The sequence below is a fragment of the Streptomyces sp. NBC_00234 genome (assembly GCF_036195325.1).
Taxonomy (GTDB): Bacteria; Actinomycetota; Actinomycetes; order Streptomycetales; family Streptomycetaceae; genus Streptomyces.
Genome location: NZ_CP108101.1, coordinates 6,632,839 through 7,555,584 on the forward strand (window position 1 = coordinate 6,632,839; position 922,746 = coordinate 7,555,584).

The following is a 922,746-nucleotide window of genomic DNA, read 5'->3' on the forward strand; positions in this document are numbered from 1 at the left end:
CTCCCGACGCGACCCCCAAGGCATGCGCGCCTGCTTCGACGGGACCGAGGTGCCGCCCTGGGACGTGGTGGAGTCACTGCTCCAGGACCTGGCCGTGGCGCGCGGCACTGCGTTCGCGGAGCACGAGTCGGTACGGGCCGCCGCGCTGTACTCCGCCTCGGCGACCGCCCACGACCGGCGGCCGGGCGGACGGCAGGCCCTCATCGAGCGGCTGGAGCTCATGCTCGGGGAGCAGACCCACGCCGCGCAGCGCCTGCGCGCCGCCTCGGTGAACGCGGGGCACACCCCGGAGGCGCGGTCGGAGGCCCTGGCGTGGGCTCGGGACGACCACGAGCGTGCCTCGGCCCGCTGCACGGAACTGCGGAAGCGGCTTGCGGCGGTGTCCGTGCCCACGGGCTGGTTCCGTGAGGAGGGGCAGGCGGCTCGGGCGGAACAGGCCGGGCCGGCGGAGCCCGGGACATGGGACGGCGGGAGACCGGGGGAGAGACCCGCGGATCCGGGGACTGCGGCGGCCACCGCTGAGCCCCGGGAGAAGCCCGCCCCTGCCGCGGCCCCCGCCCCGAAGCGGAGGAAGCCGCAGGGTGCCCGGTTCGCCGGGCTGGACGTCGACGACGAGCCCGATCCCGTTGCCCCCACGGCGTTTCCCGTGCTCCCCGTCCCGCCGCCGACCGCCGCGGGCCCGCGCGGCGCCCGCTTCGGAGGCGTCGCGGCCCGCGAGGACGGTCCGGCCGAGGCCCTGACCCCAGCCCCGGCCGACCCCGCCGCCCGACGAGCCGCCGACGAGGCCGTCGAACGGCTCGTCCGGCTGCGTGCGGACGGCCGCAGCGGCGAGGCGCACGTCGTGCTCTGCGAGGCGGCGGCCTGGCCCGCCGACCGGCTGCCGGTCCTCGCGCTCGCCCTGCACGGGGCGGGACTGGCCGCGGACTGGGCGACCCTGCTGTGGGAGGTGTCCACACTGCCGCCCGCCGGACTGGCCGCGGCGGCCGGCGCACTGGCCGCGGCCGGACGCCCCGACGACTGCGCGCATCTGATGCGCCAGGGCGCGGCCCGTCCCGCCGCCGAGATCGCCGATGCGGTGGCCGCCCTGGACCGGGCGGGTCTGGCCGCCCAGGCACGGGCGCTGCTCGGCGCCTTCGTCCGCGTACGCACGCCGCAGGACGCGGCCAGGATCGCGGAACGCGATCCGCGCCACCTCGTACCGCAACTGCTGGCCGCGGCCCGGGAGGTGTCGGCGGCGCGGGAGTGGGACCTCGTCCACGCACTGCGGGTGGCGGGCATCGCCGGTGCGTAGAAGGGCTGTTGGGGCGAACGCCTGCGGGCGGCGGTCAGGGCGGTCGCCAGGAACCGGTCAGGCCCCGCCCGTTGTGCGGCGGTACGTGGAGCGCCGGTCGTCGATGTCGGCCCAGCGGTCCCCGTACACCGTCTCCACGACGCCCGGCTCGCGCAGGAAGTCGTGCGGGAAGCCCAGCGGTACGGCGCTCACCGCGTCGAGGCGCGCCACGGCGGCGGCGTCGAGCGTGACCTCCAGGCAGGACAGGTTGTCCGCGAGCTGGCTCTCCGTGGAAGCGCCGATGATCGGGACGATGTTCCCGGGCCGTCCGCGCAGCCAGGCCAGTGCCACCTGCGCCGGGGTCCAGCCGCCCTGCCGGGCGATCTCCACGACCGCGGCGATCGTCTCGTGCTCCCGGCGTCGCGTCTCGTCCCAGCCGCGGTCCGGCGCTTCCGGACCGGTGGGCAGGTCCTTGCCGGTGAGCCGGCCGCGGGCGAGCGGGCTCCATGCGAAGACCGCCTGGTCGAAGGCGCGGGCCTGCGGCAGGAGTTCGCGTTCGGGGGTCCGCTCCAGCAGGCTGTAGCGGAACTGCGAGCCGGCGAACGCGGTCCAGCCGCGCAGCTCGGCCAGGGTCGACGCCTGGGCGATCTCCCACGCGGGCCAGTCCGAGACGCCGATATAGAGCACCTTGCCGCTCCTGACGAGGTCGTCGAGCGCCCGCATGACCTCCTCGACCGGGGTGAAGTTGTCGCGGGCGTGCACCCACAGGACGTCGAGCCGGTCGGTGTCCAGCCGGCCGAGGCTCGACTCCACCGACTGGACGAGATTCCTGCGGTGGTTGCCCGCCGCGTTCACATCCCCCTTGGTGGTCGCGCACGTGTACTTGCCGGCGAGCACGATGCTGTCGCGGCGGCGGCCGAGGACCTCGCCGAGCACCAGCTCCGAGCTGCCGTAGATGTCGGCCGTGTCGATGAAGTTGCCACCGGCCTCCACGTACGCGTCGATGATGCGTCCGCTCGTCGCCGTGACGGCCCGGGGGTCCGTCTCGTGGCTGCCCAGGGTCATCGCACCCAGCGCGAGCTCGCTCACCCGGAGACCGGTCCTGCCGAACAGTGTGTAGCGCACGAAGGCTCCTTTTCGGTCGGTCGTGTCACGGAGGCTACGAGTTCGAGTGCGCTTGAATGCAAGGAGTGGACCGCTCGGGTATGAAACATGATCGACTCTGCCGGTTCACGGCGATGGTCTTGCCCCGCTGTGGGACGGGGCTTACGTTCTCCCCTACGCACTGTGTCTACGGGCGTAGAAACCACGTAGAGGCTCTCTGACGCCGCGTCGAAGGAGCAGCTCATGTCCCACGTCGTACGCGCCGCACTCGTCCAGGCGACCTGGACCGGCGACACCGAATCCATGATCGCCAAGCACGAGGAGCACGCGCGCGAGGCCGCCCGGCAGGGGGCGAAGATCATCGGCTTCCAGGAGGTGTTCAACGCCCCCTACTTCTGCCAGGTGCAGGAACCCGAGCACTACCGCTGGGCCGAGGCCGTCCCGGACGGGCCCACCGTCCGCCGGATGCAGGACCTGGCCCGCGAGACCGGCATGGTGGTCGTCGTGCCGGTCTTCGAGATCGAGCAGTCCGGCTTCTACTTCAACACCGCGGCGGTGATCGACGCCGACGGCAGCTATCTCGGCAAGTACCGCAAGCACCACATCCCGCAGGTCAAGGGCTTCTGGGAGAAGTACTACTTCAAGCCCGGGAACGCCGGCTGGCCGGTGTTCGACACCGCCGTCGGCAAGGTCGGCGTCTACATCTGCTACGACCGTCACTTCCCCGAGGGCTGGCGCCAACTCGGTCTGAACGGCGCCCAGTTGGTGTACAACCCGTCCGCGACCTCGCGCGGCCTCTCCAGTCACCTCTGGCAGCTGGAACAGCCCGCGTCCGCCGTCGCCAACGAGTACTTCGTCGCCGCGATCAACCGGGTCGGGCAGGAGGAGTACGGGGACAACGACTTCTACGGCACCAGCTACTTCGTCGACCCCCGCGGCCAGTTCGTCGGCGACGTCGCGAGCGACAAGGAAGAGGAACTCCTCGTCCGCGACCTCGACTTCGGGATGATCGAGGAGGTCCGCCAGCAGTGGGCGTTCTTCCGGGACCGCCGTCCCGACGCGTACGAGGGGCTGGTCGAGCCGTGACCGGACTGCACGAGCGCCATCTCGCCGTCAGTCCCGACTGGCTCGCGCTCTACTACCGTCGCCCCCTGGAACTCACCCACGGCGAGGGCCGCCACGTCTGGGACGCGGACGGCAACCGCTACCTCGACTTCTTCGGCGGCATCCTCACCACGATGACCGCACATGCCCTGCCCGAGGTGACCAAGGCCGTCGCCGAGCAGGCCGGGCGGATCATCCACTCCTCGACGCTCTACCTCAACCGCCCGATGGTGGAACTCGCCGAGCGCGTCGCCACGCTCTCCGGCATCCCCGACGCGCGGGTCTTCTTCACCACGTCGGGCACCGAGGCCAACGACACCGCCCTGCTGCTGGCGACCGCGTACCGCAGGTCCAACCAGATCCTCGCGATGCGCAACAGCTACCACGGCCGGTCGTTCTCGGCCGTGTCCATCACCGGCAACCACGCCTGGTCGCCCACGAGCCTGTCCCCGCTCCAGACGCTGTACGTCCACGGCGGCGTCCGCACCCGCGGACCGTACGCCGAGCTGAGCGACGACCGGTTCGTCAGGGCGTGCGTCGCCGATCTGGAGGACCTCCTCGGGCACACCCGTGAGGCCGCCGCGCTGATCGCCGAACCCATCCAGGGCGTCGGCGGCTTCACCTCACCCCCCGACGGGCTGTACGCGGCGTTCCGCCAGGTCCTGGACCGGCACGGCATCCTGTGGATCTCGGACGAGGTGCAGACCGGCTGGGGCCGGACGGGCGACCACTTCTGGGGCTGGCAGGCGCACGGCGAGCACGGGCCGCCCGACATCCTCACGTTCGCCAAGGGCATCGGCAACGGCATGTCGATCGGCGGTGTCGTCGCCCGCGCCGAGGTCATGAACTGCCTGGACGCCAACTCCATCTCGACGTTCGGCGGTTCCCCGGTCACCATGGCGGCCGGGCTCGCCAACCTCTCGTACCTCCTGGAACACGACCTCCAGGGCAATGCGCGACGCGTCGGCGGGCTGCTCATCGAGCGGCTGCGGGCGGTCGGCGCGGGCTCCTCGTGCGTCCGCGAGGTGCGGGGCCGCGGCCTCATGATCGGCATCGAGCTGGTGAAGCCCGGCACCGACGAGGCGAACCCGGAGGCCGCGGCAGCGGTCCTCGAAGCGGCCCGTGAGCGCGGACTGCTCCTCGGCAAGGGCGGCGGACACAGCACCAGCGTCCTGCGGATCGCCCCGCCGATGTCCCTGACCGTCGCCGAGGCGGAAGAGGGCGCGGCGATCCTCGGCGAGGCCCTGCGCACCGTGGAGTGAGCGGGAGGGGGTGTGCGCCGCGGCCGGCCGCGCTGTGCGGCTCGGCCGCCGTCACACCCCCGAACGCAAGCCCGGCCTCGACCTGATCCGTGACGCCCGCCCCGCCGCCGGTGCCGGCCCCGAGGGGACCGTGGGAGGGCCGCACCGGAGGGAAGGACCACGGGACCCGGCACCCCGGGCACCCCGGCACCCCGGGACCCGGCTGACCGGCCGTCGCCGATTCCGGGATCGCTATCATCGGCCGATGAACTACCGGCGCCTGCTCTACTTCCTCGCCGTCGTCGAGGCCGGGACCGTCACCTCCGCAGCCGCCACCCTCCACGTCGCCCAGCCCGGACTGAGCCGTCAGCTCAAGACGCTGGAGCGCGAGATCCGGATGACGCTCTTCGAGCAGCACGGCAACCGGCTAGCCCTGACACCCGCCGGGCGGGCCTTCGTGCCGCTCGCCCGCCGGCTCATCGCCGAGACCCGGACGACGGAGGAGGCGGTGGAGGGTCTGCGTGCCGGCCGGGTCGCGGAACTGACCGTCGCCGCCACGGCGGCCACGATCCGCGGCGTCCTCGCCCCGTTCATCGCCGCGACGGGGTCCGAGGGGCCACCGCTGATCACCCGCCAGGCCGGCCACTTCGAGCTGAACGACACCCTGCTCGACGAGGCGGACCTCATCGTGTCCCCGGCGCCCCGTGCCGACGGACTCGACACCGTCGACCTGGGCGGCTCCCCGCTCAAGGCGCATGTCGCGCCCACCCACGCCTGGGCGCGCGAGGGCCGGACCGAGGTCGCGCTCGCCGAGCTCTGCGACGTCCGGCTCTTCGTGCACTCGCGTTCCAGCGTGAGCCGCGCCGTGCTCGACAACGCCCTGGGCGCCGCCCGACTCGTACCCCGTCGGCTCACCGAGTGCGACGACGGGCCGACGGTGGAGGCGCTCGCGGTGGCCGGGCACGGCATCGGCGTGAGCACCGACCCACCGCGGTACGGGGCGTACGCGCTGCGCGTCACCGCGGGGGTGCCGGGCGGGGGAGGGGAGGTGCTCCAGGTGCCGCTGCACGTGGCCTGGCTGCCGGGACACTTCGCCGCCGACACCATCCGTGCGACGGCGCTGCGGTTGCGGGACTACCTGGTGGGCCTCGGGGACGCGGTGATTCCGCCGCCCCCCGGACCGGACGCCCGCTAGGGCCTGTCCTACGCATGGCCCCCCGGAACACGGCGCTCCGGCCATACCCAAAGGGCATGGCTATCCTGCTTTTTCTGTATTGGACGGCATGCTCGGGCTTTCGGATACTGGCCTGACCTGCGCGGCTGCCGCACCCCCGTCCCCGCCGGCAGCCCGTGTCCCCGTTTCCGAAGGACCCCTCCGTGCCCCTCACGTCACCCGCTCCCGCACGCCCCGCCCCGGCCCCCGCCCGCTCCGCCGGGCACGCGATCGTCGAGTCGCTGGCCCTGCACGGCGTGCGGCGCGTCTTCGCCGTCCCCGGCGAGAGCTACCTCGACGTCCTCGACGGCCTGCACGGCTCCGGCATCACCACCGTGGTCTGCCGCCACGAGGGCGGCGCCGCCTACATGGCCGAGGCGCACGGCAAGTTCACCGGTGAGCCCGGCGTCGCCCTGGTCACCCGCGGGCCGGGCGCCGCCAACGCGTACGTCGCCGTCCACGCCGCCTGGCAGGACGCCACCCCGCTCGTCCTCTTCGTCGGCCTCGTCCCCAGCGGCCACCGCGACCGGGAGGCATTCCAGGACTTCGATCCGCGCGCCTGGTTCGGTACGCAGGTCAAGCGTGTCCTCGTCCTCGACCAGCCGGACCGGGCCTCGGAGATCGTCGCCGAAGCCTTCTTCGCCGCCCGCTCGGGCCGCCCGGGGCCCGTCGTCGTCGGCCTCCCCGAGGACGTCATCACCCGGCCGGCCGCGGCTCCGCTCCACCCCGTGCTCCCAGTCACCGACGGCGGCGTGGCCCCCGCCGAACTCGCCGAGCTGGCAAGCCTGTTCAGGGCTGCCAAGCGCCCCCTGATCCTGGCCGGCGGCCCCCGCTGGACCCCGGCAGCCGCCGCCCGCCTCACCGCCTTCGCCGAGCGCCACGCGATACCGGTCGCCCAGGACTGGCGCGCCTCCGACCGGGTGCCGTTCGACTCGCCCTCGTACATAGGGCAGCTCGGCTACGGGCGTCCCGACAGCCTCGCGGACCGGGTCGAGGCCGCGGACCTGCTCCTGTGCGTCGGCGGCGTCCTGACCGACGTACCCAGCGACGGCTACACGCTCCGGCAGACCGCGAGGCCGGGTGCCACCACCGTCGTCGCGTCCGTCGACGCCTCGCTGCGCGGGCGTGGCGGCGAGCTCACCCGTCACATCCTGGCCGCGCCGGAGACGTTCACCGAAGCCCTGGCGGGGCTCGACCTCACCGGTCACGCCGACTGGTCGGGATGGACCGCCGAAGGGCGCGCGGAACAGGCCGCCCACAGCTCCTTCCCGGCCGGCGCCCGGACCGGCGAGGGTCTGCCGCCCACCGCCCGGGGAACCGCCCATATGACCACGGTGACGGCCGAGTTGACCGCACGCCTGCCGCGCGACGCCGTCTACACGTTCGGCGCTGGCAACCACTGCATCTGGGCGCAGCGCTATCTGCCGACCCGCGTCTACCCGAGCCAGCTCAGCATGCGCAACGGCTCGATGGGGTACAGCGTCCCGGCCGCGCTCGCCGCCTCACTGGAGAGCCCGGACCGGCTGGTCGTCGCCGTGGCGGGCGACGGCGAGTTCCTGATGAACGGTCAGGAGATCGCCACCGCCGTACAGTACGGGGCGGCGTTCCTGGTGATCGTCATGGACAACCGGCAGTACGGCACCATCCGCGACCACCAGGAACGCCACTACCCCGGCCGGGTCAGCGGAACCCAGCTCGACAATCCGGACTTCGCCGCGTACGCACGGGCCTTCGGCGCCCACGGTGAGACGGTGACCAGTGACGCCGACGCGGCCGGAGCCGTGGAGCGGGCCCTGAAGGCCGTACGGCAGGACCGCCGCCCCGCGATCGTCCACGTCGTCGTCGACCAGGCCATCACGCTCCCCTAGGGCCTGTCGTCAAACTTCCGTCTGCCGCGCGGTGTCTGGCACGCACGCTCGCGGCGGTGCCGACATGCCCTAGTAGCTCCGCTACGAGGACATCCCGGCGCCTTGCGATCGCACGCACCAGACACCGCGCGGCCCGGCCTTCGGCCGAACGACGGCAGTTTGACGACAAGCCCTAGGAGCACGACGGCAGGCCCCGAGAGCTCGTGACACCGCAGTGAGGAGCAACCGCATGACCACCTTCACGATCGTCGACCCGGCCACCGGAGAGACCGTTCGCACGTATCCCGAGGCGACCGCCGCGCAGATCGAGGACGCCGTGGCCGCGTCCGCCGCGGCGTACACCGCCTGGCGCGCCACCGCCGCGCAGGACCGTGCCGACCTGCTGAACCGGGTCGCCGGGCTGTACGCCGAGCGCAAGGACGAACTGGCCGCGCTGATCACCCGGGAGATGGGCAAGCCCGTCGCCCAGGCGCGCGGCGAGATCGACATCGTCGTGTCGATCTACCGCTACTACGCGGCGAACGGCCCGGCCTTCCTGGCCGACGAGGAACTGAGCGTCGTGGCCGGCGGCACCGCGCTGATCCGCAAGGAGGGCGTCGGCCCGCTCCTCGGGATCATGCCGTGGAACTTCCCGTACTACCAGGTCGCCCGGTTCGCCGCCCCGAACCTGATGCTGGGCAACACCATCCTGCTCAAGCACGCCCCGCAGTGCCCCGAGTCCGCCCTCGCGATGGAGCGCCTCTTCCGCGACGCCGGGCTGCCCGAGGGGGCGTACGTCAACCTCTTCGCCACCAACGAGCAGGTCGCGGACATCATCGCCGACCCGCGGGTGCAGGGCGTCTCCCTCACCGGATCCGAGCGGGCCGGCGCCGCCGTCGCCGAGATCGCCGGACGGAACCTGAAGAAGGTCGTCCTGGAGCTCGGCGGCTCCGACCCCTTCCTGGTGCTGGGCCGGGCGGACATCGGACGGGCCGTGCGCCAGGCGTTCGCCGGCCGATTCGGCAACGCCGGACAGGCGTGCAACGCGGCCAAGCGGATCATCGTCGTCGACGAGCACTACGACGTGTTCGTGGAGCGGTTCACCGAGGCCGTACGCGCGCTGGAACCCGGCGACCCGTCCGACCCGGGGACCTTCCTCGGCCCGCTCTCCTCCACCGCCGCGGCCGACGGGCTCGCCGCCCAGGTCGAGGACGCCGTCGCGCTCGGCGCCAAGGTGCACACCGGCGGACGGCGCATCATCCGCCCAGGCGCCTGGTTCGAACCGACGGTCCTCACCGGCGTCACCGAGCAGATGCGCGCCTACCGCGAGGAGCTCTTCGGGCCGGTGGCCGTCATCTACCGCGTCGCCGACGAGGACGAGGCGGTCGAGCTGGCCAACAACAGCCCGTACGGCCTCGGGGCCGTCGTCCAGTGCGACGACGAGGAACACGCGTTGCGCGTCGCGGACCGCCTCGACGCCGGAATGGTGTACGTGAACGACGCGCCCGGCAGCGCGGCGGAACTCCCCTTCGGAGGCATCAAGCGGTCCGGCATCGGCCGCGAGCTCGGAAAGTACGGCATGGAGGAGTTCGCCAACAAGAAGCTGATCCGCGTCAAGCGCTGACGCGGCGGGCGGTCGGCGCCCGGAGGTATACGACGCGGCGCGGCACGGGTTCCCCTTCGTGGGGGCCGTGCCGCGCCGCGTCGCGCGTTGGGCCGGTGGGGTGCGCCGCACGGGAAACGGAAACGTCTTCATCGGTTAGCAGCAGCGGTATTGCCATGGTGGGTAACCCACTTCTACGTTCTTCACCACGCACCGCGTCTACGTGCGTAGACCCATTCCGCGCCGCGAGGAGGGGTACATGAGCCGCACCGTCGTCCGCGGCGGCCTCGTCGTCACCGCGTCCGACGACGTCCACGCCTACGCGCTCATCCAGCGAGTACCCGAATCCCGATGCGAAGGGCAGCAGAAGCCATGACACGCACTCTGATCACCGGCGGCCTCGTCATCACCGCCTCCGACGAGCTCCACGTCGACGTGCTCATCGACGGTGGCCGCGTCGTGGCCATGGCAACCCACGACACGCATGAGTGGACCGCGGACCACGTCATCGACGCTGCGCAGAAGTACGTGATCCCGGGTGGGGTCGACGCGCATACGCACATGGAGATGCCCTTCGGCGGCACGTTCGCCTCCGACACCTTCGAGACCGGCACGCGGGCCGCGGCCTGGGGCGGCACGACGACCATCGTCGACTTCGCCATCCAGCCCAAGGGGGGATCGCTCAGCGAAGGGCTCGACGCGTGGCACGAGAAGGCGGACGGCGCGTGCGCGATCGACTACGGGTTCCACATGATCATGTCCGATGTGAACGAGTCCTCGCTCAAGGAGATGGACCGGCTCGTGTCGGCCGGCGTGAGTTCGTTCAAGCTGTTCACCGCGTACCCGGGGGTGTTCCTCTCCGACGACGGCCAGATTCTCCGGGCCATGCAGCGCGCCGGTTCGAACGGCGGGCTGGTGATGACGCACGCGGAGAACGGGCTCGCCATCGATGTCCTGGTGGAGCAGGCACTGGCGCGCGGTGAGAGGGATCCGCGCTACCACGGTGAAGTCCGGAAGGCGCTTCTCGAGGCGGAGGCGACGCATCGGGTGATCAAGCTGAGCCAGGTCGCGGGCGCTCCCGTCTACGTGGTGCACGTGTCCGCGCAGGAGGCCGTCGCCGAACTGGCGCGGGCCCGGGACGAGGGCCTTCCGGTGTTCGGGGAGACCTGCCCGCAGTACCTCTTCCTGTCGACGGACAACTTGGCCGAGCCCGATTTCGAGGGCGCGAAGTATGTCTGCTCGACTCCGCTGCGCCCGAAGGAGCATCAGGAGGCTTTGTGGCGCGGGCTGCGGACGAACGATCTGCAGGTGGTGTCCACGGACCACTGTCCGTTCTGCTTCAAGGGGCAGAAGGAGATGGGCCGCGGCGACTTCTCGAAGATTCCGAACGGCATGCCGGGTGTCGAGAACCGGATGGACCTGCTGCACCAGGCCGTCGTCGACGGGCACATCAGCCGTCGCCGCTGGATCGAGATCGCGTGCGCGGCGCCGGCCCGGATGTTCGGCCTGTACCCGAAGAAGGGCACGATCGCTCCGGGGGCCGACGCCGACATCGTCATCTACGACCCGCATGCCGAGCAGATCATGTCCGCCGAGACGCATCACATGAACGTCGACTACTCGGCCTACGAGGGCAAGCGCGTGACGGGGCGGGTGGAGACCGTGCTGTCGCGCGGTGTTCCGGTGATCGACGCACGCACCTATGTGGGTCACGCGGGGCACGGGACGTATCTGCCGCGGGGGATCTGCCAGTTCGTGAACTGAGACCCGGCCCGGTCCTGCTGACCGGCCGGCCGCCGCCTTCCCTCGCGCCCGAGCACATCGGGCCGGAACGGCAGCCGGTCGGCCGGCCACGCGGTTCAGGACGGAATCGTCACGGAGAGCAGCGGGCCCTCCAGTACGTCGCTTTGCGACAGATCGATCCCGAAGCGGGACTCCATCATGGCCAGCACCCGCATCTCGGGATCGAGGCCGGCGTCCCCCAGCGCCGGAATCAGGAGATCCGGGGCGGCACCCTCGCTCTCGTGCTCACGCCCGGGTTCGAAGCGGCAGACGACGGTCCCCGACTGTGCGTACGTGAACATCATGTCGGAGTTGACGGTGCACCAGAACTCGATCACCTCCGTCCCGGAAGAGATCCGTGAGAGGTCCTCCGGGCTGCTCACACGGACCGGGCCTCCCTCCGCCATCAGAAAGCCCCAGCCGTTGGCCTGGCCGGAACGCAGGGCGACACCGTCGCTCTCGTCCGCGCGCTCGTTCGCCTCCACGCGCGTCAGCAGGGACGCGTCTCGCTCCGCCGTACCCCCTGCCACGCGGGCCAGCAGGTCCGACGCCGACGTGTCGCGGGCGAAGACCACCCAGTACCCGAACTCGAAGAGGTCCTCATCGGCGATCCACCGAATTCCATCCATAGCGACTCCGTTCCGATGAAAGGGGGCCCGGCACCGATGGTGCCGGGCCCCCTCATGATGCCGTGCTGTCAGGGAAGCCTGACCTGGCAGAAGGTGTTCGGGTCACAGCCTTCGAACCCGGGCACTTCCACGTAGTAGGCGTCGTTGTCGGCAAGACGCACCTTCGGGCTCCATCGCCCGAGGGCTCCTCCTTCTTCCGTGTTCTGGCTCAGCGGAATGTTGCCGCGCCCGCACACCTCCGTCCAGGTGGGAACTCCCTCGCGGTCGTCGATGTACAGATTCCAGCCGGTGGTGGGCTCGTCCACCGCGTAGAACTGCGCACACTGCGAACCGGACGTGATGCCCGGCATCTGCCCACCGCTCTCACGCGAGGCCGCGAACGGGTACTCGTCGCAGCTGGGGGTGTCCGTATCCGGATGCTTCACGAACTTGGCGATCGCCAGGCGGCACATCGCGTCGCGATTGTCCTTCTGCGCGGTCTTGCTCTTCAGACGGTGCAGCGGCTTCTTGTGCTGCTTGCTTCCCGGGTGCGACGGCAGCTTCTGCATGAGCGTCCAGTACAGGGCGGCAGCCGCGGGGTGCTCCTGTGTGTTCACCGCGAACGACGGGGTGAACTCCGGGAACACACAGCCCGGTAGCTTGCCGGAGAACTCGTTGTCGCACCGGATGTCGAGCGACTTCGGCGCGTCGTGGTCGAAGCCCATGGTCGGGGCGCCGTCGATGGTGCCGGAGAAGGTCCAGTGGAGGTGGTTGCGGCTGGCTCCGGTGCTCAGGGACCACTCGGTCGTGGCCGTCGCGGTGGCCTTGTGCTTGTCGGCCGCGCTGATCCAGGCCGGCGTTCCGGTCCAGTTCGGCAACGCGGACCCGCAGTCGGGACCGCAGTAGAACTGGATGTTGACGCCGTACTTCTTGGACGCCATGTAGGGGTCGACCTTGGTCGGCGTCAGCGAGACGGTCTGGGTGATCGTCTTCGCGTTGACCGAGAGGTCGATCTGGTGCCGGTACTCCAGGTACGCCTTTCCGAGCGTCACACCGTCCTTGATCACACCGATGGTGAACTCGTCGAGGATGCACGCCTCGAAGCGGTCACGGGTGATCTGCGGCGGACCCGTGAACGCGCAGGCCGCGTTCTCCCCCGGGGTTACGGCCGCGGCGGCCGAAGACGAAGCCGCTGCCTTCCCGGATGCCCCGGGCTTCGCTGCCGACCCGGATTTCCCGAAGGTGAAGCAGACCTGGTCGTATTCCTTGCCGGAGACGTCCTGACACTTCGAGCCGCCGTCCGCGGTCCGCAGGCCCGACAGGGCCCCCACGGCCGGGAAGAAGGCGGGGAGCGTCTCGGGCGCGTCGGGGATCTCCGGGTCGGGTGCGCCCGGGACGGGGTCCGGGAAGCCCACTCCCTCGAACCCGTCCCAGTCACCCGGAACGAACGCCACCGCGTCGAAGGCGATGTCCTCGTCGCCCGTCCCGTCCGAGGTGACCGTGTTGAGCCGCACCTCGGGCACGTTGTTGAACCGGAAGGCCCCGAGCGACACCCAGCGGTTGGAGCTGCCGGGCTGCGAGATCTTCACGTACTTCGAGCCGGAGCCCGTCTTGATCTCGTACGTGGCGTACTTCGTGTGGGCACCGTGATCGGGCAGGTGAACCATGACCTTGGCCTGGCTCTTGAGTTCCTGGTTCAGCTTCCAGATGCCCTCGGCCTTGAGACGCATTCCCTTCTCGTCGGCCATGCGGGTGTGGCCGAAGTAGAAGTGGCCGCCGAAACCGGCTCCGAGCTGGTGCAGGTCCACCTTGGACGGATACGTCGACTCGGTCCCGTTGTTCGAGAAATCGAACGAGAAGGTGCCCGAGTTGGTCCAGGAGTTCGTGCAACCGGGGCGGACCACCGGCGTTCCCTGGGGCAGGTCGTCCACGATGAGCGCGTTCGAAGGGAGCCCGCTGGTGGTGCAGTTCGGCGGGTACGCGGTTCCGTCGGCCTCCTCCGGATAGGTGTCGTTGAAGCGGTGGAACTCGTTGCCGCAGCTGTAGGAGCAGTCGGTCTTCCACTGCACCGACTGGTGCCACCAGCATTTCGAGTCCGCACGGGTGCAGGGACCGGTGGTCTCACTGGCGTTGGAGGCGCTGTCGGAGATCTTCGCCGGGTCGCACTCGTTGTACGGACCGCAGAAGAGGTCCTCCGGCGGCTTCAGCTGGGCGCGGTTCTGCTTGGCACTGCCCTTGACCGTGGAGTCGCCTTCCGTGCCGTTCCACCAGGCCGCGCGGAACGCGGGGACCAGGTTTCCGGGGGACTCGAGGAACGACGGCGGATGGGCCGCGAAGCCCAGGACCTTCTCGGGGTAGGGCCAGTGCTGCGGACGGGCCGCGGTCGAGGCGTCCTCGTTGCCCCGGCTGTCCTCCATGAACGGGGTGCGTCCGGCGTCCCACTCGGGGTTCGCGGGGTTGTTGGCCCAGCCCACGCCCCACGGCTCGTTGCCGTTGACGTTCTCGTAGAAGCCGGAGTTGTAGGCCCACAGCGCGAAGAACCAGTTCTCCAGGCGCTTGGGGTCACCGTCGTGGACCTCCACACCGGCGCGCTTGGCCTGGTTCCACTTCTCCACCAGGATCTGGAGACCGCCCGCGATGTTGGCCGTGTAGTCCAGAGCGACCGCACGCTGCTTCTGGTAGTCCCAGGCGGCGCCGCCGTGACCGTCCTCGCGTCCGGCCATCCGCATGTGGTCGGTGACCTGCGTGATGCCGTAGCCGCAGTCCGCCTCGGCGAAGTCGACATCCCAGTCGTTGGCGGAGTCGCCGTCGTACAGGTCGATGCCGTAGTAGTTGCCGATCAGCGGGTTCGCCGTGACACCGGGGACGGCGACGCGTGCCGCCTGCCACATGTTCGATTCCTGCGTCGTGATGCCGAGCAGGATCTGTGCCGGGACCCGGCCGCCGCCCTCGAGCACGGGGTTGGGGAAGAGGGTCTGCGGCTGGTACGCCGGCATACCCAGGTTCTTCCAGTTGGCGGCACGCGAGATGTGCTTGTTGAGACCGCCCACGATGGCCTGGTCGACGGCCCACTCGACCTGGCGCGGCTTGGGCTGCATGGCCTGGTTGCGCGGGTCGTTGCGCGGCACCGAGCATGTGCGCTCGGACTCGACGATCTCCGTCGGCGAACTGGCTGCCGCGGCGAGCCGGCCCGCGGACGACGTCTCGCCGGACTTCTTCGCCACGCGCTTCTCGCTACCGCCGGCGCGCAGGCGCAGGGAGGGCTTGAGCCCCTCCGCCCACTGCTTCGACTTGGCCTTGAGAGGCTTGACGGTGAAGCGGGCCTCCTTGCCGGTGTCGCGCACGGTGGTGGTGATGCTGACCGACCGCGCATCGGTGGCTGCCTGGGGATGCAGGAAGGACGGCGAGCCCTTCCCGTCCGCCCAGGTGGTGTGCTCGACGACGGCTTCGGCCCGCGTGGAGACCACGGCGTCCTTGGAGGACTTCGCCAGTCGGGTGACTCCCGAGGGCAGCGTCCGGACCTGGGCGACCTCGCCCGTGATGTAGACCTGCCGGCCCGCACGGGTCAGGCCCGCCTTGGACAGCTTGGCCCGGCCGATGACGTCCGCCTTGCCGGGCCCTGCCGTGCCGGAGAGGTGCTTGACGAAGGTGTTCGCCTCGGTCTTCTTCGTCTTCCGGGCCTGGCGGTCCAGGAAGACCACACCGCCCTTCGCGTCCGGCGTGATCCGGTACGGCGTCCCCGACGTACGGGTGAGGACCTTCTTGCCGCCCTTCGCGCCGACCGAGACCAGCTGCGAGCCGAAGGCGGCGACGATGCTGCCCCCACTGCCCGCCACGGCCGAGGTGACCTGCCCCTTGGTCAGAACCGGCGCGGACAGCTTGCCCGTGACGGTGTCCAGGGTCGTCAGGCGGGTGCTGGTCTTGTCCTCACCCATCGACTGGGTGAGAACCGCGGTCTCGCCCGCGCCGCAGCCCGGGTTGTAGTACGAGAGGGACGTGGTCAGGCCCAGCTTGGTCACGCTGCCGGTGGCCAGTTCCACCACAGCGGTGAAGCCGCCCCTCGCCATCAGCTTGGGGTTGTTGGTGAACGTGCGCGGCGCGTACACGACGACAGCGCGCTTGCCCGAAGCGGTCAGACAGGCGTTGCCGATCCAGGAGTCGGCGTCGAAGCCGGGTTCGGAGAGCGAGGCCGTGGTCTCCCAGGCGTAGCCGTCCTTCTCACGGGCCGTCAGGATGTGGAATCCCTGGGCGTCCCCTGTCGTCGTCCAGGCCGTATCGCCGGACTTCTTCCAGTCCTTGCCGAGCACCTCCGGGCGCTCGGCCGCGGGGACCTGGGGTGGCGGCACCGTGGATGCCGCCGCTGTCCGCGTACTGCCGTCGCCGATCGGGGCGTCGGCCTGGGCGGAAATCTGGATCATTCCGGTGAGCACGACGGTGGCGACCGCCACGGCCATAGGTGCTCTTAATCTCCGATTCGGTATCACATCACGCTTTCTTGACAAGCCCTTCCCGGAACAGGAAGGGAAATCCATGGGGGGTTATATCGGGTCGGCACCACATCAGTGCCGCCTCGAATGGGACGACACCGGGCGCGAGGTTCCCCGATGCCGTGACAGAGCTCGGCCGATCCGGTCCGCTGTCTTGATCGCCTTGGCGTTGTGTGCCTTTTCGCTCGACAGTCCGGAGTGGTTCCCGGCGTTCGGCTGCCGCTGAATGCGTGGTTCCGCGGAGGACCGCCGTATCGGCGGGGCATGGCCGCGGAGGTGTGGCCGGACGAGGAGTGATGTGCCGTCCTGGGGGGCTCCGGGGTCAGTCGGAGACCTTCTGTGCGGCTGCTCGTCGGGGTCTTCGTCGGCCGGGAGGCCGACGTCGCCCGCATTGCGTCATGGCCCTGACAAAACCTGGGAAAGGTGGAAAAAAGTCGACCTACTGCAGTTCTTGGACTCGGTTCCGATGTCCGCAGCCGCAGTGGCCGCAATTCTTGCGCGCACCTTGTGACCCCCCAGTCAGGTAACGTCGATCCATTGTCGCGGCGGTGAATTCACTTCCCGTTCAACGCGACTGAATACGTGGTCCGGACCATACCTGATCATGCAGATCGGCTGTCAACTGCTTTTTTCCGTTGAGAACTAAGTGGCAATCAGCACGAGAGGGGGCGAATGTCCGGATGGCGGCGTCACGCGCAGGGTGCCGCCCATGCCGACGGATGAGCAGGGGCACCGTGGGAGGGCCTCTTCCCAAGGCCCGGGAAGCGGTCCAGGATTGTCCCCCCGCGACTCGCGTTCCGGGCGTCGTCGCACAAGGTCCGGCATGGCCTGATGTGGAAGGATCTGCCGGAGTACGTCTCTCAAGGGCAGCGCCCGCAGAGCCTCTGTCAGCGTGCCCTTGAGTACCTGAAGACCGGAGCTTGGGAGAGGGCGGTATGCGCACGGGGCGACTGCGACGGCGCACCGGTCCCACCCCTCGTACGTTCCTCCCGCGCGATGAACCCGTCGTCGGGGGACGGACGTTCACCGGCCGTGCCGGGCACGGCACGCACACCCTCCGCGCCACCTGTCAGTACCTGGACTAGGAGCACCTGTCATGGACTTCGGCCTCGTCCTCCAGACCGACCCGCCCGCCTCGGCCGTCGTCGGACTCATGCGCCGCGCCGAACGCAACGGCTTCCGCTACGGCTGGACCTTCGACTCGACGGTGCTCTGGCAGGAGCCCTTCGTCATCTACAGCCGGATTCTGGACCACACCGACCACCTCATCGTCGGCCCGATGGTCACCAATCCCTCCACCCGTACGTGGGAGGTCACCGCCTCCACCTTCGCCACCCTCAACGAGATGTACGGCAACCGGACGGTGTGCGGCATCGGCCGGGGCGACTCGGCGATGCGGGTCGCCGGCCGCAGACCCAACACGCTGGCCCGCCTCGGCGAATCGATCGACGTCATCCGCGACCTCGCCGAGGGGCGCGAGGCCACCGTCGACGGGCAGCCCATCCGGATCCCCTGGGTCAAGGACGGGAAGCTGCCGGTCTGGATGGGGGCGTACGGCCCCAAGGCGCTCGCCCTGGCCGGGCAGAAGGCCGACGGGTTCATCCTCCAGCTCGCCGACCCGTTCCTCACCGAGTGGATGGTCAAGGCCGTACGGCAGGCGGCGGCGGACGCCGGCCGCGACCCGGACGCCCTCACCGTCTGCGTCGCCGCGCCCGCCTACGTGAGCGACGACCTGGACCACGCACGCGAGCAGTGCCGGTGGTTCGGCGGCATGGTCGGCAACCACGTCGCCGACCTCGTCGCCCGCTACGGCGAGCACTCGGGACTGGTGCCCGAGGCCCTCACCGCGTACATCGCCGGGCGGTCCGGTTACGACTACAGCCACCACGGCCGCACCGGGAACCCGGACACGGCCTTCGTGCCCGACGAGATCGTCGACCGGTTCTGTCTGCTGGGGCCGGCCGAGGCGCACATCGAGAAGCTGCGGGTCCTGCGGGACCTGGGCGTCGACCAGTTCGCCGTCTACAACATGCACGACGCACGCGAGGCGACCATCGACGCCTACGGCTCCGAGATCATCCCCGCCCTGTCCGACTGACCCGTCCGACCGACCCCTCCGCACCTGAGGGCGCACCACCCGCGTCTCCCCGCCCGCACGGCATCCGTTCCCGAGCGAAGGGTTCAGCCGCCATGACATCGACCGTCCCATCAGCACCCCGGAAGGACCGGATACCCGACCCGTCGGGCCGCGTCGAGCTGGCCCCCGGCGCCGTCCCCGACGACCCCCGTTTCGTCAACGAGGACCTGCTGCCCGTCCCGCTCGAACGGCGCCGCTGGACGACGTACAACTTCGCCGCCCTCTGGGTCGGCATGGCGCACAACATCCCGTCCTGGCTGCTCGCCTCCGGGCTCGTCGCCCTGGGGATGGACTGGAAACAGGCCGTCCTCACGATCGCGCTCGCCAACGTGATCGTCCTCGCGCCGATGCTGCTCACCGGCCATGCCGGGCCCAAGTACGGCATTCCCTTCCCGGTGCTGGCCCGCGCCTCGTTCGGGCTGCGCGGCGCCAATCTGCCCGCCCTGATCCGGGCGGCCGTGGCCTGCGCCTGGTTCGGCATCCAGACCTGGATCGGCGGCGTCGGCATCTTCACGCTGCTCGGCAAGATCTTCGGCGGCTGGGCGAGCGCCGCCGAGGTCGCCGGCCAGCCGTGGACCCTGTGGCTCTGCTTCGCGCTCTTCTGGGTGCTCGAACTCGCCATCATCTACCGGGGAATGGACACCCTGCGGCGCTTCGAGAACTGGGCGGCGCCGTTCGTCATCGTCGGCGCCGTGGCCCTGCTGGTGTGGATCGCGGTCAAGGCGGGCGGCTTCGGGCCGCTGCTCGACCAGCCGTCCGCGCTCGGCTGGGGCAAGGAGTTCTGGCCGGTCTTCTTCCCCTCGCTGATGGGCATGATCGCGTTCTGGTCGACGCTCTCGCTGAACATCCCCGACTTCACCCGCTTCGGCGCGGGCCAGCGCGCCCAGATCTGGGGCCAGTCGCTCGGACTGCCGACGACCATGACGTTCTTCGCGCTGCTGTCCGTCTTCGTGACCTCGGGCTCGCAGGCGGTGTACGGGGCGCCCGTCTGGGACCCGGTCCAGCTCGTCGCGAAGACCGACAACGTCTTCGGGCTGCTCTTCGGCCTCGTCACGGTCCTGATCGCGACGATCTCGGTGAACATCGCGGCGAACGTCGTGTCACCCGCGTACGACCTGGCGAATCTGGCGCCGAAGTTCATCACCTTCCGCACCGGTGCGCTGATCACCGGCGTCATCGGTGTCCTGATCATGCCGTGGAAGCTGACCGAGACCCCCGAGCTGTACATCTTCACCTGGCTCGGTCTGGTCGGAGGGCTGCTCGGCACGGTCGCCGGCATCCTGATCGCCGACTACTGGATCATCCGCCGCACCGTCCTGGACCTGGCCGACCTCTACCGCCCCGGCGGTCGCTACTGGTACACCAACGGCTGGAACTGGCGCGCGGTCGCCGCCTTCGCCGTCGGCGGCGTGCTGGCGGTGGGCGGCTCCCATTCGGCCCCGGGCAAGGGGCCCTTCCCCGCCGACGGGCTCATCCCGTTCCTGAAACCGCTCGCGGACTACGGCTGGGCGGTCGGGCTGGCCTCCTCGCTGGTCCTCTACACCCTGCTCGCCGCAGGGCTCAGACCGGAGCGGGGGTCCGGCCCAGCAGAGCGGTGACGTCGACCGTCTCGTCCTCGGAGGGCGTGGCCGTGGGTACGGGCTTGTCGAAGCCGGAGAAGCCCACGACCGCGTCCGCCGACGGACCCTGCACGGTCAGGCGCACGGGATAGGGCTTGCCCTCCGTGGCCACGTACAGCGTCACCTTCTCCTTGCCCTCGGTCCTGGTGAGCGGGATGACATCGGTGCCGCGGACGGTCGTCTTCGTGCCCTTGGTGAGCGTCCCGTGCGACGTGTCCGCGTTGTCGGTGAGCAACTCGCGGAAGGTGTCCAGGTCACATGCCTGGGTGACGCTCAGCAGCCGCGGGTCGTCGGCCTCGCCCTTCATGTACCGGCCGTCGAGGATCGCTTCGAAGGTCGTCCCGCCGATCGGCACCTGGTTCTTCCAGAAGTCCGAATCCGGCTTCAGCCACACCGCGTTGCCGCGTTTGACGACCTCGACCGCTCCCTTGTCGTCGCCGAGATCCACGCTGCCACGGCAGTTCCCGTCCCGGTCCAGGGTGAGGTCCACGGTCATCGGGGGCCTGCCCTCGCCGAGGTCGCCCGTGGAGGTCAGGCGCAGGGAATCGACGCTCAGCAGGGCGTCACGGGTGCGGTCGGCGATCTGCTGGGCGGGGAGCGACTCGATGTCGTCGTCCGCCACGGCCACCGCACTTCCCGTGACCGTGAGGACGGCCACCGCCGCGCCCGCCGCCAGACGGGCCGCCATACGCTGTCCGGTCACGTCGCCTCCTTTGAAAGGCCCTGGTCAGGGCCGTGCTCAGGCGTGCGATCCGTGCCTTCGAGGGTACGCCGGCCCGGGACGGGACGCGCGGCGGACCTCACGGCCGGCCGGCTGCCTCCGCGAAGAGCCGGACGAGCGCCCGCTCCAGCCGTGCGGCCGTCTTCTCCGCGTCGCCGTCCACCCAGGGGTGAGCGGCGTGGAAGGGCTCCCAGTCCACGTCGATGTGGGGGACCGATTGCGGGGTGAACCAGTTCCCCGTCTCCTCCTTCAGGAATCGGAGGTGGACGGGGGTGAGGGAGGTCGGCGGGTGCTCGGCCAGCAGCATCGCGTCGTACAGATCCTTCGCCGCGCCCCGCCCTTCGGTGTCCCAGTCCTCGACGAGCCACATCAGCTTCCAGACGAGCGAGAGCCCGGGGCTCGCGGCGGATATCGCCGTGGACGGTCCGCCGTCGCCGCGCGGGCAGTCGAGCCGTACCGGCGCCTCGGGCATCTCCTCGTCGTACGCGAAGTCCATGCGCATCACGCCCGCCGGCAGGCCTTCGGCCTCCCACGGGATCAGGAGGCGAATGCCGTCCGTCTGGTACTCCCGGACCGTCCACTCGACGTCCTGCGTCACCGCGGAGGGGTCGATCCGGATGCCGTCGGGCAGTGCGGGACCGGTCCGCAGGGCCTCCACGACCTTCTCGTGGACTTCCAGGGTGCCCAGCACGACCCAGTCCAGATCGCCGGGTTCCCGCGCGGCCTCGCCCACCCACACCTGGACCGGGAGGCTGCCCCGCAGCACCACGCCCGCTCCCCACGGGGCCCCGGCGACCAAACGCAGCATGTGGTCCTGCACCGCCCTGTGGGCGGCCCGCCAGCGGGGGGCGAGCGCCGGGTCCGCGAAGACCGGTTCGCCGGGAGCGGCACGGTCGAACGGACTCTTCGGCAGCCCCGCGGTGGAGGTGTTCTCCCCGGTCGTGTTCCACCCGGACGCGTTCATACGGACACCTCTTCGCGCTCCTCTATCCAGCCCGCGTCCACCGCGGGGCAGTCGTCGTACACCACGAACTCCTCCTCGACCTCCACCGCGTCCAGCGCGGCGGCGGACAGCGCGGCCAGCAGCGCGTCGAGACGGGCCCGCGCCTCGGGTCGTCCCACGGCCCGGCAGCGCTGCGTCACGAACCGCTCGTGCCGCCCCCGGAACGCGCGGCGGGCGTTGCGCGAGAGGTGCGCCCCGTGCGGCCCGGCCACGGCCCGGGCCGCCGCGACCTGGTCCTCGCCGGACAGGACCAGCTTGACGTGGTGCTCGAAGTGGCAGCCCGGCAGCACCTCCTCCAGCTCGCGCGCCGCGTCGGGGGTGGCCGGCACGTCCCCGTTCCACGGAGCCGCCTCGATCTTCACCCGGACCACCGGGAAGCCCGCCGCCTCCAGCTCGGCCCGGAGCCGGCCCGCCGCCGCCCGCTGCCCGGACAGCGTGCCCCGGCCGCGCTCCGTCAGCATCGGCTGCTCGGGAACCGCGCCGCGGTCCAGGACGATGAGGGTCGGTTTGAGCCCCCTGTCGACGGCCCAGAGCCGCAGTCGTTCCGTCTCCTCCGCCGTGCCGCCGGGTCCGGAGACCGGACGCACCGTCAGGTGCGTCTCGAACTCCCCCTCGAACTCCGGTCCCACAGACCCCACCGTTCCTTTCGTTCACGTGTCGCCCGAATCTAGTTCGTGTCCGCAAAGTCTCGTCTGGCCGGCGGCGTCTGGCACGCACTCTCGCGGCGTTGCCGAAATGCCCGAGTAGCTCCGCTACAAGGGCACTCCGGCGCCTTGCGAGAGCACGCACCAGGCGCCGCCGGCCCCACCCTTCGGGTGGACGACGATACTTTGCGGACACTCCCTAGCAACCGGCACTGACAGTCCGGCCGAATGCTTGAGCCGGGCCGCCCGCACTGATTACTCTCCGGTAAGTCGATACGAGGAGGCGTCGGACCATGTCCTCAGCAGACGTGAGCGGCCTGGCGGAGAGCGCACGCCGCCTCGCGGACGGTCTGACCACGTCGGCCGGACTGGTCGCCGAGGCACTCGCCCGCATCGAGGCGACGCAGCCCACCCTCAACGCCTTCCGGCACCTGCGCCCCGAGGCCGCGCTCGCCGAGGCCGAAGAGGCCGACCGCAGGCTCGCGGCGGGGGAGCGGCTGCCTCTCCTCGGTGTGCCGGTCGCCGTGAAGGACGACACCGATATCGCGGGCATGCCCACCTACTTCGGCTGCGACGGCGACCTGCCACCGGCCACCTCCGACAGCGAGGCGGTCCGCAGGCTGCGGGCCGCCGGGGCAATCGTCGTCGGCAAGACGAACTCCTGCGAACTGGGCCAGTGGCCCTTCACCGAGGGCCCCGCCTTCGGTGCCACCCGCAATCCCTGGAACACCGCCCACACGCCGGGCGGTTCGTCCGGCGGATCCGCAGCCGCCGTCGCCGCCGGACTCGTCCCCGCCGCGCTCGGTTCGGACGGCGCGGGCTCCGTACGCATCCCCGCCGCCTGGACCCACCTCGTCGGCATCAAACCGCAACGCGGCCGGATCTCCGTGCACCCCTGGAGCGACGCCTTCCAGGGCCTCACCGTCAACGGCCCCCTCGCCCGTACCGTCGCCGACGCCGCCCTCCTGCTGGACGCCGTCGCCGGAGCGCATCCCGACGACCCGCACCGTCCACCGGCCGTCGGCGCGTCGGCCGCGGCCCGCCGCGACCCGGGCAGGCTGCGCATCGCCGTGGCCTTCCGGCCCCCGCTCACCCTCACGCGCGCGGCCCCGCACCCCGAGGTCCGCCGGGCCGTCTCCGCACTCGCCGAGACCCTGGCCCGCCTGGGCCACCACGTCGAGGAGGCCCGGCCCCGCTACGGGCTGATCGGCCTCTCCTTCGTCCCGCGCGCCACGGCCGGAATCGCCGAACTCGCCGCACTCCACCCGGAACCCGCGCTCCTCGATCCGCGCACCCGCAGCGCCCTGCGCACCGGTACCCGCCTCGGCGGCCGGGTGGTACGGGCGGCCCGGGCCCGCGAGGTGCGCCAGCACCGGCGGATCGGCGCCCTCTTCGACACGCCCGGTTCCGGGTTCGACGTCCTGCTCACCCCGACGACCGCCGCGCCCCCGCCGCGCATCGGCGCGTTCGACCGCCTGAGCGCCTGGCGCACCGATCTCGCGATGGCGACGGCCTGTCCGTACGCCTGGCCGTGGAACGTCCTCGGCTGGCCCGGGATCAGCGTGCCGGCCGGCTTCACCGGCGACGGCCTCCCCATCGGCGCCCAGCTCCTGGGCCCCTCCCGCAGTGAGGAGAGACTCATCTCGCTCGCCGCCCAACTGGAGGCCGACCGCCGCTGGTTCGAGCACCGGCCGCCGGTCCCGGACGCGCCCCGGCTCAGGTAGGGCGACGGTCGCCGATTGCGAGCCCCTTCGCACGCGCGGGCAGGTTCGCCTCGACGCGCTCGACGGCACAGATCGCGCCGAAGGCGATCAGATGGACGAGGCAGTGATCGGTGAAAGGCGGTACGTGCCAGGCCGCCACGTCCTCGTCGGTGATCCGGTAGGGGGCGCGGGCCGCGAGCAGCGCGAGGCGGGCGCCGGGCCGCTCCGCCCGGTCCGGCAGCTCCGCGCCGAGCGGAAGGGGCGTGATGCCGTCCCAGGCGGCCACCGACTCCCGTACGAACGCCGCTTCCTCGTCGCTCAGCAGGCCCGCACCCAGGTGCGCGGCCGTGCGCAGCGCACCGAACGCCGTGCCGACCGGCGTGCCCGCGGCCCAGGCGGGCTCGGGGCCCTCCGTTTCGAGCAGCGCGAGGCTCGCGCCGGGCCGCAGCTCCCGGCGCACCGTACGGGCCAGGGAACGGCCGGCGGCGCTCCGCACCAGCCGGTACTTCTGGGCGCCCCCGGGCAGCATGTCCTCGGTCAGCAGGGACGACACGACGCGGTTGACGAAGTGGAAGGCGAGCGCGGTGCCGATCTGCTCGGGCGCGTGCTCCACCGGGAACGGCTGCGGCGTGCTCAGATCCTTTCCCCAGGCGAGCAGTTCGCGGTGCCCGGCGTCATCGGGCAGGCCGCCCGTGCCGATCGTCTCGGCCAGTCGGTGATCGCCCGTGGCATGGAGCAGCACGGTGTGCGCGACCACGCAGAACGGACACCGGTTGGCGAGCGACACCCCGGCCGCCACCACCTCCTTGTCCGTACGGGAGACGTGTCCGGCCAGCAGGGACTCGCGGACCAGGGCCCACGTCGCGCCGAGCAGGGGAGGGGAGGCGGACAGGACGACGAAGGTCGAGGCGCGTTCGATCCCGAAGTCGGTGGCCAGTTGGGCGTACACGTCGGCGACCACTCCGGTCGCGGACCTGGGCGGCTGGGGCGAGGTGTAGCGGAAGTGTCCGGTCATGACGACGATGGTCAGGCCCGGACCCGGCCCCGGTCGTCGTACACCGGAAGGCAATCGGCGCTGCGCCGGACCGACGTCAGGGGGCCGCGACTACTCCGCGGGGAGTAGCGCGGAGCCGGTCTCCCAGGATGACGCGCCGTGCACCGCAACGGAGTTAGGGTGCGGCACATGCAGGGGGACATCGGCCGGCGGACACAGCTGCTGGACGCGGCACTGGCCGCGGTGATCGGCACGGCGGTCGCTCTCGCGGCCGTCGCCGCCTCCGCGCCCGGCGTCCTGGACCTGGTGCTCGTCGCGGCCGGTTCGCTCGCGCTGGCGGGACACCGCAGTGCCCCGCGCACCGTGCTCGCGGTCACCACCCTCTGCATGTTCCTGTACGTGCTCCACGCGCACCCCGGCACCTGGGCGGCCTTCCCCGTGCTGGCCGCCGTACACGCGGCGGCGCGCAGCGGGCACCGGGCGCAGGGGGTCGTGGCGGGCGGCCTGTTCCTCCTCGGCTACGTCGCCGTCCTGCTCGCCACCGTGCCGGACACCCGGGACACCGTCGAGCGGAGCCTGCTCCTGCTCGGCTGGTTCCTCTGCGCGGGAGTCACCGGCCTCATCGACAAGAACTGGCAGGCGTACCTGCGCCAGACCGAACAGCGCGCCCTCGACGCCGAACGCACCCGGGACGAGACGGCGCTGCGCCGGGCCGGCGAGGAGCGGCTGCGCATCGCCCGCGAGCTCCACGACTCCCTCACCCACTCCATCTCCATCGTGAAGCTCCAGGCCGGGGTCGCCGTCCACCTCGCCCGCAAGCGCGGCGCCGAGGTGGAACCCGCGCTCCTCGCGATCCAGGAGGCGAGCGGCGAGGCGATGCGGGAGCTGCGCGCCACGCTGGAGGTCCTGCGCACGGACACGGAGGAGCCGGGTTCGGGCCTCGACCGCATCGGCGAGCTGGCCGAGCGGGCCCGCGCGGCGGGCATCGCGCTCGCCGTCACGGCCGACGGCGAGGCCCGGCCCCTGCCCGCGGACGTGGACCGGGCCGCGTACCGCATCGTGCAGGAGGCCCTCACCAACGTGGCGCGCCACGCCGACCGGGCCGGCACCACCGTCCGGCTCACCTACACGGACCGCAGCCTCGTCGTCGCGGTGGACGACCGGGGACCGTGCCTGCCGGGCGACACCCTCACCCCGGGCACCGGGCTGACCGGCATGCGTGAACGTGTCACCGCCCTCGGCGGCACTCTCGTCGTCGCGCCCCGGAAACACGGCGGCCTCTCGGTGCGTGCCGAGCTCCCGTTCGCGGGTGCGGCAGCGGCCGGGCGGGCGGTCATCCGATGAGCCGGGACCCGGTCCGGGTGGTCGTCGTCGACGACCAGGCCCTGATGCGGGCCGGATTCCGGGCCCTGCTGGACGCGGAGGAGGACATCGAGGTCGTCGGCGAGGCCGCGGACGGCCGTGAAGGCGTGGAGCTAGCCCGCCGCACCACTCCGGACGTCGCGCTGATCGACGTACAGATGCCGGTGATGACCGGCATCGAGGCCACCCGCGAGATCGCCGCCGACCCCCGGCTGGCCGGTGTGCACGTCGTGATCCTCACCAACTACGGACTCGACGAGTACGTCTTCGACGCGCTGCGGGCCGGCGCCGCCGGATTCCTCCTGAAGGACACCGAACCCGCCGAGCTGCTGCAGGCGGTCAAGGTCGCCGCGCGCGGCGACGCCCTGCTCTCGCCCGCCATCACGCGCCGTCTGATCGGCGAGTTCGTCGCCAGGCCCCCCGACCGTGCGAGCGCCCCCGGCCTGGAGATCCTGACGCGCCGGGAGCGCGAGGTCACCGCTCTCGCGGCCCGTGGACTGAGCAACGAGGAGATCGCCGCCCACATGGTCGTCAGTCCCTTCACCGCCAAGACGCACGTCAGCCGCGCCATGATCAAGCTAGGGGCCCGTGACAGGGCCCAGCTGGTCGTCTTCGCGTACGAGGCCGGGCTCGTCGAGCCCCGCCGCAGATGACGGCTCCGGGCGGGAACGGGGGCGGGGCCCTGTGGAGAGGGGACCGGCCACGAGATATCTTGATGTCAAGCAATGTTGCAGACGTGGAGCGGAGCACCCGGTGACTGACTCGACCATCATCTATACGCACACCGACGAGGCCCCTGCGCTGGCGACGTATTCGTTCCTGCCCGTCGTCGAGGCGTACGCCTCGACGGCCGGTGTCGCGGTGGAGAGCCGTGACATCTCCCTGGCGGGCCGGATCATCGCCAGCTTCCCGGAGCACCTCGAAGCCGGCCAGCGTATCGATGACGCACTCGCCGAGCTCGGCGAGCTGGCCAAGACTCCCGGCGCCAACATCATCAAGCTGCCGAACGTCTCGGCCTCGATCCCGCAGCTGAAGGCCGCGATCGCCGAGCTGCAGGCGCAGGGCTACGCGCTTCCGGACTACCCGGACGACCCGAAGAGCGACGAGGACAAGGACGTCCGCGCGCGCTACGACAAGATCAAGGGCAGCGCGGTCAACCCCGTCCTGCGCGAGGGCAACTCCGACCGCCGCGCCCCCGCCTCGGTCAAGAACTACGCCAAGGCGCACCCGCACCGCATGGGCGCCTGGACGGCCGACTCGAAGACGAACGTCGCCACCATGGGCGTCGACGACTTCCGGTCCACCGAGAAGTCCGTCGTCGTGACCGAGCCCGGCACCCTGCGCATCGAGCTCGTGGGCGACGACGGCACCACCACCGTCCTGCGCGAGTCGGTACCCGTGCTCGCGGGCGAGATCATCGACGCCGCCGTGATGCGCGAGGCCGCGCTGCGTGAGTTCTTCACCGCGCAGATCGCCCGCGCCAAGGCCGAGGGCGTGCTCTTCTCGGTGCACCTCAAGGCCACGATGATGAAGGTCTCCGACCCGATCATCTTCGGTCACGTGGTGCGCGCGTTCTTCCCGAAGACCTTCGCCAAGTACGGCGACGTGCTCGTCGCTGCCGGCCTGACCCCGAACGACGGTCTCGGCGGCATCCTCAAGGGCCTGGACTCGGTCCCTCAGGTGGGCGACGAGATCAAGGCGTCCTTCGAGGCCGAGCTCGCCGAGGGCCCCGCCCTCGCGATGGTCGACTCCGACAAGGGCATCACCAACCTGCACGTCCCCAGCGACGTCATCGTCGACGCCTCCATGCCGGCCATGATCCGCACCTCCGGTCACATGTGGGGCCCGGACGGCCAGGAGCACGACACCCTCGCCGTGCTGCCGGACAGCAGCTACGCGGGCGTCTACCAGGTCGTGATCGACGACTGCCGTGCGAACGGCGCCTTCGACCCGTCCACGATGGGCTCGGTGTCCAACGTCGGCCTGATGGCGCAGAAGGCCGAGGAGTACGGCAGCCACGACAAGACCTTCGAGGTCCCCGTCACGGGTACCGTGCGGGTCGTCGACGCGGCGGGCAACGCCGTGCTGGAGCAGGCCGTGGGCGCCGGTGACATCTTCCGGATGTGCCAGGCCAAGGACCTGCCGATCCAGGACTGGGTCAAGCTCGCCGTCACCCGCGCCCGCGCGACCGGCAACCCGGCCGTGTTCTGGCTCGACGAGGACCGCGCGCACGACGCGAAGCTCATCGAGAAGGTCAGGACGTACCTGGCCGACCACGACACCGACGGTCTGCAGATCGAGATCATGTCGCCGGTGAAGGCCACCGCCTTCTCCCTGGAGCGCATCCGTCGCGGCGAGGACACCGTCTCCGTCACGGGCAACGTGCTCCGTGACTACCTCACCGACCTCTTCCCGATCCTCGAGCTGGGCACGAGCGCGAAGATGCTCTCCGTGGTCCCGCTCATGAACGGTGGCGGTCTGTTCGAGACGGGCGCCGGCGGCTCCGCCCCGAAGCACGTCCAGCAGCTCGTCAAGGAGAACTACCTGCGCTGGGACAGCCTCGGCGAGTTCTTCGCCCTCGCGGCCAGCTTCGAGTTCCTCGCGACGAGCACGGGCAACGCCCGCGCCCAGGTCCTCGCGGACACCCTGGACCGTGCGACCGGCACCTTCCTCAACGAGGACAAGTCGCCGAGCCGCAAGCTCGGTGGCATCGACAACCGCGGCAGCCACTTCTACCTGGCCCTGTACTGGGCCCAGGAGCTGGCGCAGCAGACCGACGACGCCAAGCTCGCCGAGGCGTTCGCGCCGCTCGCCAAGACGCTGGCCGAGCAGGAGCAGACCATCGTCGACGAGCTGATCGCGGTGCAGGGCTCGCCGGTCGACATCGGCGGCTACTACCAGCCCGACCCGGCCAAGGCGGCTGCCGCGATGCGCCCGTCGGCCACGTTCAACCAGGCCATCGCCACACTCGGCTGATCCGAGGGCGACTGCCCGCACACCGTTCCGCCCCGGCCGGCTTCGTGCCCGGCCGGGGCGGTTCCGTGTCTGCGGGCGGAATCGGCCCGGGAGAGTCCCTAGTCCAGGAACTTCCCGTCGCGGGCCACGACGGCCCCGCCGTGCACGACCATGTCCCGCTGGGGCATGTCCACGACGACCTGGGGCAGGCACTCGGCCCGTACGAGGACGAAGTCGGCCGGTGCGCCGGGTCCGAAGTCCGCGTGCGGGAGGTGCATGACGTCCGCGCCGCCGTGGGTCGCGACGCGGTAGCACTCCTGCAGCTCCTCGTCGAGGCGTACGTCCGTCACCCACCCGAGCAGATGCGCGCGGTGCAGCATGTCGGCGTTGCCGAACGGGCTCCAGGAGTCGCGCACACCGTCGGAGCCGAGCCCGACCCGCACCCCGTACTCGCGCAGCCGCGTGATCGGCAGGACCAGGGAGTCGGACGGCGCCACCGTGGTCAGGGCGATGTCCAGGTCGCCGAGGTCGGCGGCCACGGCGCCGAGGTCACGGTCCGACAGGCCCGGCAGGCAGAACACGTGGCTGACGGTGACCTTGCCCGCCAGGGACAGGGCGCGCGTGCGGTCGATGATGCCGCGCATGGCCTTCAGCCCCGTCTCGCCGCGGTCGTGCAGGTGGATGTCCACCCCGACGCCGTGGCGGTCCGCGATACCGAAGACCAGGTCGAGCTGCTCGTCGAGGGCCTTGTCGAAGCCGATCGGGTCGATGCCGCCGATCATGTCGATGGTCCCCGCGCGCGCCGCCTCCTCCAGCAGCTCCGCCGTGCCGGGGGTACGGACGACGCCGTGCTGGGGGAAGGCCACGATCTGGACGTCGAGGGCGTGGCTCAGCCGCTCACGGGCCTCGGCCACGCCTTCGACCCCGGCCAGGCCGTAGGCCGGGGCCACGTCGGCGTGGGCGCGCATCGCCCGGGTACCGCGCGCCACGGCGTGGGACATCAGGCCGTACGCGCGCTCCGCGACGGGGCGGCGCTGGCTGTGGAACAGCTCCACGTCCTGGGCGACGTAGTCGGCGATGCCGTTCGCCGGGCGCCGCGTCACCCAGGAGCCGCCCCAGGTCGTCTTGTCGGGGTGGATGTGCGCGTCCACGAGGGACGGGAGCGCGATCCGGCCGCCGCCGTCGACGACCTTCGCGCCGCGGGGAGCCGGACCGGCGACGACGCGGCCGTCGACGACCACGAGGTCCGTGGCCTTCGCCGCGCCGAACGGGCGTACGTCGCGGAAGACGACGGCCCCGGTACGGCTCCCCGCCGTGCCGGACGCGGCGGCTTCCACGGGCCCGGTCGTGGCCCGGGCCGGTGCGTGGGCCTGGGCGGGCGCGGCGGCCGTCGCGGCCGTGGTGCCGGCGAGGGCGGCGGCGCCGGCCAGCATCGTGCGGCGGGAGAGCGAGGGCGGGGACGGCTGCATGAGGACTCCTTCGGCGGGGCGGGGCGGCGTGCGGGCCGCGTCAGTACCTCGCCATTTTGTATACCAGCGCCGAGCATGCAGGCAAGGGAATCAAGCCGGCGATGCAAAAGGCCAGGAGAGGTCGGCTGATCTTGCGGGCGGAAGCGCCTGTCTCAAGTCTTGGTATACAAAGGCTGGATTCCGGGGAGGAGTCAGTCGGTGCCGAAGAGGGAGCGCAGGGCGACGGTCCTGCTGTCCCGGACGTGCAGCAGCGTGCTCGCCGCCGCGGCCTCCGCGTCGCCGTTGGTGATGTGCCGGTACATCTCGGCGTGCTGGGCCCTCATGTGCGCGGGCTCCTCGCGCAGACCGAACAGCAGCCGGAGCTGCCAGCTCAGCTGTTCCATGGTCCGCGCGAGCAGCGGATTGCCCGACATGGCCACGACGCCCTCGTGGAACGCCGTGTGGGCGGCCACCTCGCGCGTCCCCTCGTCCTCCTCCGCCGCCGACTCGGCCTGGCGGAGCGTCGCCGCGAGGGCGTCCACCCCCTCCGCGTCGCCCGCGGCCACCGCCCGCGCCGCGAGCCGCGACGCCTGGACCGCGAGGGGTTCCCACACCTCGTACAGGTGCTCCACATCGGTGCGGTCGAGGCGGCGCACACGTACGCCGCTGTGCGGGAGCAGCTCGAGGAGCCCCTCGGTGACGAGTCCGCGCAGCGCCTCCCGCACCGGTACGCGGGACATGCTGAGCTCCTCGGCGACCTCCCGCTCCACGAGACGGGCGCCCTGGGCGTACCGCCGGTCGACGATGCGGCGCAGGACGGCCTCGCGCGCCTGCGCGCTGAGCGAGGCCGGTGCGGGTGCGCGCGAGCCGCCGTCCGTGCCGGTCGAACCGGTCCTGCTGCTGTCCGCCACGGTTTCCGTCCTCTTCCGTCCTGCGTGCCCCGGGCGAGGATATGCGCCGCGCCCCGGCGGGCGCGTGCCGACGACGGCTACGGCACCCGCGCCGTCCACTCCGCCGTGCCGAACTTCGTGCGTACGAGCTCTTCCGCCCGCGCCAGTTCCTCCGCGGTCACCGCGCCCCGGCCGAGACCGTGGCGCTTCCGGAAGGACTCGATCATGTGGTCGATGACGGCGGCGCGCGGGAGCCCCGTCTGCCGGCGCAGCGGGTCGACGCGCTTCTTGGCGCTCTTCGTCCCCTTGTCGGACATCTTCTCCCTGCCGATGCGCAGGACGTCGAGCATCTTGTCGACGTCGATGTCGTAGGACATCGTCACGTGGTGCAGTACGGCACCGGGCCCGCCATCCGGGCCCACCACGCGCTTCTGGGCCGCTCCCGCGATCTTGCCGACGTCGGTCGCGATGTCGTTGAGGGGCTGGTACCAGGCTTTGATGCCCATGTCGCCGAGCGCTTCGAGGACCCAGTCGTCGAGGTAGGCGTAGCTGTCGGCGAACGAGAGGCCGGAGACCAGGGACTGCGGCACGGCGAGCGAGTACGTGATGGTGCTGCTCGGCTCGGCGAACATGGCCCCGCCCCCGGAGATGCGGCGGACGACGGATACGCCGTGCCGCTCGGTGCCGGCGGGGTTGACCTCGTTGCGCAGGGACTGGAAGCTGCCGATGATCACGGCGGGGGAGTCCCACTCCCAGACCCGGAGGGTCGGCGGCCTGCGTCCCGCGGCGACCTCGGCGGTGATGACCTCGTCGAGTGCCATGTGCAGGGCCGGGGACTGCGGGGCGTCGTGGATGAGCTGCCAGTCGTAGTCGCTCCACTCGGTGGCCTGCGCGAGAGCCCGCCGCACCGCGACAGCCACGCCCTCCGCCGACAGTCCGAACATCACCGTCGACGGGGGCAGTGCCGCCTCGATCCGGGCGGCGAGCCCGGCGGTGTCGGTGTTCGCGGGCGCGCCCTCCAGCGCCGCGTCGATGGCGAGGATGGCCTCGTCGGGTTCGAGGAAGAAGTCACCGGCCACGCGCACCTGGCGCAGCGCCCCGCCCTCGACCTCCAGATCGACCACGACGAGCTTGCCGCCGGGGACCTTGTACTCACCGTGCACAGCCGTGCCTCCGCGTCCGCCCGATCCTTCTCTGCGAATCGGTTCCGACGGGACATAACCCCGTTCCGGTGCGGATTAATCCATACATTCCGCGGTGCGCACCGGGGCGCCGGTACGCGCCACGAGTTCGTCGAAGGAGACGCCCGGTGCCGTCTCGACGAGGGCGAAGCCCGCGGGGGTGATGTCGAGGACACCGAGATCGGTGATGACGCGGTGCACGCACGACGCGCCGGTCAGCGGGAGCGAGCAGGCGTCGACCAGTTTCGCCGAGCCGTCCTTGGCGGTGTGCTCCATGAGGACGACGACACGGCGCGCTCCGTGGACGAGGTCCATGGCGCCGCCCATGCCCTTGATCATCTTCCCGGGGACCGACCAGTTCGCGAGGTCACCGTGCCGGGACACCTGCATGGCACCCAGGACGGCGGTGTCGATGTGCCCTCCGCGGATCATGCCGAAGGAGAGGGCGGAGTCGAAGAAGCTGGCGCCCGGCACCACGGTGACCGTCTCCTTGCCCGCGTTGATCAGATCGGGATCGACCTCGTCGGCGGCGGGGTAGGGGCCCGTGCCCAGGATGCCGTTCTCCGAATGCAGCACGACGTGGACGCCGGGGGCGAGGTGACCGGGTATCAGCGTGGGCAGGCCGATGCCGAGGTTCACGTACGAACCGTCGGTGAGTTCGGCCGCCGCGCGGGCGGCCATCTGGCCGCGGGTCCAGCTCATGGGCGTACGGTCCTCTTCTCGATGCGCTTGTCGGCGGCCTGGTCGGGCGTCAGGAGCACCACGCGCTGGACGAAGATGCCCGGCAGGTGGATGTCGTCCGGGAGAAGCTCGCCCGGCTCGACCAGCTCCTCCACCTCGGCGATGGTGATCCGCCCGGCCATGGCGGCCAGGGGGTTGAAGTTGGCGGACGCCTTGCGGAAGACGAGGTTGCCGTGCCGGTCGCCGCGCCAGGCCCGTACGAGGGCGAAGTCCGTGGTGATGGCGTGCTCCAGCAGATGACCGCGCCCCGCGAAGGTGCGTGTCTCCTTCGCGGGAGAGGCGACCGCCGTGGCGCCGTCGGCCGCGTAACGCCAGGGCAGACCGCCCATGGCGACCTGGGTGCCGACGCCGGCCGGTGTGTAGAAGGCGGGGATGCCCGCACCGCCGGCCCGCAGCCGTTCGGCGAGCGTGCCCTGCGGTACGAGTTCCACTTCGAGTTCACCGGCGAGGTACTGGCGGGCGAACTCCTTGTTCTCGCCGACGTACGAGCCGGTCACCCGCGTGATGCGCCGGTCCGCCAGCAGCACGCCGAGACCGAGTCCGTCGGTACCGCAGTTGTTGGACACCACCCGCAGTCCGCCGGTGCCCTGCGCGTGCAGGGCGTCGATGAGGGTGGTGGGAACCCCGCTGAGACCGAACCCGCCGACGGCGAGGGAGGCCCCCTCGGGGATGTCGGCGACCGCTGCTGCCGCGCCGGGACTGACCTTGTTCATGGGGAGGGTTCCTCTCGGCTCACCGGTCGGCCGGTTGCAGGGCGTCGGAAAGGGACTTCACACCCCCGTGGGCGGTCAGGCCGCCGTCCACGGGGATCTCGGCTCCGGTGACGAAGGACGCCTCGTCGGAGAGGAGGAAGACCACGAGCGGACTCACCTCGTCCACGGATCCGGTGCGGCCGAGCGGGGTCTCGCGGATGTTCGACTCGCGGAAGACCGGTGCGGCCGAAGCCGTCATCTCCGTCTCGATGAAGCCCGGATGGATGGTGTTCACCCGGATTCCGCGCGGTCCGAGCTCCGTCGCGGCGGCCTTCGACAGACCGCGCAGCGCCCACTTGCTCGCGGTGTACGCGACCGGGTAGTGCCCGGTCAGGGCGGCGGAGGAGCCCACGTTGACGATCGAGGCGCCGGGCCGCATCAGGGGTGTCAGATGCTGGATGCCCAGGAGCGGGCCGGTGACGTTGACGGCGTGCACCCGCTCGAAGTCCTCCGGACGGACCTCGTCGAGACGTGCGCGCCAGGTGATACCGGCGTTGTTGACCAGCCCGTGGACCTGCCCCCACGACGTCCGGAGCTCCGCGGCCAGCGCGGCCCAGTCCGCGGGCGAGGTGACGTCCAGCAGCCGGCAGCCCTCGGCAGGCGTCACATCGGTGGCGACGACCTGAGCTCCTTCGCGGGCCAGGGCCGCTGCCTCGGCCGCACCCTGCCCGCGCGCGGCGCCGGTCACGACGACGACCTTGCCCCGCAGCCGGCCGCTGCCGGGCGCGGTCACGGCCGGTCCCGGGGGCGACGGCGGGCGGCGGGAACGGGTACGGGTTCGCTGCCCGCGACGACGGTGTTCGAGACGCTGCCGATCCCTTCGACGGTGAGGGTGACGGTGTCCCCGCACACGAGCGGCGGCGGTGTCCGTTCCCCGCGCCGGCCCCAGAGCTCGGCCAGGCAACCGCCGTTGCCGCAGGTGCCGGACCCGAGTACGTCACCGGGGACGACCCGGCTGCCCCGGGACGCGTAGGCGGTCATCTCCTCGAAGGTCCAGCTCATGTGGGACAGCAGGTCACTGCCGACCACCTCCCCGTTGACCTCGGCGGTCAGCGCGAGACGCAGGAAGCCCTCGGGATCCCGGTACGGCTCCAGTTCGTCGGCGGTCACCAGCCAGGGGCCGAGCGTCGATGCGGTGTCCTTGCCCTTGCAGGGGCCGAGACCCACCCGCATCTCCGCCGACTGGATGTCGCGGGCGGACCAGTCGTTGAAGACGGTGTACCCGATGATGTGGTCGCGTGCGCGCTCCGGGGAGAGGTCGCTGCCCTCGCGGCCGATGACCGCGGCGACCTCCAGTTCGAAGTCCAGCGCGGCCGAACCGGGCGGCACGGGGATGCCGTCGTGCGCTCCGTAGATCGCGTGGGGGTTGGTGAAGTAGAAGGTCGGTGCCGCGTACCACTGCTCGGGAACACCGGATTCGCCGCTGACGGACCGGCGTACCCCTTCCACGTGTTCCTCGAAGGTGACGAAGTCCCGGATGGCCGCCGGCCGCAGCGGCGGCAGGAGGCGTACCTCGGACACGTGCGGCCCGGCGGGGGCGTCGAGGGCGGCGTGTCCGACGTCCAGCAGGGACGGCAGGCCGTCACCGGAACGGATCAGATCGTCCAGGGAACGGTGGCCCGGAAGGGGATGGAGGGTGCCGTCGTCCTCGACGACGGCCGCACGGTGCTGACGGCGGTACTCGTAGGCGGCGAAGCGCATGAAGACTCCTGAACGGGACGGGGCCGGGGGACGCGGCCGGGCCCGCGGTCATCGGACCGCGTCCCCCGGGACTCCGGTGGAGGTCAGACGGGCGGGGCGACGAAGCAGCCGCGGTCGGGGTCGTTGAACGACTCCTTGGCGACGAGTTCGTTCATCGCGTTGGCGGTGCCCCACTGGTCGGTGACCTCGGGCCGGGAGAAGTCGTAGACGTGCGGGTGCCAGGTGTCCTCGTCGAGCTCTTCGAGTTCGGTGGTGTACTCGACGGTGTTGCCGTGCGGGTCGAGGAAGTACGTGAACGTGTTGTCGCCGGCCATGTGGCGGCCGGGTCCCCAGATCTTGCGGAACCCGGCGCGCATCACCCGGCCGGAGCCGCGCATGTACTCGTCGATGCCGCGCATCTCGAAGGAGACGTGGTGCAGGGCCGTGTGCGGGCCCTGGGCGATGGCCATGGAGTGGTGCTGGTTGCTGATCCGCATGAAGTGCATGACCTCGCCCATGTGCGGTGAGCTCAGGGTGTCGGACAGCGCGAATCCGAGGTGCCGCTCGTACCACTGCCTGGTGCGGTTCAGGTCGGGGGAGTTGAGGACGACGTGGGAGAGCTTGACCGGGATGGCCTCCTTCTCCTCGATCTTCCGGTGGCGGCGCACCTCCACGTCGGCGGAGACCTCGATGGTGCGCCCGTCGACGTCGAAGAAGCGGAAGCCGTAGCCGCCGCCCGGGGTGTCGACGCTGCCCGGCTGCGAGATCAGCTGCACGCCCCCGGCGAGGAGACGCTCCGCGAGGGTGTCCACGGCGGAGGCGTTCGCGGCTCCGTACGAGACGAGGTCGAGGCGCTTCTCCTCGGCCTTGCGCAGCCGTACGACGTACTGCTCGGGCGAACCCTCGGCGGCCAGGAAGGAGATCCCGGAGTCCTCGGAGACCTTGGTCAGGCCCCAGACGCCGGCGTAGAAGTCGAGTTGCTTGTCGTAGTCGGGCACGGCCAGGTCGACGTGCCGCAGGTGCGTGAGCAGGCGCATGATGTCAGTCCTTCCGGAGGAGTGCGGCGGCGTTGCCGCCTCGGACGGCGTGGAAGTCGGCGTCCGCGAGCCGGGCGGCCCGCAGTGCTCCGACCGGGTCCGCGCTGCCCATGTCGAAGGGGAAGTCGGAGCCGAGCAGGACCCGGTCCGCCCCGGCCGCCCGGACCAGTTCGCGCAGGACGGCCGGGTCGTGGACGAGCGAATCGAAGTACAGCCGCTTCAGATAGCTGCTGGGCAGATGGGCGCAGCCCGCGCCCGCGTCGGAGCGTGCGGTCCAGGCGTGGTCGCTGCGGCCGATGTGGGTGGGCAAGTAGCCCCCGCCGTGCGCGGCGACGATCGTCAGGCCGGGGTGCCGGTCGAGGACACCGGAGAAGATGAGGTGCGACAGCGCCACGGCGTTCTCGGTGGGCTGTCCCACGGTGTTGGACAGGTACCACTGGTCGAGGCGTTCGTCGAGCGTGCACCCGAAGGGATGCAGGAAGAGGAGCGCACCGGTCTCCTCGGCCCGGGACCAGAAGGGCTCGTACGCCGGGTCGGACAGCTCGCGCCCGGGCGCGTGACTGGAGATCTGGACGCCCGACAGCCCGCATTCCAGGGCGTGTTCGAGGGCTTCGACGGCGCGTGCGGGATGCTGGAGCGGGACGAGTCCCAGACCCTTCAGCCGGTCGGGCGCGGTGGCGCAGTGCGCGGCCGTCGCCTCGTTGGCCAGCCGGTACACCTTCTCCGCGGTCCGCTCGTCCGTCCAGTAGTGGTAGTGGGAGGGCGAGGGGCTGACCACCTGCACGTCCACGCCCTGCGTGTCCATGGCGGCCAGCCGGACGGCGGGGTCGGTCAGGCGCGCGATGCGTTCACCGATCATCGGCCCGTTCACGGCCATCGCCGCCGGGCCGTTGCGGCGGGCGTCCAGGGCCCGCGCCCCGGCCAGGCCCGGCAGGCCCCCGACCAGTTCGTCGATCTCGGGCAGCAGGACGTGCGCGTGCACGTCCACGGTGGGGGTGGTGGTCACGGCAGATCCTTGAGCATCGTCATGGTGCGGCCCATCAGGCCCGGTACGTCGGCGTCGCGGACACCGTCGAGCTGCCACTGCCCGATCTGTACGGACGCCTCGACGACGGCCCGTACGCGCGGGACACGCCGCTCGTAGTACGCCTGGAGCAGGGCGTCGTCCCAGGTGTCGGAGCCGGTCAGCAGCTCGGCCAGGACGACGGCGTCCTCCAGCGACATCGCCGCTCCCTGGGCGATCGTCGGAGGGCAGCAGTGCGCGGCGTCGCCCACCAGGACCACCCGGCCGCGATGCCAGGAGCCCTCCACCAGCATCCTGTCGAACCAGGTGTAGTTGACCTTCTCCGGATCGGAGATGTGCGCGGTGATCTCGCGCCAGAAGCCGCCGTACTCCTCGGTCAGCGCACGCATCTCGTCCGCGAAGGACTCGGGAGCGATCGTCGCCCGGTCCCGGTTGGCCTCGACGACGTACGCGTACAGGGTCGTGTCGCTCGTCGGGCAGTACCCGGCGATGTAGGCACGGCCCCCGTAGGTGAGGTCGGTGCGGACGACACCCGCGGGGCGCGGGGCGGCGACCCGCCAGATCGCCATGCCGGTCGGCTCGGGCTTCTCCTGGATACCGAGGGCGGCGCGGGTGGCCGAACCGACGCCGTCGGCGGCGATCACGAGGCCGTACCGGCCCGCGGTGCCGTCGCTGAACCGCACGGACACGCCGTCGGCGTCCTGCTCCAGCGATACGGCGGTGACACCGAGCCGTACCGCGGCACCGCTCGCCCGGACGGCGTCGATGAGGATCTGCTGGAGCCGGGGGCGCTGCATACCGACGGTGGCGGGCAGGTCGTCACCGCCGCTGCGGATGTCGCGCTGCTCATGGACGACGGTGCCGTCCGGGGCGGTGATGCCGACCGAGCCGAAGCCGAAGCCGGACTCCCGCACCGCGTCCCACACGCCCAGCGTGCGCAGGACGCGCAGGGCGTTGCCCTGGAGCGTGATGCCGGACCCTGCGGTGGCATTCCAGTCGCCCTTGGCCTCGATCAGGTCCACGGCGATGCCGGCCCTACGCAGCTGGATCGTGACGGCGTTGCCTGCGGCGCCGCCGCCGATCACCAGGACGTTTCTGAGACTGGTCACGAGGAACTCCCTTGTTCCGCTGATTACTTGACGGCGATCGGGTTGACCGGGGAACCGACGGCCCCCGTGATGGGCAGCGGCGCGGCGGTCAGCCAGAAGGCGTACGCACCGTCGGCCGCGCAGTCGGAGGCCAGCGCGTCGAGGTCCCACATCTCGCCGATGAGCAGGCCCATGTTGGGGATGGCGACCTGGTGCAGCGGCTGGAAGGCGTGGTCGAACTCGTTGGGCCGGACCTCGAAACCCCAGGTGTCGGTGGCGATCGCGGCGATCTCGCGCGCGTGCATCCAGCCGGCGGTGGTGAACGACAGGCCGGGCGCCGGGCCTCCGGCGTACTCGCCCCAGCCCTCGCGGCGGGCCCGCGCGAGCCGTCCGGTGCGTACGAGGACGATGTCGCCGCGCCCGACGGTCACACCGTGGGCCTCGGCCGTGGCGGTCAGGTGCTCTTCGGTGATGGCGAATCCGTCGGCCAGTTCGCCCTCGGTGCCGATGACGCCGCCGACGTCGAGCAGGACTCCGCGTCCGGCGACGTACGGGGCCATGTGCTCGATGCCGGTGACCTGGTCGCCCTCGGAGGTGACGGTCGTCGCGGCGTCGCGTCCGTTCCACGCCTTGCCGTGGTCGAAGATGTGGCCGAGGCCGTCCCACTGGGTCGAGCACTGCAACGGCATGGCGATCACGTCGTCCGCGCCGCCGAGGCCGTGGGGGAATCCCTGGAGGCCGAGTGCCGCGTCCGTGCCGGTGTCCAGCATGGTGTGCACCGGGTTGGTGCGCCGGCGCCAGCCCTTCTGCGGACCGTTCATGTCGAAGCTCTGGGCCAGCGAGAAGCTGACGCCCCGCCGCACCAGCGCGGCGGCCTCACGCCGCGTCCGCTCGTCGAGGAAGTTCAGCGTGCCGAGCACGTCGTCCTCGCCCCAGCGCCCCCAGTTCGAGTACAGCTCCGCCGCCCGCGCGATCGCACCCTCGGGGTCGGTGCGGTCCGGGGTCACGGCGTCTCCGCGACGCAGCGGTTGCGCTGGGCGCCGAGGCCGGTGATGGACGCGTCCATCACGTCGCCGTCGCGCAGCAGCCGTCCCCAGTGCATGCCGTTGCCGGCCGGGGAGCCCGTCAGGACCAGGTCACCGGGGAGGAGGCGCGCGGTCTGCGAGATGTACGAGACCAGGCGGGCCACCGAGAAGATCATGTCCGAGGTCGACTCGTCCTGCTTGGCCTCGCCGTTGAGTTCGAGGAGGATCCGCAGGTCGCCGGTGTCGCCGACGGAGGCGGTGGGGACGATCCACGGGCCGAGCGGGGTGAATCCCGGCGCGTTCTTCGACCGCAGCCAGTCGGTGCCGATCTGCGGCATGTCACGGCGGAAGACCGTGGCGCGGTCGGTCAGGTCGTTGGCGATCGTGTACCCGGCGACGTGGTCCAGCGCCTCCTCGGCCGTCACCCGGTACGCGGGCCTGGCGATCACCGCCGCGAGTTCGAGTTCCCAGTCCGGCTTCGCGGCCCACGCGGGCAGTACGACGTCGTCGTAGGGTCCGGTGATCGCGCTCGGCAGGCCGATGAACACGTACGGCAGGTCCTCGGCCGCCCGCCGGTCCATGATCTCCGCCGCCTCGGCCCTGGCCTCCTCGTCGCTGCGCCCGTCGGACGTGTCGCGGTGGGCGACGTGCAGGTCGATGACGTGCTGGCGGTAGTTGGCCCCCGACTGGAACACCTGGCGCGGCTCGACGGGTGCGTGGACCCGGAACTCCGCCAGGGGCCGCAGGTCGGCCGTCCCGTCGGCGGCCAGCTCGTGCAGCCGGGGCAGCACGTCGTCCCAGCGCTCCAGCAGCCCGCGCAGGTCCGGTACCGGATCGCCGAGCGCGGCGCGCAGGTCCAGCGCCCGGCCGTCGGGCGTGATCAGGGCGGGGAAAGCGGGGCCGTCGGGGGCCGACAGCGTGCCGAGCGCGAAAGGCCCCGTGAACAGGGCCGATACGGATGCGGGTTTCACGGACATGTCCTCCTGATTGCGGTGTGACTAATCTGGACCTCCGCCACCTGATCAGGGAAATCGATTGTGTGGATGCATGTCATCCATCCGGGTTATGGTGCGAGCCGCACGACCGAAGGAAGCCGCGCATGAACCTGGCCCGCCTCGACCTCAACCTCGTCGTCGCACTCCGCGCCCTGCTGGAGGAGCGCAACGTCACCCGCGCCGGGCAGCGCCTGGACCTGAGCCAGCCCGCCATGAGCGCCTCGCTCGCCCGGCTGCGCCGCCACTTCGGCGACGACCTGCTCGCCCGGGTCGGCGGCCACTACGAGCTCACCGCCCTGGGGCAGGTCCTGCTCGACCGCACGTCCAACGCCTGTGACCTGCTGGAGCGCCTGTTCAGCAGCCAGGCGGACTTCGACCCGGCCACCGAGAGCCGCGAGTTCAGGCTCCTCGCCTCCGACTACGCGGTCGCCGTCTTCGGTGCGGAACTGGCCCGTGTCGTGCACGAGGAGGCCCCCGGCATCCGGCTCCGTTTCACCCACACCCCGGACACCGTCGTCGAGGACACCGCCACGCTGCTCAGCACGGCGGACGGACTGCTGATGCCGCACGGGGTGATCAGTGGCATGCCGGCCGTGGAGCTCTATCAGGACGAGTGGGTCTTCCTGGTCGCCGACGACCACCCGGAGGTCGGTGACCGGCTCACCCGGGAGGATCTGGCCCGGCTGCCGTGGGTGACGTACCAGCGCACCTACGACGCCCCCGCCGTACGCCAGTTGGGCATGCTCGGGATCGAGCCGCGGGTCGAGGTCTCCGTGGACAGCTTCCAGCTGCTGCCGCATCTGGTGGCCGGCACCCGCCGTATCGCCCTCATGCAGCAGCGCCTGGCGGAGATGCTGCTCGGGGTCTTCCCCGTCCGTGTCGTGCGCCCGCCGTACGAGGCGGTTCCGCTGCGCCAGGCGATGTGGTGGCACCCCGTCCACACCTACGACGCCTCGCACATCTGGCTCCGCGAGACGGCGGTCCGGGTCGGCGCGGGCCTTGCCCGGGACGAGGACGCGCCGGGCACCTGAGCCGCTTCCGCACAGGCCGGTCCGTGCGGGCACACCGCGCGGACCGGCCCTGGTTCACCGCGTCACCTGTGGGAGCGTGACATCGGCTCAGCCGTGGACGGTGATGTATCCGTTGCCGTCGCGGTCGTTCGCGGACTTGGTGTAGGCGTGCACGTCGGAGCGGCTCCCGGACGGCTTGTAGAGGTAGATCGTGTCCTTGTCGTTGTTCCACAGGAAGTTGCAGTTGTCGCGGTAGACCACGTTGTTGGCGTCGGAGTCGGTGCCGTTCCCGCCGCGCAGCTTGATGTAGTCGCCGGGCTGGAGGTAGTGGTTGGCGGTAAAGGCGAACCTGTTGCCGGCGGCGTCCTTGACGACGTACCCCCGGAGGTTGATCGTCGCCGACGACGAGTAGTTCTTGAGCGTCAGGTACTCCGCGGCGGTGTTGCCGGAGGAGCAGCTGTTGGAGTCGCGGCCCGGCGCGTCGTACTGGATCGCGTAGACCTTCAGGGCCGAGGTGTACTCGGCGGCCTGGGCCGGGGTGGCGGCGAGCGTGGCCAGGATGCCGGTGGATATGGCAGTGGCGACGACGAGGTGCTTGCGCACGTGAGGTTCCCCCTCATTGGTGCTGATGAGGGCCGAAGCCTACAGAATTGCTCAAGTCCGTATATGTGAAAGGACGTACGCCGATGCGACGGGCCGGTGACGACGACTCGCGCGACGGGAAAAGGGACACGGCCCGCCGCCGGTGACGGGCCTACCATCTGCTGCTATGAGCGATTCGGACGGTGTTCTCGACTGGCTGCAGAACTGGTACGCACAACAGTGCGACGACGACTGGGAGCACGAGTGGGGCGTGCGGATCGCCACGCTCGACAACCCCGGCTGGACCGTCGAGATCGATCTGGAGGAGACGGACCTGGCGGGACGCGAGTACCCCCGCGCGGACGTCACGCGCGGCACCAACGACTGGGTGTGGGTGTGGGCGGCCGAGGACACCTTCCACGCCGCGTGCGGTCCCGGCAACCTCGTCGAGGCTCTCGCCCTGTTCCGTGCCTGGGCGACCACGCCCGCTCCCTGAGCGGGCGTGACCGGGCGGCCCCTGGGCCGCCCGATCGGCCGGCCAGGGGTTCTCGATCCAAACGAACTAGCGGAGCTCGCCCTCCAGCATCGCCATCGTGAACTCGTCGTACCACCGGCCGTCGCGGCGGAAGCTCTGGCGCAGCCGGCCCTCCTCGACGAAGCCCACCTTGCGGTAGATGTGGTGGGCGGCGTGGTTCTCGGTGACGACGGTCAGCGCGATCCGGTGCAGCCGCATCTTGTCGAAGCCGTACCGGCAGACCGTCCGCAGCGCGTCGGTCGCGTAACCCCGGCCCCAGGACTCCTTCTCGCCGAGGTAGATGTCGAGCTCGGCGCCACCGGTCTCCGGCTCGACGTCGCGCAGCCGCACCAGGCCGACGAGCTGTCCGCCGTCGAGCACCTCGATGCCGAGGAGCAGGTCGTCGTACGCGTTACGGGGCCGCTCCTCCAGCCACTTCTCGGTCAGGCCGGGCTGCTGCGGGTAGCCGTCGCCCATCCAGCGCATGACCTCGGGGTCGTGGTTCCACCGCCACAGGGCCTCCGCGTCCGGCGGTCCCATCGCCCGCAGCTTCACCAGTTCTCCGAGCACCATGTCCGGCAGCCTCCGCGTCTTCATGATCGGTTTCGGTCGGGTAGTCCTAACACGGGGCCGAGGGCGGCCTCAAGCGAATTGGCGGGCACGCGAGGCCCGCCGCCCCGGCCGTCGCGGGGCCCTGGGCCGTCCGTCCGCACGGCCCCTCCCGCCCGTTATCCGATCGTCAGCAAAATTCCTGTCCGGTATGTGAGCAACCCTCTTGCACTGCGGACTGTATGCGAAATACGGTCTGCGATATTCCTTGATCACCCCCTGGCGGGAGGTAGGCCCTCGTGCGCCGAAAAGCGGTTGCCCTGGTGGCGGTTGCATTGGTGTCCCTCACCTCGGGCTGCGCGTCGCTGCAGTCCTCGGCGACCGAGGTCGGAGGTGTGCGGAAATCCGATGAACGGCCCGTACGTGACGGCGGGACGCTCACCGTTGCTCTCAACTCCGACCCCGACAAACTCGACCCGACGCTCGCCCAGACCCTGGTGGGCCGCACGGTCTTCGCGGGCATGTGCGAGAAGCTGTACGACATCGACGAGGACGGCACCGTCGTGCCGCAGCTCGCCGCCGCGCTCCCCACGACCTCGGCCGACGGCCTCACGGTCACGGTGCGGATCCGTGAAGGGCTGACCTTCAGCGACGGGACCGCCCTGGACGCGCGGGCGGTCGTCACCTCGCTCCTGCGCCACCGCGACCTGCCCGGGTCCGCGCGCGGCACCGAGCTGGCCCCGGTCGGCAAGGCCGAGGCCACCGGCCCGTACACCGTGCGGCTGGAACTCGACCATCCCTACGTACCGCTCACCGGCGTGCTCGCCGACCGGGCCGGGATGGTGATGTCCCCTGCCGCACTCAAGAAGTACGGGAAGAACTTCACCAACCACCCCTCCTGCGTCGGCCCCTTCAGGTTCGTCGAGCGGGTCGGCGGCGACCGGATCGTCCTGGAGAAGGACCCCCACTACTACGACGCCGACAAGGTGCACCTCGACGGAGTCGTCTACAAGCCCATCCCCGACGGCAACGTCCGCCTCGCCAACCTGCGCTCGGGCGACCTCCAGGTCGGCGACCAGATGGGCCCCGTCGACGTACGCAGCGCCCTCACCGAACCGGGGCTCCAGCTCTTCAACTCGCCCTCGCTCGGCTACCAGGGCATCGGCGTCAACGTCGGCAACGTGAAGGGCCTCGGGCAGCCCCCCGGGAAGATCGACACCCCGCTCGGCCGGGACGTCAGGGTCCGGGAGGCGTTCGAGCTCGCCATCGACCGCGACCTGATCAACAAGGTCGTCTTCCAGGGCATGTACGAACCGGCCTGCGGCCCGATCTCGCCGCAGTCCGCCATCGCCCCCGGCGTGCAGCCGCAGGACTGCCCCGAACGCGATGTCGCCCGGGCGAAGAAGCTCCTGAAGGAGGCCGGGGTGAAGACCCCCGTGAAGATCGAGCTGAAGACCTCCACCACCCCGGAACAGGGGCGCGTCGGCCAGGTCCTCCAGGCCATGGTCAAGGAGGCCGGCTTCGAACTCTCGCTGCGCCCCACCGAGTACGCCACCATGCTCGCCGAGACGGACGCCGGTCACTACGACGTCTTCACCAGCGGCTGGTCCGGCCGCCTGGACCCCGACGGCAACGTCTCCAACTTCCTCAAGACGGCGGGCGCGATGAACGCCTACGGCCTCGGCGACCCCGAGATCGACAAGCTGATCGCCGAGGGCCGCACCGTGGCCGACCCGGCCCGGCGCACCGACATCTACGACGAACTGACCCGACGGGTCCAGGACGCCCACGCCATGATCTACCTCTACCGGCAGAAGAACTACGTCGTCGCCACCAAGGACGTCGCGGGCATCCGCGTCTACGGCGACGGACTGGTCCGGGTCACGACTGCGGGGTACACCCGATGACGAAGTACCTGCTGACGCGGCTGCGTCAGTCCCTCATCACGCTCTTCCTCGTCAGCATCGTGGTCTTCGCCGGAATCCGGGCCCTGCCCGGCGACCCGGCGCTCGCCCTCGCCGGTGAGGAACGCAGCCCCGAGGCGCTCGCCGCGATCCGCGAGAGCTACGGACTGAACGACAACATCGTCGTCCAGTACGGACGGTTCATCGGCCACGCCCTCACCGGCGACCTCGGCACCTCGTCGCGTACCGGGCTCCCGGTCGCCGACGCCATCGGCCAGGCCCTGCCCGTCACCCTGGAACTGGCCGCGCTCTCCCTCCTCCTCGCGGTCGTCGTCGGCATCGGCGCCGGTGTCGTCGCCGCCGTACGGCGCGGCAGGCCGGAGGAGTGGCTCGCCAACGCCATCGCGCTGATCGGCCTGTCCATCCCGACCTTCTGGCTCGGTATCGTCCTGGTCCTCGGATTCGCCATCGCCGTCCCGGTGTTCGCCGCCTCCGGTTACGTCCCCTTCGGTACCGACCCGGTCGACAACCTGCGCCGCATGGTGCTCCCCGCGATCGTGCTCGGTTCCGGACTGGCCGCCGTCGTGATGCGCCAGACCCGGGCCGCGATGCTCGACTCGCTCTCCGCCGACTACGTCCGTACGGCACGCGCCAAGGGCCTGTCGCGGCGGTCGGTCATCGGCGGGCACGCGCTGCGCAACTCGCTCGTCACCGTCGTGACCGTCCTCGGTCTCCAGCTCGGCCACCTGATCTCGGGCGCCGTCGTCACCGAGCAGATCTTCGTCCTGCCCGGCTTCGGCAAGCTCACGATCGACGCCGTCTTCACCCGTGACTACGCCACGCTCCAGGCCGTGGTGCTCTGCACCTCCGCCGCGTACATCCTCATCAATCTGCTGGTCGACGTGGTCTATTCGGTCATCGACCCGCGCATCCGGCTCGGAGGTGCCCGGTGACCACAGCGACCACATCCCTCCCCACCAAGCCCGCAGCCGCCCCGCGGCGCAAGGGTGGCGGCAAGCTCCGCGCCCTGCGCAGGAACCGGCTCGCCCTCACCGGCGGGATCATCGCCACCGTCTTCGTCGTCGTGGCCCTGTTCGCCCCGCTCATCGCACCGTACGACCCCGCGCAGCCGAACTTCGGGAACGTCCTGGCGGAACCGGACTGGTCCCACTGGCTCGGCACCGACGACCTCGGCCGCGACCAGCTCTCCCGCATCGTGTACGGGGCGCGGGCCTCCATGCAGGTCGGCCTCGTCGCCGTCGTCCTGGCCTTCCTCGTCGGCGTACCACTGGGGCTGCTCGGCGGGTACTACGGCAAGTTCGCCGACAGCGCCGTCTCGCGCCTCACGGACACGATGCTGGCCTTCCCCTTCCTGGTGCTCGCCGTCGGACTCGCCGCGATCCTCGGCCCGTCCCTCACCAACGCGACCATCGCCATCGGCATCTCGCAGATCCCCGCCGTCATCCGCATCACCCGGGCCGAGACCCTGCGGCTGCGGCACGCCGACTACGTCGTGGCGGCCATCGCCAACGGCGGCGGCGACGGCACCCTGCTCTTCCGGCACATCCTGCCCAACGCCACCTCCGCGCTGACCGTCCAGGCGACGGTGGGCATCCCCGCCGCCATCATCGGCGAGGCGCTCCTCAGCTTCCTCGGCCTCGGCGTCCAGCCGCCCGACCCCTCGCTCGGCGTGATGCTCTCCGGAGCCCAGTCCTTCCTGGCCCCCGCACCCTGGATGGCCGTCTTCCCCGGCCTGGCGATCGTCGCGGCGACGCTGGCCTTCAACCTGCTCGGCGACGGACTGCGTGACGTCCTCGACCCCCGCGGAGGCACCCGATGACCGAGACCCTCCCCGACCCCGTACGGGACCCGGTGCACGCACCCGTCCTGAGCGTGCGCGACCTGTCGGTGTCCTTCCGCTCCGACGCCCGCACCGTGCACGCCGTCGACGGCGTCTCCTTCGACCTGGCTCGCGGCGAAGTGCTCGCCGTGGTGGGGGAGTCGGGCTGCGGCAAGTCCGTCACCTCGATGGCCGTCATGGGGCTGCTCCCGCCGACGGCCCGCGTCGGCGGCTCCATCCGGCTCGGTGAGCGCGAACTCGTCGGCGCGTCCGAGAAGGAACTCCAGAAGGTCCGCGGCAAGGACATCGCGATGATCTTCCAGGAGCCGATGACCTCGCTGAACCCGGTCCTCACCATCGGCCGGCAGATCGGCGAAGTGCTCCGCAGGCACCAGGGCCTCAGCAGGAAGGAGGCCAGGGCACGCGCCGTGGAACTCCTCGAACTCGTCGGCATACCGGCCCCCGCGCGCCGCATCGAGGAGTACCCGCACCAGCTCTCCGGCGGCATGCGCCAGCGCGTGATGATCGCCATCGCCGTGGCCTGCGACCCCGCCGTCCTGATCGCCGACGAACCCACGACGGCACTCGACGTGACGGTGCAGGCCGGCATCCTCGAAGTGCTCCAGGCGCTGCGCGAACGGCTCGGCACCGCCATCGTCCTGGTCACCCACGACCTCGGCGTGGTGGCCGACACCGCCGACCGGGTGCTCGTGATGTACGCGGGCCGCCCCGTCGAACAGGCCCCCGTCCACGACGTGTTCGCCACCGGCCGGCATCCGTACACCCGCGGCCTGCTCGGCGCGGTCCTGCGCCCCGGAGGCGAGGGGAAACGGCGCCTGCCCGAGATCCCCGGCCTGGTGCCGAGCCTCGACAGCCAGCCCGACGCCTGCACCTTCGCCCCGCGCTGCGCCCGCGCCGACGACACCTGCACGGGCAGCCGGCCGGGATTCACGTCCGTCGACCCGCGGACGGGCACCGGCGCCTCGCACCGGGCCGCCTGCTGGCACCCGTACGGAGCGGACGAAGCCGCCCCCGCGCGACCCGACCAGGAGGCCGGAAAGTGACCACCGCACAGACTGTCCCCGCACCGCGCGAGAGCGGTGAAAGCCCGGACCAGCTGCCCCCGGTCCTCGAGATCACCTCCATGGAACGGCACTTCGCGGCCTCCGGCGGTGCCTCGGTGCGGGCCGTCGACGGCGTCTCGATCACCGTCGGGCGCGGCGAGGTCGTCGGACTCGTCGGCGAGTCAGGCAGCGGCAAGACGACCGTCGGCCGCTGCGCCGTCCGCCTCGACGAACCCACCGGCGGCATCGTCCGCATCAACGGCACCGACGTCACGCACCTCTCCCGCCGGGCCCTGCGCCCCCTGCGCAAGGACTTCCACCTGGTCTTCCAGGACCCGTCGTCCTCCCTCGACCCGCGCATGACCGTCGGGCAGATCATCGCCGAGCCCATCCGGCTCAACCGGCAGGCCCGCGGCGAGGAGGTACGGGCCCGGGTCGAGAAGCTCCTCGGCCAGGTCGGGCTGCGCCCCGAGCACGCCGACCGGCACCCGCACGAACTCTCGGGCGGGCAGCGCCAGCGCATCTCCATCGCCCGCGCGCTCTCCTGCGACCCCGACCTCGTCGTCGCCGACGAACCGACCTCGGCGCTCGACGTCTCCGTCCAGGCAGCCGTTCTCAACCTCCTCGCCGACCTCCAGCGGGACCGCGGCTTCGGCTGCCTGTTCATCACCCACGACCTGGCCGCCGTCGAGTTCCTCGCCGACCGGATCGCCGTGATGTACCTGGGCCGGATCGTCGAACAGGCCCCGACGGCAGAGCTGTTCGCGTCGCCCAAGCACCCGTACACCCAGGCCCTGCTCTCCGCCGCACCCGTCCCCGACCCGGTCGAGCAGCGGTCCCGCCGGCGGATCGTGCTGCACGGCGAACTGCCCAGCCCCCTCGACCCGCCTCCCGGCTGCCACTTCCAGACCCGCTGCCCGCTCGCCACCGACCGCTGCCGCACCGAGGCCCCCGCCCTGCGCGTGATCCCCGGCGGACGGCAGGTCTCCTGCCACCTCGTGGCGGACGACGGCACTGCCCCCGACGCGGCCGGCTGACCCCGCGCCTACGATCCGCACAGACCGCCAGAACCCCGTACGCCCTCGCGTACGCCGCACCTAGGAGCCGTATCCGTGTTCACCACCCGGCCGACCCTCCAGGGCACCTTCGGCATGGTGTCCTCCACCCACTGGCTCGCCTCGCAGTCCGCGATGGCCGTCCTGGAGGACGGCGGAAACGCCTTCGACGCGGCCGTCGCGGCCGGATTCGTCCTGCACGTCGTCGAACCGCACCTCAACGGGCCGGCCGGCGAGGTCCCGATGATCCTGGCGCCGAAGGACGGCGACGTACAGGTGCTCTGCGGCCAGGGCCCCGCCCCGGCGGGCGCCACCGTCGCCCACTACCGCTCCCTGGGCCTCGACCTCGTTCCCGGCACGGGCCCGCTCGCCGCCGCCGTCCCCGGCGCCTTCGACGCCTGGATGCTGCTGCTGCGCGACCACGGCACCAAGACCGTCGAGCAGGTCCTGCGGTACGCGATCGGTTACGCGGAGGACGGCCACGCACCCGTCGAGCGGGTCGGCCAGACCGTCGAGACCGTGCGCGAACTCTTCGAGACCGAATGGCCGTCCTCCGCCGAGGTCTACCTCCCCGGCGGCGCGTCGCCCCGGCCCGGCGAGCTGTTCCGCAACCCGGCCCTCGCGGCCACCTGGCGCCGCCTCGTCGCCGAGGCCCGCGAGGCGGGCGGCGAGGACCGCGTCGCGCAGATCGACGCCGCCCGGAAGATCTGGAGCGAGGGCTTCATCGCCGAGGCCCTGGTCCGCCAGGCGGCCGTCCCCACCATGGACACCAGCGGCAAGCACCACACCGGCACCCTGACGGCCGCCGACCTGGCCGGCTGGTCCGCCTCGTACGAGGCCCCCGCCACGTACGACTGGAACGGCTGGACGCTCGCCAAGGCGGGCGGCTGGAGCCAGGGCCCCGCCTTCCTCCAGCAGCTCGCCCTGCTCCCCGCCGAGCTGCCCGCGTACGGCTCCGCGGACTACGTGCACCTGCTCATCGAGGGCTGCAAGCTCGCCATGGCCGACCGCGAGGCGTGGTACGGCGACGCCGCCGACGTCCCGCTGGACACCCTGCTCTCCGAGCCGTACAACGCCGCGCGCCGCGCACTGGTCGGCGCGGAGGCGTCGCACGAGCTGCGCCCCGGCAGCCCCGACGGCCGCACCCCCGTCCTCAGCGAGCACGCCCACGCCGTCGCCTCCGGCGCGTCCGGCTTCGACGCCATGGGCATCCCGGCGGCCGGGGCCGGCGAGCCGACCGTCGCCAAGGACGGTGCGACCCGCGGCGACACCTGCCACGTCGACGTCGTCGACCGCTGGGGCAACATGGTCTCCGCCACCCCCAGCGGCGGCTGGCTCCAGTCCAACCCGGTCGTGCCCGAACTGGGCTTCCCGCTCGGCACCCGCCTCCAGATGGCCTGGCTCGACGAGGGCCTGCCGAACTCCCTGACCCCGGGCCGGCGCCCCCGCACGACCCTCACACCGTCCCTCGCCCTGCGCGACGGTGTGCCCGTCATGGCGTTCGGCACGCCCGGCGGCGACCAGCAGGACCAGTGGCAGGTGCACTTCTTCCTCGCCGTCGCGCTGCGCGCCGAGGTCCGCGGCGGCCTCGACCTCCAGGGCGCCGTCGACGCCCCGAACTGGCACAACGACAGCTTCCCCGGGTCCTTCTTCCCGCGCGGCATGCGCCCCGGCAGCGTGACCGTCGAGGAGGGCATGGACCCGGAGGTCGTCGCCGCCCTGCGTCGCCGGGGCCACGACGTGACGGTCGGCGACCCCTGGTCGGAGGGCCGGCTGTGCGCCGTCGCCCGCGACCCGCGGACCGGCTTGCTGTCCGCCGCGGCCAATCCGCGCGGCATGCAGGGGTACGCGGTCGGCCGCTGACCGCCCGCCCGACGCGCCCCCGGCGGACCGTGCTTAGCTGGAGTCATGATCGATGACTTTCTCGCCGAGAACGCCGGGGACGCCGGGCACCTGAGCCAGGTCGAAGCGGCGGTCCGCGCAGCCGCAGCCGCCGAGATCATGCCGCGCTACCAGCAGCTCGCCTCCCACGAGATCATCGAGAAGAGCGGCCCGCACGACCTGGTCACGACCGCCGACCGGCTCGCCGAGGCGCACCTGACGGCCTCCCTGACCCGGCTGCTGCCCGGCTCGGTGGTCGTCGGCGAGGAAGCCGTCCACGCGGACCCCCGGGTGTACGACGCCCTGGGCGGCGAGGCGCCCGTCTGGATCGTCGACCCGGTCGACGGAACCCGCCAGTTCGTCCACGGCGAACCCGGCTTCTGCACCCTGGTGGCCCTCGCCCACCACGGCGAGGTCCTCGCCTCCTGGACGTACGCCGCCGCCCTGGGCGAGATGGCGATCGCGGTACGCGGCCGGGGCGCCACCCTCAACGGCAGGCCGCTCCACGCGGGCTCGCCCGCGCCCGGCGCCGTCCTGAAGGTGGCGATGTCCCACCCGGACTACACCTCCGACGCCCAGAAGCGCGCCCTGCTGGGCCTGCGCACCGAAGGCATCGACGCCCGCCCCTGCGGGTCCGCCGGACTCGAGTACCTCGCCGTCGCCTGCGGTGCCCAGGACGCGGTGGCGTTCAACTGGGAGTTCGCCTGGGACCACGCGGCGGGTCTGCTCCTGGTCACCGAGGCGGGCGGCACGCAGTCCACGCTCTCCGGCGCGACCTTCCGCATCGCCGGCGGCAACGACCTGCCCTTCACGGCCGCCCGGGACGAAACCACGAAGGACCGCGTCCTGGACGCGCTGCGTACCGGGGCCTGACCTGCTTCCCCGCACGCGCGGGGCTGCGGGACGGCCACCCCCGCCCACGCCTTCGGCGGCCCCGAATATCCTGGGTGTCCTGGCCGCCGGCTGACAAGGAGTCCCAAGGTGCCGTCGATGCTCGATGCAGTCGTCGTGGGGGCGGGGCCCAACGGACTGACCGCCGCAGTCGAGTTGGCCCGCCGGGGCTTCTCGGTGGAGGTGTTCGAGGCCGCGGACACCATCGGTGGCGGGGCCCGTACCGAAGAGCTCACCCTCCCCGGATTCCGCCACGACCCGTGTTCGGCCGTGCACCCGCTCGGCATCGGGTCACCGGCGTTCAGGGGCATGCCGCTGGACCGCCACGGGCTGGAGTGGCTCCAGCCCGAACTGTCGCTCGCCCATCCCTTCCCCGACGGATCCGCCGCCGTGCTCACCCAGTCGGTGGGGGAGAGCGCGATGTCGCTCGGCGCGCGGGACGCGGGCGCCTACCGCCGGCTCGTCACGCCCCACCTCGGGCACTGGGACACCCTGGCCGCCGACTTCCTGCGCACCCCGTGGGACGGGCTGCCGCGCGACCCGTACCGCCTCGCGCGCTTCGGGATGGTCGGCCTCCAGCCGGCCACCTGGATCTCCCGGCGCTTCCGCGACCCCAAGGCACGGGGTCTCCTCGCCGGGCTCGCCGCCCACGCCATAGCTCCCACCAGCGGATTCGCCACCGGCGCCATCGCCCTCGTGTTCGCGCTGGCCGCCCACGAGCACGGCTGGCCGGTACCGCGCGGCGGCTCCCAGGCGATCTCCGACGCCCTCGCCTCGTATCTGCGCGAACTGGGCGGCAGCATCCGCACCGGCACCGAGGTCAAGCGCCTGGACGAGCTGCCGCCCGCCCGCGCGTACATCTTCGACACCTCGCCGACCGCCCTCGCGCGGATCGCCGGGCTGGGGAACGCCTACCGCGGCTACCGGTACGGAGCCTCCACCTTCAAGATCGACTACGCACTGTCGGAACCCGTCCCGTGGACGGCGAAGGAGGCCCGGCGGGCCGGTACCGTCCACATCGGGCCGACCGAGGGCGAGATCGACAGTGCGCTGCGCGCGGCCGTCGACGGCCGTGATCCCAGCGTCCCGTTCCTGATCACCGCTCAGCCGACGCTCGCCGACCCCTCCCGGGCACCCGAGGGCCGGCACGTCTTCTGGGTGTACGGGCACGTCCCGGCGGGCTGGACGGGCGACGCGACCGAGGTCATCGAGCGGCAGCTGGAACGCTTCGCGCCCGGCTTCCGCGACGTGGTCCTCGCCCGCGCCGTGGCGGGACCGCCCGAACTCGCCGCCCGCAACGCCAACTACGTCGGCGGTGACATCGCCTGCGGCGCCTTCGCCGGTCTCCAGACGCTCATCCGTCCCAAGCTGGCCCGGGTGCCGTACGCCACCGCGCACCCGGCGGTCTTCCTCTGCTCCTCGGCCACGCCCCCCGGACCGGGGGTGCACGGGATGTCCGGCCATCACGCGGCGAAGGCGGTCTGGCGGCGTCTGCGGGCCGCCTGAGCCCCGGCTCAGGCCAGCTCCGTCCCGGGCTCGACCGACGTGTAGGTGACCGCCCCTCCGCCGTTGTTGTCGGACGTCCCGAAGCCGCCGGCGCAGGCGTCGATCGCGGTCCGCAGGTCGCTCACGGTCCGCTGGGCGCCGCCGTCCCCGTACGAGGCGAGATTGACCGTCACGACAAGGCCCGGTGCGGCGGGGGAGGTGAAGCCGCGGCTCACCCACGTGGGGAGGGACGGAGCCAGGGAAAGCGGACGGCCGGGACCCCGCTGGGGGGCAGGCCCCGGCCATCCACTTGTCCAGCGTCCGGGGCCGCCCGAACGTCACACCCGCCCCCGGGAGACGGCTCGGAGCAGCCCGACGGCGGGGCTTGTCCCGCCCGTACGGCACCATGGGGCCGACGGGCGGGCGCCGGAACGGGGGAGAGAGCGTGACGGGTGCGGGTTCGGACCGAGTGTCCGGTGGTCATTGGTCCGCCGGTTTCCGCAGAGGGGCACTGTGCGGAATTCCCACGTCGGTGGCGGGTGTGCTCCTCATCGGGGCCATGTGGAATTCCTGCGACGTGGGAGTCAACTCCCCGGCGAACTCCATGGTCCTGATCCTCCTGCTGCCCGTCGTCTGGGTGCTGACAGCGGCGCTCTGGACGGTCGTCCACGGAGCCGCGGGCCGGTTCGGGCGCAAGGCCGCCGTGATCGGCGCCGTCGCGTCGAATCTCGGGCTGCTGTGGTTCCTCGTGTCCGCGGTCGGAGGAATGGACTACCCGTCCCCGGCCTGCCCGGACAACGTCCCCGACTGGTGGCCGGCCCTCCTCCCCATCTGACCGGGGGTCGCTCCGAGAGGGCCTGGCAGGCGAAGGCTGATGTCGGATTTCCGCCAGCCGCACCCCACCCCGTGCCCCATCCTTGAACCATGCACACCGACACCGAGCGCTGCGTGCGGGCCGTTCAGTCCAAGGACGCCCGCTTCGACGGATGGTTCTTCACGGCCGTCCTGACCACCCGGATCTACTGCCGTCCCAGCTGCCCCGTCGTGCCGCCCAAAGTCGAGAACATGACCTTCCTGCCCAGTGCCGCTGCCTGTCAGCAGGCCGGATTCCGGGCCTGCAAGCGGTGCCGCCCCGACACCAGCCCCGGCTCCCCGGAATGGAACGCGCGCGCCGACTCCGTCGCCCGCGCCATGCGTCTCATCGCCGACGGGGTCGTCGACCGCGAAGGCGTCCCCGGCCTCGCCGCCCGTCTCGGCTACTCCGCCCGGCAGATCGAGCGCCAGCTGCTCGCCGAGCTCGGCGCGGGCCCTCTCGCGCTGGCCCGCTCGCAGCGTGCCCAGACCGCCCGGCTGCTCATCGAGACAACCGAGCTCCCCATGGCCGAAGTGGCGTTCGCCGCCGGGTTCTCCTCGATCCGTACCTTCAACGAGACGGTCCGTGAGGTCTTCGCGCTCGCACCCGGCGAGCTGAGGACGCGCGCCACCCGGGGGGCCAAGCCCGCCGCCACCCCCGGGGTCATCGCGCTGCGCCTGCCGTACCGCGCCCCGCTCAACCCCAGCAACCTCTTCGGCCACCTCGCCGCGACCGCGGTGCCCGGCGTCGAGGAGTGGCGCGACGGCGCCTACCGCCGCACGCTCACGCTCCCGCACGGACACGGCATCGTCTCCCTCGCCCCGCGCCCCGACCACATCGCCTGCCGGCTCCTGCTCACCGACCCGCGCGACCTCACCCAGGCCATCAGCCGCTGCCGGTGGCTGCTCGACCTCGACGCCGACCCGGTCGCCGTCGACGAGCAGCTGCGCACCGACCCGCTGCTCGCCCCGCTCGTCGACAAGGCCCCCGGACGCCGGGTGCCGCGTACCGTCGACGGCGCGGAGTTCGCCGTACGGGCCGTGCTGGGGCAGCAGGTCTCGACGGCGGCGGCCCGCACCCACGCGGCCCGTCTGGTCACCGCCCACGGCACCCCCGTCGACGACCCCGAGGGCGGCCTGACCCACCTCTTCCCCACCCCGCAGGCCCTCGCCGGGCTCGATCCGGAGGCGCTCGCCCTGCCGCGTACCCGGCGCAGGACCCTCACCACGCTCGTCGCGGCCCTCGCCGACGGCTCGCTGCGGCTCGGCACGGACGCCGACTGGGAGGGGACCCGCGCGGAACTGAACGCGCTCCCCGGCTTCGGGCCCTGGACGGTCGAGGTCATCGCGATGCGGGCGCTCGGCGACCCGGACGCCTTCCTCCCCACCGACCTCGGGATCAGACGGGCGGCCCAGCAGCTCGGCCTGCCGGCCACGCCCGCCGCGCTCACCGCGCGCGCGGCCCACTGGCGCCCCTGGCGGGCGTACGCCGTGCAGTATCTGTGGACCGTCGACGACCATCCGATCAACCACCTGCCCGCGTAAGGACGTTCACCATGACAGCGACAGCCTCCGCGACCAGACAGCACATGGTCGTCGACAGCCCGTACGGTCCACTCACCCTGGTCGCGACGGACGGCGTCCTGGCCGGCCTCTACATGGTCGGCCAGCGCCACCGCCCGCCCGAGGAGACCTTCGGCGAGCCGGACCCCCGCCCCTTCGGACCGGTGATCCAGCAGCTGGACGCCTACTTCGCCGGCGAGCTGCGCACCTTCGACCTGCCGTTGCACCTGGCCGGCACGCCCTTCCAGCAGTCCGTCTGGGCCGAGCTCCAGCGCATCCCGTACGGCGAGACCCGGTCGTACGGAGAGCTGGCCGACCTCCTCGGCAAACCCGGTGCCTCCCGGGCCGTCGGCCTCGCCAACGGCAAGAACCCGGTCGGCATCATCGTCCCGTGCCACCGGGTCATCGGGGCCTCGGGCAGCCTCACCGGCTACGGCGGCGGCCTGGAGCGCAAGCAGCGGCTCCTGGCCTTCGAGAATGGTACGGAGGGCGACGTACCGGCCCTCTTCTGAGCGCCGGTACGGCCGGATCAGCCGGATCAGCCGGATCAGCCGGATCAGCCGGTGAAGATCTCGACGGTCGACCAGATCGCGAGCCCCAGCATGCAGAAGCCGCCGATGCGCTGCACGGTCTTCAGAGGCACCCGCTTGGCGATGAAGCGGCCGGCCAGCAGGGCGAGCGCCGAGACGGACATCAGCGCGGCGGCGGAACCGATCGCGGTGGACCAGGCTCCGTTGCTCGCGGCGAGGTTGGCGGTCGTGATCTGGGTCAGGTCGCCCCACTCACTGATGAAGACCGCCATGAAGGCGGTCGAGTAGACCGGCCAGAAGCCCGTCACGGTCTTGACCTCGGCCTCGTCGTCCCCGTCGTCGCCCCCGCCGCGCAGCAGCATGAACGCGCCGAACGCGAAGAGCAGGGCCGAGACGAGCTTGACGGTCCAGTCGGGCAGCAGGCCGATCAGCCCGCCGGCGCCCACGGCGATGGCGACGTGCACGACGAACGCGGAGGACGTGCCGAACCAGACGTAGAGCGGGCGCATACGCGTGCCCATGGCCAGCGAGGCGAACATCGTCTTGTCGGGGAGCTCCGCGAGGAAGATCAGCCCGAAAGCGGTGAGGATCGCCAGGGGGTCGAGATGCATGCCGGGTGGCTTTCTGTAGGAGCCGGGCCCCGGGCCTTCCGCGAAGTGCCACTCGGGCTCTCGGAGGACCACTCGGCCCGGCATGACGTCAGCGCCCGCGGGGCGCGGGCGTGTCATACCTGACCGAAGGTCTCGCCCACCCGTAAGGATCTACGAGCCCGGCCACCGGGAACCCGAGGGCTCCAGTGTGTCGACGACCGGTTTGCGGGGCTACTCCCCTTCGCAGCCGTCAACGATACCCGATCCGGAGAGGGAGGTGATCAGCTGTTCGATCCGGGACCGGTCTGGGTAGAGTCCCACGATGATCATCCGCGCCTCGACCGGAAGTGTCCCCGCATGAGCCGCCGCACCCGCAGAGCCGCCCCCGAACCGGGCACGCCCCGGCCCACCGTCAGCGTCTGCCGGGGCTGCTGCTGCGGCACCGAGAAGATTCCCGGCGTCGACCACGCAGGTCAGCTGCGCCGGCTGAAGGAAACCGCGGGCGGGAGCGCCACGGTGCGCGCCGTGGAGTGCCTGGACGCGTGCGAGCACGGCAACGTCATCGTCGTACAGCCCTCCGCCGAGGGCCGCAGGGCGGGCGGCCGGCCGGTCTGGCTCGGGCTGGTCAACGATCCGGACGCGGTGGCCGACATCGCCGCCTGGGCGGCGGACGGGGGCCCCGGCCTCGCCGACGCCCCCGACATCCTCGACCTGTACGTGTTCCAGCCCTCACGCCGTGTGCAGGCGGAGCTGGAGCGCCCCGGCCGCTGATCCGTCAGCCCACCGGTGCGAACGGTGACGGTGTCGCGCCGGTCCAGGTGTTCAGCTCGGCGCGGGCCGTCTGCTTGGTGACCCCGCCTTCCTGGACCGTGCCGCTGCGCGCCACGTAGTAGCGGCCGTCGTCGAGCGACACCAGCCCGTACTGGCCGTACTGCCCGGGCACCGCCCAGCCGTACGTACCGGTCGCCTCGTCGTGCAGCCCCGCCGGCACCAGCTGCAGCAGCGGACCGCGCTCGGGGCGCTGCTGGCCGCGGATGTCCCCCACCACGGGCCTGCGCGAACCGTCGACCGCGAAGACCGTGTAGTTGGGGAAGCCGGGCTTGGTTCCCTTGTAGGCGGCCATCAGCCAATGGCCGCTGTACCGGTCGTACTCCAGGTTCTGCACTCCGTACGTCGTGTTCCCGGTGTACGCGAAGAACTTGCCGTCCACCCGCGCCGGGCCGCTGGTGTGCGGGGCCGCCTCGGACAGCGGGCGCTCGTAGCGCTTCCACCGCTCCACGTCGTACTGCAGCAGCACCTGGTGATCGTTGTCCGTGCGGCCGGTGTGGGCGTACACGCCGTACGCGACCGTCAGCTTCTGCCGGCCGTGCTTCACGCCGAACTCCGGGCCGAACGCGACCCCGTCGATGCCGCTGCAGCCGTACCGGTGGTCGGCGGTCTTCCCCGTGTCGCCGTCGAAGACCCCGTCGCCGTTCATGTCGGCCGTGAAGTCCCGTACGACCTCGTCGAGATAGACCGTCGAGACGACGCCCGTCGACTGGGCGTCCATGCCCATACGAGTGATGCGGTCACCGTCGAGGATCGCGATGTAGAAGGACTTCGCCGCCTTGTACTCCAGCGAGCCGTAGATCCGGCCGTCCTTCTGGTTCAGATCCAGATCGCCGAGATGCCCGGTGAACCCGGTCACCGAGCCCACCGGCCTGCCGCGCAGATCGGTCTTGACCAGAAGATTCGTGTACGAGAAGTACATGAAGCCCTTGCGCCGGTCGATGGCCATGCCCTGGACGTGGCCGGACTCCCAGGCACCGCCGTCGACCGCGGCGGGCAGCGGGCGGGAAGGGGCCGGGCGGCTGTCCGCCGCCACCGGCCGCGACGTCTGCGCCCCGGTGGGCGCGGCGGTGGCCGAACCCCCCGCCGTGCCGACAACCGCCGTACAGGCCAAGGCCGTTATGGCCGTCTTCCACAGGCCCCGTATGTGTCCCATGAGATGCCCGATCCCTTCGCCGTCGTGGACCCCGGATGATGCCGGGCGCGGGTGCACGAGGGACCAATGGCGAATGAACGCGGATTTCAGACGGAGACCGGCCTGCCGTCCTCCAGCTCCACCGTTCCCGCCCCGGAGGCCAGCACCTCCAGTGCCGCCGCCACGCGCAGCCCCAGCGGGCCGAGCAGATAGCGGTCGAGTCCGGCGGGCTCCACGAGCTCCCAGGACAGGAGTTCCTCCTCCTGGAGCCGGATCGCGGCGAACTGATCCTCCGTCAGGATGCCTCCGTCGTACAGATACGCGGCGATCGGCGGGCGCGCACTGCCGCGCGCCCAGTCGACGGCGAGCAGCCGGCCGGGCTCCAGATCGAGGCCGATCTCCTCCGCCGTCTCCCGGCGGGCGGCCTGCCGGGGGCTCTCGCCCGTGTCCGACTCGACCGTTCCGCCGGGCAGCACCCAGCCGGCACGGTAGTTCGGTTCCACGAGGAGGAGCCGGCCGGCGTCGTCGCGGAACAGCGAGGCCGCGGCGGCCAGGACACGGGGCAGGCCCGCGATGTAGGTGGCGTAGTCAGTGGTGGTCACCGGGGAAGCGTAGTGGCGGCGCCCGGCCCGGGTCCTGGACACCCATGGGCAGATCAGGGGTGGTCCGGATAGGGTCGGGGCGGCGCGACTGCCTGTTCGAAAGCAAGGGATGCAAGGTGACGGACGGAGCAGTGATCGAGACCGCACGCGTGCTCGTCGCGGCGGACAAGTTCAAAGGCTCGCTCACGGCCGTACAGGTCGCTGAGCGGGTGACGGCCGGGCTGCGGCGTGCCGTCCCCGGGGTGCGGGTCGAGACCCTGCCCGTCGCGGACGGCGGCGACGGCACGGTGGCGGCGGCGGTGGCCGCCGGATTCGAGCGCCGCGAGGCGCGGGTGACCGGACCCCTCGGGGAGACGGTCACCGCGGCGTACGCGCTGCGCGAGTCGACCGCCGTCGTGGAGATGGCCGAGGCTTCGGGCCTCCAGCACCTGCCGGCGGGGGTCTTCGCACCCCTCACGGCGACCACGTACGGCTCCGGCGAACTGCTGCGGGCGGCGCTCGATGCGGGCGCCCGGACCATCGTGTTCGGCGTCGGTGGCAGCGCGACCACGGACGGCGGCGCCGGCATGCTCGCCGCGCTCGGGGCCCGGTTCCTGGACGCGGACGGCAAGCCGGTCGGTCCCGGCGGCGCTGCGCTCGCCGAGCTGGCCGAGGCCGATCTGTCCGGACTCGACCCCCGCCTGGCGGACGTCGACCTGATCCTGGCCAGCGATGTGGACAACCCGCTGACCGGGCCCAAGGGCGCCCCCGAGGTGTACGGACGGCAGAAGGGCGCGACCGAGGACGACATCGCGCTCCTCGACTCAGCCCTCAGCCACTACGCGTCCGTGCTCGGCCCGGACCACGCGGCCCTCCCCGGAGCGGGGGCGGCCGGTGGCATCGGCTACGGCGCCCTGGTGGCCCTCGGCGCCCGGTTCCGACCCGGAATCGAGGTCATGCTCGACGTCCTCGGCTTCGCTCCCGCGCTGGCCCGGGCGACGCTGGTCATCACGGGCGAGGGCTCGCTCGACGAGCAGACCCTGCACGGCAAGGCCCCGGCGGGCGTCGCCGCGGCAGCCCGCGCGGCGGGCGTGGAGGTGGTCGCCGTGTGCGGGCGCCTGGCACTGCCCCCGGAGGCCCTGGGCCGGGCGGGCATCCGCCGTGCGTACGCCCTGACGGAACTGGAGCCGGACCCCGCGGTCTGCATGGCGCAGGCGGGGCCGTTGCTGGAACGGGTGGCGGAGTCGATCGGCCAGGACTTCCTGACCTGACCTGACCTGACCTGACCTGACGGGTGGGGGGTGGCGGGGGCCGATTCGGGGGCTCTGCCCCGGACCCCCCGCTCCTCAATCGCCGGAGGGGCTTGATCGCTCCTCACCGCACCGCCGTCAGGCGGAACGCGTCGAGCGCCAACGTCATCTCGATCAGCTCGCGCGGTCGCGACAACGACCGTGACGTCAGCGTCTCCAGCCGTCGCAGGCGGTTGAACACCGTGTTCCGGTGGCAGAACAGCCGCCCCGCCGCCCGCCCCGCGGATCCGTCGCACTCCAGCCACGCGTCCAGCGTCTCCACGAGCAGCGCCCGGTCCGCGGGCTCCAGCGTCAGCAGCGGACCGAAGACCTCGGCGACCAGCCGCGCCGACAGCTCCGGCTGGCTCACCACCAGCGCCGTCGTCAGCCGCTCGTCCAGGCGCACGATCCCCGTCGAACCCGGAGCGCACGTCAGCAGCGCCGCCTCGGCCAGCCGCCGGGCCCGGTCCAGCTCGGCCAGACCGTCCACCACCGGGCCGACGCCGCCCGGACCGGGACACCGCCCCACCAGCACCGCGGTCAGGTCGGCCAGGCTCCGGTCGCCGAGGCCGACGACGGCGATCTCGCGGTCCGCCCGCGTCCGCCAGAGGAACCGCATGCCGTCGACGTCCACGACCCTGTGCACCGGCCCACGCCGCTCGGCGCGCAGCACCGCCACCGCGTAACGCCCCCGCTCGGGCAGCCCCAGTCCCGCAGCCGCCCGCTCCGCGAGGTCGGGCGACGCCCTGCCCTCCAGCAGCGCGTCGAGCAGCGCCCGGACCCGCTCGTCACTGCGCCGCTGCATCCTCTGCTCCCCGTTCCGCGGACACGCCGGGCTCTGCGGGCCGCTCATGGCTGGTGAGGATGCCACCGGTGTGTGCGGGCGCAACAGGGCGTCGCCGCCCTCTGTGCGCGTGCACAACCGCACCCTTCACTCGCTGGTCACCCGCATCGTCTCCGGCGTACGCCGTGGACGCGCGGCCCGCCCGGTGCTGGTCTGTGGCCCCACGACCCACCACGACGCAACGCACCACACACGACGTACGACAACGACAAGGCGGAAGGAGGAGGACGCATGGCAACGCTCGAGATCCGCGCACTGTCCGTGGGCTACGGCCCGGTACGGGCTCTGCGCGACGTCTCCGTCGACGTGCCGGCCGGCGCGATTACCGCCGTTCTCGGTGGCAACGGCGCCGGCAAGACCACGCTGCTGCGGGCCGTATCGCGGACCCTCGGCTTCCACCGCGGGACGGGCACGGGCACCATTCGCTTCGACGGGCAGCCACTGGAAGGGCTGCGGCCCGCCCAGGTGGTGGCCGCCGGAGTGGTCCAGGTGCCGGAGGGGCGGCAGGTGTTCGCCCGGATGACGGTGGCCGACAATCTGCGGGCGGGCGCACTGGGGGCCCGCGGCGGGCGCGCGACCGTGGCCGCCGCACTGACCCGCGTACACGAACTGTTCCCGGTGCTCGCCGACCGCGCGCACCAGCGGGCCGGGCTGCTGTCCGGCGGCGAGCAGCAGATGCTGGCCATGGGGCGGGCGCTGATGGCGGGCCCCCGTCTGCTCCTGCTGGACGAACCGTCCCTCGGTCTCGCACCGCTGATGGCGCAGAAGATCGCGGAGACCGTGAAGGAGATCAACGAGGCGGGTACCTCGGTCATGCTCGTCGAGCAGAACGCGGCCATCGCCCTGCGGCTCGCCTCCACGGCGTACGTCCTGGACGTCGGCGAGGTCGTACTCGACGGACCGGCCGACGAACTCGCCGCGTCCGACGAGGTACGCCGCCGCTACCTGGGCGTCGTCGACGAGACGGCCGCCGAGGACGCGGACCGGGCGGGCACGGCCCCCCGCACGCTGAGCAGGTGGTCCGCGTGAGGACCGCGCCCGTCACCACCGAACCCACGACGGCACCGGCCGCGCTCGCCGTCCGCGACGTGACCGTACGGTTCGCCGGCCTCACCGCCCTCGACGGCATCTCCTTCACCGTCGAACCGGGCAGTGTGCACGCCGTCATCGGTCCCAACGGGGCAGGCAAGTCGACCTGCTTCAACGTGCTCTCGGGCGTCTACAAGGCGTCCTCGGGAACGGTGCACCTCGGCACCACCGAGCTGACCGGACTCGCCCCGCACCGGATCGCCGCACTCGGCGTGGCCCGGACCTTCCAGAACCTGGCCCTGCCCCCGCACGCCACGGTCGCCGAGAGCATGCTGCTCGGCCGGCACCGCCTCACCCGGTCCGGGTTCCTGGCCACCGGACTCCGGCTGCCGTCCGCGGCCCGTGAGGCCCGGAGCCACCTCGAACGGGTCCGCGAGATCGCCGAGTTCATCGGTCTGGAGAAGGAGCTGGACCACCCCGCGGGCGCGCTCCCGTACGGGAAGCAGAAGCTCGTCGAGCTCGGCCGCGCCCTGTGCATGGAACCGCAGGTGCTGCTCCTGGACGAACCCGTCGCCGGGATGACCGCCGACGAACGGCGCCGCGTGGCGGCGGTGGTCGCCGGTGTACGCGACAGCCTCGGCATCTCCATCGTGCTGGTCGAGCACGACATGGGGGTGGTGATGCGGCTCGCGGACGCGGTGACCGTACTCGACTTCGGACGCAGGATCGCGGACGGCACACCCGCCGAGGTCCAGAACGACCCGGCCGTCGTCCGGGCCTACTTGGGGGCACAGGAATGACCACCTTCATCGAACTCCTCCTCGGCGGCCTCTCCATAGGCTCGGTCTACGCGCTGATCGCGCTCGGCTTCGTCGTCATCTTCAAGGCCACCGAGGTCGTCAACTTCGCCCACGCCTCCCTGCTGCTGGCCGGCGGGTACGTCACCGCCGTGCTCCACGACGACATCGGCTTCTGGCCCGCGCTCGCCGTCGGGATCGCCGGGGCCGCGGTCGTCGGTGCGTCGGTCGAGTTCTTCGTCATGCGCCGCTACCGGGGCAGCGACCACAGCGTCCTGGCCATCGTCACCATCGGCGTCGACATCATCCTCGTCACCGAACTCACCCGGCGCATGGGCACCGACGTCCTGGCGCTCGGCGACCCGTGGGGCGACGACGTCGTCACCATCGGCGGAGTCACCCTCGCCGAGACCCGCATCGCGGCGTTCCTCGTGGCGGGACTCCTCATCACGGTGTTCCTGCTCGCCTTCCGGTACACCTCCTGGGGCGTCTCGATGCGGGCCGCCGCGGAGAACCCGCAGACCGCCGCCCTCATGGGCATCAAGCTCGGCAGGGTCTCGCTCTCCGCCTGGGCGGTCGCCGGAGCGCTCGCCGCCGTCGCCGCGCTCTTCCTCACCGTGTTCCCGACGCCCGGACTCGAACGCGCCACCTCGCTCGCCGCGCTCAAGGCGTTCCCCGCCGCGATCCTCGGCGGCCTCGACTCGACGACGGGCGCGCTCGCCGGAGGACTCATCGTCGGCGTCACCGAATCACTGGCCACCGGCTACCAGAGCGACCTGTCCTTCCTCGGACGCGGCATCGGGGACCTCGCGCCCTATCTGGTGATGGTGCTCGTCCTGCTCGTCCGGCCCGCGGGACTCTTCGGCACGAAGGAGCTCGCCCGTGTCTGACACCGTCGAAACCGCCACGGCAGCCCCTGCGGCGCCCCCGGAGAAGACGTCCGCACCGGCCGGTCCCCTCCAGCGGCTGCGGCAGCCCCGTGCGTACCTCTGGCTCGTCGGTTCGGTGCTGCTCCTCGCGTTCCCGTTCTACCTGGACCGCTTCTGGCTCCAGGCCGGGCTGTTCGCGATGGCCGCCGCGATCGGGGCCATCGGCATCAACCTCCTCACCGGCGCCACCGGCCAGCTCTCCATGGGCCACGCCTTCTTCCTCGCCGTGGGCGCGTACAGCTACTGCATCCTGGCGGGGGAGAGCAGCACCGAGAACGGCCACTCGCTCACCGGCCTCGGACTGCCCACCTGGCTCGCGGCGATCCTCGCCGTCCTGCTGGCGGGCGTGGCGGGCGGGGTCTTCAGCCCCATCGCGGGCCGGCTGCGGGGTGCCTACCTCGGCATCGCCACGCTCGCCCTGATCTTCATCGGCCAGCACGTGCTGTTCAACGCGGGCTCGCTCACCGGCGGCTTCAACGGCCGCCCCGTGCCGCCGCTCTCGCTGTTCGGATTCACCTTCGACGACACCGAGGTCGTCGTCGCGGCCGTCCCCTTCCAGTCCTCCGAGAAGCTCTGGTACGTGGCGCTGCTCGCCCTCCTGCTCAGCGGGCTCTTCGCCCGCGGGGTGCTGCGCGGCAGGCCCGGACGGGCGCTCAACGCCATCCGTGACCACCGGATCGCCGCCGGAGTGATGGGCGTGCCGGTGGCCCGCTACCGGGCCGGGGTCTTCGTCCTGTCCTCGATGTACGCGGGCCTCGCGGGCGTCCTGCTCGCCCTGGTCTTCCAGCGGACCGTGCCGGAGTACTTCGGCATGATCCTGTCCCTCGAGTACCTCGCCATGATCGTCATCGGCGGGCTCGGCAGTGTCGCGGGTGCCGTCGTCGGCGCCGCCTTCGTGTCACTGCTGCCGCAGGTGCTCACCCACTACAGCGACTCCCTGCCCCTGGTCTCCGCACCGGGCACGGGCGGTCTCGCACCGGGTGAGGCATCTCGCTATCTGTACGGCGCCGCGGTGGTCGCGGTGGTCCTGTTCCTGCCCGGCGGCCTTACGCGTCTGAAGAAACCAGGGGAGAAGAAATGAAACTGCGAGTGATCACGGCCGTATGCGCGGCCCTCACCCTCACGCTCGTGGGATGCAGCGGAAAGGCCACCGACAACGGCGGCGACAAGCAGGACAAGAGCGGGGTGAAGACCGGCGAGGGAGTCACCTCGTCGAAGATCACCCTCGGCGCCCTGACGGACATGACCGGTGTCTACGCCTCCCTGGGCAAGAGCGTCACCCAGGCCCAGCAGCTGTGGGTGAAGCAGACCAACGCCGCCGGCGGCATCTGCGACCGGAAGATCGAGCTCACGGTCCGCGACCACGGTTACGACCCGCAGAAGGCCATCGCCGCCTACACCGAGCTCGAACCGGACGTGCTCGGCTTCACCCAGTTCATCGGCTCCCCGTTCGTCGCCGCCGTCGAGCAGCGCATCGACGGGCAGGACAAGGGCCTCGTCCTGCCGCAGGCATGGTCGGCGAGCCTGCTCGGCTCGAAGTACGTCCGGGTCCTCGGGGCCACGTACGACATCGAGACGATCAACCTGATCGACTACCTGCTCACGGAGAAGCGCATCGCCAAGGGCGACAAGATCGGTCACGTCTACTTCGAGGGCGACTACGGCGAGAACGCCCTGGCCGGCGCGGAGTACGCGGCGAAGGAGGCGGGGCTCACCGTCGTCCAGCAGAAGATCAAGCCCACGGACAACGACATGACCGCACAGGTCTCCGCGCTCAAGCAGGCGGGCGTCAAGGCCATCGTCATCAGTGCGGGCCCGCGCCAGGCGGCCTCCCTGGTCGGCGTCGCGGCGGCCACCGGATTCAACGTTCCGGTCGTCGGCAACAACTCGGCCTTCGCCCCGCAGCTCCTCGCGACCCAGGCGGGCCCGGCCCTGCTGAAGGACTACTACATCGCGTCCTCGACGCTGCCGATCGGCGACCCGGGAGCCGGCCCGGCGAAGCTCGCCAAGGAGTACGCGGCCCAGTACCCGAAGGACGGCCTCGACAACGGTGTGGTCGCCGGCTTCACGGCGGCGTCCGTCTACGGCGAGGCGCTGAAGAAGGCGTGCGAGGCGAAGGACCTCACCCGCGAGGGCGTCGACAAGGCGCTGCTCACCCTCACCGCGTACGACAACGGATTCGGGATCACGCACGACTTCTCGGACCCGACGGCGCCGTCCACCCGCCAGAGCACCATCATGAAGCCGGACGCCAAGGCTCCCGGCGGCCTGAAGGTGGTCCGCCCGGCGGCGGTCGCCCCGGCGGCGGAGTCGTTCACGGTGAAGCCCTGACCCGAAGCCCTGACCCTCTGAAGCCCTGAACGGGCCCGGCCGACCGGCCGGGCCCGTTCAGGCGTTCCCGGGCACCGGCAGCAGTCCGCGGCCCGCCGAGGAAGCTCTCCACCCGGCCGGGAGCGGCCTGCGGGCCCGCCCTCGCGCCCCATGCCCACCTGCCGGTTCCGCGCCCCGTACAGGCCGTACAGGCCGCGCAGGGCGTACGGCCCGCCCAAGCCGTACGGGCCGCCCCGTCCCCGCACGACAGCCCGTCCCGCACGCACGAGGGCCCGGATACTGGGGAAGTATCCGGGCCCTCGTATACGTCGTACGTGCGGTGCTACGGCAGCTGAGCCGCTCGCGCCTCGCGCCGATTGTCGCGGAAGGTGTTCACCCGCCGTGCCGTCGCGAACAGCGGGATCACCGCACCCATCACGACCTGCAGCGCGCAGCCCGTCTGGAGGAGCAGCTGACCACCCGGGGCGTCGAACGCCCAGGCGGCGAGGAGCCCCATCGCGGCAACGATCCAGCCGAGCATCGCCACCGCGAGAACGCCCCGCGGCTTGGGGTACTCGACCCGGCTGACCATCAGCCACGCCACTCCGACGATCGCGAGCAGCGTCGGCACGAAGGGCAGCTCCAGGAGCACGATCGAGACGACCGTGAGCGCTCCGAAGGGGCTGGGCATGCCCTGGAACATGCCGTCCTTCATGGTCACGCAGGAGAATCTCGCAAGCCGCAGGACCACCGCCAGCAGCACCACGATCGCCGCCAGCGCCGACACCCGCTGCTGGGCGTCGTCCGCGACCATGCCGTACACCAGCACGAAGTACGCCGGAGCGAGTCCGAAACTGATCAGGTCGGAGAGGTTGTCCAGCTCCGCGCCCATCGGGGAGGAGCGCAGCTTGCGTGCGACGAGCCCGTCGCACAGATCGAAGATCGCCGCCAGCAGCATCAGGATCACGGCGGTGGCGGCGGAGTTCCGCGCCATGCCGCTCTCGTTGCTGCCCGTGAGGTGCGGGATGAGGATCCCCGTGGTGGTGAAGTACACCGCCATGAATCCGCACGTGGCGTTACCGAGCGTGAGGGTGTCCGCTATCGACAGCCTCATCGACAGCGGCATGTCCTCGGAGTCGTCCTCCTCGGCCGCCTCCGGCACCCAGCCGGCCTGCGTTTCGGGATCAATCACGGTCAATGCGAGTCACCCCCGCGGTGGTGGCCTGGCCGACCTCGACCGCGACATCGATACCTTCCGGAAGGTAGATGTCCACGCGCGAGCCGAAGCGGATCAGGCCGATGCGCTCGCCCTGCTCCACCTTCGTGCCCTGGGGGAGGTACGGGACGATGCGACGGGCGACCGCTCCCGCGATCTGCACCATCTCGATGTCGCCGAGCTCCGTGTCGAAGTGCCAGACAACGCGCTCGTTGTTCTCGCTCTCCTTGTTGAACGCCGGGACGAACCCGCCGGGGATGTGCTCGACCGAGGTCACCGTGCCCGCCAGCGGTGCACGGTTGACGTGCACGTTCAGCGGGCTCATGAAGATCGCGACGCGGGTGCGCCCGTCCTTCCACGGCATGATGCTCTGCACCACGCCGTCGGCCGGCGAAATGACCCGGCCCTCGGTGATCTCGCGCTCGGGGTCGCGGAAGAACCAGAGCATGCCCGCCGCGAGCGCGGTGGTGGGCACGGCCACTGCGGCCCAGCGCCCGGACTTGCGCGCCCGGGAGAGGCTGAGAGCCGCAGTGGCGAGGGTCGGCAGGAGCCACGGCGAAGCTCCGCGTGCGAGGCGAACCCCGCCGCGGGGTGCAGAGGTATGGCTGTCGGGCATGAATGACCTTCGTAGCGGATGATGCCGCGCTGGCAACGGGGGACGGCGGCTTTTCCGGCGATGCTATCGGTTGCGGGCCACAACTGGGCAAGCCAGCAGCCGAGTCGAACCGCCCACGGGCACCGGCCGAGGATCACAGGGTGTGATGTTCTTCGCGGCAAAATCACCCCGAAAGGGACATCAACCCTGGAACCGGTACTCCTCGAGGAGTCGGCGCCCAATGATCATTTTCTGGATCTCGGCGGTACCTTCACCGATCAGCAGCATCGGTGCCTCCCGGTAGAGGCGCTCGATCTCGTACTCCTTGGAGAAGCCGTAACCGCCGTGGATACGGAAGGCGTCTTCGACGACTTCCTTGCAGTACTCGGAGGCGAGGTACTTCGCCATCCCTGCCTCCAGGTCGTTTCGTTCCCCGGAGTCCTTTTTGCGTGCTGCGTTCACCATCATCGCATGGGCGGCTTCGACCTTGGTGGCCATTTCGGCCAGCTTGAACTGGATGGCCTGGTGCTGGGCGATCGGCTTTCCGAAGGTGTGGCGCTGCTGCGCGTAGGAAACACCCAGCTCAAATGCACGCTGCGCTACCCCGCAGCCACGTGCGGCCACATTGACCCGGCCGACCTCCACGCCGTCCATCATTTGGTAAAACCCTCGGCCGGTGGTGCCGCCGAGTACACGATTGGCCGGAATACGTAGTCCGTCCATGATGAGTTCCGTCGTGTCGACGCCCTTGTAACCCATCTTGTCGATCTTCCCGGGGATGGTGAGGCCGGGGCGGACCTCGCCGAAGCCCGGCTCCTTCTCCACCAGGAAGGTCGTCATCGACTTGTGCGGGGCCGTGCCCTCGGGGTGGCCTTCGTCACTGCGGCACAGGACGGCGACCAGGTTGGACGTGCCGCCGTTCGTCAGCCACATCTTCTGGCCGTTGAGGACGTACTCGTCGCCGTCCCGCACACCCTTGGAGCTGATCGCGGAGACGTCGGAGCCCAGCGCCGGCTCGGACATCGAGAACGCGCCCCGCACCTCGCCCAGCGCCATGCGCGGCAGGAACGTGTCCTTCTGCTCCTGCGTTCCGTGCTGCTTGAGCATGTACGCCACGATGAAGTGCGTGTTGATGATTCCCGACACGCTCATCCAGCCGCGGGCGATTTCCTCCACGCAGAGCGCGTATGTGAGAAGCGACTCACCCAGGCCCCCGTACTCCTCGGGGATCATCAGCCCGAAGAGGCCGAGCTCCTTCAGTCCCTCGACGATCTCCGTCGGGTACTCGTCGCGGTGCTCCAGCTGGGTCGCGACCGGAATGATCTCCTTGTCGACGAAATCCCGCACCGTGGAGAGGATTTCCTGCTGGATGTCGGTCAGACCGGCGGTCTGGGCGAGTCGCGTCATGACTGCTTCTCCTGTGACTTCACGCGGTTAGTTGGAGGGGACGGGGCGGCCGGGCTGCTCGCCGCCGCGCTCCTTGATGTACGTCTCGGTGGGGACCATGACCTTGCGGCGGAACACGCAGACGACGGTGCCGTCCTGCTTGTAGCCCTTGGTCTCGACGTACACGATCCCGCGGTCGCTCTTGGACTTGGACGGCGTCTTGTCGAGGACGGTCGTCTCGCCGTAGATCGTGTCGCCGTGGAAGGTCGGCGCGATGTGCTTGAGCGACTCGACCTCCAGGTTCGCGATCGCCTTGCCGGACACGTCCGGGACCGACATGCCGAGGAGCAGCGAGTAGATGTAGTTGCCGACCACGACGTTCTTCCCGAAGTCGGTGGTCTTCTCGGCGTAATTGCTGTCCATGTGGAGCGGGTGGTGATTCATGGTCAGCAGGCAGAAGAGGTGGTCGTCGTACTCGGTGACCGTCTTTCCGGGCCAGTGCTTGTAGACGGCACCGACTTCGAACTCCTCATATGTGCGTCCGAACTGCATGATCAGGCCTCCGGGGCTTCGAACTTGGAGGTGCGCTGCATGCCGGCCGCGCGGCCCTTGCCCGCGATGACGAGCGCCATCTTGCGGCTGGCCTCGTCGATCATCTCGTCGCCGAGCATGGCCGAGCCCTTCTTGCCGCCCTCCTCGGAGGTGCACCAGTCGTAGGCGTCGAGGATCAGCTCGGCGTGGTCGTAGTCCTCCTGCGAGGGCGAGAACACCTCGTTGGCCGCGTCGACCTGACCGGGGTGCAGCACCCACTTGCCGTCGAAGCCCAGCGCCGCCGCGCGGCCCGCGACCTCGCGGTACGCGTCGACGTCACGGATCTGGAGGAAGGGACCGTCGATCGCCTGGAGGTCGTGCGTACGGGCCGCCATCAGAATGCGCATCAGGATGTAGTGGTACGCGTCCGCCGGGTAGCCGGGCGGCTGCTGGCCGACGACCAGGGTCTTCATGTTGATCGACGCCATGAAGTCGGCCGGGCCGAAGATCAGCGTCTCCAGACGCGGCGAGGCGGCGGCGATGTCGTCGATGTTCACCAGGCCCTTGGCGTTCTCGATCTGCGCCTCGATGCCGATCTTCCCGACCTCGAAGCCCATCGTCTTCTCGATCTGGGTCAGCAGCAGGTCCAGCGCGACGACCTGCTGGGCGTCCTGGACCTTCGGCAGCATGATGCAGTCGAGGTTCGGGCCCGCGCCCTCGACGACCGTGATGACGTCGCGGTACGTCCAGTGCGTCGTCCAGTCGTTGACCCGCACGACCCGGGTCTTGCCCGTCCAGTCGCCGTTGTTGAGCGCGTCGACGATGTGGTGACGGGCGCCTTCCTTGGCGAGCGGTGCGCAGGCGTCCTCCAGGTCCAGGAAGACCTGGTCGGCGGGAAGGCCCTGGGCCTTCTCCAGGAACCGCGGGTTCGAGCCCGGCACGGCCAGACAGGAGCGGCGCGGACGCAGGCGGTTCACGGGGGCGGCGGGCGACGGGCTGGTCATGCGGGGACCTCCAGAGGGTCGAGCTTGTTGGCTTTCCGGATCTCGTCGACGATACGGCCGATGATCTCCGTGATACCGAAGTCCTTCGGCGTGAAGACGGCGGCGACGCCGGCTCCGATCAGGGCGGCGGCGTCCGCGGGCGGGATGATGCCGCCCGCGATCACCGGAATGTCCGTCGCGCCGGCCTCGCGCAGCCGGTGCAGCACGTCGGGCACCAGCTCGGCGTGCGAGCCGGACAGGATCGACAGACCGACGCAGTGGACGTCCTCGGCGACGGCCGCCGAGACGATCTGCTCCGGAGTCAGCCTGATCCCCTGGTAGACCACCTCGAAACCGGCGTCCCGGGCCCGTACGGCGATCTGCTCGGCGCCGTTGGAGTGCCCGTCCAGACCCGGCTTGCCCACCAGCAGGCGGAGCCGGCCGGTGCCCAGGTCCTCGGCGGTGCGGGCGACCTTCTCGCGGACGAGGGCGAGCGGGGTGCCCGCCTCCGCCGTCACCGCGACCGGGGCCGAGGAGACTCCGGTCGGGGCCCGGAACTCGCCGAAGACGTCGCGCAGGGCCCAGGACCACTCGCCGGTGGTGACGCCCGCCCGGGCGCACTCCACCGTCGCTTCCATCATGTTCTCGGTGCCCGCGGCGGCCTTCTTCAGCGCGGCGAGCGCCTCGGTGGCCCGTGCCTCGTCGCGGTTGTCGCGCCACTCGTGCAGCGCGGCGACGACCCCGGCCTCGTTCTCCGGATCGACCGTCATGATGGCGGCGTCCAGGTCGGCTGTGAGGGGGTTGGGTTCCGTCGTCTCGTAGATGTTGACGCCGACGATCTTCTCCTCGCCGCCCTCGATCCGGGCCCGCCGTGCGGCGTGCGAGGACACCAGCTCGGACTTGAGGTAACCGGACTCGACGGCGGCCATGGCGCCGCCCATCTGCTGGATGCGGTCGATCTCGGCGAGGGACTCGGTGACCAGGGAGTCCACCTTGGCCTCGACGACGTGCGACCCGGCGAAGATGTCCTCGTACTCCAGCAGGTCGCTCTCGTGCGCGAGGACCTGCTGGATACGGAGCGACCACTGCTGGTCCCAGGGGCGGGGGAGCCCCAGGGCCTCGTTCCAGGCCGGCAGCTGGACGGCGCGGGCGCGGGCGTCCTTGGACAGGGTGACGGCGAGCATCTCCAGCACGATGCGCTGGACGTTGTTCTCCGGCTGCGCCTCGGTCAGACCCAGCGAGTTGACCTGCACGCCGTAGCGGAAGCGGCGCTGCTTGGGGTTCACGATGCCGTACCGCTCGCGGGTGACCTGGTCCCAGATGCGGCCGAAGGCGCGCATCTTGCACATCTCCTCGATGAAGCGGACGCCCGCGTTCACGAAGAAGGAGATCCGGGCGACCACGTCGCCGAACTTCTCCTCGGGCACCTGGCCGGAGTCGCGGACCGCGTCGAGGACCGCGATGGCCGTCGACATGGCGTACGCGATCTCCTGGACCGGAGTGGCTCCCGCCTCCTGCAGGTGGTAACTGCAGATGTTGATCGGGTTCCACTTCGGAATGTGGTTGACCGTGTACGTGATCATGTCGGTCGTCAGCCGCAGCGAAGGCCCCGGCGGGAACACGTGCGTCCCGCGCGAGAGGTACTCCTTCACGATGTCGTTCTGCGTCGTGCCCTGGAGCTTGCCGGCGTCGGCGCCCTGCTCCTCGGCGACCACCTGGTAGAGCGCCAGCAGCCACATCGCGGTGGCGTTGATCGTCATCGAGGTGTTCATCTGCTCCAGGGGGATGTCCTGGAACAGCCGACGCATGTCGCCGAGATGCGAGACGGGCACGCCGACCCGGCCCACCTCGCCGCGGGCGAGGACGTGGTCCGGGTCGTAACCCGTCTGCGTCGGCAGGTCGAAGGCGACCGACAGACCGGTCTGGCCCTTGGCGAGGTTGCGCCGGTAGAGCTCGTTGGACGCCTCGGCCGTCGAGTGACCGGCGTACGTCCGCATGAGCCACGGGCGGTCCTTCGGGCGGCCACTCATGTCAGACATTCCGGAAGCGGTTGATGGCGTCGATGTGCTGCTCGCGCAGCTCGTGGTTGCTCACGCCCATGCCCTCCTGGGGGGCCAGCGCCAGCACGCCGACCTTGCCCTGGTGGAGGTTGCGGTGCACGTCGTACGCGGCCTGGCCGGTGTCCTCCAGGGAGTACACCTTCGACAGCGTCGGGTGGATCTTCCCCTTGGCGACCAGGCGGTTGGCCTCCCACGCCTCGCGGTAGTTGGCGAAGTGCGAGCCCACGATCCTCTTGAGCGACATCCACAGGTAGCGGTTGTCGTACTCGTGGTTGTAGCCCGAGGTCGAGGCGCAGGTGACGATCGTGCCGCCCTTGCGGGTGACGTAGACACTGGCGCCGAAGGTCTCGCGGCCCGGGTGCTCGAAGACGATGTCCACGTCCTCGCCACCGGTCAGCTCACGGATGCGCTTGCCGAAGCGCTTCCACTCGCGCGGGTCCTGGTTGTGCTCGTCCTTCCAGAACTTGTAGCCCTCGGCGCTGCGGTCGATGATCGCGGTCGCGCCCATCTTCCGGCAGATGTCCGCCTTCTGCTCGCTGGAGACGACACAGATCGGGTTGGCGCCGCCGGCCAGCGCGAACTGCGTGGCGTAGGAGCCGAGTCCGCCGCTCGCGCCCCAGATCAGCACGTTGTCGCCCTGCTTCATGCCCGCACCGTTGCGCGAGACGAGCTGGCGGTACGCGGTGGAGTTGACCAGGCCGGGAGCCGCGGCCTCCTCCCAGCTGAGGTGCTGCGGCTTCGGCATCAGCTGGTTGGACTTGACGAGCGCGATCTCCGCCAGCCCGCCGAAGTTGGTCTCGAAGCCCCAGATGCGCTGCTCGGGGTCGAGCATCGTGTCGTTGTGGCCGTCGGAGGACTCCAGCTCGACGGAGAGGCAGTGCGCGACGACCTCGTCGCCCGGGTTCCAGGCGTTGACGCCGGGCCCGGTGCGCAGGACGACACCCGCGAGGTCGGAGCCGATGACGTGGTACGGGAGGTCGTGGCGCTTGCTGAGGTCGCTGAGCTTGCCGTACCGCTCCAGGAAGCCGAAGGTCGAGACGGGCTCGAAGATCGACGTCCACACGGAGTTGTAGTTGACCGAGCTGGCCATGACCGCGACCAGGGCCTCGCCCGGGCCGAGTTCGGGCACCGGCACGTTCTCGACATGGAGCGACTTGCGGGGGTCCTTGTCGCGGCTGGCGACGCCGGCGAACATCTCGGCCTCGTCCTTGTGCACGGTGACCGCGCGGTACGACTCGGGGATGGACAGGGCCGCGAAGTCTGCGGCCGTGCTGTCCTGCGACTGGATCGCGTCCAGGATTTCCTTCACGGTGATGCCTCCGGCAGAGCTGGCGTCGAGGGAACGCTTGAGGGGGTCCCTGCGGTCAGGGGGAGCGGTGCGGTGTGGAGGTGTGCCGTCGGTTCGGCGGGTGGAGCTTCGGCTTGCTCTGTGGAGCAGAAGGGTTGCCTGTGACGCAGGCGTCCGGGCACGCGAACACATGGTTTGCGGGGACAGCCGGCGTACGTGAGGTCCCAGCACGCCGGCCGCCCGGACACCATCAACGTATGGCACTCCGTGACACCTGACAAGGCACCGAGTGCCAACAATTTCTCTCACTTGTCATCCGCAGGGCACGCATGAGCAACACCATGGGCGTTACGGGAGGGTCTGTCCTGCCGACGAGCGGTTACGGGGCGGTGCGGTACACGTACGGCGTCGTCGTGCTCAGCTCCGAGAAGCCCAGCCGGCGCAGGATCGGGGCCGACTGGTCGGACGCGTCCACGTGGAGATGGCTGTATCCGCGCTCCGCCGCGATCCCGGCGCGGAAGGCCACCAGCGCCCGGTAGATGCCCTTGCCGCGCCACGCCTCGACCGTTCCGCCGCCCCAGAGCCCGGCGAAGCCCGTGCCCGGGCAGAACTCCATCCGGGCCGAGCTGACCGGCTCCTCGCCCGCCATCGCCAGGACCCCCACGAAACTGTCCGCGTCGTCGGAGGACTCCTCCAGCCGTGCCAGCACCTGGTGGCCGAGCCGCGACCAGTCCGTGCCGAACGCCCGCTCGTGGGCCCGGCCCATCAGCTCCACACCGGCCGCGTCGGTCACGGTCCGCAGCTCGATGCCCTCGGGCAGTTCGACGGTGGTCGGCTGACTCGCGACGGGGGCGACCAGCAGGGTCTCCGGCGGTTCCGGCACGAAACCGGCCGCAAGCAGCCGCTCCGGCAGGTCGGCGGGCCGGTCGTGGGCGTACACCTTCCACTCGAACTCGCCGTGGCCGAGCGAGCCGAAGTACGCGATCTGGGCCGCGATCGCCGCGTCGGCCCCCGAGGCGTCCAGACCGGGGGCGGACCACACGACGCCGTTCCAGTCGTCGGCCGCGCCGACCTGGCGTACGACGTCACCGGCGCGCTCGACCCGGACCCCGGGGCCGTCGGGGCGTGCGTGTTCGCGCATCTCGCGGTCGAACAGGGCGAGCAGAGAATTCCGTTCAGATTCCATCCGGCCAGCTGAGCAGCCCGGGAAGACCCGGGCAACCAGGTTTCCCGGCGCCGCTCAGCGCTCCTTCAGAGCCTGCTGGATCGTGCGCATCACTTCGTCCAGCGGGGCGTCCGTCCGCGCCACCGCGACCAGCACCTCGCCCTCCGTGGTCACGGAGGCGGCCGGGGTCCTGGACGGTTCGGCCGGCGCGGTCCTGCCGGCGCCGATCCCGCTCCCGAAGGTGTCCCGGACGATCGCGAAGGCGTGGTCGAGCTGCGCCTCCACATCGCCCTGGCCGTCCGCCCGCAGCCAGCGGCGCAGGACGTGGTTGTGCGCGGTGACCACGGCCGAGGCGGCCACCTCGGCCAGCAGCGGGTCGTCATTGCCGACGTGGTGGTCGCGCTCGTCGAAATGGCCCAGCAGATAGCGCGTGAACAGCCGCTCGTAGCGGGCCACCGAGGCGATCTCCGCCTCCCGCAGCGTGGGGACCTCGCGGGTCAGTTTGTAGCGGGCCACGGAGACCGCGGGCTTGGCCGCGTACATCTTCATGACTTCCTTGATGCCGCGGCAGACCGTGTCGAGCGGGTGCTCGTGCGCCGGTGCCGCGTTGAGGACGGCCTCGGCCCGTACGAGGGTGTCGTCGTGGTCCGGGAAGATGGCCTCTTCCTTGGAGCGGAAGTGGCGGAAGAAGGTCCGCCGGGCCACGCCCGCGGCGCCCGCGATCTCGTCGACCGTCGTTGCCTCGTACCCCTTCGTGGAGAAGAGTTCCATCGCCGCGGCCGCCAGTTCACGGCGCATCTTGAGCCGTTGGGCGGCGGCACGGGTGCCCGCGGCGGTTTCCGGGGCGTCGGGCGCGGCTGAGGTACGGAGGGACTTGGCGGGCTGGGACATGGTGTGAACGTACTGCATCGGTGCGGGTGGACGCGCCCGTGGGGGCGGGCCGCCGGAACGGCCCAGCAGCCCGCCCCACCCGGCTCCCGGCTCAGAGGGGCCGGCGGCGGGCTTCGCGGCGTCGCGGGGCTGGGGTGCGCGCCTCGCGGCGTTGTCGTCAATCACCATGGCTCCGCCATGCCTCAATCCTCCGCCTTGCGACGCACGCACCCCAGCCCCGCTCCTTCCTCCGCGCTGCCCGCCGCCGGCGCCTCTCAGCGACGGGCATATTCGCGGAAGCCGCGGCCCGTCTTGCGGCCGAGGCAGCCCGCGGCCACCAGATGCTCCAGCAGCGGCGCCGGGGCGAGACCCGGGTCGCGGAACTCACTGTGCAGGACCTTCTCGATGGCCAGCGAGACATCGAGTCCGACGACGTCGAGGAGCTCGAACGGGCCCATCGGGTAGCCGCCGCCCAGCTTCATCGCGGCGTCGATGTCGTCGAGGGTCGCGTAGTGCTCCTCGACCATCTTGATCGCGTTGTTGAGGTACGGGAACAGCAGCGCGTTCACGATGAAGCCCGCCCGGTCCCCGCAGTCCACCGGGTGCTTGCGCACCTTCACGCAGACCTCGCGGACGGTGGCGTGGACGTCGTCGGTGGTCAGCACCGTGCGGACCACCTCGACCAGCTTCATCGCCGGCGCCGGGTTGAAGAAGTGCATCCCGATCACGTCCTCGGGACGCGAGGTGGCCCGCGCGATCGCGATGACGGGCAGCGACGAGGTCGTGGTGGCCAGCACCGCGCCGGGCCGGCAGACCTTGTCCAGCGTGGCGAAGAGCTGCTGCTTGACCGCCAGGTCCTCGGCGACCGCCTCGACCGCGAGGTCGACGTCGACGAAGGCGTCCAGGGATCCGGCGGCGGTGATCCGGGCGAGGGTCTCGTCCCGCGCCTCGGCCGTCAGCCGGCCCTTGGTGACCGAGCGCTCCAGCGACTTCGCGATCCGGCCCCGTGCCGTGTCCGCCTTCTCCTGGCTGCGCGCGGCGAGCACCACGTCGTAACCGGCCTTCGCGAAGACCTCGGCGATGCCGGAGGCCATCGTCCCGGAGCCCGCGACACCCACGGTCCGCACCGCGCGGCCGGCGACCGCACCCGTGCTCTCCAGCGGCGTCAGCGCGTCCGGGACCACCGTCTGGCCGCCCGGCGCGTCGTACGTGTAGAAGCCGCGGCCCGTCTTGCGGCCGGTCAGACCCGCCTCGCTGAGCTGCTTGAGGACCGGGGCCGGGGCGTGCAGCCGGTCGTGCGACGCGGAGTACATCGCCTCCAGGACCGTACGGGCGGTGTCGATGCCGATCAGGTCGAGCAGGGCGAGGGGGCCCATCGGCAGCCCGCAGCCCAGCCTCATCGCGGCGTCGATGTCCTCGCGGGAGGCGTAGTTCGCCTCGTACATCGCGGCGGCCTGGTTGAGATAGCCGAACAGCAGACCGTCCGCGACGAAGCCCGGCCGGTCACCGACCGCCACCGGCTCCTTGCCCAGTTCCCTGGCCAGCCGGGTGACGGTCTCGACGGCCGGCGGCGCGGTGAGCACCGAGGAGACCACCTCGACCAGCTTCATCGCGGGCGCCGGGTTGAAGAAGTGCAGGCCGAGCACCCGCTCGGGGTGCTGCGACTCGGCGGCCAGCCGGGTCACGGACAGGGCGTTGGTGCCCGTCGCCAGGATCGCGGTCGGGGAGACGACCGCGTCGAGGTCGCGGAAGAGCTGCTGCTTGATCTCGTACGACTCGGGCACGACCTCGATGACCAGCTCCGCGTCCGCGGCGGCCTGGAGGTCGGAGAAGGTGCGGAACCGGGCGAGGACGTCGCGCCGCTCCTCCTCGGTGATCCGCTCGCGCCGCACGGCGCGGGCGGTGGAGGCTTCCAGGGAGGCGACGGCCCGGCGGGCGGCCTCGTCGCTGATGTCGATACCGATGACCTCGCGGCCGGCACGGGCCAGGACCTCGGCAATGCCGGTTCCCATGGTGCCGAGGCCGACGACGGCGATGGTGCTGAGCGGGGTGTCCATCACGGGACTCCTGGGTGAGTGACGACTGAAGAGGAAGCACGGAGCGCACGAGGAAGACGAACCGGCGCGCGGCGTGCGCGAGCTGCATGTCGTGGTGCACGAACCGGGGCGCTCGAAGCGCACCCCGGCCGGGGAAGGGTGACGGACTCTGTCCCGAAGTCGCGTCTCACAAAGCTGCCGAACCGACAAGCACTCCGGATGGCTGCGTCACCAGGCCACCGGAGCCTGCGGGGTTGTGCCCCGCTCAGATGAGGTTAACCGGCGGGTAACGAGCGCGCCAGCCCTGGGCCGCTGTGCACTGGACCACACTTTCCCCGCCCCGGGCGCGACCTCGCGGTCCGTACGGTCCGTGATCGCCGATACGCTGACCGTCATGGACGAGGAGTTCCGGTCGCTGACCGACCGGCTGCGCGACGAGGCGGGGGAGTCGGCGGCGTACGACCGGCTCCTCGCCACCGAGGACGACGAAGAGCTGGCCCGGGTCCTCGTGGAGCCCGCACGCCCTCTGTGGGCGCGCGAGATCGCCGCGTTCCGGCTCGGCTGCGGAGGCGACCGCCGGGCCTTCGAGGCCCTGGTCCTCCTCCTCAACCACCGCGATCCCGAGCGCTGCGTCTCCGCCGCGTACGCACTGGTCCGACTGGGTGACCCCCGCACGCCCCGGGCCGCCGCCGCGCTCGCCACCAACACCCTGCGCACGGCCTACGCCCTGCACCCCGTACGGCTGCTGACCGATCTGCGCGCTCCCGAATCGGTGCCCACCCTGGTCAGCACGCTGACCCGGCTGCTCCATCCCGACGAGCCGCACTGGCGGGTCGCCCTCGCCTGTGTCGAGGGGCTGGGCCGACTGGGTGACGGAGCGGCCCGCCCGGTCCTGGAAGCGGCGCTGCCGCACCCCCGTCTCGGCGGAGCCGCGGCCGAGGCGCTCGGCCGGCTGCCGGCCGGCCGCTGAGGCGGACGGGCCCGGAGGCCGGGCCCGTCCGCCGTGGCGTCCGCGCGGTCAGCCGCGGAAGCCGAGCAGTCCGTGCAGCGCCTTGCCGCCGGAACCGCCGCCGGCGCCGTCCGAGCTCCGGAGGGCCTTCTCCGCGGGCAGCGGCTTCGGGTCGGCGAGCGCCTCGCAGACCGCGTCCGCCCGGCCGCCCCCGCCGCGCGGGACGGTGCCCTTGGCGAGGTAGTCCACCAGGTACGCGTCCAGGCACGTGCTGCCGCTCAGTGTGATGCCGTGGTTCCCGCCGCCCTGTTCGACGACCAGGCTGGAGCCCTTCAGCTTGCGGTGCATGGTGACGCCGCCCTGGTACGGGGTGGCCGCGTCGTCCGTGGCCTGGAACAGCAGGGCCGGCGGGAGTTCGTGGTTGGTGACCCGTACCGGGTTCAGGGGCTCCACCGGCCAGGAGGCGCACGGCGCGTTGTACCAGGTGTTGTTCCAGGTCATGAACGGGGCCTTGGCCTGTACCGCGGTGGTGTCGTTGCGCCAGGTGTTCCAGTCCTGCGGCCACGCCGCGTCCCGGCACTGCACGGCCGTGTAGACGGAGTAGCTGTTGTCCCCGCCGGCGCCGGTCGCGCCGAAGTTCTCGTACGCCGAGACCAGCGCTTCCTCGTTGTTGTCGCGGACGTACTCGGCGAACGCCTCGGCCAGGTAGGGCCAGTAGCCGTTGTAGTACCCGCCGGGCAGGAAGGTGTCCTCCAGCTCGCTCGCGCCGACCTTGCCGCCCGCGGGCCGCTCCCTGACGGACTCGCGCATCCCGTACCAGGCGGACTCCACCTCCGCCGCGTCCTGGCCGAGCCCGTAGGTGGCGTCGTGCTGCGCGACCCAGGCGGCGAACGCCTTGTGGCGGGCGTCGAACGCGTAGTCCTGGCCGAGGTTGTCGTCGTACCAGACGCCCTCGGGGTCGACGACGGAGTCGAGCACGAGCCGCCGGACCCGCTCGGGGAACAGCTTCGCGTACACGGCGCCCAGGTAGGTGCCGTAGGAGTAGCCGAAGTAGTTGATCCGCGGGGCGCCCAGGGCTCCGCGGATCACGTCGAGGTCCTTGGCGGAGCTGACCGTGTCCATGTACGGCAGCAGGTCCCCGTGCTTGCGGCCGCACGCCTCGGCGAAGGACGCGGCCCGCTCACGGCCGGCCTGCTCGTCCTCGTACGACCGCGGTACGGAGTCGGGGCGTACCGGATCGAAGTGCTGGGGAAGGCAGTTCAGCGCCGGGGTGCTCTTCCCGACCCCGCGGGGGTCGAAGCCGATCACGTCGTACTGCGCGGCGACCTTCGCGGGCAGCGCGGACGCCACGAAGCCCGCCATCGAGAGTCCGCTCCCGCCGGGGCCGCCCGGATTGACCAGGAGCGGCCCCTGCGAGGTCGCGGCCGTGTGCGGAATCCGGGACAGCGCGAGGGTGACCTGACGGCCCGACGGACGGTCGTGGTCGAGCGGGGACCGGACCGTCGCGCACTGCATCGTCGGATACGACTTGGTCGCGCAGTCCGTCCACGTGAGCTGCGCGGCGCGCGGTGCGCCGGCACCCGATTCCGTTCCGGTGGTCGCGGCGGACGGTGTGGCGGACACCAGGCCCGCCACCGTCGCGCCGACGGCGACCAGAATTCCTGCACGTTTCGTCATACGGCCTCCCGAGGTGGAAGGGAGCGCGGCCGAGGGTGCCGCTGCCCCCGCCGCATGCTCCCCGTATTCGGGTCAGGAAGGACACGTTGGGCCGAGAGTTGACCCGTTTGGACAAGGACTCGCGGAGCCGGGGTGACGCCGGGCGTGTGGCGTTCAGAGCAGGGTCAGCTGGGTGGGGCCGCCGCCGGGGCCGTCCGGAACCGGCACCGGAACCTCCGGCGCGGAGATCCGGCGGGCCTCGCCCCGGTGCGCGGGGCCGATGCCGAACTCGGCCGCCAGTTCGTGGACCCGGCGGGTGATCTGCCGCTGGTACCAGGTGGGGGCGTACGCCCCGTCCGCGTACATCCGCTCGTATCGCGCCACGAGATGCGGGTGGTGCTGTCCGAGCCACTGCATGAACCACTCCCGGGCGCCGGGCCGCAGATGCAGGACGAGCGGGGTCACCGAGGTCGCGCCGGAGGCCGCGATCGCGCCCACGGTGGCACGCAACTGCTCCGGGCTGTCGCCGAGGAACGGGATGACGGGTGCCATCAGGACGCCGCAGCCGATCCCGTGGTCGGTGAGGGTGCGGACGACGTCGAGGCGGCGTTCGGGGGAGGGGGTCCCGGGTTCGACCGTGCGCCAGAGCTCCGGGTCGGTGAAGCCGACCGAGACGGAGACGCCGACCTCGGTGACCTCGGCCGACTGCTTCAGCAGCTCCAGGTCGCGGAGGATCAGCGTGCCCTTCGTCAGGATCGAGAACGGGTTCGCGTGGTCGCGCAGGGCCGTGATGATGCCGGGCATCAGCCGGTAGCGGCCCTCGGCGCGCTGGTAGCAGTCGACATTCGTCCCCATCGCGATGTGCGCCCCGTGCCAGCGGTGCGAGGCGAGGTGACGGCGCAGCAGTTCCGCGGCGTTGATCTTGACGACGATCTGGGAGTCGAAGTCGAGCCCGGTGTCGAGGTCCAGATAGCTGTGGGTCTTGCGGGCGAAGCAGTACACGCAGGCGTGCGAGCAGCCGCGGTACGGATTCACGGTCCATTCGAACGGCATCCGGCTGGCCCCGGGCACCCGGTTCACGATGGACCGGGCCCGTATCTCATGGAAGGTGATGCCTCGGAATTCTGGTGTGTCGAACGTGCGCGTGGTCACCGCGTCCGCGGCGAAGAGCGCGCTGTTCCGGGCCGTTGTGGTGTTTTCGGCCAAATTGTCCCAGCGCATGGACGCCTCCCTGGTAGCACTGGGCACAGAATAGAACACATGTTCGCTTGATCGTGCGCGACCGATTGTGCGTGAAGGCGATGCGGGGTCCGATCGGGAATGCGGGGCCGATTTTGAGGGGCGTGCCCGAGGTGGTTGGCTCAGCACACCCCGAACAGTCGAGTGGTGGAGGAACTGGCATGGCGCAGGTCGAGGCAACGACAGAGCGGATCATCGCGGCGGACGCGGAGGCGGTGTTCGATGCGTTGGCCGACTACAAGGAGGTCCGGGGCAAGGTGCTGACCGGGCACTTCAGCGAGTACGAGGTGCGCGAGGGCGGCGACGGCGAGGGCACCCTCGTGCACTGGAAGCTCCAGGCCACCAGCAAGCGTGTCCGTGACTGTCTGCTGGACGTCACCGAGCCGACCGACGGGCAGCTCATCGAGAAGGACCGCAACTCCTCGATGGTCACCACCTGGACCGTCACCCCGGCCGGCGAGGGGAAGGCCCGGGCCGTGGTCTCGACCGTGTGGGACGGCGCCGGCGGCATCGGCGGTTTCTTCGAGAGGACCTTCGCGCCCAAGGGGCTTGGCCGCATCTACGACGAGCTGCTCCAGAATCTCGCCACCGAGGTCGAGAAGTAGCCTCCGGGCGCTGTCGGCCGGCCTCACCGGAACGGGTGGTTTTCCGGGACGGCCGGTTGTGCGCCGTAGTGCCTCCGACCGGCGCATAAGCCCTCCGTATGCGCCGGTCGTGCTCCCGGTCGCGTTTGCCCCGCCTTGCTGCCTGATGCGAGAAATGGGCGGCGCAGGTGCGACGAGGGGAGCGTTACGTGGTGGGTGGGATCACTCTGGTGAAGGACGGGCCGAGTGGCGCAGGGGGAGCCGGACCGGAGACCGTGCCGCCGCCCCCGGCCGACACGGACACCGCCACCGGGGCCGTACCCCCCTCGGAGTTCAGCCACGGCCGGGTCCGGATGGTCTTCCTCGGCCTGATGCTCACCCTGCTGCTCGCGGCGCTCGACCAGATGATCGTGGCCACCGCCCTGCCGAAGATCGTCGGCGAGCTGCACGGCCTGGAGAAGATGTCCTGGGCGGTCACCGCCTATCTGCTCGCCTCCACGATCGGTCTGCCGATCTACGGGAAGCTCGGCGACCTCTTCGGCCGCAAGGGCGTCTTCCAGTTCGCGATCGTCGTGTTCGTCATCGGCTCCGCGCTCGCCGGCTGGTCACGCACCATGGACGAGCTGATCGCGTTCCGCGCCATCCAGGGCATCGGCGGCGGCGGCCTCATGATCGGCGTCCAGGCGATCATCGCGGACATCGTCCCGCCCCGTGAGCGCGGCCGGTTCATGGGCCTGATCGGCGCGGTCTTCGGCCTGGCGTCCGTCGCGGGCCCGCTGCTCGGCGGATTCTTCACCGACCACGCCTCCTGGCGCTGGTGCTTCTACATCAACGTCCCCTTCGGCCTGGTGACCTTCGCCGTCATCGCCGTCGTGCTGAAGCTCCCCAAGCCCGCCGTACGCCCCCGGCTGGACGTCCTCGGCGCGTTGCTGCTCGCCGCCGCGTCCACCTGTCTCGTGCTGCTCACCAGCTGGGGCGGCACCGAGTACGCCTGGGGCTCGCGCACCATCCTGGGGCTCGCCGCCGGAGCTGCCGGAACGACTCTGCTCTTCCTCGCCGTGGAGCACCGCGCACCCGAACCGATCATTCCGCTCCATCTGTTCCGCGACTCGATCTTCAACATCACGGGGCTCGTCGGCGCGGTCATCGGCGTCGCGCTCTTCGGCGCGGCCAGCTATCTGCCGACGTACCTCCAGATGGTCGACGGCGCGTCCGCCACCGAATCGGGACTGCTGATGCTGCCGATGATGGGCGGCATCGTCGGTGCCTCCGTGGTCTCGGGACAGCTGATCTCCCGTACCGGCCGCTACCGGATCTACCCCCTGCTCGGCAGTGGGATCTCGGCCGTCGGCATGTGGCTGCTCTCCCGGCTCGAAACCGGCACCTCCCGGCTGGAGTACAGCCTCTGGCAGGCCGTTCTCGGCCTCGGTATCGGCCTGGTCATGCCCGTGCTCGTACTGGCCGTCCAGAACTCCGTGCGCCCCTCCGACCTCGGCACCGCCACCAGCGCCAACAACTACTTCCGGCAGATCGGCGGCAGCGTCGGTGCCGCGATCTTCGGGACGCTCTTCGCCGGACGGCTCTCGGACGCCCTCGACGTACGCCTCCCCTCCGGCGCCGGACTCCCCGACCCCGAGTCGATCACTCCGCAGCTGGTCCATGCCATGGAACCCGCGCTGCGCGACGCCTACATCCAGGCGTACGCCGACGCGATGCCGCGGATCTTCCTGTACCTCGTGCCGGTCCTCCTGCTCGGCCTGTTCCTCGCCTTCTTCCTCAAGGAGAAACCGCTGGTGTCCCACCCCACCCCCGACATGGCCGCCGACTCCGCGACCGTCCCCGCCGCCCGTACCGACTCGGTCACCGTGACGGTCGGACACCCGTCCGGCGTGCCGGTCTGCGGGTACGTCCAGCACCCCGACGGCACGAAGGTCCCGCGGGCCGCCCTCACTCTCATCGACGTCCAGGGGCAGCAGGCCGGACGGGGCGCCAGCGGCGACGACGGGCGGTACGCGCTGAGCGTGCCCGGCGCCGGCGCGTACGTCCTGATCGCGGCGGCGGGCGGTCACCAGCCGCAGGCCGTCAGCGTCACCGTCGGCGAACGGCCCGTCGAACTCGACGTGGTGCTCGGCGGCGCGGGCCGTCTCGCCGGCACCGTCGTCACGGCCGACGGCATCCCGGTCCGCGAGGCGGCGGTGACCCTCACCGACGTACGGGGCGAGGTCGTCGCGACCACCCGTACGGGCCGCGAGGGCGGCTACGAGATCACGGAGCTGGTGGCCGGCGAGTACACCCTCGCGGCCAGCGCCCCGGCCTTCCGGCCCGCCGCCCTGCCGGTCAGTGTGCAGGCGGCCAGGGAGACCCGGCAGGACATCGAACTGGCGGGCGGCGCCGTCCTGCGCGGCACCGTACGCGCGAACGGCGGTCGGCCCGTGGAGGACGCCCGCGTCACCCTGCTCGACGCGGCGGGCAACGTGGTCGACACGCTCACCACCGGGTCCGACGGAACCTTCCGGTTCGTCGACCTGTCCTCCGGGGAGTACACGGTGATCGCGGCCGGATACCCGCCGGTGGCGACGGTCCTGCGGATGGCGGGCGGCGGTCGCACCGAGAGGGACCTCCAGCTCGGCCACGAGGACTGAGGGGGGCGTCGCGCAGGGCGGCGCTGCCCCTCTCACCGCCAACTGGTGAAACTTCGTCAGAACGGCCTGGTCGGAAGGTACTTGCCGTCCAGGGTGATGACGGCGCGCTCGCCGCCCTCGGGGTCGGCGACCTTCTTCACGTCCAGCTTGAAGTTGATCGCGCTGATGATGCCGTCGCCGAACTCCTCGTGGACCAGGGCCTTGAGGGTGGTGCCGTAGACCTGGAGCATCTCGTAGAAGCGGTAGATCGTCGGGTCGGTCGGGATGCCGCCGGGGATGGAGCCGCGGGTGGGGATGGTCTGCAGGAGGAGCACCGCGTCCTCGTCCAGCCCCAGGAGCTCGCCGACCGCGCGGGCGGAGTCCTCGGGCAGCGCGTGCTGACCCAGCACGGCGGCCGTCACGAACGCCACGGACAGGCCGGCGGCGTCGGCGATCTGCTGCCACGTCAGATCCTTCCGGATCTTTGCCGCTACGGCGTCCTCGGTCACGGTCGCGCGGGCGGCGGGGGAGAACTGGGCGTGCGTCATGGGGGATTCCTTTCGGAAGGTCCGGCCCCTGGATGAGGCGCGGAAGTCGAGGGGGTCGGGGGGAGAGGGGTGAGCGCCGGTCAGGCGGCAGCCGACACGGCGGCGCTCTCGTCCAACGTCTCCACGGTGCCGGTCGCGATGTCGAACACCCAGCCGTGCAGGGAGAGTTGCCGCTGCGAGAGGGCGCGTGCCACCGAAGGGTGGGTCCGCAGGTTCTGGAGCTGGGCGATCACGTTCGCCCGTACGAGCGTGGCCACCCCGGACTCTCCCGCCGGGGCGGCGGGACCCGAGTGCGCCCGGGCACGGGCCGCGTCCGCGTGGCGCAGCCAGTCCGCGATCAGCGGGGCCGAGCCGAGGTCGTGCCCCTCGGCCAGCGCCGTCATCGCTCCGCAGGCGGAATGCCCGCAGACGACGATGTCGGTCACGCCGAGCACGGCGACGGCGTACTCGATGCTTGCCGCGACACCGTCCGTGCCCGGTCCGTAGGCGGGGACCAGATTGCCCGCGGTACGGACGACGAACAGCTCGCCGGGTTCGCTCTGCGTGATCAGCTCCGGAGTCACCCGGGCGTCGGAGCAGCCGATGAACAGCGTCGCGGGCCGGTGATGCGTGGCCAGGTGGGCGAAGAGCTGCTGCTTCGCGGGGAAGACATCACGGCGGAAATGCGCGATGCCGTCGGAGAGGTGGTGCATGCGCACTCCCATCGATGACTGTCCGCCCTTGCGGCCGACGTCATTCACCATGCATGACCGGCATCTATAGTGTCCAAGACTTGATATCCATAGATGCTATTGATGTCATCTATAGGTGAGTCGTCGACGCCGCACGGGCGTGACCGGGAGCGGGCCGGCCCCGCACCTATAGTTCGGGCCATGGGTCCCGAGCTGCGCCACCTCCGCTATCTGATCGCGGTAGCCGAGCACGGCAACTTCACCCGCGCCGCCGAGGAGCTGCGCATCTCCCAGCCCACGCTGTCCCAGCAGGTCAAGCAGTTGGAGCGGGTGGTCGGCGCCCAGCTGCTCGACCGCAGTGGCCGCGGCGTCCGGCTCACCGACGCCGGAGACGCCTATGTGCACTACGCCCGGCGCGCCCTGCGCGACCTCGCAGCGGCGGACCGTGCCGTGGTCGACGTGGCGGACCTGTCCCGGGGCACTCTGCGCCTCGCGACGACACCGACGTTCACGGCGTACCTCGTCGGCCCCCTGGTGCAGGAGCTGCACACCAGCCATCCCGGGATCACCCTCCAGCTGCGCGAGATGACCCAGGACCGTATCGAGGCGTGCCTGTTGGCCGACGAGATCGACCTGGGGATCGCGTTCGAGGGGCCGCATCCGGCAGGGATCACCGCACACGCCCTGTTCACGGAGACCCTGAGCCTGGTCGTCACGGCACACGCCCCGCAGGCCGCGACGCGGGAGCCGGTGCCCGTGAGCAGGCTCGCCGAACAGCATCTCGCCCTGCTCAGCGACGACTTCGCCACGCGCGGGCACATCGACAGCTACTTTGCCGCGCACCACGTCGAGCCGCCCGTCGCCGTGGAGGCGAACTCCATCCAGGCCCTCACCGAGATCGTGCGCCGCACCCCTCTGCTGGCCACGGTCCTTCCGGACGCCGTCACGGACGACCATCCGCACCTCACTCCCGTCGCGCTCGACCCGCCGCTGCCCGCTCGGCGCGTGGCCCTGCTGCGCCGCGACAGCGCGTACCGGAGCGCGGCGGCCCGCGCCTTCACCCGGCTCGCGAGCCGGGTGGTACGGGACCGGGGCTACACCCCTGCCTGATCAGTGCGTACTCGGTGCGGGAGTTCGGGCCCACGGACATCTCGGACCTGGACGCGGCGCGTCCCGCACCGGAGCGGTGTGGCTCACGACGCGATGCGCTCAGCTCCGGCGGTCCGTCCCGACCAGGGTCATCAGGGCTCGTGCGCCAGGACTCATGGCCAGGGCCGGAGGGAGCACGACCACGCTCTCGTACACCGGTCGGTGCGCGCCCTCCGGTTCCACCGCCACCAGGCGCCGGGCCTCGGGCTTGCGGGCGAAGTGCTGCGGCACCACGGCGATGCCCAGCTCCTCGTGGACCAGCTCCAGGAGGCTGTGCACATCGTTCACCTCAAGGGCCACCGTGCGGCGCACTCCCGCCGCGGAGAACGCCTCGTCCGCGGCGCGCCGTGGGCCCCAGTCCGGATGGAAGTCGATGAACGACTCACCGGACAGCTCGGCCCACGCCACGGTCCTCTCCCGCGCGAAACGATGACCCGGAGCGCACAGCACGACCATCGGCTCCCTGGCCAGCGGCCTCAGCTCACCGCGCCACTCCAGGGGACTGACCGTGGCGGCGAAAGCGATGTCGAGCCGTCCACCGGCCACCCCGTCCAGCAGACTCGACGTGCCCTCCTGCCGGAGCCGGATCTCCATATGGGGATGGGCCCGGTGGAAGGCCGCGAGCAACTGCGCGGGGCTGACACCGGCCACGCACTGCTCGACCCCCACGGTCAGCGTGCCGCGCAGCAGCCCCCGTACGGCGTCGACGGCGTCCTTAGCCGCCCGCGCCCCCGCCAGCGTGCGTTCCGCCTCCACCAGGAGGGCCCGTCCCGCCTCGGTGAGCCGGACCGACCGTGTCGTCCGGCTGAACAGCGGAGTCCTCAGCTCCTGCTCCAGCGCCCGGACGGAAGCGGACAGCCCCGACTGGGACACCGCGAGACGCTCGGCGGCGCGGGTGAAGTGCCGTTCTTCGGCGACGGCGACGAAGTGCTCCAGCTGACGCAGTTCCATGATTGAGAAATGTAGGCGATGAATCCGACCGGAATCTCCTGTTGGACTGCTGGATCGTTCTGCGCCAGCCTGGAGGCGCGCACCGAGCCCGGCGCGTTCCCAGGACCTCTCCGTGGAGCCCCGCGTATGTATCTCCCGTCGGCCGACCGCTACTCCGCCATGCCCTACCGGCGCACCGGACGCAGCGGCCTGCTGCTGCCCGCGCTGTCCCTCGGCCTGTGGCACAACTTCGGCGGCGACCGGAATCCGGAGGACCAGGGCCGCATCCTGCGCAGGGCCTTCGACCTCGGCATCACCCACTTCGACCTCGCCAACAACTACGGACCGCCGCCCGGCTCCGCCGAGGTCACCATGGGCCGCGCCCTGAAGACGGACTTCGCCCACCTGCGGGACGAGATCGTCATCTCCACCAAGGCGGGTTACGGCATGTGGGACGGGCCGTACGGGGAGTGGGGGTCGCGGAAGTACCTGCGCGCCTCGCTGGACCAGAGCCTGAGCCGCCTCGGCCTGGAGTACGTCGACATCTTCTACTCCCACCGCCCCGACCCGGAGACCCCGCTCGAAGAGACGATGGGCGCGCTCGACACCGCGGTGCGCCAGGGCAAGGCGCTGTACGCCGGGATTTCCAACTACTCGCCCGAGCAGACCCGCGAGGCCGCCCGCATCCTGGGCGAGCTCGGCACCCCGCTGCTCATCCACCAGCCGCGCTACTCGATGCTGGACCGGCGCCCCGAGGAGGGGCTGCTGAGCGCGCTGGACGAGCTCGGCACCGGCTCCATCGCCTACTCGCCGCTGGAGCAGGGCATCCTCTCCGACCGTTATCTGCGCGGCATCCCGGAGGGCTCGCGGGCGGCGGGCGACAGCCCGTTCCTGACCCCCGAGGCCGTCACCCCGGAGCTGGTGCGCCGGCTGGGGGCACTCGACCAGGTGGCCAAGGAGCGCGGCCAGACCCTGGCACAGCTGGCCCTGGCCTGGGTGCTGCGGGGCGGCCGGGTCACCTCCGCCGTGGTCGGCGCGAGCAGCGTCGCTCAGCTGGAGAGCAGTGTCGGAGCGGTGGCGAACCTGGAGTTCGGTGAGGAGGAGTTGGCGAGGATCGAGGAGATCCTCACCGCCGGCTGAGCCGCCTCCGTCAGAGCCAGCCGTTGCGGCGGAAGCCGCGGTGGATGAGGAAGCAGGCGGTGGCCATGACGCTGACGACGAACGGATACCCGTAGGTCCACCGCAGCTCCGGCATGTACGCGAAGTTCATGCCGTACACCCCGCAGACCATGGTGGGTACGGCGATGACGGCGGCCCAGGCCGTGATCTTGCGCATGTCCTCGTTCTGGGCGACGGTCACCTGAGCCAGGTGGGCCTGGAGCACCGAGTCGAGCAGCGCGTCGAACGACGTGATCTGGTCGGTGGTACGGGCCAGATGCCCCGCGACATCGCGGAAATACGGCTGGAACTCCGGGCCCACCGGCCCCATCGGCCCGGCCGCCAGGGCCTGGAGCGGCCGGCTCAGCGGTGCCACCGCCCGCTTGAACTCCATGAGCTCACGCTTGAGCTGGTAGATCCGCCCGGCGTCGCCCCGGCCGGAATGCTCGCTGAACACCGCGGTCTCCACCGCGTCGATGTCGTGCTGCACCGCCTCGGCGACGAGCAGGTAGTTGTCCACCACCCGGTCGGCTATCGCGTGCAGCACGGCGGCGGGCCCCTTGGCCAGTTGCTCCGGGTCCGCCTCCAGGGCCTCCCTGAGCGGCCCCAGCGAGCCGTGACTGCCGTGCCGCACCGTGACCACGAAGTCGGCGCCCGTGAAGATCATGATCTCCCCGGTGTCCACCACCTCACTGGTCGCGGTGAGCTGCTCGTGCTCGACGTAGCCGCAGGTCTTGAAGACGGCGAACAGAATGTCCTCGTACCGCTCCACCTTGGGCCGCTGATGGGCGTTGACCGCGTCCTCGACGGCCAGCGGGTGCAGTCCGAACAGTGCGGCGACCCCGGCGAACTCCTCGGCGGACGGTTCGTGCAGCCCGAGCCAGACGAAGCCCCGGCCGGAGTCGCGGACCCGGCGCAGTGCCTCGTCCGGCGGGCAGGCGGCCGGGTGCCGGACGCCGTCCTCGTACAGCACGCAGTTGACCACCGCGCTGCCCAGCGGTGAGCGCGCGGGGTGGCTGAGGTCCACGCCGGGCCGGTGGGCCCGGCGTACCGCGTGACGTAGTTTGCGGACGATCGGCACTGCGGACTCCTTCACGCGGCGGACGGCGCGGCCAGTGTGCCACTGGATCACGCCGTGCAGGCCGGGAGGGCCGGTGTACGGAGGGCCGGGCGGCGGTCTCCGACGTTCCGCGGGCCCGGCCCGCGCGTGGCGCGATGCGTCGTGCGGCTCGCCCGGACTATGCGGAGGGTGTAAAAAGAGGGCATGGCCGGACGCTACGGCCGCCCGCGCTCGGTTCTCAGGATGCGGACCGTCGCCGGTCAGGTCTTTCTCCTGCAAGTGGCGATCGTGGTGCTGTTGGTCGCCGCTGCCGTGGCCGCGCTCGTGCTCCAGTCCAGGGCCGACAGCGAACGGGAGGCCCGTAACCGGTCGGTCGCCGTGGCCGAGACGTTCGCCAACGCGCCGGGTACCGCGGCGGCCCTCAAGGCCCCCGACCCCACCGCAGTGCTTCAGCCGAGCGCCGAAGCGGCCCGGAAGGGCTCCGGGGTCGACTTCGTCGTCGTGCTGAGCACGGACGGAATCCGCTACACCCACCCGTTGCCCGACCGGATCGGCAAGAAGTTCGTCGGCAATCTGGAGCCCGCCCTGAACGGCGGCATCGTCGTCGAGCAGATCACCGGAACCATCGGACCGCTCGTCCAGGCCGTGGTGCCGGTCACCGACCGTAACGACACCGTCGTGGGCCTGGTGTCCGCCGGGATCACCATCGAACGTGTGAGCGGTGCTGCGGAGGATCAGTTCCCGCTGCTGTTCGGCTCCGCCGGCGGGATCCTGCTCGTCGCCACCGGCGGCACGGCGCTCGTCAGCCGGCGTCTGCGCCGCCAGACGCGCGGCCTCGGCCCCACCGAGATGACCCGGATGTACGAGCACCACGACGCCGTCCTGCACGCCGTGCGGGAGGGCGTCGTCATCATCGGCGGCGACGGCCGTCTGCTGCTCGCCAACGACGAGGCGCGCAGGCTGCTCCCCCTTCCGCCGGAAGTGGAGGGGCGCACGGTCCCCGAGCTGGGCCTCGACCCGGTCACCACGGAGCTGCTGGTATCGGGCCGGACCGTCACCGACGAACTGCACCCCGTCGGCGACCGCCTGCTCGCCGTCAACCAGCGGTCGACGGACAAGGACGGCGGACCACCCGGCAGCGTGACGACGCTGCGGGACACCACCGAACTGCGTGCCCTGACGGGCAGGGCCGACGTGGCCCGGGCCCGGCTGGATCTGCTGTACGAGGCCGGAGCGGAGATCGGCACCACCCTCGACGTGGTGCGCACGTGCGAGGAACTGGCGGACTTCGCCGCCGCCCGCTTCGCCGACCTCGCCACCGTCGACATCGTCGAGTCCGTGCTCCAGGGCGAGGAGCCGTCCGCCATCCGCGGGGCGACCGAGATGCGGCGTGCGGCCCTCGCCGGCGAGCGGGACGGCATGGGCCTCCACCCGGTCGGCTCCACCATCCGCTTCGTGCCGACGACGCGCCTGGGGTCGGGCCTCGACCGCGGAGAGGCCGTCCTCGAAACGGAGCTGGGGGACTTCGCCGGCTGGCAGGAGCAGAACCCCGACCGGGCCCAGCGACTTGTCGACAACGGCGTGCACTCCATGATCTCGGTGCCGCTGCGCGCCCGCGGCGCCATTCTGGGCGTGGCCATCTTCTGGCGCGCCGCCGGGCACGCGCCGTTCGACGAGGAGGACCTGTCCCTCGCCGAGGAACTGGTGGCCCGCGCCGCCGTCAGCATCGACAACGCCCGCCGCTACTCGCGCGAGCACACCATGGCCGTGACCTTGCAGCGCAGCCTGCTGCCGCACGGTCTCCCCGAGCAGAACGCCCTCGACGTCGCCTTCCGCTATCTGCCCGCGCATGCCGGGCGCGGAGGTGTCGGCGGCGACTGGTTCGACATCATCCCGCTCCCCGGCGCACGGGTCGCGCTCGTGGTGGGCGACGTCGTCGGCCACGGGCTCCACGCAGCCGCCACCATGGGGCGGCTGCGCACCGCGGTCCACAACTTCTCCACCCTGGACCAGCCGCCCGGCGAGATCCTGTGGCACCTGGACGAACTGGTCGCCCGGATCGACCAGGACGACCCGGCCGAGGCGGCGGTCACCGGAGCGACCTGCCTCTACGCGATCTACGACCCGGCCTCCGGACGCTGCACCATGGCCCGGGCCGGCCACCTCCAGCCGGTGATCGTCCACCGGGACGGCACCGCCGAGTTCGCCGACGTGCCCGGCGGCCCGCCGCTGGGTCTCGGCGGACTGCCCTTCGAGACCCTGGAGGTGCTGCTGCCCGAGGGCAGCGATCTGGTGCTCTACACGGACGGGCTCGTCGAGGACCGGAGACGCGACATCGACGAAGGACTGGAGCTGCTGCGCCGCACCCTCGCCGAGCACGCGGCCGACTCGCCGGAGGCCACCTGCGAGGCGACCGTCCGCAGGCTGGTGAACGACCGGGCCCGCGACGACATCGCCCTGCTCGTCGGACGCACCCACAGGCTCGACCCGGCGGACATCGCAGACTGGGACGTACAGTCCGACCCGTCGGCGGTGTCGCAGGTACGGGCCGATGTCTCGGAGAAGCTGGCCGAGTGGGGACTGACCGAGGAGTCCTTCACCACGGAGCTGATCCTCAGCGAGCTGGTCACCAACGCGATCCGTCACGCGGCAGGACCCATCCGCGTACGGCTGATCCGTGACCGCTCACTGATCTGCGAGGTCTCCGACCACAGCAGCACCTCACCCCACCTGCGGCAGGCCGCCACGACGGACGAAGGGGGCCGCGGACTCTTCCTCGTCGCCCAGTTCGCCGACCGGTGGGGGACCCGTTACACCGACGACGGCAAGGTCATCTGGACGGAGCAGACCCTGGCGGCGGCACCGCCCCCGCCGCACGTCCGCCGGGGGATTTGAGCGCGCCGCCCCGACGGTCCGGGACTCAGCCCGTTCCGTCAGCCGGAACCGGTGACTCCGGCGCGGGGAGCTCGCTGGTGCAGGTGCTGCGTCCGAAGACCCCTGACGCGGTGGCGCGCTGGACGTGCTTGCCGCCCACGGCGAGCGTGCAGCTCGCCTCGCCGCCCTTCTCGCCGAGGGTGACGTTGACGACGGGGGAGGCGCCGAGCGGAACGCGCACGGTCTTCTTCCACGGCAGCTCGGCGTCCTTCACGACCTGCGCGCGGTCGGCCGTGCCGTCCCCTCGGTAGGAGATGTCGGCAGCACCCTCGCCGAGTACCTCGTACGTCACGTCGGCGGTGGGGACCGCGGACTTCTTGTCCGCCTGCTCGTCGTTCGAGTCGAGGATTCCGTACGTGACGAGTCCGCCGCAGGCGAGCAGCAGCGCCACTGCGACGGCGATGCCGCGCAGGTCCGGGCTCCGGGATGCCTTACCGGCAGCCGTGCTTTCGGACTGCTCGGGCTGCTCCGGCTCGTCGGGCTGTTCCGGCTGTTCCGGGTCGTTCGGTTCCTGAGCTGTGGACATGGCCGCGCTTTCGGTCGGAGCGAGTTCGCCTGGGTTATACACCATCAGAAACCGCACGTGCCAGGACGCGGAAGAAGTGGGTTAATTGGGGCACGCATTCTCACCCGGTGTTCTCTCGGGGTGTCAAATACCCGAATTATGAACTCTCTTGACTGGCATTCAAACAATCCGTTAGACAGCCCCCGACTTTGATCGATGCGTCTTCGGCGAGGCCACTTCCCTGCATTCGGGCGGTGGTCCGGTTGGCATGCCCGGAGGTAGGTCGTCGTTCAGGTCGGCATTGAGTGCGACTGGCAGGGGGGTCCTCGCCGGCGTGCCGATGAAGGGAATGGCGTGAAAGTGAGACTCGGGCGGGCTGTTGCCTGCCTTGTGGTGTCGGCAGTTGCTTCGACGATGTTGCCGCAAGTCGCTTATGCGGCTGAGGTGTCGGGTGATGACGGCGATGGAATCGTTGATGCCTTCAAGGGCTGGTTCTCCGACAGTGAGGGCGAGAACGAGCCAGAGGCGCCCAGGACGGGTGGAAGTCCTGTTCTGCCGAGCCGGGAGAAGCTGCCGGCGGGGAAGGCGGCTCCGAAGGCGAAGCGGGTTGCGGAGCTGACGGGCCGGCGGACGGCGAATCAGCGGTTCTGGCGGTTGTCGGACGGTCGGGTGCAGACCGAGGTGTCGGTCGAGCCGACCGGCTACCGCTCGGGGAAGTCGTTCAAGAACATTGATCCGACGGTCACCGAGACCGACGCCAAGGGCTTCGCGCTGGCGAACACGACGAACGCGGCGCGCAGTTGGTTCGGTACGGATGCGGACCGGTTGCTGAAGTTCGAGGCCGAGGGCCACACGGTGACGCTGGGCCTTCAGGGCGCGGGCAAGCTCGCGCCGGTGGCCGAGGGCAACACCGTGACGTACAAGAACGCGGTGCCGGGCGCGGACCTGTCCTATGTGGTGGGTCCGGGCCGGGTGAAGGAGAACATCGTTCTCGCGGAGCGGCCGACGGGTCCGGTGTCGTTCACGTTCACGCTGGACGCGGGCGGGCTGACGCCGAAGTCGGGCAAGGACGGCTCGGTCGAGTTCTACGGCGAGGCTCCGAATCCGGTTCTCGTGATTCCCGCGGCGTTCATGACGGACGCGAAGAGGGACGCGACCGCCCCCTACGGGGCCGGTTACAGCCCCGCCGTGGAGCAGAGGCTCACCAAGTCCGGTGAGGACTGGAAGCTGACGGTCACACCGGATGCGAAGTGGCTGGCCGCGAAGGAGCGGCAGTACCCGGTCACGGTCGATCCGACGATCACGATTGCGCCGACGCCGTCTTCGGCGCAGGACGTGATGATTTCCTCGGACGGTCCGGCGTCGAACTATGACGACAACTGGCGTCTGTCGGTCGGTAATACGAGTACGGGCTCTTCGCGGGCCCTGATCCGCTTCCCCCTCGGCACCGTCCCGGCGGGTACCAAGCTGGATTCGGCCGATCTGAAGCTGTACTACGACCAGACGCACACCGCGGGTGACACCGAGGTGCAGCTGGAGGCGCACCGGGCCACGCAGCCGTGGTCCGAGGCGGACGCGACGTGGAACAGCGCGAACACCTTCACCGGTGAGCTGTCCGGTACGTCGGTGCTCGTCGATGACGGTGACGCGGGGCGGACCGCTGCGGTGGGTGCGTGGCCGGCGTCGGGGAACACGGCGTACACGCAGTACGCGACGAACCAGGACTACCTCTACAACAAGGACACGGTCGCCGGGGACACCTACACCTGGCAGCCGAGCCTTCCGGAGGACGGTGACTACCAGGTCGAGACGCACTACGTCCCGGCCACCGACCGTGCCACCAACACCCCCTACACCGTGACCTACAACGGTGGGACCAAGGCGTACACGGTCAATCAGCAGGCCGGCACCGCCGGTGTGTGGAAGACCCTGGGTACGCACCCGTTCAAGGCGGGCACCCTCGGCAAGATCGTTCTCGGTGACGGTCCCGCCTCCACGACGACGACCGTTCTGGCCGACGCCGTCCGCTTCACGAAGGGCGGTGTGGTCACGAAGAAGCCCAATGAGCTCAACGCGTGGCACACCTTCCCGGTGACCAAGACGGTCCAGTCGTGGATCGACGGGACGAACACCAACAACGGTTTCGTCATCAAGGCCGGTGACGAGAGCGTCAACGGGCCCAAGGGCGGGCCGCGTTACGAGGGCAGCGAGTTCGGCTACGCGGGCGAGTCCGCGAACTACCCCAAGCTCGTGCTGACCTACGGCCGCCAGGGCGTCGACCTCGCCGCCCCGACGACCATCCACGACACCGGTGCCGAGCTGAACTGGTCGACGTACGTCGACCCGTCCGTCGCGAACACGGATGACGACCTGGTCGAGTACCAGGTCCACCGCTCGATCAACCAGACGTTCACCCCGTCCGCCGCCACGATGGTCGCTCCCGTCGCACCGGGTACGACGTCGTTCACGGACACCACGGCGGTGCCGACCAAGGCGCAGGACGCGGATCCGTTCGGTCGTGCGTACTACTACATGATCGCGGTGAAGACGAAGGACCGTCAGGTCCTGCCCGCGCAGACGCAGTTGGTCAGGCTCCCGAAGGCGGGGCGCACGACCAAGGTGCTGGAGGCGTCGGCCGATACGACTCTGTCCTCGGCTGAGCCCGCGCTTGCGCATGACACGCTCACCGAGGGTGGTCCGCAGACCTGGATCTCGGCGGGGAACAACTCCCTCACCTACGGTGACACCCGTGCGCTGCTGAAGTTCCCGGCGCTGGGCATCCCCGCGACCGCCCGTGTCCTGGATGCGACGGTACGGCTCTGGGGTACCCAGACCAGCCAGGAAAGCGCTGGTGCGATCTACGAACTGAAGCCCCTGACGAAGGACTTCGACGAGACCGCCACCTGGACCAAGGCGAACGCGACGACCAACTGGACCGCTCCGGGCGGTGACGTCGGTGCGACCGTGTCGGACACCGGGTCGATGACGAACGACCCGGCCCGCCACGACTGGAACGTCACCTCGCTCGCCCAGTCCTGGGTGACCACCCCGGCGTCCCAGAAGGGCGTCGCCATCAAGATGGCCGACGAGGCCGTTAAGCAGGAACGCACCCTGTTCCTGTCCTCCGAGGGCGCCGAGGCCAAGCTCCACCCGAAGATCGTCGTCAGCTACATCGACTCGACGACCGCCTCGACGTACTTCGCGCCGCAGACCCCGGCCCGGATGACGCCGAACACCACCTACACGGTCGACTTCAACCTCACGAACACGACCACGACCACGTGGAAGGCCACCGACCAGGTCCTCACCTACAAGTGGGCCCTCCCGGACGGCACGGACGTCACCAACGGCGGCAACCAGATCCAGACCGCCCTGCCCAGTGATGTCGCACCGGGTGACTCGGTCAGCCTCCAGGCGCAGGTCAAGACCCCGATCAACTCCGATTCGGGCAACAAGCGCACCGACTACGCGCTGACCTGGGACGTCTTCAACAAGACGAACAGCACCTGGGTCTCCGGCACCGCCGGTATCCCGGGCCTGAAACAGAACGTCGCGGTGGAGGACCCCACCTCCAACCAGCTCGGCCTGGAGAAGTTCTACTCCTACGCGGGCAAGAACACCGGCGCCGGCTCGACGGTCATGAACAACACGGCCTCCGGAAACAGCGTCTGGTCCTACAACGCGTTCTCCAACCCCGGGCGTGGGGTGAGCACGTTCGCCCGCTTCTCCTACAACACGCTCGACACCTCCGACACCGTCCTCGGGCACGGCTGGTCCGGCCAGGTGGCAGGACCCACCCGCCTGGGCGCGCCGCTGGAGTTCCACCCCAAGCCCCACCCGACCGAGGTCAAGCTCCCGGACGGTGACGGCACCACGCACGTCTTCAGCAAGCAGCCCGACGGCAGCTGGAAGGCACCGGCCGGCGTCCACTACAAGCTGGAAGCCAAGCTGGGCCTGGACTGCACCCCGGACAAGGACCCGATCCCCGACGCGTGGACGATGACCCGTCCCGACGGGACCAGGTTCCTGTTCGGCTGCGACGGTTACATGACGTCGACCGTCGACAAGAACGGCAACACGCAGACGTACACGTACGAAGAGCGCAAGTCCAACAACAAGCCGACCAAGTTCCTCAAGTACATCACCGACCCGGCCGGCCGTCAGAGCCTGACCGTCGAGTACTACGCCAAGGGCGAGGCCGGACCGAAGGTCGACGACCACGTCAAGTCGATGACCGACATCTCGCAGCGCAAGGTCACCTTCGAGTACTCCGACAAGGGGCTTCTCACCAAGCTGACCGACGGTGCGGGCTCGTCCCAGCCCAAGGTGTTCGGCTTCGAGTACGACGCCACCCAGGGCAACAAGAACGTCAAGCTGGTCAAGGTCACCGACCCGCGGGCCAACTCCACCGCCCTGGCGTACTACTACCCGAAGGAGGGCGACGACCCGAAGTACCACTGGTGGACCCAGACCCTCACCGACCGGCTTCAGGGCACCACCGGGTTCGCGTACAAGGTGAACGCGACCAACCCCAAGTTCACCGACACCACGGTCACCGACGCCGAGCAGCACGGCTCGGCGTTCGTGATGGACGACTTCGGCCGCGCGGTGCAGACCGTCAACGCCAAGTCGCAGACCACGAAGCTCCTCTGGGACGCGGACAACAACGTCACGTACCTCGAAGAGGACAATGGCGCGAAGACCGCGTACTGCTACGACCAGAAGACCGGCTACCCGCTCTGGCAGCGTGACGCCGAGAACAACAAGAGCGGCGTCCCGGCGCAGAGCGAGTGCGCCCCGGGCGTCTACCCGGCGAACGCGCAGAAGTACGAGTACAAGCCGCGTCCCGACGGCTTCGGGGCCGACCTGGCCAAGAAGATCTCGCCGGAGGGCCGCACCTGGCAGTTCGGCTACGACACCTTCGGCAACCTCACCAAGGTGGCAGACCCGAAGGGTGTCGCCACCGCGACGGTGGACGACTACACGACGACGTACGAGTACGACGCCTTCGGGCAGCTGACCAAGGCCGTCGACGCCAACGGCAACGCGACCGTGAACACCGGCTTCGGGCCGACGGGTTACCCGGCCACGATCACGGACGCGCTGAACAAGTCGACTGCGTTCGTCTACGACGAGCGAGGTCAGGTCACCTCGGTCACCGATGCGCTGTCCAAGAAGACCACCCAGGCATACGACGTCTTCGGCCGTCCGACCACCAGCACCTCGCCCAAGGACCAGAACGCCGGCGTGCTCATCACGACCCCGGCTCCGGTCTACGACGCGAACGACAACGTGACCCTGTCCAAGGCGCCCAACCTGGCCGAGTCGACCGCCGTTTACGACGCGGCCGACCAACTGATCTCGGCGACCGCGCCCAAGGACACGACCACCGCCGACGAGCGCGTGGCGACGTACACCTACGACAAGGTCGGCAACCTCAAGAGCTCGACCGAGCCCAAGGGAACGCTGACCACGACCACCCCGGACGACTTCCGGACCGTCAGCACGTACAACGAGATCTACCAGCTGACCTCGGTCTCCAACATGGTGGGCGACAAGATCTCGTACGAGTACGACAACGTCGGCAACGTCACCAAGGTCATCGACCCCAAGAAGAACGCGACCGCCGACTCCACCGACTTCACCAGCAAGACCGTCTACGACCTCAACCACCGGATCACGACGGTCACGGACGCTGCGGGCAAGTCGACGTCGACCACGTACGACAAGGACTCGCTGACGCTGTCCTCGACGGACGCGGAGAACAACACCACCCTGATCACCTACGACGAGCGGGGCATGCAGAAGGAGGTCAGGACCCCGCACGACGGCACCAGCCCCATCACCTATCGCACGGTCACGTACGAGTACGACCAGGTCGGCAACACGACCAAGATCGTCTCCCCGCGCGGTACTGCCACGGGGGGCACCGAGGACTTCGTCCAGGAGACCACGTACGACCAGCTGAACCGGCCCAAGCGGCAGATCCAGCCGTACGACCCGAACGACGCGCGCTACAACCACAAGGTGTGGTCGGAGACCGAGTACGACGAGGTGGGCCGGGTCAGGAAGACCTCCCTGCCGCCGTCGGAGGGCCAGACGGTCCGTAACGACACCGTCTTCGAGTACTTCGACAACGGCTGGACCAAGAAGTCCACCGACCCGTGGGACATCGTCACCACGTACGACTACAACAACCTCGGGCAGCAGACGGCCCGTACGCTCACCTCGGCCGGTGGTTCGTCCAACCGCACCATGACCTGGGGCTTCTACCCGGACGGCAAGCTGAAGTCCAAGGCGGACGACGGCGTGCCGGTCGGCAGCTCCGTCGTCCTGGTCGACAACTCCGACACCCAGAACACCAGCTCCACGGGCACGTGGACGAAGGGCAGCATCTCCGGCCAGCAGGGGTACGACCACCAGGTCCACGCCGCCGGTGCCGGTACCGAGTCCTTCACCTGGAAGCTCAACATTCCGCAGGACGGCGCCTACACGGCCTACGTCAAGTACCCGAAGGTCACCGGTGCGGCCACGGCCGCGAAGTACACGGTGACCCACTCCGGCGGTACCACCGACGTGACCAAGGACCAGAACGCGAACTCCGGGACCTGGGTCTCGCTGGGCTCGTTCACCTTCACCCGGGGCAACACGGCCAAGCTGCAGCTGGCCCGGAACACCGGTGGCGCGGTCGTCGCCGACGGCGTGAAGCTGGTGCGGAACAACTCGGGCGACACGGACACCGAAAAGCGCTCCTTCTCGTACGCCTATGACGCCAACGGCAACCTGACGTCGATCGACGACACCTCGTCCGGCGCGCGGGTCGACGCGTACACGATCTCCCACACGGGCCTGAACCAGGTCCAGAAGGTCACCGAGGCCCTCGCGGGCCAGGAGAAGAAGTCCACCTCCTACACCTACGACGCCAACGGCAAGCCGGAGACGGTCGTTCACCCCGACCAGTACTCCAAGTACACCTACGACCTGCGGGACCTGGTGAAGACGGTCTCGGTCGGCAAGACCGCGACCGACACCGCGCCCAAGGTCACGTCGTACACGTACACCGACCGCGGGCAGCGGCTCAAGGAGACCAAGGCCAACGGCAACACGGTCGATCTCACCTACTACCTCGACGGAGTCGTCAGGACCCAGGCGGAGAAGAAGGCCAACGGAACGCTGGTCTCGTCGCACACCTACACCTACGACCCGAACGGCAACAAGTCGCAGGACGTGGCGAAGAAGATGAACGCCGACAACAACACGGCGTACCTCGACTCCACCGCCACCTTCACCTACGACCCGGCCGACCGGCTCGCCAAGTCGGTCAAGACCGGAACCGGCGCGGGCACCGACACCTACACCCACGACGACAACGCCAACGTCGTGTCGCAGACCGTCAAGGGCGACACGACCACGTACACCTACGACCGCAACCGGCTGCTCTCCGCGACCACCGCGGGGGCCACGGCCACGTACGACTACGACCCGTTCGGCCGCCAGCAGTCGGTGACCAGCGGGGGCAAGGTCGTCGAGCGGACCGTCTACGACGGCTTCGACCACGTCACCGAGAGCACCAGCCTCGACGACGCCGGGGCGGAGAAGACCACCAAGTACACCTACGACCCGCTGGACCGCACGGCGACCAAGACCGTGGACGCCAAGACGACCGACTTCGACTACCTCGGCCTCTCGGGTGAGGTGCTCGACGAGAAGGTGGCCGGCGAGATCACCAAGTCCTACCAGTACAGCCCGTGGGGCGAGCGCCTCTCCCAGGTCAAGCACAACACCGACGGGACGAGCGAGGACGGCTTCTACGGATACAACAGCCACACCGACGTCGAGACGCTGACCACCGAGGACGGCGACACCAAGGCCACCTACGGGTACACCGCCTACGGGAACGACGACGAGTCCGAGTTCACCGGGATCGACAAGCCGGAGGCCGGCGACCCGACCGAGGAGAGCTACAACCCCTACCGGTACAACGCCAAGCGCTGGGACGCCCAGTCCGGCACGTACGACATGGGCTTCCGCAACTACAGCCCGGGCCTCAACCGCTTCACCACCCGGGACATGTACAACGGCGCCCTCGCGGACATGGGCCTCGGCTCCGATCCGTACACCAGCAACCGCTACGCCTTCACCGGCGGCAACCCGACCAGCTTCATCGAGCTGGACGGTCACCTGCCGTGCGCCGAGGGCATCAAGGACGTGTGCGGCGGCGGCAGCACGATGACCAGCCTCTTCCTGGCACCCTCCAAGCCGGCCAGCGGTGGCGGCTACACGGAGGGCGCGCCCAGTGAACCCAAGGTCACGTACGACGACGACTTCCCCTACGACCCCAACTCCAAGCCGACCGCCGGCGACTACGTGAGCTGGAACAAGTGGAAGGCCAAGATGATCGGTGGCGGCCTGCTCGCCTCGCTCGGCTTCTACGGTGACGGTGCACTCGACGACGCCGTGCCCGCCTACGCCCACTACAGGGAGAACACCGGGGCGGACTTCGAGGTGAACTACAACGAGGGCTACCACGAGGACGAGGCCATCGGAGCCTTCGTGGACGGCGAGATCGCCCGGGCACAGAACGCCGCGGAGATCCTCAGCGGGAAGACCGGGAAGTCCACCTTCGACATGACCGGCGGGGCACGGAGCATGACCGGCGCCGACCTGTACACGAAGACCGAGAACTGGGACAAGACCCTGGGCGATCACAAGATCTGGGGCAGCGCCGAAGTCACCTCGCAGGGCGACAAGTTCACGATGACGATCACGGTCCACGCGATGGACCGGTACGACTTCAACAAGGGGATGAAGGACAAGGCATCGGGTGCGTCGGACGCCGAGAACGGCCGCTTCGCTACCCTCGGCTGGGCGAAACCGTTCATGGTGAGCGGTTCGCTGACCCGAGTCGTCACATGGAACAGGGGAGACGTGGGAAGCAGCACGGTGGTGACCAATGGCCCGCGGTGACGTCCGCCGGGCGTACGGGGCAGTCGCGCTCGTCGCGGCGCTGGCACTGATCACCGGCTGCGGCAGCGGTGTGGCCGATACGGCGAGCGTCCGGAGCCCCGCGGGGTCCTCGGCGCGCTCGCCGGAGTCGGCGGAGCCGGAACCGGAGCAGACGATCGAGCGGGACAAGGAACCCGTGCTGGAGCGATTCCCCGAGTTCGGGGACATCACGTCCGTCGAATGGGTCACGAAGGACTTCGGGAGGCCGTCGAGGATGCCGGGCCCCACGGACTTCCGCCTCTCGGGCGTGGCGCAGCTCGCCGACGCCGATGCCGAGCGGCTCCGGAAGGAGCACGACTGGGTGCCGGCCGAGGAGGCTCCGGCCACGCTGGCGGGGATCTCCTCCAGGGTGCCGGAGGGGGTGGCCTGGGAGGTGAGTGAGGGATTCACCTCGCAGGTGACGGGCGGGGCGTTCGAAGCGACGTTCTTCCTTGATCCCGAGACCGGGGTCATGGTGTTCGACGCCGTGAATCCGGCGGTCGCCCATTCCTGAGCACTCCCGTAGTACTGCTGGACCGGCCGTCGGCCGTACGCGCACGCGTACGGCCGACGGCCGCACGTCGTTCGGAGGCACGGTGAGAAGTACGTTCGCGTTCCGTAAGTGGGGGCATCACCTGGGCGGCCTGGCGGCCGATCTGGAGGCCGAGCTCGTCGTGGCGGAGGCTCCGCCCGAGCGCAGCACGACGGTGTGGGGCGGCGTCTGGCTCGCGCTGCCGCCGGCCGGAATCTATTGGAAGGACCTCGCGTGGCTCGCCTTCGGTGCTTCGCTGATGCGACGGCAGCTGGCTGAGGCGTACCCCGGTGGTGTCGGGATCCAGGTCCACGGCCTCGTCTACCCCCTGGCCGACTACAAGCCCGAGGTCGCCGGTGTGTGCATGGCGGGATGGCTCCGCGAGCAGCTCGACGCACCGGACCCCGGCATCGTGGTCAGGGCCGACCGGGAAAGAGGTGCGTTCGTCTTCGAGTGGGGCGACGTGGAGGGGGAACCGTTCACGGAGTAGCCGGCACGCGAGTGAAGAGGACCATTCAGTGGACTGGACCATTAAACGTCTTCGGGGTTCTGGTCCGGCCGTGCGCCGACGCGTAACGTGACGCCGATGAAGATCCTCATCAGCGCGGACATGGAGGGCGCCACGGGAGTGACGTGGCCCGCCGATGTGCTGCCCGGAACTCCGCAGTGGGAGCGGTGCCGCTCCCTGTTCACCTCCGACGTGAACGCGGCGGCCCTCGGGTTCTACGACGGGGGCGCCGACGAGGTGCTCGTCAACGAAGCCCACTGGAGCATGCGCAATCTGCTCCTGGAGCGGCTCGACGAGCGGGTGCAGATGCTCACCGGCAGGCACAAGTCCCTCTCCATGGTCGAAGGCATCCAGCACGGGGACGTGGACGCCGTCGCCTTCGTCGGCTATCACACCGGCGCCGGCACGGAGGGCGTGCTCGCCCACACCTACCTCGCCAACTCGATCACCGGCGTCTGGCTCAACGGGGTCCGCGCGAGCGAGGGACTGCTCAACGCACACGTCGCCGCCGAGTACGGGGTGCCCGTCGTCCTCGTCACCGGGGACGACCTGACCTGCGTCGACGCCGACGGATACGCGCCCGGGGCCCGCAAGGTCGCGGTGAAGGACTACGTGTCGCGGTACGCGGCGGTGTGCCGCACACCCGCCCGTACCGCCGCCGACATCCGGGCCGCAGCCAAGGACTCCACCGCGCTCGCCGTGCGTCACGACCCCGTGACGGGCGGCTCCTTCACGGTGGAGCTGGAGTTCGACGCCGAGCATCTGGCGGCAGCCGCCACCGTGGTGCCCGGCGTGGCGCCCAGTGGTGAGCGCCGTGTCGCGTACACCAGCGGCACGATGTACGAAGGAATTCGCACGTTCAAGGCGGTCACGACGATCGTGTCGTCCGCCGTGGAGGAACAATATGGCTGAGGCGACCGGCCCGCTCGGTCCGGTGGACGAGCAGGCACTCGACGAATCGGTGACGTTCACCTCCGAACTGATCCGGATCGACACCACCAACCGGGGCGACGGCAGCTGCCAGGAGCGCCCGGCGGCCGAGTACGTGGCCGAGCGGCTGGCGGCGGCCGGCCTGGAACCGGCCCTCCTGGAGCGCACCCCCGGACGTACCAACGTGGTCGCCCGTATCGAGGGCACCGACCCGTCCGCCGACGCCCTTCTCGTGCACGGGCACCTCGACGTCGTGCCGGCCGAGAGCGCCGACTGGAGCGTGCACCCCTTCTCCGGCGAGGTGCGCGACGGCGTCGTCTGGGGCCGCGGGGCCGTCGACATGAAGAACATGGACGCGATGGTCCTCTCCGTCGTCCGCGCCTGGGCCCGCGCCGGGGTCCGGCCCCGCCGCGACATCGTCATCGCGTACACCGCCGACGAGGAGGCCAGCGCCGAGGACGGCTCCGGTTTCCTCGTCGAGCGTCACGCCGCTCTCTTCGACGGCTGCACCGAGGGCATCAGCGAATCCGGCGCCTTCACCTTCCACGCGGGCGAGGGCATGTCCCTCTATCCCATCGCGGCGGGCGAACGCGGCACCGCATGGCTCAAGCTGACCGCCGAGGGCAAGGCCGGACACGGCTCCAAGGTCAACCGGAACAACGCCGTGACCAAGCTCGCCTCGGCCGTCGCCCGGATCGGGACGCACCCGTGGCCGGTGAGGCTCACCCCGACCGTCCGGGCGGCGCTCACCGAGATCGCCGCGCTGCACGGCATCCCCGTCGACACCGAGGCGCCCGGATTCGACGTCGACGAACTGCTGGGCAAGCTGGGACCGGCCGCCGCCCTGGTCGAGCCGACCGTCCGCAACAGCAGCAACCCGACGATGCTGGACGCCGGTTACAAGGTCAACGTGATCCCGGGCCGGGCCACGGCCTACATCGACGGCCGGATGCTGCCCGGCGGCGAGGACGAGTTCCACGAGACCCTGGACCGGCTGACCGGGCCCGGCGTCTCCTGGGAGTTCCACCACCGCGAGGTCCCGCTCCAGGCCCCGGTCGACTCGCCCACGTTCGCCAAACTGCGCGCCGCCGTCGAACGCTTCGACCCGGACGGCCATGCCGTGCCCTACTGCATGTCGGGCGGCACCGACGCCAAGCAGTTCTCCCGGCTCGGCATCACCGGATACGGCTTCTCGCCCCTGAAGCTGCCCGTCGGCTTCGACTACCAGGCGCTGTTCCACGGCGTCGACGAGCGCGTCCCGGTCGACGCCCTGCACTTCGGCGTCCGGGTCCTCGACCACTACCTGCGTACCGCCTGACCCGACACGGGGGGATTTCACATGGTCACTACTGCGCCCTACGGAACCTGGCCGTCACCGATCGACGCGGCACTCGCCGCCTCGCACGACGGCCGCCCGGAGTTCGTCGCCACCGTCGGCGACGAGGTGTGGTGGACGGAACCGCGGCCGGCCGAGGGAGGCCGCCGCGCCCTGGTGCGCTGCCGCGCGGACGGCACCACCGAGCCCGCGCTGCCCGCACCCTGGAACGCCCGCAGCCGCGTCATCGAGTACGGCGGACAGCCGTGGGCGGGCGCCGAGCGCTCCGAGGGCGGCCCGCTGATCGTCTTCGTCCACTTCGACGACCAGCGGCTGTACGCCTTCGAACCGGACAGCTCCCGCGCCCCCTGGCCGCTCACTCCCGTCTCCGACGTCGGAGACGGGCTGCGCTGGGCCGACCCGCAGCTCCGCCCGGTCCGCACGGAGAGCGGCGCGCAGGGCGAAGTCTGGTGCGTCATGGAGGAGTTCACCGGCGACTCGCCCACCGACGTGCGCCGGGTGATCGTCGCCGTGCCGCTGGACGGAACGGCCGCCGACGACCGGAGCAGGGTGCGGGAGCTCTCCGACGACCGGCACCGGTTCGTCACCGGGCCCAAGATCTCGCACGACCGGCGCCGGGCCGCGTGGATCGCCTGGGACCACCCGCAGATGCCGTGGGACGGCACCGTGGCGATGGTCGCGGACATCACCGACGAGGACACCTTCACCGGAGTGCACCCGCTCGTCGGCGACATCGACGAATCCGTCTGCCAGGTCGAATGGGACCGGGACGGCTCCCTGCTCTTCGTCTCCGACGTCAGCGGCTGGTGGGAGCTCCAGCGGATCCGCCCGGACGCCCCTGAGGGCGCCGTCGTACCGAGCAGCAGGCTCTGCGGCGGCCGGAGCGAGGAGTTCGGCGGCCCCATGTGGCGGATCGGGCTGCGCTGGTTCCGGCTCCTGGACAACGGGCTGATCGCCGTCATCCACGGCAAGGGCACCACCCGGCTCGGGGTGCTCGACCCCGAGACCGGCGAACTCGCCGATGTGGCGGGCCCCTGGACCGCCTGGGCCGAGACGCTCGCCGTGCAGGACACCCGCGTCATCGGTATCGCCGCGAGCCCGCACACCGCCGCCGAGGTGGTGGAACTGGACACCGCCGACGGGCACACCCGGATCATCGGCGCGCACCACCGTGACGCCGTCGATCCCGGGTACTACTCCCGGCCGCAGGAGCGCACCTTCACCGGTCCGGACGGGCGCGAGATCCACGCCCACGTCCACCCGCCGCACCACCCCTCCCACGTCGGCCCCGAGGGCGAGAAGGCCCCCTACGTGATCTGGGCGCACGGCGGCCCCACCGGGCACGCCCCGCTCGTGCTCGACCTGGAGATCGCCTACTTCACCTCCCGCGGCATCGGAGTCGCCGTGGTCAACTACGGCGGCTCCACCGGCTACGGCCGTGCCTACCGCGAACGGCTCCGCGAGCAGTGGGGCGTCGTGGACGTCGAGGACTGTGCCGCCGTGGCGGAGGCCCTGGCCGCCGAGGGCGCGGCCGACCGCGACCGGCTGGCCGTGCGCGGCGGCAGCGCGGGCGGCTGGACCACGGCCGCCTCCCTGACCGGCACGGACGTCTACGCCTGCGGGACGATCATGTACCCGATCCTCGATCTGGCGGGCTGGGCCACCGGCGAGACCCACGACTTCGAGTCGCAGTACCTGGAGTCCCTGGTCGGACTCATCGACGAGGTACCGGAGCGCTACCGCGAGCGTTCGCCGATGTACCTCACCGGCCGGCTCACCGCCCCGTTCCTGCTGCTCCAGGGGCTCGACGACGTGATCTGCCCGCCCGTGCAGTGCGAGCGGTTCCTGACCGAACTCGAAGGCCGCGGTATCCCGCACGCGTACCTCGCCTTCGAAGGGGAAAGCCACGGCTTCCGGCGCGTGGACACCCTGGTCCGCGCGTTGGAGGCCGAACTCTCCCTGTACGCACAGACCTTCGGTATCGATCGTCCCGACGTACCGCGACTGGAGCTGACGAAGTGACGATCAAGCCCCTCACCCGGCCGGCCCGGCTCCGCCCGGGCGCCCGGGTCGCCGTCGTGGCGCCTGCCGGACCCGTGCCCGCCGAGCGGCTGGAAGCCGGTCTCGACCTGCTGCGCGGCTGGGACCTGGAACCCGTGGTGGCGCCCCATGTCCTGGACGCGCACCCGGAGCTGGACTATCTCGCCGGTACGGACGAGGCGCGCGCCCGGGACCTCCAGGACGCGTGGTGCGACCCCTCGGTGGACGCCGTGCTGTGCGCCCGGGGAGGGTACGGAGCCCACCGCATGGTCGACCTCCTGGACTGGAATGCCATGCGGGCGGCCGGGCCCAAGGTGTTCGTCGGCTACAGCGACATCACCGCACTGCACGAGGCGTTCGCCGTGCGGACGGGGATCTCCACCCTGCACGGCCCGATGGTCGCGACCGAGACCTTCCTCAAGGACGCGGCGACCCAGGAGTCCTTGCGGGCCACGCTCTTCGAGCCGGACTCGGTACGTGTCCTCGGCCTGGACTCGGCCGGGGCGCTGGTCCCGGGCCGAGCCGCAGGTATCACGTACGGCGGCTGCGTCAGCCTGCTCGCCGCCGACATCGGTGCCGCGCACGCCAGGAGGTCGGCCCGGGGCGGGCTGCTGGTGATGGAGGACGTCGGAGAGGACCCGTACAGGATCGACCGCATCCTCACCCAACTGCTGCGTACCGGCGCCCTCGACGGCATCTCCGGGGTGGCCTGCGGGTCCTGGGAGAACTGCGGACCGTACGAGGAGGTGCGGGCCGTGCTGGCCGACCGGCTCGGTGGGCTGGGCATACCGGTGGTCGAGGAGCTGGGATTCGGCCACAGCCCGACGGCGCTGACGATTCCGCTCGGCGTGCCCGCCGTGCTGGACGCGCCGGCGGACGGCGGCCGGTGCACCCTCACTGTCGAGGTGCCCGCTCTCGTCTGAATTCCCCCGACTCGTGCAGAAGTTGAGCAACATTCAGGAAACGCTGTCCGGAGCGTTGACACACCTATGACACCTGTCACAGCATGAGCGCGGCCCGGTACTTACCGGTCGGTAAGGTGCCCTCGGTGTGGAGGTCTTCGTGTCACGTGCTGTCTCCAGGTTGCGTCAACCACTCGTCCTCGCGGCCGGGGCTGCGCTGGCCGCCCCCCTCGCCTTCGCGGGCCCGGCCCAGGCGGAGACGGTGCAGTACACCGTCACCCCGCTGAAGTTCACCGTCCGGGCGGGCGACCGCGCCTGCACCGTCGACGCGGACCTCTACCGTCCCGAAGGGGTCGACGCCGCACATCCCGCCCCCGCCGTCCTCGCCACCAACGGCTTCGGCGGCAGCAAGTCCGACGGGTCGACGGACGCCATCGGCAAGGCGTTCGCCGCCCGCGGCTACGTCGGTCTCGTCTACTCGGGGCTCGGCTTCGGCAAGTCGGGCTGTCTCATCACCCTCGACGACCCGGCCGTCGACGGAAAGGCCGCCTCCGGCCTCCTCGACTTCCTGGCCGGGACCCGCGCCGCCGACGACGGCACCGAGGCCGACTACGTCACCAAGGACGGCGCGGGCGATCCACGCGTCGGCATGATCGGCGGCTCGTACGGCGGGGCGGTCCAGATGGCCACCGCCGCGGTCGACCGCCGGGTCGACGCGCTCGTCCCGCTCATCACCTGGAACGACCTGGGATACGCGCTCGCCCCGAACAACACGGGGGCGCGGCAGGGCGTCTCGTCCGACACCCCCGGTGTCTTCAAGTGGCAGTGGACCAACGGCTTCTACCTGATGGGGGAGGGGCAGCCCCTCCTCAACCCGAGCCTCGACCCGTCCAGATTCGGCAACCTCACCTGCCTCCACTTCGCGGCGCGGGCCTGCGACACCATCCGGCTGCTGAACTCCGGTCGCTATCCCAGGGACGAGGCGGACGCGATGCTCGCCTACGCCCGCAGCGTCTCGCCGGCCTCCTACCTCGGCCGCGTCGAGGCACCGACCCTCCTCGTGCAGGGCCAGGCCGACAGCCTGTTCAACCTCAACGAGGCCACCGCCACGTACAAGACGCTCAAGGCGCAGGGCACCACGACGAAGATGATCTGGCAGTCGTGGGGGCACAGCGGCGGTCAGGTGCCCGGGGAGCTGAACCTCGGCGAAGGGAATCTGGAGACCAGCTACGTCGGGCAGCGCGTGCTCGCCTGGTTCGACCGCTACCTCCAGAAGAAGGACACCGACACCGGGCCCGAGTTCTCCTACTACCGCGACTGGCAGAGCGGCTACGGCACCGCGGGAGCCGTGCCGGCCCTCTCGCAGAAGATGTACCTCTCCGGCGACGGCAAGCTGGTCGACAACCGCTCCAAGGTCGCCCGGGGCAGCCGCCAGTACAGCAACTGGCTGGTACCGACCAGTCACTCCGAGAGCTCGCTGGCCGGCCTGATCGGGCTGCCCGACCCCGCGCCGTACGACACCAAGGGCACCTATCTCGGCTGGACCAGCGCCCCGCTGACCGCCCCCGTCGACGTCGTCGGAGCCCCGAAGGCCACCCTGAAGGTCGTGTCGCCCGCGACCGAACGCGTCCAGAACAGCAGGGACGCCTCCGACAAGCTGGTCCTCTTCGCGAAGGTCTACGACGTGGCACCGGACGGCACCAGGAAACTGGTGAACCGCCTGGTCTCGCCGGTGCGGGTCCCCGACGTCACCCGCCCCTTCACGGTGGACCTGCCGGGCATCGTGCACCGGTACGCGACGGGGCACCGGATCGAGTTCGCGATCGCGGCGAGCGACACCGCGTACTTCGGCAACCGGGGCATCAAGCCCGTGACGGTCGTCAGCGCCCCCGAGGACACCGGTGTACTGGAACTTCCGGTGGTTCCGGCAGGCTGACCACCCTCAGGTCTTTCACTCGAATGGCCGTATCCCGCCCGCCCTCGGACCCGGTATGGAGACATCCTGGGAGCCGGGGGCGGCATCGGGGTGCTGCAGACGAGGATCCAGCGAAAGGCCGGACCATGAGCCCCAAGGACGTATCGAGCGGCGGGAAGACCGCCAAGGGCATGCTCACTCCCGGACGGATCGCCGTCATCGTCGTGGCCGTGCTGGCCATCGTCTTCATCTGTGTGAACACCCAGGACATCACCATCCGTCTGTGGATTCCCGAGGTCACGATGCCGCTGTGGCTCGCGCTGCTGGGAGTCTTCCTCGCCGGCGGGCTGATCGGTGGCTATGTGTTCCGCCGCCGCACCAAGTGACGGCGGCGGCGGTGGTGCGCCGTCCTTGCGGCGGCCATGCGGGAGGCATCCCGCAAAGTTATGCTCGGGACAGCACTGAAGCAGCAGCCACGGTGATACCGGCCCCTGCGGAGCGTACGCATGGCAGCACGTGATCGACCGGAAGTCGGTGCCGACGAGCGGCTGGCCCTCAACCGCATGGGCACGTTCGACTGGGATCTGGAACGGTCCACGCTCGTGTTCGACGACGGGGGCCTGGCCGTCTTCGACCTGCGCCCGGGCGAGTTCGACGGCAGGTCCGACTCGCTGGTCCTGCGGGTCCCCCCGGAGGAGTGCGCCCGGCTCGAAACGGGGCTGCGCAAGGCGGTCGACGCGGGGCGTTCGTCCTACGGCGGCTACTTCCAGATCCGGCGCCGCGACGGCATCCGGCAGTGGACGCACGTACGCGGCCGTATCGTCCGCGACGAGGACGGCGTCCCTTTTCGCGTGCTCGGCATCGTACGGAACGCGACGACGGACCTCGCCGAGTTCAGCGTGGTCAGCCCGCTCGAAGCGGGCCGGCAGCGTATGAGCGCGATGGTCCAGGGCACCACGGAGGCGCTCTCGCAGGCGGTGACCGTCGAGGACGTCACCGCCGTACTGACGGGCACCGGCGGAATGGAGCGCTTCGGCGCCGACGGCCTGGTGCTGGGGCTGGTGGAAGGGAGCCGGCTCAAGCTCGTCGGCCTCGCGGGCGAGCCGGTGTCGGTCCTCGCCGAATTCGCGCTCTCCGACGCGGACCACTCCCTGCCGCTCGCCGAAGCCGTCCTCACCCAGCAACCGCGCTTCGTGGCCTCCCTGCCCGAGCTGGCCGACCGCTTCCCGCGCCTCGGCCCCTACATCCGGCGGCGCCGCCTCGACGCGGCGGCGTTCCTGCCCCTGGTCGCCCAGGCACGTTCCATCGGCGGGCTGGGACTCTTCTTCCGCGACCGCACCGAGTTCTCGGCCGAGGACCGGAACCTCTGCATCGGCCTCGCGGGCATCGTCGGTCAGTCCCTCCAGCGGGCCATCCTCTTCGACGAGGAGCGGAAGTTCGCGACCGACCTCCAGTCCTCGATGCTTCCGCGCCACATCCCGGACGTCGAGGGCGCCGACATCGCGGTGCGCTACCGGACGGCGTGGAGCGGCAGGGACGTCGGCGGCGACTGGTACGACGTGATCCTGCTGCCGCGCGGGCGCATCGGCATCGTCGTCGGGGACGTGCAGGGGCACGACACCCACGCCGCGGCGATCATGGGACAGCTCCGCATCGCGCTGCGCGCCTACGCGGGCGAGGGGCACCCCCCGTCCACCGTCCTGGCCCGCGCCTCACGCTTCCTGGCCGAACTCGACACCGAGCGCTTCGCGACCTGTACGTACGCACAGGTGGACCTCGGCTCGGGTGCGGTGAAGGCGGTACGGGCGGGTCATCTGGGGCCGATGGTCCGGCACACCGACGGCCGGATCGGCTGGCCGCGGCTGCGGGGCGGGCTTCCGCTGGGGCTGGCGACGGTGTTCGGGGAGGACGAGTACCCCGAGACGCGTCTCGACCTGGTGCCCGGCGAGACCCTGGTCCTGTGCACCGACGGGCTCGTGGAGGAGCCCGGACTCGACATCGAGGTGGGTCTCGACGCCCTGGCCGAGGCCGTGCGCACCGGCCCGGCGGAGGCGGCGGCCCTCGCCGACCATGTGACCGAGGGGCTGTGGGGGCGGGCGAAATCGGCGGACGACATCGCCCTCCTGGTCCTGCGCAGGACCCCGGACGTGGGGACGGCGCAGGCGCCGCGCATCCACCAGTACATCCACCAGGCGGACCCCGAGGGGCTGGCGGAGGCCCGCGCCTCCCTGCGGCACAGCCTTGAGCACTGGGGGCTGGGCGCGCTCGCCGACGACGTGGAGGTGGCGGCGGGCGAGCTGCTGGGGAACGTCCTCATGCACACGGAGGGCGGCGCCGTCGTCACCCTGGAGGTCCTGCTGGAGCCCGACCGGCGGGTCAGGCTCTGGGTCAACGACCGGTCCAGCGCCCGGCCGCACCGGCGTACGCCGGGTGAGGCGGCGACCTCCGGGCGAGGGCTGATGATGGTCGAGGCGGTGGCCGATCGCTGGGGCGTCGAGCCGAGGGGCGACGGCAAGGCCGTCTGGTGCGAGTTCGTGCCGCCCGCCCCCGAGGACTGACGGCACGAACGGCCGGGTCACACCGCCTGATCGGTGATCCGGTACTCCTCGCCCGCACGGGTCGGCAGGATCAGCACACCGTCCCGCACCACGTGTTCGACGGACCGCCCGTCGGACTGCTGCCCGGCGGACTGCCCGGCGGACTGCCCGGCGGACCGCTCGACGGACCGCCCGTCGTGCCGCTCCACGCGGAAGCGAGGGCCGAAGCGCGGACTGCGCAGCTTCACCGTCACCCCGCTGCCCGACGCGATCCGGATCTCCGTCGCCACGCCCTCCCGCCATGCCGCCCCGACGGTGAAGTCGCCGCGTGCGCGCAGCCCGTCGAACGAACCGGCGTCCGCCCAGCGTCCGGGCAGCGCGGGCAGGACCTCCACGAGACCGTCGCGGCTGTGGCTCTGGAGGAGCATCTCCGCGATTCCGGCCGTGGCACCGAAGTTGCCGTCGATCTGGAACGGCGGATGGGTGTCCCAGAGGTTGGGCAGGGTGCTCGACGTCAGCTGTTCCGCGAGCATCCGCGCGGCATGGTCGCCGTCGCCCAGCCGTGCCCAGAAGTTGATCTTCCACGCCTTGGACCAGCCGGTGCCCCCGTCGCCGCGTGCCATGAGCGAGACCCGGGCCGCCTCCGCGTGGGCCGAACCCCGCTCGATCTGCCGGCCCGGATGCAGGGCGAAGAGGTGCGAGGCGTGCCGGTGGGTGTCGGACGGGTCGTCGAGGTCGGCCTTCCACTCCTGGAGCTGGCCCCAGGAGCCGACCCGCAGCCCCGGGTCCAGGGCGTCGAGCGCCGCCCTCAGCTCCGTACCGAACGCGCCCTCGTCACCGAGGACTTCGGCCGCTTCGAGGGTGTTCGTCAGCAGGTCGGAGACGATCTGCTGGGAGATCGACGCACCGGCCGTGAACGCTCCCTGCTCGGGCGAGTAGCTCGGCGAGACCACCAGAGCCGAGTCGCGCGGGTCGGTGTGCAGATTCGCCAGCCAGAAGCGGGCCGCCTCCTTCATCACGGGATAGGCGCGCCTGCGGAGGAAGTCCTCGTCGCGGTGGAACAGGTAGTGCTCGTAGAGCTGTTGGGCGAGCCAGCCGTTCGCCTCGGGCATCCAGAAGGACGTCGGCCAGTCGTGCACACCGGTGAAGCCGAAGGAGTTGGTGTTCTGGTGGACCACCCAGCCCTCGGTGCCGAACATCGCGGCGGCGGTGCCGCGCCCCGGTTCGCGCAGCTGCTCGACGAAGCGCTGGTACGGCTCCGCGGTCTCCGCGAGATGCGTCGGCTCGGCCGGCCAGTAGTTCATCTGGATGTTGATGTTGGTGTGGTAATCCCCGCACCAGGGAGGGGTGTTGGAGTTGTTCCACACGCCCTGGAGATTCGCGGGGAGCGATCCCGGCCGCGAGGAGGCGATCAGCAGATACCGGCCGTAGGCGAAGTAGAGCGACTCCAGAGCACGGTCGGCGGGGGAGTCGCCGCCGGTGTAGGAGCCGAGCAGCCGGTCGGTCGGAAGATCCGGCAGCCGCCCGCCGAGGTCCAGCCCCGCCCGGTCGAACAGGGCGCGGTGGTCGCGGATGTGGGCGGCCCGCAGCTCCTCGTACGGCTGCGCCGCGGCCCGGTCCACCGCGTCCGTCACACGCGCGTGCGGGTCGGGGCCCCGGTACCCGGGGTGGCTGTCGGCGTAGTCGGTTGCCGCGGAGAAGGCGAACGTCGCGCTGTCCGCGCCGGTCACCGTGATCCGGCCGTCGTCATCGGTCCGGGTCCCGCCCCGGTGGAGGACCTGGACCTGGCCCTCGTACACGAGGCCGTTGTCGGCGAGCGCCCCCCGGATCAGCAGCCGTCCGCCGTCGGCCGTGACGGCCGTCCCGCCCTGCGCCGCCGCGAAGCCGAGCGTGAACGAGATCCGGCCCGGCCGGTCGGCGGCGAGACGGCCGACGACGACCTGGGCGGGATGGCTGGCGAAGTACTCACGGCTGAACCGGGTTTGACCGTCGCCGTTGTCCTCGTCCTTGTCCTCGTACGTGACCGTGGCCATCGCGTCCGCGATGTCGAGGCCGCGGCGGTAATCGACGGGGGAGACGGGCGCATCCGGCACGTCGAGGACGAGTTCGCCGAAGTTCTGGTAGTTGCCGAAGCCGGGGATCCCGTCGGTGGCCGCGTACGCCGGATTGCCCAGCCGCCGCGCCACGTCCTCGGGGTCCATCGCCCCCTGCTCGTCGATGATCCGCCGTACCTCGGCGAGCGCGTCCGGCCGGGGACCGGGCCAGTTCCCGTGGTCGTACCCCTCCTTGCTGCCGGGCCCTCCGGTCCACAGCGACTTCTCGTTGAGCTGGAGCCGCTCGCGGGCCACCCCGCCGAAGACCATGGCCCCCAGGGCGCCGTTGCCGACGGGAAGCGCCTCGCGTTCCCAGTCCGTCGCGGGACGGTCGTACCGGAGCGTCCGCCCGGCCGGGGGCGGGTCGGCGGCGGTGTTCTTGCGCGGCATGAACGGTTCCTCGTCTTTGCTCGTCCTTGATCCCCTGGCACGCGTCCAGAGATCGGATGACTTGTGAGGTGAACCTTAAGGAGTGGGACGACAGCACGGCAACAGGCGCCGGAGCGGCGACGGAATTGCCATGCTCTGCAACGAGACATCGGAGGAGAGCCCTGGACCTCGCGTCCGCTCCCGCAGGGAAAAAGGCTTCGGGCTTCCGCGGTATCCGTGCTTACATGCGCTCCATGGTGTCTACCGACCGACTCATGGCCTTCGCCGCCATGTCGTTGCTGCTGATCGTGATCCCCGGCCCCAGCGTGCTGTTCGTCATCGGGCGGGCGCTGGCGCAGGGTCGCCGGGCCGCACTGACCACGGTCGTGGGGAACACGCTCGGAGCCTACGTACTCGTCGTGGCCGTGGCCCTGGGGGTCGGTTCCCTGGTGGAGCGGTCCATCCTCGCCTTCACGGTCCTGAAGCTCGTGGGCGCCGCGTACCTGGTGTATCTGGGAGTCAAGGCGGTGCGCCAACGCAAGTCGCTGCATGCGGCGTTCACGGGCGAGGGACCCACGCACGGAAGCCTGCGGACCTTGGGCGAGGGGTTCGTGGTCGGCGTGGCCAACCCCAAGACCATCGTGTTCTTCGCCGCCGTGCTCCCGCAGTTCGTCGACCGGGGCCAGGGACACGTCACCGCCCAGATGCTGTTGCTCGGCGTGGTCTTCAATGTCATCGCCCTGGCCTCCGACAGTGTGTGGGGCGTGGCCGCGGCCACCACGCGGAACTGGTTCGCCCGCTCGCCGCAGAGACTCGCCCTGATCGGCGGGGCCGGCGGACTCACGATGATCGGCCTCGGCGTCACCGTCGCGGCGACGGGACGCAAGGACTAGGACGTGTCCGCAAAGTCTCGTCTGGCCCGCGGGTGGACGACGACACTTTGCGGACACTCCCCAGGGCCTCCAGGCGGGTCTTGGGCAACCGGCGCCAGTTGCATACGCGAGCTGGACGGGGCGAGGCTCGCGGTGGCCCGGCAGCGAGCTGTCGGGCCACCGCCCGGTCAGTGGGTGTCGGCGCGCTTTTCGAGGCGCGTGCCGTAGCGAAGGGTGATCGACATCAGGTCGCTGGGGGAGTCCAGTTCCAGGCGGTGCCAACGGCCGCGGGGGACGATCGCTGCGGTGCCTGCCTGTAACCGCACCATGTCCTCGGCGCCGCCGGGCGTGGTGGCACGGAAGTAGAGGCGGACGCCGCCAGTCAGGCAGCACACCGCCTCTTCGGCCTCCGGGTGCATCTCCCAGTGGTCGGCGTGGACGTCGGCGTCGGTCTCCACGTGGAAGGTCGCGATCTGCCAGGCGCCGGAGTCGCTGCTCGTCATCTGCCGTTCGGCGGCTCGTACATCGCCGTCGGGGCAGAACTGCAGCGCGGAGGCGAACAGGTCGATGGGGGGCGTCGTCATGAGGGTGTTCCTTCCAGTCGGTTCTTTGCCGGGGCGGTGGGTCGCGGGTCAGGCCGGGCCGCCTGGCGTCGGGGCAGCACCCAGATCGCCACGACTGCCGCGAGTACGAAGAGGCCGGCGGAGACGGCCAGTCCCAGGGCGTAGCCGTCGTTGAGGGCCGCGGGGTCGGTGGCGGGGCCGGTGCGGAGTGCGGCGATGGTGGCCAGGGCGGCCAGGCCGACGCAGCCGCCGAGTTGGCGGGAGCTGTTGAAAAGCCCTGAGGCCATGCCGGCCTCGCGGGAGGCGACGCCGGTGGTCGCGGCGGCGGCGACCGGGGCCAGGACCAGTCCGACGCCGACCCCGGTGATGACGCAGGGGCCGAGCACGTCGGTGAGGAAGCCGCCGCCGGGGCTGATGAAGGCCAGCCAGGCCAGGCCCACGGCGGCGAGCAGAGCGCCGGGCACCAGGGCAGCTCGGGGGGTACGTGTCGTGGTGACGCGGGTCGCGATGATGGTGCCCGCGACCAGGCTCACGGAGAACGGCAGGAACGCGGCGCCGGTCGCGGCGGCACCCATGCCCAGGACCTGCTGCATGTACAGGGATACGAAGTAGAACGCCGTGAACTGCCCGGCCGCGGCCAGGAATACCAGCACGTTGGCGCCCGCCACCCAGCGACTGCGCAACAGGCCGAGGCGCAGCAGAGGCGCGGGGGCCCTGGATTCGGCGAAGGTGAAGGCGGCCAGGAGCGCGGCCGCAGCGGCGAGGGTCGCCACGGTGGCCGGGGATCCCCATCCTCGGGCGTCGGTGCGGACGACACCGAACACCAGCAGCCCGACTCCGCCGGTCGCCAGGACGGCGCCGAGCAGGTCCAGCCTCTCGCGCCGCCCGGGCTGCGCTCCGGCGGGCACGCCTGCCGGAACCAGCGCGAGAGCCGCCGCCGCGATGGGCAGGTTGACCAGCATGACCCAGCGCCAGCCCCCGTACTGGGTCAGCAAACCACCCGCCAGCACGCCCAGCGCTCCTCCTGCGGCATTCACCGCGCTCCACACTCCGAGCGCCCGGACACGCCGAGGGCCCTCGGGGAAGGTGGTGGTGAGCATCCCCAGGGCGGCCGGGGCAGCCGCGGCAGCACCCAGCCCCTGACCGGCGCGGGCGGCGACCAGTTGCCAGGGCGCCTGGGCCAGCCCGCCCGCCAGCGAGCACAGCCCGAAGACGACCAGGCCCCCCACGAACAGCCGACGGTGACCGTACAGGTCGCAAGCGCGGCCCCCCAGGAGCAGCAGTCCGCCGAAGGTGAGCGCGTAGACGTGCACGATCCACGACAGGCCGAGCGGCGCGAACCCCAGCGCGGTGCGGATCGCGGGTAATGCGACGTTGACCACCGACATGTCCAGGGCGAAGACGAACTGGGCGACGGCCGCCGCCGCCAGCACCACTCCTGGTCGCCCACGTGAGTTTTTATACATGTATAGAAACTAGCCTCGGGGGCCGCCGTTGTCGACAACTGGGGAATGATGGGGGCATGCCGCAGCCGTCCGCACCACGCAAATCCCCTGGCCGACCTCCCCGCATCTCCCGCGAGGAGGTCATCGGGACGGCCCGCCGGATCGTGACTGAGGAAGGCGTGGGTCGGCTGACCATGCGGCGGCTGGCCACGGAGGTCGGCAGTACGCCGATGGCGCTCTACCACCACGTCCGCAACAAGGAGGAACTGCTCGTCCTGCTGCTGGACGACTACGCGGCGGAGGCGCTGCGCCGACCCGAACTGCCCGCCCACCCCCGCGAGCGGATCGTCGTTGCCGCCGCCGCGATCCACGAGGCGCTCGCCGCCTGTCCCTGGATCGTGGAAGTGCTGACCGCCGATGACCTGATGTCCACGTCAGCGCTGTGGTTCGTCGAGCAGATCGTCGACGGCCTGGTCGAATGCGGACTGTCCCCGGAGCGGGCCGTGCACGGTTACCGCGCGATCTGGTACTACACCGCTGGAGAGATCGTGGTCCGGGCGACAGCGGCCCGGCGGCGCGCAGACGATGACCGAGGGACCTACCGGGATCAAGTCTTCGGCAATCTCGACCCCGGTGAGCTGCCCCGGCTGGCACAGATCGCGGACCGCTGGGCACCGCTGACCGGCGAGGACACCTACCTGGACGGGCTCCGGGCCCTGGTGGATGGCCTCCTCGCCACCAGCTGACGATTCGCCGTCGCCGAAGCAGGTGGGCGCAGGGCCAGGAGTGATCAGGGCGCCCACGGCGTGGCGAGAGCCCAACTGCTGTCCGCGGTCAGGGTCTGCGGGCGGTCGAAGCCGCCCGAGCCGCTTCCGGAGGCGATGTGGACGGCGGAATCGAAGTGCCGGAGGTAGGAGCCAGGAATGTTGATCGACTCGAAGGTGACGCCCGTGCCGCCGAGTCCCGGGCGGGCGCAGAACGTGGCGTCCTGACGGAACAGGGCCGAGGCGTCGTCGGGGGAGTTGCGCACCCGGCTGTCGGCGTGCCGCAGGAACTGGCCGGGATAGTTCACCGACTCGAACGAGTAGCAGGACGAGTCGGCGAGCCCGCGCCGTACCGTGTACGTGGCGTCCTGTTTCAGCTGGGCGCTGCTGCCTGAGTCGACCACCTCGGTGAAGGCCAGGCTGTCGGCGTGCCGCAGATAGCGGGTGGTGTGGCCCCAGGTGGTCACGCGCAACGAGCGGCGTACGTCGGTGGGAAGGACCACGGAGCTGCGCCACAGGGCCGGCTCGCCCGTGTTCCACGTGGCGTCGGCGGCGAAGGACGCGGCGGTGTCCCAGGGGTTGGACCCGCCGCTGCGGGCGAGGTAGACGATGTCGGCGTAGTGGCGCAGGTAGTGGCCGGGGTGGTTGAGCGACTCGAACGACGTGCCGCCCGCGGCGAGGCCGGTTCGGCCGCACCAGGTGGCGTCGGCGGCGAACGAACCGCCCGTGTTCGCGTCGATGCGGACCCGGCTGTCGGCGTGGCGCAGGTAGCTGCCCGGGTGGTTGACGGACTCGAACGAGGAGCAGCGCGGGTCGGCCAGCCCGGCGACGGTGCGGTAGGAGGCGTCCTGGCGGGCGCCGTCGCCGGAGGCGGAGTTCAGCACGTCGGTACGGGCCGTGGAGTTCGCGTGCCGCAGATAGCGATCGGTGTGGCCGGGCGTGGTCACCCTGAACGACCGGGCGTGCCCGAGGGTGAGGCCGGTGGCGGCGTTGAGGTTGCGTGACGCGGCGACGAGCGCGCTGTGGGCCTGGCGCAGCTGGTCGGTGTCGACCTTCTGTACGCGGCGGTCGTAGGTGAGCAGACCGTTGTACTCGCCCTCCACGTCGGTGATCTCGGTGTAGACGTAGGCGGACAGGCCCTTGGTGGTCATGAGCTGCTGCACGTCACGGACCATGCCGGTGTAGCGGTCGTTCAACTGCTCCCGGCCCGTGACCTGTTCGTAGGCGAAGAACTGGCCGTTGGGGCTGTACTCGTGGCCGGGCGTACGCAGGCCGACGCCGCCGAACTCGCCGAGGACGGAGATGCGGGTGTCCGAGGGCCGCGGCGCGTCGGGGCCGGTGTAGACGTGCCAGTCGATGATGTCGCCGGTGCCCGGATCGCCCTTGGAAGCACAGCAGTTGTAGCCGCTGTGCGCGTTCATCAGCCGCGTCGGGTCGTAGGTCTTCAGCTCGGTGGTGATACGCCGGGTGGCGGCCAGGTCCCACTCGCCCCAGCCCTCGTTGAAGGGTACGTAGGTGACGACGGCCGGGGAGAACCGGTGCTCGTCGACGATCTCGCGGGCCTCGGCCTCCAGTTGGGCGGTCTGGGCCGGAGTGCGGTTCGCGTCGAACGCGGGCGTGGACGGGATGTCCTGCCACACCAGCAGCCCGAGCCGGTCCGCGTGGTAGTACCACCGTGCGGGTTCGACCTTGATGTGCTTGCGCACCATGTTGAAGCCGAGGTCCTTGTGCTTCTGGAGGTCGAAGGCGAGCGCGTCGTCGGTGGGCGCGGTGTAGAGGCCGTCCGGCCAGAAGCCCTGGTCGAGCGTGCCTATCTGGAAGACGAACTCACCGTTCAGCGTGGGGCGCATGACCCCGTCCACCTTCCTCGTACCGATCTCGCGCATGCCGAAGTAGCTGGTGACGACATCGACGGCGGCCCCGGAGGCGTTGCGCAAGGTGATGCGCAGGTCGTAGAGGAACGGATCGTCGGGGGACCAGCGGCGGGCGTTCGGCACCGGGACGGAGAACTCGGTGAAGCCGCCGGTCGCGCTGCCCACCACCTGGGTCCCTGACATCGCCTCCGCCAGCACGGTGTGGCCGGCCACACCGCCACGGGTGAAGACACGGACCCGTGCCGTGCTGGTGGCCAGGTCCGCCCTGATGTCGACCGAGTAGACCGACGACGCGGGAGTCGGCTCCAGCCACACGGTCTGCCAGATGCCCGAGGTGGGGGTGTAGAAGATGCCGCCGGGACTGTTCACCTGCTTGCCGAGCGGCTGCTTCTCGCCACGCCCGTCCGTCGGGTCGTAGACGCGCACGATCAGTTCGTTGGCGCCGCCCTTGAGCTGGGGCGTGATGTCGGCCTCGAACCGGTCGTAGCCGCCCCGGTGGGTCGTGACCTGGGTGCCGTTGACCCAGACCGTGGCCTCGTAGTCGACGGCGCCGAAGTGCAACTGCACCTGCCGGCCGGCCCAGTTCTGCGGGACGGTGAAGGTGCGCTTGTAGAACATCAGGTCACGGTTGTCGTTGCGCATGATGCCGGACAGTGCCGATTCCACCGGGTACGGCACGAGGATGCGCTCGGGCAGGGTCTGCCCGACCGGCGGTGCCGCGTTGCGGTTGACGTTGCCCGCACTGTCGGTCGGCGGGTTGAGGAACTCCCACTCCCCGTTGAGCGACTGCCAGTCCTGCCGCGTCATCTGGGGGCGCGGATACTCCGGGAGAGGGTTGGTCGTGGATACCTGGCCGGTCCACGGGGTGCTCAGGGGTGGGGACTTGGGAACGACGGCGGCGGAGGCGGTGTCGGTGAGGAGTGGTCCTCCCACCATCACCAACAAGGCCGCCACGCAGGCGATGACGCGACGCATCGAACTCCTCCAGGGCAGGGCGGGGCAGGCGTGCGGGGCAGGGCGCGGAGCCCGGCGTACCGCACGGCCGACGGCCACTGCGGCGTGCGGGAGTCCGTGAGGTGGGCACCGTTCACGCGGTCGTGCCGTACGCGGCGCCTGTCGTCGCTACTCGAAGAACTTCAGGCTCCAGCCGGTGTCCGTGGTGGGTCCGGGCACGTTGGCCCGGCTGTAGGCGATCCCGCCCCACCAGGCGAACGTGCCGGTGTACCAGTACCGGTTCGCCCACGAGTACGGCGTTCCCTTCGGAACCGCGTGGAACATCGAGGGGAACCTCGGCCCGGCGGGCGGGCTCGTGGCGATGTCGCCGTCGAGGAGGACGAAGCTGTGGTGGCCGGGGCCGTTGACGTACAGCGTCGGGTCCCAGCCGGACATCATCGTCGCCCGGTTGGAGCCGAACAGGCAGCCGTTCGACTTGTACCAGTCCCACACGTACGTCGGATCGCCGCCGGCCCGCAGACGCAGGTCGGCCAGGCAGTACTGGTCGCTCCAGCTGCCGTTGGCGGAGTAGACGATGTGCAACTGCCCGTTCGGATCCTTGATGGCCTCGGGGCTCTCGTTGATGAACGGGTTGCCGACGACCCGTTCCCAGCTCTCCCGCGGCTGCGAGATGACGTACCGCGCTCCCGTCGGCCTGGTGGGGTCGCTCATCCGGGCGATGTAGAGGTTCTGCTCGATGTTGGTGTCGCCGGCCCAGCCCGACCAGACGAACCAGCGCTGTCCGTTGAAGGTGAACAGGGTGCCGTCGATGGCCCACTTGCCGTCCGGCAGGGCCAGTTGCGTCTCGGCGGTGTACCCGCTGTCCGGGGTGGCGGAGCTGATGACGTACATCCGGTGGGCCGGTCCGCGGCCCGCCGAGAAGTAGATGTAGTACCGGCCTCCGTCCCGCACGATCTCCGGAGCCCAGACCTCGCCGCGGTCCTGGGTGTCCGACCAGACCTGCCGTGCGGGCGCCGCGGCGAGAGCATCCGTCGAAGGGGCTTGCCGTACGGCGATGCCCCCGCCGGCCGACTGCACGGAGACGTAGGTCCCACCGACCCGGATCACGCTCGGATCCGCGGCCCGGAGGGTGGTCTGGCCCGCCCGGGCGGGCCCGGCGGACGACAGGGACATCACGGCGGCGAGGACGCAGGACAGTGCGAAGACGGCGGTGGCGGAGAGACAGCGGGAGAGCTTCATGGCCTCGTTCCCTGGTTGACCTCCGCTGCGTTCGCGACCGACGGAGGGATGACGCCGTCCGACCGGATGCATCGGATGCGGATTTACATCGATGGAAGAACGCTTCAAAGCATCGCCAGTTGCACTGGACATGTCAACGCTCTGGGTGTGCCCGGTGTCCGCCGGTTGAGGCGGGGTGGTGCTGTGGGCCGTTGTGTCTAGCGCTGTGACCGGGATGGTTCACCGCGGTCGGGAGACGGCTCACGGGACGAGCGCGGTCCGCGAGGCGAGTGGTATTACTGGTGCATGCAGGAAGAGACCGCGCGGTCCGCGATCGACACGTTCATCTCCGCGTTCAACGCCTCGGACGACAGCTATGTGACTGCGCTGCTCTCCCAGGCCCTGACCTCGGACGTGGTCTTCTGGGGGCCGTTGGGCCGCAGTGAGGGGATCGAGGCGATCGAGCGGTTCGTGCTGGACATCCGGCGCCACCCGGCGGGGGCCGGCACGATGGTGCGCTGTTCGGCGGTGGACATGCCGGACGAGTGGGCCCGGTATCAGTGGGTCTTCACGACGCCGGACGGAGGCCCCCGCCTGGCGGGAACGGACGTCGTCCATCTGCGGCGGAGCCTCATCGACCAGGTCATCGTTTTCGCGGGGGAGATCGAGCCGTCCGCCTCCTGAGTCATTCTCCTCTGGCGCCGTCCTTCTCCTGAACCGGCCCCGTTCGGGGCTCCGGGTCTGCCCAGCCGAGATCATCTTCACAACGCTTCGGTCGTCCGCGCTTGGCCACGAGCGGACCGATGATGCGCTGTGGCTGTGTAAGTTCGCGGTTGGTCAGGCTGCGGTGTTGAGGGGGCGTCCGCCCCGACGGATGCCCTTCTCGCTTCGTATGCGGGCGCGTTCCTTGCGTTCGGCGGCCAGGGCGTCGCGGTGGCGGGCGTTGGCGTTGCGCCAGCGTAGACAGGCGTGCAGGGCTCGTTCCTGCACGGTGTGGTTGGGGTGGTTGGAGTTGGCGATGGTGAACTGCCTCAGCGGTCCGAAGTGGGCCTCGATGGGGTTGGCCCAAGAGGCGTAGGTCGGGGTGAAGTACAGCTCGACCTTGTGCTTTGTAGCCCAGCGGCGGATGTCGGTGCCTTTGTGGGCGGACAGGTTGTCCAGGATCACGTAGATGGGGGCGCCGTCGGGCCGGGCGGCGCGGATCGACTTGAGTGCGGCCAGCGTGTGTTCGCGGCACCTTTCTTGCGGCGGTTGACGCCCCACAACATGTCGTCGCCGACCGAGTAGCAGCCGTGGAAGTACCGGACTCCATGGGTGCGGTGGTAGGTGGCCGGCAACCGGTCGGAGTGCTTCCGTTCGGCCCAGCCCGAGCCTGCGGTGGGCCGGATCCCGAGTGGGGCCGAACTCGTCGAACGCGAAGACCCGGTCGGGGAAACGGTCCAGGACGTGCTCGATCCGGTCCAGCTTCGCCTCGCGGTCGGGGTCGGTGGATTCCTTCCAGGTCTTGGTGCGCTGGAAGGTGACTCCACGGCGGGCGGGCAGGCCGCGTAACGCCTCGCGGCCGATACGGATCACTCGGCCGTGGACTGTGCGCAGGTAGGCGACGAGTTTGTGTAGCGACCAGCGAGTGAAGGGCTGGCCGAGCTTGATGGGGCGGGTGGTGGCCGTCTGGACGACGAAGTCCTCGTCGTCATCGCTGAGCGGGCGGGGACGGCCTCCCGCCCACCGAGGGTCCAGGCAGGCCAGGCCGATCTCGTTGAACCGGTGGATCACATCGCGCACGGTGTCCTCGTCGGCCGCCACCAGCTGGGCGATCACCGGCACCCGATTCCCGCCGGCCGAGGCCAGCAGCATCATCGCGCGCCGATAGCGCACCGCGTTGGTGCTGCCCCGGCGCACGATCTGCTGCAGCCGCTGCCCCTCCTGGTCGGTCAGTCTGCGCACACGGACAGGCTCGGCCACCGCGCCTCCAGCGGTCGGATCGGACGTCACCGCACATCCAACCGCCACGACGACCAACCCAGCGAACCTGTGCGGTCACAGCGCTAGCGGGCGGCGAGCCGCTCCATCAGGGCGGCGCTGCGCGCCAGTACATCCCGTTCCTCGCCGGTGAGCTCGCTCTCGATGACCTGTGCGAGCCAGCCGGCCCTGCGTCCACGCTCCGCGTCGAGAGCGGTCCGTCCCGCGGGTGAGAGCTCGACCAGGGTCTTGCGGCCGTCCGTGGGATGCGCCCGGCGGACGACAAGGCCCTGTTCCATGAGAAGCCCGACCGCACGGGCCATGGACTGGGGCCGTACGCGCTGGTCCGCGGCGAGATCGCTGGTGGTCATGGCCCCGTCCCGGTCAAGGGTGCCGAGCACCGAGACCTGGCCGTGCGGGATCCGGTCCTCGTGCTTCACGCGCCGCGAGAGCTTGCCCATGGCGGTACGCAGTTCGGTGGCGACGGCGGCGGGTTCCGGGGTGGGCATAGGGCACTTTAACCGGTGATCACCGACGAGGCTGGGCGCCCTGTCTGCGCAGCTGAACTGTGCAGCCAAACTGAACAGCTGAACTGAACAGCATTGCTGTAGAGTCGGCGGTGTCGCGGCGCGCGCCAGCGTTGTCGCAGCAGGGCCGCGGCATGCAGCAACGGGAAGGAACTCCCATGGTGTTCAAGGCAGTTGAGCCCACCGCCATCCAGTCCGTCACCGCCCGCAGGGTCCTCGACAGCCGGGGGAACCCCACCGTCGAGGCCGATGTCCTCCTCGTCGACGGGTCCCTCGGCCGCGCCGCAGTCCCGTCCGGCGCCTCGACCGGCGCACGGGAAGCCGTGGAGTTGCGTGACGGGGACCCCGGGCGCTGGCACGGCAAGGGTGTCGACCGTGCGGTCGCCCACGTCAACGGCGAGATCGCGTCGGCGGTCATGGGGCGTGACGCCGACGATCAGGCGGGCCTCGATGCCGCACTGGTCGCCCTCGACGGCACGGCGGACAAGTCCCGCCTCGGTGCCAACGCACTTCTCGGCGTCTCCCTCGCCGCCGCCAAGGCCGCCGCGGCGGCCCACCGTCAGCCGCTCTACCGATACCTCGGCGGCGTCGACGCCCGACTTCTCCCGCTGCCGATGATGAACATCGTCAACGGCGGCGCACACGCCGACAACCCGCTGGACTTCCAGGAGTTCATGATCGCTCCGGTGGGCGCGGGGACCTTCGCGGAAGCCGTCCGCATGGGTTCGGAGATCTTCCACACGCTCCGTCGTGACCTGCTGTCCGCCGGGCACGCCACGGGCGTCGGTGACGAGGGCGGGTTCGCGCCCGCGCTGCGCACCGCGGAGGAGGCCCTCGACTTCGTCATGGCAGCCATCGACCGCACCGGGTACCGGCCCGGCACGGACATCGGACTGGTCATGGATCCCGCCTCGTCGGAGTTCTTCCGGGACGGTACGTACGTGTACGCCGGCGAGGGTGTGCGCCGCACGCCCTCCGAACACGCCGCGTACCTGACCAAGCTGGTCGACGCGTACCCGATCGTCTCCATCGAGGACCCGATGGCCGAGGACGACCTGGACGGCTGGCGGGAGCTGACCGCCCGCGTCGGCGACCGCTGCCAGCTCACCGGCGACGACGTCTTCTGCACCAACGAGGGGCTGCTGCGCGAGGGCATCCGCACCGGCGTCGGCAACTCCGTCCTGGTCAAGGTCAACCAGATCGGCACCCTGACCGAAGCCCTCGCCACGGTCGCCACCGCGCACCGTGCGGGCTGGACCGTCGTGATGTCGCACCGCTCCGGCGAGACGGAGGACACCACCATCGCGGACCTGGCGGTCGCGACGGGCTGTGGCCAGATCAAGACCGGATCACTGTCCCGCTCGGACCGTACGGCGAAGTACAACCAACTCATCAGGATCGAGGAGGAGCTGGGTGCCTCGGCGCGGTACGCGGGCGGAGCGGTACTGCGCCGTTCCTGACGAACTGCGGTGCTTGTGCTCGCGGTTCGGCCTCCGCGGGACCGGCCGGGGCCGCGGTCGTCGGCTTCGGCCGGGGTGCCCGCAGTCGATCAGACCTGCTCGAAATGGAACGCCTTGATGAAGCAGTCACGGGGCTGGGCGACGGCGAACAGGACGCACTCCACCAGGGACTGCGCGGTGAGGGCGCTCCCGGCCTCGCGAGGAGTGGTCTCCCACTCCTCGGAGAGCGGGTCGGGGTTGTCGAAGTCGGGCGGGTAGAGGGAGATCACCCGGACTCCCTGGGGCCGCAGGCGCTTGGAGAGGATCTCGGTGAATCCCGCCTGGGCGCTCTTGGCCGCGTAGAAGGCGTCGTGCGCGTCGGAGCGGTGATGACCCCCCGTCCCGCAGGCGGAGACCATGGTCACCACGTCGGGCTGCTCCGAGTTGAGCAGAAGGGGGAGGAAGTTCTTCACGGTCAGGACGGTGCCGGTGGCGCCGGATGCCAGGGTGTCGACGACGTCGGCGTCGGAGGCGGACAGCAGGTCCGGGCCGTGGAGGTAGCGGGAGCCGTTGTTGATCAGTACGTCGATCCGGTCGGTCTGCCGGGCGACACCGGCGGCGAAGTCCCGGATCGAGGCGGGGTCCGTCAGGTCGCAGGCGAAGGCGTGGACCCGCTCGTGCCCCAGGCCGCGAATCTCGTCACGGACCCGTTCCGCGGCGGCGAGCGTGCGCGCGGAGAGGAAGACCTCGGCGCCGAGCTCCGCGAGACGGACGGCCAGAGTGCGTCCGAAATCGCGTCCGGCAGCGGTGATGACCACGCGGCGGCCGTCGAAACCCATGCGGTACTCCTGGTTCGTGGATCGGACGGTGCGGTGAATCGGTCCGCACCGGCGGCAGAGGTGACGGCGGACTACTTCTCCGGCAGGCGCGCCATGTCGGACACCGGACCGAGGTGGCCGAGCTTGTCGGGGTTGGACACGGAGTGGATCGCCCTGATCCTGCCGTCGACGATGTCGAGCTCGACCACGCCGGCCACCCGCCCTTCGGCGTCGTACGTCACGGCGCCCGGCCGACCGTTGACCGAGGCCGGCCGGAGGGTCGCACCGAGCAGCCGGACCCGGCGGAGCCCGCCGATGAGCAGCTGCCCGACGCGCTGCGGTTCGGTCACGGGGTTCCTGGTGGCGCGCGCCTTGCCGCCGCCGTCCCCGTGGAACACCACGTCGGGTGCGAGCATGCCGAGCAGCGCGGCCATGTCGCCGCCCTGGGCGGTCTCGAAGAAGGTGCGGGCGAGCTCCGCACCCTCCGCCCGTCGCGCCGGAGGCCGTGGGCCCTCGCCCCCCGGCCCTCCGGCGGCGACGCGCTTTCTGGCCCGGGCGAAGATCTGCCGGCAGTTCGCTTCGGACTTCCCGGTGGTCCTCGCCACGTCCGGATAGCCGTACCCGAACACCTCGCGCAGCACGAACACCGCCCGCTCCACCGGGGACAGGGCCTCCAGCAGGACGAGGAATGCCATCGACAGCGAGTCGGCCAGCTCGGCGTGCTCGGCCGGCCCCGGCCGGTCGGTGGTCACGACGACCGGCTCGGGCAGCCAGTTCCCCGTGTAGGTCTCCCGCCGTACCCGCGCCGAACCGAGGTAGTTGATCCCCAGCCTCGTCACCGCCGTGGTCAGGTACGCCTTCGGCGCGGCGATCGCCGTACCGGCCCGGTGCGCCCGGGTCAGGCCGAGGAACGCGTCCTGCACGATGTCCTCGGCGTCGGCCACCGATCCGGTCATCCCGTAGGCGATGGAGAACAGCAGGGGCCGGTAGCCGGCCTCGTCCTGCACGTCCGTCGATCCCGGCACGGAACCCCCTCGACTCGCTTGCTGCGGAGCCCGGTCGAGCGTGTCGCCACGCCTGCTCGTTCCAAGATCCACACGACCTTCAGCAGGGTATCCGAGGCGCCCGGCCCGGTCCTCCGCCTTGTCGGAACCTCGGTGGAGAGACGCACGTCACACGCGCCGCTGTCACAGCATGCGGGGGTGTCCTGTCCTAGAGGGACGACAGCGAACAACGGCACAGCAGGACTGCTGCCCAGCCGGCACGGACGACCGTCGGGCAGCCCGGCCGCGCCGCAGGATCTGCCCCTACACCTAGGCAAGGACGCACCCCATGAACCTCGCTCTGTGGATCGTTACCGCACTTCTCGCCGTCGTCTACCTGGTCGGCGGCGGCCTCAAGGTGATCATGCCGAAGGAGAAGATAGCCGCCGGTGGACCCAGCGCGGGATGGGTCGAGGACTTCAGCGCCGGCGGCGTCAAGGCCATCGGGGCCGTCGAAGTCCTGGCCGCGGCGGGTCTGATCCTGCCCGCCGTGCTCGACATCGCGCCGGTGCTGGTGCCGCTCGCCGCCCTCGGCCTGGTGCTGATCATGGTGGGCGCGGCGATCACACGGTTCCGGCGCCACGAGACCAAGCTCATGGTGCTGGACCTGGTCTATGCCGTCCTGGCCGCTTTCGTGGTGTGGGGACGATTCGGCCCCGAGTCCTTCATCGGCTGACCGGGTCCCTCGCGGCCGACGACCTCCGCACCGGGTCGTCGGCGCGGACCCGGTGGGTGTTCGGAGTGCGCCTGAAGAGATTGAACTCGATATCGATCATGTCGAGGCGGGCGGCGATCGGTGGGCGAAAGCGCACGTGGCATCACCCGGGAGCGGACGGTGGTCCCGGCACCGGCCAGGTCGTGCACTGTCGTGCCAGCTCCTGGGCGCAGGGAGAAAAGTCGGCCGGTCGGGCCGGTCATAGCTTTTGGTGTGTGCCCCAGCCGAGGGAACGAGGCGGGCGCTCATCCGACTGTTGTGAAAGGACCCCTCATGTTCGACATCAACAAGGTGCAGGCTGCCCCCAGCAAGGACCTGCTCACGCCCGACAACGCGGTCATGCTTTTCGTGGACCACCAGCCGCAGATGTTCTTCGGCACCGGGAGCGGCGACCGCGCCGCGATCATCAACAGCACCGTGGGTCTTGCCAAGGCGGCCCAGGCGTTCGATGTGCCGGCCGTCCTGACCACGGTCGCCGCCGAGTCGTTCTCCGGGCCCCTGCTGCCGCAGCTCGCCGAGGTGTTTCCCAAGAACGAGGTCATCGACCGCACGTCCATGAACGCCTGGGAGGACGAGGCGCTTGTGGCGGCGGTCAAGGCGACCGGGCGCAAGAAGATCATTCTGTCGGGTCTGTGGACCGAGGTCTGCCTGGTGCTGCCCGCGCTGTCCGCGCTGGAGCAGGGGTACGAGGTGTACGTGGTCTCCGACGCTTCCGGCGGCGTCAGCCCGGCTGCCCACGAGCACGCGCTGCAGCGGATGATCGCCGCCGGCGCGGTGCCGGTGACCTGGGTGCAGGTGCTGCTCGAGCTGCAGCGTGACTGGGCGCGTCAGGAGACGTACGGCGCGGTCATGGAGATCGTCAAGGCCCACGGAGGCGCGTACGGCCTGGGTGTCGTGTACGCGCAGAGCGTCATCGGCGCGCACGCGGCGGGCTGACCTCCTTGGACACCGGCGTTCTGATTCTGCGTCTGCTGGTGGGCCTGCTCGTCGCCGGCCATGGGGTGCAGAAGATCAGCTCACACCTGGGAGGCAGGGGGCTCGAAGGCGGTACGGAGGAGTTCCGCGCGGACGGTTTCCGCGGTGGAGCCTTCACCGCACTGGCGGCGGGCGGTGGCCAGATCGGATCGGGTCTGCTGCTCGCCGGCGGCCTTCTGACCCCGCTCGCGGCGACGGGTGTCATGGGAGTCATGACGGTTGCTCTCACCGTGAAATGGCACAACGGCCTCTGGGTTCAGAACGACGGGTACGAGTACCCGCTCGTCCTCATCGGCACCGCCGCCGCTCTCGCAGCCACCGGACCAGGCAGTTGGTCGCTCGATGCGGTTCTCGGCCTCACGCCGTACCCACTGTGGTGGGGGGCCCTCGCTCTCGTGGCGGGGCTCGGCAGCGGGCTGCTCACCCGGCTCGTACTGCACCGGCCGGCCCCGACGGCGCCGCAGGGCGCCGTCCACGACGGCCGCTGAGCGCGAGCGACACAGACCGGCCCGGCCGACCCGTGGCCCCCCGTACCGGGCGGCCGGGCCTTCCACCATCCGACCAGGAGCCCCTCATGGAAACCGCGATCACCGCGCCCGCCACCACACCCTCGCGCGGTGGCGGCCAGCCGCTGCTGCACCAGAAGGGCGCCGAAACCCAGGCGTTCGGCACACTCAAGCAGCTGCCGATCGGCCTCGGCCACGACACCCGCATGTACGCCTGTCAGCGGCTGAACCGCGTACTCGCCGACACGCAGATCCTGTACTCCCTCTACAAGAAGCACCACTGGCTCATGCGTGGGGCAACCTTCTACTCGCTCCACCTCATGCTCGACAAGCACGCGGAGGCCCAACTGGCCATCGTGGACGGCCTGGCCGAGCGGATCCAGAGCCTCGGCGGCGTCGCGGTCGCAGACCCGCGCCACGTCGCGGAGCTGACGGCCATTCCCCGGCCGCCGGACGGCGTGGAGCAGGTGCCCGTCATGCTGTCGCGGCTCCTCGACGCGCACGAGCGGATCCTCATCGACGCGCGGGACGCCGCCGCCCGGATCTCGGCAGAGGGCGACGAGGGCAGTACCGATCTGCTCGTCTCCGATGTCATCCGCACCGGCGAGGCGCAGGTGTGGTTCCTGTCCGAGCACCTGGTGGATACGCCCCTGGTGCGCGGCTGACGGAGGACGCGTCGCACGCCGCGGCCGTCTCCCGGCCGACCGTGGTCACCGACGCGATCCTCGCCGCCGCGCGCGGCACCCGCCGAGCATCCGCCCCATTCCGCACACCCTCCGAAAGAGAACCCCTCATGCCGAACCGACCGACCCTCGAACCCGCCGCCCAGGCGTTCGCCGATGCGACCGCCCAGCCGCCGTTCCTCTACGAGATTCCCGTTGCGGACGGCCGCAAGGCCGTCGACGACGTCCAGAGCGGTGAAGGCGTCCCGCTGCCCGCCGTCGACGAAGAATGGATCAACGTCCAAGGCGGTCCGACCGGCGACGTCCGCGCCCGGATCGTCCGCCCGCGCGGTGCCACCGGCCTGCTCCCCGTCATCCTCTACATCCACGGCGCGGGCTGGGTCTTCGGTAACGCCCACACCCACGACAGGCTGGTCCGTGAACTCTCCATCGGCACCGGGGCGGCCGTGGTCTTCCCCGAGTACGACCTCTCGCCGGCGGCTCGTTACCCCGTCGCCATCGAGCAGAACTACAGCGTCGCCCAGTGGATCGCCCGCGAGGGACACAACAAGGATCTCGACGGCACCCGGATCGCCGTCGCCGGCGACTCGGTCGGCGGCAACATGACCGCCGCCCTCACCATCATGGCCAAGCAGCGGGGCGACGTCCGCCTCGCCCACCAGGTCCTCTTCTACCCGGTCACCGACGCGAGCTTCGACACCGACTCGTACCACCGGTTCGCCGAAGGCTACTTCCTGCGCCGCGACGGCATGAAGTGGTTCTGGGACCAGTACACGACCGACGAGGCCGAGCGCGCCCAGATCACTGCCTCACCGCTGCGCGCCACCACCGAACAGCTCACCGGCCTGCCTCCCGCCCTGGTCATCACCGGTGAGGCAGACGTCCTGCGCGACGAGGGCGAGGCGTACGCGGCGAAGCTCCGCGCAGCCGGAGTCCCCGTCACCGCCCTTCGCGCACAGGGGGCCATCCACGACTTCGTGATGCTGAACGCGCTGCGCGAGACGCAGGCTGCGGAACTCGCCATCGGTGTCGCGATCGGCGCCCTGCGCAAGGCCCTGGCGTGACCGGGCCGGCGACGAGCATGCCCGTGGCGGGCCTCGTGCCCGGCCCGCGGCAGGAACACCCGCAGGCCGACCTTGTCGTCCGCAACGCGAAGGTGTTCACCGGTGACCCCGACCGCCCCGAGGCACGCGCCGTCGCGATCCGCGACGGCCGCATCGCGGCCCTCGGCGACGACCACGACCTCGCCCCCCTCGTCGGCCCGGGAACCAGGGTCGTCGACGCTCTCGGGCGCCGGGTGATCCCCGGCCTCAACGACTCGCACCTGCACGTCATCAGGGGCGGCCTGAACTACGTCCTGGAACTGCGCTGGGACGGGGTGCGCAGCCTCCGGCAGGCCCTCGCCATGCTGCGCGAGCAGGCCGGTCGCACCCCCAAGGGGCAGTGGATCCGGGTCGTCGGCGGCTGGACCGCCGAACAGTTCGCCGAGCGCAGGATGCCCACCGTCGCCGAGCTGAACGCCGCCGCCCCCGACACCCCGGTATTCGTCCTGCACCTGTACCAGTCGGCCCTCATGAACCGGGCCGCGGTGAAGGCCGCCGGATTCACCCGGGACACCCCCGACCCGCGCGGTGGACAGATCGTACGAGGCCGGAACGGCGAACCCAACGGAGTCCTCCTCGCGGCGCCGAGCGCCCTCATCCTGTACTCGACCCTGGCCAAGGCACCGGTTCTCGACGAGGCCGACAAGCGGACGTCGACGCGACACTTCCTGCGCGAGCTCAACCGCTTCGGCCTGACCTCCGCGGTCGATGCCGCCGGCGGGTTCCAGAACTTCCCCGACAACTACGCCACGGTCATCGACCTCGCCCGGTCGGGCGAGCTCTCCCTGCGTATCGCCTATCACCTGTTCCCGCAGACAGCCGGTCAGGAACTCGCCGACCTGCAGCGCTGGACCGAGATGGTGAAGCCCGAGGACGGGGACGAGTGGCTCCGGCTGAACGGCGCGGGAGAGAACCTGACCTGGGCCGCCGCCGACTTCGAGAACTTCTCCGAACCCCGGCCCGACCTCGCGGCAGGATACGAGGCAGAGTTCGAGCAGGCCGTCCGGCTGCTGATGGAGAACGGCTGGGGTTTCCGGCTCCACGCGACCTATGACGAGACGATTCGCCGCGATCTGACCGTCTTCGAGAAGCTCGCGGCGGAAGGACTCTTCCCGGGCGGCAACCGCTGGCTCTTCGATCACGCGGAGACTGTCTCGGCCGACAGCCTGGACCGGATCGCGGCCCTGGGCGGCGCCCTGTCCATTCAGAACCGCATGTCCTTCCAGGGCATCGCCTTCCGCGACCGTTACGGCGCCGAGGCAGCCGCCCACACCCCGCCGGTCCGGGCGATGCTCGACCGGGGCCTGACCGTGGCCGGCGGAACCGACGCCACCCGCGTCTCTTCCTACAACCCCTGGGTCGCACTCCACTGGCTGGTGACCGGGCGCACGGTCGGCGGCACGGCGCTCTACCCGGCCGAGAACCTGATCAGCAGGGAGACCGCCCTCGGTCTTTACACCCGCGGCGGCGCACAGCTCACCGGGGAGCAGGACGTCAAGGGAGTCCTGCGGGAAGGCTGTTACGCCGACCTCGCGGTCCTGTCCGACGACTACCTCACCGTGCCGGTCACGGCAATCCCCGACATTGAATCGGTGTTCACCGTCGTCGGTGGCCGCATCGTCTACGCGAGCGCGGAGTACGAAGGGCTCGACGAGTCGCTCCCGCCGGTCAATCCGACGTGGAGCCCCGTGGTCCACTTCGGCGGCTACCAGGGCGGTGCTCGTCAGGCGTCACTCGTGGCCGAGGCCGTCGCCGAGTCCGAGCAGCACCGCCAGTGGCGATTCGCACGTGGCTCCGGCCCCCAAACGCCCCCGTCGTTCTACGACCCCTGCTTCGACCACTGAACGAGGGATTCACCAGATGAGTAACGCTTCCGTCTCCGCTGCCGGCGCCGACGCGGCCGGCGACCGGCCGGACACATCCCCGGGGCGCCGCTTCGAACCGGACCTCCGGTCGATGACCCGGATCGTCCTGCGCCCCATCGCCTCACCCATGCCGCTGGGCTTCTTCACGGTGTCGATCGCCTCCGTGATGACCGGGTGCCTGCAGCTCGGGCTCTTCGAGACCGAGGCCCGAAAGGCAGTCGCCCTGTGCGTGCTGCCTGCCTTCGCCCTGCAGTTCCTGGTGAGCATCCTGGCCTTCGGGGCCCGGGACGTGATCGCGGCGACGCTCATGGGCACGTTCGCCGGCAGCTGGCTGGCCTACGCGCTCGTCATGTTCAGCGGCGTGCCCGAAGGTCTGCCCGTGCTGGGCGTCTTCAACCTGGCGTTCCTCTGCTTCGGAGCGCTGATGGCCTCCGTGACGCGGTCCAAGCGCGCGCTGTGGCTCGTCCTCGTGGTGTCCCTGCCCCGCTGGGCGGCCACCGGACTGTCGGGGCTGACCGGCGCCGAATGGCTCACGCACACGTCCGGCGCCCTCGGCCTCCTGGTGGCGCTCGTCGCGATGTACGCAGCGTTCGCCCTGATGCTGGAGGACATGCGCAGTGAAGAGGTGCTGCCCATCGGCCGCAGCGGCCCCGCCCAGACCGCCGTCGAGGGCGACCTCGCCGTCCAGCTCCGCAATCTGGAACGCCACGCCGGTGTGCGCCGCACGCTCTGAACGCACCAGCCGATCCCCTTGACGCCGTGACCGCACAGGAGCACCCATGGAACCGCAGGTGGTGGACCACCCCGAGAAGTCCCGCTACGAGATCCTCGCCGGTGACGACGGCACCGAGACCGCGGGGTTCGCCGACTACCGCCTCTCGGAGGGCGAGATCGCCTTCATACACACCGAGATCGATCCCCGGTTCGCCGGGCGGGGTCTGGGCGGCCTGCTCGCCAGGGGAGCCCTCGACGACGCCCGGGCACGCGGGCTGAACGTCCTGCCGCACTGCCCCTTCATCCGGGCGTGGATCGGCAAGCACCCCGAGTACGCCGAGCTGGTGACTGAGGCGCGCCGCGCACACTTCGGCCTCTGAAGCACGCCGACCGGAGCATGCCGCCCCCGAACAGCGCCTCAGCGGTACGTGGCCGTACCCGGCCCGTGAACCGGTGGCGCATTCCTGCGGAGGCGCCGTCAGCACCGACTCCGGTCCGGTAAACAAGCTCGTCCGTACGCCCATCGCCGGTGCCGGTCTCGTATGAGACCGGCACCGGCGTTTCGGCTGAGACCGAGCGTTCCCACCCTTTGCCGCGGACGTCGACCCCGAGCTTCGGACCGAACCTGCCCCTGTGGTCGCCGCAACCGGTCGATTCCGGGCGGAACCCTGCACTCATGGGCAAGTCACGGTGCGTCGCGTGACAACTGACGTTCCCACACCGGTCATAGCGTGTGACGGCATACCGAGCCGCGCCAACGCCCGGACCAGTGAATCGAATCGAGGAAACACCCCATGCCGTACATCACCGTGGGCCAGGAGAATTCCGCCGCCGTCGACCTCTACTACGAGGACCACGGCGCCGGCCAGCCGGTCGTCCTCATTCACGGCTTCCCGCTCGACGGGCACTCCTGGGAGCGCCAGAGCGCCGCGCTGCTCGACGCCGGCTACCGCGTGGTCACCTACGATCGCCGCGGATTCGGGCAGTCCGGCCAGCCGACGACCGGGTACGACTACGACACCTTCGCCGCCGACCTGAACACCGTGATGGAGACCCTCGACCTGCGCGACGCCGTCCTGGTCGGCTTCTCCATGGGCACCGGCGAGGTCGCCCGCTACGTGTCCACGTACGGCTCCGACAGGGTCGCCAAGGTCGCGTTCCTTGCCTCGTTGGAGCCCTTCCTGCTCAAGAACGACGACAACCCCGACGGTGTCGCACCCCAGGAGTTCTTCGACGGAGTCGTCGACGCGGTCAAGGCCGACCGCTACGCCTACTACACGGCCTTCTTCAACGACTTCTACAACCTCGACGAGAACCTCGGCACCAGGATCAGCGCCGAAGCCGTGCGCAACAGCTGGAATGTCGCGGCCAGTGGCGGCTCCATCGCGGCCGCGGCCGCGCCCTCGACCTGGTACACCGACTTCCGCGCCGACATCCCCGCCGTCGACGTCCCTGCGCTCATCGTGCACGGAACGGCCGACCGGATCCTCCCGGCCGAGGGCACGGCGCGCCTGTTCCACCGGATGCTGCCGTCCGCCGACTACGTCGAGATCGAGGGCGCTCCGCACGGGCTGCTGTGGACCCACGCGGAGGAGGTCAACACGGCCCTCCTCGCCTTCCTTTCGAAGTGACGCCGCACCCGCCGCTACCGCGGCCCACATCCGCAGGATCCAGACAGTTTCAGGAGAGCGAAGACCCCATGCAGTTCGGCATCTTCACCGTCGGGGACGTGACAGCCGACCCCACCACCGCTCGCACGCCGTCCGAGCGCGAGCGCATCAAGGCGATGATCACCATCGCGCTCAAGGCCGAGGAAGTCGGCCTGGACGTCTTCGCGACCGGCGAGCACCACAACCCGCCGTTCGTACCGTCGTCGCCGACCACCATGCTCGGCTACATAGCCGCCCGCACCGAGAAGCTGATCCTGTCCACCGCCACGACGCTGATCACCACCAACGACCCGGTGAAGATCGCGGAGGACTACGCGACGCTGCAGCACCTGGCCGACGGCCGGGTTGACCTCATGCTGGGGCGGGGCAACACCGGCCCGGTGTACCCGTGGTTCGGCCAGGACATCCGCCAGGGCGTCAACCTCGCCAAGGAGAACTACGCGCTGCTGCGCCGGCTGTGGCGCGAGGACGTCGTGGACTGGGAGGGCACGTTCCGTACGCCCCTGCAGGCTTTCACCTCGACACCTCGGCCGCTGGACGGCGTTCCGCCGTTCGTCTGGCACGGCTCCATCAGAACCCCGGAGATAGCGGAGCAGGCCGCCTTCTACGGCGACGGCTTCTTCCACAACAACATCTTCTGGCCGAAGGATCACACCCGACGCATGGTCCAGCTGTACCGGCGCCGGTACGCCCACCACGGTCACGGCCGTCCGGAGGACGCCGTCGTGGGTCTCGGCGGACAGGTGTTCATGAGGAAGAACTCCCAGGACGCCGTACGGGAGTTCCGGCCCTACTTCGACAACGCCCCTGTGTACGGCCACGGTCCGTCGCTGGAGGAATTCACCGAGCAGACTCCGCTGACGGTGGGCTCTCCCCAGGAGGTCATCGAGCGGACCCTGACCTTCCGGGAGACCGTCGGCGACTACCAGCGCCAACTCTTCCTGATGGACCACGCCGGGCTGCCCCTGAAGACCGTCCTGGAACAGCTCGACATCCTCGGCGAGGAGGTCGTGCCCGTACTGCGCAAGGAGTTCGCGAACGCACGCCCGGCCGACGTGCCGAACGCGCCGACGCACGCGGCGCGGGTCACCGCCGCCGCGAAGCCGCAGGGAGTGACCGCCGCATGAGTCTGATCGCCGTCTCCGCGGGGCTGAGCACCCCTTCCTCCACCCGCCTGCTCGCGGACCGGCTCGTCGAGTCCGCCCGCGGCGAACTCGCCCGCCAGGGGCGCATCTTGCCGACCGAGGTCATCGAGTTGCGCGAACTGGCCGGGGACGTCGCCAACAATCTCGTGACCGGATTTCCGTCACCCCGACTGACCGCAGCGATCGAGGCGGTGACGCAGGCCGATGGCCTGATCGTCGTGACTCCCGTGTTCGCGGCTTCCTACAGTGGCCTCTTCAAGTCCTTCGTCGATCTGATCGACCCGGACGCCCTCACCGGGAAGCCGGTCCTGGTCGCCGCGACAGGCGGGACTGCTCGCCACTCCCTGGTCCTGGAGCACGCTCTGCGCCCGCTCTTCGCCTATCTGCGGGCCGTTGTCGTACCCACCGCGGTGTACGCGGCGTCCGAGGACTGGGGATCCGGGGGAGACCAGCACACCGACGGGCTTCCCGCGCGCATCCGGCGGGCGGGCGGCGAGCTGGCCGCGCTCGTGGCCGGCCGGCCGCCCCGTGCCGAGTCCGAGGACGACGTCACCGTGCTCGAACGCCAACTCGCCGACCTGCGCTTCGACTGAGGCCGAGGGGCTGTCGGGGAGGCCGGGTCGCCCTTGCTCCACACCGTCCGCCGTTGCCGCACCCGAGTCTCCTCCGGTGCGGCTCCTGGTGGCGCAATGAGGATGAACCGACAGACAGCACGGCATTCAGCTGAGGGCTTCGGCGGCGTAAGGGTGAACGTCGGCGGTCCGGGAGCGGCGTTCGGCCTCGGTCCGTCCGCCCCAGACGCCGAAGTTCTGATCGGATGTCATGGCGAAGAGGCCGCACGGTTCGCTTACGGGGCACCGATGGCAGATGGCGCGTGCCGCATCCTCGCGTCGACGGCGTGCACGGCCCCGCTCGCCGGGCGGCGAGAAGAAGACCGAGCTGTCCATACCGCGGCACGCGGCGTCGGCTTGCCATTTCCATATCGTCAGTAGCGGCTTGGTTTTTGTCTTCATCGAACTCTCCTGTCATGTGCCTGCGAGACCGTTGGGGAGGAACACGTCCACTACCCGGCCCGGGTATCCGGCGGGTGCGATCGGGGTCGTGCTCAGCCTCGTTTGCCCGTGAGTTCGCTGATGGTGTCGTCGATGTTCAGATGGAGGAATTCCGCTCCTTCGGGCACCATTTCGAAAGTTGACTCAAGGAATGCGGCGACCTCCGGAACCGAAATGTCGACCACCGCAGTGCCGCCAAGATTCCTCAGGACGACACGTAGGAAGTGCAGATGGCCGAGGTGCAGGGGAATGACCAGAACGTCACCGGAGCCGGTCTGCCGGTGCAGGCCCTCGGACACCAGCTCGCGGGCGAATACCCAGTCCACGGGTCTCTTCATCGGCGCGCCGAGAGAAAGGCGAATGGCGTAGGGGTCCGCCATGTCGTAGTGCAGTTCCGCGGACAAGGGAACGGGCATGAATTTCGGAATGCTGAGGTGCGCCGTCACCGTATGTGTGACCGTACCGAGATGCTGATCCATGGTTGCCTCGAAGGAGAAAGAGTGTGGAATAGGTTTTCTATGCCAGACCCTAAGTTCCGGTGGCCGGTACAGGTTGTCGAGGAACGCACAGAGCATTGCCTGTGAAAGAACGGTGGTCCGGATCGTCTGCATGGATGCCGACGTCGCGGCCCGGCCGGTGCTCGCTCGGTGCGCACGGACAGGCCACAGCCAGGGCACGGACAGACAAACAAGGCGCCCGGTAGTCCCTAGAGTCACTCACGTGTCGACGATCTCCTGCTCGACACGACCCACGCACGGAGTCCCGGCGGAGAACCCGGCAGTGCGTCCACAGCAGCCCGGTCAGTGCACATCGCACACCAACCGATCCCGGGGCCGGCTCGTGACACGCCACAACAGAGGGGCCACCACTCGGCAGCCCCGAGCCGGCCGACCGGCCGCGCGAGAGCCCACCACCCCATTGACGAGGGAGTTTCCCATGCCCAGTTCCGACAAGCCGACCATCGTTCTCGTGCACGGCGCATTCGCTGACGCCGCCAGCTATGCACAGGTCATTCCCCGGCTGATCGCCCGCGGCTTCGACGTGGTCGCCCCGGCCGTGCCCAACCGCAGCCTGATAGGGGACGCCGCCTACGTCGCCTCCGTCGTCCGCCAGATACGTGGTGCGGTCGTCCTGGTCGGCCACTCCTACGGTGGCGCGGTCATCACCGTCGCCGGCACGGAGGACAACGTGAAGGGGCTCGTCTACCTGGCCGGTTACGCCTTGGAGAAGGGAGAGAGCCTCGGTGAACTGCAGGGCCGGTTCCCGGACAGCGACCTTGCCGCCGCACTCGTCTACACCCCCTTCCCGGTTGAGGGGTCGGACACGCCCGGCACCGACGTGTCGGTCCGTACCGACAGGTTCCCGGACATCTTCGCCGCCGATGTCGACCCACGGCTCGCCGCAGTCCTCGCCGTGTCCCAGCGGCCCCTGGCCGCACAGGCGTTCGCCGAGGCGGCCCCGGCCGCAGCCTGGAAGACCAAGCCGTCCTGGGGCCTGGTCGCCTCGTCCGACCACACCATCAACCCCGATGTGGAGCGCTACGGCTACCAGCGTGCCGGCATGACCACGGTGGAGGTCGACTCCTCCCACCTGGTGATGCTCGCCCACCCCGATCGCGTCGTCGACCTGATCGAGGAAGCCGTACGGGCCACCTCCGACTGACCCCGTACGCACCCGCTCGCCCCGTCCGGCCGACTGGCCGTCACGCCACGGCGGCCTTCCCCACTCCCTGGTGACTTCTCTCACCTGGCGAAGCGCCGCGCACCAGCAGGCCGTCGCAAGCGCCCGGCGCACCGGTGGTGAGGGCCCACCGTCCCACTCCCTGCAATACAGACAGACAGACAGAGAGAAGAGATTCCCATGCTCGGATTCCCGACAGTGCCGCGCACCGGCCTCCTGGCCTCGGCCGTCGCGGCGGCCCTCGTCGTGACCGCGGCCGGCCCTATGGCCCCGGCCACCGCCGCCCCGAAGCCGGAGGTGCGCTTCGTGGCCCATCTGGACATCTCCGACGGGCAGCGACCGGAGAACATCACTCTGCAGCCGGGCGGCGGCGCCGTCGTCACCTTCGCCTTCAGCCGCCAGGTGGCCCGCATCCACCCCGATGGTCGGGTGCGCGTCCTCGCTACCCTGCCCCAGCCTCCGGCCGGCGCCGACACCCCTGCCCTCTCCTCACCCTTCCTCGGCGGAATCGTCCGTGCCGACGACGGGACGCTGTACTTCCTGTACGCCACCGGCAGCAGCGATCTGACCGGTGTGTGGCGCCTGCGCCCGGGCGGCGCCCCGGAGCGCATCGCCGCCCTCCCCGCCGATGGCCTGCCCAACGGCTTGGCCCTCGACCGGCACGACGGCCTCCTGTACGTGGCCGACTCGGTCCTCGGCACGGTCTGGCGGGTGCCCGTCACCGGGGGGACGCCCACCCGGTGGGTCACCACCCCCGAACTGGCCGCCGACGGATTCCTCGGAGCCAATGGCGTCAAGATCCACAACGGGGCGGTTTGGGTGTCCAACTTGGACAAGGGCACAGTGGTGCGCATCCAGGCCACCCGGTACGGCACCGCAGGTCCCGTCGAAACCCGGGCCACCGGTCTGATCAACATCGACGACTTCGCTTTCACCGGTCGTGGCGACACCTTCCTCGCCGCGATCAACGCCGACAACGAGCTTGTCCTGGTCAGGCCGGGCCGCAGCCACACCGTCGTGCTGACAGGTGCCGACGGGCTTGAGAACCCGACCTCGCTGGCCATACGCGGCGACACCGCCTACATCGCGAGCGGCGCCTACTTCACCAACAACGACCCCAATCTCCTGGCCGCCCGGATCAAAACGGCCCGGTGAACCGGCCCCGCTCGTGCCCGTGCCGCCGCACCCTGTTCGGTGCGGCGGCACGGGCCTTTCTGTCGACGGCCGGCTCTCGACAGCCCGTCGGAAGCCCAAGGCGCCGCGTTGCACGGCTTGTCCGGCAGGAAGAAGCAGGGACTCAGCCGCGGTAGCGGTGCAGGGCGACGTGCAGAGTGTCCAGGGCCTGGACGAGGGCGGCGCGGGCGGCGGCCGTGCCGCGCAGGCGGTCGAGCACCATGAAGCCGTGGACCGTGCCGTGGTAGCGCATGGACACCACCTGGACGCCTGCCGCCCGGAGTTTGGCCGCGTAGGCTTCGCCCTCGTCGCGCAGGACATCGGCCTCGCCGGTGACCACCAGTGCCGGGGGCAGTCCGGTCAGTTGCTCCAGCGAGGCTTGCAGGGGTGACGCCGTGGCTTCGCCCCGCCGCTGCGGCTCGGGCAGGTACTGGTCCCAGAACCAGCGCATGGTCTCGCGGCCGAGGAAGTAGCCCTGAGCGAACTCCCGGTAGGAGGGAGTGTCGAAGTTGGCGTCTGTGATGGGGCAGAACAGCACCTGCTGGACCAGTTGGACCTTGCCCCGCTCCTTGGCGAGCAGGGTGAGTGCAGCCACCAGATTGCCGCCCGCCGAGTCACCCACCGCTGCCATCCGGCTGCCGTCCAGGCCGATGTCGCCGCCTTGCTCGGACACCCACTTCGCGACCGCGTAGCACTGCTCGACGGCCACGGGGTACTGCGCCTCCGGTGCCCGCTCGTACTCCACGAAGACCACGGCTGCGTCCGTGCCGAGGGCGAACTCGTGTATCAGGCGCTGGTGCGTGGTGGCGTCTCCCAGTACCCAGCCGAGCCCGTGCAGGAACAGCACGACCGGGACGTTGCCGACGCTGCCGACGGGCTTGACGACCTGCACCCGCACATGCCCGGTCGGCCCGCCCGGGAGCGCGAACCACTCCGTCGACGTGGCTCCGTCGTCGTGAACGCGGCCTCCGCCCTGCAGTTGGGCCAGGGCCAGTCGCGCCCGTTTCGGGTCCGGGTCCTCCGCTGCGGGCGGACAGGTGTGCCTGGCCACGAACGCCTGGGAGGGGCCGTCCAGGACCGGCTGTTGATCCGATGACGGGACGGTGTCCTTCACATGGTCTCCTGCTGAGAAGGCCATGACGGCCTGAGGTGAGTGGGGGAGGGTGCTTCCGGTACACCGCGTACCGCGGCTCGTCAGCGGTCCCGTAGGTACCGCAGTTGCTCCCGGAGTGTCGCTGCCCGGGGCACGCGACCGGCCGTTGACCGTTCCGAGCGGGCACCCTACTGGACCGCGCCGCGGGCGGCTACGCGTGTTCGGCGCCGGGGAGAGCGACCACCAGCGGTGCGTCGGAGCCGGAGGTGCGTAGGCTGCGCCATTCGCTGGGCGACTGGCCGTAGGCGGCACGGAATGTGCGGCTGAAGTGGGCGGGGTTGACGAAGCCCCATCGCTGAGCCACTGCCGACACGGTGGGGGCCGCCCTGCCCCGGCGGGCCAGTTCGCGTGCACACTCCTCGAGGCGGCGCTGCTGGACGAGCCGCCCGATGGTGATTCCCTCACCCTCGAAGATCCGGTGCAGGTAGCGGACGGAGATGTGGTGCGCCCTCGCTATGGCCTCGGGTGACAGATCCCCCTTGCCCAGGTTCCGGTCGATGTAGTGGCGGATGTGCAGCACGAGGTCGCTTCGGGCCGTATCCAGATCTGCGGGAGCGTGCCGGGTCGCATCGGCTACCAGCGTGGCGAAAAGGTCGATGACACAGTTGGCCAACTTGCCTCTGACGTCGGGGGAGTACGTGTGCGCCGAGGTGGCCAGCGTACTGAGGAAGGGCTGCAGCACCGCTCCGAAGCCGTCCGACGGGCTGACGACGGTTCCGGAGACCTGAAGGATCTCGTCGTCCGAAACGCCCAGTGCCCGGCGGGGTAGTTGGAAGACGTGGGTGGAGAACCGCTCCGGGTAGTCGAAGGAGTACGGCCGCGCCGTGTTGTACATCACGAGGTCGCCCTCGCCCACCTCGGCTCGTCGACCGTTCTGGATCAGGGTTGCCGTGCCCGACACCTGGATGCCGACCGCGACGAGCGCCTCGGACGAGCCCGTGATGAGCTCAGGCGTACGGCTCACTCGTTTCGCGTCGGCCTCCATGGTGGATACGCGCAGGCACCCGAGGCGGTCGGTCGTGATCCGGCCGGAGAAAGGACCGTCGCCCCGCGGGGCGACGGTCATCGGGACCAGCGCCCTTCCCACCGCGTCACGCCAGTAAGCGATCTTGTCCCGGTCGGGAACCGAAGCGGTCGTCAACACCACACTCAACTGATTCTCCTCTCCACCCGCGCAGTGGCGGCGGAGCCCTCGGGGCCCGCATACAGCACGGGCCCGGGCCGGCAGCCGACAACTCCTGGGAACTGAGGGCCAAGGCTCATCACGACGGGACGTCCCGTCACGTGGGCAAGGACACTCTGCTATCGGAGGCGGGTCGCTCGGCGCGGCCGGTTTTCCCTCCACGAACAGCCAAGCAGTCGGGCATGGCGGGCTCCAGGCAGAACACAGGCAGAAAGACGCGCAGGGCGGCCGAAGGCGGGGTGCTGTGCAGCACCGGAACCACGGCGCTGACGCCTGCGGGGGTGTCGGTTCAGCGGCCCATGAGCACCCTCAGGGGCTCCCCGGCCTCGTCCAGGAAGGTGATCAGGCCGCTCCTGCTCCGGCTCACCCAGTCCCAGGCATTCAGCAAGCGCAGCCACCGTCCGCCGCTGCGGAGCCGATCGCCGGCCCCGTTCCAGATCGCCGATGGCCCGCACACTTACACGTGACTCCCGGGCCCTCCCGCTCAAGTCGGGATTCCCCTACGTGTGAAAATATTGTATGCGGTAGCTGTTCTCGTCCTTTGGCGAGTGCCGTGGGCCGCCCGGGCGCACAGGGCCCGGCTCGGGGACAGGTGATGTGAGGGGTCAGGATGAGTCGTGTGGCCGACGTGGGGGGTGCGGGGTTCGGGGTGCTGCTGCGGCAGTTGCGGTTGGATGCGTCGCTGACGATCGAGGCGCTGGCGGAGGCGTCGGGGGTGAGTGTCCGCGGGATCGGGGATCTCGAGCGGGGACGGCGGGCGACTCCGCAGCGGGGAACGGTCGCGGCGCTGGCGAGCGGGCTGGGGCTGGGTGTGGCGGAGCGGGAGAGGCTGCTGGCCGCTGCCCGATCCGGCCGCAACGCCCGCCACGGTGCGTCCGGTGTGCGTGCTTTCCCTCGCGGGATCGACGACTTCGTCGGCCGTGAGGAGGAGCTGGCACGACTGACGGCATTGGCTGAGCAGGCGGCTCTCGGCCTACCGGTGGTGGTGGCGGTGTCCGGGCCGCCCGGGACGGGGAAGACCACCCTGGCGCTGCATGCAGCCCGGGAGCTGGCCGGCCGTTTTCCCGACGGGCAGTTGGTGGTGGACCTGCGCGGCATGGACGACACCCCGCCCGGTGCGGCCGAGGTGATGCTCCGCGTGCTGAAGGCGTTGGGGGTGGCCGACCGGGACCTGGCGAAGGCCGGCCCGCAGGGCCACCCGGAGCTGTACCGGCAGGTGCTGGCCGAGCAGTGCTGCCTGCTGGTGCTGGACAACGCGCGCGACGAGGCCCAGGTCCGCCCGCTCCTGCCGAGCGCGGGCGCGGGGATGGTGGTGGTGACCAGCCGGTGGATGCTCACCGGCCTGGAGAGCATCCACCGCCTGCTTCTCGGTGAGCTGTCCCCCGCCGATGCCGCCGCTTTCCTGACCGCTCTGGTCGGGCAGGAGCGCGCGGATGCCGACCCGGTCGCGCTCGCCGAGGTGGCCCACCGGTGTGCGCACCTGCCGCTGGCGCTGCGCGTGGCGGGCAACTGGCTGGCCACCCGCACCGGCTGGAGCGTGCGCCGCCTGGCCGATCGCCTCGCGCTGGAAGAGCGCCGCCTGGACACCCTGACCGCCGGCGATCTCCATCTCTCGACGGCCTTCGACCTGTCCTACCGCCAGCTCACCCCCACCGCCGCCCGCCTGTTCCGGCTGCTGTCCCTGGTCGACGGCCCGGACGTCAGCGCCGCCGGCGCTGCCCAACTGGCCGGGCAGCCGCTGTTCGACGCCGAGGACACCCTCGAGGAGCTGGTCGAGACCGGCCTGCTGGGCACCGACCAGGACCGCTATCGCCTCCACGACCTGCTGCGCCTGTACGCCCGCCGCCGGATGCACGCCGAAGAGCCCGCCGAGGACGCCGAGGCACGCCGATCCGTCCTGCGCCGCTGGCTGCTCGACACGGCCGTCGTGGCCGGCCGCTGGTACGAACCCGACCACGGAGCCCCGCCCCCCACCTGGCAGGGCACCGTCGACCTGTCCACTGCCGAGCACGCCCGCCAGTGGCTGCAGGCAGAGGGCGCCAACTGGCTCGCCGCGCTGCGTGCCGCCGCCACCGCAGGCGACCACGTCACCGTCGTGGAAGTCGCCGAAGCCCTGCACTGGTTCTCCGACCAATGGATGTTCTGGGGCCACTGGCCCGAGGTCTTCCGCACCGCCGCCCAATCCGCCCAGGCCCTCGACGACCCCCTCCTCGAGGCCACCCACCTCAACTACCACGCCTGGGCCCTGCTGATCTGCGAAGGCCGCCACCGCGACAGCGTCGACTGCTCCGCCCAGGCCCTCGCCGCCGCCCAGCGCGCCGAGGACCTCACCCAGCAGGGCTGGGCCCACTACTACAGTGCGTGGGCCCTCGGCCTGTTCGGCGACCACGATGCGGCGGCACCACACAATCGCGAGGCAGCCAGGCTCTTCGAGGCTGTCGGCGACCTCCACGGCACCCTCCAGGCCAGGGCCAACACAGCCCAGAACCTTCAGCTGGCAGGCCAGCAGGAGGAATCCATTACGGAGGCCCTCCGTACCCTTGCCTTCCTCGACCAGGCGGGCGACCGCATCGAGCCGCATATCGCCGACTTCACTCGTGCGATCCTGCAGATGAACATCGGCCTGGCCCACACCGAACTCAAGAACTGGTCCGAGGCCGCCGACCACCTGCGCACCGCCGTGGAGCTCTGGCGTTCCAGCGGCAACTCGGGTGTGGAGAGCCGCGCCCTGGTCCGCCTCGGCGACGCCCTGCTGGCCGCCGGGCACCGCGACGAGGCCCGGGATGCCTTCACCGAGTGCGTGTCCCTCGGCGCGGCAGCCGACCCCAGCCGCCTCACCGAGGCACGGGAACGTCTCGCCGACCTCGACACCCTTTGAGCACCGGCCGGACCGCGCCCGGCTCGGTGGCCCGCCGTACGACCGGAACCGGGTGAGCCGAACCCGCCACGGGTGCGCGGGGCCCCGCTGTGCACCGGAAACGACGCACCGAACTCCACGACGCCTGCGGCTTCCTCGCCTGCGGCCTCGTCCGGTGGCGACGGCTTCGGAGGCCCGAGGACGTCACGCGGCTCCCGACCCGCGCCGCCCCTTGTAGTTGATCTTCATCGTGTCCATGTCCGTGACGGTCGAGCGCAGCTCGCCGTGGTCGCACCCGCGGCCCCTTAGGTCCGTCTCGGCGCGGTCCTCGGCGATCGCCGCCGCCATCTCCTCGCCGTCCTCGGCGTCCGACACCACGACGTAGCGGTAGCTGAAGTGCTTCAGCACCTGGTCGTAGGTCAGCGAGCCCTCCTCGCTGAACTGCATCGCCGTCAGGCCGTGCTGATCCACCTCCGACAGCAGCCGGGTGCGCGCCTCCTCCGTCAGCCCCTCCCATGTTCCTCGCACGATCACCCGGTACGTGTGCTGCTGCGCGCTCATCCTCTGTGCCGCCTTCCCGGTCCTCGATGTCTTGCGAGGAGCAGATTACGACGACGAGGATGTGAGGCATGCGGAATATCGTGGTCATCGACGCGCCCTCCAACCTGGGACTGCGGCCCCCGGCCCCCGGCGCCGTTCCCGGCTGTTACAAGCTGGCGGGCGCGCTGCGCGAGCAGCGGATCGTGCAGCGGCTCGGTGCGTTCGAGGGGGGAGTCGTCGTGCCCCCGCGATACGACCGGGGCGACTGGCAGGAGGGCGACGGCGTCTTCAACGCCGCGGCCATCGCCACGTACACCCGTACGCTCGCCGACCGCGTCGAACAGCACGTACGCGCGGGTGAGTTCCCCCTCGTGCTCGGTGGGGACTGCTCCATCCAGCTCGGGGCCACCCTCGCCCTGCGCCGCATCGGGAGGTACGGGCTCGCCGCCGTCGACGGCTCCGCGGACTTCCGGCACCTGGGGAACGACACCCGTATCGGCGCCGCCGCCGGGGAGGAACTGGCCATCGCCACCGGGCGCGGTCAGGCGGACCTCAGCGACCTGGAAGGGCTGCGCCCCTACCTCAGGGACGAGGACGTCCGGCTGTTCGGCATGCGGGACTACGACGAGGACCGCGCCGAGATGACCGCCCTGAAGATCCCGAACGCGACCGTCGGCGAGATCCGGGCGTGGGGCGCCGCCGAGCTCGCCGCCGCCGTCGTCGAGAGCCTGGAAGTCCCTGTCCTGGACGGCTTCTGGGTCCACCTCGACGCCGATGTGCTCGACCCGAGCGTGATGCCCGCGGTCGACAGCCCCGACGACGGCGGACTGCTTCCCGAAGAGCTCGCGCCCCTGCTGCGCACCCTGGTCCGCTCGCCCCGTTGCGTCGGCCTGAACGTGACCGTCTACGACCCCGATCTCGACCCCGACGGCACGGCCGGCGCCCTCCTCGCCGATCTGGTCGTGGGGGCCTTCGCCGAAGACTGACGGCTCGTGCCCCTGGTCGGGGCGGCCTTCACCGTGTTCCATGGTCATCGGGGGGCGCCCGGACCTGCGGCGGCCCGCGCGAGGGAGCGAGGTTGTCTTGGCCACGACCGTACGACGTGCCGTACTGACTCTGCCCGCAGCACCGTTGGGTCCGGAGAACCCGTTGCCCGCCCTGCGGCCGCTCGACGCACCGCACACACTCGACCACCGGGAGCGGGCCGGACTGCCCCGCGACATGGCGCGACAGCTGGGCCACGAACCGCTGCGCACCGTGCTGCCCGCGCGCATCCTGGACGGGTACGGGCGCGAACGCACCCCCACCGCCCTGGACACCATCGTCATCGAGAACGACCGGCTCCGTGTCACGGTCCTCCCCGGGCTCGGTGGCCGCATCCACTCCCTGCACCACAAGCCGACCGGCCGCGAACTGCTCTACCGCAACCCCGTGCTCCAGCCCGCCGCCTTCGCGCTCAACGGGGCCTGGTTCTCCGGGGGCATCGAGTGGAACATCGGCGCCACCGGACACTCCACCCTCGCCTGTGCCCCGGTCCACGCCGCCGTGGTCCCCGCCCCCGACGGCGGCACCATGGTCCGGCTCTGGGAATGGGAGCGGCTGCGCGACCTGCCCTTCCAGGTGGACCTCTGGCTGCCCGACGACTCCGACTTCCTGCACGTCGGGGTGCGCATCCGCAACCCGCACGAGCACCCCGCCCCCGTCTACTGGTGGTCCAACATCGCCGTCCCGGAGAACGAGGGCACACGTGTCCTCGCCCCCGCCGACGAGGCATGGCACTTCGGTTACGAGCGGACGCTGAGCCGCGTCCCTGTCCCGGAGACCGGTGGCGTCGACCGCACGTACCCGCTGCGCAGTGAGCACCCCGCCGACTACTTCTACGAGGTCCCCGACGGGGCCCGCCGCTGGATAGCCTCGCTGGACGAGGACGGGACCGGACTCGTCCAGACCTCCACGGATCTCCTGCGCGGGCGCAAGCTGTTCCTCTGGGGCAGCGGTCCCGGTGGCCGGCGCTGGCAGCGCTGGCTGACCGAACCGGGCAACGGCGGCTACGCGGAGATCCAGGCGGGGCTCGCCCGTACCCAGCTGGAGCACATCCCGCTCGAACCGGGGGGCGAGTTCAGCTGGCTGGAGTCCTACGGACCGCTCACGGCGGACCCCGCGGCCGTGCACGGCGCGGACTGGGGCCTCGCCCGGGAGGAGGCCCGGCAACGGCTCGAAGCGGTGCTGCCGCGTGCCGCGGTGGACGCCGCCCACACGGCCTGGCGCGCCTGCGCCGACACCGAGCCCGTCGAACAGCTCGCCACCGGCTCCGGCTGGGGAGCGCTCGAAGTCCGGCGGGCCGGGTACAAGCTCCCCGGTACCCCGTTCGCCGAGTCCACGCTCGGTGAACAGCAGGAACCCTGGTTGGAGTTGCTGAACACCGGCACGTTCCCCCCGCCCGGTGTTCCGGCCCCGCCGGGTCCTTCCCTGGTCTCCCCGCACTGGCGCGACATGCTGGAGACGGCTCCCGCCGACGCGCTCACCGAGTACCACCTCGGTGTCGCCCAGTGGCACGCCGACGACCGCGCCCAGGCCGTCCGCAGCTGGGAACGCGGTCTGCCCCGCGCCTCCTCCCGCTGGCCCCTGCTGCGCTGTCTCGCCGTCGCGGCCAAGGACAGCGGCCAGACCGGCCGCGCCGCCGACCACTACGGCGAGGCGTTCGACGACCTGTGCGCACAGCACGGCGACGCCACCTGGGCGGCGGCGACGGACGCCCTCGCCCGCGAGACGATCGAGGCCCAACTCGCCGCCGACCGCCCCGGAGAGGCCCGCCGCACCTGGTCGTCCCTGAGTCCCGAGGTCCGCGGCCGGGGCCGCTTCCGCCTCCTGGAGGCCCGCATCCTGCTCGCCGAGGGCGACACGACCGCGACCCGCGCCCTCTTCGACGACGGCTTCGAGGTCGCCGACCTGCGGGAGGGCGCGGAGATCCTGGGCGAGATCTGGAAGGCGATCACCAGCGACCCGCTCCCGGACGCGTACAACTACCGGATGCGCCCGGAGCACTGATCACACGCCTAGGGCCTCTCGTTTGGATCATGCCGGGCTCGCGTGCCCTGGCGCGCGCTCCCCCGAGCTCTCGGCTTCGCTCGAGCAGGGAGGGGCCCCCTCCGGCGTTGTCGTCGGTCGCCGACGCTCCGCGTCGACTCCCTCCTCCGCCTTGCAGCTGCCCGCACCAGACCCCGCTCCCTGATCCGGCCTGATCCAAACGAAAGACCCTAGGGTCGGCACCGTCCTGCTCGACGGTGCCGGCCCACGAGGTGCCGGCGTGCGCACGCCCCGGCAACGGAGAGGTCAGGCGGCCACGTTGCGGTCGACGTACTCGAAGACCGAGCCGTCGGGGTGCAGGGCGATCAGGTTGCGTCCGACCGGGGTCGGCACCGGACCGGCGACGATCCGCGCTCCCACCCGGGTCAGCGCCGCGTGGGCCTCGTCGACGTCCTTGACCGCGATCGTCGCCGAGACCTTGCGCAGCACTTCGAGCTCCGACTCCGGCCCGCTCATCAGGAGGAAGCAGCCGATCGCGGCGACCGAGACCCCGCCGCGCTCGAAGCGCAGCGCCGGGGCGCCCGTGAGGCCTTCGTAGAAGGCCACCGATGTGTCCAGGTCGTCGACGCAGATACGCAGCGTGGTTCCGAGGATTTCCATGCCCACGAGGGTAGTTGGCCGACCCGGGGCATGTGATCGATTCCCGCCGGAACCGGCGCCTCAGACGCGGCAGAGGATCTCGCCGTGCGGCACCATGAACCAGGCGTCGTCCTGCTCGCCCCAGGCACGCCAGGAGGCGGCGATCGCCGTCAGCTGTTCCGCCCTCGCGTGGCCGCCCTCCACCGCGAGCTTCGCGTACACCGAGGCCGTCGTACGCTCCGCCCAGAGACCGCTCCACCAGGCACGGCTCTCCGGTGTGGCGAAACACCAGGCACCCGCGGTCGGGGTGATGTCGGTGAAACCGGCGCGCCTGGCCCAGGAGAGCAGGCGTCGTCCCGCGTCGGGCTCACCGCCGTTGGCGCGGGCCACCCGTCCGTACAGCTCCTGCCACTCCTCCAGTCCCGGCGCCTCCGGGAACCAGGTCATCGCGGCGTAGTCGCTGTCGCGCGCCGCCACGATCCCGCCCGGCCTGCACACCCGGCGCATCTCCCTCAGCGCCTGGACCGGATCGCCTACGTGCTGGAGCACCTGGTGGGCGTGGACCACGTCGAAGGAGTCGTCGGGAAAGTCCAGCGCATGCACGTCGGCGGTCGCGAACTCGACGTTGTCCAGGCCCCGTTCGGCTGCAACCTCGGCGGCCCGTCCGAGGATGTCGTCCGTGATGTCCACGGCGGTCACCCGGCCCGGAGCGACCAGGGCCGCGAGGTCGGCCGTGATGGTGCCGGGGCCGCATCCGATGTCCAGCACGGCCATTCCCGGGCGGAGTCCACCGATCAGATAGGCGGCCGAGTTGGCCGCGGTCCGCCAGCGGTGCGAGCGCAGAACGGACTCGTGGTGGCCGTGGGTGTACACGGCCGTCTCCTTCGACATGACCGCACGTCCTCTCTCGGAAATGCTTCGACAGCAGGTGAGGACACGGTACGTCCGCATGTCGAATGATGAGATACGCGTCTCGCGATGTGGTCACAGGGTCATCGGGCAGTAGACCGTGAGCGCCTCCGGCAGCTTGTCGATCATCAACTCGGTTCCCGAGTGGGCCACTTCGCCGTCGTACGCGTACGGGGTGCCCGGGACGAGGCCGGACAGCCGGATCCGGCTCCGCCGCACCGCCGCGTGAACGGGGGAGCGGGTCAGTGGACCGGCGATCGCCGCGGCCAGGAGCCGCAGCCCCGGAGTGCGGCCACCGTGCACCACCCGGACGTCCAGCAGGCCGTCCGCCAGGTTGTGCCGGCGCCCGGGCATCGGGCCCACCCGCTGGAATGTGCCGTTTCCGGCGAACACCAGCCACAACCGCCTTCGGCGCCCCTGGAGTTCGGCCTCCAGCGGGCTCTTGCCGCGCAGCGCCTCGAACGCCGCGAGCACGCCGGCCGGCCAGCCCCCGATGCGGGGCGCCCAGTGCTCCCGGGTCCGTACGAGCTCCGGATAGACACCGAGGCTGAACGCGTTGACGAAGCAGCCGTCCGGCCCCTCGGGCCCGTCCGGGCCGGGACGGAAGCGTCCCAGGTCCACCCGCACCGCGCTGCCGGAGGTGAGAGCCGCGACGGAGTCCTGCACGGTCTCGATACCCAGGTCGTACGCGAAGTGGTTGAGCGTTCCCCCGGGGAACACCGCCAGTGGCACCTTGTGCGCCGTCGCGACGGCCGCCGCGCCGTTGATGGTCCCGTCGCCCCCGCAGACCCCCAGCGCCAGGCCGCGCCCGGCGGCCTCCTCCAGCTTCCCCCGGAGATCGGCGGGATCGCACTCCACCACCTCGGCGAGGGGCAGCGCGTCCCGTACCAGCGAGGCGGCGGCCGTCGCCGACCCCGACTCCCGGTTGACGACGACCACCAGACCCTGCCCTTCCTCGAGGGCGGGAGCCCCGGCCGGAGGTCTCCCGGGTGCGGGCAGCTGTCCCCGGGTCGGTACGACCCCGCGCAGCGCGAAGGCCGCGCCGGCGCCGAGCATCGCGCCGGCCAGCACGTCGCTCGGATAGTGCACCCCCGTGTAGACCCGTGAGGCGGCGACCGCCGCCGCGACCGGGGCGACCACCGCACCCCAGCCCTTCGACTCCAGGGCCACACCGGTGGCGAAAGCGGCGGCCGAGGCAGCGTGCCCGGACGGGAAGGACGTGGTGAACGGCTGGCGCTTCAGCCGCCGTATCACCGGAACCGCGTCCAGCCCCGGCCGCTGCCTGCGCACGGCGCCCTTGCCCACGGTGTTGATCGCGGCCGAGGCGAGGGCCAGCGAGGCGACGCCCCGCAGCGCCGCGCGGCGGGCCCGCGGACTGCTGCCGAGCGCGGCCATGCCGGCCGCGGCGCCGAACCACAACAGCCCGTGGTTCGCACTGCGGCTCAGCCGCGGAAGCAGCGGCTCCGCGCCCGGCCAGTGCCGGCCGGCCACGCTCTCGAAGGCGGCGAGGTCGTGTCGCCGCAGCCAGGCCCCCAGGTGGGCGGACGGTCGGACGGTCGGTGTGGTTCTCGATGAGGGCATGGCACAGCGAATACCCTGTCGCGCCGTGTCGAACCAGGAGGCGCGCGCGGACCGGCCCCCGGCCCGTGAAATACAACAAAAGCCAGCAAGCCCCGGCGAACCGTCCGTGATTCCGTCATCTCCTCCTGTCGCCGCCGTTGCCCGGGCAAGTTCGCTGCGGTTAGCCTGCGTTCGTGATTCCGGTCATTGACCGGAGTGTCGAACATATGGAATGGGTGGGAGAACATGGGACGACTCGTCCCAGCGGTGACCAGGGCGCTGGATGTACTGGAACTCTTCCTCCAGGGCGACGGAACCCTCTCGGCCCCCGAGGTCACCCGCAAGCTACAGCTGCCGCGCACCACCGTCCACGAACTGCTCACCACCCTCGCCGCGCGCTCCTACCTGGTGACGGTCCCGGAACAGCCGGGCCGCTACCGGCTGGGCGTACGGACGTACCAGCTCGGCAGCCGGTACGCCGAACAGCTCGACCTGGCCGCCGAGGGGCAGCAGGTGGCCCGGGAGGTCGCCGAGAGCTGCGGGGAGACGGTCCATGTCGCCATCCTGGAGGACACGGAGGTCATCTACATCGCCAAGGTGGACTCCACGCACGCCGTCCGGATGGTCTCGGCGGCCGGCCGGAAACTTCCCGCGCACTGCACCTCCGTGGGAAAGCTCCTGCTCGCGGCCCTTCCCGAGGCCGAGCTCGACGCCCGGCTCGACGGCCGTGAGCTCGTCGCGATGACCGAGAACAGCGTCACCGACGCCGCGGAGCTGCGGGCCGCGCTCGCCCTGGTCCGCAAGCGCGGCATCGCCGTCGAGCACCGGGAGTCGAACCCGGACGTGAGCTGCGTGGCCGCACCCGTCCGCAACCGGGCGGGCCAGGTCGTTGCCGCGCTCTCCATCTCCGTACCCATGATCCGCTGGAGCGAGGAGCGCGAAGAGGAACTGGCCGGGCTCGCGGCCGGCGGCGCGGACGCGCTCTCCGCCCGGCTCGGACACCGCAAGGGGCAGGCGTGAAGCCCGCGGTCGAGGTAGCCGTACGGGAACAGGCCGAGCTCGGCGAAGGGCCCACCTGGGACGCGTCCGCCGGGCGGCTGATCTGGGTCGACATCCTCGGCTCGCGCGTCCACACCTACGACCCGGAATCGGGCCGCCGCACGGTCATGGCCACCGGACAGCACGTCGGAGCGGCGAAGCCGCGTGCGGGCGGGGGGCTGGTGGTCAACCTCCGCGACGGCATCGGCCTGTACGACGCCGCGGGCGCCTTCTCCTGGCTGGTCCACGACCCCGTCCCGGGGCGGCGCGGAAACGATGCTGCCGTGGCGCCCGACGGGGCGCTGTGGGCGGGGACCATGCGCTACGACGAGGACGAGGTCGGCGGGAGCCTGACCCGGGTCGCCGCGGACGGATCGGCGACCGACGCGCTGGGTGTCGTGGCGTGCAGCAACGGCACCGGGTGGAGCCCGGACGGCCGGCTGATGTACTACGTCGACTCGGGCACGGGCCGCATCGACGTACTCGACTTCCTCGGTGAACGCGCCGTGTACCGGCGGCCGTTCGCCGTGATCGAGACGGGAGCCGGTACGCCGGACGGTCTGACGGTCGACGCCGACGGGTGCGTGTGGGTGGCGCTGTGGGACGGTGCGGCGCTGCGCAGGTACGCGCCCGACGGGCGGCTGGACCGGACGGTGGTGCTGCCGGTGCGGCGCCCCACGTCCTGTGCGTTCGGCGGGGCGGGGCTGCGTGACCTGTACATCTCGACGGCCCGCACGGGTCTGACGGCGCCGCATCCGCTGTCGGGGTCGCTCCTCGTCCTCCCGGACGTGGGTGTGGGGATGCCGGGTACTCCGTTCGCGGGTTGATCCCTTGCCGCTGTCCTTGGCTCGGGTCTTTGTCCTCAAGCGCCGGACGGGCTGGGTGGTGGTGCCCCGGTCCGTGGTGGCCGGTTCGGGGTGGTCCGGGGCCCCTCCGGAGTGTCTCCTCGGGCAACGAACGTTCGGCGGGAACGGATGCGTACCCGGGTATCCGTTCGTCACCCTGCGGGGACCCTCCTGCACGGCCCCGGACCGGCCGGAACGCAGCTGCGGGCCGTGCCACCGGGCGAGCGGAGACGGGATCGGTGCCGGAGGGTCGCTGCGGGCCGTGCCACCGGGAGGCAGATGACCGCGATACGTGGGTGGGGCCGTGCAGGAGGGTCCCCGCAGGGGCGGGCGTACGACCCGGGTTCGGTCGCTCCGTACCCGGGTGCCACGCCCGCCCCGAGGAGACACTCCGGAGGGGCCCCACCCAACCACCCACCGGTCAGGTGACGACCCGGGCACCCGCCCCGCCCGACCCACCACCGGGCAGGTGACGACCCGGGCACCCGCCCCGCCCGACCACCACAATGCCCCCGGGCCGGGCGCACCGCGCGGGCGCCTCGGGGGAAACCTCCGTATAAAGGGCCGTGAGAGCCCACCGGCGGAGGAGGCCCGGGATGCAGTGGACCGAGCGTGACCGGCGGGAGGACCACGGCCCCGTCCGGTACGGCCCGCCCGCCCCCGACCCCGGCCTCCCCGTGGTCCCCGAGCTCGCAGCCGTACTCGCCGCTGCCGCCGCCCGCACCCGCCCCGAACCCCCCGGCGGCGGACGGGTCCTGCGGGAGGCGGCCGGCTCGTACTGGGCGCGCCGTGGCCTGGTGACCGCGCCGGAGGAGATCGTCGCCGCCCCCGGAGCCCAGCCGCTGCTCCTGGCGCTGATCGCGGCCCACGGCGGTGACGTCCTCATGCCCCGCCCCTGCCCCGCCACCTGGTCGCCGCAGGCCCGCCTCCTCGGCAGCCCCGCCTACCATGTGCCGACCCCGGCCGAGTGCGGCGGCATCCCCGATCCGTACGCCCTGCTCGAAACCGTCCGCAGGGTACGCGCCGAGGGCGGCCGGCCCCGGCTCCTGCTGATCTCGGTGGCCGACGACCCCACCGCCACCGTCGCCCCGCCCGAACTGGTCCGCGAGGCGTGCGAGGCGGCGGTCGCCGAAGGGCTCCACATCATCAGCGACGAGACCTGGCGCGACACCCTCCACCGGCCGCACGACACGGTCCTGCTCAGCCCGGCCGAGATGTGCCCCGACGACGTGACCGTGCTCTCCGACCTGGCCGGCGCACTGACCCCGGCGGCCTGGCCGGTCGCGGTGGCCCGGTTCCCGGACACCGAGCGGGCCGCGGTGCGCCGCGACCGTACCCTCGACGTCCTCACCGCACTCGGTGCCCTCGTCGCCGGACCCGTCGCACCGGCCGCAGCCCACGCGCTGCGCGAACCGGAGGCCCTCGCGGTCAGGATGCGGCAGGCCGCCGAGCTCCAGGCGATCGTCGCCGCGGCGGCGCACCGGGCCGTGCTCACCTCCGGCGCCCTGGCCAGGCCCCCGCAGGCGGGCCGTCACCTGTACGCGGATCTCGGCCCGCTGCGGTCCCGGCTGGCGGCCCGCGGCGTCACGGACTCCATGGAGCTGGAGGAGTACCTCACGGACCGGCTCGGTACTCCGACACCCGGCGGGCACCGGTTCGGGGACGAACTGGGCGCCCTGCGGGTGCGGCTGGCCACCGGACCGCTGCTCGGGGCAACCCACGAGGAGCAGACGGAGTCCCTCACTGCGGTGGAGCCCTTGAAATTGCCGCATGTCGCCCAGGCGCTGAACATGTTCGCAAGCGCCCTCGACGAACTCCGATGAAGGAGCCGCTCGATGACGGAACAGACGCAGCGTCCGCCGGCCAGGACCGGGACCGCGGTGCCGGACCGCGCGACCGCGCCACGCCCGCTGGGCGAGGTCCGTGTCTGGCCCAGTACCTTCGCCGACCGTCTCACCACGCCCCTGCCCGGTATCCGGGGTATGACGCGCCTGGCCCGTGAGGGGGCCATGCGCCCGAACGCCGAGGGTCTGCGCGGTGTTCACCGCCTGCCGTTCGCCCCCGGCCCGCTGCCCGTGACGGACCGCACCACGACCGCGGTGACCTGGGCCGGGCACGCCAGCTGGATCGTGCGCATCGGAGGGCTCACGGTCCTCACCGACCCGGTGTGGTCCCGCCGGATACTCGGGACCCCGGCCAGGATCACGCCCGTCGGTGTCCGCTGGGAGGAACTCCCGCACGTCGACGCGGTCGTCATCAGCCACAACCACTACGACCACCTCGACGCCCCCACCCTGCGCAGGCTGCCCAGGGACACCCCGCTGTTCGTCCCGGCGGGCCTCGGCCTCTGGTGCCGACGCCGCCGCTTCACCTGTGTCACGGAACTGGACTGGTGGGAGTCGGCGGAACTGGGCGGTGTCCGTTTCGACTTCGTCCCGTCGCACCACTGGTCCAAGCGGACGCTCACCGACACCTGCCGGTCCCTCTGGGGCGGCTGGGTGCTCGGCGAGCAGCGGGACGGGGGACAGCGGATCTACTTCGCGGGGGACACCGGTTACGGGCACTGGTTCAAGGAGATCGGCCGCCGCCACCCCGGCCTCGACCTGGCCATGCTGCCGATCGGGGCGTACGAACCGCGCTGGTGGCTCCGCGACGTGCACACCGACCCGGAGGACGCCGTTCGGGCGTACGAGGACCTCGGGGCCCGGGCGATGGCCCCGATGCACTGGGCGACGTTCCTGCTCTCCGCCGAGCCGGTCCTCGAACCGCTCACCCGGCTCCGTACCGAGTGGCAGCGGGCCGGGCACCCGCGTGAGCGGCTCTGGGACCTGCCGATCGGCGCCTCACGCGTGTGCGGTCACTGACCCGCGGCCCCGTCGGGGCCGTGCCCGAACCGCACCCGCAGCCTGCGCCACACCGTCGGTGCCGCACTGATCAGCAGCGTCAGGGCCACCGCGGCGAGCACGCCCTGCCACGGCTCGGGAAAGAGCGCCCCGCCCAGGATCCCGATCAGCTGGTACGTCGCGGCCCAGGCCAGACACGCGGGAACGTCCCCGCGGGCGAACCTGCGCAGCGGCATCCGGCCGAGGAGACACGCCAGCATCACCGGAATCCGTCCCGCGGGCACCAGCCGGGACAGCACCAGCACCGTCGCGCCGTGCTCGTCCAGCTTCTCCTGCGCCTGCGCCAGCCGCTCCGGAGCCGCCCTGGAGCTGAGGGCCCGCAGCCACTTCGAGCCGTTCCTGGAGCGCACTCCCCGCTGCCCCAGCCAGTAGAGGCAGATGTCGCCGAGGAACGCGGCGGCCGACGCCACCACGAACACCACGAGCAGCGCGAACGGGTCCTCGTGATGGAACGCCACCACGGCCGCCGAACTCACCAGCGCCCCCGTCGGCACCACCGGCACCAGGGAGCCCAGCGCCACCAGGAGGAAGAGGGACGGATAGCCGACGGCCTGCTGGGTGGAGTCCGGCGGCAGCTGCCCGACCACCTCGGTGATCACCACGCGGCCTCCGGCCGCACGCGCTCTCCGTGCTCCAGCCGGTGCACCGCCACCTCGGGGGCCAGCCGGGCGGCCTGGCGCACGAACTCCTCACCGGGCGCGTGGAACTCGTGGGGCCGGATCGCGTCCATCCCGACGGGCCAGTACGTGCCGTAGTGCACCGGGACGGCCGAGCGCGGCCTGAGCCGGGTCAGCGCCTCGGCGGCGCGGGTCGCGTCCAGGTGGCCGTGCCCCAGCCAGGGGCCCCAGCCGCCGACCGGCAGCAGCGCCACGTCGACCGGACCGATCGCCTCGGCCATGCCGTCGAAGAGGCCGGTGTCTCCCGCGAAGTACGTGCGCGCCTCGCCCTCGACGACGTAACCGAGCGCGGGTGAGCGGTGCGGACCGACGGGCAGCCTGCGGCCGTCGTGCCGGGCCGGGACCGCGCGCACCCGCAGTCCGCCCGCCTTCATCTCGTCGCCCGCGTCGACCTCGGTGATGTGCAGTCCCCGCACCCGCCGCAGGATCCGCAACCCCGGCACGGCCCGGACGGCCCCCGCGGGCACGACCAGTCGGCTGCCGGGGGCGAGCCGGGCCAGCGAGGGCAGATGGAGATGGTCGGAGTGCAGGTGCGAGACGAGCACCAGCTCGGCGGCGGCGGCCTCGGGCGGCGGCACCGCGCCGCGGCGGCGGCGCAGATGCGCGAAGCGCCGCACGAAGAGGGGGTCGGTCAGGACCCGGACCCCGGAATCCTCGATCGTGCACGTGGCATGACCCCACCAGGTGACCTCCACCGCCACGCGTCGCCTCCTCGCTCAGCCCCGCACGCATCGAGCCCGCGTACCGTCCCGTACGAGCCTATGCGCCTCGAGCCCCTCGCACGCCGGAGCACACCAGTCCGCCCCCTCCCGCTCGGGTTCGGGCGGCTACGGACCGCTACCGGCGGGGTAGGGTCGGTGCCCGCGTCTGCGTTCGGGGGAACGGGTCATGAGTGAGGTACGGGTGGCGGCCATCGCCAGTCTCACACCGCTGGAAGAGCTCGACGAGGACCCCTTTCTCGTCGACACGCGCAGCCAGCAGGCCATGTGCGCCCGCTGGGCGGCCGACCACGGATACGTCGTCACCCGCCAGCTGAGGGTCTACCGGCTGCGGCCCGACCACTGCGCCCTGTGGGCCGACGTCGAGGGCGGGGACATCGAGCTGTTCGTGGCACCGAACGACCGGGTCCTCGCGCAGGCCCTCACCTCCGTGCCCGACTTCACGGCCGAGTGCGCACGGCGCGGCATACGGCTGGAGCTGGCCGGCCTCGACGAACCGGTGTACACCGCCCGGTCGAAGGCCGGCGTCCACCGCAGACTCTCCATGCCGACCGCCGGTTACGACGGCTGCTGACGGCCACGCCCGGCTCCGGAACGTACGGCGTCCGCTGTGAAAAGCTGGTTACGGGCCCTGTGACCACATGCCGGGCCCGGACGTGAGGTGGAACGGCGTGACGGACGGGCGATTGCGTACGGCGGGCAGAGCCCTGATGCGCGTGCTGGTGGTCTGGGCGGTCTCCACCCTGACGATGCTCGTGCTCGCCGGGATCCTGCCCGAATTCCAGCTCCAGTCGGACGACGGCGACACCATCACCAAGACCGCCTTCACCGCGGCCTGGGGAGCGGGAGCGTTCGGTCTGCTCTCGGCGCTGGTCTGGCCCCTGCTGGTGCGGGCCCTGCTCATCGTGCCCGCGCTCGTCCTGGGCGCGCTGGTCTTCTTCCTGAACGGCTCGTTCCTGCTGATCGCGCTGCGCCTCATTCCGGACGGGCGGGGCGTCGCCGATCCGGAGACCGCGGTCGTCGTCGCCGCGGTGATGTCGGCCGTCGCCTCCGCGACCTCCACCGCCCTCGCCGTCCGTGACGACGACGCCTACCGGCGCCGGCTCTCCCGGCTCGCCGACCGGCGCCGCCGCCGCAGGGGCACGGCGGGCACCGCGGACGGCGGCCGGAAGGGCCCGCCCGGCACGGTGTTCATCCAGCTCGACGGGGTCGGTCACGACGCGCTGACGAAGGCCGCGGCGGACGGACTGATGCCGACCGTCGCCGCATGGCTGACCGACCGGACGGGCCACCGGCTGATGCCGTGGCGCACCGACTGGTCGAGCCAGACCGGCGCCAGTCAGCTGGGCATCCTGCACGGCAGCAACGAGGACGTGCCCGCCTTCCGGTGGTACGAGAAGGAGACCGGCACGGTCATGGTCTCCAGCAGGCCCGCGAGCGCGCTCGAACTCCAGCGCCGCGCCATCGCCCGCACCCACGACGGCGGTCTGCTCACCGTCGACGGGGCGAGCCGCGGCAATCTCTTCAGCGGCGGCGCCGACCAGCTCGCCCTCGTGCTGTCGATGGCCGCACGGCGCGGCAAGGGACGGCGCTCGCGCGCCGGGTACTTCGCGTACTTCTCCGACCCCGCCAACGCCGTCAGGACCGCGCTCTCCTTCGTCGCCGAGACCTGCCGCGAGATCGGTCAGTCGACACGGGCACGGCTGCGGAAGGAGACCCCGCGGATCAAGCGCGGCGGCCTCTACCCCTTCATCCGGGCCTTCGCCACCGTCGTCGAACGCGATGTGGTGGTCGCCGCCGTCATCGGGGACATGTTCGCCGGCCGCACCGCCGTCTACGCCGACCTGGTCGCCTACGACGAGGTCGCGCACCACTCGGGGCCGCACAGCCGGGACGCGGAGAGGGTCCTGGAACGGCTCGACCGCTCCCTCGCCCTCATCACGAAGGTCGCCGAACAGGCCCCGCGCACCTACCGCATCGTGCTGCTCTCCGACCACGGCCAGAGCCCCGGCGAGACCTTCGCGGGGAAGTACGGACTGACGCTGAAGGACCTGGTGCGGGCGGGCTGCGGACTGCCCGTTCCCCGGCGGGCGCAGCGTACGAAGAGCGGTTCGGAGGCACGCGACGCGGTCCGGATCGCGCTGCACCGGCCCGTCGCGGCGGGGGACGCCGAGCATCCCGCGAAGGCGTCCGACCCGGTCGTGCTCGCTTCGGGCAACCTCGGGCTGCTGTCCTTCCCGGACATCGCCGGGCGGGCCTCGCGCGAGGAGATCGACCGCCGTCACCCCGCGTTGCTGGGCACGCTCGCCAATCATCCGGGGATCGGTTTCCTGCTCGTACGGACCGAGGAGCACGGCTCCGTGGTGCTGGGGGCGGGCGTCGAGATCCCGGTGTCCGAGCTGAAGGACGGGGACGGGCCGCTCGCCGTCTTCGGTCCCGGTGCGGCGGACGCGGTGCGGCGCACCGACACCTTCGCGCATGTCGCCGACGTCATGATCAATTCGATGTACGACCCGGGCACGGGGACCGTCCACGCCTTCGAGGAACAGATCGGTTCGCACGGTGGGCTGGGCGGGGAGCAGTCGCGGCCGTTCCTGCTCTGGCCCGCCGGAATGACGGATCCGCTCGACACGGCGGGAACCGGGGGAGTGCTGGTGGGCGCCGAAGCCGTCCACCGGGTACTGGTCTGCTGGCTGCGCGAGGCATCGGGGCCGCAGGTGCCGCTGCCCCCGGACGCCGTTCCGGCCCCGAACGCCGACGAGCAGCGGCCGTCCGCGGGCGACGCGGTGCCCGGCGCCCTGGGCTGACGGGCCGACGGACGCCCCCGTGATCCGCCGGCCCCCTGCTCAGCCGGTGTGCTGCCCCGCGAAGTTGGCGCCGATCCGCATGCGCAGATACTCCTCCGCGGTGATCGGCGGATAGGTGGAGCCGGGGCTCTCGATCACCACGTCACTGTTGGCCTGGGCGAAGAACGCCAGGCTGTGGCGTGCTCCCCGGTACTCGTCCGGGCCCGGACTCCTGACCCGGTGGAAGGTGGAGGGCAGCCGGTCGTCGCTCCACCGCATCAGCATGTCGCCGATGTTGCAGGTGATGGCATCCGCGGACGGTGTGACCGGGGTCCATGCCCCGCCCTCCGCCTCCTTCCCGGGGCAGACCTGGAGGCCGCCCTGTCCTTCCTGCTGGAAGAGCAGGGTGAGGCAGTCGAAATCGGTGTGGGCGCCCGCCCGCCACGTGGGCGGGCCGTCGCCCGCCTCCTCGCCCGCCGCCTCGGGCAGCGCGAAGTAGTGCAGCAGGCGCAGCGTGCTGCGGTACGAGTCCGCGGCCGGGTCGTGCGCGGTCGCGAAGAAGTCCGTGGCGAAGCCCAGCCGGTCGGCGAAGCAGGAGAGCACGCGCATGGCCACGCCCCAGCACTGCGCCTCGAAGTCGAGCACGGTCGTCCGGAAGCCCGCGACCTCCCGGTCGTCCGGCCACAGGTCGGCCATGCGCGGTCGCGTGACCTGGTACGACTCCTTGTCGTCGGGGGTACCGATCGAGGGGCGCACCTGACTCCGGCTCTCCCAGCCGGAGTTGAGCCCCTCGCGCAGCGGGTACTGCGCCTTGGTCTCTTCGGGGAGCGCGAAGAACGCCCGCGATGCGGCGAACGCCCGGTCGACATCGGCCTGTCCGATGCCGTGGTTGAAGATCTGGAAGAAGCCGGCGTCGGTCGCGGCCTCCCACAGTTCCTCCGTGATGACGGCCTTGCGGCGGTCGAAGTCCGCCAGGTCGATACGCCGGATCTCGCGGGCCGTGGTCTCCGTGCCCCGGCCGCCCATGCGGGCTTCCCTGTCGAGCTCGGCGAGGCCGTATCCGGCGGGAGGGGGAGTCGAACGGTTCTGGTTCACAGCGGCAGTGCTCCGTTTCGGGAGGTCACCTTCAGCGGCTGACGGAGTGCAGTCACCGCCCCTGCACTCCCACCGGGCTCCGGGGTGCTGCCCCTCGGCCTCGGCCACGATCGGTTCGTGGGCTTGCACGCGAAGCGTGCGCGATGGGGACGACTCTGCCGGATCCGTGTTGCACGACGGCCAGGGGGCGTTAAAGCGGTGTTACGTGTAGCCGACCGCTCATCGTCCGTCTCCTCGCCCGCCGGGTGTCCGCGCGGGCTGCTCAGGGGCATTGTCAGTGGTGGGCGGCAGGATGGGGGCATGACGACGAACTCAGCTGATGTGCTCGCCGACGCGCCCGCGTACGCCGCCGCTGTCGACCAGGCCGCGCAGGCCGCCGCCGCGTACTACGCCACGGGCGAGAGCACGCTCGACGACGACGCGTACGACCGCCTGGTGCGGGGGATCGCCGCCTACGAGGAGGAGAACCCCCAGGACGTGCTGGACACGTCCCCCACGGGCAAGGTCGCGGGCGGGGCCGCCGTCGGGGACGTACCGCACACCGTCCCCATGCTCTCCCTGGACAACGTCTTCTCCGCCGAGCAGTTCGTCACCTGGACCGCTTCCCTGGAGCGGCGCATCGGCAGACCCGTCGCCGCCTGGAGCGTGGAGCCGAAGCTCGACGGTCTGGCTGTCGCGGCGCGCTACCAGGAGGGCCGGCTGGAACGGCTGATCACCCGGGGCGACGGGACCGCGGGCGAGGACGTGTCACATGCGATCGGCACCGTCGTCGGCCTTCCCGAGCGGCTCGACGCGCCGGTGACGATCGAGGTGCGCGGCGAGGTCCTCATGACCACCGAGCAGTTCGAACAGGCCAACACGGTGCGTACGGAGCACGGCGGCGCCCCTTTCGCCAACCCGCGCAACGGCGCGGCCGGCACGCTCCGCGCCAAGGACCGCCCGTACCGGGTCGAGATGACGTTCTTCGCGTACGGTGCGCTCCCGCTGCCCGACTCCGGCGAACTGACCGGGACCCTGGCCGAGCTCCCGCACAGCGAGGTCCTCGCGTACGTCTCCGGGCTCGGCGTACACACGGCGGGGGACACGGAGGTGGCGCCGCGCACCGTCACCACCGTCGAGGAGGTGCAGTCCAGGGTCGAGGAAGTCGCCGCGCTGCGCGCCTCGTTGCCGTTCGGCATCGACGGCATCGTGATCAAGGCGGATCTGGCCGCCGACCAGCGCGAGGCCGGGTCCGGCACACGGGCGCCGCGCTGGGCCATCGCGTACAAGCTCCCGGCCGTCGAGAAGGTCACCCGGCTCCTGGGGGTCGAGTGGAACGTCGGCCGTACCGGCATCATCGCGCCGCGCGCCATCCTGGAACCGGTCGAGATCGACGGATCGACCGTCGGCTTCGCGACCCTGCACAACCCGGCCGACATCACCCGGCGGGATCTGCGCCTGGGCGACCGGGTGATGGTCTACAAGGCGGGCGACATCATCCCCCGCATCGAGGCGCCCGTCGCCCATCTGCGGACCGGTGAGGAACAGCCGATCGAGTTCCCGCAGACCTGCCCGCAGTGCGACTCCGAGATCGACACGAGCGAGCAGCGCTGGCGGTGCACGCGCGGGCGCAACTGCCGTCTGGTCGCGTCCGTTTCGTACGCGGCGGGCCGCGACCAGCTCGATATCGAGGGCCTCGGCTCCACTCGCGTCGTCCAGCTCGTCGACGCCGGTCTCGTCGCCGACTTCGCCGACCTCTTCACCCTGGAACGCGAGCAGCTGCTCGCCCTGGACCGGATGGGCGAGACCTCCACCGACAATCTGCTGGCCGCCATCGAGACCGCCCGCAGCCGCCCGCTCTCCCGGGTGTTCTGCGCCCTCGGGGTGCGCGGCACGGGGCGCTCCATGTCCCGGCGGATCGCCCGGTACTTCGCCACCATGGACCGGATCGTCGCCGCGGACGCCGAGACGCTTCAGCGGGTCGACGGCATCGGCAAGGAGAAGGCGGCGGGCGTGGTCGCGGAGCTGGCGGAGCTCGCCCCGCTGATCGAGAAGCTGGTGAGCGCCGGCGTCAGCATGACGGAGCCCGGTGCGACGCCGCCGCCGGAGCCCGGCGCGGAGGCGGACGCGGAAGCGGGCGCCGGCGAGGGACGGCCGGAGCTGCCTCTCGACGGGATGACGGTGGTCGTCACCGGGGCCATGACGGGTCCGCTGGAGAAGCTGTCCCGCAACCAGATGAACGAGCTGATCGAGCGTGCGGGCGGGAAGTCCTCGTCCAGTGTCTCCAAGCGGACGAGTCTGCTGGTCGCGGGGGAGAAGGCCGGTTCCAAGCGCACCAAGGCGGAGGATCTCGGTGTCCGGATCGCGGCTCCGGACGAGTTCGCCGAGCTGGTCGAGGCATTTCTCGCTGTGGAAGCCTGAGGAAATGACGGAAGCCGCCCTTTGATTCCTCAAGGAAGTGGCGTTCTCTTCCCCGGTATTGCATAGTGAGGGATCGATCGGGCCTCGCTATCTGCGGGCCGGGGGTGAGGGGCGATGAGTTCTTTGCGCGAGAGTCGGCGACACGGCCGGCCGGTCCACCGGCGGCAGGTCCAGGGGCAGCCGGGCCACGGACGCCCCCCGGGCATGCGTGGCCTCGCCATCGATCTCGGCAGCTCCCGGACCCGGGCCTGGGTCCCGGGGCGCGGACTCGTCCTCGACCCCCTGACGGAGGACGCCGCCCGGCGGCCCGTCCGACGCGGACGCATCGTCGACCCCGAATCCTGCGGCAGGCTGCTCGGCCGCATCGCCGACGCGGCGCTGGGACCCGACCGCAGTGACACCGTGATGGTCCTCAGCCTTCCCGTCCTCGCCGGTGCCGAGCACCGCAGGGCGGCGAAGGAGCTCCTCACCGCGCTCGGGCCCGCCGGCGTCGTCGTCCTCGACAGCGCCAGGGCCGCCGCCGCGTACGCGGACCCCCGCGGCGGCGGTCCGCTGCTCGTCATCGACATGGGCGCCGAACTGACCGAAGTCACCCTGCTCGTCGACGGGATGGTCGCGGACGCCCGCCAGGCGGAGTCCGGCCTCAGCGACCCCGCGGCCGATTCCGTGCCCGGCGCCGTCGTCCGTTCCGTGCTGGAAATGATCATGTCGATGTGGCGGCAGGACCGGAACGGAGCGCTCCGCGGCGCCCTGCGCAAGGGACCCCTGCTGGCCGGCGGCGGGGCCCTGCGCCCCGACATCACCAACCGGATCGCGGTCCGCCTCGGTGTGCCGGTCCGTCTCGCCGACGACCCCTCGACCGCGGTCGTGCGCGGGGCCGGGCTGATTCTCGGCTCCGTCCTGCGCCACCCGGCAGCGGCACACGCAGCCCCTCCCGGCCGCCCGAGGTGACCCCCCTTCCGGGGGCGCCCCGGGGGAACACACACCCGTGGGGCAGGCCCCACTCCCGGTCCGCAGGCGCCCGGCACCTCCTGGCCGCGCTCCTCCTCACCGTCCTCGCCCTCGTCGGCGGCGCCCCCGCAGCGGTGGCGGCCGGTCTCCCGGCCGCCACGTCCGCGGGCCCGTCATCGGGCGCCCACGCTCCCGCCGCGCACCCTCCGGCCCCGCACACCGACCGGACGGCGCGCCCGGGGCACCCCCACGACACCCGCCGGCCCCGCACCCTCGCGCCGACCGCCCAGGAGCCCCGCCGGCCCGGCCCCCCGGCAGCGTCCCCGCCCCGGCGCGCCGGGGCGCCCGGCGGCGATCCCACGGGACCGCCACGGGCCGGCACCGAACGCCCCCACGCCTCGCCGTGCGTTCAGTCGCCCGGCCACCTCGCCCTGCCGCCGTGCCAACTCCGTACGGCCGTGCCGCACGCCACCGGGCCGCGCCCGGCCGGCGCTCCCGTTCTCGTACCCGGGCGCGCCTGCGCAGCGCTGCCCGGTGTACGGGGTCCTCCCGCAGGCCCGGCCGGTCACCCGACCGGTCCCCGGACCTGTTCCACAGAGCAGCCGTTCCGTCCTCGCTGAGGTGAGGGCGGCCGGCGCCCCCTCGGAGGATTCCCATGACTCGCGCCACCACGGTGCGAGCGGTTCTGGCTGCCGCCGTTCTGCTCGTCTCCGTGTACATCACGCTGACCATGTCACCCGCACTCGGCCTCGATCTGCGGGGCGGCACCCGCATGGTGCTCCAGGCCAAGGACTCCGCCACCGCCGTGGCGGACCGGGAGAGCACCGACCGCACCCTGGAGGTCCTCCGCCAGCGCATCGACTCCCTCGGTGTCGCCGAGCCGACGCTGACCCGCTCGGGCGAGGACCGGATCATCGTCGAACTGCCCGACGTGCAGGACCCGCGCAAGGCCGCCGAGGTCCTCGGCAGAACCGCCCAGCTGACCTTCCACGCCGTGCAGGGACCGGGTAGTCCCGAGGCGAAGGGCGACAAGGACCGGCTGTCCCTGCCCGACGAGCGGGGCCGCCACCTCGCGCTCGGCCCCGCGCAGCTCTCCGGCGCCGGGGTGAAGGACGCGACCGCCGTCTTCGACGCCCAGCAGGGCGCCGGCTGGACCGTGGACCTCGCCTTCCACAAGGACGCGGCCCGGGACTGGACGGCGCTGACCGGCAAGGCCGCCTGTCACCCCGCCCAGGACGACCGGCGCAGGGTCGCGATCGTCCTGGACCAGCAGGTGATCTCCTCGCCGCAGGTGGACCCCTCGGTCGGCTGCGACGTGGGCATCCCGTCCGGATCGACCCGCATCACCGGTTCCTTCTCGGCCGACGAAGCCCGCGAACTCGCGCTCCTCGTCCAGGGCGGCGCGCTCCCCGTCCCCGTGGAGATCGTCGAACAGCGGACCGTCGGCCCGACGCTCGGCGCCGCGGCCATCGACGCCAGTGCCGCTGCCGCCCTCATCGGAGCCACCGCCACCGCCCTCTTCATCACCTTCGTGTACCGGCTCTTCGGCGCGCTCGCCGCCGTCGCCCTCGCCGCGTACGGCGTCATCTCCTACGCCGCGCTGGTCGCCCTCGGCGTCACGCTCACGCTTCCCGGGCTCGCCGGGTTCGTCCTCGCCATCGGGATGGCGGTCGATGCCAACGTGCTTGTCTTCGAGCGGGCCCGCGAAGAGTGCGCGGACCGCCCGAGCCGGTCCCTGCGCTCCGCGCTCGCCGCAGGATTCCGTAACGCCCGCAGCGCCGTGGCCGACTCGAACGTGACGACCCTCATTGCGGCGGGACTCCTCTTCCTCCTGGGCTCCGGACCCGTCAAGGGCTTCGGCGTCACGCTCGCGATCGGCGTGCTCGCGTCGATGTTCTCCGCGCTCGTCATCGCCCGCGCGCTCACCGAGACGGCGGCCCGATCACGGTTCGTCAGCGACTACCGGGGCGTCAACGGCATCGCCCGTCCCGGCCGCGTACGGACGTGGCTGACCCGCCGCGATCCGCGGCTGTTCGCGTCACCGCGCCGCTGGCTGATGGTCTCCATCGCCGTGGTCGCCTTCGCCGTGCTCGGCATCCTCGTGCGCGGGGTCGGCCTCGGCGTCGAGTTCACCGGCGGACGTCTCGTCGAGTACTCCACCAGCCGCCCCGTCGACGTGGAGACCGCCCGCACGGCCATCGCCGCCGCCGGCTTCGGGGACGCCGAGGTCACCACGGCGGGCGCGGGGGACCTCTCCGTACGCACCGGAGAGCTCGACAACGACGAGGAGCACGCGCTCCGTGCGGCGCTGGCCGCCGAGGGAGGGGAAACGGCCAAGGTGCGCGACGAGCTGATCGGCCCCAGCCTCGGCGACGAACTGCGGCGCAACGCCCTGATCGCCCTCGCCGTCGCCGTGTCCGTCCAGCTCGCCTATCTGGCCGTCCGGTTCCGCTGGACGTTCGCCGTGGCATCGGTCGGAGCGCTGGTCCACGACATCGTCGTACTCGTCGGCGCCTTCGCCTGGCTGGGGCGCACCGTCGACGGCATCTTCCTGGCGGCCCTGCTCACCGTCATCGGCTACTCCGTCAACGACTCGGTGGTGGTCTTCGACCGGGTCCGCGAGCTGTGGGCCAGGAACCGGAGGCTGCCGCTCGCCACCGTCGCCGACCGGGCCGTCCTGCAGACCGTCCCCAGAACCGTCAACACCGGCATGGGCGCGCTCTTCATCCTCGTCGCGCTCGCCGTGCTCGGCGGCGACTCCCTGGCGGACTTCGCCCTCGCCCTGCTCATCGGCGTCTGCGTCGGTACGTACTCCTCGGTGCTCACCGCGGTGCCGCTCGCCCTCGTTCTGGAAAGGAGCAGCAAGGCCCCGCCGCCGGTCCGCACCTCCAAGCGCAGGACGGCCCCCGCGCCGCGCGGCGGCACGCTCGACAACGGCGCCAGGGTCTGAGGCGACGCCGTGTCAATCGCGGCAGCGGTCGCACGGAGACCGTAACGTCACGGGCACTGTTGGTCCGCCCGTCGCAGGCAGGGAGCCGTGTCATGCCCGATGAACCGCTGTCGCAGGAAGAGATCGAGGCGCGGCTGGGTGACCTGCCCGGCTGGACGCTGGAGGGGAGCCGGATCGCCCGCAGTTACCGGCTCCCCTCGCACTTCGCCGCCGCCGCCCTGACCGTCCATGTCGCGCAGATCCAGGAGGAGCTCGGCCACCACTCGGATCTGACGCTCGGCTACAACACCGTCGGGCTGTCCGTGAACACGCACTCCGCGGGCGGTGCGGTGACCGAGAAGGACCTGGCCCTGGCGACGCGGGTGGAGGCCGTCGCTCCGGCCCACGGCGCCCGGTGACACCGGCGCCGCGCCCCTTGCCACGGCTGTCCGTGGCTCAGGGCGTGGCGCCGAACCGGGGGTGGGCGGCGAGCCAGCGGGTGTAACTGTCGCTGCGCTCCACGGCCTCCGCGTACGCGGCCCGGGTGTGCCCGATCACCGCGACGGCCGCGGCGTCCGCGGCCGGCGAACGCGGATGCCAGCCGAGCAGATGACGCCAGCTCAGCGGCGATCCGGCGAGCGGCCGGGTCACGAGACCCGGCGTCGGCGGGAACGTCGCCCGGCACAGCCCCACGGCCCGCCCCACCTGCACCAGATGCACGACGGACGCCGTGTCCGTCTCGTACACCGACACCGGGGTGAAACCGGCCCGTGCGCACGCGGTGGCGAAGCAGTCCGCGAAGCAGCCGTCGCCGGGGACGTCCACCCAGCACTCGTCCGCCAGAGCGGACAGCTCCAGCTCCGCCCGGCCCGCCAGGGGATGGCTCTCCGGCAGCATCACGAACACCGGGTCCACCCCGACGACCCGCCAGCTGAGCCGGTCCGGTTCCGGAGGCGGGCTCTCGCCGCATGCGCCGATCAGGGCGAAGTCGAGCCGCCCGCCGATCAGCAGTGCGGCGATCTCGGCCACCGACCACGTGGTGTACGTGGACACCGGCGCCGCCGGGTGGGCGGCGGCCAGCCGGTCGACGAGTCCGCCGAGCAGCGGGCCGTGCGTCCCGCCGAGCCGGAAGCGTTCCATCGCACCCGAGGCATGGGCGAACCGCACCGCCTCCTCCTGGAGTTCGCTCACGGCGGGCAGCACCACCCTGGCCCGTTCGAGCACCAGCTCGCCGAGCGGCGTGGGCCGCGACCCCGTGTGGTCCCGGTCGAAGAGCGGTCCCCCGAGCGCCTTCTCGATCCGTCGCAACTGGGCACTGAGCGCCGGTTGCGCCAGCCCCAGGGAGGCGGCGGCCTTGGTCAGGCTTCCGGTGTCGGCAATGGCACGTACGGTCCGCAGATGGCGCAACTCCAGCTCCATAAACGCACGTTATGGGCCGGGAGGACGGAGCGGCAATATGCGTGTGTCCCTTCTGCCCCGCGATGTCAGACCTGTGTTCTAGAGTCATCGACGTGCTGGACTACAACACCGAGGCAGCGGTCTACGACACCACGCGCGGCGGCGTGCCCCGCGCCCAGGCCGCGGCTCGTGCCGTCCTCGGCCTGATCCCGCCCACGGCCCGCGTCCTGCTGGACATCGGCTGCGGTACGGGCCTGGTGACCGAGCGCATGGCGCTCGGCCGCCCCGGACTCCGGGTGATCGGCGCCGATGCCTCGCCCGGCATGGCGCGGATGGCGCACCAGCGGGTCGGCGCGGTGGCACTCGCCGACGTACGGCGGCTGCCGCTGGCCGCCGGGGCGGTCGACGCCGTCAGCGCGGTCTGGCTGCTGCACCTGCTGAGAACCGAGGGAGCCGTGGAGGCCGTCGTGGCCGAAGCGGCCAGGGTCCTGAAGCCGGGCGGAGTGCTCGTCACCACGGTCGACAAGGACGCGGGACATGACGTGGGAAGCGATATCGACGACCTCTTCGCCCCGTACCTCACCTCGGAAGCCTCGGACGGTGCCGAGAGGGTCGGCGCGTACGCCGAGCGGCACGGCCTGGAGCAGGTCGGCGAGGCCCGGTTCGTCGGCCACGGGCAGGGACGCTCACCGCTCGACACGGCGCGCGCCGTGCGCCGGGGACAGTTCACCTCGCGGCTCCACCTGCCGGGGAACGCGGCCGAACGGCTCGCGATGCGGCTCACCGGCCTGCCCGAAGCCGACCGGCCGCGCCCCGACCCCGAGTACCGCCTGCTGGCTTTCCGCCGCTGACGGCACCCGGGGCCCGTCTCACCCTCATACCTGCCAGGCGCCGTCCTCGGCGGCCTCCCGCGCGAACGCGCCGAAGTCCTTCGGATCCCGGCCGAGGACGCGCTTCACCCCGTCCGTCGTCACCGCGTTGTGCCCGTCCAGCAGCATCGTGAACAGCTCGGCCAGGAAGCCCGCTTCGGCCTCCGGCATGCCGTACTCCGCGAGCGCCGCCGCGTACTGGTCCCCGCTCACCGGCACGTACCGCACCTCATGCCCCGTCACCGCCGAGATCTCCGCGGCCACCTCGTCGAAGGTCAGCAGCCGCGGCCCGGTCAGCTCGTGCAGCTCCTCGCCACGGCCCTCCCCGGTGAGCGCGGCCACGACCACGTCCGCCAGGTCGTCGGCGTCCACGAACGGCTCGGCGGTGGCTCCCGCCGGGAACACCAGCTCACCGCCCAGCACCCCGTCCACCAGGGCACCCTCACTGAAGTTCTGCGTGAAGAACGCGGACCGTACGACGGTGAGGTCCACCCCGCGGGCCGCGCCGCGCAGGGCTTCCTCCGCGACCACCGCCTGCGGCTCGCCGCGCCCGGAGAGCAGCACCATCCGTCGTACGCCGCTCTCCGCCGCGATCCTGCCGAACGCCTCCATGGCCTCCGCCGCGCCGGGCGCCGCGAGGTCGGGGTAGTACGTCACGTACGCCGCGTCCGCGCCGCGCAGGGCCGCTCCCCAGCCCGACTCGTCCTCCCAGTCGAACGGCACGCCGCCCCTGCGCGAGCCCGCCCGCACCGGGACGCCGAGAGCGGTGAGCCGCTCCACCACCCGGCGGCCGGTCTTGCCCGTTCCGCTCGTCACCAGCACTGTGTCCTGCTTCGGGTTCTCCGTGTTCGTTGTCATGTCTCAAGGTTCGCCGGGCGGTTCGGCCCGCACCATCCTCGACCGTCTCGCCTCCATGCGCGTGCGTCTACGCTGGCCCGCATGGACGCACTCGCCGGACTGCTGGACGGGCCGCGGGCCCGAGGCGCCTTCCTGCTCCGGATGGTCATGGAGCCGCCCTGGTCGGTACGGATCGAGGACCGGGCCCCGCTCTGTCTGATGTCCATGACCCGGGGCGAGGCATGGATCGTCCCCTCCGCCGGGTCGGCGCCCGTACTCCTGCGCCCCGGCGACATCGCGATCGCCCGCGGCCCGGAGCCGTACACCGTCGCCGACGCGCCCGGCACCTCGCCCCGGTCCCGCATCGGTCCGGGCGGCGTCTGCACCACGCTGTACGGGGAGCCGCTCGCCGAGTCCATGAACCTCGGCGTACGCACCTGGGGCAACGCGCCCGACGGGCCGGCGACGATGCTCGTCGGGACCTACCTCCTGGAGGGCGAGGTCAGCAGGCGGCTCCTCGACTCCCTGCCCGCACTGCTCGTCCTGCGCGCCGACGCCAGGACGGAGTCGCTGCTGCGCCTCCTCGACGACGAGATCTCGCAGGACGAGCCCGGCCAGAGCGTCGTCCTGGACCGGCTGCTCGATCTCCTGCTGATCGCCGCACTGCGCACCTGGTTCGCCCGGCCCGGCGCCGAGGCTCCGGCCTGGTACGTGGCCATGGGCGACCCGGTCGTCGGACAGGCGCTGCGGCTGCTCCAGAACGATCCCGCCCACCCCTGGACGGTCGCCGGCCTGGCCACCGCGACCGGAGTCTCCCGGGCCGCCCTCGCCCGCCGCTTCACCGAACTGGTCGGCGAGCCCCCGATGACGTACCTGACCGGCTGGCGCTTCGCGGTCGCCGCCGACCTGCTGCGGGGGACCGACGCGACGGTGGAGGCGGTGGCGCGCCAGGTCGGATACAGCGGCTCCTTCGCCTTCAGCACGGCTTTCAAGCGCGTCCGGGGCATGAGCCCGCAGGAGTACCGCGGCGGGCCGCCCGAGCCCCTGGATCCCGGATTGCCGGACCGGCAACAAAGCTTGCCCGGGTCGTGAGCCCCGGGCAGGCTGACGCCATGACCAAGCACACGGAGAACGGGCACGGCGGGCAGCAGCGGGGACCGGAAGCGGCGGCACACGGCCACGGTCACGGTCACGAGCCCGGTGACTTCGACTGGGACGTGATGGCACCCGTCCTGGAGAAGAACGCCGAGCTCAGTCTCGACGCGTACGGGGAATCGGCCCGCTGGGTCGCCGGCCTGTCCGGCGCCCCCGAGGTGCGCCGCGTCCTCGACATCGGCAGCGGCCCCGGCGTCGTCACCTGCCTGCTCGCCGAGGCGTTCCCGGACGCCGAGGTCGTCGCGGTGGACGGCACCCCGGCCCTGCTGGAGCGCACGGAGGCGCGTGCGCGGCGCCTCGGCCTGGGCGACCGGGTCCGGACCCTCCACGCCGAACTCCCCGACGATCTCGGCAGGCTGGAGGAGGCCGACCTGATCTGGGCCGGCAACTCCCTGCACCACGTGGGCGACCAGCGGGCTGTCCTGGCCGCCTTCGCCGGACTGCTGCGCCCCGGGGGCACCGTCGCCCTCGTCGAGGGCGGGCTGCCCACCCGTCACCTGCCGCGCGACATCGGCATCGGCCGGGCCGGTCTGGAGGCCCGCGTCGACGCGGCGTCCGCGGACTGGTTCGCGGACATGCGGGCGGCCCTGCCGGGGGCCAAGGAGGAGACCGAGGACTGGAACGCCCTGTTCGGCGCGGTGGGCCTGAAGCCGCGGGGCACCCGCAGCTTCCTGCTCGATCTGCCGGCCCCGGTCTCCGCGACGGCCCGCGCGCATGCCGTGGAGACCTTCACCCGCCAGCGCGACGTGCTCGGGGACCGGCTGACCGCCGAGGACGCCGCCGTACTCGACCGGCTCCTCGACCCGGCGGACCCGGCCGGACTCCACCGCCGTGAGGACGTCTTCGTCCTCACGGCCCGCACGGTGCACGTCGCCGGGCGGGTGTGACGCAGGCGCGTCGGAAGGTCAGTGCCCGCCCCGCGGCTCCACGCAGCCGCCCTCCATGTAGGCGCCGTGGGCCTCGACGCTCAGGGGCGGGCCGACTCCGCCGCTGACGCAGGGGGCGCCGGGAACGGACAGACTGAAGCCGAGGGCGTGACCGGACCCGTAGACCTGGGTCTCCTCGGCCGGATAGCCGAGCTTTTCCAGGACGGCGCGCACGGTCTGTTCGTCCGACGGGCCGGACCCGCCGGTCTCGCGCAGGGCGTCGGTGATCCGGTCGGCGTGGGCGTCGCCCCGGCACTGCTGTTCGGGGCCGAGCGGCGCCGTCTGCTTGAAGGCGTGGTTCTCCCGGTAGCGCGAGGTCTCGGGATTCTCGGGTTCCGTGCCTCCCGTCGCGGTGGGCGAGGGGCTCGGAGCCACGTCCACGCAGCGTGCCGCCACGTCCGGGAACCTCTTGTCGTGCTTGGCGCGGGCCTCTTCGGCCAGCTTCGCGTAGTCCGGCGCCGTGGACGCCCGGGCGCCCGGACTCGCGGCGCTGTCGGACGTGTTCACGACGCGTTCCGTGCCGCAGCCGGTCAGCAGGAGCAGACCGGCGGCCACGGCCAGCGGTAGACGTCTCACGAAGGCACTCCATTCCCGTACGACAGGGGCCGGTCGATTGTGGGACGAGCTGATTGTCTTGGTCATGAGTATGCGTACTCATGACGGTTCCCCGCCTAGGTAGCGGAGTGTGCCACCGGCTCCAACTGCCACCACTGGCCGGGGGAGTCGGTGTCCTCCCACTGCTGGACGTTGGCCCCGTCCTCCGTGCTTCCTCCGGCGACCTCCAGGACGAGGCCGCTGATGAAACTGACGAGGGTGACGGTGCCGGGCGCCTCCAGGTGCTGTTCGATCAGCCATTCCTGGGCGCCGAAGTTGTTGGCCCTCCACTGCTGGATGTTGGCCCCGTTCTCGGTGGAGGCGTTGGCGACGTCCAGGCGCTTGCCGCTGTGCGCGTTGACCAGATGGTGGAGCGCCGCACCCTCGTGCACGGGGGAGACGTGCCAGTGCTGCGAGGCCGACCCGTTCTCCTTGCCCTGCTGCACGTTGGCGCCGCCGCCCTTCGCCGCGTTGTACACCTCCAGCAGGAGGCCGCTGGCCACATTGCGCAGGCGGTACAGACCCGCTTCCACGACGGGCGCGGTGTCCCCGCTCATGTTCCGTTCTCCTTCGGCGTGTTCGGACAGCGGAGGTCAGTATCCACCGGCGACCGCACGCACGACGCCGCCGCCGGCCCGGAGGCCGGCGGCGGCGTCGTCCCAGCGGGAGCCCGGTGGCTCAGGCGTCGTAGGCGAACTCGGCCGGGTCCGGGCCGAGCCGCTTGCCCTCGTCCAGAGCCGCGAACGCGGCCAGGTCGTCGGCGTCGAGCTCGAAGCCGAACACGTCCAGGTTCTCCACGATCCGCGACGGGGTCACGGACTTCGGGATCACCACGTTGCCCGTCTGGATGTGCCAGCGCAGCACCACCTGGGCGGGCGTCCGGTCGTGCTTCCGGGCGATCGCGAGGACGGTCGGGACCTCCAGGAGGCCCTTGCCCTGGCCCAGCGGGGACCAGGCTTCGGTGGCGATGCCGTGCCGGGCGTGGAAGGCGCGCAGCTCGGCCTGCTGGAGCTGCGGGTGGAGCTCGACCTGGTTGATCACGGGGACCACGGAGGTCTCGGCGATCAGGCGCTCCAGGTGCGCGGGCAGGAAGTTCGACACGCCGATGGACTTCGCGCGGCCGTCCGCGTGGATCTTCTCCAGGGCCTTGTACGTGTCCACGTACGCGTCCTTGACGGGCAGCGGCCAGTGGATCAGGTACAGGTCGACGTAGTCGAGGCCCAGCTTGTCGAGCGAGGCGTCGAACGCGCGCAGCGTCGTGTCGTACCCCTGCTCGCTGTTCCACAGCTTGGTCGTGACGAACAGCTCGTCGCGGGCTACACCGGAAGCGGCGACGGCCTTGCCGGTGCCCACCTCGTTCGCGTAGATCGCGGCGGTGTCGATGCTCCGGTACCCGGACTCGATGGCCGTGGCCACCGCTTTCTCCGCCTCGTCGTCCGGCACCTGCCAGACACCGAAACCGAGCTGCGGCATGTCGACGCCGTTGTTGAGGGTGAGGGAGGGGACCTGGCTCACGAGCAGTCGATCCTTACGTAGTCGGTTGGTGCTTCGTGAGGTCAACGATCCGGGGCGCCCGCACATTCCCGTGCACGGGCAGTCCGTGAAAGCGGTCGGTGGCCGGGCGGGGCTCAGCGGTAGAGCGCGTCGACCTCGGCCGCGTACGCCGTCTCGATCGCCTTGCGCTTGAGCTTCAGCGAAGGGGTGAGCAGACCGCGTTCCTCGGTGAACTGGTGTGCCAGGATCCGGAACGTACGGATCGACTCGGCCTGCGACACCGCCGTGTTGGCGGCCACCACGGCGCGGCGGACCTCCATCTCCAGGTCCGGGTCCCGCACCAGTTCGCCCGGGTTCAGCGGGGACCTGCCCTGCATGGCGAGCCAGTGGTCCACGGACTCCTGGTCGACGGTCACCAGCGCCGCGATGTACGGACGGTCGTTGCCGACGACGATGCACTGCGCCACCAGCGGATGCGCCCGCACGCGCTCCTCCAGACCGGTCGGCGACACGCTCTTGCCGCCGGAGGTCACCAGGATCTCCTTCTTCCGCCCGGTGATCGTCAGATAGCCGTCCTCGTCCAGCGCGCCGATGTCGCCGGTGGCGAGCCAGCCGTCGTGGAGCACGGCGTCGGTGGACTTCGGATCGCCCAGGTACCCGGAGAACACGTTGGCGCCGTGCACCCAGATCTCGCCGTCCTCGGCGATGTGCACGGTCGAGCCGGGGATCGGCTGCCCGACGGTGCCGTACCGGGTGCGCTCCGGCGGGTTCGCCGTCGCCGCCGCGGTGGACTCGGTGAGGCCGTAGCCCTCGTAGACGAGGACGCCGGCGCCGGCGAAGAACAGGCCGAGCCGGCGGTCCATGCCGGAGCCGCCCGACATCGCGTGCCGCACCCGGCCGCCCATCGCGTCGCGGACCTTCTTGTACACGACCTTGTCGAAGAACTGGTGCTGCATCCGCAGCCCCGCGGAGGGGCCGGGTCCCGTGCCGAAGGCCCGTTCCTCCATGGCCTCCGCGTACTTCACGGCGATCTCGACGGCCTTCTCGAACGGGCCGAGCCGGCCCTCCGCCTCGGCCTTGCGGCGGGCTCCGTTGAAGACCTTCTCGAAGATGTACGGGACGGCGAGGATGAACGTCGGCCGGAACGCGACCAGGTCCGGCATCAGGGCGCTCGCCGAGAGCTCCGGCTGATGCCCCAGCTTCACCCGGCCCCGGAGCGCGGCGATCTCCACCATCCGTCCGAAGACGTGGGCCAGCGGAAGGAAGAGCAGGGTCGCGGCCTCGTCGCCCGGCTTGGAGTGGAACACCGGCTCCCACCGGCCGACCATGGTGTCCGACTCGAACATGAAGTTGGCGTGCGTGATCACGCAGCCCTTCGGGCGGCCGGTCGTGCCCGAGGTGTAGATCACCGTCGCCACCGACTCGGGCGTCACGGCGCGCCGGTGCCGGTGCACCACCTCGTCGTCGATCTCCGCGCCCGCCGCGACGAGCTCTCCCACCGCGTCGGCGTCCAGCTGCCACAGCCGCTGCAGACGGGGCAGCCTGTCGACCACCGAGCCGATGGTCATCGCGTGGTCCTCGTGCTCGACCATGACGGCCGTGACCTCGGCGTCGTGGAGCATCCAGAGCACCTGCTCGGCCGACGACGTGGGGTAGATCGGCACCGACTGGGCGCCGACCGTCCACACCGCGAAGTCGAAGAGTGTCCACTCGTAGCGCGTACGGGACATCAGGGCGATGCGGTCACCGAATCGGACACCGTGGGCGATAAGCCCCTTGGCGAGGGCCAGCACCTCGTCGCGGAAGCTCGCGGCGGTGACATCGCGCCACTGTCCGCCCGCGTCCTTGCGTCCCAGCGCGATCCGGTGCGGATCGTCCTCGGCGTTGTCGAACACAGCATCAGCAAGACCGCCGACTTGGGGCGCGTTCGCCATGGGTGGGACAGTGAACTCGCGCAATGAACTGCTCCTCGTGGCCTCCGCACAGCGCCGCGACGCTACCCCACCGGGCGCCCGGGCGGGAGAGTGCGACGCCGCCGTAAAACGCGGCAACTGCACAGGTCAGGCGTAGAAATCCGGCCAGATGGGCAAGGCCGGGCAGACTTCTGACCATGGAGTAAGTGGCTTGCGCCCGAATCTCCACCGAATCTGTACATCGCGATCACTCCTGCTCTGTACGGATACGCGGCCGTTTCTCCCCTATGGCCGCGCCGTCACGCGGACTCCCTCCCGCTGATTCCGCGGTGCAGCCGGTCGCCGCCCGCCAGGATCGCCGTGGCCAGGGCGTCCGCCGCCTCCTGTGCCCCTCCCCGCTGCCGGCCGTGCAGCAGGACGAAGTCCACGTCGCCGAGCTCCGGCAGGCCCGCCCTGGCCGGCACGGGGGCCAGCCCGGGCGGGATCAGCCCACGGGTGTGCGCCATGACGCCGAGGCCCGCGCGGGCCGCCGCGATCAGTCCGCTCAGGCTGGTGCTCGTGCACGACACCCGCCAGGACCGGCCGTGCTCCTCCAGCACCTCCAGGGCGCGGGCCCGGGTGATGCCGGGCGGCGGAAAGACGATCAGCGGCACCGGGCGCTCCGGATCGATCCGGAGCTGCGGTGCGCCGATCCAGGTCAGCGCGTCCCGCCAGACGAGCTCCCCGTGCGTATCGCCCGTGCGCCGCTTGGCCAGCACCAGATCGAGCCGGCCCGCCTCCAGCTGCTGGTGCAGCGTTCCGGACAGCTCCACGGTCAGTTCCAGTTCGACCTCCGGGTGGTCGCGCCGGAACGATTCCAGGATCTCCGGGAGCCTGGTGAGGACGAAGTCCTCCGAGGCGCCGAAACGCAACCGGCCGCGCAGCCGGGTGCCGGTGAAGAAGGCCGCCGCCCGCTCGTGCGCCTGGAGGATCGACCGGGCGAAGCCGAGCATCGCCTCGCCGTCCTCGGTGAGGTCGACGCTGTGGGTGTCGCGGGCGAACAGCTGCCGGCCGGTCGCGTCCTCCAGCCGCCGCACGTGCTGGCTGACCGTGGACTGGCGGACGCCGAGCCTGCGGGCGGCCTGCGTGAAGCTCAGGGTCTGCGCGACGGCGAGAAAGGTGCGGAGCTGGGCGGGGTCGTACATGGAGCCAGGTTATCGCGATCCGTGATCACAGTCAGAGCGGTATGCCGGATTCCCGATTGCGATGATCAAGAGCACGATGGAGAGGGCACGACCTGACCGAGAGACACGTGGAGCACATGAGCCGCCGCACACCGAAGCTGCCGTCCTGGCTGCCGATCGACCCGTACATCCTGGCGCTGATCGGCACGGTCGTGCTCGCGGCGCTGCTGCCCGCGTCGGGAACCGCCGCGGAGGTGGCCGGCGGGGCCTCCACCGGAGCGGTCGCCCTCCTCTTCTTCCTCTACGGGGCCCGGCTCTCCACCGCCGAGGCGCTCGAAGGACTGAAGCACTGGCGCCTCCACCTCACCGTCCTGGCCTGCACGTTCGTCGCCTTCCCGCTGCTCGGGCTGGCCGGCGCGGGACTCGTGCCGTACGTGCTGACGCCCCAGCTCCAGGAGGGCCTGCTCTTCCTCTGCCTGGTCCCGTCGACCATTCAGTCCTCGATCGCCTTCACGTCGATCGCCCGCGGCAACGTGCCCGCCGCGATCTGCGCGGGCTCCTTCTCCAGCATCGCCGGGATTCTCCTCACCCCGCTGCTCGCCGGACTGCTGCTCGGCGGCAGCGGCGGCGGCTTCTCGGCCGACGGACTGCTGAAGATCGTGCTCCAGCTGCTGGTGCCCTTCCTGGCCGGGCAGCTGCTGCGCCGCTGGATCGGCGGCTTCCTCGCCCGGCACAAGAAGGTCCTCGGGTACGTCGACCGCGGATCGATCCTGCTGGTCGTCTACACCGCGTTCAGCGAGGGCATGATCGCCGGCATCTGGCACCAGGTCACCCCGGCCCGCCTCGGCGCGCTGCTCGCCACCGAAGCGGTGCTGCTCGCGCTGATGCTCACCCTGACCTGGTACGGGGCGAAGCGCCTCGGATTCGACCGGGGGGACCGGATCGCCATCCAGTTCGCCGGCTCGAAGAAGAGCCTGGCCGCCGGACTGCCGATGGCGAGCGTCCTGTTCGGCGCGCACGCGAGCCTCGCCGTGCTGCCGCTGATGCTCTTCCACCAGATGCAGCTGATGGTCTGCGCGGTGATCGCGAAACGACGCTCGCGCGATCCGCTGCCGACGAGCGGGGCGGTGTCACAGGAGCCCGTTACGGTGGGGTGAGACCCACCGACCCGCCCGGGAGGAACCATGGCCAGTGGCGGCACCGCACCCGAGGACGACTTCCCGCACGCGGTCGGCAACCCGGCCCGCCGGGCCCTGCACGCCGCGGGATACACCCGGCTGGACCAGCTCACCGCCGTCACCGAGGCGGAGCTGAAACCGCTGCACGGGTTCGGGCCGAAGGCGCTGAGGGTGCTGAAGGAGGCCCTTGAGGCGAAGGGGCTGTCGTTCGCCGAGCAGTGACCACGGGGTGCGCGTGCCCCGGGAGGGACCGGCCGGCGCAGGGGGCGCTCCCCGCCGGCCGGACCCCTGACCCGTGCAACGGGCGGGGCGCCTCAGCCCTGACCGGCCATCGCCTCCAGGGCGATGCGGTGCTCACCCGCGTACACGTTCATGGACGGACCCCGGAGGAAGCCGACCAGGGTCAGTCCGGTCTCGGCCGCCAGGTCGACGGCCAGCGAGGACGGTGCGGACACGGCGGCGAGCATCGGGATGCCGGCCATCACCGCCTTCTGCACCAGCTCGAACGACGCCCGCCCGGACACCAGCAGAATCGCCCGCGAGAGCGGCAGCCGGTGGTCGGTGAGGGCGCGGCCGACGAGCTTGTCCACCGCGTTGTGCCGGCCGACGTCCTCCCGGATGTCGAGCATCTCGCCCGACTCCGAGAACAACGCCGCCGCGTGCAGACCCCCGGTCCGGTCGAACACCCGTTGTGCTTCGCGCAGCCGGTCGGGGAGGCCGGCGAGCAGCTCGGGTGTCACCCGGACCGGGGGAGTGTCGGCGACGGGATGACGGGTCGTGGTGCGGACGGCGTCGAGGCTCGCCTTTCCGCACAGGCCGCACGACGACGTGGTGTAGACGTTGCGTTCGAGCGTGATGTCGGGGACCACGACACCAGGCGCGAGTTTCACGTCGACCACGTTGTACGTGTTGGCTCCGTCGGCCGTCGCTCCGGCGCAGTACACGATCGACTGCACCTCGGAGCCTTCACCGAGCACGCCCTCGCTCACCAGGAAGCCCGCCGCAAGGGCGAAGTCGTCGCCCGGGGTGCGCATCGTGATGGCGAGCGGCTTGCCGTTCAGCCGGATCTCCAGGGGCTCCTCGGCGACCAGGGTGTCGGGGCGGGTGGAGACCGCCCCGTCCCGGATGCGGATGGTGCGGCGGCGCTCGGTGACCCGTCCCATGGCGGTTAAACCCGATTCTGTACGTGTTGGAAGCCGAAACGGCCCTTGATGCAGAGGTTGCCGTGGGTCACCGGGTTGTCGTGCGGCGAGGTGACCTTGACGATCTCATTGTCCTGCACATGGAGGGTGACATTGCAGCCGACGCCGCAGTACGCGCAGACGGTGGTGGTCTCGGTCTGGGCCGGTTCGTCCCAGGTACCGGCCGCGCGCATGTCGAATTCGCTCTTGAAGGAGAGCGCCCCGGTGGGGCACACCTCGATGCAGTTGCCGCAGTAGACGCACGCCGAATCGGTCAGCGGCGCGTCGTGCTCGGTGGAGATACGGGCATCGAAACCGCGCCCCGCCACGGCGATGGCGAAGGTGTTCTGCCACTGCTCACCGCAGGCGTCGACGCACTTGTAGCAGAGGACGCACTTGTCGTAGTCGCGGACGTAGAGATCGTTGTCGACCTTCGGCTCCTCGTTGACCCGGGCGGCGTCCGGGCCGAAACGGTCCGGCTTCGCCTCGTACTCCTTGAGCCATTCCGCCGCGCGGGGCGTCGTCGACAGGTCGGTGGACGAGGCGAGCAGCTCCAGGACCACCTTGCGGCTGTGCCTGGCCCGTTCGGTGTCCGTCAGCACGGTCATGCCCGCCTCCGCCCGCCGCGAGCACGCCGGCGCCAGGGTGCGGGCCCCCTCCACCTCGACGACGCAGACCCGGCAGGCGTTCTTGGGCGTGAGTGTGTCGCCCTGGCACAGGGTGGGGATGTCCTTGCCCGCGGCCCGGCAGGCGTCCAGGATCGTCGAACCCTCCGGAACCCGGGTCTCCTGCCCGTCGAGGGTGAACTCGACGAGACGGCGCGGCAGTCGCAGCGGTACAGCGGTCACTTGTAGACCCCCAGACGGTCGATGGCGGACTCCACGGCGTTCCACGCGGTCTGCCCCAGACCGCAGATCGAGGCGTCCCTCATGGCCTGCCCCACCTCTCTCATGAGCGCGATGTCCTCGGCGGCCCCGGCGCCGGTCCGGTCCACGATCCGGTGCAGCGCCTCCTCCTGGCGCACGGTGCCCACCCGGCAGGGCACGCACTGTCCGCACGACTCGTCGCGGAAGAACTCCGCGATCCGCAGCAGGATGCGCGGCAGTTCGACGGAGTCGTCCAGGACCAGCACGACACCCGAACCGAGGGTCGTGCCCGCCGCCCGCGTCCCCTCGAAGGTGAGCGGGATGTCCAGTTCGTCGGGGCGTACGAAGCCGCCGGCCGCGCCGCCGAGCAGGACGGCCCGCAGATTCTCCGCGGGGCCCGCGAGACCGAGCAGGTCCCGCAGGTTCGCGCCGAACGGCAGCTCGTAGATACCGGGCCGTGCGACCTGCCCCGAGACGCAGAACAGCTTGGTGCCGGTCGACGATCCGGAGCCCGTCGCCGCGAAGGCGGCGCCGCCCCGCTCCAGGATCGGCAGCACGTTGACGAGCGTCTCGACGTTGTTGACGGCGGTCGGCTTGCCGAAGAGCCCCTTCTCCACGGGGAACGGCGGTTTGGACCGCGGTTCGCCGCGCTGCCCCTCGATCGAGTTGAAGATCGCGGTCTCCTCGCCGCAGATGTACGCCCCCGCGCCGCGCCGGATCTCGATGTCGAAGGCGTATCCCTGCCCGAGGACGTCGGCACCCAGCAGCCCGCGGGCACGGGCTGCCGATAGCGCGTTGCTCAGCCGTTCGTACGCGCGCGGGTACTCGCCACGCAGGTAGAGGTAGCCGCGCTCGGCGCCGATGGCGTACCCGGCGACGGTCATCGCCTCGATCAGCGCGAACGGGTCGCCCTCCATCAGGACGCGGTCCTTGAACGTGCCCGGTTCGCTCTCGTCGGCGTTGCAGACCAGATAGTGCGGGCCGTCGGCCTGCTGGGCGGTCGCCTGCCACTTGCGTCCGGTGGGGAACGCGGCGCCGCCCCGGCCGACCAGGCCGGCGTCCAGCACCTCGCGGATCACTCCGGCGGGACCGAGCGCGAACGCCCTGCGCAGCGCGGTGTATCCGCCGGCGGCCCGGTAGTCGTCGAGGGAGGCCGGGTCGACGGTGCCGACGCGCTTGAGCAGGACGAGGGAGGGGTCGCCGGCCTGGGGGACGGCTGCCGCGGCGGGGGGTTCGGCGGGCGCGGTGGCGGGGGAGCGGGTGGCCGCGGCGAGGGCGGGCGCGGTGGCGGGGGCGATGACCGCCGAGCACCGGGAGGTCCCCCCGGTGGGCTGTTCCCCCGCCGGACCGCCGCCCGCCCGGAGCAGCAGCGCCGCCGGAGCCCTCTCGCACAGGCCCAGGCAGGGGCTCTCCTGCCAGACCGCGCCCTCCACCGGAGTGCCCGGCTCGCCGAACTCCGAGCGCAGGTCCCCGCAGAGAGCCCCCGCACCGCGGGCCGCGCAGGCCAGGTCCGTGCACACGTGCAGGACCTTCGCCGGGCGGGGCTTCACCGAGAACAGGGAGTAGAACGTCGCGACGCCGTACGCCTCCGCCGGAGCCACCGTCAGCCGTCGGCAGATGTAGTCCAGCGCGCCTTCGCTGATCCATCCCACACGGTCGTTCACCGCGTGCAGGGCGGGCAGGAGCTGGTCGCGCCGGTCCTTGGCGGCCGAGGCGCCGCCCGTCGCCCAGCGCAGATCCCCGTCGGTGCGTTCGGCGGCCCCCTCCCAGCCGGACGGCGGGGGACCGAGGAGTGCGTCCACGGCGGCCCGTTCGGCATCGGAGGGTGCGGCACCGGTGAATCTCAGGTCCATGCGGGCACCAGCTTCTCTATCCGTACGGCGGACGCCTTGAACTCGGCGGTGCCGGCGATCGGGCAGTTCGCCTCGATCGTCAGCTGGTTGGTGTCGATCTCGTCGGGAAAGTGCATGGTCATGAAGGCGAGCCCCGGCCGCAGCCCGTGGTCGATCCACACGGGTGCGGTGACGCTGCCCCGCCGGGAGGAGACCCGTACCTGTTCCTCGCTCGTCACCCCGTACGCCTCGGCGTCCTCCGGGCAGAGCTCGATGTACTCGCCCCGGCGCAGCGGGGAGGCGTAACTCCCGCTCTGCACGCCTGTGTTGTACGAGTCGAGGCGCCGCCCCGTCGTCAGGCGCAGCGGATACGTCTCGTCGGTGAGGTCGACCGGCGGATCGTGCGCCACCAGGCCGAACGGGGCCGCGGGACCCCGGCGCACCGGGTCGGTCTCCCAGAGCCGGGCGTGCAGGAAGGACGAGGGCAGCTTCTCCGTGTCCGGGCAGGGCCACTGGAGCCCCTGGTGCTCGGCCAGCCGGTCGTAGGTCATGCCGAAGTGGTCCGGGGACAGGGCCCGCAGCTCGTTCCAGACGGTCTCGGCGTCGGTGAACTTCCAGTCGTGTCCCAGCCGTCCGGCCAGCGCGCAGATGATGTCGATGTCCTCGCGGGCCTCGCCCGGCGGGACCAGGGCCGCCCGGACCCGCTGCACCCGCCGTTCGCTGTTGGTCGTCGTGCCGTCCGTCTCCGCCCACGCGGCGGCGGCGGGCAGGACGACATCGGCCATCTCGGCGGTCTTCGTGAGGAAGATGTCCTGCACCACGAGATGGTCGAGCGAGGCGAGCCGCCGTACGGCCTGTTCGCTGTCGGCCTCGGACTGCGCCGGGTTCTCGCCGATGCAGTACACGGCCCGCAGGTCGCCGCTCTCCATCGCCTCGAACATCTCGGTGAGCGTCTTGCCGTACCGGGGCTGGATCACGGTGTCCCAGGACCGTTCGAACTTCTGCCGCGACCGCGGGTCGAGGATGTCCTGGAAGCCCGGCAGCCTGTTGGGGATGGCGCCCATGTCGCCGCCGCCCTGGACGTTGTTCTGACCGCGCAGCGGCTGCACCCCGGAGCCGTACCGTCCGACGTGCCCGGTGAGCATCGACAGGTTGATGAGGGCCCGCACGTTGTCGGTGCCGTTGTGGTGCTCCGTGATGCCCAAGGTCCAGCACAGCTGGGCGCGTTCGGCGGTCGCGTAGGCGTGGGCGAGGTCCCGGATCGCCTCGGCCGGGACTCCGGTGACCTTCTCCGCGGCGCTCGGGGTCCACGGTTCGACGAGCGCCGCGTACTCCTCGAAGCCCGTCGTGGCGCGCTCCACGAAGGCGGTGTTGACCAGCCCCGCGTGGATGATCTCCCGGCCGATGGCGTGCGCGAGCGGGATGTCGGTGCCGACATCGGGACCGAGCCAGCTCTCCGCCCACTCGGCCGTCGAGGTGCGGCGCGGGTCGACGGCGTACATCCGGGCGCCGTTGCGTATTCCCTTCAGGACGTGCTGGAAGAAGATCGGGTGCGCGAAGCGGGCGTTGGAGCCCCACATGACGATCAGGTCGGTGTGCTCGACCTCCTCGTACGAGGAGGTGCCGCCGCCCGAGCCGAAGGCGGCCGTGAGGCCGGCGACGCTGGGGGCGTGGCAGGTGCGGTTGCAGGAGTCGACGTTGTTGGTCCCCATCACCACGCGGGTGAACTTCTGGGCCACGTAGTTCATCTCGTTGGTGGCGCGGGCGCAGGAGAGCATCGCGAAGGCGTCGGGGCCGTACGCCGCACGGGTCCGCCGGAAGCCGGCAGCCGCTCGCGTCAGGGCCTCGTCCCAGCTCGCGCGGCGCAGGCTTCCGCCCTCGTCGCGCACGAGCGGATGGGTCAGCCGTTCGTAGCTCTTCGGCTGCCGGCCCTTGCGGCGCCTGCCGTCGTTGCCGTTGGTGCGGCCGTTGTTCATGGTGCGCTCCCTGCTGGGGCCGAGGAGGTGGTGGCGAGGAGATCGGCGAGCGCGTGCACGGCGCGCAGCGTCGGTACGGGCGTTCCGGCCAGGCCGGCCAGCTCGACGACGGCGGCGAGCAGCACGTCGAGTTCGAGTGGTTTGCCCTTCTCCAGGTCCTGGAGGGTCGAGGTCTTGTGGTCGCCGACGCGTTCCGCGCCCGCGATGCGCCGCTCCACGGAGATCTCGGGATGACAGCCGAGGGCAGCCGCCACGTCGAGGGTTTCGCGCATCATCGACTCCACGAGCGCGCGGGTGTCCGGGTGGCGGCAGATCTGGCCCATGGTGGCCCGGGCGAGGGCGCTGATGGGGTTGAAGGAGATGTTGCCGAGCAGCTTGATCCAGATGTCGTTGCGCAGATCCGCTTCCACGGGGCACTTGAGCCCGCCCGCGACCATCGCCGCGCTGAAGTCGAGGCAGCGCTGTGAGACGGAGCGGTCCGGCTCGCCGATGGAGAACCGGGTGCCTTCGAGGTGGCGCACGACGCCGGGTGCCTCGATCTCCGTGGCGGCGTAGACGACGCACCCGATGGCGCGTTCGGGCGGCAGGGTGGCGCTGACCGCGCCCGCAGGGTCGACGCTGTCGAGGCGGCGCCCGGTGTGCGGTCCGGCGAGTCCGTGGAAGTACCACCACGGGATGCCGTTCTGGGCGGCGATCACGGCGGTGCGGTCGTGCATCAGCGGATGGACCAGGGGGCCCGACACCGCGTACGAGTTGGCCTTGAGGCCGAGGAACACGTAGTCCACGGGACCGACGTCCGAAGGGTCGTCGGTGGCCGAAGGGCGCGCGGTGAAGTCCCCGCGCGGACTGAGGACGCGTACACCGTCGCGGCGCATGGCCGCCAGGTGCGGACCTCGGGCGATGAGATGGACCTCGGCGCCGGCGCGGTGGAGCGCGGCCCCGACATAGGCGCCGATGGCTCCGGCACCGACAACTGCGACTTTCACGGGGCTCTCCGTTCGGTGAGAGGACCGAGCGAGGGTGTCAAGTCGACAGAATATTGTCTACAGTATGCCTTCTGGGGGGTCAAGGCTGTTGTCAAGGCTCCAACGACCGGCCCGGAATCCTGTGGGGTTACGTGTCCCCGTACCGGACGGTAGCGACCAAGACTGGATGGTTCCTGCCATACGTAGCGAGGGGAACCCGTACATGACCGGCTCACGTGTCGTGGCGCTCGGCCACTATCAGCCCGCCAAGGTGCTCACCAACCACGATCTGGCCGCCATGGTGGACACCAGTGACGAGTGGATCACCAGCCGCGTCGGCATCAAGACTCGTCACGTGGGTGGTCCCGACGAGCCGGTGGACGAGATGGCCGCGCACGCGGGAGCCAAGGCGCTGGCCGCGGCCGGCCTGCAGCCCTCGGACATCGATCTGGTGCTCGTGGCCACCTCCACCGCCATGGACCGTTCGCCGAGCATGTCCGCGCGCGTCGCGGCGCGGCTCGGGATGGGCTCGCCCGCGGTGATGGACATCAACGTCGTCTGCTCCGGGTTCACGCACGCCCTGGCGACCGCGGATCACGCGATCCGGGCCGAGGCCGCCACGCGGGTCCTGGTCATCGGTGCCGACAAGATGGCCGACATCGCCGACTGGACCGACCGCACCACCTGTGTCCTGCTCGGCGACGGTGCGGGCGCCGCGGTCGTCGTCGCGGACTCCGGAGCCGACGCCCTGCCCGGGATCGGTCCGGTCCTCTGGGGCTCGGTGCCCGAGATGGGGAACGCGGTACGCATCGAGGGCACGCCTCCGCGCTTCGCCCAGGAGGGCCAGTCCGTCTATCGCTGGGCCACCACGCAGCTGCCGCCGATTGCGCGCAAGGTATGCGAAAAGGCAGGTATCGCCCCCGAGGACCTCGCCGCGGTGGTGCTGCATCAAGCCAATCTGAGGATCATCGAACCGGTCGCGAAGAAGATCGGCGCGGTCAACGCGATCATCGCCCGGGATGTGGTGGATTCCGGCAATACATCCGCCGCTTCCATCCCGATGGCACTGTCCAAGCTGGTGGAGCGCGGGGAGATCGAGAGCGGTGCTCCGGTGCTGCTTTTCGGCTTCGGTGGCAATCTCTCCTACGCCGGTCAAGTGATCCGCTGTCCCTGACCCGCATTGTGCTCGGTAGACTGTAGACGATAAGCAATTGCTCGTCGCCTGGAGGGGGACCGCGATGTTGTCCACAGGACTGCCGCAAGGGGCTGTGCCGAAGCTGGAGCGGCCGGGTCCGCTGCGCGAGCGCGTCTACGAGGCGCTGCTCGAACTGATCACCACGCGAGCACTGCGTCCCGGCCAGCACCTGGTCGAGAGCGAACTCGCGGGGCATCTCGGGGTGTCCAGGCAGCCGGTGCGCGAAGCGCTCCAGCGGCTGAACACCGAGGGCTGGGTCGACCTGCGTCCCGCGCAGGGCGCCTTCGTCCACGAGCCCACCGAGCAGGAGGCGGACCAGCTGCTCTCGGTCCGTACGCTCCTGGAGGCCGAAGCGGCCAGGCTCGCCGCCGCCAACTCGGGCACCGCCGGTATCGCGGCGCTCGAAGAGCTCTGCGCCAAGGGCGAGCAGGCCGTAGCCGACGACGACGTGGATCTGGCGGTCGCCACCAACGCCGCTTTCCACGCCAAGGTCATGGAGCTGGCCGGCAACGTGGTGCTCGCCGAACTGGCGGGACAGGTGGACCGCAGGGTCCGCTGGTACTACACCCCGGTGGCCCGGCAGCGCGGCACCCAGTCGTGGATCGAGCACCGCGCGCTGATCGCGGCGATCTCCTCGCGGGACGAGCGGCGGGCCACGGAGGTCATGCGGGCCCACACGGAGCACACGCGTGAGACGTACCACCGGCGCGAAGAGGCGTAGAAGAGGCCCGGTGCGGGTGCGCGGCGAGACGCCGTAGCGCGCGCGGGGCACGCCGTTAGGGCCGACCGATGGGGCACCGGGACATCCCGGTGCCCCATCGGCATGTCCGGGCCGGGGCCGCCCGTCCAGGGGCGGGTGCGCGCCTTTGTCCTGCGTGTGGAGAAAGTTGGAGCGGATTCCTGCGCAACTTCTTCCCACTCCGGGAAAGCGCTGCTACGTTCCCCTCCAAAGCCCGACGGACTGTCCGATGTGGCGGGGAGGGACGCGTGAGACGCATGACGGCTCGGCCCGCGAACGCGCATCAGGCGCGACTGCTACGGCTGTTGCGCGACGGCGGTCCCAACTCCCGTGCGCAGCTGGGGGACGAGGTCGACCTCTCGCGCTCCAAGCTCGCCGTCGAGGTGGACCGGCTGCTGGAGACCGGCCTGGTCGTGGCCGACGGGCTCGCTGCCTCGCGCGGCGGACGCCGTTCCCACAACATCCGGCTCGCTCCCGCACTGCGGTTCCTCGGCGTGGACATCGGGGCCACGTCCATCGACGTGGCCGTCACCAACGCCGAGCTGGAGGTCCTCGGGCACCTCAACCACCCCATGGACGTACGCGAGGGTCCCGTCGCCGTCTTCGAGCAGGTGCTGTCGATGGCGGCCAAGCTCAGGGCCTCCGGGCTCGCCGAGGGCTTCGACGGCGCGGGCATCGGCGTACCGGGTCCCGTCCGCTTCCCCGAAGGCGTGCCGGTCGCACCGCCGATCATGCCCGGCTGGGACGGCTTCCCGGTCCGCGAGGCGCTCAGCCAGGAGCTGGGCTGCCCCGTCATGGTCGACAACGACGTGAACCTCATGGCGATGGGGGAGCAGCACGCGGGCGTCGCACGCTCCGTGGGCGACTTCCTCTGCGTCAAGATCGGTACGGGCATCGGCTGCGGCATCGTCGTCGGCGGCGAGGTCTACCGCGGTACGACCGGCAGCGCCGGCGACATCGGCCACATCCAGGTGGAACCGGACGGCCGGGCCTGCGCATGCGGCAACCGGGGCTGCCTGGAGGCTCACTTCAGCGGCGCGGCGCTCGCCCGCGACGCCGAGGACGCGGCGCGCTCCGGGCTGTCGGCGGAGCTCGCGGCCCGGCTCGAAGCGGCCGGCCGGCTCAACGCCGTCGACGTCGCCGCCGCCGCCGCGGCCGGCGACGCCGCCGCACTCGACCTGATCCGTGAAGGCGGAAACCGGGTCGGCCAGGTCATCGCCGGACTCGTCAGCTTCTTCAACCCGGGCCTGGTGGTGATCGGCGGCGGTGTGACCGGCCTCGGTCACAACCTTCTCGCCAGTGTCCGGACCCAGGTCTACCGGCAGTCCCTGCCGCTCGCCACCGGCAACCTGCCCATCGTGCTGGGGGAGTTGGGGCCGGCAGCCGGAGTCATCGGCGCCGCCCGGCTCATCAGCGACCACCTGTTCTCACCGGCCTGATCCTCGGCCGGTCAGCACCACGGCTCCGCCCGCACCGCAGCACCGCCAGCACCTTGCCCTGCCCGCTCACCGGTCCCGCACCGAGGGGATTTGTCATGGCACCAGAACCGGCGTCACTGCCGGAACCACCCCTGCTCACCATGTCCGGCATCACCAAGTCCTTCCCCGGTGTACGCGCCCTCGACGGCGTGGACCTGGAGGTACAGGCAGGCGAAGTCCACTGCCTCCTCGGGCAGAACGGCGCCGGCAAGTCCACCCTCATCAAGGTGTTGGCCGGCGCCCACCAGCCCGACGGCGGCGAGATCACCTGGCGCGGCGCACCCGCCGCGCTCAAGTCGCCCATCGCCGCGATGCGCCTCGGGATCGCCACCATCTACCAGGAACTCGACCTGGTCGAGGGCCTGTCGGTCGCCGAGAACATCTTCCTCGGCCACGAGCCGACCACCGCGGGCTTCGTCGTCCGCACCCGGGAGGCCCGTACGGCGGCGGGCGACCACCTCAAGCGCCTCGGCCACCCGGAGATCGACCCCGCCCGCGCGGTCGGCGACCTCTCGGCCGCCCAGCAGCAGATCGTCTCCATGGCGCGGGCGCTCTCCCACGACGTACGGCTCATCGTGATGGACGAACCGTCGGCCGCCCTCGACCCGGACGAGGTCGACAACCTCTTCCGCATCGTCGACGGACTCACCGACGAGGGCGTCGCCGTCGTCTACATCTCCCACCGGCTGGAGGAGATCCGCCGGATCGGCGACCGGGTGACCGTGCTCAAGGACGGCCGGGCCGTCGCCGTGGGGCTTCCCGCCAAGTCCACACCGACGCGCGACATCGTTGCCATGATGACCGGCCGCAACGTCGAGTACGTCTTCCCCCAACGGACGACCGCCACGGCGGAGCGCGCCGCCGCGCCGCCCGTCCTCACGGTCGAAGGGCTATCCAGGAAGGGGGAGTTCGAACCGCTCGACCTCGAACTGCGGCCCGGCGAGATCGTCGGACTCGCCGGACTGGTCGGCTCCGGGCGCTCCGAGATCCTGGAGACCGTCTTCGGAGCGCGCAGGCCCACCACCGGGCGGGTCACCGTCGGCGGAAAGCCGCTCCGCCCCGGCAGCGTCCGCGCCGCGGTGGCCGCCGGCATCGGTCTGGCACCCGAGGAACGCAAGGCGCAGGCCCTCCTGTTGACCGAATCGGTCACCCGTAACGTCTCGGTCTCCTCCCTCTCCCGCTTCGCCCGCGTCGGCTGGATCGACCGGGGCGCCGAACGCAGGGCGGCCAGGACCGCGACCCGGGAGCTCTCCCTGCGGCCCGACCTTCCGGACGCCGCCGTGCGTACCCTCTCCGGCGGCAACCAGCAGAAGGCGGTCCTGGCCCGCTGGCTGCTGCGCGGCTGCCGGGTCCTGCTCCTCGACGAACCCACCCGCGGTGTCGACGTCGGCGCCCGCGCCGAGCTGTACGCCGTGATCCGCCGGCTGGCCGACGACGGCCTCGCCGTTCTGCTCGTCTCCAGTGAGGTCCCCGAAGTGCTGGGCCTCGCCGACCGGGTGCTGGTGCTCCGCGAGGGACGCGTCGTGCACGCGGCCGACGCGCAGGAGCTCGACGAGCACCGCGTACTCGATCTCGTGATGGAAGGGAGCCCGGCATCATGACGCAGCCCGTCTCTTCGGCGCAGCACAACGGGCCGGACAAGGGGGTCCTGAGCGGCCCGGCCGACGCCCCGCCCTCGAAGGAGCGGGGGCCGCGCGCGTTCGGTCTGCGCGCCGACGTGCGCAACCTGTCCCTGCTGGGCGTACTCGCCGTACTGGTCGCCGTCGGCGGCATCACCGAACCCGACGCCTTCCTGGACACCGGTAACCTCCAGCTGATCCTGACGCAGGCGTCCGTCATCGGAGTCGTCACCGTCGGCATGACCTTCGTCATCACCAGCGGCGGCATCGATCTGTCGGTCGGCGCGATGGTCGCGCTCGCCTCCGTCTGGGCGACGACGCTCGCCACCCAGGAGTACGGCTTCGCGGGCATCCTCTTCACCGCCGTGGTCGTCGGACTCGCGGCCGGTCTGGTGAACGGGCTCCTCATCGCGTACGGCGGAATGGTGCCGTTCATCGCGACACTGGCGATGCTCGCCTCGGCCCGGGGGCTCGCCCTCCAGATCACCGACGGCAAGACGCAGATCGTCACCGTGCAGTCCGTCCTCGACCTGGGGCTGCCCGACTCGTACGTCCTGGGGATTCCGCCCCTGGTCATCGTCTTCGCCGCCGTCACCGTCGTCGGCTGGCTGATCCTCAACCGGACGACCTTCGGACGCCGTACGGTCGCGGTCGGCGGCAACGCGGAAGCGGCCCGGCTGGCCGGCATCGACGTCCGCCGCCAGCGGCTCTACCTCTATCTGCTCTCCGGACTCTGCTGCGGCATCGCCGCCTTCATGCTGATCATCCTGTCCGGCTCGGGCCAGAACACCAACGGCAACCTCTACGAACTGGACGCCATCGCCGCGGCCATCATCGGCGGCACCCTCCTCAGCGGCGGGCGCGGCACCATCGTCGGCTCCGTCCTGGGTGTCCTGGTCTTCACCACGATCACCAACATCTTCGCGCTCAACAACCTGCAGAGCGATGTCCAGCAGATCGCGAAGGGCGCGATCATCGTCGCCGCCGTCCTGGTCCAGCGCCGCACGCTGCGCAACGGAGAGACCTGATCCGTCGGTTCCTCCCCACCACCACCCGCTGTTCCGTATGCACCGCACCGGATGAAGGGTTTGACAGCCATGCCAGAAACCAGCCGCAGAGGACTGCTCTTCGGCACCGCAGCCGTCTCCGCGGGCGCCTTCCTCACCGCCTGTACCAGCAACGAGCCCAAGAAGTCCGCGGACGACTCCGTGGCGCAGAGCAACCAGCCCGCCGCCGACGACAAGCCCGGCACACCGGTCACCATCGGCTTCGCCGGACCGCAGGCCGACCACGGCTGGCTCAACGCGATCAACGTCAACGCCAAGTCGCGGGCGGAGAAGTACTCCGAAGTGACCCTGGAGATCACCGAGGGGTCCAACGACACCGCCGTCCAGATCGGCCAGGTCAAGACCCTCATCAACAAGAAGGTCGACGTCCTCGTCATCCTGCCCGCGGACGGCAAGGCACTCACCCAGGTGGGTCTCGAAGCGATGAAGGCGGGTATCCCCGTCATCAACCTGGACCGCATCTTCGCCTCCCCGCAGGCGTACCGCTGCTGGGTCGGCGGCGACAACTACGGCATGGGGCTGAACGCCGGCCACTACATCGGCGAGCAGCTCAAGGGGAAGTCGAACGCCAAGGTCGTCGAGCTGGCCGGCATCGACAGCCTGGAACTCACCAAGCAGCGCAGCCAGGGCTTCGCCGACGCACTGAAGAACTACTCCAACGTCGAGCTGGTGGCCCGTCAGGCGGCCGACTTCACCGTCGAGTCGGGGCAGGCCAAGATGGCCCAGCTCCTCCAGGCGCAGAAGAAGATCGACGCCCTGTGGAACCACGACGACGACCAGGGGGTCGGCGCGCTGCGCGCCATCCAGCAGGCGGGCCGCGACGAGTTCGTCATGGTCGGCGGGGCCGGGGCCAAGTCGGCCATGGACGCCATCAAGGCCGACAACAGCGTCCTCAAGGCGACCGTGCTGTACCCGCCGACGATGGCCGCGTCCGCCATCGACCTGGCGCGCGCCCTGGGACAGAGCAAGGGCATCGGCGGGCTCTCCGAACTGGAGATCCCGACCTCCCTCACCCTCTACTCGGCCGTGGTCACCAAGGAGAACATCGACCAGTACCTGCCGACGGGCTTCAGCTGATCCGGCCGTAGGAGGGTGCTGGCCACCCTCCTGCCGTGCCCACCGAACGACCGACGAGGAGGAAGCCCGGATGGCCCGTAGGGAAGAGACGGAGCAGGAGGCCGCAGCGCCGCCGACGCAGGCGCCGAAGGCGGCGACGCTCGGAGTCGGCATGGTCGGATACGCGTTCATGGGCGCCGCCCACTCACAGGGGTGGCGCACCGCCGGACACGTCTTCGATCTGCCGATGCGGCCCGCTCTCGCCGCGATCTGCGGACGCGACCGGACTGCGGTCGACGCCGCCGCCACCAGACACGGCTGGGCGGCGGCGGAGACCGACTGGCGCGCCCTGATCGCCCGGGACGACGTGCAGCTCGTGGACATCTGCACCCCTGGCGACAGCCATGCGGAGATCGCCATCGCCGCCCTCGAAGCGGGCAAGCACGTGCTGTGCGAGAAGCCGCTCGCCAACACGGTCGCCGAGGCGGAGGCCATGACGGAGGCCGCGGAACGGGCCGCCGCCCGCGGCCAGATCGCCATCGTGGGCTTCAACTACCGCAAGGTCCCGGCGATCACCTACGCCCGCACACTGATCGCGGAGGGCCGGCTCGGAGCCCTGCGGCACGTACGCGCCACCTACCTCCAGGACTGGCTGGTCGACCCGGAGTCGCCCCTCACCTGGCGGCTCAAGCGCGAGCACGCCGGGTCGGGCGCCCTGGGCGACCTCGGGGCGCACATCGTGGACCTCGCCCAGTACCTGACGGGGGAACTGCTGGTCGGGGTGTCGGCGGTCAGCGAGACCTTCGTACGGACCAGGCCCGTGCTCGCCGGGCCCGGGGCCGGTCTCTCGGGCACCGGGGACGCCGCCGTACGGGGGGCGGTCACCGTCGACGACGCGGCGCTGTTCACGGGCCGCCTCGCCTCCGGGGCGCTGGCGTCCTTCGAGGCGACCCGGATGGCGGCGGGCCGCAAGAACGCGCTGCGTCTGGAGATCAACGGGGAGCTCGGCTCGCTCTCCTTCGATCTGGAACGCCTCAACGAACTCTCCTTCCACGACCACACCGAACCGGCGGTCAGCGCCGGGTTCCGGCGGATCCTCGTCACCGAACCCGAGCATCCCTATCTGGAGGCGTGGTGGCCGCCGGGCCACGGCCTCGGCTACGAGCACACCTTCGTCCACCAGGCGGCGGACGTGGTCCGCACGATCGCCGCGGGCTCGGCGGCCATGCCGTCCTTCGCCGACGGGCTCCAGGTGCAGCGGGTGCTCGCCGCCGTCGAGGAGAGCGCAGAGAAGAACTCCGTCCACACCCCGGTCCCGTTCTAGGAGGTCCCGCGCATGCCCCGTCCCTTCACGCTCTTCACCGGCCAGTGGGCCGACCTGCCACTGGAGGAGGTCTGCAGGCACGCCAGGGACTTCGGTTACGACGGTCTCGAACTCGCCTGCTGGGGAGACCACTTCGAGGTCGACAAGGCGCTCTCCGACCCCGGCTACCTGGACGGTCGGCACGAGCTGCTCGAAAAGTACGGGCTCACGTGCTACGCGATCTCCAACCACCTGGTCGGACAGGCGGTCTGCGACAACCCGATCGACGAGCGCCACCAGGCGATCCTGCCCGGCAGGATCTGGGGCGACGGGGAGCCCGAAGGCGTCCGCCGGCGGGCCGCGGAGGAGATCAAGAACACCGCACGCGCCGCCGCGGCCTTCGGGGTGCAGACCGTCATCGGTTTCACCGGGTCGTCGATCTGGCACCTGGTCGCGATGTTCCCGCCGGTTCCGCCGCACATGATCGAACGGGGCTACGAGGACTTCGCCGAGCGCTGGAACCCGATCCTCGACGTCTTCGACGCGGAGGGCGTGCGCTTCGCCCACGAGGTGCACCCCAGTGAGATCGCGTACGACTACTGGACGACGCACCGCGCGCTGGAGGCCGTTGACCACCGGGCCGCGTTCGGGCTGAACTTCGACCCGAGCCACTTCGTGTGGCAGGACCTCGACCCGGTCGGATTCCTGTACGACTTCCGTGACCGGATCTACCACGTGGACTGCAAGGAGGCGCGCAAGCGCCTCGACGGCCGCAACGGCCGGCTCGGCTCCCACCTGCCGTGGGGAGACCCGCGGCGCGGCTGGGACTTCGTCTCGGCCGGTCATGGCGACGTCCCGTGGGAGGACGTGTTCCGGATGCTGCGGTCCATCGGCTACGACGGTCCCGTATCCGTCGAGTGGGAGGACGCCGGAATGGACCGGCTGACGGGTGCGCCGGAAGCGCTTGCCTCCCTGAAGCGGTTCGATTTCGACCCGCCGGCCTCCTCGTTCGACGCGGCGTTCGGCAGCGCCGACTGATCCCTCCCGGGGCCCGCCCACCCAGGGCTCCGTCTCCGCACTCCCGCTCCTCGAAGGCCGGAGGGGCCCGAGCGGTGTCCTCGGCCGAGGACCCGGGGTGCGGGGCGGAGCCCCGCGGGGGGTCGCTCACGGCTGCCCGAAACCTGCTTTGTCCTGCCGCAGGAAGAAGTTCAACTTAGCTGCTGCGCAAGGGCTTTCCGTCCCGGACGAACAGGTCTACCGTCCCTTTGGTGTACACCACATGACTCGCGTCGGCGGGGCCTCTCCGGCCCCACCGGCGTGCGCGGCAGTCCCCGCGCTGCACGGCCACGGCTCCACCCGCCCGTACAACCGGCACCTTCCGGAGGACACTCGTGCACAGAACCCGAAACCGATATCGCGGCCGACGGCATACAGGATTCCGCGCGTCACTGGCCCTGCTGACCGGTGGTCTCCTCACCGCGACGACGCTGACCCTCGGAGCCGCACCGGGCGCCTCGGCCGAGCCGCGCGCGCAGAGCGCCGCCGCCGATGCAGCCGCCGAGGAGTTCCAGCAGGTCACCCTGGCCAAGGGCGGCGCCGAGACCGGCGAGCCGATGTCGCTGGCCGTCCTCCCGGACCGCAGCGTCCTGCACACCTCGCGCAGCGGCGAGCTGCGGATCACCGACAGCGCGGGCAACACGAGGATCGCCGGCACCATCCCCGTCTACTCGCACGACGAGGAAGGGCTCCAAGGCGTCGGTATCGACCCCGACTTCAGCGAGAACCGGGCGATCTACCTCTACTACGCGCCCCCGCTGGACACCCCCGCCGGTGACGCACCGGCCAACGGGACGGCCGCGCAGTTCGCGGAGTTCGACGGAGTGAACCGGCTCTCGCGCTTCGTGCTCAAGGCGGACGGCACCCTCGACAACGCCAGCGAGAAGAAGGTCCTCGACATCCCCGCCACCCGCGGGATCTGCTGCCACGTGGGCGGCGACATCGACTTCGACGCGCAGGGCAACCTCTACCTGTCGACGGGCGACGACTCCAACCCCTTCTCCTCGGACGGCTTCACGCCGATCGACGAGAGCCCGGACCGGAACCCGGCGTACGACGCCCGGCGCACCTCCGGGAACACCAACGACCTGCGCGGCAAGATCCTCCGGATCAAGGTCGCCTCGGACGGCTCGTACACCGTGCCCGAGGGCAACCTCTTCGCACCCGGTACGGACAAGACGCGGCCCGAGATCTACGCGATGGGCTTCCGCAACCCGTTCCGCTTCTCCGTCGACAAGTCCACCGGCGTCCTCTACGTCGGTGACTACGGCCCCGACGCCGGTGCGGCCGACCCGAAGCGCGGTCCGGCCGGGCAGGTCGAGTTCGCCCGGGTGACCAAGCCCGGAAACTTCGGCTGGCCGTTCTGCACGGGCGACAACGACCCGTACGTCGACTACGACTTCGCGACGAAGACGTCCGGCGCCGCATTCGACTGCGCCGCACCGAAGAACACCTCGCGGCACAACACCGGTCTCGTCGACCTGCCCCCGGCGCAGGCCGCCTGGATCCCCTACGACGGCGGTTCCGTGCCCGAGTTCGGCAGCGGCTCCGAGTCCCCGATGGGCGGGCCCGTCTACCACTACGACCCGAACCTCGACTCGCCGGTGAAGTTCCCCGAGGCGTACGACGGGGACTTCTTCGCCGGAGAGTTCGGCCGACGCTGGATCAAGCGCATCGAGCACGACAGCACGGGCGCCGTCCAGTCGATCAACTCCATCCCGTGGAGCGGCACCCAGGTGATGGACATGTCCTTCGGCCCGGACGGGGCGCTGTACGTCCTGGACTACGGCACCGCCTGGTTCGGCGGGGACGAGAACGCCGGTCTCTACCGCATCGAGAACGCCACCGGCGGACGGTCGCCCGTCGCCGAGGCGAGCGCGAGCAGGACCTCCGGCGTCGCACCGCTCAAGGTCGCCTTCTCCTCGGCCGGCACCGCGGACGCCGACGGCGACGCCCTCACCTACACCTGGGACTTCGGCGACGGCGGCACGTCGACGGCCGCCAACCCCACCTACACGTACAAGAAGAACGGCACCTACACGGCGACCGTCACCGCCAAGGACCCGAGCGGCCGGACCGGTTCGGCGAGCGCCCACGTGACCGTCGGCAACACCGCGCCCACCGTGAAGCTCGAACTCCCGGGAGAGGGACAGCTGTTCACCTTCGGTGACGAGATCCCCTTCAAGGTGACCGTCACCGACCCCGAGGACGGCACCGTCGACTGCTCCAAGGTCGCGGTCCGCTTCATCCTCGGCCACGACAGCCACGGCCACCCCGTCACCACGGTCAACGGCTGCTCCGGGGTCATCAAGACCGAGGCGGACGGCGGGCACGACCCGAACGCCAACATCTTCGGAGTCGTCGACGCCTCCTACACGGACGGCGGAGGCGGCGGCCAGGCCGCGCTGACCGGCAGCGACCAGGCGCAGCTCCAGCCGCGCCACCGGCAGGCCGAGCACTACACCGGCCAGTCCGGTGTCGCACCGCAGGACAAGGCGAGCGCCAACGGCGGGAAGACCGTCGGGGACATCCACAACAACGACTGGATCTCCTTCAAGCCCTACTTGCTCACCGGCTCGACCAAGCTCACCGCCCGGGTCTCCTCCGCCGGAGCGGGCGGCTCCCTGGAAGTGCGGACCGGTTCGCCCACCGGCACCCTGCTGGGCTCCACGACGGTCCCGGTGACCGGCAGCTGGGACACCTTCCAGAACGTCGACGTGGCCCTGCGCAACGTTCCCAGGCGGACCACCGAACTCTTCCTGGTCTTCAAGGGCGGAAGCGGGGCGCTGTACGACGTGGACGACTTCGAACTGTCCTCCGCCGCACCGGTCAAGGACGCCAAGCGGGTTCTGGTGTTCTCCAAGACCGGAGGCTTCCGTCACGACTCCATCCCCGCGGGCATCACCGCCCTGAAGGAACTCGGCGCCGAGAGCGGCATCACCGTCGACGCGACCGAGGCGGCCGGCCAGTTCACCCCGGCCAACCTGGCACGCTACGACTCCGTCGTCTTCCTCTCCACGACCGGTGACGTCCTCGACAGCGACCAGCAGAAGGCGTTCGAGGACTACGTGGCCGCCGGAGGCGGGTACATGGGCGTCCACGCCGCCGCCGACACCGAGTACGACTGGGAGTTCTACGGCGGACTCGTCGGCGCGTACTTCTCCTCGCACCCGCAGATCCAGCCCGCCACCGTGCGCGTCGAGAACCACGACCACCCGGCGACGGCCCACCTGGGCGAGGCGTGGGACCGCACCGACGAGTGGTACAACTACCGCACCAACCCCCGGGACAAGGCCCAGGTGCTCGCCACGCTGGACGAGACCAGCTACACGGGCGGCACGATGAAGGGGGACCACCCGATCTCCTGGTGCCAGACCTACAAGGGCGGCCGGTCCTTCTACACCGGCCTCGGCCACACCAAGGAGTCCTACGCCGAACCGGACTTCCGCAAGCACCTCCTGGGCGCCATGCGGTACACGACCGGTCAGGCCGAGGCCGACTGCAGGCCCGACACCGGCTACCGGACGATCTTCAACGGGAAGACGCTCGACGGCTGGAAGCAGGCGGGCCCCGGACAGTTCACCGTCGCCGACGGCGAGCTGCGCACCGAGGGCGGCATGGGGATGCTCTGGTACCAGGCCAAGGAGCTGAACTCCTACTCCCTGAAGCTCGACTGGAAGATGGCCGGCGACGACAACTCCGGTGTCTTCGTGGGCTTCCCGGCGTCCGACGACCCCTGGTCCGCGGTGAACAACGGCTACGAGGTCCAGATCGACGCCACTGATGCCGCCGACCGCACCACGGGCGCCGTCTACGGCTTCAAGTCCGCCGAGCTCGCCGCCCGTGACGCGGTGCTCAAGCCGCCGGGCGAGTGGAACAGCTACGAGATCCGGGTCCAGGGCGAACGGCTCCAGATCTTCCTCAACGGCGTGAAGATCAACGACTACACCAACACCGATCCGGTCCGCAGCCTGAAGAACGGCTACATCGGTCTCCAGAACCACGGAGCCGACGACCAGGTGTCCTTCCGCGACATCCGGTTGAAGCAGCTGCCCTCGACGTAGGGCTTCGCAGGCCGACGGCGGGCGGGGAGACCGAGGCCCCCCGCCCGCCGTCCTCGGCTGGCACGAGCGCTGCGTGCCGCCATAGACCTCGATCCACAGACCTCGATCCACGGGCCCCGATGCACGGGCCCCGATCCACCGCGCCGTACTCATCTCGCTCCACCGTGCTCCACCCCGTCAGGAGCCCCAGCCAGGGAGGCAGCCCGTGACCGCACAAGCCGTCCGTACCGGAGTCTGGTTCATCGGAGCACGCGGCTCCGTCGCCACCACCGCCACCGCGGGGTGCGCCGCCATCGCGGCCGGGCTCCACCCGGCGACCGGCATGGTCACCGAGACGCCACCCTTCGCCGACAGCGGGCTGCCACCGTTGAACTCCCTGGTCTTCGGCGGTCACGACACCATCGACTGCCCCCTGCCCAAACGGGCCGAGGCGCTCGCCGCCGGGGATGTCCTGCCGTACGGCCTGCCCTCGGCCGTACGCTCCGAACTCGCCGCCGCCGACGCGGAGATACGGACCGGCGGCCCGCTGGCCGGTGACACGCGCAGCGACGAGGAGCTGATCAGCGCCTTCGCCGCGGACCTCGCCGACTTCGCCCGCCGTCACGAGCTGGCACGAACCGTCGTGATCAACGTCGCCTCGACCGAGCCCCTGCCCCAGGAGGGCGAGGCACGCCTGCCCGCCAGCTCCCTCTACGCGGCGGCAGCCCTCCGGGCCGGCTGCCCGTACGTCAACTTCACCCCCTCCACGGGCCTGCGCAGCCCGGCCCTCCAGGACGCCGTCGCCACCTGCGGACTTCCCCACGCGGGGCGCGACGGCAAGACAGGCCAGACGCTGCTCCGTTCCGTGCTCGCCCCGATGTTCGTGCAACGCGCCCTGCCGGTACGGGCATGGTCGGGCACGAACCTCCTGGGCGGCGGGGACGGAGCGGCGCTGGCCGACCCCGCGGCGGCGGCGGCGAAGAACGCGGGCAAGGAACGCGTACTGGCCGACACCCTGGGTACGGCGCCCGAGGGCGAGGTGCACATCGACGACGTCCCGGCGATGGGGGACTGGAAGACGGCGTGGGACCACATCGCCTTCGACGGTTTCCTCGGCTCGCGCATGATCCTCCAGACGATCTGGCAGGGCTGCGACTCCGCGCTGGCCGCCCCCCTGGTCCTCGACCTGGCCCGGCTGCTGGCCCGCGCCCAGGAGTGCGGCCTCACCGGCCCGCGCCCCGAGCTGGGCTTCTACTTCAAGGACCCGGACGGCGGGCCGGCCGCTCTGTCCGAGCAGTACGCGGCCCTGCTGGCCTTCGGCGAGCGGCTGCGAGGTGAGCGGTGAGGCTCCGCGGCTGGGGCGGCGCTGCGGGACTGCTGCTGGCGCTGACGGCGGTCGGCGCCGTACGCGGCGCCCGCGCCGCACGCACGGGCTCGGCGCCGGATGACTCCGTACCCGCCGACTCCGTGCCCGCCGACCGCACGCCGTCCGGCTGTGCGCCGGAGACGGCCGAGGCCACAGACCGCCTGTCCGGTGCGGGCGGGACTGCGCCCGCACCGGGCAGGCCCCGCACCGCGAAGGGCCAGGCCGACCCCGCTCTCGCCGCCGGCTTGCGTGAACGGGCGGGCGCGTGGGCCGAGTTGCTGAGGGTGTCGGCCCTGTTCACCGTCCCGGGCGACGCCCTGGCCGGAGCAGCCGCGACGGGCCGCAGGCCCCACCGCGGCACTGCGCTGGCCGTGGGCGCCTCGCTCTGTCTGTACGAGGCGGGGATGGCGCTCAACGACTGGGCGGACCGCGAGGAGGACGCCGTGGACCGTCCCCATCGCCCGATTCCCTCGGGCCGGATCACGCCGGGTTCGGCCCTGGCGGCCGCGGGCGTGCTGACGGCGGCGGGCCTGGCCCTGGCCGCACGGGCCGGCGGCCCCTCGCTCGCGGTGGCCTCGGCCCTCGCGGCCACGGTGTGGTCCTACGACCTGTACCTGAAGCACACGGAGGCGGGCCCGGCGGCCATGGCCACGGCCCGCTCCCTGGACCTGCTCCTGGGAGCGACGGCAACGGCGACGGCCCGCGCGGCGGCAGCACGCGTACCGACCAGGGCCTCCGGACCCCCACCGGGGACCGGACCCGCAGCCGCGCTGCGCTCCGCGCTCCCCGCTGCCGCCCTGCTGGGCGCGCACACCTACGCCGTCACCGTCGTCTCCCGCCACGAGGCGCAGGGTGGCTCCACCACCGCCCCGCTCGTCGCACTCGCCACGACCGTGGGGCTCGGCGCCGCGGTCGCCGGCGAGCCCAGGCGGGCCGGGGGACCAGCCCCCGGCCGTGCCGGGCACGAGCTGTGGCAGCCGCTCCGGCCGGCCGGCGCGCCCGCCCGCCTCCTGCTCACCGGCTTCGCCGGGGCCTACCTCCGTACCGCCGCCCGCCCCCAACTGCACGCCGCGCTCAACCCGTCCCCGCCGCTCACCCAACGCGCCGTCGGCGGCGGAATCCGCGCCATGATCCCGCTCCAGGCCGCTCTCGCCGCGCGGGCGGGAGCACCCGTCACCGGACTGGTCCTCATGGGGCTCGTCCCCCTGGCGCGACAGCTCGCACGGAAGGTGAGCCCCACATGACACTCCGCCTCGGCTACGGCACCAACGGGCTCACCGACCTCCGGCTCGACGACGCCCTCGGTCTGCTCGCCGACCTCGGCTACGAGGGCGTGGGGCTGACCCTCGACCACATGCACCTCGACCCCCTCGCACCCGACCTCGCCGCCCGCACCCGGCACGTGGCACGCCGGCTCTCGGCGCTCGGCCTCGGAGTCACCGTCGAGACCGGCGCCCGCTATGTGCTCGACCCGCGCCGCAAGCACGGCCCGTCCCTGCTCGACCCGGACCCCGAGGCCCGCGCGGTGCGTACCGCGCTGCTCGTCCGGGCCGTCGACGTCGCCGCCGACCTCGGAGCGCACGCCGTGCACTGCTTCAGCGGCATCACCCCGCCGGGGGGTGGCGACGACGGCACGGACACCGCCGCCTGGCAGCGGCTGGCCGACGCACTCGCTCCCGTCCTCGACGCCGCCACCCGCACCGGCATCCCCCTGGCCGTCGAGCCCGAGCCCGGCCATCTCCTCGCCACACTCGCCGACTTCCACCACCTCCGTACGCTCCTGGGCGACCCGGAACCCCTCGGACTCACCCTCGACATCGGGCACTGCCAGTGCCTGGAACCCGCCTCGCCCGTCGACTGCGTGAAGGCCGCCGCCCCCTGGCTGCGCCACGTCCAGATCGAGGACATGCGCCGCGGGGTGCACGAACACCTGCCCTTCGGCGACGGCGAGATCGACTTCCCGCCCGTCCTGCACGCACTCGCCGAAGCGGACTACCAGGGCCTCACCGTCGTCGAACTGCCCCGCCATTCGCACGCCGGCCCCGAACTCGCCCGCACCTCCATCGAGTTCCTGCGCAAGCACAGTCCGTCGAGCCGCTGAACCCGCCGAAGGGAGCAACGCCATGCCGATGACCCCGCTGCTGACCCGCAAAGAACTCGACGTCCAGCTCGGCGGAGCCGCACGCGCCTGGCTCGACGAGGCCCTCGCCGAAGCCGAACACGCAGCCCGTACCGGCGAACACCCGGACGCCGCAACGGCCTTCGCCGTCCCGCCCTGGGAGCTGCGGTACGCCGCCGCCGGCCGCCACTGCGGGCTCGACCGCGCCGACTCCGTACGTTCCCTGCTGCTCGTCGAGGCCCGCGCCGGGCTGCCCGCCCTGACCAGGCTCTACGAACAGGGCACCGCGGCCGAACGGCGTGCCGTGCTCCTCACGCTGCACCGGCTGGACATCGGGCCCACCGCCCTCCCGCTCGTCGAGGACGCCCTGCGCACCAACGACACCCGGCTGGTCGCCGCCGCCGTCGGTCCGTACGCCGCGGCGCACCTCGACGCCCACCAGTGGCGGCACGCCATTCTCAAGTGTCTCTTCACCGGTGTCCCCGTGGACTGCGTCGAAGCGCTGGCCCGCCGCTCGCGGGGCGACGCGGAACTCGCCCGCATGCTGGGCGACTTCGCCGCGGAACGCACCGCGGCCGGGCGTGACGTCCCCGCCGACCTCGCCCGCGTCCTCGCTCTCACCGCTCCCGCCCCCACGGTCCCCACGGAGGAGTCCTGATGCGCATCTTCGACCCCCATATCCACATGACCTCCCGCACGACGGACGACTACCGGGCGATGTACGACGCGGGTGTCCGCGCCCTCGTCGAACCCTCCTTCTGGCTGGGCCAGCCCCGCACCTCGCCCGCCAGCTTCTTCGACTACTTCGACGCCCTGCTCGGCTGGGAGCCCTTCCGCGCCTCCCAGTACGGCATAGCCCACCACTGCACACTCGCCCTCAACCCGAAGGAGGCGAACGACCCCCGCTGCTTCCCCGTCCTCGACGCCCTGCCCCGCTACCTCGTCAAGGACTCCGTCGTCGCCGTCGGCGAGATCGGCTACGACTCCATGACCCCGGCCGAGGACATCGCCCTGGCCACACAGCTCCAGCTCGCCGCCGACCACGGTCTGCCCGCCCTGGTCCACACCCCGCACCGCGACAAGCTCGCCGGTCTGCACCGCACCGTCGACGTCATCCGCGAATCACATCTCCCCCCGGAGCGGGTGCTGCTCGACCACCTCAACGAGACGACCGTGAAGGACGCCGTCGACAGCGGCTGCTGGGCCGGCTTCTCCATCTACCCGGACACCAAGATGGACGAGGACCGCATGGTCACGATCCTGCGGACGTACGGCACCGAGAAGATCCTCGTCAACTCGGCGGCCGACTGGGGACAGAGCGACCCGCTGAAGACCCGCAAGGTCGCCGACGCGATGCTGAAGGCCGGATTCACCGAGGACGACGTCGACCAGGTCCTCTGGCGCAACCCCGTCGCCTTCTACGGGCAGAGCGGCCGGCTCCAGCTCGACATCGCCGCGCCCGACCCCCTGCACGAGGGGAACTCCATCCTGCGCGGCGGGGAGTGAAGCGATGCGCTTCCGCCACCCCGACGGCTCCACCGTCCACCTCTCCTACTGCACCAACGTGCACCCCGCCGAGACCCTCGACGGCGTGCGGGCACAGCTGCGCGACCACAGCGAACCGGTGCGCAGACGCCTCGGCCGCGACCGCCTGGGCATCGGCCTGTGGCTCGCCAAGGACGCGGCCCGCGCCCTGATCAACGACCCCGCCGCGCTGCGCTCGCTCCGCGCCGAGCTGGACCGCCGCGGCCTCGAAGTCGTCACGCTCAACGGCTTCCCGTACGAGGGATTCGGCGCCGAAGAGGTCAAGTACCGCGTCTACCGGCCGGACTGGACCGACCCCGAGCGGCTCGCCCACACCACCGACCTCGCCCGGCTGCTCGCCACGCTGCTCCCCGAAGACGTCACCGAAGGCACCATCTCCACGCTGCCGATCGCCTGGCGCACCCCGTACGACGGCGACCGCGACGCGGCCCGCACCGCGCGGGCCGCCCTCACCACCCTCGCGCAACGCCTCGACGCCCTCGCCGAACTGACCGGAAAGTCCATCCGGATCGGTCTCGAACCGGAACCCGGCTGCACGGTGGAGACCACCGCCGACGCCATCGGACCCCTCACCGCGATCGGGCACGACCGCATCGGCATCTGCGTGGACACGTGCCACCTCGCCACGTCCTTCGAGGACCCGGACACGGCGCTCGACGCCCTCGCCGGGGCGGGGGTCTTCGTCGCCAAGGCCCAGCTCTCCGCCGCCCTGCACGCCGAACACCCCCACCTGCCCGATGTACGCACCGCGCTCGCCGCCTTCGCCGAACCCCGCTTCCTCCACCAGACCCGCACGAGCACCGCCGCAGGTCTGCGCGGCGCCGACGACCTGGACGAGGCACTGGCCGGCGGGACCCTCCCCGACAGCACCCCGTGGCGGTCCCACTTCCACGTACCGCTGCACGCGCCCCCGGCACCCCCGCTGACCTCCACCCTCCCGGTGCTCCGGTCCACGCTGACCCGGCTCCTCGGAGGCCCACGGCCGCTGACCCGGCACCTGGAGGTCGAGACGTACACCTGGCAGGCCCTGCCGGCGGAGCTGCGCCCCCGCACCCGCACCCAGCTCGCCGACGGCATCGCCGCCGAACTCACCCTCGCCCGGGACCTCCTGGTCGACCTCGGGCTCAAGGAGCTGCCATGACCGCACCCGAAGCAGGCACCGCACGCGCGACGGAGACCGGCCCGACCCCCCTCCTCGTCCTCGACGTCGTGGGACTCACCCCGCAGCTCCTCGACCACATGCCGAACCTCCGGGCCATGGCCGAGAGAGGCGCCCGGGCCCCCCTGAGCACCGTGCTCCCCGCCGTCACCTGCGCCGCCCAGTCGACCTTCCTCACCGGGACGACCCCCGCCGAGCACGGCATCGTCGCCAACGGCTGGTACTTCCGCGAGCTGGGTGACGTCCTCCTGTGGCGCCAGCACAACGGGCTCGTCGCGGGCGACAAGCTGTGGGACGCCGCCCGTCGCGCCCACCCCGGCTACACCGTCGCCAACATCTGCTGGTGGTACGCCATGGGCGCGGACACCGACTACACGGTCACCCCGCGCCCCGTGTACTACGCCGACGGCCGCAAGGAACCCGACTGCTACACCCGGCCGCCCGCTCTGCACGACGAGCTCACCGACAAGCTCGGCACCTTCCCCCTCTTCCACTTCTGGGGACCCGGCGCCGACCTGGTCTCCTCCCAGTGGATCATCGACGCGACCCGGCACGTCGTCGCCACCCGCGCCCCCGACCTGGCCCTGTGCTACCTGCCCCACCTCGACTACGACCTCCAGCGCTACGGCCCCGACGACCCGCGCTCCCACCGTGCGGCGACCGAACTCGACCGCGCCGTCGCACCTCTCCTCGAAGACGCCCGCCTGCAGGGACGCACGGTCGTGGCGCTCTCCGAGTACGGGATCACCCGCGTCGACCGGCCCGTCGACATCAACCGCGCCCTGCGCCGCGCCGGCCTGCTGGAGGTCCATACCCAGGACGGCATGGAGTACCTCGACCCGATGGCCTCCCGGGCCTTCGCCGTCGCCGACCACCAGATCGCCCACATCTACGTACGCCGTCCCGAGGACCTCGAAGCCACCCGCGAGGCCCTCGCGGACCTGCCCGGCATCGAGCAACTCCTCGACGACGAGGGCAAGAAGGCCCACCACCTCGAGCACCCCCGCTCCGGGGAACTGGTCGCCGTCGCGGAACCCGGCGCCTGGTTCACGTACTACTACTGGCTCGACGACGACCGCGCCCCCGACTTCGCGCAGCTGGTCGAGATCCACCGCAAGCCGGGCTACGACCCCGTCGAGCTCTTCATGGACCCCCAGGACCCCTACGTCCGGGTCAAGGCAGCCGGCGCCGTCGCCCGCAAGAAGCTCGGCATGCGCTACCGCATGGCCGTCGTCCCCCTCGATCCCTCGCCCATCCGCGGCAGCCACGGCCGCCTCCCCACGAGCGACGAAGAAGGTCCGCTCATCCTCTGCTCCACCCCCCACGCGTTCACCGGCCGCGTCCAGGCCACCGAAGTGAAGTCCCTGCTCCTCCGGCTTGCCGGACTGCACTGAGCACCCCGCTCACTCACCAAGGAGTTACGTGATCATGAGCCGCACCCCGAAGGACGCCGAACTGGCGCGCAGACTCAGCCGCCGCAACGTCCTGGGCGTCGTCGCCGGAGCCACCGCAGCCACGCTCCTCGGCACCGCGACCGCCGAGGCCCACGGCCGAAGCCGTGCCGTGCTGCCCCCCGGCCGCCTCGGCATCCAGCTGTACAGCCTCCGGGACAAGGTCTCCACGCTCGGCTTCGCGCCCGTCTTCACGGAGCTGGAGAAGTACGGGTACGACGAGATCGAGTTCGCCGGATACACGCAGGGCTCGGCCGGCGCCATCACGCTGGCCCAGTTGAAGCAGCTGGCCCGGGACCACGGGCTGAACCCCATCGGCAGCCATGTCGGCTATTACGACAACAACAACCCGGGTGCCTACACCTTCGCCCAGAACCTCACCAAGGTCCTGGACGACGCCGAGGCCCTCGGCCTCAAGCACATCGGCACGGCCTCGGGACCCTTCCGCTACGGCTCGACCGTCGACGGCTGGAAGCGCGCCGCCGAGGAGTTCAACACCTACGGCGCGGCGGCCCGCAAGCGCGGGATGAAGTTCTACCAGCACAACCACGCGGAGGAGTTCTCCTTCGCGACCGACCAGCCCGACGTACGCCTCTACGACGTCCTGCTCGCCGAGACCGACCCGGACCTGGTGTATCTGGAGATGGACATCTACTGGGCGTACGCCGCCCAGTTCCGCTTCGGCAAGAAGGCGGACGGCACGCCGGCCCCCTTCGAACCGGTCGACTACGTACTCAGGCAGCCCGACCGCTATCCGCTCTTCCACGTCAAGGACGGCATCCGGGACGACACGGCCCGCGACGGGTACCGCATGGCGGACGTCGGCGACGGCGACATCGACTACAAGACGTTCCTCAGCCGGGTCACCGGGCGCACCCCGCGCGGCCGTGCCTACCACCACTGGCAGACCGAGCACGACAACCCGGTCGAGTCGTTCGCGTTCGCCCGCAAGTCCAGCGAGCACCTGCACAGCCTGCGGGAGAGGTGCGGCGAGTAGCCGACTGCCGGGCGTGACCGGCCCCGGGGTGCCTGGGCCCCCGGGGCCGAACCTCAGTCCGTCTCCCTGCTGATGGGCATCGGATTGGGTGTCACTCCCTTCTTCGGTCTGCCCGGTGCGGTGAGGAACAGTGCGATGAACCCGGCGAACAGCGAGATCGAGCCCGCCAGGGTGAACGCCCCGCTGTGGCCCCAGTTGTCCACGACGACCTTGCCCATGCCCGCGCCGAGCAGACCGGACACCAGCTTGGAGCTGTAGACCAGGCCGTAGTTGGACGCGTTGTTGTTCTCCCCGAAGTAGTCGGCCGTCATGGCCGCGAACATCGGGAAGATCGCGCCGCCGCCGAATCCGGAGATCGACGAGAAGATCAGGAAGAGCGGCAGGTTCTCGATGTTCGCCGACCACAGGATTCCGTACTGCGCGAGGCCCAGGACGACGCAGACGAAGATCAGGCACCGCTTGCGCCCGTACCGGTCGGAGAGCCAGCCGATCACGCCGCGCCCGGTGCCGTTCACGATCGCCTTCAGCGACATCGCGGTCGCGACGATGCCCCCGGCGAATCCGGCCTCCTTGCCGATGTCGACCTGGAACGCGATGCCGAAGATGTTCACGCCCGAGGTGCACAGCAGACAGAACCACATCAGTGCGACCCGCCCGGTCCGCCAAGCCTCGGCCGGGGTGTACTGCTTGACCGCCGGCGGGTTCATCGCCAGTGCGCGACGGGCCCGCGGGTCCTCCGGCGGCCTCAGCGGGTCGATCTCGGCGGGCCACCAGTTCTTCGGCGGGTCCTGGAAGAAGTGACCCGCCACGGCCACCGTCGCGGCGAGGAAGAGACCGACCGCGACCAGGACCCAGCGGAAGTTCGTCAGATCCATGTAGCTGGTGAAGAGGAACACGAACGGCACCGAACCGTAGGCGAATCCGCCGTTGACGAAGCCGGTCTTGCCTCCCTTGCGCTCCGGATACCACTTGCCGACCATGTTCACGCAGGTCGCGTAGACCATGCCGGCGCCCATGCCGCTGAACATGCCGAACCCGACGTACGCGACGACCACATGCGGCGCGAACGCGAGCGACAGATATCCGAGCAGGGTCCCGAGTGCGCCGAACATCATCGCCCAGCGGGCGGGCAGCCTGCCGCTTTCCCTGAGCTTGCCGGCGGGGAAGGCCACCGCCGCCTGGAAGAACACCCAGACACCGAGCATCCAGAAGATGTGCCCGCTGCTCCAGCTGTGTGCGATGTGCAGGGTGTCCTCGGCCGACGCGAACGCGTACTCGGCCGAGCTGATGCCCATCATGCCGACCCACGGCAGGATGACCATCCACTTGCGCTTGCGGCCCATGATGTCCATATCGGTCTCGCCGATGCGGTACATGCGCCCGTTGGCGTCCGTCACCTCCCTGTAGGTGGCGGACGTCGAGATGTCTGTAGTCGCCATGTCGATCGAACCCCTTGCGTGGAAGAAGTCTGGCCAGCGCCCCCTGCCCGTTCTCACTTCGCGCCGGGGTCCGCGGCCGAGCGGTACGCCGCAGACCCCGTGGTTCGAGCCCTCGTCATCAGGTCATCGATCACCGCCCAGCAGCCCCGCGGCCCGTGCCCACCGGTACTTGGCGCCGAGTACGGCGACCGGCTGCTCCGTCGTGTACGGATAGGCGACGACGCCCCGCTCGTACAGGTACGCGCAGGCCGCCTCGACCTCCGTGTCGCCGGCCAGCGAGGCCACCACGGGCTTCTCGATCCCACGCTCGCGGTACTCCGCCACCACCCGGGCCGTCAGCTCCGCGAAGACCATCGGGGGAGTGACGATCGTGTGCCAGTAGCCCAGCACCAGCGCGTGGATACGGGGGTCCTCCAGGCCGAGCCGGATCGTCGCCTCGTACGTGGACGGCGGCTCACCGCCCGTGATGTCGATCGGATTGCCCGCGGCGCCGAACGGCGGGATGAACGCCTTGAACGCCGCGTCCAGGTCCGGCGGGATCTCCATCAGCGACAGACCGTTGTCCACGATCGCGTCCGAGAGGAGCACGCCCGAACCGCCCGCCCCGGTGATGATGACGACGTTGTCGCCCTTCGGCGTCGGCAGGACCGGCAACGCCCGCGCGTACTCCAGCATGTCGTTCAGCCCCGGCGCCCTGATCACCCCCGCCTGCCGCAGGATGTCGTCGTACACCGCGTCGTCACCCGCGAGCGCGCCCGTGTGCGAACCGGCCGCCCTGGCCCCCGCGCTGGTGCGCCCGGCCTTCAGGACCACGATCGGCTTCTTCGGCACGGTCGCGCGCGCCGCCTCCACGAAGGCGCGGCCGTCCTTGAGATCCTCCAAGTGCATCGCGATGCACTGGGTGTTGGGGTCCTCGCCGAACCAGGTCAGCAGGTCGTCCTCGTCGATGTCCGACTTGTTGCCGAGCCCCACGATCGCCGACACACCGGTCTTCGTCGAACGGGCGAAGCCGAGGATCGCCATACCGATCCCGCCGGACTGCGAGGTCAGCGCCACCCCGCCCCTGACGTCGTACGGGGTGCAGAACGTGGCGCAGAGGTCCTGCCAGGTGGAGTAGTAGCCGTAGATGTTCGGCCCCAGGATGCGTACGCCGTACCGCTCGCCGATCGCCACGATCTCGTCCTGGAGCTCCTGTTCGCCGGTCTCGGCGAAGCCCGACGGGATGAGGACGGCGTTGGGGATCCCCTTGCGCCCCACCTCCTCCAGCGCCGCTGCCACGAACTTGGCGGGGATCGCGAAGACCGCCACATCCACCTCACCGGGAACGTCGGTGACACTCTTGTACGCCTTGCGGCCCAGGATGTCATCGGCCCGGGGGTTCACCGGATGGATCTCGCCCGGGAATCCGCCGTCCACGAGGTTGCGCATCACCGAATTGCCGATCTTGCCCTGCTCGTTGGAGGCCCCGATGACGGCCACCGAACGCGGCTCCATCAGCCGGCGCATCGACACGAGGATCTCCTCGCGGCTGTACGTGCGCCGGACCTTCACCTCCTCGGTGGACAGCAGGATGCGGATATCCGCGGCGACGGCACCGTCCGGCGCCGCGATCACCGGATTGAGGTCGACCTCGGCGATCTCCGGGAAGTCGGTGACCAGGTGGGAGACCCGCCTGATCTGTTCCGCGAGGGCCCAGCGGTCCACCGCGGGCGCACCGCGCACACCGCGCAGGATCTCCGCCGCCCCGATCGAGTCGAGCATCGACTGCGCCTCGTCCGCCGTGACGGGCGCCAGCCGGAACGTGATGTCCTTCAGCACCTCCACCAGGACACCGCCGAGCCCGAACGCCACCACCTTCCCGAAGGTCGGGTCGGTGACCGCGCCGATGATGACCTCCTGCCCCGGAGGTACGAGCTGCTGCACCTGCACCCCGTCGATCCGCGCATCCGGCGCGTACGCCTTCGCGTTCTCGACGATCCGGCAGAACGCCGCCCGGACCTCCGCGGGCCCGGACACCCCGACCACGACCCCGCCCGCATCCGTCTTGTGCAGGATGTCGGGGGAGACGATCTTCAGCACGACGGGCCCGCCGAGCCGGTCCGCGTGCGCCACCGCCTCGTCGACGTCCCGGGCCAGCTCCTCGCCCGGCACGGCGATCCCGTACGCGTCGGCGACGATCTTCCCCTCCGGGGCGGTGAGGGCACTGCGCCCCTCGGCCCGGACGGCTTCGAGCAGGGCGCGTACGCGTTCCCGCTCCTGTGGTTCCACTGATCCGGCCATGCTCAGATGACTCCGTTCGTCTTCAGCAGCAGCAGTTCCTCGTCGTTCAGGCCGAGTTCGCCCACGTACACCTCCGCGTTGTGCTCGCCGAGCAGCGGTGAGCTCACGACGTCGACGGGGGAGTCGGAGAGCTTCAGCGGACTGCCGACCGTGGTGAACGTGCCGCGCTGCGGATGGTCGACCCGCACGACCATCTCGTTGGCGACGAGGGACTCGTCCTCGACGATCTCCTTGGTGGAGAGGATCGGGCCGCACGGAATGTTGTGGGCGTTGAGCTGCTCCAGCGCCTCCCACTTGGGGAGCGTGGACGACCACTCCTCGATCAGCTGGAACATCTTGCCGAGCTTGGGCAGCCGTGACTCCGGCGTCGCCCACTCGGGATCGTCCGCCAGCTCCGGCCGCCCGATCAGGGCGGACAGCGGCTGCCAGCCGACGGGCTGCACGATGACGTACACGTAGTCGTTGGGGCCGCCCGGCGCGCACTTGACCGCCCACCCCGGCTGCCCGCCACCGCTCGCGTTCCCGCTGCGCGGCACCTCTTCGGCGCCCTCGGTGTTCTGGGCGTTCGGGTACTCGGGGAGCGGTCCGCGTTCGAGGCGCTGCTGGTCGCGGAGCTTGACCCGGCACAGGTTCAGCACCGCGTGCTGCATCGCGACGTTCACCCGCTGTCCGCGCCCGGTGTTCTCACGCTGGAACAGCGCGGCGAGAATGCCGGCCACGGCGTGGACGCCGGTACCCGAGTCGCCGATCTGCGCGCCGGTGGCGAGCGGGGGGCCGTCCTCGAAGCCGGTGGTGGACATCGAGCCGCCCATGGCCTGCGCGACGACCTCGTACGCCTTGAAGTTGGTGTACGGCCCCTCGCCGAAGCCCTTGATGGAGGCGTAGACGATCCGTGGGTTGATCTCCTGGATGCGCTCCCAGGTGAAGCCCATGCGGTCGACGGCTCCGGGCCCGAAGTTCTCCACCATCACATCGCTGCGGCGGATGAGTTCGGTGAGGATCTCCTTCCCGCGCTCGCTCTTCGTGTTCAGGGTGATGCTCCGCTTGTTGCAGTTGAGCATCGTGAAGTAGAGGGAGTCGACGTCGGGGAGGTCGCGCAGCTGCTTGCGGGTGATGTCCCCGCTCGGCGCCTCCAGCTTCACCACGTCCGCGCCGAGCCAGGCGAGCAGCTGTGTGGCGGAGGGGCCGGACTGTACGTGCGTCATGTCGAGGACGCGCACGCCCTCAAGAGCTTTGGTCATGCCAACGGCTCCTCTGCTACTTGTACATGGTCTGGTTCATCGTTCCGGGGGCGTACGCGTCGGGGTCGACCCAGACGTTGATCAGCGACGGCAGTCCGGACTCGCGGGCCCGCTGCAGCGCCGGGGCGATGTCGGCGGGGTCGCGGACCTCTTCGCCGTAACCCCCGAGCATCTGGGCGAACTTGTCGTAGTGCACGTCGCCGAGGGTGTTGCCGACCCGCTCGCGCTCGTCGCCGTACTTGGCCTTCTGGCCGTAACGGATCTGGTTCATCGAGGAGTTGTTGCCGACGATCCCGACGAAGGGGAGGTTGTAGCGGACCAGGGTCTCGAAGTCCCACCCGGTGAGGGAGAACGCGCCGTCCCCGAAGAGCGCCACGACCTCCTTGTCGGGCCGGGCCTGCTTGGCCGCCAGCACGAACGGCACGCCGACACCCAGCGTCCCGAGCGGCCCCGGGTCCATCCAGTGGCCGGGCGTACGCGGCTGCACGACCTGCCCGGAGAAGGTGACGATGTCGCCGCCGTCCCCGATGTAGATCGAGTCCTCGGTGAGGAAGTCGTTGATCTCGCTGACCAGCCGGTACGGGTGGATCGGCGAGGCGTCCGACTTCAGCTGCGGCAGGCGCTTCTCGATCGCCGTCTGCTCGGCGGCCCGCAGTTCGTCGAGCCAGGCCTTGCGCTTCACCGAACCGCCGTTGATCCGCCCGCTCGCCGCCTCCGCAGCCGCCTTCAGGACCAGTGAGGCGTCACCCACGATGCCGAGGTCGATGTCGCGGTTCTTGCCGACGGTGCGGTAGTCGAGGTCGATCTGCACGACGGTGGCGGCCGGCGAGAGCCGCTTCCCGTAGCCCATCCGGAAGTCGAAGGGCGTTCCCACGATCACGATCAGATCGGCGTTGGAGAAGGCGTAGCGCCGCGAGAGCTGGAAGTGGTGCGGGTCGCCAGGAGGCAGCGTCCCGCGCCCCGCCCCGTTCATGTACGCGGGCAGGTTCAGGGTCCGCACGAGCTCGACGGCCGCGTCGGTCGCCCGCGTCGTCCACACTTGACTGCCCAGCAGAATGGCCGGCTTCTCTGCGTGTACGAGGAGATCGGCCAGCTTCTCGATGTCCGCCGGGTCGCCCGCCCCGCGCGTGGACGCCCGGTACCGGCCGGCCTCCGGTACGCGCGCCTTGCCCACCGGCACCTTGGCATCGAGGACGTCGCGGGGGATCTCCAGGAACGAGGGCCCCGGGGCGCCGTGGTAGCACTCCCGGAACGCCATCGACACCATGTCCGCCGCGCGGGCGGTGTCCGGCACCGTGGCCGCGAATTTGGTGATGGGCGTCATCATGTCGACGTGCGGCAGGTCCTGGAGCGAGCCCATCTTGTGCTGGGTGTGGGCTCCCTGACCACCGATCAGCAGCATCGGCGACTCGGCGCGGAAGGCGTTGGCGACCCCGGTCACCGCATCCGTCGTACCCGGACCCGCGGTGACGACGGCGCAGCCCGGCTTCCCGGTGATGCGGGCGTAACCGTCGGCGGCGTGGGCGGCGACCTGCTCGTGGCGTACGTCGACGACCTCGATGCCCTCGTCGACACAGCCGTCGTAGATGTCGATGATGTGGCCGCCGCAGAGGGTGTAGATGCGCTCCACCCCCTCGGCCTTGAGTGCCTTGGCGACCAAGTGCCCACCGGAGACGAGTTCCTGGCTGTCGTGGCTGTCATCGGGCATGGCGATGTCCTGTCCCTTCGTAGGGGAGTGCGGGAGCCGCGGTGCCGCTCTCGCGGTACATTGCATACAGTCGACGAATACTGTATGAAACTTGTTATCCCGCATCCGGTGGGTGGTGTCCAGGGGGCGTGCGGCACTTTCACAATCGGCACGATCGGGAGTGGCTATGGATCTGTACGAGCACCAGGCAAGGCAACTCTTCGCGGATTACGGCATCGCGGTACCCGATGCCGAGGTCGTCGACCGGCCCAGGGCCGCCGAGGAGGCGGCCGTCCGGCTGGGCGGCCGGGTCGTCGTGAAAGCGCAGGTGAAGACCGGTGGCCGTGGAAAGGCGGGCGGGGTGAAGCTCGCCGCGGATCCGGCGGCGGCGGCACTCACCGCACGCCGGATCCTCGGCATGGACATCAAGGGCCACCGCGTGCGCTCGGTGATGATCGCCCAACCCGTCGACATCGAGACGGAGTTCTACGTCGGGTACGTACTCGACCGGGCGGCAGGCACCTTCCTCGCCATCGCGTCGGCGGAGGGCGGCATGGACATCGAGGAGGTCGCGGCCACCCGGCCCGAAGCGGTGGCCCGTATCCCCGTCGATCCGGCCGAGGGGGTCACGGCGGCGAAGGCGGCGGAGATCGCCGCGGCGGCGTCACTGCCCGCGGACGTCGCCCCCGTACTCCAGTCGCTGTGGCAGGTCCTCACGCGGGAGGACGCTCTGCTGGTCGAGGTCAACCCGCTGGTCCGCACCACGGAAGGACGCATCCTGGCACTGGACGGCAAGGTGACGCTCGACGACAACGCCCGCTTCCGGCAGTCCCGTTGGGGGGCGGAGGCCGATGACCCGCACGCGGATCCGCTGGAGTCCGCCGCGGCTGCCAAGGGCCTCAACTACGTCAAGCTCGACGGAGAGGTGGGCATCATCGGCAACGGGGCCGGACTCGTCATGTCCACCCTCGACGTCGTCGCCGGCTGCGGGGCCCGTCCGGCCAACTTCCTCGACATCGGCGGCGGAGCCTCCGCCCGCGTCATGGCCGACGGTCTGACGGTCATCCTCTCCGACCCCGCCGTGACCTCCGTCTTCGTCAACGTCTTCGGCGGCATCACCGCCTGCGACGCCGTGGCGGACGGCATCGTCCAGGCCCTGGAGTCCGTGCACCTGACCAAACCGCTCGTCGTCCGCCTCGACGGCAACAACGCCGCCCGCGGCCGGGCCATCCTCGACGACCGGGCCCACCCCCTGGTCCAGCAGGCCAGCACCATGGACGGCGCGGCCCACCGAGCAGCCCAACTCGCCCTGGGAGGGCACTGACATGGCAATCTTCCTGACCAAGGAGAGCAAGGTACTCGTCCAGGGCATGACCGGGGCCGAGGGCATGAAGCACACCCGGCGGATGCTCGTGGCGGGCACCCAGATCGTCGGCGGCGTCAACCCGCGCAAGGCGGGCCGGACCGTGGACCTCGACGACCGGGCGATCCCGGTCTTCGGCTCCGTACGGGAAGGGATCGACGCCACCGGAGCGGACGTCACGGTCGTCTTCGTGCCGCCGCCCTTCGCCAAGGCGGCGGTCATCGAGGCGATCGACGCGGGGATCGGCCTGGCAGTCGTCATCACCGAGGGCATCCCGGTCCACGACGCGGTCGCCTTCCACGCCCACGCGCGACGGAGCGGCACGCGCGTCATCGGCCCCAACTGCCCGGGTGTGATCAGCCCCGGCCAGTCGAACGCGGGCATCATCCCCGCGGACATCGCCACCCGCCCGGGCCGCATCGGCCTCGTCTCCAAGTCGGGCACCCTCACCTACCAGTTGATGCACGAACTCCGCGAGACGGGCTTCTCCTCGGCCGTCGGCATCGGCGGCGACCCGGTCATCGGCACCACCCACATCGACTGCCTCACGGCCTTCGAGAACGACCCGGACACCGAACTGATCGTCCTGATCGGGGAGATCGGCGGCGACGCGGAGGAACGGGCGGCGGCCCACATCGCGGCGCACATCACGAAGCCGGTGATCGGCTACATCGCCGGCTTCACGGCGCCCGAGGGCAAGACGATGGGCCACGCGGGCGCCATCGTCTCCGGCTCGTCGGGCACGGCCGAGGCGAAGAGGAAGGCGCTGGAAGCGGCGGGAGTACAGGTCGGCACGACCCCGACGGAAACGGCAAGGCTGGTCCTGGCCCTGCTGAACAACTGACCACCACGCCAGGCCACCTGTCAGCTGCCCCAGCTCGCACACCGCACCTGGGCACTATCACCCGCCAGGCACCCACCCCGCCCGCACCCCTGGGCACCTTCGGCCCGTCAGGCGCCCACCCCTCGCCGCTGGGCACTTTCAGCCGGTCAGGCGCCCACCCCTCGCCGCTGGGCACTTTCAGCCCGTCCGGCGTTTGAGGACCGGGGTCCGGGGCGGCGCCCCGGTTACGGGAAGGGGCGGGTAGGGGAACAGGCCCGCCGCAGGCGCCCCCACCCGCACCGCCCCACGCACCCGCACCCGCACCCGCACCACCACCCCGCCCCGACCGTGCACCGAGAGCGGAGACCCCATGACACGCCCAACACCCACACCGGCACATGCCACCCAAACCCCCACCCCCACCCCCACCCCCACCCCCACCCCCACCCTCGCCCTCAAACCCCGCACAGCCTGGACCGACGCCTGGCAGCGCTGCCTCACCGCCGCCCCCGAGGCGTTCCAGGACGACCACGTCCGTAACCTCTGGCAGGCCACCTGGCACCCCGACGGCCGCACCCTCCCCGCCACCAGCCCCATCGACAACACCCCCATCGCCGGACCGCCCCGCCTGGACGCGGTCACCGCCCAGCACGCGGTACGCGCCTCGCTCGACCAGCACCGCGCCTGGCGCCACGTCCCGCTGCCCGAACGCCGGGCCCGCGTATCGGCGACCCTCGATGCCCTCACCGAGCACCGCGAGCTCCTCGCCCTGCTCCTGGTCTGGGAGATCGGCAAGCCCTGGCGCCTCGCCCAGGCAGACGTCGACCGGGCCATCGACGGTGTGCGCTGGTACGTCGACCACATCGACCGGATGCTCGACGGCCGCACCCCGCTCCCCGGCCCGGTCTCCAACATCGCCAGCTGGAACTACCCGATGTCGGTGCTGGTGCACGCCATGCTCGTACAGGCGCTGGCCGGCAACGCGGTGATCGCCAAGACCCCCACCGACGGCGGTGTCGCCTGCCTCACCCTGGCCTGTGCGCTCGCCGCCCGCGAAGGCGTCCCCCTCACCCTCCTCAGCGGCAGCGGCAGCGAACTCTCGGCGCCCCTCGTCCGCTCGCCCGAGATCGGCTGCGTCTCCTTCGTCGGCGGCCGGGACACCGGCGCCCGTATCGCGACGGCCGTGGCCGACCTCGGCAAACGCCACATCCTGGAACAGGAGGGCCTGAACACCTGGGGCATCTGGAACTTCACGGACTGGCCCGCCCTCACCGCCGTAGTCCCCAAGCTCTTCGACTACGGCAAACAGCGCTGCACGGCCTACCCCCGCTTCGTCGTCCAGCGCACCCTGTTCGCCGACTTCCTGGCCGCGTACCTCCCCGCCGTACGCTCCCTCCGCACGGGCCACCCCCTCGCGGTGGAGCACCCGTCCGACCCCCTGCCCGCCCTGGACTTCGGTCCGCTCATCAATGCGGCGAAGGCCAAGGAACTCGCGGACCAGGTCACCGAAGCCATCGACAGGGGCGCCGTGCCGCTCCACCGGGGCCGCGAGGCGGACGCCCGCTTCCTCCCCGGCCAGGACACGAGCGCGTACCTCCACCCGGTCACGCTCCTCAACCCGCCCCCGTCCTCCCCGCTCCACCACGCGGAACCCTTCGGCCCGGTCGACACGATCGTCCTGGTCGACACCGAGGCGGAACTCCTGGCGGCCATGAACGCCTCGAACGGCGCGCTGGTCGCCACCCTCTCCACCGACGACCCGGCCACGTACGCACGCCTGGCCCCGCAGATCCGCGCGTTCAAGACCGGCCACGGCGCACCCCGTTCCCGAGGCGACCGCGACGAGCTCTTCGGCGGCTTCGGCGCCTCCTGGCGCGGTGCCTTCGTGGGCGGCGAACTCCTCGTCCGGGCCGTCACCGAAGGCCCCGCCACGGAGAGGCTCCCGGGCAACTTCCCGGACCACCACCTCATGCCGTAACGCCCGGCCCGACCGGCCCGGCCCGGCCCGTCAGCCGATCCCCTGATGGTCCGGGTACAGGGCGAACTCCCGCTCGGCCGCCTCCGGCACCGTGCGCTCCACCGCCTGCACCAGGAGCGCACGGTGCCGGACCAGCGGCTTCCTGCGGCTCTCGGGGGCCAGCAGCATCAGGTCACCGATCCCGGCCAGCAGCCGCCGCGATACCTGCGGACTGCCGACCGAGCACCAGCGGATCTCCTCGAAGGCGAGGTCCACCAGGTCCGTCCAGCCCGGCACGTCCTGGACGAGCCGGACCTCCCCCCGGCCGTCCCGGTGGTGCACGGTCCCGAGCGGTCTGCCGACCACGGCCGCCAGGAACTGCACGATCCGGTCCAGGCACTGCACGGCGGTCGTCGGATCGTTCACGGCCGTCGACAGGGCACGCAGCGCGATGTCCGACAGTTGGCGCAGCCCGAACGCCAGATCCTGGTGAAGCGTGCGCTCGACCCCGACGGAGATCGTGTACCGCAGCGCCCGCCGGGGCGGCGCGGCACCACCGTGGACGGCCAGCACGGGTGTGCCCGGCACCACGAAGTCCCCGATCCGGGGGATCAGCCGCAGCACGACCCCCTGCCGTCGGGCGGCCCGCACCAGCCGGGCCACGTTCACGTCCTGGAGAACGCCCGCCCTGCCCCAGTGCATGATCTGCGCGGTCTCGGCCGCGAGCGGTTCCTCCACCGGCGGCCCCACGGGCATCCGCCCGAGCACGCGGAACGAGTGCCGGGTGATGTGGTCCACGACCGGCCCGACCTGCATGAGCCGCAGCGTGGAGCTCACATAGGCGATGAACAGCAGCAGGCTCAGACCGACCATGCCCAGCGTCAGCAGACTCTGCAGCAGAGGCACGGACGTGACCTGGCGGGGATCGGTCTCGCTCTCGTACGAGGTCAGGACGAGCAAGGAGAAGGTGAACGTCGCCAGGAACACCGTGAGGGTCAGCTTGCTGATCCTGCTCCGTACGAAGATCCGTACGACCCGGGGCGTGAGCTGTCCGCTGGCCATCTGCACGGCCACCAGCGAGATGCTGAAGACCACACCGATGAAGGTCATCATCGCGGAGCTGATCGTGGTGACGATCGTCTTGGCGTCCGCGGTGAACGAGATCAGATCCCTGACCTCCTCGTACGCCCCCTCGTCCTGGAGATGGGCGACGATCTCCGTGTCCAGGGTCGAGGCGATCCACCACAGCACGAAGGTGCTCAGCAGTCCCAGGGTCGGTGCGAACCAGAACGTGTCGCGCAGATGCTCACGCACGGGGGACAGCGGACGGGGCCGTCGGTAGCCGCGATCACTCATGGACGCGAAGGTAGCCGCGACCACGCGCCGTACACGGCAGGCGACAGAACGTACGCGCGTCGGACCGCACCGGAGACGATCGGGCCCCCGGCGCTCCCCGCACCGCACTGACCACGGAAAACGCAGGTGAGAGGCACCCCAAACCCCTGGTATTGTTTTCTTTGTCGCCGCGGGGAACACACCGCGAACGACAGACACCTTGTCCGGGTGGCGGAATGGCAGACGCGCTAGCTTGAGGTGCTAGTGCCCTTTATCGGGCGTGGGGGTTCAAGTCCCCCCTCGGACACCACAGAGATACGAAGAGACTCCCGGAGCGGCTCAGCCGCTCCGGGAGTTTTCTTGTGCCCTGTCGTGGGCCCGACCGCCGGAGCGGTCAGGTTCGGCCGGGAGTCCGTGGAGTCTCCCGGCCGCTGCCCTCTAACGCAGGGGCGTGGTGCACGCCGTCGCGGTGCCGTCGCTGATGCACGCCCGGACCGACTGCCCGCTCGTCGCCTTCATGACCTTCTCGGCGGCGACCTTCGTGTATGTGCCTCCGGGCGCCTTGTCCTCCAGCCACACCGTCGTACCCGTGGCCGTCGTGTGGGCCCACGCGTAGTAGTCGGAGACCGACCAGGACGGACGGGAGCCGCTCAGGGTGACCTGCTGTCCGCCGGGCAACTTCGCCGTCGACCAGTCCGTGGCGACCGACGCCCACTGGGTGACCGTGGCGGGGGCCACGCCCTCGCACACCTCACCGGGGGCGCAGGGCCCCATCGGCCCCTCCTTGTCGCTCAGGTCCATGTTGTTGCCCTGCTGGGTGGCGAACGACCAGTTCTTGCCGTCGACGACCAGCCCGGCGATCTCCTTGCCGGAGAGCGGGTCCAGGGCGAACATCTTCGTCCTGCCCGTCGCGGTGAGCCGGCTCCCGGAGACGGGGACCGGTCGCTGGGCGCGCACGTCGGTGCCGGGGGTGGTGTGCGTCATCAGGGTGGCGAAGACGCCCTCGCGGCCCGTCGGCAGTTCGGCCTCGCCCCAGTAGTACATGTGGTGCGGGTCCCAGGCCGGACGGCCTTCCCAGATCTTCAGACGGCCGCCCTGGTAGATGTTGGCGTCCTCCACGAGGCGCGGCTCGTAGTTCGGCATCCACTCCGTGACGGTCGACGAGTCGACGCCCGCGCAGGGGAGCTGGGTGCACGGGGCCTGGGCCGGGGTGGTCGTCGTGACGTCCGGGTCGCGGGTGCACGCGGTGCCGCTGCTGTCCCTGACGCAGGCGCGCAGCTCGGGGAGCCAGGAGTAGGCGCGCGTCGAGCCGGAGGTGGTGCGCGAGGCACCCGCGGGCGTGAACTCGGTGTACACCTCGCCCCAGCGGCCGGCGCCCTGCCATGCCTCCATCCAGAACCTGCCGCCGGAAGCCGTCAGTTGACCCTCGGCCCAGCCGAGGTAGCTGCCCTGCTTCAGCCGCCCGTCGACCTTCTGGACGGAGGCGCCGGAGGGCAGTGTCACGCGGTCGAGGTCGGAGCGGTCGACGTAGGACCAGTCGGACGCGGCGATCGTGCTCGGGTCGGCGTCGGAACACCAGCCCGCGCACGGCCCGTTGGGCACCACCGTGGAGACGAGGGCGTTGACGCAGCCCGTCTCCTTGCCGTCGGTGACGCAGGCGCCGTTCGCGTACACGACTCCGTACCGGATCGTGTCGTAGAGGAACATGCCGGTCGTACCGCTGGTGTCGCGGTACGAACGCGGGTGTTCGAGCGTCGTCTGGATGTTGATGCCGTCACCGAGGTTCTCCTCGGTCCGCAGCCAGCCGCGTCCCTGCGAGGAGCCCGCGAAGGCCACCTCGGCCCAGGAGTAGACCGAACCGACGGTGTCCCAGGCGGGTTTGCCCGTGTACAGGCGGAGCCGGGTGCCCGAGGCGAGGACGGCCTCCTTGACGAGCTTGGGCGCACCGCCCGTCTGCCAGGCCGTGACGCTCGCGGGGTCCGATCCCTGACAGGGGAGCTCCGGACACGGAGCCGCCTGCGCGGCCGGTGCCGCCTTGGCCGACGGCGATGCCCCGGCCGCGGATGCCGTGGGCGCCGTCATCAGCGCGGAGGCGGAGACCGCCACGGCGAGGGGTACGCACCACGCCCATAACCGTCTCCACGGGCCTGCGCCCGCTCTGCTCCGTACTTCCCCGTTGCTCATGTCGTCCCCTCCGTCTGCTGCGCCTGCCGGGCCGTGACGGAGTGATGCAATGCGCCGGGACTCTCCCGTCGGTCTCTGCGGTGTCTTCGCGGCGCGGCGCATGGCTCGTTACGTACCTCCGGCGGAGGGGCCGGGAGGGCGCCGCGGGCTCAGGGGCGCGGCCAGGGATGCCCGTCCAGGCGCTCGATGTCGCTGTTGAAGCGGGTGAGGAAGCCGGCGAAGGCGGCGACCTCCTCGGGAGTCCAGTCCTCCAGGACCTTGGTCAGGCCCTGGGTGTACTCGGTGCGGTCGGCGTCCAGCCGGTGCTGTCCCTCCGCGGTGATGCTGAACTTGCGGGCCATCCCGCCGTCCGGATCCGGAATCCGCTCGACGACCCCCGCGCGCAGCATGGCGGCGGTCTGCCGGTTCAGCGTGGAGGCGTCCAGGCCGAAGGCGTCGCTGAGCTGGCCGATGGACATCGGGCCGTCGATCTGGATGCGGCTCAGCAGGACGTAGGCGCTGCGGTCCAGGCGCCCGCCGGACTGCCGCGCACGGGGATTGAACAGATGCGCGTGCCGCCCGAGCAGCATGGTCTCGAATTCGATCAGATGAACTGGTTTGTTCACGCGAGGCATCCTTCGGCTCCTGGCTCGCTCCGTACGGGCTGCCCTCGCCAGCCCTGCGCACATGATGCACGGTAACCGAAATATGCACGATGCATGCCGTGTGTATAGTGCACATCTCGATCCGACCGGTGATCCGAGAACAGCCGAGGGAGAAACACAGTGGTCAGCTCCAAGCCCGACGTCCGCCACGGGCGTGTCGTCGGGGTACTCGCACTCGCGGGAATCGTCGCCGCGATCATGCAGACGCTGGTGGTGCCACTCATCGGGGACCTCCCGAAGCTGCTGGACACCAGTGCGTCCAACGCGTCGTGGGTGATCACGGCCACCCTGCTGTCGGCCGCCGTCGCGACGCCCGTGGCCGGGCGCCTCGGTGACATGTACGGCAAGCGGCGCATGCTCCTCGTCTCCACGGTCCCGCTCGTCCTGGGCTCGGTGGTCTGCGCGCTCGCGTCCTCCGTCGTACCGATGATCGTCGGGCGAGGGCTGCAGGGCCTGGGTATGGGCGTCGTCCCTCTCGGCATCAGCCTTCTCCGCGATGTCCTGCCCGCCGAGCGACTCGGCGCCTCCATCGCGCTGATGAGCGCTTCCATGGGTGTGGGCGGCGCGCTCGGTCTGCCCTTCTCCGCGGCCGTCGCCGAGCACGCAAGCTGGCGCGTGCTGTTCTGGGTCGCCGCCGCGCTGAGCCTCCTGGTCGCCGTTCTCGCCTGGCTGTTCGTACCCGACGGCCGGCTCGGAACCGGCTCGGCGCGCTTCGACGTCCTGGGCGCGGTCGGCCTCGGCGGCGGACTCGTCTCCCTGCTGCTCGCCGTGTCGAAGGGCTCCGACTGGGGCTGGACGAGCGGAACCACGCTCGGACTGTTCGCCACCGCGATCATCGTGCTGCTGGCCTGGGCCTGGTGGGAGCTGCGCAGCACCGATCCGCTGGTCGACCTCCGGGTGACCGCACGCCCCCAGATCCTCATGACCAACGCGGCCTCGGTCCTCGTCGGTTTCGCGATGTACGCACAGTCGCTGGTCGTGCCCCAGCTGCTCCAGCTGCCGGAAGCCACCGGCTACGGCCTGGGCCAGTCGATGATGGCCATGGGCCTGTGGATGGCCCCGGGCGGACTGATGATGATGGTGCTGGCGCCCCTGGGCGCCAAGCTCTCGGCGGCCCGCGGCCCCAAGGTCACCCTGGCCGTGGGGAGCCTGGTCATCTCCCTCGGCTACGCGTCCGCGCTGCTGCTCCTCGGCTCGACCTGGGGGCTGCTCGTCGTGACCATCGTCTGCAGCGCGGGCGTCGGCCTGGCGTACGGGGCGATGCCCGCCCTGATCATGGGTGCGGTTCCGCCGGAGGAGACCGCGTCGGCCAACAGTTTCAACACGCTGATGCGCTCGATCGGCAGCTCCGTCGCCGCCGCCGTGATGGGTGTGGTCCTCGCCCAGATGACGACGGACTTCGGCGGATTCCTTCTGCCGTCCGAGGACGGCTTCCGTGCGGCGCTGATGGTCGGCTGCGGTGTCGGTCTCGCGGCAGCGGTCGTCGCCTCCTTCATCCCCGTACGCCCGGTGGCTTCCCTGCCCGAGCCCCGGACCACGACCGAGCCGCTCCCGGCGTCCGAGGTCAAGGCGTAGCGGACACCGCCCGGCCGTCGCTCCGGGACACCGCACCCACCAGTGCGGCCAGCGCGGTGGCCAGGGTGGTCAGGCCGGAACCGGCCGGGCCCCCTGGCTCCCGCATGTAGACATCGCGCCGGATCTCGATCATCAGCGCGGTGACGCGGGGGTCCTTGCCGTAGTGCTTCAGCGGAACGTACGTACCGCTGAAGGGGCTGTCGAGCCCCGTCCCGCCGAAGCCGGCGAACGCCTTCTCCGCCTCGGCCACCAGCCCGGGCGGTGTGTGGAAGGCGTCGGTGCCCAGGCAGACCGGCGGACGCGGCCCCGCCCCGTGCAGTTCGTAGGGCAGGGGGACCGTGGGATAGGAGTGGACGTCGATGACCACGGCACGCCCGGTGGCGGCGAGCCGCTCGTCGACGGCCGCGGTCACCGCAGCCGCGTAGGGGTGGAAGTAGCGGTCGATCAGCGGCTGGGGATCGACGTCCCGGGCGCGCAGCCGCTCGCGGTGCGTGGTGTGCGTGTATACGGCGCCCATGCCGACGGCCCGCATCTCCTCGCGCTCGTCCGGGAACCGTTCGGGGTCGACGACCAGCCTCGACAGCCCGTTGACGAACCTCCAGGGCGTCACCGGGGCGGCTGCCGCCGCCAATGCGGCCAGCTCCGCGGTGTGGGAGTCCGTGATGTGGTCGGTCTCCCGCTCCAGGGCCCCGTCGTCCAGCACGATCCCGGCCCGCACCTCTTCGGGGACGATGCGGGAGCCATGCGGCACGTGGAGGAGCACGGGCGACTCCGCCGCTCCCGGCAGGAGATGGAACGGCTGGAGAACGGGGCCCATGGAGAGGTTCCTTCGGTTCGGGTCACGGCCGGTGGCGGACAGCGGTCCGATGGTCCACCGGCGCAGGGTCACTGCCCCGACGCGACCACCGGGTAGTGGTCCGAGAGGTTCGTGTACGTGTACGACTTACCCCAACTGGACACGGTCCAGGGGGCGCTCTGCTCCTTGATCACCTCGTTCTTCCAACCGGTCGGCTTCACGTGCCCGGCGCGGTGCAGGACGAAGTCGAGGTCCTCGCGCGGGTCGTCCGGGTAGCGCTCGGAGGCGATCGAGTTGTCCTGGGTGTCGAAGGAGTAGAGGTGCCCCGTGCGGGCGTCCGCCCCGGCGAGACCGGCGTCGGCGAGGAGGGACGCGTACTCGGCGGAGTGCGAGTCGACGTTCAGGTCGCCCGCCACGATGACCTGCTCCGAGGCCGGGATGTTCTTCGCGTCGAGGAAGGCGTCGATCTGCTTGAACTGGAGACTGCGCTTCTGCGCCGCCTCACCGGCCGCGCAGCCGGGGTCGGTCGACTGCGCGTGGGTTCCCACGACGTGGACGCGGGTGCCGTTGACGTTCAGCACGACGTAGGCGAAGCCCTTGTTGGACCACCAGTCGGCGCCGCAGGCGTCCTTGAAGATGTGCTGCTCCTTGCGGACGACCGGCCACTTGCTCAGCACGGCGACGCCGCCGTCCTCCGGAGTCGTCGCGGAATAGGCACCGCCCGTCGCGTCCCAGCCGCTCGTGCTCCGGCCCACCACGGGGGTGCGGTACGGGTACTCGGCGGACGCGTTGCGGAACAGCGCGTCGGAGGTCGTGTTGTCGAACGCCTCCTGGACGACGACGACGTCATTGCCGCGGAAGAAGGACGTCTTCGGTATCTCCGTGGCCCGGTGACTCTGACCCCAGTTCGGATAGAGGCTCGTGCTGAAGAGGAACGTGTTGTACGAGAGCACACGCAGCGACGGGGTCTCGGCGGCCGAGGCGGGCGGAGCGCCGACGGCGAGCGTGACCGCGGCGAGCGCGGCGGACAGCGTCGCGCCCGAGAGGCGGCGGAGCGAGGAGTGCGGCACGAGGGTCTCCAGGTTCTGCTGATGGGGGGTGGACCGGCGACACACATCAAATCAGCGGGAGTTACTTGCCGGTAGACCTTGGGTGGACCCAGTTTGATCATCGGCGCACAACCTGGTGAGGTCGGCCAGCAGCTCCTCGGCCACGTGCTCTTCGAGAACGGCCGTCCCCGCGGCCGAGAGGGCCGGGGCGAGGCCGGCGTCCCAGGGGGCCTCGGTGATCCGCCCGGCGGCGGGGCCCGAGGGCGAGCGGGTGTGCGCCGCGAGGAAGTCGGCGGTGGACATGAGCCACGGGGTGGCGGCGCTCCTGGCCAGGACGTGCGCCGCGATGCGCAGCCCTTCGCCGTCGAAGTCGCCGTGGTACCGCAAGGGTGCCCCGGCCTCGGCGAGACGATCGAGCAGGAGAATCACCGCACTGTTCGGCCACCCCGAGGTGCAGACCAGCGGCGGGCAGGACGGCCCGAAACGCTGGAGGGCGAGAGCCGGGATGCTGGGGTTCTCCGTGATGTGCACGGTGGTGCGGGGGAATTGGAGGTCACCGGGGGCACGCAGCTGGGCCAGCGTGAGGTGGGTGGCATGCCCGGCGGAGGAGAGCACGGCCAGCGCCTGGGCCACCGGGCCCCGGCCGACGGGGCGCAGGCCGGCGGTGAGCACCGTCGTGGAGAGCGCGTCGTCGGCGATTCCGGCGCGCGACCACAGGGCACGCCGGTCCGATGCCGTCTCGGGCGCGGGCACGCCGTGGAGGGCCGACAGGGCGCGCAGGACGAGCGAGGAGAGGCGGGTGCCGTCGTCGAGCGCGTGGGAGTCGTCGAGCACCCGGGTGGCGAACACCGGCAACGGCTCCCCGCGGGCCGGTATGTCGGCCAGGACACGCAGGGCGTCGCCGAGCGTGCGCCGGGTGGCCTGCACGGAACCGCCGATCACCCCGGCCCGCCGGACCGGGGACACCCACGCGTCGAGCGCGGGCTGCGCCCGGACCACCGGGTGCGTGGCGAACCACTCCCACAGGGCGGCCCGGTCGGCGGCCTCCGCGGCCCGGTCGGCAGCCCGGTCGCCGAGCGGGCCGACGATCCCGGTCACCACGGAGCGGGTGTCCTGGCCACAGCTGTCGAGGAGCGCCTCGTCCAGGCGCGCCAGGGCGACGGTGAGATGCGGGCCGGGAAGCCGGTCGAGGCCGAGGAGGTCCGCGAGCGCGCTCCGGGCGGCCTCGTCCAGCGGCCCTGTCCGTACCCGGGTGACCGGCCGGCCGGTGGAGAGCCGGGCATGGAACGCCTGCCACACAGGGGCCAGTTCGGGGCGGTCCAGCGGATGCGTCACCCCTGCTCCTCACGGGGCGCCGGCACGGATGCCTCTTCCGCCACCAGGTCCGCGCCGTTCCACACGAAGCGCGCCGTCGTCACCGCGTCGTCGTCGGGGCCCCCGCCCCCGGTGATCAGCTGGTGCACGGCGATGCCGTCGAGCTCCCGGTACGTGCACCACTCGTGGTCCGAGGTGAGCATGAGGTCGAGGTCCAGCGAACACAGCAGCTCGAAGACCTGTCCCCGGTTGGTGGAGTCGACACCGACGAAGACCTCGTCCAGCAGGATCAGCCGGGGCGCCCTCGGCACCGCCTGATAGTGCGCGGCCACCGCCGCGAACAGCGGCAGATGCAGCGCGATGGCCTTCTCCCCGCCCGACAGCGCGCCGTGCAGCTTCTTCGTGAGCAACTGCCAGCCCTGCCCGTTGGCCCGGTCCAGCTTCACGACGAACTGGTGCCACGCCGTGTAGTCCAGCACCCGCGTCAGCTGCTCCTCCCAGTTCTTCGCGGTGTCGGACGCCTTGGCCTCCTCGATGCGCTCTCGGAAGAACCGGTGCAGTGCCTCCCGGTCCCCGTCCGACATCCGTACCGGGTCCTTCAGCAGCATGTCGCGGGCGGCCCGGGTGCCGGGGGGCAGCCCCGGATCGACCTGCCACACCAGACGTACGGCGACCCGGGACGCCGTACGCACCCGCTCCAGACGGGCGTTCATCGCGTCGACCAGTTCGTTGGCCTGCCGGATGCGTGCCGCGAGATGGCGCCGGGTGTTGCCCGTGAGGGTGCGGTCGAACAGCTCGCGCTCATCGGTGGTGATCTCGTCCCGGCTGCGGTCGCGCTCCGCCGTCAGCGCGGCGAGCAGGCCCGCCGCGCCCATGCGTACGCCGTCCATGGCAGCGGAGAGGACCTGCACGTCGTCATGGGTCTCCAGAGCGAGGTCGGCCCGCTCACCGAGCGCCTGACGGCTCGCGTGGACGGTCTCGCTGAGCCGGCCGAGCGCGTCCGCGAGGTTCTTCGGCTCGTACGGCACGGACGGCCACAGGGTCCCCAGGGTCCGGGCGGTCTCCAGCGTGGCCTTGGTCCCTTCCCTCGTCCGCACCTCGGCCCCGGCTCCCGCGTCGGCGGGGAAGCCCAGCCGCAGCAGATACCGGAACCGGTCCGCGGCGCCGTCCCGTGCGCTCAGCGCGGCGTCCCGGCGCGAAGCCGCCACGGCCCGCTCACTGTTCAGTGCGCCTATGCGGCCTTCGAGCGTCCGCAGCCGGCCGGTGCACTCGCGCAGTTCCGTCAGGGCGCGCCGGTGCGCCGTCCGCATCTCCTCGATACGGGCGAGCGTCTCCTCGTACTCCGCGCCGATGGTGTGCTCGATCTCCTCCAGCTGGGCGGCCAGCGCCCGCGCCGTCGATGCCGCGCGGCCCGCCTCCGCCTCGTGCTCCTGCGCTGCCCTGTCGGACCGCTCGGACCGGGACGCCAGCTCCGCCGCCGTACGCCGCTCCGAGGCCAGCAGCACATGGGCGAGCAGCCACTGACTCCCGGTGTCCTGGAGGCCCTGGACCGTCTCCGCGACCGCGCGCAGCGCCTGGGCGTCGGCCGGCAGCCCGTGTTCGGAGGCCGCGTGGTCGAGTCCGTCCTGCGCGGTCCGGGCGGCGGCTTCGCACCGGGTGAGCCGCGCTACGGCTTGCCGTACGGCATCGTCCCGGGCGTCCGTGTCGGACCGGGCCCGGTCGAGCTCGCGCTCGGCCGTGGCGACGGCCCGGTGGTCGGGGCGGCAGGACCGGTCGAACTCCAGCGTCTCCCGGCGGGCGGTGACCGCCGCCAGTTCGGCTTCACGGCCGGTCAGCGTGTGATCCAGTGCGCCGATGGCCTCGGCCAGTTCCGCGACGCGGCGCTCCCTGGACCTGGCCCGTGCGGAGGCCCCGATGTAGGCGACGTCGGACTTGGCCCAGCTCCCCGTGGCGCTGGCCAGCCGCCAGGTGCCGTCCGCACCGACCGCGGCGCCGTGCTCCGGGGGCAGGGTGTCGCCGTAGGCGATGCCGGCCAGCAACTGGCCGATGCGCTCCGCCGATACGGGCGCCCCCGGCTCCGGGTGCAGCACCTCGCCGAGATGGCGGGCCGGGGCGGGCTCGGCCCACTCCGCCTCGGCGAACGTGTCGTGGCCCAGCGCGAACGCGCCCCCGTACGGCGCGACCCACGCGTCGAGCAGGCCACTGGCCTCCAGCGCGGCTTCGACCGCGTTGCGCGTGGCCGCGGGCACCTCGTCGTGGAAGGCCACCAGCCTCCACAGGGGCGCCCCGGACAGCCGGGAACGGTCGGCGGTACGGAACGCCGGAGTCGGGGGCGGGAGTTCCGCGGTCCCCTCCAGCCGTCCGGCCTCTGCCACCAGAGCCTCGCGCTCCGCCCGTGCCGTGGCGATGCGGGCGCCGACCGTGGCCTCGGCCGTCGTCAGGACGTGGTCGACCGAGCGGGCCGCCGCGTCCACCAGCGCCAGCACCTCGGGTTCGCTGGTGGCGCGGCCGGCCAGTTCCTCCAGGGCGCTCGCGTCGAAGGAGAGCTCCCCGCACTGCCGGGCCCAGCCCCGCAACCGCTCCGCCTGCGTCTCCACCGCCTGCCGGTACCGGTCCGCCGCCTCCGTACGCCGGTCGGAGGCCGCGGCGAGACCTGCCCGGGAATCCTCCACGCGCTCTTCGGCGGAGGCGCGTTCGGCGAGGGCGGCACGGAGGGCGTCGAGCGATTCGCGTACGTCCTCCACCTGGCTCCGGCGTCCACGGACCGCACCGTGCAGGATCTGTCGGGCCCGGTCGGCGTTGCCCGCTTCGAGCGCGCCGCTCACCTCCGTACAGGCGGCGGACATACCGGCCCGCCGGGCGACCTGCCAGGAGTCGCTCTCGGCGACGCGGACCCGCTCCGCCTGCGCGTCCGCCGCGTCCAGGGCCTGAGTGCGACGGGCCTCGTCCTGCTCCGCCGTCGTCCGGGCCGCGCCCGCCGCCAGATGGCGCTCCTCCGCGTCCCGGTGCGCCTCGGCCGCCCGCTGACGCAGCCGGTCCAGCTCCCGTCCCGCACGGTAGGCGTCGGACTCCGTCAACGCCTCGATCCGCGCGGCCAGTTCGGCGCCCAGCGCCTCCGTCTCGCTCTGCTGCTCCTCGGCCCGTGCCTGCTCCGCCACGGCGAGGCGGAGAGCCTCCTCGCTCTCCGTGGCCGTGCGCGTCCGGTTGTCCATGTCGGTGGTCGCCGAGATCAGGGCGGCTGCCCCGGCACGCAGCACCCGCTGGGCGTACGCGCGCTGGCGGGCGCCGAGGGCCTGCGCGGCCTGCACCTCGTCCTCCAGCCGGGCCAGATGCTCGCGGCGGCGGTCCAGTCTCTCGAATCCGTCGGCCAGTTCGGAGATCTCACCCTGGTCCAGCGGGGGCAGGGCGCGCGACAGCAGCTCCGAGAGGAGCGAGGGGTCGAGGCGCTGGGACAGCTTCGGTGTGCGCAGCTGGAGCAGTGCCGTGATGAGCGCGTCGTAGCGCTGCTCGCTGAGGCCCGGGAACAGGGTGCGGCGCACGGTGTCGCGGTAGTCGGACGCCGAGGCGTGCACCTCTCCGTGCCCGGACAGCTCCGCGGCGAGCGCCGCCCTCGTGAGGGGCTGACCCGCCTCGTTGACCAGAGAGATGCCGCCGGGGACACCCACCCGCCGACGACTGGTGAAGAAGTCCGTGGAGACGGTCGTGGTCCGTTCCCCGGCCTGCAGCCGCGCACCGATGGTGAGGAAGCCGTCCTCGCCGTCCTCGCCCCGCTCCGTGCGGAACTCCAGCCACACATATCCCACCCGGGTGAGCCCGGTGGCGCCCTCGCCCATGAGGTTCCAGTGCATGGTGCGTTCCGAGCCGCCGAAGGTGGACAGCCGGTGCGGGCGCAGACTCGCGTCGAAGAGGAACGGCAGCAGGACCTCCAGCGCCTTCGACTTGCCGGTGCCGTTCGGCCCGCGCAGCAGCAGACGCCCCCGGTGGAAGGTGAACACCTCGTCGTAGTAGCGCCAGACGTTGAGCACGCCGGCCCGGGTCGGCTGCCAGCGCTCACGGGGGCCCGGCCCGGAGGGGGAGCCGGAGGCGCGAAGGGGGAGTGCGGTGACCGTCATGCGGGGTGTTCTTCCTTGAGAGTGGCGCCGGTGACGCGGTAGCGGGCGGCGGCGGGTCTGGGCACGACCCGGCCGCCCTCGCGGCGTACGAGACGGAAATCGGCAAGGACCTGCACGGCGTCCTCGGCGAGGACCGCCGCACCGCCCTCGGTCCGGTACGCCTTGCCCCAGCGCGGGAAGCGGTCCAGGATCCGTCCGGCCTCGACGGCCAGCTGTTCGGGTGCGCACCCGGCGGGCGCGCCGTTCAGCACGTCGAGGAGCAGGAGCGCGGCGACCTTGGCGTGGTGCGCGTCGTCGGGGAACCGGCTGTCCGTGGCGATGGCGTCCGGATCGACCAGCAGGAACCCTTCGGCCCGCTCCTCCAGCACGAACCCCGCCTGTTCCGCGGCGCGCCGCAGGATCTGACGGCCGGTGGGGGAGGTCAGATAGCCGAGCTCGGCGTCGGTCAGCTCGTCGCGGTGCAGCACCGGCTGGTCGAACAGCCGCCGCAGCACCGAGTGCCGCAGCCACAGATTGCGTTGCACCGGGGAGAACCGTGTCTCCGGCCCCGCGCCGTCCTCGGTGTCCCCGGTCTCGGGCAGTCCGTACCGCCGCTCCTGCACGAGCCCGGCCAGCAGCGCCTCGAAGCCTGCCGGTACCCCCGCGGCCGGCACGGCGAGCCGGGACGGCCCGCAGGGCGCCGCGAGCAGCCGCATCAGCACACTGGAGTCCACCCGGTAGAGAACCTTCGCCTCGGCCGACTCGGCGAAGCTGTCCGTCGTCCCGTCCACGGTCTGCAACGCCCCGTACGACTCCAGCAGCCGCAGGACGTCGACGAACGCGACCCGCTCCGCACGCTGCGCCGTGTCGAACGCGGGCAGCGCCTCGTCCGCGGCTGCCGCCTGGACGACCCGGTCGGCCAGGAGCCCGATCGTGGTGACCGGCACGGAGAGGAGCTCGGCCGCGGTGACGCACAGCAGGACGTAGCGCCGACGGTCGAACGGCGCCCGGCCCGCCCTGGTCCTGCGGGCCGGACGGGTCGCGTCGGCGTCCGCGGTGACCTTCAGCAGACGGGCGTACCCGAGGCGGGGCTCGACGGCCAGCGTCCAGCCGCAGTGGTAGTCGAACCAGTGCGCCAGCGGGTCACGGCGGCGGCGCACCAGGTCGAACACCACCGGATCGGACCGCTCGGTGAGCAGCGGTCTGACCAGCAGCGTACGAATGCAGCGGGACATCTCCTCCCGCTCGGCCACCACCAGTTGATTGGCGAAGTTACTCATCCGGCCGCCACCTCCCGATCCCTGACCGCAGCCGCAGCCGCCCCCGTACCCGCTGCCGAAGTGCCGGCCGCCGCCCGGTCCGTCACCGCTCCCGCCCCCGCGACGCCCGCGGTGTGCACCTCGATGACGTAGTCGGGGCAGGTCAGCGTGCCCCGCGCGGTCCGCAGGACGGCCGGTACACCCTGCGGGTCGGCGGGGGACCGCAGCACCACCTCGACCCGCCCGTCCCCGGTCACGGCGCGCCGCGCCCCCGTCGTGTCCGGACGCACCGCAAGGGCCCGGCCCAGCAGATCGAGGAGCCGCTCGAACACCTCGTGGTCCAGCGCACCGAAGCGGGACAGCCGCACCGGGGACTCGGTCCGCAGCAGGCTCCAGGCGGCATCCAGCTCGGCCCGCTCGGCGCGCGCCCGCTCCGCCCGCTCCGCCTTCAGCGCCGCCACGTCCCGCACGCGCCCGGTGCGGGTGAACCGCTCCGTCCGTCCACTGGTGCGTAGCAGGGCCGAGACCTCCACGGGCGGGGCGTCGTGCCAGCTCTCGGTGGCGGAGACGAGCTCCGGGTCCGCGTGGGCGAGATGGGCGTGGCGCGACGGTCCGAGACCGAAGGCGGTCGCCCAGAGGCGGTGCAGATCGTCCTCTCCGGGGGCGGCGGCGAACCACCGGGCCAACTCCCGGAAATCCTGCACCGCGCCGGTCGACCGGCGCCGCGACTCGGTGATCCGGTCCAGGACCTGGAGCAGGGTGACGATGGCGCGGCGCGCCACGTGGTGCAGGTGCTCCACGCGCGGGGGCGAGCCGTCGGCGGGCAGGAACCAGGCCCGCAATCCGTCCCACCGGGCCTGCCGGCGGGCCAGCCAGGCGGGCGCCGGATCGTCCCCACCGGTCGGCGGGAGCTCGGCGCCGCGCAGTGCCCGCTCCCACAGCGTCCCCGTGCCGTGCTCCTCGACCCGGGCGACGGCCGCCGCGACCGCGTGGGCCCGCTGGTCGAGATTGGTGAGGAACTCCTGGAGATAGGCGACCGTGGCCCCCTTGACCTCGTGGAAGGTGGACAGCTCGGCGCCGTCGGTCCGCAGGAGGCGCTGGAGCTCGCCGTTGAACTGTTTGGTGTTCCCCCGCAGGGCGTCCAGATGCCCTTCGAGCTCCTGCAGCGTGGCGAATATCCGCCGGTCGCCCGACGTCACGTCCTGCGACAGCCGGTCCAGCTCCGCCAGCCGGTCGGCGATCGCGTCGAGCACGGCGGTCTGAAGCGCTCCGGTCGACACCAGGACGGAGAGGGCGTGCTGCACTCCCGCGAAGGCGGCCTCACCACGCCGCGTCAGCGAGTACTGGAGGTTCCGCCGCTCGTACTCCTCCGCCGTGCGGTAGTTCTCCGCGTGGTTCTGGATGACATCCAGCAACTCCCATTCCCTGAGCTGCTTCAGAGCCCCCGTGAGGTCCTCGTCCGTCAGCGCGCCGAACCACCCGACGCCCCGCAGCTGCTCCCGCACCTCGTCCAGCCCCAGGGCGGTCACCAGCCGCTCGTTGGCGTCGCCGAAGGTCTGAAGGATCGCCGAGTAGAGCGGCGCCCGGTCGCCCATCGTGAACCGGAACATCTCGGCCGGGACCCGGTGTGTCACTGCCACTGGTCGCTCCTTGCCCCTCACTCCTCTGTGCCGTGCCAAGAACAGTAGACGGCGTCACTGACACGACGGACATACCAGGCCAGTAAGGAGGAGCTGCCCCGAACCGACCCGGCCTCACTCGGGAGAGACCGGTCTGCCGGACCGGGGCGTCGGCTTCGGCGAGGTTCTCAGTGCCGGAACGGGCCGCGCACCTCGTACGTCACGCCTCCCGACCCCGTGGTCTCGCCGCTCGTCCCGCGCTGCGAGGAGAAGTACAGCCGGGTGCCGTCCGGGGAGAAGGCCGGACCGGTGATCTCGGATCCGGACTGCCCGTCGATGCGCAGGACCGGGGCGACCGTACCGTCCCTCGTGATGATGTTGATCTCCATGTTCCCGCCGTCCTCCGCGACGTACAGGTCGCCGGCGGTGGTACCGGTGACGTTGTCGACGCCGTTGAGGGTGCCGTCCCCGTTGTAGACGGCCGTGATGGTCTGCGCCGCCGTGTCGTAGGCCCAGACCTTGCGGTCCCCCTTGGCCGTGAAGTAGCAGATGCCGTCCGCGTAGTGGCACCCCTCTCCGCCGTCGAAGTGGCGGGCGCCGGAGAGCTGGTGGCGGGTCTGGGTGAGGAGGGCGGACGGGGAGGGGACGGGCCGCCACTCGATGCCGTCGCCGGTGGTCGTGCAGGCGACGTCGAGACGGCCTCGGGACAGATCGCCCCAGCTCGCCGGGGTGAAGCGGTAGAAGCAGCCGTCCTCCTCGTCCTCCGTGAGGTAGACGACCCGGTGGTCCGGGTCGCAGGCGGCTGCCTCGTGCTTGAAGCGGCCCATGACGGGGCGGGACACCGCGGTGTTCCGGCCGTGGGGATCGGCCTCGAAGACCCGGCCGCGGTAGATCTCCTCGCAGGACAGCCAGGTGCCCCAAGGGGTCGCCCCGCCGGCGCAGTTGAGGTTGGTGCCCGACAGGATGCGGTACGCGCGGTCGATCGAGCCGTCGGCGTGGAACCGCAGGGCGGACGCGCCGCCGATCAGCGGGAGTTCGGAGTTGGAGACGTAGATCCAGCCGTCGCCGTCCGGGAAACAGGCGCCGCCGTCGGGTGCCGAGTGCCAGATCGTTCCGCCGACCGGCTGGAGGGACCTGGCCACCACGCGGCCGGTGAAGCCCGCGGGGAGAGCCAGTCCGTTGGCGTCCGGGGTGAGCAACGGGCCGTAAGGCCCCGCACCGCTGTCGGCGGACGCGGCGTGCTGCCACAGGGTGCCGGAGAAGGCGACGGCGCCCGCTCCGGCCGTGACGGTGCGCAGGAAGGTGCGTCTCTGCATGGGCAACTCACTCCTGTCATCGGGTGGTGCGGCGGGACGAGGGCCCGCCGCCGCGTACATCAAGCCCCGGCCGGCGGTCAGGGAGATGGCCTCCGGCTGAAGCAGGATCGACATGTACATGTAACCCATGGTTACGGCTGGTCGCCCGCACCGTCCAGGGCCCGAAGGCGTCGTTCCTCTTGGCCGGCAACCGCGCCCCGCTCCTCCGCCGCCCGGGTAACACCCGGGTAATGACGGCTTCCTAGCCTGCGGCCCCTGTACCCGAGCTGGAGGCCCAACACTCATGCGTCTGAGACGCCTTGCCGGAGCCGGTGTCGCCGCCGCGCTCGCCCTGCCCCTCGCCCTCGGAGGCTCGCCCGCCGCGGCCGACGAGCCCGTGCCGGACATCGTCGCCGGGCAGAACTCCCGTACCCCGAGCCACATCACGCACCTGCCGCCCGACTCCGCCGCCGACGCGGCGGGAACGCCCGAGACGCGCGCCCGGCGCCACCTCGCCGCCCACGACGACCTCTACCACGCGCGCGGCCTCGACCTCGTGGACGCCGGGACCGCCAGGGCCGGTGACACCACGACCGTCCGCTTCGCCCAGCGCCATCGCGGAGTGCCCGTGCTCGGCAGCGCGTACCTCGTACACCTGGGGAGGGACGCGGTGACCGGCGCTGCCGGGTCGCTCTTCACCGACCTGACCGTGGACACCGAACCCGCCTTCACCCAGCAGGCCGCCATCGACCTGCTCCCCTTCGTGGACACCACGGCGTACGCCGAAGACGCCCGCGACATCCAGGGCCACGGCCTGGTGGTGCTGCCCGAGGGGAGCGGCACCCTCGCCTACCACCTCACCGTCACCGGCCGGACCCCCGCCGGTGAGCCCAGCCGCCGCGAGGTCTACCTCGACGCCCTGCACGGCACGCTCGCCCTCGCCTACGACAACCTCCAGGACGCGGGCCCGGCCGAGGGCACGGGAGTCGACCAGCACGGCGTCACCAAACCCCTCGTGGTGTACGGCACCGACAGCGGATACGAGCTCCGCGACCGCTCCAAGCCCATGTGGGCCACCGGCGAGGGCGAGATCCTCACCTACGACGCGGCCGGGGCGAGCGTCACCAAGTACCAGGGCACCCTGCCCGCCGACGCCGCGCTCGCCCACTCGGACACCACGCGCTTCGACGGCAGGCACACCGACTCCGGTGCGGTGGACGCCCACTGGGGCGCGGGCAAGGTCTACGACTTCTACCGCTCTCTCGGCCGCGACGGCATCGACGGCAGGGGCGGCGACATGCGCTCGGTCGTCGACGTCACGTACGGAGGACGCCCCTACGACAACGCCTTCTGGGACGGCTCGAAGATGGTCTACGGCCGTTCGTCCAAGGGACGTTCCTTCGCCGCCGACCTGGACGTCGTCGGCCACGAGATGACCCACGGCGTCACCGACCACTCCGGTGGCCTGGTCTACCTCCAGCAGTCCGGCGCCATCAACGAGGCGGTCTCCGACTACTTCGGCAACGCCATCGACGTCACCTACTCCGGTACGCCGATGACCGACCCGGACGCCGCCCTCCTCGGTGAGGACCTCTGCCCCGGGACCGGCCCGCGCGACTGCGCGCTGCGCGACCTGAACGACAGCCGGCGCGCCGAGAGCGACTACCTCTCCCTGCCGCCGGACGTCGACAACGGAGGGGTCCACCTCAACTCGACCATCTTCTCCGGAGCCCTGTGGGACATCCGCGAGAACCTGGACGCGCAGCGTGCGGACGAGATCGTCTACACCGCGCTCACCCAGTACTTCACCCCGCTCACCGACTTCTACGCGGGCCGCCGCGCAGTCCTGGACGCGGCCCGTGCGCTGCATGCCGACGACGCCGAACTCGACGTGATATCAAAGGCGTTCAACGACCACGGAATCACCAGATCCTGGCAGCGGAAGCTCCCGCACGACTCCCGCGTCATCCTCGGCGACGTACGTCCCGCGAGCGCACCGGACGCCGACGGCAAGCGCTGGGTGATCAGCGAGTACGACCCGGTCACCGGCGCACCGCAGATCAGGGTCGGCACGACCGGCAGCAGCCGGACGAGGGTCGTTTCGGAACCGATCACCGGCAGCGACACCCGCAACGGCGTCATCGGCAACACCACCCCCCGGATCAGCGGCGACACCGTGGTGTGGACCCGCCTGACCCGGGTCAACCCGTACTGGGTGAACGCCGATGTCGTACGGGGTTCGTTCGACGGCGGCCCGGTCGTCGACCTGCACCCGGGCGGCGGCATGCAGGGCAACCCCGATGTCTCGGGCGACACGGTGGTGTGGTCCGGGGACGAACCGCTGGGCGGCACCGGCGACCACAACGACCTGTTCACGAAGACGGGCGACGGACCGGTCACCAACCTCACTCCGGAGCTGAAGACCCTCGGCTACTTCCCGCGGATCTCCGGCGGCGTCATCGCGTACATCCATACGGCAGGCGCCTTCACGGGCCGCAGCGCCGCGACGTACGACCTCCGCACAGAGCGGCGCACCGTCATGCCGTTCGGGAAGGATCCGTCCGGCAATCCGCTGAAGTACGCCGTCCAGGTGGACACGAACGGCCGTCAGATCGTCTGGTCGGAGACCGGCTTCGACGACGACCTGCAGCTGCACGCCGCGGACACGGACGGCGGGAACGACCACGTCCTCGTGCCTCAGGGAACGGAGACCACGCCGTACGTCCCGCAGATCACGGTCAACGACACCTGGCTGGTCTACAGCGACTACCGCGGCTACTACACCTCGCCCGAGATCAGCCACGACACGCTGCCGAAGCTGTGGATGATGCCGATCGCCGGTGGCACGGCCGAACCCGTCAGCTGCGACCCCGGTGCGCAGGAGGCACCCGTCCTGGGCGAGAGCGGCCAAGTCCTCTGGCTGGACTCGACGTTCGGTGACACCAGCCTGGTCACCCGCGACGCCACGCGCACCCGCTGCTGACGTACCCACACGCCCACGGGCATGGGCTCCGACCGCCGGAGCCCATGCCCGTACGCCGTTCCGTGCCCTGGCCCGTCACGCCGCCATGGCGACGGACGCCTTGCCGAGCGCGGCCTCACCGGCGGTGGCCCGCTCGGCGAAGACCACGACCCGCAGGAGTGCGAACCGCCCGACACCCGCCAGCGCCGAAGCCGACAGATAGACGGTCTGCTCCACCAGGGCGGAGGGTTCGGGCCGCACGGCGTACAGACACAGCAGGGCCCCGGTGGTGAACGCATAGCTCACGGCCACGGTGAGTCCGGACTGGAGATGGACACCCCAGCCGCGACGCCCGCTCCGGAAGGAGACCCGGCTGTGCAGCTCGGTCGCGATGAGGGTGGAGACGACGGTGACCAGCGCGTTGGCCACGGCCATGGGCATCCGGTCGTTGAGCAGGACGAGCACACCACTGGACGCGAGACCGACACCACCACCGCACACGACGAAGCGCACGAAGGCCGCGAGAACCGGATGGACGGTGCGCGTCGGCGGGTGCGAGGGGGCGGTCACGGGGGTCCTCCGGAGGTCGTGTGAAGCGGTGGTTCGATTCCACCTCAGAACCTACGGACCCGTCGTCCGCCGAGCGAACGGGTTAAACCCCGACTTCGCTGGGGGGTTACCCCCATACACAGGTGGGGGTAGCCCCTCGCTCCGGGTACCACCGGCCAGGCACCCCACCCGAAACGTGGTCGAAATGCCCCGTGCGGCAGACGTTTCTACCCTGAGGGGACCAGGGAGACAACACGACAGACTGGAGGCGACCCTGTGCCCGATGCCCCGGAACCCGGACCGCACGCGCCCCGCACGGACCGTCTGCACCCGGTCGGCGATCCGGACGTACGCCTGAGCCACCACGTCGTCCACGGCTACCGTCGCGCGTACCGGATCGCGGGGGAGGGCCCGGCGATCCTCCTGGTCCACGGCATCGGTGACTCCTCGGCGACCTGGGCGAACCTGATCCCCGAGCTGGCCCGGAACCACACGGTCATCGCCCCCGACCTCCTGGGCCACGGCGCCTCCGACAAACCACGGGCCGACTACTCGGTGGCGGCCTACGCGAACGGCATGCGCGACCTCCTGGGAGTCCTGGGCATCGAACGCGCCACGCTGGTCGGTCACTCCCTCGGCGGTGGCGTGGCGATGCAGTTCGCCTACCAGTTCCCCGAGCGCACCGACCGCCTGATCCTGGTGAGCGCCGGCGGTGTGGGCGCCGAGGTCACCCCGGTCCTCAGGGCGGTCTCGCTCCCGGGCGCCGACCTGATGCTGTCCGCGCTGCGCCTGCCCGGCATGCGGGCCCAGGTGGGGTTCTTCACCCGTCTCATGAAGGCGCTCGACACGGACCTCGGCCAGGACGCCGCCGAACTCGTCGACCTGGTGGACGCACTCCCCGACGCCACGTCCCGCAGCGCGTTCATCAGCACCCTGCGGGCGGTGGTGGACTGGCGCGGCCAGGTGGTCACCATGCTCGACCGCTGCTATCTGGCGGAGGGCATGCCCACCCTGCTGCTCTGGGGATCCCGCGACAGCATCGTCCCGGTCGACCACGCCTACGGCGCCCACGCGGCGATGCCGGGCAGCCGTCTGGAGATCTTCGAAGGCGCCGGCCACTTCCCCTTCCACACCGACCCCGCCCGCTTCCTCGCCCTGGTCGAGGACTTCATGCACACGACGGCCCCGGCGAACTGGAGCCAGGAACGCTGGCGCGAACTGCTGCGCGCCGGGCGCCCGGGGGGCGTCGCGGGAGACCCGGACGAGGCGTTTCACCGGGCGGTGGAGCGCGGTCTGCGGGAGGCGAGCGAACGGAGCGCCACCTGAGGTCTTGTCGTTCTCGCCGCCACCTGCTCTTGTGTACCCGCGGGTAATACTCTTCGAGGGCGGGTACGGCGTGGATTCAGTGGCTGGACAGGCCGGGCAGGACGTACGGGGCACGCTCCCCGAGGGACTCGCCGAGGCGATACGGGACACCGCCCAGGAGATCGCCGCGCTGCTGCGCGAGGCCACCGACACCGGCGCCCCCGTGCCCGGCTCCGCGTGGACCATCGGCGAGGCGGCGGCCCACCTGGCCCAGGCCAACGAGCTGATGGCCGACATCGCGGCAGGCCGGGTGCGGAGCCACGGCGACGGCACACCGCAGAGCCTCGCGGCGGCGAACGAACGCGCACTCGCCGCGTTCGGGGAACGCGAGGCCGGTCCCCTGGCCGAGATGATCGCGGACCGGGCCGAGGCGTACCTCACGGCGGTGGACGGGCGACCGGCCGGGGAGACTGTGGACACCCCCCTGGGCACGATGAGCCCGGAGGCCCTGGGCTCCTATCTGCTGACCCACATGCTCGGCCACGGCTACGACCTCGCGCGCGCCCTGGGCCGCCCGCACATGATCGACCGCACCCGGGCCGGACTGTGCCTGCCCTTCCTGATCGCCGCCATGCCACGGGTGGCCGTTGCCGCCACCACCGCCGGCCTGACGGCCCGCTACACGATCCGCCTGTGGAGCGGCGCCCGCTTCGGAGTGACGTTCACCGACGGCGCCGTGACGGTGACACCGCAGCCGCCGACCCGCCCGGACTGCACGATCCACATCGAGCCGGTCACCTTCCTCCTGATGGCCCTGGGCCGCCGCAACCCGGTGGCCGCCATCGCCTCGGGCCGCATCCTGGCCTGGGGCCGCAAGGCATGGCTGGCACCCCGCTTCCCGGGACTGTTCAGGGCGCCGTGAGCCGGCGGGGCGGGCTCGTCCGGAACCAGCCCGGAGTGAAGCGGGACGAAGTCCCCAACTGCCCCTGCAGGGTGGACTTTCGCTCAGTGCTCCGACATTCTGTGCGGACTTTGATCGCGGCTCACCGTCGATCCGCGAGTCGGTCCGCGAGTCCGTCCTTCGTGCGCAAGGGGAACCGCCATGAGCTCGTCCCGCCTGCCCTCCCGCCGGATCGCCGTGGTCTGTGCGGCCGTCGCGCTCGCTCTGCCGCTCAGTGCCTGCAGCAGCAGTGACGACGGGGCGACCGTCAAGGGTGCGAAGCTGGTCAAGTCCGGCCAGATCACCACCTGTACGCATCTGCCGTACGCGCCCTTCCAGTCCGAGAAGGACGGCGAGGTCGTCGGGTTCGACGTCTCGATGATCGATCTGGTCGCGGAGGACCTGGGCGTGAAGCAGGTCGTCGTGGACAAGTCGTTCGAGACGATCAAGACCGGCGCCGACCTCAACGCCGGCGTCTGCGACGTGGCCGCGGCCGGCATGACCATCACCGACGAGCGCAAGCAGAACCTGGACTTCTCCGTCCCGTACTTCGACGCCACCCAGGCCCTGTTGGCCCAGAAGGGCGTCAAGGCGGCGACCGTCGAGGACATCACCGGGCAGAAGCTCAGGCTCGGCTCGCAGTCCTCCACCACCGGTGAGGACTTCGCCCGTGAGCACGGTGCCGACCCGCAGTCCTTCGAGAGCTCCGACGCCGAGCTGAACGGGCTGCGCACCGGTCAGGTGGACGTCATCGTCCAGGACTATCCGGTCGTGCAGAACTGGCTCAAGGACCCCGCGAACTCGGCCAAGTTCGAGATCGTCGGCAATCTCGACACCGGTGAGCAGTACGGCTTCGCGGTCCGCAAGGACGGCAACGCCAAGCTGCTCGCTTTGATCGACCAGGCCATCAAGGACGCGAAGGCGGACGGTACGTACAAGAAGCTGTACGAGCAGTGGATCGGGCCCATGCCGAAGGGTGCCGACGCCCAGTGACCACCCTGACCACCGGTAAGGACCGGGAGGAGACGGCTGCGCGGCCCCGGATGTCGCCGCGTCGCCGGCGCCGTATCTCCCGCGGGGTGCAGTACGCCGTCTTCGTGATCGCCGTGGTGGTCGTGGGCGCGCTGGCCGACTGGAGGCAGCTCCAGGAGCAGTTTCTCGACCTGTCGGTCGCCCGGCGGCTCTTCCCCGAGCTCATCACGATCGCGCTGCGCAACACCGTGGTGTACACGCTGACCGGCTTCGGCGTCGGACTCGTACTGGGGCTCGTCGTCGCGCTCATGCGGCTGTCGTCCGTCGCTCCCTACCGGTGGCTCGCGATCGCGTACATCGAGTTCTTCCGTGGTCTTCCCGCCCTGCTGATCTTCATATTCGTGGGGGTCGGAGTCCCGCTCGCCTTCCCGGGGATCGTCTTCCCCGGGGAGACGTACGGGCAGGTCGCCTGCGCCCTCGGCCTGGTCGCCGCCGCGTACATGGCGGAGACCATCCGGGCCGGCATCCAGGCGGTGCCGCGCGGACAGCTGGAGGCGGCGCGCACGCTGGGCATGTCGTACGCCACCGCGATGCGGTCGATCGTGATCCCTCAGGCGTTCCGGATCGTCGTGCCGCCGCTCACCAACGAAATGGTCCTGCTCTTCAAGGACTCCTCGCTGGTGCTCTTCCTCGGTGTCACGCTCCAGCAGCGTGAACTCACCAAGTTCGGCCGTGACTTGGCTGGTACGACGGCCAACACGACCCCCATCTTCGTCGCGGGGCTGTGCTACCTCCTGGTCACGGTGCCGCTCGGATATCTCGTACGGCGCCTGGAGGCCCGTCATGCACAGGCGAGGTGATCACGGGATGGCGGACGCCGCCGCGGCGATCGAGATCCGGGGGCTGCGCAAGTCGTTCGGCGACGTCGAAGTCCTGCGCGGCATCGACTTCACGGTCGCGCCCGGCGAGGTCGTCTGTGTCGTAGGCCCCTCGGGGTCCGGGAAGTCGACCCTGCTGCGCTGTGTGAATCTCCTGGAGGAGCCGACCAGCGGCACGGTCACCGTCGGCGGTGTCGACATGACCGATCCGGACGTCGACATCGACGCGATGCGCCGGCGGATCGGCATGGTGTTCCAACAGTTCAACCTCTTCCCCCATCTGAACGTCCTGGACAACCTGACGATCGCCCAGCGCCGGGTGCTCGGGCGGGGCAGGGAGGAAGCCGCCCGCGTCGCCCGGGAGAACCTCGCCAAGGTCGGCCTGGCCGACCGCGAGGACGGATTCCCCTCGCAGCTCTCCGGGGGGCAGCAGCAGCGTGTGGCCATTGCGCGGGCCCTCTCGATGGGCCCCGGCCTGATGCTCTTCGACGAGCCCACCAGCGCGCTCGACCCCGAGCTGGTCGGCGACGTCCTCGGGGTCATGCGCACCCTCGCGGACGAGGGCATGACGATGATGGTCGTCACCCACGAGATGGGCTTCGCCCGTGACGTGGCCGACCGCGTGGTCTTCATGGACGACGGCCGAGTCGTGGAACAGGGGCCCCCGGAGGAGGTCCTGACCCGGCCGGAACACGCCCGGACCAAGGCGTTCCTCGCCCGGGTCCTGCACCCGGACGCGGTGCGGCCCGAGGCCTGAGGTCAGGGGCGGCCGTCCCCGTGTGACTCATCTGCGTCATTGGCACGGAGACGCCACCCGAGTGCGTTGTCAGGCGTCACGGGGTCCGCGACGATCTCGTCAGCGGATGTGGCCGGGGAGAGGACCTGCGAGCCCTCCCGGCCAGATCCGGCACGGGGCGGCGGTCAAGGACCTCGCTCCTCCCTGACCCACGGCCTCGCCTAAGGAATCCGCATGCCATCCACCGTCTCGCCGCCCCGTCGGCGGCGCCGAAGAACCGTCTTCGCCCTGGCCCTCGCCCTCGCGGTCGGTCTCGGGCAGGCCCCCGTGTCGGCCGTGGAACCGGGAGCCGGGCCTGACGGGCCCGCAGCGGCGGTGGTGAGCGCGAAGGTCGATCCCTCGTTGCGGTCGTCGGCCTCCGGTGTCTCGTCCTTCTGGGCCGTGCTCGACGAGGCCGATCTGTCCGGTGCGGCCGGGAAGCGGGGCAAGGCGGCCAAGGGCCGGTACGTGATGGACCGGAAGAAGGCGCATGCCGACGAGCGGCAGGCCGGTTTGCGGGCTCTGCTCAAGGACCGGGGGGCTGCGTTCACGTCGTACTGGCTCGTCGACGCGGTACGGGTGAAGGGGGACCGGAAGCTTCTCGACGAGGTCGCCGCCCTGCCGGAGGTGAAGCACGTTCTGCCCGTGCGGAGTTACTCGCTCGTCGATCCCGCGCCGGCCGCGCCGACCCGGGCCACGGCCACCGCGGCGGACGGCACCGAGTGGGGTGTGGCCGCCGTCGGGGCGCCCGAGGTGTGGGAGAAGTACGGGACCCGGGGTGAGGGCATCACTGTTGCCAACATCGACACCGGTGTGGACGTGAACCATCCCGCGCTCGCCGCCAACTACCGTGGCAGCAAGGGCGGTGACGGCAGGGACGACGCGTACAACTGGTTCGATCCGACGGGCAACTGCGGTGGGGCGGGACCGTGCGACAACAACCGGCACGGCACCCACACCATGGGGACCATGGTCGGCGCCGGTGGGACCGGTGTGGCGCCCGGTGCCACCTGGATCGCGGCCAAGGGGTGCGGGACGAGCTCCTGCGCGGACTACGACCTCGTCGCGGCGGGTCAGTGGATTCTCGCCCCGACCGACAGCGCGGGCAGGAACCCGCGACCCGACCTGGCGCCGGACATCGTCAACAACTCCTGGGGCGGCGGGCAGCGTTCGTTCTGGTACCGCCCGGTCATCGACGCTTGGGTGGCTGCCGGCATCTTCCCCGCCTTCTCGGCCGGAAACGAAGGCCCCGGGTGCGATACCGCCACTTCGCCCGGTGACAACGACGGGAGCTACTCCGTCGCCGCGTACGACGCGGAGGGGAAGATCGCGCCGTTCTCCAGCCGTGCCGGTGCCGGTCAGGAGGGCAAGCCCGACATCGCCGCACCGGGGGTGAACGTCCGCTCCACGCTTCCGGGCGGCGGCTACGGGCTGCTGAGCGGTACGTCCATGGCCTCGCCCCATGTGGCGGGCGCGGTGGCCCTGTTGTGGTCGGCGGCGCCCGGGCTCGTCCGTGATGTCCCCGGTACCCGCGCACTCCTCGACGGATCCGCGGCCGACGTGGACGACACCTCGTGCGGCGGCACGGCCGCCGACAACCGGGTGTGGGGCGAAGGGAAGCTGGACGTCCTCGCGGCGGTGGACGCGGCGCCGAAGACCGCTGCCGGAACGCTGGCCGGCACGGTGACGGGCCCCGACGGCGCCCTGGCCGGAGCCGAGGTCGTCGTGACCGGCCCGGTCTCCCGTGTCACGAGGGCGGCGGGCGACGGCCGGTACGCGTTCGGCAGGCTGCCCGCCGGTGAATACACCCTGGCGGTAAGGGCGTTCGGATTCCTCCCGGACGCCCGGACCCTGACCGTCGTTGCCGACGAAGCCGGGGCCGCCGACGTGGTCCTGGCCGTTTCACCGGTCCGCAGGATCACCGGCTCCGTGCGGAGTGATGACGGGGCGCCGAGCGCCGGCAGCGAGGTTGTCGTCCTGGGTGCCCCGGTCGATCCGGTGCGTACGGATGCGGAGGGGCGGTTCGCGCTGGCCCTTCCCGTCGGTTCGTACACCCTGCGCGCCACGGGCGACGGGTGTTGGGGAGCTGTGGCGATACCGGTGGCGGTCGACGCCACCGATGTGGACGTCGAGGGTGTCCTGAACCCGGAGCGCGACGCGTTCGGGAACGAGTGCCGTACCGAAGCGGGAACGTGGCTGCCCGGCAAGGACCGGGTCGGCTCCGACACGCGCGTCGAGCTTCCGTTCCCCATGCCGTTCTACGAGGACTCCTACTTCTCCGCCTACGTCCGGCCGTACGGACTCCTCGACTTCCTCGGAGGCCGGTACAGCTGGGCCAACACGACGCTGCCCGACCCGCGCGAGCCCAACCGATCCGTCTTCGCCTTCTGGGACTCCCTGGGAGCTGCCGGGCCCGGGCCGGATCGCTATACGGCCACGTACGGCACGGCCCCCCACCGCGTCTTCGTGGTGGAGTGGCGTGACGCCGTCGTCGGACTCGACTCCACGGCAAAGGTGGACGCGGCCGTCCAGTTGCACGAGAACGGCGAGATCCTGCTGACGTACCGAGGGATCGACCCGGACCGGGAGCTGGAGCGGGGCGGATCGGCGACCACGGGCATCGAGGACACCTGGGGGACGCGCGCCGTCGAGTACTCCTTCGAAGAGCCTGTTCTCTCGGACACCACGGCGATCCGTTTCCGGGTCCCCGGGTACGCCACTCTCACCGGGAACGTCACCGATCTCGGCAGCGGCGCCGCCACGCGGGCGCAGCTGACGGTCAAGGACGACGCGGGCGTTGCGGTGTGGTCCGGAATCACGAACGGCAAGGGGCAGTACTCCCTGCGCGTGCCCACCGGCCGGTACACGGTGACCGCGAGCGCGCCCGGCTGGGAGTCCCGTACGTTCGAAGCCGACCTCACCGAAGCAGGGCGCGCTCAGCTGCACGACGTGCAGTTGCCCAGTGGCAAGGTCTCGCTGTCGCCGAGCGCGTTCACGGTGGTGGTGCCGCCCGGCGAGAAGCGCAGTTACCGGCTGTCCGTCTCCAATACGGGGCAGGCGAGCACCCCGGTCCAGGTGACCGAGACCAGGAGCAGCACCCCGCCGTTCACCGACATTCCGTGGCTGTCGGCCGAGCCGGTCGACGACGTCGCGCCCGGTGGGACGTCCACGGTCTCCTTCACGGTGGACGCGAGCGACCTCGCGCCCGGCAAGCACTACGCCTCGCTCTATATGACGACGCCGGTCAGCGGCCGGATCACCGGGCGGGCCGTGCCGGTGACCGTCGCCGTTCCCGCCTACCACGCGTACGTCAACGCGGGTGGTCCGGCGGTGACCGACGGTTCGGGGGACACCTGGGCGGCCGATCGGCCCTACACGGCCGGTGGGTCCGGGTACGTCGGGGGCCAGGAGATCGCCACCGGGCACCCGATCGCCGGGGGCGACCAGGAGCTGATGCGGTTCGGCCGGGAGGGAATGTCCGCCTACCGCTTCGACGCGCTGCCCGCGGGGATCTACGAAGTGACCGTCAAGCTCGCCGAGATCCGCAAACTGGATCCGGGGGAGCGGGTGTTCGACATCTACGCGGGCGAGAAGCCCGTCGCGTCGGGGATGGACATTTCCGCAGCGGTCGGCAAGGAGACGGCGACCGAGCGCACGGTGTTCGTGAAGCTCACCGCGGAGCGGAACAGTCTCGATCTCCGTTTCGTGGCGCGTGACGGGAAGCGCGGCCCCCTGGTGAACGCGGTCCGGGTGGTGCACCGACCGGACAGGTTCACGGTCTGACGTACCGGCCGGGTCCGGCCTCGCAACCGGACCCGGCCGCCAGGGCCGTACTCAATTACGTTCGGATGCAACGTCTTTGTGTGCGGAGAGGAACGAGAATGACCGCGAATGGTGGTCGCGGGCCTACACAACATCCCTATAGTGGGGCCGCGTTGATCGTATGATCGCGACGCGTGAAGCTTCCGCTACAGGAGTCAGGACGATGACGCACCCCACTTCCGCTGTGCCTTCGCCCGATTCCGAGACGGATGCCCGCTCCGGTGGTGGCTGTCCGGTGCGCCCGGATCCGGTGCACTCGGGTCCGGCCGCCGTCGCGCTCAGCGGTCCCGGATTTCAGACCGAGCCCCACGCGCTCTACCGCGCCATGCGCCGCGATCACGGATCGGTCGTGCCGGTCGAGCTGATCGGCGAGGTCCCGGCCTGGCTGGTCATCGGGTACCGCGAGCTCCACCAGGTCACGAGTGACGGCGAGTTGTTCCCTCGGGACGTCGCGCTGTGGAACCAGTGGGGCCGTCTGCCCGAGGACTGGCCGCTGTTGCCGATGGTCGGGCGGCCCATGCCGTCCATCTACTTCACCGCGGGCGCCGAACACCGCCGGCACGCCGACATGGTGGGGCCCGCCCTGGAGGGTGTGGAGCCGCACGAACTGCGCGGCCATTGCGAGGAGTTGGCGGACCGTCTGATCGACGACGTCTGCCGGCGCGGCACCGCCGATCTGATCGCCGACTTCGCCGAACCCCTGCCCGTCCTGGTCCTCGCCCGCCTCATCGGGTTCCCGGACGACGAGGGACTGGCGATCGCCCAGGTACTGAAGGAGCTGGCCGACGGCGGGGCCGGCGCGCAGGAGGCCCACGTCCGGTTCGGGGAGCACATGCAGCGGCTGCTCGCCGCGCGCCGGGCCGACCCGGGGAACGACGTGACCTCCCGGATGCTGGCCCATCCCGAGGCGTTCACCGACGAGGAGTACGTACTCGATCTGATGGCCGTCACGGCGGCCGGGCATCTGACCACCGCCGACTGGATCGGCAACTCCATGCGGCTCATGCTCACCGACGACGACTTCGCCGAGGCACTCGCGGGCGGCCGGCGCAGCGTCGCCGAGGCCATGAACGAGGTGCTCTGGGAGGACGGGCCCACACAGATCCTCGCCGGGCGCTGGGCCGCCAGGGACACCCAGCTCGGCGGCCGGCCCATCCGTGCCGGGGACATGCTGCTCCTCGGGCTGGGGGCCGCCAACGCCGACCCGCACATGCGCCAGCAGCTCTCCACCAAGGGCAGCCTGTCGGCGCAGGGCGGCAACAGCGCACACCTCGCCTTCAGCCACGGCGAGTACCGCTGCCCCTTCCCCGCCCAGGAGATCGCCGAGATCATCGCCCGCACCGGCATCGAGGTCCTGCTCGACCGCCTGCCCGACCTCGAACTGGCCGTGGCCGCCGAGGACCTGGTGCGGCGGCCCTCCGCCTTTCTGCGCGGGATGACCTCGCTTCCCGTCCGGTTCACCCCCGTACGTCCGACAGGAGACTCGTTGTGAAGTGCCCCCATGCCGCCGTGGTCATCGACCCCATGGTGCAGGACCTCGACGGTGAGACCGAGCGGCTGCGCGCGGCCGGGCCGCTGGCGCGGATCGACCTGCTCGGCGTGCCGGCCTGGACCGTCACCCGTCACGCCGAGGCCCGCAATCTGCTGCTCGACCCGCGGCTGGTGAAGGACCTCGACGCCTGGGGGCTCTGGCAGAGCGGAGAGGTGACGCACGCCTGGCCGCTGATCGGCATGATCGACGCCGGACGCTCCATGTTCACCGTGGACGGGGCGGAGCACCGGCGGCTGCGGACCAAGACCTCCCAGGCGCTCACCCCCCGCCGGCTGGAAGGGATACGCCCCGACATCGAGAGGTTCACCGGGGAGCTCCTGGACGAACTCGCCGCGCAGGGCAAGGACGGCGCGGCGGTCGACCTCAAGAGCGTGTTCGCCCAGCCGCTCCCCATGCGGGTCGTCGGCCTGCTCATGGGCGTGGACGAGAGCGAGCACGCCATGCTGACGAAGCAGTACAAGGCGTTCTTCTCCATGCTGACCCCGCAGGAGGAACGGCTCGCCCTGCTCGCCGAGCTGGACGTCTTCTACGCACAGCTCGTACGGGAGAAGGCGGCCCGGCCCACGGACGATCTGACCACCGCGCTCATCCTCGCCGACGAGGGCGGCGAGCCGCTCACCGAGGAAGAGGTGGTGGGCAACCTCAAGGCGATGGTCGCGGCCGGGCACGAGACGACCATCGGGCTGATCCTCAACGCCGTGAGGGCGCTGCTCGCCCACCCGGACCAGCTGCGGATGGTGCTGGACGGGGAGGTCTCCTGGGAGACCGTGATCGAGGAGACGCTGCGCTGGGACACCCCCACCACGCATCTGCTGATGCGCTTCGCCACCGAGGACATCCCGGTGGGCGACGGCGTGATCGCCAAGGGGGAGGGTGTGGTCATCTCCTACCGGGCCATCGGCCGCGACACCGTGCAGCACGGGGCCGACGCCGATGCCTTCGACATCACCAGGGCCGCTCCCATCCGGCACATGACGTTCGGGCACGGTCCGCACATCTGCCCCGGTGCCGCACTGTCCCGGGTGGAAGCGGGCATCGCGCTGCCCGCGCTGTTCGGGCGCTTCCCCGGACTGCGGCTCGCGATCGCGGACGACGAGATCCGCAAGCTGCCGGTGATGACGCAGAACGACATGGAGTCCTTCCCCGTCGTGCTGGAGGGCTGAACGGGAGCCGTGGTCGCCCCCGCGCGGGCAACGGGTGCCTCAGGGACTGTCGAACCACGGCTTGTTCGCGGCCCAGTGCTTCACCCATCCCGCGAAGCCGGGGGCGCCGGTGCCGAAGCCGAACTCCGCGCCGAACGGCGCCGCCCCCTCGCCGGAGATGTTCCAGATGTGACCCCGGTGCGGTCCGGTCACGACGAGGTGCCAGTACATCCCGCAGCCGTCGGTGCCCAGCACAACCGAGCCGTGGTCGAAGACCGGGTCGAGGAGCGGTTAGATCTCCCCCGGCGGTCGCGGATCGTCCTCCCACAGCCATGCCTCCGTCAACGGGAAGGGCAGGTCCAGGCGGCGGTCGGGACGCCCGTCCCCCCAGTCGTCCGGCAGTTCGGCCAGCGCCACGAGGCCGTAGTCGGCCCTGTAGTCCTAGCTCGGACATCAGGGAGCAAGTAAAACCCTCCGGTAGGTTCGAAGAGGCTTGGGCCTGCCGTTTCCTGCTGCTGGGACGCCTCGTTGGGCTGATCGGATGAACCGACGGTTCGACGACAAGGGGCGGGTGTGCGACAGGACTGGTCGCCGGAAGACGCGGTGGCGTGCTGGACGCTGGTGGATGGCGACTGGGAGCTGGTGGCCAACAAGTCCGGCCCGACCAGGCTCGGCTTCTGCCTCATGCTCAAGTTCTTCGAGATCGAGGGCCGGTTCCCGGAGTTCATCGAGGAGTTCCCGCAGCCCGCTGTCGAGTACGTCGCCGGTTTGGTCAAGGTGCCGGCGGCCGAGCTCGCGAAGTACGACCTGCCGGGCGCGAAGCGGCACCGGAAGCAGATCCGCGAGGCATTGGGGTTCCGGCCGTCGACCGTGGCGGACGAGGAACGGCTGACGGAGCGGCTGTCGACGGAGGTCTGCCCGGTCGAACTCGTCGAGGACCGGCAGCGGGAGGCCCTTCTCGTGCAGTGCCGTGTCGAGCGGATCGAGCCGCCGGGCCGGACCCGTGTCGAGAAGGTGCTGGTGGCGGCCCGCAACCGGTGGGAGCGGGCATTCTGCACGCGGACCATCGAGCGCCTGGGCGAAGTGTGCATGGACCGGCTGCTGGCACTGGTGGCCGAGGGCAGCGACGACGGCGCCGCGCTGCTCGCCTCGCTGAAGCGGGACCCGGGCGCGGTCGGGCTCGACTCGCTGCTGACCGAGATCACCAAGCGGAACGACGTGCGGAAACTCGCCCTGCCCGAGGGGCTGTTCGCGGACTGCTCGGAGAAGATGGTGGCCGCGTGGCGGGCGAGGGCGATCAAGATGTACCCCTCGGACTTCCGCGACACCAGCGAGGACGTGCGGATCACGCTGCTTGCCGCACTGTGCTCCTCCCGGCAGGCGGAGATCACCGACGCGCTGGTCGAGCTGTTGGTCGCCCTGGTCCACAAGATCAATGCCCGTGCCGAGCGGCGGGTGGAGAAGCAGCTCACCGCCGAGCTGAAGAAGGTCCGCGGTAAGGAGGGCATCCTCTTCCGCCTGGCAGAGGCCGCGGTCGGCAAGCCGGACGAGATCGTACGCGCGGCCCTGTTCCCGGTGGTCGGGGAGAAGACGCTGCGCGAGCTGGTGGCGGAGGCGAAGGCGAACGAGAAGGTCTTCAAGGCCAAGGTCCGCACGACGCTGCAGTTCGTACAGCAGCTACTACCGGCAGATGCTGCCGCCGCTGCTCAAGACGCTGGGATTCAAGTGCAACAACACCGCCTACCGGCCGGTGATGGACGCGATGAAGCTGCTGGAGAAGTACGCCGAGGTCGACGGCAAGACCCGCTTCTACGACACCGCCGACGCGGTGCCGATGGACGGCGTCGTCCGCAAGGACTGGCGCGAGGCCGTCGTCGACAACAAGGGCAAGGTCGAGCGCATCCCGTACGAGCTGTGCGTCCTGGTGGCGCTGCGGGACGCCGTGCGGCGCCGGGAGATCTACATCGAGGGCGCGCTGCGGTGGCGCAACCCGGAGGACGATCTGCCCGGCGACTTCGAGGCTACCCGCACCGTGCACTACGCGGCGATTCGCCAGCCCATGGACGCGGGGGAGTTCGTCACCAGCCTCAACCAGCGGATGACCGGCGGTCTGGACCGGCTGTCATCCGCGCTCGCCGCCGGCAGCGCGGGCGGGGTCAAGGTCACCAACCGCAAGGGTGAGCCGTGGATCACCGTGCCGAAGCTGGAGCCTCTCGATGAGCCCACCGGCCTCCAGTCGCTCAAGGAGGAAGTCGTACGACGCTGGGGCGTCCTCGACCTCCTGGACGTGCTGAAGAACGCCGACTTCCTCACCGCCTTCACCGACGAATTCGCCTCCGTCGCCGCGTACGAACGCATCGACCGCGACGTCCTTCAGCGCCGCCTGCTGCTCGCGCTCTTCGGACTCGGCACGAACATGGGTATCCGCGCGATCGTGGCGACCGGCGAGCACGGCGAAACCGAGGCCGCTGCGGCACGTGCGCCGGCACTTCATCACCGTCGACAACCTCCGCGCTGCGGTCACCAAGCTGGTGAATGCCACCTTCGAGGCCCGCGACACCGCCTGGTGGGGGCAGGGAAACGCGTGTGCGTCGGACTCGAAGAAGTTCGGGTCCTGGTCGTCCAACTTCATGACCGAGTACCACGCTCGGTACGGCGGCAACGGCGTGATGATCTACTGGCACGTCGAGCGCAAGAACGTCTGCATCTACTCCCAGGTCAAGTCCTGTTCGTCGTCCGAGGTCGCGGCGATGATCGAGGGCCTGCCGCGGCACTGCACCGACGCCGAGATCGAGTCGAACTACGTCGACACGCACGGCGCGTCTGTCGTCGGGTTCGCCTTCACCGAGCTGCTGAACTTCCGCCTGCTGCCAGGGCTGAAGAACATCGGCAGCATCCGCCTGTACCGCCCCGACGACACCCGCCCGGCTGGCCTGCGCTCGGGGCCTCGCTGACCCGTCCGATCCGCTGGGAGCTGATCGAGCAGCAGTACGACCAGATGGTCAAGTACGCCACCGCCCTGCGCCTGGGCACCACGGAGGCCGAACAGGTCCTGCGCCGCTTCACCCGCGGCGGCCCCAAGCACCCCACGTACCAGGCCCTGGAAGAACTCGGCCGCGCGGTGCGCACGATCTTCGCGTGCGACTACCTCGCCAGCCCCGACCTGCGCCGCGAGATCCACGGCGGCCTCCAGGTCGTGGAGAACTGGAACAGCGCGAACACCGTGCTCCACTACGGCAAGGACGGCGCCCTGACCGGCCCGGACAAGGAGCACGCCGAGACCTCGATGCTCGCCCTGCACCTGCTCCAGTCCGCGCTGGTCCACGTCAACACCCTGCTGTTGCAGCAGGTTCTCGCCGAACCGGCCTGGGCGAAGAAGCTGTCCGTTGAGGACCGGCGCGGCCTGACCGCGCTGTTCTGGTCGAACATCAACCCGTACGGTACCTTCCGCCTGGAGATGGACAAACGGCTCGACCTCGGGCTCCCGGTCACTGTGCCCCGTCCGCGTTCCGCAGCGGACGGGACACACACGAACGCGGGTTCCCGCGGCGGAAGATTCCCAATCGGTCCTCTGTGGACATATCAAGGCTGGTCCAACCAGCCCGGACGGACAAGCCGTCAGTGCACGGACCGGGCATGCTCCGCGGCCATCTCTGCGAGGACGCCGTCGAGCGGGGTGGGAGTTACGCCCAAGGTCTTCGCGGTCGATGACGCGTCGAGGATGTTGGGCCGGTCGTACAGATACAGCATCTCGGGAAACTCGGCCATGACCGAATCGGTGCGCCCGATGTCCTGGAGCTCTTGGACGGTCATGTGGTGCAGCTGCGGGGCTGGCGCGTCAGCCGCCTCCGCGAGGTGCGTGGCCAGTTCGCGCACCGATGCCTCTGACACGGAGGGCACGTGCCAAGCCCGGCACCAAGATTCGTCGTGCCGGGCGGCGGCGATGAGGGTGCGTGCCACGTCCCCGGTGTAGGACCAGCTGTGCGGTGCATCGAGGTCTCCCGGGTACGAGGCAGGCGAGCCGGCCAGCACCTGTGCCCCCACCATCAGCGTGAACGGCGAGTATGCGCCGATGCCGAGGTAGTCGTTGGCTCGGACCTCGGTCACCCGCACCCGGCCCGCGGCGTGGGCGGCGCAGGCGTCGAGCCACATTTGCGACCGGACGATTCCCTTCTGGCTGGTGGGTGCCATGGGCAGGTCCTCGGTGACGGGACCGTCAATCGGCCCGTACCCATAGGTGTTCCCGAGCATGACGTAGTCCGATCCGGTGCGTTCGGCTGTAGCCAGCAGCGCGGCGGCCATGGGCGGGAACTCGGCCGGCCAGCGGTCGTACGGCGGCATGGCGCAGTTGAACAAGATGGCCGCCCCAGTGGCCAGCTCGACAAGCCGGGCGGTGTCGGTGGCATCGGCGGCGACACGTTCGATCCTCGGATGCACCGGCCCGCTGCCGCGGCGGGTGATGAGGCGGACCTGTTCACCGGAGTCAGCCAGCAAACGGGCAGTGGCCGATCCGGTGGCTCCGGCACCGACGATGACATGCAAGGACACGCGTTCTCTCCTGGTCATAGAGGTGGAGCGGGCCACCGGACCAACAAGCCCGGCGCCGCTCTCACCACCCTGCGCGCGGAGTGATCCGTAAGATAGTGGCCCGAATGCCAAACACCTGGAGCTTCGGGCCATGCATCGAGTCGCCGTCATCGCCGTTCCCCCGGCCACTACTTTCGACCTGTCCATCCCCGAGCTGGTGCTGGGCGAGATGTCCGTGGACGGCCACCCCGGTTACGAGGTGCGCATCTGCACGGCCCGGCCGGGACCCGTCGCTGTCAGCAGCAGCCTGGAGATCACCATCCCAAGCGGGCTGGAGGCAGTCGCCGACGCCGACACCGTCATCGTCACCGGAACCGGCGCCCGAGAGGACATCGACCCCCGCGTACTGGAAGTGCTGCGGCGCGCGTCGGCCGCGGGCAAGCGCCTCGCCTCGATCTGCACTGGGGCGTTCGTCCTCGCCCAGGCAGGACTGCTCGACGGCCGCAGCGCCACCACCTACTGGGCGAAGTCCGACGAGTTCCGCAGCCGCTTCCCCGACGTCGACCTGCGCCCCGACGCGCTGTACGTCGAGGACAGCAATGTGCTGACCTCCGCCGGACTGTCCGCCGGCATCGACCTGTGCCTGCACCTGGTACGCGCCGACTACGGCGCCGCGGCAGCCAACGCCGTCGCCCGTCTGGTCGTGGCAGCACCCGTGCGCCCCGGAGGACAGGCTCAGTTCATCGAAACACCGCTGCCACCCGAAAACGGCACCTCGCTGGCCGACACTCGTGCATGGGCACTCGAAAGACTGCATGAACCACTTACGCGTGCTGCCCTCGCCACCCATGCCCGCACCAGCGTCCGCACGCTGACGCGCAAATTCCACGCGGAGACCGGCCTCAGCCCCTTGCAGTGGCTCCTCCACCAGCGGGTCAACCGGGCACAGGAGCTGCTGGAGACCACGGACCTACCCATGGACCAAGTCGCCCGCTTCAGCGGCCTCGCAACCACCGACTCGCTGCGCCAGCACCTCTCAAGACGAGCCGGACTCACACCCAGCGCCTACCGCATCGCGTTCACGCGACGCACGAGCCTGGGTGTCGGCAAACGACCGTCTGCCGACACTCGCACCCGTGATCACGAACCCGCAGGTGGACACTGTCGACAACTCGCGTCGGAAATCAACGTCGGTGAACGGTCGTCGGGGTAGTTTCCGACAATGCTTCTTGGCTACTGCCGCACCTCGACGGCCGACCAGAACCCCGACCACCAGATCGACTCACTTCTCCGCAACAACGTCGACCGCTACAACATCCACGTCGACGTCGCCAGCGGCGCGAAAGCCTCCCGCCCGAAACTCGACCTCGTCATGCAGCTCATGCGCGAGGGCGACACCTTGAAGGTCACCCGGCTCGACCGGCTCTCCCGCTCCGTCCTGCATCTGGTCACCCTCGGCGCCGACCTGCGCGAGCGCGGCATCGGCCTGCACGTCATCGAGCAGGGCATCGACACCTCCACCATGGAAGGCCGCGCCATGTTCGGGATGCTCAGCGTGCTCGCAGAGCTCCAGAGAGAGCTGATCGTGGCGAACACCAACGACGGGCTCGCCTCCGCGCGCGCCCGCGGTCGCGTCGGCGGGCGCCGGCCGAAGCTCACGGCCGACCAGGCCGAGCTCGCTCAGCAGCTCTACGACGCCCGGGAGAAGACCGTCCAGCAGATCGCCGACATGTTCAACGTCCCCCGCTCCACGGTCTACGGTCACCTCGACCGCGAGAAGACCGTGCCCCGCCAACCGAAGAAGACCGCCGCGGCGAAACCCTGAAAGCTACCGGTGGGTTACTTGCTCCCTGGTGTCTGAGCTAGGACTCCAGGGCCTAGTCGGGAGGCCCGGCGTACGAGCCGTCGGTGATGTCCGCGACGAACGTCCGGTACGGCTCGGGCAGGACGATGCCGTGCTCGGCCTCGAAGGCGTGGACCGCCTCCCGGCCGAGCGCCGACGCACCGTCGTCGTCGATGTCGAAGGCCGCGCGCAGGGCGGCGAGGTCGTCCGGGGAAGCGTGCTCGGTGTCCATGGGGATCATGGATATCACCCGGCTCCGACAGCCGGTTCGGGTTCCCGGCCGGCCGCCGGGGCCCGCCGTTAGTCTGGCGCGTATGGCAGGCGGACGACGTACCCACCGAAGCGCCGAAGGTTCCTTCCGAAAGGGCTGCCGGAACCTCCCGGCACCCTGGTCCCGCGCGACGAGTACCCGGCGGCCCGATCCGAGGGAGGCGCACGGCAACCTTTCCGCCCCCGGCGGCGACTACTGACCGTCCCCTGCCGCGCGGGCGGAGACCGTCGGACGGCCGGGCGGTGGCAGTGACGGGAGAGACGTCATCGAAGCGCTTCGATCACTCTCTGGACAGGCTCTGCACGGGGCTCTAGGCTCCAAGGTATCTGTGCATGTCAGATAGCCAAAGGATCGCCAAGACTCTCCGTCGAAGCGCTTCGAACACTCAGGATTCCGCCCCTCGTCGTCCCCCAGGGAGAGCTGCATGGTCACGCTTGCCGAGGTCGCCCAGCACGCCGGAGTCTCCGCGAGCACGGTGAGCTACGTCCTCAGCGGGAAGCGCTCCATCTCGACCTCCACCCGTGAGCGGGTCGAGCAGAGCATCCAGCAGCTCGGCTACCACCCCAACGCGGGCGCCCGCGCCCTGGCCAGCAGCCGGTCCAACATCATCGCGCTCATGGTCCCGCTGCGCACCGACATGTACGTGCCCGTGATGATGGAGATCGCCATCGCCGTCGCCACGACGGCCCGCACCCACGGGTACGACGTCCTCCTCCTCACCGGGGAGGAAGGCCCCGCCGCCGTGCGGCGGATCGCCGGGAGCTCCCTGGCGGACGCCATGATCCTGATGGACGTGGAGCTCCAGGACGAGCGGCTGCCCCTGCTCCGCGAGACCGACCGGGCCGCCGTACTCATCGGGCTGCCCGCCGACACGGCCGGGCTGACCTGCGTGGACCTGGACTTCGAGGCGACCGGGGCACTCTGCGTGGACCATCTCGCCGGTCTCGGACACCGCGAACTCGCGGTGATCGGGGAGGCCGCCGCGGTGTACGAACGGCACACCGGCTTCGCCGAGCGCACGGTGGACGGCGTACGGGCCAAGGCCCACGAGACGGGCGTCCGGGTGCTGCACCGCCCCTGCGAAGGCGGGTACGCGGCGATGGCCGGCACGCTGGCCCGGATCTTCGACGAGCGGCCGGGCACCACCGGTTTCATCGTCCAGAACGAGGCCGCCGTCGAGCCGCTGCTCAACCTGCTGCAGCAGCAGGGCCGCGCCGTCCCCGAGGACGTCTCCGTCGTCGCGATCTGCCCCGACCAGGTGGCTTCCCAGGCGTCGGTGCGCCTCACCTCGGTCGCCATACCGGCCCAGGAGATGGGTCGCCGGGCGGTCGAGCAGGTCGTCGCCAAACTCGCCGGCCGCGGTACGGACGAGGTCGAGCTGCTGACACCGGAACTGACCGTCCGTGCGAGCACCGGCCCCGCGCCCCTCTGACCTCTCGGCCCACGGTGACGGACGAGCCGGCCCCCCGCCGGGAGCCGGCTCGCATGCTGTCGTGCTCAGCTGGACGAGACGCTGAAGGAGTTCGTCCTGAAGTCCAGGCCGCCCGCCGACGAGGTGATCTCGTAGCCGAACTGGACGTCACCGATGGTCTCGTTGCCCCACCAGCCCTTGGTGTCCTTGATCCACTTCAGGATCGGCAGGATGTTCACCGTCCCGGACGCGGAGTCGGAGGTCCGGAGGAACGAGAAGACCTGGTTGGCCCCGTTGTCGCCCTTGTAGACGTTCCAGGTGTGGCCGCCGAGCGTCACCGTTCCCTGCGAGGTGCCGAGCGCGCCGACGTCCCCGTTGTAGTTGACCCAGAGCATCACCTCGTAGTCGTAGTCGGTGTCCCAGATGTCGTACGACGTGTTGTAGTCGCCGGCGACCGGGACGGTGACGTTGTAGCTGCTGGTGAGCGAGGCCAGCGAGGTGATGGACCTGCCGACGACCTTCTTGGCGTTGGGGTAGGACTTGATGCCGCCGGTGTCCGGGTGGTTGGCCCACACGCCCCAGTTGGCAGAGGAGTTGACCCAGATCGACTGCGGGCCGGCTCCGGAACCCCAGATGTTGTTGTAGAGGGTGTAGCCGTCGGACGTGGCGTAGTTGCCCCACTGGTCCGAGGAGGACCAGATCGCGGCGTGGGCCGGTGCGGCGGCGAAGCCGATCAGGGCGGCCACCGCTGCCGCCGGAGCGAGTACGAACCTGCTGAGGGTGCGTCGTGCCATGGTTGTCCCTTCCATGGTGGGGGGATGGGGCGGAGCAACTGCTACTGCTGCCTCGGAGCGAGGAAGCAGTCCACGCCGGCCGTCAGGTCGGGCAGCATCTGAGCGGTACCGGCGGAGGCTTCGGTGAGGGCGACCGCGTCGCCCGGGCGGACTTCCGCACGGGCGTCACGGTTCGTGGTCCGCGGAGGGATCCGGCTCCTCCCTGCCGTTGGTCATGGTGCGGTGGTGCTCCTCAGTACGGCGGCTCCGTAGCGGTCCAGTTCGACGCTGCCGTCGGCCTTCGCGCCCGTCAGCAGATCGATGTGCGGACCGGGCAGCTCCACGGTCACCCGGCCCCTGCCGTGGTGCAGCAGGAACAGCACATCGCCCCGGCGTACCGCCTCCACTCCGGCGGGCAGTCCGGCCATGACGGGACGGGCGCCCGCCTCCCCGGCCGCGCGGCCCAGCAGCGCGCGCAGCGCCTCCGGAGCGGGCAGCGTCGACACGTACCAGGCGGAGCCCTTGCGGAGCACCGCGGGCAGTCCGTCGAGTTCGCCGCCGCGGTAGGCGGCGACCGTCTCCGCGCTGCCGTCCGGCTCCAGCTCCTCGGACCACAGCCCGCCCTCGAAGCCCTCGCACTCCACCACCGCGCCGGCGTCGAGCGGCCACCACTCGTGCACGGTGCGGATGCCGAGGAGTTCGCGCAGCCGTGCGTCCATGCCGCCCGGCCTGATCCGGTCGTCCTCGTCGGCGATACCGGTGAAGAACCCGCAGACGAGGGTGCCGCCGCCCCGGACGTACGTGACCAGGTTGTCGATCGCCGCGTCCGTGAGGAGGTAGAGATGAGGTACGGCGACCATCCGGAAAGCGCTCAAGTCGGCTTCGGGGCGGGCGAATTCGGTGGCGAACCCGCCCTCCCAGAGGCCGCGGTGCCAGGACTGCACGACCTCGGTGTACGAGAGCAGCGAGGACGGGCGGTCCTCCTGCGTGCTCGCCCACCACGCGTCCCAGTCGTGGAGGATCGCCACGTCCCCGGCTTCGGCGACGCCGCTCACCTCGGGTCCGAGGAGGGCGAGTTCTGCCCCGATCCGCTTGATCTCGCCGAAGGTGCGGCCCTGTTCGCCCGAGTGGCCGAGCATCGCCGAGTGGAACTTCTCCGCGCCCTGCCGGGACTGACGCCACTGGAAGTAGCAGACGGCGTCGGCGCCCCGGGCCACGGACTGGAGCGACCAGAGCCGGTTGAGCCCGGCCGGCTTGGGGTGATTGACCCCCCGCCAGTTGACCGCGCCCGCGGCCTGCTCCATCACCATCCACGGGCCCCCGGCCTGCGAGCGCGTCATGTCGGCGAGCATCGCGTTGTACTGACCGCCCAGAGAATCCTGCGGATCGGGATAGACGTCGACCGAGACGACGTCCTCCTCGGCCGCCCACGCCCACGCGTCCTGGCCCGCCCACAACGGCATGAAGTTGGTCGTCACCGGAGTGTGCGGGGTGTGCCGGGCCACGATGTCCCGCTCGGCGAGGTAGCACTCCATCAGGGCGTCGGAGGTGAACCGCTTGAAGTCCAGCAGGTGCGCCGGGTTGTGCCGGTACTGCGTGGTGCGCGGTGGCAGGATCTCCGCCCAGGAGTCGTAGCGCTGACTCCAGAAGGCGGTGCCCCACGCCTCGTTGAGCGCGGCCGTCGTGGTGTAGCGCCAGGTCAGCCAGCGGCGGAAGTGCTCGGCGGTGGCATCGCACCAGCAGTGCGTGCAGTACTCGTTGTTGATATGCCACATGGTGAGGGCCGGATGGGCGGCGTACCGCGCCGCCAGGTCCTCGGTGAGCGCGGCGGCGTGGCGCCGGTAGACGGGTGAGCTGGCGCAGAAGTGCTGCCGGGACCCGTACCAGATCACCGATCCGTCCTCGGCGCGCGGCAGCGTCTCCGGGTACCGCGCACCCATCCAGGGCGGCGGGGACGAGGTCGGTGTGGCGAGGACGACGCCGATTCCGTGTGCGTGCATCAGGTCCATCAGCCGGTCGAGCCAGCCGAACTCCCTTGCTCCCGGGTGGGGTTCGATCCTCGCCCAGGAGAAGACGCCGAGCGTGACGGAGTTGACGCCGGCCTCCCGCATGAGACGGGCGTCCTCGGCCCACACCTCCTCGGGCCACTGCTCGGGGTTGTAGTCGCCACCGAAGAGGATGCGGCCTCGGGCGGCGTCGCGCAGGGACGGCATGGACGTCTCGTTTCTTACTCGGGGTCCGCGTACTGGATTCCGCGGCCGTTGGTGCCGAGGTAGACACGGCCGTACACGCGGGGGTCGCCGGTGATGACCTCGCCGGTCCAGCCCCACTGATGGGTCTGGTCGTTGATCCGGACCCAGGTCGCCCCGGCGTCGTCGGAGCGCAGCACCGCCACGCCGTCGTACGTCGCGGAGACCCGGCCGGTCTGGTAGATCGCCGGGTAGGCGGCCCTGACCCGCCGGCCCGCCGACGGGGCCGCCCGGCCGAAGCCGAGGGCGTGCGAGGCATGGCAGTTCGCCACCGCGGTGAAGGTAAGGCCGCCGTCCGTCGAGCGGAACAGTCCGTTGTCCTTCGCCGAGAGCCACAGGTCGCCGCTGCGGCCGGGCGCCGCCGCGATACGGAACTGCGCGTCGCCCGAAGGCAGTTGCGCGGCGCCCTTGGTGAACGTGAGGCCCGAGTCCTTCGATGTGAAGACCGCGCCGGTGTCGGTGTCGTACACGTAGAAGCGGCTGGAGTCGAGCGGGTCGGCGACCGGTGTGCCGCCCTTCGGGAACGTGGGGACCTCGGCCCAGGTGGCGCCGCCGTCCGTCGAGCGGTGGGCGGCGTACTTGGTTCCGTCCCAGTGGACGAACGACCACAGGAGCGTCCCGCCGTCCGCGCTCACGGCGATCGGACCGGGCGCCGAAGCGGCGAGGGAGGGCTGGGAGGCGAAGGGCTGCCAGCTCGCACCGCCGTCGTTCGAGTACGCTCCGGCGGCGCCCCCCGAGGGCCAGCCGGCCCGCACGACGTACGAGGGTGCGAGGGTGGCCAGCGCCAGCCCGGTGGCCGAGCCGATGACCGGATTCGAGGCCATGCCGCGGGACGGGGAAGCGGTCAGCGACTCGTGGTACATCACGCCGATGTCCCCGAGCCCGCTGAGCAGTTGGGCGCCGCCCGAAGGAGGGGCGATCAGCTGCCGCACGGCGGACTCCTCCAGGCCCCGGATCTCCGGTGCCCAGTGCACCAGGTCCCGTGTCCCGAAGACCGTGGCGCCCGTGCCGTACACGATGTGCCGCGAGTCGAAGGGGTCGACGGCGAGCGCCTGGATCCACCAGCCGAACTTCGCCTCGGTGCCGCCCCAGCGCAGATACGGGGTCTCGGACACGTCGAGGACCGCCGTGTCCTTCAGTGAGGTCCAGCTCGCGCCGCCGTCCGTGGAACGGAACAGCGTGTCGACGGGCCCCCAGCGGTTGTTGGTCGACACGACGACCGTCCCGGGGCGGCTCGCGTCGACGGCGACACCGCCGTAGCCGAAGGCGTCGCCGCCGCTCGGCGCCACGGGGGAGACGTCGGACCAGACCCCCGTCACCGTGTCGAGCCGGTGGACGGAGCCGTTGGACTGGTTGTTGGGGCCGGGGCCGTCCGCGTAGGTCACGTACAGGGCCTGGGTACCGGTGTCGTACGCGGCACGGATCGGCACCTTCGTCGCCGCGGCGCCCGCGGACGGCTGCCCCGGCACCGCCTGCCAGCCGCCCGAGCCGTCCGTGCGGTAGAGCGCGGTGCCGCCGTCGCCCCAGCCCGCGTACACCGTCCGGCCGGCGGCCACGAGCACCGTGATGCCCTGGCCGCTCGCCGACGGGGTGGCGGGGAAGGCGGCCGCGGCCCAGGTGGCACCGCGGTCGGTGGAGCGCAGCAGCCCGTCGTGACGGGTGCCGAGCCAGAGCGTCTCGCTGTCGCGCGGGTCGACGAGCAGCCGCTCGCCCGCACCCCGGCCGTCCTCGTTCGCCCCGAGCCGTACCGTCAGGTCCGTGCGGGCCCAGGTCGCGCCCCGGTCCTCGGATCTGAGCACCGCGCCGGGACCGGCCCAGGACTGGGCGTACGTACCGAGTGCGAGGTAGAGCCGGTCCGGGAAGGCCGGGTCGACGGCCATCGCCTCCACTCCCAGCAGATTCCAGTCGTCCCAGCCGAGGTGATCGGTGAGCGCGGTCCAGCGGGCCTCCACCGCGTCCCAGCGGTAGGCGCCGCCGATGTCGGTACGGGCGTACGCCAGGCCCGCCACGGCCGGGTGGAAGAGCACGCCCGTCACGAACCCGGTGCCGCCGATCGCCGCGGTGCGCCAGCGGTACGCCTGGGCGGTCGCCCTGCCGCGGCGGGACCCGGCCGCGGCGGGGGCCGCGAGCGGCAGGGTGGCTGCCGCCGCGGCGACGGCCGCTGTGGCGAGCACGGTACGGCGACGGGGCATGGGGAGGGACGAATCGCGCATGACGAACACCTTCCGGTGGGGGAGTGGTGGGGGTCGTGCCGTGCGTGAACAGAACAGAGGGAGGTGCGGGGGAGGGCCGGTCGCCGGTGTGGGGCTCAGCCCTTGACGGCGCCGGTGAGCATTCCCTTCTTGAAGTGCTTCTGGACGAAGGGCGACAGCACCGCGACGGGCAGCAGGGCCAGGACCATCACGGCCATCTGGATGGCGAGGGGCGAGAGCCCTCCGGTGTTGATGGCCTGGGCGAGACCGACCGGCCGCTCCTGCTTGAGGACCAGCTGGTTCATGATGTTCTGCAACGGGAGCATGTCCGGGTCGCTGATGTAGATCGAGGCGTTGAACCAGGCGCTCCAGTAGCCGACCGCGTAGAACAGCGTGATCACCGCGATGACGGCCCGGGAGAGCGGCATGACGATCTGCCACAGGATGCGGAAGTCGCCGGCGCCGTCGATCCGGGCGCTCTCGATGAGTTCCTGCGCGGTGCTCATGAAGAAGGCGCGCAGGACCAGGATGTTGAAGACGTTCAGGGCGCTGGGCAGGATCAGCGACAGATAGGAGTCGGTGAGGCCGAGGCCCTGCACGACCAGATAGGTGGGGATGAGTCCGGCGCCGAAGAACATCGTGGCGAGGAGGATCAGCAGGAACGGCCGGTGCAGTACCGATCCGGGGCGGGACAGCCCGTACGCGCACATGATCGACACGGTCATGCTGAACAGCGTGCCGACCACGGTCACACAGAGGCTGACGATCGTGGCCCGGGTCACCTGGCCGCCGCCCAGGAGCTCCTGGTACGCGACGAAGGTGATGCCCCGGGGGACCACGACCAGTCCGCCGGTCTCGGTGATGGTCTTCACGGAGGACAGACTCGTGACGATCACCACCCAGATCGGGAAGAGGATCGCCAGGCAGACCCCGACCAGGACGACGCCCTTGGTCGCGAGTCCCGCCCTGGTCGGTTCCTCCTCCCAGACGGGCCGCAGCCTGCCCCGGACCATCGGGCCCTGCTGCCGTCCGTTCAGTTTCCCTGCGAGCAGGCTCACTTCTTGTACACCCCCTGCTCGCCCATGAGATGGGCGACCTTGTTGGCCCCGAGCACGAGCAGCAGGCCGAAGATTCCCTTGACGATGCCGACGGCCGCCGCGTAGCTGAAGCCGCCGTTGGTGATGCCGACGTTCCAGACGTAGGTGTCCAGAACCTCCGAGGCACCGGGTCCGACAGCCGTCCGTTGCAGCAGGATCTGCTCGAACCCGACGGTCAGCGCGTTGCCGACCTGGAGGACGAGCAGCAGAGCGACGACGGGGCGCAGGGCGGGCAGCGTGATGTGCCACATCCTGCGCCACCGGTTCGCCCCGTCCATCGCGGACGCCTCGTACAGGTCAGGACTGACGGAGGCGAGCGCCGCGAGGAAGACGATGACGCCCCATCCGGCGTCCTTCCAGATCATCTCGAAGGTGATCAGGAACTTGAACAGACCCGGATCGGTCATCAGGTCGATGCCGTCGTGGCCGTGGTCGCGCAGGGTCTGCGCGATGAGGCCCGCTCCGCCGAACATCTGCTGGAAGACGGTGACGACGAGCACCCAGGAGAAGAAGTGCGGGAGGTAGAGGATCGCCTGCGCGACGGCGCGGACGCGCGGCCGGACGAAGCTGTTGACGAAGAGGGCGAGGAGTACGGGGACCGGGAAGAACAGCGTCAGCTGGATCAGGAAGATCGCCAGCGTATTGCGCAGCGCCGACCAGAACAGACGGTCGTTCACCATCTGCTCGAACTGGTCGAGACCGACCCAGGGGCTCTGCAGCATCGCCTGGAAGGCGTTGTCGGCGACGTACGGGTCGTACTCCTGGAAGGCCACGACGTTCCCGGCGAGCGGGATGTACGCGAAGACGACCAGCAGGATGATCGCCGGGAGCGTCATCAGGATCAGCGTGCGATCACGCCGCAGTCGGTGCCGCAGCGTGATCCCGCCCGCCGGCGTGACCGCCTCGGCGGTCTTGACCTGCTTCTTCCTCATGGCCGGGCGAGGCGCCCCGGCCTTGGTGCGGGGTTCGGTGTCGACCATGTCAGGAAGCCGAGTCCCCGGTCTCGTCGAGCAGCTTCTTGTACCAGTCACGGAGCTTGTCGCCGCCGCGCGAACGCCAGTCGGAGACGTTCTGCTGCATGTCGCCGATCTTCTTGCGGCCGCGGACGATGTCCTTCTCCAGGTCCTCGAACTGGGCGTTCAGCTCCGTGAAGCGGGCCGGCTCCTGGATCTGCATGCCGTGGAAGAGCGGCTTCTGCGTGTGTGCGCCCTGGCGCTGCTGCCACTCGACCATGCCCTTGGCGACGTCCGGGTGGTCGGGGAAGGCGCGGAAGGCCGCAGGGCCCGCGATGTACTCGTACGTGGCGAAGACCTGGTTGTTGCCGTCCTCGGTCTTGGAGATCACACCGTCCTTGACCGTGTGGTGCACGCCCTCGACGCCGTACGCCTTCAGCCGCTGTTCCTTGGTGCCGTAGGGGGCCGCCGTGAAGTTGGCGAGGGCGAGGATCTCCTCGATCTTCTTCTTGTCGGCCTTCTCGCTGATGAAGCACCAGATGTTGGAGGGCGGTGCGGCGTACAGCGTGGGCGTGCCGCCGTCGTGGGCGAAGATGTCCATCGCCGCCATGGAGAACTTCGGGTCGGCCAGCCGCTGGACGGCCGTGGCGCCGTACCAGTCGGAGATGTCGCCGTTGTACATCCGGAGCTTGCCCGACGAGAACAAAACCTTCTGGTCGCCGCGTTCGGCCTTGACGTCGGGGTGGACGAAGCCGGCCGAGTACAGGGAGCGCGACCACTCCAGCGCTTCCAGGTACTCGTCGGTCTCGTAGCGGTTGACCAGTTTGCCGTCGACGAGCTTCCAGTAGTACGGCTTCTCGGGCAGCACCCCGAAGAAGGCGAAGGCGGACCAGGTCATGTCACCGCAGGCCCACACCTTGCTCTTCGGAGCGTTCATCTCCTTGCAGAGGTCGTAGAACTCCTGCGTGGTGGTGGGGACCTCGTACCCCTTCTCCTCGAAGAAGCCGGGCGAGTAGAACGGCGCGATGTTCGGCGTGGACTCGGCGGGGAAGGGCAGGCCGCGCAGCTTGCCGCCGAAGATCGCCCGCTGCCATGCCCCGGTCGGGATGGCCGCGAGGTTCGGGTACGCCTTGACCTTGTCGCCGGCCAGGTAGGGGCCGAGGTCGGCGAACTTGTTGGCGACGGCGCTGGGGATCTTGCCGTTCAGCTCCCAGCTGGGTACGACCACGGCGTCGGGGACGTTGCTGGAGGCGAGGACGGCGCCCAGCTTCTGGCCGTAGACGTTGCCGTCCTGGTTCTGCCACTTGACCTTGACCCCGGCCGCTTCGTCCATCGCGGTCCAGTACGCGTTGCCGGCGCCGGGCGAGGTGCCCCACAGCGGGGCCATGATGCTGACCTCGCCGCCCTTGCCGAGCTTCTTCGGTACGGACACGGCCAGCTGGTCGGCGGGCTTCGCTGTGGTGAAGCCGATCGCGGAGCCGTTCTTGGAGGGGATGTCCGGGGTGACGGCCGCGGAGGGGACGTACGTCGGCAGCAGGTCCTTGAGCTTCTTGCCGGTCGTGGTGCCCTCGTTCTTCGCGTTGTCCGAACCGCCGCAGGCGGCGAGCAGCGGTATCCCGCCGCCGACCGCGGCCACGACGACCGCGGTGGAGGCGAGGAAGCTTCTCCGGCTCGGGGAAGAGGAGGAATTCGGCGTCATTGCGTCAACCCTTCGAGGCGCACCAGGACACACGGCGGGCGACCGCCGGTCGGCTCCTGTGTCTGAGGTGGGGCGTTACTGACTGAGCCGGATGAACCGGCCTGAGCGAAACGCTGTCGAAGCGCTTCGATGTTGCAGCGAGGTTAAGTGAAGCCATCCGGCCGCACAAGAGTCCGATCCCGGATTCCTCGGAGCTGTTTCCGTTCTGTTTCCCCTGCGCTGCGGGGGCCAAGAGGCCCCACATGGGGCTCAGGGATCGGCTGAGGAGTGCCGCACCCTTGACACCTGCAGGGTTCGGCACGGAGCATCGAAGCGCTTCGAAAGATCTTCTCGGGCTTGCGCCTCGACGGAGCGCTCAGACCTCCCACCTCTCCAAGGGGACCCGCACGTGACGGACCATTCGCTGCCCTTCCGCGACCCGCAGCTGCCCTTCGCCCGGCGCACCGACGATCTGCTCCGGCGGCTCACGCTCGACGAACGGATCGCGATGCTCCACCAGTTCGCTCCCCCGGTGGAGCGGCTGGGGCTCGGGGCGTTCCGAACCGGCCAGGAAGCACTCCACGGAGTCGCCTGGATGGGCCCCGCGACCGTCTTCCCGCAGGCCGTCGGACTCGGCGCGACCTGGAACGACGAACTGGTGCGCCGGATCGGTGAAGCCGTCGGCAACGAGGTCCGGGCCAAGCGCGCGGAGGACGACCGGGTCGGCCTCAACGTCTGGGCCCCGACAGTGAACCTGCTGCGCCATCCGCTGTGGGGCCGCGGCGAGGAGGGGTACTCCGAGGACCCGGCGCTGACCTCCGCCATTGCCGTCGCGTACACCCGGGGGCTGCGCGGCGACGACCCCCGCTACTGGCGTACGGCCCCGGTCCTCAAGCACTGGCTCGCCCACAACAACGAGACCGACCGCGACACCGCCTCCTCGTCGGTCCGCCCGCGGGTGCTGCACGAGTACGACCTGCGCGCCTTCCGCGATGCCGTACGGGCGGGTGCGGTCGCCGGTGTCATGCCGGCGTACAACCTGGTCAACGGCCGTCCCAACCACGTCTCGCCGCTCCTCGCCCAGCAGCTGCGCCGCTGGACCGACCAGCCCCTCGTCGTCTGCTCGGACGCGGGGGCGCCGTCCAACCTCGTCGACTCCGAGCACTACTTCGACACCCACGAGGAGGCGACCGCCGCCGCCCTGAAGGCCGGTGTCGACAGCTTCACCGACCACGGCCAGGACTCCGCGGTGATGACCGGGCGCATCCGGGACGCGCTGGCCAAGGGGCTGATCGACGAGAGCGACATCGACACGGCGGTCCGCCGACTGCTCTCCCTGCGTTTCTCGCTCGGCGAGTTCGACCCCGACCTCGACCCGTACGAGGCCATGGCCTGCTTCGACACGGCCGGGCACCGGGCCCTCGCCCAGGAGGCCGCCGAGCAGGCGGTGGTGCTGCTCGGGAACGACGGGCTGCTGCCCCTCGAACCGGTGGCGGGCCGGACCGTCGCGGTCGTCGGACTGCTCGCGGACGCCTGCAAGCTCGACTGGTACAGCGGCACGCTCCTGCACCGCTCGACCCCGCTCGACGGACTGCGGGAACGGTACGGCGCCGAGAACGTCCTGTTCGCCGAGGGCGCGGACCGGGTCCGGCTGACGTGCGCCGAGGGCCGGCTCCAGGTCCCCGCGACGGACGAGGCCGCCGACCGGGCGCGCGGCGCCGAAGGGGCACTCGACCCGGCGCTGCTGGCCGGACGCACCGATCTGCCGCCGCGCTCACCTGCGGGGAGCTCGGCACCGAGTTCGCGCTCGTCGACTGGGGCGACGGCGTCCTCACGCTGAGGACCGCCGGGGGCCGCTATCTGTCGGTCGCGGACGACGGCTACGTACGGGCGTCCGCCGACGAACCGGGAGGCTGGGTCGTCCAGGAGACGTTCCGCCTGGAAGCGGTGGAGGGACACGACGGCGGGCACCGCCTTCTGCACATCGGGACAGGTGGATACGTGTCTGTCGCCGCCGATGGGGCAAAGGTTGCCGACTCCGGCGAAAAACTTTCCGCCGCCCGCGGCACCGTCTTCGAGGTGGAGATCGTCGAGCGCGGCGAGGACGCCGTGGCCCGGGCCGCCGCAGCCGCCGACACGGTCGTCGTCGTCGCCGGGAACGACCCGCACATCAACGGCCGCGAGACCGAGGACCGCACCACGCTCGACCTGCCCCCGCAGCAGGAGCGGCTGTGGCGGGCCGCGCACACCGCCAACCCGCGCACGGTCCTCGTGCTGACCTCCGCGTATCCGTACGCGGTCGCGGAGGCCGCGGCCACCCTGCCCGCCCTGCTGTGGACGGCGCACGGCGGTCAGGCCGCGGGCACCGCGCTCGCACGCGTCCTCGCCGGTGACGTGTCCCCGGCCGGCCGGCTCCCGCAGACCTGGTACGCCGGCGACGCCGACCTGCCGGACCTGCTGGACTACGACATCATCGGGTCGCGGCAGACCTACCTCTACTACGAGGGCACCCCGCTCTTCCCCTTCGGCCACGGGCTCGGGTACAGCGACTTCACGTACTCCGGCCTGGCCGCCGCGCGGGAGGAGGACCGGTTCCGGGTCTCGCTCACCGTCACCAACACGGGCACGACCGCGGCCGACGAGGTCGCCCAGCTCTACGTGCGGGCCGAGGGACCGGCCGACGGGCTGCCGCTGCGCACACTGGTCGGCCACCGCAGGCTGCACCTCGCGCCGGGAGCGGGCGAGCGGGTCGAGTTCCTCGTCCCCGTGACGGACCTCGGCCACTGGAGCGTGGCGCACGACCGCTGGACCGTCGAGCCCGGCGCGTACGAATTCCTGGCGGGTGCCTCCAGCGCCGATGTCCGGGCCGGTGCCACGGTGGTCGTCGACGGCGAGCCGTCCGGCCCCCGGCCCGTCCTGGAGCGCGGACTGGGGGCGGCCGACTACGACGAGCAGCGGGACACGGTGATCGTCGACCGTGCGAAGGAGGACGGGGACGCGGTGTCCCCGGCCGGTGAGTTCGGTCAACTGCTCTTTAGAGAATGCGACTTCGGGGACGGTGTACGGGCCGTCTCGGTGTCGGTGGCCGGGCAGGGGTCCGTCGTGGTGACGGTGGACGGAGTGTCGGCGGACCTCACGGTCCCGGGCGGTGAGGGGCCGTACGACGTACGCACCCATGACGCGGAGTTCACCGTCCGCGGAGTCCACGACGTACGCGTCGCGCTGCACGGCGGCGTACGCCTCGCCCACCTCGCCTTCGTATCCGGCATGGAGTCCTCATGAAATTCACCGACGGCTTCTGGCTCATGCGTGAGGGCGTCCGCGCCTGCTACGCGACCGAGATCCGTGATCTGCGCGCCGAGGACGACCGGTTCACCGCCTACGTGGCGGTCAAGCACGTCGCCGAGCGCGGGGACACGCTCAACACCCCGCTGATCAGCGTCGATTGCTTCTCTCCGGCCGAGGGGGTCATCGGCGTACGCGCCACCCATCACGCCGGAAGGGCGAGACGCGGGCCCGACTTCACCCTCCTGCCCGACGCCGGTCCCGTGCCGCCCGCCCGCGTCCGCCGGGACGGACCGGTCACCGAGCTCACCAGCGGTCCGCTGACGCTGCGCATGGACGGCGACGGCCCATGGGGCATGACCTTCCTCGACGAGCAGGGGCGGCGTCTCACCGGCGTCGACACCAAGGGAACCGCCTTCGCCACCACACCCGACGGCGCACACCACATGATCGCCCAACTCGCCCTGGCCGTCGGCGAGAACGTGTACGGCCTCGGCGAGCGCTTCACGCCGTACGTCAAGAACGGCCAGAGCGTGGACATCTGGCAGGCCGACGGCGGCACCAGCAGTGAACAGGCGTACAAGAACATCCCGTTCTACCTCTCCTCCCGCGGTTACGGCGTCTTCGTCAACCACCCGGGCAAGGTGTCCTTCGAGGTCGGCTCCGAGTCGGTCGGACAGGTGCAGTTCAGCGTCGAGGACCAGTCGCTGGAGTTCTACGTCGTCGCCGGGCCGACGCCGAAGGAGGTGCTGGCCCGCTACACCGCGCTGACCGGCCGGCCGGCGCTGCCGCCGGCCTGGTCCTTCGGCCTCTGGCTGACCACCTCGTTCTGCACCTCGTACGACGAGGAGACCGTCACGTCCTTCGTCGACGGCATGGCCGAGCGCGACATCCCCCTCACCGTCTTCCACTTCGACTGCTTCTGGATGCGCGAGTACCAGTGGTCGGACTTCCTCTGGGACCCGGACGTGTTCCCCGACCCGGAAGGCATGCTGGCCCGGCTCAAGGAGCGCGGGCTGAAGATCAGCATGTGGATCAACCCGTACATCGCGCAGAAGTCCGCCCTCTTCGCGGAGGGCGCCGAACACGGCTACCTGGTGCGCAGACCGAACGGGGACGTCTGGCAGTGGGACCTGTGGCAACCCGGCATGGCCCTGGTCGACTTCACCAACCCGGCGGCCCGTGACTGGTACAACGCCAAACTGCGGGTCCTCCTCGACCAGGGCGTCGACTGCTTCAAGACGGACTTCGGCGAGCGCGTCCCCACGGACGTCGTCTGGCACGACGGCTCCGACCCCGAGCGGATGCACAACTACTACGCGCAGATCTACAACCGCACCGTCTTCGAACTCCTGGAGAAGGAGCGCGGCCACGGTGAGGCGGTGCTCTTCGCCCGCTCGGCGACGGCGGGTGGCCAGCAGTTCCCGGTGCACTGGGGCGGCGACTGCTTCGCCTCGTTCACCGCGATGGCCGAGTCGCTGCGCGGCGGCCTCTCCCTCAGCCTGTCCGGGTTCGGCTTCTGGAGCCACGACATCGGCGGCTTCGAGGGCACGCCCGACCCGGAGGTCTTCAAGAGGTGGCTCGCCTTCGGGCTGCTGTCCTCGCACAGCCGGCTCCACGGCAACGTGTCCTACCGGGTGCCTTGGGCGTTCGGTGAGGAAGCGGTCGATGTGGCCCGGCAGTTCACCCTCCTCAAGCACCGGCTGATGCCCTATCTGTACGGAGCGGCGGCCGAGGCGCACCGCACGGGCGTACCGGTGATGCGGCCCATGCTGATGGAGTTCCCCGAGGACCCGGCCACCCGCACGCTGGACCGCCAGTACATGCTCGGCCCCGACCTGCTGGTCGCCCCGGTCTTCTCCGCCGACGGGGACGTCGAGTACTACGTCCCCGAGGGCACCTGGACCTCGCTGCTCACCGGCGAGCGGATCACCGGCCCGGCGTGGCGCCGGGAGACGCACGGCTTCGACAGCCTGCCGCTGCTGGTGAGGCCCGGAGCCGTACTGCCCTGGGGCGCGGACGACCAGCGGCCCGACGGGGACTGGCTGGACGGGCTCACCCTGCGGGTGTTCGGCCCGGACACCCCGGCCGTCGAGCGCACCGTTTCCGTACCGGACCTGTCGGGTGTTCCGGCCGCCGTGTTCCGTGTCGTCCGGGACGGGGACACCGTGCGGGTGACGGCGGAGGGGACGGACAGGGCGTACCGCGTGAGCGCCGAGGGCTCCGGTGCGGCGGGGGAGGGGTCCGGAACGGTCACCGTCGCCGTCTGAGCAGGCAAGGCATCCGTACCGAGTGCGCCCGTGCGCTCACACAGCGTCGACGGCCCGTTGGGCGGCCCCTCACCAGGGGTCCCCGGCGGGCCGCCGTGCTGTTCCCGGCCGTGCGGCTGCCCGGAGTGAGCCGCGTCACTCAGCGTGAAGTTCCTGGCATACATTCCGTCCGACCGGGGAGGGGTCCAGGCCGCTGGTGCGGCCGGACCACGGTCGCCCGCGTACGCGCCCCGGCCGATCCGGCAGGGGAGCATTTCGGGTACGGAAGGCAGATCAGGACATGGCGGCGCTCGACACCATTCATATCGACGGCATGTGGCAGGCCGCGGCGTCAGGCGCGACGCGCGAGATCCTCGACCCCGCCGACGCCACTGTCCTCGCCCTCGTCGCCGAGGGCGGCACCGAGGACGCCGACCGGGCGATCGCCGCCGCGCGCCGCGCCTTCGACGACGGCCCCTGGCCCCACCGGCCCGTCGCCGAGCGCGCCGGACTGCTGCGCCGCGTCGCGGATCTCCTCCAGCGCGACCGCGAGGAGATCGCCCTCGTCGAGAGCCGCGACACCGGCAAGACGCTCGAAGAGGGCCGCGTGGACGTCGACGACGTGACCAACGCCTTCCGCTACTTCGCCGACCTCGTGATGAACGAGAGCGGCGGCCGGGTCGTCGACGCCGGCGACCCCGACGTACACAGCATCGTCGTGCACGAGCCGGTGGGCGTCTGCGCCCTGATCGCCCCCTGGAACTACCCGCTCCTCCAGGCCAGCTGGAAGATCGCCCCCGCACTCGCCGCGGGCAACACCTTCGTCCTGAAGCCCAGCGAGGTCACGCCGCTGTCCACCGTCCACCTGATCCGGCTGCTCTCCGAGGCAGGACTGCCGGACGGCACGGCCAACCTCGTCACCGGTGCGGGCGACCCGGTCGGCGCGCGTCTCTCCGCGCACCCGGACGTCGACCTCGTCTCCTTCACCGGCGGACTCGCCAGCGGCACCGAGGTCGCCCGGGCCGCCGCCCCCACCGTCAAGAAGGTCGCGCTGGAGCTCGGCGGCAAGAACCCCAACATCGTCTTCGCCGACGCCTGCGCCACCGAAGCGGACTTCGACACCGCCGTCGACCAGGCGCTCAACGCCGCGTTCTTCCACAGCGGGCAGGTCTGCTCCGCCGGATCCCGGCTCATCGTCGAGGAGTCCGTGCGCACGCGCTTCGTCACCGAGCTCGCCCGCCGCGCCGACGCCATCAGGCTCGGCAGGGGAACCGCGGACGGCGTCGAATGCGGACCGCTCGTCTCCGCGCAGCAGCTGGCCAAGGTCGAGGCGTACGTCGCCTCCGCGCGCGAGGAAGGCGCGGTCGTCCGCTCCGGCGGCGCCCGCCCCGAACCCTCCGCGGTACGGCCCGTGGGCGGCTACTTCTACCGGCCGACCGTCCTGGACGGCTGCCACCGCGAGATGAAGGTGGTCCGCGAGGAGACCTTCGGCCCGATCCTCACCGTCGAGACCTTCCGCACCGAGGAAGAGGCCGTCACCCTCGCCAACGACACGGACTACGGCCTCGCGGGCGCCGTCTGGACCACCGACGCGGGCCGCGCCCGCCGGGTCGCCGGACGGCTGCGGCACGGCACCGTCTGGATCAACGACTACCACCCGTACCTCCCGCAGGCGGAGTGGGGCGGCTTCGGCAAGTCCGGTACGGGCCGCGAGCTCGGCCCCACCGGGCTGGCCGAATACCGCGAGTCGAAGCACATCTACCAGAACCTCAACCCGCGCCCCCAGCGCTGGTTCGCCGGCTGACCGCCACTCCACCCCCTGTTCGCGGCACGTCATACGCGCAAGCACCTTGCAGAAGGAGCAGTGACACCGATGCACCCGACCCCCCGCACAGCCGGGCCCGAACCCGCCGACTACGTGATCGTCGGAGGCGGCACGGCCGGCTCGGTCATCGCCTCCCGCCTCACCGAGAACCCCGACGTCACCGTCACCGTGATCGAGGGCGGCCCCACCGACCTCGGCCGCGACGACGTACTCACCCTGCGCCGCTGGCTCGGGCTGCTCGGCGGCGACCTGGACTACGACTACCCCACCACCGAACAGCCGCGCGGCAACTCCCACATCCGCCACAGCCGCGCCCGGGTGCTCGGCGGCTGTTCCTCGCACAACACCCTGATCAGCTTCAAGCCGCTGCCCGGCGACTGGGACGAGTGGGCCGAGGCGGGTGCGGACGGCTGGGACGCCGCGTCCATGGACCCGTACTTCGCCCGGCTGCGCAACCACATCGTGCCCGTCGACGAGAAGGACCGGAACGCCATCGCCCGTGACTTCGTCGACGCGGCGCAGGCCGCGGCCGGAGTCCCGCGCGTCGAGGGCTTCAACAAGAAGCCCTTCCACGAAGGCGTCGGCTTCTTCGACCTCGCCTACCACCCGGAGAACAACAAGCGTTCCTCCGCCTCCGTCGCCTACCTCCACCCGCACATCGAGGCCGGTGACCGGCCGAACCTCACGATCCTGCTGGAGACCTGGGCCCACCGGCTGGAGTTCGAGGGCCACCGGGCGACCGGGGTGCACGTCCGTACCGCGGAGGGCGAGGAGCTGCTGCTGCGCGCGAAGCGCGAAGTGATCGTCTGCGCGGGCGCGGTGGACACGCCCCGCCTGCTGATGCACTCCGGAATCGGTCCGAGGAAGGACCTGGAGGCGCTCGGCATCCCGGTCGTCCACGACCTGCCGGGTGTCGGCGAGAACCTGCTCGACCACCCCGAATCGGTCATCGTCTGGGAGACCGAGGGACCCATCCCGGAGAACTCCGCGATGGACTCCGACGCGGGCCTGTTCGTGCGGCGCGACCCCGAATCCCGGGGCCCCGACCTCATGTTCCACTTCTACCAGATCCCCTTCACCGACAACCCGGAGCGCCTCGGCTACGAGCGTCCCGAGCACGGTGTCTCGATGACCCCCAACATCCCCAAGCCGCGCAGCCGGGGCCGCCTCTACCTCACGAGCGCCGACCCCGAGGTCAAACCCGCCCTGGACTTCCGGTACTTCACGGACGAGGACGACCACGACGGCCGCACGCTGGTCGACGGGATCAAGCTCGCCCGCGAGATAGCGAGGACCGAACCGCTCGCGCACTGGCTCAAGCGCGAGGTGTGTCCCGGCCCCGAGGTCACGTCCGACGAGGACATCAGCGAGTACGCCCGGAAGGTCGCGCACACGGTCTACCACCCGGCGGGCACCTGCCGGATGGGCGCGGCCGAGGACACCGCGGCCGTCGTCGATCCCCAGCTGCGCATCAGGGGGCTCGCATCCATCCGGATCGCCGACGCCTCCGTCTTCCCGACGATGCCTGCGGTGAACCCGATGATCGGCGTCCTCATGGTGGGCGAGAAATGCGCGGAACTGCTCGGTTCGACCACTGGAGGCGATGTCCGATGACCACGACCGACACCCCTGTCTTCGCCGTCAGGAACCTCTGGAAGGTCTTCGGCCCCAAGGCCGGCCGCATCCCCGGCAGCGAGCACGCGGACCTGCCCCCGGCCGAACTGCGCGAACGCACCGGCTGCACCGTCGCCGTGCGGGACGTCTCCTTCGACGTCCGCAAGGGCGAGGTGTTCGTTGTCATGGGCCTGTCCGGCTCCGGCAAGTCCACCCTCGTACGCTGTCTGACCCGGCTGATCGAGCCGACGAGCGGCGCCCTGGCCATCGACGGCGAGGACGTCCTCGCCATGGACCGCACGCGCCTGCGCGAACTGCGCCGCCACCGCGCGGCCATGGTGTTCCAGCACTTCGGACTGCTTCCGCACCGCACCGTCCTCGACAACGTCGCCTACGGTCTGGAGATCCAGGGCCTGAGCAAGGACGAACGGCGCCTCAAGGCGGCCGAACTGGTGGAGAAGGTCGGCCTGTCCGGCCTCGAGAAGCGGCGGCCCTCCCAGCTCTCCGGCGGCCAGCAGCAGCGCGTCGGTCTGGCCCGCGCCCTCGCCGTCGACCCGTCCGTCCTCCTCTTCGACGAACCCTTCAGCGCCCTCGACCCGCTGATCCGCCGGGAGATGCAGGACGAAGTCGTCCGGCTGCACCGCGAGGAGGGCCGCACCATGGTCTTCATCACCCACGACCTGAGCGAGGCGCTGCGCCTGGGCACCCGTATCGCGCTCATGCGCGACGGCGGCATCGTCCAGCTCGGCACCCCCGAGGAGATCGTCGGATCACCCGCCGACGACTACGTCCGCGAGTTCGTCCGCGACGTGCCGCGCGAACAGGTCCTGACGGTCTCCACCGCGATGCGGCCCCCGGCCGTCGGCGAGGCCGACCGCGGTCCGGCACTCCGTCCCGACGCCACCGTCTCCGAGGCCATCGAAGCCGTCGCGCGGTCCGGCGACCCGGCGGCCCGCGTGATGGACGACGGCAGGCTCGTCGGCGTCGTCGACCACGCGTGCCTCCTCGGGGTCGTCGCCGGCACGGGGGCCGCCGCCTCCCCGGAGGTGGCCGCCTGATGGCCACCGCCCGAGCGACCACCACGCCCGCCGTCGCCGGACCGCCGGGGCGCGGGGCCCTTCTGGCCCTGCGCCGCCGCCCGGCCCTCGCCAAGCTCCTGGTGCTCGCCCTGATCGCCGCCGTCGCCGTACCCGTCGTACACGCCCGCTGGGGCGGCGCGACCTGGCCCGGCGCCCTGACCGTCGATCTGACGGCCCCGCTCGGCGAGGTCAACGACTGGATCATCGCCAACCGCGACAGCCACCCGCTGTTCCTCTACTTCTTCGGCCACATCAGCAACGCCGTCGTCCTCTCGGTGCGCGGTGTCTACCTGGTGCTGCTCGCCCTCGGCTGGGCCGGAGTCACGGCCCTCGCCGCGGTCGTGGCCTGGCGGGTGGCGGGCCTGCGGCTCGCCCTCACGGCGGCGCTGTCCTTCGTCGTCTGCGGTCTGCTGGGCATGTGGGTGCCCACGATGCAGACGCTCGCCCTGATGACCGTCGCCGTCCTCGCCTCCGTGGTGCTGGGTGTCCTCCTCGGCCTCGCGGCCGGACTCTCGGACCGTACGTTCCGGGCGCTGCGCCCCGTACTCGACACCATGCAGGTGCTGCCCGCCTTCGCCTATCTGCTGCCCGTCGTGCTGGTCTTCGGCATCGGCGTGCCCGGCGCGGTCCTCGCGACCGTCGTCTACGCGGCTCCGCCCATGGCACGACTCACCGCACTCGGGCTGCGCGGCGCCGACCAGGGCGTCATGGAGGCCGTCGGCTCCCTCGGCGCCACCGGCCGGCAGCGGCTGCTCACGGCCCGGCTGCCGCTGGCCCGCAGGGAACTGCTGCTCGGCCTCAACCAGTCGATCATGATGGCCCTTTCGATGGCCGTCATCGCGTCCGTGATCGGCGCAGGCGGCCTCGGCGACCGCGTCTACCAGGCGCTGTCCTCGGTCGACGTAGGCGCCGCACTCGCGGCGGGCATCCCGATCGTGCTGCTGGCCGTCGTCCTGGACCGTACGACCGAGGCCGCCGGCCGCCGGATCGGTGCCGAGCCCACCGGCCCCGCGGTCCTCCGCGGCGCGCGCGGCTGGGGCCTGGCCGCCGTCACCGTGGCGGCCGTCGCCGTCGTGGGACGGTTCACGGGCGGCCGGATCTGGCCCGAGAGCGCGATCGTCGCCATCGCCGGACCGGTCAACACCGCCAAGGAGTGGATGGTCGACCACCTCTACACCGGAGTCCCGGTCGTCGGCGGCACCGCCGACTGGGCCGCCCACTTCACCGGCTGGGTGCTCAACCCGCTGCGCAGCGGACTCCAGGGCCTTCCCTGGTGGTCCGTCCTGCTGGTCGTCGCCGCCCTCGCCTGGACGATCGGCACCTGGCGCACGGCGCTGACCGCCGTACTGGCCATGGCGGCCATCGGCGTCCTCGGCGTCTGGGAGCCCTCGATGGACACCCTCAGCCAGGTCGTCGCCGCCGTCGCCGTCACCCTGGTCCTGGGCTTCGGCATCGCCATCGGCGCCGCACGCAGCGAACGGTTCGAACGTCTGCTGCGCCCCGTCCTGGACGTCTTCCAGACCATGCCGCAGTTCGTCTACCTCATCCCCGTCGTCGCCCTCTTCGGCGTGGGCCGCGCCCCGGCCGCCGCCGCGGCCGTCGTCTACGCGCTGCCCGCCGTCGTCCGCATCACCACCCAGGGACTGCGGGGCGTGGACCCCGCCGCCATGGAGTGCGCCCGTTCGCTGGGCGCCACCAGCGGCCAGCAGCTGCGCCAGGTCCAACTGCCGCTGGCCCGGCCCGCGCTGCTCCTCGCCGTGAACCAGGGCGTCGTCCTGGTCCTCGCCGTGGTCATCATCGGCGGGCTCGTCGGCTCGGGAGCGCTCGGATACCTCGTCGTGCTCGGCCTCGCCCAGGGCGACCTGGCCACCGGCCTGGTGGCCGGAGCCGCGATCGTCTGCCTGGGACTGATGCTGGACCGGGTCACCCAGCCCACCACGCGCACCGCGCGGAAGGAGAGCTGACATGGCTCGTACGCCGATCCGAACCCGTACCCGTGTGCTCGCGGCCGTCTCCTCGGCCGCCGCCCTGCTCGCCGTCACCGGCTGCGGCGCCGCGGACATGACGAAGCAGGGCTCCCCCTTCGCGGCCCCCGCGGGCATCAGGACCGTGACGCTCTCCGTGCAGTCCTGGGTCGGCGCGCAGGCCAACACGGCCGTCGCCCAGAAGATCCTGGAGGACGAACTCGGCTACCGCGTCGACCTCGTCCAGACGGACGAGGTCCCCGCCTGGGACGCCCTGAGCCAGGGCCGGGTCGACGCGATCCTGGAGGACTGGGGCCACCCCGACCAGGAGAAGCTGTACGTCGACGAGAAGAAGACCATCGTCCCCGGCGGCGACCTGGGCGTCACCGGCCACATCGGCTGGTACGTGCCGAAGTACTGGGCGGACGAGCACCCCGACGTCACGGACTGGAAGAACCTCGACAAGTACGCCGAGGAGCTGCGCACCCCGGAGAGCGGCGACAAGGGCCAGCTCATGGACGGTTCACCGTCCTACGTCACCAACGACACCGCGCTGGTGAAGAACCTCGGCCTGGACTACAAGGTCGTCTTCGCCGGGTCCGAGGCCGCCCAGATCACCCAGATCCAGCAGTTCGCCAAGGAGAAGAAGCCCTTCCTGAGCTACTGGTACCAGCCGCAGTGGCTGTTCAACGACGTACCGATGGTGGAGGTGAAACTCCCCGAGTACACCGAGGCGTGCGCGGCCAAGGACCCGAAGGACATCGACTGCGCCTACCCGACGACACCCTTGCAGAAGTACCTCAACGCCGACTTCGCCCGGCGCGGCGGCGAGGCCGCGGACTTCCTCAAGAAGTTCAGGTGGACCGAGGACGCGCAGAACGAGGTGTCCAGGATGATCGCCTCGGAGAAGCTCACCCCGCAGCAGGCGGCCGGGCGCTGGGTCGACGAGAACCCGCACGTCTGGAAGAAGTGGCTGAAGAAGTAGGCATGTGGTGAACGGGGGCGCTGCCGCGGACCGTCGTCCGCGGCAGCGCCCGTGCGTCACCGTGCCCGCACCGTCGCCAGCACCTCGCGGTCCGGCTGCAGGGTCAGGGACGGTACGTGACCGATGGTCCCCGGGTCCACGTCCAGATCGAAGCGGCGCGCGAGCACGGCCAGGATCAGGACGGCCTCCACCATCGCGAAGCGCGTACCGAGGCAGACCCGGGGGCCGCCGCCGAACGGGAACCACGCGTACTCCGCGATCTCGTCGCCGTTCTCCGGGTCCCAGCGCTCGGGCCGGAAGGTCTCCGGCTCGGGGAACCAGCGCGCGTCGCGCTGGGTGGACCACTGGCTGGTCCACACCCTCGTCCCCTCGGGCATCGGAAGGCCGCCGATCCGCGCCCCCTCCTTGGCCACCCCGGTGACCAGCCAGATCGTCGGGTACAGGCGCAGGGTCTCCTTCACCACCGACTGGGCGTAGGTCAGTTGGGCGTAGTCGTCGAAGCCGGGCTCCCGGTCGCCGAGCACCCGGTCCAGCTCCTCGGTGAGGGCCGCGCGCGCCTGCGGGTTGCGGGCGAGCAGGTACCAGGCCCACACCAGCGTCGAACTGGTCGTCTCGTGGCCGCCGATGTAGAGGGTGACCGTCTCGTCGCGGATCTCCTCGTCGCTGAGGTGGGCACCCGTCTCGTCGACCGCGGTGAGCAGCCGGCTCAGCAGGTCGGGGCGCTCCCCGTCGCCGTCGCGGTGGCGCGCCACCACCCGGCCGACCTCGGCGTCGATGACGGCGGCGGCCTTCTTGATCCTGGCCCTGCCCGGTGTGGGCACCCAGTCGGGGAGGATCGCGCCGATGCCGCTGAACTCCTTGCCGATCTCCTGCTGGGCGACGTCCATCGCCCGGCCCATGGACTCCGCGTCGGCCGGGGTGTCCACACCGAAGATGGTGCGGACCGCGATCTTCTGCGTCAGCGCCGCCATCTCCCGCTTGATGTCGACGCGTTCACCGTCCGACCAGGCGTCCGCCACCTCCACCGCGCACGAGGCCATCGTCGACGCGTACGACTTCACCTGCTTGGGCCGCACGGACGGCTGGACCAGCGAGCGCTTGCGCCGCCAGTCCGCACCGCGCGCCACCACGACGCCGTTTCCCATCACCGTGCGGAACGCGATGCCCAACGCCGGCTGGTCGAAGGTGCGTTCCGTCTCGGTGAGCAGCTCGCCTATGCAGTCGGGGTCGGACACGAACACGCAGCGGTTCCGGCCGAAGCGCCAGCTCACCATGTCCCCGTGACCGCGGAGCCGCTCGAAGAAGGCGAGCGGGTCCTTCGCGAACTGGGGAAGATTCCCGAGGAACGGCAACCCTCCGGGGCCCGGCACGAGCGCGTGGCCGCGCGGTCCGGCGACGACATCCGTGCCGCTGTCCGTACCCGTACCCGCATCCGTATCCCTGGACATGAAAAGGACTCCGCTCCCTGGTGGCGCACCGGCCGGTACGCAGTGACCGTCCCCATCGAACACGACGGGGGAGCACTCCGGCAGGGCGTACGAACGGCATGGCCGGGAACCGTCATCGGCCTTGAGGAGTACGTGAGTTGTCGAGCCTAGCCGCAACAGGAACGGTATTCGAACAGAGGGCTGCGAAGGTGGCGGCACGGACGCCTGCCACCCGACGCGCTCGGGACGGGCGGCAGGCGTGGCACCGGCCCCGTCCCGAGCGGCATTCGGTCAGACGCCCTGCGGTACCCGGGAAGGACGACCCCGGCCGCGCGTCACGGAGTAGCCGAAGACGGCCGCCAGCGCACCGAGCACGCCGCCGCCCACGGTCCACAGCCAGCGGTCCGTCCACCAGCCGGAGGCCCAGCCGTCGTCCGGTTCGCCGGCGAGCGTGCCCCGGTCCTCCTCGGTCCCGTCGTCCGCCGCCCGTTCCACGGAGGACACGCCGGGCACCAGGGGTTCGGCGAGCGCGCCGTCCACGTCGTGGGCGCCGCCCCCTTCGACGGAGGTGACCTCCAGCTCCGAACCCACGGGCAGCCCGAGGTCCGTCGCGGGCAGGTCGAGGACCGTCAGACGGACGTAGTAGCTGCCGGGCAGCGGATCGTCCGCCCACGGCTCCGACCAGGCGCGTACGGTCCGCAGGACACAGGTCAGTTCGACCGTGGCCGCGTCCGCCGCGGCCTTGCGCGTCTGGTGGCCGTACATGCACGCCTGCCGGCGCCGCAGTCCGTCGTACACGTCGATCTGCCAGGTGGACGCGCCGTGCCGGGTCGCGCTCTCGGGGAGCGTGACCTTCGCACGGACGGTCGCCCGCTGTCCCGCGTCGGCGGGGAACACCCAGTAGAGGTAGTCGCCCGTGGAGGCTTCGGCGGTGGCGCGCTGCCCCTGCTGGACCGCGGTGGCGGTACGGAAGGTGGTGCCCGCCTCCGTGGGTCCGGCCCCGTCGTCGGAACCGGCACTCGCGCCGGGGCTCGGGCTGCCGCTGGTGGTGGCCGAGGGGGCGAGCGCCGTCGCGGAACCCGTGGAGGTCAGCAGGGCGAGGCCGGCCAGCAGGCCGCTCGCCAGTACACGTGTCGTACGCATCAGTTGGTCCTCCATACGGCGACGCGCCAGCGCGAGATCCAGCCGGTCAGCAGGCCCGCGACCAGTCCGGTGAGGACCAGTACGCCGAGCAGCCACCAGCCGCGGCCGAGGCCGAACGCGGCGACGTCCGCCGCCTCGTCCGGAGCGTCCACCACGTCGATGGTCAGCTCGACCGGAAGTCCGGGCGAGGTCTTCACCGACGCAGGGGCAGAGAAGGAGTTGGCGACCTGGAGGCAGACCGCCTCGGGGCTCAGGTCCTCCTCGTCCGTGCCGTCCTGCTCGGCCTTGGGGTAGCGCAGCCCGGACGAGATCACATCCGTACGGCCGGTACCCGCCCCGGTACCGCGGACGATCTCGCGGCCGTGCACGGTCACGGCCCGCAGCAGGACGCCGTAGTCGTTGTTGACGGCACGGTCGGCCGCCACGCTCACCGAGGCGCGCAGCTCCTGGCCGGGCAGTACGTCCACCCGGTACCAGCGGTGCTCGCCGAACTTCTCGCGGTCGGTATAGAGGCCGGCCTTGAGCGCCGGGGCCTCGGAACAGCTGTCCGCGCCCTCGGTCGCCACCGGAGTGACGACGGGCTCGGCCGCACGGTCCACCAACTGCTTGACGCGTCCGGAGAGTTCCTCCGTGTGCGTGACGGCCGTGTAGGTACCGCCGGTGGCCTCCGCGATGCAGGTCAGCTGCTGGCGGATCTTCGCGTTGGGCACCAGGCCCAGGGTGTCGATCACCAGATGGACACCGCGGGCGGCGATGTCGCGGGCCACCTCGCAGGGGTCGAGAGGGCCGCAGGTGTCCTCGCCGTCGGTGATGAGGACGATCCGCCGGGTGGCGTCGCCGCCCTCCAGGTCGTCGGCCGCGCCGAGCAGCGCCGGACCGATCGGGGTCCAGCCGGTGGGCGCCAGGGTGGCGACCGCGGTCTTGGCCTCGGTGCGGTCCAGCGGGCCGACCGGGTAGAGCTGCTTGGTGTCCTTGCAGCCCGTCTTGCGGTCGTCGCCCGGGTAGTCGGCGCCGAGCGTCCGGATGCCGAGCTGCACCTCTTCGGGCACGGCGTCCAGCACTTCGTTGAACGCCTGCTTCGCGGCAGCCATTCGGGACTGGCCGTCGATGTCGCGGGCGCGCATGGAGCCGCTGACGTCGAGGACGAGCTCGACCTTGGGGGAGGGGGAGCCGGTGGGTTCGTCGGCCGCGGCGGGCAGGGCGGTGCCGAGCCACGCGGCCAGGGTGGCGAGCAGAACGCACACCCCGGCCCGCAGCCGTTTTCTTATGATCATCGCCGGATCCTATTGAAGATCCGGTGGCATCCCAAAACCGGTCCGGGGAAGGCCGGTTCGTGACCTGGGCTCAGCCTCCGAGTACCGGCCCGGCGGCCCGTTCCAGTACGGAACCGACCCGCTCCCAGGTTTCCATGTCCCTTTCCAGCGGGGGCAGTTGGTGGTCCTCCTTGCCGGTGTTCCAGGAGGTCGCCACGGCCACCGGATCGCCGCCGCCGGCCGCCGAGGCGGCGAGTGCGGCGGCGCCGCGCGCGACCAGCTCGCCACCGCCGGGCACGAGGAGCGGGCGCCCGGAGAGGCGGCGCACGGTCTCCACCCAGGTGCGGCCGCCGGCCCCGCCGCCGATCAGTCGCAGCGGACGCGCGGCGACCGCGGGGTCGGCCGGGTCGAGGCCGCATGCCCGCAGCAGTTCGTCGAGCGCACGGAGGACGGTGAAGGCCGCGCCCTCGTAGGCGGCGCCCAGCAGTTGCTGCGGGGTGGTGTCGTGCCGCAGACCGGTGAGCAGGCCGGCGGCAAAGGGCAGGTCCGGCGTGCGTTCACCGTCCAGGTAGGGCAGCAGTACGGCCTCGCCGCCGGGCACCGCGTCGTCGCGGTGCAGGCCCAGCAGGGCGGCCACCTTGTCGACGGCGAGCGTGCAGTTGAGGGTGCAGGCCAGCGGGAGGTACGTACCGTCGGCGGCGGCGAAGCCGGAGAGGGCCGCCGACACGGGCCGGGTCCGGGACGCGGCGAACACCGTTCCCGAGGTGCCCAGGCTGAGCACCGGGTGGTCCAGGAGCCCGGCGCCGCCCAGGCCCAGACCGACGGCCGCGCTCATGTTGTCCCCGGTGCCCGCGGCGACGGCGATCCCGGCCGGCAGGCCGAGGGCCTCGGCGGCGGCGACGGTCAGGGAGCCGGTCCGGGTCGCCCCGGTGGCGGCCACCTCCGGCAGCAGGGCCCCGTCCAGGCCGAGGAGCGCGAGCAGTTCGGGGTCGTAGGCGCCGGTGGCCGTGGAGTACCAGCCGGTCCCCGAGGCGTCCCCGGGGTCGGTGAAGGCGGTGCCCGTGAGCCGCTCGGTCAGGAAGTCGTGGGGGAGGCGCACGGCGGCGGCGGCCTCGACGGCGCCGGGGTCGTTCTCGCGCAGCCACTGCCACTTCGTCGCGGTGAGGGAGGCGACCGGCACCGAGCCGGTGCGCGCGGTCCACGCGCCGGGGCCGCCGAGAGCGGCGGTGAGGGCGGTGGCCTGCGGGGCGGACCGGGTGTCGTTCCACAGCATCGCCGGGCGCAGCGGGCGGCCCTCCCGGTCGAGCAGGACCAGGCCGTGCTGCTGCCCGGCGACGGCGATCGCGGTGACGGCCGAGGCGCCCGTCCCGGACTCCGCGAGCCCGGCGGTCACCGCCCGGGACAGGGCCTGCCACCAGATCTCGGGGTCGCTCTCGCGGGCCCCGCCCTCGCCGGTGACCGTGTGCGGGGCGCGGCCGACGGCGAGCAGCTCGCCGGTCACGGCGTCGGTCACCGCCGCCTTGGTGGACTGGGTGGAGCTGTCCACGCCGATGACGACGCTGCGCGGCGGCATGGGCTACCTCTTCTCGCCTGGGGAACCGGTGTGCGAGGGGCACACGCGGAGATTTGGTCGTGCGGCAAACAAATTACGTGATCGAAACCCTCTGGACCAGGGGTGGATCAGGTTTTGTGGTGGCGGGGGGTTACGTCCCCGGGGTGCTCCGTGCATGATTAGTCATGACACTGAACAAATAGGGTCGGCCGGTGCTGCCGGTACCGGACCCGACAGCACTCGAAGGCGGCCAGACGATGACGGAACGCTTCACGCCCACACCGGAGGACAAGTTCAGCTTCGGTCTGTGGACGGTGGGCTGGCAGGGGCGCGACCCGTTCGGTGACGCGACCCGCGAGGCGATCGACCCGGTCGAGTCCGTGCAGCGGCTCGCCGCGCTCGGCGCCTACGGAGTCACGTTCCACGACGACGACCTCATCCCGTTCGGCTCGACGGACGCGGAGCGGGAGGGTCTCGTCAAGCGGTTCCGGCAGGCGCTGGACGCGAACGGGCTCGTGGTCCCGATGGCGACGACGAACCTCTTCACCCACCCGGTCTTCAAGGACGGCGCCTTCACCGCCAACGACCGGGACGTGCGCCGGTACGCGCTCCGCAAGACCCTCCGCAACATCGATCTCGCCGTCGAGCTCGGCGCCACCACCTACGTGGCGTGGGGCGGGCGCGAGGGCTCCGAGTCCGGGGCCGCGAAGGACATCCGGGTCGCGCTCGACCGGATGAAGGAAGCGTTCGACCTGCTGGGCGACTACGTCACCGAGCAGGGCTACGACCTGCGCTTCGCCATCGAGCCCAAGCCGAACGAGCCGCGCGGCGACATCCTCCTGCCGACCATCGGTCACGCCCTCGCCTTCATCGAGCGCCTGGAGCGCCCGGAACTGGTCGGCGTGAACCCGGAGACGGGCCACGAGCAGATGGCCGGGCTCAACTTCCCGCACGGCATCGCCCAGGCGATGTGGGCCGGAAAGCTCTTCCACATCGACCTCAACGGCCAGTCCGGCATCAAGTACGACCAGGACTTGCGCTTCGGCGCCGGCGACCTGCGCCAGGCGTTTTGGCTGGTGGACCTGCTGGAGAGCGGCGGCTACGAGGGCCCCCGCCACTTCGACTTCAAGCCGCCGCGGACCGAGGACTACGCGGGCGTCTGGGCCTCGGCCGAGGGCTGCATGCGCAACTACCTGATCCTCAAGGAGCGGGCGGCGGCCTTCCGCGCGGACCCGGCCGTCCAGGAGGCGCTGCTCGCCTCGCGCCTGGACGAGCTGGCCCTGCCGACCGCCGAGGACGGGGTGGCCGGACTGCTCGCCGACCGTTCGGCGTACGAGGAGTTCGACATCACGGCGGCGGCGGAACGCGGCATGGCGTTCGAGGCGCTCGACCAGCTGGCGATGGACCACCTGCTCGGCGTGCGCTGACCCGGACCGCGCAAGCGGTCCACGACGGGTGGGGGGAGGGAGCCGGCCGGCTCCCCCCCCACCCGCGTCATACGAGGGCGTCGAAGCGCCGCACGAAGCGCCGCTGCCAGGGGGTCTCGACGGCGCGGGGGTGGTAGGCGCGGCGGACGAACGCCACGGCCCGGTCCGCCGGGACCCCGTCGAGCACGGCCATGCAGGCCAGTGCTGTGCCGGTACGCCCGATGCCACCGCCGCAGGCGACCTCCACGCGCTCCGTGGCGGCCCGCGCCAGAACCTCGGCGAAGACCTCCCGGGCCCGCACCCGGTCCGTGGGAAGCCGGAAGTCCGGCCAGTGCAGCCACCGCGACTCCCAGGCGACGGGAGGGGGCTGCCGGCCCAGCAGGTACACCCCGAAGGCGGGCTCCGGCCCTGCGGGAAGCGGGTTGCGCAGCCCCCGGCCGCGTACCAGCAGGCCGGACGGCAACGTCAGTACACCGGTGTCGTCGGGGCCCCAGGTCTCGGTCATCCGGACACCCTACCGACGGCGGTCCCCGGACGGCCGGGCGCGGTGGTCCGCTCTTCCGGGCACGGCGGTCCGGCCGTCACGCCGGACGCGCGGGCACGTTCCGCCCCGCGTACGCCACCGGATCGGCCAGCACGTCCTGCATCACCAGGGCCGCCGCGCCCCGCGCCGCGTCCCCCGCGACGGACGAGGCGCGCAGACGCCCGCTGCCCGGGGACCACAGTCCGGAGACGACCCGGCCCGTCAGCTCCTCGTCGGCGGGAGGCGCGAGCCACGGCATCAGGCTCCGGTAGATCCCGCCGAGCACCACCGCCTCCGGGTCGATCAGGTTCACCGCGCCCGACAGCACCCTGCCCAGCATCCGGCCGGCCTCGGCCACGGCCGCCACCGCGCGCGCGTCGCCCGCCCGCGCACGCCTCTCCAGTTCGGCCACCGGGCCCCGGTGGTCCGCGTCGATGCCCGCCGCACGCACCAGCGCGGCCTGCCCCGCGTACTGCTCCAGGCAGCCCCGGGACCCGCAACGGCACTCGGGACCCGCCGGGTCCACCACCACGTGCCCGATCTCCCCGGCGAAACCGTGCGCACCGCGCAGCAGTTCACCGTCGATGACCAGGGCTCCGCCGACCCCGATCTCGCCCGTCAGATAGAGGAAGCTGCGGGCCTTGTCGAGGCCGCCGAACCACAGCTCGGCCAGCGCCGCGAGATTGGCCTCGTTCTCCGAACTCACCGGCAGTGCCGCCCGGCCGGGCCGCAGAGCGGCGAGCGCGCCCGCGAACAGTTCCTCGGCCGGTACCTGGTTCCAGCCGAGGTTGGGCGCCTGGCGCACCGCACCACCGGACACCAGGCCCGGCAGGGCGAGCGCCGCCCCGACCGGGTGCAGATCCTGTTCGCGCGCCGAGTCCAGCGTGCCGGCGGCGATCCGCGCCGCCCGGGCCAGCACCTCGGCGGGCGGCGCTCCCCGGTTGTCGAGGTGCTCGGTCTGGCGGACCCGTCCCGTGCCCGCCAGGTCCACCACGCACACCGACACGTAGTCGATGTTGATCTCCACACCGAGCCCGGCCGGGCCCGTACGCGCCACCTTGAGCGCGGTGCCGGGGCGCCCGGCCTGTCCGCTGAAGGTCTTCCCCGACTCCGTGAGGAAACCGCTCTCGATGAGCTGCTCCACGAGCGAGGACACCGCGGCCCGGGTCAGTCCCACGCGGCCGGCCACTCCGGCCCTCGTCGCTTCCCCGGCCTCGCCCTCGTCCCGGACGGCCCGCAGCACGAGACTCAGATTGTGGCGTCGCACGGTGTCCTTGTCCGCCTTGGGCCCCAGGGGTGCGAGGTTGCTCTTCATATTGTCGCTGACCCTATCTCCCGGCCGCCCGCCGCAGGCCGCCGAACAGCACGGGGGCCGCCCCACCGCCCGGCGGACCGGGCGACGGGGCGGCCCGTCGGGTCGGCGGCCCGTGCGGGCCCCGGCCGGGGAGGCGGCACCGGTCAGGCCGAGGCGCCGCGCTCCTTGAGCATGTCCGCCATGAGCCCGATCTCCGACTGCTGGCCGCGGACCATGCCCGCCGCCAGGTTCCTGATCTCGTCCGTACCCGCCGCATCGGCCGCGGCCTGAGCCATCTCGGCGCCCGCGCGGTGGTGGACGGTCATCAGCCGCAGGTACAGGATCTCGGCCGCCGTGCCGTCGGCCGCCCGGAGCTCGTCCATCTCCGCGTCGGTGGCCATGCCCGGCATCAGCGAGCCGTCACCCCTGGCCTCGACGGTGTGCCCCATCCACTCCATCGGCGGCCGTTCCGAACTCTTCGGCCTGCCCCACGTCTCCAGCCAGCCCAGCATCATGCCGCGCTGGTTGGCCTGGGTGTTGATGATGTCGTACGCCAGACGGCGCACGTCCTCGTCGTCCGTCCGGTCCCGGACGACGAAGGACATCTCGACGGCCTGCTGGTGATGGATCGACATGTCACGGGCGAAGCCCACGTCGGCGGAGGTCTCGGCCGGCGCGGCGGACGAGGACGTACCGGACGCGGACGGGGCCGCCGAGGACGGCTGCCCGATCGTGAGCACCACGAGGCCCAGCGCCAGCAGGAACACCACGGCACCTGCCAGCACCATCGGGCGGGGGACGCGTACGGCGGAGGTCACTTGTCCAGCCCGCCCGAGCACGCGGCACCCGGCTCGGGGGTCTGCGGGCCCTGCACGTACTTGGCGAAGAACTGGGCGACGCGCGCGTCGGTGGCGCTCTTCACCGTGACCTGCTTGCCCCAGGCGCTGAGGATCAGCGGGTCGTCCTGGTCCGCGACGGGGCTCATCAGGGAGTACGGGGTGGACGAGACGCGCTTCTTGAACGCCTCGACGTCGGCGTCCTTCGCCTTCTCGTTGTACGTGACCCAGACGGCGCCGTGCTCCAGGGAGTGGACCGCGTTCTCCTTCGGTATCTCCGCGGCGTAGACGTCGGCGTCGCAGTTCATCCACACCTGGTTGTGATCACCGCCGACGGGCGGGTTCATCGGGTAGTCGACCTTCTTGCTCACATGGTTCTGCTTCAGCTTGTCCCAGCTCCGCTCACCCTTGACCGGGGAGGACTTGGCCTGCTCCTCGGCCTTCTCCTTGTCGTCGGCCGCGGACATCAGATAGCCGCCCCCGGCGACGAGTGCGGCCACCACGGCGACGGAGGCGCTGATGGTGATGATGCGGACGCGGCGCTCGCGTGCCCGCTCCTTGCGGCGGGCTTCGTCGAGCTTGGCCCGGCGGGCGGAGGCGGGGGTGTTCTGGTTCTTGTTCTTGGCGGAAGCCATGGCGGGTCCTTGGTTCAACGGGACGTACGCGCGGGCGTGCGCGACACGTGGGGAAGGAAGAGACAAGGGGTGGCCCGCTTCCGGCACCGGCGGACGGCCGGATGCGAGGGAAGGGGGCCAGGTCTCTAGATCCGTTGGATCTGCAGACGGAGACGGTCGACCGCGCCCACGCCGTCGTTGGAGGGACCGCGGATCGCGGCGGCTCCGGTGAGCGGGACGGCCGGGGCCACCGCCAGAGCGGTGGGAAGGCCGACGGGCGCGGGCGGTCCGGGGAGCACGACGGCCGAGGAGTGGTCCGACGCGCCGTGGCACGAACTGCCCATGCCCCGGTGGTCCGGAGCGTGGGCCACCACGAGCGAGGCGGCGCTCTCCGGTGTCGGGGTCATGGCCCGGGCGGGCGCCGGGAACGCGGCGTCGCCGGGCGGCGAGGCCACCGCCGAGGTGCTCAGCGAGCAGCAGAACACCATCGCCAGGAGGACCAGGACCCATCCCAGGGCGGCGGGCACGCGTGCGCCGCTCCGTCGCCGGTCCGTCCGCTCGCTCAGCCTGGTCATCGCCGCCATCGTAGTGGTGTGTGAAGATTCAAGGAATGTGGGGTCACAGGTTCGCGGGATAGTGTGCCCCGGTGACAACGCACTCGAACGTATCTGCGGGCTGGTATCCGGATCCCCATGGCGCGCCTCAGTTGCTGCGCTACTGGGACGGCTCTCAGTGGACGGAACACACGAACCCGGCACAGGGTCAGCAGCCCCCGGCCGCCCAGGGGCAGGCCCAGGGGCAGTTCCCCGCGCAGGCCCAGCACCAGGCGCAGGTTCCGCACCAGGCTCCCCAGCAGGCCGGGCAGCCCCAGCAGGGCGTCCCGGGTGCGGGCTCGCTCTTCAACCAGCAGGTCCTGGTCGTGAACCAGAAGGCCAAGCTGATCGAGGTGACGGCCGAGTACAGCGTCTTCGACCAGCAGGGCAACACCCTCGGTTCGGTCGTGCAGGTCGGCCAGAGCGCCCTGCGCAAGGTGCTCCGGTTCGTCGCGAGCATCGACCAGTACCTGACGCACCGGCTGGAGATCCGCGACGCGCACGGCCGGCCGCAGCTGCTCCTGACCCGGCCCGCCAAGTTCATCAAGTCCCGGGTCGTCGTCCAGCGCCCGGACGGACAGCCCGTCGGCGAGATCGTCCAGCAGAACGCCATCGGCAAGATCAACTTCGCGATCATGGCCGACGGCCGGAAGATCGGTGCGATCAAGGCGGAGAACTGGCGCGCCTGGAACTTCGCGATCGTCGACCACAACGACGCCGAGATAGCCCGGATCACGAAGACCTGGGAAGGTCTCGCGAAGACCATGTTCACCACGGCCGACAACTACGTGCTCCAGATCCACTACCAGCTGCCCGAGCCGCTGCTGAGCCTCGTCGTCGCCGCCGCCCTGACCGTCGACACCGCGCTCAAGCAGGACGCCCGCGGCCTGGGCTGAGCCGCCCGCCACGCAACGACGAGGTGCCCCCGCATGCGTGCGGGGGCACCTCCCCGTGTGCCGGGGGCTTCGTACACTGAGCACCGCAGGAAACCCCGGGGAGCAGAGCGAAAGGACGGCGTCCGTGGCCGCGGTCGACTTGAGTACGCATCCGGGGCATCTGGCGAGACGTCTCCAGCAGGCCCATCACCTGCTGTGGAACACGATGGTCTCCGAGGAGATCACCTCGCCCCAGTTCGCCGTGCTGAACACCCTGGTCGCCGAACCCGGGCTCGACCAGCGGACGGTGGGCGAGCGGGTCGGCCTCGACCGCTCCACCATCGCCGAACTGATCAGCCGGCTGCTGCGCCGGGAGCTCCTGGACAAGGTGCGCGACCCGCACGACGGCCGCCGGTTCCTGCTCCACCTGACGGAGGACGGTACACGCACCCACGGCAGGCTCGCGCAGCGCGCCGCCCGCATGAACCACGTCTTCCTCGGTCCGCTCTCCGCCGAGGAGCAGCGGGTCTTCCTCGAACTGATGCGCAGGGTCTCGGACGCGGCCGAGACCCTGCGGGGCTGAGGCTTCCGGGCTCAGCCCTCGTCGTACGACCGGTGGATGCCGAACACGGCGCCCTGCGGGTCACGGAGGACCGCGATCCGGGGACCGTCCGGGATGCTGGTGGGCGGCAGCAGCTGGTCGCCGCCCGCGCTCAGCGCCGTGGCGGTCGCGGCGTCGACGTCCGTGACGACGAAGTACGGGAGCCAGTGCGGGGGTGCCTCGGCCGGGACCGCCTCGTCCATCGCCGTCATGCCGCCGAAGTCGGCGCCGTCCACGCCCCAGTGGGGATAGGACTCGGGGGACTTGACCGTCCAGCCGAGGACGGCCGGGTAGAAGGCGAGGGCGTTCGCCGTGTCGCGGGTGGAGAGTTCGACCCAGCCCAGGGCGCCCGGATCGTTGAGGAGTTCGGCGCCCGCGAAGCCGCGGGGCTGCCAGAGCGAGAACACCGCCCCGGCCGGGTCGGCGACCACGGCGAACCGGCCCAGATCGAAGACATCCGTCGGACCGGCCAGCAGCGAGCCGCCCGCGGACATCACCTTCTCCACCGTGGCATCGGCGTCCCGGGTGGAGAAGGAGACGGTCCAGGCGGTGGGCTGCCCCGGCTGGAGGGCCGGGGCGAGCGCCGCCACCGCGGCGTCGCCGATGTGCGCCATGGTGTAGCCGCCGGCCTCCGGGCGGGGATCGGTCTCGGACCGCCAGCCGAACAGTGCCGCGTAGAACGACGCGGCTGCCGGGATGTCCGAGGTGGTCAGCTCGGCCCAGCAGGGGCCGGTGTCCAGGGGCTTGGAGAACTTCATTCCGCTCCCTTTGTGATCATGCGGATGTACGCGCGTGGGGCCGGTCCCGGGGGCCGGGTCCGCCGTGTCCTCCCTGCACGCTAGGACCGCCCGGACGCACCGGCCGTCGGGCCACTCCGGCCAGGAATGTTTTACGGGTGTAACACCTGCTAAGGTATATGGGTGAGTGATACAGCTATTCGGTACAGGCGGCCCTCCGTCCGCAGCCTCGGAGTGGCCGGTGCGCTGCGGCTCGCACGCCCCTCGGACACCTGGTTCAAACCGGCGCTGAGCGTCGTCGTCGCCTCCGCCGTGCCCAACCTGCTGCTCTTCGCCGTGGACCGGCTCGACCTCGTGATGTACACGATGGCGGGATCGCTCTGCGCGCTCTACGGCCACCATCTGCCGTACGCGCGGCGGGCCGGCACCGTCGCGCGCGTGGTCCTCGGCATGCTCGCCGGCCTCGCGGTCGCTCTGGTCACCGCGTCGGTCACGGACTCGACCGCGGTCCTGATCGCGGTCGCCGCACTGCTGGCCGCCGGCCAGAAGGCGCTCTGCGACGCGAGCCGTGTCGGGCCGCCCGGGCACGTGATCTTCGCCTTCGTCACCTCCGCCGCCCTGTTCGCGCCGCAGGAACTCGGCCAGGTCCCCGGGCACCTCGCCCTCACCCTCGCCGCCGGGGCCTTCTCCTGGCTCGTCACCGCCGGCCCCGCACTGCTGCGCAGGGAAGGCCCGGAACGCCGGGCCACCGCCCGCGCCCTCGACGCCGTGGCCGCCTGCACCGCCGCCCCCGGGCACCGCACGCGGCACGCGGCAGCCGCCGCCGTGCACGGCGCCTGGCAGTCACTCCTCGCCACGGGCCGCCCCACCCCCGTACGCCGGGAGCTGGAACGCCTGATGGTCCATGCCGAGACCGCACTCGCCGCCACGCCCCTCGACGGGGATACGGCCGACGGCGCCGGATCGCGCGGCGCGGCCGTGGCCGGCCCCGCGCAGCTGCGCGCCTGGGCGGCCTCCACGCGAGCGCGCGGTCCCCTGCCCTCTCCGCCGCCACTGCCGGGCACCACGGCGGAGCTCCTCGGCGGCGACCGCCCCGCACGGGCCGCCCACCGCGAACGGCCCAGCCGCCGGGGCACCCTGCTGCGCTCCCTCGCCCCGGGCTCCCCGCTGCTGCCCATCGCCTTCCGCACGCTCGTCGGCTGCGCGCTGGCCGGATACGCCTGCGCCGCACTCGGCGTCGGCCGCCCGTACTGGGCGATCGTCACCGCCGCCTCCCTCTACCAGGCCAACGTCACCCTGTCCTGGAACCGGACCCTGCAGCGCACGCTCGGCAACCTCGTCGGCGTCCTGGTCTTCGCCGCCGTCCTCCCGGTCAGCCGGACCGGCCCGCTCGCCCTGATCGGCTGCTGCCTCTTCTTCAACTTCGCGGCCGAGGCCCTGATCACCCGCAACTACTGGCTCGGCTCGATCGCCGTCACCCCGATGGCCCTCCTGGTCCTGGAGTTCGGCGGCAGCCATCCGGCGGGCGAACTCGTCGGGGACCGGGTCGTCGACACCCTCGTCGGCGCCGTCGTCGGTTTCCTCGCCGCCACGGCGGTCACCAACCGGCGTGCTTCGGGGCATGTCGAGAAGGCCCTCGCCGCGACCGAGGCGGCCCGCGCCCACGCCGTACGGACCGTCGCCGACCCGGCATCCGGGGCGGCCGAGCTCGACGGCGCGCGCCGCGCGCTCACCGGCTCCCTCGTCGAACTCCGCCTGGCCACCGACGCCGCGGCCGGCGAATGGTGGCAACGCGCCCTGCCGGAGGAACAGCTCCTCGCGGCGGAGCGGGCCGGACACCGTACGCTCGCCGCAACAGCACGAAGGCAAGGGCTGACCGCCCTCGGGCCTCCTCAGAACGGAGCGGTGTGACCGACGACATCGTGGCCTCGGTGGTACGGCAGTGGCAGGCCGTCAACCCGGAGCTCGACACCGGCCCTATGGAGCTCATCGGCCGCATCAACCGCTGCGCCGCGCTCCTCCAGCAGGCGGAGGACGCCCCGCTGCGCTCCGCCGGACTGACGCGCGGCGAATTCGACGTGCTCGGCGCGGTCCGTCGTACCGACCGCGAACTCACGCCCGGCGAACTGGCCCGCGAGACGTTCTCCTCCGGCGCCGCGGTGACCAAGCGCCTGCGCACCCTCCAGGAACGCGGCCTGGTCGACCGCCGCAGCGACGCCCGCGACCGCAGGGTCGCCCATGTCCGTCTCACCGAGGAGGGACGCGACCTGGTCGACCGGCTGCTGCCCCAGCAGCTCGCGTACGAACGCACCGTGCTCTCCGGCCTCGACGACGGGGCCCGCAGCCGGCTGAGCGCGCAGCTCAGCGAGCTGCTGGTGCAGCTGGAGGGCCGCATCGGCGGCGCCCGCCGCTGAGACGACGGGACGTCAGGGCGGGTCCGCCCGGTCGAGGAGCGCGGCCGAGCGCCGTAACTGTTCCGCGAGTTCCGCCAGCGCCGCGTCGCCTCCGCGATCGGCGGGCGCCGAGGCGGTCAGGGCCAGCCGGTCGCGGGGGCCCGCCCCGCCGAGGGGGACGGCGACGGCGTGCAGGCCGCTGACCGACTCGCCCCGGCTCACCGCGTGGCCGAGGCCGCGGATCTCCGCCAGCTCCTCCAGCAGCGCCGCACGCGAGGTGAGCGTCCGGGGGGTGGCCGCGGGCAGCCGCTCCTGCGGATAGAGGGCGCACACCTGGTCGGTGGTCATCCGGGAGAGCAGCAGCTTGCCGCCCGACGTCGCGTGGGCGGGATGCGTGCGCGACATCTCCAGCACCACCCGCACCGGCCGCGACGACTCGCGGCCGTCGGTGACGAGGACCCGGTCCCCGATCAGCACGGCGCTCTGCACGGTCTCGCCGGTGCGCCGGGCGGCCTCCTCCAGCACGTCTCCGAGCCGGGCCCGCAGCGCCGTGCCGAAACCGGCGGGCCGGCCGAGCCGCATCAGCTCGGGTCCTGCCGCGTACCCGCGTCCGGAGGGATCCCGGGTCGCGAATCCACGCCCCTCCAGGGTGAAGAGCACCCGGTGCGCCGTGGACCGGCCGACGCCCAGCAGTTCGGCGGCCCCGGAGACCGTGAGTGTGTCGTGGGTGAGGAAGAGCCCCATCAGCCGGAGGCCGGTGTCCAGCGACTCGATGACGCAGCCCCGCGTCGCCGCGACGGCTTCTTTTCGGTGAATCAGTCCCTCGGTCATGAATCTGCTCCTTTCGATCCGGTTCGATCACCTGTGCCTCTGTCCCGCCCCGAGGGACGGAATTAATCGCTCAGGAATCGAATGGGTCGTTTATGTTCACTGTTCGGCGCGATGCCGTACGGGTCGTATCCGACGCTTCGTCAAGCGGCGCCGCGTGCCTGGTTCTTGAGCATCCCGCACTGCGGGACGCGGGAGTGACGGGCGGGCGCGACCTCGCCGCCGATTACTCCCCGCGCACGCCCGGCGCCGTTGAGTGCAAAAACTGGTGAGTGTATTACTGCCGGAGTGCTCGCGCAGGGGGTTGGGTGAATATGCCGAAGCGGTGTTCTGATCTGGCTAAGCTCACGCGCATCGAAGTCGAGTTGATATGAATTCGAGCACTTGTTCACGACTGTCATCACAAGTGCGCAGATCTTCCGAATGCTCCCCGAATCAACCGCCAGAGGGTTTAGATGGTTCGTGTTGAATCACCGTCGATTGACCGAGAAATCCCCGTGGTCCGTGCCGTGCTGGTGCCCCTTGTGCTGATGGCCGGCGCCACTGCCGCCGGTGCGGCGCTGGTAACCGAGCCCGCGCGGATACCAGTCGTCTGGTGCGGTGCGATCGCCACACTCGTGGTCTCCGCACTCACCGTCGTACTCAACCGTCGCCGCCGTGCCATGAACGTCCAGCGCGCGCAGTACGAGCAGCGCATCGCCTATCTGGAACACCGCATCGCCGCGCACGACGCGGAGACCGTGCGGATGACCAAGGAGCTGCTGCCCGCCGCGATCCGCCGGCTGCGTGCCAGCAACTCACCCGAAGAGGTGATGCGCGACATCGTCGACGCGGACGAGTCGTACCGCAACCTCCCCAGGGCCCTGCGCGGTCTGGTCTTCCAGATCCTCGACATCATCGACAACGAAGAGGCGATGCGTGACTCCGCGCAGCGCGCCTTCGTCAGCGTCGCCCGCCGCGTCCAGGCCATCGTCCACCGACAGGCCAGCGAACTGCGGGAGATGGAGGACCACCACGGGCGCAACCCCGAGGTCTTCGACGACCTGCTCCGCATCGACCACGGCACCGCGCTGATCGGCCGGCTCGCCGACTCCATCGCCGTGCTCGGCGGTGCCCGCCCCAGCCGCCAGTGGCCCAAGCCCGTACCGCTGTTCAGCGTGCTGCGCGGTGCGATGTCCCGGATCCTCGAATACCAGCGCGTCGATCTGCACTCGATCGCCAAGGTCGCCATCGTCGGCACCTCGGTCGAACCGCTCATCCACGCCTGCGCCGAACTCCTGGACAACGCGACGCGCTACTCGCCGCCGCAGACCCGGGTGCACGTCACCGCGGTCGAGGTCCAGACCGGCATCGCCATCGAGATCGAGGACGGCGGCGTCAGCCTCAGCGAGGAGGCCCGCGCCCGCGCCGAGAACATGCTCGCCCAGGCGCAGGCCGGCATCAACATGAACGACCTCGGGGAGTCGCCGCGGCTCGGCATGGCCGTCGTCGGCCGGATCTCCCGGATGTACCAACTCCAGGTCTCCCTGCGACAGTCCGCCTACGGCGGTGTGCGCGCCGTGGTCATCGTGCCGCGCGAGATGCTCACCACGGGCCCCGCTCCCGGCATCGCGCACGGCATCGGCGCCACCTCGCGGCCCCAGAGCTCGCTCGACATGTCGCAGCTCCAGCACGTCGTGCCGCCGCCCGGCAAGCGCAAGCCCCGGCCCGTGTCGGCGGAACTGCCCCCCTCGGTGGCCGCGGGCATGCCCGGCCACACGGAGAAGCCGGCCGGCCCGACGGGCCCGGTCGCCCCGGTCTCCGCGCTGGAGGACGACGTCCCCGTGGTGACCGAGTGGACGGCCGGCGGACTGCCGCAGCGCCGCAGCCGCGGTCGCGCACCGCTCGGTTCGCACAACCTCCCGCAGCAGACGGCGCAGTCCGCCGTCCCCGCCGCGGGAGCGCAGAACGGGCACAACGGAGGCCGGAGCAACGGCGAACCGCCGCCGCCCGGGCTCTGGCTGGAGGCATTCACCCAGGCGGTCAACGGGGTGCCCCAGGAACCCAAGAACGACGAGGACTCTGATGACGCGTGGGACAAGGGAGACTTGAAGTGATCCAGCAGCGCGGAAACATGGACTGGATGCTCAAGGAACTGGCCGACGACGTACCGAGCATCCACCAGATCGTGGTGCTCTCCTCGGACGGTCTGCGCATCGCCCGGCACGGCGGCGACCCCGACGTCGCCGACCGTCTCGCGGCGGCGTGCGCCGGACTGCAGAGCCTGGCCGCCGCCGTCGCCTCCGAAATCCCTTACAGCGACGGCCTGATGAGACTCGTCGTCATCGAGGTCGACGGCGGCTTCTTCTACCTGATGGCCGCCGGAGCGGGCTCGTACCTCGCGGTCCTGGCCGACGAGACGGTCGACGCCGGACTGGTGGGAGCGCGCATGCGCGACATGGTCGTCCGGATCGGCGCCCACCTCTCGAGCCCGCCCCGACATGACGGGCAGGCCGGATGAGTGCTCCCCGACGAGAACGCCGAAAGGCCGACCCGGCTTCGAACGACCCGGAGCGGCTGTACGTGATCACCGGCGATCCCGACGGCGAGCGTGCGGCGCTCGACCTCGTCACGATGGTTGTCGCCCAGGCCGAGCCCACGCCGACGGTCCAGCCCGAGCAGGCCGCGATCCTGCGGCTCTGCCGGGCCCCGTTGTCCGTCGCCGAGATCTCGGCCTATCTGAGCCTGCCCTTCAGCGTCGTGACCTCGCTCCTGACCGAACTGCTCGCGAGCGAACAGATCGAATCGCGTGCGCCCATCGTCCGCGCCACCCTCCCGGACCGATCCCTTCTCGAAGCGGTGATGCATGGACTTCAGAAGCTCTGACACGATCACTGGCCCCCGGAGGGAGGACGTCCTCCCCACCACGGCCACGGCCGCGGTGAAGGTCGTGATCGTCGGTGGATTCGGGGTCGGCAAGACCACGATGGTCGGCTCGGTGAGCGAGATCCGTCCGCTGACGACCGAAGAGACCATGACCCAGGCCGGAGTCGGCGTGGACGACAACGCCGGGGTGGAGAGCAAGACCGCCACCACCGTCGCCATGGACTTCGGCCGGATCAGCCTCAGCGAGGAGCTGATCCTCTACCTCTTCGGCACCCCGGGCCAGGAGCGCTTCTGGTTCCTGTGGAACGGGCTGTTCGAAGGAGCTCTCGGTGCCGTCGTCCTGATCGACACCCGAAGGCTCGAGGTCAGCTTCGACGTGATCGGCCGGCTGGAGGAGCGCGGCGTGCCGTTCGTCGTCGCCGTCAACACCTTCCCCGACGCGCCGCATCATCCGGTCGAGGCGCTGCGCACCGCGCTCGACCTGCCGGACGAGGTCCCGATGATCGACTGCGATGCCCGGCTGAGGGTCTCCAGCCGGGACGTGCTGATGACCCTGATGCGGTATCTGCACAGCCTCGCCGTTCCCCTCGCCTGACGAAGGTGCGCGCGCGATCCGCACGTACGCCCCGCGCGCACCTTCCGTCCGCCGCACGTTCCGCACGCCGTATCCGTCCGCCGCACGCGCACTCCCCGCGCGCCCTCCCCACGCGCGCGGCAGCACCCTGCGCGCCCCTCGCCCGGATCCCGGGCAGCCCGACCCCTGGAGCGATTGTGACCACGCCCTTCCACGACGAACCCGGAACGGCCCCGGGACCCGTGCCGCCCCCCGGATGCCCCGCCCACGGCCTCGGCCCCGGACCCGGACCCGGCGGACTGCGCCGGTTCTACGGCCCCGAGGCGGAGAACGACCCGGCGGGCCTGTACGACAAACTGCGCGCCGAACACGGCACGGTGGCACCGGTGCTGCTGCACGGGGACGTACCCGCCTGGCTCGTCCTGGGGCACAGCGAGAACCTGCACGTGACACGGACGCCCTCGCAGTTCTCCCGGGACTCCCGGCGCTGGCGGGCCCTCCAGGACGGCAGTGTCGCCCCGGACCACCCGCTCGCGCCGATCTTCACCTGGCAGCCGATCTGCGTGTTCGCCGACGGAGCGACCCACGAACGCCAGCGCGGCGCCGTCACCGACAGCATGGCGCGCATCGACACCCGAGGCGTACGCCGTCACGTCAACCGCTTCAGTAACCGGCTCGTCAACGACTTCTGCCTCAAGGGCACCGCGGACGTCGTCAGCCAGTTCGCCGAACACCTTCCGATGATGGTGATGTGCGCCATCTTCGGCATGCCCGAGGAGTACGACGACCGACTGGTCCAGGCAGCCCGCGACATGACCCGCGGGACCGAGACCGCCGTCGCGAGCAACGCCTACGTGGTCGGTGCGCTCACCCGGCTCGTCGAGCGGCGGCGCGCCGCTCCCGCCCCGGACCTCGCGAGCTGGCTGCTGGAGCATCCCGCCTCCCTCACCGACGTCGAGGTCACCGAGCATCTGCGGCTGATCCTCATCGCGGCGTACGAGTCGACCGCGAACCTCATCGCCAACGTGCTGCGCATGGTGCTGACCGACCCGCGCTTCCGGGCCAGGCTCAGCGGCGGCCACATGACGGTCCCCGAGGCGGTGGAACAGACCCTCTGGGACGAACCGCCGTTCACCGCCGTGTTCGGCCGCTGGGCCGTCGGCGACACGGAGCTGGGTGGCCAGCAGATCAAGGAGGGCGACGCCCTGCTCGTCGGGATCGCCGCGGCCAACACCGACCCGACCGTACGGCCCGACCTCGCGGCCAACATGGAGGGCAACCGCGCCCACCTGGCGTTCAGCGGTGGCCCGCACGAATGCCCGGGCCAGGACATCGGGCGTGCCATCGCGGACGTCGGCGTCGACGCGCTGCTCATGCGACTGCCGGACATGGAGCTCGGCGTCGAGGAGAGCGAGCTGCGCTGGATCGGGAACATCATGTCCCGGCACCTGGTCGAACTGCCGGTGAAGTTCGCGACGAGCCCGCAGCAGGAGATCGACTCCGATCCGCTGACCGCGATGAACCGGCCCCTGGTGCGCACCGACTGGGAGGTGTCGTCCCCCGCCCGGCCCGCCCCGGCACCGGGCGCGGCCGTCCCGCCGCCCGCCCACGCCCCCGGCGCCTCCGCCCACGCCCCCGGCGCCTCCGCCCACGCCCCCGGCGCCTCCGCGCAGGCCCCGGCGGCGGGAGCACCGGCCCAGGTCCCCGTGATTCCCGGGCAGCGCAGGGCGGGAGCACCGGCCAGGCTGTGGCAGGCGGTTTCGCGCTGGTGGAACGGGTACTGACACGAGGTCGACGCCCGCGCGACGTACGGGCGGGCCGGTGGCACCGGACCCCGGGTGACTCCCGGAGGTCCGGTCCGCCGGCCCGCGGGCCGGGGATCGGACCGGGCCGCCGCGCAGGTCGTCGACCGTGCGGACGCAGGTTTCCGTACCATCGAGCAGCGTGAAGCTGACAATTCTTGGCGGTGGCGGATTCCGGGTGCCTCTGGTGTACGGGGCACTTCTCGGCGATCACGCCGAGGGCCGCGTGACCCACGTGACGCTGTACGACACGGACGCGGACCGGCTCGGCGCCGTCGCCCGGGTCCTCGCCGAGCAGGCCGAGGGGGTCGGTGACGCGCCCGCCGTCGTCGCCACCACCGACCTCGACGAGGCGCTGCCCGGCGCCGACTTCGTCTTCTCCGCCATCCGCGTCGGTGGTCTGGAGGGCCGCGCGGCCGACGAGCGGGTGGCGCTCGACGAGGGCGTACTGGGCCAGGAGACGGTCGGAGCGGGCGGTATCGCGTACGGACTGCGCACCGTACCCGTCGCGGTGGAGATCGCCCGGCGCATCGCCCGGCTCGCACCCGACGCCTGGGTCATCAACTTCACCAATCCGGCCGGGCTGGTCACCGAGGCCATGTCCCGGCACCTCGGCGACCGGGTCATCGGGATCTGCGACTCACCGGTGGGACTCGGCCGCCGTATCGCGCGCGTCCTCGGTGCCGACCCCGACCGGGCCCGGATCGACTACGTGGGTCTCAACCACCTCGGTTGGCTGCGCGGTCTGTACGTCGAGGGCCGCGACGAACTCCCGCGCCTCCTCGCCGACCCGGACCTGCTCGGCTCCTTCGAGGAGGGCAGGCTCTTCGGCACCGACTGGCTGCGGTCGCTCGGCGCGATCCCCAACGAGTACCTGCACTACTACTACTTCAACCGGGAAGCGGTCCGCGCCTACCAGGAGGCCGCTCAGACCCGCGGCGCCTTCCTCCGCGAGCAGCAGGAGGGCTTCTACGCCCGGATGAAGGACCCGGCCACTCCTGCGCTGACCACCTGGGACCGGACGCGCGCCGAACGCGAGGCGACCTACATGGCGGAGAACCGTGACGTCGCCGGGGCCGGCGAACGCGAGGAGAGCGACCTGGAGTCCGGCGGGTACGAACAGGTCGCCCTCGCCCTGATGCGGGCCGTCGCCCGCAACGAACGGACCTCCCTGATCCTGAACGTCCGCAATCGCACGACCCTGTCGGTGCTGGACGAGGACGCCGTGATCGAGGCGCCCTGCCTGGTCGACGCCAACGGCGCACGTCCGGTCGCCGTCGATCCGCTGCCGTACCACGCGGTGGGCCTGGTGACGGCGGTCAAGGCCGTCGAACGTGCCGTGCTCGAAGCGGCGGAGACCGGCTCCCGCGAGGCGGCGGTGCGGGCGTTCGCCCTGCACCCGCTGGTCGATTCGGTATCCGTCGCCCGCCGTCTGGTCGACGGATACCTGAAGGTCCACCCGGGCCTCGGCTATCTCGGCAAGCCGTGAGATCAGGGCGATTCCAGGGCCCGTAGCTCGCTGCCGACCAGCACGTGGAGCTGGGCCTCCAGCCAGGCGCCGGTCCGGTCGGCGTTGTCCTCCCCGCCGTGTCCCACCGCGCGCAGCAGAGCCGCGGCCCGGGACAGGCCCGTCCTCGACAGCGCGGTCGCCGCGTCGTCGAGACGGGCCCGCACCTGGTCCGCGGGATTCCGCAGCCCGCTGTGGGCGACGGAGGCGAGGGCCCCGATCGCCTCGTCCAGGGCAGCGGTCAGCGGATCGGCGGACTGCCGTACCACCGCTTCCAGAGGGGCCGACCCGCCACCGGGGGCGAGATCGGGCACGATCACGCCCTTCGGTCCCAGGACCGCGATCGGCTCGATCCGGACCGAGCCGCCTGACCGCCGCACCGAGCCGCTGAGATGAGTGGCGCCGCTCTCCAGCGCGTCCGCGAGAACGTCGAGGGCGCCGGGGCACTCGGGCCGGTACCGGGACCGCACGAGGGCCCGGTTTCCCGCTTCGTCCCGTACGGAGGCTTCGAGCAGTTGCTCGGCCGGGTCGTAACCGACGTGCTCGACCTCCGAAAGCGCAAGGACGCGGACGGACCCCGCCTCGATCCTCGGGCGGATCAGACGGGGCGGCCGGCCCTCCCAACCGGCGGTCAGGGCCGCCAGATCGCGTACGAGCAGGGGATCCGGAAGCTCCGTCCAGGCCAGGCCGACCGGGGTGACGCTCGTGGCACCGAGCCTGTTGCCCGCGATCGTCAGGACACGGCCCGCTGTCCGTCGCGCGCTCTCGCTGACCAGATTGCCGGTGGCCAGCTTGCCGAGCGTCGTCCCGAGAAGCCGACGGGTGGAAAGCCGGTGCCCCGTCGTCCGGTCCGCCTCCTGGCCTTCGGCCGTGGGCCACTCCTTGCGCAGGACGAGGACGGTGGCCGCTCCGGGGTGGGCGATGCACACCTCGGCCGCGGACCCCGTGGGGGTGGTGCGGACCCGGCAGCCGAGCGAGGTGAGGCGGACCCGGCGCAGCGGCGTGGTCCCCGCCTCCTGCGTACCCAGCACCCCGGGCAGCGCCGCGGCGCGGCGCCTCGCGTGGATCTCCGTGAGCAGGGCGGCCACCCGCTCGGGACGGTAGTGGGCGCTTCGGTCGGCGTAGGCCGAGAGCTGGTCGGCCAGCTCGCCCACCGCGCCGGCGGGCCAGTGCAGGGACTTCGCGCTCAGCGTCTCGCCGGCGCGGGCGAGCGCGACGGCGAGGACGGGACCGGCGTGGGCGACGCCCGACAGGAGCAGTTCGTCGGCGAGAGCGGCGACCGCGTCCAGCTCGTCGCGGGCCGTGGCCTTCGGCGCGGCCCGCCCGCCGACGTGGACAGCGGCCTCGTGCGGTCCCGCCTCGTCGGCCGCCCGGAACGCCCAGACGGCCAGCGCCACCATTTCGTCGCGTCGGCCGGCGGACGCGTCCGTCAGCGCGTAGACGAGCTCACCGGCGACCGGGAACCGCACCGTGCAGGTGGGCAGTTCCACCCAGGGGTCCGGGCGCTCCGCCGTGGGGCGGTGGACGCGCGCGCCGTATCCGCGCTCGAAGACCCGGCGTGCCGAGGCGAGCGCCGGTGCCCCGAGGGCGGCGTGCAGCTCCTCCTCGCCCACCGATCCGGGCGACCAGGCGACCTCGGGGGCGGGGACGGCCGGGGGAGCGGGGGACGGGGTTCCGGTCTCCTGTTCCGCTCGGGGGGCGGGCCCGGGCGACGCTTCGGACGCGGCGGCCGGCACCGCGCTCCGGTAGGCGAGCACCAGGGCGACGAGGTGGCGGCACACCCCGGGCGCCGCGCAGCTGCACGCGCCGTTGTCCAGACCCGTGCCGGGCGGCAGCGAGGTGGCCGATCCGTCCGGGTGGCAGGCGTGCACCGTGCCGTCCGGAGCGGTCGTCACGGTGGGCCCCGTGCCCGCGGCCAGCTCCTTCGTGGCCCGCTTCACCAGACCGCGGTTGGTGAGCGCGGCGAGGGTGTCCGGGGTCAGGGCCAGCAGATCGGACCGGACGGCGGGTCCGGCCGCAGGTGTCGTGTCCGTCGTCATCGGCCCAGCCTCTCGGCGACGAACTCGGCCAGCCGCGCCGGTGTCATCGCCCCGATGTGCGCCCCGGCGCCGGCCAGCCGCCCGGCGAGCTCCCGGTCGTAATCGGGGTTGGCGTCCTCGTCGAGCGCCGCGAGCCCGAGCACCGTACTGCCCTGCTCCACCAGCGCGCGCACGGCACGCACCAGCCGGTACGCGTCGCCGCCCTCGTAGAAGTCGGTGATCAGTACGACGATCGTGCGGCGCGGATTCTCCACCAGGCCCGCCCCGTACGCGACGGCGCGCGCGATGTCGGTGCCGCCGCCGAGCTGGACGCGCATCAGGAGCTCCACCGGATCGGTCACGTCGGAGGTGAGGTCCACGACGTTGCTGTCGAAGGCGACGAGATGGGTCTTGAGGCCCGGCAGCCCCCACAGACAGGCGGCGGTGACCGCGGAGTGGATCACCGAGCCGGCCATCGAGCCGGACTGGTCGACCAGCAGGATCAGCTGCCACTGGGAGAGATGCCGCTGGGTCCGCGAGTGGAAGTGGGCGCGCTCGATGAGAAGGCGCCGTTCCTCCGGCTGGTAGTGGGCGAGGTTGGCCCGCACCGTCTGCCGGAAGTCGAAGTCCCTGGCCAGCGGGACCCGGCTGGGACGCCGTGACCGGGTGCCGTGGAACGCCCGGCGGATCTCCGGCTGCAGCCGGGCGAGCAGGTCCCTGACGACCGAGGCGACGATCCGTCGTGCGAGCCGCAGCACCTGCGGGTTCATCAGGTGCTTCGTACGCAGCACGGCGCGCAGCAGCGTCGCGCTCGGCTCGACCCGCTCCAGCACCGCCGGATCGGTGACGATCTCCTGGATGCCGTACCGCTCGACCGCGTCGCGTTCGAGACGCTCGATCGTGTCCTTCGGGAACAGCCGGTGGATGTCGTCCAGCCAGTCGACGGCGGTCACCGGCGACGGGCCGTCACCTCCCTCCCGCGGAGCGGCCGGACCGGCGCGCCGGACACCGCGCCGGGCGAGGTCGGGGTCCCGGCCGTAGAGCCAGTCGAGCGCGGCGTCCTGCGCGGCGGCCCGCCGGCCCAGGGGGCCCGTGCGGGACTCGGAGGGGGAGCCCAGGATCAGCCGCCATCGCTCAAGTCCCGCGTCCCGGTCCTCCGGTGCTCCGGGGACGGTTTCGGATGCGGTCACGAGGAGGCCGCCAGTCCGTGGCGGGCCAGCAGACGGGACACGTTCTCCTCCAGGGCGCCCGCGCGGGCGATCAGCAGTGGGTCCCCTGTCGTACGCAACAGGGTGCGCGAGGAACCCCGCACACCGCGCCGCTCCAGCAGCCGTGCCGCGATCCGGTCGCGTTCGCGAGGGGGGAAGTAGGCGAAAGCCTGGCGCAGGGCGGGCAGACCCGACAGGAACTCGCTGTCGGACAGGGCGCTCACGAGCCGGTCCAGCCCGTCGATCAGGGACTCGGGGCCGCCGTGCTCCGCACGCCCGGTCAGCTCCTCGCGGGCGAGTGCGAACAGACCGGCCAGCCAGTCGCCGAGGGCGTCCGCACCGCCCGCCGCGACCGTACGCACAGCCGGTCCGGGGTCGCCCGGGACGTTGCCGGCCAGGGTCCGGTGCAGCCCGAAGGCCGCGCCCCGCAGGTCACGGGGGGCGTCCGTGTCCTGGCTGATCCGCTCCGCGATCCCGGCCGCGGTCTCCCGGGACACCGACAGCAACTCGGGCGCGTGGAGCACCGCGTCGCGTACCGCGACCACCGCCCGCAGCCGCCGGGCGTCCACGCCCGTACCGCCTCGGGAACCCTCCAGAAGCCAGAGCAGTCGCTCCACCGCGCGGTCGATCACGGAGGTGAGCAGGGGGCCTCCGGCCACCCCGTACACCCGGTCGTGCCGCCACAGGCCGAGCGCGGTGGCGAGCACCTCACCGAGCGGCCCGGGCGTCTTCAGCCCGTTCACCCGGCGGGCCAGCGCGCGGAGAAGGGGCTCGGACAGCCCCGCGGCCCCGCACAGCACCGCGTCGAACAGGGTGCTGGCAAGGCTTTCGGCCGCCCCCTCCGTGTCGTGCGCGCGCTCGGTGAGGGCGGCTTCGGCCGCCTCGGTGAGGCTCGCCCCGTACGCGCCCGCTTCGACGAGGGCGGCCTCACGGCCTGGGGCGTGCACGGCCTCCCAGCGCTCGGTGAACACCGGGTCGACGCCGTGCTCGGGGCCGGCCGTCCTGGTGAGTCCGGGAACGGCCAGCACCCGGAGCCGGTGGAGCACCCGGCTGCGGTCGAGATCCCCTGCGTCCGTGAGATCGAGGCCGAACTCCGACGCGTCGCCGTCGAGGCCGAGCCGGGCGAGCTGCGCCGCGACGTCGTGCACCAGCGGGGGCGCGGGGGTGTCCGGGTGCAGCCGCCCCACCCGTTCACCGCTGCACGCCGCGACCATCCCGACGATCGCGGGATGGGTGCCTGCCGCCAGCGCGGCGCGCGAGGTCCACGGCAGCGGGGAGTCCAGGTCGTCCGTGACGAGGGCGCCCGCGAGGCCGTCCAGGACGTCGATCCGCGCGGGGACGGGGTGGCCGCGGAGCGCGGTGAGTCCGTGGGCGAGGCTTCTGGCCGCGATCAGATCGGCGGTCGAGACGGGATACCGTCCGGCCCGCAGCCGCTCCACGACCACGCGCAGCAGGTGCTCGGCCGCCGCCTCCGGGCCCGCGTCCCAGACCTGCTGGTAGTAACCGGGCGACGGCATGCCCGACTGGTAGCCGGCGAAGGAGTCCAGCTGCCGGAAGGAGTAGGGCACCAGATAGCTCCCGGCCAGGGCCGCCTCCGGGGGCGCGGGCACCTGCGGCCAGCCGTCCTCCCCCAGGGCCCACGGTCCGCCGTCGGCCTGCCCTTCGGTCTCCTCGTGCCCGGGCCCGGCGGCCAGTGTGCGCAGGGCGGGCTGATGGAAGCCCCCCGTCACCACGAGGACCGGGCCTCCGCCCGCCCGGGCGGTCGCCGCCCGTACCCACGCGGCCATGTACGACTCGCGTGTCCGGTCCCGCGCGTCGGCCTCGGCGTCACCGCGTACCAGCGCGAAGTAGGCGTCGAGCCGCTCGGCCAGACCCTCGTCCGGCTCGACCTCGAAGAGCCGGTCCCAGAGCGCGTCGGGGGAGTCCACCGCGAAGCGCTCGCAGAGCCGCTCCGTCGCCTCCGCGTACCGGACCTCCGCGTCGGCGTACCGGTTCGTGCGCTCCGCGAAGGCCGGGTGCCAGGCCGGCAGGTCGATGAAACGGACCTCGGCCCCCGCCGCGCGGCCCGCGCGCAGGGCGACCCACTCCGGGGAGTAGTCGCACAGCGGCGCCCAGGACGTCGCGGCCCGCCGACCGTCCCGGTAGTGGCTGAACACGGCGACCGGCAGCTCGTGTCCGAGCAGCAGCTCGCCGAGCCGGTCGTTCATCTCGGCCGGCCCCTCCACCAGGACGTGGGCGGGGCGCAGTTCCTCGATGGTCCGCTCGACGAGCCGCGCGCAGGCGGGGGAGTGGTGACGTACCCCAAGGAACACCGTGGACATCAGTCCGCCAGCAGATGGCGTGCGTCGTACAGCGCCTGCCACGCGGGGCTGCGGCGGCGCGGCACGTGCTGTTCGAGATAGCGGCGCAACCGCGCCAGGTCCTCCGGACTGTCCTTGGCCGCCGTGCCGGCCAGACACGCCACCACATCGGCGGCGCTGCCCGGCTCACCCCGCAGGAACCAGCCCCTTACGCCGACGGCGTGGGCGACGGACACCGCCTCGGCGGTGCTCATCACCGCCGCGGGCCGGCCGGCTCCGCCCTCCGGCCCGTCCTTCGCGCCCGCTCCCGCGCGCAGCTCCCGGAACGTGGCGACCAGCACCTCCAGCACATCCCGGTCGGGCGGCGGCTCCACACCGGAGCGCTCCAGCAGCGTCGTCACCTCCGCCTCGACGAGGGCGAGCTCCGTGTCCAGGTCCGGGATGGGGAAGACCGTCTCGAAGTTGAACCGGCGCTTGAGGGCGGCGCTCATCTCGTTGACGCCCCGGTCACGCGTGTTGGCGGTCGCGATGACGTTGAAGCCCTGCCGGGCGAAGACCATGCCGTCGGGGCCGGTCAGTTCGGGGACGGCCACGACGCGCTCGGACAGCAGCGAGAGGAGCGAGTCCTGCACCTCCAGGGGACAGCGGGTGATCTCCTCGAACCGGACGATGCGGCCCTCCGCCATGCCGCGCAGCATCGGCGCGGGGACCAGGGAGCGGGTGGACGGCCCCTCGGCCACGAGCAGCGCGTAGTTCCAGCCGTACTTGATCTGGTCCTCGGTGGTCGCCGCCCCGCCCTGCACGGTCAGCGTGGACATTCCGCTGACGGCCGCCGCGATCAGCTCGGAGAGCAGGGACTTCGCCGTGCCCGGCTCGCCCACCAGCATCAGCCCGCGGCTCGTCGCGAGCGTCACCAGCGCCCGGTCGACCAGGGACGGATTGCCGACGAACTTGCGGCTGATGCCCGTGCTCTCGTCGCCGATGACGAACCGTCGGGCGGCGCGCAGACTCAGCTCCCAGCCCGGCGGCCTGGGGTCACGGTCGCCGTCCCGGAGCGCCGCCAGTTCGTCCGCGTACCGCACCTCGGCGGGCGGGCGCTGCACGGCAGCCGACGGGGAAGCGGTGCCGGCCGCGCCGTCCCCCTGCGCCTCGGCGGTGGGCTCGTCCTTCGTCCGTACGGTCATGCGGCGGCGCCTTCGGTGAGTTCCGTCAGATCGGCGATGAGCTCGGACACGGTGACCGGGTCCAGGTCACCGAAGCGCAGCGGGTAACTGCGCCTTCCCCAGTGGTAGTGGTTGCCGGGCTCACTGCCGAGCCACACCGTCTCCAGGGTCTGGTCGGGGAACATGTCGACCACGCCGACCGCGATGCCCGTGTCCAGTGCGATCACCAGATACTGCTCGTCGCCGAGCCGCTTCGAGATCCACCGCTCCACCCCCGCGTCCTGGGGCACCCCGCGCTGCCAGCCGCGCCGCTCCAGACCGAGCACCTTGCCCGTGGGCACCTTGAGGCCCTCGAAGCGGGTCAGCCGGTACCCCCCGGCCTCCTCCTCGCGGAGACCGAACACCGCGCGCCCCAGCTGGGGGAAGGGCTGAAGGATCTCGTAGTCGGCGAACACCTCGGACCAGGCGTCGAGCCGGTCCCCGAGGTCCAGCGGATGGGCCAGCCGCACGGTCGCCCCGTCGGCGAGGGCGAAGACCTCGTCCTCGACGTCGGCGAACGTCCGGTCCTCCGCCACCCGGAACGCCGTGCCCGACCCGTCGGACTCGCTCAGCCACACCAGCCTGCGGACCAGATGCCACAGCAGCGGATGTGCGACGAAGAGTTCCGTGAACTCCGTCGTGGTCCAGGAGCGTCCGGCCACCATCGCGTCCTCCAGCCTCCGCACCTGGTCGGAGGCGATCGTCCGCACGTCCTTCTTCAGGGCCATGAACCGCTTGCGCTCCGCGGGGGCCAGCTCGGCGTCGTCCCGTGCGCCGGGCATCGGCAGATCCTTGCGGCGCTTGCCGTCCCCGTCCAGGACGTACGGCCGCAGCTGCTCGTCGAAGCCCACGGTGAAGCGGCGGCTGCCGTAGTCGACGACCGTCGAACCGTCCGCGTCCAGACCGAAGTCCGGCACCAGCCGGTCGGAGAGCTGCTCGCCGGTCAGTCCGAGTCCCGCCGCGACCTCGTCGATCTTCTCCTTGGCGCGCACCTTCAGTGCCTTGAACTTCACGCGCTGCGCGATGCCGTGCAGCTGCAGGAGCGCGACGTCGGTGCCGATCGCCGCGAGCACACCGAGACCTTCCACCGCCCGGTGGTGCGCGCCCTCTCCGGGCCAGGACCGGATGACCGGGGTCAGCCTGCGAACCGTCGTGTCGTCACCGAGCAGACCGAGCGCGTGCAGCGCCCAGGAGTCCTTGGCCGGGAGGCCGGCCATCCGCCACTGCTCGAAGAGCGCCCAGGCGAACTCGGCGAGCGATTCGGCCTCCGCCACCTCCTTGAGCGCGGCGACCCCCGGATACACCTCACCGGGCTTCGACAGGGCCAGCGACATCAGCGCGTGGCGCACCGACGGTGCCGGCAGCGCACCTCCGGAAGCGACTGCGATCTGTGGCAGCAGCGCGGGTTCCGACCACCCCGGCAGCGCCGGCATCGTGGCGGGCAGCAGACGCTCCAGCGGGTCGGCGGACAGCAGCACTCCGATGGCCTCCGCCGCCTCCGGACCGTAGGAGTCCGCGGCCTCGCGGACCACGCCGTCGCCGTGGACCGCGGCGATCTGGAGCAGCGCCATCTCGGCCGCCCGCCGTCCGGTGCCCGCCTTGCCCACGGCGTCCGGCACCAGGAACCGGGCCGCCACGGTGCCATGCCGGGCGAACCACGCCCGGGCCGTCGCGGCCGTGGACTTGAGCCGCACCGACCAGTTCGCCATGTGCCGCGCCACGGCCACGTCGACGAAGGGCAGCAGCAGCGGTGCGAGTGAACTCGGCTGGCGCGGCGCGGCCTTCAGCAGCAGAGGCAGGGCGAGGAGGCCGAAACGGGCGGCGATCGGCTTCAGGGTGTCCTCGCCGTCCCACAGGTCGGTCGGGTCCCAGGTGCCGAGCAGTGGGACGACCAACTCCTCGGGCCCGTGGACGTAGACCCACGCGGGCCGGAGATCCGGCGCGTCGAGGGTGCAGCGCAGGGCCGCGATGTCCCGCTCCCAGTCGCCGTCGCTCTGCCGCCGGGTGTACCAGCTGGAGCAGGCCGCCCACTCGGCCTGTTCGCCGGGCAGCCACTCCACGGCAGGGTCGGCCTCCGCCGAGAGTCCGGTCACGACCGCGGCCTGGACCGTGGTGCGCGGCCGTGACCACGGAGGGGACGTCAGCACGGGCGGCAGGGCGTCGGCCGGAGCGTCGGCGATCCGGTCGGCCGGGTTGAGCAGCGGTTCCACGATCTCCGCGAGGCCGGTCTCCAGCGTCGGGAGTACGGCCGCCACCAGGTCGCGGTGGGCGCCGACATGGCCGAGGAGCAGGGTGCGCGTCCCGGTGGACGCTTCGCGGGAGTCGTCGCGCAGAGCGGCGGCGAGGAGGCGGAGCGCCCGTACCGGATAGCGGTGCATGGCGTCGAGCAGCGCGGGGCGGACGTGCTTCGACTCCGCGCGGTCCAGCAGGATCGCGAAGGACTCGTCCGTCGGGATCTCCACGAGGGCGTTGGCGACCGCCTTCACACCGTCCGCGTAGTAGCTGATGGACAGGTCACCGGCCAGCAGCGGGGCGACGGCCGTGCCGATGCCTTCGGCCACCGTCGCGATCAGGGAGACGCTCAGATGGTGGGGACGGTGCGGGAAACTGCGCACCTGTTCCGCGGAGTTCAGCGAGCAGTACAGCATGGAGCTCATGGTCGGCTCCCGCTCGGCGGCGACCCCGGGATCGTCGCAGAGCTCGTCCATCCAGCCGGTCTCGCTGGGCGCGATGTACGAGGCGAGGATCTTGCGCTGGGTGGTGGTCCGGCTCTCCGCGAGCGCCGTCACCGTGGCCCGGTAGGTCTCCTCGTCGGCCGCGGCGACCAGGGCGCGGACCTGGTCGGCTTCCGAGCGGCGCCTGCTCGTCACGTACGTGTTGAGTACGGAATCGCGCGCTTCCAGCCAGGGGCCGATCCGTTGGCCGGCCGGGCCCTTGGCGCCGTGGGCTTCGGTCATGAACAGCTCGACGACGGCGAGTGCCGCGAACGGCAGTCCGTGGCGCTCGGCCCAGGTGCCCGTCCAGGAGACGGAGGGAGTGGTCGTGAGACCGACGATGGAGGCCAGAGCGGCGGCTCCGGCGGGCGAGGGGCTTCCGGCGAGGTGCGAGCTGACCTGCTCGACGAGCGCGGGATCGGAGCGCGGCGCGTCCACGTACTCCTGGATCCGGTCGGAGTTCCTGGCCAGTTGCGCGTCGGCCTCCTCCACCACACCGCGCCGGGTCCTGCCGACCGCTCGCGGCACCCCGCCCCGCCGGGGGTGGAGCTGCCGGCGCCAGGCCGCCGGCAGGACGAAGGTGTCCTCGTCGGGGACCGCGTCCACGGCCGGGGCCGCACCGGTGACGGCGTCCACCGGAGCACCGTCCGCCGACGGCTCCACGGTCGCGGCCAGTCCGGGCGCCGCAGTCGCCACCCCGACCTCGCGATACCCCTTGCGTTCCTTCTCCGCGATCGTCCTGGCGACCTGTGCGTCCGCCGCCTGCGCGGAGGCGTACTCCTTCGACTGCGTACGCCCGTCGCTCCCGCACCGCCCGTACCGCACGGTCACCACGGCACCTTCGGCGCCGGTCTCCCAGAACTTCGACGCAGTGCCCTCGACAAACTCCCAGCGGCGCACGGAACCGCCCCCCTTCACACCCCGGACCACCCGCTCCACCGCGGGTTTCGTTCAGTGGGGCAACCCTAGAACCAGCCACTGACAACGCGACGGACAGGGAGGGACAGCGCGGAGAGCTCCCCGCGGAAGGGCGGGGAGAGGACCCCTCGGAAGGGCGGAACGGCTCAGGAAGCGGGCACGGCCCTCGGCCGGCCGGCGGGCGCCCAGGACGGAGTCACGCCCGTCACCTGGCACACCATGAGGAAGAGCGGAATGGGCGGGGTGTAGGGCGTACGGCTGTCCGGTGTGTGGATGAGCCGGGGCCGCACCGACGGGACACAGGCTCCGGCGGCGTACGCGACCTGTTCGGGCCAGTCCAGGTCGAGGTCCGAGCCCGCCGGAACGATCCACCACCAGCGGTCGGCGTCGGCGTACACGCATCCGGTGCGCGGCAGGTGGGACATCAGCCGGAAGCCGTAGCGCGCGGGCACCCCCACCGCGTCACAGCCGAGACTGGCCGAGAGCGTGGGCGGCAGCGGAAGCCTCACCCGGCCCCCGCCGCCCTGCTCGGGCACCCGGGAGCGGCGCGCTCCGCGCAGATGGGACATGGCGTTCTTCAGCATGACTGCTCCGTGCCGTGCGGCAGTTCTGCCCAGACGATGCGCCCCGAGCCGTCTCCGGCGTCGTGGGACCCCCAGGCGCTGCTCATCGCGTCGACGAGCAGCAGGCCGCGTCCGTGTTCGTCGTCGGCGGTGCGGCACAGCCGTGGCCCGCCGGGTTGGTGGCCTTGGTCCTGCACGGCTATGCGCAGGCGCCGGTCGAGACGTCTGAGCTCACACACGACGCGGGAACTCGCCGTGTGCACGACCGCGTTGGTGACCAGTTCGGAGACGATGAGGACCGCCGCCTCGTGGGCGTCCCCGGGCAGACGCCAGGTGTCCAGCCGGTCTCGCGTCAGCCGTCTCGCACCGGCCACCGACTCCGGCTGAGCGGGCAGGGCGAAGCAGTAACGGAGCGCTTCCGTCCCGGGGCTGAGGTCCACGAGCCGGGGGATGAGCGCACTGCCAGGTGCCACGACCGATTCCTCACAGTGGGGGCTGCGTCACGCTTCGCACCTTCGTGAAAAGGGGCGGACGTGACCATGCGAACTGGTTCACTGCCCAACTCTCCCTCCGACGCGGACACTTGGCAAGGGGCACTCTGAAAATTGCAGAGTGACAGTGTCCTTGCCGCCACCCGCATGGCACACTGCTCGACAAACAGCGCATGGGGAGGTCTGAAGTGAGCGAACCGCGGTCCGCCCCGACCGTGGGCCAAGTCGTCCTCGGCAAGCGCCTGCAGGATCTGCGGGAGCGCGCAGGTCTGAGCCGCGACCAGGCCGCCAGAGTGCTCCGGGTCGCTCCCGCGACCATACGCAGGATGGAGACGGCCGAGGTCGGGCTCAAGATCCCCTATGTCCAGCTGCTGCTGAAGGCGTACGGGATCGCCGACGAGGAGGCCGACTCCTTCGTCGACCTCGCCGAAGAGGCCAACAAGCCCGGCTGGTGGCAGCGTTTCCACGACGTGCTGCCCGACTGGTTCAGCATGTACGTGAGTCTGGAGGGCGCCGCCGCCATCCTCCGTATGTACGAACCGCACTTCGTCCCCGGCCTGCTGCAGACCGAGGACTACGCGCGCTCCGTCATGCGTACCGGAGCCGTCGGCCAGACCAGGCCCGAGGACATCGAGCGCCACGTGGCCCTGCGGATGGCGCGGCAGTCGCTGCTGACCAAGGAGGAGGCCCCGAAGCTGTGGGTGGTCATGGACGAGACCGTCCTGCGCCGCCCGGTGGGCAGCGCCGACGCGATGCGGGGCCAGATCGACCGGCTGCTGGAAGCCACCGAGATGCCCAACGTGACACTGCAGATCGCGGAGTTCGCCACCGGCCACCACCCGGGCACGTACGGCCCCTTCGTCCTCTTCCGCTTCGCGGTCCCCGAACTGCCCGACATGGTCTACAGCGAGTACCTGACAGGCGCCGTCTACTTCGACGCGCGTCCCGAGGTGGCCTCCTACCTCGAAGTCATGGACCGCATGGCGGCTCAGGCCGCAACTGCACAACGCACGAAGGAAATCCTCCGGGACTTCCGCAAGGAGCTGTGATGAGCGACATATACAACGGCATGCCGGCCGCCGACCTCGGCTCCGAAGGCTGGTCCAAGCCCTGGAGCGGCGGCAACGGGGGAAACTGCGTCGAGGCCATGAAGCTGGCCGACGGCCGGGTCGCCGTACGCCAGTCCGCGGACCCCGAGGGCCCCGCCCTGATCTACTCCAACCGTGAGATCGCCGCGTTCATCCAGGGCGCCAAGGCAGGTCAGGCCGACTTCCTTCTCACCTGATGGACCGGCACATATCCTCTCCCCACAAGCTGTTCGCTGTGATCGCCGACCTACGAACCCAACGGAGCGCGATATGACCGGGCAAGAACCACAGGCGAGCCATGTCATCGAGATCGACACCAGCAAGCCGCACCCCGCGCGGATGTACGACTGGTTCCTCGGTGGCAAGGACAACTACCCGGTCGACGAACAGATGGCCCGGCAGTTGCTGGCCTTGGACTCCCGGGGACGCGACATGGCCCGGGTGAACCGCGCCTTCATGCACCGTGCCACCCGCTATCTCGCCGAGAACGGGGTGCGCCAGTTCCTCGACATCGGCACCGGCATACCCACCGAGCCCAACCTCCACCAGATCGCCCAGCGGGCGGCCCCGGACGCGCGCATCGTCTACTGCGACAACGACCCGATCGTCCTCGCGCACGCCGCGGCGCTGCTGCGCTCCACGCCGGAGGGCGCCACCGAGTACATCCAGGTGGACGCGCGCGAGCCCGCGACGATCCTGGAACAGGCCGGCAAGGTCCTCGACTTCAGCAAGCCGATCGCGCTGTCGCTGCTGGCCCTGCTGCACTTCCTGGACGACGAGGACGGCGCCGCCGAACTGGTCGGCCGGCTCGTCGAGCAGCTCCCCTCCGGCAGTTACCTGGTGCTCTCGCACACCACGGGCGACTTCAACCCGGAGGGCGCGGCCCAGGCCCGCGCCATGTACAAGGCCAAGGGCATGACGCTCCGGCCGCGCTCCCACGCCGAACTCTCCGCGTTCTTCGAGGGCCTGGAGCTCGTCGAGCCCGGTGTCTCGCTCTCCGCGGACTGGCGTCCCGAGCTCGGCGAGGTCATCGACGTCCCGGGCGACGAGCCGATTCCCGGATACGCGGGCGTCGCCCGCAAGCCCTGACCACGCGTCACTGGCGGCTGACGGACCGGGTGATGCCGGCGGCGATCGTCGTCGCGAGCAGCCACCCGGTCACGATCAGCAGGTACGACAGCCACTGGTACCAGCCCATCGGGTTGTACGCCTTCTCCTGGCCGAAGTCGACGATGGGCAGCAGCAGGTCCAGCGTGTAGACCACCGGGCTGAACGGCGGCGCCTCGTCCGCCTTCAGCGGGCGCGGATGGTGGGTCGCGTACGCCACCGAACCGGCGAGCAGCAGAGAGAACAGCCAGGCCGCCGCCCGCACCGGCCGGAAGCCGTATCCCACCGTGACGTCCTGGAGATGCCCCCAGACCCTGGCGTACCCCGGCAGTGTCGTGCGGTGTCTGCGCTGCTTGGCGAGCAGCACGGTCCGGGCGGCGTCGTCGTCCCCGATCCGCCGGTACGCCGCCGTCAACTGCTCGTAGGCGTACGGCGTGTAGCCCTCCACCTCGTGTTCGAGCAGCGGCAGCCGCCGTTCGGCGGGGAGACGGGGGAGCAGCGAGGTGTACGTCAGTCCGTCCAGCAGGACCTCCTGCGGCCACACGTCCGGATCGGCGTGGATCAGGTCGAACTGGGAGCGCCGCAGATTCACGCCGCCCTCGATCGGCTCCGCCTCCCGGAGCCACAGCTCGCCGATCGTGCAGCTGCTCGCACGCAGCGCGACCCCGCCCGGGTGGGAGAGCCGTGCGTACGCGAGGTTCAGCTGCCCGGGTATCCGGGCCCCGCGCAGATTGACGCGCCCCCGCACCCGCAGGCGCATGCCGCGTACGTCGGAGCCGACCGTGATGTTCTCCGCCTGAAGGGCCGTCGCACCCGGATTCACCAGCACCGCGTCGTCGAGCTGGATCTGCCCGGTGACCGAGGCCCCGTTGATCCTGACCTCGCCGTGCACCTCCAGCCGCGGCCACCACAGATCGTCCTCGGTGACCGCGTGGTTCAGCTGGAGGACGGGCTCCTCGTTGGGGGCGGTCGTGCCGTCCGCGTTCACCCCGATCCTGGTTCCGTCGAAGAACAGCGCCCGGGTGACACGGGCCGCGCCGAGCCGCACCGGGCCGGGAATCCGGCAGTCGGTCAGCCGCAGCACCCCGTCCACGCGGAGCGTCGCCGCGTCCAGGCCGGGCAGGACCGAGCCGCTCAGATTCAGCTGCCGCACCTGCGACCCGTACAGATTCGGTGCCGCCTCGAAGGAGCAGCCGGCCAGCAGCACCGCGCACTCCGCCACCGCGTACCGCACGTTCAGGGACCCGGAGATCCGGGCCCCCCACACCCGCAGGGCGGCCACCTCTCCGTCGGCCCGCTCCCCGGAGAGCAGCAGCGCCCGGAGCACCTCGGCCCGTACGGTGCGCCCGGCGCCCCAGTCGGCCCCGCCCTCCGGGTCGTCCTCGTCCCCCACGCCCGTGCGGAAGTCGACGAGCGCGCCGTGGGGGAAGGCGTCCCGGACGCGGAGCTCGGCGGGGGTCAGGTCGGTGATCTCCATCGGCGGGACTCTGTCCCGCGACCGGTCGGGGTGTCAACCCAGGTGTGCGGAGACCGTGTTCAGAGGGTGAGTGCGTGGCCGGTCGTGGAGTCCACGTGGTCCGGGACCTCGTCGTGGGCGTCGCCCGTGGTCGGTGTCCCGGACGGTTCGAACAGCATGAGCGAGGCGCCGTCCGCCGAGCGGGGCCGGTGCCAGGTGCCCCGGGGGACGACGAACACCGCGCCCCTGCCGAGCGTCACCGACCGCTCCCCGCCCTCCTCGCGCAGGGCGATGTCCAGGGAACCGTCGAGCACGAGAAAGAACTCGTCCGTGTTCTCGTGCACGTGCCAGACGTGCTCGCCGTGGACCTTGGCGACCCGTACGTCGTAGTCGTTGACCCGGGTCACGATGCGCGGGCTCCACAGCGCGTCGAAGGACTTCAGCGCGTCGTCCAGCAGGATCGGTCCGGGAGGGGTCTGTGCGGTGTCTTCACTCATGGCCCCATCCTCGGCCTTGGTCCACCGCCCCGGGGAGTGCTAGGGCCTGTCGTCAAACTTCCGTCTGCCGCCCGGTGTCTGGCACGCACGCTCGCGGCGTTGCCGAAATGCCCTAGTAGCTCCGCTACGAGGACATCCCGGCGCCTTGCGATCGCACGCACCAGACACCGGGCGGCCCGGCCTTCGGTCGAACGACGGCAGTTTGACGACAGGCCCTAGGAATCGCACATGCCGAAAGAATCCTCGCACGGCGTTCCGCACGGGTCCCCGCACCGCGTCGCCATGATCGTCTCGGCCGGTTCCAACCCCTTCGAGATGGGCGTGGCCACCGAGCTCTTCGGTCTGCGCCGCCCCGAACTGCCCGTTCCCTGGTACGCGTTCGAGCTTTGCGCCGCCACCCGTCCGTGTCCGTGCATGCCGGCTTCTTCCAGCTCTCCGGGGTCGCCGGGCTCGACGCGGCCGACCGCGCCGACACCGTCATCGTGCCCAACCGCCCCGACCCGGAAGCCGCACCCGACCCCGCCGTCCTCGACGCCGTCCGGCGCGCCGACGCCAGGGGCGCCCGGCTCGTGAGCTTCTGCACGGGAGCGTTCACGCTCGCCGCCGCGGGCGTCCTGGACGGCCGGCGGGCCACCACCCACTGGCAATGAGCCGACGCCTTCACCGCGCGCTATCCACAGGTCCACCTCGACCCCGGCGTCCTGTTCGTCGAGGACGGCCGGGTGATCACGGCAGCGGGAAGCGCCGCCGCGCTCGACACGGCACTCCACCTCATCCGCAGCGACCACGGCGCGGAGATCGCCGCCGCCGTCGGCCGGCGCCTGGTCTTCCCCACGCACCGCGACGGCGGCCAGCGCCAGTTCGTCGAGCACCCCCTGCCCGACACCGCCGACACCTCGCTCGGACCGCTCCTGGAATGGGCCCAGCAGCACCTCGGCACCGAGGTGAGCGTCCCCGGCCTCGCCGCCAGGGCGGCCGTCAGTCCCGCCACCCTCCACCGCCGCTTCCGCGCCCAGCTCGGCACCACCCCGCTCGCCTGGCTCACGGAGCAGCGCGTCACCCTCGCCCGCCGGCTCATCGAACGCGGCGAGGAACGCCTGGACGTGGTCGCCAGGACCAGCGGGCTCGGCACGGCGGTCAACCTGCGCACCCAGCTCCGCCGCCGCACCGGCCTCACCCCGACCGCGTACCGCGACCGCTTCGGCCCGGCCCGCTGACCGGCCGCCCCCGCAGGTCACAATGGAGGCATGTCACGACGCACCTCCCGCCCCCGCCGCTCGACCGGCGCCGGAGCCCCCGCACCGCGGATCACTCCCGGATCCCCGTGTCCGTGCGGCCTGCCCGCGACGTACGGGGAATGCTGCGGACGCCTGCACGCCGGTGGGACCGCCCTTACCTGCGAGGCGCTGATGCGTTCGCGGTACGCCGCCTTCGTGGTCCAGGACGCGGCGTACCTGCTCCGCACCTGGCACCCCGACACCCGGCCGCCCGCCGTCGACTTCGACCCCGCGACGCGCTGGGTGCGCCTGGAGATCCTGGACACGACGGAGGGCAGCCCCTTCCACGCGACGGGGACGGTCACCTTCCGCGCGCACTACACGCACGAGGGCAGCCCCGACTCGCTCCACGAGCAGAGCCGCTTCGTCCGTCACGAGGATGGATGGGTCTATGCGACGGCCGTCTTCGCCGACTGAATAACCGGTGTCCCGGGCCGCCCGCAGGCCCGTACGATCCGCGCATGAGCGAGGACACGGCGGAGCCGGACATCGTACGAGAGCCCTGCTGGCGCGGCCGGAACATCGCGTTCGCACCCGTCGAGACCGACGACGCCGAACTGATCAGGCGCTGGCGCTCGGACCCGGTGATCGCCCACGAGACCGGCGCCTGGCCGGCTTCGCTGTACGAACTCCGGGACCGCATCGAGCGCTATCTCGACGACAACAGCCGTGACGACTTCCTCGTCCTCCTCCCGGACGGCACCCCGATCGGGCACGTCGCCCTCACCGACCAGCACCTGGCCGAGGGGACCGCGGAGGCGTATCTGGCCCTGGCCCCGGAACACCGTGCCAAGGGCCACGGCGCGGACGCCCTCGACGCCCTGATGGACCTGGCCTTCGGCGAGCTGCCCCTCGAACGGGTCGAGGCGCACACCCACTCCGACAACGCCGCTGCCCTGCGCGTCCTCGCCGGATCGGGCTTCGTCCCCGAGGGCGTACGCCGCTCCGCCTGTCTGCACCGTGGGCGCCGCCACGACATCTCGCTCCTGTCCCTGCTGCGCCCCGAATGGGAGGCTCTGGCCCGCCCGCGGGCCTGGGACCACCTCTGACCCGGGTCAGACGCGGGCGCCCACGTGGGTCGACCCGTACGCCGGGGCGGCGGGTGACAGCTCCTGGGCCAGGTCCTCGGCCAGCAGCCGCTTGGCGATCACGTCGACGGCGGCCCGCAGCTGACGGTCGTCCGGACGGGCGCCGTCCTCCGCCAGCCGCTCGTTCAGCCAGGTCGACCAGGCGTCGGAGATCGTCGCGGCCTCGCGCCGGCCGGCCGCCGTGTGGGCGAAGAGGCGGCCGTCCCCGGAAAGGAAGCCCTCCTCGACCATCCGGTCGAAGACCGGCACCAGGACCTCGGGCGGGATGCGGTGCCTGGTCGCGATGAGGCTGAGGCCCGCATGGCCCACCATCCTCGTGAACAGATCCACCTGCATCACCGCCCAGGCTCCCGCCATGTCGAGCCGGGTATCGGACTCCGCGACGATCCGTCTCGCCGTGGCCGGACCGGCGTTGTACAGGATCTTGGCCACGGCGAATTCGAGCAGCCTCGCCGAATCCCCGGCACTGGGCTGGGCGAAACCCTCGCCCATGTCCGTCGAGCCGGCCCGCGCTGAGTCCCGCAGCTTCACCTGCTTCAGGAAGAGCGCCACGACGAATCCGATCAGGGCCACCGGCACGGTCCACAGGAAGACCGTGTGCAGCGTGTCCGCGTATGCCTGGGCGAGCGGCGCGGACTGTTCCGAAGGCAGGGCGTGCACGGCCTGGGGGTTCTGCGAAGCCACCACCAGGGTCGCGGGATCGCCGCCTGCGGCTGCCGCCTGTGCCACGCCTTCGGCCAGGTTCGGCCGCAGCGCGTTGGCGTAGATCGTGCCGAAGACCGCCGTACCGAAGGCACTGCCGAGCGTACGGAAGAAGGTCACGCCCGAGGTCGCCGTACCCAGGTCGGAGTAGTCGACGGTGTTCTGCACGGCGATCGTCAGGACCTGCATGGCCAGACCGATGCCGAGCCCCAGCACCAGCATGTACACCGACTCCAGCCAGACCCCGGTGTCCGGACCCATCCCGGAGAGCAGGTACATCCCCAGCGCGATGACCAGTGTGCCCACGATGGGGAACACCCGGTACTGACCGGTCTTGCTCACCACATTGCCGCTGAAGATGGAGGCGGCCAGCAGGCCCGCCACCATCGGCAGCGTGCGCACGCCGGAGAGCGTCGCCGAGTCCCCGTCCACGTACTGCAGATACGTCGGCAGGAAGATCATCGAGCCGAGCATCGCGAAGCCCACGATGAAACTCAGGATCGAGCAGACCGTGAACACCGGATTGCGGAACAGCCGCATCGGCAGCATCGGTTCCTCGGCCCGCACCTCCACCAGGCAGAACAGGGTGAGGGCCACGATGCCGCCCAGGAACAGGCCGATGATGACCGGCGATCCCCAGGCGTACTCGTTTCCGCCCCAGCTCGTCGCCAGGATCACCGCGCTGGCGCCGACCGCGACGAGGGCGATGCCCACGTAGTCGATGACCGGCCGTCCGGCCGCCTTCACCGACGGAATGTTGCGGGCCGCCGCGATGACCACGACGATCGCGATCGGCACATTGACGTAGAACGCCCAGCGCCAGGTCAGATGGTCGGTGAACAGCCCGCCCAGCAGCGGCCCGATGACGGTCGAGATCCCGAAGACGGCACCGATCGCGCCCTGGTACTTGCCGCGTTCGCGCAGCGGGATCACATCGGCGATCAGCGCCATCGAGGTGACCATGAGCCCGCCCGCGCCGATGCCCTGCATGCCCCGCCAGATGATCAGGAGCAGCATGTTCGAGGCGAGGCCGCACAGGAACGAGCCGGTGATGAAGATGATCGCCGAGACCTGGAAGACCAGCTTGCGTCCGAACAGGTCGCCGAACTTGCCGACCAGGACCGTCGCCACGGTCTCGGCCAGCAGATAGGCGGTGACCACCCACGACATATGGGCGGCGCCCCCCAGGTCCGAGACGATCGTGGGGAGCGCCGTTCCCACGATCGTCTGGTCCAGGGCGGCCAGCAGCATGCCCAGCACGATGGTCGCGAAGACGATGTTCCTGCGGCCCGGGTCCAGAACGGGCGGCGCGGCGGCACTCTGCGCGGCGGGGGCGGTCTCGCTGGCAGTGGTCACGCTTGCACCCTCACACCCGCCGGCCTGCGGCGCATGCGGGGAAGGACCGGACGTGTCAGGCCAGCAGACCGTGCAGGGAGGTCTTCATCCGCGCGACGAACGCCTCCCGGACGTCCTCGGGGATCCGGTCGAGCGAGAGGTACGGATTGAGGTCCTCCAGCTCGACGAGGAGCAGCTCGCCCTCGGGGGTGCGGCAGGCGTCGACCCGCTGGATCCCGTGCGTGAGGCTGTTCCACCGGATGAACGTCCGGGCGAAGTCCAGGTCCGCCGGGCTCGGCTCGTACGGCTCCAGCACCCAGCGCCGCTCGGTGTCCGGCGCGTACAGGGCGTACTGGAAGTCGTGGTCGACGAAGTAGAAGGACACCTCGTAGCGGAAGTCGATCCTGGGCTGGACGAGCAGGGTGCCGTCCGAGCCCTCCGGCAGCACGGGATCGGTGGTGAAGACCAGACCCACCGAGTCGGCCCCCGCCTTCGGCTTGACGGCGTACTCCGCCGCCTCCGGCAGCAGACCCAGGTCCGAGGCCCGGTCCACGGTCGGGATGACCGGAAGGCCGGCCCGGCTCATCTCGACCAGATACTGCTTGCCCGCCATGTCCCCGCGGCCGTCGAGGGGGTTGTAGACCCTGGTCCCCAGCTCGCGCGCGCGGTCACGGAAGGCGTCGTACGCCTCCTGGTAGTGCATCACCGGACCGCTGTTGCGTATGACCACCGCGTCGAAGCCGCCCAGCAGGGCGGCGGCCTCGCGGGGGTGACACCGCACGACGTCGAACTCCTCCTCCATGCGCCCGCTCAGGAAGATGTCCTCGTCGCAGTAGCGCCGGCCGCGCGCCTCATAGGTGTAGTCGGTGACGTAGAGGACGGTCGGGCGACGCTCTGCGGGTGGGGTGGACACGACGTTCTCCCGGGGTGGTGTGAGCGGGCGGCCGGGCGCCGCCGCTGCCCGCCATTGTCCCGCCCCGGGGAAGGTCCCGGTTCAGCGGATGTGGTGTCCGGAGACGGCCCGCGCGATGACGAGCCGCTGGATCTCGCTGGTCCCCTCGAAGATCGTGTAGATCTTGGCGTCGCGGTACATCCGCTCGACGGGATGCTCCCGGCTGTATCCGGCGCCCCCGAGGATCTGGACGGCCTTCTCCGTCGCCGCCACGGCCAGTTCCCCGGCGCGGAGTTTGGACATGGAACCCTGGCCCGCGTCGAACGGCCGGTCGTTGCGGGCCATCCAGGCCGCCTGCCAGATGAGCAGCCGTACGGCCTCGATCTCGGTGCGGATGTCCGCCAGGGCGAACGCGATCGACTGGTTCTCGATGATCGGCCGGCCGAAGACCTCGCGCTGCCCCGCGTACTCCAGCGCGTACTCGTACGCGGCCCGCGCGATGCCCAGGGCCTGCGCCCCGACGGTGGGACGGCTGACCTCGAAGGTGGCCATCGCCGCCTGGCCCTTGGTGTTCGTACCCTCACGGGCCCGGGCGAGCCGGGCGTCCAGCTTCTCCTTGCCGCCGAGCAGGCAGTGGCCGGGTATCCGTACGTCGTCCAGGAACACGTCCGCGGTGTGCGAGGCGCGCAGGCCCAGCTTCTTGACGGTGCGGCCCGCCTGGAGGCCCTTGGTGCGGGGCGGTACGACGAAGGCGGCTTGGCCGCGGGAGCCGAGTGCCGGATCGACGGAGGCCACCACCACATGGATCTCGGCGATTCCGCCGTTGGTGATCCACGCCTTCTGCCCGGAGAGCACCCATTCGTCGCGGGCCTCGTCGTAGCGGGCCCTGGTCGCCAGTGCCGACACGTCGGAGCCCGCCTGGGGCTCCGAGACGCAGAACGCCGCGACCTTCGGGTCGGCCTCGTCGCCGTAGCACTGCGGCACCCACTCGGCGAGCTGGTCGGGCGTGCCGGAGGCGAAGATTCCGGCGACGGCGAGCGAGGTGCCGAAGAGCGCCATGCCGATTCCGGCGTCGCCCCAGAACAGTTCCTCGTTGGCGATCTGCAGGGAGAGTCCGCTCGGGTCGCCGTACATGTCGGCGAGCGATTCGAATCCGTACAGACCGATCCGTGCCGCCTCCTGGATGACGGGCCACGGGGTCTCCTCCCGCTCGTCCCATTCGGCGGCTGCGGGGCGGACGACCTGGGAGGCGAAGCCGTGTACCCAGTCGCGCAGGTCCTGCTGCTCCTCGGTGAGCGCGAGGGAGAAGTAGCTCATCGGCTCAGGCCTTCGGGATGTCGAAGTAGCGGGTCAGGCCCGAGGCCAGACCGACGTCACCGGCCACCTTCAGCTTGCGCAGCATGAACATGGTCACGGGATTGCCGTTGCCGGAGACGAGCTTGAGGAATTCGGCGTCGGCCATCACGAGGGTGGTACGGGGTTCGGCCTCCGAGCGCCCTTCGCGGACGGTGCAGCGGCCCCCGGAGATCGAGGTCTCGAAGACCTCGTCGCTCTCGCCGGTGATCTTCCAGCGGATCAGGGCCGTGAGCTGCCCGGCGGCCTCGGGGCGGAACTGCTGCTTCATCCGGCCGAACACCTCGCGCAGTACACGGGCGCGCAGCTCGCCGTGCATGACCTCGCCGAGCTGCTGGGCGGACAGGCCCTTGACGATGCGCGCGAACTCCTGGGGGGACACGGCCGCGAAGTCGAGTCCTGCCAGTTCGGCGGTGATGTTGCCGCTGCTCTTGTCGGCCACGCCAGTTCCTTACTCTGGAGTAAACTTACTTTTGAGTAAGGTAAGCGCCGCGCGGGCGCTTCGCAAGCGGCCCGCCGCGCGTGACGCGTGGCATGCTCCGGGCTCACCAGGAGGAGTCGGCGTGCACCGCCAGCCGGGGGTGGTACGCGGAGAGGACCTTGTTGGCGCGGGCGAGTTCGGAGAGTGCCTGCTCGCGGTCGGCCTGGTCCTCGATGCCGAGGCGGGGCCCGCGGAACCTGCGGACCTCGCGTGCCGCGCAGTCGGCGTCGAACTCGGCCTGCAGGATGTGCGGCGGAGTGCAGGCGCCGATCAGCGCGGCGACGCGATCGGGGATCGGTACGGGGACGAGCAGGTGCGAGGCGGTCATGTCTGTTTCCCTCTCGGATGGTTGGCCAGGAGGCGGTGCGTGGCTGCCGGGTGGGCGGCCGACTCCTCCATATGTACGGGACGCGGTTCCAGGTTTCTCGTTGAGTGCGTCTCCGTGTCGCAACCGTTTGGGACTGACCGTCTATTTCGCCTTACCTGTCAGTAAGTTGACCCGTGGCCGAAGGCGTGATCCGGATCAGCCGGAGTCGTGCTCGCTGCGGGCCCGCAGCCGCAGGGCGCGCAGGACCGCTTCGGTGGAGAACCGGGCCTCCGGATCAACCAGTTGTTGACCGAATATCGACTCCAGGCTGCGCATCCGGTACCGGACCGTCTGGGGATGAACGCTGAGCAACTCGCCCATCTGGGCGGCGGTTCCGCGCGTGTCGAGCCAGATGCTCAGGGTCTCGATCAGCCGTTCCCGGCGCGCGGTGCTGATCCCGCCGACCGGGGCCAGTTCGCGCTCGGCGAGCTGGTCGAGGAGAGCCGGGTCGGAGAGCAGCCACAGGGTCGTGAGGTGGGCGTCGCAGTGGACGAAGGGCGCGTCGTCGATGACGCCCGCGTCGACGAGTTCGAGGACCCGCCGGGCCCAGCGGATCGAGTCCGAGGCGAGTGCGGCCGGGACCGTCAGCCCGATGGCGACGTGTGCGCCGGGCATGGCCTGCTCCAGCATGTGTCTTCGGGCCTCGTCGAAGGGGCCCGGAATCAGTAAGTGCGGCTGCGGGTCGCTGAGATCGACCAGGACGTCACTGTCCGCACTGACCCGGTCCAGGCCGGCCGGGGCGCGGACGGCGATCAGGGTGACCTGTTCGGGAAGCGTCCACCCCGTCTGCTCGCAGAGCTCGGCGATGGCGGAACCGGGTACGGGGCTGCCGGCGAGGATCAGGTGCAGGAGGCGGCGGCGCAGCGCTTCGCTCTGCTCGCCCGCCTGCGACTGCACTTCGAGAAAGCCCTCGCGGGAAAGCGATTCCAGTTCGTCGATGTAGGTGAAGAGCGCGTCGGCGAAGCTCAGCATCAGCGTCGGCGAGAAGTTGTAGCTGCGGCCGACCTTCTTGGCCCGCCGCAGGGCCACCCGGGCGCCGAGGCGATAGGCGCCCTGGAGCGTCTCCATGCTGCGGCCCTCGTACGCCTCGAACCGTCCGAACCGGCGGCACATGTCGTCGCGCAGCGTGGTGGGGGAGGACGGCTCGGCCACCAGGTCGACGAACGAGGAAAGGCTCTGTTCCACCCCGACCCGGATCGCCTGACCATTGGGGCCGTCAAGTAGACGGGCATATTCCGGATAGGCCCGGGTGACCTCTACGCCGATCTCCTTGATCAGGCTGGGCAGTTCGGGCCGCATGATCGCGGCGAATTCCTGGGGGAGTGGCCCCAGGGGGTCTCCGATGTCCAACGGCTGTATGAGATGTGGCATGACGTGTCCCCTTGCTCTCGGCGCCCGGTGGTGGGGTGAGGCGGTGGGGGGAAAGCGCTCCCACGAACCGACAGGTGCGTACCAAGTCCGCGACGAAGATAGACCAAGTCAAGAGCAGTGCCCACCACTTGGACAAGATCGGAGCGCAGGGGGCACACATCTCGGCCGCATGGTGGAAGTCCGGTGCAGAGAGGGCGGGAGCACGCTCGTTTTCGGGCAATGCATTTCGGCCGCCACTCCCCGGTGTGCCGGTCGGTGAGTGCCCTCGGCGCACGGCGACGCACTCCCGTTCCGTGTGCACCGACGGCCGGGTTCTTGGTGCGGGAGGGCCGCGCTTTTTCCCGTACGTACGCACCCGTTGATAATTCCGGCACGCCCGCGTGCTCATTTCCCTATTAAAATCCGGGCCCTGGAAAAGATCTTAAGCCGCAGGATTGTGTCGCCCTGTTTCCGGTGAGTAACATCCGGCTTGGCCAATTGGGGCGCGAAATCTGCCCGAAATTTGTCGCTCAGAACTTCCGGCTGCGGGACCGCCACGCGCCGACGTGCATTGCCGAAACCGATCGCTCCGCGTACGACGCCGTCATCACGTCGGCAAGCCAATGAGGGGACGACATGAGATCCGTTTCCACCACAACGCGTATGGGGCTGCTGGCTGGCTTCACGGCGTTCACCGCCCTGCTCTCCACCGGGACGGCCACGGCGGCCGGCCAGCTGAACGGTCACTGGGAACCGTTCGACCGCTGCCCGGTGGATGCCCCCGCCATGCTGGCGGCGGACGGGGTCACCAACATCGCGACCTGCATCTCCTCCAGTTCCGCGAGCGGCTCCATCAAGCTCGGCTCCTCGCAGGTGCCGACCACGAACACCGATCTCCAGCTCGGAGTCATCCAGCACAGCGACGGCACCGCCTCGCTGGTGGCCCCTGCCGAGGGCGCGCTCGTCGCCGATTCCGCGGATATCCCCGGCGGCCTTCTCGGCATCATGTGCCCGAGCGGGATTCCTCTGATCTCGGGTATCTGCCGGCAACTCACCGACGTCAACCTGAACCGTGTCACGGCCACTATCGAACCGGCCGGCGCACCCCGTGACTTCAATATGGCCGCGGCGTTCTCGACCGGCCAGCCCATTCTGACCATTCCGGTGCGCATCCATCTGAGGAACCCGTTCCTGGGTGACAAGTGCTACATAGGCACGACCTCGAACCCGGTCCTGCTGAAGCCGCAGAACGTGACGGCGCCTTCGCTCTCCCTCCAGCAGTTCGAGGGCAACGGGACTCCCAGCGATACGGGTGAGATGGGCCGTTACACCTTCTCCGGCGCGAACCAGGCCGACACCGCCTTCGCGGTCCCCGGAGCCAGCGGCTGCGGAGCCGGCCTCCTGGACTGGGCGGTCAACCTCAAGACGGGTCTGCCCTCCGCCGCCGGCAACAACAACGTCAAGCTCGACAACACCTCGACGTACTTCGCGAGCCCCTATGACCCGGCATCCCTGGCCCCCGACGAGGGCAAGGCGCTGTCGCGGTACTGGCACTCGGCAGTGAAGTAGGGCCGGGAGCACCGCGAGCCGCATTCGGCGGTGCCCACGTTCTCTCTTTCCGCGATTTCCGCAGAAAGAGCCTCGTAGATCAGCGCGACAGTCGGTCCTGTATCGAGTGCATCTGGAAACCCCGCAGATGCTCCCCACGCACCACTCACTCAATTCCCCTACGGGACAGGAAAAGGGAGAATCACCATGATCAAGAGGACCAGCATCCTGACCGCGATCGGCGCCGCCGTGGCATCGGTGGCCCTCGCGGCCCCGTCGGCGATCGCCGCGCCGACCAGCTGGACCATCACGCCGACCGGAGCCTTCACGGGAAGCGCGGGAGTCACCGTCCTGACGGACAACAACGGCAACAAGATCCAGTGCGCGACGTCCGCCGCGGCCGGGTCCGCGCCCACGTCGCCGGTCGCCGGAAGCCCCGCGAAGCTCGCGAACATCACCTCCATCTCCTTCAACTCGCCCTGCACCGGACCCTTCAGCAGCACCTGGACCGTGACGACCAATGTCACGCCGCCGTGGGAGATCTGGGGCAACACCTACGCCGCGGGTGCGGGCACCAACAGCACCGGGCAGACCACGGGCGCGATCCAGGCGATCAAGGCCACCGTGACCGGCAGCAGTGTTCTCGGTGCCTGCACCTTCAACGTCACCGGCAGCGTCGCGGCCAAGTACAACAACCCGTCGACCGGGGGCGCCAACGGAACCCTCAACACCGCGGGCGGGGGCCTCACGCTGGCCATCAGCGGTAAGACGGGGGCCGGATGCGGAATCGTGGGTAACACCGCGAGCTTCGCGGGTCTCTACACGATCGTCAGCACCGCGACGGGCAAGTCCCCCGTCATCGTCGGAATCTGACGAGCGGACTGCCTCACGGCCATGAGCCGGTACCGGTGCCCAGCCATGCTCCTGTGGCTGGGCACCGGTGCCATCAGCGGCCGAGGCGCCGAGCCGGAATTTCGCTCACCGTGCGACAACCGCGCGGCAGCCGTTTGTCATCGCATGCCAAGAACCAATGCGCCGTCCGTCGAATCGAAACGCGGCACTTCCCAGCCGTGACGGGATGTGCGTAGCGTACCGGTCGGTAGGTAATGGATTCGGCCCCGCGCCGCACCAGCTGCCGATACGTGGAATCCCATCTGCAGCGAAGTGGCCGTTCTGTCCACGCATGCCGGAAGGACCTATGCGAATGATGGTCGACGCACGCGCCTTTGCGCGGCGCCCGCTCCGCCTGGCCGTGGGCGGGGTCATGGTGGTCGCCACCGCGTTCATCCCGAGTGCCGAATCGGTAGCCGCGGACCAGGTCGCCGAAGTCGAGTTGACGTACACCTGTGCGTTCCCGGCGGGATTCGAGGACATCGCCGTCACGGTGAAGGCGGCGCTCCCCGCCGAGTCCCACGTGGGCACGAAAGTACAGCCCCGGGATGTCGCCGTGACCCTGACGATCCCGGAGCAAGCGGTTGCCGGTCTCACCCCGGTCAGGGCCGCGAGCGTCTCCGCCGTGGCGCGACTGACCGTCCGGCACAGCATCGGTGACACCTCGGCGGACGCCTCGTGGGCCGGCCTCGAGGCGCCCTCGGCCGCCGTCCCCGCCGAGGGCGACATGGTGCTCACCGCGACGGGCCCCGTTCCGACCGCCGCGTTCGGCTCGGCCGGAGAGGCCGCGCTCACACCCGCCGGTCTGTCCCTGTCGTTCGCTCCCCGCATGGCGGACGGCTCGCCCTCCGTTCCGCCCGGCCTCGATGTCGACTGCGGTCCCGCTCCGGGCCAGGAGGGGACCCTCGCCACGATCGCGGTGAAGGGGTCCGAGCCCGATGCGAAGCCTCCGGTGCCGCCCACGCCACCGAGCGAGGCCGCCGAGCGGCCCGATGTCCCGGTACCCACCGAGCACCGCGACAGGGTGAAGGCCCTGATCGCGACGACGGACGACGAGCTGGAGGACGGGGAGGACAGCTGCCCCATCGAGATTCCGCCCGAGTGGGTCATGCGCAACGCGGACACCTACGCGGCGGGCTTCGCCAACGCGGCGAAGATGGACGGGGCGGTGGGCCTCGGGCCCGTCCACATGGAAGTGGTGATGAACAAGCGATACATCAACGACTCGTGTGCCGGCACGGTGGACGTGACGTCGGAAGTGCAGTTCGAATACCAGGGGCGGCGGCAGTTCCCGCCGGCGAAATCGACGTTCCTCACCTACGGGTTCATGCCCACGACGGCCACCATGGAACTGTCGCAGGTCGGCGGTCCTGCCATTGTGCACAGCCACACCCTTCCCACCGACACGTATCCGGAATGGAGCACGGTCACCGCCCAGCTTTCGATGCGCATCTACGACGTCGAAGTGAACGGGGTGCCGCTCGACGTGGGTCCGGACTGCCGCACCGCCACGTCCTTCCCGCAGGTGCTCAGGGCCTACGGCACATCGATTCCGCCCGAGGGGTACCGAGTTGCCGCCGGAGGCACCTTGTCCGGGTATGCGAAAATCCCGGCCTTCAAGGGCTGTGGAGTCGGTGAGGACCTCGACGCGGTCTTCACCGCCGCCATATCGAGTGCGGGTAAAAAGGCCGACAATTACTCGAAGATCACGCAGGCCCCGCTCTGCGTGGAAGGGGTCCCGGACAGCCCCGACTGCCCGCCGAAGATTCCGAAGCCGGAGCGCTGACCCCGGCCGGCGGCACGTTCTTCCCGTCCGTCGCGGCGGAGGCCCTCCCGATGACGAGTCATCGGGAGGGCCTCCGCCATTTTCTGCCGGAACGGCGTTGCGAAGTCCTCGCCTTTTTATAGGTTTCGTACGCCGATTACTCACCGGTCGACAACTAATCATCGCCCCCCGAGTGCGGCGAAGGAATTTCCGTATCCAGTATTGCGCAGCCAGGTTACTGACCCGTAGCGTCGCGCATGAGCAGCTCGGGAACCTGTCCGCGCCTGCTCGTTCGATGCACGGGAAATCCTGGTCGCGCCCCCCTGACCGGGATTCCCTCGGGAGTTCCCGCACGGCCCGGACCCTTCGCCGGGGGTGGAGAACTCCCACTGCTGGGGTCCTGCGGATCCGGCCCGCCCGGGCCGCGGGACCCCGGCGCACGCGGAGAGCTTGCGCAGTTTCCGACAAAGCCGCCGTGCGGGTTTGTCATTCGGTGACAAGTGATCCACACCGAGATCCATGTCCGCCGATTTCCGCTGTTCAACGGCTTGTCCTGGCGGTTTCGGCAGACATACCGTGCGCCTCCTGGTGCATGTGCGACGAGCCGCCATTGGATTTCTCAGAGCCGGAGCGCTGACAGATGACCACGTTCACCACCACTTCGAGGGAGGGCCGATGGGAATCGAAGTAGTCGTCGAGGGCCTGACGAAGTCCTTCGGCAAGCAGAACATCTGGCAGGACGTGAGCCTCACTCTTCCGGCCGGAGAGGTGAGCGTGATGCTCGGTCCCTCCGGAACCGGAAAGACGGTTTTCCTGAAGTCCATCATCGGTCTTCTGAAGCCGGAACAGGGCCGGGTCCTCATCAACGGCGTCGACATGGTCAACAGCCCCGAGCGGGAAATCATGGAGACCCGGAAACTCTTCGGTCTCATGTTCCAGGACGGCGCACTCTTCGGCTCGATGTCGCTCTTCGACAACATCGCCTTCCCCTTGCGCGAGCACACCCGCAAGAAGGAATCGGAGATCCGGCGCATCGTCATGGAACGGATCGACATCGTCGGGCTGCTCGGCGCCGAGGGGAAACTGCCCGGCGAGATATCCGGCGGAATGCGCAAACGGGCCGGCCTGGCCCGAGCGCTCGTCCTGGACCCGCAGATCATCCTCTGCGACGAACCGGACTCCGGGCTCGACCCGGTCCGCACCGCCTACCTCTCCCAGCTGCTCATCGATCTCAACGCGCAGATCGACGCGACGATGCTCATCGTCACCCACAACCTCGACATCGCGGCCACCGTCCCCGACAACATGGGCATGCTGTTCTGCCGCAACCTCGTCACCTTCGGCCCGCGCGAGGTGCTGCTCACCAGCGATGTGCCCGTCGTGTCGCAGTTCCTCGCCGGACGCCGTGAGGGCCCCATCGGGATGTCGGAGGAGAAGGACGCCGCCACCCTCGCCGCCGAGCAGGTGAACGGGCACGGGAGCGGATACGGCTCCGGGCCGCGCACCGTCGTACCGCAGCTGGAACCCTCGCCGGGCATGCCCGTACGGCAGGCCGCCCTGCGGCGCCGGGAGCGGGTCGTCTCGATGATGGGCCAGCTGCCGGAGGCCGCCCGCACGGCCATCCTGAACAGCTACACGCCGACCGTGGGCGGTGCGCGCCCGTGACGGCACCCCTGCCGGTGCGGCCACCCGAGCCGCCCGCCCCGAAGGTACTGAAGCCGCCCGAGGAGATACCCCCGGCACGGCTGCTCGCCCCGCTGCGGGAGACCGGGAAGCTGTTCGCCCTGGCGGCGGCGGTGACCCGGGCGATCTTCCGCAGACCCTTCCAGGTACGGGAGTTCATCGAGCAGTTCTGGTTCGTCGCCAGCGTCACCATCCTGCCCGCGGCCCTCGTTTCCATCCCCTTCGGCGCGGTCATCGCCCTCCAGGTCGGCTCGCTCACCGAGCAGCTCGGCGCCCAGTCCTTCACCGGCGGGGCCAGTGTCCTCGCCGTCATCCAGCAGGCCAGCCCGCTCATCGTCGCGCTGCTCATCGCCGGGGCCGGCGGCTCCGCGATCTGCGCCGACCTCGGTTCGCGGAAGATCCGCGAGGAACTGGACGCGATGGAGGTCATGGGCGTCTCGCCCATCCAGCGCCTCGTCGTCCCCCGCGTCCTCGCCACCATGTTCGTCGCCGTCCTGCTGAACGGCCTCGTCTCGGTGGTCGGCACCCTCGGCGGCTACTTCTTCAACGTGATCATGCAGGACGGCACCCCCGGCGCGTACCTCGCCAGCTTCTCCGCCCTCGCGCAGCTCCCCGACCTGTACGTCAGCGAGTTCAAGGCGCTGATCTTCGGGTTCATCGCGGGCATCGTCGCCGCCTACCGGGGACTCAACCCGCGCGGCGGGCCCAAGGGCGTCGGGGACGCGGTCAACCAGTCCGTCGTCATCACCTTCATGCTCCTGTTCTTCGTGAACATGGTCCTCACGGCGATCTACCTCCAGATCGTCCCCGCGAAGGGGGGCTGACCGATGTCGATGCTCAGCTGGCTCGACAAGTCGGGCGACCATCTCACCTTCTACGTACGGGCGTTGGTCTGGATCCCGCGGACCCTGCGCCGCTATCTGAAGGAGGTCCAGCGGCTCCTGGCCGAAGTGGCCTTCGGCAGCGGCGGTCTCGGAGTCATCGGCGGAACCGTCGGCGTGATGATCGCCATGACCCTGTTCACGGGCACGGTCGTCGGCCTCCAGGGGTACGCGGCCCTCAACCAGATCGGCACCTCCGCCTTCACCGGCTTCATCTCCGCCTACTTCAACACCCGTGAGATCGCGCCCCTGGTGGCCGGACTCGCGCTCTCCGCGACGGTCGGCGCGGGCTTCACCGCCCAGCTCGGCGCCATGCGCATCAACGAGGAGGTCGACGCCCTCGAAGCGATGGGTGTGCGCTCCATGCCCTACCTCGTCACCACGCGCATCATCGCCGGTGTCGTCGCGATCATCCCGCTCTACGCGATCGGGCTGCTCTCGTCGTACGTCGCGTCCCGCTACATCACCATCCTGTTCAACGGCCAGTCCGCGGGCACGTACGACCACTACTTCAATCTCTTCCTCTCCCCGGACGACGTGCTGCTGTCGGTGCTCAAGGTGCTGATCTTCAGCGTGATGGTGATCCTCGCCCACTGCTACTACGGATTCCACGCCACGGGCGGGCCCGCCGGAGTGGGGGTGGCGGTCGGCCGGTCGGTGCGCAACGCGATCGTGCTGATCAGCGTCACCGACTTCTTCCTCTCCCTCGCCATCTGGGGCGCAACGACGACGGTGAAGGTGGCCGGCTGATGAGTCCTCGGGCGACACAGACCGTCCGGCGCAGACTCGCCGGCGTCACCTTCCTGCTGGTACCCGCCGTGCTCGTGTGGGTGTCCGTCTCGGTGTACGAGAAGGACTTCACCGACAGCGCGACGGTGACCGTACGCACCGGCTCCGTCGGCAACGAGATGCACGACAACGCCGACGTGAAGCTGCGCGGCGTCGTCATCGGGCAGGTCCGCGACATCGCGGCCGACGGGGACGGGGCCAGACTCACCCTGGACATCCAGCCGGGCAAGCTCGGGCAGATACCCGACGACGTCACCGCCCAGATGCTGCCCACCACCCTCTTCGGTGAGCGGTTCGTGGCGCTCGTCCCGCCACCGGTCCCCTCCGCCCGGGCGCTGCGGGCCGGAGCCGTCATCCCGCAGGACCGCTCCAGCAACGCCATCGAGCTGGAGCGGGTCCTCGACAACGTCCTTCCGCTGCTGACCGCCGTGAAGCCGGAGAAGCTCTCCGCCACCCTCAACGCCGTCTCCCAGGCACTGGAGGGGCGCGGCGACAAGCTGGGAGACACGCTCGTCACGCTCGACGCGCACCTGGCCGAGTTCAACCCCCAACTGCCCACCCTGAACGCCGACATCAGGGAACTGGTCAAGGTGAGCAGGGTCTACGGGGACGCCGCCCCGGACGTCCTGGACGCGTTGACCGACTTCACCACCACCAGCTCCACCCTCGCCGAACAGCAGGCGGAACTGGCGGACCTGTACGGCTCCACGACCGCATCGGCGCAGGACGTCACCACCTTCCTCCGGAAGAACAAGGACAACCTCATCCGGCTCTCCGCCTCCGGCCGGCCGACCCTGGAACTCCTCGCCGAGTACTCCGACGAGTTCCCGTGCACCCTGCGGACCGTCGCGGGATTCGTCCCGGCCATGGACAAGGCTCTCGGCAAGGGCACCAAGCAGCCAGGACTCCACGTCACGGTCAAGTCCGTGCCGTCCAAGGGGAAGTACGTGCCCGGCAAGGACACCCCGGTCTACGACGCGACCGGCGGGCCGCACTGCTACTCGGTGCCGTACGTCGGCAAGAGCGTGCCGACCGCCGACGCCCGCAAGGCGCAGGCGGGCGCCCCGGAGACCGGGGAAGCCCCGGCCACCGAAACCGCCCTCGGCATGCCCAACTCCCTTCAGGAGTCCCGGCTCGTCAACGAGCTGGTCGCTCCCTCTCTGAAAGTCCAGCCGCAGACCCTGCCCGACTGGAGCAGCGTGCTCATCGGTCCGGCCTTCCGCGGTGCGGAGGTGAAGCTCAAGTGAAGCGCCGCTCCCTCGCGGGACCGCTCGCGAAATCGATCGCCTTCATCCTGGTGACCGTCCTGGCCACCACGGTGCTGGCGCTGTCCATCGCCAACACGGGGGTCGGCGACACGACCACGTACAAGGCCAGGTTCACGGACGCCACCGGACTGATCGTCGGCGACAGCGTCCGGATCGCCGGGGTCGAGGTGGGGCAGGTGGAGTCCATCGCGGTGGCCGACAAGCGGCTCGCCGAGGTCGGCTTCGCCGTCCGCAAGGGGCGCAAGCTGCCTGCCTCGGTCACCGCCTCCATCAAGTACCTCAACATGGTCGGCCAGCGGTACATCGACCTCGACCAGGGCGTCGGCCCGGTCGGCGAGAGCTTCGCGGCAGGATCGACCATTCCGCTCTCCCGCACGACCCCGGCCCTCGACCTCACCCAGCTGTTCAACGGCTTCCAGCCCCTGTTCGAAGGGCTCTCGCCGCCGGACGTCAACCAGCTCGCCGGCTCCATCGTCCAGGTGCTCCAGGGCGAGGGCGGCACCGTCGACAGCATCCTCCAGCACGTCGGCTCGCTCACCAGCACGGTGGCCGCCAAGGACAAGGTGATCGGCGAGGTGATCAAGAACCTCAACACCGTCCTGAAGACGGTCAACGACCGCGAGGCCGGATTCAACGATCTCGTCGTCACCCTGGAGAAGCTCGTCACGGGCTTCGCCGGAGACCGCGAGCCGCTGGGCGAAGCGGTGACGGCGATGGGCGCGCTCACCACGGTCACCGCCGACCTGCTCCAGGACGGCCGCGCGCCACTCAAGGAAGACATCAAGCAACTCGGCCGCCTCTCGCGTCAGTTGGAGAAGGGGAAGCCCGAGATCGAGAACTTCCTGGCGAAGACCCCGGCCAAGATGGAGGCGATCAGCCGCCTCACCTCGTACGGCTCGTGGCTCAACCTCTACCTCTGCGAAGCCAGGGTCAGCGGGGTCACGACCGACGACGGCAGTGCGCCGCCCACCGGCATCGCGATCAAGCAACCGAGGTGCCTGGCATGAGAATCAAGCCCGTACGGGAACGCAACCCCGTCGCCGTCGGCATCGTCGGACTCCTCGTCCTGGCCCTTGTCGGGCTCGCCGCCTACCGCGCCGACTCCCTGCCCTTCATCGGCGGCGGCACCACCTACAGCGCCGACTTCACCGAATCGGCCGGGCTCGCCGACGGCGACGAGGTACGGATCGCCGGCGTGAAGGTCGGCGAGGTCACCGGCGTCTCCCTCGACGGCGACCGGGTCAAGGTCGATTTCAAGGTGAAGGACGCCTGGATCGGGAACGCCTCCACCGTCGGCATCGCCATCAAGACCCTCCTCGGCGAGAAGTACCTCGCCGTCGATCCGCTGGGCGACGCCCCGCAGGACCCGGGCACCCGCATCACGGCGAGCCGCACCACCTCCCCGTACGACGTCACCCAGGCGTTCAACGGACTCGGCGAGACCATCGGCGAGATCGACACCGCCCAGCTCGCCAAGAGCTTCGAGACGATCTCCGCGACCTTCAAGGACTCGCCGCCCGACGTACGCAGCGCCGCCGACGGACTCTCCGCGCTCTCCAGGACCGTCTCCGAGCGGGACGCCCAGCTCGTCACCCTCCTCAAGGGCAGCAAACAGCTCACCAAGACCCTCGCCGGCAAGAAGAGCAGCTTCGAAACCCTTCTGGAGGACGGCAATCTGCTCCTCGGCGAGATCCAGGCCCGCCGCGACTCCATCCATCTGCTGCTCACCGGCACCCGCGATCTGGGCACCCAGCTCACCGGAATCGTCGCGGACAACAACAAGCAGCTGAAGCCCACCCTGGACTCGCTCGGCCGGGTCACCGCGGTCCTGGTGAAGAACCGCAAGAGCCTGGACAAGGTGCTGGCGCTGACCGGCTCGTACAACCGGCTCGTCGGCAACACCCTCGGCAGCGGGCGGTGGTTCGACAACTACGTGTGCGGCGTCGTCCCGAAGAACTACCTGCCTCCCCAGGACCCCGAGGTGCCCGGATGCATGCCTCCGAAGCAAGGCGGTCGCTGACATGAGACTCACGCGCATCGTCTCCATCGGCGCCGGCCTCGCCGTGGTGGCCGTCGCGGCCACCACCGGAGTGATGGCCATGGACGAAGAGGGGAAGACCACCGTCACCGCCTACTTCGACCAGGCCACCGGCGTGTACGCGGGTTCGGACCTGCGCATTCTCGGCGTGACGGTCGGCACCGTCGAGTCGGTCACGCCGCGGGGCGAGGAGGTCAAGGTCGTCCTCAAGCTCGACAAGGGCATCAAGGTGCCCAAGGACGCGCACGCCGTCGTCGTCGCCCCCAGCCTCGTCGCCGACCGGTATGTCCAGCTCGCGCCCGCGTACTCCGGAGGAGCGCAGCTCGCCGACAACGCGGTGCTGCCCGCCGCGACCAACGCCACGCCCGTCGAGGTCGACCAGCTGTACGCCTCCATCACCGAACTCTCCACGGCGCTCGGCCCCGACGGGGCCAACGCGGACGGCGCGCTGGCCGGACTCCTCGACACCGGGGCGAAGAACCTCGACGGCAACGGAAAGGCCATCGGGGACTCCATCGAGCAGTTCGGAAAGGCGACGAAGACCCTCGACAAGAACAGCGGCGACCTCTTCGACACGCTCTCCTACCTCCAGACGTTCACCACCATGCTCAAGGACAACGACGGCAACGTGCGCGCCGCCGAGCAACAGCTCAACTCCGTCACCGGCTTCCTGGCCGACGACAAGAAGAACCTCAGCGCGGCACTCAGGGAACTCGGAACCGCGCTCGGCCAGGTCAAGAGCTTCATCCAGGACAACCGCGGCGCGCTGAAGAAGAACGTGGACGCCCTCGTGCCGCTCACCCAGACCCTGGTCGACCAGCGGGCCTCGCTCGCCGAGGCCATGGACACGCTGCCGCTGGCGGCGGGCAACGTCCTCAACGCCTACGACCCGGCCAACCGCACCCTCAACGGCCGGACCAACCTCAACGAACTCTCCATGGGCGGCCCGCTCGTCGACTCCGCGGCAGGCACCACAGGGCTCGCCGGCCTCCAGCCCGTGGATGCCACCCGCCGCAAGGAACTCCCCGTGCTGCCGCTCCCCGAGATCGGCACCGTCTACGGCACCCCGGAGAAGACCACGACGCAGAAGGGGGCGAACCGATGAGCCGTGCCCTCCGCAGACCCGGGGCCCGCACGACCGGCGCCGCCGCCCTCCTCGCCGCCGGGGTCGCGGCCGTCCTGGTCGTGACGACCGTCGACGTACCGACGTTCACCGGCCTCGACCAGGTGCCGCTGCCCGGCGGCGCCGACCTCGGCGACCGTCCCTACGAGATCACCGCCGAGTTCGGCGACGTCCTCAGCCTCGCCCCGCAGTCCTCGGTGAAGGTCAACGACGTCGCGGTCGGACGGGTCACCAGGATCTCCCTCACCCCTGGCAGCTGGACCGCCAAGGTCACCATGCGCGTCAACGGGAGGATCGAACTGCCCGAGAACGCGTACGCCCACCTGGAACAGTCCAGCCTCCTCGGCGAGAAGTTCATCCAGCTCTCGCCCCCGGCCGCCGGGACCGCCCGGGGCACCCTGGCCGACGGCGGCCGGATCCCGCTCAGCCGCACCAACCGGAACCCGGAGGTCGAAGAGGTCTTCGGCGCCCTGTCGATGCTCCTCAACGGCGGCGGGGTCAACCAGCTCAAGACCATCACCACCGAACTCAACAAGGCGCTCGCCGGGCAGGAACCGCAGATCCGCTCGATGCTCGGCCGCGTCGACACCCTGGTCACCAACCTGGACGACCACAAGGAGGACATCACCCAGGCACTCGACGGCGTCAACCGGCTGGCGGCCACCCTCGCCACCCGTAAACAGGACGTCGGAACGGTCCTCACCGGGCTCAGCCCCGGCATGAAGGTCCTGGAGAAGCAGCGGGGCTCCCTCCTCACCATGCTGCGCTCGCTCGACACGCTCTCCACCGTCGCCGTCGACACGATCAACAAGAGCAAGGCCGACATGATCGCCGACCTCAAGGCCATCGCCCCCACCCTCAAGGCCCTCGCCGACTCCGGCCAGGACCTGCCCGACTCCCTCCAGGTGCTCTTCACCTATCCGTTCACCGACGAGGTCCTGCGCGGGGTGAAGGGCGACTACCTCAACGTCTACCTCGATGTGACGGCGATGCCCGGAACCCAGATCGTGCCGGCCCTCACCCCGGACGCGCCCGTGCCTCCGCAGCCCAAGCCCGGCACGTCCGGCACGCCCGGCACTCCGTCCGGTGCGGCGCTCCCGCTGCCCCTCCCGTCCGTCCCGGAGATCTCGCAGGGGAGCGCACGATGATCACTCTCGCCGTCCGGCTGAAGAACATCGCCTTCCTGCTCACCGCCGTACTCGTCCTCGGCTATCTCGGAGTGCGCTACGCGGACCTCGGCCACTACGTCGGCCTGCGCGGCTACTACACCGTCACGGTCCAGCTCCCGCAGACCGGCGGCCTGTACACCCACTCCAACGTGACCTACCGCGGAGTGTCCGTCGGCCGGGTCGGGCCGATCGAGCTCACCGACGACGGTGTCGAGGCGGAACTGCGCATCGAGAACGACGCACCGCCCATCCCGGACAGCCTGGAAGCCGTCGTCGCCAACCTCTCGGCGGTCGGCGAGCAGTACGTCGACCTCCGGCCCACCCGCAGCGACGGCCCGTTCCTCGGCAACGGCTCGGTCATCGACCAGGCCGACACCACGATCCCCGCGCCGCCCACCGACGTCCTCACCAGCGTCAACGACCTGGCGAGCTCCGTCGACCTGGAGAACCTGCGCACGGTCGTCGACGAGTTCGGCACCGCGTTCAACGGCCGCGGCGACGACCTCCAGGTGCTCCTGGACACCGGGAGCGAGTTCGTCCGGGCCGCGGACGAGGCCCTGCCGGTCACGACGAAGCTGATGACCGACGGCGAGACCGTCCTGCGCACGCAGGCCGAGGAGGGCGAAGCGCTGAAGGGCTTCGCCTCGGGGGCCAGGGAACTCGCCGCCGAACTCAAGGGCTCCGACACCGATCTGCGCAGGCTGATCGCCGCCGCCCCCGATGCCGCCGGACAGATCAGTGTCCTGCTGCGCGATCTCGACCCGAACTTCGGAGTGGTCGTCGCCAACCTCCTGACCACCTCAGAGGTGGCCGTCACCCGCCAGCGCGGCCTGGAGGAACTCCTCGTGAAACTCCCCGCGGTCGTCGCGGCGGGGGCCAGCGCCGTCGACGAGGACGGGGCCAGGTTCGGCATGTCCGTCACCTTCTTCGAGCCGCTTCCCTGCACCGCCGGATACGGCGGCACGACCTACCGCAACGGGCTCGTCACCAAGCCCGCCGCGGCCAACACCAAGGCACGCTGCACCTCGTCGCCCGGCACCGGCATCAACGTCCGCGGCAGCGCGAACGCCCCGAAGGGCGGACCGGTGCCCGCGCCGGCCGAGCCGGGATCGCTGCTCCTGGGGGCCGGAACGGGGAGCCCGCTGCCCGGAGCACTCGGGGCCGCAGCCACCCGGCCCGGGGCCGACGGCATGGCCGGCCTGCTGGGGCTCGGAGGCGGCCGGTGATCCCGCGTACGAGGAACCCCGCCGGCTGGGCCGTCCTGCTCGCCGCCGTACTGGCCTGCGCACTCGGCGGCTGGTCCTACGCCCAGGCCCGCGGCGACGACACCCTCGCGTACGCGAAGGCCCGCGACGCCGCACTGGCCGACGGGAAGCGCCACATCGCCCGGCTCAACAGCCTGGACGGCAGCGACGCCGCGAGCGTGCGGAGTGGGCTGACGTCCTGGCTCGACTCCTCGACCGGCCCGCTCCACGAGCAGCTGAAGCGGACCCGGAGCAAGGACGCGGGCGAGCTGACGAAGTCCGGTGCCACGGCCCACGGGAAGGTCACCGACGCGGCGCTCACCGCCCTGGACGAGCGGACCGGGACGGCGGCGCTGATCGCGACCGTCGACGTCGAGGTCAGCCCGCGCACCGGAAAGGGCGGGACCGAGCGCAAACGCTTCGAGGCCACGCTCGCCCGGACCGGGGACGGCTGGAAGGTCAGGGCGCTGACCGCGATCCCGGTCGGGGGCGGCGCATGAGCGAGAAGGCGGGGACGGCGACAGTGCACACCGGAGTGGACACCGAGGACGCCGAGGAGACCGAGGCGGTACGGGCCGTCACACCGGCCGACGCCGACGGGGACGAGCAGGAGGATGCGGCGCCACGGCCCCGCCGGCACTGGCCCCGGGTCCTCGGCACGGTGCTGACGCTCGCACTTCTCGTCGCGGGCGGCGCGCTCTTCGTCGAGGGGCAGCGGCTGAGGGACACCCCCGCCACGTCGAACCGTGCGCTGACGGACACGGAGGCGACCACCGAGGTCGCGGGGGACGTCAGCAACGCGCTCGCCGCCGTGTTCTCGTACAGCCCCCGGGCCACCGCCGCCACCAAGGCTTCGGCGAAGGAGGTCCTGGCGGGGAAGGCGCTCAAGCAGTACGCCGCACTGTTCGGCCAGGTCGAGAAGCAGGCCGCCGACCAGCAGCTGACGCTCACCACCCAGGTGGTACGCGCGGGGGTGACCCGGCTGACCGGCAGCAGCGCCGAGCTCCTCGTCTTCCTCGACCAGGTCTACGAACGCCGGGGCAAGGCGCCCACCACGGCCGCCGCGCAGCTCTCGGTCTCGGCCGAACTCCGGGACGGGCGCTGGTACATCGTCGACATCACCTCCCGGTAGCGGGCCCGGGACCCCGCACACGCACGGCACGCGACTCGGAACGGACCAGATCCGCAGGCAGGGGAGAGACAGCAATGGCACGGGTACGGACGACGCGCAATCCGCTGGTGGCGGCGGCGATCGTGCTGACGGTCGCGGCGGCAGGCGCGGCAGGCTGGGGCGGTCTGTCCCGGTACGACGCGGCACACGACGACTCGGCGGCGTACGCGCAGGCCCGGGACGACGTACTGGCCGCGGGCGAGCAGGCCGTGCAGAACATGAACACCCTCGACCACCAGAAGGTGGAACAGGGTCTGGACAGCTGGGAGGACTCCACCACGGGGGATCTGCACCAGCAACTCGTCGAGGGACGGGACGCGTTCGTGAAACAGATCGAGTCGGCGAAGACGGTCAGCACGGCCAAGGTCCTGTCGGGCGCGGTGACCGAACTCGACGACCGCTCGGGCCGGGCCGCGGTCATGGTTGCGCTGCGGGTCACGGTGACCGCACCGAAGGGCGAGCCCGCAGTGAAGGAGAGCAGGATGCTCGGGCAGCTCACCCGGACGTCCGGCGGGTGGAAGCTCAGCGCCCTCGGCCAGGCGCCCGTCGGCAACACGGCCGGCTGACGCACCCGACTCCCCGCCCCGTCACCGAGAGGACCCCGGACATGTCGACGACACGTCACCTCGTCAACCGTCAGCGCCGCCTGGCCACCGCGGCAGCGGAACGCACCGCCACGACCGCCACCGCGCCGCCGCGCGGCCCCGGCCGGTCCGAGGAGCCCGACCGGCCGAGTAAGCAGGTGGAACCGGAGGACACCGGGGCCACCGCCGACGCCGGGGAGGAGGACGAAACCCCACCCGATCCCCTGCCGAAGCGCCGGCCCGCCGTGCCCCGCCTTCGGCTGCCTGCCGTCCTGTGCGCCCTCACCGTGCTCCTCGGATCCTTCGCCGCCTGGTCGTTCACCTCGGCCGACCGGCTGCGCGAGGACCCGTCCCGGCAGAACGCCGCACTCACCGACATCGGCCGGACCAGCGAGGTGAAGGGCCAGATCACCGAGGCGGTCGGCGCCGTGTTCTCGTACAACTACGCCGCGCCCGCCACAGCGGACCGGGCGGCGAAGAGGTACCTGGTCGGGAGGGCCGTCGGTCAGCACGAGCAGATGCTCGCCGACGTACGGGCGCAGGCACCCGAGCAGAAGCTCGTCCTCACCACGACCGTGACGGAGAGCGGCGTGGAGCTCCTCGACGGCGACCGCGCCCGGCTGCTGGTCTTCGCCGACCAGAGCAACACCCGTACCGGCAAGGCGGACGAGACGACGTACGCGGCGGCCATGTTCGCCGTGGACGCCGTGCGCCGCGGGGACAACTGGCGGATCTCCGCCATCGATACGTTCACACAGTGATCCGGGGGAGAGGAGAGCACGCATGAGAATCAACGGCACGATGCGCCGCGGACTCAACCGTACGGCCACCGCCGTCGCCGCGATGGCCGCGCTCACCGCGTCCCAGGCACCAGGGTTCGCAGGCTCGCCGCCGAACGAGAAGGCGGCGGCGGCCCAGGACGACGTGATCTGGACCGAGGTGCCCAACGACGACTCGTACCACACGGAGTTACCACCGCTGAAGACGCCCGAGCCGCCCGCCCGCGGCGGGAAGCCGGGGCCCGTGGCCGCCCGGACCCATACGGAGGCGGGCATCCCGGCGACGGTCCTCGCCGCCTACCGCAAGGCGGAGGGCGCACTCGGACGCAGCGACCCCGGATGCAACCTGCCGTGGCAACTGCTCGCGGCGATCGGCAAGGTGGAGTCCGGGCAGGCGAGCGGAGGCCGGGTGGACTCCGGTGGCACCACCCTCGGCCGCATCCTGGGACCGGTCCTCAACGGCGTGGGGTTCGCGAACATCAGCGACACCGACGACGGCGCCTACGACGGCGACGCGCAGTACGACCGGGCCGTCGGACCGATGCAGTTCATCCCCTCCACTTGGGCGCACTGGGGGAGGGACGGAAACGCCGACGGGCGCCGCGACCCCAACAACATCTACGACGCCGCCCTCGCGGCGGGGCACTACCTCTGCGCCGGGACACGGAACCTGAACACGCAGGGCGATCTGGACCGGGCGATCCTGAGCTACAACCACTCGGACACCTATCTGCGCACCGTGCTGTCCTGGCTGGAGTTCTACCGCCAGGGCACCCACCCGGTCGCCGACGGCAGGGGCGTCATCCCGCAGAGCCCCGGCGCGGGCGGTCCGTCCGAACCCAAGGCCCCGGTGGGCGGCCCCGGCAGCCCCGGAAAGTCCACGGCTCCCGGGAAGGAGGGCGGCGGCATCGTTATCGGACCGCAGCCCACCAGCCCGCCACCGTCTCCCACGCCCCCCGGCCCCAGCAGACCGACGAGCCCGAGCCCCGACCCGTCGGAGACCGGCCCCACGGATCCGGGCCCGAGCCCCGACCCGACGGACACCGGCACCCCGGGGCCCGACCCCACGCCGACCGATCCGACGACGCCGCCGACCACACCGCCGACGTCCCCCGACCCGGACCCGAGCACCAGTGACCCCGGCTGTCCCACGGACTCGCCGTCCCCGGACCCGACCGACACCACGGCCCCCGGGACCGCCACCGAGACGCCCGACCCGTGCGCGGGCACGGCCACGTCAGGCGCCTGACAGGACCTCGGACAGGTCGTACCGCACCACTTCCTCCAGCTGCGCGTACGTGCAGCCGGAGGGAGCGCGGTCCGGCCGCCACCGGCGGAACTGGGTGGTGTGCCGGAACCGGTCGCCCTCCATGTGGTCGTAGGCCACCTCGCAGACCCGCTCCGGACGCAGCGCCACCCACGACTGGTCCTTCTTTCCCGACCAGCGGCTCGGCGTGCCCGGCAGCCTGGCCCCCTCGTGCGCCGCCGCGTCCTCCCAGGCCGCCCACGGATGGCCGTCGACGCCGCGCAGCGGCTCCAGCTCCTCCGCGAGCTCCGCGCGCCGCTGCATCGAGAAGGCGGCGCAGGCCCCGACGTGCTGGAGGACGCCCGCGGAGTCGTACAGACCCAGCAGCAGGGAGCCGACGACCGCACCGCTCTTGTGGACCCGGTAGCCCGCCACCACGCAGTCGGCGGTCCGCTCGTGCTTGATCTTGAACATGGTGCGGGTGTCCGGCCGGTAGGGCAGATCGAGCGGCTTCGCGACGACCCCGTCGAGCCCGGCGCCCTCGAAGTGCTCGAACCACTCCTGGGCGGTGGCGAGGTCGGTGGTGGCGGGAGCGAGATGGACGGGCGCCGAAGCGCCCGAGAGCGCCGCCTCCAGGACCGCCCGCCGCTCGGACAGCGGGGTGGTGAGCAGCGACGCGTCGTCCACCGCGAGGACGTCGAAGGCGACGAAGGCGGACGGGGTCTGCTCGGACAGCATCCGCACCCGCGAGTCGGCGGGGTGGATGCGCTCGCTGAGCCGGTCGAAGTCGAGCCGTCCGTCGTGGATGACGACGATCTCCCCGTCGATCACACAGCGGGGCGGCAGATTCTCCCGCAGGGCGAGGACCAGCTCGGGGAAGTAGCGGGTGAGCGGCTTGCCGGTGCGGCTGCCGATCACCACCTCGTCGCCGTCGCGGTGCACGATCGCCCGGAAGCCGTCCCACTTGGCCTCGTACTGCATTCCGGGCGGAATCGTGGACACGGACTTGGCGAGCATCGGTTTCACGGGCGGCATCACCGGAAGGTCCATGTGCCCGATTGTTGCCCATACCTCCCCGGGCGTCTCCCGATATGCGGCATAGGTGAGCCCGGCCTACGGTGGCCGACATGGGAGCAGCGGTGGAGCTGGACGCAGGCGGACGGCCGGTACGGCTGTCCAACCCCGACAAGGTCTACTTTCCGGACAAGGGCTATACGAAGCGGGACGTGGCCGAGTACTTCCTGGCAGTGGGCGGCGGCATCACCCGCGCGCTCCGCGACCGGCCGACCACCCTTCAGCGCTTCGTGGACGGCGTCGAGGGCGACTTCTTCTACCAGAAGCGGGCGCCGAAGAACCTCCCCGACTGGATTCCCACCGCCCGGATCGCCTTCCCCAGCGGGCGCCCCGCCGACGAGATCTCTCCCACCGAGGTCGCCGCCGTCCTCTGGGCGGCCAACCTCGGCACCCTGACCTTCCACCCCTGGCCCGTACGCGCCACCGACACCGACCGGCCCGACGAACTGCGCATCGACCTCGACCCGCAGCCCGGCACCGACTACGCGGACGCGGTCACCGCCGCCCACGAACTGCGCTCCGTCCTGGACGACCACGGGCTGCGCGGCTGGCCGAAGACCTCCGGCGGGCGCGGCATCCATGTCTTCGTGCCGATCGAACCCCGCTGGACCTTCACCGAGGTCCGCCGCGCCACCATCGCCGCCGGCCGGGAACTGGAACGGCGCATGCCGGACCGTGTCACCACCGCCTGGTGGAAGGAGGAGCGCGGGAGGCGCATCTTCGTCGACTTCAACCAGACGGCCCGCGACCGCACGATCGCCTCCGCCTACTCGGTACGCCCCTTCCCGCACGCGCCGGTGTCCGCGCCGCTGCGCTGGGAGGAGATCGACGACGTCACACCCCGCGACTTCGACATCAGGAGCATGCCCCCGCGGTACGCGGAACTGGGCGACGTCCACGCCGACATGGACGACCACGCCTTCGGCCTGGAGAAACTGCTGGAGCTCGCCGACCGGGACGAGCGGGACCGGGGCCTCGGCGACATGCCGTACCCGCCGGAGTACCCCAAGATGCCCGGCGAGCCCAAGCGCGTCCAGCCCAGCCGCGCCAGGCACGACGAGGGCGACGGCGCGTAGGGCTTCGGCGTCCGCGGCACGGAGGCCGTGGTCCCCATGCCCGAGCACGGGGACCACGGCCTCCTGACGCGGTGTCGCGGGTTACAGCTCCTTGATGCGGATGTCGCGGTACGAGACCACGTCCGTGGTGCCGTGGACCTGGAGGCCGACGTAACCGGAGGCGAACCGCCGGCCGTCGGTGCCCGGGTCGTCGCCCCGCGGCGGCTCGAAGAGCTGGCCACCGGTGTTCTCGAACTCGTTGATCAGGACACCGTTGCGGTAGATCGAGTAGTGCTGGTCCACCACCCGGATCTCGTAGTCGTTCCAGGTGCCCTTGGGCGTGACCCCGGCGCCGCCGAGACCCACCCGGTCGAATCCGTACAGCGAGCCCGTCTTGTACATGTCGCCGTCCGGCCGGTCGTTGATCTGCACCTCATGGCCGTACTTGATGGCGACCCACTCCGGACGTGTCTCCTCCGGGTTGTCGTGGACGTACGGGAAGCGGACGAAGACACCGCTGTTCGCGTTGCCCGTGCCCGGGGCGTCGTCCCGCCACTGGAGCTTCAGCGAGAAGTCCCCGTACTGCCTGCCCGGGAACCACAGCATGCCCATGCCGGGGACCGTCGTGGAGCTGGTGATGGTGCCGTCGGGGTTGAGGCCGAACTTGCCACCGCCCACCTGCTCCCACTTGGCCAGCGACGCGGCCGTGCCGTCGAACAGCTTCCGGTAGCCCTCGACCTGGCCCGGCCTGCCGATGCCGGACTGCTTCGCCGCCCGGTAGATGGTCCGGTGCTCACGGGCGTCGATCACCCCCGCGGCCAGGAGCTTGTCGAGGACCGTGTCCACGTGCTTGAGGAACAGCGCGTGCGAGGACCAGTCCTTCTCGTCCTCGATCAGCTCGTTGATCGTGCACCGGTTGCCCGTGACACGGTTCGGGACCCCGCTGTCGACCGTGCCGACGATGACCGTCAGCCGCTCGTCGAACTCCGGGCAGTCGGGCGCCGGAACGCCGCCGCCCTCGGCGACGGTGAACGACACCTGTTTCGCCTCGGAGGTGTTGCCCGCCTTGTCCGTCGCCCGGTGGGCGAAGGTGTGGGAGCCGATCCGGTCGACGAGCACCGGAGCGGTGTAGGCGAGGTAGGGGCCGCCGTCGAGGGAGTACTCGATCCTGTCCACCCCGGAGTCGGCGTCGGTCGCGGTGACCGTCGCCTTCGCGCTGGTGATGAACGCGCCGTCCGAGTTCTTCTCGCCCGTCAGCGCCACCGTCGTCTCCGGCGGTGTCCCGTCCTGCGTCGGCGGCTCGACGACGGTGAAGTCGACGGCCTTCTCCGCGGCGGCGTTGCCCGCCTTGTCGGTGGCCCGGTAGCGGACCGAGTGCGTGCCCACCTCGTGCACCATGACGGGTGCGGTGTAGGGCTTCCAGGCCCCGTCCGCCCCGATCGCGTACTCGATGGTGTTGACCCCGGACCCGGTGTCGGACGCGGTCACGGTGACCGTGGCCATCCCCAGGTACGCGCCCTGGTCGTCCTTCTCGCCCGATACGGTCGCCGAGGTCTCCGGCGGGGTCTCGTCGTCTGTGGGAGGCGCGGCGACGCTGAAGTCGACGGCCTTCTCCGCCGCCACGTTGCCCGCCTTGTCCGTGGCGCGGTAGCGGACCGTGTGACTGCCGACCTGGTTCACCACGACCGGTGTGGTGTACGGCTGCCAGGCGCCGTCCGCCCCGACCGCGTACTCGACGGTGCCGACGCCCGAACCGGCGTCGGTCGCCGCCACGGTGACGGCGGCCTGGCCGATGTACGCGCCGTCGGCGTTCTTGTCGCCGGCCACCGTCGCCGAGGTCTCCGGCGCGGTGGTGTCCTCGCCGCCGCCCTCGGTCACGGTGAGAATGCCCTGCATCGACCCGTGGCCGGGAATGGTGCAGTGGTAGAAGTACCGGCCGGGGCTGAGCGTCACCTCGACGCTGTGCTTGCCGCCCTCGCTGTCGCTCGGGTTGGCGAGGATGTTCAGCGGGACGTCGTTGTTGAACTCCGGGTCCGAGACGCTGAACGTCAGCGTGTGCGGCATGCCCGTCGTGTTGCCGGTCGCGGCGCTGTTCTCGAACACGATGGTGGCCGCGCCGGCCACCGCCGTCTTGGGAGCGGACAGATAGTGGTCGATGGGGTCGCCCGCGGTCCAGGTGAGCACCTGGGCCGCCGCTGCCGCCTCACGGTCGTCCTCCCGGCCGTACGCGGCCGTCGAGGTGAGCCCGAGGATCAGCAGGAACGAGGCCAGCAGGGCAGGCCACAGCCGGGCCGGCCGGTACCTGAGCCGTGCGGAGAGGGGACGGTGTCTCACTGAACTTCCGCCTTCCTGGCCAGATCGGCGGCGGCCGGAGTCGCGCCCCCGCCGGTGTACGTCACGCGCCACAGCGCGGACTTGGAGTCCGAGGTGAAGAAGCCCCGCCCGTAGTCCAGGACGTAGAGCGAACCGTCCGGGGCGAACTTCCAGTCCATGAGGTTGCGGATGCCGTCGGCGCCCACGGGGATGATCTTCTTCAGGGACTCGGCGTGCGTGGGCAGCCCGCCCTTGCCGACCGTCTTCGGGTCGGTGAGCACCGCGTGCCGGGGCTGGTCGCCGTCGTAGAAGTCACCGACGAACCACTTGCCGTCCCAGTACGAGGGCCACTTGTCGGGGCTGGTGCTCGCCGCGTCGTACCGGTACACCGGGCCGTTCATCGTGGCCTGGCCGCCGCCCTTGAGCCACGGCAGGAGCTGCTTCTGCTCCTCCTGCTTGTAGCTCGGGATGCCGTTGGCGTCGCGCGGGTAGTCGATCCCGCCGCCCTGCGGCGAGTACCAGATCGTGTTGGAGGTGACGGGCGGCAGCTTCACCAGGCCGTCGTTGTTCGGCGACTCGTTCCTGGGCGCGTCGCAGTCGTACCAGCCGAGCGGCACGTTCGGGTCGGGCAGGCCGCGGTCCCGGTAGGGCTGCTTGTTGCCCATGCAGTACGGCCAGCCGTGGTTGCCCGCCTTGGTGATGGCCGCGAAGGTGTCGTACTTGGCGGGGCCCCAGGTGGTGCTGGGGGCGCCCGCGTCGGGGCCGACCCAGCCCGCGTACAGCGTGTCGGTCGCCGGGTCGACGGAGATCCTCGCCGGGTTGCGCACACCCATCACGTAGATCTCGCCGCGGGTCTTGCCGCCGCCCTCGTCCGGCTCCTTGCCGGTGAAGAGATTGCCCTCGGGCAGGGTGTACGTGCCGTCGTCCTCGGGGTGGATCCGCAGGATCTTCCCGTTGAGGTTGTTGGTGTTGCCCGCGGTGCGCCGGGCGTCGGCGTACGACACGCCCTTGTAGTTCGGTGCCGGGTTGTTCCCCGAGTAACCGCCGCTGGATCCGGACGAGTTGTTGTCACCGGTCGCGATGTACAGGTTGCCCTTGGAGTCCCAGGCCATCCCGCCGCCCGCGTGGCAGCAGCTGTGGATCTGGACCGGCCACTGGAGCAGCACCTTCTCGGAGGCCGTGTCCAGCTTGTTCGTGGCCGGGTCGAAGGTGAAGCGGGAGACCTGACGCACCGCCATCCGCTTGTCGCGGTCGATCTTCGCGTGGGGGGTGTAGTGCAGATACACCCAGCCGTTCTCCTCGAAGTCCGGGTCGAGCTCGATCCCGAGGAGACCCTCCTCGACCTTGACGGTCTCGTCGCCGCCGCCCTTGTTGCCGAAGACGTCCAGCGCCCCGGCGAGGGTGACCTTTTTGGTCTCGGGGTCGTAGACGTGGATCTCGCCCTTGCCCTTCCCGATGTTCGGGTCGTTCCAGTCGATGACGACCGGGCTGTTGCTGTCGGCGCCGCCGCGGCCGATGTAGAAGACCCGGCCGTCGGGGGCCGTGACCAGCCCGTGCGGCTCGCCGATCTGGTCGTTCTGCCCTGGCTGGTTGGGCTGGGTGACCCGCTCGGCCCGGTAGTTGGCGTTGATCGTGGCCTTGCAGTCGGCCTGCGAGATGCGGGTGGTCCAGGCGAGCGCGCCGCGCAGATGCTCGCGGAAGTCCGTCTCGGCGAAGCTGTCGACGGTGCCGCCCATGCCCGTGTAGAAGGAACGGCCGCCGTCGTAGTCGCGGCACCAGGAGACCGGGTGGTCCCAGCCGTTGGCGCTCGCACCGGGCTTGTAGGTGCTCTCCCGGACGCGGGCCACGGTGTGCACGTCGCCGGACGGATTCTTCGTCCAGTTCAGCCACTTGTCGGGCCGCTTCCACTCCAGCGGAAGACTCTTGGTCGCCGGGTGCTGCCGGTCGCCGATCTCCACCGTCGCACGCTGCGCGGTGGCCGGGCTGTCGGCGGCGGGCCGGGCCCCGACCAGTCCGGTGAACCAGTCCGAGTACGGCTCGGTGCGCGCCGCGTCATGGATGCCGAGGAACCCTCCGCCCGCCTCCATGTACGACTCGAGCCCCGCTTCCTGCTCGGGGTCGAGGACGTCGCCGCGGGTCAGGAAGACGACCGCGTTGTACCGGCCGAGCTGGCGCGCGTCGGTGAAGACCCCCGCGTCGTCGGTGGCGACGGTCCTGAAGCGGCCGGCGGTCGGTCCGCTCAGCCCGATCTTCTCGATCGCGGCGATTCCCGCGTCCACGGTCGGCGACTCCTCGCCCGCCGAGGCGTGGAAGACCAGCACCCTGACGTTCGCGCCGCCGGGCGGCGACGGAAGAGACAACGTTGTCGCCCGGTCCATCGGCTCCGGATAGGGCCCGGCGCTCGCGGCACCGCCTCCAAGCAGGGAAGCGGTCAGTGCGCCGGCCGCAACAGCCGCCGCGATACCTCGTCGTGATCTGGACCGGTGATGTGGTGTGCGCTGCATGTGGTCACCCACCCCTCTTTGGTCACTGCAACAGCGCATGAAGCTAGACCTCTTTTCGTGGCTCGCCAATAGCTATGGCAGCAATGGCACGAACTTTGTCCTGGGTGTGGATAAACGGAGATCCGACGGCTACCGTATGGGCCGTCCAAGGGGCACCTCTGTGCCCATGTGTCTCCGAAAGCCCGTCAGTTGCCCTTTCGCAGTGGGGAGTTCGACATGGACCGAAGGACCTTCAACCGGCGCATGCTGGCGGGCGGTGCGGCTGCCGCGGCGACGGGGGTGACATCGTTGTCGCTCGGTGCGGTCGAGGCCAGCTCGGCCGAGACCCCGCCCAGGACCGCACCGGCGGGGGGCGAGGTGCGGCACCTGAAGATGTACGCCGAGAAGATGCCGGACGGCTCGCTGGGGTACGGCTTCGAGAAGGGCAAGGCGTCCGTCCCCGGGCCGCTCATCGAGCTCAACGAGGGCGACACCCTGCACATCGAGTTCGAGAACACCACGGACGTCGACGCCAGCCTCCACGTCCACGGCGTCGACTACGACATCGCCAGCGACGGCACCCGGATGAACAAGAGTCACGTCGAACCGGGCGGCACCCGCACCTACACCTGGCGCACCCACGCCCCCGGCCGCCGCAAGGACGGCACCTGGCGGCCGGGAAGCGCCGGATACTGGCACTACCACGACCACGTCGTGGGTACGGACCACGGCACCGGCGGCATCCGCAAGGGCCTGTACGGCCCCCTGGTCGTCCGGCGCAGGGGCGACATCCTCCCCGACAAGACGCTCACGATCGTCTTCAACGACATGACGATCAACAACAAGTCGGCGCACGAGAGTCCGAACTTCGAGGCCACGGTCGGCGACCGGGTCGAGGTCGTGATGATCACGCACGGCGAGTACTACCACACGTTCCACATCCACGGTCACCGCTGGGCCGACAACAGAACCGGGCTGCTCACCGGGCCCGACGACCCGAGCCGTGTGATCGACACCAAGATCTGCGGGCCGGCCGACTCCTTCGGCTTCCAGATCATCGCGGGTGAACAGGTGGGCGCGGGCGCCTGGATGTACCACTGCCACGTCCAGAGCCACTCCGACATGGGCATGGCCGGGCTGCTGCTGGTCGCCAAGACGGACGGCACGGTCCCGGGCTACGAACCGCACCACATGGCCGGCGCCGCGAAGAGCGCCGACGCGGACGCGGGCGCCGACAGCGGGGAGGCGCACCGGCACTGAGCCCCGGTCAGCCCTCCGCGGCCAGCCTGCGCTGTTCCTCCTCGACGATGCGCCGGGCGAGCGACCCGTCCGACACGTCGACGGCATCGGGCGTCGCCTCGGCGACATCGCTGCGGCGTGCGTACGCGTCGAAGAGCCGGTCCTTGCGCGCGAGGATGTCCAGCATCCGCTGGTCGACGCTGTCCGCCGCCAGGAGCCGGTGCACCTGGACCGTGCGTATCTGCCCCATGCGGTGGGCGCGGGCCACGGCCTGGTGCTCCATCGTCGGTTTGATCTGCGGTTCGCACAGGATGACCACCGAGGCCGCCTGCATGTTCAGCCCCACGCCTCCGGCCTGGATCTGGCTGAGCAGGACGGCGTGTCCCTGCGCCGCGCCGAACCCGTCGACCAGCTCCTGGCGGCGTGCGGCCGGCAGGCTCCCGGAGACGGGGCCGAACACGCCCTCGCCCAGGGCCTCCTGGACCGTGGCCAGCACCTCGCGGAAGTACGAGAACACCACCACCTTGAGCCCGTTGCTCTCGGCCTCCGCGACCAGCTCGCACAGCCGGCTCAGCTTCGCGGAGGTGGCCGGGTGCGCGTACGCGGCACGGCGCATCCGCATGAAATGACCGGAGTTCACGGCTTCCCGGTAGGCGTCGAGGTCGGCCGCGCTGAACTCCTCCCACTCGTCGACGTGCACCAGGGCGGGCAGTTCGCCCAGCACGTCCACCTGGTTGCGCCGCAGGTAGGCGGGGGCGACGGCCCTGCGGAAGGCGTGCGAACCGGCGGCGCCGTGGGTGGTGGAGACGGCCGGTGCCAGTTCGGGGCGGATCTGGCGCACGAGGCTGCGGAACTCCTCGACCCGGTTCTCCATCGGCGTGCCCGTCAGATACAGGACCCGGTCGGTGCGCTGCGCCCAGCCGGCCACGCTCCGGGCCCGGCGGGTCGCCGGATTCTTCACGAAGTGGGCCTCGTCCACCACCAGCATGCCGGGCCGCGACGCTCCGGCGCGCGCCTCCGGCAGCGTGTGCAGGGCGTCGAACGTGGTGAGGGCGACCCCGCCGCTCCCGCACCACTCGGTGAACGCCTCCCGGCGCTCGGGGCCGTGCACCGGAAGCGCCCGCAGCGTGGAGCGGGCGCGGATCTCCCGCGTCCAGTTGATCAGCACACTCGCCGGGCACACCACCAGGAAGTGCGTCTCGCCCTGAGCGGAGAGATGGGCGAGCGCCGCGATGGCCTGGACGGTCTTGCCGAGGCCCATCTCGTCACCGAGGATCACCCGCTTCTGGGCCAGGGCGAAGCGCGCCCCGAACGACTGGTATCCGCGCAGTGAGACCCGCAGATGCGCGTCGTCGAGCCGCAGCCCGCGCACCCGGTCCGCGATCCCGGCCGGAAGGAAGCCCTCGGCGGCGTCCCGGTCGGGGCCGGTGCCCGACATCTCGGCCAGCAGGCTGTAGTACTCGGCGGACCGGAGCTCGAAGTCGACCCAGGCCCCGGGCGCGGACTCCGGCGCCCGCAGCAGGTCGACCGACACCTGCCCGAACAGCAGCGGCAGCTCACGCCCGTGCGCCTCGGCCACGGCGGTCCGTACGGCTACGGCCGCGGCCAGCACCTGTTCCCGGGCCGCCCGGCGCCTGAACAGCATGCGCAGCCGGCCCCCGGCCGGCCCGGCCGTGGCCAGCGGGGCTTCCAGCCGGTCGAGGAGCCCGCGCGCGGCGTCGCAGGCCCGCCGGACGTCGGGCCCCGCCTCGACCAGCCGGTGCAGGGCCACCACCAGGGCGGTCGTCGGCTCGTCGGGGGCGTCCACGTCGATGCGGACGGAGACGGTGTCGCGGACCGCGTGCGCGATCTGCCGCGCCGCGGCCAGTGCCTGGTCGGCGGTCTGCGCCCCCACCCCGGGGATCTGCCGGAGCTCGTAACGGCTCGCCGCGTGCACCTGGCCGACCGTCCCGTAACCGGCCTGCTCGACCGCGCCGATCCGCAACCGCCCCTCGGTCACGTCCTTGAGCCGGGACACGGGGATGGCCGCGAGTTCCTCGCCGACCAGCGACTCCAGCAGGGGATCGAGCGCTCCGCGGACGGTGTCGACGGCCCGGCCGTGATCGGCCAGCACCGCGCGGGCCGTCTCCACCAGGCGCTCCGCGCGGCCGAACAGCTCCCGGGCGGCCCGTCCCGTGGGCGCCTCGGTACGCGTCGCCCCGGCCTCTGTCATCTAGGACCTTTCGTTTGGATCATGCCGGGCTCGCGTGCCCTGGCGCGGCCACCTGCGGCGTTGTCGTCAATCACCAACGCTCCGCGTTGCCTCAGTCCTCCGCCTTGCAGCTGCCCACACCAGACCCCGCTCCCTGATCCGGCCTGATCCAAACGAAAGGCCCTACGTCCCTCTGTCCCCACAGCCTCGCTGCCACCGTGGCACCCACCCGCCCCGGCCGCTGCTCATCGTCCCACGGAGCCGGCCCCGCCTGCCCGTCACGGCGCGGGAGGCCGCCGCTCGGCCGGGGACAGCAGCAGGACCTCCAGGGCCCTGGCGCAGGACCGTGCCTGGGCAACGAACCAGTCGGTGCGCTCCGCTGTGATCACGGACGGGGTGGCCCGGACCGCGAGCGCGAAGCGCGCATACCCCGCGCCGTCCAGCACCGGGACCGCCAGCGTCCGCACCCCGTAGGCCGACTCGCCGTCGTTGAGCGCGTAGGCATCGCCCCGGACCCGCTCCAACTCGGCGCGAAGAGCGTCCGTTTCGACGATCGTACGGTCGGTGAAGGCCCGCAGCGGAGGGAGCGAGGACGGGCCGGCCTCGCCCGGTCGCGCCCAGGCGAGCAGCACCTTCCCGAGAGCCGTGGAGTGGAGAGGTCTGCGCAGCCCCACTTTCGGGGTGACCGAACCGCCCGCGACGATCACCGCGTGCGGGCCGCTGCGCAGGGCCAGGTCGGCCGTCGCGCCGGTGCGCTCGGCGAGATCGGTCAGTTCGGGGGCGGCCAGATGCAGCCCGCGCTGGTGGTACGAGAGCCGGCCCAGCTCGGTCACGGCCGGCCCGAGCCGGTAGCGGGAGGTACGGGGGTCCTGTTCCAGGAAACCCGCCCCGAGCAGCGTGCGGGCCAGCCGGTGAGCCGTGGAGACGGACAGTTCCAGCCGACGGGCAAGCTCGGACGCGCTCAGATCGGGACCGTTGTCATGGAAACAGTGCAGGACGTCCAGAGCCCGCTGTACCGCCTGCGCGCCGCCCGGAGCACGCGCTGTCGCGGCCTCGGTCATATCGGTTCACTCTCCGCTCGTGGGATGGGAGATGGTGCATGCCCATTGCCACATTACGGGAGCGTGGGTGCGCCCAGGCGAGAGCAAGAAACACTCCGTTCATACGCAATCCCACATCATGGGAAGCGAGTTGTGGGCGGGCCCGGCTCCGTGGCAGGCTGCAGCCGTCACCACCGACGAGCAGGAAGGAGCAGTCCCATGGCCGGCCGCCGAACCGCGTCCCCCGCCCCGTCCGCTCCGGTCCTGCTGACCCTCACGCTGCGCCGTCATATCGACCTGGCGCGCGTCTCCAGCGCCGCCTGTCGCTGATCCCTCGCGCCCGTCGGCGCACCGCCGCCTCCGCCGCGGACCCGGCGAGCTCCGCCCAGCGTGACGTCCCCTGATCGCTGCGGCTCACCGTGCCCGCACTCGGCTCCCTCGTGCTCCGTCGCAGCCGTACGGGGCGTCGCACGCACCGCCCCGTACGCCCGCGGCCGGGGCCCGTGTCCGGAGCCTCGCGCCCGCACCTCTCTTCTCCCACCGACCTCATCGGGAAGACTCCATGACGCATGCCGCCGTCCTGCCCGGGACGCTCTGGTACACCCGCTGTCCCGTACCCACCGCCACCGGCATCGCCGCCGACCGGGGGTGGCTCACCGGCGAGTTCGCCGTCGACGGCATCGCCGTGCGGTCCCTCCAGGACGCCGCCCCCGACACCGACCGGGCCGCGCACTACACCCACGCGCTGCCGGGGCTGTTCCGCGAGGGCGGCAACGTGCCCGCGCTGTGGACCCGTTCACGGGGGGAGCGGACCCGGCTCATCGGGCTGACCTGGATCGAGGAACGCCAGGTGGTGCTCGTCGCCCCCGGTTCCGGAATCCGGGGAGCGGAAGCGCTGCGCGGTCTGCGGCTGGCCGTGCCCGCTCACACCATCGCCATCGACTTCTGGCGCGCCATGGCGCTGCGCGGCTTCGAGGGCGCGCTCGCCTCCGCCGGACTCACCCCGTACGACGCCACCCTCGTCGACGTGCCCGCCGACGGGTACCCCGAGCAGTGGTCGGCCGAACTGGCCGCGCTGCGGCGCGGGGACGTCGACGCCGTGTACGTGAAGGGCGCACTCGCCGTGGAAGCGGCGCGGAGGGCCGGCGCCGAGATCGCGGTCGAGCTCGACGAACTGCCCGACCGCCGCTTCCGGGTCAACAACGGCACACCCCGCCCCATCACCGTCCACCAGCAACTCCTGGACGACCACCCGGACCTCGTCGACCGCTTCCTCTCCGTCCTGCTCAGGGCCGCCGACTGGGCCGCCGGACAGCCCGGCGAGGTCGCCCGCATCCTGGGAGCCGAGACCGGCGCGGGCGCCGACGGAGTCGCGGGCGCCTACCGGCCCGGCACCCACCTCACCCTCCACCCCGATCTGTCCACCGAGCGCCTCGCCCTCCTCGCCCAGCAGGAATCCGCGCTGCGCGCCCACGGCTTCCTGCCCGAACCCGTGGACGTCACCACCTGGGCCGACCCCGAGCCGCTGCGCCGTGCCGCGCTGCTGACCGGGTCGCCATCCGCCCCTCCGCCTTCCGCCCCCTGAGCCCCGAGGACCCACCACCATGAACGCGACCCGACCACTCCGTAAGCTCGTCGCCCCCGCCCTGCTCACCGCGACCGCGCTGCTCGCCCTCACCGCCTGCGGCACCTCGGAGGCCGACAGCGGCAGCGGCGGCTCCCGGGCCACCGTCACCGTACGCATCCCCGACCCGGGCAACTCCGGTGTCCTCGCCCTCGGGAAGAAGGACGGAAGTCTCGACAAGGCCCTCGCCGAGGTCGGCGCGAAGGTGCGGTGGACCGGCAGCGCCGGCCCCTTCGCCCCCGCCGCCCAGGCGATGAACGCCGATCAGCTCGACATCGCGACCGGCTCCATCACCTCCGGCATCACCTCGCTCGCCCAGCGCCCCGGTTTCAAGTTCTTCGCCGCCGTCGACCCGGACGCCGCGGGCGAGGGAATCCTCGTCCGCAACGGCTCCGGAATCGAGAACGTCGCCGGGCTCGTCGGCAAGAAGGTCGCCGTCAACCAGGGCGGAACCGGCGAGTACCTGCTCCTCAAGGCCCTGGCGAAGGAAGGCATCCCGGCCGACAAGGTCCAGCGGGTGTATCTGCGCCCCGACCAGACCGCCGCCGTCTTCAACGCGGGCCAGGTCGACGCCTGGGCGGTCTGGGCCACCTACGCCGTGGCCGAGATCGGCAGCGGCAAGGCGCACTTCGTGGCGGACGGGGCCGCCATCGGCTCCGACAACTACAGCCTCAACGCCGTGCGTACGGGCTTCGCCGAGCAGCACCCCGAGGTCGTCGAGGCGCTCTACCACTACCTCCACGACGCCAGTGCCCGGCAGAAGCAGAATCCGGCCGCCTATCTCAACGTCTTCACCGACGTCGGCCCGACCGCCGTCACCGGCAGGGCCGAGGAGATCCAGACGGACTTCACCGCCAAGGGGGCCACGGTCGACCCCATCGGCCCGCAGGACATCGAGCGCTTCGAAGCCGTCGCGAGGTTCTACGCCGAACAGAAGGTGACGAAGACCGAGGTCGACGTCGCCGACCATCTCCTCGACGTCGAGAAGCTGACATGAGCGGCGCGACGCCCGGCGGTCTCGTCACCCCGCGTCCCCAGCTCCGCAGGGCCCGCAGCCGCGGCTACGCCGTGACCGTCCGCGCACTCGGCCCCGTCGTCCTGCTCGCCCTGTGGTGGGCGGCCTCCGCCACGGGTGTCCTGACCGCCGACGTCCTGGCTTCACCCGCGCAAGTGCTGCGAGCCGTAGGAGAGTTGTGGGGCGACGGCCAGCTCCCCGACGCGCTGACCACCTCCCTCACCCGCTCCGGGCTCGGGCTCCTCATCGGCCTCGCCGCCGGACTGGCCCTCGGCATCACCACCGGATTCACCCGGCTCGGCGACGAACTGCTCGACTCCTCCCTCCAGACCCTGCGCACCATCCCGTTCCTCTCCCTCGTGCCGCTGTTCATGGTCTGGTTCGGGATCAACGAAACGGCCAAGATCCTGCTCATCGCCGTCGCCACCACCTTCCCGATGTACGTGTCGACGTCCAGCGGTGTACGCAACACCGACCCCAAACTCGTCGAGGCCATGCGCAGCTTCGGAATGGGCCGGCTCGGGATCGTCCGGGAGGTCGTGCTGCCCGGTGCCCTGCCCTCGCTGCTCGCCGGACTGCGCCTGTCCATGACGCTCAGCGTCATCGCCCTCATCGCCGCCGAGGAGATCAACGCCACCGCGGGCATCGGCTATCTGATGTCCCAGGCGCAGAGCTACGCCCGCACCGACATCCTCGCCGTCTGCATCCTCGTCTACGGCCTCCTCGGCCTGACCGCCGACATCGTCGTACGCCTGCTGGAGCGCGTCCTCATGCCCTGGCGCACCCCGCTGGGAGTCTCCCGATGACCTCGACCCCCCATCACGACCAGGCCGTACGCGTACGGGGCCTGCGGCGGACCTTCGGGACCCGCGCCGTCCTCGACGACCTCCGGCTCGACATCGCACGCGGCGAGTTCGTTGCCCTGCTCGGGGCGAGCGGCAGCGGCAAGACCACACTGCTGCGCATCCTGGGAGCCCTCGACGGGGCCGACGCGGGCGAGGTCCTCGTCCCGGAGGCACGCACCATCGTGTTCCAGGAACCCCGGCTCGTCCCGTCCAAGAAGGTCCTCGCCAATGTGACCGTCGCCCTGCCCCGCAACCGCTCCGAGCGTGGTCTCCGGGCACTGGCCGAGGTCGGTCTCGAACGGCACGCCGAAGCCTGGCCCGCCACCCTCTCCGGCGGCGAGGCCCAGCGCGTCGCCCTCGCACGAGCCCTGGTGCGCGAGCCCGAACTCCTCCTGCTCGACGAGCCGTTCGCCGCCCTCGACGCCCTCACCCGGCTCAGAATGCAGGACCTGGTCGAGGAACTCTGCCGCAAGCACCGCCCCGCCGTCCTGCTGGTCACGCACGACGTCGACGAGGCCGTGCGGCTCGCCGACCGCGTCGCGGTCCTGCGCGACGGTCGTCTCGTCACCGACGAGACCGTCACCGTCGACCGGCCCCGCGAGCCGGGCGACCCCGCGTTCGCCGCACTGCGCCGCCGCCTGCTGAACGACCTCGGCGTCGAGACCAGGACACCCGCCCCAGCCACCCCGCCCACCCCAGCCGAAGCAGGAGCCATCTGAATGACCATCACCATCGGTGTACACAGCAGTAATCCGTCCCTCTACTACCTGTACCACCTGACCCGACTCGGATTCGCCCAGGAGGAGCTGGCTCCGCTCGGCGAGACCGTGGCCTTCCACCCGTACACGAACGGCGTCCGGACCGGTGAGCTGCTCACCCAGGGAGTCATCGACTTCGGCGGCACCGGCTCCACCCCGCCCATCACCGCCCAGGCCGAGGGCCACGACCTCGTCTACACCGCCGTCTCCGCCGCACGCCCCGAGCACGGGGCGCTGCTCGTCCCCGAGGCCGCCCCGGTCCGCACGGTCGCCGACCTCAAGGGCGCCACCGTCCACCTCGCGATCGGCTCCTGGCAGACCCACCTGGTGGCCAAGGCGCTCGACGACGTCGGGCTCTCGTACGCCGACGACATCACGCCCGAACGCAGCACGGAGGAGAGCGAACACCTGCTGCGCTCCGGAGCCATAGCCGCCTGGGTCGCCCAGGGCCCGCAGCTCGCCGCCGCCCAACGGACCGGTGGACTGCGCACCCTCGTCCGTACCGCCGACGTCATCTCCGACCGCTCCGTGTTCTTCACCCGCCGCGAACTCGCCGAGAGCCGCCCCGAGGTCGTCGAGGCGCTCACCCGCGCCCTCCGCCGCGCCGACGGCTGGGCGGCTGCGCATCCGCGCGCGGCGGCCGAGATCGCGGCGGCCGACCTGGGCGGCAGCGCCGACGACTGGGAGACCGCGCTGCGCGCCCTCCCGTGGCGGATCGAGGCCGTGAGCGAGGAGTTCATCGCCGAACAGCAGGAGGCGGCCGACATCTTCCACCGCACCGGCTTCATCCCAGGGCCCGTCACCGTCGCACGCGCCCGGGCCGCGGCTCCGGTGGTGTGACGCCATGGCCACCGAAGTCCTCTGGTACATCATTCCGCGCGAAGGCGCCTATCCCTGGGAACCCGAAGGGCGCCGAACGGCCGACCTCGGCTATCTGAGCCGGCTCGCCGGAACCGTCGAACACCTCGGCTACAGCGGGGCGTTGCTCGCCACCGACCTGTACGACGTGTGGCCGCTGGGCAGCGCGCTCGCCGCCACCACCAGCACCCGCTTCAAACCGCTGCTCGCCGTCCACCCCGGACTGATCTCGCCCACCCTGCTGGCGAAGATGGCGCTCAGCTTCGACCAGCTCTTCGGCGGCCGACTCCGCTTCAACGTCGTCAACGGTTCGACGAAATCGCTCCAGGAGTACGGACTCCACGTGGAGCACGACGAGCGGTACGAGCTGAGCGCCGAGTACTGGTCGATCGTGAAGCGGCTCACCGCCGGAGAGGTCTTCGACCACAAGGGCCGCTTCTACGACCTGAAGAACGCGGGTGCCTCGTTCCGCGAGCTGAAGCCCGTCCAGGACCCGCACATCCCGCTCTGGTTCGGCGGCTCGTCCGCCCCCGGCATCGAGATGGCGGCCGAGCACGTCGACGTCTTCCTCACCTGGGGCGAGCCTCCGCATCTGCTCAAGGAGAAGCTGGAGCGCGTCCGGGCCAGGGCCGCAGCGTACGGCCGGACCCTGCGCATCGGTCTGCGGCTCCACCTCATCGTCCGCGACACGGAGGACGAGGCGTGGGCGGCCGCCGACCGGCTCCTCGACGTCACGAGCGAGGCCACGTACGCCCGGCAGCTGGGGGACCGGGCGGGCGAGGACGGGGTCGGCTGGCAGCGCCAGTTCCGCCAGCACGGCGGGAAGGTCCCCGCCCACGCACGGGAGCTGGAGGTCCATCCCAACATGTGGCCGGGGATGAGCCTGTTCCGCCCGGGGCCCGGCACCGCCGTCGTCGGTTCGACGGCCCAGGTCGTCGAGCGCCTCAAGGAGTTCGAGGACCTGGGGGTCGACACCTTCATCCTCTCCGGAAATCCCCTCCTGGAGGAGGCGTACCGAGTCGCGGAAACGGTGCTCCCGGCGCTGGGCGTCCGCCGCTGAGGCCGGACACCCACCGGCCGGCCGCCTCCCCGCGTGCCCCGCTACCTCCGCCCGGTCGGAGCAGTCGAGCCCCCGGCTGCTCCGACCGCGCGCCGGACTGCGGTTGTCGGTGCCCGGTGCGAGACTCGGTCGAGCGGGGAATCCCCCCGCGCCACGAGACGAGCGAGACGGCCGGGCTCGCTGAAGGCTGAAGGGGCTCACCATGTTCAACCCCAGCTTTGTCACGGGAATCCCCAACTGGATCGACCTCGGTACGCCGGACCTCGACGGGGCCACCGCCTTCTACCGTGGCCTCTTCGGCTGGGACCTGCTGCCCGGTGGCCCCGAAACCGGCGAGTACGGGATGTTCCAGCTGAACGGGCATGCGGCGGCCGGGGTGATGACCGTCCCGGAGGACCAGGCGAAGCCCTCCTGGTCGGTCTACTTCCAGACGCCCGACGCGGATGCCACCGCCACCTCGGTCGCCCAGGCCGGAGGCACGGTGCTCTTCCCCCCGATGGACGTCCGGGAGTTCGGTCGGATGGCCGGCTTCACGGACAGCGCGGGGGCGTACTTCGGCGTCTGGCAGCCGGGTACCAACAGCGGCCTGGGCGTGATCCAGGAACCGGGCTCCCTGCTCTGGTCCGAACTGCACACCTCCGAGGTGTCCGCCGCTGTCGCCTTCTTCCAGACGCTGTTCGGCTGGGACGTCGACGAGATGAGCTTCCCCGGTGGCTCGTACACGACGGTCAGGCCGGGGGGCTCCGGCCCGGAGTCGTCGTTCGGCGGGATCGTCCGCCTGGGTGACGTGCGGGCCGACGCGGACACCGGACCGCACTGGATCCCGTACTTCGCGACGGAGGACTGCGACGCCACGTCGGCCGAGGCGGCGCGACTGGGCGGAAAGGTGACGGTGGCGCCGGACGACGTGGAGGGCGTGGGCAGGATCGCGCATCTCGCCGACCCGTACGGTGCGGCGTTCGCCGTGATCAAGCCCGCACCGATGCCCTAGGTCCTAGGGCCTGTCGTGGAACCGAGGCCGTTCCTCGGTGCGCCGCATTGACGGGCCGTTGATCAGTTGTTTATCGCCACCCGGCACTGTGGTTCCCATGCTGATCAACACCGTGACCGAAGACGCGCTCGCCTGGCGGGAGACCGCGCTCTGCGCGCAGGCGGGACCCGAGTTCTTCTTCCCGGCTCCCGGCAGTTCGACGCGCGAGGCCAAGCAGTTGTGCAACGCCTGCGAGGGCCGGGTCGCCTGCCTCGAGTACGCACTCGCCAACGACGAACGCTTCGGCGTATGGGGCGGGCTCTCCGAGAAGGAGCGGGACCGGATGCGCAGAGGCGCGCGCGACCGGGGCTGACCGCCCAGGCACCGGACCGCCCGCCGGCCGCACGGCGCGGGCCGGGATCTCACCCCGGTTCGCGCCGGTTCGCGAGGTTCAGGACGGGATGCGGAACGTCTCGCCGTACGTCTGCCACACCAGAGGCGTCCGCAGCCCCAGATTGCCGTTGCGCAGGAACACCCGCTGCGCGGTGTCGATCCGCGAGGTGTCGCGCTGCGTCTTCTTCGCCCGGATCACCGACGCGCCCGCGTCCAGGAAGGCGTCGAGGTACGCGGTCTCGTCACCGCCCTCGGCCGCCGTGTCGGCCTTGGCCATCGCCGCGTCACGGATTCCGTAGAAACCCGTCGCCTCTATGCCGGGACCGTGCAGGACCATGGCGTCGTAGTAGATGAACTGCCCCAGCGTGCCGAGCCCGTCCAGCTTCGCCAGCCGCACCGCGGGCTCGAAGTAGAGCCTGTCCCGGAACTCCTCCTGGGCGTCCCGGAACGCCTTGTCCCCGGCCGCCTCCTTCCACGCGTCCGTGAAGCCGGGGTCCAGTCCCTCGTGCGAATCGGTGCCGTCCACCGCGCGCAGGGCGGGGACGAACCGGGCGAGAGGATTGTCCGGGTGGTCCTCGGTGAAGGACTCGACGAGCTGGAGCATGTCGTTCGTCCCGGAACAGAAGCCGACGATCCCGGCCGTGTAACCGGTGCCGTCGCCCACGTCCTCGATGGTGCCGTACTGGCTGCGCCAGTCCAGCGTGGAGCTCTCCGCGCTCGCCACCAGCTGCGAGGCGATCTCCTTCATCCGCGGCTTCGCGAGGCCGGCCGGCAGAGCGGCTATCTCCGCGTCCTCCGCCTCCCGCCTGGCCGCGTCGGCGGCGTCCGTACCGGCAGGGGCGGGTGCCTCGGGCTGCGTCGCCTGCGGCGAGCCCGTGGGCAGCGCGGACTCGCCGCTGCTGCCGAACACGATGGATGCGGCGATGGCGATCGGTGCGCCGAAGAGGAAGAGACGCGTCACTGGCTTCACCCGGCACAGAGTACGGTCCGTAAACCTCTGGGGTCGGTGCACCCCCGCACGGCACAATCACTCCCATGACCGATGCCAGGCCCGTCGCCCTCGTCTGCGCCCTGCTCGATGCCGTCGACTCCCTCTCGTATCCGCAGCGCATGCGGGAACTCGCCGTGCGTGCCCGGCGGTTCAAGGACGACGGAGTGCTGCGTGCCGTCCTGGAGGAGCTGGAGAACGGCGGCGGACCGTACGAGCGGGGCCTCGCCGTCATAGCCGCCGCCGTCGGCCGGGACCGCGACTGGATCGAGACCTGCATCGCCGACGAGGACTCCTTCGTCCGGGGGCACGCGCTCCGGGTGGCCCACAGCCTCGGCGTGCCCGACACCGCGTACGAGAGGGCACTGGCCGACGCGCCCACGGCCGTGCGCCGTCAGCTGATGCGGGCGATCGCCGCCGACCGGCGCACCGCGCTCGCCGACCGGCTGGTCGACGGGGTCCGCGAGACCTGGGGGGACGCGGAGGCGGCCCGGCTGCTGCCGGGCTGCTCCGCCGCCACCGTGACCAGGCTGCTGCCCGCCCTTTTCCGTTCGGTCGGCGGCTGGACCGCCCTGGGCCGCCGTCACCCCGGCCCGCTCCTGGACGCCGCGGAACAGGACCTCGCCGCACGGCCCGAGGCGCTGCGGGAGCACTGGTGGCAGTGGTACGGGCACGACCGCGCGGTCGCCGCCGCCGCGCCCCGGCTGCCGCACCGGGTACTCGACCTGCTGGAGCGCTACGGGCCGTCCACGGTGCCCCGGGCGCTCCACGCCTGCCTCGGGCCGCTCGCGACGGCCGACCCCACCCGTCTGCTCCGGCTCCTCGCCGGCCCCGGCGGACCCGATGCCCTCCAGGCGACACGCGGCGGCGCCCTCGGGCCCACGGTGCTGGAACGGCTCGCCCGGCAGACGCCCGAGGGGGAGTTCACCGAACTCGGCCGGTCCCTGGCGGATCACGGCGACGCGCTGAACAAGCTGATCCTGGCGCTGCCCCCGGCCCGTCGCGGGCCCTTCCACGAGGCCGTCACCGACGGCAGGGGCGAGGGCCCGGCCGGCACCGTGGACGCCGCGCTGCTCGACGCGATGCCCCGCAGCCACGTGGCGCACCTGGCGCGGCGGATGGCCGACCGCGCCCGGGACCGCGGTGCACGATGGAACGAGGTCCTGCTCGCCGAGTCCTTCCTGCCGGTCGCCGAGGTACGCGAGCGGCTGCTGACGGCCACCCGCCGGCCGGCCGCCGCCGACCGCGCCGAAGCCTGGCCGCTGCTGATCCGCAACGCCGGGCGCTCGGGCGACCCGTCCGCCGTCGCCACCGTCCTCGACGACATGCTGCGCCTGCGCAACGAGCAGGACCCGGTACGGTCCACCGCGCTGCGCGCCCTGCTCGACACGGCGCCCGCCCTCTTCACCGACGAGGTGGAGCCGCTGCTCGACCGCATCACCTCCGACGCGGTCGAGGCCCGCGACTCCTCCCCGCAGACCCGGTCCACGCTGAGCTCGCTGGCCCTGGGCATCCTGCGCGAGCACGCGGCCACCGGGCAGCGGGCGCTCGTCAACTGGGCGCTGCGCACGCTGGTCAGGCTCTCCGGAAGCACCGGGCACGCCGACCTGGGCCGGCTGGACCGCACCCTGCGACGCGGGCAGGAGCACACCGTCTTCGAGGCGCTGCGGCCCTGGCTGGAAGCGGGGAGCGAGAAGTCCGACTACGGGCTCGTGTTCGCGCTGACGCGGGCCGTCGGCCGGCGCGCCGCCGCCATGCCGGAGCTCCAGGAACTGCTGTGGCAGGCGGTCCGCTACGGAAGCAACTCCGCCGCCCGGACCGCGATCGGCCTGTGGCTGCAACCGGCCGCCGACCGGGACGAGCGGGTGGAACGCGTCCTCGCCCGGGAACCCTCCGCCGCCGTCCTGCCGGAGGTCATCGCCGTACTCACCCGCCGCCGCACCGACCTGCTCGACCCGTACCTCGCCGAAATCCCGCCCTACGGACGCTTCCTCACGCACGGCGCCGCGTGGACACCACCGGTCGGGGACTGCGCGCGGTGGGTGCCCCGCCAGCAACTGGCCGCCGCCAGGACTCTGACGCGGGCGGCCCGGGACGAGAAGCTGCCCCTGTACACACGGGCCGGGGCGATCGCCGATCTGGCCCGCATCCCCGGACACGGCGCGGACGCGGTACGCGAATGGACCGGATCGGCCGATGTGGTGCTCGCCGAGGCGGCCCTCGCCGCACTCGCCCGGACGGACGTGCCGGCCGACGCGCTGCCCGCGCTGCTCGCCCACACCGGCGACGACCGGGCCCGCGTCGCCGTGTACGCGGCGAGCCGGGCCGCGCTCCACACCCGTCCGTCCACGCTGGGCGCACTGCTGCGCGAGCGCACCGCGCCCGGCACCGGCAAGGTGACCAGCCGCAAGGAGATGGTCAGACTCGCCGCGACCCGGCTGCCGTCGGACCTGGCCGCGGACCTGCTCGCCGAGGCGTACGCGATGCCGGACCAGCATCCGGACGTCCGGGCCGCGTGCGTGGCGTTCGGTACGGATCTGCTCGGCGACGAGCGGATGTGGGAGGTGATGACGGACGCGGCACGCGGTGAACGCGCCCTGTGCACCGCCGTGCTGCGGGCGCATCCCGCACAGCTGCCCGAGGCCCACCGCCCGCGCTACGCGCGGCTGGTGCAGGAGGTGTGCGCCACCGACGACGAGGAGCTCGCCGCTCTGGCCCACCGCACGCTGGTGCACTGGGTGCCCTGGGCCCCCGGGGCCTGTGACGTACTGGTGGCGGCGGTCACCGGCCTGGACCGGCGCGGGGCCTGGCGGTCGGCGGCGGACGCACTGGTCGGCGCCGCCTTCGTCACTCCGGAGGCGGCACTCGCCCTGAACCGGACCCTGTTCGCGCTGGCCGTCGACGACACCGCCGACGAGGCGGGAAGCGCACGGGACCGGCCGGCCAGACAACGGATCGTGCAGGCGGTCCGCTCGCTCACCGCCCGGGCGATGCCCCGGCACGGCACCGCAGGGCCCGTGCTCTCCGCTGCCGGCGAGGTCCTCGCCCGGCACCGGGACTTCGTACCGCAGGCGGCCGAACTGCTCGTGCACGCCGTCGACCTGGATCCGGAGACCGGGCCGGGCGCGCTGCACACGGCGCTGGCCAGGCTCGCCGGGCTGCACGAGGGGCGGCCGGTGCTCGCCTCCCGCACGGCCACGACACTCGGCAAGCGGATCGGCTCCGCCGGCCGGTCCGCGGGCGGCGACACCGAAGCGCTGCTCACCGTGGCCGCACGGCTCACCGGGAGCGGCGGCTGCGCCGAGGGGCTCTTCGCGGCGGCGATCACCGCGGCGGCCGGGCGGCGCACCGCTTGGACGGGACCGTGGCGCACCCAGCTGAGACTGCTGCGCCAGCACCCGGTCGCCGATGTGCGGGACGCGGCGTACGCGCAGGTGACGGCAGCGGAGTGAGGGCGCCGGGCGACGGCCCGGCGCCCTCACTCCCCGCGGCTATGCCTTGCCGCGCGCGACCATCCGCGCCTTGCGGGCGGCCAGCTTCTCGTCGAACTTCGACGCCTCGCTGTCCAGTCCGCTCATGTACATCCCGAGCTCTTCCTGCGCCTTGAGACCCTCCGGGCCGAGCCCGTCGATGTCGAGGACCTTCAGGTAGCGGAGCACCGGCTGGATGACGTCGTCGTGGTGGATCCGCATGTTGTAGATCTCGCCGATCGCCATCTGGGCGGCGGCCCGCTCGAAGCCGGGCATGCCGTGTCCGGGCATCCGGAAGTTGACCACGACGTCGCGTACGGACTGCATCGTGAGGTCGGGGGCGAGCTCGAAGGCCGCGCCCAGGAGGTTCCGGTAGAAGACCATGTGCAGGTTCTCGTCGGTCGCGATCCGCGCGAGCATCCGGTCGCAGACCGGGTCGCCCGACTGGTGGCCGGTGTTGCGGTGCGAGACGCGGGTCGCCAGCTCCTGGAAGGCGACGTATGCGACGGAGTGCAGCATCGAGTGGCGGTTGTCGGACTCGAAGCCCTCCGCCATGTGCGCCATCCGGAACTGCTCCAGCTTGTCCGGGTCGACGGCGCGCGAGGTGAGCAGGTAGTCGCGCATCACGATGCCGTGACGGCCCTCCTCGGCGGTCCAGCGGTGCACCCAGGTGCCCCAGGCGCCGTCGCGGCCGAAGAGGGAGGCGATCTCGTGGTGGTAGCTGGGGAGGTTGTCCTCGGTCAGCAGGTTGACCACGAGGGCGATCTTGCCGATGTCCGTGACCTTGGACTGCTCGGCCTCCCAGGCCTGGCCGTCCTCGAAGATGCCGGGGAAGTTGCGACCGTCGGAGAACGGCACGTACTCGTGCGGCATCCAGTCCTTGGCGACCTTGAGATGGCGGTTGAGTTCCTTCTCCACCACCTCTTCCAGTGCGTACAGCAGCTGGGCGTCTGTCCACGCCTTCGAACTGCCGAGGTGGGGAGAGGTGATCGTCACGGGGGCTCCTGGGGACGGGAGAATTACCTACGGCTTCGTAGGTTACGTGACCGTAGGTTAAAGCGAGGGTAAGGCCGCAGCCAAGCCCGTCCCCCGGAGCGCCCGATTACGCCCCGTTATGTGTGCAGGTCGCGGACGCGTACGGAGAGGCAGGTCACGCATCCTTCGAGCTTCTCGTACTCGCTGATGTCCACCACAACGGGTTCGAAACCGAGCTCGGAGAACAGCTCGGCGGACTTCGGCGCGCTCGCGGCCATCAGCAGTTTCCCGCCGCCGAGCAGCACCACGTGCGCGCCCGCCTCCTCCGGCACCGGAAGGAAGCGGCCGAAGACGGAGACCTCGTCGACGAGCGGCGGGTACCCGATGACCGTGCCGTCCGGAAGTGCCGTCACCGCGGACTTGAGGTGCAGCACCTTGCTGACGGGTACGGCCACGACGCGGGCGCCCAGCGGCTCGAAGGCGGCCCGGAGCTGCCGCACCCCCTCGGCGTTCGTCCGGCCGCCCCGTCCGACGTAGACGGTGTCGCCGGTCTTGAGGACGTCCCCGCCGTCGAGCGTGCCCGGGGCGCGCACCCGGTTCACCGAGCAGCCGAGCCGGACCAGGGCCTCCTCCACGCCGGGGGTCTCGCCCCTGCGGGACTCCGCCCCGGACCGGGCGATCAGGGCGACGTTGCGGAACATCACCACGGCGTCCTCGACGAACACGCTGTCCGGGAAGTCGTCGGCGGCGGCCACCTCGACGGTCTCCCAGCCGTGCTCGCGCAGGGCCGCGCCGTAGCGGTCCCACTGATCGTGGGCGAGGGCGACGTCGACGGGTGTGCGTTCCAGGTGGGTGACGAGTCCCTCGGCGAGACGCGGACCCGCTCGGCGGACGAGGGCTTTGGTGCTGGACATGGGCGGTGCTCCTCAGGGTCGGTCCCGGTCCCGGCGGCGGTGTACTCAGAGCTGTCGGCGTACTCGGAGTGACTGGCGCACGGGGACTCGGGAGATCGGTGGTCGTGGTGGGGGGTGACCGGCGGGGGAGGGGTCAGTGCAGGAGGTGGTCGGCCGCGCCGGATTTCACCGCGGAGATCAGTGCCTGCAGGGCCTCCACCGAGTCGCTCACGTAGGTGCCGGTGTCGGTGGTGGACCCGATGTAGGCCCTCCCCTGACTGTCGAGCCCGAAGCGGAAGCAGTTGGCGCCCTCGCTGCAGAAGGCTTCGTCCCAGTTGATATCGGTCATGATCTCTCTCCTCAGAGGTCCTGGGCTATACATCGGATGAAGTCGCGCGACTCCCGGACCGGCAGGGCGAGCGTGCGCAGCCGCTCCAACAGGCCCCGGTATCGCCTTAGTTGCATGTCGGCGTCGAGCAGCATTGAACCGTGCGAGGAATCGAGCTGCACAGTGTCCAACTGCGGGACCGCTGCGCCGACATAGGTGAAGGACTGCCCGGCCCCCGGGAATCCGCCGGCCGTGAACGGAATGACGCGGACAGTGATCCGGTCCCGTTCGGACTGTTCCAGGACGTGCTCCAGTTGCGCTCCCGCCACTTTGGGGCCCCCGAACTGCATGCGCAGCGCGGCTTCGTGGATCACCGCCTCGTACAGCGGCGGCAGGTCCCGCTCCAGCACCTCCTGGCGGCGCAGCCGCAGGGAGAGCCGTGCCAGCAGGTCCGGTCCCGGCAGGCGGGGGTCGGCCGTGTCGAAGACCGCCCGCGCATGCTCCTCGGTCTGCAGGAGTCCGGGGATGTGGGTGGTGGTCGCGGTGTTCAACTCGACCGCGTGGTACTCCAGTTCGGCGATGTCGAGCAGGCTGGGAAGCAGTAGCCCCCGGTGTTCCTCCCACCAGCCGCGCGCCCGCTCCTGCGCCATCTCCGCCAGCAGGTCGACCAACCCGGTGTCCGGGCAGCCGTAGTTGAACGCGAGGGTGCGCACCCGCTCGGAACTTATCCCGAACCGGCCGGACTCGATGTTGGGAATGCGCGTGCGGTCGACTCCCAGCAGGGCGGCGGCCTGTTGGGCCGACATGCCCGACTGTTCGCGGAGTTTGCGGAGTTCGTAGCCCAGGCGTTGCTGGCGGGCCGTCGGGGTGCTTCTGGGCGGCACAGGGCGCGTCCTCTCCGTGGTGGGCCGGCGAAACGACCGGAACGCCACAAGTAGTAGCACTGTGCTCCAGCGTGCGCTACGGTCGGTAATGCAAGTTACACACGGGGCGACCAAGTCCGCGTGTGATCGTCCGCACATGTGCCGAGAAATGTGAGTATCCGAATGAAGGGCGCACTGCGTTGCCTACCGGCCCCCGCACCTGCCGGACCCCACCCGCCGGTGGCGGACAATCTCAGCTATTCGTTCGCCCTTCCCGGCGGTGCGTACTGCGCGGGACTCGCCCGCTGAGCCGTGAACGAACTGATGATCCGGCACGGTCTGAAGGAACTGCGCGAGACGGCTGTCCTCGCCGTTTCCGAACTGGTGGCGACCGCTTACCGGTTCACTCCGGACCGCGAGATGCTGCTGCGCATCCACTGGCAGTTCGATGCGCTGCGCATCGTCCTCTACGACCAGCATCCGGCCCACGAGACGGGCGAGCGGTCGGAGGACTGCCGTGAACGCCGCAGCGCGAGCATGTGGTTGCTCGCCGCGGCCGTCGACGCGCACGGCGGGGACTGGGGGCTCGCGCCCGCGGTGACGCCGTCCGGCGGATCGAAGACCTGGGCGTTACTCCAGCGATAAGCGAGAGCAGTGTGCTGTGCCGGACGGCCGGGAAGGCCGGGCCGGGAAGGTCAGCAGGACCCGCCCAGCAGGTCGGACAGGCTCCGGTCGAGGTCCAGGAAACGGTGCTCGTCACCGACCGGCACCAATTCCTGTGCACGCTCCAGGAACCGGCGCAGCTCCGCGGTCCGCACATGCACCATGGCCACCCCTTCGGCGGCGTGGAACTCCAGGACCGTCCGCTCGTATCCGAAGGGCCGCACGCGTACGTCCCCGACGCCGGCCGGGCCGTCCACGCCCGTCGCGAGCAGTTCGCGCGAGAACTCCCAGGACACCTCCGTCCCCTCCAGCGTCGCAGGGGCGGGGAACGCCATGCGTACGGCGAACGGGTCCTCGCGGTCGTACTGCAGGGTGGCGGGCAGAGTTTCCATCCGCGGAGCGGATGCGACCATGCGGGCCTGTACGGACTGCTCGATAACGCTGGACACGACCTGCTCCCTCTCGCGCGCGGTGAACGGTTCCCGGCATTGGAGTAGACGACGGAACTCCTCGTTTCGTGCACTGGGGTGCGGCGTGAGCTGCGTCACCGCGTGCCTCATTCCGCCATGTGCCCACTTCCGGGCGGTGCACGCTGGACGGCCCGCCGCCCGTGGGTTAGCTTCCAGCGCCATGAAGGCCATGGGAAAGACGAGACGACTGATAGCAATGGGGCTGTGTGGGGCGGCTGTTACCGCCGCTCTGGCCGCACCGAGCGCACAGGCCGCAGCGGACGCACCGGCAGGGCCGGAGCAGCTGACGGCGAGCTGGGCACTCACCGACACCGGCACGACGGCACGCTTCCGGGGGCTCGCCGCCGTCAGCCGCAGCACCGCATGGGTCGCCGGATCCAAGGGCACCGTCCTGCGGACCTCCGACGGTGGCGCGCACTGGCAGGACGTCTCGCCGCCGGGGGCGGCCGAGCTGGAGTTCCGGGACGTCGAGGCGTTCGACGGCCGCCGCGCCGTGGCGCTGGCCATCGGGGAGGGCGAGGCGTCCAGGGTCTTCCGTACGGACGACGGCGGGGCGACCTGGACGGAGTCCTTCCGGAACACCGACGCCCGGGCGTTCTACGACTGCATGACCTTCTTCGACCGCCGGCACGGGCTCGCGATGAGCGACCCGGTGGACGGCAGGTTCCGCATCCTGTCGACCGACGACGGCGGCCGGAGCTGGACGGTGCTGCCCACGGCCGGGATGCCGGCCGCCCAGCCCGGTGAGGCGGGATTCGCCGCGAGCGGCCAGTGCCTGGTCAGCTCGGGTCCGAAGGATGTGTGGCTGGCCACCGGCGGCGCGGCCACGGCGCGGGTCCTGCACTCCGGGGACCGCGGCCTGACCTGGACCGCGGCCGAGTCGACGCTTCCGGCGGGCGATCCCGCGCGGGGCGTCTTCGGTGTCGCCTTCCGTGACCGCACGCACGGCATCGCGGTCGGCGGTGACTACCGCGCCGACCAGCAGTCGCCGGACAGCTCGGCGGTCACCTCCGACGGCGGCCGGGACTGGCGGCAGTCCGCCACCACGCCTCCGGCCTACCGCTCGGGCGTCACCTGGCTGCCGCACAGCCGGTCCGGCGCACTGGCGGTCGGTCCGACCGGTACGGACCTCACCCTGGACGGCGGCCGGACCTGGCGCACGGTCGACACCGGTTCGTACGACACGGTGGACTGCACGGCCGACTTCGGCTGCTGGGCGTCGGGGGAGAAGGGGCGGGTGGCGCGGCTCGGCGTCCGTCCGGGGCTCTGAGGCCCCACCCTTCGGGTGGACGACGATACTTTGCGGACACTCCCTAGGGGCGGGCTACTGCCGGTAAGGCTCCAGCCCGGGCGCGGTCTTCGTCGCGATGAACTCCGTGATCCGGTAGGCGCAGACGCCCTGCGCCGCGAAGGGGTCGGCCGCCGCGATCTTCTCGATCTGCGCGCGGTCGTCCCCGGCGGCCAGGATCACCCCGCCGTCGCGGGGATTCTTGCGGCCCGAAGCGAGAAACACCCCGGCGGCGTACTGGGCGTCGAGCCAGGTGATGTGCTCCTCCATCAGCGCGTCGACGCGCTCGACGGGGGCGGTGTAGGTCAACTCGAGTACGAACATGATCGCCAGGCTACCTAAGCTGGACCCCACTATGACTACCTTCCGCATGCCTGCCGACGAGGCCGAAGCCCGGGCCATCCAGGATTCCCTGCGCGCCCTCGTGGTGCTCGACGAACCCGGGCCGCCGCCCGGCACCGGTCTGGTGACGGGCGTCGACGTCGCCTACGACGAGGAGCGGGACGTCGTCGTCGCGGCGGCCGTCGTCCTGGACGCCGCGACGCTCGACGTGGTCGAGGAGGCCACCGCCGTCGGCCGCGTCACCTTTCCCTATGTCCCCGGGCTCCTCGCCTTCCGCGAGATGCCCACCGTCCTGGAGGCGCTGGAGTCCCTCGACAGCGACCCCGGACTCGTCGTCTGCGACGGCTACGGGCTGGCGCACCCGCGCCGCTTCGGGCTGGCCAGCCATCTGGGCGTAGTCACCGGGCTGCCGGTCATCGGTGTCGGGAAGAACCCGTTCACCTTCCATTACGAGGCTCCGGGGCCCCTGCGCGGAGACTCCTCGCCCCTCGTCGACGGCGACGAGGAAGTGGGCCGGGCCCTGCGCACCCAGGAGGGCACCAAGCCGGTGTTCGTCTCCGTGGGCCACCGGACCGGGCTCGACAACGCCTGCGCCCACACCCTCCGCCTCGCCCGTCACTTCCGGCAGCCGGAGACCACCCGCAGGGCCGACGCGCTCTGCCGCAGTGCCCTGCGCGAGGCGACCGCCTGAGTATCCGTACGGATGGCGCCCGCCGCTTCCGATCGGCAGGCTGGAACGTATGAACACGCATCGCACAACCGTCCGAGCCGTACCCGTTCAGCGCGCCGGGGGCCGCGTCGCGGTGGGCATGCTCCTCGGCGCCGTCGCGGGGCTCGTCTGGGCCGGCGCGATGCTCTACACCCTGGCCTCCTGGATCTTCTGACCCACCGGCCGCGGCCCGCCCCGGTCCTCGGCTGCCCGCCGAGGACCGGGGCCGGCGCCGTCCTCAGCGGACCGCCGCCACCCGGAAGCCCACTCCGGCGGCCTTCAGCCGCTCCAGCAGCGCATCGCCCATCGCCGCCGCGGTGGTGACCTGGCCCGAGGTCGCGGGCAGATCGTCCAGGGCGAGGCAGAGTGCCGATTCGGCGAGCATCTTCGCCGTCTCGCCGTACCCCGGATCGCCGCCCGCCACCTCGGTGAAGACCCGGCGTCCGCCGCCCTCCCCGACGAAGCGCACGGTGAACCAGCTGCGCTTCCTGCGCTGCTCGTCGGGCCCCTGTCCCGGTTCGTAGCGCTCCATCAGCCAGTCGCGTGCGGCCGGCAGCTGGGCGGCGGCGAGCAGCGCCCCGATGGCCGCGGTGCCGCCGAGCGCCACCGGCAGATGCTTCACCGAGGCGAAGTGCCGGTAGCGGAAGTCGGGGCCGTACCGCTCCAGTGCCCGCGCCGAACGCTCCACGACCCGCGGGTCCAGGGTCGGCAGGGGGAGCGCCCAGGTGCCGGTCTCCCCGCTGAAGTGCGGGGTCCCCAGCGGGGACCGGGCCCGGCGTCCGACCAGACGCGGCTCGTGCAGCCGCCGTTCCTTCGCGGCCCGCAGCATCTGCGGGCCGCGGCCCATCGCGGTCAGCGCCGAGGCGAACGTACCCCCGGAGAAGGCCGCGTTGCTGCGGACGAAGCCGTCGACGGACAGCGGCACACCGCTCGGCAGCTGCTGGACGGTGAAGTAGACCCCGAGGTCGTGCGGCACGGAGTCGAAACCGCAGGCGTGCACGATCCGCGCCCCCGTCTCGCGGGCCCGTGCGTCGTGCTCCAGATACATCCGGTCGACGAACTCCGCCTCGCCCGTGAGGTCGGCGCAGTCCGTGCCGGCCTCCGCGCAGGCGGCCACCAGCTTCTCCCCGTACCAGACGTACGGTCCCACCGTCGTGGCCACGACATGCGTGGACTCGGCCAGCGCACGCAAGGACGCCGCGTCGTCGGCGTCGGCATGCAACAGGGGCAGGTCCGCGCAGCCCGGGTCGATGGCCGTGAGGCGCTCACGCAGCTGTTCCAGCTTGGCGCGGTTACGGCCGGCCAGCGCCCAGCGGCACGTGTCGGGGGCGTGCGCGGCCAGATATTCGGCCGTGAGCACCCCCACGAAGCCGGTGGCGCCGAATAGGACGACGTCATAGGGGCGTTCTGCCCCGTTCTGCCTGTTCACGAGTGCCTCCGCAGGGGCCGGCGCCGATGTAGCAGGCAGAGGTTAGCGGAGGCGGACGTGGTGCCGCGCCCCGGGCGGGTTCCTTACGAGAGGATCCGGAGGAAGAGCTAAGCGCTTGCTCGGCCCAAGGGGTTGTGCGGAGCGCGGCACGTTCTTAGCATCGTTGATGTTACATCGGTTGTGTCACACCTCTGGGGGCTTGATGGCAAGGGCAGAGAGCGTTCCGCAGGGCCCGCTGACGGGGGTGCGTGTGGTCGAACTGGCCGGCATCGGCCCGGGTCCGTTCGCCGCCATGCTCCTGGCCGACCTCGGCGCCGACGTGGTCCGGGTCGACCGTCCGGGCGGCGCGGGGCTCGGTATCGATCCTGCCCTCGACCTCACCAACCGCAACAAGCGCTCCGTCCTCGTCGACCTCAAGGCCGAGGACGGTCCGGCCCGGGTGCTGGATCTCGTCGAGCGCGCCGACATCCTGATCGAGGGCTACCGGCCCGGAGTCGCCGAGCGTCTCGGCGTGGGTCCCGACGCCTGCCTGGCCCGCAATCCGCGGCTCGTCTACGGGCGGATGACCGGCTGGGGCCAGGACGGCCCGCTCGCCCCGCGCGCCGGGCACGACATCGCGTACATCGCCCTCACCGGCACCCTCTCCATGATCGGCCGTCCCGGCGAGCCCCCGACCGTCCCCGCCAACCTGGTCGGCGACTACGCGGGCGGCTCCCTCTACCTCGTCGTCGGAGTCCTCGCCGCCCTCCAGCACGCCAGGACGCCGGGCGGCGCCGGCCAGGTCGTCGACGCGGCGATCGTCGACGGCGCCGCCCATCTCGCCACGATGATCCACGGAATGCTGGCGGCCGGCAGCTGGCAGGACCGGCGCGGCTCGAACCTGCTGGACGGCGGCTGCCCCTTCTACGGCACCTACGAGACGGCCGACGGGCAGTACATGGCGGTGGGGCCGCTGGAACAGCGGTTCTACGAGGAGTTCGTCGCACTCCTCGGGATCGCCGGCGAGGCTCCGGACCGGTCGGACCTCACCCGCTGGGGCGATCTGCGCATCGCCGTCGCCGCGCGCTTCCTGACCCGTACGCGGGAGGAGTGGACCGAGGTCTTCGAGGGCACGGACGCCTGCGTCGCCCCCGTCCTCTCGCTCCGCGAGGCCCCGCACCATCCGCACAACGCCGCCCGCTCCACCTTCGTCGAGCACGACGGCCTCACCCAGCCCGCACCCGCGCCCCGCTTCTCCGCCACGCCGGTCTCCGTGCGCCGCGGGCCCGCCCGGCCGGGTGCCGACACCGACGACGTTGCCCGGGACTGGGACGTGCCGGGCCTGCGCACCACCTCCATCGACGACCGGCTCTAGGGGGCCTCCGTGCAGCGGCAGATCTTCACCGAAGAACACGACGCGTTCCGCGAGACCGTCCGTACCTTCCTCACCAAGGAGGTGCTCCCGCACTACGAGCAGTGGGAGAGGGACGGCATCGTCTCGCGCGAGGCGTGGCTGGCGGCCGGACGGCAGGGACTGCTCGGTCTCGCCGTCCCCGAGGAGTACGGAGGCGGCGGCACCACCGACTTCCGCTACAGCGCCGTCCTCGCCGAGGAGTTCACCCGGGCGGGCGCCCCCGGCCTCGCCCTCGGCCTGCACAACGACATCATCGGCCCCTACCTGACCGGGCTGGCGACCGAGGAGCAGAAGCGGCGCTGGCTGCCCGGCTTCTGCAGCGGCGAGATCATCACGGCCATCGCGATGACCGAGCCGGGCGCGGGCTCCGACCTCCAGGGCATCCGCACCACCGCCGAGGACAAGGGCGACCACTGGCTGCTCAACGGCTCGAAGACGTTCATCTCCAACGGCATCCTCGCCGACCTGGTGGTCGTCGTCGCCAGGACCACCCCCGAGGGCGGCGCGAAGGGCCTCTCCCTGATCGTCGTCGAGCGCGGCGCGGAGGGCTTCGAGCGGGGCCGCAACCTCGACAAGATCGGCCAGAAGTCCCAGGACACCGCCGAGCTGTTCTTCCACGACGTCCGCGTCCCCAAGGAGAACCTCCTCGGCGAGCGCGACGGCGCCTTCATCCACCTCATGACCAACCTGGCGCAGGAACGGATGGGCATCGCGGTCGCCGGAATCGCCGCCGCCGAACACCTCCTGGAGATCACCACCCGGTACGTCAAGGAGCGCGAGGCGTTCGGACGGCCGCTCTCCAAGCTCCAGCACATCCGGTTCGAGATCGCCGAGATGGCCACCGAGTGCGCCGTCACCCGGAGCTTCCTCGACCGCTGCATCGTCGACCACTCGGACGGAGTCCTCGACGCCGTACACGCCTCGATGGCCAAGTGGTGGGCCACCGAACTGCAGAAGCGCGTCGCCGACCGCTGCCTCCAACTCCACGGCGGATACGGCTACATGGCCGAGTTCCCGGTGGCCAGGGCCTTCACCGACGGCCGCATCCAGACCATCTACGGCGGCACGACCGAGATCATGAAAGAGATCATCGGCCGCTCGCTCCTCGCCTGACCTCCGCTGCGCAACCACCCTCGAAAGGCTGCTGTCTTGAGTACCGAAGCGTTCGTCTACGACGCGATCCGCACCCCGCGTGGCCGCGGCAAGGCCAATGGCGCCCTGCACGGCACCAAGCCGATCGACCTGGTCGTCGGCCTCATCCACGAGATCCGCGACAGGTTCCCGAACCTCGACCCGGCGGCCATCGACGACATCGTCCTCGGCGTGGTCAGCCCGCTCGGTGACCAGGGCTCCGACATCGCCCGCATCGCCGCCGTCGCGGCCGGTCTCCCCGACTCCGTCGCCGGTGTCCAGGAGAACCGCTTCTGCGCCTCCGGCCTCGAAGCCGTCAACCTGGCCGCGGCCAAGGTGCGCTCCGGCTGGGAGGACCTCGTCCTGGCCGGCGGCGTCGAGTCGATGTCCCGCGTCCCGATGGGCTCGGACGGCGGCGCCTGGGCCATGGACCCGATGACCAACTACGAGACCGGCTTCGCCCCGCAGGGCATCGGCGCCGACCTCATCGCCACCATCGAGGGCTTCTCCCGCCGCGACGTCGACGAGTACGCGGCCCTCTCGCAGGAGCGCGCCGCCGAGGCGTGGAAGGACGGCCGCTTCGCCCGCTCCGTCGTCCCCGTCAAGGACCGCAACGGCCTCGTCGTCCTCGACCACGACGAGCACATGCGGCCCGGCACCACCGCCGACTCGCTCGCCTCGCTCAAGCCCTCCTTCGCCACGATCGGCGAGATGGGCGGCTTCGACGCCGTCGCGCTCCAGAAGTACCACTGGGTCGAGAAGATCGACCACGTCCACCACGCGGGCAACTCCTCGGGCATCGTCGACGGCGCCGCCCTGGTCGCCATCGGCTCGAAGGAGGTCGGCGAGCGCTACGGCCTCACCCCGCGCGCCCGCATCGTCTCCGCCGCGGTCTCCGGCTCGGAGCCGACCATCATGCTGACCGGGCCCGCGCCCGCCACCCGCAAGGCACTCGCCAAGGCCGGGCTGACCATCGACGACATCGACCTCGTCGAGATCAACGAAGCCTTCGCCGGAGTCGTCCTGCGCTTCGTCAGGGACATGGGCCTCTCGCTGGACAAGGTCAACGTCAACGGCGGCGCCATCGCGCTCGGCCACCCGCTCGGCGCCACCGGCGCGATGATCCTCGGCACGCTCGTCGACGAGCTGGAGCGGCGCGACAAGCGGTACGGCCTCATCACCCTCTGCGTCGGCGGCGGCATGGGCATCGCCACCGTCATCGAGCGTCTCTGACCGTCCCCGGCCACCCCTGCTTACGGAGAAGACAAGCCAATGACCCAGAGCACGACCATCCGCTGGGAACAGGACGAGACCGGCGTCGTCACCCTCGTCCTCGACGACCCCAACCAGTCCGCCAACACGATGAACCAGGCGTTCAGGGACTCCATCGCGGCCGTCGCCGACCGCGCCGAGGCCGAGAAGGACTCCATCCGGGGCATTGTCTACACCTCCGCGAAGAAGACCTTCTTCGCGGGCGGTGACCTCAAGGACATGATCAGGATCGGCCCCGAGAACGCCCAGCTGGCGTTCGACACCGGGACGGCCATCAAGAACTCCCTGCGCCGCATCGAGACCCTCGGCAAGCCCGTCGTCGCCGCCATCAACGGAGCGGCGCTCGGCGGCGGTTACGAGATCGCGCTCGCCAGCCACCACCGCATCGCCCTCGACGCGCCGGGCTCCCGCATCGGCCTGCCCGAGGTCACGCTCGGCCTGCTGCCCGCGGGCGGCGGCGTCACCCGCACCGTACGGCTGATGGGCATCGCCGACGCACTGCTGAAGGTCCTGCTGCAGGGCACCCAGTACACCCCGCAGCGCGCGCTGGAGAACGGCCTGGTCCACGAGGTCGCGGCCACCACCGAAGAGATGCTCGACAAGGCCCGCGCCTTCATCGACGCGAACCCCGAGTCGCAGCAGCCCTGGGACGTCAAGGGGTACAAGATCCCCGGCGGCACCCCGTCCAACCCGAGGTTCGCCGCCAACCTGCCGGCCTTCCCCTCCAACCTGAAGAAGCAGCTCGCGGGCGCCCCCATGCCCGCGCCGCGCAACATCCTCGCCGCCGCGGTCGAGGGTGCGCAGGTCGACTTCGAGACCGCGCTGACCATCGAGGCCCGCTACTTCACCGAGCTGGTCACCGGCCAGGTTTCGAAGAACATGATCCAGGCGTTCTTCTTCGACCTCCAGGCCGTCAACTCCGGTGCCAGCCGCCCGAAGGGCATCGAGGAGCGTCCGGTCCGCAAGGTCGCCGTGCTCGGTGCCGGGATGATGGGCGCGGGCATCGCGTACTCCTGCGCGCGCGCCGGTATCGACGTCGTCCTGAAGGACGTCACCACCGAGGCCGCCGCCAGGGGCAAGGCGTACAGCGAGAAGCTGCTCGACAAGGCGCTCTCCCGCGGCCGTACGACCGAGGCGAAGCGCGACGAACTGCTGGCCCGGATCACCCCGACCGGCGACCCCGCCGACCTCGCCGGCTGCGACGCCGTGATCGAGGCCGTCTTCGAGGACACCTCGCTCAAGCACAAGGTGTTCCAGGAGATCCAGGACATCATCGAGCCCGACGCCCTGCTCTGCTCCAACACCTCCACGCTGCCCATCACCGTCCTCGCCGAAGGCGTGTCGCGGCCGGTGGACTTCATCGGGCTGCACTTCTTCTCGCCCGTCGACAAGATGCCGCTCGTCGAGATCATCAAGGGCGAGCGGACCGGCGACGAGGCCCTGGCACGCGCCTTCGACCTGGTCCGGCGGATCAAGAAGACCCCCATCGTGGTCAACGACTCGCGGGGCTTCTTCACCTCGCGCGTCATCGGCCAGTTCATCAACGAGGGCGTCGCCATGATCGGCGAGGGCGTGGAGCCGGCCTCGGTCGAACAGGCCGCGGCGCAGGCCGGATACCCGGCCAAGGTGCTCTCCCTGATGGACGAGCTGACACTCACCCTGCCCCGCAAGATCCGCAACGAGACGAAGCGCGCCGTCGAGGAGACGGGCGGCACGTGGGCCGGGCACCCCTCGGACGCGGTGATCGACCGGATGGTCGACGAGTTCGGACGCCCGGGACGCAGCGGCGGCGCGGGCTTCTACGAGTACGACGAAGCCGGCAAGCGGACCCGCCTCTGGCCCGGCCTGCGCGAGCACTTCGCCCGGCCCGGCGTGGACGTCCCCTTCACCGACATGCAGGAGCGGATGCTGTTCTCCGAGGCGCTGGACAGCGTCCGCTGCCTGGAGGAGGAGGTCCTCATCACGGTCGCCGACGCCAACATCGGCTCCATCATGGGCATCGGCTTCCCGGCCTGGACCGGCGGAGTGCTCCAGTACATCAACGGCTACGAGGGCGGTCTGCCCGGCTTCGTGGCGCGCGCCCGGGAACTCGCCGAGAAGTACGGCGACCGCTTCCTGCCGCCCGCCCTGCTCGTGGAGAAGGCGGAGAAGGGCGAGACCTTCCACGACTGACCCGTCCCGTGCGGGCCGCGTTCGCCGGTGCTACTCCGCCGTGAACGCGGCCCGCAGCTCTTCCTTCAGCGAACGCTGGAACGCGGTCACCAGGGCCTGCACCACCATCGGCTGCATATGGGCGGACAGCGACTTCATCGCCGCGACATGCTCGGGATCGGACTCGCGCTCCCGGTAGGGGTTCCACACCTCGTCACGGAAGAGCCGCGTCAGCTCCTGTGCGGCCGAGCGGGTGTGCTCCAGCAGGACCGTGCGCGCGGCAAGGATCGTCCCGTGCGCGATCGGTACGTCCAGAAGCTCCACGCCGAGCCGGAGCAGCCCGGGATCGACCCGGAATCCCTCGCCGCCCTCCCCGCACCGCTCCAGCACGGCCATCGCCGCCAGCAGATCGAGATCCGGCTCGGTGAGCGCCCGCCCCGCGCGCCGCTCCAGCTCGGCCCGCGTCATGTCCTCGGTCTTGTCCGGAGCCCAGGACGCCACCAGCGCCCGGTGGATCGCCAGATCGTGCGCGCTCAGGTCGGGCGGCAACTGCTCCAGATACCGTTCGATCGCGGCCAGGGTCATGCCCTGGTGCTGGAGTTCCTCGATCAGGGCCAGCCGTGCGAGGTGGTCGCGCCCGTAGTGTCCGACCCGGCGCGGCCCGATCACCGGCGGCGGGAGCAGACCCCGGGTGCTGTAGAAGCGCACGGTGCGGACGGTGACCCCGGCGCGCGCCGCAAGCTCGTCGACGGTGAGCGTCGGCTCCTCGGTCCCGGTCGCCATGTCTGCTCCTCGCTGCTGACCGCCTGGTACTGCCGGGTAGCACATGACCTGCGCCCCCGTGGTTCAACAGTATTGCTGTCTCACCACTGTTGTGAAAGTGCGCGACGGCAATCGCCGGTCCCCGGACCGGCGGCAGCGGCCCGACTGTCAGTGGGGCCCTCTACCGTGAGGACATGTCGGAGATCATGTACGTGAGGGGCGACGCGACCGCTCCCCGCGGCAAGGGCGTCAAGCTGATCGCGCACGTCTGCAACGACCTGGGCGGCTGGGGCAAGGGATTCGTCCTCGCCGTCTCGGGCCGCTGGCCCGAGCCCGAGGCCGCCTACCGCCGCTGGCACCGCGACCGTGCGGGCAACGACTTCGGCCTCGGCGCGGTCCAGTTCGTCCGGACCGGCCCGTACGTCTGGGTGGCGAACATGGTGGGACAGCGGGGGATACGCACCGGCAGCAAGGGGGTTCCGGTGCGGTACGAGGCGGTGGACACGGCTCTGGAGACGGTGAGCGGGCGGGCCGCCGAGCTGGGCGCGTCGGTCCACATGCCGCGGATCGGCTGCGGCCTCGCCGGCGGCAAGTGGTCCAGGATCGAGCCGCTGATCGAAGAGCGCCTGGTGAAGCGGGGCATATCCGTCACCGTCTACGACTACGACTGACGGACCGGACGTACGCCACCTGGTGTCCGGATGTCTCCTTGTCCATGTGTCGACCTGGCTATCGTGGTGAGTACGGGGGCGGATCGGGGGAGGATCCATGGCGCGACGTAGTACGAACGAGGCATTTCTCGCCCGAGCGCTCACGGAGACGCCGCCGTCCGACGCCCTGAGCGAGCAGATACTCGACGCGGCCCGCGAGCAGTTCATGACCCACGGGGTCCGGCGCTCGACCGTCGAGCACATAGCCAGGCGCGCCAAGGTCTCCCGGATCACCGTGCACCGGCGGATCGGCGGCAGGGACGACCTGCTGGCGGCCTGTCTGTTGCGCGAGTACCGCCGCTTCGTCGTCGACGTGGACGCGGTGGTCACGGCCCTGCCCACCCGGGAGGAGCGGCTCGTCGAGGGCTTCGTCGCCGTCCTGGAGCACATCCGCGAACACCCGCTCTTCGGCGGGCTGTTGCGGGTCGAGCCGGAGATCGTGCTGCCCTTCCTCGCCGCGGAGGGCAGTCCCGCACTGCTCGCCCTGCGTGGCTATCTGGCCGACCGGCTGCGCCACGTCGCGTGTGCGCAGGGACGGCCAGACGCGGATCCGCCGGGGGACACCGCGCCCGCCGCCGAGCTGGCGGTGCGGCTCGTCGTCTCCCTGCTGCTCAACCCGGCCGGCTCCTTCGGGCCCGCCGACGACGAACAGCTCCGGCTTCTCGCCCGCCGCAGTCTGGTGCCCCTCCTGGTCGCCGGACGGCCCGCGTCGGCCCCGCCCCCCGGCGCACCGGACCACCCGTGATCGCATACTGGAACACATCCGGGCCGGTCAGGGGACCGCGGCCCACGCGACGCCGGGAGCCCGTATGGACAGCACAGCGGCCACGGCGGCGGACGCGGGCGAGGCTCCCGCTCCGCCCCCGCCCGGCGGTGTGCTCTGGAGCCTGTCCGGCGACATCCGCGCCCTGCTGATGCTGCCCGCCGCCCTGACTCTTCAGGTGGCCCACCCGGCGGTCGGCGCGGGCGTCGACGAGCACTCCGTCTTCCGCACCGATCCGTGGGGGCGCGGTGAGCGGTCCCTGCGCTCGCTCCAGCTCTGGGTGTACGGAGGAGACGCGGCGGCCGAAGAGGGACGCCGGCTCCGCAGGCTCCACCGGACCATCCGGGGTACCGACACACGGGGCCGCCGCTACCACGCGCTGACACCCGCGAACTACGCCTGGGTGCACGCCACCGGCTTCCCCGTGTACCGGCACGCCGCGAGCTATCTGGTCCGCCCGATGACCGAGGAACAGGAGCGGGCCCTGTACCGCGAATGGCTCCAGGTCGGGCGGATCCTCGGTATCCACGACCGGGACATGCCCGCGACGATCGAGGAGTTCTGGCCGTACTACCGCAGGATGCTCGCCGAGGAGATCGAGGCGACCGCCGTCGTCCGCGAACTGGTGGCCCCCGACGCCGTCGTGCCCCCGCCGGACCGCGGCCCGCTGCTCGTGCGGCTCCTGCTCCGCGCCCTGTGGCCGGTCCTGCTGCCGCCCCTGGCGCGGTTCCGCAGTTTCGTCACCGTGGGGCTCATGCCGCCGGAGGCCCGCGCGGCGATCGGCCTGGAGTGGACGCCGGAGCAGGAGCGGACACTGCGTCGCTTCTGCGGCGTCGTACGGACCGTGGTCCCCGCGCTGCCCGAGCGCCTGCGCTACCTGCCGCTCGCCCGCAGGGCGCGGGCCGCGCACCGGCGGGCGGGCAACGGACCGGCTCCGTCGCGGCGGTAGCCGCCCCGCTCCACCGGCTCACCGGCCGGCCACCCGGTGATCGCCCCCTGTTGCACAGGAGTTGACCGAGGTACCTTCCGCACACGTCGATACGTGGGCGGGCACCGCGTCGTGCCCGCGCACCGCATCCCGGGAGGCAGCCGCAGATGACCCCTCGCATCGCCCGTGCACTCCGCATCACCCGAACACCGGATACTCCGCGCAGGCGCCGCGCCGGCCTGCGCGAACTCGCCCTGACGGTCGCCGCCGCGGCCCTCGCCGTACCGTTCGCCACCGTCCCCGCCGAGGCCGCGCACGCCGCGCCCCGCACCGGATTCGAGACGAGCGACGGGGCCCGCTGGACCGGGCAGCCCGAGGAGCAGGAGTTCCTCTCCGCGGTCGACCGGGCGAGCGACCGGGTCGCGATCGAACGGATCGGCACGACGAAGCAGGGCCGACCCCTCCAGCTCGTCCGCATCGGAGCCCCCCGGCCCGCCGCCCACACGATGCTGCTGATCTGCAGCCAGCACGGCAACGAACCGTCCGGCCGCGAGGCGTGCCTGTCCACCGTCCGGGATCTCGCCTTCGCCCGGGACCGGGCGACCAGCACCTTCCTGTCCCGCACGAACGTGCTCGTCCTGCCCACCGCCAACCCCGACGGGCGGGCGGCGAACACCCGGGGCAACGCGGACGGCGTCGACATCAACCGTGACCACATCGCCCTCCAGACCGCCGAGGGCCGTGCCATGGCCGGTGTCATCCGGGACCAACGGCCCGACGTGATCTACGACTTGCACGAGTACGGGGCCACTCCGCCGTACTACGACAAGGACCTCTTCGTCCTCTGGCCCCGCAACCCCAACGTCCACGACGGGGTGCACGACGCCTCGCAGACCCTGTCGGACCGGTACGTCAGGCCCGCTGCGGCGGAGTCCGGCTACAGCAGCGGCATCTACGGGATCTGGACCGACCCGGTCACCGGAGACCCCATCAAGCAGACCGCGGGCGACGGGCAGGAGCGGATCCTGCGCAACACCTCGGGCCTCAAGCACGCGGTGGGCCTGCTCATCGAATCCCGCGTCGACGCCCTCTCCGAGGCGGAGAAGGCCGACCCCGCGCTCAACCAGCGGCGCAGGGTCGAGTCCCAGCACGCCGCGCTCGGCGGCCTGTTCACCTTCGACGACGAGCAGCGCGGCCGGATCGAGGCGGCCACCGCCGTGTCCCGCCTCGCTGGCTTCGCCGACCGCGGCCCGGTGTACCTCGGGGGCGCCGACAACGACCCGGCCGAGCCCGGCGAGGTCATCCAGGACCCGCCCTGCGGGTACCGGCTCACCGCAGCCCAGTACGCCGATGTGGGCGACGAACTGGCCCTGCACGGGGTCACCTCCCGGCCCGACGGTGACGGAGCGTATGTACCGCTGAGGCAGTCGGCGCGGAATCTCGTTCCGCTCCTCCTCGACGAGCGGGCGACATATCACCTCACAAACGGTCAAGCCCTTACGGCTTGTTGATCCCGGAAGTTGCCTGTCCTGTGTGGTACTGCCTACGGAGAGCGATTTTTCGGACTCCGTGAAAGGTGCCATTTGTGTCGCAGGACGATCAGAGAAGGGATGGGCGGGGGGAGCTGGCGGTCACCGCCGACCTCCCCGCCGAACCGGACCACGGCCGGAGTCCCACGACCGACCGGGTGGTCTTCGGAGTCACCGCGGTGTTCACCCTCGCCTTCGTGGTCTGGGGAGCCACCGCCACGGACTCGCTGGAGAGCGTCTCCAGCAAGCTGCTCAACGGGCTCATCCACAACGGCGGCTGGGCCTTCATGCTCGCTGCCTCCGGGTTCGTCGTCTTCGCCCTCTGGCTCGCGATCAGCCGGTACGGGAAGATCTCGCTCGGACAGGAGGGCGAGGAACCCGAGTTCCGTACCGTCTCCTGGGTCGCGATGATGTTCAGCGCCGGCATGGGCATCGGTCTGATGTTCTACGGCGTGAGCGAGCCACTCGCCCACTTCATCAACCCGCCGCCCGGCACCCACCCCGTCGACGCCGCCGAGGCGATGCAGACGGCGATGGCCACCACCCTCTTCCACTGGACGCTGCACCCCTGGGCGATCTACGCGGTGGTCGGCCTGGCCATCGCGTACAGCACCTACCGGCGGCGCAGGCGGCAGACGATCAGCGCGGTGTTCGAGCCGCTCATCGGCGAGCGGCACGCCCGCGGAGGCGTGGGCCGTGTCATCGACATCCTCGCCATCTTCGCCACACTCTTCGGCTCCGCCGCCTCCCTGGGCCTCGGCACCCTCCAGATCGGGAGCGGATTCCAGGAGCTGAACTGGATGGAGAAGACGGGCACGGGCCTGCTCGTCACCATCATCGCCGTCCTGACGGTCGCCTTCGTCGCCTCGGCGGTCTCCGGCGTCGAGAGGGGCATCCAGTGGCTGTCCAACATCAACATGGTGCTCGCCCTGATTCTCGCCACCTTCGTCTTCATCGCCGGGCCCACGATCATCGTGCTGGACCTGCTGCCCACCTCGATCGCCGCCTACTTCGAGAACCTCCCCCAGCTGGCCGGCCGCACCGAGGCCACGGGCAAGGGGGAAGTGGCCGACTGGCTCGCGAGCTGGACGGTCTTCTACTGGGCCTGGTGGATCTCCTGGACACCCTTCGTGGGCATGTTCATCGCCAGGATCAGCCGCGGCAGGACCATCCGTCAGTTCGTCGGCGGAGTCATCCTCGTGCCCAGCACCGTCAGCCTGGTGTGGTTCGCGGTCTTCGGCGGTTCGGCGATCCGGCTCCAGGAGGCCGGCAGGCTCAGTGACGCGGACACCCCGGAGGCACAGCTCTTCGGCGTGCTCCAGGAGTTCCCGATTCCCACGGTCATGAGCATTCTGGTGATGATCCTCGTCGGGATCTTCTTCGTCTCCGGTGCCGACGCGGCCTCCATCGTGATGGGCACGCTCTCCCAGAAGGGCGTCCTCGAACCCGCCACCTGGGTCGTGGTCTTCTGGGGCGTCGTGACGGGCGCCGTCGCCGCGATCATGCTGCTCATCGGTAACGGCAAGGGGGACGCGCTCGCCGGGCTCCAGAACCTCACCATCCTGGTCGCCGCCCCGTTCACCATCGTCATGGTCGGCATGTGCGTGGCCCTGATGCGGGACCTGCGGCAGGACCCGCAGATCGTGCGGCAGGAGTTCGGCGTCGAAGCGGTCGAGTCCGCGGTCATCGAGGGTCACGCCAAGTACGACGGCGACTTCGAGATCCGGATCGGCCCCGGCACCAGCCAGATCACCACGGAACGCATGAACAGGACCGACAGGACCGACAAGGCCGACCCGGACGCCTGACGTAGGCGCGGGGGCGGGCCCGGCACGTCACTCCGGCGTGGCCGGGCCCACCAGCCGGGCCGCCTCCCGCGCACAGCCCCAGGCGACCGTCACCCCGGCGCCCCCGTGCCCGTAGTTGTGCACGAGGCGCCCTCCGCCCGGCAGCGGCACGGCCTCGATCCGTACCCCGGCGTCCCGGGCGGGCCGCAGACCCACCCGGTGCCCGATGATCCGCGCCCCGGCTATCTCGGGCCTGATCCGTGCGCAGCGCGCCACGATCTCCTCGGCCGTACGGGGATCGGGTTCCGTGCGCGGGTCGTCCGGCTCGGCGGTCCCGCCCAGCACCAGCCCGCCGGGCTGCGGGAAGAAGTACGTCGTCGCGCTCGACGCCGGGTCCGCATGCGTGAACCACTCGTCGATCCCCGGGTTCTCCACCACGGTCAACTGTCCGCGTACCGCCCGGACCCCGGCATCCGGCACCAGCGCGCGAGCACCCAGACCGGTGCAGTTCACCACGGCCGGAGCCTCCGCCGCCGCCTCGTCGAAGCTCTTCACCGTACGCCGCTCGATCACGCCTCCGGACGCTGCCAGACGCCGCTCCAGCCAGCCCAGATGCACCGGCATGTCGAGGAGCGGCAGCGTCACCCGCAGACCGTCCGGCACCTCGGCCGCGTCGCCGAGCTGCCGGGCCCAGGGCCCGAGCGCGGCGAACCGCTCGCCCCGGTGCACCCCGGCGACCAGCCGTACGCCGGTCTCCCCGGGCGAAGCGGCCAGCTCCTCGTACACCCGCAGGGTCGTCAGTGCCCAGTCCCCGACCAGCGCCTCGGGCTCGATCCGGTACGGCCACCACAGCGCGCCGGCCACCGCCGACGTCGTGCTCACGGCCGGTTCCCGCGACCAGACCCGGACCCGGCGGCCGGACTCCGCGAGCACCACCGCGGTGGTCAGCCCGATCACCCCGCTCCCCACCACGATCACGTCCGCCACCGCTGTCACCCCTGCCTCTCAGCTTCCAACCGAATGAAAGACCCTGGCCGGACGGTAACGGATGTCCCATGCACCGGGCGGGCTGCTCGGGCAGCCGGACGCCGATTAGGATCGACCCCCTGATGACTGCCACTCTCGTCGCCAAGGATCTCGCCGCCGGACACGGCGACCGCACTCTCTTCGCAGGGCTCGACCTCGTCGTCGCGCCCGGCGACGTGATCGGTCTCGTCGGAGTCAACGGCGCCGGTAAATCGTCCCTGCTCCGCCTCCTCGCCGGGCTCGACCGCCCGGAGGAGGGCGAGCTGCGTCTCTCGCCGCCGACCGCCACCGTCGGACACCTCCCGCAGGAGCCCGAGCGGCGCCCGGAGGAGACCGTGCGGATGTTCCTCGCCCGCCGCACCGGGGTCGCCGACGCCCAGGAGGCGATGGACACCGCGACCCAGGCCCTCGTCGACGGAGCGCCGGGCGCGGACGACGCCTACTCCGAGACGCTGGAGCGCTGGCTCTCGCTCGGCGGCGCCGACCTGGACGAGAGGGCCGAGGAGGTCGCCGCCGACCTCGGCCTGACCGTCGGCCTCGACCTGCCGATGACGGCGCTCTCCGGCGGCCAGGCGGCCCGCGCCGGACTCGCCTCGCTGCTGCTGTCCCGGTACGACATCTTCCTGCTGGACGAACCGACCAACGACCTGGACCTGGACGGCCTGGAACGCCTGGAGCGCTACGTGGCGGGTCTGCGCATGGGCACGGTCGTCATCAGCCACGACCGCGAGTTCCTGATGCGTACGGTCACCAAGGTCCTGGAGCTCGACCTCGCGCAGCAGGAGATCAACCTGTACGGCGGCGGCTACGCGGCCTACCTGGAGGAGCGCGACCGCGCCCGCCGGCACGCCCGTGAGGAGTTCGACGAGTACGCGGACAAGCGTTCCGCCCTCGAAGGACGCGCCCAGACCCAGCGCTCCTGGATGGACAAGGGCGTCAAGAACGCCCGCCGCAAGGCCAGCGACAATGACAAGGTCGGCCGCAAGTTCCGCAGCGAGTCGAGTGAGAAGCAGGCCGCGAAGGCCCGGCAGACGCAGCGCATGATCGAGCGCCTCGATGTCGTCGAGGAGCCCCGCAAGGAGTGGGAACTGCGGATGGAGATCGCCTCCGCCCCGCGCTCCGGCTCGGTCGTCGCCTCCCTCCGCGACGCGCAGGTCGTACGCGGCGACTTCGCGTTCGGCCCGGCCACGCTGCAGATCGACTGGGCCGACCGGGTCGCCATCACCGGGGCCAACGGAGCGGGCAAGTCCACGCTGCTCGCCGCTCTGCTCGGCAGGCTCCCGCTCGACTCGGGCCATGCCGCACTCGGCTCGGGAGTCGTGGTCGGCGAGGTCGACCAGGCACGCAAGCTGTTCCACGGTTCGGAGAGCCTGCTGGAGGCGTTCTGCGCCGCGGTGCCCGACACCGAACCGGCCGAAGTGCGCACGCTGCTCGCCAAGTTCGGTCTCCGGGCGGATCATGTGACGCGCCCGGCAACGACCCTCTCCCCGGGTGAACGCACCCGCGCGGCGCTCGCCCTTCTCCAGGGCCGGGGCGTCAACCTCCTGGTCCTGGACGAGCCGACGAACCACCTGGACCTGCCGGCCATCGAACAGCTGGAGTCGGCACTCGACTCGTACACGGGGACGCTGCTCCTGGTCACGCACGACCGGCGGATGCTCGAAGCCGTCCACACGACCCGGCGGGTCGAGGTGGCCGACGGCAAGGTCGTCGAGAGGGCCTGACGGCGAGGGACCCGCCCTTCCCGGCTGATGGGAAGGGCGGGTCCGTCATGCGCTCCCGGAAGGGGCCGCCTCAGTCGACGTAAGTGATGTCGGACGAGGAGTAGATGCAGTTCGTCCCGTCCGCTCCCGAGCCGATCTCGCTCGGTTCGCCGCTGGTCGTGCCCTTGTACTTGGTGCAGATCTTCATGTCACGGTCGGCGTCGTCATAGATCGTGACGCCCGAGATCCGTGCCGTGTCACCGTAGTTGGTGTTGATGCCGACCAGGCTCGTGCCGGGGGCCGTCGCCCAGATGTTCTGGAGCTGGATGTGCCGGGCGTTCTGCGTGGAGCAGTTGCCGCAGGAGCGGACCAGCTTGCCGAAGTCGTCGACCTGGAAGTTCTTGACGACCAGCGTGCCGACGCCGTTGTGCTGGAAGACCTTGTCCTCCGCCAGTTTCGCACCGCCGCCGTCGATCGTGCGGACCGTCGAGGAGGAGCCGCCGCGGAAGGTCGCCGCGTCCTCGCCCACGTCCTCCCACCAGACGTTCTTGAGGGTGCAGGTGCCCGCGCAGTGCACACCGTCCGCGGCCGGAGCGCCGAGGATGACGTTCTGCAGGGTGGCGCCGTCCGCCAGCTTGATCATCGGGGGCTGGTCCTCGTCCTGGCCGCCGCTGCCCAGGTCACCACTGCCGTAGAGGCGCTTCAGACCACCGTCGTACGTACCCGAGACCTCGATGGTCGCGGAAACGGCCTGGCTGCCGTTGGCCGTCGGCCACGACGGCCGGGAGCCCGGGTCGGTCGGCGGGTCGGTGGGCGGGTCGGTCGGGTCGGTGGGCGGGTCCGTGGGGACCGTGCCCGAGGCGGTGAAGGTCCAGTTCTTGCTGGTCACCGAGTCGCAGGAGTTCTGCTGGATCAGCGCGCCCGACGCGGTCGAACTGTCCTTCACGTTCAGGCACTTGCCGCCGTTGCTGTTGACCACCCGGTAGGTGCTGCCGCTGACCGCCGTCAGCGTCCAGACCTGGGTCGCCGCACCGCTGCAGGTCTGCTGTTCCACCGCCTTGCCTGCGCTGGTGGAGGCATCCTTCACCCCGGCGCACTGGGAGCTGTGCGCGGCGGCCAGCGTGTAGCCGCTTCCGGAGGTGGTCAGCTTCCAGGTCTGATTGGCGGCCGTGTTGCAGGCGCTCTGGGCGAGCTGCACTCCGGCGGAGGTGCTCGATCCGGGAACGGCCAGACACAGTCCGCTGGCAGCGTTCTTCAGGGTGTACGAGCCGGTCGCCGGTGCGGCTGTCGCCGAGCCGGTCGCGAACAGCGCGGTGAGGCCTGCGGCGATCACGGAGACGGCGGCGACGAGTGAGGCGGCTGCACGGCCGCCACGCCTTCTGACGTGCTGATTCTTGGTGCGCACTAGGTGTTCCTTTCACCGCCTGCGGCATCGTCCGCAGGCACCTGTCGGTGGTTTCGTGCGGTGGTGAAGGTCGTTCTCGATTCCGAAGCAGATTCCATACATGAACTGAGTTCGCGTATATGAACAGCGGTGACGGTACGTCACCCGCCCCGAGCGGTCAAGAAGTTGGTGCGGACGATCAGTCGGCAGGGTGCGCCGGTGCTGCTGTGGAGTCCCGGACGACCAGGGAGGTCGCCAGGGTGGTCTGTGCCGTGGCCGGAACGCCGCCCGATGCCTCCACGGTCTGGATGAGCAGATCGACCGCCGTGCGACCCGCCGCGGCGGTGGGCATGGCGACCGTGGTCAGCCGCGGGCGGTTCAGTCGACCGGCCACGGTGTCGTCCACGCCGATCACGCTGAGGTCTCCCGGTACCCGCACGTTCCGGTCGTCGAGCCCTTCGATGAGCCCGATGGCGACCAGGTCGTTGTAGGCGATCACCCCGGTGGCGCCCGTCGCCAGGACGGCGGGTGTCGCCGCGATGCCGCCCTGCTCCGTCGGCCGGTTGGGGCCGAGCACGTCCAGCCTGACCCCCTCGTCCGCAGCCGCCCTGCCGGCGGCCCTGCGCATCTGCGCGCTGGTCCACGAGCCGCGGGGGCCGCCGACCAGGGCCAGGTGCTCGTGACCCAGTCCGGCCAGGTGCTCCACGGCCAGCTCCGCGCCGTGCGCCACGTCCATCAGTACGGCGGACATGCCTGCCACGGACCGGTTGACCAGGACGAACGGCAGTTCACCGCCCAGCCGGTCGATGGCGTCGTTGGCCAGCCGTGGGCTGACCAGGACCACTCCGTCCACCTGGCGGGCCAGGGTCCGGATCAGCTCCTCCTCCACAGCCGCGTCCTCGTCCGTGTCGGCCACGAAGACCTGGTAGCCGCGGACCCTGGCGTATGCCTGGGCGGCCTTGATGAGCGGCGGGTAGAAGGGGTTGGCGATATCGGAGACGATCAGTCCCAGATTCCGGGTGCGCCCCGTGGTCAGGGCACGTGCGGTCTCGTTGGGCTCGTAGCCCAGCTCCGCGGCGATGGCGAGCACCCGGTCCCGGGTCTCCCGCTTGACCAGGTGGGAGGCCGAGAAGGCCCGGGAGACGGTCGAGACGTGAACCCCGGCGGCCTGGGCGACGTCACGGATGGTCATGGCCACGGTTGTTCTCCCCTTGCCCGCCCTGCGTCGCCGCCCGCTCGTCCCTCACCGCGTGCCGGTCGACGCTTCTCCCCAGGTTCTTCAGCCTAGTCAGCGCGGTCCGGCCCGTGCGGACGAGGGGGAGGCCCGAAGGTTCTGCAACCGGTTGCAACAATGTGGACAGTGACGCGGCTCGCCGGTGCGGGACCGGAGCGAGTGGGTGAGCGGGCTGTGCCGGACACGAGTAGTCCTCTCCGCAAGGAAATGGTGGGGGTGCGAGGTTGTGAGGCGGGGGGCCTCGCCTCCTGCGGCGTGTGGCGTGCGATCTGTGCGTTGTGCGGCTCCTGCGGCTCGAAATGCAACCGGTTGCATTCCATGCCGGGAATCAGGGTGGCGGCGGGTCCAGGACATGTCAATGCTTCGGACGGCACCTGTCCCACGCGACGGTTCCGTTCCGTCCTGCCCAGGGCTGCCCGGGCAGGAAAAGACGGAGCGGGCGGACAGGAAGAGCTCCTGTCCGCCCGCTCCGTTGCCTCAGCGCTTGCGGCCGCCCCGGTCGGGTCCCGTGAGCCCTGCGCGGCGCAACGCGTCGGCCATCGCGCTGTTGGCCGGTGCGGCGGCCGGACGCGGGGCAGTGCCCTGGCCGTCGCCGCGCCGGTCGCGGCCCTGGCCGCCACCGCCCTGACGGCCGCCCTGCGTCTGCCGCTGCCCCTGGCCGGCCTGCCGCTGGCGCGGCGGACGCTCGCCGTCCCCCTGCCCGTTCTTCTCGCGCCGCGGGCCCTGCCCGCCGCCCTGCGCGTCCGCGGCCTCGTCGTCCAGCCGCAGCGTCAGCGAGATCCGCTTGCGCGGAATGTCGACGTCCATGACCTTGACCTTCACGATGTCACCCGGCTTGACGACGTCGCGCGGGTCCTTCACGAAGGTCCTGGACATCGCCGACACATGGACCAGGCCGTCCTGGTGGACACCGATGTCCACGAACGCCCCGAACGCCGCCACGTTCGTGACGACGCCCTCCAGCACCATCCCGGACGCCAGGTCGCCGATCTTCTCGACGCCCTCCTTGAAGGTGGCCGTCTTGAACGCCGGACGCGGGTCACGGCCCGGCTTCTCCAGCTCCTTGAGGATGTCCGTGACCGTCGGAAGACCGAACTTCTCGCTGACGAAGTCGTCCGCCCGCAGCGTCCGCAGCGCGCCCGCGTTGCCGATCAGCGACGCCACCTCGCTGCCCGTCGTCTTCACCATCGCCCGCACCACCGGATACGCCTCGGGGTGCACGCTCGACGCGTCCAGCGGGTCGTCGCCGCCCCGGATGCGGAGGAAGCCCGCACACTGCTCGTACGCCTTCGGGCCCAGCCGTGCGACATCCTTCAGCGCCCGCCGCGAACGGAACGGCCCATTGGTGTCCCGGTGCGCGACGATGTTCTCGGCGAGCCCGGATCCGATGCCGGAGACCCGTGAAAGCAGCGGCGCGGAAGCGGTGTTGACGTCGACGCCGACGCCGTTCACACAGTCCTCGACGACCGCGTCCAGCGAGCGCGAGAGCTTCACCTCGGACAGGTCGTGCTGGTACTGGCCGACGCCGATCGACTTCGGGTCGATCTTCACCAGTTCGGCCAGCGGGTCCTGGAGCCGCCGCGCGATCGACACCGCGCCGCGCAAGGACACGTCCATGTCCGGGAGTTCCTGCGAGGCGAAGGCGGACGCCGAGTACACCGACGCCCCGGCCTCCGACACCATCACCTTGGTGAGCTTCAACTCCGGGTGCTTCTCGCACAGTTCACCGGCGAGCTTGTCCGTCTCGCGCGACGCCGTGCCGTTGCCGATCGCGATCAGGTCGACGGAGTGGGCCTTCGCCAGCCGCTCCAGCTTGGCCAGCGACTCGTCCCACCTGTTGGCGGGAACATGCGGGTGGATGACGTCCGTCGCCACCACCTTGCCCGTCGCGTCGACGACGGCGACCTTCACTCCCGTACGGAAGCCGGGGTCGAGCCCCAGCGTCGCCCGTGTGCCGGCCGGCGCGGCGAGCAGCAGGTCGCGCAGGTTCGACGCGAAGACGCGGACCGCCTCGTCCTCCGCCGCCGTGCGCAGCCGCAGCCGCAGGTCGATCCCGAGGTGCACGAGGACGCGGGTGCGCCAGGCCCAGCGCACCGTGTCGCCGAGCCATTTGTCGCCGGGGCGCCCGCGGTCGTTGACCCCGAAGCGGCGGGCGATCATGTTCTCGTACGTCGAGGGGCCGGGCTGCGCCGAGGTCTCGGGCTCCTCGGGCTCCAGGACCAGATCGAGCACGTCCTCCTTCTCGCCCCGCAGCATGGCCAGCACCCGGTGCGAGGGCAGGGCGGTGAACGGCTCCGCGAAGTCGAAGTAGTCGGCGAACTTCGCGCCGGCCTCCTCCTTGCCGTCCCGGACCTTCGCCGTCAGCCGCCCGCGCGACCACATGCGCTCACGCAGTTCACCCGTGAGGTCGGCGTCCTCGGAGAAGCGTTCGGCGAGGATGGCGCGGGCGCCGTCCAGCGCCGCCGCCCCGTCCGCCACCCCCTTGTCCGCGTCGACGAACGCGGCAGCCGCCACGAGCGGATCGACCGACGGATTGCCGAGCAGCCCGTCCGCCAGCGGTTCGAGGCCCGCCTCGCGGGCGATCTGCGCCTTCGTCCGGCGCTTGGGCTTGAACGGAAGATAGATGTCCTCAAGACGCGCCTTGGTGTCGGCGGCGCGGATCTGCGCCTCCAGCGCCTCGTCGAGCTTGCCCTGCTCGCGTACGGATTCGAGGATCGCCGCACGACGGTCCTCCAGCTCCCGCAGATACCGCAGCCGTTCCTCGAGCGTGCGCAGCTGCGCGTCGTCGAGCATCTCGGTGGCTTCCTTGCGGTAGCGCGCGATGAACGGCACGGTCGACCCGCCGTCGAGCAGCTCGACGGCCGCCTTCACCTGCCGCTCACGTACGCCGAGCTCCTCGGCGATCCTGCCTTCGATGGACGTCGTCACGGTTTTCCCGACTCGCCTTCTCGTACTGGCTGTGCTGGCTGTGCTTGCTGGGGATGGTCCCCTTCGCCTGCATTGTGCCGGGTGGCCGGGGGCCGTGTCGCGTGACCTGGCGCTTCTCCTTCGAACACGGCCCGGCGGCCGGGTCAGCCCTTCCCGGTCAGCCCCTCCGGGAACGCTCCCGCGGAGGCCGCCGCGAACAGGAATCCGCGCCCCAGATCGGTGAGCCGTGCCACCCCGTCCGCGCCCAGCAGCTCGTACGGTGCGGCGTCCATCGTGTCCGTCGCCTCTTCGAGTCCGGCCCGCAGGGCCACGCCCGCCTCCGTCAGCTCGCCCCCGGCGTCCAGCAGCCCGCGTCCGCGCAGCCGCTCGGCCGCCGCGTCCCAGTCGGCGCGGCGCCAGCCGCGGGTGGCGAGGATCCACCGCGGAGCCATGCCCTTGCCGGTCGCCGTGTGGCTGACCATGGCCTCGACCGGGTCCAGGCCGGCGGCGAGGAGCGCGGCGAGGTGCGCGTCGCCGCGGTGTTCGCGCAGGAGGGTCGCGGCGTGCCAGTAGGCCAGGTGCGGCTGGTCCGGTACGGGCAGGTCGGCGTGGGCGGCGTACAGCGGCCGTGCGTGGCGGGTGCAGCCCTCGGTCGCGCGCAGTGCCAGCTCGGCCGCCTCGGCCAGCTCGGCCGAGGCGATGACCTCCTCGCCGAGCAGCCGGCGAAGCGTTGAGTCGGCGGCCCGCAGGCGGGCGTCCAGAACCGCCTGCGGGGAGGCGACGGACCACACGGCGGGAACATGGCGGGCCACCAGCTCCGGGTTGAAGTTGTAGAAGGTCGCGCTGACGGTGCCCGCCCCGACGGCGCCCAGTGCGGCGCCGCGCGCGGCGAAGTAGGCGGCGTTCGAGTCGTCGATGCCCAGCTCGCCCATCTCCTTCCCGAGGTCGGGGGAGAAGTAGACCGTGGAGTGCAGCGGGTTGAGGGCGTTGTGGCAGCGGCGTCCGGCGCGGGGAGGGAGAGTGCTCATGCCCGCACGTTACCGACTGGTCGGTACGTCGCGAAAGCCGTACGGCGAGTAATTCCGGTGGCGGAGGGAGGCCCGCAGGGACGGCGGGGGTACGGCGAGGGCCCATGGCAGGAAAGGTGGGCTACTCGTCATTGCGGCCGTCCTGCCCGGCCGCCCAGGATGGCGGACATGAAGCAGCGATCCGTACTCGTCGTTCTCTTCGACGGCGTCCAGAGCCTCGATGTCAGTGGCCCGATGGAGGTCTTCGCCGGCGCCTCCCGGTTCCCCGAGGTCTCGTACGAGCTGCACACCGCCTCTCTGGACGGCGCCCCGGTCCGCAGCTCCAGCGGACTCACGCTCGTCCCCGACGGCGCCCTGGCCGACGCCCGCCCGCCCCACACGCTCCTCGTGCCCGGCGGCGAGGGTACGCGCGCTCCCCGTCCGGCACTCGTCGACTGGCTCCGCGACCGCGCCCCGCACGCCGAACGGCTCGTCTCGGTCTGCACCGGTGCCCTGCTGCTCGCCGAGGCGGGCCTGCTGGACGGTCATCGCGTCACGACGCACTGGGCGAGCTGCGAGCACCTCGCCCGCACCTATCCGGCCGTCGAGGTGGACCCGGACCCGATCTTCGTACGGGACGGCAGGCTCGCCACCTCCGCCGGAGTCACGGCGGGCATCGATCTCGCGCTCGCACTCGTCGAGGAGGACCACGGACGGGAGGTGGCGCTCACCGTGGCCCGCCATCTCGTGGTGTTCCTGCGGCGACCGGGGAACCAGGCCCAGTTCAGCGCCCAGCTGACCGCCCAGACGGCCCGCCGCGAGCCGCTTCAGGACGTCCAGCACTGGATCACCGAGCATCCCGGGGACGACCTCTCCGTGGAGGCGCTCGCCGTACGCGCCGGGCTCTCGCCCCGGCACTTCGCCCGTGTCTTCCAGACGGAGACCGGGATGACGCCCGGCCGCTATGTCGACCGCGTGCGCCTTGAACAGGCCCGCCGGCTGCTGGAGGACACCGCGGACGGGGTCGCCCGGATCGCGCGGGCCAGCGGCTACGGCACCCCCGAGGCGATGCGCCGCGCCTTCGTCAAGGCGCTCGGCACGGCGCCCGCCGAGTACCGGCGCCGCTTCCGCCCCTCCCACACTCCGACCTGATCAGCGGGACCGCCGCAGGGGCCGCCCCGCAGGACACCGCCCGAAAGGAACCACCGTGCAGATCGCCATCGTGCTCTTCGACCGGTTCACCGCACTCGACGCCGTGGGCCCGTACGAGATGCTCAGCCGCACCCCAGGTGCCGAGACCGTCTTCGTCGCCGAGCGGACCGGTCCCGTCCGCAACGACAGCGGAAGCCTCTCGCTCGTCGCCGACCGCACGTTCGCCGATGTGCCCTCGCCGGACGTGGTGATCGTGCCCGGCGGACCCGGCCAGAGCGACCAGATGGAGAACGGGACGCTCCTCGGCTGGCTGCGCTCGGCCGACGCCACCAGCACCTGGACGACCTCGGTGTGCACCGGCTCCCTGCTGCTGGCCGCGGCCGGTCTGCTGACCGGCAGGCGCGCCACCTCGCACTGGCTCGCCCTCGACGTCCTGAAGGGGTACGACGTCGAGCCGACCGGCGAACGCGTCGTCACCGACGGCAAGTACGTCACGGCCGCGGGCGTCTCGTCCGGTATCGACATGGGCCTCACCCTGCTCGGCCGGATCGCGGGCGACGAACACGCGCAGGCCGTACAGCTGCTGACGGAGTACGACCCGCAGCCGCCGTACGACTGCGGATCACCGGCCAAGGCCCCGGCGGCCCTGGTCGAGGAGTTCCGCGGGAAGAGCCGCTTCATCCTGCGGTAGTCACGCCGGCGGAGGTCCCGTGGTCCAGGTGAAGACGGGCGCGCGCCGCTCCAGGAACGCGGCGACCCCCTCCGCGGTGTCTCCGCTGCGGCGCGCCTGGTCCGCCCAGTACGGGTCCCGGTCCTCGCGCCCCGAGGCGAATTCCTTCGCCGCGGCCTGGGTGAGCTGCGAACGGGAAGCGAGGACCCGTACGAAGGCGTCGACGCGCTTGTCCAGCTCACCCGTCGGCAGCACCTCGTCGACCAGCCCGGTGCGCAGTGCCCGTTCCGTACCGATCAGCTCTCCCGAGAACAGCAGGAACTTCGCCGTCGCGGGCCCCACCAGCGCCACCAGCCGCCGGGTGGACGACGAGGGATAGACGATGCCGAGCTTGGCCGGGGTGATGCCGAAGGAGGCGCCCTCCTCGGCGAACCGCAGATCGCAGGCAGCCGCCAGCTGGCCGCCGCCTCCCACGCAGAATCCGCGCACCGCGGCGAGCGTCGGCCGGGGGAAGGCGGCCAGCGCCTCCTCGGCCCGCACCGCGAGCGTCTGCGGGCTGCCGCCCGGTTCCTGGAGCGAGGCGATGTCCGCCCCCGCGCAGAACGTGTCACCCGCACCCGTCAGCACGAGCGCGCGCACCGCCCGGTCGGCGGCCAGCCGCTCCAGAAGGGCCGGCAGCGCCCGCCACATGTCCGCCGTCATCGCGTTGCGCTTGGCGGGGTTGCTGATGACGACGGTGGCGATCCCGTCCACAACGGTGTGCTCCAGCCGGGGCTGATCCGTACGGTCCATGCGCCGGATGCTATCCGGACCGTTCGAACCTATGATCAAGAAGGGGTCGCGATGCGGACACGCACGGTGAGGAGCTGTCGATGGCCGGTCCCGCAGCCGAGGGCAAGAAGCTCAGCCGCAGTTTCGGCTGGCTGACCGTGCTCGGCATCCTGCTCGTCATCGCGGGCCTGGTGGGTCTCGTCTACACCGGCGTGGCCACCCTGACCTCGATGCTCCTCTTCGGCTGGCTGCTCCTGATCGGCGGCGTGGTGGGGCTGGCCCACGCGATCCAGTCCAGGGGCACCAACTTCTTCTGGCTCGGCGTGGTGGTCGCCGCTCTGAACATCGCGGCCGGTGTCGTCGTGATCCACCACCCGACCGGCACCGCCGAGGCGCTGACCATGTTCGCCGCGCTGCTCTTCCTCACCGGCGGAGTGTTCCGTCTGGTCGGCAGCGTCGTCGTACGCGGCCCGCAGTTCGGCTGGACGCTGCTGCAGGGCGCGTTCGGCCTGCTCCTCGGCCTGCTGGTGCTCTTCGACTGGCCGGACAGCAGCCTCTACGTGCTCGGCTGCTTCTTCTCGCTCGCGTTGCTGTTCGACGGGCTCGGCCTCATCGCGTTCGGGGTCGGGGGCCGGCACATCGTCGGTCTGGTATCGGACCAGTTGGCGTCCGAGGAAGACGCCGGTGAGCCCGCTGCGGACAAGGCATCAGAAGACCATCAGAAGCGGTCCAACAACTGACGCTGTCATACCCACTCGATCAAATGTCGTCGATAAGTGACTACTTCTGAGCAGTGGCACGGTACGGACCAAGCGGTTCCCAACACTCTTTACTCGACGGTCAGTGATGCGCGAGTCGAGAGCGGGTACCGGATTATGGAGAGCCGCGGGAGTGTCCCGGCCCATACCGTGTCGTACGAGGGGGTGTGGCGTTTCACCGCCCCCGCGGTCGACGTCTCCGTGCCCCAGGCGCGGCACGCCGTACGGGATCTGGTGAACCGCCAAGGTGTGCCCCTCGAGGACGAGATCCTGCAGGGCCTGCTGCTGATCGTCTCGGAACTGGTCACCAACGGGGTGAAGCACGCGGCGCTCCTCTCGCCGGAGCTCGCCGTCGAGGTGGCCATCGGCACCGAGTGGATCAGGATCTCGGTCGAGGACAACCATCCGTACCGCCCCACGGCCCTGGAGACCGACTACGCCCAGACGGGCGGCCGGGGGCTGCTGCTGGTCCGGGAGGTCACCGCGGAGGCGGGCGGCACCTGCGACGTCGAGCACACCGCGAGCGGCGGGAAGATCATCTGGGCGGCGCTGCCGTTGAAGACGCAGCTCTGACCGCCCTGTACGGAGGGTGCCGTCACCAGCCCGCGGACGGCCCCGTCAGCTCTCTGATCGCCGGCCTCGCGGCATCCAGCACCGTCAGGAACCACGCCGAGAACGGCGCCTTCGCGTGGCGCTCGGCCAGCTCCTCCGCGGTCACGAAGGCCGTCTCGCCGACCTCCTCCGCGTCCGGCCTCAACTGCTCCTGGGCCAGGCCCACGAAGAGGTGGTTGAACTCCTGCTCCACCAGGCCCGACGCCGGGTCCGGGTGGTTGTAACGGACCGTGCCCGCCTCGGCGAGCAGCGAGGGGGAGATCCCCAGCTCCTCGTACGTACGACGGGCGGCGGCGGCGAAGGGGGCCTCGCCCGGATAGGGGTGGCCGCAGCAGGTGTTCGACCAGACGCCGGGGGAGTGGTACTTGCCGAGCGCGCGGCGCTGGAGCAGCAGCCGCCCCTGCTCGTCGAAGAGGAAGACGGAGAAGGCCCGGTGCAGCTGACCGGGGGCCTGATGGGCTGCGAGCTTCTCCGCGGTGCCGATGGTGGTGCCGCTCTCGTCGACCAGTTCGAGCATGATCGCTTCTGCGGTGCCGTTCGACGACATGTGCGCCGCGGTGGCTGGTGTGGTCGGCATACCCATCCTTCGCTTTGGTCCCCGGCCCCGTGCGCCGGGCCCCTGGAGTCCGGTCAAGTCTGCCGCACAAAAGCCGCTTGTCAGTACTTCGCCCCCGGGCATGTCCCCCTGCCGCGCCGCGAACGGCGCGGCAGGGGAAACCCGGCCCCGGCCGGAACCGGACGCCGGACTCAGACTCCGAAGGCCGCCGGGTACTGGATCATGCCCGTCGCCACCGGTGCGGAATCGTCGAGCACCAGGGCCATCATCGCCTCGTCGGGCACCTCGAAGCCGGGCCGGATGGCGAACCGCGACGCCGGTACGAAGCCGAACGCCGGGTAGTAGTCCGGATGGCCGAGCACCAGGACCAGCCGCTCGCCGCGCAGGCGGGCCGCGTCCAGCACGGCCCGCACCACCGCGCGGCCCGCGCCCTGCTTCTGGTACGCGGGGGCGGTGGACACCGGGGCCAGTGCCAGTGCCGGGGCGTCACCGACCCGGCACCGGGTCAGCAGGGCGTACGCCGCAACGGAACCGTCCGGGGCCTCCGCGACGTACGAGAGGCCCGACAGCCAGGCCCCGGGATCCTCGCGCAGCGCGTCGACGAGACCGGCCTCGTCGGGCGTCGGGAAGGCCGCCGCGTTCACGGCGTGGACGGCGGCCCGGTCGGCCTCCGTCTCCGGCCGGGTCGGCCAGCGCGGATCGGCGGGGCGCAGCACGTAGCCGGCGTAGCCGTACTCCGCGCCGTGCTCGCGCCGCATGGCCAGCTCCTCACGGGTGGACGCGAGCGCCCACTCCATACCCGGAGCCGAGGGATCGGCGGCGGCCGCGTGCTCGGCGAGCGGGACGTAGTACTCGTCCCAGTCGCTCTCGGGCTGCACCAGCATCCCGAGCACCCGGCAGCCCGCCGCGACGGCCGCCGCCGTGTTCGCGGCCACCGGGCGCAGCGAACCGTGCCGCTCCCAGAAGGCGCGGGCCTCGTCGGTGGGTGCGTCCGTCGTCCAGACGCACTCGGTGATCACCAGCGAGCCGCCCGGGGCGAGCAGCCGCTGCCAGTCGCGCAGCGCGGTGTCGAAGCCGATGTTGTACGCCGAGCCCTCGGCCCAGACGAGATCGAACGATCCGTCCGGGAAGTCGGGACCGGTGAGGTCGGCCATGTCGGCCTTGACGGTGCGGATGCGGTCGCCGAGACCCCGGGACTCGGCGGCCTCGCGCAGTTCGTCGAGGAACGGCTCGTGCAGATCGACGGCGGTCACCTCGGCGCCCGCCTCCGCCGCGAGCAGCAGGGCGGCCCGGCCGGGGCCGCAGCCCAGGTCGAGGACGCGCGGACGGACCGGCTGCGGTCCCGCGAGGGCGAGCAGCTGCCGGGTGGTGGCATCGGAGCCGGGGCTCTGCCGGGGAAGGTGGTGGTGCAGGGAGAAGAACGCCTCGTAACGCACGGCGGCGTCGGAGTGGTCGGTCAACGTGGGAAACCCTTGTGTGAGAGGGCTCCGGCCAACGCGGCGACGGTGAGTCGGGGCTACTGGCCGAGAACCCGGGAGATGAGGAAGGACCGATTGCTGCGCCGGGCAGCCGTCGCCGTGACCGTCATCAATCTCAGCTCCTCATTCGCACACGGTGTCGCACCACAGGAAGACCCGCAGGGCTCGGGGAACCCTAGCACCGGCCGCCCACAGCCGTCAGAGACAGAGCTTCGCCTCGTGCTCGGCATGCCCGGCCGGCTCCAGCTGGAAGGTGCAGTGCTCCACGTCGAAGTGGTCGCCGAGGCAGCCCTGGAGCTCGTGGAGCAGCTTCTCGTGCCCTATCGAGTCCAGCACCTCCTGGCGCACCACCACGTGTGCGGAGAGGACCGGCATGCCCGAGGTGATCGTCCACGCGTGCAGATCGTGGACGTCCAGCACCCCCGGCAGCGCCGTGATGTGCTCCCTGACCTCGCCCATGTCGACCCCCTTGGGCGCCGCCTCCAGCAGCACGTTGAGCGTCTCCCGGAGGAGTTTCACCGTACGGGGGACGATCATGAGGCCGATCACCAGTGAGGCGATGGGGTCGGCGGCCTGCCAGCCGGTGGCCATGATGATGCCCGCCGACACCAGCACGGCGACCGAGCCCAGGGTGTCCGCCAGGACCTCCAGATAGGCGCCCCGCACGTTGATGCTGTCCTTCTGCCCCCGCATCAGCAGGGACAGGGAGACCAGGTTGGCGACCATGCCCACGGCGGCGAAGGCGATGGCGAGTCCGCCCTTGGTCTCGGCCGGGGTGATGAAACGGTTGACCGCCTCGAAGACCAGGAATCCGCCGACCCCCAGCAGCAGCAGACAGTTGGCCAGTGCCGCGAGGATCTCGGCGCGGGCGAAGCCGAAGGTCCGGTTGAGCCCGGCCGGCCGGTTGGCGAAGTGGATGGCGAGCAGGGCCATGCCGAGACCCAGCGCGTCGGTCGCCATGTGGGCCGCGTCCGCGATCAGGGCCAGCGAGTCGGAGAGCACGCCACCGACGATCTCCATGACCATGACACCGAGCGTGATGCCCAGCGCGATCCGCAGCCGTCCCTTGTACGCGGCAGCCGCCGTGCCCGTCGGGGGCGGCCCGCCGTGCGTATGCCCGTGATCGTGGCCAGCCCCCATGAAAACGCCTCCGGTCCGGTGGAACGACGCGGGCGCGGTCCGCCCGATGGGGTTCAGTCAACTACGGGTGGGGGGTATAGGGCAACACGGCACTGAACACCGTTGTCATATGCTCTGACCTGCGGAAACGTTCGCAGGTCAGAGCCGTGCGGTGATCGTGTACGAGTCAGAGGGCACGCGCTTCGGGATGGCGCAGGCACCAGCCCTCCCAGGCGGACTCGACCATGTCGCGCACCCCGCGGCGGGCGGTCCAGTCCAGTTCCTCCGACATCCGGGCGGCCGAGGCGACGGCCTTGGCCGCGTCACCGGCCCGGCGCGGCTCGACGACGGGATCCAGCGGCAGGCCGGTGACCTCGCCCACCAGATCGGCCAGCTCGCGCACCGAGACGCCTTCGCCCCGGCCCACGTTCACCGTCAGGTCTCCCGCACCGGTCCGCTCGCCGAGCTTCCGAGCGACGGCGAGGTGCGCCTCGGCGAGATCCGCGACATGGATGTAGTCGCGCACACAGGTGCCGTCCGGCGTCGGGTAGTCGTCGCCGAAGATCCGCGGGGCCTCACCGCGCGTGAGCCGGTCGAAGAACATCGGGATGACATTGAAGACACCGGTGTCCGCGAGTTCGGGCTGCGCGGCGCCCGCCACGTTGAAGTAGCGCAGACAGGCGGTCGAGAGGGAGTGCGCCCGCCCCGTCGCACGCACCAGCCACTCGCCGGTGAGCTTCGTCTCGCCGTAGGGGTTGATGGGGGCGCACGGGGTGTCCTCGGTGATGAGCTCCACATCGGGCACGCCGTAGACGGCGGCGGACGAGGAGAAGAGGAAGCGCTGCACACCGGCGGCGACGACGGCTTCGAGCAGCACGGTCAGCCCGCCCACGTTCTCGCGGTAGTAGAGCAGCGGCTGCTCCACGGACTCACCGACCTGCTTCTTCGCCGCGAGATGCACCACACCGGTCACGGAGTGCTCGGCCAGGACCCGGTCGAGCAGCTCACGGTCCGATGCCGAGCCCCGCACGAGGGGGATGTCCTCGGGCAGCCGTCCCGCCATACCCGTGGAGATGTCGTCGAGTACGACGACGCTCTCCCCGGCCGAGGCCATGGCCTTCGCCACATGCGCCCCGATGTAACCCGCTCCACCTGTAATCAGCCACGTCATGGCGCCAGCTTAGGTGGTGCCCCCACCGCGGTTTGTGGGCCGAGGTGTTGATCGACGATGATGATCGCGAACGGCGCCGGATAGTGCCCGACCGTCCCGAACGGAGCATAAACGGGCGGTGAACTCGGCCTTCCGTTCATCCGATAGCCTCAGCCGACGTGCCGCGGGCCCGCCTCCGGGCCGCACTGTCGCGCGCCGTTTCCGCCAGCGCCAAGGAGTGAGTTCGTCTGTCGACCGCCATCCTCACCGGTGCGCCGGTACCCGGATCGTCGCTCGAGGACGATCTGCGGTCCCTGGGCTTTGACGTACGGGCAGCCAACGACGCGACCGAGGCCGCCGAACTGCTCGCCGCGGTTCCCGCCGGCCGACGCGTCGCACTGGTCGACCCCCGCTTCGTCGGTCACGTCCACGCGCTGCGGCTCGGCCTGACCGACCCCCGGTTCGCCGCCGCCACCGTCCCCGGAGCACTCACCGCGCAGCCCGAGGCCCGGGCGGCACTCGTGCGCGCCCTGGACAGGACCGTGGCCGCGGTCGGCGCGGGAAGCCCCGTCGGGCCCGCGACCGCCGACCCGGACGCCGAGGACCGTACGGTCCCGGGCCGCCTCGCCGTGGCCCTGGCGGCCGAGGGCACCCCGGTGCAGCGCCCCGAGCTCGGTTCGCTCACCGCCGCCGTGCCCACCGATCCCGAAGCACGCGCCGCGGCCCGGACGGCCGTCGACGCCGTGGACGACGAGGCGGTACGGCTGCGCAGCGCGGTGAAGGCCCACGACGGCTTCGTCACCACCTTCTTCATCAGCCCGTACTCCCGCTACATCGCCCGCTGGTGCGCGCGCCGCGGGTTCACCCCGAACCAGGTCACCACCGCCTCGCTGATCACCGCTCTGATCGCGGCCGGCAGCGCGGCGACCGGCACCCGCGGCGGCTACGTCGCCGCCGGTGTGCTGCTGCTCCTCTCCTTCGTCCTGGACTGCACGGACGGGCAGCTCGCCCGCTACTCGCTGCAGTACTCGACGATGGGCGCCTGGCTGGACGCCACGTTCGACCGGGCCAAGGAGTACGCGTACTACGCGGGCCTCGCGCTCGGAGCGGCCCGGGGCGGCGACGACGTATGGGTGCTCGCGCTCGGCGCGATGGTGCTCCAGGCGTGCCGCCACATAGTCGACTTCTCGTTCAACGAGGCCAATCACGACGCGGTCTCCAACACGAGCCCAACGGCAGCGCTCTCCGACCGGCTCGACAGCGTCGGCTGGACGGTCTGGCTGCGGCGGATGATAGTGCTGCCGATCGGCGAGCGCTGGGCCATGATCGCCGTGCTGACCGCGCTGACCACCCCCCGGATCGTGTTCTACGCCCTGCTCGTCGGCTGTTCCCTGGCCGCCTGCTACACCACCGCGGGCCGTCTGCTGCGCTCGCTGACCCGCAAGGCGCGGCGCACCGACCGGGCCGCGGTGGCCCTCGCGGACCTCGCGGACTCCGGGCCGCTCGCCCGCGCCGTGGCCGCCGTGAGCCCCCGGCTGCGCGGTGGCTTCACCGCCCCGCTGGTGGCGCTCACCGGCGCGCTGGCGATGATCGCCGCCGCCCTCTTCCTGCCGTACGGCAGCTGGCTTACGGTGGCCGTGGCCGCGCTCTACGTGGTCCTTTCCGGCATCGCCGTATCGCGCCCGCTCAAGGGCGCCCTCGACTGGCTCGTACCCCCGTTCTTCCGGGCGGCGGAGTACTGCACGGTCCTCGTTCTGGCGGCCCGCAGTGACGTGCCGCACGCCGTTCCCGCGGCTTTCGGACTGGTCTCGGCCGTCGCCTACCATCACTACGACACGGTGTACCGCATTCGCGGAGGCACCGGCGCGCCGCCCCAGTGGCTGGTGCGGACGATCGGTGGACACGAGGGCCGGACCGCTGTGGTGGCCGTGTTCGCCGCCGTACTGACTCAGCACTCAGGTTTCACCACGGCTCTCACCGCGCTCGCGGTGGCCGTGGCTCTGGTGGTGCTCGTGGAGTCCATCCGCTTCTGGGTGTCCTCCTCGGCCCCCGCCGTACACGACGAAGGAGAACTCGCATGATCGGCCTCGTACTGGCAGCCGGTGCAGGACGACGTCTGCGCCCCTACACGGACACGCTTCCCAAGGCGCTCGTCCCTGTCGACGGCGACAAGACGGTCCTCGACCTCACGCTGGCCAACTTCGCCGAGGTCGGACTCACCGAGGTCGCGATCGTGGTCGGCTACCGCAAGGAAGCCGTCTACGCCCGCCAGGCGGAGCTCGAGGCGAAGTACGGCGTGACGCTCACGCTGATCGACAACGACAAGGCCGAGGAGTGGAACAACGCCTACTCCCTGTGGTGCGCGCGTGAGGTCCTGAAGCGGGGCGTCATCCTCGCCAACGGCGACACCGTGCACCCGGTCTCCGTCGAGAAGACCCTCCTGGACGCCCGCGGCAAGGGCCAGAAGATCATCCTCGCCCTCGACACGGTGAAGAACCTCGCCGACGAGGAGATGAAGGTCATCACGGAGGAGGGCAAGGGCGTCCAGCGCATCACCAAGCTGATGGACCCGGCCACCGCCACCGGCGAGTACATCGGTGTCACCCTCATCGAGCCCGAGGCCGCCGAGGAGCTCGCCGACGCGCTGAAGGTCACTTTCGAGCGCGACCCCGACCTCTACTACGAGGACGGCTACCAGGAGCTCGTGAACCGCGGCTTCCAGATCGACGTGGCCCCGATCGGCGAAGTGACGTGGGTCGAGATCGACAACCACGACGACCTCGCGAAGGGCCGTGAGATCGCGTGCCAGTACTGACCCGGCTCATTCCGTCCCCGGTCGTCGTCGACATCAGGCGCGGCGCCATGGACGATCTGGCGGGTCTCCTGGCGGACCAGCGGATCTCCAACTCGGGCAAGCTCGCGATCGCGATCAGCGACGGCTCGGGACGCGCCCTGCGCGAGAGGCTCGCCCCGCTGCTCCCGGGTGCCGACTGGTATCCGGTGACCGACGGCACGATCGACTCGGCGGTGAAACTCGCCGACGGCATCAAGGGCAACCGGTACGACGCCGTCGTCGGCCTAGGCGGCGGGAAGATCATCGACGTGGCGAAGTACGCCGCGGCGCGCGTCGGCCTGCCGCTGGTCGCGGTCGCGACGAACCTGTCGCACGACGGGCTCTGCTCGCCGGTCGCCACCCTCGACAACGACAACGGGCGCGGCTCCTACGGAGTCCCCACCCCGATCGCCGTGGTCATCGACCTCGACATCATCCGTGAGGCACCCGCCCGGTACGTACGTTCCGGCATCGGCGACGCGATCTCGAACATCTCCTGCGTCGCCGACTGGGAACTCGCCCACGAGGTCAACGGCGAGGAGATCGACGGTCTCGCCGCGGCCATGGCGCGACAGGCCGGCGAGGCCGTGCTGCGCCACCCCGGCGGTGTCGGCGACGACGCCTTCCTCAAGGTGCTGGCCGAGGGTCTCGTCCTGACGGGCATCTCCATGTCGGTCGCCGGGGACTCCCGGCCGGCCTCCGGTGCCTGCCACGAGATCAACCACGCCTTCGACCTGCTGTATCCCCAGCGGGCGGCCAGCCACGGCGAGCAGGTCGGCCTCGGCGCCTGCTTCGCCATGCACCTGCGCGGAGCACACGAGGAATCGCTGCTGATGGCGGAGATACTGCGACGCCACGGCCTGCCGGTGCTGCCCGAGGAGATCGGCTTCACGGTCGACGAGTTCGTGACCGCCGTCGACTACGCGCCGCAGACGCGGCCCGGACGCTTCACGATCCTGGAACACCTCAACCTGTCCACCGACCAGATCAAGGACGCATACGCCGACTATGCAAAAGCCATCGGTAGCTGAGCTCCGGCCGGTCGTTCACCCCCCGGGTGTGAAGGACCGCAGGAGCGGCGAGCACTGGGCCGGCCGGCTCTACATGCGCGAGGTCTCCCTCCGCATCGACCGGCACCTGGTGAACACACGGGTCACGCCCAACCAAGTGACCTACGTGATGACCGTCGCGGGTGCCCTCGCCGCCCCGGCACTCCTCGTGCCGGGCATCGCGGGCGCCCTGCTCGGCGTGCTGATGGTCCAGCTCTATCTGCTGCTCGACTGCGTCGACGGCGAGATCGCCCGCTGGAGGAAGCAGTACTCGCTCGCCGGTGTCTATCTGGACCGGGTCGCCGCCTACCTCTGCGACGCCGCGGTCCTGGTCGGCTTCGGCCTGCGCGCCTCCGACCTCTGGGGCGAGGGGCGGATCGACTGGCTGTGGGCCTTCCTCGGCACCCTGGCCGCACTCGGCGCGATCCTGATCAAGGCGGAGACCGACCTCGTCGGCGTCGCCCGTCACCAGGGCGGCATGCCCCCGGTGAAGGAGTCGGCCTCCGAGCCCCGCTCGTCCGGCATGGCGCTGGCCCGCAAGGCCGCCGCCGCGCTGAAGTTCCACCGGCTGGTCCTCGGGGTCGAGGCGTCCCTGCTGATCCTGGCCGCGGCGATCGCGGACAGCATCAGGGGCGACCTGTTCTTCTCGCGGCTCGGCGTCGCCGTCCTGGCGGGGATCGCCCTTCTGCAGACCGTGCTCCACCTGGTGTCGGTCCTCGCTTCGAGCAGGCTGAAGTGAGTTCTCCCATGAAACTCGGCGCAGTCGTCATCACCATGGGGAACCGGCCCGCCGAGTTGCGTGCCCTCCTCGATTCGGTCGCCCAGCAGGACGGCGATCGGATCGAGGTGGTCGTCGTCGGCAACGGCGCCCCCGTCCCGGACGTGCCCGCAGGCGTACGGACGGTGGAGCTGCCCGAGAATCTGGGAATCCCCGGTGGCCGCAATGTCGGCATCGAGGCGTTCGGCCCGTCCGGCGCCGATGTCGACGCCCTGCTCTTCCTCGACGACGACGGGCTCCTCCCGAACACCGACACCGCCGAGCTCTGCCGGCAGGCGTTCGGCGTGGACGAGAAGCTGGGCATCATCACCTTCCGTATCGCCGACCCGGACACCGGAGTCACCCAGCGCCGGCACGTGCCCAGGCTCCGGGCCTCCGACCCGATGCGCTCGTCCCGGGTGACGACCTTCCTCGGCGGCGCCAACGCCGTACGCACGCAGGTCCTCGCCGAGGTCGGCGGGCTGCCGGACGACTTCTTCTACGCCCACGAGGAGACCGATCTGGCCTGGCGGGCGCTCAACGCCGGCTGGATGATCGACTACCGCGCGGACATGGTGCTCAACCACCCGACCACCGCTCCTTCGCGGCACGCCGTCTACCACCGTATGGTTGCCCGGAACAGGGTCTGGCTCGCACGTCGCAACCTTCCCGCGCCCCTGGTTCCCGTCTACGTCGGTGTCTGGCTGCTGCTGACCCTGGTCCGCAGGCCGTCCGGCCCCGCGCTCAAGGCATGGTTCGGTGGTTTCCGGGAAGGCTGGGCAACGCCCTGCGGACCTCGACGTCCGATGAAGTGGCGTACGGTGTGGCGGCTGACCAGACTGGGCCGCCCTCCCGTGATCTGAGAGGCTCGCCTCTGAGAGCATGAGGCGTATTTTCTTTCCGGGACCTGTCCGCCTGAGCCGCGCCCGCGACTGGCTGCGCATCTTGAAGACGAGAGTTTCAACTTGTGAGTGACACAACCCATGACGGCTCGGTCGCGCTGAGCGACCTGCCGTCCGCCGACAAGGGCCTCAGCGCGGCCCAGGTGGCCGACAAGTACGGCCTCACGGTGAGCGGCGCCCGGCCGGGGCTGACCCAGTACATCCGGCAGCTCTGGGGCCGGCGCCACTTCATCATGGCGTTCTCCCGGGCGAAGCTGACGGCTCAGTACAGCCAGGCCAAACTCGGCCAGCTGTGGCAGGTGGCGACACCGCTGCTGAACGCCCTGGTCTACTACCTGATCTTCGGGCTGATCCTGGGGACCCGGAAGGGGATGACCCAGGAGGTCTTCATCCCGTTCCTGGTGACCGGCGTCTTCGTGTTCACCTTCACGCAGAGCTCGGTCATGGCGGGAGTCCGCTCGATCTCCGGCAATCTCGGGCTGGTCCGGGCGCTGCACTTCCCCCGTGCCTCGCTGCCCATCTCCTTCTCGCTCCAGCAGCTCCAGCAGCTGATGTTCTCGATGATCGTGCTGGTGGCCGTGGCCGTGGGCTTCGGCAGCTATCCGTCGCTCTCCTGGCTGCTGGTCGTGCCCGCGCTCGTCATGCAGTTCTTCTTCAACACGGGGCTGGCGCTCGCCATGGCCAGGCTGGGCAGCAAGACGCCCGACCTGGCGCAGCTGATGCCGTTCGTGATGCGGACCTGGATGTACGCGTCGGGTGTCATGTTCTCCATCCCGGTGATGCTCGCGGACAAGCCGCAATGGATCGCCGACGTGCTGCAGTACAACCCGGCTGCCATCTACATGGACCTGGTGCGCTTCGCGCTCATCGACGGGTACGGCTCCGAGAACCTGCCGCAGCACGTCTGGGCCGTCGGGCTCGCCTGGGCGCTCTTCGTGGGCATCGCGGGCTTCGTGTACTTCTGGAAGGCAGAGGAACGGTACGGCCGTGGCTGAGGACAAGATCCAGGGGAAGATTCCCACCGTCATCGCCGACGACGTGCACATCGTGTACCGCGTCAACGGTGCCGGCGGAGGCAGGGGAAGCGCCACCGCGGCACTGAGCCGGATAGTGCGCCGCGGCAAGGGCGAGTCGCGCGGTGTCCGCACGGTGCACGCCGTGCGTGGTGTCACCTTCACCGCGTACCGGGGCGAGGCCATCGGCCTCATCGGAACCAACGGCTCCGGCAAGTCGACGCTGCTCCGGGCCATCGCCGGGCTTCTGCCGACCGAGCACGGCAAGGTGTACACGGACGGTCAGCCCTCGCTGCTCGGTGTGAACGCCGCGCTCATGAGCGATCTGACCGGTGAGCGCAACGTCGTCCTCGGTGGCCTGGCCATGGGGATGAGCCGCGAGGAGATCCGCTCGCGCTACGACGAGATCGTCGAGTTCTCGGGCATCAACGAGAAGGGCGACTTCATCACGCTGCCGATGCGGACGTACTCCTCGGGTATGGCCGCCCGGCTGCGCTTCTCGATCGCCGCCGCCAAGAACCACGACGTACTCATGATCGACGAGGCGCTGGCCACCGGTGACCGCAAGTTCCGCATCCGCTCCGAGGAGCGGATCCGCGAGCTCCGCAAGGAGGCGGGCACCGTCTTCCTGGTCAGTCACAACAACAAGTCGATCAGGGACACCTGCGACCGCGTGCTGTGGCTGGAGAAGGGTGAGCTCCTGATGGACGGGCCCACCGAAGAGGTCCTCAAGGCGTACGAGCGGGAGACCAGCAAGTAGTCGCCTCCGTTCCTGTGGCCTCCGCCCGAGCACGCCCGGGCGGAGGCCACAGCGGTGTACGGACCGGTCCCCTTCCGGCGGAAGGCATCAATTCCCTTGGTACAGGGGAAAGTTGGCCGAGATTGGCGCATTGTTGTAACGCGCGCAATACCCCGCCGGGGACGTGTGAGCTGTACAACGTAAGCTGTACCGGTGCTGATTCGTGGCAAGTGGGGCGATACGCCCCAGGGTGAGCGCCCCTGCTGCTCCACTGCACTGGGGAGAGCGAGCGGCGTGTCCGAAAAGGGATGTTTTGGGTCAGCAGTGTAGAACGGGAGATGTGACGGCAATGACGGTAAATCTCCAGCTCCGACGTGGTCTCGCCGTCCCCGCGCCGGGCGGTACGCAGTGACCCGTACCCCTCAGGCACGCCCCGACGCGGCGGTCACCGGCACGCTCGACAAGGCCGCGGACGAGAACTTCCCCGTGGCTCCTTTCTTCCTGCCCCGCGCCTGGCGCGACGACCTGATGGCCGTCTACGGATTCGCCCGCCTCGTCGACGACATCGGTGACGGCGACCTCGCCCCCGGTGGCGCCGACGCCCGCCATCTCGGCCTGGACCCGGCCGCGGCCGACGACCGGCTCGCCATGCTCGACGCCTTCGAGGCCGACCTGCACCGGGTCTTCGCGACCACGGGCGACGGTCCGCGTCACCCCCTGCTGCGTGCACTGCGCCCCACCGTGCGGCGCTGCGCGCTCACCCCCGAGCCGTTCCTCGGACTCGTCGAGGCTAACCGGCAGGACCAGAAGATCCGCCGCTACGGGACCTACGGGGAACTCCTCGCCTACTGCGAGCTCTCCGCCAACCCGGTCGGCCGCCTGGTCCTCCAGATCACCGGCACCGCCAGCCCCGAACGGATCCGGCGCTCCGACGCGATCTGCACGGCCCTGCAGATCGTCGAGCACCTCCAGGACGTCACCGAGGACCTCGGACGCGACCGGATCTATCTGCCGGCCGAGGACATGGCCCGGTTCCATGTCGGCGAATCCGACCTGGCAGCCCCCTCAGGGGGCGCGTCGGTGCGCAGCCTCGTGGCCTACGAGGCCGAACGCGCGCGTGACCTGTTGAATGAAGGCACCCCGCTGGTGGGTAGCGTCCACGGCAGACTCAAGCTGCTGCTCGCCGGATTCGTCGCCGGAGGGCGAGCCGCCCTCACCGCGATCGGAGCCGCCGGGTTCGACGTACTGCCCGGACCGCCCAGACCCACGACGCCCAGCTTGCTGCGCGAAGTGGGAGTTGTCTTGCGAAGAGCGCGTAGAGAGGGATGAGCCGGACCGTGGAGGGACAGACGACGTACATGTCGGCACCGGTACAGGCCGCATACAGTTACTGCGAGGCCGTCACCGGACAGCAGGCCCGTAACTTCGCGTACGGCATCAGGCTGTTGCCGTACGAGAAGCGGCAGGCCATGTCGGCGCTGTACGCCTTCTCCCGTCGGGTCGACGACATCGGCGACGGTGAGCTGGCCCCGGAGATCAAGCGGACCCGGCTGGAAAGCACCCGGGACCTGCTCGACCGGATCAGGAACGGTGCGGTCGACGAGGACGACACCGACCCGGTGGCCGTCGCGCTCGCCGACACCGCCCGGCGCTTCCCCCTGCCGCTCGGCGGGCTCGACGAGCTCATCGACGGCGTGCTGATGGACGTCCGCGGCGCGACGTACGAGACCTGGGACGACCTCAAGACGTACTGCCGGTGTGTCGCGGGCGCCATCGGACGGCTCAGCCTGGGCGTTTTCGGTACGGAACCGGGCGCACCCGGCGCCGAGCGCGCCGCCGACTACGCCGACACCCTCGGCCTCGCCCTCCAGCTCACCAACATCCTGCGCGACGTCCGGGAGGACGCCGCCAACGGGCGGACGTATCTGCCGGCCGACGACCTGGCCAAATTCGGCTGCTCCGCCGGATTCCACCGGGCCACCCCGCCGCCCGGCTCCGACTTCGCGGGCCTGGTGCACTTCGAGGTACGGCGCGCCCGGACGCTGTTCGCCGAGGGCTACCGGCTGCTGCCGATGCTCGACCGCCGCAGCGGAGCGTGCGTGGCCGCGATGGCCGGTATCTACCGCCGCCTCCTCGACCGGATCGAGCGCGACCCCGAGGCCGTGCTGCGTGGCCGGGTCTCGCTGCCGGGACACGAGAAGGCGTACGTGGCGGTGCGCGGCCTGTCCGGCCTCGACGCGCGCCACATCTCGCGCCTCACGACGAGGGGACGGGGCTGATGCGCACCACGGACAGTCACCACGCCCCTGCGCGACGCCACCCCGCGTCGGCCGGCCCTCCGGGGTCCCGGGCAACCCTCCGGTGGCCTGACGCGTCCCTGACTGCGACGATCTGGATGGCGGAGAACCAGCGAGAGGGGGACGCATGAGCGACGAGAGCCTGCGCTCCTCCCGTGCGGTGGTCGTCGGCGGCGGCCTCGCCGGGATCACGACCGCCCTGCGTCTCGCGGACGCCGGGGTTGACGTGACCCTGCTCGAAGGGCGGCCCCGGCTGGGCGGCCTCGCCTTCTCCTTCCGCCGCGGCGAGCTCAGCGTCGACAACGGCCAGCACGTCTACCTGCGCTGCTGCACGGGCTACCGGTGGTTCCTCGACCGGATCGACGGTGCCCACCTCGCCCCGCTCCAGGACCGCCTCGACGTACCCGTGCTCGACGTCGGGCGCGCCGCCGGGCCACGCCTCGGCAGGCTGCGCCGCACCGGCCTCCCCGTGCCCCTGCACCTCGCGCCTGGCCTCGCCGCCTATCCGCACCTCTCGCTGGCCGAAAAGGCGAGCGTCGGACGGGCCGCACTCGCGCTCGGCCGCCTCGACCCGGCCGACCCCGCGCTCGACGGCATCGACTTCGCGACCTGGCTCGGCCGGCACGGGCAGTCGCCGCGCACCATCGAGGCCCTGTGGGACCTCGTCGGGGTGGCCACGCTCAACGCCACCGCGGCGAACGCCTCCATGGCCCTGGCCGCCATGGTCTTCAAGACGGGGCTGCTGTCCGAGCCCGGTGCCGCGGACATCGGCTGGGCGGCCGTGCCGCTCGGGGAGCTCCACGACACCCTCGCCCGCAAGGCCCTGGACTCGGCCGGCGTACGGACCGAGCTGCGGACCCGGGTCGGTTCCCTGTCCCGTACCGAGGACGGCCGCTGGGCCGTCGAGACGGACAGTGAGCGGATCGAGGCGGAGACCGTCGTCCTCGCCGTCCCGCAGGACGAGACCCACGGGCTGCTGCCCGAAGGCGCGCTGCACGACCCGGACCGGCTCCTCGACATCGGCACCGCGCCCATTCTGAACGTGCACGTCGTCTACGACCGCAAGGTGCTGCGCAGGCCCTTCTTCGCCGCACTCGGCTCGCCCGTGCAGTGGGTCTTCGACCGCACCGAATCCTCCGGGCTCCAGGGTCCGGGACAGTACCTCGCGGTCTCCCAGTCGGCGGCCCAGGACGAGATCGACCTGCCCGTGGCCGAGCTGCGCAGGCGCTATCTGCCCGAGCTGGAGCGGCTTCTTCCGGCCGCCCGCGGGGCAGGCGTCCGCGACTTCTTCGTCACCCGGGAGCGCACCGCGACGTTCGCGCCCGCACCCGGAGTCGGCCGGCTCCGGCCGGGCACCCGTACCCGCGCACCCGGCCTCCACCTGGCGGGCGCGTGGACCGCAACCGGCTGGCCCGCGACGATGGAGGGCGCGGTGCGCAGCGGTATGAGCGCTGCCGACGCCGCGCTCGGCGCTCTCGGCCGCCCCCATGAACATCCGCTGCAGGAGGCGGCATGAGCTGTACCACCGGAACAAGAGGAGAGTCAGTGACCCCGGCGAATCCGGCTTTCGACACCGTGGCAGACACCGCGGACGTCATCGCGCTTCTGGAGCGCGGACGGGCCATGTCCACGCCGGTGCTGCGGGCTGCCGTGGACCGGCTCGCGCCGCCCATGGACACCGTCGCCGCCTACCACTTCGGCTGGATCGACGCCCAGGGCCGGCCCGCCGACGGCGACGGGGGCAAGGCGGTACGCCCCGCCCTCGCCCTGCTGTCCGCCGAGGTGGCGGGTGCCCCGGCCGAGGCCGGGCTCCCCGGCGCCGTGGCCGTCGAGCTCGTACACAACTTCTCGCTGCTGCACGACGACCTGATGGACGGTGACGAGCAGCGCCGCCACCGGGACACGGTGTGGAAGGTGCACGGACCGGCGCAGGCGATCCTCGTCGGCGACGCGCTCTTCGCGCTCGCCAACGAGATCCTGCTGGAGCTCGGCACCGTCGAGGCGGGCCGGGCGGCCCGCCGGCTGACCACGGCCACGCGCAAGCTGATCGACGGCCAGGCCCAGGACATCTCGTACGAACACCGCGAGCGGGTCACCGTCGAGGAGTGCCTGGAGATGGAGGGCAACAAGACGGGCGCCCTGCTCGCCTGCGCCGTCTCCATCGGCGCCGTGCTCGGCGGGGCGGACGACCGCACCGCCGACACCCTGGAGGCGTACGGCTACCACCTCGGCCTCGCCTTCCAGGCCGTCGACGACCTGCTCGGCATCTGGGGCGACCCGGAGGCCACCGGCAAGCAGACCTGGAGCGATCTGCGCCAGCGCAAGAAGTCGCTGCCGGTCGTCGCCGCGCTCGCCGCGGGCGGACCCGCCTCGGAGCGCCTCGGCGAACTGCTGGCCGCCGATGCGAAGAGCGCCGACTTCGACAGCTTCTCCGAAGAGGAGTTCGCCGTCCGTGCGGCGCTCATCGAGGAGGCGGGCGGCCGGGAATGGACCGCCCAGGAAGCACGCAGGCAGCACGCGGTCGCCATCGAGGCGCTGCACGGTGTGGACATGCCCGAAGAGGTGCGGGCCCAGCTCACCGCGCTCGCCGATTTCGTCGTCGTACGAAAGAGATGATGACCATCCGCTCCATATGACTCGCAGTCGCCGGCCGGCGCCCTCACCGGGTGCCGGCCGACGGAGACCCCAGCACAGCAGAGGACCAACTGCACGAAGGGGAAGCCATGACAGCGACGACCGACGGAAGCACCGGAGCCGCGAACCTCCGCGCAGCCTCGGCCAGCGAACCGACCGACACAACCATCGCCGCGGACGACGTTCTCGCCGCCGCGCGGCGGGCCGCGGAACGCTCGGTGGAGCATCTCCTCGGCAGGCAGGACGAGCAGGGCTGGTGGAAGGGGGACCTCGCCACCAACGTCACCATGGACGCAGAGGACCTGCTGCTGCGCCAGTTTCTCGGGATCCAGGATCCCGCCACCGTCGAGGCGACCGCCCGCTTCATCCGGGGCGAGCAGCTCGGCGACGGCACCTGGGCGACCTTCTACGAGGGGCCGGGCGACCTCTCCGCCACCATCGAGGCGTACGTGGCGCTCCGGCTGGCCGGAGACAGCCCGCAGGATCCGCACATGGCCCGGGCGGCCCGCTGGGTCCGGGAACAGGGCGGCATCGCCGCCGCCCGTGTCTTCACCAGGATCTGGCTCGCCCTCTTCGGCTGGTGGAAGTGGGACGACCTGCCCGAGCTGCCACCCGAGTTGATGTTCTTTCCCAAATGGGTTCCGCTCAACATCTATGACTTCGGCTGCTGGGCCCGCCAGACCATCGTTCCGCTCACCGTCGTCTCGGCCAAGCGGCCGGTACGGCCCGCCCCGTTCGCCCTCGACGAGCTGCACACCGATCCCGCCTGCCCGAACCCGCCCAAGCGCATGGCGCCGACGGCGAGTTGGGACGGGATCTTCCAGCGGCTCGACAAGGCGATGCACGTCTACCACCGGGTCGCCCCCCGTCGGCTGCGGCGCATCGCCATGAACGCCGCGGCCCGGTGGATCATCGAGCGTCAGGAGAACGACGGCTGCTGGGGCGGAATCCAGCCGCCCGCCGTGTACTCCGTGATCGCCCTGCATCTGCTCGGCTACGACCTCGACCACCCGGTCATGCGGGCCGGACTGGCCTCGCTCGACCGCTTCGCCGTCCGGCGCGAGGACGGCGCCCGCATGATCGAGGCGTGCCAGTCCCCGGTCTGGGACACCTGTCTCGCGACCATCGCGCTCGCCGACGCCGGGCTCCGCCCCGACCACCCGGCTCTGGTGAAGGCCGCCGACTGGATGCTCGGCGAAGAGATCGGCAGGCCCGGCGACTGGTCGGTACGCAAACCCGAACTCGCCCCGGGTGGCTGGGCGTTCGAGTTCCACAACGACAACTACCCCGATATCGACGACACCGCGGAGGTGGTCCTGGCGCTGCGCCGGGTCCGCCACCCCGACCCCGTACGGCTCGAAGCCGCCATCGAGCGGGGCGTGCGCTGGAACCTGGGCATGCAGTCCCGCAACGGTGCCTGGGGAGCCTTCGACGCGGACAACACCAGTCCGTTCCCCAACCGGCTGCCGTTCTGCGACTTCGGCGAGGTCATCGACCCGCCGTCCGCCGACGTCACCGGGCACGTGGTGGAGATGCTCGCCGTCGAGGGCAGGTCCCACCACCCCCGTACCCGGCGGGGCATCGAGTGGCTGCTCGCCGAACAGGAGGCGAGCGGGGCGTGGTTCGGGCGGTGGGGCGTCAACTACATCTACGGAACGGGGTCCGTGGTGCCCGCACTGGTCGCCGCGGGACTGCCCGCGGGGCATCCGTCGATCCGCCGCGCCGTTGGCTGGCTGGAGTCCGTCCAGAACGACGACGGCGGCTGGGGCGAGGACCTGCGCTCCTACCAGGAGGAGAAGTGGATCGGTCACGGCGCCTCGACCGCGTCCCAGACCGCCTGGGCGCTCCTCGCGCTCCTGGCCGCCGGAGAGCGTGACGGCAGGTCCGTGGAGCGAGGTGTGACCTGGCTGGCCGAGGCCCAGCAGCCGGACGGCTCCTGGGACGAGCCGTACTTCACCGGAACCGGGTTCCCCTGGGACTTCTCCATCAATTACCACCTGTACCGGCAGGTCTTCCCGCTCACCGCGCTCGGCAGGTACGTGTACGGCGACCCGTTCGCCGACCGCGCCCCCCTCCGTAAGGGGGCCTGATGGGCCATGCGCAGGGGCCGTCCGGCGCCGCGATCCCGCTCCTGATCGCCTGCGCGCTCTCCATCGAGCACCTCGCGCTGCGCAGTGGCAGGGCCGGCGGGGCTCCCGGCCCGGTGAGCGTCGTCAGGACCGGGATGGGCCCCAGGGCGGCCGAGGCGGCCGTCGGGCGCGCGCTGGGCCGCGAGCGGACCGCCGACGCCGCCGTCATCGCCTCGGGCTTCTGTGCGGGCCTGGCCCCCGGCATGCACCCCGGGGACCTGGTGGTGGCCGAGGAGACCAGGGACGCCGCAGGCGCGTCCCTCTGTACCGGCTCGGGCGTCCTCGTCGACGCCCTGGCCAGGGCGGTGCCCGGGCGCACCGTCCACACCGGTCCGCTGACCGGTTCGGACCATGTCGTACGCGGCTCCGAGCGGGCCGAGCTGCGGGCCACCGGGGCCATCGCGGTGGACATGGAGTCCGCCGCCACGCTGCGTACCGCCCTGCGGGAGGGGCCGCGCCCGGTTGCGGCCGTACGGGTGGTCGTGGACGCTCCAGAGCATGAGCTCGTCCGTATCGGCACGGTTCGCGGTGGAATATCGGCTTTCCGCGTTCTTCGTGCTGTCCTGCCGGCTTTCTATGAATGGCACCGTTCTTTGCTGCTCCCCAGGAGGTGAGCCCAGATGGCCATGCCGCTCCGTCAGTCCATCAAGGTTGCGACGTATCTCATCGAACAAAAGCTCCGCAAGCGGGAGAAGTTCCCGCTGATCGTCGAGCTGGAGCCCCTGTTCGCCTGCAATCTGGCGTGCGAGGGCTGTGGGAAGATCCAGCACCCGGCAGGTGTGCTCAAGCAGCGCATGCCGGTGGCCCAGGCCGTCGGGGCGGTGCTCGAATCGGGTGCCCCGATGGTGTCCATCGCCGGCGGTGAGCCGCTGATGCACCCTCAGATCGACGAGATCGTGCGTCAGTTGGTGGCCAGGAAGAAGTACGTCTTCCTCTGCACCAACGCGATGCTGATGCGCAAGAAGCTCGACAAGTTCACGCCGTCGCCGTACTTCGCCTTCGCCGTGCACATCGACGGACTGCGCGAGCGGCACGACGAGTCCGTCGCCAAGGAAGGGGTCTTCGACGAGGCGGTGGCGGCGATGAAGGAAGCCAAGCGCCGCGGCTTCCGGGTCACCACCAACTCCACCTTCTTCAACACGGACACCCCCCAGACCATCATCGAGGTCCTCAACTACCTCAATGACGATCTGAAGGTCGACGAGATGATGATCTCGCCCGCCTACGCCTACGAGAAGGCCCCCGACCAGGAGCACTTCCTCGGGGTCGAGCAGACCCGGGAACTGTTCAAGAAGGCTTTCGCGGGCGGCAACCGGGCCCGCTGGCGCCTCAACCACTCGCCGCTCTTCCTGGACTTCCTGGAAGGCAAGGCCGACTTCCCGTGCACGGCGTGGGCGATCCCCAACTACTCGCTCTTCGGCTGGCAGCGCCCCTGCTATCTGATGAGCGACGGGTACGTACCGACGTACCGGGAGCTCGTCGACGACACCGACTGGGACAAGTACGGACGGGGCAAGGACCCGCGATGCGCGAACTGCATGGCGCACTGCGGGTACGAGCCGACCGCCGTCCTCGCGACGATGGGCTCGCTGAAGGAGTCCCTGCGTGCCGCACGGGAGACCATCGGCGGGAACAGGTGAGGCCATGACCTCCGGAGAACCGGTCGCACTGGGTCTCCCCGGGCTGCCGGCCCGGCCGCTCGCGATGCGCCGCCACTCGCGGCGTATCCAGGTCGGGTCGGTCGCGGTCGGCGGTGACGCACCTGTGTCGGTGCAGTCGATGACGACGACGCGTACGTCGGACATCGGGGCGACGTTGCAGCAGATCGCGGAGCTGACGGCTTCGGGCTGTCAGATCGTGCGGGTGGCGTGTCCGACGCAGGACGATGCGGACGCGTTGTCGACGATCGCGCGGAAGTCGCAGATCCCGGTGATCGCGGATATCCACTTCCAGCCGAAGTACGTGTTCGCGGCGATCGACGCGGGCTGTGCGGCGGTGCGGGTGAATCCGGGGAACATCAAGCAGTTCGACGACAAGGTCAAGGAGATCGCGCACGCCGCGAAGGATGCGGGTACGCCGATCCGGATCGGTGTGAACGCGGGTTCGCTGGACGCGCGGCTGCTGAAGAAGTACGGGAAGGCGACGCCGGAGGCTCTGGTGGAGTCGGCGTTGTGGGAGGCGTCGCTCTTCGAGGAGCACGGCTTCGGTGACATCAAGATCTCGGTGAAGCACAACGACCCGGTCGTGATGGTGAACGCCTACCGTCAGCTGGCTGCGCAGAGCGATTACCCGTTGCACCTGGGTGTGACGGAGGCGGGTCCGGCGTTCCAGGGGACGATCAAGTCGGCGGTGGCGTTCGGTGCGCTGTTGTCGGAGGGGATCGGGGACACGATCCGGGTCTCGCTGTCGGCTCCGCCGGCGGAGGAGGTCAAGGTCGGTCTGCAGATCCTCGAGGCGTTGAATCTGAAGCAGCGGCGGCTGGAGATCGTGTCGTGTCCGTCGTGCGGGCGGGCGCAGGTGGATGTGTACAAGCTGGCCGACCAGGTGAGTGCGGGTCTGGAGGGCATGGAGGTTCCGCTGCGGGTCGCGGTGATGGGCTGTGTCGTCAACGGTCCGGGTGAGGCCCGTGAGGCGGACCTGGGTGTGGCGTCCGGCAACGGCAAGGGCCAGATCTTCGTGAAGGGCGAGGTCATCAAGACCGTCCCGGAATCCAAGATCGTCGAGACCCTCATCGAAGAAGCCATGAAGATCGCCGACGGTATGGAGGAGGCAGGGATCCCGTCAGGGATTCCGGCCGTGACCGTGAGCTGAAAACCGGACCAGAGAGGGGCCCGAGCGTGACACTGCTGGAATCCATCAAGGGGCCGCAGGACCTCAAGGCACTGAGCGGACCGGAACTCGACGAACTCGCCGGTGACATCAGGACGTTCCTGGTCCACGCGGTGTCCAGGACAGGTGGTCACCTCGGGCCCAACCTCGGGGTGGTGGAACTCTCCATCGCCCTGCACCGGGCCTTCGACTCGCCCGTGGACCGCATCCTGTGGGACACCGGGCACCAGAGTTACGTGCACAAGCTCCTCACCGGGCGCCAGGACTTCTCCAAGCTGCGGGGGAAGGGCGGTCTCTCCGGCTACCCGTCCCGCGAGGAGTCCGAACACGACGTCATCGAGAACTCCCACGCCTCCACCGTGCTCGGCTGGGCCGACGGCCTCGCCAAGGCCAACGAGGTGCTGGGACTCCCCGACCACGTCGTCGCGGTCATCGGGGACGGCGCGCTCACCGGGGGCATGGCCTGGGAGGCGCTGAACAACATCGCCGCGGCGGAGAACCGCCCGCTGATCATCGTGGTGAACGACAACGAGCGCTCGTACGCCCCGACCATCGGCGGCGTGGCCGACCACCTCGCCACCCTCCGTACGACCGACGGCTACGAACGCTTCCTGGCGTGGGGCAAGGACGTGCTCCAGCAGACCCCCGTCATCGGCCAGCCGCTCTACGGGTCGCTGCACGGCGCCAAGAAGGGCTTCAAGGACACCTTCGCCCCCCAGGGCATGTTCGAGGACCTGGGGCTCAAGTACGTCGGACCGGTCGACGGACACGACGTCGCCGCCGTCGAAGCCGCGCTGACCCGAGCGAAACGGTTCCACGGCCCCGTGCTCGTGCACTGCATCACCGAGAAGGGGCGCGGCTACCCGCCCGCGCTCCGGGACGACGCGGACCGCTTCCACACCGTCGGTGCGATGGACCCGCTGACCTGCGAACCCCTCGTGGTCCCCGCGGGCCCCTCCTGGACCTCCGTCTTCGGCGACGAGATCGCCGCGATCGGCGCCGAACGCCCGGACGTCGTCGCCGTCACCGCGGCCATGCTGCACCCGGTCGGGCTCACCCGGTTCGCCGAGGCGTTCCCCGGCCGGATCTGGGACGTCGGGATCGCCGAGCAGCACGCGGCCGTCTCGGCGGCGGGCCTGGCCACCGGCGGACTGCACCCCGTCGTCGCGGTCTACGCGACCTTCCTGAACCGGGCCTTCGACCAGTTGCTCATGGATGTCGCCCTGCACCGCTGCGGCGTGACCTTCGTCCTCGACCGGGCCGGCGTCACCGGCACCGACGGGCCCTCGCACAACGGCATGTGGGACATGTCGGTGCTCCAGGTCGTCCCGGGACTGCGCATCGCCGCACCCCGCGACGCCGACCAGCTCCGCGCGCAGCTGCGCGAAGCCGTCGACGTGGACGACGCGCCGACGGTGCTCCGGTTCCCCAAGGCGGCGGTGGGGGAGCCGATCGCGGCCGTCGGCAGGATCGGCGGCATGGACGTACTGCACCGCGCCGACGATCCCGATGTGCTGCTGGTGGCCGTCGGCGTGCTCGCCGAGGTCTGCCTCCGGGCCGTCGACCTGCTGGCCGGGGCCGGTATCCGGTGCACGGTGGTCGACCCCCGCTGGGTGAAGCCGGTCGACGAGCAGCTCGCCCCGCTCGCCGCCGGCCACCGGCTCGTCGCCGTGGTGGAGGACAACAGCCGTACGGGCGGCGTCGGCTGGGCCGTGGGGCAGGCGCTGCGGGACGCCGAAGTCGACGTACCGTTGCGGACGTTCGGCATTCCGGAGCGGTTCCTCGCCCACGCCAAACGAGGCGAGGTGCTCGCCGACATCGGACTCACCCCGGTGGAGATCGCCGGACAGATCAGTGCCGTCCTCGCCGCGAAGCGGGCGAAGGCGGAGCAGCCGGCGCTGAAGGAGAGCGGGGCATGAACGACGACCGGCCCAAGGGCTTCGATCTGACGCGGCTCCTCGCCGAACGGGGCGCCGAACGCTACGAGTTGCATACCGAGTACCTCAATCACCAACTGCCGCGCATGCTCCGCACGATCGGCTTCGACAAGGTCTACGAGCGGGCCGAGGGCGCGTACTTCTGGGACGCGGAGGGCAACGACTACCTCGACATGCTCGCCGGATTCGGGGTGATGGGACTCGGCCGGCACCACCCCGTCGTACGCAAGGCGCTGCACGACGTCCTCGACGCCTCGCTCGCCGACCTCACCCGGTTCGACTGTCAGCCGCTCCCCGGGCTGTTGGCCGAGAAACTGCTCACCCACAGCCCTCACCTGGACCGGGTGTTCTTCGGCAACAGCGGGACGGAAGCAGTCGAGACAGCCCTGAAGTTCGCCCGGTACGCCACCGGGAAGCCCAGGATCCTGTACTGCACGCACGCCTTCCACGGGCTGACCACCGGCTCGCTCTCGGTCAACGGGGAGGCGGGCTTCCGGGACGGCTTCGCCCCGCTGCTGCCGGACACGGCGATCGAGCTCGGCGACCTGGACGCGCTCCGGCGCGAGCTGAAGCGCGGCGACGTCGCGGCTCTCGTCGTCGAGCCGATCCAGGGCAAGGGGGTGCACGCCTCGCCGCCCGGCTTCCTGCGCGCCGCGCAGGAGCTGCTGCACAAGCACAAGGCGCTGCTCATCGCGGACGAGGTGCAGACGGGCCTCGGCAGGACCGGCGACTTCTACGCGTACCAGCACGAGGAAGGCGTCGAGCCCGACCTGGTCTGTGTCGCCAAGGCGCTCTCCGGCGGCTATGTGCCGGTCGGGGCGACGCTCGGCAAGGACTGGATCTTCAAGCGCGTCTACTCGTCCATGGACCGCGTTCTCGTCCACTCGGCGAGCTTCGGCTCGAACGCGCAGGCCATGGCGGCCGGTCTCGCCGTCCTCGCGGTGATGGAGGACGAGGAGACCGTGGCGAACGCCCGGCGCACCGGTGATCTCCTGCGCGAACGGCTGGCCGCGCTCGTCGGCCGCTACGAGCTGCTGCACGAGGTGCGCGGGCGCGGGCTGATGATCGGCATCGAGTTCGGCCGGCCGTCGTCGCTGGGGCTCCGCAGCCGCTGGACCATGCTCCAGACGGCCCGCAAGGGGCTCTTCTCGCAGATGGTCGTGGTGCCGCTGCTGCAGAAGCACCGGATCCTCACCCAGGTGTCCGGCGACCATCTGGAAGTGATCAAGCTGATTCCGCCGCTGGTCATCGGGGAGCCGGAGGTGGACCGGTTCGTGAACGCCTTCACGGCCGTGATGGACGACGCGCACAGCGGGGGCGGGCTGATGTGGGACTTCGGCAGGACCCTGGTGAAACAGGCCGTCGCCAACCGTTGACGCGAGGCTTTGCCTCAGAGGCAAGAAATTTGCCTCTGAGGAAAGATCCTGGCCCAATGGACGTATGAATCCTCCCGACGGAGGGGTGGCCGACGAGCTGCCCGGGGTCGCTCCGCGCCTGCGCGAGCTGCGCCGCAGCCGTGGCCTCACCCTGGAGACCGCCGCCCAGCGGGCGGAGCTTTCCCCCGCCCATCTCTCCCGGCTGGAAACCGGCCGCCGACAGCCGTCGCTGCCCATGCTGCTGGGCCTCGCACGTGTCTACGGTACGACGGTCTCCGAGCTTCTGGGAGAGACGCCGACCCAACGTGACGCGATCGTCCGCGGCGGCCCTTTCACGGGCGCCGAGGCCGACGGCTGGATGTACCGCCAGGCCGGCGGCTCCGGCCGGGCCATGCAGGCGCTCCGCGTCCGGGTTCCGTACGGCGCCCAGGGCGACCTGGTGCGGGTCCACCCCGGTGAGGAATGGCTGTACGTGCTGGAGGGACGGCTGCGCGTCGGTCTCGGCGAGACCGTGCACGACCTCGAACCGGGGGACAGCGCGCACTTCGACTCGCTCACTCCGCACCGGATCGCCGCCGCCGACCGCGGCGGCGCCGAGCTGCTCTTCGTCCACACGCTGCTGCAGAGTCCGGTCGCCGAACTCTGTCTGGGCAGCGGACTCCACCACCGCTGACCCCTGGCCCCGAAAGAGGGACTGTCATGTCCGATTCAGAGCACTACGACCCGCTCAGCTCGCGGTCCCCGAAGGGTCGCGGCTCGCAGGAGAAGAAGTTTCCGCGCGGCGTGGTGATCCGGCTGGTCGCCTACCTGGTCGCCGGACACGTCTTCGCGGCCTTCCTCTACCTGCTGTTCGAGGTGGCGGGCAAGGGCTGAGGCCGGGGGGCGAGGGTGGTCACGCCTCCTCGACGAGGCGCTCCCGCAGCCGCCCACGAGTCTCGGCGGAGAGCTTCAGACCCTCGGTGAGGTAGCGCTCGGTGCCGCCCCAGGTCTCCTCGATGGTCTCGAAGGCCGCCGCCAGGTAGTCGGCACGCGCACCGAAGAGGGGGTTGAGGAGCTCCATGACCTCGTCGGACATGCCGACCGCCGAGCTGTCGCTGCGCTTCACCTTGTACCGGCGGTGGGCGTCGTTGGACATGAGGTAGTCGGCCTCGATGGCATCGCGCTCCACGCCGACGGCCAGCAGCGACACCGCTATCGAGAGCCCCGCGCGGTCCTTGCCCGCGGCGCAGTGCATCAGGGCGGGGACGCTGTCCTCGGCCAGGGAGTGCAGCACCCGGCTGTGTTCCGCGGTGCGGTCCTTGATGATCGAGCGGTACGAGGCGATCATGCGGTCCGCGCCCTTGCCGTCGGCGAGGATCGAGCGCAGCTGCTCGATGTTGCCGTCCCGGACCAGTCGCCAGAACTCGGCGCCGTCGGCCGGGTCGGAGAGCGGAATGCTGACATTGCGGACACCCGGCAGCTCCACGTCGTAGCCGTCCAGCTTGTGGTCGGCCGCGTTGCGGAAGTCGAAGATCGTGTGGAGTCCGAGCCCGCCGAGGAACGCCGCGTCCTGCTCGGTGGCGTTCGCCAGGTGACCGCTGCGGTAGAGCCGACCGAACCGCACCGTGCGGCCGTCCGTGGTCGGAAGGCCCCCGACGTCACGGAAGTTGCGGACGCCCGTCAGCTCAGTGTGCGTCGACGGGACCTGCGGCAGCTGCTGCGTCACGGTGACTCCTGGAGTGTCTGGCGCCGGCGCTGCTCGCCGACGAGGGCACGGTCGTGACGATACGACATTGATTCCCCAGGCAATCATCTTGCCCCGGAGGCCGCCGTTCCGTGCCGTGCCGTGACCCGCGCTCCGCTACATGTCCGTATTGATGCATTTAGCGGAACATGCCCTGCTTATGGGGGAGATGGCGGTCGACTGGTGAGCGGGATCATATCCGTGACGGTGTGTGGCGAACCCGCCGAAGGGCATTCCGCGCGCCGTACGGAATGCCAAGATCCGTAATCCACGGAGTGTGACCGGAAATCCCGGCGGAAATTGAATCGCGCATTCCGGTACCTCGGACGCGGCTTGTTCCGGCCGTCCTTACTCGCTTACGGTCACCGTCAATCCGGACGGACCGCCTAATCCTGCCGCCGCCCGGAATCCGCATCCCACTCACGTGTGGCAGGAGCGGGGGACCCAGGTAAGCCGCCGGTCCGGAGAAATCCGGAACGGCTCGGGGTGAAGTCGCGCTCAGCGCGACCGGGCATCTCCAGCCCGAACCCGACAGCTCACCTCGTAGGCGCCGGAGAGGAATTCCCCCATGCCCGCAAAGGGTAAGCACCGTCGTACGAAGTCCGGCCCGCTCGCCCGCGGCGTCCTCGCCGCCGGGACCGGCGGAGCCGCTCTGGCCCTCCCACTGATCGGTGCCACCGGCGCGCATGCCGCTGAGCAGTCCGCACCCGTCGCCAAGCCCGCGGCGGCCTCGGTCGCCGCGGCGCACACCGCTCCCGCCGCCGCGGCCAAGACCGCCCCGAAGACCTACTCCGTGGTCTCCGGCGACTACCTGTCGAAGATCGCCGCCGAGCAGAAGATCAAGGGCGGCTGGCAGAAGCTGTACCAGGACAACCGCGACGTCGTCGGTGAGAACCCGAGCCTGATCTTCCCCGGCACCGAACTGACCCTCGGCGCCAAGGCGTCCGGCTCGGCGAAGGCCATCCCGTCCAAGGCCGCGGCTCCGAAGGCCGCCGCTCCGAAGACCGAGGCCCCGAAGGCGGACACGTCCTCCGACTCGGCCTCCTCCGCCGAGGCGACCACCTCGACGGACACCGGCACCTCCACCGGTGCCTCGGAGAGCAACAGCTCCGGCTGGACGACCCCCGTGGCCGACGCCACCGTCACCACGCAGTACCGCGCCTCCGGCTCCATGTGGTCCAGTGGCTACCACACCGGTGCGGACTTCCAGGCTGCCTCCGGCACCAGTGTCCGGGCCATCGGCCCCGGCACCGTGGTCTCGGCCGGCTGGAGCGGTGCGTACGGCAACGAGGTCGTCATCCAGCACGCCGACGGCATGTACTCCCAGTACGCCCACCAGTCCTCGCTCAACGTGTCGGTCGGCGAGACCGTCACGGGCGGCCAGCAGATCGGCCTCTCCGGTTCCACCGGCAACTCCAGCGGCCCGCACCTCCACTTCGAGGTCCGCACCGGCCCGAGCTACGGCTCGGACGTCGACCCGGTCTCGTACCTGCGTCAGCACGGCGTCTCCATCTGAGACGAGCGGCGGTGAGAAAAGGGCGGTGCGCGGCGGCGCACCGCCCTTCCGTGCGTTCCGTACTGTCCCGCGCCGGGGCCGCCACTTATTCCGGCTTTACCAAAAACTGACCGGGTGGTCTATCTCACCACCCGTCAACCCCTTATTACGGTCGCGTAGGTCACATTCGCGGGTGCAGGATACGTGTTTGTGGCAGACGATTCGAAACTCAATCAGCACGGTCTCAAGGACGTCATGGACGTCCCCGGCTTCATAGGGTCGTACGCGGCGATCGGCGACAGCTTCACCGAGGGCGTCGGGGACCCCGGCCCCGACGGAACCCTTGTCGGCTGGGCCGACCGATTCGCGGTACTGCTGGCGGATCAGCTCCCGGTCTCCGACGCGGGGACGGGCGTCGGCGCATCACGGCACGGCAATTTCCGTTACGCCAACCTCGCCGTACGCGGACGGCTCCTGGACCAGATCGTCGAGGAGCAGATCCCGCGCGCCAAGGAGCTGGCGCCCGACCTGGTCAGCTTCTGCGCCGGCGGCAACGACATCCTCCGGCCGGGGAGCGACCCCGACGACGTGGCCGAGCGCTTCGAGCGCGCCGTCGCCGAACTGAGCGGTGCGGTCGGCACCGTCATGGTCACCACCGGCTTCGACACCCGCCACATGCCGGTGCTGCGCCACCTCCGCGGCAAGATCGCCACGTACACCGCCCATGTGCGCTCCATCGCCGACCGCTACGACTGCCCGGTCCTCGACCTGTGGTCGCTGCGGTCCGTGCAGGACCGCCGCGCCTGGGACGACGACCGGCTGCACCTGTCGCCCGAGGGCCACACGAGGGTCGCCCTGCGCGCCGCCCAGGTCCTCGGACTCGACGTGCCGGCCGACCCCGACCAGGCATGGCCGCCGCAGGCGCTGCGCCGCCCGCTCGACGACCGGCGCGACGACATCCACTGGGCGCGGGAGTACCTGGTCCCGTGGATCGGGCGGCGGCTTCGCGGCGAGTCCTCCGGGGACCACGTCGAGGCCAAGCGCCCGGATCTGCTGCCGCTCTAGGGCTTGTCGTCAAACTGCCGTCGTTCGGCCGAAGTCCGGGCTCGCGTGCCCTGGCGCGTCTCGCAGGGGGAGTGAGTGCCGGGAGGGTATCCGCTCCAGCACGCCGCCCGCGAAGACGTCGTACAGCGGCAGCGTCTCCAGGTGCACATAGCCGATGTGGCAGTCGCAGACGGCGAGGGGACAGCCGCGTGGGCCGAGCGCCCGGCGGTAGCTCCCGTCGTAGAGGTTGCCGAGCTCCGCGCGCACGAAATGGCATCGCCGCACCGTGCCGTCGCCGTCCACCGAGATGACCGACTCACCGGTCCTGCAGGGCAGCCCCGCCGAGCTGTGCGGATGCCTGCTGTACGGGAACAGGGGGTCCAGGGCCGTCCAGCGGTCCGCCTCCTCGTCCGTGTAGCTGTGCCCCTCGGCGGCGTTGACCCAGAGATAGACCTCGTCGGGCAGCGCGGCCCGGAGCCGCCGCGCCTCGTCGAGGTGCTCGTCGAGGCCGACGATCCCGACGCTGTGACGGACGCCGAGCTCCGCCAGGTCACGGCACTTCCCGAGGAACCGGTCGTACGGCGTCTGACCCGGGTGGTACGTGCACCACAGGGCCACCTTGCCGAGATCCGCCTCCGCGAGCCAGCCGGTGCGGCAGCTGAGGTTGGTCTGGATCGCGACCCGGTTGATGTGCGGCAGCCGCGAGAGCTCGACCAGGGCGCGGCGGTACCAGGACCGCACCAGCCCCTCGCCCCACGGAGTGAACAGCACCGACAGCCGGTCGCCGGTCTGCGCCGCCGCCCAGGCGGTGAACCGCTCCAGCGCGGCGCGGTCGGCGCGCAGTTGCTCAGGGCTGTCGCGCCGCTTGGCGAACGGGCAGTACGGGCAGGCGTAGTCGCACGAGGCCAGCGGGCCGCGGTAGAGGATCGTCAGGTCCACGGAGGCGCTCACTTCGCTTCGTACGCGGCCATCGCGGCCCGTACGGCGGGGGAGAACAGCTCCGGCCCCAGCGCGTCGGAGTGGGCCAGCCCTTCCGGGGAGAGGCGGAGCAGACCGCGACTCACCGGGCCATCCAGCCAGCCGCGCGCCGCGAAGCGGTCCAGCTCGGCGCCGAAGTCCACGTACGGGTCCGTGCCGAACCGCGCGCCGTACTCCGAGCCGTCCATCCCCTCGGCCTGGAGGAGGGACTGCAGGAGGTGGCGCCTGCGTGCCTCGCCGTCGTCTACGTACCGCCCCACCTCGGCGCGGGAGAAGTCCTCCGTCGCCGTGAAGCCGTCGATGATGCCCCGGATCTCCCGCATCTCCACCGCGTAGTCGAAGGAGTAGTGCAGGGACGAGGTGTACGAACGGGCGCCGCAGCCGAGACCGATCATCCCGTCGGTCTGGCAGGCGTAGTCGTCGGGGCCCTCGTGCGGGGCGTCGGCACGGCGGAACATCCGCATCGACACCTGCTCGTAGCCATGGGTGAGGAGATGGTCGCGTCCCGCCCGGTAGAGCCGCAGCCGCTGCTCGTCCCAGGCCGCGTCGGACGCGGCCCCTGCCTCTGCTCCTGGTCCCGTCGCGTCTCCGAGCCGGCCGAGACCGGTCAGCGGGCGTACGTACAGCGGGTAGAGGTAGAGCTCCTCGGGGCGCCAGGCCAGCGCGGCGTCCAGGGAGGCCCGCCAGGTGTCCTCGGTCTGGCCGTCGATGCCGTAGATCAGATCGATGTTGAGGACCGGGATGCGGGCGTCGCGGATGCGGCCGAGAGCGGCCTCCACATCGGCCCGGCGCTGCGGGCGGACCGCGGCGCGGGCCTCGTCGTCGACGAAGCTCTGGACACCGATGCTCACGCGGGTGGCCCCCCGCTCGGCGAGGACGGCCAGCCGGTCCGCCGTCGCCGTGGAGGGCGAGGTCTCGACCGACAGCGGGACGGAACGGAGATCGGCGCCCATCCGCTTCTCCGCGATGTCGCAGAGCCGCTCCAGCTCGGCCGCGGTCAGGAAGGTCGGCGTTCCGCCGCCGAACGCCGCGGCGGCGAAACGCACCGGCTCCTCGTCGCCCAGCGCGTCACGGACCGCCGTCGCCTGACGGTCCAGGGCGTCGAGATAGCGCGTCGTCAGCTCCCCGGGCGCGCCGATCCGAGTGAACAGATTGCAGAAACCGCAGCGGACCTCGCAGAAGGGTATGTGGACGTACAGCGAGAGCGCGTCCTTGCGTTCCCCCGCCCACAGCTCGCTCAGCAGGGGCCGTTCGGTGCGGTGGCCGCCGAGCGGGCGGTACGCCGTCTTGTGCGGGTAGGCGTAGACGTAGCTCTGGTACGGCCTGACGGCGCTGGTCATCGGGTGGCCCCCGGATCGAGGAAGAAGTGGGCGTACGGCACGGTCCAGACGGCTTCGTGACCGAGGCGGTGGCCGGTGTAGCCGTCGTCGCCGTAGGCCGTGCCGTGGTCCGAGCAGACGATGGCGAAACACCGGCGGCGGCTGCTCGCCGCCGCGAAGAGCCGGCCGATGTGCCGGTCGACGTACTCCAGCGCGGCTGCGTGGGTGTCGCGGGAGTCCCCCGCGTCGGAGGTGGCGCCGTCCCGGTGGAACCAGTTCGGCTGGTGCAGGGCGGACACGTTGACGAACAGGAACAGCCGCTGCTCCTGCGGAAGTTCCGCGACGACCTGCTCGGCGCGTGCCACCTGCGACTCGAAGGAGGTGGGGGACGCCACGCCGAACCCCGGCTCCCAGTGGCTCTCCTGGAACAGGTCCGGAAGGACCGAGCCGAGAGGCCCGCGCTTGTTGAAGAAGCCGACGCCGCCGATGCACACCGTGCGGTAGCCGGCGCCGGCGAGCCCGGAGACCAGGTCGGGGGTGTCGAAGACGAACGTGCCGTCCGCGGTGGTCTCGCTGCCCGCGAAGCGCGCGGCGAACAGGCGCGGATGGGGCCCCGGAGCGGCGGGGGTCGGCAGGAATCCGGCGAAGATCGCCTGGTGGGAGGCGTAGGTGAAGCTGCCCGGAGCATGCCGCTTCTCCCAGAGGCCGCCGGGCAGATGGCGGGCCAGATGCGGGATGCGTCCGGCCGCCGCCAGTTCCGCCGCGACGTCGTGGCGCAGGGTGTCCAGGGTCACGAGCAGCAGATCGTGGCTGCCCACGATCCGGCTCATGTCGGGTCCGGCCTCCGCCGGATGCGGGGCGGGGTCAACGGGCAGCGTCGGCACGGTGGTTCCTTGTTCGGTTCGGTACGGCGGCGACCTGCGCCGCATAGGTGTCCAGGTTCTCCGCGCCGCTGCCGGGCAGGCCGGTGAGGCGGGGCAGCAGGTCGCCGAAGGCGTTGACCTCGCAGACGGCGAAGCGCCGCCAGCCGGTGGCGGGCAGCAGGTCGACGCCCACGCACAGCGTGTCGGGGAAGCAGGCGGCGGCACGCTCGCACACGGCCAGCGCCGCGGCCCAGCTTCCGCCCGCCGCCTCGACCGCGGCCCTGACCGCGTCGAGGTCGCCGCGCTCCCCGCCGAGATGAAGGTTGGTCATGGGGGAGCGGCTCGTCCGCACGACGGCGTGCGTCGCCCGGCCCCCGACGACGACGACCCGCAGGTCGGCGGCCCGACCGTGCTGCGACGCCTTCGGCAGCCAGCGCTCGATGTGCAGCCCGTCCGGCGCGAGCGCATCGACGACCGCGGCGACCTCGGCCTCCGTCGTGAGACGGCGCACCCGAAGCGAGTTGAAGAGGCGCCCCGCCGCGTCCCGTTCGACCGAGGTGGCCGCCCGCACCCGGCCGCCGCCCGCGGTCTCCACCGCCAGCACCCCGGAGGCGGACGAACCATGGGCGAGCTTGACGAACGCGCGCCCCATCCGGTCCTCCCGCATCAGCGCGCGCACATCGGCCCAGCCCCGGACGGCCGGTGCGCCGGGTCCGGACGTCGGCGACTGGGGCACAGGGACCCCGGCGCCGCTCAGCACGGCGTGGCACAGCCGCTTGTCGAACAGCACGGCGATGTCCTCCGGATCGTCCAGCAGCACCGCGTCCGCCGCGGTGGCCGCACGCCCCACCTCCCGTACGGCAGCGGTGAACGCGGCGTACCACCGGGCGGAACCCTCCACCCTCGTCGGATCGTCGACGCCACGCAGCAGCCGTTCGACCTCGGCGTCCTCACCGGGCGAGTCGATCCGCACGGTCTCGCCCGGCAGGAACGCCGCCTCACCGCGCAGCACCGTCTCCCAGGGCACCACACGTGCCTCGGCCAGCCCGGCGCCCCGCACGGCATCCTGGAAGAGCGCCACGCGGCGATGGCCCGGAATGCCGACGACCGCGAAGCGCGGCCCGCGGCTACGCGCCGGCGACATGGCGTCCTCCTCGGTCATGTCAGGTCACTCCGCCACGGTGGTGTAGCGGCCCTCGACACCCCGGTCGCCCCATGGCGTGTTGCGGTCCGACAGATCGACCCGCACCCCGTGGGGCTCCAGGGCCTCGCGGACACGGCGCTCCATCGGCTCGGTGAGGAAGTGGTGGTGGAGATCGACCGCGTCGAGGTGCGTGAGCGGCTGACCCTCCAGGAGCGCGGCGGCGCCCTCGTCACCCATCGTGCCGGAGGACAGATCCAGTGTCCGGAGCTGCGCCACGACCGGGGCCGAGGCGATCGCCGTCGCGATCTCGTTCTGCAACTCGCTGTTGCGCAGGCCGAGATGGAGCAGGCCCGGGAATCGCGTACCGGACAGCAGGGGCTGGAGATCCGCGACCGTCGCGTCGCCCCCGTAGGCCGAGACCCCCAGCCACAGCTCCAGCCGGTCCAGCGCCGGGAGTTCGCTGTCCAGCACACCGCGGATCACCTCGGCGGGAAGTCCGCCGGACTCGATGACCAGCGCGCGCAGGCTCTCGTGCTTGAGGGGCGGGAACCGCAGGCCCGTCCCGCCGCGCACCCCCAGGGCCTCCAGACGCGGGAAGGTGGTGAGCAGCGGGGTGACGTCCACGTGCTCGATCCAGGAGATCTCCGACTCCTCCTGCACCAGATCGCCGAGGAAGAGCGCCTCCAGCGAGGTCAGCCGGTCGGCGGCGGCGACGACGAGACCGATCGGGTACGAGGAATCCGACTCGTACGACTCCCCCCACTGCCCGATGATCAGCGCGCGGACCCCGGCCGGGTCGACGGTGTCGAGGAACTCGTTGAACTCCTCCTCCCAGGTCCGCTCCTCGTCCTCGTACGGATCGACCCGGATGCGCCACGCCACCGCGTCGGCTGCGGGCCGGACGGCGGCGGTTCCGCTCTCGAAGTCGACGGCGGGAAGACCGATCAACTCTTGCAGATGGTCGACGTCGGACATGGCGCTGCGCTCCTGTCGCTGGGGACGGCTGATGTCCGCAAGGTTTATCAAGGCCCACTGACAGCGCGGCGGGCGGGACCGGTCACGGGGGCCTCCGCCGGTCGATTGTCAGACCCTCGCCGTAGCGTTTTCCACGTGGTCGGCACAGCGGGTGCCGAGCCGGAGGGGAGACGTCTGTGTATCGCCAGGGGGATGTGCTGATCGTGGAGCTGGAGGAGTCGGCGGTGCCCGCGCACCTGCTCGACGCGCCGGGTGAACTGCGGGACGGGCGGGGGCGGCTGGTGCTCGCGCTCGGCGAGGTGACGGGCCACGCGCACGCGGTTCAGGGTCCCGGGCGGCTGATGCGGGAGGCGGGGGCGTTCGGCCCGATGACGCTTCATCTGCCGGAGGGGGGACGGGTGGTGCACGAGGAGCACGCGGCGATATCGCTGCCGAAGGGCTGGTTCCGCGTCGTGCGCCAGCGGGAGTACGCACCGGGCGCGATCCGCATCGTCGCGGACTGACCGGCACTCAGGAGCGCACTCCTGGGATCAGCGGCCGGCGAGCAGGAAAAAGGAATCAGGGAACAGGGGACGGGGACAACCGATGCAGTACGTGAACTCTTGGCGGGCCGTGGCGGCGGCGACGGGTGCGGCGGACAGGGCGGCGGCCGAGGACGGGGTGCGGCTCGCCTATCGCAGCGCCGGACTCGCCGAACCGGAGACGGTGGTCTGGGCCGATTCGCCGAGGGCGGCCGTCGAGGCGGTGGAGAAGCTCAACGGCGCGGGCCGCTCGGTGCGCGACGAGGTCCGCACCCGGCCGTGGGCGGACGAGCGGCGCAGGATGTACGACGAACTGGGCCCGGCCGGCTGGTCGGCGCTCTGGTCCGCCACCGGGGCGCAGCTCTGGGAGACGACCGCGGCCCTGGCCGAACGGATAAGGGCCGGAGTGGTCTCGGACCTCTCCGAGCACGAGGAGGACGAGTCGGATGTGCGGCTCGTGCTGCTCGACGCGGTTCTCGGACAGCACGACGCTGCCTGGCTCGCCGCGTTCGACGGACGCGGCGACCGGCTCACCGGGCTGGCCGAGGTCGCCAGGAACGCCGGCTGGTGGTGGCCGTACGAGCACGCCGTCGTGATCAGCGAGCGGCCGGTGGCCCTCCACCGCGACGAGGCGGGACGACTCGACCACGGGGACGGTCCCGCGCTCTCCTACCCGGACGGTTTCGCGCTCCACGCCTGGCGTGGCATGCCGGTGCCCGCCGAATTCCTCGCGGGCCTGGCGACCCTGACCCCCGAACGGATACGCGGCGAGGAGAACGCGGAGCTCCGCCGCGTGATGCTGGAGTACTACGGCTACGACCGCTACCTCGCGGAGTCCGGTGCCGAGCCCGTGCACAGGGACGAGACGGGCATCCTCTGGCGGATCGCTCTCGACGGTGACGAGGACGTGGTGATGGTCGAGGTGGTCAACTCCACCCCGGAGCCGGACGGCACCCACCGGACGTACTGGCTCCGGGTGCCGCCCCGGACCAGGACGGCGAAGGAAGGGGTCGCCTGGACCTTCGGGATGGACGGCCAGGCGTACGCACCGGTCCGGCAGACCTGAGCCGCGGGCCCGGGGAGGGCGAAGGGAGGACGGGACGGGAGAACGGGGGAGGGAGGCCGGTCAGGCGGTCAGTGCCGCGTGCTCGATGCCCAGTTCGCGGGCGAGGGCCTCGTCGGTCCACTGGAGCATCGTGGCCCGCGAGAGCGGACCCGCGTACGAGGTCATCTGGATGGCCAGGCCGTCCAGGAGCGCCGTCAGCCGCCAGGCCGCGGACATCGGGTCGTCGCAGTGGAACTCGCCGGCCGCCGCGCCCTCTTCGATGACCTCGGCCAGCTCCGCCTTCCACTGCTGGTCGAGATCGCCGGCGACATTACGCAGCGCGGGATCGCGCAACGACGCCGCCCAGCCCTCGATCCACAGGCGCCAGCCCTTCGCCTGCCCGGTCGGCGCGTACCACCGGACGGCAGCCCGCAAGCGGCGAACCGCGCTGGTACGACGCGTCAGCAGCTTGCGCAGATGGGCGAGGTCGGCCTCGGCCGCGTACGCGAACGCCGCGGCGACCAGCTTCTCCTTGGTCGAGAAGTGGTAAAGCACCAGCGCGTTGCTCACCCCGAGGACGGACGCCACGTCGGCGATCCGGACCGCGGACACACCGCGTACCTCGATCTGTTCGACGGCAGCACGCAGGAGATCCTCGCGCCGTTCCGCAACGCCCAACCGCACTCTCGCCACGCGGTCAGCCTAACGAACCGGCCGCCCGCGTCCAGGGCGGGGCGAACGGGGAGTGATCGTGACCGGGGCCGAAGGCCGTCGCGCGGAGGAGGTGCCGGCCCCGTTCACCCGTGTCACCGGTACCAGCCGAAGCGTTCGGCCATCACCGGCAGCCGGTCGGCGACGATGGCGTGGGCCGCCGCCCGCGGGGTGGAGCCGTCCGCCTCTGCGCGGGCCAGCATCAGCTGGATCAGCGCGCGCATCGAGCGACGGGTGTGACCGAACGCCTCCTCGGGGTCGGCGCCGATGTCCCCGAACAGCGTCCACCACCACCAGGCGTTCGTACCGGAGTTGACGACCACGTCGGGCAGTACGGTGACACCGCGTTCCGCGAGAAGGACCTCCGCCTCGGGCAGCACCGGCATGTTCGCCGCCTCGACGATCCAACGGGCCGTGACCCGGGCCTGGTTCGAGGCGTCGATCGCGTACGAGACGGCCGCCGGGACCAGCACGTCGGCGTCCACGGTCAGCCAGGCGTCGGCCGGCAGTTCCCGGTCGCTCTCCCGGAGCACGGAGCGGTCCACCGTGCCGTACGCGTCCCGCGCGGTCAGCAGCGCGTCGACGTCCAGGCCGGCCGGATTGGCGATGGTCCCCTTGATGTCCGCGACGGCGACGACTCTCAGTCCGGCCCGCGACAGGAAGCGCGCCGTCGCCCCGCCCATGGTGCCGAGCCCCTGGACGGAGACCCGCGCCCCGCTGTGGGCCACGCCCGCCCGGTCCAGTGCGGCGAGCGCCGACTCGGCCACCCCGCAGCCGCCGACCAGTTCGTCGAGTCCGATGCCGTCCACCGTCACGGCGAAGGCGTCCGCCAGCCTCCGCCGCGCCGCGGTCTCGTCGTCGAGCAGTGGATAGACGGCCTGGATGGACGAGACGAGCCCGGCCTCGGCCGCCGCGCGGTCGACCAGGTCCTGGGTGAGCCCGAGGTCCTCGCCGGTCGTCCAGGCGCTCTCGATGTACGGACGCACCGCGCGGAGGTAGCGGACGAGGACGTCGTACGCCTCCGGGTCTCGCGGGTCGCAGTCGATCCCGCCCTTGGCGCCGCCGAGCGGCAGATACCGGGCCCGGTCGTTGTCCGCGTCGAAGTGCAGGGCCTCTTTCATGGTCATGCCCCGGGCCAGGCCGGTCACCTCGTCGAGGGTGCAGCCCTTTCGCATCCGCAGTCCGCCGCTGGAGACACCGCGCACCAGCCGGTCGACGACGAGATATCCGCGACGGCCGGTGACATGGTCCGTCCAGGTCAGTGAGACGAGCGGGGCGGGCAGCGGGTTCGTGACCGGCATCGGGGGCTCCTCGGTCGGGCCCCCGGGGCGCCCCGTCGGCCGTGATACTGAATCGCCAGTCAGTATCGGGAGGGTGGGCCGCCCCTGTCAAAGGGGAGTGCGGAGGTGCGGTGGTCCTCAGCCTGCGGCCGGTCCTGGGACCTCGCAGTGGTCCTTGAACCCCTGGCTGGTCAGTCCCAGCGCGGAATTGGTCCGCGCCCGCATGTTCTCCACGGAGATCATGGTGGTCAGCTCCACCAGCGCGGCTTCCCCCAGCGCCGTCCGCAGGCGGTCCACCAGTACGTCCTCGACCGCCGGCGGTGTCACGGTCATGGCCTCCGCGTACTCCATGACGTCCCGCTCCAGTGGGGTGAACGCCTCGCTGGAGCGCCACACGGGCACGTCGTGCAGCTTGCGGGAGTCCATGCCGCGCCGGTGGTTCGCCCAGTACCCGAAGTCCATGCACCAGCTGCACCCGACCGTCGCGGCGGTCACCATGACGGCGAGCTCCTTGAGGTCCGGGTCCAGTGCCTTCCAGCGGGCGACCGACATCTCGAAGCGCGACCCCGCCCAGAGCACCTTCCGGTGGTGCGCGGTGGCCCGTACCGGGTCGATGACCTTGCCGTACTCACGGTTCGAGTACCACGAGACGAGGCGGTAGGCGAGGCTGCGGGGCGGGTCCAGTGAGATACGAGCGTTCACGGCCGATTCTCCTTCGGTGCTGGTCCGGCGGTGCGTTTGCGCCGTTGTCGGGCCGTCCTCACCTCTTGGACGGACGGGGGCCGTCGGATGTGACATTCGGTGGCCCGCGCACGGAATCCCTTGGTGCGCATGGACGTTGGAGTCGACATGACGGATATCGAAACCGGGCGCGAGGCGCTGTTGGGACTCATCGGCCGACACGACGCCGGCGTGCTGGTGACGCTCAAGCGGGACGGCAGGCCGCAGCTGTCGAACGTCAACCACGCCTACTACCCCGAGCAGGAGCTGATCCGGGTCTCCATCACCGAGGACCGGGCCAAGACCCGCAATCTCCGCAGGGACCCGCGGGCGAGCTACCACGTCACCAGTGAGGACCGCTGGGCCTGGACGGTCGCGGAAGCGCGGGCCGAGTTGACCGAGGCCGCGGCCGACCCCCACGACGCGACCGTGGAGGCGCTGATCACGCTCTACCGGGACGTCAAGGGGGAGCATCCCGACTGGGACGACTACCGGGCGGCCATGGTCCGCGACCGGAGAGTGCTTCTCACGCTGCATATCGAACACGTATACGGCCAGCTGCGTCCCTGATGCCGTACGGGCTCCGCCCGGCCACGGTCCGTATTGCTCCGTTCACCGTGCTGATCTGGCCGCGTCGGGCAACCCGCCCATAATGAGATGACCCCCACTCCCTCAGGAGATGTCGTGACCGGCTCCGAAAATCCGCCCTCGCTCCGTACGAGACTCCGTTCGTTGCGCTCCGAGGCATTCGGGGCCGATCCGTCCGGGGCCCGCATGGAGCGCATTCTCCGCTCGCCCAATTTCGCCGACGGAGTGTTCAAGAACCCGGTGGGGGTGCCGACCCCGCCGACCGGCTCCAAGCTGGCCTTCGTGAAGGGGTACTTCCGCAAGGAGGAGCGGGTCCACCGTTCGCCCGTCGGAGCCGTCCCCGTACACACCACGACCGCTGCCGACCTCTCGAAGCCGCCCGCCACCGGTCTCCGGCTCACCTGGATGGGGCATTCGAGCGTGCTCGCCGAGATCGACGGCCGCCGGGTGCTCTTCGACCCGGTCTGGGGTGACCGCTGCTCCCCCTTCGCCTTCGCCGGGCCCAAGCGACTGCATCCGGTGCCGCTGCCGCTTGCCGCGCTGGGCCCCGTCGACGTCGTCGTGATCTCCCACGACCACTACGACCACCTCGACCTGCCGACGATCCGCGCGCTCGCCGGCACGGACACGGTCTTCGCGGTCCCGCTCGGTGTGGGAGCCCACCTGGAGCGGTGGGGCGTGTCCGCCGACCGGCTGCGCGAGCTGGACTGGAACGAGACCACCGAGGTGGCCGGGATCAGTCTCACCGCCACCCCGGCGCGTCATTTCTGCGGGCGCGGCCTGCGGAACCAGCAGCACACGCTCTGGGCGTCCTGGGCGGTCGCGGGTCCCGAGCACCGGATCTACCACAGCGGTGACACCGGCTACTTCCCCGGATTCGCGGACATCGGCGCCGAACACGGTCCGTTCGACGCGACGATGATCCAGATCGGCGCGTACTCGCAGAACTGGCCCAAGGGCCACACGGCCGCCACGCCCCTTCCCGGCGCGTGGCCGGACATCCACATGACGCCCGCCGAGGGGGTCCGGGCCCACCTCGACCTCCAGGGGCAGACACCGCACGGCGTGCTGATGCCGATCCACTGGGCCACGTTCAACCTCGCCCCGCACGCCTGGGCGGAGCCCGGTGAGTGGACGAAGGACGCCGCGGAGGCGGCCGGTCAGGCCGCGGCGTTCCCCCGGCCGGGGGAGTCGTTCGAGCCCGGGGGCACCCTCCCCGTCGCCCCCTGGTGGCGGGCCGTGTCCACCCCGCTCGCCCACCCGTGGCGCGGGCCCGCGCCGGTGGAGGTGGCCGAGGCCAGCCCGCGCGGCGACCTCGACCTCGCGGGCGGCCGGTGACCGCCTGACGCGCCCAGCCGGGCGGGGCTGCTTCTCGTTCCTGCGCCTTCGGTGAGAACCGCCTGCCCGAAGTCCTCGTCGGGCGGGGTGACCGCGGGCGAAGGCTCCGCCGAGGTCTCCCGGCCCCGTTCCTGTGCGACGGCCGAAGGGGACGCGGCGCCCTCCGGTGAGGACGACGCCACCGACTTCGCGTCGCCTGGCCGGGCGCTGCACCACGTGAGGGCCACGCTGATCGTTACCGCCGGCGCCGCCGGAAGGATGGGATGCCACTCGAATGCGTGGCGTCGACGGGGTCCGGCGGGGCCGACGCGTATGCAGGCAGGTGCCTCGCTGGAAGGCGCGCCATGTGAAAGCCCCGCGTGCGATCAAGAGTTCGAATTCGGCCATGGCGGCACCCTTGTGGGTGACCGGCGTGGCCTTTCTTGACGGGCGTCCATCACGCATATTCGGCTTTGCGTGCGAGCGGTCATACCAGAGCGGGACGCATGGCGGGCAAGTTCGACAACTGCACGCCGCACATGCGCGGTTGACGACTACCGTGTGTGCTCGGCGATCAACGGTGGGCTCATATCTTTCGAGCCTGCCAACCGTTGACCCGAGCCTGACCGACTGCCGTAGGTGTCACCACTGAACGCCGATTCCTGGTGCCCCACGTACCGAGGACGCTGATGTCTCAACTTCGCGCACCCGCCGCGCGACCGGAACGCCGAGAGGGCGGGCGGCACGGCCGCCCGGGTGCCCGCTCCCACTCGGCCACGGCCAGACCGCGTGCGGTTCAGCCGCCGCCCGACGCCCGCATACGCCCCCAACTGCTCCGGACCGCTCTGCTGCCGACGATCGCTGCCGTGCTGAGCGGGGCCGCCGCCGTCATCTTCACCATCCGGGCCTCGGGCGAACGCCCCTCCGCCAGCCTCTGGGCCGCGCTCGGCGGTTCGGGCGCCTTGGCCGTCGCGGCCGTGGCCGCGGCCTTTCTCGGCGCGGGCCGGGTCGCCACCGGCGTTCTCGACCGCTGCCAGGCACTGCGACGGTCCAGCGCACAGGGACAGGCCGAGCTGCAACGTGTGGTGGAACAGCTCCGCAGCGGCGAGGTCGTGCCCGCACGGCGGCCACCGCAGCCCACCGACCCCGGAGCCGACGCCTTCGACCTGCTCGCCCAGGAAATGGGGCGCTCGCAGGACGGAGCGGTCGCGGCGGTCGTGCAGGCGTCCCGGCTCTTCAGCAACAACGGCAACGAGCAGAAGGTCGAGGTCTTCGTCAACCTCGCCCGGCGCCTCCAGTCGCTCGTCCACCGCGAGATCCAGATCCTCGACGAGCTGGAACACGAGGTCGAGGACCCCGACCTGCTCAAGGGCCTCTTCCACGTCGACCACCTGGCCACCCGCATCCGCAGGCACGCGGAGAACCTCGCCGTGCTCGGCGGGGCCGTCTCCCGGCGGCAGTGGAGCAACCCGGTCACCATGACGGAGGTGCTGCGCTCGGCGATCGCCGAGGTCGAGCAGTACCCGAGGGTCAAGCTCGTGCCGCCCATCGACGGCACCCTGCGCGGCCACGCCGTAGCCGACGTGATCCACCTGCTCGCCGAACTCGTAGAGAACGCCACGGTGTTCTCCGCCCCGCACACCCAGGTGCTGCTGCGCGCCCAGCACGTCACGGCGGGCCTCGCCCTGGAGGTCGAGGACCGGGGGCTCGGCATGCCGGGCCCCGAGCAGAAGCGTATGAACACCCTGCTCGCCGACCCCGATCAGGTCAATGTCGGCCACCTGCTGCAGGACGGCAGGATCGGTCTCTTCGTCGTCTCCGCGCTGGCCCGGCGGCACGGCATCGCCGTGCGGCTGCAGAGCAACATCTACGGCGGTACGCAGGCCGTACTCATCCTGCCGCAGGCCCTGCTCGGCGTCGAGGGGGAGGCCGACGGAGCGACGCACCCAGACGCCCCGCCGGTCCCGCCGCCCGGAGCCGTGCACCGCCCGCCCGCCGAGGACATGGCGGGCCGGCTGCGCACCGCGCATCCGCACGCCTCCCGTCAGCAGGCGCCCACGCCCCCACCGCAGCCGCTGCGCGCCGAGCGCGTCGACCGCCCCGCACAGGCCGGGAGCCCTCTGGGCATCCCGACACCCGACGTGCCCCGGAGCGGTCCGGGCACCGTCGGCGGAACGGCCTCCGGCGCGAGCGGGGCCACCGATCGTCCCCAACTGCCCCGGCGCAGCAACCAGGACCACCTCGTCCCGCAGCTGCGGGAGGCCCCCGTCCCCCGCGTCGAGGACGAACACGCGGTGCACGACCCCGGTCTCGTGGCGGCGTTCCGGCGGGGCGTCGACCTCGCCGAGGCCCGGTCCGCCGAGGACTCGGTACCGGACACCGCCTACGGCGCGAGCCCCGAGGTCCCCGCGGCCGTGGCGGCGGATCCCTCCGGGGGCGCGCCCGCGAACGGTCCGTCGGCCCTCGACGCGCAAGCGGACGAAGGCCCCGCGCCGCTCCCGGTCCGCGGTCCGGGACCCCGCAGAGGTCCCGAGCCGCTCCCGCCCGCGCACCCCGAGCCGCACCTGCTCGACCCGCACCTGTCCGACCCGCTCGTGCCGGAGCCGCACCACCTCGACCCGTACGTGCCCGACCCGCGCCCCTCCGACGCACACCGGACCGACCCGTACGTGCCCGGATACGCGCCCGCGCCGGGCAGCCCCGCAGAGAACCCCCCCAAGGAGTAGATGCACCATGGCGAGCGAAATGCCGTCCGGTCAGGTCGCCGACCTCGACTGGCTGTTGAGCGGGCTGGTCCAGCGCGTGCCCTACACACGCAGCGCGGTCCTGCTCTCGGCCGACGGTCTGGTGAAATCCGTCCATGGCATGGACCCCGACAGCGCCGACCACATGGCGGCGCTGGCCGCGGGCCTGTACTCCCTCGGCCGCAGCGCCGGAGCCCGCTTCGGTGACAACGGCGACGTGCGGCAGGTGGTCGTCGAACTCGACGCGACGCTGCTGTTCGTCTCCACCGCCGGTGCCGGTACCTGTCTCGCCGTCCTGGCGGGACGCGAGGCGGACGCCGCGGTGCTCGGCTACGAGATGGCCATGCTGATCAAGAGCGTCCGGCCCTATCTGATGACCCCGGCACGGCAAGCGGCCGGGGCACCGTACACCCCGGGGCTGTGAGGGTGCCGGCCCCGCAGGACGGGCCCTTGCTCGACGACGCGGCCGGCCGGCTCATCCGCCCGTACACCGTGAGCAACGGCCGCACACGGCCGACCACTGTGCTCGACCTGCTGTCCCTGGTGATGGCCACCGGGAGCGAACCCCAGATCCATCTGGGGCCCGAACACTCCGTGGCCCTGGGGCTGTGCGACGGCCCCACGTCCGTGGCCGAGATCGCCGCGCACCTCCGGCTGCCCGCAGTCGTCACCAAGGTGCTCCTGTCCGACCTCGTCGACTGCGGCGCGGTCACCGCCCACGCCCCCGCCTTCCATGACACGCCCACCGACCGATCCCTGCTGGAGGCAGTGCTCGATGGTCTACGACGACAGCTCTGACCGCACCGGAAGCTCCGAATTCTTTCCCGTGGCCCTCAAGGTCCTGGTCGCGGGCGGGTTCGGCGTCGGCAAGACGACGTTCGTGGGCGCGGTCAGTGAAATCGCTCCGCTGAGCACGGAGGAACTGCTGACCCAGGTCAGCGTGGCGACCGACAGCCTCGAGGGCATCGAGTCGAAGACGGCCACCACCGTGGCCATGGACTTCGGCCGCATCACGCTCTCCGAACAGCACGTGCTCTACCTCTTCGGCACCCCGGGCCAGGAACGGTTCTGGTTCATGTGGGACGAGCTCTCCAAGGGGGCCCTGGGCGCCGTCGTGCTGGCCGACACCCGGCGGCTCGCGGAGTGCTTCGCCGCCGTCGACTTCTTCGAGCGGCGCGGCATCGGATTCATCGTCGCGGTCAACGAGTTCGACGGCGCCTACCGGTACGAACCCGACGAGGTCCGGGCCGCGCTGGACCTCGGTCCCGAGGTGCCCGTGGTCCTGTGCGACGCCCGGATCGCCAGTTCCGGCACCGGTGCCCTGGTCACCCTCGTCCAGCACCTCATCAACGCCACCGCCGCTCCGGCGACGCCGGCCCCCGTCGCCGGCTTCGGAGCCCACCCGTGACCCACTACGCGACCGGCCGTCTCCTGCTCACACCGGCCGACCCCGACGGTTCCGTCCGGGCGAGGCGGTTGCGCAGGCTGGACCTGGGGGAGCGGCCCGACGCCTCGTTCGACAGCTTCGACGCCTTCGCCGACAAGGTGGCCGAAGTGACCGCGACACCCTTCTCTATGGTCAACTTCATCGACGAGAACCGGCAGTTCTTCGCGGGACTGCACACCCCGGCGGGCAACCGCAGCGGTTCCGACCTGGGTGCCGCAGCCGCGGGCAGCGGCCGGAGCGGACGCCACATGGCCCGCGACCACGGCTACTGCCCGCACGTCCTCGTGCGCCGCAAGGCCCTCGTGCTGGAGGACGTCTGCGACTATCCGCGGTTCGCCGGCAATCCCGTCGTCGACGAAATAGGCATCCGTTCCTATCTCGGGGCGCCGCTCATCGACCGTACGGGCATCGCACTCGGCACGGTGTGCGCCGTCGACACCGTGGCGCGCCCCTGGGGCAGGGCCGGGCTCGACACGATCAAGTCCCTCGCCCAGGAACTCGTCGGGCAGATCGACGGCAGGGACCGCCGCCGCGGCTGACGCGAGCCGTGGCGGCCCCGACCCCGTGGCGCGGCCCCTGTCAGACCTCGACCGTCGTACCGTCCAGGAACGTCAGCGAAACGGAGGCGTCGCCCACTCCGGCCCGCACGGACACCGCGTCACGCAGCGCCTGCGGATGGATCGTGTCGCGGGACAGCGCCAGCAAGGACACATGGGTGCTCCGGCCGCCCGGGTGACGGTCGAGCCGCAGGTAGGGGACGGCGGAGCGCGGTCCGAACGCGTTGGACTGGACGTCCCGCGCCACCTCCGCGGTGGCCTCCGGCCCCCAGCCGTGCAGCGCGACCACGGCGCTGCTCAGCCCGTCGGCCGTGCGCGACAGCGCCCAGCCGGGGCCGGTCCACGCGTCCGGGGTCTCCGTGTGCGCCACCGCGTGACCGCCCTCCCGCACCGAAACCCCCGCCGGGGCCTCGACCCGGTGGACACGGATCTCCCACGGACCGTGCAGCACACTCGTCGTCTCGACCCGGTACTCCCGGTCGTCGTCCGGGAGACGGGCCGCGTACCAGGAGGCCGCGATCCTGTCCTCGCAGCGCAGGGGATGGATGCGGGCACGCCGTGACGGGGTCCCGTCCGGTGCGAGGAGCGCCAGGTGGTTGTCGACCGCGCGCGCCACCGCGTGCGGGGCGGACTCCGGCGCCGTGGCGGTGGAGTAGGCGAACGTCGCGTAGTGCGGGTCCGCCGCGCCCTCGTCCTGACCCGACGCCGGGTCGTGGGGCGGCTGGTGGTCGCTTCCGTGGTTGACCAGCCGGACGATGCCGTCGTGCCGGGTGCCGTGCAGCAGCCAGCCGGGTGCCGGGAGCGCCGTGTACGTGTCGGACTCCTCGACCGGAAGCGGCAGTTCCCTCTCCGTCCAGACCGGGTGCTCCGCGGGAAGCAGCAGCCCAAGGAAGCCCTTGCTCGCCCAGTAGGGGGAGGCGGGCCCGGAGTACGGCTGGGTGGCCGGGAGGAAGGTGTCGTACCAGCCGAGCGTCAGCAGCCCCCGCTCGTCCGGCACCCCGCGCTCGACGAAGTGCCGCAGCGTGCCCGAGGCCAGGCGGCGGGTCAGCCCGGGGGCGAGCGGCGTGCAGTCGGCCAGCGCACCCATCCACACCGGAGCGAGAGCGGCGAACCGGTACGTCAGGGAGCGCCCCTGGTGCACGGGCGCGCCGTCCCCGCCGAAGAAGCGGGGGTAGTCGCCGAGGAATCTGCTCAGCCGCTGCCGGTAGACCTCCGTGCGTCCGCCGTCGTCGCCGCCCGCGATCCGCGACCACAGCAGCGGGTACAGATGCATGGCCCAGCCGATGTAGTAGTCGAAGTTCCGGCCGTCCCCGTCGGTGTACCAGCCGTCGCCGACGTACCAGTCCTCGATCCTGTCCAGGCCGGACTCGATGTCCTGACGGCTGTACGGAGCACCCACGGAGGCCAGGAACTGTTCCGACACCACCTGGAAGAGCCGCCAGTTGTTGTCCCAGGTACGCCCGCCGACGAATCCCGAGAACCAGTCGACGACCCGTTCCTGCACCCCCGCGTCCAGACGGTCCCAGATCCACGGACGGGTCTCGTGCAGCGCGACGGCGATCGAGGCGGCCTCGACCATCTGCTGCGAACAGTCCGTCAGTTCGGGCCACGGCTCTTTCCCGTTCCGGTCCGTGCCGACGGCCAGCCCCGCCGCGTACCGCTCGATGAGGGCCGGGTCGACCGCACCGCCCGCGCCCGCGATCCGGCAGGCCGCCAGCAGGAACGACCGGGCGAACCCTTCGAGCCCGTCCGACACGACACCCGACCAGCTGTTCCGGCCGGGCAGCCGGTACTGGGCGAAGCCGGGTGTCGCGTACGGCACGAGCGCATCCAGCATCCGGTCGGCCGTCGCCTCCCAGTGGGCGCGGGTCCAGCCGGTACGTGACGACAGGATCCGGTCGGGTGGCGGCAGGTGCAGATGCGGGGGCACGGACATGGTGCTGCTCCTCGGGACGGGGCTACTGGACGAGTTCGGCGTGATGGGTGTGGCCACGCGACCCGCCGACCGCGACGGTGAGAACACCTCTGCGGCCGGTGGTGACGGAGACCGTGTCGTCGGCACTGATCACCGCGCCGACGGGGCAGGGCAGTTCGACGGAGAGCGTGGTGGCCGTACGTCCTGGATCGGACACCGCGACCGAGATCCGGTTGTCGCGCTGCATGACCAGCACCGAGGCCGGGCCGGACGAGGTGATACCGGCCGCCCTGCCCGCACTCCAGAAGTTCGCCGCGGTCAGCCCGAGCCGCCGGACCTCCACGGCCTGGACGGTGGCGTCGTTGGCGACCACGCGCACCGGGCGGGAGCGCGACCAGACCTCGGTGGCCAGGGCGGAGGCGCCGGGCAGCAGGACATGGGCGTAGGACGCACCGCTGGGGGAGAGGCCGTGATCGACCCAGAGGGTGAGGTAGCGGCGGGTGAGCTCCGTCGTCGAACCACCCGTATCCGCACCGGTGTTGATGGAGCGCCAGGTCCCCGTGCGCTCCTCGCGCAGCGCGTGCAGGGCGGCCGTCCCGGGGAAGACATAGCCGCCGAGGCCCTCGATGTGCGCCCACCCGGCCCCGGTGAACTCGCCCGTCCAGCCCTGGTCGCCGGCCTGCCGGACACCGTCGATCACCAGATGAGGGGCGCCCGTTCGGCCCAGATTGCGGTTCTCGACGACGGTCTCGACCGTGCGGCCGTCCGTGGCACCGATGTCCGCGCCGAGTGCGATCACCGCGTTGTCCAGCAGGAACCAGGACTTCTTCGCCCGCAGGGTGCTGCCGGACGCACCGACGAGTTCCATCGAGGCGGAGCCGTAGCGGTCGTGCAGCACCGATCCGCCCGCGACCGCGTTCGTCGGCCGGTACGTGGAGGTGCCGGCGCCCGTACCGAGATCGGCCCGCTGCCGGGTGTCGACCGTCGTGCCCGGGAGGCGGTACGGATCGACGGTCGGCCAGAATCCGTCGTTGAACTGCCCCAGATCGTCCGCGTCGTAGAGATAGCCCATGCCGTCACCGGTGTACCAGCCGTGCAGGTTCTCGCCGTTGCCCGCCTCGTACGCCGAGATGCGCTTGGAGGACAATGAGAGGCTGTAGGCCCAGCGGGGGCGCCGGTGCACCACCCGGTCCATGTCGGCGAAGACGTGCAGACCGGTCGCCCGGTCCTCGGCCGGAATCCCTTCGTCGCCCAGGACGTCCTTGGCGAGGGCCAGTTGGGGCAGGGTGACCAGTCCCGCGAAGGGCGTGGTGCGGTTGCGGGTGAGCCAGCCCTTGACGACCGCGCGCCAGCGGGCGGCGTACGGTTCCGGCGCACCGGTGGCCAGCAGCAGAATCGCGGCGACGGCCGCCGCCCCGTCGCGGTGGTCGCCCGCCCGCTCCCGGGAGACGGCCCGGCCGCGCACGGCGTCCATCATCAGACCGTCGAAGATCACCGGCGCGAAGCTCCGCCCGACGGCCTCGTACATCACCGAGACCTTCGGGTCGGTGACCGCCCACTCCGAACCGGCGAGCAGCGCCAGCAGATGGGCGGTGCCGCTCAGGAGGACGGCGCCGTACGTGCCGGTGTAGGCGACCACGCCGTGCTGGACGAACGACCCGTCCTCGTAGAATCCGTCGCCCGAGGACGTGTACCGGAACAGGCTGTTGCGGCCGGAGTCGCGCACGTCCGAGAGGGCGTCCCTGGCCGATGCGATCTTCGTCCCGTCGCCACCGAGCAGGCCGCGCAGGGCGACGATCACCGCCTTGTCGGTCCGGTTGGCACCGGTCTCCGCGAGGGTGGGGGAGTTGGTGCGCCGGTCCGCGTCGGGGCAGAAGCGGTCGACGACCGACAGATAGTCGGCCAGGTCCGCGGCGGGGAGCCGGCCGCGCAGCAGGACGGCGCTGTCCATCAGCGCGCGCGGCGCACCGATCTCCCAGAACCACCAGTTGCCCGTTTCGCGCTTGGCCGGGTTGTACGCGGTGTCGTACGTGAAGCGCAGCGCGGCCACGAGTGCGTCGGCCACGGCGGGGTCCGCGGACAGGGAGGTTCCCGGGGTGGCCCACGCGGTGGCCAGGGTACGGAGCCGGGTGTAGCTCTGACCGAAGTTGCCCGGGTCGGTCACCGGGGCGAGGTCGGGCCAGAGCGCGGTCCGCGCGGTGCCACGGTCCAGGGTGTCCCAGAGCCCCTTCGCGGTGCTGTCGAGTGCGGCGACGGCTGCGGCGAAGTCGGGGTCCGCCGGGTCGAAATCACCTCCGGTGAGCAGGGTTTCGGCCCGTTGGAGAAGCGTGGGGAGGTCGGCCGTCGGGGCGTCGGCCCCGGTGGCCGGACCGGCGTGCGCCGGACCGGCTGCGGTGACGAGCGCGGTGGCGCCCGTCGCCGCCGTCGCGGCCGTCGCCGCCAGGAGGGAACGTCTGCTGAGCTGCATCGGGATTCCTTCCGCCGTGATCAGTCGGTGAGCGTGGAGGCGTCGACGGGCGGCTGCGGCAGGTTCAGCGCGGCCAGCTCCGCCCTGCCGGTCGCGTCGATGGGGAACGCCCAGGTGGTGACGAAGAAGTCGGTGAGGTCGTATCCGGCGACACGGCTGGAGTAGGTGGCCAGGGCCCGGTAGCGCTTGTCGTTCTCCGTGTAGTCGGACTGGGGGTTCTCCTCCCGCACGAGCTTGTGCATCCGGGGCCAGAAGTCCTCGCCGAAGGCGAGCTCCAGCTGCCGGAGCGGGACGAGCTTCTCGTACGCGCCGAAGGACTTCTCGTAGGTCAGCCCTGCCGTGCCGAACTTCCGCTGCGCGGACTGGAAGTAGGTCAGCCCCGTCGTCGCGTCGACCGTCAGGAGGTTGGACGGCTGGCCGAGGGTGCGCTGGGCGGCGAGCGAGTAGATGTTGACCGTGACCTCGGTGAGGCCGCCCGGCTTGTAGGCCATCTGCTGATGGAGGTGGCCGAGCTCGTGGTAGAAGCCCCAGCCCCGGGTCCGCAGCCCCGTCACGGTGGTCGCGCGGTCCAGGTACGCGCGCGGGAAGCCGTTGTAGCCGTGCGTCGCGTAGGCGCCGACACCGGTCGGCACCTTGCTGACCTCGGTGAAGTGGTACGGCCCCGCCTTCCGCCGGTGCACCGCCTTCGAGCCGTCGAGGCCGCTGATCCGGGCGTGCGAGTCGATGAGCGTCTCGACCAGCTCCAGCAGCGCGGCATGGTCCTCGTCGCGGTGGAGGAGGGCGCCGTCGCGGGTGAGGGTCATGATCGTGTTCGGGGCGACGAGCTCGACGTACGGCGAGGCGGTGAGCGTGTCCAGGCGGTCCTGGTACTCGGCCTCGGTGGTCTCGCCCAGGGTGAAGACGGGCATCCGGACGGCCCCCGAGCGGAACAGCACGCTCGCCCGCTCGCCGGCGCCCCTCAGCGTCAGGTAGACCGGGCCGCCGTGCGGGTCGGTCACGGTGTTGGCGCCGGCGGTCAGCGGGTAGCTGCGCGGTTCCTTGATCTCGCCGTAGTAGTCCCAGGCGCCGATCCAGAGGGTGGGGGTGAGGTCGTCGTGCGGCTGGACCGTCAGCGTGAGTGCCGCCCCGGCCGGGACGTACAGCCCGGTGGGATCGAACTCGCTGCCGCGCAGGGCCTGTCCGAGCCGGAGCCGCTCGGCCTCGGAGCCCGGGCGGGCGGTGACGAGGATGTCGGCCAGGGGTCGGCGGGCTTCGGCGGAAGCCGGTCCGGCGGCGGCGCCGAGCGCGGCCAGGGCTCCGGCCCCCGCCGCCGAGGCGAGGACGGCGCGACGGCTGACCGAGGAGCGGGCGGGCGAGGAGGACGACGTCGGAATACGCATGCGGAACTCTCCCTGCAGAAAGTGAGTGCGGGACTGAGGCGTGCGGGACGGCTGAACTTCGCGCCAGCATGTAAGCGGTTGCTATCAAGCCGCAAGAGGAGTCGGGAAGTTACTGTGATTTTCTATGGCCTACTGCGGTCAACCGCGGACATCGGCGTGGTAACCGGTCACATCCGGCTGTTCTTCGTGGACCGGGGCGCCACGGAATCGCGTACCACGATGTGCGTACCGAGCCGCAGCGCGCCGGTCGTCGGCTCACGCCAGTCGTCCTCGTCGCCGCCCGACACGGCCAGCCGCACGGCCTGCCGCCCCATCTCCTCCAGGGGTACGTGCACCGTCGTCAGCCTGGGCCGCATCTCCTGTGCGACCGGGATGTCGTCGTACCCCACCAGCGAGATGTCCTTCGGCACCCGCAGCCCCGCCTCCTCCAGCGCCTGGGCCGCGCCCGCGGCCACCATGTCGTTGGCAGCGAACACGGCGGTGAACTCGGGTCCGTCCTTGAGGAGTTCGGTCATCCGGCGATGTCCGAAGTTACGGCTGAACGCACCCGGCTGTACCAGCTCCGGATCGGGTGTCACCCCGCGCAGCTCCAGCGCGCGCCGGTGCCCGGCCAGCCGGTCCCGGGTGGTGGAGAGCTTGGGCGGACCGCCCAGGTACAGGATGCGCTCATGGCCCTGCATCAGCAGATGGTCGGTGATGGCGAAGGCGCCGCCCTCGTTGTCGTATTCCACCGCGGCGGTCGGGGCGCTTTCGCCCAGCGGAGGCCGGCCGCACAGCACGAGCTTCGATCCGCCGGCGTCCAGCTCCCGTGCCCGGCGGGCCAGTTCGGAGGTGTAGGTGCGGTCGGCGATGCTGCCGCCCACCACGATCACCGCGTCGGCCCGCCGCTCGTGCATCAGCTCGATGAAGGCCAGCTCGCGCTGCGGGTCGCCCTGGGTGCAACAGACCAGGCAGAGCCGGCCGCCGAGCGCGGCCTCCCGCTCCACTCCCCGCGCGATGTACGCGTAGAAGGGGTCGATGACCTCGTTGACGATGATGCCGACGGTGCGGTTGGAGACTCCGGCGAGGGCGCGGGCGTGGGCGTTGACCACGTAGCCGAGTTCGCGCATGGCGGACTCGACCCGTTCCCTGGTGGCCTGGGCGACCGGGTAGTTCCGGTTGAGTACGCGCGAGACGGTCGCCGTGGAGACGCTCGCGAGCCGCGCCACATCGGTGACCGTCGCCCGCCGCTGTTCCCCGGCCGTGCTCTGCCGACGCATCCGGCCCACCCCCTGCTGACTGTTGTGTGACGACGAGCCTAGAGCCTGCGGGAGCGTGGGGTTCATGCGATCCTCCCCAGATCGGCCCGGTGTACCGGGTGGGCGAAGGCCGAGCCGTTCGCGTACCGCCGCAGTTCGTCGACGGCGAGCGCGCCGAGCCGCCCGACCTCGTTGCCCTGGGCTCCCGCGAGGTGCGGGGTGATGAAGACGTTGGGCAGGTCCCACAGGGGGTGCCCGTCCGGCAGGGGCTCGGGTGAGGTCACGTCGAGCACGGCGTCCAGACGCCCGCTGACCAGGTGCCCGGTCAGTGCCTCGGTGTCCACCAGCGGGCCGCGTGCCGTGTTGACCAGCAGGGTGCCGGGGCGCATCAGGCCGATCCTGCGGGCATCGATGAGGCCGCGGGTTTCCGGTGTGTCCGGGGCGTGGACGGTGACCACGTCGCTCGTCGCCACCAGGGTGTCCAGGTCGGTGGGGGTGACCCCGAGGCGGTGCGCCTCGGCGGGGGTGACATAGGGGTCGTACAGCAGGACCTCGGCGTCCAGGACGCGGAGGAGTTCGATGACCCGCCGGCCGATCCGCGAGGCGCCGACGACCCCGATGGTGAGGCCGTGCGTGCCGAGCCAGTGCTGACGGGCCAGATCGGCGCCCGTGCGGTGGGTGCGCCGGGAGCGGAACAGCTCGGCCAGCGGGAACACCCGTTTCGCGCCCATGATGATGGCCGCGAGCGTGTACTCGGCCACCGGCACGGCGTTGGCCGCCGCGGCCGACGAGACGACGATGCCCCGGTCGAAGGCCACCGGCGACAGAAACGTTTTCACCGTGCCCGCGGCGTGGATCACCGCCCGCAGGGCGGGCGCCCGGTCCAGCAGCTCCGCGTCGACGGACGGGCAGCCCCAGCCGGTCAGCAGCACCTCCGCCCCGGCCAGTGCCGTCACCGCGTCCGGTGAGTCGAACTCGCTGATCACGGCGGGTGTGTTCAGGTCGGCGACGTCTTCGAGCCGGGCCCGTACAGGAGGCGGAAAGACGTCGTCGAGCAGTCCGGGGCTCATGACCAGGACCGTGCGAGGCCGCTTGGCCGGCGGTGTCGCTCCCTCGGCCCCGGAACGAGCCGGTGCCTCTTCGGTGGTTCGCACCCTGCCTCCGGACAGTAATCGCGTTCTATGGAATGACCGGCACGCTAAGGAGCCCGGCCCCCGACCGTCAAGCGGTCACCGCGTCCAACTGCCCTTTTTGCTCCATGATTTACGCATACGGGCCTGCGGATCGGTCGGCTGGAACGCCGCGTAACGCAGCCGTTTTCCCGAATCTCTTGACGCTGGGGTTAACCGCTTACTAACTTGCCGCCGCAGAAGGCTCACCACGCGCCACCCAGCCGAACAGGACGCACCATGGCTGAAACAGCACCCCTGCTGCCGAGGGAACAGTCCCTGTGGCAGCGGATCAAGCGGGACCGGGTGATGCTGCTGCTCACACTTCCCGGCCTGCTCTACTTCATCGTTTTCCACTACGTTCCACTGCTCGGCTACGTCGTGGCGTTCCAGGACTACGAGCCGTACCTCGGCTACATGCACAGCGTCTGGGTGGGGTTCGCCAACTTCACGGCGGCGTTCGGTGAGCCGGCGTTCTGGACCGCCACGTTCAACACCCTGGAGATCGCACTCATCCAGCTGGTGTTCTTCTTCCCGATCCCCGTCGCCCTGGCCCTGCTGCTCAACAGCATCGTCAGCGACCGCATCCGGCGCTTCGTGCAGAGCGTCGTCTATCTGCCGCACTTCATCGGCTGGGTCATCATCGTCTCGATCTTCCAGCAGATCCTGGGCGGCGCGGGGGTCCTGCCCGATGTCCTCGGAGGTCTCGGGCTGCCGCGCTACGACATGATGAGCGACCCCGACGCCTTCCCCTGGCTGCTCACGCTCCAGGTGGCCTGGAAGGACGCCGGCTGGGGCACGATCATCATCCTCGCCGCGCTGCTCAACATCGACAGACAGCAGTACGAAGCCGCGGCGATCGACGGCGCCGGTCCCCGGCGCAGACTGTGGCACGTCACCCTGCCGGGCATCGCCCCGGTGCTGATCCTCCTGCTCATCCTCAACCTCGGGCAGATCCTCTCCGTCGGCTTCGAGCAGATCCTGCTCCAGCGCGACGCGGTCGGACCGGACGCCGGTGAGGTCCTGGACACGTACGTCTACTACCACGGAATCAAGGACAACGACTGGGGCGTCGCCGCCGCCGTCGGGCTCGTCAAGGCGGTCATCGGCACCGCGCTCGTCCTGGGCGCGAACAAGCTCGCCCACCGCCTCGGCCACGAAGGGGTGTACCGCGGTGCTGACCGTTGAGAAGACGCTGCCCGAATCCGTGACGGAGAAGCCGGCGGAGAAGTCCGGCCGGCCCGCCCCGCAGAAGAAGTCCGACGGCCGGCCGCCGTGGATGGAGAAGCCGACCCGCGCGGGGCAGCTGGCCAAGGGCCTGGCGATCGTCGTCGTGGTCGCGGCCGTCGCCTACCCGCTGCTCGGTGTCATCGGCACCAGCTTCGCCTCGCAGACCGACATCATCCGTTCCACGGGCCTCGTCCTGTGGCCCGACCACCCGACCCTGGACGCCTACCGCACCATCTTCGCCGGCGGCGTCGTGACCCGGGCGCTGATCGTCAGCATCGGCATCACCGTCGTCGGAACCCTCGCCAGCCTCCTCGTCACGGTCGGCATGGCGTACGGACTGTCGCGCCGCGACGTCACGGGTTCCCGCTTCATCCTGATGACGGCGCTGTTCACCATGCTGTTCAACGCGGGCATCATCCCCAACTTCCTGCTGGTGAAGGGCCTCGGCCTGTACGACACGTACGCCGCGCTCGTCATGCCCACCCTGGTCAGCGCCTTCAACCTGGTCGTCCTGCGCTCCTTCTTCATGAACCTCCCCGAGGAGCTGTACGACGCGGCGAAGGTCGACGGAGCAGGCGACCTGCGCATCCTCGTACGGATCGTGCTGCCGCTCTCCAAGGCCGTCCTCGCGGTGATCAGCCTGTTCTACGCCGTGACGTACTGGAACGCCTTCTTCAACTCGCTCCTGTACCTCAACGACTCCGCGAAATGGCCCCTGCCCATGGTGCTGCGCACCTATGTCCTCCAGGGCCAGAGCCTCAACAGCGCCTCCGTCGGCGAGGCGCTCGCCCCGCAGCAGGCCGTGCAGATGGCGGTCCTCGTGATCGCCGTCGTGCCGATCCTCCTCGTCTATCCCTTCCTCCAGCGCTACTTCACCAAGGGCGTGCTCACCGGAGCCATCAAGGGCTGAGCGCGAGCAGCACCGGCCTCTTCTTCCCTTCTCTCAAGGAGATTTCAGTGTCGAGCTCCACCCCCATCAACCGCAGAGCACTGTTCCGCATGGGTGCGGGCGCCGGACTGGCCGTGGCCGCGGCGCCGTTCCTCGCCGCCTGCGGCGACGGCGGCACCACCGCGAAGGCGGAGGCCAAGAGTGCCTCGCTGCTGCCCACCACCGCGGTCCGCAACATCGGCCTCAAGCCCGATCTGGCCGGCACCGCCGCCGGCGTCCCGCAGGGCTTCTTCGGCTACCCGGCCAAGCCGCTGCGGGCCACCAAGGGCACCCCGCTCAAGGGCGCGTCCCCCATCAGCGTGACGACGGAGACCTTCTCCCCGCCGCCGCCCTCCCGTGCGAGCAACGCCGCGTGGCAGGAGATCGAGAAGCTGCTCGGCGGCAAGGTCGACTTCACCGCCGTCCCGGCCGACGACTACGGCACGAAGTTCTCCACGATGGTCGCCAGCGACAGCCTGCCCGACCTCTTCATGTACCCCGAGGTCGGCGGAGTCGACAACAAGGCCGCCTTCCTCCGGGCCACGTGCGCCGACCTCACCCCGTACCTCGCCGGCGAGAAGATCAAGGACTACCCGAACCTCGCCGCGATACCGAAGGCCGCCTGGCAGGCCGCGATCTTCGGCGGAAAGCTCTACGGCATCCCGATCGCCCGCACCGGCACCGGCGGAGCAGGCTTCTACCGCCACGACCTGTTCGAGGAGATCGGCATCACGAGCCTCGACCAGATCACCGGTCTCGACCGGTTCGTCGAGGCGTGCAAGGAGCTGACCCGCCCCAAGAAGGACCAGTACGCGATCATCGCCGGGGTCACCAACGTCCTCGCGATGTCGGCGGGCGCCCCCTACTTCTGGCGGCTCGACGCGGCCACCGGCAAGTTCACCACCGATCTGGAGACACCCGAGTACCGCCAGGCCGTGGAGACGGCGCGGTCGCTCCACGAAGCGGGCTGCTTCTACCCCGGCACGATCCAGATGTCCGGGGCGCAGAAGGCCCAGTACACGGACATGTTCAAGAACGGCAAGGGCGCGTACGTCTACGACGGCATGCCCACCTACCTGGCGCCGGGCGTCGGCTACATCGCCGCGATGAAGGCGATCGACCCGTCGTACGACCCGCGGCCCTTCGTCCCGTTCGGCAAGGACGCCCTCGCCTGGATGGACAACGTCGAGCTCCAGAACACCCACATCAAGAAGGCGTCCGGCGAACGCGTCCAGCAGGTGCTCGCCCTCGCCGACTTCGCCGCCTCGCCCTTCGGCAGCCAGGAGTACACGCTCATCAACTACGGCGTCGAGGGCACCGACTTCACGCGCGACTCCAAGGGGAACCCGACGCTCACCAAGCGGGGCAGCCAGGACGTCACGGTGCCCTGGAAGTTCATGGCGTCCGCCGTCCCCGCGGTCTTCAGCGCCGACTCCGAGGAAGGAGTCCGCCATGTGCACAACACCCTGAGCACCATGATTCCGATCATGGAGCAGGACCCCACCCTCCAGTACTCCTCGCCCACCTGGGACTCCAAGGGCAGCGGAAGCCTGCTCACGCTGAAGCAGGACGGGCTGAAGGACATCATCGCCGGCCGCAAGCCCATGTCGGCCTACGACCAGCTGGTCAAGGACTACCTCGCGAAGGGCGCGGAGCAGGCCCGGAGCGAGTTCGAGGAAGCCTTCCAGAAGGGGAAGAAGTGACCACACGACGCTCCGCCCTCAGACTCGGCGGCACCGCCGTCGCGGCAGCCGTGGCCGTGCCCGTACTCGGCCGGCCCGCCTCCGCCCTCCCGAACGGATTCGACCCGGCTCCCGGTTCCGACGGCGTCGGCGACCCGCTCTTCCCGACCCTCGGCAACGGCGGCTACCAGGTCGTCCACTACGACCTGACCTTCGACTTCACCCCGGTGACGTACGACTTCACCGCCGTGGTGCGGATGAACGCCAGGGCCACCCAGGACCTCTCCGCGTTCAACCTGGACACCGACGGTCACACCATCGACTCCGTCACCGTCTCGGGCACCCCCGCCACCTGGGTCCTCTCGCCCGGGAAGAGCGGCCAGGAACTCACCGTCACCCCGGCCGCCCCGCTCCACGACGGCATGCCCTTCACCATCGAGATCCACTACCGGGGCAACGGGAAGGCGCCCCGGCTCGGCCTCACCGGCTGGAAGTTCGGCACCGACGGCGGCTTCGCCTCCGCCGCCCAGTCCTCCCGGGCCGACACCTTCCTGCCCTGCAACGACACCCCGTCCGACAAGGCGACCTGGACGTTCCACATCAGCGCGCCCGAGGGCTTCGTCGCCACCGCCAACGGCGAGCTGCTCCACAAGACACCGGGTACGAACGGCTCCACCGTCTGGCACTTCGGGCTGCGCGAGAGGATGGCGACCGAACTCATCGGCATCGCCGTCGTCAAAGGCACCTATCTGTACGGGACGAGCCACCGGGGACTCCCGCTGCGGCACATCGTTCCGCAGGGCCAGGAGGAGAAGTACGGGCCCGTCGTCGCCCGTACCGCCGACCATCTGGCCTGGGTGGAGGCCAAGTTCGGGCGCTACCCGTTCTCCGTCTACGGCATCCACATCTACGACGGGTACACCGACGCGCTGGAGAACCAGACCCTCTCCCTCTTCTCCACCAACTGGTTCAAGCTCAACGCGGACGGCAATCCGGCCTACGAGAACACCATGGTCCACGAGCTGGTCCACCAGTGGTACGGGGACTCGGTCACCCCCGCCGACTGGCAGCAGGCATGGCTCAACGAGGGTCCCGCCGTGTACTACGCGGCCCTGTACAGCGAGGAGCGCGGCTGGTCCGTGCTCACCGACAAGATGAAGGCCACCTACGCCAAGCTCGACGCCGTCCGCGCCAAGGACGGGCCGCCCGGACTCCCCAAGGCCCTCGGCGGCACCAACATCTACGACGGCGGCGCGCTCGTCCTGTACGCCCTGCGCCGGCGGATCGGCGACCGCGCCTTCGACCGGGTGATGCGGATCTGGCCCGAACGGTTCAAGGACCGCAACGTCTCCAGCGAGGACTTCATCACCCACACCGTGAACGTCACCGGTGACCGGTCCCTCGACGCCTTCCTGCGCGACTGGCTCTTCGGAGCCGTGAACCCGCCCATGCCCGGCCACCCCGACTGGAAGGCAGGCGCGTGAACCTCCCGACGAAAGCCGTACGCCTGACCGCCGCGGCCTCCGCCGCCGCACTGGCCGCCCTCCTGGCGGCCCCCACGGCCCAGGCCGCCCCGGACACCCGCACCCTGTACGCCGCCACGAACGGCGCAGGCACCTCCTGTACGGTCTCCCGGCCCTGCACCCTGGAAGGTGCCAGGGACGCGGCCCGCGCCGAGACCGGCCGTGACGTCCGCGTCCTGCTGAAGGACGGCACGTACGAGCTCGAAGAACCCCTCCGCCTCGGTGCGGCCGACTCCGGCGGGGAGGGCCGCACCGTCACCTGGGCCGCGGCCCCCGACGCCGACCCCGTCCTGTCCGGCGGCCGGGCGATCACCGGCTGGAAGCCGAACGCCGACGGCACCTGGACCGCCGACGCCCCGGCCGGCGTCACACCGCGCCAGCTCTTCGTCAACGGCGAACGCGCCGTCCGCGCCCGCGGCGAGGCATGCGCCCCGAGCGTCTGCGACGCGACCAGAACCGGGATGACCGGGGCCAACGCCACCGGCATCGCCCAGTGGCAGCGCCCCACGGACGCCGAGGCCGTCATCCGGGTCCGCTGGCGCAACTACCACTGCCGGATCGCGGCCGTCAGCGGCGACATCCTGACCTTCGCCCAGCCCTGCTGGACCAACTCCGCGAGCGGAACCGACCGCACGGGACCCGCGTGGGACTCCACGACGGTCGACTCCACCCGCTACAGCGGGGTCGCGTTCTTCGAGAACGCCCCGGAACTCCTCGACGAACCGGGCGAGTTCACCTGGAACTCCGAGGCGCGCACCGTCACCTACCTGCCCCGCAGGGGCGAGCACATGACGGCCGCCAGGACCGTCACCCCGCACACCGAGCAGCTCCTCGTCCTCGACGGGGCGCACGACATCGGCCTCAGCGGAATCGGCTTCGCCTACGCCGCCTACCGCCAGCCCGGCACCGACGAGGGCTACGCGGGCATGCAGGCCGGACTCACCCTGACCGGCGCCACCGGACCCGTCGACCACGCGGGCCGCTACTACACCAAGCCGTCGGCCGCGGTGACCGTACGCGGCGGGCAGCGCGTCGTGATCGACCGGGCGAGGTTCGGCCGTCTCGGCGGCGCCGGAGCGATCCTGGAAGCCGGCACCAAGGACAGCGCCCTGACCCGCTCCTCCTTCAGGGACCTCTCTTCGGGCGCGGTCTACGTCGGGGACACCGAGCCGATGCCCGGCACGGAACTCGCCGGTGAGCGGAACACGGTGGCGTACAACACCATCAGCCGCGCCGGCGTCGAGTACACCGACTCCGTCGGCATCTGGGCGGGGTACGAGGCGGAGCTCGCCATCGAGCACAACACCCTCGACCACCTCCCGTACTCCGGGATCTCCGTCGGCTGGGGCTGGAACCAGCCCGAGGCCCAGACGTCCGTCCTGCGGGACAACAAGGTGACCGCCAACCGCATCACGAACGTCATGGAGGCCGCTCACGAGCAGCACGACGGCGGTGCGATCTACACCCAGGGATCCCAGCCGGGCACGGTCCTCTCGGGGAACTACATCAACCGCTCGGCGTTCGGCAACACCGAGCGCGACGGCAACGGCATCTACCTCGACGAGCAGTCCTCGCACATCCTCGTCGAGAAGAACGTCATCACCCGCATCGGCTACAAGTGGGTCTCCAACTGGGCGGATTACGGCATCGAGAACACGGCCCGGTCCAACTGGACCGACACCGCGGCGCCCGTCCTCTCCGGCCGGGGCTCCGTGATGACGGACAACCTCACCGGCCTCGACCGGCTGCCTTCCGAGGCACTCGCCGTCGCCGCCCGCGCGGGTGCGCACGGCGGACCGGTCGAGCAGCTGCGGACGGACCTCGCCCGCACGGGCACGGCCACCCAGTCCTCGACCGACGGAACGGGCACGGCGCAGCTGGCCCTGGACGGGGACACCAACACCGACACCCGCACGCTGTCCGAGCCGGGCGCCTGGTGGCAGGTCGACCTCGGTGACACCCACCGCGTCCGCCAGATCGAGATCTGGAACAACTCCTCCATGACGACGGCGGACTTCGACGTCGTCACCGAGGACGGAACGATCCACGTCGACGGAAAGTCCTTGCGTCCGACCGTTCTGAACCTGGACAGCAGCACCCGCACCGTGAAGATCATGGTTTCCGGGACCGGACGCGTGGCCCTCTCCCAGGTCCTCGTCCACCCCTGACCAGCCAACTGAGCGAAGGAAGACCCATGACCGACCTCCGTATCGGCGTGCTCGGCTTCGGCCTGCGCGGCTCACTCGCCCGCACCGCCCACCGGCCCGGCTCCGGAGCCCGCGTCACCGCGCTGGCCGAGCCGGACCCGCGCGCCCGTACGGAGGCGGCCGTGGCCTTCCCCGAGGCCCTCATATCGACCGGTCACCGCGAGGTCGTCGAGGACCCCGACGTCGACGCGGTGCTGGTCCTCACCCCCGACCACACCCATGCCGACCTGGCCTGCGAGGCGCTTCGCGCGGGCAAGCCCGTCTTCGTCGAGAAGCCCCTCGACATCAGCATCGAGCGCTGCGACACGATCCTGCGCACGGCGTACGAGACCGGGACCCGGCTCTACATCGGCCACAACATGCGTCACATGCCCGTCGTGCGCCTGATGCGCGACCTCGTCCGGGGCGGTGCGGTCGGCCGGGTCAAGACGATCTGGGTCCGGCACTTCGTCGGCTACGGGGGCGACTGGTACTTCAAGGACTGGCACGCCGAACGGCAGTACACGACGGGGCTGTTGCTCCAGAAGGCCGCCCACGACATCGACGTCCTGCACTGGCTGGCCGGCGGATACGCCGAGGACGTCCAGGCGCTGGGCGACCTGATGGTGTACGGCGACAACCCGCACCGCCGCGAGCCCGGCGAGCCGAAGGCCGACGACTGGTACACCAAGGACGGCCACTGGCCGCCGCACACCCAGCGGGCGCTCAACCCCGTCATCGATGTCGAGGACGTCTCGCTGCTCAACATGCGCCTCGACAACGGGGTGCTCGCCGCCTACCAGCAGTGCCACTTCGCTCCCGACTACTGGCGCAACTACACCGTGATCGGTGACGCGGGCCGCCTGGAGAACTTCGGCGACGGCCCCGGCGGCTGCGTCAAGGTGTGGAACACCCGGCGCTCCGGCTACCGCCCCGAGGCGGACGAGATCCACCCGGTCCCGGACGCCGAGGACAACGCGGGCCACGGCGGCGCGGACCCGCTGCTGGTCGACGAGTTCCTCCGGTTCGTACGGGAGGGGGGTCGTACGGACACCTCACCGGTGGCTGCCCGGATGGCGGTCGCGGCGGGTGTACGGGCGACGGCTTCCCTGCGCAACGGGGGCACCCCGCACCACGTGCCCCCGCTGGATCCGGAGCTGGCGGCCTACTTCGAACGCGGCCAGGTCCGCGCCTGACGCGCGGCCGGCGGGGGCGGGCGGGGGCCCGCGGGCACCGGCCGCCCCCGCTCAGGCCGGCGGAGCCCCCGTGCTGCCCCGCAGCACCACTTCGCCCTCGATCCGCAGGACCCGCGACCGCTGACCCGTCCCCGGCTCCCGCAGCGCCAGCGCGATCGCGCTCTCGCCCATCGCGGTCAACGGCAGCCGCACCGTGGTGAGCGGCGGCGACAACTCCCGTACCAGCGGGATGTCGTCGAACCCGGCGAGGGACACGTCCTCCGGTATCCGCAGGCCCTCCTCCCGCAGCGCGGCCAGCGCGCCGACCGCCATCACATCGGTCACGGCGAAGACGCACGTCGGCCGGGGTGGCCCGGCCGCCAGCAGCCGGCGCGCGGCGAGGTAGCCGCCCTCCCGGGTGAAGGCGCCCTCCACGACCCGGTCGAGGAGGGCGCCCGTACCGGCGAGCCCCTCCCGGAAGCCGGCCAGCCGGTCGGAGACCGTGGTCAGCGCGGGCGGTCCGGTCAGCACGGCGAACCTGCGGTGGCCGAGGGCGGCCAGCGAGCGGGCGAGGGCGGCGGCCCCGGCCCGGTTCTCCGGCTGCACGGTGTCCACCCGCAGGCTGCGGTGCCTGCTGACGACCGCGACACGTCCGCCGAGGCGTACGTACGGCTCCAGTTCGCCGTCCATGGCCCGCTCCCACGCCCGGTCCTGGAAGCCGGAACCGATCAGCAGGATCGCGCGCGCCCGCTGCGCGCGCAGCATGGAGACGTAGGCGATCTCGCGGGCCGGTTCCCGGAAGGTCGAGGCCAGCATCACCAGCAGGTCCTGCTCGGCCGCGGCGCGCATCACGCCGCTCGCGATGGCGGCGAAGTAGGGGTCACTGACGTCGTGACAGATGACGCCCACCGTGCGGTTGCTGGAGGCGCTGGCCAGCGCCTGGGCGTGCGCGTTGGGGATGTACCCGAGCCGGTCGGCCGCCGCCCGTACCCGTTCGCGGAGGTCCTCGCGCACCCGGGCGGTGCCGTTCAGGGCGCGCGAGGCGGTGGCGGGGGAGACCTCGGCCTCCCGGGCCACCGCGTCGAGCGTCACATGGGCCGGTGTACGCGCAGGGGCACGGGAGGGGCCATGGGCGGGGGAGTGGGCGGGGCCGTAGCGCCCCGGCGCCGGGTGGATCGGTGTTTCCCGTTCACTCAACTCGACCCCCAGGGGTGCGGTGGTGGCAGGGCCCCGAAACTTCGGGACGACCTATTGACCGTGCGTGCAGACAGTCATTAGCGTGGCGACACCTTATCAGAAAGCGCTTTCTGAAAGCGCCTTCTCCGCACCGGTACACGCACCCGGTAAACGCACCGCAGCATCGCACAGCTCTCGACAACAGCCCCCGAAGTCCAGGGAGTTCACAGTGAGCCAGAGCGCGTTGGCCAAAAGTCCCGCAGAAGTGGCGGGAGTTGCCCGAAGGGACGGGCCGTCGGCGGGGGAGCGGCTCGCCCGCGCGGCCGAACAGAGCTGGCGCCCCGTCGCCTTGCTCCTCGCCTGCTTCGTCCTCTGGTGGGCGATCGCCGCCGGGGAACTGGTGGAGCCCTACCTCGTACCCTCGCCCGGCGCGACCTTCGACGTGCTCACCGGCAAGTCCGCCTATCTGTGGGAGCACAGCTGGGTGACCACGTACGAGACGCTGCTCGGCTTCGTCATCGCCGTCGCCGTCGGCGTCCTGGCGGCGGTTGTCATGGTGTACTCGTCCACGGTCGAGCGCACGCTCTACCCGATCCTGCTGTTCGCCCAGGTCGTACCGAAGATCGCCATCGCACCGCTCTTCGTCGTCTGGCTCGGGTTCGGGATCGCGCCGAAGATCCTGATCGCCGTCCTCATCGCCTTCTTCCCGGTCGTGATCTCGATGGTCACCGGCCTCAAGGCGGTCGACCCCGAGATGCTCCAGCTGTCCGCGACGATGGGCGCCAAGCCCTGGCAGACCTTCCTCAAGATCCGGTTCCCGGCCTCGCTGCCGCATCTCTTCTCCGGGCTCAAGGTCGCCGTCACCCTCGCGGTGACCGGGGCCGTCGTCGGGGAGTTCGTCGGCGCGAACGAGGGCCTCGGCTATGTGATCCTCCAGGCCAACGGCAACCTCGACACCCCGATGCTCTTCGCGGGGCTGCTCGTGATGTCACTGATCGGCGTCGTCCTCTTCGTCCTCGTCGAGATCGCCGAGAAGCTCCTGCTCCCGTGGCACGCCAGCCGCAGGGACGCGTCTGCCACGACCACGTTCTGACCTCGTCGCGAGAAGGGCCAGCCCATGCATGCGCGCAGACTCCTGATCGGTGCCGTACCCCTCGTCCTCCTGGCCACGGCCTGCGGCGGCAACGAACCGTCGACCACCACCAGCGACTCGGGAAAGAAGCTGGACAAGGTCACGCTCACGCTCAACTGGTATCCGTACGGCGAACACGCGCCGTTCTACTACGGCAAGCAGCAGAAGATCTTCGAGAAGCACGGCATCGACCTGACGATCCAGGCGGGCCAGGGCTCGCAGAAGACGGTGCAGGCCACCGCGGCCGGGCAGACCCAGTTCGGCTGGGCCGACACCCCCGCGCTGCTCGCCGGCGTCGACCAGGGGGTCAAGGCCAAGAGCCTCGGCGTCTTCCTCCAGACCACCCCGGCCTCGGTCCAGTCCTTCGAGGCCAAGGGCATCGCGTCGCCCGCCGATCTGAAGGGCACGACGATCGCCGGGACCGCCGGCGACGCCCTCTCCAAGACGTTCCCGATCTTCCTGAAGAAGAACGACATCGCGGAATCGGACGTCAAGGTCCAGAACACCGACCCGGCCGGCAAGATCGCCGCGGTCATCTCGGGGAAGACCGACGGCCTGCTCGGCTACGCCAGCGACCAGGGGCCCACCATGCAGGACAAGGCGAAGAAGCCGGTCTCCTACCTGCGCTTCTCCGAGCACGGACTGAACTTCTACTCCAACGGCCTGCTGGCCGGACAGCGGCTGCTGTCCTCCGAGCCGGAACTGGCGCAGCGCATGGTGAAGGCGGTGAGCGAGTCGTGGGCCGCCGCGGAGAAGGCTCCCGATCCGGCCGTCGCCGCGATGGAGGGCGCCTCGGAGCAGCTGCCCCCGAAGACGGTGCTGGCCGAGCAGTTCAAGACGACGCTCACCCTGCTGCACACACCCTCGACGCAGGGCAAGGCACCCGGCGTGAACACGGAGGCGGACTGGCAGCAGACCATCGACGTCTTCGCCGAGGCCGGTCTGGTCCGCTCGCCCAAGGCCGTCGCGGACTACTGGGACGAGAAGACGGCGCTGAAGGGATGACGATGCCGAAGGAAGACGCGACCCTCACCGCGGCACCGGCCGCCGCCGCGGTGGGCCTGTCGGACGTGGCCGTCCGCTTCCGCAGCAAGAAGCGGGACGTCACCGCCCTGCGGGACGTCTCGCTCGACGTGAGGCCCGGTGAGTTCGTCGCCATCGTCGGCCCCTCGGGCTGCGGCAAGTCGACGCTGCTCAAACTCGTCGCCGGACTCCTGAAGCCGTCCTCGGGCGAGGTCCGCCTCGGTGCCGAACGGGTCGACGGGCCGCGGCACGACATCGGTTACGTGTTCCAGCGCGCCGCCCTCCTGGAGTGGCGCTCCGCGCGGCGCAACATCCTGCTCCAGGCCGAGATCCGGAAGATGCCCACGGCCCAGGCACGCGGGCGAGCCGACGAACTGATCCGGATGACCGGCCTCGGCGGATTCGAGGACGCGTATCCGCACGAGCTGTCCGGCGGCATGCAGCAACGGGTGGCCCTGTGCCGGGCGTTGCTGCACGAGCCGCCGGTGCTGCTGATGGACGAGCCGTTCGGCGCGCTCGACGCCCTGACCCGGGAGCAGATGAACACGGAGCTCAACCGGATCTGGCGGGAGACCGGCACCACGGTGCTGCTCGTCACCCACTCGATCTCGGAGGCGGTCTATCTGGCCGACCGGGTCGTGGTGATGAGCCCGCGTCCGGGCACCATCACCGAGCTCATCGACGTGGGTCTGCCGCCCGAGCGGGAGTACGCCGAGACGCTGGGCCGGCCGGAGTTCCGTGACGCGGCGGCGCACATCCGCGGCCTGCTGGGCGCGGTCTCGGCGCACGACTGACGAGGACGGGGGGATGCGCGGCCCGGGCCGCACATCCCCCCGTCCCGCACGGCCTTCCTGCTCACTCCAGGGCGAACGCGTCCGCCGGCAGCTCCATCTGCGCGGCCGGCAGCGTTTCGCCCCGGTGCCCATGCCCGCGAACTGACCTGCTGCTTCGAGCCCGACGGAGCCGTGCAGCTGCGCCCACGCGAGCACCGCCCCCGCCGGCGCGCGGGCGGACGCCCCGGTGCCACCGGCGGCATCCGGTGCGTACCGGGCGACCCACGCTCCCACCGCCCCGTCCGTGCCACGGACCCGTGCCCACCCCGCTGTCCACGACGGTGGACGCCACGCTCGCCCGGTACAGGGGCCTGCTCGCCGCCCGCTGAGCGCGGTCCGGCCCCGGGCGGGACGAACCGCCCCGCCCGGGGCCGGACCCATGCGCGCCGCGCCGCTCAGTACCGCAGTCGCGACAGGTACGTATAGCTGGCGAGCGCCGAGGCGAACGGGTCGGCCGGAGCGTCGTGCTCCACCAGCCACTGCTTCACCCCGCCCTGCCGCGCCGTGTCGAACATGGCCGGGAAGTCCAGCACCCCGGACCCGACATCGGCGAAACTGCCGTCGGGCGCCATGTCCTTCACGTGGAGGGCCGGGAACCGGCCCGGATGACGGACGAAGAGCTCACCCGGCGCCGACGCTCCTCCGTCGGCCGCCCAGTACAGATCCAGCTCGAAACCGACCAGCTCGGGATCGGTCTCGTTCAGCAGGATGTCGTACAGGTTGACCCCGTCCACGACCTGATGGTCGCTGCCGTGGTTGTGGTAGAGCAGCTTCAGTCCGGCCTCGCGGGCGGCGAGCCCGATCCGGTTGAACTCCCGTGCCACCTCCCGGTATCCGGCCGGCGAGTGCAGCGACCCCGGCAGGCTGGGGACGACGATCCACTTCCCGCCGAGGGTGTGGACGTCCTCCAGTGCCTTCGGCAGCCCGGCGCCCCGGACGATGTCGTACCCGACGTGTTCGAGGACCGCCTTCAGCCGGGTCTCGTCGAGCATCCGACGGATGTCCGCCGCACTGTGACCGTGCCGCCCGCTCACCCCGACCGTCGCGTAGCCGATCTCGGCGAGCTGCGCCAGCGTCCCCTTGAAGTCGACGGCCAGTCGCGTACGCATCGTGTACAGGTGCATTCCGATTCCGGACGGCGGCACCGGCCGGCACGGGCCGCTCTCCGAAGCGGAGGCCGCGCCCGTACCGAGACCGACGGCCGCCGCGGCCCCCAGGGCCGTACCGAGGAAGGCTCTTCGTGTGCCGTTCATGTCTGTCCCCTCTCAACTCACGTCGATGCGAACGGAACCGGTGCTCGTGTCGCCCTTGTCGTCGGTCACCGTCAGATGCGCGGTGTACGCACCCGGACGGCCGTAGACGTGGGTGGCCGTCGCCCCCTCGGGTGCGGAGGGCTTCACGTTGTCCCCGAAGTCCCAGTGGTACGAGGCGATCGTGCGACCCGCCACGGGCTCGACCGCACTGCTCAGCGCGACCGTCAGGGGCGACGTCCCGGCCGCCGGGGTGGCGGTGACCTCGACCTCCGTGCCCGGCGTCTTCTGGACTCCCGGGCCGTTGAAGTGCAGCCAGTCGACGGCGAACAGATCGGACTTCTCGCTGCTCCACTCCGGGTTCGCGAACACCGCGTAGAGCTTCACGCTGCTCCCGGGGTCCGCCAGCTCCGTCGTCGGGGAGACGACCTTGCCCCAGTCACCCGTGTTCGGAACGGTCACCTTCCCGAGGAGCGGGCCCGTCGGCGATCCGGACCGGAACTCGACGCTCCCGCCGATCCCACCCGACGCCGCGCCCACCGTCACCGAGTCGACGCCCTTCAGATGCACCGGATCGAAGCTGATCCAGTCGCCGTCCTCGATCTCGGTCAGCCGCTTGCCGCCGGAGGCATCGGTCCTCGAACCGATCACGGCACCGTCGTGCGTACCGCCGGTCGTCGTGAAGTGCTCCGCCTCGCGGAAGGAGGTCCGCAGTGTCAGCGAGGTGGAACCGGTGAGGGCGGGGGCGTCCGGAGCGCCCTTGTCCGTGTACTGCGCGGTGATGCCGTAGTACAGGTTCTGTCCCGGCCCGTGACTGTCCCCGGCGTCCGTGGCGATCTCGCCCGTGCAGCCGGTGTAGTTGTCCAGCGGATGCAGATGGGTGTCGTGGCCGAGCTGCGACTGCACCACCACGCGCGAGCAGTCGATCGGACCGCTCCTGCCGTCCTCCTTGTCCTGGACCTTCACGGTGAACGGAATCGTGTCGCCGAAGCTGAACATCCCGCCGTTGGGCGGCTGTTTGATCGTCACGACCGGACGGGTGTTGCCGACGGTGATGTCCTGCACGGCCAGTGCCGTCAGATCGCCCGGCCCGGTGACCGTCAGACGCGCCGTGAACACACCCTTGGTGCGGTAGGTGTGGGACGGGTTCGCCTCGGTCGAGTCGGTGGTTCCGTTGCCGTCGAAGTCCCAGGCATAGGTGACCTGCTGACCGCCCGGGAGACCCGAACCCGCACTGGAGAAGGCGACGGTGAGAGGTGGGGGACCGTTGTCGCGGTCCGCCGTGATCTTCGCGTCGGGCAACCGGCCGTCACCGACGTAGTCGATCCGGTAGATGCCCGCTCCCTCGTTGCTGCCACCCCGTCCGGTGCCGCTGCCGAGACCGAAGTCGATGACGTAGAGCGCGCCGTCCGGGCCGAAGTCGGCGTCGAACGGCTGGTTCCACTTCATGTCCTCGAAGATGCCGTTGATCGACTGGACGTCACCCGCGGCAGCGGGCGCGAACCGGGGATCGGTGAACGTCTGGTCCTTCTGCTGGATCGAGAACGTCTTGAACCAGCGCCGGGTCAGCTCGTAGTTCAGCCACTTCCCCTCGAAGTACTCCGGGAACTTGGTGCGGTAGGTGTTGGCCGGGTCGTAGTCGTAGACGGGACCGCTCATCGGGCCGCCGCCCCCGGTGCCCAGCTCGGGGAACCGGGGCGACGCCGAGTAGGCGTACCAGACCGTGGCCGGCTGGGCGGGCGGCAGGTCCCGGAGCCCGGTGTTGTTCGGGGAGTCGTTGACGAGCGCCCCGCAGTCGAACTTCGGACCCGAGGTCTTCGTGACGAAGTCGTAGTCGTTGAAAGGGGTGTTGTCGCCGACGCAGTAAGGCCATCCGAAGTTGCCGGCCTTGGCGATACGGGTGTACTCGACGGTGCCCTCGGGGCCCCGGTCCGCGACCGCCGAGCGGGCGTCCGGCCCGTAGTCGGCGACCAGGAGGGCGCCGTCGGCCGGGTCCGTGGTGATTCGGAACGGATTGCGCATCCCCATGGCGTAGATCTCGGGCCGGGTCTTCTCCGTGCCCGGCGCGAAGAGATTGCCCTCCGGAACCGTGTACGTGCCGTCGTCCTGCGGGGTGATCCGCAGGACCTTGCCCCGGAGGTCGTTCGTGTTGCCGGAAGTGCCCTGGGCGTCCCAGGCGCGCCGGCCCTCGCCCTCGTCGATCGGGGCGAAGCCGTCCGAGGCGAACGGGTCGGTGTTGTCCCCCGTCGCCGCGTACAGATTCCCGTTCTTGTCGAAGGCGAGCGAACCGGCCATGTGGGAGTTGGCCCGGCCCTCGCCCCGGAAGGTCGGGACGGTCAGCAGCCGTTTCTCGGAGGCGGGATCGACCGTGCTGCCGGTGACGGTGAAGCGCGACAGGTTCAGCCGCTTCTCGGTCTTGTCCGAATGCAGCAGATAGAGCCAGTGGTTCTCCGCGAATCCCGGATCGAGGGCGAGACCCAGCAGCCCGTCGGACTGGCTGGTCATCTCCGGCGTGTACGCGAGGTCCAGCGCCGTGGTCACCTTCATCGTCTGCTGGTCGATGACCTTCAGCTTCCCGGTGCGCTGCGCGAAGAACACGCGGCGGTCGGGGGCGACGGCCAGCTCGAACGGGTCGGCCAGATCGCTGGTGACCAGGGGGGTGCGCTGGAAGGCGCCGGTGCGCGTCGCGGTGCAGTCGCCCGGCTTCGCACCGGCGGCCCACTCGATTCCGCCCAGCAGATGCTTGACGAAGCCCTCCTCCTGGAAGGCCGACGAGGCGTGTCCGCCCGCGGTGAACCAGGAGCGTCCGCCGTCGTAGTTCTGGCACCAGGACCACGGGTGGTCCACACCCTCGTCGAGACCGGTGATGCCGTCACGCACCTTGATCTGGGCGAGCGTGTGCACCTTGGAGGTGGGGTTGGTGCGCCAGTTGTACCACTCCTCCGTACGCTCCCAGAGCTCCGGAAGGTCCTTGGTGGAGGGGTGGGCGTGGTCCAGGACCTTGACCCGGCCGGTCTGGACGGCCGGGTGCTGGTCGAAGATCGCGCCGACGAGGCCCTCGTACCAGTCCCAGTCGCGCTCACTGGCGGACGCGGCGTGCAGGCCGACCCAGCCGCCGCCCGCGCGGATGAACCGCTGCAGGGCCGCGCGCTCGTCGGCGCTCAGCAGGTCCCCCTTCTCGGGGGTGGAGTTGGTGTTGTTGAAGACGATGGCCTGGAAGCGGGAGAGGTCGGAGTCGTTGAACACGGCCGAATCGACGGTCGCTTCCACCTCGAAGCCGTTCTCGGTACCCAGTTTCCTGATCGCTTCGATTCCGGCGGGAATCGAGTCGTGGGAGAAGTTGGTGACCTCCGAATAGACGAGGACACGGAAAGGCGCTGCCTGGGCCGGTGGCGGAGAGGCCACCAGAAGGCCGAGGATCAGCGCGAGTAAGGAGGCGAGGGCGAAGAGGGGGGAGGGGAATCTTCGCGCCGGACCCGTACGGAACTGACGACTACTCATGGGCGCTCCCTGTGCGGTAGATGCCGACTGCGGGATTAAGAAAGCGCTTTCTGGAGTACGCCGTTCAGCGTAGGTTCCCGACTTCCGCGGGGTCAATGGGTCGGTAGCGACCTCTGTGACGTACCGACGCCGTCGAGTGGCACGGTGGCTCCCGCCGATGGTCGGTGCCGGACGTTACGGTCGGACCGACCCGCCTCGCGTCCGCCGGGGCCACCCGATCGGAGACCGTGGATGACGACCACCGCCGACGACGTCCGCACCATCGCCCTGTCCCTGCCCGACACCGCCGAGAAGCTGGCCTGGGGGCAGCCCACGTTCCGGGTGGCCGGGAAGATCTTCGCCGGGCTCGGTGACGACGACACCACGATGGGGGTGAAGTGCCCCGTCGAGGACCGGGCCGAGCTGATCGCCTCCGAGCCGGAGAAGTTCTTCACACGCGTGGGTCACGACGACCACTACGCCTGGCTGCGGGTGCGTCTGTCCGCCCTTGAGGACGCCGAGGAGCTGACGGCCATCCTCACCGACTCCTGGCGCCAGGCGGCCCCGCGCAAACTGCTGGACGCCCACCCCGAGTTGAGACCGTAGGGCCTCTCCTTCGGATCGTGCCGGGCGAGGGCCTGTCGAAGGACCCTGGGCCCGCGTCCGGGTGACGGCCCGGCCGGGCGCCGGGCCGCTCGCCGTCCTGCGCGTCACCGTCCGAGGAAGCCGCTGATCCGCTCCCGCAGCCCTCGCGGGTCCAGTCCGTGCGCCGCGAGATGCTCCTCCATCTGTCCGTACCGGCGAAGCTCCGCCCGGCCCACGCCGAGGCCGAGCACGCGGTGCGGCAGTGCGGCCAGCGCGTCATTGGCCGCCGCCGTCGACGTGCCCGCCAGGTAGGGCTCGACGAGCACCACGTCCGCGCCCTCGGTGGCCCCCACGGCCCGGCGCAGCCCGGCCGCGTCGAAGGGGCGCACGGTGGTCGCGTAGAGCACCGTCACGTCCAGGCCCTCGGTGGCGGCGAGGACGTCGTCGAGCATCGGACCGACCGCGATCACGATGCCGCCGCGCCCCTCGCGCACCGTCGCGAAACCGCCCCCGCCCACCGGGCGGCCGGCCCGGTTCGACTGGACGGAGAGCCGGACGTACACCCGCTCGTCCCCGGTGACCGCCAGTCGCAGCAGCGCCTCGGCCTCGTCCGGATGGCCCGGTACGTGCACCGTCCAGCCGTCCAGTGTGTCGAGAAGCGCGACATCGCCGGGCGCCATATGGGTGAAGCCCCCGGCCGGCCAGTCGTAGGAAGCCCCTGCGCTGACCAGGACCCCTCCCACCCCCTGGTGCCCGAGATCCAGCTTCACCTGCTCGAAGGGCCGCTCCACCAGGAAGGAGGCGAAGGTGTGCATGACCGGCCGCATCCCGGTCAGTGCCATCCCGGCGCCGGCCCCGATCAGCAGCTGCTCCCGGATGCCCACGTTGACCACCCGGTCCGGGTGGGCGCGCTGCGCCGGGTCGAAGCCGTCCCGGCTGATCTCGGCCAGCACCAGAGCCAGCCGGGGGTCCTCGTCGAGGAGTCGGGTCGTGGTGGCGATGAAGCGGTCACGCATGGTGTCCATGAGAACTCTTTCTCTCTTGTCCGGTGTCCGTGCTGGGGTGCTACTTGGGGGCGACCGTGGCCACCACGGCCCGGGGCACCCCGGGATGCGGCGCGGTGAAGGCCGCGTACAGCGCCTCGTGGTCCCGCCCGTCCACCGTCGCGACGGACCATCCGGCGCTCTCGAACCGGGAGGCGATGCCGCCGGGGCGGCCGTAGGTGGCCGAGGCGTTGTCGATCACGAGGGTGTGCAGCTGCTCCAGCCCCGCCGGGCCGGCGTAGGCGATCGCCTCGTGATTGCTGCCCTCGTCCAGCTCGGCGTCCCCGGTCAGGACCCAGACGTGCGGATCCGTGAGCCCCTGCGCCCGCAGCCCCAGCACCGTCCCCACGGCCAGCGGCAGCCCGTGCCCGAGCGACCCGCTGCCGATCTCGGCCCCGGGCACCAGCAGCCGGTCCGGATGGTGCCCGAGCGGCGAGTCGTACGAGCCGAAGCCGGGCAGCAGAGCCTCGTCGAAGAACCCGTGCGCGGCCAGCACCGCGTAGTACGCCATCGGTCCGTGTCCCTTGGAGAGCAGGAACCGGTCGCGGCCTGGTCGTCCGCGGTGCCGGGTGTGACGCGCAGCACCCGGCCGTAGAGCACCAAGAGGGCATCGAGCGTGGAGGTCGCGGCGGGCCCGTGCTTCTCGTCGCCCGTCATCAGGCTCATCAGCCGGTTCAGCTCGCGGTGGTCGGGCGCCGGCCCGGCGGTCGTGTTCGTCATGCGGACCAGCGTCCGACGTCAAGTGCGGTTGAGGTCAAGACCGCAAAGGGGTTCGTGACCACCCGTCCAAGTGCGGTATTGTTCTCATGCGCGTTCGGCCCAGGGGAAACCCCAGGTCAGACGGGCACCGGGACGTGGCGCAGCTTGGTAGCGCACTTGACTGGGGGTCAAGGGGTCGCAGGTTCAAATCCTGTCGTCCCGACGGTGCTTTTCGCAGACGAAGGTCGTTCTCTCCGTTCGGAGAGGGCGGCCTTTCGTGCGTTCCGGGGCCGGTCGCCCGCACTCTTCGCACGCCCCGCGCCGCGTGCCCTCCCGTACTCACTCATGTCGGGCACTTCGCCCCGCCGCACTCCTTGGGCGGCACCCTCTGAACGATCAAAATGGCATGGGGTTAGCATATGAGCGCCGCCTAGCTCGAAAGATAAACCTGTGACTGTCAATGACGACTCGTTCACCAACTGGAAGAACCGCGAAGAGATCGCGGAGTCGATGATCCCCGTCATCGGGAAGCTGCACCGGGAGCAGGACGTCACGGTCCTCCTCCACAGCCGCTCCCTGGTGAACAAGTCGGTGGTCAGCATCCTCAAGACTCACCGGTTCGCGCGCCAGATCGACGGTGAGGAACTCTCGGTCACCGAGACGCTGCCGTTCCTCCAGGCCCTCACCACCCTGGATCTCGGTCCTTCGCAGATCGACATCGGCATGCTCGCCGTGACGTACAAGGCCGACGACCGCGGTCTCTCGGTGGAGGAGTTCACCGCCGAGGCCGTCGCCGGGGCCACGGGTGCCAACAAGGCCGAGCGTCGCGAAGGGCGCGACGTCGTCCTCTACGGGTTCGGCCGCATCGGCCGTCTCGTCGCCCGGCTGCTCATCGAGAAGTCCGGTTCCGGAAACGGACTGCGGCTGCGTGCCATCGTCGTCCGCCAGGGCGGTGAGCAGGACATCGTCAAGCGCGCCTCGCTGCTGCGCCGCGACTCGATCCACGGTCAGTTCCAGGGCACGATCACCGTCGACGAGGCGAGCAGCACGATCATCGCCAACGGCAACGAGATCAAGGTGATCTACGCCAACGACCCCTCGGAGGTCGACTACACGGCGTACGGCATCAAGGACGCCATCCTGATCGACAACACCGGCAAGTGGCGTGACCGCGAGGGCCTGTCGAAGCACCTGCGTCCGGGGATCGACAAGGTCGTCCTGACCGCGCCGGGCAAGGGCGACGTCCCCAACATCGTCCACGGTGTCAACCACGACACGATCAAGCCGGACGAGCAGATCCTGTCCTGCGCCTCGTGCACGACCAACGCGATCGTCCCGCCGCTGAAGGCGATGGCGGAGGAGTACGGCGTCCTGCGTGGCCACGTGGAGACCGTCCACTCGTTCACCAACGACCAGAACCTGCTGGACAACTACCACAGCTCCGACCGCCGTGGCCGTTCGGCGCCGCTGAACATGGTCATCACCGAGACGGGTGCCGCCGCCGCCGTGGCCAAGGCGCTGCCCGACCTCGACGCGAGGATCACCGGCAGCTCGATCCGCGTGCCGGTGCCGGACGTCTCGATCGCGATCCTGAGCCTGCGGCTCGGTCGCGAGACGACCCGCGAGGAGGTCCTCGACTACCTGCGCAACGTGTCGCTGACCTCGCCGCTGAAGCGCCAGATCGACTTCACCACCGCTCCCGACGCGGTGTCGAGCGACTTCATCGGTTCGCGCCACGCCTCGATCGTGGACGCCGGTGCGACCAAGGTCGAGGGCGACGACGCGATCCTCTACCTCTGGTACGACAACGAGTTCGGCTACTCGTGCCAGGTCATCCGGGTCGTCCAGCACGTCTCCGGTGTGGAGTACCCGACCTTCCCGGTTCCGGTTATCTGACCCGGGCGCGGAGTGTCGTCCCGGCCGGGGTCCCCGGCCGGGTGCAGCGGAGGAGGCCGTACCGGAACGTATCCGGTACGGCCTCCTCCGTGCTGCGCCCGTGTGCGCGCCGCTATGCGGTCTTGCCGGCGCCCGAGCCGGAACCGGCGTTCGGGGCGGCCTTGATGCCCTTCGTGATCTCGTCCAGGACGGAGAGCTTCGGCGCCTTGTCGTTGATGTCGAAGCCGGACCGGACGACCACCAGCAGGTCCTTCGCGGTGGGGGAGGGGAAGGCCAGCGACTCGACGTACCCGTCGTCGCCCTTCTTCGTCACCACCTGCCAGCGCACCAGGTAGCCCTTCTGGCCGGCCACGGTGACCGCTTCGGACTTGAGGATCCGGTGCGAGGTGATGCCCTCGTAGATCTTCTCGCCGTACGACTCCTCCGCGTTGGCGGCGATGTCCTCCTTGGCCGCGGCCTCCGCCGTCGTCGCCTTGAGCTTGAGTGCGGGCGCCGGAGCGGAGGACACTCCGCCGCGCACGCACTTCTCGTCGGCGGCGCCGGGGCAGGGGTACTCGCCGGTGGTCAGGCCCGCGCCGACGACGCCCGACGAACCGGTCCAGCCGTCGGGCACCGGGATGCTGATCCCACTGGCCAGGTCCGTGGCGTACCCGTCCTCGGTCGGCGGCGTCTGCTGGTCCGGGGACCGGCCGCCGCCCTCCTCCTCGCCGCCCTCGGGTGCGCCGGGCAGGCCGGGTGCGCCGGAGGGCGGGCCCGAGGGGGAAGGGGTGGCGGCGACTGCGCTGTCCGTCCCGTCGCCGGAGTCCTGCCCCAGCAGAAAGGCTCCGCCGCCGACCGCGGCGAGCAGCACCACACCGGCGGCGATGCCGGCGCCGATGCGCATCCGGCGGCGCCGGACCGTCGCGGGCGGTACACGGAGCTGGTCCGTCCAGCGGCTCCCGTCCCACCAGCGTTCCTGGGCGGGGCCGATTCCTGAATACCCGGGGTCTGGATGCCAGCCGGGCGGGCTCATCTGGGTCACGGTGTGCACATTAAACGGACAGCGTGAGAATCACATGAACCGGGGGTGGCGGCGTGGCCGGGCAGGCGAGTGGAGCAACTCCGGTCATATCCGGACGACTTGACCGGAAGTCGGGAGGGCGGAGCGTTCGTCCGGGGGCGATTTCTCTTTGGTCCGACCACATGGACCGTGTGACATAGTCGGATCATGCGTATCGCCCGGACCAGGGAGTAGCGGATGCCCGTCGAGTGGCAACCCGTACGGCAGTCCCGCACCCACGAACTCGTGCTCCAGAGCATCGAGGAGCGGGTCTTCGCCGGCGAGCTCAAGGCGGGCGACCGGCTGCCGCCCGAACGGGAACTGGCGCCGGTGCTCGGCGTCAGCCGGTCCGCGCTGCGCGAGGCGCTGCGGGTGCTGGAGACCATCGGTGTGCTGGTGGCCCAGCCCGGCCGTGGCCCGGATTCCGGGGCGCGGATCGTGCGTCATCCGGACGACGCCCTCGGCCGTCTGCTGCGCCTGCACTTCGCGCTCGGCAGCTACAGCCTGCACGACGTGCTGGAGGCCCGTGTCGTCCTGGAGCGGTCCAGCTTCGAGGCCGCCGCGCGGCACGCCCCGGCCGAGGAGCTCGACGAGGCGGAGCGTCTGCTCGTACGCATGGGGGAGCCCGATGTCGGCGTGCCCGAGTTCAACGACCTGGACACCCGCTTCCATGTGCTGATCGCCCGCAGTTCCGGCAACGAGCTGACGTCCACGCTCACGTCCGCCGTGCGCGAGTCGGTGCGTCCGCTGATTCTGCGGGCGCTGGAAGAGGTCGAGGACTGGCCCGCCACGGCCGCGGCGCTCAACGCCCACCACCTGGAGCTGCTGCGTCTGGTGCGCGAGGGTCGGGGAGGCGAGGCGGCCGACCTGGTCGAGCAGCACATCCGCGGTCTCCACGGAACCCTCGTCGACGAGAACTCCGGGGATCCGCGGGACTGAGACACACGGGGGAGCGGGGGCGGCGCGGGCGCGCCGTCCCCGCTCCCGCGTTTCCGGGCCCCTTCGATGGGGCGGTGTCACGCGGGCGCCGGCGGACCGGCGGTCGCGATCAGGCCGTTCAGGAGCAGGTCGAGGCCAGTGGTGAACTGGTCGCGGTCGTCGTGGTCGCGCAACTCCGTGGTGGTGCGCGTCAGGAAGGGGTACTCGCCGGGGTCGAGCTCCTTCCAGCGTTCGGCCGTCTCGGCGAGATAGGCGTCCCGGCTGGTGATCGCGCCGACGGCGATGCCCGGGGCGATGATCTGGGCGCTGACGCCGGTGATGTAGAAGAAGATCGCCGTGGAGACCGCGAACTGCCGTTCGGCCGGCAGTCCGGTTCGCTCGACAAGGGTGCCGATGCGGTCGAACAGGCGCAGCGTGTGCTCCAGCGTGGCAGGCGCGGTGACGTGGGACGCGGCCCAGGGGTGCCGGTCGAGAGCGTCGAAGACCTCGACGGCGAGGGCGCGCAGCCCGCCGCCGGCGTCGGCGCCGTCGTCGGGGCGCGGGGCCCCGACGAGGGCCTGGCCGAGCACGTGATCGGCGGCCAGGGCGACGAGCTCGTCCTTGTTCGCCACGTGCCAGTACAGGGCTCCGGCACCGGTGTTCAGCCGTTCGGCCAGTAGCCGGAAGGTGAGTCCCCGCTCGCCGCGCTCGTCCAGCAGCGCAACGGCGGCGCCGACAACTATCTCCCGCGACAGGGCGTCGGCACGTCCCCCGGCGGGCGCTCTTCCTCGTGTCCGTGGCATGACCTCATTTTGACACACCCTGGAACGGCGTTCCATACTGCTTATGGAACGTCGATCCATATAGGCGTCGAGGTGGATGCTTCGACGCCGTGCCCGTACAGGAACGAGGAATCCCATGACCACCAGCCACCACCCGATCGCCATCGTCGGCGCCGGCCTCGGCGGCCTGACGCTCGCCCGGGTCCTGCACGTCCACGGCATATCCGCGACGGTCTTCGAGAGCGACCCCTCGGCCGCGTCCCGCACGCAGGGCGGCCAGCTCGACATCCATGAGGACGACGGGCAGAGCGCGCTCGCCGACGCCGGCCTCACCGACGAGTTCCGCGCGATCATCCACGAGGGCGCCGAGGCGTTGCGCGTGCTCGACCGGCACGGCGAGCTGCTGCACGACGAACCCGACGACGGAACTGCGGCGCGTCCCGAGGTGCTGCGCGGAGACCTGCGCCGGATCCTGCTCGACTCCCTGCCCGACCGGACGGTCCAGTGGGGACGCAGGATCACCGGTGTCCGGCCCCTCGGTGACGGCCGCCACGAGCTGACCTTCGCCGGCGGCTCCACCGTGACCAGCGGTCTTCTGGTCGGTGCCGACGGTGCCTGGTCGAAGGTCCGTCCACTGCTCTCCGACGCCAGGCCCGAGTACATCGGCACGACGTTCGTCGAGACCTACCTGTACGACGTCGACGAGCGGTACCCCGCGACGGCCAAGGCGGTCGGTGCCGGGGCGATGTACGCGCTGACCCCGGGCAAGGGGATCGTCGCGCACCGCGAGGCGGGAAACATCCTGCACACCTACGTCGAGCTGAACCGCCCCGCCGAGTGGATCGCCGGCATCGACTTCAACGACGCCGCTGCCGCGACCGCTCGGATCGCGGCCGAGTTCGACGGATGGGCACCCGAACTCACCGCACTGATCACCGACGGCGAGACCGCTCCGGTCGCGCGCATGATCCACACGCTCCCGGACGGACATCGATGGGACCGCGTGCCCGGAGTGACGCTCCTCGGGGACGCTGCGCACCTGATGCCCCCGTCCGGGGACGGCGCGAACCTGGCCATGTTCGACAGCGCCGAACTCGCCAAGGCGATCGCCGCGCACCCCGACGACGTCGAAACGGCACTCGCCGCCTACGAAGAGGCGCTGTTTCCCCGCAGTGAGGCCTTCTATGCCGACGCCCACGAGATTCTGGACCTCTGCCTCGGAGAGCGCGCGCCGTTCGGACTCATCGACCTCTTCAACGGTGACATGCAGGGCGAGCGCGGGGCGCGAGAGTAGTCCTGAGCCTCTTCCCCCGGCTTCGTCCCCGGGCCTCCTCCTCGATCTTCCCCCTTCGGCCCGAGGCTAGTATGGTCCGACCATACAAACGACCGGGGAGGCCCCATGCGCATCGGACTCTTCGCCACCTGTCTGGGAGACACGCTCTTCCCCGAGGCGGTGAAAGCCACCGCGATCCTGCTCGCCCGCCTGGGCCACGACGTGGTGTTCCCGCCGGAGCAGACCTGCTGCGGCCAGATGCACGTCAACACCGGCTACCAGCGCGAGCCCGTCCCGCTGGTGCGCAACTTCGCCGAGCAGTTCGGCGACCCCTCGATCGAGGCGGTGGTCATGCCGTCGGGCTCGTGCGCGGGCTCGGTCCGCCACCAGCACGAGATCATCGCCGAGCGGTACGGCGACGCCCCGCTGCGCGCCGGAGTCGCCACGGTCAAGGCCAAAACGTACGAACTCTCCGAGTTCCTCGTCGACGTCCTCGACGTCTCGGGAGTGGGCGCCCACTTCCCGTACCGCGTCACCTACCACCCCACCTGCCACTCCCTGCGGATGCTCCGGGTCGGCGACAAGCCGCTGCGGCTGCTGCGCGCCGTCGACGGCATCGACCTCGTCGAGCTCCCCGAGGCGGACTCCTGCTGCGGGTTCGGCGGCACCTTCGCCGTCAAGAACGCCGACACCTCCCTCGCGATGCTCCAAGACAAGATGCGCAACATCGCCGGCACCGCGGCCGACGTCTGCACCGCGGGCGACTCCTCCTGCCTGATGCACATCGGTGGCGGGCTCTCCCGCATCAAGGCGGGCACCCGCACCCTGCACCTGGCGCAGATCCTCGCCTCCACCCGCACCTCGCCGTACGTCCTGACGGAGGCCGCCGTATGAGTACCTTCCTCGGCATGCCCGCCACACCGCCCCGCTCCCCGTACGGGACGGGCAACCTGCGCGGCGAGCGGAAGTTCCCCGAGGCCGCCCACGACGAACTGCGCAACGAACAGCTGCGGCGCAATCTCGGCCGGGCCACCCGCACCATCCGGGCCAAACGCCTCCACGTCACCGGCGAACTCCCCGACTGGGAGGAACTGCGCGACGCGGGCGCGGCCATCAAGACCGACACCATGAACCGGCTGCCCGAACTCCTGGAACAGCTGGAGCGGAAGGTCACCGAACGCGGCGGCACCGTCCACTGGGCGCGGGACGGCGGCGAGGCCAACGAGATCGTCGCCCGGCTGATCCAGGAGACGGGCAGCAACGAGGTCATCAAGGTCAAGTCGATGGCCACCCAGGAGATCGGCCTCAACGAGCACCTGGAATCGATCGGCATCACCCCGTACGAGACGGACCTGGCCGAGCTCATCGTGCAGCTCGCCGACGACAAGCCCTCGCACATCCTGGTGCCCGCGATCCACCGCAACCGCGACGAGATCCGGCAGATCTTCCTCGACGAGATCCCCGGCGTGGACCCGGCGCTCGACAACGTGCCCGCCCATCTCGCCGCAGCCGCCCGCGCCTATCTGCGCGAGAAGTTCATGACGACGAAGGTGGCCGTCTCCGGCGCCAACTTCGGGATCGCCGAGACCGGCACGCTGTCCGTCGTCGAGTCCGAGGGCAACGGCCGGATGTGCCTGACCCTGCCCGACACGCTCATCACCGTCATGGGCATCGAGAAGGTGCTGCCGCGCTTCCAGGACCTGGAGGTCTTCCTCCAGTTGCTGCCGCGCTCCTCGACCGGTGAGCGGATGAACCCGTACACCTCGATGTGGACCGGTGTGACGCCCGGCGACGGCCCGCAGGACTTCCACCTGGTCCTGCTCGACAACGGGCGCACCGCCGCGCTCGCCGACCGGATCGGCCGCGAGGCGCTCAACTGCATCCGCTGCTCGGCCTGTCTCAACGTCTGCCCGGTGTACGAGCGGGCCGGCGGGCACGCGTACGGCTCCACCTACCCCGGCCCGATCGGCGCGGTCCTCACCCCGCAGCTCGCCGGGATGCACGCGGCCGACGACGACCCCAACAGCTCGCTCCCGTACGCCTCCAGCCTCTGCGGCGCCTGCTTCGACGCCTGCCCGGTGAAGATCGACATTCCCTCGCTGCTCGTCGAACTGCGCCATCAGAACACCGAGGAGTCGGGCACGACGGCGGAGAAGCTCGCGATGAAGGCCGCGGCCGGTGTGATGAAGCGGCCGAAGCTGTACACGGCCGCGCAGAAGGCCGCGGGTCTCGGGCGCGTCGTCGCAGGTAAGGACGGCCGGATCTCCCGTCTGCCGGCCCCGTTCGACGGCTGGAGCGCCGGCCGCGACATCCAGGCACCGCCCAAGCAGACATTCCGCTCCTGGCTGGCGTCCGACGAGGGTGCCGCCACGATGCGGGCCGCCGCCGAGGAGCACACCCCCACGCAGGAGGACGAGAAGTGACCATTCCTCGGACAGACGCGCGGGAGACCGTCCTCGGCCGCGTCCGTGACGCGCTGGCCCTGGCCCCGACGCCCGAGGTCACCATCCCGCGCGCCTATCGCACCGGACGTACGCTGCCCGACGACGAGCGCCTCGCCCTGCTGACCCACCGGCTCGTCGACTACAAGGCGCGGGTGCGAACCTGCACCGCCGACCGCACCGCCGAGGTCGTCGCCGACGTGCTGCACGAGCTCGGCGCACGGCGGATCGGCGTCCCGGACGGACTCGACGAGGAGTGGCTCGGCCGCTACGACGGGGAGATCCAGCGGGACTCCGCCGACATCCCCGCCCCGAGCCTCGATGCCCTGGACGGTGTGGTCACGGCCTCGGCCGTCAGCTGTGCCGAGACCGGCACGATCTTCCTGGACGGTTCGCCCGGCCAGGGCCGGCGCGCGCTCTCCCTCGTCCCCGACCTGCATGTGTGCGTGGTCGACCTGTCGGCGGTCGTGGCCGGTGTGCCGGAGGCGGTGGCCCGGCTGGTACCGGTACGGCCGACCACCATGATCAGCGGACCGTCGGCCACCTCGGACATCGAACTGGAGCGCGTGGAGGGGGTGCACGGTCCTCGCACGCTGGTGGTGGTGATCCGTACGGACGTGTAGGGCCTCTCGTTTGGATCAGGCGAAAGACCCTAGCGGCGGTCGGCCCGTCCGCCGGCCGGTTCCTCCGGCGGCGGACGGGCTCGGCCCATGCACTCAGCCGTGCGTGACCGTCAGCGGCTCGAAGTCGATACGGGTCGTGGCCCCGTCCCGCGTCCAGTCGACCTCGATCCGGCTGCCGTCCACGCGCACTCCGCTCACCACGCCCGGCAGCGGCGCCGGGGCGCTCTGCCCGGTGAGCGAGGCGAGCGACAGCAGGACCACCGTGCCCTCCGCGTCCGCGGCCAGCCGCGGCAGCACCGCCCAGTTGGTGTACGCCGTGCCCTGCGGGGCGCGTACCTCCTCGTGCGTCTCCCAGCCGTGCAGGCCGTGCAGGGAAGACGTCAGCGCGTCGTCGCGGCCGGTCGCCCAGCCCGTCTGCTCGACCCGCGATCCGGCCGGGACACCGAGGGCGCGGTGGGCCCGGAGCTCGTACCGGCCGCGGACCACGGTGACGCTCTCCACCCGCATGCCCGGCACCATCGACGCCGTGGAGGCGAACACCGGCAGGTGCCAGGACGCGGCCCACCCCCAGCCGTCGCCGCCGCCGGCCCCCAGCGGGCGGATGCGGCGCCGGCGGCTGCGCAGTCCGGCGACGACCACGGCCAGATGGTTGTCCGCCTGGTTCGCCCCGGCCGTGGGGCCGGTGACGGTCGAGTACGACTGGCGGGCGTAGAGCGGGTCCTCCTCCGCCGCCGACTCGCCCTCCTGCGGCCGGACATGGTCGCTGCCGTGGTTGTGCAGCCGTACGATCCCGTCCGCCCGCGTGGACTGCACCAGGAAGCCCGGTGCGGGCAGCGCCAGCACCCGGTCCGGCCCCTCGCTCGGCGCCTCCTCCTCGGTCGCCGTCCACAGCGGATGGCCGGCGGGGGCGAGCAGCGACACGAAGCCCTTGGACGCCCAGTAGGGCGACGCGGGCCCCGAGTAGTTCTGCAGGGTCGCCTCGTGCGGTCCGTGCCAGCCGAGGCTCAGCAGTCCGTCCGGGTTCACGGCCCCCCGGTCCAGGAAGTAGCGCAGCGACCCGCTGATCAGCCGGCGCGAGGTGCCGGGGGAGAGCGGGGTGTGTCCGGTGAGGGCGCCGAGTGCCACGGCGGAACCGGCCGCGAAGCGGTACGAGAGCGACCGGCCGAAGTGGATCGGTGCCCCGTCCGCGCCGAACAGCAGGGACAGGCCGTCGAGATGCTCGCGCAGCCGGCCGCCGTAGTGCGCGGACAGCTCCGTGTCGCCCGCCAGATGCGCGTGCAGCATCGGATACAGGTGCAGGGCCCAGCCGTTGTAGTGGTCGAAGGCGCGTCCGTCACCGTCGGCGTACCAGCCGTCGCCGCGGTACCAGCCCTCCATCAGCTCGTACGCCCGGTCCAGCGCACGGGCCGTTTCCGCGTCGCCGCGGCCGACCGACTCCAGAAACCCGGCGACGGAGTACGGGAACAGATACCAGTTGTTGGGGGACGGCAGGTGCCGCAGCGCCCCGCGCAGCCATTCCTCCGCCCGGTCCTGCACCCCGGCGTCCAGCCGGTCCCAGAGCCACGGCCTGGTCAGCCGCAGCCCGATGGCCACGGACGCCGACTCGACCATCGGCTGACCCTGCACATGGTGGTCCAGGATCAGCGGCCAGGACTCGGTGTCGTCGCGGCCCGGGGTCAGCGTCCCGGCGGCGAGCCCGTCCGCGTACCGGTCGAGCCAGCCGTGCGGATCCTTGCCCTCGGCACCCGCGACCCGGAAGGCGGCGGAGAGGAACGTACGGGCGTAGCCCTCCAGTCCGTCGGAGCGGACACCGGAGGCGGACGGCCGGCCGGGGAGGTCGAGCAGCGCGCGTCCGGGGGTGGCCCAGCGCCAGGCCGCGTCGAGCAGCCCGTCGGCGGCGGCCTCCCAGTGCGCCCGGGTGTAACCGGTGTACGGGCTCGTTTCACGGTCTTCGGCGGGGAGGGCGAAGGGAAGGGGCAAGTGCACGGTCATACGAGGGCGCAGCCTTTCTCGGGACACCCGAATCCTGATCGACTGATCGGTGAGGGTCAAGAGATCGCTCAGAAGAGGAGCGAAACGGTCATTCGATCAAAGAGTCGGACGCTTCGCCTCCGTGGTGGCGGGGGTGTCCGCGGCGGACAACCCCGCCGCGATGACCAGGAAATGACACACTCGTTCACCGAAGAGCAGGTGTGTCTACCATCTGATTCGGCATGGACACACTCACACTCTGGCAACTGGCCGCACTCGCGGCGGCATCCGCCCTCGTCGGCTTCTCCAAGACGGCCGTCAGCGGGGCCAACACGATCAGCCTCGCGGTCTTCGCGGCCGTGCTCCCGGCCCGCGAGTCGACCGGAGTGCTGCTCCCTATCCTGATCGCCGGCGACCTCCTCGCCGTGTCCGTCTACCGCCGCCATGCGCACTGGCCCACGCTGCTGCGGCTGTTCCCCGCCGTGGCCGTGGGCGTCGTGGCGGGAACCCTCTTCATGATGTGGGCGGACGACGAGGCGGTACGCACCTCGATCGGCGCGATCCTCCTGCTCATGTCGGGCGTCACCATCTGGCGCCGGCGCACTGCGGACGGCACCCCCGACGCGCCGGAGGTCGAGGAAACCGCGGGCCCGTCGCGCACCGCCCGTATCAAGGCCCGGAGTTACGGGGCGCTCGGCGGATTCACCACCATGGTCGCCAACGCGGGCGGCCCGGTGATGTCCCTCTACCTGCTCTCCGCCGGATTCCGGAAGCTCGGCTTCCTGGGCACATCGGCCTGGTTCTTCCTGATCGTCAACGTGTCCAAGGTGCCGTTCAGCGTGGGTCTCGGGCTCATCGACGGACCCTCGCTCCTGCTGGACGCCTGCATGGTGCTGTTCGTCGTCCCGGGTGCCTACATCGGCCGGAAGTGCGTGGACCGGATCAATCAGAAGCTCTTCGAGCGGATCGTGCTCGGCGCCACCGTGCTGGGCGGGCTCCAACTGCTGCTGCGCTGAAGGAGCCCGCCCGGACGGGGCGACGCGTGGATCAGACGATGCCCTCGGCGATCTCCGCCTGCTCGCGCGCGTTTCCGTACGCCTTCGGGGTGCCGTACGAACGCCGTGCGACGAACCACCACACGGTCGCCAGGACCAGCACCGCGACCAGGGCGATGGACGCGTAGTTCATCGACTCCATCGTCACCGGCGCCGACTGCGGCAGCAGGAACAGCACGGTCACGATGCCCACCCAGACCACGGCGATCCAGCCGATCGGCTTGGACCAGCGGCCCAGATGCCAGGGGCCGCGCTCGAAGCGGTCCCCGGCGCGCAGTTTCAGGTAGATCGGGATCGCGTACGCGGGCGTGATGCCGATGACGTTGATCGCCGTCACGGCTCCGTACGCGGTCGCGGAGTACAGCGACGGCAGGGCGAGGAGGGCCGCGACACAGACGGACAGCCACACGGCCGGCACGGGCGTCTGGGTGCGCGCGCTGACCTTGCGCCACAGTGCCGAGCCCGGCAGTGCGTTGTCACGGCTGAAGGCGAACACCATCCGGCTGGCGGCGGCGACTTCGGCGTTGCCGCAGAACAACTGGGCCGCGATCACGATGAGCAGCATGGCCGTGGCACCCGCCGTTCCCAGCGCGTCGATCAGGATCTGCGCGGGCGGTACTCCCGTCGCACTGTTCTGGGTGCCCGCGTAGTCCTGGATGGCGAAGGTCAGGCCGGCGAGCAGGACGAAGCCGGCCACCCAGGACACCCAGATCGCCCGCACGATGCCCTTGGCCGCCGTGACGGACGCGTTGGACGTCTCCTCGGAGAGATGCGCGGAGGCGTCGTAGCCGCTGAACGTGTACTGGGCCAGCAGCAGACCGATCGCCGCCACGTACAGCGGGTTCTCCCAGCCGGTGTCGTTGACGAACTCGGTGAAGACGAAGGACGGCGACTGGTGGTCGGACGGCACGACGGCCAGCACGCCCACGATCACGGCGACACCCGCCAGATGCCACCACACGCTGATCGAGTTCAGCACGCTGACGAGTCGCACGCCGAACAGGTTCAGCACGGCGTGGAGCAGCAGGATGCAGAGGAAGATGACCATCGTGGAGCCGGGTGTCGGGTCGAAGCCCCACTGGAGATTGAGCAGCGCGCCCGTGAACAGGGCGGCGCCGTAGTCGATCCCGGCGATCGCGCCCAGCAGCCCGAGCAGGTTCAGCCAGCCGGTGTACCAGCCCCACTTGCGACCGCCGAGCCGGTCGGCCATGTAGTACAGCGCGCCCGAGGTCGGGTAGGCGCTGGTGACCTCGGCCAGGGCCATGCCGACACAGAGCACGAACAGGCCGACACCGGCCCAGCCCCAGAGCATCACCGCCGGTCCGCCGGCGGACATGCCGAAGCCGTACAGGGTCATGCAGCCGGACAGGATCGAGATGACGGAGAAGCTGATCGCGAAGTTGCCGAAGCCGCCCATGCGACGGGCCAGCACGGGCTGGTAGCCCAGTTCGCGCAGCCGCTGTTCCTCGTCCTTGGGGGGTACCACCTGTGCGCTCGACCGGGTCGAGGCGGGTATGGACATCGAGAATTCCTCCGGGTGTGGGGGGACGAAAAATCGGGGGAGCGGCCGGGGCCCGACGGCGGACCGCTCGCGGGGCTCAGCCGTGCGGGCCGCGGCCCGGATCGTGCGCGGCGGTCAGGCACCTGCTGCGGGCCCGCAGGAACACCTCCTCGGCTCCCGCGGGGTCGCCGGGCGTCCGGGTGCGGCTGGCCCAGGGGACGGAGGTGTAGTACGGGCCGAGGGCCCGAAACACCGGTGCCGCGTCGGCGAACCGGAGCGAGCCCCAGAGCGCGTGCGCCAGGTGGTTGAGGTCGAGGAGCGACCGGGCCTCCGGTTCCGCGCGGTGGAACCAGAGGTGCAGTGCCCGGTGGGCGTCCCGTTCGCCGTCCTCGGTGATCCAGTGAAGGTCCAGCGCCTTCTCGTGGCCGTGCTCGCGGCGGTAGCGCTCCACGCGCACGTACAGCGGAAGGACATGGAGGGCGGACCCGTCGGGAGCGGACGAGGCGGCCCACTGGGCGAAGTCGACGGCCTCCGAAAGGGTTCCGCCGGCCTGGCGCGCGTACACGAACTGGAGCATCCGGTGGTACGTCTCGCGGTTGTGCGGATCTCGTCTGTCCGCCTCCGCGAGCAGGCCCCACGGGCCGGGGAAGAGCATCGGCCCGGGCGGCGGCAGCCGGTGCTCCTTCAGTCGCTGCCGCTCGTCGAGCTGGGCGAGGGCGAGCAGACAGATCCACGGCACCGGGTCGGGGGGAGCGGCGTGCGCGGCCGACCGGCAGCCCTCCCACGCCTCCTGCCACAACTCCCGTGCCCGGGGGTGTCCTTCGCGGTGGGCGCGCACCGCCCGCTCGACGACGACCCGGGCGTGCATGACGGCGGCGGCGATGCTCCGGGGCTCCTCGGCCTGCCAGGCGTCGACGGCGTCGGAGCCCGCTGCCACGGTCGCGAGCACCTGGGTCCGCTGGGTCCACAGTCCCCAGTCGGGCGTGCTCTCCAGTAGATCCCGCATGGACAGCCAGCGTCCGGTCCGCAGTTCCTGCAAGGCGCCGCGCAGACCGTGGTCGTGACCGGCGGGATGGTAGACCGGCCGGAACTCACTGGGGGCCATCGGCTCGCCCCGCCCCGGTACGACCTGACGGGGCGAGGCGATGCGCCGGGCATCGGGGTAAGGGGCATGGTCTGGTCGTCATGAATCCTCAAGGACGTGGGGGGTCGGCCTTATGACGGACAGCGAACTGCCCGTGAGCGTCCGCTTGTTGCTCGGCACGGAGGGGTTCCTGTCGTGGCGCGCGCCGGGCGGACTCCCGGATCTTAAGGGGTTGGGGGGTCAAGTCGCGTGCTGCTCAAGGAAGTTGCTCAAGATCGCTGATCTTCCCGACGAGGGTTGACGTGAGCCGTGGTCTGCACAATTCTGGGGGCCGACGACCGGTGATCACGATGGTGGCGGATTCCGTACGAGTGGAGTGCTGATGACAGGCCCGGTGCTCGCCGTCGACCAGGGAACCTCCGGCACCAAGGCACTGGTGATCTGCCCGGAACGTGGCGTGATCGGTTCCGGTTCGGCTCCGGTCCGGCCGCGCCACGGAGCCGGGGGAGTGGTGGAGGCGGACCCCGCCGAACTGCTCGGCTCGGTCCTCGACGCCGGTCGCCGGGCCCTCCATGCGGCGGGTGAACCCGTCAGCGCCGTGGGCCTCGCCAATCAGGGCGAAACCGTCCTCGCCTGGGACCCCGCCACCGGCCGGCCGCTCACCGACGCGATCGTCTGGCAGGACCGGAGGGCCCAGGCCCTCTGCGACGGACTCGCCTCCCACGGAACCGAGTTGCTCCACCTCACCGGTCTGCCGCTCGACCCGTACTTCGCCGCCCCCAAGATGGCCTGGATACGGCGCGAACTGACCCGCGAAGGAGTCGTGACCACCAGTGACTCCTGGCTCGTCCACCAGCTGACGGGAGCCTTCGTCACGGACGCGTCCACCGCCGGGCGCACCCAGCTGCTCGACCTGGACCGGGTCGAGTGGTCGCCCGCCGCGCTGGAGATCTTCGGCCTGTCCGGCGAACGGCTCCCGGCCGTGGTCGACGCCGACGGCCAGGTCGGAACCACCACCGCGTTCGGCGCGGAGCTCCCGCTCACCGGGCTCCTCGTCGACCAGCAGGCCGCCCTCCTGGCCCAGCACGCACTGGACCCGGGCACCGCCAAGTGCACCTACGGCACCGGGGCGTTCCTCCTCGCCCAGACCGGCACCCAACCGCGCCGCGGCTCCTCCGGCCTCGTCAGCTGCGTCGCCTGGCGGCTCTCCGGCCGCACGAGCTACTGCCTCGACGGCCAGGTCTACACCGCCGCGTCGGCCGTGCGCTGGCTCACCGATCTCGGCGTGATCACGGGCCCGGCCGACCTCGACCCGGTCGGCCTGTCCGTCCCCGACGCCGGTGGTGTCACCTTCGTCCCCGCACTCGCGGGCCTCGCGGCCCCCTGGTGGCGCAGCGACCTGCGCGGCTCGGTGACCGGCCTCGGCCTGGACACCACCGCCGGCCACCTGGTGCGCGCCCTGTGCGAGGGCATCGCCGCCCAGGTCGTCGAACTCGCCGACGCCGCCGCCACCGACCTCGGTTCTCCCCTGTCGGTACTGCGCGTCGACGGCGGCCTGACCCGCTCGGCGCTCCTCATGCAGACCCAGGCCGACCTGCTGCAACGCCCGGTGGAAGTGTCCGCACGGCCGGACGCCACGGCGCTCGGGGCCGGCGCCGTCGCCCGGCTCGGCCTCGACGCGGGGCTGTCGGTCCGGGAGGCCCTGCCCGCCTGGGAACCCTCGGCCCGGTACGAACCCCGCATCGGGGCGGACGAGGCGGCGACCCGCCGCGCCCGCTTCCGTGCGGCGGTGGACACCCTGCTGGAGCGCTCATGACGGTGACGATCACCCGGGCCGGTGAGCCGATCGGGTCCGGAGCGGCCGACGACGACTACGACGTCACGGTCGTCGGGGCCGGAGTCGTCGGCACGGCCATCGCCCGCGAACTGGCCCGCTACCGCCTGCGTACGGCGCTCGTCGAGGCGTCCCACGACATCGGGAACGGCACGTCCAAGGCCAACACCGCGATCCTGCACACCGGTTTCGACGCCGACCCGGACTCACTGGAAGCCCGGCTGGTCCGCGAAGGCCGTCACCTGCTGGCCGCCTACGCGGCGGAGAGCGGCATCCCCGTCGAACGCGTCGGCGCCCTCCTCATCGCCTGGGACGAAGAGCAACTCGCGCTGTTGCCAAAGCTGTTGGCGAAGGCCGAGCGCAACGGCTACCACGCGGCGCGCATGCTCGGTGCCGGGGAGCTGGCGGCGCGTGAACCGCACCTCGGTCCCGGTGCGCTCGGGGCGCTGGAGATCCCCGACGAGAGCATCATCTGCCCCTGGTCGACGCCGCTCGCCTATGCCACCCAGGCCGTCCGGGCAGGCGTCCACCTGCACCTCGACTGCCGGGTGCGGCACATCGCCGACGCCGGCGGCAGCCACCTCCTCACCACCTCCCGCGGCCCCCTGCGCACCCGCTACCTGGTCAACGCGGCCGGACTCCACGCCGACGAGATCGACCGGCACTTCGGTCACGACGGCTTCACCGTGACCCCGCGCCGCGGCCAGCTCATCGTCTTCGACAAGCTCGCCCGTGAGCTGGTCGGCCACATCCTCCTCCCGGTGCCCACCGCCGCCGGGAAGGGTGTCCTGGTGGCCCCGACCGTCTTCGGGAACGTGCTGCTCGGTCCGACCTCCGAGGAGATCGACGACAAGAGCGCCACCGATTCCACCGCGGACGGCATCGACTTCCTCCGGGAGAAGGGCCGACGGATTCTCCCCGCCCTCCTCGACGAGGAGATCACCGCCGTCTACGCCGGACTGCGCGCCGCCACCGGACGCGAGGACTACCGCATCCAGGAATATCCCGCCCTGCGGTACGTCGCCGTCGGGGGAATCCGGTCCACCGGGCTCACCGCGTCCATGGCGATCGGCGCGCACGTCACCGGACTCCTCGCCGGGACGGGCCTCGAACTCGGCGCCCCGCGCGCGCTCCCGCCCGTCGACCTGCCCAACGTGGGCGAAGCCTTCCCCCGCCCGTACCGGAGGGCCGACCTGATCGCGGAGGACCCCGCGTACGGCACACTCGTCTGCCACTGCGAGCAGGTCACCCTGGGCGAGATCCGCGACGCCCTGCACTCCACGATCCCGCCCGGCTCCCCGGACGGCCTCCGGCGCCGCACCCGCGCCGGGAGCGGACGCTGCCAGGGGTTCACCTGCGGGGCCGCGGTCCGCGCACTGTACGAGGAGGCCCGGCCGTGACCCGGCTCGAACGGTCCGTGGACGTCCTCGTCGTCGGCGGCGGACCCGCGGGCCTCGGCGCCGCCGCCGAACTCGCCGCTTCGGGCGCCGGCCACGTCGAGATCCTGGAGCGCGAACAGGACGCGGGCGGGATCCCGCGCCACTGCCTCCACGGCGGATTCGGCGTACGCGGTACGGGAAGGTTCTCCGGCTCGGGACCGAGAGGCGGAATGAGCGGCCCCGCCTTCGCCCGGGCGTGTGTGGCGGCGGCCGTCGGAGTCGGAGCCGTCCTCCGTACCGGAGTCTCCGTCACCGGCTGGGACGGGCCGCGCACCGTCGAGACCACGGGACCCGCCGGCCTCGAACGGATCACCGCCCGCGCCGTCGTCCTCGCCACGGGCGCCCGCGAGCGCCCGCGCAGCGCCCGCCTGGTCCCCGGCAGCCGCCCGCCGGGGATCTACACGACCGGCGAACTCCAACGGGCCGTCCACGTCCACGGACAGCGGATCGGCACCCACGCGGTCGTCATCGGCAACGAGCCCGTCGCCCACGGCGCCGCGGACACCCTGCGCGGCGCCGGCCTGGACATCGTCGCCATGGTGACCGACCAGCCCGTGTCCCCGCTGCCCGCCCTCGTACGCGCATGGGCGGGCTTCCCCCTCCTCACCGGCGCGACGGTCACCCGCCTCACCGGCCGGAACCGGATCTCCGGAGTGGAGCTGCGCCACGAGGACGGCCGCACCACGACGCTGCGCTGCGACACCGTTGTCTTCACCGGCGACTTCGTCCCGGAGCACGAACTGGCCAGGCGCGGCGGCCTCGTGATCGACGCGGGCACCCGAGGCCCCGCGTACGACACCGGATTCCGCACCTCGCGCGACGGGGTGTTCGCCGTCGGGAACCTGCTACACGCCGCGGAGGACGCGGGCGTCGCGGCGGCCGAGGGCCGCGCCTGCGCGGTGCCCGTCCTGCGCGGCCTGGCGGGCCACGACCGGCCCGCCGGCCCGCTGGTCCCCCTGGAGGTCGACCCCCCGCTCCGCTGGGTCGCACCGAACCGGATCGCCCCGGACGCGGAGCTCCACGACGGCCGCTTCGTCCTGCGCACGGGGCGGCGGCTGCCGCGTCCGCACCTCGTCGTCAGCCAGGACGGGCGCGAACTCCACCGGCAGCGACTGCTGCTGCCCGTCCTGCCGGGCCACCCGTTCCACCTCGGCGCCGGTTGGCTGGAGCGCATCGACCCGCACGGCTCGGCCGTGCGGATCACCGCGCTCTGAACCTCGTCTTCGTGGGCCGTCTCCCGGAGGTGACGGTCAGGGAGCGGTGCCGGGACCCTGCGGTGCGGGAGGGGGCTCAGCGGCGGCCAGTCCCTGCCGGTAGGCGATGGCCGCGGCTTGGGTGCGGGTGGAGGCGCCGAGTTTCGCCAGGATGTGGGAGACGTGCACACCCGCCGTGCTCGGGGAGATGTGCAGGCGCCCGGCGATCTGGCGGTTGCTCAGGCCCTCGGCGATGAGTGCCAGCACCTCGTGTTCGCGTGAGGTGAGACCGGCGGGCGACGCGGGCGCGGGCTGGGCCGCCAGGGCGATCTGACGGCCCAGGAGCGTGGCGTTCAGGGAGGCGGCCAGCTCCGCCGCCTCCCGGAGCCGGGCCGTCCCGCCGGTGACGTCGCCCGTGGCGATCGAGGTCTGGCCCGCGTGCAGCAGGCACTGGGCCAGCTGGTAGGGCTGACGCAGTTCCCTCCACCCGCTCACCGCCTGTTCCCATCCGGCGTCGTCCAGCAGGGCGTGGAGGTAGCTGCGCCAGGCCCGGTCGAACCGGCCGTGCTCGCCGAAGCCGTCGTCGAACGCGGCGAGTTCGGCCTTCCGGGCCGCGATCCGGTGTGCTGCCCTGCCGTTGCCTCCCTGGCGCAGACGTGCGCCCTGGACCAGCGCTCCGGTGACCAGGACGGAGCGGGCCTCGCTGCTGTGCACCTGGGCGAGCCCCGGATCTGCGAGGGCGCGGCCGAGCACGCGGTCGGCTCCCTCCGGATCGCCCTGGGCGACAGCGAGCAGGCACAGCCACTGGTAGTGATGGAACAAGCCCGCGTTGCGCAGCGCGCCGGAGGGCTCGGACGCCACCGTTTCGGCCGTTTCTACGTCGCCGCGGAGCAGTGCCAGATGGCCGACGACGGAGCGCAGTTCCTGTCGGGCCGCCGGCGGCGGGTGTTCGGCGAGCGCCTCGTCGAGCAGCGCGGACGCCTCGTTCCACCGCCCTGTCAGCAGCAGGCTGTGCGCGGCGTAGCAGGCGAGATCGGCACCCCGGCTGAGACCGAGCCCGGCCCGGCGAGCACGGCGGACCCCGTCCATCGCCGCCTCGACGCTGCGGTGGTGCTCGCCGGCCCGGGTGTGCACCGTCGCCTCGTACATCGGCACCGTCAGCAGCAGATCATGGCTGTCGAGCCGCTCGGCGAGCGTGCGTGCCTCGGCCAGGGCCGTGAGGTCCCCGGTGCGGACGCCGGACCCCAGCAGCCCCCGGACGGTGACGGTCGCGTCGCCGGTGTGCCGGCCGATGCGCAGCGCCTCGTCGAAAGCCCCCCGCGCCGGGTCGGCGTTCGGCAACAGCCCCATGGCCAGGACCCCGAGCACCCGCCCCCGCTGTACGTTCCCGAGGTCGTCGGGCAGCAGCCGCAGCGCGTGCTCGAAGTCGGCGATGCCGGTGCCGTCGAGGCGGTGCCGCAACCTCCCGCGATGTTCGAGCAGCAGGGCGGCGCGCTCGGGGGCGTCCCGTTCGTCCAGGGCCGCGAGGCCGGCCGTGGCATGGTCGATGCCGTCCAGGTAGTGCCCGCTGAGCATGCAGGTCTCGGCCGCCTCGGTCAGGACACCGACCAGGTCGGTGCCGATCCGGGCCGGTGGGTCCGGTACGCGGTCCCACAGTTCGAGGACCCGATCCAGCATGCGGCGCCGCTCGGCGTAGGCGTAGGAGCGGCGTGCCCGGTGCGCGGCCCGGTACGCGACGGTCAGGGCCCGCACGTGGTCCCCCGCGGCGTAGGCGTGCGCCGCCAGCTCCGCGGCATGCGCGTCGTCGGTGCTCAGGGCCTCGGCGTAGCGGGCATGGAGCCGCGTCCGCTCGCCGGGCAGCAGGTCCTCGTACACCGCCTGCCGGATGAGCGCGTGGCGGAACGCGTAGCCGTCGCCGGCCGTCACGAGCAGACCGTGGTCGACGAGTGGGCGCAGCAGGGTGTCGAGCTCCGTGCCGCCCTCCTCGGACACGTCCTCCAGGAGGCGGTGCGCGACGTGGTCGCCGCCCGCCGCCAGCAGGTTCAGTAGCCGTCGGGCGGAGGAGGGCAGGGCGCGCGGGCCTCGCAGGAGCAGTTCGCGCAGGCTGTCCGGCGTCCGTTCGTCCCCGTGGGCGAGTGCCTCCACGTAGAGAGGGTTGCCGTCGCTGCGCCGGTGGACGCGGTGCACCGTGGCGGTGTCGGGCACCGCGCCGAGGATCGCCGCCAGTTGGCGGCCGACGTGCTGTTCGGTCAGCCGGGGGAGTCGCAGTGTGGTGGCGCGCGGGCCGCGGGCGACCTCGGACAGCAGCGGGCCGAGCTGTCCGGCGTCCGCCTCGCCGGGCCGGTAGGTGGCGAGCAGCAGCACGCCGGGCTGCGTCAGATTGCGCGCCAGGAAGGCGAACAGTTCGCGGGAGGCGGTGTCCGCCCAGTGCAGGTCCTCGACCGCGAGGACGACGGGCACGTCGGCGGCAGCCTGCTCGATCAGGGCGAGGATCTCCTCGTAGAGCCGGTGCTTGCCGCTGTCCGCCTCGCGCGCCTCGCCGAGCTCCGGGAACCAGCGAGCCAGCTCGCGGTACCGCCCGGCCGGAGCCTCTCCGCCCCGGAGCAGCAGGCGCAGCACCGCCACGAAGGGGGTGTACGCGAGCCCTTCGCCTCCGAACTCCGCGCAGGCGCCCCGCGCCAGGCGCACCGTGGGCTCCAGCGTCCGTGCGAACTCGGCGAGCAGCCGCGACTTCCCGATCCCGGCCTCACCGGCGACGAGCACCACCGCCGGGCCCTGCGCCCGCGCGGTGCACCAGGCCTCCGCAAGTGCGGCCAGCGCACCGTCCCGGCCGACGAACACCGGACTGACCACGCGATCCGTCACCATCGCGTCAGCATATAAATAACGAACTCGCCGGATGTGGCGCGGGTGTTTACCCGGCCACGCTCGACCCATGACCGCTTCTCCTCTCCTCCGCACCATCGAGGCCCACGAGTTCGACGCCTGGGCCCGCATGGTCACCACGACCTACGGCCAGGACTGGCGCGAAGGCGCCCTCCGAAGCGCCCGCTCGGTGATCGAACCGGCGCGCACGATGGCCGCATGCGACGGGCAGGACATCGTCGGCGGCGTGTCGGTCTACGGCCGCACCCTCACGGTTCCCGGCGCCTTCACTCCCGTCGCGGGCATCACGCTCGTCGCGGTCCTGCCCACCCACCGCCGGCGCGGCATCCTCACCGCGATGATGCGCAAGCAGCTCACCGAACTGTATGAGTCGGGCGGCGAACCGATCGCCGCGCTCAACGCCGCCGAGGCCACCATCTACGGCCGCTTCGGCTACGCCATCGCCTCCCACCTGGCCGAACTTCATGGCGACAAGCGGGACATGGCCCTGCGCCCGGACGTCGACCTCGGGTCCGGCACCATCCGTCTGCTCGACCGCGACCAGGCCCGCCCGCTCCTGGAGAAGGTCCACGACACCGCCCGTGGGCAGACCGTCGGCTGGGTCGACCGGGCCGAGAAGTACTGGGACGCCCGGCTCCACGACGCCGAACACGTCCGCGACGGCGCGACAGCACTCCGGTTCGCCGTCCACACCGAGCCCGGCGGCGAGGCCACCGGCTACGCCCTCTACCGCTCCAAGGGGCCGACCGTACGGATCGTCGAACTCGCCGCCACCAGCCGCCAGGCGTACGCGACCCTGTGGCGCTACCTCATCGACCTCGACGCCCACGACCACCTCACCTACGAAGGGGCCGTCGACGAGCCACTGCCGCACCTGCTGCTCAACCCACGGGCCGCCCGCACGACCCCGGTCGACAACCTGTGGGTCCGCCTCGTCGATGTCGCGCGTGCGCTCTCGGCACGCCGCTACGCGACGCCTCTGGACGTGGTCCTCGACGTCGAGGACACCTTCTGCCCCTGGAACGCCGGCCGCTACCACCTGCACGCCGACGGCGAGACCGTCACCTGCGCACGCACCCGGGACCGGGCCGATCTGCGGTTGTCCGCCGCCGAGCTGGGCGCTGCCTATCTGGGCGGCCCCACCCTGGCGGCCCTTGCTGCCGCCGGCCGCGTCCAGGAACTGCGCCCCGGCGCACTGGCCGCCGCATCAGTCGCCTTCCGCGGCGAGCGAGAGCCCTTCCACGTGTCGGGCGGGGCCTTCCCGGCCTTCTGAGACGCGGCGCCGGCGAGGGCCTGCTCGACGAACGTACGGCCCTCGTAGCCGGACCCGCGTGGCCTGCCGCCGGGCCGGACCGGAGCGAACGGTCCGGCCCGGCCCAGCGGCATCGATGGCGATCAGCCGGCGACGGTGGCGAGGTCGCCCGGCGCGTAGGCGCCGCCCTGGTTGTTGAGCATCACCCCGAGCCGGTTGGTCGCGTTGATCATGGCGATCAGGGAGACCAGCGCGATGACCTGGTCGTCGTCGTAGTGCTTGCGCACGCGGTCCCAGGTCTCGTCGGACACCCCCTCGTAGCCGTCGATGATGCGCGTGCCCTCCTCGGTGAGGGCCAGCGCGGCCCGCTCGGCTTCGGTGAACACGCTGGAGTGACGCCAGGCGGCGACCAGGTTCAGCCGGGCCGCCGTCTCGCCGGCGGCTGCGGCGTCCTTGCCGTGGATGTCGACGCAGAAGCCGCACCCGTTGATCTGGCTGGCGCGCAGCTGCACCAGCGCCTGGGTGGGCTCGGGCAGCGGCGACTCGTTGATGACCTGGCTGACGGCGAAGATCCGCTTGCCGATCCTGGCGCCGGTCTCGTTCGCGAACAGGTTCATACGGGGTTCCATCACAACGTCCTCGCTCGGGGAATCGTGTGCCGTGCGGATCGTCCGCGCAGCATCCTGACGCCCATGAGTCGCCGGCCGTCCCGGCCCTGTGACAGCACGGCGATGTGACGCAGGCCACTGGGCTCCTGTGTCACAGGACAGTGAGGAGCGGCGACTTGTGCGTGGGACGGAACAAGCGACGTGCAGACAGGAGCCGACCGTGGACGAGGAAACCGGGCGAACAGCGGGCACCACCGGGCAGGGCGCTCGCGCCGGAGGCTCGGACTCCGCCACCGAGGCGTTCGTCGCCCACCGCAATCTGCTGTTCACCGTCGCGTACGAGATGCTCGGCTCCGCCGCCGATGCCGAGGACGTCCTCCAGGAGACCTGGCTGCGCTGGGCGGACATCGACCACGCCACGGTGCGGGACCCGCGTGCCTTCCTCGTCCGCATCACCACCCGCCAGGCGCTGACCCGGCTGCGTACGCTGCGCCGGCGCAAGGAGTCCTACGTCGGCCCCTGGCTGCCCGAGCCCCTGCTCACGGCGCCCGATGTCGCCGAGGACGTCGAACTGGCCGACAGCGTCTCCATGGCGATGCTGCTCGTTCTGGAGACGCTCGCGCCGACCGAACGGGCGGTGTTCGTGCTGCGCGAGGTGTTCGACGTCGGGTACGACGAGATCGCGCAGGCCGTCGACAGGTCCGCCGCCGCTGTCCGGCAGATCGCCCACCGCGCACGGGCCCACGTCGCGGCACGCCGACCGCGTGAGACCGTGACCCCGGCCGAGGCGCGCAGCGCGCTCGCGGCCTTCCGGCTGGCCGTCGAAACCGGCGACATGCGGCGCCTGCTCGACATGATCGCTCCGGACGTCGTACTGCTGACCGACGGCGGCGGCGTCGTACGAGCCGCCCTGGAGCCCGTCGTGGGCGCCGCGGCGGTGGCCGACGTGCTGACCAGACTCAGGTCCGCGACCTTCCAGCCGGCGCAGGTCAACGGCCACCCGGCTCTGCTCCTGCGCACGGGCGGCGGGATCGACACCGTCCTGGCGGTACGGCTGGAGGGTGGCCTCATCACCGGCCTCTACGCCGTCCGCAACCCCGAGAAGCTGTCACGCGTCGACCGGGAGACCGCGGTGGGCCGCTGAGCCCGGACCCTCGGTCGGGCGGGCCGGCCTCCTGGCAGCGGCCGGCTCCGCCCCGGACTCCGACGGCTCGGCCCCGCCGTACCGAGCCCTGCCGGACTCAGGGGATCAGCAGCCAGTCCGCGCCGACGGCGGCGGCGAGTCCCGTGCCCAGGAGCCAGCTGGCGAGGCGCGTCCGCCCGTTTCTGCTGAGTTCGATGACGATGCCGCAGAGGATGAGCGCCAGCCCGTACACGCCGACCACCAGGACGGAGGACCGGCTCGCGATACGCAGGGCCAGGACCACGGCCATGGCCGCCATACCCACCGAGGAGAGGGCGATTCTGAGGTGGCGCGCCTGACGTGGGGTCAGTCTCTGCGCTGTGTCGTCCGGTTCGGGTATCTCCGCGTCCGCATCCGCGCTCCGGTCCTGCGCTGTCGCCGCGTCCGCATCCGTGCTCCGGTCCTGCTCTTCTTGCCGGTCCCCGTGAGAAGTGCTCATGATGGCGGATCGTAATCGCTCACCGATTCGCCCGGGCGGCGGGCCGCGGCGATTCGGCCTAGGTCGTGTCCGCCCTAGTGCCGCAGGCGGGGCGCCTCGCCAGCCGCGTCCACCGGCTGGGGGCTCGCCTCCACCCGTCCGGCCAGTTCCTCGGCCCAGGTGATCAGTGAGCCGACGCCGATGCCGTACGGATCCGCGTCCCGGTATCCGGAGATCGCGACCGCCCCGCGCCGCAACAGCCGTGCCCCGCCTTCCGTGTTGCCCCGGGCGGAGTGGGTCAGGCCCACGGCGAGCTGGGCCAGTCCCCGCCACAGGTCGCGCTCCGGTTCCGGGCCCGACTTCCAGGCGTCCTCGAACACCTCGTGCGCGTGGAACGGCATGCCCGCGTCCAGGAGCCGTTGAGCCTCCCGCACCGTCTCCTCGGGGGTACGCACCACACCTTCGGGCTGCCGCTCCACTCCCGGAGTCCCGTAGGGCAGGGGGCGCCCCAGTCCGTCCCGGGGGCGTGCGTTGCGCGCCCGGCCTTCTGGATCACGGTCCCTGTGCGTCTCGTTCACCCTCCGATTGTGCCTCGCACCTGCGAGGAACTCTCGGAACCCTGTCCGCGGGGCACCTCGCGCGACTAGTCTCGGCAGTCGTCGTTGCCATACTTTGGGGAAGGGTAGGCATGAAGCCGTCCCGGCCGTTGTACGAGCGGGAACCGGAACTCGCCGCTGCCGCACAAGCCGTGGACGCCCTGTGTGGCGCCCAGGCATCCGGCGGGCTGCTGGTCTTCAGCGGCGAGGCGGGGATCGGCAAGACCGCGCTGCTCGCCGAGGTCCGCTCGATCGCCGCCGGCCGCTGCACCGTCTGGTCCGCACGGGGCGGCGAGACCGTCACCTCCGTGCCGTTCCACGTCGTACGCCAGTTGCTCCAGCCCGCCCTGGACCAGTTCCCCGCGGACGAGACGCGCGCCCTGTTCGGTGACTGGTACGAGATCACCGCTCCCGCGCTCGGCCTCGCCGAACCGACCGGTCCGCAGCCCGACCCGCAGGGTGTCCGGGACGGCCTCGACTTCGTCGTGGGCCGCCTCGCCTCGCGGCTCAGCCACCGCCCGCTGCTGCTCATGGTGGACGACGCCCACTGGGCCGACGGCGAATCCCTCGCCTGGCTCGCCTCGTTCACCGCGCGGCTGGGCGAACTGCCGGTCCTCGTCGTCCAGGCGCACCGCCCGCAGGAGCTCGCCGAACGCAACGCCGCACTGAACGCAGGGAACACCGATGCCGAGGGGCACAACGCCCTCGTCCGCGTGGCCCTGCGCGCGCTGACGCCGGACGCCACGGCCGAGCTCGTCCGCGCGGGTCTGGGCGAGCACGCCGACGACCCCTTCTGCCGCGAGGTGTGGGCCGTCACCGGCGGGAACCCGTACGAGGCCGTCGAACTCGTCGCCAAGGTGCAGGACCGTGAACTGCCGCCCGTCGAGGAATCCGCGGGGATGCTCCGCGAGCTGGGCGCGTCGGCACGCGGCAGCGGGCTCGTCGCCCGACTCGAACGGCTGGGCACCAATGCGAACCGTTTCGCCTGGGCCGCCGCCGTGCTCGGCACGGACATCTCCCAGGAGGTCGCCGCCACCCTCGCCGGAATGAGCTCGGCGGAGGCCGCGGACTGCACCGCACGGCTGCGCGACGCCCGTATCGTCAGCGGCTTCGACCCGCTGGAGTTCGTCCATCCGCTGATCGCCACCGCCGTGTACCGCTCGATCCCGCCGGCCACCCGCACCGCCTTCCACGGCAGGGCCGCGTGGGCCATCACCCGGGCGGGCCTCGGCGCCGCCGCGGCCTCCCGGCATCTGCTCGAAGTCCACCCGGACGACGACCAGGAAGTGGTCGCACAGCTCCGCGAAGCCGCGGGCCAGCATCTTGCGGTCGGCGCCCCCGAAGCGGCCAGGCGCTGCCTCGAACGCGCCCTGGAAGAGCCTCCGCGACCGCAGGACAAGGCGGCCCTGCTGTACGAACTGGGCTGCGCCACGCTGCTCAGCTCGCCGCCCACCACGGTTCAGCACCTGCGCGCGGCCCTGGACATGCCGGGCCTCGACGACGACCTGCGGATCGACGCCACCTTCCGGCTCGCTGCGGCGCTCGCCCACAACAACCAGCTGAAGGAGGCGGCGATCTCGCTCGCCGCCGAGGCGTCCCGCACCGCCCCGGGTCCCGGCCTGATGCGCCTGCAGGCCGCGCACTTCCTCTGGGAAGGCATGCAGGCGGTCGAGGACGACGGGCCCGCCCGCTCGCGCAGGCTCTCGCGCAACGCGGACCATCTGACCGGCCGGGACAACGCCGAGCGGGCCCTGCTCATCCTGCGGGCCTTCGACGCCATGCTCCGCGGCGAGAACGCCCACCTCGTCGTCGACCTCTGCGAACGCGCCCTCGTCGACGGACACCCGGCCCGCGGCCTCGACTGGACGGACACCGAGTGGGGATTCGAACTCCCCACCATGGTCGGCATCACCTTTGCCTTCACCGACCAGCTCGACCGGGCCGAGGAACTCTTCGGGGAAGCCGTGCGCGCCTTCGAGATCTCCGGCTGGAGCGGTGCGCACCTCGCGTTCGCCCACACACTGCTCGGACTCGTCCACCGCCGTCGCGGACGCCTCGCCGAGGCCGAGGGATTCCTCCGCGAGGGACTGCGTCTCGCCGACCGTGTCGGCAGCGGGCTCCCCGTCCACTGGGACGCGGCCTGCCTGCTCATCGACACGCTGCTCGCCCGCGGCCGGATATCCGAGGCCCGGCTGGTCGCCGACCGGTACGAGTTCGGTGCGCCGTATCCCAGTGCCATGGTCCTGCCGGACGGCCCGTGCGTCCGGGGCCGGCTGCTGCTCGCCGAAGGCCGTACGAAGGATGCCATCGCCGAACTCGAAGCCGCGGGCGCCGCGATGGAGGCCCGCGAGCGCTTCAACGGCATCTGGGCCCCGTGGGCCTGCGACCTCGCCCGCGCCCTGGCCGACGAGGACCCGGTCCGCGGCGCGCAGCTCGCCGCCCGGGCCCGTGTCCACGCCGAACGGTTCGGAACGGACACGGCGATCGGCGAGGCCCTGCGCTGCGTCGCTCTCTTCGCACGGGAGGAGGAGGCCACGCACCTGCTGTCCGAGGCGGTCCGCCATCTGGAGAGGAACCCGAAGACGGCCACGTACGAGCACGCGCTGGCCCGGTTCGACTACGGGGTCGCCGTCCGTTCCCCGCGGGAACTGGCCAGGGCCCAGAAGATTGCCACGGCCTGCGGGGCGGAGGGTCTCGCGACCCGCGCCCAGCAGGCACGGGCGTCATTGCGGGCCTCGGAGTGAGGTAATGTTTCCCATGCGCGGCCACCCGGGGCAACCGGGAGGTAACGCATCGGGACGTGGCGCAGCTTGGTAGCGCACTTGACTGGGGGTCAAGGGGTCGCAGGTTCAAATCCTGTCGTCCCGACTCGTAAGAGTCGCAGATCAGAGGCCGTTTCAGAGAAATCTGGAACGGCCTCTGACTCGTTTTCCGGGGACCCATTGGGGACCCACTCGCCTTGACCGTGTCAGCGGGCGACCACGATCGGGCTCGGCAGGGCGCCGAGCATCTGTGCTCGACATCCGTGAGGTCGGCGTCGAACCGATTGCGGCGCAGGTACGGCCAGAGGGCTCGAGCATCGACTCACGGCTGTCATCGCAGTCCACCGAAGACATTGCCGATCGGCCCGTTGCGAAGATCACCGAGACGGAAGCACGACGTTCTTCAGTGGCTCTCCTGCGAGGTGGTGCAGGATCTGGGTGCGGATCAGCCGGAGTGCCCGCGGCAGAAAGGCGGAGCTGTTGCCTCCGACGTGGGGACTGATGAGTGTGTTGGGCGCGTGCCACAGTGGATGCCCGGCTGGGAGTGGCTCTGGGACGGTCACGTCGAGGGCCGCGTTCAGCCTGCCGGCCGTGAGCTCGGCGAGCAGGGCGTCCGTGTCCACCACAGCCCCTCTGGAGACGTTCACCAGCAGGGAGCGATCCGGCATCGAGGCGAGGAAGCGCGCGTCGACCAGGCCGCGTGTCTCCTGGGTCAGTGGCACGGTGAGGATCACCACGTCGGCCTGAGGCAGGAGTTCGGGCAGCTCGTCGATCGCGTGGACGTGGCCGCGCGGGGAGGAACGGGCTGTGCGGGCGACGCGTAGGAATGCGCATTCGAAGGGGGCGATCCGATCCTCGATCGCGGCGGCGATGGAGCCGTAGCCGACGAGCAGCACGGTGCAGTCGGCCAGCGCGGGACGGAAACCGCTCCGCCATTCCTGGACGTCCTGGGCGCGAACGAAGTCGGGGATGCCGCGGAGGGACGCGAGAGCGAGCGTCACGGCCAGTTCGGCGGTGCTGGTGTCGTGGACTCCCCTGGCGTTGCAGAGAGCGACGCCAGCGGGAACGTGTTCCACCAGGTCGTCGACGCCGGCCGAGAGCGACTGGACGACTCGCAGCCGCGGCATGCTCGCGAGAACCCGTACGGCCGCGTCCCCGCTGCCGTAGGGGATGACGAGGAACTCCACCGTGGCGAGGTTCTCGGCGTCCGGTGGGCTGTCGGTGCCGTCCCACACCCCGACGGGCAGATCATCGGGCAGGCCGCGAACGTCCGCTGCCGGATACGGCAACAAGAACCGGGCGGCGCTCTGACCAGCTGGACGGTCCAAGGAATTCACGGGCCGAACCTAGACGATCGGTCGGCGGTGGGGTGGTGGGCTCGACGGGCAAGTCCGCCGCATCCTCGTTCGGACGAACGGGGAGCGGCGGTTCGCGGTGATGGACGAGGGCAGTGCCCGCCCCGGCCTCATTGGTGAGTCATACGACTACAGGGGCGCGGACCGACTCCGGGCGGCCGTCGATCGTCTCGCCGTGGCAGGCGTCGTACCCGCGGTGCCCGATAGTGGACGCAGGGGGCTTCGTCCGAGACCTCGGAGCCGCAATGGACCGCTACCCTCCCATCGCCGAGCACGGCCTGGTGGGCGACCTGCAGACAGCCGCGCTCGTGTCGTCGCAAGGCGTCGTCGACTGGTTCGCGGCGCCCAGGTTCGATTCGCCCAGCATCTTCGCCGCCCTGCTCGATCACGACGGCGGCGGGTACCTGCGGCTTGCTCCCGAGCACCCGGACGGGACCTGCAAGCAGCTCTACTACCCGGACACCGCCATCCTGGTGACCCGATTCCTGTCGCCGGACGGGGTGGGCGAGGTCCTCGACTTCATGCCGCCCGACCGGACCGGTACCGCCAGCGACAGGCACACTCTCATCCGCATGGTCCGCGCTGTGCGGGGCAGCGTCGACTTCGCGCTGGAATGCCGGCCTCGTTTCGATTACGGCAGGGCCGAGCACGAGCTCGACCTCGGGCAGGACGGTGCCGTCTTCAGGTCGGCCGGGATCGACGGGTACCTGCAGACCACGTTTCCGCTGGAGCGGGACGGCCAGGACGTTCGCGGGAAGGTGACGCTGAGCGACGGCGAGTCCGGTGGTGTCGTGTTCACTGTCTGTGCGTCAGGCGGCGATGCGCCCGCACCTCCTACCGCCGACTGGTTTCATGGGCAGTTCGAGGAGGTCAGCCAGTTCTGGCGGCACTGGCTGCGTAAGTCCCGCTACCGGGGGCGGTGGCCCGAGCTGGTCCACCGCTCGGCCATCACCCTCAAGCTCCTGACCTACGCCCCCACCGGCGCGCTGATCGCGGCAGCGACCATGGGCCTGCCCGAACAGGTCGGCGGTGAGCGCAACTGGGACTACCGCTTCACCTGGGTACGTGACGGCGCGCTGTCCGTACGGGCGATGCTGGAACTCGGTTTCGTCGAGGAGGCCACCGCGTTCGTCCACTGGCTGGTGGACAGGCTCGAGGAGCGCGAGGGCATGGAGGGGGAGCCGCTCCAGACGATGTACCGGATCGACGGAGACCCTGACCTGCCCGAAGAGACACTCGAACACTTCGAGGGCTACCGCGGCTCCGCCCCCGTCCGCATCGGCAACGGCGCCGCTGACCAGCTCCAGCTGGACATCTACGGCGAAGCCCTCTACGCACTGTCCCAGGGGTCCGAGATCGCGCAGCAGGCCAGCTTCAAGGGGTGGCATGCGCTGGCCCGGACGCTGGACTGGTTCGCCGAAGCCTGGGACCGGCCGGATGAAGGCATCTGGGAGACGCGGGGCGGCCGGCAGGACTTCACCTACAGCCGGGTCATGTCGTGGCTGGCCTTCGACCACGGGCTGCAACTCGCCGAGCGCTTCCGCAGGCCCGCCGATCTGGAACGGTGGCGCAAGGCCAGGGACGCCGTGTTCGCGCAGGTCATGGAACGCGGCTGGAGCGAGAAGGAGCGCGCCTTCGTCCAGCACTACGACGGCGACGTCCTGGACGCCTCGCTGCTCCTCATGCCCATGGTCGGATTCATCGCTCCACGGGACCATGCCTGGCTCTCGACGCTCGACGCGATGGACCGCAAGCTCGTCTCCGACAGCCTCGTATACCGCTACGACCCCGCCGCGTCGCCGGACGGTCTTCGCGGTTCGGAGGGCACGTTCAGCCTGTGCACCTTCCTCTACGTCGACGCGCTGGCCCGGGCCGGGCGGGTGTCCCAGGCCCGGTACACCTTCGAGAAGATGCAGATCTACGCCAACCACGTGGGGCTGTTCGCCGAGGAGGTCGGTCCCGGCGGGGAGCAGCTGGGCAACTTCCCGCAGGCGTTCACCCACCTGTCGCTGATCATGGCCGCCATCACCCTCGACAAGGCGCTCGACGCCGAGGACGGACGCTGAGCAGTGGTCACACGATCCCGCCCCGCGGGTGGTCCCACGCTGACGGCGGCGGAGTCCTCCGCGCTCTACCAGCGCCTTGTCCCGGGCGCGGGCGAGTCGCAGAGCGCACGGGCCATTTCACGCCGGCCAGGCTGGAGAAGTCCCAGTGTGCCGCCCTCGAACCCTTGCGGCCCGATGAGCCGGGGTTGACGGTGGACGCCGACGCCCCCCAGGCCCGTGTCGATGAGGCGGCCAACGCGCACTCGGCACCGCCCCCTTGAGTGCGCCGTGCGCCGTCCGAACTCGTCGACTCGCTGCTCCCGAGAGGGACCGGTAGCTTCGAAAGAGCCACCGAATCCGATCACGCGGGCGCGTCCCCTGTACGCCGTACCCCGCGCCCCTCAGGACGGGCGCGACGACCAGGACGGCCCGCGACTTCCAAGAACGGGATCTCCGCATGGCTTACGACCAGCACTACGACGTCATCGTCATCGGTACCGGGGCCGGCGGCGGTACTCTCGCGCACCGGCTCGCTCCCACCGGCAAGCGGGTGCTGATCCTTGAACGCGGCGACTACTTGCCGCGAGAGCGGGACAACTGGGACTCCACCGCAGTCTTCGTCAAGGGCAAGTACCGCGCGCCCGAGTTCTGGTACGACAAGCACGGCAACGAGTTCCCGCCGGAGGTCAACTACTACGTCGGGGGCAACACCAAGTTCTACGGCGCCGCACTCTTCCGGCTGCGTCCCGAGGACTTCGGAGAGCTGCGCCACCACGACGGCGTCTCACCGGCGTGGCCGATCCGCTACGAGGACCTGGAGCCGTACTACACACAGGCCGAGCAGCTGTACCTGGTGCATGGACGGCACGGCGAGGACCCGACCGAAGGTTCGGCGAGCGGCCAGTATCCGCACCCGCCGGTGGAGCACGAGCCGCGCATCCAGCAGCTCAGCGACGACCTCGAGAAGAAGGGGCTGCACCCCTTCCACCTCCCCATCGGAGTGAACCTCACCCAGGACGAGAACGGCCGGGCCACGCACGCCAGCGCCTGTATCCGATGCGAGCGGGTCGACGGCTTTCCCTGCCTGCTGGGCGCCAAGTCCGACGCCCAGGTGATCTGCGTCGATCCCGCTCTGAAGCACGACAACGTCACCATGCTCACGGGCGCCGACGTGCGGCGGCTGGAGACCGATGCGACCGGACGCACCGTCACCGGAGTCGTGGCGGAGTTCGACGACGGAAGCACCCAGGTGTTCCGCGCCGACATCGTGGTGGTCGGCTGCGGCGCGGTCAACTCCGCCGCCCTTCTGCTGCGTTCGGCGAACGACAAGCACCCCGGCGGTCTGGCCAACAGCTCGGACACGGTGGGCCGCCACTACATGCGCCATAACAACCTCGCGCTGATGGCGGTGTCGAAGGAGCCCAACCCGACCAGGTTCCAGAAGACCCTGGCCCTGCACGACTGGTACCTGGGGGCGGATGACTGGGACTTTCCGCTCGGCGGCATTCAGATGCTCGGCAAGTCCGACGCCGAGCAGATCCATGGCGAGGCCCCGCGCTGGGCCGGCGCAGTCCTGCCGGACATGCCGTTCGAGATGCTGGCCCACCACGCCGTCGACTTCTGGCTGTGCGGCGAGGACCTTCCGCTCCCCGAGAACCGGGTCACCCTGGACCAGGATGGTGCCATCCACCTGGCGCTCGACGAGAAGAACAACATCGCCGGGCTCAAGCGCCTCCAGCACAAGCTCCAGGGCATGCTCGGCCACCTGGGCATGCACGAACACCACTTGCTGTCGCACAGCATCTATCTGCACAAGGGCATGCCCATCGGCGCCACCGCACATCAGGCCGGCACCGTCCGGTTCGGCGACGACCCGAAGAGCTCCGCACTGGACGTCAACTGCAAGGCCCACGACCTGGACAACCTCTACGTCGTCGACACGAGTTTCTTCCCGAGCATCGGGGCCGTGAACCCGTCCCTGACCGCCATCGCCAACGCCCTGCGGGTCGGCGACCACATCGCGGCCCGCCTGAGCTGACTTGATGCGAGGGCGGGCCGTACACGGCAATCAGGCACATAATGCCCCCTCTGGGTCGGGGGCACGCCGGATAACGCAGCCGGACGAGCACAGACCATCGAGCTTCCCCCGAGAGCGGCTGGAGTGGCTGGTTGCGCCGTACGGATGACTCCGGCCGCCCTGGGGGTGCGGCGAGTCTGCCGCCCCTGCCCCGGCCTGCTTGTCTGGGCGGCTGAATCAGCCTGCGTTGCGGTGCGATGGGTGTGGAGACGTAATGAGTCAACTGGATCTGGCGCGCTTGCAGTTTGCGATGACGTCGATCTACCACTTCCTGTTCGTCCCGGTGACCATCGGGCTGAGTCTGCTCACGGCCGTGCTTCAGACCGCCTGGCACCGAGGCGGGCGGCCCGAGTACCTGCGGCTGACGAAGTTCTTCGGGACCCTGCTGGTGATCAACGTCGCCGTCGGCGTGGTGACCGGCCTGGTCCAGGAGTTCCAGTTCGGCATGGACTGGTCGGGCTACGCCCGCACGGTGGGTGACGTGTTCGGGGCGCCACTGGCCATGGAGGGCCTCGCGGCGTTCTTCCTGGAGTCGACCTTCCTCGGCCTGTGGATCTTCGGCTGGGACAAGCTGTCCAAGCGCGTCCACCTGGCGACGATCTGGGCTGTGGCAGCCGGCAGCGCACTGTCGGCGCTGTTCATCATGGCGGCTAACTCCTGGATGCAGCACCCGGTCGGCTATGCCATCGACCCGTCCACCGGCCGACCGCAGCTCAACGACGTGTGGGCGCTGTTCACCAACCCGGTCTTCCTCCGCGGCTACCTGCACGTGGTGCTGGCTGCCCTGGTCACCGGTTCGATGGTCATGCTCGCCGTCTCCGCATGGCACCTGCGCAAAGACCTCCGCGACGACGAGGCAGGCGTCGAGAACAAGGGTGACCCGCAGAAGACGAAGGATTCGGCCTCGGCGTTCCGGCTGTCTGCCCGCTTGTCCCTGTTGGTCCTGGTGCCCGCCTGCATGTTCGCCATGCTCGTCGGCAGCGAACTCGGCGTGACCGAGGGCAAGTACCAACCGATGAAGATCGCTGCCGCAGAGGCGCAGTGGGAGACCTGCCAACCCTGCTCCTTCTCGCTCTTCCAGATCGGCGGCGGCAACGGCGACCAGACACCCACGCAGATCCTGGAAGTCCCCCACCTGCTGTCCCTGCTGGCCACCAACCACTGGAACGGCAAGGTCCTCGGCCTCAACGAGGTCAACAGCCAGTACGAGCAGGCGTACGGTCCGGGCAACTACGTGCCCAACGTCTTCATCCAGTACTGGTCAATGCGCGTCATGGCCTACCTGTCCGTGCTCGCCCTCCTCGTCGGCCTGTGGGGCCTGTGGCTGCTGCGAGGCAAGCGGCTCACGCACTCCCACTGGTTCCTGACCGCCGCGGTCTGGGCCGTTCCGCTGCCGTTCCTCATCAACACCGCCGGCTGGCTCCTCACCGAGAACGGCCGCCAGCCCTGGATCGTGCAGGGCATCCAGCTGACGAAGGACGGCGTCTCCTCCTCCGTCAGCACCACCGAGGTCGCCATCAGCATCGTGGCCTTCTTCCTCCTCTACGCCGCACTGGCCGTCGTCGCCGCCGTGCTGATGACACGCCACGCCCGAAAGGGCGCGGGCCCCACGCACAAGGACGACCAGCCCGCCCCCGAGATGACCTACTGAGGTCACGATCCGCCGGAAGGCCCACGATGGAATTCACCACCCTCTGGTTCATCCTCATCGGCGTACTGTGGGTCGGCTTCTTCGTCCTGGAGGGCTTCGACCTCGGCGTCGGTATGCTCCACGGACTGCTCTCCCGCGACGAAGCGAGCCGACGGGCCGTCCTCCACACCATCGGACCGGTATGGGACGGCAACGAAGTCTGGCTGGTCACGGCGGGCGCCGCGATGTTCGCCGCCTTCCCGGGCTGGTACGCGACCCTCTTCTCCGGCTTCTACCTCGCCCTCGTCCTCCTCCTGGCCGGACTCATCGTCCGCGGCATCGCCGTCGAATACCGCGACCGCGTCGACAGCACGCAATGGCGACGGACGTGGACCATCCTGCTGACTGCCGGCAGTCTGACCGTTCCATTCGTGCTCGGTATCGCCCTCGGAGACCTGCTCCACGGCGTACCGATCGGCCGCGACCAGGAGTACGCAGGCACCTTCGCGGACCTGTTCACCGGCTACGGCGTCTTCAGCGGAATCACTCTGACCGTGCTCTGCCTCTTTCATGGCGCGACCTTCCTCGCCCTGAAGACCAGCGGGGAAATCCGCGACAAGGCCCACCGGCTGGCCCGTGTCAGTGTCCTGCCCGCCGGCTTGGTCGTCCTCGCCTTCGTGTTCTGGACACGCTCCCTCGCCGACCAGGGCATCCTCCTCAACCTCGTTGAACTCGCTGCCGTCCTGGCCGTGGCCGCGGCGGCCTGGGCCATCGGCAGCGGCCACGACGGATGGGCCTTCGGAGCCACTACCGTCGCGATGGCCGCAACCGTTGGGTCGCTGTTCACCGAGCTCTACCCGAGGGTCATGGTCTCCAGCACCAGCGGCGCCTTCGATCTGACCGTCGACAACACGGCGTCCGGCCCCTACGCGCTGAAGGTCTTGACGGTCGTCGCCCTGGTCCTGCTCCCCGTCGTCCTCGTCTACCAGGGCTGGACCTACCACGTCTTCCGCAAGCGGATCTCCGCCGACCACTTCCCCACTCCGGGCAAGGCGTCGTGAGAGTCGTTCACCGGGCGGAGCGGTAACGGCGCCACCGGACAGGCAACGGCCTGGCCGAGCTGCGTCTGGGCGATCGGCGGTGTGCCGGTCGAGCCTGGTCAGCAGATCGTCCAGGTCGGTGGTGGCGAACTTCCACCGGAACGGCTCTGCCGTGGCGTTGTAGCGGTTCTCGACGTCCCGGAGTCGGTCCCTGGCTTGGGTCAGGCCGGTGAAGTCGTTGGGTTGGACGACTTTGCGCTGAACGGCGGAGGATACGTACAGATCAAGCTGAAGACCGAACCCGTGCCTCCGCAACGCCGCACCAGCGGACAGAGACCAAAGGCCGCGGTGTCTGTCTGCTGAGCTATCCTTCCCGCCACCGCGCACCGACTGTAGGGACCACGAGAATTGACCGGCTTGTCTGCTTTCCCGCTGCCCTTCAGGGCTTCCCGTTCCAAAGCGTTCGCGATACCCCGAACGCTGCGGGAACTTCAGATGATGCAGTGCAGCGCGCACATTCGGGCGAAGCCGGGGTGGTTCGACAAGATGCACGATGCCGACATCGTCGCCAGGTGGACGCAGGAAGCGGTCGCTCAGGGCCTCACCGAAGCGCAGGTTCGCTACGTGCTTGCCGAACTCGTGCACTACGCCGCGCTGCGGGACGGACGAACCGGCATCGAGGTGTCCGCCGTCGACGGGGTGTGGCAGTCGGACACGCTGGTCGACGACACGCTCGGATCCCGGCTGCGCGAGGCGGTCCGGGTTCTGGAACAGGTCCCCGAAGCAGAACGGGACTGGCATCCCGGATCCGGCGGCCAGGTACTGGATCTGGTTCATCCCTCACTGTTCTGCCTGGTGGGAGAGGTGAGCGGTGCGCCCGAGCGGGCTTGGCTGAACCCGACGGACCGCTACTCGGCGTACGAGTTCTCGGAGAAGTTCCAGTGGCTGCCCACGGACGTCGACGTCAGTGACGACGGCGAGGTCGCCTTCCGTTCCTACGTCAACAACGTCCACCCCGAGACTCATCACGAACTGGCCTCGGTCCTGCCGGACTTTTTCGCGCGCATGCGCCCGCTGCTGGAGAACGTGCTCACCGATCTGCGCCATCCGCGGCCCCCGCGGATCGAGGCCGATCCTTTCGGGTGGTACGACTCGGAACCGGAGTTTCCGGACAGGTCCGCCTACAGTGATGCTGCGGCCCATGCAGAAGCCCTCAGCGCATGGGAAGCGGCCCAGGACGACTGGTGGGAGAACCGCCGCCCGGTCATCCCGGACGCCCCGGCTTTCGCCCCGCCCGCGTTGCCCGATGAATCCGCCCGAGTCGACCTGCGTGGCCGCCGTCTTCAGGCCATCGTCAAGATCGCCACCGTTCGTCTCACGCCGGACAATCCCGATTACCCAGGCGGTTCCTGGCATGTCGAGGGGATGTTGAACGAGCGGATCGTCTCGACCGGCATCTATTACTGGGACAGCGAGAACATCACCGAAAGTCGGCTGAGTTTCCGGGCGGCACTCGACGACCCGCCCTACGAACAGAACGACGACAACGGTCTGCGCGAGGTCTACGGCCTGGAGGACGAGGACGCACTGAACCAGATGCTGGGATCGGCATCGACGCCGGCGGGCCGCTGCCTGGCGTTCCCGAACATCCTGCAACACCGCGTCGGCCCATTCCGCCTCATGGACCCCACCCGCCCGGGACACCGCAAAATCCTTGCGTTCTTCCTGGTCGACCCGTCGGAGAAGATCGTCTCGACCTCCGATGTGGCACCGCAGCAACCGTGGTCCGACACCTCGACCATGACGCTCGAACAGGCCAAGAACTACCGCGAACAACTCATGCGGGAACGCAAGTTCTTCGTCGACGAACACAACGAGCAGCTCTACGAACGAGAATTCTCCCTCTGCGAGCACTGAACCTCTTCTGCCCGGAACACGTGGGGTCGGAGGCCGTATCGGAAGGAATCCGATACGGCCTCCGACCGTTCCGTGGGCCGGCGCGTCAGCGCCTGGCGGCACGCACCGCCCGCAGATCCAGGATCCGGATGTCGTCGTGGAGCACGACGCGCGTGGGAACGTCCCCGTTCCCCAGCGACTGGCTGGGGCGGTAGAGCCCCCACTTGAGATAGCCGAAGTCCGTCGGGTTCTCGGGGTGGAACGTCCGCACGTTCTCGTAGGTCTGCCGCAGCGTGAACTGCGTCGCGCCCGGCAGCCGGGTGGAGATCCTGTAGTAGCCGGTGCTGTCGTCCGTCCAGCCCACGTCCACGCGGAAGTGCATCCACTCACCGAGGTACGGGCGGAAGTCGTCGACCACGCCGGCCTGGAGATCCAGGGTCGGCGACCGGAACGCGATGCTGTTCCGCTTGGTCATGAGATAGAAGGACGGAAGGTTTCCGCCCGCGTGCTTGCCCTGGAAGATGATGTCGCCGCTCTCGGAGTCACCGGCTTCGTACGTCTTCCAGTCCTTCAACAGGACACTGAACTCGTAGCGGTGCTCGTCGCCCACATGGATCCTCCCCTCGGGGACGTCGTTCGTGGCGCTCTCGCTGCGCGGGGCCCCGTCGGAGACGTAACCGGGATCGCCCAGGGTCACCTTGTGGGCGATGGCGTTGTCCGTCCCCGATCCGACGACGTACGACGCGTCGGGCGCCGTCGCGTGCGTCGTGGTCAGGTCCGGAATGCCGGAATCCAGGCCGCCGTTCGCGTAGTCGATGTCCAGCAGGAGCGAGGAGCTGCGGGCCGGACCCTGTGAAGGGCGGTCCACCCCGCTCTGTCCCGCCTCCGCGGTGGCCAGTCCGGTGACGGCCAGTGCCCCCGCCATCGCCGCGGCGACGGCGGACCGCCGTGTCGTCTTCCTCATGACTGCGTCACCGGCCTGTCGTCGATCCGGACGAGGTGGTGGCCGCGCATCGTGTACAGTCGGCCGCTGCTGTCGGCGTTGACGTGCGGGCCGCTGTACCACGCGCCGTTGATCTCCGGGACGACCGTGCTGACGGCGAAGGTAGTCGGGTGGAAGCGGAACAGCGTGGTGTCGGAGACGCCGTAGACCACGCCCCGGCTGGTCACCATGGCCGCGAAGCCGGGGCAGAGGGCGCGCACGTCGGCGGTGTGGATCACCCGGCGGATCGTGAGGTCGACGACGAAGAAGCCGCCCCTTCTCGTGAGTCCGTACAGGTGCCGGCCGCTCACCGCCAGCGCGGCCACGCCCGTGGCCAGGGGGAGATCGATGCGCCACAGCTCCCGCCCGGCGACCGGGTCGAAGGCGACGAGCGTGCCACGCGGCCCCTGTGTGGTGGGGTTGTCGCCTCCGAGGTAGGCGATGCCGTCCCGTGTGGCGACGGCGCGCACCAGCTGGATTCCGTCGATCGGATTGATGTACGCGGACTTCCTGCCCGTCGTCGGTGAGTGGGTCCACAGGGAGCCGCCGCCTTCGGTGTCGGACTGCACACCGACCAGCAGGAGCCCGTTGACCGCGTCGTAGCAGACGTCGAGAGGACGGTTCTGCTCGCTCGGGAACTCCGCGAGCCGGTGGGGCTGCTCGTCGTTCGCGGGGTCGTACGTCCACATGCCCTGCGAGCTGTACTGGCCCGTGTAGAGCACCCCGTTCAGCACCTCGGCGTCCTTCGCCTCACCGGGCGCCCGGAGGTTGACCACGGTGCCGGAGCGCAGGTCGTGGCGGGCGACGACGTTGTTGCCGCCGACGTAGGCGTACTGGTGGTCGGCGGCGATCCCCATGGTCGTCTGCGGGCTGACGGGGGCGCCTGCCGGGCCGAGTTCGGTGATGACGGACGTACCGGCCGTTGTGTCGATCTCGCCGACGAAGCCGTAACCCGAGACGACGACCAGTGTCCCGTCGACGTGGTCCAGGCCCCAGATCTCGCCGAGGTCGGGTCCGTCGAAGGCGAGGGGGGCGACGGTGCGGGTCGTCATCGAGTAGGTGTGGAGTCCGGCATCGCCGGCGAAGTGGATCAGGTCGCCGTGCGCGGTCAGGTTCTTGGCCACCGCGCCGTGGGTGGGCGTCACGGTGTACGAGGAGAGGTCGGCCAGGTCCATCACGGCGAGCTTGGCGGGCTCGGTCGATCCGGCCGTGCTGACGACGAGGTGGTCGCCGAAAACGGCGAGTTCGCGCAGACTGGGGTCCTTCGCCATCTCCGGCGGCGTGACATCGGTGAACGTGGCCGCCGCTCGGTCGTACGCGTACAGCGATGCCTTGCTCGCCCCGCCCCCACCGGCCAGGGTGCTGCCGGCTCCGAAGAAGACGGTCGAGTCCGTGGCCGCGACGGCCCTGGCCAGGGTGGCGTTCGGGTCGGGTATACCGAGCTTGGTCACCGCACCGGTGCCCGGGTCGTACATCCACAGCGCGGGTGCCTTCCCCGGCACACCGCCCACGGCGTACACGGTGCCGTCCGGGGCGACGGCGAGCTCGCGGATGTCACGGTCCTCGGTCCGGCCGATACCCACGGCGGGCTTGTCCGGAGTGCTCAGGTCCCAGCGGAAGAGGTTCGGCCTGCCCTCGTCGGCCTTGGCCAGGATGCCGGCGTACAGGTACCGGCCGGCGGGATCCGCGGCGAGGGCCTGGACCGAGTGCCCCGTGCCGAGGTCGGTCCTGGACACCACCGTGTGGGTCGGCAGGTGGAAGCCGATCAGCCGGGTGGGGGAGAGGTTGCGCGAGCCGATGTACACGGTGTCGCCGATCAGGAGCCCGCTCATGAGCGCGAACTGCTCGATGGCGGGGCCGAGGTCGGTGACGGTGGTGCGGGGCGGGGCCGGTGCGGCCTGTGCCGGGGCGGCGAGCAGCGGGGCCGCGGCTGCGGCGAGCCCGAGGGCGCCGCCGGACCGGAGCAGTTGACGCCTGCCCATCGACGGAGGGTGCTGCATGGGGGACTCCTTGGGTCGTCGTGCGGGACACGGAGGGGGGAGGAGCGGGTGCCGTGCGCGTGCCGGGCCGGTGGAACGGGGGACCGGAGCCGTCAGGCCGATGTGGCGAGGGCGGCGTGGTGCACGGCGTGGGCGAACGGTCTTCCGGAGCAGTAGCGCTCGACCTCGTCGAGGGCGCTGCTGGTGATCCGCCGGAGTTCACCGCCGAGCGAGCCGGCGATGTGCGGGGTGAGCAGGACGTTCGGCAGGGAGTAGAGCGGTGACGTCGTGGGCAGCACCTCCGGTTCGGTGACGTCGAGGACCGCGTGGATACGGCCGCTCGCGGCCTCGGCGCCGAGGGCCGCGGTGTCGACGAGGGACCCCCGGGCCGTGTTGACGAGCGTGGCGCCGTCGCGCATCAGCGACAGCCTGCGGGAGTCCAGCAGATGCCGGGTCTCCGGCAGCGCCGGAGCGTGCAGCGAGACGACGTCCGAGCTGCCGACCAGCTCGTCGAGCGGCACGTGACGGGCGCCCAGCGCCGCGGCCTGCGCCGCGTCGACGTGGGGGTCGGCCAGCAGCAGGTCGAGGTCGTAGGGCCGCAGCAGTTCGAGCACCTTGCGGCCGACCAGTGATGCCCCGACCACGCCAACGGTCCGCCGGTAGTTGCCGAAACCGGGGAAGACCCGGGACCAGTCGAGCGGGGAACGGTGCTCGCGGTAGAGACCGCCGATCTCCAGGACCCGCTTGTTGGCGAAGAGGACCGCGGCGACCGTGTACTCGGCGACCGGAACGGCGTTCGCCGCCGCGGCCGATGACACCGCGAGGCCGCGGTCCCAGCACGCCTGTGTCACATGGTGCTTGACGCTGCCGGCCGCGTGGACGACCGCCTTCAGAGCCGGTGCGCGGGCCAGTACGTCCTCGTCGATGGCGGGACATCCCCAGGAGGTGATCAGGAGTTCCACGTCCTCCAGGGCCGGCTCGTGGGCGAAGTCCTCGGCCACGTGGTCCGGGTCGAAGTCGGCGTACGCCGCCAGGCGCCGGAGCGCCGGGGCGGGGAACAGCGCGTCCCGGTGGCGGCGGCCCATGGCGAGGAGGGCGCGGGGGCGGGTGGTCGTGGTCGGGCGCATGGGGGAGTTCCTCACGGTGACGGCCTACTTGACGGCGCCGGCGGTCATGCCGGACTTCCAGAACCGCTGCAGCATCAGGAAGACGGCGATCAGCGGGGCCACGGCCACCAGCGAGCCGACGACGGCCAGCAGGTAGTCCTCGGGGTGGCCTTGGGAGAGGGCGGACGAATACCACACGTACAGACCGAGGTTGACCGGGTACAGGTCCTGGTCGGACAGCATCACCAGGGGCAGGAAGAAGCTGTTCCAGATCTGGGTGAACTGGAAGAGGAAGATGGTCACGAAACCGGGCGCGAGCATCGGGAAGGCGATGCGGCAGAAGGCCCGGAACTCGCCGGCCCCGTCCATCCGGGCCGCTTCCAGAACCTCGTCCGGCACATAGGCCGCGCTGAAGACCCGCGCCAGGTACACACCGAACGGGAAGACCAGTCCGGGGACGAACACGCTCCAGAAGGTGTTGACGAGGCCGACTTCGGCGGCGAGCAGGTACAGCGGGATCGCCAGCGCCGTACCGGGCACCATCACGCCCAGCAGGACGAGCGAGAACAGCCGTTCCTTGCCGGGGAAGGTGAGCTTGTCGAAGGCGTAGCCCGCCGCGACGCCGAACACGGCTGCCAGCAGGGCCCCGACACCCGCGTACGCCACGGTGTTGGCCACCCAGCGCAGGTAGACGCCGCCGTCGGCCGTGAACAGGTGCTTCAGGTTCTCCGCGAGGTGGATCTCCTCGCCCGGGGCGAAGCCGTTCGTACCGAACAGGTCCTCGCGGCTCTTGGTGGAGGACAGCACCAGCCAGGTCAGGGGCAGCAGGGTGTAGAGGGTGGCGAGGGCCAGCAGCGCGGTGACACCGGCCTTGGACAGCAGCGCCGAGGGCGGCTTCGCGGCGCGGCGCGGCCGGCGAGGGGCGGGCCCGGCCGGGGGCGTCCTCGCGGGCGCGGGGGCGGCGGGGGGAAGGGTGGAGGAGGTGGTCACGGCTTGCTCCCGCGGCGTGAGATACGGGTGACGGCGAACGACAGCACGGCGGCGAACAGGGCGATCAGCAGAGAGGCTGCCGCCGCCAGACCGAAGTCGTTGTTCTGGAAGGCGGCTGTCTGGACGTACATGTTGGGGGTCCAGCTGCTGCCGATCGCGCTGGACGCGTTGTAGATGACCTTCGGCTCGGTGAAGAGCTGGATCGACCCGATGACGGTGAAGAGGACGGCGAGCGCCACCGCGGGGCGGATCATCGGGACCTTGATGGACAGCGCCGTCCGTACGGCTCCCGCACCGTCGACCTTCGCCGCGTCCAGCGTCTCGCGCGGCACGGCCTGCAGGGCGGCGTAGAAGATGACCATGTTGTAACCGGTCCACTCCCACACGGCGATGTTGGCCGCCGAGAAGACGGCGTTGTCGGCCGACAGGAAGCTGATGCCGATGCCGCCGGACTCCAGGAGGTCGATCACCGGGCTCAGGCCGGGCGTGTAGAGGTACACCCAGATCAGCGCGGCGATCAGCCCCGGTACCGCGTGCGGCAGGAACAGCGCCAGCTGGAAGAAGGAGCGGGCCTTGGCCAGGCCGCTGTCGAGCAGGAGGGCGAGGGCCAGCGCACCGCCGATCATCACGGGGATGTAGACGGCGCAGTACGCGGCGACGACGAGGAAGCCGTCGCGGAACTCCGGGTCGGACAGGGCGCGTACGTAGTTGTCCCACCCGGCGAAGACGCTTTCGGTGCCGCCGAACCCGAGGCCGGAGGTCCGGGTGGTGAAGAGGCTCAGCCAGGCCGCGTACAGCAGCGGGGCGAGGGTGACGGCGGCGAACAGGCCGAGGAACGGTGACAGGAGCAGCGCGGCGGTCCGACGCTGTCCGCGGGTGGATGGGCTTGCCATGACGGCCTTTCCGGGGCGGGGCTGGACGAGCGGGTGCGGGAGGGAGCCGGTGCCGGCCCGCAGGGGGCCGGCACCCCGGCTTGGCGGGGCCCGCCGGCTCCTACGGAGCGGTGACCTTCATGCCGCGCTGCCTCATCTGCGCCACGGTGGTCCGCTCGGCCAGGGTGAGGACCCCGGGCAGGGCTGCCGTGCCGTCGGCGACCTTGGGGAGTTCGTCGACGAGGGCGGTGTTGGTCGTCCCCATGACGGGGCCCCACGTCCAGCCCTTCCGGATCGCCTCGTACGACTCCGTCCCGACGGCGTAGACGTCCTGTCCGCCGTAGTACTCCGTCCCGAACGCGGCCTTCGTGACGGGCACGAGCGCCGGGTCGGCGGGGAACATGCTGCTGGTGCCGGAGGACACCCACGCCTTCATGCCCTCGGGGTCGGTGGTGATCCACTTGATGAACTCGGCGGCGGCACCGGTGTGGTCGGCGCCCTTCGGGATGACGAAGGACGAGCCTCCGTACATGGCCGAGGCCGGCGTGCCGTCCCAGGTGGGCACGGGCGCCACGGCCCACTTGCCCTTCTGGTCGGGGACGGTCGCCTGGTGCGCTCCGGCGCACCAGCTGGCGCAGACGTAGGCGACGGTGCGGTTCTTCTGGACGCTCGTCCAGAACGGGTCCAGCGAACTCAGCGAGCGGACGAGGTCCTTGCGGGCGAGGTCGCCCCAGTAGGCGGCGGCCTTCTTCGACGGGCCGTCGTCGAGGGTGACCTTCCAGGAGTCCTTCTCGGTGCCGAACCACTGCCCGCCGGCCTGCCACGCGAGCGCGGTGAACAGGCCGGGGTTGTCGGTGTAGAGAACTCCGCCGCGGGCGCTCGGGTCGGCCTCCTTCACCTGCTCGGTCATGTTCCGGTAGGCGTCCCAGGTGGTGGGAACGGTGATCTTGTGCCGGGTGAAGAAGTCCTTGCGGTACATCATCATCAGGGGGGCCGCGTCGCGGGGGACCGCCCAGGTCCGGCCGCCGAGGTCGACGAGCTGACGTACCGCCTCGGGGAACCGCTCCTTCACCACCGGGCCGAGCGTGGCGCTGAGATCCTCGATCTTGCCCTGGGCCGCGAACTCCGGCAGGTGCGGGTACTCGACGACCGCGACGTCCGGTGCGGTGCCGGCCTTCACGGCGTTGGTGAGCTTGGAGTAGTACTCCTGGCCCGACGGGACCGTTTCGAAGGTCACCTCGATGTCCGGGTGGCTGCGGTTGAAGGCCGCGGCCACCTCGTCGGAACCTTTGACGAAGGACCAGAAGGTGACCTTTCCGGTCTTCTTCGCGGTCGGGGAGGCGCCCTGACCGGTCCCTCCGCAGGCGGTGGCGAGCAGGGCGAGGGCTGTGACGGAGCCGGCCAGGGCGGCCGTGGTTCTGCGAAGCATGATGTGCACCGATCGTTCGCTGGGGCGTCGAACGAAATCATTCGTCAGTGCATGCGCTTCGTCAATGCTTCACGCTTCATTCGATGCGAAACGAAAGCAAGTGATGCGATGTGGTGTCTGTTCGGTGGTGCTGTTACGGGCGCCCGCCGGGCGCCGCGGGGGCCCCGCTGGAATCCCGTACCCGCAGCTCCGGGCGGAGCAGCACCTCGGCCAGGGGCGCGTCCGGATCGGCCAGCCGGCGCCGCATCAGGTCGACCGCCCAGGCGCCCACGGCCCTCTTCGGCGGTGCCACGGCGGTGAGGGGTACGTCGCTCAGCTCGGCGACCTCGTCGTCGTAGGTCACGATGGCCAGGTCCTCCGGGACACGCAGGGCGCGCGACTGGAGAAGGCCGACCAGGGTGACGGCGTCGAGATCGTTGTGCACCAGAGCGGCCCGGACCTCGCCCGCCTCGACCGCGCGCACGAGCTCCTCGAACCAGTCGGTGGACGCCGCTCCGTCGGCAGGGCCGATGCCGTACTCCGGGCCCTCGGCCAGCCCCAGGGCGCGGCAGGCGGCTGCGTGACCCTCCCGGATCAGGGGGGTGTTGGGGCTCTCCGCCCTGGCGACCAGGGCGATCCGCTCGTGCCCCAGCCCGGCGAGGTGCCGGACGGCGAGGCCCGCGCCATGGGCGTGGTCGGACGCGACCTGCTCCAGCCGGCCGGCCTGTGCGCCGGCCCGGCGGTCCACGAGCACGACCGGCACGTCGAGGCCGGCCGGCCACTGGTCCGTCCCCTCCGCGGGTTCGAGTCCGGCGCGCGGCATCAGCAACAGGCCGTCGGCGCCCGCCGCGACGAGCCGGCGCACCTGCTCCTGGTTGTCGGCCAGCGTCTCGCCGGACACCGCGAGCACGACGCGCACCCCGTGCGTGCGCGCCGCGTCCTGCACGCCTCGGATGATCTCGGGGTAGTAGTAGTCCCCCGGGGGAACGACCAGCCCGAGCACGTACTCGTGCGAAGGCGCCGGGCGGGAAGCCGCCGGCCCCGGGGTGGCGCCCTGCTGGGCCGCGGCCGGAGACATCGCCCCGCCGTGTACGCGGACGACGAGCCCTCGGCCCGCAAGGTCCCGCACGTCCTGCCGGACGGTGACCGCGGAGACGCCCATCTCCTCCGCCGCCTCCTTGACGGTGATCGTCCCCCTGCGCTCCACCATGCGCAGGATCGCCTCACGCCGCTCTTCGGTCAGCACGTGACCACCCCTCTCCTCGCGAGTGAAGGCGTTTCCTTTCACTCGACAAACGAAAGTTATCAACGAAGCCCCCCGGTGTGCGCCGGGTCCGGGTGTCGGGCGAGCGCCCGACCGGTCGCGGACGGGCAGCCGGAGAGGCGCGGAAGTCCGCCGACGCGCCGGGACCGCGGTACTGATTGCCGCGGCGGGCACCGCTGGGTCATGCTCGCGGCATCGGGGGTAACTGCCGCGCTCATGGGGGATGAGATGCTGCGTGTCCATTTCAGCGATGCCGACCTGGCGCTCGTCCGGGTCGCTGCCACGACGGATCCACTCTGGGACATCGCGACCAGCCTGCACCGTCTTCAGACCCACCAGGGGCGCTCGTCGTTCGAGGGGTGGATCGCCAGTGCCCGTGCGCGGCTGAGGGAACGCGGCCTCGAACGCGCGGTGCGGCAGATTCTCCTGCCGCTGTTTCCACGGGCCCTCTATTTCCCGGACTTCCTGACCCCGGCGGAGGGTGCCGCCGGCCTCGCCCACGGGCTGGAAGCCGTGGCGGCGACGCCGCACCGCCGCGTGCTGCGCGAGATGGCCCGGCTGGACCGGGTGGTCGGCGCACCGTCGTGGGCCCCCCGTCTCGCGGAGAGGGGGACGCGGGAGGAGCTGACCCGGGTCCTCGGCGCCTACCACGAAGCCGTCATCGCTCCGTACGGCGACCGCATCCAGGCCGGGATCGACGCCGAGCGTACGGCGCACTGCCGCCGTCTCCTGGACGGTGGCGTCAGGGGCATGCTCACCGGGCTGAGCCCCGCGATGCGCTGGGACCACCCGGTTCTGCATGTCAACTACCCCGGCAGCGACCGGGACCTGTACCTCGGCGGACGGGGGCTCATCCTTGCCCCTTCGTACTTCTGCTGGCGCGACCCGGTCACCCTCGCGGACCCGGGGCTTCCGCCCGTGCTGATGTACCCCCTGCTCCGCCGGTCGCGCACGTCGGCAGCCCTCGACGGCCTGGTCGGCGACACCCCCGGGCCCCTGGCGGTGCTGCTCGGACGTACCCGCGCCCGTGTGTTGTCCGTCATCGCCTGCGGCGCCACCACCTCGGAGATCGCGCGCGCCACGGGCGTCGCCGTCTCGTCCGCCAGCAAGCACGCCTCGGCCCTGCGTGAGGCCGGGCTCGTGAACAGCAGCCGGCAGGCGGCGTCCGTGCTGCACACGCTCACACCCGTGGGAACGGCGGTACTCGCCGCGAGCAGGGCCGCGGCGCACGGCTGACGGCGCCCCAGGTGCCCTTACCTGCCGTCACGACCGAGCGGCCGTCCCGGACGTGATCCGGAACGGCCGCTCGGTGGGTCAGGAGAATCAGGTGAGCAGCTTCGCCTTCGCCTGCTCGTACTCCGCCTCGCTCAGATCTCCCTTGTCCTTCATCTGGGCGAGTTTCGCCAGGTCGGTCACATGGCTCGGGGCGCCTTCGCCCTCACTGCCTGCGGCCTGCCGCACGTACTGCTTGAACGCGGCTTCCTGGTCCCTGGCCTGTTTCACGTCCCGTTCGCCCATGCTCCGCCCGCGGGCGATGAGGTAGATGAACACGCCGATGTACGGCAACAGGATGACAAGGATCAGCCAGCCGGCCTTGCCCCAGCCGCTCAACGAGTGGTCCCGGAAGATGTCCGTGATCACCTTGAAGAGCAGGAAGAACCACATCACCCAGAGGAACAGGTACAGCATGGTCAGGAAGACATCCAGGAGCGGGTAATCGTCCACGGCATACTCCGATCGCACGATTTGTACCCTATTCATACATCCGGGCCACATGTCCCGCATCCTGATGTGGTGCCTACGGACGTACGCGGTCAGCCGGCCGCAAGGGGCGCCGTTCCGATGGGCAGCCAGTGGGCCGCCGGATGCTCGATCGGGAGGTCCGGGCGCCAGGCCGTCAGTACCTGCGCCGATGGATGGAACAGGGGCTCCGGGATCTCGTCGAGGCCGGTCCACCGCCAGGCGCTGATCAGCTCCGGCTCGGTCACCTCCGGGACTCCGGAGTCCACGGTGACCACTGCTCCCATGGAGATGCGGTTGATGTCGCCGACCACGTCGTGCAGCATCGCGAAGACCGTCACCGCGTCCTCGGGCACATCGAGGCCGGTCTCCTCGCGCAGTTCGCGTACGGCCGCGGCGGCGATGGACTCGTTCGTCGGGTCGACCTTTCCGCCCGGCAGCTCCCACGTGCCGCTCCGGTGCCGGCCCAGCAGGATCCGGCCCTCCCGGTCCTGCACGATGACGCCCACGCCGAGCGCCGCCTGCGCCACCGGCGGACGGGTGTTGCGGGTGTGACGGTCCATGGAATCCGTGGTCATGCTGCCTGCTCCCTGCGCGTACGGAACGGTGGGGCGCCGTGCGCCCGGCGGACCGGACGCGACGCCCCGGGCGTCAGCGGTCCTGCGACAGCACGTACAGCTCGGCGGAGAGTCCGCCCGCGTGCGCCAGCTGCTCGAAGGTCCCTTCCCCCCGGATCCTGCCCTTGTCGAGGACGATGATCCGGTCGGCCATCCTCACATTGTCCGGGCGGTGGGTGACAGTTCCTGGCCTCCCCGCAGGGAGCGGGCGAGCGTCTTCGGGGGCCGCCGGGTCAGACGGCCAGCCGCAGTGAGGTGGCACAGATGCCGAGCCGCACGGTCTGCCCCCACGTCAGCTCCAGTGCGTCGGCCTCCATCCCGTCGCCGAAGACCACCAGCCGGTCGGACTCGACGGTGAGCTCCAGGCCCTGTCCGCGCCCCAGTTCCCCCGCCACGAGTGAGGTGCCGGTCGCGGGTGAGGGCCATGCCTCGCGGACGAACCAGAGCAGCCGGGGATCGGACGGCGCGGGCAGGCTCAGCCCGCTGCCTCGTTCCAGCCAGAGCGAGCGGAGCCACCCCGTCGCGCCGGTCCCGGTGCCGACCAGGACACCCGACGACGCCTGGGCTTCCCCGGCGCGCGGGGCGCCGTCGGCGGCGAGGTGGTAACGGGCCGTCTGGTGGCCGGGCGGTCCGAGATAGATCTCGTTCAGCGCGATCAGCCGCTGGGTGTCGTCGGCCACGGCCTCGACCATGGTGAGCGTGTCCACCGCGGCACCCGGCCCCGCCGCCGACCGCAGCAGGGCCGCGGCGTCACCCGCGCGGTGACGCACCAGGACACCCGGATTGCGCCCGGGATCGGTGTCGATGCCCACCACCGGCTGGCCCGACAGGTACTTGGCGGCGTTGGCGACCAGTCCGTCCTGGCCGACCACGACCACCACGTCCTCGGGGCCGAAGAGGAAGCGGTCGAGATCCGCGCGCTCCACCCGGGAGCGCCGCCACTGGAGCGGGACGGCCGCCGCGACGTCCGTGAGCGCCTGCTGGGTGCGGTGATGGCGCAGGGCCACCTCCTCGATGGACCTGCCGCGGCCCGCGAGGAAGAAGGCGGCCTGGCCGTGGGTGCCGTGCCGGGCCAGCAACTCCTCGTACTCGGTGGTGCGGTGGACGAGCACGGCCCGCGGCGCGAGGCTCACGCCTTCGTCCCGGTCTCCGGGCGGCCGAGCTTGGCGAGCAGGCCGGTGAGGATGTCGGGGGAGAGGGTGAGGCTGTCGATGCGTGGCAGGTTCTCCGCCAGTCGCGTGGCCGCCAGGGCGTGCAGGGTCCCGGGGTCGACGTCCGCGTGGACGCGCAGCCAGGCCGCCTGGGCCTCGGCGCGGGCGGCGCCGATGTCGCGGGCAGCTTCGGCGTCCGCTCGGGAGAGACGCACCTTGCGCGCCGCCTCGGCCTCCGTCCGTACGCCGTCGGCCGCCGCCTTCTCCTCGGCCTCGCGTCGCGCGTTGGTGCCGCGCTGGTCCACCAACTGCTCTTCTCTGCGGGCCAGTTCGATCTGGCTGGCGAGTTCGTTCTCGGCGATGGCACGTTCCCGCTCGACCGCGACGGCCCGGCGTTCGTAGGTGGCCCGGTCGGCCTCCTGCTGGATCTGCTCCCGGGCGGGGGTCCGCAGGGCCCGCTCGACCTCCGCCTCGGGCCGGATGGCCACCACGCGTACGGCCACGACGTCGATACCGGTGTCGGGCAGGCGCGGTTCGGCGGCGAGGCCCGCGGCGACCCGGTCCCGTACCGCGGCGACCCCGTCCACGAGCGCGGCGGCGAGCGGTGTGCGGGCCAGGGCGTCCAGGGTGTGCTGCTGCGCGGTCTCGGTGAGCAGGGTGCCGATCTGCTCCAGTGGCGCGCTGCGCCAGGCACCGGTGTCCGGGTCCACGGAGAAGTCCAGCCGGGCCGCGGCTCCCGCGGGGTCGCTGATCCGGTACGTCACCGTGGCCTGCACGGTGACGTCCTGGAAGTCCGCCGTGCGGGCGTGGAAGGCCATGGCGAGCTCGCGGTCGTCGACCGGCACCTCCGAGAGCGCCGCGGTCAGTGACCGGTACCAGAAGCTGAGCCCCGTGCCGTCGTGGCTGAGCTTGCCGCGCTTGTGGTGGCGGATGTGCGCGGTGGGCGCGGAGCGCAGATGGCGCCAGCCGAGGCGCCTCGTGATGTCGGCCATGGAGTCCCGCCCCTTTCGTTGTCGTCATGTAGACGATAACGGGAGCGGCCCTATATCGTCAAGGGGATGAAAAGGGGGTGCGGGCGGCCTGTGCCGCCAGATACCGGGCCGGTGTCTCCCCGCCGCCGTGCACCGCCAGATCCGCGCCGTTGACGTAGGCGGCGAGCTCGCTCGCCAGATACAGGCAGGCGCGCGCGACGTCGTCGGGAGCCGCCATCCGCCGCATGGGGACGACTCCTGCCACGGCCGCCCCGCCGTCCTCCCCGTACACCTCCGCCGAGTCTTCGGTACGGACGAGGCCCGTGGTGATGTGGTTGACGCGCACCCGAGGGGCCCACTCCAGGGCCAGCGCCCTGGTCAGCCCCAGTAGTCCCGCCTTGGCCGCCGTGTAGGCGGCGGTGCCCGGCTGCGGGGTGCGGGCGGCGACGCTGCCGATGTTGATCACGCAGCCGCCGTCGTCCTGGCCCTGCATGACCCGGTTCGCGGCCTGCGCCACGTAGAACGGGGCGAGCAGGTTGAGGGCGACGACCTTCTCCACGAAGCGCGGGGAGACCGTGGCCGCATCCGCGGAAGGTGATCCGCCCGCGTTGTTGACCAGTACGTCCAGCCGGCCGAACCGTTCCACCGCCGCATCCACGAGCGCCGCCGCCGCTGCCGGGTCGCGGACGTCCGCCGCCCGGAACGCGCAGCGCCGTGTGCCGGTGCCCGGCAGGGTGGCCGGCGCGCTCCGGCCGCACACCAGGACGTCCGCGCCCGAGGCGAGGAACGCCTCGGCGATGGCGGCGCCGATCCCCTTGGTCCCGCCGGTGACGAGGACCGTTCGCCCGGTGAAGTCGATCGGATTGCCGAAGTCCATGATCCGCCCCTGCCGCTGTCGGTGAACGGGACCGTCCCGGCCGCCATGAATCTACCAACTGTTTGTTTGGTGAGGCAGGGGGTGGGAGCACGGACGGCCGGTGACCTCGACTGAGGTCACCGGCCGTCCGGACGGTGCGCCGCCCCCGTCCCCACGGTGCGGCGCGGGCGGGCCGTCGTCCTCCGCTGGGGACGGCGGCCCACGTTCATCGGGGCCCGCTAGGGCCTCTCGTTTGGATCATGCCGGGCTCGCGTGCCCTGGTGTGCGCATCTGCGGCGTTGTCGTCGGTCGCCGACGCTCCGCGTCGACTCTCTCCTCCGCCTTGCAGCTGCGCACACCAGGCCCCGCTCCCTGATCCGGCCTGATCCAAACGAAAGGCCCTAGGGCCTTCCTAGGCCGACCCGAGCCCCAGGGCGGGGAGGATCGAGCTCTCCACGAAGCGTGTGAGATACGCCTCGTCGGCGTACCGCCCCTCCAGGAGGGGCCGGGCCCGCATGACGCCCAGGAGCTGCGTGGCCACGAACTCGGCGGCGGGAGCGTCCGAGGCGATCTCGCCGCGCTCCCGGCCGCGGTCGACCATGTGCTCGATCGCGGCGATCTGCGGCAGGATCAGCGCCTCGCGCAGCGCGCACAGCAGCTCGGGGTTCTGCAGGGCCGCATGGCTCAGTGCGTGCGAGAGCGGGGTGTCGCGCCCCGAGGCCGCGCCGATGGCGAGCGCCGCCTCGCGCAGGTCGCCGGCGAGCGTACCCGTGTCGATGGGCGGAAGCAGCATGCGGCTGGTGCCGTGCAGGGCCGCCACGACCAGCTCCGGCTTGGAGCCCCACTGCCGGTAGAGCGTCGACTTCCCGCACCGGGTGCGCGAGGCGACCCCCTCCATGGTCAGCGACTCGTAACCGCTCTCCCGGATGAGATCCAGCACAGCCGCGTAGAGCTCCTGCTCCCGCTCCGGCGTGATCTTCGACCGGCGGGACGTGGCGAGCGACTCCTGTGCGGGCTCGTGCGACGACATGGCTTTCCCTCTCAGCGACGGTGCGACGAGGTCCTTCGATACGCCAGTGTACCGATACGCGGGTGTACCGATACGTTCGCGTATCGGTACACTGGCGTATCGATACGGCATGGACTGGACCATGCCGCCGTAACAGCGCTTCGTCAGCAAAGGGGCACGGGTGATGTACGCCCGCAGACAGCCTGCAGATCGGGAGCCGGACACTTCTGCCCGACCGCCCCTCGTCCGCGAGCTTCTTCTCGTCGCAGGACTCTTCCTCGTCTACAAGTTCGGCCGCCAGGCCGCGAACGGCCATGTCGAGGAAGCGTTCCGCAACGCCGGACACGTCTGGGACTTCGAGCGCGCCGTGTCCCTCCCGGGCGAGGGAGCGGTGCAGGGGCTGCTGCTGCACAGCGAGACGCTGGTCCACCTGGCGAACACCTACTACGCGACGGTGCACTTCCCCGCCACGCTGCTGTTCCTGGTGTGGCTGTACTGGCGCCGCCCGCGCCACTACGTCTGGTCGCGCCGCATCCTCGCCGTGCTCACCGGCGCGGCACTCGCGCTCCACCTGCTGTTCCCGCTCGCCCCGCCCCGGATGCTGGACGCCGCCGGACTCGTCGACACCGGTCAGGTGTACGGCCCCACGGTGTACGGGGACACGCCCGCGACCGACTCCATGGCCAACCAGTTCGCCGCGATGCCCTCGCTGCACTTCGGCTGGGCCGTGATGGTCGCCGTCGGACTGATCGTCGCCACCCGCTCCCGGTGGCGCTGGCTCTGGCTGCTGCACCCCGCGGTCACCCTGTTCGTCATAGTGGGAACCGCCAACCACTACTGGCTCGACGCCCTCGTCGTGTCCGCGCTGCTCGCCGTCGCCTTCGCCGCGCTCCGGCTGCCGCAGCCCTCCCGGGCCCGGGTCTACCTCCCGTGGCCCTCCGCGGCCGAGGTGGCGTCCGGCGTGGCCGGCCCCGGAGCGGCGGCGGTCGCCTCCGGTGCCCCCGTGCCCGCCGGGGCGACCGCACTCGCCCGGTCCGGAGCCCCGCGATGAACGCCACGCTCATAGCGGTGGGGCTGTCCCTCGTCTCCGCCGCCGCCTACGCGCTGGCCGCCGTCGCACAGGCCCGGCTCGCCGCAGGTGCCGCCCCCTCCGACGGGGTGCTCCGCATGCTGGGCCGTGGTGCCTGGTGGTCGGCGGTCGGCCTGAACGCGGGGGGCGCGCTGCTGCACGTGGTCGCGCTGAAGTACGGACCGCTGACCCTGGTCCAGCCACTGGGCGCGCTCACGCTCGTCGCCGCCGTCCCGCTGGGCGCGCGCTCCGCGGGACGGCGTGTCAGCCGGACCGAGTGGCGCGGCACGATGCTCACCCTGCTCGGCCTCGGAGCGCTGCTGCTCGCCGCGGGCGGCGGCGCCGCGCACGAGACCCTGACCCTGCCGGAGGCCCTCGGCGTCGGGGTGGCGACGATGGCGCTCGTCGCCGTACTCGGCAGGCCCGGTACCCGGCCCGGCCTGCGCCACGCCACGGCGGCCGGCATCACCTCGGGTGTCGCGTCGGCGCTCACCCAGACACTCACCGTCGCCGTCACCGATCACACCACCGGGCCGCTGATCAGCTGGCGGCTGGTGACGGTGGCGCTCTTCGTCTCCGCCTTCGCGATGGGGGGACTGCTGCTGGCCCAGATCGCGTTCCGCGGTGGCCTCGGCGCCCCGCTCGCGGTCGTCACCCTGGCCAATCCGGTGGCCGCCGCAGCCGTCGGCATGGCGCTGCTCGGGGAACGGCTCCAGGGCGGGCCGATCACCCTGATCCCGGCGCTCCTGGGCAGCGGGGCCGCCGTGCGCGGGGTGATCCTGCTCAGCCGGGCCACCGAGGAGGCCGCCGCGCCCGGCCCTGCGGCGCGCACGTCGTCCCCGGCACCGGGTTCCTCGTCGAGGGTGATCATCGGTAGTCCGCGAAAGCTGGACCGGCAGCCGCTGGGTGCCGAGCCTGTCACGTCCCCGGTGGGCGGTTCCTGAGCCGCCCGGTGCCTCAGTCGCCGGCGAGCGTCGGCTCGTCGGCGAGGGCCCTGGTCAGCCACCCGATCCAGAAGGTCTCCATGTCGATTCCGCCGCGCAGGACGAGATGCCGGAGGCGGTCCTCGTCGGCGGTCCTCTCGGGCGGGAAGTCCCGCTCCTCGATCCGCAGGTACTCCTCCAGCTGACGCCGGTGCAGGGCGAGATGGCGGCGCAGTTCGGCCCCCAGACCGTCCGCTCCGACGACCGCCGCCGCCCGCATCCTCAGCAGCAGCGGATCGCGGACCGGCCGCGGGTCCTCGGAGAGGGCCACCCAGGCGGCCAGCTCCTCGCGGCCCGCGGGCAGGACCTCGTACTCCTTCTTCTGCCCACGGGCCGGCTGGGCCGACGGCAGGGCCCGGATCTGCCCGGACTGCTCCAGTTTCCCCAGCTCGCGATAGATCTGCTGATGCGTGGACGACCAGAAGTAACCGATCGAACGGTCGAACCTGCGCGTCAGCTCCAGCCCCGACGACGGCTTTTCGAGCAGGGCGGTGAGAATCGCGTGCGGGAGTGACATGAAGTGCATCCTAGGGAGGGACGGGCCCGGCGGTCACAGGGCTGCGGCGAGCTCCGTGCCCTGGCGGATCGCCCGCTTGGCGTCCAGTTCGGCCGCCACGTCGGCGCCGCCGATCAGGTGCACCGGTCGGCCCGTGGCGGCCAGCTCCTCGTACAGTCCACGACGCGGTTCCTGGCCCGCGCACAGCACCACGGTGTCGACGGCCAGCACGTGCTGCTCGCCGTCCACCGTCAGGTGGAGACCCTCGTCGTCGATGAGGTCGTAGGACGCGCCCGCGATCATCGAGACGCCGCGGTGGCGCAGTTCGGTGCGGTGGATCCATCCCGTGGTCTTCCCGAGACCGGCCCCGACCTTGCTCGTCTTGCGCTGGACGAGGTGCACGGTGCGCGGCGGCTTCGGGCGCTCGGGCGTGCGGAGACCGCCCCGGTCCGCGTACGAGGTGTCGACGCCCCACTGGCGGAAGAACACCTCGGGGTCCAGTCCGGCCGCGTCGCCGCCGTCCGTGAGGAACTCGGCGACGTCGAATCCGATACCGCCCGCACCGACGATCGCGACCCGGTCGCCGACCGGGGCCCCGTCCCGCAGGACGTCCAGGTAGCTGAGCACGCTCGGGTGGTCCACGCCGGGGATCGCGGGGGAGCGGGGTTCGACGCCGGTCGCCACGACGACCTCGTCGAAGTCCTGGAGCAGTTCCGCCGTGGCGCGCGTGCCGAGCCGGACCTCGATGCCCTGCTCGCTGAGGCGCGTACGGAAGTAGCGGAGGGTCTCGTTGAACTCCTCCTTGCCGGGGACGCGGCGCGCCACGTTGAGCTGGCCGCCGATCTCGTCGGCCATGTCGAAGAGGGTCACCGCGTGCCCGCGCTCCGACGCCGTGACCGCGCAGGCCAGACCGGCCGGACCGGCACCGACGACGGCGACGCTCTTGCGGGTCCGGGTGGGGAGGAGTACCAGCTCGGTCTCGTGGCAGGCCCGCGGATTGACCAGGCAGGAGGTGATCTGGAGGCTGAAGATGTGGTCCAGGCACGCCTGGTTGCAGCCGATGCAGGTGTTGATCGCGTCCGCACGGTCCGCCGCCGCCTTCGCGACGAAGTCCGGGTCCGCGAGGAACGGCCGGGCCATCGACACCATGTCCGCCCGGCCCGAGGCCAGGATCTCCTCGGCGACCTCGGGGGTGTTGATGCGGTTGCTGGTCACCAGGGGTACGGAGACGGCGCCGCGCACCTTCTCGGTCACCCAGGTGAAGGCGCCGCGCGGCACCGAGGTGGCGATGGTGGGGATGCGGGCCTCGTGCCAGCCGATTCCGGTGTTGATGATGGTGGCGCCGGCCGCCTCGACCGCGCGGGCCAGCTGGACGACCTCCTCCAGCGTGGAGCCGCCGGGCACCAGGTCCAGCATGGAGAGCCGGTAGATGAGGATGAAGTCGCTGCCGACGCGCTCGCGGACCCGGCGCACGATCTCCAGGGGCAGCCGGATGCGGTTCTCGTAGCTGCCGCCCCAGCGGTCGGTGCGGTGGTTGGTGGCGGCGACGATGAACTCGTTGATCAGATAGCCCTCGGAGCCCATGATCTCGACGCCGTCGTAGCCCGCGCGCTGAGCCAGTGCGGCGGCCCGGACGAAGTCCTCGATGGTCTCCTCGACCTCGTCGTCGGTCAGCGCGTGCGGGGTGAAGCCGCTGATCGGCGCCTTGAGCGCGCTGGGCGCGACCAGGTCCGCGTGGTGCGCGTACCGCCCGAAGTGGAGGATCTGCATGGCGATCCGGCCGCCGGCCTCGTGCACGGCATCGGTCACCTGCCGGTGCTGATCGGCTTCCGCCTCGGTCGTCATCTTGGCGCCGCCGGGGAAGGAGCAGGCGCGGGCGCTCGGCGCGATGCCGCCGGTGACCATGAGGCCGACCCCGCCCCGGGCACGGGCCGCGTAGAAGGCGGCCATCCGCTCGAAGCCGCGCTCGACCTCCTCGAGACCGATATGCATCGATCCCATGAGCACGCGGTTGGGGAGGGTGGTGAACCCGAGGTCCAGCGGGCTCAGCAGAGTGGGGTACGGGCTCATCCGGCGTCTCCTCGCGCAGTGTCGTCGAGCCAGTTGTAGACCACACGGACGGCATTGTGCAACAAGTTGCATAATGACGTACGTCGCACTGGTGGCGGGCGTGGTGCCCGGACGGCGTATCACGACCGCACCCGGACGGCCGGGTCCGGCGACAGTGGACTGCGTACCGTTTCGCACCCCCATCTCCGGGAGACACCCATGGTTTGCCTCAACCGACGTGACCTCGGCCTGCTCGTCCTGCGCGTCGGCACGGGCGCGGTCCTCGCCGCCCATGGCACCCAGAAGCTGGCCGGCTGGTTCGGTGGCGGTGGCATCGAAGGCACCACGGCCGCCATGAAGGCCATGGGCTTCGACCCGCCGAAGCACAGCGCCGTCGCCGCCGGACTCGGTGAAACGGCGGGCGGTGTGCTGCTCGCCGTCGGCCTCGCCACGCCCGCGGCGGGCGCCGCGGCCGCCGGAGCGATGGCCGGAGCCGTCGCCGTGCACGCGCCCGCGGGCTTCTTCGCGCAGGGTGGCGGCTACGAGTACCCGGCCTTCCTCGGCTTCACCGCCGCCGCGATCGGGCTGACCGGGCCCGGCCGCTACTCCCTCGACGAGGCCACCTGCCATGTCTTCAACCAGCCGTGGGTGGTGGCCCTGGCCTTCGCGGGCAGCGCGGCGGCTGCGGCGGTCGTCGTCGGCAAGCGAGCCAAGGGGCAGGCCGCCGCGGCGGAGGGTGAGACCGGGGAGGAATAGCCGCGGGGTCCCGCGGGGCGCGCCCGTCAGGGCCGCCCCTTCGGGCCCTACCGGTTGCTCTTTGTACTGATGGTATTGACCTCGGGGTTTCCTGGTGCGAGGCTCTGCCCTGTCAATAAATAGTCAGTGCACTGAGTAAATCTGCCGCGTCGAGCGGCAGCGAGGGAGGGGCGGGCGCATGGACAAAGTGGTGTCCACGGCCGACGAGGCCGTCGCCGATGTCCGCGACGGCGCGACGCTCGCGGTCGGAGGATTCGGGCTCAGCGGGGTGCCGAACACACTGATCCGGGCGGTGTACGCGAGCGGGGCCGCGGGCCTCGGCATCGTGTCGAACAACTGCGGGGCGATGGACTCCGGCCTGGCGGTGCTGCTCGCGGCGGGCCGGATCGGGCGGGTCACCGGCTCGTACATCGGGGCGAACAAGGAGTTCGCCCGGCAGTATCTGGCCGGTGAGCTGGAAGTCGAACTGATCCCGCAGGGCACGCTGGCCGAGCGGCTGCGGGCGGGCGGCACGGGGATTCCCGCCTTCTACACCCCGGCCGGCGTCGGCACCCAGGTCGCGGACGGCGGACTGCCGTGGCGCTACGACGGAGAGGGCGGTGTCGCGCTGGCCTCCCCACCCAAGGAAGTGCGGGAGTTCGACGGGGTCGAGTACATCCTGGAGCGCGGTATCCGCACCGACTTCGCGCTCGTACGGGCCGCCCGGGGCGACCGGCACGGCAACCTCGTCTTCAACAAGTCGGCCCGCAACTTCAACCCGCTCGCCGCGATGGCGGGCACGGTGACGATCGCCGAGGTCGAGGAGCTGGTCGAACCCGGCGTGCTCGATCCCGACCAGGTCCATCTGCCCGGCATCTTCGTGCAGCGGGTCGTCGCGCTCACCCCCGCGCAGGCCGCCGAGAAGCAGATCGAGAAGAGGACCACCCGATGAGCTGGACCCGGGAACAGATGGCCGCACGCGCGGCCCGCGAACTGCGCGACGGCGAGTACGTCAACCTGGGGATCGGACTGCCCACCCTGATCCCGAACCACCTCCCCGCGGACGTCGAGGTGGTCCTCGAATCGGAGAACGGGATTCTCGGGACTGGCCCGTTCCCGCACGAGGACGAGGTCGACCCCGACCTGATCAACGCGGGCAAGGAAACCGTCACGGTCCGGCCGGGCGCCTCCTTCTTCGACTCGGCGCTCTCCTTCGGGATGATCCGCGGCGGCCACATCGACGTCGCCGTGCTGGGCGCGATGCAGGTCTCGGCCCGCGGCGATCTGGCCAACTGGGCGATCCCCGGCAAGCTCGTCACCGGTATCGGCGGAGCCATGGACCTGGTCCACGGCGCCCGCCGGGTCGTCGTCACCATGACGCACAACGCCAAGGACGGCACGCCCAAGATCGTCGAGGAGTGCGACCTGCCCCTCACCGGCCGGGCCTGCGTCGACCGCATCATCACCGACCTCGGGGTACTCGACGTCACGGACGAGGGACTCCGCCTCGTCGAGACCGCTCCCGGAGTCACGGCCGCCGAGATCGTGGCGCGCACGGCCGCCGAGATCCGCCGATGAGTTCCGAGCGAGCCCGCACCACCTGCGCCGCCCCGTCACCGGCCGCCCCATAGACAAGGAGTTCACCGACCCATGGCACTCACTCAGGCCGCCATCGACCAGGAGATGGCGCACCAGCGCCAGGCGTACGAGACGGCCCTGTCCGACGGCGCCCCCCGCGCCCACCACCCGGCCCGCGACTACGCCCCGTACCGGTCGAGCCTCCTGCGCCACCCGCGACAGCCCCTGGTCACGATAGGCGTCGGGCAGGATCCCGAAACCGTCGAACTGGCCTCGCCCGCCTTCGGCGAGACCGATATCACCGAGCTCGACAGCGACCTCACCCGTCAGCACCAGGGCGAGCCCCTCGGTGAACGCATCACGGTCAGCGGCCGGCTGCTCGACCGCGACGGCAGGCCCGTGCGCGGGCAGCTGATCGAGCTGTGGCAGGCCAACGCGTCGGGACGGTACGCCCACCAGCGCGACCAGCACCCCGCGCCGCTCGACCCGAACTTCACCGGCGTCGGCCGGACACTGAGCGGTGACGACGGCAGCTACACCTTCACCACGGTCAAGCCGGGTGCCTATCCGTGGCGCAACCACACGAACGCCTGGCGGCCCGCGCACATCCACTTCTCCCTCTTCGGATCGGCCTTCACCCAACGGCTGATCACCCAGATGTACTTCCCGAACGACCCGCTGTTCGCCTACGACCCCATCCTCCAGTCGGTCACCGACGAGGCCGCCCGCGACCGGCTCGTCGCCACCTACGACCACGAGCTCTCCCGGCCCGAGTGGTCGCTCGGATACCGCTGGGACATCGTGCTCGACGGCCCCGCCGCCACCTGGATCGAGGAAGGACGCTGACATGACGACCTCACCCGCGCTCCCCACCCCCTCCCACACGGTGGGCCCCTTCTACGGATACGCGCTGCCCTTCCCCGGCGGCGGCGACATCGCCCCGGCCGGCCACCCCGACACGGTCACCTTCCACGGGTACGTCCGCGACGGGGCCGGGGACCCCGTCCCCGACGCGCTGCTGGAGTTCTGGGGGCCCGGGCCGGACGGCGAACTGCCGCAGCGCGGGGGCTCGTTGCGCCGCGACCCGGTCACCGGAGGTTTCCTCGGCCGGGACGGCGTGACCTTCACCGGTTTCGGGCGGGTCCCGACCGACGCGGACGGGCACTGGGCGGTCCGGACGCTCCGCCCGGGTGCCCGCGGCGGCAACGCCCCGTACCTGGGGGTGTGCGTCTTCGCCCGCGGTCTCACGCACCATCTCTTCACCCGCGTCTATCTGCCCGGACCCGCCGAGGCGCTGGCCGCCGATCCGCTGCTCGCGTCCCTCCCGCCCGAGCGGCGTGCCACGCTGATCCCGGCCGCCGAGCCCCACGGCAGCTACCGTTTCGACATCAGGCTCCAGGGGGAGTCCGAGACCGTCTTCCTGGAGTTCCGATGACGGACAACGGGGACGCGGGCGGCGACCCGGAGGCCGCCGCGGACGACGGGTCCGGCCCGGACGTGGGTCTGCTGGCACCCGGACGCGCCGGCTCGCCCGCCGAGTCCGCCACCTCCGACACCGCGTTCCTCCGCGCCATGCTGAACGCCGAGGCCGCCCTCACCCGCGCCCAGGCGGCGATGGGGCTGGCACCGCGCGAAGCGGCCGACGCCGTCACCGGGGCGGCCCGCGCCGAGCGGTTCGACGTACGGGACCTCGCGCTGCGGGCGCGCGGCGGCGGCAACCCCGTCATCCCGCTCGTGGCCGACCTGACGGCCGCGGTGCCCGAGGCGCACGCGGCGTACGTCCACCGCGGGGCGACCAGCCAGGACATCCTCGACACGGCGGCGATGCTCGTGGCCTCGCGGACGCTGTCGCTGCTTCTCGACGACCTGGACCGCACCGCCGAGGCGCTGGCGCGGCTCGCGGCGGAGCACCGCGACACCCCGATGCCGGGGCGCACCCTCTCCCAGCACGCCGTCCCGACGACCTTCGGGCTGAAGGCGGCCGGCTGGCGGAGCCTCGTGCTCGACGCCCGCGACCGGCTGGCCGTCGTACGCGCTGCGCTGCCCGCCCAACTCGGCGGAGCGGCAGGGACGTTGGCGGCCTTCGACGCCTACGCGCAGGTGCCGGGCGCCGGGATGCGGCTGGTCTCCGCATTCGCCGCCGAACTCGGCCTGGCCGAGCCGGCGTTGCCCTGGCACACCCTGCGCACGCCTGTCGCCGACCTGGCCGGGGCCCTGGCCTTTACCGCCGGAGCGCTCGGCAAGATCGCCGCCGACGTGCTGCTCCTCGCCCGCACCGAGACCGGCGAGGTGAGCGAGGGTGCGGGCGGCGGATCGTCGGCCATGCCGCACAAGGCCAATCCGGTACGGGCCACGCTCCTCGCAGCCGCCGCACGCCGGGCGCCCGCCCTGGCCGCCGTGCTGTACGGCTCCCTCGTCGCCGAGGACGAACGGCCCGCGGGCGCCTGGCACGCGGAATGGGAGACCCTGCGCGATCTGCTGCGGCTGACCGGGGGAGCGGCGCGCGACGCCGCCGAACTGGCGGCGGGCCTGCGGGTCCACCCCACCCGGATGCGCGAGCACCTCGATCTGACCGGCGGGCTGATCGTCTCGGAACGGCTGACCGCCGTCCTCGCGCCGCGGCTCGGCCGCGCCCGCGCCAGGCGGCTGCTCGACGAGGTGGCCAGGACCTCGCGTACGACCGGGGCGGCCCTCGCCGACGTACTCTCCGAGGCCCTGGCCGGCGAGCCGGAGGCGAAGGATCTCGACCTCCACGCCCTCACCGACCCCACCCATTACACCGGCGCGGCCGGGGCGCTCACCGACCGCGCACTCGAACGCCGCTGAGACAACGACGCACAGGCAGAGGTCATGACCGAAACACTGCACCATCGCGCGGAGGGCCCGGCCGCCGGGCCCGCGCTGCTCCTGGGGCCGTCCCTCGGGACGTCGACAGCCCTGTGGGACGCGGTCGCGCCCGAGCTCGGCTCGGCCTTCCGCACCGTCCGCTGGGACCTGCCGGGGCACGGAAAGTCCCCGGCCCGACTGCTGACACCCGGCGCAACGGTCGGCCAACTCGGCACATTGGTGCTGGAGTTGGCGGACTCGCTGGGACTGGAGCGCTTCCACTACGCCGGTGTGTCACTCGGCGGGGCGGTCGGCCTCTGGCTGGCCGCGCACCACCCCGAACGGATCGACAGGCTCGCCGTCATCTGCTCGTCCGCGCACTTCGGTCCACCCGGACCCTGGCACGAACGAGCAGCCCTGGTACGGGAGTCGGGGACCGGGCCGATCGCCGAAACCGCGCCGAGCCGGTGGTTCACCCCCGGATTCACGGCGCCCGCGCTCGTCGAGGACCTCCTGCGGGCCGACCCGGAGGCGTACGCCGCCTGCTGCGACGCGCTCGCGGTCTTCGACATGCGCGGCGAACTGCCCTCGGTCACCGCTCCGACCCTGGTCCTCGCGGGTCGCCAGGACCCGGCGACCCCGCCCGCGCACGCCCGCGAGATCGCCGACGCCGTACCCGGCGCCACGCTCACCGAACTGGCCGACGCCTCTCATCTGGCGCCCGTCGAGCGGCCCGCGGCGGTGCTGGCCGCACTGCGCGAGCACTTCGCCGCGCCGGGGCCGGGTGCGGGGACCGCGGTGCGCCGGGCAGTTCTCGGGGACGCGCACGTGGACCGCGCCCAGGCCCGTACCACCGCTTTCACCGCCCCGTTCCAGGACTTCATCGGCCGCTACGCCTGGGGCGAGATCTGGACGGACACCACGCTCAGCCGAAGGGAACGCAGTCTCGTCACGCTCACGGCCCTGGTCGCCCACGGGCACCTGGACGAACTGGCGATGCATGTACGGGCGGCCCGGCGCAACGGGCTGAGCACCGACGAGATCGGAGCCGTGCTGCTCCAGACCGGGGTCTACTGCGGAGTGCCCGCGGCCAACGCGGCGTTCGCGGTGGCGCAGCGCGTGCTCGCGGAGGACGGCGAGCTGTGAGGCCGCACGGCACGGCCGGAGCCGCATAGCGGAGCCGGCGTGAAGAGCGCCGGCGGGGCGAACGAGGGGGTGCGCTGATGCGTGCCCCCTCAGTGGCGAGATCCCGCCGCTTTGTTACGGCTGGATGTATTGACACCGCCGGAGGGCCGGGGGAGCATCACCGCAGGTTAATTAACTATCTAGTGCGTTAACTGCACGTGTCAGGTGTGCGTCCCCCGCCACCGGCTCCGGCGCCCCGCTCCACGGCGCCGATCCCCGTCCCTCTCGCCGCCCGCCCAGGCACCATGGGCAGGCCGCTCTCCCCGAGGAGTTCACGTGTCCGCTCACCCACAGACCGGCCGGGCGCCGGCCGGTGCGTCGCAGGGAAAGCCCCGGAAGGCCGCGTTCGCCGCCTGGATCGGCAGCGCGCTGGAGTACTACGACTTCTTCATCTACGGCAGCGCCGCCGCCCTGGTCTTCCCGAAGGTCTTCTTCGACCCGGACGACCCGGCCACCGCCACCCTGATCTCCCTCGCGACCTTCGGTGTCGCCTACGCGGCCCGCCCCCTCGGGGCGCTGGTCCTCGGCCACTTCGGGGACCGGCTCGGCCGCCGCAAGATCATGGTCTGGACGCTGGTCCTCATGGGCCTCTCCACGTTCCTCATCGGCTGTCTGCCCACATATGCGCAGGCCGGCACCATCGCGCCGGTGCTGCTCGTGCTGATGCGGGTGTTCCAGGGGCTGTCCGCCGCCGGTGAGCAGGCCAGCGCCAACGCGATGACGCTGGAGCACGCGCCCGAACACCGGCGCGGCTACTACACGAGCTTCACCCTCAACGGCACCCAGGCCGGCCAGATCCTCGCCACGCTCGTCTTCATCCCGGTCGCCGCGCTCCCGGACGAGCAGCTGTACACCTGGGGCTGGCGCATCCCGTTCCTGTTGAGCGCCGTCGTGGCAGTCGCGGGCTTCGTCATCCGCCGCACGCTCGAGGAGACTCCGGTCTTCCAGCAGGCGGCGACCGGTGAGGGCGTCGCCAAGATGCCCCTCGCCGAACTCTTCAGGGACCACTGGGCGGATGTCGTGCGCGTGGTCGCGGCGGCGCTGATCGCGACTGTCAGCACGATCTTCTCCGTCTGGGCCCTGAGTTACGCCACGAGCGACGCCGTCGGTATCGAAAAGACGGACATGCTCTGGGTCAACGGCTCGGCCAACGCCGTCGCCCTGCTGGCGATCCCGCTGTGGGCCAGGCTCTCGGACCGGATCGGCCGCAAGCCGGTGTTCCTGGCCGGAGCCCTCGGCAGCGCGGGCATGGTCTTCGTCTACCTCTGGGCGATCTCCACCGGCAGCTACCCCCTGATCTTCGCTGCCGGACTGCTGTTCTTCGGAGTCGTCTACAGCGCGGCCAACGGCATCTGGCCCTCGTTCTACGGCGAGATGTTCCCGGCCAGGGTCCGGCTCTCCGGGATGGCCGTCGGGACCCAGATCGGCTTCGCCGTCGCCGGATTCGCGGTGACCTTCGCGGCGCAGATCGCGGGCCCCGACGGCGACAACTGGCTCGGCGTCGCCGTCTTCACGGCCGTGATCTCCGTGATCTGCGCGATCGCCGTGGCCACCGGCCGGGAGACGCACCGCGTCCCCACGGCCGAACTCGGCCTGCGGGAGCGGGGCGCCTCCTCGCCGTCGCAGGTGCGGGAGTCCGCCACCCTCTGACCGGGGCGGACCCGGCCGTACGAAGCCGGAGGGCCCCCGGCGGTCTTCCCCGGGGGCCCTGCCGGCGATTTAATGAGCTAACCAGTTAGTACATAGGAGTGTCATGCCGCATCCGGCCGCTGCCGCGCACGAGAAGCCCGTGCTCGTCCTCAACGGACCCAACCTCGACCTGCTCGGACTGCGCGAGCCCACGGTCTACGGCACCGACACACTCGCCGGCATCGAGAAGCTCTGCCACGACACCGCCGCCGGACTGGGGCTGAGCGTCGACTTCCGGCAGAGCAACCACGAGGGCGTCCTCATCGACGCGGTGCACGAAGCGCGTACCGCACACCGGGGCATCGTCATCAACCCCGCCGGATACACCCACACCTCGGTGGCCCTCCGGGACGCCCTGGCCGCGGCCGAACTGCCCGTGATCGAGGTGCATCTGACGAACATTCACCGCCGTGAACCGTTCCGCCACCACTCCTACGTCTCCGGTGTCGCCGATGCCGTCCTCTGCGGGACCGGCGCCCACGGATACGCCCTCGCCCTGACCCACCTCGACCGGCTGACGCACCCCGCACACCCCAGGAGCCCCCGATGACCTCGTACCTCACCGGCCTGATCGGCTCCGGCATCGGTCCCTCGCTCAGCCCTGCGCTCCACGAACACGAGGCGGACCGGCACGGCGTACGCCTCGTCTACCGCACCCTCGACATCGAGGTGCTCGGCGTCGCGCCCGAAGCCGTCGGAGACCTGGTGCACGCTGCCCGGCGCCTCGGCTTCGACGGACTGAACATCACCCACCCCTGCAAGCAACTGGTCATCCCGCACCTGGACGAGCTGGCACCCGAGGCCGCCGAACTCGGCGCCGTCAACACCGTCGTCTTCCGCGACGGGCGCGCCATCGGTCACAACACCGACGTCACGGGCTTCGCCCAGTCCTTCGCCCGCGGCCTGCCCGACGCACCCACCGGGGACGTCGTCCAGCTCGGCGCGGGAGGGGCGGGCGCCGCCGTCGCACACGCCCTGCTCAACCTCGGCGTCGACCGGCTCACCCTGCTCGACACCGACCCGGCACGCGCCGCCGCCCTCGCCGAAGCGCTGGCCGGGCGCTTCGGCCCCGGCCGCGCCCTGTCCGCGGCGGCGGACGAGGTCGCCGACCGTCTCGCCGACGCGGACGGACTGGTCCACGCGACCCCCACCGGCATGTCGGCGCACCCCGGCCTGCCCCTGCCCGCGGCACTGCTCCGGCCCGGACTGTGGGTGGCCGAGGTCGTCTACCGGCCACTGGAGACCGAACTGTTCGACGCGGCCCGCGCCGCGGGCTGCCGCACCCTCGACGGCGGCGGCATGGCCGTCTTCCAGGCCGCCGACGCCTTCCGTCTCTTCACCGGGCTCGAACCCCACACCGAGCGGATGCTCGCCGACTTCGCCGACCTGGCCGCCACCCCGGCCTGAGAAGAGGACCCCATGCGCACGTCCATCGCCACGGTCTCGCTCAGCGGGCCGCTCTCCGAGAAGCTCACCGCCGTCGCCGCCGCCGGATTCGACGGCGTGGAGATCTTCGAGAACGATCTGCTGGCCGGCCCGCTGAGCCCCGAGGAGGTACGGCTCCGCTGCGCCGACCTGGGTCTGAGCATCGACCTCTACCAGCCGTTCCGTGATTTCGAGGCCGTCCCCGAACGGCTCGCCGACGGACTGCGGCGCGCGGAACGCAAGTTCGACGTCATGGAGCGGCTCGGTGCCGATCTCCTCCTCGTCTGTTCCAGCGTCGCGGCCGATGCGGTGGACGACGACGAGCTCGCCGCCGCGCACCTGCGTCTGCTCGCCGAACGGGCCGAGCGACGCGGCATCCGGATCGCCTACGAGGCACTGGCCTGGGGCCGGAACGTCAGCACGTACGACCACGCGTGGCGCATCGTCGAACGCGCCGACCACCCGGCGCTCGGTACCTGCCTGGACAGCTTCCACATCCTCTCCCGGGGCTCCGACGTCAAGGGCATCGCGGACATCCCGGGGGAGAAGATCTTCTTCCTCCAGCTCGCGGACGCACCCCTGATGGCGATGGACGTCCTCCAGTGGAGCCGCCACTACCGCTGCTTCCCCGGACAGGGCGGCTTCGACGTCGCGGGACTGGTGGCGGCTGCCGTCGGCGCCGGCTACGCGGGGCCGCTGTCCCTCGAAGTGTTCAACGACGTCTTCCGGCAGGCCGGGGCGGCGTCGACCGCTGTCGACGCCCTGCGCTCGCTGCTCCTGCTGGAGGAGTCGGCGGCCCTGTCCACGCCGCCCGCTCCGGCCGTCCCGTCCGGCTTCGCCTTCGCCGAACTGGCCGCCGCCGACACGGAACCGCTGCGCGGCGTACTGGCGGCGCTCGGCTTCGGCCGCACCGGACGGCACACGTCCAAGCCGGTCGAACTGTGGGAGCAGGGCGAGGCCCGGATCCTGCTGAACACGGGGGCGGGCGACCGGCGCACGGGTCCCGAGCTGACCGCCGTCGGCGTGGAATCCCCCGACCCGGACCGGGCCGCGCGGCGGGCCGAGGCGATGCTCGCCCCCGTCGTGCCGCGCCGCCGGGCCGAGGGCGACGCACCGCTGGACGCCGTCGCCGCGCCCGACGGCACGGAGCTCTTCTTCTGCCGCACCGGCCGGAGCGACCATCCCAGCTGGACCGGGGACTTCACCGGCGTACCGCAGTCCGGGTCCGCCGAGCCGGCGGGCATCCGCAGGATCGACCACATCGCGCTGACCCAGCCCTGGCACCAGTTCGACGAGGCGTCGCTGTTCTACCGGGGGGTCCTCGGCCTGGAGGGCGACGACAGCCTCGACCTGGCCGATCCGTACGGGCTGCGCCGCAGCCGCGCCGTCGCCACCGCCGACGGCGCGGTACGCATCGCCCTCAACGTCGCCCCGGCACCGGGCGGGAACGACACCCGCCTCCAGCACATCGCGCTGGCGACGGACGACATCGTCGCCACCGCCCGCCGGATACGGGAGCGGGGCGCGGGGCTGCTGCCGATCCCGGCGAACTACTACGACGACCTGGACGCCCGCTACGCCCTCGATCCGCAGCTCCTTGCCACGCTCGCCGCGTGCGGAATCCTCTACGACCGGGACGGCGAAGGGGAGTTCTTCCACTGCTACACCGCGACGGTCGGGCGGGTCTTCTTCGAACTGGTGCAACGCGTCGGCGGATACCGGGGATACGGCGCGCAGAACGCCGCCGTACGCCTGGCCGCCCAGCACACCCAGCTGCACGGCGTGTGACCTCCCGGGCCCCGGCCTGCCAGGAAGGGCCGGGGCGGGCGCGCGCGACGGGGCCGCGGCCAGGGCCTTTCGTTTGGATCAGGCCGGATCAGGGCACGCGAGCCCGGCATGATCCAAACGGGAGGCCCTAGACTGACCGGCGCCGGTCAGTCCGCCTTGAGGAGCCGCATGCCCGCCGCAGTCCCCCCGCCGTCCCAGCCGGTCAAGCGCACCCGGGACGCGGCCCGGACACGGGTCGAGATCCTCGACGTGGCCACGGAGGAGTTCGCCCGGCAGGGCTTCGCGGGGGCGCGGGTGGACGAGATCGCCGCGCGGATGCGGACCACCAAGCGGATGATCTACTACTACTTCGGCAGCAAGGAGCAGCTCTTCACCGCCGTACTGGAGCGGGCCTACACGGTCATCCGGCACGAGGAGCAGCAGCTCGATGTCGAGCACCTCGACCCGGTCTCGGCGATCCGGCGGCTGGCGGAGCTCACCTTCGACCACCACGAGGCCCATCCGGACTTCATCCGGCTGGTCAGCATCGAGAACATCCACGAGGCCGAGCACATCGCGGCCTCCCCGAGCCTGAGCTCCCTCAGCTCGCCCGCGATCGACGTCATCGGCCGCATCCTCGAAGCCGGGCGCGAGCAGGGCATCTTCACGGCCGACGTGGACGCCGTCGACCTGCACGCGATGATCAGCTCGTTCTGTTTCTTCCGGATCTCGAACCGGCACACCTTCAGGACGCTGTTCGGCCGCGACCTCACCGAGGCGGCGAACCGCGCGCACTACCGGACCATGCTCGGCGACATGGTCATCTCGTACCTCACCTCGGCCCGGTAGTCCGCCCCGGCCGTCAGACGCCCGCGAGCACGCCCAGCAGTCTCGCCACCTCGGACTCCACGGCCTTGCGGGCCGGGCCGAGGTACTTACGCGGGTCGGCGACCTCCGGTGCCGCGGCCAGCTGTTCGCGTACGGTCCGGGTGAAGATCTTGTTCAGGTGGGTGGATATGTTCACCTTCGTCATCCCCGAGGTCACCGCCTTCGCGAGGTCCGTGTCGCCGACGCCGGACGACCCGTGCAGGACCAGCGGAACACCGACGGCCGCCCGGAGTCGCTCGATGAGCGCGAAATCGAGCACGGCGTCGCGGGTGAGCATGGCGTGCGAACTTCCCACCGCGACGGCGAGGGCGTCGACGGCCGTCGCGGCCACGAAGGCGCGGGCCTCGTCGGGGTCGGTGCGTACCCCGGGGGCGTGGGCGCCGTCCTTGCCGCCGACCTCGCCCAGCTCGGCCTCGACCCACACGTGCGCGCGGTGGCAGTGGTCCGTGATCGCCCGGGTGGCGGCGAGGTTCTGCTCGTACGGGAGCTTGGAGGCGTCGAACATGACGGAGGTGAAGCCGAGTTCGACGGCCTCGTGGACCAGCTCGGTCGATTCCGCGTGGTCGAGGTGCACCGCCACGGGAACGCTCGCACCCCTGGCGAGCGCGAGGGACGCGAGGCCGATCGGGGCGAGGGAGCCGTGGTAGCGGGCGGTGTTCTCGCTGATCTGGAGGACGACGGGAAGGCCGGCCTGCTCGGCTCCGGCGACGATGGCCTCGGCGTGCTCGATCTGGACGACGTTGAAGGCGCCGACACCTGACCGCCGGGTGTATGCGGAGCCGGTGATCGCGTCGGTCGGGCTGAGGGGCACGGGTCTTCTCCACGGAAGCGGTGGGCGGAACTCTTCGTACGGGCCGGCCGCTGCTTCCGTGGTCCTGGACCGCCCGCGCGCACCCGGCGGCAAGGGTGCGCACCTGTCCGTCGGCCGGACCCCCTGCGGAGCCGCTGCCTGCTCAGTACGGTGTCGCACCGCTCCCTGGATGTCAATAACTGCTCGATTGCAGCTACTTTCAATCAAGTCCGAGCAGGGTGCTTGCGGTCACGGGGTCGGAGTATGCCTTCGCCCATGCGTTCAAACGGGAGTTCGGCGCCGCCCCCGGGCAGTGCCGGCGACAGGGGCGCCGAGGCCGTCCGGGGCCGGCGGCCCCGCCACCGGCTGAGCGGACCGCGGGAGTCCGCCCCAGGGGCGCGACCACGAGGCGCGTCGTGCCGGATCGTTGATCCATCTGCCGCGCAAGAAAATTACGTGATTGCGCAAGCCTTCTGAAAGCGGCAGTTGGGGGGTAGTTGGCGCTGCACGGAGCCATTCGGCGGGCGCGGGCTGTGCGTTCGGAACGTAGACGGCATGGCAGTTCTCTGCAACTCTCTGATCGCTCAGCGCAAAAGATGAAGATCTTTGCTGGGCAGGCAGGTCCACCATCACACCGACAGAGCCGCGCCTCACCACCGTCAGGGAGGGGAGGCCGAAGATCGGGGACAGATGAGAACGCAACGCCGGCGATCGCGCGGCCTGTGCGCCGCGATCGTGACAAGTCTTCTGACGCTCGGCTGGCCCGCGCTGTCCGCCTCGGCGGCGGACGGGCCCAACATCGCCGTCGGCCGGCCGGCCGCCGCCAACAGTTCGCACAGCGAGTACGGCGCGGGCAACATCACCGACGGCAACCAGGGCACGTACTGGCAGAGCGAGGGCAGCACCCTTCCGCAGTGGGTCCAGACCGACCTCGGCACGTCGACGCGTGTCGACGAGGTCGTGCTCAAGCTGCCCGCGGGCTGGGAGAGCCGGAGCCAGACGCTCTCCGTCCAGGGAAGCGCCGACGGGACCAGCTTCGCCACCCTCAAGAGCTCCGCCTCGTACAGCTTCAGTCCGGGCGAGGCCAACACCGTCACGGTGGCGTTCCCTGCCGCCCAGGCACGGTTCGTACGCATCGACATCACCGCCAACACCGGCCGGCAGGCCGCCCAGCTCTCCGAACTCGAAGTGCACGGCGCCGACGGCTCCTCGGCCGACCTCGCCCGCGGGCGCACGCTGACCGCGAGCAGCCACACCGAGGTCTACACCGCGGGCAACGCCAACGACGGCAACAGGGCCACCTACTGGGAGAGCGCCAACAACGCGCTCCCGCAGTGGATCCAGGCCGACCTCGGCGCGTCCGTCCGCGTCGACCGGGTCGTGCTCCGGCTGCCCGACGGCTGGGGCGCCCGCAGCCAGACGCTCAAGATCCAGGGCAGTACGAACGGCACGTCCTTCACCGACCTGACCGCCTCCAAGGCGTACACCTTCGACGCCGCCGGCCAGCAGTCCGCGACGGTCACCTTCGACCCGGCCACCACCCGTTACGTCCGTGTCCTGGTCACCGCGAACAGTGTCCAGCCCGCAGCCCAGGTCTCCGAGCTGGAGATCTACGGCCCGCAGACCGGCGACACGCAGGCGCCGACCGCTCCGGCGAACCTCGCGTTCACCGAGCCCGCGAGTGGTCAGATCAAGCTGACGTGGAACGCGTCCTCGGACGACACCGGGGTCACGGGGTACGACGTGTACGCCGACAACACGCTGGTGAGCAGTGTCGCCGGGAACGTCACGACCTTCACCGACAGCCGGTCCGCCGACCGGACCGTCACGTACTTCGTCCGCGCCAAGGACGCCGCCGGCAACCAGTCGGCCAACAGCAACTCCGTGACCCGCCGCGCCGACACGGGCGACACGCAGGCGCCGACCGCTCCGGCGAACCTCGCGTTCACCGAGCCCGCGAGTGGTCAGATCAAGCTGACGTGGAACGCGTCCTCGGACGACACCGGGGTCACGGGGTACGACGTGTACGCCGACAACACGCTGGTGAGCAGTGTCGCCGGGAACGTCACGACCTTCACCGACAGCCGGTCCGCCGACCAGACCGTCACCTACTTCGTCCGCGCCAAGGACGCCGCCGGAAACCGGTCGGGCAACAGCAACTCCGTCACGCGCAACGCGAGCGGCGGCGCCGGCTCCAACCTCGCCGTGGGCAAGCAGATCAGCGCCTCGTCCGTGGTCCACACCTACGTCGCGGCGAACGCCAACGACAACAGCGTGAGCACCTACTGGGAGGGCGCGCCCGGCAGCTATCCGAACACCCTCACCGTCAAACTGGGCGCCAACGCGGACCTCACCCGGCTGATCCTCAAGCTCAGTCCGGACACCGCCTGGGCCACCCGCAGCCAGACCGTCGAGGTCCTCGGCCGCGAGCAGAGCGCGTCCGGACTCGGCAGCCTGGTCGCCGCGAAGAGCTACACCTTCGACCCGGCCGCCGGGAACACGGTCATCGTCCCCGTCACCGCGCGCGTAGCCGACGTGCAGCTGAAGTTCACCGCCAACTCCGGTTCCTCGGCCGGGCAGCTCGCCGAGTTCCAGATCATCGGTGTACCCGCGGCCAACCCGGACCTGGAGGTCACCGCTCTGACCACCTCACCCGCGGCCCCCGTCGAGTCCGACGCGATCACCGTGAACGCCACCGTCCGCAACAGCGGCCCGGCCGCCGCACCACCCAGCGCCGTCGCGCTGCGCCTCGGCGGCACCAAGGTCGCCACCGCCCAGGTCGGCGCCCTGGCCGCCGGCGCACAGACCACGGTCAGTGCCTCGGCAGGGGCCAGGGACGCGGGGTCCTACCAGCTGAGCGCGGTCGCCGACGAGGCGGACGCGGTCATCGAGCAGAACGAGTCGAACAACACCTTCACCCGCCCCGACCCGCTCGTCGTGAAGCCCGTCTCCAGCTCCGACCTGGTCGCGTCGGCGGTCACGACCTCCCCGTCGAGCCCGGCCGCGGGTGACGAGGTGACGTTCGCCGTCGCGCTCAGGAACCAGGGCACCCTCGCCTCGGGGGCCGGCGGCCACGGCATCACCCTGACCGTGGTCGACGAGCAGCAGGACGTCGTCAAGACGCTGACGGGTGCCTTCACCGGCACGATCGCGGCGGGAGCGACCACCGCACCCGTGAACCTCGGGAAATGGACCGCCGCCAACGGGTCGTACACCGTCAAGGTCGTGATCGCCGACGACTCGGCCGAACTGCCGGTCAAGCGCGGGAACAACACCTCCACCCAGCCCCTCTTCGTCGGCCGCGGCGCCCACATGCCGTACGACATGTACGAGGCGGAGGACGGCACAGCCGGTGGCGGGGCCCAGGTCGTCGGCCCCAACCGGACCGTCGGCGACATCGCGGGTGAGGCGTCCGGGCGCAGGGCCGTCAACCTCGACGCGACCGGGGAGTACGTCGAGTTCACCACCCGCGCCTCGACCAACACTCTGGTCACCCGCTTCTCCATGCCCGACGCCGCGGGCGGCGGAGGCATCGACTCCACGATCAACGTGTACGTCGACGGCGTCATGAAGAAGGCGCTCCCGCTGACATCGAAGTACGCCTGGCTGTACGGCGCCGAGACCTCGCCCGGGAACTCCCCGGCAGCGGGCACCCCGCGCCACATCTACGACGAGGCGCACATCATGCTCGGCGAGACCGTGCCGGCCGGCAGCAGGATCCGGCTCCAGAAGGACGCCGCGAACACCTCCACGTACGCGATCGACTTCGTCAGCCTGGAGCAGGTCGCCCCCGTCGCCAACCCGGACCCGGCGCGCTACACCGTGCCCGCCGGATTCACCCACCAGGACGTGCAGAACGCCCTCGACAAGGTGCGCATGGACAGCACGGGCACACTCGTGGGTGTCTACCTGCCGCCGGGCGACTACGCGACGGCGAGCAAGTTCCAGGTGTACGGCAAGGCCGTCCAGGTCCTCGGCGCCGGTCCCTGGTACACGAAGTTCCGCGCGCCCTCGACGCAGGACAACACCGACATCGGATTCCGTGCCGACGGCACCGCGAAGGGCTCGTCCTTCCGCAACTTCGCCTACTTCGGCAACTACACCTCACGGATCGACGGTCCGGGGAAGGTCTTCGACTTCGCCAACGTCACCGACATCGAGATCGACACCATCTGGAACGAACACATGGTGTGCCTCTACTGGGGTGCCAACACCGACCGGATCACGATCAAGGACTCGCGGATCCGCAACATGTTCGCCGACGGCATCAACATGACCAACGGGTCGACGGGCAACCTCGTGACGAACAACGAGGCGCGGGCGACCGGCGACGACAGCTTCGCGCTCTTCTCGGCGATCGACGCCGGCGGCGCCGACATGACGGACAACGTCTACGAGAACCTGACCTCGATCCTGACCTGGCGGGCCGCTGGCGTGGCCGTCTACGGGGGGTACCGCAACACCTTCCGCAACATCCACATCGCGGACACGCTCGTCTACTCCGGGATCACGATCTCCTCGCTGGACTTCGGCTATCCGATGAACGGCTTCGGGACCGAGCCCACGCTCTTCGAGAACGTGTCGATCGTGCGCGCGGGCGGCCATTTCTGGGGCACCCAGACCTTCCCGGGTATCTGGGTGTTCTCGGCGTCCAAGGTCTTCCAGGGGATCAGGGTCAACCACGTGGACATCGTCGATCCGACCTACAGCGGAGTCATGTTCCAGACGAACTACGTCGGAGGCCAGCCGCAGTTCCCGATCAAGGACACGGTCTTCAGCGACATCTCGATCACGGGTGCCCGTAAGAGCGGGGACGCGTACAACGAGAAGTCGGGCTTCGGGCTCTGGGCGAACGAGATGCCCGAGTCGGGGCAGGGTCCCGCCGTGGGTGAGGTGACGTTCAACGGGCTCGAACTGAGCGGCAACGCGGTGGACGTACGCAACACCACGTCCACCTTCAAGATCGACATCAACCCCTAGTCGATACGCGGACTAGCGCAAGCCGCTTGCGAGGCTTGCGCTAGTCTTGCGTGTATGACGCGACGACTTGCTCAAGTAGCCAAGAAGGTGGGTGTCAGCGAGGCCACGGTCAGCCGGGTCCTCAATGGCAAGCCTGGGGTCTCCGAGGGCACCAGGCGGTCGGTGCTCACGGCGCTGGACGTGCTCGGCTACGAGCGGCCGACCCAGCTCCGGGGCGAGCGCGCGCGGCTCGTGGGTCTGGTCCTGCCGGAGCTGCAGAACCCGATCTTTCCCGCCTTCGCCGAGGTGATCGGGGGTTCCCTGGCGCAGCAGGGGCTCACTCCGGTGCTCTGCACCCAGACCAAGGGCGGCGTCTCCGAGGCGGACTACGTGGAGCTCCTCCTCCAGCAGCAGGTGTCGGGCGTCGTCTTCGCCGGCGGCCTCTTCGCCCAGGCGGACGCCCCGCACGACCACTACCGTCTCCTCGCCGAGCGCAAGATCCCGGTGGTGCTCGTCAACGCCCCCATAGAGGGACTGGACTTCCCCTGCATCTCCTGCGACGACGCCGTCGCCGTCGAGCAGGCGTGGCGCCATCTGGAGTCCCTCGGGCACCGCCGCATCGGCCTGGTCCTGGGTCCCGCGGACCACATTCCCTCCCGCCGCAAGCTCGCCGCCGCCCGGCTGGCCTCCGAGGCGGCGGGGGGTGAGCTCCCCGAGGAGTTCGTCGAGCGCACGATGTTCTCCCTGGAGGGCGGCCACGCGGCGGCCACACGGCTTCTCGCGCGGGGGGTCACGGGCATCATCTGCGCCAGCGATCCGCTCGCCCTGGGCGCCGTCAGGGCGGCCCGCCGGCGCGGGCTCGCCGTGCCCGGAGACGTCTCCGTGGTGGGCTACGACGACTCCGCCTTCATGAACTGCACCGAACCCCCGCTCACCACCGTGCGCCAGCCGATCGAGGCGATGGGCCGGGCGGCCGTCGAGCTGCTGTGCGCCCAGATCCAGGGCGGTGAAGTACACCCGGGCGAGCTGCTGTTCGAGCCGGAACTCGTGGTGCGCGGCTCGACGGCGCAGGCTCCCAGGTAGTCCGCCCGCACACCCCGCCTCCGTCACGCGAGGGCCCCGTCCGACGGACGGGGCCCTCTGTGCGTCCGGCTCCGCGCAGCCGACTGTCAATGATTTACGAAATCAGCGCGAGATATTGCGTTCACCTGTTGGTGGTGGTTGAGTGTGCCGCGCCCCCACGACGCATCGGCGGTGGGGCGACCTCCACGTTCTTGCCCGAAGGGGACCACCCATGAGAACTGCCCGGTTCCGTCGTACGCGCCGCGCCAGCGCGGTCACCCTCGTCTCCGCGCTCACGCTCACCGCGCTCGCCGCCTGCGGCACGAGCAGCAGCGGCAACGGCAGCGGTGGTTCCGAAGGCGGCGGGTCGTCCGACCCCGCAGCCCCGCTGGACCCCAAGACCAAGGTGACGATCACCATCGACTGCATGCCGCCCGCGGCGAAGGCGGCCGAGCTCAAGGAGTGGAAGGAGGACGTCGCCGCGTTCAACAAGACGTATCCGAACGTCACCGTCGAGGGCCGCTCCACAGCCGGCCAGTGCCTGGAGCCGCCGCGCTTCACCGCGATGCTCAAGGCCAAGTCCCAGCCGGACGTCTTCTACACCTACTTCACCGACCTGCCGCAGGTGCTCGACCACGACGGCGCCGCGGACATCACCGCGTACGTCAACGACAAGAGCGTGCCCCTGCTGAAGGACATCGACCCGAACGTCCTCGGCTCGCTCAAGCAGGACGGCAAACTCTACGGCCTGCCCACCAGCAACTACACGATGGGCCTGCTCGTCAACCGCAAGCTGTTCACGGACGCGGGTCTCGACCCCGACGCCCCGCCGCGCACCTGGGACGAGGTCCGCGCCGCCGCGAAGAAGATCGCCGGCCTGGGCAAGGGCATCGCCGGATTCGGCGAGTACAGCGCGGGCAACACCGGTGGCTGGCACTTCACCGCGCAGATGTACAGCGTCGGCGGTGAGGTCGTCGACGCGAGCGGTACGAAGGCGGCGTTCAACAACGAACTCGGCAAGCAGGTCGCCGAGAACCTCCACGCCATGCGCTGGGAGGACGACAGCATGGGCAAGACCCAGCTGCTCAAGTGGGGCGATCTCCAGAAGCAGATCGCCACCGACAAGCTCGGCATGTTCCTCGCCGCGCCCGACGACATCGCGTACATGGTCCAGCAACTCGGCGCGAAGTACGAGAACTTCGGGATGGGGCCGATCCCGGGCGAGAAGAACACCCTGGCGGGCGGCAACAACTACATGATCAAGCAGGGCATCTCCGGCGACAAGATCAAGGCCGCGGTCGCCTGGCTCAACTTCAAGAACCTCTCCGTCGCCAAGGGCCAGTTCGACTGGGAGCGCACCAAGGCCGACGGCCTGCCCGTCGGGGTCCCGCAGCCCAACTTCTGGCTGAACGGGTCCAAGGCCGAGGACGACGCCGCACGCGTGGAGCACGCCACCATGCCGGTCGCCAACTTCAAGTCCTTCATGGACAACCCCGTCGCAGGCAAGGCCGAGCCGCCGAAGGCCCAGGAGGTCTACAAGGTCCTCGACAACGTCATGTCCGGCATCCTCACCAACAAGGACGCCGACATCGACAAGCTGCTCGCCACCGCCGAGGCGCAGGTCAACCAGGTCCTGGCCGGCCAGTGACTCCACGGGGGCCGGTTCCGGCCGGCCCCCGTACCCGTCTTCCCTCCAGCGCACCGCACCAAGGAGCGACGATGTCGGCCCCCACCCTTCCCACGACCACCACGAAGGAACCCCGCCGGGCACCCGGGCCGGGCGCCGGCAGGCCGCCGGCCCGCGGCGCCTTCGCCCAGGTGCTGCGCCGCAACCTGACGGCGCACGGGTTCCTGATCGGCGCGGTCCTCTGCTTCGCGTTCTTCTCGTGGTACCCGATGGTCAGGGAGTTCGTCCTGGCCTTCCAGAAGACCGAGGACGGACGGACCAGCTGGGCCGGCTGGTCCAACTTCACCACCGTCTTCAACGACCCGGCCATCTGGCAGGCGTGGCGCAACACCCTGCTCTTCACGCTGCTCGCACTGCTGCTCGGCTTCGTCGTCCCGTTCGTCGTCGCCCTCGTCATCAACGAGTTCCGGCAGGGCAAGGGCTATCTGCGCCTCCTGGTCTATCTGCCCGTGATGCTGCCGCCGGTCGCGTCCGTCCTCCTCTTCAAGTACCTCTACGACCCCGGCTACGGCCTGCTCAACGAGCTGTTCCGGCTGCTCCACCTGCCCGAACAGCAGTGGCTCCAGGACCCGGACCTCTCCATGCTCTCCGTCGTCGTCGCCTCGACCTGGATGAACATGGGCGGCGCCGCCCTCATCTACCTCGCGGCCCTCCAGGGCATACCCGGCGAGCTGTACGAGGCGGCGGAACTCGACGGAGCCGGACTGCTGCGCAAGATCTGGCACGTCACCATCCCGCAGACCCGGCTCATCCTCCTGCTCATGCTGCTCATGCAGATCATCGCCACCATGCAGGTCTTCGTCGAGCCGTTCCTGCTCACCGGCGGCGCCGGCCCGGAGGGCTCGACGACCACGGTGGTCTACCTCATCTACCAGTACGCCTTCAACTTCAACAACTACGGCGCCGCGGCGGCGCTCGGCCTGGTCCTGCTCGTACTCCTGGCCGGATTCTCGGCCGCGTACGCGAAGTTCAGCCGCACCGACGAGGAATAGGACCGGGGGAGACCACGGATGTCCACACGCACACTCATCTCGCCCGCCCAACTCGCGAGACCACGGGGCAAGTTGCTCTACCGGGTGACCTTCACCCTGGTCGTCGGCGTCTTCACGGTGGTGTTCCTCGGGCCCCTGTACTGGATGTTCTCCGGCGGCCTGAAGAGCACCCAGGAGGCCGTCCAGACACCGCCGACGTTCGTGCCGCACAGCTTCGAGCCACAGAACTACGCGCGGGCATGGGAGGTCATGGACCTCTCCGGGCTGCTCCTCAACACCGTGTACTACGCGTTCGGGGCCCTCGCCTTCCAGCTGGTCCTCGACGTGGCGGCGGCCTACTCGCTCTCCAGACTCCGGCCCGTTCTCGGCAAAGCCGTCCTCGGGATGATGCTCGCGACGCTGATGATCCCGGCGACCGTCCTGGTCGTGCCGCAGTACCTGACGGTGCTCGACGTGCCGATCGTGCAGCGCAACCTGCTGAACTCGCCCTGGGCGATCTGGCTACCCTCCGTCGCCAACGCCTTCAACATCTTCCTGCTGAAGCGCTTCTTCGACTCGATCCCCAAGGAACTGCTCGACGCGGCCTCCCTCGACGGGGCCTCCCCGATGCGCACCCTGTGGTCGGTCGTCGTGCCCATCTCCCGGCCCATCCTCGGCGTCGTGTCCATCTTCGCCGTGGTCGGTGTCTGGAAGGACTTCCTCTGGCCGATGCTCACCCTGCCCGACCCGGCGACGCAGACACTCAACGTCGGCATCTACTCGCTGTCCAACGGCGTGCCCGAGAACGTCCTCATCGCCGCACTGGCGATCGCGTCGCTCCCCACCCTCCTGCTGTTCGTCCTCTTCCAGCGCAACATCATGAGCGGCCTCACCGCCGGCGGTCTGAAGGGCTGACAGCCCGGGCGGACCCGAACGGCCCGCCTCCCGGCCGCCACCCCCCGCTTGCCGACCGCCCACCCAGCCTCCGCCGCCGGTCCCACCTCCTCGACGCCCCGCTGTCGGGGCCGGCGGCGGGGTCCAGCCCTGCCCGAAAGGACCGTCACGTGGCAGCCCCGTACTCGCATCGCACCGACGACTGGTGGCGCAGCGCCGTCATCTACCAGGTCTACCCACGCAGCTTCGCCGACGGCGACGGAGACGGCACCGGGGACCTCGCGGGCGTCCGGGCGAGACTGCCCCACCTCGCCGAACTGGGCGTCGACGCACTCTGGTTCACCCCCTGGTACCTCTCGCCCCTCGTCGACGGCGGCTACGACGTGGCCGACTACCGCACCATCGACCCCGCCTTCGGGACGCTCGCCGAGGCGGAGAAACTCATCGCCGAAGCCCGCGGGCACGGCATCCGGGTGATCGTCGACATCGTCCCCAACCACGTCTCCGACCAGCACGCCTGGTTCCGGGCCGCGCTCGCCGCCGGACCCGGCAGCCCGGAGCGGGAGCTCTTCCACTTCCGTCCCGGCCGGGGCGAGAACGGCGAACTCCCGCCCAACAACTGGCCCTCCCAGTTCTCCGGGCGGACCTGGACCCGGGTCGGCGACGGGGAGTGGTACCTCCATCTCTTCGCCCCCGAGCAGCCCGACCTCAACTGGGCCCACCCGGCGGTCCGCCGGGAACACGAGGACGTGCTGCGCTTCTGGTTCGAGCGCGGAGTGGCCGGCGTACGGATCGACTCGGCCGCGCTGCTCGCCAAGGACCCGGCACTCGCCGACTTCGTGGAGGGCGTCGACCCCCACCCGTACATCGACCAGGACGAACTCCACGACATCTACCGCTCCTGGCGCGCCATCGCCGACGCGTACCGGGCGGTCTTCGTCGGCGAGGTCTGGCTGCCGGACTCCGAGCGCTTCGCCCGCTACCTCCGCCCCGACGAACTGCACACCGCCTTCAACTTCACCTTCCTCGCCTGCCCCTGGGACCCGGACCGGCTGCGCCGGGCCATCGACGACACCCTGGCCGAGCACGCCCCGGTCGGCGCACCCGCGACCTGGGTGCTGTGCAACCACGACGTCACCCGGACCGTCACCCGGTACGGCCGCGAGGACACCGGCTTCGACTTCGCCACGAAGACCTTCGGGACCCCCACGGACCTGGCGCTCGGCACCCGGCGCGCCCGCGCCGCCGCCCTGCTCACCCTCGCCCTGCCCGGCTCGGTGTACGTGTACCAGGGCGAGGAACTCGGCCTGCCCGAGGCCGAGATACCCCTCGACCGCATCCAGGACCCGATGTACTTCCGCTCCGGCGGTACCGACCCCGGACGCGACGGCTGCCGCGTACCGCTGCCCTGGACCGCCGACGCCCCGCACGCGGGATTCGGCGCCGGCGCCGACCCGTGGCTGCCGCAGCCCGAGGGCTGGACGCACTACGCGGCCGACCGCCAGCGCCTCGACCCCTCGTCCATGCTCGCGCTCTACCGCGAGGCCCTGCGGCTGCGCCGCTCCGAACCCGGCTTCGGTGACGGGCCGCTCCACTGGCTGCCCGCCGGGGACGGCGTGCTGGCGTTCACCCGGGCCGAAGGACTGATCTGCGTGGTCAACCTCTCCCCGCAGCCCGTCGAACTACCCGGGCACCGCACCCTCCTCCTCGGGAGCGGTCCGCTCGGCACGGACGGGCGACTGCCCCGGGACACGGCGGTCTGGCTTCGCGCCTGACCGGCGGCACGGTCACACCCCCCACCCGCCCCCCATGGAAACGAGGACACCATGAGACGGAAACCAACCGGCAGACGGCTGCTGACGGGCCTGGTCATGGCCTGCCTGCTCGCCGTCGGGCTCCTTCCGGTCACGGCGCACGCCGCCGCCGAACCCGGGCCCAACCTCGCGCTGGGCAGACCGGCGACCGCGAGCGCGTCCCACGCCAGCTACCCCGCGGGCAACGTCACCGACGGAAGCCAGCAGTCGTACTGGGAAGGCCCCGTCGACGCCTTCCCGCAGTGGTTACAGGTCGACCTGGGCGCCCGCACCGGCGTCAACCGGGTGACCCTGAAACTCCCCACCACCTGGGAGGCCCGCAGCCAGACCCTCGGCGTCCAGGGCAGCACCGACGGAAGCACCTTCACGCCGCTGGCCGCCTCCGCCTCCCGCGGCTTCAGCCCCTCCTCCGCCAACACCGTCGTCCTCGACTTCCCGAGCGCCGACGTCCGGTACGTACGCGTCCAGCTGACCGCCAACACCGGCTGGAACGCCGCGCAGCTCTCCGAGGTGGAGATCTACGGAACCGGCGGCGGTGATCCGGGGACCCCGCCCGCCGACGGGACCAACCTCGCGCGCAACAAGCCGATCGAGGCGTCCTCGACGACCCAGACGTACGTCGCCTCGAACGCCAACGACGACAGCGTCACCACCTACTGGGAGTCGGCCGGTACCCCCGCGACCCTGACCGTGAAGCTCGGCGCGGACGCGGATGTCGAGGCGGTCGTCGTCAAGCTGAACCCCGATGCCGCGTGGGGACCGCGGACCCAGGCGATCCAGGTCCTCGGACGTGCGCAGTCGGACTCCGCCTACACCTCCCTGAAGGACCGGGCCGACTACTCCTTCAGCCCCTCGGGGAACCGGAACACCGTCACGATCCCCGTCTCGGGCCGTGTCGCGGATCTCCGGCTCGCCTTCTCCTCCAACACCGGCGCACCCGGCGCCCAGGTCGCCGAGCTCCAGGTCGTCGGCACCGCCGCACCCAACCCCGATCTGACCCCGACCGATCTGACCTGGACCCCCGCCGAACCGTCCGAGAAGGACGACGTCACGGTCCGGGCCACCGTCCGCAACGCAGGCACGGCGGCCTCGGCCGCCACCACGGTCGCGGTGAGTGTCGAAGGCACGGTGGCCGGCAGCGCCGCCGTGGGCGCGCTCGCCGCAGGAGCCTCGGCGACGGTTCCGGTCGATGTCGGCCGGCGCGCGATGGGTTCGTACACCGTGTCGGCCGTCGTCGACCCGAACAACACCGTCGTCGAGCAGGACGACACCAACAACAGCCGTACCGCCGCCACACGGCTGGTCGTCGGCCGGAGCCCCGGACCCGACCTGGAGGTCCGCTCCCTCACCACGCAGCCGGCCAACCCGACCGTCGGTGCCGCCGTCACCTTCACCGTGGCGGTGCACAACAGCGGAACCACCGGGGTCCCCGCCGGAACGGTCACCCGGCTCACCGCCGGAAGCACCACACTGAACGGCACCGCGGGCGCGATCGCCGCAGGACAGACGGTCACCGTGCCGATCACCGGCAGCTGGACGGCCACGAGCGGCGGCGCCACGCTCACCGCCACCGCCGACGCGACCGGCACCGTCGCCGAGACCGACGAGAACAACAACGTGTACGCACGCTCCGTCGTCGTCGGACGCGGCGCCGCCGTGCCGTACACCGAGTACGAGGCGGAGGACGGCCGGTACCAGGGGAGCCTGCTGACCGCGGACCGCAAGCGCACCTTCGGTCACACCAACTTCGCCACCGAATCCTCCGGCCGCCGGTCCGTGCGGCTCGACACCGCGGGCCAGTTCGTGGAGATCACCTCCACCAACGCCGCCAACTCCCTCGTCGTCCGCAACTCCGTCCCCGACGCCCCGGGCGGCGGCGGTGCCGAGGCGACGATCAGCCTCTACGTCAACGACACCTTCAGCCGGAAGCTGACGCTGTCCTCCAAGCACAGCTGGCTGTACGGCGACACCGACAGCCCCGAGGGGCTGACGAACCAGCCCCAGGCGGACGCCCGCCGGCTCTTCGACGAGTCCCACGCCCTGCTCTCCCAGACGTACCCCCCGGGCACGAAGTTCCGGCTCCAGCGCGACGCCGGCGACACGGCGTCCTTCTACATCGTGGACCTCATCGACCTGGAGCAGGTGGCCCCGCCCACGTCCCAGCCGGCCGGGTGCACCTCGATCACCTCCTACGGGGCCGTGCCCAACGACGGCATCGACGACACCGACGCCATCCAGCGCGCCGTGACGGCGGACCAGAAGGGCGAGATCGGCTGTGTGTGGATTCCCGTGGGCCAGTGGCGGCAGGAGCAGAAGATCCTCACGGACGATCCCCTCAACCGGGGCGAGTTCAACCAGGTGGGCATCCGTGACGTGACGATCCGGGGTGCGGGCATGTGGCACTCCCAGCTGTACACGCTCACCCCGCCGCACCAGGCCGGAGGCATCAACCATCCGCACGAGGGCAACTTCGGCTTCGACATCGACCACAACACGCAGATCTCCGACATCGCCATCTTCGGTTCCGGCACCATCCGGGGCGGAGACGGCAACGCCGAGGGCGGAGTGGGCCTCAACGGGCGGTTCGGCAAGGGCACCAGGATCAGCAACGTCTGGATCGAGCACGCCAACGTCGGGGTCTGGGCCGGGCGCGACCACTCCAACATCCCCGAGCTGTGGGGCCCCGGCGACGGCCTGGAGTTCAGCGGCATGCGCATCCGCAACACCTACGCCGACGGCATCAACTTCGCCAACGGCACCCGCAACTCGACCGTCTTCGACTCGTCCTTCCGCAACACGGGCGACGACGCGCTGGCCGTCTGGTCCAGCCGCTACGTCAAGGACACCTCCGTCGACATCGGCCACGACAACCACTTCCGCAACAACACCATCCAGTTGCCCTGGCGTGCCAACGGCATCGCGATCTACGGCGGTTACGGCAACACCATCGAGAACAACATCATCTCCGACACCATGAACTATCCGGGCATCATGCTGGCGACCGACCACGACCCGCTGCCGTTCTCGGGGCAGACGCTCATCGCCAACAACGCGCTGTACCGCACCGGCGGTGCCTTCTGGGGCGAGGACCAGGAGTTCGGGGCCGTCACGATCTTCGCGGCGGCGCAGGACATCCCCGGCGTCACGATCCGGGACACCGACATCCACGACTCGACCTACGACGGCATCCAGTTCAAGGGGGGCGGTGGCGCGATGCCCGGCGTCCAGGTCAAGGACGTCCGGATCGACGGATCCGTCAACGGCTCCGGCATCCTCGCCCAGGGCGGGGCGCGCGGCAGCGCCACGCTGACGAACGTGACGATCACCGGCTCGGCCGAGGGTGACGTCCTCGTCGAACCCGGCTCCCAGTTCGTCGTGAACGGTTCGCCCGGCTCCGCTCCCTGACCGACCAGGAGGCCCACGGCGCCCATGCCCGGCAGCAGTACGCCGGGCGTGGGCACCTCTCGTCGTACCGCACCGTGACCCACCCGTCACCCTGGGGTGGGGGCGGGCGTCACCCGCTTGCCGGTGCCGGGGTTGCCGCTAATGTCGTTATGTAGGCCAAATGCGCGTCCTCGTTGCCGCGTCATCCAGGTGACTGGGGAGGCGTCGCGCGAAAGGAGCCTTCCATGACCCGTACATTGCGGGGCGCGATAGCCCTGGCCGGAGCGGCAGCACTCTCCCTGGGCGCGGTAGCGACCACAGGAGCGGCTGCACCGGCCGGGAATCCCGCGGCACAGGACGAGGTGAAGATCGGGCTGTTGCTGCCGGAGAGCAAGACCACGCGGTACGAGAAGTTCGACCGGCCGTACATCGAGGACAAGATCAAGGAGCTGGCGCCCGGCGCCCAGATCGATTACTACAACGCGGCCGAGAGCGCCACCACGCAGCAGCAGCAGGTCAACACCGCCCTGGCCAAGGGCGACCAGGTGCTCATCCTGGATGCCGTGGACGCCAAGTCGATCCAGTCCTCCGTGCAGAAGGCACGTGACGCGGGTGTGAAGGTCGTCGCGTACGACCGCCTCGCGCAGGGCCCCGTCGACGCCTACGTCTCGTACGACAACAAGAAGGTCGGCGAACTGCAGGGCAAGGCCCTGCTCGACGCGCTGGGCGACAAGGCCCAGGACGGCGAGATCGTGATGCACAACGGGTCGCCGACCGACCCGAACGCCGCCGAGTTCAAGGCGGGCGCGCACTCCGTCCTCGACGGCAAGGTGAAGATCGGCAAGGAGTACGACACTCCGAACTGGGACCCGAACAACGCCAACCAGCAGATGTCCGGTGCCATCAGCGCACTGGGCAAGGACAACATCGTCGGCGTCTACTCGGCCAACGACGGCCTGGCCGCAGGCATCGCCACCGCCCTCAAGGCGGCCGGCATCAACGTGCCGCTGACGGGGCAGGACGCCCAGCTCGACGCGATCCAGCGGATCCTCCTCGGCACCCAGACCATCACGGTCGAGAAGCCGTACAAGCCGGAGGCCGACGCCGCCGCCACGATGGCGGTCGACCTGGCCCAGGGCAAGGAGATCCCTGCTTCCCAGACGCCCGACACCGTCACCAGCGGAAGCGGTGAGAAGGTGCCGGCCAAGCTGCTGACACCGGTCGTGGTCGACAAGGACAACATCAACGAGACGGTCGTCAAGGACGGGCTGTACTCGATCGAGGAGATCTGTACTCCCACCTACTCCGACGCCTGTGAGAAGGCCGGTCTCCAGTAGTCGCGGACAGCCCATGGCCTCGGGGGCGAGGCGGCCCGTTCGGGCGGGCGCGCGGAGGAGGCGGTTCCGTTGCCGGAAGCACCTGTGCTCACACTGCGGGGGATCTCCAAACGGTTCGGCGCGGTCCAGGCGCTCTCGGGCTTCGACCTGGACGTGCATCCCGGCGAGGTCGTCGCCCTCGTCGGCGACAACGGCGCAGGCAAGTCCACGGCGGTCAAGGCGATCGCCGGCGTGAACCCGCCGGACGAGGGCGTCATCGAATGGGAGGGCCGACGGGTCACCATCAGCCGGCCCCACGACGCGCAGAACCTCGGCATCGCCACCGTCTACCAGGACCTGGCGCTGTGCGACAACCTCGACGTGGTCGGGAATCTCTTCCTCGGCCGCGAGATCACCCGGCTCGGTGTGCTCGACGAGGTGCGGATGGACAAGCGCTCGCGCGAACTGCTCGACACGCTGTCCATCCGTATTCCCAGCGTCCGTATCCCCGTCGCCTCCCTCTCCGGCGGTCAGCGCCAGACGGTGGCGATCGCCCGCTCGCTGATCGGTGAGCCGAAGGTCGTCATCCTGGACGAACCCACCGCCGCCCTGGGCGTGGAGCAGACCGCCGAAGTCCTCGACCTGGTCGAGCGGCTCCGCGAACGCGGACTCGGAACGATCCTGATCAGCCACAACATGGTGGACGTGATGGCGGTGGCCGACCGGATCGCCGTCATGCGCCTCGGCCGGAACAACGGGTTCTTCGACAGACGGAGCACCACCACCGAGGAGATCATCTCCGCCATCACCGGTGCCACCGACAGCGCCGTCACCCGCCGCCAGACCCGCAAGCGGGGGGAGGAAGAGCGATGAGGCGCGAAAGGGGCCCCGACGATTCCGGCGGGCAGGGACCGGCACGCGATGCCATGCCCGCCGTGGACACCCGGCTGCTCGTCCGCGAGGAGGGCATCAAGGGATACCTCGGGGAGTTCCGGCGCAAGCTGCGCAGCGGTGAACTCGGTTCGATTCCCGTCGTCCTCGCCGTGATCATCATCTGGACCGTGTTCGGCAGCCTGAACAGCACGTTCCTCTCGGCGCAGAACCTCTCCGACCTCAGCCAGCAGATCGTCGGCACCGGCATGATCGCCGTCGGTATCGTCTTCGTCCTGCTGCTCGGCGAGATCGACCTCTCCGTCGGCTCCGTCAGCGGCCTCTGTGCCGCCATCTTCGCGGTGCTCAACGTCCTGAACGGGATGAACGAATGGCTGGCGCTGCTGCTCGCCATCGGGGGCGGGGCAGCGGTCGGCCTCATCCAGGGCTTCTTCTTCGCACGGGTCGGTGTGCCCGCCTTCGTGGTGACCCTGGCGGGCAACCTCGCCTGGAACGGTCTGATGCTGCAGATCCTGGGCGCCAGCGGCACGGTCAACATCCCGAGCGAGAGCATCGTCGCCAAGCTCTACTCGACCATCTTCGGGAGCCCGGCCGCCAGTTACATGACCGCGGCTGCCGGGGTCGGGCTGTTCCTGGCGTCTTCACTCCTGGACGCCGCGCGCCGTCGTGCCGCCGGGGTGCCGTTCCGGCCGATCGCGGAGATCGCGCTGCGCACCATCGTCCTCGCGGCCATCGCCTTCACCACCGCCTACATCCTCAACCAGTACCAGGGCCTTCCGCTGGCGCTGCTGATCTTCCTGATCCTGCTCGTGGTCGTGGACTTCATACTGCGCCGCACCACGTACGGCCGGCAGATCTTCGCGGTCGGCGGCAACATCGAGGGTGCGCGCCGTGCCGGTATCAGCGTGCCGTTGATCCGGATGTCCGTGTTCTCGATCGCCGGCACCATGGCCGCGGTCGGCGGCCTCTTCCTGGCCGGCCAGATCCAGTCCGCGAGCCAGACCTCGGGCGGCGGCAACCTGCTGATGAACGTCATCGCCGCGGCCGTCATCGGCGGCACGAGCCTGTTCGGCGGGCGCGGCTCGGTCTGGTCCGCGCTGCTCGGTGCCCTGGTGATCGGATCCATCCAGTCCGGCATGAACATCATGGGCGTCAGCAACGCCATCCAGTTCATGATCACCGGTGCGGTCCTGCTGGCCGCCGTGGTCGTCGACTCGCTGTCCCGCAGGAGTCAGAAGGCCGCCGGCCGGGCCTGATCCTCCGCGCGGTCCGTGTGCCCTCCCGGCACACGGAAGGAACGCGCTCAACGTGACGAAGGGGCCCGGTCCGCCTGTCGAGGCGGACCGGGCCCGTTTGCTGTGCCCGGCCCGGTAGGCGGAGGCCGGCACGAGGGGGACGCCGCTGTCGCCATCGCGACAGCGGCACTCATACGCCAGCCGATTCCCTTCAGCTGCCACCGCGCCCGCCAGTAGCGTTCCGCGACGCCGCCGCCGCGTCGGGTGACCTCGTCCGTGGGCATCGCCCGGCAGGGACGGCGGTCCGATCCCCCGCGAACCAGGAGAGCCACGTGCCCCCATTCCAGCCCAGACGTACGAGGAGACGGCTCGCAGCCGTCTCCGTCGTGCTCGCCGCCACCGCCGCACTGCCCGGGGTCACCGGTGCCCCGGGCGCCCGGGCGGCGACGGGCGCCACCGGCTTCGTACCGACCGGGGCCGCCTCGTCCGCGCCCGTCACGGTCACGCTCGTCACCGGCGACACGGTCACCCTCGTTCCCGGACCCGACGGGAAGCCGCAGGCGGCCGTCGTGCCCGCACCCGGCGGCGCGCCGCGTACGTTCCAGGTGATCAACGACGCCGACGGAGACCTCTACGTCATTCCCTCCGACGCCGCCGACGGCATCGCCACGCAGGCCGTGGACCGCGAACTGTTCAATGTCACGCGGCTGGTCGAGGACGGGTACGCCGACGGGAGGGCGAAGAGCCTCCCGGTGATCGTCGGCTACGCGGACGGCCCCTCCGACGCGACGCTGAGCCGGCGCGCCGACGCCCTGCCCTCGGCCACCACCGGTGCCGTGCTCAAGCGCTCCGACATGGCGGGCCAGCGTGTCACCAAGGAGCAGGCCGGGCGCTTCTGGCGGTCCGTCAGACCGGTCTCGAAGTCCCCGCGCCGGGGCAGGCCCGTCACCGCGCCGGGAACCTCGGGCGTCAGCCGCCTCTGGTACGACGCCAAGGTCGAGGCCGTCCTCGACAAGAGCGTGCCGCAGATCGGCGCACCACAGGCGTGGGCGAAGGGGTACGACGGCAAGGGCGTGAAGGTCGCCGTGCTGGACACCGGCGTCGACCTCACCAACGCGGACGTCAAGGACCGCATCGCCGCACAGCAGAGCTTCGTCCCCGACCAGGACGTGCAGGACGGCCAGGGGCACGGCACCCATGTCGCCTCGACCATCGCGGGGAGCGGCGCCAACTCCGGTGGCGCGTACAAGGGCGTGGCGCCGTCCGCGGACCTCCTGGTCGGCAAGGTGCTCAACAACGCCGGGCAGGGACAGAGTTCGTGGATCCTCGCGGGCATGGAATGGGCAGCCGCCATGGGTGCCGATGTCGTCAGCATGAGTCTGGGCGGTTCCACGGCCTCGGCGAGCGACCCGATGACGGAGGCCGTGGACCGGCTCAGCGCCGCCACGGGCACGCTGTTCGTGATCGCCGCCGGCAACTCCGGACCGGGAGGCCGGAGCATAGGCACGCCCGGAACCGCCGACTCGGCGCTCACCGTCGGTGCCGTCGACAAGTCCGAGGGCCTCGCGGCCTTCTCCAGCCGCGGCCCACGCCCCGGCGACTTCGCGATCAAGCCCGACATCACCGCACCGGGCGTGAACATCGTCGCCGCCCGCGCGGCGGGTACGTCCATCGGCACCCCGGTCGACGCCAACTACACGGCCCTGAACGGCACATCGATGGCCACCCCGCACGTCGCGGGCGCCGCCGCCATCCTCGCCCAGCGCCACCCCGACTGGAGCGGCGAGCGCATCAAGAGCGCCCTGACCGCCACCTCGAAGGTCAACGCCGGTCAGACCGTCTACCAGCAGGGAAACGGCCGCGTCGACGTCGCGGCGGCCCTCGACCCGGCACTGGAGATCGCCGGGCGCGCCGACTTCGGCTACGTCATGTACCAGGAGTCCGGAACGTACGAGAAGCAGACCCGGACCGTCACCCTGAGCAACACCGGTGACGCCGCCCTCACCGTGAAGCTGGACATGGCGCTCAGCGGCGGCCTGCCCGCCGGCGCCGTCACGCTCTCCGCGGCCTCGGCCACCATCCCGGCCCACGGCACCACCGACGTCACCGCCACCCTCGACGCGACAGCCGTCGCCGACGGGCAGTACGGCGGCACGATCACGGCCACCGCGGACAACGGCGTCACCGCCCACACCGTCGTCGGCCTCGTCAAGCAGCCTCCGCAGCACCGCATCAACCTCACCGTCACGGACCGCTTCGGCAATCCCGCCGGCGCCGGCCTCTTCGGCCTGAACCTGGACACCGGCGCACTCGTCGACGCGTCCGTCGGCGCGGGCGGCGGGGAGCTCAGCCTCCCCGCGGGCCGGTACTCCTTCCAGGGCCAGGTCGTCACACGGCGCGTCCCGTCCGGGAACGCCATGACGGGCTACGCCACGGACGTCTTCGCCATCCAGGAGACCGACATCCGCGAGGGTGACCGGAGCATCACCATCGACGGCACGAAGGCCGAGGACGTCGCGATCGACCCGGTCGACGAGGACCGCCCGCTGGAGCGGTCCTCCATGTCGTTCAGTACGACCCGGACCTCCGCCGCCAGGGTCTCCGTGACCCAGCTGATGGCCAACACCACCCACTGGATGGACATGCGCTGGGGTGCCATCCCCACCACCGGAAGCACCACGGTGGGCAAGCAGTACGCCCAGTTCTCCGTCGCCTCGCGCGAGCCGCTGATCCGTGCCAGGGTCACCCGCCCCGACAGCTTCGCGATCACCGCCAAGACGTCCTCCCTGCAAGCCGGATACGCCGACGGCACCCGCTCCTTCGACGTCGTGGACGCGGGCGGCGGCACCGCCGAGGACCTGGCGAAGACCGATGTCAGGGGCAAGGCGGCCCTGCTCCACTTCACCCGGTTCACCGGAGCTCTCGCCGCGGTGAAGAGTCTGGCCGCCGCGGGCGCCGCCGCGATCGTCCTCGTCCCCGCCGACGACTCCCCGCAGTTGCGGTACACCCCCGACGTCACCGTCCCGTACTTCACCACGGACTACGACGAGGGCCGCAGGCTGGCGACGGCCGTGGCCGAGGGCCGCACCACGATCTCCCTCACCACGGTCCAGGACTCCCGCTACACCTACCGAGGCGCCCGTTACTACGAGGGCATCCCGAAGGGCCTGCGGATCAAAGCAGGGAGAGAGGACTTCACCAGGGTCAAGTCCGCCTATCACTCCGACGTCGAGGACCGCAGGAGAGTGAGCGCGGTCCTCTCGTCCGGGACGTATCCCGTCGCCAATGCCGCAGCGACCGAGCCCGTTGTCCAGGGGCGCACCCGCGACGACCATCTGCTCACCGACGACACGATCCAGTACCAGCGCCTCATCTACGCCCCCGGATCAGCGGTCATGTACGGGCCCGCGAAGTCGTACCGGCCCGGCACGACGGTCGACGAGACCTGGTTCGCGCCCGCCATGCACCCGGCGGGCGGGCACTTCGGCCCGTGCGCCTTCTGCCGGACCGATCTCGGGACGGTCTTCAGCCCGGCGACGGGCGGCGACTCCGACGCCGGTCACTTCATGACCGGTGGCATCAGCCGCAGTTGGTCGGCCTACCGCAACGGCGAGCGCATCGAGGACAGCACCCAGCTGTTCGTGCCCGAGCCCGCCGTCTACCGTCTGATCAGCGACGACGAACGCCCGGCGAACACGCCCGGCACGGTGCTCGGCGGCAAGGTCCGTACCGAATGGACCTTCAACTCCGCCGCACCGAAGGCGATGACCGTCGACGGCTGCTCCGCCCTCGCCGCCGGTATCACCGCCTGCGAGGCGCTGCCGGTCGTCGTCCCGCACTACACGATGCCGGTCGACCTGCACAATCAGGCCCGTGCGGGCACGGCGTACGCGTTCACCGTCCAGGGACTGCGCGCGACGGGCTTCGAGGGCGGGACCCGGATGGCCGGTGCCAAGGTGTGGATCAGCTCCGACGACGGTGCCACCTGGCGCTCCGTCCGCGTCGACCGCACCGATGACCGCTCCTTCCGCGCGATGCTGGTGAATCCCGGACGCTCGGAAGGCAACGGCTTCGTGAGCGTCAGGGCCGAGATCTGGGACGCGGCGGGCAACCGCAGCCTCCAGACCATCACCCGGGCCTACGCCCTGCGCTGACGCGGCACCATCCCCCAGGGGGTCCGCCGGAGCGTTCCGGCGGACCCTTCCTCCGTCCGTGCCGCCGGCGGAGTGTGGGTAATGAGTCAGTAACAGCTCCCTCCTAGCGTCCGCCTGCCCGACCGGACGGTGCCTGCCCCCCCGGACCGCGCGTCCGGCCGGGCAGGCCCATGGATCTACGGGGCTGTGTCCGGCGCGCCCGGCCCACAGCTTCGAAGGAGCAGACGTGACCCTCGAAGCGGCTCGACAGGACGGCGTCCCCGGTCCTCTGTTCGCCCTCGGAGTGGGGCCGGAGGAGGAACGCGTCTACCGCCGCCTGCTGCGTCTGGGGCCCTCCTCGGTGGACGCGGTCGCCGAAGCCACCGGGCTCGCCGTCGAGGAGGCCGACCGGCTGGCGGAGTCGCTGGTGGCGCGCGGACTGCTCACCACGTCGGGGGGCGACCGGAGCCGCTGGATCGCCGTGGCACCACAGATCGGCGTCGAGGCCCTGATCCGGCGCAGGGAGCGCGAACTGTCGGACGCCCGCAGAACGCTGGTGTCCCTGGTGGCCGAGCACCACGACGCCGCCTCCGGCATGTCGGGGCGCGGTGGTCCCGTCGAGCTCCTCAAGACCTCCGAGGCGCTCGCCCGCCGCCAGGCCGAACTGGAGGCCGGCGTCGAGCGGGAGATGATGGTGCTGTCCAAGGCCCCCTTCGTACGGGGCACGGACCGCACCGCGGAGGTCCTCGACCTGCTCGGACGGAAGGTCGAGTGCCGTTCGGTGTACGACCGTTCCGCCCTCGACCGGCCCGGTGCGCTGCGCACCATCACGGCGTACCGGAGCGCCGGGGAGCGGATCCGGGTTGCGGACGGACTGCCCATGAAGATCCTCATCGCCGACCGGAGCGCCGCTCTCGTGCCGGTGGGGCCGCACTGCCCCGGCGAGTGGATGATGATCGGCCGGAGCGACCTGCTCGACGGTCTGGTGACGCTGTTCGAGCTGATCTGGTCGCGGAGCGTCCCGCTCTCCGCGGCCCCGCACCACGACGGCGCCGGGGAGCCGCTGCCCCGTGAGGACGCCGAACTCCTCACCCTGCTCTTCGGCGGTCTCACGGACGCGGCGATCGCGCGTCAGACGGGTGCCAGCGTCCGTACGGTGCAGCGCAGGGTGACCCGGCTGATGCTGCGGGCCGGGGTGCAGAGCAGGGCCCAACTGGCCTGGCAGGCAACCCGGTGGGGGTGGCTGGAGGAGGAGCGGGAGGACTGACGCCCCTCTTCCCGCTCGCCCCGGAGGTGGCCGCGACGCTGCGCGGTGCGGCCGAACCCGCGGCCCTGGGGGCAGGCGTCAGGCACCGGTGGGACGGGTGGGCTCCCGGAACGGTCCGTCCAGTGCCGCCCACTGGAGCAGCATGATCGTCTTGGCGTCCGCGATCTCCCCGCTGCGGATCCTGGCGAGCGCCTCGCCGAAGCCGAGTTCCACGGTCGCGATGTCCTCGCCCTCGGCGGCGATCCCGTGGCCGTCGGCCGCGGAAGCCGTCGGTTCGTAGGGAGCAGCGAAGAAGTGCAGGCGTTCGGTGACGGATCCCGGGCTCATGTAGACCTCGAAGACGGGCTCGGGGACCCCGATGACGTGTCCGGTCTCCTCGGCGGCCTCCCTGCGGATGGCCGCCTCGGGGGCCTCGCCGTCCAGGAGTCCGGCAGCGGTCTCGATCAGCATCCCGTCGGGATGCCCGTTGACGTAGGCGGGCAGACGGAACTGACGGGTCAGCAGCACGGTGCGCCGGTCGGTGTTGTACAGCAGGACCGTCGCGCCGTCGCCGCGGTCGTAGGTCTCGCGCTGCTCCCGGCTCCAGTGGCCGTCGCTGTGCTGGTAGTCGAAGGTCGTCCTGCGCAGCACGTACCAGTCGCAGGAGAGCACCTCCACGTCCTCGACGCGGACCCGCGGGTTGCCGGTCAGGTCCCGGCCGTGCCGGTCCAGTCCGGTGCGTCCACGCCGGTCGGGGGTGTCCAGGCCGGCGGTCATCGGGAGGCCCGGGGCGTCAGGGGGTGGGGGACAGGGGTCACGATGGGCACTCCTCGCGGTGGAAGGGTCGGATCGCTCATTTCTAACATGAGAATGTTAGTTTGCACATTTCCATGTGAGAGTGTTCAGGGGTGTCCTCGAAAGAGGCCGGGGCGGGGGGCGGCCGGTCCCGGCTCGCCGACCGTGCCTCGCCGGGCGACGATGGAGGACGGGACCGGTCCGGGAGAGGCACTTGGGAGGCACCCGTGGCGCACACCCGAACAACCGACGTACTGATCGCGGGCGCAGGCCCGGTCGGACTGAGCGCAGCCGCGGAACTCCGCAGGCACGCGGTGCGCTGCCGTCTCGTCGACCGGCTGCCGGCTCGCCTCCCGTACGCCAAGGCGGTCGGCATCCAACCGCGCACCCTGGAGATCTGGGACCGCATGGGCCTGGCCCGTACCGTCCTGGAAGCCGCCGTTCCGATGCGCGGCCAGCTGATCTACGTCAACGGTCAGGAACAGGCGCGGATCGACCTCCAGCTGCCGCCCGAGGTGCCGTACGGATTCGCCGCGCTGCCGCAGTACGAGACCGAGCGCCTCCTGGAGGAGTACGTCGCGGGCCTGGGCACGGTCATCGAACGCGGCACCGAGCTGCTCTCGTTCACCCAGGACGCGGACGGGGTCACCGCCCGGCTGCGCTCCGCCTCCGGCGCCGAGGAGGAGGTCCGTGCCCGTTATCTGATCGGCTGCGACGGCGCGCACAGCATCGTCCGCAAAGGGCTGGGTCTCGGCTTCGAGGGCGGAGCCTTTCCCGAGGAGTACATGCTGGCCGACGTCGAGGCCGACTGGGACCTCCCGCCCGGCTACGGCGTACGGTCCAGCCACCGCGCCGACGACGGCTCCACCGACGATCTGCTGGTCTGCATCCCGCTGCCCGGCGCGGGGCGCTACCGCATGTCGATGCTGGTCCCCGCCGAACTCTCCACCGAAGCGAAGGACGGGGCGTCCACGCCGGGCAACGACGTCGCGCACGGCCTGGAGCACGGCCGCGCCCCGGAGTTGTCCCACATCCAGGCCGTCGTCGACCGCCTGGCGCCCAGGCCGGCCGCCCTCTCCCGCATGCGCTGGTCCTCCGTCTTCCGCATCAGCCACCGGATCGTCGACCGCTACGGCGACGGCCGCGTCTTCGTCGCGGGCGACGCCGCCCACATCCATCCGCCCACCGGCGCCCAGGGCATGAACACCGGCATCCAGGACGCCTGCAACCTGGCCTGGAAACTCGCCCTCGTCATCAAGGGGGAGGCGGGACCGGCCCTGCTCGCCAGCTACGACGCCGAACGCCGCCCCGTCGGCGAGGAGGTCGTCGGCCGGACCGTCCGGCATGCCACGCACGGCATCGGTGCCGACTCCGACGACCCGCGGACCCTCATGCTCCGCGAGGCCCAACTGCTCGTCGGCTACCGGGACGGACCGCTCGCGGGCACCCCGTACGGGCCGGCCGACGCGCCCCAGCCCGGCGACCGGGCCCCGGACTGCGCCGGCCTGACCACCCCCGTCGCCACCTACCCGCTGCGCCTGCTCGACGTCCTGCGCGACCGCACGCGGCATGTGCTGATCCTGTACGCGGCGGACGCCACCGACCTGGCCCCGGCCGTCGCATCGGCGGCCGGGGTGCGGCTGGTGCCCGGCGACGGCCCGGGCGCCTCGGACGCTACGGACCCCGGGGCCGGCCTGCCGACCGTCGCCGTCCTCGGGCGCGAAGCCGGACCGGCCCGCCCCGACGGGTCGGCCGTCCCCCGATACCGCGACGCCTCGGGCGAGTTCGCCCGGATCTACCACCCCGACGGCGGGACCGGTTTCGTCGTCCGCCCGGACGGACAGCTCGGCGCCCGCTTCCCGCTCGCCGGCACGGCGGCGGCCCTGTCCGCGTACTTCGCAGGCTTGTCCGCACCCGGCTGACCGCCATGCTCGGCCGGGGCCGAGGTGCCCGCAGCGGAACGCGGGAGCCCCGAACGGCCACCGCGTTCAGCGCAGTTCGGCGTACACGATGAGGTTGTCCACCGGGTGCCCCTCGGCATCGAACGCACCGTCGCAGGTGATGACCCGCAAGGTCGGCCGGCCGGTGGCTCCGTAGACCCTTTCGGTGGGGAACGCCTTCTTGCTGACCGTTTCGGTGCCGGTGACCGTGAAGCGCACCGCCTTGCCGCCGGTGTCGCGGACGACGACCACCGCGCCCTTGCGGATGTCCTGGAGATCGTGGAAGACGGCCTTGCCGAAACGGGTGTCGTTGTGGCCGATCAGGACCGCCGCTCCGGGCGCGCCCGGTACTGCTCCGCCGGTGTACCAGCCCGCCGTCATGCCCTGCTCGGCCGGCGGTACCTCCACGGTGCCGTCGGCGTTGAGCCCCAGCCGCATCAGGGAACTGCTCACGCCGACGGAGGGGATGGAGAGCTCGGCGGGTGCCGTGGCGGTCGAGGGTGGCTTCGCCCGCCCGGCCGTCTCCGTGGGTTCCGTCGGCTCGTGCGGCTCCTGAGGCGACGGCCGGGCGGCGGATTCCGTGGCGGACGGTGTGGGTGCGGCCTGTTCGGGCGAGGCGAACGAGCAGCCGGCCAGGGCGACGCAGACAGCGAGGGCGGGCAGCGGTCCGGCAACGCGCCGGAAGCGCGGGGATGTACGGGGCACGAGAGCTCCAGTCGGAGGGGCGGGCGACGACGACGGACCGTGGCGCCGTCCGGTGAAGGACGACGCCACGGTCAGGCCGGCAGGTCAGCCGTTGCGGTGGGCCGCCGAGCGCCGACGTACGACGAAGGTGCCCGCGACCGCGAGCAGGAGGGCTCCGGCGGCGGACCCCACGAGAGCGGTGGTGTCGTCGCCGCTCGTGCTGCCCGGCCGTTCGCCGGCGGCGACGCCGCCGCGGGGCTGGACGGACGGCCGCTCCTCGGGCGTGGCCGTCGCGGGACGGTCACCCGCCGCCACGCCGCCGCGCGGGGCGACCGTGGGCTGCGCGGCCTCGGCGGCGGCCTTCGTCGGCTCCGGCGAGCGCGTGCTCTCGACCGCGGGTGCGGGTGCGGGAGCGGAGGGGCGGGGTGAGGCATCGGCGAAGGCCGCGGCGGACGGGACGAGCACCGCACCGGCCGCGACGGCGGCGAGGACGGCGGTACGCAGGGTGAGACGAGCGGTCATACGGATGGCTCCATTCCAACTCGGCCCCGTGGCGGGCCCGGATGCCGGTTCGCACCGGGCCCGGGGGCATGCCGCCAGGCTGTCCCGAAGGTATGAAGAAGCTGTCAGGATGCTGTGGTCGTCCTATCAGGGCGCGTCCGCGGGGAGCCGCAGGACGAACGCCGAACCCTCCCCTTCGGTACTCGTCGCGCCGACCGTGCCCCCGTGTGCCTCCACGAGCTTCCGGACGATGGCGAGACCGAGGCCGCTGCCTCCCGTACGGCGGCTGCGGGACTTCTCGGCGCGCCAGAAGCGGTCGAAGACGTGCGGGAGGTCCGCGGCGGGAATGCCACTGCCCGTGTCCGCCACCTCGACCACCACGTGCGTCGGGGAACCGGCGTCCGAACCCGCCCCCGATCCGCCCCCGGAGCCGTACGCACGCAAGGTGACGCTCCCGCCCGCCGGGGTGTGGCGTACCGCGTTGGAGACCAGGTTCCCCACCGCCTGCCGGAGCCGGACCGGGTCGGCCCGCAGCACCGGTCCGCGTACGCCGTCGGTGTGCACCGTCAGGCCCACCCCCGCCGCCTCGGCCCGGGCCTGGTGTGCACCGGCCACCTGGTTCAACAGGTCCTCGATCCGCACCCGTTCGGGATGCAGCCGCAGCGCCCCCGCGTCGGCCGCGGCCAGATCCTGGAGGTCGTCGATGATGTGCTGCAGCTGCACCGCCTCCTCCAGCAGCGAGGAGACGAACGCCGGATCGGGATCGGCCAGCCCGTCCTGCGCGGCCTCCAGCCAGCCCCGGATATTGCTCAGCGGCGTCCGCAGCTCGTGCGCGACATCGCTCACCATCGCCTTGCGCTGCTCCTCCAGACGCGCCCGGTGCTCGGACATGTCGTTGAACGCGGCGGCCAGGCGCCCGATCTCGTTGTCCGCGGTGACCGGTACGGAGGCCGACGCCTCCCCGTCCCGCATACGTTGCGCGGCACCCGTCAGCGCCCGCAGAGGCCGCACCAGCCGGGCGCCCGCGAGTACCGAGGCGCCCACGGTGAGGGCCAGCACCAGAGCCGCGACACCGGCGATCTTCGCGGTGTTCGCAGGGGAGAGGTCGAAGCCGGGGACGGTGGTCCCGCCCTCCTCGCCGATGAACAGCAGCGCGGGGGAGGCGACATAGGAACCGAGCTGCTCGCGGCGGGCCGTTCCGACACAGGAGGCGATGGCGCGGTCGCCCTCACTGCTCATCACGGTCGGCTCGGCCGAGGGCGCGACCTCGGCCACGGGGCTCGGCACCGGTGTCGGCGTGGCCTGCGGTCCCCAGGAGAGGTCCTGGTTCAGACGCACGGTGCTGCGGCCCTGGCGTTCGAGACAGGCGTCGGCCAGCCGGTTGAGCGCGCCGAGGGCCTTCGTCTCGGTGCCGGTCGGCTCGTTCAGCGCCTCGGTCTCGCACCTGGTGCCCTGCGCCCGCTCGGGATCGTTCCCCACCACCTGGATACGGGACCGCCCGCTCGGTTCGACGACCACGTCCGAGGCGATCCCGGCCCGGCTCAGGCACTCCACGGTGCGGTCCGCCGCCTGCCGCAGCCTCTCCCGCTCGGCCGCCGACAACCGGAACGGCCCCACCGCGCGCGGATCGACCCGGTCCCCGGCCGCACCGGGCCGGTCGGCGGACTCGGAGGCCAGGACCGTGTCCACGGACAGCGGATCGACGACGGCGGACGCCTGCGGCGGAAGGGGCGGCGCGGAAGCGGGGAGGGCGGAATCGGCGAGCGGCCGGCGGTCCTGCGTGGTCAGGGCGACTCTGCGCCCGGACTGCCGTGCCAGGTCCCGTACGGTCGGGCCGACGCCGTCCCAGGTGGAGTTACGGGCGGCGTAGCCGAGCAGCGTGTCGTAGATCCGGGCATCGGCGGTGAGGTTCCGCCCCTGCTCCTGCCTGATCGCCCCCGAGGTGGTCTGGACGGCGAGCCAGGCGGTCGCCGCCACCGAACAGGCCGCCACGAGCGCCGACACGGCGAGCAGCCGCCCGAACAGGCTCTTGCGGAGCGGCAGCCGGGGCCGCGGCGGAACGGTCCGTCCGTCAGGCACGGTGGTCCGGCTTCGCCGTACCGGCCGGCCCGGGATCGGTCAGCTTGTAGCCGACGCCGAACACCGTCAGGAGCCGCACCGGACGACGAGGTGCGGGCTCGATCTTCTTGCGGAGGTTCATGACGTGCACATCGACCGTACGGGTGCCGATGTAGCGGTCGAAACCGTGGAGCTCCTCCAGCAGCCGCTGCCGGGTGAAGACCTGGTCGGGCCGGGCGGCCATCGCGGCCAGCATCCGGAACTCACCCGGCGTGCACTCCACCGGCTCGCCCCCGACCGACACCTCGTGCCGTTCGGGATCCAGCGCGAGCGACCCCACCCGCAGCACCGGGTCCGCCACCGCTCCCGCGGCTCCCGGCTGACGGGATCGCCGCAGCAGTGTGCGGACCCGTGCCATCAGCTCGCGCGGACTGTACGGCTTGGTCATGTAGTCGTCGGCGCCGAGGTCGAGCCCTAGCAGCAGATCGTCCTCGGTGGACCGGGCCGTCAGCATCAGTACGGGCACCTCGCGGCACTCGGCCCTCAGCACCCGGACCACGTCCAGCCCGTCGGCCCGCGGCATCATGACATCGAGAACGAGCAGGTCCGGCTCCCGGCGGCGTACTTCGTCGAGGGCGGCCAGGCCGTCACCCACCACCCGTACGGCATGCCCTTCCCGTTCGAGGTATCGGCGGACGAGTTCGGCCTGCTTCTCGTCGTCTTCGGCGACCATGACGTTTGCGCACACACGGCCGATCGTAGAGCGACCGTTCGGGCGCCTGTCCGGGCGGGGGCTCTCCGTGCCGCCCGGGGCCGTTCGGCGGACCGGCTGTCAGCCGTCGGCCGACCCGAGCCGCCGCGCCTCCCGCCAGACCCGGGGGGACACCCCGTACGCGCTCTTGAAAGCCCGGCTGAAGTGGGCCGTGGAGGCGAATCCCCAGCGGTGAGCGATCGTCGTGATCGTGTCGCTGCTCGGCGGGACCCGGGAGAGTTCCCGGCGGCAGGCGTCGAGCCGTTGCGCGCGCACCCACGCACCGAAGACGATGCCGCTGCGCGCGAGCACGGCGTACAGATGGCGTACCGAGATGTGATGGGCCCGGGCCACGGAGGCCGGGGACAGGTCCCGGTCGCCGAGGTGGGCGCGCAGGTACTCTACGAGCCGCAGGCCGAGGGAGTCGTGCAGGGCGCCCGCGGCGAGGTCACCGCGGCCCGACTCGCCGGCCACGACCGCACGGATCAGCTCCAGCGTCGGAGACGCCAGGAGCTGCGCGGCGGGGCTCCCGTGGAGCCCCGGGTTCTCCGCGAGGCGCGCGAGGTATCCGGCGGCGAGTCCTGCGATGCTGCCGTCGCCGCCGAGGGTACGGGCCGTCACCGCGCGCAGCGACTCCTCGGGAAGCGCCGTCTCGGCGACCGGTATCCGGAAGAAGTGCATGTCCACACCCTGTTCGAACAGCAGCGTGTAGGGGCGCCGGGTGTCGTAGAAGGCGATGTCGCCGGGGCGCAGGACGGCATGCCGGTCGTCCTGGACCACGGTGCTGTGTCCCGAGACCTGCAGGCTGATGAAGAGGACCGGCTCTCCGTCCTCCTTCACCAGCCGCGGTGTGCGGCGCACGGTCGCCGGATTGGCCCGGACCGAGCTCACCTGCAGAGAGCCGAGCGCGGTGATCGTCACGTCCGCGAACACCTGCTCCGGGTGTCTCGGCAGCTCCAGATGGACCGGAACGACCTGCTCACGGATCGTCTGCCGCAGCGCCTCCGCACGATCGCCGACAGGTAGAGCCGCGGTGGCCCAGGTAGTGGTCAACGGTTCCTCCTCGGCGTGCGGTCGACGAAAGCCAGGTTAGAGACGTGGGAGCCGCTTGTGCTTCTCCTCGGTCCTTTCGGGGCGAGTTGTGCGGAGTGGGACAAGTGTTCTGCGCGTACGGGAAAGCAGCCAGGGCGGGTTGGCCTCCGGCGGCCCCCTTCGTCCGCACGGGCAGCCGTGCGGTGGGTCCGGTCCGGCGCCGTGCGCCGCCGGGTGTGGCCGGACCGGCGCCTTCGGTGCCGCGCCTCCCGTGCGTCGCGGTGCGTTTGCCCAGGCCGGTTCTCGGTTTGCCTCCCTGTGCAGAGGGATTGTCCCGATCTGCTGGGTGTTTGCCGTTCCGTGCAGCGGATTCCTGCCCGACTCCTGACGCCTCCGCAGGTCGGCCAGCATGGCGCGGGTCGTCCCTGGCCGGTCTCGCGATGCCTGGGCGGCGAGGAGGGGGTAACGATGCCGGAGACAGGCGTAGGGGTACGGGCGGATTCCGGGAGGCAGTCCTCCGTCCTGCGGGCCGAACGTGTCGGGCGTGGAGAACAGTGGCAAGCCGTCCGTGACGCACTGGAGTCCGTGGGGGAGAAGGGGCAGGCACTCTTCCTGTCCGGGGAGCCGGGCATCGGGAAGACGGTGTTCCTCGACCAGGTCGCCGGGCTCGCGGCGCGCCGCGGTGCCCGCGTGCTCCGCGTCACCGGCGCGGAGGCGGAGCGCGACCTGGCCTTCGCCGCTCTGCATCAGCTGCTCTGGCCACTGAAGGCCGAGGCTGCCGTGCTCTCCCCGGCCGGCCGGTCGGTGATCGGACGCGTTCTGGGCGACGAGGGCGAGGACACCGCCGCCCCGTACACCGTCGCCGCCGCGGTCCTGCAGGTGCTCGCCGAGGCCGCCCGTGACCGGCCCCTCGTGCTCCTGGCCGACGACTTCCACTGGGTCGATGCCTCCAGCGCCGAGATCTTCCAGTTCGTCCGGCGCCGGCTGTCCGCACTGCCCCTCGTCATGATCGCCGCCGTCCGCGAAGAGGCACTGGACGCAGTGGACTCCGGCGGCGCGGGCGTGATCTGTCTCGATCCACTGGGCGACGACGACGCGCGGACCCTGCTTCATTCATGTCACCCCGAGCTGACCCGTGAGGCGGGTTCCCGGTTTCTCCAGGAGGCCGCGGGCAATCCCCTCGCGCTGGTCGAACTGCCCGCGCAACTGGACGAGAGTCATCGCACGGGCGGGCTGCCCCTGCCGGACCATCTGCCGCTGAGCGAGCGTCTGGAGAGGATGTTCGCGGACCGGATCACGGCCCTGTCCGCTCCGACGCGGTTCGTGCTGCTCCTCTGCGCACTGATGGATCGTGACGGGCAGTCAGCACGTCTCGTCGCCACCGCCGCCCTCGCTGCCGGGTTCCACGGGATCGACCACGAACTGTCCCTCGCCGAGCGGAGCGGCCTCGTTCACCTTGCCGACCTCGAAGAGGGGGGCGCGCGGGTCGGGTTCCGGCATCCTCTCGTCCGCTCCTGTCTGGTGCGCGGAGCCGGCGTGACCGAGCGCCGCAGGGCCCACCGCGCCTGGGCGGACGTGCTGCCTGCCGGTGACGTCCGGCAGGTCACCCACCTGGCCGCCGCCACGTTCGTTCCCGACGAGAGCGTCGCCGCGGCACTGGACGGGGCGGCCCGTACCGCGGAAAGCCGCGGCGGCGACTCGGAAGCCGCCGACCTCTACGCCCGCGCCGCCTCCCTGAGTACTGACCCCGACGCGCGCGGACGCCGTCTCGTCACCGCCATATGCACGGCCGTACGAGGCGGACGGCTCGCGCAGGCCGCCCGCCTCCTCGACGAGGCGACCTGGCACAGCGACTCCGCATACGGCCGCAACGCCCTCGACTTCGCCCGCGCGCTCGTCCGGTTCCACGCGGACGGCGATTTCGGCCCCGCCATCGACCTCGTGCCGCGCATCCTCGCCTCGCTCACGGAGGCGGACGAGACCCTCCTGCGGACGCACGGCCTGATCCTGCTGATGCTGGCTGCGAGCATCACGTCGGACCGGACCGCGTGGCACGCGCTCGCCCCCTGGCTGGACGACGCCGACGGCGTCGTGCGGCTCGCGCACGACGCGTGGCACGACCCGGTCCGCAACGCGCGTGGGGGTGCCGCCCGACTCGCCCGGATCATGGATGGACTCACCGTGGCCCAACAGTCCAGGCATGCATGGCTGTTGGCTTGGGCGGCCGTGGCCCTCGACGCGGTCGGAGATCATACCGAGGCGTGGCACCGGATCGCGGAGAGCCAGTCCTACTGCGTAGCGATGAGCCTCGACGGGGCATCGGCCTACGACGACTACCTGCGCGGGTCCTGGGACCGCTGCGTCGAGCGCTGCCGGCTCGGCGCCGCCTCCGCCCGTGCCCGCGGCTACGCCTACATCGAGCGCGTCTATCGCTACAAAGAGGGCTACGTCCTTGCGGCGCGCGGTCTGCAGGACGAAGTCGACCTGCTCGTATCCGAGTTGAGACCATGGGCGGCGGCCAGGAACCATGCGTTCATCCTGCGGCGCATCTCCGGAATGCAGGCGATGTGCGCACTCGGCCGCGGAGAGAACGAGAGCGCCTACGCGTACGCGTGTGCGGTGACGCCGCCCGGTGTGCTGGCCGATGCCCCTCCCGAGTTCCAGCTCGCCCTTCTCGATCTCGTCGAGGCCGCCGCACGGACCGGCCGGACGGACGAGGCCCGCCGCCATGTCGCCGCCGCCCGCGAAGCAGGCGTCGACGAGATCTCCCCGCACCATGCCTTCCTGCTCGCCGCAGCCGCGGCCTTCGCCTCTCCTGACGCCGAAACGGACGCGACCTGCCGGGCCGCCTGTGCCGTGCCCGGTGCGGAGCATCGGCCCTTCGTCCTCGCCCGGGTCCAGCTGTGGCACGGCGCATGGCTGCGGCGCCGTGGCCGCAGGCCGGAGGCGCGCCGCCAACTGGCGTCGGCGCTGGCCCACTTCACCGCCCTCGGCGCGAAGCCTTGGGCCGACCGTGCAGCCGACGAGCTGAGGGTCGCGGGCGCGGCGGACGGCGCACCCCTGGCGGCGCACCACGCTCCGAACGCTCTGACGGCACAGGAGTCACGGATCGCCGACCTGGTCGCCGAGGGCCTCACCAACCGGGAGATCGCGCGGCGCATGGACCTCTCTCCGCGGACCGTGGGCAGTCACCTCTACCGGATGTACCCGAAGCTGGGGGTCACCAGCCGGGCCGGCGTGGCCAGGGCGTTGCACTGACGGGGTGAGCCGCCGGTCGGCGATTTCTCACCGGGCGGAGGGCGGCTGCGCGGGCGGGGAGCGTGACGACACCGGCGCGAGGCCGTCTCAGTCCTCCTGGAGCATGCGGGCCAGTGCCGCCCGGGACGCGATCCCGAGCTTCGGGAAGATCTTGTAGAGGTGGGCGGAGACGGTCCGCGGCGACAGGCGGAGCTGCGCCCCGATGGCCTTGTTGGTCATTCCGTTCGCCGCGAGCCGCGCTATCCGCAGTTCGTGCGGGGTCAGCAGCGCGGTCCCGCCCGTCGCGGCGGGCACCTGATGGCCCGCCGCGCGCAGTTCGCGCTCACAGCGCTCGACCCACGGCAGAGCCCGTAGCGAACGGAACGTACGGTGCGCCGCGGCCAGTACCTCCCGCGACTCGCGCCGGTGGTGACGGCGCAGCCACGTCCCGTGGGCCAGCCGCAGCCGTGCGAGGTCGAAGACCCACTGCTCGGCGCCGGGCACGTCGTACGCCGCCCGGAAGCAGGCATCCACGTCCACGGCCTGCGAAGAGACCTCCGCCCCCTCGGCGACGGGGCTCCCCGGGACCGGGGCACCCGCGACCTCGGATCGGCTCGGGGCAGACGCGAGCAGCGCGGACGCCGCGACCTGCAGGAAGGCATGGTGCCCGGAGATCTCCGCCATGCGCGCGGCCTCGCCCGCCGCCACGTGCGCGCGGGCCTCCGCCAGGCGTCCCGTGTGCACCGCGGCGTCCACGAGGTCATAGAACGGCAGATGGAACCAGGGCACCCCGCGCGGCAGTTCACCCGGCGGCGTGAGCGCTGCGAAGCTCTCGTACGCCTCGTCGTACCGGCCCTGGGCCAGCGCCGCCAGGCCGTGCAGATAGGCAAGATGGTCGGTGACGAACCGCATCCGGGCCGCGACGGCCGGGCCGCCGATGAGCCGAGCGGTCTCCCTCAGCCCGTCCTCGTCGCCGCGTCCGGCGAGGAAGTGCGCGTAGGAGAGCCTGAAGATCAGGGCGTTGCAGTGATAGCCGAGCTCCTCGGCTGCCTCCGCCTCGCGCAGGCAGGACTCCGCGGAGTCCCAGCGGCCGTGCAGGTAGTTCTGGTACGCCCTCGCCTTGGCGATCGTTCCCTGGGTGGCGTATGCGTGCTGCCCGTGGAAACGGCGCCACAGTTCGCCGTCGCCGAGGTCCACGCCGGACGCCGTCCACAGCAGCAGCCAGGCGCCTCCGGCTTCCTGCTCCGCGCTCAACGTGTCGGCCATGGACAGCAGTTCGGCGGATGCGCCGTGCGCGGTGCGGGCGGGGTCGGACCACGCCCGGTGACAGAGCCGGGCCAGCGGGGACACCTGGTCCAGGTGGCTCGCCAGCGCCGTCCACCCCCGGGGGTCGTCGGTGTACGTGGCGGCCAGCAGCAACTTGAAGAACACCTGCTCGGCGAGGCCCCCGAAGGACTCGGCGCCCGGCTCCGCGAGAGCGTCGAGGGCATGGGGCAGCAGCGTGAAGGACGACTCGAAGTCGACCCGGTGACTCTGGTCGACGTACACCACCGCGTAGGCGAACAGCGGCGCGACGTCCCGCGGTACGGGCCCCCTCTTCAGCTGCTCCACCAGCCGCGCCGTGTACCGCAGCCGGCCGCCGCGTGCAGCGGCCACCGCCGCCCAGGTGAGGCGACGGGCGCGGGCGTCCGGATCGGTACTCAGCGCCGCCGCCCGGTCCAGCAGCAGGGCGCCTTCCGCGTCGCCGCCCCGCCTGGCGATGCGTACGCCCGCCTCCTGCAGACGCGCTGCCAGCTCCTCGTCGGGCAGGAGCGTCGCGGACGCCTCGTGCGTCAGACGCCGTGGGTCGTCGGCGGCCAGCTCGGCGGCCAGCGCGCGGTGAGCAGCACGCCTTTCGCGACCCGAGGCGGTGGCCACGACGGCGCTCCGCACCAGGGGGTGACGGAAGACGACGCGGCCCGAGGCGTCGAGCCGGGCCAGGCCGCTCGCCTCGATCCGGTCGAGGACCTCCTCGGCACGGTCACCGGCGAGTGTCCGCAGCCGGCTGCCGGTCTGCCAGGCCGTCGGCCCGTCGGCCAGTGCTGTCAGCAGCAGTACCTGCGCCGCTTCGCCGGACAGCGATCCGATCCGGTCGGCGAACAGGCGCTCCAGACGCTGCCCGAGCGGCAGCCGTTCCGGCAGCGGGACAATGCCCTTCATCTCGTCGGGATGGAGCTGGCGGGGCAGTTCCATCAGGGCCAGGGGATTGCCGCCCGCGTCCGCCAGGACCCCGTCGGCGGCTCCGGCCGCGAGGGCCGGATGCCAGAGGCGCAGCAGTTCGCCCGCCTCCGCCGGCCGGAGCGCCCCGACGTGCACGGGCTTCGCCGGCCACCCCTCGACCGCGGTGCCGTCCGGCCGGCTCGCGCTCAGGATCACCACGTCCAGGTCGGTGATTCTGCGGTGCAGGAAGGCGAGGACCCCTGCACTGGAGGAGTCCACCCAGTGCAGGTCGTCCACGACGATCAGCAGAGGCTTCCTACGGGCCTCGTCGGCCAGCAGGGCCAGGGCCGAGGCCCCGACGAGGAAGCCGCCCGGAGGCAGTCCTTCGCGCAGGCCGAGTACACACTCCAGTGCGTTGCGCTGCCGCGGAGGCAAGGCGTCCGAGTGCTCCAGGAGCGGCCACAGAATCTGATGGAGTGCTCCGAAGGCGAGATCCGCCTCCGCCTCCGCGCCCACCGCGCGCAGGACCGTGAACCCGTCTGCGCGGGCCCGCTCCTCCGCCCACTCCAGCAGGGCCGTCTTGCCGATGCCTGCGTCCCCGCGCAGCAAGGTGCCCGAACCGCCGGCGCCCGTACGCGCGGAGTCGAGGGCGTACCGCAACGCGCCCAGCTCGCGCTGCCGACCGACCAGAATCCGGCCCTCCGGAACTGGCATCCGGACCACCCCCCACACCTCTCGGGCATGTGCCCGCCCACCACCCCTGAGTCCTGTGCGCGGGGCCGGTCCCACCCGGCGCCCTGGACCAGTATCGCCGCGGGTGGGCTGCGTCGGGAGGTCGACCAGGAGGTTCCGGCGGGCCCCTTCGGTGGGTACGGGACCTCAGCGGCGGTCCGTACGTCGCGTCAGGCTGCGTCGCCTCCCGTCCTGTCACCTCTCGTCCCGTCGGCGAACCGCCGGACGAAGGCGAGGGCCGTCTCGGCGACTTCACGCCAGCCGCTGTCGATGGTCAGCGCGTGGCCGCGTCCGGAGATCTCCGCGATCTCCGTCACCGAACTCCCGTTCTTCAGCTGCTTCTTGTAGGAAGCGTGGGCGATCGCCCACGGCACGGTGTGGTCCTTCTCGCCCGAGATGACCAGCAGCGGACCGCGTTCGGGATTCAGGGTGTCGACCCGGACCTCGGTCCACGGGTTGACGTTGGCCGCGGCGGCCTGGAACAGCGGTTCCCCGGAGGCGGGGACGGCGAATTCCGAGTAGAGCGCCCGTGCTTCGTCCTCGCTCACGGCGTTGGCGAAGGAGTAGCGGAACTGCTCGTAGGTGAGCGGGACCGCCCGGTGGTAGTTCGCCGGGTTCCCGAGGACGGCGCTCGCGGCGCGCAGCGACGACAGCGGCAGCGGCAGGACTCCCCGGAAGGGGGCGGGGTCGATGGCTACGGATGCCCGGGAGAGCCCGCGCCCGGCGATGATCTGGGTGATCAGGCCGCCGAAGGAGTGCCCGACCACGACGGGGGTGCGGTCGAGCTTCTCGATCAGTCCGCAGAAGTGGTCCGCCACCTCGCCGACGCCCTTGCCGGCGAAGACCTCGGGGTGGGCGTTGGCCTCGGCCACGGTGTCCGGGTCGTCCGGCCAGCCCGGCGTGAGCGGCGCAAATCCGGCCGCCTCGAACACGTCCGCCCACCGGTCCCAGCTGGTGGGCAGGAGCCAGAGGCCGTGCACGAAGACGACCGGGATGCGCCCGGAGGCGTTGGCCCGCTCCACCTGCGCGAGATCGCGAGCGTCACCAGAGCTGCGGGTATGGGGAGTTGAGGTCATGGTTCTTCCTCCGGAGAAGGGGACGGATCAGTTGCGTACGTGGTGCGCGGCGGACCGGATGAGTCCGGCCACGGCGTCGGGGTGGCTGTGGAGCGGCAGATGGGAGCTGCGTACCTCCACGCTGTGCGATCCGGCCCGCTCGGCCTGGAAGCGCTGGAGTTCCGCGGGGATTCCGCGGTCCTGGGTGCTGATCAGGGCCCACGAGGGCAGGGACCGCCACGCCGCCGAAGTCACCGAGTCCCCGAACGCCGTTGCGCTGAGCGGACGTTGGACGGCCGCCAGGGTCCGGGCGACCTCTCCCCGGACGTCCTGGGCGAACACGTGGTGGAATCGGTCCGGCCGGATGTAGAGATCCAAGCCGGGCGAGCCGTCCGGTGCCGGAGCGGGCACCTGCGTCAGAGCCGGGGCCAGTTGCGAACCGGGAAATCGTGCGGACAGTTCGCCGAGCACCTCGCCGGCGTCCGGCATGAACGCCGCGACGTAGACCAGGGCCCTCACATCCGCGTCGGCGCTGCCGGCGGCCTCCGTGATCACGGCCCCGCCGTACGAGTGACCGGCCAGCACCACGGGGCCGTCCACGCCCGCGAGTACCGCCGCGACCTGCGCGGCGTCGTGACGCAGTCCGCGCAGCGGGTTGGCGGGGGCGACGACGTCGTATCCCTGCCGGTGCAGTCGGCCGATGACAGGGGCCCAGCTGGAGGCGTCGGCGAACGCGCCGTGCACGAGAACGACGGTGGGTTTTCGCCCGGCGCCGTCGGCGGCGGCCGGTGGGGACCCGGCTGCCGCGGCGGTGCCGGGCAGCGCGGTCAGTGCCGCTGCGGCTGCCCCGGCGCCTGCGGCGATCGCCGCTCGGCGGGAGATCACGTGATGGTCGGACATGCGGGCATCGCTCTCTTTCGGATTGATCCGGGTCGTGCCCGAAGCACCGCAGGGGCACGGAAAGGACGCTAGGTCCGTGGGCGAGGCCACGGTCGGCGCGCGGTGCACACCCCCTTGACGCAACGCGCACACCTCGGAGCGACCGGCGCGGGGCGCCTCAGGACCAGCTCCGCACCGGCCCGTGCGCCGCTCACGGTGTCGGTCGCCCTCTCCGCCACGGCATACGAACGCGCCCGGTGATCCGCATGACCGGGGTCGTCGAATGACGGTCATTCGACCTAATCGCGCCGGTCCGCGCGTCGGCACACTGCCCGTAAGGACCAGCGCGGTGACCGTGCCCGATCCGGCGGTCCGTACGTCGTCGGGGAGCCGGGCGGGGCCGGCCCGATCGCCGTCGGCCGAGGGCCGGGGGCCGGAACGAGGAGCACGTATGGAAGAGGTACTCCGCACATCCTTCGCCCCGGGCGGAGACGGCGTCGACGCCTGGGGTGAGGCCCTCGGGCGGTGGCTCGCACCCGTGCAGGTCACCCCGCGCGTCACGCACCCGGCCGAGGCGACGCTCACCGTCACGCACTTCGGCTATCTGAGCCTCCTCGCCGCGGAGGCGGGCCCGATGCGCCTCAGCCGTACCGCACGCCTGATCTCGGGGCCGGAGGCCCCCGCGAGCCGGACGGCCGGGAGGCGTTACGCGGCCGTGGGCCCTTTGACGAGCGCGGATGCCGTCGCCGTGGTCCTGCAGGAAGCGGGAGACGGCGCGCTCACCCAGGACGGCCGCAGCACCGCGCTGCGCGCGGGTGACACGGCCGTCGTCGACCTGCGCCGCCCGTTCTGCCTGGAACAGCGCAGTTCCTTCCGGGCGTTGCTGCTGCGGGTGCCGGAGCACGCTCTCGGGATCCCCGCCGACCGCCTGGAACGGGTCACCGCGCGGGTGGCCGCCCCCGGTGGCGCCGGCCTGTTGGCGTCCTACCTGTCCGGCCTCGCTGCCGCCGTCGTGCAACTCCCCCCGAGGACCGGCGACCTGCTGGCCGGTACCACGGTCGAGTTCGTCGCGACCCTGGCCGACGAACTCGCCGGGGACGACTACCGGCACCGCGGGGCCGCCCGCGACCGCCTCGTGCCCCGGATCCGCCGCTACATCGACCACAACCTCGGGGACGCGGACCTCGCCCCGGACCGGATAGCCGCCGCCCACCACATCTCGGTCCGCTACATGCACCGGCTCTTCGAGGGGGAGGAGCTGACGGTGGGACAGCTCATCCAGCGACGACGGGTCGAGGAATGCGCACGGGAGCTGTCGCGGCGAGGCCGGGCACGCCCCAGCATCTCCGCGGTCGCCATGAGGTGGGGATTCCCCAACCCGACCCACTTCAGCCGCACGTTCAAGGCGGTGTACGGGGTGTCGCCCCGCCGGTGGCGCCCGGCCGGAACGGCCCAACTCCCCGTACCGGCAGGGGATTGCAGTCAAACGACCTACTGCGCGGACTGAGCCTGCCCGGACGATGGCAGAAGCGCTCTCGGAGCTCGGGCGCGCGGCATCCTGCCGCGGGCTCCGGATCATCCGCCCCCTCGTGACCGCCCGTGGAGGAAGCCCGTGCACCTCGCCGCCTCACGTTCGTCCGTCATCGGCGTACTCCTGCCCGCCGGCCCCGATCGGACGACCTCCTCCGGGGCCGTCACCGCGGCAGGCCGGGAGGCCGCCCGGAGCTCCGGTCCCACCGGCTGGAGCGTCCGGACCGTCTTCGGCCGGGCCGCCACCCGTGTCCAGACAGCCTCCCTCGACGGCCGGGACGCGCACGGTGCGGCGCAGACGGAGGACGCTGGCCCGGCCCTTCACGACCGCCCACCCGTATTGACCCTCGGCCAAGGCCCTTCCCGTCCACCCGAGACCGTCCTCTGCCTCGTCCGCAGGGGCGCAGTGACCGTGGCCGCGCTCCGCTCCTCCGGCACGGCAGGATCCGCTGTCCCGCTCGTCGTCGAGGAGGGAGGCGCGTTCGTCGTCGACGCCCACGGGCCCGTCCCGCTCGCTCCGCTGACCGGACTCTGCGAACTGCTTCTTCTCCGGATCGGTCACCCCTGCCTCTTCAGGAACGATGCGCCCGCCGACCGTGCGACCGGGACCCCGTTGCCCGTGCCCGGTTCGGAAGAGCCGCTCGACGTCACCCGCACCGCCACAGCGGCGCTGCTGACCCCGCTCCTGCTCGCCCTCGCCGCCCGGCGGCCCGAGTCGGCCTCGCAGCTGGCATCCGACCGCCTCGCGTGTCACCTGGCCGACCTCCTGGCGACGCTCCTCGCCGAGGTGGAGGAGCGCGCGCTCACCGACGCGGGCCGGGAGAGCGCGGTCCGGCCGGGCGATCGCCGCCTCCTGGCCGACATCCGTTGGTGGGTGAACCACCATCTGGGGGACCCGGGCCTCCGCCCGGAGGCGGTCGCGGCAGCGCACTACGTGTCCGTCCGCCGTCTGCACAAGCTCTTCGAGCACGAGGGCGGAACCGTCAGCCGGTGGATTCAGCAGCGGCGGCTGGAGGAGTGCCGACGCGAGCTCGGCCGCAGTGACCGTACGGAGATGAAGGTGTCAGCCGTGGCCCAGCGTTGGGGGTTCGCCAGCCCGGCCCACTTCAGCCGCGCGTTCCGCATTGCCTACGGGCTGTCCCCCCGCGTCTGGCGCGAGCTTCGCACCGGCGTGGTCCTCTGACGCACCACGGGAGGACCACCTGGGCCCCACGCCGGACCGCACCGTCTCCGTGTGCGTGTGTCAGCCCGCTCGCACGGCGGGCGGTGCCACGAACCCGCACCGCCCGCCGCGCCTGCTCGCCGCTGCCGGACCAGGCGGGGAAGTTCCAGGAGACACCGCCCCGCGCGCCCGCGGGACGGTCGACGGTGATGTCGTCGTGGGGGCCCGGCCGGTCCGTGTAGTGCACGACATCGCCGGTGACCAGGGTGACGTCGTACGTAGGCTGCCGCGCGGCGTCCGACGTTTCCACGGGGGCGCGGTCCGACGTTTCCACGGCGGCGCGGGTGTCGCTCGCGTCGGCGGGCGGCGAGAACAGCAGTGCGCCACCCAGGAGCAGGGGCAGGGCGGCGGCTGCGGGTAGACGTCGGCGTCTTCGCTGAGAATTCATGCCTCGGAACTGCACAGGCGCGGGGGCCCGTACGCGCGTAACCGGTGGCAAGTGGACGACATGGCGCCAGGTCGCCACCGGGCGGACACGCTGCCGGATGGCTCAGACCGCGACATCGCCGGGCTAGTTGATGCTGTTGTTCACGACGGGTGGGAGGGCTGGGACCTGATGACAGCGACGCAGCACAGCACAGCCAGTGCCAGAGCAACGGCCGCCGGCCCGGCGCCCGCTTCCGCGGCCGAGGCGGGGAGCAGCCGATCCGTGGGGTCGACCACGCCTTCGGGATCGAAGACCATCGTGAGGTGGTGCCCCGTGCGCACCGCGCTGCCGCAGCTCCTCCACGCCTCGACGGCGACCGGCGTGCTGTCCAGCAGCCGCACGGAGCAGGAGTTCTTGACGTAGTTCCTTCCTTCGTAGCGGTGGACATGGACCTCGGTCACCACCACGGTCCTCGGTCGGCCACGGGCTGCGAGTACGGCTTCCGCCGCCTGATCCGGAACCCACCAGGCCAGCACCCCGCCGAGAACGGCCACCCCGACCAGCAGAACGCGCCCGGCATGGGTGAAGAAGAGGTAGACGGCAGAGGCCAAGGCCACGACACCCCCGACGCCGGTACCGAGGGCGCCGTGACCGGTCAGTACTCCGGCTGTCCCGGCCCCCACGACGAGACCGGCAGACGTCAGTCCCAGCAGCACCCCCTTCACCACGAGCCGTGCGGCCGGCCGCCCTGTCCATGGGGCAGGGCCCCACATGCGGGCGCGATGGTCGTCGGCAGCCCCGAGGCGCTCCGATTGGGGATCGCTCATGTTCTCCGTCCATCACGGTTCAGCCTTCACCCTCGGGCGACGCAGTACCTCTGGTCCCGTGGGACGACGTCGCCCAACACTGCGGTGCCGGGACCCACTTCATACCTGACGACGCGTGGAGACCGGACTGCGGGGGCAGGCCGGGCGTCAGTGAGGCAGGCCGACGGCCCGTTCCCCGTTGCGGCGTTGCTGGATGACGACGGCGATGACGAGGAGGGCGCCTTGGGCGACGTTCTGCCAGAAGGTGTTGATGCCTTCGACGGTGAGGCCGTTCTCGAGGCAGCCGAGGAGGGCGACGGCGAGCAGCGTGCCGCCGATGCCGCCCTTGCCTCCCTTGAGGGCGGCGCCGCCGAGCGCGGCGGCCGTGATGGCTTTGAGTTCGAGTCCCTCGCTGCCGGAGACGGGCTGGCCCGAGCCCGTGCGGGCGGTCAGCAGGACGCCGGCGACGGCGGCGACCACTCCGATGAGGGTGTAGACGAAGATCAGGTACTTGTTGATGTCGATGCCGGCGAGGCGGGCTGCGGTGTCGTTGCCGCCGATGGCGTAGAGGTTGCGGCCGATGTCGGTGTACTTGAGCAGCAGGTGGACGGTGAGGGCCACGACGATCAGGATCCAGACAATGACGGGGAGTCCGGCCATCTTGCCCCGGCCGAGGAAGATGAAGACGTCGTTGTTGAGTACGTAGCCCTGGGCGCGTCCGTCGGACAGGAGTTGGGCGAGTCCCTTGTAGGCGGCCAGGCCGGCGAGCGTGGCGATGGTCGGATTGACGCGTCCGTAGACGATGATCAGGCCGTTCAGTGCGCCTATGACCACTCCGACGCCGATCGCGGCCGCCATGCCGAGGAAGGCGCCGGACCCGGTGCCGGTGAACACCATGGCGCTGACGACGGAGGCCACGCCGACCTGCGAGCCGACGGAGATGTCGAGGCCGCCGCAGATGATGACGACGGTCTGCACGATCGCGAGCAGTCCGGTGATGGTCGCCGCTTCGGCGATGACCTGCATGTTGGACAGGCTCAGGTAGTTGTCGTTGAGGACGCCGAACAGGACGAGGACGGCGAGGAGCGCACCGATGAGGCTGATGTTCTGACCGTCGAGGCCGGCGACGAACTTCGGGCGGCCCGAGGTGGGGCCGTCGCCCTGGCGGCCCTTCACGGCAGGGTCGGGCGTGCTGGTGAGGGTCATGAGGGGGCTCCGGGGGCGGTGCCGACGATGTCGTCGGTCATGGCGAGTTGGAGGATGGCTTCTTCACTGGCTTCGTTGCGATCGAGTTCCCCGGTGATCCGGCCGCCCTGCATGACGAGGACCCGGTCGGCGAGGCCGAGGAGTTCGGGGAGTTCGGAGGAGATGACGAGCAGGGCGACACCCTCGGCGGCGAGGTCGGCGATGATCTGGTAGATCTCGGCCTTCGCACCGACGTCGATGCCGCGCGTCGGTTCGTCGAGGATGAGGACCTTCGGCTTGCGGGCCAGCCATCGGGCCAGGACGACCTTCTGCTGATTGCCGCCCGACAGTTTGCGGACCTCGTGGTGGATCGACGGGGTGCGGACCCGCAGCCGGTCGGAGTACTCCTGCGCGAGCCGGCGTTCGGCGGTGCGTCGGATGAAGCGGAAGCGCCGCAGCCGGTCCAGTACGACGAGGGAGGTGTTGTCCTTGACGGACTGTCGCAGGAACAGCGCCTGGGCCTTGCGTTCCTCGGGGGCCAGCCCGAGTCCGGCGCTGATCACCTCGCCGGGCCGGCCGCTGCGCAGCCGGGTCCCGTCCAGGGTGGCGGTGCCGCTGTGCACGGGCAGATCGCCCGCGAGCGCGAGGGCGAGTTCCGAGCGTCCGGCCCCGATCAGGCCCGCCAGGCCGACGACTTCACCGGCGTGCACCTGAAGCGAGATGCCGGTGACGTCGTCGGTCGTGAGGTTCCTGACGTCGAGAACCAGCCGGTCCGTGGCGACCCGTTGGCGTACGAACATGGCGGACAGGTCGCGGCCCACCATCAGGCGCACGAGCTCACCCTCGTTCGTGGATCCGGCGTCCTGCACGCCGGCGAGGCTGCCGTCGCGCAGGACGGCGACGCGGTCGGCGAGCTGGAAGATCTCCTGCATGCGGTGCGAGACGTACACGATCGCGATGCCCTGCTCGCGCAGTCGCCGGATCAGCGCGAACAACGCGTCCACCTCATGCTCCGACAGCGACGAGGTGGGCTCGTCGAACGCGATGAGCCGCGCTGCCGTCCCGCCGGTCAGCGCGCGCATGATCTCCACGAGCTGCCGCTGCGCCGGTGTGAGCTGCGAGCCGAGCAGGTCCGGGTCGAGGACGTGCGCGAAACCCAGCCGCTCCAGGTCGGCCCGGATGCGCCGGTCCAGTTCGGCCCGGTCCAGCACCCGTCCGCGCCTGTGGGGCAACGTGCCCGCGTAGACGTTCTCGGCGACCGAGATGTGCGGGATGATCTCCGGCTCCTGCGGGATGATCCGGATGCCCGCGGCGCGGGCATCCGCCGGAGAGGAGAGCGCGACGGGCTCCCCGTCGATCAGGACGTGTCCCTCGGTCGGCTGGTGGTCGCCCGTGAGGATCTTCAGCAGGGTCGACTTTCCCGCCCCGTTCTCACCCATCAGGGCAGTGACCCGCCCGGCCGGGAAACCGAGGGTGATGCCGCCGAGCGCCTGCACTGCGCCGAACCGCTTGACGAGGTCCGCCACCCCGACGGCAGGGGATGGAGACGCTGCTTCGGACGGGCTGCCGGGGGATCCCGGGGAAGGGGTCGGTGGGTGGGCTTGGGTCATGGGTCGGTTCACCTCGAGGGCATGGGGCAGGTGTGGTCGGAGGTATCCGCACGCATCGGGAAGCGGGTGGGGGGCACCGGCAGGCGGCCGTTCGGTGGAGGCCGCCGGCCGGAGCTCTCAGCCGCAGGTGAGCCCGACGTCCTTCCACGAGGCGTGGTCGACCATGGTGGTCGGGGCGAACGCCTCGGCGGGGAAGTCCTTGCCGTTCTTGAGCTTGTCGTACATGGTCTGGACGGCCAGGGCGCCGACGTCCTTGCCGTTGATGAACAGCGCCGCCTTCATGCCGGTCGGCTTGTCCGACTGCCATTCCTTGCAGGCGAGGTAGGCACCCAGGCCCACGCCGATGACGTGGGCGGGGCTGACACCGGCGTTCGCGAGTGCGGTGACGCCGCCCATGACGTTCTCGTCGTTGCAGCCCCAGATCACCCAGTTCTTGACGCCGGAGTTGGCGGTGACCGTCGCGGCGATCTTGTCCTGTGCACCGGTGGGCGTGTTGTCGGTGGGTACGTCGATGGTCTTCACGCCGGGCACGGCCGCGTCGAAGGCGTGCTTGGCGGCGTCGACGCGCTCGCCGCAGACGGTCACGTCCTGCTTCCATGCCGAGACGACGCGGGTGTCGGCGGCCGTCCAGCCGGCCTTCTCGAACTCGGCGGCGGCGCGCTTGCCGACCTCCTCGCCCATCTGGGCGCCGCTGAACCCGATCCGCGGCACCAGGTCGTCCTTGGCGCAGGCGGCCGGGTCCGGGCCTGTCGTGCAGATCTGGTCGTCGGACGTCAGCAGTGCGACCTTGCCGTCCCTCGCGGTCCGGACGACCTGCGGGCCGACCGCCGGGTCCGGGACGACGACGATGACCCCGTCGCTCTTCTGTGCGACCGCCGACTGGACCTCACTGACCGTCTTGTTGGCGTCGTTGCCCAGGTTGACGACCTTGAGGTCGATCCCGAGCTTCTTCGCCTTCTCCTGCGCGCCCGCGGCCTCGCCGATGAAGTACTCCTGGTCGCCCTGCTTCTGCAGGTACGTGATCGAGATCTTGCCGCCGACCTCGGAGACCCGGTCGTCGGTTGCGGCCTCCTTGCCCGATGAACACGCCGTGCCCATACCGAGGGTGAGCAGCAGGCCGGTGGCTACGGCGGTACGCCGAGAAGTGGAACGGAACATCGGGGGCTCCTTCGTGCGGGCAGCGACCGCCGCTTCAGAGATGTGCGGGGGTCGGTTCGAGGAGAGGAAGGAAGACGCTGCCGGCTTCGAGTGCTTCGGCAGGGAACCCAAGACCTCTCTAAATCAAACAGGTTCCAACGTTTAGTTACATAACACAATGTGATGTCTTGGGCGTCAAGGGGATGGGCGGGCCGAGATGAGTTCGTAATCTTTGGTCGGTCTAATTCATGAAATGCATGCAGAAAACCCCCAGTTGGCCCGCGTGGCACCGATGTGGGTGCCACGCGAAGGCTCACTGGGGGTTAATGGGATCCGTGCGAGATGGCGAGGGATCGTGTGATTCAAACAGAGCCGCACAAGGTGCGGTAGATGGCTACTTGTTGACGGTGAAGCCCTGCTCCTTGCCGTACTTGACGCTGGCCTCCTGCCAGGCGTTCAGGCCGTCCCTGAGCGGCGTGGAGGAGACGTATGCCTTGCCGACGGTGTCGTTGAAGACGGAGTTGGCGTACACCTGATACGGGAGGTAGGACCAGTCGGCGCCGACGTTGTTGGCCGATTCGGCAAAGAGCTTGTTGGCCTGCTGCCCGCCGAAGTACGGGAACTCCGTCTCCAGGAACGCCTTGGACTCGAGGTCTGCACTGGTGGCGGGGAAGGCGCCCTGGGCGACGCGGGAGGTCGCGCCGGCGCCGGTCGTGGCGTACTCGATGAACGCGTAGGCGAGTTCCTTGTTCTTGGCGCCGTCCGGCATGGCGAGAGAGCTGCCTCCGTTCTCGGCGCTGGTCCTGTCGCCCTTGGTCCACTGGGGGAGCGGGGCCACGCGCCAGTCGCCGGACGCCGCGGCGACGCCCGAGGCGAAGCTGGCCGGCATCCACGCGCCGATGGACAGGGTGGCGATGGAGCCGCTCGCCAGGCCCTGGTACCACTCGTTGCTCCAGGAGCTGACCGGGGAGACCAGGTCCTCGTCGAGGAGCTTCTGCCAGGTGTCCGCGTACTTCTTGGTGCCGGCGTCGCCGAAGTCGACGGAGACCTGGGTCCCGGCGCTCTTGTACGGGCGGCCTCCGGCCTGCCAGATGAGGCTGGTGGTGGCGCCTGCGTCGCCGGTGTCGTTGGTGATGAAGATCTTCGGGTCCGCCTTGTGCAGCGTGCGCGCCGCCTCGACGTACTCGTCCCAGGTGGAGGGGATCGTGATGCCGTGCTTGTCGAAGACCTTCTTGTTGTAGAACAGCGCCATGGGGCCGGAGTCCATGGGCAGCGCGTACACGGCCTTGTCGTAGGTGACCGCGCTCCAGGGGCCGGGCGTGAAGGTCTTGTTCTGGGCCGCGGCGCCGAAGGAGGCGAGGTCCTCCATGGAGTGGGCTATGGCGAACTGGCCGAGGGCGTAGTACTCGACCTGTGCCACGTCGGGGGCGCCGGAGCCCGCGGTGATGGCGTTCTGCAGGGCGGTGTACTGCTTGTCACCGGTGCCCGCGTTGACCAGTTCGATGTCGACCTCGGGGTACTTCGCCTCGAAGTCCTCGGCCACCTTCTTGAGCGTGGGTTCCCAGGCCCATACGGTCACCTTTCCGCCCTTCTCCAGTGCGGCCTTGACGTCCTGCGGGCTGCTGCCGCTCTCGCCGTCGCCGGCGGGGGAGCCGCAGGCGGTCGCGGTCAGAGCGAGGGTGGAGACCACGGTGAGGGCGCCGAGCAGTCTGCGGGTGCGGTGCGTTCTCATGGGATGTGCTCCTGGTCGGTGGTGCGGGTGGACGGGGAAGGATCACGATCGGGACGGGCGATCCGGATCGGGCGGACCATCCGGATCGGGCGGACCATCCGGATCGAGCGGTGCGGATCGGTTCAGCAGGGGGCGGTCATTCCTTGACGCTGCCCGCCGCCAGGCCGGACTGCCAATAGCGCTGGAGCAGCAGGAAGACGGCCACGATCGGGACGATCGTCAGGAGGGAGCCGGTGACGATGAGGTCGAAAACGGCCTCGCCGCCGGCGGTCTGGGCCTGCGCGTTCCACGCGTTGAGGCCGAGAGTCAGGGGGTACCAGTCCGGGTCCTTGATCATGATCAGCGGCAGGAAGTAGTTGTTCCAGGTCGCGACCATGGAGAACAGCAGCACGGTGACGGTCCCGGGCATCAGCAGCGGCAGTGCGATCCGGAAGAAGGTGCGCAGCTCGCCGGAGCCGTCGACGCGCGCGGCCTCCAGCAACTCGGTGGGCACCGCCTCGGCGGCGAAGACCCACATCAGGTAGAGCCCGAACGGGGAGACGAGGGAGGGAATGATCACGGCCCACGGGGTGTTGGTCAGGCCCATGTTGCTGAACATCAGGAAGGTGGGGACGGCCAGGGCGGTTCCCGGGACGGCCACCGCCCCGATGACGACGGCGAAGACGGCGCGGCGGCCGGGGAACTGGTACTTCGCCAGCGCGTAGCCGCCCAGGACGGCGAGCACGGTGGCGCCGCCCGCTCCCGCCGCGACGTACAGCAGCGTGTTGAGGAACCAGCGGACGAAGACGCCGTCGTCGTAGGCGAGGGTGCGGGAGATGTTGTCCCAGAGGTTGAAGTCGTCCGCGAACCACAGGCCGAAGGAGTCGAAGAGACCGTTCTGGTCCTTGGTGGCGTTGACGACCAGCCAGAGCAGCGGGACCAGGGTGTAGACGAGCACGAGGCCGGTGACGAGGGTGAGCGGGATGCTCGGGCGTGGGTTGAGCGGAGTGTGGGGAAGTCTTCTGCGCTTCCTCGTGAAGGCGTCCGAGGTCCGGGAGTCACTCGCCGTCGTGGGCGCGGCCGGGGAGCCGGGTTCGGGGGAGGGGGCGGAGGACCCGGGTGCGACGGTGGTGAAGGAGGAGGTCATGGCTCAGCCCTTCCGCATGCCGCGCAGCTGCACCGTGTACGCGACGATCGCGGTGATCACGCCCATCACGATGGCCACGGTGGCGGCGTAGTTGTGCTGCTGGCCGGAGAAGGACAGCGAGTACGTGTACAGGTTGGGGGTGAAGTCATTGGTGATCGCGTTGGGTGCGAGCTTCTGCAGGATGCTGGGCTCGTTGAAGAGCTGGAAGCTGCCGATGATCGAGAAGATCGTGGCGATGACGAGCGCGCTGCGGATCGCGGGGAGCTTGACCGACGCGATGACGCGCCATTCGCCGGCGCCGTCGATCGCGGCGGCCTCGTAGAGCGAGCGGGGCACGACCTTGAGCGCCGAGTAGAAGATCAGCATGTTGTAGCCGACGAACTCCCAGGTCACGATGTTGCCGATCGAGGCCAGCACCAGCGATGGGGAGAGCGGGTTGGGCAGGGACACGCCGAACGCGTCGTTGATATTGCCGACCAGGCCGAACTGGGTCCCGTAGATGAACCCCCACATCAGGCTCGCGACGACGGCCGGTACTGCGTAGGGAAGAAAGAGGGACACGCGGAAGAAGGACTTCCCGTAGAGCCTCCCGCTGTCGATGGCCAGGGCCACCAGCAGCGCGATGCCCAGCATGATCGGCACCTGCACAGCCAGGAACAGCCCGACGCGCGCCAGACCCTCCCAGAACTGCGGATCGGTCAGGGCCTGCCGGTAGTTGTCCACGCCCACGAAGGACCTGCCGCCGATCAGCCGGTCCTTGAAGAGGCTCAGGTAGCCGGCGTATCCGATCGGTGCCAGGAAGACGAGTCCGAAGACCGCGACGAACGGGCCGGCGAATCCCCACCCGACGAGGCCGTGCCTCCCGAGGGGGCGGTGCCGTCGTGGCCTGGGTGGTGGGACTGCCTGTGCGGACGTCGACAGCAGCGTCATGGTGGTTCCTTGCGTCGTTGACCGACCGGTCGGGAACGGAGTGAGGGAGGCAGAGGGCCTCGGGCAGGAGTGCCGAAGAAGCTGATCCGATGGGTCATGTTTACGTAATCATCGGTGGCTTGATGGTGCCACCGCCGTCAGATGGGCGTCAAGCACGGCGCGGTAGCGAACACATGGGATTGAGGTGACGGCTCAGCGCGCGGTGCCCGGTCCGGGTGGGGGAACCCGTCCGTCCGTACGGCGCGGACGCGGATTCTCGACGGTGCTCGCACGGAGCACGGACCGTACAGCCCTGGCCGACCCGCCGGTTCTCGCCCCGCGGCCGGGCGGTCGCACCGCAGGCGTGTGCCGTCACGTGGCGGCCGAGGGTCCGTCAGGCGGGCGGGGGTGCCGTGCTCGCCCGCACGACGAGCGTGGGTTCCACAGCCAGCCGGTGCGGGCCCTTGTCGCGGCGTTCGATCTGCTCCAGCAGCAAGGTCACGCAGTGCTTGCCCACCACGTCGAAGTCCTGGTGCACCGTGGTCAGCGGCGGCTCGAAGAACTTGGCCTCGGGGACATCGTCGAAGCCGGCCACACTGACCTCGTCCGGTACGGCCCGCCCCGCCTCGTGCATGGCGCGCAACACCCCCAGTGCCATCTGGTCGTTCGCCGCGAACACGGCCGTGACGTCGGGCATCTCCGCGAGCGTCCGGCCGGCCAGGTATCCGGACTCTGCGGTCCAGTCCCCGTACAGGGTCGGGCGTACGGGAGCTCCGGCCGTGACGAGCGTGCGCTCCCATGCCTCGGCGCGCCGCCGTGCGGCGAAGGAGTCGCGTGGGCCGCTGACGTGATGGACGGTGCGGTGACCGAGCTCCAACAGATGGCCGACCACGCTCTGCGTGCCACGCGCCTGGTCGAAGTCGACGTTGGGGTAGCGGTGTCCGGTGTCGCCGTCGGCGACGACCACCGGCATCGTGGGTGGCAGATGCAGCGACGGGGTGTCGAGCATCTGGGACTCGATCAGCACGATGCCGTCGACCGACTGCAGCATCAGGTGCCGGAATGCCTGCCGTACGGCGGCCTCGGTCTGGGCGCGGATGCCCATGAAGTTCACCGAGAAGCCGGCCTCGCGCGCCGCGTCCGCGATGGCCGCGAGTGTGCGCGCGTTGCCGTGGGCGCCGACGTCGAAGCTGACCACTCCGAGGGCACCGAACTTCCCGGTGACCAGCGCGCGGGCCGCCGCGTTGGGGCGGTAGCCGAGGGCCTGCATCGCGTCGAGAACCTTGGCACGGGTGGTCTCGTCCACGTTGTCGTGGTTGTTGGCCACGCGCGAGACGGTCTGGGACGACACGCCCGCCTTCGCCGCGACCTCGGCCATGGACGGCCACTTCCGGGGCGGGCGGGAGCGCGGTGCTCGCGTTGCCTTCTCCGCCACCACTGGCCGCCTTTCCCCGAGAGTTCTGCGCGGGTCTGCGCCCACTGTGCACGCGCTCCTCAATGTTGACGCAAACACGTCCCGGGGTCAAAAACCTCGACTGGCTCCGTCCAACTCCTTGACAGCGCCGCGCGCCCCTCGCAAACTTCCGGCTACATCGTGTTTACGCAAACATTACGCAGGGCCAGTGATCGTAACGGTCCTGACCGGCCGGCCACCCGTCCCCATCGGCCCGGCACCCCCCTCCCAGGCGCCCACCGCTCCGGGCCAGTGCGGTCCTCGGCCGCGCCGCCCGTGCGCAGCGCCCGGTCCGACGAACACCACGAGGTAACGCGACATGCGACTCAAGATCTTCGGGACGGCGGCACTCTTCTCTGCCCTTGCCGCTCTCCTCCTCTCCCTCCTCGCCGCCGTGGGCACCGCCCACGCGGCCCCCGTGCCCATCGCCAACGGGACGCAGTTCACCGGCCCCGACGGCAACCCCGTGCACGCCCACGGCGGCGGCGTGATCAAGGTCGGCGAGTACTACTACTGGTTCGGCGAGGACCGGAACGCCGACAACAGCTTCCGCTACGTCTCGGCCTACCGTTCGGTCGACCTGCGGACGTGGGAGTTCCGGAACCATGTGCTGACCCAGGCCGGCGACCCGGAGCTGGCGACCGCGAACATCGAGCGGCCCAAGGTCATGTACAACGCCGCGACCGGCCAGTTCGTGATGTGGATGCACAAGGAGGGCAGCGCCACCGACTACAGCGAGGCGCGCGCCGCCGTCGCCGTGTCCTCCACGGTGGACGGCGACTACACCTGGCGCGGCAGTGTCCGGCCCCTCGGCCACATGTCCCGGGACATCACGACCTTCGTCGACACCGACGGCACCGGCTACATGATCTCGGCCGCCAACGAGAACGCCGATCTCCACGTCTACCGACTGACCGCTGACTACACCGCGGTGGAGTCCCAGGTCCAGAAGCTGTGGCCGGGCCAGTGGCGGGAGGCACCCGCCATGTTCCAGCGCAACGGGGTGTACTTCCTGCTCACCTCCGGTGCCACGGGATGGGCCCCGAACCAGCAGAAGTACGCCACGGCCACCAGCGTCACCGGCTCCTGGAGCGACCTGAAGGACATCGGCGACGCGACGACCTACCGCAGCCAGACCGCCTTCGTCCTGCCGGTCCAGGGCACCAAGGGCACCAGCTACCTCTACATGGGCGACCGTTGGGGCAACTCCATGGGCGGCACCGTCAACGACTCCCAGTACGTCTGGCTGCCGCTGACCTTCCCCACCAGCACCACGATGACGATGGAGTACTCCCCGCAGATCACCGTCGACACCGCCGCGGGCACCGCGACCGGGATGAACGTGCCCTGGGAGACGTTGGCCGCCCGCAACAGCGGCAAGTGCGCCGACGTGTCCGGGTTCGACACCAACGGCGGCGCGCAGCTGATCCAGTGGGGCTGCGGCGGGGGCGTCAACCAGCACTTCTGGATCAAGAAGCTGGACACGGGCTACGTCCAGATCATGGCCCGGCACAGCGGAAAGTGCCTCGACATCGCCGGCGCATCGACCGTGGACGGGGCCCTGGCCGTGCAGAACGCCTGCGACGGCTCGGCCTCCCAGCAGTGGAAGGTCCGGACGACCGCCGTCACCGGCTACGTCGAGCTCCTCGCCCGGCACAGCGGAAAGTGCCTCGACGTCGTCAACCAGTCGACGGCCGACGGGACCGCTCTTGAGCAGTGGACCTGCAACGGGGGCGACAACCAGAAGTGGCGGCGCTCCGCGGTCTGACCGCCCACCGCCCACCGGGACAGCACCGACACCAGCGACAGCACCGGGACAGCGGCGACAGTACCCGGACAGCACCGACAGCACCTGGCGTCGGCGGTACCGGCCGCCCGGCCTGCCCTCCGCCGTGAGACCGGGGCGCGGTGCGGCCACCGTCCCGGGCCGCCCCCCCCGCCCGCATCATCTGCGCCTCCTGGCCCCCGGTCAGGAGGCGCAGCGGCGAGGGCGGATTCCGCCGCCCCTCCACCTGCCAGGCCGTCATCTCCTCCCACCCCAAGGAGCAGTTCGTGTTCCCCACGCGCAAGCGACCGGTGTCCCCCCAGGCCCGGTACGGTCCCTCCCGCCCCAGAAGGCTCGTCGTCGCCGCCACCGCCGCGGTCCTCGCGGCGACCGCCTTCACGGCCGTCGGACCCGCCTCGTCCCCGGCGACGGCCGCAGAGACGCCGGCCGCGGCGCTGACCGTCCGCCTGGACCCCAGCTACCAGCACCCGTCCTTCCAGGGCTGGGGGACCGCACTGGCGTGGTTCGCCGACGTCACGGGCGGATGGCCCGACGCGCAGCGCAACCGCCTTGCGGACGACCTCTACGGCGCGAACGGCCTCGGCTTCACCATCGCCCGGTACAACATCGGCGGCGGCGACAGCCCCGAGACCACTCCTTACATGCGCGCAGGCGGCGCCGTCCCCGGCTACTGGAACAGGCCCGGCCCCGAGGCCCCCGACTGGTGGGACCCGGCCCGGGCCGACCACTGGAACCCCGACGCCGATGTCAACCAGCAGTGGTGGCTCACGGCTGCCAAGGCGCGCGGAGCGACGACCTTCGAGGCGTTCTCCAACTCCGCGCCGTACTTCATGACCAACAGCGGCCTGGTCTCGGGTGCGGTCGACGGGTGGCATGACAACCTCCGCTCCGACCAGTACGACCGGTTCGCCGCCTACCTGACGGGCTCGATGCAACGGGCCCAGTCCGCCACGGGCGTCACGTTCGACTCCCTCGCTCCGATCAACGAGCCCAACACCGACTACTGGCACGCCGGAGGCCGCCAGGAGGGCTCGCACTGGGATCCGGCCTCCCAGGCCCGCATGATTACCACCTTGCGCTCCGCCCTGGACGCCAAGGGCATGACGACCCCGATCGCCGCCATGGACGAGACGAATCCCCAGGTGTTCCGGGCCAATTGGGAGTCGTACGCCCCCGCAGTCCGCGACGCGGTCGGTCGGCTCAACACGCACACGTACGGGACGAACGGCCGCACCGCGGTGCGGGACATCGCCAAGGGTGAGGCCACGCCGTTGTGGATGTCCGAGGTCGACCTCGGCGGCAGCGTCCCGCAGAGCTTCACCGACATGAGCCCCGCCCTCGACCTCGCCGGGCGCATCAACGACGACCTGCGTGAGCTGGAGCCGCGCGCGTGGGTCCTGTGGCAGGCGGTCGAGGACTACGAGAACATGACCCCGGGGCGCGAGAACTCCAACTGGGGCCTGATCCAGGCGGACTTCACCCCCGGCGACGCGGCGACCGAGCCCCTGCGCAAGAACAAGAAGTACTGGGCGATGGCGAACTACAGCCGCTTCGTCCGCCCGGGCGCGCGGATCACGAACACCGACGACCCGCAGACCCTGGCGGCCGTGCGGCCGGGCGGCAACGGTGTGGTCGTCGTCCACACCAACCCGACAGGCGCCGAGCGGGAGGTGACCCTTAACCTCGACGGCTTCCAGACGGTCGCGGACGGACCCGTCGAGCGCTGGACGACCGACGCCACCAAGAACCTCCACCGCGAGAGCGACGCGGCCGTGACCGGAAGGACGTTCAAAGCCACCGTAGGCGCCGGCTCCGTCACCACGTTCGTCCTGCCCTCGGTCTCGGGTGTGAACACGGCGGCGACCACCGCACCCACCGGCACGCCGCGCCGGCTGCTCAACGACAACAGCGGCAAGGCGCTCGCCGTCGCCACCGTCAACGGCACGAGCACCCCGGTCCAGCGCACCCCCGACCCGGCCGACACCGCGCAGCAGTGGACCTTCACCAAGCTGTCCTCCACCGATTGGGGCAACACCGCCGCCTACCGCGTCACCAACGTCAGGACCGGCAAGGCGCTCTCCGTCACGGGCGACGTGCTGACGTTCGGCAGTCCCGGATCGTCCACCGCGCAGCAGTGGATACGCTCGACCGCGGGCGACGGCCACAGCACCCTGATCAACGGCGCCACCGGCAAGCTCCTGGACGTCACCGACGCCTCGACCGCCGACGGAGCGCCCGTCGCCGTCTATCGGCCGACGAATGGCAGCAACCAGTCCTGGACCTTCGCCGCCACGGTGCCGGACGCCTGGAAGACGCTCTCCTTCCGGCACAGCTCCCTGTGTCTCGACGTCAGCGGCAACGCGGCGGACGACGGTGCGGCCGTCGTCCAGTACGGCTGCACCGTGAGCACGAACCAGCAGTGGTCGCTGCGCTCCACCGGCGGCGGGTACGTGAACCTCGTCGCCCGGCACAGCGGCAAGTGCCTCGACGTGAGCGGTCTGTCCACGGCCGACGGCGCCGAGGTCTTCCAGTACGCCTGCAACGGGGGCCGCAACCAGGAGTGGGCGGCGCGGAGCACCGGTGACGGGCACATCACGCTGACCGCCCGGCACAGCGCCAAGTGTCTGGACGTGAGCGGCGGATCCACCGCCGTCGGCGCGCCCGCCGTCCAGCGGACCTGTGACGGCGCGGCGAGCCAGCAGGTCCGCCAGGGCTGATCGCGAAGGAGCCGGGCTCCGACCCTGGGGTCGGAGCCCGGCTTCCGTGGGCCGCCGAAGGCTGCCTACTCCTCGGTGGGCCCGAGGTCGGCGCTGTCGCGGAACTGGACGGTCCGGTCGTGGGGGCAGGCGTGCAGCTCCAGCACGACGATCTCGTTGGCTCCCGTTCGCAGAACCGGCGCCGGGACGTAGAGGGACCGCTGAGGACCGCGCGACCAGTAGCGACCCAGCGCGAACCCGTTGATCCACACACTGCCCTTCGTCCAGCCGTCGAGGTGGAGGAAGGCGTCCGCCGGCTCGTCGACGTCGAAGGAGCCCCGGTGGAACGTCGGCCCGAGAGGCGTCACGGTGCTCGCCCTGAACGGGAGCGCGGAGACGTCGGTCAGCGGGAGGGGCCGGCATGTCCAGCCGGTGAGTTCCCCGCCGTCCAGCAGGACCTGTCCGAGCAGGCCCTTGCGATCGTGGATGCCCGGCCCGTAATTGACCCGCCCCTGGTTCTCCACCAGCACGCTCAGGACGCCGCCCTCCTGCGGTGCGGTGACGGCCAGGGCGTGCTCGTGGTTCTCCCGCTCCAGTACACCGGCCGGGAGCCCGTCGACGAAGACCTGGGCGCGGTCCCGTACGTGCTCCACCTCAAGCAGCGCCGGGCCCGCGGACGCCAGAGCCGTCTCGTACAGCACGAAGCCGAAGTCCTGCCCGAGCTGCTCCATGGTGAGCGGCTGCGGGGAGCCGACGGCCTCGCCGAGCGCCTCGGCGCATCCCAGCAGGCCGGCGCTCTCGGGCAGGACCACGGCCGTCGCCGCGAGCTTGGGGCCGCGCGGGGGGACGGGTTCGGCCGGGACCGGTGCGTACTTGGCGATCACGTTGCGGAAGGCGGTGAACTTCTCGGTCGGGTCACCGGCCTCGTCGAGCGGGGCGTCGTAGTCGTACGACGTCACCGTGGGCCGGTAAGTGTGCTTGTCGTTCGCTCCGTTGGTGAAGCCGAAGTTCGTGCCGCCGTGGAACATGTAGAAGTTGACCGAGGCCCCGGCGGCCAGGAGCTCGTCCAGCTCCTGCGCCGCGTGGTCGTGGTCCCGCACCACGTGGTGGCCTCCCCAGCGGTCGAACCAGCCGATCCAGAACTCGGTGCACATGACCGGTCCCTTCGGCTGCTGGGCGCGCAGGGCGGCCAGGTTCTGTGCGGGGCGACTGCCGAAGTTGGCCGTGGCCAGTACGCCGGGCAGCGTTCCGCGGGCAAGGTCGGCGGGCTGGTCGCAGGTGAACAGCGGTACGTCCACCCCGCAGCGGCGCAGCGATTCCGCGAGGTGCTCCAGGTAGGCGGTGTCGTCGCCGTAGGCCCCGTACTCGTTCTCCACCTGGACGGCGACGACCGGTCCGCCCTGGGTGGCGAGGTAAGGCTGCAGTGGGGTGAGCAGCCGGGCGAAGTAGTCGTCGACCGCTGCGAGGAAGCGGGGGTCGCGGGTTCGCAGACGGATGTCCGGCTCGGCCAGGAGCCAGGACGGAAGGCCACCGCCCTCCCACTCGGCGCAGATGTACGGGCCGGGGCGGAGCAGGACGTGCAGTCCCTCCGAGGCGGCGAGGTCGAGGAACGCGGCTATGTCCAGGCCGCCGTCCGTCCGGAACTCGTCCGGCTGCGGCTGGTGGAGGTTCCAGGGCACGTACGTCTCGACGGTGTTGAGGCCCATGAGCCTGGCCTTGCGCAGCCGGTCCGCCCACTGGCCGGGGTGCACGCGGAAGTAGTGCAGCCCGCCGGACAGGAGCCGGAACGGTTCGCCATTGATGCTGAAGCCGCCGTCGTCGATCTGAAGAGGGGGCATGTACGGGTGCTCCTGTGCTGGAGGTGGGATGCGCTGTCGCGGCGGGAAGAGCCTGCCTGCACTATGTTTACGTTAACAAGCGCTGGTGGCAAGCCTTCGAGGGTGTTCTCGGTGCGAACGGCCTCCTGTGCGGCCGGTCGGTGAAACGGCGGGCACCGCGCAGTGGGCTACGAGGGTGTCCGTAAGCGGCACCCGCCTGGCCGGCAGCGGTGCGTCGGCCGGGGTCGACGGCGCCCCCAGAAGTGAACGCACTCGCACGGTTATTGACACTCTTCTCGGCGTCATGCTGCACTGGCGGCGCGATGGCAACGTAAACATGCGAGGTGAGCGCGATCGTGCCACCTCCTCCTCGTCGGGCCGGGACTCCCGCGAGCCGTTTACGTGTGCCTGCGAGCCGCTGCCCCCCTCCTGGCGAACGGAGCCGCACCATGCGCCTCCCCGACGCATCCCTCGGCCGTCGACGATTCCTCACGACGGCCGCTGCGACCACAGGCGCGGTCGCCCTGCCCGGCGTCGGATCACCGCCGGCCGCGGCCGCGGTCCCGCCGCAGACAGCGCTCCCCGAGCGTGGCGTGTGCCCGACCGGACGACGTCGTCGTCCACGAACCGACCCCCGCCACCGGTCGCACCGTGGACACCACGATCAGAGCCAACACCGCCCTCGAAGGGGCCCCGAACGATGTCTCGTTCACCGGAACCGGTTCGTTCCGGCTCCACAACGTTCACAGCGGAAAGGTCCTCGACAACCCCGGCGCTTCCCGTACCGATGGGCAGCCCATGGACCAGTGGGCGGACACGGACAGCCCCAACCAGTGGTGGAAGTTGGTCCCCGCCGGGACCGGCGGCCACTTCAACCTGGTCAACGGTTCCAGTGGCCTCTGCCTGGACGTGGAGGCCGCGTCCACGGAAGACGGGGCCAGGATCGTCCAGATGCCCGCCGACGGCGCAGCCGGCCAGGAATGGGTGATCGTCGGCCTGTGAAGCTCCGGCCGGCCCCCGAATCGACCGTGACGCCGCAGGCATACCCCCCGGGCCCCGGGCGGATGAGCACGAAGGGCTCACATGCCCGGGTGTCCCGGGGGCTCCGCGTCAGGACCTGCCGAGTACGCAGAACTCGTGGCCCTCGGGGTCGGCCATGCACGTCCACGAGACGTCGCCCTGGCCGAGGTCCATGTCGACGGCGCCGAGGGTCCGCAGTCGGGCCACCTCCGCCGCCTTGTCGTCACCGGCGTACGGCAGCAGGTCGAGGTGCAGGCGGTCCGGCACCGTCTTCGGGCCCTTGCGGAGGAACTCGAGATACGGGCCGACCCCCTTGGCGGAGCGCAACACCGCATGCTCGTCGTCCACCTCGTGCAGGGTCCAGTCCGTCGCCTCGTCCCAGAACCGGGCCATGGCCCGCGGATCCTCGCAGTCGACCACCACCGTGGCGATCGGCCCGGTGTCCTTGTTGATCTCCCGAGGCTCCAGCACGCAGAACTCGTTGCCCTCCGGGTCTGCGAGGACCGTCCACGGCACGTCACCCTGGCCCACGTCGACCGGCGTGGCGCCGAGAGCCTGGAGGCGCGCGACCAGCTCCGTCTGATGGGCCGCAGAGGTGGTGGCGAGATCGAGGTGTACGCGGTTCTTCGTTGCTGTCTTGGGATGCGGGACCTTGACGACATCGATGCAGACGGCGACCGGGTCCGGCCAGACGAAGCCGCCGAGGGGCTCGACGTTGGTCACGCCGGGGCCTTCGCTGGAGAGACCCCAGCCGAGCGCCTCCGCCCAGAACCGGCCGACGGCCGAGTCGTCAAGGGCCTTGATGTTCACCTGAACAGGTCGTAGTGCCATGCCGATGATCATAGGCATCCGCTCCGCAACGACCGCCGCGCCGTCGCCGAACAGAGATCAACTCGCCCACCAGCCGCGATACTCAGCAGGCCGACCAGTGCGCTGAAGGGGTCCGTCCATGGGCCGCCGTCGGGCACGGCGTCGCGCCTTCCCGATGCCACCACCGGATCGGGGTAGCCGTATGAGCAGCGCCCGACCGTCGATGCCCTACCGGATAAGGAGCACGCTCATGCGCCTCTACGCCCAGACCCCGGCACGTCGGAGCCGCCAGGTCCTCGCGGACCTGATCGCGGCGGCCCTGATCTACGCCGCGGTGAAGCTGGCCCTGGCCGTGCGCGACGCGATCATGCTCCTGGCCGAACCGGGGCGCAAGGCGGAAAGCGCCGGCAGCAGCCTCTCCGACGGACTCGTCGACGCCAGCGACGCCGCCTCGAAGGTGCCGTTCGTCGGCGACCAGTTGAAGAAGCCGCTCGGGTCCGCCGCCGAGGCAGGCACCGGTCTGGCCGACGCGGGCCGTTCGCTCCAGGACACGGTGGGCCAGGTGGCGACGCTGACCGCGGTCGCCCTGATCGTCATCCCGGTGGTGTTCGTGCTGCTGCTGTGGCTGCCCCCACGGCTGCGCTGGATCCGCCGCAGCGCCGTCACCCGGCGAATGGCCACCGAACAGGGCGGCGCCGACCTCCTCGCGCTGCGCGTCCTCACCGGCCCGCTGCGCGACCTCGCACCGCTGACCACGCCACCCGGCGGCCTCGCGGCAGCCTGGCGGCGCGGCGACGAACAGGTCATCGCCGACCTGGCGGAGATCGGCCTCCGGCAAGCGGGCCTACGCGTATGACGGGTGAGCGGCGGGCCGTCCCGTACAGGCCGTCCCCCACCCCGGTTCTCGTGACGGATCGCCCTGAGAGGGTGTCGGTGACGGCACTTGACCGCGTCAACGTCCTCACCGGCGTGTGTGGCCTGGGGGCCGAGGTGCGTGTACGCGCCGGGACCGCTTAGCCTCTGCTGGTCCGCCCGGCCTCGGGCGGTTCCAGGGAGGGGTGTTCATGAAGCAGCGGGGAGCGGGCAGCGGTCTGAGAGTCGCGGCCTGGGTACTGGTGCCACTCGGGCTGGTCCTGGCCGTGGGGTGCGGGGGCTTCTTCGCGAGCTACCGAGGGGTCACCGTCATGAGCGAGGCGATGGAGCCCACGTACCGCCAGGGCGAGCGGCTGGTCATCGAGCGCATCGACGCGGGTGAGGTACGCAGGGGCGATGTCGTACTCGTCGACGTGCCCGATCGCTACAGGGGCGGTCCGGTCCTGCAGCGGGTCATCGGGATGGGCGGCGATCACGTGGTGGGCGACGGGGACCGGATCACGGTGAACGGGAAACCGGTCGACGAACCGTATGTCATGCGTGGCGAAGTGAACGCGGCAACCGAGCCGTACGACGTGGAGGTGCCGGACGGGCGGTTGTTCCTGCTGGGCGATCACCGGGGGAACTCGAACGACTCGCGGTACTTCCTCGACGAACAGTCCGGCAGCGTCGCGGCCTCCGGGGTGCTCGGGCGAGTGAAGGACGGTTCCGTTGCGCCGCCGGCCATGCTGGCTCTCGGGGCCCTCGGGACCGTGATGACCCTGGTCGGGATCGGTCTGGGGATCGGCGGGTACGCGGCGGGGCGGCGTGCCCGGCGGCAGCTCGTAGCTGCGCCGCCGTGGCCCGTGGCCTGAGAAGGCGATCCTTGTCCTGGCAGGCTGCGAGCATGTCTCCTTCCGAGTCTGCCTCATGAGCACGGACGGACCCGCAGTTCGAGCCGTTCTTGATCGCGAGGCTGTTTCCGGACCCGGTACGCACTCCACCGGGCGAACCGCCGCAGTGGTTGCGCCTGGGCCGAGGGCCTTGTCCCCCCGCGGGTCGGCGGGGATCATGACCGCGTGCAACACCGAGAGGAACTCCACGAACTGCTCCTGTGCGCCGGGCTCACGGTCGTCGAGGACATGCGCCCGGGCAGCCTGTTTCCGCCGGAGGCCGGCTGGCGGATCGCGCGGGGGATCGTGGCGCCGGACGGCGCGGTACGGGCAGCGCTCGACGCCGCGTGGTGGCGCCGCCTTGCAGATGCCGACGGCGAGTTCCTGGTGGCCGTCCTCGGACATCGGATCGGCGGCAACGACTCCTGGTGGACCCGGGTCCGCTACGCCGGCGACGGTGCGCCGGGGCTGACCGGTGACCCCGGGTTCGTGGCACTCTCCCTCGACGGGCAGGTGTTGCTGGCGGAGGTGCCCGGCGCGGACGGGCCTCGCGTGACGGCCCTCGACCGACTGCCGGAGCGGCTGGAGGAGGCCGCGGAGGCCGCCGGGCGCGAGACGGAGGTCGAGCGCGCCGAGGTGTGGGCTGCGGTGCCCGGCCGGCCGGCGTGGCCTTTGCACTGGGCGGAGGGGATCGGGTTCAATCCGACCGCGCCGGACGAGTTGCTGATCCGGCTGCTGGATGTGGAGCTGGGCTTCCTGCACGGCTGCGACCGGCCCGCCGTACTCGACGCCGCCGTGGCGCACCCCGATCCGCGGGTGCGCTCGCGGCCCGCGGACACCTTCCGGCCCCAGCTCACGTCCGATCAGTGGATACGCCTGATCCACGCCGAACCGTCCCCGAGCCGGCGCGTGCTCTGGGCCGAGCATGCCTGCGCCTGGGGCGCCGAACTCCCCGGGGACCTGTACGACGACCTCCTCGTCGGCCCGTCCCGCGCTCAGGCCGCCGAACTCCCCGGTCTCCCCGCACACCACCTCCCCGGCCTCGCGGCCGACGCCGATCCCCGAGTGCGGGAGACCGCCTGCGCCCGGTGGGAAGACCTCGCCCCGCCACTGCGGGCGCGGCTGCTGGACGACACCGACGACACGGTGCGTACGGCGGCGCTGCTGGCCCACCACACCCGCGTCCCCATGCCTCGCGAGGTCTTTGCCACGCTGCCCGCGCCCCGCCGCGCGCTCGAACAGTGCCGTCTCTCGCCCGAGCTGGAGGCGGCCCTGGTCCGGGACGAGGACGCGGATGTACGCCGGGCACTGGCCGCCAACCCGCGGCTCAGCGCGCACGGCGTCGCCGTCCTGGCGGAGGACCCCTACGACGACATCCGCTCGGCGGTGGCACTGCGGCCCGACCTCGACGAGGAGCAGCGTGCCGCGGTGCGCCACGACGTCGACCCCACGTCGATGTCGCGCACTCTGCCCTGGGTCGAGGGACTGCACGGTGACGCCGACGCGATGCGCCGCCTCGCCCTTTCGTCCCATCCACTCATCCGCCGCAGCGTGGCCCGCGCCCGGCATCTTCCACCGGACGTCGTGAAGCGTCTGGCGCGGGACGAGGACCGGACGGTCCGCCTGTTCCTCGCCGAATCGTGCGATGACGCGCCGGCCGAGATGCTGCTGGAGGTCTGGCGCTGGTGGGACGGCAGCTTCAGTCACCCCGACCGCCCTCGCGGTCACCCCAACTTCCCCCGTACGGGCCTGCTGCGCTACGCCGACGACCCCCATGGGCGGATGCGCCGCCTGGCCTTGGACGATCCGGCGTCCACACCTGCCGACGTCGCACGCCTCGCCCGCGACCCGGAAGCCGAGGTGCGCCGCCGCGCGGCCGAGGACACCCGGCTGTCACCGGCCGACGCGGCGCGGCTGCTGAACGACGCGGCGGCCCACGTGCGCGTGACCGCGATGCGCAATCCGCGGCTGCCGGCCCGCGTCCTTGCCGGGCTGCTGCACGACCAGGACACGGCGGGCGCGGCGGTCACCAATCCGTCGATCCCGGTCCCCGTCCTGCGCCGCATCCTGGCCGAGGCAGCGACAGCTGTCGCAGCCCGGCGCTGAACACCGCCCCGTCGGACCCGGCTTCTTGAGCCGGTGGAGCCACCGGCTCGTGCCCGTCGGCTCCCGCACCGGATTCAGCGCGTACGGACGAGGAGACCCAGTGCGTTGCGTCGGCGTTCCTCAAGATCCTCGATGCGCCGCGTCTGCTCATCGGTGAGTACATCGCACACCCAGTCCCAGTGCAGTGCCACCCGGTCACCGGGGGAGAGCCCGTCGATCAGCGTCCTCCCACCGGCCGAGCAGCGCACGGTCTCCTCCCGCCACGCGCCGTCGGTCAGCCCCGCGCCGTCCCAGCACAGCGGGCGTGACCGCACGGTCGCCACGTCCCTGTCGGCATCGACCACCACTCCGGTACGGATGCGGCACTGGTCGAGCACGGACAGGGCTGTCGGATGCCCGCTCGACCGCAGCATCGGCGCCCACGGATACACCTCGAACACCTGGAAACTGTGATGGGCCAGCGCTCGGGTCGCGGCCTCGCGCCAGGTGCCGCCCAGCTGCCCCCGGAACCGGTCCGTCATACGCTCCACCAGCGCGGCGGGGTCGGCCCGGTCCAGGAGCTCATTGCCGATCCAGTAGGCCTCGACCACCCGCACGTCCAGCGGGTCGGGGATGCCGGCCGTCTCCGCGAGGAACTGGAGATAGCACCACGCTCCTTCGAACTGGCGGGCCCGCCGCTCGATGTCCGCGGTCGCGTCACGGCGCAGGAGGCCCGCCGCGTCGGCGGGGCCGCAGTAGCCGAGCTCGTTGGGCGGGTAGGCGTATCGCGCGAACAGCAGCGCGCCCTCGGCACTCACTCAGCAGATCCTCGGCAGCTGTTCGCCGATCGGCAGCCCGATCACGCGGCTCCCGCCGAGCCCCGTCCTCGCGACCACCATCCCGGCGTGCTCCGGCACGCAGCTGCCGATCCGGCTCGCGGACCGGCCCAGCGGATGGGCCTGCATCGCGGCCAGGACTTCTTCCGCGTCGGCGTCCGGGACGATCGCGATCAGCTTGCCCTCGTTGGCCACCTGGAGCGGGTCGAGACCGAGCAGACTGCACGCGTCTCGGACCGCGGGCGGCACCGGCAGCAGCCGCTCGACCAGTTCGATGCCCACATCCGAGGCCCGGGCGATCTCGTTCAGCGAGGCCGAGACACCCCCGCGCGTGGGGTCCCGGAGCACATGGAGGTCGCTGCCGGTGGCGAGCATGGCGGCGACCAGTCCGTGCAGCGCGGCGGTGTCGCTCTCGACCTTCGTACCGAACTCCAGGCCCTCCCGGCAGCTCATCACGGCCACCCCGTGCACGCCGATGTCGCCGCTGACCAGCACGGCGTCCCCGGGGCGCGCCCGGCGCGCGTGGATGTCGACGCCGGAGGGAACCACACCGATCCCCGAGGTGTTGAGGTAGACGCCGTCACCACTGGCGCGTTCCACGACCTTCGTGTCTCCGGTGACCAGACGCACACCGGCGGCCTCGGCGGCGCTCCCCACGTCCTGGGCGATCCGGCCGAGGACACTCAGGTCGGTGCCCTCCGCGAGAATGAAGGCGGTCGACAGGAACAGGGGCGTCGCACCCGACATCGCCAGGTCGTTGACCGTGCCGTTGACCGCCAGGTCACCGATGGACCCACCGGGGAAGAACATCGGCTTCACCACGAACGAGTCCGTGGAGAAGGCGATACGCGTGCCGGAACCGACCGTCAGGACCGCCGAGTCACCGAGCTCCGCGGCTGCGGCGGCACCGTACGCCGGCAGGAACAGGTGCTCGATCAGCTCACCGGACATGGCGCCGCCGCCGCCGTGCCCCATCACGACCGTGGGGCTGTCCCGCAGCGGTACGGGGCAGGTCCACCCCTCGAAGTCGAGGCCGGCCGGCTCCGCCGTCACGGTGGTCGTCTCACTCATATCCCGCATGGTCTCGGTCACTTCGCATCGACCAGTTCCAGCCGGCGGTGGGTGTAATACGCGGCGCAGGCGCCCTCGGTCGACACCATGGTCGCGCCGAGCGGGTTCCTCGGCGTGCACTCCTTGCCGAACGCCTCGCACAGATGCGGCTTGATCAGGCCCTGGAGGACTTCGCCCGACCGGCAGAGCGACGACTCGGCTGTGTGGATGCCCGTCACGTCGAACCGCTGCTCCGCGTCGAACTCCCGGTACTTCTCGGAGAGTCGCCAGCCGCTGCGGGGGATCTCCCCGATGCCCCGCCAGGTCCTGTCCGTCACCTCGAAGACATCGGCGAGCATCGCCATGGCGGGCGCGTTGCCCTCGTCGCGAACGGCCCGGGGGTAGGCGTTCTCGACCTCGTGACGGCCCGCTTCGAGCTGGAGGACGGTCCGGCGGATACCTTCGAGGATGTCCAGGGGCTCGAAGCCGGTGACCACGATCGGCACCTTGTACTTCTGCGCCAGGGGCGGGTATTCGGACGTTCCCATCACACTGCACACGTGACCCGCGGCGAGGAACGCCTGCACTCGGCAGGTCGAGGACTCCATGATCGCCGCGATCGCCGGCGGTACCAGCACATGGGACACCAGCATCGAGAAGTTCCGCACCCCGAGCTGCCTGGCCTGGTACACCGTCATGGCGTTCGCGGGGGCGGTGGTCTCGAACCCGATGCCGAAGAAGACGACTTCACGGTCCGGGTTCTCGCGGGCCAGTTTCAGCGCGTCGAGGGGTGAGTACACCACCCGCACGTCACCGCCGGCGCTCCTGACGGAGAAGAGGTCCCGGCTGCTGCCGGGCACCCGCAGCATGTCGCCGAACGAGCAGAAGATGACGCCGGGGCGGGCGGCGATCGCCAGGGCCCGGTCGATGGTCTCCAGCGGGGTGACACAGACGGGGCATCCCGGTCCGTGGATCATCTCCACGCCGTCCGGGAGCAGTTGGTCGATGCCGTGCCGAATGATCGAGTGGGTCTGGCCGCCGCAGACCTCCATCATCGCCCACTCACGTGTGGTGGCCGCGTGGATCTCGTCGATCAGCCTCTTCGCGAGACCGGGGTCGCTGAACTCGTCGAGGTACTTCACGGGCGGGCTCCTTCGGGGGATGCGAGCTGCTGGGCCGCGAGTTCGGAGCCGTCGCCGAACTCCTCGGCGAGGATGCCGAGCCGCTCGAAGTTGGCGAGGGTGTCCCTGGCCGACCGTTCGTCCAGGCGCTGGATGGCGAAGCCGACGTGCACGATGACGTATTCACCGACGGTCGCATCGGGGATGTACTGGAGGCACACCTCCTTGCACACCCCGCCGAAGTCGACCTCGGCCATCAGGGTGCCGTCGACTTCGGCGGTACTGAGGACACGCCCCGGAACAGCCAGACACATGGTTCCTCTTCTCTGTGGATCCGTCGGGGTACGGAGGTGCGGTGCCGTCAGCCCGATGCGGCGATCACGAGCTGGCCGAGGGCGATCCCGCCGTCGTTGGGCGGCAGCAGCCGGGGCCGCAGGACGGTGAACCCCAGCTCCGTCAGGCCGCGTTGCGTGGCTTCGAGCAGTACGGCGTTCTGGAACACGCCACCGCCCAGCGCTACGGTGTTCAGGCCGGTGCTCGTGCGGCCGAGGTCGGCGAGGCGGGCCACCAGGGCGGCGACGGACGCGTGGAAGCGCGCGGCGATCAGCCCGGCGGGAACGCCGGCCCGTACGTCGGACACCACCGCCCGTACGACCGGTCCGGGATCCGCCACGGCGGGTTCCTCTCCCGCACCCCGCCGGATGGCGAAGCGGTAGTGGTTCTCCGGCGTGCCGGGCTCCACGGGCTCGGTCCGGGCCAGCCCCTCCAGCTCCATGGCGGCCTCCGCCTCGTACGCCACCTCGTGCCGGACACCGGCCAGGGAGGCGACCGCGTCGAAGAGCCGGCCCATGCTCGACGTGGGGACGCATCCGAAGCCGGTGGCGAACTGGTGCGCCAGTACGCCGCGTTCGGCCGGAGGGCACGCCCGGAGCGCGGGCAGGTCCTCGTCCCAGGGGACACCGGCCGCATGCAGATGCGCGAGGGCCATCCGGTAGGGCCGCAGCACACTGGCGTCGCCCCCGGCCAGCGGTACGTAACCCAGGTGAGCGGCCCTGCGGAACGACGCGTAGCCGGCCACCAGGACCTCACCGCCCCAGGCCGCCCCGTCGTCGCCGTGTCCCGTGCCGTCGAAGGCGATGCCGATCACCCGCTCGTCCGACCGCAGACCGTGCTCCGCCATCACGGACGCGATGTGCGCGTGGTGGTGCTGCACCGTGCGGACCGGCCGCCCGGCCGCACGGGCGGCGGCCCAGTCACCGGAGCGGTATCCGGGATGGCGGTCGGCCACCAGCTGGACGGGCGTGACCCCGGTGAGGTCTTCCAGGTGCTGTTCGTTCCGGGTCAGCGCCTCGACCGTGGACAGGTCGTCCATGTCGCCGATGTGTTGGCTCAGCCAGGCGTAGCGGCCCTCGCCCAGCGCGCAGGTGTTCTTCAGATCGGCGCCCACGGCGAGCGTCGGCGGCACGTCGAACGGCAGCGCGAGCGGCAGCGGGGCGTACCCGCGCGAGCGGCGGAGCGGCAGTTCGGCACCGGCGACATAGCGGCTGACCGAGTCGTCGCAGGGCACATGGATCCGCCGGTCGTGCCGCAGCCACGCATCGACCAGCGGGGCCAGGACACGCAGCGCGGCCTCGTCGTCCGTGACGATCGGTTCGCCCGACAGATTGGCCGATGTCATCACCAGGGCGTCCGGACCCGGCGCGTCGTCCCCGATCCCGAAGAGCAGGACGTGCAACGGGGTGTACGGAAGCAGCAGTCCGAGGTGCGGGCTGCCGGGGGCCACGGCCTCGGACACCCCGGCCCCGGGCCGGGCGGGATGACGGGGCAGGAGCACGATGGGCCGGCGGCCACCGGCCAGGAGCTCTTCCTCGTCCGCCGTGATGCTCGCCAGCTCCCGCGCGACGGCCAGGTCCGGGACCATCACCGCGAACGGCTTGCCACCGCGCCGCTTGCGCCGCCGCAGCTCGGTCACGGCCACGTCGTCACGGGCGTCGCAGACCAGGTGGTACCCGCCGAGTCCCTTGACGGCGATGATCCCGCCCTCGGCGAGCAGCTTCCGGGCGGTCCGCAGCGCGTCCTCGTCCCGGGACACGGACGCGCCTTCCCTGCCGACGAGTTCGAGCCGCGGACCGCACTCGTGGCAGGCGATCGGCTGGGCGTGGAAGCGCCGGTCGCGCGGATCCTCGTACTCCGCACGGCAGGCCCCGCACATCTCGAACCCCGCCATCGTAGTGGCGGCCCGGTCGTACGGGAGGCCGGTGACGATCGTGAACCGGGGACCGCAGTGCGTACACGTGATGAAGGGGTGGCGGTGGCGCCGGTTCGACGGATCGCCCAGCTCGTCCAGACAGTCCCGGCACGTGGCGATGTCGGGTGAGACGAGCGTCCTGGCCCGGCCGGGCGCGCTGGAACGCTCGATGGTGAATCCCGTACCGCCCCGCGTCGGCTGCTCGCTCGTGCGCACGTCCTCGACGACCGCGAGCGGCGGGGCATCGGCACGGAGCCTGCGGCCGAACTCCGCCACCGCGTCGGCCGGTCCCTCGACCTCGGCGAGCACCCCCTCGCCGGTGTTCGTCACCGTGCCGCTGAGCATCAGCTCCGAGGCCATGACGTAGACGAAGGGCCGGAAGCCCACTCCCTGCACGACACCGCTCACCTCGAACCTGCGCCGGACGCGCTGCTCCCGGCCCCGTCCCATCAACTCCAGTCCCGACAGAGCCTCCCGGGCCTTCGCCCGGTCGATGAGCTCCACGGCGAAGCCCATATGGAGAAGCACCCAGTCGTCGCGCCCGGGTGCCTCGTCGAGCATGCCGATGTTCACGCGCCGCCGGGCGCCCTCCACATCCACCAGAGCCAGCTGGCCCGCGTACCCGTCCACGATCTCCACGACACGGCCGGGAATTCCTAGGCACATGATCAGGATCTCCGGGGTTCGGTGCTGCTCACGGACGCGGTCGGTACGGCGGGAACGAGCTGCCGCACCAGGGTGTGCACTGCCTGCATCGCCTCGGGAACCGCTTTGCCGACGGCTTCACCGAGCCCGATGCCCTCCTCGACTCCGGCGGGTGTGCAGCCGACGAGGTAGGTGAGCGGAAGAGTACCGCCCAATTGATCCAGGTTTGCAAGGACAGCGACCGGATTCATCCCATGAGCGTCGAATTCACCCGTACCGAGGTCCTCCGCACCGATGCGGAGCACCGTCACCTCCCCGGGCGCGCCGCCGCCCGGATACGCGTCGACCAGCACCAGCGCGTCGTACCCGTCGAGCAGGTCGTACGCGAGATGCATCCCGCGGATGCCGTAGTCCACCAGCCGTACCTGCGGGGGCATACCGCCGGCGCCGGCCAGCCGGCGTACGACCTCGGGGCCGAACCCGTCGTCGCCGAGGAAGAGATTGCCGATGCCCGCGACCAGCACCCGGCCGGCCGTGTCCGGTTCCTGCGTCATCCCGGCTCAGCCGCCCCCTGAGCGGAGGTCGGGCGATTTCGGATCCCGGGGGCTCTGCGGCTGTACGGAGGTGTCGGAACGTTCGTCCGAGGTGCCCGAAGGGCGGCCGGCCGGGCCGGCTTCCGGCTGGTCGGAGCCGGTGTCGCGGGATCCCTTCGGGCCCCGTACCTCCTGTGGTTCCTCCTGGATCCCGCTGCTCGACTCAGGTGCGTCCGTCATGGCTGCTCCTCACTCACGTCACTCGGCTCCGGATTCACATCGAACGGATGTGCAGGTACCGGCGGATGTCGGGGATCGACTTGATCCCGACTCCCACGGCGATCAGCGCCACGGCCGCCGCCGCTCCGGCGGTGATGATGCCCAGGCTCTTCACGATCGGTTCTCCTCTCGGTACCGCGCCGTCTCCTCGACGGTCAGGGGTGTCAGTTCGTCGGGTGCGAAGTAGAAGTAGCGGCCGTACCAGTCGTGCAGATCCGATGCCGGGTCGTCGACGAGGACCAGGGCGACGTGGGTACCGCCGTCCACGTCCGTGAGCACCGCGGTCACCCGGGCCACCTGGCCGGCGAAGAACAGATCCTGTGCGTCGGCGCGCCGGGACGGGTGGACGCGGACCAGGCTGTCCTTGGCCACCCGGACGCCCTCGATCACGACCGCGTCGCTTCCCGGGCGCACCGAGGCATCGGCCGCCGGGTCCCACCAGGGCGCGCCCGCGGTGTCGAAGGCGGCGGGGTCCACGTCCCGGACATCGGGCGGCGGGCTCACGAGTGCCTCCGGCTGCGGCGCGTGCGGGTCGCGCAGCAGGCCGTGCAACTGCTGGAGGTCCGCGGGCGACATCCCGTCGCACCGGTCGATGATCTCCCGCGCCCTGGGATCGGTGGCCCGGGCCTCCGTCTTCTCCTCCTCCGTCATGGTCATCACCCGGAGGGTCAGGATCTCGTCGATCTCCGTCGAGTCGAACAGCGCCCCCGGGCTCTGCTCGGCGATCTCCGGGTAGTCGTACAGGATGATCGGCGCGCCGAGCAGGGTGTCGGTCGTCCCCTTCGGACCGGCCAGCACGGGCCAGCACCTGCGCTGCCGGCAGCGGCCCGCGGCTGCCGCCGCCGGGGCGGGCGGTTCGAGCAAGGAGACGAACCCGGCGTCGTGGGCCGACAGCAGCAGATGCGCGCCGATCAGCGAGCGGCGGATCGCGGCGTCCTTGGTGGCCGCAGGCTCCGGGTGTTCGTTGCGCACCGTCACGGTCAGGCGTACGTACCCGTCGTCGACGACGGCACGTGTACGGACCCGGACCGCCAGCGGCAGCCGCCGCCGCACGATCCGGCCCACCACCACGCCCCGCGCATCGGCCACCGGCTCGGTGTCCTCACCGCCCGGAATCTGATGGACGACGTCCGTCGCCTGCTCCAACGGCAGTGCGGCCAGCACGACTTCGCGTTCGACCGCCTCGTCCCAGGACATCACCGACGCACCGTCGACGGTGAGCCGCTCGACGGGAACCTCCACCCCGTCCTCGTCCGTGCTCCGCACCTCGCGGACCTGGAGCTGGAGAAAGCGCAGGCGTACGGTGACGGCTGCCGCCCCGTCGTGCGGTGCCAGGAGGCACTGCGTCTCCATCTCCGGCTCCTCGCCGAAGCTCGCCGCCGCGGCCTGCGGCGGACCGAGGACACCGAACTGCCAGCGCGAGCGGTTCTTGTGCGAACTCGCCCGGTACGGATAGAGGAGATACCCCTCGTACAGGACGGCGTCGGCGATCGAACGCACCTGGTCAAGACTCACAGGGCCACCTCGTCGTGCTCGGCCAGGAGTGCCTGGACCGTCTCGTCCCAGCTGATCAGCCCGCGCCGGGCCCGGAAGTCCGCGAAGCGCGCCAGCACCTCGTGGTCCAGCCTGATCCACCCGGTGCCGGGGAAGTGCGCCGCCATCATGCGCCGCCACACCTCGACCGGCATCTGATGCCGGGCCTCGCAGTCCCACGGGACCTGCTCGACCCCGAAACCCTTGCTGCCGCGCGTGAACACGGTGCCGGAGAACATCAGGGCGAGGGGTACCGAGCCCTCGCCCAGTGCGTGCATGTAGCGGGAGCCGACCACGTCGAAGTCGTACGTGCAGGGCAGAGCGAGATCGAACTCGGTGGCGCCGTCGAACCCCTGCACCGTCGTGTCGCAGCTCATCCACTGGAACGGCTTCAAGGTGTCGGTCCAGCGGTCCCGGCCACCGAACAGCCCCTGGAGACCGCTCTGTTCGGCCTCGTCGTAGTGGCGCCGCTGCGGTTCGATGCGGACCTGGCAGTGCAGCGCGACGGCGTGGATCCGCAGGCCCGTCCGCTCCTCGATCCGCAGCCGGGCGGTCAGCTGCGGCGTGGCCGTGTACGGCTCGGCGAAGACGTCGAGCACGGAGAACCCGAAGTCGCTCACGGCGCACCGGTCCCCGCGGGCCGGCTGCGGTCCGCCACCCGTGCGAAGAACCCGTCCATCGCGGCACGCGCCTCGGAGCCACCGTCGAACCCGCGCCACAGCGTGCGCAGTTGGCCCACGAGCTCGTAACAGGCGTCGATCGGGACCAGATGGCACGATCCGCCACTGTCCGCGGTGCGCCGGATCAGGAGGGCCTCCACGTCGGGACGGAGTACGGCAAGCTCCGGACTCGCCTCGACGACGGTCTCCCAGGCGTCCAGCGGGAGTTCCGACTCGGTGGCCCCGGCGGGGCCCGGGTAGAACGCGACCATGCGGTCCTGGACGGAGTTGCGGAACAGGAAGGCGAGGCCCACGGGAATCTGCAACTCGTCCCAGGCGCGCCCGTCCACGGTCAGCCCGTCGAAATGCAGATAGCGCTCGGGCACCGCCCGGTAGCGCAACTCCGCGCTCTCGTCGGTGAACAGCAGATAGCAGGCCCGGCACCCGCACATCAGGGCGCGGCTGTCGAGGTTCACCACATGGGGGTGGCTCTCGCCGATCGGTTCCGCACACATCTCGCAGCGCTCCCCGGCGGGCCGCCGCGGCCGGTCGCGCGTGAGCCGCAGCAGCGTGGCGGCCGGGGAGGCGGCACGGGCGGTCGTGATCACGGCGCCACCGCCGCGGGCACCGACACGGAGACGGAGGCGCCGTCCGACAGCAGGGGCAGCGGTGCCAGATGCACGCCGTCCCCGTCGAGGCAGACCCCGGCCCGCCGTACGTCGTAGTGCGCACGGCACCCGGCACAGCGCAGGACCGCGTCGCCGGCCCCGCCTCCCAGCCGCCGCGCCACTGTGGCGCCCTCGAACGGCTGCTCGCAGCGTGCGCAGCGGTCCTCGAAAGCGAAGAGGTCGGAGCCCACCCGGCACACCACCACCGGCATCCTGCCGACATCGACCCGGGCCACCGCGCCGGATGCCAGGCCCGGCAGCTCCGGCACCACTTCCCACGACGCGCCGTCGTCGTCGCCGGGCGCCCCGGTCTCCGCGTGCAGGCGGGCGAACAGCGAATCCACCGGCACGAGCGGCCCGGCCGCCCCGGCGGACTCCTCGTCGGCCGCCGTCTCCACCTCGATCGAGGTGATCTCCGGAGCCGCCGCCTCCACCGCACCCTGAACGGCCAGCTTCAGCGTGACCGAGGAGGACGGGCAGCCGTCGCAACTGCCCAGCAGCCGCAGCCGGACAGTGCCCTCGTCGGTGACGGCGAGCAGCTCCACATCTCCGCCGTGCGACCCCAGATAGGGGCGCACGCTCTCCAGCGCCTGCTCGACCCGGGTCTCCACGCCGTAGGGGTGAAGCCCGTGCACCAACAGGACACTGGCCACCAGCTCGTCGCCGGCCAGCGCGGCCAGGACATCGTCGTCCAGCCGTCCCTGCTCGTGCACCAGGTCCAGCAGCCGTTCCAGTCCGGCACCGTAGAAATCGGCGACGAGCCTGACCAGTTCCTCGCTGCGCTCGCGGGCGACCGCGCCGCCCGAGCTGCTGGCGGCGATCAGGGTGTCGATGCGTTCACCGGTCGTCCGCCAGTCGGGCGTGGCCGGTGCGTCCTCCCGCGCCATCACTCGCTGCCCGCGGACTGGGTGGGGGAGTGCAGGAGTTCCAGCTTCTTGCCCTCGCCGAGATACATGTGCACTCCGCAGGGCAGACAGGGGTCGAAGCTGCGCACCGTACGCATGATGTCGATTCCCTTGAAGTGCTCCCGGTCGTTCTCCTCGAAGATCGGCTGCCCCTGCACGGCGTCCTCGTAGGGACCGGGCGTGCCGTAGGTGTCACGGGGGCTCGCGTTCCACGGAGTCGGTGGGTACGGGTGGTAGTTGGCGATCTTGCCGTCCCGGATCACCATGTGGTGCGAGAGGACACCGCGCACCGCCTCGGTGAATCCGCAGCCCACACCCTCCTCGGGGACCTCGAACTTCTCCCAGGTCTTGGTGTTCCCGGACCGGATCTCCACGAGAGCCTTCTCCGCGAAGTGGAGTGCGCAGGCGGCGGCGTAGGCCTGGAAGTAACTCCGTGCCCGGTTGCGCTCGATGGTGTTGCTCCACTTCGGGACGTGCCACTCCAGCTCCACCGGCCCCTTGAGGGCGGTCTTGGGGAGGTTGATCTTGACGCTGTGCCCGGTCGCCTGGATGTAGCCGATGTCGACCAGGCCGGCCAACGCCGTGGTCCACAGGCGCGCGAGCGGCCCGCCACCGGTGTCCAGGGCCAGGTAGTCCTTGCCGTCGAACCACCGCGGCGACATGACCCAGCTGTACTTGTCGTCCAGATCCCGCTTCTGCGGCTGCGGGTTGGTGTGCTGGTTCCACGGGTGACGCCGGTCGACCGGATTGCCGAGCGGGTCGTGGGAGACGAAGGTCTCCTGCTCGTCCCAGTCGTTGTAGTACGAGGAACCGAGCAGGATCCGGATGCCCAGGTTGATCTGGACCAGGTCGGTGGTGACCAGCTTCCCGTCGACGACGACACCGGGGGTGACGTACATCTTCCGTCCCCAGTCGGTCATGTCCTTGTACGCGAAGTTGCAGTGCTCCGGGTCCTGGAAGGATCCCCAGCAGCCCAGCAGGATGCGCCGGTTGCCGACCTGTTCGTACCCCGGCAGTGCCTCGTAGAAGAAGTCGAAGAGATCGTCGTGCATCGGCACGACCTTCTTCATGAACTCGACGTACCGCTGGAGCCGGGTGATGTAGTCCGTCATCAGCTGGATCGTCGCCACGGTGCCGACGCCGCCCGGATAGAGCGTGGAGGGGTGGACGTGCCGCCCTTCCATCAGGCAGAACATCTCCCGGGTCATCCGGCTGACCTGGAGCGCCTCGCGGTAGAACTCGCCGGTGAACGGGTTCAGCGACCGCATGATGTCGCCGATGGTCTTGTACCCGTGGGCGTCGGCGTGCGGGGAGGGGGTGCGGTTGGCCTGCTCCAGCACCCCGGGGTTGGTCTCCGCGACCATCTTCTCGCAGTAGTCCACCCCGACCAGGTTCTCCTGGAAGATGTTGTGGTCGAACATGTACTCCGCGGCCTCGCCGAGATTCACGATCCATTCACCGAGGTGCGGGGGCTTCACCCCGTACGCCATGTTCTGCGCGTAACAGGAACACGTGGCGTGGTTGTCACCGCAGATGCCGCAGATCCGGCTCGTGATGAAATGCGCGTCCCGCGGGTCCTTTCCCTTCATGAAGACCGAGTAGCCGCGGAAGATGGAACTGGTGCTGTGGCACTCGGCGACCACCTTCTGTTTGAAGTCGATCTTCGTGTAGATGCCCAGGCTGCCGACGATCCGGGTAATGGGATCCCACGCCATTTCGACCAGGTCGTTCTTGCCCCGGCCGCCTTCGGCACCCTTGTGCTGCGTCGCGGTCATTGCGCCGCCTCGTCTTTCTTTCCGTCGCGGTGATTACGCGGTCGATTACCAGGTGCGTGTGGCGCCGGTCTTGAGCTCGGGTCCGGGCTTACGCCATTTCGGTTCGCGGTCCAGGGTGTGCGTGGTGATGTGGCGCAGCCGCCGCATCGTCGACCCGTACAGTCCGACCGCGTTGGTCGAGAGCTTTCCGCCGGGAGGTTCGTCCATGAACGGCATGAACTTGTCCGGGAACCCGGGCATGGTGCAGCCGATGCAGATGCCACCGACGTTGGGGCAGCCGCCGATGCCGTTCATCCAGCCCCGCTTGGGCACGTTGCACTTGACCGTGGGGCCCCAGCAGCCCAGCTTGACGATGCACTTCGGTGAGCCGTACTCCGTCGCGAAGTCGGCCTGCTCGTAGTAACCGGCCCGGTCACAGCCCTCGTGGACCGTCGACCCGAACAGCCACGTCGGCCGGAGCGCGTCGTCGAGCGGGATCATCGGCGCCTGGCCCGTGGCCATGTACAGCAGATAGGTCAGCGTCTCCGACAGGTTGTCCGGCTGGATCGGGCACCCCGGGACGCACACGATCGGGATCCCGGCCTTGGACTTCCACTCCCACCCCAGGTAGTCGGGGACCCCCATCGCGCCGGTGGGATTGCCCGCCATGGCGTGGATGCCGCCGTACGTCGCGCAGGTGCCCACCGCGACGACCGCGGTTGCCTTCGGGGCCAGCCGGTCGAGCCACTCGCTGGTCGTCATCGGCTGGCCGGTGGCCGGGTCGTTGCCGAAACCGCACCAGTACCCCTCGTCGTGCAACTGCTCGTTCGGGATCGATCCCTCGACCACCAGGACGAACGGTTCCAGCTCGCCGCGGTCGGCCTTGAAGAACCATTCGAGGAAATCGTCGGCGCCGCCATTCGGACCGCACTCGAAATCGATGAGCGGCCAGTGGACAGCGACCTGCGGCAGGCCCGGCAGGGCACCGAGCGCGATTTCCTCGATGCTCGGCTGAGTGGCGGCCGTCAGGGAGACGGAATCGCCGTCGCAGCTCAGTCCCGCGTTGATCCACAGGACATGGATCAGGGTGTCCTCCGCCTTTGTCGCTTCCTCTGTCGGCATGGCAGTGCCGCCTTTCAGGATGACGGCTCCGCGGCCGTCTGCCCCCACGGATGGGTACGCGCACATTGCTACCATCACGCCTCGGTTCGACCTCCCCGGCAACTCAGGGAATCCATCGACCGCCTCATCCCGGGCAGCCGAACGGCCGCGTGCGGTGGGCCGCTCGGGTGATCCGGCCCCGTGACCGGGCCGGTCCGCGGTCCTCGCGGCCACCTCGTGGCCCTACTGTCGGAGCCACCCTCGGAAGGACGTGGCAGCGGTGCACGAGCTGGCCATCACACAGAGCGTCGTCGACTCTGTGTGCGAGCGCGCCGCAGGGCGTCCGGTCCATTCGGTGCGCGTCCGGGTGGGCGCGCTCACCGCCGTCGTACCCGAGGCCATGCGCTTCTGCTTCGGGCTGGTCGCGGAGGGGACGGCCGCCGAGGGGGCACGGTTGGAGATCGACCAGCCGCCCGGCACCGGCCTCTGCCGCACCTGCGCCGTCGAATTCACCCTGACCGACCTGATTCTGCTGTGTCCCTGCGGCAGCGCGGACGTGAAGATCACGTCGGGACAGGAACTGCAGATCGTTTCCATGAAAGTGGGCTGAACATGTGCGGTACCTGCGGCTGCTCCGAGGAGCCCGGCGGGACCAGGATGGTGATGCTGCGGGACGATGATGCACCGGACCACGCACATCCGCACCCCCGCCCTGGCGAGCGCGCGAAGACGGACGGCGCCGGTGAGACCGTCACCATCGAGCAGAAGGTACTGGCCAAGAACGACCTCGTCGCGGACCGCAACCGGACCTGGATGACCGAACGCGGGGTCGCGGCCGTGAACGTGATGAGCTCACCGGGGGCGGGGAAGACGACCCTCCTCGAACGCACCATCACCGATCTCGGCCACCGCCGGCCGGTGGCCGTCATCGAGGGCGATCAGGAGACCCGGCTCGACGCCGACCGGATCAGGCGCACGGGCTGTGCCGTGGTGCAGGTGAACACCGGGGCCGGCTGCCATCTCGACGCGGAGATGATGCGGGACGCCCTCACGGCGCTGTCCCCGGCGGCGGGCTCGCTGCTCATGGTCGAGAACGTCGGGAATCTGGTGTGTCCCGCACTGTTCGATCTGGGTGAGCGCACCAAGGTCGTGATCATCTCGGTCACGGAGGGCACGGACAAGCCGCTGAAGTATCCGTACATGTTCGCCGCCGCCGACCTGATCCTCATCAACAAGGCCGATCTGCTGCCCTACGTCGACTTCGACGTCGAGCAGTGCACGCGGCACGCGCGCTCGGTCAACCCTGACGTGCGCGTGCTGACTGTCTCCGCGACCACCGGTGACGGCCTGGCCCAGTGGTACGACTGGCTCGCCGAACAGCAGTAGAAGCCGCGCCGCCGGGCCGCGGTCAGCCCCGGGGACGTGGGGGCCGGTCCGCGGAGCCGGACGGGCCTTCCTTGCGTACGAAGGCCCGGCGCAACTCGTGGTACGGGTGGTGCGGGTCCGCGAAGATACGCCGCATCCGGGCGAGTTCGGCCGCACGGTACGGTGCCAGGTCGACCCGGTCCCGCTCCGCCTTCTTGGCGTTGATACGGGACTGCGTCGCGGGCAGCGCGGCCAGGCGGGCCGCCAGGGCGCCGACCTCCGAGTCGAACGACATGGGGGCACACGCGATCACCCTGTCGACCAGCCCGAGTTCGTGGGCAGCCGCGGAGCTGACCGGCAACGCGTCCTGCATGAGCCGCTCGGCCGCTGCCGCTCCCACCCGTCGCGGCAGGGAGTACGTCCAGTACTCCGACCCGTACAGCCCCATCAGGCGGTAGTGCGGATTGAGTACCGCGCCCGCCCTGCACCACACCTCGTCGGCGGCGAGGGCCAGCATCACCCCGCCCGCCGCGGCGTTTCCGGCCACGGCGGAGACAACGAGCCGGTCCGTGGTGGTCAGCACCGCTTCCACCAGGTCGTCCATCGCGTTGATGTTGGCCCAGGACTCGGCGCCGGGATCGGCTGCCGCCTCGATCACGTTGAGGTGAATGCCGTTGGAGAAGAAGTCCCGGCCGCCTCCGACGACCAGCACCGAAGTCGGCCGGGAACAGGCGAACCGGTACGCGCGCAGCAGGCGCCGGCACTGCTCCGTACTCATCGCGCCACCGCGGAACGAGAACGACAGAAAACCGGTGCCCGCCTCCTCCCGGTAACCGATCTCGGCCCAGGTGTCCTCGTGCTTGCTCCGGTGCAGCGGAGCCGGCCGTGCCGGCACGGCGGACAACCGCCCGGCCAGCGCAACGGTGGCGGGGAGCTTGAAGGTGGCCGGACCGCCCGGCGCCCGCCGGGGCCGCAGCTCGGGGATCCACACCGCGCCGTCAGTGGTCGCCCGGCAGATGGCACCGTCCCGGGTGGCCACGATCTCCCCCGCGCGCCCGCTCAGCCGGGGCTCGGGATGGCCGCCGTGCAGGAACCACTCCTCGCCCAGGACTTCGTCGAGCACACCGGGCTGGGAGTCGGCCGCTCTCAGCTTGCGGACAACGGTCGATGAGGAGTCCGTCTGCCAGTCGATGCGCCGCAGGGACTGGCGGAACAACGGTCGGCAGCCCTCGTCGGCTCCGGTGTCCTGCGGCGCCGGCGTGTACGTTCCGGAAGCGAAGCGCCCGACGGCCACGAGTACCGCCGCCATGGCGGCGTCCGAGACCTCGTTGCGGTACAGGTCGCTCTTGCCCACCTGGGGCAACGCGCACGACACGGACGCCCATACATCGCCGGCGTCCATCTCCGCGTTCGCCTGCAGCACCGTGACGCCCCAGAGGTCCGCGCCCTCGTGGACGGCCCAGTCGAGTGAGGAGGGCCCGCGGTCGCCTACCGGCCCGGGATGGACGACGAGGCAGGTGTGGACCGACCACACGTCCTCCGGAATCGCGGTCCTGAGATAGGGCGCCACGACAAGCTCCGGCGACTCCCGGCCCACGGCTTCCCGGACGGAGTCGTCCCCGTCCACGAGGTGCACGGTCACCGAGTGTCCGTGGTCACCGAGTTCGGCCTGGACACGTTGGGTGAGGCTGTTGAAGGCGCTCGCGAGAAGCAGGATGCGCACGGCGATCACTCCCGATGACTGGGGTCCGTTCGACCGAGCGTGAACGTGGATCCGTACTCACCGGGGCCCAACGGGCCTGAACATGCCTAGATTCACTCGAAAGTGAGAACGCCTGCCGAGAGTCGGCCTCCCACGCACCCGCACCGCGAGCTCGCCCGCGTCTGCTTTGTGATCACGCCGGCGGGCGTGGCGGCGTCATGGCCCAGCGGATCACGGCGGTCAGTGCTCGTCCGGTGGGAGTCACGCAGGCTTCGGCTACGGGTGGTAGTTGGGGCAGTCGCAACGACGTCCGGGCTGATCGGGGGAGCGTGGCGACGGAGTTCGCGGCGAGTACCGCGTAGGGTGCGCGCGCGGCCCAGGGCAGGGGCGGGTGCAGCAGTATGAAGCGCGCTGCCTCGCGCGCCTCCTTTGTCGGGCGCAGTTCGCACCGATAGGCGGCGAGCTGGGCGTCGAGTTCTTTCGTGTCGCGGGGAGGATCGGCGATGCCGAGTGCCTCCGCGACCCGTGCCATGTCGCGGACGTATCCGTCGTAGCCGGCGGCGTCGAGGGGCTCGGCTCCGTATCGCTGGTGGGCGAGCAGGAAACTGTCGACCTCAGCCACGTGCACCCAGCCGAGAAGGTGCGGGTCGGCGGCTTCGTATGCCTCTCCGGAGAGGGTCGTTCCGTGTACGTGGCTGTGGACGGCTCTCACCCGGTCGACTGCCTGCTGCGCGTGCTCCGCTGTTCCGTACGTGGTGACGGCGAGGAAGGTACTCGTGCGCTGCAGTCGGCCCCACGGGTCGCCGAGGTAGCCGGAATGGGCGGCCACGGCAGCCATGGCCAGCGGGTGCAAGGACTGGAGGAGCAGCGCTCGCAGTCCGCCGATGAACATGGACGCATCACCGTGGACAGTCCGAATCGGCCGGTCGGGACCGAACCACCGCGGGCCGGGGGTTCCGTGGATACGAGCGCGGTTCTCGGGACCTTCGGGACCGGCGACCCGGGCGAAGACGGCGCTGCCGAGCCGCTCGCGCAGACGGGTTGCGCTACGGGCGGACGAGTCCATATGGCCAGTATGCGTCCACATTTCCAGGGATGGCGGCGTCCAGTTCCTCGGACTTGTCCATCGCACCGATCGCGACGACGTCGTTCGCCCCCCGTGGCGGCCCTGTGCATCCGCGGATGCCTCTTTGCGGGAAGTAGTGATGTGCGAGGTCGCACGGATGCCCGGCGGTGCAGATGTGGCCCGGCGTTACAGATGGAGGAGGTATACGCGGTGATCACGGTTCAACGGAGCCTCCTCGTCTCCCTTCCCATGGACGAACTGGGCACCTACCTGAAGGACTTCGGCCGCACAGAGCAAGGGGCTACGCCGATTCTCCGGCCTGAGTTCGAGCGCCTCGCAGACCAGGTCGTCGAACGCCTCCCGCGTGCGCTGGCCGAGCGTTGTCCGCGAGCACGCGATGAGTCGCCACCCGGACCAGGGACACCGCCATGACATCCGCATCCCGGTGGACGGTGGCGCCCGACGGCGGCCGTCCGGACGGCCGCAGCTGTGTCCATCTCGGAGCCATGTCGACACCGTCCGACCCGCTGTCCGAGAACTGCGAGGAGTGCTCCGCCCTGGGCTTCGGCTGGATGCGGCTGCGCTGGTGCACAACGTGCGGACACGTCGGGTGCTGCGACAGCTCACAGGGCCGTCACGCGTACAGCCATCATGTGGCGACAGGGCATCCCCTGGTCCTTTCCCTGGCCCCGGACGAGCACTGGGCCTGGTGTTATGTGGACGAGCTGTTCCTGATCAGTGCACCAACGACCAGAGGCAGCGCTGTGTGATCGATCAGCAACAACGCCAGCGGAAGGGCCAAGAATCCTTCGCGTACGAAAGAATTCGAGTCGATGGTCTCTATGAACGACGCTGCAGAAGTGGGCCGAGAGCGACGAACCGAGTCAGTGTGCGACTATCCGCGTCCACCCAGGGTGGAGGCTGACACACGCCGGGTCGCCGTGTGGTGCCGAGGTGAGACGCTCGCCGAATCGGTCCGCGCGCTGCGTGTTCTGGAGACGAGCCATCCACCGGTGTTCTACATTCCGCGCGAGGACGTCCGTATCGACCAACTGTCGCGGTCGGCAACCGAGTCCCTCTGCGAGTGGAAGGGAGCAGCCACCTACTGGAGCCTGACCGCCAACGGGGTCGTTCTGCCCGATGTCGCATGGAGCTACGAGGTTCCGGCACCCCGCTACGCCCTGCTCGCCGGACATTTGGCCTTCTATCCGAGACGTGTGGACTGCACCGTCGACGGGGAGCGCGTAAGCCCTCAGCCGGGAAACTTCTACGGTGGTTGGATCACGGCGGAGATTGTGGGTCCCTTCAAGGGCGGCCCCCGTTCATGATCTCGCTGGCCCAATCCCGGTCACCTGCACCTGCACCTGGGCGCAGGTCAGCAAGCGCTCAGCATCGGTCCCGGTAACGGGTCCCGCCCATGCCGACCACGTGCACGCGACAGAGGGGGCTGGTCCGCGCTTTCCAGCGCCGAGTGAATCCGGCAGGTCCGGCCGCTTCTGCGGAGTGGGGAAGCGCAGGCGACGGGTAGCGGGGCTGGGTAAGCGCGAGTTGAGTCCAAGCGGTACGGCTTTGCTGGCCGCGGGAGTGTCCCGTCGGGTGCGCCGCGGGCAACACCTTGGTACTCAAGCCCCGCGAGCTGACACCGCACACCGTGATCCTCCTGATGAAGGCGCTCACCGAGGCCGGACTGCCGCGCGGTGTCGCGAATCTGGTGCTCGGGGCCGGGGCCACCGCGGGCGCGCCCCTGAGCTCGGACGCGGGCGTGGACGTGGTCTCCTTCACCGGCGGCCTGGTCACCGGACGGCTCATCATGGCTGCTGCCGCACCCACCGTGAAGAAGATCGCGCTCGAACCTGGCGGCAAGAACCCCAATACCGATCGGTACCGTCGGGGCGCGGCCCCGGTGTTGTTCCGCGTTGCCTCGACGGTTCAGCCCCCGGAGTCCTCCAACTTCTTGGCAATGCGTTCGAGGGCGACGAGATCCTCAGGTGTGAGTCGGTCCACGAAGTGGCGCCGTACCGACGCAAGGTGGGCCGGGGCGGCGTGCTTGAGTGTGTCCAGGCCGTGCTCCGTGAGAACCAGGAAGCAGCCTCTGCCGTCGGCTGGGTCGGGTGTACGCCGTACGAGGCCGCGCGCTTCCATTCGGGTGGCGTGCCGGGAGAGACGGCTGCGTGACCAGCTCATCTTGGCGGCCTGCTCGTGCAGGGTGCTGGTGCGGTCGGGCCTCTCGGACAGCGTGCTCAGCACCTCGTAGTCGGGCTCGGAGAGTCCGATCGTGGTCAGATCACGCGCCGTGCCTGCCTGAACGGCGATCATCATGCGGCGGAAGGCTCGCCACGCTCGCTCCTCGCCCGGGTTCAGCCAGTGCACAGTCGCGGTCGACGGCTTCGTTGACATGTAACTAATTTACCAGCTACTTTCGTTTCCATGTCAACGAAAAAGATACGTGTCCTTGTACTGGTATGCAGCACCCGCCCCGGAGCCTTCGGCCCGGCGGTCGGGAAGTGGCTGGCCGAGACGATCACGCCTCGTGCCGTGGAACTGGGCGTCGAGCTCGTGCCGGTAGCCCTCGGCGACCTCGATCTGCCGTTCCTCGATGAAGAGGAACATCCGTCATCGGGTGTCTACAGGCACGAGCACACGCGACGGTGGAGCGCGATCGTGGACGCGGCGGACGGCTTCATCGTGGTGACGCCCGAGTACAACTACGGCATGCCTGCAGCCTTGAAGAACGCGCTCGACTATCTCGGCCGCGAGTGGGCCTGGAAGCCCATCGGCTTCGTCAGCTACGGCCACACCTCGGCGGGCACGCGGTCGGTCCAGCACTCCAAGCAGGTGGTGACCACGCTACGTCTGGTGCCGTTGGCCTCCACGGTCGCGATCCGCATCAGTGACGCGGTCGAGAATGGGCGGATCCGCCCGAATGCTGGTCTCGACGGGGCGGCCGTCGGCGTCCTGGACGAGTTGGTCCGGGTTGCCCACGCCCTACGGCCGATGCGCGAGCGGGCGCGGGCCGGGGCGCTGCCCGGCCCGTTGCCGGGGTCCTACGTGAGGCGATTGACCCCTGAGGATGCGCCCGAGGTCACCGTGCTGCAGCGGTGCTGCTGGGTGGACGAGGCCCTCGCCAACGACACCTTGACCGTCCCAGCCCTGCACGAGTCACCGGAGCAGGTACGTGAGTGGCTGGCGACCTGGAATACCACGGGTCTGTGGCGGGACGGCCGGCTCCTGGGCATGGTGCGGGCGCGCTGCATCGACGCCGACTGGCACGTGGGGCGACTCGGCGTCGTACCCGACCTGCGGGGTGAGGGCCTGGGTCGCTGGCTGCTGCGTGCCGCCGAAGCCGCTGTCGAGCCGAATTGCCGCCGCATCGTGCTGTTCACCGGCGCCGGCAGTTGGCAGAACATCGGCCTCTATCAGAGCGAGGGATACCAGTCCGCGTCACCCGTCGGCGCCGACGGGACCACCTGCCTCGCCAAGGACGTAACCCCGTAGCCAGCGCTGACGCAGTTGACCAGCTCGCCGATCTGGCCCTGGTGGAACGGAGCTTGCAGCGGCCGGCCGAGGTGGAGTCGACGCCGCTGCGGCGGTTGGCCCAGGTGCGGGACCGTCGTGCGCGGCGCGGGCTGCGGCGCCCGCTCGTGGTCCTGGTGCTGACCGCCTGCGCGAGGCTGGTGGCCGGCGGTGACTGTGTCGCGGCGGTCTGGCAGTGGGCGGCACGCTCCAAGATCTAGCTATTCGGCGTCGCCGCAGGTCAGGTGCATCATGGTCTCCCTCAGGTCAGCAAATGGTCAGCACGCGCCCTCGTCGTATCCCTGCTTACTGACCTACGACCCGTAGTGAGGCGCCGGTGCATGGTTCGTGACGCTGGATCGGATGGTGCGCTACATGGCCCGACAACTCGCCCGCGGCATCGGGTCCTTCTTCAAGGGCTGCGGCTGCGCGAAGCCCACCCGCTGCCCTCACCCGTACATGATCCGTTTCAGGGACGCGCTCGGCAGGCAGCGGGAGGAGTCCGGTTTCGGCACGCTGGGCAAGTACCACCACGGCTGGAGCGACCTCGACGTCCTCGTCGTGGCCGAGGCATCCTCCCTCGGCGAGATGCGCCAGATCCTCGCGGAGCTGGAGGCGGAACTCGGCGGGGTCAAGCTGGGCATGACCGTACTGACCCGGGCCGAGTGCCGGGCCGGTGTCGTCACCTCCCGGCTCCTCCACGTCCTCGCGCTCATCGGCAGCGGGGCCCTGATTCCCCCTGTGGGTCACCCCCGGGCTGACTCTGCCCGCTCCGGACGCTGCCACCGACGTTGCCGTGAGCCTGCGCGACGGCATCCAGGCCGCCATCGAGATCCGCCGCCAGCTCCTCAAGGGAACCCCCGACCTCCGCGCCCTCTACAAGGTCACCGCACTGCTCGCGAAGATCCAGCTCCGCTTCAGCGGGATCGAGTGCCCCTCCGACGGCGATGCCCTAACCGTCCTCCTCGACGTCACCCAGCAGGACACGAGCCTGGTCACCACCGCCCGTACCGACCGGCCCGACGCCGAAATGCTCGCCCGCCTCGTCCTCCAGGCTTGGCTGGACACCCTCCCCGGGGAGTCACAGTGAACGCCCGACGGCTTCCGACGACAGCAGGCGCCTTCCACAAGCCGGTGGCGACGCGCGAGCAGGCCGGGGCCGAGGCGAAAGGGTGGGCACAGCTGCATCGCCGACCCGCTGTGTTGGCTCGAGCCCTCTCCAGACTCGCCCGCTCCAGGGCCGCAACGCCCTCGTCACCGGCGGCGCCACAGGCATCGGCGCCGAGATCGGCCGGGCGCTCGCCACCGCCGGAGCGACCGTCGCGATCAACCACCTCGCCCAGGAACCCGACGCCTACGTCCTCCTCGCCGCATTCGAACGCGCGGGCAGCCCCGGGATCGCGGTCAACGCCGACCTGACCGATCCGGGCTCCGTCCAGACCATGGCCGACCTCGTCCGCGCCGAGATCGGGCCCGTCGACATCCTGGTCAACAACGCGGGCTCCTACCCCCGCGTCGCCTGGCAGGACACGGACGAGGTCACCTGGAACTACTCCCTCGGAGTGAACCTCACCGCCCACTACCGCACCTGCCACGCGTTCACGCCCGGCATGGTCGAGCGCCGCTGGGGGCGGATCGTGAACATCGGCAGCGTCAACGCCCGTGCCGGCCGGACGAACCTCGTCGCTTACAGCACCGCGAAGGCCGGGCTGCTGGGCCTGTCCCGCTCCCTCGCCCGGGAACTGGGCCCGTACGGGATCTGCGTCAACACGGTCTTGCCCGGAGCCATCCAGGTCGAGGCAGAGAACGCCCTCCCCGCCCGGCACCGTGCGCGGCCGGAGGACCAGATCAAGCGCCAGTGCGTCCCGCGCCGTGGCCGGCCCGAGGACGTCGCGGCCCTGGTGGCGTTCCTCGTCGGCCCCTCCGCCTCGTTCATCACGGGACAGTCCGTCCACGTCGACGGCGGCTGGCTGCTCCACTGAGACCTTCAACAAGCAAGGAGACGAACCGAAATGATCGAACGAGTCCGCGCCGTCCTCGTCACCGCCGACGACACGATGCTGGTCATCCGCCGCACCAAGCCCGGCATCCCCGAGTACTGGGTCCTGCCCGGTGGCGGTGTCGAGCCCAGCGACGAGTCCCGGGAGGCCGCCCTCCACCGGGAGATCCACGAGGAGATCGCGGGAAAGGCTGACATCATCCGACTCCTCCACACGTTGGAGACCGACGACGAGCGCCAGCTCTTCTACCTCGCCCGCATCGCGACCTGGTCCTTCGACGACCGCACCGGCCCCGAGTTCAGTGCCGAAGGCCGCGGCGAGTACGCGCTGGAGGAGGTCCCGCTGACCCTGGAGGGGCTCGACGGCATCGACCTCAAGCCCGAGGAGATCGCGCACGTGCTGAGGGGAGCCGTCGGCGCCGGAAGCCTCGGAGCCGAGGCGTCGCTCTGAGCAAGCGTGTACGTCGTCCTGCCGCCGGGACCGGCTCTGAGATGAGCCGGTCCCGGCAGCCTTCCGATGTCAGCGGGGGGAGCCCGGACGCGGCTCCTCGTCCTGCCCCGGCAGCAGCCGCAGGGCGAGGACCGATCCGTCGGCGTGGAAGGAGACGGGGCCGCCCCAGTCCTTGTCGAAGGTGAGGCGGGGGCGGACGTGGCGGCTCGCATGGACGAGGGCGCGATATTCCTCGATGTCGCCCCTGGCGAGAAGCCGGAAGACCTCCTCGTCCACGCCGGAGAACGCCTCGACACGAGGCCCGTTCAGGCGGAAGACGTGGTCGGTGCCGACGTACTCGTTGCCGCAGAGAGTGTGGGCGGCGTCCTGGATGCTCATGCTGGCCGCGTGCTCGAGGCCGGTGAACCGTTTGCGGCCCTGCCGATCGGTCAGGTGCCGGGCGTCGCGGAGAACGCGTTCGACCTGCTCAGGGACACGGAGTCGCTGCGGCTCGCGATTTCCATGAGGGCTCCGCAGGGCCAGTCGCGGATCGCGGTGGATGCCGACCGCGAAGGCAACTGCACGGGAACCTTCGATCTTGGTCCGATGCAACGCGGGGACATCATCAGGGTGGCCGGCGAGGCCACCTCGTACGTTCGCTACAGCGACGCCTCACTGGCTGCCATGCGCGCGGCGGGCGCGCGACGTGGTCCCGAGGCCGCAGCCCGGGCGAACGAGCGCACCGCGCAGGCACGCGGCAAGTACCTCAAGATGGTGTCGGCTTCGGCAGAGGTGCAGGATCAGTGCGATCTGGACAAGGCGCTGTCGTCCGTACCTCGCAGCGGCCAGGGTGTACGGCAGGGGACGGCCGTCGAGCGCGACGGCGAGCGGCTCGTCCCGCTGAGCGGACCTCAGGGCGACGGAGGGATGAGGATGTACGTGGCCGTGGACGGTATGCCCTACCTCCGGTTCATGGAGGGGCAGTCCGAAGGCGTTGAGATGACACTCGAATTCTCCCGATACGGCGAGAGGGTGCATGCTGTGGCTCCCCCGGCTTCCATGGTCGTGGTGATGCCGACGGGCAGCGGGGGACTCCTCGACACCTGACGCGAAGCTGTTCGCGTGGAGGCGAGGGCGTAATGAGAAGCAGGTTCGCGTTCCGTCAGACCGAGGAGGAACGCCGCCGTCGCGCCCGCCGATGCTGCCCGGCGGCCATGGAGGAACCCGCATCGGCGTCGAGCGCTGCCGGGCTCTCCCAGTTCATGCACGGCCGTGCGAATGACCAGGATTGCGATACTCGGGACGCCGATGTGGTGCTTGCTCCAGGTCGGCCTGAGGTTGGCGGTGTCGGACCGCGGACGCGTATGCGCAGTCGAGTCGCTTTGCTCCGGGGAACTTCAGCCGACGTGGACGCGAGGACGGCGGTCACGGTCCGGTTCCGCCTCGCGCAGGATTTCGCGGGTGACGGGGGCGACTTCGCCCTGTCCGAGGAGGAAGAAGCGGAGGAAGTTGGCGAAGGGGTTGCCCTCGGTCCACTCGAAGTACATGTGGGGGCGGGTGCCGGTGAGGTCGCGGGAGTGGAGGAGGAGGGCGGCCAGCGCGTTGGGGACGGAGGAGCTCTCCACCGTCAGGACGCGGTAGCGATCGTGCAGGACTTCGCCGCGTACGGTCAGCTCGGCCTCGAACTCGGAGGGGTCGGTGACCGTGACCTCGACGAAGACGAAGTCCTCGGTGGTGGGGAGGTCGTTGTCGGCGCGGATCTGCCCGATCTTGTCGCGGTACTCGGCGATGTCGCGGCTGTCGGGCTCGTTGGCGATGAACCGTGCTGTGCGCTGCGAGATGTCGTGGACGAAGCGTTCGGCCGTTTCGTCCAGCCCGACGTGCGTGACGCGCAGTTCGAAGGCGCGGCCGAGGCGGGAGAGGAGGGAGATGAGCATGATGCCGGCGATGAAGCAGGCGCCGATCTTCACGCCGTCGGGGCGCTCGATGACGTTGAGGACCGTGGTGTAGAGGAACACGGCCGAGATGACGGCGAAGCCGATGGACCAGCCGCGCTGGCCGGCCTTGCGGGCTGCGATCGTCACCGCGATGGCGGCGGAGGAGATCAGCACCAGGACGCCGGTGGCGTACGCGCCGCCCTGGGCGTCGACGTCGGCGTCGAAGATCCACGTCACCAAGAACGCCACCAGGGTGAAGACGATGACCATGGGCCGCACTGCGCGGGCCCAGTGCGGAGCCATGCCGTACTTGGGCAGGTAGCGGGGCATGAGGTTGAGCAGACCTGCCATGGCGGATGCGCCTGCGAACCAGAGGATGGCGATGGTCGACACGTCGTAGATCGTGCCGAAGGTGTTGCCGAGGTACTCGTGCGCGAGGTAGGCGAGTGCGCGGCCGTTGGCGTCGCCGCCGGACTCGAACTCCTCGTGCGGGATGAGGACGGTGGTGATGAAGCTGGTGGTGATCAGGAAGACGCTCATGATGAGCGCTGCCGTGGTCAGGAGCTTCTTCGTGCCCCGGATGCGGCCGGTGGGTTTCTCCTCGGTGTCGCCCGCGTCGCCTGCGACGTGCGGCATGACCGCCACGCCGGTCTCGAAGCCGGACAGGCCCAGGGCGAGCTTGGGGAAGACGAGCAGCGCCACGCCGATCATGGCGAAGACGTTGCCGTGTTCTGCGGTGAGAGCGGAGCTCCAGTCCGTGACGACATGGCCCTCGGTGGCCACGTGCCACAGCCCGGTGACCACGACGACGGCATTGAGCGCGAGATAGACGCCGACGAGGACGACGGCGACGCCGATCGCCTCCAGGAAGCCCTTGAGGAAGACCGCGCCGAGCAGCGCGATGAGGACCATGGTGATCAGGACCTGTTTGTCGTGCAGGGCGTCGGCGAGGTGTGGATTCTCCACCAGGTGAGTGGAGGCGTCGGCTGCCGACAGCGTGATGGTGATCAGGAAGTCGGTGGCCGCGAAGCCGAGCAGGGTGAGGACGAACAGCTTGCCCTTCCAGAAGGAGAGCAGCCGCGACAGCATCGCGATCGAGCCCTCGCCATGCGGGCTCTCCTCGGCCACCCGGCGGTAGACCGGGAGTGCGCCGGCCAGAGTGACGATTACCAGCACGATGGTGGCGACGGGAGACAGCAGTCCGGCCGCGAGCGCGGCGATGCCGGGCTGGTAGCCGAGGGTGGAGAAGTAGTCGACACCGGTCAGGCACATCACCCGCCACCAGCGCTGCCCCTTGTGCGCAGCCTCCGGGGCCGAGTCCATGGGCCGGGAGGGCCTGCCCTTCCCCATGTCGGAGAGGCCCTCCAGCATCCATGCGCGCAGGTTTCCGGTGCGCGCGTCCTTCGTGGATGTCATTGGAGGTGCTCCCGAGCTGCTGCTGGATGAGGGGGGTGCCGTCCATGGTGCGGACGGCCGGGCCAGCGTAATCAGCACGTCAGTGCCCGATGTGGGCGGGCGCGTCAGGAGAGCGTCAAGATGCACCGGTCGGGCTTATCCGTATCGCCTCCTCCGAGGCAAGACCCTGCCATGTCCTCGACATGGTCCCCGCGGGAGCCGGCGCTCGCCACGCATGGTCTCCTGCGAATCGACGTGGATCAGTGCGGTGTGGCGGGAGGCCGGCCGGCCCGTCGAGGGCTACGGCGATCAGCCCCGCCACCGGCCGGGCAAACAGGTGCGGATCTGCGCGCGGACGGGGCGGGACGAGCTGCGGGAGGCGGCCGGCGTGGTCGTCCTGGTTACTTCGGGTCGCGGTTGAACTGCGCCGTCGACCAGCGGTAGCCGAGCGCGATCAGGCCCACGCACCAGGCGACGGCGAGCCAGCCGTTGTGGCCGATCTCGGTGCCGAGGAGGAGGCCGCGGAGGGTCTCGATGGCGGGGGTGAAGGGCTGGTACTCGGCGATCGGCTGGAACCAGCCGGGCATGGTGTCGGCGGGGATGAAGGCGCTGGAGATGAGCGGGAGGAGGATCAGGGGCATGGCCATGTTGCTGGCCGCCTCGGGGTTCGGGCTGGCCAGGCCCATGCCGACCGCAATCCAGGTCAGGGCCAGGGCGAAGAGCACGATGAGTCCGAAGGCGGCGAGCCATTCCAGGGCAGTGGCGTCCGTGGAGCGGAAGCCGATGGCGACGGCGACGGCGCCGACGAGGACCACGCTCATGACGGATTGCAGCACGCTGCCGACGACGTGCCCGATGAGTACCGAAGGGCGGTAGACCGCCATCGTGCGGAAGCGGGCGACGAGGCCCTCGGTCATATCCATGGAGACGTACACCGCAGCTCCGATCACGGTGCTGCCGATGGTCATCAGCAGCAGGCCCGGGACGATGTAGGCGATGTAGTCGGAGCGGTCGGCGCCGCCGCCGCCGATGCCCGCGCTCATCACGTCGCCGAAGATGTAGACGAAGAGCAGCAGCATCATGATCGGTGTGAGCAGCAGGTTCAGGGTCCCTGACGGGTAGCGCCGCGCGTGCAGGAGGTTGCGGCGCAGCATGGTGTTGGAGTCGCGTACAGCGTGGGAGAGGGAGCTCATCGGGCAGTCTCCTTGGGCTGGTTGGGGACGTTGGCCGGGCCGGTCAGGGCGAAGAACACGTCGTCGAGGTCGGGGGTATGGACGGTCAGTTCGTCCGCCTCGATGCCGGCGGAGTCGAGCCAGTCGAGGATGGAGCGCAGTTCGCGCTGGCTGCCGTCGCTGGGGATGGACAGCGACAGTGCGTCGTCGTCCCGGGTGACCTCGTGCAGGGCGTCAGCGGCGGACTGGTACGCGACCGGGTCGGTGAAGCGGAGGCGGATGTGGCCGCCGGGGATCAGGCGCTTGAGCTCGTCGGCGGTGCCTTCGGCGGCGATCTTGCCGTCGTTGAGGACGGCGATGCGGTCGGCGAGTTCGTCGGCTTCTTCCAGGTGCTGGGTGGTGAGGAAGACGGTGACGCCGTCTGCGACGAGTTCGCGGATGATCTGCCACATGGTGTGGCGGCTGCGGGGGTCGAGGCCGGTGGTGGGCTCGTCGAGGAAGATGATCCGGGGGTTGCCGACGAGGGTCATGGCGAGGTCGAGGCGACGCTTCATGCCGCCGGAGTAGGTGGAGGCCGGCTTCTTTGCCGCGTCGGTGAGGTCGAACCGCTCCAGCAGCTCGGCGGCGGTACTGCGCCCCTCGCTGCGGGAGAGGTGGTGCAGGTCCGCCATGAGGAGCATGTTCTCCTCGCCGGTGATCAGGCCGTCGACGGCGGAGAACTGCCCGGTGACACCGATCGCCCCGCGTACGGCCTGAGGGTCGGTGGCCAGGTCGTGACCGCCGACGTGCACTTCGCCGGCGTCGGCGGTGACGAGAGTGGAAAGGATCTTCACGGCGGTGGTCTTCCCGGCGCCGTTCGGACCGAGCAGCGCGAACACTGACCCGGCCGGGATGTGCAGATCGATGCCGTCGAGGACGAGCTTTTCGTCGTAGGACTTGCGCAGACCAACGGCGGAGACGGCGGCCGGCGACGGGTGACCGTCCCTCTGGCTGGATGTGGGCATGACAGATGAAGGCATGGAGTCCTGCCTTTCTGGGGCTGAAGACACTGGGGGAGTGGAAGCTGTTTCGGAACTCGGACTGAGTGACTGGCCGTGACTACGCGTCAGTCGTTTCGCCCTGGGGAATGGTGTCGAGCGGCCGGCCGCCGGAGACCTGCTCGCCGGGGCGCTGCCGGCGTTGGCAGGGCTGAGCCAAGTCTCCCCGGTCTGCTCGACCACCTCGTGGACAGGATCTGCGGCGGCTGCTGGTGGCCGGTCTCGCGTCCTTTCGCGCTGCGCCTTGGGCGAACGACGCGCGTGCGGGCTACGCCCACTGGAATGCGGCGACGGACGTTACTTCTCGGCCGTGCCGAGTTCCCCGCTGATGGACTCCTGATAGACATCCGCGTAGGTGCGGGAGTCCTTGACCAGGTCGTCGCAGAACGCGGCGACGTCGTTGCCGATGAGTTGCAGGACCCCCTTGCCCGTGGCGGCGCCCTCCTCGAAGAAGTCGACGATCCCGGGGAGTAGGGGCCCGTCGGCCAGGTCGATCGGTCCGACCTTGAACAGGTACTTCTGCATCTCCTTGTAGACGATCTGGTAGTCCGGTGGGAGCGCCTTGACCCGGGCCATGTGGGCCCGCCAGTGCTTCTTGCCCTCGATGATGTCCTGGATGCTCACGTCAGCCTCCCAGCCTGCTCAGTTTCTTTGCGACGTTCCTGTTCAACTGCTCACGCCACCGGTCGCGATAGGTTCGAGCTCCTTCTCCGCCGGCCAGAGCCGTGCAGAAGCCCCGGATGTCGTCGCCGAGCACCTCGTCGACGCTCTGCTCGTCCGCCGCTGTCTCTTCGAGCAGCCCCAGGGCGGCGTCGAGGATCGGCATCAGGTTGCGGCCGGTGAAGTCCCCGTGGGGGAGGAGGTGGCCCTTGATCTGTTCCCATGCCGCCCGGTAGTCGTCCGGAAGGGCCTCGGCCCTGGCTTCGAACGCCTTCCAATCCCTGGTGAGATCGCTGCCTGTGATGGTTTCCCAGAAGCTCATCTCCCGCCCTCCTTGAGGCTGTCGATGCGTGATGAGACGTACTGCCACTTCTTCCAGAACGTTGCGAGTTCCTCGCGTCCGGCGTCGTTGAGCGCGTAGAACTTGCGCGGCGGGCCGACCCCGGACGGCCGTTTCGTCACCTGGACGAGCTTGTTCCTCTCTAGCCGCAGCAGGATGGTGTACACCGTCCCCTCGACGACGTCGGTGAAGCCGAGCTCGTTCAGCTGACGGGTGATGGCGTACCCGTAGGTTTCCTCGCTGCCGATGATTTCGAGCACGCACCCTTCGAGCGTGCCCTTCAGCATCTCCGTCAGGTCGTCCATTGCGAATCCTCCTCGGGGCACATCGGTACTGCGTGCTACTGAGTACCACTATACGGTATCACCGAGTAGTGGAGGGTGCCAGCGATCGGCGAACACGGACCGGCCTCTGAATCCGCGGAGCGGAGGAAGGGGCCCAATCCGACGCGGACCTCGGTCCTCTGGCGTTCGAAGGGAACGTCACCGCCACGGGCGAGACCGCATTCCACTCGTTCGTCTTCGCTGTCTCGATCACATCCGGCTCCCTCCACCCGGTGACCCGGCGGAGAGCCGACGACGGCTACGTTCGCGGTCTTCCGGATTGCCGACGGCGAGGTCAGGGGCGGTGGACGAGCTCGATGCGGAGGGCCGCGATCAGGAGCCGGGCTGTCAGCGCGGCGTATACGTCCCGCCTGGTTGCGTCAGGACCGCGTCAGGAGGGACGGGGGACCTCTGATCGCCGGGCATAGCGTCAGGACACACCCCGGCCCGACCGAGCCGGGACCGTGCCTCGTTCCTCGGGAGGAACCCATGGCAGATGCCCTGTACGGAGACGATGCGGAGCCTGGGGAACCGTCCCCGGCCGGACTGCTCTGCGTACCCGTCCGGCCGGGCGCCGAAGGCTGCGTGACCCGGCTCTTCCGCACGCCGGTCGGAGGCAGGACCGCCGTCGCGTTCACCGACGCGGATCGGCTGACGGCGGTCCTGGGGGCGGCTCAGCCGTGGATCGTCCTCGCGGAGCCGGCGCTGCGCGCGCTCATGGAACCGCTGGGCATCCACGAGCTGAGAATCGACCCCGTCCTCACGGCGCCGACTCCCGCCGTCACGATCGCAGCCGTGTCAGATCCGCGTCCGCGGCCACTTGCCGCGCTCGTGAAGTGAAGGGAGCCGCAGAGATGACCACCCTTCCCCTGCCCGCCACTTCCGCCGCGGCCGCCCCGACCGGCACGGTCGGCTCGAAGCCCGGAGACACGCTCGCCGTCTGGCCCGCCACCACCACCGAACAGCCACACGGCCGGCTCCTCGTCGGCGGGGTCCCCTTGGCCGAGATAGCCGAGAGCCACGGTACTCCCGTGTACGTCCTGGACGAGGCCGAGGTGCGCGAGCGTTGCCGTACCTACCGCACGGCCTTCCCCGACGCCGAGATCCACTATGCGGCCAAGGCGTTCCTGTGCCGCGCCCTGGCCCACTGGATCGAGGAGGAGGGACTCGGTCTGGACGTGTGCTCCGCAGGTGAGCTGGAGCTCGCCGTCACCAGTGGGTTCCCGCCCGAGCGGATCCTGCTCCACGGCAACGCGAAGTCGCCGCAGGATCTGGAGACCGCGCTGCGTCTCCGTGTCGGCCGGATCGTCATCGACACCCCCGCCGAGATCGCCCGGATCGCGGCGGCGGTCGGCAGCGGCGGCCCGCAGAAGGTCATGGTCCGGGTGACGCCGGGCATCAGCGCGGGCGGCCACCGGAAGATCCGTACCGGATCGGAGGACCAGAAGTTCGGCCTCTCCATCAGGGACGGCCACGCCCAGCACGCCATCACCCGCATACTCGACCAGCCGCAGCTCGAACTCACCGGACTCCACTGTCACTTGGGCTCGCAGATCACGGATGTCAAGCCCTATCTGGTGGCTGTGCGACGGCTCGTCGGCCTGATGGCGCGCATACGCGACAGCCGTGGCGTCACGCTGCCGGAGCTTGACCTCGGCGGCGGCCACGGCATCGCTTACCGACCTGGTGAACCCGCCCTCGACATCACCACCCTCGCCCGCAAGGTGCGCGCCGAACTGGCCGAGAGCTGCGCGGCGGCCGGGCTGCCTGTCCCGCGCCTGATCATCGAACCGGGGCGGGCCGTGATCGGCCCGGCCGGGGTCGCGGTCTACCGGATCCTCGCGGTGAAACGCACACCCGGGCGGACCTTCGTGGCGGTGGACGGCGGGATGAGCGACAACCCGCGCCCGGCGTTGTACGGAGTGCGGTACGCCCCGCGCATCATCGGCCGCCGCTCGCCGGCCCAAGCCGAGCGCGTGACGGTCGTCGGCCGCCACTGCGAGGCCGGCGACGTCCTGGCCGAAGACGTCCCGCTGCCCGCCGACACCCACCCCGGCGATCTGCTCGCGGTGCCGACGACCGGCGCGTACCACCTGGCGATGGCCTCCTCCTACAACCTCGTCGGCCGTCCGCCGGTGGTCGCCGTGCTCGACGGCCGGGCCCGGCTCCTCGTCCGCAGGGAGACCCTGGAGGACCTCAAGGCGCGCGACGTCGGTCTGTAGCCCCTGGTGTTCCACGGTTGCTGATCCGGCCCGGCGGCGGGGTCGCCGGGCCGGATCGTTGACCAGTTGGTCCGTGACGGCCCGTGTCACCCGGGTCACCGTGCTCATCCCGGAGGCCGAACCGGAGTACCTCTGGCAGCGCACCCTGCAGAACCAGCGGGGCGCGGTCGTCGCCCATGCCGTCCGCCGCGATACGAACGCGGTCGTGTGCCGGCTCCGCTTCCGCTGCTGACCATCAGGGATCCGTCAAAGCCCCCTCCGCCCGGCGCCACCCACGTCATACCGGGCGGAGGCTGGACGTGTCAGAGGTTTGGCGGGGGCTGGATCCTGCGAGGTGGATCATGAGGTTTCCGCTTCGGGACACGGCCGCCGTCGCCGCCGGAGCCCTGGCACCGTTTGCCGCGGCTCTTGTGCTGATGCCGCTGCGGACGTCCGTCACGCATACCAATCTCGCGCTGCTGCTCGTCGTCGTGGTCGTGGCCGTGTCGGCGCTCGGAAACCGGTTTGCCGGCGCGCTCGCTGCCCTGTCGGCCGCCGCCTGGTTCGACTTCTTCCACACCGAGCCGTATCGGAGTTTCCACATCCAGGACCGGGCCGACATCGAGACCGCCGTCCTGCTCCTGGTCGTCGGCCTGATCGTGTCGCAGTTGGCCGCGCGTGCCCGGACGCTGAAGCGGGTGGCGGTCACGGACGCCACGTATCTGGAGCGGCTGCACGGCACGACCCGCCTCGCCCGCTCCAGTACGTCCTCCGACGACGTCGTCCAACGGGTGGGGCGCGAACTGGTCGACGTCCTGGAGCTACGGGCGTGCCGTTTTGAGTACGGCACTCTCGTCGGGCGTCCGCCGCGACTTGCCCCGGACGGGACGGTGACGGTGGCCGGCTGGATCTGGGATCTGGAACTGCAGGGCTGGCCGGACGGTGAGATCGAACTGCGCGCCATCGTTCACGGGCGGTACCAGGGCCGCTTCCTGCTGACACCCGAACCCGGTTCCGTACCCCCGCCGCTGGAGGCGCGGCTGGTCGCCGCAGACCTGGCGGCTCAGGCCGCCGCCGCGCTGGACGACGACAGCGTCAGTGCAGGCCCGAGATCGTGAACACCGAGTGAGCCGTGTCCCGTTCGACGCGGCGAGCGAGGCGATCGAGGTCGTCCGCTCCGCTCAGCAGGGTGCCGTTTTCGGCGGACAACCGGGCGTCGACCTCCAGGAGCAGCCACAGGGACGGATTCGCGAGGAGCACGCGCAGGTCGACCTCGGCCCGGCCGCCGTCCGTGTCGCTCATGACGAGGCGCTGCTCGATCCCGTTGGGCCAGCGGACGGCGGCGAGCCGGTCGGTGCGCACGGTCTGTCGGGTCCACAGGCCGTGGACGGTCACCCGGCCCGGGGCCGCGACGACCCTGGCGGGCAGCAGGATCACGAAGAGCGCGACGGCCAGGACGATCCACATCACCGCGCTCGGCAGCGTCAGGCCGGCGTCCCCGGCGTCCACAGTCAGCGACAGGGCGAGCAGCAGCCCGGCGCAGCCGGCCGCGGCCCGGGCCTCGCCGGCCCACGTGCTGTCGTGGACGCAGAGGTCACCGGACTCCGACGGGTGGACGAATCGTGGCTCCATGGAACGGACATTAGAGGCGCGGCCGACCGATGCCGGTCCGTCTTGACGAGGTACCTATGCCGCGTTGGCGAACTTTGACGCGTGTCTGACGGGCCCGGCGGCGTAGTGGACGTACTCGTGCGCCAGCCGGAAGCCCGCGGTCCAGGCGAGGAGCCGACTGGGGCGGTTGCCGCGGGAGCAGCTCCAGATGGCACGGTGGCCGCGTGCCGCGATGTCGGTGGTCAGCCCTGCGACGCAGGCCAGAGCGAGGTGTTGACGGCGTTCGTCGGGCGCGGTGGCGCAGGCGACGTCCTCCTGGCGGTTGCCGAGGAACCGTGTGCAGGCCACGGCGACCACCCGGCCCCGACGGAATGCTGCCCAGGCCAGGCCCGACGCGGCCAGGGCGGTCGGGCCGCCCCAGGTGCCGTGGATCCACGCCATGGAGGGGTCGAGAGCCGCCACCGCCGGGGCGTCATCGGGGGAGATGCGGCGGACGGCCACGCCGCGAGGCACGCGGGGTGCGATCGCCGGGGCCCGGTGGACGTAGAGCATGCGCTCCCAGGGCTGGAGGTGGTCGAAGGCCGCGCCGAGTACAGGGACGAAGCGGCCCGGGGTTTCGACGTAGTGCTCTGCGAGTGGGGCAAGTTGGTCCGGTCTCACGGCGCTGGGGTCGCCGGCCAGGAGGGCGTGTCCGCCACACGTGACGGCCACGACGCGAGGCACCTTGGCGTGGTCGGACCACCATTGGCCATGGCCGGTGGTCAGGACGTGCTCGGCGAGGGTTCCGGTGCCGGGCTCGCCGGAAAGGAACACGCGCATGGGCACGGGGGGCTGGTGGGACGCGTGCGGGATCACGGGCACCTCCTGGTGCGGAAGGAGGGGCGGCCCGGGTTCGGGCCGCCCCTGTGAGTTCAGCGCTGGCCGGCCTTGCGGCCGTGGTTCGCCTTCTTCTTGCGACGGGCCTTCTTCTTGCGTGTGCGCTTGGACATGAGTGGTCCGGTTCCTTTGAGGCAGTCAGGCGGAATGGCCGACAAGCAGGTCGGCGAGCTTGCTGAGGCGCTTGACGTTGCGCGTCTCGGTGGCGGCCTGGGCGGGCTCGACACGGTGTTCACGGTCGTAGTAGGCGCCGTTGACGATCTCGACGGCCGGGTCGCAGAGCCGTACGACGTGGGCCGCGCCCTCGGCCGGCGAAACGCCCTCGTGGGCGTAGAGCGGAAGCAGGCTCGTGGTGCAGACGCCAGGGTGGACGGAGACGGCGGTCACCCGCGGGTCGGCGGCGAAGACGGTCAGCGCGAGCTGCGACTGTGCGTAGGCGGCGAGCCGGGAGTAGCGGCGCACCCGGTTGGGGTCGCTCCACTGGATGGAGCCGGTGCGGTGGAGGGAGGACGACACGTTGACGACCCGGCCGCCGGGGTCGCTCGTCAGCGCGGGCTCCAGCAGATGCGTCAGCAGGTAGTGGGCGAGGAAGTTCACCTGGAAGGCGATCTCGTTGCCGTCCGCCGTGACCGTGTGGCGCTCGGGTGCCGCCATGCCGGCGTTGTTGACGAGCACGTCGAGGTGCGGGTGTTCGGCCAGTACCCGGGCGGCGAGGTGCTCGACCTCTTCGAGTACGGCGAAGTCCGCCGCGAGCGGGCACAGGAGACGGGCGTCGATCCCGTGGAGGGAGACGAGCCGGTCGGTGGCTGCGGCGGCCTCTTCGGCCGTACGGCCGTGGACCAGCACGGTCGCACCGCGCTCGGCGAGAAGCCGGACGGTCTGGTAGCCGATGCCGGTGGTGGCGCCGGTGACCAGGGCGGTACGGGAGGAAAGGTCGGAAACAGGCATGACTGGTCCATCCATGGGAGGTTTACGGGAATGAAGAAGGGGGCGCCGGACGGGAGGTCTCGGCGCCCCGGGGGCTACGGACGACGCGTCAGCGCGGGGCGCGCGTCTCCGGGCAGCGGGGCACGCGACGGGGCGCCCGATGAGGCGGCCGGTCGAGCAGAAGCCACGCGCTGTCCATGCTCTCCATCGAACCCTCGGTGGGCTCCGTGGACAAGCTCAACTGCCGCTCCCTGACGTACCCCTGACGAGGGCGGTGGTCAGCCGAGGCCGGGGATTGCGGAGATGACCAGATCGATGAGTTTGATGCCGAGGAACGGCAGGACCAGGCCGCCGAGTCCGTACACGGTGAGGTTGCGGCGCAGCAGGTCGTGGGCGGATGCGGGGGTGTAGCGGACGCCACGCAGGGCGAGCGGAATGAGCGCCACGATGATCAGGGCGTTGAAGATGATGGCCGAGGTGATCGCCGAGGTGGGGCTGTGCAGGCCCATGATGTTGAGCGCCTGCAGGCCGGGATAGGCACCGGTGAACATCGCGGGGATGATCGCGAAGTACTTCGCGACGTCGTTGGTGATCGAGAAGGTCGTCAACGCGCCTCGGGTGATGAGGAGTTGCTTGCCGATCTCGACGATCTCGATGAGCTTGGTGGGGTTGGAGTCCAGGTCCACCATGTTCCCGGCCTCCTTGGCGGCCGAGGTGCCGGTGTTCATGGCCACCCCGACGTCCGCCTGAGCCAGCGCCGGCGCGTCGTTCGTACCGTCGCCGGTCATCGCGACGAGCTTGCCGCCCGCCTGCTCCCGCTTGATGAGGGCGAGTTTGTCCTCCGGGGTGGCCTCGGCGAGGAAGTCGTCGACACCGGCCTCCTGGGCGATGGCCTTCGCGGTCAGCGGGTTGTCGCCCGTGATCATGACCGTCCTGATGCCCATGCGGCGCAGTTCCGCGAACCGCTCCCGGATGCCCTCCTTCACGACGTCCTTGAGGTGGATGATCCCGAGGACCCGCGGCCCGTCCCAGTCGTGCACCGCGACCAGCAGCGGGGTACCGCCCGCGTCCGAGACCGCGTCGCTCCACGCGCGGGCCTCGCCGGGCACCGTACCGCCGTACATCTCCACCCAGCCGATGACCTGGGCCGCCGCTCCCTTGCGGATGTGGCAGACGGCGCCGTTGTCCCAGCGCAGGTCGATGCCGCTCATCCGGGTCTGCGCGCTGAACTCCACGAAACGGGCGTTCGCGAGCTCGCCGTCGGCCGGCGCCCGCAGTCCGTACCGCTGCTTCGCCAGCACCACCACGGAGCGGCCCTCCGGCGTCTCGTCGGCGAGCGAGGAGAGCTGGGCGGCGTCCGCGAGCTTCGACTCGTCGACGCCCGGCAGTGGCACGAAGGCGGCGGCCTGGCGGTTGCCTAGGGTGATGGTGCCGGTCTTGTCGAGGAGCAGGGTGTTGATGTCACCCGCTGCCTCGACCGCTCGGCCGGACATGGCCAGGACGTTGCGCTGGACCAGCCGGTCCATGCCCGCGATGCCGATCGCCGAGAGCAGCGCCCCGATTGTGGTCGGGATCAGCGTCACCAGGAGCGCGACCAGGACGGTGGTGGACTGGGCGGCGTTCGCGTAGGCGGCCATCGGCTGGAGTGCGACGACGACGAGCACGAAGACGACCGTGAGTGCGCAGAGCAGGATGTTCAGCGCGATCTCGTTGGGGGTTTTCTGCCGGGAGGCACCCTCGACCAGGGCGATCATCCGGTCCATGAAGGAGTGGCCGGGGCGGGAGGTGACCCGTACGACGATCCGGTCCGACAGGACCGTCGTGCCGCCGGTCACCCCTGTACGGTCGCCGCCCGACTCGCGGATCACCGGGGCGGACTCACCAGTGACGGCGGACTCGTCGACAGCGGCGACGCCGTCGACGACGTCGCCGTCGGCCGGGATCAGTTCGCCCGCCTCGACCAGGACGAAATCGAAGAGCCGGAGTTCGGTGGCGGCTACTGCCTCCGTCTCGGCCCGGTCGAGATCCGTTCCGTACCGCCAGTGGCGCAGCCGCAGCGCGACCGTGTCCGTACGCGCCCTGCGCAACGACTCGGCCTGCGCCTTGCCGCGGCCCTCGGCGACCGCCTCGGCCAGGTTCGCGAAGATAACGGTCAGCCACAGCCAGACGCTGATCACCCAAGTGAAGACGGACGGGTTGAGCACGGCCGAGAGCGTGGTGAGAACCGAGCCGGCCGCGACGACGAACAGCACCGGATTGCGCACCAGGTCCCGCGGGTGCAGCTTGCGCAACGCTTCCGGGAAGCACTTCAGCACCTGTACGGGATCGAGCAGCCCGCTCTGCGCCCCGCGCTGCCGTTCCGGCCGTGGAGCGGGGTAGCGGGGTGGGGTGGAGGGGGCGGGTGGTGCAGGGGGCGCCTGACGGGGCGCTGCGGGATGCATCGCGGAGGACCTATCGATGGGCCCGGCCACCCGCGCGCGGCGGGCGCCGGGGGAGAGTGGGTGGGGTCGCGGGGTCGCCCACGCCCTGGGGTTACGTGGCCGTCCCGGTACCCGCAGTGCGGCTGCGGGTACCGGCGCCGGCGAAGACCGCTGTGAACCGGCGGCCGACGACCGCGAAGCGAGGGCACGGCAGCCCACTGGGAGAGGCGGCACGTGCCCTCGCGGCCCGGGGACGGTCATGCCACTGACGTCCACGGCTTTGAGCGGCCGAACGAAATCTAGGGGCACTCCGGACGCCCGACGTCCACCGGTCGCCGGATTTGACGGACTTCTGACGGCTGCGCGGGGCCCCTGTCAAGAGGGCGTCAAGTCGGCCTGGAAGCACGTCAGTACGGCGTCAAGGTGCGTCGTCCCCGGCCGGAACGAATCGCAGACTGAACGCTGCGGGGTACGGACGACCGTCCGTGGCGTGACGCTGGAGGACGAGTGACCATCACCGCCGAAAGCAGGCCCAGTCCGGAGGCGGGGCCCGGAAGGGCGCAGTCACCTCACAGTCGGTCGACCCGCACGAGGGCCGTCCGGGTCCGCGGCCACGAGGGGGCCGCGGCCGGGCGGACCTCCCCGTACCCGGGCCAGTAGCGACGCCTTAGGGCGCGCTACTGGGCGACCCTGCCCGCCAGACTTCGTCTGCTGCGCGAGGCCACCCTCCTGACCGCCGCCGCCTGCACCGCACTGCTTCTGGGCGGCCGGCCCGCCGCATCCGGTACTTGGGACGCCGTCGCCGACCGCCACGTCCCGCGCAGGGTGAGCGCCGCAGGCATCGCTCTCGCCCGGGACGACATGGACGCCCAGGCCGCCAACTCCCTGCTGGAGAACGGAGACGCGGGCGAGCACCGCCCTGAGCGTCCCGTACTCGGAAGGGCCCGGGCTACGGGGCTCGCACGGGTTCGCCCCCGGCCCGTAGGGAGTCCGTCAAGGCGTCGTCAGCATCTGCGGGGGTCGCGCCAGAGTGCCGTAAAGGTGACTGTGCAGGTGGCAGGGTCCAGGCTTCTGTATGCGGTGTGACTGATGCAACAGGCTGTACAGCAAAAGGAGTTGATCGCTGATGAGCGTGGAGAACGTAGTGGGCCTCTTTGTCGCCTTCTGTCTTGTCGGCTACCTGGTGGCCGCACTGATCAACCCGGAGAAGTTCTGATTCCCCGCCCGCGGCCGGGAAGACTCAAGGTCTTCGTCGGCGGCGCGCCCGGCGTCGGCAAGACCTACCGGATGCTCGACGAGGGCCGACGCAGGGCCGCCCGAGGCACCGATGTGGTGGCCGGACCTGTGGAGTGCCACGGCCGCGCACAGACGGAGGCGAAGCTCGTCGGCCTGGAGACGCTGGATCAGTCCCTGGACGACGAGACTCCGGCGCCCCTGGCCGACGGGCTGGAGACCCACGACCGGTCCCTGGTCGGCGCGGTGCTGCGGCGCCGTCCCGAGCTGGTCCTCGTCGACGATCTGGCGCACTCCAACGCGCCGGGACGGGGCAACGCCAAGCGCTGGCAGGACGTGGAGGAGCTGCTGGCGGCGGGCATCGACGTCATCACCACCGTCGGCATCCAACAGCTGGAGTCCCTGAGTGACGTCGTCGAGAAGATCACCGCGGTGCCGCGGGAGGAGACCGTCCCCGATGCCGTCGTACGCCGCGCAGACCAGATCGAGCTCGTGGACATGGAGCCGGAGGAGCTGCGCCGACGGATGGCGCACGGCAACATCTGTCCGCCGGAGGAGGTCGACGCCGCGCTCGCCAGCCGCTTCCGGACGGGCAGCCTCACCGCCCTGCGGGAACTCGCCCTGCTCTGGGTGGCCGACCGGGTCGACGAAGCCCTGCTCAAGTACCGCACCGAACAGGGCATCGCGGGGGTGTGGGAGACCCGCGAGCGGGTCGTGGTTGCGCTCACCGGCGGACCGGAGGGCGAGACACTGATCCGGCGCGCGGCCCGGATCGCCGCCCGGTCCGCCCGGGGGAGGCTCCTGGCGGTGCACGTGGTGCGCAGCGACGGCCTGACGACTGGGGCGTCGTCCGCCGCCCTGGGCCGTCAGCGTCGGCTCGTCGAGAGTCTGGACGGCAGCTATCACACGGTAGTCGGCGACGACGTCGCCACCGCGCTCGTGGAGTTCGCCCGGGCCGAGAACGCCACCCAGCTGGTCCTCGGGACCAGCCGCCGAGGCCGCCTGGAACGCTTCCTCACGCGGGGCATCGGTGAGACGACCGTCGGGCTCTCCTCGGACATCGACGTCCACATGGTCACGCACGAGCGGGCGGGACACGGCCGTCTGCTGCCCTCCCGCGGCCGTACGCTGCCGACTTCGCGGCTCGTCGCCGGTCCGGTGGCGGGGCTGCTTCTTCCTCTGCTGCTGACGTTCCTGCTCGACCGCACCCGGGGCACCTTCAACCTGACCAGCGAGGCACTGCTGTTCCTGGTGGCGGTGGTGGGCATCGCATGCATAGGAGGCGTCGTCTCCGCGCTCGTCTCGGCGGTGACGGCTTCCCTGCTGCTCAACTACTGGTTCATACCACCCATCGGGGGGTTCACCTTCGACGATGCCGACAACATGCTCGCGCTCGCGGTGTTCGTCGCGGTCGCGGTCGTGGTGGCCGCTGTCGTCGACCGTTCCCTGCGGTTGTCGAGACGTGCGGCACGAGCCACCGCGGAGGCCGAGATACTGTCCTCGCTCGCCGGGTCGGTCGTGCGCGGTGAGCACAGTGTGCCGGACCTGCTCACCCGTACGCGTGAGACCTTCGGCGCCGCCTCCGCCGAACTCGCCGCACAGCCGCTGGAGGACCCGGCGGCCAGCCAGGTCGCCGTGGGCGACGACCTCTTTCTCGTGCTGCGCGGCCGGACCCTGCCCGCATCCGAACACCGTGTGCTCGCAGCCTTCGCCGCCCATTTTGCCGCGGCCGTCGAGCGGGCCCGACTGGTGGAGGCGGCGGCCGAGGTAGAACCGGTCAGGGCCGCCGACCGGATGCGGACCGCGCTCCTCGCGGCGGTCAGCCACGACCTGCGGACCCCGCTCGCCGCCGGCTGGGCTGCCGTGGGCTCACTGCGCAGCGTCGATGTGGAGTTCACGGCACAGGAGCGGGCCGAACTGCTCGCCACCGCCGACGAGTCCATGGCCCGCCTCAGCCGTCTCATCGACAACCTGCTGGACATGAGCCGCCTCCAGGCGGGCGCCCTGACCCTGGACCTCCGGGCCATCACGCTGGAAGAAGCCCTGCCGGCGGCGTTCGACGCGCTGCCGCCGGAGGCGCCGCGGCCCGTGGTACGCCGCCTGGCCGAAACCCCGCCCGTCCTCGCGGATCCACCGCTCCTGGAGCGGGTGATCGCCAATCTGGTGGCCAACGCCGTACGGCACGCGCCGCCCGGCCACCCGGTCCTGATCACCACAAGCGCCCTGGCCGGCCGCGTGGAACTGCGCGTCGTCGACCGGGGGCCCGGCCTGCCGCGGGCCGATCGTGAACGCGTCTTCGAGCCGTTTCAGCGCCTCGGCGACACCGACAACACCACTGGCGTCGGCCTGGGCCTGGCCCTGGCCCGCGGCCTGACCGAGGCCATGTCCGGCACGGTCACCCCCGAGGACACCCCTGGCGGCGGCCTGACCATGGTGCTTTCCCTTCCCTGTGCGGAGGAACCTGTGGCCGCGTGGCCGTCCCGGCGCCGTGATGCGCAGAACACACAAGATGATCCGTGAAGGCCCATGAGGGTCTCAGGAGCAGGAGCAGGAGCAGGAGCAGGAGCAGGAGCAGGAGCAGGAGCAGGGATGTGAGCGGATACCCCCTGCGTGACCGCCCTTCCTCGTCACCGCACTCGTCCTCGTACCGAGCACGCCGTCCCTCCGGGCCCGGAGCCTTCCGGCGCCTTCCCGAGGTCCCATACGGAACTCTGACGCCGAACTTGAGTACGAGCGGGACCCGGCGCCCGGCGGTTGGCAATCTAGACGGTTGTGACCTCAACCATCCATCTGCGCATGCCACTTGGTCAACGCTCCCAGCACATGGTGATCTGCGGCGACGACGGCCTCGCCCGTCGCCTCGCCATCGAACTCGACGCCGTGTGCGGTGAAGCCGTCACCGTCGTCCTGCCCTCGCGGCGTGACGAGCACGGAGCGGAGATCGCCGCCCTGCACCGTGACCCGCGCTCACCGGTCGAGCTGCTGGTGGCGTCCCGGCCCGACGAGCACACCCTGAGGGCGGCGGGGATCGAGCGGGCCGCCGCCCTCGCGCTCACCTACGCAGACGACCAGGTCAACATGACGGCCGCACTGCTCGCGCGAAGCCTCAATCCGTCCGTACGCCTGGTCATCCGGATGTACCGGCGCGAGCGCGGACGCCATCTGGAACGGCTCCTGGACCGTGCCGCGCAGGTGCGGGAGGAGCCGGACGCCTCGACCACCGTGCTGTCCGACAGCGACACGGCGGTGCCGGAACTCGTGTCGGCTGCCGCCGTCGGCCGAGGGCCCACGCTCCAGGTCGAGGGGAAGGTGTTCCGCGGCGTCGTACGCCCGGCGGGAACCGCGCCCCGCTCGGCCGACCTCGCGACCCTCGCCGTGCTCTCGGGCGCACACCAGGACGACCCTGCGAGCGAAGACAGCGCGGAGACGCCCGGTGGCGACGGTACTCAGCTGCTGCCGGACACCCGTACCGCGGACCGCCGTCAGTTCACGCACGGCCGTCTCATGCTGGAAGAGGTCACCCGGCACCAGGCCCCGCAGATGCCTGACGACCGGCACGGTTATCGGGGCTGGCTGCGGGCCAGGATCGCGCATCTGCCCTGGAAGGTCTTCCTCGCCCGCGAGGTCCTGGCGGTATTCGGGGCCCTCGCCGTGATCGTCGTCGCGCTTGCCATGGCCACGTGGCTGGTCGAGGACGGGCCGTTGTGGAAGTCCGTCTACCTGCCGCTCCTGGACATCTTCACGATGGGAGATCCGGCGACGGGGGAAAGCGAGTCCCCGGCCCGTCGGATCCTCCAGCTCATCGCGGGCTTCGTCGGCCTCGCCGTGCTGCCGCTGGTGGTCGCGGCCACCATGAACGCGAGCGAGGCGTTCCGCGCCGCATCCGCCAACCATCCGCCGTCGGAGGAGCTGACCGGCCACATCGTGGTCGTCGGTCTCGGGAAGATCGGCACACGGGTCCTGGCGCAGCTGCGCACCACCGACCATCCGGTCGTCGTCATCGAACGCGACCCGCACGCCCGAGGCGTCGCCACGGCCCGGGAGCTCGGCGTCCCGCTGCTGCTCGAGGACGCCGCGGCGCGCGGAGTGCTGGATCTGGCGAGGATCCGGCAGAGCAGGTCGCTTCTGGTGCTCACCGGCGGGGACGGGGAGAACCTGGACATCGTGATGGCCGCCCGGGAGATCAATCCCGGGATCCGGGTGGTGATGCGTCTGTACGACGACGACTTCGCCGCCACCGTCTCGGCGACGATGAGGGCTTCGTACCCGGGCGCCCTCACCCGTAGCCGCAGCGTTTCCGCCCTCGCCGCACCGTCCTTCGCCGCAGCGATGATGGGGCGCCACGTGCTCGGAGTGATGCCCGTCGAGCGTGGATCGCTGCTGTTCACCGTCGTTGACGTGGCGGGCCACCCGGAGCTGGAGGGGCGCTCGGTCCACGAGGCGTTCCGGGCACACGAATGGCGTGTTCTGGCGGTTGGCCAGGCCGCCTCGTGCCCACCATCGCCCTATGCCGACGCTTCTGCGACGGACACGCTCGCCGGGTTCCGGCCTGGCCGCCTTCCGGGCTTCGACTGGCGCCCGCCGCACGGACGTGTGCTGCGGGCCGGGGACCGGGTGGTGCTGGCCACGACGCGGCGGGGACTCGACTTCCTGATGACGGGCGTGCAACCGCACCCACCGGGACGCAGAGGCGAACGGGCCGGAGAGTGACCTTGTTCCGCGCCGTGGCGGGAAAGGCCGTAGGGGAAGCGTCAAGAGCGCCCCGTGATTCGTATGGGACCCGTTAACGGGAGCTGCGGCCCGCCTGAGAAGCGGTTTCCTCGGGATGTCCGAGAATCCGTTCTTCATTCAGGAGCTCACGATGGCCGACATGGCCTTCGTCGTCACCACGGTCGCGGTCTTCGCACTGGTGGCATTCATCGCCAGAGGGGTGGCGAAGCTGTGACTGCCGAGAACGTCGTCGGCCTCGTCGTGGCCGCCGTCCTGCTGGGCTACCTCGTGCTGGCCCTCATCAAGCCGGAGAGGTTCTGAGTACGGATATGAGTCCTGTCCTCTCCGGATTGCTCCAGCTGCTCGCCCTGATCGCCGCGCTGGGCCTCGTGTACCGCCCGCTCGGCGACTACATGGCCCGCACCTACTCCTCCGACAAGCACCTGCGCGTCGAGAAGTGGATCTACAAGGCCATCGGGGCCGACCCCGCCTCCGAGATGCGCTGGCCCGCCTATCTGCGCGGTGTCCTCGCCTTCTCGGCGGTGAGCGTCCTCTTCCTCTACCTGATGCAGCGCGTGCAGGGCTCCCTGCCCGGCTCGCTCGGCTTCTCCTCGATCGACCCGGACCAGGCGTTCAACACCGCCGCCTCGTTCGTCGCGAACACCAACTGGCAGTCCTACTACGGCGAGCAGGCCATGGGCCACGTCGTACAGACCGGCGGCCTCGCGGTGCAGAACTTCGTGTCCGCCGCCGTGGGCATGGCGGTCGCGGTCGCTCTCGTACGGGGCTTCGCCCGCGCCCGCACCGGTGAGCTGGGCAACTTCTGGTCCGACCTGGTGCGCGGCACCGTCCGCATCCTGCTCCCGATCTCCGTGATCGGCGCGATCGTGCTGGTGGCGTGCGGCGCGATCCAGAACTTCGCCGGGATCCACGAGGTCGGCCAGTTCACGGGCGGCACCCAGCAGTGGAACGGCGGCGCGGTCGCCTCGCAGGAGGCCATCAAGGAGCTCGGCACGAACGGTGGCGGCTACTTCAACGCCAACTCCGCCCACCCCTTCGAGAACCCCACCCCCCTCTCGAACCTCTTCGAGATCTTCCTGATCCTCGTCATCCCGTTCGCGCTGACCCGCACCTTCGGGCGCATGGTCGGAAGCGTCAGGCAGGGGTACGCGATCCTCGCGGCGATGGCCACGATCTGGATCGGCTTCAGTCTCCTGATGCTGTGGACCGAGTCCGCGCACAACGGACCGGCCTTCGACCTCGCGGGCGGCGCGATGGAGGGCAAGGAGACCCGCTTCGGGATCGCCGGCTCGTCGATCTTCGCGGTGGCCACCACCCTGACGTCCACCGGTGCGGTGAACTCCTTCCACTCCTCGTACACCGGCCTCGGCGGCGGCATCACGATGCTGGGCATGCAGCTCGGCGAGATCGCCCCCGGCGGGGTCGGTTCCGGCCTCTACGGCATGCTGATCATGGCGGTCATCGCGGTGTTCATCGCCGGTCTGATGGTCGGCAGGACCCCCGAGTACCTCGGCAAGAAGATCGGCACGCGGCAGATCAAGTTCGCCGCCTGCTACATCCTCGTCACCCCGGCGCTGGTCCTCTGCTTCACCGCCGCGGCGATGGCCCTGGACACCCCGTCCCACTCGATGACCAACTCCGGTGCGCACGGCTTCTCCGAGATCCTGTACGCGTACACCTCGGGCGCCAACAACAACGGCTCGGCCTTCGCCGGTCTGAACGCCGACACCCAGTGGTTCAACAGCACGATCGGCATCGCGATGCTGTTGGGCCGCTTCCTGCCCATGGTGTTCGTCCTCGCCCTGGCCGGCTCGCTGGCCGAGCAGACCCCGGTCCCCGAGACGGCGGGCACGCTGCGCACGCAGAAGCCGCTGTTCACGGGCCTCCTGGTCGGCACGATCCTGATCGTCGCCGGTCTGACCTACTTCCCGGCGCTCGCGCTGGGACCGCTCGCCGAAGGGCTCGCGTCATGACCATCGACGCAAAGAATCACGAGGATTCTGTGCATCAGCCGTCTACGACTCCGACGAAGGCGCCGCACGGCGACCTGTCCGCCGGCCACAAGCCGGCCGGGCGCGTCGGTGGGGGTCTGTTCGATCCCAAGCAGCTGATCACGTCCTTCCCTGACGCGATCAAGAAGCTCGACCCGCGCGTGATGATCAAGTCGCCGGTCATGTTCGTGGTGCTGATCGGCTCCGTGCTGACCACCGTCTTCGCCGTCAAGGACCCGACCGACTGGTTCGGCTGGGCGATCACCGCCTGGCTGTGGCTCACCACGATCTTCGCGAACCTGGCGGAGGCGGTGGCCGAGGGCCGCGGCAAGGCCCAGGCCGACACGCTCCGCAAGGCCAAGACGGACACGGTCGCCCGCCGCATCATAGGCAAGAACGAGGAGCGCCTCCCCGGCACCGAACTCAAGATCGGTGATCTCGTGGTCTGCGAGGCCGGCGATATCATCCCCGGTGACGGCGACGTCGTCGAAGGTGTCGCTTCGGTCGACGAGTCCGCGATCACCGGTGAGTCCGCTCCGGTCATCCGTGAGTCGGGCGGCGACCGTTCCGCGGTCACCGGTGGTACGAAGGTCCTCTCGGACCGGATCGTCGTCAAGATCACCACGAAACCCGGCGAGACCTTCATCGACCGGATGATCAACCTGGTCGAGGGTGCGGCCCGGCAGAAGACCCCCAACGAGATCGCGCTCAACATCCTGCTCGCGTCCCTCACGATCGTCTTCCTGCTCGCGGTCGTCACGCTGCAGCCGTTCGCCACGTACGCGGGCGCCGAGCAGTCGATGATCGTGCTGACCGCACTGCTGGTCTGCCTGATCCCCACGACCATCGGCGCGCTGCTCTCAGCGATCGGCATCGCGGGCATGGACCGCCTGGTCCAGCGCAACGTCCTGGCGATGTCCGGCCGCGCGGTGGAGGCGGCCGGCGACGTCTCCACCCTCCTCCTCGACAAGACCGGCACCATCACCCTCGGCAACCGTCAGGCATCGGAGTTCGTACCGGTCAGGGGCACCACGGAGGCCGAACTGGCCGACGCCGCCCAGCTCTCCTCCCTCGCGGACGAGACCCCCGAGGGCCGCTCGATCGTGGTCCTGGCCAAGGAGAGGTACGGACTGCGCGAACGCCACCAGGGCGAGCTGGAGCAGGCCGAGTGGGTGGCCTTCACCGCACAGACCCGGATGTCGGGTGTGGACGTCGACGGGCGCAAGGTGCGCAAGGGCGCGACCGGTTCGGTCGTCGCCTGGGTCAGGGAGCGTGGCGGCAGTGTCTCCGCGGACACCCAGGCGCTGACCGACGGGATCTCCGAGGCCGGCGGAACGCCGCTGCTGGTGGCACTGGAGGACGCGGAGGGCGCACGGGTCCTGGGGGTCATCCACCTCAAGGACGTCGTGAAGGAGGGCATGCGGGAGCGGTTCGACGAGCTGCGCCGCATGGGCATCAGGACGGTCATGATCACGGGCGACAACCCGCTGACCGCGAAGGCCATCGCCGAGGAGGCGGGAGTCGACGACTTCCTCGCCGAGGCGACGCCCGAGGACAAGATGGCCCTCATCAAGCGGGAGCAGGCGGGCGGCAAGCTCGTCGCGATGACCGGCGACGGTACGAACGACGCGCCGGCGCTGGCTCAGGCGGACGTCGGGGTGGCCATGAACACCGGCACCTCGGCCGCCAAGGAGGCCGGGAACATGGTGGACCTGGACTCCAACCCCACCAAGCTCATCGAGATCGTCGAGATCGGCAAGCAACTCCTCATCACCCGAGGCGCGTTGACGACCTTCTCGATCGCCAACGACGTCGCGAAGTACTTCGCGATCATCCCCGCGATGTTCGCGGTCGTCTATCCGGGCCTGGACAAGCTCAACATCATGGGCCTGTCCTCACCGGAGTCGGCGATCCTGTCCGCCGTCGTCTTCAACGCGCTGATCATCGTCGCGCTGGTGCCGCTCGCCCTCAAGGGCGTCCGGTACAAGCCCACCAGCGCGGACAAGATGCTCCGCCGCAACCTCGGGATCTACGGAATCGGCGGCCTGGTCGCCCCGTTCATCGGCATCAAAATCATCGACCTGCTCATCTCCACCATCCCCGGAATCGGCTGATCATGAACAACTCCGCAGGAAACGCAGGACGCTTGCTCTGGGCAGGTCTGCGCGCCCTCCTCGTCCTGACCGTGGTGACGGGCGTGCTCTACCCGCTGGCCGTCACCGGCATCGCCCAGGTCGCGTTCAACGACAAGGCCAACGGCTCCGAGGTCAAGGACGCGAGCGGCAATGTCGTCGGCTCCGAACTCATCGGCCAGACCTACAACCTGCCGAAGAAGAACCCGGACGACGCCGAGGAGGCGGTGGTCCCGGACCTGAAGTGGTTCCAGCCGCGCCCGTCCAACGGCTTGGGCAGCAACAGCGTGAACACGCAGTACTCGCTGATCCTTTCCGGCGCGACCAACCGCTCCGGCGACAACGCCGACCTGATCCAGTGGGTCAAGGACGCCAAGGCGGCGGTGGTCAAGGACAACTCGGTCCCGGGCCACCCGGTAGACCCATCCGACGTGCCCGCCGACGCCGTGACCTCCTCCGGCTCCGGCCTGGACCCGCACATCTCCCCGGCGTACGCGAAGCTCCAGGTCAACCGTGTCGCCGAGAAGAACGGCCTCGACGTCGAGCAGGTCGACAAGCTCGTCGTCGACCACACGGACGACCGCGTCCTCGGCTTCATCGGCGAGCCCCGTGTCAACGTCCTCCAGCTCAACATCGCGCTCAAGGAACTGACCCAAAACTGATGGCCTTATTGCAAGGGACGTGGGGAGTCGGCGGGCCCGGATCGACCCCGGGGCCTGCCGACTCCCGCCGCACGGGCGACGACAAAAGGAAGGCAGCACGCCGATGACCCGGGTGCTTGTCGTGGAGGACGACGCGCAACTCGCCCGCGCCCTGGTGATCAATCTCCAGGCGCGCCAGTACACAGTGGACGCGGCACCTGACGGTGGCACCGCCCTCCGGCTCGTGGCCGCTGAGCAACCGGACATGATCCTGCTCGATCTCGGACTGCCCGACATGGACGGCATCGACGTCATCAAGGCACTGCGCGGGTGGAGTCGGGCCCCGGTGCTTGTGCTGTCCGCGCGCAGCGGTTCCGAGGACAAGATCCGTGCGCTCGATGCGGGCGCGGACGACTACATGACCAAGCCGTTCAGCATGGACGAACTCCTTGCCCGCCTGCGGGCCGCCACACGCCGCACGAGGGAGTCGCCCCCACCGACCCATACGGCCATGGTGGTCAGCACCGATGTATTCACCATCGATCTGTTGGCCAAGAAGGTCCGGCGTGCGGACCGCGACGTACGACTGACCCCGACCGAGTGGCATCTGCTGGAGATCCTGGTCAATCATCCCGGGGTGCTCGTCAGCCAGCGTCGGCTGCTCACGGAGGTGTGGGGGCCCAGCTACAGCGGGAAGACGAACTACCTCCGGGTCTATATGGCCCAGCTACGACGGAAACTTGAGGCGGACCCCGCTCATCCCCGCCATCTGATCACGGAGCCCGGCATGGGCTACCGCTTCGAAGCATGACGATCCCGCCGCCCCGTCCGGTGGTCGGCATTCGTCTGTCGTGAGGCACATCATCCTGTCCGACTTCGACCGAGAATCGACACTATGGGACGCGGAAAGCTACGGATCTATCTCGGCGCGGCGCCGGGCGTCGGCAAGACGTACGCGATGCTCTCCGAAGGCCACCGCCGGGTGGAGCGGGGTACGGACTGCGTCGTCGCTTTCGTCGAGCACCACAACCGGCCCCGCACGGAGGTGATGCTGCACGGCCTGGAACATGTCCCGCGCCGCACCGTCGAATACCGGGGCACCACCTTCACCGAGATGGACGTCGACGCCGTCCTGGCCAGGAAACCGGCTGTGGCGCTCGTCGACGAACTCCCGCACACCAACGTCCCGGGCTGCCGCAACACCAAGCGCTGGCAGGACATCGAAGAGCTGCTTGCCGCCGGCATCGACGTCGTCTCCACGGCCAACATCCAGCACCTGGAATCGCTGGGCGACGTCGTCGAGTCGATCACCGGTGTCCGGCAGAAGGAAACCGTCCCTGACGAGGTTGTGCGCCGCGCCGACCAGATCGAATTGGTCGACATGTCCCCGCAGGCCATACGGCGCCGCATGGCCCACGGCAATATTTACAAGCCCGAGAAGGTCGATGCGGCCCTGTCCAACTACTTCCGCCCCGGCAACCTCACTGCGCTCAGAGAACTCGCGCTGCTGTGGACCGCCGACCGCGTCGACGAATACCTCCAGGAGTACCGGACCGAGCACCGCGTCTCGAAGATCTGGGGTTCCCGCGAGCGGATCGTCGTCGGCCTGACCGGCGGTCCCGAGGGCCGTACCCTCATCCGGCGCGCCGCCCGGCTCGCCGAGAAGGGGGCGGGCGGAGAGGTCCTTGCCGTCTACATCGCCCGCAGCGACGGACTGACTTCCGCCTCGCCCAAGGAACTCGCCGTCCAGCGGACCTTGGTCGAGGACCTGGGCGGCACGTTCCACCACGTCATAGGCGACGACATCCCCTCCGGCCTGCTCGAATTTGCCCGGGGCGTGAACGCCACGCAGATCGTGCTCGGCGTGAGCCGGCGTCGCTCATGGCGTTATGTGTTCGGTCCTGGTGTCAGCGCCACGGTCGCCAGAGAATCAGGCCCGGACCTGGACGTCCACATCGTCACCCACGACGAGGCGGCCAAGGGTCGCGGACTGCCCGTCGTCGGCGGCGCGCGACTCGGCCGCTCCCGGACCATCTGGGGCTGGCTGGTCGGCATCATCGGCCCGGCACTGCTCACCCTGCTGCTCAGCACCGCCATACCCGACTTGGGGCTGGCGAACGACGTTCTCCTCTTCCTCACCCTCACCGTCGCCGCGGCCCTCCTCGGCGGGCTCCGGCCGGCCCTGGCTTCCGCGGCTGTGGGATCCCTGCTGCTCAACTGGTTCTTCACCCCGCCGATCCATGAACTCACGATCGCGGACCCCCGCAACATCGTCGCCCTGATGATCTTCATTGGGGTCGCGATCTCGGTCGCCTCCGTGGTGGACCTCGCGGCCCGGCGCACCCACCAGGCCGCCCGTCTGCGCGCCGAGGCGGAAACGCTCTCCTTCCTCGCCGGCAGCGTGCTGCGAGGCGAGACGAGCCTCGACGCCCTCCTCGAACGGGTGCGGGAGACGTTCGCCATGGAGTCGGTGGCTCTCCTGGAGCGCGACGAGGAATCCGATCCCTGGCGCTGCGTCGCGGTCGTCGGCCCGCGATCCGTCGGTCGGCCCGAGGACGCGGACGTGGAGATGCCCGTCGGCGACCATCTTGCCCTGGCGCTGACCGGCCGAGCCCTGCCCGCCGAGGACCGTCGTGTCCTCGGCGCCTTCGCCGCGCAGGCCGCGGTGGTACTGGACCGGCAGCGGCTCGTCGGCAAGGTCGAGGTGGCACGCAAGCTGGCCGAGGGCGACAAGATCCGTACCTCTCTCCTCGCCGCCGTCAGCCATGACCTGCGTACTCCGCTTGCCGGCATCAAGGCATCGGTCACCTCCCTGCGTGCCGAGGACATCGAGTTCTCCGAGGAGGACCGCGCCGAACTCCTCGCGGGCATCGAGGACGGAGCCGACCGGCTCGACCACCTCGTCGGCAATCTGCTGGACGTCTCCCGTCTGGAGACCGGCACCGTCACCCCCGTCATCCGGCGGACCGACCTCGACGAGGTGGTCCCGATGGCCCTCGGCGGCGTCCCGGAGGGCAGCGTCCAGCTGGACATCCCAGAGACGCTGCCGATGGTCGCCGTCGACCGCGGCCTCCTTGAACGGGCTGTCGCCAACATCGTCGAGAACGCCGTCAAGTACAGCCCCGACGGCGAACCCGTCCTTGTGGCCGCGAGCACGATTGCCGACCGCGTCGAACTCCGCGTCGTGGACCGGGGCCCCGGCGTCCCCGACGAGGCCAAGGACCGCATCTTCGGCGCCTTCCAACGCTATGGCGACGCCCCGCGCGGTGCCGGCGTGGGCCTCGGACTCGCGGTCGCCCGCGGCTTCGTCGAGGCAATGGGCGGCACGGTGACCGCCGAGGACACCCCCGGCGGCGGCCTGACGATGGCCCTCAACCTGCGCATGGCTGACGACCTGCCCCTCTCCCGGCCGGAGCTTTCGGCGGAATAGACGACGTGAACACGGCTGGTCAGCCGGACTCGGGGCTTGGGTACGCACGGAGGGGGCGAATGATCGGCGGCAGGTGCCGACCCTCCTCATTGTCCATCTCGCGCACGCGCAACAGCGGCCATGCCGAAGGCTCTGGCTCGAGCACGCCAGCCATGAGCCGAACGAGAGGGCCCGGTTCGGAACACCGCCACGGCGGTCGGTCGGGGTCCTCTCAATCCCGATGTGCGTCGGCCGGCGCCTTCAGTAGCCGGTCCAGCTCGTACCCGGCCTCGTCGTACCCGGCGTCGGAGATCCGTTGCAGCTCGCGCAGGTCGCCTGTCGCGGCAGCGCGTCGGGTGAGCAGGAATCCGGCGTGCATGGATCCCTCGTCCAGCAGCTCGCTCAGCACCCCGAGGTCGCCGGCTGCCTCGGCGAGGTCGGCCAGCCGGTCCAATGCGCTCTCGTTGCCCTCATCGGCCAGCGCGCGCAGGGTCTCCCGATCGATACTCATGTTCGCCATGACGCCATGCTGCACCCCTGCCCCAGGGGCAGGGTCAAGTGGCACGATGCCCGGGTGATCACCATCGGGCAGCTTGCCAGGTACGTCGGAGTGTCGGTCAAGACCATCCGCGTCTACCACGACAAGGGGCTGCTCCCCGAGCCCGACCGCGATGCGTCCGGCTACCGGCGGTACGGCGCGAACGACGCCGTCGACCTGATCAAGATCCGGACGCTCGCCGAAGCAGGCGTCCCCCTGGCCCGGATCCGGGACCTGAGATCAGCGACCGACGAGGAGTTCCAGCAGGGGCTGCGCGAGATCGACGACGGGCTCACCACCCGAATCAGCGGCCTGCGGGCAACGCAGGGGCGCCTGCGTCAACTTGCCGCCGGACAGCTGGAGCCGCTGCCCACCGAGGTCGGTGCGCATCTGGAGCACCTGGCCCGCTGGGGATTCACGCCTCGATGGGTGGACCTGCAACGCGACCTGTGGATCCTCGTGTTCGCCACCCACCCGGACCGCGCGGTCTCGCTGTTCCACGACCAGGCCGCGACCCTGTCCGACCCGGCACTTCGGCAGCTCTTCCTCGACTACGACCACGCGTACGACCTCGACGCCGACGATCCCCACATCGATGACCTCGCCCGCCGGATCGCAGAGGCGACCCGGGAACGCTACGGAACCGACGCACTGCCCGGGCTGGATGCGGCCTCCGAGATCCCCGCCCTCATCCAGGACACGGTCAACGCCTCGTCCCCGGCATGGCAGCGACTCGACACGCTCATTCGCGCACAACTGCGCCCGTGACTCGACGCCTCGGACGCGCGGGTCCCGGCTGCGTGCGGACATCAGTCAGAGCGCCACGAACTACAAGGCAAGCGTGGCCTGATGCGGCGCTGGGGGCTCCGTCCTCTCCGCACAGGTCAGCGGCCGATCGCAAGCAGCGTGGCTCCGGCCACCCAAGTCCGGGATGCGCGGGGCCCGCCGTAACGACGAGTCGTTGACCGGTGGGGCTCGCTCATCTTGCTACATGCGCAGGGGTGCTGCGCGGCAGGGCCGCTCGCGTCGGGCCATCTCCCCACGGGCACGCCCTGCAACCAGGACGGCCGGTCCCCGCCGCAGCGGCTTCCTGGCAGGTCCCGCGGCCGTCACCGTGATCGCCCATGATCCGGCCGTGGGAAAGCTGCCTCACGCCCATTTCGACGGTGCCCAGGAAGTCCCGTTCGACGTGCTCAAACACTTCGCAGCGTGGTCGCCACTACGCTGGCCGAATGCTGAGCATGGCGGCGACCTCAGAGGTGTCCATAAGGACGGGCTCGACGCTACGGCGCCTGCGCGCTGAGTTGATATCGGTGGGGGTCTCGTCGGGGTGCGATTCCACGGGCAAGATGGCTCCTTGAGGCTGGCCTGAGCCTGATCGCGGCATTGGGTCGTGTGCTCACCGGCGATCCGCTGCTATGTTGCCGCGCCGCTTCGGACCCTCAGGGTCTCGTCGAGCCATGGCTGCCTTCTCCGTTGAGGCGGATGGAAGGGTCTGGGCTGGCTGACCCATGGCTGTGTGCAGCCCGACTCCCTGGTCGACCTCCTGGCGGCCGCCCAGACAACCGGAGTGACGGTGATCACTGACGCCCTTGGAGGGCTGCTGAGTAGGCTTGCGCCGTCGTTGCGGTGGGTCCAGGAGGGCGATGAAGCCCTCCTGTAGCCGACTGGCGAGGCGTCAGGAAAGTCGGCAAGTGGTCAGCATGAGTCCTGAAAAACCTAGGGAATGCTGACCGGACATGCGACTCGTTGTAGGGTGACGGAACAGCACTTGACCTGCAAAAACGCAGGCAGGGAGCCTATGTCCAGGAGTACCTCGATGATGCGAACAATATTCAAGTCCAAGATCCACCGTGCCACCGTCACCCAGGCCGACCTGCACTACGTCGGCTCCGTGACGGTCGATGCCGCGTTGATGGAAGCCGCCGACCTGTTGCCCGGTGAGCTCGTGCATATCGTGGACATCGACAACGGCGCCCGCCTGGAGACGTACGTCATCGAGGGGGAGCGAGGCTCCGGCGTCATCGGTATCAACGGCGCCGCAGCCCACCTCGTCCACCCCGGCGACCTGGTCATCCTGATCAGCTACGCACAGGTCGACGACGCGGAGGCCCGCTCGCTGGTGCCGCGCATCGTGCACGTCGACACGGACAACCGCATCGTCGCGCTCGGCGCGGACGCCTCCGCGCCGGTGCCGGGTACCGCTACGGAGCGCAGTCCACACGCCGTCCCCGCACAGCTCTGACCCGCACGGGTCGGAACCCGAACGCACGAGGGAGCATCCGCCATGGCAGAGAACACCGCACTCGACATCCGTGACGACCGGGAACACGGCAGTCTCGTGGCCTACGAGGACGGCGAGGCCACCGGTGCCATCGCGTACTTCGTGATGGACCCGGCTCCCGGCGCCCTCGTCGCCGTCCACACGGTGGTCGAGCCCGAGCATGCCGGAAAGGGCATCGCGGGTGCACTCGTGCGCGAGTTCTACGCCATGGCGGCCCGTGAGGGCGTGCCCGTCGTTCCGCTCTGCCCGTACGCGGCCAAGTGGGCGCTGCGTCACCCCGACGAGGCTCCCGAGGCGCCGGCCGAGCTGGTGCGGGAGGCGGAGCGGCAGCTCAGGTCGCACCCCGAGATGTTCTGAGTCCGCCGGTTCGGGCGTGTGGACTCGGCAGGCGCGGGCAGCCGCTCCGGGAGACGGTGGAGATGAGCTCCACTCGTACGACTTCGGAGGCTGGAGAACCGAGATGACCCATCCCTACCCCGACCCCCTGCCGCCCCCGCCGACGCCCAACCCCGTGCCCGGCCCGCCCGGGCCGCTGCCGGGGCCGCCGCCCGTACCGCCGGGCCCCGGCCCCGTGCCGCCCGGTCCGGCGCCGGACCCGATTCCGCAGCCGCCCTCGCCCAACCCCGAACCGGTGCCGGAACCCGAGCCCTCGCCGCAGCCGACCGGCTGACGGGCACCGGCCGGTCAGCCGGCGTCGGAGGCGGCGAGTACGGCGTTCGCCCGGGCCGTGAGCGTGGTGAGCACACGGCCCGCCGCGGCCAGTTCCTCCTCGGGCAGGCCGGCGTACAGGCGCGCCGCGATCTCCTTCGTTCCGCTGCTGATGCCCGCCAGCCGTTCGCGGCCGGCGTCGGTGAGCGAGAGAAGGGCCCCGCCGCCCGGCGCTTCCTCGAGGAGCCCGGCGGTGGTGAGTTCCGTGAGCGTGGCTTCGGCCGTCGCCCGGTCGATCTTGAGCGTGCCGGTCATCCGTTCGACGAGCCCGGCCTGCTCGGCCGTGCCGCCCTTGTCCGCGGTCGCGTTGAGCGCCACGCCCTGGTGGAAGGTGGTCCCCGACTCGGCCAGCAGCTGTTCGAGAACGGCCCGGGTGGCGTAGTGCGCCATGCCGATGATCTGGCCGTTGAGGGTAGGTGTGGTGGACATCGCTACTCCTTGTTCGTCGGTCTCTTCGTCGATTCGTTCGTCGGCGGTGCGTCCAGGGGTACGTCGAGCAGCGCCGTGAGATCGCGGGTGAAGGCGGAGGTGTCCGGTCCGCCCAGTCCGCCCAGCGGCTCCAGCAGCCGGTCCATCAGCTCCTGTACGAGCACGACCGCGCGCGAGGTGAGCGTGTGCCCGTGTGCGGTGAGGGCCAGCTGTACCGCACGGGTGTCGGCCGGGTCCGGAGTGCGTTTCAGGAGGCCGGCGGTCTCCAGCGTCCGGGCCAGTTTGGACACGTAGAGCGGTTCGAGGCCCGTGTGGTCCGCGAGCCGGCGCTGGCTGGGCCGGGTCCCGTCCTGCTGGAGGTCCAGCAGGGACGCCAGCAGTGAGTATTGCGCATGGGTCAGCCCCAGTGATGCCAGGCTCCGGTCCACCGCGACGCGCCACTTCATCGAAAGCCGCCAGACGAGGAATCCCGGTGTGGGGCCCGCGGGTGGGCGGCTCGTGCCGTCAGTGCTGCTCATGAAAAATAGAGTACATGGCTACTATGTACATGGCTACTAAATACCGGATGCCCCCGAAGTGAGCCGGGTCAGCGCATCGGCATGGGCCAGACCGCTCTCCGCCGCGATCGAGTCCAGCGACTGCGCGTCGCGCACCGGAGCGAACCGCACCCCTTCGCCGTCGGCCGCCCGGGCGAAGCCGTAAACGGCGGGCCTGGGCAGGCTGTTGTACGCCCACGGGGTGGAGAAGTAGTACGCCCCGGTGTCGTACAGCACGACGAAGTCGCCCTCCCGCAGCTCGGGCAGTTCCCGGCCGTGCGCCACGACGTCCCCGGCGAAGCAGCACGGTCCCGCGATGTCCTGGACCAGCAGCGGGCCGGTGCCCGGACGCCCCTGGGAGTCGAACGCGCCGACGCGCAGAGGCCAGGCGTCGGGCATGAAGACCGTGCGCGTGGCGGTCTGCGCACCCGCGTGGGTGAGAGCGATCCTGCGCCCGCCCGCGTCCTTCGTGTACTCGACCAGGGCCCCGATGAAGCCGTTCTTGGCGAGCAGCGACCGGCCGAACTCGGTGACCAGGGAGTATCGGCCGTCGAAGAGGCCGGGCGCCGCCTCCCGCAGCGCGGCCACGTACGCGGCGTACGACGGCCGGACCGTGTCGTCGGCGAAATTGACCGGCAGTCCGCCGCCGATGTCGATGCTGGTGATCTGCTGGGTGCGCAGCGAAGCGTTGATCTCCTCGGCGAGCTGGTACGTCTCCGCGACGCCCCGGGCGATGAGCTCCAACGGGCAGCCCTGGGAGCCGACATGGGCGTGCAGGCGAGTGAGCCACGGCCGCCCGGTGAAGGCCCGTACGACCGCTTCGCGAGCGCCCGCGTCGTGGAGCGCCACGCCGAACTTCGATGTCGCCGTCGCGGTGCTCATCGCTCCGATGGAGCCGCTCCCCACCTGCGGATTCACCCGGAGTCCGAGGACGGAGACCGAGTCCGGGGTGCGCAGGGCGTCGATCCGGCGCAGTTCGTCGAAGCTGTCGGCGTTCACGGCGACACCGAGGGCGAGCGCCAGCCTGATCTCCTCGCGCGTCTTGGCGGGGGAGTCGAGCACGATGTCCGCCGGGGCGAAACCCGCGTCGAGCGCGAGCCGCAGTTCGCCCGGGCTCGCCACCTCGCACCCCATGCCGCAGTCGGCGAGCAGGCGCAGGACGGGCACGAGGGAGGCGGCCTTCGCGGCGAAGGTGTGGAGGGTGCCGGGCAGGGCGGGGAAGGCGGCACGGAGCGCGGCCACGGATCCGCGTACCCCGTCGGTGTCGATGAAGCCGGCGACGGGCTGTTGTTCGCCCAGGAGGCCCTCGGTCACGGCCTGGCGGACCGCGTCGGCGAAGCGCTCGGAACCGGTCGGCGCCACGGGGGTCGTGGGAGTCATCTGCGTCATACCGCGAGAGTCGTTGATGGCGGCCCCACAGGTCTTTGTCGAACAGGCCAAGACTCCTGCCGAACCTTGGCCGTCCGGGCAACTGCCCTACTAAATCGTACCGAAACGCTCAGACCCCAGGCGTGAGGCGGACGGCGAGCGTGAGGAGCAGCCGGGTGTCGGGGTCGTCGATGTCCACACCGAAACGCTCCTTCGCACGCCGCAACCGGTAACGCAGCGTGTTGGGATGCAGTACGAGCCGTTGTGCCGCCCGGGCGACGTCCCCGGACACGTCGAGGTAGGCCGCCAGCGTGCGGACGAGCTCGCCACCGGCCGCCAGATCGGCCCGTACGAGATCGTGCACCGGCCCGCTGCCCTGCTCCCACAAGGGCCGTACGGCGTCCAGGACGCGCAGCACGTCGAGTGAGGGCCCGAGCTCGGCTGCCGTCGCGCGGCGCGGCTCGCCCTCCGCCGGGCCGCGGCGCTCGCGCTCGCGCAGCACCCGTACGACGAGGGCCGCCTCCTCGAACGAAGCGGAGGCGGTGAGGGCGGAGGCGACGACGGACCCCGCCCCGACCCGGACGGGGACGCCCGCGGGCAGCGAGGCCGCGAGGGCGTCGAGCTCCCTGGCCATGCGTGCGGCGTCCCGGTCCTGGGCGTTGCCGACCGGCAGCAGGATCAGGAGCCGTTCCCGTTCGCGGAGCACCAGAACCGTGGAACGGTACGAGGTCGCCTGGAGCGCCAGCACGTCCAGCGTGCGGTCGGCGGACGGACGGACGTCACCGGCCCGTTCGGCGATCAGCACCGCGCACGGGGCGTCGGGGGAGAGGCCCAGCGACCAGGCGTGCGTTCGCTGGTCCCCCCGGCCGTACAGCAGACCGCGCAGGGCGTGGTCGCGGCGGCGTACGGCCGCGCTCTCGCGCAGCCGGTGCCCGACCAGATGCGGAGCCGCGACCTCCGCCGCCCGGCGCAGGGCGTCCGGTGCCTGCGGGGAGAGGCTGCGGCCGTCGGCGGCCACCCAGATCGAGCCGAGCACCTCCGGTCCGCTGCGGACGGCGATGATCAGGCGTTCGGGGCTGTCGCCCTGGGCGGGACGGTGGATGACGTCCCGGGAGGTCCACAGCGCGTGCAGGATCCCGCTGCGGCGCAGCTCGGCCACCCGCCACTCGGGGACCCGGCCGCCCAGGATCGTGGAGCGGCGCACTCCGTCGGCCTCGGGCCGGGTGGCGGAGTGCGCCAGGACCCGGAACCGGGTGTCCTCGATGGTGATCGCCCCACCCGTGTACTCGGCGATGGCCGAGGCGAGCGCGCTCAGACCGCCCGCCGTGCCGTCGGGCTCCCCGGACGGTTCCCCGGCGCGTCCCGTCCCCGCGTAGGCGAGCGCGGAGCGCAGCAGGGCGGCCGTGCCGGTCCAGTCCGCCCACGCGGCCCGCACCAGCAGCGCGAGCCCCGACTCCTCGGCCGCCGCGAGCACTTCGGGCGCGGGCGACGCGCCCTCCGTCTCGCGCAGCACCACGGCGCAGGCCCCGCGCCGGGCCGCCTCGCGCACCGGCGCCACGGCCCCGGCGGAGGAGACCGGCGGACCGACCGCGAGCACGGCACACGCCTCGGCCGCCTGCGCGCCCTCCTCGTCGCCGAAGACCACGCCCCGGACGGTGACGTCCTGGCCGGCGGGCGCGAGCAGCAGCCGCAACGTCCCGCTGTCGTCGAACGCGAGGATCTCGCGCAGTGTGCTTCCCTGTGCCGGCACGTCGTGGGGCGGTTGGCTCGTCACCTTCCCGAGCATACGAGCGCGACCACCCGGGGAGAACGGCCGGAGCTCGGGGGCGGCCGGGTGCGCGGACCGTCAGGGCGTGCCGTGGGGCGCCGCGACGTGCGGATGCTGCGGACGTACGGGGGCGGGGCCCAGCGTGGTGCTTCCCGGGGACGCCCGGTGGCCGAGCCCCGTGCGGTAGGCGTCGAGTGCCGCTTCCGTACGGCCCGTTCTGCGCAACAGATCGCCCAGCAGGCGGCAGATGTCGGCGAGATCACCCGCCGCGCCCGCCCGTTCCAGCAGGGCGAGGGCGTTGACGTAGTGCTCCTCGGCCGCTTCGAGTGCGCCGTTCTCCTCGCAGATCAGGCCGAGAAGCCGGTGCGCTCCGGCCGCGTGGACCGATCCGCGGTCAGGGTGGAGCTCGCCGATGAGGCGTCGCAGCAGCTCCTCGGCGTCCCGACCCCTGCCCTGCCGGCGCAGTACGTCGGCCAGCTCCACCTCGACCTGTGCGGTGTAGAGCGCGGCGCGCTTGGAGGCCAGCATGTCGCGGGCGGCGCGCAGTTCGCTCTCGGCGCCGTTCAGATCTCCGTCCTGCGCGCGCACGTAGCCGCGCATCCAGTGGCAGTGCGCCATCTCGGTGCGGATCTGGAGCTGCTGGTAGATCTCGGCCGCCTTGGCGAGCGAGGCGTCGGCCTCCGCGATGCGGCCTGCCGCGATGAGCGTCCGGGCGACCCCGCGGTGCAGCCCCGCGACCAGTTCCGGATCGGAGACGCGGGGGGCCAGGGCCAGGGCCAGTTCACCCGCCTGGGCGGCGCGGGCGTGGGCGCCCATGTCCATGTACGGCGCGATCGCCGCCGTGTAGAGCAGCAGGAGCGCGCCGGGGTCCTGGAGTCCCGAATGGTTGAGCTCGTCGATCGCGCTCTCCAGCAGGTAGCAGGCGTACCGGAGTTCACCCGCCAGCAGATGGGCGACCGCCCGGCCCCGGACGGCCGGGGCGCGCTGCGGGAGCGGGGCGTCGGCGAGTGCTTTCTCGGCCGCCTCGAAGTGCCGGCGGGCCGCGGGCAGATCCCCGGTCTCCAGAGCGCACTGGCCGAGTCCCAGCAGGGAGGTGGCCCGTTCGGAGTCGAGCCCCAGCCGTCCGGCCTCGCCCAGCAGTGTCGTGAACTCCTCTGCGGCGTCCTCGGCCGCTCCGGTCGCCAGGGTGCGCTGCGCCTCGACGAGCCTCAGCCGGAGGCCGGTGGCGAGATGGGCGGGGCGACCGGTGGCGAGCTCCTCGTAGGTGACACCGAGCCGTTCGGCGAGATGGCGGACGGCGGCCTCCGAAGGGCGGACCCGGCCCGCCTCCAGAGTGGAGATGTACGCCGGGGTGTACGAGGGCTCGGCGAGCTGGCGCTGCGTCAGTCCACGTTCCGCGCGCAGGCGTTGTACCCGGCGGCCGACGGCGCCGGGATCGTCGGACTGCTTGTGCCGGGGGCCCTGACCCGCCGCGTGCCTCTCGCCCACTGCGTCACCCTTTCTGCCCTGCCCTGTGTCCCGCACCCGGGGTGGGGACTCCCTCGCGGGCGTCAACCCCCTTGCTCCCAGGTCTTGTTCCGCGTCGCCGGGAGCTCTAGGTTAAGCGGCACATTAATTCAGTTTAACTCGCACGTTAAGTGCCGGGGCTTTTCGTCTCCGTGCTCACTCACCGCGTGGAACACCGCAGGGACTTGAAGGAGTTGTACATGCGAATACGCCTCGGCATGCGCCGAACCTCGGCATCCATGGCAGGAATCGCCGTGGCCGGACTGCTCGTCACCGCTGCCGTCACGGCCGCCCCCGCCGCTTCGGCCACCGCGGCGGCACCCGCGGCCCCGGCCGTGGGTGCCGGACAGGACCGGCTCAAGGCCGAGTACTTCCCCGAGCCGGGCGGCGAGGGACGCACCGTACAGGTCCCGGCGGACGGCCACGGACAGGGCGAGGAGGGCGCCGGGGACCGCCGCACCACCGCACCTCTCTCCGCTTCCGAGGCCGCGGTGGACGGCACGGCTGCCGGGCTCGCGGTGACCGGCAGTACCGACGACCGCCTCGACATCGTGATCGTCGGAGACGGCTACACGGCCGGCCAGCAGGGCGACTTCCACGCGGACGCCACCGCCAAGTGGGCCGACATCACCGCCATCGAGCCGTACAAGAGCTACCAGGGACTCTTCAACGTCTGGACCGTGGACGCCGTGTCCAACGAGTCCGGAATCAGCGGCGATCCGACCGCGGACCAGGTCAAGGACACCGCACTCGGCAGCTACTTCTGGTGCGAGGGCATCGAACGGCTGATCTGCGCCGACATCGACAAGGTGGCCGCCTACGCGGCCAAGGCCCCGGCCGCCGACCTCGTGGTCGTCGTCTCCAACTCCACCAAATACGGCGGCGCGGGCTACTCCGGCCTGACGGACGAGGGGTACCCCTTCAACGGTGTCTCCACCCTCTCCTCCGACCACGCCTCGTCCAGCCTGATCGCCGCCCACGAGATCGGGCACTCCGTCGGTCTGCTCGACGACGAGTACACGTACGACTCGTACGGCACCTGGACCGGCGGCGAACCGGCCGGGATCAACTCCACCACCTACACACCGGCGCAGCTGACCGCGAAGCAGGCCAAGTGGTACCGCTGGCTGGGCCGCCCCGACCCCACGGGCGGCACGGTCGGCACGTACGAGGGCAGCTTCTACTACCCGTACGGCATCTTCCGGCCGACCGGCACCTCACTCATGCGCGAGCTGAGCAGCACCGAGTTCAACCTGCCGGGGCGCGAGGCGATGATCGCGGGCTTCTACCGCGCGGGCAACGCGCTGAGCTCCACCGTCGGTACGGAGTCCGCCGTCGGCTCCGCGCAGCGGCTCACGGTGGGGGTGGCCGAGCTCGGCGCGCTCGCCCGGCCCGAACTGCGCTGGTACGTCGACGGCGTGGAGAAGGCCGAGGCGCGGGGCCGCACCACCGTCACCCCCGCAGCGCTCGGCGTCCGCAAGGACGGGCGCGGCCACCGGGTGACCGCGACCCTGGTCGACCGCACGGACGCGGTGCGCGACCCCGCGGTCCGGAACCTGGCCACGGACCGGCTCACCTGGACCGTCGCCCCGGGCGCCCGCCTCGGATAGGAGTCGCCGGCCGTGGTCTCCCTCTCACGCGATGAGGGAGACCACGGCCTCCGGCGTCAGCATCCGGAAGGTGAACGCCTGATGGAAGTAGAGGCGGACGCTGGTCGCGTCGTGGCTCTCGTACCCGATCGACAGATCCTGGGCCAGGCACAGCTCGAAGTCGCCGCCGCGCGTGGACAGCAGCACTCCGCCGGTCACGGCCGGCGCCCACAGGATCTGGTCGTCGAGCAGCCGGCCCAGATGCGTCGCGACCGGGTACCCGTGGTCGGAGGTCTCCGTGGCCTCGGTGAACGCGTCCGCGCCCAGCAGCAGCCGGTACGGCCCGTCGACCCCCGCCAGCCGTAGCCGGGTCAGGGCCTGGCTCACCGCCGCCGGGTAGTCGCGGGCATCGGCGGGCAGCGGCTGCGGGGGGTGCGAGGAGCCGGTGCGCAGACCGGTGATCCCGGCGGCCTCGTACCCGTCGATGACGGCCATGTCCTCGGCGAACGCGCAGGTGCGCGCGGCGTCCTTGACCGGCTGCCAGTCGCTGTCGTCGGAGCCGCGCTCGACGTCGTCCACCGCGGCCCGGGTCACGGTGAACGGGACCCGCCACTCGACGACCGGCATCGAGGTCCGGGCCCTGGCCAGCACGTCGGGGGCGGGCGGATCGATGTCGCGCAGATGACCGTCGCCCACGGCGGCCAGCGTCGGTCCCTCGGGGCCGGTGACATCGACGACCCGGCGGCCCGCCACATGGCGGCTGAACGTGCGCCGGGCCTCCTCTTCGATCTGTTCCCAGGCGGCTTCCGTGACGGGGGCGAGTTCGCGGTGGAGGTTGTTCATCGCGGGGTGCTTTCTTGCAGGCTGCCGATTCGCAGCGAGCCCCCGTCCGGAACCACCGCCCGGGCCGCGGCCTGCGGCACCGGCGCAGACGCCGGTTCCGTCAGGGCCTCGGTCCCGGCGAGGGCGGGCGCGGGCGGCGGGGCGTCGAAGAAGTCGGCGCCAGGGGCGTAGAAGAGAGAGCCGGTGATCGCGGTCGAGAAGTCGAGAATGCGGTCGTGCGTGGCGGGCGGCTTGCCCAGGAACATGTTGCGGAGCATCTGCTCGGTGATGTCGGGATCGGCCGCGTAGGAGATGAAGTACGTCCCGAACTCGCCCTGTCCGAAGCTGCCGAACGGCATGTTGGCGCGCAGGATGTCGTGCTCGGTCCCGTCCGCGTCGGTGATGGTGTTCAGCGCGACATGGGAGTCGGCGGGCTTGACGTCGTCGGGCAGCTCGACATCGGTGAACTTCGTGCGCCCGATGACCCTTTCCTGCTCTTCCGTGGTCAGCGAGTTCCAGGAGTCCAGATCGTGCACGTACTTCTGCACGATGACGTAGCTGCCCCCGGCGAACTCCGGATCCCTGTCGCCGACGAGAGCGGCCGAGCGCGCGTCGGCACCGACAGGATTCTCCGTGCCGTCCACGAAGCCGAGCAGATCGCGGTGGTCGAAGTAGCGGAAGCCCTGTGTCTCGTCGACGATCCGCACCGCCCCGCCGAGCCGGTCCAGCAACTGAGCCGCCCACTCGTAGCAGACGTCCATCCGCTCGGACCGGATGTGGAAGACGACGTCCCCCGGAGTGGCCGGCGCGTGGTGGCGGGGTCCGCGCAGCTCGCGGAAGGGATGCAGCTGCGCGGGCCGGGGACCGGCGAACAACCGGTCCCACGCCTCGGATCCGAAACCCATCACACAGGCGAGACCGGCGTCCGGGAACCGGAAGCCGAGCGACCGGGCCACGGCCGGGAGCTCCGGCAGCATGTCGCGTACGGCACCCTCGCCACCCGGCTCGATCGTGCCGACCAGGATCAGCGCGGCGTTGGTCAGCGGGGCTACGACGGGCTGGACCGCGACGGGGTCCGGGATGGCGTCGGGCATGCGCGCACTCCATGAGGTGGGGGCGTCGGCGGTACGGGACGGCAGCGGCACTCGTCTGCTACTAACGCACGCCACCGGCCCGCCCGCACCCCGGGCGGGCCGCCCGGGCGAACACTCAGCCGGCCGTGACCTCGGAGCGGTCACCGCCCCAGAGCGTGTGGAAGGAGCCTTCCCGGTCCGTGCGGCGGTAGGTGTGCGCGCCGAAGAAGTCCCGCTGGCCCTGGGTCAGCGCGGCGGGCAGCCGGCCGGCGCGCAGCCCGTCGTAGTACGAGAGCGCGGCGGCGAACCCCGGGGTCGGCACCCCCTGGCGCACCGCCTCGGCGATCACCGTCCGCCAGTCGTCCTGGGCGGCGCCGATCTCCTGGGCGAACTGCTGGTCGGAGAGCAGGCTCAGCAGCTCGGGCCGCGCGTCGTACGCCGACCTGATCCGGTCCAGGAACGCGGCCCGGATGATGCAGCCCGCCCGCCAGATCCCGGCGACGGCACCGAGGTCGATGTCCCAGCCGTACTGCTCGCTGCCCGCCCTGATCAGATGGAAGCCCTGGGTGTACGAGACGATCTTGGAGGCGTACAGCGCCTGCTCGACGCGGTCGGCGAAGGCAGCCGCCTCCGCCCCGCTCAGCGGCACGGCCGACGGGCCCGCCAGATCGCGTGCGGCCTCCCGCAGGTCCACATGGCCGGAGAGCGACCGCGCGAAGACGGCCTCGGCGATCCCGGACACGGGCACGCCCAGGTCGAGGGCGATCTGCACCGTCCAGCGCCCGGTGCCCTTCTGCTCCGCACGGTCCTGCACGATGTCGACGAAGGGCTTTCCCGTCGCCGCGTCCGTGTGCGCGAGGACCTCGGCGGTGATCTCGATCAGATACGAGTCGAGGCGCCCGGTGTTCCAGGTGCGGAACACCTCGGCGATCTGCTCGGGGGAGTAGCCCGCGACGGCGCGCAGCAGGTCGTACGCCTCCGCGATCAGCTGCATGTCGGCGTACTCGATGCCGTTGTGGACCATCTTCACGAAGTGCCCGGCGCCGTCGGGACCGATGTGCGTGGTGCACGGTGTGCCGTCCTCCGCACGGGCGGCGATCTTCTCCAGCATCGGGCCCAGGGACTCGTACGACTCCGTGGAACCGCCCGGCATGATGCTCGGCCCGTTGAGGGCGCCCTCCTCGCCGCCCGAGATGCCGGCGCCGACGAAGTGGATGCCCCGCTCGCGCAGCTCCTTCTCGCGGCGGCGGGTGTCCTCGAAGTGGGCGTTGCCGCCGTCGATGATGACGTCGCCCTCCTCCAGCAGCGGGGCGAACTCCTGGATCACCGCGTCCGTGGGTTCGCCCGCCTTCACCATGACGACCAGGCGGCGCGGGCGCTCCAGCGCGGCGACGAACTCCTTCGGCGTGTGCGCGGGGACGAAGTCGCCCTCGTCGCCGAACTCCTCGACCAGCTCGTCGGTCCTCGCGGTCGTACGGTTGTGCAGCGCGACGGTGAAGCCGTTCCTGGCGAAGTTGCGGGCGAGATTGCGGCCCATCACCGCGAGTCCCGTGACGCCGATCTGCGCAGTGCCGGTCATCTGTGGTGTGCTCCTGAATCTGTCGGGTTCCCGGAGGTGCCGTGTTCCCGGGACGGCCGGATGGATACGTACGGGGGCGCCGCCGGGTTCAGCGCGTCGTGACGTCTCCGGCCGGCGGGGACTCGTCGTCGAGCGGGGTGCCGTCGAGCGGTTCCTCGTCGTCGGGGACGACGTGCATGGCGGCTTCCTCGGCCGACGCGGCGGCCCCGTCGATTCCGACGTCCTGGGCGGTCAGCGTGGACGGCACACTGCCCTCCGCCTGCTGGGTGAGCCGGCCCGCACGGATGACGCCGACCTCGGTGTCCCAGAGCTCCCCGTCGCCCCCGGCCAGGTCCCCGGGTCCGTCGTCCGCGTCGGAGACGTCGGGCAGCTCCCGGGTCAGCCGCCGGTCCAGGGACTGACCGCTGTGCTGTTCCGCGGCGGTGGTGCCCTCGTCGTCGACGACCCACGGCCGCTCGGGCGGGGAGTACCCCGCGTCGAGGACGTCGGTGATGCCGGTGGTGTCCAGGGTGTCCTCGACATCGAGCAGGTCGTCCGGGTCGGAGGCTTCCGGCGCCTGGGGCTGGTAGACATCGTCCCCCCGGTCGCTGTCAGTCATGGCATGTCCTTTCGATCCGGGGGCGAGTGCGGTGCCCCGCGTGCGCGGAGCGCCCGGGACGTTTTTCGCGTCTGGGCCCACGTCCCTGTGTATGCAATTCCACTCCGGTCCGGGAGGAGTCGCCAACGGAAGAGGCCGGCGGACCGGGCCCCGGAGTCCTCGTACGAACCGTCGGAGGCCGCTCCCCGGGGCTCCGGGACCGCGGCGGCCCGGGAGCCGGCCCCGATCCCCACCAGCGGCGGCGCGGCCGACGGAGTGACTCCGCCGTCCCGCTCGCGGCACTTGCACCCGCTCCGCCCGGGAGCGGAATCCGAAAGGTCCGACCGGACGTACACTCGGCCCATGGGTCGTACACGTGCCACCGGGGAGAGCCTGCCGCAGGCCACCTCCGTGCTGCGCCCGGCCCCGGTCCGTCCGGCACGCACCGGGCCCGCGGGCGCCGCCACCATCGGCGCGTCCGGGACCTGCCGCACCGCACTGCACGGTCACGGCTAGCGATCTACGCCCTCCGGTCACGTTCCGTGACCATCGGCACTTCCGGCAGGGCTTCCGCCCCTGACCGACGTTCCTTCCCTTACGCAGCGGGCCTCCTGCCCCGCTGACCTTTCGCGTCCCGTCCCCCCCCCCGAACGCGCGAAGCACCACCGGCTCCACATCACCACGCAGCTCCGGAACACCGCCGGTGCCGCTGTCCGGCGCGGCCGCACCACCGGGCCGGGCCACTTCGAAGGGATCACTGTGAAGCTGAGCGAGCTGCTGGCCGGACAGGAACACCAGATTCTCCAGGGCGACCCCGCGCGGATCCTGATCACCGCGGGCACCACGTTCGACGCCGAACTGGCCGCTCCCGGCTCGCTGTTCGTCGCGGTGCCCGGCTACCAGGGCGGTGGCCCCGAAGCCGTCGCACCGGCGGTCGCACGCGGGGCGGCGGCGGTGCTCGTCGGCGCCGACGCGCCGGAGCACCCGGCACCCTCGGCGGACGTGTGCGTGGTCAGGGTGCCCGACATCAGGGCCGCCGCCGCGGTCGTCGCCTCGCGCTACTTCGGTGAACCCGGCCGCGGGATGGACCTGATCGCGATCACGGGAACGAACGGGAAGACCTCCGTCTCGTACATGGTCGAATCCGTGCTGCGGATCGCCGAGGGCGCGAAGGCCGGGGTCATCGGAACGGCGGGCAGCCGGATCGGCGACGAGCTGATCCCGATGCCGCAGTCGGTCCTGACCACACCGGAGGCACCGGACCTCCAGTACCTGCTGGGCCGCATGCGCGACCGCGGCGTCGGCACCGTGGTGCTGGAGGCCACCTCGATGGGCCTGCTGACCCACCGTGTGGACCGCACCTTCATCGATGTCGGGGTCTTCACCAACCTGACCCAGGACCACCTGGACGACCACGGGACGATGGAGAACTACCGGGACGCCAAACTGCGCCTGTTCGAGGGCCTGTGCCGGCTTGCCGTGGTCAACGTCGACGACCCGGTGGGCGCCGCGATCCGGGACGCGGCGCCCGGCGCCGTCACCACGTACGCCCTCGACGCCGAGGCCGACTACCGCGCCACCGGCCTCACGGTCGATGCCTCCGGCACGCGGTTCACCCTGCATCACGACGGCCGTGCGTACCCGGCCGCGATCTCTTCCCCGGGCCGGTTCTCGGTGGCCAACGCGCTTGCCACGGTGGCCGCCTGCCACGTCCTCGGCCACGATCTGGCCGCCCTGGTCGCCGCGCTGGAACGGATGCCGCAGATCCCGGGCCGCTTCGAGCGTGTCCGCACCCCGTCCGGGACCTCGGTGATCGTGGACTACGCCCACTCACCGGACTCCCTGAGCAAGGTCCTGACGACCATTCGCGGATTCGCCGGCGCCCGGGTCATCACCGTCTTCGGCTGCGGCGGCGACCGGGACACCACCAAGCGGGCCGACATGGGAACGATCGCCGGGGCCGGATCCGACCTCTGCGTCCTCACCTCGGACAACCCCCGCCACGAGGACCCCGAGGCCATCCTCGACCAGATCGCTCCGGCCCTCGTGGCGACCGGAACCCCCTTCGAACGGTTCGTGGACCGGCGCGAGGCGATCGCTTTCGCCCTCTCCGCCGCGGGACCGGACGACATCGTCCTGATCGCGGGGAAGGGCAGCGAGCCGCACCAGATCGTCGGCGACGCCCTGCTTCCCTTCAGCGACATCGCCACCGTGCGCGAACTCACCGAGGACCAGGACCTGCCCGCGCTGGCCGCCGTCAGCGACTGACAACGAAGACGCGTCAATAGCCACGATTCCGGTGTTGGCCGCCGGAGCCCGCTCACTGGAATGCTGAACCCGCGCCCGGGGGAGGCGCGGCACGAAGGCGAGCGAGGGAGTGGCGATGACGGTGTTCACGACGGGGACCGGGCAGGTACGGGGCCGGCCGGCCGTCCGCGACACGGGAGTCGTCGCCGTGCTCGGCATCCCGTACGCCGCACCGCCGTTCGGCGCCGACCGCTTCCGGGAGCCGCGCCCGGCCGCCGCCTGGGACGGCGTACGGGACTGCGCGGCGTTCGGCCCTGTCGCCCCGCAGTCGGCTGAACTCCCCGGCTCGCCCCGCTGGTCGCCCGGCGATGAGGACATCCTCACCGTCAACATCTGGACCCCGGGAGGCGAGGGCGACGCCCTCCCGGTGCTGGTCTGGATCCACGGAGGCGCGTACGTCTTCGGATCCTCCGCGCAGCCCGACTTCGACGGCACCGCGCTCGCCGGGCAGGGGCTGGTCGTCGTCACCCTCAACTACCGTCTGGGCTTCGAGGGGTTCGGCCACGTTCCGGCTTCGGGCGACGAGGGCACCTGCCCGGACAACCGGGGGCTCCTCGACCAGATCGCCGCACTGGAGTGGGTGCGCGACAACATCGCCGCGTTCGGAGGAGCGCCCGGCAACGTCACCGTGGCCGGACAGTCGTCGGGTGCGACAGCCGTCGCCTGCCTGATGTCGATGGAGCGCGCGCGGGGACTCTTCCGCCGTGCCGTCGCCCACAGCGCCGTCAACGCGTGCGCGTCCTTGCGGACCGCCGCGCGGACCACCGCGGAGGTCGCCGCCGCGGCAGGTGTCGCTCCGTCGCGCCCGGGTCTCCTCTCCGCTTCCCCGCAGGAACTCGTCGCCGCCTCCGACAAGGTCGTCGACGCCTATCGCGGGGATCCGTCGTCCGGGCAGCGCCACTACGATCCGGCGATCTACGGCCCGGTCGTGGACGGCGACACCCTCCGTACGGACCCCCTCACCGCGATCGCCGCCGGGGCGGGCCGCGAGGTGGACCTGATGATCTGTCATGCCACGGAGGAGTACTGGCTGCTCGACGCCGTGGGCAGCAGTGCGAAGATCACCACGGAGAGTCAACTGAGCGCATTCGCGGCAGACTTCGGGCTTCCCGCCGCGCTCGTCGACGGCTATCGCGCGCTCCTGCCGGGGGCGCCGGTGCTCGACGTCTTCCTCGCGGTGTACGGGGACCTGCTCTTCGCCGAGTACAGCGGCAGACTCGCCGAGTCCCACGCCCGCGCGGGCGGCAGGGCGTACCTGTCGCGCTTCGCCCGCAAACGCGGCGGCGACGGCCGGCCGGTCCGCGCGTGGCACTGCGCGGACGTCCCCTTCGTCTTCGGCACCCTGGACGACGAGAGCGTCCATTTCCTGATCGGCGGCCCTCCCGGACCGGGCGATCGCACGCTGTCCCACCGGATGATGCGGTCCTGGGCGGACTTCGCCGCCACGGGCGACCCCGGCTGGCCGCGGACCGGTTCGGCCCCGGACGCCGTGCGGATCTGGGGCGCGGAGGAGGGCGGGAGCGAAACGCCGGACGCCTCCCGGGAGCTGTGGCGGGCGGCGGGATATCCCCTGTTGGCACCGTGAGTGTGTGCGTACCCCACCCCACCCGCACCACCTCCCACGGAGCCGGGCGTACGGCGCTCCGACGGCCGCGCGCCCCTGGCTCCCTTGTCATCACCCGCCCGCTGCACCTAAGTTGGCCGATTGCGACGTGTCCTACTGCCAGTGGGGGAGCCAAGTCATGGCCGCGAACGGACGGCACCGCAGATATCAGCCCAGCCGCATCAACCGTGCCTCGCTCACGGTGACGGCGGGCGGCGCGGGCATCGCGCTCCCGCTCATCACCGCAGCGTCGGCGGGTGCCGCGACGACCGATGTGTGGGAGAAGGTCGCCGCCTGCGAGTCGACCAGCAACTGGCACATCAACACGGGCAACGGCTACTACGGCGGCCTGCAGTTCACCCGGTCCACCTGGGCCGCGTACGGCGGCACGGCCTACGCGCCGCGTGCCGACCTCGCCACCAGGAACCAGCAGATCGCCGTCGCCGAGAAGGTGCTGGACGGGCAGGGGCCGGGCGCCTGGCCCACCTGTTCCGTACGCGCGGGTCTGACCCGCGGGGGCGACGCCCCCGACATCGCCCCGCAGTCCCAGGGGACCAGACCCGCCGCCGCGCCGAAGAAGGCCGCCCCGCGCGAGCAGCCGAAGACCGCGGCCACGCCGACGACGGTGCCCGGCCAGCGGGAGTCGTACACGGTCGCCCGGGGCGACTCGCTGTCCGGCATCGCCTCGACCGAACAGGTCCGGGGCGGCTGGCAGCGCCTCTACGCGGCGAACCGGCAGGTCGTCGGGGACGACCCCGACCTCATCCTCCCCGGGCAGCGGCTCAGCCTGGACGTGGCCAAGGCGTCGGGCACCGCCCGGAAGCCCGCGGCAGCGGCACCGAAGCGCGCGGCCGAGGCCGTCGCCGAGGCGCAGGCCGAACCGGCCCCGAAGAAGTCGGCGGCCCCCGCGGCGAAGCCCCGGCAGGAACCGAAGCAGGAGCCGAAGCGGGAAGCGAAGCAGCAGCCGAAGCAGGAAGCGAAGCAGCAGCCCAAGAAGAGCGCGCGTTCGGACCGGTCGTCGGACCGCGCGGAGAAGCAGTCCGGCCTCACCGCACCGGTCGCGGCCCGGACCGGCACCCCGTACCACCAGTCCGGCTCATGGGCGAGCGGCTACCACACGGGCGTCGACTTCCCCGTCCCCACCGGCACCTCGGTGAAGGCGGTGTCCGCCGGAAGGGTCGTCTCGGCCGGCTGGGCGGGGGCGTACGGCTACGAGGTCGTCATCCGGCACAACGACGGCAGGTACAGCCAGTACGCCCACCTGTCGGCGCTGCACGTACGCGCGGGACAGCAGGTAGCCGGCGGCCAGCGGATCGCCCGCTCGGGCTCCACCGGCAACAGCACCGGCCCGCACCTGCACTTCGAGATCCGTACGGGAGCCGGATACGGCTCCGACATCGACCCGCTGGCCTACCTCCGGGCAGGCGGCGTCAAGATCTGAACCGGTCCGGTCCGCCGGGTGCTCCCGGTCGACGGTTCGTCGTGCCGGGCGGGCCCCGCGAAGGTGCGCCCGCCGCTGAACTTCACGCTCCCCACACCGCGCCCCTGTGGCAGCGTCAGGGTCAGCGGCAGTGAGTTCGGCGCCGGAAAGGAAGCCGTGGACGCCCCCTCGGCGGACGGCCGGTCCGAGGTCACGGACGGACGGTCCGAGGCCACGGAGGGAGCTCCGACGGACGGCTTCGGCGTGGGCGGTACCGCACGCTCGGGCCGACGGCCGGCGCGGCTCCGCGGCGCGCGTACGGCCCTCGTGGAGCCTCCTGCCAGGGCCTCGGCGGCGCCACCCGCCCCGGCGGCCTGTGCGGGCACGGCGCCCGGCAGCGCGCCCGGTGCCGTCCCCGTCCGTTCCGCCCCGAGCCGCTCCGTGGTGAGCAGGATCAGCCCGGCCGCCGTCACCGCACCGCAGAACAGCGCGAGCAGGGTGCCGGTGAGGCCGTAACGGAACTGCTCACCGAACAAGGTGATGCCCACCGCCGCCGCGACCACCGGATTGACCACCGTGACGATCGCCAGCGGCGCGGTCAGACCGGCTCCGCGGTACGCGGCCTGGGAGAGCAGCAGTCCCGCCGACGCGAGGCCCGCGATCACCAGGAGGGTCGGCAGCCCCGAGCCCACCGGACCGGAGGTCCACTCCACGGCCACGGTCTTCGTGAACACCGAGCCCATACCGAAGGCGATCCCCGCACCGGTGGCCAGCAGGACGCTGCGCACCATCGGGCTGTGGAGCCCCTTCGCTACGAGGAAGAGCGCCGCCACCCCGCCGAACGTCACCGTGGCCAGCATCATCTGCTGCGGAGCGCCCAGCGCGTGCGACTCCGTGTTCCCCGCCAGGGCCAGCAGACCGGCGAGACCGACCGTGGCCATGACGGCGCCGCGCCAGGCCGTCCTCCCCGCCCGGCGGCGTACGAACAGCGCGGCCATGGGCAGGGCGAAGACGATCGTCAGGGCACCGAGGGGCTGGACGAGACTGAGCGGCCCGTAGGCCAGGGCCACCACGTGGAGCACCGCACCCACGCCGTTCAGGGCCACGGCGGCCCACCAGGCGGCGTTGCGCAGAAGGGCGGCGTACGAGCGGCCGTCCCCACCCGCGGCGACGCGCTCCTGGACGATCGCCCCGGCCGCGTAGGCGACCGCGGAGACCAGTGACAGCAGCACAGACAGCGCGAGTGAGCTCATGTAGACCACGATGTCCTGTCGGGGCCGCCGAGTCGTCGTCCCTGAGGCGGCGATTCGACGTACTGCTCTAGTAGTACGAACGCGAGTCCTTCGTCCTCCTCCCGACGGTAGTCCTCCTCGCCCAGGTCCTCAGAAGTTCGGGCCCGGCCGGTACGGTGAGCTCCGAACCCGGCACCGCGGGTGGTCGAACGGGACGGACGGGCAGGAACCGGTCCGAGGGGGAGCAGTCGATGGACAGGACCGAGCCGAGCATGCCCGGGGGCTTCTTCGCCCTGCGTACCGACGCCGTCCCCGGTGGCGCCCACCGCCCGCTGGCCGACCTCTACGCGGGGGACCTCGGCCCTCTCACGGCCCGTGTCGACACGGTCGCCGCCCGGCTCCGCACCCCCGAGCGCAGAGTCGCCGCGTCCATAGCGCAGCTCGGGCTGGCCGCCCGGCTCTGGTCCGTGGCGCTGGGGCACGCGGCCCTCTTCGGCCGTCTGCCCGACCTCTCGCCGGACCGGTTCTTCTGGGACCCCGCGCACACCTCGCCCGACGATCTGTGGCTGTCGGGCACCGACACGCTGCCGGGTACCGCCGAGGGCATCCGGGAAGCCGTCCAGTTCGGGCACCTGGTGCCGCTCGCCGCGGCGATGCGCGCCGAAGGCACCATCTCCGAGCGGCTGCTCTGGGGCAACGCGGGCTCGGCGCTCGGCGGCGCCGTGAGGGAACTGGCCACGTGGGCGCGCGCCCACGGGCGACCGGAAGCGGCGGAGCGGGCGCGGACGCTGGCCGCCGAGCTCTTCGGCCATCCGGACCTTCGCTCCACGGGAACCCCGCACGGGCCCGCGTTCCGACGGCGCAGTTGCTGTCTGTACTACCGGTGCCCGGACGGCGGTCTCTGCGGCGACTGCGTCTTCGACCGCAGGCCGGGGGCCGCCAAGGGCGTCGCTCCCGGGTGACGCGCACCCCGGGACGGAAAGCGCCCGCCCCGGGTGGCCGGGGGCGGGCGCTTCAGGTGCTGAGCTGGAACTCGGCGCGGATGCGCTTGCCGACCGGTACGCGCTCCGCGGTGAGCCGGTCGCACAGGGCGACGACGATCTCCATCCCGTGACCGCCGAGGCGGGCGGGGTCGGGCGCGTAGAGGACGGGGAGCGCGGTGCTGCTGTCGTACACCGTGACGCTGATGCTCTCGGCGGTGCCCTCCAGCTCCAGCAGGTACGGACCGTGGCTGTAGCGCTCGGCGTTGGTGATCAGTTCGCTCACCGCGAGCATCAGATCGCTACGGGTGTGCTCACGCAGGACGGCGAGCCACTCGGCGACGAGCCGGGTCAGGAAGCGGTCCGCCAGCGCACGGGCCTGAGCTATGCAGCCCGGCTCGCCCGCGAACACCTCGGCGGTGTGCAGTACCTCCGTGCACCGGAACCCCTGACCGGGGTCGTCCGGCCGTGAGGTGGCCTGTTCATTCATAGCTCCAGCCAAGGGCGCCGCAGGGAGGTCGGAGACCTGTTCTCGCCGTTCGTCTACCCGCGTCGAGAGATCCCACTCCGGGGTATGCCCCCAGATCTTAGACGCTTCGCCCGCCGCCGTGCGGCGGTTCAGACCTCCACGCACATTCCGGTGCGCAGCCGCTGCACGATCCGGCTGAGCAGACGCGACACGTGCATCTGGGAGACCCCCAGCCGGTCACCGATCTGGGACTGCGTCATCTCCTGCCCGAAGCGCATCTGCACGATGCTGCGCTCGCGGTCGTCGAGCTTCTCCAGCAGCGGCGCGAGGGTGTGGAGGTTCTCCACGGTCTCCATGCCGGGGTCGGCCTCGCCGAGCACGTCGGCGTAGGCCCGCTGGTCCTGGCCGGAGTCGCTGTCCGCCGACGGGGTGTCCAGGGAGCCGGCCGAGTAGCCGTTCGCCGCGACGAGGCCCTCGATGATCTCCTCCTCGGGGAGGTCCAGGTGGGCGGAGAGCTCCGCGACCGTGGGGTCGCGGTCCAGCTCCGCCGAAAGCTGCTCCTTGGCCTTCGCCAGATCGACCCGCAGCTCCTGGAGGCGGCGCGGCACATGGACGGCCCAGGTGGTGTCACGGAAGAACCGCTTGATCTCGCCCACGATGTACGGCACGGCGAAGGTGGCGAACTCGACCTCCCGCGAGAGGTCGAAGCGGTCGATGGCCTTGATCAGGCCGATCGTGCCCACCTGGATGATGTCCTCGGCCTCGTCACCGCCGCGGTTGCGGAAGCGGGACGCGGCGTAGCGCACCAGGGAGAGATTCATCTCGATGAGGGTGTTGCGCGCGTACTGGTGCTCCGGCGTCCCCTCTTCGAGGGTCTGCAGCTCGTCGAAGAATATCCGGGACAGTGCGCGGGCGTCCTGGGGAGCCACCTTCCCGGTGTCCTCGATCCAGGGAAGTGTGCCGGTCCCGGCGGCTGTTGCGGCACATGTCCGCGTACCGACCTGGTGGTCCTGCGACGCGTCCGCGCCGACCGCTCCGGTGGTTCGCACTGACATTGCCGTCATGGTGTCGCCCTCCCAATTGCCGATGGTGTGGAAGCTCGTATGCCCGGCTCCGGCGAAGTCATGCATTCCGGTTTCCTCGGCGCCTTCCGAGGGCGCATCGGGGCCACGCCGGGCCGTGGCAAACTTGATCGGGGCGTTCGGCCCGTAGTAACGCGGCCTGGCGCAGCCTGTGGCCGGCATCTTCGAGTAACAGAGGAACGGCATGACGGTGACAGTTGACAGCCCGGAGATCGATCCCGGAGCCGGTGAGTTCGGTCCCGGCATCGACCCTGAGCGGCTTGCCGTCTGCCTGAGCGTGCTCGACGAACTCGACACCATCGATGTCGACCACCCGGACGCGATCGCCGTACGCCGTGCCACCGCGGGCGTCTACCGCACGGTGAAGCAGCGCCGCCGCCAGGAGCGCAGGGCCGCCAAGACCGCCAACGACAAGGCGGTCACGGAGGCCACCGCGACCGGCTCCGCCGTGCGCATCGACGACGAGACCGAGGGCATCCTGCCCTCGTCGGTCACCGAGGCGGGCCAGATCGCCGGGATACTCGAGCGCCCGCGCTCCTGCTACATCTGCAAGGCGCGGTACGTGGAGGTCGACTACTTCTACCACCAGCTCTGCCAGAAGTGCGCCGCCGAGAACCGTGCCAAGCGGGACGCCCGCGCCGACCTCACCGGCAAGCGCGCCCTGCTCACCGGTGGCCGCGCCAAGATCGGCATGTACATCGCGCTGCGGCTGCTGCGTGACGGTGCGCACACGACCGTCACCACCCGCTTCCCCAAGGACGCCGTCCGCCGCTTCAAGGCCATGGAGGACTCGGCGGACTGGTTGCACCGCCTGGAGGTGGTCGGCATGGACCTGCGCGACCCCGCACAGGCGGTCGCCGTGGCCGACCAGGTCGCCGAGCAGGGTCCCCTGGACATCCTCATCAACAACGCGACGCAGACCGTGCGCCGCCTGCCCTCCGCCTACGCGGCGCTGATCGAGGGCGAGAGCGCCCCGCTCCCCGCGGGGGAGCTCCCCGCCCACCATGTGATCGGCGCCTTCGGCTCCGGTGCGGTGGACGGTCTGGCCACGCTGCCCGCCGGGATCTCCGGCATCGACGCGCAGCAGGTCGCCGACCTGGCTCTGGTCGCGGGCAACGCCAGCGTCGCCCGGCACCTGGACGGCACCGCCATCGACGCGGGCGGTCTGGTCCCCGACGTCGTCCGCACCAACACCTGGGTGCAGACCATCGAGCAGATCTCCCCGGTGGAGCTGCTCGAAACCCAGCTGTGCAACTACACGGCGCCGTTCATCCTGATCAGCAAGCTCCGCCCGGCGATGGCCGACGCTGCCAAGAAGTCGGCGAGCGGTCGCGCGTACGTCGTCAACGTCTCGGCGATGGAAGGCGTCTTCGGCCGCGGCTACAAGGGCGCGGGGCACCCGAACACGAATGCCGCCAAGGCCGCCATGAACATGGTGACGCGGACCAGCGCCCAGGAGATGTTCCAGACCGACGGCATCCTGATGACCTCGGTCGACACCGGCTGGATCACCGACGAGCGCCCGCACTTCGACAAGCTGCGTCTCGCCGAGGAGGGCTTCCACGCCCCGCTCGACCTGGTCGACGGCGCCGCCCGGGTCTACGACCCGATCGTGCGCGGCGAGGGCGGCGAGGACCTGTACGGCTGCTTCCTCAAGGACTACGCACCCGGGAACTGGTAGCCCCGGGCACAGCGAGTACGACAAAAGCGGCGGTCCGTGTCCACGGGCCGCCGTTTTTCTGTCCCGTTATGCACGCATGCGGCCCCGGTTGAGTGAGATCGTTGACTGAAAGTGACCCAGGCCATACGTTCTGTCGAGCGCGGGCGCGCTCATTTGGTTAGTCTGGTGACAACGGACGCCACCAAGGAATCCACAAAGACTCCTCGGCCGTCCTGGGACAGGTCCGTAACCGGACCGCCGTCCCGCCCCCTACGGGCGCCACCGCGACCGAGCTGTTCCTGCCCCTGCCCCGGGGCGCTCGATGCACGGTTTCGGGCCGTCGCGTCCATGACCCGGGGTTACGCGACACAAAGGAGTGCGCGGTGACACCAGAACTGACGAAGTACGAGAAGCGACCGGACGAACGGTACGGAGAGCGGGCCCGTCGGCCCGAAAAGCTCCGGAACCTCGAGGTCTGGGCGAGGTCCGCACCGATCCGGCTGGCCGGCTACGAGGACGACCTCGCCGAGCCGCACATCCTCCCCGGCATCGACTGACCGCCCACCGGGTCGCTCCACCTCCGGCCCCGCCTTTCCGCGTCAGCGCGAAGGGCGGGGCTCAGTGCGGTCCGCCCCGGCCGCGAGGGCGGGCGGCGAAGGACGGGCCGAGCGAGGCGGGCCGCATGAACTCGCGCACGTAGTCGCGGTGCCACCAGTTTCCGGTCTCCCGCAGCTCGCGCCAGGAGGTGTACCGGTAGCGGTAGACGCGGGCGCGCACGTGGACCGGCGGCTCGTCGGGGAACGGGTTGTGCCGCAGCAGTCGCAGGGTGTCGCGGTCGTTCTCCAGCAGCCGTTCGACGAACGGCCCGAACCAGGACCGGGCGTACGCGGGGGAGAGCGCGGCGAACCACATCATCCAGTCCAGCCGCAGGTGGTACGGGGCGAACTGGCGAGGCAGCCGTCGGGGATCGCCTGGCTTGCCGCGGAAGCCGTACTCCTGCCAGCGGGTGCCCTCGTGGAGCACCGGTTCGCGGGTTCCCTCGACGACGACCTCCAGCCGTACCCGGCTGATGCTCCCGAAGGCCCCGTAGGTGTTGACGAGGTGGAGGGGGTCGAAGGACCGGTTCATCACCTGGCGGCGGGAGAGCAGGTTGCGGGCCGGGCGGTAGCTGAGGGCCACGACCAGGACGGTGACGGCGATGACCACCACCTCGTACCAGAGGGGCGGCGCGGACTGGGCGGGTGGCTCCCCGGCCACGCGGGACCAGTCGACGGCCGACAGGGCGAGCGTGATGGTGAGCCAGTTCAGCCAGGCGAAGTTGCCCGACAGCACCAGCCACAGCTGGGTGACGATCATCAGTCCGGCGGCCAGGCTGGCCACCGGCTGCGGGGTGAAGAGCAGGAACGGGACCAGGAGCTGCGTGACGTGGTTGGCAGCCACCTCCACGCGGTGCACGGGCTTCGGAAGCCGGTGGAAGAACCAGCTCAGCGGGCCCGGCATCGGCTGGGTCTCGTGATGGAACTCCAGGCAGGTCAGCCGTCGCCAGCAGGAGTCGCCGCGGATCTTGATGAGTCCGGCGCCGAACTCGACGCGGAACAGCAGCCAGCGCAGCAGCCACAGCACGAGCACGGGCGGCGCCGTGTCGCCGCTGCCGATGAAGACGGCCAGGAAGCCCGTCTCCAGCAGCAGGGACTCCCAGCCGAAGCCGTACCAGACCTGTCCCACCTGGACGATCGACAGATACAGCACCCAGGGCAGCGCCCACAGAAGCATTCCGGCCCAGAGCGGGACGTACGCGTCCACTCCCGCGATCAGGGCGAGGGCGACGGCGCAGCCGGCCCACGCCACGACGGCGAAGAAACGGTCCGAGTAGTGGAGCCGGAAGAGGCCGGGGGCGAGGCGCCAGTGGGTGTGGCGGAGCAGGGCCGGTACGGGCAGCATCCCGCGTTCGCCGATCAGGGCGCGGAACTGGAGCGCCGCGGCGAGGAACGCGACCAGATAGAGGACGGCGAGCGAGCGCTGGAAGATCAGCCGGCTCAGCCAGTAGCCATCTGCGGTGAACCACTCCATCGGTTCCAGTATCGGGCACGGTCAGGGCCGGCGGGAGGCGACCGTCCGGCGCAGCGCGCGGCCGAGGCGGCGTGCGTACCACCGCTGGACCGGCGGGACGAGCGGTCCGGCGAGCCGGGCGTACCAGCAGGCCGGCCGGGAGAAGGCCATGACCGTGAACCACACCGACCCGTCGTCGGCGAGGTCCACCACGAAGCACTCCTCGCCGCGCTCCGGGTGCCGGTCCAGGGTGCCGTAGGCGAAGCCGATGCGCTCGCTCTCGTACACCGCCCAGACCACCTCGCAGGGGGCGGTGACCCGGAGCCGGCCGATGCCCAGGGAGATCGCGACGCCGGTTCCGGCCTCGGCCCGCGGTGCCGTCGCGTTCACCCCCGCTCCCGCCGCACGGTGCATGCGCCAGCCGGTGACGGCGGCGCCTGCCGCCTCGAAGTCCGCCGTGCCCCGGCCGACCCGGGTCCGGTGGTGGAGGTGGTGGTAGCCGTCGGGGAGCGGGCCGAGGAGGGTGGCGCCGACCTCGGGGTACGTGAGGGTGCTCATGCGGTCCTGCCTTCCGGAGGGGTGCGGTCGTGGAGCCGGCGCCAGGCGAGCACCGAGCAGAGCGCGAAGCCCAGTGCGTTGCCGAGACCGTGGGTGGCGGCCATCCAGGCCAGGGTGGGGTGGGCGATGCCGGTCGCCTCGCCGAGTGCCCAGCTCAGCGCGAGGACCATGGTGGCGACGAGGACCGCGGCCGAGGTGACGAGCAGGATCCGGGTGGTGCGGTCCGGGCCGCCGGTGCGCACGGTGCGCAGCGTCAGCAGGGCGACGGACCACATTCCGGCCGTCAGGACGACTGCCCCGGCCAGCTCCGCCCAGTCCCCGAGGAAGTAGCCGACGAGCACGAGCAGCGTGCCCAGCGGCACGCTCAGCGCGGCGAAGCGGCCGGCCGGAGTGTCGCTGACCCGGCAGAGGAGCCCCGCGACCAGCGCGGCGGCGAAACCGGCGAAGTGGAAGTGCGGCACGGTCAGCGCCAGGATTCCGAGCTCGAAGCCGAACAGCTCGTGCCCCGAGCGCTCGGCGACCAGAGCGAGCGCGGCGACCGAGGGCGCCACCAGGGCGGTGTACAGGGCGATCTCCGTGGGATGCGCGCTGCGGGTACGCGCTGCGCGCAGCGGTGCGTGCAGCGCCAGGGCCACGGCGCCCAGCGCGTAACAGAGGGCGAGCGAGGTGGCGGGGAGACCGCGCGGCAGCCAGAGGGCCACGGCGCCGGGACATGCGAAGAGCGGCCACAGCCGCCTCATCCGGTCGAGTTCGGGGGCGTCCATCAGGCGCAGTCCGGCGGGCACGACCACGAGCATGCCCAGCATCACGATCGCATTCACCAGTACGGACACGACGCCCCCTCTTCTTGAACGTGTTCAACGGGCGTGCTGAGACTATGGCCTTTCTTGAACGCGTTCAAGTCCTCTCGGCGTCTGCCGGGGCGGTGATGCTTCGGCTTGCGAAGGGGCGCCGTGTGCGGCAGAGATGGGGGGACTCATCGGTTCGAGGTGAACAGGCAGGAGAGCTCCGTGCGCTCACCCCAACGTCCGCGGCGTACCGCGTTCGCCGCCCTGTCCGTCGGCGTCCTCCTCGTCACGGGCTGCGCCCGGGGATCGGGAGGCGGTGAGAACGGCACCGAGGGCACCGCCGGTGCCCGGGAGCTCTTCCTCCAGCCGGCCGCGGCGCCCGGCCCCGACCCGTTCACCGCCTCTACGGCGGGGTCGCCGCCCCCGGCGGCCACCGCGTCGCCCGCTGCCCTCGCGGAGGTCAGGACGCGCACCGTCTCCGGCTCCACGCCGGGGCTCTACGGCGGTACCCGGTCCGAGGCGAGCTGCGACGTCGAGGAGCAACTGCGCTTCCTGACCGAGGACCGCGGCAAGGGCCGCGCCTTCGCGGAAGCCGCCGGAATCCGGCAGAAGGAGATCCCGGCGTTCCTTCGCGGGCTCACTCCGGTGCTTCTGCGGGCCGACATCCGCGTCACCGACCACGGGTACGCGGAGGGGTCTCCCGCCCCCTTCCAGTCCGTACTCCAGGCGGGCACCGCCGTGCTGGCCGACGCGTACGGCATGCCCCGGGTCCGCTGCGCAGGCGGCAATCCGCTCGGTGCGCCGGTCGTCATGAAGGGCTCCCTCGTGCACCGCGGCGACGAGTGGGCGGGCTACGACCCGAACCGCGTCCTCGTCATCGAGGCCGCCACGCTGGCGCTCGAGGACTTCGTCATCGTGGACGTCGCGGACAACACCTGGATCGAACGTCCTGCCGGTGACGACGGGACACAGGACGGGACCCCCGACGACCCGCCGCCCTTCGACCCGGGTGACGGCATCGTGCCCTCGCCCGGCGCGTCCACCGCTCCGCCCGGGTCCGCGACACCCGCCCCTCCCGCGGAGACCGGCGGTCCCGGCACGTCCGTGCCGGACGTGCCGGACATGCCGACGGAGGGTCCCGGGGACGGGGGCGTGGACGTGCCTGTCGAGGAGGTCGCGGAGGTGCCCGTGGACGAGCCGGACCTCACTCCGCCCGACGCGGCCGACGACCCCGGCGGGGATCCGTCGGGGGAGGGGCGGTACCCGGACGGAGCAGTGCCGTCGGTGCCGGATGAGCCCGGCGCCTCGGAGCCGTACGTGGGTTGACGGCGGCCGGCGTGCGGACGGGGGTGAGGGTGCGGGCCACAGGGTGGCTCGAAGAATCGGACAATTGATGGCAGAGTGATCCATATGGATGATCGGGGAGCGGGTGCCCTGTCACTCCCGGAAGACTGGCCCGCCCACCCGGATCTCAGCCTCGCCCTGAACCGAATGGGCAGCTTCGACTGGGATCTGGACAGCGGACTCATGCACATGGACCAGCCCGCACTCGACGTGTTCGACCTGCGGGCCGATGAGTACGACAACCGGCCGGCCAGCCTGTCCGCCCGCGTGCCGGCGGACGAAGCCGTGCGGCTCGACGGAATGGTCTCCCAGGCCCTCAAGAGCGGGCGCAGCAACTACGGCGCGTACTTCCGCATCCTGCGGCGCGACGGCAGTCTGCGCTGGACCCACACCCAGGGATTCATCCGCCGGGACGACACCGGCCGGCCCCGCCGCATCATCGGGATCGTCCGCGACGCCACCCAGGAGCTGTCCGACTCCACGGCCCGCCGGGAACTCGACGAGGAGCGGCGCAAGCGGACCAGCCTGGTGGAGGGCACCACGGCGGCCCTCGCCCACGCCCGTACGGTCAAGGACGTCACCGAGGTGCTGAAGGACTCCCAGGGCGGCCTGGCGAACCTCGGCGCGGCCAGTCTCGTCATGGGACTCCTGGAGGCCGGGCGCATCCATCTCGTGGCCGACGGGCCCGACGGGGCCTATGTGCCGGGCACGCGGTACACCCGTGCGGACGAGCCGTACCCGATGAGTGAGGTCGTCCGCACCCTCTCGCCGCGCTTCATCGAATCGGCGGAGGACTTCGCCACCTCGTACCCGATCCTGTGGCCGCACATCAGTCACCTCGGGATCACCGCCGCGGCCTACCTGCCGCTGATCGCCCAGGCCCGTCCCATCGGGGCGCTCGGGCTCCTCTACAGCGACAAGGTGGCCTTCACCGCCGACGAGCGGAACCTGCTGGTGGCCCTGGGCAGCTCGATCGCCCAGAGCCTCCAGCGCGCCATGCTGTACGAACAGGAGCACGACCTCGCCGAGGGTCTCCAGCAGGCGATGCTGCCCCGCAGGATCCCCGAGGTCCCCGGGGCGCAGGTCGCCGTCCGCTACCGCTCCGCGCGGCTCGGCCGGGACATCGGCGGTGACTGGTACGACATCATCCCGCTGCCGGGCGGCCGGGTCGGCGCGGTCATCGGGGACGTACAGGGCCACGACACGCACGCGGCGGCGGTCATGGGGCAGCTCAGGATCGTCCTGCGCGCCTATGCCGCGGAGGGGCACAGTCCCGCCACGGTCATGGCGCGGGCCTCCGTCTTCCTCCACGAACTCGACACCGACCGCTTCGCGACCTGCAGCTACGCCGAGGTCGACCTGCGGACCGGCGTGGTGCAGCTGGTCCGCGCGGGGCACGTCGACCCCCTCGTACGGGACATCGACGGAAGCTGCCGCAGGCTGCCGGTCGAGGGTGGGCTTCCCCTGGGGCTCTCCGCCGAGTTCGGGCGGCTCGACTACCCGGTCAGCACGGTCGAGCTGGACCCGGGCCAGACGATGCTCCTGTACACGGACGGCCTGGTGGAGCTGCCGGGGGCCGATCTCGACGAGGGCATGCAACTGCTGGTCGACCTGGTGACCAACGGCCCCAGGGAGATCGAGAGGCTGGCCGACAACCTCTGCGAGGCGGTCGACGAGCGGGGTGGCGAGGACGACGTGGCGATGCTGCTCCTGCGCCGCAAGGCGGCGCACGCGCCGCAGCCCGGCGGCCGGCTCCAGCAGCATGTGGCGCAGAACGACCCCGAGGCCCTGAGCTCCGCCCGCCACATGATCACGGCGGCCGTCCGGGCGTGGGGTGCGGGGGAGCGGGCCGACGAGATCGAACTCGCCGCCGACGAGCTGATCACCAACGCGCTGATGCACACCGACGGCGGGGCGATCGTGACGATCAGGGTCCTCGCCGGGCCCGAGCGGCGGCTGCGGGTCGATGTCGAGGACCGCTCCAGCGCGCTGCCCCGGCGCCGGGACGCGGGCGAGTCCGGGGTCTCGGGGCGCGGACTGATGCTCGTCGAGCGGCTGGGCGACGTCTGGGGCGTGGAGTCCCGGGGCACCGGCAAGTGCGTGTGGTGCGAATTCCTCATTCCGGAGCGGCCCTAGGGCCTCTCGCCCTACCCGGAAGTAACCGAACGTAACATGTCTGTCCTTGACCGTAACCGTCCACCGGCGATTGACTGCGGGGGCGTGGGGGAGTGCGCGGGCTGTGCGCCCGTCGCGCCCTTCTGCGCCCCGGTCCTGCCGTTCTGCCTTCCATGACATGAGGACCCATTGGGTACCGAGCTTCTGACACCGCTTGATCTCGCCTTCTGGCACCTCGAATCCGACGCGCACCCGATGCACCTCGGCGCGCTCGCGGTCTTCTCGCCCGCGCCCGGTGCGGGCCCGGCCGACATCCTGGACCTCCTCGGCGCCCGTGCCGCCGCCATTCCCCGGCTGCGGATGCGCGTACGGGACGTCCTGCTGCCCGTCGGCGGCTCGGCCTGGTCGGTGCACAAGGAGTTCGACGTGCACCGCCACGTGGTCCGGGTGGTCCTGGACGACGGTGACTTCATGGCGGAGGCGACCCGGCTCGCCGGGGAGCTGATGGAGCAGCCGCTCGAACGTGGTCTTCCGCCCTGGCAGATGTACCTGCTGAGCGGCGCCGACGACGGGCCGTTCGCCGTGCTCGTCAAGCTGCACCACGCACTCGCCGACGGGATGCGCGCCGTCGCCATCGGTGCCGGGATCTTCGACCAGATCGCCGCCGTGGCGGCCGGGACCGGGCGCGGCGCGGTGCGTCGTCGCGTTCCCGTGCCTCCGCGGTCCTGGATGCCGGGGCCGCGCCAGGTCGCGGGCATGGCGCTGGACCGGATCGGGGAGGTCGGGCGGGCGCTGGGGGTGGGCGCCTCCGTCGTCCGGGCCAGCCGCCTCGACCTGCACGTCTCGACCGCGCTCACCGCGGGCTCCAGCGGCACCCGCCGGCTGGCCACGGCCGAGCTGGACGCCGACGTGGTCCAGGGCATCCGCCGAGCCGAGGGCGGTACGGCCAACGACGTCCTGTTGGCCGTGGTGGCCGGGGGCCTGCGGCGGTGGATGCTCGCACGCGGCGAGGAGCTGCCGGGTGCGGACCCCCGTGCCCTGGTGCCGGTCTCCCGGCGCAGGCCGCGCGCGGGGACGACCAACGGGAACCGGCTCTCCGCCTATCTCCTCGGCCTCCCCGTGCGCGAGCACGATGCCCGGGCACGGCTGCGCGCGGTGCGGACCGCCATGGACCGCAACAAGTCCGCGGGGCCGCTGCGGGGGGCCGGTGCCGTCGCCGTACTCGCCGACCAGCTGCCGCCGCTGGTCCACCGGTTCGGTGCTCCGCTGGCCGGGAACGCCGCGCGGATCCTCTTCGACGTCCTGGTCACCAGCGTGCCGCTGCCGCGCTCGGCGCTCTCGCTCGGCGGCTGCCCGCTGAGCGCCGTCTACCCGATGGCGCCCCTGGCCCGCGGTCAGGCCCTGGCCGTGGCCCTGTCCACGTACGGAGGGCGGGTCCAGGTCGGGCTGGTGGCCGACGGCAAGGCGCTGCCGGACCTCGACAGCCTGGCTGCCGCGATCGAGGAGGAGCTCGCCGAACTGCGGTCGCTGATCACTCCCCCCGCCCCGGTCCCGGAGGACTCCCTCGAACGGCAGCCCGCCCCGACCGCGTGATAGATCGGACTGATCCACGAGAACTCACCGTAAGCGGGCGGTTCCTCTCGTGTTCAGGGTGTTGACGCGCCCCAGTGATCCGATGAATATTCGCTGTGAATGCCAAGCGATCATCGGCGGGGGACGGCGGAGACATGCAACGCAACAGGCTCGGGCGCAGTGCGGTGGAGATCACCCGGCTCTCCTTCGGGGCCGCGGCCATCGGCAACCTCTTCAGCGCCGTCGACCCCGCCCGGGCCGCGGCGGCCGTGGACGCCGCCTGGGACGAGGGAATCCGCTACTTCGACACCGCTCCGCACTACGGACTCGGCCTCTCCGAGCGTCGGCTCGGCGAGGCGCTGCGGACGAGGCCCCGCGACGCGTACGTCGTGTCCACCAAGGTCGGCCGGGTGCTCGAACCGGTACCCGCCGGGGAAATCCCGGACCCCGGCGGGCTCTCCGAAGGCTTCGCCGTGCGCGCCACCCACCGTCGCCGCTGGGACTTCAGCGCCGACGGGGTACGGCGCTCCATCGAGGACAGCCTGGAACGGCTGGGCCTCGACCGCATCGACATCGCCTACCTCCACGACCCGGACGACCACGCGGAGGCGGCGTTCCGCGAGGGCTACCCGGCGCTGGAGAAGCTCCGGGCCGAGGGCGTCGTGGGAGCCATCGGCGCGGGCATGAACCAGACGGCGATGCTCACCCGCTTCCTGCGCGACACGGACGTCGACACCGTGCTCTGCGCCGGCCGCTACACCCTCCTCGACCACAGCGCCCTGGAGACCCTGCTGCCGGAGGCCGCGGCGCGCGGCCGGAGCGTCGTCGTCGGCGGCGTCTTCAACTCCGGCCTCCTCGCCGACCCGCGCCCCGGCGCGACGTACGACTACGCGGCGGCTCCCCTCTCCCTCCTCGACCGTGCCCTGCGCATGAAGGCCGTCGTCGAGGGACACGGTGTCCCTCTCCGCGCCGCCGCGCTGCACTACCCGCTGGCCCACCCGGCCGTCGCCGGAGTGCTCGTCGGCACCCGCTCCCCGGACGAGGTGCGGGACGCGGCGGCGCTGCTCCGCGCGGAGGTCCCGGACGCGCTCTGGGACGAACTGCGCGCCGAAGGACTCCTGAACGACGAGCCGGGGGCCGACGGGCACCGGGAAGGACGCTGACATGAGGATCGCCCTGCACACCAAGGTCCGGGCCGACCGCGTCGAGGAGTACGAGGCGGCGCACCGCGAGGTCCCCGAGGAACTCACCACGGCGATTCGGGCGGCCGGGGCCACCTCCTGGACGATCTGGCGCAGCGGCACCGATCTCTTCCACCTCATCGACTGCGAGGACTACACCCGGCTCCTCGCCGAACTGGAGACGCTGCCCGTCAACGTCGCCTGGCAGGCCCGGATGGACGAACTCCTCGACGTCGTCCACGACTACACGTCCGACGGGGCCGGAGCCGGTCTGCCCGTCGCCTGGGAGCTGTGACGTGACACCCTCCGGACCGACGTCTCCCGCCGCCGTGGTCGACGCCCACCACCACGTGTGGGACCTCTCCGTACGTGACCAGGACTGGATCACCGGCGAGGAACTGGCCCCCATCCGGCGTACCTTCGCACTCGCCGACCTGGAGCCCGAGGCCCGCGCCGCCGGTGTGACCGCCACCGTCCTCGTCCAGACCGTCACCGTCGCGGAGGAGACCCCCGAATTCCTCGCGCTCGCCCGGGGCAGCGGCCTGGTCGCGGGCGTCGTCGGCTGGACCGACCTCACCGCACCCGGCGTCACCGACACCCTCGCCGCCCTGCGGGAGCTCCCCGGCGGCGACCGGCTCGTCGGCATCCGGCACCAGGTGCAGGGCGAGGCCGACCCCGGATGGCTGCTGCGCCCCGACGTCCGGCGCGGGCTGACCGCCGTCGCCGACGCAGGACTGGCCTACGACCTGATCGTCCTGCCCCACCAGTTGCCCGCCGCCGCCGAGGCCGCCGCGCTGCTCCCCGGCCTCACTTTCGTACTCGACCACGCGGGCAAACCACCCGTCGCGGAGCGGCGGACGCAGCCCTGGGCGGACGACCTCCGGACGCTGGCGCGCCTCCCCAACACCGTCTGCAAGCTGTCCGGCCTGGTCACCGAGGCCGACCCGCACACATGGACCGTCGAGGACCTGCGGCCGTACGCGGACACGGTCATCGACGCCTTCGGCCCCGACCGGCTGATGTTCGGCTCGGACTGGCCGGTGTGCCGGCTGGCGGCGAGTTACGCCGAGGTCGTCGACGCCGCCCGCGCACTGACCGCGGACCTCACCGGCGCGGAACAGCGGGCCGTCTTCGCGGACACCGCCACCCGTGTGTACGGCCTGGGCTGAGCGGACACGGCGAACCGCGCGTACCGCCGGGCCCGCCCGTCGGCGCGCGGGGAGGCATCCGGCGCGGCGCTGCGGCAGGCTGGACCCATGCCCGAACTGCCGGAAGTCGAAGCGCTGCGGGTCTTCCTCGACGACCATCTGGTCGGCAAGGAGATCGCCCGTGTCCTGCCGCTCGCGATCAGCGTCCTGAAGACGTACGACCCGCCGTTGTCCGCCCTCGACGGCACGACGGTCACCGCGGTGGCCAGACACGGCAAGTTCCTGGACATCACCGCGGGGGGACTGCACCTGGTCACCCATCTCGCACGGGCCGGCTGGCTCCAGTGGAAGGACGGCTTTCCCGCCGCACCGCCGCGGCCCGGCAAGGGACCCCTCGCGCTGCGCGTGATCCTCGCCGGCGGCGACGGCTTCGACCTCACCGAAATGGGCACCACGAAACGGCTCTCGGTCCATCTCGTGCGTGACCCCGCGGAGGTGCCGGGTGTCGCGCGCCTGGGGCCCGACCCGCTCGGCGACACCTTCGACCGCGCGGCGTTCGCCGCCCTGCTCGCCGGGGAACGCCGCCGGATCAAGGGAGCCCTGCGGGACCAGTCGCTCATCGCGGGCATCGGCAACGCGTACAGCGACGAGATCCTGCACGTCGCGAAGATGTCCCCGTTCAAGCTGACCTCCGGCCTGAGCGAGGACGACATCACCGGGCTGTACACGGCGCTGCGCACCACCCTCACCGACGCCGTCGAACGCTCCAGCGGCCTCGAAGCGGGCAAGCTCAAGGCCGAGAAGAAGAGCGGCATGAGGGTCCACGGGCGCACCGGCCTGCCGTGTCCCGTCTGCGGCGACACGATCCTGGAGGTCTCCTTCAGCGACTCCTCGCTCCAGTACTGCCCCACCTGCCAGACGGGCGGCAAACCGCTCGCCGACCGCCGCCTCTCGCGTCTGCTGAAGTAGGCGCCCGCGCCGGCCCGGTCAGCGGGTGACCGTGACGAGCCGCCGCCCCAGGGCCGTCCGCACCTCGAACCGGTCGATGGCGTCGGGCCGCAGCGCCGCGCCCCCGCTCACCCGCACCGGTTCCCCGCCGGGCAGGGTGGCCGACCAGGTGGTCACCGTCTGCTCGCTGCCGTCCCGCCCCACCGCGACCAGCGCGCACACCCCCGCCTCCGGAACCCCCGCCAGCCGCAGGTCCACGTCCGTCCCCCACTCCCGCGCCCCGGTCGTCACCGCCGCCACCACTCCCGACGCCGTGTCCCGCCCGGCCCACCGCTCGGCCGGCGCACCCCCCGAGCCGCGGGGGAAACCGGCCACCGCCAGGGGGCCGCCCACCGCCAGCACGGCCGCGGCCACGACCAGCGCCGACCGCCGCCACCGCGACCTCCGGCGCAGGGCCGCCACCGAGGCGACCGTCCGGTCCAGGAGCCCGGCTCCGGGCTCCCGCACCGTCTCCAGCTCCTCGGGTGCCGGGCGGCCGTGCTCCGCCAGCAGATCCGTCACCGCACGGAACTCACGCACCTGCCACCGGCAGGTGGGACACCCGGCCAGGTGCTCCTCGAAACGGAAGGCGCCGGCAGCACCGAGCACGCCGAGCGCATAGGCGCCCGAGGCGCGACGGTGTTCGGGGGAGTGCATGCAGTGAGGTACGCACGGAACGCGTGAATCACTCACGCCACAGCCACCCGGGCGCGCTCGCGGACCCTCTAAACTCCGGCCTCATGCTGCGCGTACTCGCCGTCGACGACGAACAACCCGCCCTGGAGGAACTCCTCTACCTCCTGCGCGCCGATCCCCGTATCCGCAGCGCCGAAGGGGCGACCGGGGCCACCGAGGCGCTGCGCCGCATCGGGAGCGCCGTCGACGCCGGCCCCGACGATCCGTCCGCCATCGACGTGGTCTTCCTCGACATCCACATGGCGGGCCTCACCGGGCTCGACGTCGCGCAGCTGCTGGCCGGGTTCGCCGCGCCTCCGCTCATCGTGTTCGTCACCGCCCACGAAGGCTTCGCCGTCCACGCGTTCGACCTCAAGGCCGTCGACTACGTACTCAAACCCGTCCGCCGGGAGCGCCTCGCCGAGGCCGTACGCCGCGTCGCCGAGCAGGTCGGCGACCGCTCCGCGCCCGTCCACGACGCCGCCACCGACCAGATACCGGTCGAGCTGGGCGGAGTCACCCGCTTCGTGTCCATCGACGACATCGCGTATGCCGAGGCGCAGGGCGACTACGCGCGGCTGCACACCGTCTCCGGCAGCCATCTGGTCCGGATTCCGCTGACCACCCTCGAAGAACGCTGGCGCTCACGGGGCTTCGTACGCATCCACCGACGCCACCTGGTCGCGCTGAACCGGATCGACGAACTCCGGCTCGACGCGGGCAGCATGAGCGTGCGCGTAGGCGACGCGGAGCTCGCCGTGAGCCGCCGCCACAGCCGCTCCCTCCGGGATCTCCTGATGCGCCAGACCGGCCGCTGACCAGCACCGACCCCGGGACCGGCCCTTCCCAGAGCGCTCCTTCGGCGCCTACACTCCGAGCCCATGTCCGCAGAGCCCACACCCCGGCGCGAAGTGGTGACGGGGGAGTCCCGGCGGGTGCGCCCGCTGCCCCGCTACCGCGCCCAGTCGGAGATCGACGAGCAGACGGCGCTCGGCGGTGCCTATGTGCGTTCGCTGATGCGCAGCCAGCTGCGCGCCGGACTGACCGCGTTCGCCGTGCTGGCCCTCGTCGCGGGCACCCTGCCCCTGGTCTTCGCCGCCCTGGACAGCTCCGCGGTCGTCTGGGCGGTGCTCGGCTTCGCCACCTACCCGCCGATCACCTTCATCGCCTGGTGGTACGTACGGCGTGCCGAGCGCAACGAACGTGACTTCGCCAGACTCGTGGAAGGCCGCCCCGCACCGTGAGCCAACCCGACCACCCGGCCTCGGTGGTGGCGGTCGCGCTCGTCGTGCTCGCCACCGTCCTCGTCGGCGGATTCGGACTCCGGATCTCACGGACCACGTCGGACTTCTACGTCGCGTCCAGAACCGTGCGCCCCCGCCTCAACGCGGCGGCCATCAGCGGCGAGTACCTCTCCGCCGCCTCCTTCCTCGGCATCGCGGGCCTCGTGCTCGTGCACGGCCCGGACATGCTCTGGTACCCCGTCGGATACACCGCCGGCTATCTGGTGCTGCTGGTGTTCGTGGCCGCACCGCTGCGCCGCTCGGGGGCGTACACCCTGCCCGACTTCGCCGAGGGCCGGCTCGAATCCCGCGAGGTGCGCAGGCTCGTCAGCGTGTTCGTGGTCGGCGCGGGCTGGCTCTATCTCGTACCGCAGCTCCAGGGCGCCGGCCTGACCCTGCAGATCCTCACCGGGGCGCCCGGCTGGCTCGGCGACGTGCTCGTCGCCTCCGTCGTGGTGATCGCCGTCGCCGCGGGCGGCATGCGCTCCATCACCTTCGTGCAGGTCTTCCAGTACTGGCTGAAGCTGACCGCCCTCCTCGTGCCGGCGATCTTCCTGGTGCTGGCCTGGCAGGGCGACGGCCGGCCCCGCGTCTCGTTCGACGAGCAGATATCCGTCTTCCGCGCCGACCACCCGCTCTACGCGACGTACGGGCTGATCGTGGCCACCTTCCTCGGCACCATGGGACTGCCCCACGTCGTCGTCCGCTTCTACACCAGCCCCAACGGGCGCGACGCCCGCCGCACCACCGTCGCCGTCCTCGCCCTGGTCGGCGTCTTCTACCTGCTGCCGCCCGTCTACGGGGCACTGGGCCGGCTGTACGCCCCCGAGCTGATGCACGGCGGCGACGCCGACGCGGCCGTACTCCTCCTGCCCGCACGGGTCATCGGCGGGCCGGGCGGGGACTTCCTCGGCGCGCTCATCGCGGGCGGCGCCTTCGCCGCGTTCCTCTCGACGGCCTCCGGGCTCACGATGGCCGTCGCCGGAGTGATCACCCAGGACGTGCTGCCCTCGCGCGGCGTACGGCACTTCCGGCTGGCCACGCTCCTCGCGATGGCCGTACCCCTGGCCGGTTCGCTACTGGTCAGCCGGGTGCCGGTGGCCGACGCGGTGGGGATGGCGTTCGCCGTCTCCGCCTCCTCCTTCTGCCCGCTGCTCGTGCTCGGCATCTGGTGGCGGCGGCTCACCCCGCCCGGTGCGATCGCCGGGCTGCTGCTCGGCGGCGGCTCCGCTCTGCTGTCCGTGGCCATCACCGTCAGCGGCGCGGTCCGCCCGCCCGGCTGGCCGCACGCCCTGCTCGCCTGGCCCGCCGTGTGGTCCGTACCCGTGGGCTTCCTCGCGATGATCCTCGTCTCGCTGGCGACCCCCGGCCGGATACCCCCCGGCACCAACGCCGCCATGACCCGCTTCCACCTGCCGGAAGCACTGACCTCGGGGAGAGAACGATGACCGGGGCCGGGACAGCCGTACTCGCCGTAGTGGTCCTCCTGCTGTTCGGTACGGGCTACCTGCTGGGCCGCACGGGCCGGCCGGTGCGGACGAGTGACGTCGGCACCCCGGTGGAGCACGCCACGTTCGAAACGCTGCACACCGCCTCCCTCGCGGCCCCGCCCCTGCGCGCGGGACTCACCGAGGAGAGCGCGCGCAGGTCGGCGCGCCGGCTGCGCTCACTCCTGGGCACCGACGCGCTCTGCCTCACCGACCGCGACCGGATCCTGGTGTGGGACGGCGACGGGGACCATCACGGCAAGGGGGTGATGGAGCAGGTCCAGGGGCTTCTCGACAGTGGCCGGGACACCGCGTTCCCCACCGGTTGCGAGGACCTCGACTGCCCGCTTCGCTGGGCGGTGGCCGTCCCGCTGACTGTCGACCACCGGGTGCTCGGCACGCTGGTCGCCTACGCTCCCCGCGAATCGGCCGTGCTGGCGCGGGCGGCGGGGGAGGTGGCCCGCTGGGTCTGCGTACAGCTGGAACTCGCCGAACTGGACCGCTCGCGCACGAAGCTCATCGAGGCGGAGATCAAGGCCCTGCGGGCACAGATCTCCCCGCACTTCATCTTCAACTCCCTCGCGGCGATCGCCTCGTTCGTCCGCACTGATCCGGAGCAGGCGCGGGAACTCCTGCTGGAGTTCGCCGACTTCACCCGCTACTCGTTCCGTCGCCACGGGGAGTTCACCACCCTCGCCGACGAACTGCACTCCATCGACCAGTACCTCGCGCTCGTGCGGGCCCGCTTCGGGGAACGGCTGGCCGTCACGCTCCAGGTCGCCCCCGAGGTGCTGCCCGTCGCGCTGCCGTTCCTCTGCCTCCAGCCCCTGGTCGAGAACGCCGTCAAGCACGGCCTCGAAGGCGCGGTCACCGCCAGCCGCATCACGATCAGTGCCCTGGACGCCGGGTCGGAGGCCGAGGTCGTCATCGAGGACGACGGCACCGGCATGGACCCGGAACGCCTGCGCCAGATCCTGCGTGGCGAGGGCGGCGTGTCGACGGGCATCGGACTGCTCAACGTGGACGAACGGCTGCGGCAGGTGTACGGCGACGAGTACGGCCTCGTCATCGAGACCGGGATCGGCGCGGGCATGAAGATCACTCTGCGGCTGCCCAAGTACCGTGCCGGGGTGCACGGTTCGTGATCCCGTCCGCGGCCGGTCAGTAGAGGTGGACGGCCAGATGCCCCAGCGGCAGCCCGAGCTGCCATGCCGGCGTCCACACCTGGGCGGCTTCCTCCTCCGCGCGGTCCGGTGGTGCCCAGGACGGCGCGCCGATCGCGTCGAGGTCCGCGGCGAGCAGCTCGGTCTCCTCCAGCCACCGCCAGGCCGCGCGCGCCAGAGCCGCGTCGGGGTCCGGCGGTCCGCCGGGGGCCGCGTGCCCCGCGAGCTCGTCGAGGCGTTCGCAGATCCACTCCCGCCAGGACGTCCCGTACGCCGTCAGCAGCCGCAGCTCGTCGACGCGGGCGGCGGGCAGCGCGTCGGCCACCGCCCCGTCGGAGAGGAAGATCGTGAGAGCGAGGGCCTCGCGCCCGGCGCGGTACTCCAGCGTCGTCGGCTCCATGAGATCGCCGGTCAGCAGGAGTTCGTCCGCGATGTACTCGGCGTACAGCCAGGCCATCGGGATCAGCAGGCCGCCCCCACCAGTCCCATCAGTGCGTTCGGGACGCATCCCGCCTCGCCTCTTTCCTCCATCGGCACAGGGCTTCAGGGAGCATTGAACCGGGGGCGCATGCCCCGCGTGGGCAGAAGAGCAAGTTCGTTGAGGAGATACGAGGTTGAGATGACCGCCGACCATGCCGACGTCCCGCATGTGCGGCAGTTGCTCGGTGCGTACGTCCTGGACGCGCTGGCCGACGGGGAGTGTGCCACCGTGTCCCGGCATCTTCAGCGCTGCGACGGCTGCGCGGGCGCCTATGTCGAGGTCGCGGAGGCATCGGCCATGCTCGGCCTGCTCAACGAGGAGGATCTGCTGGAGTAGCCGGGCAGACTGCGGGACAGCAGCCGGAGCGCGTAGTACGAACGGGACTTGACGGTGCCCGCGGGTATGCCCAGCGCCTGCGCCGTCTCCCCCACGCTCAGTCCGCGGAAGTAGATCTGCACCAGTACCGCGCGGTGCTCCGGGCTGAGGGTCTTCACCGCCTCCCGTACGTCGAGGGCGCGCATCGCCGAGTCCGCGGTGTCCTGCGGCGCGGGGGCGCTCTCCAGGACGGCGTCGCTCACCTCCGCCGGGCGGGCCAGGCGCGAGCGGCGTGCGTCGATGGCGAGACGGCGCCCGACGGTGAAGAGCCAGGGGCGCATGGAGTCGTAGGGGGCGTCGAACGCCTCCGGGTGCTGCCAGGCGCGTACCAGCGTCTCCTGGAGCAGGTCCTCCGCGCGCTGCCGGTCGCCGAAGGTCAGGCCCAGCAGGAAGTGGAACAGCGCGGGCCCGTGCTCCCGCTGGAGATCCGCGAGGGCCCGCTCGCCGGTCTTCGTCGTGGTCATGGTGAACGTCCCTTCCCGGAGAGGCCCCTGCCGCCTCGCTGCCGCCTGGCGTATACGAACGCATTCGCGCCAGGAGGAACAGGCAGCGCACCGAGCTGTGCGACGAGCGGTCGCACGGAGCGGCGAGTGGTGCGGTGAACGGTCGGACGGCGGCGATACAGCCGATTCAGGGAGACGCGAGGCTTTGATCCTTGACTCTGCGGTATGAAGATATGTGTAGTCATATGTCCGTAATCAGTCGAACTGGGAGCCGGACAGATGACGAAGCGCATCCGACAGAGCACGGTGGCCGCCGTCGCCGTGCTGCTCGCGGCGGCCACGGCGTGCACCGGGCAGCAGTCCCCGGCCACGCGTGACGCCGCACGGACCCCGGCCGCCGGGCAGGGGGGCGGGGGAGCGGGTGGCGTCGGCGCCGACAAGGCCCGCGCCTTCACGCTCCTGGCCTCAGGCGACGTCCTGCCGCACTCCTCGGTCATCGACCGGGCCGCTGCCGACGCCGGCGGCCTGGGCTACGACTTCCGGCCGATGCTCGCAGGCGCGGAACCCGTCGTCTCCGGGGCGGATCTGGCCATCTGTCACATGGAGACGGTGTACGGGGAGGACGGCGGCCCCTACACCGGCTACCCCGCCTTCAAGTCGCCGCCCGAAGTGGCGAAGGGTCTGCGGGCCACCGGATTCGACTCCTGCTCCACCGCCTCGAACCACACGCTGGACGACGGAGCCGGCGGCATCCGCCGTACTCTCGACGCCCTCGACGCGGCGGGCATCGCCCACGCCGGTTCCGCACGCTCCGCCGCCGAGGCCGCCCGGCCCACGCTTCTGCGGGCGGGCTCCGGCAAGCACGCCGCGAAGGTCGCCCACCTCGCCTACACCTACGGAACCAACGACTTCCCGCTGCCTCCGGGGCAGCCCTGGGCGGTCAACCTGATCGACGAACAGAAGATCGTCGCCGACGCGCGGGCGGCCCGGCGGGCGGGCGCCGACGTGGTGGCCGTCTCCCTGCACTGGGGCACCGAATGGCAGGACGAGCCCGACGAGAAGCAGCTCGACCTCGGCCGGCGGCTCACCGCCGCCACCTCCGCGGGCCGCCCCGACATCGACCTGATCCTCGGCACGCACGCCCATGTGCCGCAGGCGTACGAGAAGGTCAACGGCACCTGGATCATCTATGGCATGGGCGACCAGATCGCCGGCGCGATGATCAACTACGAGGGCGCCCAGGACCCGCGGGGCAACCAGAGCTCCATGGGCCGCTTCACCTTCGAGCCGCCCGCGAAGCCCGGAGAGCGCTGGACGGTGAAGAAGGCCGAATTCGTCCCCCAGTGGTACGACACCGTCGCCGGACGTGTCGTCAACCTCGCCGCCGCCGTCGACGAGGGCGCCGACCAGCAGCGCGAGGTGCGCGACCGCATCCGCGCCGTCGTCCTCGGCCGCGGTGCGGCCGAGGACGACCTCCTCATGGGGAAGTGACGCCGACAGCGAGCAGCCAGCCGCGTCCCGGGGCGACCGGGACGGGCTCGCCGGCCGCGAAGGACCGCTCCGGCTGGAACCCCTCGATCGCCGGGGCGTAGGCCGGAACCAGTCCGTCCGTAGTCGTCAGCACGCACTCCACCGGCTCCCCGGCCCACGAGGCCAGCGCCGTGACGGTCCCGCCCGGCCCCTCCCAGGTGGAGGCCAGGACATCGGAACGGCCGGTGGAGACGGGCGTCGTGTCCGCCCACCACCCCGTCAGCTCCGCCTCCGGCAGCCGCAGTGCGTCGAAGGCCCGCCACAGGGGACGCACATCGGTCATCGGGGCCCGCGCCGTCATCCCGAAGACCAGCCCGCGCCAGGGATTGCCGCCGCCCTCCAGCATCTCGCCCATCAGACCGAAGGGAATCCCGGACAGCTCCACCAGCCAGTACGCCGGGTCGGTGTTCTCGTAGTCGAAGAGCTCGCCGAGCCAGAGCCGGTCGGTGTACGGCATCAGCTCCGCGTACAGATTGGCGCTGGAGGCGAAGCCGTCCGGTTCGCGGTACTGGTTGCAGGAGTGCAGGTCGATCACCGGCGGTGCGGAGCCCGGCCGGGAGAGGGCCTTGCGCACCCGCTTCATCGTCGTGCGGTCGTACGCCACGTCGTCGAGGTACAGCCCGTCGACGCCGACCCGGTGGCGCAGCCGGTCGATCCCGCACACGTAGGAGTTGTGCCAGCGGGAGTCGCCGGAGGTGACCACGGCGACGTCGCCGACGTCGGAGGCCACCCAGCCGGGCACGTAGTCGGTGCCCAGGTGCTCGCGGAGCCAGGCGTGACCGCCGCCCGGTCCCGGTGCGAGGACCTCGTCCCCGAACGAGGCCAGCGCGGGAAGTTCCGGGGTGTGCCGGGTCAGTTCGCGCACGGTGTCGTACACCTTGACCCGGATGCCGAGCCGGTGGGCGTCCTCGGTGTAGGCGCGCAGCACGTCGGCGGCGAGCAGCGGGTCGTTGATGTACGGGTTGGGCGGGGTGGCGTGGTGCAGATTGACGACGTTGGCACCGTACGCGGCGACCTCCTGCGGGGACGCGTAGGCGTGGTAGTACCGGTCGGTGAGCTGGGTGCCGGGCCGCAACGGCTTGAACGGCGTGAGCAGCAGCCGCAGTTCGAAGCGGCGCCGCTCCCCGACGGCGAGCCGCACCGGCCCGCTGAACGCGGTCACGGTCCGGACTCCGCCGGCGGTCCGCAGCCGCACGCCGCCCTCTCCGTCACCCGCCCAGGAACGGGGTGTGACCAGGGGCTTCTCGCGGTAGTAGTTGGTGTTCAGCGGGCGGGTGTAGTGCTCGTCTCGGAGCGACAGCTGAAGACCGGCCGACGGTGCGCCGAGCCAGAGAGCGTCCTGATTGCGGGTCGGGGTGTCCCAGCTCCAGTCGAAGGAGTCCGGGCAGCGCTGCCCGGGCAGCCCGAGACCCATGGCGTACCGCGCGACCCCGGCGTGGAGCGGCACGTCCAGCCGCACCTCGGTGTCGAGCGCCTCGGTGGCCTCCAGGGTCGCCCGTACGACGAGGAACCCGTCGGCCTCCAGCTCGCCCTCGGTGTGCAGCCGCAGTCCGGGACCGGTCGCCGTGGTGGACCAGCGGACCCGGGCGGGCCCCGGCTGTACGAGTGTCAGCGGCCCCTGGTCGAGGGGGCGGCCGACCGTGAGCGTCACCGGGGCCGCGAGCAGTTCCTGTCCGGGACCACCGGTGGCGGTCACCTGGGGTGTGAACGAGGAGGTCAGGCGGTGCGGCAGTCCGTCATCGCCCAGTTCCACGGACCGTCCGAGGATGTCGAGGCGGCGGCCTGCCGTCCTCACCGGGGTGAAGGGCGCCACCACCTCGTCGTCCTGGCCGAGCGCCGAGTCGAGCCAGCGCAGCCGCGCGAGCCGTTCAGGCTCACCCGCGCCGTGGTCGGCGACGCTCTCCGGCCCCACAGTGATACGCAGCGGCAGCACCCGTTCCGCCGTGCCGCGCGCGCGTACGGCGATCTCACCCTCGTACGCGCCCGGTTCGGCGTCCACCGGCACATCGAGTCCGCACCAGAGCGCGTGCACCTGCCCGGCACCGACGTCGATCCGCTTCTCGAAGCGCAGACCGCGCGCGTCGGTGCCTCCTGTGCTGAGACACCGGGTGGGGAACGGCAGTCCGCGGACCTCCGCGGTGACCTCCTCCAGCGCGGCCACCGCGTGGATCCCGGCCTGCAGCACATAGAACTCGCCGCGCGCCGCGGCTCCCGCGAACGCGGCGAACGGCTTCGACGCCGCCCAGCGCGCGGGCAGCCGGCCGATCCGGCCGAGCGGACGGGTCCGGTCCTCGCCGAAGAGCAGGAACGGCTCGTGCGGATGCGCCTGGATCAGCGCGGCACGCTCCTCGGCGGTGGCCGCGAAGCCGAGCGGTGCGAAGGAGTCGACGGCGCTCACCGCCTCGTACCGGAAGGTCTCCGCCCGCTCCAGGCGGGGCCAGGCGCTCTCCGGGTCCCGGAGCCCGCAGCGGTGCACCCAGCCGGGGTCGGCGGTCGGGGTGGGCTGCCGGTAGGCGGCCTGCGGGTAGTAGGGGCGGCCGGTGTGGGCGTACGGCAGATAGTGCACGGCGTACTCGCCGGGGCCCTCGACCGGTTCGAAGGCGATCCGGCCGCGTTCGGCCGTCACCTCCACCCGCACGGTGTTGCGAATCCGGCGGCCCGACGGGGCGAGCACCAGCACGTCGACGGAGCTCGGCTCCGGATCGTTGCGGCGCCAGGGGAGTTCGGCACCCACCACGTCGCCGTCCGAGGTCACGCGCACGAGCATCCGGTGGTTGCCGTAGGCATCGCCGTCCCACGAGCCGAGCCCGCACTCCAGCTCCGGATGCCGATCCTGCTCAGCCATGTCCGCACTCCCTCGACGGCGCTATTTATTAGGTAAGTTGCTCAATTGCCATGGGACACCATGGAGAGCCGACGATCACGCTGTCAAGGGAGCTGCCATGGATCGGGGTGGGGACGCCTCGCTGTTGCGCCGGCTGAACGCGGCTGCGGCGCTGCGGGTCGTGCGCGAGCGCGACGAGGTCACCGTGCCGGAACTCGCCGGGCTGATCGGGGTGTCCCGGCCGACGGCCCAGGACCTCACCGCCCAGCTGCTGCGCGAGGGCCGGCTCGTGGAACTGGGCGCCAACAGTGGGTCCGTGGGGCGCCCGGCACGGCGGTTCCGCTTCCGGGCCGAGGCCGGGCACGTTCTCGGCGTCGACATCGGAGCCCACAAGATCCTGGTCCTGGCCGCAGATCTGCTCGGCCGCACCGTCGCCACGGAACGGATCTCCGTCACCCCCGAACTCCCGGCGGGGGAGCGGCTGGAGGCCGTGCGCAGGGCGATCGCCGGCTGTCTGGCGCAACCGGCTGCGGCCGGGGTGGTCCCGCTCGCCACGGGTATCGGCACGAGCGGCATGGTCGACACGGGGGGCCGGGTCGCCGAGAGCGACTCGCTGCCCGGCTGGACGGGCCTGGACCTGGCCCACGAACTGGGCGGCGCCGGTCGCGGCCGGGTCGTCGTGGGCAACGACATCCAGCTGGCCACCCTCGCCGAATGCACCACCGGAGTGGCCGTCGGGGTGCCGGACTGCGTCTGTCTCTACATCGGCAACCGGCTCGGCATCGGCCTCTGGCTCCGCGGTGACCTGCACCGGGGCTTCAACGGGGCGGCGGGGGAGATGGTGTCGGAGGACGGCTGGGCGCTCTCCTATCAGCGCCTGCTCGACTGGTTCGCCGGACACCGGGGCGACGGGGAGCCCACCCGCGAGAACGCCGCCCGCGCCGTGGTCACGGCCGCGGCGGCGGGCGACGGAGGTGCCCGCTACACCCTGCGCGCCTTCGCCGAGGCCCTGGCCGACAGCCTGGCGCGGCACGTGGCCGTGCTCGACCCGCAGGCGGTGGTGCTCGGCGGGGGCATCTCACGGGCGGGAGCGCTGCTCAGCGAGCCGTTCGCCGAACGCCTCGCCGCGCGCTGCCCCCATGCGCCGGCCGTACTGATCTCCGCACTCGGAGAGGAATCGACCGCAATCGGGGCAGCCCGGCTGGCATTGGAACACATCGAGCACGGCGCGCAGAAAAGTCCAACTTCTCAGGACTGAATGGCTGTTGACGTGGGCCTGCGGCGATTCGATGATGTGGCCACTCTTTTCCGAAAGTTGGTTTCTAAACTCGTCGTGCCGTCAGGCCCACGTCATGCCGTCAGGCCAGGGAGAACGTGTGACATCCCCTGCAACAACCACCAGCCCCCGGGCTGCCTCGCCACCGAAAGCCCCCGGCACCCCCGGCGGACTGCCACCCCTGCGCCGGATACCCCTGCGGGTCCGGCTGCGCAACAACTGGGTGATGCTCGCCCTGATGGCCCCGGGCCTGCTCTTCTTCGCCGTGTTCTTCTACGTGCCGATGCTGGGCAACATCGTCGCCTTCCAGGACTACCAGCCGTTCATCGGCTTCAAGGAGAGCCCCCTCGTGGGCCTCGCCAACTTCCAGGAGGTCTTCGCCGACCCCGCCTTCTGGGAGTCGGTACGCAACACACTGGCCTTCGCCGCGCTTCAGCTGATCTTCTTCTTCCCCGCGCCCCTGGCCCTGGCACTGCTCATCAACAGCCTCGTCAGCACCCGCGTCAAGAAGTTCGTCCAGAGCGTCGTCTACCTCCCCCACTTCATCTCGTGGGTGCTGGTCGTCGCCCTCTTCCAGCAGGTGCTCGGCGGAGCGGGCCTGATCAGCAACTTCCTTCGTGAACACGGGCTTTCGGCCCTCGACGTGATGACCGACCCCAGCACCTTCCCGATGCTGATCACCGCCCAGGTGATCTGGAAGGACATCGGCTGGGGCATGATCATCTACCTCGCGGCGCTCGCCAACGTCGACCAGAGCCTGTACGAGTCGGCAGCCGTCGACGGCGCCGGACGGTGGCGCCGCATGTGGCACATCACGCTGCCGGCCGTGCGAGGCGTCACGGTCATGCTGCTGGTCCTGCGCCTCGGTGACGTGCTCTCCGTCGGCTTCGAGCAGTTCCTGCTCCAGCGCGACGCCGTCGGCGCCCGAGCCGCCGAGGTGCTCGACACCTATGTCTACTACCACGGCGTCGTCTACGGCGACTGGGGCATCGGTGCCGCCGCCGGGCTGGTCAAGGGCATCGTCGGCGCCCTGATGATCTGGGGCGCCAACCGGCTTGCCCACGCATTCGGAGAGCAAGGGGTGTACAGCAAATGAGCATCGGAACACCCCTGTTGAAGCCGCGCACGGCGGACCGGCGACCCGCCTGGGAAGAGCCGCCCACCCGGCTCGGCTCGACCGCCAAGGCGCTCGTCATCACCGTCGTCGTGATCGTGATGACGCTGCCCTTCGTGGTCGTCCTCTCCACCAGCCTCGCCTCGCGGGAGGAGATCACCGCCGCGGGCGGCTTCGTCCTCTACCCGACCGAGCCGACCCTGCAGGCGTACCGCACCATCCTCTCCGGCGGACTCGTCACCCGGGCGGTCACCGTCAGCGTGCTGATCACCGCGGTCGGCACGGCACTCTCCCTGCTCACCACCATCGCCCTGGCCTACGCGCTGAGCAAGCGCGGTGTGCCCGGCAGCAAACCCGTCCTGCTGCTGGTGCTGTTCACCCTGCTCTTCGCCCCCGGCATGATCCCGATGTACGTCCTGGTCAAGGAACTCGGCCTGCTGGACTCCTACTGGGCGCTGATCCTGCCCGGGCTGGTCAACGCGTTCAACCTGGTCGTGATGCGGGCGTTCTTCATGAACATCCCCGAAGAGCTCTACCAGGCCGCGCGGATCGACGGCGCCGGTGACTGGCGCATCCTGACCCGCATCGTCCTCCCGCTCTCCAAGGGAGTCATCGCCGTCGTCGGCCTCTTCTACGCGGTGACGTACTGGAACGCGTTCTTCAACGCGATGCTCTACCTCAACGACTCCGGGAAGTGGCCGATCCAGCTGCTGCTGCGCACCTACGTCGTGCAGAACAAGCAGATGGCGGCCGACCAGCTCGGTGTGGCCCACATGCCGCCCCAGCAGTCGATCTCCATGGCGGTGGTCATGCTCGCGCTGATCCCGATCCTGATGCTCTACCCGTTCCTCCAGAAGTACTTCACCAAGGGCGTCCTCACCGGCGCCATCAAGGGCTGACCCCCGCCCTTCCCCGTTCCGTCCCCCTCATCCCGTTGCGGAGATTCCCCATGACAGGCATGTCCCGACGCACCTTCCTGAGCCTGAGCACCGCGGTCGCGGCCGGTGCCGCCACCACCGCGCTCACCGGTTGCGGATCGTCCACGGCCAACAAGGGCGAAGCGGCCTCGGCCAAGGTGAAACTGCCCTCGTACGTCCCCTTCACCAAGGTCACGCCCGACCTTCCGGCGAACGCCAAGGGGCTCTCGGCGGGCTTCCTCTCGTATCCCGCCGAGCTGACCCGAAGCGTCGCCAAGGCCCCGGGCGACGGCTCGAAGGTCACGGTGCTCACCGAGATCTGGACCCAGCCGCCGCTCCCCAAGGGCTCCAACCCGCACTGGCAGAAGCTCGACAAGGAACTCAACGTCGACCTCGCGGCGATCCTGGGCACCGACCCCGGCTACGAGGAGAAGTTCTCCGCGACGGTCGCGGGCGGCGAGCTCCCCGACCTGATGTGGATACCGCCGAACCAGGGCATCCAGCACATCGCCGAGCTGCTCGAGGCCAAGTGCGCCGACATCACCGAGTACGTCTCGGGCGACGCGGTCAAGGACTACCCGAACCTCGCGGCGATGACCCCGGCCCACTGGAAGACCGCCGTCGTCAACGGCAAGATCTGGGGAGCGCCCAGCCCCTACCCGGCCTTCGGGCAGGTCTACGGCGGGAACCCCAAGGTCTGGGAGAAGGTGGGCGGCCTCTCCGCGAGCGGCCCCGACGAGTTCCTCGCCAAGTGCAAGGAGGTCACCGGCGGCAAGGTGTGGGCGCTGGAGCCGATCTACGTCAACGCCGTCAGCGTGCTCAGCCAGTGCTACGGCGCGCCCAACAAGTGGCGGCTGAACAAGGACGGGTCGCTCACCTGGTTCCAGGAGACCGACGAGTACATGGAGGCACTGAACTTCGTCATCGGGCTCAAGAAGGCCGGCGTCTTCTACCCGGGCAGCCCGAAGATGGCCGACGCCTATCTGAAGATGGCCCAGGGCGCGATCGGCGCCGTGGTGTTCGCCAACCCCTCGGGAGGTCGCGCCAACCTCCGTACGAACGACCCGTCGCTCGGGGCGGAGATCATGATCCCGTTCGCCGCGGGGGGCGGCCGGCCCAACCACCACTACCACCTGGGAACCATCGGCTACACGGCCATCAAGAAGGGCGACGAGAAGCGGGTACGCATGCTCCTCGGCATCCTCGACTACCTGGCCGCGCCCTACGGCACGAAGGAGCGCGAGTTCGTCGAGTTCGGCACCGAGGGAACCGACTTCACCTACGACGCCAAGGGCTTCCCGCAGCGTACGAAGAAGGGGAAGCAGCAGGTCGAAGGGCTCCACAGCGGTCTGTCCACGGCGACGATCGCCCCCTTCGTGCTGCAGCCCTCGCTCTTCCCCGGCACCGAGGGGCCGCAGGACGTGCGGACGATCTACGAGGTCGAGAAGAAGCTCACCGGGACGGCCGTCGCCAACCCGACCGTCGGGCACTACTCCGACGCCTACACCGAGCACTACGGACGGATGTCGACGGAGGCCACCGACCTGGTCAACGACATCGTGAGCGGCCGCAAGAAGATCAGCGAGTGGAAGCCGTTCTGGTCGGAGTGGCACTCCAAGGGCCTGGACCGGATGGCCGGGGAGTTCCAGAAGTCGATCGAGCAGAGCGCCTGAGAAACGGCGGCGCGGGCCCCAGGGGGTCCGCGCCGCCCCGGTTTCGCAAACCGTTACGGGACGACGGTGACCGGCCAGCGGCCGGCCTTCACCAGGCGGACGGCCACCGAACCGACGAAACGGTGCCCGGCCGACTCCGAGGCACCGACCACCACGGCGTCGGCCTTCAGCTCGTCGGCCGCCGTGACCAGCCCGTTGTACGGATCACCTCGGAAGGTGTGGAACTCCCACCGCACGTTCCATATGTCCTTGAGGCGCTCCGTCGACTCGCGGATCTCGCTCACCAGGCCCTCCGCCACCTCGCCGGTGACATCGGCGACCGGAGCCCCGAGTGCGGCGCCGGCCGGCATCACCGGCTGGACGTAGACGAGGGCGAGCATGGCGTTCTGCCGTCGCGCCAGTCCGGCGGCGTAGGCGGCGGCGCGCATGGAGGACTCGGACCCGTCGATGCCCGCGACGATCACCTTGGGACCGTCAGTGCCCCGTTCGAACTGATGGCGTTGCTGCTCTGTCACGGCAGTGAGGCTATCCGCTCCCTCCGCGCACGCACCGCCGGGTCGCGCCGAAGCCCCGCACGGGGCCGCCGGTCAGCGGGGATTCGCTCCTCCCATCGGGTGCAAATCGCCTCGCGCCCGGTGTCGGGGGTACACGTGGACGGACCGCCGTGCGAGCAGTTGGCCATGAAATCAGATCAGCAGCCTCCCGACCGACGCACCCTTCTGCGGCTGGCGCTCGGCCTCGGAGCCGCCACCGCCGTGCATCTGATCGCCGCCGACCCCGCGGCCACGCCCGTCCGTCCCGGTGGCGCGCCGCCCGCCGGAGCCGCAGGGCCGCCCGCACACGCGAGGGCGCGGACCTCCGCGTACCGGCTCCAGCCCATGACGGCCCAGACCCCGCCCCGGTTCCGGCGGGCGGCGCCGGCCGTACGGACCCGGCCGCTGGAGGAGCTGCCGGACCTCGGGCGTTCCATGGTCCTCAGCTTCGACGACGGACCCGATCCCCGGTACACCCCGGGCATCCTGGCCACCCTGCGCGAGCACCGGGTCCGGGCGATGTTCTTCGTCTGCGGCGAGATGGCCGTCGACAACCAGGACCTGCTGCGCGAGATGGCGGCCGACGGCCATCTGGTCGGCAACCACTCCTGGTCCCATCCGCTGATCCCGCGGCTGTCGCGGGCCGGCATCCGCGACGAGCTGGGCCGTACCAGTGACGTCATCGAGAAGGCGCTCGGCGAGGCCCCGCTCTGGTACCGGGCGCCGTACGGCGCGTGGAACCGCAACTCCTTCGAGGTCGGTTCGGCCCTGGGCATGGAACCCCTGGCCTGGACCGTCGACACCCTCGACTGGACCGCGCCGGGCACCGACACCATCGTCCGCCGGGTCCTGGACGGTGCGGCGCCCGGCGTCGTCGTGCTGTCCCACGACGCGGGCGGCGACCGTTCGCAGAGTGTCGCCGCACTGCGCCGGTATCTGCCCGAACTGCTCGCCGACGGCTACCGCATCACGGTCCCGCACCGCAGGTGAGGGCGCGGCGGCTGCGGCGCGCTGCGGTCAGCGCGTCGCGACCATCCGGGCGAAGACGACCACGTTCCCGTCGTACCCGCCGGCCTTGGAGTAGCCGCCGCCACAGGTGATGACCCGGAGCTCCGCATGGCCCGTGTCTCCGTACACCCGGGCTCCGGGGAAGTCGTTCTTGGCGAACACGTCGACCCCGTACACCTCGAACACCGCGATCCGGCCGTCGTAGCGGGCCACCTCGACGCGCTGCCCCTTCTTGATGGCACCCAGACCGTAGAAGACCGCGGGCCCCGACATGTTGTCGACGTGACCGACGACCACGGCGGTGCCGCGCTGGCCGGGCGAGATGCCGTTCTGGTACCAGCCCGCGAGGTTGGGGTCCTCCGGGGGCGGTGCCTCGATCCAGCCGTTCGGATCCAGGTTCACATCGATCATCGGCGCGTCCACCCGGATCGAGTTGATCTTGACGCGGGCGGCGGGCGCGTAAGGCAGCGGCTGGACCGGATCGCCGGCGAGCGGCGCCGCCGCCGGGTCCTGACGCTCCTTCAGCGAGGCCGCCGCCGCGGGCTGCGGTGGCCCCGGTGCGAGATCGGTGCCGTTCCGCATGAGGGCGAGGCCAGTGAGCATCACCAGGGCGATCGCGCCCCACGGCGCGCGTCTGGTCCGCTCGGCGCCCCAGTGGTCCCGGCCCATGGTTCTCCCTTCGTCGCGACGATTGGAACGCTAGGTGCGCGGCGGCGCGGCGGCGATCAGGGAAGGGCGAACGGGTGGCGGCCGATCCGGGGGCCGCTGTGACGAACTACCCCGCACGGGCCCGGATCGGGCTCTTCGGAGTAATGAGCAGATAAAACTTCTGACGGTCTGTGACCTGCGGCTCCGTCAGATTCGAGGGCCTCCGCGCGGCGTGTCGGCTCACCGGTGTGGAGCAGTGCCGAAGTGCGACAACAGGAAGATCTGGTGAGTGTTCGTCATGGGACGCGTATCCGTCGATCGATCCCGGAGGACATGACTCCGGGGCGCTTCCCGCTGGAGGTTCAACAATGCGTGCTTCACGCGCTCTCGCGGTGACCGCGACCGCTTTCGCGGCCGTCGGCCTCGCCGCCCCCATGGCCGCCGCGACCAACGGTCCGAGCGATGTCATGGTCAACCCGTTCTCGGTGCACCAGGGCGCCACGATGCAGGTCAGCGCGGTGGGCTGCGGTCACGGCGGCAAGGTGTGGTCGAACGCCTTCCCGACGACGAACCTGTCGGCGGGTTCCACCGGGTTCGCGACCGCCCACATCCGGCCCAACGCCACCCCGGGGCACTACAACCTGTCGGTGAAGTGCAACGACAACGAAAAGATCGCCACGCACAAGTTCACCGTGCTCGAGGGCCAGGGGGCCCAGGGCGGGCTCGGCGGCTCCATGGGACCGAGCTCGATCGAGATGCAGATCGGTGGTGGACTGGTGGCCGCGGCGGCCGTCGGTGGCGCCGTCTTCATCGTCCGTCGTCGACGGACCGGCCATGCGGCGGTCTAAGGCGTCGAACCTCCCGCCCGGCCCGATACGCCCGTCGCCCCGAGTCCTGGATCAGGACCCGGGGCGACTGTCGTGCGTCCGGCGGTTCACGCCGCTCAGTGGCTGCCGCGCCGTCGACGCAGGAGATAGACGGTGCCGCCTGCGGCTGCCAGCACCAGGGCGGTACCCGCAGCGATCTCGCCGGCGTCGATGCCGTCGACGCTGCCGCCCATACCGCCCTGCACACCACTGGGTGGGGTGAGGGCCGTGGCACTGGAGGTCGGACTGAGGGTGGTGGGTGAGACGGTGGGGGTACTCGTCGCGCCGCCGGTGATGGTCAGGTTGACCATGCGTACGGTGCCGCCGCAGTTGAACGTCACTTCGTAGACGGCCCCCCGCTTGGCGTCCCAGTCGACCGTGGCCGTGGCCGACTGCCCACTGGGGATCGTCGTCGTGTCGAACACGCCCGACGAGGCGGTGGCCGCCACGTCGCACCCCATGGCGCCCAGGGTGACCTGGCCGCCGGGTGCGATCACCGAAGGGGTGACCGAGGGGGTGAATGACGTGGTCGTGCCGTCCGAAGCGGCGTATGCGGCCGTGACCGGCGCCGCCAGGGCGAGAGCGGCGGAGCCGAGCAGGGCAACAGGTGCGACACGTATCGCGCGCATGGTGAATCCTCCGGGTCCCCGAGGGGCACTTGCGGAACGGTTTCCACAAAGCAGCAGAAATGCACCTCGATGCCCGAAAGGCTAGAAGTGGCCCATATCACCCGCGAACGGTGTCCGGCGAATGGGGCAGCTTTGTCCCCCGAGCGGCGCACAGCGGGCGTGTCGCCCGAGGTCGGGACGGCTATCCGCCGGAGGCGTGCGGGAAGAGATCCACGAACGGCGCGGTGGTCGCCGAGATGCCCCGTCCGAAGGGTGAGTCGAAGTCCCAGATCAGGAAGAGGAGGAAGGCGATCAGCACGCTGAAGAGGCCAGCGAGCAGCAGCTCACGGAAGGTTCTGCGGATCTGCAGCGTGAAGATCAGCCCCACCGTGACCATCGCCCCCGTGATCAGGCCGAACCACACCACCCCGGGCATCGTCGCGCCCGCGCTCTGCCCCCGGGAGCCGCGGGCGTCGTCCGCCGCGGCCACCTGGTCCACCAGTGGCTGATATGCCTGCCCCTCGTGGTCGGTCTTCGGCTCGTAGTCGGTGACGTCGGCCCGTACGCGGTCCAGCAGCCGGGTGCCCCGGTCGGTGAGGCTCCCCGTCTCGGTCATGGCCTTCCACTCGTCCTCGACCACATAGGTGACATATGCATTGACATCGGCTCGGATGCGGTCGCGGACCTCGACCGGATAGACGGACGACCGGGCGCTCACCTCGTGCAGGGCCTGGGCCTCCAGGCGTACGGACTCCTGGGCCGCGCTCCGCCCCTCCCAGACGCCCGCGATGGCGAGGCCGAGCACGATCGCGTACACCACGCCGATCATCATCGTCATGTACTCGATGACGTCCGGAGTCTCGGACGGGTCGTCGTCCTCGCCGATGCGGCGGTTGTTGAGGACGGCGATGGTGAGCACGACAGCGCAGGCCGAGGCCATGGCAATGGTCAGAACAAGCCATTCCGACATGGGTTTCTCCGTGGATCAGCGGGACGAGCGTGGCCGCAGGACGGCGACGGCGAATACGGCGGGTGCGGTGATCAGCAGGGTGAGGGAGACCAGGGACGGGCCGCCCTTCGGTGCTTTACGGGTGGGCTTGCGGTACGTGGGGAGCGCCACGGGCTCGGGCGGAGGAGGCTTCGGGCGTGCGGACGGGGGCGGCGGCGGCGCGGGCTCCGGCTCCGGTTCGGGGGCCGGAGGCGGTGGTGGTGGAGGTGGTGGAGGGGGCGGTGGAGGCTCCGGGGGCGGCGGAGGCGGGGGAGGAGGCGGTGGCGGGGGAGGGGGAGGCGGTGGTGGGGGCGGTGGCTCCGGGGGTGGCGGTGGTGGCGGGGCCGGTTCGGAGACCGCCACGCAGTTCCCCTCGCCCGCCACGGCGACCGACGAACTGCCGTCGCCCTGCCCGATGGAGGCGACGGCGCAGCTGTCACCGGTCGCGGGCACGGGCACGGCGCACAGCCATACGAGTGCGGCGGCTGCCGAGAGCCGCCCGATGCGTGATCCGTACACGACCGGGAGCATGTGCCGGGCCGCACAGGGACACGCCCGCCGGGACGAGGATTCCCCTGATGGTGGGGACCTTGTGCGGTTCAGGTTTGCGGGGCCCCGGAAATTTTCTCCGCGCCCTTTGAACGCGGAGGGACCGGCCACCCGTACCTAGGGCCATGAGCGACGCGGTCCCGCGTCGTAACCGGCAGAAGGACAACGGGAGTCGACATGAATACCTGGCGCAACGCCTCGCTCGTGGTGACGGCGACGGCCCTGCTGGCGCTGACGACGGCGTGCGGTCAGGAGAAGGGCACCGATGCACCGAACGGGCAGACCGTGGGCAATGCCCTCCCCGCGGAGCAGCCCGCAGACAGTGGATACGGCTCGGACGGAGGCTACGGCTCGGAAGCCGGAACCGACGCCGCCGCCCCCAAGGCGGCCGGGCAGCTCGCCGTGTGGGACAGCAAGAGTCTGGGCAAGGTCCTGACCGACAGCGCGGGCTTCACCCTTTACCGCTTCGACAAGGACACCGCGAGTCCGCCCGCGTCGAATTGCGAGGGGGAGTGCGCGAAGACCTGGCCGGTCGTTCCCGCAGGTAATGCGGTTGCCGCGCCGGGTACCGATGCCGGTCTGCTCGGAGAGGTCGTACGCGCCGACGGCACCAAGCAACTCACTGTGGCGGGCTGGCCGATGTACCGGTACGCCCAGGACACCGGGCCGGGCGACGCCAAGGGGCAGGGTGTCGGAGGGACCTGGTTCGCCGCCGCACCCGACGGGAAGAAGGCCGCGGCGAACGCCGGCGGTGCGGAGCCGGCCGACCTCGCGGGGCTTTCCGTCCGCAAGGATCCGAAACTCGGAGAGATCGTCGTCGACAAGCGCGGTATGACGGTCTACCGGTTCAAGAAGGACTCCGCCTGGCCGATGAAGTCGGCCTGCACGGGCGACTGTCTGAAGAAGTGGCCCGTAGTCGAACCGGTGGCGAAAAATGATGTGGAGGGCATCACCACGAAGGGCTTTGTCACCTTCGACCGGCCCGACGGTATCAAGCAGCAGTCACTCGACTGCTGGCCGATTTACACCTTCTCCGGTGATGCCAACCCCGGGGACACCAACGGGCAGGGTGTCGGCGGAACATGGTACGCGGTGTCGCCCGACGCCAAACTGGTCGGCGCGCCCAAGTAAGGGGATCCGAGGGCTCGTGCGTGCCGGTCCGTCGCTGAATGTTCACCCGCAGCGACGGACCGCCGCACATGCCCATGGAGTGTGACCAATAACGGACCGCGAATTTCCGTTTCCGCTCGCTCTCCTGGCGGTCGATCAGTAGCCTCTGGTCAACACTGACCATGAACATGGCCGGATCGCCGTGGCGACTTGTTGGAGACATCGATGGAGCGTCCCGCCTGGGCACCGCAAGGCATTGACATTTCGGTGCCGAGCGTGTCCCGCATGTATGACTTCTATCTGGGCGGATCGCACAATTTCGAGGTGGACCGGGAAGCTGCCCGTAAGGCCATGGAGTTCATGCCGGGCCTTCCCAAGATCATGCAGGCGAATCGCGCCTTTATGCGCCGGGCGGTGCACTACGCCGCAACTGAGGGCATCAGTCAGTTCCTGGACATCGGTTCCGGCATTCCGACCTTCGGCAATGTTCATGAAGTCGCCCAGGCCGCCGACTCCGGCGCCAGGGTGGCGTACGTCGATCACGACCCGGTAGCCGTCGCGCACAGCCAGGCGGTGCTGGAAGGCGTCGGCAACGCGGTGATCGCCGCCGCCGATCTGCGCAGCCCTCAGGAGATCCTGAAGAACCCCGAGGTCTCCGGTCTCCTCGACTTCGACCGGCCGGTGGCGCTGCTCCTCGTCGCGGTCCTGCACTTCATCGAGGACACCGACGATCCGTACACCGCCGTCGCCGAACTGAGCGAGGCACTCGCCCCCGGCAGCCTGATCGTCATCACCCACGCCTCGTACGAGGGGATTCCGCTCAGTCAGGAGGAGGCGGGGGGCACCGTCGATGTCTACCGCAACATCCGCAACCCGCTCGTCATGCGGTCGCGCGCCCAGGTGAGCCGGTTCTTCGAGGGATACGAGATGGTCGACCCCGGCCTCGTCTCGATGCCCAACTGGCGTCCGGAAGCCCCCGTGGTGGAGGGTCAGGAAGATCCATTCGCCTTCTCGGGCTTCGCAGGGGTAGGACGCAAGGCGTGAGTATTCCCGCCCAGGCGTCCGGTGCCCCGGACGCGGAACCGGACGGTCCCGAGGGCCGGCTCCGGAGATTCGCCACGATCTGGAGCCGGGCGATCTTTCCGTCCACGGCCACCTCCATGACGCGCCAGGAGTTCGAACAGCATCTGCTGCCGCTCGCACGTGAGTTGAGCGAGATCCTGCACGCACGGCCCTTCGACCCGGCGCCCGCGCACGGGGTCGGGGGCGCGCTCGTCGCCGCGCACTGCACGGACCCGGACGCGCTCAGCTCGACGCTCGGCGTCATCGACTCGTACCTGGTGCTCTACTGCGGAAGCAACGGCCCGGTGGAGCTCTCGACCGAGGACAGCCGGGCCCGCTGCGCGCGGATGCAGCACGCGTTCGCCGGCGGATTCACGCGGGCGCTGCGCGAGCGGACCCTCGCCGAGCAGGAGGCCATCGCCCGCTCGGCGCTCGTCGCGCGCTCGCACGCCGAACACGTCCTGCACGCCACCGAGGCGCGGTTCCGTGCCGTCTTCAGCGACGCGGCGATCGGCATCGGCATCGCGGATCTCGAAGGCAACATACTGGAGGTCAACGACACCCTCACCCGGATGTTCGGCGGCCTCGAACACCACGTCCGCAGTCACAAGGTGAACGAGTGGGTCCACCCCGAGGACTCACCGCAGGTGTGGAAGTACTACAACGAGCTGGTACGCGGCGAACGCGAGCACTACCGCGTCGAGAAGCCCTACTACCGCAACGACGGCACCGTCCTGTGGACCAACCTCACGGTGTCGCTGCTGCGGGACTCCGAGGGCAAGCCCGAATACCAGCTCGCGCTGATGGAGGACACCACCGAGCGCCGGCTGCTCAACCTCCGGCTGCGTTACGAGGCCACCCACGACGCGCTCACCGGGCTGCCCAACCGGACCCTGTTCTTCGAGCGGCTGGAGAAGGCGCTCGCGGCGAAGGGCGGAACCCGTTTCGGGCTCTGCTACCTCGACCTCGACGGCTTCAAGGCGATCAACGACAGTCTGGGCCACGCGGCGGGGGACCGGCTGCTGGTCGAGGTCGCGGACCGGCTGCAGAGCTGTGCCACCGCACCGGGCGAGATGGTGGCCCGGCTCGGCGGCGACGAGTTCGTGGCCCTGACGACCGGACCGAGCACGGAGGACGAGGTCGACGAGCTGGCCTGCCGGATTCTCGGGGTGCTCGCCACGCCGATCCGGCTCGACGGCCGCGAGCTGACGGTGCGCGGGTCCATCGGCGTGGTCGAGGGCCCGGCCGGTGAGCGCACCGCGGCCGAGGTGCTGCGCAGCGCCGACATCACGATGTACCGGGCCAAGTCGGCGGGCGGCAACCGTTTCGAACTCGCGGACGAGGAGGCCGACGCCCGTGCCATCACCCGGCACGGGCTGACCACGGCGCTGCCCGCGGCGCTGGACCGGGGCGAGTTCTTCATCGAGTACCAGCCCCTGGTGCACCTCGGTGACGGCAGCGTGCACGGTGCGGAGGCGCTGGTGCGCTGGTGCCATCCGCAGCACGGTGTGCTCGGTCCCGACCGCTTCATCCCGCTCGCCGAACACACCGGTCTCATCGTGCCGTTGGGGCGGTGGGTGCTGGAGGAGTCGGTGCGGCAGGCCAACTTCTGGCAGGAGCGGCACAGTGACGGCGGCCCGCTGAGGATCAACGTCAACCTCTCGCCGACCCAGTTGCACCATCCGCGGCTGGTCGCCGAGACGGTCGACGTACTGGAGCGTTCCGGTCTGGAGCCGGGGGCGCTCTGCCTGGAGGTCACCGAGTCCGCGCTGATCGGTGCCGACGACGATCTGCTCAAGCCCCTGCGGCAGCTGGCGGAGATGGGTGTCGACATAGCGCTCGACGACTTCGGCACCGGTTACTCGAACCTGGCGAATCTCCGGCGGCTGCCGGTGAGTGTGCTCAAGCTGGACCGTTCGTTCACCCAGGGGATGCAGCAGCATCCGGCGGACCCGGTCGACCTGAAGATCGTCGAGGGGATCGTCTCGCTCGCCCACAGCCTGGATCTGGCCGTGACGGTGGAGGGCGTGGAGACCGGCGCCCAGGCCGAGCAGCTCCGGCAGCTGGGCTGCGACACGGCCCAGGGCTGGTACTACGCACGTCCGGGCGCACCGGACCGTATCCACTCACTGCTCCTGGCCGACGCGGTGTGAGGACGCGGGAAGGCGCTCCCGATCGCCGGTCCGGCCCGGCTTCTCCCCTGTAGGGGACGAAGCCGGGCCGGACCGGCGCGGACGCCCCGCCGGGCCCGTCCGGCGACGGAGGACGAGCGGTCAGGTCCGCTCCGGCCCATGGGCGGCCAGCAACACCTTCTGCAGCTCCCGCGCCGCCCGCGGCGGCGCGACGTCACTGCGGTGCGCCAGCGCGATCGTCCGCCGCAGACCGGGCGAGGCGAGCGGCGTGGTCCGCAGATCGTGTCCGGCCCGGTTCGCGACCATGCTCGGCACCACCGCCACGCCGAGCCCCGCCCGTACGAAGCCGAGCACCGCGTCCATCTCGCCGCCCTCCACCGTGAACGACGGCTCGAAGCCTTCGGCGCGACAGGCCGCGACGGTCAGCTCCCGCAGGTCGTAGCCGTGCCGGAACATGACGAGGGGCGCGCCCTGGAGATCGGCGATCCGTACGCGGCCCTTCCGGCCGGGCGCGGGCTCCGCCGCCGACGACACCACGACCAGGTCCTCGTGCAGCAGCTCCACCGTGGTCAGCGCGGGCGACGCGGCCGGCAGGGGGAGTACGACGAGCGCGAGATCCAGCGCCCCACGGGCCAGCTGCCGTACGAGGTCGTGCGAACCGCCCTCCTCCAGCAGGAGCCGAATCCCGGGGTGCAGATCGTGGAAGGCGCGCAGGACATCGGGCAGCAGGCCCGTACAGAGGCTGGGCGTCGCACCGAGCCTGATGCGGCCCCGGCGCAGCTGGACCAGCTCCTGCACCTCGTGCCGTGCGGTATCGGCGTCGGCCAGAATCCGCCGGGCCAGCGGCAGCAGGGCCTCGCCCGCGTCGGTCAGGGCGATGTTGCCCCGGGCCCGGCTGAACAGCTCGGCGCCCAGTTCGCTCTCCAGCGCCTTGATCTGCTGGGAGAGCGAGGGCTGGGAGACGTGCACCTCCTCGGCGGCGCGGGTGAAGTGCCGGGTCTCGGCCACGGCGACGAAGTAGGCGAGCTGCTGGAACTGCATGAGTCGACGATAGCCTCCCACGATAGGGTCAGGCTATGGATATGAGCCATTCCATGTCTTGGACTGATGGGGCATCTCGGCCCTAGCGTCGTGTCCATGGCATTGGCAACACGGACGGACCGGCGGCCGTCCATGACGCGCACGCTCTGGGACTCCACCGTCGGCAAGAAAACGATCATGGCCGTGAGTGGTCTGGTCATGCTCCTGTACCTGGGCGTCCACATGATCGGCAACCTGAAGATCTTCTTCGGGGCCGGGGAGTTCAACCAGTACGCCCACTGGCTGCGCACCATGGGCGAGCCCTTCCTCCACTACGAGTGGGCGCTGTGGCTCGTCCGGGTCGTGCTGGTCGCCGCCGTGGTCCTGCACGCGGTGTCCGCGTACCAGCTGAGCCGTCGCGACATCAGGGCACGCCCCAGCAAGTACGTCCACAAGAAGCCGCGCGCGAGCTACGCCACGCGCACCATGCGCTGGGGCGGCATCATCCTCGCCCTGTTCATCGTCTGGCACATCCTCGACCTGACCACCGGCACGGTGCACCCGGGCGGGTTCCAGTCCGGACGCCCGTACCAGAACGTCGTCGACACGTTCTCGACCTGGTACGGCAACACCGTCTACATCGTCGCGATGCTCGCCCTCGGCCTGCATGTCCGGCACGGGTTCTGGAGCGCCGCGCAAACCCTCGGCGTGGGCAGCGCGACCCGCGACCGCATCCTCAAGGCGACCGCCAACGCCCTCGCGCTGGTGCTGACGGCGGGCTTCGTCGCCGTGCCCGTCGCCGTCATGACCGGAGTGGTGAGCTGACATGAGCGACTACACGCAGTACGGGACGGGCGCGCCCCTCGTCGACGGGAAGGCCCCCGCCGGCCCCGTCGCCGACCGCTGGGACACCCGCCGCTTCGAGGCCAAACTGGTCAACCCGGCCAACCGCCGCAAACACACCGTCATCGTCGTCGGCACCGGGCTCGCCGGCGGTTCGGCGGGCGCCACACTCGCCGAACAGGGCTACCACGTCGTCCAGTTCTGCTTCCAGGACTCGCCCCGCCGCGCCCACTCCGTCGCCGCCCAGGGCGGCATCAACGCCGCGAAGAACTACCGCAACGACGGCGACTCCGTGCACCGGCTCTTCTACGACACCGTCAAGGGCGGCGACTTCCGCGCCCGTGAGTCCAACGTCCACCGGCTCGCCCAGATCTCCGTCGAGATCATCGACCAGTGCGTCGCCCAGGGTGTGCCCTTCGCCCGCGAGTACGGCGGACTCCTCGACAACCGCTCCTTCGGCGGCGTACAGGTCTCCCGCACCTTCTACGCGCGCGGCCAGACCGGACAGCAGCTCCTCCTCGGCGCCTACCAGGCACTCGCCCGGCAGATCGCCGCGGGCAACGTCGAACTCCACGCCCGTACCGAGATGCTCGACCTGATCGTCGTCGACGGAAAGGCCCGCGGCATCGTCGCCCGCGACCTGATCACCGGAAGGATCGACACGTACTTCGCCGACGCCGTCGTCCTGGCCAGCGGGGGATACGGCAACGTCTTCTACCTCTCGACGAACGCCATGAACTCCAACGCCACCGCGGTCTGGCGCGCCCACCGCCGCGGCGCGTACTTCGCCAACCCCTGCTTCACCCAGATCCACCCCACCTGCATCCCGCGCACCGGCGACCACCAGTCGAAGCTGACGCTGATGAGCGAGTCGCTGCGCAACGACGGCCGCATCTGGGTGCCGAAGGCGAAGCGTGACGAACGCCCCGCCAACGAGATCCCCGAGGACGAGCGCGACTACTACCTGGAGCGCGTCTACCCCGCCTTCGGCAACCTCGTGCCCCGCGACATCGCCTCCCGCGCCGCGAAGAACGTCTGCGACGAGGGCCGCGGGGTCGGCCCCGGCGGCCAGGGCGTCTACCTCGACTTCGCCGACGCGATCGCCCGTATGGGCAAGGCGAAGGTGGAGGAGAAGTACGGCAACCTCTTCGACATGTACGCGCAGATCACCGCGGAGAATCCGTACGAGACACCCATGCGGATCTACCCGGCCGTGCACTACACGATGGGCGGGCTCTGGGTCGACTACGACCTCCAGACCACCGTCCCCGGACTCTTCGCGATCGGCGAGGCGAACTTCTCCGACCACGGAGCCAACCGCCTCGGTGCCTCGGCGCTGATGCAGGGTCTCGCCGACGGCTACTTCGTCCTGCCCTCCACGATCAACGACTACCTCGCCCGCAACCCGCACACCGAAGAGATCGACGACACCCACCCGGACGTCGCCGAGACGGTCGCCGAGACCGAGGACCGGATCAACCTCCTCCTCTCCGTCGACGGCGACCGCACACCCGACTCCTTCCACCGCGAGATCGGTGAACTCATGTGGGAGTTCTGCGGCATGGCCCGCACCGAGGAAGGGCTGCGCAAGGCCCTCGACCGACTCCCGCAGATCCGCGAGGAGTTCTGGCGCCGCATCAAGGTGCCCGGCAGCGGCGAGCAGTTCAACCAGTCGCTGGAGAAGGCCAATCGCATCGTCGACTACCTGGAGCTCGCGGAGCTCATGTGCCTCGACGCCCTGCACCGCGCCGAATCCTGCGGCGGCCACTTCCGTGAGGAGTCACAGACCCCCGAGGGCGAAGCCGCCCGCCGGGACGAGGAGTTCTCGTACGTCGCCGCCTGGGAGTTCTCCGGCACCGGCGACGCGCCCGTCCTGCACAAGGAAGACCTCGTCTTCGAGTACGTCCACCCCACTCAGCGGAGCTACGCATGAAGCTCACCCTGCGCGTCTGGCGCCAACAGAACGCCGAAGCGCCCGGAGCCATGGCCACCTACGAAGTCGACGGCATCTCCCCGGACATGTCGTTCCTGGAGATGCTCGACACCCTCAACGAGGAACTCATCCTCGACGGGGACGAGCCCGTCGCCTTCGACCACGACTGCCGCGAAGGCATCTGCGGCGCCTGCAGCCTCGTCATCAACGGCGATGCCCACGGCCCGGAACGCACCACCACCTGCCAGCTCCACATGCGGTCCTTCCGGGACGGCCAGACGATCGACGTCGAACCATGGCGGGCCTCCGCCTTCCCGGTCGTCAAGGACCTGGTCGTGGACCGCTCGGCCTTCGACCGGATCATCCAGTCCGGCGGCTACATCTCCGCCCCGACCGGCACCGCACCCGACGCGCACGCCACGCCCGTGCCCAAGCCGGACGCCGACTTCGCGTTCGAGCACGCCGAGTGCATCGGCTGCGGCGCCTGCGTGGCGGCCTGCCCCAACGGCTCGGCGATGCTCTTCACCTCGGCGAAGATCAACCACCTCAACGTGCTGCCCCAGGGCGCACCGGAGCGCGAGACCCGCGTCCTCGACATGGTCGCGACCATGGACGAGGAGGGCTTCGGCGGCTGCACCCTGACCGGAGAGTGCGCCACCGCCTGCCCCAAGGGCATCCCGCTGCCGTCGATCGCCGCCATGAACAAGGAGTGGCTCAGGGCGACCCGCAAGGTCCGCCGCTAGGGCCTGCCGTTTGGATCATGCCGGGCTCGGGGGCTCTGTGATCCGGCCTGATCCAAACGAAAGACCCTAGGTCCTCTCGCCCGGATCATGCCGGGCTCGCGGGGGACGGAGCGCCGAGCCCCATCGCCCGGGCCAGATACGGCGCCGTACGGCTCCCCGCCGCCTCCGCCACCTCCGCAGGGGTGCCCTCGGCGACGATCCGGCCGCCCTGGTCGCCTCCGCCGGGCCCCAGGTCGATCACCCAGTCGGCGCCCGCCACCACGGCCATGTCGTGCTCGACGACCACGACCGTGTTCCGGGCGTCGACCAGGCCGTGCAACTGCCGCATCAGCACCTCGACATCGGCGGGATGCAGTCCCGTCGTCGGCTCGTCAAGCAGATACAGCGTGTGGCCGCGACGGGTGCGCTGGAGCTCGGTGGCGAGCTTGATCCGCTGGGCTTCGCCCCCGGACAGTTCCGTCGCCGGCTGGCCGAGCCGCAGATAGCCGAGACCCACGTCGAGCAGCGTGCGCAGGCTGCGCTCGGCTGCGGGAGTCCCGGCGAAGAACGAGGCCGCCGACTCGACGGTGAGGTCCAGCACCTGCGCGATCGTGAGCCCGCTGAGGGTGACCTCCAGCGTCTGTGGGTTGTAGCGCGCGCCGTGGCAGTCCGGACACGGTGCGTAGGTGCTGGGCAGGAAGAGGAGTTCCACCGAGACGAAGCCCTCGCCCTGACAGGTCTCGCACCGTCCGCCCGTCACGTTGAACGAGAACCGGCCCGCCTTGTAGCCCCTCTCCCGCGCCGTCTCCGTCTCGGCGAACAGCTTGCGTACGACGTCGAAGAGCCCGGTGTACGTGGCCAGATTGGAGCGCGGCGTTCGCCCGATCGGCTTCTGGTCGACCTGGACCAGACGGTCCACCGCCTCCAGCCCCTCCGCCGACGCGCAGCCCTCCGTCTCCGGTACGCGGGGGAGGTCCGCGGTGGCCGACGCCTGCCGGTCGGCGAGCACCCCGGCCAGGACCTGGCCGACCAGCGTGGACTTGCCCGATCCCGAGACTCCGGTGACCGCCGTGAACACCCCGAGCGGGAAGGCGGCGTCGGCGCCGCGCACGTTGTGCCGGTCGACCCCGTTCAGCTTCAGCCACCCGGAGGGCGTACGGGGCTCCCGGGCCGGAGCAGGGTCCTCGTCGAAGAGGAACCGGCGCGTCGCGGACTCCGCCACGTCCGCCAGCCCCGCCGGGGGACCGCTGTGCAGCACCCGGCCGCCGTGCTCACCGGCCAGCGGCCCCACATCGACCAGCCAGTCCGCCTGCCGCACCACATCGAGCTGGTGCTCCACGACGAACACCGTGTTGCCGGACTCCTTCAGCCGTCCGAGAACCGTGAGCAGGGACTCGGTGTCCGCCGGATGCAGCCCGGCCGACGGCTCGTCCAGCACGTAGACGACTCCGAAGAGCCCGGAGCGCAACTGCGTGGCGAGCCGCAGGCGCTGCAGCTCGCCGGAGGACAGCGTCGGGGCCGTACGGTCGAGACTGAGGTAGCCGAGACCCAGCTCCGTGACGGTCCCGATCCGCGCCAGGAGATCGGCGGTCAGCACATGCGCCGTCTCGCCCCCGGCCGCCCGGTGGAGCACCGTGGCGAGCGCGGCGAGGGGCAGTGCGGCCAGTTCGGCGATCGTCCGTCCGGCGAAGGTGACGGCCATCGCCTCCGGCCGCAGCCGGCTGCCCCCGCAGACCGGGCAGGGCGCACTGGTCAGGAACCGTTCGGCCTTCGCGCGCAGCGTCCGGCTCCGGGAGTCGGCGAAGGTGTGCATCACATAGCGCCGCGCGCTCATGTACGTGCCCTGGTAGGGCCGTTGGATGCGATGGGCGTCCCGTACCGGATGGACCGTCACCACCGGCTGTTCGTCGGTGAAGAGGATCCACTCCCGGTCCTTCGGGTCCAGCTCCCGCCACGGCCGGTCCACGTCGTACCCCAGGGCGTCCAGCACATCGCGCAGGTTCTTGCCCTGCCAGGCACCCGGCCAGGCGGCGATGGCACCGTCCCGGATCGACAGGGAGGCGTCCGGGACGAGGAGTTCCTCGGTGGTCCGGTGGATCCTGCCCAGGCCGTGGCATTCGGGGCAGGCCCCTGCGGCCGTGTTCGGCGAGAACGCGTCCGAATCGAGCCGTTCCGCGCCCGGCGGATAGTCACCGGCACGGGAGTACAGCATGCGCAGCGAGTTCGACAGGGTGGTGACCGTGCCGACCGACGAACGGGACCCCGGCGCGGAGCGCCGCTGCTCCAGCGAGACGGCTGGCGGCAGCCCGGTGATCTCACCCACGTCGGGAGCGCCGATCTGGTGGATCAGCCGGCGGGCGTACGGAGCGACGGACTCGAAGTAGCGGCGCTGGGCCTCCGCGTAGATCGTCCCGAAGGCGAGCGAGGACTTGCCGGAACCCGAGACGCCGGTGAACACGGTGAGGGTGTCGCGGGGGATGTCGACATGAACGTCCTGAAGGTTGTGCTCACGGGCGCCGCGCACGCGGACGTACGGATCGTGGGGGGTGTGCATGGGTGCGGCTCCGAACCGATCGGCAGACGGGATGGGCGGGATTCCAGGTGGGGCGGGAGGCCCGGGGGTCCGTGGACTCATGGGCCGGCCAGTCCCGCGATCCCGGCCAGGCGGCTCAGTGAGTCCACCAGACCCTCGCGGTCGTACGAGCTGGTGGTGACCAGCACTTCGTCCGCCCCGGTCTCCTTGATGACCAGGTCGAGCTCCGCGGCGACCTGTTCCTCCGTGCCCGCCACGTGCCCCCGCAGCCCGCTCTCGTAGAACTCCCGCTCCTTCGCGGTCATCGTCAGCGCCTCGATCCGCTCGGCGGGGCCGAGCGGCGGGAAGGAGCCGTGCGTGCGCGAGTAGGCCATGGCCCAGGACTCGGGGACGAGCAGCCGCCGGGCCTCCTCCGCGGTCCCGGCGACGGCGACCGTGCCCGCCACGACGACATAGGGGTCCTTGGACCAGGAGGACGGGCGGAAGTCCCTGCGGTACCCCTCGACGGCGCGCACGAGCTTCTCACGGCCGCGCAGGTCGCCGACGACCAGCGGGAGACCGGTCGCGGCGGCGATGGCGGCCCCCTCGCCCGTCGCCAGGACGTACGGCGGTATGCGCAGGCCCTCGGCGGGGTGGGCGTGCACCTGCGGGTGGGTCCGCTGGGTGCCGTCCAGCCAGCCGAGCAGCTCCCGGAGCTGCGCGGCGAAGCCCTCGGCGTCCTCCTTGTCGCGGCCCAGGGCCCTGCGGATGCCGTCCGTGAAGCCCACCGACCGGCCCAGCCCCATGTCGATCCGCCCGGGAAAGAGGGAGGCGAGCACCCCGAACTGCTCCGCGACGACGAGCGGCTGGTGATTGGGCAGCATCACTCCACCGGTGCCCACCCGGATGGTGGACGTGGCGGCGGCGACGGCCGCCGCGAGCACGGTCGGCGCGGAGCCCGCGACGCCGGGCACGCTGTGGTGCTCGGAGACCCAGAAGCGGTGGTACCCGAGGGCCTCGGCCGTCCCGGCCAGCCGCACGGTGTCCCGCAGCGCCTGGGCGCCGTCGTACCCCTCCCGCGTACGGGAGCGGTCCAGGACGGAGAAACGGGTCCTTGCGATCACAGAGCTCACGCACCCTTCAACGTGTGCGCTCCGTCAGGATTCCCCGGCCTCGCGACGAAAGATCCTAGGCTGGGCGGCGTGAGAGACGACGTTCGGCCGCTGGCCGTATTCGACCTGGACGGCACGCTCGCCGACACCGCCCACCGGCAGCACTTCCTGGAGGGCTCCCGGCGCGACTGGCAGGGATTCTTCTCCGCCGCCGTCGACGATCCGCCGTTGGAGGAGGGCGTCCGGCTGGCACTGGCCAGTGCGCGGGACTGCGAGGTCGTGTATCTGACCGGCCGCCCGGAGCGGTGCCGGCGCGACACGCTGGCCTGGCTGGCCCGGCAGGGGCTGCCGGAGGGGCGTGTGCACATGAGGCGCAACGGCGACCGGCGACCGGCCCGCCGCACCAAGCTGGAGATCCTGGAGCGGCTGGGCCGGGAGCGTGACGTCCGGGTCCTCGTCGACGACGACGAACTGGTCTGCGACGCGGCCGAGACGGCCGGATTCACGGTGGTACGAGCCCGCTGGGCGCTGCCGTCGGCGGCGCTGGAGGACGCGCAGGAACGCGAGGGGCGTACCTGATCAGGTGCCTTCGTCGAGCCGGAAGCCCACCTTGAGGCCCACCTGGTAGTGCGCGATCCGGCCGTCCTCGATATGGCCGCGCACCTGCGTCATCTCGAACCAGTCGAGATTGTGCAACGTTTCCGAAGCCCTGGCGATGCCGTTGCGGATGGCGGCATCGATGCCTTCCTCGGATGTTCCTACGATTTCGGTGACCCGATACGTGTGATTGGACATCTTATGTCTCCTCTCGTGCTTCCACGTTGCCTCACCTGAGAGCGTCGCGCGAGGGAACGGATCCCGCGATTCGTCATTGACCGGGCCTTGACCTACCCATTGGTCCATACCAAAATCCAGCCACACGCCCGTGCGAGCGCCGCCCGCAGTCCCCCACACCGGGTCTCTGTTTCGTTGTGCCGTTTCGCAGAAGGTGACCTAGTGAAGAACCGCATGCTGGCCGGAGCCGTCGCGCTCGTTTCCTCCGTCGTACTGAGTGGCTGCGGCTTTCTCCCAGGTGCGGGCGGCGGCGATGTCACGGTGACGGTGTGGCTGATGAAGGACAGCGTCTCCCAGGAATTCCTCGACCGCTTCACGGAGTCCTACGAGAGCGAGAACCCCTCCGTCCAACTGGAGTTCAAGATCCAGGAGTGGAGCGGCATCGGACCCAAGGTGATCGAGGCTCTCGGCAGCGACGACGCACCGGACGTCATCGAGGTCGGAAACACCCAGGTCGCCCAGTACGCGGAGAGCGGAGGGCTGCGCGACCTCACCCTCGAGTCGATGCGCGACCTCGGCAGCGAGGACTGGCTGCCCGGTCTCGCCGAGCCGGGCAGCATCAACGGCATGCAGTACGGAATTCCCTGGTACGCGGCCAACCGCGTGGTGATCTACAACAAGGAACTCTTCGCCCAGGCGGGTATCGATTCGCCGCCCACGACCCGCCGCCAATGGATCAAGGACACCCAGGAGCTCAACAGTTACGGCAACCAGGGCATGTACCTCGCGGGCCAGAACTGGTACGTGCTCGCCGGCTTCATCTGGGACGAGGGCGGTGAACTCGCCGACGAGAACGGCGGCGACTGGAAGGGCGCACTCGACTCACCCGCCGCGCTCAAGGGCATGAATTTCTACAAGGAACTCCAGTCCCTCGGCAACGGTCCCAAGGACGCCGACGAGGAGAAGCCCCCGCAGACCGACGTGTTCGCCAAGGGCGACGTCGCCCAGATCATCTCGACGCCGGGCAGTGCCGCCCTGATCGAGCAGAAGAACCCCGAACTCAAGGGAAAGCTCGGCTATTTCCCCATTCCCGGCAAGACCGCGAAGGCTCCGGGTTCCGTCTTCACCGGCGGTTCCGATCTGATCGTGCCCGACAAGGCGGATCACCGCAGCGCGGGCATCGACGTCATCAAGGCGCTGGCGGGCGAGAAGTGGCAGACCGAGCTGGCCCGGGCCATGAGCTACGTGCCGAACAAGCCCGCCCTCGCCCATGTCATCGAAGGACAGGAAGGCACCGCCGCGATGGCCGAGGGTGCCACCCGGGGCCGCGCCACCCCCAACTCGGCCCAGTGGGCCAACGTCGAGGCCGAGAACCCGATCAAGCCGTACATGACCGCCGTCCTCGAAGGCGGCGACCCGGTCGGGGAAGCCACCGCGGCATCGGAGCGCATCACGGCGATCCTCGCGCGCAGCTGACCCGCCACCCCGGGATTCAGCCGTCGCACATCCCCGCTCTCCGCTGCGGTCACGTCGATTCCAGCCGGTCACGGAAGAAGTAAGGGGCCGGGCCGTCGCGTCACCGCGACGGCCCGGCAGCCGCCCTCGCTGATCCGTCCCCGGAGACTGCCATGACCGCGCTGCCCCTGACCTCCTTCGCCCCCGCCCCGGACACCGCACACATCCCGGACACGGCCCCCGCGCCCGCCCCGGCCTACCGGGTCTCCCTCGCCACCGGCCCGGACGACGTACGCGCCGCCCAGCGCCTGCGTCACCAGGTGTTCGCCGGAGAGCTCGGCGCCCTGCTCGACAGCCCCGAACCCGGCCTCGACATCGACGCGTTCGACGCCTATTGCGACCACCTCCTGGTACGGGAGACGTCGACCGGCGACGTCGTCGCCACCTACCGGCTGCTGCCCCCCGAACGGGCTCGCGCGGCCGGACGCCTCTACGCGGAGAGCGAGTTCGACCTCACCAGGCTCGCACCCATACGCGACGACCTGGTCGAGGTCGGCCGGTCCTGTGTCCACCCCGCCCACCGGGACGGCGCCGTCATCGCCCTCATCTGGGCCGGACTCGCCCGCTACATGGAACGCAGCGGCCACAGCTGGCTGGCCGGCTGCTGCTCCATACCCCTCGCCGACGGTGGCGCCCTGGCCGCGTCGAGCTGGGACACCGTACGGACCAAGCACCTCGCGCCCGAGGAGTACTGGGTCACTCCGCACCGCCTCTGGAGCGCCACCGGTCCCGCCGGGGCACCCGCCGCGCGCGCCGCCCTGCCGCCACTGCTCCGCGGCTACCTGCGCCTGGGAGCCTGGGTCTGCGGAGCGCCCGCGTACGACCCCGACTTCGACGTCGCCGACCTGTACGTCCTGCTGTCGCTGCGCCGCACGGACCCGCGCTACCTGCGCCACTTCCTCTCCCTCGCCCCGCTGCGATGAGCGGCTGGCTGCCCGTCGCCCCCTGCACGCCGCGCGACTGCGCCGGTCACCGGGGCGCCCGGCGGGGGCCGTTGCCCGCGGCCGTCCTGCTCGTCGCGGGAAGTGCCCTCACCCTCCTCGGAGTGCTGTGCGTCCCCGCCGTACAGCTCCTCGGTGCGGCCCACCGCGACCGGCTGATCCGCCGGTGGGCGTACACGGTGGTACGCGCCTTCGGGGTGCGGGTGCTGGTCACCGGAGAGCGGGCGGAGCACTCGGCGGGCGAACTGGTGGTCGCCAACCACATCTCCTGGCTGGACATCCCGCTCGTGGCGGCCGTGCTTCCGGGCCGGATGCTCGGCAAGCGGGAGATCCGCGGCTGGCCGGTGCTCGGCCCGCTCGCCTCGCTCGGCGGCACCCTCTTCATCGAGCGGGAGCGCCTGCGGGCGCTGCCGGATGCCGTGCACGCCGTGGCGCAGGCGCTGCGGTCCGGGTCCCGGGTGGTGGTCTTCCCGGAGGGCACGACCCGGTGCGGACGGGGGCCCGGCGGCCGGTTCGGGCCCGCCGTCTTCCAGGCGGCGATCGACGCGGGCGCCACCGTCCGGCCGGTACGCGTCAGCTACCGATCCACGCGAAGGGGCCCCGTCGGTGTCGACGGGGCCCCGACCGGACCCTGCGGGGGCCCGTCAGCTGACCACTCGGGTCATACCGGCGCGGTCGCCTTCGTCGGCGACGACCCGCTGGCTGCGTCACTCTGGCGCGTGGTGACGGCGGCCGGGCTCACCGCGGAGATCCGGCTGCTCCCACTCATCCCCGCGGACCGCGAACCCGGCAGACGCGCCCTCGCCCGTGCCGCTCAGAACGCCGTCGCCAGCGACAGCGCGAAACGCCCCGCCGTATCCGTCCACCAGTGATCCAGCCGCAGCCCGGCGTCGGCCAGCTCGCCCCGCACGCCCTCCTCGCGGAACTTCGCCGACACCTCCGTACGCATCTCCTCCCCGGCGTCGAACGTCACCACCAGGTCCACCTCCGGGATCTTCACGGTGAGCGCCCGGCGGGCACGCAGCCGCATCTCGATCCACTCCCTGCGCGGGTCCCACGCCGCGACGTGGTCGAAGTCGGCGAGAGGGAAGTCGGCCCCGAGCTCACGGTTCACGACGGACAGGACGTTCTTGTTGAACGCCGCCGTCACACCGGCCGCGTCGTCGTACGCCGCGACGAGCGTCGCCTCGTCCTTCACCAGATCCGTGCCCAGCAGCAGACTGTCACCGGGGGAGAGCAACTCCCTTACGGAATGCAGGAACTGCTCCCTCTCCTTCGGCAGCAGATTCCCGATCGTCCCGCCCAGGAAGGCGACCAGCCGCGGCCCCGGGGTGTCGGGCAGCCGCAGGACGTGGGTGAAGTCCGCGATGAGCGCGTGCACCGAGAGGCCGGGCCGCTCGGCGAGCAGGACGTCGGCCGCGCCCTTCAGCGCGCTCTCGCTGACATCGACGGGTACGTAGGTGTGGAGCCCGGGCAGGGCGTCCAGCAGATGCCGGGTCTTGTCCGAGGAACCCGAGCCGAGTTCGATCAGGGTCCTGGCTCCCGACGCCTCCGCGATCTGCGGGGCGCGGGCCACGAGGATCTCGCGCTCGGCGCGCGTCGGGTAGTACTCGGGGAGCCGGGTGATCTCCTCGAACAGCTCGCTGCCGTGCGCGTCGTAGAACCACTTGGGCGGCAGCGTCTTCGGCTGCCGGTTCAGGCCGCTGAGCACGTCGGCGCGCAGCGCCGCGTCCGTCGCGTCCACCGGCAGGGTGCGGGTCAGTTGAAAGGGACTCACGCGGTGGGCTCCTTGAGCGGGGTCAGCAGTACGTCGGTGCGGGTCGCCGTCAGCAGGGTGCGGTCGGGGACTTCGCACCACAGCGGATCGTCGTCGTACGGCTCCGAGGCCACCACCGTGCGGCGGCCCGGCTCCGTGAGGTACCAGAGGGTGTCGCCCCACGCGGTCGCGACGATCGTGGAACCGTCGGTGACCAGCAGATTCAGCCGCGAACCGGGGGCCGAGGCCGCGACGTCGAGCACGGTGTCGGCGACGGCCTGCGGCGGGGAGTCGCCCTCCGCGATCCGGTGGCGCACGAGGGCCCAGACCAGGGCCGAGTCGCAGCGTGCCGCGAGGGTGAGCAGTTCGGCGGCCGGCATCGCGCCGGCCAGCGGGGCCAGCGAGCCGGGCCAGCCCTTCACCGCCCCGTTGTGGCTGAACAGCAGGCCGTCCGCGGCGAATGGCGCGGCAGCCGCCTCACCGTCCGCGCCCGCCTCGGTGGCGTCACGGACGGCGGCGAGTATCGCCGTGCTCCGCACGACCCGGGCGAGGTCGGCGAACGACTCGTCGCCCCAGACGGGCCCCTGGCGCCGGTAGCGGCCCGGAACCGGGTCGCCGTCCGCGTACCAGCCCACTCCGAAACCGTCCGCGTTGACCGTCCCGTACCGCTGGCGGCGCGGCTCCCAGGACTGGCGCACGAGGGAGTGCGCGGGCGCCACCAGCACCTCGCCCAAGGCCACCGGCTCTCCCACGTAGGCAAGATGACGGCACATCAGGCATCCCTCGCGGTACGGAAGCCGGAGAAGATCTGCCGGCGCACCGGCAGGTCCCAGTTGCGGAACGTGCCACGGCAGGCCACCGCGTCCACGGCGAACGAACCCCCGCGCAGCACCTTGTGTTCCGGACCGAAGAACACGTCGGAGTACTCGCGGTACGGGAACGGCGCGAAACCGGGGTACGGGAGGAAGTCGCTCGACGTCCACTCCCACACGTCGCCCATCAGCTGGCCCACGCCGAGCGGCGACCGGCCCGCCGCGTAGGCGCCCGCCGCCGCGGGGCGGAGGTGGCGCTGGCCCAGGTTGGCGCGCTCGGGGGTCGGGTCCTCGTCACCCCACGGATAGCGCAGGGAGCGGCCCGAGACCGGGTCGTGGCGTGCGGCCTTCTCCCACTCGCTCTCCGTCGGCAGTCGCCTGCCCGCCCAGCGGGCGTACGCGTCCGCCTCGTACCAGCTGACGTGCAGCACCGGCTCGTCCCTCGGCACCGGCTCGGTCACCCCGAACCGGCGGCGCAGCCACTGCCCGGCGTCCCGGTGCCAGAACAGCGGTGCGGCCAGGCCGTGTTCGTTGATCATGTCCCAGCCCTCCGGCGCCCACCAGCGTCGCTCGGAGTATCCGCCGTCCTCGATGAAGCGCTGGTAGTCGCCGCAGGTGACCGGAGAGGTGTCGAAGAAGAACCCCGCCACCTCCCGCCGGTGCGCGGGTCGTTCGTTGTCCAGTGCCCATGGATCGGCCGAGGTGCCCATGGTGAAGGCCCCCTCCGGCACCAGGACTTCGGCCGGAAGGCCGGCCGGTTCGGCAGGGGCGGGCGGCTCGGGTGCGGTGAGCGCGGCGGGGCCCGAACGCAGTTGATGGGTGATCAGCATCGTCTCGTCGTGCTGCTGTTCGTGCTGAGCGATCATGCCGAAGGCGAACCCGGCCCGCACGAGCGGTCGGCCCCCTTCGTGCAGCGGGGTCGCTTCGAGGATGTCCAGGGCCCGGCCGCGTACGTCGGCGGCGTAGGCGCGCGCCTCGGCAGGGGCCAGGAGGGGAAGCGAGGGACGGCTCGCGCGCGGGTGCTCGAAGGCGTCGTACAGGCCGTCGATCTCGGGGCGCATCGCCTCACGGCCTCCGACCGCGCGGATCAGCCACATCTCCTCCTGGTTGCCGATGTGGGCCAGGTCCCAGACCAGGGGCGACATCAACGGGGAGTGCTGTGCGGTCAGTTCGCCGTCGTCGACGCTGTCGGTGAGGAGGGCGGTGCGTTCGCGGGCGGTCAGGAGCGCCGCGAGCGCGCGCTGCCGGAGAGCTTCGGGGTCCACGTCCACGGTCCCGGACGAGCTGTCCGGGAAGCCCTCGGCGGAGAGGTCGGTCATGAGCGGGTGCCCCTTCCCTGGAGCGGTGCGAACCCGGCGGGTGTGCGGTCGGTCAGATCGTCGGCCGGACATCGTCCCCGGGCCACGAACCGGGTGTGGAAGTCCGCGACCGTGTCCTGAACGGACTTGGTCGCCCCGATCCGGGGCAGCGCCTCCAGAGCGGCCTCGAAGCAGACGTCCGCCGCGGCCCGCAGCTCCGGGTCGGTCAGGCCGTCGCGGGCGGCGCCGGTCCACAGCGGATTGCGCGGTGCGGACAGCGGGCCCGCGGTCTCGGCCAGCGGTTTGACGGTGCGGTACACGGTCTCTGCGGCCTCCGGGTCGTCGAACAGGGCAGTGGTGACGGCGAGCGGCACGATCCACCCGTCGGCACCGCTCTGCGCGTCGATCATGCGCAGTTCGAGGTGTCCGCGCGGGCGGACCGGCGGAAAAAGGGTGGTGACGTGGTAGTCGAGATCGGCCTGGACGGGGGGCCGCGGCCCGCCGCCGCGGATCCACTCCCGGAAGGTGAGCCCGTCCGGAACCTCCCAGGGGCCGTCCCCGCCACGAATGCACATCACCGGGGTGTCGAGAGCATGGGCCGTCCAGGCGTCGCGCGGCGCGAGACGGCTCGGCGGCGCGAGCGACCGTGCGGGATCGAGGTCGGCCCAGAGCGCCTGCCGGGTGGAGCGCCAGCCCGTGGCGCGGCCCTGCTGGAACGGCGAATTCGCGAACGCGGCCACCAGCACGGCACCCAGCAGATGCGCGAGCTGCCAGCGCCGTCCGTACCCGAGCGGCCCCGGCTCCTCCTCACCCGCGTCCAGACACACCTGGATGGACGCCGACGAGCACATCATGGCGCGCCCGGCCGGGCCCGACCGGTCCAGGGAGCATTCCATGGCGGCGTAGCGCGGCTCCCGCAGCAGGCGACGCGGGGGATGCCACGGATCGACACCGAGGCCGACCGCCACGAGATCCGCCCGCCCGAGCGTGGCGCGCACGGCGGCGAGATCGGCGGCGGTGGTGTCGACGCACTCCATGAGGGAGTCGGCGGGAAGGGAGCTGAGCTCCAGCTGACCGCCGGGTTCGAACGTCAGGGACGCGCTCAGGGGCAGTTCACGTACGGCGTCGGCCGCCGCGGCGAGCCGTTCCTCGGACACGGGGACGTCGGGACGTCCACGGTCGTGAATAAGCCATTCGAGTTCCACACCCACCTTGCGAGGTGGTCCCGTCTTGAAGCAGATGCAGCGCAGTAAATCCTCCGCCTCGCCCTCACCGAGGGGTACGCCGCGCCCTGCCTGGCCGTCTGCGCCGGGGGTTTTCGGGGGCATGTCCGGTCCTCCTGTCCAGGTACGTCCGTACCACCCAAACCCCTTCCGGGAGATCGCACAAGGGTGCCCTCGCAGAGCGTAAATCCGCTTGCGTCCATGCCGGTGGAGCGCCGAGCATGCCCCGTATGCACCACATGGGGGCGCGCCCTTGAGCGCGAGACTGCGCGGCATCGCGCGCGAGACCGAGGCCATCGTCGAGGCCGGCCGCTACCGCACCTCGGACGGCCGCGAGGTGAGTATCGAGCGTGCCCTGACCGCCGCGCTCTCCGGCACCCGGCTGTACGGCCCCGAGCCCGTTCCCGTGGCCGTCCTGGACCGCGACCGGGTCCCCGAGGTCGCGGTGACCGGCGAGAGCAGCCTGGCGGCGGCACACCGGCTGACCAGTGAGGCAAGGGGCAAGGTCGCCGTCCTCACGTACGCCTCCGCCCGCAATCCCGGCGGCGGCTATCTGAACGGCGCCCAGGCCCAGGAAGAGGCCCTGTGCCGCGGCTCGGCGCTCTACGCCACCCTGCTGCGCGCCCCCGAGTTCTACGCCCACCACCGGGCGGAACGCAGCACCTTCTACACCGACCGGGTCATCCACTCGCCCGGCGTCCCGGTGTTCCGAGACGACCGGGGGCGCCTCCTGGACACCCCGTACACCGTCGGCTTCCTCACCTCCCCGGCGCCCAATGCCGGAGTGATCCGCAGCCGGACGCCCGAGGAGGCGCACCGCATCCCGGCCGCGCTCGCGAGCCGCGCCGAACGGGTCCTCGAAGTGGCGGCCGTACGGGGCTACCGCAGGCTCGTGCTCGGGGCCTGGGGCTGCGGCGTGTTCCGGAACGACCCCGTGGAGGTGGCCGGCGCGTTCCACGCGCTGCTCGCCGACGGTGGCCGGTTCGCGGGCCACTTCGAGCAGCTCGTCTTCGCCGTTCTCGACCGCGACCCCGACTCCGCCGCCCGGGCCGCGTTCAGCCGGACGTTCGCCGGTCAGCTCCAGCCGTAACGCTCCCGCAGCCGCCCGGCGACCAGCTCGAACCGCTCCCGGTCCAGTGCGCAGGCTTCCCGCCGCATGCCGTCCTCGTGCACGCGCAGCACCCGGTCCAGGTCGACCCAGGACTGACGGCCCGAGCTGTCCCAGGGGCCCGCTCCGAGCGCCACCCACTCCCGGTCCAGGTCGTGCTGCTTGCTGGAGAGCTGTACGGCGAGCAGGGTCCTGCCCTCCTCACGCGCGACCACCAGCACCGGCCGGTCCTTGCCACGCCCGTCGTTCTCCTCGAACGGCACCCAGGTCCAGACGATCTCGCCGGGGTCGGGATCGCCGTCCCGGTCGGGTGCGTACGAGGTGCGGACCGGCCCCGCTTCGCGCGGATCGGCCTCCACCGTGGCGGTCGGCCCCTTGCGGCCGGGGAAGTCGGACGAGCTGTCAGTGGTGTGTGTGTCGTGGGGGAACGTCATCCGAACACCGTAGAACCTGTACGGCCCAATCCATGGAGCGGGGCGGCTGAAAGGGCATCAGGCTCGACCTCATGGTCATCGGAGTCCTCGCACACCCCTCCCGTACCGTCGCCCTCACTGTCGCCGGGCTGCTCGCAGCGGCCCTGCTCCCGGCGGCTTCTGCCGTGGCGTCAGCCCCGCTTCCCACCCGCCCGCTCTCTCCGTCCTCGGTCGCGACGGACGCGTCGAGCGCATCGGCCGAGCCGGGAGCGGGCGGCGCCGAACCGCCGCGCACCGTGTCGGCGTGGCTGCCCTACTGGGACCAGGAAGGCGCGTACCAGGACGCGCTGCGCCACGCGGATCAGCTGCACACCGTCAGCCCCTTCTGGTACCAGGCGATTTCGGCCGGCCGGATCGACCCGCACCCTGGCGCGGGAGAGCGCCGCATCATCGACGGGCTGCACCGGGCCGGCGCCCAGGTCGTGCCCACCGTCATGGAGACGATGAAGAAGGGCGCCCTCGCCGCGATCCTCACCGACCCCGCGCAGCGCAGGGAACACGCCGACGCGCTGATGCGTACCGTCCGCACGCGCGACTACGACGGCCTGGACCTGGACTACGAGTCCATCGCCGCGACCGGCGAGAGCACCTACCGTGCGGTCCGCGACGGCTTCACCGCCCTCGCGACCGACCTGTGCGCCCGCCTCCACGAGCTCCGCAAACAGTGCGTCATCACGGTCTTCCCGAAGACCAGGACCACCGGACGCATCTGGGACTACGAGGCGATCGGCCGCGTCGCCGACCGGATGCGGATCATGGCCTACAACCTGCACTGGTCGAGCGGTACGCCGGGCCCCATCGCCGACACGGCCTGGTACGACGACATCCTGACCCGCGCCACCGCCCTCGTCCCGGCGGAGAAACTGGAGATGGGACTGCCCGCCTACGGATGGGACTGGCCGGCCGACCCCGCCGGCAAGTCCAAGACCGGCCACGTGACCTGGAAGACCGCCGAAGCGCTGCGCCTCAAGGTGGGCGCGCCCTACCAGCTGGACGAGGTCTCCGGAACGCCGCACTTCAGCTACCTGGACGGCAAGGAGCGCCGCGAGGTCTGGTACCAGGACGCCCGCGGAGTCGCCACGCACCTGCCGGTGCTGCGCCGCCACGGAGTCCGCAACACCGCACTCTGGGCCCTCAACTTCGAGGATCCCGAGCTGTGGCCGGTCCTGGCCCGGGGCTGACGGAGAGGACCCCTCGTACCCGTGCGCCCGGCGGCCCGCCCCACCCGGGCCCCGGCACGCAGCCCCGGCGAACGGGTCTGGAAGACTGCCGGACGCCATGAGCCAGTTACCCGAGCAGTCCTCCGGGACCTCCGTGCCGACCAGCGCCGATGTGGCGCGTCTGGCCGGAGTCTCCAGGGCCACCGTGTCCTACGTCCTGAACAACAACGCGAGCGTGCGGATCAGCGAACCGACCCGGCGCCGGGTCAGGCAGGCGGCGTCCGACCTCGGCTACGTTCCGCACGCGGCGGCCCGGAGCCTGCGCGCGGGCCACAGCAGGATGGTGCTGCTGCCCACCTGGAACCTCCCGGCAGGCCCGCTCCACCAGCACTTCCTCCACCGGCTCCAGTCGGATCTGCGCCGCCTCGACTACACCGTCGTCCAGTACGGCAGTGCGGGCCTCGACGCCGACGAGGCGGCCAGGGCCTGGGCCGAGCTGCGCCCCGTCGCGGTCGTCTCGCCCGGCGGCCCCGCCCTCACTCCGTACGGCATCGAGGTCCTCACCCGCTCCGGTGCCAAGGCCGTGATCACCCTCGGGCCGCAGCCGGTCGACGGCGCACACGCCCTGGTCATGGACCAGCGGGTGGTCGGCAGCTGCGCGGTCGCCCACCTGCTGGCCCGGGGCCGCCGCCGCATCGGTGTGGTCCTGCCGCAGGAGCCCGGCCTCGCCCTCTTCGGCGAACCACGGCTCGCGGGCGCACGCCGCACCGCGGAACCCGCCGGCGCGCTCGTCCTGCCGTTGCCCCTGCGGTACGAGGAGGAGTCCGCGGCCGAACTCGCCGCCCGCTGGCACACCCTCGGCCTGGACGCCGTCTTCGCCTACAACGACGAGTACGCCATGCTCCTGATGCGGGCGCTCCAGGACGCCGGCATCGCGATCCCGGGGGACACCGCCGTGATCGGCGCGGACGACCTCGTGCTCGGCCGGCTGCTCCGCCCGCGGCTCAGCACCGTACGCATGGAACTGGCGGCCGAGCAGGCCCCGGCCGAAATGATCGACCGGCTGGTGCGCCACCCCGCCGGAGCCCCGGAACGCCACGACCTGTTGCGGGCCGTGGCCGTGCCCCGCGAGTCCAGCTGAACGGCGCACCGCGGCGCGACGAAGTGCGCCGCGTGCACCGGATGTCTAGCGTCTTGGACATGAGCCATCCGCAGAGTTACGAGATCCTGCTGGTCCCGGAATTCGCCGAGCGCGGCAACAAGGACCAGGAACGGGGCGCCGCCATCCGCTCGGCGGTCGTGGCGGCCACCGGCGAGACCGGGGCCTCCGGCTACCCGCGCTACTCCGGCGACGGCATGGAGGCGGACATCGACCCGGCGACGCACACCGTGGAGGCCCTGCTGGTGGACGGAGCGGAAGTCGACTACGGACTCACGGTCCGGATCGCCGAGAAGTCCGGCGACTAGGGAGTGTCCGCAAAGTATCGTCGTCCACCCGAAGGGTGCCGCCGGCCAGACGAGACTTTGCGGACACTCCCTAGGGTCCTTCGTTCGGGTCGGGCCGGATCATCACGCTTTCGCGGCTACCGGCCTGCGAGAGCGCCCCGCACGGCGGGGGACGCCGTGCCATCCTGGGCGGGTGACGCTTTCGGACCTGGCCCGGCTCCGCCGGGCCCGCGACCAGATGGACCGCGACTACGCGGAGCCGCTCAACGTCCCTGCCCTGGCACACCAGGCCCACATGTCGCCCGGCCACTTCTCCCGCAGTTTCCGCGCCGCGTACGGGGAGACCCCGTACAGCTACCTGATGACGCGCAGGATCGAGCGGGCGAAGGCCCTGCTGCGGCGGGGGGACATGTCGGTGACGGACGTCTGCTTCGCCGTCGGGTGCACCTCGCTCGGGACGTTCAGCACGCGGTTCACCGAGCTGGTGGGCGAGAGCCCCAGCGCGTACCGGGCACGGCCGCACGACCAGGGCGCGGCCGTGCCGGCCTGCATCGCCAAGATCCACACGCGACCGCTCAGGAACGCGGAACCGGGCGGGAACGCCGAACCGTTCGAGGGAGCGAAACCGGTCGGTAACCCGGAGCCGGTCAGTAAGGGAAAGGCCGAGGACGCGGCTCGCCGGTAACGCGGCCCGTTCCTCCTCGGCTCGGTCCGGTCGACGGACCCGCACCGCGGAGCGCCCGGCCGGCATCGGCCGGCCAGGCGCTCATGACGCAGGACGCATGCGCGGTCACCGCGGGGTCAGGACGAACCGCTTACGGCTGATTCTGCTCCTGGGCCTTCTTCTGCTCCTCGACGGACTTGTGCACCTCGTCCATGTCGAGGTTCCTGGCCTGCCCGATGACATCCTCGAGGGCCGCCTCGGGGAGCGCCCCGGGCTGGGCGAAGATCGCCACGTTGTCCCGGACGATCATCAGCGTCGGAATGGACTGGATCTCGAAAGCCGCCGCCAGCTCCTGCTGGGCCTCCGTGTCGACCTTGGCGAACACCAGGTCGGGGTGACGCTCGGAGGCCGAGTCGTACACCGGCGCGAACTGCCGACACGGGCCGCACCAGGAAGCCCAGAAGTCGATCAGTACGAAGTCGTTGTCGCTCACGACCTGATCGAAGTTGTCCTTGGTGAGCTCTACGGTGCTCATTCTCTGATACCTCTTCCTGGGCCCGTTCGGACCTGTCGGGCACAACGGTGACTGCACTTGCGCTATTCCGCCTGCCCATGTGGCCGTCAGGCACACCCACGATCAGACTGTCCGCATGACTGACGCTGTCGAGAACGCTGAATACGACGTAGTGGTGATCGGTGCGGGTCCGGTCGGGGAGAACGTGGTGGACCGTGCCAGGGCCGCAGGGCTGAGCACGGCCGTGATCGAGTCGGAGCTCATCGGCGGTGAGTGCTCCTACTGGGCCTGCATGCCGAGCAAGGCGCTGCTCCGTCCGGTCGTGGCCCGAGCGGACGCCCGCCGGGTCCCGGGTCTCAGTGGCGCCGTGCAGGGACCGCTCGACACGGACGAGGTCCTGGCCCGTCGGGACTACTTCGCGTCCCACTGGAAGGACGACGGGCAGGCCGGCTGGCTGGAAGGCATCGGCGCGGACATCTACCGGGGCGTGGGGCGGCTGACCGGTACCAGGCAGGTTGCGGTCACCTCCCCGGACGGCACGGAGCACCGGCTCACCGCCCGGCATGCCGTGGCCGTCTGCACCGGCAGCCGGGCCGTGGTCCCCGAACTGGCCGGCATCGCCGGAGCCCGCCCCTGGACCAGCCGTGAGGCGACCAGCGCCAAGGCGGTACCCGGCCGGCTGATCGTCGTGGGCGGGGGTGTCGTCGGCGTCGAGATGGCCACGGTCTGGCAGGCCCTCGGCGCCGAGGTGACGATGCTCGTCCGCGGGAAGGGGCTGCTCCCCAGGATGGAGCCCTTCGCCGGTGAGATGGTGGCCGAGGCGCTGACCGAGGCGGGCGCCCGTATCCGTAGCGGCGTATCGGCCACCGCGGTGCGGCGGGAGGCTCCGGACGGACCGGTCACCGTGGAACTGGACAACGGCGAGAAGCTGGAGGCCGACGAGATCCTCTTCGCCACCGGCCGCGCGCCGCGCACCGACGACCTCGGCCTCGAAACGGTCGGCCTGGAACCCGGCTCCTGGCTCGACGTCGACGACAGCTGCCTGGTCCGGGGGAGCACCTGGCTGTACGCGGTCGGCGACGCCAACCACCGGGCGCTGCTCACCCATCAGGGCAAGTACCAGGCCCGTATCGCGGGAGCCGCGATCGCGGCCCGCGCCCAGGGCGTCCCCGTACTGGAGACCGCCCCCTGGGGAGCCCACGCGGCCACCGCGGACCACGCCGCCGTCCCCCAGGTCGTCTTCACCGACCCGGAGGCCGCCTCGGTCGGCCTCACCCTCAGGGAGGCGGAAGAGGCGGGCCACCGGGTTCGGGCGGTCGACTACGACCTGGCCTCGGTCTCCGGCTCGGGACTGTACGCGCAGGACTACCGGGGCCGCGCCCGCATGATCGTGGACCTGGACCGGGAGATCCTTCTCGGCGTCACCTTCGTCGGACCCGGCATCGGGGAGCTTCTGCACTCCGCCACCATCGCCGTCGCGGGCGAGGTGCCGATCGACCGGCTGTGGCACGCGGTTCCGGCCTACCCCACGATCAGCGAGGTCTGGCTGCGGCTTCTGGAGACGTACCGCGGATGAGGCGGCGCGAGTGATCTCCCGCCGCCGACAGGGAGCGCGGACGCCGCGCGCCGGCGTCCGCGCTCCCTCCCCCCTTGCGGCGGCGGGAGATCAGTCAAGGGGCAGGCCCTTCATTTGAGCCAGGAAGCGTGCTCCCGAGCCGTGGAGCATGGTGCCGTCACAGGCGGGAAGGTCGCCCGGGACTTCGTCGACCATCTCGGTGCTCACATAGCCGACGGAGATGTCTCCCTTGTCGGTGAAGTCCTTGGTGTACGAACGGTCATGGTCCGTCCCCATGGCCAGCAGGCGCTTGCTCGTGAGGAGCACGCCGTACCAGCGTGAGTCGGAGTTCAGCTTGTCCACGGCGGAGCACACCACGGGCACCTTCTCGCCACGTTGCGGGTGACAGTCCGGCTTGGCCTGATTGCAGAGGGCGGCACCACTGACCTTGATCGTTTTGCAGCTGTCCTCGGCCTTGCTCGTGCAGGAGACCGGCATCATGTTGAGGGGTGCGCCGGTGGGCCGGTCGTGGACCATGACCCAGGGCGCGCTCACGGCCGTCGGGTGCACGTCGGGAAGCGCACAGAGGTCGATGTCCGCCGTCCCCCCGTACTTGTCGTCCTCCACAGTCGCCGCGTGCTTGTCGGGACACTCCTGCGTTCCGGCGTCGACGGCCTTGCGCTCTGCGCGGGGCGAGCCCTTGGCATCCGAGTCCTTGTCCGCCGCGGATCCGCAGGCGGCGAGCGAGAGGACCAGGACCACCCCGAGGATGTGAGGAACGCGGACGCGGTAGGACACGAGGAACACCTTTCAATCGACCGTCAGTGGTGGGTGCGTGCCCGGTAGTCCTGACCAGGCAGTTGCGCCGCGACCCGGAAGCCGATGGTTCCAGAATCCGCCCCTGCGGACGTCGGTGGAACCACGTACTTCGCTACGTAGGGGCAGGTACGTGAACGGCTCTGCGCCGTACCCCGGTTACCCCGCAGGCGTGACCTCGTCGGTCCGGACTACGTAGCGCATGTCAGGGAAACCACGGACGCGCGGCACCGCACCCGCTGTCACGGTGGGACTGGTCCGAAGGCCCCAACCGGCTTACGGGGAAAGGGCGGTGCGGGAGAGCAGCCCGACGGTGATCTTCAGGGGGAGGCGGTGTGGCGCGGAAGACAGGGTCGTGGGAGTGGAGGGCGGCCGGGGCCGGAGGGGTGCTGTGCCTCGGCCTCGCCGTGTGGTTGATCTGTCTGTTCCCAGGACCCCGCCTGCTGGCCGTCCTGGGGGTGGGTCCCGTGGACGGGGACATGCGGATCACGAACTGTTACGAGGCCACCGACGCGCAGGGTTACGCGGACGGCATCGCCTGCGAAGGCCGGTACACGCCGCGCTCGGCCGATGAGCCGAGGCGTCGGATCACACTGAGCGGTGCCGCCGAGAAACACAGGCCCGGCACCCTCGTGGAGGTGCGGACGAGCGGCGGACTCGCCTTCGAGCTGTCGGGTCACGCGCTGTCGACGTGGGTCACCGTGACCGGGCTCATCCTCGCGCCGTTCCTGCCCCTGTCCCTCGGGCTGTTCGCCAGCGCGCGTCACGCCAGGTGGAGCGTGGACGGCGACTACCTCCTGTGGCTCATTTTTTTGGTCATCGGCGCCCTGCTGCTCGGCTTCGTCGTGGGCATCCCGGTCGAGATCGCCCTGGCCCTCTTCGGCTGAGACGGCGCGGCACCATCGGCTTGCGCGGTGGGGGCGGTCCGATGCCCGGGTCGTACGCACGCGCATGACGCGGACGGCCGTACGTCCGACGTGGTAGACACTGCTGTGGAGTTCGCCAGCGAGATCACACCGACGCACATGCCGAGCGGCACCGCGACGCAGCGCGGAAGCGGGAGCCCGCTCATCGGGCGCACGGCCGAACTCGGGCAGCTCGACACCGTGCTCGACCGGCTCGGCCGGGGAGGCCCGGCGGTCGTCGACCTCACCGGCGCGGCGGGCATCGGCAAGAGCCGGCTGCTGGGGGAGTTCTGCCGCCGCGCCGGGCAACGCGGGGTGACGGTGCTGCGGGGCCGGGCCACCGAGTACGAACAGCATCTTCCGTTCAGGCCGTTCGCCGATGCGTTCGCCGATCTGGACGACCCCTCCGCGCGCGTGGCGCCGCAGCTGCTGGACGCGCTCCCGCCGATCCTCGGCGGCCGGGCCGCCGCACCGTCCCCGGTGGCGGACCCACCCGTCGACCGTTTCGCTCTCCACCGGTCGATGGCACGGCTGTTGGCCGAGCTCGGCCCAGCGGGCCTGGTGGTCGCGCTGGACGACATGCACTGGGCGGACCCCGCGTCGCTGGAGCTTCTGGACCACCTCGTCAGGCACCCCGTGCACGGCCCGGTCCTCCTCGTCGTCGCCCGCCGCGACCGTCAGACCCCCTCGGCGCTCACCGCGACGCTCACCCGGGGAGCCGACACCGGAGAGGTGAGCCGCTTACGCCTGGCGCCGTTGGCGGAGTCGGAGTGCGTCGCCGGGCTCGCCCCCGGCCTGGCGGGCAGCCGGGCCGCGCGGCTCTACGCCGCGAGTGAGGGCAACCCCCTGTACTTCCTCACGCTTCTGCACGCGCACCAGGAGGGCGACGCTCCCCACGGAGCGTCCGTCGCGGACGCGGCCGGGAACAGCCCCGGCGGGCTTCCTGCCGGACTCGGATCGTTGCTGCTGAACGAACTGGTACCGCTGACCCCCGCGCAGCGCCGGACGCTGGAAGTGATCGCCGTGCTCGGCGATCACGCCGCACACCCGGTGATCGGGGCGACGGCCCGCCGTACCGATGCCGAGCTCGACGGCGATCTGGACACTCTGGCCCGGCGCGACCTCGTACGCACCAGCCCGGGAGGGCGGCTGACGCTGCGTCATCCTGTGCTGCGGTCCCTGGTCCACGAAGCCACCGCACCCCGGTGGCGGGTGGAGATCCACCGCAGGGCCGCAGCCGAGCTGGCCCGCGCCGGCGCTCCGGCCGTCGAGCAGGCACAGCACGTCGAGCATTCGATGACCGCCTGGGACCCCCGGGCGGCGGCTGTCCTGACGCAGGCCGCCGGGCAGACCGAGGCGACGGCCCCGACGAGCTGCGCGCACTGGTTGGAGGTCGTGCTCAGGCTCCTGCCGGACACGGCCGAACACGCCCCCGAACGAGCCGAATTGACGCTGAGACGCGCACGCGCGCTCGGTGTCGCCGGCGATCTGCGGGGGAGCCGGGAGCTGCTGCACCAGGTGATCAGCGCGTCGGGGCAGGACGGGTCCGGCCTCAGGACGTCGGCGGTGGTGCTGTGCGCCCTGGTGGAGCGGCACCTCGGACGGTATCCCGAGGCGACCGCCCTCCTGCGCAGGGAGCTGAACCGGCAGCCGGCGCCCTCGCCGTCCGACAGGGTGTCGATCGGACTCGAACTGGGCTCGTCCGCACCGCACAACACCCCCTATCCGCAGCTCCGGGACGAGATCGCGCGGACCCTCTCGGCCGCCCGCACCCTCAAGGACGAACCCGGCGAGGCGGGGGCCCTGGCGCTCGCCGCCTTCGGCGAAGCCTACGAGGGCGCCACGGCCAAGGCGTCCGGGTTCGCCGAGCAGGCGGCGGCCCTGGTGGACGGACTGCCCGACGACGACCTCACGGCGCTGTGCGAGCCCCTGGCCAGACTCGGCTGGGCGGAGGCGTTCCTGGGCCGCTTCGCCGACGCCGAGCGCCACGCCGACCGCGGCCTCGACATCGCCCGGCGCAGCGGACAGGTCTACCTCCTGCCGCTCCTCCTGTTGGGAAAGGCGCACGTCCGGATCCAGACCTGCCGACTGCCCTCGGCGCGGCAACTGGCCGACGAGGCAGAGGACATCGCCCGGGGCATCGGAAGCAGCGAACTGCTCGCCTTCGTCCTGGCCAACAAGGCCCAGGTCCTGGTGGCGGCCTCCGCACCCGGCGACCCGGAGGCGCTGGCCGTCGCCGAGGAAGCGGTGGCATGCATGGGGCCGAGCGACAACTGGCGGGCTTCCATGGCCTGGTGCATGCTCGGTTACGCGGCGCTCACCGGCGGCGACCCGCACCGCGCCAGGGACGCCCTGCTCCGGGCGGGCGGCGACGACCTGCGGGGCCTGCAGCCCTCCATGCGCCCCCTGTTCCTGGAAATCCTCGTCACCGCCGCCCTGTTCACCGGCGACATCGGTTCCGCCTCCGCCTGGGCCGAGCGCGCCCGCACCGAGGCCGACCACCTCGACCTTCCCGTGCAGCGCGCCTCGGCCATGCGGAGCGCGGCACAGCTCTCCCTGCACGGTGGCGACCCGGCCACGGCGGCGGCTCTGTTCTCCGAGGCGGCCGACGCGTGCGCACGGTCCGGTGCGGTGTTCTGGCAGGCGCGCTCGCTGCTGCTCGGCGCCCCCGCGCTGACGGCTGCCGGGTTCGGGGCGCGCGGCGCGGCGGCGCGGGAGAAGGGCCACCAGCTGGCCACGAACGGTGGCGCACATCTGCTGACCGGCCTGGCGGCGCTGGTCCCGCCACCCGCGCATCCGGCGCCGTCCGACACCCCGAGGTGGCTGGCCGCCATGACGCCGCGCGAACGGGAGGTGGCGGAACTCGTCGCCGAGGGCCTCACCAACCAGGCCATCGCCACCAGGCTCTACCTCAGTCCGCGCACCGTCGAGACCCACCTCTCCCGGGTGTACCGCAAGGCCGACGTCTCCACCCGAGCGGCTCTCGCCGCCCTGATCGCCCGATCGTGACCGCGACCTCGGTCTTTCCCTGTGGGGCCCGTACCTGGTCCCGATGCGCCCCTCCCACGCCCAGGGCCCACTGTCAGTGGGGTCGGATACCTTCGGCCCCATGACGCATCCCGAGACGCCTTCAGCCGACAACCACCACGTCATCCAGGTGCGCGGCGCCCGTGAGAACAACCTCGCCGACGTGTCGCTGGACATTCCCAAGCGTCGGCTCACGGTGTTCACCGGCGTCTCCGGGTCCGGTAAGTCCTCGCTCGTCTTCGGCACCATCGCCGCCGAGTCGCAGAGGCTGATCAACGAGACGTACACCGCGTTCGTCCAGTCGTTCATGCCGAGCCTGGGGCGGCCGGACGTCGACGCGCTGCACAATCTCAGTGCCGCGATCGTGGTGGACCAGGAGCGCATGGGGGCCAATTCGCGCTCCACGGTCGGCACGGCGACCGACGCCTACACCATGCTGCGGATCATCTTCTCGCGCCTCGGCATCCCCCACGTCGGTACGTCGGGTGCCTTCAGCTTCAACCTTCCGGAGGGCATGTGCCCCCGCTGCGAGGGTGCAGGACAGGTGACGGACATCGACATCGACCAGCTGGTCGACCGGGAGAAGTCGCTGAACGAGGGGGCCATCACCGTCCCCAACTTCGCGGTGGACTCGTGGTACTGGCAGATCATGGCCCACTCGGGCTTCTACGACCCGGACAAGAAGCTCAAGGACTTCACCGAGCAGGAGTGGGCGGACTTCCTCCACAAACCGCAGATGAAGGTGAAGGTGGGCAGCATCAACTCCACCTACGAGGGCCTCGTCCTCAAGGTCCAGCGGACCATGCTCAGCAAGGACCGCGACGCCATGCAGTCCCACATCCGGGCCTTCGTCGACCGCGCCGTGGTCTTCCAGGGCTGTCCCGACTGCGGAGGCACCCGCCTGACGGCCGCCGCTCTGTCGTCCAGGATCGACGGGGTGAACATCGCGGATTGCTCCGCCATGCAGATCAGCGATCTCGCCACGTTCGTGCGGAGGATCGACGACCCGGGCGTGGCCCCTCTGCTCGCCGGTCTGAGGGATCTGCTGGACTCGCTCGTCGAGATCGGTCTCGGCTACCTCAGTCTGGACCGGCCCGCCGGCACGCTCTCCGGCGGTGAGGCGCAGCGGGTGAAGATGGTGCGGCACCTCGGCTCCAGCCTGACGGACGTCACCTACGTCTTCGACGAGCCGACCATCGGCCTCCACCCCCATGACATCCAGCGGATGAACGCCCTGCTGCTGCGACTGCGCGACAAGGGGAACACCGTGCTCGTGGTCGAGCACAAGCCCGAGGTGATCGCGATCGCCGACCATGTCGTCGACCTCGGGCCGGGCGCGGGCACGGACGGCGGACACATCTGCTTCAGCGGCGACGTACCCGGACTGCGGGCCTCCGGCACCCTCACCGGGCGGCATCTCGAACACCGGGCGCAGCTGAGGGAGAAGGTGCGTGAGCCGCGGGGGCACCTGTCCGTCAAGGGCGCGGATCTGCACAACCTCCAGGACGTGAGCGTCGACATCCCGCTCGGGGTCCTGACCGTGGTCACGGGAGTCGCGGGGTCCGGCAAGAGCTCGCTGATCCACGGCAGCCTGCCCGCACGGGAGGGGGTGGTGGTCGCGGACCAGTCGCCCATCCGTGGCTCGCGGCGCTCGAATCCGGCGACGTACACGGGGCTGCTCAACCCGATCCGTACGGCGTTCGCCAAGGCCAACGGGGTCAAGGCGGCGCTTTTCAGCGCCAATTCGGAGGGCGCCTGTCCCAAGTGCAACGGCCTCGGACTGATCTATACCGACCTTGCCATGATGGCGGGCGTCGCCTCGGTGTGCGAGGAATGCGAGGGCAGGCGATTCACCTCCGAGGTCCTCACCTACACCCTCCACGGCAAGAACATCAGCGAGGTGCTGGGCATGTCGGTGGCGGAGGCCCACGGCTTCTTCGCCTCCGGCCAGGCGCGCACCATCCTCGGGCGGCTGCGTGACGTGGGGCTCGGCTACCTGCGGCTCGGGCAGCCGCTCAACACCCTCTCGGGCGGGGAGCGCCAGCGTCTCAAGCTCGCCATCCACATGGCGGAGAAGGCGGCGACGTACGTGCTCGACGAGCCGACCACCGGCCTGCACATGGCCGACGTGGACCAGTTGCTCGCGCTGCTCGACCGGCTGGTGGACGCAGGCAACACCGTGATCGTCATCGAGCACCACCAGGCGGTGATGGCTCACGCGGACTGGCTCGTCGACCTGGGCCCCGGGGCCGGACACGACGGTGGCCGGGTGGTCTTCGAAGGGACGCCCGCCGACCTGGTCGCCGAGGGGGACACGCTCACCGCCCGGCATCTGAGGGAGTACGTCGCGGCTTGAGGTGGTGCCCTCAGCGTGGGATGCGGTCCGCCGGGAGGGCCGGCGGGCCGCATCCCACGCTCAGGGGCGGGTGAGCAGTCGCCCGGCTCCGTGCTCCGGTGTTCCGGCGGCGGGTGTGCGCCGACAGGTACACGGCCCGTCCGTTCTCAGGGCCGATACCGCAAGGGGTGATCGGCGGGCACCTCGGTCAGCACGATGCGATGGCCATCGGGATCGGCGATCCACATCTCGATCAGACCCCAGGGCTCCCGCAGCGGCGGACGCAGCACGTGGACGCCGTGCCCCACCAGTTCCTCGTGGGCCGCCTCGCAGTCGGCGACCTGCAGCCAGAGCCGGATCGTCTCCGTCGGGGGTTCGTCCGACCGCCCGGACACCTCGAGGTAGCCGCCGCCGAGGAAGTAGACCGTCCCGCGCTCCGGCCCGGTACCGAACTCCCGGTACACGGCGAGCCCGAGGGCATCCCCGTAGAAGTCCCGGGAGAGCTGTGGGTCACGGGGTCTCAGCAACACCCGGCTGCTCAGCACATGCACCATGAAGGCGACCCTACGCCGGTACGTGCCCGACCCGAACGATCTACGGCGGAGATCACCAGCGTGGCGACGGTCACCCGTGAGACGGTGGATTCGAACGAACTCCGTACCGATGGAACAGATTCACGCCTCGGCCGACAGATCGGGAAACGCGTCCATGAGTTCTCTGAGCGACCCCGCCCCGCCCCCCGCGCGGGGAGCGGGCCGGCTCCTCGCCGTGAGTGATCTGCACGTCGGAATCGCCGACAACCGCGCGATCGTCGAGTCGCTGCACCCGACGTCCGACGAGGACTGGCTCATCGTCGCGGGTGATGTGGCCGAGCAGGTGTCGGACATCGCCTGGGCGCTGGAGCTGCTCGCGGGGCGATTCGCGCACGTGGTGTGGACTCCGGGCAACCACGAACTGTGGACCATCGACAGGGATGCCGTGGCGCTGCGTGGCCGGGCACGGTACGACCACCTCGTCGAAGTGTGCCGCGGACTCGGCGTCTCCACGCCCGAGGATCCCTTCCCCCACTGGCCGGGACCGGACGGGCCGGTGGCGATCGCACCCGTCTTCGTCCTGTACGACTACACCTTCCTGGCCCCGGGGACGACGACGAAGGAAGAGTCCCTGGCCCGCGCGCACGAGGTCGGCATCGTGTGCACCGACGAGTTCATGCTCCACCCCGATCCGTACCCGACCCGCGACGACTGGTGCCGGGCCCGGGTCGCGCAGACCGAACAGCGGCTGGCCGCGCACGATCCGGCGGTCCCGCTCGTGATCGCCGGGCACTGGCCACTGGTGCGGCAGCCCACCGATGTCCTGTGGCACCCGGAGTTCGCCCAGTGGTGCGGCACCGAGCTCACCGCCGACTGGCACCGTAGGTTCGACGTGGAGGCCGTGGTGTACGGCCATCTCCACATTCCCCGTACGACCTGGTACGACGGGGTGCGCTTCGAGGAGGTCTCGATCGGCTATCCCCGGGAATGGCGCGAACGGGGCCATCCGCTGGGGCTGTTGCGGCAGATCCTGCCCTACGCGGAGCGCCCCGCCACCCCGGTCGAAGCGCACGCGGACGGTCGGGAGGAGACGTCGTGATCGAACGGATCCTGCCCCTGTACGTGGCCAGCGCGGAGACCTGTGACGAGGACGCGCCGCCCGGCACCCTGTTCCCGGAGGAAGAGGCGCTCGTGGCCACGAGCGTGGCCAAACGGCGGCACGAATTCGCCGCGGCGCGCTGGTGCGCACGCCGGACGATGGCCGCTGTCGGCCTGCCGCCCGCTCCCGTGCTGCGCGGCCACCGCGGAATGCCGCTGTGGCCCGCCGGCTACGTCGGCAGCATGACGCACTGCGACGGCTACCGTGCGGCGGCGCTGGCGAAGGCGGAGGACCTGAGGGGGCTCGGCGTCGACGCCGAGCCCAACGCACCGCTGCCGTCCGGTGTCTGGGAGATCATCTCGCTCCCGTCGGAGCGCGAACGGCTGCTGTCGTACGGTGACGTGGCGGCCCGCGAGGCCGGTTCGGAACCCGACGGAACGGGGACCGTTCACTGGGACCGGCTCCTGTTCAGCGCCAAGGAGAGCGTGTTCAAGACGTGGTACCCGCTCACCCGGATCGAGCTCGACTTCAGCGAGGCGGACATCACGTTCCACCGCACGTCACCGAACACGACCGAAGGCACGCTCAGTGCACGGCTGTTGAGGTCCGCGCCCGGCATCCCGCCGACGCTCACGGGGAGATGGCTGGTTCACGACGGCATCGCGGCGACGGCGGTCACCTTGCCGGGGTGAGCACGTCGGCCTGGTCAGCGGCCTTCGGAAACCAGGGGCTGACCACACGTCAGGTTCCACCGTCCGAGGCGTCCGCTGAGCTGGGTGAGCGTCAGTGGGGCGACGTCGAGGCGCCAGAACGCCGTCGCGGGCAGACCCAGCCCGTGGACGACCGCCGCGCGCACGACAGCTGGCTCGACGACGGCGAGCACCCGGCCTCTGTCCTCTCCCAGGCCGTCGAGCCAGCCGCCGACCCGCGCGCACAGCTCCGACAGGGACTCGCCGCCGTGCGGAGCGGCGGACGGGTCGGAGAGCCAGGCCGCCACGGCTTCGGGCTCGCTGTCGCTCACATCGGACAGCCGACGCCCGCGCCAGCGCCCCAGGTCCCAGTCCGCGGGAGCGGGTTCGGGCCCGGGCCGCAGGCCGAGCGCCTCGGTGGTCCGCAGACAGCGTTCGGAGCCGCCGCTGACGCACAGCTCCGCGTCCGGCACGCCCGCCGCGGCGGCGCGGGCACGCCGCACTCCGGACTCGTCGAGGGGTGCGTCCCCCTCGAACCGGGCCTCTCGCAGAGCGGCGTTCATCGCCGGCGAGACCAACATCACCCGTACCGTCACTTCGCTCTCCATTTTCTGAACGTGGCCTGTACAGCCCGCTACTTGCGGCGTTCGGGGGTCACCGCCAGGCCGATTGCACCATGGCGGTGCTCAGCCACAGGCGGTAAGGTCACGACGACCATGACGACGGTGTGACGGAAGCCGGTGAAAATCCGGCACGGTCGCGCCACTGTGAACTCGTACCTGTACGGGAAGTCAGACCCGGCACCGTCGTCTCAGGCACCACGATCGGGACGCGTGTTCCCCCAGGAGGTTCTGCCATGGCACAGTCTGCTGCCGTCACCACCGGCGCACCCGCCATCACTCCCATCTCGCTGAAGGCCCTTGCACCGTGGGCTGCCTTCTTCGGCATTCTCATGCTCGTCCTGCTGTACTTCGTCGGCGCCGAGCAGGGTGCCATCTCGGTCATCGCCGGCGAAGGCGTTCACGAGTGGGTCCACGACGGCCGGCATCTGCTCGGTTTCCCCTGCCACTGAGAACCGATACGCAGGGGACATTCTCGTGAACTCCATATCTGTCAGGGCTCTGCTCGTCCGCGGGATGCTGGCGGGCCTCGTCGCGGGCGCGCTCGCCCTCGTCGTCGCCTACTTCCTCGGCGAGTCCCAAGTGGACGCCGCCATCGCGCTGGAAGAGGCTCACCACCACGACCACGGCGGCGGCGAGGAACTCGTCAGCCGCACCATGCAGGCCACCGGCGGGCTCGCCACCGGGATCCTGGTGTTCGGCGTGGCGGTCGGCGGCATCGCCGCACTCGTCTTCTGTTACGCACTCGGCCGCATCGGCGACTTCGGCCCCCGGGCCACGGCCGCCTTCGTAGCCGGTGGCGCGCTGCTGACGGTGTACGTCGTGCCGTTCCTGAAGTACCCGGCGAACCCGCCGGCCGTCGGCAATCCCGACACCATCGGCCAGCGCACCGGCCTCTTCTTCCTGATGGTCGCACTGAGCGTGCTGCTGGCCGTCGCCGCCGTCATCCTCGGCAAACGGCTCGCACCTCAGGTGGGCAACTGGAACGCGACGATCGCCGCGTTCGCGGGCTTCGTCCTGCTCATCGGGCTCGCCTACGCCTTCCTGCCCTCGTTCAACGAGGTCGGCAAGGACTTCCCGGCCACGCTGCTCTGGCAGTTCCGGCTGTCCACCCTCGCCATCCAGGCGACGCTGTGGACCGCCTTCGGTCTGATCTTCGGATACCTGACCGAACGCCTGCTGGAGCCGCAGACGGACCGCTCGCGCGCGGGCACGGAAGCGGCGCCCCGGACGGTGGGGGCGGTGAGCTGAGCGGTGGCCGTGACCGGTCTGCCGGTCCCATGACACCCTGACTGATCCGTCCGACCCACGACGCGACCCGCCGGACACCCTCCGGCGGGTCGCGTCGTCGCGTCCCGCCGAAGTGCGTTCCCGGGGCAGCATCCGGTGGGTCTATGACTCCTCGTCGGTCCAGTCGACGAGGTAGTGGTGCAACTGATCGTCCACGCCGACGAGCCGCATCCCCGCGGCGGTCATGACGCGGTGCGACCCGGTGTTGTCGAGGTTGGCGTCACCCTTCACGGACGTGGCGCCCTGCGCGCGGGCGAACTCCAGCAGGGCGCGAAGCGCCTCGGAGGCGTACCCGTTCCCCCGGGCCGCGGGGACCACGCTGTAGCCGATGGTCACCTGGCCCTCCTCGTCGGGTGCGCCGTGGAATCCCATCCCGCCGATCGCCTGTCCGTCCTCCCGCCGCCTGATCTCGAAGGCGCCGAACGGCCGGGGGTCACCGACCGTCTCGCACGTGCGCACGTAGCGCCCGGCGCCGAACCTGTCGCCTTCGTCTGGGTACCCGGGGGCCCACAGGGCGTCGGGCGCCGGTCGGCCCGCCACCAGGTCAGCAGCTTCGGCCGGGCTCATCGGGTGCAGTGCCAGGCGTGTTGTCACAAGGTCATCCATGAACGCGGAGTATTCACGGGGTACGGGCCGAGCGCACCCGAATATGCCCCAGGAGGGTTAGCGCTGATAGTAGCGACGCTACGGATGGCGGGTAGCGGTGCTATTCGTTTGGTGTTAGCGTTGATATATCGGGTTGGTCCGAACCGCCGGCCCCTCCATGAGGAGCAATGCCATGAGCGAGCACAACGCCCCCAGCCGCCGCCGGGTCGCCGTCGTCATGGGAGGCTCCCGCGGCATCGGCCGCGAGAGCGCCGAACGGCTGGCGGCGGACGGATTCGCGGTCGTCGTCAACTACGTGGGCCGGCGCACCGAGGCCGAAGCCGCGGTCGCCGCCATCGTCGCCGCGGGGGGAGAGGCCCTCGCACACCGCGCGGACGTGGCCGACGAGGTCGCTGTCTCCGCCCTCTTCGACGCGGCCGAGGACGCCTTCGGGGGAGTCGACGTGGTCGTCCACGCCGCAGGCGTGATGACGCTGGCCCCCCTGGTGGACACGGACCTGGACGCGCTGGACCGGATGCACCGCACCAACATCCGCGGCACCTTCGTCGTCGATCAGCAGGCCGCCCGCCGCCTGCGCGAGGGCGGAGCGATCATCAACTTCTCCAGTTCCGTGCTGTCGCTGTCCCTCCCCGGCTACAGCGCCTACGCGGCTACGAAGGGTGCCGTCGAGGCCATGACGCTGATCCTGGCCCGCGAGCTGCGCGGCCGGGACATCACGGTCAACGCGGTCGCGCCCGGACCGACGGCGACGGCCCTGTTCCTGGACGGCAAGGACGAGGAGACCGTGGCGAGGATGGCGGCCCAGCCGCCGCTGGAGCGCCTCGGTACGCCACAGGACATCGCGGAAGTCGTTTCCTTCCTCGCGGGCCCTGCCCGCTGGGTCAACGGCCAGGTCGTCCGCGCCAACGGCGGCATCGTCTGAGGCGATCCACCTCGTGCGACGGCACCTGTTCCACCGGCGTCGCCCACTCCGGCGCCCCCTTCGCTTCATCGAGCCACCGGCAGAGGAGCACGGCCATGACTGTCGACCCCGCCGACGACGGCAGCGTGGCGGTCGGCGCCGTCGCCGCCCGTATGCGCACCGAGTTCCTCACCCGCATCGGCCTCGACGACCTCCTGACCACCCGTGCCGGCGTCTGAACTGCGCCGGGCGCCGCTTGATAGCGTCCGTCCGATGAGTACACGAGAGCGCATTCTCGAGGTGGCGGCCGGGCTGGTCGCGGAGTCCCCGGACGGCGACGTCTCCACGCGTGCCGTGTGTGAGGCCGCACAGGTGGGCGCACCCGCCCTGTACCGGCACTTCGGGGACAAGGAAGGTCTGCTGTCGGCCGTTGTCGACCACGGCTTCGATGCGTACCTCGCGACCAAAAGGGAACGCGGCGAGTCCACGGACCCGGTGGCGGATCTCCGCAACGGCTGGGACAGCCACGTGGACTTCGCTCTGCGCAACCCGAATCTGTACCGCCTGATGAACTCGCCCGCGATGCGCACCCCGCCCGCGTCGGCGCTCGAATCGCACCGGATTCTCACCCGGGACCTGGAGCGCGCGGCGGAACGGGGAAGGCTGCTGGTCACCCCCGAACTGGCCGCCCAGATGATCATGTCGGCCAACGTGGGCGTGGCGCTCATGCTGGTGGCCCGCCCGGCGACCTTCTCCGACCACTCGGTATCGCGGCGGGTCCGTGACGCCGTGCACGCCTCGGTCCTCACACCCGACCCGACCGACGGCGACGCGTCGGACACGGCGGTCTCCGCAGCGGCGGTCCCGTCCACCGCGGCCACCTTGAGCGCCTTGCTGCGAAAGTCCCACGGGGCGGGGCTCAGTACGGCCGAGGCGGCCCTGATGACGGAATGGCTGGACCGGGTCTCGAACGCGCCGGGAGGCCCGGAGCCGAAGCCCCGGGCCTGATCTCACGGGCGCTGCGCCGCTACGGCGCGTCCGGCCCGAAATCCCCGGTCAGTGCCGCCGCCATCCGCAGGTGGGGGACCGCCTCCGCGTGCCGCCCCTGCCGCTCCAGGGTGCGGCCCAGCATCAGCTGCGCGTAGTCCTCCACGGGGTCGCGCTCCAGGACGGCGCGGAGCTCCGTCTCGGCCTTGCCGAGGCGCGCCGAGTGGTAGTAGGCGCGGGCCAGCAGCAGCCGCGGCGCGACCTGCTCCGGCACTTCCTCGACCAGTCCGCCCAGGATCCGGGCGGCGGTCAGGTACTCCTTGGCGTCGAAGAACATCTGCGCCCGGTCCCAGCGGTCGGCTGCCGTACCGAACTCGTAATAGGTGTCGCTCACTTGTCCTCCTTGGCCGGACGCTCGGCGGACCGGTTCCGCTGTCCTCGCGGTGATCCGTACGGTTGCTTCAACACAGCATAATGGTTGAACATTCCACTAAAATTTCGGCGTGGGGACCGGCGCTCCGGGTCCCCGCGGGAATAGGTTGAGCGCCATGAGCAATCTCGATCGCCAGGCCACCCCCTCCGTGTGCGGAGGACGGGGCTTCGTCGTCGCCGAGCCGGTACGTGAACTACTCGCCCCTCGCCGTGTCCGGCTGGGTGAATCCACCGAGGTGCGCAGGCTGCTGCCGAATCTGGGACGCCGCATGGTGGGCGCGTGGGCCTTCGTGGACCACTACGGTCCCGACGACATCGCCGACGAGCCGGGCATGCAGGTGCCGCCCCACCCGCACATGGGGCTGCAGACGGTCAGCTGGCTCCATGACGGCGAGGTCCTGCACCGCGACAGCGTGGGCAGCCTCCGGACGATTCGCCCGCGCGAACTGGGTCTCATGACCTCCGGCAAGGCGATCAGCCACTCCGAGGAGAGCCCGAAGCCGCACGCCAGGTTTCTGCACGGCGCCCAGCTCTGGGTGGCCCTGCCCGACGCGCATCGGAACGTCGATCCGCACTTCCAGCACCACACCGACCTGCCCACCGTCGTCGCACCCGGTCTCGTCGCCACGGTGATCCTCGGGGAACTCGACGGCGCGGCGTCGCCCGGCACCGCGTACACCCCGATCGTCGGCGCCGACCTGGCCCTGACGAGCGGCGCCGAGGCCCGGGTGCCCCTCGACCCCGACTTCGAGTACGCCGTCCTGTCGATGTCCGGCGAGGCGGAGGTCGACGGCGTCCCCGTCCTGCCCGGCTCGATGCTCTACCTCGGCTGCGGCCGCACCGAACTCCCCCTGCGCGCCCTCTCGGACGCCGGCCTCATGCTGCTCGGCGGTGAGCCGTTCGAGGAGGAGATCGTCATGTGGTGGAACTTCGTCGGGCGTTCGCACGAGGAGATCGAGCAGGCGCGTTCGGACTGGATGGCCGGCGATCGTTTCGGGGAAGTCCATGGCTACGACGGAGACCGGCTGGCCGCCCCCGACATGCCGCCTGTGGCACTGAAGCCGCGGGGAAGGGTGCGCTGAACTGCACTGATGTGGCGGGGACCGGCTGCGCTCCTGGTCGCGGCAGCTCGGTCCCATGCCCAGAAGCGGAATCGGTCCAGCACTTCTCCGGAAGCTTCCGCCGCACGTGCCCGGGATTCCAAAGTGTGGTCGTGTGCGAGCAGCTTTAGTGGACCTAATGCTGACCCCATGCCGACTTTTCTGATGGGGCGTCATGCCCCGGCGCGCATTCGGAACACTGTTGATTCTGGTCGGGGCCGGCCTGGGCATCGGGGATACGTGACCAGGGGGCGCGCTCGAAGGGAGGGTGCGGTGGTGCCGCCGTGGCCTGTGGCTTAACCTCGATCGCTCATGAGTCCTCGTCGGTGTGCTGACGGGGACTCTGTGTTTGCGCGGTGCGTTCTCTTCGGGGTTGGGGCAGGTTGAGGGCCCGGTTGTCGCGTCGGGTGGGCGCCGGGTTCCACTTCACCGGTGTGGCGCGGCGGTGACGCAGTTCGAGGTTCCCGACGCGAGCGGCCCTGCCGCGAAGCACCCCTGCGCATGTAGCAAGATGAGCGAGCCCCGCCGGTCAACGACTCGTCGTTACGGCGGGCCCCGCACATCCCGGACTCGAGCAGCAGGTGGCAGCAAGGTGACGACACATCACATATCAGGCGTACGCCCCCTTTCCGGCGCGACGGCAGGCACCTGGTGACCCGGGACCTCACGCTTCACGGCTGGATCGTCGCGGGCGTCTGGGTGGCCGTCGGGCTCGCGGCGGGCGTCTTGTTGCGCATCCTCCTGCGCTGGCTGAGCAAGCACGCGACCCGTACCCGGTGGAGCGGGGACGACGTCCTCGTCGACGCGCTGCGCGCGCTGGTGCCGATCGCGGCGCTCGCGGCCGGAGTAGCGGCCGCCGCGGCGGCGCTGCCGCTGACCGGCCGGGTCAACAACGCCGTCAACGAGATCCTGACGGTCCTGCTCATCCTCGCCGCGACCATCACCGCGGCACGCGTGATCACCGGCCTGGTGCGGGCGGTCACGCAGTCCCGTTCCGGTGTCGCCGGATCGGCCACGATCTTCGTCAACATCACCCGCGTCGTCGTCCTGGCCATAGGCTGCCTGGTCGTTCTGCAGACCCTGGGCATCTCCATAGCTCCGCTGCTCACCGCCCTCGGTGTCGGCGGTCTCGCGGTCGCCCTGGCTCTCCAGGACACGCTCGCCAATCTCTTCGCGGGCATCCACATCCTCGCCTCGAAGACGATCCAGCCCGGCGACTACATCCGTCTCACCAGCGGGGAGGAGGGTTACGTCGTCGACATCAACTGGCGCAACACCGTCGTACGCAACCTCTCCAACAACCTCGTCATCATCCCGAACGACCAGCTATCCAGCACCAACATGACCAACTTCAGCCGCCCGGAACAGGAGATGACCCTCACCGTGCAGGTCGGCGTCGGCTATGACAGCGACCTGGAGCACGTGGAGCGCGTCACCGCCGAGATCGTGACCGAGGTCATGACGGAGGTCGAAGGCGCGGTGCCCGAGCACGAACCCGCCGTCCGCTTCCACACGTTCGGGGACTCACGGATCAGCTTCACCGTAATCCTGGGCGTGGGTGAGTTCAGCGACCAATACCGGATCAAGCACGAGTTCATCAAGCGGCTGCACAAGCGCTACCGCGTGGAGGGCATCCGCATTCCCTCCCCGGCGCGTACCGTCGCCCTCCAGCAGAACGGCGTGGCGATTCCCCCGCAACGCGACGGATCCCTTTCGATCCCGTAGAACATCGTGGCGGGGCAGTCCTACCGAGGCCGCCCTCTGCCTACCTTGTGGTCGAACGCGCTCATTCGCCGGTTCTCGAGCGCGGGGAACAGGTGATGTTCCAACAGGGAGTCGAGCTGTCGTAGAGACCCCGGCCCCAAGTCCCTTTGCCCGACCTTCCACGCGGCGGCATACTCTCTGAACTGCATTGCCCCGTACTTCGCCACACGCTCGGCCTTCGCTTGGTTGCGAGGGGCCCCCTTCTTCGCTTTGTAGACATCGGTCATCATCGAGGGCGAGTCCGGTGTGGTCGTCGTGGACCCCCTGACAAGAAAGGAGGTCGCCGCCGCCCTGGACCTGTACCGCCGCAACCGCGGGGAGCGCCCGGTCAAGGCCGTGACCGCCGGGGACAGAGGCCACTGGAGGTGGGCTGCGGTACGGGCAGGCGACGCGCTCGCGAGCAGCGCTCGGTGGCTCAGTGACTGCCGTCGAGCCTGGGGCGGACATGGCCGCACTGGCTCGCCACCGGATCGCTTCCTTCCGTAACGTCGAAGTCGAGACGTCGACGTTTGAGGAGCGGGACACCCGCGGTCGACGGGTCGGGGCTGGCACAGCGCTCCACTTGGCCCTTCGGAGACTCGGCCGTCTCGGCCGGCTCCACGGCTTGGTCAGCCCGGCTTGACCGCCAGCGTCGCAAAATAGTTCGACATGTATGGAGCGGATGCGTTGGATTGGTGCGGCGCTTCCGCGAAGCCGGTGAGGACGAACCCCGCGGCGAGTTGCCCGCCGATCTGGTCGGTGAGGGTGTGGCTGTATTCAAGAGGGGCATCCGCGCCGAACTTCGTGGCGCGTTCCTCGGCGGAGTACTGCGTGACATCGCTGTAGGGCAGCTTGTGCACGACGATCAGCTCGCCGCGCTCGTCGAGCGCCTCGTGGTCGAACAAGTACGCATCAGGATTGAGGAAGCCCACGAGCAGAGTTCCGCCCGGTCGCAGGACGCGGAAGCACTCACGCCACACCGGTGCCAAGTCTGGTACAAATAGGTTGGAGACCGGATGGAATACGACGTCGAATGTTGCGTCGCCGAAGGCGCTGAGGTCGCGCATGTCGCCTAGGACGGTGCGCAGCTCGAGCCCGTCGCGCGCCGCCACCATCTGGTCCTGGCCGAGCTGGCGGGGTGAGTTGTCGAATACGGTGACCCGCGCCCCTGCGGCGGCGAGGATCGGACCCTGCTGGCCACCGCCGGAGGCCAGGCACAACACGTCCTTGCCGGTCAGGTCCGTCGGCAGCCAGGAGCGGTCGACCGGCTCACGCCCGATGAGAACAATCGACCAGTCGCCCATGCGGGCGCGCTCGACGTCCTCAGCACTCACCGGCCTCGACCACTCGTTGCCCTCTTGGACACACTTGTCCCAGGCTGCCCGATTGTGGGCAACGGGGTCGACAACAATGTCCTGCACGTTTAACTCCCTGTTGCAGCCAAGCGGACACCTGCAGTACTGACAGTTCGGTGCCGCTAGCCAACACGATTGCAGGTGCGGGCTCAACGAAATTTGCGGGCTACGACGGGGACCGGCTGGCCGCCGGGGTCCTGGCGGCCGCGTCCGTACGCCCGGTGGCTCGCGCGTACGCCGCCGTCAGGCACAGTGCCCGGACCGTGCGCGGTCCGGGCACCGCTGGGTGAGCCCCTACTGGGAGGAGGCCGCCATCTGCTTGCGCGCGGTGGCGACTTCCTTGCCGTGCTGTTCCTTGATCGCGGTCAGCATGCTCTTGTGGTCGGCGATCTGCTTGTCCTGGATCGCGGTCTCCACGTCGGACCAGATCTTCACCAGATCCGTCTGCTGCTTGCAGTCGATGTCGTCGACCGCCAGTGTGATGGCCGCCTGCGACGGCTCCCCGTCGTTCGTGACACCCTGGTCCATCGCCTTGTACGGATCGGCGAGTCCCGCGTGTCCCTTGCCGTCCATACACGACGACCACGCGGCGAAAGCCTTGATGACCTTGTCGTCCTTCATCGACTCCGTCAGGCTGTCGCCGGCGAGCTGTGCCACGATGATCGGGTCGGCCTCCTGCACGCCGAGTTGACCCTTGGACCAGCCGACACAGCCGCCCGTCTTCAGCTTCTTGCCGTTGTGCTCGGCCCGAGCCGGCTTGGTGCCCTGGCCGGGGCTGGCGATCAGCCCTCCCGTCTTGACTCCCTCGGGGGCCTTGGCCGGTTCGGGCTTGGTGTGGCCGGTCAGGACCTCGACCTCGACATCGGACAGATCGCGCAGGGGCTGCTGGGTGTGCTCCCGCAGCGCCGGACGGAGCTGGTAGCCGTACTTCTCGGCCTCGGCCCGGTCGGTGATGCCGTAACGACGTTCGATGTTGGCGTCGTTGTCACTGGGAGGCGGGTTCGCGCCCGCGCGCGGCAGCGCCAGGTCGATGCCGTAGCCCTTCATGCAGGACTGCTGAAGATCGGTGGCGGCCTGCTCGACGGTGACCTGCTCCTCGTAGGAGGCCATGTAACCCTCCAGCGGTAGGGTCAGGTTCTTGGCCAGGCCACTGGTGGGGACCTGCTTGGGCCAGTTCTCTTTGTTCACGATCGTCTTGCCGTCGGCCACGTTCTGCGTGATGTCCGGGGTCGTGCCGGACGAGCAGGCGCTGAGCAGGAGTGCCGAGGCGGTCAGAACTACTGCGGTGGCTATCCGCTGGGTGTGCTTCACGGGGGGTTCCTTCTCAGGCGAAGTGGGAGGACGCGTTGTTGTTCTTCAGAGCGGAGATCAGGTCGGTGATGTTGCAGTCCCCGTAAGGGCCGTTCTTCGCGAAGTACTGAGATGTACCGCCGTATCCGGAGTTGTAGTACACGCGGTAGTTGTCGTCCCGGGCACAGTTCTGCACGGAGGCGGCATTGTTCTTCATGTATTCGCCGTTGCCGTTGCCGCCGTTGCCGAAGACATACCGGTAGGTCGTCAGTGACGATCCCTGGTACTGGCTCGTACCCCAGTGGTCGGACACGTTGCTGTAGTAGAGCGTGAATGCCGACTTGATATAGCCACCCTGGATGGCGATGTCCTTCGAGTTGTAGAACATCCAGAGATCACCGTACGAGCAGGTGATCCACGGAACATCACAGTTGTCGGTGACCTTGTACTCCGCCGCGTGCGCCGGGCCGGCGGTGGCCATCACCGCCACCACCGCCGCGAAGGACGTAGCGAAGGCGGCTGCCTTCTTCTTGAAGCGGACGCTCTTCATCACATCTCCATCGCTAGACCATTTGTGCGAGAAGGATCTTCACACTCCGTCAGGTGTCATGACCATGGTCGTTGCATGATCGAGATCTTGGCGCGCGGCGGATGCGGGCTGCGATGTCCTTCGCTCCGGTGGCCCGGAGTGGCGCGCTGGTGAAATTGCGTCAGATGGAGCTCATACACCGTGTGTTGTCGGCCCGCACGTGTGGGGAGCCCTCGGTGAAGGGAGGGCAAACGGGCCGTGAAATGCGGCCTGTGGCGCTGAAACCACGGGGACGGGCGTGCTGGGCTGTCTGATCAGGCTCGCTCCCGGTCACGCGGGTGGAGAGAGCTGTTCGCGCACCCACTCGGGATCCGGGTTGGCATGGGGCCGGCCCGCCACGACGACAGTCGGCACGGTCTCGTTGCCCTCATTGGCTGCCCGTACCACTGCCGCTCCATCAGGGTCACGCCAGATGTCGACCCAATGCAATTGGCGGGTGCTGCGGCCCAAGCGGATGCGCAGTCGCAGACAGTACCTGCAGCCCGGCCGCCAGTAGACGACCGGTCGGCCGTCGACCGCGCTGTGTCGTTGCGCCTCCAGCGCGCCGATCGACCTCGGGAAGACCAGAGGCGAGTTCACGCCTGCGAGCAGCACGAACATCAGCAGGATCGCTGCGGCCTCCCCGGGGCTTCCCTGGCGGAACAGCCCGATCGCAACGAGTGAGCCGCAGAACCCCAGCAGCATCGGCAAGATCCACGCGCGCATCATGAGGACGCAGGCTACCGATGAGTCGACATGCTTTTCGAACCAGGCTGCTCGGCCCGGGGGTTCGCCGGACGCGCGTGGGGGAGCGCCGTCGGTCATGACCTGGGCGAGTGGCCGGCCCGAGGGGGCAGGCGTCCCGTGCACCGGTGTTGATACCGGCGCGCAGCGGAGGCCCCGGACGAGTTGAGGCGTACCCATCCGTTCGTGGTGTCGCGGCGGGGTCGAAAACATGGGGGGCGATTCCCCATGCAGCGGAGCCCCTTCCCGTACCAGGATCGGCCACGGAGCCGAACGGTCGGCCGAGTTGCGGAGGAGGGGCGATGGCGGCGGAGGCAGGACACGAGCGGGCCGGGGCCTCTCTGGCGACGGTCGAGCGGTGGTGGGAGGCCGGGCTCGTCTGCGGCGACGGGGTCGCAGGGCGGCCGGACTGGGCCGCGCTGGCCGAAGAGGTGTCGGCCGCCGCACCCGAGGAGGCCGAGGCGCCCGAGGGGGAGTATCCGGGGCTGAGCGGATTCGAGTGGGTGCTGCGGCCGTTCACCGTCTGTGCGGGGGAACGGCTGGAGCGGGGCGTCTCGCGGCGGGCGCGGAGGCTCGTGAACATGACCGCCGTGCGGGGGGACCTGGAGCGGCAGCTCGGCGGGAGGCTCGCTCGGGCGGCGGCGCGGACGCTGGTGCTGGAGCTGTTCGAGGCGCGGACCGCCGAGCGCCTGGAAGGGGACGACACGCAGGCCCGGTTCCGGGACTTCCTGGGGCGCACCGCCTCCCGGCGCGGCCTGACGGCCCTGCTGGCCGGGCGGCCGGTTCTGGCGCGGATCCTGGGGCGGACGGCACTCGACGCGGCGGACGCGATGGCGGAGGCGCTGGAGCGGCTGGCGGACGACCACGGGCGTCTGACCGCCGGTCTCCTGGAGGGTTCCGGCGGGGACCCGGGGCTGCTCGTGGGCGTCGAGCCCGGCGCCGGCGACGGGCACCGCGGCGGACGGAGTGTGATGCTCCTGCGTTTCGCCGACGGGGCCCGGCTGGTGTACAAGCCCCGGCCCCTCGCGGCGCACCGCCACTTCAACGTGCTCGTCGCCTGGTTCAACGGCCTGCCCGACTCAGTGGACCTGCGCACCCTGCGGCTGCTCGACCGGGGCGACTACGGGTGGGTGGAGTTCGTCGCCGCGCGGCCCTGTGTCTCCGCGGCGGAGGTCGGGACGTTCTACCGCCGCCAGGGCGCACTGCTCGCGCTGCTGCACCTCCTCGACGGGACCGACCTGCACCACGAGAACCTGATCGCCGTCGGCGCCCACCCGGTGCTGGTCGACGTGGAGACCCTGTTCCATCCGCCGTTGTCGGGCGCCGGCACGGAGGACCCCGCCGCCCGCGCACTCCACGACTCGGTGTACCGCGTCGGGTTGTTGCCGCAGTTGCTGGTGGGCGACCACAGCGCCCTGGACGTGTCGGCGGTCGGCGGCGGGCACGAGGCGGTGTCGCCCGTGGCCCGGGCGGACTGGGCCGACGCCGGCACCGACCGGATGCGTCTCGTGCGCAGGGCCGGGAGGTTCGGCGAGTCCGCCAACCGGCCGCGTCTGGCGGACGGCGAGCCCATCGAGCCGGGCGCGCACATCGAGGCGCTCTGCGCCGGGTTCCGCGCCGCGTACACGGCGATCAGCGCGGCCAGGGAGGAACTGCTCCGGGCGACGAGCCCGCTGAAGGCGTTCGCCGAGGACGAGGTGCGGGTGGTGATGCGACCCACCTGGGTGTACGGCACGCTGCTCGACGAGTCGACGCACCCCGATCTGCTCAAGGACGCCGACGTGCGGCAGCGCGTCCTGGAGACCCTGCGGACCGACCTGTTCGGCACGGTCCTCGCGTCCGGTCTGGTCGACGAGGAGATCGCCCAGCTGTGGGCGGGAGACGTACCGCTGTTCACCGCCCGCCCGGGCCGGGACGGACTGTGGGGCGCGCCGGAGCGGCCCTCGGCCGGCCGTACGGAGCGGCCGGGGCTCGATCTCGTCCTGGCGAAGCTCGCCGCCCTGGACACGGTCGACCGACAGGACCAGGAATGGATCGTGCGGGCCGCGATGGCGACGACCTCCCGCACGCCCGCGCACCGGCCCGCCGAGGGCCGACGCACCCGTACGGCGGACCGCGCCCCGGAGCCGGAGCGGCTGCTGTCGGCGGCCCGGTCGGTGGGCGACCAGCTGGTCTCGCTCGCGTACCGCCAAGGACCGCGCAGCAACTGGATCGGCCTGGAGCTCCTGGACGACCGCTACTGGCGGATCGGCCCGATGCCCGCCGACCTGGCCGGCGGCTACACCGGACCCGCGCTGTTCCTGGCCCAGTTGGCGGCGCTGACCGGAGCCGGTCACTACGCGGAAGCGGCCCGTACGGCCCTGGCTCCGGTGCCCGAGCTGCTCGTCGCGCTGCGTGCGCGGCCCACGGACCTCGGCGCGGTGGGCTCGGGGGCCTTCTCCGGCCTCGGCGGCATCGCGTACGCGCTCGCCGAGACGGCGCGGCTGCTGGACGATCCGGAGGTCGGCGCCTGGGCATCGGCCATGCTGAGGCTGGTCGGCGCGGCGGCCCGGTCCGAGACGGAGCACGGGGTGGGCGCGGGCGTCGCCGGCGGGCTCGCCGTCCTGCTGGCCGCCCACCACGACGGCGCCGCAACCGGCGAGGCGGGGGAGGAGACCCGGCGAGCCGCGCGTGCCTGCGCGGACCGGTTGGCCACCGCCGATCCCACGGTCTTCGGGCGTGACTTCACCACAGGGGCCGCGGGGGTCGGTTGGGCCCTCCTGCGATTCGCCGAGGCCGGCGTGGTCTCCGGGGACGAGGACGGTGAGCGGTACAGGGTCGCGGGCCTGTCCGCGCTCCGGGCGGCAGTCGGCAGTGGGGGACCGGGCGCCGGCCGGGAGGCCGCCCGAGGCGGGCTGTCCGGCGAGGGCCACGGAGGAACATTCGCCGGCTCATCGGCCGATGGACCGGCGGGCGGCGCCCGGGCCTCGGCCTGGTGCCGGGGGCGGGCCGGTATCGCGCTCGCGGTGCTGGACGCGCCGGGCGCCCTGGACGACCCGCAGCTCGCGGCGTGGTCCCGCAGGACCGCCGAGGAACTCGGCCGGGAGCGGGCGGCTCCCGACGACAGTCTGTGCCACGGCGAGGCGGGACTCTGCGAACTCCTCGGCCACAGCGCGCTGCCGGAGGCACGCCCGCACTGGATCCGCCGGGCCGGAGCGCTCCTCGCGTCCATCGAGGAATCCGGAGCACGGAGCGGCGCCCCGGACGGGGTTCCGCACCCCGGCCTGCTGACCGGGCTGGCGGGGATCGGGCACGGTCTCCTGCGAGCGGGGTTCCCGGAGCGCGTGCCGTCCGTGCTCCTCCTGCGGACGTCGGGACCGGAGGCGAAGGACGGGCCCTAGGCCGTGTCCGCCAGTGGACCACCCGCCCGGGGGCATGGATGGCCGGCGGCTCCGCCAGGACCCCCACGGCCGACCACGCCGCCACACCACAGAACACCCAGACCGCACGACCAGGCACACCGCACCACGGCAGCACCGAACCACCGCACCACCGCACCTCTCGGCACGACCACCACTCCTGCGGATGAAGGACGAGTGAGGACCATGCAGATCAGTGACTCGGTGAGATACGTCGACGGCGGCTCAGGCGCGGAGACCGCGGCCCAGGACCACCCGTTGGGAGAAGTGACGCTCGGCGCGGGCGGGGCCCTGGGGCTGCGCAGCCGCCTGCTCGGCACGGCGGAGTTCCGCGCCGCCGCCTTCCTGGACACGCCCTTCACCACCGCCACCGTCCCCCTCTGCTGACGCGAGGCCGGGCACGTCGCCCGGCGACGGGGGGCGGATGACGTCTTGACGGAGCGGCAGAGGGCCGGGGCGACCCCCGGCCCTCTGCCGTGAGGGAAAGGGACCAAGTAGCCTGCGCCCATGCGCGCGACGTCGTCGGTCATCGTGGGGCGGGAAGCCGAGATCGGGCTGATGGACGAGGCCCTGGAGAGCGTCAGGAGGGGTGCCGGACGAGCGGTGTTCCTCGTCGGTGAGGCGGGGATCGGCAAGTCCCGGCTGGCCGGCGAGTGTGCCCTCCGCGCGTACGACCTGGACATGCCGGTGCTGCGTGGCCGTGCCACGTCCACGGGGCTCGTCGTTCCCTTCCGGCCGCTGATCGAGGCGCTGTCCTCGCGGTTCCGGGCGGTCGGTGCCCCGGACGACCCGGAACTCGTGCCCTACCGGCCTGCGTTGGCCGGCCTCGTACCGGAGTGGCGGGCCGGTGCGGTGGCGCCCGGATACGCGATCTCGCTGGTCGAACTGGCCGAGGCGCTGCTCAGACTGCTGGCGGTGCTCGGCCGCGAGCAGGGCTGCGTCATCCTGCTGGAGGACCTGCACGACTCCGACACGGAGACGATCGCGGTCGTCGAGTACGTCGTCGACAACGTGGCGGACCTGCCGGTCATGCTGGTCGGCACGCTCCGCCCCGACCCCGGCCCGGCGCTGGACCTCGCCCTCGCCGCCGAACTCCGCAACACCGCCTCGCTGAGGGAGCTGAGGCCGCTGGGCGAGGCTGCCGTACGGGACATGGTGGACGCGTGTCTGGACGCCGGGCAGGGTGAAGTGCCCCCGGGCGTGCATCGGCAGCTCTCGCAGCGGGCGGGCGGGAACCCGTACCTGGTGGAGGTGCTTCTGGCCGACCTGCTGGACACCAAGCGGCTGAGCAGGGCCGACGGCGGGTGGCAACTCGCCGACTGCGGCGAGGCGACGGTACCGACGGGCGCGGTCCGCAGCTGGGCGCGCCGGCTGGACCGGCTCGACGAACCGGTGCGCGAACTGGTGCTCATCGCGGCGACGCTGGGCGGCCGGTTCTCCGTCGGGGCGCTCAGGGCGGTGACCGGGCTCGACGACCGGGCGCTGTTCGCGCACCTCCGGGCAGCCTCCGAGGCGGGGATCATCGCCCCGGACGGTGCCGCCCACGACCACTACACCTTCCGTCACGTCCTGACGGCGGACGCGCTCAGGGCTTCGCTGCCCCCTGCCGAGCAGGCGGCGCTGGCCCGGCGCGCGGCCTCGGCCATCGAGGAATCGGTCGGCTTACTCTCCGGCGAGGAGCGCCAGTTGGTGGCCACCCTGCGGCTGGCGGCGGGTGACAAGGCGGTGGCGTCCCGGCAGTTCGCCCAGGTCGGCCGGCAGATGCTGGACGCCGGCGCGTCGGGCTCGGCCGCCGTGCTGCTGGAGCGTGCCCGGGGGCTCGCGGCCGACGAGGAGCGGGACGAGGTCACCGTGCAACTGGCCATCGCCCAGGCGGAGTCCGGGCGGATCGACGCGGCGTCCGCGTTGCTCGAGGATCTGCCGCCGGTGGCCGCCGGGTCGCGGACGGCGGAGGAGCGGGCCCAGGCGCACACGCAGGTCGCGTGGGTCGCGACCATGGCGGAACAGCAGGAGGAGGCGCGCCGCCGTATCCGGGCGGCCCGCGCACTGTTCGGGGGCGCGCCGCGCCCGGAGCAGGAGGCGGCGCTCGTGGTGATCGAGGGCCATCTCGCGCTGTTGCCGGAGCAGGACGGCCGCGGTGAGGGGACGGGCGGCCCGGGGGGCCAGGACGGCCGCGAGCGGCTGAAGGAGGCGGAACGTTCCGCCCGGCGCGCCGCGCTCACTGCGGAGCAACGCGGCCGGCCCGTGGTGGCCTGCCAGGCATGGCAGTTGCTCGCCCTGCTGTCCAGGGAGCGCGGCTTCGACGAGGCGGATGCCTGCCTGGTCCGGATGCTCGCGGTCGCCGAGAAGCACCGGCTCGCGGGATGCCGGGCCGAGGCGCTGGTGCGGCTCGGTACCAACGCGTTCATGCGGACCGGGGAGGCGACCCAGCTGGAGACCGCCCGCGTGGCGGCCCACGAACTCGGTTCGCTGGTCCTGCTCCAGACCGTCGACGGAATGCTCGCCATGCAGAGCGTGCTGGCCGGGAGATGGGACCGCGCCCGAGGGATCGTCGAGCAGTCCGTGGAAGCCAGCGCCCGCCTGCAGAACCTCTCGGCGCACCGCTATCTGCTGCTCGTCGACGCCGTGCTCGCCGCCCACCAGGGACGGGCCCGTGAGCAGGAGCGGGCCCTGGCCCGGTTCCGCCGGGCGGGCGGCGAGGAGTCGATGCTCGTTCCGCTGCAGCGCGGGCTGTGCCAGGCCGTGGGCGCGCTGATGGGGGAGGACCGGGCACGGGCGACGGCCGCCCTGGACGCCGCCCTGGTCTGGGAACGGGAACACCCGAGCTTCTTCTATCTCAGCGGCCGGTACGGGCTCCGCCCCCTGCTGCGGATCCTCGACGGCGACGAGGACGGTCATGAGGCGTACCGGGAGGCGCTGGCATCGCCGGGCGGACAGCTGGCCTGGAACCGGATGTTCCTCGGGATGGCGGACGCGGTGCTGCGCGGCCGGGACGGCGACGCGGACGGCGCGCGGCGCGCCGTGGAGGAGGCCGGCCGCGCGGCGGTGGTGTTCCCGCAGGTGTGGCATCTCGCCCTGCGCATGACCGCCGAGGCGGCGCTCCGCGACTCCTGGGGCGAGCCGGTCGCGTGGCTGCGGACCGCGGAGGAGTACTTCCACGAGGCGGGCGTACAGCCGGTGGCCGGGGCCTGTCGGGCCCTGCTGCGGCAGGCGGGGGTCAGCGTGCGGCAGCGCCGGGGCGGCCGGGAGCGGATTCCCGCGGAGCTGCGCAGCGCGGGTGTCACGCCACGCGAGTACGAGGTGTTCGTGCTGCTGGCGGAGCGACCCGGCAACCAGCAGATCGCGCAGCACCTGTGCATCTCGCCCCGGACGGTGGAGAAGCACATGGCGAGCCTGATGACCAAGACCGGCTGCGTCGCCCGCTCGGCGCTGTGCGCACTGTCGGCGGAAAAGGCGGAGGACCGGGAAGGGGCCGGCGCTTCACAGGTGTCGCCGGCCTGATCCGTACGGCCGGCCGGGCCGTCGCTCCTTCTGCGCGCGGCCCGGCCTTCGGCCGAACGACGGCAGTTTGACGACAGGCCCTAGGTCCGCCCCGTGGGGGCGGGCGGCAGCCGGGATGGGGGACGCGCCCGTCTTCATGGGGGTCCGCACCCCCATGACGCGGTGGCGTGCGGCGCGACTCTGCGGGCCGGGCACCGATGTGCGGGGGTTCCGGGCGGCGGATCATCGAGCAGAACGACCCACCCCCCGCCCCCTCGGAGGTTCGCTCGATGCCGCGTCTGTTCACGCAGCCCGCAGCGTTACCCGGCACGCTCCGGTTCTCCGTCCTCGGCCCGCTCGCGGTCCACCGTGACGACCGGGCTCTGCCCCTCGGCCCGTTGAAACAGCGCGTCGTGCTGGCGACGCTGCTCGGCTCCGCCAACAGCCCCGTGTCCGTGGACGCGTTGACCGACGCAGTCTGGCCGGAGGAGCCCCCTCGTACCGCACGCAAGAACCTCCAGGTGTACGTCAGCGCCCTGCGCGCGCTGCTCGCGGAGGACCACCAGGACCGGCCGCGGCTCACCCACACGCATGGCGGATACGTGCTGGGCGTCGCCGAGGACGAGCTCGACCTCCTGCGGTTCCGCTCCCTGGTGCGGGCCGCCGAGGGGCAACCGCCCGGCCCGGCCGCCCTCCTGTTGCGTCAGGCCCTCGACCTGTGGAAGGGGTCGCCGCTGGGCGACGACCTGCGGCAGTCGCCCCGGCTGGCCGAGGAGACCGAGCGGCTGGAACTGCGCCGTCTGACGGCGTACGAGAGCTGGGCGGAGCTGGAGCTGGAGGTGGGCGGCGCGCCGGCCGTGGTCGAAGGGCTGCGCGACCTGGTGGAGCTGCACCCCCTGCGGGAGAGGCTCCGGTCCGTCTGGATGCGAGCCCTGAGCGGGTCCGGCCGGCAGGCCGAGGCGCTCGCGGTCTACGACGACTACCGGCAGCTCCTCGCCCGGGAGTTGGGCCTTGAGCCCAGTGCCGCCATGGCAGCACGGTACCGGGCGATTCTCGCGGGTGACGACCGGCCCGGAGTGGCCGACGCCGTCGGGCGGCCGGGTGCACCGGCCGCTTCCCGCCGCGCCGCGGCCACGGAGGCCCTCCCGTCCGACCTCGTCGACTTCACCGGACACGGCGAGGAACTGCGCTACCTCACGGACCTGTTGGAGGGCGACGGTGACGGTGGCGTCGTGCTGCTCTCCGGCCCCGCCGGGGCCGGGAAGACCACGCTGGCGGTGCGGGCCGCCCACCTCCTCGGCGACCGGTTCACCGACGGGCGGATCTGCGTCTCCCTGCGGGACGCGGACGGCCGTGCCCGCCCGCTGACCGCCGTGCTGGCGGAGGTCGGCGAACGGACGGGCCGGGCCGGGCTGTCGGGACCGGAGGCGTGGCGCGAGTGGCTGGCGGCACACCGTGTGCTGGTGGTTCTGGACGACGTGCCCGAGGAACGCGCCGTACGTCCCCTGCTCCCGAGCGGCGGGCTGGGCAGGGTGCTGCTCACCGCACGCGGCCAGCTGGGCGGTCTGGCGCCCGTGCGCCGGATCTCCGTCCCGCCGCTCGGCACCGCCGAGGCCGTACAACTGCTCGCCGGGCTCGTCGGCCGGAGCCGGGTGCGGGCCGACCGGGAGGCCGCGCTCCGTATCGTGCGCGCCTGCGGCGGCTCGCCGCTGGCGGTCCGGGTGAGCGGGATGCGTCTCGCGGTGCTCCGCCACGTCCCGCTGCGGGAGTTCGCGGACCGGCTCGCCGACCCCGGTGGGACGCTGGACGAACTCACCTCCGGGGACGTGTCCGTACGGCACCGGCTGGCCCGTGGCTGGGAGGCGCTGCCCGAGGAGTGCGGCAGGGACGCGGGTCGGCTGGCCGCGGGCACCGGGGACGGTCCGTTCGGCCTGAGCGAGGCGGCCGAAGCCCTCGGGTGCGACGAGCGGCACGCCGTACGCGTGGTGGAGGGGCTCATCGACGCCGGAATGGTCACCTCACCCGGCGGCGAGGTCACCGCGCACGCGGCGCAGTACGAACTGCCGCACCTGATAAGGCTGTACGCGCTCGGCGCCGGGCACGGGACCCCGGTGCGGGTCCCGGGCTGAACGACGCGGCCGGGGCGGGCGTGCGGCCCCGGCGCCCTTGGCCCGGCTTCCGGCCGCCCACCGTCGGGCGGCCGGAAGCCGGCGTCTCAGGGGGTCGCCGGACGGGCACGTCCGGGGGCCGGAAGGCCCACGTGTTCCGCCAGGAAGGCGAGGCACTCGGCCTGCAACGCCGCCGCCCGGGACGCGGACCGGTCGCCATGGCCGACGCCGCGCTCCAGCCGCAGCAGGACCGGTCCTGCGCCGGACGAGGCGTGCTGGAGCGCGGCGCACATCTTGCGGGCGTGCAGCGGATCGGTCCTGGTGTCGCCGTCCGCGGCGGTCAGCAGCACCGCCGGGTACGCGGTTCCGGGCGTGACCCGGTGATAGGGGGAGTAAGCGAGCAGCGTCGGCAGCAGGGCGGGATCCTGCGCGCTGCCGTACTCGGGCGTCCAGCTGGGCCCGAGCCCGGACAGCTCGTAGCGGACCATGTCCAGCAGCGGGGCCATGCACACCACGGCGGCGTACTTCTCCGGCTGCTGGGTGAGGGCGGCGCCGACGAGCAGCCCGCCGTTGGAACCGCCCATGACCGCGAGCCGGCCCGGTTCGGTCCAGCCCGCCGTGATCAGCCGGTCGGCGGCGGCGGAGAAGTCGTCGAAGGTGTTCTGCTTGTGCTCCCCGCTGCCGGCCCGGTGCCAGGCATCGCCCTCCTCGCCGCCGCCGCGCAGACCGGCCCAGGCGAACACCCCGCCGGCCCTGACCCAGGCAAGGACCTGGGCGCGGTACCGGGGGGACATCGTGCGCCCGAAGCCGCCGTACCCGGTCAGCAGCGCCGGGCGCGGCACGTCCGGGCGTCCGGTGGGGGAGATCACGAACATGCGGACCGTCGTCCCGTCCCGAGACGGGAAGGCGACCTGGCGGGTGACCGCACCGACGACCGCCAGGGCGCCCGGGGCGTCGCGCTCCCAGCGCGTCAGGCGACCCGTGCGCGCATCGAAGCGGAGCACCCGCGGCGGTGTGACGAAGTCGGTATAGGCGAACCATGCCTCGTGGCTTCCGTGCGGCCCGGCCGCGAAGTCGCCGACCGCGCCCGTGCCGGGGAGGGGGACCGTGGCCATCTGCCGGCCCTCGACCAGGTCGTGCACCGTCACCTCGGCCACCGTGTCACGGGTCCAGGCGGCCAGGCCGACCGGCCGCGGACCGGACAGCACGGTGAGGTGCGTCAGCACCGCGTCGGGCCGTTCGGGGATCACCTCGCGCCAGGCGGCGGGGCCCAGGTGGAGTTCGGCCGGCCGGCACGCGACGACGCGACCGCGAGCGGCGTCGCGGTCCGTGCGCAGCCACACCCAGTCCCGCGGACCCGTGTCGGCCACCGCGTGCAGGCGGGTCGCGGCCTCCATGCCTTCCTGGACCGGCCGCAGCAGCGGTCGCCCCAGCGGGCCGGCGAACAGGTCGGCCAGATAGAGGTCGGTGCCGCGGCCGGTGCCGAGCGTTGCCGTGACGCCCAGCCAGCGGCCGTCGGCGGTCACGGAGACGCTGTAGAACTGGGTCTTGTCCCGTCCTTCACCGAAGACCAGGGCGTCCGCGTCGGGTTCCGTACCGATCCGGTGGAGGTAGACCCGGCGGTGGTAGCGCTCCTCGCCGGGGTTCAGACGGGGGTCCAGATGTCTGACGTAGTAGAACGCCTCGCCCCCGGGCAGCCAGCCGATCGACGACTTCCGTACCCGGTCGACCGGACCGTCGACGGTCTTCCCGGTGGCCACGTCGATCACCCGGAGCTGCGAGTCCTCCGTGCCGTTGCGCGACACCTGGCAGGCCAGCAGATCGCCCTCCAGGGAAGGCTCCCAGGCGTCGAGCACGGTGCGTCCGGACGGGTCGAGGGCGCTGGGGTCCAGCAGCACCCGCTCCGCCGTGTCCGTCCCGGCCTCCGCCACCACGAGCACAGGATGCTCCTGGCCGGCGTCCTGCCGCAGCCAGAAGGCCCTGCCGCCACGGACCTTGGGCGGCCTGGCGCGGTCGACGGCGTTGAGCTCCGCCACCTCCGCCTCCCACCGCTCCAGGCCGGCCCAGGCCGCCCGTTCCGCCTCGTAGAGGGTCTCCTGCTCCGCACCCCAGCGGAGCGTCGAGGCGGCCTCGGCGTCCTCCAGCCAGCGGTACGGGTCGGGGACGCGCACCCCATGGAGCTCCTGGACGACGTCCTGGCGCTCCGCGTGGGGGTACTGGCTCCGTGTCGGTCGCGCGTCAGGGGTCACTCGATGCTCCCTCGGGTGTGGTGGGCGGACGGTGCAGCGATCCGCGGCCGGCCGGCGCGCGGTGCCGGTAGCCGGGTCGCTCGGTGCCGGGCACCCGACGACCGGATGGCGGGGCTCAGGCCGGTCGCGGGCCGGGTGGTGCGGCCGTTCCGACAGCTGCCTCCTCGGGAGCCTTCTCGGCTGTCTCCTCGGTCGTCTCCCTGCCGGGCAGGGCGAAGAAGGCGAAGACACCGGACAACACCACGATCAGCCCGGACAGCGCGAAGATCGTGTCGATGGGGCCGAACCGGAGACCGCCGACCGAGCCGGAGACGCCATGCAGGACGGAACCGGCGAGCCAGCCGGACAGGACCGCGGAGAGCATCGACGCCAGCTTCGTCACCGGGTAGAACACGGCCATCACCCGGCCGAGGTAGTCCGCCGGCGCCGCCGCGAGCAGGAGCGGTGCCATCGCCGTGTTCAGCACGGTGAGCGGAACGGTGAAGACGAAGAGCAGGGCGATGCCGCCGATGAACCCGGTCTGCCGGGAGTAGGCGACCAGCAGAACTCCGCTCACCAGCAGGCTGATCCACGTACTGCGCCGTGCTCCGAGCCACTGGACGACCCGGCCCCCGCACAGCGCTCCGGTGATGCCGCCCACTCCCATGGCCATGCCGATGTACCCGTAGAGGTGGGCCGACGCGTGGAGGTTGTCGGTGGTGAAGAAGACGTTGAGGGTGCTCAGCGCGCCGATCCCGAACTGGCCGATGACGGCGAGCAGAAGGAGCGCGACGAGGAACCTGCTCCGTGCGAAGAAGCGCAGGCCGTCCACGAACTCCCGCCGTACGCTGGTCCGTTGCCGCACCGCGGGCTTCGGGGCGGCGTCCGGACCGGCCGAGCCGGTGGCCGGCGGACGTACGCCGATGGAGCGGATGGCGATGTACGACACCGCGTAGGACAGCGCGTTGAAGAGCATGGCCCACTGCAGACCGGCGGTGAACAACAGGGGCGCGGCGAGGGGCGGGCCGATGATCCAGGCCGTCTCACCGGTCGCCTGTGCGATGCCGGCCGCCCGGGCGCGGTCGGCTTCCCCCGTCACGAGATCCGCGAGAATCGCGAAGCGCGCCGGTGAGAAGAACTGGCCGGCCGCGTGCAGCAGGAGCACGGTCGCGTAGACGAGGGCGAGCCAGGCTCCTGCCGGGAGGTCGTCGACCGGCAGGAAGGTGGCGGCGGTCAGCACGGCCACCAGCCCGATGCGGACCACCTCGGTGCGGAGCATCGTGACGCGCTTGTCCCAGCGGTCGACGAAGACGCCCGCGAGCGGACCGATGACCAGCACGGCGGCGCTCGACGCCATCAGGACGCCGCTGACCGCCATGGGCGCCCATGTCTCGTCCTTCGCCAGAACGGTGGCCACCCACAGCACGAGAGTGGTGCTGAAGACGGCGTCCCCCACGGACGAGACGGCCTGGCCGAACCACAGGCGGGTGTAGTCGCGGTTGATCAGCGTCAGGCGCGGTGTCATGAGTGCCTCGGCGAGGAGACGATCAGCGCCATGAGGGCGGTCACCAGGGTCGTGTGGTACGCCTTGCGGAAGAACTCCCCGGCCGGGGCCGACGGGGGTGCCGCGAGCGCCGCCGACCGCCCCGGGATCGCGCCGTCGGGCCGCTGGGCCCGTACCAGGCACTCCACCGCCGCGGCTCCCGAGGGCGTGCGCAGCGGTTCGCTCCCCAGGATGAACTGGGTGAGGACGAGTTCCGCGGCCAGGTCCCACCGATCGTGCTGGACGCAGTGGTCCAGCATCCGGGCGACCAGTGCCCGCGCGTGGGCCAGGGCGCTCCCGGTCAAGCCGGGGGCGGTCCGGCCGAAGTCGCCGAGATAGAAGGCGGTATGGGTCAGGGCGTATGCCTCGGGGGTGGCGAGCGGCGCCGCGTCCGGTGACGCCGGTACCTCCGCGGTGGCGGAGGGGAGGGCGACGAGCGGGCTCCGCGGGAGGAGTTCGGCGTACGGCTCCATGCCGTGGCGTACGCCGGCCTTGTCCGCGTAGTAGCGGATCTCGATGCCCCGGTAGGCCGATTTCCCGTGCGGCGAGAGGAGGTCGGGGGACAGCCGTGCGAGCGTGGCCCGGCACTCCGTGCCGCCGATCCCGTCGGGGGCCAGCGCGGCGTAGATCAGCCCGTACGTGGAGGCGTGGGCGGGGACGTCGTCGAAGAGCGGCGGGAAGTCCGGATCCTGCCAGAGCTTCCGGACGAGGGCGATCGCCCCGCTCAACGCCTCCGGTGCGTGTTCCGTGCGGGCCGCGCAGTGGCAGAGCAGCGCCAGTTCGAGTGCGGCCTTCGCCTTTCCGTGCGTCGCCGACCGGGCGCTCGACGAGAACGGGTCGAAGTGGTCCAGATTCCGTCCCAGCCAGTCGAGCGCGCCGGAGGAGAGCTGCTCCAGAGATGAGGACATGGCTACAGCCGCCCCGTCTCGTCCAGGTAGTCGAGCAGGGCCGTGTCGACGGTGTCGCGGAACCGCGCGAGCGTCCGTGCGTCCTCGTCGTAGCGGTAGAGGTCCTGGCAGGCGACCCACCGGTCGTCGGTCACCGTGCTGGGCAGGTAGCCCTCGGCGACCGTCCCGACCTCCCAGTCGGGTTTGCCCGCGGTCTCCCAGCAGCTGGCCAGGGTCCCGTCCGCACTCACCACCGCGCCGTAACGGCCGTCGGCGTGACCGCAGGTGACGCAGGTCTTACGGGAGCCCGGTCGGCTCACGGCGAAGCCGAGGTCGAGCGCCCGGCGCTGCCAGCGGGTGAAGGCGGTCGGCAGTTCGCCCGTGTGCAGCAGGCTGTTGGCGTAGCCGACACCCACGTCGCCGATACGGGCGAAGTACAGGGTGCACCGTGCGGGGTCGAGGGTGGCCGCGAGCCGTTCGATCAGCGCGTCGACCCCGTGGAAGGTCTCCTGCGAGACGTTCACCCGCAGTGTCCACTGGAGCTGCGAGACCTCGGAAGCCTTGACGATGTTGCGGACGATCTTGTCGAAGGTTCCGCTGCCGTCCGCCCGGCCGATCCGGATCCGGTCGTGATCGGCGCGGTCGCCGTCGAAGGTGACCTGGACGGACGTCAGCCCGAGGCCGGCGAGCCGCCGCGCCAGCGTCGGGGTGAGCAGCGTGGCGTTGGAGATCATCCAGGCCGAGGTCGGCGCGATGTCCGCGGCCCGCTCCAGCAGTTCCACGCAGCCGCGGGGATTGAGCAGGGGCTCCCCTCCGAAGAGGAGGATCCTGAGCTTCTCCAGGCCGACGGCGGCCATCTGCCGCTCGGTGAAGCCGAGGAGCGAGGAGATCGTCTCCGAGGTGAGGCGGGTCCGGGCGATCCGGGGCGGCCGGGTTCCGCCCAGCTGGTCCTGCGCGGTGTTCTGGAAGCAGTATCCGCAGCCCAGGTTGCAGTGGGTGCTGGTGAGGACGGTCAGCGCGTAGGCCCGGACCTGGGTGGGTGTGAACATGCCGCTCTCGCGCAGCCGTTGTTCCGCCTCGGGACGCAGGGCTCCGTCGGCGGTGACGTGCCGCCCGCCGAGGCGGGCCACCCCGCCCGGGCCGAGGAACCACCAGTTGCGCTCGCCCTGGAGGAGGCGCGCGCCGGAGGGGGCGGTGGCGGCCCGGTCGGACAGCACAGCGTGTCCGGAGCCTGCCGCTCGTTCCGGACCCGTCGGCCGCCCGGTGCCTGCCACCTGTTCGGGGCTCACCGGCCGTCCGGGGCTCACCGCTTGGTCGATGGTCACCGCGCCTCCCGCACTGTTGTTGTTCCTGCGGCGCATAGCCCGCCGGCCCGCCCGCTCGTGACGATGAGTGTCGCCAGCGCTGTGACGAGGGTCGTCTGGTAGGACTTCCGGAAGGACTCCACAGGAGTCGCGTCCGCCGCCGCACGCTTGACGACGGACCGTCCGGGGATCGCGCCGTCGGACGCCTGGACCCCTGCGAGCATCCGGAGGCCGGCCGCCCCGGAGGGGGTGCTCAGCGGATCCGCTCCCAGGCAGTACTGGGCGAGTACGAGCTTGCCGACGAGGTCCCATTCGCCGAGTCCCACGCAGTGGTCCGTGAGCCGTTCCACGACGCTGAGTGCCCGCACCCTGGCCCCCTCGGTCAGGGCGGGAGCACGGAGGCCGAAGTCGCTGAGGTAGAAGACGGTGTGGGTGACCACGCAGACATCCAGGTCGGCCACGGGCAGCGTGGTGGCACGGGCCGGCAGGCTGGCCGCGTACAGCTCCTCGTACGAGGCGAACCGGTGGTCCGCGCCCGCGAGATCGGCGTAGAACCTGGCCTCCAGATGGAGGTACGGCGGCTTCCGGCGCGGCGCGAGGTAGCCGTCGGCCGTCAGTCGGGCCAGTACGGCGCGGGGCGCCTCGGTGGCGCTGCCGGCCGGTGCCAGTGCCGCGTACATCAGCTCGAACTGCCGTGCGTACCGCGGGTCGAGGGTGAGCAGGTGCGGGAAGTCCTCACGCTGCCAGGCATGTTCGACCACCGAGGCCACCTCGCCGAGGGCGGCGTCACCTGGCGCGGCCTTCCCCAAGTAGCGTAAAAGCAAGCCGAGTTGCAGGAGGGCCTTGACGCGCGGAGTGACCGGCAGCTCGGTGTGGCCTGCCGGGGAGTCGAGGTACCGCGCGTGCAGCCCTATCCACTGCCGCGCACCCGCGGACAGACGTGCCACGGCCTCATCGAGGCCGGCTGATCGCGTACTCATGGTCCTCCTTCGGGGTCGCGGATGCCTGAGCCACCCGCTCGACGGTGTCGGCCGCGCGCGCCGCGCTGTCCGGCGCGGCCAGCCTGGCGCCGAGCGCACGGGCGCGGGTCCGCAGGCCGTCGTCGCGCCACACCGACTCCAGCAGCGCCGCCGGTTCCGCGGACGGGGTGTTCGGTAGTCGCACGGCCACGCCCGTCCGTACGCAGGCGCCGGTGAGCAACGGCTGTTCGGAGCCATTGGGCGAGAGCGCGAGGGGCAGCCCGCGCAGCAGAGCGGCCAGCACGGGAGCGGAGGTGCCGTTGGCCAGCACCAGCCCGGCCAGGTCGACGAGCGGACCCATCCAGGGCTTGCGGACGAGCAGGATGTCGGCGCCCGGAGCGGGGTGAGGTTCGGTGGAGCGGCCCTGCTCGACCACGGCCTGGAACCGGCCGCCGGTGAATGCCTCGTTGAGTCGGGGCCACAGACTGTTGCCCCCGAAGAAGCGGCCCAGGTGGACGTAGACGACGGGTTTGCCGGACCGTTCCAGGTGTGCCCCGACCGCCTCGACCTCCGCCCGGTCGGGCGTCGGCTCCCAGGTCAGCGGGCCCACGTGCCGTACCCGCTCGGGGAGTTCCGCGCCCGGGTACTCCAGCGCCGGATCCCCGCGCAGCAGCAGCGCGTCACCCAGCAGCGGGTCCTCCCACCGGCCGGCACGCCCTGTCAGACCGGCCTCCTCCCGCGCGGCGGCGTAGATCCGCCGGCAGTCGAGGGTCCGGCTCTCCCGGGTCCTGCCCAGGTGCCGTTCGTCGGCGCCACCCGCCCGGTAGTCCCACAGATGGAGCGAGAGCCCGATCACCACCACCGGAATGTCCAGTGCCTCGGCGGCGAGCAGGGCGCCGGTGCACAGCACGGAGGTGACCAGCAGGTCGGCCCGCGCCTCCCGGGCCGCGCGCAGCGTCGCCCGGTACTGCGCCGCTCCGGTCTTCCCCCACCACGTGGCGGAGAACGCCCTTCGTCCGCCGAAGTCCTCCGCCGCCGCGAAAGGCAGTCCGGCCTCTGCCGCGACGGGCGCGGCGCTGGACCGGCCCAGCACGCTGACGTGGTGGCCGCGGCGCCGCAGCTCCCGCCCGGTCGCGATCGCCGGGTACAGGTAGCCGCCGTCGCTGAGCGGGCAGAGCAGGATCTTCACGACTGCGCGCTCCCTCGGGGCGTGGCGGGCGGTGGCGGGGTGGCCGCGGGCCCCCCGGCTCCTGGCACGATCTGCCGAGAACCGGGTGGCCCGCGCGGTGCTCAGAACTCATGACCTCGTGTCAGGAGAGGTCACTGGAGTTGTTGACGATGCAGCCGGCCTCGGCCTCTTCGTCCTCGCTGTGGGCGACGACCTCGATGTCCTCGTCCTGGGTCGGCTGCTGGTTCGTGTTCTCGGGCATGTGTGTCCTCCTTGGTCGGCGGCGTCGCTGCGCCGGGCTGGGAAGAAACGTACGGATGCGCGGTATGGGAACGCCTGACCGCCGGTTCGGTGCCGGTATACGGCGACGCCGCGGGCGTGGGGCGGCCACGGGAACCCGGCCGCACGCCCTGTCACGCGTCCACGTCCCGCCGTCCGAGGCGCGTCCGCACCCGCCCGGAGCTGGGAATTAACCGATCACCAGGCGTTCGTGAACCGGAAGTCTGCCGCTCGGGGGCACGATCCGGACCATGCTGCGCGCGCGGCACGAGCACGGAGGAGGAGACATGGACCTGGCAGAGCTCGTCGGCCTGCGGCCGGTGCCCTGCGGCGGCCTCCTGGTGGCGCTCACCCGGCGCTGCCCCATGAGCTGCGCACACTGCTCCACCGGATCCTCCCTCTCCGTCTCCGAGGAGCCCGACCCGGAGCACCTGCTGCGCTTCGTCGGTTCGTTCGGCGCGGAGGACCGCCCGGACGTGGTCATGATGACGGGCGGCGAACCGTTGCTGCTGCCGGATCTCGTCACGCGCCTGGCCGGTCTCGCGCAGACCGCGGGATCCCGGGTCGCCCTGCTCAGCGGGATGTTCTTCGCCCGTGACGGACGGTTCCCGGACCGGATCATGCGTGCCGTCACGGCCCTCGACCACTTCTCGGCGAGCATGGACGTCCACCACGAGCGCGAGGTTCCGCGCGGCGACGTGTTGCGCGCGCTCCGGGCCGTGCTGGACGCCGGGATCCCCGTCAGCGTCCATCTCACCGGCACCGGCCCCGACGACCCGTATCTGGCGGACGCCGTCGCGGATGTCCGCCGCACCTTCGGCGCCCGGGTGCCCATGCTGGTCAACGAGGTCCGGCCGCTCGGCCGGGCCGCGGGCCTCGTCCGGGCGACGCCGCCCGGACCGGACGGCTCCCTCGTGAGCCCGTGCACCCTCGCGGCCTGGCCGGTGGTCGCCTTCGACGGGACCGTGGCCGCCTGCTGCAACCAGTGGACGGTGGACCGTCGCCCCGTTCCCCCGCACCTGCGACTCGGCCACATCGCCGACGACGACTGGCCCACCGTCCGCGAGCGCTCCCTCGGCTCCCCGGTGCTGCGTATGCTGCGCGCCGTCGGCCCCCGGCGGATGCACGCCCGGTACGCGTCCTCGCCCGCCCCGGCCGGCTACTGCCGCAGCTGTCACGCACTGGGCGACCGCCCGGACGTCCTCGCGGGCGCGGCGCGCGAGGCCGGCGGCCGGGTCGGCGAACTCCTCGACCAGCTCAGCACCGAGCAGCAGTTGGCCGCCGGACCCGCAGCCCTGGTACGGCGCATGGGCTGCGCCCGGTACGCGCACCTGGTCGAGTCCGACGCCGTGCACGAGCCGCTTCCCGCGGGGGAGGGGAGCGGCCGATGAACACCTCCGCGTCTCTCGCGCTCAGGGCCGAACGCACGCCCGCCACCCCCGCGTCTCTCGCACTGAGGACCAAACTCACGCCCACCACCCCCGTGCTGAGGGCCGCGACCGCGGCCCTGTGGCGACCGGACGGCCTGCGCCGGCGGTACCCGCGCTATCTGGCCGCCATGCATCCGCTCGTACGGGCGTCGGTGCCGCTGCTGGAACGGGCCGCCGAGCGGTGCGCCGAGCTGGACGACCCGGCCTCGCGGCGCCTCGCGGCGTACTACACCCGCCACGCCGAGGAGGAACGCGACCACGACGCCTGGCTGCTCGACGACCTGGCCGCCGTCGGCGCCGCGCCCGCCGCCCTGCCGCACCCCGTCGTCGTCGAACTCGCCGGGGCGCAGTACTACCGGATCGAGCACGAGCACCCCGTCACGCTGCTCGGCTACATGGCGGTCCTGGAGGGCAACGCCCCCGGGCCCCGGCTCGCGGACCGCCTCGCCGAGGCCACCGGGTTCCCCGACGCCGCGTTCCGCACCCTGCGGGAACACGCGGAGCTCGACGGCGGTCACCTCGACGACCTGCACCGGGTGCTCGACGCGCTCGCGCTGACCCCGGCCCGGCAGACGGCTGTCTCCGTCAGCGCCCTGCACACGGCCAACCTGCTGACCCGGCTCTTCCTCTCCCTCGCCGCCGACCCCGGAGGGCACCAGTGACCGACGACACCACTCCCCACGACACGCCCGCGCAGGACGACGCCCTGCCCGGCGAGCCCCCGTCCGGGCCCACCCTGGAAGCGCTCGGCGCCGCGGGGTTCGACGTCGACGCCCTCAGCGAGGAGCAGCACGAGGTTCTGCGCGCGCTCACCCGGGAGGAACTGGCCCTGCTCGTCGACATCAGGGGGCGGCTCGACGCGGCGGCCCCCGAAGTACAGGCCCACGCCGACGTGGCGGGCGGCGCCCTCTTCTGACCCCGGCCCCGCCCCACGGTCCCGCGCCCACCGGAGGAACCCATGTCCTGCGCCTCGTGCCGGAGCGCACTGCCGCCCGACGCACGGTTCTGCCCGTCCTGCGGCAGCCCCTGCGCCCCCGGGCCGGTCACGGCCAAGCCGACCGGCCGCAAGGTGGTGACCGTCCTCTTCTGCGACCTGGTGGGCTCCACGGCCCTCTCCGGAGAGCTGGACGCGGAAACGCTGCGCTCGGTGACGCTCCGCTGGTTCCGTGTGATGCGGCTGCGGATCGAGGAACAGGGCGGCACCGTGGAGAAGTTCATCGGGGACGCGGTCATGGCGGTCTTCGGCACGCCGTACGTGCGGGAGGACGACGCCCGCCGGGCGGTCGCCGCCGCCCTGGCCATGCGGGAGGCCCTCGCCGGGCTCAACGCCCGGCTGGAGGAGGCCGTCGGCGTACGGCTGGAGATGCGCATCGGGATCAACACCGGCCAGGCCGTGACGGGTTCGGCCACCCAGCGGCAGGCGATGGTCTCCGGCGAAGTCGTCAACGTCGCCGCGCGCCTCGAACAGAACGCCGCCGCCGGGGACATCTTCATCGGACCCGACACCCTGGCGGCTGCCGGACCGGGCGTCCGGACGGTGGAGACCGGCCCGCTGCTGCTCAAGGGCAAGAGCGACCGCGTCGCCGCCCATCGCCTGCTCGGTCTGGACGAGGAGGACGGGCCCGAGGCCCTGCGCCGCTTCGACCTCGGATTCGTCGGCCGTACCCGCGAACTCGCCCTGATCGAGCAGGCATTGGACCGTGTGGCCCGGACGCGCCGGACCGGCCGGCTGGTGGTGGGCGGGGAGGCGGGTCAGGGCAAGACCAGACTCGTACGCGAGTGGCTCCACCGGACCACGGCCACGGCCGAAGGCCCGCGCCACGGCGTCGGACGCTGCCGGGGCCGCGGGGAACAGCCGAGCCTCGGACCGCTCGCCGATGCCGTGGCCCACCTCCTCAAGACCGGTGCCACGCCCGTACCCTCGCCGGAGCTTGACCTGCTCCACCAGGGCCTGCTCCTGGACGGGACGCCCAACCCGTCGCCGGCGGACACGTGCGCGGCCCTCGCCAAGGTCCTTGCCGAGCTGTCCGCGACGCGGCCCGTCGTGCTGGTGATCGACGACTGCCACTGGGCCGCGCAGCCGCTCTTCGACGCCCTCGACCGGCTGCTGCGCGCGCTCACCGATGCCGCCGTCCTGATCGTGCTGCTCACCCGCCCCCAACTGTTCGACGCACGACCCGAACTGGCCCTGGGCGCCGTGCCGCTCGACGGGCTCCCGGACGCCGAGGCGCAGCTTCTCGCGGCCGAGCTGACCGGGGGCACGCCGCACAGCGAGCCGCTCGGCCCGCGAGTCCTGGAACGGGTGGGCGGAAACCCGCTGCACCTGGAGCAGTTGCTGGTCGCGGGCGTCCCCGTCGACGCGGACAGCGTCCCGCTCCCGCTCCAGGCCCTGATCGGCGCCCGGATCGACGCGCTCGAAGCGCCCGAACACCGGGCCCTGGGCCTGGCGTCCGTCCTGGGCAGCGACTTCACCGCCGACGACATGACGGCGCTCGCCGAACCTCCGGCGGAGGCGTGGGCCGGGTCCGAGCTGCGTTCCACGCTGCACCGGCTGGTCCGGCACCGCCTGATCAGACCGGACGGCGAGGCGTTCCGCTTCGCCGGAGGGCTCATCCAGGAGGTCGTCTACGCCTGCCAGTCCAAGCAGGACCGGGCCGACCGGCACGAACGGGCGGCACGACTGGAATCGGTCCGTGAACGGGGCGGCGCCGCGGTCGGGGCCCATCTGGAACAGGCGTACCGCTACCGGGTCGAGCTGGGCGCCCAGGACGCGCACACCGACGGGCTGCGCCGGCGCGCCGCCGACGCGCTCTCCGAGGCCGGGCGACTGGCGCTGGCCCACGCCGACCCGGTGTGGGCCGCCGACCTGCTGTCCAGGGCCACGGCCAGGTACACGGCCGGCGAACCGGGCAGCATGGCGACACGTCGACGGCTCGGCCAGACGCTGCTGGATCTGGGGCACGGGACGGAGGGCAGGGCGCTGCTCGAAGAGGTGCTGGCCGAGGCGCCGGCCGGTGACAGCGACGGCGGGGACGGTGGCGGGGCCGAAGTGGAGGCCGCACACGCCCGCCTCGCGCTGGCCTCCGTCGGCCGGTCCGCGATCGTCTCCCCGGAAACCGGCCGGTCCGCGGGCGGTGGCCGGTCTCCGGGAACGGGGTCCGCGAGAAGGGACGAGTCACCTGCCGAGGCCGCCGGGGCCACCCTGCCGGTCTTCGCCGCGGCCGGCGACGACCTCGGCCAGGCCAGGGCCTACCTGCGGCTCGCCCAGCGTGCCCAGGAACAGGGCCGGCACGGGGATGCCGAGCGCCTGCTCGCCCGTGCTCTGGACCACGCGGTACGCGCCGACGCCGAGCCGGAGCGGGCCGCCGCCCTCGGCGCGATGGGAGTCTCGCTCTGGCGCGGCCCCCAACCGGTCGCGGACGCCGTGGCCCGCTGCCGCGAGCTCCTCGCCGACCAGGGGGCCGGCCGCCGGGCCGTCCGGCTGACGCTGAACTGCCCGCTGGCGGTGCTGCTGGCCCTCCACGACGACCGTGACGGGGCCCTGGCCTGCCTCGCGGAGGCCGAGCACCTCGCGAAGAGGCTCGGCTACGCCGAGGCCGACGCCTTCCTGCCGATCTTCACCGCGACCGTGGCCGACCTGGCCGGCCGCCGGGAGGAAGCGCTCCGGAGCCTGGAGAGTGCTGCCGCCGCCGCGCGGGAACTCGGCGCCACGGCGCTGCAGCGGAGCGCCCTGCTGGACGCCGCCCGCATCCGGCTGGAACTCGACGACTGGCGTACCGCCCGCGCCACCCTCACCGAACTGGCGGGAGAGCGGGCGGCACCGGCCCGCCCGCGCGCCGAGTCGGCCGACCTCGACGGTCTGCGGGCCCGGCTGGCCGCGGCGCGAGGGCAGGCCGCGACCGCTACCCGGCTGGCGGCACGGGCGCTTGCCACCGCCGGCCGCACCGACTCGCCCATCGTCCAGGGTCTCGCCGCCCTGGACCTCGCCCGGACCGCCCTCGCGCTCGGGCGCCCGGCCGACGCGGCGCAGGCGGCGACCCGCGCACGCGGGCACTTCGCGGCCAAGGGCCATCTCCCCGCCGTACGCCAGGCCGAGGAGACAGCCTCTCGCTGCCGCATCCGCCCGCCCGGGCAGGACCCTGCCGCCGGACGCGTCACCGGAGCCGGAAAGGAGGCACCACGATGACCACCGCCCAGCGCCCGGCGCCCGGACTCACCTGGGGTCTGCGAGGGCGAGGCCCCGCGGACGTACCTGTGGAGGCCGACGATCGGCCGGACCCGCCCGAGGGCGGCATCCCCGGGGGTACGGGGCGCGGCATACGCGTCTGCGTCGTCGACTCGGGGGTGGAACGGGACCACCCCATGGTCGGCCCGGTCGCCCAGTCCTGGCGCGTCTTCAAGGACGACGGCGAGGTCCACGTCGAGGAGACGGAGGAAGGCGACTCCTGCGGTCACGGCACCGCCTGCGCCGGGATCATCCGGCGCATCGCGCCGGACTGCGAGCTGTCCAGCGTCCGGGTGCTCGGCGAACGGTTCTCCGGCAGCGGGGACGTCCTGCTCGAAGGAATCCGGTGGGCCGTGAGCCAGCGCTTCGACGTGGTGAACCTGAGCCTGTCCACCAGCCGCGACCGCTTCGTGGAGGAGCTGCGCCGACTGACCGACGAGGCGTACTTCCAGCAGACCGTGATCGTCGCCTCGGCGCACAACACGCACGTCGAGAGCTTTCCCTGGCGCTTCTCCTCGGTGATCTCGGTCGGCAGCCACCAGGAGGACGACCCGGACCTCCACCTCTACAACCCCGAGCCCCCGGTGGAGTTCTTTGCCCCCGGCCAGGGGGTCCAGGTGGCGTGGCTCGGTGGTACGTCGATCCGCAGCTCCGGCAACAGCTTCGCCACCCCGTACGTCGCGGGGCTCTGCGCGCGGATTCTTTCGAGCCGCCCCCGGCTGACGCCGTTCCAGCTGAAGAACGCCCTGTATCTGTCAGCAGCCAACGTCCGTGTCCACGGACGCCGGTAACGACCGGCGTCGGAAGGGAACCCCCATGGCTCAGACGATCGTCCCCGCCGTGTCCGCAGCACCCCGGCCGGATCCGGCCATGTCGGAACTCCTGCAGTCGGTGGTGGACACCGCGCGCGCCATCTTCGGCGCCCAGGCAAGCTCCATCCTGCTCCTGGAGGCCGCGGCGGACGAACTCGTCTTCGAGGCCGTCTCCGGACAGGGACAGGACTTCCTGGTGGGCCGGCGGTTCCCGGCGGGCCGGGGGATCGCCGGGTGGGTCGCCGCCTCGGGGGAGCCGTTGGTGGTCGACGACCTGCACGACAGCACCTCCTTCGACAGGAACATCGCCGAGTCCACCGGCTACGTCCCGAACGCGCTGATGGCCGCCCCCCTCGTCCACGGGGACCAGGTCCTCGGAGTCCTGGAGGTGCTCGACCCGTCCCCGCAGGCCCGGTCCAGCCTGACCGAGCTCGACCTGCTGTGCCTCTTCGCCCGCCAGGCCGCCGTCGCCCTGAACGTCCTCACCACCCACGCGCGACGCCTGTCGGCTCCGGACACCCCCGGCGACCCTTCGCGCACCGAACTCCTGCGCCTCCTCTCGGAAGCACGCCGCCTCCTCGAAGAGTGAGCGGCACCCCGCTCCTCCACGAGGAGCACGCCACGGCCTCGCCCCGTCGGATGGTCAGCTGGGAGACGACCCGCGCTCCGGTGCGAGCGGCACCGAATGCTCCGTCACTCCGGGCGGGCTCGACTGCGACCTCGACTGCTGTGCGGCATTCGCCGCGCGACGGCCCTCCCTATGAGCTTTCCAGGCGATCCACACAGCCCCCAGGACCATGAAGACTGCTATGCGCCTGAGCAAAGCCCCAATATCCAGCCAATCCCAGAAATTCCATGGCGCGACCCTAGTGCGACGCCCGGGCCGCGGTGGTGGAGTACCGGCACGAGTGGCTTGCGCAGAACCCGGATGCGATTCTGCTCAGGCAGATGCGGGAGATCGCTGGGGCGCTGGGGGCGCGCGTCCAGGGCGACGACGGTTCGGACCCCGACGGGTGACGAGTGAGAGACTTGACTGATGACCGTATCCATCGACCGCAGTCGGTCCCTCGAGGAACTGGAACGTGACCGCTGGGGGGCGCCCCCGCCCGACGCCACCCGTCTCGTGGCGACGGCCCATGCCCTGCGGCGTCGGCCGGTGGGGACGCTGACCGTTGAGGACCTGCGTTTGTTGATCGGGCAGGACGTCGGTCTGCCGGTGCTTCTTCCGCTCGCGGTCGAGGTACTGCGTGAAGACCCGCTGGCCGAAGGCCACATGTACGAGGGCGACCTGCTGGGCGCGGTCCTGACCAGGAGCTCAGCGGTCTGGGGCGTGTATCCGGAGCTTGCCGGCCAGGTGGCCTTGCTCGTCCATGGCCTCTCCGACCTCGCGCCGGATCTGCGAAGCAAGGTCGAGGCGTTCGTGGGCGCCGTCCAGAACCCCTGACGCTTTGCAGGCCCCTGACCGCTCCTACGGCCCTACGAGTGGCCGCCCGATTCGTCCAGGAGCCGAAACCGTAGGCGGCAGATGACCGCAGTCGTGTCGTGCCGCACGGCGTGGGCGACGAGGGCACCCCGTTGGTTCTGCAACAGCCGCTGCCACAGATGGGCCGGTTCGACTTCGGGGATGAGGACGGTGATCCGTACGTCCGGATCAGTGGCCGCCAACTTCCTTACGTACGCGGCGATGGGGCGGCCCACCGTGCGGTGGCCGGAGCAGATCCGGACCAGGGGAACCCCTGGGCGCCACAGGGCCCAGTCGCGCTCCAGGGCTTCGGTCTGCTCGCGGTCCTCGGGGTCCGGATGGCAGACCGTCACCGCATGGACCTCGTCACCGAGGGACACCGCGGCCGTGAGGGCCTCGCTGGTGAGCCGGGTCAGGGAGGAGACCGGAACCACGACGAGGGAGCGGTCGCGGTGCGGTGGCTCCGGAACGCGTCCGACTTCCAGGCGTTCGCCGATCCTGGTGTAGGCGCGATGGACGGACTCGAAGCCTGCGACGAGCAGCGGCAGGGTGACCACGATCAGCCACGCACCGTCGTGGAACTTGGTGGCTGTCACCACGATCGCGCTGACCCCGGTCAGGAGCGCCCCCAGGCCGTTGAGCGCGGCCTTGGCTGCCCACTTGGGGCCACGGACCGCACGCCAGTGGATGACCATGCCGGTCTGGGCGATGGTGAAGCCGACGAAGACGCCGATCGCGAAGAGCGGGACGAGGGTGTTGGTGTCGCCGCCGGAGAAGACCAGCAGGGCGGCGGAGACGGCCGCGAGAGTGAGGACTCCGTGACGGTGGACCTGCCGGTCGGCCTTGAGCCCGAAGACATGCGGCAGGTAGTTGTCGCGGGCCAGCAGCTTGAGGAGCACCGGCAGACCGCCGAACGACGTGTTGGCCGACAGGGCCAGCAGCACCATGGTGGCGAACTGGACGACGTAGAAGGCGAGACCGTGGCCGAAGGACGCGTCGGCGAGCTGGGCGAGCACGGTCACGCCCTCGACCGGCTGCAGTCCGAACCGGGAGATCAGCACGGACAGGCCGATCAGCATCACTCCGAGCAGTGCACCGAGGGCGACCTCGGCGCGCTGGGCACGGCGCGCTGCCGGTGCGCGGAAGGAGGGTACGGCGTTGGCGATCGCTTCGACCCCGGTGAGCGCCGAGCACCCTGAGGCGAAGGCTTTGAGGAGGAGCAGCGCGCCGACGGTGGTCGCGTTCGTGCCGAGTACGGAGGCGTGGCCGGCGGCTGCCTCCGTACTCACCGGGGCGTCGCGGAACAGTCCGACCACGACGAGGGCGAGGATCGCTCCGATGAACACCGCGGTCGGCAGGATGAACGCGCGCGCCGAGTTCACGATGCCGCGCAGGTTCACGGCCGTGATCAGGACCAGAACCGCGAGGCCCAGCCACAGACGGTCGCCGTACAGCCCCGGGAAGGCGGAGGTCAGTGCTGCCACGCCGGCGGTGACGGCAACCGCCACGTTCAGCACGTAGTCCAGGACCAGCGACGCAGCCGCTACCAGGCTGGTGCGGCGGCCCAGATGGGTCCTGGCGACCGCGTAGCTTCCACCACCGTCCGGGAACGCCGCAATGACCTGCCGGTACGAGGCGACGAGCACCGTCAGCAGCAGGGCGATCGCCACGGTGACGGGAAGCGTGAAACCGAGCCCGTAACCGCCGGCGGCCGCCAGCACCAGGACGATGGCCTCCGGCCCGTACGCCACCGATGCCATCGCGTCGAGGGAGAGGGCGGCCAGCCCCGTCACGGTCGTGAGCTTGTGGCGGGCCCCGTCGCCGGGGGGCATCTCGGCGCTCGGCGCCGCGCCGGGCTCTGAGGTGAGGACGGACATGAGGTTCGAGCTCCTTCGTTCCAGGTCCGTTCAGCGTGCGACCCTTCACAGCCGGTCGGCCCGGGTACTGGCGCGTTCCTGGCGCCGCGTGCCGCATTCTTCTCGTGTCCTTGACGCGTGGGGTGGCGGTCGGCGCGCGCGGTGCACCGGGCCACGACCGGAACGGCCCTCCTTGGGACAGGACTCGGCAACTCAGCTGATGAGTGACCGGCCGGTGGGCGCGAGTCGCAGTGTCTGCGGGGCTGCCGTCTGCGCTCGCTCGACGGCCGGCAGAATTTCGTCCCGCACCAGGGGATGGGCCCGGATGTCGGCGACGTGCTGTCGGCAGGCGTTCTCGTCCGCGTACGAGGTGAGGACCGCGGCCACGTTCTCCCCGGTGCGGACGGGCAGCCGGAGGAAGGTGTTGTGCGCCGTCTCGGTGGTGAGGGCGGCGAGCGGGGCGGGGCCCGTCCTGCGGAGCACGGGAAGGAGGCCGTCCCGGATCAGCGAGGTGCCGTCGTGGCGTCCGGGCGGGAAGGACCACACGGTGAGGGATACGAACCGTTCCGGTGCCGGAGCCCCGGCCCCGGGCCGGTCGGACGCGGAAACGGCGAAGCCGTCCTCGTCCGACAGGTGGCGCAACAGCAGGACGTTGTCGGAGTCGAGCATGGTGGCATTGGCCCGGGGGCCGTGCTCGGCCCAGACAGGGCCGCCGTAGAAGTCCGTCAGTGCCCGGTGCCGTGCCGCCATGTCACTGAAACCGCGCAGCCAGACGAAACGGTCCGGGTCGTCGAGGTCCCGGAACTGGCCGAGCACGCGCGTCCCGGTTGCTTCCTGCGCTTCGAGGAACTCCCGGTCGAAGAGCTCGACCAACTCGTCGCGCCGGCCGGGACGCAGCGTGTACTGGCGAAGCTCGACCACCGTGGGGCGGCCGACAGGATCGGTGAAGGGCATGGAGTGCTCCTGTTCGGTTCTCTTCTGCGGGCCGGAGTTCTCGGTCGGCTCGGTCGGTGCCGGAATCCGGACCCGACGTTAGAGCGGCCGTGTGTCAGGGGCTGTCAGGGTTTCCGGGGAGAATGCGGCCATGTCAGCTGGTCGACTGTTGTCCGTGCTCCTGTTGTTGCAGTCCCGAGGCCGCGTGTCCGCGAAAGGGATCGCCGAGGAGTTGGACGTCTCCGTGCGGACCGCCTACCGGGACATGGCGAGGCTTCAGGCAGCCGGGGTTCCGGTCTACGCCGAGCCGGGCCCCGGGGGCGGCTACCAGCTGCTCGACGGCTATCGCACCCGGCTGACCGGAATGAACCAGGGCGAGGCCCGGGCGCTGTTCTTCGCCGGGCTGCCCGGCGCCGCCGCCGATCTGGGACTTGCGGCGGAGGTGACGGCGGCACGGCTGAAGCTGCTGGCCGCGTTGCCGGCGGGACTGCGTGAGGAGGCGGCCCGGACGGCGGCGGTGTTCCACCTGGACGCACCCGCCTGGTACCGGGAACCGGAACAGACGCCGCACCTGCCCCTGCTCGTCGACGCGGTGCTCAGCCGGCGCGCGGTGGACGTGCACTACCGCCGTTGGCGCGCACCGCAGGAGGTGCGGCGCCGACTTCGCCCGTACGGCCTGGTGCTCAAGTCCGGTGTCTGGTACCTCGTAGCCGCTACGGACCACCGGGTCGCGACGTACCGGGTCACCCAGGTCCTCGAAGCGGTGCATAGCGACGAGTGGTTCGACCGGCCGCAGGACTTCGACCTCGGCGCGTACTGGACCTCCTACCTCGACCACTTCCAGACACGCCGCTACACCGGCTCAGCCACCATTCGTCTCTCCCCGCGGGGATGCCGCCGACTTCCCGACAACCTGCCTCCGGAGGTGGTGAGGGCCGTCGAATCCACTGCGACCCCTGTCGGTGACGACGGATGGGTCGAGGCGGTCATCCCGACCGAGAGCACGGAGCACGCGTGCGGCGAGCTGCTGCGCCTCGGCACGGGTGTCGAGGTCGTCGCGCCGCCCGGACTGCGCCGAGCCATGGCCGACACCGTAGGCGCACTCGCCAGAGCGTACGGAACTGCCTGACCCTCGGCGGGGCGGCTGCGGAACGGACCTGGAAACACGGGGGAGTTCACCGGGGGCGGCAGGGGCTCCCGTACGGGCCGAACGGAACCCCTCGCTGGACCGCGCGCAGGGTTCGGTGGTGGGCCTGGCCGGCGCCGAGGACGACGAAGCAGGTGATACGCGGCCAGGATTGACGGGTCTCCGTCAAGACGGGCATCCGTCAGGGCGGAACGGTCGACACGCAAGTCGGCGCCGCGAAAACTCTTCGCAGCACCCGGAACCACCCATTCACCGGGTGCGTGGAGGAGAGTCATCCATGACTAGATCATCCGAGAGGCGGAGGACCCGGCTGCTGGCAGCGGGGCTGTCTCTTTTACTGCTGCCGGCAGGGCAAGCCCTTGCAGCCGGGGCATCGGGGGCGACGAGGCTGGGCACCGACCGTGCCACATCCCCCGTGCACGCACCCAGCACCGCGCGAACCGTCACCCTGATCACCGGTGACCAGGTGACCGTGACCGACCTCGGCGCGGGACGGAAGTCGGTCGCCGTGGAGCGTCCCGAGGGCGCGACCGGAACGGTTCGCAGCGAGATATCCGACGGCCGGATCACCGTCGTACCCGACGAGGCCCGGCCCTACCTCCAGGCGGGCGTTCTCGACGCCGAGCTCTTCGACGTCACCGCTCTGATCGAGCAGGGGCTCGGTGACCCGTCGTCCGACGGGCTCCCGCTCATCGTGACGTACACGAAGAACGCCCGCAGCGCGACGCCCCACGGAGCCCGCCAGGTCCGTGGGCTGCCGAGCGTGGGCGGTGCGGCCCTGGAGGCGTCGAAGTCCGGGGAGTTCTGGCGCACGGTCGCACCGGACGTCAACTCCAGGGAGCGCGGCGCGACTTCGGGCCGTGTGCGTCTGGCGGGTGGCGTCGAAAAGATCTGGCTGGACGCACGCGTCGACACCGCGATGGAGACCAGCAACGCCCAGATCGGCACCCCCGCGGCCTGGGAGGCCGGGCTGACCGGCAAGGGTGTCAAGGTCGCCGTCCTCGACACGGGCGTGGACCTGACCCATCCCGATCTCAAGGACCGGGTGAGCGAGACCAAGAGTTTCATCGACGGGCAGGAGGTCGCCGACCGCAACGGCCACGGCACGCATGTCTCCTCCACCGTCGGTGGCAGTGGCGCGGCGTCCGACGGCAAGGAGAAGGGCGTCGCGCCCGGCGCCACGCTCGCCGTCGGCAAGGTTCTCAGCGACCAGGGGTCCGGCACTCAGTCGCAGATCATCGCCGGTATGGAGTGGGCGGCCACGGACGTCCACGCCAAGGTCGTCTCCATGAGCCTCGGATCGTCGCAGGGCAGCGACGGCACCGACCCGATGGCCCAGGCGGTGAACACCCTCTCCAAGGACACGGGCGCCCTGTTCGTGATCGCGGCCGGCAACGCATCCTCCCCCGGCAGCATCGGCTCCCCCGGGGCGGCCGACTCCGCACTGACGATCGGTGCGGTCGACTCCGCCGACCGGCGGGCTCCCTTCTCCAGTCAGGGCCCGCGATTCGGCGACAACGCGCTGAAGCCCGACCTGTCCGCGCCGGGAGTGGACATCCTCGCGGCCCGTTCGCAACTCGTGAGCGGCAGCGGCCCGTACGCATCGATGAGCGGTACGTCCATGGCCACCCCGCACGTCGCGGGCGTGGCGGCGCTGCTCGCCGAGAAGCACCCCGACTGGAGCGGACAGCAGCTCAAGGACGGGCTGATGAGCACGTCCCAGCGGATCAGCGGCACGTCGTACGAGGTGGGTGCGGGCCGCGTGGACGTCCCGTCCGCGATCGCCGCGCAGATCACCGCGACCGGCAGCGCCGACCTCGGCTTCACCCGCTGGCCCTACGAGGCGAACCAGCCGGTCACGAAGACACTGACCTACACCAACGCCTCCGACCAGCCGGTCACCCTGGAGTTGACCGCCGAGGGCGCTCCCGCCGGCGTGGTCACCCTCGCCGACTCCACCCTGACCGTGCCCGCGCACGGCACCGCGCAGACCACGGTCACCGGTGACGGCACCGCCGCACCCGTCGGCGCCACCTCCGGCCGGATCGTCGCCAAGGACGGCGGCACAGTGGTGGCGCACACGGCCTTCGGCCTGAGCAAGGAGGAGGAGCGCTACACCCTCACCGTCCACGTCAAGGACCGCGACGGTGCCGCATCCGCCGCATACGTGGCTGTCAAGCAGCTGGCCAAGGACACGTCGGTCATCCCGGCCTCGGTCGGCGAATCCGGCACGCTCAAGCTGCGCGTGAAGCCGGGCCTGTACTCCCTGTCCAGCTTCCTCGACGTGCACGGCAGCAAGGGCGAGGACTCGCTCGGCCTCGGTCTGCTCACCGAGCCCGAGGTCACCATGGACCGTGACCGCGAAGTCACCCTCGACGGGACGAAGTTGCGGGAGATCCGGGCCGAGGTGGACCAGCGGACCCAGACCCGTCAGCTGATCATGAGGTTCAACCGGGCCGCGAACGGCGCGTCCTTCACGGGGGGCGCGCAGGTCCCGCCGACGTACGACAGCATCTTCGCCGCGCCGACCCGCAAGCCCGCCACGGGCACCTTCGAGTACCGGACCGTCTGGCGGCTCGGCAAACCGCAACTCGATGTCGAAGCAGGCGGCCGGCGGCTGGGCGAGACGGCCGTCCAGTACGGATCGGACCTGTTCACCGGGCAGAAGCGGATGTCCCTGGTGGACGCGGGCACCGGAAGCCCCGCCGACTACGACGGCAAGGACGTGACGGGCAACGCGGTCGTCGTGCGCCGCACCGACGCGATCACGCCCGCCGAGCTGGCCCAGAACGCGCAGGACGCGGGCGCCAAGGCCCTGTTCGTCACCGACGAGGTTCCGGGGCGGCTGATGGCCAACTTCAGCGGGGCCGGCGGGGCGACACGTCCGCTGTACATCGCGACGGTGAACGCGGCGGACGGGGCGCGACTGATCGAGGCCGCTCGGCTCGACCGGGGCGTGGAACTGACCGGCACCAGGTTCACGCCGTTCGTCTACGACCTCACCGAGGGGTACCCGGGGGCGATCCCCGCTGATGTGACGTACCGGCCGGAGAGGAGCGAACTGGCCGTCGTCAAGAACAAGTTCCACGCGACGAAGGCCGCCGACGGCGGCGAGTTCCGCTACTCGATCACCGATGCGTTCCCTGTCGGCCTGGGCTTCCAGGAGAAGATCAGGTTCCCCGCGGAGCGCACCGACTACATCAGCTCCGGTCCCGGCAAGCGCTGGCACGAGTCCATGTCCAACGGCCCGGGAGCCATGGAGGAGCGCAGTGGCGTCGTGCACTACCGTGCCGGCATGCGCTCCGGGGTCGACTGGTTCAAGCCGGTCTGGCACCCGTGGCTGGGCACCGGCCTCGGCTGGGGCCAGCAGCGAGCGGGCAACAACCTGCAGTTCAACACGCCCGGCTGGGGCGACTCAGGACCGGACCACACCGGGTTCGGCTATGTGTGGGATCACACCTCGATGACCCAGTTCACCGAGGTGTACGTGGATGGGGTGCGGGTTGACCGGCAGACCAGCTCGGGTGCGCACGCCCGGAACGTCAAGCCGACCGAGCAGGACTTCAAGGTCGTCACCGACACCACGCTGGACCCGGACGTCTGGCGGCTGGCCACGAAGGGCCACTCCGAATGGACCCTCAAGTCGTCCGCCACGCCGGCCGACCGGTGGACGTATCTGCCCATGCTCAACCTCGGATTCGACGTCGACACCGATCTGCACGGTGATGTGCGGGCCGGAATGCGGCTGGATCTCGGGATCTTCTCCGAGTACGTGAAGGGCGCGGCGGACACCGGGAAGATCACCGGCTCCACGCTGGAGGTCTCGTTCGACGACGGCGCGACGTGGACGTCCGTCGAACTCGACGGGGTACGCGGCAAGTCGGCGGCCTGGGGCGGCTCCGTGTGGGTGCCGAACGACGCACGGTACATCTCCGTACGGGCCTCTGCCGCCGACGACAAGGGTGGCTCGGTCCAACAGGAGATCATCCGCGCGGTCGGCGTGCGGAAGTAGCCCTCCGGGTGGGAGCCGGGCCGTCGGAGGCCCGGTTCCCACCTGCCGTGTACGGGATGCGGAGCGGCCTGTGCCTGGCATTCGTCGTCCACGGCGTGTACCGGGTCGTGATCAAAGAGCGTCGCAGCCTCCGGGGTGGGTTCCCCGTTCGAGGCGCGGGAGCCCGGCGAGCTGCGGCTGCGCCGTGTGGATGCCGAGTGACCGGAAGCGTTGCCGCAGGCAGGCAGGCAGGCAGGCAGGCAGGCAGCGGCGGGGGCCGAGGGCCCCAACTGCGTGCCCGCCGCGACGGTGTGTCAGACCATGGCGAGCCGGTCCACCAACAGCTCCACCCTCGGCTCAGCGTCCTCGGGCAGCAGGCGGCCCGCTCGGGTCAGGGTCGCCAGGCCGTGCAGGGCCGCCCAGAACACCTCGGTGAACATTCCCGGGTGGACGCCGTCGCCGGCGACCTCGGTGAGGCACTCGAGCAGTGCGGCGAAGGCGTCCTTCAGCGGCTCGGGGGTGTCCTCCTGCGCGTACGCCAGGCCGCCGTCGAGCTGGAACAAGGCGTCGTAGACCGCCGGATGGCGCTCGGCGAAGTCGAGGTAGGCGCGGGCCAGGGCGGCGACCCGCTCGCGCGGTCCGTCCGCCGCGGAGGTCGCGGCACGCACCGCCGCGGCCAGCTCGGCGGCGCCCTCCAGGGCGACGGCGCCGATGATCTCGCGCTTGCCGCGGAAGTGGCTGTAGAGGACGGGCTGGCTGTATTCGATGCGCTCGGCGAGCCGGCGGGTGGTGACTGCGTCCCAGCCCTGCTGCTCGGCGAGTTCGCGGGCCGTCGCCACGATGAGGCGCTCGCGCTCCGCCCGTTCGCGCTCCTTGCGTTCCTTTACCGACATGCATCGATCCTAGCACCGCTAGACAACCGAGCGGCAGTAGTACTAGCGTTGCCTTATCAGCTAGCAACGCTAGATCCTGGAGGGGTCATCATGCTCAACGCGCTCGAGGTCTTCACCACCGTGGTCGTCGGCCTGATGGTGGGGGTGGAGTTCTCCGTCGCCTTCGTCATGAACCGGATTCTGGACGCGCTTCCCGAGGACAGCGGCCAGCTCGGCCACGCCCACGGCGGCCGGATGCTCGGCGCCCTGATGCCGTTCTGGTACATAGGCTCGCTCGTCCTCAGCGCGATCTGGGCCGTCGCCCGATGGCACCACCACGGCGCCGGACTCGTCGTCACCGCCGCCGGACTGCTCATCCTCAGCGTGGTCATGTCGATCCTGCTGCTCGTCCCGATCAACAACCGAAACAAGACCTGGACCCCCGAGAACCGGCCCGCCGACTGGAAGGAGCAGCTGGACCGCTGGAACCGCTTCCACTACATCCGCGTCGCCGTCCTCGTCGCCGCGTTCACCCTGCTGGTCGCCGCCCTCGCCTGATGCCACGACTGCCCCGGCATGCACTGGTTCGCCCCTGTATGCCGACGGCTTCTGCCCCGTCGGGGTGAGCCGGAGAGGGCATCGGATTTCTGACCCCGCGGGCCGGGGCCGCGCCGGTGGCGCCATCCCCCCACGCCGCGGGGGCGTCTGACCACCGAAAACCCGACAGTCGGGAATGCGGCTGTCGCTCAGATCCCACAACTGCGATCCCGGCGAGCCGCGCCCCTCGATCGGCCGCGTTCACGCGGCCCGATCAGGCCCCACACGACTCGCCAAGCTCCACGAAGCTCACCAAGCTGACGACGATTCGCATGGAGAAGAACAATGTCGCTGAAGAAGATCAACACCGTCCTGGCCGCCGCCTTCATCCTCTTCATCCTCTGGTTCGGTACGGAGTACATCCTTAGCCCGGAGACGACGGCACCGGGCTACGGCCTGCCGAGTTGGCCGTCCGGCGACGGCGACGGCTTCCTGATCATCAAGGGAATCCGCGACGTCGTCATGGCCCTGGTTCTGGGCATCCTGCTGGTGACGGGGCACCGCCGGGCGCTGGGCTGGGTGCTGCTGGTGGAAGCACTCGCCGCGTACGGCGACATGGCCAACGTGCTGGCCCACCACGGCTCCGTGGCCACCGCGCTCGGCGTCCACTGCCTGACCGCGACACTGATGGTGGTCAACGGCCTGCTGATCATGCGCGAGACCCGCGACGTCGCGGCAGTTCCGGCAACGCCCGCCCCGCAGCCCGCCTAGCGCGGATCGGGCCGTGATCAATCCGTGGGCTTCGCCCCGTTCCAGGCCCTGGCCCGGTACAGCTACCTCGCCGGCCTTCACCTGCGCGCCTCGATGATCTGGATCAAAGACCTCACCGGAGCGACTGATTGATCACGACCCGATACGCGCCCGGGCGTCGAGGTCTTGCTTGGACGTCAGTCCCATGAGTTGAAGAGCAGTCCGCCCAATGTGGTGATGCCGTACAAGCGAACTTCGCGCCATTCGCCCTGGGTGAGGACCGAGGTGTCGATGTCCGAGAGCGGAAGAGTGAGCCGCGCGCGGTCAAGCAGGACAAACCCCAGGTCGGCAAAGGCATGGGCCCATGGTGGCGGTGCGAGGAACTCGTCGGTGTACCAGTCCCGGCGTCGCTGAGCGAATGCGATCCAGGGATGGTGGGCGTGACACAGGATGACGCACTCGCCTGTGCCCTCGATGACCGTCGCGGTGTGAAACGTACGGGGATACGTCTGTTCCTCTGTCTCGCCCACATGGCCTTTGGCCACCCGGGCGGCTGCATACAGCGCTGCCCGGAACGTCCGCTGGTCGGTTTCCGGTAGCGGCCCGTCCTTCGGCCGGAAGAAGCCCGTGGCGCCTCGGGGCAGTGTGAACGCTGTGTCCTTGTCTACGGCCATGTGGCTCATTCTGCCGAGGAGAAGCCCTGGCGACGTCTCACCTGTGCTGTGAGCGGCTGCTTCGTGCAGTTCGCCGAGGCTTCCTCCCTTTCTTGTGGTGGGACGGGCGAGTACGGGCCTCGCCCGTGGCGAGGACCCGGCCCCGCATGGTGACGGATGGCCAGGCGGCGGTTCTTCGAGCCGGGTGGCCGCCCCGGACAGGGGCGCGTCGGTTTGGGTGCACCGGCTGGGGAGCCGGTCTTCGTACGGAGGTGCCTGAACCCCCGCCGCACGCGGGCGGGTGTGAGACCGTCCGGTCGGCTGGCCTATCCCGCAGGACGCCCTGATACGCGAGACTCACGACGTGTGTCGTGCCAGGCGGTGGCATACGGACCGGCGGTTGGGTAAGCGCCTGGCGGCCGTGCAGGGCGGGGTGGCGGCTCCGAGCCAACGGCGGGAGTCGAGGGGGCTGTGGCACTTGGGTGTGGCCCGGCCGGCGCAACGCCCTCGTATGCGTCATCGGGGCCTGCAGCGCGACCGCGGGGCTGCCCGCATACGTCGCGCGAGGCGAGTCGCTTCCGGTCGCGCTCAGGATCACGACAGCGTGGGTGGGCGCTCGATCGCGATCATGGCGGCGTCGTCACCCAAGCGTCCGCCGACGTGGTCGAGCAGATCGCCCCGAAGGCGGCGGAGGAATGCGTCGGGGTTGCTCTCGGTCCACCCCGTGATGCGCTCGATGAGCCGATAGAAGGCACCGGAGGAGTCGCGGGCCTCGATTACTCCGTCGGTGTAGAGCAGCAGGAAGTCCCCTGCCTCGAAGGAGAAGGTGTCGACGCGGTAGCTGGGGCGTGTCAGTTCACCGAGGCCCAGCGGAGGAGCCGGCTGGGAGGCATCGATCGTCCGGGCTCGACCGTTGCGCAGCACGATCGGCGGAGGGTGCCCGCAGCTGATCATGTGGACCTCGTCGCCCCGGTCGGGGATGTCCAGAACGGCGGCGGTGATGAAGGTTTCTCCGGTCCGGTCCGTCTCTCCCGGTTCGGACAGGCCCCAGCACACGCTTCCATCGAGATAGGTGACGAGTTCGGCCAGAGTTGCCTGGCGGTGGGCGGCGGCCCGGAACGCCCCGAGCAGCAGGGCGGCGTCACCGACGGCGGTCATGCCTTTGCCCCGAACGTCACCGATGATCAGCCGGGTGCCGGAGCCGGCGCGTACGGCCGCATACAAATCACCGCCGATCTGCGCCTCGGCCTCGGCGGCGAGATAGGCAGAGGCGACCTTCAGCGGTCCGATCCGCGTGGGCAGTGGCCGGAGAACGACGCGCTGAGCGGTCTCGGCCACGTATCTCACTTGCATGAGTTCATTCGCACGGCGCTCCCGCAGTACGCAGAAGACCACGAGGCTCGATCCGACCAGGACCAGGGCGGCGATCTGCGCCTGGTGGTTCGCCGAGAACAGGTTGTCCCGATCGCGCAGCACCGCGATGACCCCCTGGGCCACCACCGCGAGGGCGGCGACCAGCCCCGTCCCCCAGGGGCCGGCGAACGATGCGGTGACCGCCGGTGCTGCGACCAGCAAAGGACCCAGGTGGATATCGGGCGGCGCGAGAACGTCGACCACGACAACAGCCACCATCAGCGCGATCGGGACGGCCGCCAGCCCACGACTCCCTTTGAACCATCGTCGAGGACCGGCGAAGCGATGCGACACCCCTCCTCTCTACACCTGTCCTTACCGACGCGCATGAGCAGGCAAAGAGACCGGTGCGAGGGAGGGGGGCCTTCAGCAGAGCCTTGAAGACGCCCGACAGCTGACGACCGCCTCACGGCTGGGCATCGAGCGGCACGTCGAAGTGTCCCCCCCTGTGGAGTCGGCGGACGTGTGCTGCGCGCCACCGCCTGTGCAGTTGCGGGAGAATCCTTGGCCCATTATTTACCTTGGGCATTAGCCTCGCGCTTTCACGCGGCTGGGTGTCCGATGCATGATCGGAAACGCGAAGAGTGCTCCTGACCTGTAACGATGGGACTTGTCTAGGGTCCGGGTCGTCGCGTGAAAGAAGCACTCCTCAGGTGAAGAAGCGTATCGGGTCCTATCCGCGTGTCCGCATCGAGGGCGGTGGCCGGGCGGTGGTCTCCCAGGCCGGAGGGGTGCTTCTGGTCGAGACGGTCCGCAAGGGCGGCCTGGACGCCGCGATATCGGCGGCGCTCGCGCCGTCGCGGCGGCCTCGGGCGGTGCATGGTCCGGGGAAGATCCTGCTGGACGTGGCCCTGGCGGTCGCGCTGGGCGGGGACTGCCTCGCGGATGTCGCGATGCTGCGGGCCGAACGGCCGTGTTCGGGCCGGTGGCCTCCGACCCGACCGTCTCCCGGCTCATCGACAAGCTCGCCGTGGGCGGGCCGAAGACTCTGACCGCGATCCGGTCGGCGCGGGCCGAAGTGCGAGAGCGGGTCTGGAAGTTGGCTGGCTCCTCGTCGCCGGACGCGGGCGGTCAGGTGATCGTGGACCTGGACGGGGTGCTGGTCCTGGCTCACTCCGACAAGCAGGACGCGGCCGCTACCTGGAAGAAGTCCTACGGACATCATCCGCTGATGGGTTTCGTCGACCACGGACGCGGCGGCACCGGGGAGCCGGTGGCCGCGCTGCTACGGCCCGGGAACGCGGGCAGCAACACCGCATTCAGCAGTCACTGGCCCTGGACCGACGTGATCACAGGCGCGATCCAGCGACTCGACGCACTCCCGAATCCTGGATGACCAGCAGCAACGGCCCGTCCCGACGAACTCGAACCACTCACCGGAGCCGTGGAACCCGACGCGACAGCCGGGTCATCGTCCTACCCGTCACCGACCCGACAAGCCGAAACGGACCGCCGGAGAATCCGACGGCCCGGCACGAAAGATCGAGGCTAGTAGAGCGTGGCCACCTCATCACACGCCTCTGACATCACTATCGGTGAGATCCCCACAGAGAGTGGACCAGAGCCGGCAGTCGTGGACAAAGCCACTGCAGCCCTCGTCGGCGTGGGTGTGGTCGCACAGGCAGGTGCACCGCTTGTGGTCGACTTCCCAGCCCAGTCCGGTAGGGCCGTCGCCCAGGAGCCGGATCAGGTCGGGACACGGGGGCCGGGTTGGTTTCTCAGGGTTCGGTGCCGTCCCCGTCTCTGCCCCCGTCCCCGTCCCAGTCCCGCAGTTGGCGCAGCGCGAGGCCGGTTGCCGACTTGCACAGGAACTCTGCGCGCTCGTAGGACAGTCGCCCTCGGCCGCTCTGCGGGCAGACGTCGGCCGCGCCCAGGATGCCTGCCCGCGCCGGACCCGGGCGTCGGTCGGTGAGGAACACCGGGCCCTGGGTCCGGCCGTCCAGGAGTTCGGACAGGAGCGCGGCCGTTTTCGATCGCCAGGTGATCCACGCGCCACGCCGGTCCGACCGCCGGTCCGCGAGGCAGGCTCGTCGCTCCGGCAGGTCCAGGTCCTGGACGTTGAGGGCCAGCAAGGCCGTGACGGTGGAGCCCGACTCGTGCAGCAGCGTCCACAAGGTGCGCTCCCGCAACGAGGCTTCCACCTCTCCCGGCCACGCAGTTCCTGGCGGGACCGGGGCGGGTACGGGCGCCGGTGCGCGGCAGCGCCGGGGCATCCGCTGGGGGATGGCCGCGTCAAGGTCCGGGGTGTCCGTCCACGCACCGAACGCCCTCACAGCGGCGCGGTGCCGGTTCCACGTGGACGCCGCCACGCCGCCCCACGAGAGGCGGAAGGCACCGGCAATCTGATCGGCCGTCAGTGAGGTGAGCGGCATCCCCACTCCCAGAGCCAGCCGCAGTCGCCACAACGTCTGTCCGTACGAGCGGGCCGTCGCCGGTGCGAGCCGGTCCTGGGCCAGGAACGCGTCGATGGCCTCCCCGAACGTCGGCGTGGATGCGTCCCCGACCGGGATCGCCTCGGCACGCCGCGTCAGGTACGCGCTTTCGGCGGCGTTCCGGGTCAGCAGCGCCGCACGCTCGAACTCGCGGCGGGCTTCTTCGCCGCGCCCCAGGCGCAGCAGCAGGTCGCCGCGCACGCCGGGGAGCAGGTGGTAGTCGCGGAGCGCAGGGTCGGGGGCGAGCGTGTCGACGAGGGCGAGGCCGGCTGCGGGGCCGTCCGCCATGCCCACCGCGACCGCCTGGTTGAGCCGCACCACGGCGGTGGGTAGGAGGCGGGCGAGGGCGGCGTACAGTCCGGAAATCCGTGCCCAGTCGGTCTCCTCGGCGGTGCGTGCCTGGGCGTGGCAGATGGCGATCGCGGCCTGCAGTACGTAGGGACCTGGCTGGCCGGGTGTACCGGCCGCGCGAGCCCGCAGCATCGCCGCGAAGCCGCGACGGATGAGCAAGGGGTCCCAGCGTCCCCGGTTCTGCATGTGCAGCGGAACCGGTTCGCCGGCGGGGCCGGTGCGGGCCGCCGTGCGGGAGGCATGGACCTCCATGAGCGCCACCAGGCCGTGTACTTCCGCCTCGTCGGGTACCGACCGGGCGAGCAGGCGTCCCAGCCGCAGCGCCTCCAGGCACAGGCCGGGCCGCATCAGGTCGTCGCCCGAGGTCGCCGAGTAGCCCTCGTTGAAGATCAGGTAGACGACCTCCAGGACGGAGGCGAGGCGTTCGGTCAGCTCGGCGCCGTCCGGTAGTTCGAACGGCACCCGCTCCTCGGCGAGTGTGCGCTTCGCCGTGGCGATGCGGCGGGCGATCAGCGGCTCGGCGGTGAGGAACGCGCGGGCGATCTCGGACGCGGTGAGTCCGCCGAGCAGCCGCAGGGTCAGGGCGACGCGTGCCTCGGTCGGTAGGACCGAGTGGCAGGAGACGAACATCAGCCGTAGCACGTCGTCCTGCTCTGAGGCGGGATCGGCGGACTCGGCGGACTCAAGATCGTGGTCGACGCCGCCGTCGCCATCACCGTCGAGCCGCTGCTGCTCGGCCAGTTCGTGCGCGAGCGTCTCGCCGTGCTCGGCCAACCGCCGGTCGCGGCGGATGTGGTCGACAGCGCGGCGCTTGGCGACGGTGGTGAGCCAGGCGCCCGGATTGTCCGGGATTCCAGACTCGGGCCACCGTTCCAGCGCCGCGACCAGCGCGTCCTGTGCCAATTCCTCGGCCACGCCGACGTCGCGCACCATGCGGGTGAGCGCGGCGACGATACGGGCCGACTCCATCTTCCAGATCGCGTCGACCGTGCGGTGGACGTCCGTCACGGACCGAAGACCTGCTGGATCATGCTCTCGCCGTCACCGACGATCTTCCGGAACCGGCGGCCCAGTTCCACCGCCTCCTCCTGGGAGCGGACCTCGATGAGGGCGAAGCCGACGACGGCCTCCTTCGACTCGGCGAACGGGCCGTCCGTGACGGTGATGACGCCGCCCTCGGAGACCAGCCGGACACCTCCCGGTTCGAGCCCGCCGGTGGCCAGCAGCGCACCTGCGGCGCTCAGCTCCTCGATGAAGGCGCCCATCTCGGCGAAGAGCTTCTCGTCGGGGACCTTCGCCGTCTCCGAGGCCTTGGTCGTCATCAAGTAGCGCATGGTGTCTCTCCGGTTTCGTCCTGCCCGGCCGGATCGCCGGGGCGTACTGACACGTCGTACCGACGATGTGACAGGGAATTCGCTGATTCCCTGTTGTATCAGCGGATCGACGTCGGTGTGAGCCCCACGGAAGAAGTCCGAGGCCCGCCCGCCCCTCGAAGGAGCCCGTCGTGACCACCAGCACCCGCTTCCCGCACGCCACAGCCACAGCCACCACAGCGGCAGCGGCCGCCGACCAGGCTCGCCCCGCTGCCCGGCGCGGCTCGGTCGGCACCCGTCGGCTGCTCGCCTGCGCTGCCGTCGCCGGTCCACTGTGGGTGGCCGTGTCGGTCGCCCAGGCACTCACCCGCGAGGGGTTCGAGCCGACCCGGCACGCGCTCAGCCAGCTGGCCACCGGATCGCTCGGCTGGCTGCAGATCACCAACTTCGTGATCGCCGGGATCCTGGCCACGGTGGGCGCGGCCGGACTGCGCCGGGTCATGCAGGGGACGGCCGGTGGTGTCGCGGTGCCGCGGCTGGTCCGGGTGGTCGGGGTCGGCATGGTCGCCGCCGGGCTGCTCACGATGGACCCGGCGGACGCCTTTCCGGTGGGCACGCCGGAGGGCATCCCGCAGTCGATGAGCTGGCACGCGTACGGACACATGGCCGCCGGGTCGATCACCTTCGCCTCGCTGATCGCCGCGGGCTACCTGTTCGGTCGGCACTTCTCCCGGCTCGGCAACCGGCGGCTCGCGGTGGTCTCCCGCGTCTCCGCCACGGTGATGCTGGCCGGCGACGCCTGGTCGATGAGCGGTGGTAAGGCGGGCGCGCTGACCATGGCCATTGGCACGACCGTCATGTTCACGCTGCTCGCGTACGTGGCCGCGCACTACCGGCGTACTGCCTGAGGGCCACCGCCAAAGGTCTCCATGACCAGCAACCAAGTCACCAGCAACTAAATGACCAGCAACCAAATCATCAGCAACCCACGAGGAAGCGAGACAGTTCGATGCGCATTGTGATGGGTGAATTCGTCAGCCTGGACGGCGTCATGCAGGCCCCTGGCGGCCCCGACGAGGACACCGACGGAGGGTTCGCCCACGGCGGCTGGACGCACCCGTTCTTCGACCCGCAGGTGATGGGCGGCGCCCTCGCCGAGTGGGCCGCCGACACCGACGGGCTGCTCTTCGGACGCCGCACGTGGCAGACCATGGCCGCGGCGTGGCCGGAGCGGGCCGGTGACCCCTTCGCCGACCACATGAACTCGGTAGCCAAGTACGTCGTCTCCAGCACCCTGGGCGAAGCCGACCTGACGTGGAACAACACCACCCGCATACCCGGCGACCAGGCACTCGACCAGATCCGGAAGCTGCGTGACACCGAGGGCCGGGACCTGGTGGTGATGGGCAGCCTTACGCTCGCCCGCACCCTCCTGAGCGAAGGGCTGGTCGACGAACTGCGGCTCATGATCATGCCGGTGCTGCTCGGCGGCGGAAAGACGATCTACCCGGCCGACGGCGCGCTGCGCACGCTTGAGCTGATCTCGACCGTGGTCAGCAGCACGGGCGTGCACGTGTGCACCTACCGACCGGCGGCCGCAGGGTAGCCCGCGCCCGGGATGGGGTTCTCACCGCGCGGCCGGGTACGCACCCGGCCGCGCGGTGGCCCACCCGAGCGGCCTGGTGGGCATCAACTCTCTCCATCGAATCGGCCGTGAGACGCTGCAGGCCATGGGAATCGTGGACGGGCTGTCATCGCCTGCCGGTCGAGCTCACAACCTGCGTGCCCATGCGACTCCGTCACCAAGGACCACTCGTCCAGCTCGCCTTGCGGAAGCCGCCCGCACCACAGTCCCGTACCAGGCACGACCGCTGACCCGCATGGGCCCCGACCGCAGAGCGGTCGGGGCCCATGCGGGTGCCTCCAGTGGCCCGCGGTGTCCAGGGACAAGTCCGCAGGGGCGTGCGTTCGCCGATGACGAGCTCATGATTGATCTTCCACTGGTGTCCAGTCGGCTGGCCGGGCTGCCGCGTGAGGCGCGTGGCTATCCGGTTTCTGCGGAGAACGGCAGGGTACGGGCCAAGCCGCAGCTGGCGCTCCAGCTGCTACCGACTCGCGCAGACCCGGGCCCGGGCCCAACAAGCAGCGATGGTCTGACTGTGGATGATCACGTCATTCCCCAGGAGCTGGCCAATGGGCCTTCGGGCGGAGTGTCCATTCTGCGTGCATGGGAAAACCTTTCGACGAGCCGGGCCGGACCGACCATGATCCGCACTCGTGACGGTGCACAAGCAGTTCCTGGTCCGGGCCGCGGCTCCGTACGAGAGTGGAGCGACCCCTGCGACGAGGAGAGCCCCGGCGACGAATCGCCCGGCTCGCCGCCGCAGAAGGAGTTCTGCGGCCCCGCCCTTGAGTACGCCGTCCCGTTGACCGTGTACGCCGGGGCGGAATGTTCCACGCTCGGCTGGTCGTACGGCGCAGCGCCCTGGCACACCGAGGCCACCATGGGCCTCGGCGAGCAGCAAGCCTTCGAAGCGGCCTTCTGGCGTACGACATCGACCTCACCCCAGTCGCCGAACCTGTCACCGTCCCCCCCAGGGCGTGGCCGTACGGGGGCTCGCCGAGGGGTACGGCGGCGTCGGCACCCTGCACGTCCCGGCCGGCGTTGCCGCGCTGCTCGGCTGCTGCAACGTCGTACAAGAAGACCCCGCCACGGGAGCTCTGCGCACTCTCGCCGGGAACTGCGCGGTGATCGGAGCCGGTTACTCCGCCATGAACACCGGCACCCCCGCCGAGCCCGGCACTGCCTGGCTCTACATCACCGGCTCGCTCGTCATCCGCCGAGGACCTCTGCTGACCGCCCCGACCAGGCCGGGGCGTCGGTCAAGTACTGCACGAACGACCACCGCATCCTCGTTGAGCGGACCTACGTCGTTGGCACGACCTGCACCGTGTGCGCGATCCAGATCAAGGTGGCGAACTGCTGTGACTGACCTGATCCACGTCCAACCCGCCCCGAACGCCGCACGGACTTCGCCCGCTGGGCGGTCGCTCAGAATCCCAAGCTGGATACCGTGGGCCCGAACACCTTTAGCCTCGCGCTTTCACGCGGCTGGGTGTCCGATGCATGATCGGAAACGCGAAGAGTGCTCCTGACCTGTAACGATGGGACTTGTCTAGGGTCCGGGTCGTCGCGTGAAAGAAGCACTCCTCAGGTGAAGAAGCGTATCGGGTCCTATCCGCGTGTCCGCATCGAGGGCGGTGGCCGGGCGGTGGTCTCCCAGGCCGGAGGGGTGCTTCTGGTCGAGACGGTCCGCAAGAGCGGCCTGGACGCCGCGATATCGGCGGCGCTCGCGCCGTCGCGGCGGCCTCGGGCGGTGCATGATCCGGGGAAGATCCTGCTGGACGTGGCCCTGGCGGTCGCGCTGGGCGGGGACTGCCTCGCGGATGTCGCGATGCTGCGGGCCGAACGGCCGTGTTCGGGCCGGTGGCCTCCGACCCGACCGTCTCCCGGCTCATCGACAAGCTCGCCGTGGGCGGGCTGAAGACTCTGACCGCGATCCGGTCGGCGCGGGCCGAAGTGCGAGAGCGGGTCTGGAAGTTGGCTGGCTCCTCGTCGCCGGACGCGGGCGGTCAGGTGATCGTGGACCTGGACGGGGTGCTGGTCCTGGCTCACTCCGACAAGCAGGACGCGGCCGCTACCTGGAAGGAGTCCTACGGACATCATCCGCTGATGGGTTTCGTCGACCACGGACGCGGCGGCACCGGGGAGCCGGTGGCCGCGCTGCTACGGCCCGGGAACGCGGGCAGCAACACCGCTGCCGACCACATCACCGCCACCCAACTCGCCCTGGCCCAGCTCCCAAAACGTCACCGGTGAGGCCGGTCCAGACTGATTCGTACGGACTCCGCGGGCGGCACCCACGAGTTCGTCGCTTGGCTCTCGAAGCGGGGCCGGTGGCTGTCGTACTCGGTCGGGATGACCATCACCGACACCATTCACCAGGCCGTCCTGAAGGTCCCCGCCTCCGCCTGGACGCCCGCCGTCGAGCCCGGCGGCGAGATCCGCGACGGCGCCTGGACCGCCGAGCTCGACGGCGACGTCCTGAAGGGATGGCCGGGAGGGATGCGGCTGATCGTCCGCAAGGAACGGCGCACCCCGGCGCCCAGTTGCGGTTCACCGACGCCGACGGACTGCGGCTGACCTGCTTCGCCACCAACACCACCGACGTCCCGATCGCCGCCCTGGAACTGCGGCACCGCCAGCGCGCGCGGGCCGAGGACCGCATCCGCAATGCGCGCGCCACCGGCTTGCGCAACCTGCCCCTGCACGACACCGCGCAAAACCAGATCTGGCTGGAGATCGTCCAGCTCGCCCTCGACCTGCTGGCCTGGCTGCCGATGCTCGCCCTGACCGGCAAGCCGAGGCTCTGGGAGCCCCGCCGCCTGCGGCTGCGACTGTTCTCCGCCGCCGCCCAGCTCGTCACCACCGCCCGCCGCCGGCACCTGAGATTCAGCAGTCACTGGCCCTGGACCGACGTGATCACAGGCGCGATCCAGCGACTCGACGCACTCCCGAATCCTGGATGACCAGCAGCAACGGCCCGTCCCGACGAACTCGAACCGCTCACCGGAGCCGTGGAACCCGGCGCACACCCGACGCGACAGCCGGGTCATCGTCCTACCCGTCACCGACCCGACAAGCCGAAACGGACCGCCGGAGAATCCGACGGCCCGGCACGAAAGATCGAGTTTAGCTCGTACGTCGGGTGGCGCTTGGAGGCGTTGAAATAGCCCCAGACTCATTCGTGATGTCTGCGATAAAACGCGCAAATCAGATGGAATAGCTTTTGTTCCTGGACGCTTTTGGTGCGGATATGGCCCCTTTAGGGAGAGGCTCTACCGGGCTGCATGTCCAAAGTGGGAGTGGATTTGCAGACCATGTTGAGGCCGCCATGCCGAACGACTGCGCATGGCCTTGTTCTCGTCATGTCGGGGACGTGCGTTTTTGGACACGTCGTGACTTGAATTCGTCGGTGGCGGCGCCGACGGTCGGCTGCCTGCCAAAAAATGGCTCTTCTCATTCGTCGCTCGCAAAGCTAATGTTGCGCGAGTCAGTGGATGGAATGAGAGAAAGCGTGTTGATATGCGAGCGGGAAGACTTACGGCGGTGGGCGCAGCACTGGGAGCGTTCGCGGCAACCGGACTCCTCATGGCGGCGCCGGCGAGTGCATCGTCCGACCCCGTTGCGAGTTGCCGCAATTTGACATTCAATGGGCAATGTCTGGTTCTGTACTACAACAGCGGGTTGGGGGGATCCAGCCTCACGTATGAAGGCACGACGAGCGTCGCCGACATGGCGGGAGACAAGTTCCTCACCTCCGGTTCCGGTCAGGGGCAGTACGTCAAGAACAATGCGGCCTCGGCCAAGAATATGACCTCGCAAGGATTTTGGGTCAGCATCTACTTCAACTCGTACCAGGATGGTCCTTGCGACACCATCGCACCGAACAAGAGCACTTCGCAGCTGAGGAACACGTACAACGAGAACGCCTCTGCCCATTCGGGCAAGGGATCGGGTTGCTACGTCTTTAACTGATCGTTTCTGTTGTTGATCGATGTGACGGAGGGGCTCTGGGGCCCCTCCGTCGCGTGTGCACGTACCGAAGGTCTGTGGCGTGGATAGGTTTTGCCGAATGCAATCCTGGATCAGAAACTCCGTGATCGTAGCGATCTCCGGCGGCCTGCTCGTCGCTCTATCCGGATGTGCCTCCGGGGAAGAGCCTCATGCAGAGCAGCAGGAAAGTTCGAGTAGCGCACCCAAGCACCGGACTCGTGAGGCGAACCGCGGGCCGAGTGCGCGACTTCCCATTGCGCGCTACAGCCTTACGGACGAGGAAGCCGTGCTGCTCTCGAGGGCCGAGCGCCGACTCATCGGTGCATGCATGAAGAGGTACGGCTTGCCCTATGAAGAGGCCACCGTGGATCCTCCAGGACTCTCCGATCGTAGATATGGCCTCGCTGACAGGGTGGAGGCTCAGAATTCCGGATATCACCCTCCTGAATTCACCGGGAATGAGACCGTGAAACAGGCGCAGGAATCCATGCCAGTCCTGATGGGGCAGGTTTCCTCGTACCAGGGGAAGCCTGTTCCGTCAGGCGGTTGCGTAGAGGAAGCCGGTAGGCGTGTCCAAGGTGCCCCTGCTCCTCAGGATGCGGTGCAGGCCGCCACCGAAATATCACGCAGTAGTTTCGAGGAATCGCGTTCGGATCCAGGGGTTCGGAAAGTCGTATCCGCGTGGTCTCAGTGCATGAAGAGCAAGGGGTATTCCTACCCGTCTCCAGCTGATTCAGCGGCGGCCTTCGTCGAGAAGGCCGAAGTGACACGCGAGGAGAAGAGGGCTGCCACCGCTGATGTCTCCTGCAAGGACGAAACGGGACTCATCGACATATGGCTGCGGGTGGAGACGCGAATCCAGGAGGAAGAACTGATGCCTAGGCGTGAGCTGCTCTCCGTGCTGGAAAAGCGTCACCGGCAACAAGTCGAAGGAGCTACTGCAATCCTTTCGAGCACCGAATCACCCAACGGTTCTTGATGAGGGTGAGCCTTCTCGGTAGCCAGAAGGCGAGTGGCATCGGGCCGGTAGGGAGCGCCCGGCCCAACCCGACGGGTCAGGCACGACGTGCAGGGGCGGCGCGCAGGGTGCCGCGTCAGGGATCCCCGGGCGGTAGTGGGCGTATTCGGCAGCGGGTGTTCCGAACCGCTGCCGGCCCGGCTACAGGCCCAGCAGGGGTTCCCGGACGCCTAGCGCCTGACGTACGCCTGCGATGTCAGCACCTCGTGCGCTACCTGACGGAGGTGCAGGTGCGGTACCGGTGAAGCAGTGCCTCATCAGGGAGGAAGGCAAACGGCGGTCTACGTAGCAGCCGTTGCAGAGTCGGTTAATGTCCGAGCATGGCAAAGAAGGACGTACTCGGGGCAGCGCCAGACGACCCTGTGGCAGCCAAGTGGCAGGTCGTGCGGGACATGGACGCGAACCTCATCGACACGGCCCTGGTAGAGGCGGCATACGCAATCCCTGCCCTCCGGGCTCTGTTTCCGCTGGTCAGCCATGGATCGCTGCAGTTCAGCCGGTGCACCTGCTTCCCTTGGTCGCAAGACCTGCCCTCGATCTTCCCCCACGGCGAACGGCACTTCCGGGTTCTTTGGCCGCATGAGCCGCGCGGTTCGGGGCGGGAGCAGGGCGGTGGCGCTGTTACTGCCGATGAGGCCGTGGAACTCGTAGCCTCGCACCTCCCTCCGGGCTGTGGTCCTGCCCTTGACGGCACGCCCGACGACCTCGAATCGCTCGGCCGAGTCGAATAGCGTGTCCGGCTGCGGTGCGTACGAGCGGGTGCGGCCCGGCTCACTTTCGGCGGAACGCCGATCAGCAGATCAGTGGCTGGTCGACTTTAGGTGCGTCGCCTGAGCTCGCTGCCGACACCAAGGACGACTGCCAAGCGCAGGCCGCCGCCCTGCAGCCACCCGGCCGGGAACCAGTCGTCGTGCATGCACGTCAGGTTCGGTTCAGTCCCCCACCCGGCCGGTGTCGTACGCCCACATCGCGATCTCGACCCTGTTTCGGGCGCCGATTTTGGTCAGCAGGCTGGCGACGTGGGTCTTGGCGGTCGTCAAGCCGATGAATAGCTCGGCGGCGATCTCGGCGTTCGTGCGGCCACGGGCGACCAGCGTCAGTACCTCCTCCTCGCGTTCGGTGAGCGGCTCGATCGGTTGGGTCCGTCGGCTCGACGGTTCCCTGGCGGCGAGGGTGGCTAGCAGCCGCCGGGTGATGTTCGGCGCGATCAGGGCATCGCCGACGGCGGCGGCATGGACGGCCTGGACGAGCAGCGCCGGCCCGGCGTCCTTGAGCAGAAAGCCTCGGGCGCCGGCCCGGAGCGCGCCGTGGACGTACTCGTCGAGGTCGAATGTCGTGATCACCACTACCGCGATCGGGTCCGGGACGCCCCGCCCTGCGAGGAGCTCGGTCACCTCGATGCCGTCGAGCCCGGGCATCTGGATGTCGACCAGGCACACGTCGGGGCGGAGCCGATGCGCCAGCTCGACGGCGGCGTGGCCGTCGGCGGCCTGGCCGACGACCTCGATGTCGGGCTGCGCGTCAAGGATCATCGACAGGCCGGTGCGCACCAGATCTTGGTCGTCGGCCACCAGCACGCGCACCGTCATCGGCGTACCTTCGTCGGCAGTTCGGCGTCGACCGTCCACCCGCCCTCGGGCGCCGGCCCGGCACGCAGCGTGCCGCCGAGCAGCTGCACGCGCTCGGTCATCCCCAGCAGCCCGAAGCCGTGGTTCACCGACCGTGCCGGGTCGATCTGTCCGTCGTCGGTCACGCGTAGTCGCAGCCTTCCCGCGCCCCCGACGACCCGGATCTCCACACGCGAGGCGTTGCGGGCGTGCCGCAGGGCGTTGGTCAGCGCCTCTTGCGCCAGCCGGTAGACCGCCGCGTCGACCCGGGGCGGAAGTTCGTCCAGGTCATCTGGCAACTCTACGTCGACGACCGGGACCGGGGCGCGTCGGGCGAGGGACACCAGGTCGGCAACGCCGGGCTGGGGGGCGTACTCCGCCGGCGCTCCGTCGCGCAGCACCCGGACCATCGCCCGCATCTCCGCGAGTGTCCGCGACGCTTCCCCTTCGATGACCGCCAGCGCCTCGAGCGCCGCTTCAGGTCGCTGCCCGGCCATCGCCCGGCCCGCCTGCGCCTGCACAGCGATCGCCGAGACGTGGTGGGCGACCATGTCGTGCAGCTCGCGCGCGAGGCCGACCCGCTCCTCGCTGCGGCTCTGGTCCAACGCCCGGCGCCAGCTCTCGGCGCGGTAGCGGAACGCCGCTCCGTCCGCCGCCGCCGCCAGGACGGCGAACCCGCCGATGACGTCGGCCGGCCCGGTGTAGTCGGCGACCGTACCGATTCCCGCAGCGACCGCCACCACCGCCAGGCCGATGACGATCTCGCGCCCTGAGCCCCAGCGGACCAGCGCGTAGACGAGCACCAGGATGTAGATCATCGTGTCGAGGCCCACGCTCGGGGCCCCGCCCAGCAGGCTGGCCAGTCCCAACGCCATCACGGTGCCGAAGGCCACCACGACACAGGCCAACGGGTGGGTACGCCGCCACAGCAGCACCGGCGCAAGTCCGACCGCCACGATCGTCGCGAACGGCCGCCAGGCGACGTCGTCCCGGAGGACTCCCTCGAGCAGCGCCGTCACCATCAACACCCCGACCAGCACCCAGTCGCGCGACACCCGTTCGGGTGCGTCCGTGGCGCGGGGCTCGGCCCACAGCGAACTCAGGGCATTGGTAGTCACACACTCAGCCTAGGGACCGCCGAGGCGTCGGGGACCGACCGAAAGAACGAGACGCCGCTCCTCCCAACGGCCGAGGCGTGTCCGGCCTCGACACTGATGTGCCCGCCGCCGGGCTCAGCGATCGTGGACCTACCGATTCTCACCACAACAACGGAGCCTACGATGAGAACACGTCAACCCACCGCCACCGCACTGGAAGACCCGCGGATCCCGGTGAGAGCCAAGCTCGCCGCAGCGTGGACAAGCTTCACGTTCCTGTACGTCTACGTGGACATTCTCGCCTTCTTCAAGCCCGGCGTCATCGAGGACATCGAGGGCGGCGTCGTCTGGGAGTTCGACATCAGCCAGACGTTGTTGACCGCCTTCCTCGCGCTCATGGCGATCCCGATCCTCATGGTCGTGCTGTCGATGACGCTGCCCGCCCGGGCGAACCGCATCACGAACCTCATCGTGGCCTCGGTACAGGTCCCCTTCGCGGCATTCAACGCGGTGGGCGAGTCCTGGACGTACTTCTACGGCCTTGGCGTCGCACTGGAAGTGATCGTTCTCGCCCTCATCCTGCGGTACGCCTGGACCTGGCCCCGCACCACACCGTCGGCGACCATGGCGACCAGCCCGGGACCGTGAAACCGTTCGCGCCCAGCAGCAAGCGTGAACCCAAGAGCAGTCCCCGTCCTGTTCGGAGCCAACTGCCTCGGTGCCGCGGTGTGGGCCTCCTGGCGGTGGGACACCAACTACCACTGGGACGTCGCGTGGGGGCCTTCCAAGGCCCCTACCGGCAGGTCAGGTCATCGGAAGCGCACACAGGCCCACCGCATCGTCGACACCGACCCCAAGCGCGGCAACGTCACTGGCACCCGCCACGACGAGCCGACGTATCAGGTCCGAGTCCCCACCGAACCATGCGGTTGATCATGGGACTGGACCGGCCGACTTCGGGCACCGTCACGGTCAACGGCAAGCCCTACGGGCAGCACCGTTCCCCGCTGCGGGAGGTCGGCGCCCTGCTCGACGCCAAGGCCGTGCACCCCGGCCGCAGCGCCCGCTCGCACCTGCGCACGATGGCCGCCACCCACAACATCAAGACCTCCCGCGTCAGCGAGGTCATCGAGATGACTGGCCTGGCCGGGGCCGCGACCAAGCGCGTCGGCGGGTTCTCCCTCGGCATGAGCCAACGCCTGGGCATCGCCGCCGCACTCTTGCGTGACCCCCGAACGCTCATCCTCGACGAGCCGGTCAACGGGCTCGACCCCGAGGGCGTGCACTGGGTTCGCCGGCTGGCGCGCGACCTGGCCGCCGAGCCAAGAGAAGGTGCGCTCGATCGCCCACCGCTTGGGCTGGACCTGGAAGCCGCGCTGGCCCCGGTCTTTACAAGAGACGTCCAGCTCGCGGCCGAGGATCTGAGCGGTCCAATCGACCAGGCGGCCGGCGAAGCTCAGGTCCGCCTAGATCTTCTTCACACCCGGGTGGTCGAGGCGGGCCCACAGGTCCTGGAAGTCGTCCGTGACGGTTTCCCTGGAGTCCCTGGCTGGCCCAGATCCGGACCCCGTTCGGAGGGACCGCGGTCCGCTGGTGCGGTGACCAAGACGCGGCGCCGGGCACGTACCACGTCGAGTGGACGGTCGACGAGGACATCGTCTGGGCGCGGAACGCGAAGCCGGCTGTCGACGTCGGACCGGTGCCGGCACGTGGGTCGAGCTCTTCCCTGAGCGCGAGAAGATCGCTCTCCACCCGTACGAACTGTGACCAGAGCTGACCGGTGTGGCCGGACCTGTCCACCGACGTCGGATGCGAGGCCCGCAGTTGCTATCCCATGACCGCTCGGGCCGCGTCGAGAAAGGCCAGCCTGTTGTCCTCCAGGTAGTCGCGCACGCTCTCACCGTCGGGCAAGCCTTCCCATACGGTCCGGTTGAGGTCGAGGAAGTACTGACGCGCCGCATCGTGCACGGCCAGCGGAAACTGGACACGGATCAGCCGTTCCGCGACCCAGAGCCTGTTCATGGAATCTCGGGTCGTGAGGAACCATGGAGTCGTGTCGTCCCACTCGTCCGGCCGGCTGAAGGCCGCACGCTCCGCCTCGGCCCCCACCTCGACGAACCGTTCCAGCAGCGTGAGTCGCTCCGCGCGCCGGGCTTCCGACAGCTCGGTCTGCTGTCGGCGCTGCTCCGTCCGCTCAGCCGACCGCTGTGTCGCGAACTGGACGAGGAAGGACAGCGCGCCCCCGAGCGCGACGCCGCCCAACGATATGAGTGACACCCAGACTTGACCTGACATGGCAGCCATCGTTCCACGGTGTTCGATCTGTAGGCGCTGCCTTTCAGATGATCTCCGAGGTGCTGCGGACACGGTCGGTCGCGGCGTCCCTCCAGGTCGGTTCTGAGTGAGCGACCCCGCCCCTGCCGTGCTCGGTCGGCTGCCATGGACGTTCGTAGGAGCCGGCGTCCGTGGGCTCCGGATCGGCTTCGTGATGCCCGTCCGGGCGCCTGGCGCAGGAGGGTGATCGTTCGTCAAAGGCCGTTGTCAGTGCCTCCCCATAGATTGAAAGCATCACTCGGGGAGCCTCGGAGAGGGAGCAAACGTGGCCGCCAACAGGATCCAACACAAGGTGAATCACGTCGCGCTGGTAGTGGACTGTTCGGGTTCCATGCGCCAGCACGAGAACCAGCTCATCCGCGTCGTCGACGAGTTCGTCGCGGGACTGAAGGCCGAGTCGGACAGTCTCGGTCATGAGACCCGTATCAGCCTCTACTCCTTCGACCACAAGGTGGAGAACCTGGTCTGGGACATGGACGTGAAGCATCTGCCGTCCATGAGGGGTCTGTACAAGGTCAACAACGGTGCAACGGCCCTCATCGAGGCGTCGCTGAAGTCCCTGGACGACCTGGGCCACATCTGGGAGGAGTACGGAGAGCACAGCTTCCTCCAGATCGTGGTGACGGACGGCGAGGAGAACGCCTCCGGTGGCGACAGGCGGCACGACGGCGACATGACGATCCTCGGCCCCTGGCTCGACAAGATCGCGGCGAAGATGGGCAGGCTTCCGGGCCACTGGACTTCCGCGATCCTCGTTCCGAACTCCCTGGCGAAGCGAACCGCCCAGAACTACGGTTTTCCGGCCGGCAACATCGCCATCTGGGATGCGGACTCCCAGGAGGGTGTCGAGGAAGCGATCGGCACCGTGCGCGCCGCTGCGACCAGCTTCCTTCGGGGCCGCGAACAGGGAGTGCGCGGCACGAAGAACCTGTTCGCCGTCGGCCAGGACATATCGGTCGACGACGTGCGGACGAACCTCGAACCGATCCCGGCCGACAGGTACCGGCTCTTGAAGGTCGACAAGGAGATGGAGATTCGCCCCTTCGTTGATTCGCACCCGGGCGTGACGTATCAACGCGGTTCTTGCTACTACCAGTTGGGCACCCGGGCTCAGGTCCAGCCGAACAAGGAAGTCATCGTGGTCGAGAAGGACACCGACCGCGCCTACACGGGCGACGCGGCGCGCAGTCTCCTGTTCGGTACGGGCATCCGGGGGACCGTCTCCGTGAAGGCGGGTAGCAATCCCACGTTGGAGGTCTATGTGCAGAGCCTTTCGGTGAACAGGAAGCTCAAGCCGGACACACGTCTGCTCATCATGCTCTGAGATACAGGACAAGGGTGACGAGCGCGGGGGCGGGGCTCGGTCACTCAGTCTCAGCCGGAGTCGTGGACTTGAACCGATGCCGGCTCGGCGAGCGCAGGCGTGCACACCCCGGCTGCTGCCCTGGCGGATCTGTCTTGACGTCTGGACGTCGTGACCAGGAATGGCGTTCGCTCAGTGGTGGGCTGGCGCTGTCACGTCGGAAGAGCGAGAGGCAGCCACGGACTACGAGATCTGGTGGGAACCAGATGCGCTCGTGCTCCCTATGGGGGAGACCTCTTGGACGTGGCTGCTGTACAGGCGAGAGCCTGGTCCTGCGAGCACCTGAGTACCTCGGCAACCATTCCGGCCCCGTGCGGGTCCCCCATACCGGGGCCCGCACGGGGCCGCGGTATGCGCGAGGACGGAGGAGCGCCGTGGGGGTCCGCAAGGTGGCAAAGGGCATCGGGGAGTTCCTGAAGGAGACGGTCGGGGAAGCCGTCGCTGAGGCGTTGCTCGGGCTGCTTGCCTGTGCCCTGCTCGCCTGCCTGGTTCTTGTCGCCTACCTGAGCTGGTCCTTCAGCCCGCGCTTGGCCTTCGTGGGTGCTGCACTGCTCAGCCTCTTCCTCGCCCACGGTGCCTGGGGGACCTTTCGGGACCCCGCGAAGGGACGCCGCCGTCGGGGCGTCGCCTCCGTGACCATGACCGGATTCACCCTGACCGCGGCGACGGCCATCTTCCTGCTGTTCTACGCCTCGGGCTGCGACTGCCTGTGAATGCCGATCGCGGCTGTGTGGCTCCGCAGTGTGCCGACTGACCGGCTCTTCCCCTTGTCAGCCGGCGAGGGTGAAGTTGTGCAGGCGCGCGATGTCCAGCAAGGCCGGCACCAACCACACCGCAGTGACGACGATGGCGAGGTGTCGGCCGTTGTCATACGTGGGTGAGCAGGCGCTCCAACGGACGAGGAACGCGCTCAAGGTCCAGGTGCGCGATGAGTGCCCGCGCGTAGAGTGCCTTGCGACCGCTGTGCGTGCCCATGAAACGGCGCAGTTGGTGCTCCACAGGCCGTTCCCGCTGTGCCGGCTGGCCCTGAAAGGTGTGGAAGGGGCGCATCTCGCCCTGAGCCTCGATCACCTGCTGCACGCCGTCGGCCCCGAGAGCGCGGATCAGCTCGTCCTCCAGGTCGGCGACGCACACGTGGAACCCGAGTGTCTCCAGTCCGGCGTGCGTGAGGCCGGACCCGAGCCCGACCCGTTGCAGGTGATGCCGGAAATGCCGTTCCTCGCCGATGTCGCAGAGACCGGCCAGCGGAAGGTCGAGGCCGGGTGGACCGCACGCGTCCAGGAAACGTCCGATGCTCGTCGCACCTCCGAGAGGCACCACCGCGATGCCTTCCTCACCGAGATCGCGGCCGTAACGGGTGGCCAGCGCTTCGAGTGCGACCTGATCGCTGCTCCCCTCGACGAGCACGATGGTCCGCACATCGCCGGCCAGCCGGCGCGCCTCTGCGGCGGCCCCCTGTGCCCCGGCGCCACCGGCAGCCCACGCGACCAGCGCCTGGCGGAATGGCCTCAACTCGTCCACAAGACCTCGCTTTCCGACGCCATCCTGGCACGGTCGAGTTCCCGTACGCACGCCTGTTTTCCTGCGGCTATGGCTTCAAGAAGACGGAGGTCTCCGGCCAACTGGACTGTCTGCTGGCTTCCCACTACCGGCTTCCCGGCGCGAAGCCCGGGCTGCAGCCGATGGCCCCCACCCTGCTCGGGACTCATGTGCCTAGGATTCGGTCGTGAACGACAGCACACCCGACGTACGGATCAGGTCGGCCGGCCCGGCCGACGTACCAGCCATTCTCGACATGCTCGACTCCGCCGTGGCCTGGATGAACGATCGCGGCAACACCGAGCAGTGGGGCACGACACCGTATTCGCAGAAGCCCGGCGGGCCGGCGCGGGTCGAGCGGTACGTGATCGAGAACGACCCGTACATAGCGGAGTTGGACGGACTATCTGTCGGAGCCCTCGTGCTGGATGACGGGCCCAGTCCGCAGATGCCGATCGCACCGGCCGAGGAACCTGAGCGGTACGTACGGCTGTTGGTCTCGGACCGACGGTATGCCGGCCTGGGCATCGGAGCGGCGCTCCTGGCCCATGCCGCAGACGAGACCCGGCGGGCGGGCGTGGAGTTGCTGCGGGTCGACTGCTGGGCTGGTGGCGGGAGCGAACTGGTCGCGTTCTACGAGCGCAACGGGTTCACCGCCACCGACCGCTTCCAGTCCGGTGTCTGGCCGGGACAGGTGCTGGCCAGGCGGGTCTGCTGACGGCGCGGCCATGTACACGTAGTTCTCGTTGTGGTGGTCCGGATCGGCGGGCACTGGCATCCCGCTTCGTGATGGCGGCGTGGGCGCGGACATCTGCGGCAGTGACGTCCGGGCGTCCCCGCTCGCTGTGCGTCGTACGCGGGCCTGCCGAGTGACATGTGTCGACTCGGCGACCGCACTGCGTCCCGCGGCGAGCGGGGCAGTGATCCTGCGGTCACGTTCCTCGAAGACGAGGGCGTCCACCGCTTCGAAGTCCGCCGACCATGCCAGCCACCAAGTGCAGGGCAGCGTGATCGTCGCTGCGACGTCACCTGGTGGAACAAGCACGCTGTGAAGTTCGCTTGCGTGACTTCGTCGCTTGGGCCAACGTGGCCTGACATCGCAAGAAGGCAGGAAGATGACCACGCAGACGCACCCCGTCGACCACCAGCTCATCCAGGCCGCGGCCCACGTCGCGCGCACGCGCTGCCGGGGCGACAACCACACGATGGCTGCCGCAGCCCGCGCCCGGGACGGCCGAATCGTTACGGCCGTGAACGCCTACCACTTCACCGGAGGACCCTGCGCCGAGCTGGTCCTCATCGGCACGGCCGCCACCCAGGGCGTCTACGAGCTCGACACGATCGTCGCCGTGGGTGATCGCGACCGGGGGGTGGTTCCCCCGTGCGGCCGGTGCCGCCAAGTGCTCCTCGACTACTTCCCGGACGTGAAGGTCATCGTCGGTTCGGGCGACCGCATCCGAACCGTTCCCATCAGTGACTTGCTTCCCGAGACCTATGTCTGGGCCGACCACCAGCTCGACGCCGAGGGAACCGCGTCGCCCGGCGCGACCTGACCCGTCGGCCGCCAACAGGGCCAGCGAACGTTGCCTGATGCGGCACTGGAACGCTCACGGGCCGACAACGCGCTGACGCGAGACCTGCCAGAACGGATCAGGCCGTGGAAAACCGCTGAAGCAGCACCGGGGGGTTACGAGGGACGAAGAACGGGATCGATTGGTGCCAGGCTCTCGTGCAGCCGACGGGCCCCCCGGGCAACACGGTCGTCGGTGTCGTCCGACATCTCCTCGCAGAGCCGTAGCGCCTCGTCCAGGTCGGCCGAGAAGATGCTGAAGACATCGACGATCGCGGTGTGGATCCAGTCGGCGTGATTGTCGTTGGCGACTGCCAGGGCGGACGCGACTATCGCCAGTCCGGCCCTGTCCTTTCGCCGAAGCAGGCCCTCCGCGGTCCGCCGGGTGACGAAGGTGTCACCCGGGTCGAGCACAAGCCCGAGCAGCGGCTCCACGGCCTCCCGCATCTCGGCGAACCCCGCCAGGCTGTGACCGGCATCCGCTCGGTCACGCCAGTCGTCGCTTCGCCCGAGTTCGCCAAGCGTCTTGACGACCGCACGCCGCAGGTCACTGTCCATGTATCCCACCCCTCCCACGATTCCGCTCGACAGGTCATCGAGTCGCCCTACAGGATGATCGCCAGGAGATGCCCTGGCCGCCTGGCAGCCGTGACCGTGTGGTCAGGCGCCGAGGTGCGAACCGTCGCCGGTGCCCAAGAGGGGGACCCTGAGTCGGCGTTCGACGGCGTTGGGCAGTGACCACAGTTCGGTACGCAGCCTCCGGTCCTGCTCGCCCCGGAGGTCGGCCCGGCGGATCCCGGGCACGGCGACGGCCAGGGCGGCCAGGGACGCGGCCAGCCCTGCGCCGAGGAGGGCACCGGCGAGTGCGGCGCCGTCCGCCAGGGCGAACGGAAACGCGACCCCGAGGCAGAAGGCGCAGAGGCCGCCGAGGATCGCCACCATCCACCACAGCGGGGTGAGCGGGTGTTCGTCGCCCAGGTGGTCGATCAGCTGCCGGTCCACGGGACGTCGCCGGGCATACTCTTCGGCGGCGGCGAACAGTTCGGACCGCCCGCGCAGCGCCCACACGGCGCGTACGCCGACCCATACGACGGGCAGCACGAACAGCGTCACGAGCACCAGGCTCACCTGAACCGCCCGCGGCACCGGCACCCAGCCGGAAGCGTCGGACACCACGGATGCCACGGTGGCTCCCACGAGTACGGCACCTGCCGCGGTCGTGGCCACCAGCAGGCCCCGGGCCCGGCGCACCCGAGGGCTGAGGGGGAACTCGACCGCGTCCAACGTCTTCTCCGTTCGATGACCGCAGGTACTCTACGCAGCCGGTCCAGGAATGTGCACCAGCTCCTCGACGCCGAGGATCCTGGGCGCCGACGCAGGCCCGTAGCGCGAGGCGCCGTCACCTCCTCGCCGCCCGCCGGAGTGGCTGGGCGGCCGCGGGCACCGGCGCTACGGCATCTGGTGCGGGGAGCGGCGGACCGCAAGGACCGCCAGGTCGTCCTGTTGTGTTCCTGCGGTGAACTCACGCATGTCGTCGACGAGCGACCCGATGAGCCGGCCGGCGGTGACGTCGACGCGGCCGCCCAGGCGCGTTTCCAGCGGATAGAAGGTGCCCTCCGGTGAACGGGCCTCGGTCAGCCCGTCGGTGCACAGCAACAGCGTGGCCCCGGCAGGGAACGCGAACCAATCGACGGTACGCGGCTCGTCCACCAGGTTCGCCAAGCCGAGCGGTACGTGTTCGTTCCCCGCACCGACAACGCCGACGGCGCCGTCGTGCAGCAGGTACGGCGGGATGTGGCCGCAGGACACGACCTGGGTCTCGGTGCCCGTGTCCACTCCCAGGACGAGGGCGGTGACGAACCGTTCCGGCTCGCCGCGCTGTGCGGAGTAGTCGTTGTGGCGCACGACCGCCGCCTCGAGCGCGTCGACGAGCGCGGTCACCGTGGGCTCGCGGTGGGCGGCTTCACGGAAGGCGCCCACCACGTCGATGGCCATGCCGATGGCGGGCAGCCCCTTCCCCTGGACGTCCCCGATCAGCACCCGGGTGCCCCACGGGGTGGCCACCACGTCGTAGATGTCACCTCCGACGAGCTTGTCCTCCTGCAGCGGCTCGTACACGCCGTCCACCAGGACATCGTCGGTGAGCAGGGGGAGGGGGCGCAGGATCTGCCTCTGCATCGCGGCTGCGGTCGACCGCAGCCGTAGCAAAGCGGACTCGCGCGTGATCCGCACCCTGGCGCCGTAGACGGCCAACACACCGAAGCCGACGGCGAACAGGGCCAGGATCACCCGGTCGAGGAGATCCTCCCCGGACCGGAAGACCACGGGTGCGATGACGACAGCGCTCACCCAGACGGAGACCATCGCCGTCTGACGCGGGCTGCACAGCGAGGCGGCGAACGCCGGCAGGAACACCAGTAGGCCCAGAAGGAGGACGGCGGACCCGGTCAGCATGCCAAGGGCGACCACTACCGCTGTCGTTGCCAAGGTCGCCCCTACGACACTGCGCGTGGGAGGCGTGCGGATGGCGGTGACTTCGTCGCTGTCCGCCAAGCGCTGCGCCGAGGGCAGCGCTCCTCGCAACAAACGGAACATGCGGGCGTCCTCCAGCGGCGACGACGTCAGGCCAGTGCGAGTGCCGCACGCGGCAGCAGACAGGCGGCCTCGATCATCCATCCCGGCCGAGGGCCCGGAGGGAGGCTGGCCGGAGCCGTACCGAAGTGCGTCCGTACGGGGCACGGGCGCTGGGGATGCCCGCCGCGGGCCGCGCCCCAGCCGTGGCCCGGCTCGCTTGACCGGTGCACCGAGAGATGGGGCGGGTGCCAGGGCACGGAGCAGGTACGCGGTCCGTCGGCATCGAAGTCATCGCGCGGATGGCCGAACGGGCGGCCCCCCCCGGTGAGGGAGACCGCCCGATCGGACTGTGTGGTTACCGGACGTCGTAGGCGCGGGTGACGGTCTGGGTGACCGCGTTGCCCTTGGAGTCGGTGAGGCCGAGCTTCAGCATGACCTGCTTGCCGGTGGCACCGGTGTGGTCGAGGACTGCCGTCCACTTGCCGTCCTGCTGCGTGGCCGGCGCCTCGGTCCAGCTGGCGCCGCCGTCGTAGGAGTAGGACAGCGTGGCTTCGGTGATGGTGCCGGGGGTGTACCCGGCGTGACCCTCGGCCGAGAGGCCGACCCGGAGACCGCTCTGCGCGGGCAGCGTGTTCATACCGTCCACCGGCAGGTCGTACGCCGGGAAGAGGATCGGCAGGCCGCGGGAGTAGACGTCGGGCTCCAGGTGGGAGCGGAAGCTCCAGGTGGTGGTGACAGCGGTGGAGCGCAGCCAGTTCCGGTCCGAGGTGTCGATCTTGGCCAGGTTCTGGGTGAGCTCGTACGCGGAGTCCTCGGCCGGGACGTCGAACGCGTCGTACGGATAGGTGCTGGTGGCGATCTGCTCACCGTTGCGCTTCAGGACCAGGTTGCCGAGGTCACCGAACGACCCGCCGTAGGACCAGTGGTCACCGGAGGCGTCGAGCCAGAGCGCGCTCTGGAAGCCGATCCGGTCGCCCTGCCGCTCGGCGGCCAGCACCGGCTTCCCGTCGGAGTCGCGCGGTGCCGCCGGCCGCAGGGCACCGCGGTACCACTCCTCGGTACGCCGGTCTCCGGGCTGGTAGGTGCGGTACTGGTCGCTCATGAACGCGGCGAACGGGAAGCTGGTCATCGCGCCGTGGTACCAGGCGTCGTCACCGGTCGTGTAGTACGCGGTGCGGGTGCCCGGCACATGGACCGGGGAGAGCAGGGTCACCGGGATGGCGGTGTTCCTGTTCCAGGGGGGAAGGATGAACAGCCCGTCGAGGTAGTCGCTTTCCTTGCCGAGGGCGTTCCACTTCTCGGTGACCTGCGCCAGCTTGGAGTCGCTCGGCCGGTAGACGCGGTCGGACTGCAGCGGGCCCTCGGTCGGGAACGTGAGGTTGTAGACGTAGGGCGAGCCGTCCTGGGAACCGGTCGCGCGCCAGGTGGGCCGGAACTCGAAGAAGCCCTTGTCGGCGCGCCCGTCGACGGAGGCGTAGAACTTCTGCACGGCGCTGCCGGCCGTGAGCGTTCCGTTCAGCTGCCAGGTGTCGTCCCACGTACGGCCGTAGCTGAAGGTGGTGTTGACGATCTTCGAGGGGCGGTCGGTGCGGGGGCTCAGCCGGTGGGCCTTGCGGGCGTCGAGGACGACGGTGCTGTCACCGGTGATGTGCAGCTCCGGTCGCCCGAGGTAGCCGATGGATTCGGCAGCGTTGTTCGCATCGTAGGTGGCCACGAAACTGGAGAGGGCGTAGTCGCCCGGGCGCACGTTGTACACCTGCTCGCTCGCGCCCTGGTTGCTGCGGCGCTCGCCCTTGTCGGTGTCGAGGCTGACCAGATCCAGGGAGGAGGCGCCGGTCGCGGGCTTGCCGTTGCGGTCGATGACCTTGACCCGGAGGGCGACCGTTTCCGGCTGGACGTAGAGGGCGACCGGCACGGAGACATGCACGTTGCCGCCGGTGGCCAGGAGTCGCCCGGTGACGGCACCGTACTGGGACTTCTGGAGATGGGCGGTGGGGTCGATACGGAGCGGCACCTGGACGGTGGCCCCCGCGGGAACGGTCACCTTGTCGGTCGCCGGCTTGATGATGCCGGAGGTGACTTCGCTGCCGTCGTTGCCGCGCACACCGCTGACCGTCAGCCGCAGGGTGACGTCGGTGGCGCCGGTGTTGGTGAAGGGAACCTGCACGGTGGTGCGGTCCGAGGTGTCCTGCGGCCAGGTGTAGTCGCCGCCTTGGACCGCGGGTGCGGAGAGCACCTTCTGATGCACCGCCGCGGACACGTCGAGCACGCCGGCACCGGTCTGGTCCGCGCCGGCGACCTGGCCGCCCGTGCGGGCGGACGAGACCAAGGACGCCTTGATCTGCTGGGCGGTCCAGTCCGGGTGGGCCTGGCGGACGACGGCCGCCGCACCCGCGACGTGCGGGGTCGCCATCGAGGTGCCCGACATCGCCTGGTAGGCGTAGACGCCGCGTCCACCCGCGCTGGCCGCGGAGATGCCGACGCCGGGGGCGGCGATCTCGGGCTTGAGCGTGTGGGTGACGGCCACCGGACCGCGACTCGAGAACCACGCGGTGGTGTCGTCACGGTCGACGGCGCCGACGGTCAGCACGCCGGGTGCGCAGCCGGGCGAGGAGACGGTCTCGATGGCCGAGCCGGCGTTGCCTGCGGCGATGACGAAGAGGCTGTGTGTGTTCTTCGACAGCTGCTTCGCGGCCTCGGCCACCGGGTCGGAACAGTCGCCGACCGCGGGGTTGCCCAGGCTCATGGAGACGACATCGGCCTGCTGGTCGACGGCCCACTGCATGCCCGCGATGACCCAGGAGCTCTGGCCGGAACCCGCGTCGTTGAGAACCTTGCCGACGAGCAGGGAGGTCCCGGGGGCGACACCCTTCTTACGGCCGTCGCTCGCCGCCCCGGACCCGCCGACCGTCGACGCGGTATGGGTTCCGTGCCCCTGCCGGTCGTCGGTGTCGCGGGAGTCCGTGAAGTTCTTGGAAGTGGCGATCCTGTTGACCAGGTCCGGGTGCTCGGCATCCGCGCCGGTGTCCAGCACGGCGACCTTGGTGCCCTTGCCGTCGTATCCCTCGGCCCACGCCTCCGGTGCGTGCACCTGCTTGGTGGACTCCTCCAAGGTGGCCTCGACCTTGGCGTCCAGCCACAGCTTCTTCAGCGTGGAGGCAGATCGTGAGCGGGTGTCGGTGACGTCCTGCCAGAAGGCGGTGGCCGTGTCCTTGCCGGCCTTGAGCGCGACACCGTTCACGGCCGGGAGGCTCAGGCCCCGCTCCGTCCCGCGAGGGGCGGCCGGTGCGCTGTCGAGGACGTCCACACGGTTCTCATAGGTGGCGATGAGCGGCAGCGTGTCGGTGCTCTCGTCGTCGTATCCCTGGCGGATGAGCCCGGAGACGTTGAACAGCTCCTCGTCGACCTTGCCCTCGGCGATAGCCCGGGAGGCATCCTCCGGGTAGACGTAGAGGTCCTTGCCCAACTGGAAAGTCTGCACAATCGGCTGCGTGCCGTCCTCGCGCGGCAGAACGGCCGCCGAGCTGCTGCCCGACCGCTCCGTGGTCACCAGCACCTTGTCGCCGGTGACGAGCGTGACCGTGGCCTGCTTGCTGCCGGTCCCCGCGGCCCCACTACCGACCACGGGCCTCTTCCCCGAGGCACCGCCGGGGGGCGTGTCCGCCGCCCCGGAAGGCGCGACCGCAGTGACGGCCAGGACGGCGGCGGTCGCCGCGCCCAAGGCTGTACGCGCTATTGAATGCATGACTCTCCCTATTCGAAGCCGTGAACGTTCCAGGCTGCGGCTGCATCCTGGCAGGGTTACGGATCGCTCAGGGGCGTCAGGGGGTGACGGGTTCCCCACGTGGCGGGACTCCGTCACGCGGTCCCTCCACGGGCACATCCAGTGGGGGCGTCGGATCTTGATCTCCGGACCGTGCGGTCCGGATCCAGGAGAGGGAGGCATGCGCTGCGCGCCGATTCCCGCCGAGGCGCGCATGCCGGTTCTCGGCCGGATTGAGGTTGCCGGGATTGTGGACATCGGACAATTCGCGCGGCGGGCCGACACCGGGAGTCCTCGGCTCCCAGGTCCCGGAGCACGGCTCACAGGTCCCGGAAAACGGCTGACAGCCGTGAGGTCACAGCTCTGGTCTCACAGCTCTGGGCGCAAAGCTCTGAGCTCACCGCTCAGAGTTCCGAGAGGAGATCAGATCCAGCCCGCGCGTGCGGCGTGCCATCCGAGTTGCAGGCGCGACTCCACTCCGGCCAGGTCCATGAGGTGACGTACTCGCCGCTCCACGGTGCGTATGGAGAGGCCGAGTTGCGATGCCGCTCGCCGGTCGGAGATCCCGACCAGGAGAAGGGCGAGTACTTCCAGCTCCTCCTCGGTGGGCAGCCCGTCGAGTGCCGGCTCCTCTGCCGCACCCGCCGTGGTGAACATCGGCCGGGCCTGGGCCCATTCCTTCTCGAAGAGATGGACCAGGGCCGTCAGCAGGCCGCTGCGGTGCACCACGATGGCGCTCGGCTCACCTCCGGAATCCGTCATGTCGAGGGGTACCATGGCGCGTTCCCTGTCCGAGACGACCATCTTCAGCGGGAGCGAGTCGACCAGACGGAGCTCCATGCCCGCGCTGACGGCCTCCCGCACGGCCTGCACGATCTCGTGGCTGTCGAGATAGTCCTTGGCGGCCACGACCCGGAAGTCGACTCCACGGTCCAGCGCGGAACTCTCCGAGGTGTCGGTGTCCTCGCGCGGTACCGCGATGGGTGCGCCGACGAGAAAGGTGAGCAGCTCCTTCTGGGCGCCGGACTGCAGCTGGCGGAACCGGTGTGCGACCTGTTCCACGCCGACGACCACTTCCACGACACCGCTCGCAGTCTGTGCGGCGGTGTGGCGGTACTGCTCGGTCAGCTTCGAGAACGCGGTCTCCGCCAGGTGCAGCGCGTTGCGCTGCTCGACGAGGAGCGGGGTCAGCGCCACCGAGGGCGGTGTGAGCCGGTAGCGGGTGGGACGGAGGCCGGGCCTGCGGTCGGCCGGGTCCGGTGTCCCGGTCGCGGCCTCGGTGGCGAGGGCCACCAGGCCGCGCGCCACGAGGTCGAGCAGAATCCGGTCGCTCTCGGCCTCGCCGAGTCCGGTCTGCAGGGCGAGATCCTGCGCGGTGGCTGTCGGGCGAGCCAGCAACGCCGTGTAGATGGCCTCTTCGGAGGGGCCCAGCCCCAGCGCCTGCAACATCCGGCTCCTCCTCGGGCGGTCACGGTTCCGGCCCTGGTACAGCTTGTGTACACCGAGCGAATTCTTCTTGGCGGAACCCTATCTCGCGTCGTGGATGTTGCCGTTTGCCACCTCTGCGGAGGGTACGTCGGCGCCGGGGCGCCGATCTCCAGCGGGCGGTCCGTCCGGGAGCACGGCGACACCGAGGGCGCCGCGCACTCCACCCCGTCGTCGTCGAACAAGCACGGTAGCCTCAGCGGCGGGCCGGGGTTCAGGGAGCGCGTTGCCGCGGGCCGGCAGGCCGGGTGGGCCAGGTTGCAGCTCAGGCCTCGGAGCCAGACCTCGCGCCAGGAATGTCGCTCTCCTTGTCCGCCTCGATGGGGATGCAGCGCCGCCGCTGAAGCTCATCGCGTTCAATGTCCGGGATCGTCATCGACTCGGCAAGCACGGCGGCGAGCGCGTCCACGTGAGGGGTGTCGATGTCGGCGTGGAAGAGCCACCGGGTGTTCTCGTCGCGCGTGATGAGGTCGATGGCCAAACGCGCGCCTTTGTCCTGGGTGGTTGCCGCTCGGACATATCGCACCCGGTCGATCGGGATGTCCTGACGGATCTCGCCCTGCTCGAGGAATGCGTTCGTCCTGGCCGTGATGATGCGGCGATCCGTGACGGCGAGCAGTGTCTTTGCCACCGCCTTGTCCCTAGCTGCCGCCAGCTTCTCCTTCGCTCCGCCGAGGATCGCGGACATCGGACCGAGGGCATCGAGCTGGTCGGGGAAGCCGAGGGCCCGTAGCGTCTCACCGTCCTCGAGGAACCATCGCAGGATGCGAAGGTGCGGCTCGAAATCCATCGATTTGGGTGCGCAGACGATGCCCGGAGCCTCCAGCGGAGGGGCCGGCGGATGAAGGGCGTCGGCAAGAGGCTGGATCGCCTCCAGAAGACGGGCAGAGGTCTGGCGGGCCGCCTTCGAGTCCTTCCGCTTCCCCGGAAGCTGCAGTGTGTCGCGTCCGGGGAGCTCGGCGATGATGCGTAGCTCCCGCGTCAGCGCGTCGACGAGGCCCGTCGTCTCCGCGAGAGCGGAGTCGAGCTCCGTGCGGGTGTCGCGTGCAATGACATCGACGAGCCGTGCCTCGTCGGCGTCTTCGCGTCCAGCGGCTCTCGCCCTCGCGGCCCGGAGAGCCTGATAGCCGGTCCATGCCTTGACGGAGGACAGGAGGGCGTAGGCGTCGAAGAGGAGTGCCTCGGCGTTCGTCTGCAGGTACTCACGGCGGCGCGTGTCGGGCTGATCGATCTGCCCGACGTGGCCGCGGACGTTCAGTCGGTAGAGGTCGAGCTGCTTACGCAGCGACGCTTCACTACCCGCGACGCTGTCCCACAAGGAGGTGGGGACCGATCCGACCTCTCGCGCCTGGTCGACTGCGCGATCGACGGTGGCGACGAGCCCCGTCAGTTCGGACCACTGCTCGTTGCGGATGACGGTGAGTACCTGGCTCGTCAGTGCGATGTTGGTCCTGACAAGGCCCGAGATCTCACTCAACTGCATCTGAAGGGCGATCATGGCCAGCGCCGGTCCGACCGAGGCCGCGAGCTGCGCCGCGCTCACCGCGGTCACGGGGATGAAGCGGGCCTGATGGACGATCTTGCCGTTGAGGAACACGGCTCCGAGGTTCGCGCCGTCCTTGACGGCGAGCGTTCCACCGGCCTTCAGTACGGCCTGTGCCGTGTTGCCGATCCTGTAGAGCCCCTGCGCGCCGGCGAACGCGTTTCCGAGGTTGCCGGCCACGGTCGCCGTGTTTCCGATCGAGGCGAGGACTGCGGAGATCTCCGTACGGTCGGCGGCCGACACGAGCCCGAAGTCGAGCAGATCCGGCTTGAGTTCCGCCGGGACCTTTCCGAGGACGACAGCAACCCCTGGGAGTACCTCCGCCAGGACCGTCGATGCCGTCGTCGAGTCGACGTCCGAGGTGGGCGCCGGATCGTCCACCACAGGTGAGTCGGCGTTATTGCTGTGGCCGTTCTCCTCAGGCTCGGCGGTCTCCATCGAGTCCGAAGGGTCCTGCATGCGATTTCCTCCCCGCAACGGCGCGCAACGGCCAGACGTCGTCGGCGTTCACTGCCGAAGTCTACGGCTCGACACCCCACGGTTCGGGCCGAGTTCACCGGGTTCGTTCCGGACCGGCCTCGATTCGTCAGTGGCTTCCACTCGGTGATGGTCTCGGAGGTTCGCCTGTGATGTTCCGGTTGCGTTCGAGCCGGATCGAGGAGGACGCAGCCGGACGGAGACGGGCGGCCAGGTCCGTCGTTTCGGCAACTTCGCAGGTGGGAGGCGTCACGTGTATGAGTTCGGTACTCACGGCCGCTCCGCGTTCGTCGAGGGCCTCGCGCACCTGGACGCGTACCGGTGGCACCGCCGGGGACGTGCTCGTGGTGCAACGCCGCCCGCCCGGTGCCGCGGTACATCGGCCGGGCGCCAACCCGGCCACCGAGGAGCGCGAGGTCGACGTCCTCGCCCGGTTGGCGCCGGCTCAGCGCACCGGGCGGTAGGTTGCGATGATCACCCCGCTGCTGGTCGGCTGGGCGCTCACCAGCTTGAGCTTCTTCAGCGTGGCGTCATCGGCGAACAGCTTCGTGCGACCCTCGCCCGCCACCACCGGGTGGATGAGCAGCACCAGTTCGTCCAGCAGGTCCTGCTCCAGCAGCGAGCGCACCAGTGTCGGGCTGCCCGCGACGGTGATGTCCTTGCCCTCGCCCGCCTTGAGTTCGTTGACCGCGGTTGCCAGATCGCCCTTGACCAGGGTGCTGTTCGCCCAGTCGTCGACGCTGTCCAGCGTCGAGGAGACGACGTACTTGGGCGAGTCGTTGATCCACTTCGCGAAACCGGCGTCCTCACCACTGGTCACCGTCGGCCAGTAACCGGCCCACTCGCTGAATGTCACCCGGCCCAGCAGGATGGTGTCCGCCGACTCCAGCGTCTTGCCCAGCGCCGCCCCCATCTCCTCGTCGAACTCGAACTGCCATTCGTTCGGCGACTGGGCGACACCGTCGAGCGAGACGAACAGACCGGAAACGACCTTGCGCATGATTCCTCCACGATGAGTCCAGGGCTTTCCGCCCGCACTGGTCCGGGCGGCCCTCGGGCCGGAACGAGCCGGCCCCGTTGGCTACGTCCCGAACAGTAGGCGGGCGCCGGGGCTCAGGTCTTGTACAGAAGCGACAGCGGCTGTGTCGTGTCCCGGGCACCGAGCTGAGTGGCGGTCCGCCCCACGTACCGGCTCAGGGACCGTGCCAGGTGCGGCTGGTCGAAATACCCCAGCCGGTGTACGACCTCCTGGGCCGGCACCCCCTCCTGGACCAGCACCGCCGCCTGGCGGGCGCGGTGGATCTGCCGGATGGCCCCCTGGGTCAGGCCGGTCGCCGCGACGAAGCGACGCTGCAGGGTGCGCTCGGAGACGTCCGGGCAGGCGCCGTCGAGCACGGCGGGTACGACCGGGTCCAGGTCCACGATGCCTTCGCGCACCATCCGCAGGACGAACGCCTCGGCGTTGTCGTAGTCGGGAACGTGCCAGGCAGACCCCTTCAGCCACAACGAACGCCGCGTCACGTCGGGAATCTCGGCATTGCCCCCCACCAGCCGGCTCACCGGGATGTGCGGCATCGACGTGCCCAGCGCGAAACTGATCCCGAAGAAGACGGCGTCACCGGGCACCGGTGCCTGGGACGCCCGCGGCTCCGGACCCAGCACGGCCGCCTGCATCCGACCGCTCTGCTCCCAGAACACCAGCTCCCAGTGCGACGTCGCGACCGACATCATGCGGCCGACGTCCTCGCTACTGCTGCGCCACACGCGCTCGATGTACTGCAGCTCCGACGGCCGGCTCTCGATCACCAGACTCAACCCGGTCTCCCTCACACCCCGCTCCGGACCGCCAGTCTGACACCTCGTCGGACGAGGCCAACGGCGCCTGCCTGGTCGCGTCCCGCACCCCCGCCTCGCACCGTCCTGCGGCACGGGGGCGCGTCGCGCGCGTCACGACCAGGCTCGGGGCGCGGGGTCAGCCGTCGTCCTCGGGAGCGAGGTCCGGGCGTAGCCGGTGCCAGGAGGGGTGGCGCAGGCGCCCGGCCCGGGTCCGGGTCGCGTAGCGGACCTCGCCGACGAGACGTGGCAGCACCCACCGGGCCCCCGCCACCGGCGGCACATCGAGGAAGGGGCAGTCCTCGATCGCTGCGGCCCGGAGAAGGTCGGCCAAGGTGGCGCGCTCGGTATCGCTCCAGCCGGTGCCGACGCTCCCGGCATACCTCAGCCCGTCCTTCTGCTGCTCACCGACGAGCAGTGCGCCGGGCAGACCGGCGAGACGGCCGTGCCCGGGCACCCAGCCACCGACGATGACGTCCAGGGTCCGGACATGACGGATCTTGATCCACTCCCGGGAGCGCACTCCCGCCTCGTACACCGACGTGAGCCGCTTCGCCACGAGCCCTTCCAAGCCCGCCGCCTTCGTCATCTCCAGGGCCTGGGTCCCATGGCCGACGACCGACGCGGGGGTCGACCAGTGCGAACCCGTGAGCCCGAGACCGTCGAGCACCGCGCGCCGCTCGACGTAGGGAGCCCTCGTCAGAGGACCTGCATCGAGGAAGACCACGTCGAAGAGGATCAGGTGGGCAGGCACCCGCTGCGCCATCCGGGCCGCCCTCGCGGGTGATCCGGACAGCCCCATCCGCGACTGCAACTTCTCGAAATCGCTGCGCCCCTGATCGTCGAAGGCGACGATCTCACCGTCCAGGACGGCGGGCCGACCCAGGGCGGAGCCCAGGGCTTCGAGTTCGGGGTACGCCGCGGTGATGTCCGCCCCGGATCGCGAACGCAGCACCACGGTCCCGTCGCCGGGCAGGTAGATCACGGCCCGCTGGCCGTCCTGCTTGACCTCGAACCCGAACGTCTCCTGGAGAGCCGGGGGCGGGAGGGCGCCTGGGGTGGCGAGCATCGGGGCGATGTGGGGGAGGGGCACGTGGGGGAGGGGCACCGCTGCGTCAGGAGGCACTGCGTTCCTTCGCCGCCGTCATCGTTCCCGTGGCTTCTGCACGGTCCCGGGCGTGGTCGTGTATGCCGCTGCCCTGGTGGGGTTGGTCTTGTTCCGGGTGCGGATACGGTCCATGCCCATGTCCTCCAGGCCGTCCTGGCGCCGTGAGTCGGAAGAGGGCCGGAGGCGTCAGGCATACGGGCGTGGCCGCGCCACCGCCCGCAGAACGATCCTCTCGCCGCCCGGACCGGCCCGCATCCCGACTGGCCCCCACATCCGGCGCGGCCCGCATCCCGACTGGCCCCCGCATCCGGCGCGGACCGTATCCGGACTCGCCCCCGCATCCGGAGCGGACCGTATCCGGATGCGGGCCCGCGCCCGATACGGATCGCTGTCGGAGAGAACCGTCACCGTCCCGCTCGGTGGGCGAATCGCACCCGTCACGAGCGCGTCAGATGGCGGATGAGCGTTCCGCATCGCCGGTCTGAGCCCGCGAGGGAGCCGCCTGCGGCGCACCGCCGGCACCGCCTCCCGGAACCGGCCCGGCATGCCGCTGCCGCCGGCGAGTGGCGGGTACGGGGGTGGTGAGGACGGCGAGGCAGGCGATGACGAGTGCGATGCCGGTCCAGCCGGTGGCGGGAAGGCGTTCTCCGACGATCAGGACGGCGAGCAGGGCCGCGACGGCCGGTTCGAGCAGAGACAGCGTGGTGGCGGTGCTGGCGGGCACGTGTGCGAGGCCCCAGCCGAACAGGACGTAGCCGACGCACATGGGTATCAGGGCCATATAGATGCCGACGGCCGCGTTGGACCAGGAGTCGGCGAGCGGTGCGCCGGTGGCAAGAAGGACGGGCAGGAGAAGCAGTCCGCCGAGCCCGAAGACGGAGCCCATCGCCGTTCGGGAGGGGATCCGGTGGGTGATGAGCCGGTGGGCCGACCAGGAGTAGAGGGCGTACGTCGCGGCGGCCACGAGGCCGAGGCCCACGCCGAGCAGCGTGCCGGCGGAGGATCCCTGGTCCGCATCGTCGGTGGCTTCGGCGACGCACAGCAGGATGGTGCCGAGGAGGCCGAGCGAGGCCGCGGCCATCCAGCGCCGCGTGAGCCGGCGGCCGTCCACGACCCGTTCGATCAGGGCGGAGGCCAGCGGGGCGGTGCCGATCGACACGACGGTGCCCACGGCAACTCCGGCCAGGTGCATGGAGCTGTAGAACGCCAGGGGATAGATCGCCACCGAGGCCGCGCCGAGCAGCACAGTGCCGCGATGCTCGCGCAGGCGGTGGGCATGACGGCCGAGCTGCGGTGCCGCGAGGAGGGCCTGGAGCAGGCCGCCCAGCCCCATGGCGACGGCGCCGATGGCGAGCGGGCCCACGCCGGGGGCGAACGTGGCGGCCGTGCCCGTCGTGCCCCAGAGGACGGAGGCCGCCAGCACGCACAGCGCCCCTGTCCCCGCAGACCGGGCGTGGCCCACGGGCCGCGTCACAGCCGGTCCAGCAGGGCCGCCGCCATCGAGCGGGCGTGCTGGACGCGGTCGCCGTCGCCCTCCAGACCGGCACGAGCCATCGCGCCTTCCAGCAGGAAGGCGAGGTGCTCGGCCGTCGTGCGGGCCTCGTCGGGGCGCTCGGGCAGCAGTTCCTCCACGTGGGCGCCGATCAGGCGCTCGACCTCTTCCTTGTGGGCGCGCACGACCTCCCGCCCCTCGTCACCGGCCGGGAGCTCGGCGGCGGCGTTGAGCAGGCCGCACCCGCGGAATCCGTGCTCGTAGGCGAACGCCGCGTGATCGGCGTACGCGTCGAACACCGCGAGAACCCGGCCGCGCGGGTCCGTGGTCTCCTTCAGCCGGGCCCGGTAGAGGCCGAGCCATTCCTCGTGGCGGGCGTCGAGGTAGGCCCTGACCAGGTCGGCCTTGGAGGAGAAGTTGTTGTAGAGGCTCATCTTCGCCACGCCGGCCTCGGCGGTGATCGTGTCGATGCCGGTCGCCGCCACCCCATCGGCGTAGAAGCGGCGGGCCGCGGCTGCCAGCAGCCGTTCCCGAGCAGGGCGCCGCCTGCCGCTCCCCGTCGCGCTCACGTCGGTCTCGCTCATCACAGTCCAAACTAGGTAGGTAGGTCTACCTAGCGTACGCAGAGAACGGTGAACGAGGAAGCCGGGCCGTACGAGGGCGGCGCCTGGCGGGCCGACCCCGGTGCCCGGCCCTGGGCGTTTCGTGTGCCGGAGATGTCCGTCTCTTGACAGTCGACGACAGCTCGGCGCAGCTCAGTCAGGCGGTCCCGTAGGCGTCTTCGTAGGCGGCGACGTCACTGCGCGGCCCCGTCGACGCGTCGTGCGGGAAGCCGCGGGCCTGACCGGAGGGAGCCGGGTCGCCGGTGTGTGCCGTCAGGCGCGGCAACGCAGCATCTCCAGCGGAGGGTTGGAGAGGAAGTCCGCCCAGAAGTCGGCCCCGAAGGCGCGCAGGCCGGCGCCGGACACCTCCAGCGGTACCCAGGTCACCTCGCTGAACCCGGCCGCCCTCAGGCATCCTTCGTAGACCTCGCGGCGAGGGCAGGTGCTGACGAACGTGATCGGCGGGTCGAGGAGTGCCGTGGTCCGGACGCGCGGCCCGGCCTCCGCCTCCTCGCCGGTCAGTTCGGTGAGAAAGCCGTACTTGCCCAGGGGCGGCCCGTCGAAGCGGTAGTCGGGTGTCTGGGCGAGTACGAAGAACTCGGCCCCTGGCGCCAGGTTCTGGTGCACGTTGCGGCACATCCGCTCCATGGCGGCCACGTCATCCGCGTAGTTGAGCAGCTGGACCGCCGTGGCTACGTCGAAGTGTCGCCCGAGGGGCCTGAGTTCGGACACGTCGCCCCTCGCGTACCGCACGCCCAGCGGATCCCGGTCCTCGAACTCCCTTGCCGCTGCGACCATTTCGCCGGAGATGTCGACTCCGAACACGTCCTCGGCGCCGCGCCGCTTGAACTCCCTGCTGTAGAAGCCGGTGCCGGAAGCCAGGTCGAGGACCGACTTTCCGCGCACGTCCCCGACCAGGGCGAGGAAGCTCGGAACCTCTGCGTAGTGCGCCAGCGGAAGGGCCTTGAAGCCCTCGAACGCCTCGCCGATCTCGTCGTACTGCTGCATGCTCACCGTGCTGCCATCCCCACACTTCGTCATGTCCTCGGCCGCGGGTCGCTCCCGTCCCTGTCCCCGCCCCCCCCAGGAGCCGCAGCCGCTGGCGGGAAGTCTCCTGCACCCTGGGCACACCCACGTACTGGCGGAAGCCACAAAGATGCGGGCATCGGCGTCGGCGAGAATCCCGTAGCCGGAGATCAGTGTGAGTCGGTTACCAGCGGAGAACTGCGGCTGTTCCGGTGGGGCGGTGATGTGGTGCAGGAGTCGGGGAACTTCGCGACTGCTGGGGAGGGTTGGTACCGCGTCCGGGTGCGGGCCCGCGGACGGGACGAGGGCGCGGCGCATGAGGGCGACGACCCTGTCGAGGAGCATTCCCTGAGCGTGTGGCCGGCGCCTCCGCAGCCTGACGTCGTCCACAGCGCAGATGATGCCTTCGCCCGGATGCACTATGACCCGGCCCGGCCTCCGGCGGAGCCCATCCAGCCGTGAGCACGTCCGCCTACGTTGCGGCCCGAGCCCCCGATTTCCGGAACAGACGGGCCGGGCGGTCACGGAAGAGTTGGCGATGCGTCCGTGCAGCTCCACGGGTACCACTCGCCGGCTGAGCTGTACGGGCACCTCGCGCGCAGGTGCCCATCAGGGGAATCAGTCGGCGACGGACAGCCTGTGCCACCAGTGCCCGCAGCCGTCGGAGCAGAAGCGCTCGCGGCGCCGTTCGTCGGCGATCGCGAGCACGGCGATCAGCAGCCGGAACGCCTTGCGGCGTTCGTCGAGGGGAGCGAGGGAGGCGATCTTGCTCAGCTGGTCGTCTATCCGGCCCCGTGCGATCAGCACCGAGGGAGTGTGCGTCGGGCGCAGACCGGCGCGACTGATGCTCTCCGGACCGTCTTCCGGAGTGGCGCGAGCTTGGAGACAGTGATGGGAGAGGTAGCGCAGTATCTCGGACTGCTGCTCGGCGCCGAGTGCGTCGAACCATTCGATGCCCTCTGGCATCGGGCGCAGTCCTTGGGCAAGTTCGTTGAGAATGACGTCGCGCTCGGTCATGACACCGGTCTCCCGTGAGGCAGAGCTTTCGCTGAGGATCGGGGTCGGAGGGCTGGTCTTCTCCGCCGCCTGCTCTCGGATTCGTGTGGAGGAATGGTCTGTTTCACGCCGGTCGGTGACGTCGAAGACGGCCTCGGTGACCTGCGTGGTGTTGCACGTGATCAGGCACCACCCATGCGGTGCGGCACTGCCCCTGGAGGGGCAATGCCGCGCGTGGAGCAGCTACTTCCTCCGAAGCGAACCCGCCGTGCGGTCACCGGAACGGCTCGCCGCTTCCCCGGTGTCCCCGACCGGAGCAGCCGCGGGTCGCGCAGCACGTTCCGGAGCCGCCGGCACGGACCGTTCGCCGGGTGGGCGGGTCAGCTCACCGCCCGCTTGACGAGCGCGCTGATCTGCGCCTCCACCTCGGGTGTCACCTCGGTCAGGGCGAACCCGGCTGCCCACATCGTGCCCTCGTCCAGCTTCGCCTGGTCGCTGAAGCCGAGGGTTGCGTAGCGTGCCTTGAACTTCTCCGCGCTCTGGAAGAAGCAGACGACCTTGCCGTCCAGTGCGTAGGCGGGCATGCCGTACCAGAGCTTCGGTGCGAGGACCGGGGCTCCGGCTGTGATGACGGCGTGGACCCGCTCGGCCATGATCCGGTCCGAGTCCTGCATTTCGGCGATCTTGGCGAGCACGTCCTGCTCCGCCTGTGCCGCCTTGTCCGCCTGCGAGCTGCGGCGCGCTGCCGCCTTCTGCTCTTTGGCGTGGTCCTTCATCGCGGCCCGTTCCTCGGCCGTGAATCCTTCGTACGCGCTGCCCTCGGTGTTGCTCATGGCGGAATTCCCCCTGCGGATCTCGATGTGCCGGATCTTGAAAGGGACCGTATCCCAGCGCACCCGCACTGTGCCGTCCATCTGGCGAGAGCGACGTCGTCCGGTCGACGACGGCGCGTTCACCGGTGAGTCGCCGCATCGGGTGCTCTATGCGGAGGGGTGACCGCCCCCGACACCGCTCAGCCCGTCGCGTGCCATGGCGTACTGCTGCGGGTGGTCACCGGCTCCGGGAAGGGACAGGGCGGTCTCGAACTCCTGCTGTGCCTCGGCGCGGCGGCCCACTGCCGCGTAGGTGCTGCCGAGACGGACGCGGACCTCCATCTCCATCCACGTGCTCGTGTGCTCGGTGAGCGTGGCCAGGGCCCTGTGATGGGTGTCGACGGCGGCGTGCAGTCGGCCCTGGACGTGCTCCGCGGTGGCGAGCCGCGACAGGGTCGCCGTGCGCAGGGGCGGGTCTTCGGCCTCGAGGGCCAGCTCTGCCGCCCGCCGGAGCAGGTCCGTGGCTTCGGTGTACCGGCCGAGGGTCAGGTGGGCGTCGGCTACGAAGCACAGGGCGTTGCTGATCGTCCTGGGGCGGCCGTTCTTCTCGGCGATGGCGAGGGCGGTGGTGTAGTACTCGAGTGCTTGCTCGTGCCGTCCCTGCTGGGAGCGGATCGCGCCGAGGTTGCAGGTCGTTATCCCGGTCAGCCAGTCGTCGCCGAGGCGGGCTGCCAGCTCTGCCGCCTCGCTCAGGTGGGCCATCGCATCCTCGGTGCTGCCCAGTATCGACTCCGTGATGCCTGTCCCGGCGATCGCCCGGGCGCGGTCCCGCAGACCGTCCTCGCCGCAGCTGTGGCGCAGCGCTTCCGCGAACCAGGTGTGCGCCTGCGGGAACCGCCCCTGGTAGACGTCGACCATGCCCATGCAGTTGCGCAACGAGGAGGGCATGCGCCGGTCCATGGCCACGTCCGCGCAGGGCAGCGCATGTTCCAGGGCGGTACGGCACTCGTGGAAATGCCCCTGGCGGACCAGATGATCGACCAGGGCTTCGGCGATCCAGCACGCGTGGTCGAACCGGTCGGCGGCGGCCGCATAGGCCACGACGTCGACCAGCTCTCCGCCCTGAGCGTTCAGCCACGTCGAGGCCTCCCGCCAACTACCAAAGGGGGAACCGGCGATGGCGGAACCGGTCGAGAAGCCCTCGGGTCCCCAGTCGCTGGCGATGCGGCAGGCGGCCGTATAGAGGTCCAGGACAGCGGTGAGGTCGGCGGCGGCCTCCTCGGGCGCTTCGGTGGCGAGGCGCCGTGCATGGGCCCGTACGAGATCGTGCAGCCGGTAGCGGCCGGGCAGCGGCTGCTGCAGAAGACTCGCGTCGACCAGGCTCTCCAGGAGGTCCTCGGCATCCTCCGTCGAACCGCCCAGCATGGCGGCGAGGGCCACCCCGTCGAAGCGAGCGGTCGGGATCCGGCCCAATGCACGGAAACAACGCCGTAGTTCGGGCGCGAGCTGGTCGTACGACAGCCTGATGGCGGCCTCCACGCTGCGGTCCTCGGCCCGAAGCTCGCCGAGGGCACCTGCGTCGTCCGACATCCGGCCGGCGAGAAAGGCCAGGGTCCAGGACGGGCGGTTCTGCAGGCGGGCACCCGCGATGCGCAAGGCGAGAGGCAGGCCGCCGCAGCGTCGGGCGAGTTCGAGCGCGGCCTCGGGCTCGCGATCCGCCCGGGCCTCCCCGAGGAGCTCCCGGAGCAGACCGATGCCATCGCCCGTGCCCAGTGGCTCCACGGTGAGCCGCAGGTCGGCGTCCAGGCCGGGCAGGCGCTGCCGGCCCGCCACCAGGACCCGGCTCCCCGGTCCGGCGGGCAGCAGCGGACGCACCTGCTCGGCGCTCCGGGCGTCGTCCACGATTAGCAGCAGGCGGAGCCCACTCGTCGCCGCACGCCAGGCCGTCACCAGGTCCGCCACGTCATCCAGGCCGTCGGGAAACTCGTCACCGCTGCCGCGGACTGCGCGCAGCAGCCGGCGCAGGGCACGCTGCGGGCTCACACTCTCCTGGAGGGGGCCGTGCGCCTGCAGATCCACGAACAGGCAACCGTCGGGATAGTCGTCACCGAGCGCCCAGGCGGCGCGTACGACCAGGGCGGTCTTGCCGACGCCCGCCGCGCCGTCGACGGCCACCACGGATACCGCTGCCGGGGACACGGGACCGGTGAGCAGGGCGAGTTCGTTCTCGCGGCCCACCAGACAGGAGGTGTCGCCGGGGAGTTCGTTCCGGCGCCGGCCGAAGCGGGACGTGGGCGCGGGAAGAGTGCTGGGGCTGCCGGGGTGGTCGGACTCGTCGGAACGGTGCGATTCGGGTCGGGAGCTCTCGGCTTGCGTGTTCTTGGGGGCGAAGGTGTCGGCCGTATGCCGCCTCGCCACCCGGCCGAGCAGCAGTTGGTCGTCCCGGCGCAGGACGGCCTGATGTACGCGGCGCAGCTCCTCGCCGGGCTCCAGGCCCAGTTCGTCCAGGAGCCGGCGTCGCATCTCCTGGTAGGCGGAGAGCGCCTCGGCCTGTCGGCCGCTGCCGTACAGCGCCCGCATCTGCAAGGCGGCGAGCGGCTCGTCGTGTTGCTGGGCCAGGGGTGCGGACATGAGGTCGTCCAGGGCGTCCTGGTAGCGACCGAGCAGCACCAGGCACTCGGCCCGGTCCTGATGCAACGCGCGCCGCTGTCGGGTGAGGCGCTGCCGTTCGGCCTCGGCGAGCGGCCCCGGCAGGCCGGGCAGAGGCTGGCCGCGAAACAGCGCGAGCGCCCGGCTGTCGTGTTCGAGCGCGGCGTCGAGGTCACCGGTGGACTTGGCGCGCTGGGCGCGGGTGGTCAGTCGGGTGAGCTCGGCGAGGTCGGTTTCCGCGCCCTCGGGCACGAAGCGGTAGCCGCCGCGCCCACCGTGAATCACCGACCGTGCAGGCCCGGCACCCGCCGGGTCCAGCGTTTTGCGCAGGGGATAGACATAGCTCGGCAGGACCCGGTGACCCGTACCCGGAGGGTCTGTTCCCCATACGTCGTCGAGGAGTTGCTGGTACGTCACCAAGGCCGGTGAACGTAGAACAAGGGAGGCGAGGACCGCCTGTCGGCGTACCGGGCCGAGTGCGAGCGGCGCACCGCCCCGGCGGGCCCGGACGGGCCCGAGCAGGTCGATGCTCACCGGCTCCCTCGCCTCGGCCGGACTCCCGCCCGAACCCTCTGAATCCACGCCCACGTCCAAGTCCCCACGTCCACTGAGTGCCCAGTGCCCGCACAGTCTCTCAAATCTGTGCTCCATCGGGATTTCATCGGGCTTGCAGCACGTCACGACAGAGTCTGCCGAGGTGCGTCCGCGACGGACGCTGCTGCTCCGTCCCGCACTTCTGCGGCGAGGAAGCGCGACCACCGCCATGCGGTCGGCGCGAACCATCCAACACGTAGTCGAGAGAGGTGACTTCGCTATGTCGCAGGTCAATCGGGCGCCCGGAGCGGGCCCCACCCGCCGCGGTGCGCGATGGGAGCGATACCGGGTCACTCACCCGTTCTCCGCCCAGGACCACGCGGGCCTGTGGGGAGCGATCGTGGGTGTCGTGGGGCTCGCCCTGCTGCTCGGCTGGGCGCTCGACATGAAGGGCGGTGTGATCATTGTCGCGGCGGCCCCGTTCATCGTCGCCTGGCTGGAGAAGCGCCGCACGGCGTTCCAGTTCGACGCAGCCGGCGCCCGGTTCGGCAACGTGCTGCTGCCGTGGGCCGACGTCACCCAGTTCGTCGTGGCCACCCCGCCGGACGGCCGGCAGGCGCTGATCGGCGCGCGGCTGCGGCCCGGCGCGGTCCTGCCGGCCGGCGCAGTCGTCCCGCCGCAGAACCCGGCCATGCCCGCACCCATCCATGTCGCCGTACTGCCCCACAAGTTCGACCTCGCGAAGATGGTCGGCAAGGCGCGCAAGTACGCCCCGCCGCACATCCAGATCGTGGTGGCCGATCCGTCCGGTGAACGGGTCGCGGACCAGCGTGATCGTTGAACGTGGACACTGCGCATGCGTGAGAGAAGGAAGCACGTGACGCTCCGAACGGGGTTGCGGTGTCCGGCCGTACGGAAGCGGGCGGCGTCGAAGACAGGCTCCAGGGAGACGTCAACCACGATCCCTGCCGGATCCGTAACGCCGGCAGGAGGGGGAGAGTGATGTCGCGCGAGCCGCAGCCGTGGTACCTGCCACGCCCACCGCAGCAGCCGGTCCCGGACAACCCGTACGCCCCGGAGGGCTACTCTCCGCCGGGGCAGGGGGCCCGCCGCGGGCGCTTCGGCAACGGCCCGGTGATCGCCACGGTCGTCGTCCTCCTGCTCCTGGTGACAGGTGGAGGGGTGTACGCCCTCACCGACGGCCGGCAAAGCGGGCCCGCGGAGCCCGTGGCGGGGAAGACGCCCGGCCCCGCCCGGACGCCGACCGCTTCCCGTACCCCTGCCGTCCGTACGCCCGAGCCGAAGCGGATCCCGACGTCGGAGGAGATCAACGCGGGGCACGAGCCGGGTGACGCGAAGGCGTGGGTCGTCGATGACCGGACCGATCTGCCCCGGCGCAGTATCAAGGTCTACGACTTGTGGGTCGTCGGCGACACCGTCGTACAGGCCGTCTACAAGAAGGTCACCGCCCGCCGCCTCTCCGACGGTGCCGAGGTGTGGAGCCTCCCGTTGCCCGCCCCTGTCTGCGAGACACCGGTCAACCCGACTCCCGACGGCAAGGTCGTCCTGGTGTACAAGAGCAGCGCGGCCCGCAGCGGGAACCGTTGCAACCAACTCCAGATGATCGACCTCCGGACCGGGAAGGTCGGATGGCACAAGGAGCTCGCCGAGACCGGATCCATGGACGACACGATCATCGTGAACAGCGCCATCAGCGGCGACGTCCTCGCGATGACGCAGTCCATGAGAGCCGCCGCGTACCGGGTCGGTGACGGATCCAAGCTCTACGACATCCCCATGGAGAATCCCGGGAAGTGCTACCCCGACGACGTGGCGGGCGGCACCCGGCTGCTGGTGAGCTCCGACTGTGCGATCAACGTCGATCGCACCAAGAGCTACAGCCAACTCCGCGAGATCGACCCGCGTACGGGCAAGGTCCTCCGGCGCTTCCGGACCGAGCCGGGCTGGGTGGTCGGCAAGGTGCTCTCCGTCGACCCTGTCGTCTTCACCACGCTCCACGCCGAGGAACGCACCGACAACTGGCGGATCGTCGCGCTGAGGGCCGACGGAAAGGTCCGCACCACGATCGATGCCAGGCCGAAGGGCTTCAAGTACTGCGCCGACACAGGGGATTCGGGCGAGAACATCCAGAACTGCAAGGGGACCTTCGCCGAGGGGAACGCCGTCTATCTGGGGGGAACCGACCAGGTGGGGGCCTACGACCTGGATACGGGGAAGCTCGCCTGGGGCGTGAAGTCCGAGGACAGTACGCTGCACCCTCTGCGCGCGGCGGGCGGCACGTCCGCGTTCGTCTACGAGGCGGCCTCGTGGAGCCGGCCGGGCGGGATCTTCCGCTTCGGCCCTGGTGGTGTGGACACGAAGAAGCAGGTGCTGCGGCACCCCGCATCCGCCCGGGCCACGGAGTCCGGAATGTTTGCCGGATACCTGGCCTACGTGAACGACCGGATCGTCATCACGCCATCGGGCGTGAGCGGCGACGACGCGACGCACGAAGCCGCCATGCTGTCATTCTCCCCTGGAGCCCCCTGAGACCTCTGAGATCCCCTGAGCGCACACCGGATCACGTGACCATGCAATCCCGGGAGGCGCGACCTCGCGCCACGGCAACGAGCGTGTGAGCCACACGACTTCACCCGCCGTCCTCCGTCGAGACGTGATCCCGCTGTACCCGAGCTTCTCAAGGACACGGAGCGACGGTGTGTTCCACGCGCCGACGGTCGACCGGAGCCGTGTCCGTCCGGTCGCAGCAGCGGCGTCGACTACCGCTGGAGCACTAGGCTCCGTTCATGACTGCTCAGTGGTATGTCCTCATCGAGGAGGACACCCGCGTGACTCGACGCGCCGACGGGGTCGACCTGAAACTGCACCGCTGGGCACTGGTGGCCAGTCACCCCGTCAGCGGCACGGAGGCCCAGGCGCGCGCCGCGACCGAGGACGCGGCCTTGCACTACGTGCCGAACGTCCTGGCCCGTCATGCCCGACCGGGTGACGCCCCGGCCCGCAGCGCTTTCCTCACCTCCGACGGCGCCTGGCTGGTCCGGCTCAACCAACACCACCGCGAGTGCCACATACGCGTGACCGCTGCCCGCCTCGTACACACGCAGGAGGAGAAGAAGGCCCCGCCGAAGACCCTCAAGGAGAAGGTCCGCCAGGCTCTGGAGGGACCCGCGCCTTCAGAGAACCCGTGGGCTCCCAGAGGCTAGGGTCTTTCGTCCGGAAAGGCCGGATCAGGGAGCGGGGCCTGGTGTGGGCGCCAGGGCACGCGAGCCCGGCATGATCCAAACGAGAAGCCCTAGGTGTGTCGGGACGTGCTGGTGACCGTGCCAGAGGGATCGTGCGACTCCTCGTTCCGAGTGGGGGTGGAAGCCGCTGCGAACGTGACGACAGCGATGAATCCCGCCATCAGGGCACAGACGACCCGGGTGAGGATGCGCATACGTCGGTCGCTGCCGGCGCGGGTGGACCGGGCGCTGGGGAGGGTCGCCGAGGCACCCTCGGTCACGAGTGTGCGCAGCGTCTGCTTCAACGCCTCGATGTCGTGGCCGAGTTCGGGAACGTGCTGCCCGATGGCGACGCGTGCGCGCACCAACCGGTCTCTGGTGACTGCCGTGCTCGTCTCCGTTTCGGCGGCTGCCTGGGAGACGGTGAGCCCCAGTCCGTCGCTGAGCAGGGCGATTCGGCGACATGCCGCAGGCAAGGCGAGCAGGGCCTGGAGGAGCGGATCGGCCGGCTCGGGTTCGGCGTGTCTGAGCGCGGGACGGAAGCGGTGCCACGGGGACAACGCGTACTCATACGCCTGAGCGCGCACCCAGCCGACGGGGTCGGGGTCGACGGCGACCTCGGGCCAGTGCTCCCAGGCATAGTGGAAGGCATGCTCGACGGCTTCGAAGGCGAACCCGCGGCGTCCGGTGAGCAGGCGGATCTGGTGAACAAGTCCTGGCGCGGCGTAGGCGTAGAGCTCGTCGAAGGCGTCGTCCGGGGTCGCGGCCGATCGGAACGACGGCCTGTTCTCCCAAGCACGGTCGCGATCCGGGGGTTCGGCAACAGGTCGCTGCCGGCGCCCGTCGGGGCGCGTCGAAACGTACCCGCTGCCGGGTGTGTGCGGGAGCCGGGGTGGCCTGGTCGGGCTCCGCCCATGGGCGGGGGCCGAGGGCGGAGCGCTCCCGCCCGGTCGCGTGTGGGTGTGAGCCGGTGCGTCACCTGGCCCGTACGCGGAGAGGCTTGCGTACCCTTGGCGGCTCAGTGAGCCGCGCGTCGTGTCGAGGGTATGGATGACCGGATTCCCTCCCGAACCGCGGGCTATGTGTGGCGAGCCTCCTCGGCCGGCTGAGGGCGGGACGTCGCGGGCGGGTCGATCCGTTGTGCTGTGACTCATCGGTGCGCGGCGCCGCTCTGGGTGGAGGTACACATGCACGCATCTTGGGCGAGGCAGGAAGCTTTCTCCTAATGCGTTACGGACACGTACGGTCTTGGTGATTTCTTCTCCGCCAATGATCGGGATCGATCTTTACTGTGGATATGAGGTCATGGTGAGAGATCGCCGCGCGGGCAAGTGGTGGAGGCGTGTCGTGCCGCGAGCTGGTGGGCCGGTCGGCGAACCGCCAGGAGTGGCTCGGCTCCGCCGGGCCGCATCCGTGTTGCGTGCTTCAGGCCGCCTCGTCGGCAAGCGGTCGAGGGGCGCGAGAGTCCCGTCGCCGACGTGCCCGCCGGCGGCCCCGGTGCGGCCTCGGATCAATTTCGCACCTGTGGCCTGTAGTGCTCCAGATGAGTGCGGACTCGGGTCAAGTACGGCTGGATTGAGCGAAGTTGTGCACCCTGCTGCTGCACGACCCACGTGGCTGTCCGATACGCGGCGGCGAGGTGGAGGGCCGGGTCACCCGGGACACCCACGAGGTCGGGGGCGATGGCGCAGAGCATTCTGCCCAGTGCGGAGATGGAGTCCTCTGGGCTGAAAGGGGGCCTGGGTACGGCGTTCTGCCGCTCGGGCGGGAGGTAGTAGCGCAGTACGCGTGGCGTCCAGCGGGCGATTCCGTACTCGTCCTTCGCCGGGTCGCTGAGGGTCGGATCGAAGTCGCTTTCCGCCTTGAGGATGGCGGCCACCAGGGCGGGCGTGATCTCCGCGGTGTCGCACAGCGTGCCCGCCTCGATGATGAGGTGGCGGTATGCGCGGGGGATACCGGCGTCGGTCCGGAGCAGATGTGCGCCGTCATGGAATACCGCGGGCGTCGTGGTGCGAGCCGGTTTCCCGGAGCCCTCCGGGCCGGCATCGGCGTGCGTAGCGCCCCTGTCGCCCAGGCGGAACACCCCGACGGTGAGCAGTACGGCAGCGAGGACGATCAGTGCGGTCAGGCCGGCCGTCCGCAGTCGTGCTGCGCGCATACGGCCGGAGATGAGGCGGTCGGGCCGGCCCGATCGACCGGACCGACCGGGGGGCGGTGTCACGGAGTCCGGCGCCGCGCCTGGTGCGGGCGCCGGATCCGGCACTGCGGAGTGCGGTTCCGCGGCCGAGTCCCCTGGCGCCGAAGCGGTGCTGCGGATCGGTTCGGAGATCTCCTCGGGCGGAGTGGCCCGCGACGGGGTGACGGTCACCGAGGCCCGTGACGCTGGGAGACGTGCCAGGGCAGCGAGGTCCGCGGCCTGGTCCGGGGTGCCTGCCGAGTACCCCGGTGTGCCATCGCCCGGGGGCGCCTCGGGAGGCAGCGGCGGAGGGCTGGTGATCAGCCGGTGTGTGCGGACCCTGCGCTGCTCCCACTCCGCCGGATCGCCGCCGCAGGCGGTGACGAAGGCGGCCAGTACGGTGGCGCTCGGCAGCCGCCGGCCGGCTGCCGCGGCGGCCAGGGTGGAGGCCGAGTAGTGGGCCCGGGCGGCGAGTCGCCGGTAGGGCGGGCTGCCCGCCCGGCGTCTCAACTCCCTGAGTTCGTAGGCGAATCGGGCCACGGGGCCCTGGTCGAGATCGAGCGGCTGTTCCTGGCGTCCCACCCTGCGTACCTCCCTGTCATGAATGGCCCGGCTCGTCTGGGGTGACGGTCTGTCCGTCGTGAGGAGGGGCGCGATGTCCGGCGTTTGTCCGGCGTCTGTCCAACGGGCCCGCAGAGGTGGGAGACGGGGCGCGGGGGCGGTATGAATGTGCCCGGCACTCGGGGCACTCCTGACACAGGGGAGCCCCGCCACGCGGGAGGTCGGGGGGCGCAGCATCCGCGGACGTGCCCCGACGCCGTTCGGCCGCCGTGTCCGCGGTGACGTCCCAGCCGTCGCCCCGCACCACGCAGAGGAAGGAACGTGCGTGCTCCCACGACCAGCGGACCACCGCCTCTGGCCGGGCTTCCGGGGAGGCACGGAGCGGTCCGGTCCGCTCCGCTGCCGGCGGCGGGTGGCCGGGCGCCTCTGCGGCGCGGCGGGGAGGGAGAGGCCACTCCGACCGTGACGTCCATGGACCCATCAAACCGCCTCGACGCACGGAGGGGCGCGGGTTTCGGCCGCCGTATGCCTGGGCGGGATTCCATGCGGGATTCCACGGCCCCTGAATGACCGCGGCTCCGCCTCCGGAGTGCGGGAGCCGTGCTCCCGCGTCACCGGCCCACAGTGCCCGGGTCTCTCAGCGAAGGAGACTTCCCACCGCTACGAGACTCCCCACCGCTTCCCGCCACTCTCGTCGACTGCATGCCCCGAAGGGAAGCCGCGTTCGTCACGGCCGGCTGAGCGGTCGTTCCACCACCCCTGGCCGGTGGATTCCCCCGCACCTCCCAGGCACTTCCCAGGCCCCCCTTGGAAACCCATCGTTCCCACAGCAAAGGAACCATCCGTATGCCCCTCCTCACCACCGGACGTGCGAGAACGTCACGCACGGGCTTACGAGTCACCGTCCTGTTCGTCGCCACCGTCCTTGCGGCCCTGTCCGGCCCGGCCTGGGCCACGGACGCGAAGGACGTCCCCGGCCCCCTCGGCAACCGGGCCCCTGCCACGGCGTACTGCGACATCCCCGCCCACCGGGATCTCGCCGCGACCCGAAAGGTCTACGAGGTCGGGCAGCGCCTGAACGTCTCCCCGAAGGTGATGCTCGCCGCCTTCGAGACCGGTTGGGTCGAGTCCCGTATGAACAACCTCAACTGCGGCGACCGCGACTCGCTCGGCGTCTTCCAGCAGCGGCCGTCGCAGGGCTGGGGCACGCCCGAGCAGATCCTCGACGTCGACTACTCCGCAGGGAAGTTCTTCGAGGTCGCCCTCCGGATGGAGCCGCAGATGGAGGGCAGCACCGCCGGCCAGCTCGCGCAGGCGGTCCAGCGTTCGGCGTACCCGCTGCGGTACGACGAGGCCGAGGGCATCGCCGTGTCGATGCGTGACGAGGCGTTCCAGCCCTACGGCACGATCGGCGTGAAGTATGCGGAGCTCGGAGGCCCGGGAGGCCACCTCGGCCGGCCGGTCCGTGCCGAGGAGGCCGCTTCGCTCGGCGGACGCTTCCAACTCTTCCAGAACGGCATCATCCTCTGGCGCTGGGACGAGGCCCACGCGGTCCACGGGGACATCCTGACGAAGTTCTGGGCGACGGACGCGGAGCGACGTTGGGGTTTCCCGACGATGGACGAGGCGGAGGCTTCGGCCGCTCCTGATGGGACGCGCGGGCGCTACCAGTACTTCGAGCGCGGGCTGTTCCTGTGGTCGCCGCAGACGGGGGCGCACGTCGTGCACGGCGCGATCCTCGAAGCCTTCAGTGCGGGCGGCCGGGAGAAGGAACTCGGCTACCCGGTCACCGACGAGTACGACGAGGCGGGCGGAAGGGCCCAGGCGTTCCAGGGCTCCACCATCCACTGGCACCCCGACCGGGGCACCTGGATCACCGCGAACTGAACCGTCCGCAGCGGGTCACCACGAGCTGACCCGCCCGCAGTCGAGTCACGACAACTGATCCGCCCGCAGGCAGATCACCGAGCAGGAGGAACAGAGAATGAGCGAACTGAAATCCACCCGCAGGAGCATCCTCAAGGCCGCCGGCGGGTTCTCCGCGGCCATGGCCCTCGGTGGGGCCGGCGTCCTCGCGTCCGCCACTCCGGCCGGCGCCGTGGGCGACGGTTCCGGGCTGCACATCGTGGACCGTAACGAGGACGACCACCGCATGTGGTACTACCGGCTCCAGACCGCCGCGGTCGGCTGGAACCCGGGCGTCGGCGTCAACATCCTGCTCCCGGACGACTACCACACCAGCGGGCGCACCTACCCGGTCCTCTACCTCTTCCACGGCGGTGGTCCGGACGCGGACTTCATCCAGTTCGACCGGGCCGGGATCCGGCAGTGGACGGCGGGCAAGCCCATCATCGTGGTGATGCCCGACGGCGGTCACACCGGCTGGTACTCCAACCCCGTCACTTCCAACGTCGGTCCCCGCAACTGGGAGACCTTCCACATGTCCCAGCTCCTCCCGTGGGTGGAGTCGAACTTCCGCACCTTCGCCGAGTACGACGGCCGGGCCGTTTCGGGATTCTCCATGGGCGGTTTCGGCGCCCTCAAGTACGCGGCCAAGTACTACGGACACTTCGCCTCGGTCAGTTCCCACTCCGGACCGGCCAGCATGCGTCGGGACTTCGGCCTGGTGACCCACTGGGCGAACACCTCCTCCGCTGCCCTGGACCTGGCCGGCGGCACGATCTACGGCGCACCTCTCTGGAACGAGGCCCGGGTCACGGCAGACAACCCGGTCCAGAACATCGAGCGCTACCGCAACAAGCGCGTGTTCCTCGTCGCCGGCACCGGCGCTGGCTCGGTGGACTGGTTCAACCAGGTACAGGAAGGTCAAGTGCTCGCCGGACAGCGGGAGTTCCGCTCCCTGCTGGACGGCGCGGGCATCGGCCACGAGTCGCACGAGCGGCCGGGGGACCACTGGATCCGCGGGGACATGTTCGTCCGCGACATCGACGGCATCATCGCCCGGCTCCGCAAGGCGTAGGCACGGGCGAGGGCTTCCAGGGCGAGGGGAACGGCCCCGCGCGGACGGCCGCTGCCGCCACCCCGCGGATGCGTCGGGACGGCAGCCGCCGGAAACAGCGGGGGCACCCACCGGTGCGCGCCGGGGCGGGACCGTTCGGACGGTCCCGCCCCGGCGTTCGACGTGCGGCCCTCTGCCGGGAGAGCTCCGACGCCACGAAGCTGGGTCACTCCTGCTTCTACCAGCCGGACCAGCGGTTGCTCTTCTCCGGCGATCACGTGCTGCCGCGGATCACCCCGCAGGTCTCGGTCTCCGTGCTGGATCCGGACGCCGATCCACTGGCGGACTTCCTCGACTCCGTCGCACGCCTTGATCAGTTCGCCGTCGACGTGGTGCTGCCCGCCCGAGAACCGCTTCCGTGGCCTCGACCACCGGCTGGCCCACATGGCCGCGCACCACGCGCAGCGCCTCACCGAACTGTGTGGGGCCGTCGGGGCCCATCCCGGCTCGACTGCCTACGAGCTGTCCGCTCGGTTGACGTGGTCCCGGCCCTGGGACTCCTTCGACGCCGTCAGCCGCCGGTTCGCTCTGGGGGAGACGGTGGCCCACCTCGTACGACTGGCCGGGCGGGGCGACATCCGTCATGGCGCGGGCCCGCCGCGGCGGCGGTATCCCGGCTCCGGTACCGGTGAGCTCGGGCAACCAGCTGCCACGGCCGCTCCCTCACGGGACGGTCGGCGAGATTATTGTTGGGTCGCATGACCCACACCAAGATCGACGTCACCGCGGATCTGGTCCGGGATCTGCTGCGCGACCAGCACCCCGACCTGGCCGATCTCCCTCTGAGCTTCGGTGCGCGTGGCTGGGACAGTCAGATGTGGCGGCTCGGCGACGACCTCGCCGTCCGGCTGCCCTGGGCGACGGAGTCCGCGGACGCGCTGCTGCTCAAGGAGCACGCCTGGCTGCCTGCCCTCGCCCCGCACCTTCCTCTGCAGGTCCCCGTCCCGCAGCGCCTCGGTGAGCCCTCCGAGCGGTTTCCGCGCTCCTGGATCGTGACCACCTGGGTGCCGGGCGAGCCCGCCGACCGCGCCCCCGCCACACGCGCCGCGGAGGCGGCCGACTCCTTGGCCGCCTTCCTGACGGCTCTCCACCGACCGGCTCCCGCCGGGGCGCCCGCCGGTCGTGACCGCGGGGGGCCGCTGTCCGAAGGTGCCGAGGCGTTCGCCCAGCAGCTCGCCTCGGCCACCGAGCTGGGGCTGATCCCCGACCCGGACGCAGTCCGCGCGGTCTGGGAGGACGCCGCCGCCGCGCCCGAATGGGCGGGCCCGGCCCTGTGGCTCCACGGAGACCTGCACCCGGCCAACGTCCTCACCGCGGACGGAACCTTCTGCGGCGTGATCGACTTCGGAGACCTCTTCGCAGGCGATCCGGCCTGCGACCTGGCTGCCCCTTGGGTACTGCTGCCGGACGGCGCCGCCGACCGCTTCTACCGGGCCTACCGGCCGACCCCGGACGCGGCGACCTTGCGCCGCGCCCGCGGCTGGGCCGTGATGCGTGCCCTTGCCTGCATCCTCATCGGAGACGCCGGCGACCACGGCCGCCCCGGAGGCAAGCCCACCTGGGGCCCACCCGCCCACGCCACCCTTCGACGCCTCGTCGCGACGGCCCGCTGAACGACCGGGCCGGGCACGCCGAGCCGGTGTTCCTGCGGCCCCCGCGTGTCAGTGCCGATGGGTGGCGTCGGCGTGGCGGGGGTCGGCGGGGTGCTCGAAGCCGGGGTGCAGGGTGACCGTCGTCGCGTGGCGGTGTTCCAGCCAGAGCGCGAAGTGACGGTCCGCTGCCGCTCGCCGCAGATCTCGGGCGATGGCCGGGCCGGCCTCCTCGTACGGGACGGGGTGCTCGTCCCGGTTGCGGTCGTAATAGGCCCGCACCTCCGAAGGAGGGACGGTGACGTCGGCGGTGACGCGGTCGTACACGGCCGCGGCGACAGGGAGCGAAGCCAGGACGGCTGCGGTGACGCCTCCCGTACTCAGCGCGGAGGACAGGCTGAACTCCCTTGGCCGGTACGTCCGTTCTGCCGAAAGGTCCATGCCGGCCGCCGCGTCCTCGATCACCGCCTCGTACGTCAGCAGCTGGACCACCCAGCGGCGGAGATTACGGGCGTCCGCCGTGCCCGGGCGGGGTAGCCGGGTGGCCAGCCGGCCCCGGCGCAGTGCCGTGACCCTGGCCTCCACCGCCTCCTCGGTGACCGTGCGCGCCCCCACGTGAGCGGCGACGCCCGACCCGGTCACCGGGTCACCTCGATCTCGACCGCCTCCGTGTAGTGCAGCCAGCCCGCTGCCGCCAGCTTGACCACGGCCCACCAGCGGCCGGGGCGCGTCCCCGCCGGGACGGTGACGGGGAAGCGGATCACGGAGGCACCGTGTGCCGGCACCTCCGTGCCCGTGTTCCAGGTGGGGAAGAGCTCGAACGTCCCCCAGGGGCTGATCAGTTGGGCCTGGACGGACACGGCGGTGCTCACCTGGGAGGTGAGTGTGACCTCCACGGTCCCCGACCCGCCCGGAGGCAGCCGCACGCCGGTCGTTCCCGGTGTCGCCACCGGTTCGGCGGCCGGGTCGTCGCCGATCACCACGCGCGTCACGTCCTCGAACACCTGGCCGTCATGGGTCGTCCTGGCCCGCACCCAGTACGTGCCGGCCCCGGCCGAGGCGGGTGGGGTGATCCGGACCGTTCGGGAGGTGTGGGCGCCGGGTTGCAGGTCGTACGGGAGGAGACCGGTCGGGATCGGCCAGCCCTCGGGAAGGACGAACTCGACCTCCCCCGTGGCGTGCCGGTCGGCGAGGGCCGAGGCAACGGTCACCGTGAGCTCGCCGCCGGCCCCGCGCAGCACGGGCGGTTCGACGTGGAGAGCGAGCGGCATGTTGCCGGTCGGGGCGGGGCCGGTGTTGTGGAGCCAGTAGCGGGTGAAGACGGGCTGGTGCGGCTCCCGGCCGGGAGCGGGGCCGCCGACCGGGCCGGTCAGCGGAGTGACAACGGTGGCGATGTCCATGCCGCAGAGGTCCAGGGTGAGGTCCGGGAGCGGAGCCCCCGGCCGTTCCAGCAGGTCCGCCCGGTACGCCTCGGCCACCGGGAGGTCCGTGGTGATGACGGCCCGCGTGTCCCGGCCGGCCGCCTCGTGCCAGCGCATCGTGAGGCTCTCGACCTGATCGGGCGTGTGGCCGTCGGACAGGTGGTTGCCCGTGGGTTTGAGGGCAGTGAGGACCACCTGTCCGGCCGGTTCCACCGAGAGGTACGAGCGCTGCTCCGGCTGGCCCCTGCGCTCTCCCCTCGACGCACGCAGCGGGTGATTGATGTCGTGCGCGAGCGGTACGACGCCGCGCGCCCGCCAGTCCCCGGCGCCCGCGAGGAGCGTGTAGTCGAAGGAGTGGGTCCAGTGCTGCTGCTGGAAGGCGGACCCGTCGGGCGTGGTGCGGTGCGGTGGGTCGATCCAGATGCCCGACGGCCAGCCCGTGCAGGAGCGCATCAGCGACAGGTGCAGCGCGCCGCCGGTGTCCACGGCGAAGCCCGGAACGCCCTGGTTGACGAGGGCGACCGTGTAGTCGTCGAGCGGCGGCTCGGTGAGTGCACCGCCCTCGGCGACCTCGATCACGGCGTCGTCGAGGTCCGCCACGAGTGCGTCCACCGCGCCCTCACCGGCGACGACCAGCACCGGCAGCGCACGGGCGCCCCGCAGATCGGCGCCCGGTACCCACACCTTCTCCAGCGCACTGTCCGCCGGAATCCACAAGCGCACCCGCCCGGTCGCCGCCAGTTGCTCCGCGAACGCGTCGGCGTACGCACCGCTCAGCACCTCCGCGGTGAACGGGTTCTCCTCGGGGCCGCCGATCGTGATGCGTACGTCGGGCAGATTGGAGTCGATGGCCAGATCCCCGTAGCGGGCGCCCGGCGCCGCCGAACAGGTGCTGGTCACACCGGCCTTGACCAGCGCCACCGCAAGGTCGCGCGCCCCGCCTCCGTCCGGAGTGACGATCTCCGCGATACCGATCGCCCGTGCTCCGCCCGGCAGTTCCACGCGCGCCGTCGACGACAGTGCGAACCAGTTGCCCGCCGGATTGTCCAGAGTCCACGGATGTTCCCCGGAGTCGACGTCGATGAGCCCGAATCCGCGCCCGATCACCGCGTCGGCCACCTCGCTCACCGGCAGCGCCCCCGGCACGTGCACCGGCCAGCGCAGTCGCAGCAGCTGATCGGCCCCGTCGAAGGCGTCGACATGGGTGACTCCGTCGAGCCGGTCCAGCCCGTGCCACAGAGTGAGCGTCTGGGTGTACGCGACCGGGCCGACCGCGCCCGTCACGGTGATCCGCTCGCCGAGGGGGCTCGTCTCGACCGTCACCGACTCGGCGGGACGGGAGGCGGAGCCGGTCACCGGCCCGCTGGGGACCAGATGCCAGGGGCCCTCGTGGTAGCGCGGATGCGCCGGATACTCCTCGTACACCAGCAGTTCGTTGCCGACCCGCCCCGCCTGGAGCAGCTCGCGGCCCTCGACGGTCAGCCGCGAGACGCAACCGCCGCGCCCCGGGTCGACCTCCAACGTGTGCGTGGCCGTGCTGATCCGGCGGCCTTCGGCCCGCGTCCAGCCGGCACCCGTACGCGAGGGGCGCGGCCGGTAGACGCGGTAGCCGAGCGAGGGGACGTCACGGGCGAGGAAGACGAGGTCGGCCTCCGCGAGCGAACCGTCCTCGTGGTGGACGGGGTTCTCCACGAGGACCGGTGTGCCGTCCGCCAGCTCCCAGCCGTGAAAGCCGGGAGGAAGCGTCATACGGGTGCGGACGAGATCCGTCCGTGGCCACGAGGACGGGTTGAACACGCTGATCGCGTCCTCGGCCCCCAGCCGCCGCAACGACGCGGCCAGCACGTCGCGCCCCGTGTCGTACGCCTCCCGCCAACTCGTCACCAGGTCCAGATACACCTGGTCGGACTCCGAGCCGGTGATCGCGTCGTGGTGCGCGCCGTACGCGAGCTGCCGCCACGCCTTGTCGATCCGCGCGTACGGATAGGCCGCCCCGGTCTCCACGGCGGCGAGCGTCGCGAACTTCTCCGCGTCGGTGAGCAGACTCTCGGCGGCGCGCTGCGCCTGCTTGGTATCGATGAAGGAGACGTCCTTGCCCGTGTAGACGGGGTTCATGTCCCGGGTCTGCGGCAAGGGCGCGGGCAGTTCGGCGCGGACCGCCGCGAAGAAGTCGCGGGGCAGCGCGCACACCAGGCGGGGCCAGGTGTAACGGGCGGCGAAGTCGCGGTGGATCCGGGTGACCCAGCGGTTGGGCGGCGTGTAGTCGGTCCCCACGGGAAGCAGGATGTTGCGCGTCGCGGACACCTTCCGCATCAGCCGGTACAGCTCCAGGACCGCGTCCTGCGCCTCCTCCGCCGTCGTCGCGCTGTCCATCCACCAGCCCGCGCTGTAGTGCGCAGGCATGTAGTGGGTCAGCACCCCGCGCCCGCTGGGCGAGAGCCACTCGAACTCGGCCGGGAACTGCATCCCCGACGGGTCGCCCCAGCCGTCCTGCTCCCGGTCGCGGTCGGTGAGCATCGGTCCCCACTGGTGGTACGGGCCCCGTGCCCACGACGAGGAGGTCAGCCCGGCGTCGGCGACCAGGCCGGGGAACTGCGGGTCGTGGCCGAAGACGTCCAGCTGCCAGGCGGTCTGCGGGTCACCGCCCATCACGCCACGCTGGAAGCCGATCCCGTAGATCAGGTTGCGGACGGTGGATTCGGCGGAGGTGAGGTTGGTGTTCGGCTCGTTGTACGTGCCGCCCATCAGCTCGATCCGCCCCTCGGCGAGAAGCCGGCGCAACAGGGTGCGATCGCCGGGATGAGCATCCCAGTACGGCTTGAGGTAGTCGATCTCCGCCAGGACGAACCGGTAGTCGGGGTCCTGGCGGGCGGTCCGCAGATGCAGGCGCATCAACTCGAAGCCGGTCTGCTGGAAGTCGATCCGGAACTGCTGGGCGGTGTCGCCGGACGCGTCCCAGGTCGTGGTGTACGCGGCCTGGGTGTTCCACCACACCGGGTCGTAGTGGAAGTGCGGCACCATCCACACCGTCCACCCCGGTTCGGCGACGGTGAGCTGCGCCTCCGCCCGCGCGTCGCCTGCCCGGACGGTGATGGGCAGGACCGTGCCGGGTGGGGCGGACTCGACCCGCACGCCGATCTCGCCCGGCATCCCCTCCCCGTGCACCCCGGGTCCGGTGATGACGACCGGGGCGGGTTCGCTCAGCGCGACCCGAACGACCTGCAGCGGATCGCCCGCCGCTCCGACGAACAGGTCGGTCGGCTCGACCTCGATGATGCGCACCGTATTAACCCTTCACCGAGCCGGCCATGTTGAACGAGCCGGAGAGGTACTTGTTGACCGCGACGTAGAGCAGGACAGCGGGGGTGGTGTAGATGACGGAGAACGCGGCGAGCTGCCCGTAGGCGACGCGCCCGTACTGGGAGAAGAACGTGTAGATGGTGACGGCGGCCGGCTGCTCCTCGGGGGAGTCGAGCAGCACGAACGGGACGAAGAAGTTGCCCCACTGGCCGACGAACACGAAGATCGCGACGACCGCGATGCCCGGGGCCATCAGCGGGGCGACGACGAACCGCAGCGACTTCATCCAGCCCGCTCCGTCCACCCAGGCGGCCTCTTCGAGGCTGATGGGCACGCCGTCCATGAAGTTCTTCATCATCCAGATCGAGAACGGCAGCGAACTCGCCGTCAGGAAGAGGACCATCGCGGGCACGGAGCCGTACAGGCTGAAGCGGAAGAACATGGCGTAGACGGGGACCATGATCGCGGTCAGCGGGAGCCCGGTGGAGAAGAGCAGGGTGAGCATGAAGTGGCGCTTGAACCGGAGCCGGTAGCGGGAGAGCGGATAGGCGGCGAGACCGGCCACGACGACGGTGAGGACGGCGGTCCCGCCGGAGATGACGACGGAGTTGAGCAGCGGACCGTACACGGTCTCGTAGGTGAGGACCGCCGCGAAGTTGTCGAGCGAGAAGGAGAACGAGGGCTCGGCGGCGGGGGAGGAGCCGGGCTGGACGGAGGAGAGCAGCACCCACACGAAGGGGCCGAGAAAGGACAGGGTGATCAGCGCGAGTACGGCGTGGGCCGACCAGCGCGTGCCCCAGCGGGTCATCAGGACTCCACCTTGATCAGTCGCAGGTAGACCAGCGAGAAGAGGGCGCCGACGACCAGCATCACCAGGGCCATGGCACTGCCGTAGCCGATCTCGAAGTACCGGAACGCCTGCTCGTACATGTACAGCGGGGTGGTCTGGCTGGCCTCGCCCGGTCCGCCGCCGGTCAGGGCGTAGATCAGGCCGAAACTCGCCAGGGTCTGCAGCGTGGTCAGCATCAGGTTGGACAGCACCGAGCGACGGATCAGCGGCAGGGTGACGCTGAAGAACGTGCGCGTCGTGGACGCGCCGTCGACCTTCGCCGCCTCCAGGAGGTCGCGCGGCACCTCGGAGAGCGCCGCCGAGTACACGAGCATCGAGAACGCGGTGCCGCGCCACACGTTGGCGAGGATCACCGCGAAGAGCGGCGAGGTGACCAGCCACTCCTGCTGGATCCCGAACACCGAGTTCACGGTGCCCTCGTCGCCGAGGAACGAGAACCAGCAGGCGGCGGCGACCACTTCGGGCATCACCCACGCGGCGATGACCACCCCGTTCACCACGCCGCGCACCGCGCGGCTCTTGCCGCGCTGGAGCAGTGCGATGAGCATGCCGAGGACGTTCTGTCCCATGACGGCCGAGCCGAGGACGAAGACGAGGGTACGGACCAGTGAGCTGACGAACGCCTCGTCGTCGAAGAGTCTGCTGAAGTTGTCGAGCCCGATGAAGCGGGCGTTGACGGACGCCGACCCGGTCAGCGTCTCGTTCGTGAACGCGACGTACACGCTCCACCCGACCGGCCCCACGAGGAAGATCGCGAGCAGGACGAGTGTGGGGGCCAGGGGGAGCAGCCAGCGCAGGGTCTTCCCGCGCCGGGCGGGCGACGGTTCCGCTTTCGCGCCCGACGCCCGCTTCGGTCCGGCTGCCGCGGTGAGCGTCACGATGCCTTGCCGACAACGTTGTCCGCACCTACGGCCCGCTCCACGCCCTTCGCGAACTGCGCTGCCGCCTCCTCCGGAGACTTCGACCCCAGGGTGACCGCTTCCATGGCCTCCTGGATCTGCGTGGAGACCTTCGGGTACGCCTCGTAGGCGGGCCGGTAGTGCGAGACCTTGGCGAGATCGGTCCAGAACTCCACCGACGGGTTCTCCGCCAGGTACGCCGGGTCGGCCGCGACGTCCTTGCGGACCGCGAGGTCACCGGTGCCGAGCGAGTACTCCATCGCGTGCTTCTTGTTCATCGCGAAGGTGATGAAGTCGAAGCCGTCCTGCTTGCGCTTGCTGTACGAACTCACCGCCATCACCCACCCGCCCGACATGCTGACGGCGCCCGGAGCCTCGCCGTTCTGGGTGGGCATGGGGGTCCAGCCCATCTTCTTCGTCCAGTCGGGCCACGGGGTGGGGCTCGTCGGCTTCCAGGAGCCCGAGGCCCACGCGCCGTCCAGCGCGATGCCGAGCTCGCCCTTGGGGAACCATTCGAGCAGCACCTTGTCGCCGAGCTTGGCGTTCAGGGCGTCGGCCTTCTTCGGGCCGAGGTCCTCCCGGTAGACGGTGTCGACGAACATGAGCGAATCGGTGATCCCCGCGCTGCTGGTCACCCACTTCTCGTTCTCGAACAGCGTCCCGCCGGGCGTCCCGTACAGCAGCATCTCGAAGCCCTGCATGGTCGCGGCCTCGCCGAGGATCTTCGTCGAGTACATGGAGAACGGGGTGACGCCGCGCGCCTTGCGCTTGACGGTGCGCGCCGCCTCCAGCACGTCGTCCCAGGTCTTCGGAGTCCAGGGCAGAGGCAGGCCGGCGGTCTTGAAGACGTCCTTGTGGTACCAGAGTCCGCGGGTGTCGGTCGAGATGGGGACGCCGTACGTCTTCCCGTCGAGGCCCTGCGCGGCCTTCTGGACGGACTCGGGGAACTGGGCTGTCCAGTCGGGCCACTTGGCGAGGAACTCGTCCAGCGGGGCCAGCTTCCCCGCCGCTACGTCGGCGTTCACCTGGAAGGTGTCGTGGAGGTAGACGTCGGGGGCGGAGTCGGCGGACCGGTTCAGCAGGGCGAGCTTGGTGTAGTAGTCCTCGTTGGTTCCCTGGACGGCCGTCAGTTTGACGGTGATGCCGGGGTGGGCGGCCTCGTACTCGGCCTTGGCCCCCTTGAGCGATTTCTCCAGGTGGGGCCAGGTCGGCTCCACGCGGTAGAGGACCTCGATCTCGTTCGACTTCTTCCCGGATCCACCCGAGCAGCCGGTGACGGCGGTGGCGCCGACGGCTGTCGTCGCGAGTGCCCCGGCCAGCAGAGTACGCCTCTTCAACTCGTCCTCCTGGGAACGGTGTTGCGCGCGGTCGTGCCTCAAGTGCCGGGAAACGTAAGTCAGTCTGATTTACTAAGTCAATACGCTGTGTGATATTGCCGCTCATGCCGATGGGAACGAACCACCCCGGACTCGGGAGTTACAACCAGGCCGTCGTGCTGGAGACGATCCATGCCGCGGACGGCATCAGCCGGGTCCAGATCGCCGGCCGTACGGGCCTGACCGCTCAGACCGTCTCCGTGATCGTGCGGCGGCTGCTCGGAGCCGGCCTGGTGCGGGAGCACGGGACCGCCCCCTCGACCGGCGGCAAACCGCGCACGATCCTGCGGATCGATCCCGACGCCGGATACGCGATCGGGATCCATTTCGATCCCGCCGAGATCACCGTGGTCCTGGCCAACCTGGCAGGGGTTCCGGTACGGACCTGCCGCCGCTCCCTGACGGCCGGACTCGGGCCTCCGTCGGTCATCGCCGCCATGGTGCAAGCGGCACGGTCCCTGCTGGCAGCCGCCCAGCTCCCCGATGCCCGCGTCCTCGGCGTCGGCCTCGCCTGCCCCGGCCCGCTGGACGCGGACGGCACCATGCACGCGCCGCCTCAGCTGAGCGACTGGGACCGGGTCCCCGTCCGGGCGCTCCTGGAGGAGGCCATCGGCTTCCCGGTCGGTTTCGACAACGACGCCACCGCCGCCGCGATCGGCGAACGCTGGGCGGGAGCCGGACGATCCGTACCCAGCTACGCCTATCTGTACCTGGGTACGGGCATCGGCGGCGGTCTCGTCCTCGATCATCAGATCTACCGGGGCCGGTCGCTCGGCGCGGCCGAGTTCGGGCACCTCACGGTGGCTCCCGGCGGGGCCGAGTGCCACTGCGGCAACCGGGGCTGTCTGGAAGCCGAATGCCGTCCGGCGGCGATCGAGGCGGCGCACGCCGCGCGAACCGGCCACCGGCTCAGCCATGCCGCGATCTGTGCCGCATTCCTCTCCGGGGACGCCGAAGCGGTCGAGACGATCCGGGGCGTCACCGTACGGCTGGCCGACGCCGCGGTGAGCATCGTCAACCTGTTCGACGTGGACCTCTTGCTGATCGGCGGCCCGGCGATGCGTGAAGCCGCGGGGGCCTTCCGCGATGCCATGGCTGAGGCGGTGAACACCCGTGCCGTCAACCGCCGTCTGCACCGCGTGCGGGTGGAGATCGCACCGATGGGCGCGGACGCCGCGGCGATCGGTGCGGCCTCGCTCGTCTTCCATTCGGCCTATGCGCCGACGCTGCCGGGCTAGGGTCTTTCGTTTGGATCATGCCGGGGAGGACGTCAGCACTCTTTACACGTGCCCCATGCGTCGCTACCTTCACTGGCTGGTGACAACGATGTCAACTCCGCACCCGAGGAGCGCTGATCGTCCATGGTGTCCCGAAGAGACTTCCTGCTGACCAACGGAACGATCCTGGCCACGGCCGGACTCGGCTTCGGCCTTTCCGGCCGCGCCGCTGCCGCCGAACGTGACGACGTCGACCGTCTGCTGCCGAACTTCGGCCGAGCCACGACGCTCGACGTGGCCGATGTGAGCACCCTCCACGGGGACGATCAGCTGCTGCTGACCACCCTTCAGGGAATCGTCAACCGCCGCCGCCCCCGCCTCTACTTCAACTACGACGCCGGCGGCGTCGACCTGCGCTGGCTGTCCGGCACCGGCGCCGCCGTCACTCGCCACGACAACGCCCTCGACCTGATCGGGCGCTACCGCGACGAGGTCCGCGGCGCTGTCCTGTACGACCCCGACGTCCCCGACTCGGTCAACGTCGCCACCACCCTGGCCGGTCTGGAGAACGCCGTCGCGGCCCGCGCCGAACAGGCGAGCCGCTACGGCCTGAAGGTCGTCGCCGATCTGCGCGGACGTTTCGCCGACGACCCGCAGGAGGTGTACCGCTGGCAGTTGGACAACCTCTTCCCCCGCTGTGCCCACACGCTGCTGGCCGGTCTTCCGCCCACGAGGACCGTGAAGGTGGACGGGGTCCGGTGGCGGGAGATCGCCCGCGAGCCGAACCGGGTCCGCGACTCCTCCAACCGGGCGGTGCGCACCTTCGACCTCAGCACCGAACTCCCCGGTACGGACGGGGCGTTCCTCCGCTTCCAGGACTCCCTGGGGGACGACGGCTGGGGCGCTTCGGTGGGACGGGTGACCGTACGGGCCGACGGCCAGGAGATCGCGTCCTTCGCACCGGGTACGGACGCCGAGGCCCCGTATCTCTTCGACGGGCTCAACTCCTCCGTCGGCGCCGACGGCAACCGCTTCTGCGACGGCGGCGGCTACTTCGTCTACCGGTTCGCCGCGCCTGCCGGGACCACCCTGCTCACGGTCGACGTCGACCTGTGGAACCAGTACCTGGTCACCGCCACGACCACCGCGCCCACCCGCGTCGAGCCCTTCCCTTACTTCCGGGACTACGCGGTCGCCACCCGGGCCATGGTGGTGTGGCTGCCGCCCTCGGGAGCCACCGGAGCGCTGCTCGACGAGGTCTTCGACCGGGTCGAGCCGACCACGCCGTACTGCGGATGGTTCTCCAACGACGTGGAGGGGGAGTGGGGCGGCGTCGACCGGGCCTCGCAGCACGGAGTGGAAGTGGTGCCCGCCGACTACTACATGAACGCCACCGTGCATGCCGGCGTCCCGGCGAGGGTCTCCGACCGGGTTCGCCCGCGCCCGAAGGCGACGCTCCGCAACCGGGTGTACCTCACGCTCACCATCGGCGAGGGCGACAACGTCCAGTACTGCCAGCGCCGCATGCGCGACCTGTGGGACGACCCCGCGCGCGGCCGGGTACCCGTCAACTGGACGGTCAGCCCCCTCCTGGCCGACATCGGGCCGGCGCTGCTGGCCCACTACCAGCGCACAGCCACCGGCAACGACCTGCTGATCAGCGGCCCGTCCGGGGCCGGATACACCTACCCCGGCTCCTGGCCCGAGGAGGCGCTCGACGCGTACACCCGGCTTACCGGCGGGTTCCTGCGGCGGACCGGCATGGACCTGGTCTACGCCTACAACCAGCGACTCCAGGAGGGCAACGGCTGGGTCCCCTTCGACGAGCGCATCGCCCGCTCCTACCGGGACAACACCCCGCTGCGCGGCATCATCCAGTCCTGGGAGACCGGTGACCTGCAGATCCGCCCCGCCGGCCTGCCGGTGATCGGCAACTACTGGCCGCAGGGCGACGCGGCGGAGTACCGGGACGGTCTGGTGAAGCACATCGAAGGCTGGGACGGGAACGGCCCCCTCTTCATCGCCGGAGCGGTCAACGCGTGGAACTGGACGCCGAGCGACATCGCCGAGCTGGGCGAACTGCTCACCGACCCGTTCGAGGTGGTGCGAGGAGACACCTTCTTCGCACTGCTGGACCAGGCCACCCGGTAGGCGGAGCCAACGGCCTCCGTGTCGCCAACGAACGTGCTGTTAGCGGACGTTGACGGCTCGGGCGCCGTGCACCGACCGGCGGGGGAGCACTTCCCCCCGCCGGTCGGCGGATCCGGTCGGTTCAGGCGGTGGCGCAGGCGCTCCCGCTGAGGGTGAACGCGGCCGGGGCGGCGTTGGCGGCGCCCTTGCCGGCGGTGAAGCCGACGGTGACCGAGCCGCCGGCGGGGATGGTGGAGGTGTAGGAGGCGGGGGCGACGCTCACCGTGCCTCCGTTCTGGGTGGGAACCCCTCCCCACATGTTGGTGACGGTCTGGCCGTCCGCGAAGGCGAAGCCCAGCGTCCAGCCGTTGATGACGGCGGTGTCCGTGTTACGGATGGTGATCTCGCCCTGGAAGCCGCCGGACCACTCGTTGACGACGCGGTAGCCGACGGAGCAGCCCACGCCGGGTGTGCCGCCGGCATCGGTCCTGACGTTCACCGTGGCCGAGCGGGGCGAGCGGTTGCCCGCCGCGTCGCGTGCCTGGACAGCGAAGGTGTACGCCGTGTCGGCGGTCAGGCCGGTCAGGGTGACCGTGGTGGTGGCGGAGGAGGCGACCGTCGTCCCGGAGCCACCGCTGACGCGGACGACGTCGTAGCCGGTGACGCCGACGTCGTCGGTGGCCGCGGTCCAGGTGAGCGTGGCCGATGTGGCCGTGACCGCGGAGGCGACCGGCGTTCCGGGACTGGTCGGGGCCTCGGTGTCGCCCGGCGTGCCGCCGAACACGGTGGCCTCCCGGGAGGTCTGGGTGATGCCGTCGGCGCCGTTGAAGATGCGCTCGCCCCAGGAACTGAGCCGGCTGGGGTCGAAGTCGATCGCGAGGTCGAGCACCGGGTCGGTGTTGCCGCTCCAGGACCAGGCCAGGTACCCGAGCCCGAGCTGTTCGGCGGCGGCCATCATGGTGTCCTCGTCCGGGTCGCCGTACTGGTCGGCCGGTCCTCCGAACTCGCCGATGAGGAGGGGCAGTCCGGCGTCGACGAAGGCGTTCAGGTAGTCGGTGACCTTCTGGGCCGTGTTGTAGACGCTGTACATGTGGATCGAGAAGATCAGGTTGCCGGTGGGGTCGGCGTCGTACACGGACCGGGCGTTGGCGCGCATGACCCCTTGCCAGTCCTGGCCCCAGTTGGGCGCGTCCACCATGATCGTGTGCTCGAACCCGGCGGTGCGCAGCTTCTGGACGGCAGCGGTCGTGGGAGCCGTCCAGCCGGCGGGGTCGGTGTTGCCCCACGGCTCGTTCCCGATGTTGATGACGACGTAGTTCTCCTCGCCGGCGAGTACGTCCTTCAGGCCGATCCAGTAGTCGGCCGCCTGGTCGAGAGAAGCGGCGGCTGCCTCCTCGCCGTAGCCGGTGGTGTCGTGCACCTCCAGTACGCAGATCAGCCGGTTGGCCTTGCACTGGCCGATGACGGCCGCCACGTCCTCGGGGCTGTTCCTGGTCCAGCGGTGGCCGTTGGAGAGGACGACGCGGACGGTGTTGGTGCCCCGTGCCTTGATGTCGGCCAGCGACTGCGTCTCGCCCGGGTACCAGGTGTGGGCGTGGTTCACGCCACGCATGACGAAGTCGTTGCCGTTGCCTTCCAGCAGGCGGCCGTTGCTGATGTGGAGGCCGGTGGCAAGGGCGTCGGACGGCTGGGCCCGTGCGGCGGCCGGGGGGCCGAGGGCGAGGAGCCCGATGAGCATGGCCAGTCCGGACATCAGGGCGGTCACGGGGCTCGTTCGCCTCGTACTTCTTCTTCTCACTGCGACTCCAGGGGGGTGGGCGCCAGGAAACAGGGGCGTCGTACGGGGGGTGTGGGAGCGCTCCCATGAAGCCAGCCTGTCCAGGGCACGTCAAGGTGTCGCGCGAGCTCCGACGCCTGAATGGCCGGTGTGCGGCCGGGAATCGGCTCGGCGAAAGGGGCGCCGGGACCCTGCTGCGAGGCGTCGACCACGGCGTTCGTGGCTCGGTGCGACCAGTCGCCGAGGTGGTGGGACAGATCGCTTTCAGCCATCGGGAGGACGGGCCGCCCCGAGTCCCCGCGGATCGACGGCCGGTCCCGCCGACCTCAGCTCGGAGGGCGGCAACCTTCCTGGCGTTGGCGACGACTGTCTGCTGTCACCGGGTCATGCCGACCGGCTCCTGCGCACCTTGGGTGCCGGGACCAGCCGGACGACGGTGTTCAGGAGGTGGTCGATCACGTCGTGCGAGGGCTTGTCCGTGAGGTTGGTGAGCATGCGGGCCAGCGTGTTGAGCAGGAAGGGCGATCCCATGACGTAGCGGTTGAGTACCGGTTGGAAGCCCGACCGGCTGAAGACGATGTCGGCGGCGGCGTTGCCGAGACGGTAGTAGCGCCCCCAGCGGTGGTTCATCTCGACGGGATAGCCGTGCAGCACTCGCTCCCGCCCGGGGCCCGGAGGATGAGCGAGGGCCAACGCGGCGCTCTCGGCTGCGACTTCGCCGGCCTCCATGGCCTGGCCGATGCCCTCCCCGTTCCAAGGGCTGACCATGCCCCCGGAGTCGCCGACCAGGAGGAGCCCGCGCGTATAGAGGGGATGACGGTTGAATCCCAGGGGCAGCGCCGCGCTCCGGACAGGCCCCTCGGCGTTCTCCTCCCGCAGTCCCCAGGCGTGGGGAGTGCGGGCCAGCCACTCGTCGAGCGTCGTCCGCAGATCCGCGGTTCCGTACCGTCGGTGAGGCAGCGCGCCTAGGCCGACGTTGACCCGGCCGTCTCCCATGGGGAAGATCCACCCGTATCCCGGCAGGTAGTGGTCGCTCCCCGGGAAGCGGAGGTCGGCCCACAGCTCCAGGTACTCCTCCTGGGACCGCTCCGGGCTGCGGTAGTAGCGGCGAGCGGCCGTCGCGATCTGCCTGCCCGGGTCCCGCTGAAGCCCCATGGAGAGAGCGAGGCGGGCGGAGGCGCCGTCGGCCGCGATGACGATCGGCGCGCGGAAGGCCACCGGATCCTTCGTTCCGGCCGTGGCGGTGACTCCGGTGATGCGCCCGGCCCGGTCCGTCACGGGCGCGGTCACCTTCACCCCGTTGCGCAACCGCGCCCCGGCGCCCACGGCGTGACGGGCCAGGATGTCGTCGAAGTCGTGCCGGCTGCGCGAGAGGCCGAAGTCCGGGTAGCGCCCCAGGGCTGGCCAGTCGATGTGCACCTGATGCTTCCCGGCCACCCAGCGCATACCGCGGGAGCGGGTCCACCCGGGCGCCTTGATGTCGACGCCCATCCGGATGAGCTGGTGCACCGCGCGCGGCGTGAGGCCGTCCCCGCACACCTTCTCCCGGGGGAAGTCGGCCTTCTCCAGCAGCAGGACGTCGATGCCCGCCCTGGCGAGGTGAAAGGCCGCGGACGAGCCCGCCGGCCCCGCCCCCACCACGATCACCTCGGCTTCCTCGCCCGAGCCGTGGGCGGAGCGATCGTCCGGCGGTGACTGGTCTGGCGTCGTTTCCCGCACGGGAACCCCTTCCTGGGACAGCCGGTGCCGTGCCGAGGACGGCACCCCCGTCATCATCGACCAGGGGGAGCCGCTACGAAACCTGCCCGGATGCGGGTTCGCCCGCGGGGACGTGTGCCCGTTCGGGTCGGATGGGGTCGGCCGGGGCGGACCGGTCCGTCGACGGCGGGCCGGTGATGCGGCCGGCCAGGAAACGGATGCGAACTCCACAACTTCCCCTGGAGAACGGGCAATCCACGCCTTCGGAGAGGGGAGCGCCCCGAAATCTCGTACGCTGCCGCCGTGGGAAGAGGCCGTGGAAGGGGGACCCACATGTCCTTGCAGAAGGGTGCCAACGTACCTGTAGGAAGTCCCAGGGTCCGGGTGGAGCTGGGGTGGCGGACGGGACCCGGGGCTCCCGATGTGGACGGGTCGGCTCTGCTGCTGACGGCGGCCGGCAAGGTGCGGTCGGACGACGACTTCGTGTTCTACAACCAGCCTGTGCACGCCGGCGGCGCCGTGCGCCACGAAGGCAGGCGGCAGGACGGTACGAGCGCACTCGAGACCATCGGGGTGGAGCTCTCCGCGATCGAGCAGGAGATCGGGACCGTGGTCGTCGCGGCGTCCACGGACGGCACGTTCGGTCAGGTGTCCGGGCTGTTCGTGCGCGTGCTGGACGCGGAGACCGGTGCGGAGACGGCGCGGTTCGATGCCACGGGTGCCACCTCGGAGACGGCATTCGTGCTCGGAGAGCTGTACCGGCGCAACGGCGGATGGAAGTTCCGGGCGGTGGGCCAGGGGTACGCCTCCGGGCTGGAAGGGCTCGCCACCGATTTCGGCATCACCGTCGACGAGCCCGCCGCGCCCGCGCCGGTGCAGCGGACGGCGCCTGCCCCGCAGCCCTCTGTGCCGGTGCAGCGGACAGCGCCCGCCCCGCAGCCCTCTGTGCCTGCCTCACCTCCTCCTGCGCCACGTCGTCCCGCGCCGCAGGCTCCGCCGTCCGTGCCCGCCCAGCCGGTGCGGCTCTCGAAGATCACGCTGACGAAGGCGGCGCCCGCGGTGTCGCTGACCAAGCAGGGGGCCACCTCGGGAGGCATGCGGGTCAATCTCTCGTGGAGCGCAGCCACGCCGCCGCGTGGCTGGATGAGGAAAGGGAAGGACGCCGTCCGGCTGGCGGACGTCGACCTGGACCTCTCGTGTCTGTGGGAGTTGCAGAACGGCGCGATGGGGATCGTCCACCCCATCAACAACCAGTTCGGCTCGTTCGACCAGCCTCCGTACATCCGGCTGGACCAGGACGACCGGACCGGTTCGAGCGAGACCGGCGAGAACCTCATGATCAACCTTGATCACGCGGCCGAGATCAAGCGCATCCTCGTCTTCGTGGTCATCTACACCGGGGCGTCCAGCTTCGCCGGTCTGCACGGGGTCGCCACGCTGTATCCGCCCGCGGGTCCGCCGATCGAGGTGCGGCTGGACGAGTGCACCGTTCCGTCGCCGGTCGCGGCGATCGCGCTGATCGAGAACGTGGGCGGGGAACTGATCGTCCGACGGGAGGCCAAGTACCTCCTGCTGCCGCCGGGCGTCCTCAAGCAGCAGGCTGCCGACCTCGAGTACGGCTGGGGGATGACCTGGCAGGCGGCCAGCAAGGACTGACCGGTCGCCGGCCTTCGGACACCCGCGCCGCGGCGGGCCCTTCCGCCGTGGAATGCCGGCCTGGGCGGGCCGCCAGGGTGCTCACGGCCACGCACGAACGGAGTCCGCGCCGACGACCCCGCACCGTTCACCGACGGCCGACCTGCTGGTGACCGCCCCGGCTTCGCTCACGTACGGGCGGCCGGATCCTGGTCCTGGAGTACCTCCGCGGAGTTCGCCTCCGGGGACTCCGCGGGCGAGGGCACAGCGGCCGGCACGGGCGAACCGGGCGCGCGGCGGCGGCCGATCCATGCGGCCATGGGTTCGGTGTAGCGGGCGGTGAGCGGCCCGATCACGACCAGGAGCAGGACGTACGCGGTGGCCAGCGGGCCCAGCGCCGGTTCGATGCCCGCGGTGACGGCGAGCCCGGCGATGACGATGGAGAACTCGCCCCGTGCCACGAGGGTGCCGCCGGCCCGCCAGCGCCCCTTGACCCCGATCCCCGCTCTGCGCGCGGCCCAGTACCCGGTCGCGATCTTCGTGAGCGCCGTGACCACGGCCAGCGCGAGCGCGGGCAGCAGGACGGGCGGGATGCTCGCGGGGTCGGTGTGCAGGCCGAAGAAGACGAAGAACACCGCGGCGAACAGGTCCCGCAGCGGGCTGAGGAGGGTGTGCGTGCCCTCGGCGACCTCGCCGGACAGGGCGATGCCCACGAGGAACGCACCGACCGCGGCGGAGACCTGGAGCTGCTGGGCGATGCCCGCGACGAGGAGGGTGAGTCCGAGAACGACGAGGAGGAGCTTCTCGGGATCGTCGCTGGAGACGAACCGGGAGATGAGCCGCCCGTACCGGACCGCCACGAACAGGACCGCCCCCGCGACACCGAGCGCGATGGCCAGCGTGAGGCTTCCCGCCGCGAGGCCGACACCGGCCAGCAGGGCGGTGACGATCGGCAGGTACACGGCCATCGCCAGGTCTTCGAGCACCAGGATGCTGAGGATGACCGGTGTCTCGCGGTTGCCGACCCGGCCCAGGTCGCCCATCACCTTGGCGATGACGCCCGAGGAGGAGATCCAGGTGACGCCGGCCAGCACGACCGCCGCCACGGGACCCCACCCCATCAGCAGCGCCGCGACCGCGCCGGGCACGGCGTTGAGGGCGAAGTCGACCAGCCCGGCGGGGTACTGGGTCTTGAGGTTGGAGACCAGATCGCTGGCCGTGTACTCGAGACCGAGCATCAGCAACAGGAGGATGACGCCGATCTCGGCGCCGATCGCGACGAACTCCTCGCTCGCGCCCATCGGCAGGAGGCCGCCCTCACCGAAGGCGAGGCCGGCCAGCAGGTACAGGGGGATGGGCGAGAACTTCAGACGGCCCGCGACCCGGCCGAGCAGGCCCAGGCCGAGGATGATCGCGCCGAACTCGATCAGGAAGAGAGCGGAGTGCACCGGCGGTCACTCCTGCCCGAGTATCGCGGCTGCGGCGTCGACGCCTTCGCGGGTGCCGATCACGATGAGGGTGTCCCCGCCGGCGAGCCGGAAGTCCGGCGCGGGGGAGGGGCGGGCCTCGGCGCGGCGCAGTACGGCCACGATCGACGCTCCGGTCTCGGTACGCATCCGTGTCTCGCCCAGCACCCGGCCGTTCCAGACGGAGTGCGCGGACAGCTCGATCCGTTCGGCGACCAGACCCAGATCGGTGGTGTGGAGCACGTTGGGGCTGTGGTGGGCCGGCATCAGCGCGTCGATCAGCGAGGCCGTCTCCGCGCCGGTCAGGTGCACGGACTGCGCGCAGGCGTCGGGGTCGTCGGCCAGATAGATGTTCACGGTCCGGGTGCTGTCCCGGTGCGCGATGACCGACAGATGGCGGTGTTCGCGGGTGGTGAGGTTGTACTGGACCCCGATGCCGGGCAGCGGTGTGGTGCTCATCCGTGGAGCAGGCACAGCTCTGTCCCCCCTTGCTCTGTTCTCGACTGCGGTGCGGCGCCGGCCGGACGTGCGAGGCAGGTCCCCGTTCCGGCGCGAGCTCATCGTGCCACCTCCCGGTCGCGGGCGGATATGGGTGTTGGCACGGATGGACAAAGCCCCCGGCCGGACGGAAGGCTGACCGGGGACACCGCTCCCGCCGCAGGTCACCGTAGGTGTGGGGCCTCCGGGAGGGGATAGTGGAGGTGAGCGCGCCGATCAGGCGGACGGGACGACGAGGGGAGAGACGATCATGTCGCTGTACTGGCGGATCTTCCTGCTCAACGGCGCCGTCCTCGTCGTGGCCGTTCTGCTGCTGTTCGGCCCCGTCACCGTCTCGACCCCCGTGCTCTTCGGTGAAGTCGTCGTCCTGCTCGCGGGGCTGGCGGCCATGCTGATCGCGAACGCCGTACTGCTCCGCATCGGCCTGGCCCCGCTGGGCCGGCTGACCCGCGCGATGTCCGCGGTCGATCTGCTGCGCCCCGGAAGCAGGACCCGGGTGGAGGGGCCCGGCGAGGTGGCCGAGCTGACCACGTCGTTCAACGCGATGCTGGGGCGGCTGGAGGCCGAGCGGGCGACGAGCAGTGCGCGGGCCCTCTCCGCGCAGGAGGCCGAGCGTCGGCGCATCGCCCAGGAACTCCACGACGAGGTCGGCCAGACCCTCACAGCCGTCCTGCTGCAGCTCAAGCATGCCGCCGACCGGGCGCCGGAACCCCTGCGCGAGGAGCTCCGCCAGGTGCAGGAGACCACCCGAACCAGCCTGGACGAGATCCGCCGCGTCGCGCGCCGCCTGCGCCCCGGAGTGCTGGAGGAACTGGGTCTGCACAGTGCCCTGCGGGCGTTGACGGCGGAGTTCACCACCGGTTCGCTGACCGTGCGGCACGTCATCGGCCCCGGCCTGCCCGAGCTGGACGAGGCGGCGGAGCTGGTGCTGTACCGGGTCGCCCAGGAGGCCCTGACCAACGCCGCCCGCCACGCGCACGCCACCGATGTCGACGTGCTCCTTTCCTCCCCGTCGGCCGGGGCGGTGCGGCTTCTCGTACGGGACAACGGCACCGGTATCCATCGGGCGGCCGAGGGCGCCGGTATCCAGGGGATGCGTGAACGAGCCCTGCTGGTCGGCGCGGATCTCGCGATCGGTCCGGGCCCGAACGGCGGCACCCAGGTGCGTCTGGACGTACCCACCACCGCCCGCGGGGCGAAGGAGACGCAGTGACCACAGCGGACCGGGCGCCGACCCGCGTGCTTCTCGCCGACGACCACGCCCTCGTACGCCGCGGAGTGCGGCTCATCCTCGATGCCGAGCCGGACCTCACGGTGGTCGCCGAGGCCGGCGACGGAGCGGAGGCCGTCGACCTGGCCCGTGCTCAGGACGTCGACCTCGCCGTCCTGGACATCGCCATGCCGCGGATGACCGGCCTCCAGGCCGCCCGCGAACTCTCACGGCTCCGGCCGGGGCTGAGGATCCTCATCCTCACCATGTACGACAACGAGCAGTACTTCTTCGAGGCGTTGAAGGCCGGAGCCGCCGGATACGTCCCCAAGTCCGTCGCCGACCGGGACCTCGTCGAGGCGTGCCGCGCGGCGATCCGGGACGAGCCGTTCATCTACCCGGGCGCCGAGACCACCCTGATCCGCAACTACCTCGACCGGGCCCGCCAAGGGGATCCGCTGCCCGCCCGTGCGATCACCGAACGCGAGGAGGAGATCCTCAAGCTCGTCGCCGAGGGCCACTCCTCCAAGGAGATCGCCGAGATCCTCGTGATCAGCGCCAAGACGGTGGAGCGCCATCGCGCGAACCTGCTGCAGAAACTGGGGATGCGCGACCGCCTGGGACTGACCCGCTACGCGATCCGTGTGGGTCTGATCGAGCCGTAGTGGCTGGAACGACGCTCAGCAGGACGCGGTGCACGGTGCGTACGAGTCGTGGGGTTTCGACGGCATTCCGAGGCTGAGAAGAGAGCGCTTGCTGCCGAGCCGGCGCGAGGGTGGTCCCTAGGCGAAGGGTGTGAAGAAATTGCGCGACGGGCTGGGCGGTCCCGTCGGCCGATGCCGGTTCGTGCGGGCCGTTCCCGGACCCGTGGCCTGACAAAGTGCCAGCTCGCAGCGGGTCATGCGAGGCGTAGTCGCGCGTCGGTGCCGAAGGGTGGGCCGACTGCCTTACGGGGCACCGCAGTTCGGCTCGAAGTGGCCGTGTCCGGAGCCTTGCCAGCCCAACAGAAGCCGCCCTAAGCTGCGCGGGCAGAAAGCGCTTTCCCCCCACGAGGAGCACCTTCGGTGATGCGGGTCTCGCGGCACCTGCCGCGATCCTCGCATGAATCGACGTCTGTCCGGAACGGGGGCTTCACTCCGGATGCCGACGCGCCATGGAACGAAGGGTGTACGCCATGACGAAGACGCACCACGGGCGGAGAGGCGGCAGCTCCCCGTAGGAAGCGGCCGGCCGTGCCGCCGGCTCCGGTATGCCTCGCCCGGCAGTTCGTCTCGCGAAGCAACCGAGGCCACGGATCTCGCGGCAGGGCGTCGAAGGCATCGAACTCTGTTTCACAGCACCACAGTTGACCCGAACAGATCGAGAACAGCCCCCCTGTACGGGGGCTGCCCCGACCTGCCCGGCGACAGGTCGGCAGCCTCTACGGCCGGCCAGGCATGACCACGGAACGCAGCAGCAGCACCAGGCAATTCGAAGAGGATATGGGGATACCAGGATGAGACGACCAGTCGCACTCCGACTCTATGCGGCGCTGGCGACGACCGCCATGGCGGTCGCCGGCGGTGTGGTTCTTTCGACGCCCGCGGCCTCGGCCGCGACCGGCAGCGCCACCGGCTACGCGACCCAGAACGGGGGGACCACCGGCGGTTCGGGCGGGCAGACGGTGCGGGCCACCACGGGGACCGCGATCCATGCGGCCCTGTGCGGCCGGGCCAGCAGCAGCACCCCGATCACCATCGAGGTCGAGGGGGTCGTCAACCACGCCAACACCGCCAAGGTGTCGGGCGACAGTTGCTCCACCGCCGACGGCGTCATCGAGCTCAAGCAGATCAGCAACGTCACCATCGTCGGGGTCGGCAGTGGAGCCGTCTTCGACCAACTGGGCATCCACATCCGTGAATCCAGCAACATCATCATCCAGAACGTGACGGTCCGGAACGTCAAGAAGTCGGGCTCGCCCACGTCCAACGGCGGTGACGCCATCGGCATGGAGAGCGACGTCCGCAACGTCTGGGTCGATCACACCACCCTGGAGGCGTCGGGCGGGGAGTCGGAGGGGTACGACGGCCTCTTCGACATGAAGGACAACACCCAGTACGTGACCCTGTCGTACAGCACCCTGCGCAACTCCGGTCGCGGTGGACTCATCGGCTCCAGCGAGAGCGACCTCTCGAACGGCTTCATCACGTACCACCACAACCTGTACGAGAACATCGACTCCCGCGCGCCCCTGCTGCGCGGCGGCATCGCCCACATCTACAACAACTACTACGCGAGCCTCAACGAGTCCGGTATCAACTCCCGGGCCGGCGCCCGCGCCAAGGTGGACAACAACTACTTCAAGGACTCCAAGGACGTCCTGGGTACGTTCTACACCGACGCGGCCGGGTACTGGCAGGTCAGCGGGAACATCTTCGACAACGTGACCTGGTCCAGCCCCGGTAGCGAGAACAACCCCGCGGGCCCGAACCCGACGTCCAACACCTCCGTCAGCATTCCCTACTCCTACACCCTCGACGACGCCAGTTGCGTGCCGGACGTCGTGAGTCGTACGGCGGGTGCCAACAAGGGACTTCAGGTCTCGAACGGCAGCTGCTCGCCGCAGTCCCCGACTCCCGGACCGACCGAGCCGACGCCCGGACCCACCGAGCCCACGCCCGGACCGACGGAGCCCACGCCGGGACCGACCACGCCCGCCGGGACGAACCTCAGCATCGGTGCAGGCTCCGACGGTTCCAGCAAGGCCGACGGGACGAGCTACGGCAACGTCCGGGACGGGAACCTGAGCACCTACTGGTCGCCGGCCGGCTCGACCGGTTCCGTCTCGGTCAAGTGGGGCTCCTCCACCGCCGTCTCCTCGGTCAACATCCGGGAGGCATCGGGCTCCGCGGGCAGCATCGGCTCCTGGAGGCTCATCAACGGCGACACCGGCGCCGTCCTGACCTCCGGCAGCGGTGCAGGCGTCATCACGTTCGCCCGGACCTCCCTGCAGAAGATCACCTTCGAGATCACCAGCGCGACCGGTACGCCGAAGGTCGCCGAGTTCGAGACGTACGCCGGATAGCGGCCACCGAACGCCCGGAACAGGGGCCGTCGTATCCGACGGCCCCTGTTCTGCCTCGCGGAGTGGGTGGCGCGCGTACGGTGCGCCCCGTGACGCACCACCTCGGCTCACCGACCTCCGAGTGCGGAGCGACGGCGGGTCACGCCACTTGTTCGTCGGGGACGGCGGACCCGGTGGCCTGCGGCGACGGCTCGGTCATGCGCTGCAGTTGTGCGGCGGTGATGGCGCGGACCATGAACGCACCGGCCACGGCGGCGCCGACGACGGCCGCGTCCACGAGCAGGAGCGGAGGGACGTCCGTGTAGGCGCGGGCGATGACGGAGTCCGTCGTGCCGGAGTGCATCAGGCCCGTCCCGGTCAGCGTGCCGACCAGCCACAGGCCCCACCACCAGTTCACGACCTGCGGAAGGCGGGTGGCCGGTGCGCTCGCGTGGTGGATGTCCGCGACGATCCCGCGCGGTACCCAGAGGTTGGCGACGGGGAGGACCCAGCCCGCGTACATCCATGGCCAGGCGTAGCGGGGGCTCTTTCCCGAGAGGGCGCGTGCGTTGTCCCGGACGCTCCACAGCCAGGCCAGGAAGACGATCGCGCACAGCGCCGTCGCCCCTTCTGTCAGGGCGTTGACGAAGTGGTAGGAGTCCTCCAGCGCGGTCAGCGGGCGGTGCCCGCCGTCGCTCTGTTCCGGCGGTCCCGACGAGGGTTCTCCGGTGGTGGCGAGCCGGATGTGCCACACGGCCAAGGCCGCCCAGGCTGTGCCCGCGAGGCCGAGCGCCGCGACGGCGGACAGGGCGACTCCCCGAACCGGGCGAAGGGCTGAGGATTCCGCATGGTCGTTCATGTGCTCATCCTTTCGTAGGGAAGATCGCGTACGCCACACGCTTTGCCGCCGAACTCGCTCGTCGCCGGGTGCCCGGCTCCATCGGGCCGGGTCACCCGGAGTTGTACCCCCACCGGGGCTGGCCGTCCTTGCCCATGAAGCACTTCGCGGGCCGTCCGTCGGCGGTCGTCGCGGTGCTGCCCACGGGGGAGCAGTACTGCCCGAACTGGACGCCTGCCGCGCCACCGGTGCTGCTTCCCGAGCCGGTGGAACCGCCGGAGGTGCCGGAACTGCCGGACGAGCCGCCGCTGGTGGTGCCGCCACTGCTCCCGCTGCTGCTTCCGCCCGTACTGCTTCCACCGGTACTGCCCCCCGAGCCGGTGCCGTAGGACGGCTGCGGCTTCGGTGCAGGCTTGGGCTTCGGTTCGGGCTTCGGCTTGGGCTTCGGTTTGGGCTTCGGGCTCGGTTCGGTGCAGGGGGCGTCGGCGCCGATCAGCCACAGGTCGACCTGCGTGTAGTCGTCGACCTCGGCATCGGGCTCCGGCTGCTGGCGGCAGACCTGCCATCCGGCCAGATCGCGCGACGTGTCGTCCAGGCGCTTACCGGTGTGGGCGTGGAACGGGACTACATGATCGAGGCCGAGTGCGTCGAGGGCCTGCGAGGCGTCGTCGAACCGCTCGCCGACGAGGTCCGGCATGAGGACCCGGCGGGGGCCGAACAGCCGTGTCGGGCACTCCTCCCGGTCCGGGACCGCGTACAGCGTCAGCATGCGGGTCGACGGGCGGACGGTCTCCTCGTGGCCGGGGAGCTGGAAGCAGACCCGCCACCCCCGCGCGGTGGGTTCCAGCGGCCGGAACGCGGAGGACGCGTCCATGGCCGAGACCGTCCGCCACGCCTGGGCCTCGGCCTTCGATACGGCAGAGCCGAGGGAAGCGCCGGTGAAGTCAGGGACGCTCTGGGTGCGGTCCGCACGGACCTGCGCGGACGCCTCGTCCCCACTGGTGTCCGATGCCGTACCGCCGAAGAACATCAGGGCCACGCCCGCGGACATCAGGACGGGATGCCGGCGTATCCAGGTGGCGATCCGCGTTCCGCGACCGGGGCGCACGGGGGACTCGGGAGGCAGGAGTTCCCCCATGGCCTGGAGGAGCTCTCCCCTCGGGTCGAGTTTCGAGCCGTTCAGCTTGTGCGGCTTCCCGTCCACGAGGAGGTCGACGGCGTCGAACAGCCCGTACGTGGGGCGGAGTATCCGCAGAGGTCGGGGCACGCGGGTCGCCTTGGGAGCCCACGGATTCCGGAGCAGGACGAGTCCGTTCCCGGTGAGTGCGGCATGGCCCCAGCCGTCGCGGTAGAGCGCCCGGACCACTTCGCCCCGCTCCAGCGCCTCCAGCAGCGCCTTCTTGTGGGCGTCGGAGAGGGAGATGCTCTCGCCGGCGGCGACCTGGGCCGTACGCGCGTCCTCGGCGAGCGGGTCGGGCACCGGTTCCCCGGCCTGTACGAGGAGTTGGCCGGACGCGTCGAGCTGCGAGCCCCAGAGGCCGATGCTCCGCCCCTTCACCGACACGTCCACGATCCTCCGGGCGCCGTGCGCGGGGCGCAGGATCGCCAAGGGCCTCGGAACCCGGGTCACCCGCGGCGCAGGACCCGGGCCCAGCAGGACGAGGGCGCTCCCGGTGAGCGCGGCGTGTCCCAGTCCCTGGTGATAGAGCGCCAGTACCTTCTCATCGGCTCGGAGGGTACGGAGCAGCGCCTTTGCCCCGGAGGCCGGGAGCGCGAGGGACTCGTGGGTCGCCACCTTCGTGGTGCGGGAGTCGTTCCGCAGGAGGCGCCGAGTGGGATGGTCGGACATGTGGGGATGTTAACGGCTGTTGATCTTCGGCCGGACGGCGGAGTCTCCCTCTCGGCCGACCGGTGACGGCTCCCCGGCAGGCCGCGCACCGGTCGTGATGACGTCACTCGTCCGGCCGTCCTCCACTTGCCGCCCCTCGCGAAGCGGAGAGCCTGAGAAGACTTGCCCGTTTCTTTCGTCGTCACCGAGTGGAGTGCTCGTCATGGCCTACGCACCCAAGGACGCCACGCCCGCGACCGCCGCTGCCAACCGCGAGGCCCTCTCCCGCTACGACATGGCCGACCGGCAGGATTTCGCGGACAGCGAGCGCGGCTTCATCGCCCCGTTCCCGGACAAGCTGTACTCGACGGACGGACGGGTCATCTTCGATGCCTCCCGTTACGACTACATCGACGACGACGCACCCGCCCCCGCCACGGTGAACCCCAGCCTGTGGCGGCAGTCGCAGCTGATCCGCAAGGGCGGCCTGTACAAGGTCGTCGACGGCGTCTACCAGGTCCGTAACAACGACATCGCCAACCTGACCGTCATCGAGGGCGACACCGGTCTGGTGGTGGTCGACTGCATGTCGTCCGTCGAGGCCGCCACGCAGAGCATGGCCATGATCCGGGCGCACGTCAGCGACAAACCCGTCGCCGCGGTGATCTACACCCACACCCACATCGACCACTACGGCGGCGTCAAGGGCGTGGTCAGCGCCGAGGACGTCGCGTCCGGGAAGGTGCCGATCATCGCGCCGGGCACCATCGCCTCCTTCGACAAGCACGCGATCGGCGAGAACGTCATCGCGGGCAACGCGATGTCGCGCCGCGCCTCGTACGCGTTCAACAGTCTGCTCGACGAGAGCGCCACCGGCTGCGTCACCTGCGGTATCGGCATCGGTACGGTTCCCGGCGTCACGATCTCCTACATCTCGCCGACCGACCCGATCACCGAGACCGGCGCGAAGCGCGACCTCGGCGGTCTGGAATTCGAGTTCCTCTACGCCCCCGACACCGAGGCACCGGAGGAGATGCACATCTGGGTCCCGCAGCTGGGAGCGCTGACCTGCGCGGAGAACGCCAACCACTCGCTGCACAACATCCAGACGCTGCGCGGGGCCCGCACCCGCGACGCACGGAACTTCGCCCGCTACCTCGACGAGACGCTGGAGCGCTGGGGCGACGACGTGCAGGTGCACTACGGGCCGCACACCTGGCCCGTGTGGGAGAACAGCCAGGTCACCGCGTTCCTGGAGTCGCAGCGCGACACGTACAAGTACATCCACGACCAGGCGCTGAGGCTCGCGAACAAGGGCTACACGCCGCTGGAGGCCGCCGAGGTCATCGAGCTGCCGGAGGAACTGGGCCGCACGTGGTTCAACCGCGGCTACCACGGCACCCTGCACCACGACGTGCGCGCGGTGTTCACCAAGGAACTCGGTATGTGGGACGGCGACCCGGTCTCCCTGCATCCGCACCCGCCGACCGAGTCGGCCCGGCGGTTCGTCGACCTGATCGGTGCCGAAGGGATCATGGCCGAGGGGCAGCGGGCCTTCGACGCCGCCGACTACCGGTGGGCCGCCCAGATCCTGCACACCCTGGTCTTCGCCCAGCCCGACCACCAGGCGGCACGGGAACTGCAGGCCGACGCGTACGAGCAGATGGGCTACCAGGCCGAAGGCCCGCAGTGGCGCGGCATCTACCTCACCGCCGCCAGGGAACTGCGCGAGGGGGTACAGGCGGCGACCTTCGCCACGGCCAGCCCCGACACCATCCTCGCCATGCCCATCGACATCCTCTTCGACTTCGTCGCCGTCCACCTCATCGGCGAGAAGGCGGGCACCGCCGACCTGCGGATCGCCCTGCGCTTCACCGACGGGGACGACGAGACGTGGACGATGCGGATTCGCCGCGGTGTCCTCAACGCCCGTCGCGGCGCCGCGCCCGACGCCCAGCTCACTGTGAGCGGCCCGAAGTCCGCACTGATCGGTGTGCTGCTGAAGCCGGCCGCCGCGGGCGCGCTCGTGACGTCGGGGGCCGTCACCCTCGACGGTGACGAGACGGCGCTCCAGACGCTGGCCGGCCTCCTCGACGACTTCGACCCCGACTTCCCCATCGTCACCCCCTGACGACTGGCGCCCGGTCCGCACCGCCTCCGGACGAGGGAGCCCCCGAACCGCTCGGTTCGGGGGCTCCCGTCGTCGTGCGGCGCTGTCAGCGCAGGTCGTGCCGCATCAGGACCCGAGGGTGACCCGCCAGCACCGAGGTGGTGTCGGCCGCGTGGACGAATCCGGCGCGCTCGAAGTTCTTGCGGAGTCCCGCGTACGCCATCGTGAGGTCGACCTTCGCGTCCCCGTTGTCGAGGGGATACGCCTCGACGACCGGTGCGCCCTGCGCGCGGGCGAACTCGACCGCGCCGGCGATGAGGGCGTGCGAGATGCCCTGCTTCCGGTGACCGGGGCGTACGCGGATGCACCACAGCGACCAGACGGGCAGGTCGTCGACGTGCGGGATCTTGCGGCTGTGCGCGAAGGAGGTGTCGGAGCGCGGTGCCACGGCGGCCCAGCCGACCGGCTCGTCGCCCTCGTAGGCGAGCACTCCGGGAGCCGGCTGGGCACGGCACAGTCCGGCGACGTACTCGCCGCGGGCCGGTCCGCGGAGCTCGTTGTTCAGCTTGGCCGGGATCCGGTAGCTCAGACACCAGCAGACGTTGGCCCCGGGCGATTTGGGGCCGAGCACCGGACGGACATCCTCGAAGACCGAAGCCGGCCGCACCTCGATGGTCATGCCGCCACGATGCCACGGTGTACGGCGCGACGCCGCTCGGTCCAGGACTCGATCAGCCGCGTTCGAAGACGTGGGAGTGGCCGATGACGGAGAAGCCGCGGCGCTCGTACCAGTGCCGGGGCCAGTCCGTCGCATGAGCCGTCAGGAACCGGGTCGCGCAGGCGTTGTCGCCGGCCAGCCGCAACGCGCTGGTCAGGACGGCATCGGCGTGGCCGCGCCTGAGGTGGGCCTCCGAGGTGATCAGGTCCTCGATCTGGGCCGTACCGGTCGCCGGGTCCACGTAGAGGTCCGCCCATGAGGCGATCTCGCCGTCCTCAGTGCGGGCACCGATGAAGTGCACCACGTCGGCCCCGCGGTGCCGAGCCGCACGGCGGTCGACGAGGTGGCGCACGACCTCCTCGTCGACGTCCGGCAGGAGGTCCCGCCAGCGCCGGGTGAGGGGGACACGCAACGCGTCGAGGTCCACCACCTCCGCGGCGCCGCCGGCCGGCACCGGGCCGGTGTGCAGCATGACCAGATTGGTGGAGTGGGTGTACCCGGCCCGGATCAGCGGTTCCGCGCACGCCAGTCCGATCTCGTTGTCCAGGACGGAGATCAGTCGATGCGACAGATGCCCCAGCGCCTCCTCCGCGACGGCGGGCAGCGCCGCGGGGTCGGTGGCCGTGTCGATGACGACGTGGTTGTTCCCACGGGAATGCGCGAACGCTTCGTCGTACACGGCGAATCCGCCGGGGAGGTCGACGGTACGCGCGGCCTGGCGACGGGCGAAGGCCGAGAGGAAGGAGTTGATGCGCTGCAGTTCCGAGTTCGACATGGAGTGAGCGTAGGGGCCGTCGGGGTGACAGGGCTTGAGGGGTCGGCGGGGCTTCCGGGGTCCGAGCGCGAGATGCGCGGGATAATCCGGTCGCCGAGCGCGGAGTTGATCCATACCGTGTGGCCACGCGAGCGCGCATCCACGCGCGACGGTTGTTACGGAGTTCCCATGCCCCTGCAGATGAAGCTGCTGGCGATCACCCTCGACTGCGCCGACCCCCAGGCGCTGGCCGCGTTCTACCACCGGGCCACCGGTTTCGCGCTTCACCCGGAATCCCACGGTGACTTCGCCGGTGTCGCTCGCGAGGACGGGCTCGCCATCGGATTCCAGCGGGTCGACGACTACACCCCTCCGGTCTGGCCCGGCCAGAGCGTGCCCCAGCAGTTCCACATGGACTTCGAGGTCGACGACCTCGACGACGCCGTGGCACAGCTGCTGGAGCTGGGCGCGGGGACGCCGGAGCACCAGCCGGGCGGTGAACGATGGCGGGTCCTCACCGACCCGGCCGGGCACCCCTTCTGCCTGGTCGAACGTCGGCGCAGGCCGACATCGGACGGCTCGTCAGAGCCTCAATGAGCGTGACGGGACATGTCTGTTGCTGAGGAGGGGCGGGAGACGGGCCCGGTGGGCCGTCGGGCAGGAACACAGCACCCTTCCCCTGATGGTTCACGGCAGATCCACCGCCGTTCATCTGTGCTGACCAGGATCACCGGGGGCATGTGGCGCATCGGTACCGCGTGCCCGTCCCCTTGCGGCGATCAGGAAGGACGGCTGCTGATGAGGCCGGCACAGCGGCGAAGACGATGGAGTGGCGGACCGGGCCGGCAGCGGCTCGTGGGGGCGGCACTCGCCGCACTGCTGCTCGTCGGCGGGAACCTGACGACAGCGAGCGCCGACGGAGGGGTGGAGGAGACCCCGCGCGCACACGGCACCTCGCCCGGCAGCGACAGCACGGCGCTCCCCACCCTGACCCCGCAGGACAGGGCGTACCTGGAGGGTACGGAGGAGGTCCGTGCCACGCCGGCGCTGGCCGAGGACTCAGTGACGGCGCTCGCGGTCGACGGCAGGACGGTGGACGCCGAGCGGACCCACGGGGTGTCCCGGCTGACCTTCGACGTCGGGTCGAACTCGACCGAGGCCCGCTACCACAACCACGTGCTGGTCAACGGTGATTACCGGGCCGACATCGGCAACCTCGTCAACGAGCGCGGCACGATCGAGATCCCGAACCAGCACCTGGTCAAGGGTGAGAACAGGATCGAGATCCTCGCCGGCACGGTGGAGAGCGCGTGCGGGACGAACTACGACGACTTCGTGCTCTCGGACATCGGCCTGGAGCTGCTCGGCGAGGTCGCGGACGGCGAGGAGAACGAGTACACGTACTCCTTCGGCGACGGCAGCTGCGGCTCCAACACCTCGCTGCGGAAGCGCGCCGAGCTCAGCTTCTTCGTCCTCGGCGACCCCAAGGGAACGACCGGGCTCCGGACCGACCTGGACACCACCCGGCTCGCCAACGGTGAGCACGTCCTCAGCGCGAAGACCGCCTCGGGCAAGACCGTCGAGAACACGGTGACGGTGAACAACGCCCCGGCGGGCGCCCCGCGCATCCTGCCCAAGGACGGCACCCTGACGGCCGGCCGGCAGTCGGTGTTCGCCGGCCGTCCTGCGGGCTCCGAGGAAGGAGTCGAGTCACTGACGGTGGACGGCAAGGCGCCCGCCGTCTTCCCGCGCCTCGGCAATGACGCGGCGACGTTCTCCTTCGACGTCGGACCGGACTCGATCGACGACAAGTACGACAACCACCTGCTCGTCAACGGCAAGCGTATCGACCTCGGCGGTACGTGGGCGGGGCAGCGCGTCGACCTGGCCATCCCGGCCCGCCACCTGGTGCCCGGGGACAACACCCTCACGGTCGTCACGAGCCCGTACAAGGAGAGCTGCGGCAACAACCGCGACGACTTCGACATCGCGCGGCCGGTCCTCGCCCTCGACGGTGCGACCGTCACGGGCCGGGACATCGCCGACTCGTACGCCCTGGGCGACGGCGCTTGCGGCGACAGTGACACGCGCCTACGCCAGGCGGAGCTGCACTTCACGGTCGACGCCCCGGCCACGACCGTGTCCGAGACCCTCGGAACCGGCAGCGCGACCCTCGGCTTCACCGTGGGAAGCAACTCGATCGACACCAACTACCGGAACAAGATCGTGGTGAACGGCCAGGAACTGCCGCTCGACAGTGACTTCGTCAGCGAGCACGTCGACCTGACCTTCTCCAACGAGTGGCTCGTCCCCGGCTGGAACACGATCGACTTCGTGACCGGCACCTACGCGACGGCGTGCGGCGACAACCGCGACGACTTCAGCCTCTCGGCCATCACCCTCACCCCCGCCGCGGGCACCGCCACCGGACGCATGCTCAAGGGCTCGTACGCCATGGGCGACGGCGACTGCGGCAGCAACGTCAATCCGCTGACCGAGATCGACCTCGAATTCTTCGTGGACGGCCCGGCCGAGGGCCTGAGCGCCGATCTCGACACCACGAAGACCGCCGACGGCAGCCACACGCTGGCCGCGACGTCGACGGCCGGCACTACGGCGACCCGCACCCTGGTCACCGACAACTCCGCGCCCCGGGTGGCCGGCAGCACCCCCGCCGCGGCACAGCGCCTCACGGCTTCGGTCGTCCTCGACGTCCGCGTCGAGGACGCCTCCGGTGTGGTCGACGGGCCGGAGGTGACGCTCGACGGCCGGCCCGTCGAGCTCGGCGCCTCCGTGGGCCCCGGCCTCTCCGCCGGTGAACACACCCTGGCGGTGTCCGCCACCGACGGCCTGGGCAACACGGGGGTCCGCAAGGTGACGTTCACCTCCGCGGGCATCCCGGACGCTCCCGCCGACCTCGCCCCGAAGTCGGGCACGACCGACGCGGGCGGCAGCGTCAAGCTGTCCGCGAAGGTGGCCGAGCCCGACGGCGGCAAGGTGAACGCCACCTTCTCCGAGGCCGAGATCCTCACCCCCGGCCAGGTGTACGAGGGCACGGCCACGTCCGTCCCCACGACGCTTCAGGTCAGGGGCGAGAAGAAGGTGAAGGCCGCCGGCCTCGCACCCGCCGACGGCATGACGCTCGACGCTCCGGCCGCCGAGGACGTCACGTTCCAGCGGTTCGACGTCCAGGTCAAGGGCCACGTCGACGAGCCGGTCCTGCGCTGGGAGGGCGTCATCGACCCCGAGCGCCTGGCCGCACTGCGGGTCTGGGACACCGGGGCGAAGCGGTGGGACGTCCTGACCAGCGCTCGCGGTGCCGCCGAGGGCAACACCGTCCTGACCGTCTCCGTCGACCGGAAGTACATCGACCGGCAGCAGGTCCACGTCATGCTGACGGGCGAGGACCCGTTCGCCGACGACATCGAGGCGGGCGACCCGAACGCGTTCGCCGACCCCGGCTCGTACGACTTCTCGATCGTCCACCACACCGACACGCAGTACCTCTCCGAAGGCGCGGTGGAACAGGAGACGGCCGAGGAACGCGCGGTCTGGGAGAAGGCGTACGGCGACGTCACCCGCTGGGTCGCGGCCAACAAGGACGACCGCAAGATCGCCTACGTCGCGCACACCGGCGACATCATCGAGAACAACATCCGCAAGCCCGCCACGGAGGCCGACCAGCAGCAGGTCGTCGGTGAGATGGAGCTGTCCTCGAAGCAGCAGCGGATCCTGGACGACGCGGGAGTCCCGAACGGTGTGATCGCGGGCAACCACGACAACCAGTCGGGCACCGAGAGCGGCCCCTCCGCCCTCTACAACCAGTACTACGGGCCCGAGCGTTACCAGGCGGCGGCCCAGGGCTGGGAGCACGCCGAGTACGGCGGTCCGTGGCGCGAGGGCGACAACCAGAACCACTACGACCTGTTCTCGGCGGGCGGCATCGACTTCGTGGTCGTCGGCCTCTCCTACTCGGTGACGCGTGAAGAGGCCGAATGGGCCGACTCCGTGTTCAAGCGTTACCCCGGGCGCAACGGCATCCTGCTCTCGCACGACTACCTCGCGCCGAGCGGCAACCCCGACGGACGCGGCGCCGCGTTCTCCGCGCCCGACGGATCGATGCTGTACAAGAAGGTCGTCCAGAACAACCCGAACGTCTTCCTGATCCTCGCCGGTCACGAACACGGGGTGGGCACCAACGTGAAGCCGCGCGTCGGCGAGGTCTCCCACGATGTCGTCGAACTGCTCGCGGACTACCAGTTCTACACGGTGTCCGCGGACCGCCTCGGGCTGACCGAGATCGGCGGCTATCGGCCCGACGAGCAACTGCGGTTCGGCGCGAGCTTCTTCAGGATGCTCCAGTTCGACGTCGACCGGTCCGAGGTGACCGTGGACACCTACTCGCCGCTCCTCGACGAGTTCGGTGCCACGGAGTACGACACGGACCACCGTTACGACGGCACCGAGGACAACATGGTCCTCCCCGTCGACCTCACCACCCGTACGACCTCCTTCAAGACCGATTCCGTGGCGCTCTACAACCCGGTGAGCGTCATCGGCAGGACGACGGCCGACTCCGGCGCGACCGCTTCGGTGACCTGGAAGGGACTCAAGGCCGGAACGGCGCACGCCTGGTTCGTCACGGCGCGCTCCACCGGCGGCGGTGCGACCGCCTCCGAACCGAGCGTCTTCGTGACGAAGGAGACGGACGGACGCCCCGGAAGCTGGGGGCCGCACGTACCCGCCTACGAGTGGTTCGCGCACTCCACGCCGTAGCCGCACGGGCCGACGCGCCGACCGGCGCTTCTACCCCGGCCGCCCCGCGCCCTCCGCCCCGGACCAGACAGGTCCGGGGCGGAGGGCCCCCCTGCTCGTGCCCCTGGTGAAGACGAGAACTGAGACCCGCCATGCGCCCCGCCCACCTGACTGAACCCGCGCCCGCCGCCCAGCTGCCCCGTCGGCGACCGTCCCACCTGCGGTCGTCCCACCTGCGGCCGTCCCGCCTCCCGGGGCGCAGGCCGACGGCGGCGCTCCTCTCCACCGTCGCGGCCCTGCTGGCCCTGCTCGCCGCCGGGTTCGCGTACCCGGCGCCCGCCGCCGCGCACGACGCGACCACGGCCGCGTACGCCGGTGTCGAGGACGGCGGAGCCGGGGACGGCGGAGCCGAGGTGGTGGCGACGCTCGACCTCGAATACGACCTGCTCATGAAGTCCGCCTGGCTCTACGCCGAGGCGTACGAGGCGAAGGACCGCGCCGCACAACTGCGCCAGCTGAAGATCAACGCCGACGCGGTGACCCAATACGTCACCGAGCGCTTCGACGTCGCCCGTGACGGCAAGGCGTGCACACCCCGCCGTGCCCGCGACGCCGACGTCCACACCCGCGGTACCCGGCCCTTCGCCCTGCTGACCCTCGCGTACGACTGCCCGGGCGGCGCCGGCGCCACGTACGCGATCTCCAGCGCCCTGTTCCCGGACGGCGAGACGTTCGTTCACAGCACCCAGACGATCGTCCACTACGACATCGACGGGCAGCGCGGCTCCCAGATCCTGACGGCCGCCGAACCGACCCTGGAAACCACCGGAGACCGCGCGTCGCACCAGATCGGCGAGTTCTTCCTGCTCGGCACCGAACACCTGCTGTTCGGCATCGACCACATCCTCTTCCTGCTGTTGCTGCTCATGGGCGCGCGCAGCCTGCGCGACATCGTCCTCACGGCGACCGCCTTCACGGCTGCGCACAGCATCACGTTCATGCTGGCGGCCACAGGAGCCGTCCACGTTCCCGGACCGGTCGTGGAACCGGTCATCGCCGCTTCCATCGCCGCGGTCGCCATCGCCGACATCGTCCTGCGGGACCGTCCGGGGAACGCACGCTGGCGTCTGCCGACCGTCTTCCTGTTCGGACTCGTCCACGGTCTGGGATTCGCGGGCGCGCTCGGCATCGAGGAGAGCTGGTCGTGGGAGCTGCTGCTGTCGCTGCTGAGCTTCAACGTCGGTATCGAAGCGGTACAACTGGCCGTCATCGCGGCCGTTTTCCCGCTCGTGGTCCTGCTCCGCCGCACCCCCGCGCACCGCTGGGCGCTGCCGGCGATGACGGTGCCCGTCGCGATGGTCGGCCTCTACTGGTTCTGGGACCGGTTGGCGATCACGGCCTGACCGGCGGGCGCCTCTCGTAGCGCCTCCTGGGACGCCTCTGAACGGCGCCTTGGGTGGCCGAACCGCCGTTACGTGCACATGTGTTCGGACAACCCTCCCACGCTGCCCGGGGAATCCGGTGATTTCTCCTCTCTTGCGGACTTTCCGTTGCGTATCCTGCACCGCGCGATCCTCAAGCCGAGTTCCTTGTCCGCGCCGTGTGCCGCCGCATGGCGCGCTGTTCGAGAAGGCAGAGAATGAGACATCTCTTGAGACCGATGACCGTGGTGGCCGCTCCGGCCCTTGCCGCGGCCCTCCTCGTCGGACCCGCCCCGACCGCGTCAGCGGGCCCGACGCAGCCGCTGTACGGCGAGTTGGTGCAGAACGGCACCTTCGCTTCGCTGACGGCCCCCTGGTGGGGCACGGAGAAGGCGTCGATCGCCTCCGTCGACGGGGCGATGCGGATCACGCTCACCGGGACCGGTGCAGGGGGCAACCTCTGGGACGCCGTGGTGGGTCAGAACAACATCAATCTCCGTCAGGGCGCAACGTACACACTGTCGTTCGACGCGAAGGCGTCCGTCTCCGGCAGGATCAGGTCCACGGTTCAGCTCGGCACCGATCCGTACCCGGCAGCGCTGGCCGAGGACGTCGATCTGACCACCGCCACCCAGCACGTCAGCTGGACGTTCACCTCGACCCTGGAGACGGGTGACGGGCACGTCGACTTCCAGGTGGGCGGGCTGCCCGATCAGAGCGTCGTCACGCTGGACAACGTCTCGCTGACCACGTCCACCGCGCGCGAAGGGTTCTACACCGACCCGGCGAACAACGCGACGAAGTGGGCGCGGAGCACCACGGACCCCCGCGCCGCGAAGATCAACGCAGCGATCGGCGACCACAACACCGCGAAGTGGTTCGGGAACTGGGATGCCGACGGCAATCCGGACACCGGCATCCAGACCGAGGTCGCCACCTACGTGGGCGCCGCCGCCGCCCAGGGGAAGCTGCCGGTCCTCGTGGCGTACAACATCCCCGGCCGCGACTGCGGCGGTGCCTCCTCGGGCGGATCGGAGGACGCGGCCCGCTACAAGCTGTGGATCGACGGGTTCGCCCAGGGCATCGCGGGCCGCCCGGCCGTCGTGATCCTTGAGCCCGACGCGGTCGCCCAGTCGTCCGACCCCGCGTGCATCTCGGGCGAGGCGCTCGAAGCCCGCTTCGACATGCTCTGGTACGCCAACCAACACCTCGCCGCGCAGGGCCCGTTCACGCAGACCTACCTCGACGCCGGGAACGCGACCTGGACCCTGGGACCCGACTTCGACGACACCGGAGGCATCGGGCTGGAGCGCATGGCGCAGCTGCTGAACCGTTCAGGCGTCTCCATGGCCGAGGGGGTGTCGATCGGCGTCTCCAACTTCGACGCCACCGACATCTCCAACCAGTACGGTGCCCGGCTGGCCACCCGGATCAGGAACGACTTCGGTATCGACACCCGCTGGGTCGTGGACACCGCCCGCAACGGCAACGGGGGATACGTCACCCCCGGCGTCCCCTCCAGCGGACACGTCGGATTCTGCAATCCCCCCGGCCGCAGGCTGGGCGTGACCTCGCGCGCCGGAACGGGCGGCGCCGAGTACCTCCTGTGGATCAAGAACCCGGGTGACTCCGACGGCAACTCCGCCCAGTGCCCCACGGGGTCCCCGCCCGCCGGTTCCTTCTCCCCGGATCTGGCGGAAGCCCTCGTCGACGGCACGTGACGACCGCCCGCCGGGCCGGCCCCGACAGCCGGCCCGGCGGGAGATCGTGGAGTATGGACCCTTCACACACCGCCTCGCCGACGCCCGGACGAGGCACGACCGTTGGGGGACCCGTGGCCCTGGACATGCGCACCCTCTGCGAACGCTGCGGGACCGCGGAGCTGCCTCCGGACGCTGCCGCCCGGATCTGTTCGTACGAGTGCACCTTCTGTGTGGAGTGCAGCGACACGATGCACGCCACCTGCCCCAACTGCGGGGGCGAACTCGTCGCCCGGCCGCGCCGGCGGACGGCCGCGACTGCCTAGGTAATCCTTCGCGTCATCCAGCCATCCAGTCGTCCAGCCATCCGGCCGAACGCGATCGCCCGGCGCTCCACCGCTCGGCTCGCGGCCGACGATCAACTCCCGGGCGGTCTACGTACACTGACGGGCATGGCATGCCGCATCAGTGAACTCGTCATCGAGGCCGCCGACCCGGACCGGCTCGCCGTGTTCTGGAGCAAGGTCCTCGGCTACGTCGAACTCGACCGGGAAGACGACGGAAGCATCGAGATCGGGCCGCCCGGCGTCGGTTCCGGCGGCCCGCAGCCCACCATCGTCCTCAGCCCCAACAGTGAGCCGCGGACCGGGAAGATCCGACTGCACATCGACGTCAACGCCACCGACCGCGACCAGGACGCCGAGTTGGAGCGGCTGCTCGCTCTCGGCGCCAGGCCCGCCGACGTCGGTCAGACCGGCACCGAGAGCTGGCACGTCCTGGCCGACCCGGAAGGCAACGTGTTCTGCCTCCTGGAGGCCCGGATCCAGCCCCTCTGACCACCTCCGTCCAGGGCCCTGCCCCGCGTCGCCGTCAGGCGCCGACGTATGCCGCCAGGTGCTCGCCCGTGAGGGTGGAGCGGGCGGCCACGAGGTCGGCGGGTGTGCCCTCGAAGACGATCCGGCCGCCGTCGTGACCGGCGCCGGGGCCGAGGTCGATGATCCAGTCGGCGTGCGCCATGACCGCCTGGTGGTGCTCGACGACGACGACGGACTTGCCGGAGTCGACGATCCGGTCGAGCAGGCCCAGCAACTGTTCGACGTCGGCGAGGTGGAGACCGGTGGTCGGCTCGTCGAGGATGTAGACCCCGGCCTTCTCGGCCATGTGCGTGGCCAGCTTGAGCCGCTGACGCTCGCCGCCGGACAGGGTCGTGAGCGGCTGGCCGAGGCTCAGGTAGCCGAGCCCGACATCGGCGAGCCGTTCCAGGATGCGGTGCGCGGCCGGCGTGCGTGCCTCGCCCGCGCCGAAGAACTCCTCGGCCTCGGTCACCGACATCGCGAGCACCTCGCTGATGTCCCGGCCGCCGAAGTGGTAGTCCAGGACCGACGCCTCGAACCGCTTGCCGTCGCACTCGTCGCAGACGGTGGCGACTCCCGCCATCATGGCCAGGTCGGTGTAGATGACGCCGGCGCCGTTGCACGTGGGGCAGGCACCCTCGGAGTTGGCGCTGAACAGCGCCGGCTTCACGCCGTTGGCCTTCGCGAACGCCTTGCGGATCGGGTCGAGCAGTCCGGTGTACGTCGCCGGGTTGCTCCGGCGTGAGCCCTTGATCGCCCCCTGGTCGATGGAGACGACACCCTCCTCGGTGGGCATGGACCCGTGGATCAGCGAGCTCTTGCCGGAGCCCGCCACGCCGGTGACCACGCAGAGCACCCCGAGCGGGACGTCGACGTCGACGTCGCGCAGGTTGTTCCGTGTCGCGCCCCGAATCTCCAGCGCGCCCGTGGGCTTGCGCACCGTCTCCTTGACGGAGGCCCGGTCGTCGAAATGGCGCCCGGTCACGGTGCCGCCGGTCCGCAGCCCCTCGACGGTGCCCTCGAAGCAGACGGTGCCACCCGCCGTACCGGCGCCGGGACCGAGGTCCACGACATGGTCGGCGATCGCGATCGTCTCCGGCTTGTGCTCCACGACGAGCACCGTGTTGCCCTTGTCCCGCAGCCGGAGGAGCAGCTTGTTCATCCGCTGGATGTCGTGCGGGTGGAGGCCGATGGTGGGCTCGTCGAAGACGTACGTCGTGTCGGTGAGCGAGGAGCCCAGGTGGCGGATCATCTTGACGCGCTGCGCCTCGCCGCCCGACAGCGTGCCCGAAGGGCGTTCGAGCGAGAGGTAACCGAGGCCGATCTCGACGAACGAGTCGAGGGCACCGAGGAGCGCCGTGAGCAGCGGCGCGACCGACGGCTCGTCGAGGCCGCGCACCCATTCGGCGAGGTCGCTGATCTGCATCGCACAGGCGTCGGCGATGCTGATCTTGCCGATCTTCGAGGACCTGGCCGCCTCGCTCAGCCGGGTGCCGTCGCACTCGGGGCAGTCGGCGAAGGTGACGGCACGGTCCACGAACGCCCGGATGTGCGGCTGCATCGCCTCCCGGTCCTTGGAGAGGAAGGACTTCTGGATCTTGGGGATCAGACCTTCGTAGGTGAGGTTGACGCCCTCGACCTTCACCTTGGTCGGCTCGCGGTAGAGGAAGTCCTGCATCTCCTTCTTGGTGAACTTGCGGATCGGCTTGTCCGGGTCGAGCAGGCCCGACTCGGCGTAGACCCGTACGGTCCAGAAGCTGTCGGACTTCCAGCCGGGGATGGTGAACGCGCCCTCGGCGAGCGACTTCGAGTCGTCGTAGAGCTGGGTGAGGTCGATGTCGGAGACCGAGCCCCGTCCTTCGCAGCGCGTGCACATGCCGCCGGTGCGGCTGAAGGTCACCTTCTCCGTCTTGGTCTTGCCGGCGCCGCGGTCGACCGTGAAGCCACCACTCGCCCGGACCGAGGCGACGTTGAAGGAGAACGCGTTCGGCGAGCCGATATGCGGCTTCCCGAGCCGGCTGAAGAGGATGCGCAGCATCGCGTTGGCGTCGGTGGCGGTGCCCACCGTGGAGCGGGGGTCGGAACCCAGCCGCTGCTGGTCGACGAGGATCGCCGTCGTCAGTCCGTCGAGCACGTCGACCTCGGGCCGCGCCAGGGTCGGCATGAAGCCCTGCACGAACGCGCTGTAGGTCTCGTTGATCAGCCGCTGCGACTCCGCGGCGATCGTCCCGAACACCAGAGAGCTCTTGCCCGAGCCGGAGACACCGGTGAACACGGTCAGCCGTCGCTTCGGGATCTCGACGCTGACGTCCTTGAGATTGTTGACGCGCGCCCCGTGCACGCGGATCAGGTCATGGTTGTCGGCAACGTGCGGCGCGGGCGACTGCTTGTGCGTCCTCTTGGCCGTGCTCATCGTGTCTCCATCTGTTACGCGGGCCGCCTTCGCGGTCTCCGTCGGGCGTCGCCCGCCTCGGTCCGACCAGCTTCGAACCGTATGTCTCGTCACTGTCCTGCTCCGGCCCGCGGAGTCTTTCGTGCCCCGGGCCGCCCTGTCCGCCGAAAGGCCGGACCGGCCGGAGGCCGTCGCGCACCGGCTCGCGGCCGGCCGTCCCGTGCGCCCCGTGCGCCGGGCATCGACGCGGTGCGGGGAGACGCGGAACCGGCGGAGCGCGGTATCGGGACGGCGCCCGGCGGTGGAGGGTGGGTCGGCGGGTACTCAGCTGTCCTGGAGCAGCCCGAGCACGTTGCCGTCCGTGTCCGTCACGGTGGCCACGAGCCGGCCGCCACCGACGTCGTGGGCCTTCTCCTTCACGGTGGCACCCGCCGCGGTCACCTCGGCGAGCTTCGCCTCGATGTCCTCCACGTGCCAGTACGTGACCGGCGAGGTCATGCCCTGCGGTCCGCCGTCCGGCACCAGCCCGATGTGCTGGCCCGCGGCCTCGAAGCTCACGTAGTAGGACTCGTCGGTCTGCGGGGCCACGCCGAGCAGGGCGGCGTACACCTTCTTGGCCGCCGCCAGGTCGGAGACGGGATGCAGCACGGTCTTGATTCCCTGGGTGGAAGAGCCGGTCATGATCACTCCATGGTTCGTGGGTCCCGTCGGGAGCGTCCGGAGGGGATGGACGGGACGGACGGGTGGTACGGAATACCGACAACGCGCTCACCGCCGGCACCACCGGCTGGCGATGCGGTGCCCTCCTGCGGGTGAACCGCGCTGTTCATGGCACTCACGCTAGCTGTGGCACAGGGGCCGCGCTTCTCGATTCCTGATCGTCCGGTCACGTGTTCCGAGGCATGCGCGTCCGCCTCCCGGCCGTGGAGCCGGTGCGTGGGCCGCCGGGCGGACGGGCCGTTGTCAGTGCCCGGTGGAATGCTGTCCGCATGGACGAGCTCATGCGGCAGCGCCGGGTCTACGGCGCCGACCACGACGACCCGGACCCCGGCCCGAAGCCCGGTCACGACTACCGGGAGCTGGTCGGCGGTCCTCTCGACGGCCTGCTCCTGGACGTGACCGGGTGGACCGACGCGGCCCTGTGCGAGGGTGCGGCGCTGATCACGGAGATCGGGGCCTACGGACCCGGGGGACGGGCCGAGTACAGGAGCAGGCACGCCGACCCGCTGAAATGGGACTGGTGCGGTGACACCCGCTGACCCGTGATCTCCTCGCGCCTCCCCGGCCCCACGCCGTCCCGGGGTGTCGCCGGATGGCTGGGGGGCGCGGGGTGAGGGAAAATCGGGGCACGCGAACGAGGTTTCTCTCAGTGCCGAGGATTGGTGATGATCATGGCGGACGAGATCGGCAACCGAGTCCACGAGATGCGCGAGAAGGCCGAGCAGCTGTCCAATGCCGCCGAACACGCGTCGGACGACAAGGAGAGCCGGCGGCTCAAGGAAAAGGCCGCCAGGCTGCGCAGCCAGAGCGAACAGCTGAGCTCGATGGCCGCCGGGGACGTCTACCCGAGCGACTGACCTCCCGCCCGAGACCGGTCCGGCCGCCGCCCTGACGACGACCGGCCCGTCCTGCGGTGCGCCCCGGAATCGCGGTCGGTGGTCCGACCCTTCCGCGGTCCGGGGCCGGCCGTTACGCGGTGAGCTTTCCGAGCACCTCTCTGGCCGCGCGCTCCCCTTCGGTCGCGCCGCCCTCCATGAACCCCTGGAAGTCGTAGCTGCAGTGCTCGCCGCCGATGTGGATGTTGCCCTGCGGCGTCCCCTCGTAGCCGGCGTAGCGGTGCAGATAGCCGACGGGCCAGTAGGAGTAGGCGCCCAGGGCGTACGGGTTGCGGTGCCAGGCCGAGAGCTGGGCCTTGCCGGTCCAGGCCGCCTTCGTACCCGGGAAGAACGCGTCGATGCCGCTCAGACGGCGCGCGGCGAGGTCGCGGACGTACGGGTCGGCCTCGGTGGCGAAGGGGGTCGACGGCGTCAGCTCCCGGGCCGTACGTCCGCTGCCGTACTGGATGAGGATGCCGCCTCCGCCCGGCTGGATCTTGGTGGTGTCCCAGGTCTGCTGGACGTCGCTGTCGGTGAAACAGTCGCCCGCGCTCACCCCGGGCCAGGGGCCCGTGCCGCGCCACGGCCGGGAGGTGAACTGCATGTTGAGCTTGGTGCAGGTGCCCATCCGGGCGTCGCGCAGCAGGTTCGTCATGCGCGGGTCGAAGCCCGCGGCCGACCGGTCGAGTCCCTGGAGCACGGGAAGCGGGACACACAGGATCGTGTGGTCGGCGACGACGGTGGTCACGGTGCCGGCGTCGGTGAACGTGAGGGTCTGGGTGCCGTTGCTGTTGGCTCGTACGGCGGTCAGCTGCTTGCCCATGCGCAGGGTGCCGGCCGGCAGGGACTGGGCGATGGCGTTCGGGAGCTGATCGTTGCCGCCCCTGATGTGGAACCGCTCGTTGGACAGGCCCCAGATGTTGAACTTGCCCGGATTGGTCTGGTAGCCCATGAGCAGGACCAGGGCGAGCGCGGACTGTTCCGTGGTGTCCGCGCCGTACTCGACGTTGTACGCGACGTCGATGAAGCGGCCGAGCGGGGAGGTGTGGCCGCCGGGGACGCGCGACTCGATCCACTCGTGGATCGACATGCCGTCCAGAGCCGTCCCGGCGGGAGTGGTCTGGTTCCAGAACACCTCGCCCGACTCCTGCAGATCGCGGTGCAGGGCCTGGTAGACCGCCTTGAAGTCCTCGTCGGCCTGGCTCCGCGGATAGTAGGCGCCGTTGAACCAGAGGACCTCCTCCGCGCCGTTCGGCCCGCCGCCGAGGAAGTCCTCGGTGGCGAGGCCGAACCTGCGGCACAGCTCCAGGATCTTCTTGTGGCTGGTGTCGATCAGCTCGCCGCCGATCTCCGAGGTCTGGCCGTTCGCCCAGTGGCCGCGCTGCGTCCACATCCGTCCGCCGACCCGGGACCGGTCGGCCTCGTACAAGGTGCAGTTCAGACCGGCGTCCTTGAGAGTCAGCGCGGCGGTGAGCCCGGCAATTCCCGCGCCCACCACGGCGATGACCGGGGCCTGACCACCCGTCACCGTCTGGGCGACGGCGGGCCGGGTGGCCTGCCCGGTGGCCAGTACGGCGCCCAGCCCGAGGGCCGCGGCCCGGCCGAGCAACTGGCGGCGCGTGGAACCGCGGACATCCGCGACGGGCATGCGGAGCCTGCGGGCGGCGGCATGTTCCGCGGCGAGCCGGCGTAGTGCGTGCATCGTGTTCGTACGGGACACGGGTGCTCCTCAGACGGTCGCAGTGGCCTGGTCGTTGTCGGCGTCGTCGCGGTCGGTGCGCTCGGTCGCGTCGTCGAGGACGATGCGGCCGATGATCTCGTAGCGTTCCGGCTGCCTGGCCTTGAGGTAGAAGCCGAGTCCGAGTCCGCCGAGGAAGACCACGCCGACGATCCACGGAATCAGCTCGAAGAAGAAGGACTCGGCCGCGAGCCCGGCCGCGGTCTCCATGTTCAGGATGAGCAGGACGACGACGGCGATCATGCCGATGCCGCCCAGCAGGGGTGCCGTGAGCGTCCGGAACCAGTGGCGGTCCTCGGGGTGGTTCTTGCGGAAGTAGCCGATCACCGCGAAGGAGCAGAGGGTCTGCACGATGAGGATCGCCATCGTGCCGAGGATCGCGAGCAGGGTGTACAGGTGGATGTACGGGTCCTCGCCGGCCAGCCAGAACGCGCAGACGAGCACGGTGGCGATGCCGGTCTGGACGTAGGAGGCGATGTACGGGGAGCCGTGGGAGCGGTGGGTCCGGCCGAGCGCCGGGTGCAGGAAGCCCTCGCGGCCGATGGCGTAGAGGTAGCGGGCGGCGCACTGGTGGAAGGCCATGCCGCAGGCGAACGAGCCGGTCAGCAGGAGCCATTGGAAGGCATCGACGGCCCAGGGGCCGATGAACGACTCGGTGGGGTTGAAGAAGAGGTCGAGCGGAGAGGCCGACGAGGACACCTTGACAGAGCCTTCGAGCCCGTTCCCGGCGATCGTCATCCAGGAGACGTAGATGTAGAAGAGGCCCACGCCGATGACGGAGATGAGCGTCGCCCGGGGGATGACACGTTTCGGGTCGCGGGACTCCTCGCCGTACATCGCGGTCGACTCGAAGCCGACCCACGACCAGAAGGCGAAGAAGAGCCCGAGCCCGGCGGAGGTGCCGGTGAAGGCGTTGACCGGGTTGAGCGGTTCGACGGGGATGCCGTCCGGGCCGCCCCCGGCCAGCAGGACGGCCGTGGCCACGGCGAAGAGCACCGCGATCTCGGAGACGAGCATGATGCCGAGGGCCTTGGCGGTGATGTTGATGTCGAAGTAGGCCAGTGCCCCGGTCACGGCGAGCATGGCAACGGCGTAGACGATCCACGGGATGTCGATGCCGAGCTGGTCGGCGACGGTGGTCCGGCCGAAGTAGGCGAAGATGCCGACGATCGACGCCTCGAACACGATGTACGCGAGGACCGCCAGCATGCCGGAGGCCAGGCCGGCGATCCGGCCGAGCCCGTGCGAGATGTATCCGTAGAAGGCACCGGCCGCCGTGATGCGCTTCGCCATGGCGACGTACCCGACCGAGAAGACGGTCAGCACCACGGTCGCGAAGAGATAACCGGCCGGGGCACCCGTGCCGTTGCCGAAGCCGACGGCGATGGGCAGGTTCCCGGTCATCGCCGTGATCGGGGCGGCCGTGGCCACGGCCATGAAGACCACACCGACCAGCCCGACCGAATTCGCTTTGAGTCGTTGGACCTCACGTCCTGGTTCGTCCGACATGGCGCACCTCTCTCGTCCTACGCGGTCCCGCTTGTCCGGGGGCGACAGTCTCGGCCGGGGTGACCTGTGCCACAACAGACACGCGGTCACTCAAATACCTTGCAGGGGCGACGAGTTGTCGGGGCAGAGGGCCCACTGATGTGGTCTGTGACCGCAAGGTGATGTCCAGGCAACATACGGATGTGCCTCGGCCCGCGTCGCGTACCGACGGTCGGAGCCACGGAGTTCGGCGGTCCGCCGTCGACGCGGTCTGCTGTGGGGGCGGACGGGCGGGATGCCGCGGTCGAGGGGTTCGAGGGTCTGGCTGCCCCTGGGGCGCGGTTGTTGTCGCGACCGGGCCTCGGCATGATGAAACCGCATACCCTGAGTCGCTACTGGCCACCGCCTCTCCGTGATGGGGTCCGGCCGGGATCGATGTCGCGATATCGCGTTGGTCTCCACTCGCGCCGCTGCCTGCGTCGCGTGAAGACGTTCGACAGGACCAGGACGGAAAGCATGTCAGGAGAGATGTCACCCACCGGGAAACCCTCCGGCCCCGGCTCGTCGCCCGAGCTGCGGGCCTCTCATGCGGACCGGGACCGGGTGGTGGATGTGCTCCGCATCGCGGCGGGGGACGGCCTGCTGACCGCGCCCGAGCTGGACGAGCGCCTGGAGGCCGCCCTGTCGGCGCGTACGGTCAGCGAGCTGACCGCGCTCACCGCCGACCTGCCGCCGGTGTCGACGTCGAGCGGCGCGGCCGTCGCCGTCGCGGAGGTCAAGGAGGTGATCCGGATCGAGTTGACGCACAGTGGTCCGGTCACCCGTGAGGGATCCTGGGTGGTGCCGCACCGGCTGGAGCTGGCGACGGCGTGGTGCGATGTGACGCTCGACTTCACGCGGGCAGTGATCACGCAGGACACGTTGCGGATCGACATGGCCATGTACGGCAAGACCCTGACGCTGATCACGAAGCCGGGCATCGTGGTCGACACCGATGCCTTGAACCTGGTTCACAGCAAGATCAAGTTCCTTCAGGATCCGGACCCCGGTACGCGGATCACGCTCCGTGTGGAGCTGGTCGGCCACAAGACCCATGGCCGCGTCGTGGTGCGAGGGCCCCGGCGACGCTCCCGCCGCACGTTCGGGCAGTGGCTGCTCCGCAGGCCCACGCCCCGTTCCGAGCGCGACTGACTCCGTCGTTGCCAGCTGTCGCGCGGGATCCGCTCGAACAGCCCTTGCCCGGACGAAGAAACCCACAGCATCGGCCCCTGCCGGAGACCGCCGGAACCGTCACCTCCCCACCACCGTTCAGATGTGGGAAGTGAGGCCGGTGACAGGGTCGTGGGAGATCAGCGTCGGCATCCCCGGGTCATACCGGACGATCTCGCCGGTCAGGAGGGCCCGTCGTTGACTGGCCGTCGCGACCTCGACCAGGAACCGCAGCACAGCGGCCACCCCCGCCCCGTCGAGGACGTCCTCGGGCCAGACGGAGAACTCGATCTCCTCCTCGTCGCAGGGCAGGGCGAAGAACCACACGGCGCCGAAGCGGGCCCGGAAGGCGAAACTCGTGCCGAGGCCCTCCGGCTCGTCCGCCCAGACGCGGAAGAGGTCGGCGACGGCGGGGCCCACGGGATCGAGCCGGGAGTAGGGGTGCTCCACCTCGGTCTCGTCGGCTGCCAGGCGCAGGTGTTCAAGGACCGCGATCCACTCGACGCGGGTCGTGTCGAGGACCCGGATGTCCCTCAGGCTGCCGTCGAGATGGAAGACATCGCACATCCACGGCTCGGGCAGGCACGTCACACGGGTACCGTGCTCACCGGCGTGGACGTCGTCGTGCGTCAACTCGATCCGCCCTCTCGTGGTCGTCTCGCCCATGGCACCACGGTAAGAGGTCGCCACGGTAGGGAAGGGCCTGCCCGACCGGTTCAGGGGTGTTGGGGCGCAGCCGGTCGAGGTCCCGGGCGACGTCGGCGGTCGAGATGTGGCGCAGCAGCTCCGGATCGCGCTGCTCGCAGCGCCGGGCAAGATCGGCGTACGCGGAGATGAACCCCCTGCGTTCCTGCCGGCCGACGGGAAACGGGGGAACACGCGCGTGCCATGCGAGGGCCTCGTCCGCGGAGTCGAAGCACCGCACGGGCGTGCTCTGCCCGACGCCGCGGGTCGAAGCTGATGATGTCGTACCGTTTGCGCAGCTGCTCGGGGAACTTCTTGTACAGCTCCGGCAGTCCCACGGTTCCGGCGCCACCAGGCCCACCGGGGTTGAAGAACAACGATGCGGACCGCTGCGTGCGGGCGGTGGCCCGGTGTCTGATCACGGCCAGCTCGATGCTGCGCCACCGGGGACGGGCGTAGTCCAACGGCACCTTGGTCGTGGCGCATTCGAATCCCTGCTGCGCTTCGCCTGTGCAGGGCTTCCATCGCAGCACCGTGCCCCCGTCGCCTCCGGGCGGTCCCTCATGGGGCGGCTCGGCCGCGCCCGAAGTGGACACGACGGCGGTGGAGACGAGCAGCGCTCCTGCCGCGCATGCGGCACCGCGGCGCCGCCAGGTCATCCTCAGTCCTGACACCAACAGACCTTCCTTTACGAGGTGACTCGGGTTCAGGCACCGTCGGTTGGCAGGCCCTCAGCAATCCCACGGGCCGTGCGGATGTCGGGCAACAGACGGGTATCCGAACGGGTGGCGGCGGCACACGGGTGCTTCGTTCGGGGCGCCGGACCTTGGGGAACGGAGTCGTTCGCCTACGGCACACGAGGGATGCGACATAAGCTGACATTGTATATATATGGGGTATGTCAAAGCTGATGGATGACGATGCCCCGAGGCGACGGGCCAGCGACAACGGCCGCTACGGCCGGCTCAACCGGGGCCGGGTACTGGCCAGCGCCCTGGAGGTGGTGGACCGTGACGGCCTGTCCGGTCTGAGCATGCGCAGACTCGGTTCGGAACTCGGCGTCGAGGCGATGGCGCTCTACCGGTACGCCGCCAGCAAGGACGAACTCCTCGATGGCCTCGTCGAGGTCTTCTGCCAGGAGCTGGAAGCCGTTCTCGACGAGGAACAGGCGAACGGGAAGGCGAACGGGAAGGCGAACGGGAAGGCGAACGGGAAGGCCAACGGGAAGGCCAACGGAAAGGCGAACGGGCAGGTCAACGGGCAGGGGAACGCGCGACCGAGTGCGCAGCCCGACTCCGTGCCACCGGACTGGCGGAGAGAGCTCCACCGCATCGCCCTCGCCGCCTACGGCGTCGGGATGCTCCACCCGAATGTCGTGCCGCTCCTGGCCACGCGGCTTCTCTCCACCCCGCTGGCCCGACGCCGCATGGCCGTCCTGGGCTTCGACGAACGCATCCTGGACCTGCTGCACCGCGCGGGGCTGACCGAGGGTGCGGCGGTGGCGCTGCACCGGGCCTTCACCGCCTGGATGCTCGGCTACCTCCTCGTGGAGCTGCGGGCCATGGACGACCAGCCCGACGAGCCCGACCCGGCCTTCCGGCTCGGCCTGCACCGGCTGCCCGCCCAGGAGCTGCCCCGGCTGCGGGCGACCGCGGTCTCCCTCGCCGACCGCGGCGGCACGGACGGGCTCGTCGCCGGGCTGGACGCCTTGTTCGACCGCTTCGGCTGACAGGGCGTCCGGGGACGGGTGCCGCGCTCCACGAACAGTCGATCATGACGCGCGGTCACCCCGGAGGCGGGCTGCAATGGACCCGTGACCGCGCCTCCCGACGACTGCCTCGCGCGCAACGAGTGGATCTGCGGGGACTATCTGTCCAGCCGCAGCGAGATCCTCTGGGACGCATCCGTCCAGCACGTCCAGCTGACCGTCGTCTCGGTGCTCATCGGACTCGCGCTCGCGCTGCCCCTCGCCCTCCTGGCCCGCAGGCTGCGCTGGGCGGCCGGCCCCGTCCTCGGCCTCACGACCATCCTCTACACCGTCCCCTCCCTGGCGATGTTCTCCCTGCTGCTTCCGGTGTACGGGCTCTCCGCCGCGCTCGTCGTCGCGGGGCTCGTCCTCTACTCCCTGACCCTCCTCGTACGCAATATCCTCGCCGGACTGCGCGCCGTGCCCGAGGAGACCCGGCAGGCCGCGCGCGGTATGGGCTACGGGCCCGTGCGGCTGCTCCTCACCGTGGAGCTCCCGCTCGCCCTGCCCGCCTCCATGGCGGGACTGCGCATCGCCACCGTCTCGGCGGTCTCCCTGGTCACGGTCGGCGCGATCGTCGGTCACGGAGGGCTCGGCAACCTCATCTACTCCGGGATGAACACCTACTTCAAGGCCCAGGTGCTCACCGCGTCCGTGCTCTGCGTCGTCATCGCCGTCGCCGCCGACCTCCTGCTCCTCGGGGCGCAGTGGATCCTGACCCCATGGACGAGGCGGCAGTCATGACCACCCTCTCCGACACCTGGTCCTGGCTCACCACTCCGGCCAACTGGTCGGGCGCCGAGGGCGTCTGGAACCGGCTGGGCGAGCACCTCTACCTCACGGTCGTCTGCCTGCTGATCAGCTGTCTGATCGCCCTGCCGGTCGCGCTGGTCCTCGGGCACCTGGGCAAGGGCGGAGCGCTCGCCGTCAACATCTCCAACATCGGCCGGGCCGTCCCCACCTTCGCCGTCCTGGTGCTGCTGCTCCTGACCCCGATCGGTACGTACGGGCAGTGGTCGACCATCATCGCGCTGGTGCTCTTCGCCGTCCCGCCGCTGCTCACCAACGCCTATGTGGGCATGCGCGAGGTGGACCGCGATGTCGTACGGGCCGCCCGGGGGATGGGTATGACGGGCCGCCAGATGCTGTTCCGGGTGGAACTCCCGCTCGCGCTGCCGCTCCTGCTCACCGGCGTGCGCATCGCCGCCGTGCAGCTCGTCGCGACCGCCACCCTCGCCGCGCTCGCCGGAGGCGGCGGTCTCGGCCGGATCATCACCGCGGGCTTCAACCTCGCCTCCACGCCCCAGGTCGTGGCCGGCGCCGTCCTGGTCGCCGTGTTCGCCCTCCTCGTGGAGGGGCTGTTCGAACTGGGCCTGCGTCTCGCCCCCGACCGGACCCACCAAGGGGCGGCGGCATGAGAACTCCGCGCCTGCCCGCCGCACTCCTCCTCCTGCTGGCCGTCACCGCCTGCGCCACCGGCCCCAGCCTGGAGGACCAGGGGGGTGTGACCGAGCCGCCCGGCGACAGCAGGGAACTCACCATCGGCTCGGCGGGCTTCACCGAGAGCGAGCTCCTCGCCCGGATGTACGCCCTGTTGCTGGACGACGCCGGATACACCACCGAGATCATCTCGGTCACCAACCGGGAGATCTACGAACCCGCCCTGGAGAACGGCCAGATCGACGTCGTACCCGAATACGCCGCCACCTTCGCCGACTGGCTGAACGCCAAGGCCAACGGCACCGATGCGCCACCGGCCGGCTCACCCGACCTCGCGACCACGATGAAGGAGCTGCGCGCCCTCGCCGCGCCCCGCGGTCTCACCGTGCTCGACCCGGGCCGGGCCGTCGACCAGAACGCCTTCGCGGTCGCCTCCTCGTACGCCGCCACGTACCACCTCAAGACGCTCAGCGAACTGGGCCGGTCCAAGCTGCCCGTACGGCTGGCGGCGGGCGACGAATGCGTGCAGCGGCCCTACTGCGCCCCCGGGCTCAGGGAGACGTACGGCATCGACATCACCGCCGTCGACCCCAAGGGCGTCGGCACCACCCAGGCCAAGCAGGCGGTCCAGAGCGGACAGGACCAGATGGTGCTGACGACCACCACGGACGCCACGCTCGACGACTTCGGGCTCGTGCTCCTCGCCGACGACAAGAACCTCCAGAACGCCGACTACCTCGTCCCCGTCGTCAACCGGTCCCGCGCGGGCAGCTCCGGCGTGCGCGACGCCCTCGGGAAGCTGAACACCGTCCTGACCACCGCCGACCTGGCGGAGATGAACCAACAGGTGGACAGCTGGCGCAGGCTGCCCGAGGACGTCGCCCGCACCTACCTGGAGTCGCATCGGCTCATTCCGCGCGACTGACTCCTACGGCGCAGGCGCCCAGCCGGGGGCGTCGCCGTGCAGCGCGCTGTAGTACGGATCGCCTGCGGCGATCTCGCCCGCCCGGACGGTCTGCCCGGTGAAGGCCGCCTTGTAGAGCGCCGCGACCAGTTCGAGGCTCGTGCGGCCGTCCGGCCCGCTGCTGCGCGGCCTGCGTCCCGCCCGCATGTCGGCGAGCAGCCCCCGCAGCTGCGCCTCGTGCGAACTGGGCACATCGGGCCCGAAGTCGTACCAGGCGTCGACCTGTTCGGGCGTCACGCCGGGGGCCGGGGTGATCCGCCAGTCCGCGTTGCGGTGCCCGTACAGATGGGTGAGCTCGACCGTCGCGCGTTCGCAGTCGATCCGGATGCGGCTGACCTCGTCCGGACTGAGGACACTGTTCACGACCGTGGCCATCGTGCCGTTCTCGAAGCGGACGAGGGCGGTCGAGACGTCCTCCGTCTCGATGTCGTGCACCAGCCGGCCGGCCATCGCGCGGATCTCGGACCACGGGCCGAGCAGGTCGAGCAGCAGGTCCATCTGATGGATGCCGTGCCCCATCGAGGGGCCGCCGCCCTCGCTGCTCCAACTCCCGCGCCAGGGAACGGCGTAGTACGCCTCGTCGCGGTACCAGGTGGTCTGGCAGTGGGCCACCAGCGGCCGTCCCATCGACCGGCGGGCCAGCAGCTCCCGGACATGAGCGGAACCCGAACCGAACCGGTGCTGGAACACGATCGCGGCGAACGGCCCGCCGGGTTCCGCGCCCTCCGCCGCCTCGATCGCGTCGAAGTCCTCCAGGGAGGGGCACGGCGGCTTCTCGCACCACACCCAGGCCCCGGCCCGCAGCGCGGTGACGGTCTGGTCGCGGTGGAACCGGGGCGGCGTGCAGAGCGTGACCAGGTCGGGCCGCTCCTGCGCCAGCATGAGGTCGAGGTCCGTGTACGGACGGCCGACGCCCGCGTCCGCGCAGAACGCCTCCGCCGCCGCGGCGTCGACGTCCACCGCCGCGACGATCTCCAGCGGCTGCTCGGCCGCGAGCGCGACGAGCGCGGGCAGATGGCTGCCGCGCGCGATCGCGCCCGTGCCGACGATCGCGACCCGGATCGGCCTCTGGTCCGGCAGATATGCGGGCATGACAAGCACCCCCTGGGTGGGAGAGAAGAGTGCGCCTGCCTGATAGCAAGCGCTTTCTCCCCGGGAACCTAGGCTCGATGGGGGAGCCGGGTCAAGAGAGGCCGTGGACCCCCGGCACTCAGGCCAGCAGCTTCCCCGGCAGCCAGCGGAGCTGCGCCGCATGCTGGAACGGGCCCCCGCCCTCGTGGTCGTTGAAGTGGTACACCTCGATCTCCTTCTCCGCGTGGGCGTACGAGTTGAAGGCGGCGAAGACCGTCGACGGCGGGCAGGTCTGGTCCTCCAGAGCCGTCGAGAACAGCGCCGGAACCCGGCCGCGCGCCGCGAAGTGGACCCCGTCGAAGTAGGCCAGGGTCTCCCGCACCTGCTCGTTCCGGCCCCGGTGGGTCTTGAGGTAGTTGCCCACCTCGCGGTACGGCGACCGGTCGGTGACGGTCAGGGCCCGCGGGAAGTCGCACAGGAACGGCACATCGGGCGCTATGGCCACCAGGTCCGGCACCAGCCCGCCCACGGCCAGCGTGATGCCGCCGCCCTGGCTCTCACCGATGGCCGCGGTGCGCGTCGCGTCGGTCAGGGGATGCGAGCGCGCCGCCTCCACCGCCCGTACGGCGTCGGTGAACACCCGCCGGTAGTAGTACGTGTCCGGGTCCTCGACGCCGCGGGTCATGTAACCCGGGAAGGACGGGTTGCTGCCGACCGGGTCGGCGGTGTCGCCCGGCTGCCAGGTGCTGCCCTGGGCGCGGGTGTCCATCACGAAGTGCGCGAAACCGGCCGACGCCCACAGCAGATGCTGGTGCGCCAGCCCGCGCCCGCCGCCGTAGCCGATGAACTCGACGACGACCGGCAGCGGACGCGTGGTGCCCGCGGGGAGGACGAGCCAGCCCTTGACCGGGTGCCCGCCGAAACCCGCGAAGGTCACGTCGTACACGTCGACCGTGGTCAGTCCGGTGTCGGTACGCAGCTCGAACCGGGCATCCAGGTCGTGTGACCTGGCCTCGGTGAGGGTCTTCGACCAGAACGCGTCGAAATCCTCCGGTTCCACCGACCGGCTCCGGTACGTGCGGAGTTCGTCGAGAGGCATATCGAACAGGGACATGGGAAACCGCCTATGTCGCAGGGCTGAGTGATCACACCCTACGGTCGGCGATTCCCGTCAGGGAGTGCCGTCCGGAGCCGGAGCCGGAGCCGGAGCCGGAGGCCATGGCACCTCGGCCAGCGCGGGGAGCAACTGCTCCTCCTCGTAGGCGAAGTGGGCGGTGAGCTCCTTCGACATCCGGGCCAGCTCGGTGCGGAACCGCTCGGGGTCTGCGGTGCCGATGTCGGCCAGCAGCGCGGCCAGTTCGCCCTGGAGGGCGGCGATGGTCCGGTGTTCCTCGCGGAGACGCTCGAAGGCGCCGACGAGGTGCGGGTGGTAGCCGGCCATGACCGGGAACACGTGGCCGTCCTCGCCGTCGTGGTGGAACTCCAGGGCCTGGCAGAACGCCAGGCAGTGCTGCCGGATCTGCAGTCCGAGACCGGGTGCCGGAGGTTCGCCGGACCCCCGGTGGGCAGCCCGCGCCGCGAAGTGCGCGTCGGTCTCGGCGCTCACCTGGCGCAGTTGGTGGCGCAGCCAGGTGTGCACCTCCAGGATCTTGTCGGCGAGCGTGGTGACCTCGGCGGGCCCCTCGCCCGCCGGGACCCGCGAACGCTCCAGCACCACTACCGGCAGGACGCGGGCCGTGGCCTCCTGGTACGTGCCGTAGCCGGGAGCCGCGCGGACGACGAGCTCGAACAGCCGGTCGCGCCGGGCACCCTCGGCGGGGACGGCCACCGCCTGGAACTCCTCGGTCCCCACCTCGACGCCCACCAGGGGATGGGCGAGCAGATTGTGGTACCAGGCGGGATGCACGGGAGCGCCGAGGTTGGAGCCGACGACCAGCAGCCGGTCGCCGTCGGCGACATGGCCGAGGGGTGTGGTGTGCGGCCGGCCGGTCCTGGCGCCGGTGGTGGTGAGCAGGAGGAGGTCGCTGCCCGCGAACGGGCCACCGACCTTGCCCGCGTGGGAGCGGAACTCTTCGATGACGGACTGGTTGAAGGACATGGGGTGACGGATCTCCGTACGAGTGTGTGCGCAGCGCGGGGGCGTCACGGGGTGGCCCCGGGTGCCGCGGAGGCAGGACGTGGTGGCGGCGGTCGGCGTTGCGGGAGGTCGCGCGCACGGCGGGCGAGGCGCAACGGCGCCGGGGTCAGGAGCAGGGGGCCGAGAGTGAACTCATCGCATCGTCCCTGGGTGAAGGTGCCGGCCCGGCTGTCGGCCTGCCCACATCTCTTCGGCCGGCGCCACGCTGCACGGGGACCATTAGAACGAGCGGGACGCCGGGTGTCAACGCGGGAAAACGCGTTGCCCGGAGCCCAGGGGGATGCGACGCTTCCGGCCATGTCCGTCGAAACATCCAGCAGTCCGCACCCGGTGGCAGGTCTCTTCTCCCACGGGCGCCTGACCGCCATCCCCCGTAAGGCCGCCCGTCGCGAGCAGTTGCTGAACCACCTCGCGCAGACCCTGTTCGAGCACGACCGCGTCTACACCGAACACGAGGTCAACGAGGCGCTGCGCACGGTGCACGAGGACTGTTCGGCGCTGCGCCGCTATCTGGTCGTCGCCGGCCTCCTGGTCCGGCCGAAGGACGGCAGCAGCTACCGGCGGGCTCACTGATTCTCCGTCAGTTCACCGCTGCGCGAGGAACGTCGAGACGGTCTCGGTGAAGCGGTGCGGGTCGTCGAGCCACGGGAAGTGGCCGGCCCCCGGCTGGACCGACTGCTCGGCCCGGGGAAGCAGTTCCGCGAACTCGGCGGCCACGCGGGGGAGTGGACCGCTGTCCAGTTCGCCCGCGAGAACGAGGACCCTCGCGTCCAGAGCGGCCAGGCCGGCGCGCGCCCCGGCGGGATCGAAGGCACCGGCCGAGCCGTACAGCCCGGCGGCCTCCTCGTTGCTCTGCTCGATGTCGGTCGCGGCGTGTGCCTGGGCTTCCGCGTCCCAACGCCCGTAGAAGAACGGCACGACGGCATCCCAGTCCGCGTCGTTGTCGGAGCCTGCCCAGATGCGCTCGTAGGCGGCGTGCGCGGTCTCGAACCACGGCTCGGCGGTGCGCAGGGCGAGTGCTTCCCGGCGGTGCGCCTCGGTGAAATCGACCCCGAGGGCCCGGGCGCGGGAGGTGATCAGCGTCAGTGTGCGGACGCGCTGTGGGTGCCGGGCCGCGTGGAGGAGGGCGAGATCGCCGCCCGCCGAGTGCGCGAGCACGTCGACACGGTCGAGCCCCAGGTGTTCCCGGAGGGCCTCGACATCGCCGACCTGGCGGTCGCAGCGGTACGTGGCAGGGTCGGCCGGGACGGCGGAGTCACCGGTGCCCCGCAGATCGAGCATGATCAGCCGGCGGTGCTTCGCCAGTCCGCCGAGGTCACCGAGGTAGGCGGACGCCCGCATGGGGCCGCCGGGCAGACAGAGCAACGGTTCCCCGTCACCCACGAGGTGATAGGCGAGTTCGGTTCCGTCGGGAGTGGTGAAGGTCGGCATGGGGCCATCCTCGGGGCCGCGCGACGATCACGGCAAGGGGATCGGACACCCTGCCGCGGTGTCGCCCCTACGCGTCCGCGACCGAGTCGAACGGCACCTCGCCGCGCCCGACGCCCTTCGCGTCCGCGTCCACCGAGCGTCGCAGTGCCTCGTGGAGCTTGGCCGGTGTCAGTACGCCGAGGAAGCGCGCCCCGTCCAGCACCGCGACCCATCCGGCATCGTGCTGGAGCATCTCGCTGAATGCCTGCTTCAGGGGAGCGCCGACCGGCACCCAGGCGTCCATGCGCCGGGCGAGTTCACCGACCGTGCCGTACTCCCCGGCGATGCGGAGCGCGTCCGCCGACACCCAGCCGTGCAGGTCGCCCTCGGCACTCAGGACCACCGCCCACCGCGCGCCGGACGCGTTGAGCCTCCCCGCCGCCGCGCGGGCCGGCTCGTCGAGCCGGGCGACCGGTGGCTCCTCCAGGTCCTCCGGCTCGACCGTCGTGACCGAGAGGCGCTTCAGGCCGCGGTCGGCGCCGACGAACCGGGCCACGTACGGGGTCGCGGGGGTGCCGAGCACCGCGGCCGGGCTGTCGAACTGCTCGATGCGCCCCTCCCCGTACACCGCGATCCGGTCGCCCATCCGCACGGCCTCCTCGATGTCGTGCGTCACCATCAGCACCGTCTTGCGTACGGTGGCCTGGAGGTTCAGGAACTCGTTCTGCAGCCGTTCGCGCACCACGGGGTCGACCGCTCCGAACGGCTCGTCCATCAGCAGCACCGGCGGGTCCGCGGCCAGCGCCCGCGCCACACCCACCCGTTGGCGCTGCCCGCCGGAGAGCTGGGCGGGGTAGCGGGAGCCGTACGTCCCGGGGTCGAGGCCCACGAGATCCAGCAGCTCCGCCGCCCGCTCCCGGGCCCTGCTCCGCTTCCAGCCGATCAGCGCGGGGACGGTCGCCGTGTTCTCCAGGACGGTCCGGTGCGGGAAGAGTCCGACCTGCTGGATGACATAGCCGATCCGGCGGCGGAGCTTCACGGGATCGATCGTGGAGATGTCCTCGCCGTCCACCAGGATGCGGCCCGATGTCGGTTCGATCAGCCGGTTGACCATCATCATCGTGGTCGTCTTGCCGCAGCCCGAGGGGCCGACGAGCGTGACCAGCTCGCCTTCGCCCACCTCGAAGGACAGGTGGTCGACCGCGGTCGTCCCGTCCGGGTAGACCTTGCCGACCTGCTCGAACCGGATCATGACTGCACGCTAGGAGCCTCCCGGGCGCGGCGCACACGGGCCGGGACTGTCCGAGTCACGCCCGTGTGCTGGACTGTCCTCGGAACATCGGATTCAGGAGCACCCTTTGAGCAGTTACCGGCAGCCCGGCGTCGTCTTCACCGACCGTCGCTTCACCGTCCCCCTCGACCACACGGACCCGGGCGGCGAGCAGATCGAGCTCTTCGGCCGGGAGGCCGTGGCGAGCGGCAGGACCGACGACGAGCTTCCGTGGCTGGTCTATCTGGAGGGCGGCCCCGGTTTCGGCGCGCGCCGCTTCGTCGGAACGGAAGCCTGGCTGGGCCGTGCGGTGCGCGAGTTCCGGGTGCTGCTGCTCGACCAGCGCGGTACGGGTCTCTCCACCCCGGCGAACCGGCAGACCCTCCCGCTGCGCGGTGGCCCCCGCGAGCAGGCCGACTATCTCGGCCACTTCCGGTCCGACAACATCGTCCGCGACTGCGAGCTGATCCGCCCCGGGCTGACCGGCGGCGAACCCTGGACCGTGCTCGGCCAGTCCTTCGGCGGATTCTGCGCGGTCCGCTATCTGTCCTCCGCCCCGGAAGGGCTCAAGGCGGTCCTGATCACCGGCGGGCTGCCGTCGCTCGACGCCCA

762 protein-coding genes, 3 tRNA genes, 14 pseudogenes and 2 riboswitches (2 of these 781 cut by a window edge) are annotated in these 922,746 nt (G+C 70.9%); of the genes and pseudogenes, 430 read left to right on the forward strand and 349 right to left on the reverse strand.

The window, feature by feature from the left end; all coding sequences use genetic code 11:
• On the forward strand, positions 1–1,291 hold the 3' portion of the coding sequence (locus OG230_RS29185; RefSeq protein ID WP_328906713.1) for a hypothetical protein. 101 nt of this gene lie to the left of the window's left edge; the window shows 1,291 of its 1,392 coding nt (coding positions 102–1,392); its start codon lies off the left edge, out of view; its stop codon occupies positions 1,289–1,291.
• A gap of 57 nt (positions 1,292–1,348) precedes the next feature.
• Here OG230_RS29185 and OG230_RS29190 read toward each other — a convergent pair whose 3' ends face one another.
• Positions 1,349–2,395: an aldo/keto reductase gene (locus OG230_RS29190; protein WP_328906714.1), complete on the reverse strand. Its 1,047-nt coding sequence runs from the start codon at positions 2,393–2,395 to the stop codon at positions 1,349–1,351.
• Positions 2,396–2,617: 222 nt separating this feature from the next.
• Between OG230_RS29190 and OG230_RS29195 the strand changes: the two genes are divergently transcribed.
• The 6 genes from OG230_RS29195 (at position 2,618) to hydA (ending at position 11,146) form a co-directional block, all read left to right on the forward strand.
• On the forward strand, positions 2,618–3,460 hold the full coding sequence (locus tag OG230_RS29195) for a nitrilase-related carbon-nitrogen hydrolase (protein ID WP_328906715.1): 843 nt from the start codon (positions 2,618–2,620) through the stop codon (positions 3,458–3,460).
• On the forward strand, positions 3,457–4,740 hold the full coding sequence (locus OG230_RS29200) for an aspartate aminotransferase family protein (protein WP_328906716.1): 1,284 nt from the start codon (positions 3,457–3,459) through the stop codon (positions 4,738–4,740). Before OG230_RS29195 ends, OG230_RS29200 begins: the two co-directional genes overlap by 4 nt.
• Before the next feature lie 244 nt (positions 4,741–4,984).
• Positions 4,985–5,914, forward strand: a complete 930-nt coding sequence (locus OG230_RS29205; protein WP_328906717.1) for a LysR family transcriptional regulator — start codon at positions 4,985–4,987, stop codon at positions 5,912–5,914.
• A 182-nt stretch (positions 5,915–6,096) separates the two neighbouring features.
• Complete coding sequence (locus OG230_RS29210; protein ID WP_328906718.1) at positions 6,097–7,800, forward strand: thiamine pyrophosphate-dependent enzyme; 1,704 nt, start codon at positions 6,097–6,099, stop codon at positions 7,798–7,800.
• A 229-nt stretch (positions 7,801–8,029) separates the two neighbouring features.
• Positions 8,030–9,403 carry an NAD-dependent succinate-semialdehyde dehydrogenase gene (locus OG230_RS29215; protein WP_328906719.1) on the forward strand — a complete coding sequence of 458 codons (1,374 nt, stop codon included), beginning with the start codon at positions 8,030–8,032 and terminating at the stop codon, positions 9,401–9,403.
• A gap of 351 nt (positions 9,404–9,754) precedes the next feature.
• Positions 9,755–11,146, forward strand: coding sequence for a dihydropyrimidinase (gene hydA / locus OG230_RS29220; protein WP_328906720.1), 1,392 nt, complete (start codon positions 9,755–9,757; stop codon positions 11,144–11,146).
• A gap of 95 nt (positions 11,147–11,241) precedes the next feature.
• On the opposite strand, the gene OG230_RS29225 is transcribed toward hydA, so the two are convergent.
• Positions 11,242–11,793: a DUF6461 domain-containing protein gene (locus tag OG230_RS29225; protein WP_328906721.1), complete on the reverse strand. Its 552-nt coding sequence runs from the start codon at positions 11,791–11,793 to the stop codon at positions 11,242–11,244.
• 68 nt (positions 11,794–11,861) lie between these two features.
• Complete coding sequence (locus OG230_RS29230; RefSeq protein ID WP_328906722.1) at positions 11,862–16,226, reverse strand: golvesin C-terminal-like domain-containing protein; 4,365 nt, start codon at positions 16,224–16,226, stop codon at positions 11,862–11,864.
• A gap of 1,129 nt (positions 16,227–17,355) precedes the next feature.
• Between OG230_RS29230 and OG230_RS29235 the strand changes: the two genes are divergently transcribed.
• Entirely contained in the window at positions 17,356–18,357 is a 1,002-nt protein-coding gene (locus OG230_RS29235; RefSeq protein WP_328906723.1) for a TIGR03842 family LLM class F420-dependent oxidoreductase, read from the forward strand.
• 92 nt (positions 18,358–18,449) lie between these two features.
• On the forward strand, positions 18,450–19,994 hold the full coding sequence (locus OG230_RS29240; protein WP_328906724.1) for an NCS1 family nucleobase:cation symporter-1: 1,545 nt from the start codon (positions 18,450–18,452) through the stop codon (positions 19,992–19,994).
• On the opposite strand, the gene OG230_RS29245 is transcribed toward OG230_RS29240, so the two are convergent.
• The 3 genes from OG230_RS29245 to OG230_RS29255 all read right to left on the reverse strand — a co-directional run bounded on the left by OG230_RS29245 (position 19,957) and on the right by OG230_RS29255 (position 22,368).
• Positions 19,957–20,718 carry a hypothetical protein gene (locus tag OG230_RS29245; protein WP_328906725.1) on the reverse strand — a complete coding sequence of 254 codons (762 nt, stop codon included), beginning with the start codon at positions 20,716–20,718 and terminating at the stop codon, positions 19,957–19,959. The two genes, OG230_RS29240 and OG230_RS29245, sit on opposite strands and share 38 nt — an antisense overlap.
• A 97-nt stretch (positions 20,719–20,815) precedes the next feature.
• Positions 20,816–21,700: a nucleotidyl transferase AbiEii/AbiGii toxin family protein gene (locus OG230_RS29250; RefSeq protein WP_328906726.1), complete on the reverse strand. Its 885-nt coding sequence runs from the start codon at positions 21,698–21,700 to the stop codon at positions 20,816–20,818.
• Entirely contained in the window at positions 21,697–22,368 is a 672-nt protein-coding gene (locus OG230_RS29255) for a hypothetical protein (RefSeq protein ID WP_328906727.1), read from the reverse strand. Before OG230_RS29255 ends, OG230_RS29250 begins: the two co-directional genes overlap by 4 nt.
• Before the next feature lie 308 nt (positions 22,369–22,676).
• On the opposite strand from OG230_RS29255, the gene OG230_RS29260 reads away from it, so the two are divergent.
• Positions 22,677–24,107: an amidase gene (locus tag OG230_RS29260; RefSeq protein WP_328906728.1), complete on the forward strand. Its 1,431-nt coding sequence runs from the start codon at positions 22,677–22,679 to the stop codon at positions 24,105–24,107.
• On the opposite strand, the gene OG230_RS29265 is transcribed toward OG230_RS29260, so the two are convergent.
• The gene (locus tag OG230_RS29265; RefSeq protein WP_328906729.1) at positions 24,100–25,101 is read right to left on the reverse strand and encodes a carboxymuconolactone decarboxylase family protein; all 1,002 of its coding nucleotides are present in this window, start codon (positions 25,099–25,101) and stop codon (positions 24,100–24,102) included. The two genes, OG230_RS29260 and OG230_RS29265, sit on opposite strands and share 8 nt — an antisense overlap.
• 168 nt (positions 25,102–25,269) lie before the next feature.
• On the opposite strand from OG230_RS29265, the gene OG230_RS29270 reads away from it, so the two are divergent.
• The 3 genes from OG230_RS29270 (at position 25,270) to OG230_RS29280 (ending at position 29,418) form a co-directional block, all read left to right on the forward strand.
• Positions 25,270–26,424: a sensor histidine kinase gene (locus tag OG230_RS29270; protein ID WP_328906730.1), complete on the forward strand. Its 1,155-nt coding sequence runs from the start codon at positions 25,270–25,272 to the stop codon at positions 26,422–26,424.
• The gene (locus tag OG230_RS29275; protein ID WP_328906731.1) at positions 26,421–27,095 is read left to right on the forward strand and encodes a response regulator transcription factor; all 675 of its coding nucleotides are present in this window, start codon (positions 26,421–26,423) and stop codon (positions 27,093–27,095) included. Before OG230_RS29270 ends, OG230_RS29275 begins: the two co-directional genes overlap by 4 nt.
• Before the next feature lie 100 nt (positions 27,096–27,195).
• Entirely contained in the window at positions 27,196–29,418 is a 2,223-nt protein-coding gene (locus OG230_RS29280; protein ID WP_328906732.1) for an NADP-dependent isocitrate dehydrogenase, read from the forward strand.
• 98 nt (positions 29,419–29,516) lie between these two features.
• Here the strand turns inward: OG230_RS29280 and OG230_RS29285 are convergent, their stop codons facing one another.
• From OG230_RS29285 to OG230_RS29340, 12 genes are all read right to left on the reverse strand, one after another.
• The gene (locus OG230_RS29285; RefSeq protein WP_328906733.1) at positions 29,517–30,866 is read right to left on the reverse strand and encodes an amidohydrolase family protein; all 1,350 of its coding nucleotides are present in this window, start codon (positions 30,864–30,866) and stop codon (positions 29,517–29,519) included.
• A 191-nt stretch (positions 30,867–31,057) separates the two neighbouring features.
• Complete coding sequence (locus tag OG230_RS29290; RefSeq protein ID WP_328906734.1) at positions 31,058–31,756, reverse strand: GntR family transcriptional regulator; 699 nt, start codon at positions 31,754–31,756, stop codon at positions 31,058–31,060.
• A 77-nt stretch (positions 31,757–31,833) separates the two neighbouring features.
• A complete protein-coding gene (locus OG230_RS29295; protein WP_328906735.1) occupies positions 31,834–32,898 on the reverse strand; it encodes a lipoate--protein ligase family protein in 1,065 nt (354 codons plus the stop codon).
• 75 nt (positions 32,899–32,973) lie between these two features.
• Positions 32,974–33,618: a CoA transferase subunit B gene (locus OG230_RS29300; protein ID WP_328906736.1), complete on the reverse strand. Its 645-nt coding sequence runs from the start codon at positions 33,616–33,618 to the stop codon at positions 32,974–32,976.
• Positions 33,615–34,370, reverse strand: coding sequence for a CoA transferase subunit A (locus tag OG230_RS29305; RefSeq protein ID WP_328906737.1), 756 nt, complete (start codon positions 34,368–34,370; stop codon positions 33,615–33,617). Before OG230_RS29305 ends, OG230_RS29300 begins: the two co-directional genes overlap by 4 nt.
• A gap of 19 nt (positions 34,371–34,389) precedes the next feature.
• Positions 34,390–35,142 carry an SDR family NAD(P)-dependent oxidoreductase gene (locus tag OG230_RS29310; RefSeq protein ID WP_328906738.1) on the reverse strand — a complete coding sequence of 251 codons (753 nt, stop codon included), beginning with the start codon at positions 35,140–35,142 and terminating at the stop codon, positions 34,390–34,392.
• Entirely contained in the window at positions 35,139–36,110 is a 972-nt protein-coding gene (locus tag OG230_RS29315) for a fumarylacetoacetate hydrolase family protein (protein ID WP_328906739.1), read from the reverse strand. The genes OG230_RS29310 and OG230_RS29315 overlap by 4 nt, the downstream gene beginning before the upstream one ends.
• Positions 36,111–36,193: 83 nt before the next feature.
• Positions 36,194–37,126: a VOC family protein gene (locus OG230_RS29320; protein WP_328906740.1), complete on the reverse strand. Its 933-nt coding sequence runs from the start codon at positions 37,124–37,126 to the stop codon at positions 36,194–36,196.
• 4 nt (positions 37,127–37,130) lie between these two features.
• On the reverse strand, positions 37,131–38,132 hold the full coding sequence (locus OG230_RS29325; RefSeq protein ID WP_328906741.1) for an amidohydrolase family protein: 1,002 nt from the start codon (positions 38,130–38,132) through the stop codon (positions 37,131–37,133).
• Positions 38,129–39,259: an FAD-dependent oxidoreductase gene (locus OG230_RS29330; RefSeq protein ID WP_328906742.1), complete on the reverse strand. Its 1,131-nt coding sequence runs from the start codon at positions 39,257–39,259 to the stop codon at positions 38,129–38,131. Before OG230_RS29330 ends, OG230_RS29325 begins: the two co-directional genes overlap by 4 nt.
• Positions 39,260–39,282: 23 nt before the next feature.
• Positions 39,283–40,245, reverse strand: a complete 963-nt coding sequence (locus OG230_RS29335) for a cyclase family protein (protein WP_328906743.1) — start codon at positions 40,243–40,245, stop codon at positions 39,283–39,285.
• Entirely contained in the window at positions 40,242–41,240 is a 999-nt protein-coding gene (locus OG230_RS29340; RefSeq protein WP_328906744.1) for a fumarylacetoacetate hydrolase family protein, read from the reverse strand. Before OG230_RS29340 ends, OG230_RS29335 begins: the two co-directional genes overlap by 4 nt.
• 122 nt (positions 41,241–41,362) lie before the next feature.
• On the opposite strand from OG230_RS29340, the gene OG230_RS29345 reads away from it, so the two are divergent.
• On the forward strand, positions 41,363–42,289 hold the full coding sequence (locus OG230_RS29345; RefSeq protein ID WP_328906745.1) for a LysR family transcriptional regulator: 927 nt from the start codon (positions 41,363–41,365) through the stop codon (positions 42,287–42,289).
• An 87-nt stretch (positions 42,290–42,376) separates the two neighbouring features.
• Here OG230_RS29345 and OG230_RS29350 read toward each other — a convergent pair whose 3' ends face one another.
• Positions 42,377–42,871, reverse strand: coding sequence for a lamin tail domain-containing protein (locus OG230_RS29350; protein ID WP_328906746.1), 495 nt, complete (start codon positions 42,869–42,871; stop codon positions 42,377–42,379).
• Positions 42,872–43,037: 166 nt separating this feature from the next.
• Between OG230_RS29350 and OG230_RS29355 the strand changes: the two genes are divergently transcribed.
• Entirely contained in the window at positions 43,038–43,346 is a 309-nt protein-coding gene (locus OG230_RS29355; protein WP_328906747.1) for an immunity 53 family protein, read from the forward strand.
• A gap of 66 nt (positions 43,347–43,412) precedes the next feature.
• Here the strand turns inward: OG230_RS29355 and OG230_RS29360 are convergent, their stop codons facing one another.
• The gene (locus OG230_RS29360) at positions 43,413–43,937 is read right to left on the reverse strand and encodes a GNAT family N-acetyltransferase (RefSeq protein ID WP_328906748.1); all 525 of its coding nucleotides are present in this window, start codon (positions 43,935–43,937) and stop codon (positions 43,413–43,415) included.
• Between the two features lie 371 nt (positions 43,938–44,308).
• Between OG230_RS29360 and OG230_RS29365 the strand changes: the two genes are divergently transcribed.
• The 8 genes from OG230_RS29365 (at position 44,309) to OG230_RS29400 (ending at position 54,054) form a co-directional block, all read left to right on the forward strand.
• On the forward strand, positions 44,309–45,820 hold the full coding sequence (locus OG230_RS29365; RefSeq protein WP_328906749.1) for an ABC transporter substrate-binding protein: 1,512 nt from the start codon (positions 44,309–44,311) through the stop codon (positions 45,818–45,820).
• The gene (locus OG230_RS29370; RefSeq protein WP_328906750.1) at positions 45,817–46,770 is read left to right on the forward strand and encodes an ABC transporter permease; all 954 of its coding nucleotides are present in this window, start codon (positions 45,817–45,819) and stop codon (positions 46,768–46,770) included. Before OG230_RS29365 ends, OG230_RS29370 begins: the two co-directional genes overlap by 4 nt.
• On the forward strand, positions 46,767–47,657 hold the full coding sequence (locus OG230_RS29375) for an ABC transporter permease (RefSeq protein WP_443051403.1): 891 nt from the start codon (positions 46,767–46,769) through the stop codon (positions 47,655–47,657). Before OG230_RS29370 ends, OG230_RS29375 begins: the two co-directional genes overlap by 4 nt.
• A complete protein-coding gene (locus OG230_RS29380) occupies positions 47,654–48,721 on the forward strand; it encodes an ABC transporter ATP-binding protein (protein WP_328906751.1) in 1,068 nt (355 codons plus the stop codon). Before OG230_RS29375 ends, OG230_RS29380 begins: the two co-directional genes overlap by 4 nt.
• Positions 48,722–48,801: 80 nt before the next feature.
• Positions 48,802–49,758 (forward strand): ABC transporter ATP-binding protein, encoded by a 957-nt coding sequence (locus OG230_RS29385; RefSeq protein ID WP_328911573.1) that lies wholly within the window; start codon positions 48,802–48,804, stop codon positions 49,756–49,758.
• A gap of 75 nt (positions 49,759–49,833) precedes the next feature.
• A complete protein-coding gene (locus tag OG230_RS29390; protein WP_328906752.1) occupies positions 49,834–51,639 on the forward strand; it encodes a gamma-glutamyltransferase family protein in 1,806 nt (601 codons plus the stop codon).
• 45 nt (positions 51,640–51,684) lie between these two features.
• On the forward strand, positions 51,685–52,530 hold the full coding sequence (locus OG230_RS29395) for an inositol monophosphatase family protein (protein ID WP_328906753.1): 846 nt from the start codon (positions 51,685–51,687) through the stop codon (positions 52,528–52,530).
• A gap of 108 nt (positions 52,531–52,638) precedes the next feature.
• Positions 52,639–54,054: a phytoene desaturase family protein gene (locus OG230_RS29400; protein ID WP_328906754.1), complete on the forward strand. Its 1,416-nt coding sequence runs from the start codon at positions 52,639–52,641 to the stop codon at positions 54,052–54,054.
• A gap of 8 nt (positions 54,055–54,062) precedes the next feature.
• On the opposite strand, the gene OG230_RS29405 is transcribed toward OG230_RS29400, so the two are convergent.
• Positions 54,063–54,269 (reverse strand): hypothetical protein, encoded by a 207-nt coding sequence (locus OG230_RS29405; RefSeq protein ID WP_328906755.1) that lies wholly within the window; start codon positions 54,267–54,269, stop codon positions 54,063–54,065.
• Between the two features lie 341 nt (positions 54,270–54,610).
• On the opposite strand from OG230_RS29405, the gene OG230_RS29410 reads away from it, so the two are divergent.
• The 3 genes from OG230_RS29410 (at position 54,611) to OG230_RS29420 (ending at position 56,960) form a co-directional block, all read left to right on the forward strand.
• Positions 54,611–54,868, forward strand: coding sequence for a hypothetical protein (locus OG230_RS29410; RefSeq protein ID WP_328906756.1), 258 nt, complete (start codon positions 54,611–54,613; stop codon positions 54,866–54,868).
• An 89-nt stretch (positions 54,869–54,957) separates the two neighbouring features.
• Positions 54,958–56,430 (forward strand): AlkA N-terminal domain-containing protein, encoded by a 1,473-nt coding sequence (locus tag OG230_RS29415; RefSeq protein WP_328906757.1) that lies wholly within the window; start codon positions 54,958–54,960, stop codon positions 56,428–56,430.
• 11 nt (positions 56,431–56,441) lie between these two features.
• A complete protein-coding gene (locus tag OG230_RS29420) occupies positions 56,442–56,960 on the forward strand; it encodes a methylated-DNA--[protein]-cysteine S-methyltransferase (protein WP_328906758.1) in 519 nt (172 codons plus the stop codon).
• Between the two features lie 44 nt (positions 56,961–57,004).
• On the opposite strand, the gene OG230_RS29425 is transcribed toward OG230_RS29420, so the two are convergent.
• Positions 57,005–57,589, reverse strand: a complete 585-nt coding sequence (locus tag OG230_RS29425; protein ID WP_328906759.1) for a TMEM165/GDT1 family protein — start codon at positions 57,587–57,589, stop codon at positions 57,005–57,007.
• Between the two features lie 336 nt (positions 57,590–57,925).
• Between OG230_RS29425 and OG230_RS29430 the strand changes: the two genes are divergently transcribed.
• Positions 57,926–58,339 (forward strand): (2Fe-2S) ferredoxin domain-containing protein, encoded by a 414-nt coding sequence (locus OG230_RS29430; protein WP_328906760.1) that lies wholly within the window; start codon positions 57,926–57,928, stop codon positions 58,337–58,339.
• 4 nt (positions 58,340–58,343) lie between these two features.
• On the opposite strand, the gene OG230_RS29435 is transcribed toward OG230_RS29430, so the two are convergent.
• A complete protein-coding gene (locus OG230_RS29435) occupies positions 58,344–59,552 on the reverse strand; it encodes a hypothetical protein (protein ID WP_328906761.1) in 1,209 nt (402 codons plus the stop codon).
• A gap of 86 nt (positions 59,553–59,638) precedes the next feature.
• The gene (locus tag OG230_RS29440) at positions 59,639–60,133 is read right to left on the reverse strand and encodes an NUDIX hydrolase (protein ID WP_328906762.1); all 495 of its coding nucleotides are present in this window, start codon (positions 60,131–60,133) and stop codon (positions 59,639–59,641) included.
• Positions 60,134–60,267: 134 nt separating this feature from the next.
• Between OG230_RS29440 and OG230_RS29445 the strand changes: the two genes are divergently transcribed.
• Positions 60,268–61,383 carry a glycerate kinase gene (locus OG230_RS29445; RefSeq protein WP_328911574.1) on the forward strand — a complete coding sequence of 372 codons (1,116 nt, stop codon included), beginning with the start codon at positions 60,268–60,270 and terminating at the stop codon, positions 61,381–61,383.
• 103 nt (positions 61,384–61,486) lie between these two features.
• Here OG230_RS29445 and OG230_RS29450 read toward each other — a convergent pair whose 3' ends face one another.
• The gene (locus OG230_RS29450) at positions 61,487–62,206 is read right to left on the reverse strand and encodes a PucR family transcriptional regulator (RefSeq protein WP_328906763.1); all 720 of its coding nucleotides are present in this window, start codon (positions 62,204–62,206) and stop codon (positions 61,487–61,489) included.
• A 270-nt stretch (positions 62,207–62,476) separates the two neighbouring features.
• Here OG230_RS29450 and OG230_RS29455 point away from each other — a divergent pair, with 270 nt between their 5' ends.
• The 5 genes from OG230_RS29455 to OG230_RS29475 are packed head-to-tail and all read left to right on the forward strand — an operon-like array spanning position 62,477 to position 67,331.
• The gene (locus tag OG230_RS29455) at positions 62,477–63,274 is read left to right on the forward strand and encodes an ABC transporter ATP-binding protein (RefSeq protein ID WP_328906764.1); all 798 of its coding nucleotides are present in this window, start codon (positions 62,477–62,479) and stop codon (positions 63,272–63,274) included.
• On the forward strand, positions 63,262–64,074 hold the full coding sequence (locus OG230_RS29460; protein WP_443051405.1) for an ABC transporter ATP-binding protein: 813 nt from the start codon (positions 63,262–63,264) through the stop codon (positions 64,072–64,074). Before OG230_RS29455 ends, OG230_RS29460 begins: the two co-directional genes overlap by 13 nt.
• Positions 64,071–64,961: a branched-chain amino acid ABC transporter permease gene (locus tag OG230_RS29465; protein ID WP_328906766.1), complete on the forward strand. Its 891-nt coding sequence runs from the start codon at positions 64,071–64,073 to the stop codon at positions 64,959–64,961. The genes OG230_RS29460 and OG230_RS29465 overlap by 4 nt, the downstream gene beginning before the upstream one ends.
• Entirely contained in the window at positions 64,954–66,081 is a 1,128-nt protein-coding gene (locus tag OG230_RS29470) for a branched-chain amino acid ABC transporter permease (RefSeq protein WP_328906767.1), read from the forward strand. The genes OG230_RS29465 and OG230_RS29470 overlap by 8 nt, the downstream gene beginning before the upstream one ends.
• A complete protein-coding gene (locus OG230_RS29475; RefSeq protein WP_328906768.1) occupies positions 66,078–67,331 on the forward strand; it encodes an ABC transporter substrate-binding protein in 1,254 nt (417 codons plus the stop codon). The genes OG230_RS29470 and OG230_RS29475 overlap by 4 nt, the downstream gene beginning before the upstream one ends.
• 322 nt (positions 67,332–67,653) lie before the next feature.
• On the opposite strand, the gene pssA is transcribed toward OG230_RS29475, so the two are convergent.
• The 10 genes from pssA to OG230_RS29525 all read right to left on the reverse strand — a co-directional run bounded on the left by pssA (position 67,654) and on the right by OG230_RS29525 (position 79,461).
• On the reverse strand, positions 67,654–68,508 hold the full coding sequence (gene pssA / locus OG230_RS29480) for a CDP-diacylglycerol--serine O-phosphatidyltransferase (protein ID WP_328906769.1): 855 nt from the start codon (positions 68,506–68,508) through the stop codon (positions 67,654–67,656).
• Entirely contained in the window at positions 68,495–69,142 is a 648-nt protein-coding gene (locus tag OG230_RS29485; RefSeq protein WP_328906770.1) for a phosphatidylserine decarboxylase, read from the reverse strand. The genes pssA and OG230_RS29485 overlap by 14 nt, the downstream gene beginning before the upstream one ends.
• Positions 69,143–69,322: 180 nt before the next feature.
• Entirely contained in the window at positions 69,323–70,528 is a 1,206-nt protein-coding gene (locus OG230_RS29490) for an acyl-CoA dehydrogenase family protein (RefSeq protein WP_328906771.1), read from the reverse strand.
• 27 nt (positions 70,529–70,555) lie between these two features.
• A complete protein-coding gene (locus tag OG230_RS29495; RefSeq protein WP_328906772.1) occupies positions 70,556–71,059 on the reverse strand; it encodes a MaoC family dehydratase in 504 nt (167 codons plus the stop codon).
• A 2-nt stretch (positions 71,060–71,061) separates the two neighbouring features.
• Positions 71,062–72,042 (reverse strand): HpcH/HpaI aldolase/citrate lyase family protein, encoded by a 981-nt coding sequence (locus tag OG230_RS29500; protein WP_328906773.1) that lies wholly within the window; start codon positions 72,040–72,042, stop codon positions 71,062–71,064.
• On the reverse strand, positions 72,039–74,051 hold the full coding sequence (locus OG230_RS29505) for a protein meaA (protein WP_328906774.1): 2,013 nt from the start codon (positions 74,049–74,051) through the stop codon (positions 72,039–72,041). Before OG230_RS29505 ends, OG230_RS29500 begins: the two co-directional genes overlap by 4 nt.
• A gap of 1 nt (position 74,052) precedes the next feature.
• The gene (ccrA, locus tag OG230_RS29510) at positions 74,053–75,390 is read right to left on the reverse strand and encodes a crotonyl-CoA carboxylase/reductase (protein ID WP_328906775.1); all 1,338 of its coding nucleotides are present in this window, start codon (positions 75,388–75,390) and stop codon (positions 74,053–74,055) included.
• A 358-nt stretch (positions 75,391–75,748) separates the two neighbouring features.
• Positions 75,749–76,555 (reverse strand): GNAT family N-acetyltransferase, encoded by an 807-nt coding sequence (locus OG230_RS29515; RefSeq protein WP_328906776.1) that lies wholly within the window; start codon positions 76,553–76,555, stop codon positions 75,749–75,751.
• A gap of 54 nt (positions 76,556–76,609) precedes the next feature.
• Positions 76,610–77,425 carry a TetR family transcriptional regulator gene (locus OG230_RS29520; RefSeq protein ID WP_328906777.1) on the reverse strand — a complete coding sequence of 272 codons (816 nt, stop codon included), beginning with the start codon at positions 77,423–77,425 and terminating at the stop codon, positions 76,610–76,612.
• A 254-nt stretch (positions 77,426–77,679) separates the two neighbouring features.
• Positions 77,680–79,461 (reverse strand): 3-hydroxyacyl-CoA dehydrogenase family protein, encoded by a 1,782-nt coding sequence (locus tag OG230_RS29525; RefSeq protein WP_328906778.1) that lies wholly within the window; start codon positions 79,459–79,461, stop codon positions 77,680–77,682.
• A gap of 349 nt (positions 79,462–79,810) precedes the next feature.
• Between OG230_RS29525 and OG230_RS29530 the strand changes: the two genes are divergently transcribed.
• Positions 79,811–80,410 (forward strand): adenylosuccinate lyase, encoded by a 600-nt coding sequence (locus tag OG230_RS29530; RefSeq protein ID WP_328906779.1) that lies wholly within the window; start codon positions 79,811–79,813, stop codon positions 80,408–80,410.
• A 48-nt stretch (positions 80,411–80,458) separates the two neighbouring features.
• Here OG230_RS29530 and OG230_RS29535 read toward each other — a convergent pair whose 3' ends face one another.
• Both OG230_RS29535 and OG230_RS29540 read right to left on the reverse strand, forming a co-directional pair.
• Positions 80,459–82,066: an alpha/beta hydrolase gene (locus tag OG230_RS29535; protein ID WP_328906780.1), complete on the reverse strand. Its 1,608-nt coding sequence runs from the start codon at positions 82,064–82,066 to the stop codon at positions 80,459–80,461.
• A gap of 153 nt (positions 82,067–82,219) precedes the next feature.
• Complete coding sequence (locus OG230_RS29540; RefSeq protein ID WP_328906781.1) at positions 82,220–83,266, reverse strand: Rv2578c family radical SAM protein; 1,047 nt, start codon at positions 83,264–83,266, stop codon at positions 82,220–82,222.
• Between the two features lie 179 nt (positions 83,267–83,445).
• Here OG230_RS29540 and OG230_RS29545 point away from each other — a divergent pair, with 179 nt between their 5' ends.
• Both OG230_RS29545 and OG230_RS29550 read left to right on the forward strand, forming a co-directional pair.
• Positions 83,446–83,889 (forward strand): SRPBCC family protein, encoded by a 444-nt coding sequence (locus OG230_RS29545; RefSeq protein WP_328906782.1) that lies wholly within the window; start codon positions 83,446–83,448, stop codon positions 83,887–83,889.
• Positions 83,890–84,077: 188 nt separating this feature from the next.
• The gene (locus OG230_RS29550; protein WP_328906783.1) at positions 84,078–86,510 is read left to right on the forward strand and encodes an MFS transporter; all 2,433 of its coding nucleotides are present in this window, start codon (positions 84,078–84,080) and stop codon (positions 86,508–86,510) included.
• 56 nt (positions 86,511–86,566) lie between these two features.
• Here the strand turns inward: OG230_RS29550 and cynS are convergent, their stop codons facing one another.
• Together cynS and OG230_RS29560 are read right to left on the reverse strand one after the other, a co-directional pair.
• On the reverse strand, positions 86,567–87,037 hold the full coding sequence (gene cynS / locus OG230_RS29555) for a cyanase (protein WP_328906784.1): 471 nt from the start codon (positions 87,035–87,037) through the stop codon (positions 86,567–86,569).
• An 80-nt stretch (positions 87,038–87,117) separates the two neighbouring features.
• Positions 87,118–87,729 carry a carbonic anhydrase gene (locus OG230_RS29560; protein WP_328911575.1) on the reverse strand — a complete coding sequence of 204 codons (612 nt, stop codon included), beginning with the start codon at positions 87,727–87,729 and terminating at the stop codon, positions 87,118–87,120.
• 180 nt (positions 87,730–87,909) lie between these two features.
• Here OG230_RS29560 and cynR point away from each other — a divergent pair, with 180 nt between their 5' ends.
• Entirely contained in the window at positions 87,910–88,818 is a 909-nt protein-coding gene (cynR, locus tag OG230_RS29565; protein ID WP_328906785.1) for a transcriptional regulator CynR, read from the forward strand.
• A gap of 99 nt (positions 88,819–88,917) precedes the next feature.
• Here the strand turns inward: cynR and OG230_RS29570 are convergent, their stop codons facing one another.
• On the reverse strand, positions 88,918–89,808 hold the full coding sequence (locus OG230_RS29570) for a LysR family transcriptional regulator (protein WP_328906786.1): 891 nt from the start codon (positions 89,806–89,808) through the stop codon (positions 88,918–88,920).
• Positions 89,809–89,934: 126 nt separating this feature from the next.
• On the opposite strand from OG230_RS29570, the gene OG230_RS29575 reads away from it, so the two are divergent.
• A complete protein-coding gene (locus OG230_RS29575; RefSeq protein ID WP_328906787.1) occupies positions 89,935–90,927 on the forward strand; it encodes an aldo/keto reductase in 993 nt (330 codons plus the stop codon).
• Between the two features lie 10 nt (positions 90,928–90,937).
• Here the strand turns inward: OG230_RS29575 and OG230_RS29580 are convergent, their stop codons facing one another.
• Positions 90,938–92,020 (reverse strand): magnesium and cobalt transport protein CorA, encoded by a 1,083-nt coding sequence (locus tag OG230_RS29580; protein WP_328911576.1) that lies wholly within the window; start codon positions 92,018–92,020, stop codon positions 90,938–90,940.
• A gap of 189 nt (positions 92,021–92,209) precedes the next feature.
• Between OG230_RS29580 and OG230_RS29585 the strand changes: the two genes are divergently transcribed.
• Positions 92,210–94,900, forward strand: a complete 2,691-nt coding sequence (locus tag OG230_RS29585) for a SpoIIE family protein phosphatase (protein ID WP_328906788.1) — start codon at positions 92,210–92,212, stop codon at positions 94,898–94,900.
• A 25-nt stretch (positions 94,901–94,925) separates the two neighbouring features.
• Here OG230_RS29585 and OG230_RS29590 read toward each other — a convergent pair whose 3' ends face one another.
• Complete coding sequence (locus OG230_RS29590; protein WP_328906789.1) at positions 94,926–95,465, reverse strand: MmpS family transport accessory protein; 540 nt, start codon at positions 95,463–95,465, stop codon at positions 94,926–94,928.
• A 393-nt stretch (positions 95,466–95,858) separates the two neighbouring features.
• Between OG230_RS29590 and OG230_RS29595 the strand changes: the two genes are divergently transcribed.
• From OG230_RS29595 to OG230_RS29640, 10 genes are all read left to right on the forward strand, one after another.
• Entirely contained in the window at positions 95,859–104,411 is an 8,553-nt protein-coding gene (locus OG230_RS29595; RefSeq protein WP_328906790.1) for a golvesin C-terminal-like domain-containing protein, read from the forward strand.
• Entirely contained in the window at positions 104,398–104,943 is a 546-nt protein-coding gene (locus OG230_RS29600; protein ID WP_328906791.1) for a hypothetical protein, read from the forward strand. Before OG230_RS29595 ends, OG230_RS29600 begins: the two co-directional genes overlap by 14 nt.
• Positions 104,944–105,025: 82 nt before the next feature.
• The gene (locus tag OG230_RS29605) at positions 105,026–105,451 is read left to right on the forward strand and encodes a hypothetical protein (protein WP_328906792.1); all 426 of its coding nucleotides are present in this window, start codon (positions 105,026–105,028) and stop codon (positions 105,449–105,451) included.
• Positions 105,452–105,547: 96 nt separating this feature from the next.
• Complete coding sequence (locus OG230_RS29610; RefSeq protein WP_328906793.1) at positions 105,548–106,381, forward strand: M55 family metallopeptidase; 834 nt, start codon at positions 105,548–105,550, stop codon at positions 106,379–106,381.
• The gene (locus OG230_RS29615) at positions 106,374–107,717 is read left to right on the forward strand and encodes a M20/M25/M40 family metallo-hydrolase (RefSeq protein ID WP_328906794.1); all 1,344 of its coding nucleotides are present in this window, start codon (positions 106,374–106,376) and stop codon (positions 107,715–107,717) included. The genes OG230_RS29610 and OG230_RS29615 overlap by 8 nt, the downstream gene beginning before the upstream one ends.
• 21 nt (positions 107,718–107,738) lie before the next feature.
• Positions 107,739–109,757 (forward strand): prolyl oligopeptidase family serine peptidase, encoded by a 2,019-nt coding sequence (locus tag OG230_RS29620; protein ID WP_328906795.1) that lies wholly within the window; start codon positions 107,739–107,741, stop codon positions 109,755–109,757.
• Positions 109,754–110,698 (forward strand): S66 peptidase family protein, encoded by a 945-nt coding sequence (locus tag OG230_RS29625; RefSeq protein ID WP_328906796.1) that lies wholly within the window; start codon positions 109,754–109,756, stop codon positions 110,696–110,698. Before OG230_RS29620 ends, OG230_RS29625 begins: the two co-directional genes overlap by 4 nt.
• 160 nt (positions 110,699–110,858) lie before the next feature.
• Positions 110,859–112,613, forward strand: a complete 1,755-nt coding sequence (locus tag OG230_RS29630; RefSeq protein ID WP_328911577.1) for a CocE/NonD family hydrolase — start codon at positions 110,859–110,861, stop codon at positions 112,611–112,613.
• 125 nt (positions 112,614–112,738) lie between these two features.
• On the forward strand, positions 112,739–112,978 hold the full coding sequence (locus OG230_RS29635) for a LapA family protein (protein ID WP_328906797.1): 240 nt from the start codon (positions 112,739–112,741) through the stop codon (positions 112,976–112,978).
• Between the two features lie 120 nt (positions 112,979–113,098).
• The gene (locus OG230_RS29640; protein ID WP_328906798.1) at positions 113,099–115,150 is read left to right on the forward strand and encodes a SpoIIE family protein phosphatase; all 2,052 of its coding nucleotides are present in this window, start codon (positions 113,099–113,101) and stop codon (positions 115,148–115,150) included.
• A 17-nt stretch (positions 115,151–115,167) separates the two neighbouring features.
• Here the strand turns inward: OG230_RS29640 and OG230_RS29645 are convergent, their stop codons facing one another.
• Entirely contained in the window at positions 115,168–117,612 is a 2,445-nt protein-coding gene (locus OG230_RS29645; RefSeq protein ID WP_328906799.1) for a glycoside hydrolase family 95 protein, read from the reverse strand.
• Positions 117,613–117,845: 233 nt separating this feature from the next.
• On the opposite strand from OG230_RS29645, the gene OG230_RS29650 reads away from it, so the two are divergent.
• Complete coding sequence (locus OG230_RS29650; protein WP_328906800.1) at positions 117,846–118,484, forward strand: LysE family translocator; 639 nt, start codon at positions 117,846–117,848, stop codon at positions 118,482–118,484.
• 167 nt (positions 118,485–118,651) lie between these two features.
• Here OG230_RS29650 and OG230_RS29655 read toward each other — a convergent pair whose 3' ends face one another.
• Both OG230_RS29655 and OG230_RS29660 read right to left on the reverse strand, forming a co-directional pair.
• Positions 118,652–119,047, reverse strand: a complete 396-nt coding sequence (locus OG230_RS29655) for a cupin (protein ID WP_328906801.1) — start codon at positions 119,045–119,047, stop codon at positions 118,652–118,654.
• Complete coding sequence (locus tag OG230_RS29660) at positions 119,044–120,492, reverse strand: MFS transporter (protein WP_328906802.1); 1,449 nt, start codon at positions 120,490–120,492, stop codon at positions 119,044–119,046. Before OG230_RS29660 ends, OG230_RS29655 begins: the two co-directional genes overlap by 4 nt.
• Positions 120,493–120,548: 56 nt before the next feature.
• Here OG230_RS29660 and OG230_RS29665 point away from each other — a divergent pair, with 56 nt between their 5' ends.
• Positions 120,549–121,217 carry a TetR/AcrR family transcriptional regulator gene (locus OG230_RS29665; protein ID WP_328906803.1) on the forward strand — a complete coding sequence of 223 codons (669 nt, stop codon included), beginning with the start codon at positions 120,549–120,551 and terminating at the stop codon, positions 121,215–121,217.
• Between the two features lie 44 nt (positions 121,218–121,261).
• Here OG230_RS29665 and OG230_RS36425 read toward each other — a convergent pair whose 3' ends face one another.
• The 3 genes and pseudogenes from OG230_RS36425 to OG230_RS29675 form a co-directional block, all read right to left on the reverse strand.
• Complete coding sequence (locus OG230_RS36425) at positions 121,262–121,738, reverse strand: AbfB domain-containing protein (protein ID WP_443051606.1); 477 nt, start codon at positions 121,736–121,738, stop codon at positions 121,262–121,264.
• 18 nt (positions 121,739–121,756) lie between these two features.
• Positions 121,757–124,084: pseudogene (locus OG230_RS29670) on the reverse strand (AbfB domain-containing protein); the annotation flags it as partial.
• Between the two features lie 147 nt (positions 124,085–124,231).
• Complete coding sequence (locus OG230_RS29675; protein WP_328906805.1) at positions 124,232–125,302, reverse strand: glycoside hydrolase family 43 protein; 1,071 nt, start codon at positions 125,300–125,302, stop codon at positions 124,232–124,234.
• A 285-nt stretch (positions 125,303–125,587) separates the two neighbouring features.
• Here OG230_RS29675 and OG230_RS29680 point away from each other — a divergent pair, with 285 nt between their 5' ends.
• Positions 125,588–125,965 carry a nuclear transport factor 2 family protein gene (locus OG230_RS29680; protein ID WP_328906806.1) on the forward strand — a complete coding sequence of 126 codons (378 nt, stop codon included), beginning with the start codon at positions 125,588–125,590 and terminating at the stop codon, positions 125,963–125,965.
• 153 nt (positions 125,966–126,118) lie between these two features.
• Here the strand turns inward: OG230_RS29680 and OG230_RS29685 are convergent, their stop codons facing one another.
• Positions 126,119–127,225, reverse strand: coding sequence for an IS630 family transposase (locus tag OG230_RS29685; RefSeq protein WP_328906807.1), 1,107 nt, complete (start codon positions 127,223–127,225; stop codon positions 126,119–126,121).
• A 101-nt stretch (positions 127,226–127,326) separates the two neighbouring features.
• Complete coding sequence (locus OG230_RS29690) at positions 127,327–127,749, reverse strand: MarR family winged helix-turn-helix transcriptional regulator (protein ID WP_328906808.1); 423 nt, start codon at positions 127,747–127,749, stop codon at positions 127,327–127,329.
• Between the two features lie 176 nt (positions 127,750–127,925).
• Between OG230_RS29690 and eno the strand changes: the two genes are divergently transcribed.
• Positions 127,926–129,227 (forward strand): phosphopyruvate hydratase, encoded by a 1,302-nt coding sequence (gene eno / locus OG230_RS29695; protein WP_328906809.1) that lies wholly within the window; start codon positions 127,926–127,928, stop codon positions 129,225–129,227.
• Positions 129,228–129,316: 89 nt separating this feature from the next.
• Here the strand turns inward: eno and OG230_RS29700 are convergent, their stop codons facing one another.
• Entirely contained in the window at positions 129,317–130,045 is a 729-nt protein-coding gene (locus OG230_RS29700; protein ID WP_328906810.1) for an SDR family oxidoreductase, read from the reverse strand.
• Between the two features lie 71 nt (positions 130,046–130,116).
• Positions 130,117–131,049 (reverse strand): RNA polymerase sigma factor SigJ, encoded by a 933-nt coding sequence (gene sigJ / locus OG230_RS29705; RefSeq protein ID WP_328906811.1) that lies wholly within the window; start codon positions 131,047–131,049, stop codon positions 130,117–130,119.
• 307 nt (positions 131,050–131,356) lie between these two features.
• On the opposite strand from sigJ, the gene OG230_RS29710 reads away from it, so the two are divergent.
• The 11 genes from OG230_RS29710 (at position 131,357) to OG230_RS29760 (ending at position 141,036) form a co-directional block, all read left to right on the forward strand.
• The gene (locus OG230_RS29710; RefSeq protein WP_328906812.1) at positions 131,357–131,743 is read left to right on the forward strand and encodes a DoxX family protein; all 387 of its coding nucleotides are present in this window, start codon (positions 131,357–131,359) and stop codon (positions 131,741–131,743) included.
• Positions 131,744–132,055: 312 nt separating this feature from the next.
• Positions 132,056–132,718, forward strand: coding sequence for a hydrolase (locus OG230_RS29715; RefSeq protein WP_328906813.1), 663 nt, complete (start codon positions 132,056–132,058; stop codon positions 132,716–132,718).
• Between the two features lie 5 nt (positions 132,719–132,723).
• A complete protein-coding gene (locus OG230_RS29720) occupies positions 132,724–133,245 on the forward strand; it encodes a DoxX family protein (protein ID WP_328906814.1) in 522 nt (173 codons plus the stop codon).
• 86 nt (positions 133,246–133,331) lie between these two features.
• The gene (locus OG230_RS29725; RefSeq protein WP_328906815.1) at positions 133,332–133,928 is read left to right on the forward strand and encodes a Dps family protein; all 597 of its coding nucleotides are present in this window, start codon (positions 133,332–133,334) and stop codon (positions 133,926–133,928) included.
• Between the two features lie 128 nt (positions 133,929–134,056).
• Positions 134,057–135,010, forward strand: coding sequence for an alpha/beta hydrolase (locus tag OG230_RS29730; RefSeq protein ID WP_328906816.1), 954 nt, complete (start codon positions 134,057–134,059; stop codon positions 135,008–135,010).
• 17 nt (positions 135,011–135,027) lie between these two features.
• Entirely contained in the window at positions 135,028–136,893 is a 1,866-nt protein-coding gene (locus OG230_RS29735) for an amidohydrolase (protein ID WP_328911578.1), read from the forward strand.
• Between the two features lie 16 nt (positions 136,894–136,909).
• On the forward strand, positions 136,910–137,647 hold the full coding sequence (locus OG230_RS29740) for an acetate uptake transporter family protein (RefSeq protein ID WP_443051407.1): 738 nt from the start codon (positions 136,910–136,912) through the stop codon (positions 137,645–137,647).
• A gap of 46 nt (positions 137,648–137,693) precedes the next feature.
• Positions 137,694–138,008, forward strand: coding sequence for a GNAT family N-acetyltransferase (locus OG230_RS29745; protein ID WP_328906817.1), 315 nt, complete (start codon positions 137,694–137,696; stop codon positions 138,006–138,008).
• A gap of 414 nt (positions 138,009–138,422) precedes the next feature.
• Positions 138,423–139,259 (forward strand): alpha/beta fold hydrolase, encoded by an 837-nt coding sequence (locus OG230_RS29750; protein WP_328906818.1) that lies wholly within the window; start codon positions 138,423–138,425, stop codon positions 139,257–139,259.
• Positions 139,260–139,327: 68 nt separating this feature from the next.
• Positions 139,328–140,425 carry an LLM class flavin-dependent oxidoreductase gene (locus OG230_RS29755; RefSeq protein ID WP_328906819.1) on the forward strand — a complete coding sequence of 366 codons (1,098 nt, stop codon included), beginning with the start codon at positions 139,328–139,330 and terminating at the stop codon, positions 140,423–140,425.
• Positions 140,422–141,036 (forward strand): FMN reductase, encoded by a 615-nt coding sequence (locus OG230_RS29760; RefSeq protein ID WP_328906820.1) that lies wholly within the window; start codon positions 140,422–140,424, stop codon positions 141,034–141,036. Before OG230_RS29755 ends, OG230_RS29760 begins: the two co-directional genes overlap by 4 nt.
• Before the next feature lie 126 nt (positions 141,037–141,162).
• Here OG230_RS29760 and OG230_RS29765 read toward each other — a convergent pair whose 3' ends face one another.
• Positions 141,163–141,456, reverse strand: a complete 294-nt coding sequence (locus OG230_RS29765; protein WP_328906821.1) for a WhiB family transcriptional regulator — start codon at positions 141,454–141,456, stop codon at positions 141,163–141,165.
• A 92-nt stretch (positions 141,457–141,548) separates the two neighbouring features.
• A complete protein-coding gene (locus OG230_RS29770) occupies positions 141,549–142,106 on the reverse strand; it encodes an SsgA family sporulation/cell division regulator (protein ID WP_328906822.1) in 558 nt (185 codons plus the stop codon).
• A 325-nt stretch (positions 142,107–142,431) separates the two neighbouring features.
• On the opposite strand from OG230_RS29770, the gene OG230_RS29775 reads away from it, so the two are divergent.
• Positions 142,432–143,157, forward strand: a complete 726-nt coding sequence (locus tag OG230_RS29775; protein WP_328906823.1) for an alpha/beta fold hydrolase — start codon at positions 142,432–142,434, stop codon at positions 143,155–143,157.
• 198 nt (positions 143,158–143,355) lie between these two features.
• Positions 143,356–144,330 carry a hypothetical protein gene (locus tag OG230_RS29780; RefSeq protein WP_328906824.1) on the forward strand — a complete coding sequence of 325 codons (975 nt, stop codon included), beginning with the start codon at positions 143,356–143,358 and terminating at the stop codon, positions 144,328–144,330.
• A gap of 142 nt (positions 144,331–144,472) precedes the next feature.
• Here OG230_RS29780 and OG230_RS29785 read toward each other — a convergent pair whose 3' ends face one another.
• Both OG230_RS29785 and OG230_RS29790 read right to left on the reverse strand, forming a co-directional pair.
• On the reverse strand, positions 144,473–145,462 hold the full coding sequence (locus OG230_RS29785; RefSeq protein WP_328906825.1) for an alpha/beta hydrolase: 990 nt from the start codon (positions 145,460–145,462) through the stop codon (positions 144,473–144,475).
• Positions 145,463–145,652: 190 nt separating this feature from the next.
• Positions 145,653–146,654 (reverse strand): helix-turn-helix domain-containing protein, encoded by a 1,002-nt coding sequence (locus OG230_RS29790; protein WP_443051408.1) that lies wholly within the window; start codon positions 146,652–146,654, stop codon positions 145,653–145,655.
• Between the two features lie 640 nt (positions 146,655–147,294).
• On the opposite strand from OG230_RS29790, the gene OG230_RS29795 reads away from it, so the two are divergent.
• The gene (locus OG230_RS29795; RefSeq protein WP_328906826.1) at positions 147,295–149,562 is read left to right on the forward strand and encodes an ATP-binding protein; all 2,268 of its coding nucleotides are present in this window, start codon (positions 147,295–147,297) and stop codon (positions 149,560–149,562) included.
• A 183-nt stretch (positions 149,563–149,745) separates the two neighbouring features.
• Here the strand turns inward: OG230_RS29795 and OG230_RS29800 are convergent, their stop codons facing one another.
• Complete coding sequence (locus tag OG230_RS29800) at positions 149,746–150,102, reverse strand: DUF6204 family protein (protein WP_328906827.1); 357 nt, start codon at positions 150,100–150,102, stop codon at positions 149,746–149,748.
• A 68-nt stretch (positions 150,103–150,170) separates the two neighbouring features.
• Here OG230_RS29800 and OG230_RS29805 point away from each other — a divergent pair, with 68 nt between their 5' ends.
• Together OG230_RS29805 and OG230_RS29810 are read left to right on the forward strand one after the other, a co-directional pair.
• Positions 150,171–151,067, forward strand: coding sequence for an arginase family protein (locus OG230_RS29805; protein WP_328906828.1), 897 nt, complete (start codon positions 150,171–150,173; stop codon positions 151,065–151,067).
• 97 nt (positions 151,068–151,164) lie between these two features.
• A complete protein-coding gene (locus OG230_RS29810; protein ID WP_328906829.1) occupies positions 151,165–153,129 on the forward strand; it encodes a DUF5107 domain-containing protein in 1,965 nt (654 codons plus the stop codon).
• Positions 153,130–153,414: 285 nt separating this feature from the next.
• Here OG230_RS29810 and OG230_RS29815 read toward each other — a convergent pair whose 3' ends face one another.
• The 3 genes from OG230_RS29815 to OG230_RS29825 all read right to left on the reverse strand — a co-directional run bounded on the left by OG230_RS29815 (position 153,415) and on the right by OG230_RS29825 (position 156,237).
• Positions 153,415–153,768, reverse strand: coding sequence for a VOC family protein (locus tag OG230_RS29815; RefSeq protein ID WP_328906830.1), 354 nt, complete (start codon positions 153,766–153,768; stop codon positions 153,415–153,417).
• A 60-nt stretch (positions 153,769–153,828) separates the two neighbouring features.
• Positions 153,829–154,638, reverse strand: a complete 810-nt coding sequence (locus OG230_RS29820) for a class I SAM-dependent methyltransferase (protein ID WP_328906831.1) — start codon at positions 154,636–154,638, stop codon at positions 153,829–153,831.
• A 93-nt stretch (positions 154,639–154,731) separates the two neighbouring features.
• Positions 154,732–156,237 (reverse strand): bifunctional phosphatase PAP2/diacylglycerol kinase family protein, encoded by a 1,506-nt coding sequence (locus OG230_RS29825; RefSeq protein WP_328906832.1) that lies wholly within the window; start codon positions 156,235–156,237, stop codon positions 154,732–154,734.
• Between the two features lie 225 nt (positions 156,238–156,462).
• On the opposite strand from OG230_RS29825, the gene OG230_RS29830 reads away from it, so the two are divergent.
• From OG230_RS29830 to OG230_RS29845, 4 genes are all read left to right on the forward strand, one after another.
• Positions 156,463–157,236 (forward strand): IclR family transcriptional regulator, encoded by a 774-nt coding sequence (locus OG230_RS29830; RefSeq protein ID WP_328906833.1) that lies wholly within the window; start codon positions 156,463–156,465, stop codon positions 157,234–157,236.
• Positions 157,233–158,081 carry an SMP-30/gluconolactonase/LRE family protein gene (locus OG230_RS29835; protein ID WP_328906834.1) on the forward strand — a complete coding sequence of 283 codons (849 nt, stop codon included), beginning with the start codon at positions 157,233–157,235 and terminating at the stop codon, positions 158,079–158,081. Before OG230_RS29830 ends, OG230_RS29835 begins: the two co-directional genes overlap by 4 nt.
• Before the next feature lie 614 nt (positions 158,082–158,695).
• Complete coding sequence (locus OG230_RS29840) at positions 158,696–159,922, forward strand: aminotransferase class I/II-fold pyridoxal phosphate-dependent enzyme (RefSeq protein ID WP_328906835.1); 1,227 nt, start codon at positions 158,696–158,698, stop codon at positions 159,920–159,922.
• 12 nt (positions 159,923–159,934) lie between these two features.
• Positions 159,935–160,963 carry an MBL fold metallo-hydrolase gene (locus OG230_RS29845; protein ID WP_328906836.1) on the forward strand — a complete coding sequence of 343 codons (1,029 nt, stop codon included), beginning with the start codon at positions 159,935–159,937 and terminating at the stop codon, positions 160,961–160,963.
• Here OG230_RS29845 and OG230_RS29850 read toward each other — a convergent pair.
• Both OG230_RS29850 and OG230_RS29855 read right to left on the reverse strand, forming a co-directional pair.
• Positions 160,957–161,601, reverse strand: coding sequence for a DedA family protein (locus OG230_RS29850; protein ID WP_443051607.1), 645 nt, complete (start codon positions 161,599–161,601; stop codon positions 160,957–160,959). The two genes, OG230_RS29845 and OG230_RS29850, sit on opposite strands and share 7 nt — an antisense overlap.
• Positions 161,598–162,374: an MBL fold metallo-hydrolase gene (locus OG230_RS29855; RefSeq protein ID WP_443051608.1), complete on the reverse strand. Its 777-nt coding sequence runs from the start codon at positions 162,372–162,374 to the stop codon at positions 161,598–161,600. The genes OG230_RS29850 and OG230_RS29855 overlap by 4 nt, the downstream gene beginning before the upstream one ends.
• A 193-nt stretch (positions 162,375–162,567) precedes the next feature.
• On the opposite strand from OG230_RS29855, the gene OG230_RS29860 reads away from it, so the two are divergent.
• Positions 162,568–162,972, forward strand: coding sequence for a hypothetical protein (locus OG230_RS29860; protein ID WP_328906839.1), 405 nt, complete (start codon positions 162,568–162,570; stop codon positions 162,970–162,972).
• Positions 162,973–163,108: 136 nt separating this feature from the next.
• On the forward strand, positions 163,109–165,205 hold the full coding sequence (locus OG230_RS29865) for a phage holin family protein (protein WP_443051609.1): 2,097 nt from the start codon (positions 163,109–163,111) through the stop codon (positions 165,203–165,205).
• Positions 165,206–165,244: 39 nt separating this feature from the next.
• Here the strand turns inward: OG230_RS29865 and OG230_RS29870 are convergent, their stop codons facing one another.
• Entirely contained in the window at positions 165,245–166,279 is a 1,035-nt protein-coding gene (locus OG230_RS29870; protein ID WP_328906841.1) for an isopenicillin N synthase family dioxygenase, read from the reverse strand.
• A 300-nt stretch (positions 166,280–166,579) separates the two neighbouring features.
• Here OG230_RS29870 and ligA point away from each other — a divergent pair, with 300 nt between their 5' ends.
• The 4 genes from ligA (at position 166,580) to OG230_RS29890 (ending at position 172,978) form a co-directional block, all read left to right on the forward strand.
• On the forward strand, positions 166,580–168,679 hold the full coding sequence (ligA, locus tag OG230_RS29875; protein ID WP_328906842.1) for an NAD-dependent DNA ligase LigA: 2,100 nt from the start codon (positions 166,580–166,582) through the stop codon (positions 168,677–168,679).
• 114 nt (positions 168,680–168,793) lie between these two features.
• The gene (locus OG230_RS29880) at positions 168,794–169,630 is read left to right on the forward strand and encodes a rod shape-determining protein (RefSeq protein WP_443051410.1); all 837 of its coding nucleotides are present in this window, start codon (positions 168,794–168,796) and stop codon (positions 169,628–169,630) included.
• Between the two features lie 655 nt (positions 169,631–170,285).
• A complete protein-coding gene (secD, locus tag OG230_RS29885) occupies positions 170,286–172,580 on the forward strand; it encodes a protein translocase subunit SecD (protein ID WP_328906844.1) in 2,295 nt (764 codons plus the stop codon).
• A 92-nt stretch (positions 172,581–172,672) separates the two neighbouring features.
• Positions 172,673–172,978, forward strand: coding sequence for a 4a-hydroxytetrahydrobiopterin dehydratase (locus OG230_RS29890; protein ID WP_328906845.1), 306 nt, complete (start codon positions 172,673–172,675; stop codon positions 172,976–172,978).
• A 37-nt stretch (positions 172,979–173,015) separates the two neighbouring features.
• On the opposite strand, the gene OG230_RS29895 is transcribed toward OG230_RS29890, so the two are convergent.
• The gene (locus OG230_RS29895) at positions 173,016–173,978 is read right to left on the reverse strand and encodes a LysR family transcriptional regulator (protein WP_328906846.1); all 963 of its coding nucleotides are present in this window, start codon (positions 173,976–173,978) and stop codon (positions 173,016–173,018) included.
• 92 nt (positions 173,979–174,070) lie between these two features.
• Here OG230_RS29895 and OG230_RS29900 point away from each other — a divergent pair, with 92 nt between their 5' ends.
• Positions 174,071–174,808, forward strand: a complete 738-nt coding sequence (locus OG230_RS29900) for a class I SAM-dependent methyltransferase (RefSeq protein ID WP_328906847.1) — start codon at positions 174,071–174,073, stop codon at positions 174,806–174,808.
• Between the two features lie 24 nt (positions 174,809–174,832).
• On the opposite strand, the gene OG230_RS29905 is transcribed toward OG230_RS29900, so the two are convergent.
• The gene (locus OG230_RS29905; protein ID WP_328906848.1) at positions 174,833–175,684 is read right to left on the reverse strand and encodes an NmrA family transcriptional regulator; all 852 of its coding nucleotides are present in this window, start codon (positions 175,682–175,684) and stop codon (positions 174,833–174,835) included.
• An 81-nt stretch (positions 175,685–175,765) separates the two neighbouring features.
• Between OG230_RS29905 and OG230_RS29910 the strand changes: the two genes are divergently transcribed.
• Both OG230_RS29910 and OG230_RS29915 read left to right on the forward strand, forming a co-directional pair.
• Positions 175,766–176,755 (forward strand): AraC family transcriptional regulator, encoded by a 990-nt coding sequence (locus tag OG230_RS29910; RefSeq protein WP_328906849.1) that lies wholly within the window; start codon positions 175,766–175,768, stop codon positions 176,753–176,755.
• A 20-nt stretch (positions 176,756–176,775) separates the two neighbouring features.
• Entirely contained in the window at positions 176,776–177,705 is a 930-nt protein-coding gene (locus OG230_RS29915) for a class I SAM-dependent methyltransferase (RefSeq protein ID WP_328906850.1), read from the forward strand.
• 18 nt (positions 177,706–177,723) lie between these two features.
• On the opposite strand, the gene OG230_RS29920 is transcribed toward OG230_RS29915, so the two are convergent.
• The 5 genes from OG230_RS29920 to OG230_RS29940 all read right to left on the reverse strand — a co-directional run bounded on the left by OG230_RS29920 (position 177,724) and on the right by OG230_RS29940 (position 182,929).
• The gene (locus OG230_RS29920) at positions 177,724–178,320 is read right to left on the reverse strand and encodes a hypothetical protein (RefSeq protein WP_328906851.1); all 597 of its coding nucleotides are present in this window, start codon (positions 178,318–178,320) and stop codon (positions 177,724–177,726) included.
• 95 nt (positions 178,321–178,415) lie between these two features.
• On the reverse strand, positions 178,416–178,895 hold the full coding sequence (locus OG230_RS29925; RefSeq protein ID WP_328906852.1) for an RICIN domain-containing protein: 480 nt from the start codon (positions 178,893–178,895) through the stop codon (positions 178,416–178,418).
• Positions 178,896–179,016: 121 nt separating this feature from the next.
• Positions 179,017–179,853 carry an aldo/keto reductase gene (locus tag OG230_RS29930; protein ID WP_328906853.1) on the reverse strand — a complete coding sequence of 279 codons (837 nt, stop codon included), beginning with the start codon at positions 179,851–179,853 and terminating at the stop codon, positions 179,017–179,019.
• A gap of 113 nt (positions 179,854–179,966) precedes the next feature.
• Positions 179,967–181,766: an AMP-dependent synthetase/ligase gene (locus OG230_RS29935; RefSeq protein WP_328906854.1), complete on the reverse strand. Its 1,800-nt coding sequence runs from the start codon at positions 181,764–181,766 to the stop codon at positions 179,967–179,969.
• 278 nt (positions 181,767–182,044) lie between these two features.
• Positions 182,045–182,929 carry a LysR substrate-binding domain-containing protein gene (locus OG230_RS29940; protein ID WP_328906855.1) on the reverse strand — a complete coding sequence of 295 codons (885 nt, stop codon included), beginning with the start codon at positions 182,927–182,929 and terminating at the stop codon, positions 182,045–182,047.
• A gap of 116 nt (positions 182,930–183,045) precedes the next feature.
• Between OG230_RS29940 and OG230_RS29945 the strand changes: the two genes are divergently transcribed.
• Together OG230_RS29945 and OG230_RS29950 are read left to right on the forward strand one after the other, a co-directional pair.
• The gene (locus tag OG230_RS29945) at positions 183,046–184,065 is read left to right on the forward strand and encodes a bile acid:sodium symporter family protein (RefSeq protein WP_328906856.1); all 1,020 of its coding nucleotides are present in this window, start codon (positions 183,046–183,048) and stop codon (positions 184,063–184,065) included.
• 27 nt (positions 184,066–184,092) lie between these two features.
• Positions 184,093–184,308 (forward strand): DNA-binding protein, encoded by a 216-nt coding sequence (locus OG230_RS29950; RefSeq protein ID WP_328906857.1) that lies wholly within the window; start codon positions 184,093–184,095, stop codon positions 184,306–184,308.
• 92 nt (positions 184,309–184,400) lie between these two features.
• Here the strand turns inward: OG230_RS29950 and fdhD are convergent, their stop codons facing one another.
• From fdhD to OG230_RS29975, 5 genes are read right to left on the reverse strand one after another with little or no spacing between them, the layout of a single operon-like run.
• Positions 184,401–185,249, reverse strand: coding sequence for a formate dehydrogenase accessory sulfurtransferase FdhD (gene fdhD, locus OG230_RS29955; protein ID WP_328906858.1), 849 nt, complete (start codon positions 185,247–185,249; stop codon positions 184,401–184,403).
• A 5-nt stretch (positions 185,250–185,254) separates the two neighbouring features.
• The gene (locus OG230_RS29960) at positions 185,255–186,115 is read right to left on the reverse strand and encodes a 2Fe-2S iron-sulfur cluster-binding protein (RefSeq protein ID WP_328906859.1); all 861 of its coding nucleotides are present in this window, start codon (positions 186,113–186,115) and stop codon (positions 185,255–185,257) included.
• Complete coding sequence (locus OG230_RS29965) at positions 186,112–187,986, reverse strand: NAD(P)H-dependent oxidoreductase subunit E (protein ID WP_328906860.1); 1,875 nt, start codon at positions 187,984–187,986, stop codon at positions 186,112–186,114. Before OG230_RS29965 ends, OG230_RS29960 begins: the two co-directional genes overlap by 4 nt.
• On the reverse strand, positions 187,977–189,941 hold the full coding sequence (locus tag OG230_RS29970) for a molybdopterin oxidoreductase family protein (RefSeq protein ID WP_328906861.1): 1,965 nt from the start codon (positions 189,939–189,941) through the stop codon (positions 187,977–187,979). The genes OG230_RS29965 and OG230_RS29970 overlap by 10 nt, the downstream gene beginning before the upstream one ends.
• On the reverse strand, positions 189,938–190,927 hold the full coding sequence (locus OG230_RS29975; RefSeq protein WP_328906862.1) for a 2-dehydropantoate 2-reductase: 990 nt from the start codon (positions 190,925–190,927) through the stop codon (positions 189,938–189,940). The genes OG230_RS29970 and OG230_RS29975 overlap by 4 nt, the downstream gene beginning before the upstream one ends.
• A 202-nt stretch (positions 190,928–191,129) precedes the next feature.
• Between OG230_RS29975 and OG230_RS29980 the strand changes: the two genes are divergently transcribed.
• From OG230_RS29980 to OG230_RS30060, 17 genes are all read left to right on the forward strand, one after another.
• Complete coding sequence (locus OG230_RS29980) at positions 191,130–192,080, forward strand: beta-ketoacyl-ACP synthase III (protein ID WP_328906863.1); 951 nt, start codon at positions 191,130–191,132, stop codon at positions 192,078–192,080.
• 64 nt (positions 192,081–192,144) lie between these two features.
• Positions 192,145–192,822 (forward strand): GntR family transcriptional regulator, encoded by a 678-nt coding sequence (locus OG230_RS29985; RefSeq protein WP_328906864.1) that lies wholly within the window; start codon positions 192,145–192,147, stop codon positions 192,820–192,822.
• Between the two features lie 275 nt (positions 192,823–193,097).
• A complete protein-coding gene (locus tag OG230_RS29990) occupies positions 193,098–194,279 on the forward strand; it encodes an ROK family transcriptional regulator (protein ID WP_328911581.1) in 1,182 nt (393 codons plus the stop codon).
• A gap of 140 nt (positions 194,280–194,419) precedes the next feature.
• Positions 194,420–195,919 carry a sugar ABC transporter ATP-binding protein gene (locus tag OG230_RS29995; RefSeq protein WP_328911582.1) on the forward strand — a complete coding sequence of 500 codons (1,500 nt, stop codon included), beginning with the start codon at positions 194,420–194,422 and terminating at the stop codon, positions 195,917–195,919.
• On the forward strand, positions 195,916–196,965 hold the full coding sequence (locus OG230_RS30000; RefSeq protein WP_328906865.1) for an ABC transporter permease: 1,050 nt from the start codon (positions 195,916–195,918) through the stop codon (positions 196,963–196,965). The genes OG230_RS29995 and OG230_RS30000 overlap by 4 nt, the downstream gene beginning before the upstream one ends.
• A 69-nt stretch (positions 196,966–197,034) precedes the next feature.
• Complete coding sequence (locus tag OG230_RS30005) at positions 197,035–198,081, forward strand: substrate-binding domain-containing protein (protein WP_328906866.1); 1,047 nt, start codon at positions 197,035–197,037, stop codon at positions 198,079–198,081.
• Between the two features lie 70 nt (positions 198,082–198,151).
• Positions 198,152–199,384 (forward strand): Gfo/Idh/MocA family protein, encoded by a 1,233-nt coding sequence (locus OG230_RS30010; protein ID WP_328906867.1) that lies wholly within the window; start codon positions 198,152–198,154, stop codon positions 199,382–199,384.
• Positions 199,385–199,396: 12 nt separating this feature from the next.
• Positions 199,397–200,401, forward strand: a complete 1,005-nt coding sequence (locus OG230_RS30015; RefSeq protein WP_328906868.1) for a sugar phosphate isomerase/epimerase family protein — start codon at positions 199,397–199,399, stop codon at positions 200,399–200,401.
• Positions 200,402–200,754: 353 nt separating this feature from the next.
• Complete coding sequence (locus tag OG230_RS30020) at positions 200,755–204,483, forward strand: ThuA domain-containing protein (protein ID WP_328906869.1); 3,729 nt, start codon at positions 200,755–200,757, stop codon at positions 204,481–204,483.
• A 205-nt stretch (positions 204,484–204,688) separates the two neighbouring features.
• Positions 204,689–205,807 carry an inositol-3-phosphate synthase gene (locus OG230_RS30025; protein ID WP_328906870.1) on the forward strand — a complete coding sequence of 373 codons (1,119 nt, stop codon included), beginning with the start codon at positions 204,689–204,691 and terminating at the stop codon, positions 205,805–205,807.
• Between the two features lie 122 nt (positions 205,808–205,929).
• Positions 205,930–207,072 (forward strand): SCO3242 family prenyltransferase, encoded by a 1,143-nt coding sequence (locus OG230_RS30030; RefSeq protein ID WP_328911583.1) that lies wholly within the window; start codon positions 205,930–205,932, stop codon positions 207,070–207,072.
• Complete coding sequence (locus OG230_RS30035) at positions 207,069–207,929, forward strand: sugar phosphate isomerase/epimerase family protein (RefSeq protein WP_328906871.1); 861 nt, start codon at positions 207,069–207,071, stop codon at positions 207,927–207,929. The genes OG230_RS30030 and OG230_RS30035 overlap by 4 nt, the downstream gene beginning before the upstream one ends.
• Before the next feature lie 22 nt (positions 207,930–207,951).
• The gene (locus OG230_RS30040; RefSeq protein WP_328906872.1) at positions 207,952–208,605 is read left to right on the forward strand and encodes an EboA domain-containing protein; all 654 of its coding nucleotides are present in this window, start codon (positions 207,952–207,954) and stop codon (positions 208,603–208,605) included.
• Positions 208,605–209,453 (forward strand): TatD family hydrolase, encoded by an 849-nt coding sequence (locus tag OG230_RS30045; RefSeq protein WP_328906873.1) that lies wholly within the window; start codon positions 208,605–208,607, stop codon positions 209,451–209,453. The genes OG230_RS30040 and OG230_RS30045 overlap by 1 nt, the downstream gene beginning before the upstream one ends.
• 4 nt (positions 209,454–209,457) lie before the next feature.
• The gene (eboE, locus tag OG230_RS30050; protein WP_328906874.1) at positions 209,458–210,633 is read left to right on the forward strand and encodes a metabolite traffic protein EboE; all 1,176 of its coding nucleotides are present in this window, start codon (positions 209,458–209,460) and stop codon (positions 210,631–210,633) included.
• Entirely contained in the window at positions 210,630–212,045 is a 1,416-nt protein-coding gene (locus OG230_RS30055; RefSeq protein ID WP_328906875.1) for a nucleotide pyrophosphatase/phosphodiesterase family protein, read from the forward strand. Before eboE ends, OG230_RS30055 begins: the two co-directional genes overlap by 4 nt.
• A gap of 34 nt (positions 212,046–212,079) precedes the next feature.
• A complete protein-coding gene (locus tag OG230_RS30060; protein ID WP_328906876.1) occupies positions 212,080–213,099 on the forward strand; it encodes a sugar phosphate isomerase/epimerase family protein in 1,020 nt (339 codons plus the stop codon).
• Positions 213,100–213,152: 53 nt separating this feature from the next.
• On the opposite strand, the gene OG230_RS30065 is transcribed toward OG230_RS30060, so the two are convergent.
• The 4 genes from OG230_RS30065 to OG230_RS30080 all read right to left on the reverse strand — a co-directional run bounded on the left by OG230_RS30065 (position 213,153) and on the right by OG230_RS30080 (position 219,767).
• The gene (locus OG230_RS30065; RefSeq protein ID WP_328906877.1) at positions 213,153–214,538 is read right to left on the reverse strand and encodes an OFA family MFS transporter; all 1,386 of its coding nucleotides are present in this window, start codon (positions 214,536–214,538) and stop codon (positions 213,153–213,155) included.
• 123 nt (positions 214,539–214,661) lie between these two features.
• Positions 214,662–216,818, reverse strand: a complete 2,157-nt coding sequence (locus OG230_RS30070; RefSeq protein ID WP_328906878.1) for an acetate--CoA ligase family protein — start codon at positions 216,816–216,818, stop codon at positions 214,662–214,664.
• Positions 216,819–216,820: 2 nt separating this feature from the next.
• Positions 216,821–218,059, reverse strand: a complete 1,239-nt coding sequence (gene frc, locus OG230_RS30075) for a formyl-CoA transferase (protein WP_328906879.1) — start codon at positions 218,057–218,059, stop codon at positions 216,821–216,823.
• Positions 218,060–218,075: 16 nt separating this feature from the next.
• On the reverse strand, positions 218,076–219,767 hold the full coding sequence (locus OG230_RS30080; RefSeq protein WP_328906880.1) for a thiamine pyrophosphate-binding protein: 1,692 nt from the start codon (positions 219,765–219,767) through the stop codon (positions 218,076–218,078).
• A 166-nt stretch (positions 219,768–219,933) separates the two neighbouring features.
• Between OG230_RS30080 and sucC the strand changes: the two genes are divergently transcribed.
• From sucC to OG230_RS30095, 3 genes are all read left to right on the forward strand, one after another.
• Positions 219,934–221,070, forward strand: coding sequence for an ADP-forming succinate--CoA ligase subunit beta (gene sucC / locus OG230_RS30085; RefSeq protein WP_328906881.1), 1,137 nt, complete (start codon positions 219,934–219,936; stop codon positions 221,068–221,070).
• Position 221,071: 1 nt separating this feature from the next.
• Positions 221,072–221,953, forward strand: coding sequence for a succinate--CoA ligase subunit alpha (gene sucD, locus OG230_RS30090; RefSeq protein ID WP_328906882.1), 882 nt, complete (start codon positions 221,072–221,074; stop codon positions 221,951–221,953).
• A gap of 349 nt (positions 221,954–222,302) precedes the next feature.
• Entirely contained in the window at positions 222,303–223,910 is a 1,608-nt protein-coding gene (locus OG230_RS30095) for an aldehyde dehydrogenase family protein (protein WP_328906883.1), read from the forward strand.
• A gap of 30 nt (positions 223,911–223,940) precedes the next feature.
• Here the strand turns inward: OG230_RS30095 and OG230_RS30100 are convergent, their stop codons facing one another.
• Positions 223,941–225,245: a DUF2254 domain-containing protein gene (locus tag OG230_RS30100; RefSeq protein WP_328906884.1), complete on the reverse strand. Its 1,305-nt coding sequence runs from the start codon at positions 225,243–225,245 to the stop codon at positions 223,941–223,943.
• A gap of 201 nt (positions 225,246–225,446) precedes the next feature.
• Here OG230_RS30100 and OG230_RS30105 point away from each other — a divergent pair.
• Positions 225,447–225,534 (forward strand) — tRNA-Leu (locus OG230_RS30105).
• Between the two features lie 128 nt (positions 225,535–225,662).
• Here the strand turns inward: OG230_RS30105 and OG230_RS30110 are convergent.
• Both OG230_RS30110 and OG230_RS30115 read right to left on the reverse strand, forming a co-directional pair.
• Positions 225,663–227,330, reverse strand: a complete 1,668-nt coding sequence (locus OG230_RS30110) for a hypothetical protein (protein WP_328906885.1) — start codon at positions 227,328–227,330, stop codon at positions 225,663–225,665.
• Positions 227,331–227,557: 227 nt separating this feature from the next.
• Positions 227,558–228,022 carry a MarR family winged helix-turn-helix transcriptional regulator gene (locus tag OG230_RS30115; protein WP_443051414.1) on the reverse strand — a complete coding sequence of 155 codons (465 nt, stop codon included), beginning with the start codon at positions 228,020–228,022 and terminating at the stop codon, positions 227,558–227,560.
• Positions 228,023–228,172: 150 nt separating this feature from the next.
• Between OG230_RS30115 and OG230_RS30120 the strand changes: the two genes are divergently transcribed.
• Positions 228,173–229,627 carry an MFS transporter gene (locus OG230_RS30120; RefSeq protein ID WP_328906887.1) on the forward strand — a complete coding sequence of 485 codons (1,455 nt, stop codon included), beginning with the start codon at positions 228,173–228,175 and terminating at the stop codon, positions 229,625–229,627.
• Here OG230_RS30120 and OG230_RS30125 read toward each other — a convergent pair.
• The 7 genes from OG230_RS30125 to OG230_RS30155 all read right to left on the reverse strand — a co-directional run bounded on the left by OG230_RS30125 (position 229,617) and on the right by OG230_RS30155 (position 241,071).
• The gene (locus OG230_RS30125) at positions 229,617–230,444 is read right to left on the reverse strand and encodes an N-formylglutamate amidohydrolase (RefSeq protein WP_328906888.1); all 828 of its coding nucleotides are present in this window, start codon (positions 230,442–230,444) and stop codon (positions 229,617–229,619) included. The two genes, OG230_RS30120 and OG230_RS30125, sit on opposite strands and share 11 nt — an antisense overlap.
• Positions 230,445–230,512: 68 nt before the next feature.
• Positions 230,513–231,493 carry a sphingomyelin phosphodiesterase gene (sph, locus tag OG230_RS30130; RefSeq protein WP_328906889.1) on the reverse strand — a complete coding sequence of 327 codons (981 nt, stop codon included), beginning with the start codon at positions 231,491–231,493 and terminating at the stop codon, positions 230,513–230,515.
• Between the two features lie 51 nt (positions 231,494–231,544).
• Positions 231,545–232,807, reverse strand: coding sequence for a TIGR02679 family protein (locus tag OG230_RS30135; RefSeq protein WP_328906890.1), 1,263 nt, complete (start codon positions 232,805–232,807; stop codon positions 231,545–231,547).
• A complete protein-coding gene (locus OG230_RS30140; RefSeq protein WP_328906891.1) occupies positions 232,804–236,898 on the reverse strand; it encodes a TIGR02680 family protein in 4,095 nt (1,364 codons plus the stop codon). Before OG230_RS30140 ends, OG230_RS30135 begins: the two co-directional genes overlap by 4 nt.
• Positions 236,895–238,157, reverse strand: a complete 1,263-nt coding sequence (locus OG230_RS30145) for a TIGR02678 family protein (RefSeq protein WP_328906892.1) — start codon at positions 238,155–238,157, stop codon at positions 236,895–236,897. The genes OG230_RS30140 and OG230_RS30145 overlap by 4 nt, the downstream gene beginning before the upstream one ends.
• Positions 238,154–239,746 (reverse strand): TIGR02677 family protein, encoded by a 1,593-nt coding sequence (locus OG230_RS30150; RefSeq protein ID WP_328911584.1) that lies wholly within the window; start codon positions 239,744–239,746, stop codon positions 238,154–238,156. The genes OG230_RS30145 and OG230_RS30150 overlap by 4 nt, the downstream gene beginning before the upstream one ends.
• A 197-nt stretch (positions 239,747–239,943) precedes the next feature.
• Positions 239,944–241,071: an alkaline phosphatase PhoX gene (locus OG230_RS30155; RefSeq protein WP_328906893.1), complete on the reverse strand. Its 1,128-nt coding sequence runs from the start codon at positions 241,069–241,071 to the stop codon at positions 239,944–239,946.
• A 283-nt stretch (positions 241,072–241,354) separates the two neighbouring features.
• On the opposite strand from OG230_RS30155, the gene OG230_RS30160 reads away from it, so the two are divergent.
• Positions 241,355–244,033: a M4 family metallopeptidase gene (locus OG230_RS30160; RefSeq protein WP_328906894.1), complete on the forward strand. Its 2,679-nt coding sequence runs from the start codon at positions 241,355–241,357 to the stop codon at positions 244,031–244,033.
• A 75-nt stretch (positions 244,034–244,108) separates the two neighbouring features.
• Here the strand turns inward: OG230_RS30160 and OG230_RS30165 are convergent, their stop codons facing one another.
• The gene (locus OG230_RS30165; RefSeq protein WP_328906895.1) at positions 244,109–244,582 is read right to left on the reverse strand and encodes a hypothetical protein; all 474 of its coding nucleotides are present in this window, start codon (positions 244,580–244,582) and stop codon (positions 244,109–244,111) included.
• Between the two features lie 255 nt (positions 244,583–244,837).
• Between OG230_RS30165 and OG230_RS30170 the strand changes: the two genes are divergently transcribed.
• From OG230_RS30170 to OG230_RS30205, 8 genes are all read left to right on the forward strand, one after another.
• The gene (locus OG230_RS30170) at positions 244,838–245,887 is read left to right on the forward strand and encodes an alpha/beta fold hydrolase (RefSeq protein WP_443051415.1); all 1,050 of its coding nucleotides are present in this window, start codon (positions 244,838–244,840) and stop codon (positions 245,885–245,887) included.
• A 79-nt stretch (positions 245,888–245,966) separates the two neighbouring features.
• Complete coding sequence (locus tag OG230_RS30175; RefSeq protein ID WP_443051610.1) at positions 245,967–246,788, forward strand: maleylpyruvate isomerase family mycothiol-dependent enzyme; 822 nt, start codon at positions 245,967–245,969, stop codon at positions 246,786–246,788.
• A gap of 180 nt (positions 246,789–246,968) precedes the next feature.
• Positions 246,969–247,799 (forward strand): transporter substrate-binding domain-containing protein, encoded by an 831-nt coding sequence (locus OG230_RS30180; protein WP_328906897.1) that lies wholly within the window; start codon positions 246,969–246,971, stop codon positions 247,797–247,799.
• 50 nt (positions 247,800–247,849) lie between these two features.
• Positions 247,850–248,638, forward strand: coding sequence for an amino acid ABC transporter permease (locus tag OG230_RS30185; protein ID WP_328911586.1), 789 nt, complete (start codon positions 247,850–247,852; stop codon positions 248,636–248,638).
• A gap of 7 nt (positions 248,639–248,645) precedes the next feature.
• Complete coding sequence (locus tag OG230_RS30190; RefSeq protein WP_328906898.1) at positions 248,646–249,413, forward strand: amino acid ABC transporter ATP-binding protein; 768 nt, start codon at positions 248,646–248,648, stop codon at positions 249,411–249,413.
• A gap of 213 nt (positions 249,414–249,626) precedes the next feature.
• On the forward strand, positions 249,627–253,214 hold the full coding sequence (locus OG230_RS30195; protein WP_328906899.1) for a S8 family serine peptidase: 3,588 nt from the start codon (positions 249,627–249,629) through the stop codon (positions 253,212–253,214).
• Between the two features lie 202 nt (positions 253,215–253,416).
• Positions 253,417–254,745, forward strand: a complete 1,329-nt coding sequence (locus tag OG230_RS30200; RefSeq protein ID WP_328906900.1) for a cytochrome P450 — start codon at positions 253,417–253,419, stop codon at positions 254,743–254,745.
• A 32-nt stretch (positions 254,746–254,777) separates the two neighbouring features.
• Positions 254,778–255,968 (forward strand): cytochrome P450 family protein, encoded by a 1,191-nt coding sequence (locus OG230_RS30205; RefSeq protein WP_328911587.1) that lies wholly within the window; start codon positions 254,778–254,780, stop codon positions 255,966–255,968.
• Between the two features lie 39 nt (positions 255,969–256,007).
• On the opposite strand, the gene OG230_RS30210 is transcribed toward OG230_RS30205, so the two are convergent.
• Together OG230_RS30210 and OG230_RS30215 are read right to left on the reverse strand one after the other, a co-directional pair.
• Entirely contained in the window at positions 256,008–256,202 is a 195-nt protein-coding gene (locus tag OG230_RS30210; RefSeq protein ID WP_328906901.1) for a hypothetical protein, read from the reverse strand.
• Between the two features lie 36 nt (positions 256,203–256,238).
• A complete protein-coding gene (locus OG230_RS30215) occupies positions 256,239–256,364 on the reverse strand; it encodes a hypothetical protein (RefSeq protein WP_328906902.1) in 126 nt (41 codons plus the stop codon).
• Positions 256,365–256,520: 156 nt separating this feature from the next.
• Here OG230_RS30215 and OG230_RS30220 point away from each other — a divergent pair, with 156 nt between their 5' ends.
• Positions 256,521–258,128 (forward strand): DUF4158 domain-containing protein, encoded by a 1,608-nt coding sequence (locus OG230_RS30220; protein ID WP_328906903.1) that lies wholly within the window; start codon positions 256,521–256,523, stop codon positions 258,126–258,128.
• On the opposite strand, the gene OG230_RS30225 is transcribed toward OG230_RS30220, so the two are convergent.
• Entirely contained in the window at positions 258,070–258,441 is a 372-nt protein-coding gene (locus tag OG230_RS30225; protein ID WP_328906904.1) for a hypothetical protein, read from the reverse strand. The two genes, OG230_RS30220 and OG230_RS30225, sit on opposite strands and share 59 nt — an antisense overlap.
• On the opposite strand from OG230_RS30225, the gene OG230_RS30230 reads away from it, so the two are divergent.
• Together OG230_RS30230 and OG230_RS30235 are read left to right on the forward strand one after the other, a co-directional pair.
• The gene (locus OG230_RS30230; protein ID WP_328906905.1) at positions 258,425–258,901 is read left to right on the forward strand and encodes a Tn3 family transposase; all 477 of its coding nucleotides are present in this window, start codon (positions 258,425–258,427) and stop codon (positions 258,899–258,901) included. The genes OG230_RS30225 and OG230_RS30230 overlap by 17 nt on opposite strands.
• 23 nt (positions 258,902–258,924) lie before the next feature.
• Positions 258,925–259,335, forward strand: a pseudogene (locus tag OG230_RS30235) (Tn3 family transposase); the annotation flags it as partial.
• 230 nt (positions 259,336–259,565) lie between these two features.
• Here the strand turns inward: OG230_RS30235 and OG230_RS30240 are convergent.
• Positions 259,566–260,495 (reverse strand): NAD-dependent epimerase/dehydratase family protein, encoded by a 930-nt coding sequence (locus tag OG230_RS30240; RefSeq protein ID WP_328906906.1) that lies wholly within the window; start codon positions 260,493–260,495, stop codon positions 259,566–259,568.
• A gap of 130 nt (positions 260,496–260,625) precedes the next feature.
• Between OG230_RS30240 and OG230_RS30245 the strand changes: the two genes are divergently transcribed.
• A complete protein-coding gene (locus OG230_RS30245) occupies positions 260,626–261,687 on the forward strand; it encodes a GlxA family transcriptional regulator (RefSeq protein WP_328906907.1) in 1,062 nt (353 codons plus the stop codon).
• Between the two features lie 9 nt (positions 261,688–261,696).
• Positions 261,697–262,299, forward strand: a complete 603-nt coding sequence (locus OG230_RS30250) for a recombinase family protein (protein WP_328906908.1) — start codon at positions 261,697–261,699, stop codon at positions 262,297–262,299.
• A gap of 55 nt (positions 262,300–262,354) precedes the next feature.
• Here OG230_RS30250 and OG230_RS30255 read toward each other — a convergent pair.
• Positions 262,355–262,549: pseudogene (locus tag OG230_RS30255) on the reverse strand (SMI1/KNR4 family protein); the annotation flags it as partial.
• Between the two features lie 463 nt (positions 262,550–263,012).
• Between OG230_RS30255 and OG230_RS30260 the strand changes: the two are divergent.
• The gene (locus OG230_RS30260) at positions 263,013–264,020 is read left to right on the forward strand and encodes a LacI family DNA-binding transcriptional regulator (RefSeq protein ID WP_328906909.1); all 1,008 of its coding nucleotides are present in this window, start codon (positions 263,013–263,015) and stop codon (positions 264,018–264,020) included.
• 65 nt (positions 264,021–264,085) lie between these two features.
• On the opposite strand, the gene OG230_RS30265 is transcribed toward OG230_RS30260, so the two are convergent.
• The 6 genes from OG230_RS30265 to OG230_RS30290 all read right to left on the reverse strand — a co-directional run bounded on the left by OG230_RS30265 (position 264,086) and on the right by OG230_RS30290 (position 272,962).
• A complete protein-coding gene (locus OG230_RS30265) occupies positions 264,086–264,793 on the reverse strand; it encodes a GH12 family glycosyl hydrolase domain-containing protein (RefSeq protein ID WP_328906910.1) in 708 nt (235 codons plus the stop codon).
• Between the two features lie 212 nt (positions 264,794–265,005).
• The gene (locus OG230_RS30270) at positions 265,006–266,985 is read right to left on the reverse strand and encodes a beta-galactosidase (protein ID WP_328906911.1); all 1,980 of its coding nucleotides are present in this window, start codon (positions 266,983–266,985) and stop codon (positions 265,006–265,008) included.
• A gap of 14 nt (positions 266,986–266,999) precedes the next feature.
• Positions 267,000–269,234 carry a WD40/YVTN/BNR-like repeat-containing protein gene (locus OG230_RS30275; RefSeq protein WP_328906912.1) on the reverse strand — a complete coding sequence of 745 codons (2,235 nt, stop codon included), beginning with the start codon at positions 269,232–269,234 and terminating at the stop codon, positions 267,000–267,002.
• A 95-nt stretch (positions 269,235–269,329) separates the two neighbouring features.
• Entirely contained in the window at positions 269,330–270,226 is an 897-nt protein-coding gene (locus tag OG230_RS30280; protein ID WP_328911588.1) for a carbohydrate ABC transporter permease, read from the reverse strand.
• 41 nt (positions 270,227–270,267) lie between these two features.
• Positions 270,268–271,242, reverse strand: coding sequence for an ABC transporter permease (locus OG230_RS30285; RefSeq protein WP_328911589.1), 975 nt, complete (start codon positions 271,240–271,242; stop codon positions 270,268–270,270).
• 49 nt (positions 271,243–271,291) lie between these two features.
• Positions 271,292–272,962 carry an extracellular solute-binding protein gene (locus tag OG230_RS30290; protein ID WP_328906913.1) on the reverse strand — a complete coding sequence of 557 codons (1,671 nt, stop codon included), beginning with the start codon at positions 272,960–272,962 and terminating at the stop codon, positions 271,292–271,294.
• Positions 272,963–273,350: 388 nt separating this feature from the next.
• On the opposite strand from OG230_RS30290, the pseudogene OG230_RS30295 reads away from it, so the two are divergent.
• The 7 genes and pseudogenes from OG230_RS30295 to OG230_RS30325 all read left to right on the forward strand — a co-directional run bounded on the left by OG230_RS30295 (position 273,351) and on the right by OG230_RS30325 (position 285,942).
• Positions 273,351–276,223 (forward strand): annotated as a pseudogene (locus OG230_RS30295) (glycoside hydrolase family 3 C-terminal domain-containing protein).
• Positions 276,220–278,496 carry an alpha-xylosidase gene (yicI, locus tag OG230_RS30300; RefSeq protein ID WP_328906914.1) on the forward strand — a complete coding sequence of 759 codons (2,277 nt, stop codon included), beginning with the start codon at positions 276,220–276,222 and terminating at the stop codon, positions 278,494–278,496. Before OG230_RS30295 ends, yicI begins: the two are co-directional and overlap by 4 nt.
• 280 nt (positions 278,497–278,776) lie before the next feature.
• Positions 278,777–280,279 (forward strand): aldehyde dehydrogenase family protein, encoded by a 1,503-nt coding sequence (locus OG230_RS30305; protein WP_328906915.1) that lies wholly within the window; start codon positions 278,777–278,779, stop codon positions 280,277–280,279.
• A gap of 69 nt (positions 280,280–280,348) precedes the next feature.
• On the forward strand, positions 280,349–281,914 hold the full coding sequence (locus tag OG230_RS30310; RefSeq protein ID WP_328906916.1) for a GMC family oxidoreductase: 1,566 nt from the start codon (positions 280,349–280,351) through the stop codon (positions 281,912–281,914).
• Complete coding sequence (locus OG230_RS30315; RefSeq protein ID WP_328906917.1) at positions 281,911–282,972, forward strand: quaternary amine ABC transporter ATP-binding protein; 1,062 nt, start codon at positions 281,911–281,913, stop codon at positions 282,970–282,972. The genes OG230_RS30310 and OG230_RS30315 overlap by 4 nt, the downstream gene beginning before the upstream one ends.
• On the forward strand, positions 282,972–284,957 hold the full coding sequence (locus tag OG230_RS30320) for an ABC transporter permease (RefSeq protein ID WP_328906918.1): 1,986 nt from the start codon (positions 282,972–282,974) through the stop codon (positions 284,955–284,957). The genes OG230_RS30315 and OG230_RS30320 overlap by 1 nt, the downstream gene beginning before the upstream one ends.
• 1 nt (position 284,958) lies before the next feature.
• On the forward strand, positions 284,959–285,942 hold the full coding sequence (locus OG230_RS30325; protein ID WP_328906919.1) for an ABC transporter substrate-binding protein: 984 nt from the start codon (positions 284,959–284,961) through the stop codon (positions 285,940–285,942).
• Between the two features lie 56 nt (positions 285,943–285,998).
• Here OG230_RS30325 and OG230_RS30330 read toward each other — a convergent pair whose 3' ends face one another.
• From OG230_RS30330 to xylB, 4 genes are all read right to left on the reverse strand, one after another.
• A complete protein-coding gene (locus OG230_RS30330) occupies positions 285,999–287,390 on the reverse strand; it encodes a cytochrome P450 (protein ID WP_328906920.1) in 1,392 nt (463 codons plus the stop codon).
• Positions 287,391–287,660: 270 nt separating this feature from the next.
• Entirely contained in the window at positions 287,661–288,512 is an 852-nt protein-coding gene (locus OG230_RS30335; RefSeq protein WP_328906921.1) for a hypothetical protein, read from the reverse strand.
• A complete protein-coding gene (locus OG230_RS30340; RefSeq protein WP_328906922.1) occupies positions 288,512–289,786 on the reverse strand; it encodes a VWA domain-containing protein in 1,275 nt (424 codons plus the stop codon). Before OG230_RS30340 ends, OG230_RS30335 begins: the two co-directional genes overlap by 1 nt.
• A gap of 70 nt (positions 289,787–289,856) precedes the next feature.
• Positions 289,857–291,338, reverse strand: coding sequence for a xylulokinase (gene xylB, locus OG230_RS30345; protein WP_328906923.1), 1,482 nt, complete (start codon positions 291,336–291,338; stop codon positions 289,857–289,859).
• A 236-nt stretch (positions 291,339–291,574) separates the two neighbouring features.
• On the opposite strand from xylB, the gene xylA reads away from it, so the two are divergent.
• Positions 291,575–292,744, forward strand: a complete 1,170-nt coding sequence (gene xylA / locus OG230_RS30350) for a xylose isomerase (RefSeq protein ID WP_328911590.1) — start codon at positions 291,575–291,577, stop codon at positions 292,742–292,744.
• 67 nt (positions 292,745–292,811) lie between these two features.
• Here the strand turns inward: xylA and OG230_RS30355 are convergent, their stop codons facing one another.
• From OG230_RS30355 to OG230_RS30375, 5 genes are all read right to left on the reverse strand, one after another.
• Positions 292,812–293,249, reverse strand: coding sequence for a protein-tyrosine phosphatase family protein (locus OG230_RS30355; RefSeq protein ID WP_328906924.1), 438 nt, complete (start codon positions 293,247–293,249; stop codon positions 292,812–292,814).
• Between the two features lie 76 nt (positions 293,250–293,325).
• Complete coding sequence (locus tag OG230_RS30360) at positions 293,326–294,582, reverse strand: ROK family protein (RefSeq protein ID WP_328906925.1); 1,257 nt, start codon at positions 294,580–294,582, stop codon at positions 293,326–293,328.
• Between the two features lie 143 nt (positions 294,583–294,725).
• Entirely contained in the window at positions 294,726–295,349 is a 624-nt protein-coding gene (locus OG230_RS30365; protein ID WP_328911591.1) for a DUF305 domain-containing protein, read from the reverse strand.
• A gap of 26 nt (positions 295,350–295,375) precedes the next feature.
• A complete protein-coding gene (locus OG230_RS30370; protein WP_328906926.1) occupies positions 295,376–296,032 on the reverse strand; it encodes a DUF3105 domain-containing protein in 657 nt (218 codons plus the stop codon).
• A 125-nt stretch (positions 296,033–296,157) separates the two neighbouring features.
• Positions 296,158–296,586 carry a hypothetical protein gene (locus OG230_RS30375; RefSeq protein WP_328906927.1) on the reverse strand — a complete coding sequence of 143 codons (429 nt, stop codon included), beginning with the start codon at positions 296,584–296,586 and terminating at the stop codon, positions 296,158–296,160.
• Between the two features lie 71 nt (positions 296,587–296,657).
• On the opposite strand from OG230_RS30375, the gene OG230_RS30380 reads away from it, so the two are divergent.
• Together OG230_RS30380 and OG230_RS30385 are read left to right on the forward strand one after the other, a co-directional pair.
• Positions 296,658–297,500, forward strand: coding sequence for a phospholipid scramblase-related protein (locus OG230_RS30380; RefSeq protein ID WP_328906928.1), 843 nt, complete (start codon positions 296,658–296,660; stop codon positions 297,498–297,500).
• A 124-nt stretch (positions 297,501–297,624) separates the two neighbouring features.
• Positions 297,625–298,062: a MarR family winged helix-turn-helix transcriptional regulator gene (locus tag OG230_RS30385; RefSeq protein WP_328906929.1), complete on the forward strand. Its 438-nt coding sequence runs from the start codon at positions 297,625–297,627 to the stop codon at positions 298,060–298,062.
• Positions 298,063–298,073: 11 nt separating this feature from the next.
• Here the strand turns inward: OG230_RS30385 and OG230_RS30390 are convergent, their stop codons facing one another.
• Positions 298,074–298,838: a VOC family protein gene (locus OG230_RS30390; RefSeq protein ID WP_328906930.1), complete on the reverse strand. Its 765-nt coding sequence runs from the start codon at positions 298,836–298,838 to the stop codon at positions 298,074–298,076.
• Positions 298,839–299,000: 162 nt separating this feature from the next.
• Here OG230_RS30390 and OG230_RS30395 point away from each other — a divergent pair, with 162 nt between their 5' ends.
• On the forward strand, positions 299,001–300,728 hold the full coding sequence (locus OG230_RS30395; RefSeq protein ID WP_328906931.1) for an FUSC family protein: 1,728 nt from the start codon (positions 299,001–299,003) through the stop codon (positions 300,726–300,728).
• A complete protein-coding gene (locus OG230_RS30400; RefSeq protein WP_328906932.1) occupies positions 300,725–301,231 on the forward strand; it encodes a MarR family winged helix-turn-helix transcriptional regulator in 507 nt (168 codons plus the stop codon). The genes OG230_RS30395 and OG230_RS30400 overlap by 4 nt, the downstream gene beginning before the upstream one ends.
• 12 nt (positions 301,232–301,243) lie before the next feature.
• Here the strand turns inward: OG230_RS30400 and OG230_RS30405 are convergent, their stop codons facing one another.
• Positions 301,244–302,041: an IclR family transcriptional regulator gene (locus OG230_RS30405; RefSeq protein ID WP_328906933.1), complete on the reverse strand. Its 798-nt coding sequence runs from the start codon at positions 302,039–302,041 to the stop codon at positions 301,244–301,246.
• A gap of 452 nt (positions 302,042–302,493) precedes the next feature.
• Between OG230_RS30405 and OG230_RS30410 the strand changes: the two genes are divergently transcribed.
• From OG230_RS30410 to OG230_RS30435, 6 genes are all read left to right on the forward strand, one after another.
• A complete protein-coding gene (locus OG230_RS30410) occupies positions 302,494–304,134 on the forward strand; it encodes a sensor histidine kinase (RefSeq protein ID WP_328906934.1) in 1,641 nt (546 codons plus the stop codon).
• Complete coding sequence (locus tag OG230_RS30415; protein WP_328906935.1) at positions 304,131–304,538, forward strand: roadblock/LC7 domain-containing protein; 408 nt, start codon at positions 304,131–304,133, stop codon at positions 304,536–304,538. Before OG230_RS30410 ends, OG230_RS30415 begins: the two co-directional genes overlap by 4 nt.
• Complete coding sequence (locus OG230_RS30420) at positions 304,535–304,903, forward strand: DUF742 domain-containing protein (protein WP_328906936.1); 369 nt, start codon at positions 304,535–304,537, stop codon at positions 304,901–304,903. Before OG230_RS30415 ends, OG230_RS30420 begins: the two co-directional genes overlap by 4 nt.
• Positions 304,884–305,498 carry a GTP-binding protein gene (locus tag OG230_RS30425; protein ID WP_328906937.1) on the forward strand — a complete coding sequence of 205 codons (615 nt, stop codon included), beginning with the start codon at positions 304,884–304,886 and terminating at the stop codon, positions 305,496–305,498. Before OG230_RS30420 ends, OG230_RS30425 begins: the two co-directional genes overlap by 20 nt.
• A 176-nt stretch (positions 305,499–305,674) precedes the next feature.
• A complete protein-coding gene (locus tag OG230_RS30430) occupies positions 305,675–307,261 on the forward strand; it encodes a cytochrome P450 (protein ID WP_328906938.1) in 1,587 nt (528 codons plus the stop codon).
• Between the two features lie 160 nt (positions 307,262–307,421).
• The gene (locus OG230_RS30435) at positions 307,422–308,768 is read left to right on the forward strand and encodes a 6-phospho-beta-glucosidase (protein WP_328906939.1); all 1,347 of its coding nucleotides are present in this window, start codon (positions 307,422–307,424) and stop codon (positions 308,766–308,768) included.
• A 2-nt stretch (positions 308,769–308,770) separates the two neighbouring features.
• Here the strand turns inward: OG230_RS30435 and OG230_RS30440 are convergent, their stop codons facing one another.
• From OG230_RS30440 to OG230_RS30470, 7 genes are all read right to left on the reverse strand, one after another.
• Positions 308,771–310,825, reverse strand: a complete 2,055-nt coding sequence (locus OG230_RS30440) for a hypothetical protein (RefSeq protein WP_328906940.1) — start codon at positions 310,823–310,825, stop codon at positions 308,771–308,773.
• The gene (locus tag OG230_RS30445) at positions 310,822–311,994 is read right to left on the reverse strand and encodes a VWA domain-containing protein (protein WP_328906941.1); all 1,173 of its coding nucleotides are present in this window, start codon (positions 311,992–311,994) and stop codon (positions 310,822–310,824) included. The genes OG230_RS30440 and OG230_RS30445 overlap by 4 nt, the downstream gene beginning before the upstream one ends.
• Positions 311,991–314,333, reverse strand: a complete 2,343-nt coding sequence (locus OG230_RS30450) for a DUF5682 family protein (RefSeq protein WP_328906942.1) — start codon at positions 314,331–314,333, stop codon at positions 311,991–311,993. Before OG230_RS30450 ends, OG230_RS30445 begins: the two co-directional genes overlap by 4 nt.
• A complete protein-coding gene (locus OG230_RS30455; RefSeq protein WP_328906943.1) occupies positions 314,333–315,496 on the reverse strand; it encodes an ATP-binding protein in 1,164 nt (387 codons plus the stop codon). The genes OG230_RS30450 and OG230_RS30455 overlap by 1 nt, the downstream gene beginning before the upstream one ends.
• Positions 315,493–319,128: a DUF4132 domain-containing protein gene (locus OG230_RS30460; protein WP_328906944.1), complete on the reverse strand. Its 3,636-nt coding sequence runs from the start codon at positions 319,126–319,128 to the stop codon at positions 315,493–315,495. The genes OG230_RS30455 and OG230_RS30460 overlap by 4 nt, the downstream gene beginning before the upstream one ends.
• 164 nt (positions 319,129–319,292) lie before the next feature.
• Positions 319,293–319,730, reverse strand: a complete 438-nt coding sequence (locus tag OG230_RS30465) for a hypothetical protein (RefSeq protein WP_328906945.1) — start codon at positions 319,728–319,730, stop codon at positions 319,293–319,295.
• Complete coding sequence (locus tag OG230_RS30470; protein ID WP_328906946.1) at positions 319,724–320,182, reverse strand: ATP-binding protein; 459 nt, start codon at positions 320,180–320,182, stop codon at positions 319,724–319,726. The genes OG230_RS30465 and OG230_RS30470 overlap by 7 nt, the downstream gene beginning before the upstream one ends.
• A 206-nt stretch (positions 320,183–320,388) precedes the next feature.
• Between OG230_RS30470 and OG230_RS30475 the strand changes: the two genes are divergently transcribed.
• The 3 genes from OG230_RS30475 (at position 320,389) to OG230_RS30485 (ending at position 322,377) form a co-directional block, all read left to right on the forward strand.
• A complete protein-coding gene (locus tag OG230_RS30475; RefSeq protein ID WP_328906947.1) occupies positions 320,389–321,249 on the forward strand; it encodes a helix-turn-helix domain-containing protein in 861 nt (286 codons plus the stop codon).
• Positions 321,249–321,485, forward strand: a complete 237-nt coding sequence (locus tag OG230_RS30480; protein WP_328906948.1) for a DUF397 domain-containing protein — start codon at positions 321,249–321,251, stop codon at positions 321,483–321,485. Before OG230_RS30475 ends, OG230_RS30480 begins: the two co-directional genes overlap by 1 nt.
• 73 nt (positions 321,486–321,558) lie before the next feature.
• The gene (locus OG230_RS30485; protein WP_328906949.1) at positions 321,559–322,377 is read left to right on the forward strand and encodes an SAM-dependent methyltransferase; all 819 of its coding nucleotides are present in this window, start codon (positions 321,559–321,561) and stop codon (positions 322,375–322,377) included.
• A 7-nt stretch (positions 322,378–322,384) separates the two neighbouring features.
• Here the strand turns inward: OG230_RS30485 and OG230_RS30490 are convergent, their stop codons facing one another.
• Both OG230_RS30490 and OG230_RS30495 read right to left on the reverse strand, forming a co-directional pair.
• Positions 322,385–323,872: a membrane-associated oxidoreductase gene (locus OG230_RS30490; RefSeq protein ID WP_328906950.1), complete on the reverse strand. Its 1,488-nt coding sequence runs from the start codon at positions 323,870–323,872 to the stop codon at positions 322,385–322,387.
• 59 nt (positions 323,873–323,931) lie between these two features.
• Entirely contained in the window at positions 323,932–324,348 is a 417-nt protein-coding gene (locus OG230_RS30495; protein WP_328906951.1) for a cupin domain-containing protein, read from the reverse strand.
• Between the two features lie 228 nt (positions 324,349–324,576).
• Between OG230_RS30495 and OG230_RS30500 the strand changes: the two are divergent.
• The 3 genes and pseudogenes from OG230_RS30500 (at position 324,577) to OG230_RS30510 (ending at position 326,674) form a co-directional block, all read left to right on the forward strand.
• Positions 324,577–325,565, forward strand: a pseudogene (locus tag OG230_RS30500) (helix-turn-helix domain-containing protein).
• 30 nt (positions 325,566–325,595) lie between these two features.
• Positions 325,596–326,042: a YchJ family protein gene (locus OG230_RS30505; RefSeq protein WP_328906952.1), complete on the forward strand. Its 447-nt coding sequence runs from the start codon at positions 325,596–325,598 to the stop codon at positions 326,040–326,042.
• Positions 326,043–326,086: 44 nt separating this feature from the next.
• Positions 326,087–326,674: a GNAT family N-acetyltransferase gene (locus OG230_RS30510; RefSeq protein WP_328906953.1), complete on the forward strand. Its 588-nt coding sequence runs from the start codon at positions 326,087–326,089 to the stop codon at positions 326,672–326,674.
• Positions 326,675–326,680: 6 nt separating this feature from the next.
• Here OG230_RS30510 and OG230_RS30515 read toward each other — a convergent pair whose 3' ends face one another.
• From OG230_RS30515 to OG230_RS30540, 6 genes are all read right to left on the reverse strand, one after another.
• Complete coding sequence (locus OG230_RS30515; RefSeq protein ID WP_328906954.1) at positions 326,681–328,771, reverse strand: MDR family MFS transporter; 2,091 nt, start codon at positions 328,769–328,771, stop codon at positions 326,681–326,683.
• Positions 328,772–328,826: 55 nt separating this feature from the next.
• Positions 328,827–329,663, reverse strand: coding sequence for a hypothetical protein (locus OG230_RS30520; protein ID WP_328906955.1), 837 nt, complete (start codon positions 329,661–329,663; stop codon positions 328,827–328,829).
• An 81-nt stretch (positions 329,664–329,744) separates the two neighbouring features.
• Entirely contained in the window at positions 329,745–330,959 is a 1,215-nt protein-coding gene (locus tag OG230_RS30525; RefSeq protein ID WP_328906956.1) for an acyl-CoA dehydrogenase family protein, read from the reverse strand.
• A gap of 4 nt (positions 330,960–330,963) precedes the next feature.
• Complete coding sequence (locus tag OG230_RS30530) at positions 330,964–331,437, reverse strand: SCP2 sterol-binding domain-containing protein (RefSeq protein ID WP_328906957.1); 474 nt, start codon at positions 331,435–331,437, stop codon at positions 330,964–330,966.
• A gap of 103 nt (positions 331,438–331,540) precedes the next feature.
• The gene (locus OG230_RS30535) at positions 331,541–331,804 is read right to left on the reverse strand and encodes a hypothetical protein (protein ID WP_328906958.1); all 264 of its coding nucleotides are present in this window, start codon (positions 331,802–331,804) and stop codon (positions 331,541–331,543) included.
• Between the two features lie 195 nt (positions 331,805–331,999).
• Positions 332,000–333,214 carry a helix-turn-helix domain-containing protein gene (locus OG230_RS30540; RefSeq protein WP_328906959.1) on the reverse strand — a complete coding sequence of 405 codons (1,215 nt, stop codon included), beginning with the start codon at positions 333,212–333,214 and terminating at the stop codon, positions 332,000–332,002.
• Between the two features lie 615 nt (positions 333,215–333,829).
• Between OG230_RS30540 and OG230_RS30545 the strand changes: the two genes are divergently transcribed.
• The 17 genes from OG230_RS30545 (at position 333,830) to OG230_RS30625 (ending at position 351,375) form a co-directional block, all read left to right on the forward strand.
• Entirely contained in the window at positions 333,830–334,762 is a 933-nt protein-coding gene (locus tag OG230_RS30545) for a hypothetical protein (RefSeq protein ID WP_328906960.1), read from the forward strand.
• 186 nt (positions 334,763–334,948) lie between these two features.
• Positions 334,949–335,614 (forward strand): hypothetical protein, encoded by a 666-nt coding sequence (locus tag OG230_RS30550; protein WP_328906961.1) that lies wholly within the window; start codon positions 334,949–334,951, stop codon positions 335,612–335,614.
• Positions 335,615–335,945: 331 nt separating this feature from the next.
• A complete protein-coding gene (locus OG230_RS30555) occupies positions 335,946–337,418 on the forward strand; it encodes a DUF6801 domain-containing protein (RefSeq protein ID WP_328906962.1) in 1,473 nt (490 codons plus the stop codon).
• A 654-nt stretch (positions 337,419–338,072) separates the two neighbouring features.
• Complete coding sequence (locus OG230_RS30560; protein ID WP_328906963.1) at positions 338,073–339,062, forward strand: ABC transporter ATP-binding protein; 990 nt, start codon at positions 338,073–338,075, stop codon at positions 339,060–339,062.
• Positions 339,059–339,904, forward strand: coding sequence for an MlaE family ABC transporter permease (locus OG230_RS30565; protein WP_328906964.1), 846 nt, complete (start codon positions 339,059–339,061; stop codon positions 339,902–339,904). The genes OG230_RS30560 and OG230_RS30565 overlap by 4 nt, the downstream gene beginning before the upstream one ends.
• A 3-nt stretch (positions 339,905–339,907) precedes the next feature.
• Positions 339,908–340,711: an MlaE family ABC transporter permease gene (locus OG230_RS30570; protein ID WP_328906965.1), complete on the forward strand. Its 804-nt coding sequence runs from the start codon at positions 339,908–339,910 to the stop codon at positions 340,709–340,711.
• Positions 340,711–341,997, forward strand: coding sequence for an MCE family protein (locus tag OG230_RS30575; RefSeq protein ID WP_328906966.1), 1,287 nt, complete (start codon positions 340,711–340,713; stop codon positions 341,995–341,997). The genes OG230_RS30570 and OG230_RS30575 overlap by 1 nt, the downstream gene beginning before the upstream one ends.
• Positions 341,994–343,025, forward strand: coding sequence for an MCE family protein (locus OG230_RS30580; RefSeq protein ID WP_328906967.1), 1,032 nt, complete (start codon positions 341,994–341,996; stop codon positions 343,023–343,025). Before OG230_RS30575 ends, OG230_RS30580 begins: the two co-directional genes overlap by 4 nt.
• Entirely contained in the window at positions 343,022–344,038 is a 1,017-nt protein-coding gene (locus OG230_RS30585) for an MCE family protein (protein ID WP_328906968.1), read from the forward strand. Before OG230_RS30580 ends, OG230_RS30585 begins: the two co-directional genes overlap by 4 nt.
• Before the next feature lies 1 nt (position 344,039).
• The gene (locus tag OG230_RS30590) at positions 344,040–345,161 is read left to right on the forward strand and encodes an MCE family protein (RefSeq protein WP_328906969.1); all 1,122 of its coding nucleotides are present in this window, start codon (positions 344,040–344,042) and stop codon (positions 345,159–345,161) included.
• Positions 345,158–346,327, forward strand: a complete 1,170-nt coding sequence (locus tag OG230_RS30595; RefSeq protein ID WP_328906970.1) for an MCE family protein — start codon at positions 345,158–345,160, stop codon at positions 346,325–346,327. The genes OG230_RS30590 and OG230_RS30595 overlap by 4 nt, the downstream gene beginning before the upstream one ends.
• The gene (locus tag OG230_RS30600; RefSeq protein ID WP_328906971.1) at positions 346,324–347,574 is read left to right on the forward strand and encodes an MlaD family protein; all 1,251 of its coding nucleotides are present in this window, start codon (positions 346,324–346,326) and stop codon (positions 347,572–347,574) included. The genes OG230_RS30595 and OG230_RS30600 overlap by 4 nt, the downstream gene beginning before the upstream one ends.
• Positions 347,571–348,092, forward strand: coding sequence for a hypothetical protein (locus OG230_RS30605; RefSeq protein WP_328906972.1), 522 nt, complete (start codon positions 347,571–347,573; stop codon positions 348,090–348,092). The genes OG230_RS30600 and OG230_RS30605 overlap by 4 nt, the downstream gene beginning before the upstream one ends.
• Positions 348,089–348,724, forward strand: coding sequence for a hypothetical protein (locus OG230_RS30610; protein WP_328906973.1), 636 nt, complete (start codon positions 348,089–348,091; stop codon positions 348,722–348,724). The genes OG230_RS30605 and OG230_RS30610 overlap by 4 nt, the downstream gene beginning before the upstream one ends.
• Before the next feature lie 74 nt (positions 348,725–348,798).
• Positions 348,799–349,329 carry a nuclear transport factor 2 family protein gene (locus OG230_RS30615; RefSeq protein WP_328906974.1) on the forward strand — a complete coding sequence of 177 codons (531 nt, stop codon included), beginning with the start codon at positions 348,799–348,801 and terminating at the stop codon, positions 349,327–349,329.
• A gap of 41 nt (positions 349,330–349,370) precedes the next feature.
• The gene (locus OG230_RS30620) at positions 349,371–350,108 is read left to right on the forward strand and encodes a hypothetical protein (protein ID WP_328906975.1); all 738 of its coding nucleotides are present in this window, start codon (positions 349,371–349,373) and stop codon (positions 350,106–350,108) included.
• Between the two features lie 22 nt (positions 350,109–350,130).
• Positions 350,131–351,375 (forward strand): lytic transglycosylase domain-containing protein, encoded by a 1,245-nt coding sequence (locus OG230_RS30625; protein WP_328906976.1) that lies wholly within the window; start codon positions 350,131–350,133, stop codon positions 351,373–351,375.
• Here OG230_RS30625 and OG230_RS30630 read toward each other — a convergent pair.
• Positions 351,364–352,422 carry an ATP-dependent DNA ligase gene (locus OG230_RS30630; RefSeq protein WP_328906977.1) on the reverse strand — a complete coding sequence of 353 codons (1,059 nt, stop codon included), beginning with the start codon at positions 352,420–352,422 and terminating at the stop codon, positions 351,364–351,366. The genes OG230_RS30625 and OG230_RS30630 overlap by 12 nt on opposite strands.
• A gap of 77 nt (positions 352,423–352,499) precedes the next feature.
• Between OG230_RS30630 and ligD the strand changes: the two genes are divergently transcribed.
• Positions 352,500–353,522 (forward strand): non-homologous end-joining DNA ligase, encoded by a 1,023-nt coding sequence (ligD, locus tag OG230_RS30635; RefSeq protein ID WP_328906978.1) that lies wholly within the window; start codon positions 352,500–352,502, stop codon positions 353,520–353,522.
• Positions 353,523–353,603: 81 nt separating this feature from the next.
• Here the strand turns inward: ligD and OG230_RS30640 are convergent, their stop codons facing one another.
• Together OG230_RS30640 and OG230_RS30645 are read right to left on the reverse strand one after the other, a co-directional pair.
• Entirely contained in the window at positions 353,604–355,835 is a 2,232-nt protein-coding gene (locus tag OG230_RS30640) for an OmpL47-type beta-barrel domain-containing protein (protein WP_328906979.1), read from the reverse strand.
• A complete protein-coding gene (locus OG230_RS30645) occupies positions 355,832–358,318 on the reverse strand; it encodes a ThuA domain-containing protein (protein ID WP_328906980.1) in 2,487 nt (828 codons plus the stop codon). The genes OG230_RS30640 and OG230_RS30645 overlap by 4 nt, the downstream gene beginning before the upstream one ends.
• Before the next feature lie 216 nt (positions 358,319–358,534).
• On the opposite strand from OG230_RS30645, the gene OG230_RS30650 reads away from it, so the two are divergent.
• Positions 358,535–359,557, forward strand: coding sequence for a multicopper oxidase domain-containing protein (locus OG230_RS30650; protein ID WP_328906981.1), 1,023 nt, complete (start codon positions 358,535–358,537; stop codon positions 359,555–359,557).
• Positions 359,558–359,564: 7 nt separating this feature from the next.
• Here OG230_RS30650 and OG230_RS30655 read toward each other — a convergent pair whose 3' ends face one another.
• Together OG230_RS30655 and OG230_RS30660 are read right to left on the reverse strand one after the other, a co-directional pair.
• A complete protein-coding gene (locus OG230_RS30655; RefSeq protein ID WP_328906982.1) occupies positions 359,565–361,748 on the reverse strand; it encodes a DEAD/DEAH box helicase in 2,184 nt (727 codons plus the stop codon).
• Between the two features lie 257 nt (positions 361,749–362,005).
• Entirely contained in the window at positions 362,006–362,788 is a 783-nt protein-coding gene (locus OG230_RS30660; protein WP_328906983.1) for an IclR family transcriptional regulator, read from the reverse strand.
• A 198-nt stretch (positions 362,789–362,986) separates the two neighbouring features.
• Here OG230_RS30660 and OG230_RS30665 point away from each other — a divergent pair, with 198 nt between their 5' ends.
• From OG230_RS30665 to OG230_RS30705, 9 genes are all read left to right on the forward strand, one after another.
• Positions 362,987–363,097, forward strand: a complete 111-nt coding sequence (locus OG230_RS30665; RefSeq protein WP_328906984.1) for a putative leader peptide — start codon at positions 362,987–362,989, stop codon at positions 363,095–363,097.
• A gap of 232 nt (positions 363,098–363,329) precedes the next feature.
• Positions 363,330–364,352: an ABC transporter substrate-binding protein gene (locus OG230_RS30670; RefSeq protein WP_328906985.1), complete on the forward strand. Its 1,023-nt coding sequence runs from the start codon at positions 363,330–363,332 to the stop codon at positions 364,350–364,352.
• A gap of 19 nt (positions 364,353–364,371) precedes the next feature.
• Positions 364,372–365,388 carry an NrtA/SsuA/CpmA family ABC transporter substrate-binding protein gene (locus tag OG230_RS30675; RefSeq protein WP_328906986.1) on the forward strand — a complete coding sequence of 339 codons (1,017 nt, stop codon included), beginning with the start codon at positions 364,372–364,374 and terminating at the stop codon, positions 365,386–365,388.
• Positions 365,385–366,212 carry an ABC transporter permease gene (locus tag OG230_RS30680; protein WP_328906987.1) on the forward strand — a complete coding sequence of 276 codons (828 nt, stop codon included), beginning with the start codon at positions 365,385–365,387 and terminating at the stop codon, positions 366,210–366,212. Before OG230_RS30675 ends, OG230_RS30680 begins: the two co-directional genes overlap by 4 nt.
• Positions 366,209–366,970 (forward strand): ABC transporter ATP-binding protein, encoded by a 762-nt coding sequence (locus OG230_RS30685; protein WP_328906988.1) that lies wholly within the window; start codon positions 366,209–366,211, stop codon positions 366,968–366,970. Before OG230_RS30680 ends, OG230_RS30685 begins: the two co-directional genes overlap by 4 nt.
• Positions 366,971–367,849, forward strand: coding sequence for an ABC transporter substrate-binding protein (locus OG230_RS30690; RefSeq protein WP_328906989.1), 879 nt, complete (start codon positions 366,971–366,973; stop codon positions 367,847–367,849). It abuts the gene before it with no gap.
• A gap of 4 nt (positions 367,850–367,853) precedes the next feature.
• Positions 367,854–368,927 (forward strand): LLM class flavin-dependent oxidoreductase, encoded by a 1,074-nt coding sequence (locus OG230_RS30695; protein WP_328906990.1) that lies wholly within the window; start codon positions 367,854–367,856, stop codon positions 368,925–368,927.
• A gap of 202 nt (positions 368,928–369,129) precedes the next feature.
• A complete protein-coding gene (locus tag OG230_RS30700; protein ID WP_328906991.1) occupies positions 369,130–369,918 on the forward strand; it encodes a VOC family protein in 789 nt (262 codons plus the stop codon).
• Positions 369,919–370,015: 97 nt separating this feature from the next.
• On the forward strand, positions 370,016–370,270 hold the full coding sequence (locus OG230_RS30705; protein WP_328906992.1) for a WhiB family transcriptional regulator: 255 nt from the start codon (positions 370,016–370,018) through the stop codon (positions 370,268–370,270).
• Positions 370,271–370,348: 78 nt separating this feature from the next.
• Here OG230_RS30705 and OG230_RS30710 read toward each other — a convergent pair whose 3' ends face one another.
• Complete coding sequence (locus tag OG230_RS30710; RefSeq protein ID WP_328911592.1) at positions 370,349–371,251, reverse strand: chitosanase; 903 nt, start codon at positions 371,249–371,251, stop codon at positions 370,349–370,351.
• 74 nt (positions 371,252–371,325) lie between these two features.
• On the opposite strand from OG230_RS30710, the gene OG230_RS30715 reads away from it, so the two are divergent.
• The gene (locus OG230_RS30715; RefSeq protein WP_328906993.1) at positions 371,326–374,730 is read left to right on the forward strand and encodes a hypothetical protein; all 3,405 of its coding nucleotides are present in this window, start codon (positions 371,326–371,328) and stop codon (positions 374,728–374,730) included.
• Positions 374,731–374,769: 39 nt separating this feature from the next.
• On the opposite strand, the gene OG230_RS30720 is transcribed toward OG230_RS30715, so the two are convergent.
• The 4 genes from OG230_RS30720 to OG230_RS30735 all read right to left on the reverse strand — a co-directional run bounded on the left by OG230_RS30720 (position 374,770) and on the right by OG230_RS30735 (position 377,828).
• Positions 374,770–375,744, reverse strand: a complete 975-nt coding sequence (locus tag OG230_RS30720; protein ID WP_328906994.1) for an acyl-ACP desaturase — start codon at positions 375,742–375,744, stop codon at positions 374,770–374,772.
• Between the two features lie 116 nt (positions 375,745–375,860).
• A complete protein-coding gene (gene ddaH / locus OG230_RS30725) occupies positions 375,861–376,637 on the reverse strand; it encodes a dimethylargininase (RefSeq protein WP_328906995.1) in 777 nt (258 codons plus the stop codon).
• A 133-nt stretch (positions 376,638–376,770) separates the two neighbouring features.
• Entirely contained in the window at positions 376,771–376,965 is a 195-nt protein-coding gene (locus OG230_RS30730) for a hypothetical protein (protein WP_328906996.1), read from the reverse strand.
• 11 nt (positions 376,966–376,976) lie between these two features.
• A complete protein-coding gene (locus OG230_RS30735; protein WP_328906997.1) occupies positions 376,977–377,828 on the reverse strand; it encodes a Scr1 family TA system antitoxin-like transcriptional regulator in 852 nt (283 codons plus the stop codon).
• 291 nt (positions 377,829–378,119) lie between these two features.
• Between OG230_RS30735 and OG230_RS30740 the strand changes: the two genes are divergently transcribed.
• Positions 378,120–378,452 (forward strand): ATP-binding protein, encoded by a 333-nt coding sequence (locus OG230_RS30740; protein ID WP_328906998.1) that lies wholly within the window; start codon positions 378,120–378,122, stop codon positions 378,450–378,452.
• Positions 378,453–378,502: 50 nt separating this feature from the next.
• On the opposite strand, the gene OG230_RS30745 is transcribed toward OG230_RS30740, so the two are convergent.
• On the reverse strand, positions 378,503–378,919 hold the full coding sequence (locus OG230_RS30745; protein ID WP_328906999.1) for an SsgA family sporulation/cell division regulator: 417 nt from the start codon (positions 378,917–378,919) through the stop codon (positions 378,503–378,505).
• 181 nt (positions 378,920–379,100) lie between these two features.
• Between OG230_RS30745 and OG230_RS30750 the strand changes: the two genes are divergently transcribed.
• Positions 379,101–380,210, forward strand: a complete 1,110-nt coding sequence (locus tag OG230_RS30750; protein WP_328907000.1) for an oxidoreductase — start codon at positions 379,101–379,103, stop codon at positions 380,208–380,210.
• Between the two features lie 54 nt (positions 380,211–380,264).
• On the opposite strand, the gene OG230_RS30755 is transcribed toward OG230_RS30750, so the two are convergent.
• Entirely contained in the window at positions 380,265–380,552 is a 288-nt protein-coding gene (locus OG230_RS30755; protein ID WP_328907001.1) for a YciI family protein, read from the reverse strand.
• A 31-nt stretch (positions 380,553–380,583) separates the two neighbouring features.
• Between OG230_RS30755 and OG230_RS30760 the strand changes: the two genes are divergently transcribed.
• Positions 380,584–381,261 (forward strand): endonuclease V, encoded by a 678-nt coding sequence (locus OG230_RS30760; protein WP_328907002.1) that lies wholly within the window; start codon positions 380,584–380,586, stop codon positions 381,259–381,261.
• 49 nt (positions 381,262–381,310) lie between these two features.
• Complete coding sequence (gene mmpA / locus OG230_RS30765) at positions 381,311–381,454, forward strand: morphogenic membrane protein MmpA (protein WP_328907003.1); 144 nt, start codon at positions 381,311–381,313, stop codon at positions 381,452–381,454.
• 63 nt (positions 381,455–381,517) lie between these two features.
• On the opposite strand, the gene OG230_RS30770 is transcribed toward mmpA, so the two are convergent.
• Positions 381,518–382,708 carry a saccharopine dehydrogenase family protein gene (locus OG230_RS30770; RefSeq protein ID WP_328907004.1) on the reverse strand — a complete coding sequence of 397 codons (1,191 nt, stop codon included), beginning with the start codon at positions 382,706–382,708 and terminating at the stop codon, positions 381,518–381,520.
• A gap of 202 nt (positions 382,709–382,910) precedes the next feature.
• Between OG230_RS30770 and OG230_RS30775 the strand changes: the two genes are divergently transcribed.
• The 4 genes from OG230_RS30775 to OG230_RS30790 are packed head-to-tail and all read left to right on the forward strand — an operon-like array spanning position 382,911 to position 388,676.
• A complete protein-coding gene (locus OG230_RS30775; protein ID WP_328907005.1) occupies positions 382,911–384,062 on the forward strand; it encodes a CaiB/BaiF CoA transferase family protein in 1,152 nt (383 codons plus the stop codon).
• 9 nt (positions 384,063–384,071) lie between these two features.
• The gene (locus OG230_RS30780; RefSeq protein WP_328907006.1) at positions 384,072–385,214 is read left to right on the forward strand and encodes an acyl-CoA dehydrogenase family protein; all 1,143 of its coding nucleotides are present in this window, start codon (positions 384,072–384,074) and stop codon (positions 385,212–385,214) included.
• 36 nt (positions 385,215–385,250) lie between these two features.
• A complete protein-coding gene (locus OG230_RS30785; protein ID WP_328907007.1) occupies positions 385,251–386,465 on the forward strand; it encodes an acetyl-CoA C-acetyltransferase in 1,215 nt (404 codons plus the stop codon).
• 39 nt (positions 386,466–386,504) lie between these two features.
• Positions 386,505–388,676, forward strand: coding sequence for a 3-hydroxyacyl-CoA dehydrogenase NAD-binding domain-containing protein (locus OG230_RS30790; protein ID WP_328907008.1), 2,172 nt, complete (start codon positions 386,505–386,507; stop codon positions 388,674–388,676).
• 30 nt (positions 388,677–388,706) lie between these two features.
• Here OG230_RS30790 and OG230_RS30795 read toward each other — a convergent pair whose 3' ends face one another.
• Positions 388,707–389,438, reverse strand: coding sequence for a MerR family transcriptional regulator (locus OG230_RS30795; RefSeq protein WP_328907009.1), 732 nt, complete (start codon positions 389,436–389,438; stop codon positions 388,707–388,709).
• 173 nt (positions 389,439–389,611) lie between these two features.
• Between OG230_RS30795 and OG230_RS30800 the strand changes: the two genes are divergently transcribed.
• The 5 genes from OG230_RS30800 (at position 389,612) to OG230_RS30820 (ending at position 395,155) form a co-directional block, all read left to right on the forward strand.
• Complete coding sequence (locus OG230_RS30800; protein WP_328907010.1) at positions 389,612–390,088, forward strand: macro domain-containing protein; 477 nt, start codon at positions 389,612–389,614, stop codon at positions 390,086–390,088.
• Positions 390,089–390,185: 97 nt separating this feature from the next.
• A complete protein-coding gene (locus tag OG230_RS30805) occupies positions 390,186–390,872 on the forward strand; it encodes a TetR/AcrR family transcriptional regulator (protein WP_328907011.1) in 687 nt (228 codons plus the stop codon).
• Between the two features lie 64 nt (positions 390,873–390,936).
• The gene (locus tag OG230_RS30810) at positions 390,937–391,839 is read left to right on the forward strand and encodes an oxygenase MpaB family protein (RefSeq protein ID WP_328907012.1); all 903 of its coding nucleotides are present in this window, start codon (positions 390,937–390,939) and stop codon (positions 391,837–391,839) included.
• A 146-nt stretch (positions 391,840–391,985) separates the two neighbouring features.
• Positions 391,986–393,329, forward strand: a complete 1,344-nt coding sequence (locus OG230_RS30815; RefSeq protein ID WP_328907013.1) for a M14 family metallopeptidase — start codon at positions 391,986–391,988, stop codon at positions 393,327–393,329.
• Between the two features lie 74 nt (positions 393,330–393,403).
• Positions 393,404–395,155 (forward strand): BCCT family transporter, encoded by a 1,752-nt coding sequence (locus OG230_RS30820; protein ID WP_328907014.1) that lies wholly within the window; start codon positions 393,404–393,406, stop codon positions 395,153–395,155.
• Positions 395,156–395,182: 27 nt separating this feature from the next.
• Here the strand turns inward: OG230_RS30820 and OG230_RS30825 are convergent, their stop codons facing one another.
• On the reverse strand, positions 395,183–396,130 hold the full coding sequence (locus OG230_RS30825; RefSeq protein ID WP_328907015.1) for an FAD-dependent oxidoreductase: 948 nt from the start codon (positions 396,128–396,130) through the stop codon (positions 395,183–395,185).
• Positions 396,131–396,243: 113 nt separating this feature from the next.
• Here OG230_RS30825 and OG230_RS30830 point away from each other — a divergent pair, with 113 nt between their 5' ends.
• Positions 396,244–397,884: an ABC-F family ATP-binding cassette domain-containing protein gene (locus OG230_RS30830; RefSeq protein WP_328907016.1), complete on the forward strand. Its 1,641-nt coding sequence runs from the start codon at positions 396,244–396,246 to the stop codon at positions 397,882–397,884.
• Between the two features lie 70 nt (positions 397,885–397,954).
• Here OG230_RS30830 and OG230_RS30835 read toward each other — a convergent pair whose 3' ends face one another.
• The 5 genes and pseudogenes from OG230_RS30835 to OG230_RS30855 form a co-directional block, all read right to left on the reverse strand.
• On the reverse strand, positions 397,955–398,752 hold the full coding sequence (locus OG230_RS30835) for a pectate lyase (protein ID WP_443051611.1): 798 nt from the start codon (positions 398,750–398,752) through the stop codon (positions 397,955–397,957).
• A pseudogene (locus OG230_RS30840) lies at positions 398,726–399,268 on the reverse strand (RICIN domain-containing protein); the annotation flags it as partial. The gene OG230_RS30835 and the pseudogene OG230_RS30840, both read right to left, overlap by 27 nt.
• A gap of 178 nt (positions 399,269–399,446) precedes the next feature.
• On the reverse strand, positions 399,447–400,439 hold the full coding sequence (locus tag OG230_RS30845; protein ID WP_328907017.1) for a LacI family DNA-binding transcriptional regulator: 993 nt from the start codon (positions 400,437–400,439) through the stop codon (positions 399,447–399,449).
• A gap of 519 nt (positions 400,440–400,958) precedes the next feature.
• Entirely contained in the window at positions 400,959–403,409 is a 2,451-nt protein-coding gene (locus tag OG230_RS30850) for a Tex family protein (RefSeq protein ID WP_328907018.1), read from the reverse strand.
• A gap of 143 nt (positions 403,410–403,552) precedes the next feature.
• Complete coding sequence (locus OG230_RS30855; RefSeq protein ID WP_328907019.1) at positions 403,553–404,416, reverse strand: SCO6745 family protein; 864 nt, start codon at positions 404,414–404,416, stop codon at positions 403,553–403,555.
• 168 nt (positions 404,417–404,584) lie between these two features.
• On the opposite strand from OG230_RS30855, the gene OG230_RS30860 reads away from it, so the two are divergent.
• Both OG230_RS30860 and OG230_RS30865 read left to right on the forward strand, forming a co-directional pair.
• Positions 404,585–405,547 carry a GlxA family transcriptional regulator gene (locus tag OG230_RS30860; protein WP_328907020.1) on the forward strand — a complete coding sequence of 321 codons (963 nt, stop codon included), beginning with the start codon at positions 404,585–404,587 and terminating at the stop codon, positions 405,545–405,547.
• A gap of 55 nt (positions 405,548–405,602) precedes the next feature.
• Entirely contained in the window at positions 405,603–406,238 is a 636-nt protein-coding gene (locus tag OG230_RS30865) for a DJ-1/PfpI family protein (RefSeq protein ID WP_328907021.1), read from the forward strand.
• Here OG230_RS30865 and OG230_RS30870 read toward each other — a convergent pair whose 3' ends face one another.
• Positions 406,239–407,009 carry an enoyl-CoA hydratase/isomerase family protein gene (locus OG230_RS30870; protein WP_328907022.1) on the reverse strand — a complete coding sequence of 257 codons (771 nt, stop codon included), beginning with the start codon at positions 407,007–407,009 and terminating at the stop codon, positions 406,239–406,241.
• Between the two features lie 80 nt (positions 407,010–407,089).
• Here OG230_RS30870 and OG230_RS30875 point away from each other — a divergent pair, with 80 nt between their 5' ends.
• Entirely contained in the window at positions 407,090–407,728 is a 639-nt protein-coding gene (locus OG230_RS30875; RefSeq protein ID WP_328907023.1) for an HdeD family acid-resistance protein, read from the forward strand.
• Between the two features lie 135 nt (positions 407,729–407,863).
• On the forward strand, positions 407,864–408,319 hold the full coding sequence (locus OG230_RS30880) for an ATP-binding protein (protein ID WP_328907024.1): 456 nt from the start codon (positions 407,864–407,866) through the stop codon (positions 408,317–408,319).
• 22 nt (positions 408,320–408,341) lie between these two features.
• On the opposite strand, the gene idi is transcribed toward OG230_RS30880, so the two are convergent.
• The 4 genes from idi to galE all read right to left on the reverse strand — a co-directional run bounded on the left by idi (position 408,342) and on the right by galE (position 412,682).
• A complete protein-coding gene (gene idi / locus OG230_RS30885) occupies positions 408,342–408,935 on the reverse strand; it encodes an isopentenyl-diphosphate Delta-isomerase (RefSeq protein WP_328907025.1) in 594 nt (197 codons plus the stop codon).
• A gap of 170 nt (positions 408,936–409,105) precedes the next feature.
• Positions 409,106–410,374 (reverse strand): bifunctional class I SAM-dependent methyltransferase/N-acetyltransferase, encoded by a 1,269-nt coding sequence (locus tag OG230_RS30890; RefSeq protein ID WP_328907026.1) that lies wholly within the window; start codon positions 410,372–410,374, stop codon positions 409,106–409,108.
• Between the two features lie 216 nt (positions 410,375–410,590).
• Positions 410,591–411,532 carry a cation diffusion facilitator family transporter gene (locus tag OG230_RS30895; RefSeq protein WP_328907027.1) on the reverse strand — a complete coding sequence of 314 codons (942 nt, stop codon included), beginning with the start codon at positions 411,530–411,532 and terminating at the stop codon, positions 410,591–410,593.
• Positions 411,533–411,698: 166 nt separating this feature from the next.
• Entirely contained in the window at positions 411,699–412,682 is a 984-nt protein-coding gene (galE, locus tag OG230_RS30900; protein ID WP_328907028.1) for a UDP-glucose 4-epimerase GalE, read from the reverse strand.
• Positions 412,683–412,966: 284 nt separating this feature from the next.
• Here galE and OG230_RS30905 point away from each other — a divergent pair, with 284 nt between their 5' ends.
• The 19 genes from OG230_RS30905 (at position 412,967) to OG230_RS30995 (ending at position 434,029) form a co-directional block, all read left to right on the forward strand.
• Positions 412,967–414,742, forward strand: coding sequence for a DUF5941 domain-containing protein (locus OG230_RS30905; RefSeq protein WP_328911593.1), 1,776 nt, complete (start codon positions 412,967–412,969; stop codon positions 414,740–414,742).
• Complete coding sequence (locus tag OG230_RS30910) at positions 414,739–415,476, forward strand: phosphocholine cytidylyltransferase family protein (protein WP_328907029.1); 738 nt, start codon at positions 414,739–414,741, stop codon at positions 415,474–415,476. Before OG230_RS30905 ends, OG230_RS30910 begins: the two co-directional genes overlap by 4 nt.
• Positions 415,464–416,525, forward strand: coding sequence for an iron-containing alcohol dehydrogenase family protein (locus OG230_RS30915; protein WP_328907030.1), 1,062 nt, complete (start codon positions 415,464–415,466; stop codon positions 416,523–416,525). The genes OG230_RS30910 and OG230_RS30915 overlap by 13 nt, the downstream gene beginning before the upstream one ends.
• Positions 416,503–417,282 carry a CDP-alcohol phosphatidyltransferase family protein gene (locus tag OG230_RS30920; RefSeq protein ID WP_328907031.1) on the forward strand — a complete coding sequence of 260 codons (780 nt, stop codon included), beginning with the start codon at positions 416,503–416,505 and terminating at the stop codon, positions 417,280–417,282. Before OG230_RS30915 ends, OG230_RS30920 begins: the two co-directional genes overlap by 23 nt.
• Before the next feature lie 8 nt (positions 417,283–417,290).
• Positions 417,291–418,163 carry a glycosyltransferase family 2 protein gene (locus OG230_RS30925; RefSeq protein ID WP_443051419.1) on the forward strand — a complete coding sequence of 291 codons (873 nt, stop codon included), beginning with the start codon at positions 417,291–417,293 and terminating at the stop codon, positions 418,161–418,163.
• A gap of 104 nt (positions 418,164–418,267) precedes the next feature.
• Complete coding sequence (locus OG230_RS30930; RefSeq protein ID WP_328907033.1) at positions 418,268–419,197, forward strand: ABC transporter permease; 930 nt, start codon at positions 418,268–418,270, stop codon at positions 419,195–419,197.
• Positions 419,190–419,975, forward strand: coding sequence for an ABC transporter ATP-binding protein (locus tag OG230_RS30935; RefSeq protein WP_328907034.1), 786 nt, complete (start codon positions 419,190–419,192; stop codon positions 419,973–419,975). Before OG230_RS30930 ends, OG230_RS30935 begins: the two co-directional genes overlap by 8 nt.
• Positions 419,976–420,362: 387 nt before the next feature.
• Positions 420,363–421,283, forward strand: a complete 921-nt coding sequence (hpnC, locus tag OG230_RS30940) for a squalene synthase HpnC (RefSeq protein WP_328907035.1) — start codon at positions 420,363–420,365, stop codon at positions 421,281–421,283.
• Positions 421,280–422,233 (forward strand): presqualene diphosphate synthase HpnD, encoded by a 954-nt coding sequence (hpnD, locus tag OG230_RS30945; protein WP_328907036.1) that lies wholly within the window; start codon positions 421,280–421,282, stop codon positions 422,231–422,233. The genes hpnC and hpnD overlap by 4 nt, the downstream gene beginning before the upstream one ends.
• A 145-nt stretch (positions 422,234–422,378) precedes the next feature.
• Positions 422,379–423,767, forward strand: coding sequence for a hydroxysqualene dehydroxylase HpnE (gene hpnE / locus OG230_RS30950; protein WP_328907037.1), 1,389 nt, complete (start codon positions 422,379–422,381; stop codon positions 423,765–423,767).
• On the forward strand, positions 423,764–424,867 hold the full coding sequence (locus OG230_RS30955; protein ID WP_328907038.1) for a polyprenyl synthetase family protein: 1,104 nt from the start codon (positions 423,764–423,766) through the stop codon (positions 424,865–424,867). Before hpnE ends, OG230_RS30955 begins: the two co-directional genes overlap by 4 nt.
• Before the next feature lie 107 nt (positions 424,868–424,974).
• A complete protein-coding gene (shc, locus tag OG230_RS30960) occupies positions 424,975–426,975 on the forward strand; it encodes a squalene--hopene cyclase (protein WP_328907039.1) in 2,001 nt (666 codons plus the stop codon).
• A complete protein-coding gene (locus tag OG230_RS30965) occupies positions 426,975–427,628 on the forward strand; it encodes a phosphorylase family protein (RefSeq protein WP_328907040.1) in 654 nt (217 codons plus the stop codon). Before shc ends, OG230_RS30965 begins: the two co-directional genes overlap by 1 nt.
• Before the next feature lie 6 nt (positions 427,629–427,634).
• The gene (gene hpnH / locus OG230_RS30970; RefSeq protein WP_328907041.1) at positions 427,635–428,654 is read left to right on the forward strand and encodes an adenosyl-hopene transferase HpnH; all 1,020 of its coding nucleotides are present in this window, start codon (positions 427,635–427,637) and stop codon (positions 428,652–428,654) included.
• A gap of 4 nt (positions 428,655–428,658) precedes the next feature.
• The gene (ispG, locus tag OG230_RS30975) at positions 428,659–429,825 is read left to right on the forward strand and encodes a flavodoxin-dependent (E)-4-hydroxy-3-methylbut-2-enyl-diphosphate synthase (protein WP_328907042.1); all 1,167 of its coding nucleotides are present in this window, start codon (positions 428,659–428,661) and stop codon (positions 429,823–429,825) included.
• A gap of 26 nt (positions 429,826–429,851) precedes the next feature.
• Positions 429,852–431,762: a 1-deoxy-D-xylulose-5-phosphate synthase gene (gene dxs / locus OG230_RS30980; protein WP_328907043.1), complete on the forward strand. Its 1,911-nt coding sequence runs from the start codon at positions 429,852–429,854 to the stop codon at positions 431,760–431,762.
• Positions 431,759–433,156, forward strand: coding sequence for an aspartate aminotransferase family protein (locus tag OG230_RS30985; RefSeq protein ID WP_328907044.1), 1,398 nt, complete (start codon positions 431,759–431,761; stop codon positions 433,154–433,156). Before dxs ends, OG230_RS30985 begins: the two co-directional genes overlap by 4 nt.
• Positions 433,157–433,220: 64 nt before the next feature.
• Positions 433,221–433,829 (forward strand): helix-turn-helix domain-containing protein, encoded by a 609-nt coding sequence (locus tag OG230_RS30990; RefSeq protein ID WP_328907045.1) that lies wholly within the window; start codon positions 433,221–433,223, stop codon positions 433,827–433,829.
• Between the two features lie 26 nt (positions 433,830–433,855).
• Positions 433,856–434,029 carry a DUF6126 family protein gene (locus OG230_RS30995; RefSeq protein WP_328907046.1) on the forward strand — a complete coding sequence of 58 codons (174 nt, stop codon included), beginning with the start codon at positions 433,856–433,858 and terminating at the stop codon, positions 434,027–434,029.
• 19 nt (positions 434,030–434,048) lie between these two features.
• Here the strand turns inward: OG230_RS30995 and OG230_RS31000 are convergent, their stop codons facing one another.
• The gene (locus tag OG230_RS31000) at positions 434,049–434,861 is read right to left on the reverse strand and encodes a tyrosine-protein phosphatase (protein WP_328907047.1); all 813 of its coding nucleotides are present in this window, start codon (positions 434,859–434,861) and stop codon (positions 434,049–434,051) included.
• A 407-nt stretch (positions 434,862–435,268) separates the two neighbouring features.
• Positions 435,269–435,442: riboswitch (cyclic di-AMP (ydaO/yuaA leader) on the forward strand.
• 5 nt (positions 435,443–435,447) lie between these two features.
• On the opposite strand from OG230_RS31000, the gene OG230_RS31005 reads away from it, so the two are divergent.
• Together OG230_RS31005 and OG230_RS31010 are read left to right on the forward strand one after the other, a co-directional pair.
• Entirely contained in the window at positions 435,448–436,395 is a 948-nt protein-coding gene (locus tag OG230_RS31005) for a M23 family metallopeptidase (RefSeq protein WP_328907048.1), read from the forward strand.
• A 189-nt stretch (positions 436,396–436,584) separates the two neighbouring features.
• Positions 436,585–437,439: an SGNH/GDSL hydrolase family protein gene (locus OG230_RS31010; RefSeq protein WP_443051420.1), complete on the forward strand. Its 855-nt coding sequence runs from the start codon at positions 436,585–436,587 to the stop codon at positions 437,437–437,439.
• Between the two features lie 9 nt (positions 437,440–437,448).
• On the opposite strand, the gene OG230_RS31015 is transcribed toward OG230_RS31010, so the two are convergent.
• From OG230_RS31015 to OG230_RS31035, 5 genes are read right to left on the reverse strand one after another with little or no spacing between them, the layout of a single operon-like run.
• Positions 437,449–438,357 carry an STM4011 family radical SAM protein gene (locus OG230_RS31015; RefSeq protein WP_328907049.1) on the reverse strand — a complete coding sequence of 303 codons (909 nt, stop codon included), beginning with the start codon at positions 438,355–438,357 and terminating at the stop codon, positions 437,449–437,451.
• Between the two features lie 8 nt (positions 438,358–438,365).
• A complete protein-coding gene (locus tag OG230_RS31020) occupies positions 438,366–439,736 on the reverse strand; it encodes an STM4012 family radical SAM protein (RefSeq protein ID WP_328907050.1) in 1,371 nt (456 codons plus the stop codon).
• Positions 439,733–440,545, reverse strand: a complete 813-nt coding sequence (locus OG230_RS31025; protein ID WP_328911595.1) for an STM4013/SEN3800 family hydrolase — start codon at positions 440,543–440,545, stop codon at positions 439,733–439,735. Before OG230_RS31025 ends, OG230_RS31020 begins: the two co-directional genes overlap by 4 nt.
• Positions 440,546–440,579: 34 nt before the next feature.
• On the reverse strand, positions 440,580–441,722 hold the full coding sequence (locus OG230_RS31030) for an STM4014 family protein (RefSeq protein WP_328907051.1): 1,143 nt from the start codon (positions 441,720–441,722) through the stop codon (positions 440,580–440,582).
• Between the two features lie 24 nt (positions 441,723–441,746).
• Positions 441,747–442,697 (reverse strand): STM4015 family protein, encoded by a 951-nt coding sequence (locus OG230_RS31035; protein ID WP_328907052.1) that lies wholly within the window; start codon positions 442,695–442,697, stop codon positions 441,747–441,749.
• A gap of 176 nt (positions 442,698–442,873) precedes the next feature.
• Between OG230_RS31035 and OG230_RS31040 the strand changes: the two genes are divergently transcribed.
• Entirely contained in the window at positions 442,874–443,200 is a 327-nt protein-coding gene (locus OG230_RS31040; protein WP_328907053.1) for a hypothetical protein, read from the forward strand.
• Positions 443,201–443,282: 82 nt separating this feature from the next.
• Complete coding sequence (locus OG230_RS31045; RefSeq protein WP_328907054.1) at positions 443,283–444,284, forward strand: DUF6745 domain-containing protein; 1,002 nt, start codon at positions 443,283–443,285, stop codon at positions 444,282–444,284.
• 60 nt (positions 444,285–444,344) lie between these two features.
• Here OG230_RS31045 and OG230_RS31050 read toward each other — a convergent pair whose 3' ends face one another.
• The 3 genes from OG230_RS31050 to OG230_RS31060 all read right to left on the reverse strand — a co-directional run bounded on the left by OG230_RS31050 (position 444,345) and on the right by OG230_RS31060 (position 446,956).
• Positions 444,345–444,956: a TetR/AcrR family transcriptional regulator gene (locus OG230_RS31050; RefSeq protein WP_328907055.1), complete on the reverse strand. Its 612-nt coding sequence runs from the start codon at positions 444,954–444,956 to the stop codon at positions 444,345–444,347.
• Positions 444,957–445,069: 113 nt separating this feature from the next.
• Positions 445,070–446,275, reverse strand: a complete 1,206-nt coding sequence (locus OG230_RS31055; RefSeq protein ID WP_328907056.1) for a glutamate dehydrogenase — start codon at positions 446,273–446,275, stop codon at positions 445,070–445,072.
• Between the two features lie 117 nt (positions 446,276–446,392).
• Positions 446,393–446,956: a carboxymuconolactone decarboxylase family protein gene (locus OG230_RS31060; protein WP_328907057.1), complete on the reverse strand. Its 564-nt coding sequence runs from the start codon at positions 446,954–446,956 to the stop codon at positions 446,393–446,395.
• Between the two features lie 147 nt (positions 446,957–447,103).
• Here OG230_RS31060 and OG230_RS31065 point away from each other — a divergent pair, with 147 nt between their 5' ends.
• The 7 genes from OG230_RS31065 (at position 447,104) to OG230_RS31095 (ending at position 453,609) form a co-directional block, all read left to right on the forward strand.
• Complete coding sequence (locus tag OG230_RS31065) at positions 447,104–447,544, forward strand: PPOX class F420-dependent oxidoreductase (RefSeq protein ID WP_328907058.1); 441 nt, start codon at positions 447,104–447,106, stop codon at positions 447,542–447,544.
• 87 nt (positions 447,545–447,631) lie between these two features.
• A complete protein-coding gene (locus OG230_RS31070; protein ID WP_443051421.1) occupies positions 447,632–448,900 on the forward strand; it encodes an MBL fold metallo-hydrolase in 1,269 nt (422 codons plus the stop codon).
• A gap of 668 nt (positions 448,901–449,568) precedes the next feature.
• A complete protein-coding gene (locus OG230_RS31075; RefSeq protein ID WP_328907060.1) occupies positions 449,569–451,605 on the forward strand; it encodes an ATP-binding protein in 2,037 nt (678 codons plus the stop codon).
• Positions 451,606–451,612: 7 nt separating this feature from the next.
• Entirely contained in the window at positions 451,613–452,047 is a 435-nt protein-coding gene (locus OG230_RS31080; RefSeq protein ID WP_328907061.1) for a roadblock/LC7 domain-containing protein, read from the forward strand.
• A 2-nt stretch (positions 452,048–452,049) separates the two neighbouring features.
• Entirely contained in the window at positions 452,050–452,421 is a 372-nt protein-coding gene (locus OG230_RS31085; RefSeq protein WP_328911596.1) for a DUF742 domain-containing protein, read from the forward strand.
• On the forward strand, positions 452,399–453,031 hold the full coding sequence (locus OG230_RS31090) for a GTP-binding protein (protein WP_328907062.1): 633 nt from the start codon (positions 452,399–452,401) through the stop codon (positions 453,029–453,031). Before OG230_RS31085 ends, OG230_RS31090 begins: the two co-directional genes overlap by 23 nt.
• The gene (locus tag OG230_RS31095; protein ID WP_328907063.1) at positions 453,028–453,609 is read left to right on the forward strand and encodes a GAF domain-containing protein; all 582 of its coding nucleotides are present in this window, start codon (positions 453,028–453,030) and stop codon (positions 453,607–453,609) included. Before OG230_RS31090 ends, OG230_RS31095 begins: the two co-directional genes overlap by 4 nt.
• A gap of 40 nt (positions 453,610–453,649) precedes the next feature.
• Here the strand turns inward: OG230_RS31095 and OG230_RS31100 are convergent, their stop codons facing one another.
• The 5 genes from OG230_RS31100 to OG230_RS31120 all read right to left on the reverse strand — a co-directional run bounded on the left by OG230_RS31100 (position 453,650) and on the right by OG230_RS31120 (position 461,696).
• Positions 453,650–455,563, reverse strand: coding sequence for a DUF2264 domain-containing protein (locus OG230_RS31100; protein ID WP_328907064.1), 1,914 nt, complete (start codon positions 455,561–455,563; stop codon positions 453,650–453,652).
• 22 nt (positions 455,564–455,585) lie between these two features.
• Entirely contained in the window at positions 455,586–458,009 is a 2,424-nt protein-coding gene (locus tag OG230_RS31105; RefSeq protein WP_328907065.1) for a polysaccharide lyase 8 family protein, read from the reverse strand.
• Between the two features lie 20 nt (positions 458,010–458,029).
• Positions 458,030–459,388, reverse strand: a complete 1,359-nt coding sequence (locus OG230_RS31110) for a M60 family metallopeptidase (protein ID WP_328907066.1) — start codon at positions 459,386–459,388, stop codon at positions 458,030–458,032.
• Between the two features lie 167 nt (positions 459,389–459,555).
• A complete protein-coding gene (locus OG230_RS31115; RefSeq protein ID WP_328907067.1) occupies positions 459,556–460,647 on the reverse strand; it encodes a LacI family DNA-binding transcriptional regulator in 1,092 nt (363 codons plus the stop codon).
• A gap of 62 nt (positions 460,648–460,709) precedes the next feature.
• Positions 460,710–461,696, reverse strand: a complete 987-nt coding sequence (locus tag OG230_RS31120) for a hydroxyacid dehydrogenase (RefSeq protein WP_328907068.1) — start codon at positions 461,694–461,696, stop codon at positions 460,710–460,712.
• 408 nt (positions 461,697–462,104) lie between these two features.
• Between OG230_RS31120 and OG230_RS31125 the strand changes: the two genes are divergently transcribed.
• The 6 genes from OG230_RS31125 to OG230_RS31150 all read left to right on the forward strand — a co-directional run bounded on the left by OG230_RS31125 (position 462,105) and on the right by OG230_RS31150 (position 470,540).
• Positions 462,105–462,983: an ABC transporter permease gene (locus OG230_RS31125; protein ID WP_443051612.1), complete on the forward strand. Its 879-nt coding sequence runs from the start codon at positions 462,105–462,107 to the stop codon at positions 462,981–462,983.
• A gap of 91 nt (positions 462,984–463,074) precedes the next feature.
• Positions 463,075–463,935 carry a carbohydrate ABC transporter permease gene (locus OG230_RS31130; RefSeq protein WP_328911597.1) on the forward strand — a complete coding sequence of 287 codons (861 nt, stop codon included), beginning with the start codon at positions 463,075–463,077 and terminating at the stop codon, positions 463,933–463,935.
• Positions 463,936–463,982: 47 nt separating this feature from the next.
• Positions 463,983–465,656 carry an extracellular solute-binding protein gene (locus OG230_RS31135; protein ID WP_328907070.1) on the forward strand — a complete coding sequence of 558 codons (1,674 nt, stop codon included), beginning with the start codon at positions 463,983–463,985 and terminating at the stop codon, positions 465,654–465,656.
• On the forward strand, positions 465,653–467,119 hold the full coding sequence (locus OG230_RS31140; RefSeq protein WP_328907071.1) for a M1 family metallopeptidase: 1,467 nt from the start codon (positions 465,653–465,655) through the stop codon (positions 467,117–467,119). Before OG230_RS31135 ends, OG230_RS31140 begins: the two co-directional genes overlap by 4 nt.
• Positions 467,116–469,326 carry a right-handed parallel beta-helix repeat-containing protein gene (locus tag OG230_RS31145; RefSeq protein ID WP_328907072.1) on the forward strand — a complete coding sequence of 737 codons (2,211 nt, stop codon included), beginning with the start codon at positions 467,116–467,118 and terminating at the stop codon, positions 469,324–469,326. The genes OG230_RS31140 and OG230_RS31145 overlap by 4 nt, the downstream gene beginning before the upstream one ends.
• 26 nt (positions 469,327–469,352) lie before the next feature.
• A complete protein-coding gene (locus tag OG230_RS31150) occupies positions 469,353–470,540 on the forward strand; it encodes a Gfo/Idh/MocA family protein (protein WP_328907073.1) in 1,188 nt (395 codons plus the stop codon).
• Positions 470,541–470,591: 51 nt separating this feature from the next.
• Here OG230_RS31150 and OG230_RS31155 read toward each other — a convergent pair whose 3' ends face one another.
• Complete coding sequence (locus tag OG230_RS31155) at positions 470,592–471,611, reverse strand: LacI family DNA-binding transcriptional regulator (RefSeq protein ID WP_328907074.1); 1,020 nt, start codon at positions 471,609–471,611, stop codon at positions 470,592–470,594.
• Between the two features lie 313 nt (positions 471,612–471,924).
• Between OG230_RS31155 and OG230_RS31160 the strand changes: the two genes are divergently transcribed.
• The 3 genes from OG230_RS31160 to OG230_RS31170 are packed head-to-tail and all read left to right on the forward strand — an operon-like array spanning position 471,925 to position 474,644.
• Complete coding sequence (locus tag OG230_RS31160) at positions 471,925–472,788, forward strand: ABC transporter permease (protein WP_328907075.1); 864 nt, start codon at positions 471,925–471,927, stop codon at positions 472,786–472,788.
• A gap of 24 nt (positions 472,789–472,812) precedes the next feature.
• Positions 472,813–473,832 carry an ABC transporter substrate-binding protein gene (locus OG230_RS31165; protein WP_328907076.1) on the forward strand — a complete coding sequence of 340 codons (1,020 nt, stop codon included), beginning with the start codon at positions 472,813–472,815 and terminating at the stop codon, positions 473,830–473,832.
• Positions 473,829–474,644, forward strand: a complete 816-nt coding sequence (locus OG230_RS31170; protein WP_328907077.1) for an ABC transporter ATP-binding protein — start codon at positions 473,829–473,831, stop codon at positions 474,642–474,644. Before OG230_RS31165 ends, OG230_RS31170 begins: the two co-directional genes overlap by 4 nt.
• Before the next feature lie 434 nt (positions 474,645–475,078).
• Here OG230_RS31170 and OG230_RS31175 read toward each other — a convergent pair whose 3' ends face one another.
• The gene (locus tag OG230_RS31175; protein WP_328907078.1) at positions 475,079–475,936 is read right to left on the reverse strand and encodes a sugar phosphate isomerase/epimerase family protein; all 858 of its coding nucleotides are present in this window, start codon (positions 475,934–475,936) and stop codon (positions 475,079–475,081) included.
• Positions 475,937–475,948: 12 nt separating this feature from the next.
• Positions 475,949–479,434, reverse strand: a complete 3,486-nt coding sequence (locus OG230_RS31180) for a ThuA domain-containing protein (RefSeq protein ID WP_328907079.1) — start codon at positions 479,432–479,434, stop codon at positions 475,949–475,951.
• A 231-nt stretch (positions 479,435–479,665) separates the two neighbouring features.
• Here OG230_RS31180 and OG230_RS31185 point away from each other — a divergent pair, with 231 nt between their 5' ends.
• Positions 479,666–480,019 (forward strand): MmcQ/YjbR family DNA-binding protein, encoded by a 354-nt coding sequence (locus OG230_RS31185; RefSeq protein WP_328907080.1) that lies wholly within the window; start codon positions 479,666–479,668, stop codon positions 480,017–480,019.
• A gap of 104 nt (positions 480,020–480,123) precedes the next feature.
• Here OG230_RS31185 and OG230_RS31190 read toward each other — a convergent pair whose 3' ends face one another.
• Entirely contained in the window at positions 480,124–481,023 is a 900-nt protein-coding gene (locus OG230_RS31190) for a transketolase family protein (protein WP_328907081.1), read from the reverse strand.
• 40 nt (positions 481,024–481,063) lie between these two features.
• Positions 481,064–481,761 (reverse strand): annotated as a pseudogene (locus OG230_RS31195) (transketolase).
• 128 nt (positions 481,762–481,889) lie between these two features.
• Here OG230_RS31195 and OG230_RS31200 point away from each other — a divergent pair.
• Together OG230_RS31200 and OG230_RS31205 are read left to right on the forward strand one after the other, a co-directional pair.
• Positions 481,890–481,963 (forward strand) — tRNA-Pro (locus tag OG230_RS31200).
• 227 nt (positions 481,964–482,190) lie between these two features.
• On the forward strand, positions 482,191–483,636 hold the full coding sequence (locus tag OG230_RS31205; protein ID WP_328907082.1) for a glyceraldehyde-3-phosphate dehydrogenase: 1,446 nt from the start codon (positions 482,191–482,193) through the stop codon (positions 483,634–483,636).
• 112 nt (positions 483,637–483,748) lie between these two features.
• On the opposite strand, the gene OG230_RS31210 is transcribed toward OG230_RS31205, so the two are convergent.
• Entirely contained in the window at positions 483,749–484,648 is a 900-nt protein-coding gene (locus OG230_RS31210; protein WP_443051613.1) for a DUF2510 domain-containing protein, read from the reverse strand.
• A gap of 225 nt (positions 484,649–484,873) precedes the next feature.
• Here OG230_RS31210 and OG230_RS31215 point away from each other — a divergent pair, with 225 nt between their 5' ends.
• A complete protein-coding gene (locus OG230_RS31215; RefSeq protein ID WP_328907084.1) occupies positions 484,874–485,614 on the forward strand; it encodes a FadR/GntR family transcriptional regulator in 741 nt (246 codons plus the stop codon).
• A gap of 77 nt (positions 485,615–485,691) precedes the next feature.
• On the opposite strand, the gene OG230_RS31220 is transcribed toward OG230_RS31215, so the two are convergent.
• Complete coding sequence (locus tag OG230_RS31220) at positions 485,692–486,396, reverse strand: TetR/AcrR family transcriptional regulator (RefSeq protein WP_328907085.1); 705 nt, start codon at positions 486,394–486,396, stop codon at positions 485,692–485,694.
• 115 nt (positions 486,397–486,511) lie between these two features.
• Between OG230_RS31220 and OG230_RS31225 the strand changes: the two genes are divergently transcribed.
• From OG230_RS31225 to OG230_RS31240, 4 genes are all read left to right on the forward strand, one after another.
• On the forward strand, positions 486,512–487,669 hold the full coding sequence (locus OG230_RS31225) for an FAD-dependent oxidoreductase (protein ID WP_328907086.1): 1,158 nt from the start codon (positions 486,512–486,514) through the stop codon (positions 487,667–487,669).
• A gap of 105 nt (positions 487,670–487,774) precedes the next feature.
• On the forward strand, positions 487,775–488,542 hold the full coding sequence (locus OG230_RS31230; protein ID WP_328907087.1) for a (Fe-S)-binding protein: 768 nt from the start codon (positions 487,775–487,777) through the stop codon (positions 488,540–488,542).
• Positions 488,539–490,071 carry a LutB/LldF family L-lactate oxidation iron-sulfur protein gene (locus OG230_RS31235; protein WP_328907088.1) on the forward strand — a complete coding sequence of 511 codons (1,533 nt, stop codon included), beginning with the start codon at positions 488,539–488,541 and terminating at the stop codon, positions 490,069–490,071. Before OG230_RS31230 ends, OG230_RS31235 begins: the two co-directional genes overlap by 4 nt.
• A 2-nt stretch (positions 490,072–490,073) precedes the next feature.
• Entirely contained in the window at positions 490,074–490,712 is a 639-nt protein-coding gene (locus OG230_RS31240; protein WP_328911598.1) for a LutC/YkgG family protein, read from the forward strand.
• Between the two features lie 93 nt (positions 490,713–490,805).
• Here the strand turns inward: OG230_RS31240 and OG230_RS31245 are convergent, their stop codons facing one another.
• Positions 490,806–492,704, reverse strand: a complete 1,899-nt coding sequence (locus tag OG230_RS31245) for a DUF2264 domain-containing protein (RefSeq protein WP_328907089.1) — start codon at positions 492,702–492,704, stop codon at positions 490,806–490,808.
• A gap of 221 nt (positions 492,705–492,925) precedes the next feature.
• Here OG230_RS31245 and OG230_RS31250 point away from each other — a divergent pair, with 221 nt between their 5' ends.
• Positions 492,926–493,699, forward strand: coding sequence for a sulfite exporter TauE/SafE family protein (locus OG230_RS31250; protein ID WP_328907090.1), 774 nt, complete (start codon positions 492,926–492,928; stop codon positions 493,697–493,699).
• 31 nt (positions 493,700–493,730) lie between these two features.
• On the opposite strand, the gene OG230_RS31255 is transcribed toward OG230_RS31250, so the two are convergent.
• Entirely contained in the window at positions 493,731–495,260 is a 1,530-nt protein-coding gene (locus OG230_RS31255; protein ID WP_328907091.1) for an amino acid permease, read from the reverse strand.
• 76 nt (positions 495,261–495,336) lie between these two features.
• Positions 495,337–496,344 (reverse strand): hypothetical protein, encoded by a 1,008-nt coding sequence (locus OG230_RS31260; protein WP_328907092.1) that lies wholly within the window; start codon positions 496,342–496,344, stop codon positions 495,337–495,339.
• 361 nt (positions 496,345–496,705) lie between these two features.
• On the opposite strand from OG230_RS31260, the gene OG230_RS31265 reads away from it, so the two are divergent.
• Genes OG230_RS31265 through OG230_RS31275 form a run of 3 tightly spaced genes read left to right on the forward strand, consistent with a single transcriptional unit; the run spans position 496,706 to position 500,810 of the window.
• Positions 496,706–498,139, forward strand: a complete 1,434-nt coding sequence (locus OG230_RS31265) for an FGGY family carbohydrate kinase (RefSeq protein ID WP_328907093.1) — start codon at positions 496,706–496,708, stop codon at positions 498,137–498,139.
• A complete protein-coding gene (locus OG230_RS31270; protein WP_328907094.1) occupies positions 498,136–499,557 on the forward strand; it encodes an NAD(P)/FAD-dependent oxidoreductase in 1,422 nt (473 codons plus the stop codon). Before OG230_RS31265 ends, OG230_RS31270 begins: the two co-directional genes overlap by 4 nt.
• On the forward strand, positions 499,554–500,810 hold the full coding sequence (locus tag OG230_RS31275) for an FAD-dependent oxidoreductase (protein WP_328907095.1): 1,257 nt from the start codon (positions 499,554–499,556) through the stop codon (positions 500,808–500,810). The genes OG230_RS31270 and OG230_RS31275 overlap by 4 nt, the downstream gene beginning before the upstream one ends.
• A 36-nt stretch (positions 500,811–500,846) precedes the next feature.
• Here the strand turns inward: OG230_RS31275 and OG230_RS31280 are convergent, their stop codons facing one another.
• Positions 500,847–503,657, reverse strand: coding sequence for an ATP-binding protein (locus OG230_RS31280; RefSeq protein ID WP_328907096.1), 2,811 nt, complete (start codon positions 503,655–503,657; stop codon positions 500,847–500,849).
• Between the two features lie 67 nt (positions 503,658–503,724).
• Here OG230_RS31280 and OG230_RS31285 point away from each other — a divergent pair, with 67 nt between their 5' ends.
• On the forward strand, positions 503,725–504,948 hold the full coding sequence (locus OG230_RS31285; RefSeq protein ID WP_328907097.1) for a GNAT family N-acetyltransferase: 1,224 nt from the start codon (positions 503,725–503,727) through the stop codon (positions 504,946–504,948).
• 122 nt (positions 504,949–505,070) lie between these two features.
• Here OG230_RS31285 and OG230_RS31290 read toward each other — a convergent pair whose 3' ends face one another.
• Positions 505,071–505,556, reverse strand: a complete 486-nt coding sequence (locus OG230_RS31290; RefSeq protein ID WP_328907098.1) for a carboxymuconolactone decarboxylase family protein — start codon at positions 505,554–505,556, stop codon at positions 505,071–505,073.
• 199 nt (positions 505,557–505,755) lie between these two features.
• Here OG230_RS31290 and OG230_RS31295 point away from each other — a divergent pair, with 199 nt between their 5' ends.
• The gene (locus tag OG230_RS31295) at positions 505,756–506,679 is read left to right on the forward strand and encodes an RNA polymerase sigma-70 factor (protein WP_328907099.1); all 924 of its coding nucleotides are present in this window, start codon (positions 505,756–505,758) and stop codon (positions 506,677–506,679) included.
• A gap of 97 nt (positions 506,680–506,776) precedes the next feature.
• On the opposite strand, the gene OG230_RS31300 is transcribed toward OG230_RS31295, so the two are convergent.
• The gene (locus tag OG230_RS31300; protein WP_328907100.1) at positions 506,777–507,157 is read right to left on the reverse strand and encodes a hypothetical protein; all 381 of its coding nucleotides are present in this window, start codon (positions 507,155–507,157) and stop codon (positions 506,777–506,779) included.
• 74 nt (positions 507,158–507,231) lie between these two features.
• Positions 507,232–507,714, reverse strand: coding sequence for a DUF309 domain-containing protein (locus OG230_RS31305; RefSeq protein WP_328907101.1), 483 nt, complete (start codon positions 507,712–507,714; stop codon positions 507,232–507,234).
• 110 nt (positions 507,715–507,824) lie between these two features.
• Here OG230_RS31305 and OG230_RS31310 point away from each other — a divergent pair, with 110 nt between their 5' ends.
• Positions 507,825–510,476, forward strand: coding sequence for an ATP-binding protein (locus OG230_RS31310; RefSeq protein ID WP_328907102.1), 2,652 nt, complete (start codon positions 507,825–507,827; stop codon positions 510,474–510,476).
• Between the two features lie 50 nt (positions 510,477–510,526).
• Positions 510,527–510,600 (forward strand) — tRNA-Pro (locus tag OG230_RS31315).
• Between the two features lie 271 nt (positions 510,601–510,871).
• Here OG230_RS31315 and OG230_RS31320 read toward each other — a convergent pair.
• A complete protein-coding gene (locus OG230_RS31320) occupies positions 510,872–511,831 on the reverse strand; it encodes a 2-hydroxyacid dehydrogenase (protein ID WP_328907103.1) in 960 nt (319 codons plus the stop codon).
• A gap of 263 nt (positions 511,832–512,094) precedes the next feature.
• Between OG230_RS31320 and OG230_RS31325 the strand changes: the two genes are divergently transcribed.
• The 5 genes from OG230_RS31325 to OG230_RS31345 all read left to right on the forward strand — a co-directional run bounded on the left by OG230_RS31325 (position 512,095) and on the right by OG230_RS31345 (position 520,558).
• Complete coding sequence (locus tag OG230_RS31325) at positions 512,095–513,915, forward strand: glycoside hydrolase family 15 protein (protein WP_328907104.1); 1,821 nt, start codon at positions 512,095–512,097, stop codon at positions 513,913–513,915.
• A gap of 436 nt (positions 513,916–514,351) precedes the next feature.
• The gene (locus OG230_RS31330) at positions 514,352–515,932 is read left to right on the forward strand and encodes a GMC family oxidoreductase (protein ID WP_328907105.1); all 1,581 of its coding nucleotides are present in this window, start codon (positions 514,352–514,354) and stop codon (positions 515,930–515,932) included.
• Between the two features lie 253 nt (positions 515,933–516,185).
• Entirely contained in the window at positions 516,186–517,622 is a 1,437-nt protein-coding gene (locus OG230_RS31335) for a cytochrome ubiquinol oxidase subunit I (RefSeq protein WP_328907106.1), read from the forward strand.
• Between the two features lie 26 nt (positions 517,623–517,648).
• Positions 517,649–518,662, forward strand: coding sequence for a cytochrome d ubiquinol oxidase subunit II (gene cydB / locus OG230_RS31340; protein WP_328907107.1), 1,014 nt, complete (start codon positions 517,649–517,651; stop codon positions 518,660–518,662).
• 387 nt (positions 518,663–519,049) lie between these two features.
• Complete coding sequence (locus tag OG230_RS31345; RefSeq protein WP_328907108.1) at positions 519,050–520,558, forward strand: DUF4246 domain-containing protein; 1,509 nt, start codon at positions 519,050–519,052, stop codon at positions 520,556–520,558.
• A gap of 85 nt (positions 520,559–520,643) precedes the next feature.
• Here OG230_RS31345 and OG230_RS31350 read toward each other — a convergent pair whose 3' ends face one another.
• The 7 genes from OG230_RS31350 to OG230_RS31380 all read right to left on the reverse strand — a co-directional run bounded on the left by OG230_RS31350 (position 520,644) and on the right by OG230_RS31380 (position 529,120).
• A complete protein-coding gene (locus OG230_RS31350) occupies positions 520,644–521,501 on the reverse strand; it encodes a heparin lyase I family protein (RefSeq protein ID WP_328907109.1) in 858 nt (285 codons plus the stop codon).
• A complete protein-coding gene (locus tag OG230_RS31355; protein WP_328907110.1) occupies positions 521,498–523,519 on the reverse strand; it encodes an outer membrane protein assembly factor BamB family protein in 2,022 nt (673 codons plus the stop codon). The genes OG230_RS31350 and OG230_RS31355 overlap by 4 nt, the downstream gene beginning before the upstream one ends.
• Positions 523,520–523,611: 92 nt before the next feature.
• A complete protein-coding gene (locus tag OG230_RS31360) occupies positions 523,612–524,625 on the reverse strand; it encodes a hydroxyacid dehydrogenase (protein WP_328907111.1) in 1,014 nt (337 codons plus the stop codon).
• Between the two features lie 24 nt (positions 524,626–524,649).
• On the reverse strand, positions 524,650–525,594 hold the full coding sequence (locus OG230_RS31365) for a carbohydrate ABC transporter permease (protein WP_328907112.1): 945 nt from the start codon (positions 525,592–525,594) through the stop codon (positions 524,650–524,652).
• A complete protein-coding gene (locus tag OG230_RS31370; protein WP_328907113.1) occupies positions 525,591–526,487 on the reverse strand; it encodes a carbohydrate ABC transporter permease in 897 nt (298 codons plus the stop codon). Before OG230_RS31370 ends, OG230_RS31365 begins: the two co-directional genes overlap by 4 nt.
• A gap of 100 nt (positions 526,488–526,587) precedes the next feature.
• On the reverse strand, positions 526,588–527,895 hold the full coding sequence (locus tag OG230_RS31375; protein ID WP_328907114.1) for an ABC transporter substrate-binding protein: 1,308 nt from the start codon (positions 527,893–527,895) through the stop codon (positions 526,588–526,590).
• Positions 527,896–528,028: 133 nt separating this feature from the next.
• A complete protein-coding gene (locus OG230_RS31380) occupies positions 528,029–529,120 on the reverse strand; it encodes a LacI family DNA-binding transcriptional regulator (RefSeq protein ID WP_328907115.1) in 1,092 nt (363 codons plus the stop codon).
• Between the two features lie 246 nt (positions 529,121–529,366).
• Here OG230_RS31380 and OG230_RS31385 point away from each other — a divergent pair, with 246 nt between their 5' ends.
• Entirely contained in the window at positions 529,367–530,374 is a 1,008-nt protein-coding gene (locus tag OG230_RS31385; protein ID WP_328907116.1) for an ArsR/SmtB family transcription factor, read from the forward strand.
• 87 nt (positions 530,375–530,461) lie between these two features.
• Here the strand turns inward: OG230_RS31385 and OG230_RS31390 are convergent, their stop codons facing one another.
• From OG230_RS31390 to OG230_RS31415, 6 genes are all read right to left on the reverse strand, one after another.
• The gene (locus OG230_RS31390) at positions 530,462–530,863 is read right to left on the reverse strand and encodes an SHOCT domain-containing protein (RefSeq protein WP_328911599.1); all 402 of its coding nucleotides are present in this window, start codon (positions 530,861–530,863) and stop codon (positions 530,462–530,464) included.
• Between the two features lie 89 nt (positions 530,864–530,952).
• Positions 530,953–531,456, reverse strand: coding sequence for a nucleotide triphosphate diphosphatase NUDT15 (locus tag OG230_RS31395; protein WP_328907117.1), 504 nt, complete (start codon positions 531,454–531,456; stop codon positions 530,953–530,955).
• Between the two features lie 272 nt (positions 531,457–531,728).
• Entirely contained in the window at positions 531,729–532,628 is a 900-nt protein-coding gene (locus OG230_RS31400; protein WP_328907118.1) for a hypothetical protein, read from the reverse strand.
• Complete coding sequence (locus OG230_RS31405) at positions 532,625–533,638, reverse strand: SPFH domain-containing protein (RefSeq protein ID WP_328907119.1); 1,014 nt, start codon at positions 533,636–533,638, stop codon at positions 532,625–532,627. Before OG230_RS31405 ends, OG230_RS31400 begins: the two co-directional genes overlap by 4 nt.
• A gap of 58 nt (positions 533,639–533,696) precedes the next feature.
• The gene (locus OG230_RS31410) at positions 533,697–534,494 is read right to left on the reverse strand and encodes an SDR family oxidoreductase (protein ID WP_328907120.1); all 798 of its coding nucleotides are present in this window, start codon (positions 534,492–534,494) and stop codon (positions 533,697–533,699) included.
• A gap of 391 nt (positions 534,495–534,885) precedes the next feature.
• Positions 534,886–535,503: a TetR/AcrR family transcriptional regulator gene (locus OG230_RS31415; RefSeq protein WP_328907121.1), complete on the reverse strand. Its 618-nt coding sequence runs from the start codon at positions 535,501–535,503 to the stop codon at positions 534,886–534,888.
• 163 nt (positions 535,504–535,666) lie between these two features.
• Between OG230_RS31415 and OG230_RS31420 the strand changes: the two genes are divergently transcribed.
• Together OG230_RS31420 and OG230_RS31425 are read left to right on the forward strand one after the other, a co-directional pair.
• Positions 535,667–536,533, forward strand: coding sequence for a phosphatase PAP2 family protein (locus tag OG230_RS31420; protein ID WP_328907122.1), 867 nt, complete (start codon positions 535,667–535,669; stop codon positions 536,531–536,533).
• On the forward strand, positions 536,530–537,495 hold the full coding sequence (locus OG230_RS31425) for a hypothetical protein (RefSeq protein WP_328907123.1): 966 nt from the start codon (positions 536,530–536,532) through the stop codon (positions 537,493–537,495). The genes OG230_RS31420 and OG230_RS31425 overlap by 4 nt, the downstream gene beginning before the upstream one ends.
• A 13-nt stretch (positions 537,496–537,508) precedes the next feature.
• Here OG230_RS31425 and OG230_RS31430 read toward each other — a convergent pair whose 3' ends face one another.
• A complete protein-coding gene (locus OG230_RS31430; RefSeq protein ID WP_328907124.1) occupies positions 537,509–538,051 on the reverse strand; it encodes a PadR family transcriptional regulator in 543 nt (180 codons plus the stop codon).
• Between the two features lie 33 nt (positions 538,052–538,084).
• Positions 538,085–540,100 (reverse strand): NADPH-dependent 2,4-dienoyl-CoA reductase, encoded by a 2,016-nt coding sequence (locus OG230_RS31435; protein ID WP_328907125.1) that lies wholly within the window; start codon positions 540,098–540,100, stop codon positions 538,085–538,087.
• 198 nt (positions 540,101–540,298) lie between these two features.
• On the opposite strand from OG230_RS31435, the gene OG230_RS31440 reads away from it, so the two are divergent.
• The 12 genes from OG230_RS31440 to OG230_RS31495 all read left to right on the forward strand — a co-directional run bounded on the left by OG230_RS31440 (position 540,299) and on the right by OG230_RS31495 (position 552,133).
• The gene (locus tag OG230_RS31440; RefSeq protein ID WP_328907126.1) at positions 540,299–540,835 is read left to right on the forward strand and encodes a DoxX family protein; all 537 of its coding nucleotides are present in this window, start codon (positions 540,299–540,301) and stop codon (positions 540,833–540,835) included.
• Between the two features lie 178 nt (positions 540,836–541,013).
• Positions 541,014–541,766 carry a CoA transferase subunit A gene (locus OG230_RS31445; protein WP_328907127.1) on the forward strand — a complete coding sequence of 251 codons (753 nt, stop codon included), beginning with the start codon at positions 541,014–541,016 and terminating at the stop codon, positions 541,764–541,766.
• Positions 541,763–542,392 (forward strand): CoA transferase subunit B, encoded by a 630-nt coding sequence (locus tag OG230_RS31450; RefSeq protein ID WP_328907128.1) that lies wholly within the window; start codon positions 541,763–541,765, stop codon positions 542,390–542,392. Before OG230_RS31445 ends, OG230_RS31450 begins: the two co-directional genes overlap by 4 nt.
• Positions 542,393–542,464: 72 nt before the next feature.
• The gene (gene pcaH / locus OG230_RS31455; protein ID WP_328907129.1) at positions 542,465–543,238 is read left to right on the forward strand and encodes a protocatechuate 3,4-dioxygenase subunit beta; all 774 of its coding nucleotides are present in this window, start codon (positions 542,465–542,467) and stop codon (positions 543,236–543,238) included.
• A 1-nt stretch (position 543,239) separates the two neighbouring features.
• A complete protein-coding gene (gene pcaG, locus OG230_RS31460) occupies positions 543,240–543,827 on the forward strand; it encodes a protocatechuate 3,4-dioxygenase subunit alpha (RefSeq protein WP_328907130.1) in 588 nt (195 codons plus the stop codon).
• Positions 543,824–545,218 carry a 3-carboxy-cis,cis-muconate cycloisomerase gene (gene pcaB, locus OG230_RS31465; RefSeq protein ID WP_328907131.1) on the forward strand — a complete coding sequence of 465 codons (1,395 nt, stop codon included), beginning with the start codon at positions 543,824–543,826 and terminating at the stop codon, positions 545,216–545,218. Before pcaG ends, pcaB begins: the two co-directional genes overlap by 4 nt.
• A 24-nt stretch (positions 545,219–545,242) precedes the next feature.
• Complete coding sequence (gene pcaDC, locus OG230_RS31470) at positions 545,243–546,364, forward strand: bifunctional 3-oxoadipate enol-lactonase/4-carboxymuconolactone decarboxylase PcaDC (protein ID WP_328907132.1); 1,122 nt, start codon at positions 545,243–545,245, stop codon at positions 546,362–546,364.
• Positions 546,365–546,679: 315 nt separating this feature from the next.
• Positions 546,680–548,053 carry an MFS transporter gene (locus OG230_RS31475; RefSeq protein WP_328907133.1) on the forward strand — a complete coding sequence of 458 codons (1,374 nt, stop codon included), beginning with the start codon at positions 546,680–546,682 and terminating at the stop codon, positions 548,051–548,053.
• 103 nt (positions 548,054–548,156) lie between these two features.
• Complete coding sequence (gene aroQ / locus OG230_RS31480; protein ID WP_328907134.1) at positions 548,157–548,642, forward strand: type II 3-dehydroquinate dehydratase; 486 nt, start codon at positions 548,157–548,159, stop codon at positions 548,640–548,642.
• On the forward strand, positions 548,639–549,499 hold the full coding sequence (locus OG230_RS31485) for a shikimate dehydrogenase (protein ID WP_328907135.1): 861 nt from the start codon (positions 548,639–548,641) through the stop codon (positions 549,497–549,499). Before aroQ ends, OG230_RS31485 begins: the two co-directional genes overlap by 4 nt.
• A 12-nt stretch (positions 549,500–549,511) precedes the next feature.
• On the forward strand, positions 549,512–551,305 hold the full coding sequence (locus tag OG230_RS31490) for a bifunctional sugar phosphate isomerase/epimerase/4-hydroxyphenylpyruvate dioxygenase family protein (protein WP_328907136.1): 1,794 nt from the start codon (positions 549,512–549,514) through the stop codon (positions 551,303–551,305).
• A 168-nt stretch (positions 551,306–551,473) separates the two neighbouring features.
• Positions 551,474–552,133, forward strand: coding sequence for a TetR/AcrR family transcriptional regulator (locus tag OG230_RS31495; RefSeq protein ID WP_328907137.1), 660 nt, complete (start codon positions 551,474–551,476; stop codon positions 552,131–552,133).
• 13 nt (positions 552,134–552,146) lie between these two features.
• On the opposite strand, the gene OG230_RS31500 is transcribed toward OG230_RS31495, so the two are convergent.
• The gene (locus tag OG230_RS31500) at positions 552,147–552,983 is read right to left on the reverse strand and encodes a class II fructose-bisphosphate aldolase (protein ID WP_328907138.1); all 837 of its coding nucleotides are present in this window, start codon (positions 552,981–552,983) and stop codon (positions 552,147–552,149) included.
• Between the two features lie 209 nt (positions 552,984–553,192).
• On the opposite strand from OG230_RS31500, the pseudogene OG230_RS36430 reads away from it, so the two are divergent.
• The 13 genes and pseudogenes from OG230_RS36430 to OG230_RS31560 form a co-directional block, all read left to right on the forward strand.
• A pseudogene (locus tag OG230_RS36430) lies at positions 553,193–553,291 on the forward strand (AraC family transcriptional regulator); the annotation flags it as partial.
• Between the two features lie 361 nt (positions 553,292–553,652).
• Positions 553,653–557,942 carry a discoidin domain-containing protein gene (locus OG230_RS31505; protein ID WP_328907139.1) on the forward strand — a complete coding sequence of 1,430 codons (4,290 nt, stop codon included), beginning with the start codon at positions 553,653–553,655 and terminating at the stop codon, positions 557,940–557,942.
• A gap of 54 nt (positions 557,943–557,996) precedes the next feature.
• A complete protein-coding gene (locus OG230_RS31510; RefSeq protein WP_328907140.1) occupies positions 557,997–559,004 on the forward strand; it encodes a LacI family DNA-binding transcriptional regulator in 1,008 nt (335 codons plus the stop codon).
• A gap of 211 nt (positions 559,005–559,215) precedes the next feature.
• On the forward strand, positions 559,216–560,631 hold the full coding sequence (locus OG230_RS31515; protein ID WP_328907141.1) for an extracellular solute-binding protein: 1,416 nt from the start codon (positions 559,216–559,218) through the stop codon (positions 560,629–560,631).
• A gap of 71 nt (positions 560,632–560,702) precedes the next feature.
• Complete coding sequence (locus OG230_RS31520; protein WP_328907142.1) at positions 560,703–561,662, forward strand: carbohydrate ABC transporter permease; 960 nt, start codon at positions 560,703–560,705, stop codon at positions 561,660–561,662.
• 18 nt (positions 561,663–561,680) lie between these two features.
• Positions 561,681–562,556 (forward strand): carbohydrate ABC transporter permease, encoded by an 876-nt coding sequence (locus OG230_RS31525; protein ID WP_328907143.1) that lies wholly within the window; start codon positions 561,681–561,683, stop codon positions 562,554–562,556.
• Between the two features lie 149 nt (positions 562,557–562,705).
• Positions 562,706–564,310: a glycoside hydrolase family 13 protein gene (locus OG230_RS31530; protein WP_328907144.1), complete on the forward strand. Its 1,605-nt coding sequence runs from the start codon at positions 562,706–562,708 to the stop codon at positions 564,308–564,310.
• Positions 564,311–564,361: 51 nt separating this feature from the next.
• Complete coding sequence (locus OG230_RS31535) at positions 564,362–567,754, forward strand: CARDB domain-containing protein (RefSeq protein WP_328907145.1); 3,393 nt, start codon at positions 564,362–564,364, stop codon at positions 567,752–567,754.
• A gap of 224 nt (positions 567,755–567,978) precedes the next feature.
• The gene (locus OG230_RS31540; RefSeq protein WP_328907146.1) at positions 567,979–569,070 is read left to right on the forward strand and encodes a sugar ABC transporter substrate-binding protein; all 1,092 of its coding nucleotides are present in this window, start codon (positions 567,979–567,981) and stop codon (positions 569,068–569,070) included.
• Positions 569,071–569,139: 69 nt separating this feature from the next.
• On the forward strand, positions 569,140–569,922 hold the full coding sequence (locus tag OG230_RS31545; RefSeq protein ID WP_328907147.1) for an ATP-binding cassette domain-containing protein: 783 nt from the start codon (positions 569,140–569,142) through the stop codon (positions 569,920–569,922).
• Positions 569,919–571,196 carry a sugar ABC transporter permease gene (locus OG230_RS31550; RefSeq protein ID WP_328907148.1) on the forward strand — a complete coding sequence of 426 codons (1,278 nt, stop codon included), beginning with the start codon at positions 569,919–569,921 and terminating at the stop codon, positions 571,194–571,196. The genes OG230_RS31545 and OG230_RS31550 overlap by 4 nt, the downstream gene beginning before the upstream one ends.
• A 311-nt stretch (positions 571,197–571,507) precedes the next feature.
• Entirely contained in the window at positions 571,508–575,329 is a 3,822-nt protein-coding gene (locus tag OG230_RS31555) for a S8 family serine peptidase (protein WP_328907149.1), read from the forward strand.
• A 226-nt stretch (positions 575,330–575,555) separates the two neighbouring features.
• The gene (locus OG230_RS31560) at positions 575,556–576,575 is read left to right on the forward strand and encodes a hypothetical protein (protein ID WP_328907150.1); all 1,020 of its coding nucleotides are present in this window, start codon (positions 575,556–575,558) and stop codon (positions 576,573–576,575) included.
• Between the two features lie 78 nt (positions 576,576–576,653).
• On the opposite strand, the gene OG230_RS31565 is transcribed toward OG230_RS31560, so the two are convergent.
• On the reverse strand, positions 576,654–577,331 hold the full coding sequence (locus tag OG230_RS31565) for an NUDIX domain-containing protein (RefSeq protein WP_328907151.1): 678 nt from the start codon (positions 577,329–577,331) through the stop codon (positions 576,654–576,656).
• A gap of 245 nt (positions 577,332–577,576) precedes the next feature.
• Between OG230_RS31565 and OG230_RS31570 the strand changes: the two genes are divergently transcribed.
• Entirely contained in the window at positions 577,577–579,271 is a 1,695-nt protein-coding gene (locus OG230_RS31570; protein ID WP_328907152.1) for an FAD-dependent monooxygenase, read from the forward strand.
• Positions 579,272–579,337: 66 nt separating this feature from the next.
• Here OG230_RS31570 and OG230_RS31575 read toward each other — a convergent pair whose 3' ends face one another.
• From OG230_RS31575 to OG230_RS31595, 5 genes are all read right to left on the reverse strand, one after another.
• Positions 579,338–579,994: a class F sortase gene (locus OG230_RS31575; RefSeq protein ID WP_328907153.1), complete on the reverse strand. Its 657-nt coding sequence runs from the start codon at positions 579,992–579,994 to the stop codon at positions 579,338–579,340.
• Positions 579,995–580,078: 84 nt separating this feature from the next.
• On the reverse strand, positions 580,079–580,495 hold the full coding sequence (locus OG230_RS31580) for a hypothetical protein (protein WP_328907154.1): 417 nt from the start codon (positions 580,493–580,495) through the stop codon (positions 580,079–580,081).
• 126 nt (positions 580,496–580,621) lie between these two features.
• A complete protein-coding gene (locus OG230_RS31585) occupies positions 580,622–582,553 on the reverse strand; it encodes a sensor histidine kinase (protein WP_328907155.1) in 1,932 nt (643 codons plus the stop codon).
• Positions 582,546–583,265: a response regulator transcription factor gene (locus OG230_RS31590; RefSeq protein WP_328911600.1), complete on the reverse strand. Its 720-nt coding sequence runs from the start codon at positions 583,263–583,265 to the stop codon at positions 582,546–582,548. Before OG230_RS31590 ends, OG230_RS31585 begins: the two co-directional genes overlap by 8 nt.
• Positions 583,266–583,364: 99 nt before the next feature.
• On the reverse strand, positions 583,365–584,336 hold the full coding sequence (locus tag OG230_RS31595; RefSeq protein WP_328907156.1) for a helix-turn-helix domain-containing protein: 972 nt from the start codon (positions 584,334–584,336) through the stop codon (positions 583,365–583,367).
• Positions 584,337–584,783: 447 nt separating this feature from the next.
• On the opposite strand from OG230_RS31595, the gene OG230_RS31600 reads away from it, so the two are divergent.
• On the forward strand, positions 584,784–587,573 hold the full coding sequence (locus OG230_RS31600; protein WP_328907157.1) for a helix-turn-helix transcriptional regulator: 2,790 nt from the start codon (positions 584,784–584,786) through the stop codon (positions 587,571–587,573).
• Positions 587,574–587,660: 87 nt separating this feature from the next.
• Here OG230_RS31600 and OG230_RS31605 read toward each other — a convergent pair whose 3' ends face one another.
• The 3 genes from OG230_RS31605 to OG230_RS31615 all read right to left on the reverse strand — a co-directional run bounded on the left by OG230_RS31605 (position 587,661) and on the right by OG230_RS31615 (position 592,438).
• Positions 587,661–590,465 carry a helix-turn-helix transcriptional regulator gene (locus tag OG230_RS31605; RefSeq protein WP_328907158.1) on the reverse strand — a complete coding sequence of 935 codons (2,805 nt, stop codon included), beginning with the start codon at positions 590,463–590,465 and terminating at the stop codon, positions 587,661–587,663.
• Positions 590,466–590,653: 188 nt separating this feature from the next.
• Positions 590,654–591,559 carry an alpha/beta hydrolase gene (locus tag OG230_RS31610; protein ID WP_328907159.1) on the reverse strand — a complete coding sequence of 302 codons (906 nt, stop codon included), beginning with the start codon at positions 591,557–591,559 and terminating at the stop codon, positions 590,654–590,656.
• Positions 591,560–591,586: 27 nt separating this feature from the next.
• The gene (locus tag OG230_RS31615; RefSeq protein ID WP_328907160.1) at positions 591,587–592,438 is read right to left on the reverse strand and encodes an alpha/beta fold hydrolase; all 852 of its coding nucleotides are present in this window, start codon (positions 592,436–592,438) and stop codon (positions 591,587–591,589) included.
• Between the two features lie 430 nt (positions 592,439–592,868).
• On the opposite strand from OG230_RS31615, the gene OG230_RS31620 reads away from it, so the two are divergent.
• Together OG230_RS31620 and OG230_RS31625 are read left to right on the forward strand one after the other, a co-directional pair.
• Positions 592,869–593,924, forward strand: a complete 1,056-nt coding sequence (locus tag OG230_RS31620) for a helix-turn-helix domain-containing protein (RefSeq protein ID WP_328907161.1) — start codon at positions 592,869–592,871, stop codon at positions 593,922–593,924.
• A gap of 105 nt (positions 593,925–594,029) precedes the next feature.
• The gene (locus OG230_RS31625) at positions 594,030–595,130 is read left to right on the forward strand and encodes a helix-turn-helix transcriptional regulator (RefSeq protein WP_328907162.1); all 1,101 of its coding nucleotides are present in this window, start codon (positions 594,030–594,032) and stop codon (positions 595,128–595,130) included.
• Positions 595,131–595,697: 567 nt separating this feature from the next.
• On the opposite strand, the gene OG230_RS31630 is transcribed toward OG230_RS31625, so the two are convergent.
• The 8 genes from OG230_RS31630 to OG230_RS31665 all read right to left on the reverse strand — a co-directional run bounded on the left by OG230_RS31630 (position 595,698) and on the right by OG230_RS31665 (position 605,419).
• Positions 595,698–596,363, reverse strand: a complete 666-nt coding sequence (locus OG230_RS31630) for a hypothetical protein (RefSeq protein ID WP_328907163.1) — start codon at positions 596,361–596,363, stop codon at positions 595,698–595,700.
• A 147-nt stretch (positions 596,364–596,510) separates the two neighbouring features.
• Positions 596,511–597,548 (reverse strand): ABC transporter permease, encoded by a 1,038-nt coding sequence (locus tag OG230_RS31635; protein ID WP_328907164.1) that lies wholly within the window; start codon positions 597,546–597,548, stop codon positions 596,511–596,513.
• Entirely contained in the window at positions 597,545–599,053 is a 1,509-nt protein-coding gene (locus OG230_RS31640) for a sugar ABC transporter ATP-binding protein (protein ID WP_328907165.1), read from the reverse strand. Before OG230_RS31640 ends, OG230_RS31635 begins: the two co-directional genes overlap by 4 nt.
• Positions 599,054–599,254: 201 nt before the next feature.
• Positions 599,255–600,295 carry a substrate-binding domain-containing protein gene (locus OG230_RS31645; protein ID WP_328907166.1) on the reverse strand — a complete coding sequence of 347 codons (1,041 nt, stop codon included), beginning with the start codon at positions 600,293–600,295 and terminating at the stop codon, positions 599,255–599,257.
• 373 nt (positions 600,296–600,668) lie between these two features.
• Positions 600,669–602,006: an ABC transporter substrate-binding protein gene (locus OG230_RS31650; RefSeq protein WP_328907167.1), complete on the reverse strand. Its 1,338-nt coding sequence runs from the start codon at positions 602,004–602,006 to the stop codon at positions 600,669–600,671.
• Positions 602,007–602,142: 136 nt separating this feature from the next.
• A complete protein-coding gene (locus OG230_RS31655; RefSeq protein ID WP_328907168.1) occupies positions 602,143–603,132 on the reverse strand; it encodes a carbohydrate ABC transporter permease in 990 nt (329 codons plus the stop codon).
• 3 nt (positions 603,133–603,135) lie between these two features.
• Positions 603,136–604,062, reverse strand: a complete 927-nt coding sequence (locus OG230_RS31660; RefSeq protein ID WP_328907169.1) for a carbohydrate ABC transporter permease — start codon at positions 604,060–604,062, stop codon at positions 603,136–603,138.
• Between the two features lie 373 nt (positions 604,063–604,435).
• Complete coding sequence (locus tag OG230_RS31665) at positions 604,436–605,419, reverse strand: LacI family DNA-binding transcriptional regulator (protein ID WP_328907170.1); 984 nt, start codon at positions 605,417–605,419, stop codon at positions 604,436–604,438.
• A gap of 394 nt (positions 605,420–605,813) precedes the next feature.
• Here OG230_RS31665 and OG230_RS31670 point away from each other — a divergent pair, with 394 nt between their 5' ends.
• Together OG230_RS31670 and OG230_RS31675 are read left to right on the forward strand one after the other, a co-directional pair.
• Entirely contained in the window at positions 605,814–607,262 is a 1,449-nt protein-coding gene (locus tag OG230_RS31670; protein ID WP_328907171.1) for an RICIN domain-containing protein, read from the forward strand.
• A 284-nt stretch (positions 607,263–607,546) separates the two neighbouring features.
• Positions 607,547–609,997: an RICIN domain-containing protein gene (locus OG230_RS31675; RefSeq protein WP_328907172.1), complete on the forward strand. Its 2,451-nt coding sequence runs from the start codon at positions 607,547–607,549 to the stop codon at positions 609,995–609,997.
• A 65-nt stretch (positions 609,998–610,062) separates the two neighbouring features.
• On the opposite strand, the gene OG230_RS31680 is transcribed toward OG230_RS31675, so the two are convergent.
• Complete coding sequence (locus tag OG230_RS31680) at positions 610,063–611,814, reverse strand: glycoside hydrolase family 35 protein (protein WP_328907173.1); 1,752 nt, start codon at positions 611,812–611,814, stop codon at positions 610,063–610,065.
• Between the two features lie 567 nt (positions 611,815–612,381).
• On the opposite strand from OG230_RS31680, the gene OG230_RS31685 reads away from it, so the two are divergent.
• Complete coding sequence (locus OG230_RS31685) at positions 612,382–612,795, forward strand: RICIN domain-containing protein (RefSeq protein WP_328907174.1); 414 nt, start codon at positions 612,382–612,384, stop codon at positions 612,793–612,795.
• Between the two features lie 108 nt (positions 612,796–612,903).
• Here OG230_RS31685 and OG230_RS31690 read toward each other — a convergent pair whose 3' ends face one another.
• Positions 612,904–613,644, reverse strand: a complete 741-nt coding sequence (locus tag OG230_RS31690) for a VOC family protein (protein WP_328907175.1) — start codon at positions 613,642–613,644, stop codon at positions 612,904–612,906.
• 229 nt (positions 613,645–613,873) lie between these two features.
• Between OG230_RS31690 and OG230_RS31695 the strand changes: the two genes are divergently transcribed.
• From OG230_RS31695 to OG230_RS31705, 3 genes are all read left to right on the forward strand, one after another.
• Positions 613,874–614,479 carry a hypothetical protein gene (locus tag OG230_RS31695; RefSeq protein WP_328907176.1) on the forward strand — a complete coding sequence of 202 codons (606 nt, stop codon included), beginning with the start codon at positions 613,874–613,876 and terminating at the stop codon, positions 614,477–614,479.
• Between the two features lie 208 nt (positions 614,480–614,687).
• Entirely contained in the window at positions 614,688–615,350 is a 663-nt protein-coding gene (lepB, locus tag OG230_RS31700) for a signal peptidase I (RefSeq protein WP_328907177.1), read from the forward strand.
• Positions 615,351–615,554: 204 nt separating this feature from the next.
• Positions 615,555–617,474, forward strand: coding sequence for a hypothetical protein (locus OG230_RS31705; RefSeq protein WP_328907178.1), 1,920 nt, complete (start codon positions 615,555–615,557; stop codon positions 617,472–617,474).
• Positions 617,475–617,548: 74 nt separating this feature from the next.
• Here OG230_RS31705 and OG230_RS31710 read toward each other — a convergent pair whose 3' ends face one another.
• From OG230_RS31710 to OG230_RS31770, 14 genes are read right to left on the reverse strand one after another with little or no spacing between them, the layout of a single operon-like run.
• On the reverse strand, positions 617,549–618,271 hold the full coding sequence (locus tag OG230_RS31710; RefSeq protein WP_328907179.1) for a DUF6390 family protein: 723 nt from the start codon (positions 618,269–618,271) through the stop codon (positions 617,549–617,551).
• On the reverse strand, positions 618,272–619,369 hold the full coding sequence (gene hypE, locus OG230_RS31715; RefSeq protein WP_443051425.1) for a hydrogenase expression/formation protein HypE: 1,098 nt from the start codon (positions 619,367–619,369) through the stop codon (positions 618,272–618,274).
• An 8-nt stretch (positions 619,370–619,377) separates the two neighbouring features.
• The gene (gene hypD, locus OG230_RS31720; RefSeq protein WP_328907181.1) at positions 619,378–620,481 is read right to left on the reverse strand and encodes a hydrogenase formation protein HypD; all 1,104 of its coding nucleotides are present in this window, start codon (positions 620,479–620,481) and stop codon (positions 619,378–619,380) included.
• On the reverse strand, positions 620,478–620,774 hold the full coding sequence (locus tag OG230_RS31725) for a HypC/HybG/HupF family hydrogenase formation chaperone (protein WP_328907182.1): 297 nt from the start codon (positions 620,772–620,774) through the stop codon (positions 620,478–620,480). Before OG230_RS31725 ends, hypD begins: the two co-directional genes overlap by 4 nt.
• 47 nt (positions 620,775–620,821) lie before the next feature.
• Positions 620,822–623,374 carry a carbamoyltransferase HypF gene (hypF, locus tag OG230_RS31730; RefSeq protein ID WP_328907183.1) on the reverse strand — a complete coding sequence of 851 codons (2,553 nt, stop codon included), beginning with the start codon at positions 623,372–623,374 and terminating at the stop codon, positions 620,822–620,824.
• 2 nt (positions 623,375–623,376) lie between these two features.
• Positions 623,377–623,907, reverse strand: a complete 531-nt coding sequence (locus OG230_RS31735) for a hydrogenase maturation protease (protein WP_328907184.1) — start codon at positions 623,905–623,907, stop codon at positions 623,377–623,379.
• 6 nt (positions 623,908–623,913) lie between these two features.
• Positions 623,914–624,126 carry a hypothetical protein gene (locus OG230_RS31740; RefSeq protein ID WP_328907185.1) on the reverse strand — a complete coding sequence of 71 codons (213 nt, stop codon included), beginning with the start codon at positions 624,124–624,126 and terminating at the stop codon, positions 623,914–623,916.
• A gap of 34 nt (positions 624,127–624,160) precedes the next feature.
• Positions 624,161–624,280 (reverse strand): DUF6893 family small protein, encoded by a 120-nt coding sequence (locus OG230_RS36435; protein ID WP_443051426.1) that lies wholly within the window; start codon positions 624,278–624,280, stop codon positions 624,161–624,163.
• Entirely contained in the window at positions 624,277–625,680 is a 1,404-nt protein-coding gene (locus tag OG230_RS31745) for a hypothetical protein (protein WP_328907186.1), read from the reverse strand. Before OG230_RS31745 ends, OG230_RS36435 begins: the two co-directional genes overlap by 4 nt.
• Positions 625,677–626,318: a DUF6084 family protein gene (locus OG230_RS31750; RefSeq protein ID WP_328907187.1), complete on the reverse strand. Its 642-nt coding sequence runs from the start codon at positions 626,316–626,318 to the stop codon at positions 625,677–625,679. Before OG230_RS31750 ends, OG230_RS31745 begins: the two co-directional genes overlap by 4 nt.
• Positions 626,315–626,965, reverse strand: coding sequence for a DUF5947 family protein (locus tag OG230_RS31755; RefSeq protein WP_328907188.1), 651 nt, complete (start codon positions 626,963–626,965; stop codon positions 626,315–626,317). The genes OG230_RS31750 and OG230_RS31755 overlap by 4 nt, the downstream gene beginning before the upstream one ends.
• Entirely contained in the window at positions 626,962–627,912 is a 951-nt protein-coding gene (locus OG230_RS31760) for a NifU family protein (RefSeq protein ID WP_328907189.1), read from the reverse strand. Before OG230_RS31760 ends, OG230_RS31755 begins: the two co-directional genes overlap by 4 nt.
• Positions 627,912–629,705, reverse strand: coding sequence for a nickel-dependent hydrogenase large subunit (locus tag OG230_RS31765; RefSeq protein ID WP_328907190.1), 1,794 nt, complete (start codon positions 629,703–629,705; stop codon positions 627,912–627,914). Before OG230_RS31765 ends, OG230_RS31760 begins: the two co-directional genes overlap by 1 nt.
• A 45-nt stretch (positions 629,706–629,750) precedes the next feature.
• Entirely contained in the window at positions 629,751–630,806 is a 1,056-nt protein-coding gene (locus OG230_RS31770; protein WP_328907191.1) for a hydrogenase expression protein HypE, read from the reverse strand.
• A 250-nt stretch (positions 630,807–631,056) separates the two neighbouring features.
• On the opposite strand from OG230_RS31770, the gene OG230_RS31775 reads away from it, so the two are divergent.
• Positions 631,057–631,395, forward strand: coding sequence for a hydrogenase maturation nickel metallochaperone HypA/HybF (locus OG230_RS31775; protein WP_328907192.1), 339 nt, complete (start codon positions 631,057–631,059; stop codon positions 631,393–631,395).
• Positions 631,396–631,448: 53 nt separating this feature from the next.
• A complete protein-coding gene (gene hypB / locus OG230_RS31780) occupies positions 631,449–632,171 on the forward strand; it encodes a hydrogenase nickel incorporation protein HypB (protein ID WP_328907193.1) in 723 nt (240 codons plus the stop codon).
• Positions 632,172–632,193: 22 nt separating this feature from the next.
• On the opposite strand, the gene OG230_RS31785 is transcribed toward hypB, so the two are convergent.
• Positions 632,194–633,873: a hydrogenase maturation protein gene (locus OG230_RS31785; RefSeq protein ID WP_328907194.1), complete on the reverse strand. Its 1,680-nt coding sequence runs from the start codon at positions 633,871–633,873 to the stop codon at positions 632,194–632,196.
• A gap of 172 nt (positions 633,874–634,045) precedes the next feature.
• Positions 634,046–634,918, reverse strand: a complete 873-nt coding sequence (locus OG230_RS31790; RefSeq protein ID WP_328907195.1) for an oxygenase MpaB family protein — start codon at positions 634,916–634,918, stop codon at positions 634,046–634,048.
• Between the two features lie 428 nt (positions 634,919–635,346).
• Here OG230_RS31790 and OG230_RS31795 point away from each other — a divergent pair, with 428 nt between their 5' ends.
• From OG230_RS31795 to OG230_RS31805, 3 genes and pseudogenes are all read left to right on the forward strand, one after another.
• Positions 635,347–635,688: a UBP-type zinc finger domain-containing protein gene (locus OG230_RS31795; protein WP_328907196.1), complete on the forward strand. Its 342-nt coding sequence runs from the start codon at positions 635,347–635,349 to the stop codon at positions 635,686–635,688.
• A 72-nt stretch (positions 635,689–635,760) separates the two neighbouring features.
• Positions 635,761–636,246 carry a DUF427 domain-containing protein gene (locus tag OG230_RS31800; RefSeq protein WP_328907197.1) on the forward strand — a complete coding sequence of 162 codons (486 nt, stop codon included), beginning with the start codon at positions 635,761–635,763 and terminating at the stop codon, positions 636,244–636,246.
• A 275-nt stretch (positions 636,247–636,521) separates the two neighbouring features.
• Positions 636,522–636,791 (forward strand): annotated as a pseudogene (locus OG230_RS31805) (aldehyde dehydrogenase family protein); the annotation flags it as partial.
• Between the two features lie 56 nt (positions 636,792–636,847).
• On the opposite strand, the gene OG230_RS31810 reads toward OG230_RS31805, so the two are convergent.
• Positions 636,848–637,315 (reverse strand): MarR family winged helix-turn-helix transcriptional regulator, encoded by a 468-nt coding sequence (locus tag OG230_RS31810; protein WP_328907198.1) that lies wholly within the window; start codon positions 637,313–637,315, stop codon positions 636,848–636,850.
• 30 nt (positions 637,316–637,345) lie between these two features.
• On the opposite strand from OG230_RS31810, the gene OG230_RS31815 reads away from it, so the two are divergent.
• The 5 genes from OG230_RS31815 (at position 637,346) to OG230_RS31835 (ending at position 640,881) form a co-directional block, all read left to right on the forward strand.
• The gene (locus OG230_RS31815) at positions 637,346–638,413 is read left to right on the forward strand and encodes a bifunctional NAD(P)H-dependent oxidoreductase/GNAT family N-acetyltransferase (protein WP_328907199.1); all 1,068 of its coding nucleotides are present in this window, start codon (positions 637,346–637,348) and stop codon (positions 638,411–638,413) included.
• A gap of 53 nt (positions 638,414–638,466) precedes the next feature.
• Positions 638,467–638,652, forward strand: coding sequence for a hypothetical protein (locus tag OG230_RS31820; RefSeq protein WP_328907200.1), 186 nt, complete (start codon positions 638,467–638,469; stop codon positions 638,650–638,652).
• 575 nt (positions 638,653–639,227) lie between these two features.
• Positions 639,228–639,521, forward strand: coding sequence for a hypothetical protein (locus tag OG230_RS31825; protein WP_328907201.1), 294 nt, complete (start codon positions 639,228–639,230; stop codon positions 639,519–639,521).
• Positions 639,522–639,603: 82 nt separating this feature from the next.
• Positions 639,604–640,413 (forward strand): SDR family NAD(P)-dependent oxidoreductase, encoded by an 810-nt coding sequence (locus OG230_RS31830; RefSeq protein WP_328907202.1) that lies wholly within the window; start codon positions 639,604–639,606, stop codon positions 640,411–640,413.
• 30 nt (positions 640,414–640,443) lie between these two features.
• Positions 640,444–640,881 carry an NUDIX hydrolase gene (locus OG230_RS31835; protein WP_328907203.1) on the forward strand — a complete coding sequence of 146 codons (438 nt, stop codon included), beginning with the start codon at positions 640,444–640,446 and terminating at the stop codon, positions 640,879–640,881.
• Between the two features lie 69 nt (positions 640,882–640,950).
• On the opposite strand, the gene OG230_RS31840 is transcribed toward OG230_RS31835, so the two are convergent.
• Positions 640,951–641,259: a hypothetical protein gene (locus tag OG230_RS31840; RefSeq protein ID WP_328907204.1), complete on the reverse strand. Its 309-nt coding sequence runs from the start codon at positions 641,257–641,259 to the stop codon at positions 640,951–640,953.
• 9 nt (positions 641,260–641,268) lie between these two features.
• On the opposite strand from OG230_RS31840, the gene OG230_RS31845 reads away from it, so the two are divergent.
• A complete protein-coding gene (locus OG230_RS31845) occupies positions 641,269–641,967 on the forward strand; it encodes a hypothetical protein (protein WP_328907205.1) in 699 nt (232 codons plus the stop codon).
• 290 nt (positions 641,968–642,257) lie between these two features.
• Here OG230_RS31845 and OG230_RS31850 read toward each other — a convergent pair whose 3' ends face one another.
• From OG230_RS31850 to OG230_RS31875, 6 genes are all read right to left on the reverse strand, one after another.
• Positions 642,258–644,213: an amino acid transporter gene (locus OG230_RS31850; RefSeq protein ID WP_328907206.1), complete on the reverse strand. Its 1,956-nt coding sequence runs from the start codon at positions 644,211–644,213 to the stop codon at positions 642,258–642,260.
• Positions 644,214–644,593: 380 nt separating this feature from the next.
• A complete protein-coding gene (locus OG230_RS31855) occupies positions 644,594–645,385 on the reverse strand; it encodes an ABC transporter permease (RefSeq protein WP_328907207.1) in 792 nt (263 codons plus the stop codon).
• Positions 645,382–646,368 (reverse strand): ATP-binding cassette domain-containing protein, encoded by a 987-nt coding sequence (locus OG230_RS31860; RefSeq protein ID WP_328907208.1) that lies wholly within the window; start codon positions 646,366–646,368, stop codon positions 645,382–645,384. Before OG230_RS31860 ends, OG230_RS31855 begins: the two co-directional genes overlap by 4 nt.
• Before the next feature lie 330 nt (positions 646,369–646,698).
• Complete coding sequence (locus OG230_RS31865; protein WP_328907209.1) at positions 646,699–647,025, reverse strand: DUF1048 domain-containing protein; 327 nt, start codon at positions 647,023–647,025, stop codon at positions 646,699–646,701.
• A gap of 1 nt (position 647,026) precedes the next feature.
• Positions 647,027–647,383: a DUF1048 domain-containing protein gene (locus OG230_RS31870; RefSeq protein WP_328907210.1), complete on the reverse strand. Its 357-nt coding sequence runs from the start codon at positions 647,381–647,383 to the stop codon at positions 647,027–647,029.
• A complete protein-coding gene (locus OG230_RS31875) occupies positions 647,380–647,706 on the reverse strand; it encodes a PadR family transcriptional regulator (RefSeq protein ID WP_328907211.1) in 327 nt (108 codons plus the stop codon). Before OG230_RS31875 ends, OG230_RS31870 begins: the two co-directional genes overlap by 4 nt.
• Positions 647,707–648,213: 507 nt before the next feature.
• Between OG230_RS31875 and OG230_RS31880 the strand changes: the two genes are divergently transcribed.
• From OG230_RS31880 to OG230_RS31895, 4 genes are all read left to right on the forward strand, one after another.
• The gene (locus tag OG230_RS31880; RefSeq protein ID WP_328907212.1) at positions 648,214–648,564 is read left to right on the forward strand and encodes an SAV_915 family protein; all 351 of its coding nucleotides are present in this window, start codon (positions 648,214–648,216) and stop codon (positions 648,562–648,564) included.
• 14 nt (positions 648,565–648,578) lie between these two features.
• A complete protein-coding gene (lysA, locus tag OG230_RS31885; RefSeq protein WP_328907213.1) occupies positions 648,579–649,946 on the forward strand; it encodes a diaminopimelate decarboxylase in 1,368 nt (455 codons plus the stop codon).
• Positions 649,947–650,019: 73 nt separating this feature from the next.
• Positions 650,020–650,178, forward strand: a complete 159-nt coding sequence (locus OG230_RS31890; RefSeq protein WP_328911650.1) for a hypothetical protein — start codon at positions 650,020–650,022, stop codon at positions 650,176–650,178.
• Between the two features lie 109 nt (positions 650,179–650,287).
• A complete protein-coding gene (locus tag OG230_RS31895) occupies positions 650,288–651,043 on the forward strand; it encodes a DUF4118 domain-containing protein (protein ID WP_328907214.1) in 756 nt (251 codons plus the stop codon).
• On the opposite strand, the gene OG230_RS31900 is transcribed toward OG230_RS31895, so the two are convergent.
• From OG230_RS31900 to kdpB (OG230_RS31915), 4 genes are all read right to left on the reverse strand, one after another.
• Positions 651,021–651,557, reverse strand: a complete 537-nt coding sequence (locus tag OG230_RS31900) for a hypothetical protein (protein ID WP_328907215.1) — start codon at positions 651,555–651,557, stop codon at positions 651,021–651,023. The genes OG230_RS31895 and OG230_RS31900 overlap by 23 nt on opposite strands.
• Positions 651,558–651,611: 54 nt before the next feature.
• Entirely contained in the window at positions 651,612–652,391 is a 780-nt protein-coding gene (locus OG230_RS31905) for a GNAT family N-acetyltransferase (RefSeq protein ID WP_328907216.1), read from the reverse strand.
• A 159-nt stretch (positions 652,392–652,550) separates the two neighbouring features.
• Entirely contained in the window at positions 652,551–653,360 is an 810-nt protein-coding gene (locus tag OG230_RS31910) for an SDR family NAD(P)-dependent oxidoreductase (protein WP_328907217.1), read from the reverse strand.
• Between the two features lie 257 nt (positions 653,361–653,617).
• Positions 653,618–655,780, reverse strand: coding sequence for a potassium-transporting ATPase subunit KdpB (gene kdpB / locus OG230_RS31915; RefSeq protein ID WP_328907218.1), 2,163 nt, complete (start codon positions 655,778–655,780; stop codon positions 653,618–653,620).
• Positions 655,781–656,885: 1,105 nt separating this feature from the next.
• Here kdpB (OG230_RS31915) and kdpF (OG230_RS31920) point away from each other — a divergent pair.
• From kdpF (OG230_RS31920) to OG230_RS31960, 9 genes are all read left to right on the forward strand, one after another.
• Positions 656,886–656,975, forward strand: a complete 90-nt coding sequence (kdpF, locus tag OG230_RS31920; protein ID WP_328911601.1) for a K(+)-transporting ATPase subunit F — start codon at positions 656,886–656,888, stop codon at positions 656,973–656,975.
• Positions 656,976–657,046: 71 nt separating this feature from the next.
• The gene (locus OG230_RS31925; RefSeq protein WP_443051427.1) at positions 657,047–659,512 is read left to right on the forward strand and encodes an ATP-binding protein; all 2,466 of its coding nucleotides are present in this window, start codon (positions 657,047–657,049) and stop codon (positions 659,510–659,512) included.
• Positions 659,513–659,788: 276 nt separating this feature from the next.
• Positions 659,789–661,702, forward strand: coding sequence for an NAD-binding protein (locus tag OG230_RS31930; RefSeq protein WP_328907219.1), 1,914 nt, complete (start codon positions 659,789–659,791; stop codon positions 661,700–661,702).
• Between the two features lie 231 nt (positions 661,703–661,933).
• Positions 661,934–662,023 (forward strand): K(+)-transporting ATPase subunit F, encoded by a 90-nt coding sequence (gene kdpF, locus OG230_RS31935; RefSeq protein WP_328907220.1) that lies wholly within the window; start codon positions 661,934–661,936, stop codon positions 662,021–662,023.
• A gap of 8 nt (positions 662,024–662,031) precedes the next feature.
• Positions 662,032–663,696 (forward strand): potassium-transporting ATPase subunit KdpA, encoded by a 1,665-nt coding sequence (gene kdpA / locus OG230_RS31940; protein ID WP_328907221.1) that lies wholly within the window; start codon positions 662,032–662,034, stop codon positions 663,694–663,696.
• The gene (gene kdpB / locus OG230_RS31945) at positions 663,693–665,828 is read left to right on the forward strand and encodes a potassium-transporting ATPase subunit KdpB (RefSeq protein ID WP_328907222.1); all 2,136 of its coding nucleotides are present in this window, start codon (positions 663,693–663,695) and stop codon (positions 665,826–665,828) included. Before kdpA ends, kdpB (OG230_RS31945) begins: the two co-directional genes overlap by 4 nt.
• 2 nt (positions 665,829–665,830) lie before the next feature.
• Positions 665,831–666,508 carry a potassium-transporting ATPase subunit C gene (locus OG230_RS31950; protein WP_328907223.1) on the forward strand — a complete coding sequence of 226 codons (678 nt, stop codon included), beginning with the start codon at positions 665,831–665,833 and terminating at the stop codon, positions 666,506–666,508.
• A gap of 103 nt (positions 666,509–666,611) precedes the next feature.
• Entirely contained in the window at positions 666,612–667,298 is a 687-nt protein-coding gene (locus tag OG230_RS31955; protein WP_328907224.1) for a response regulator, read from the forward strand.
• 84 nt (positions 667,299–667,382) lie between these two features.
• Positions 667,383–669,917 carry a sensor histidine kinase KdpD gene (locus OG230_RS31960; protein WP_328907225.1) on the forward strand — a complete coding sequence of 845 codons (2,535 nt, stop codon included), beginning with the start codon at positions 667,383–667,385 and terminating at the stop codon, positions 669,915–669,917.
• A 211-nt stretch (positions 669,918–670,128) separates the two neighbouring features.
• Here OG230_RS31960 and OG230_RS31965 read toward each other — a convergent pair whose 3' ends face one another.
• Entirely contained in the window at positions 670,129–670,416 is a 288-nt protein-coding gene (locus OG230_RS31965; RefSeq protein WP_328907226.1) for a hypothetical protein, read from the reverse strand.
• A 54-nt stretch (positions 670,417–670,470) separates the two neighbouring features.
• On the opposite strand from OG230_RS31965, the gene OG230_RS31970 reads away from it, so the two are divergent.
• The 4 genes from OG230_RS31970 to OG230_RS31985 all read left to right on the forward strand — a co-directional run bounded on the left by OG230_RS31970 (position 670,471) and on the right by OG230_RS31985 (position 673,388).
• The gene (locus tag OG230_RS31970) at positions 670,471–671,202 is read left to right on the forward strand and encodes a MerR family transcriptional regulator (RefSeq protein WP_328907227.1); all 732 of its coding nucleotides are present in this window, start codon (positions 670,471–670,473) and stop codon (positions 671,200–671,202) included.
• 1,051 nt (positions 671,203–672,253) lie between these two features.
• Entirely contained in the window at positions 672,254–672,679 is a 426-nt protein-coding gene (gene panD, locus OG230_RS31975; protein ID WP_328907228.1) for an aspartate 1-decarboxylase, read from the forward strand.
• Positions 672,680–672,721: 42 nt separating this feature from the next.
• Positions 672,722–673,075, forward strand: coding sequence for a GNAT family N-acetyltransferase (locus OG230_RS31980; protein WP_328907229.1), 354 nt, complete (start codon positions 672,722–672,724; stop codon positions 673,073–673,075).
• A 103-nt stretch (positions 673,076–673,178) separates the two neighbouring features.
• A complete protein-coding gene (locus OG230_RS31985) occupies positions 673,179–673,388 on the forward strand; it encodes a hypothetical protein (RefSeq protein ID WP_328907230.1) in 210 nt (69 codons plus the stop codon).
• A 14-nt stretch (positions 673,389–673,402) separates the two neighbouring features.
• Here the strand turns inward: OG230_RS31985 and OG230_RS31990 are convergent, their stop codons facing one another.
• The 5 genes from OG230_RS31990 to OG230_RS32010 all read right to left on the reverse strand — a co-directional run bounded on the left by OG230_RS31990 (position 673,403) and on the right by OG230_RS32010 (position 679,015).
• On the reverse strand, positions 673,403–673,855 hold the full coding sequence (locus OG230_RS31990; protein WP_328907231.1) for a MarR family winged helix-turn-helix transcriptional regulator: 453 nt from the start codon (positions 673,853–673,855) through the stop codon (positions 673,403–673,405).
• Between the two features lie 2 nt (positions 673,856–673,857).
• Positions 673,858–674,373 (reverse strand): MarR family winged helix-turn-helix transcriptional regulator, encoded by a 516-nt coding sequence (locus OG230_RS31995; RefSeq protein ID WP_328907232.1) that lies wholly within the window; start codon positions 674,371–674,373, stop codon positions 673,858–673,860.
• Positions 674,374–674,409: 36 nt separating this feature from the next.
• Positions 674,410–675,771 (reverse strand): diaminopimelate decarboxylase, encoded by a 1,362-nt coding sequence (locus tag OG230_RS32000; protein WP_443051614.1) that lies wholly within the window; start codon positions 675,769–675,771, stop codon positions 674,410–674,412.
• A gap of 118 nt (positions 675,772–675,889) precedes the next feature.
• Entirely contained in the window at positions 675,890–677,533 is a 1,644-nt protein-coding gene (locus OG230_RS32005) for a PucR family transcriptional regulator (protein ID WP_328907234.1), read from the reverse strand.
• A gap of 72 nt (positions 677,534–677,605) precedes the next feature.
• Positions 677,606–679,015, reverse strand: a complete 1,410-nt coding sequence (locus OG230_RS32010) for a helix-turn-helix domain-containing protein (protein WP_328907235.1) — start codon at positions 679,013–679,015, stop codon at positions 677,606–677,608.
• Between the two features lie 218 nt (positions 679,016–679,233).
• Between OG230_RS32010 and OG230_RS32015 the strand changes: the two genes are divergently transcribed.
• Complete coding sequence (locus OG230_RS32015) at positions 679,234–680,643, forward strand: M64 family metallopeptidase (protein ID WP_328907236.1); 1,410 nt, start codon at positions 679,234–679,236, stop codon at positions 680,641–680,643.
• Between the two features lie 24 nt (positions 680,644–680,667).
• Here the strand turns inward: OG230_RS32015 and OG230_RS32020 are convergent, their stop codons facing one another.
• The 4 genes from OG230_RS32020 to OG230_RS32035 all read right to left on the reverse strand — a co-directional run bounded on the left by OG230_RS32020 (position 680,668) and on the right by OG230_RS32035 (position 684,694).
• Positions 680,668–681,465, reverse strand: coding sequence for a family 1 encapsulin nanocompartment shell protein (locus OG230_RS32020; RefSeq protein ID WP_328907237.1), 798 nt, complete (start codon positions 681,463–681,465; stop codon positions 680,668–680,670).
• Positions 681,462–682,538, reverse strand: a complete 1,077-nt coding sequence (locus OG230_RS32025; RefSeq protein WP_328907238.1) for a Dyp-type peroxidase — start codon at positions 682,536–682,538, stop codon at positions 681,462–681,464. Before OG230_RS32025 ends, OG230_RS32020 begins: the two co-directional genes overlap by 4 nt.
• Positions 682,539–682,653: 115 nt before the next feature.
• Positions 682,654–684,096: an NADP-dependent phosphogluconate dehydrogenase gene (gene gndA, locus OG230_RS32030; RefSeq protein ID WP_328907239.1), complete on the reverse strand. Its 1,443-nt coding sequence runs from the start codon at positions 684,094–684,096 to the stop codon at positions 682,654–682,656.
• A gap of 88 nt (positions 684,097–684,184) precedes the next feature.
• Positions 684,185–684,694 carry a DUF5709 domain-containing protein gene (locus tag OG230_RS32035; RefSeq protein ID WP_328907240.1) on the reverse strand — a complete coding sequence of 170 codons (510 nt, stop codon included), beginning with the start codon at positions 684,692–684,694 and terminating at the stop codon, positions 684,185–684,187.
• Positions 684,695–685,036: 342 nt separating this feature from the next.
• Here OG230_RS32035 and OG230_RS32040 point away from each other — a divergent pair, with 342 nt between their 5' ends.
• The 4 genes from OG230_RS32040 (at position 685,037) to OG230_RS32055 (ending at position 690,024) form a co-directional block, all read left to right on the forward strand.
• On the forward strand, positions 685,037–685,189 hold the full coding sequence (locus tag OG230_RS32040; protein ID WP_328907241.1) for a hypothetical protein: 153 nt from the start codon (positions 685,037–685,039) through the stop codon (positions 685,187–685,189).
• A 243-nt stretch (positions 685,190–685,432) separates the two neighbouring features.
• Positions 685,433–686,941 carry a UDP-N-acetylmuramoyl-L-alanyl-D-glutamate--2,6-diaminopimelate ligase gene (locus tag OG230_RS32045; RefSeq protein WP_328907242.1) on the forward strand — a complete coding sequence of 503 codons (1,509 nt, stop codon included), beginning with the start codon at positions 685,433–685,435 and terminating at the stop codon, positions 686,939–686,941.
• A gap of 115 nt (positions 686,942–687,056) precedes the next feature.
• Positions 687,057–688,565, forward strand: coding sequence for a carboxylesterase/lipase family protein (locus OG230_RS32050; RefSeq protein WP_328907243.1), 1,509 nt, complete (start codon positions 687,057–687,059; stop codon positions 688,563–688,565).
• A 157-nt stretch (positions 688,566–688,722) separates the two neighbouring features.
• Complete coding sequence (locus OG230_RS32055; RefSeq protein WP_328907244.1) at positions 688,723–690,024, forward strand: transglycosylase family protein; 1,302 nt, start codon at positions 688,723–688,725, stop codon at positions 690,022–690,024.
• On the opposite strand, the gene OG230_RS32060 is transcribed toward OG230_RS32055, so the two are convergent.
• A complete protein-coding gene (locus OG230_RS32060) occupies positions 689,994–691,265 on the reverse strand; it encodes a DMT family transporter (RefSeq protein WP_443051428.1) in 1,272 nt (423 codons plus the stop codon). The two genes, OG230_RS32055 and OG230_RS32060, sit on opposite strands and share 31 nt — an antisense overlap.
• Before the next feature lie 221 nt (positions 691,266–691,486).
• Between OG230_RS32060 and OG230_RS32065 the strand changes: the two genes are divergently transcribed.
• Positions 691,487–692,197 carry a (2Fe-2S)-binding protein gene (locus OG230_RS32065; RefSeq protein WP_328907246.1) on the forward strand — a complete coding sequence of 237 codons (711 nt, stop codon included), beginning with the start codon at positions 691,487–691,489 and terminating at the stop codon, positions 692,195–692,197.
• A gap of 52 nt (positions 692,198–692,249) precedes the next feature.
• Here the strand turns inward: OG230_RS32065 and OG230_RS32070 are convergent, their stop codons facing one another.
• A complete protein-coding gene (locus tag OG230_RS32070) occupies positions 692,250–692,705 on the reverse strand; it encodes an ATP-binding protein (protein WP_328907247.1) in 456 nt (151 codons plus the stop codon).
• Positions 692,706–692,833: 128 nt separating this feature from the next.
• Positions 692,834–693,748, reverse strand: a complete 915-nt coding sequence (locus OG230_RS32075) for an RNA polymerase sigma factor SigF (RefSeq protein WP_328907248.1) — start codon at positions 693,746–693,748, stop codon at positions 692,834–692,836.
• Positions 693,749–693,950: 202 nt separating this feature from the next.
• Between OG230_RS32075 and OG230_RS32080 the strand changes: the two genes are divergently transcribed.
• Complete coding sequence (locus OG230_RS32080) at positions 693,951–695,447, forward strand: SDR family NAD(P)-dependent oxidoreductase (RefSeq protein WP_328907249.1); 1,497 nt, start codon at positions 693,951–693,953, stop codon at positions 695,445–695,447.
• A gap of 362 nt (positions 695,448–695,809) precedes the next feature.
• Positions 695,810–695,983: a hypothetical protein gene (locus OG230_RS32085; protein WP_328907250.1), complete on the forward strand. Its 174-nt coding sequence runs from the start codon at positions 695,810–695,812 to the stop codon at positions 695,981–695,983.
• 61 nt (positions 695,984–696,044) lie between these two features.
• Here the strand turns inward: OG230_RS32085 and OG230_RS32090 are convergent, their stop codons facing one another.
• The 3 genes from OG230_RS32090 to OG230_RS32100 are packed head-to-tail and all read right to left on the reverse strand — an operon-like array spanning position 696,045 to position 698,866.
• The gene (locus OG230_RS32090) at positions 696,045–697,496 is read right to left on the reverse strand and encodes a lipase maturation factor family protein (RefSeq protein ID WP_328907251.1); all 1,452 of its coding nucleotides are present in this window, start codon (positions 697,494–697,496) and stop codon (positions 696,045–696,047) included.
• 21 nt (positions 697,497–697,517) lie between these two features.
• Entirely contained in the window at positions 697,518–698,033 is a 516-nt protein-coding gene (locus tag OG230_RS32095) for a DUF1990 family protein (protein WP_328907252.1), read from the reverse strand.
• Positions 698,030–698,866 carry a YndJ family protein gene (locus OG230_RS32100; protein WP_328907253.1) on the reverse strand — a complete coding sequence of 279 codons (837 nt, stop codon included), beginning with the start codon at positions 698,864–698,866 and terminating at the stop codon, positions 698,030–698,032. The genes OG230_RS32095 and OG230_RS32100 overlap by 4 nt, the downstream gene beginning before the upstream one ends.
• 177 nt (positions 698,867–699,043) lie before the next feature.
• On the opposite strand from OG230_RS32100, the gene OG230_RS32105 reads away from it, so the two are divergent.
• The 7 genes from OG230_RS32105 (at position 699,044) to OG230_RS32135 (ending at position 707,150) form a co-directional block, all read left to right on the forward strand.
• Positions 699,044–700,147, forward strand: a complete 1,104-nt coding sequence (locus OG230_RS32105) for a DUF6777 domain-containing protein (RefSeq protein ID WP_328907254.1) — start codon at positions 699,044–699,046, stop codon at positions 700,145–700,147.
• An 84-nt stretch (positions 700,148–700,231) separates the two neighbouring features.
• On the forward strand, positions 700,232–702,301 hold the full coding sequence (locus OG230_RS32110; protein ID WP_328907255.1) for a SpoIIE family protein phosphatase: 2,070 nt from the start codon (positions 700,232–700,234) through the stop codon (positions 702,299–702,301).
• Between the two features lie 168 nt (positions 702,302–702,469).
• Positions 702,470–703,873, forward strand: coding sequence for a wax ester/triacylglycerol synthase family O-acyltransferase (locus tag OG230_RS32115; RefSeq protein ID WP_328907256.1), 1,404 nt, complete (start codon positions 702,470–702,472; stop codon positions 703,871–703,873).
• Between the two features lie 134 nt (positions 703,874–704,007).
• Positions 704,008–705,015, forward strand: coding sequence for an aldo/keto reductase (locus OG230_RS32120; protein ID WP_328907257.1), 1,008 nt, complete (start codon positions 704,008–704,010; stop codon positions 705,013–705,015).
• Position 705,016: 1 nt separating this feature from the next.
• Positions 705,017–705,328: an L-rhamnose mutarotase gene (locus tag OG230_RS32125; RefSeq protein ID WP_328907258.1), complete on the forward strand. Its 312-nt coding sequence runs from the start codon at positions 705,017–705,019 to the stop codon at positions 705,326–705,328.
• A gap of 1 nt (position 705,329) precedes the next feature.
• Complete coding sequence (locus OG230_RS32130; protein ID WP_328907259.1) at positions 705,330–706,202, forward strand: amidohydrolase family protein; 873 nt, start codon at positions 705,330–705,332, stop codon at positions 706,200–706,202.
• 87 nt (positions 706,203–706,289) lie between these two features.
• The gene (locus OG230_RS32135) at positions 706,290–707,150 is read left to right on the forward strand and encodes an Fpg/Nei family DNA glycosylase (protein WP_328907260.1); all 861 of its coding nucleotides are present in this window, start codon (positions 706,290–706,292) and stop codon (positions 707,148–707,150) included.
• A gap of 18 nt (positions 707,151–707,168) precedes the next feature.
• Here the strand turns inward: OG230_RS32135 and OG230_RS32140 are convergent, their stop codons facing one another.
• Positions 707,169–707,825, reverse strand: a complete 657-nt coding sequence (locus OG230_RS32140) for a zf-HC2 domain-containing protein (protein ID WP_328907261.1) — start codon at positions 707,823–707,825, stop codon at positions 707,169–707,171.
• 83 nt (positions 707,826–707,908) lie between these two features.
• Between OG230_RS32140 and OG230_RS32145 the strand changes: the two genes are divergently transcribed.
• From OG230_RS32145 to OG230_RS32160, 4 genes are all read left to right on the forward strand, one after another.
• Positions 707,909–708,661: a LytR/AlgR family response regulator transcription factor gene (locus OG230_RS32145; RefSeq protein WP_328907262.1), complete on the forward strand. Its 753-nt coding sequence runs from the start codon at positions 707,909–707,911 to the stop codon at positions 708,659–708,661.
• A 63-nt stretch (positions 708,662–708,724) separates the two neighbouring features.
• The gene (locus OG230_RS32150) at positions 708,725–709,087 is read left to right on the forward strand and encodes a hypothetical protein (protein WP_328907263.1); all 363 of its coding nucleotides are present in this window, start codon (positions 708,725–708,727) and stop codon (positions 709,085–709,087) included.
• Positions 709,084–710,574 (forward strand): sodium/solute symporter, encoded by a 1,491-nt coding sequence (locus OG230_RS32155; protein ID WP_328907264.1) that lies wholly within the window; start codon positions 709,084–709,086, stop codon positions 710,572–710,574. The genes OG230_RS32150 and OG230_RS32155 overlap by 4 nt, the downstream gene beginning before the upstream one ends.
• Positions 710,571–711,758: a sensor histidine kinase gene (locus OG230_RS32160; RefSeq protein ID WP_328907265.1), complete on the forward strand. Its 1,188-nt coding sequence runs from the start codon at positions 710,571–710,573 to the stop codon at positions 711,756–711,758. Before OG230_RS32155 ends, OG230_RS32160 begins: the two co-directional genes overlap by 4 nt.
• Before the next feature lie 16 nt (positions 711,759–711,774).
• On the opposite strand, the gene OG230_RS32165 is transcribed toward OG230_RS32160, so the two are convergent.
• A complete protein-coding gene (locus tag OG230_RS32165) occupies positions 711,775–712,284 on the reverse strand; it encodes a hypothetical protein (protein ID WP_328907266.1) in 510 nt (169 codons plus the stop codon).
• A 111-nt stretch (positions 712,285–712,395) separates the two neighbouring features.
• Here OG230_RS32165 and OG230_RS32170 point away from each other — a divergent pair, with 111 nt between their 5' ends.
• Entirely contained in the window at positions 712,396–712,593 is a 198-nt protein-coding gene (locus tag OG230_RS32170; RefSeq protein WP_328907267.1) for a zf-HC2 domain-containing protein, read from the forward strand.
• Here OG230_RS32170 and OG230_RS32175 read toward each other — a convergent pair.
• The gene (locus OG230_RS32175) at positions 712,527–713,096 is read right to left on the reverse strand and encodes a sigma-70 family RNA polymerase sigma factor (protein WP_328907268.1); all 570 of its coding nucleotides are present in this window, start codon (positions 713,094–713,096) and stop codon (positions 712,527–712,529) included. The genes OG230_RS32170 and OG230_RS32175 overlap by 67 nt on opposite strands.
• A gap of 258 nt (positions 713,097–713,354) precedes the next feature.
• Here OG230_RS32175 and OG230_RS32180 point away from each other — a divergent pair, with 258 nt between their 5' ends.
• Positions 713,355–714,566 (forward strand): CapA family protein, encoded by a 1,212-nt coding sequence (locus OG230_RS32180; protein ID WP_328907269.1) that lies wholly within the window; start codon positions 713,355–713,357, stop codon positions 714,564–714,566.
• Here OG230_RS32180 and OG230_RS32185 read toward each other — a convergent pair.
• Positions 714,553–717,450, reverse strand: coding sequence for a glycoside hydrolase domain-containing protein (locus OG230_RS32185; RefSeq protein WP_328907270.1), 2,898 nt, complete (start codon positions 717,448–717,450; stop codon positions 714,553–714,555). The genes OG230_RS32180 and OG230_RS32185 overlap by 14 nt on opposite strands.
• Before the next feature lie 97 nt (positions 717,451–717,547).
• Between OG230_RS32185 and OG230_RS32190 the strand changes: the two genes are divergently transcribed.
• From OG230_RS32190 to OG230_RS32205, 4 genes are all read left to right on the forward strand, one after another.
• Positions 717,548–718,687, forward strand: coding sequence for an ROK family protein (locus tag OG230_RS32190; RefSeq protein WP_328907271.1), 1,140 nt, complete (start codon positions 717,548–717,550; stop codon positions 718,685–718,687).
• 94 nt (positions 718,688–718,781) lie between these two features.
• On the forward strand, positions 718,782–719,801 hold the full coding sequence (locus OG230_RS32195; protein WP_443051429.1) for an ABC transporter permease: 1,020 nt from the start codon (positions 718,782–718,784) through the stop codon (positions 719,799–719,801).
• A complete protein-coding gene (locus OG230_RS32200) occupies positions 719,798–720,718 on the forward strand; it encodes a carbohydrate ABC transporter permease (RefSeq protein WP_328907272.1) in 921 nt (306 codons plus the stop codon). The genes OG230_RS32195 and OG230_RS32200 overlap by 4 nt, the downstream gene beginning before the upstream one ends.
• 50 nt (positions 720,719–720,768) lie before the next feature.
• Complete coding sequence (locus OG230_RS32205; RefSeq protein WP_328907273.1) at positions 720,769–722,409, forward strand: hypothetical protein; 1,641 nt, start codon at positions 720,769–720,771, stop codon at positions 722,407–722,409.
• Positions 722,410–722,462: 53 nt separating this feature from the next.
• Here OG230_RS32205 and OG230_RS32210 read toward each other — a convergent pair whose 3' ends face one another.
• A complete protein-coding gene (locus OG230_RS32210; RefSeq protein WP_328907274.1) occupies positions 722,463–722,924 on the reverse strand; it encodes a universal stress protein in 462 nt (153 codons plus the stop codon).
• A 165-nt stretch (positions 722,925–723,089) separates the two neighbouring features.
• On the opposite strand from OG230_RS32210, the gene OG230_RS32215 reads away from it, so the two are divergent.
• Positions 723,090–723,932 (forward strand): polysaccharide deacetylase family protein, encoded by an 843-nt coding sequence (locus tag OG230_RS32215; protein ID WP_328907275.1) that lies wholly within the window; start codon positions 723,090–723,092, stop codon positions 723,930–723,932.
• A 27-nt stretch (positions 723,933–723,959) separates the two neighbouring features.
• Here OG230_RS32215 and OG230_RS32220 read toward each other — a convergent pair whose 3' ends face one another.
• Positions 723,960–724,619 (reverse strand): class F sortase, encoded by a 660-nt coding sequence (locus tag OG230_RS32220; RefSeq protein ID WP_328907276.1) that lies wholly within the window; start codon positions 724,617–724,619, stop codon positions 723,960–723,962.
• Positions 724,620–724,966: 347 nt separating this feature from the next.
• On the opposite strand from OG230_RS32220, the gene OG230_RS32225 reads away from it, so the two are divergent.
• Positions 724,967–725,446 (forward strand): hypothetical protein, encoded by a 480-nt coding sequence (locus OG230_RS32225; RefSeq protein WP_328907277.1) that lies wholly within the window; start codon positions 724,967–724,969, stop codon positions 725,444–725,446.
• 95 nt (positions 725,447–725,541) lie between these two features.
• Here the strand turns inward: OG230_RS32225 and OG230_RS32230 are convergent, their stop codons facing one another.
• The 3 genes from OG230_RS32230 to OG230_RS32240 form a co-directional block, all read right to left on the reverse strand.
• Positions 725,542–726,093 (reverse strand): hypothetical protein, encoded by a 552-nt coding sequence (locus OG230_RS32230; RefSeq protein WP_328907278.1) that lies wholly within the window; start codon positions 726,091–726,093, stop codon positions 725,542–725,544.
• Between the two features lie 181 nt (positions 726,094–726,274).
• Positions 726,275–727,042, reverse strand: a complete 768-nt coding sequence (locus OG230_RS32235) for a bestrophin-like domain (protein ID WP_328907279.1) — start codon at positions 727,040–727,042, stop codon at positions 726,275–726,277.
• A gap of 15 nt (positions 727,043–727,057) precedes the next feature.
• Positions 727,058–727,192 carry a hypothetical protein gene (locus tag OG230_RS32240; protein ID WP_328907280.1) on the reverse strand — a complete coding sequence of 45 codons (135 nt, stop codon included), beginning with the start codon at positions 727,190–727,192 and terminating at the stop codon, positions 727,058–727,060.
• A gap of 594 nt (positions 727,193–727,786) precedes the next feature.
• On the opposite strand from OG230_RS32240, the gene OG230_RS32245 reads away from it, so the two are divergent.
• The 3 genes from OG230_RS32245 (at position 727,787) to OG230_RS32255 (ending at position 731,934) form a co-directional block, all read left to right on the forward strand.
• Positions 727,787–728,740: an SCO0930 family lipoprotein gene (locus tag OG230_RS32245; protein WP_328907281.1), complete on the forward strand. Its 954-nt coding sequence runs from the start codon at positions 727,787–727,789 to the stop codon at positions 728,738–728,740.
• Between the two features lie 204 nt (positions 728,741–728,944).
• Positions 728,945–729,763 (forward strand): SAM-dependent methyltransferase, encoded by an 819-nt coding sequence (locus OG230_RS32250; RefSeq protein ID WP_328907282.1) that lies wholly within the window; start codon positions 728,945–728,947, stop codon positions 729,761–729,763.
• Positions 729,760–731,934 (forward strand): putative bifunctional diguanylate cyclase/phosphodiesterase, encoded by a 2,175-nt coding sequence (locus tag OG230_RS32255; RefSeq protein ID WP_328907283.1) that lies wholly within the window; start codon positions 729,760–729,762, stop codon positions 731,932–731,934. Before OG230_RS32250 ends, OG230_RS32255 begins: the two co-directional genes overlap by 4 nt.
• Before the next feature lie 120 nt (positions 731,935–732,054).
• Here the strand turns inward: OG230_RS32255 and OG230_RS32260 are convergent, their stop codons facing one another.
• Positions 732,055–732,954, reverse strand: a complete 900-nt coding sequence (locus OG230_RS32260) for a LysR family transcriptional regulator (RefSeq protein WP_328907284.1) — start codon at positions 732,952–732,954, stop codon at positions 732,055–732,057.
• A 96-nt stretch (positions 732,955–733,050) separates the two neighbouring features.
• Between OG230_RS32260 and OG230_RS32265 the strand changes: the two genes are divergently transcribed.
• Genes OG230_RS32265 through OG230_RS32275 form a run of 3 tightly spaced genes read left to right on the forward strand, consistent with a single transcriptional unit; the run spans position 733,051 to position 736,452 of the window.
• Positions 733,051–733,758: a succinate dehydrogenase gene (locus tag OG230_RS32265; RefSeq protein ID WP_328907285.1), complete on the forward strand. Its 708-nt coding sequence runs from the start codon at positions 733,051–733,053 to the stop codon at positions 733,756–733,758.
• 1 nt (position 733,759) lies between these two features.
• Complete coding sequence (locus OG230_RS32270) at positions 733,760–735,709, forward strand: fumarate reductase/succinate dehydrogenase flavoprotein subunit (RefSeq protein WP_328907286.1); 1,950 nt, start codon at positions 733,760–733,762, stop codon at positions 735,707–735,709.
• Positions 735,706–736,452, forward strand: a complete 747-nt coding sequence (locus tag OG230_RS32275) for a succinate dehydrogenase/fumarate reductase iron-sulfur subunit (protein ID WP_328907287.1) — start codon at positions 735,706–735,708, stop codon at positions 736,450–736,452. Before OG230_RS32270 ends, OG230_RS32275 begins: the two co-directional genes overlap by 4 nt.
• A gap of 85 nt (positions 736,453–736,537) precedes the next feature.
• Here the strand turns inward: OG230_RS32275 and uvrA are convergent, their stop codons facing one another.
• Positions 736,538–738,985, reverse strand: coding sequence for an excinuclease ABC subunit UvrA (gene uvrA / locus OG230_RS32280; RefSeq protein WP_328907288.1), 2,448 nt, complete (start codon positions 738,983–738,985; stop codon positions 736,538–736,540).
• 77 nt (positions 738,986–739,062) lie between these two features.
• Positions 739,063–740,067, reverse strand: coding sequence for an MsnO8 family LLM class oxidoreductase (locus OG230_RS32285; protein ID WP_443051431.1), 1,005 nt, complete (start codon positions 740,065–740,067; stop codon positions 739,063–739,065).
• Positions 740,068–740,145: 78 nt separating this feature from the next.
• On the opposite strand from OG230_RS32285, the gene OG230_RS32290 reads away from it, so the two are divergent.
• Positions 740,146–740,634: a phosphatase domain-containing protein gene (locus tag OG230_RS32290; protein WP_328907290.1), complete on the forward strand. Its 489-nt coding sequence runs from the start codon at positions 740,146–740,148 to the stop codon at positions 740,632–740,634.
• Here the strand turns inward: OG230_RS32290 and OG230_RS32295 are convergent, their stop codons facing one another.
• Positions 740,635–740,850 carry a dodecin gene (locus OG230_RS32295; protein ID WP_328907291.1) on the reverse strand — a complete coding sequence of 72 codons (216 nt, stop codon included), beginning with the start codon at positions 740,848–740,850 and terminating at the stop codon, positions 740,635–740,637.
• 201 nt (positions 740,851–741,051) lie between these two features.
• On the opposite strand from OG230_RS32295, the gene OG230_RS32300 reads away from it, so the two are divergent.
• The 3 genes from OG230_RS32300 to OG230_RS32310 all read left to right on the forward strand — a co-directional run bounded on the left by OG230_RS32300 (position 741,052) and on the right by OG230_RS32310 (position 744,157).
• On the forward strand, positions 741,052–742,305 hold the full coding sequence (locus OG230_RS32300) for an extracellular solute-binding protein (RefSeq protein ID WP_328907292.1): 1,254 nt from the start codon (positions 741,052–741,054) through the stop codon (positions 742,303–742,305).
• Positions 742,306–742,457: 152 nt separating this feature from the next.
• A complete protein-coding gene (locus tag OG230_RS32305) occupies positions 742,458–743,267 on the forward strand; it encodes a GNAT family N-acetyltransferase (protein ID WP_328907293.1) in 810 nt (269 codons plus the stop codon).
• Complete coding sequence (locus OG230_RS32310) at positions 743,264–744,157, forward strand: lysophospholipid acyltransferase family protein (protein ID WP_328907294.1); 894 nt, start codon at positions 743,264–743,266, stop codon at positions 744,155–744,157. Before OG230_RS32305 ends, OG230_RS32310 begins: the two co-directional genes overlap by 4 nt.
• Here OG230_RS32310 and egtD read toward each other — a convergent pair.
• From egtD to egtA, 4 genes are read right to left on the reverse strand one after another with little or no spacing between them, the layout of a single operon-like run.
• Entirely contained in the window at positions 744,100–745,062 is a 963-nt protein-coding gene (gene egtD, locus OG230_RS32315) for an L-histidine N(alpha)-methyltransferase (RefSeq protein ID WP_328907295.1), read from the reverse strand. The two genes, OG230_RS32310 and egtD, sit on opposite strands and share 58 nt — an antisense overlap.
• Positions 745,059–745,814 carry an ergothioneine biosynthesis protein EgtC gene (egtC, locus tag OG230_RS32320; RefSeq protein WP_328907296.1) on the reverse strand — a complete coding sequence of 252 codons (756 nt, stop codon included), beginning with the start codon at positions 745,812–745,814 and terminating at the stop codon, positions 745,059–745,061. The genes egtD and egtC overlap by 4 nt, the downstream gene beginning before the upstream one ends.
• A complete protein-coding gene (gene egtB / locus OG230_RS32325; protein WP_328907297.1) occupies positions 745,814–747,172 on the reverse strand; it encodes an ergothioneine biosynthesis protein EgtB in 1,359 nt (452 codons plus the stop codon). Before egtB ends, egtC begins: the two co-directional genes overlap by 1 nt.
• Positions 747,169–748,479, reverse strand: a complete 1,311-nt coding sequence (gene egtA / locus OG230_RS32330) for an ergothioneine biosynthesis glutamate--cysteine ligase EgtA (RefSeq protein WP_328907298.1) — start codon at positions 748,477–748,479, stop codon at positions 747,169–747,171. Before egtA ends, egtB begins: the two co-directional genes overlap by 4 nt.
• Before the next feature lie 148 nt (positions 748,480–748,627).
• On the opposite strand from egtA, the gene OG230_RS32335 reads away from it, so the two are divergent.
• A complete protein-coding gene (locus tag OG230_RS32335; protein WP_328907299.1) occupies positions 748,628–749,464 on the forward strand; it encodes a TIGR02452 family protein in 837 nt (278 codons plus the stop codon).
• On the opposite strand, the gene OG230_RS32340 is transcribed toward OG230_RS32335, so the two are convergent.
• Positions 749,449–749,916: a type II toxin-antitoxin system PemK/MazF family toxin gene (locus tag OG230_RS32340; protein WP_328907300.1), complete on the reverse strand. Its 468-nt coding sequence runs from the start codon at positions 749,914–749,916 to the stop codon at positions 749,449–749,451. The two genes, OG230_RS32335 and OG230_RS32340, sit on opposite strands and share 16 nt — an antisense overlap.
• Positions 749,917–749,987: 71 nt before the next feature.
• Here OG230_RS32340 and OG230_RS32345 point away from each other — a divergent pair, with 71 nt between their 5' ends.
• The 4 genes from OG230_RS32345 (at position 749,988) to OG230_RS32360 (ending at position 753,246) form a co-directional block, all read left to right on the forward strand.
• On the forward strand, positions 749,988–751,136 hold the full coding sequence (locus tag OG230_RS32345; protein ID WP_328907301.1) for a glycosyl hydrolase family 18 protein: 1,149 nt from the start codon (positions 749,988–749,990) through the stop codon (positions 751,134–751,136).
• Between the two features lie 97 nt (positions 751,137–751,233).
• A complete protein-coding gene (locus tag OG230_RS32350) occupies positions 751,234–752,256 on the forward strand; it encodes a LacI family DNA-binding transcriptional regulator (RefSeq protein WP_328907302.1) in 1,023 nt (340 codons plus the stop codon).
• Positions 752,257–752,315: 59 nt separating this feature from the next.
• The gene (locus OG230_RS32355; protein ID WP_328907303.1) at positions 752,316–752,582 is read left to right on the forward strand and encodes a hypothetical protein; all 267 of its coding nucleotides are present in this window, start codon (positions 752,316–752,318) and stop codon (positions 752,580–752,582) included.
• Between the two features lie 217 nt (positions 752,583–752,799).
• Positions 752,800–753,246 carry a helix-turn-helix transcriptional regulator gene (locus OG230_RS32360; protein WP_328911604.1) on the forward strand — a complete coding sequence of 149 codons (447 nt, stop codon included), beginning with the start codon at positions 752,800–752,802 and terminating at the stop codon, positions 753,244–753,246.
• A 130-nt stretch (positions 753,247–753,376) separates the two neighbouring features.
• Here the strand turns inward: OG230_RS32360 and trxA are convergent, their stop codons facing one another.
• The gene (gene trxA, locus OG230_RS32365) at positions 753,377–753,760 is read right to left on the reverse strand and encodes a thioredoxin (RefSeq protein ID WP_328907304.1); all 384 of its coding nucleotides are present in this window, start codon (positions 753,758–753,760) and stop codon (positions 753,377–753,379) included.
• 115 nt (positions 753,761–753,875) lie between these two features.
• Between trxA and OG230_RS32370 the strand changes: the two genes are divergently transcribed.
• Positions 753,876–755,315 carry a dihydrolipoyl dehydrogenase family protein gene (locus OG230_RS32370; RefSeq protein WP_328907305.1) on the forward strand — a complete coding sequence of 480 codons (1,440 nt, stop codon included), beginning with the start codon at positions 753,876–753,878 and terminating at the stop codon, positions 755,313–755,315.
• A gap of 90 nt (positions 755,316–755,405) precedes the next feature.
• Here OG230_RS32370 and OG230_RS32375 read toward each other — a convergent pair whose 3' ends face one another.
• Entirely contained in the window at positions 755,406–756,092 is a 687-nt protein-coding gene (locus tag OG230_RS32375) for a hypothetical protein (RefSeq protein ID WP_328907306.1), read from the reverse strand.
• Between the two features lie 353 nt (positions 756,093–756,445).
• Here OG230_RS32375 and OG230_RS32380 point away from each other — a divergent pair, with 353 nt between their 5' ends.
• From OG230_RS32380 to OG230_RS32390, 3 genes are all read left to right on the forward strand, one after another.
• Positions 756,446–756,997: a hypothetical protein gene (locus tag OG230_RS32380; RefSeq protein WP_328907307.1), complete on the forward strand. Its 552-nt coding sequence runs from the start codon at positions 756,446–756,448 to the stop codon at positions 756,995–756,997.
• Positions 756,998–757,135: 138 nt separating this feature from the next.
• The gene (locus OG230_RS32385; protein WP_328911605.1) at positions 757,136–760,024 is read left to right on the forward strand and encodes a helix-turn-helix transcriptional regulator; all 2,889 of its coding nucleotides are present in this window, start codon (positions 757,136–757,138) and stop codon (positions 760,022–760,024) included.
• 100 nt (positions 760,025–760,124) lie between these two features.
• Positions 760,125–762,398, forward strand: a complete 2,274-nt coding sequence (locus OG230_RS32390; RefSeq protein WP_328907308.1) for an excinuclease ABC subunit UvrA — start codon at positions 760,125–760,127, stop codon at positions 762,396–762,398.
• A 146-nt stretch (positions 762,399–762,544) separates the two neighbouring features.
• On the opposite strand, the gene OG230_RS32395 is transcribed toward OG230_RS32390, so the two are convergent.
• Entirely contained in the window at positions 762,545–762,931 is a 387-nt protein-coding gene (locus tag OG230_RS32395) for a VOC family protein (protein WP_328907309.1), read from the reverse strand.
• A gap of 154 nt (positions 762,932–763,085) precedes the next feature.
• Here OG230_RS32395 and OG230_RS32400 point away from each other — a divergent pair, with 154 nt between their 5' ends.
• A complete protein-coding gene (locus OG230_RS32400) occupies positions 763,086–764,009 on the forward strand; it encodes a metallophosphoesterase family protein (RefSeq protein WP_328907310.1) in 924 nt (307 codons plus the stop codon).
• Positions 764,006–764,701, forward strand: a complete 696-nt coding sequence (locus tag OG230_RS32405) for a 4'-phosphopantetheinyl transferase family protein (RefSeq protein WP_328907311.1) — start codon at positions 764,006–764,008, stop codon at positions 764,699–764,701. Before OG230_RS32400 ends, OG230_RS32405 begins: the two co-directional genes overlap by 4 nt.
• Positions 764,702–764,715: 14 nt before the next feature.
• Here the strand turns inward: OG230_RS32405 and OG230_RS32410 are convergent, their stop codons facing one another.
• Entirely contained in the window at positions 764,716–765,306 is a 591-nt protein-coding gene (locus OG230_RS32410) for a histidine phosphatase family protein (RefSeq protein ID WP_328907312.1), read from the reverse strand.
• A gap of 97 nt (positions 765,307–765,403) precedes the next feature.
• A riboswitch (adenosylcobalamin (AdoCbl) riboswitch) is annotated at positions 765,404–765,551 on the forward strand.
• Between the two features lie 3 nt (positions 765,552–765,554).
• Here OG230_RS32410 and OG230_RS32415 point away from each other — a divergent pair.
• Positions 765,555–765,770: a CbtB domain-containing protein gene (locus OG230_RS32415; protein ID WP_328907313.1), complete on the forward strand. Its 216-nt coding sequence runs from the start codon at positions 765,555–765,557 to the stop codon at positions 765,768–765,770.
• A gap of 25 nt (positions 765,771–765,795) precedes the next feature.
• Positions 765,796–766,569: a CbtA family protein gene (locus OG230_RS32420; RefSeq protein ID WP_328907314.1), complete on the forward strand. Its 774-nt coding sequence runs from the start codon at positions 765,796–765,798 to the stop codon at positions 766,567–766,569.
• A gap of 141 nt (positions 766,570–766,710) precedes the next feature.
• Here the strand turns inward: OG230_RS32420 and OG230_RS32425 are convergent, their stop codons facing one another.
• Positions 766,711–767,202 (reverse strand): GNAT family N-acetyltransferase, encoded by a 492-nt coding sequence (locus OG230_RS32425; RefSeq protein ID WP_443051432.1) that lies wholly within the window; start codon positions 767,200–767,202, stop codon positions 766,711–766,713.
• Between the two features lie 184 nt (positions 767,203–767,386).
• Between OG230_RS32425 and OG230_RS32430 the strand changes: the two genes are divergently transcribed.
• From OG230_RS32430 to OG230_RS32440, 3 genes are all read left to right on the forward strand, one after another.
• Complete coding sequence (locus tag OG230_RS32430) at positions 767,387–768,136, forward strand: SDR family oxidoreductase (protein WP_328907316.1); 750 nt, start codon at positions 767,387–767,389, stop codon at positions 768,134–768,136.
• 95 nt (positions 768,137–768,231) lie between these two features.
• The gene (locus OG230_RS32435) at positions 768,232–768,354 is read left to right on the forward strand and encodes a hypothetical protein (RefSeq protein WP_328907317.1); all 123 of its coding nucleotides are present in this window, start codon (positions 768,232–768,234) and stop codon (positions 768,352–768,354) included.
• A gap of 34 nt (positions 768,355–768,388) precedes the next feature.
• A complete protein-coding gene (locus OG230_RS32440) occupies positions 768,389–769,123 on the forward strand; it encodes a TetR/AcrR family transcriptional regulator (RefSeq protein WP_328907318.1) in 735 nt (244 codons plus the stop codon).
• A gap of 19 nt (positions 769,124–769,142) precedes the next feature.
• Here the strand turns inward: OG230_RS32440 and OG230_RS32445 are convergent, their stop codons facing one another.
• Positions 769,143–769,496: a tetratricopeptide repeat protein gene (locus OG230_RS32445; protein WP_328907319.1), complete on the reverse strand. Its 354-nt coding sequence runs from the start codon at positions 769,494–769,496 to the stop codon at positions 769,143–769,145.
• A gap of 154 nt (positions 769,497–769,650) precedes the next feature.
• Here OG230_RS32445 and OG230_RS32450 point away from each other — a divergent pair, with 154 nt between their 5' ends.
• On the forward strand, positions 769,651–770,616 hold the full coding sequence (locus tag OG230_RS32450) for a pirin family protein (protein ID WP_328907320.1): 966 nt from the start codon (positions 769,651–769,653) through the stop codon (positions 770,614–770,616).
• A 669-nt stretch (positions 770,617–771,285) separates the two neighbouring features.
• Complete coding sequence (locus tag OG230_RS32455) at positions 771,286–772,359, forward strand: mechanosensitive ion channel family protein (protein ID WP_328907321.1); 1,074 nt, start codon at positions 771,286–771,288, stop codon at positions 772,357–772,359.
• Between the two features lie 647 nt (positions 772,360–773,006).
• Here OG230_RS32455 and OG230_RS32460 read toward each other — a convergent pair.
• The 4 genes from OG230_RS32460 to OG230_RS32475 form a co-directional block, all read right to left on the reverse strand.
• Positions 773,007–773,798 (reverse strand): class I SAM-dependent methyltransferase, encoded by a 792-nt coding sequence (locus OG230_RS32460; protein ID WP_328907322.1) that lies wholly within the window; start codon positions 773,796–773,798, stop codon positions 773,007–773,009.
• 228 nt (positions 773,799–774,026) lie between these two features.
• On the reverse strand, positions 774,027–775,043 hold the full coding sequence (locus OG230_RS32465) for a hypothetical protein (protein WP_328907323.1): 1,017 nt from the start codon (positions 775,041–775,043) through the stop codon (positions 774,027–774,029).
• 13 nt (positions 775,044–775,056) lie between these two features.
• Entirely contained in the window at positions 775,057–775,572 is a 516-nt protein-coding gene (locus OG230_RS32470) for a hypothetical protein (RefSeq protein WP_328907324.1), read from the reverse strand.
• Positions 775,573–775,881: 309 nt separating this feature from the next.
• Positions 775,882–776,319, reverse strand: a complete 438-nt coding sequence (locus OG230_RS32475; protein ID WP_328907325.1) for a glutaredoxin domain-containing protein — start codon at positions 776,317–776,319, stop codon at positions 775,882–775,884.
• Between the two features lie 317 nt (positions 776,320–776,636).
• Here OG230_RS32475 and OG230_RS32480 point away from each other — a divergent pair, with 317 nt between their 5' ends.
• The 4 genes from OG230_RS32480 to OG230_RS32495 all read left to right on the forward strand — a co-directional run bounded on the left by OG230_RS32480 (position 776,637) and on the right by OG230_RS32495 (position 785,341).
• Positions 776,637–779,714, forward strand: coding sequence for a type 2 lanthipeptide synthetase LanM family protein (locus OG230_RS32480; RefSeq protein WP_328907326.1), 3,078 nt, complete (start codon positions 776,637–776,639; stop codon positions 779,712–779,714).
• Positions 779,715–779,918: 204 nt separating this feature from the next.
• Positions 779,919–780,119 (forward strand): hypothetical protein, encoded by a 201-nt coding sequence (locus OG230_RS32485; RefSeq protein ID WP_328907327.1) that lies wholly within the window; start codon positions 779,919–779,921, stop codon positions 780,117–780,119.
• 120 nt (positions 780,120–780,239) lie between these two features.
• Positions 780,240–783,233, forward strand: coding sequence for a helix-turn-helix transcriptional regulator (locus OG230_RS32490; RefSeq protein ID WP_328907328.1), 2,994 nt, complete (start codon positions 780,240–780,242; stop codon positions 783,231–783,233).
• Positions 783,234–783,502: 269 nt separating this feature from the next.
• Positions 783,503–785,341 (forward strand): AfsR/SARP family transcriptional regulator, encoded by a 1,839-nt coding sequence (locus tag OG230_RS32495; protein WP_328907329.1) that lies wholly within the window; start codon positions 783,503–783,505, stop codon positions 785,339–785,341.
• Positions 785,342–785,427: 86 nt separating this feature from the next.
• Here the strand turns inward: OG230_RS32495 and OG230_RS32500 are convergent, their stop codons facing one another.
• From OG230_RS32500 to OG230_RS32525, 6 genes are all read right to left on the reverse strand, one after another.
• A complete protein-coding gene (locus OG230_RS32500; RefSeq protein WP_328907330.1) occupies positions 785,428–787,569 on the reverse strand; it encodes a prolyl oligopeptidase family serine peptidase in 2,142 nt (713 codons plus the stop codon).
• Between the two features lie 115 nt (positions 787,570–787,684).
• Positions 787,685–789,073 (reverse strand): MFS transporter, encoded by a 1,389-nt coding sequence (locus tag OG230_RS32505; protein WP_328907331.1) that lies wholly within the window; start codon positions 789,071–789,073, stop codon positions 787,685–787,687.
• The gene (locus OG230_RS32510; RefSeq protein ID WP_328907332.1) at positions 789,070–789,999 is read right to left on the reverse strand and encodes a DUF6895 family protein; all 930 of its coding nucleotides are present in this window, start codon (positions 789,997–789,999) and stop codon (positions 789,070–789,072) included. The genes OG230_RS32505 and OG230_RS32510 overlap by 4 nt, the downstream gene beginning before the upstream one ends.
• Before the next feature lie 2 nt (positions 790,000–790,001).
• Entirely contained in the window at positions 790,002–791,192 is a 1,191-nt protein-coding gene (locus OG230_RS32515; protein WP_328911606.1) for a radical SAM protein, read from the reverse strand.
• Between the two features lie 107 nt (positions 791,193–791,299).
• Positions 791,300–792,262, reverse strand: coding sequence for a DUF6895 family protein (locus OG230_RS32520; protein ID WP_328907333.1), 963 nt, complete (start codon positions 792,260–792,262; stop codon positions 791,300–791,302).
• On the reverse strand, positions 792,234–793,430 hold the full coding sequence (locus tag OG230_RS32525; protein ID WP_328907334.1) for a glycosyltransferase: 1,197 nt from the start codon (positions 793,428–793,430) through the stop codon (positions 792,234–792,236). Before OG230_RS32525 ends, OG230_RS32520 begins: the two co-directional genes overlap by 29 nt.
• Before the next feature lie 545 nt (positions 793,431–793,975).
• Between OG230_RS32525 and OG230_RS32530 the strand changes: the two genes are divergently transcribed.
• The 7 genes from OG230_RS32530 to OG230_RS32560 all read left to right on the forward strand — a co-directional run bounded on the left by OG230_RS32530 (position 793,976) and on the right by OG230_RS32560 (position 801,599).
• A complete protein-coding gene (locus OG230_RS32530) occupies positions 793,976–795,079 on the forward strand; it encodes a radical SAM protein (RefSeq protein WP_328907335.1) in 1,104 nt (367 codons plus the stop codon).
• Complete coding sequence (locus OG230_RS32535) at positions 795,076–795,780, forward strand: iron-containing redox enzyme family protein (protein WP_328907336.1); 705 nt, start codon at positions 795,076–795,078, stop codon at positions 795,778–795,780. Before OG230_RS32530 ends, OG230_RS32535 begins: the two co-directional genes overlap by 4 nt.
• A gap of 44 nt (positions 795,781–795,824) precedes the next feature.
• Positions 795,825–796,034: an aroma-sacti cluster domain-containing protein gene (locus OG230_RS32540; protein WP_328911607.1), complete on the forward strand. Its 210-nt coding sequence runs from the start codon at positions 795,825–795,827 to the stop codon at positions 796,032–796,034.
• 42 nt (positions 796,035–796,076) lie between these two features.
• Complete coding sequence (locus tag OG230_RS32545; protein ID WP_328907337.1) at positions 796,077–799,304, forward strand: adenylate/guanylate cyclase domain-containing protein; 3,228 nt, start codon at positions 796,077–796,079, stop codon at positions 799,302–799,304.
• Positions 799,301–800,134: a S8 family peptidase gene (locus tag OG230_RS32550; RefSeq protein ID WP_328907338.1), complete on the forward strand. Its 834-nt coding sequence runs from the start codon at positions 799,301–799,303 to the stop codon at positions 800,132–800,134. The genes OG230_RS32545 and OG230_RS32550 overlap by 4 nt, the downstream gene beginning before the upstream one ends.
• Positions 800,135–800,159: 25 nt before the next feature.
• Positions 800,160–800,744, forward strand: a complete 585-nt coding sequence (locus OG230_RS32555; protein WP_328907339.1) for a GAF domain-containing protein — start codon at positions 800,160–800,162, stop codon at positions 800,742–800,744.
• A gap of 447 nt (positions 800,745–801,191) precedes the next feature.
• Positions 801,192–801,599: a contact-dependent growth inhibition system immunity protein gene (locus tag OG230_RS32560; RefSeq protein ID WP_328907340.1), complete on the forward strand. Its 408-nt coding sequence runs from the start codon at positions 801,192–801,194 to the stop codon at positions 801,597–801,599.
• A 32-nt stretch (positions 801,600–801,631) separates the two neighbouring features.
• On the opposite strand, the gene OG230_RS32565 is transcribed toward OG230_RS32560, so the two are convergent.
• Positions 801,632–803,494 carry an APC family permease gene (locus OG230_RS32565; RefSeq protein WP_328907341.1) on the reverse strand — a complete coding sequence of 621 codons (1,863 nt, stop codon included), beginning with the start codon at positions 803,492–803,494 and terminating at the stop codon, positions 801,632–801,634.
• Between the two features lie 192 nt (positions 803,495–803,686).
• Positions 803,687–804,427, reverse strand: a complete 741-nt coding sequence (locus tag OG230_RS32570) for an NIPSNAP family protein (protein WP_328907342.1) — start codon at positions 804,425–804,427, stop codon at positions 803,687–803,689.
• Between the two features lie 130 nt (positions 804,428–804,557).
• On the opposite strand from OG230_RS32570, the gene OG230_RS32575 reads away from it, so the two are divergent.
• Positions 804,558–805,535, forward strand: a complete 978-nt coding sequence (locus OG230_RS32575; RefSeq protein WP_328907343.1) for a helix-turn-helix transcriptional regulator — start codon at positions 804,558–804,560, stop codon at positions 805,533–805,535.
• Between the two features lie 295 nt (positions 805,536–805,830).
• On the forward strand, positions 805,831–809,565 hold the full coding sequence (locus OG230_RS32580; protein ID WP_328907344.1) for a S8 family serine peptidase: 3,735 nt from the start codon (positions 805,831–805,833) through the stop codon (positions 809,563–809,565).
• Between the two features lie 293 nt (positions 809,566–809,858).
• Here OG230_RS32580 and OG230_RS32585 read toward each other — a convergent pair whose 3' ends face one another.
• A complete protein-coding gene (locus OG230_RS32585; RefSeq protein WP_328907345.1) occupies positions 809,859–810,437 on the reverse strand; it encodes a TetR/AcrR family transcriptional regulator in 579 nt (192 codons plus the stop codon).
• 90 nt (positions 810,438–810,527) lie between these two features.
• Here OG230_RS32585 and OG230_RS32590 point away from each other — a divergent pair, with 90 nt between their 5' ends.
• Together OG230_RS32590 and OG230_RS32595 are read left to right on the forward strand one after the other, a co-directional pair.
• On the forward strand, positions 810,528–810,974 hold the full coding sequence (locus OG230_RS32590; RefSeq protein WP_328907346.1) for a DUF1772 domain-containing protein: 447 nt from the start codon (positions 810,528–810,530) through the stop codon (positions 810,972–810,974).
• A 324-nt stretch (positions 810,975–811,298) separates the two neighbouring features.
• On the forward strand, positions 811,299–811,724 hold the full coding sequence (locus OG230_RS32595) for a DUF4267 domain-containing protein (RefSeq protein ID WP_328907347.1): 426 nt from the start codon (positions 811,299–811,301) through the stop codon (positions 811,722–811,724).
• Between the two features lie 176 nt (positions 811,725–811,900).
• Here OG230_RS32595 and OG230_RS32600 read toward each other — a convergent pair whose 3' ends face one another.
• The 3 genes and pseudogenes from OG230_RS32600 to OG230_RS32610 form a co-directional block, all read right to left on the reverse strand.
• Entirely contained in the window at positions 811,901–812,377 is a 477-nt protein-coding gene (locus tag OG230_RS32600; protein ID WP_328907348.1) for a hypothetical protein, read from the reverse strand.
• Between the two features lie 37 nt (positions 812,378–812,414).
• Positions 812,415–812,673, reverse strand: a pseudogene (locus tag OG230_RS32605) (NF041680 family putative transposase); the annotation flags it as partial.
• Positions 812,674–812,950: 277 nt separating this feature from the next.
• The gene (locus OG230_RS32610) at positions 812,951–814,063 is read right to left on the reverse strand and encodes a PP2C family protein-serine/threonine phosphatase (protein ID WP_443051433.1); all 1,113 of its coding nucleotides are present in this window, start codon (positions 814,061–814,063) and stop codon (positions 812,951–812,953) included.
• A 359-nt stretch (positions 814,064–814,422) separates the two neighbouring features.
• Here OG230_RS32610 and OG230_RS32615 point away from each other — a divergent pair.
• Positions 814,423–815,093, forward strand: a pseudogene (locus tag OG230_RS32615) (transposase); the annotation flags it as partial.
• A 394-nt stretch (positions 815,094–815,487) separates the two neighbouring features.
• Here OG230_RS32615 and OG230_RS32620 read toward each other — a convergent pair.
• A complete protein-coding gene (locus tag OG230_RS32620; protein ID WP_328907350.1) occupies positions 815,488–817,560 on the reverse strand; it encodes an RNA polymerase sigma factor in 2,073 nt (690 codons plus the stop codon).
• Entirely contained in the window at positions 817,557–817,874 is a 318-nt protein-coding gene (locus tag OG230_RS32625) for a YciI family protein (protein ID WP_443051615.1), read from the reverse strand. Before OG230_RS32625 ends, OG230_RS32620 begins: the two co-directional genes overlap by 4 nt.
• A gap of 182 nt (positions 817,875–818,056) precedes the next feature.
• Here OG230_RS32625 and OG230_RS32630 point away from each other — a divergent pair, with 182 nt between their 5' ends.
• From OG230_RS32630 to OG230_RS32655, 6 genes and pseudogenes are all read left to right on the forward strand, one after another.
• Positions 818,057–818,773 (forward strand): DUF998 domain-containing protein, encoded by a 717-nt coding sequence (locus tag OG230_RS32630; RefSeq protein ID WP_328907352.1) that lies wholly within the window; start codon positions 818,057–818,059, stop codon positions 818,771–818,773.
• A 101-nt stretch (positions 818,774–818,874) separates the two neighbouring features.
• On the forward strand, positions 818,875–819,471 hold the full coding sequence (locus tag OG230_RS32635; RefSeq protein ID WP_328907353.1) for a dihydrofolate reductase family protein: 597 nt from the start codon (positions 818,875–818,877) through the stop codon (positions 819,469–819,471).
• A 1,609-nt stretch (positions 819,472–821,080) separates the two neighbouring features.
• A pseudogene (locus OG230_RS32640) lies at positions 821,081–822,455 on the forward strand (IS1380 family transposase).
• Positions 822,456–823,035: 580 nt separating this feature from the next.
• On the forward strand, positions 823,036–823,464 hold the full coding sequence (locus OG230_RS32645; protein ID WP_328907354.1) for a hypothetical protein: 429 nt from the start codon (positions 823,036–823,038) through the stop codon (positions 823,462–823,464).
• A 304-nt stretch (positions 823,465–823,768) separates the two neighbouring features.
• Positions 823,769–824,461 (forward strand): hypothetical protein, encoded by a 693-nt coding sequence (locus tag OG230_RS32650; RefSeq protein WP_328907355.1) that lies wholly within the window; start codon positions 823,769–823,771, stop codon positions 824,459–824,461.
• Between the two features lie 359 nt (positions 824,462–824,820).
• Complete coding sequence (locus OG230_RS32655; protein WP_328907356.1) at positions 824,821–825,231, forward strand: DUF6193 family natural product biosynthesis protein; 411 nt, start codon at positions 824,821–824,823, stop codon at positions 825,229–825,231.
• A gap of 201 nt (positions 825,232–825,432) precedes the next feature.
• On the opposite strand, the gene OG230_RS32660 is transcribed toward OG230_RS32655, so the two are convergent.
• Both OG230_RS32660 and OG230_RS32665 read right to left on the reverse strand, forming a co-directional pair.
• Positions 825,433–826,089: a response regulator transcription factor gene (locus tag OG230_RS32660; RefSeq protein WP_328907357.1), complete on the reverse strand. Its 657-nt coding sequence runs from the start codon at positions 826,087–826,089 to the stop codon at positions 825,433–825,435.
• Positions 826,086–827,225: a sensor histidine kinase gene (locus OG230_RS32665; RefSeq protein ID WP_328907358.1), complete on the reverse strand. Its 1,140-nt coding sequence runs from the start codon at positions 827,223–827,225 to the stop codon at positions 826,086–826,088. The genes OG230_RS32660 and OG230_RS32665 overlap by 4 nt, the downstream gene beginning before the upstream one ends.
• A 162-nt stretch (positions 827,226–827,387) precedes the next feature.
• On the opposite strand from OG230_RS32665, the gene OG230_RS32670 reads away from it, so the two are divergent.
• Together OG230_RS32670 and OG230_RS32675 are read left to right on the forward strand one after the other, a co-directional pair.
• Positions 827,388–827,852, forward strand: a complete 465-nt coding sequence (locus OG230_RS32670) for a DUF6326 family protein (protein WP_328907359.1) — start codon at positions 827,388–827,390, stop codon at positions 827,850–827,852.
• 269 nt (positions 827,853–828,121) lie between these two features.
• A pseudogene (locus OG230_RS32675) lies at positions 828,122–828,532 on the forward strand (ATP-binding cassette domain-containing protein); the annotation flags it as partial.
• A 499-nt stretch (positions 828,533–829,031) separates the two neighbouring features.
• On the opposite strand, the gene OG230_RS32680 reads toward OG230_RS32675, so the two are convergent.
• Complete coding sequence (locus OG230_RS32680; protein ID WP_328907360.1) at positions 829,032–829,508, reverse strand: hypothetical protein; 477 nt, start codon at positions 829,506–829,508, stop codon at positions 829,032–829,034.
• A 295-nt stretch (positions 829,509–829,803) separates the two neighbouring features.
• Between OG230_RS32680 and OG230_RS32685 the strand changes: the two genes are divergently transcribed.
• Complete coding sequence (locus tag OG230_RS32685) at positions 829,804–830,862, forward strand: vWA domain-containing protein (RefSeq protein ID WP_328907361.1); 1,059 nt, start codon at positions 829,804–829,806, stop codon at positions 830,860–830,862.
• A 413-nt stretch (positions 830,863–831,275) separates the two neighbouring features.
• Positions 831,276–831,614, forward strand: coding sequence for a lysine transporter LysE (locus tag OG230_RS32690; protein WP_328907362.1), 339 nt, complete (start codon positions 831,276–831,278; stop codon positions 831,612–831,614).
• A 154-nt stretch (positions 831,615–831,768) separates the two neighbouring features.
• Here the strand turns inward: OG230_RS32690 and OG230_RS32695 are convergent, their stop codons facing one another.
• Entirely contained in the window at positions 831,769–832,422 is a 654-nt protein-coding gene (locus OG230_RS32695) for a TOPRIM nucleotidyl transferase/hydrolase domain-containing protein (protein ID WP_328907363.1), read from the reverse strand.
• 205 nt (positions 832,423–832,627) lie between these two features.
• Here OG230_RS32695 and OG230_RS32700 point away from each other — a divergent pair, with 205 nt between their 5' ends.
• Together OG230_RS32700 and OG230_RS32705 are read left to right on the forward strand one after the other, a co-directional pair.
• On the forward strand, positions 832,628–833,158 hold the full coding sequence (locus tag OG230_RS32700; protein WP_328907364.1) for a GNAT family N-acetyltransferase: 531 nt from the start codon (positions 832,628–832,630) through the stop codon (positions 833,156–833,158).
• 397 nt (positions 833,159–833,555) lie between these two features.
• On the forward strand, positions 833,556–833,993 hold the full coding sequence (locus tag OG230_RS32705) for a cytidine deaminase (protein ID WP_328907365.1): 438 nt from the start codon (positions 833,556–833,558) through the stop codon (positions 833,991–833,993).
• Positions 833,994–834,127: 134 nt separating this feature from the next.
• Here OG230_RS32705 and OG230_RS32710 read toward each other — a convergent pair whose 3' ends face one another.
• The 6 genes from OG230_RS32710 to OG230_RS32735 form a co-directional block, all read right to left on the reverse strand.
• Complete coding sequence (locus tag OG230_RS32710; protein WP_328907366.1) at positions 834,128–834,568, reverse strand: hypothetical protein; 441 nt, start codon at positions 834,566–834,568, stop codon at positions 834,128–834,130.
• A gap of 102 nt (positions 834,569–834,670) precedes the next feature.
• Entirely contained in the window at positions 834,671–835,294 is a 624-nt protein-coding gene (locus tag OG230_RS32715; RefSeq protein ID WP_328907367.1) for a hypothetical protein, read from the reverse strand.
• Between the two features lie 165 nt (positions 835,295–835,459).
• Positions 835,460–836,605, reverse strand: coding sequence for a PP2C family protein-serine/threonine phosphatase (locus OG230_RS32720; RefSeq protein WP_328907368.1), 1,146 nt, complete (start codon positions 836,603–836,605; stop codon positions 835,460–835,462).
• Positions 836,606–836,939: 334 nt separating this feature from the next.
• Positions 836,940–840,329 (reverse strand): S8 family peptidase, encoded by a 3,390-nt coding sequence (locus tag OG230_RS32725; protein WP_328907369.1) that lies wholly within the window; start codon positions 840,327–840,329, stop codon positions 836,940–836,942.
• Between the two features lie 441 nt (positions 840,330–840,770).
• Positions 840,771–841,796: a helix-turn-helix domain-containing protein gene (locus OG230_RS32730; protein ID WP_328907370.1), complete on the reverse strand. Its 1,026-nt coding sequence runs from the start codon at positions 841,794–841,796 to the stop codon at positions 840,771–840,773.
• Positions 841,797–842,097: 301 nt separating this feature from the next.
• Positions 842,098–843,834, reverse strand: a complete 1,737-nt coding sequence (locus OG230_RS32735; RefSeq protein WP_328907371.1) for a hypothetical protein — start codon at positions 843,832–843,834, stop codon at positions 842,098–842,100.
• A 275-nt stretch (positions 843,835–844,109) separates the two neighbouring features.
• On the opposite strand from OG230_RS32735, the gene OG230_RS32740 reads away from it, so the two are divergent.
• Positions 844,110–844,316 carry a hypothetical protein gene (locus tag OG230_RS32740; protein ID WP_328907372.1) on the forward strand — a complete coding sequence of 69 codons (207 nt, stop codon included), beginning with the start codon at positions 844,110–844,112 and terminating at the stop codon, positions 844,314–844,316.
• Here the strand turns inward: OG230_RS32740 and OG230_RS32745 are convergent.
• The 10 genes from OG230_RS32745 to OG230_RS32790 form a co-directional block, all read right to left on the reverse strand.
• Positions 844,298–844,852 (reverse strand): dihydrofolate reductase family protein, encoded by a 555-nt coding sequence (locus tag OG230_RS32745; protein ID WP_328907373.1) that lies wholly within the window; start codon positions 844,850–844,852, stop codon positions 844,298–844,300. The genes OG230_RS32740 and OG230_RS32745 overlap by 19 nt on opposite strands.
• 113 nt (positions 844,853–844,965) lie before the next feature.
• The gene (locus OG230_RS32750) at positions 844,966–845,667 is read right to left on the reverse strand and encodes a helix-turn-helix domain-containing protein (RefSeq protein WP_328907374.1); all 702 of its coding nucleotides are present in this window, start codon (positions 845,665–845,667) and stop codon (positions 844,966–844,968) included.
• A gap of 157 nt (positions 845,668–845,824) precedes the next feature.
• Positions 845,825–846,778 carry an ATP-dependent DNA ligase gene (locus OG230_RS32755; RefSeq protein WP_443051435.1) on the reverse strand — a complete coding sequence of 318 codons (954 nt, stop codon included), beginning with the start codon at positions 846,776–846,778 and terminating at the stop codon, positions 845,825–845,827.
• Positions 846,779–847,241: 463 nt separating this feature from the next.
• On the reverse strand, positions 847,242–848,216 hold the full coding sequence (locus tag OG230_RS32760) for a DMT family transporter (RefSeq protein ID WP_443051436.1): 975 nt from the start codon (positions 848,214–848,216) through the stop codon (positions 847,242–847,244).
• A 47-nt stretch (positions 848,217–848,263) separates the two neighbouring features.
• Positions 848,264–848,869, reverse strand: a complete 606-nt coding sequence (locus OG230_RS32765) for a TetR/AcrR family transcriptional regulator (RefSeq protein ID WP_328907376.1) — start codon at positions 848,867–848,869, stop codon at positions 848,264–848,266.
• A gap of 175 nt (positions 848,870–849,044) precedes the next feature.
• On the reverse strand, positions 849,045–849,173 hold the full coding sequence (locus OG230_RS32770; RefSeq protein WP_328907377.1) for a hypothetical protein: 129 nt from the start codon (positions 849,171–849,173) through the stop codon (positions 849,045–849,047).
• A complete protein-coding gene (locus tag OG230_RS32775) occupies positions 849,161–849,901 on the reverse strand; it encodes a class I SAM-dependent methyltransferase (protein ID WP_328907378.1) in 741 nt (246 codons plus the stop codon). Before OG230_RS32775 ends, OG230_RS32770 begins: the two co-directional genes overlap by 13 nt.
• 630 nt (positions 849,902–850,531) lie before the next feature.
• Complete coding sequence (locus OG230_RS32780; protein ID WP_328907379.1) at positions 850,532–850,930, reverse strand: DUF5958 family protein; 399 nt, start codon at positions 850,928–850,930, stop codon at positions 850,532–850,534.
• Between the two features lie 359 nt (positions 850,931–851,289).
• Positions 851,290–851,742 carry an iron chaperone gene (locus OG230_RS32785; RefSeq protein WP_328907380.1) on the reverse strand — a complete coding sequence of 151 codons (453 nt, stop codon included), beginning with the start codon at positions 851,740–851,742 and terminating at the stop codon, positions 851,290–851,292.
• A 147-nt stretch (positions 851,743–851,889) separates the two neighbouring features.
• A complete protein-coding gene (locus OG230_RS32790) occupies positions 851,890–854,904 on the reverse strand; it encodes an AfsR/SARP family transcriptional regulator (RefSeq protein ID WP_328907381.1) in 3,015 nt (1,004 codons plus the stop codon).
• Positions 854,905–855,184: 280 nt separating this feature from the next.
• Between OG230_RS32790 and OG230_RS32795 the strand changes: the two genes are divergently transcribed.
• Positions 855,185–855,745, forward strand: coding sequence for a hypothetical protein (locus tag OG230_RS32795; protein ID WP_328907382.1), 561 nt, complete (start codon positions 855,185–855,187; stop codon positions 855,743–855,745).
• A 161-nt stretch (positions 855,746–855,906) separates the two neighbouring features.
• Positions 855,907–857,454 (forward strand): outer membrane protein assembly factor BamB family protein, encoded by a 1,548-nt coding sequence (locus OG230_RS32800; protein WP_328907383.1) that lies wholly within the window; start codon positions 855,907–855,909, stop codon positions 857,452–857,454.
• Positions 857,455–857,526: 72 nt separating this feature from the next.
• Here the strand turns inward: OG230_RS32800 and OG230_RS36440 are convergent.
• Positions 857,527–857,700: pseudogene (locus OG230_RS36440) on the reverse strand (GNAT family N-acetyltransferase); the annotation flags it as partial.
• A gap of 11 nt (positions 857,701–857,711) precedes the next feature.
• On the opposite strand from OG230_RS36440, the gene OG230_RS32810 reads away from it, so the two are divergent.
• Positions 857,712–858,128 carry a hypothetical protein gene (locus OG230_RS32810; RefSeq protein WP_328907384.1) on the forward strand — a complete coding sequence of 139 codons (417 nt, stop codon included), beginning with the start codon at positions 857,712–857,714 and terminating at the stop codon, positions 858,126–858,128.
• An 89-nt stretch (positions 858,129–858,217) separates the two neighbouring features.
• On the opposite strand, the gene OG230_RS32815 is transcribed toward OG230_RS32810, so the two are convergent.
• Positions 858,218–858,733 (reverse strand): hypothetical protein, encoded by a 516-nt coding sequence (locus tag OG230_RS32815; protein WP_328907385.1) that lies wholly within the window; start codon positions 858,731–858,733, stop codon positions 858,218–858,220.
• 923 nt (positions 858,734–859,656) lie between these two features.
• Positions 859,657–860,904, reverse strand: coding sequence for a helix-turn-helix domain-containing protein (locus OG230_RS32820; protein WP_328907386.1), 1,248 nt, complete (start codon positions 860,902–860,904; stop codon positions 859,657–859,659).
• An 825-nt stretch (positions 860,905–861,729) separates the two neighbouring features.
• Here OG230_RS32820 and OG230_RS32825 point away from each other — a divergent pair.
• From OG230_RS32825 to OG230_RS32835, 3 genes are all read left to right on the forward strand, one after another.
• A complete protein-coding gene (locus OG230_RS32825) occupies positions 861,730–862,770 on the forward strand; it encodes an LGFP repeat-containing protein (protein WP_328907387.1) in 1,041 nt (346 codons plus the stop codon).
• Positions 862,771–862,867: 97 nt separating this feature from the next.
• Positions 862,868–863,863, forward strand: coding sequence for an alpha/beta hydrolase (locus OG230_RS32830; RefSeq protein WP_328907388.1), 996 nt, complete (start codon positions 862,868–862,870; stop codon positions 863,861–863,863).
• Positions 863,864–864,600: 737 nt separating this feature from the next.
• Positions 864,601–865,515, forward strand: a complete 915-nt coding sequence (locus OG230_RS32835; protein WP_328907389.1) for an aminoglycoside phosphotransferase family protein — start codon at positions 864,601–864,603, stop codon at positions 865,513–865,515.
• A 48-nt stretch (positions 865,516–865,563) separates the two neighbouring features.
• Here the strand turns inward: OG230_RS32835 and OG230_RS32840 are convergent, their stop codons facing one another.
• From OG230_RS32840 to OG230_RS32860, 5 genes are read right to left on the reverse strand one after another with little or no spacing between them, the layout of a single operon-like run.
• Positions 865,564–866,133: a DUF7158 domain-containing protein gene (locus OG230_RS32840; RefSeq protein ID WP_328907390.1), complete on the reverse strand. Its 570-nt coding sequence runs from the start codon at positions 866,131–866,133 to the stop codon at positions 865,564–865,566.
• Positions 866,130–870,194, reverse strand: a complete 4,065-nt coding sequence (locus OG230_RS32845) for an NEW3 domain-containing protein (protein WP_328907391.1) — start codon at positions 870,192–870,194, stop codon at positions 866,130–866,132. The genes OG230_RS32840 and OG230_RS32845 overlap by 4 nt, the downstream gene beginning before the upstream one ends.
• Positions 870,195–870,198: 4 nt before the next feature.
• Positions 870,199–871,020 (reverse strand): carbohydrate ABC transporter permease, encoded by an 822-nt coding sequence (locus OG230_RS32850; RefSeq protein WP_328907392.1) that lies wholly within the window; start codon positions 871,018–871,020, stop codon positions 870,199–870,201.
• The gene (locus OG230_RS32855; RefSeq protein WP_328907393.1) at positions 871,020–871,940 is read right to left on the reverse strand and encodes a carbohydrate ABC transporter permease; all 921 of its coding nucleotides are present in this window, start codon (positions 871,938–871,940) and stop codon (positions 871,020–871,022) included. The genes OG230_RS32850 and OG230_RS32855 overlap by 1 nt, the downstream gene beginning before the upstream one ends.
• Positions 871,937–873,298: an extracellular solute-binding protein gene (locus OG230_RS32860; RefSeq protein ID WP_328907394.1), complete on the reverse strand. Its 1,362-nt coding sequence runs from the start codon at positions 873,296–873,298 to the stop codon at positions 871,937–871,939. The genes OG230_RS32855 and OG230_RS32860 overlap by 4 nt, the downstream gene beginning before the upstream one ends.
• Before the next feature lie 104 nt (positions 873,299–873,402).
• On the opposite strand from OG230_RS32860, the gene OG230_RS32865 reads away from it, so the two are divergent.
• On the forward strand, positions 873,403–874,575 hold the full coding sequence (locus OG230_RS32865) for an ROK family transcriptional regulator (protein ID WP_328907395.1): 1,173 nt from the start codon (positions 873,403–873,405) through the stop codon (positions 874,573–874,575).
• A gap of 123 nt (positions 874,576–874,698) precedes the next feature.
• On the forward strand, positions 874,699–876,705 hold the full coding sequence (locus tag OG230_RS32870; protein WP_328907396.1) for a GxGYxYP domain-containing protein: 2,007 nt from the start codon (positions 874,699–874,701) through the stop codon (positions 876,703–876,705).
• A gap of 121 nt (positions 876,706–876,826) precedes the next feature.
• Here the strand turns inward: OG230_RS32870 and OG230_RS32875 are convergent, their stop codons facing one another.
• Both OG230_RS32875 and OG230_RS32880 read right to left on the reverse strand, forming a co-directional pair.
• On the reverse strand, positions 876,827–878,437 hold the full coding sequence (locus OG230_RS32875) for a cellulase family glycosylhydrolase (protein ID WP_328911609.1): 1,611 nt from the start codon (positions 878,435–878,437) through the stop codon (positions 876,827–876,829).
• Between the two features lie 408 nt (positions 878,438–878,845).
• Positions 878,846–880,180 carry a geranylgeranyl reductase family protein gene (locus OG230_RS32880; protein WP_328907397.1) on the reverse strand — a complete coding sequence of 445 codons (1,335 nt, stop codon included), beginning with the start codon at positions 880,178–880,180 and terminating at the stop codon, positions 878,846–878,848.
• A 312-nt stretch (positions 880,181–880,492) separates the two neighbouring features.
• Between OG230_RS32880 and OG230_RS32885 the strand changes: the two genes are divergently transcribed.
• Positions 880,493–881,815 (forward strand): TerD family protein, encoded by a 1,323-nt coding sequence (locus OG230_RS32885; RefSeq protein ID WP_328907398.1) that lies wholly within the window; start codon positions 880,493–880,495, stop codon positions 881,813–881,815.
• A gap of 167 nt (positions 881,816–881,982) precedes the next feature.
• Here the strand turns inward: OG230_RS32885 and OG230_RS32890 are convergent, their stop codons facing one another.
• Together OG230_RS32890 and OG230_RS32895 are read right to left on the reverse strand one after the other, a co-directional pair.
• Entirely contained in the window at positions 881,983–883,242 is a 1,260-nt protein-coding gene (locus OG230_RS32890) for a cation:proton antiporter (RefSeq protein WP_328907399.1), read from the reverse strand.
• A gap of 6 nt (positions 883,243–883,248) precedes the next feature.
• A complete protein-coding gene (locus tag OG230_RS32895) occupies positions 883,249–883,719 on the reverse strand; it encodes a TrkA C-terminal domain-containing protein (RefSeq protein WP_328907400.1) in 471 nt (156 codons plus the stop codon).
• 289 nt (positions 883,720–884,008) lie between these two features.
• Between OG230_RS32895 and OG230_RS32900 the strand changes: the two genes are divergently transcribed.
• The 3 genes from OG230_RS32900 (at position 884,009) to OG230_RS32910 (ending at position 888,032) form a co-directional block, all read left to right on the forward strand.
• Positions 884,009–884,971 carry a sensor histidine kinase gene (locus OG230_RS32900; RefSeq protein WP_328907401.1) on the forward strand — a complete coding sequence of 321 codons (963 nt, stop codon included), beginning with the start codon at positions 884,009–884,011 and terminating at the stop codon, positions 884,969–884,971.
• Positions 884,968–885,633, forward strand: a complete 666-nt coding sequence (locus OG230_RS32905) for a response regulator transcription factor (RefSeq protein WP_328907402.1) — start codon at positions 884,968–884,970, stop codon at positions 885,631–885,633. The genes OG230_RS32900 and OG230_RS32905 overlap by 4 nt, the downstream gene beginning before the upstream one ends.
• A gap of 830 nt (positions 885,634–886,463) precedes the next feature.
• The gene (locus OG230_RS32910; protein ID WP_328907403.1) at positions 886,464–888,032 is read left to right on the forward strand and encodes a pectate lyase family protein; all 1,569 of its coding nucleotides are present in this window, start codon (positions 886,464–886,466) and stop codon (positions 888,030–888,032) included.
• A gap of 139 nt (positions 888,033–888,171) precedes the next feature.
• Here the strand turns inward: OG230_RS32910 and OG230_RS32915 are convergent, their stop codons facing one another.
• Together OG230_RS32915 and OG230_RS32920 are read right to left on the reverse strand one after the other, a co-directional pair.
• Positions 888,172–888,870 carry a DUF4328 domain-containing protein gene (locus OG230_RS32915; protein ID WP_328907404.1) on the reverse strand — a complete coding sequence of 233 codons (699 nt, stop codon included), beginning with the start codon at positions 888,868–888,870 and terminating at the stop codon, positions 888,172–888,174.
• A 91-nt stretch (positions 888,871–888,961) separates the two neighbouring features.
• Positions 888,962–890,698, reverse strand: coding sequence for a PASTA domain-containing protein (locus OG230_RS32920; protein WP_328907405.1), 1,737 nt, complete (start codon positions 890,696–890,698; stop codon positions 888,962–888,964).
• Between the two features lie 202 nt (positions 890,699–890,900).
• On the opposite strand from OG230_RS32920, the gene OG230_RS32925 reads away from it, so the two are divergent.
• Positions 890,901–892,808 (forward strand): alkyl/aryl-sulfatase, encoded by a 1,908-nt coding sequence (locus tag OG230_RS32925; protein ID WP_328907406.1) that lies wholly within the window; start codon positions 890,901–890,903, stop codon positions 892,806–892,808.
• A gap of 85 nt (positions 892,809–892,893) precedes the next feature.
• Here OG230_RS32925 and OG230_RS32930 read toward each other — a convergent pair whose 3' ends face one another.
• Both OG230_RS32930 and OG230_RS32935 read right to left on the reverse strand, forming a co-directional pair.
• Complete coding sequence (locus tag OG230_RS32930) at positions 892,894–893,466, reverse strand: GNAT family N-acetyltransferase (protein WP_328907407.1); 573 nt, start codon at positions 893,464–893,466, stop codon at positions 892,894–892,896.
• 52 nt (positions 893,467–893,518) lie between these two features.
• Positions 893,519–894,280, reverse strand: a complete 762-nt coding sequence (locus OG230_RS32935) for a GNAT family N-acetyltransferase (protein ID WP_328907408.1) — start codon at positions 894,278–894,280, stop codon at positions 893,519–893,521.
• Positions 894,281–894,448: 168 nt separating this feature from the next.
• Between OG230_RS32935 and OG230_RS32940 the strand changes: the two genes are divergently transcribed.
• The 6 genes from OG230_RS32940 to OG230_RS32965 all read left to right on the forward strand — a co-directional run bounded on the left by OG230_RS32940 (position 894,449) and on the right by OG230_RS32965 (position 902,971).
• Positions 894,449–894,856: a VOC family protein gene (locus tag OG230_RS32940; RefSeq protein ID WP_328907409.1), complete on the forward strand. Its 408-nt coding sequence runs from the start codon at positions 894,449–894,451 to the stop codon at positions 894,854–894,856.
• A gap of 201 nt (positions 894,857–895,057) precedes the next feature.
• Positions 895,058–899,035 carry a metallophosphoesterase gene (locus OG230_RS32945; protein WP_328907410.1) on the forward strand — a complete coding sequence of 1,326 codons (3,978 nt, stop codon included), beginning with the start codon at positions 895,058–895,060 and terminating at the stop codon, positions 899,033–899,035.
• Between the two features lie 131 nt (positions 899,036–899,166).
• Positions 899,167–900,417, forward strand: a complete 1,251-nt coding sequence (locus OG230_RS32950) for a HupE/UreJ family protein (RefSeq protein WP_328907411.1) — start codon at positions 899,167–899,169, stop codon at positions 900,415–900,417.
• Positions 900,418–900,653: 236 nt separating this feature from the next.
• Entirely contained in the window at positions 900,654–902,156 is a 1,503-nt protein-coding gene (locus tag OG230_RS32955) for a glycoside hydrolase family 6 protein (protein ID WP_328907412.1), read from the forward strand.
• 113 nt (positions 902,157–902,269) lie between these two features.
• Positions 902,270–902,461, forward strand: a complete 192-nt coding sequence (locus OG230_RS32960) for a DUF1272 domain-containing protein (RefSeq protein ID WP_328907413.1) — start codon at positions 902,270–902,272, stop codon at positions 902,459–902,461.
• 126 nt (positions 902,462–902,587) lie between these two features.
• On the forward strand, positions 902,588–902,971 hold the full coding sequence (locus tag OG230_RS32965; RefSeq protein WP_328907414.1) for a VOC family protein: 384 nt from the start codon (positions 902,588–902,590) through the stop codon (positions 902,969–902,971).
• 34 nt (positions 902,972–903,005) lie between these two features.
• Here OG230_RS32965 and OG230_RS32970 read toward each other — a convergent pair whose 3' ends face one another.
• A complete protein-coding gene (locus tag OG230_RS32970) occupies positions 903,006–905,402 on the reverse strand; it encodes an excinuclease ABC subunit UvrA (protein WP_328907415.1) in 2,397 nt (798 codons plus the stop codon).
• Positions 905,403–905,705: 303 nt separating this feature from the next.
• Positions 905,706–906,062, reverse strand: coding sequence for a VOC family protein (locus OG230_RS32975; RefSeq protein ID WP_328907416.1), 357 nt, complete (start codon positions 906,060–906,062; stop codon positions 905,706–905,708).
• Between the two features lie 308 nt (positions 906,063–906,370).
• Here OG230_RS32975 and OG230_RS32980 point away from each other — a divergent pair, with 308 nt between their 5' ends.
• Positions 906,371–906,640: a hypothetical protein gene (locus OG230_RS32980; RefSeq protein ID WP_328907417.1), complete on the forward strand. Its 270-nt coding sequence runs from the start codon at positions 906,371–906,373 to the stop codon at positions 906,638–906,640.
• A 132-nt stretch (positions 906,641–906,772) separates the two neighbouring features.
• A complete protein-coding gene (locus tag OG230_RS32985) occupies positions 906,773–906,958 on the forward strand; it encodes a DUF6381 family protein (RefSeq protein WP_328907418.1) in 186 nt (61 codons plus the stop codon).
• A 112-nt stretch (positions 906,959–907,070) separates the two neighbouring features.
• On the opposite strand, the gene OG230_RS32990 is transcribed toward OG230_RS32985, so the two are convergent.
• Positions 907,071–908,696: a flavin monoamine oxidase family protein gene (locus OG230_RS32990; RefSeq protein WP_328907419.1), complete on the reverse strand. Its 1,626-nt coding sequence runs from the start codon at positions 908,694–908,696 to the stop codon at positions 907,071–907,073.
• Positions 908,697–908,705: 9 nt separating this feature from the next.
• A complete protein-coding gene (locus OG230_RS32995; protein WP_328907420.1) occupies positions 908,706–910,223 on the reverse strand; it encodes an APC family permease in 1,518 nt (505 codons plus the stop codon).
• 495 nt (positions 910,224–910,718) lie between these two features.
• Here OG230_RS32995 and OG230_RS33000 point away from each other — a divergent pair, with 495 nt between their 5' ends.
• Entirely contained in the window at positions 910,719–911,393 is a 675-nt protein-coding gene (locus OG230_RS33000) for a DUF1707 SHOCT-like domain-containing protein (RefSeq protein WP_328907421.1), read from the forward strand.
• A 117-nt stretch (positions 911,394–911,510) separates the two neighbouring features.
• On the opposite strand, the gene OG230_RS33005 is transcribed toward OG230_RS33000, so the two are convergent.
• Positions 911,511–912,077 carry a hypothetical protein gene (locus OG230_RS33005; RefSeq protein ID WP_328907422.1) on the reverse strand — a complete coding sequence of 189 codons (567 nt, stop codon included), beginning with the start codon at positions 912,075–912,077 and terminating at the stop codon, positions 911,511–911,513.
• A 928-nt stretch (positions 912,078–913,005) separates the two neighbouring features.
• On the opposite strand from OG230_RS33005, the gene OG230_RS33010 reads away from it, so the two are divergent.
• From OG230_RS33010 to OG230_RS33025, 4 genes are all read left to right on the forward strand, one after another.
• Positions 913,006–913,824, forward strand: a complete 819-nt coding sequence (locus tag OG230_RS33010; RefSeq protein ID WP_328907423.1) for a TetR/AcrR family transcriptional regulator — start codon at positions 913,006–913,008, stop codon at positions 913,822–913,824.
• Positions 913,825–913,908: 84 nt separating this feature from the next.
• A complete protein-coding gene (locus OG230_RS33015) occupies positions 913,909–914,586 on the forward strand; it encodes an ABC transporter permease (RefSeq protein WP_328907424.1) in 678 nt (225 codons plus the stop codon).
• A complete protein-coding gene (locus tag OG230_RS33020) occupies positions 914,583–915,260 on the forward strand; it encodes an ABC transporter permease (RefSeq protein ID WP_328911610.1) in 678 nt (225 codons plus the stop codon). Before OG230_RS33015 ends, OG230_RS33020 begins: the two co-directional genes overlap by 4 nt.
• Positions 915,257–916,207: an ABC transporter substrate-binding protein gene (locus OG230_RS33025; RefSeq protein ID WP_328907425.1), complete on the forward strand. Its 951-nt coding sequence runs from the start codon at positions 915,257–915,259 to the stop codon at positions 916,205–916,207. Before OG230_RS33020 ends, OG230_RS33025 begins: the two co-directional genes overlap by 4 nt.
• Positions 916,208–916,210: 3 nt before the next feature.
• Here the strand turns inward: OG230_RS33025 and OG230_RS33030 are convergent, their stop codons facing one another.
• The 3 genes from OG230_RS33030 to OG230_RS33040 all read right to left on the reverse strand — a co-directional run bounded on the left by OG230_RS33030 (position 916,211) and on the right by OG230_RS33040 (position 919,415).
• The gene (locus OG230_RS33030) at positions 916,211–917,338 is read right to left on the reverse strand and encodes a Gfo/Idh/MocA family protein (protein WP_328907426.1); all 1,128 of its coding nucleotides are present in this window, start codon (positions 917,336–917,338) and stop codon (positions 916,211–916,213) included.
• A gap of 118 nt (positions 917,339–917,456) precedes the next feature.
• Entirely contained in the window at positions 917,457–918,431 is a 975-nt protein-coding gene (locus tag OG230_RS33035) for an acetylxylan esterase (protein ID WP_328907427.1), read from the reverse strand.
• Positions 918,432–918,488: 57 nt separating this feature from the next.
• Positions 918,489–919,415: a nitroreductase/quinone reductase family protein gene (locus OG230_RS33040; protein WP_328907428.1), complete on the reverse strand. Its 927-nt coding sequence runs from the start codon at positions 919,413–919,415 to the stop codon at positions 918,489–918,491.
• Between the two features lie 336 nt (positions 919,416–919,751).
• Here OG230_RS33040 and OG230_RS33045 point away from each other — a divergent pair, with 336 nt between their 5' ends.
• Entirely contained in the window at positions 919,752–920,027 is a 276-nt protein-coding gene (locus tag OG230_RS33045) for a DUF2087 domain-containing protein (protein WP_328907429.1), read from the forward strand.
• A gap of 12 nt (positions 920,028–920,039) precedes the next feature.
• On the opposite strand, the gene OG230_RS33050 is transcribed toward OG230_RS33045, so the two are convergent.
• Together OG230_RS33050 and OG230_RS33055 are read right to left on the reverse strand one after the other, a co-directional pair.
• The gene (locus OG230_RS33050; RefSeq protein ID WP_328907430.1) at positions 920,040–920,885 is read right to left on the reverse strand and encodes an alpha/beta fold hydrolase; all 846 of its coding nucleotides are present in this window, start codon (positions 920,883–920,885) and stop codon (positions 920,040–920,042) included.
• A gap of 67 nt (positions 920,886–920,952) precedes the next feature.
• The gene (locus OG230_RS33055) at positions 920,953–922,116 is read right to left on the reverse strand and encodes an ABC transporter ATP-binding protein (RefSeq protein ID WP_328907431.1); all 1,164 of its coding nucleotides are present in this window, start codon (positions 922,114–922,116) and stop codon (positions 920,953–920,955) included.
• Positions 922,117–922,222: 106 nt separating this feature from the next.
• Between OG230_RS33055 and OG230_RS33060 the strand changes: the two genes are divergently transcribed.
• Positions 922,223–922,746, forward strand: partial view of an alpha/beta fold hydrolase gene (locus OG230_RS33060; RefSeq protein WP_328907432.1) — the 5' end (the start) only. 772 nt of this gene lie beyond the right edge of the window; the window shows 524 of its 1,296 coding nt (coding positions 1–524); its start codon is at positions 922,223–922,225; its stop codon lies beyond the right edge, outside the window.

Excerpts from the sequence above, each read along its gene's own strand:
- OG230_RS29195 (WP_328906715.1), top strand. The coding sequence starts at position 2,618 with ATGTCCCACGTCGTACGCGCCGCACTCGTCCAGGCGACCTGGACCGGC.
- OG230_RS29205 (WP_328906717.1), top strand. The coding sequence starts at position 4,985 with ATGAACTACCGGCGCCTGCTCTACTTCCTCGCCGTCGTCGAGGCCGGG.
- OG230_RS29215 (WP_328906719.1), top strand. The coding sequence starts at position 8,030 with ATGACCACCTTCACGATCGTCGACCCGGCCACCGGAGAGACCGTTCGC.
- hydA (WP_328906720.1), top strand. The coding sequence starts at position 9,755 with ATGACACGCACTCTGATCACCGGCGGCCTCGTCATCACCGCCTCCGAC.
- OG230_RS29225 (WP_328906721.1), bottom strand. The coding sequence starts at position 11,793 with ATGGATGGAATTCGGTGGATCGCCGATGAGGACCTCTTCGAGTTCGGG.
- OG230_RS29230 (WP_328906722.1), bottom strand. The coding sequence starts at position 16,226 with ATGGCCGTGGCGGTCGCCACCGTCGTGCTCACCGGAATGATCCAGATT.
- OG230_RS29235 (WP_328906723.1), top strand. The coding sequence starts at position 17,356 with ATGGACTTCGGCCTCGTCCTCCAGACCGACCCGCCCGCCTCGGCCGTC.
- OG230_RS29240 (WP_328906724.1), top strand. The coding sequence starts at position 18,450 with ATGACATCGACCGTCCCATCAGCACCCCGGAAGGACCGGATACCCGAC.
- OG230_RS29250 (WP_328906726.1), bottom strand. The coding sequence starts at position 21,700 with ATGAACGCGTCCGGGTGGAACACGACCGGGGAGAACACCTCCACCGCG.
- OG230_RS29260 (WP_328906728.1), top strand. The coding sequence starts at position 22,677 with ATGTCCTCAGCAGACGTGAGCGGCCTGGCGGAGAGCGCACGCCGCCTC.
- OG230_RS29265 (WP_328906729.1), bottom strand. The coding sequence starts at position 25,101 with ATGACCGGACACTTCCGCTACACCTCGCCCCAGCCGCCCAGGTCCGCG.
- OG230_RS29270 (WP_328906730.1), top strand. The coding sequence starts at position 25,270 with ATGCAGGGGGACATCGGCCGGCGGACACAGCTGCTGGACGCGGCACTG.
- OG230_RS29275 (WP_328906731.1), top strand. The coding sequence starts at position 26,421 with ATGAGCCGGGACCCGGTCCGGGTGGTCGTCGTCGACGACCAGGCCCTG.
- OG230_RS29285 (WP_328906733.1), bottom strand. The coding sequence starts at position 30,866 with ATGCAGCCGTCCCCGCCCTCGCTCTCCCGCCGCACGATGCTGGCCGGC.
- OG230_RS29300 (WP_328906736.1), bottom strand. The coding sequence starts at position 33,618 with ATGAGCTGGACCCGCGGCCAGATGGCCGCCCGCGCGGCGGCCGAACTC.
- OG230_RS29305 (WP_328906737.1), bottom strand. The coding sequence starts at position 34,370 with ATGAACAAGGTCAGTCCCGGCGCGGCAGCAGCGGTCGCCGACATCCCC.
- OG230_RS29315 (WP_328906739.1), bottom strand. The coding sequence starts at position 36,110 with ATGCGCTTCGCCGCCTACGAGTACCGCCGTCAGCACCGTGCGGCCGTC.
- OG230_RS29320 (WP_328906740.1), bottom strand. The coding sequence starts at position 37,126 with ATGCGCCTGCTCACGCACCTGCGGCACGTCGACCTGGCCGTGCCCGAC.
- OG230_RS29340 (WP_328906744.1), bottom strand. The coding sequence starts at position 41,240 with ATGTCCGTGAAACCCGCATCCGTATCGGCCCTGTTCACGGGGCCTTTC.
- OG230_RS29345 (WP_328906745.1), top strand. The coding sequence starts at position 41,363 with ATGAACCTGGCCCGCCTCGACCTCAACCTCGTCGTCGCACTCCGCGCC.
- OG230_RS29355 (WP_328906747.1), top strand. The coding sequence starts at position 43,038 with ATGAGCGATTCGGACGGTGTTCTCGACTGGCTGCAGAACTGGTACGCA.
- OG230_RS29360 (WP_328906748.1), bottom strand. The coding sequence starts at position 43,937 with ATGGTGCTCGGAGAACTGGTGAAGCTGCGGGCGATGGGACCGCCGGAC.
- OG230_RS29370 (WP_328906750.1), top strand. The coding sequence starts at position 45,817 with ATGACGAAGTACCTGCTGACGCGGCTGCGTCAGTCCCTCATCACGCTC.
- OG230_RS29380 (WP_328906751.1), top strand. The coding sequence starts at position 47,654 with ATGACCGAGACCCTCCCCGACCCCGTACGGGACCCGGTGCACGCACCC.
- OG230_RS29385 (WP_328911573.1), top strand. The coding sequence starts at position 48,802 with ATGGAACGGCACTTCGCGGCCTCCGGCGGTGCCTCGGTGCGGGCCGTC.
- OG230_RS29395 (WP_328906753.1), top strand. The coding sequence starts at position 51,685 with ATGATCGATGACTTTCTCGCCGAGAACGCCGGGGACGCCGGGCACCTG.
- OG230_RS29415 (WP_328906757.1), top strand. The coding sequence starts at position 54,958 with ATGCACACCGACACCGAGCGCTGCGTGCGGGCCGTTCAGTCCAAGGAC.
- OG230_RS29420 (WP_328906758.1), top strand. The coding sequence starts at position 56,442 with ATGACAGCGACAGCCTCCGCGACCAGACAGCACATGGTCGTCGACAGC.
- OG230_RS29425 (WP_328906759.1), bottom strand. The coding sequence starts at position 57,589 with ATGCATCTCGACCCCCTGGCGATCCTCACCGCTTTCGGGCTGATCTTC.
- OG230_RS29430 (WP_328906760.1), top strand. The coding sequence starts at position 57,926 with ATGAGCCGCCGCACCCGCAGAGCCGCCCCCGAACCGGGCACGCCCCGG.
- OG230_RS29435 (WP_328906761.1), bottom strand. The coding sequence starts at position 59,552 with ATGGGACACATACGGGGCCTGTGGAAGACGGCCATAACGGCCTTGGCC.
- OG230_RS29450 (WP_328906763.1), bottom strand. The coding sequence starts at position 62,206 with ATGCAGCGGCGCAGTGACGAGCGGGTCCGGGCGCTGCTCGACGCGCTG.
- OG230_RS29455 (WP_328906764.1), top strand. The coding sequence starts at position 62,477 with ATGGCAACGCTCGAGATCCGCGCACTGTCCGTGGGCTACGGCCCGGTA.
- OG230_RS29465 (WP_328906766.1), top strand. The coding sequence starts at position 64,071 with ATGACCACCTTCATCGAACTCCTCCTCGGCGGCCTCTCCATAGGCTCG.
- OG230_RS29475 (WP_328906768.1), top strand. The coding sequence starts at position 66,078 with ATGAAACTGCGAGTGATCACGGCCGTATGCGCGGCCCTCACCCTCACG.
- OG230_RS29485 (WP_328906770.1), bottom strand. The coding sequence starts at position 69,142 with ATGCCCGACAGCCATACCTCTGCACCCCGCGGCGGGGTTCGCCTCGCA.
- OG230_RS29490 (WP_328906771.1), bottom strand. The coding sequence starts at position 70,528 with ATGACGCGACTCGCCCAGACCGCCGGTCTGACCGACATCCAGCAGGAA.
- OG230_RS29495 (WP_328906772.1), bottom strand. The coding sequence starts at position 71,059 with ATGCAGTTCGGACGCACATATGAGGAGTTCGAAGTCGGTGCCGTCTAC.
- OG230_RS29500 (WP_328906773.1), bottom strand. The coding sequence starts at position 72,042 with ATGACCAGCCCGTCGCCCGCCGCCCCCGTGAACCGCCTGCGTCCGCGC.
- OG230_RS29505 (WP_328906774.1), bottom strand. The coding sequence starts at position 74,051 with ATGAGTGGCCGCCCGAAGGACCGCCCGTGGCTCATGCGGACGTACGCC.
- OG230_RS29515 (WP_328906776.1), bottom strand. The coding sequence starts at position 76,555 with ATGGAATCTGAACGGAATTCTCTGCTCGCCCTGTTCGACCGCGAGATG.
- OG230_RS29520 (WP_328906777.1), bottom strand. The coding sequence starts at position 77,425 with ATGTCCCAGCCCGCCAAGTCCCTCCGTACCTCAGCCGCGCCCGACGCC.
- OG230_RS29525 (WP_328906778.1), bottom strand. The coding sequence starts at position 79,461 with ATGGACACCCCGCTCAGCACCATCGCCGTCGTCGGCCTCGGCACCATG.
- OG230_RS29535 (WP_328906780.1), bottom strand. The coding sequence starts at position 82,066 with ATGACGAAACGTGCAGGAATTCTGGTCGCCGTCGGCGCGACGGTGGCG.
- OG230_RS29540 (WP_328906781.1), bottom strand. The coding sequence starts at position 83,266 with ATGCGCTGGGACAATTTGGCCGAAAACACCACAACGGCCCGGAACAGC.
- OG230_RS29545 (WP_328906782.1), top strand. The coding sequence starts at position 83,446 with ATGGCGCAGGTCGAGGCAACGACAGAGCGGATCATCGCGGCGGACGCG.
- cynS (WP_328906784.1), bottom strand. The coding sequence starts at position 87,037 with ATGACGCACGCCCAGTTCTCCCCCGCCGCCCGCGCGACCGTGACCGAG.
- OG230_RS29560 (WP_328911575.1), bottom strand. The coding sequence starts at position 87,729 with ATGCACCACCTCTCCGACGGCATCGCGCATTTCCGCCGTGATGTCTTC.
- cynR (WP_328906785.1), top strand. The coding sequence starts at position 87,910 with ATGGGTCCCGAGCTGCGCCACCTCCGCTATCTGATCGCGGTAGCCGAG.
- OG230_RS29570 (WP_328906786.1), bottom strand. The coding sequence starts at position 89,808 with ATGGAACTGCGTCAGCTGGAGCACTTCGTCGCCGTCGCCGAAGAACGG.
- OG230_RS29575 (WP_328906787.1), top strand. The coding sequence starts at position 89,935 with ATGTATCTCCCGTCGGCCGACCGCTACTCCGCCATGCCCTACCGGCGC.
- OG230_RS29585 (WP_328906788.1), top strand. The coding sequence starts at position 92,210 with ATGGCCGGACGCTACGGCCGCCCGCGCTCGGTTCTCAGGATGCGGACC.
- OG230_RS29590 (WP_328906789.1), bottom strand. The coding sequence starts at position 95,465 with ATGTCCACAGCTCAGGAACCGAACGACCCGGAACAGCCGGAACAGCCC.
- OG230_RS29595 (WP_328906790.1), top strand. The coding sequence starts at position 95,859 with ATGTTGCCGCAAGTCGCTTATGCGGCTGAGGTGTCGGGTGATGACGGC.
- OG230_RS29600 (WP_328906791.1), top strand. The coding sequence starts at position 104,398 with ATGGCCCGCGGTGACGTCCGCCGGGCGTACGGGGCAGTCGCGCTCGTC.
- OG230_RS29610 (WP_328906793.1), top strand. The coding sequence starts at position 105,548 with ATGAAGATCCTCATCAGCGCGGACATGGAGGGCGCCACGGGAGTGACG.
- OG230_RS29615 (WP_328906794.1), top strand. The coding sequence starts at position 106,374 with ATGGCTGAGGCGACCGGCCCGCTCGGTCCGGTGGACGAGCAGGCACTC.
- OG230_RS29620 (WP_328906795.1), top strand. The coding sequence starts at position 107,739 with ATGGTCACTACTGCGCCCTACGGAACCTGGCCGTCACCGATCGACGCG.
- OG230_RS29635 (WP_328906797.1), top strand. The coding sequence starts at position 112,739 with ATGAGCCCCAAGGACGTATCGAGCGGCGGGAAGACCGCCAAGGGCATG.
- OG230_RS29640 (WP_328906798.1), top strand. The coding sequence starts at position 113,099 with ATGGCAGCACGTGATCGACCGGAAGTCGGTGCCGACGAGCGGCTGGCC.
- OG230_RS29645 (WP_328906799.1), bottom strand. The coding sequence starts at position 117,612 with ATGCCGCGCAAGAACACCGCCGCCGACCCGCCCCCGGCCGGGCGGACG.
- OG230_RS29650 (WP_328906800.1), top strand. The coding sequence starts at position 117,846 with ATGGTGTCTACCGACCGACTCATGGCCTTCGCCGCCATGTCGTTGCTG.
- OG230_RS29655 (WP_328906801.1), bottom strand. The coding sequence starts at position 119,047 with ATGACGACGCCCCCCATCGACCTGTTCGCCTCCGCGCTGCAGTTCTGC.
- OG230_RS29660 (WP_328906802.1), bottom strand. The coding sequence starts at position 120,492 with ATGTATAAAAACTCACGTGGGCGACCAGGAGTGGTGCTGGCGGCGGCG.
- OG230_RS29665 (WP_328906803.1), top strand. The coding sequence starts at position 120,549 with ATGCCGCAGCCGTCCGCACCACGCAAATCCCCTGGCCGACCTCCCCGC.
- OG230_RS29675 (WP_328906805.1), bottom strand. The coding sequence starts at position 125,302 with ATGAAGCTCTCCCGCTGTCTCTCCGCCACCGCCGTCTTCGCACTGTCC.
- OG230_RS29680 (WP_328906806.1), top strand. The coding sequence starts at position 125,588 with ATGCAGGAAGAGACCGCGCGGTCCGCGATCGACACGTTCATCTCCGCG.
- OG230_RS29690 (WP_328906808.1), bottom strand. The coding sequence starts at position 127,749 with ATGCCCACCCCGGAACCCGCCGCCGTCGCCACCGAACTGCGTACCGCC.
- eno (WP_328906809.1), top strand. The coding sequence starts at position 127,926 with ATGGTGTTCAAGGCAGTTGAGCCCACCGCCATCCAGTCCGTCACCGCC.
- OG230_RS29700 (WP_328906810.1), bottom strand. The coding sequence starts at position 130,045 with ATGGGTTTCGACGGCCGCCGCGTGGTCATCACCGCTGCCGGACGCGAT.
- OG230_RS29710 (WP_328906812.1), top strand. The coding sequence starts at position 131,357 with ATGAACCTCGCTCTGTGGATCGTTACCGCACTTCTCGCCGTCGTCTAC.
- OG230_RS29715 (WP_328906813.1), top strand. The coding sequence starts at position 132,056 with ATGTTCGACATCAACAAGGTGCAGGCTGCCCCCAGCAAGGACCTGCTC.
- OG230_RS29725 (WP_328906815.1), top strand. The coding sequence starts at position 133,332 with ATGGAAACCGCGATCACCGCGCCCGCCACCACACCCTCGCGCGGTGGC.
- OG230_RS29730 (WP_328906816.1), top strand. The coding sequence starts at position 134,057 with ATGCCGAACCGACCGACCCTCGAACCCGCCGCCCAGGCGTTCGCCGAT.
- OG230_RS29735 (WP_328911578.1), top strand. The coding sequence starts at position 135,028 with ATGCCCGTGGCGGGCCTCGTGCCCGGCCCGCGGCAGGAACACCCGCAG.
- OG230_RS29740 (WP_443051407.1), top strand. The coding sequence starts at position 136,910 with ATGAGTAACGCTTCCGTCTCCGCTGCCGGCGCCGACGCGGCCGGCGAC.
- OG230_RS29745 (WP_328906817.1), top strand. The coding sequence starts at position 137,694 with ATGGAACCGCAGGTGGTGGACCACCCCGAGAAGTCCCGCTACGAGATC.
- OG230_RS29750 (WP_328906818.1), top strand. The coding sequence starts at position 138,423 with ATGCCGTACATCACCGTGGGCCAGGAGAATTCCGCCGCCGTCGACCTC.
- OG230_RS29755 (WP_328906819.1), top strand. The coding sequence starts at position 139,328 with ATGCAGTTCGGCATCTTCACCGTCGGGGACGTGACAGCCGACCCCACC.
- OG230_RS29760 (WP_328906820.1), top strand. The coding sequence starts at position 140,422 with ATGAGTCTGATCGCCGTCTCCGCGGGGCTGAGCACCCCTTCCTCCACC.
- OG230_RS29765 (WP_328906821.1), bottom strand. The coding sequence starts at position 141,456 with ATGAAGACAAAAACCAAGCCGCTACTGACGATATGGAAATGGCAAGCC.
- OG230_RS29770 (WP_328906822.1), bottom strand. The coding sequence starts at position 142,106 with ATGCAGACGATCCGGACCACCGTTCTTTCACAGGCAATGCTCTGTGCG.
- OG230_RS29775 (WP_328906823.1), top strand. The coding sequence starts at position 142,432 with ATGCCCAGTTCCGACAAGCCGACCATCGTTCTCGTGCACGGCGCATTC.
- OG230_RS29780 (WP_328906824.1), top strand. The coding sequence starts at position 143,356 with ATGCTCGGATTCCCGACAGTGCCGCGCACCGGCCTCCTGGCCTCGGCC.
- OG230_RS29795 (WP_328906826.1), top strand. The coding sequence starts at position 147,295 with ATGAGTCGTGTGGCCGACGTGGGGGGTGCGGGGTTCGGGGTGCTGCTG.
- OG230_RS29800 (WP_328906827.1), bottom strand. The coding sequence starts at position 150,102 with ATGAGCGCGCAGCAGCACACGTACCGGGTGATCGTGCGAGGAACATGG.
- OG230_RS29805 (WP_328906828.1), top strand. The coding sequence starts at position 150,171 with ATGCGGAATATCGTGGTCATCGACGCGCCCTCCAACCTGGGACTGCGG.
- OG230_RS29815 (WP_328906830.1), bottom strand. The coding sequence starts at position 153,768 with ATGGAAATCCTCGGAACCACGCTGCGTATCTGCGTCGACGACCTGGAC.
- OG230_RS29820 (WP_328906831.1), bottom strand. The coding sequence starts at position 154,638 with ATGTCGAAGGAGACGGCCGTGTACACCCACGGCCACCACGAGTCCGTT.
- OG230_RS29825 (WP_328906832.1), bottom strand. The coding sequence starts at position 156,237 with ATGCCCTCATCGAGAACCACACCGACCGTCCGACCGTCCGCCCACCTG.
- OG230_RS29830 (WP_328906833.1), top strand. The coding sequence starts at position 156,463 with ATGGGACGACTCGTCCCAGCGGTGACCAGGGCGCTGGATGTACTGGAA.
- OG230_RS29840 (WP_328906835.1), top strand. The coding sequence starts at position 158,696 with ATGCAGTGGACCGAGCGTGACCGGCGGGAGGACCACGGCCCCGTCCGG.
- OG230_RS29845 (WP_328906836.1), top strand. The coding sequence starts at position 159,935 with ATGACGGAACAGACGCAGCGTCCGCCGGCCAGGACCGGGACCGCGGTG.
- OG230_RS29860 (WP_328906839.1), top strand. The coding sequence starts at position 162,568 with ATGAGTGAGGTACGGGTGGCGGCCATCGCCAGTCTCACACCGCTGGAA.
- OG230_RS29865 (WP_443051609.1), top strand. The coding sequence starts at position 163,109 with ATGCGCGTGCTGGTGGTCTGGGCGGTCTCCACCCTGACGATGCTCGTG.
- ligA (WP_328906842.1), top strand. The coding sequence starts at position 166,580 with ATGACGACGAACTCAGCTGATGTGCTCGCCGACGCGCCCGCGTACGCC.
- OG230_RS29880 (WP_443051410.1), top strand. The coding sequence starts at position 168,794 with ATGAGTTCTTTGCGCGAGAGTCGGCGACACGGCCGGCCGGTCCACCGG.
- secD (WP_328906844.1), top strand. The coding sequence starts at position 170,286 with ATGACTCGCGCCACCACGGTGCGAGCGGTTCTGGCTGCCGCCGTTCTG.
- OG230_RS29890 (WP_328906845.1), top strand. The coding sequence starts at position 172,673 with ATGCCCGATGAACCGCTGTCGCAGGAAGAGATCGAGGCGCGGCTGGGT.
- OG230_RS29895 (WP_328906846.1), bottom strand. The coding sequence starts at position 173,978 with ATGGAGCTGGAGTTGCGCCATCTGCGGACCGTACGTGCCATTGCCGAC.
- OG230_RS29905 (WP_328906848.1), bottom strand. The coding sequence starts at position 175,684 with ATGACAACGAACACGGAGAACCCGAAGCAGGACACAGTGCTGGTGACG.
- OG230_RS29910 (WP_328906849.1), top strand. The coding sequence starts at position 175,766 with ATGGACGCACTCGCCGGACTGCTGGACGGGCCGCGGGCCCGAGGCGCC.
- OG230_RS29915 (WP_328906850.1), top strand. The coding sequence starts at position 176,776 with ATGACCAAGCACACGGAGAACGGGCACGGCGGGCAGCAGCGGGGACCG.
- OG230_RS29925 (WP_328906852.1), bottom strand. The coding sequence starts at position 178,895 with ATGAGCGGGGACACCGCGCCCGTCGTGGAAGCGGGTCTGTACCGCCTG.
- OG230_RS29935 (WP_328906854.1), bottom strand. The coding sequence starts at position 181,766 with ATGGCGAACGCGCCCCAAGTCGGCGGTCTTGCTGATGCTGTGTTCGAC.
- OG230_RS29940 (WP_328906855.1), bottom strand. The coding sequence starts at position 182,929 with ATGTACGACCCCGCCCAGCTCCGCACCTTTCTCGCCGTCGCGCAGACC.
- OG230_RS29945 (WP_328906856.1), top strand. The coding sequence starts at position 183,046 with ATGAGCCGCCGCACACCGAAGCTGCCGTCCTGGCTGCCGATCGACCCG.
- OG230_RS29950 (WP_328906857.1), top strand. The coding sequence starts at position 184,093 with ATGGCCAGTGGCGGCACCGCACCCGAGGACGACTTCCCGCACGCGGTC.
- fdhD (WP_328906858.1), bottom strand. The coding sequence starts at position 185,249 with ATGGGACGGGTCACCGAGCGCCGCCGCACCATCCGCATCCGGGACGGG.
- OG230_RS29965 (WP_328906860.1), bottom strand. The coding sequence starts at position 187,986 with ATGGACCTGAGATTCACCGGTGCCGCACCCTCCGATGCCGAACGGGCC.
- OG230_RS29970 (WP_328906861.1), bottom strand. The coding sequence starts at position 189,941 with ATGAACAACGGCCGCACCAACGGCAACGACGGCAGGCGCCGCAAGGGC.
- OG230_RS29980 (WP_328906863.1), top strand. The coding sequence starts at position 191,130 with ATGACCGGCTCACGTGTCGTGGCGCTCGGCCACTATCAGCCCGCCAAG.
- OG230_RS29985 (WP_328906864.1), top strand. The coding sequence starts at position 192,145 with ATGTTGTCCACAGGACTGCCGCAAGGGGCTGTGCCGAAGCTGGAGCGG.
- OG230_RS29990 (WP_328911581.1), top strand. The coding sequence starts at position 193,098 with ATGACGGCTCGGCCCGCGAACGCGCATCAGGCGCGACTGCTACGGCTG.
- OG230_RS29995 (WP_328911582.1), top strand. The coding sequence starts at position 194,420 with ATGTCCGGCATCACCAAGTCCTTCCCCGGTGTACGCGCCCTCGACGGC.
- OG230_RS30000 (WP_328906865.1), top strand. The coding sequence starts at position 195,916 with ATGACGCAGCCCGTCTCTTCGGCGCAGCACAACGGGCCGGACAAGGGG.
- OG230_RS30005 (WP_328906866.1), top strand. The coding sequence starts at position 197,035 with ATGCCAGAAACCAGCCGCAGAGGACTGCTCTTCGGCACCGCAGCCGTC.
- OG230_RS30010 (WP_328906867.1), top strand. The coding sequence starts at position 198,152 with ATGGCCCGTAGGGAAGAGACGGAGCAGGAGGCCGCAGCGCCGCCGACG.
- OG230_RS30015 (WP_328906868.1), top strand. The coding sequence starts at position 199,397 with ATGCCCCGTCCCTTCACGCTCTTCACCGGCCAGTGGGCCGACCTGCCA.
- OG230_RS30035 (WP_328906871.1), top strand. The coding sequence starts at position 207,069 with ATGACACTCCGCCTCGGCTACGGCACCAACGGGCTCACCGACCTCCGG.
- OG230_RS30040 (WP_328906872.1), top strand. The coding sequence starts at position 207,952 with ATGCCGATGACCCCGCTGCTGACCCGCAAAGAACTCGACGTCCAGCTC.
- OG230_RS30045 (WP_328906873.1), top strand. The coding sequence starts at position 208,605 with ATGCGCATCTTCGACCCCCATATCCACATGACCTCCCGCACGACGGAC.
- eboE (WP_328906874.1), top strand. The coding sequence starts at position 209,458 with ATGCGCTTCCGCCACCCCGACGGCTCCACCGTCCACCTCTCCTACTGC.
- OG230_RS30055 (WP_328906875.1), top strand. The coding sequence starts at position 210,630 with ATGACCGCACCCGAAGCAGGCACCGCACGCGCGACGGAGACCGGCCCG.
- OG230_RS30060 (WP_328906876.1), top strand. The coding sequence starts at position 212,080 with ATGAGCCGCACCCCGAAGGACGCCGAACTGGCGCGCAGACTCAGCCGC.
- OG230_RS30065 (WP_328906877.1), bottom strand. The coding sequence starts at position 214,538 with ATGGCGACTACAGACATCTCGACGTCCGCCACCTACAGGGAGGTGACG.
- OG230_RS30070 (WP_328906878.1), bottom strand. The coding sequence starts at position 216,818 with ATGGCCGGATCAGTGGAACCACAGGAGCGGGAACGCGTACGCGCCCTG.
- frc (WP_328906879.1), bottom strand. The coding sequence starts at position 218,059 with ATGACCAAAGCTCTTGAGGGCGTGCGCGTCCTCGACATGACGCACGTA.
- OG230_RS30080 (WP_328906880.1), bottom strand. The coding sequence starts at position 219,767 with ATGCCCGATGACAGCCACGACAGCCAGGAACTCGTCTCCGGTGGGCAC.
- sucC (WP_328906881.1), top strand. The coding sequence starts at position 219,934 with ATGGATCTGTACGAGCACCAGGCAAGGCAACTCTTCGCGGATTACGGC.
- sucD (WP_328906882.1), top strand. The coding sequence starts at position 221,072 with ATGGCAATCTTCCTGACCAAGGAGAGCAAGGTACTCGTCCAGGGCATG.
- OG230_RS30095 (WP_328906883.1), top strand. The coding sequence starts at position 222,303 with ATGACACGCCCAACACCCACACCGGCACATGCCACCCAAACCCCCACC.
- OG230_RS30100 (WP_328906884.1), bottom strand. The coding sequence starts at position 225,245 with ATGAGTGATCGCGGCTACCGACGGCCCCGTCCGCTGTCCCCCGTGCGT.
- OG230_RS30115 (WP_443051414.1), bottom strand. The coding sequence starts at position 228,022 with ATGCCTCGCGTGAACAAACCAGTTCATCTGATCGAATTCGAGACCATG.
- OG230_RS30125 (WP_328906888.1), bottom strand. The coding sequence starts at position 230,444 with ATGGGCCCCGTTCTCCAGCCGTTCCATCTCCTGCCGGGAGCGGCGGAG.
- OG230_RS30140 (WP_328906891.1), bottom strand. The coding sequence starts at position 236,898 with ATGACGGTCACCGCACTCCCCCTTCGCGCCTCCGGCTCCCCCTCCGGG.
- OG230_RS30145 (WP_328906892.1), bottom strand. The coding sequence starts at position 238,157 with ATGAGTAACTTCGCCAATCAACTGGTGGTGGCCGAGCGGGAGGAGATG.
- OG230_RS30150 (WP_328911584.1), bottom strand. The coding sequence starts at position 239,746 with ATGTTCCGGTTCACGATGGGCGACCGGGCGCCGCTCTACTCGGCGATC.
- OG230_RS30155 (WP_328906893.1), bottom strand. The coding sequence starts at position 241,071 with ATGCAGAGACGCACCTTCCTGCGCACCGTCACGGCCGGAGCGGGCGCC.
- OG230_RS30160 (WP_328906894.1), top strand. The coding sequence starts at position 241,355 with ATGCGTCTGAGACGCCTTGCCGGAGCCGGTGTCGCCGCCGCGCTCGCC.
- OG230_RS30180 (WP_328906897.1), top strand. The coding sequence starts at position 246,969 with ATGAGCTCGTCCCGCCTGCCCTCCCGCCGGATCGCCGTGGTCTGTGCG.
- OG230_RS30185 (WP_328911586.1), top strand. The coding sequence starts at position 247,850 with ATGTCGCCGCGTCGCCGGCGCCGTATCTCCCGCGGGGTGCAGTACGCC.
- OG230_RS30190 (WP_328906898.1), top strand. The coding sequence starts at position 248,646 with ATGGCGGACGCCGCCGCGGCGATCGAGATCCGGGGGCTGCGCAAGTCG.
- OG230_RS30195 (WP_328906899.1), top strand. The coding sequence starts at position 249,627 with ATGCCATCCACCGTCTCGCCGCCCCGTCGGCGGCGCCGAAGAACCGTC.
- OG230_RS30200 (WP_328906900.1), top strand. The coding sequence starts at position 253,417 with ATGACGCACCCCACTTCCGCTGTGCCTTCGCCCGATTCCGAGACGGAT.
- OG230_RS30205 (WP_328911587.1), top strand. The coding sequence starts at position 254,778 with ATGGTGCAGGACCTCGACGGTGAGACCGAGCGGCTGCGCGCGGCCGGG.
- OG230_RS30225 (WP_328906904.1), bottom strand. The coding sequence starts at position 258,441 with ATGAAGTGCCGGCGCACGTGCCGCAGCGGCCTCGGTTTCGCCGTGCTC.
- OG230_RS30245 (WP_328906907.1), top strand. The coding sequence starts at position 260,626 with ATGCATCGAGTCGCCGTCATCGCCGTTCCCCCGGCCACTACTTTCGAC.
- OG230_RS30250 (WP_328906908.1), top strand. The coding sequence starts at position 261,697 with ATGCTTCTTGGCTACTGCCGCACCTCGACGGCCGACCAGAACCCCGAC.
- OG230_RS30260 (WP_328906909.1), top strand. The coding sequence starts at position 263,013 with ATGGTCACGCTTGCCGAGGTCGCCCAGCACGCCGGAGTCTCCGCGAGC.
- OG230_RS30265 (WP_328906910.1), bottom strand. The coding sequence starts at position 264,793 with ATGGCACGACGCACCCTCAGCAGGTTCGTACTCGCTCCGGCGGCAGCG.
- OG230_RS30270 (WP_328906911.1), bottom strand. The coding sequence starts at position 266,985 with ATGCCGTCCCTGCGCGACGCCGCCCGAGGCCGCATCCTCTTCGGTGGC.
- OG230_RS30275 (WP_328906912.1), bottom strand. The coding sequence starts at position 269,234 with ATGCGCGATTCGTCCCTCCCCATGCCCCGTCGCCGTACCGTGCTCGCC.
- OG230_RS30280 (WP_328911588.1), bottom strand. The coding sequence starts at position 270,226 with ATGGTCCGGGGCAGGCTGCGGCCCGTCTGGGAGGAGGAACCGACCAGG.
- OG230_RS30285 (WP_328911589.1), bottom strand. The coding sequence starts at position 271,242 with ATGAGGAAGAAGCAGGTCAAGACCGCCGAGGCGGTCACGCCGGCGGGC.
- OG230_RS30290 (WP_328906913.1), bottom strand. The coding sequence starts at position 272,962 with ATGACGCCGAATTCCTCCTCTTCCCCGAGCCGGAGAAGCTTCCTCGCC.
- yicI (WP_328906914.1), top strand. The coding sequence starts at position 276,220 with ATGAAATTCACCGACGGCTTCTGGCTCATGCGTGAGGGCGTCCGCGCC.
- OG230_RS30305 (WP_328906915.1), top strand. The coding sequence starts at position 278,777 with ATGGCGGCGCTCGACACCATTCATATCGACGGCATGTGGCAGGCCGCG.
- OG230_RS30310 (WP_328906916.1), top strand. The coding sequence starts at position 280,349 with ATGCACCCGACCCCCCGCACAGCCGGGCCCGAACCCGCCGACTACGTG.
- OG230_RS30315 (WP_328906917.1), top strand. The coding sequence starts at position 281,911 with ATGACCACGACCGACACCCCTGTCTTCGCCGTCAGGAACCTCTGGAAG.
- OG230_RS30320 (WP_328906918.1), top strand. The coding sequence starts at position 282,972 with ATGGCCACCGCCCGAGCGACCACCACGCCCGCCGTCGCCGGACCGCCG.
- OG230_RS30325 (WP_328906919.1), top strand. The coding sequence starts at position 284,959 with ATGGCTCGTACGCCGATCCGAACCCGTACCCGTGTGCTCGCGGCCGTC.
- OG230_RS30330 (WP_328906920.1), bottom strand. The coding sequence starts at position 287,390 with ATGTCCAGGGATACGGATGCGGGTACGGGTACGGACAGCGGCACGGAT.
- OG230_RS30335 (WP_328906921.1), bottom strand. The coding sequence starts at position 288,512 with ATGCGTACGACACGTGTACTGGCGAGCGGCCTGCTGGCCGGCCTCGCC.
- OG230_RS30340 (WP_328906922.1), bottom strand. The coding sequence starts at position 289,786 with ATGATCATAAGAAAACGGCTGCGGGCCGGGGTGTGCGTTCTGCTCGCC.
- xylB (WP_328906923.1), bottom strand. The coding sequence starts at position 291,338 with ATGCCGCCGCGCAGCGTCGTCATCGGCGTGGACAGCTCCACCCAGTCC.
- xylA (WP_328911590.1), top strand. The coding sequence starts at position 291,575 with ATGACGGAACGCTTCACGCCCACACCGGAGGACAAGTTCAGCTTCGGT.
- OG230_RS30355 (WP_328906924.1), bottom strand. The coding sequence starts at position 293,249 with ATGACCGAGACCTGGGGCCCCGACGACACCGGTGTACTGACGTTGCCG.
- OG230_RS30360 (WP_328906925.1), bottom strand. The coding sequence starts at position 294,582 with ATGAAGAGCAACCTCGCACCCCTGGGGCCCAAGGCGGACAAGGACACC.
- OG230_RS30365 (WP_328911591.1), bottom strand. The coding sequence starts at position 295,349 with ATGGTGCTGGCAGGTGCCGTGGTGTTCCTGCTGGCGCTGGGCCTCGTG.
- OG230_RS30370 (WP_328906926.1), bottom strand. The coding sequence starts at position 296,032 with ATGGCTTCCGCCAAGAACAAGAACCAGAACACCCCCGCCTCCGCCCGC.
- OG230_RS30375 (WP_328906927.1), bottom strand. The coding sequence starts at position 296,586 with ATGACCAGGCTGAGCGAGCGGACGGACCGGCGACGGAGCGGCGCACGC.
- OG230_RS30390 (WP_328906930.1), bottom strand. The coding sequence starts at position 298,838 with ATGAAGTTCTCCAAGCCCCTGGACACCGGCCCCTGCTGGGCCGAGCTG.
- OG230_RS30405 (WP_328906933.1), bottom strand. The coding sequence starts at position 302,041 with ATGACCGAGGGACTGATTCACCGAAAAGAAGCCGTCGCGGCGACGCGG.
- OG230_RS30410 (WP_328906934.1), top strand. The coding sequence starts at position 302,494 with ATGGTTCGTGTTGAATCACCGTCGATTGACCGAGAAATCCCCGTGGTC.
- OG230_RS30420 (WP_328906936.1), top strand. The coding sequence starts at position 304,535 with ATGAGTGCTCCCCGACGAGAACGCCGAAAGGCCGACCCGGCTTCGAAC.
- OG230_RS30425 (WP_328906937.1), top strand. The coding sequence starts at position 304,884 with ATGGACTTCAGAAGCTCTGACACGATCACTGGCCCCCGGAGGGAGGAC.
- OG230_RS30440 (WP_328906940.1), bottom strand. The coding sequence starts at position 310,825 with ATGACGACGGACACGACACCTGCGGCCGGACCCGCCGTCCGGTCCGAT.
- OG230_RS30450 (WP_328906942.1), bottom strand. The coding sequence starts at position 314,333 with ATGTCCACGGTGTTCCTTGGGGTACGTCACCACTCCCCCGCCTGCGCG.
- OG230_RS30455 (WP_328906943.1), bottom strand. The coding sequence starts at position 315,496 with ATGACCGTACGGACGAAGGACGAGCCCACCGCCGAGGCGCAGGGGGAC.
- OG230_RS30465 (WP_328906945.1), bottom strand. The coding sequence starts at position 319,730 with ATGCTGAAGAACGCCATGTCCCATCTGCGCGGAGCGCGCCGCTCCCGG.
- OG230_RS30480 (WP_328906948.1), top strand. The coding sequence starts at position 321,249 with ATGAGCGACATATACAACGGCATGCCGGCCGCCGACCTCGGCTCCGAA.
- OG230_RS30485 (WP_328906949.1), top strand. The coding sequence starts at position 321,559 with ATGACCGGGCAAGAACCACAGGCGAGCCATGTCATCGAGATCGACACC.
- OG230_RS30490 (WP_328906950.1), bottom strand. The coding sequence starts at position 323,872 with ATGGAGATCACCGACCTGACCCCCGCCGAGCTCCGCGTCCGGGACGCC.
- OG230_RS30495 (WP_328906951.1), bottom strand. The coding sequence starts at position 324,348 with ATGAGTGAAGACACCGCACAGACCCCTCCCGGACCGATCCTGCTGGAC.
- OG230_RS30505 (WP_328906952.1), top strand. The coding sequence starts at position 325,596 with ATGTCACGACGCACCTCCCGCCCCCGCCGCTCGACCGGCGCCGGAGCC.
- OG230_RS30510 (WP_328906953.1), top strand. The coding sequence starts at position 326,087 with ATGAGCGAGGACACGGCGGAGCCGGACATCGTACGAGAGCCCTGCTGG.
- OG230_RS30525 (WP_328906956.1), bottom strand. The coding sequence starts at position 330,959 with ATGAGCTACTTCTCCCTCGCGCTCACCGAGGAGCAGCAGGACCTGCGC.
- OG230_RS30535 (WP_328906958.1), bottom strand. The coding sequence starts at position 331,804 with ATGACCGCCTCGCACCTGCTCGTCCCCGTACCGATCCCCGATCGCGTC.
- OG230_RS30540 (WP_328906959.1), bottom strand. The coding sequence starts at position 333,214 with ATGCCACATCTCATACAGCCGTTGGACATCGGAGACCCCCTGGGGCCA.
- OG230_RS30545 (WP_328906960.1), top strand. The coding sequence starts at position 333,830 with ATGAGATCCGTTTCCACCACAACGCGTATGGGGCTGCTGGCTGGCTTC.
- OG230_RS30550 (WP_328906961.1), top strand. The coding sequence starts at position 334,949 with ATGATCAAGAGGACCAGCATCCTGACCGCGATCGGCGCCGCCGTGGCA.
- OG230_RS30555 (WP_328906962.1), top strand. The coding sequence starts at position 335,946 with ATGATGGTCGACGCACGCGCCTTTGCGCGGCGCCCGCTCCGCCTGGCC.
- OG230_RS30560 (WP_328906963.1), top strand. The coding sequence starts at position 338,073 with ATGGGAATCGAAGTAGTCGTCGAGGGCCTGACGAAGTCCTTCGGCAAG.
- OG230_RS30570 (WP_328906965.1), top strand. The coding sequence starts at position 339,908 with ATGTCGATGCTCAGCTGGCTCGACAAGTCGGGCGACCATCTCACCTTC.
- OG230_RS30575 (WP_328906966.1), top strand. The coding sequence starts at position 340,711 with ATGAGTCCTCGGGCGACACAGACCGTCCGGCGCAGACTCGCCGGCGTC.
- OG230_RS30585 (WP_328906968.1), top strand. The coding sequence starts at position 343,022 with ATGAGAATCAAGCCCGTACGGGAACGCAACCCCGTCGCCGTCGGCATC.
- OG230_RS30590 (WP_328906969.1), top strand. The coding sequence starts at position 344,040 with ATGAGACTCACGCGCATCGTCTCCATCGGCGCCGGCCTCGCCGTGGTG.
- OG230_RS30595 (WP_328906970.1), top strand. The coding sequence starts at position 345,158 with ATGAGCCGTGCCCTCCGCAGACCCGGGGCCCGCACGACCGGCGCCGCC.
- OG230_RS30600 (WP_328906971.1), top strand. The coding sequence starts at position 346,324 with ATGATCACTCTCGCCGTCCGGCTGAAGAACATCGCCTTCCTGCTCACC.
- OG230_RS30610 (WP_328906973.1), top strand. The coding sequence starts at position 348,089 with ATGAGCGAGAAGGCGGGGACGGCGACAGTGCACACCGGAGTGGACACC.
- OG230_RS30615 (WP_328906974.1), top strand. The coding sequence starts at position 348,799 with ATGGCACGGGTACGGACGACGCGCAATCCGCTGGTGGCGGCGGCGATC.
- OG230_RS30620 (WP_328906975.1), top strand. The coding sequence starts at position 349,371 with ATGTCGACGACACGTCACCTCGTCAACCGTCAGCGCCGCCTGGCCACC.
- OG230_RS30625 (WP_328906976.1), top strand. The coding sequence starts at position 350,131 with ATGAGAATCAACGGCACGATGCGCCGCGGACTCAACCGTACGGCCACC.
- OG230_RS30630 (WP_328906977.1), bottom strand. The coding sequence starts at position 352,422 with ATGGACCTTCCGGTGATGCCGCCCGTGAAACCGATGCTCGCCAAGTCC.
- ligD (WP_328906978.1), top strand. The coding sequence starts at position 352,500 with ATGGGAGCAGCGGTGGAGCTGGACGCAGGCGGACGGCCGGTACGGCTG.
- OG230_RS30645 (WP_328906980.1), bottom strand. The coding sequence starts at position 358,318 with ATGCAGCGCACACCACATCACCGGTCCAGATCACGACGAGGTATCGCG.
- OG230_RS30650 (WP_328906981.1), top strand. The coding sequence starts at position 358,535 with ATGGACCGAAGGACCTTCAACCGGCGCATGCTGGCGGGCGGTGCGGCT.
- OG230_RS30655 (WP_328906982.1), bottom strand. The coding sequence starts at position 361,748 with ATGACAGAGGCCGGGGCGACGCGTACCGAGGCGCCCACGGGACGGGCC.
- OG230_RS30660 (WP_328906983.1), bottom strand. The coding sequence starts at position 362,788 with ATGACCGAGGCCGCGACAGCGCGTGCTCCGGGCGGCGCGCAGGCGGTA.
- OG230_RS30665 (WP_328906984.1), top strand. The coding sequence starts at position 362,987 with ATGGCCGGCCGCCGAACCGCGTCCCCCGCCCCGTCCGCTCCGGTCCTG.
- OG230_RS30670 (WP_328906985.1), top strand. The coding sequence starts at position 363,330 with ATGACGCATGCCGCCGTCCTGCCCGGGACGCTCTGGTACACCCGCTGT.
- OG230_RS30675 (WP_328906986.1), top strand. The coding sequence starts at position 364,372 with ATGAACGCGACCCGACCACTCCGTAAGCTCGTCGCCCCCGCCCTGCTC.
- OG230_RS30680 (WP_328906987.1), top strand. The coding sequence starts at position 365,385 with ATGAGCGGCGCGACGCCCGGCGGTCTCGTCACCCCGCGTCCCCAGCTC.
- OG230_RS30685 (WP_328906988.1), top strand. The coding sequence starts at position 366,209 with ATGACCTCGACCCCCCATCACGACCAGGCCGTACGCGTACGGGGCCTG.
- OG230_RS30690 (WP_328906989.1), top strand. The coding sequence starts at position 366,971 with ATGACCATCACCATCGGTGTACACAGCAGTAATCCGTCCCTCTACTAC.
- OG230_RS30695 (WP_328906990.1), top strand. The coding sequence starts at position 367,854 with ATGGCCACCGAAGTCCTCTGGTACATCATTCCGCGCGAAGGCGCCTAT.
- OG230_RS30700 (WP_328906991.1), top strand. The coding sequence starts at position 369,130 with ATGTTCAACCCCAGCTTTGTCACGGGAATCCCCAACTGGATCGACCTC.
- OG230_RS30705 (WP_328906992.1), top strand. The coding sequence starts at position 370,016 with ATGCTGATCAACACCGTGACCGAAGACGCGCTCGCCTGGCGGGAGACC.
- OG230_RS30715 (WP_328906993.1), top strand. The coding sequence starts at position 371,326 with ATGACCGATGCCAGGCCCGTCGCCCTCGTCTGCGCCCTGCTCGATGCC.
- ddaH (WP_328906995.1), bottom strand. The coding sequence starts at position 376,637 with ATGTCCAGCACCAAAGCCCTCGTCCGCCGAGCGGGTCCGCGTCTCGCC.
- OG230_RS30730 (WP_328906996.1), bottom strand. The coding sequence starts at position 376,965 with ATGACCGATATCAACTGGGACGAAGCCTTCTGCAGCGAGGGCGCCAAC.
- OG230_RS30750 (WP_328907000.1), top strand. The coding sequence starts at position 379,101 with ATGAAGGCCATGGGAAAGACGAGACGACTGATAGCAATGGGGCTGTGT.
- OG230_RS30755 (WP_328907001.1), bottom strand. The coding sequence starts at position 380,552 with ATGTTCGTACTCGAGTTGACCTACACCGCCCCCGTCGAGCGCGTCGAC.
- OG230_RS30760 (WP_328907002.1), top strand. The coding sequence starts at position 380,584 with ATGACTACCTTCCGCATGCCTGCCGACGAGGCCGAAGCCCGGGCCATC.
- mmpA (WP_328907003.1), top strand. The coding sequence starts at position 381,311 with ATGAACACGCATCGCACAACCGTCCGAGCCGTACCCGTTCAGCGCGCC.
- OG230_RS30775 (WP_328907005.1), top strand. The coding sequence starts at position 382,911 with ATGGCAAGGGCAGAGAGCGTTCCGCAGGGCCCGCTGACGGGGGTGCGT.
- OG230_RS30790 (WP_328907008.1), top strand. The coding sequence starts at position 386,505 with ATGACCCAGAGCACGACCATCCGCTGGGAACAGGACGAGACCGGCGTC.
- OG230_RS30795 (WP_328907009.1), bottom strand. The coding sequence starts at position 389,438 with ATGGCGACCGGGACCGAGGAGCCGACGCTCACCGTCGACGAGCTTGCG.
- OG230_RS30800 (WP_328907010.1), top strand. The coding sequence starts at position 389,612 with ATGTCGGAGATCATGTACGTGAGGGGCGACGCGACCGCTCCCCGCGGC.
- OG230_RS30805 (WP_328907011.1), top strand. The coding sequence starts at position 390,186 with ATGGCGCGACGTAGTACGAACGAGGCATTTCTCGCCCGAGCGCTCACG.
- OG230_RS30810 (WP_328907012.1), top strand. The coding sequence starts at position 390,937 with ATGGACAGCACAGCGGCCACGGCGGCGGACGCGGGCGAGGCTCCCGCT.
- OG230_RS30815 (WP_328907013.1), top strand. The coding sequence starts at position 391,986 with ATGACCCCTCGCATCGCCCGTGCACTCCGCATCACCCGAACACCGGAT.
- OG230_RS30830 (WP_328907016.1), top strand. The coding sequence starts at position 396,244 with ATGACTGCCACTCTCGTCGCCAAGGATCTCGCCGCCGGACACGGCGAC.
- OG230_RS30845 (WP_328907017.1), bottom strand. The coding sequence starts at position 400,439 with ATGACCATCCGTGACGTCGCCCAGGCCGCCGGGGTTCACGTCTCGACC.
- OG230_RS30855 (WP_328907019.1), bottom strand. The coding sequence starts at position 404,416 with ATGAGCACTCTCCCTCCCCGCGCCGGACGCCGCTGCCACAACGCCCTC.
- OG230_RS30860 (WP_328907020.1), top strand. The coding sequence starts at position 404,585 with ATGAAGCAGCGATCCGTACTCGTCGTTCTCTTCGACGGCGTCCAGAGC.
- OG230_RS30870 (WP_328907022.1), bottom strand. The coding sequence starts at position 407,009 with ATGGACCGTACGGATCAGCCCCGGCTGGAGCACACCGTTGTGGACGGG.
- OG230_RS30875 (WP_328907023.1), top strand. The coding sequence starts at position 407,090 with ATGGCCGGTCCCGCAGCCGAGGGCAAGAAGCTCAGCCGCAGTTTCGGC.
- OG230_RS30880 (WP_328907024.1), top strand. The coding sequence starts at position 407,864 with ATGGAGAGCCGCGGGAGTGTCCCGGCCCATACCGTGTCGTACGAGGGG.
- idi (WP_328907025.1), bottom strand. The coding sequence starts at position 408,935 with ATGCCGACCACACCAGCCACCGCGGCGCACATGTCGTCGAACGGCACC.
- OG230_RS30895 (WP_328907027.1), bottom strand. The coding sequence starts at position 411,532 with ATGGGGGCTGGCCACGATCACGGGCATACGCACGGCGGGCCGCCCCCG.
- galE (WP_328907028.1), bottom strand. The coding sequence starts at position 412,682 with ATGACGTGGCTGATTACAGGTGGAGCGGGTTACATCGGGGCGCATGTG.
- OG230_RS30910 (WP_328907029.1), top strand. The coding sequence starts at position 414,739 with ATGATCGGCCTCGTACTGGCAGCCGGTGCAGGACGACGTCTGCGCCCC.
- OG230_RS30920 (WP_328907031.1), top strand. The coding sequence starts at position 416,503 with ATGCAAAAGCCATCGGTAGCTGAGCTCCGGCCGGTCGTTCACCCCCCG.
- OG230_RS30925 (WP_443051419.1), top strand. The coding sequence starts at position 417,291 with ATGAAACTCGGCGCAGTCGTCATCACCATGGGGAACCGGCCCGCCGAG.
- hpnD (WP_328907036.1), top strand. The coding sequence starts at position 421,280 with ATGAGCCGGACCGTGGAGGGACAGACGACGTACATGTCGGCACCGGTA.
- hpnE (WP_328907037.1), top strand. The coding sequence starts at position 422,379 with ATGAGCGACGAGAGCCTGCGCTCCTCCCGTGCGGTGGTCGTCGGCGGC.
- OG230_RS30955 (WP_328907038.1), top strand. The coding sequence starts at position 423,764 with ATGAGCTGTACCACCGGAACAAGAGGAGAGTCAGTGACCCCGGCGAAT.
- shc (WP_328907039.1), top strand. The coding sequence starts at position 424,975 with ATGACAGCGACGACCGACGGAAGCACCGGAGCCGCGAACCTCCGCGCA.
- OG230_RS30965 (WP_328907040.1), top strand. The coding sequence starts at position 426,975 with ATGGGCCATGCGCAGGGGCCGTCCGGCGCCGCGATCCCGCTCCTGATC.
- hpnH (WP_328907041.1), top strand. The coding sequence starts at position 427,635 with ATGGCCATGCCGCTCCGTCAGTCCATCAAGGTTGCGACGTATCTCATC.
- ispG (WP_328907042.1), top strand. The coding sequence starts at position 428,659 with ATGACCTCCGGAGAACCGGTCGCACTGGGTCTCCCCGGGCTGCCGGCC.
- OG230_RS30985 (WP_328907044.1), top strand. The coding sequence starts at position 431,759 with ATGAACGACGACCGGCCCAAGGGCTTCGATCTGACGCGGCTCCTCGCC.
- OG230_RS30990 (WP_328907045.1), top strand. The coding sequence starts at position 433,221 with ATGAATCCTCCCGACGGAGGGGTGGCCGACGAGCTGCCCGGGGTCGCT.
- OG230_RS30995 (WP_328907046.1), top strand. The coding sequence starts at position 433,856 with ATGTCCGATTCAGAGCACTACGACCCGCTCAGCTCGCGGTCCCCGAAG.
- OG230_RS31005 (WP_328907048.1), top strand. The coding sequence starts at position 435,448 with ATGCCCGCAAAGGGTAAGCACCGTCGTACGAAGTCCGGCCCGCTCGCC.
- OG230_RS31020 (WP_328907050.1), bottom strand. The coding sequence starts at position 439,736 with ATGACCAGCGCCGTCAGGCCGTACCAGAGCTACGTCTACGCCTACCCG.
- OG230_RS31025 (WP_328911595.1), bottom strand. The coding sequence starts at position 440,545 with ATGAGCCGGATCGTGGGCAGCCACGATCTGCTGCTCGTGACCCTGGAC.
- OG230_RS31030 (WP_328907051.1), bottom strand. The coding sequence starts at position 441,722 with ATGTCGCCGGCGCGTAGCCGCGGGCCGCGCTTCGCGGTCGTCGGCATT.
- OG230_RS31035 (WP_328907052.1), bottom strand. The coding sequence starts at position 442,697 with ATGTCCGACGTCGACCATCTGCAAGAGTTGATCGGTCTTCCCGCCGTC.
- OG230_RS31045 (WP_328907054.1), top strand. The coding sequence starts at position 443,283 with ATGCAGTACGTGAACTCTTGGCGGGCCGTGGCGGCGGCGACGGGTGCG.
- OG230_RS31055 (WP_328907056.1), bottom strand. The coding sequence starts at position 446,275 with ATGCCGGTCACGAACCCGCTGCCCGCCCCGCTCGTCTCACTGACCTGG.
- OG230_RS31065 (WP_328907058.1), top strand. The coding sequence starts at position 447,104 with ATGACGGATATCGAAACCGGGCGCGAGGCGCTGTTGGGACTCATCGGC.
- OG230_RS31070 (WP_443051421.1), top strand. The coding sequence starts at position 447,632 with ATGACCCCCACTCCCTCAGGAGATGTCGTGACCGGCTCCGAAAATCCG.
- OG230_RS31075 (WP_328907060.1), top strand. The coding sequence starts at position 449,569 with ATGTCTCAACTTCGCGCACCCGCCGCGCGACCGGAACGCCGAGAGGGC.
- OG230_RS31080 (WP_328907061.1), top strand. The coding sequence starts at position 451,613 with ATGGCGAGCGAAATGCCGTCCGGTCAGGTCGCCGACCTCGACTGGCTG.
- OG230_RS31090 (WP_328907062.1), top strand. The coding sequence starts at position 452,399 with ATGGTCTACGACGACAGCTCTGACCGCACCGGAAGCTCCGAATTCTTT.
- OG230_RS31100 (WP_328907064.1), bottom strand. The coding sequence starts at position 455,563 with ATGTCCGTGCCCCCGCATCTGCACCTGCCGCCACCCGACCGGATCCTG.
- OG230_RS31105 (WP_328907065.1), bottom strand. The coding sequence starts at position 458,009 with ATGCAGCTCAGCAGACGTTCCCTCCTGGCGGCGACGGCCGCGACGGCG.
- OG230_RS31110 (WP_328907066.1), bottom strand. The coding sequence starts at position 459,388 with ATGCGTATTCCGACGTCGTCCTCCTCGCCCGCCCGCTCCTCGGTCAGC.
- OG230_RS31115 (WP_328907067.1), bottom strand. The coding sequence starts at position 460,647 with ATGCGTCGGCAGAGCACGGCCGGGGAACAGCGGCGGGCGACGGTCACC.
- OG230_RS31120 (WP_328907068.1), bottom strand. The coding sequence starts at position 461,696 with ATGAGCCCCGGACTGCTCGACGACGTCTTTCCGCCTCCTGTACGGGCC.
- OG230_RS31125 (WP_443051612.1), top strand. The coding sequence starts at position 462,105 with ATGCTGCTGCTCACACTTCCCGGCCTGCTCTACTTCATCGTTTTCCAC.
- OG230_RS31130 (WP_328911597.1), top strand. The coding sequence starts at position 463,075 with ATGGAGAAGCCGACCCGCGCGGGGCAGCTGGCCAAGGGCCTGGCGATC.
- OG230_RS31150 (WP_328907073.1), top strand. The coding sequence starts at position 469,353 with ATGACCGACCTCCGTATCGGCGTGCTCGGCTTCGGCCTGCGCGGCTCA.
- OG230_RS31165 (WP_328907076.1), top strand. The coding sequence starts at position 472,813 with ATGCATGCGCGCAGACTCCTGATCGGTGCCGTACCCCTCGTCCTCCTG.
- OG230_RS31170 (WP_328907077.1), top strand. The coding sequence starts at position 473,829 with ATGACGATGCCGAAGGAAGACGCGACCCTCACCGCGGCACCGGCCGCC.
- OG230_RS31175 (WP_328907078.1), bottom strand. The coding sequence starts at position 475,936 with ATGAACGGCACACGAAGAGCCTTCCTCGGTACGGCCCTGGGGGCCGCG.
- OG230_RS31180 (WP_328907079.1), bottom strand. The coding sequence starts at position 479,434 with ATGAGTAGTCGTCAGTTCCGTACGGGTCCGGCGCGAAGATTCCCCTCC.
- OG230_RS31185 (WP_328907080.1), top strand. The coding sequence starts at position 479,666 with ATGACGACCACCGCCGACGACGTCCGCACCATCGCCCTGTCCCTGCCC.
- OG230_RS31190 (WP_328907081.1), bottom strand. The coding sequence starts at position 481,023 with ATGGACACCATGCGTGACCGCTTCATCGCCACCACGACCCGACTCCTC.
- OG230_RS31210 (WP_443051613.1), bottom strand. The coding sequence starts at position 484,648 with ATGAGCCCGCCCGGCTGGCATCCAGACCCCGGGTATTCAGGAATCGGC.
- OG230_RS31215 (WP_328907084.1), top strand. The coding sequence starts at position 484,874 with ATGCCCGTCGAGTGGCAACCCGTACGGCAGTCCCGCACCCACGAACTC.
- OG230_RS31220 (WP_328907085.1), bottom strand. The coding sequence starts at position 486,396 with ATGCCACGGACACGAGGAAGAGCGCCCGCCGGGGGACGTGCCGACGCC.
- OG230_RS31225 (WP_328907086.1), top strand. The coding sequence starts at position 486,512 with ATGACCACCAGCCACCACCCGATCGCCATCGTCGGCGCCGGCCTCGGC.
- OG230_RS31230 (WP_328907087.1), top strand. The coding sequence starts at position 487,775 with ATGCGCATCGGACTCTTCGCCACCTGTCTGGGAGACACGCTCTTCCCC.
- OG230_RS31235 (WP_328907088.1), top strand. The coding sequence starts at position 488,539 with ATGAGTACCTTCCTCGGCATGCCCGCCACACCGCCCCGCTCCCCGTAC.
- OG230_RS31245 (WP_328907089.1), bottom strand. The coding sequence starts at position 492,704 with ATGACCGTGCACTTGCCCCTTCCCTTCGCCCTCCCCGCCGAAGACCGT.
- OG230_RS31250 (WP_328907090.1), top strand. The coding sequence starts at position 492,926 with ATGGACACACTCACACTCTGGCAACTGGCCGCACTCGCGGCGGCATCC.
- OG230_RS31255 (WP_328907091.1), bottom strand. The coding sequence starts at position 495,260 with ATGTCCATACCCGCCTCGACCCGGTCGAGCGCACAGGTGGTACCCCCC.
- OG230_RS31260 (WP_328907092.1), bottom strand. The coding sequence starts at position 496,344 with ATGGCCCCCAGTGAGTTCCGGCCGGTCTACCATCCCGCCGGTCACGAC.
- OG230_RS31265 (WP_328907093.1), top strand. The coding sequence starts at position 496,706 with ATGACAGGCCCGGTGCTCGCCGTCGACCAGGGAACCTCCGGCACCAAG.
- OG230_RS31270 (WP_328907094.1), top strand. The coding sequence starts at position 498,136 with ATGACGGTGACGATCACCCGGGCCGGTGAGCCGATCGGGTCCGGAGCG.
- OG230_RS31280 (WP_328907096.1), bottom strand. The coding sequence starts at position 503,657 with ATGGTGACGGATCGCGTGGTCAGTCCGGTGTTCGTCGGCCGGGACGGT.
- OG230_RS31285 (WP_328907097.1), top strand. The coding sequence starts at position 503,725 with ATGACCGCTTCTCCTCTCCTCCGCACCATCGAGGCCCACGAGTTCGAC.
- OG230_RS31290 (WP_328907098.1), bottom strand. The coding sequence starts at position 505,556 with ATGGAACCCCGTATGAACCTGTTCGCGAACGAGACCGGCGCCAGGATC.
- OG230_RS31300 (WP_328907100.1), bottom strand. The coding sequence starts at position 507,157 with ATGAGCACTTCTCACGGGGACCGGCAAGAAGAGCAGGACCGGAGCACG.
- OG230_RS31310 (WP_328907102.1), top strand. The coding sequence starts at position 507,825 with ATGAAGCCGTCCCGGCCGTTGTACGAGCGGGAACCGGAACTCGCCGCT.
- OG230_RS31325 (WP_328907104.1), top strand. The coding sequence starts at position 512,095 with ATGGACCGCTACCCTCCCATCGCCGAGCACGGCCTGGTGGGCGACCTG.
- OG230_RS31330 (WP_328907105.1), top strand. The coding sequence starts at position 514,352 with ATGGCTTACGACCAGCACTACGACGTCATCGTCATCGGTACCGGGGCC.
- OG230_RS31335 (WP_328907106.1), top strand. The coding sequence starts at position 516,186 with ATGAGTCAACTGGATCTGGCGCGCTTGCAGTTTGCGATGACGTCGATC.
- cydB (WP_328907107.1), top strand. The coding sequence starts at position 517,649 with ATGGAATTCACCACCCTCTGGTTCATCCTCATCGGCGTACTGTGGGTC.
- OG230_RS31350 (WP_328907109.1), bottom strand. The coding sequence starts at position 521,501 with ATGAGGAAGACGACACGGCGGTCCGCCGTCGCCGCGGCGATGGCGGGG.
- OG230_RS31355 (WP_328907110.1), bottom strand. The coding sequence starts at position 523,519 with ATGCAGCACCCTCCGTCGATGGGCAGGCGTCAACTGCTCCGGTCCGGC.
- OG230_RS31360 (WP_328907111.1), bottom strand. The coding sequence starts at position 524,625 with ATGCGCCCGACCACGACCACCCGCCCCCGCGCCCTCCTCGCCATGGGC.
- OG230_RS31370 (WP_328907113.1), bottom strand. The coding sequence starts at position 526,487 with ATGGCAAGCCCATCCACCCGCGGACAGCGTCGGACCGCCGCGCTGCTC.
- OG230_RS31375 (WP_328907114.1), bottom strand. The coding sequence starts at position 527,895 with ATGCTTCGCAGAACCACGGCCGCCCTGGCCGGCTCCGTCACAGCCCTC.
- OG230_RS31385 (WP_328907116.1), top strand. The coding sequence starts at position 529,367 with ATGCTGCGTGTCCATTTCAGCGATGCCGACCTGGCGCTCGTCCGGGTC.
- OG230_RS31395 (WP_328907117.1), bottom strand. The coding sequence starts at position 531,456 with ATGACCACGGATTCCATGGACCGTCACACCCGCAACACCCGTCCGCCG.
- OG230_RS31405 (WP_328907119.1), bottom strand. The coding sequence starts at position 533,638 with ATGGCCGACATCACGAGGCGCCTCGGCTGGCGCCATCTGCGCTCCGCG.
- OG230_RS31410 (WP_328907120.1), bottom strand. The coding sequence starts at position 534,494 with ATGGACTTCGGCAATCCGATCGACTTCACCGGGCGAACGGTCCTCGTC.
- OG230_RS31415 (WP_328907121.1), bottom strand. The coding sequence starts at position 535,503 with ATGTCGTCGCACGAGCCCGCACAGGAGTCGCTCGCCACGTCCCGCCGG.
- OG230_RS31420 (WP_328907122.1), top strand. The coding sequence starts at position 535,667 with ATGTACGCCCGCAGACAGCCTGCAGATCGGGAGCCGGACACTTCTGCC.
- OG230_RS31425 (WP_328907123.1), top strand. The coding sequence starts at position 536,530 with ATGAACGCCACGCTCATAGCGGTGGGGCTGTCCCTCGTCTCCGCCGCC.
- OG230_RS31430 (WP_328907124.1), bottom strand. The coding sequence starts at position 538,051 with ATGTCACTCCCGCACGCGATTCTCACCGCCCTGCTCGAAAAGCCGTCG.
- OG230_RS31435 (WP_328907125.1), bottom strand. The coding sequence starts at position 540,100 with ATGAGCCCGTACCCCACTCTGCTGAGCCCGCTGGACCTCGGGTTCACC.
- OG230_RS31440 (WP_328907126.1), top strand. The coding sequence starts at position 540,299 with ATGGTTTGCCTCAACCGACGTGACCTCGGCCTGCTCGTCCTGCGCGTC.
- OG230_RS31445 (WP_328907127.1), top strand. The coding sequence starts at position 541,014 with ATGGACAAAGTGGTGTCCACGGCCGACGAGGCCGTCGCCGATGTCCGC.
- OG230_RS31450 (WP_328907128.1), top strand. The coding sequence starts at position 541,763 with ATGAGCTGGACCCGGGAACAGATGGCCGCACGCGCGGCCCGCGAACTG.
- pcaH (WP_328907129.1), top strand. The coding sequence starts at position 542,465 with ATGGCACTCACTCAGGCCGCCATCGACCAGGAGATGGCGCACCAGCGC.
- pcaG (WP_328907130.1), top strand. The coding sequence starts at position 543,240 with ATGACGACCTCACCCGCGCTCCCCACCCCCTCCCACACGGTGGGCCCC.
- pcaB (WP_328907131.1), top strand. The coding sequence starts at position 543,824 with ATGACGGACAACGGGGACGCGGGCGGCGACCCGGAGGCCGCCGCGGAC.
- pcaDC (WP_328907132.1), top strand. The coding sequence starts at position 545,243 with ATGACCGAAACACTGCACCATCGCGCGGAGGGCCCGGCCGCCGGGCCC.
- aroQ (WP_328907134.1), top strand. The coding sequence starts at position 548,157 with ATGCCGCATCCGGCCGCTGCCGCGCACGAGAAGCCCGTGCTCGTCCTC.
- OG230_RS31485 (WP_328907135.1), top strand. The coding sequence starts at position 548,639 with ATGACCTCGTACCTCACCGGCCTGATCGGCTCCGGCATCGGTCCCTCG.
- OG230_RS31490 (WP_328907136.1), top strand. The coding sequence starts at position 549,512 with ATGCGCACGTCCATCGCCACGGTCTCGCTCAGCGGGCCGCTCTCCGAG.
- OG230_RS31495 (WP_328907137.1), top strand. The coding sequence starts at position 551,474 with ATGCCCGCCGCAGTCCCCCCGCCGTCCCAGCCGGTCAAGCGCACCCGG.
- OG230_RS31505 (WP_328907139.1), top strand. The coding sequence starts at position 553,653 with ATGAGAACGCAACGCCGGCGATCGCGCGGCCTGTGCGCCGCGATCGTG.
- OG230_RS31510 (WP_328907140.1), top strand. The coding sequence starts at position 557,997 with ATGACGCGACGACTTGCTCAAGTAGCCAAGAAGGTGGGTGTCAGCGAG.
- OG230_RS31515 (WP_328907141.1), top strand. The coding sequence starts at position 559,216 with ATGAGAACTGCCCGGTTCCGTCGTACGCGCCGCGCCAGCGCGGTCACC.
- OG230_RS31520 (WP_328907142.1), top strand. The coding sequence starts at position 560,703 with ATGTCGGCCCCCACCCTTCCCACGACCACCACGAAGGAACCCCGCCGG.
- OG230_RS31525 (WP_328907143.1), top strand. The coding sequence starts at position 561,681 with ATGTCCACACGCACACTCATCTCGCCCGCCCAACTCGCGAGACCACGG.
- OG230_RS31535 (WP_328907145.1), top strand. The coding sequence starts at position 564,362 with ATGAGACGGAAACCAACCGGCAGACGGCTGCTGACGGGCCTGGTCATG.
- OG230_RS31540 (WP_328907146.1), top strand. The coding sequence starts at position 567,979 with ATGACCCGTACATTGCGGGGCGCGATAGCCCTGGCCGGAGCGGCAGCA.
- OG230_RS31550 (WP_328907148.1), top strand. The coding sequence starts at position 569,919 with ATGAGGCGCGAAAGGGGCCCCGACGATTCCGGCGGGCAGGGACCGGCA.
- OG230_RS31565 (WP_328907151.1), bottom strand. The coding sequence starts at position 577,331 with ATGACCGCCGGCCTGGACACCCCCGACCGGCGTGGACGCACCGGACTG.
- OG230_RS31580 (WP_328907154.1), bottom strand. The coding sequence starts at position 580,495 with ATGACCGCTCGTCTCACCCTGCGTACCGCCGTCCTCGCCGCCGTCGCG.
- OG230_RS31590 (WP_328911600.1), bottom strand. The coding sequence starts at position 583,265 with ATGGTCGCCGAAGACGACGAGAAGCAGGCCGAACTCGTCCGCCGATAC.
- OG230_RS31600 (WP_328907157.1), top strand. The coding sequence starts at position 584,784 with ATGCCGGAGACAGGCGTAGGGGTACGGGCGGATTCCGGGAGGCAGTCC.
- OG230_RS31605 (WP_328907158.1), bottom strand. The coding sequence starts at position 590,465 with ATGCCAGTTCCGGAGGGCCGGATTCTGGTCGGTCGGCAGCGCGAGCTG.
- OG230_RS31610 (WP_328907159.1), bottom strand. The coding sequence starts at position 591,559 with ATGACCTCAACTCCCCATACCCGCAGCTCTGGTGACGCTCGCGATCTC.
- OG230_RS31615 (WP_328907160.1), bottom strand. The coding sequence starts at position 592,438 with ATGTCCGACCATCACGTGATCTCCCGCCGAGCGGCGATCGCCGCAGGC.
- OG230_RS31620 (WP_328907161.1), top strand. The coding sequence starts at position 592,869 with ATGGAAGAGGTACTCCGCACATCCTTCGCCCCGGGCGGAGACGGCGTC.
- OG230_RS31630 (WP_328907163.1), bottom strand. The coding sequence starts at position 596,363 with ATGAGCGATCCCCAATCGGAGCGCCTCGGGGCTGCCGACGACCATCGC.
- OG230_RS31635 (WP_328907164.1), bottom strand. The coding sequence starts at position 597,548 with ATGACCCTCACCAGCACGCCCGACCCTGCCGTGAAGGGCCGCCAGGGC.
- OG230_RS31645 (WP_328907166.1), bottom strand. The coding sequence starts at position 600,295 with ATGTTCCGTTCCACTTCTCGGCGTACCGCCGTAGCCACCGGCCTGCTG.
- OG230_RS31650 (WP_328907167.1), bottom strand. The coding sequence starts at position 602,006 with ATGAGAACGCACCGCACCCGCAGACTGCTCGGCGCCCTCACCGTGGTC.
- OG230_RS31655 (WP_328907168.1), bottom strand. The coding sequence starts at position 603,132 with ATGACCTCCTCCTTCACCACCGTCGCACCCGGGTCCTCCGCCCCCTCC.
- OG230_RS31660 (WP_328907169.1), bottom strand. The coding sequence starts at position 604,062 with ATGACGCTGCTGTCGACGTCCGCACAGGCAGTCCCACCACCCAGGCCA.
- OG230_RS31665 (WP_328907170.1), bottom strand. The coding sequence starts at position 605,419 with ATGGCCGAGGTCGCGGCGAAGGCGGGCGTGTCGTCCCAGACCGTCTCG.
- OG230_RS31670 (WP_328907171.1), top strand. The coding sequence starts at position 605,814 with ATGCGACTCAAGATCTTCGGGACGGCGGCACTCTTCTCTGCCCTTGCC.
- OG230_RS31680 (WP_328907173.1), bottom strand. The coding sequence starts at position 611,814 with ATGCCCCCTCTTCAGATCGACGACGGCGGCTTCAGCATCAATGGCGAA.
- OG230_RS31690 (WP_328907175.1), bottom strand. The coding sequence starts at position 613,644 with ATGGCACTACGACCTGTTCAGGTGAACATCAAGGCCCTTGACGACTCG.
- OG230_RS31695 (WP_328907176.1), top strand. The coding sequence starts at position 613,874 with ATGCGCCTCTACGCCCAGACCCCGGCACGTCGGAGCCGCCAGGTCCTC.
- lepB (WP_328907177.1), top strand. The coding sequence starts at position 614,688 with ATGAAGCAGCGGGGAGCGGGCAGCGGTCTGAGAGTCGCGGCCTGGGTA.
- hypE (WP_443051425.1), bottom strand. The coding sequence starts at position 619,369 with ATGCGGGATATGAGTGAGACGACCACCGTGACGGCGGAGCCGGCCGGC.
- OG230_RS31725 (WP_328907182.1), bottom strand. The coding sequence starts at position 620,774 with ATGTGTCTGGCTGTTCCGGGGCGTGTCCTCAGTACCGCCGAAGTCGAC.
- hypF (WP_328907183.1), bottom strand. The coding sequence starts at position 623,374 with ATGTGCCTAGGAATTCCCGGCCGTGTCGTGGAGATCGTGGACGGGTAC.
- OG230_RS31735 (WP_328907184.1), bottom strand. The coding sequence starts at position 623,907 with ATGACGCAGGAACCGGACACGGCCGGCCGGGTGCTGGTCGCGGGCATC.
- OG230_RS31740 (WP_328907185.1), bottom strand. The coding sequence starts at position 624,126 with ATGACGGACGCACCTGAGTCGAGCAGCGGGATCCAGGAGGAACCACAG.
- OG230_RS31760 (WP_328907189.1), bottom strand. The coding sequence starts at position 627,912 with ATGGCGCGGGAGGACGCACCGGCCACGCCCGACTGGCGGACGACCGGT.
- OG230_RS31765 (WP_328907190.1), bottom strand. The coding sequence starts at position 629,705 with ATGACCGCGACGCAGCACAAGGGTGCCGAAGGCGGCCGGGGCAAGAAC.
- OG230_RS31770 (WP_328907191.1), bottom strand. The coding sequence starts at position 630,806 with ATGCCGACAGAGGAAGCGACAAAGGCGGAGGACACCCTGATCCATGTC.
- hypB (WP_328907193.1), top strand. The coding sequence starts at position 631,449 with ATGCTGCGGGACGATGATGCACCGGACCACGCACATCCGCACCCCCGC.
- OG230_RS31790 (WP_328907195.1), bottom strand. The coding sequence starts at position 634,918 with ATGGACTCGTCCGCCCGTAGCGCAACCCGTCTGCGCGAGCGGCTCGGC.
- OG230_RS31795 (WP_328907196.1), top strand. The coding sequence starts at position 635,347 with ATGACATCCGCATCCCGGTGGACGGTGGCGCCCGACGGCGGCCGTCCG.
- OG230_RS31800 (WP_328907197.1), top strand. The coding sequence starts at position 635,761 with ATGAACGACGCTGCAGAAGTGGGCCGAGAGCGACGAACCGAGTCAGTG.
- OG230_RS31810 (WP_328907198.1), bottom strand. The coding sequence starts at position 637,315 with ATGTCAACGAAGCCGTCGACCGCGACTGTGCACTGGCTGAACCCGGGC.
- OG230_RS31815 (WP_328907199.1), top strand. The coding sequence starts at position 637,346 with ATGTCAACGAAAAAGATACGTGTCCTTGTACTGGTATGCAGCACCCGC.
- OG230_RS31835 (WP_328907203.1), top strand. The coding sequence starts at position 640,444 with ATGATCGAACGAGTCCGCGCCGTCCTCGTCACCGCCGACGACACGATG.
- OG230_RS31840 (WP_328907204.1), bottom strand. The coding sequence starts at position 641,259 with ATGAGCATCCAGGACGCCGCCCACACTCTCTGCGGCAACGAGTACGTC.
- OG230_RS31850 (WP_328907206.1), bottom strand. The coding sequence starts at position 644,213 with ATGACATCCACGAAGGACGCGCGCACCGGAAACCTGCGCGCATGGATG.
- OG230_RS31855 (WP_328907207.1), bottom strand. The coding sequence starts at position 645,385 with ATGAGCTCCCTCTCCCACGCTGTACGCGACTCCAACACCATGCTGCGC.
- OG230_RS31860 (WP_328907208.1), bottom strand. The coding sequence starts at position 646,368 with ATGCCCACATCCAGCCAGAGGGACGGTCACCCGTCGCCGGCCGCCGTC.
- OG230_RS31870 (WP_328907210.1), bottom strand. The coding sequence starts at position 647,383 with ATGAGCTTCTGGGAAACCATCACAGGCAGCGATCTCACCAGGGATTGG.
- OG230_RS31875 (WP_328907211.1), bottom strand. The coding sequence starts at position 647,706 with ATGGACGACCTGACGGAGATGCTGAAGGGCACGCTCGAAGGGTGCGTG.
- OG230_RS31880 (WP_328907212.1), top strand. The coding sequence starts at position 648,214 with ATGGCAGATGCCCTGTACGGAGACGATGCGGAGCCTGGGGAACCGTCC.
- lysA (WP_328907213.1), top strand. The coding sequence starts at position 648,579 with ATGACCACCCTTCCCCTGCCCGCCACTTCCGCCGCGGCCGCCCCGACC.
- OG230_RS31895 (WP_328907214.1), top strand. The coding sequence starts at position 650,288 with ATGAGGTTTCCGCTTCGGGACACGGCCGCCGTCGCCGCCGGAGCCCTG.
- OG230_RS31900 (WP_328907215.1), bottom strand. The coding sequence starts at position 651,557 with ATGGAGCCACGATTCGTCCACCCGTCGGAGTCCGGTGACCTCTGCGTC.
- OG230_RS31910 (WP_328907217.1), bottom strand. The coding sequence starts at position 653,360 with ATGCCTGTTTCCGACCTTTCCTCCCGTACCGCCCTGGTCACCGGCGCC.
- kdpB (WP_328907218.1), bottom strand. The coding sequence starts at position 655,780 with ATGCATCCCGCAGCGCCCCGTCAGGCGCCCCCTGCACCACCCGCCCCC.
- kdpF (WP_328911601.1), top strand. The coding sequence starts at position 656,886 with ATGAGCGTGGAGAACGTAGTGGGCCTCTTTGTCGCCTTCTGTCTTGTC.
- OG230_RS31925 (WP_443051427.1), top strand. The coding sequence starts at position 657,047 with ATGCTCGACGAGGGCCGACGCAGGGCCGCCCGAGGCACCGATGTGGTG.
- OG230_RS31930 (WP_328907219.1), top strand. The coding sequence starts at position 659,789 with ATGCCACTTGGTCAACGCTCCCAGCACATGGTGATCTGCGGCGACGAC.
- kdpA (WP_328907221.1), top strand. The coding sequence starts at position 662,032 with ATGAGTCCTGTCCTCTCCGGATTGCTCCAGCTGCTCGCCCTGATCGCC.
- kdpB (WP_328907222.1), top strand. The coding sequence starts at position 663,693 with ATGACCATCGACGCAAAGAATCACGAGGATTCTGTGCATCAGCCGTCT.
- OG230_RS31950 (WP_328907223.1), top strand. The coding sequence starts at position 665,831 with ATGAACAACTCCGCAGGAAACGCAGGACGCTTGCTCTGGGCAGGTCTG.
- OG230_RS31955 (WP_328907224.1), top strand. The coding sequence starts at position 666,612 with ATGACCCGGGTGCTTGTCGTGGAGGACGACGCGCAACTCGCCCGCGCC.
- OG230_RS31960 (WP_328907225.1), top strand. The coding sequence starts at position 667,383 with ATGGGACGCGGAAAGCTACGGATCTATCTCGGCGCGGCGCCGGGCGTC.
- OG230_RS31965 (WP_328907226.1), bottom strand. The coding sequence starts at position 670,416 with ATGGCGAACATGAGTATCGATCGGGAGACCCTGCGCGCGCTGGCCGAT.
- panD (WP_328907228.1), top strand. The coding sequence starts at position 672,254 with ATGATGCGAACAATATTCAAGTCCAAGATCCACCGTGCCACCGTCACC.
- OG230_RS31980 (WP_328907229.1), top strand. The coding sequence starts at position 672,722 with ATGGCAGAGAACACCGCACTCGACATCCGTGACGACCGGGAACACGGC.
- OG230_RS31985 (WP_328907230.1), top strand. The coding sequence starts at position 673,179 with ATGACCCATCCCTACCCCGACCCCCTGCCGCCCCCGCCGACGCCCAAC.
- OG230_RS31990 (WP_328907231.1), bottom strand. The coding sequence starts at position 673,855 with ATGTCCACCACACCTACCCTCAACGGCCAGATCATCGGCATGGCGCAC.
- OG230_RS31995 (WP_328907232.1), bottom strand. The coding sequence starts at position 674,373 with ATGAGCAGCACTGACGGCACGAGCCGCCCACCCGCGGGCCCCACACCG.
- OG230_RS32000 (WP_443051614.1), bottom strand. The coding sequence starts at position 675,771 with ATGACTCCCACGACCCCCGTGGCGCCGACCGGTTCCGAGCGCTTCGCC.
- OG230_RS32015 (WP_328907236.1), top strand. The coding sequence starts at position 679,234 with ATGCGAATACGCCTCGGCATGCGCCGAACCTCGGCATCCATGGCAGGA.
- OG230_RS32020 (WP_328907237.1), bottom strand. The coding sequence starts at position 681,465 with ATGAACAACCTCCACCGCGAACTCGCCCCCGTCACGGAAGCCGCCTGG.
- OG230_RS32025 (WP_328907238.1), bottom strand. The coding sequence starts at position 682,538 with ATGCCCGACGCCATCCCGGACCCCGTCGCGGTCCAGCCCGTCGTAGCC.
- gndA (WP_328907239.1), bottom strand. The coding sequence starts at position 684,096 with ATGACCGGCACTGCGCAGATCGGCGTCACGGGACTCGCGGTGATGGGC.
- OG230_RS32035 (WP_328907240.1), bottom strand. The coding sequence starts at position 684,694 with ATGACTGACAGCGACCGGGGGGACGATGTCTACCAGCCCCAGGCGCCG.
- OG230_RS32040 (WP_328907241.1), top strand. The coding sequence starts at position 685,037 with ATGGGTCGTACACGTGCCACCGGGGAGAGCCTGCCGCAGGCCACCTCC.
- OG230_RS32050 (WP_328907243.1), top strand. The coding sequence starts at position 687,057 with ATGACGGTGTTCACGACGGGGACCGGGCAGGTACGGGGCCGGCCGGCC.
- OG230_RS32055 (WP_328907244.1), top strand. The coding sequence starts at position 688,723 with ATGGCCGCGAACGGACGGCACCGCAGATATCAGCCCAGCCGCATCAAC.
- OG230_RS32065 (WP_328907246.1), top strand. The coding sequence starts at position 691,487 with ATGGACAGGACCGAGCCGAGCATGCCCGGGGGCTTCTTCGCCCTGCGT.
- OG230_RS32070 (WP_328907247.1), bottom strand. The coding sequence starts at position 692,705 with ATGAATGAACAGGCCACCTCACGGCCGGACGACCCCGGTCAGGGGTTC.
- OG230_RS32075 (WP_328907248.1), bottom strand. The coding sequence starts at position 693,748 with ATGACGGCAATGTCAGTGCGAACCACCGGAGCGGTCGGCGCGGACGCG.
- OG230_RS32080 (WP_328907249.1), top strand. The coding sequence starts at position 693,951 with ATGACGGTGACAGTTGACAGCCCGGAGATCGATCCCGGAGCCGGTGAG.
- OG230_RS32090 (WP_328907251.1), bottom strand. The coding sequence starts at position 697,496 with ATGGAGTGGTTCACCGCAGATGGCTACTGGCTGAGCCGGCTGATCTTC.
- OG230_RS32095 (WP_328907252.1), bottom strand. The coding sequence starts at position 698,033 with ATGAGCACCCTCACGTACCCCGAGGTCGGCGCCACCCTCCTCGGCCCG.
- OG230_RS32110 (WP_328907255.1), top strand. The coding sequence starts at position 700,232 with ATGGATGATCGGGGAGCGGGTGCCCTGTCACTCCCGGAAGACTGGCCC.
- OG230_RS32120 (WP_328907257.1), top strand. The coding sequence starts at position 704,008 with ATGCAACGCAACAGGCTCGGGCGCAGTGCGGTGGAGATCACCCGGCTC.
- OG230_RS32125 (WP_328907258.1), top strand. The coding sequence starts at position 705,017 with ATGAGGATCGCCCTGCACACCAAGGTCCGGGCCGACCGCGTCGAGGAG.
- OG230_RS32135 (WP_328907260.1), top strand. The coding sequence starts at position 706,290 with ATGCCCGAACTGCCGGAAGTCGAAGCGCTGCGGGTCTTCCTCGACGAC.
- OG230_RS32140 (WP_328907261.1), bottom strand. The coding sequence starts at position 707,825 with ATGCACTCCCCCGAACACCGTCGCGCCTCGGGCGCCTATGCGCTCGGC.
- OG230_RS32145 (WP_328907262.1), top strand. The coding sequence starts at position 707,909 with ATGCTGCGCGTACTCGCCGTCGACGACGAACAACCCGCCCTGGAGGAA.
- OG230_RS32150 (WP_328907263.1), top strand. The coding sequence starts at position 708,725 with ATGTCCGCAGAGCCCACACCCCGGCGCGAAGTGGTGACGGGGGAGTCC.
- OG230_RS32160 (WP_328907265.1), top strand. The coding sequence starts at position 710,571 with ATGACCGGGGCCGGGACAGCCGTACTCGCCGTAGTGGTCCTCCTGCTG.
- OG230_RS32165 (WP_328907266.1), bottom strand. The coding sequence starts at position 712,284 with ATGCGTCCCGAACGCACTGATGGGACTGGTGGGGGCGGCCTGCTGATC.
- OG230_RS32170 (WP_328907267.1), top strand. The coding sequence starts at position 712,396 with ATGACCGCCGACCATGCCGACGTCCCGCATGTGCGGCAGTTGCTCGGT.
- OG230_RS32175 (WP_328907268.1), bottom strand. The coding sequence starts at position 713,096 with ATGACCACGACGAAGACCGGCGAGCGGGCCCTCGCGGATCTCCAGCGG.
- OG230_RS32180 (WP_328907269.1), top strand. The coding sequence starts at position 713,355 with ATGACGAAGCGCATCCGACAGAGCACGGTGGCCGCCGTCGCCGTGCTG.
- OG230_RS32185 (WP_328907270.1), bottom strand. The coding sequence starts at position 717,450 with ATGGCTGAGCAGGATCGGCATCCGGAGCTGGAGTGCGGGCTCGGCTCG.
- OG230_RS32190 (WP_328907271.1), top strand. The coding sequence starts at position 717,548 with ATGGATCGGGGTGGGGACGCCTCGCTGTTGCGCCGGCTGAACGCGGCT.
- OG230_RS32195 (WP_443051429.1), top strand. The coding sequence starts at position 718,782 with ATGCCGTCAGGCCAGGGAGAACGTGTGACATCCCCTGCAACAACCACC.
- OG230_RS32200 (WP_328907272.1), top strand. The coding sequence starts at position 719,798 with ATGAGCATCGGAACACCCCTGTTGAAGCCGCGCACGGCGGACCGGCGA.
- OG230_RS32205 (WP_328907273.1), top strand. The coding sequence starts at position 720,769 with ATGACAGGCATGTCCCGACGCACCTTCCTGAGCCTGAGCACCGCGGTC.
- OG230_RS32215 (WP_328907275.1), top strand. The coding sequence starts at position 723,090 with ATGAAATCAGATCAGCAGCCTCCCGACCGACGCACCCTTCTGCGGCTG.
- OG230_RS32220 (WP_328907276.1), bottom strand. The coding sequence starts at position 724,619 with ATGGGCCGGGACCACTGGGGCGCCGAGCGGACCAGACGCGCGCCGTGG.
- OG230_RS32225 (WP_328907277.1), top strand. The coding sequence starts at position 724,967 with ATGCGTGCTTCACGCGCTCTCGCGGTGACCGCGACCGCTTTCGCGGCC.
- OG230_RS32230 (WP_328907278.1), bottom strand. The coding sequence starts at position 726,093 with ATGCGCGCGATACGTGTCGCACCTGTTGCCCTGCTCGGCTCCGCCGCT.
- OG230_RS32235 (WP_328907279.1), bottom strand. The coding sequence starts at position 727,042 with ATGTCGGAATGGCTTGTTCTGACCATTGCCATGGCCTCGGCCTGCGCT.
- OG230_RS32245 (WP_328907281.1), top strand. The coding sequence starts at position 727,787 with ATGAATACCTGGCGCAACGCCTCGCTCGTGGTGACGGCGACGGCCCTG.
- OG230_RS32250 (WP_328907282.1), top strand. The coding sequence starts at position 728,945 with ATGGAGCGTCCCGCCTGGGCACCGCAAGGCATTGACATTTCGGTGCCG.
- OG230_RS32260 (WP_328907284.1), bottom strand. The coding sequence starts at position 732,954 with ATGCAGTTCCAGCAGCTCGCCTACTTCGTCGCCGTGGCCGAGACCCGG.
- OG230_RS32265 (WP_328907285.1), top strand. The coding sequence starts at position 733,051 with ATGGCATTGGCAACACGGACGGACCGGCGGCCGTCCATGACGCGCACG.
- OG230_RS32270 (WP_328907286.1), top strand. The coding sequence starts at position 733,760 with ATGAGCGACTACACGCAGTACGGGACGGGCGCGCCCCTCGTCGACGGG.
- OG230_RS32275 (WP_328907287.1), top strand. The coding sequence starts at position 735,706 with ATGAAGCTCACCCTGCGCGTCTGGCGCCAACAGAACGCCGAAGCGCCC.
- uvrA (WP_328907288.1), bottom strand. The coding sequence starts at position 738,985 with ATGCACACCCCCCACGATCCGTACGTCCGCGTGCGCGGCGCCCGTGAG.
- OG230_RS32295 (WP_328907291.1), bottom strand. The coding sequence starts at position 740,850 with ATGTCCAATCACACGTATCGGGTCACCGAAATCGTAGGAACATCCGAG.
- OG230_RS32305 (WP_328907293.1), top strand. The coding sequence starts at position 742,458 with ATGACCGCGCTGCCCCTGACCTCCTTCGCCCCCGCCCCGGACACCGCA.
- OG230_RS32310 (WP_328907294.1), top strand. The coding sequence starts at position 743,264 with ATGAGCGGCTGGCTGCCCGTCGCCCCCTGCACGCCGCGCGACTGCGCC.
- egtC (WP_328907296.1), bottom strand. The coding sequence starts at position 745,814 with ATGTGCCGTCATCTTGCCTACGTGGGAGAGCCGGTGGCCTTGGGCGAG.
- egtB (WP_328907297.1), bottom strand. The coding sequence starts at position 747,172 with ATGACCGACCTCTCCGCCGAGGGCTTCCCGGACAGCTCGTCCGGGACC.
- egtA (WP_328907298.1), bottom strand. The coding sequence starts at position 748,479 with ATGCCCCCGAAAACCCCCGGCGCAGACGGCCAGGCAGGGCGCGGCGTA.
- OG230_RS32340 (WP_328907300.1), bottom strand. The coding sequence starts at position 749,916 with ATGACGTTCCCCCACGACACACACACCACTGACAGCTCGTCCGACTTC.
- OG230_RS32345 (WP_328907301.1), top strand. The coding sequence starts at position 749,988 with ATGGTCATCGGAGTCCTCGCACACCCCTCCCGTACCGTCGCCCTCACT.
- OG230_RS32350 (WP_328907302.1), top strand. The coding sequence starts at position 751,234 with ATGAGCCAGTTACCCGAGCAGTCCTCCGGGACCTCCGTGCCGACCAGC.
- OG230_RS32355 (WP_328907303.1), top strand. The coding sequence starts at position 752,316 with ATGAGCCATCCGCAGAGTTACGAGATCCTGCTGGTCCCGGAATTCGCC.
- OG230_RS32360 (WP_328911604.1), top strand. The coding sequence starts at position 752,800 with ATGGACCGCGACTACGCGGAGCCGCTCAACGTCCCTGCCCTGGCACAC.
- trxA (WP_328907304.1), bottom strand. The coding sequence starts at position 753,760 with ATGAGCACCGTAGAGCTCACCAAGGACAACTTCGATCAGGTCGTGAGC.
- OG230_RS32370 (WP_328907305.1), top strand. The coding sequence starts at position 753,876 with ATGACTGACGCTGTCGAGAACGCTGAATACGACGTAGTGGTGATCGGT.
- OG230_RS32385 (WP_328911605.1), top strand. The coding sequence starts at position 757,136 with ATGCCGAGCGGCACCGCGACGCAGCGCGGAAGCGGGAGCCCGCTCATC.
- OG230_RS32390 (WP_328907308.1), top strand. The coding sequence starts at position 760,125 with ATGACGCATCCCGAGACGCCTTCAGCCGACAACCACCACGTCATCCAG.
- OG230_RS32395 (WP_328907309.1), bottom strand. The coding sequence starts at position 762,931 with ATGGTGCATGTGCTGAGCAGCCGGGTGTTGCTGAGACCCCGTGACCCA.
- OG230_RS32400 (WP_328907310.1), top strand. The coding sequence starts at position 763,086 with ATGAGTTCTCTGAGCGACCCCGCCCCGCCCCCCGCGCGGGGAGCGGGC.
- OG230_RS32410 (WP_328907312.1), bottom strand. The coding sequence starts at position 765,306 with ATGGAGAGCGAAGTGACGGTACGGGTGATGTTGGTCTCGCCGGCGATG.
- OG230_RS32415 (WP_328907313.1), top strand. The coding sequence starts at position 765,555 with ATGGCACAGTCTGCTGCCGTCACCACCGGCGCACCCGCCATCACTCCC.
- OG230_RS32430 (WP_328907316.1), top strand. The coding sequence starts at position 767,387 with ATGAGCGAGCACAACGCCCCCAGCCGCCGCCGGGTCGCCGTCGTCATG.
- OG230_RS32435 (WP_328907317.1), top strand. The coding sequence starts at position 768,232 with ATGACTGTCGACCCCGCCGACGACGGCAGCGTGGCGGTCGGCGCCGTC.
- OG230_RS32440 (WP_328907318.1), top strand. The coding sequence starts at position 768,389 with ATGAGTACACGAGAGCGCATTCTCGAGGTGGCGGCCGGGCTGGTCGCG.
- OG230_RS32450 (WP_328907320.1), top strand. The coding sequence starts at position 769,651 with ATGAGCAATCTCGATCGCCAGGCCACCCCCTCCGTGTGCGGAGGACGG.
- OG230_RS32470 (WP_328907324.1), bottom strand. The coding sequence starts at position 775,572 with ATGAAGAGCGTCCGCTTCAAGAAGAAGGCAGCCGCCTTCGCTACGTCC.
- OG230_RS32475 (WP_328907325.1), bottom strand. The coding sequence starts at position 776,319 with ATGATGCGCGCGTGGATCTTGCCGATGCTGCTGGGGTTCTGCGGCTCA.
- OG230_RS32480 (WP_328907326.1), top strand. The coding sequence starts at position 776,637 with ATGGCGGCGGAGGCAGGACACGAGCGGGCCGGGGCCTCTCTGGCGACG.
- OG230_RS32485 (WP_328907327.1), top strand. The coding sequence starts at position 779,919 with ATGCAGATCAGTGACTCGGTGAGATACGTCGACGGCGGCTCAGGCGCG.
- OG230_RS32490 (WP_328907328.1), top strand. The coding sequence starts at position 780,240 with ATGCGCGCGACGTCGTCGGTCATCGTGGGGCGGGAAGCCGAGATCGGG.
- OG230_RS32495 (WP_328907329.1), top strand. The coding sequence starts at position 783,503 with ATGCCGCGTCTGTTCACGCAGCCCGCAGCGTTACCCGGCACGCTCCGG.
- OG230_RS32505 (WP_328907331.1), bottom strand. The coding sequence starts at position 789,073 with ATGACACCGCGCCTGACGCTGATCAACCGCGACTACACCCGCCTGTGG.
- OG230_RS32510 (WP_328907332.1), bottom strand. The coding sequence starts at position 789,999 with ATGTCCTCATCTCTGGAGCAGCTCTCCTCCGGCGCGCTCGACTGGCTG.
- OG230_RS32520 (WP_328907333.1), bottom strand. The coding sequence starts at position 792,262 with ATGAGTACGCGATCAGCCGGCCTCGATGAGGCCGTGGCACGTCTGTCC.
- OG230_RS32530 (WP_328907335.1), top strand. The coding sequence starts at position 793,976 with ATGGACCTGGCAGAGCTCGTCGGCCTGCGGCCGGTGCCCTGCGGCGGC.
- OG230_RS32535 (WP_328907336.1), top strand. The coding sequence starts at position 795,076 with ATGAACACCTCCGCGTCTCTCGCGCTCAGGGCCGAACGCACGCCCGCC.
- OG230_RS32545 (WP_328907337.1), top strand. The coding sequence starts at position 796,077 with ATGTCCTGCGCCTCGTGCCGGAGCGCACTGCCGCCCGACGCACGGTTC.
- OG230_RS32550 (WP_328907338.1), top strand. The coding sequence starts at position 799,301 with ATGACCACCGCCCAGCGCCCGGCGCCCGGACTCACCTGGGGTCTGCGA.
- OG230_RS32555 (WP_328907339.1), top strand. The coding sequence starts at position 800,160 with ATGGCTCAGACGATCGTCCCCGCCGTGTCCGCAGCACCCCGGCCGGAT.
- OG230_RS32560 (WP_328907340.1), top strand. The coding sequence starts at position 801,192 with ATGACCGTATCCATCGACCGCAGTCGGTCCCTCGAGGAACTGGAACGT.
- OG230_RS32565 (WP_328907341.1), bottom strand. The coding sequence starts at position 803,494 with ATGTCCGTCCTCACCTCAGAGCCCGGCGCGGCGCCGAGCGCCGAGATG.
- OG230_RS32570 (WP_328907342.1), bottom strand. The coding sequence starts at position 804,427 with ATGCCCTTCACCGATCCTGTCGGCCGCCCCACGGTGGTCGAGCTTCGC.
- OG230_RS32575 (WP_328907343.1), top strand. The coding sequence starts at position 804,558 with ATGTCAGCTGGTCGACTGTTGTCCGTGCTCCTGTTGTTGCAGTCCCGA.
- OG230_RS32580 (WP_328907344.1), top strand. The coding sequence starts at position 805,831 with ATGACTAGATCATCCGAGAGGCGGAGGACCCGGCTGCTGGCAGCGGGG.
- OG230_RS32585 (WP_328907345.1), bottom strand. The coding sequence starts at position 810,437 with ATGTCGGTAAAGGAACGCAAGGAGCGCGAACGGGCGGAGCGCGAGCGC.
- OG230_RS32590 (WP_328907346.1), top strand. The coding sequence starts at position 810,528 with ATGCTCAACGCGCTCGAGGTCTTCACCACCGTGGTCGTCGGCCTGATG.
- OG230_RS32595 (WP_328907347.1), top strand. The coding sequence starts at position 811,299 with ATGTCGCTGAAGAAGATCAACACCGTCCTGGCCGCCGCCTTCATCCTC.
- OG230_RS32600 (WP_328907348.1), bottom strand. The coding sequence starts at position 812,377 with ATGGCCGTAGACAAGGACACAGCGTTCACACTGCCCCGAGGCGCCACG.
- OG230_RS32625 (WP_443051615.1), bottom strand. The coding sequence starts at position 817,874 with ATGACGACCAAGGCCTCGGAGACGGCGAAGGTCCCCGACGAGAAGCTC.
- OG230_RS32635 (WP_328907353.1), top strand. The coding sequence starts at position 818,875 with ATGCGCATTGTGATGGGTGAATTCGTCAGCCTGGACGGCGTCATGCAG.
- OG230_RS32655 (WP_328907356.1), top strand. The coding sequence starts at position 824,821 with ATGGCAAAGAAGGACGTACTCGGGGCAGCGCCAGACGACCCTGTGGCA.
- OG230_RS32660 (WP_328907357.1), bottom strand. The coding sequence starts at position 826,089 with ATGACGGTGCGCGTGCTGGTGGCCGACGACCAAGATCTGGTGCGCACC.
- OG230_RS32670 (WP_328907359.1), top strand. The coding sequence starts at position 827,388 with ATGAGAACACGTCAACCCACCGCCACCGCACTGGAAGACCCGCGGATC.
- OG230_RS32680 (WP_328907360.1), bottom strand. The coding sequence starts at position 829,508 with ATGGCTGCCATGTCAGGTCAAGTCTGGGTGTCACTCATATCGTTGGGC.
- OG230_RS32705 (WP_328907365.1), top strand. The coding sequence starts at position 833,556 with ATGACCACGCAGACGCACCCCGTCGACCACCAGCTCATCCAGGCCGCG.
- OG230_RS32710 (WP_328907366.1), bottom strand. The coding sequence starts at position 834,568 with ATGGACAGTGACCTGCGGCGTGCGGTCGTCAAGACGCTTGGCGAACTC.
- OG230_RS32720 (WP_328907368.1), bottom strand. The coding sequence starts at position 836,605 with ATGTTCCGTTTGTTGCGAGGAGCGCTGCCCTCGGCGCAGCGCTTGGCG.
- OG230_RS32725 (WP_328907369.1), bottom strand. The coding sequence starts at position 840,329 with ATGCATTCAATAGCGCGTACAGCCTTGGGCGCGGCGACCGCCGCCGTC.
- OG230_RS32730 (WP_328907370.1), bottom strand. The coding sequence starts at position 841,796 with ATGTTGCAGGCGCTGGGGCTGGGCCCCTCCGAAGAGGCCATCTACACG.
- OG230_RS32735 (WP_328907371.1), bottom strand. The coding sequence starts at position 843,834 with ATGCAGGACCCTTCGGACTCGATGGAGACCGCCGAGCCTGAGGAGAAC.
- OG230_RS32740 (WP_328907372.1), top strand. The coding sequence starts at position 844,110 with ATGAGTTCGGTACTCACGGCCGCTCCGCGTTCGTCGAGGGCCTCGCGC.
- OG230_RS32745 (WP_328907373.1), bottom strand. The coding sequence starts at position 844,852 with ATGCGCAAGGTCGTTTCCGGTCTGTTCGTCTCGCTCGACGGTGTCGCC.
- OG230_RS32765 (WP_328907376.1), bottom strand. The coding sequence starts at position 848,869 with ATGAGCGAGACCGACGTGAGCGCGACGGGGAGCGGCAGGCGGCGCCCT.
- OG230_RS32780 (WP_328907379.1), bottom strand. The coding sequence starts at position 850,930 with ATGACCGAGCGCGACGTCATTCTCAACGAACTTGCCCAAGGACTGCGC.
- OG230_RS32785 (WP_328907380.1), bottom strand. The coding sequence starts at position 851,742 with ATGAGCAACACCGAGGGCAGCGCGTACGAAGGATTCACGGCCGAGGAA.
- OG230_RS32795 (WP_328907382.1), top strand. The coding sequence starts at position 855,185 with ATGTCGCAGGTCAATCGGGCGCCCGGAGCGGGCCCCACCCGCCGCGGT.
- OG230_RS32800 (WP_328907383.1), top strand. The coding sequence starts at position 855,907 with ATGTCGCGCGAGCCGCAGCCGTGGTACCTGCCACGCCCACCGCAGCAG.
- OG230_RS32810 (WP_328907384.1), top strand. The coding sequence starts at position 857,712 with ATGACTGCTCAGTGGTATGTCCTCATCGAGGAGGACACCCGCGTGACT.
- OG230_RS32825 (WP_328907387.1), top strand. The coding sequence starts at position 861,730 with ATGCCCCTCCTCACCACCGGACGTGCGAGAACGTCACGCACGGGCTTA.
- OG230_RS32830 (WP_328907388.1), top strand. The coding sequence starts at position 862,868 with ATGAGCGAACTGAAATCCACCCGCAGGAGCATCCTCAAGGCCGCCGGC.
- OG230_RS32835 (WP_328907389.1), top strand. The coding sequence starts at position 864,601 with ATGACCCACACCAAGATCGACGTCACCGCGGATCTGGTCCGGGATCTG.
- OG230_RS32850 (WP_328907392.1), bottom strand. The coding sequence starts at position 871,020 with ATGACCCGCTGGGGCACGCGCTGGTCGGCCCACGCCGTACTCGCGCTG.
- OG230_RS32865 (WP_328907395.1), top strand. The coding sequence starts at position 873,403 with ATGCCGATGGGAACGAACCACCCCGGACTCGGGAGTTACAACCAGGCC.
- OG230_RS32870 (WP_328907396.1), top strand. The coding sequence starts at position 874,699 with ATGGTGTCCCGAAGAGACTTCCTGCTGACCAACGGAACGATCCTGGCC.
- OG230_RS32875 (WP_328911609.1), bottom strand. The coding sequence starts at position 878,437 with ATGTCCGGACTGGCCATGCTCATCGGGCTCCTCGCCCTCGGCCCCCCG.
- OG230_RS32885 (WP_328907398.1), top strand. The coding sequence starts at position 880,493 with ATGTCCTTGCAGAAGGGTGCCAACGTACCTGTAGGAAGTCCCAGGGTC.
- OG230_RS32895 (WP_328907400.1), bottom strand. The coding sequence starts at position 883,719 with ATGAGCACCACACCGCTGCCCGGCATCGGGGTCCAGTACAACCTCACC.
- OG230_RS32900 (WP_328907401.1), top strand. The coding sequence starts at position 884,009 with ATGTCGCTGTACTGGCGGATCTTCCTGCTCAACGGCGCCGTCCTCGTC.
- OG230_RS32910 (WP_328907403.1), top strand. The coding sequence starts at position 886,464 with ATGAGACGACCAGTCGCACTCCGACTCTATGCGGCGCTGGCGACGACC.
- OG230_RS32915 (WP_328907404.1), bottom strand. The coding sequence starts at position 888,870 with ATGAACGACCATGCGGAATCCTCAGCCCTTCGCCCGGTTCGGGGAGTC.
- OG230_RS32920 (WP_328907405.1), bottom strand. The coding sequence starts at position 890,698 with ATGTCCGACCATCCCACTCGGCGCCTCCTGCGGAACGACTCCCGCACC.
- OG230_RS32925 (WP_328907406.1), top strand. The coding sequence starts at position 890,901 with ATGGCCTACGCACCCAAGGACGCCACGCCCGCGACCGCCGCTGCCAAC.
- OG230_RS32930 (WP_328907407.1), bottom strand. The coding sequence starts at position 893,466 with ATGACCATCGAGGTGCGGCCGGCTTCGGTCTTCGAGGATGTCCGTCCG.
- OG230_RS32935 (WP_328907408.1), bottom strand. The coding sequence starts at position 894,280 with ATGTCGAACTCGGAACTGCAGCGCATCAACTCCTTCCTCTCGGCCTTC.
- OG230_RS32940 (WP_328907409.1), top strand. The coding sequence starts at position 894,449 with ATGCCCCTGCAGATGAAGCTGCTGGCGATCACCCTCGACTGCGCCGAC.
- OG230_RS32945 (WP_328907410.1), top strand. The coding sequence starts at position 895,058 with ATGAGGCCGGCACAGCGGCGAAGACGATGGAGTGGCGGACCGGGCCGG.
- OG230_RS32950 (WP_328907411.1), top strand. The coding sequence starts at position 899,167 with ATGCGCCCCGCCCACCTGACTGAACCCGCGCCCGCCGCCCAGCTGCCC.
- OG230_RS32955 (WP_328907412.1), top strand. The coding sequence starts at position 900,654 with ATGAGACATCTCTTGAGACCGATGACCGTGGTGGCCGCTCCGGCCCTT.
- OG230_RS32965 (WP_328907414.1), top strand. The coding sequence starts at position 902,588 with ATGGCATGCCGCATCAGTGAACTCGTCATCGAGGCCGCCGACCCGGAC.
- OG230_RS32970 (WP_328907415.1), bottom strand. The coding sequence starts at position 905,402 with ATGAGCACGGCCAAGAGGACGCACAAGCAGTCGCCCGCGCCGCACGTT.
- OG230_RS32975 (WP_328907416.1), bottom strand. The coding sequence starts at position 906,062 with ATGACCGGCTCTTCCACCCAGGGAATCAAGACCGTGCTGCATCCCGTC.
- OG230_RS32980 (WP_328907417.1), top strand. The coding sequence starts at position 906,371 with ATGGACGAGCTCATGCGGCAGCGCCGGGTCTACGGCGCCGACCACGAC.
- OG230_RS32985 (WP_328907418.1), top strand. The coding sequence starts at position 906,773 with ATGGCGGACGAGATCGGCAACCGAGTCCACGAGATGCGCGAGAAGGCC.
- OG230_RS32995 (WP_328907420.1), bottom strand. The coding sequence starts at position 910,223 with ATGTCGGACGAACCAGGACGTGAGGTCCAACGACTCAAAGCGAATTCG.
- OG230_RS33000 (WP_328907421.1), top strand. The coding sequence starts at position 910,719 with ATGTCAGGAGAGATGTCACCCACCGGGAAACCCTCCGGCCCCGGCTCG.
- OG230_RS33005 (WP_328907422.1), bottom strand. The coding sequence starts at position 912,077 with ATGGGCGAGACGACCACGAGAGGGCGGATCGAGTTGACGCACGACGAC.
- OG230_RS33010 (WP_328907423.1), top strand. The coding sequence starts at position 913,006 with ATGGATGACGATGCCCCGAGGCGACGGGCCAGCGACAACGGCCGCTAC.
- OG230_RS33020 (WP_328911610.1), top strand. The coding sequence starts at position 914,583 with ATGACCACCCTCTCCGACACCTGGTCCTGGCTCACCACTCCGGCCAAC.
- OG230_RS33025 (WP_328907425.1), top strand. The coding sequence starts at position 915,257 with ATGAGAACTCCGCGCCTGCCCGCCGCACTCCTCCTCCTGCTGGCCGTC.
- OG230_RS33030 (WP_328907426.1), bottom strand. The coding sequence starts at position 917,338 with ATGCCCGCATATCTGCCGGACCAGAGGCCGATCCGGGTCGCGATCGTC.
- OG230_RS33035 (WP_328907427.1), bottom strand. The coding sequence starts at position 918,431 with ATGTCCCTGTTCGATATGCCTCTCGACGAACTCCGCACGTACCGGAGC.
- OG230_RS33040 (WP_328907428.1), bottom strand. The coding sequence starts at position 919,415 with ATGTCCTTCAACCAGTCCGTCATCGAAGAGTTCCGCTCCCACGCGGGC.
- OG230_RS33045 (WP_328907429.1), top strand. The coding sequence starts at position 919,752 with ATGTCCGTCGAAACATCCAGCAGTCCGCACCCGGTGGCAGGTCTCTTC.
- OG230_RS33050 (WP_328907430.1), bottom strand. The coding sequence starts at position 920,885 with ATGCCGACCTTCACCACTCCCGACGGAACCGAACTCGCCTATCACCTC.
- OG230_RS33055 (WP_328907431.1), bottom strand. The coding sequence starts at position 922,116 with ATGATCCGGTTCGAGCAGGTCGGCAAGGTCTACCCGGACGGGACGACC.